Raw genomic sequence first — 922,746 nt, forward strand, 5'->3', positions numbered from 1 at the left:
GAGATCATCGCGGAAGGCAGGGCGGCAGGACCGGAACAGAACGACCTGTTGGCCGAAATGCTGCGGGCGCGCGATGAATCAGGGCAGCCGCTCAGCGATCAGGAGGTCCACGACCATGTGATCTCCCTTGTCGTGGCGGGCGCCGAGAATGTCGCTTCGACCCTGTCGTGGACGTTCCATCTGCTGGCCCAACACCCCGAGCAGGAAAGGCGATTGGTTGAAGAAGTAAATTCCGTCGCGCCGGGCCGGGAGATCACATTCGCCGACCTGGGGTCCCTTCCGCACACCCGGAATGTCGTCACCGAGGCCATGCGTATACAACCCGCCGCCTGGATATTCACCCGCAGGTCGGTGGGGGAAACCAACCTGGGTGGCTACCGCATTCCGGCCGATGCCGACATCGTCTACAGCGTGTACGCGATGCAACGCGATCCACGTTCCTTCGAGCAGCACCTCGAGTTCGACCCGGACCGCTGGAACCCGGAACGCGCCGGCGACGTACCGGAGTTCGCGATGATGCCGTTCGGTACCGGCAACCGCAAGTGTCCGGGCGACCATTTCAGCTTGGCCGAACTCGCCATCATCCTGGCGACGGTGGCCCCGAAGTGGCACCTGGCGCCGGTCCCGGAGACCGACGCCGACACGAAGATCGGCATCACGCTACAGCCGAAGCATCTGGTCCTGCGGGCCGAGCGGCGCTGACGACCGGTCCGCGGAAGGTGCGGCGGTAGGCGTTCGGCGTGGTGCCGAGCGCCCGCAGGAACTGGTGGCGCATCGCCGCGGCGTTGCCGAAACCGGCACGCCCGGCGATGGCGTCCACCGTCTCGTCCGACCCTTCGAGCAACTCCTGTGCCAACAGCACGCGTTGGCGCAGGAGCCAGCGGTAGGGCGTGGTGCCGGTCTCCTGCTGGAAACGGCGCGCGAAGGTGCGCGGCGACATGTGCGCCCGCTCGGCGAGCCGCTCGACGGTGATGTCGTCCGCGTCCAGATGGCGCTCCATCCAGGCAAGGACCCCGCCCACGGTGTCGCACTGCGTGCGCGGCAGGGGGCGCGCCACGAACTGGGCCTGGCCGCCGTCGCGATGGGGTGGCACGACCATGCGCCGGGCGATGGCGTTGGCGACCTCGGTGCCGTGCTCCTGGCGCACGATGTGCAGGCACGCGTCGATGCCGGCTGCGGTGCCGGCCGAGGTGATGACCGGGCTCTCGTCCACGTACAGGACGTCGGGCTCGACCCGGGCGCGCGGAAAGCGCACCGCGAGTTCCGTGGCGTGCCGCCAGTGCACGGCGCAGCGCCGGCCGTCCAGCAGGCCCGCGGCGCCGAGCACGAAGACGCCGGAGCAGACGGAGAGGATGCGGGCCCCGCGGTCCACGGCGCGGCGCAGGGCGGCGAGCAGCTCCTCGGGGTAGTCGCGGTGCACGAACTCCTGGCCCGCGGGCACGGTGATGAGGTCGGCCTCTTCCAGCCGGTCGAGGCCGTACGGAGTGGTGATCGAGAACCCGGCGTGATTGGTCAGGGGCCCGCTCTCCGCGGCGACCACCGCGAAGTCGTACACGGGTAGATCCGCCTCGCTGCGGTCGAGCCCGAACACCTCGCAGACGACGCCGAGTTCGAAGGGGTTCACGCCGTCGAGCAGCACGGCGGCCACGTTGTTCAGCATGGGCGCCAGTGTGCCGCAGGGCTGGCAGTAAGTCGATGGTGTGTGGCAGTCCTGCCACTGCCGCGTCCGTCCGGCGCGCAGGACAGTGAGGACATGAACACATTCCTCGGATACGTGACCGTCCTGACCGTCTTCCTTTTGCTGGCCGCACCCTCGCTCGTCGGGTACGTCCACGACCGCCGGATCGACCGCGAGCTGCGCGAGGCGCGGGACGCCGCCTCGCGCAGCCCTGACGGGCCGGTGGGACTAGAACTCGTCGTCGAAGGAGACCGAACCCTCGACCGCGACCTGGTAGGCCGAAGGGCGCCGCTCGAAGAAGTTGGTCAGCTCCTGGACGCCCTGGAGCTCCATGAACGAGAACGGGTTTGAGGAGCCGTAGACCGGCGCGAAGCCGAGCCGCTGGAGCCGCTGGTCGGCGACGCACTGGAGGTACTCGCGCATGGAGTCGGTGTTCATGCCGGGCAGGCCCTCACCGCACAGGTCGCGAGCGAACTGCAGCTCGGCCTCGACGGCCTCCCTGAGCATGTCGGTGACCTGCGTCTCCAGGGCGTCGTCGAAGAGCTCAGGCTCCTCCTTGCGGACGGTGTCGACGACGTCGAAGGCGAAGCTCATGTGCATCGTCTCGTCGCGGAACACCCAGTTGGTGCCGGTGGCCAGGCCGTGCAGCAGGCCGCGCGAGCGGAACCAGTAGACGTAGGCGAAGGCACCGTAGAAGAAGAGGCCCTCGATGCACGCGGCGAAGCAGATGAGGTTCAGCAGGAAGCGGCGCCGGTCGGCCTGCGTCTCCAGGCGGTCAAGCTTCTCCACCTCGTTGATCCACTTGAAGCAGAACTCCGCCTTCTCACGGATGGAGGGGATCTCCTCGACCGCGTCGAAGGCCGCCGCGCGGTCCTCCGGGTCGGGCAGATAGGTGTCGAGCAGCGTCAGATAGAACTGGACGTGCACGGCCTCCTCGAAGAGCTGGCGGCTCAAGTAGAGCCGCGCCTCGGGGGAGTTGATGTGCTTGTAGAGGGTGAGCACGAGGTTGTTCGAGACGATCGAGTCGCCGGTCGCGAAGAACGCGACCAGGCGGCCGATCATGTGCTGCTCGCCCGGGGACAGCTTCGCCAGGTCGGCGACGTCCGAGTGGAGGTCGACCTCCTCGACGGTCCAGGTGTTCTTGATCGCGTCGCGGTAGCGCTCGTAGAAGTCGGGGTAGCGCATGGGGCGCAGGGTCAGTTCGAAGCCCGGGTCGAGCAGGTTCTTGTCGGCGTTGGTGGTGGAGCTCATTACTGGCAGGCCTCGCAGGACTCGGGGTTTTCCAGGGAGCAGGCGACGGCTTCTTCGGCCGACGCCTGGGCGGGTACGGGTACGGGAACGGGCTCGGCGGTCTTGCCGGCCGCTGCGCGGGCGATGCGGGTCGCCGGGCGCGAACGCAGGTAGTACGTGGTCTTCAGGCCCTGCTGCCAGGCGTACGCGTACATCGAGGAGAGCTTGCCGATGGTCGGCGTCTCCAGGAACAGGTTCAGGGACTGCGCCTGGTCCAGGAACGGCGTGCGCGCGGCGGCCATGTCGATCAGGCCGCGCTGCGGGATCTCCCACGCGGTGCGGTAGAGCTCGCGCACCTCGGCCGGGATCCAACTGAAGCCCTGCACCGAGCCGTTGGCCTCGCGCAGCGCCTCGCGGGTCTGCGCGTCCCAGACGCCGAGCCGTTTCAGCTCCTGCACCAGGTAGGCGTTGACCTGGAGGAACTCACCGCTCAGCGTCTCGCGCTTGAAGAGGTTGGAGACCTGCGGCTCGATGCACTCGTACACGCCCGCGATGGACGCGATCGTGGCAGTCGGCGCGATCGCGAGGAGCAGCGAGTTGCGCATGCCGGTCACGGCGATACGTTCCCGCAGCGCCGCCCAGCGCTCCGGCCAGGTCAGCTCGACGCCGTAGTGGTCGGGGTGCAGCACGCCGCGCGCGGTGCGGGTCTTCTCCCAGGCCGGGAGCGGGCCGATGGGGGTCCCCCCTGCACCGGAGCCTGTCGAAGGCGCTTGGGGGCGCTCGGCGAGGTCGGCGGATGCCTCGTACGCGGCGAGCATGATGCGCTCGGCGATACGGGTGGAGAGGGCGCGCGCCTCGGGGGAGTCGAAAGGCAGCTTCAGCTGGAAGAAGACGTCCTGAAGCCCCATGGCGCCCAGGCCCACCGGACGCCAGCGCGCGTTGGACTTCCCGGCCTGCTCGGTCGGGTAGAAGTTGATGTCGACGACACGGTCGAGGAACGTGACGGCGGTACGGACGGTCTCGTCGAGCCGCTGCCAGTCGATGTCACCGGCGGCCGTGTCCACGAACGCGCCGAGGTTCACCGAGCCCAGGTTGCAGACGGCCGTCTCGCCGTCGTCCGTGACCTCCAGGATCTCCGTGCAGAGGTTGGAGGAGTGGACGGTGTGGCCGGGCTCGGCCGTCTGGTTGGCGGTGCGGTTGGCGGCGTCCTTGAACGTCATCCAGCCGTTGCCGGTCTGCGCGAGGGTGCGCATCATGCGGCCGTAGAGGTCGCGGGCCGGGATGGTCTTGCGGGCGAGCCCCGCGGCCTCGGCCTTGCGGTAGGCGGCGTCGAACTCGTCGCCCCACAGGTCGACGAGCTCGGGCACGTCGGCAGGCGAGAACAGCGACCAGTCCTCGCTGGCGGCGACCCGGCGCATGAACTCGTCCGGGATCCAGTGCGCGAGGTTGAGGTTGTGCGTGCGGCGCGCGTCCTCACCCGTGTTGTCGCGCAGCTCCAGGAACTCCTCGATGTCGGAGTGCCACGTCTCCAGGTAGACCGCGGCAGCGCCCTTGCGCCGGCCGCCCTGGTTCACGGCGGCGACGGAGGCGTCCAGGGTCTTGAGGAACGGCACGATGCCGTTGGAGTGGCCGTTCGTGCCGCGGATCAGTGAACCGCGGGCGCGGATGCGGGAGTACGAGAGGCCGATGCCGCCCGCGTGCTTGGAGAGGCGCGCGACCTGGTGGTAGCGGTCGTAGATGGAGTCCAGCTCGTCCAGCGGGGAGTCGAGGAGGTAGCAGGAGGACATCTGCGGGTGCCGGGTGCCGGAGTTGAAGAGCGTCGGCGATGACGGCAGGTAGTCCAGGCGGCTCATCAGGCGGTACAGGGCGGCGACTTCGTCCACCGAGCGCGCGGAGCCGTCCTCGGCGAGGCCGCTCGCGACGCGCAGCATGAAGTGCTGCGGGGTCTCGATGACGTGCCGGGTGATCGGGTGGCGAAGGAGATAGCGGCTGTGCAGGGTGCGCAGGCCGAAGTAGCCGAAGCGGAAGTCCGCGCCGTCCTCCAGGGCGGACTCCACGAGACCGTCGAGACGCTCGGCGTGGTCGGCGACGAACGCGGCGGTGCGGTCCGCGATCAGGCCCTCGCGGTGGCCCACGGCGACCGAGTCGGAGAAGCCGCGCACGCCCTGCGACGCGGCCTCGTCCCGGATGCTGAGGCTGAGGAGCCTGGCCGCCAGCTGCGAGTACGTCGGGTCCTCGGAGATGAGGCCGGCCGCGGCCTCGGTCGCCAGCTCCCGCAGCTCCGCCACGTCCGCCCTGGCCGAGCGGCCCCGCAGCGCGGCTGCGGCGACCCGGCCGGGGTCGGCGTCGGGGAGGTCGGCGGTGAGGTCGGTCAGGGTACGCAGCAGCGCGGTTCCTGGGCCGTCGGCGGTCTGCTGACCGCCGGTGGTCTGCGCTGACGCAGGTTCGGCTGGCGCGATGGTCACGGAGCACTCCCTCGCTCGGCTCGGAGCCTTGGGGAGGGGTGAGTGAACACACGGGGGCCCGGCCCCTGGGCAGGGCGGCGCTCCGCGTCCACCAGCCCATTCCACGAGGCCCGGACGTCGTCGGCACCCGGACCGGTCGGAACGGGCGCACTGTCGACAGGTCTTCGGACTTGCGAGCACGACAAATGCGCACTCATACACCGTTGCGGGACAGTTCCGGACTTGCACCGGATTCCCCTGCGGCGACAGCGAGCACGAGCATACATCTTGTGCTGGCTCTGAGCGGCAGCCCCATATCTTGTGTCGGCGCGCACAAAAAAGCGCGGGCCGCCGGGGAATCCGGCGGCCCGCGCCAAGCGTTGCGTTCAGGGAGAGGCTCAGTGCCCGCCCGGTGCTCCCGCCGTGGCCGGCGGCAGCTCCTCCACGACGCCCGGGTCGCCGGCGTCCGCGGTGTAGTCGCCGGGAGACGTCTCGTCGATGCCGTCAGGGGCCTTCATGGCGCGCAGGACGAAGGTCATGACCACGGTGACCACCACGTTCAGGACGAACGCCGTGAGGCCGATGTAGCCGATCTCACCGATGCCCGGGATCTCGTCGGACGAGCCGCCGAAGTGCTTCTGCGTGGGCGAGGCGACGCCGTACGCGGCAGCCGTTCCGTAGACCATGCCGACCGCCCAGCCCGCGAGCAGCGCCCAGCGGTGGAACCACCGCGTGAACAGGCCGCCGACCAGTGCGGGCATGGTCTGCAGGATCCAGATGCCGCCCAGGAGCTGGAAGTTGATCGCGACCGTCTTGTCCATGGTGAGGACGAATGCCAGGGCGCCGACCTTCACCAGCAGCGAAACCAATTTGGAGACCTTGGTCTCCTGCGCGGGTGTCGCGTCCGGCTTGAGGAAGTCCTTGTAGATGTTCCTGGTGAACAGGTTCGCTGCCGCGATGGACATGATGGCGGCCGGGACGAGCGCGCCGATGCCGATCGCCGCGAACGCGACGCCGGTGAACCAGTCGGGGAACATGTTCTCGAACAGCTGCGGGATCGCCAGCTGGCCGTTCTCGACCTTGACCCCGGCCGCGATCGCCATGAAGCCGAGCAGCGCGAGCAGCCCCAGCATCAGCGAGTACAGCGGCAGGATCGTGGTGTTGCGGCGGATCACGTTGCGGCTCTTGGAGGAGAGCGTCGCCGTGATCGAGTGCGGGTACATGAACAGCGCGAGCGCGGAGCCGAGCGCCAGCGTGGCGTACGTCCACTGCCCGGCCTCGCCCGGCGCGAGTCCCGCGACGGGCTTGCCCGCGGCCTCGTTCGCCGACGAGAACTTGTCGTTCGCCGCCTGGAAGATCTCGTCGAAGCCGCCGAGCTTGATCGGGATGTAGATGATCGCGACGGCGATGACGAGATAGATCAGGCCATCCTTCACGAACGCGATCAGCGCGGGCGCGCGCAGACCCGACGAGTACGTGTACGCGGCGAGCACCGCGAACGCGATCAGGAGCGGCAGGTCCTTGATGAACCAGTTCGTGTCCGGGCCGCCGCCGACGCCCATCACGTCAAGGACGGCCTGGATGCCGACCAGTTGGAGCGCGATGTACGGCATCGTGGCGAGGATGCCGGTGACCGCGACGGCCAGCGAGAGCCCCTTGGAGCCGAAGCGTCCGCGCACGAAGTCCGAGGTGGTCACGTAACCGTGCTTGTGCGAGACGGACCACAGCCGCGGCAGGAAGGTGAAGATCAGCGGGTAGACGAGGATCGTGTACGGCACCGCGAAGAAGCCGGCCGCGCCCGCCGCGTAGATCGCCGCCGGGACGGCCACGAAGGTGTACGCGGTGTAGAGGTCGCCGCCGAGCAGGAACCACGTGACCCAGGTGCCGAACGACCGGCCGCCAAGGCCCCATTCGTCCAGGCTCTCGGTCTCGGCCTTGCGCCAGCGCGCGGCCAGGAAGCCCATCGCCGTGACGGCGGCGAAGAAGAAGATGAAGACGGCGAGCGCGATGCCGTTGACGCCGCCGGTGTCCGCTGCGAGCACGTTCATCGGGTCGCACCCCCCTTGGCCTGCTCGGCCTTGCGGGCGCGCTGGTCACGCTGCCACAACTTGTAAGCGATCATGGTCAGAGCGGTGGAGATGAGCACCCACAGCATCTGGTACCAGTAGAAGAACGGGATGCCGATGAAGGTCGGGTCGACCTTCGCGTAGGAGCTCACCCAGAGCATCGCCACGAACGGCGCGACGAGACAGAGGGCAACGACCACGCGGACCGGCGTGATCACCGGTCTGCTCACTTCAGGCGCATCTGACACTTCGCGGCTCCGCTCCCTCGCTTATCCCACCTTTAACGTGCGGGAAATCTAAGCGAGAGGATTGATCTATGGAACCCCCGTCCGGATAGCGGACGGATGCCGGACGGGCCGACGCGCCTGCTCAGCAGCAGCGAAACCCCTGCCTGGGGTCGGACTCCTGGCGGTCCGTCCGCATTCGCTCGAACTCCCTCCGGGAGGGGACGGATGCCCCGGGATGCGTCCTCTGCGCGTGCTCCACATAACGGTCGTAGGCGGACTCATCGGTCAACTCCCGCGCGTACCACCGCACCCAGCGCAGGCCGCGCAGCACCCACGTCACGACGACACCCTCGCCTCTTCGGCCGCCTTCGCCGCCGCCACTTCCGCCTTCTCCTCCGGGGTCGCGATGAGCCCGGCAGGCGCGGTCAGCTTCGACTCCACGTACTCCGCCTCGCTCAGCTTCGACGCCTGTGGGTTGCGGACGTGCTTCACGCAGATGCGGGCCGCGTCCGCGATCACGATGACGATGAGCAGGGCGAGCGCGGCGGAAAGGACGCCGTCCACCGTGGAGTTGGTGACGACGGTGTGCATGTCGTCCATGGTCTTGGCGGGCGGCAGGATCTTTCCCTCGTCGATCGCGTCCTGGTAGTTCGAGCGCTGCTGGAAGAAGCCCACACGCGGGTCGCTGGAGAACACCTTCTGCCAGCTCGCGGTGAGCGTCACCGTCGCGTCCCAGGCGAGCGGGACCCCGGTGATCCAGGCCCACTTGAGGCGACCGGACTTCACCAGGAGCGTCGTGCAGACGGCGAGCGCGACCGCGGCCAGGAGCTGGTTGGAGATGCCGAAGATCGGGAAGAGCTGGTTGATCCCGCCGAGCGGCTCGTGCACGCCCACCCACAGGAAGTAGCCCCACAGGCCGGTGACGACCGCGCTGGTGATGATGAGGCCGGGCTTCCAACTGACGTTCTTGAAGGGCTTGTAGACGTTCCCGAGCATGTCCTGCAGCATGAAGCGGCCCACGCGCGTGCCCGCGTCGAGCGCGGTGAGGATGAACAGCGCCTCAAACATGATCGCGAAGTGGTACCAGAACGCCTTCATGGAGCCACCGGTGACCTTCGAGAAGATCTCGGAGACACCGACCGCGAGCGTGGGCGCCCCGCCGGTGCGCGAGAGCAGCGAGGACTCCTCGACGTTCTTGGCGGCCTGCGCGAGATCCTCGGGGGAGATGGAGTACCCGAAGCTCGCGACTGCCTGGCTCGCCGCCTGGACGTTGTCCCCGATGACTCCGGCGGGCGCGTTCATCGCGAAGTAGAGGCCCGGGTCGATGATGCTGGCCGCGATGAGCGCCATGACCGCGACGGACGACTCCATCAGCATGGAGCCGTAGCCGATCATCCGGATCTGCGTCTCCTTCTGGACCATCTTCGGAGTCGTGCCCGACGAGATCAGCGCGTGGAAGCCGGACAGGGCACCGCAGGCGATGGTGATGAAGACGAACGGGAAGAGCGAGCCCGCGAAGACGGGCCCGTCGCCGCGCGACGCGAAGTCGGTCACCGGGTCCATCTTCAGCGTCGGCAGGGTGATGACGACGCCGAGCGCGAGCAGCAGGATCGTGCCGATCTTCATGAAGGTGGAGAGGTAGTCGCGCGGCGCGAGCAGCATCCACACCGGCAGGATCGAGGCGATGAACCCGTACGCCACCAGCCAGATGACCAGGGTGGACGGCGCGAGCGTGAACGCCTCCGCGAGGGACGACTCGGCGACCCAGCGCCCGGCGACCAGCGCGAGAAGCAGCAGCGTGATCCCGATGAGGGAGACCTCGCTGACCCGCCCTGGCCGCAGGATGCGCAGATAGAAGCCCATGAACAGCGCGATCGGAATGGTCATCGCGATGGAGAAGGTGCCCCACGGCGAGTCCGCGAGCGCGTTGACGACGACGAGCGCGAGCACGCCCAGCAGGACGATCATGATGGCGAACGCGGCGAGCAGCGCGGCGGCCCCGCCGAAGGGTCCGATCTCCTCGCGCGCCATCTGCCCGAGCGACTTGCCGTCGCGCCGGGTGGAGAAGAAGAGGACGACCATGTCCTGCACGGCACCCGCGAAGATCACGCCGACGATGATCCAGATCGTGCCGGGCAAGTACCCCATCTGCGCGGCCAGTACGGGCCCCACCAGCGGGCCCGCGCCCGCGATCGCCGCGAAGTGGTGGCCGAGCAGGACGCGGCGGTCGGTGGGGTGGAAGTCGATGCCGTTGTCGAGGCGCTCCGCCGGGGTGGCCCGCTTCTTGTCGACCTTCAGGACGCGGTTGACGATGAACTTGGAGTAGAAGCGATAGGCGATCGCGTACGAGCCGAGGGCCGCGGCCACCATCCAGGCGGCGGACACCTCCTCGTCCCGCGAGAGCGCGAGCACGGTCCAGCCCGCGGCGCCCACCAGCGCGACGAGGGACCAGATGACGATGGATCGGGGGTTTGCTCGTGAAGCTGCCATGCGCACAGGGGTGCCCTCCCGATCATGCGATATCGGGAAAGACGGTAGAGCAAGGGGAGACGTTCTGCTATAGCGAGGAACTGATTCCACCGAAAGATTGATTGGTCCAGACCTTGAAGTGGACGGGGCGAGTCGACTAGCTTGTGTATCTGGCCAGTTGGCCACTTTCGCACCGATAGATACGGGGATTCCGCATGACCAAGCGGAACATATTTGCCGCTACGGGCATTGCTGCCACACTGCTCATGGGCAGCATTTCAGGGGCCGCTCCTGCGCAAGCGGCAGAGGCGGCGGCAGACGTGCCACATATTGCCTGCAAGACCTGGAAGTCGGGCAGCGGCAAGAAGGCGTACAGCCACTGCCGGGGTACCGCGACGGCCAACGCCTATCGAACGTTGGCGACATGCCTGCGTGGGGACGGCAACGGAACCTTTGCGAAGCGAAGCGGCTGGGAGGGGGTGGGGCGCCCCGAGGTCGGCACCGCCAACTGCGGAGCGAAGGTGGTTGCGTTGCAGGTGGAGTTCAAGAACAACGAACGCCCCTACCCGAAGTGCTCCGTCCGCAAGACCTCGAGTAAGGCCGCGTCCGCCAACTGCCAGAACATCAGGGACAGGAAAGTCAGGGCTCGCGTCACGTGCAAGAAGGGAAGCGACACGTGGACCAAGCGCGGCCCCTGGAAGAAGTCCACGAACTCGGTGGCGAAGTGCGGCGGCGGCGGCAAATTGAAGGGTGCTGTCGAACTCGAGATCAGTAAGCGTGGCGTGTAGCTCTATTGGTGTGTAGGTGCACATCGAGGAAGGCCGCTTTCCTGTTCTCGGGGAAGCGGCCTTCCGGATGTCTGTTGTGAGCAATGTGTGGCGCCGATCGGCGGGCGGGCGATCGGCGCCATGCTTGTATGGAGCGCTCAGTCCACGGGCCTCTTCAGGCGCGCCACGAATTTGTAGCGGTCGCCGCGGTAGACCGAACGGACCCATTCCACCGGCTGCCCGCCGCCGTCCAGGGAGTGCCGCGACAGGAGCAGCATCGGCAGGCCCACGTCCGTGCCGAGCAGGCCGGCCTCGCGCGGGGTGGCGAGCGAGGTCTCGATGGTCTCCTCGGCTTCCGCGAGGTGGACGTCGTACACCTCGGCGAGTGCGGTGTAGAGCGAGGTGTACTTCACCAGGGAGCGGCGCAGGGCCGGGAAGCGCTTGGCGGAGAGGTGCGTCGTCTCGATGGCCATCGCCTCGCCGTTGGCCAGGCGGAGCCGCTCGATTCTGAGCACCCGGCCGCCCGTACTGATGTCGAGCAGTCCGGCGAGGGTGTCGTCGGCGGTGATGTAGCCGATGTCCAGGAGCTGCGAGGTGGGTTCGAGGCCCTGGGCCCTCATGTCCTCGGTATAGGAGGTGAGTTGGAGGGCCTGGGAGACCTTGGGCTTGGCCACGAAGGTGCCCTTGCCCTGGATCCGCTCCAGGCGGCCCTCGACGACCAGCTCCTGCAGGGCCTGGCGCACCGTCGTGCGGGAGGTGTCGAACTCGGCGGCCAGCGTGCGCTCCGGCGGGACCGGGGTGCCGGGCGGCAGCGTCTCCGTCATGTCGAGCAAGTGCCGCTTCAGGCGGTAGTACTTGGGCACGCGCGCGGTGCGGCCGACGCTCGGGGTCCCGTCCACGTCGGTTCCTGTACTGCCGGCCTCAGTGCCCATGCTCTGCCTTCCCGGCTCCTGTGCTGCTGCCGTCACCGGCTCCTCCGTCTGTCGCGGCTCACATCGTGGCACGTACCGGGCCGGGCACACCGTGCCCGCTCAGGTGTCGGTCCGATAACGGACCTGACAGCCCTTCTTATACACCCTTGACACCCCTAAAGGTCTAGGCCAAGCTCCCCGTACTGGTCTACACCATTAAAGACCAGGTTCCAGTCCCACGGGCAGATCTCGGTCCATTTGGTCGCTGCGGGTGGGGGGTTGACTGGCATCCCTTGAGGAGGGTGACGTGAAGCGCAAGCTCATAGCGGCCATCGGTGTCGCGGGCATGTTGGTCTCGATCGCGGCCTGTGGCAGCGACGACGACAAGAAGGCCGGGGGAGCCGACAGCTTCAAGGGGGAGACCCTGACGCTTTGGGCGATGGACGGCTCAACGCCGGACGGCTGGACCAAGGACGTCAAGGCCGCCTTCGAGAAGAAGACCGGCGCCAAGCTGAACCTCGAAGTCCAGCAGTGGAACGGCATCCAGCAGAAGCTGACGACCGCCCTCTCCGAGGAGAACCCGCCGGACGTCTTCGAGATCGGCAACACGCAGACCGCCGCGTACGCCAAGACCGGCGGGCTCGCCGAGCTCGGCGACCTCAAGGAAGGGGTCGGCGCCGACTGGACCGAGTCGATCAACGAGTCCTCGGTCGTGGACGGCAAGCAGTACGCCGCCCCGTGGTTCGTCCTGAACCGCGTCGTCATCTACAACAAGAAGGTCTGGGCCGACGCGGGCATCAAGGAGACGCCCAAGACCCGCGCGGAGTTCCTGAAGAACCTCAAGACGATCGAGTCCAAGACGGACGCCGAGCCGATCTACCTGCCGGGCCAGAACTGGTACCACTTCGTCGGCCTGACCATCGGTGAGGGCGCCGAACTGGTCAAGAAGGACGGCGACAAGTACGTCTCCAACCTGACCGACCCCAAGGTCGCCAAGGCCATGAAGACGTACAAGGAGTTCGCGGACCTCTCCAAGGCCCCCAAGAACAAGGACGAGGCCACCCCACAGCAGGCCGAGGTCTTCGCCAAGGGCAAGACCGGCGCCTTCATCGGCATGAGCTGGGAGGCCGCGACCGCGATCAAGGCCAGCAAGGACAAGAAGTTCGAGGAGAACATCGGCTACTTCACCATCCCCGGTGCCACGGCCGACAAGCCCGAGGGCGTCTTCCTGGGCGGCTCGAACCTCGCCGTCGCCGCGACCAGCAAGAAGCAGGAGCTCGCCAAGGAGTTCCTGAAGATCGCGCTGTCGGACAAGTTCGAGGGTGCGCTCGCCAAGGAAGGCGGCGTCATCCCGAACAAGCAGGCCTTGGAGGCCCAGCTCAAGGGCAACCCGGCCGCCGAGGCGATGGCCCCCGCGACCGCCGGTGGCGGCACGACCCCGCTGATCCCGGAGTGGGCCGCGGTGGAGAACCCGCCGAACCCGATCAAGAACTACATGACCGCGGTGCTCAACGGTAAGTCGAACGCCGACGCCGCCGAACAGGTCGAGGGCGAGTTCAACAAGCGCCTGGCGCAGAAGCAGTAAGGGCGTACTCCTGCCGGGGATTCCGGGCCCGGGGTGTCATCACCCCCGGGCCCGGTGCCCCGGCGCAGCGCTGCGTTCCGCGATGCCCACGAAAGAGATGGCGAGCATGACCGTGCAGACCGAACGGCCGCCCTCCGGCCCGACGGACGTCGTGAAAACGGACGGACGGCCGGCTGATCCCGGCAAGCCCCGCGAGCGGGCCCGGTCGCTCGCCCCCTATCTGCTCCTGCTTCCCGCGATCGCGGCCACCCTGGTGTTCCTCGGCTGGCCGCTGGTCAACAACGGGATCCTGTCGTTCCAGAACCTCAACATGAGGCAGTTCATCCTGCACCTCACGGAGTGGAACGGGATCGACAACTTCAAGGAGGTCCTCAGCGGCGAGGACTTCTGGCGGGTCACCGGGCGCTCGATCGCGTTCACCGCGGTCAACGTCGTACTGATCATGCTGCTCGGCACGCTGGTGGGCCTGCTGCTCGCGCGGCTCGGCAAGCGGATGCGGACGCTGCTCCTGGTCGGACTCGTGCTCGCCTGGGCCATGCCGATCATCGCGTCGACCACCGTCTACCAGTGGCTGTTCGCGACCCGCTTCGGCGTCGTCAACTGGGTCCTGGACAAGGCCGGCTGGCACTCGATGGCCGACTACGACTGGATGGGCAGCCAGTACTCCACGTTCTTCGTGGTCATCGTCCTGATCGTCTGGCAGTCGATCCCGTTCGTGGCGATCAACCTGTACGCCGCGACGACGACGATCCCCAAGGAGCTCTACGAAGCCGCGTCGCTGGACGGCGCAGGAGCGTGGAAGCGGTTCACGAACGTCACGCTGCCGTACATGAAGCCCTTCCTCTACGCGACGACGTTCCTGGAGATCATCTGGGTCTTCAAGGCGTTCGCGCAGGTCATGGCGCTCAACGAGGGCGGCCCCGACCGGCTCACCGAGATCCTGCCCGTCTACGCCTACATCGAGGGCATGGGCAACCAGCACTTCGGCATGGGTGCGGCGATCGCGCTGCTCACGATCGTCATCCTGCTGGCCCTGACCTCCTTCTATCTGCGGATCGTGCTCAAGCAAGGGGAGGACGAGCTGTGACGCGCAACGCTTCGTCTCGGCGGCTCCGCCGGATCTGGCCCAACGCGGTGGCCGTCGTGCTCTTCATCGGGTTCGCCTTCCCGGTCTACTGGATGTTCGCCACGGCCTTCAAGCCGACCGGCGACATCATCAGCGAGGACCCGGTCTGGCTGCCGACCGACGTGACGTTCGAGCACTTCAAGACGGCCGTCAACGCCGACCACTTCTGGACGATGGTCGGCAACTCCCTCACCGTCACGCTGCTCGCCGTGGTCTTCTCGCTGATCATCGGCCTCGCGGCGGCGTTCGCACTCGCCCGGATGCGCTTCAAGGGCCGCAAGGGCTTCATCATCGGCTTCATGCTGGCCCAGATGGCGCCCTGGGAAGTCATGGTCATCGCGATCTACATCATCGTGCGCGACGCCGACATGCTGAACAGCCTGATTCCGCTGACGCTGTTCTACATGGTGATGATCCTGCCCTTCACGCTCCTGACGCTGCGCGGCTTCGTCGCCGCGGTGCCGCGTGAGCTCGAGGAGTCGGCGATGGTCGACGGCTGTTCCCGGATGCAGGCGTTCCGCCGGGTGATCCTGCCGCTGCTCGCACCGGGCCTGATGTCGACCTCGCTCTTCGGCTTCATCACCGCCTGGAACGAATTCCCGCTGGTGCTTGTCCTCAACAAGGAGGCGGAGGCCAAGACGCTGCCGGTGTGGCTCTCCGGCTTCCGGTCTGTCTACGGCGACGACTGGGGCGCCACCATGGCCGCCGCCTCGCTCTTCGCCATCCCGATCCTCGTCCTCTTCGTCTTCCTGCAGCGCAGGGCCGTCAGCGGTCTGACCGACGGTGCCGTGAAGGGATAACACGCCAAATGACGACACTTACCAGCCCCACCGACACTCTGACCCGCGACGCCCTGACCGTCCTGCAGCCCGGCTTCGTCGGGACCAGCGCGCCGGACTGGCTGCTCCGCAGGATCGGTGAGGGCCTCGCATCGGTCGGCCTGTTCGGCCGCAACATCGCCTCGCCCGAACAACTGGCCGCCCTGACGGCCCAGTTGCGTGCCGAGCGCGACGACGTCCTGGTCGCCATCGACGAGGAGGGCGGTGACGTGACCCGCCTGGAGGTCCGCTCCGGCTCCTCCTTCCCCGGCAACCACGCGCTCGGCGCGGTCGACGACACGGCGCTCACCCGTGACGTGGCCGCCGAGCTCGGCCGCCGGCTCGCCGCGTGCGGCGTCAACCTCAACTGGGCGCCGTCCGCCGACGTCAACTCCAACCCGGACAACCCCGTCATCGGCGTACGCTCCTTCGGCGCCGACCCGCTCCTGGTGGCCCGGCACACCGCCGCCTACGTCGAGGGACTGCAGTCCGCGGGCGTCGCCGCCTGCACCAAGCACTTCCCGGGGCACGGCGACACCGCGGTCGACTCGCACCATGACGTGCCGCGCATCGGCGTCGACCCCGAGGTGCTCAGGGCGCGTGACCTGGCGCCGTTCCGGGCCGCGATCGCCGCGGGCACGCGCGCCGTGATGAGCGCGCACATCCTCGTCCCGTCGCTGGACGCGGAGTACCCGGCGACGCTCTCGCACCGCATCCTGACAGGAATCCTGCGCGAGGAACTCGGGTACGACGGCCTGATCGTCACGGACGGCATGGAGATGCAGGCCATCTCCGCCACGTACGGCATCGAGCGCGGCAGCGTCCTCGCCATCGCCGCGGGCGCCGACGCGATCTGCGTGGGCGGTGGCCTCGCGGACGACGACACGGTCCTGCGCCTGCGCGACGCGCTGGTCGGGGCCGTGCGCGCGGGCGAGCTCTCCGAGGAGCGCCTCGCCGACGCGGCCACGCGTGTACGGGCGTTGGCCCACTGGACTTCGGTGTCGGGCGCGGCCGATCGTTCGGGGGGCGCGCCCGGCACCGAAGTCGGCCTGGTCGCGGCCCGCCGCGCCCTGACGGTCACCCGGGGCGAGACCTACGCGGCCCCGCTCACCGAAGCTCCGTTCGTCGCCGCCTTCACGCCGATGGCCAACATCGCGGTGGGCGACGAGACCCCGTGGGGCGTGGCCGCGGAGCTGGAACGCCTGCTCCCCGGCACGGAGACCGGCAGTTTCACGGGCGCGGACGCGGGTGCGCTGGCCCTCTCGGAGGCGGGGGAGCGTCGGATCGTGGCCGTCGTCCGCGATGCCCACCGCCACACGTGGATGGCGGAGTCCCTGACCACCCTCCTGACGGCCCGCCCCGACACCATCGTGGTCGAGATGGGCGTCCCCCAGTCCGCCCCGACGGGCTCCCTCCACATCGCCACCCACGGCGCGGCAAGGGTGTGCGGTCTGGCGGCGGCAGAGGTGATCACAGGGGCGTAGGAGAGCGCCCCTTAAGGGGCGCGGGGAACTGCGCGCCCAGCCCCCACGCACCCGCGGGTGAGGCACAAGCAAAAAGGTGCCGGACCGCCCCCCAGCAGGGGGGCAGGCCCGGCACCTCCGCTCAGGGCCCAGGGGCCCGACTAAAGCCCTTGCCAGGCAGGCTTCGCCGCATACGTGGCCCGGAAGTACTCCCCGAGCTTCAGCTTGGCGGCAGCCGCCTCGTCCACGACGACCGTCGCATGCCGGTGCAACTGCAGAGCCGAAGCCGGAACGACGGCGGCGACAGGTCCCTCCACCGTCGCGGCCACCGCGTCCGCCTTGCCCTCACCGGTGGCGAGCAGCACCAGATGCCGGGCTTCGAGGATCGTCCCGATCCCCTGCGTGATCACGTGGTGCGGCACCTGCTCGATGTCCCCGTCGAAGAAGCGCGCGTTGTCCACCCGCGTCTGCTCCGTCAGCGTCTTGATCCGCGTACGCGAGGCGAGCGAGGAGCACGGTTCGTTGAACCCGATGTGCCCGTCCGTGCCGATCCCGAGCAGCTGGAGGTCCACACCCCCGGCGTCCGCGAGCGCCTGGTCGTACGCCTCGCAGGCCGCCTGCACGTCCTGTGCGCTGCCGTCGGGCCCCATGAAGGACTTCTCGCTGAGCCCCAGCGGCTCGACGACCTCGCGCAGCACCACGGAGCGGTAGGACTCGGGGTGCCCGGCGGGCAGCCCCACGTACTCGTCGAGCTGGCAGATCCGCGCCTGCGACGCGTCCACGGCACCGGAGCCGACCTTGGCGGCCAGGGCTTCGTAGATGGGCAGCGGGGTGGATCCGGTGGCGACACCGAGCAGGGCGTCAGGCTTGCGGCGGACCAAGGCGGCCATGGCCTCCGCGATGAGCTCGCCGCCTGCCTTGGCGTCCGGGACGATGACAACTTCCACGCTGGGCCTGCCGATCTGGAGAGGGCTCACGGGCCCGGAGAGAGGACCCACGGGGGACAACTGGCTATGTGGTATAGACCAATCTAGCAGAGCTGGCCCGCCAGGTCCCCCGCTTCCGGGGCTTCGGGTTCCCGCCTTGCGTCACGCGTTCCCGCCTCCCGTCGACGCGTCACTCCCGTTCCATGCTCGGCGCTCCGGGGTGCCTTCGCAGGTCGAGCCCCGCCGACGCTGGAAGCGGTGGCCGAGCTGGCCATGCGGGTCCGGCCCGATGTACAACAAACATCTGCCGACGCGTAGACACAAGCGAATGGTCTAGTCCACAATGCGTGGGTAAAAGCATCCGCCCTTCCCGCACAGGAGGGCGGACCGAGGAACCGGCACTCTCTGCCCTGACCGTGTCGGATCCTTAGATCGACCGTCCGGTACCGCACATTCCGGTGGTCGGTGTTCCTGAAGGGCTGCGGTGCCGTGGGTGGGTTGAGGGTCCCGCCCTGGCGCCGCGGCTCGTCGGGATTCTCCCGGAGCAGGCCCGCCGGACGTGCCAGGTACGCTCGCACACGTGCCCTCCATGAACGACCTCGTACGCCAGCACACCGCTCTCGGTGACTCCGATCTCGAGTGGCTGCATCTGCTGGTCTCGGAGTGGCAGCTGCTCTCCGACCTCTCCTTCGCCGACCTCGTGCTGTGGGTTCCCACCCGCGACGGCACCCGCTATGTCTCCGTGGCGCAGATGCGGCCCAACACCGGGCCCACCTCCTACCAGGACGACATGGTCGGCCACCTCGTCCCGCGCGGCCGCCGCCCGCTGCTCGACGCCGCCCTCGACGAGGGCCGCATCGTGCGCGAGGGCGACCCCGAGTGGCGCGAAGAGGTCCCGGTGCGGGTCGAGTCCATCCCCGTACGCAGGGAAGGGCGGGTCCTCGGGGTCATCGCCCGCAACACGAACCTGCTCACGGTGCGCACCCCTTCGCGCCTCGAACTGACCTACCTCCAGTCGGCGTCCGACCTGGCCCAGATGATCGCCGCGGGGTCCTTCCCGTTCCCCGGCCAGCAGGTCGACATGGACGCCTCCCCGCGTGTGGGCGACGGTCTGCTCCGGCTCGACGCGGACGGCATCGTCCAGTACGCGTCGCCGAACGCGCTCTCCGCGTACCACCGCCTCGGCCTCGCGGCGGACCTGGTCGGCCACCACCTCGGCACGGCGACCGCCGAACTCGCCCCGTCCCGCGGCCCGGTGGACGAGGCGCTCGCCAAGGTCGCCAGCGGCTGGGCGCCCCGCGAGTTCGAGATCGAGGGCGGCGACGGCGTGATCCAGCTCCGCGCGATCCCGCTCAAGCCCAAGGGCCCGCGCATCGGTTCGCTCGTCCTGCTCCGCGACGTCACCGAACTGCGCCGTCGCGAGCGGGAGTTGATCACCAAGGACGCGACCATCCGGGAGATCCACCACCGGGTGAAGAACAACCTCCAGACGGTCGCCGCGCTCCTTCGCCTCCAGGCGCGCCGCATCGACTCCGCCACCGGCCGCGAAGCCCTCGAAGAGGCCGTACGCCGCGTGGGCTCCATCGCGATCGTGCACGAGACGCTGTCCCAGAACCTGGACGAGCGTGTGGAGTTCGACGAGATCGCCGACCGTGTCCTCGCGATGGTCGCCGAGATCTCGCCCGGCAAGGTCACCGGCCGGCGCACCGGCCGCTTCGGCATCCTGGACGCCGAGGTCGCGACCCCGTTGTCGATGGTCCTCACGGAGATTCTCCAGAACGCCCTGGAGCACGGCTTCCAGGAAGGGGACACCGGCACGGTCGAGGTCTCGGCCGTGCGTGGCGGCACCAGCAAGGACGCCCGTCTCCTGATCACCGTCCAGGACGACGGCGTCGGCCTGCCCGACGGCTTCGATCCGCACCGCTCGGGCAACCTCGGCCTTCAGATCGTCCGCACCCTGGTGGAGGGCGAGATGGGCGGCACGTTCGACATGGTGCGCGCCCCGGAGCGCGGCACGCAGGTCCTCCTCGACATCCCGGTGCGCGCCGACAAGTAGCGCACGCGGGCAGGGAAGTGCGCTACGGAACACGCATACGGAACGCGCATACGCAAAGCAGTGAGCCCCGGACCGAAGTGGTCCGGGGCTCACTGCTCACGTTGCATTGCGCATCGGGGGGTACTGCGCGGCTGCGGCTCGGGGGCGGGAGATGCGTACTCGCTGTACGCGCCGCCGGGCTAAAGCTCGTAGGGGGGCGTGACCGTCAGGCGCTTGCCTGGCGTGCACGGTTGCGAGCGGCACGGCGCTTCATTGCGCGGCGCTCGTCCTCGCTGAGGCCACCCCAGACACCCGAGTCCTGGCCGGACTCGAGCGCCCACTGCAGGCACTGCTCCATGACGGGGCAGCGGCGGCAGACGGCCTTGGCTTCCTCGATCTGCAGCAGCGCAGGACCGGTGTTGCCGATGGGGAAGAAGAGCTCGGGGTCTTCCTCGCGGCAAACGGCGTTGTGACGCCAGTCCATGGCTGCTACCTCTCCTTGGTATTACGTACAAGCTTGCTTGTGAATGTGAACGCTTTCACGAATCCCTCGACGACGGAAGGGACTTTCGTCACATACGCGACGATGTCCTATGTGTTGAGGAGGGGGTTCTGGCTTTCTGTGGGGCCGATGTTGCGGGCCGTCCCGATCGCCATGTAGAGATTCGCAAACCTCGGCGGCGGATACAACCCCTTCCGGCAAGTTTTTTTTGATTCCTCAGTGTCGGCTGGGTCACAGCCGTACTTCCATGGGGTGGACCCTGGCCTAAACGTTCGAGTGAAAGGAGTTTGGGCCCTTCCACTCACACAATCACACGCAGTGCACGGCGTACGCCTGTGAACGTCACGCTCGTGCGCAGCCCCAGGTGGTCACCGTCCATCTGGAGGGGGAGCGGCACCTTCGAATGCAAGGTGAAGTCGGTGAGGTCATGGAGCGTAACCGCGTGCTTGCCGTGGGGTCCGCGATCGGGCGTCGACGTCAGGAGCTGGGTGCCGTAGCGGGCCACCGCGGTGGTCGAGAGCTTGCTGAGACCGAGCACGTCGAGGCCGGTGTCGAAGGAGGCCTGCGGGGACGCGTACATCGGGCGATTGCCCAGGTAGGTGTACGGAGAGGTGTTGCAGACTATGGAGAGCACGAGGTCGGTCACCGGGTCCTCGCCGGCCCGTTCCAGCGTGATCATTCCGTGTCTGCGGTGCGGCTCGTCGAGGAACTGGCGGAACACCTGGCGCAAATACAGCGCATGGGTGGACCGCTTCCCGCGCTCCCTCTGTTGTTCGACCCGTCCCACCACTCCGGCGTCGAAACCGAATCCGGCGGCGAAGGTGAACCAGTGCCCGGGAATCGCCTCGTCCTCCGTGCCGGGAGTTCCCGACAGGTGGCCCAGGCTCACTGTGCGTTCACTTCCCTCACGCAGGGCGTCGAGCAGAGCGCCGGTCGCCTCCACGGCGTCGTTCGGCAGACCGAGGGCGCGCGCGAAGACGTTCGTGGAGCCGCCGGGGACGACGGCGAGGCGTGGCAGACGGTCCGGGTCGGGGCCGTTGTGCAGCAGGCCGTTGGCGACCTCGTTGACCGTGCCGTCCCCGCCGAGCGCGACGACGAGCTCGATGTCCTTGCTCTCGGCGGCCTGTCTTCCGAGGTCCCGGGCGTGCCCGCGGTACTCCGTGGTGACCGCCTCGAGTTTCATCTCGCTCGCCAGCGCGTGGATCAGTACGTCACGCGTGCGCGCGCTGGTGGTGGTTGCCGCCGGGTTGACCACAAGGAGTGCACGCATGCGAAGCAGCGTACCTAGCGGTCATGAACGGGCCTAGACCGAGGGGGCGGACCGGAGGCCGGAGCGCGGACACGCACAGCTACCCTGCAAGGGTGAGTACACAGCGGAACCCCACCCCCGAAGCCCCGGAATCAGGCCCCCGTCCCGGACGTCTGACGGCCGCCGCGGCCCTTGCCGCGCTGGAGGGCGTCGCACTCATCGCCGCCGGTGTCTACATGCTCGTGATGGGCCTCGCGGGTGACCCCGACAACCCGGAACAGGCCACGACGGGCGGCGTCACGCTGATCGTCCTCGCGCTCCTGCCCCTGCTCGCCGCCCGCGGCCTCCTGCGCCGCCGCAGCTGGAGCCGGGGGCCCGCCATCATCACGCAGATCATGGCGCTTCCGGTGGCCTGGCAGCTGCTGCAGGCCGACAGCGTGGCCATCCCGGGCGGCATCGCGCTCGCCGCGGTCGCGGTGGCCGCGCTCATCCTGCTGGTCAATCCCGCCACGACCGAGGCGCTCGGCATCAAGGGCCCGGGGAACGTACAGGACGACGTGAAGTAGCCGTCCCGCACGACCACACCTTCCGAGAGCGAAAGACCTTCCGAAGGAGCAGACCAGGAGGGGCGGTCTGCTCCTTCGTCACTCCTCGACGAGGAGCTTCTCGCGCAGCTGCGCGAGCGTGCGGGCGAGAAGCCGGGAGACGTGCATCTGGGAGATGCCGACTTCCTGGGCGATCTGCGACTGCGTCATGTTGCCGAAGAACCGCAGCAGCAGGATGCGCTTCTCGCGCGGTGGAAGGTCTTCCAGGAGCGGTTTGAGGGACTCCCTGTACTCGACGCCCTCCAGGGCCTCGTCCTCCGAGCCCAGGGTGTCCGCGACCGCCGGGGACTCGTCGTCCGTGTCGGGGACGTCCAGGGACAGCGTGGAGTAGGCGTTGGCCGACTCAAGGCCCTCCAGGACCTCCTCCTCGGAGATGCCCAGCTTCTCGGCGAGCTCGTGCACCGTGGGCGAGCGGCCGTGCAGCTGGGACAGCTCCGCGGTCGCCGTGGTCAGCGCGAGCCGCAGCTCCTGGAGACGCCGCGGGACCCGGACCGCCCAGCCCTTGTCGCGGAAGTGACGCTTGATCTCACCGACGACCGTGGGCGTCGCGTACGTGGAGAACTCCACGCCGCGCTCCGGGTCGAAGCGGTCCACGGACTTGATCAGGCCGATCGTGGCGACCTGCGTCAGGTCGTCGAGCGGCTCGCCGCGGTTGCGGAAGCGGCGGGCCAGGTGCTCGACGAGCGGCAGGTGCATGCGGACCAGCTTGTTGCGCAGGTCCGCGTACTCGGGACTGCCGTCCTTCAGCTCGCGCAGCTCGATGAACATCGCGCGTGCACCGCTGCGGTCCTGCGGATCGTGCCGGGTGTGCTGCTGCTCACCGTGTTCGCTCATGTATCCCGCCCGTTGCGCGCCGCCCCGGGCGGAGGGCTTGGTGCGCTCCTCCTGGGCGGTCGGCTCTGCCTGCTCCGACGCGTCAGCCACAGTCGACGGACCCGGCTGCTCCGGGTCCTCGGGGTGCGGCCTGGCCTGCTGCTCGGGGATGCTGGTGAGGGCCGGCTCCACCGGGGCCTCGCGCCCCCTCGTCGGCGTCCCACCCCGGCCACCGGGCAGACCCCGTGTGCCGCGCTCTTCGTCCCGCACCGGCCCCTCCCTGCCCCTCACGCCGGCCCGGGTCCCGCGCCGCGCTTCTTGTAGAGACTGATCGAGACGGTGTTGTCCTCGGCCACGGAGGAGTCGACCTGACCCGCGAGGGCGGACAGCACAGTCCAGGCGAAGGTGTCCCGTTCCGGGGCCCGGCCGTCGGTGGTCGGCGCCGAGACGGTCACCTCCAGGGAGTCGTCGACGAGCCGGAAGACGCAGCTGAGCACCGATCCGGGCACGGCCTGCTGGAGCAGGATCGCGCAGGCCTCGTCGACCGCGATGCGGAGGTCCTCGATCTCGTCGAGAGTGAAGTCCAAACGGGCCGCGAGACCGGCCGTGGCCGTACGCAGCACCGACAGATAGGCACCCGCAGCCGGAAGGCGGACCTCGACGAAGTCCTGATTCCCGGGCTCGCCTGCGATCTGGGACACCCTCACCTCCAAGGTGGTACAAGCACTTTCGGGGCTCCAGGTCCGCCGTCCCACGGCGGTCCGGACTGCGTCACACGGGTAACGCACCACGTAGTTATGCGGTGACGCTACCGCGCTCCCCAGTTCCGTGTCCCGGGGACCCCGCTCCGTTGCTGTCACTCATAGTAAGCCTAAGGGTACGGAGAGTGGCTAGGGGTCTCGCGGTCCCAATTGGAGAGTACGGGCGTCGGGTTGACGTACCCAGGCCTCAGACGATCGAACCGTCCACGAAGCACCAACGCCAGCTCTCGCCGGGTTCGAACGTCCTCATCACCGCGTGCCCGGTGTCCTTGAAGTGTGCCGTCGCGTGCTGGAAGGGCGAGGAGTCGCAGCAGCCCACGTGACCGCAGTCGAGACAGAGCCGCAGTTGCACCGGGTGACTGCCGACCGCGAGGCACTCGGGGCAGGTCTCGCTCAGCGGCGCGGGTTCGGGGTGCGGCAGCGCTGCCACATGCGGGCACTCGTTCATGATTGCCAGGTTACGACGGGAACGCGTATCGCGGAGGGCCTGACCGATGGACGTACTGCCCCTGGTGGCACTGATCGCGGCGAGTGCGGCGGTGGCCGGAGCCGCCCGCTGGACCCCGGTGCCCGCGCCGCTGCTGCTCGTGGCGGTGGGTCTCGTCGCCGCGTACGTGCCCGGGGTGCCGGACTATCACCTGGACCCGCACATCGTGCTGCCGCTGATCCTGCCGCCCCTGCTGCACACCGCGGCCCTGGAGAGCTCGTACCTCGATCTGCGCGCCAACATCAGACCCGTGGCGCTGCTCTCGGTCGGGTACACGCTGTTCGCGACCCTCGCCGTCGGCTATCTCGCGTATCTGCTGATCCCCGATCTGCCGCTGACCGCCGCGCTGGTCCTCGGCGCGGTGATCGCGCCGCCGGACGCGGTGGCGGCCACAGCCATCGCGCGGAAGGTGGGGCTGCCGTCGCGGATCACCACGATCCTGCAGGGCGAGTCGCTGGTGAACGACGCGACCGCGATCACCGCCTACAAGGTCGCCCTTGCGGCGGCGGTCGGCGAGGGCGCGAGCTGGGCGGGCGGCATCAGGGAGTTCCTGGTGGCCGCGGTCGGCGGGGTCGGTGTCGGGCTGATCCTCATGGTGCCGCTCCACTGGCTGCGCCGGCACATGAAGGAGGCGATGCTCCAGAACACCCTCTCCTTGCTCATCCCCTTCGTCGCGTACGCGGCCGCCGAGCAGGTCGGCGCCTCCGGAGTGCTCGCGGTGGTCGTCGTCGCCCTGTTCCTCGGGCACCGCTCCTGGGAGGTCGACTTCGAGACGCGGCTCCAGGAAGCCGCCGTGTGGAAGGTCGTCGCGTTCATCCTGGAGTCGGCGGTCTTCGCGCTCATCGGTCTGCAACTGCCGCTCGTGCTCAAGGGGCTCGGCGAGTACAGCGGGCTCCAGGCGGCCTGGTATGCGCTGGGGGTCTTCTTCTTCGTCGTCCTCGTGCGCTTCGTGTGGTCGTATCCGGCGACCTATCTGCCGCGGCTCGTGTCGAAGCGCATCAAGGAGCGGGAGTCCGACATGGACTGGCGGCGGCCGCTGATCGTCAGCTGGGCCGGGATGCGCGGTGTGGTGTCGTTGGCGATCGCCTTCTCGATCCCGCTCGTCATGGACGACGGGGAGCCGTTCCCCGCGCGGAACCTCGTCCTGTTCCTGACCTTCACCACGGTGATCGGCACGTTGGTCGTGCAGGGGCTCTCGCTGCCGTGGCTGATCGGGGTCCTGAAGCTTCCGGGGCGTGACGCGCAGGCGGAGACGCTCGCGGAGGCGCAGGCGCAGAACGCCGCCTCGCAGGCCGCGGAGCGGCGGGTGGACGAACTCATGCGGGACGAGCGCAATCGCCTTCCAGAGCCCCTCCAGGACCGTCTGCGCACCGTCCTCGAGCGGCGCCGCAACTCCGTGTGGGAGCGGCTCGGTCAGTCCAACCCGGTGACGGGGGAGTCCGCCGACGACACCTACCGCAGGCTCGCCCGCGAGGCGATCGCCGCGGAGCGGGAGGTGTTCGTGACGATGCGGGACGAACGGCGCATCGACGACGAGATGATGCGGACGCTGTTGCGGAAGCTGGACCTTGAGGAGGCCGCGGCCTACCGGGAGGTCGAGGACTGAGCCGTGGGCGCGGCCGCGTCCGTCGCGGTGATCACGGCCGTGACGGTGCTGCCAGGGGGGAACGCGCCCTCTTCGGAGAGGGCTGTCAGCGCGTACAGGAGCTTGGCCACGTAGACGCGCTCCACGGGGAGGCCGTGCCGGTCCTCGAAGTCGTTCGCGAACGCGGTGAGTTCGGGGGGAGTGCGGGCGTACCCGCCGAAGTGGAAGCGCTCGTCGAGGTGCCAGTTGGCGGTGGGAGCGCCGAAGGTCCGCTGTTGCAGCGCCTGTATCTCGGGGCCGAGGAAGCCGCCCTTGAGCACCGGTATGCCGAGCGCGCGCTGGTGCGGGGCGAGGCCCGCGGCCATCCCGGCCAGGGTGCCGCCGGTGCCGCAGGCCACGGCCGCCGTGTGGGTGTGGTCGCGCAGTTCCTCGCCCAGGGCCGTACAGCCCTGTACGGCCAGGGAGTTGCTGCCCCCTTCGGGGATCACGTACGGGTCTTCGGCGCCTGTCGCGTGCAGGAGGGCGGTCAGGATCTCCGGCTCGGTCTTCCTGCGGTACGTCGCCCGGTCGATGAAGTGCAGGCGCATTCCGTCGGCCGCGCAGTGCGCGAGCGACGGGTTCAGGGGGCGGCCCGCGAGTTCGTCGCCGCGGACCACGCCGATGGTCTCCAGGCCGAGGAGGCGGCCCGCCGCGGCGGTCGCCCGGAGGTGGTTGGAGTATGCGCCGCCGAAGGTCAGCAGGGCCTTGTGCCCCGCAGCGACGGCGGCGTCCAGGTTGAGGAAGAGCTTGCGGTACTTGTTGCCCGGGAGGTCCGGGTGGATCAGGTCGTCCCGCTTGAGTGTGAGGGTGACGCCGTGCCGCGCGAACCGGTCGTCCTGGAGCTCCTGCAGCGGGGACGGGAGCCGGGGGCGCGGGGTGGTCGGCGGGGTGGTGCTCACCCCGCCATTCTGCCCGGCACCGTGCGGACGGGCACGGTCGCGGCCGGCCCGCCCTGGGCGCTTGCCCTACTTGAGGCGCTCCTCGATACGCTCCCGCATGGCGTTCATGGTGAAGCCCTTGGGGTCGATCTTGCCCGGCTGCCATTCGAGGTGGCCGATCACCGACCGGTGGGTCCAGCCGTGGTGGCGGCAGATGGCCGCCGAGACCCTCTCGATGGCCTCCAGCTGCGCGTCGGGCCACGGATCCTCGCCGTCACCGAGGTTCTCGCACTCGAAGCCGTAGAAGTGGCGGTTTCCGTCGGTGTTCGACTCGTTGTCCGGCGGGAGCGCCTTCTCGGCGATGACCGCGCGCAGGACGTCGTCATCGCCTAGGCCCGCGTGGTTGGCGCGGCCGTACCCGACGAGGTGGACGCGGCCGTCCTTGGTGATCACGCCGTGGCAGAGCGGGCCGGGCAGCGACGCATACCCGTCCCGGCAGATCTCCACCGTCCGCGCGCTGCCCGACGTGACCGTGTGGTGGATCATCACGCCGTGCACGGGCCCCCACGGCCCCTTGTGGTTGCGGTTGTGGTGCGGCCAGTCGCCGACTTCGACGACCGTCACACCTTCGTCCTTGAGCACGTCCAGGAACTTGCCCGCGGACATGGGTGGGGCCATGGCCGACTCCTTTGCGGAGCGCGACGGCCGCCTGCCGCGGACCGTCTTGTACGCCCGCTTTTACCGGAACCACGGTGCCCGGACCAGCCGTTCGGAAGGAATCCGTTGCTGTTCGGGCACCGTGCGAGCCGATTTGGTCAGCCGCGGTGGTCGCCGCTGTGCAGGAACGCGTCGCCGTTCGTCGCGATGTGGGCCTCGACCGCCTGCAGGGCCTGCTGCGTGGCCACGGGGGTTCCCGTGCCGTGCTGCTGTGCGTAATACGCGGCGCCCAGCTTCTTCAGAAGGTCGCTGCCCGTGCGCTGCGCCTGGACCTCGTCGATCTTCTGCTTGCCCTGATTGAGTCCGCGCTGCGCCTGTTCCTTGGCGCGATCCAGGAAGCCTGCCATTGCCGTCTCCTACGGGGGTGCGGAGTGGTGCATATCGGTACGAACAGTATCGGCCGTTGCGTCCTGTTCAACGGATGCACGGATCTTGGAGTTCCCCGTCCCTGGGGACCCCGTTCCTGGTACGCGGGTGAGTGCCCCGCTTTCGCCTGGTCCATTCCCGCTCGTTTGTGTAATGGCGCCGACACGCACCGTGCTGGAAGGGTTGTCGTCGCAGATCAGCGCTTGATCGGGAGGGCATAGCCAATGTCGGTAGGCGAAGAGGTCCGTGCGGAACAGTCCGAGCAGCAGCAGAGCTTGGGTACGTCGGCCGCGCGGAATCTGGCCACCACCACCAAGTCCGCGCCGCAGATGCAGGAGATCAGCTCCCGCTGGCTCCTGCGGACGCTGCCGTGGGTGCAGGTGCAGGGCGGTACGTATCGAGTGAACCGGAGGTTGAGTTACTCGGTCGGCGACGGCCGTGTGACGTTCGTGAAGACCGGGGACCGGGTCCAGGTCATCCCCGCGGAGCTCGGCGAACTGCCGACCCTGCGGGACTACGAGGACGTCGAGGTCCTGGGGGAGCTGGCCCAGCGCTGCCAGCAGCGGGAGTTCGAGGCCGGCTCGGTCATCACCTCCTTCGGCAGCCAGGCCGACGAGGTGTACCTGCTCGCGCACGGCAGGGTCGAGAAGATCGGCACCGGGCCGTACGGGGACGACACGGTCCTCGGGACCCTCGCCGACGGGGCCTACTTCGGCGAGCAGGCACTGCTCGACCCGGAGGCCATCTGGGAGTACACGACGCGCGCGGTGACCGCGTGCACCGTGCTCACCCTGCCGCGCCAGGACCTGGAGCAGGTCGCCGAGCGCACGGAATCGCTGCGTGAGCACCTGAGGCGGCTGCGCTCCATCCCGGCCCAGCGGACCAACAAGTTCGGCGAATCGCCCATCGACCTGTCCGCGGGACACATCGGCGAGGCCGTGCTGCCGGGCACGTTCGTCGACTACGAGTCAGCGCCGCGTGAGTACGAACTGAGCGTCGCCCAGACCGTTCTGCGCGTCCACACGCGCGTGGCCGACCTCTACAACCAGCCGATGAACCAGACCGAGCAGCAGTTGCGGCTCACGGTCGAGGCGCTCAAGGAGCGCCAGGAGCACGAGCTGATCAACAACCGCGAGTTCGGGCTGCTCAACAACTGTGAGTACGAGCAGCGGCTGCAGCCCCACGAGGGCGTACCGAGCCCGGACGACATGGACGAACTGCTCAGCCGCAGGCGGGGGTCGAAGCTCTTCCTGGCCCACCCGCGCGCGATCTCCGCTTTCGGCCGCGAGCTCAACAAACGCGGGCTCGTGCCGGAGACGATCGACATGGGGGGCCACCGCATCCCCACCTGGCGCGGGGTGCCCATCTACCCGTGCAACAAGATCCCGGTCACCGAGGCCCGCACCACCTCGATCATCTGTATGCGTACGGGCGAGGAGGAGCAGGGCGTCGTCGGCCTGCACCAGGTCGGCCTCCCGGACGAGATCGAGCCGAGCCTGTCGGTGCGCTTCATGGGGATCAGCGAGCAGGCGATCATCTCGTACCTGGTGTCGACCTACTACTCCGCGGCGGTCCTGGTGCCCGACGCGCTGGGCGTGCTGGAGAACGTCGAGATCGGCCGCTGGCGATGAGGCCGTGTCTGTGGGCGCGCCGCCGGGTACACCCCATCCGTACGCGCCCGCAGGCCCAGGAAACGCCACCGTCCGCATCCTCCCCGGGGTGAGTCCATGACGGACACGACGACGGACATGACCACGGACATGACGGAGCCACAGGAGCAGGCGGGGCACGAATCGTCCGAGGCGGTGGAGATCCTGGCGTCGGCGCGGGCGTGCGTCGACCCGGAGCTGCGCCGGGCGATCGAGACCCTTCCCGGAGTGCTGCGCCGCGTCGCGCTCTACCACTTCGGCTGGGAACACGCGGACGGCACACCGGCGGCCGGGCACGCGGGCAAGGCGATCAGGCCCGCGCTCGTGCTCGCCGCGGTGGGCGCCCTCGGCGGGGACCAGGCCCTGGCCGTCCGGGCCGCGGCGGCGGTGGAGCTGACCCACAACTTCACCCTGCTGCACGACGACGTCATCGACCGCGACACCACCCGCAGGCACCGGCCCACCGCATGGACCGTGTTCGGTGAACCCGACGCGATCCTGGCCGGTGACGCGCTCCAGGCGCTGGCGCAGCGGCTGCTCGCCGAGGACCCGCACCCCGGGGCCCCGGCGGCGGCCGCCCGGCTCGCCTCCTGTGTGGTGGAGCTCTGCGCGGGCCAGCAGGCGGACGGCGCGTTCGAGCGGCGCGGGCCCGACGAGGTCACGCTCGACGAATGCCTCGCCATGGCCGAGGCCAAGACGGGGGCGCTGCTGGGCTGCGCCTGCGCGGTGGGGGCGTTGTACGCGGGGGCGGGGCGCAGCGAGGTGGACGCGCTCGACGGGTTCGGCCGTGAGGCGGGTCTCGCCTTCCAGCTCATCGACGACGTGATCGGCATCTGGGGCGATCCGGGGCACACGGGCAAGCCGGCCCGCGCCGACCTCGCCGCCCGCAAGAAGTCCCTGCCGGTGGTCGCGGCGCTGGCCTCCGGCACCCCGGCCGGCGCGGAACTGGCCGAGTTGTACGGACACCCGTCGGCCGACGGCGACCTGGACCGCATGGCGCACGCCGTCGAGACGGCGGGCGGCAGGGACTGGGCGCTGCTGCACGCGGGCGACCGGATGTCCCGCGCGATCAACCAGCTCGCCGGCGCGGTGCCTGTCCCGGAGGCGGCGGGCAGCCTGCTGGCGCTCGCGGAGTTCGTGACACGGCGCACGCACTGAACGTACGTAAACGCACGGAACGCACGGAGAGGAACCGAAAGAAACCGAAAGGAACCGAAAGAAACCGAGAGGAACCGAGAGGAACCGATAGGAGACGACAGGAGACGAGCCCCGCACCCCGCCGGGATCCGGTCAGGGTGCGGGGCTCGCCCGTGCGCGGGGGACCCGATCACCTAGGCTGCACCCGTAGCAACCAGCGGGGACGTAAGCGCAGTTGAGCGCGGGCGAGGGGCAAGGGGGCGGGGCTGTGGGCGTAGTCATCCGGAGGGCCGGGGAGAGCGACAGAGCGGACGCGGTCCGGCTGCTCGACGTGGCGTTCCAGAACGATCCGGTGAGCAGCTGGGTCTTCCCCGGCGAGGAGGACCGCCGCCGCAGGCACGGCGCTCTGATGGACGCCTTCTACGACCTGGCACTGAGTCAGGGCTACGTGGACATCGCGGAGGACGGCTCGGCCGTCGCGCTGTGGTGGTCCGTCCCCGCGGGCGGAGACGCGGACGCGGAGGCCGGCGCGGACGCCAGCGGCGAAGAGGGGCCCGCACAGCTGCGCGCGGCCATCGACCCGGACAACGCGCGGATCGAGGAGATCGGCAGGCTGACCGGCGAGGCGCACCCCACCGACCGGCCCCACCAGTATCTGCACATGGTCGGCGTGAGCCCGGAGCGGCAGGGCGAGGGGCTCGGCTCCGCGCTGATCGGCGCCGTGCTCGAACGCTGCGACAGGGAAGGGCTGCACGCGTATCTGGAGGCGAGCAGCAGCCGCAGCCGCGCGCTGTACACGCGGCTCGGATTCCATTTCACCGGCAAGGCCATAGACCTGCCGGACGGCCCGCACCTGTGGCCGATGTGGCGGGAACCCCGGCCTTTCGGCACGGACGGCGGCGACACCGACCGATTCGCATGAACCCGTGCGCTGCGTGGAGCTGCTCCTCTCCCGGTATCCCTTCTCGCCGGGCTATCCGGCAGGTTCGACCCGCCCTACCCTGAACGCATGGGCAGCGACGGGAGCCCGTCCGGCCCCCGCCCGCGGAGCGAGCCGGTGTGCGCGAGCTGCGGACGGCCTGTCGGTACGGCCATCAGACGACGCAAGTTGCGCGGGGTGTACGTCCCTGTGTGGGACCCCGGCCCCTGCCGCAACCCCCGGTGCGACGGGGTGACCGCCGTGGACGCCACTGCGGCGCGGGCGCGGGCGCAACTGGGCGAGCGGGTACGGGCATTCGTCGCTGAAGCGCAGGAGCTCGGCCTCTCGGACGACGAGGTGCGATCCCTCGTGGACACCGCCCTGCGGGCGTGAAGTGGCTGCTGGCGAGCAGCAGCGGACAGTGGCTGCTGGGCGAGCAGTAGCGGACATCTGCATCATGGGCTCATGGACATGACCGAGCTGGATCACCTTCCGTCGGCCGTCGGCGGCGAGCGGCTGCTCGCGCTCGCCGACGGCCATCACGCCCGCACCGCACGGCCCTTGGGCGCCCGCAAGGCCCCGCGATGACGTACGACGAAGCACCCCCCGTCCGGACCGGCGACGCCCGCGTCCGACGTGCCCGGCCCGCCGACCTGCCCCGCGTCGTCGAGCTCGTCGCCGAGCACGCCGCGTACGAGAAAGGCGCCCCGCCCGCCCCCGGGCTCGACCGGCGCCTGGGCGAACTGCTCTTCGGGGTGCCCGACCCGCGGCTGCGCTGTCTGGTGGCCGAGTTGCCCGGTGGTGGCGAGGTCGTCGGTTACGCGACGTGTGTGCCGGAGATCTCCACCTGGGACGGCGCCGAGTACCTCCACATGGACTGCCTCTTCCTGCGTGACGGCCACCGGGGTCTCGGCCTCGGCGAGCTGCTGATGGACGCGGTGGCGGCCGAGGCCCGTGCCCTTGGCCTCACCGAGGTGCAGTGGCAGACGCCCGCGTGGAACGAGGGCGCCATCCGCTTCTACGGCCGGATCGGCGCCGAGGCCAAGGAGAAACTGCGCTTCGGCTGGCAGCTGCCGCAGTTGCCGCCGCTGCCGCCGCTGCCGTTCGACGCCGTGCTCTGCGATCTCGACGGCGTGATCCGCTTCTACGACATGACACGGGTGGAGGAGATGGAGCGCGCCGCCGGTCTGCCCCACGGCAGCACCGCCGAGTTCGCCTTCACGCCCGAGACCGATCTGCCGCTGATGCTCGGGCACATCGGCAAGAAGGAGTGGGTGGAGGCCATCGCGCACGGCCTCGCGGACCGGGTGCCTTACGAGCGCGGGCACGCCCTGGGCGCCGCGCTCGCCGAGGCCGGTTTCTCCGCCGACGCCACGGTGGTTGACCTGCTGCGGCGGGCCCGCGCGCACCTGCACGTGGCGCTCGTGACGAACGCGACCCCCTGGCTCGACCAGGACCTGGCCGAACTCGGCATCGCCGACCTCGCGCACACCGTGGTCAGCAGCGCCGACGTCGGCATCGTCAAGCCCGACCGCCGGATCTACGAGATCGCCGTGGAGCGTACGGGGGTTCCCGCCGAGCGCTGCCTGTTCGTGGACGACCGCAAGGAGAACGTGGACGCGGCCGTCGCGCTCGGCATGACCGGGCTGCACTACACGGGACCCGGTGACCTGAGGGAGGCACTGGCCCCGGTGCTCGGCCGGAGCTGAGCCCCCCGCGTCGCTGGACTAGTGCACCGCCCTCCGCACCGCCGGACTAGCGCACCGTCCACCGCCCGCCCAGCATCAGCTCCCGGCCCTCCAGCTCGTCGGCCTCGCGCCAGGCCTGGAGCCGCTGGGGGGTGATGCGGAAGTAGGTGTAGACGGCGGTGAGTCTGCTGGGGTCGAAGCCCGTCTTCTCGGCGAAGGCGTCCCGGTCCTCGGGGGACAACTCGCCCTCCCCCAGGGCCCGTACGGCCCCCTCGATGAGGACGACGTCGCGGGTCGGCCCGAGACCGACCCGCGCCCTGCCGGTCGCCCGGAGGTTGCGTCCGGTGACGCTCGCGTCCGGGGTGGCCACCAGCAGGCTCTCGCCGTCCCAGAGGAAGGACAGCGGGATGAGGTAGGGGGCACCGCTCTCCGCGTCGGCCGTGGCCACCCAGGCGTCGATGTCGTGGGCGAGGCGGTGCAGCGCGTCCTGCTTGCGCCGCTCGGGAGTGCGGGGCCCCGGCGTCTGCGTGTTCATTACTGTGTGCCTCCAAGTGCGCTGCAGGGTGCGTCACTTGTACGACGTACCGCGACGAGGGAATGTGACAGATGGATCAGAACAAGGCAGCGGTGGACCGGAGCGCCGAGCGTGACGAGGCGCTGGCGGCCCGCTTCGAGGAGCATCGGCCGCATCTGAAGGCAGTCGCCTATCGCATGCTCGGTTCGCTCAGCGAATCCGAGGACGCGGTCCAGGAGTCCTGGATCCGGCTCAGCCGCTCCGACAGCGACGAGGTGGCGAACCTGGGGGGCTGGCTGACGACGGTCGTCGGCCGGATCTGCCTCGACATGCTGCGTACGCGGCAGTCGCGGCGCGAGGAGTCCCTCTCGGTGTCGATGGACACCCATGTGCCGGACCCGGTGGTGAGTTGGGGGGACGTGGTCGACCCCGAGCAGGAGGTGCTGCTCGCCGACTCGGTGGGCCTCGCGCTGCTCGTCGTCCTGGAGACGCTGGCACCGGCCGAACGTCTCGCCTTCGTGCTGCACGACATGTTCGCCATGCCCTTCGACGAGATCGCCCCGATCGTGGAGCGCACCCCGGCCGCGACCCGGCAGCTGGCGAGCCGGGCCCGCCGCAGGGTGCAGGACTCGGCGCCCACCCCCGACAACGACCCCGTACGACAGCGCGAGGTCGTCGGAGCCTTCCTCGCGGCCGCGCGGGGCGGCGACTTCGACGCGCTGCTCGAACTGCTCGACCCGGGCGTGGTGTTGCGTGCGGACACCGGCGAACTCGCTTCCGGCCTCTCGAAGTTGGTACGGGGCGCTTCGGTGGTGGCCGGGCAGGCGGCGATGTTCAGGCAGGCGGCGCCGACCACCGAGATCGCGCTCGTCAACGGCCGCTTCGGCATGGTCGGAGTGCCGGACGGCGAGGTCGTCTCGGTCATGGAGTTCACGATCGCCGGCGGCAGGATCGTCGAACTCAACATCCTCGTCGACCCCGCCCGCGTGCGCGCCCTCGGGCTGCCCGCGTTCCGGCGCTGACCCGTACCAAGGCCCCCTCCCTCTAGCGCCCCGTCGCTCCAACGCCCTGTCGCTCCAACGCCCCTCGCACTAGCGCCGGACACCGGCCACCTCCCGCAGGTACTCCTTGCGGCAGAGCGGGTTGCGGTCGGTCCGCGGTCGCTCCGGGGCCTCGCCCCGGACCGGCTGGTACCGCTCGAAGGCCGACTCCAGCTCGCCCTCGCCACGCGTCAGCGAGGGCAGCAGCTGCTCCAGCTCGTGGACGCGGGCCGCCGGGATCTCGCCCTCGACCACGTACGAGGCGCCGCGCGCCGTCTGGGTGTGCGGGATGGCCCGCAGCCGTGAGAGCGCGGGCAGGAGCTGCCCGAACACGTCGTCCGGGACACTGAGCCGGAAGCGGTGCAGCGGCTCGTGCACCTCGGTGCCCGCCCGCCGCAGCGCGCTCAGGAGGACCAGCGGTGTCAGCTGCCGGAAGTCACCGGCCGTGCTGGACATGCTCTTGTCGAAGGTGGCGTGCGCGTGGCTCTGCCGGGGCCAGTACCCGGAGTGCGTCATGGTGACGGTGCAGTCGTCGACCTCCCACCCGTGGACCCCCTGGTGCAGGGCCTCGCGCACGCTCTCCTCGACGGCACGGAAGAACGCGTACGGCATCGAACCGAGCTCGACCTCCAGGCGGAACTCCACGCCGGAGCCCGGCAGCCCGGGATCGACGCGCAGGCCGACGGTGGCCAGGAAGGGGTTGTCGTCCTTGTCGATGATCTCGAAGGCGGAGCCGCTGCCGCTCACGCGTTCCACGCAGATGGTCGTGGTCTCGCGGAAGGCCACGTCGATGCCGTACTCGTCGAGGAGCGTCGCCTGGATGACCTCCTTCTGGACCTCGCCGTACAGCGACACGTACACCTCCTGACGGAGATCGTCCTGCCGCAGGTTGATCAGCGGGTCCTGCTCGGCGAGCTGGGCGAGCGCGAGATGCAGCGCGCCCTTGTCCCCGGGGCGGGCGGGGACGACGACGGTCTCCAGAGTGGGCGGCGAGAAGAAGTGCTGCCCCTCCCCGCCTCTCTTCGCGTGTGGCACGCCGACGACGTCGCCGATCCGGATGTCCCCGAGCCCCCACAGCTTCCCGATCCGGCCGGCGGAGACACCCTCGCGCGAGACGGCGGCCCCGCGGTCGAAGACGCTCACCGCGGTGACCTTGCCCTCTCGCCCGCCGCCGAACGGCAGCCGGTCCCGGGTGCGGATCGTCCCCGCGAACATCCGTACGTACGCGATCTTCTCCCCGGCGTCCCCGCGCTCGACCTTGAAGACGGTGCCGGAGACCGGGTCGTCGGCCCGCAGCGATCCGTCAGCGGAGGGGAGCAACTCCCGGATGCCCGCGACGAGTTCGGTGACGCCCGCGCCGGTGGCGGCCGAGCCGAAGTACACCGGGTGCACGAGGGCCTGCTCGGTCTGCGTGCCGAGTTCGGCGCGGAGCCGCCCGTAGGGGAGCTCCGTCGCGTCGTCGACGTAGGCGGCGAGCAGCTCGTCGTCGTGCGCGGCGAGTACGTCGACGAGGCGGGCGGTGAAGGAGGGGTCGCCGTCCTCGAAGGGCACGAAGGCCCCGTCGCGTCCGCCGAGGCCGCGCGGCGTCCCCATGGGCACGATGTCCGGGACGAGCCGCTCCGAGATGTCCCGCAGAAGGTCCTCGTGGCGCGCGCCGCGCCGGTCGATCTTGTTCACGAAGACGAGCGTGGGAATGCGGAGGCGCCGCAGCGTCCGCATGAGCACACGGGTCTGCGCCTGGACGCCTTCGACCGCGGAGACGACGAGCACGGCGCCGTCGAGCACGCTCAGCACCCGTTCCACCTCGGCGATGAAGTCCGGGTGCCCGGGGGTGTCGATGAGGTTCACGGTGACGTCGTCGACGGCGAAGGAGACGACGGCGGACTTGATCGTGATGCCGCGCTGCCGCTCCAGGGCCAGCGAATCGGTCTGGGTGCTGCCCGCGTCGACGCGACCGATCTCGTCGATGACACCGGCGGCGTGCAGAAGCCGTTCGGTCAGGCTGGTCTTACCGGCGTCAACATGCGCCAGGATGCCCAAGTTCAGGGTGTTGCACGTGCTCGACGTATGCACTGAGTGTCATGTCCTCTGGGTCGGTGGCGATTCCCTTCTGGCTGGACATGAACAAACGGCGCATTGCGTCTCCTTGACGGCTCGGGTGTACGGCAAGTGCAACAGGGGCGACGTGCGGCGGCAACCGATTTATCGGGAGGCGCGACACAGCGGCGGGCCACTAGCCTCCCGCCATGCTCACCGCCGTACTCGCGTTCGCGGGCGTCGCCGCGATCATCAACATCACGCCGGGCCTGGACACACTTCTGGTCCTGCGCACCTCCATGGCGCACGGCAGGGACGGCGGTCTCGCCGCCGCGCTGGGCATCCTCACCGGCTGTCTGGCCTGGGGCGTGGCGACGGCCATCGGCCTGACGGCAGTCCTCACGGCGTCCCGTTTCGCGTACGACGCCCTGCGCATCGGGGGCGCTCTGTACCTGGCGTGGCTGGGGGGGACGGCACTGTGGCGCTCCCGCCACCGGGTACGGGAGCCGGCCCCGGATCGGGAGGAAAAGGCGCGGGCCGATTCGGCCGCTCCCCGGGACCGCTGGGCGGCCTTCCGCGCCGGGCTCGCCACGAACCTGCTCAACCCCAAGGCCGGGCTCTTCTACATCAGCCTGCTCCCGCAGTTCATCCCGGAGGGCGCCCCCGTGTTCAGCGCGACGCTGCTGCTCACGGCGGTCGACCTGGTCGAACTCGCGCTCTGGTACTGGATCGTCACCTACGCGGCATCAGCGCTGGGCGAGCGCATCCGCCGTCCGTCGTTCCGGCGCCGTCTCGAGCAGTTCAGCGGGGTGGCGTTCCTCGGCTTCGCCGCGAACCTGGCGCTGCACGACCGGGCCTGATGCGGGACCCTGGAAGGGAGGAAGTGAGTGCCATGAGAGTCATGCTCAGAGCGCGTCTTGACACACAGGTCTCGAACGAGGCGATCAAGAACGGCACACTGCCGAAGATCGTGCAGTCGGTGACGGAACAGCTCAAGCCGGAGGCGGCGTACTTCGGCCCCTGCGACGGAGGCCGGACGGCCACCTTCGTCTTCGACATGCAGGACAGTTCGGAGATCCCGGCCATCACCGAGCCGTTCTTCCTGGAGCTCGGCGCGGAGATCGAGGTCTACCCGGTGATGAACGCGGAGGACCTGCGCAAGGGCCTTGCGGCGTTGCAGGGCTGACAGCGGGTGCACGGCTGACAGCGGGCGCACGGCTGACAGCGGGCGCACGGCTGACAGAGGGTGCACGGCCGACAAGGGGGCCTTCTTCGTCTCCTAGTAACGGGCCGGGTCGGTGACCTGCGGGGATCTTCCCTGCAGGTCACCGACCCGGCCTTTTGTCCGGATGGTGGGCGCAGGGTCGGTCCGTCTGACTTGGTCGCTTAGCCCATGACTTAACAGTTAGGCACCTGCTAACATCTCTTGGCATGTGCTGGATGTTGACATGAGGGATCCCACGCCGACAGGCGACGAGCTGGTGCAGGTGATGGCCACTCTGTCCAATCCGCACCGGCTGCGCGTCGTCGCGGCCCTCTCTGCGGGTGGGCGTAAGTATGTGAGCCTTCTGGCGCGCGAGCTGGACATCAGCAGGGCGCTGCTGCAGGTGCACCTGAAGAAGCTGGAGGCGGCCGGCCTGGTCAGCTCTCAGTTGGAGCTGTCGGAGGACGGCAAGGCAATGAAGTTCTACGAGGTGAGTCCCTTCTCGGTTCACCTGACACCGGAGTGCGTCGAGAGCGCCGTGGAGACGCTGACCATGGAGAAAGGACCATCGCGTTGAACGAGCACGAGTGGCAGGAAGTCATCGGGACGATCGGCATCTTCGTCCTGCTGACCGCTGTGATCATCACGGTCATCTGGCAGTTCGCCATCAGCTGGCGGGCCAAGGCTCAGCTGGCACGGGAGAGCGAGTACCGAAAGCTCGCCGAATCCGCCGTGGACGGGCAGCAGCGGATCGAGCAGCAGCTGGCTGAGATCGGTGGCCAGGTCACAGATCTGCAGAGCCGCACGGGCTCGATAGAACGGGTCCTGAAGGACGTCGAGTAGCCCCGGACAGGGAGGTCCGGGTCGTCGAGCGGCAACTCGACGACCCGGGCTGGGGAGCCGAACCACCTCGCCGCAGGCGAGTTTGCGCAGGAACACTCCACCAGGAAGAGGAGAGCAGCTCATGCTGCCCACAAGCAAGTCCGACCACCGCCCGACGGATCGCGCCGACGACATATCCGCCGCCGGTGTGCCAGGTCCGGCGTCATCCGGATCCGGTGCGAAGCAGGGGCGCGTCCGTCCCGGCGTGATCGCCGCCGTCGCCGACTGGTCCACCCGGCACCGTGCCCTGGCGATCGGCGGCTGGCTCGCGCTGGTCGTGATCGCCGTACTCTCCAGCGCGTTCGTGACGGGCGACGCCGCCCGTTCGGTGGATCCGGGTGAATCGGGCCGGGCGCAGCAGACCGTGAACGCGCAGCACAGCGGGGACTCCATCCGGGAGAACGTCCTGATCCAGCCCCGTGGCACCGCGGACGGCCCGCGCTTCGCGGACGACCCCGCGCTGCGCGAGGCGGCCGAGGATCTGGTGGCCGAGCTGAGCCGGACCCCGGGTGCGGTCGACGACATCGGATCCCCACTGGCGGCACATGGCGAGCGCTGGCTGTCGCAGGACGGCCGTTCCGGCCTGGTCACCTTTGAAGTCCCGGGCCCCGAAGCCGAGTTCGATGCGCACTACGCGGCGGTCGTGAAGGCCGTGGAACAGGTGAAGGCGCGCCACCCCGAGGTACGGCTCGCCCAGGCGGGCGACCGCAGCCTCTCCGAGGCGGCCAACGAGGGCATCAAGGATGACCTGAAGCGAGCCGAGACGACCTCGCTGCCGCTCACGCTGCTGATCCTGCTGGTCGTGTTCGGCTCGCTGATCGCCGCGGGGATACCGCTGCTGCTCGCGGCGACCACTGTGGCCGGAGCTTTCGGCCTGCTGCAACTGGTCAGTCAGTGGGTGCCGTTCAACAGCGCGGCCTCCTCCATCATCCTGCTGATCGGCATGGCTGTCGGCATCGACTACTCGCTGTTCTATCTGCGCCGGGTACGCGAGGAGCGGGCCGCCGGGCGCGAGGTGCGCGAGGCGCTGCGGATCACGGCAGGTACGTCGGGGCACGCGATCGTTGCCTCGGGCCTGACCGTGATGGTCTGCATGGTCGGGCTGCTCTTCACCGGTGTGGACGTGTTCAAGGGGCTCACAGTCGGAACGGTCCTGGTGGTCGGTCTGGCCGTGCTCAGCTCGGTGACCGTCCTTCCAGCGCTGCTCGCCCTCCTTGGGGACCGCGTCGACAAGGCCCGTATCCCCTGGCTCGGCCGGCGCCGGATCGCGGCGAAGGAGTCACGCCTGTGGGGCCGTGTGGCCCGTGCGGTCGTACGGCGGCCCGTCGTGGCGGGCGCGACGGCGGCTCTGGCCTTGCTGGTCATGGCACTGCCGGTACTCGGCATCCGGCTGCAGGACGCCGCGGTGACCGCGAGTCTGCCGCCCGGCGTCTCGGCCGCGGTGGATGCGGCGAGCGATATGCAGCAGGAGTTCCCCGGGGCGGCGACCTCGGCCCGGGTCGTCATCGACCGGGCGGACGGTGCGTCGGCCGACACCCCAGCCGTGCGGAAGGCGATCGACGCACTGCACGAGCAGGCGGCGGCCAGTGGTGGTGCGCTGCGGGAGCCGATCACGGCCGTGCCGGTCGGCGCGGCCATGGTGGTGCGGGTGCCGCTGGCGGGCGCCGTCACCGATCCCGTCGCGAACCGGGCGTTGGAGACTCTGCGTGAGCAGGCGCTGCCCGCGACGCTGGGCAAGGTGGCGGGTGTCGACTACGGCGTCGCGGGAAAGACCGCCATGCCGCACGACTTCACGGAGCAGGTGAACGACCGGACCCCGATCGTCTTCGCCTTCATCCTCGGTCTGGCCTTCCTGCTGCTCGCGGTGGCCTTCCGGTCGTGGACCATTCCCCTCGCATCGATCCTGCTCAACCTGCTGTCCATCGGCGCCGCTTGCGGGGTGCTCACCTGGGTCTTCCAGGACGGCCACCTGGAGTCCCTCCTGGGCTTCAGCTCCTATGGAGGCGTGGTCAGTTGGCTTCCCTTGTTCATGTTCATCATTCTCTTCGGCCTGAGCATGGACTACCACATCTTCATCCTCAGCCGGATCAAGGAACGGTGGCTCGCGGGCGCGGAACCGCGCGATGCGGTCGTCGGCGGCACAGCCGCCAGCGCGGGTGTCGTCAGCAGCGCGGCGTTCATCATGACCGGTGTCTTCACCGTGTTCATGACCCTGTCCGCCATCGAGTACAAGATGCTGGGCCTCGGCATGGCCCTGGCGATCCTCATCGACGCCACCGTGGTGCGCGGGGTGCTCCTGCCAGCCGCGATGTCCCTGCTGGGCGCACGAGCCTGGGGGTCGCGGGTGAGGCCTCGCGACGGTACCGACCCGGCCTCCTCTTGATCGGTAGCGCCGGGCGGAGCCATCAGGACGCTCATGGTGTCGTCCGTCCTGCGTACTTGAAGCAGGACCAGACGATCTTCCCCAACGGGTTGCGGTCCTCGACTCCCCAGCCATCGGCGAGCGCACTCACCAGGATCAGCCCGCGTCCGGAGGTGTCCGTGTGGGCGGCCTGGCGTACCTCGGGATGCTGGCGGCGGCTGTCGTGCACTTCCAGGCGTACGACTTCCTCGTCCGCGTCGAGTCGGACCAGGAAGCCGCGGTCCGCGACGGTGCCGTGAACCAGGGCATTGGTGGCGAGCTCGGAAACGCAGAGCCGGATGTCTTCGGCCCGACCCAGTAGGCCCCACTCGGTGAGGGCGTCGGTGGTGAACGTCCGTGCCTGGCCGACTGATCCTGGCCGGGCCTTGAAGAACCGCTGGGTTGAATCGGCCATCTCGGTCCTCATGACTCGGCGTTCAGGGCGCGGGTGGTTCCGGGCCGGCGGCGGACGAAGCCGCTGGGCGAGACGGAGGGGTGCGTGGGGCGGGGGCGGCGGATCAGCAGCAACCGCGAGCTGGCTGTCTCGATCCGGCGTGCGCGTTCGGGGGCTATGGCCTTCGGCCCCAGGTGCGACATGGCTGGGGCGATGACGCCGTAGACGTCCGGCAGCGCGAGCACGTCCATCAGCCCGGTGAACGCCGCCGACGCGGGGCCCGCGTCGGCGGCGCGGTCGGTGAAGACGCCTGACAGTTGCAGCTCGTGGGTGCGGCAGTACTCGGCGAGCGAGGCGACCAGCGCGTCCTGTCGCGCTCGGGATGCTCACATCAGCCGCAGGAATCCGTAGACGACCGGGCCGCTGACCGGGCGGTGCTCCGTGAGGGGTTCCATGCTCAGGACCGTCCAAAGGCTCGACAAGTGGTGACGTTCTGAGTGTGGCCGCGTCCTAAATCGCGGCCAATCGCCGGCCGTTCTACTTCCGTTCCACTTTCGTCCCGCCGACTGCACGCATCTGCTTCGATGACCCGTGGAAGGGAGTGAGGCGTGGCGACCGTGCACCACTGGACCGGCTTGGAGGCCAGGGCTCTGCGTCTCGCCCTGCGCCTGAGCATCAGATCCTTTGCCCAGAAGCTCGGCCTGGCTGTCGCGACCGTCTCCAAGTGGGAGTCCAAGCTCGCCGACACCGAGCCCAGACCCGACACCCAGGCCATCCTCGACACCGCCCTCGGCCGCGCGGACGCCGCCGTACACCTGCGCTTCGAGACGCTCCTGTCGGAGATGACCAGCCCGCTGACCGCCGCCCGGCGCCGTGTCACCGCCTCCGGACCCCGGGCTTGGGAGTACGAGTCCTGGGCAGACGATCTGGACCGCGTTCTGGTAGCCCTGTCCCGGCAGAACTTCGCCTTCGCCGACAGCCTCCTGACGCGGTGGCTGGGCCGGTTCAAGGCCCCTGAGCTGGATGAGAAAGGCCTGTACCTGTTCGCCCGTTCCACTGCCCTGCTCGGCGACCTCAAGCGTGACCAGGGCGCCGTCCTCGGCCCGCTGTCTGCCCAGCACTCCTACACCGGCGCCCGCGCGGTCTTCGCCCAGCTCGACATCCCCCGCCGCGTCGCCCAGCTCGACCTGTCCCTCGCCGTGGTCACGGAGATGTCCGGGAAGCTGGAGACCGCCGCCCGCAACTACGAGACCCTCGCCGTCGATGACCGGCTGTCCCGCCGCGACCGTGCGAGGGCCCGGCTGTGGGTGGGGACTGCGCTGAGCAAAGACGGCCAGCACGACTATGCGACCCGCGTCATGCAGGCCGCCACCCGCGACTTCCAGGACCTCACCGAACCGGACGACTGGACGGTGGCCCACCAGAAACTCGCCCTCGCCCGTCGTGGGGCGGGCGACCTCACCCAGGCTCTGCACTTCATCGACATCGCTCGCAGCAGCGGTGCGACCGACTCGCCGATGCAACGCGTGCGGCTGGACACCGCTGATGGTCACATCCTGCTCTCCGACAAGGCGACCCGGGATGATGGACTCCTCGTCCTCGGCCACGCCGCCGAGATGGCCGCGCAGTACGGACTCGTGCACCAACTGCGCAGTATCGAGGGCGTCAAGGCCATGAGTGAGGGGCCGCTGGGCCCCCGGCAACGGTGACCAGGGAGAAACGCGTGCGCAACGACCAGCAGGCCATCACCGAGGACCAGTGGCGCCAGGCCAAGCTGATCTGGGACTACCACCAGATGCAGCACGAGCCGCGGCCCGTCGACGTGGCGATCGGGCTGGGCAGCCACGACCTCGGCGTCGCGGCCCACTCCGCCGAGCTGTATCGCTCCGGGCACTTCCCGACCCTGGTGTTCACCGGGGGCAACAGCCCCACCACCGCCAAGGTCTTCCCCCGCGGTGAGGCTGTCCACTTCCGCGAGCATGCCATCGACCTCGGCGTTCCCGCCGAGGCGATCCTGCTGGAGCCCAACGCGGGCAACACCGGGCAGAACATCACCCTCTCCCGTGAGGTCCTCGCCGCCGCCGGGATCCGGCCGAAGAGAGTGCTGCTGGTCTCCAAGCCCTATATGGAGAGGCGATCGTTCGCGACTGCCCGCAAGTTGTGGTCCGACGTCGAGATCCTGTGTGCGTCGGAGCCGCAGGAGTTCGACGACTACCTGAAGTCCATCGGCGACGAGAAGCTCGTTCTGGACATGCTCGTCGGCGACCTCCAGCGGGTCATCGAATACCCGAAGCTCGGATTCGCCATCGAGCAGGAGGTCCCGGAGGACGTGCATGCCGCCTACGAGTCCCTCATCCGCGACGGCTTCACCAGCCGCCTCATCTCGTGACCTGCCCGAGCCGGGCGGGCTCTGGGCCATCCACCAGCCGAACTTCCTGCCCCGGCTGACCACGCTGGCCAAGCTGTTCGCGGCGGACTACTGGATCGTCCTGGACGACGTGCAGTTCACCCGCCGCGACTACCAGCACCGAGCCCGCCTCGCTGCCCTCGATGAACCCGCCCGTCAGCAGTGGCTCACCATCCCGACCCACCTACCGAGCGGACGGCCCACCCTCATCCGGGGCGCCGTGATCGACAGCCCCGCCCTTGCCCGCCGCAGAACCGCAGGTGTGCTGCGGCAGAACTATCGGGCCAGCGTTCACTGGCCCGCCTTCGCCGAGGCTCTGGATCTGATGTTGGACGCCTTCGACACGAGCAGGACCGCGACGGTCGCCGAGACCTCCACCCGCGTCCTGCTGGACCTGCTCGGCTGGGGGGGGGCAGGTTCTTACCTGCAGTCGTCTGCCAGCCCGGTCGGGCCGATCCGCGCGGCTCGCCGACCTGGCCGCAGCGACCGGCGCGCGCGGCTCATCCGAGCGGCGATCGTGCTGCTCGCCGGAGCAGGCTTGCGCATAGGCGAGTTGCTCGGCCTCAAGGTGTCGGACGTCGACTTCAAGGCCGACGCCAGAAGAAGACCGCACCCGGACCGTCATGGACGCCGTTCTCGGCGGCCTGCGGACCGGGTGCGGTCAGGTAAACGATGAGACCCGCGAAAGTGCAGGTCCAACGGCCTAGGTCAAGATCAGGCCTTCTTGGTCTCCCAGAAGATCTTGTCGATCTGGGCGATGTAGTCCAGCGCCTTCTGGCCCGTGGCCGGGTCCGACGAGCCCTTGGCGGCCGAGAGGGCCTTCAGGGTGTCGTTGACCAGCTGGTGCAGCTCCGGGTACTTCTCGAAGTGCGGGGGCTTGAAGTAGTCGCTCCAGAGCACCGACACGTGGTGCTTGGCGAGCTCCGCGCGCTGCTCCTTGATGCCGATGGCGCGCGTCTGGAACTGCGCGTCGTCGTTGCCGGCCATCTTCTCCTGGACGGCCTTGACCGACTCGGCCTCGATGCGGGCCTGGGCCGGGTCGTACACGCCGCAGGGGAGGTCGCAGTGGGCGCTGACCTTTACCTTGGGGGCAAACAGGCGGGAAAGCATGCAGCGGTCCTTCCTCGTGATCGTCTTCTCAGGTGGGACATTACTCCGTGAGAGACGGCTTTTCGCGAGTGCCCCCATGGGCTTAGGACAAAAGTCCAGGGTCAGACTGGGACTCGTGGAGGATAGGACCGGGGGAGGTGCGGTGATGCCGGAGCTGTCGCAGGGGAGCGAACGCAGAAGGGCCATCCTGCCGTTGGGCGCGGCCGAGGTGACCGGCCCTTCGATGGTGCCCACGCTGTACCACGGGGACCGCCTGGTGGTGCAGTGGGGCGCGCGGGTCCGAGCGGGTGACGTGGTGGTGCTCCGCCATCCGTTCCAGCAGGACCTGTTGGTCGTCAAGCGCGCCGCCGAGCGGCGCGAGGGCGGCTGGTGGGTGCTCGGGGACAACACGTACGCGGGCGGGGACAGCACGGACTACGGCACGGTGCCCGAGGAACTCGTCCTGGGGAAGGTGTGGTTCCGCTACCGCCCGCCCCAGTCGAGGTCCGGTCAGCGCTCGCCGTTCAGCCTGCTGCGCTGGGCCGTTTCGGCCGCGCGGCCCGTGCTGGCCGACCGCTCCGTCTCCAGGCGCTTGCGGGCGCGGTAGGCGGCGACATTGGCCCGGGTCGCGCAGCGGTCCGAGCAGTAGCGCCGGGAGCGGTTCGTCGACGTGTCGAGGTAGGCGTTGCGGCACGGCGCTGCCTCGCACAGGCCGAGGCGGTCGACCCCGTGCTCGGTGAGGTGGAAGGCGAGGCCCATCGCGGCGATCGCCGCGTACCCGGACGTCGCGTTCGACGGGTGGTCCGCGAGGTGCATGTGCCACAGCGGGTTGCCGCCGTCGTCGCGGTGGTCGTGCCCCGAGATCTGCGGGCTGACCGGGAACTCCATGAGCAGTGAGTTCAGCAGGTCGACCGCGAGGGTCTCGTCCCCGCCGTCGGCCGCCTCGAAGACCGACCTGAGCCTGGCCCGCACCGAACGGAAGCGGGTGACGTCGGAGTCCGTGGCGCGACGGGCCGCCTGCGCATTGCCTCCGAACAGCTCACGGACCGCGTCGACCGACGTCAGCGCGTCCTTGTTGCGACCCGGCTCCTCGCTGTTGACCAGACGTACGGCGTAGTCCGAGTAATAGGCCAGTTCCACTTGTAGTCCTTACCGGGGCGGGCTATCTTCGTCAGGTGCGTGAGTAACAGCTGCGCGCGCTTCTAGGGTATTACGAGAGCGTATTACGTACGGGAGGGCTTCTCATGACGGAAACGGCGGCCAAGGCCGACTGGCGGGCCTGGCAGGACAGCTGGGACCGGCAGCAGGAGTGGTATCTGCCCGACCGCGAGGAGCGGTTCAGGGTCATGCTGGACATGGTCGAGGCCGTCGTCGGCACCGAGCCCCGCGTCCTCGACCTCGCGTGCGGTACCGGGAGTATTACGGACCGGCTGCTCAAGAGGTTCCCGAAGGCGGTCAGCACCGGCGTCGACCTCGACCCCGCGCTCCTCGCCATCGCCGAGGGCACCTTCGCCGGGGACGACCGCGTCACGTTCGTGACCGCGGACCTCAAGGACCCCGAGTGGACGGCGCAACTCCCGTACGACTCATACGACGCCGTGCTCACCGCCACCGCCCTGCATTGGCTGCACAGCGAGCCCCTCACCACCCTCTACGGGCAGATCGCGGGTCTCGTGCGTGACGGCGGCGTCTTCCTGAACGCCGACCACATGCCCGACCCCGCGACCCCGCGCCTGAACGACGCCGACCGGGCCCAGCGGCACGCCCGCATGGACCGGGCCAAGGCCGAGGGCGCCCTGGACTGGCGGGACTGGTGGGACCTCGCCGCCAAGGACCCGGTGCTCGCCGGGCCCACCGCCAAACGCTTCGAGATCTACGGCGAGCACGCGGACGGCGACACCCCCTCGCCGGAGTGGCACGCGCGGACGCTGCGCGACGCGGGCTTCGGTGAGGCACGGACGGTGTGGGCCTCGCCTTCGGACGCGATGGTGCTGGGCCTGAAGTAGCGCCACCCACAGGAAGTTCTGCCAAGTTCCGCCTTTTACTCCCGATCATTCTGCGAGAAATCGGGTGAATTCCCTTTCATTGATATTGCTTGCCGATGGGGCGGGCGTGTGCGAAAGTTCTGGTGTTCGCGCTCTGAGCGCTTTTGGTAGGTGCGCTCGGCAATCAAGGGGGAGTTTATGAAGTTTCGATTGAAGGCGTCGCTCCTGACGGGAGCCGTGGTGGCGGGATCCCTGATCGGTGGTGCTCCGGCACAGGCCAACACCAGCAAGACATGCATTCCCCTGATGACGTGGTCGTTCGGGGACGTCTGTTTCGACGGGAACGGCGACAAGTTCATCATGAGCGACTATCGGGAGGATCACCGCAGGATAGTCGTGAAGTGGGTGGCGCATGACGGATCCGGTCGGACCGGTGAGTGCCACGACGCGGACGGCGCCATGAATGGCGCCAAGATATGCAACTACAACTTCAGAGAAGGCAAGAACAACTACCTCGAGTTCGTGGGTATGACGCGTAACGGTGCGCACGGCACGAGCGCGAATATCAGCCCCACTCTCCGTGGCTACATCACCCCCAGGTAGGTCCTGCATCCGTAGGCGCTCGGGGTAACGTGCAATTTGGGCCCAGATCAGAGCGATCTGGGCCCAAATTTGTGTGCTCTGCTCTTCAATGGCGCGAGCCTATTTCCTCTAGAGCACCTTGGAGAGGAACGACTGGGTTCGTTCCTGACGAGGGTTCGAGAGAACATCACGCGGATTGCCGGATTCGACCACCACGCCCTCGTCCATGAAGACGAGGCTGTCGCCGACCTCGCGCGCGAAGCCCATCTCGTGCGTGACGACGATCATCGTCATGCCGGACTCCGCGAGGTCGCGCATGACGTCGAGCACGTCACCGACGAGCTCCGGGTCGAGCGCCGACGTCGGCTCGTCGAAGAGCATCAGCTTCGGTTCCATCGCGAGCGCGCGGGCGATGGCCACCCGCTGCTGCTGGCCGCCCGAGAGCTGCGAGGGGTAGTTCTTCGCCTTGTCGGCGAGGCCCACCCGCTCCAGGAGCTGCCCGGCGCGCTCCCTCGCCGCCGCCTTCGACTCGCCCTTGACCTGGACCGGCGCCTCCATGACGTTCTCTAGGGCCGTCATGTGCGGGAAGAGGTTGAAGCGCTGGAAGACCATGCCGATGTCCCGGCGCTTGAGGGCGACTTCGCTGTCCTTGAGCTCGTACAGCTTGTCTCCCTTCTGCCGGTAGCCGACCAGTTCGCCGTCGACGTAGAGCCGGCCGGCGTTGATCTTCTCCAGGTGGTTGATGCAGCGCAGGAACGTCGACTTGCCGGAGCCGGACGGGCCGATGAGGCAGAAGACCTCGCCCGACTTGACCTCCAGGTCGATGCCCTTCAGTACTTCTACGTGACCGAAGGACTTGTGGACGCCCTCAGCTTTCACCATGGCAGTCATGCCATGCCCCCCTTCGGGCGGCCCAGGGAGAGCAAACTGACCCTGACCTTTTGCAGCGGAGTCTGCGGCAGAGTGCGGCTGGAGCCGCGCGCGTAATAGCGCTCCAGGTAGTACTGACCGAAGCTGAGGATGGACGTCATGATCAAGTACCAGGCGGCTGCAGTGAAGTACATCTCCACCGGTGCGCCAGAATTCTGCCCGATGTCCTGGGCATATCGGAACAGCTCATTGAATTGGACCGCAGCAACCAGCGAGGTCGTCTTCAGCATGTTGATGACTTCGTTACCGGTCGGCGGCACGATGACGCGCATTGCCTGCGGGATCACGATCCGCCGGAGGGTCTTGGCATGGCTCATGCCGAGCGCGTGGGAGGCCTCGGTCTGTCCCTCGTCGACAGACAACAGACCGGCGCGGCAGATCTCCGCCATGTACGCCGCTTCATTCAGGCCGAGGCCGAGCAACGCCGTCAGAAGCGGCGTCATGAAGTCGGACCATTCGTCCTTGTAGACCGGCCCGAGGTTGATGGTGTCGAAGACCAGGCCGAGGTTGAACCACACGAAGAGCTGGACCAGGACCGGAGTACCGCGGAAGAACCAGATGTAGAACCAGGCGATCGAAGAGGTCACCGGGTTCCGTGACATGCGCATCACGGCGAGCAGGACACCACCTGACACACCGATCAACATCGAGAGCACGGTGAGCAGGAGAGTCTGGCCCATTCCGCGGAGAATGCGGTCATCAAAGAAGTAGTCGGGAACGGTGTCCCATTTGATGTCACCCTGCCCGAAGGCATAGATGACTATTCCGAATGCGGCGAGGGCGATCAGCGCGGAGAAGTATCGACCGTAGTGCCTGACCGGGACGGCCCTGATGGCCTCGGGGCCCGAAGGTGGCGGTGGCGGAGGGTTGCCTGAGTCTGACTTGCGTACGTCAGCAGTCACGGGTGGTGCCTTTCAACGGCTTGAGAGGAGGGGGGCACGGATACGTGAACCACGCGTGATTCGTGGTCACTTGCCGCCGTTGATCTTGGCTTCCTTGACCGCGCCGTCCTCGACGCCCCACTTCGAGATGATCTTGCCGTACTCGCCGTTCTTGATGATGGCGTCGAGCGCGGCCTTGATCGCGTCGCGCAGCTCGGGGGTCTTCTTGGAGATCGCGATGCCGTACGGAGCGGCCTCGACCTGCTCGCCGACCAACTCGAAGTCCTTGCCGCCGCCCGAGGTCTTCACCGCGTACGCGGCGACCGGGAAGTCGGAGGAGCCGGCGTCGGCGCCGTCGGAGCGCAGCCGGGTCTGGGCCTGCTGGTCGTTGTCGAAGGACTCGATCGCGATGTCCTTGCCGCCCTTGCACTTCTTCGACTCGGCCTTGGCCAGGTCGTGCGAGACGGTGCCGCGCTGGAGGACGATCTTCTTGCCGCAGAGGTCGGCCCAGGTCTTGATGCCCTCGCCCTCGCCCTTCTTGGTGTAGATCGAGACGCCGGCAGTGAAGTAGTCGACGAAGTCGACCCCCTCACCCACCTTCTTGCCGGTCTCCTCGTCGACACCTTCCTGGCGGTTCTTGGTGTCGGTCATCGCGGACATGGCGATGTCGTATCGCTTGGAGCGCAGTCCGGTGATCAACGTGTCGAACGTGCCGTTCTCGAACTGGAACTCCACGCCGAGCTGCTTGCCGAGGGCTTCGCCGAGGTCGGGGTCGATGCCGACGGTCTTGCCCGACTTGTCCTTGAACTCGACGGGCGGGTACGCGATGTCCGAACCGACCTTGATGACACCCGCGTCACGGATGTCCTTGGGGAGCTTGTCGGCGAGCGGCGCGTTGCTCACCTTCTCGCCGCCCTCGTCCTTGCTCTTGGTCTGGTCACCGCAGCCGGTCAGCAGCAGCGCGCCGGCGACCGCGATCGCGCCGACCGTGGCCATCCGGGACTTCGCGGACTTACCGGCGGTGGTACGACAAATGGAGCGTGCGGTCATGAGGGTCCTCCGGCGGATGAGGGAGTTGCCGAGCGGTCGTGCACACACCTTCGGGTGTCGCGACCTCGTGTGATGACGGCATCTTGCCATTCGGACCGTCCGATTCTGGGTGCCAGAGATGTCAAAATCGGATAACGGGTGATCGCGGCACCTAGACAGGTTGGGACAACTGGTCCGAACCGGCAGCGAACGAAGTACCGCCATTTGAGATGTTCGAGGAATCTCGGGTGAATCTCGCGATGTGGACCGGCGTCGTGCGCTCGCCGGAAAAGTCGGGCAGGGGACGTCGCCCGTTGTTGAGATGAGCCGGCTGCTCGGCGGCTGGTGGGGGTGCTGGAAAGGTGCGTTACACCGTTCTTGATCGCTGAGTGGCCAGCGGGCTCCGGTTCCCCTGAGCGCTGGTCAGCGGCCTGTCCCGAACGGTTGGGGACAGGCTGGTTCCCCCATTTCTCGATCTTGGATCCTCCCGTTGGGGCCTGCGCATCGCGTACGCGGTCCCCGGACCAGGGCTCGGCCCCGGTCTGCCCGACCCACCAGGGTCGGGGACGGGTGCGGGGGTCCCTCGCTCCACCGGACACCTGCTCGCCGCACGGTCGCGGTGTCCACTGCCATCACTCCGGTGACAGTGGGCCGCTCCTGCTCTGGCTCCCACGGGGGCCGGAACAGGCCTGCGTCGTCGCGCGCTGTATCCGAAGGCGCGCCGTCCGATCACCAGGCTCGCGGCCTGGTGACGGGTGGTCTCATGGTTCGACGTGGACGTCGGCGTCCGCCAGTGCTGGTCACCCCAGATCGACGAGTACGCCGGGTCTACCGCCACCAGATCCATCCCGGCCCGGGTCGCCATGCCCCGCAGCCGCCCCTTGAAGATCGCGGTGGGGAAGGCGGAGATCAGATGCCGGAACTTCCTGTGGCCATGCCGGTCGCGGGACTTGGAGCCGGTGAAGTCCAGATCCTCGATGACCAGCGCCCCCACACCATGCTTGCCGCACCACCTCAGCAACCTGGTGATCGTCTGACGGATCTGAGCATCGCGGTGCGAGCCGGTGCCCGACAAGTCGAAAGGAAAGTCCCTGGGGCGGCCCACCGGATTGCCATGCTCGTCGAGCCGCCATACGACCAGGTGGTCGGCGTTCAGGTCGACTCCGGCAGCACCACGGGCCAACGCGGCCTTCAAAGCCGCCCCGTCGCTGTTCGGCTGTGGGCTTCGAGAGCTCCGGGTGACTGTCTGCGCTGCCGTCCAGGAGCACGTCACGTACCAGCGCCCACCCCGTGTGGGATCAAAGGCGATCCGATAAGCCAGCGCAGCGCCCTCCGCCTGCCTTTGAGCCCACTCGCCGCTGCGCCAGGCGAACCGTACGGGAGCAGCGAGGACGTATCGGCCGTACGGTGCGTTCGCGTAGTGCTCCAAGGCCTTGGGCAGGCGGATCGAGAGCCGGCCCTCACTGTCGACCCGGATCGTGTCGTTCCCGCCGGGCTTGCCAGCTTCGCCATCAGCCTGCAGAAACAACCGTGAGGCTTCCCACTCCGCACGCCAGGCCGTCAGAGCCCCGCCGTCACCGGACAGGTGATGCCGTGCGTTCGCCCGACTCCGCCCGCCGCGCACCATGTGTAGTACGCCGACCGCACGATCCGCCTCGACCCGGGTCAGACGGGCTATGAGGTGAGCCAGTCGAATCTGCTTGCCCCGGCGCTCGGATCGGGACCTGTACCCACCGGGCCGCCCCTTGGCGCCCTTGCTCCTGAGCGGGAGCACAAGCCGCTGCTCGATCAGACCGATGGCCCGCCGGAGCTCGGCGGCCTCCCGAGCCTGGGCCTCGCGCCGGGCCGCGTACTGCCCGTTCACCCAACCGGTGATCGACCCGGCCCATCGGGACGACGTGACCTTCGTGAGGGATCGTTTGCGCTCCGCCCACCGCCGCGAACGATCGGCGGACTGCTCCGCCCGCCCGTCGCTGCACCTGGCGGCCAGATCCTTGGAGGCTAGGGAACCCAAGAAGCACCCGAGCTCCCAAAGGAGCCCCGACTCCTCGACAGAGAGATGGAGCCGGGTTCGGACCGAGGCCCCCGCCGGAGCGGGCACCGGGACCGGAGAGGCCAGCGGGCGCAGCGGCTTCCGGCCACCCGGTTCAGTCACCCGGCTCGCCCTCTTGCTTGCCATGTACCAGCCCCTCGTCCAGCCGCTTCTTCCCGCGTCGAACAGCTCAACGAGGCCAGCTGCGGAAGGTCACCCGTCCGGATCAAGAACATCTGTTCCGGCTTCAAGGGCTACCTGCGGAGTCGCTGAAACCAATGTCACTCGCCCGCGCCCACTGCCTTCAGGTAGAAAGGTTGGCTACACCCCTCATCCGGGGCCCAGGGCGCGTGTGCGGCGCGCTCGCGTGTCTGTACCTCCCCCCGCCGACAGGCGGGGCACAGACGCGGTGCCCGCCCACTTCTCAACCAGGAGTGGACACCCTCAACTGATGATTTAAGACTTAAGGGGTAAGACAAGTGGCAGCGGAGATCGTCAATCCTCGCAGCGACAGCAATACGGGTCACGAAGGCGCTGAAGAGCCCTTCGATCCGGCGTTCGCGTTGCACCGTGGCGGCAAGATGGCCGTGCAGGCCACCGTGCCCGTGCGGGACAAGGACGACCTGTCCCTGGCGTACACGCCCGGCGTCGCGAAAGTGTGCACCGCGATCGCCGAGCAGCCGGAGCTGGTGAACGACTACACATGGAAGTCGAACGTCGTGGCCGTGGTCACCGACGGCACGGCCGTGCTCGGCCTCGGTGACATCGGCCCCGAGGCCTCCCTCCCCGTGATGGAGGGCAAGGCCATTCTTTTCAAGCAGTTCGGTGGCGTGGACGCCGTTCCGATCGCGCTCGCGACGACGGACGCGGACGAGATCGTCGAGACCGTGGTGCGCATGGCACCGTCCTTCGGCGGTGTGAACCTCGAGGACATCTCGGCGCCGCGCTGCTTCGAGATCGAGCGCAAGCTCCAGGAGCGGCTCGACATTCCCGTCTTCCACGACGACCAGCACGGCACGGCGGTCGTCACGCTCGCCGCGCTGCGGAACGCGGCACGGCTGACCGGGCGCACGCTCGGTGAGCTGCGTGCCGTGATCTCCGGCGCGGGCGCGGCCGGTGTCGCCATCGCCAAGTTCCTGCTCGAGGCGGGCCTCGGCGATGTGGCGGTCGCGGACCGCAAGGGCGTCGTGAGCAAGGACCGGGACGACCTCACCCCGGTCAAGCGTGAGCTCGCGGAGATCACCAACAAGGCGGGGCTCAGCGGTTCGCTGGAGAGCGCCCTCGCGGGTGCGGACGTGTTCATCGGCGTCTCGGGCGGCACCGTCCCCGAGCCCGCGGTCGCCTCCATGGCGCCGAACTCGTTCGTGTTCGCCATGGCCAACCCGAACCCCGAGGTGCACCCCGACATCGCCCACAAGTACGCGGCTGTCGTCGCGACCGGGCGCTCGGACTACCCGAACCAGATCAACAACGTGCTCGCCTTCCCCGGCATCTTCGCGGGCGCGCTGCAGGTGCGGGCCTCGCGGATCACCGAGACGATGAAGATCGCCGCTGCGGAGGCGCTGGCCGGCGTGGTGGGCGACGAACTCTCCGCCGACTACGTGATCCCCTCGCCGTTCGACGAGCGGGTCGCCCCGGCGGTCACCGCGGCCGTTGCGGCGGCCGCTCGAGCCGAAGGCGTGGCTCGCCGCTGATCGGTGCCTTCAAGGCGTGACCGCGCCCCCGTTTCGTACGCCCCCTTCGCGTACGAGGCGGGGGCGCGGCGTGTGTCACAGTCGTGCGTGGTTACGCCCGGGTAGGCCCGCGGCCTATCGTCACCCCATGTTCGCTGCCTACGCCGCCCGCATCGACCGTGACCAGCCGCTCAGCGGCCTTGAGTTGGGGGATCGTCCCGCCCCCGCTGCCAGGCCCGGCTGGTCGACCGTGAACGTCCGGGCCGCCTCCCTCAACCACCATGACCTGTGGTCCCTGCGCGGGGTCGGCCTCCCCGAGGGGAGGCTGCCGATGATCCTCGGCTGTGACGCCGCGGGGATCGACGAGCACGGCAACGAGGTCGTCCTGCACTCCGTCATCGGCCAGACCGGGTACGGGGTCGACGCGGGCGAAGGCCGCTCGATCCTGACCGAGAAGTACCAGGGGACGTTCGCCGAGCAGGTGTCCGTCCCCACGTGGAACGTGCTGCCGAAGCCGAAGGAACTGTCGTTCGCCGAGGCGGCCTGCCTGCCGACCGCGTGGCTCACCGCGTACCGCATGCTGTTCACCAACGCCGGTGTGCGCCCCGGGGACTCGGTCCTCGTCCAGGGCGCGGGCGGCGGTGTCGCGACGGCCGCGATCGTGCTCGGCAAGGCGGCGGGGCTTCGCGTCTTCGCCACGAGCCGCGACGAGGCCAAGCGGAAGCGGGCCCTGGAGCTGGGCGCGGTGGAGGCCGTCGAGTCCGGGGCGCGGCTGCCGGAGCGGGTGGACGCCGTCATCGAGACGGTGGGGGCGGCCACGTGGTCGCACTCCGTCAAGTCCCTCAAGCCGGGCGGCACTCTGGTGATCTCGGGCGCGACCAGCGGCGACCGGCCCTCGCACGCGGAGCTGACCCGGGTCTTCTTCCTGGAGCTGAAGATCGTCGGTTCGACGATGGGGTCCAAGGACGAGCTGGAGGACCTGCTGTCCTTCTGCGCGGCCACGGGTGTGCGCCCCGTCATCGACGAGGTGCTGCCGCTCGACCGGGCACGTGAGGGCTTCGAGCGCGTGGAGTCCGGCGACGTGTTCGGGAAGATCGTGCTCGAAGTCGGGTGACCTTGAGCGTCAACTTTGATTGACATCCGCCTCTTGTCAACGTAAGTTGACATGCATGACCGAAGCTACGGATCTCGCCGAGCGTGCGGGTGACCGTGACCCACGAGTCGGACTGCGGGCCGTCTCCGCGCTGCGGAGGCTGGTGGAGCAGTTGGAGGCCGTGCAGGTGCGCAGTGCGCGTCAGCAGGGCTGGTCGTGGCAGGGGATCGCCGCGGAGCTCGGAGTGAGCAGGCAGGCCGTGCACAAGAAGTACGGGAGGCAGTGATGTTCGAGCGGTTCACGAAGGACGCCCGCGCCGTGGTCAAAGGCGCGGTCGAGCATGCCGATGGCGAGGGTGCGGCCTCCGTCGACGACGGGCACATGCTCCTCGCGCTGCTCGACCGCGAGGCCAGCCGGGCGTCCTTCGCCCTGGCCTCGCTCGGCGCCACACGCCGCCGGGCGTCGATCGAGGGCGCGCTGGGCGAGGCGCGGCGCCGCGGCGGTCTCTCGCAGGCCGACGCGGCGGCGCTGGCCGAACTCGGCATCGACGTGTCCGAGATCGTCTCCCGGGTCGAAGAGACCCACGGGGTGGGCGCGTTGGTGGGTGGCCGCAGGGCCGGGCGACCGGGGCGGGGCCGGGGCTGGAGCGGGCACCTGCCGTTCACCCGCGAGGCCAAGGACACCCTGGAGAAGTCCCTGCGCATTGCCACCGCGCGCCGGGACCGGCACATCGGTGACGAGCACATCCTGTTCGCCCTGACCGTCCGCCCAGGCCCTGTCAGCGAGGTCCTCGCTGACCATGGCGTGACCCACGAGTCGGTGGAGCGGGTCCTGTACGGCGAGGGCGCCGCGTAGGCCGCCGGGGCTGCGGGCCTGGGCGGTCTTGCGTGACCTCCGGGCTTGGGCGGCTTGAGCGGCCTGCGTGACCCCCAGGCCTGCGTGGCTGCCCAGGTCAGTTCCTCGGTGCGCGCAGGGTCGCGGCGATGTGTGCCGCTGCCGACGACAAATGGCTGCGGGCGTCGCGGAGTTGATCCTCCGTCACGCCGTGGTCCCGGGCCGCGTCACGGATGTCGTCACGGAAACGATCCAGGAGCCGGTCCAGATCACGTGACGGATTACCGGTGGTGTCCTCCTGGGCCCACTCCGGGACGTACTCCGTGGGGACCCCGTCCTCGGGGGCGGACGTGAACTTGGGCTTCTCGGCGGTGGATCGCGGCCCCTTGCGGCCGAAGTCCTTGCCCGGGTCCTTGCCGAACTCGCCGAACTCCTTGGCCAGTTCCGTCAGGCCCTCGCGCACCCCCGTCGGCCAGTCACCCCGCGCGAAGTGGTCCTGCACCTGGTCCTGGACGCGCCGTGCGATGCGCTGCACCTCCTCCTGCGCCTGGGCGCGCGCGGTCTCCTGCGCGTCCTGGGCCTGGCGGCGGGCGCGCTGGGCCTCCTCGCGTGCCCTGCGGCTCTCGTCCTTCGCCCGCCGGGCTTGTTCCTTCCACTCCTGCTTGGCGCGCTTGAACTCCTCCTTGGCCTGCCGCCAGCCCTCCTTGTCGCCCCAGGAGCCGTCGAAGAAGTCCGAGGGATCGGGGAAGGGTTTGCCGGAGCTCGGGCGCGAGCTTGAGCTTGGGCCCGTTCGGGAGCCGGAGCCCGGGCCCGAGCCGGAGCCGGTGCTCGTGCCCTCGGGCCCGCCGCCCGACGCGCGCGCCTCCCTGGCCGCCTCCCGCATCTCACGGCGGAGCTCACCGGCCGCGCCCCGCACGCCGTCCCGGATCTCGGCGGCGAGCTCGACGACGGAGTCGCGGATCTCCAGCTCCAGATCGGCCAGCTCACCGCTGCGGTCGGCCAGTTCGGCGCGGCCTGCGTCCGTGATGGCGTACACCTTGCGGCCGCCCTCTGTGGTGTGCGTGACCAGGCCCTCGGCCTCCAGCTTCGCCAGGCGCGGGTAGACCGTGCCGGCCGAAGGTGCGTACAGCCCCTGGAAGCGCTCCTCCAGGAGGCGGATCACTTCATAGCCGTGGCGCGGCGCCTCGTCGAGGAGCTTGAGGAGGTACAGGCGCAGTCGGCCGTGGGCGAACACGGGGGCCATCTCAGAGCACCTTCTTGTCGGTCGGGGCGGCGTCGTCGGCCGGGGAAGTCTCGGTCGGGTGCGACGGGTACGACGGGTCCGTCGAGGGTGCGGTGGTCGGCGGGGCCCCGGCGGACGGATCCTCCTCCGTCGGTGGCCTGCGCAGCAGCGCGATGGACCCCGAGACCGTCGTGGCCTTGAGCTTTCCGCTGCCCGAACCCAGCCGGCCGGTGATCTTCTTCGCCCCCCACTGGCCGCTGACCCGCAGATCCTCGAACGCGTTGGACACCGAGCCGCTCGCGGTGTTCGCCTCGACGTCCGCGTCCGTCGGATGGGGCAGCCGTATCGCGATCTCGCCCGAGACGCTCTGGAGCCCGACGTCGGTCGGGCTGCCCGCCGGGTCGAGGTCCACGATCATCGAGCCGCTCACCGAATCGGCCCGAATGGAGGAGCCCGCGCCCTCGAAGACCGTCAGGTCGCCGGAGACCGAGTTGAACCGCAGGTCGCCGGTGATGCCCTGTGCCTCCAGGCTGCCCGAGACCGTGTGGGCGCGCACCCGGCCCGAGAGACCGACGAGGGTCGTGTCGCCGGTGACACCCTTGACCTCCGTGCTTCCCTCGATCCCCGAGACCACGGCGCCCGCCCCGACCACGCCCACCTCGACGAGGGTGCCCGCGGGGACGGCCACGGAGACCACGGCGCTGCGGCGCCAGCCCTTGCCGTCGAGCCACTTGAGGAAGCCCTTCCAGGGCAGGTCGTCATACGCGACGGTCAGGGTGCCGTCGGCCTGCGTGACGGTCAGGGGCGGGCCCTCGATCTCGGAGACCTCGAGCCGTGCGGAAACTTCGTCGGTGCCCACGACGTTCACCGTTCCGTTGACCACGCGCACATGGAGGGTCTCCACGGGGGCGTCGAACGTGAGCTTCTGGGGCTCGGCGACGGACCACTCTGACATCGGGCTGACCTCCTCGGGCGGGCTGGGTACAACGCGCCATATCGCGTCTCTCACATACACGATATATCGTGGTTACGGAAAGTCAAGACACCTTCGCTCCTCAGCGCTGAATACGCCGATTTGACCTAGCGTGGGCCTCATGTCGTCCGAAGCTTTCGAGCACGCCGCCGCCGGTGCGCTGCTGCTCTGCCGGGCCGAACCCGACGTGGTCGAGCCCGCCGCCCGCCTGCTGCGCGAACAGATGCTGCTCGCCCCCGCGGGCGCCGAGTGGAGCGTGCTCGTGCCCGAGGGCAAGCCCTGGGCGCACGGCGGTGAGCCGGTGGACCGGGTGCTCACCGGATGGGCCACCGCGCTCGCCGTCGGGTCGAACTGGCCGGTGCTCGCGCTGTGGTGGGACGCCGACCGCTCGGGCTGCACTCTGGCGGCAGGCTTCCGGCGCACCGTCGAGTACGTATGGCTCGCGAACGGGATGCCCGTCGGTGAGGACGAGGCCCTGCGCACCTTCGGCGCACGCCTCGGCCTCGACCCCGTCCTGGACATGCAGTCCCTGGAGGCCCTGGGACGCCCCGACCCGGAGTCCGACGCCCGCGCGCGGCTGCTGGGCATGCTCGCCGTCCTCGCGCGGGCGGGCGTGACGCTCCCGTCCGGCCTCGGCCCCGGTGAACCCGCGGACCGGCTGTGTACGGTCGCGCGAGTGGCGCCGGGCGTGCGGGAAGTCGAGTGGTCCGGGTGGCGGGACGCGGTGCGGGCGGAACTCGACGTGGTGGAACAGGGCCCGCTCGGACCCTGGCTACGAGGCCCTCGGGCCCGCGCCATCGCCGTGGCTCAGATGGCCGCCGCCCTGCCGCTCCTGGCATGGGCCGCACGACGGCGCAGCGGCGGCTGGGCCGCCGCGGGGACGCTCCTGCTGGTGCACGGCTCGCTGGGCCTCGCGTACGACAGGGTGCGGGCGGCCGACCCGGGGCCCACGGGGGGCTGATGTCGCCGGAGGGCTGGGACTGAAGCCGTTGCGGAAGGGATCCGCCGAGGGGACCGAACCCCTACTCGTCCTCGTCCTCGTCGTCCAGACGGGCCAGCCACGTCGCCAGGCGTTCGACCGGGACCTCGAAGTCGGGGTTGAGGTCCACGAAGGTGCGGAGCTGTTCGGCGAGCCACTCGAAGGTGACTTCCTCCTCGCCGCGCCGCTTCTCCAGTTCCTCGATGCCACGGTCGGTGAAGTACATGACAGGCTCCGCGATTCAAGAACGACTGACGGTCGATGTGTGCTGGACCGGTCGATGTGTGCTGGACGGACGTCCAGGATAAGCCGATACGCCGGTGGGCCCGGCCCCGGGTGACAAGCACTCGGGGCCGGGCCCACCGGCGTACGGACTGTTCAGCTGTTCAGGCTCACGCCTCGAAGACCTCGTTCAGGAGCTGTTCCTGCTCCTGCTCGTGGCGCTTCTTCGAGCCGACCGCCGGGGACGAGCCGTGCGGCCGCGAGATGCGGCGCAGGCGCTCGCCGTGCGGGATGTCCGCGCCGACCGCCAGGTCCAGGTGGTCGATGAGGTTGAGGGCGATGAAGGGCCACGCGCCCTGGTTCGCCGGCTCCTCCTGCGCCCACAGGTACTTCTCGGCGTTCGGGTACTTCGCGATCTCCGCCTGGAGCTCGGCACCCGGCAGCGGGTACAGACGCTCGATACGGATGATCGCGGTGCCCGTGTCGCCGCGCTTCTTCCGCTCGGCCTCGAGGTCGTAGTACAGCTTGCCGGCGCAGAAGACGACCTTGCGGACCGCTGAGGCGTCGACCGTGTCGTCGCCGATGACCGGGCGGAAGCCGCCCGTCGTGAACTCCTCCGTCTTCGAGGCCGCCGCCTTGAGGCGCAGCATCGACTTCGGGGTGAAGACCACCAGCGGCTTGTGGTGCGGGTTGTGCACCTGCCACCGCAGGAGGTGGAAGTAGTTCGACGGGAGGGTCGGCATCGCGACCGTCATGTTGTTCTGCGCGCACAGCTGGAGGAAGCGCTCGATGCGGGCGGAGCTGTGGTCCGGGCCCTGGCCCTCGTAGCCGTGCGGAAGCAGCAGCGTGACGCCGGAGTGCTGGTTCCACTTCTGCTCGGCGGCCGAGATGTACTCGTCCACCACTGTCTGCGCGCCGTTGACGAAGTCACCGAACTGCGCTTCCCACATGACGAGGGACTCGGGGCGGGCCAGCGAGTAGCCGTACTCGAAGCCCATCACCGCGTACTCGGACAGGAGCGAGTCGTAGACGTTGTAGCGCGCCTGGTCCTCGGAGAGGTACAGGAGCGGCGTGAAGTCCTCGCCCGTCTCGCGGTCGATGAGGACCGCGTGGCGCTGACCGAACGTGCCACGACGCGAGTCCTGGCCCGACAGGCGGACCGGCGTGCCCTCCAGGAGCAGCGAACCGATGGCCAGGGTCTCGCCCATGCCCCAGTCGATCGTGCCTTCCTCGACCATCGACGCGCGGCGCTGCAGCTGCGGCAGCAGACGCGGGTGGACGGTGACCCGGTCGGGGATGTTGACCTGGGACTCGGCGATCCGCTTGACGACTTCCTGGGTGATCGACGTGTCGACGTTCACCGGGAACTCGGCCTCCGGGGCCGGGACCTCGGCCTCGGCGGGCTGCGAGATGGCCTCGCGGACCTCCGTGAAGACCTTCTCCAGCTGCCCCTGGAAGTCCTGCAGGGCCTGCTCGGCCTCTTCCAGGGTGATGTCGCCGCGACCGATGAGGGACTCGGTGTAGAGCTTGCGCACCGAGCGCTTCTTGTCGATCAGGTCGTACATCAGCGGCTGCGTGAACGCCGGGTTGTCCGACTCGTTGTGACCGCGGCGGCGGTAGCAGATGAGGTCGATCACGACGTCCTTGTTGAACGCCTGACGGAACTCGAAGGCGAGCCGCGCGATGCGGACGACGGCCTCGGGGTCGTCGCCGTTCACGTGGAAGATCGGCGCCTCGATCATGCGGGCCACGTCCGTGGCGTACATGGAGGAGCGCGACGACTCCGGGGCGGCGGTGAAGCCGACCTGGTTGTTGATGACGATGTGGACCGTGCCGCCCGTGCGGTAGCCGCGCAGCTGCGACATGTTGAGCGTCTCGGCGACCACACCCTGGCCCGCGAAGGCCGCGTCACCGTGCAGGGCGACCGGCAGGACCGTGAAGTCCGTGCCGCCCTTGTTGATGATGTCCTGCTTGGCGCGGACGATGCCCTCGATGATCGGGTCGACCGTCTCCAGGTGGGACGGGTTCGCCGCGAGCGAGACGTTGATCTGCTCGCCGTCCAGGCCGGTGAAGGTGCCCTCGGCGCCCAGGTGGTACTTCACGTCGCCGGAGCCGTGCATGGACTTGGGGTCCATGTTGCCCTCGAACTCGCGGAAGATCTGGGCGTACGACTTGCCCACGATGTTCGCGAGGACGTTCAGCCGGCCGCGGTGGGCCATGCCGATGACGACCTCGTCGAGGCGGGACTCGGCGGCGCTGTCGAGCACGGCGTCGAGCAGCGGGATGACGGACTCGCCGCCCTCCAGGGAGAAGCGCTTCTGGCCGACGTACTTCGTCTGGAGGAACGTCTCGAAGGCCTCGGCGGCGTTCAGCCGGCGCAGAATGCGCAGCTGCTCCTCGCGCTCGGGCTTCGTGGCGTGCGCGCGCTCGATGCGGTCCTGCAGCCACTTGCGCTGCTTCGGGTCCTGGATGTGCATGAACTCGATGCCGGTGGTGCGGCAGTACGACTCACGCAGCACGCCCAGGATGTCGCGCAGCTTCATCATCGACTTGCCGGCGAAGCCGCCGACCGCGAACTCCCGCTCCAGGTCCCACAGGGTGAGGCCGTGCTCGGTGATGTCCAGGTCGGGGTGCTTGCGCTGCTTGTACTCCAGCGGGTCCGTGTCGGCCATGACGTGGCCGCGGACGCGGTAGGAGTGGATCAGCTCGAAGACGCGGGCGGCCTTCGTGACGTCGTCGTCGTGCGAGGCGTCGATGTCCTTGAGCCAGCGGACCGGCTCGTACGGGATCCGCAGCGCCTTGAAGATCTCGTCGTAGAAGTCCTGCTCGCCGAGCAGCAGGTTCGCGACGATCCGCAGGAACTCGCCCGAAGCGGCGCCCTGGATCACCCGGTGGTCGTAGGTCGACGTGAGCGTCATGACCTTCGAGATGCCGAGCTTGTTCAGGGTGTCCTGGGAGGTGCCCTGGAACTCCGCGGGGTAGTCCATCGAGCCGACGCCCATGATGACCGACTGTCCGGGCATCAGGCGCGGGACCGAGTGGACGGTGCCGAGGCCGCCGGGGTTGGTCAGCGAGACCGTGACGCCGGTGAAGTCGTCCATGCCGAGCTTGCCGTCGCGAGCGCGGCGGACGATGTCCTCGTAGGCCTGCCAGAACTCGAAGAAGTTCAGCGTCTCGGCCTTCTTGATGCCCGCGACGACCAGCTGGCGGTCGCCGTTGGGCTTCACGAGGTCGATGGCGAGGCCGAAGTTCACGTGCTCCGGCTTGACCAGCGTCGGCTTGCCGTCCTTCTGCACGAAGGAGTAGTTCATCGACGGCATGGCCTTGATGGCCTGCACCATCGCGTACCCGATGAGGTGCGTGAAGGAGATCTTCCCGCCGCGGGCGCGCTTGAGGTGGTTGTTGATGACGATGCGGTTGTCGAAGAGCAGCTTCACCGGGACCGCGCGGACCGACGTCGCCGTCGGGACCTCCACGGAGGCGTTCATGTTCTTCGCGACCGCGGCGGCGGGGCCGCGCAGTGTCACGTACTCGGGTCCTGCCGGGGCCTCCGTCGCGGGCTCCGCCTTGGCTGCGGGCTTCGTGGCGGCGGGCTTGGCGGCGGGGGCCGGAGCGGCTGCCGCGGGCTTCGCAGCCGGAGCTGCGGGCGCGGCGGGCGCGGGCTTCGCGGGAGCAGCCGGAGCGGCTGCGGCGGGAGCTGCGGGGGACGTGGTGGCCGCAGCCCCCGCGGCTGCGTCACCCGCCGGCTTGGCCGGGGCAGCGGCAGGTGAGCTGCTCGCTCCTGGCTTGTAGTCGGCGAAGAAGTCCCACCAGGCTCGGTCGACCGAATTCGGGTCCTGGAGGTACTGCTGATAGATCTCGTCGACGAGCCACTCATTGGGACCGAAGGCAGCAGCAGGGCTCTTGCCTTGCCCGTCTTGGTCGGTCGAGATGCTCGAGCTACTGGGGGACTGTGACGACACGGCGGTAACCGCCCTCTTCCGCTTCACAAGGTGATGGACAGCGGGAATCAAGGCTACGCCTCCATCGCCGCCAGGTGCAGGCCGGGCCCGTCATCCGTCGCGTAAGTCACATCGGGCGGATGGTTTCGGCGGCTGAAATGGCGGGAAACAAGCGAGGTTCCGGAACGCAGGAGGGCCGCGCGGGCCGTGCCCTGCGCGGTGGCGTCACCCGGGCGCGCTTCCGATGCGCCCGCGAATCGCTTCCGTTTCGAACCCTACGTCAACTTCGCACTTCGGGCAGGCCCGGAAGAGTGACCTGGATGCGGCAGCCGCGAGGGGATTCAGCCACACCGATGTGCCCGCCGTGCATGTCGACCGCCCAGCGCGCGATGGCGAGCCCGAGCCCGGTGCCGCCGTCGCTGCCGGGGCCCGACGGAGGTGTGTTGGCGTGGCTGCCGCGGTTGAAGCGCTCGAAGACGCGGTGCCACTCCGACTCCGGGATGCCGGGGCCCTCGTCGAGGACCTCCAGGTCCAGGGACTCGGGGTAGAGGCCGCGCCGGGCGCGTACGGTGACGCGGCCGTGCGGCGGGCTGTGCTTGACCGCGTTGTCGATGAGGTTGGCCACCACCTGGTGCAGCCGCTCGGCGTCCGCGTGCGCGGTCAGCTCGGGCGGCGTGACGTCCAGGTGCAGGTGCACGTCCGTCCGTGTGTGGCTGCCGGAGCCCGACGCGATGCCCGCGCGCGCGGAGGCCACCATGTTGGCCTCCTTCAGGACACCCGACAGATAGGGCCACACCTCGAAGCGGCGGGCGTGCAGCGGTACGACGCCGTTGTCCAGGCGGGACAGGTCGAGCAGCGTCTCCACGAGCCGCCCGAGCCGCTCCGTCTGCTTCAGGGCCGTACGCATGGTCTCCGGGTCGGCGGCGGACACTCCGTCGACGACGTTCTCCAGGACCGCGCGCAGCGCCGCGATGGGGGTGCGCAGTTCGTGCGAGACGTTGGCGACCAGCTCCTTGCGCTGCTGGTCCTGGGCCTCCAGGTCGTCCGCCATGCGGTTGATCGTGGTGGCCACGTCGCCCAGCTCGTCGCGGCGGTCGGCGCCGCGCACCCGGCGCGTGTAGTCGCCGTGCGAGACGGCACGCGCCACGGAGTTCATCTCGTCCAGGGGCGCGGTGAGGCTGTGCGCCACGAACTGCGTGATCAGCAGCGTGGCGATCACCGAGAAGACGGTGATGAAGCGCAGCTCCGTCTCCGTCTTCATCGCCACCATCAGCAGACCCGTGGTGATGAAGACCGAGACGACCACCAGGGTGCCGAGCTTGGTCTTGATGGAGAACGGCCGCAGCCCGCCGAAGGGACCTGTCATCGGAACGGTCACCTCAGGGGGTCGGGGTCTCCAGGGCGTACCCGACGCCGTGCACCGTACGGATCCGCTCGGCGCCGATCTTCCGGCGCAGCGCCTTGATGTGGCTGTCGACGGTCCGGGTGCCCGACGCGTCCGCCCAGTCCCACACCTCGGCGAGCAGCTGCTCGCGGGAGAGGACCGCGCGGGGGGTGTTGGCCAGGCAGACCAGGAGGTCGAACTCCGTCGGCGTCAGATGGACGTCCTCGCTGCGGACCCTGACCCGCCGCTGGGCGTGGTCGATCTCCAGCTCGCCGAGCCGCAGGATGCCGCTGCGCGGGGTGGTCGCGGCCAGGGCGGCCCGCTCGACCCTGCGCAGCAGGACGTGCACGCGGGCCGCGAGCTCCCGCATGGAGAACGGCTTGGTCATGTAGTCGTCGGCGCCGACTCCGAGCCCGACCAGCATGTCCGTCTCGTCGTCGCGCGCCGTCAGCATGAGGACCGGGACCGGCCGCTGGGCCTGCACCCGGCGGCACACTTCAAGCCCGTCGAAGCCCGGCAGCATGATGTCCAGGATCAGCAGATCGGGCTGCCAGGCCTGCGCGGTGTCGACCGCCGAAGGACCGTCCATCGCCGTTTGCACTACGAAACCCTCGGCGCGTAGCCGGGCGGCGATGGCGTCGACGATCGTCGCATCGTCCTCGACCACCAGAACCCGGCGCTGGGCGCCTGGCATCGCCGCCGTCGCGCCGTTGTGGGAGGTGTGTGTCTGCTCCATCGCCCGCCCCTGACACTGATCGCTTGTGTTCGACCAGCAGGGTACGGGGCGCGAAGGCACCTCGGCTACGCAGCGCTTACGCCGAGATGAACCACGTCGGGTACGCCTCGGGCAACGGGGATCTCTTCCGTCCGTACCGACTGGAATCCGGCATTCCGTAGAGCGAAGTCGAAAGCGGACGAGGGCTGGGCGGACCACACGGCGAGCACTCCACCGGGCTTGAGGCGGGCCTGACAGGCAGCCAGACCGGCAGGCGAATAGAGGGAGTTGTTGTCCTCCGTCACCGTCCAGTCCGGGCCGTTGTCGATGTCGAGACAGAGCGCGTCGTACGTTCTCGGGGTGCCGCCGAGGGCGTCGGCGCCGAAGATGTGCGCCACCAGGTCTGTGTGCAGAATCTCCGTGCGCGGATCGGCCAGCGCGGCGCCGGAGAGCCCGGCCAGCGGGGCGTCCACGCCTGAGCAGTGCCAGTCGATGACGGCCTGCTCGCGCTCCACGACCGTGATGCGGCCCCAGCGCTGATCGGCCGCCGCGTGGGCGAGGGAGAAGCCGACGCCCAGGCCGCCGATGAGCAGGTCCGGCTCCCCGGGGTCGTCGAGCGCGCCGTACGCCGCGTCGACGAGCAGCCGCTCCGAGCGGCCGTCCGAAGTGTCCATCAGGAAGCAGCCGTTGGCGATGATCTGCAGAAGCGCACCATGGCGCCGCAGGACGACTTCGCCGTACGGGCCCTCACGCCTGTCGATCACGACGGGGGCGGTGACGTGGGTGTGCATGGCGGCCAGGGTATGACTGGTGGAGGCATGGCTCGAGGGGGACGCGAAGACGGTCTTTCGGGTTGCTGTGATTTGCGTCTCATGCGTCCTGGGCCGTGGCACGGGTCATAGACACTGCCGGAAAGATCGGCAAAGGGTGGACATGACGGAAGGAGCGTCCCGCCTTGGATCTGAGCGTGCCGGCTGCCCCCACGGCGCCCGAGGAGACGGCCCCGCCCACCCTGGACGGCATCCCGCGACAACGGGAGCGCGCACCCGAGGTGATGACCCCTGAGATGCCGGCGCCCGGTCGGCGCCTGCGGGTCGCCGGTCTGTGGCGCGTCCTGCCGACCCCCACGGGTACGCCCTTCACCTTCACCTACGCCGCGGTCCTCGCCGTCACGTCGCTCCTGACCTCGTACGCCGGCCCGTCCCTGGTCTCGGACCTGCACCGGCACTCCAGCACGGACGTCGCGCACCTGACGCAGCAGCCGCTGCTCGTCCTGGTGGCCAGCGCGCTCTGGATCGCGGGCGGCATCGCGTCGCCGTACGCGATCGGCTTCCTGCTCGTCCTGACGGCTCTGGAGCGCCGCATCGGGGCGCTGCGCACGGCGGGCGTCTTCCTGCTCGGCCATGTCGTGGCCACCCTCGCGACCGAGGTTCCGGTCGGCCTCTCGGTCCTCGCGGGCCATCTGCCCGACAGCTCACTGCACCGCCTCGACTACGGCATCAGCTTCGGTGTCGCGGCGAGCGTCGGCGCGCTGGCCGGGCTCTTCAGGCCGTGGCTGCGGTGGCTGGTGCTCGCCGGCTTCGGCGGCATGCTGATCGACGACCTGATCGCGTTCACGGACCCGATGACGAACTGGGGCCACTTGCTGGCCCTGTCGATCGGGGTCGCCACGTGGCCGCTGGTGCGGCGGTGGCGCCGGTCGGCCTGACGGGCCCCGTACGCGGACGTGTCGTGTACGCGCACGTGGCGAGTACGTACGTGTCGAAGTGATCGCTCACAGCGAACACCCCTTGGGGAACATTCAAGGACTCAGGAGCATTGAGTCCACATAGCTCAACTTGAATGCCGAAGGGGAGATCATGACTACTGAGTCCGCCGAGTCGAAGCCGTCCACACCGTTGACACTGCCCGTGCTGCCGCTCGACGACGAGGTTGTCCTGCCCGGCATGGTGGTTCCGTTCGACCTGTCCGACACCGAGGTGCGCGCCGCGGTCGAGGCGGCCCAGGCTGCTGCCCGTTCCGATGGGAGCAGCAAGCCGCAGGTCCTTCTTGTTCCGCGGATCGACGGGACGTACGCCGCGACCGGCGTCCTCGGCACCGTCGAGCAGGTCGGCCGCCTCTCCGACGGTGACCCCGGCGCCCTGATCCGGGGCCGTGGCCGGGTGCGGATCGGCGCCGGCACGACCGGGCCCGGCGCCGCGCTCTGGGTGGAGGGCGTCAAGGTCGACGAGACCGTGCCCGATCCTCTGCCGGGAGCGGTTGCCGAGCTGGTCAAGGAGTACAAGGCGCTCGCCACCAGCTGGCTCAAGAAGCGTGGCGCCTGGCAGGTCGTGGACCGCGTGACGCAGATCGACGACGTCTCGGCGCTCGCCGACAACTCCGGATACTCGCCCTTCCTCTCCACCGACCAGAAGATCGAGCTCTTGGAGACCGGCGACCCGGTCGCCCGCCTCAAGCTCGCCACCGAGCAGCTGCGCGAGCACCTCGCCGAGCAGGACGTCGCCGAGTCCATCGCCAAGGACGTCCAGGAAGGCGTCGACAAGCAGCAGCGCGAGTTCCTGCTGCGCCGCCAGCTCGACGCCGTGCGCAAGGAGCTGCGCGAGATCAACGGCGAGCAGGACGGGGAGGAGTCCGACGACTACCGCACCCGCGTCGAGGCCGCCGACCTCCCCGGACACGTACGGGAGGCCGCCCTCAAGGAGGTCGACAAGCTGGAGCGGTCCAGCGACCAGTCGCCCGAGGGCTCCTGGATCAGGACCTGGCTCGACACCGTCCTCGAACTGCCCTGGAACGAACGCACCGAGGACGAGTACGACATCAAGGGCGCCCAGGAGATCCTGGACGCCGAGCACGCGGGTCTCCAGGACGTGAAGGAGCGCATCACCGAGTACCTCGCGGTGCGCAAGCGCCGCGCGGACCGCGGCCTCGGGGTCGTCGGCGGCCGTCGGGGTGGTGCCGTGCTCGCCCTGGTCGGGCCTCCCGGCGTCGGAAAGACCAGCCTCGGCGAGTCCGTCGCGCACGCCATGGGCCGCAAGTTCGTGCGGGTCGCGCTCGGCGGCGTACGCGACGAGGCGGAGATCCGCGGCCACCGGCGTACGTACGTCGGGGCGCTGCCCGGACGCATCGTGCGGGCCATCAAGGAGGCCGGGTCCATGAACCCGGTCGTGCTCCTCGACGAGATCGACAAGGTGGGCTCCGACTTCCGGGGCGACCCGGCGGCCGCCCTCCTCGAAGTCCTCGACCCGGCGCAGAACCACACCTTTCGCGACCACTACCTGGAGGTCGAGCTCGACCTGAGCGACGTGGTGTTCCTGGCGACGGCGAACGTCCTCGAATCCATCCCCGAGGCGCTGCTCGACCGCATGGAGCTGGTCAGGCTCGACGGGTACACCGAGGACGAGAAGGTCGTCATCGCCCGCGACCACCTGCTCCCGCGCCAGCTGGAGCGGGCCGGTCTGGAGACGGACGAGGTGACCCTGGACGAGAGCGCGCTGCGCAAGCTCGCGGGGGAGTACACCCGGGAAGCGGGCGTACGGAACCTGGAGCGGTCCGTGGCGCGGCTGCTCCGCAAGGTCGCCGCGCAGCACGAACTGGGCGAGCGGGAGCTGCCGTTCACCGTCGGCGACGACGATCTGCGCGGTCTCATCGGGCGCCCGCACCACGTGCCCGAGTCCGCGCAGGACCCGGCCGAGCGGCGCACGGCGGTGCCGGGTGTGGCGACCGGGCTCGCGGTCACCGGCGCGGGCGGCGACGTCCTTTTCGTCGAGGCGTCGCTCGCCGACCCGGAGACGGGAGCCTCCGGGCTCACGCTCACCGGCCAGCTCGGCGACGTCATGAAGGAGTCGGCGCAGATCGCGCTGAGCTTCCTGCGCTCGCACGGCGCGGAACTGGAGCTGCCCGTCGGCGACCTCAAGGAGCGCGGCGTGCACGTCCACTTCCCGGCGGGCGCCGTCCCCAAGGACGGACCGAGTGCGGGTGTCACCCTGACGACCGCCCTCGCGTCGCTGCTCAGCGGCCGACTCGTCCGTACGGATGTGGCCATGACCGGTGAGGTGTCGCTGACCGGGCGCGTCCTGCCGATCGGCGGCGTCAAGCAGAAGCTGCTCGCCGCGCACCGTGCCGGGATCACCACGGTGATCATCCCGAAGCGGAACGAGGCCGACTTGGACGACGTCCCGGCCGAGATCCTGCAGAAGCTGGACGTGCACCCGGTGACGGACGTCCGTCAGGTCCTTGAACTGGCCCTGACGGAGGCCGAGGTGAGGGTTCCGGCCGCGGCTTGACCCCCTCGGGGCGTGAGGGCGGAGCGGCGTGTGCTGCTCCGCCCTCAGGTGTTCCCGGAGGGCGGGGGCTGCATCACGGGTGCCGGAGCTGCCTGAGCGGGAATCCCGGAAGAAACGGCGGAGTTGCTCGGTTCGCCGTGCAGGGCGCACGCCAGGGCCAAGGTGATGTGCTCGATCCAGTCGAGGGTGTCGGTGACTTCCGCCGCGGTGATGGGGCGACGCTGCGTGTGGTCACCGTCCAGCAGGTCGGCCTCGTGGGCGATCTGGTTGCGGCGGCGCAGCAGTGTGACGTACTTGCCGCGCAGGCCCTTCTCGTCGAACGAAGTGCGGTGGCGGAATCGCCGGTTGACCCACTTCGCCGCATCGCGCCATACCTTGGCGTCCGTGGCCAGAGCCATCATCTTGGCGATGGCGTCAGGGTTCTGCAGTGCCCGATACGCCACGTCCTCACGGACCCGCTCCACCACGACCTCGGCGAGCCGCACCTCGCCGCGCTGCACGGCCTCCATGCGGTGCAGTGGCAGCGGGTACTCACGGAGCCGCTTGGGCATGTCCGGGCTGGCCTTGACCGCCTCCTCGGCGACCTGGCGCAACGTCTCCTCCTGCACCCAGTGTTCGAGCGCGCCGATGGCCTGGACCCAGGCGGCCCGGTAGAAGTCGTCGGTGTCGACGCCGCGCGGGCTCAGCGCCTCCAGGACTTTCCCCGCCTCCACCATGCGGCGTGCGTACGTGAGGTTGGTCCGGAAAGACTCGAACTGCGGAGTCTGAACGGCCTGGGGGAACTGCGGGGCGGGCGTAGTCATGCGGTACCTCTGTGCGGCGCTGGGAGGGTGGATGGTCCACGATCGTCCCTGCGCCGCACGGAGGCCGGTCAATCCCCGCGACGGATACTCGCGGTTAATTGGCCGGATTTCGGCCCCTGACCTCCGGAACTCCCGCGCGGGCCAGGCGCACGACGTCGGTCAGGCACTCGGTGAGACACCGGCCGAGGTAGCGCAGCTCCGCCCGGTCGCACGCCTTGTCCGCGAGCATGACGAGGGCGTGCCCGACGAGTTGTTCGGCCATCGTCAGCTGGATGTCGGCGATCGCGGCGGCCTGCCGCCCCGCCGGCCCGCCTGCGGGCACGCCGGGCACCTCCGGGACGACGTAACACGTCTTGCCGTCGGGGGCGGTCCAGGGGAGGCGCTGCGGTTCGGCGCCGGGTGCGATGCGGGGGTTTTTCATGCCCCGCCTCCCACGCGTACGCCGTGGATCGTGCGCGGCCCGAGGTCGACGCCGTAGGCGGCGAGCCATAGGGCCCTGCGGCGGGCCCTCTGCGCGCGGCGCTCCTCGGGGGAGAGGAGGTAGGGGCGGACGAGTGGGGTGGACTCGCCGGGGAGGGGAGGGCCCCAGAGGCCCTCGGCTTCGCTGCGCGGATGGGAGGGCTGTACGGGTTGGGGGAGAGGGCCGAGCTCAAGTCGGCCTCGATGATAGCCGGTTGGCGGGAGGAGGAACCGCAACATTGGTAGGAGGAGCAGAGCGATAACGTGGGCCATGTCGACCTGCTTTCGATGCTTTCAGGTTGGCCATGCCCCCGGGCCGTTCGCGCGGTCGCGGGGGTCCTGTGCGCCATGGACAGTACGCTCAGTATGACTCGGACATAAGCGCCCGGACGCGTCCGGACCTTCATTGACCAGTACTGACTGGTTCTGTCGTAGCAGGATTGATCCTGCGCACTTATCGTTTGCCTATGAGTGAGACCGACGAGTGGATGCCGAACCCCAGGTCGCGGGTCTACGTGTACGCGCAGATCGCGGAGCACATCTGCGAGCAGATCCGCTCCGGGGCTCTGGCAATCGAGGACCGACTCGACCCGGAGCCGGAGTTGGCCCACCGCTACGAGGTGGGTATCAACACACTTCGCCGGGCCATCCGCCACCTGCGCGAACAGGGCATCGTCGAGACCGTTCCGGCGAAGGGGACGTTCGTCATCGCCATGCCGAAGGGCTCGGAAAGCAAGTAGCGGAGGCACGGCCCGAGTTGGGTGCGACCCGCTGTGTTGTGTCCGGTGCAGGACGATCAGATCTCGTCCTCGTCCGGTACCTCCACCTCGCCGCCCAGCGCCTTGGCGATCGCGGCGAACTCGTTGAGCGCGGACTGCAGGTCGCGGACGATCTCCTCTGCGATCACCTCGGGCGGCAGGTCCGAGTCCGCGTCCTCCAGGGCCGGGTCCTTGAGCCAGGTGACATCGAGGTTGACCTTGTCGCGGGCGGTCAGTTCCTCGTACGAGAACTTCCGCCAGGGCCCGAACTCGGCGTTGCCGTCGGCGTCTTCGGTCTTCTGCTCGACGCGGTCGGCAATCGGCTCGCCCGGCTTGTACGCGGCGACGAAGTCGTCCAGGTGGGCGCGGGTGAGGGGGCGCTGCTTCAGGGTGAAGTGCTGGCCGGTGCGGAAGTCGTAGAACCACGTGTCGGTCGTGTGCGGCTTGCCGTCCGCTCGAGGGGACTTCCTGTCGAAGAAGAGGACGTTTGCCTTGACGCCGCCCGCGTAGAAGATGCCGGTGGGCAGGCGCAGGACGGTGTGCAGGTCGAACTCGGTGAGCAGCTTGCGGCGGACCTTTTCGCCGGCGCCGCCCTCGAAGAGGACGTTGTCGGGGAGGACGACGGCGGCACGGCCGCCGATGGCGGTCAGCGACATGATGTGCTGAAGGAAGTTGAGCTGCTTGTTGGTGGTGGTCGCGGTGAAGTCGTCGCGGTCGTACTGGGTGTCTTCCTTCTCGGCGTCGCCGTCCTGGCCGATGACGGTGATCGCCGACTTGCGGCCGAAGGGCGGGTTCGCGAGCACGAGGGAGGCGTGACGCCCAGACGGCTTCTCCGCGAGCGCGTCCTTCACTGTGATGAGGCTGGGGCCGTCGCTCTTGCCGATGCCGTGCAGCAGCATGTTCATGGCGGCGAGGCGGGCGGTGCCGGGGACCAGCTCGTTGCCCCAGATCTTGTCGCCGGTGTCGAACGCTTTGCGCTCGTCGAGCGGCATCGTGCTGATGTGGTGCTTGTTGATGTACGCGTAGGCGGCGATGAGGAAGCCGCCGGTACCGCAGGCGGGGTCCGTGATGGTGTCGTCCGGGCCGGGCCGGGTGACGTCGACCATGGCGTCGATGAGGGCGCGGGGCGTGAAGTACTGGCCTGCGCCGGTCTTGGTGTCGGAGGCGCCCTTGTTGAGGAGCCCCTCGTAGGCGTCGCCCTTGAGGTCTGTGCCCGTGACGGTCCAGTCCTCCTTGCCGATCAGCTCGACGACGAGCTTTTCGAGGAGGGCGGGCTTGGTGATGCGGTTCTGGGCGCCGTCGAAGATGGTGCCGATGGTGGTGTTGGGGTGGGTGCCGAGAGCCTTGAGCGTGGCGGAGTAGTGGGCTTCGAGGTCCGGACCGCGCTTGCGGGCGAGGGAGGCCCAGTTGTACTCGGCGGGGACGATGTTGCTGAAGTCCCGTGGGTTCCAGGGATCGTTCTGGAGCTCGTCGACCATCTTGAGGAAGAGCAGGTAGGAGAGCTGCTCCACGTACTCGATGGTGGACATGCCGTTGTCGCGGAGGACGTTGCAGTAGTTCCAGAGCTTCGCGACGAGGTGGTTGGTCTGCGCGGCGGCCTTTGCCGGCTTGGCGGCGTCGGGCGTGGTCTCGGTCACTGGAAGAGCTCCGGCTGGGTGGAGGTGGCGGGGGCGGCCGTGGGTTCGGGCGCGTGGGCCGTGGTCTTGCGGGTGGTTGCGCGCTTACGGAGTTGCCGGGGCTTCCTGGCGGCGGCTACGGCTGCTGTTCGCTCGGCGGCGATTCGCTCCAGGGCGACGGAGGCTGGCTCGTCAGCGGGATCCTGGGGGACGAGGGTGCCATTGAAGGCTTTGCGGAGGAGGGCGTTGCGAAGCGCGGCTGCGCGCTTCTGAGCGCGGAAGATCTCACCGCTGAGTGCCGCGATGCGCTCTTGCTCCTGTTCGGCACGCTTAACGATTACTTCTTGCGAATCAACGTCGGGCAGTGGGAACGTAAATGACTCGATGGCCGCCTGGTCGATCTTGGGCATTGAACCGGCGAGCCCCTTGGCTCTCCCCTTGAAGTAGGCTCTGCCTCTCCGGCTCTGCAAGTGGAGCAAAACGTATTCTGGAATCGCAGATTCCGAGAGGCGCGCTCTGATGAGGAGATCTGGGTAGATTGCCCAATCAGATTCCCCTCGATACAGGGCGGCCGTGCCTACCAGGTCGGGTGTATTCGAGCGCTGGACGAGGAGATCACCGGATTCGAGCCACAACCCTCGAACCCGTGCAGGATCGGCAACGGTCATCTTGGTGTGAGCATCGATAAATTCCGCGCTGGTCACTGCGGTCAGGCTCAACGTTCGGATGCCGGTGTGATCTGTAGACGCTTTCGCGGAGTGCCCGTTCCTTAGGGGCTCCCGCAGTACGTCCCTGAGCCTTACGGCCGGGGTACTCTCACCCTCGTTAAGGTCGGCATCAATCACTGCTTGCCGGAACTTGGACGCTCGAAGCTCGGCGAGGTGCAGAGATGCGCGAGCCGCGTCCAGTCGCGAAAGCTGTTCTTCGAGGGCCTCGACGATACGGTGCTGCTCCGGGAGTGGAGGCAAGGACACCGGTACCTCGCGCAGCCTCTGCTGAGGCAGGTGCTTGATTGTGCTTCCTGTCGCCAGCTTCGCCAGGATTCCAGTCGACGCTGCGTACTCCAGGTAGTAGCGCAGGTATAGCACGCTTAGGGCAGATGAAGAGCGAATCCTGTGCAGCGCCTTCTGGTACGCGATTTCCTTGTCCAGCTTCCAGATGGCGCAACGGCCGATCTCGCCTCCCTCGCACACCAGCAGGTCGCCTTTGCGTACGGTGAATCGCTCAACCTCACCGGCTGGGATGGCCATTTCAAGGACGTCGCTGGAGTCGATCTGACCCCACTGCACGTTGACGTTTCGTAGATATGGGCGAGTCGAGGAGTCGACGTTCTTCTTCTTGTCCAGCATCTTGCCGAGTGCGGTATCGGTGAGGTCCCCCAGGGGGGCTCGAACCCAGCCTGATGGCAATTCTGCAAAACCCTCGCTCAAGCCACTTCTCTATTCAGGTCGTCCAGCAACTGCAATGCCCGTCCAGGGTCTCCGAACGCCGCGACGAAACCGCGTCCACTCCCGCGCTCGGAGAACGGCGCCGCGTCGAAGTCGTCGCGCTCGATGCCGACACCCACCGCGATGACGTCCATGATGCGTTCCAGATACCAGAGCTGTGTGTCCGTGAATTCCGCGCCCGCCTGTCGCTGGCGTTGCACCCAGCCCTCGAAGCGCTCCTCGACCACCGTACGGTACGGGCGGAGTTCGTCGTCGACGCCGAGTTCGAAGCGGATGAGGTTCATGAGGTCGCCGAGGCCCGCCGACCTGCCGGGGGAGCCTGCGGCCTTGCCGAGTTCCTCGTACTGGTCCCAGATGACGCCGGTCGTCCAAGCCCGGTTACCCGCCCGGAGTTTCGTGGCGAGTTCCTTCAAATACGCGCGGGCCGCTTCCGGGCGATGCTTGGCGCCGCTGCCCAGGATGACCTGGAGGATGGCGTCCTCACCGGACGTCCGCATGCGTTCCTGTTCCTCGGAGAGCAGGTCCCGCCACTGCGCTATCGTCCGCTCGGCCCGCTCCGCCGCGCTCGTCTCGTCGAGGCCCATGACCTTGACCTCGGTCGTCTCGTCGTACGTGAGGTCCTGCTGGTGGCGAATCCGGAGGATGGTCCGGCGGAGCTCCGGGTTGACGGTCAGCGGTTCGATCGCGCGGTGGATCAGAGCGCGGGCAGCATCCGCCCCGCCCTCCCGTACGGCGCGGTCCTGCGTGTCGACGTCCGAGGCATCCGTGATCTTTCGGGCGATGCCGGCCAGGGTGATGCCGCCCGCCTCCGTCTCGATCAGCCGCTTCTCGTCCGCCGAGAGCTGCCGGTCCACGCGCGCGAGGCGCCGCGCCAGGGTCTGGGCGTCGTCGGCGGTCAGGCTGCGGCTGCCCGCCCTCTCCAGCAGCTTCTTCAGGGACGGGCCGCCCGCTCCCGGCGCGATCAGCGGCCGGGCGTCGACCAGCGGGGAGTCCGTCACGCCGACCGCGTCGACGATCACGAACCGGTCCTTCGACAGATCGTCGGCCGCCTCGGGCGTTACCGCCTTGAGCTCGTCGGCGTCGACCGTTCGGGCGCCGCGCCCCTTCATCTGCTCGAACAGGGTCGGGCTCTTCACCGCGCGCAGGAAGATCACCGCTTCCAGGGGGCGGACGTCCGTGCCCGTCGCGATCATGTCGACGGTCACGGCCACACGCAGCCGGGGCGAGTTGCGGAGGTCGTTGATCAAGGACTCCGGGTTCTCGCCGCTGGCGCGCGAGCGGTAGGTGATCTTCTTCGCGAACTCGTCGCCCCGGCCGAACACCTCCTTGACCTGCTTGATCACCTCGTCCGCGTGGTCGTCTCCCGCCGCGAAGATCAGCGTCTTCGGCAGTTCGGCCCGGTCGGGGAACCAGCGCTGCCAGTTGTTCTTGTAGACCCCCAGGACCGCGCGGATCTCGTCCGGGGCGATGACCGTGCGGCCGAGCTTCGCCGTCGTGTAGACGAAGTCGTCCTCCAGCTCCTCCAGGCGCTTCTCCCGGGTCGCCCGGTCAAGGATCTTGACCGTCGTGCCCTTCTCGATCCTCGCGCCGCCCGCTGCGCGCAGATCCGTGACGATGCGGACGACGTCGAAGTCGACGTTGACGCCGTCGGCCACCGCCTGCTCGTAGGTGTACTCCGAGACCGTTCTGCCGTTGAAGAAGCCTCTGGTCTGCGGGGTCGGGGTGGCGGTGAGGCCGACGACGTGCGCGTCGAAGTACTCCAGGACGCCGCGCCACAGGCCGTAGATCGAGCGGTGGCATTCGTCGACGACGATCAGGTCGAAGGACTCGATGGGGACGTCCGGGTTGTACTCGACGCTGACCGGCCGGTCCGTCACGTAACTGTCCTCGTGCGACACCGTCGGGTCGTCCGCCGCGTCGGCCGCCGACGGCGAGTCGTCCAGCGGCTCGCCCTTGAGCAGCGAGTACATGCGCTGGATCGTCGAGACGACCACGGACGACGTGTCCTGGATGCCGGTGCTGCCCAGCATGTCGACGTTGTAGAGGTCGGTGAACTTCCGGTTCTCGTCCGGCGTGACGTACGTGTCGAACTCGGCCCTGGCCTGGCGGCCCAGGTTGTTGCGGTCGACGAGGAAGAGGATGCGGCGTGCCTCTGCGTGCTTCAGCAGGCGGTACGCCTGGGTGACGGCGGCGAAGGTCTTGCCCGCGCCGGTCGCCATCTGGATCAGCGCCCGGGGGTGGTCCTCGGACAGCGACTCCTCCAGACCCGTGATCGCCTCGATCTGCGCGACCCGCAGTCCGTACGGCTCCAGGTGCGGGACCCGACTGCGCAGCGCGGCGCGGTAAGTGGGCGCTTCCGGGTTCTCCTCCGCGCGCCGCATCCAGAACCGGAAGGTCTCCGGGCGGTGAAAGGCGAACACCTCGCGGGAACGTGCATGCGGGTCGAGGCGGTTGAGAAAGTACGTCTCGGTGCCCGTGGTCGCGTAGCGGAAGGCGAAGGACTCGTCCTCGCTCCACACGGCCATTGAGTGCTCCTTGAGCACCCCTCGCGCGTACCGCTCGTGCTGCGCGAGGGCGCCCGCCAGCGGGGTTCCCTCCCGCTTGGCCTCGATGACACCGATGATCTTCCCGTCGACGTACAGAACGTAGTCGGCACGGCCTGTGGCCAGCGGGAACTCTCGGACGGCAACACCCGGGCCCGCGAGCGGGTTGAGGTCGTCACGGTCCTGGACGATCCAGCCGGCCTGGGCGAGGAGGTCGTCGATACGGACCCGGGCCTGGACCTCGTTGAGCGGGGCCGGGCTCTGGGCGCGCTCCAAAATGGCGTCGCGGGCGGCGCGATCGACCCGGCGCGGGGCGCGGCGCTCCCGTTCGTAGCGGCGCTTCTGCTCGGCCCGGAGCTCGTCGATCTCGGCCCGGTAGCGCGCCGCCTGCTCGGCGGCCTCTTCGCGGGCCTCCTGGGCTGCGGCGATCAGATGTTCGGCGTCGGCCCGCGCCTGGCGCTCCGCCTCCAGCTTGCTGCTGACCTCGCTGAGCCGGGTCCGGGACGCCACCAGCGTCGCCCGGTGGGAGGCGAGCGCCTCCTCCAACTCGGCGTGTTCGGCGGTGTTCCGCAGCTCCGGCAGGGTGGGCGGGACGAAGGCGGCGACTTCCCGTACGCCCTCGATGGCGCGGTAGAAGAAGTCACCGAGCTGGAAGCTGAGCTGGACCGCTTCGAGCGCCTTCGTCGTATCGAAGAGGTGGTTGTGCGCGGCGTCGTTGCGGCCGCGACGCAGTGCGTCGAACGCGGCCCGCGTCTGGCCGGGCAGCGCCTTCGCCCGGTCCAGAGCCGTCAGCCGGTCCACCTGGCGGTCTCCGTCCACGCGGACACCGAGCCGCTGGACGAGCTCGGCCGCCAGGACCTCGCCGAACTGGCCGGCGCTGACGTACGACGCGTTGGGGTTGGTAAAAACCGTCTGCTCGGCTTCGGACCCGTAGATGGCGAGGAGGGGTTGAAGGCGGTAAAGCCGCCCGAAGTTCGGCGACTTCTTCGCGGACCGCCGCAGCGGTTCCGGCAGACTTGCCGTCCTCTGGTGGCGTCCATGATCCTCCGCGCGCCGCTGTCCCACGTCTCGCTGCCCCCGCCCTGTCTCTGTGGTCCCCTGCTGTGCAGAGACGTCAGAGTACGGCGGGCACAGAAGTCACGCGTATGAAAGCGGTGATCTTTGGCCAACGGTGTGCCGGCAAGGGAGACGAACGGAGAGAGGCCGGAAAACTTGGGACGCAGGAAAGGGCGGCCAAGTCCGGGTCTGTCTCCAGGCCTTCTGAAAGCCTCCTGAAAGGCGCGAACAGCCGGGCCCACCTGGGGCCCGGCTGTTCTGGTGTGGGTGGGCGTCAGCCGTTGGCCAGGGCCTGGACGCGGTCGAGCGCGCCGTTGAACTTGTTGTGGTCCCCGACCGTCGGGCCGGTCGACGTGTACTGCCACATCGTCTGGACGCCCCAGCCCGCGGGCAGTTCACCCGGCGAGGTGTTGTACCGCGCGATCCACAGCGGGTTGTTGGCCGCGAAGCCGCCGTAGTTGCCGGTGCACTGCTTCCACCAGCTGGTGGCCGTGTAGATCACCGCGTGCCGCCCGGTGCGCGCCTTGTACTGATTCAGGAAGTCCCGGATCCAGGTCACCATCGCGGACTGTGACTTGCCGAAGCAGGCCGCCCCGTACGGATTCCACTCGATGTCCAGCGCGCCCGGCAGCGTCTTGCCGTCGCGGGACCAGCCACCGCCGTTGTCCACGAAGTAGTTGGCCTGGGTGGCGCCGCTCGTGGTGTCGGGCGTGGCGAAGTGATAGGCGCCGCGGATCATGCCCACGTTGTACGAACCGTTGTACTGCTGGGTGAAGTACGGGTTCTTGTAGTACGTGCCCTCGGTGGCCTTCACGTAGGACCACTTCACGCCGCTGTTCCAGAGCGTCGCCCAGGCGACGTTGCCCTGGTGGCTGCTGACGTCGACGCCTTCGGTCTGTACGGCGTCGCCGCTGGGCGGCAGACTGCCCTGCCCGTCGTGCTCGACGACGCCCTGGCCCATGCGGGCGGAGCCGCGGGCGGGGGTGTCGTCGCCGCCGGCGGCCTGTGCGGCGCCCGGCAGCGTGAGGAGGAGGGAGAGGGCGGAGAGGACTGAGAGCAGGACTGCGGCCGCTGACCAGCGGGAGCGGCGGGGCGTTCCGGGTCTGTGCACGGGCATGTACGTGCCTCCGTAGGCCTCGGGTGAGCTCGATGGAGCTCGTGGGGGGACCTGTCGACATGTTGTGGTGTGAACATGTCATCTACGACGCTACGCAGGTAGACCCGAGGCTGGGAAGAGGGTTCGGTCTCTGCCGTTGGTCTACTCCAGCGGCGGTGTCCTCGGCGTGCCCCGCCGAGGCGTTGCGAAATACTGGGCGAGCTGCGGCGATGGACCGACGCGGACGTCTGCCGCCGTGCGGGGCGGAAAGTTTTCATGATCCGGAAAGAAAGCGTGCCATGGGTGCTGGAGCTGAAGTGCACGAGGGCGAGAACGACGGGGGAGTCGACGTGAGCGGGGGTGTCGACGTGAACAGGGGCCTCGAAGTGAACCGGGGTGTCGACCGTGAGTTCCTCTCCCTGGAGCGCGAGTTGACGCTGCTGCTGCGCCGGGCACGTGCCTCGTCCGGGGAGATGGCGCGCCAGGTCCACCCCGACCTGGAGCCCGCCGCGTACGGACTCCTGGTCTGCCTCGACGACTCGGGCCCGCAGCGGGCCACGGATCTCGCCGCGTACATCGGCGTCGGCAAGGCGACGATGAGCCGCCAGCTGCGTGCGCTGGAGGAGCTGGGGCTGGTCGCCCGCGAGCCCGATCCCGCTGACGGGCGGGCGTGGTTGGTGCACCTCACGGAGGTGGGCGGTGCGCGGTTCCGTACGGTGCGGGCGGGGCGGCGGGAGCGGTACGTGCGGAAGCTGGCGGGGTGGGACCGGGCGGAGGTGGCGGAGCTTGCCCGCTTGCTGCGGCAGCTGAACGAGTCCCCGGAGTCTTGAGGGGCGGGGTGTTGTGGGGGGCGCGATTCTGTCTGCGGGTGGGTTGTGGTTGCTCGCGCAGTTCCCCGCGCCCCTTGGGGGGCGTCTGTCCTCTGCCATCTGCGGGTCGGGTGTGGTTGCTCGCGCCGTTCCTCGCGCCCCTTTCGGGGCTACAGCTCCGCGTAGATGACCGCCGCGTCGTCATGCCGCTTGCCCCGTGGGAATCCCGTGCCCTCCGGGTCCGCTCGCTCCAGTTCCCGCACCCGGTCCACCAGGCGCTGCGGGCCGTCCTTCCGTAGCAGTGCGAAGCACTCCGCCCAGTCGCCCTGCCGGAACGTCTCGACCCAGCGCCCGACCCCGTCCGTCAGGGCCGCCACCGCCGACACCTCGGCGCGCGGCCGGGTTCCGGTGACCGCCCGCTCCGCCGCCGAGGGGTCGGCGGCGGCGGTGAAGAAGCCGTCCTCCGCGTTCCGCAGGGCCTCGACGGCGGCGCCGTACGCGCGGCCGGCCTCCTCGCGCTCGGCGGAGCCCCGTGGCAGCGCGCGCACCGCGTCCCGCATCGCGCGGATCGTCGGCGGCAGGTGCGCGAGGCGCTCGTCGAGCACCGGCGTCACCAGACCGTCCGGGCCCGCCAGCAGGAGCGCCGAGTCGGACAGGACGAGGTACTCGACCTGCTCCTCGTCCCAACGCACCAGAATCACGGTCGCCTGAGGCGTACGCGGGTGAGAAAGGTCACAGGTCCGCACATGCGCCTCCGCGGTGCGCGTGATCGCCGCCGCGAGGATCTCAGAGAGCGTCATATCCCGCCGTGAAACGGACAGTTCCCCCAGTGCGCCCCCGAGTCGCGCCGTGAACCAAGGGACGGAATGCAGACAGCCGTCGTCTCCGACAGGTGGAGTCACCCCGTCCAGAAGGACGAGCGATCCGCCTTGTCCGGCCGCGGGAAGAATCACCGCGGCGTAGTCCTCGTTGGGGCGTGCGGGGTCTCCGGGCTCGGTGGCGAGTTCGATATGCATCCGGCCAGTCTGCACGAGGCCTTCACAAGGTCATCGGGAGGTCGCGGAGAGCCGGAAGTTGGCCCGGACCAGCAGGTCAGACGCCGGATTTCAGTCGGAATGATCGCTTCCAGCGGCGTGTGGCGGCGCATCCTGCCAAAGCCTGCGGTCGACGTCCAACCGGCGCTCCGAGGCGGGTACTTTCGGCCCCCGGCGGAACTTGCTCGCCAACTCCCCGCCGATGTTCACTCCTTCGGGTGGCCAGGCATGTGATGCACGACTGCCACCCATCGGCACTGGAAGGGTCTGGAGCCGTACCGGGGGGCGCGTGTGTTGACGGATCGTCACCCGGGCCCATGGGCAGACGGAAAACAAGAATGCGAGCACCGGTGCAGAAGATGCGGCCTGGGCGCAAGGGCAAGCAGACGGCTTCCGAGGAGGCCACGCCGGGCGCGACCACCCCTACGGAGCGTTCGCCCGAGCCCGCAGCGGGAGAGACCTCCGAGCCCGCGGTGGGAGAGCACACCACCCCCGCGGTGACGCCTCCTGACGGCTCGAAGCCCGTGCAGCCCACGAAGTCGGTCAACTCCAAGCCCACCGCGCGCGTACGCAATCGGCTGATCGTCGCCGTCGCGGTGGTGGCCGCCGCGATCGCCGGGGCCGGAGCGCCCGCCGTCGTCGCCGCGTCCGGGCAACTGAGCGACGCACAGCAACTGGTGACCCTCGCCGAGCGCACCCAGGACGCCGTCTCCCTCGGCCACTCGCTGGCCGACGAGCGTGACGAGGTCACCTCGTTCATCGCGGCCGGCCGCCCGCAGGGCCGGGGACTGTCCGAGAGCCGCAGCGCCCGCGTGGACCGTCAGATCGAGGAGCTGCGCACCGCCGACGCCCCGGCCGGACTGCGCAAGGACCTCTCCGACATCGCCGCCGTGCGCAGAGCGGCGCTCACCGGCAAGAGCACCGCTCTGCAAGCCCACACGGCGTACTCGGACGTCATCACCGAACTGCACGGCCTGACCCGCGAACTCGCGGAGAAGACCCCGCCGCGCGCGGGCTCCGGCGCCTACGCCCTCGCGGACCTGGACCACGCCGTCGAACAGGCGGCGAGCGCCCGCGGCCTGCTCCTCGCCACCCTCGCCGTCCCGCGTTCCACGGAGACCAGCACCGCCGTCGACCCCGTCACCGGCCTTCCCACCACGGTGGTCGACGAGTCCCCCGCCGCGGGCAGGACACGCGACGCCCTCAGCGCCGCGGGCCAGCAGGCCCACACCCGCGCGGAGGCGGCCCTCGCCGACTTCCGGGACGCGGCCACGGACGGCGCCCGCACCACGTACGAATCGGCCGTCACGGGCCACGAGGTGACGACGGCCGAGAAGTACCTCTCCCGCCTCACCGACCAGCCCACACTCTCCACCGCCGAGCTCGGCTACGACCGCAAGAAGCTCGACACCGCGCTCTCCGCCCGCATCGAGACGATGCGCGGCGCCGAGTCCGCGCTCACGGTGCAGCGCACCAAGGACCTCGCCGGGCTGCGCGACGACGACGTGACGGCCCTGGAGATCCGCGTCGCGCTCATCGGCGTCACGCTGCTCGTCGCGGTCGGCGTCTCCATGGCGATGGCCCGCAGCCTGACCCGCCCGCTCGCCGTCCTGCGCATCGGCTCGGGCCGCCTCGCCCACGAGCCCGCGCCCCAGGAGCCGATCCGCTTCACGGGCCGCGACGACGAGTTCGCCCAGGTCGTACGGTCCGTCAACGCGCTGCACGAGCACGCGACCGCCCTCACCGAGCGCCTCACCACGCTCGAAGCGGACCGCAAGCACCTCATCGGGCAGCGCCGGTCCATGGCCGACGAGCGCGAGACGCTGCGCGAGGAACTGGCCGAGGCGGCGGCCCACTTGGAGCGCGTACGCCAGTCCATCCACGGCACGTTCGTCAATCTGGCCCTGCGCACCCTCGGCCTGGTCGAGCGGCAGCTCGCCGTCATCGAGAACCTCGAGGACCGCGAGCAGGACCCCGACCGCCTCGCCACGCTCTTCAAGCTCGACCACTTCGCCACGGTCATGCGCCGCCACAGCGAGAACCTCCTCGTCCTCGCCGGCGCCGAGCACGGCCACCAGCACCCCGGTCCGGTCCCGCTCGTCGACGTCGTACGGGCCGCCGTCTCCGAGATCGAGCGGTACGAGCGGGTGCGCATCGCCACGCTGCCGCCGCACGCGCATGTCGCGGGCTTCGCCGCGGACGACATCAGTCACCTGGTCGCCGAACTCCTGGAGAACGCGACCTCGTTCTCGCCGCCGGACGCCTCCGTCGAGGTCTCCGGATGGCTCCTGGAGAGCGGCGAGGTCATGCTCTCCGTGCAGGACGAGGGAATAGGGGTAACCGAGGACCGCATGGAGGAGCTCAACTCCCGCCTCGCGGACTTCCGCCCCGACGACGCGTACGACCAGGAGAGCGGCGACGGGCTCGGGCTCGGCCTCTACGTCGTGGCCCGGCTCGCCGCGCGGCACGGGGCCCGGGTCCGGCTGCGCGAGCAGAAGCAGGGCGGTGTCGCGGCGGTCGTCGTCCTGCCGAAGTCGATCCTCGCCGCGGCGCCCGCGGTGCCGGCTCCGCCGGTCGGTGTGCCGGTGGCCGGCGCGGCGCCCGCCCTGCACCTGCCGGGCTCGGAGGCCGAGGCCAACTCCAACGTGCTGCCGGGCCGCTCGGCGCTGACCGCTGCCGCGGGGGGCGACGAGGACCCGCTGATCGCAGCCGCGGAGCACGCTGTGCGGGAGGCGGAGTCTGAATCTGAGCCCGCGGCTTCGCCTGAAACGACTCTGGAGCTGACCCCTCCGGAAGCCCCCGAGGAGCCCGAAGCGGAGGCACAGCAGGACGGCCCTGAGCCGGAGGCCGCCCCCGACCCTGCCCCCGCCCCCAAGTGGGAGCGCGTCACCGACAAGGGCCTCCCCAAGCGCACGCCCAAGATCACCGCGCCCGAGACGACCGTGCCCAAGCCGCGCGGCTCCGTCGACGCCGAAGCGCTGCGCAAGCGGCTCGGGGGATTCCACCAGGGAGCCATCAGTGGCCGCCGTGACGTCGAGGCCGAGCTGACCGAACGTAACGAACGTACCGAACGCAATGAAGAGACCGAAAACATGGGGGACACAGTCGAGGAGGCAAGTAGTTGACTGCGCCCATGCGCTCGCCCAGTTCTTCCACCGGCAGTAAATCCACCGGCAGCCCCACCGCCGGCAGCACCTCCGCCGGGTTCGGACTGAGCAGCGAAGCCCGCAACCTGCACTGGCTGCTGACGAACCTCGTCGAGGAGGTGCCAGGTCTGCTCTCGGTCGCGGTGGTCTCCTCCGACGGTCTGCTCCTGCTCTCCTCCGACCCCGCCCGTAACAACGAGCAGTCGGTCGACAACAGTTCGGGCCCCCGAGGTTCCAGCGCGGACCTCGCCACCATCGTGTCCGGCCTCGGTTCGCTCTGCATCGGCGCCGCCAAGCTGATGGACGCGGGACCGGTCAAGCAGACCGTCGTCGCGATGGAGGAGGGCAGCCTCTTCGTCATGTCGATCAGCGACGGCTCGCTGCTCGGCGTGCACGCCACCCCGGACTGCGACATGAGCGTCGTCGCGTACCACATGGCGCTCTTCGTCGGCCGCGCCGGGCATGTCCTCACCCCCGAACTCCGCAGCGAGCTGCGCCAGTCGATGGAGAGCGTCCGATGAGCAGTAAGTCCGGGAAACTGCCGCAGCGCGGCGGCGATCGCAAACCCGCCCGCGTACGGCCGTACTCCCTCACCGGCGGCCGCACCCGCTTCGGCCACGTCCTGCTCGTCGAGACGTTCGTCGCCGCCCTCGAAGCCCCCGAGGAGCGCCGCGAGCTGCCGCAGGGCAACGCCATCGCCCGCGTGATGCCGGAGATGCGGGCCATCGTCGAGATCTGCCGCCGTATGCGTACGGTCGCGGAGATCGCCGCGCTGTTGAAGATGCCGCTCGGCGTGGTCCGCGTACTGCTCAGCGACCTCGCAGACCAGGGAAAGATCCGCGTGTACGGAACGGGCCACGGCCCGGGACAGCCGGACCGCGCACTGCTCGAAAGGGTGCTCAGTGGACTCCGCCGTCTCTGAAATCCGGCACCCGGGCCCCGACCCGGACGAGAACCTCCAGGCCTGGCAGACGGACCGCACCCGCGCCCCGATCGCCACGAAGATCGTGGTGGCGGGCGGCTTCGGCGTCGGCAAGACGACCCTGGTCACCGCGGTCTCCGAGATCACGCCCCTCCAGACGGAGGCGCTGATGACGCAGGCGAGCGAGGACACGGACGACCTCACGTCGACCCCGGACAAGACCACGACCACGGTCGCCATGGACTTCGGCCGGATCACGCTCGACGACGACCTCGTGCTCTACCTCTTCGGTACGCCGGGGCAGCAGCGCTTCTGGTTCATGTGGGACGACCTGGTGCGCGGCGCGATCGGCGCGGTGGTCCTCGCCGACACCCGCCGCCTGCCCGACTGCTTCCCGGCGCTCGACTACTTCGAGAGCTGCGGACTTCCGTACATCGTGGCCGTCAACCACTTCGACGGCACCGAGGAGTTCGAGCCCGCGGACGTCCGTGAGGCGCTGACGATCCCGCCGCACATACCGGTGCTGATCATGGACGCGAGGCAGCGGATCTCGGTGATCGAGTCGCTGCTCTCGCTGGTGGGCCACGCCCTCGCAGCAACCCCCGAATAGTTCTTGCTTTGACCCCGTAGGAGAAGTTGCCGCATGCGGAAGATACTCGTCGTCGGAGCCGGTCAGGCCGGTCTCCAGATCGCCCTCGGACTCCAGTCGCAGGGGTACGAGGTCACCCTGATGTCCAACCGCACGGCGGACGAGGTCCGGTCCGGCCGTGTGATGTCCACGCAGTGCATGTTCCACACGGCGCTGCAGCACGAGCGCGACCTCCAGCTGAACTTCTGGGAGTCGCAGGCCCCCAGGATCGAGGGTGTCGGCGTCTCGGTCGCCGGGCCCGACTCCTCCCGCGTCATCGACTGGGTCGGCAAGCTGGACGGCTTCGCCCAGTCCGTCGACCAGCGCGTGAAGATGGCGGGCTGGATGGAGACGTTCGCGCAGCGGGGCGGCCAGCTGGTCATCCACGGCGCGGCGGTCTCGGACCTCGACTACTTCTCCCGCACGTACGACCTGGTGCTCGTCTCCGCGGGCAAGGGCGAGCTGGTCTCGATGTTCGAGCGGGACGCCTCGCGCTCCCCGTACGACACCGCGCAGCGTGCCCTCGCCGTCGCGTACGTCCACGGCATGGGCCCGCGCCCCGAACACCCCGAGTTCGACGCGGTGCGGTGCAACCTCGTGCCGGGCGTGGGCGAACTCTTCGTCATGCCGACCCTCACCACGTCCGGGCGCGCGGACATCCTGTTCTGGGAGGGCGTGCCGGGCGGCCCGCTGGACGTCTTCCAGGGCGTCAAGGACCCCTCCGATCACCTCGCGCTGACCCTCGAACTCCTGGAGAAGTTCACGCCGTGGGAGTACGCGCGGGCGACGAAGGTCGAACTCACGGACGCGGGCGGCACGTTGAGCGGCCGATACGCGCCGACGGTGCGCAAGCCGATCGGCCGGCTGCCGGGCGGCGGCCTGGTCCTGGGTGTCGCGGACGTGGTGGTCGCCAACGACCCGATCACGGGCCAGGGCTCCAACTCGGCGTCGAAGTGCGCCGCTTCGTACCTCGACTCGATCATCACGCACGGCGACAAGCCGTTCGACGCCGACTGGATGCAGTCCACCTTCGACCGGTACTGGGAGACGGCTCAGCACGTCACCAAGTGGACGAACGCGATGCTGTCCCCGCCGCCGGAGCACGTCCTGAACCTCATCGGCGCAGCGGGCCAGCTCCAGCCGGCCGCGGACCGCTTCGCGAACGGCTTCAACGACCCGTCGGACTTCGAGAACTTCTTCTACGAGCCGGAGAAGACGGGCGCGTACCTGGGCTCACTCTCCGGCGCCTGACGGCGGCTCGTCCGGCTCTCTCCCGGGGGCCCAGTCCTCGCGGTCAGCCGCGCGCTCCGGGGCGTGTGCCCCGGGGCGCGTGCTGCGGGCGCCCGGCTCTACCCCCGCGGCGCCCCCGCCGCCCCGTACCCCGTGTCGCCGCCCTTCAGCGCCCCGCGCGGCAGCTTCGGTGGTTCGTAGCCCTTCATGGGCTTCGCCGAGGGGTCGGGGCGTACCGCTCCCCGCACGGGGTTCGCGGCGATGGGGGAGACCTTGACCTTGGCACCGGGGCGCGGGGCCTGGATCACCATGCCGTCGCCCAGGTACAGCGCCACATGCGTGGCCTTGGGGAAGTAGACGATCAGGTCACCCGGCCGCAGCTTGCGCAGTGAGACCCGGCGCAGCTGAGCCCACTGCTCCTGCGACGTGCGGGGGATCTCCTTTCCCGCCTTGGCCCACGCCTGTGAGGTAAGACCCGAGCAGTCGAAGGCCCTGGGGCCCTCGGCGCCCCACTTGTACGGCTTGCCGATCTGCCGCACGGCGTAGGAGAGCGCCTTGTCCCCTCGCCGGGACGGTGGCCTGGTCGGTGCGGCGGAGCCCGGGGATCCGCTCAGGGAGCCCGACTTCAGGAACTTTCGCTGGGACTCGGCCATGCCCTCCTGCTCCGCCCGCGCCAGGTCCTCCAGCTGTTCCGCGCTCAGCGAGGCCAGCAGTTCCTCGACCTCCTTCAACTGGCCCTTGACCGTGTCGCGTGCTTCCTTCTGGCGTGCGGCGAGGGCGAGTTGGGTCTCCAGGGCCTTCTTCGCCTCGGACGCCAGATCGGCTGCCTTCTTCTCGCCGCCGACCAGACGGTCCACGGTCGCGGCGCGCTCGGCCGACGCCCGCCCGATCACACGCCCCTGGTCGAGGGCCTGCTGCGGGTTGCGGGCCAGCAGGAGACGTACGTAGGGGGAGATGTTCGTTCTGCCCTGGTACTGCTGGCGCGCGAAGCGGCCCGCCGCGCCACGGCTGTCGCGCACCGACGTCCGGGCGCGGGCCAGATGGCCGTTGAGGCGCTTGACCTCCGCGCGCTGCTCCTTCAGTTTCTCCGCGGTCGCGTTGTACGTCTCCGTCGACTCCTCGGCCTTCCGGTACAGCTCCTGAAGGTCCGTCAGGAGATCGGACACCGGGCGCTCTCCGGCGCCGTCGGGCCCCGGGACGGCGTACGCCGGGTAGGCGGGGGCGAGCAGCGCCCCGACCGCGGCGCCCGTACCGACCCATCGCAGCAACCTGCCTGACATGCCATCACCTCCGGCGCGTGGCGGCGGTTCCGCCCCGCACCGCGAGCATCAGGCGCCCCGCGGCGGCCCGCCTCCGGAAGGTGCGCGGGTTGGCGCAATGCGGTCACTCGTCCAGGGGCCCACGGCGCGGCACCCTTGCGGAGGCGACGCTCAGGCCGCCCCGCCCGGCTTCGACCAGGGCCACTTCAAGCCGGGCCCGGCCTTGTCGCCCTCGGGGTCGTACTCGTACGTCCAGCCCTGGTGCAGGCCGAGCCGCTTGCCCGAGGTCCTGGACACCCGGCGGTACACGAGCACGGTCGGCGGGCCGCCCGCCTCGTCCGGCACGGGGACGCGGTACACCTTCGGGGGGTGGCCGGTCGGGCCGAGCAGGATGGGCAGGACGCGGCCGTCCAGGGGGCCACCCACGAAGGGGGTGTCTTCGCTCTTCACCCGGTCAGTGTCACAGCAGGCGCCCGCCGCGCGTCACAGCAGGTGCGCCGCGTCGCTCACCACGGGAAGCACCCGTCGGGCGAGCGAGCCCGCGGGGCCGTCCGACGTCTCCATGGTCAGGGCCACCCGTACCGCCTCCGCGGTCTGCGGGTCGCGGCCCGCCGATGCCACCAGGACCGCCATGAACTGCTCGACCAGCCAGTCCCGCAGCTCGTCCAGCGGCGGCTGCTTCTCCTCGTCCAGCCAGATCAGGGACGCCGCCTCGACGGAGGTGATCCACATCCGCACGGTCATCCGCAGCCGGGGACCCGTGGCGCCCACGACCTCCAGGTGGGCCAGGATGTGCTCGGCGGCCGTCCTGCGCACCTCGTCCACGATGGCCGTGGTCCGCGAGGTCTCCACGACGCTGCCGCCCTGGAGCAGCGCGCTGAACCCCGCGTCGTGCTGGTCGACGAAGGCGAGGTAGCGGTCGAGCGCGTTCGCGAGTCGCTGGGTGAGCGGACCCTCCGGAGGCTCGGCGAAGCACTGCTCAAGCTCGTCCGCCGCGGAGCGCAGCGCGGCCTCGTACAACTGCTGCTTGCCGCCCGGGAAGTAGCGGTAGACGAGCGGCCGGGAGACGCCGGCCGCCTCCGCGACATCGTCGAGGGAGACCTCGTCGGGTGCGCGCACCGCGAAGAGGGACAGGGCGGCCTCCTTGAGCTGCCGCTGCCGCTCTTCGACACTGAGGCGCCGGTACGCGCGGGTGGGAGCAGGCGAGGTCATGCCTCGCAGCGTAACCGCCCTTTCGAACAAGCGCCCAGGAACCCCGCGTACCCTCTTCGCTACGCCAGGAGGCCCGAGCTCTTCCACAGCCGCCGTCCCGCGCCCCGCAGCACCCCGATGTCGTCCAGGAAGTCCGTCAGACGCTTGGCTCCCGTCTGCATGATCTCGCGGCGGTGGGCGCTCGCCTTGACCTGGGCCATGGCCTCGCGCTTGTCCAGGCCGACGTTCGTGTAGACCTCGGGGTTGATGAAGGCGATGGAGAAGACGCGGGCGAACTCGCCGGAGGTGAGGCGGGTGAACTCCTGGGACCAGCGCGGCGCCGTCACCATCTGACGCCGCAGCTCCTCACGGGCGTACCGCACATGGCGCGCCTCCTCCACGACGTGGATCCGCGTGACGCCGCGCACCAGCGTCTGGACGCGCTCGTCCGGGAACGTCAGGCGCTGCATCCAGTCGAGGATCTCCTCGCCGAGCAGCGTCGCCGTGAACGAACCGGGCGTCGTCGAGATGGTCTTGAAGAGCCGGCCGAGGTTCCGGTGCACGGTGCTGACCGGGTAGTACGGCGTGTCCCCGCGCGTGATCAGGCGCGCGAACATCTTCGAGTGCCGGCACTCGTCCTCGATCTCGGTCAGGGCATACCGCACGTGCGCGCTCGTCGCCGGCTTGTCGTAGACGTGCCGTACGAGCAGCTGCATCAGGATCAGCTCGAACCAGATGCCGAGCGAGGCGAGCGCGGCGGCCTCGTGCTGGGAGAGCGCGATGCGCTGCTCCTCGCTCATCCGCCGCCACATCGGCGTGCCGTACAGGGAGAGCAGCTCCGGGGGCCAGAACCACTTGCCCTCCTCGAAGGGCGCCTCCCAGTCCAGCTCCTTGTCGGGGTCGAAGGAGTGCTTGGCGGAGGAGTCGAGCAGCCGCTCGGCCACCTGCTCCCGGTCCTTGAGCGCTCCGAGCGCGTCCCGCAGCCCTTCGATCGCCGCGTCCTGCGTGCTGGTCGTCATGACTCTGCCCCTGCCTCGTCGTCACAGTTACCGGCGGTCACGACTTATGAGACTGCCTGTCAGCAAGGGCGTCAATCCCTTGCGCACGACTTGTTGACCCGACGTCTACGACCGTGTGAGCCTGCCAACTACCAATCGGTACAAGCGATTACGGAGCGTCCCGGGTCAATTCTTAGGAGCCGTCAGTGTCCACGCACGAGCTGTACACGAACCCCCCGGACCAGACCATCTGGCAGATACCGGCGAACGGCGCGGCCCGCTTCAGCTGGGAGTACGACGAGGGCCGCGCCCGGCTGCTCGCCCTCTACCAGAAGGGCAAGGACAAGCAGTGGGACGGGGCCAAGCGCATCGCCTGGGACCTGGAGGTCGACCCGTACGACCCCCTGGGCACCCCCGACGAGTCCCTCTCCCTCTACGGCACCCGTCACTGGGCGAAGATGACGGAGCGGGACAAGGGTGAGCTGCGCAAGCACTACGCCTCCTGGCAGTTCAGCCAGTTCCTGCACGGTGAGCAGGGCGCGATGGTGTGTGCGGCGCGCATCGTGGAGTCCGTCCCCGACCTGGACGCCAAGTTCTACTCCGCGACCCAGACCATGGACGAGGCGCGGCACGCGGAGGTCTACGGCCGTTTCCTGCACGACAAGATCGGCATGCTCTACCCGATCAACGACAACCTCCAGTCGCTGCTCGGCGACACCCTGCGCGACTCCCGCTGGGACATGCCCTACCTCGGCATGCAGGTCCTGATCGAGGGGCTGGCCCTCGCCGCCTTCGGCATGATCCGCGACACGACGGACAAGCCGCTGCCCAAGCAGATCCTCGCCTACGTCATGCAGGACGAGGCCCGGCACGTGGCCTTCGGCCGCATGGCCCTGCGGGACTACTACAAGCACCTCTCCGACGCGGAACTGCGCGAGCGCGAGGAATTCGTCATCGAGGGCTGCTACTTGATGCGCGACCGCCTGCGCGGCGTCGAGGTCCTGGAGAACTTCGGCATCCCGAAGGCGGAGGCCGAGGAGTGCAGCGAGAACTCCGAATTCCTCGCCCTGTTCCGGCAGTTGCTCTTCAGCCGCATCGTCCCGTGCGTCAAGGACATCGGCCTGTGGGGCAAGCGCCTCCAGGAGGCGTACGTCGACATGGGCGTCTTCGAGATGGGCAACGCCAACCTCGACCAGCTGATGGCCCAGGACGAGGAGATCGCCGAGAAACTGGACGCGGAGCGGTTCGCGGCGGAGGAGGGCGAGCGGGTGGCGGAGGTGGCGGACATGATCGCCGCCGGCGAAGGGCAGTAGCACTGGCGGGCCCCGGCCGGGGCCCGCCAGTGCTCACCTCAGGACCCCCCAAGCACCGCCTCCATCACCGCCCTGGCGATCGGTGCCGCGCTGCCGCCGCCGCTGATGTCGCCCCGGTCCGCCGCCGCGTCCTCCACCACCACCGCCACCGCCACCGACGGTTGTGCCTCGCCGGACTTCTGGGCCCAGGAGATGAACCACGCGTACGGCGTGCCGGAGTTGTCGATGCCGTGCTGGGCCGTGCCCGTCTTGCCGCCCACCGTCACGCCGGGGATCGCCGCGTTGCCGCCCGTGCCCTCCTCGACCACGCCGGTCATCATCTCCCGCAGCTGCATGGCCGTGGCCGGGTTCATCGCCTGGTGGAGGGAGCTGGTGCCGGTGTTGCGCACCACGTCGCCGTCGTCCGTCGTGGTCTCGTCCACCAGGTTCGGGGACTGCACCTGCCCGCCGTTGGCCACCGCCGCCGAGACCATCGCCATCTGCAGGGGCGTCGCCCTCGTGTCGTACTGGCCGATGGCGGAGAGCGCCAGCTGCGCCTTGTCCATCGAGGTGTCGAAGTTGCTCGCCGCTACCGCCGACGGGATCTTCAGGCCGCTGTCGTTGAAGCCGAAGTTCCGCGCCGTGCCCAGCATGTCGTCCAGGCCGGTGTCCGCGCCCAGCTTGGCGAAGACCGTGTTGCAGGACCACTCGAAGGCGTAGCGGAGGGTCGCGTTCGTGCAGCCCTCGACCTCGTTCGTCAGCTCCGTGCTCGTGCCGGGCAGCGTGTAGGGGTTGGGGGACTTCGTGGCGGCGTCAAGGTCCGTGACCGTCCCGGCGTCCAGCGCCGCCGCCGCCGTCACCACCTTGAACGTCGAACCGGGCGGGTACGTCTGGCGGATCGCCCGGTTCAGCATGGGTTTGTCGGCGCTGCCGTTCAGCGCCGTCCAGGACTTCGCCACCGACCCGCTGGTGCCCGAAAGACGCTCGGGATCGTACGAGGGGGTGCTGACCAGGGCGAGGATCTTCCCGGTCGACGGCTCGATCGCGGCGACCGCGCCCTTCTTGCCGTCGAGCCCGGCGTACGCGGCCTGCTGAGCCGCCGCCTTGATGGTGGTCCGCACCATGCCGCCGGGGTTCTGCGCGCGGCTGACGTCGTTCCACAGGGGGAGCGGGGCGAGCATCGGGTCGGTGCCGGAGAGGATGTCGTCCTCGGCGTTCTCCACGAGGGTCGTGCCGTAGACCTGCGAGGCGTACCCGGTCACCGGGGCGTACAACGGCCCGTTCTTGTACGTCCGTTCGTAGCGGAGCTGCTCCCCGGTGTCCTTGGAGCCGGTGACCGGGCGGCCGTCGACCAGGATGTCGCCGCGCGGCTGCCCGAAGCGGACGATGGCCTGGCGGCGGTTGGCGGGGTTCTCGTCGAAGTGCTCGGCCTGGACGACCTGGACGCGGGTCGCGTTCACGAGCAGGGCGATCAGGAGCAGCGCGCAGAACGCGGCGGCATGCCGGATGTACCTGGTCACGCGTCCTCCCCGAGGGGGTCGACCGGCTGACTGCGCGCCGAGTCGCTGACCCGGATGAGCAGCGCCACGATGATCCAGTTGGTGACGACCGACGAACCGCCCTGCGCCAGGAAGGGCATCGCCATGCCGGTCAGCGGAATGAGCCCGGTCACGCCGCCCGCGATCACGAACACCTGGAGCGCGACGATCGAGGCGAGCCCGACCGCGAGGAGCCGCCCGAAGGCGTCCCGCAGCGCGAGCCCCGCCCTGAAGCCGCGCTCCACCAGCAGCGCGTACAACAAGAAGATCGCGGCGAGGCCCGCGAGTCCCAGCTCCTCGCCGGCCGTCGCCAGGATGAAGTCGGACTTGGCGGCGAAGCCGATGAGGATGGAGTGCCCGAGCCCGAGCCCGGTCCCGAGCATCCCGCCGGCCGCGAACGCGAAGAGCGACTGGGCCAGTTGGTTCGGCCCCTCACCCGCGTCGATGGAGGCGAAGGGGTGCAGCCAGTCCTCGACGCGGCTGTGCACGTGGGGTTCGAGCGAGCCGACGGTGTACGCCCCGATCCCGGCGAGCACCAGGCCGACCGCGATCCAGCCGGTGCGCCCCGTCGCGACGTACAGCAGGATCAAGAAGAGGCCGAAGAAGAGCAGCGAGGTGCCGAGGTCCCGTTCGAGGACCAGGACCCCGACGCTCAGGAGCCAGATCGCGACGATCGGGCCGAGCACGCGTCCGGTCGGCAGCTGGAGCTTCGTCAGCTTCCAGACCGTACGGCCGGTGTAGGCGAGGGCGTTGCGGTTGGCGGAGAGATAGCTGGCGAAGAAGATCGCGAGCAGGATCTTGGCGAACTCGCCGGGCTGGATGGAGAATCCGCCGATCCTGATCCAGATCCGGGCGCCGTTCACGGCCGGGAAGAAGATCGGCACGATCATGAGGACCAGCGCGGCGACGACGCAGATGTACGCGTACCGCTGGAGCACCCGGTGGTCGCGCAGGAAGACCACGACGCCGATGAAGAGCGCCACGCCGACGGTGGACCAGATGAGTTGCGTGGGCGCTGCCTCGTCGCCGGGGGTCTCCAGGTCGAGCCGGTAGATCAGGACGAGGCCCAGCCCGTTGAGGAGCACCGCGATCGGCAGGAGCAGCGGATCGGCGAAGGGCGCGCGGAAGCGGACCGCGAGGTGCGCCACGAGCGCGAGCACGCCGAGCCCGGCGCCGTAACCGGCGGCGCCGGGCGGGACGGTGCCGTTCTTGGCGAGGCCGACGTCGCAGTAGCCGTAGACCGAGAGCAGGACGGCCACGACGATCAGGGCGACCTCGGTGCCACGGCGCCGGGGCACGCGAACAGCGGGAACGGAAGGGGGCGCCGCTGCTGTTCGGGTCATGCCCGGAACGTAGCAAGCGATAGGCCCCCATGTCCGTTTATGTCACCCGTGCTTGTGGTGCGTCAGCACCAGCGCGGCGCGGGCCCGATGTTCGAGATGTAGTGCGCGGCGCCCCATGCCCAGGTGCCGTTGGTGAGCAGGTACCAGCGGTTGTTGCCGGACACATGGTCACCGGTCGTCTTGCAGTAGATCGAGACGACCTTGCCGTACGGAACGCTGCGGATCACCTTGCTGCCCCGGTGCGGGGAGGTGCGCAGCAGCAGTCCGCCCTTGGCGATGACGCGCCCCTTGTAGACGCGCGGGTGGCTGTTGGTGTCGCTGTCGCCGGCCGCGACGGCCGGGCCGGTGAGGGTGAGGGCGGCGAGCGCGCTGCCGGCGGCCAGTATGCCGAGCCGGGCGGTGGCGGAGGTGGGCCGAAGGGACACGGGGACTCCTCTGGGGACGAGGGCGGATGTGATGCGGCCTCAGGCCCCGGGAACGAGGGGGATAGGCCGCAATTCACACTAAAATCCGCACGCTGGGCACGCAAAAGGTCACACGGCGTCAAACCGCCCGTCAGACCGTCCCGTCGGCGCCCCTGACACCGTTCCCCGCGCACTCCTCGTACGGCAGCGTCAGCGTCGCCACCGCGCCTCCGTCGGCCGCGTTGGTGAACGTGAGCTGCGCTCCGAGGACCGCCGTCTGGCCCAACGCGATCGTCAGACCGAGGCCGTGGCCCCTGGTCGTCCCCTCGGTGCGGAACCGCTGCGGCCCGTGTTCCACCAGGTAGTCGGGGTATCCGTCGCCGTGGTCGCGCACCGTGACCACGGGCCCGTCGACGGTCAGCACGATGGGCCGCCGCCCGTGCTTGTCCGCGTTGGCGATGAGATTCCCGAGCACCCGCTCGAGACGACGCCGGTCGGTCTCCACGCAGACATCGGTGACGACGACCAGCTCGGCGTCGACTCCCGAACCCCGCACGGCGCGCTCGGCCAACGGGGCGAGATGGTGGTCGTCCAGGTCCACGCGCTCGCTCTTCGCGTCGAGCCGGGAGATCTCCAGGAGGTCCTCGGTGAGGGTCCGCAGCGCGGCGACCCGGTCGCGCACCAGCTCGGTCGGGCGGCCGGGCGGCAGCAGCTCCGCCGCCGCGTGCAGACCCGTCAGCGGCGTACGCAGCTCGTGCGCCACGTCCGCGGTGAACCGCTGCTCGCTCTGGAGCTTGCCCTGCATCGAGGACGCCATCGTGTCGAGCGCCCCGGAGACCGCGGCCACCTCGTCCTGATGGCGCGAGGGTTCGCGGGTGCGCGGGTCGTTCACGCGGGCGTCCAGGTCACCGGCGCTGATCCGGCGGGCCACCGTCGCCGTCTGATGCAGGCGCCGCGTCACGCGCGTCACGGAGAACGCCCCGAGCAGCAGCGTCGCCCCGATCGCGAGCACCGAGGAACCGAGGATCGCCCGGTCGAGTCCGTCGATGGTGCGGGCACCCTGGGCGTAGTCGACCCGTACGGCGATGGCGCGCCGTTCCGCGGCGGGCCCCGCCGCCCACATCGTCGGCCGGGAGTCCTGCGCGGCGACCATCGTGCCGCGCTCCCCGTCCACCGCGAGCTTCCGCAGCTGTTCGGGAAGGCCCGCCGGATCGATCGCCGCGCCGGGACCGAGCTCGTCGCCCGCTTCGAACGCCGCGGTGGCGTCGTCGAGCCGGGTGAGGGCGTGATCGCGGGCCTGGCCCACCGTCTGGTTGGTCACCGAGACGTGCACGAGCGCGCCGAGCAGCGCGGCGAGCGCGCAGCACATGACGGTGATGAAGACAGCGGCCTTCCAGGTCAGGGTCGCCGTCCAGGCGGGGAGTCGCGGCCCGTGCGGCAGCCGGTGGCTCATCGGCTGTCACTCGGGGTCGGGAGGGGGCGCGCGCTCGCCGCGGGCTCGGGCTTGCGCGACGGCTTCCTCTTCGGCGCGTTCGGGGAGCGCACGATCTCGTCGGTCGTCGGCAGCATGGTCTTCTGGTGGGCGTCCCAGGACCAGACGGTGCGGTACTCGTACCCCTGCATGCCGGAGACGGCCCGGACGATCACCTCATGACCGGCCAGCTCGACACCGAGCACCGCGTCCCCCATCTCCATGATCTGCGTCAGCTGCCGCTTCTCCACGGCGTAGGCGCGAATGTCCAGATTCTCGGCGTGCCCCTCGGCCAGCCGGATACCGACGATGAGGTCGTCCTCGCCGTCACCGGTGAGGTCCCGGTAGTAGGCGTTCAGGACGGGGCACTCGCCGTCGCCGCCCTCGCGGGTGTCGCACTTTGCCAGCTGCTCGGCCGTCTCTTTGTAGACCGCGTCCGAACGGCTGTACATCCCCGGGTTCTCGTCGAAGTCCGCCTTGGCGACGGCCACCGGATTCGCCTTGTGCAGGTCCCCGCCCGGTACGTCGACGCCCTTGACCGGCAGGCTCTCTATCGTGCCGTAGTCCTCGGCGGGCGCCGACGGGGGCGGCAGCTTCGGCCACAGACGCGTGGGCGCCTGGGCGTCGGGCGTGGATCCCGCCCCGCGCAGGCCGCCGGGGTCGCCGCAGCCGCCGGCCAGCAGGGCGGCGGACAGGACGAGTCCTGCGGTGAGCGCGAGACGGCTCCGGTGCACTGCACTCCTGCCTGCCGGTGGAGCGGACCCGTGGGCTGCTCGGCTGCGGCGCGAGGTTCGGTTGCGGCGCCGCGGGGTCCGGGTCCCGTTGCCCGGGGCCGGCTACGGCGCGAGGTCGGCGTAGAGAATGATGTTGTCGGTGCGGTGACCGTCCTTGATCGGCCCGCCACAGGTCAGCAGGCGCAGCTCGGGCCGGTCGGTCGCCCCGTACACCTTATGGGTGGGGAAGTTCTTTTTGTCGACCTGTTCGATCTCGCGCACCTTGAACGTCGCGGTACTCCCGTCCGCTCGCGGCACCTCGATCGTGTCCCCCATTCTCACCTTCGCCACGTTCTTCATCAGCGCGGGCCCCTTCACGGTGTCGTAGTGCGCCACCAGGACGGCCGCCCCCTTCTCGCCGGGGGTCACACCACCGGTCCACCAGCCCGGCTCGTCCGCCTTGTCGACGGGCGGCACTTCGAGCGCGTCGTCCGCGCCCACAGCGAGGTCGAGCATCGACTTCGCATCGACGCCGGCCGCCGGTATTCGCAGGCCCGTCGGCCGGGACTTGCCCATCGGGGTGTTCGGCTCGGCCGCCGGGGATGCCGTGGCGTTGTTGACCTTGACGTCGGGCGCGGGGTCCTTGCCGGAGCCCTGGCCGCAGGCGATCAGGCCGATGCCGAGGGCGACGGTGAGCGTGGCGGCCGCGGCGATGCGGGTGGTGTGGCGATGCCTTACGGGGGCGGGCTCTGGGGCGGGGGTGGGCTCGGGCGCTTGTTCGGTGGGCGTGCTCACGGCGGCTCCTGCGGGGTGCGTGGGGGAGGGGGCTCAAGCGTCGGTGCGGCCGCGGCGCAGCATCGCGTACCCGAGACCGGCCGCACCGCTCGCCGCCATGGCACCACCGACGGCGATGAACACCGGGTCGCCGCTGTGGAACCCCTCGGTGCCGGCCTTGACGCCGCCTTCGGGGGTGTGGGTGCCGGGGGCGGCCGGCGCCACCGTCCGCGTGCTCTCCGTGCTGTTCGTGCTCTCCGCCTGTGTGGGCGTGTCCGCGACGGCGGCCGCGGCGGGCATGAGGAGCGCGCCGCCGATGGTGGCGGTCACGGCGGCGGAACGGAGGAGGAGGGTGCGGGGGTGGGTGCTCATGAGGGGGCGGTCCTTAGGACTGACGGCAGACGGCTGGGGGGGAACGGGGGAGCGAGGGGATCGGAGGAGGCACCTATGAAGCTAGATGTCCGTTATTGCGGCAATTCGGCATCTATGTAACAACGAGCCATCACCGGGGAGGCGGCACGGAGGCGGCACGGAGGCGGCGCGGAGTCGGCTTGGAGGCGCTGCCGTGACGAGTGGCTCAACGGTTGGCTCAACTTCCTTCCACCTCGCCCGGGTTCTTGCCCAAGGCATGTCCTTGCTGCTCCCATGGTCCGTGGGGTGATGGTGCATGAGCGGACTGCGCGTCATACCGGCCTGGCGGCACGGACAGGAGAGGCTCTACGTCTGCCTCACGGACGGCAGAAGCGTGGCGTGGTACGAGAGGGAGTCGTCCCGCGTGAACCTGCTCGGCGAGGAGCACAGGGAAGCCGTGCTGCGCGCCCTCGCACCCTTCCTGACCGGCGGCTACTCGATAGGCCCACCGCCGGTCCCCACCCCGGCCGAGCTGGCCCGCCTCGCCCTCCACCCGGACGACGACCTCGCCCCGAACCGCCCCGGCGAGGCACTCCTGGTCGCCCTCGACCGCGACCCGGCCCCCGCCCGCAGGCTGCGCGCCGACCCGCGGCAGCGGGCCCTCGCCGCCGAGCAGGCCATCGCCGACGTGCTCGACGGCCTCGAAGGCGGCGGCTGGCACACCCTGCACTCGGTGCCGCTGCCGGGCGGCGCCCGCATCCACCACCTGCTGATCGGGCCCGGCGGCCTGTTCAGCGTCCACACCCTCGCCGCCCGCAAGCAGCGGGTACGCGTCGCCGACCCGATGGTCACGGTCGGCCGCGCGGACCCGCGTCCACTCCTGAGGGAGCTGCGCGCCGACGCCGACCGGGCGTCCTTCGCGCTGACCGCCGAGATCCGCCCGGTCCTCGCCCTCTGCGGGGCGGCGGCCCTGGACGTCACGGCCCCGCCGCGCGAGGTGCGGATCGTGCGCGACGGGGAGGTGCCGGCGCTCGCGGGCATCGGCGGCGTACTGAAACCGGCCGATGTGGAGGCGCTGCACGCGATGGCCCGCGACCGGCGTACGTGGCTGCGGGTCTGAGGGGTCGAGGGTCTGGAGGTCTGGAGGCCTGGAGGTCTGGGTCTACAGGTTGTCCCCCCAGCCCCCCTGGATCATGGTCTGGAACGCCCAGGCCCCGCCCCGCTTCAGCAGGATGTCGGCGTACCGCAGCTGCTGCGTCTCGCCGTTCGCGGTCATCACCGAGTCGGTGAAGACCACGGCCATGGCGGGCGAGAGGAAGACGGGCGTGCGCGTGGACTCGAAGGTGATGTCCTCGCTCCCGTCCCCCATCACGTGCGTCATGGTCGCGACGAACTGCTCCCGGTCCCACTGCGCGGAGCGTCCGTCGCCCGCGGAGTCGTCGCTGACCAGATTGAGCGGGAAGACGGCCAGGTCGGCCATGCGCTCCACGTCGCGCCTCGCGCTGTGTGCGTCGTACTCGGCGAACCAGGCGGCCAGGCTCGCGCGGTCCTCGTCGGTCGCGATGTATCCGGTCTCGGGCAGTACGGTCACGTGGGCTCCTAATCAAGTTTGACTACGCGAAGGAGTGTATGCTCGCTTCCCACACTAATCAAACTTGAATAGATGTGGCGTCGGTCACGCCGCCCTACCTGTGGGGGAGAGGGTGGGCCCGGCCCGGATCGGTGAGTGGGTCCAGCAGATCCCCGTGCCGCTCGAGGCGGGGAGCGATGTCGGCGGCAAGGAAGGCGAGCTGTGCCGGTTCGCCGCACTCCTCGACTTCATCCCAGGTCACAGGGGTGGACACCGTCGGTTCCTGGCGGGCGCGCAGGGTGTAGGGGGTAGCGGTCGTCTTCGCCGCGGCGTTCTGGCTGAAATCGACGAAGACCTTGCCGGGGCGCAGGCTGCGGGTCATCCGGTGGACGACGAGCTCGGGCAGCTCGGCCTCGGCTTCCTGGGCGAGCTTCTTCGCGTACGCGGTGACGTCCTCGGAGGGCGTCGGCTCCAGGGCGCAGAGCAGGTGCAGGCCCTTGGATCCCGAGGTCTTGGCGTATGCGTCCAGGCCGTCGGCCTGGAGCCGCTCACGCAGCCAGAGGCCCGCCCGGCAGCACTCGACGATGGTGGCGGGCTCGCCCGGATCCAGGTCGAGCACGAGACGGTCGGCCATGGCCGGGGCGTCCTCCTGCCACTGCGGGGTGTGGAACTCGGTCACGAGGTTGCCCGCCCACATCAGTGAGGCCAGGTCGTTCACGACGATCTGCCGGGTGTCCCCGTCCGAGCGCGGCACGTCGGCGGTATGCACCCAGTCGGGGGTGCCCGGGGGCACGTTCTTGGCGAAGAAACGCTGGCCGTCCGGCCCGTCCGGGAAGCGCAGGAAGGAGAGGGGGCGGTTGCGGAGGTGGGGGAGAAGGGCCTCGGCCGTGCTGGCGTAGTAGTGCAGCATCTCGCCCTTGGTGAAGCCGGACGCGGAGTAGAGGACCTTGTCGAGATTGCTGAGGGAGAGCCGTCGCCCCTCCACCTCGGTGATCGGCGTCATACGATGAGAATCCCACGAATAGGGACGAATGGATTCCCGCGAATAGTGACGAACCACCCTGAAACGGTGCTCGGCTGCTGAGAGGTGCCTGACGTGCGATCCATATGGAACGGTGCGATCTCCTTCGGCTTGGTCAGCATCCCGGTCAAGCTCATGAACGCCACAGAGAACCACTCGGTGTCCTTCCGGCAGATCCATGTGGAGGACGGCGGCAGGGTCCGCTACCGCAAGGTGTGCGAGCTGGAGGAGCGGGAGGTGACGTCCGCGGAGATCGGCAAGGGGTACGAGGACGCGGACGGCGCGATCATCCCGATCACGGACGAGGATCTGGCCGCCCTGCCGCTCCCGACGGCCAAGACGATCGAGATCGTCGCCTTCGTGCCCGCGGACGCGGTCGATCCCATGCAGATGGACACGGCGTACTACTTGTCGGCCAATGGAGTGCCCGCGGCGAAGCCGTACACGCTCCTGCGGGAGGCGCTGAAGCGGAGCGGGAAGGTGGCGGTCGCCAGGTTCGCGCTACGGGGCCGGGAGCGGCTGGGGATGCTCCGGGTGGTGGACGACGTGATCGCGATGCACGGGCTGCTGTGGCCGGACGAGATCCGCTCCCCGGAGGACGCCGCTCCGGACGCCAGGGCCACGGTGCGGGACGCGGAGCTGGACCTGGCAGACGCCCTGATGGACACGCTGGGGGAGGTCGACGTCTCCACCCTCCACGACGACTACCGCGCGGCGGTGGAGAAACTCATCACCGCCAAGGCCGAGGGCACGCTCCCGGCGGAGCCGGCTGCTGAGGGGGACGCCGGTGGAGGCAAGGTGATCGACCTGATGGCGGCACTGGAGAAGAGCGTGCGCGCGGCATCCGGCAAGGGGAACGGGAAGGGGAAGGGGAACGGGACCGGAGCGTCGGCTGAGGTGACCCCACTGAAGCGGGGCGCCCACAAGCGGGCGGCGGCGAAGACGACGCCGAAGGAGGTCGGCGGCAAGAAGTCGACGGCGAAGAAGACGACGCAGGCGAAGAAGTCGACGACGAAGAAGCCGGCAGCAAAGAAGACAACAAAAAAGCGAACAACGGCGTAGTACGGACGAACGATCGCCAGGCCGCGCACCAGGCCACGCACCAAGCCCCGCCCCTCCCCGGCACTGCCGCCTGCGAAACCGGCTGCTGCACGCCCCCACTCACCTGGCGCCCCCAGGCTCGCCCCCACGCACGGACGCGGGGAACCTGGAGCCATGACCAAGGACCAGGACAGCAACTACCGGCCCGTCGTCTTCCGGGACCGCTCGGCGGGCTACGCCTTCCTCACCCGTTCCACCGCGGAGAGCGACCAGACCATCGAGTGGGACGACGGCGAGACGTACCCCCTGGTGGAGGTGGAGATCTCCTCCGAGAGCCACCCCTTCTACACGGGCCGCGCCCGAGTCGTGGACTCCGAAGGCCAGGTCGCCAGGTTCGAACGCCGCTACGGCGATCAGGCACCCCCGGCCGCACCGGAGGCACCGTAGGCATGAGGACACACGCCACGCCGCACGCGCCGCATGAGTGGCATGAGGGACACGACGCCCCGACGATGTCCGTAGAAGCTTGATCACGAACGTGAAGAACGAACGAGACCGACGCACAACGAACGACGACGAACGAGCTTGATCACAAGAAGGCGGCGGGCATGACCGACGGCACGACCGATCTCCAGGCGCTGGCGGCCGAGGCGTACATCTACGGCTACCCGATGGTGCTCAACCTCGACGAAGTCGACCGCGTCTCCCGCACGGGCATGGGCACGCTGTCCCCCGCTCCGTTCAACGAGTTCAGCCACGCGAGCCGGCTCGCGGGCCCGGACGACACCTTCGTGAGCGTCAACAACGACACCGTCTACTCGCTGGCCCAGCTGGACCTCTCCGGCGGCGCCCAGCTCCTGACGGTGCCGGACACGGACGGCCGCTACTACGTCCTGCAGTTCGTCGACGCCTGGACCAACAACTTTGCGTACGTGGGCCGCCGCGCAACCGGCACCGGCGCGGCCAGCTTCCTGCTCACCCCGCCCGGATGGGACGAGGAGGTCCCCCTGGGCGCCACCCGCATCGCCGTGCCGACCGAGGTGGCGACGATCGTCGGCCGGTGGGCCTGCTCGGGCCCGGACGACCTCGCGGCCGTGCAGGCACTCCAGGAGGACACCCTTTTGGAGCCGTACTGGACGGCCTCCGGAGAGTCCCACGGGCTGCCGACCCACACGTACATCCCCGACGGCGAACCGGAGCTGCTCTTCTACGAGAAGCTGCGGGCCCGCATGGCCGCCTTCCCGCCCGCGCCGGCCGACCTCGCGTATCAGCAGCGGTTCGCCCCGCTGGGCCTGCTGGACGCGCAGAGCCCCTACGCGTCGCCCGAGCCCGACCTGGCCAACGCGCTGCGCGCGGGATTCGCCGCGGGCAAGGAGAAGGTCGAGTCCGCCTCGACCCAGGGGGACATCCCCGAGCAGAACGGCTGGAAGCTGACCTACCACGCCTTCGACTACAACGCCGACCACTTCGAGGTCGGCACGCACAAGGGTCCCCAATGGATCTACACGGACCGGGAGTTGGGCCGCATGGTGCGCGCCACGTCGGCCCGCACCGCGCTCTGGGGCAACCACGGCTACGAGGCCGCGTACGCGATGGCATGGAACGACGGTGACGGGCAGCCCCTGGAAGGCGGCCAGTCCTACACCCTGCGCTTCGAGAAGCCGCCGCCCGTGGACGCGTTCTGGTCGATCACGATGTACGACCTGCCGGACTACTACCTGGTCGACAACCCCGTCGCCCGCTACTCCATCGGCGACCGCACCCCGGGCCTGAGCTACGACGACGACGGCTCCCTCACCCTGCGCCTCCAGCCGCAACGCCCCGCCGACGACAAGACGGCCGCCAACTGGCTGCCCACCCCCAGCGGGAACTTCCGCCCGATCCTGCGGATGTACACGCCACACGCCGCGGTCTTCGACGGGACGTACGAGGTGCCGCCGATCCGCCGGCGTCAGGCCGAGTGAAGGACGGGCCGGTAGACGAGTTCCTGGATGTGACCGTCGAGGGTCGTGCGGTCGATCAGCTCGAGGTCGAAGTCGGCGGCGCCCCGGAAGATCGGGTCGAGCCCGGTCCGACCGGTGATCACGGGGAAGAGCGTCACCTGGACGCGGTCGACCAGACCGGCGGCCATCAGCGCCCGGTTCATCGACAGGCTGCCGTGTGAGCGCAGCGGTACGTCGGACTCCTTCTTGAGCCGGGCGACGACATCGACGGCGTCACCGCTCGCGAGGTCCGCGTCCGGCCAGTCGAGAGGCCCTTCCAAGGTGGTCGAGACCACGGTGGTCGGCAGATTCCGCATCCGCGTGACCCACGGGTCACGCACATCGGAGTCGGCGGTGCTCGAAGCCAGCATCTGCGCGAACGCCCGATAGGTGTTGGCCCCGAAAACCATCCGCTGTTCCTGGCCGTACAGCGCAAGCCGATGATCGAGAAGCTCGGGCCCCTGCTTGCCCCAGTAACCGGTCCAGTCACCACTGGCGGCACCGTAACCGTCAAGGCTGCTGAAGACATCAAAGGTGTAGGTGACGGTCATGACGCTCTCCTAGCCTGCGGCTGATCACGTATCGCCAACGTACGAATCGCCGACGTCGCCAATACAGACCCTCACAGCCGACGAGACTCATCGGTGCCGAGGCCACACCGGGAGGACGCCGCTGAAGCAGAGCCGGAATTGTGGCTTCCGGCGAACTCAGCCGGTCTCAGCCGGTTGGTTCGCTTCTCCGGGGCCCCTCTGCGGTCAGTAGGCGCGCGAGCTTGTCCCGTGCGCCGTCGAGCGTGGCGAGCATCTGTGCACGGGTCTCCTCGAAGCCGGGATCGACTTCGACGCCGAGGTCGTGTCGCAGGGTGACCCGTAGCAGGTATACGCCGTCGGACAGTGAGCCACTGAACCAGGTATCGGCCTGCTGGTACGCCTCGTCGAGGTCAGGGCTGCTGGGCAGATGCTTGACGACCGCATACCCGATCCCGAGAGACCTGTTGAGTGTCGATGCGACGTCCAGGACATCCTTGGCCAGTGTCATCTGTGCCTGGGAGTACTCGTCCGCCCAGGCCTCCTTCGCGCTTTCGAGCAGGGCCGGGTCGATGCTCTCGCCGCGCTTCGCTGCCAAGACGGCGTCCCGGGCGGCGACTCGGTAGGCGCGAGCGGTGGTGTTCAGGCGGGCATAGAGATCTCGGCGGGCTTGTGTCGATTGCTCGTGGCGCTCCTGGTCTCGTTCTCGGTCGACCCGTTCGTTCTGCTCCCGGTTGGCGCGCTGGCTGAGCACCGCCCCACCGAGGGTTCCCCCCAACGTTCCTCCGACGGTGATGAGCGCGACGGCAAAGGTGGTTACATCCACGAGATCCTCCAACTCGTCCAGTCGTCCGACTGCAGCCAGCGGTGAACGGCTGCGGGTGTTGGGCCACCTCCGCCAGACTCATGCACACCTGCAGTGAGTTCGTGGGGGGGCATGCATGGCACAACTAGGAGTCGAGGATGCTCCAAGATCCCGTCCACGCTTCGTGCTGCACCTGCCTGCACATACGCGAAGACCCCGGCCTCAGCGTTTCCGCTGGTGACGGGGTCTTTGGGCACCTCACGCAAGGTGCCCCCGGCAGGATTCGAACCTGCGCACACGGCTCCGGAGGCCGTTGCTCTATCCCCTGAGCTACGGGGGCGTGTCGATGCGGGTTGCGCCGCGACGTGTAGAACCCTACCAGCTCTGAACGGCTCCCTATGAACAGGTATTTCCGCACTCCGGGGCCGTGGGAGCGGACGCATCCGCACCCCTGCGTCCCAGACGTCACCCGTGGCTCCCTCGCGCGTTCCCCCGCAGGGGGTGGAAGTGGGGAAAACCCGGACGCGATGGTGGGCGCGGACCTACTCTCGAGTTGTGTCAGGCGTGTCAGGCCGCGTGCTTGTTGTGGACGACAACAAGGTCATCCGGCAGCTGATCAGGGTCAACCTCGAGCTGGAGGGCTTCGAGGTCGTGACCGCGGCTGATGGTGCCGAATGCCTGGATGTGGTGAACCAGGTCAGACCCGATGTCGTCACGCTCGACGTGGTGATGCCCCGCCTCGACGGGCTGCGTACCGCCGCTCGGCTGCGTTCCGATCCGCGGACCCGGGATCTGCCCATCGTCATCGTCAGTGCCTGCACCCAGTATGAGGTGGCCGGCGGGCTTGAGGCCGGGGTGGACGCCTTCCTCGCCAAGCCGTTCGAACCTACCGAACTGCTGGGAATCGTAAGGCAGTTGAGGGAACACGGCAGTGGCGGTGGTGATGACGACGGCGGGCATGATGCCCTCGGTGGTGAGTGCGGGGCCACCGAAGAAGCCGAACGCGCCGGCCGCCCCAGCGTCTGACCCCGGCCTCGCCCTGCTTGCCGTCCCCGCCGCCGAAGCCACGCCGAGGCCCCTCCCATCACATCCCTGCCGGCCCGTTCGGTGCCCCTGCGGCTGACCGGGGCCTCGCCCTGCCAGCGCCCGCCCTGCCGCCGAAGCCGCCCGCGCTGCCGCCACGTCGGGCGGGCTCGACGCCGGGCGCCCAGCCGCTGACCCCCGGCCGCGCCCCAGCGCTGCCCCCCCCGGGTGGCGCCCCAGCCGCTGACTCCCCGCCGCGCCCCAGCAACTACCCTCCGCTGACCCCGGCCTCGCCCCCACCCCGTACCTACCGACCGCCCCCGCCGCACCGGCCCGTTTCTCCGCGCCCCCCGTCCACATCCCGGACCATCGGGGAAACCAGGTCGCGTCCCCACCCCCCTCCTCCCATACGCTTGTCCCGTGACCCCCGTCGAGCTCTCCCGCACCGTGCTGCGCGCCATGCGTCGTGCCGTCGATGACGGGGAGCTCAGTGGCCTTGGGGACGTGGGCGTGGCCGAGCGGGTCGTCGTTGAGCGGCCTCGGGCCGGTGGGTGCGGGGACTACGCCACGAACGTCGCCCTGCAGGTCGCCCGCGCCGCCGGGCGCTCTCCCCGGCAGGTCGCCGAAGTGCTCTCCCCGCGGCTCACCGGCGAGCCCGGCATCGCCGCCATCGACATCACCGGGCCCGGCTTCCTCAACATCACCCTGGAGCGCGGCGACCCGCAGAGCTCTGGCAGCGCCTCCGCCGCCCTCGTACGCGACGTCCTCACGCAAGGCGCCTCCTACGGCCACGCCAGCCCCGGCCACTCCAGCCCCGGCCACACCCGCCCCGAAGGCGCCCGCCCCGAAGGCGCCCGCCCCGGCAGCGCCCACCCTGAACAAGCCAGCCCCGGCCGAGCCCACCTCCGCATCCCCCGAGAAGTCCGCGCCGCCGTCCTGGCCGACGCACTCCGCCGCATCCTTCTCTCCCAGGGCGTCATCGTCCGCCTCACCTGCGACGAAGCCCCCGACCCCGGCTGGGCCGCCCTCGGCGTGCACATCGATGCCCACGGGAAGCCCCCCGCCGCCTCCCTCCACGTCCTTCCCGTCCCCGCTCCCTCCGCCCCCAGCCCCCTCGGCTCCGACGCCGCCCGTTGGGCCCTTCTCCATCCCGCCGCTCACGACCGGGCCCGCATCAGTGACGAGCACCTCGTCCAGCGTGCGAGCAACCCCCTCTTCCGCGTGCGGTACGCCCACTCCCGGGTCCGTGCGCTCACCCGTAACGCAGGCGCGCTCGGATTCAGCTCCGAGGTCGGGGACGTCGCGGGGGGCGAGGCGCGTGACCTGGTTGATGCCCTTGCCGACTACCCCCGCATCCTGGCCGCCGCCGCCCGGCACCGGGCGCCCGACCGGCTTGCCCGGCATCTGGTCGTCGTCGCCGACGCCTTCCTCGCCTTTCAGCCCGACGTGCTGCCGCTCGGTGACGAGAAACCCTCGGCCGCCCACCGTGCCCGGCTCGCGCTCGCCGAAGCCGCCGGGACGGTGCTCGCAGGCGGCCTGTCCCTGCTCGGCATCAGCGCCCCCGAGTACTTGTGACACGTGAGGACTGCGACGGACGTGACTGACACGACTGAAGTGGCTGACGTGACTGACGTGACCGAAGTGAGAGAGACGACCGCGACATGAGCCGTTCCGCACACCCCGCCGGGCCCCGCCACGCCGACGTACTGCCCGAAGGGCACTACACCGCCCCGGCTGCCGACCTGAACACCCTCGACCCGAAGGTCTGGGCGCAGACCGTCGGGCGGGACGCGGACGGTGTCGTCACCGTCGGCGGGATCCCCGTGACCCGGCTCGCCGAGGAGTTCGGCACCCCCGCCTACTTCCTCGACGAGGCCGACTTCCGCGCCCGCTGCCACGCCTGGCGCGGCGCCTTCGGGGCCGACGCCGATGTCTTCTACGCCGGCAAGGCCTTCCTCTCGCGAGCGGTCGTGAAGTGGCTGCACGAGGAGGGGCTCAACCTGGACGTGTGCAGCGGTGGCGAGCTCGCCACCGCCCTCGCCGCCGGCATGCCCGCCGACCGCATCGCCTTCCACGGCAACAACAAGACCGAGGAGGAGATCGAGCGGGCCGTCGAGGCCGGCGTGGGGCGCATCGTGCTCGACTCCTTCCAGGAGATCGTGCGCGTCGCCCACATCGCCGACCGGCTCGGTGTCCGTCAGCGCGTGCAGATCCGCGTGACCGTCGGCGTCGAGGCCCACACCCACGAGTTCATCGCCACCGCCCACGAGGACCAGAAGTTCGGCATCGCGCTGGCCGGAGGACAGGCCGCAGAGGCCGTACGGCGGGCCCTCCAGCTCGACGGGCTCGAACTCATCGGCGTGCACTCGCACATCGGGTCGCAGATCTTCGACATGGCCGGGTTCGAGGTCTCCGCCCGACGTGTCGTGCAGCTGCTCGCCGACATTCGTGACGAGCACGGCGTCGAGCTTCCCGAGATCGACCTCGGCGGCGGGCTCGGCATCGCCTACACCTCAGAGGACGACCCCCGCGAGCCGCACGAGATCGCCAAGGCGCTCGGCGAGATCGTCACGCGTGAGTGCGAGGCCGCGAACCTCCGGACGCCGCGCATCTCCGTCGAGCCCGGCCGCGCCATCGTCGGGCCGACCGCCTTCACCCTGTACGAGGTCGGCACCATCAAGCCGCTCGAAGGGCTGCGTACGTACGTCTCCGTCGACGGCGGCATGTCCGACAACATCCGTACCGCCCTCTACGACGCCGAGTACAGCGTGGCCCTCGTGTCGCGGGAGTCCGACGCGGAGCCCATGCTCGTGCGCGTCGTCGGCAAGCACTGCGAGAGCGGGGACATCGTGGTGAAGGACGCGTTCCTGCCCGCCGACATCGCACCCGGTGACCTGATCGCCGTGCCCGCGACCGGCGCGTACTGCCGCTCCATGGCGAGCAACTACAACCACGCCCTGCGTCCGCCGGTCGTCGCCGTGCGAGAGGGTGAGGCGAGGGTCATCGTCCGGCGCGAGACGGAGGAAGATCTCCTGCGACTTGACGTCGGCTGAGGAAATACCGGCCCGGAAACAGCGATCGATGATGTATCGGTCTGTGAAATAGATGTCTCACCATTCGGACAGGGCATAGAAACTGCCGACGGTTGGGTGAGACTGGTCCCATCGTAGATGTATGAGAAGTGAGGTCGGATGATGCGTACGCGTCCGCTGAAGGTGGCGCTGCTGGGCTGTGGGGTTGTCGGCTCAGAGGTGGCGCGCATCATGACGACGCACGCCGACGACCTCACGGCCCGGATCGGTGCCCCGGTGGAGCTCGCCGGGGTGGCCGTCCGCAGGCCGTCGAAGGTGCGGGACGGAATCGACCCCTCACTGGTCACCACGGACGCGACCGCGCTGGTCAAACGTGGTGACATTGATGTCGTCGTCGAGGTCATCGGGGGCATCGAGCCCGCCAGGACCCTCATCACCACCGCCTTCGCGCACGGCGCCTCCGTCGTCTCCGCCAACAAGGCGCTCATCGCGCAGGACGGCGCAGCCCTGCACGCCGCCGCCGAGGAGCACGGGCGGGATCTCTACTACGAGGCTGCCGTCGCCGGTGCCATTCCGCTGATCCGGCCGCTGCGCGAGTCCCTGGTCGGGGACAAGGTGAACCGCGTTCTCGGGATCGTGAACGGAACCACCAACTTCATCCTCGACGCCATGGACACCACCGGTGCCGGCTACCAGGAAGCCCTCGACGAGGCCACCGCCCTCGGATACGCGGAAGCCGACCCGACCGCCGACGTCGAAGGCTTCGACGCCGCGGCCAAGGCCGCGATCCTCGCCGGTATCGCCTTCCACACGCGCGTGCGTCTCGACGACGTCTACCGCGAGGGCATGACCGAGGTGACCGCCGCCGACTTCGCGTCCGCGAAGCGCATGGGCTGCACCATCAAGCTGCTCGCCATCTGTGAGCGGGCCGCCCACGGCGGCTCCGTCACCGCGCGCGTGCACCCCGCGATGATTCCGCTCAGCCATCCGCTGGCGTCGGTGCGCGAGGCGTACAACGCGGTCTTCGTGGAGGCGGAGGCCGCGGGTCAGCTCATGTTCTACGGTCCCGGCGCGGGTGGTTCCCCCACCGCGTCGGCCGTGCTCGGCGACCTCGTCGCCGTCTGCCGGAACAAGCTCGGCGAAGCCACCGGGCCCGGCGAATCCGCGTACACCCAGCTGCCCGTGAGTTCCATGGGCGAGGTTGTCACGCGCTACCACATCAGCCTCGACGTGGCCGACAAGCCGGGTGTTCTCGCCCAGGTCGCGACGGTCTTCGCCGAGCACGGCGTATCGATCGATACGGTCCGTCAGACGGGCAAGGACGGCGAGGCCTCTCTCGTCGTCGTCACCCACCGCGCTCCCGACGCCGCCCTCACCGGCACCGTCGAGGCGCTGCGGAATCTCGACACCGTGCGTGGTGTCGCCAGCATCATGCGGGTTGAAGGGGAGTAGGCAGTAATGACCCACCAATGGCGCGGAATCATCGAGGAGTACCGGGAGCGTCTTCCCGTCTCCGACACGACGCCGGTCGTGACGCTCCGCGAGGGCGGAACGCCGCTCGTGCCCGCGCAGGTGCTCTCCGAGCGCACGGGCTGCGAGGTACATCTCAAGGTCGAGGGCGCCAACCCGACCGGGTCCTTCAAGGACCGCGGCATGACGATGGCGATCACGAAGGCCAAGGAGGAGGGCGCCAAGGCCGTCATCTGCGCCTCCACCGGCAACACGTCGGCCTCCGCCGCCGCCTATGCCGTACGGGCGGGGATGGTCTGCGCCGTCCTCGTGCCGCAGGGCAAGATCGCGCTCGGCAAGATGGGCCAGGCGCTCGTCTACGGCTCGAAGATCCTCCAGGTCGACGGCAACTTCGACGACTGCCTGAACCTCGCCCGCGCCCTCTCCGAGAACTACCCGGTGGCGCTGGTCAATTCGGTCAACCCGTTCCGCATCGAGGGCCAGAAGACGGCCTCGTTCGAGATCGTCGACGCGCTCGGTGACGCCCCCGACATCCACGTGCTCCCGGTGGGCAACGCGGGCAACATCACGGCCTATTGGAAGGGCTACAAGGAGTACGCCGCCGACTCGGTCTCGTCGCGCACTCCCCGCATGTGGGGCTTCCAGGCATCCGGTTCCGCGCCCATCGTGCGCGGCGAGATCGTCAAGGACCCCTCGACGATCGCCACCGCGATTCGCATCGGCAACCCCGCGTCGTGGCAGCACGCCCTCGACGCGCGCGACGAGTCGGACGGCTTCATCGACGAGGTGACGGACCGTGAGATCCTGCGCGCCTACAAGCTGTTGGCGTCCCAGGAGGGTGTCTTCGTCGAGCCGGCGTCGGCCGCTTCCGTCGCCGGTCTGCTGAAGGCGGCCGAGCAGGGCAAGGTCGACAAGGGGCAGCGCATCGTCTGCACCGTCACCGGGAACGGCCTCAAGGACCCGGACTGGGCCGTCGCGGGCGCACCGCAGCCGGTCACGGTCCCGGTCGACTCGGCCGCCGCGGCCGAGCGCCTCGGTCTGGCCTGATCACGCCGGTCCGCGTTACCGCGGGCCGCGGGGCGGGCATACCCGCCCGGAAAACCCGCAACTCCGTATAGGGGGTGCACAGGGGGCTTACGACACGCATCGTGCGCCTCCTGTGCGCCCTATGTCGCCACAGAACCTTCCTTCGATAGGCTGTACCGAACCCGCCCCGCCGCATATGCCGCGGTGCTGCCGCAGAGCGGCCTTCGGGTAGTGCCTCATCACGTGGCAAGTCCTCAAAAGATCGCAGCTCAAGGAGAGTCATCGAGCGATGGCCGGTCCCGCGTTCCGCGCCGCCGCCGTCCGGGTGCGCGTCCCCGCCACCAGCGCCAACCTCGGCCCGGGCTTCGACGCCCTCGGCCTGTCGCTGGGTCTGTACGACGACGTCGTCGTGCGGGTGGCCGACACCGGACTGAACATCGACATCGCAGGTGAGGGCAGCGAGACGCTCCCGCGCGACGAGTCGCATCTGCTGGTACGTTCCCTGCGCACCGCCTTCGACCTGCTCGGCGGTCAGCCGCGCGGGCTCGAAATCGTCTGTGCCAACCGCATTCCGCACGGCCGGGGCCTCGGCTCGTCGTCCGCCGCCATCTGCGCGGGCATCGTCGCCGCGCGCGCCGTGACGATAGGCGGCGACGCCCGCCTCGACGACAACGCTTTGCTCGAGCTCGCCACCGAGATCGAGGGCCACCCGGACAACGTCGCCGCCTGTCTGCTCGGCGGCTTCACGCTCTCCTGGATGGACGGGGGAGCGGCACGCGCGATCAGGATGGACCCGGCGGATTCCATCGTTCCGGTGGTCTTCGTGCCGTCGAAGCCCGTCCTCACCGAGACCGCGCGCGGACTGCTCCCGCGCACCGTCCCGCATGTCGACGCCGCCGCCAACGCGGGCCGGGCCGCACTGCTCGTCGAGGCCCTGACCAGGCGCCCCGAGCTGCTGCTCCCCGCGACCGAGGACCGGCTCCACCAGGAGTACCGCGCACCCGCCATGCCCGAGAGCGCCGCACTGGTCGAGCGCCTGCGCGCGGACGGAGTACCGGCGATGATCTCCGGCGCGGGACCCACGGTCCTCGCGCTGGCCGACGAGAGTGCGGCGGACAAGGTCGCACGCCTTGCGGGAGAGGGCTGGGCGGCCAATCGCCTGGCACTCGACGCGACCGGTGCGAGCGTGCTGCCGCTTGCTCCCTGACACCTGGTAGCCGGATGAGAGAGGGGGAATGTTTGTTGGATCCGGTAGTGTTAACCTCAAGTCTGCACCCGACCCCACCATGGCGAGGTGCTTCGTGTCCCCGTCCGGGACATCCATCCTTCCGGGAGCCTCCCAAACTGCTCTGTGCCCCGCACTGAGCGGTGCCGAGCACGCTCCGGAACCGGCGTGACCGAGCCGAGTGACACCGCACATCAGTGGCACCTCACCGGGACTCGCCATCACCAGTGAATTCTTCCGCCGCGCGTTGGCGGACCACCGCCCCGGCACGGTCCACACACCAAAGGACCTACCGGACAGCACAACCGGTCGCCGAGCCAGACAGGCCGACGTCCGCTCCAGGGAAGGACCCTTCGTGAGCGACACCACCGATCTGATGGGCGTGACTGCCGACACGCCCGCCACGGACGCCTCTGCGGCGCCTGCCACCGGTGCTTCGGCCGGGTCCCGGCGGCGCCGCGGCACCGGCCTCGATGGCATGGTGCTGGCGGAACTGCAGCAGGTCGCATCCGGCCTCGGTATCAAGGGCACCGCGCGGATGCGCAAGAGCCAGTTGATCGAGGTCATCAAGGAGGCGCAGGCCGGGGGCGGTGCCCCCGCGAAGAGCGCCGCGCCGTCCTCGGACGCCGAGACCAAGCCCAAGCGCCGCGCGACCTCGAAGGCCCGGACGGGCGAGGAGACCGCGGCGAGCACGGAGAAGGCCGCCAAGGCGAGCAAGGCCGACAAGGCCGAGCAGCCGGCCGGCGCCAAGGCCGAAGAGGCCGCCCAGCAGCAGATCGACATCCCGGGCCAGCCCGCGGGTGCCGACAAGGGCGAGCGCCGCGGCCGTCGCCGTGCCACCGCCGACGCGGGCAGCCCCGAGACGGTCACCGCCGAGGCGAAGAGCGAGCCGAAGAACGACGCCAAGAACGACAAGGGCGAGGCCAAGGCGGACACGCAGTCCGAGTCCAAGGGCGACGGCTCCGGTGACAACAACGCCGACGGCCGCCGCGAGCGCCGTGACCGCCAGGGCCGTGGCCGCGACCGCGACCGCCGTGGCAACAAGGGCGACGAGCAGCAGGGCGGAAACCGTCAGCAGGGCGGCGGCCGTCAGGACCGCCAGGACCGCGGCGACCGCCAGGACCGTCAGCAGCGCGACCAGCGGGACAACGGACCGCAGGACGACTTCGACGACGAGGCGGGTGGCCGCCGCGGCCGCCGTGGCCGTTACCGCGACCGCCGTGGCCGTCGTGGCCGCGACGAGTTCGGCGGCGCCAACGAGCCGCAGGTCGCCGACGACGACGTACTGATCCCTGTCGCGGGCATCCTGGACATCCTCGACAACTACGCGTTCATCCGCACCTCGGGCTACCTCCCGGGTCCGAACGACGTGTACGTGTCGCTCGCCCAGGTCCGCAAGAACGGTCTGCGCAAGGGTGACCACGTCACCGGCGCCGTCCGCCAGCCCAAGGACGGCGAGCGCCGCGAGAAGTTCAACGCGCTCGTGCGCCTCGACTCGGCGAACGGCATGGCGGCCGAATCCGGGCGCGGGCGACCGGAGTTCAACAAGCTGACGCCCCTTTACCCGCAGGACCGGCTCCGTCTGGAGACCGACCCGGGTGTGCTCACCACCCGCATCATCGACCTCGTGTCGCCGATCGGTAAGGGCCAGCGCGGCCTGATCGTGGCCCCGCCGAAGACCGGCAAGACCATGATCATGCAGGCGGTCGCGAACGCGATCACCACGAACAGCCCCGAGTGCCACCTGATGGTCGTCCTGGTCGACGAGCGTCCGGAAGAGGTCACCGACATGCAGCGGTCGGTGAAGGGCGAGGTCATCTCCTCGACCTTCGACCGTCCCGCCGAGGACCACACCACGGTCGCCGAGCTGGCCATCGAGCGCGCCAAGCGCCTCGTGGAGCTGGGTCACGACGTGGTCGTGCTTCTCGACTCGATCACCCGCCTGGGCCGTGCGTACAACCTGGCGGCCCCGGCCTCCGGCCGCATCCTGTCCGGTGGTGTCGACTCGACCGCGCTCTACCCGCCGAAGCGCTTCTTCGGTGCGGCGCGCAACATCGAGGACGGCGGCTCGCTGACGATCCTCGCGACCGCGCTCGTCGACACCGGTTCGCGCATGGACGAGGTGATCTTCGAGGAGTTCAAGGGCACCGGCAACATGGAGCTCAAGCTCGACCGGAAGCTCTCCGACAAGCGCATCTTCCCGGCGGTGGACGTCGACGCGTCCTCAACCCGCAAGGAAGAGATCCTGCTCAACAGCGAAGAGCTCGCGATCGTCTGGAAGCTGCGCCGGGTGCTGCACGCCCTCGACTCGCAGCAGGCCATCGAGCTGCTCCTCGACAAGATGAAGCAGACGAAGTCGAACGCCGAGTTCCTCATGCAGATCGCGAAGACGACGCCGACGCCGGGCAACGGCAACGACTAGTCCTCGCGGGCCGTACGTACACAAAAGGGCCGCCCCCGTCATCCGACGGGGGCGGCCCTTTCGTGCCGAGGGGCGCGCGACGGGCGCTGAATGACCTTGGCCACACCCCTAAGAGATTCTTACGGTCACGGGCAGTAGCCCCGTGACGGGAGAAACCGCAGGTGAGAAGCCAGAAGAACGGGGAAGGAGTGCACGATGTGTCACGAGCGTGCGCCGGGGCGCTCACAAAGCGCTGTGCAACCCTTCTTTCGGTTTCCACGTCTGACAAGTGACGACAAACCGCGCCTGACCCTGAAAGCAGGGGGTACCCGACCCGGACGAGGACTGAGGAGCCCATGACCGACGAGAGCGCACCCGCGGCGGATACGGCGGCACCGAAACGCTCCCGAGGCGGTGGCGGTCGGCGTCGTAAGCCGCGCGAGAAGCGCAGCAAGGTCCTCGTCGTCACCGCGTGGACCGCGGCCTCGGTGGTCGTACTCGGCGGTGCGGGCCTCGGCTTCGTGTACTTCAAGCTCAACGGCAACATCAAGGGCGTCGACATCAACGCCGCGCTCGGCACGGACCGCCCCGAGAACGTCGACAACGGCTCGCAGGACATCCTCGTCCTCGGCTCCGACTCCCGCTCCGGCGACAACGCCAAGTACGGCAAGGACGAGGGCGCCGCCCGCTCGGACACGGCGATGGTCGTGCACGTGAACAAGGGCCACAAGTCGGCCAGCGTCGTCTCCATACCCCGCGACACCCTCATATCCCGCCCCGAGTGCAAGACGGACGACGGCAAGACGGATCCGGGCGGCCAGCGGCAGATGTTCAACACGGCGTACGAGGTCGGCGGCCCCGCCTGCGCCGTCAAGACGGTGGAGAAGATGTCCGGCATCCGGATGGACCACTACGTGGAAGTGGACTTCTCCGGCTTCAAGAAGCTCATCAACACCCTCGGCGGCGTCGAGATCACCACCAAGAAGGCGATCAAGGACAAGGACAGCCACCTGGACCTCGAGGCCGGCACGCACCAGCTCACCGGCGAGCAGGCCCTCGGCCTCGTCCGCACGCGGCACGGCGTCGGCGACGGCAGCGACCTCGGCCGCATCCAGCTCCAGCAGGCCTTCATCAAGGCCCTGATCAACCAGGTCAAGGACGTCGGCGTCTTCAGCAACCCGAAGAAGCTCTACGACCTCGCGAACGACGCGACGAGCGCCATCACCACCGACTCCGACCTGAACGACGTCAAGAGCCTCGCGGGCTTCGCGAGCGGCCTCAAGGGCATCGGCGCCGGCGACATGAAGATGGTCACGATGCCCATCCAGTACGACCCGGCGGACCCCAACCGCGTCCTGCCCCTGGAGAAGGCCGACCAGCAGGTCTGGGACGCGCTCAAGGCCGACAAGCCCATCCCCAAGTCCGCCACCGAGAAGTCCGCGGGCGACAAGGGCGACGCGAGCGACGTGGTGACCAGCGACTAGCGGTCCCCTGAGCCCGCCGGGGAATAGAACAGCGCCCACCCCGGTTTGGGCAGATGCGACCCGTCCTGGCAGACTGGTACGTCGGCCCCGGTTCACGTACGAGCAATCCGCGCGTACGACCCGGCGCCCTCCCGAAACTAGGAGACACCTTGAAGCGCGACATCCACCCCGAGTACTTCGAGACCCAGGTCAGCTGCACCTGCGGCGCGGAGTTCACCACCCGCAGCACGATCTCCAGCGGCCGCGTCCGTGCCGAGGTCTGCTCCGAGTGCCACCCGTTCTACACGGGCAAGCAGAAGATCCTCGACACCGGTGGCCGCGTGGCCCGCTTCGAGGCCCGCTTCGGCAAGGCTGCAGCCAACAAGTAGCGAGCCACTGCGCCGGTCTTCGGCCGCCCCCGGGAGGGGGCGGTTGGGACCGGCGCTTTGCCGTCTGATCTCAAGCAGCCACCTTCGCGTAGAACCCTTGCGCAGTACCTTCGCGTAGAAAACTCAGGAGACCCCGATGTTCGAGGCGGTCGAGGAACTGATCGGCGAGCACGCCGATCTGGAGACGAAGCTCGCGGACCCCTCGGTCCACGCCGACCAGGCCAACGCGCGCAAGCTCAACAAGCGCTACGCCGAGCTGACCCCGATCGTCTCGACGTACCGCGCCTGGAAGCAGACCGGCGACGACATCGCGACGGCCCGTGAACTGGCCGCGGAGGACCCGGAGTTCGCCGCGGAGGTCAAGGAGCTGGACAAGCAGCGCGAGGAGATCACCGAGAAGCTGCGGCTTCTCCTGGTGCCCCGCGACCCGTCCGACGACAAGGACGTCATCCTCGAGGTCAAGGCGGGCGCGGGCGGCGACGAGTCGGCGCTCTTCGCGGGCGACCTCCTGCGCATGTACCTGCGGTACGCGGAGCGCGTGGGCTGGAAGACCGAGATCATCGACGCCACCGAGTCCGAGCTCGGCGGCTACAAGGACGTCCAGGTCGCCGTGAAGACCAAGGGCGGCAACGGCGCCACCGAGCCCGGCCAGGGCGTATGGGCCCGGCTGAAGTACGAGGGCGGCGTGCACCGCGTGCAGCGGGTGCCCTCCACCGAGTCGCAGGGCCGGATCCACACCTCCGCGGCCGGCGTCCTGGTGACGCCGGAGGCCGAGGAGGTCGACGTCGAGATCCACGCGAACGACCTGCGCATCGACGTCTACCGCTCGTCGGGCCCCGGCGGCCAGTCCGTCAACACCACCGACTCCGCGGTGCGCATCACGCACCTGCCCACCGGCGTCGTGGCCTCCTGCCAGAACGAGAAGAGCCAGCTGCAGAACAAGGAGCAGGCGATGCGTATTCTGCGCTCCAGGCTCCTTGCCGCGGCGCAGGAGGAAGCGGAGAGCAAGGCCGCGGACGCCCGCCGCAGCCAGGTCCGCACCGTCGACCGCTCCGAGAAGATCCGGACGTACAACTTCCCGGAAAACCGGATCTCGGACCACCGTGTCGGCTTCAAGGCGTACAACTTGGACCAGGTGCTCGACGGAGACCTCGACGCGGTCATCCAGGCCTGCGTCGACGCGGACTCCGCAGCCAAGCTCGCGGCCGCGTAAGCACCCGACAACCGCACTGCCCCCCGGAGGACCAGCGTGAACCTGCTGCTCGCGGAAGTGGCCCAGGCCACCCAGCGGCTGGCCGACGCCGGCGTGCCCTCGCCGCGCAACGACGCGGAGGAGCTCGCGGCCTTCGTGCACGGCGTGAAGCGGGGCGAGCTGCACTCCGTCAAGGACTCTGACTTCGACGCCCGCTACTGGGAGACGATCGCGCGCCGCGAGGCACGCGAGCCGCTCCAGCACATCACCGGGCGCGCGTTCTTCCGCTACCTCGAACTCCAGGTGGGCCCCGGTGTCTTCGTGCCGCGGCCGGAGACCGAGTCGGTCGTCGGCTGGGCCATAGACGCCGTGCGCGCGATGGACGTCGTCGAGCCGCTCATCGTCGACCTCTGCACGGGTTCAGGGGCCATCGCCCTGGCCATGGCGCAGGAGGTCCCGCGCTCGCGCGTGCACGCCGTGGAGCTCTCCGAGGACGCCCTGAAGTGGACGCGGAAGAACGTCGAGGGGTCCAGGGTCAAGCTCTCCCAGGGCGACGCGCGTGACGCCCTTCCGGAGCTCGAGGGCCAGGTCGACCTCCTCATCTCGAACCCTCCGTACATCCCGCTCACCGAGTGGGAGTACGTCGCTCCGGAAGCCCGTGACTACGACCCGGAACTGTCGCTCTTCTCCGGCGAGGACGGCCTCGACCTGATCCGCGGCATCGAGCGCACCGCCCACCGGCTCCTGCGGCCCGGTGGCGTCGTTGTCATCGAGCACGCGGACACCCAGGGCGGCCAGGTGCCGTGGATCTTCACCGAGGAGCGGGGCTGGGCCGACGCGGCCGACCACCCCGACCTCAACAACAGGCCGAGGTTCGCGACCGCCCGCAAGGCGATGCCGTGAACCCCACCACTTCAAGCCAGCAGTACGTGTACGAGGAGGCCCGCTAGATGGCACGGCGATACGACACCAATGACGCGACCGACCGGACGACCGGTCTGCGCGAGGCCGCGTCGGCCGTCCGCCGTGGCGAGCTGGTCGTGCTGCCCACCGACACCGTCTACGGGATCGGTGCCGACGCCTTCACGCCGGAGGCGTGCGCCGACCTGCTCGACGCCAAGGGCCGCGGCCGCAACATGCCGACGCCTGTCCTCATCGGCTCCCCGAACACGCTGCACGGCCTGGTCACCGACTTCTCCGAGTCGGCCTGGGAGCTCGTCGACGCGTTCTGGCCCGGCGCCCTGACCCTGGTCGCCAAGCAGCAGCCGTCGCTCCAGTGGGACCTCGGGGACACCCGGGGGACCGTCGCGATCCGGATGCCGCTGCACCCCGTCGCCATCGAACTGCTCACCGAGGTCGGCCCCATGGCGGTCTCCTCGGCGAACCTCACGGGACACCCGTCCCCCGAGGACTGCGACGCCGCGCAGGAGATGCTCGGCGACTCCGTCTCCGTGTACCTGGACGGCGGCCCGACGCCGGGCATCGTCCCGTCGTCGATCGTGGACGTCACCGGGCAGGTTCCGGTACTGCTGCGCGCGGGCGCCCTGACCGCGGAGGAGCTCCGCAAGGTGGTACCCGACCTCGAGGTGGCGAATTGACAGCCCCTGAGACGGGGCGTGGCATAGCGGCTTATCCCGATTCGTTCCGCATCCTCCACGTCAGCACCGGCAATGTGTGCCGCTCGCCGATCACCGAGCGGCTGACCAGGCATGCCCTGGCCGACCGCCTCGGCGACCCCTTCACCGGCGGCCTGATCGTGGAGAGCGCGGGCACGTGGGGGCACGAGGGCGCCCCCATGGAGACCAACGCCGAGGCGGTGCTCGCGGACTTCGGCGCGGACGCGTCCGGCTTCAAGGGGCGCGAGCTCCTCGACGAGCACGTCATCCGCGCCGACCTCGTCCTGACGGCCACCCGGGACCACCGGGCGCAGGTCATCTCGATGGGGCACTCGGCGGGCCTTCGCACGTTCACGCTCAAGGAGTTCACGCGGCTCGTGCGGGCCATAGACCCGGCGACCCTGCCCGACCCCGACGGGGGAGTGGTCGAGCGGGCCAGGGCCCTGGTGCGGGCCGCGGCGGCGCTGCGGGGCTGGCTTCTCGCCCCCACGGCCGAGGCCGACGAGGTGTACGACCCCTACGGGGCGCCGCTGCCCTTCTTCCGCTCGGTGGGCGACGAGATCAACGAGGCGCTCGACCCGGTGGTGACGGCGCTCACGGGCGTGCGGGCCAAGGCTTAAACCTTTCTCTTCGAGAGATCGGGCCGACGCCGCGCGGGCACCGTGTGGCGGGCCTACATTGGAGGGACCCGCACCCCTCGCGAGGCCCGGAGCCCAAGATGCCGGTCAGCACCGCACCCACCGCCGCCCCGACGGCCCCCGCTGACTTCGACGCGCTCCGCCGAGCGGACCCGCAGATGGCGGAGATCCTCCTGGCCGAGCAGGACCGGCAGGCGTCCTGTCTCCAGCTCATCGCCGCGGAGAACTTCACCTCACCGGCGGTGCTCGCGGCCCTCGGCTCCCCGCTCTCCAACAAGTACGCCGAGGGCTACCCCGGCGCCCGCCACCACGGCGGCTGCGAGCTGGTGGACGTCGCCGAGCGCATCGCCATCGACCGCGCCAAGGCGCTGTTCGGCGCCGAGCACGCCAATGTGCAGCCGCACTCCGGCTCCTCCGCCGTCCTCGCCGCGTACGCCGCCCTGCTGCGCCCCGGGGACACCGTCCTGGCCATGGGGCTGCCGTACGGCGGCCACCTGACGCACGGCTCGCCGTCGAACTTCTCGGGGCGCTGGTTCGACTTCGTGGGGTACGGCGTCGACCCGGACAGCGGCCTCATCGACTACGACCAGGTCCGGTCCCTGGCCCGCTCGCACCAGCCGAAGGCCATCGTCTGCGGTTCGATCGCCTACCCCCGGAACATCGACTACGCGGCCTTCCGTGACATCGCCGACGACGTCGGCGCGTACCTCATCGCCGACGCCGCCCACCCGATCGGCCTGATCGCCGGGGGAGCGGCCCCCAGCCCCGTGCCGTACGCCGACGTCGTCTGCGCCACGACCCACAAGGTCCTCCGCGGCCCGCGCGGCGGCCTGATCCTGTGCGGCACCGAGCTCGCGTCCCGTATCGACCGGGCTGTGTTCCCCTTCACCCAGGGCGGCGCGCAGATGCACACCATCGCGGCCAAGGCCGTCGCTTTCGGCGAGGCGGAGACCCCGGCCTTCACCGCGTACGCCCATCGGGTCGTCGCGAACGCGCGCGTCCTCGCCCAGGCGCTCGCCGCAGCGGGCTGCACGGTCATCACCGGCGGCACGGACACCCACCTGATCCTGGCCGACCCCACGCCCCTGGGCGTCGACGCGCACACGGCCCGCGGCAGGCTCGCCGCCTGCGGCCTGGTCCTGGACACCTGCGCCCTGCCCTACGCCGAGGGCCGCGGCCTGCGGCTCGGCACCGCCGCCGTCAGCACACAGGGCATGGGGGACGCGGAGATGGTGCGGATCGCGGCGCTCGTCGCCGATGCGGTGCGTGACGAATCCAGGGAGGCGAGCGACTCGAACGTACGAGAGGAAGTGCGTGAACTGGTGGGCAGATTTCCGCCGTATACGGCCTAGGTCAGGGTAGACGCGTCAAGGGACGGCGCGTACTCGTGCAACCATCGTCGCTACCCGGAAGTCCCTCACCGTATGCACGCAGAGCTAGGGTGTGGGGCTGAGATGGCCAGCGATACCTGTGGGGAAGCCCGTGCGTGAATACCTGCTGACGCTCTGCATCACGGCCGCGGTCACGTACCTGCTGACCGGCCCGGTGCGGAAGTTCGCGATCGTGGCCGGCGCCATGCCGGAGATCCGCGCCCGCGACGTGCACCGGGAGCCCACGCCCCGGCTCGGCGGTATCGCGATGTTCTTCGGGTTGTGCGCCGGACTCCTCGTCGCCGACCACCTGCCGAACCTGAACGACGTCTTCGAGCGGTCCAACGAACCGCGCGCGCTGCTCTCCGGCGCCGCACTGATCTGGCTGATCGGCGTCCTGGACGACAAGTTCGAGATCGACGCCCTGATCAAGCTGGGCGGCCAGATGATCGCCGCGGGCGTCATGGTCCTCCAGGGCCTGACGATCCTGTGGATCCCGGTGCCCGGCTACGGCATGGTCCTCCTGGACCAGGGCCAGGGCACGCTCCTGACGGTCGCGCTCGTCGTCATCACGATCAACGCGGTGAACTTCGTGGACGGCCTGGACGGCCTCGCCGCGGGCATGGTCTGCATCGCGGCGACGGCGTTCTTCCTCTACGCCTACCGCATCTGGTACGGCTACGGCATCGAGGCCGCGGCCCCCGCCACGCTCTTCGCCGCGATCCTGATGGGCATGTGCCTGGGCTTCCTGCCGCACAACCTCCACCCCGCCCGGATCTTCATGGGGGACTCGGGCTCGATGCTGATCGGCCTCGTCCTCGCGGCGGGTGCGATCTCCGCCACGGGTCAGATCGACGGCGACGCCCTGAGCCTGAACTTCGGCGGGACCCGCGATGCCACGCACGCGATGCTCCCGGTCTTCATCCCGCTCCTGATGCCGCTGACGATCATCGCGATTCCGTTCGCCGACCTGGTCCTCGCGATCGTGCGGCGTACGTGGAACGGCAAGTCGCCGTTCGCCGCCGACCGCGGCCACCTCCACCACCGGCTCCTGGAGATCGGCCACTCGCACAGCCGCGCGGTGCTGATCATGTACTTCTGGTCGGCGCTGATCGGCTTCGGCACGGTGGCCTACTCGGTCCACTCGGCCAGCATGTGGATCCTGCTGTTGATCGTCGCCCTGAGCGCGGTGGGTCTGGTCCTGCTCATGCTGCCGCGGTTCAGTCCGCACATCCCGGGCTGGGCCGAGTCCTTCGTGCCGCCGCGTTACCGGCGGAGCCGGAGGGCCGCCGCGGAGGCCTCCGCGGATGGTGCGACGGACGCGGCGGATGTGGCGGCGGACGACCGGCCCCCGGCCGAGTCGGACGTCAACGGGGCGACGGCCGTTGGCACCCGCTCGCGCATCGAGGATCGGCACAAGGCCGAGTCGTCGAGCTGACGGCGTCGGTCAAACTCGCTCAATACCAGACAAGTTGCCGCGCTGCATGCACATACGCGCGGATTAACTCTCATGTGTGACGGCGAGCACACTTAGCAGGTAAAGACCTCATCAAATAGTTTGTGATACCGTTCACGAAACCAGGGGATAGAGCCGAAGGACCGTAGTGCGACGGTCCATTGGCCCGAGGGACCCTCTCGACCCCGGACTACGCTCGTCCATGACGACACCCTGCCCCCATCAGTTAGCGGAGCGCCGCCATGCCGTCTCAAGACACCCGAACTCTCCTTCAGTCCGCCGTACCCACAGCTGCCGTTGGCGCGATCGTCGCCGTGGTGAGTGGTGTGGTCGCGGGTGGCAAGGGGGCTCTCGGGGCCGTCGTCGGCACCGTGGTGGTCATTGCGTTCATGGGGCTCGGAATGTTCGTCTTGCAGCGGACGGCGAAATCGCTTCCGCAGTTGTTCCAGGCGATGGGCATGATGCTCTACGTCGCCCAACTTCTGCTGCTCCTGATCTTCATGGCCCTGTTCAAGGACACCACGCTGTTCAACCCCAAGGCCTTCGCCGTCGCGCTCGTGGTGGCGACGGTCGCGTGGATGGCCGCACAGGCTCGTGCGCACATGAAGGCCAAGATCCTTTACGTGGAACCCGACTCCGAGCAGAAGGACAAGCCGGAGAAGTCGGGGTCCTCGGCGTGAAGGGTAGGGCCGGGATAAATGCGCGTTCGAGATGCTGCTATCGTCCGGTGCCAACTGCGGCACTGCCGGCGCGGGCATCTGAGCTGACGCCTGCACGATCGCGAGGCTCGATGCCTGAACGCCGCGCCCACATCCGAAACACCAGTCTGGTGCCGAATCGCGGCTGCGCGCCGCGCCGACACGACAACGAGGTTGCCGTACCTATGCGTCACGCCGAAGGAGCCCGCGGTGAGTGCTGACCAAACTGAGCTCGCCTTCGATTGGAGCTGTCGGATCATGTCCGACAACGGGTGCGGCTTCCCGGCTCCGGGCCTGCACTCGTTCCTCTTCAAGCCGTTCGCCACCGTCGGTGGGCTCGAGCTCAACAAGGTGATGCTGCTTGCCGTGATCACGACCCTCGTCGTGGTCACCTTCTTCTACGCCGCGTTCGGCAAGGCCAAGGTCGTGCCGGGCAAGCTGCAGATGATGGGCGAGGCCGGCTACGACTTCGTTCGCCGCGGGATCGTCTACGAGACGATGGGCAAGAAGGACGGCGAGAAGTACGTCCCGCTCATGGTCTCCCTGTTCTTCTTCATCTGGATCATGAACATCTGGTCGGTGATCCCGCTGACCCAGTTCCCGGTGGCGTCGGTCATCGCCTACCCGGCGGTCCTCGCGGCCGTCGTGTACCTGGTCTGGGTGCCGCTCACCTTCAAGAAGCACGGCTTCGTCGGTGGCTGGAAGAACATCACGGGTTACGACAACTCGCTCGGGCCGATCAAGTGGCTCGTGTCAGCGATCGAGCTCTTCTCCAACCTGCTGGTCCGGCCGTTCACGCACGCGGTCCGGCTCTTCGCCAACATGTTCGCCGGTCACCTGATGCTGGTGATGTTCACCGTCGCCTCCTGGTACCTGCTGAACAGCTTCTTGATCCCGGCCGCCGGCGTCTCGTTCGTGATGACCATGGCCATGATCGTCTTCGAGCTCTTCGTGCAGGCTGTTCAGGCGTACGTCTTCGTGCTCCTGGCCTGCTCGTACATTCAGGGCGCTCTCGCCGAGCACCACTGAGCCCCTCCGTAGAACCCCCTAAGCGCCCGGTGGCCAACCCCCACCGGTCCATGAAAGAGAAGGAAGTAACGGCATGTCCGCGACTCTCGAACTCGCCGCCGTCACCGGTGACCTCAGCAACCTCGGCTCGGTCGGCTACGGCCTCGCCGCGATTGGCCCCGGCATCGGCGTCGGCATCGTTTTCGGTAAGGGCACCGAGGCCCTGGCCCGTCAGCCTGAAGCTGCCGGCCTGATCCGTTCGAACCAGATCCTCGGCTTCGCTTTCTGCGAGGCGCTCGCCCTCATCGGCATCGTCATGCCGTTCGTCTACCAGTGATCCTCTGAAGACGATCCGTTCCGTTAGACGAAAGGCACTGATGTGATCGCCAACCTGGTGCAGCTGGCGGCGGAGGAGAAGCAGAACCCGCTGATCCCGCCCGGCCCCGAGCTGCTCGTCGGCGCCATCGCCTTCGCCATCGTGTTCTTCTTCTTCTGGAAGAAGCTCCTCCCGAACATCAACAAGGTTCTGGACGAGCGCCGCGAGGCGATCGAAGGCGGTATCGAGAAGGCCGAGGCCGCTCAGACCGAGGCCCAGAGCGTGCTGGAGCAGTACAAGGCTCAGCTCGCCGAGGCACGGCACGAGGCCGCGCGTCTGCGCCAGGAGGCGCAGGAGCAGGGCGCCACGCTCATCGCTGAGATGCGTGCCGAAGGCCAGCGTCAGCGCGAGGAGATCGTGGCCGCCGGTCACGCGCAGCTCGCCGCCGACCGCAAGGCCGCCGCGCAGTCGCTGCGTCAGGACGTGGGCCAGCTGGCCACCGACCTGGCCGGCAAGCTCGTCGGTGAGTCCCTCGAGGACTCCGCTCGGCAGAGCCGCACCATCGACCGCTTCCTCGACGAGCTCGAGGAGAAGGCCGAGGCCACTCGATGACAGCGCACGGAGCCAGCCGCGAGGCCCTCGCGGCCGCGCGCGAGCGTCTCGACGCGCTGATCGACAACACCTCGGTGGACGTGCGGCGGCTCGCTGACGAGCTCGCCTCGGTCACCGCGCTGTTCAACCGCGAGGTCTCGCTGCGCCGGGTCCTGACCGACCCGTCGCAGTCCGGTGAGGCCAAGGCCGAGCTCGCCGGGCGGCTGCTCGGCGGGCAGGTGAGCGGCGAGAGTGCCGACCTGGTCGCCGGCCTGGTCCGCTCGCGTTGGTCGCAGTCGCGTGACCTGGTGGACGCCCTCGAGGAACTCACCAACCTCGCCGACCTGACCAGTGCGCAGAAGGCCGGCGCGCTGGACGACGTCGAGGACGAGCTGTTCCGGTTCGGCCGGATCGTCTCCTCGAACACCGGGCTCCGGTCCGCGCTGACCGACCGCGCCGCCTCCGGTGCGGCCAAGGGCGAGCTGCTGCGCAGCCTGCTCGGTGGCCGGGCCAACGAGGTCACGGAGCGGCTTGTCGAGCGCCTTGTGACCGCGCCCCGTGGACGTAGCCTGGAAGGTGGACTCGAGTCCCTCTCCAAGCTGGCCGCGGCCCGCAGGGACCGCATGGTCGCCGTGGTCACTTCGGCTGTTCCGCTCTCGGACCAGCAGAAGCAGCGTCTCGGTGCCGCCCTCGCGAAGGTCTACGGCCGGCAGATGCACCTGAACCTCGACGTGGACCCCGCGGTCCTCGGCGGGATCACGGTGCAGGTCGGTGACGAGATCATCAACGGCAGCATCGCGGACCGTCTCGAGGACGCGCACCGCCGCATGGCGCGCTAGCAGTAACGCAGAACGTTGTAATTACGGCCCTAGTTGGGCCGTGCAGAGGATTCACCTCTTACTTGGGGGGAGTCCCCAGACCCCCAAAGTGAAACTTCGGGCCCAACAAGGAGAGCAGGGAACCCAGATGGCGGAGCTCACGATCCGGCCGGAGGAGATCCGGGACGCACTGGAGAACTTTGTCCAGGCGTACAAGCCGGACGCGGCCTCGCGCGAGGAGGTCGGTTCGGTCAGCGTTGCCGGTGACGGCATCGCGAAGGTCGAGGGCCTCCCCTCGGCCATGGCCAACGAGCTGCTGAAGTTCGAGGACGGCACCCTCGGTCTCGCCCTCAACCTTGAGGAGCGCGAGATCGGCGCCGTCGTACTCGGCGAGTTCAGCGGCATCGAAGAGGGCCAGCCGGTCACCCGTACCGGCGAGGTCCTGTCCGTCGCGGTGGGCGAGGGCTACCTCGGCCGTGTCGTCGACCCGCTCGGCACCCCGATCGACGGCCTCGGCGAGATCGAGACGTCCGGCCGCCGCGCCCTCGAGCTGCAGGCCCCCACGGTCATGGACCGCAAGTCGGTCCACGAGCCGATGGAGACCGGCTACAAGGCCGTCGACGCGATGACCCCGATCGGCCGTGGCCAGCGTCAGCTGATCATCGGCGACCGCCAGACGGGCAAGACCGCCCTGGCCGTCGACACGATCATCAACCAGCGCGACAACTGGCGCTCGGGCGACGTGAACAAGCAGGTGCGCTGCATCTACGTCGCCGTCGGTCAGAAGGGCTCCACCATCGCCTCCGTGCGCGGTGCCCTCGAAGAGGCCGGCGCCCTTGAGTACACGACCATCGTCGCCGCCCCGGCGTCCGACCCGGCGGGCTTCAAGTACCTGGCGCCCTACACCGGTTCGGCCATCGGCCAGCAGTGGATGTACGAGGGCAAGCACGTCCTCATCATCTTCGACGACCTCTCGAAGCAGGCCGACGCCTACCGCGCCGTGTCCCTGCTGCTCCGCCGCCCGCCGGGGCGCGAGGCCTACCCGGGTGACGTCTTCTACCTGCACTCGCGTCTGCTCGAGCGCTGCGCGAAGCTCTCGGACGACATGGGCAAGGGCTCGATGACGGGTCTCCCGATCGTCGAGACCAAGGCGAACGACGTGTCGGCGTTCATTCCGACCAACGTCATCTCCATCACCGACGGCCAGTGCTTCCTGGAGTCCGACCTGTTCAACGCCGGTCAGCGTCCGGCCCTGAACGTCGGTATCTCGGTCTCCCGTGTCGGTGGCTCCGCCCAGCACAAGGCGATCCGCCAGGTGTCCGGCCGTCTCCGCGTGGACCTCGCCCAGTACCGCGAGCTGGAGGCGTTCGCCGCCTTCGGTTCCGACCTGGACGCCGCGTCGAAGGCCTCCCTCGAGCGCGGTCAGCGCATGGTCGAGCTGCTCAAGCAGGCTCAGTACCAGCCGATGGCCACCGAGGACCAGGTCATCTCCATCTGGGCCGGCACCACGGGCCGCATGGACGAGGTCCCGGTCGTCGACATCCGGCGCTTCGAGCGTGAGCTGCTCGACTACCTGCACCGCAAGGAGCAGGGCCTGATGACCTCCATCAAGGAGGGCGGCAAGATGTCCGACGACACGATCACGGCCATCGCCGACGCCGTCGCCGAGTTCAAGAAGCAGTTCGAGACCTCGGACGGCAAGTTGCTCGGCGAGGACGCTCCGGCTGCCGTCGACGCGTCCAAGTGACGACGGAAGGGACCTGACTCATGGGAGCCCAGCTCCGGGTCTACAAGCGTCGCATCAAATCCGTCACCGCGACCAAGAAGATCACCAAGGCGATGGAGATGATCGCCGCCTCGCGTGTCGTCAAGGCACAGCGCAAGGTGACCGCCTCCACTCCGTACGCGACCGAGCTGACCCGCGCGGTCACCGCGGTGGCCACGGGTGCGAACGACAAGCACCCGCTGACCACCGAGGCCGAGGCTCCGACCCGGGCCGCTGTGCTGCTCCTCTCGAGCGACCGCGGTCTGGCCGGCGCCTTCAACTCCAACGCCATCAAGGGCGCGGAGAAGCTCACCAAGAAGTTGCAGGACGAGGGCAAGGAGGTCGACACGTACATCGTCGGCCGCCGTGGCATCGCGCACTACAACTTCCGTGAGCGGAAGATCTCCGGGCAGTGGACGGGCTTCACCGATGCCCCTTCCTACGCGGACGCCAAGGAGATCGCCGCACCCCTGATCGAGGCCATCGAGAAGGACACGGCCGAGGGCGGCGTGGATGAACTCCACATCGTCTACACCGAGTTCATCTCGATGATGACGCAGGAAGCGACCGGTTCCCGGCTGCTCCCGCTGAGCCTCGACGAGGTCGCGGAGGCTGACACATCAGCTGCTGCCGCAGCGGGGGGCAAGAGTGACCAAGCCCGTCCGCTGTACGACTTCGAGCCGTCGGCGGAGGACGTCCTCGACGCCCTGCTGCCGCGCTACGTCGAGAGCCGTATCTACAACGCGCTGCTCCAGTCGGCTGCTTCCAAGCACGCCGCCACGCGCCGCGCGATGAAGTCGGCGACCGACAACGCGGGTGACCTGATCAACGCGCTCACCCGTTCTGCCAACGCGGCCCGCCAGGCCGAAATCACCCAGGAAATCAGCGAGATCGTCGGTGGCTCCAGTGCCCTGGCCGACGCTTCCGCGGGGAGTGACAAGTAATGACGACCACTGTTGATACGGCCGTTGCCACGGGCCGCGTCGCCCGGGTGATCGGCCCGGTCGTCGACGTGGAGTTCCCCGTCGACGCGATGCCGGACATCTACAACGCGCTTCACGTCGAGGTGGCCGACCCGGCCAAGGACGGCGAGAAGAAGACGCTGACGCTCGAGGTCGCCCAGCACCTCGGCGACGGCATCATCCGCGCCATCTCGATGCAGCCCACCGACGGTCTGGTCCGCCAGGCCGCGGTGACCGACACGGGCGCGGGCATCACCGTCCCCGTCGGTGACATCACCAAGGGCAAGGTGTTCAACACCCTCGGTGCGATCCTGAACCACCCCGAGGCCGAGGCCGACGTCACCGAGCGCTGGCCGATCCACCGCAAGGCCCCGGCCTTCGACCAGCTCGAGTCCAAGACCGAGATGTTCGAGACCGGCCTGAAGGTCGTCGACCTTCTCACCCCGTACGTCAAGGGTGGAAAGATCGGTCTGTTCGGCGGAGCGGGCGTCGGCAAGACCGTCCTCATCCAGGAAATGATCATGCGTGTGGCCAAGCTGCACGAGGGCGTTTCCGTGTTCGCCGGTGTCGGCGAGCGCACGCGTGAGGGCAACGACCTCATCGACGAGATGGAAGAGTCGGGCGTTCTGGACAAGACCGCCCTGGTCTTCGGCCAGATGGACGAGCCGCCGGGCACGCGTCTGCGCGTCGCCCTCGCCGGTCTGACCATGGCGGAGTACTTCCGCGATGTGCAGAAGCAGGACGTGCTGTTCTTCATCGACAACATCTTCCGCTTCACGCAGGCCGGTTCCGAGGTCTCGACCCTGCTCGGCCGTATGCCCTCCGCGGTGGGCTACCAGCCGAACCTGGCCGACGAGATGGGCCTCCTCCAGGAGCGCATCACCTCGACGCGTGGTCACTCGATCACCTCGATGCAGGCGATCTACGTCCCCGCGGACGACCTCACCGACCCGGCCCCGGCCACGACCTTCGCGCACCTCGACGCGACGACCGTGCTGTCGCGTCCGATCTCGGAGAAGGGCATCTACCCGGCGGTGGACCCGCTGGACTCGACGTCCCGCATCCTGGACCCGCGCTACATCGCGCAGGACCACTACGACGCCGCCATGCGCGTGAAGGGAATCCTGCAGAAGTACAAGGACCTCCAGGACATCATCGCGATTCTCGGCATCGACGAGCTCAGCGAGGAGGACAAGCTGGTCGTCCAGCGTGCCCGCCGCGTCGAGCGCTTCCTGTCGCAGAACACGCACGCCGCCAAGCAGTTCACCGGTCTCGACGGTTCGGACGTGCCGCTCGACGAGTCGATCGCCGCGTTCAACGCGATCATCGACGGCGAGTACGACCACTTCCCCGAGCAGGCGTTCTTCATGTGCGGTGGCATCGAGGACCTGAAGGCGAAGGCCAAGGAGCTCGGCGTCTCCTGAGTCCGTGACTCACGGGAGGGGTGGGCCAGTCCCGCCCCTCCCGGTACGCCCACTAGAATTTGACCCAACACCCGGCGAAGCCGCCGGGTGGTGACCCGAGGAGCCACCCTTGGCTGCTGAGCTGCATGTCGAGCTGGTCGCCGCGGACCGCAGTGTCTGGTCCGGCGAGGCCACCCTGGTCGTCGCGCGCACCACGTCCGGCGACATCGGCATCATGCCCGGTCACCAGCCGCTGCTCGGTGTGCTGGAGTCGGGCCCGGTGACCATTCGTACGAGTGGTGGCGACACCGTCGTCGCCGCCGTCCACGGAGGATTCGTCTCCTTCGCGGACAACAAGCTGTCGCTGCTTGCTGAGATCGTCGAGCTGTCGGACGAGATCGATGTACAGCGTGCGGAGCGGGCGCTCGAGCGCGCGAAGTCGGAGGCCGACGCCTCCGCCGAGCGTCGCGCGGACGTCCGACTGCGGGCGGTGTCGTCGCGCTGAAACGGGCGCGACGGCGTTTGACGTGACTCAGCCGCGGCCAGGTCCGGAGTAATCCGGACCGGGTCGCGGCTGAGGCGATGCGGGTGCAATTCTGTTGGTCCGTTACGAAGAGGCGAGGAGGTCGGTGCCGATGATCCTCACTCTGCTCGTGTGCGGACTCGTGTTGGTCGTGCTGGTGTTGGTGGGACTCTTCGTCTTCGGGCTGCGGCGCCGGCTCATCCAGCGCTCCGGCGGCACCTTCGACTGCAGCCTGCGCTGGAACGCCCCGGAGAAGGGCGACACCTCCGGCAAGGGCTGGGGGTACGGGGTCGCCCGCTACAACGGCGACCGGATCGAGTGGTATCGAGTCTTCTCGTACGCTCCCCGTCCTCGGCGGACCCTGGAGCGCTCGGCCATCGAGGTCGTCGACCGCCGCGCCCCGGACGGCGAGGAGGAGCTCGCGCTGCTCTCCGACGCGATCGTCCTCGGCTGCCTGCACCGCGGCGTACGCCTGGAGCTGGCGATGGGCGAGGACGCGCTGACGGGTTTCCTGGCTTGGCTGGAGGCGGCGCCTCCGGGCCAGCGGGTCAACGTAGCGTAAACGGGAGCGCCCCGTCAGGGGCGCGGGGAACTGCGCGACCAGCCACATAGAGCCCGCGGACGAAAGACGTAAGAAGCCGGGGAGAACAGGGGGCGTACCTGTTCTCCCCGGCTTCGTCTATGCGGGACGGGCTACTTCAGGCCGTCATTGATAGCGCTCACCAACTCGCCGCCGGCGGTGTCACCACTGAACTCCCAGAAGAACGCGCCGCCAAGGCCCTGCTGCTTCGACCAGGCCATCTTGCTCTTGACCGTCGCCGGAGTGTCGTACGACCACCAGTTGTTGCCGCAGTGGGCGTAAGCCGTGCCGGCGATCGTGCCGTTCGCGGGGCAGGAGTTCTTGAGGACCTTGTAGTCCTCGATGCCCGCTTCGTACGTCCCCTGCGCCGCGCCCGTAGCCGTGCCGCCCGGCTCCTTCTGTGTGACGCCGGTCCAGCCGCGGCCGTAGAAGCCGATGCCGAGCAGGAGCTTCGAGGCGGGGACGCCCTTCGCCTTCAGCTTCGATATCGCGTCGGCGGAGTTGAAGCCGTCCTGCGGGATGCCGGGGTAGGAGGTGAGCGGGGAGTGCGGGGCCGTCGGGCCCTTGGCCGCCCAGGCGCCGAAGAAGTCGTACGTCATCACGTTGTACCAGTCGGCGTACTGCGAGGCGCCGCCGTAGTCGGCCGCGTCGATCTTGCCGCCGCTGGAGCCGTCCGCGGTGATCGCGGCGGTGACCAGAGCGTCCTTGCCGAACTCGGTGCGGAACGCCTGCATCATGTTCTTCATCGAGGCCGGGCCGCTGGTGTCACAGGTCAGGCCGCAGGCGTTGGGGTACTCCCAGTCCAGGTCGATGCCGTCGAAGACGTCGGCCCAGCGCGGGTCCTCCACCAGGTCGTGGCAGGACTTGGCGAAGGCCGCCGGGTTCTTCATCGCGTCGGTGAAGCCGCCGGACCAGGTCCAGCCGCCGAAGGACCACAGGACCTTGATGTTGGGGTGCTTGGCCTTGAGCTTGCGCAGCTGGTTGAAGTTGCCGCGCAGGGGCTGGTCCCAGGTGTCGGCCTTGCCGTCGACGGACTGGTCGGCGGTGTACGCCTTGTCGTAGTCCGCGTAGGCGTCGCCGATCGTGCACTTGCCGCCCTGGACGTTGCCGAAGGCGTAGTTGATGTGCGTGATCTTGGAGGCGGAGGCCGAGGTGTCGATGTTCTTCACGTGGTAGTTGCGGCCGTAGACGCCCCACTGGGTGAAGTAACCGAGCTTGACCTTGTCACCGGGGCCGGGGCCCGGGTCGGTGTCGCCCGTGGTGTGCACCTTGACGGCGCCGGAGGCGGGGCCCGTCTGGTCGGCGGTGTCGCGGGCCTGGACCGTGTACGAGTAGTCGGTGCCCGCGCTGAGACCGCTGTCGGCGTACGAAGTCCCGGTCACCGTCGCGACCTTGGAGCCGTCGCGCAGGACGTCGTAGTTCTTGACGCCCTTGTCGTCGGTGGCGGCCTTCCATGAGAGCTTCGCCGAGGTGTTGGTGATGTCGGACGCGGTGGGGGTGCCGGGCGCAGAGGGCGGGTTGTCGCCGGGGACGCTGCCGCCGTCACAACTGGCGCCGTTGAGCGTGCAGTTGGCGGGCGAACCCGGGCCCGAGCCGTTGAACCCGAAGGAGACCGAGGCGCCGGGGGCGAGCGTCCCGTTCCAGCCGACGTTCTTGGCGGTCCAGCGGTTGCCGGAGTTGGTGACGGTGGCGTCCCAGGCGGAGGTCACCTTCGTGCCGGAGGGGAAGTCCCACTCGACGTTCCAGGAGCTGATGGAGGTGGTTCCGGTGTTCTTGACGGTCCACTTGCCCTCGAAGCCGCTGCCCCAGTCCTGGGTCTTGGCGTAGGTGGCGGTGGCCGCGGGGGCGGCTTCCGGCGCGGCTTCGGCGGGGCCGCCGAGCGCGACCAGGGTGGCGAGCGGGAGCAGCAGGGTGGTGAGGCCTGCCACGGCTCTGTGTCTGAAGCGCACTGTGTGCTCCTCGGGTGAGATCCGGGGGGACAGAGGGGTGGAACCCTGCGCCGCCCGTGAGCACGTGGAACACGTGGGGGAGTGCTCACCGCAGTGCCGGTGAGAATAGAAAGGTCTGGACCAGCGGTCAAGAGGTCTGAACCATTGGCCGGATCGCGCCGGTCCGGCGCGCTGGAGCCGGGCCTATACACCCAACTCCTGCGCGAGTACGGCCGCTTGGACCCTGCTGCGCAGTTCCAGCTTGGCGAGCAGTCGGCTGACGTGGGTCTTCACCGTCGCCTCCGCCATGTCGAGGCGGCCCGCGATCTCCGCGTTCGAGAGACCTTCGCCGAGGCAGGCGAGCACCTCTCGCTCGCGTCGCGTGAGGATGTCGAGGATGGCGGGATCGGGTCCGTTCTCCCGGCGTGCGGGCCTGGCGTTCCGTGGGGCCGCGAACTCGGCGATCAGCCGCCGGGTGACGGCCGGGGCGATCAGGCCCTCGCCTCGCCCGACCGTACGGACCGCCTCCAGGAGGTCCCTGGCCTCGGTGTTCTTCAGGAGGAAGCCGGACGCGCCCGCCCGCAGCGCCCCGAAGACGTACTCGTCGAGGTCGAAGGTGGTCAGGACGAGCACGTCGCAGAGCCCCTCGGAGACGACCTGACGCGTGGCGGAGACCCCGTCGAGACGCGGCATCTGGATGTCCATGAGCACCAGATCGGGGCGGAGTTCACGGGCCAGCCGCACCGCCTGCTCGCCGTCCGACGCCTCGCCGACCACCTCTATGTCCGGCGCGCTGCGCAGGATCAGGACGAGCCCGGCCCGTACGGCGGACTGGTCCTCGGCGACGAGCACTCGGATCATGCGGAAGCTCCTTGGTCTGCGGGGTCGACGGGCAGGGTGGCGCGGACGTCCCAGACCTTGCCGTCCGTGGTGCTCTCGGGGCCCGACTCGAAGGTGCCGCCGAGGAGTTCGGTGCGCTCCCGCATGCCGACGAGACCGGCTCCCGAACCGGGAGCGCGGGGGCCGGTGGGGGAGCCGTAGGGGCTGGTCACGTGGACGTCGAGGGCCTGGGGGTGCTGGGTGAGAGCCACCGTGACCAGGCCGGGCGACGCGTGCTTGAGTGCGTTGGTCAGGGACTCCTGGACGATGCGGTACGCCGCGAGCTCGACGGGCGCGGGGAGCCGTGGGCCCTCCGGGGCGCGGGTGTCGTCGAGCGTGACGTCCAGACCATTGGTACGGGCGCCCGCGATCAGGGCGCCGAGGCCGTCGAGGGTGGGCGCGGCCGTCGGTTCCCTGTCGTCACTGGAGTCCCGGAGGATGCCGATGAGGCGGCGCATCTCGGCCAGACCCTCGACGCTGTTCTCGCGGATGACGGCGAGCGCGTCGCGGGTGGTCTTCGGGTCGTCGAGGGAGAGCGCCGCCGTGGAGTGGATGGCGATCGCCGAGAGGTGGTTGGCGACCATGTCGTGCAGCTCGCGGGCCATCCGGGCGCGCTCGGCGGTGATGGCCTGCACTCGGTCCATCTCGGCGAGCAGCGCGGTCTGTTCGGCCCGTAGCCGGGCGGCGACGGCGGCCTCGCGGTGGTTGCGCACGAGAACGCCGGTGGTGGCGGGACCGAAGGACACGAGGCCGGTGATGACGCCGATCAGGATCGCCTCCGGCTCACGGGTCCAGGCGAGGAACCCGATCGTCACGGCGACCGTGATCGCCCCGGTGGTGACCGGGATGCGGCGGGCGGAGGCGGGCGTCCCGTAGACCACGGCGGCGTACACGATGTCCGTGAACATCATGATCGACGCGAGATTGCCCGACGTGAACTGGTCGGCGGCCAGCGCGAGCGTGCCGACGGTCAGGGCGGTCCGCGGCATGCTGCTGCGCAGCAGTTCGAGCCCCCCGAGGACGGCGAGCGGGATCAGCGCCCAGGTCGCGCCGAGCGGCCGGTCCGTCTGGGTGTGCAGTCCGAGCCCCCACAGCGCGAGCCCGGCGAGCACGCAGGTCACGGAGATCTGTACGTCGACACGCTTCGGGCGGGGAACGGGCAGGGCCATGCCTCCATCCAACACGGCGCGCCGGGGCCATGCCTGATCCTGAGGGAGGAACCGCGCGCTACATCGAAGGATGCAGTCCTACTTCGTCACTGCCGACGACGATCCGCGGCCGGTCCGGCGGGAGCCTTGAAGGGTGACCGAGAGGAGCGAACCGTGATCGTCACACTGATCATCATCTGCGAGGTCGGCTTCTGGGTGCTGCTGGCCGGCGGCCTGGCCCTGCGTTACGCGGCGAAGATGCCGCGCGCCAGTGTCGCCGTACTGCTGTGCGAACCGATCCTGGAGGTCGTCCTCTTCGTCGTCACCGCGATCGACCTGAAGAACGGCGCGGAGCCGGACTGGAAGCACGGCCTGGCAGCCGTCTACATCGGCTACTCCATCGCGCTCGGCCACTACACGATCAAGTGGGTGGACGTGCGCGTCGCCCACCGTTTCGCGGGCGGCCCGCCGCCCTCGACCCCCAAGTACGGCATGCCCCGAGCCATCCACGAGTGGAAGCTCGCCGCCCGCTGGATCCTGGCGGGACTGATCGCCATGGCGCTGCTGCAGGGAGCGGTCTGGTACGTCGGGGGCGACGGGGAGGTCGGCTCGCTGCGGATGTGGCAGCAGAAGATGCTGTGGGTGATCGGCATCAATCTGATCATCGCGGGGTCGTACACACTGTTCCCGAAGAAATCACCGCCGGTGGCGCCCCACAGGGGCGCGGGGAACGGCGCGACGAGTCACGACGCGTCCGCAGACGAACAACCGGCGCGCAACGCCTAACGCTCGCCGCCGGGAACCCACAACACGTCCCCGACCTCCTTGTTCGCCGTACGGGCCAGGATGAACAGGAGGTCGGAGAGCCGGTTGAGGTAGGTGGCGGTCAGGGGGTTCATGATCTCCCCGTGGCTTTCGAAGGCCGCCCAGGTCGACCGCTCCGCCCGCCGCACCACCGTGCACGCCTGGTGCAGCAGCGCGGCCCCCGGCGTGCCCCCCGGCAGGATGAAGCTGCGCAGCTTCTCCAGCTGCTCGTTGAAGCGGTCGCAGTCCGCCTCCAGCTTGTCGATGTACGACTGCTCGACGCGCAGCGGCGGGTACTTGGGGTCCTCGACTACCGGCGTCGACAGGTCGGCGCCCACGTCGAAGAGGTCGTTCTGGACCCGGACCAGGACCTTCGCGACCTCTTCGTCGAGCTGACCGAGGGCGATCGCCGTGCCGATCGCGGCGTTGGCCTCGTTCGTGTCGGCGTACGCCGAGATCCGCGGATCGGTCTTGGCGGTCCTGCTCATGTCGCCGAGGGCCGTCGTGCCCTTGTCGCCGGTCCTGGTGTAGATGCGCGTCAGATTGACCATGGGGTCAGCCTAGTTACGCGCCCGCCTTCCTGAAGACACGTGTGCCGACCGTCACGGACCCGACCGCGAGCGCGGCGGCCATCAGGACGCCGTACAGCATCGCCGTGCTCGCGTACTCGCCCACGTAGGCGGCCCGCACCGCGTCCACGAGGTAGCGGAACGGCATGAGGTGCGAGAGCACGTCCAGCCAGCCCGGCGCGAGCGCCATCGGCAGCATCAGGCCGGAGAGCAGCATCGAGGGCATGCTGACCGCGTTGATGACGGGCCCGAACTCGTGCGGCTTGGACACGAGCAGCGCGAGCGCGTACGAGAGGGATGCCAGGACGACCGTCAGGACGCCCACGAAGGCGAAGCCGATGAGGATGCCGGCCAGCGGTGCCCGCAGCCCCATGACCACGGCCGCGAGCACGAGCAGCACCGCCTGGAAGACGAAGAGCGCGGCATCGCGCAGCACCCGCCCCAGCAGCAGCGCGAGCCGGCTGACCGGCGTCACCCGCATGCGCTCCACCACGCCGAACTGCTTCTCGATGATGATCGCGAATCCGCTGTACGAGGCGCCGAACAGGCCGAGTTGGAGCAGCAGCCCCGGCACGAGCACCTGCCAGGAGTCACCGCGCGAGCCGAGCGGCAGGTCGGTCAGGAGCGGACCGAAGAAGAGCAGGTAGAGCAGCGGCATCAGGACGCCGAAGAGGATCTGGAACTTGGAGCGCAGGGTCTGGCGGGCGTACCGCCCGAAGATCAGCGCGGTGTCGGAGAGAAACGCAGACATGAGGGGGTCCTGGGGTTCAGACGGCGACGGGCGCCGTGTCCTTGGGGGCGAGGTCGCGCCCGGTGACCGCCAGGAACGTGTCCTGGAGCGAGGCGTCGATGGAGCCGCCGTACCGGAGCTTGAGCGCGCTCGGTGTGCCTTCGGCGACCACGACGCCCTTGTCGATGACGACGAGGCGGTCGCAGAGCGCGTCGGCCTCGTCGAGGTAGTGCGTGGTCAGGACGACGGTGGTGCCGTGGTCGTCGCGCAGCCGCCGCACGAGCGCCCACAGGTCGGCCCTGCTGCCCGGGTCGAGCCCGGTGGTCGGCTCGTCGAGGAAGAGCACCTCGGGCCGGTGCATGAGCCCCATGGCGATGTCAAGGCGCCGCCGTTGGCCGCCGGAGAGGGTCGCGCACTTGCGGTCGAGCAGGTCGGCGAGGGCCAGGTCGGCGGCCAACTCCTGGGCGCGGGCCGCGGCTTGCGTTTTCGTCATGCGGTAGAGCCGCCCCTGGGTGACCAGTTCCTCGCGTACGGAGATGTTCGGGTCGACGCCGCCGGACTGGGCCACGTACCCGATCCTGCGCCGGACGGCGGCCGGGTCGAGGGCCAGGTCGCGGCCCGCGACGGTGGCGGCGCCGCCGGTCGGCGTCAGGAGCGTGGTGAGCATGCGCAGCGTCGTCGTCTTGCCCGCGCCGTTCGGTCCGAGGAAGCCGAGGATCTCGCCGGGGGCGACGGTGAGGTCGATGCCGCGCACGGCCTCGACGGCGCCGCGCTTGGTCCGGAACGTCTGGGTGAGTCCGGCCGTGCTGATGATTGCCATGGCGACCACAAAAACAGAGTCTCTTAAATTTTGCAATGCCCCCAAGTTTTCAGTCGCCCAAGCCAGTGGCCGTAGAGTGAGGTCATGGCTGAAGGACTCAGGGAGCGCAAGAAGCGGCAGACGAAGCAGCGGATCTCGGACATCGCGACGGGGCTCTTCCTGGAGCACGGCTTCGTCACGGTGACCGTCGCGGACGTCGCCGAGGCCGCCGACGTCTCCGTGAACACGGTCTACAACTACTTCCCGGCCAAGGAGGACCTCTTCCTCGACCGCGGCGAGGCCATCGTCGACCGGCTCTCCGGGTATGTACGCGGCCGTCGCGCGGGGGAGTCCGCCGCCGCGGCCGTGCTGCGCGAACTGCGCTCGGACGTGGAAGGCGTGTCACCGCACGTCGGCCTCTTCACGGGCTGGGCCGACTTCATGAGGGTCATCACCGACGCCCACGCCCTGCGCTCCCGGCTCTGGGAGATCCAGCAGGAGGCGCTCGACCGCCTCGCGAAGACCCTCGCCGACGAGACGAAGGCCGCCGACGGCGATCCGATGCCCGGCCTGATCGCGGGTCAGCTCTCCTGGGTCCACAGCACGCTCATGGCGTGGATCGGCGACGAGATGACCAAGTGCCGCAACCCCGCGGAGGTCTCCCGCGACGCCCTCGTCCTGCTCGACGAGATGGAGGACCTGCTCGGCGAAAAGGTCCTCAACTACGCGGTGCGCGAGGCCGAATGACGCACACGGCCCGTGTCGGTGTGATGTCCGTCATCTGAGACGTGACGCGTGTCTCTTCGCCGCCACCTCGGCGCTCACGACCGCTACTGTCCGCTCAAAGGGCAAACGTAAACAGCGTGTAAGCCAGGCGTGATAAGCGGTAGGGGAGTCGGAACAGTGGCACGGAAGCTCGCCGTCATCGGAGCCGGACTCATGGGGTCCGGCATCGCACAGGTCTCCGCCCAGGCGGGCTGGGACGTCGTCCTGCGCGACGTCACCGATGAGGCCCTGACCCGTGGCACCGACGGGATCAAGGCGTCGTACGACAAGTTCGTGAGCAAGGGCAAGCTCGACGCCGCGGACGCCGAGGCGGCGCTCGGGCGCATCACGCCGAGCACCGACATGGACGCCGTCGCCGACGCGGACATCGTCGTCGAGGCCGTCTTCGAGAAGCTCGAGGTCAAGCACGAGATCTTCCGCACGCTCGACAAGATCGTGCGCGAGGACGCCGTGCTCGCGTCGAACACCTCCGCCATCCCGATCACGAAGATCGCGGCCGTGACGGAGCGGCCGGAGCGGGTCGTGGGCGCGCACTTCTTCTCGCCGGTGCCGATGATGCAGCTGTGCGAGCTGGTGCGCGGCTACAAGACCAGCGACGAAACCCTCGCCCGCACACGCGAGTTCGCCGAGTCCGTAGGCAAGACCTGCATCGTCGTGAACCGCGACGTCGCGGGCTTCGTGACGACCCGTCTGATCTCGGCGCTCGTCGTCGAGGCCGCGAAGCTCTACGAGTCGGGCGTCGCCACCGCCGAGGACATCGACATCGCCTGCAAGCTCGGCTTCGGGCACGCCATGGGTCCGCTCGCGACCGCCGACCTGACGGGCGTCGACATCCTGCTGCACGCCACGAGCAACATCTACACGGAGTCCCAGGACGAGAAGTTCGCACCGCCCGAGCTGATGCGCCGGATGGTTGACGCCGGTGACATCGGCCGCAAGAGCGGGCAGGGCTTCTACAAGCACTGAAGTCTGCTTCCTCCCCTGTGGGGTCACTCCTCGGGGTGAATTCGGTATCGGTTCGCTTACAGACGGCAACTTCCTTGCCCATGCGGCAGTCAGTTGCAGTGACATACGCAGACGCCGTACGGAACAGACGTCACAGGAAACTCAGCACTCTCGGGGAGCGCATATGCACATCAGGGGCGACCAGGCCCAGCTGGTCGTCGGGGGACGCCTCGACGTACGCAGCGCGGCGGACGCCCGAACGGTCCTGCACTCGGCCGTCGACGACGGAGCCGGAGACCTGGTGCTCGACCTGTCCGAACTCGACTCGTGGGACGCCACGGGACTCGGCGTCATCATGGGCGCGCACCGACGCGCGGGACGGTGCGGACGCCGGCTCGTGCTGCGCAGTGTGCCGCCCCAGATGCAGCGCCTGCTCGTGGCCACCCGGCTGCACAGAATCCTTGCCATCGAGGGCGGCATCGGGGTCGAATCGCTGCCCCGTGTGTGAGACACCTCTCGCGCACAATCCTCACGAGACTGTGACGTCTCGGACGGCGCGGTACCCCGCCCGTTCGGTGATACTGAGCGAAGGTCTAGGGTTCGGTCGCCCACCGTCATGACGAAGACTGACACCCGAGCGGGGGCACCGGACCAGAAGCGACAGCGCAGTGTGCACAAGGCCGGAGGGGGCTGTGTACACAACGCATCTGGGGGGCTTTGACCATGGACCCGATGAACCGGGGACCGGAAGAGTACGGCCATGACGGCATGAACGACGGCATCTACGACGACGATGCGGCGCGCCCCGTGCGGCCGCCCCGCGATCCTCTGACACCGGACTTCGGGCAGCCCGCGCCCGCGCTCGCCCGCACCGTCCAGCTCGTGTCGGGCGACTTCCTGCTCACCGTGAACCCCGTCGACGGCAGTGAGATCGAACCCTGCCCGCCGGGCGAGCGGCCCGCACGGCCCGTCAAGCGCACCGCCGCCGAGCGCGCCGAACTGCGCCGCGCCTCGGCGCCGCCACTGCCGCCGGGGCCCGTGCTGCCCCGGCTGCCGCTCCTGGAGCGGCAGGAGGAGCGCGAGCGGCTCGTGCGCCTGCTCGCACGCGGGCGCTCGGTGCGGCTCACGGGTCCCGCGGGCTCGGGGCGCACGTCGCTCCTGAACGCCGTCGCGGAGGACTGCGCGGACCTCGCGCCGGACGGCGTCGTACGGCTCTCCGGGTACCACAAGACGCCCGGCGACCTGCTCCAGGACCTCTTCGCCGCGGTCTACAACGCACCGCTGCACCGCCCCGACCGCACCCTGCTGCTCGACCTCGTCCACGACATCGGCGCGGTCGTCGTCCTGGACGACCTGGAGTTCGGCGCGGCCGCCCTGGAGGAGCTGCTCGAGGCGACGCCCGAGTGCGCCTTCCTCGTCTCCGCGACCCCCGACGTCGCGGCGCCGTCCCCCGAATCGCACCTCGAAGAGGTCTTCCTCGGCGGCCTCGGCCGCAGCGGCGGCCTCGAACTCCTGGAGCGTGCGGTCGGCCGCGTCCTGACGGACGACGAGGCCGGCTGGGCGGGCGACCTGTGGTTCGAGTCGGAGGGGCTGCCCCTGCGCTTCGTCCAGGCGGGCGCCCTGCTGCGCCAGCGCGACCAGCTGCGCGCCGACCCGAACGCCTTCGACGAGTACGGCTACTACACGGACGCCCCGGTCGACGCGCCCTTCGGCGCCGAGGGCCACGACGTCCCGCTGCCCTCGCTCGCCGACGGAGCCGCGCCCGCGGTGCTGCTCGCCTCGCGTCTGAGCCCTTCGGCGCGCAGCACGCTGCGGTTCGCCGTCGCGCTCGGCGGCGAGGTGCCGCACCAGGCGCATCTGCCCGCCCTCGTGGGGGACACCCACGCGGATGCGGCCCTCGCCGAGCTCGTCTCCACCGCGCTCGTCACGCCGGTCGGCTCGCACTACCGGCTCGCCGCCGGAGTGCGTACGCAGCTGGAGGCCTCCGGGTACGCGGACGACGCCGCCGAACGCGCCCAGGGCGCCGCCCAGCACTACGCCTGGTGGGCGGGGCACCCCTCCGTCGGCCCCGAGCGGGTCGTTGCCGAGGCCGACGCCGTGCTCGCGGCCCTCGGCGCCCTGGTCGCGGGGCAGTCCGCGTCAGGGGCGCCGGCCGGTGGCGAGGAGAGCGCCGCCGTGCTGCTCGCCCGCACCGTCGCGCCGGCCTTCGCCGGAGGGCTCGACTGGGGCGCCTGGGAGCGTGCCCTGCGGTCGGGCCAGGAGGCGGCGCGGACCGCGGGCGAGGTCGCCGAAGAGGCGTACTTCCACCACGAGCTCGGCATCCTCGCGCTCTGCGGCGGCTCGCTCGACCGGGCCCGCGTCGAACTCGAGGCTTCCGTCGGCCTGCGCGGCGCGCTCGCCGACAAGCGCGGCATGATCGCGGGCCGCAGGGCCCTGGCCCTGGTAGCCGACCGCTCGGGCGGCATGATGCCCGGCGCGAGCCCGGCGGCGGGCGAAGAGCTGCCCGACGCGCGCCACGAGGAGTCGGCGTCGCCCCCCGGCGGCGTACCGGCGGCGTTCGCGCTGCCCACACCGCCCCCGGAGCCCGAGACCCTGGTCACCCGCAAGGCCGCGCCCGCGGTGGGCGCGGGCGGCCCGGCACCGACCCGCCGTTCCATCGTCAACGGCGCCCGGCGCAACCTCGTGGCGGCGGGCGCGGGCGCCCTGCTCGCCGCCGTGCTCGGCACCGTGGTGACCCTCGGCGCGACGTCGGACGGCAACGACAACCCGCCCGACAAGGTCAAGACGGAGCAGTCGGCGAGCGAGGACCAGGACGACGACGGCCTGACCGCCGACAAGCCGGCCGAGGACTCGACGAGCCGCCCGGACGGCGACGGCCCGGACAACGTCCCCGGCACCGCCGACGACGGCACGCCGAGCGAGAGCGACGACCCCTCGGACAAGCCGAGCGACAGCGGCAAGCCGTCCGACGACACCTCGGGCAAGCCGTCCGACAAGCCCACGGACAAGCCGACGACGAAGCCGCCCACGACGAAGCCCCCGACGACCAAGCCGCCGACCACGAAGCCGCCCACGACGAAGCCGCCGACCACGCCGCCGCCGTCGACCCCGCCGCCGAGCACGGACCCGACGCCGGACCCGCCGTCGTCCCCGGACACCTCGGACTCGGCGAGCGGACCCGCGAGCAGCAGCCCGGCGTCGACGATCTGAGGCTCGTACGACTCGTACGATGCGTACGAAAGAGGGGGCCGGGTCCACCAGGACCCGGCCCCCTCCCACGTACGGGAACTCCTAGAACAGCCGCAGCTTGTCGTCCTCGATGCCGCGCATCGCGTTGTAGTCCAGGACGGCGCAACCGATGCCGCGGTCGGTGGCGAGCACGCGGGCCTGCGGCTTGATCTCCTGGGCGGCGAAGACGCCCTTGACGGGGGCCAGGTGCGGGTCGCGGTTCAACAGCTCCAGATAGCGGGTGAGTTGCTCGACTCCGTCGATCTCGCCGCGCCGCTTGATCTCGACGGCGACGGTCTGCCCTTCGGCGTCGCGGCACAGGATGTCCACCGGGCCGATCGCCGTCATGTACTCGCGCCGGATCAGGGAATAGCCCTCACCGAGCGTCTCGATCCGGTCGGCGAGCAGCTCCTGGAGGTGCGCTTCCACGCCGTCCTTGATGAGGCCGGGATCGACGCCCAGTTCGTGCGAGGAGTCGTGCAGGATCTCCTCCATCGTGATGATGAGTTTCTCGCCGCCCTTGTTCACGACGGTCCAGACGCCCGCGTCGTCCCCCGTCCCCTCCTTCAAGGTGCACGGCGGGGACATCCAGTTGAGAGGTTTGTAGGCCCGGTCGTCCGCGTGGATCGAGACACTGCCGTCCGCCTTCACAAGGATCAGGCGGGGGGCCGACGGGAGATGGGCTGTGAGCCTGCCCGCGTAATCCACGGAGCATCGGGCAATGACGAGACGCATGGGGCGCAACGCTACTCGACCCCAGGTGGTGCGCGCGATTCCTCCGGCGATCGCCCTGTTCGATCCTGGCCGGTTATGTTCCCAATCTCCTGGTGCAGCGCGGGTCCGGTGCTTACCGTATAAGCAGGAGGTCGCCGTGCGTGCACGCTGCGTGTGCGGGCTCCTGCCCTGTCCGGAAGCCCCCGCTCCCCGGGGGTGCGAGAGGAGAACCCATGTCGCTCGACGTCTCACCGGCACTGTTGGAACAGGCCGAGCGAGGCGAGGTCGATGAAGCGGAATTCGTCGACTGCGTCCGGACCTCCCTGCCTTACGCGTGGGAGATGATCAGCTCCCTGGTGGCCCAGCTGAAGGTTGACGGTGGCGAGTTCGCCGACAACCAGACGCCGCCACCCACCGAGCAGGCACGCGGCCAGCTCCTGCGGGCGCTGGCGAGTGACGCGATTCGCGGCGCTCTGCAGCGCCACTTCGGAGTGCGGCTCGCATTCCAGAACTGTCATCGTGTGGCGGTGTTCCCGCTGGACGCATCCGTGGACGACAGGCTCGCCCGGTTCACCTCGATCCGGGGCCAGCTGCTCAACCAGTCGCCCGAACTGCGGGACTGCTGACGCCTTTTGCTGCCGCTCCGTACGCGGGAGGTGTTCTAGTACCGGAGCGGCAGCTCCCCGCCCCAGCGGTTCAGCCGAGTTGGGGCAGCACTTCGGCGCCCAGCCTGCGGACGTTCTCCTCCGTCGTCGCCAGATCGCCCGAGCCCTCGACAAGCAGCGCGAAGCGTGTGATCCCCGTGCGCTCCGAGGTCGCCGCGATCCGGTCCGCGCACAGCTGCGGGGTGCCCACCGGATGCAGTCCGCAGAGCAGTTCCGTGTACGCGAGCGGGTCCCGCATGGCCCGTGCGCGGCCATCGACGGTGACATGCGCGTCCAGCCCCTGCTTGAGCCAGCCCGGCATCGCCTTCTGCAGCGTCTCCGCCGCGTCCACGCGCCGGTCCGCGATCTGCGCGACCCCGGCCGAGACGTGCGCGGCCCGCAGGACCTCCTGGGGCGTGCGCCCCGCGGCGCGCGCGTGCCGCTGCCACAACGCCACCATTTCGGCCTTCTCCTCGTCGCCGACGTGCATGCCGAGCAACATCGGCAGACCGCGTTCCGCGGCCAGCCGCACGCTGGACGGCGAGGTGCAGGCGACGATCACCTCGGGCCCTTCCGGGCTCTCGCCGGTGTCGTCGCCCGCCCCGGTCAGCGCCTCCTGCGGCCGTGGCACCACGGCGACCTCGCGGAAGGGGAAGCGGCCCGCGTCGCTCGCGACCCTGGGCTCGCTCAGCCACCGCAGCAGCAGGTCGAGCGACTCCGGGAAGCCCGTCTCGTACGCGTCGAGGCCGGACCCGAAGACCTCCAGGTCCACCCACGGTCCGCCGCGACCGACGCCCAGCGAGAAGCGCCCGCCGGACGTCAGGTGCAGCAGGGCCGCCTGCTCGCCCAGGGCGACGGGGTGGACGGTCGGCAGGACGCTCACGGCGGTGCCGACACGGATGCGTCGCGTACGCCCGAGAAGGAGCGCGGCGAGGGTCACGGCGGACGGACACGTGCCGTACGGCACGAAGTGGTGCTCGGCGAGCCAGACGGAGTCCAGGCCCGCTTCCTCGGCCACCTCCGCGGACCGCACCGCACGGTGCAACGCCTCTCCCTGCCCCTGTCCCGGGAACTGGGCGGCCAGAACAAAACTACCTACACGCATCGCACTCCTGCCTCCTTGGCGCCGACGCAGGCACTCCCCCTACGGGCAACAACGCATGACACGTGCCAAAGGCACGGCTTGGCATGAAGATTGACGGATTTTCTGCGAAATGCAGGGGGGATCTGTGGGGGTTGGTGCAGGACGCCTACCCGTGTCCGCGCCGCGTAGGCTGGACTCACCCTGGCCCCCGTACATCCCGTGAGGTGTCCCGTGTCCCCGCGTCGCAACCGCCCGAAGGGCGCCGGAGAAGACAGCCCGCGCCCGTCCGCGGAGACGACGGGCCGTTACGGCGGCTTCCAGTCCACCGAGAGCTGGCAGGGGGAGCAGTGGAGCCTGCGCCACGTCGCGGGCGCGAGCGCGGCCGGCAAGAGCTATCGCTGCCCCGGCTGCGACCAGGAGATCCCCTCCGGGGTCGCGCATGTGGTGGCCTGGCCCGAGCACTCGGGCGTCGACGAGCGCAGGCACTGGCACAAGGCGTGCTGGAACGCGAAGGACCGCCGCACCACGCGGGTGCAGCGGTCCCGTAACGCGCCGAGGTACTGAAGACCCCCGAGGCGGCTACACGTCGCGCTTCTCCAGGAGGGCGAAGGCGCCGACGATCGCGGCCGCCGTCACGCCGACGAGCAGCAGCAGCTGCGAGGTGCCGCCGCCCGTTCCGTCCATGTCGAAGATCTTGGCGAGGGAGTTGATGGCGTTGTAGTCCATCATCTTCTCGCCGAGGGGGCGCGTGCCCTCGGAGATCATCAGGAACACCGGCAGGATCGCGGGCACCAGGACCACGCCGAGCATCGCGGTGATCGCACCCGCGGAGTGGCGCAGCATCGAACCGGCGGCGAGCGCGAGGACGCCCAGGAGCGAGACGTAGAGCCCGCCCTTGAGGACCGTACCCGACCAGTCGACGTCGCCGGCCTCGGGGCCGCTGTGCATCCCCGAGGTCATCAGGCCCACCAGGAGGACGGAGCCCGCCGCGACGACGAAGGCGATCACGAAGAAGATCAGGATCTTCGCGGCGAGCACGCGATAACGCTGCGGCGACGCCGTGAACGTCGTACGGATCATGCCCGTGCCGTACTCGGACGACGTCACCAGGACGCCGAGCGTGATCAGGCAGATCTGGCCGAGCACGAGACCGAAGAACGCCGGGATCGTGAACGGCACGTCCGCGTAGTCACGGTCCTCCGTGTTCGCGGCCACGAGCAGTCCGATGCCGACGACCAGGAGGAAGAAGACGCCGAGGGTCCACATCGTCGAGCGGACCGACTTGATCTTCGTCCACTCGGACGCCAGGGCGTTGCCGAGGTGGGTCTTCCTGACCGGGATCGGTGAGGTGTAGGCGTTGTTCATCGCCTGCTGCCAGGCGGAGGGCGGCGCGGGGGCGGCCGGCGGGGGAGCCATCGGGGCGCCCTGAGGCAGGGGGGCGCCCTGCGGAACGGGGGCACCGGCGTAGGCCTGCTGCGGTGCCTGCTGGGGCTGCGCCTGCGGCTGCGGAGTCGGAGGCGTGGTCATCGGGCATCCTCGTTGTCGTTGGCGCTCTTGGTCATCTCAGGTGCGGGGGCGGCCGCGTACGGGTTCGGGGTCCCCGGCGGAGGGCCCTGAGGGGCGTCCTGCGGCATCGCGAACGGCTGGCCGCCCTGCTGGGGCGGCGGCGGTGCGTACCACCCGGGCTGGCCCTGTCCGGGCACCGGCATCTGCTGCGGGGGCATCGTGCCCGGCGGCAGCTGCTGCTGGAGCCCCGCGCGCTGGTCGACGGTCGAGCGGTAGTCGACGGCGCCCTGCGTCATCCGCATGTACGCCTCTTCCAGCGAGGCCTGGTGCGGGGAGAGCTCCCACACGCGGACGTCCGCGCCGTGCGCGAGGTCGCTGATGCGGGGGAGCGGAAGGCCGGTCACGCGCAGCGCGCCATCCTGCTCGGGCATGACCTGGCCGCCGGCCTCGCTCAGCGCGGCGGACAGCTTCTCGCGCTGCTGCACGTCGCCTTCCGGCGTACGGACGCGGGCGAAGTCCGCGGAGTTGTGCGAGATGAAGTCCTTGACGCTCATGTCCGCGAGCAGCTGCCCGCGGCCGATCACGATCAAGTGCTCGGCGGTCAGCGCCATCTCGCTCATCAGGTGCGAGGAGACGAAGACCGTGCGGCCCTCGGCGGCGAGGGACTTCATCAGGTTCCTGACCCACAGGATGCCCTCGGGGTCGAGGCCGTTGACCGGTTCGTCGAAGAGCAGCACCTGCGGGTCGCCGAGCAGCGCCGCGGCGATGCCGAGGCGCTGGCCCATGCCGAGCGAGAAGCCCTTGGAGCGCTTCTTCGCCACGTCCTGGAGGCCCACGACGCCGAGCACCTCGTCGACCCGGCGGGCCGGGATGCCGGAGAGCTGCGCGAGGCACAGGAGGTGGTTGCGGGCGTGCCGGCCGCCGTGCACCGCCTTGGCGTCGAGCAGCGCGCCGACCTGGCGGGGGGCGTTGGGGAGCTTGCGGTACGGGTAGCCGCCGATCGTCACCTGGCCCGTGGTGGGTTGGTCGAGCCCGAGGATCATGCGCATGGTCGTCGACTTGCCGGAGCCGTTCGGGCCCAGGAAGCCGGTGACCGTGCCGGGTCGCACCTGAAAGGAAAGGTTGTACACGGCTGTCTTGGCGCCGTAGCGCTTCGTCAGGCCGACTGCCTCGATCATTCTCCGCACCCATCGAATGGTTCAGGACGTCGGGGCACACGCCCCCGTAAGGGTTAGGAGGATAACGGGGAGCTGACGGTTCCAGCCAAGAGCGCGCAAAAACTCCCTGTGGTCAGGCGTCCCGCTTCTTCAGCAGCACATAGCCGCCGATCAGCGCGACCACGACCCACACCACCATGATCGCCAGCCCGCCCCAGGGCCCGTACGGGGTGTCGTCGTCCAGAGGCGACTTCACCTGCATGATCTTGCTACCGGCCTGGTCGGGGAGGAAGCGGCCGATCTTCTTCGTCGCCGAGACGTTGCCCAGGATGCTGGAGATGAGGAAGAAGAACGGCATCAGGATGCCGAGGGAGAGCATCGGGCTGCGCAGCATCGTCGCGACGCCCATCGAGAACATCGCGATGAGCGTCATGTAGAGCCCGCCGCCGATCACCGCGCGCAGCACGCCCGGATCGCCGATCAGTGCTTTGTGCTCGCCGAGCATCGCCTGCCCCACGAAGAACGCGATGAAGCTCGTGACCAGGCCCACCACCAGACAGAGCAGCGTGGCGACCACGACCTTGCTCGCCATGAAGGTGGCGCGCTGCGGGACCGCGGAGAGCGAGGTGCGGATCATGCCGGTGCTGTACTCGTTCGAGACGACGAGGACACCGAAGACGATCATCGCGAGCTGGCCGAGGCTCATTCCGGCGAAGCTCGTGTAGGTCGGGTCGAAGACCCTGCGGTCCTGGGCGTTGAGGCTGTCGTAGTCGTTCTTCGCCAGAATGCTGATCAACAGGCCGAGCCCGACCGTGACGACCAGCGCGAGCCCCAGCGTCCACACGGTCGACGAGACCGAGCGGATCTTGGTCCACTCCGACTTCAGTACCTGCGTCGCGGCCATCGCTCAGGACCCCTTCTTCGGCTGCTGCCAGCTCTCGCCCCAGCCCGCGGCGGTCCGCCCGGGCGGCGGCGGGGCGGCGCCGGGCCCCGCGTGGTCGGCGTGCGCGTGATACTCCACCGACTCCGCGGTGAGCTGCATGAACGCCTCTTCCAGCGAGGCCCGCTGGGGGCTCAGTTCATGGAGTACGAGCTGATGGCGGGCGGCGAGCTCACCGAGGTCCTCCGAGGGCGTGCCATCGACCTCCAGGGTGCCGTCGCCCGCCTCGACGGCGGTGACGCCCTCCTGGTGCAGCACATCGAGGAGGCGCTCACGCTCCGGGGAGCGCAGTCGTACGTAACTGCGTGAGTTCTGCTGGATGAAGTCCGCCATGGAGGTGTCCGCGAGGAGCCTGCCCTGCCCGATGACGACGAGATGGTCGGCGGTCAGCGCCATCTCACTCATCAGATGGGAGGAGACGAAGACCGTACGGCCCTGGGAGGCGAGGGACTTCATGAGGTTCCGGATCCAGTGGATGCCCTCGGGGTCGAGGCCGTTGACCGGCTCGTCGAACATCAGGATCTCCGGGTCGCCGAGCAGCGCGCCCGCGATGCCGAGCCGCTGCCCCATGCCGAGCGAGAAGCCCTTGGCCTTCTTCTTGGCGACCTGCGTCAGGCCCACGGTGTCCAGGACCTCATGGACGCGGGCGCGCGGGATGCCGTTGCTCTGCGCGAGGCACAGCAGATGGTTGAAGGCGCTGCGCCCGCCGTGCATGGCCTTGGCGTCGAGCAGGGCGCCGACGTACTTGAGCGGTTCCTTCAGCTGGGCGTACCGCTTGCCGTCGATCCGGGCGGCCCCCGCCGTGGGGTTGTCGAGCCCGAGCATCATCCGCATCGTCGTGGACTTGCCCGCGCCGTTCGGCCCGAGGAAGCCGGTGACCATGCCCGGACGCACGGAGAAGGTGAGGTCGTTGACGGCCAGCTTCTCGCCGTACCGCTTGGTCAGCCCCTCGAGCTCGATCATGCGGCCACGCTAAAACGGGACAGAGCCCCCTGCCACTTGGGCAGAGGGCTCTGACAGTGCCCCGAGGGCTACACGCTCAACGCGTCTGCTGAGCAGGAACCCCACGAGAGACCGGCTCGTCCTCGGCAGGCGTACCCGCAGCGGCCACGGCCGCACCCGTAAGGGTGGCCAGCATCTCGCGCACGTTGGTGAGCTGCGCGTTGATGGAGTCCCGACGGTTCGTCAGGGCGGCGAGCTCCCGCTCGGACTCCGAGCGAATACGGTCCGCCTTGGCGTTCGCGTCGGCGACGATGTCCTCGGCCTGACGCTGCGCCGTCTCCACCGTCTGCCGGGCACGACGCTCGGCGTCCGTACGGAGCTTCTCGGCCTCCAGGCGCAGCTGCTCGGCCCGGTGCTCGATCTCCGCGAGACGCTTCTCCGCCTTGGCCTGACGCGAGGCCAGGTCACGCTCCGACTGCTCGCGGCGCTTGGCGAGGTTCGTCTCGAAGTCGGCCGCGGCCTGGGCGGCCTTGGCGCGGGTCTCCTCGAAGAGGGCGTCCGCCTCCTCGCGCTTCTGCTGCGCGTCCTTCTGCGCCTCGCTGCGCAGCGCGCCCGCCTCGCCCTTGGCCTTCTCGACGATCCGGACGCCCTCGTCCTCCGCCTTGGCCTTGCGCTCGGCCGCGAACGACTCGGCGTCGTTGCGCACCTGCTGGGCCGCCGACTCGGCGAGCTCGCGGTGCTGCTCGGCTGCGCGACGAGCCTCCTCGCGCAGGTCCTTCGCCTCCTCCTCGGCGAGGCGGAGGATCTTCTCGACGCGGGCACCGAGGCCCGCGTACGACGGTTCGGCGTCGGCTACCTGCGCCTGCGCGTTCTGCGTCTCGAGGTGCAGTTCCTCAATGCGCTTTTCCAGAGCAGTGATACGAGCAAGAGCGCTGTCACGGTCGGAGACGAGCTTGGAGATACGTTCGTCCACCTGAGCGCGGTCGTACCCACGCCGCACAAGCTCGAAGCCGTAGGGGGAAGTGTCGCTCATGGGGTTCCTGTCGAATGAGACCGGTGAGGTGATAGAGGGAATCCTAGGGGTCCAAGCGGCGTGTCATCGAGCAGATGCCCGTTTGATCTGGAGAATGACACCCCTTTTGAGTGGCTAACCGCCGGAGCACTTGCCAGCGCCAGTGCCGAAGGTCCTTACAAAGCACGCGAGATGTTCTTTGGCTAGCCCTCTGACGGCTTGCCACCCGATCGGGTCGAACCCGCCGCCGCGCCGGCCTTCACGCCACCATCCTTGGGAGCGGGGACCGATGGGGCCTCAAAGGATTCCAACGCCTCCAACACGTCCTGGACACGGGAGATCTCGGCGTTGATGTCCTCCCGGCGCCGCACGAGCACCTCCAGCTCGCGCTTGCCCTCGTCAACGGTCCGTTCGGCCTCGGCCTGTGCCTCCGCCTTGACGCGTTCGGCCTCGCGCACCAGCTCGGCGACCTTCGTCTCGGCCTCCTTGAGGAGTGCCTCGGCCCGCTTCACGGCCGAGATGCGGACCTTGCCGGCCTCGGAACTCGCGTCCGACACCAGCTCCTTGGCCTGAGCCTCGGCCTCGGCGCGCTGCTCCTCCGCGGCCTTCACCAGGGCGTCGCAGCGCTCACCGGCCGTCTTCATCGCCTCGGCGGACTCGCGGCGCGCACGCTCGTGCAGCTCCTCGATCTCCGCGGTCAGGCGGTCACGCTGCTCCTCGGAGCGCTCCCTTATGGCCGTCGCGTCCCTGCGGGCGCCGACGAGCAGTTCGTCCGCGTCCGTACGGGCCTTCTCCACCAGGGAGTTGCCCTCGACCCTCGCCTCGGAGACAAGGCGGTCGGCCTCCGTGCGCGCGGCGCCGACCATCGTGTCGGCCTGCGCCTCCGCTTCCGTGGTGGCCTTGAGCGCCTTCTCCTGGGCGTCGCTCGTCAGCTTCTCGGCCTCGGCCGCCGCCTCCGTGATGAGCGTGTCGACCTGCTCGGCCGCCTCGGAGCGGCGCTTGTTGGCCGCCTGGCGTGCCTCGTCCAGGGTGTGTTCGGCCTCGTCCCGCGCCTGCGAGGTGAGCCGCTCGGCCTCGGCCGCGGCCTCCGCCTTGACGCGCTCGGCGTCGGACCGGATGCGCTCGGCGTGCTGCTGGGCGGAGCCGACCGTCTCGGCGGCGTCCGCGCGCAGCCGCTCGGCGTCGCCCGTGGCGTCCGAGATGAGCTTCTCGGCCTTGGCCACCGACTCCGAGCGCACCCGCTCGGCCTCCGTGGCCGTCTCGGCACGCAGCCGCTCGGCTTCCGTGATGGTCTCGGCCTTGAGCCGCTCGGCCTCCGCGACCGTCTCGTTCTGCAGCCGCTCCGCCTCGCTGCGCGCCTCGCCGATCAACTGGTCGGCCTGGCTCGCGGCGTCACTGCGGATGCGGTTGGCGTCCTCGCGGGCGTCGGCACGGGTGCGGGACGCGTCCTGCTCGGCCGACGCGATCGCGTCCGAGGCTTCCGTACGCGAGCGCTGGGCGTACTCGGAGGCGTCCGAGCGCAGCCGCTCGGCCTCCGCGATCGCCTCCGAAACGGTGCGCTCGGCAAGCGACTTGGCGGCCTCGGCCTCCTCGCTCGCCTCGCGACGGGCGCGGGCGGCGTCCTCGGACGCGCGCTCCCGCTCGGCGTACGCGTCGGAGCGGACGCGGTCCGCCTCCTCCTGCGCCTCGGTCCTCGCGCGCTCCGCCGCGTGCTCGGCGGCGCTGCGCAGGCCCGCGATCTCCTCCTGCGCCGCCTCCTGAAGGCCCGCCACGGAGTCCCGTACGGACTGGGCGGTCTGCTCGGCGCTTGAGACCATCTCCGTCGCCCTGCGGTCCGCTTCCTCGACGAGGCGGACGGCCTCGGCCTGCGCCTCCTCGACGCGGTTGCGGGCGGAGGCGAGGAGTTCCTCGCTCTGCTCGCGGGCCCGCTCGCGCTCCTGGTCGGCCTCTGCGCGCGCGGAGCTGAGGGTCTCCTCCGCCTCCCGACGGCGCCTCGCGGCCTCCTCCTGGGCGGCGGACAGCGCCTCGGCGGCCTCCGCGCCCACGCGCTCGGCGGCGGCAGCGGCCTCCGAGCGCAGCCGGTCGGCCGACTCCTGGGCCTCCGTCTTGAGGCGCTCGGCCTCGGCTGCGGCGTCCGAACGCAGCCGCACGGCCACGTTCTCGCCCTCGGCGCGGGCCTGCGAGGCGTCGGCGGCGGCCTCGGTGCGCAGCCGCTCGGCCTCGGTCTCGGCCTGCGACTGCAGGGTGCGGATCCGCTCGGCGGACTCCGAACGGAGGCGGTCCGTCTCGTCCGCCGCCTCCTTGCGGATGCGCTCGGCCTCCGCGCGGGCGTCGGTCAGCGCCTGCTCGGCGGTGGCGAGACGCTCCTCGGCCTCCGTGTGCAGACGCGTCAGCTCGTCGGCAGCCTCGGCCTGGCGTGCCGCTATCGCCCGCTCGGTCTCCTCGTGCAGGGCCCGCGCGGCGTCCTCGGCCTCGGACTTCGTGGCCTCGGCCTGCTCGGTGGCCTCCTCGCGGTGCCGCTCGGCCTCCGCGCGGGTGCGCTCCAGGGTCTCCTCGGCCTGCTTGCGCAGGCTCGTGGCGCGCTCGATGGCCTCGGTGCGGACCCGCTCGCTCTCGGTGGTCGCGGCCGACTTCAGCTCGTCCGCATCCGCCTTCGCCTTGGCGAGCAGCTCCTCGGCGGACTTGGCCGCCTCCTCGATCTGCTGGACGGCCTCGCGCCGGGCCTCGCCCCGGATCCGCTCACCCTCGGTGACCGCGTCGGCCCGCAGCTGCTCGGCCTCGCCGCGCAGCCTGCGCGCCTCCTCCTGCAGCTCGACGGTCTTGGCGCGGTACTCCTTGGTGTCGTCCTTCGCCGTGCCCTTGAGCCCCTCGGCGATGTCGTGCGCCTCGGCGCGCAGCCGGTCCGCCTCGGCCTCGGCCTCGCTGCGGATCCGCTCGGCCTCCTCGGTGGCGGCCTTCGTCGTGTCCTTGGCGTCCTTGGACGCCTTCTCCAGTACGTCCTCCGCCGTACGGGCCGCCTTGGCGAGCTGGCCCGCGGTCTCCTCGGCGGTGATCGTGCGCGCCTTCTCGGCGGCGTCCTTGACCAGCTTCTCGGCCTCGGCGCGGGCGTCGGCGACGAGCTGCTCGGCCTCGGACTTCGTGGCCTCGGCTTCCTTGGTGGCCTCGCCGACAAGCCGCGCGACCTGCTCCTTGGCCGTACGCGTGCGCTGTTCGTTGGCTCCCTCGGCGGCCGAGAGCTGCTTGGACGCCAGCTCCTTGGCCTCGGCGAGGACCTTGTCGGCCTCGGCGCGCGCCTCGCGCAGCGCCGTCTCGGCCTCCGCCATGCGCTGCTCGGCGGCCCGGCTCGCCTCGGTGGCCTGGCGGCGCGCCTGCTCGGACTCGGTCGCCGTGGACGAACGCAGCTGCTCCGCGTGGTCGGTGGCCTCCTGCGCCTGCGTGGACGCGGCGTTCAGGAGACGCTCGGCGTCCGTGCGGGCCCGGCGCAGGATCGCCTCGGCCTCGGCGCGGGCCGACTCGGCGTCGCTCGACATGCGCTGGCGGGCCTCTTCGGCCACGCGCTCGGCCTCGGCGCGGGCGGCGGCAAGGGCCTGGTCGGCCTCGGCGCGCGACTCGTCGAGCAGGCGGCGCGCCTGCTGTTCGGTGCGCGCCCGCAGCTGCTCGGCCCACGCCACGTTCTCGTTGACGTGCGACTCGACGGTCTGACGACGCTCGGACAGCTCGTGGTCGAGCTGCTGACGGCGTGACACCGCCTCGGAGTGCAGCTCGGACTGGAGCCTGGCCTGCTGCTCGGCGTGCTCCTGGAGGATCCGCTGGGTCTGCGCGCGAGCGTCGCGCAGCTCCCGCTCGGCGTCCTGGCGCAGCTGGTCGGCCTGGATCTGGGCATTACGGAGCAACTGCTCGGCCTGGTAACCGATGTCCGCGCCGTCATAGGCAGGGCGGGACGCGAGGTTACGGCGCGCCTCGTGCAGCTTGGCGCGCAACACCTCGACCTGGTAGCCGAGGTCTTCGGCGTGCTGAACAGCCTTCTCTCGCTCGGTCTTCAGCCGGTCCATCTCGGCCTCGAACCGCGAAAGATGGTCCGTCTCAGCCCGCGAGCTCTCTTGGCGTTCGTAGCCCCGCACTGCGCGGTCCCATCCTTCCCCAAGCCCTGAACTTCGTTCGAGCAGGGGAGACCCCACTCAGGTCGCACGTTTCGTACGAGCCCTGTCCATCCGCCGAACGGGGCCCACGGGGAATGGTGTCAGATCAACAGCAGAGCTTGGGCTGCTGCCCTGACGCTCGTCCCCCGAAACCCGGACCCCGGCAAGCTGCCGCCCAGCGTACGGACGGCCGGCCGCCCGAACTTCGGACGGCCGCCCCCAACCCTACCGGCCCAAGTATGCGGAGGTCAGTGCTCCGGTGACTCCTGGACTGCCGAGGTGACGAGTTCGGTCAGCACACCGTGACAGTCCTTGGGGTGCAGGAAGGTGATGCGGGAGCCCATGGAACCGATGCGGGGCTCCTCGTAGAGGACGCGTACACCCTTGTCCTTGATGGCCGCGGCGTCGCCGTCCACGTCCGCGGTGCCGAAAGCGATGTGGTGCACGCCCTCGCCGTTCTTGGCCAGCCATTTGCCCACGGCGGAGTCGTCGCGAGTGGGTTCGAGGAGCTGCAAGTAGGAAGCGCCGCCGTCACTCGTACCATTGATCTTGAGCATGGCCTCGCGCACGCCCTGCTCTTCGTTGACCTCGGTGTGGAACACCGTGAAGCCATATGTCTCCCGGTAGAACTCGACGGTCTTGTCGAGGTCGAAACAGGCGATCCCGATGTGATCGATTCGCGTCAGCATGATTTAAGTGCAGCCCTTCCGGCGGTGATTACGCAACGTGCGCGCGATCACACCTAGCGCCCGATGACGGGCGGCGTACCGCTCAGTACATTCAAGTAAACCCTCATTAACTCCTCCTCCCAAGGGGCCGTGGCACATGTCTGGAACGACCGGTACCACCTCAGTGATCGTCGCGGGCGCGCGGACGCCCATGGGCCGCCTGCTGGGCTCCCTGAAGTCCTTCTCCGGCGCCGACCTGGGCGGCTTCGCGATCAAGGCCGCGCTGGAGCGGGCCGGCATCGGCGGCGACCAGGTGCAGTACGTGATCATGGGTCAGGTGCTCACCGCCGGGGTAGGGCAGATCCCGGCACGTCAGGCCGCCGTCAAGGCGGGCATCCCCATGAACGTCCCGGCACTCACCGTCAACAAGGTGTGCCTCTCCGGGCTCGACGCGATCGCGCTCGCCGACCAGCTGATCCGCGCGGGCGAGTTCGACATCGTCGTCGCCGGCGGCCAGGAGTCGATGACGAACGCGCCGCACCTCCTCCCGAAGTCCCGCGAGGGCTACAAGTACGGCGCCATCGAGATGCTCGACTCCATGGCGTACGACGGCCTGACCGACTCCTTCGAGAACATCGCCATGGGCGAGTCCACGGAGAAGCACAACACCCCCCTCGGCATCGCGCGCCCCGAGCAGGACGAGATCGCCGCGGGCTCCCACCAGCGCGCGGCCGCCGCCCAGAAGAACGGCATCTTCGAGGCCGAGATCACCCCGGTCGAGATCCCGCAGCGCAAGGGCGGCCCGGTTCTCTTCTCCCAGGACGAGGGCATCCGCGCCGAGACGACCGCCGAGTCGCTCGGCAAGCTGCGTCCCGCCTTCACCAAGGACGGCACGATCACCGCGGGTACGTCCTCGCAGATCTCCGACGGCGCCGCGGCGGTCGTCGTGATGTCCAAGGCCAAGGCCGAGGAGCTCGGCCTCGACTGGATCGCGGAGATCGGGGCGCACGGCAACGTGGCCGGCCCGGACAACTCGCTCCAGTCGCAGCCGTCGAACGCGATCCAGCACGCCCTGAAGAAGGAGGGCCTGGACGTCGCGGACCTCGATCTGATCGAGATCAACGAGGCGTTCGCCGCGGTCGCGGTGCAGTCAATGAAGGACCTCGGTGTGTCCTCGGAAAAGGTGAACGTCAACGGCGGCGCCATTGCCCTGGGTCACCCGATCGGGATGTCCGGCGCACGCGTCGTCCTGCACCTGGCCCTTGAGCTGAAGCGGCGGGGCGGCGGCGTGGGTGCCGCGGCGCTCTGTGGTGGCGGCGGGCAGGGTGACGCGCTGATCGTGAAGGTGGCGAAGGCCTGAGGCCCTGACGCTTTCGCGCGGGTACGCCTTCTCTACGTCTAGGAACGGAGCTGTCTGACATGCAGGACGTCCCCTCCCTGGTGGCACAGGCCCGCGAGGGCAGGCCACGGGCCGTGGCCCGGCTGATCTCACTGGTCGAGGGGGCGTCACCGCAGCTCCGCGAGGTCATGGCGGCGCTTGCTCCGCTGGCGGGCCACGCGTACGTGGTGGGCCTCACGGGCTCTCCCGGTGTCGGCAAGTCGACTTCGACGTCGGCGCTGGTCTCGGCGTACCGGCGTGCGGGTAAGCGGGTCGGTGTCCTCGCCGTCGACCCCTCGTCCCCCTTCTCCGGGGGCGCGCTGCTCGGCGACCGGGTCCGCATGTCGGAGCACGCGTCCGATCCCGGGGTCTACATCCGCTCGATGGCGACGCGCGGCCACCTGGGCGGCCTCGCGTGGTCGGCGCCCCAGGCGATCCGCGTACTGGACGCGGCGGGCTGTGACGTGATCCTGGTCGAGACGGTCGGCGTGGGCCAGTCCGAGGTGGAGATCGCCTCGCAGGCGGACACGTCCGTGGTGCTCCTGGCCCCCGGGATGGGTGACGGAATCCAGGCGGCGAAGGCCGGAATCCTGGAGATCGGCGACGTGTACGTCGTCAACAAGGCGGACCGGGACGGCGCGGACGCGACCGCGCGCGAGCTGAACCACATGCTGGGGCTCGGGGAGTCCCGCGGTGCGGGGGACTGGCGCCCGCCCATCGTGAAGACGGTGGCCGCGCGGGGCGAGGGGACCGACGAGGTCGTCGAGGCCCTGGAGAAGCACCGGGCGTGGATGGAGGAGCGGGGCGTCCTGGCCGAGCGTCGTGCCGCGCGGGCGGCCCGCGAGGTGGAGACCATCGCGGTCACGGCCCTGCGGGAGCGGATCGCGGACCTTCACGGGGACGCCCGGCTCTCGGCTCTGGCGGAGCGGATCGTGGCGGGGGAGCTGTCGCCTTACGCGGCGGCGGATGAGCTGGTCGCGAGCTTGACCTCGGGCTGAGGTGGTGGCCGCCTTGGCCTCGGGTTGAGGTGGCGCCCGCCTTGGCCTCGGGCTGAGGTGGCGGACCGGGTGGGTGATCCGGCGGGCTGCCGGAACCGCTGCTGCCGGTGGCCGGCAGCCGAACATGCCGCCGCTTCGCGGCGATGCTCCCCGCCCACCCACCCGATTACCCCGGAGTGCCGGGTGGGTGGGCGGGAAAGCTCCGCCGCGAAGCGGCGGTTCAGGGCGAAGCCGAAAGACGAGGCGAAGCCGAAAGACGAGACGCAGCCGGAAGACGAGGCGAAGCCGGAGCAGGCGCCCCCGAGCCCACGACGAGAACCGCCCCGCAGGGGGATCCCTGCGGGGCGGTGGGCTGACTGGCGGAGGGGGGGATCCGTCAGTCGTCGGAGCCGTCGTCGTCCGAGTCGTCGTCGTCGGAGTCATTGTCATCGTGGCTGTCCGACTTGTCCGCGGTGACCTTGCCCGACTGCAGGTCCACCTTCCAGTCGGACTCCGCACCCTTGCCGGACGCCGTCTCCGCGTCCCAGGCCTTGGCCGTACCGTCGTCGTCCAGGTCCACGGACGTGACCGTGCCCTTGGCCGCGGCGGCCTTCGCCGCGTCCTCCGCGTTGGTGGACGCACCCTTCAGGGCGGCGGCCACGCGGTTCGCGTCGCCGTCCTCGTCCTGCTCGGTGTGCGAGCCGAGGACCTTGCCGGTGCCCGGGTCGACCTGCACGCTGTGCCAGGTGCTGCCCTTGCCGAGGATGTCGACGTCCCAGACCAGGCCGCCGTTGTCCTCGTCGTCCAGCTCGGCGGAGACCGCGGTACCGGACTTGTCGGCAAGCGCCGCCTTGATCGCGTCGGCGGCCGTCACCTTGGCGGCCTTCGCCTCGGCGCTGTTCTCCTTGGCGTCGTCCTGGTCGTTGTCCCGGTCGTCGTGACGGTCGTCGTCACGGTCGTTGTCCCGGTTGTCGTCCTTCAGCTGGACGCTCGACTTCTTGGCGGCGGCCGACGAGTCGTCGTCGCCGGTGGCAGCGAGCGCTGTCGCCGTACCGCCCCCGGCCAGGGCCAGGGCTGCGACGGTGGCGATGACGATGTTGCGCTTCATAAGGGGTTCCTCCCGAGACGGTGGCTGGGCGGCCCGTGGGCCGCTGCCGTTCGCTTTCGACAAGAACCAATCTGGCTGACCGACCCTGAAGCCAGCCTGAAGCCACCTGAAGGACTCTTCAGGTTCCCTCTGCGACCCTGAACGCATGCGCCTGTTGATCGTGGAGGACGAAAAGCGGCTCGCCCTGTCGCTCGCCAAGGGCCTGACGGCCGAGGGCTACGCCGTGGACGTCGAGCACGACGGCGTCGACGGACTGCACCGGGCCAGCGAGGGGACGTACGACCTGGTCATCCTCGACATCATGCTGCCCGGCATGAACGGCTACCGCGTCTGCTCGACCCTGCGCGCCGCCGGTCACGACGTACCGATCCTGATGCTCACGGCCAAGGACGGCGAGTACGACGAGGCCGAGGGGCTCGACACGGGCGCCGACGACTACCTCACCAAGCCCTTCTCGTACGTGGTGCTCGTTGCCCGTGTGAAGGCCATCCTGCGCCGCCGCGGCAACGCGGGGCCGTCCCCCGTCCACGTCCTGGGCGACCTCAAGGTCGACACCGCGGCCCGCCGCGTCTTCCGCGGAGACGACGACGAAGTGACGCTCACCGCCAAGGAGTTCGCGGTCCTCGAGCAGCTCATACTGCGCACGGGCGAGGTCGTCTCCAAGGGCGACATCCTGGAGCACGTCTGGGACTTCGCCTACGAAGGTGACCCGAACATCGTCGAGGTGTACATCAGCGCCCTGCGGCGCAAGCTCGGAGCGCCGCTCATCAAGACCGTGCGCGGCGCCGGATACCGCCTGGAGGCCCCCCGATGAGGCGCTTCCTCAGCTCCGTACGCGCCAGGGCGACGATCGGCGCCACCCTCGTCGTCGCCGTCGCGCTCGTCGCCGCAGGCGCCGCCGTCCTGCTCTCGCTGCGCGCCAGTCTGACCGACCAGGCGGGCGGCCAGGCCGAGTCCGCCGCCCGCTCAGTGGCCTCGCGCCTCGCCGCGAACGAGCCGTACGACAAGCTGGAACTGGACGACGAGAACCATCCGGTCCAGATCGTCGACAGCGACAGGCGGCTCGTCGCCGCCAGCGAGGACCTGGAGAGCATCAGCGGCACGGGAGTCGACGCCGTGAAGCCCCGGCCGGCGGCGTCCACGCCCGCCAAGGGCGACGACGATGACGACGACGCGAGCGAGGGTGAAGCCCTCGAAGCGGGGGAGATCTCCGATGACGCGGCGGATGTCACCTCCGGCTCCGCCACCGTCGACGGCGAGACGGAGGACTACCGCTTCGCGGCGGTCGAGGTGAACGTCGAGAAGAAGGGCGATCTCACCGTCTACGCGGGCTCCTCACTCGCCGCCCAACAGAGCGCGGTCTCCACGGCGTTGACGTCCATGCTCATCGGTTTCCCGCTGCTCCTCGCCGTGATCGCCCTGGTGACCTGGCTGGTGACGCGCCGCGCCCTGCGCCCGGTGGACGCGATCCGCTCCGAGATGGCGGCGATCACCGCATCGGAGGATCTCGCGCGCCGCGTGCCCGAGCCGGACACGCACGACGAGATCGCCCGCCTGGCCACGACCACGAACGAGACGCTCGCCGCCCTGCAGACCTCGGTGGAACGTCAGCGCCGCTTCGTGGCCGACGCCTCGCACGAACTGCGCAGCCCCATCGCCTCCTTGCGCACCCAGCTCGAAGTGGGCGCGGCCCACCCGGAGTTGCTGGATGTGGACGGCGCGGTCGAGGACACCGTACGACTGCAGGAACTGGCCGCCGACCTGCTCCTCCTCGCCCGTCTCGACGCGGGCGAGAAGCCGGGCGAGGGGCACGTGGACCTGGCGGCCCTGGCGCGCGAGGAACTGTCGCAGCGCACACGGGACCGCGCCGACGTCCGTATGGATCTGAAGAACGTCGAAGTCACCGGCTCCCGGAACCAGTTGGCGCGCGTGCTCGGCAACCTCGTGAACAACGCGCAGCGCCACGCGCGCTCGCACGTCACGGTCGCCACCCGCGCCGACGGGCCGTGGGCGGTCCTCGAGGTCTCCGACGACGGGGACGGCGTGCCGGAGGGCGAACGCGACCGGATCTTCGAGCGCTTCGTCCGCCTCGACGACGCCCGCACCCGGGATGACGGCGGGGCGGGTCTGGGCCTCGCCATCGCGCGCGACGTCGCCGCACGCCACGGCGGGACCCTCACGGTCAAGGAGGCCCCCGGCGGGGGAGCGCTCTTCGAGCTCAGGGTCCCTGCCGCCGCGTCGTGAGGGTCAGGGCTTGCCCCGCTGGGCGCGGAGGTGTTCCGCGATCGGGGTCAGGGCCTTGTGGAGTTCGCCGAGCGCCTCGGGTGAGATCAGGTCGACGAAGTGCTTGCGGACCGAGTCCACGTGGTGCGGGGCGACCCGCTGCATGGTCTCCATGCCCTCGTCCGTGAGGACGGTGTAGAGCCCGCGCCGGTCGGACTCGCAGTTCTCCCGGCGGACCAGGCCCGCGTTCTCCATGCGGGTGATCTGATGGGACAGGCGGCTCTTGGACTGGAGTGTGGCGGCCGCGAGATCGCTCATACGCATCCGCTTCTCTTCCGATTCGGAGAGGTGCACGAGGATGTCGTAGTCGTTCATGGTCAGGTTGAACGGCTGGAGGTCCTTCTCGAGCTGATAGGTCAGCATCCTGTTGACCTCTACGTGGGTACGCCAGGCGCACTGTTCCTCGTTGGTCAGCCACTGCGGGGCCGTATCGGTCTCCATGAAATCGATTCTACCTAAGAAGTTGAAAGGTGAACGAATGTGGGTGTGTGACGCGCGCCTCTGACCCCCAGTTGCCAGAGGGGCACAGGCGTTCGCCCGTCACACTCCGCAGACTACCGCTCACAGCCCGAAGCGACGCTGGAGGTCCCCCAGTTGTCCGGGAAGGCGCGGTTGTCCCGGCTGCTGGCCGTGTGGACCGCGCTGCCCCGGCGCACCCTGACCCCCCGGCACGCCCGCCTGCTGCGGCACCGCACCCGTCGCCTGCTCGGCCAGGAGCGCCTCCGAGGACTGCAGGAGCACCGTGCCCGCCCCGACGAACTCGAACTGGTGCTCCTCACCTGAGGTTCCACCGATCCCGGTCAGTGCCCGTACGCCCCCGATGACTCCGGTCAGATACCCGTGGTCGTAGTGATGGCAGGGCGAAGGGCAGTCCGCCCAGCCCACGAGGGCCTGGGGGTCGACCCGGATCGGCGGCTCCATGAACACCACCGGGCCGTTCGACGCGGCCACGAACTTTCCGGTTCCGATCAAGGTCAGAAAGCCGGGGACGATGGACTGCTTCAGCGCGAGAGTTGGCTGAAAAGCGAGGAGGTTGCCCGAGCGAATGGTCAGGTTGCCGTCCTCCAAGTCGTACGAATTCACGTCGAAGGCCCGGTCGGCGAGGAGCATCTTGCCCTGGCCGTCGGCCACTACCCAGTCGCTCGCGTGCAGCGGCGAATGGAAACTCGTACGCACCAGGCGGTCCAGGCGGCCGTGCCCGATGCCGTTGAACTCGATCGACCCGTAGTAGGCGATCATCTTCCCCTTCTGCAGGAACCACTGGCTCCCCTTGAGCTCCACGCAGAAGGTGTACGCGTTCACGCTGTCGTCGCTCGGCAGCGTCATCGGGTCGAGGGCCGCGGGCGCTCCCATGGGCATTGAGGGGTTCACAGCTTCTCCTCCGACGCCTGGACGTACACCGCACCGCTTCCGGACAGCTCGAGCTGGAAGGCCTCGCCCGAGCCCCGCCCCACCATGTCGCGCCAGCCGAGCGCCGTGGAGAGCTTGTTGCGTACGTCGCCGTGGTGCGCCACGTATGCCTGGGGGTCGACGTGGACCGGCCGCTGCGGGGTGATGGGGATCTCGATGACGCCGCCGTGCGCCATGACGGCGACCGCACCCTGGCCCTTGAGGGTGGTCGTGAAGAGGCCCTGTCCGGTGACCTGGCCGCGGACCATGCCCATGACGCCGCCCTGCGAGCCCATGAACATCGTGCCCTGCTGGAGCGTCCCGTCGAAGGCCAGCAGCCGGTCCGCCTCCACATAGAGGGTGTCTCCGGAGAGGGTGATCACCTGGATGTGGTGGCCGCCGTGTCCGAAGAGGACCGTGCCGCTGCCCTCCACGGTCATCAGGGGCGTCGCCTCGCCCGCGACCCGGCGCCCGATCATGGAGGCGAGCCCACCCTGGCCGCCCTGGACATTCGGCGTGAAGGCGACGTCCCCCTTGTAGGCGAGCATGGCGCCGCGCTGGCTGAACAGCCGCTGGCCCGGCAGGACGGTCGCCTCGACCATCTTCGAGTTGATCTCCCGGAAGGGCATGTCAGACGTCCCCCGCGATGGTGGTCCGCTCGCTCGGCTGGACGTAGACGAGTCCCTCGCCCTCGAAGCGGATCTGGAAGGCCTCGCCGCCGCCCTCTCCCAGCAACGTACGGAAAGTGACGCCCGACTGGAGGTGCTGGTGGAGGTCTCCCTGATGCGCGACATACGCCCCCGGGTCCACCGTCAGGGGATACTGCCGGCTCACGCGCAGCACCACCGCCGGTCCCTCGGACATGATCGCCGCCTGGCCGGAGCCCTCGACCGTCGTGGTGAACAGGCCGTTGCCCTGCGAGGCGCCGCGCACGCCGGTGAAATGAGTGCCCGTGCGCAGACCCCCGTCCGTGCACAGGAGATTGTCGGACTCGACGAAGAGCTTCTCGCCGCGCAGCTCCACGAGGTTGATCTCGGTGGCGCGGTCGGCGAACCAGCACGTGCCGTGCCCCTTCACCTCCATCACCGTCATCTGCTCGCCGGTGACGCGGCGGGTCACCATGCCCCGTATGCCCTCGCCGCCGCCGGTCATCTTCTTGAAGGCCATCTGGCCGTCGTACGCGACCATCGAGCCGTTCTTCGCCTTGACGGCGTCGCCGGACATGTCCACGGCGAGCACCCTGCTTCCCTGCAGTCGGAACGTTGCCACGTATCGACGGTAGCCGTCGGATATGGGGTCGGAACAGGGCAACGGCCCCTGAGCGAACCCCGAGAACACCCCGATGTCACAATGGGGGTCGCTTGTGCGCGCATTCACAAGATCAAAGCCGCCGAGCGGCCCTGACCCCTTCTGCCGCCCACCCACCGAAGGTGACCCGTGGACATCAAGACCGCTTCCGCACTCCGCCGCCTCCGCCTGGTCTCCGTACCCGAGGGCATTTCCTGGATCGTGCTGCTGGTCTGCACGATCATCAAGTACACCGTCGCCTCGGGCTTCAACGCCGCTCCCGTGCTCGGGCCGATCCACGGCGTGCTCTTCATCCTGTACGTGCTCTTCTGGCTCGACGCCTGGAACCGCACGAAGTGGGACCTCAAGACCGGCGTGCTCTACTTCGCGTACTCGATCATCCCCGGCGGCGGGTTCATGGCCGAGCGGAAGCTGAAGCGCGAGGCCGAGGCGGCCGTCATCGCGTCGCGCGCCCGCCGCGAAGGTGTCGTGAGCGCGTGATCGTCGCCTTCTCCGTGACTCCGCTCGGCGTCGGTGAGGACGTGGGCGAGTACGTCGCCGACGCGGTCCGTGTCGTCCGTGAATCCGGCCTGCCCAACCGGACGGACGCGATGTTCACCTCCGTCGAGGGCGAGTGGGACGAGGTGATGGACGTCGTCAAGCGTGCCGTCGCCGCCGTCGAGGCGCGGGCGCCGCGTGTCTCCGTCGTCATGAAGGCGGACATCCGCCCCGGGGTGACGGACGGGATGACGTCCAAGGTCGAGACGGTGGAGCGGCACCTCTCCGCATAGCAGTCCCCGCGCGGAAGAGCCCCGCACGAAAAAGAGCCCCCGCCGGCAGCCGGCGGGGGCTTCTTCGTCCTCGGCCGCCGCCGGGGTTGATCAGGAGCCCAGACGCAGCCTCGTCTCGCTCCGCGACGGCGGCGGGGCTCGCATGCGATCACCCCGCACCCCCGCGCTCGTCCCGCAACCCCAGTCGAACCGCTCACCGTAAAACCCCTCGCACGGACGCACCCCGTTCGACACGCCGAGGAAACTCCACTTTTGTGTGGGTATCGGCTCGTTCGCACCTGAACCTGCCAGACCCAGATCACCCCACGACCTGGAGGGCGCTGTGCGGCCGGAGGGCTACGACTACGACACCCACAGCACACTCGCCGGACCGCTCACGGAGCCGGACGGCGACGGAGGCCGCTACCGGGTGCGGTACAACAAGCTTCTCTCCAGTGAGCCCCACCGAATACGGGCCGTCATCCTGATGATGCTCGCCCCCGTCCTCACCGGTCTCCTCCTCGTGTACCTCGTGTGGCCGACCCACTGGACGGAACGCGAGGGCGCCGACCGCTGGCTCATCTGGCTCGACGCCACGATGCTCGTGGCCATCGGCCTGATCGAGCTCTTCATGCTCGTCAACGTCATATCCATCGCCCACGCGACGATGATGGCGAGGGACCCGATCCCCGTCACCCCCGAACCCGGCACCCGCGTCGCGTTCCTGACGACGTACGTCCCGGGCAAGGAACCCCTCAGCATGGTCCGCGCCACCCTCGAGGGCGCGAAGGGCATACACCACACCGGCCCGCTCGACGTCTGGCTCCTCGACGAAGGTGACGACGACGACGCCAAGGCGCTCTGCGCCGAACTCGGCGTACGCCACTTCACCCGCAGCGGAGTGCCCGAGTGGAACCGCGAGAAGGGTGTCCACAAGGCCCGCACCAAGCACGGCAACTACAACGCCTGGCTCGCGATGCACGGCGCGGAGTACGACTTCTTCGCCTCCGTGGACACCGACCACGTGCCGCTCCCCAACTTCCTGGAGCGGATGATGGGTTACTTCCGCGATGACGACGTCGCGTTCGTCGTCGGGCCCCAGGTGTACGGGAACTACGACTCGCCCGTCACCAAGGCCGCCGAGTCCCAGCAGTTCCTCTTCCACGCCCTGATCCAGCGCGCCGGCAACCGCTACCGCGCCCCCATGTTCGTCGGCACCAACAACGTCGTACGCATCCAGGCGCTGCGCCAGGTCGGCGGCCTGTACGACTCGATCACCGAGGACATGGCGACCGGCTTCGAGCTGCACCGTCACAAGAACCCCGTCACCAGGCGCCACTGGCGGTCGGTCTACACCCCGGACGTGCTCGCCGTCGGCGAGGGCCCTGCCTCCTGGACGGACTTCTTCACCCAGCAGATGCGCTGGTCGCGCGGGACGTACGAGACGCTGTTCAAGCAGTACTGGAAGGCACCGTTCACGATGCCGCCCGGCCGTCTCTTCTCGTACACGATGATGCTCGTCTACTACCCCATGACGGCCGTCAACTGGGTGCTCGGTGTGCTGAGTTGTGTGCTGTTCCTCTGGTTCGGGGCGTCCGGTACGCAGGTCGCCGCCTCCGTCTGGCTGATGCTCTACAGCGACGCGGCGGCGCTCCAGGTGGGGCTCTACCTCTGGAACCGCCGTCACAACGTCTCGCCGCACGAACCAGCGGGCTCCGGAGGCCTCGCCGGGATGGCGATGTCCGCGCTCTCCGCGCCCATCTACGCCAAGTCGCTCGGCGCCGCCGTCGTGCGCCGCCCGAGCCGCTTCGTGGTCACGCCCAAGGGCGGGGACGCCAGCCCCGACCGGGTGCTCACCTTCCGGATCCACCTCTGCTGGGCGGTGGTCCTCGCCAGTTCCCTCGCGGCCTCGTTCGTGCTCGGTCACACCCACGCCGCGATGCGCACCTGGGCCGTCCTCGCGCTGGTCATCGCGCTCGCCCCGGTCACCGTCTGGAGCTTCTCGCTGGTCAAGGAGCGCAGGGCGGGCGCGGTGCGGGAAAAGGCCCGCGAGCGGATCCGGCAGCGCGCCAGGAGAGACGCGGAAGGGCTCGGCACCCAGGGCGCGGACGGCGAGCCGGAGCCGGCGTTCGCCACCGGCACGACGACAGGAGGGAACTGACCCATGGCTTACCGGCCCTCTCAGCGGACGAAGAAGACACTCCTCGGAGTCGGGGCGGGCGCTCTGCTCGTGGGACTCAACGCACCGGCGGCGCTCTCCTTCGCCGAGGAGCAGTACTACGAGTACAAGATCGCCCAGCCCGGCTACAAGGCCAAGTACGGCTCCTGGAAGCAGATCGGCATCCCGGAGGAGTTCCGCACCAACGCCATCCACGCCGCGCTCCTGCACACCGGCAAGGTCCTGATCGTCGCGGGCTCCGGGAACGAGCAGAAGAAGTTCGACAAGGGCTCCTTCGACACGATCCTCTGGGACCCGAAGGCGGACACCTTCAAGAAGGTCAGGACGCCGGAGGACTTCTTCTGCGCGGGCCACGCCCAACTCCCCGACGGCCGCCTCCTGGTGGCCGGCGGCACGGCACGCTACGAACTCCTGGACGGTGAGATCAACCGCGCCGGCGGCGGCATGCGCGTCAAGAACGAGAACCCCGACAAGCCCCTCACCCTCAAGAAGGGCACCCGGTTCCGCTCGCCGTCGGGCATCGAGTACGTGAGCAAGTTCGACGTCGAGGTCCCCAAGGCCAAGCGGGACTACGAGATCACGTACACCAAGTCCGGTGTGATGAAGCCCTGGAAGACGACGGTCAAGGCGAGCGAGGCGCGCGTCTTCGTGGAGGCCGCCCAGGAGGGCGACGGGTTCGTCACGGAGAAGTCCGCGCAGTACGAGATCGAGGGCCTCACCGGCAAGGCGGCGGATAACGCGTACGGGATCGCCGAGAAGATCACCATGGACAAGCAGGACTTCCAGGGGATCAAGGCGGCGTACGAGTTCGACCCGAAGGCCGAGAAGTACGTCCCCGTGGAGCCGATGGACAAGGCCCGCTGGTATCCCACGCTCGTCGGTCTCGACGACGGGAAGGTGCTGGCGGTCTCCGGCCTCGACGACGTGGGCATGATCGACCCGGGTGACAACGAGATCTACGACCCGAAGACGAAGAAGTGGACCGACGGCCCCAAGCGCTACTTCCCGACCTACCCGGCGCTCTTCCTCACCAAGGGCGGAAAGCTCTTCTACCCGGCGTCGAACGCGGGCTACGGGCCCGCCGACAAGGGCCGTGAGCCGGGGCTGTGGGATCTGGAGACGAACAAGTTCGAGAAGATCCCCGGTCTCGTCGACATGGACCAGACCGAGACGTCCGCGTCACTCCTGCTGCCCCCGGCGCAGGACCAGAAGGTGATGATCCTGGGCGGCGGAGGCGTCGGCGAGTCCGACAAGTCGACCCGGCGCACGGCCGTGGTGGACCTCAAGGAGAAGAACCCGGCCTTCAGGACCGGGCCCGAACTGCCGCAGGGCACGCGCTACTTGAACAGCGTGATCCTGCCCGACGACTCCGTGTTCACGTCCAACGGATCCAAGGACTACCGAGGCCGCGGCGGCAGCAACATCCTCAAGGCGCAGTTCTACGACCCCAAGTCGAACAGCTTCCGCGAGGCCGCGTCCCCCAAGGTGGGCCGCAACTACCACTCCGAGGCGCTGCTCCTGCCCGACGGACGGGTCGTCACCTTCGGCTCCGACCCGCTCTTCGACAACCAGGAGAACACCAAGCTCGGCCACTTCGAGCAGCGCATGGAGGTCTACACGCCGCCCACGCTGCACAAGGCGGGCAACAACCGTCCGGTCCTCGGCGAGGGCCCGGAGGAACTGGCGGCGGACCACCGCGCCACGTTCCGCACGGAACATCCCGAGACGATCGCCTCGGCCCGTCTGATGCGCCCCAGCGCCGTGACGCACACGACGGACGTCGAGCAGCGGTCGATCGCGCTCGGCCTCACCAAGGGCAAGGGCGAGGTGACGGTGCAGGTGCCCAAGGGCGACACCGCGCTGGTGCCGCCGGGCTGGTACATGCTGTTCGTGACGGACCAGGACGGTACGTCGTCGGAGGCGAAGTGGATCCACGTGAGCCAGAAGTAGCCGCACCCGCCGTGCCGGTGGCCGCGGTCAGGTGGCCTTGGCGTTGCGCGCGAGACCGAGCGCGTAGTCGGGCCACCACTGGCCCGCCGCCGGGCCGCCCCTGCACGGCCCGTCCGAGTCGCCGGGGCGTTTGATCCACAGGACCGCGTCCAGGAGCGCGTCACCGGTCTTGTCCGTGGGCGGGGTGCCGAGGCCACGGCCCGGCGGGTTGCACCAGGCGTCCTCACGGTTACCGGCGAGCGGGCCCTTGCCGTTGCGGCTGGTGTCCATCACGAAGTGCTTGCCGCCGACGAGCCCCGAGAGGCTGCGGCCGTACGACTTGATGGTCTCGTCGCTCTGGAAGTTCGACACGTTCAGCGAGAAGCCGTCCGCCTGCGCGATCCCCGCCTGCTGGAGCGGCTCGGCGAGCTTGCCCGCCTGGGTGATCCAGCTGGGGTTGCCCGCGTCCAGGTAGACCTTCACCCGGGGCTGCTGCTTGAGCCGCTGGATGGCTTCGGAGAGCAATTGGTAGCGGTCGGCGTGGTACTCGGCCGGGGTGCAGCCGTCCACGATGTGCGGGACCGCGTCGGGCTCCAGGATGACGACGGCCGGCCGGTCGCCGATGGTGCCGGCGAACTTGTCGATCCACTGCCGGTAGAAGTCCGAGCTGTGCGCGCCACCCGCGGAGTGGTTGCCGCAGTCACGGTGCGGGATGTTGTACGCGACGAGCACGGCGGTGCGGTCGCCCTGCGCGGCGCCGTCGACGGCCGCCTTGATGTCCGGGACCGGGTCGTCGCCCGCGGGCCACACGGCCATGGGCTGCTCGGAGATCCGCTTGAGCGCGGCGGCGTCCTGGGTGCGGCCCTCCTGCTCCCACTGCCTGACCTGCCGGGCGGCGGCGCTCTCCGGGTCGACCCAGAAGGCGCTTCGTGCCGCCTTCTGGGAGGCCTGGGTGGAGGGACCGGCCTCGGTGGCCGTCCGTTCCTTGCTCTTCGTGCCGGATTCGGCGGAGCACCCTGCCGTGAGCCCGAGGGCCGTGAGGGCCGTGAGTGCGGTGAACGTGCGGAGCAGCCGGTACATCCAGCCCCCTTGGGCGACGGTGACCGGGCAATCGTTACATAACGGTCCAATCACCCTTGGTTACGACACCGGGCGGCCCCGTCGGATCTGGCGGGCCACGTCAGGCGCCGCCGCCACCCGCCAGCGCGATGCCGAGCGGAGTGCGCTCGTAGAGCACCTGGTGCCCGTACCGCCGCGAGACCAGCAGACCCGCGTCGCGCAGGGCCCCGAGGTGCGCGGAGACGGAGGAGGGGGCGAGCCCCAGACGGTGTGCCAGGGCCGAGGTGGTGGCGGGGTCGACGAGCGCGGCGAGGACGGCGGCCCTGCCCCGGCCAAGCAGCCGTACGAGCGCCTCGGGCGTACGGTCGCCCGGCTCGGCCCAGAGTCCGGCGAGGCCGCGGGCGGGATAGACCAGGGTCGGCTGCCAGGGTGGTTCGTGGCCGCCCACCACGTCCGGCCAGGCGAAGACGCTGGGCATCAGGACCAGGCCCTGGCCCGCCAGATGCCGCACGTGGTCGTCACGCCGCGCGACGGTCAGCGTGTCCGCGTCCCAGGCGAACCGCGGGTCCAGCTCGGCCACCAGCGCGCCGAGGCCGACTTCCGCGAGCCGCCGCGAGTGGAAGGCCACGTCCGCCTCCAGGAGGGCGCGCAGCCGGGGCCAGTCCGGCTCGACGAGGGTGTGCCAGGCGGCTTCCATGACGTCCGCGAGCTCCCGCACCGCCCGTGCGGGGTCGGCCAGCAGCGCGCGGCCCCGAGCCGACTCTGCCGCCCCCGCGGTGCAGGCCAGCGCCCGCGCGAGCTCCTGGCGCGCGGCCTCGGGGTCGGCCGCGCGCACCGCCGCGATCTCCTCCTCGAAGGTGGCAGCGGGGCCGATGGGCGGCGGGCCGATGAAGTCCGGGGTGTAGCCGCGCGGCGGCATCAGGAGCCACAGCGCCCCGAGTTCGAGCCCGGCGTCCGCCCCGCGGATCCGCCGCAGCCACTGTGGGTGGTAGCCGTGCCGGTCGGGCCGCTTCAGGGTCCGCACGGCCTCCTGCGTCTCCCACAGAGGCGACACGGCGAAACGGCACCGCAGGAGATCGTCGGGTCCGAAATGCAACCGGTTCGGCACGCGCTCACCCCCATGATTCGCCTGGAACCGAAACTCTAGGGCGACGGGCACGCGCGCGTGCAGGGTGCGGGCATGCCCGAAGACAAGCCCTCCACCCCCGAACCCACCGGCTACCTCCGCCTGTTCACGATCCGCGAGTTCCGCGCCGTCTTCCTCGCCCACGCGCTCTCGCTGCTCGGCGTCGTCGTCAGCGAGGTCGCACTCACCGTCCTCGTGTACGGGCTCACCGGCTCGCCTCTGCTCGGGGCGCTCACCTTCGCGCTCGGGATGCTGCCCTACCTCGTCGGCGGAACCCTGCTCTCCGGGATCGCCGACCGGTATCCGCCGCGCAGGGTGCTCGTGCTGTGCGACGTGGCGTGCGCCGGTTGCGCGGCGCTCATGGCCCTGCCCGCCACGCCGGTCTTCGGACTGCTCGCGCTGCGGAGCGCCGTCGCCCTGGTGTCGCCGGTGTTCAACGGGACGCGGATGGCCACCCTCACCGACATCCTCGGCGACGGCGACCTGTTCATCCTCGGGCGCTCCTTGCTCAGGATCGTCTCGCAGAGCTCCGTACTGGTCGGATTCGGGCTCGGCGGGGTCCTGCTCACCGTGGTGTCGCCGCGCGGGGCGCTCCTCATCACCGTCTGCACGTTCGCCGCCTCCGCGCTGCTCCTGCGTTGCGGGACCAGGCGCAGGCCCGCGCGCGGGAGCGGCGGCCCCGCCCTGCTGAAGTACTCGCTCAGCGGCGCCGGGCAGGTGCTGGGCGACCGGCGGATCAGGGCGCTGCTGCTGCTCCTCTGGGTGCCGCCGATGTTCATGGTCGCCCCGGAGGCACTCGCCGCTCCCTACGCCGACCAGATCGGCGTCGGGGTCGCGGGCGTCGGACTCCTGATGTGCGCGCTGCCGGTCGGCACGATCGCGGCGGAGCTGTACGTCGGGTCCGCGCTCTCCGCGAACACCCGGGCCCGCGTCGCCCTGCCTCTCGCGTCGTGCACGCTCCTGCCGCTGGCCGTGTACGCGCTCACGCCGGGCCTGCTGTGGGCGATGCTCGCGCTCGTGCTCGCCGGGGCCGGATCCGCGTACACGCTGGGTGTGGACCGGTGGTTCGTCGACGCCGTGCCCGAGGAGCTGCGCGGGCGCGCCATGACCGTGCACACGGCGGGGCTCATGACGATCCAGGGGGTCGGGATGGCGCTCGCGGGGCTGGCCGCGGAGTTCTTCGCGGTGAGCACCGTCGTCACCGCGTCGGGCGTGCTCGGCACGGTCTGCTGCCTGGCCCTCGCCGCCGAGGTCCGCGCGACGCGCCGTACGACGGCCCCGGCCCCGGCCCCTGGCGCATCCGCGGGTCCGCTGGAACAGCCGACCGAATTGCGAGACGGGGCTGACCACCATGTGACCGGCGGGTAAGGTCTTTGGCGTGCCGAAGCCGCTCAGCCTCCCCTTCGATCCCATCTCCCGCGCCGACGAGCTCTGGAAGCAGCGCTGGGGATCCGTTCCGGCCATGGGCGCGATCACCTCGATCATGCGGGCGCACCAGATCCTGCTCGGTGAGGTCGACGCGGTCGTCAAGCCGTACGGACTGACCTTCGCGCGGTACGAGGCGCTGGTCCTGCTGACGTTCTCGCAGGCCGGTGAGTTGCCGATGTCCAAGATCGGTGAGCGGCTCATGGTCCACCCCACGTCCGTCACCAACACCGTCGACCGGCTGGTCAAGTCCGGTCTCGTGGACAAGCGCCCCAACCCGAACGACGGTCGCGGCACGCTCGCCTCCATCACGGAGAAGGGCCGCGAGGTCGTCGAGGCGGCCACCCGCGAGCTGATGGCGATGGACTTCGGGCTCGGGGTGTACGACGCCGAGGAGTGCGCGGAGATCTTCGCGATGCTGCGGCCGCTGCGGGTGGCCGCCGAGGACTTCGAGGAGCAGTAGAACCTTCGGTTCCGTTCGTGCCGGGGCCGCCGGAAGATCGCGCAAAACGGGCCGATACGCTCGTGGGCATGAAGCGATCCGTGCTGACCCGTTACCGGGTGATGGCCTACGTCACCGCCGTCATGTTGCTCGTGCTCTGCACCTGCATGATTTTCAAGTACGGCTTCGACAAGGGCGAGGGCCTGACGCTGGTCGTCTCCCAGGTCCACGGTGTCCTCTACATCATCTACCTGATCTTCGCCTTCGACCTGGGCTCCAAGGCGAAGTGGCCGTTCGGCAAGCTCCTGTGGGTGCTCGTCTCCGGCACCATCCCGACCGCCGCGTTCTTCGTCGAGCGCAAGGTCGCACGGGACGTCGAGCCGCTGATCGTCGACGACTCCCCGGCCACCGCGAAGGCCTAGCCTCACCGCTCGAAGCGCCGTCACGGGCTGGCCCGTGACGGCGCTTCGGCGTAGCCGGTGGCGCCACGCCTCGACATTTACTAGGACGTCCAAGTAAATTCGAGGGTATGGACGCTGACGCCATCGATGAGGGCCGCCGTCGCTGGCAGGCCCGGTACGACACCGCGAAGAAGCGCGACGCGGATTTCACCACGCTCTCCGGCGACCCGGTCGAGCCGGTCTACGGGCCACGGCCCGGGGACACCTATGAGGGCTTCGAGCGGATCGGATGGCCCGGCGAGTACCCCTTCACCCGCGGACTGCACCCCACCGGCTACCGCGGCCGGACCTGGACCATCCGCCAGTTCGCCGGCTTCGGCAACGCCGAGCAGACGAACGAGCGCTACAAGATGATCCTGGCCAACGGCGGCGGCGGCCTCTCCGTGGCCTTCGACATGCCGACCCTGATGGGCCGCGACTCCGACGAGCCCCAGTCCCTGGGCGAGGTCGGGCACTGCGGGGTCGCCATCGACTCGGCCGCCGACATGGAGGTCCTGTTCAAGGACATCCCGCTCGGTGACGTGACGACGTCGATGACGATCTCCGGACCCGCCGTCCCCGTCTTCTGCATGTATCTCGTCGCCGCCGAGCGGCAGGGCATCGACCCGGCCGTCCTGAACGGCACGCTCCAGACGGACATCTTCAAGGAGTACATCGCGCAGAAGGAGTGGCTCTTCCAGCCCGAGCCGCACCTGCGCCTCATCGGCGACCTGATGGAGCACTGCGCGCGCGACATCCCCGCGTACAAGCCCCTGTCCGTCTCCGGCTACCACATCCGCGAGGCCGGGGCGACGGCCGCGCAGGAGCTCGCCTACACCCTCGCGGACGGCTTCGGGTACGTCGAGCTGGGGCTGAGCCGCGGCATGGACGTGGACGTCTTCGCGCCCGGCCTGAGCTTCTTCTTCGACGCGCACCTGGACTTCTTCGAGGAGATCGCCAAGTTCCGCGCCGCCCGCCGCATCTGGGCCCGCTGGATGCGGGACGTGTACGGCGCGCAGACCGACAAGGCCCAGTGGCTGCGCTTCCACACGCAGACGGCAGGGGTCTCGCTCACCGCCCAGCAGCCCTACAACAACGTCGTACGCACCGCTGTCGAGGCCCTGTCCGCGGTCCTCGGCGGCACGAACTCCCTGCACACGAACGCCCTCGACGAGACCCTCGCGCTGCCGAGCGAGCAGGCCGCCGAGATCGCGCTGCGCACGCAGCAGGTGCTCATGGAGGAGACGGGCGTCGCGAACGTGGCGGACCCCCTTGGCGGCTCCTGGTACGTCGAGCAGCTCACCGACCGCATCGAGGCCGACGCCGAGAAGATCTTCGAGCAGATCAAGGAGCGGGGGCGCCGCGCCCACCCGGACGGGCAGCACCCGATCGGGCCGATCACCTCGGGCATCCTGCGCGGCATCGAGGACGGCTGGTTCACCGGTGAGATCGCCGAGTCCGCCTTCCAGTACCAGTCGTCCCTGGAGAAGGGCGACAAGCGTGTCGTGGGCGTCAACGTCCACCACGGCTCCGTCACCGGTGACCTGGAGATCCTGCGGGTCTCCCACGAGGTGGAGCGGGAGCAGGTCAAGGTCCTCGGCTCGCGGAAGGCCGCGCGGGACGACGCTCGGGTGCGGGCCTCTCTCGACGCCATGCTGGCCGCCGCGCGAGGCGGGGCGAACATGATTCCGCCCATGCTGGAGGCGGTCCGTGCGGAGGCGACCCTCGGGGAGATCTGTGGGGCCCTGCGGGACGAGTGGGGGATCTACACCGAGCCGCCGGGGTTCTAGGTCGGGGTCCTTGCGTGTGTCGGGGAGCTGCGGGCCTGTTGTGGCTGGTCGCGCAGTTCCCCGCGCCCCTGAAGGGCCCCTGCGGGGCCCTCTCGGGGCCCGGCTGAAATTCGTGGGTGTCAGATGCGAGTAGCTGGGTAGGCACGCGCTCGCGTCAGTCCGTCCTGCCCCTGGAGTCAGCCTGTGTCACCCGTGAGCCTGCCCGGCCCCACCCGCACCGCCGTGATCGCCATCGGAGCCGCGACGCTCACCCTCCTCGGGGCGCTGACGGTGTACGGCTCCGGAGAGGTGAGCGCGAGCCCGCCCGACGAGCCGAAGGTCCAGGACACCTTCGACTCGCTCGGCCCCGACGTGCACGCGGCGAAGCTCTCGAACGGGCGGACGGCTCACTACTCCGACACCGGGAACAAGAAGGGCAAGCCCGTCCTGTTCATAGGCGGCACCGGCACGAGCGCCCGCGCGGCGCACATGACGGACTTCTTCCGCACGACCCGCGAGGACCTGGGCCTTCGCCTCATATCCGTCGAGCGCAACGGCTTCGGCGACACGGAGTACGACGAGAAGCTCGGCAAGGCCGACTTCGCCGACGACACCCTGGAAGTCCTCGACAAGCTCGGCGTGGACGACGTCAGTGTGATCGCGATCTCCGGCGGTGGCCCGTACGCCGCTGAGCTCGCCGGGCGCGCCCCCGAGCGGATCTCCGCCCTGCACCTCGCGGCCGCCCTGCCGCCCTACGGCACGAAGCCCGCGTACTGCTCGATGTCCGACGACGAGCTCGCCGCCACGGTGAAGGACTCGATCAGGGACCCGCGCAAGTGGTGGGCGTTTCCCGACGACAGCCCCGTGAAGTCGATACCGGGCTTCGCCGACACGGCGTACGAGGAAGGCGCCCGCACCTACAACCAGCGCGGCCAGCAGGCGGACCCCGCGCCGCAGGTGCACGAGCAGAAGCTGTACTGCGGCCGGCCGGGCCCCGACCTGAAGAAGCTCGACGCGCCCGTCTACCTCTACGGCGGCAAGAAGGACACGACCGTGCCGCCGGCGACCCTCAAGACCTGGCAGGACGAGCTGCCGGGCAAGGCGAAGGTGCGTACCTACGCGGACTCCGGGCACGACGTCCAGTACCGCCACTGGGACCAGATCCTGGTCGACCTGGCGGGACACGGTGACCGTACGGTCGTCTGCAAGGGGAAGCACACCCGCGTACTTCCCGCCGACGAGGCCGACCGGCTCCTCGCCAAGGACAAGGCCACGCTGGGCAGTTGCGCCTGGAAGAACAACTGACCAGCCGCGAGTGATCAGCCGGGCAGCGTCAGCCTGAACAGCGCGCCCCCGCCCGGCGCCCCCTCCGCCGAGAGCTCCGCCCCGTGCGCGTGGGCGATCTGGCGGGCCATCGCGAGACCGAGGCCCGAACCCGGCAGGGCGCGGGCCTTCTCCGCGCGGTAGAAGCGGTCGAAGACGTACGGCAGGTCCTCCTCCGCGATGCCGGGGCCGTGGTCGCGGACCGTCAGGGCCGTGGAGGTCAGGGAGACCTCCACGGGAGTGCCCTGCGGGCTGAACTTGGCCGCGTTGTCCAGGAGGTTGGTGACCAGGCGGGAGAGGCGCGCGGGGACGCCCGGGATGCTCATGCCGTCGGCGTCCGGCGTCACCTGGAGCGTGAAGGGCACCTGCGGCCAGTGGCCGCGCGCCGCGTCCACGACATGCGTGACCAGGGGCGCGAGCCGCACCTCCTCCAGGAGCGGCTGCGGCTCCTCGTCGCGGGCCAGCTCGATCAAGTCGTTGACCATGCCGGTGACTTCGCGTAGCTGGCGGGCCAGCGCGCCGGAGGCCCGTTCGCGCTGTGCGTCGCTCAACCGGTCGGCGCGGGCCAGGAGTTCGGCGTTCGTGCGCAGCGCGGTCAACGGCGTACGCAGCTCGTGCGAGGCGTCGGCGACCAGACGCCGGCGCGCGGTGACCGACTCCTCCAGCTCGGCCAGCATCGCGTTGAACGAGGCGGCCAGCCGGGTCACTTCGTCCTCGCGGCCCGGCGGCCCCGGCGGCAGCTCGATGCGGTGGCGGGCGTCACGGGTCGCCGCGATGCGCTCGGCCGTGGCGGTGAGACGCGCGACCGGGGCGAGGCCCGTGCGCGAGACCCAGTAGCCGCCGAGCCCCGACAGGAGCACCCCGGCGCCGCCCACCGCGGAGAGCAGCCCGGCGGCCTGCCGCACGCCGCGCTCCGCGATGTCGGCGCGCAGGGCGACCTGGACGGCGTCCCCCTTGCCGTAACTGGTGGTGTACATCCGCGTCGGTCTCCCCTCCAGCGTGAGGCTCGTGTAGTACGGCGTCGCCCGGCCGCCCGCGACCAGCCGCGTGGACTCCGTGACCGGGAGCAGATAGGGCTTCGACGGATCGTCGGCCGGGTCGGCGGGGACGATCTGCGAGCAGGCGGGGGCGCCGAGGTAGCGGCACTCGCCCGTGACGACGCCCGGCTCGTTGTCGTAGTGCCGCTGCTGGGCGATGAGGCTCGCCGACTGGGCGAGGTTCTGGTCGAGCTGCTGGTAGAGCTTGTAGCGGATGACGAGGAACGCGGCCACGCACACCCCGACCGCGACCAGCGCGACGGCTGCCGCGGCGGCGAGCGCGAGCCGCGTGCGCAGCGGCCGCCTGCGCCGCCACCGGGCGCCGAGCCTGCGCCGGGCGCTCACGGGCTGCCCAGCCGGTAGCCGACGCCGTGCACCGTGTGCACCAGGCGCGGTTCGCCGCCCGACTCCAGCTTGCGGCGCAGATAACCGACGTACACGGCTAGGGAGTTGGAGTCCGGGCCGAAGTCGCGCCCCCAGACCGACTCCTGGATGAGCTCGCGCGGGAGCACCTGCCCCGCGTTGCGCATGAGCAGTTCGAGCAGGGCGGCCTCGGTGCGGCTGAACTCGACCGTGCGGTGGCCGCGGCGGCCGGTGCGGGTCGACGGGTCGAGGACGAGATCGCCGTACGCGAGGCCGTCGCCCTCGGCGGCGGAGTGCTGCTCCGGTGCGGCGCGGCGCAGCAAGGCGCGGACGCGGGCGACGAGTTCGTCCAGGGCGAAGGGCTTCACCAGGTAGTCGTCGGCGCCCGCGTCGAGGCCGTCGACGCGCTCGCTCACCGAGCCGAGGGCGGTCAGGACCAGGACCGGGGTGCGGTCGCCCGCGGCGCGCAGCTGGCGGCAGACGGCGAGGCCGTCGAGGACCGGCATCATCACGTCGAGGACCAGCAGGTCGGGCTCCCAGCGGGCCACCGCCGAGAGCGCGCGCTGCCCGTCGGGGGCGCCGCGCACCAGGTGGCCCTCGATCGTGAGGCCGTCCTCCACCGCCGCACGGACCTCGGGGTCGTCGTCGACGACCAGGATCTTGGCCGGCGGTGGGCCGCCGGTCACGGGTGGGCCCGGCCTGCTCGTGAAGCTCATGGACCCACGGTGCCAAACGCGGCTCTTAAAACCCTCTTAGACCTGCTCGTGATGCTCCATTGCCATGCGAACACCCGATATGCGATACCCCGAGTCAGGAGTCCCGGCGGGCGGCCGGGCCCCTCTCTCCGTCGTCATCGGCGCGGGCGGCACCGGTGGACACATCTATCCCGGGCTCGCCCTCGCCGACGCCCTGCGCCGAGCCGTACCGGGCGCGGTCGTCTCCTTCGTCGGTACGGAACGGGGCCTGGAGACCCGGCTGATACCGGACGCCGGATACCGCCTCCACACCGTCGACATGATCCCGTTCGACCCCTCGCTCGGTGCCAAGCGCTTCCTCCTGCCCGCGGCCCTGGTGAAGTCCGGCGCCCAGTGCCGGGCGATCCTTCGTGAGCAGGGCGCGCAGGTCGCGGTCGGGATGGGCGGCTACCCCAGCGCCCCCGTCATCGTCGGCGCCCGCATGGCGGGGCTGCCCAGCCTGATCCACGAGTCCAACGCCGTGCCGGGCCGGGCCAACCGCTTCGCGGCCCGCCTCACCCCGAACATCGCCGTCGCCTTCGACCGCAGCCGGGAGCATCTGCCGGGCGGCGAGCGCGCCTACACCACCGGGATGCCCATCGCGGCGCCGCTCGCCGCGCTCGACCGGGGGGCGCTGCGGGCCGAGGCGCGGCGGGAGTACGGGGTGCCGGACGCGGCCCGCATGCTGCTGTTCAACGGCGGCAGCCTGGGGGCCGCCAGGCTGACCGAGGCGGCCGTGGGGCTCGCGGCGCGCTGGCGGCACCGCGGCGACGTACAGCTCCTGATCAAGACGGGTCCCGCCGCGCTCGACGAGACGCGGCGCCGCCTGACGGAGGCGGGCGTGGAGGGCATCGCCCGCGCCGTGCCCTACCTCGACCGGATGGACCTCGCGTACGCCGCCGCCGATCTGGTCGTCTGCCGCGCCGGTTCGGCGACCGTCGCCGAACTCGCCGCGACTGGGGTCCCCGCGGTCCTCGTGCCCTATCCGCACGCGCCCGGCGACCACCAGACGCACAACGCGCGGGTCCTCTCCGACGCGGGCGCGGGTCTCTTGCTGCCCGACGGCGAGACGACGGCCGCGCGGCTCGCGGAGCTCGTCGGCCCGCTGCTCGCCGATCCGGCGCGGCTCGCCGCGATGAGCGGGGCGGCCGATCCGGGCCCGCACGCGCGAGCCGCCGACCTCCTCGCCGAGCGGGTCATCCACCTCACCCACCACCACACACAGCACTTGGAGTACGCATGAGCAGCACAGATGTCACCGTGGACACCCCCTTCAGCTGGGCCGGCCGCACGGTCCTTGTCACCGGGGCGGAGGGCTTCATCGGCTCGACGCTCGTGGACCTGCTCCTCGAACAGGGCGCGAAGGTCCGCGCTTTCGTGCACTACAAGCCGTACGCGGAGAAGGGTCACCTCGCGCATCTGCTGGGGGACCCGCGGGTCGAGATGCTCGCGGGCGACGTCCGGGACGCGGGGCGCGTGATGGACGCGGTCGAGGGCTGCGACACCGTCTTCCACCTGGCCGCGCTGATCGGCATCCCGTACTCGTACGACTCCCCGGGGGCGTACGTCCAGACGAACGTCGTCGGCACGGAGAACGTGGCCGAGGCGTGCAGGCGGCACTCGGTGCGGCGGCTCGTCCACACCTCCACCAGCGAGGTCTACGGGACCGCGCTGACCGCCCCCATCAGCGAGTCCCACCCCCTCCAGCCCCAGTCCCCGTACTCGGCCTCGAAGATCGGCGCCGACATGATGGCGCTCTCGCACTGGCACGCCTTCGAGCTGCCGGTGACGGTGGTCCGCCCCTTCAACACCTACGGCCCGCGGCAGTCGGCCCGCGCGGTGATCCCCACGATCCTGGCCCAACTGCACTCCGGCGCAAGGGAGATCAAGCTGGGCTCGCTGACTCCGACACGGGACTTCACGTACGTGACGGACACCGCGCGCGGCTTCATGGCGCTGGCACGGTGCGACGCGGCCGTCGGCCACGCGGTGAATCTCGGGGTGGGCCAGGAGATCTCGATCGGTGACCTGGCGCGGGAGCTGATCGAGGCGTCCGGGCGCGAGGCGAAGGTGGTCGTCGACCCGTCCCGCCTGCGCCCTTCGGGCAGCGAGGTCCAGCGGCTGCTCTCGGACAACTCCCGGGCGAGGGAGTGGGCGGGGTGGGCTCCGGAGGTTTCCCTGCCGGAGGGCCTGAAGCGGACCTCGGAGTGGGTCGCCGAGAACCTCCGCCTCTTCGCCCCGGACCGCTACCAGGTCTGAGTCGTCGCCTGGGGCGGCCTTGACGGCGCCCGTGGCCGCCGCTTCGCGGCGGGGGCTTGCCGGTTGAGCCGGCTCGGGGGCGCGTCCCGCTCTTGCGTCCGCTGCGCGGGCTGCCCTTTCCGGTGCGCCGGGTTGCCGGTCGTGCACTGCTTTCCGCCCGCTTCGCGGCGGATGTTTCCCGCCCACCCGCCCGATTGCCCCGGATCGTGCGCTGGGCGTTTTTGGCTGACCGCTTCGCTGTGGGTTTCAATTCGCCGCTTCGCGGCGGTTTTTCCCCACCCACCCACCCGATTACCCGGCGGTGCATGGGCGGGTGGGGCCGAGCCGTGATCGTCGCGGGTGTACGGCGGGGTGAACGGGTGGGTGGGTGGGGGATATCCGCCGCGAAGCGGCGGGCTTGGGGCGGCGCCACACGAGCCGTGGTCATGGCGGAGATGCTGCGGGGTGAACGGGTGGGTGGGAGGGGGCATCCGCCGCGCAGCGGCGGTTCTGCTTTCACCCAGCGCCAGCGTCCGGGCAGGGAGCCGTCCCACCCGCAGCCGCAGGGCAGGGGCACCCCCAGCCCCAGCCGCAGGGCAGGGAGCCGTCCCAGCCAGCGCCAGCGTCCGGGCACCGGCAGTGCCGGGCCCGCTCAGGGGCTGGTGGAGGCCCCGGGGCCAGTTGTCGCCGCCAGGCCCCCCAGGAGCAACAGCGTGAAGCGGTGGGCCCAGGCCTCGTCCACCGGTTCCGCGCTGACCAGGGCGCGGTGGACCACCGCGCCCGCGATCACGTCGAAGATGAGGTCCGCGGTGCGGCCGGCCGCCGCGGGGTCGGGCTCCGCGGGGAGTTCCCCCCGCTCCTGTGCCCGCTTACGCCCCGCGAGGACCAACCGCTTCTGGCGGTCCACGATCGACGTACGGATCCGCTCCCGCAGCGGCTCGTCCGTCGTCGACTCGGCCACCACCGCCATCAGCGCGGTCTTCGTCTCGGGACGGCCGAGCAGCGCCGCGAACTGGAGCACCACACCCTCGATGTCCGCGGCCAGGCTGCCGCGGTCCGGCAGCTCCAGCTCGTCGAACAGTTCCGCCACCGCGTCCACGACCAGCTCGCTCTTGCCCGCCCAGCGCCGGTAGAGGGTCGTCTTGGCGACGCCCGCACGCGTGGCGACGTCGCCCAGGGTCAGCTTGGACCAGCCCAGCTCGACCAGGGCCTGACGGGTCGACTCCAGGATCGCGGTGTCCGCCGCTGCGTTGCGGGGGCGGCCGCCGGTGCGGGCGGGTGCGGGGATGCGGCTCTGCATCCCGTGACCATACCGGCCAGTACGGCATGGGTCGGATCGGTGGTGAGTGAGGCAGATGACGCGTGAGAGATGGCGAGTGAGGCAGATCACCGAAGTTCGCGCCGGCCCGCCGTCCACACATCGGCGCAGGGCAGTTACGCTACGAGTCGTAGCGAAAGAGAAGTGGGCGAGATGAACGGCAACTCCTCGGCGCCCACTTTCTTTCGCCGCGCATGACCAGCGACAACCAGAGCGACAACCACAGCGACAACCAGAGCGGCACGCACCGGCACAGGGTGGGGACCCTGCGCCACAACCATCGGTCCTCCTCGGGACCTTGGCGCCACGACCGTCCGCGGCCCCGCAATCCGGCGGGGGGCCTCGGACGGGCGCGGTTCCCGCACGGCTTGGGGGAGGATGTACTCATGCAGCCACGGAACATGTCCATGAGCGGAGTCGTCGACCTCGCCGCCGTGAAGGCGGCCCAGGAGGCCAAGGCGAAGGCGGAGCAGGCGCGCGCCGAAGCGGCCCGGCAGGGCGGGGGCGCCGTACCGGGCGTCTCGCCGTCGAGCCTTGTCATCGACGTCGACGAGGCAGGCTTCGAGCGCGAGGTCCTGCAGCGCTCCACCGAAGTACCCGTCGTCATCGACTTCTGGGCCGAGTGGTGCGAGCCGTGCAAGCAGCTGAGCCCGCTGCTCGAAGGCCTCGCGCGGGAGTACAACGGCCGTTTCGTCCTCGCCAAGATCGACGTCGACGCCAACCAGATGCTGATGCAGCAGTTCGGGGTCCAGGGGATCCCGGCGGTCTTCGCGGTGGTGGCCGGACAGGCCCTGCCGCTCTTCCAGGGCGCCGCCCCGGTGGAGCAGATCCGCCAGACCCTGGACCAGTTGATCCAGGTCGGCGAGGAGCGCTTCGGTCTGACCGGTATCACCGTCGACCCGGACGCAGCGGGCGGGGAGCAGCAGGAAGCCCCCGTCGCCGAGATGCCCGCCGGGCCGTACGACGCCCTGCTCGAAGCCGCTGTCCAGGCGCTGGACGCGGGTGACTTGGGCGGCGCCGTCCAGGCGTACCGCAACGTACTGAACGACGACCCGGGCAACACGGAGGCCAAGCTCGGCCTCGCCCAGGCCGAACTGCTGCAGCGCGTCCAGGGCCTTGACCCGCAGCAGGTCCGCAAGGACGCCGCCGACCGGCCCGCGGACGTGGCCGCGCAGATCACCGCCGCCGACCTGGATCTGGTGGGCGGTCATGTGGAGGACGCCTTCGGGCGGCTCATCGACGCGGTCCGGCGCACGGCGGGCGACGACCGCGACGCCGCCCGCGTGCGGCTGCTCGAACTCCTCGAGGTCGTCGGCTCGGACGACCCGCGGGTGACCGCCGCGCGCACGCAGCTCGCGCGGGTGCTCTTCTGATCGCTCCCTCGGGTCTGACCGCTCCCTCGGGCCGTTCGCTGACCAGTCCCTAAACGTTGGGGCTTGTGATGCCCGAGTGAAAATTCGCCGCACAGGCGTCACAGTGGCCGCGCTTTACCAAAACTTGGTAAACGCGGCCACTGTTACTTGGAGTAAGCCCAGGCCAGCCTTCTGTCCTGGTGTGCCCTTCAACATCCCGGTCTGTTCCTGGCCATGGGTGCACCGTCCGTGGCCGACCGATACCGGGCGGTCGTGCTTCGGTTATCGCGCCGTTACTAGCCAGTAACGAACCCCCTTGTGCGAGGCCCGAGAATGCACCACGATCGGCGACGCTCGGTCCAATAACCCGCAGCCCGAAAGCCAGTCGGGAGCGGGCTTTCTGGGTCCCCACCGAGCAGGCCGGAGACACCCCGTCGCCGGCCTTGGACAGGGGGGTCTCTGCCATCCGGCAGGGCCTGTCCGGCAGGTTGTGCGTGTCGCGTGCGACCAGTGGTTGTCGCTCGGGGGTGATCTCCCGAGGACGTAGCGCTTCTCCCATCCCTGCCCGGCTGAGCCGCCCGAACGGGATCAGTCAGGGCCGGAGATGTACGTCCGAGAAGGAGGAAAGTCATGGAGTCCGTGGCTCGTGGCGGAACCAGATGGAAGCGGTTCGCCGTAGTCATGGTGCCGAGCGTCGCGGCGACTGCCGCGATAGGTGTGGCCCTCTCGCAGGGTGCACTCGCGGCATCGTTCAGTGTGTCCGGTCAGCAGTTCAAGGTGACTGCCGACCAGCTCGACGGTACGGGTTTCGTCCAGTACGGGGCGCTTGACAGCGGCAAGTCGGGTAACCACCCGGTCGCCGTCGTCGGCCTCGACTCGGCCGAGATCACCAACCTGTGTCAGTCCGTCGTCGTTCCGGTCCCCGTCTTCGGCGATGTGTCGATGACCCTCAAGGCCGGCGCCAAGGGCGGCCCCAAGGTCGAGGCGAAGAAGCTCTACATCGACGCCGATGACCTGAAGGCCGACGCGACGTTCACCAACGTCGACATCGGCGTCTCGGTCGACCGGACCACCAAGGGCCCGGGCCCGTCGAAGGGCGACAAGTACGCCCCCGACTCGTTCGCGCAGCAGGCTGACAAGGTGCGGTTCACCGACGTCAAGCAGCGTGCGTGGGCGACCACGGCCGGCACCTTCAAGCTCTCCGGTCTGGGCATGTCGGTGAAGAAGGGCAAGCACGAGTGCTACTGAGGCAACTGATGCCTCGACAGCGGTACTTGTAGCGAAGAACGGCCGGGCGCGGGGGCGCACGGATCTTGACCTCAACCGTCCCCGTGCCCGAATCCGCAGGACACAGAACCAACGCCATTCCCCGAGGAGCTGTACGACATGAGCGCCGAAGCGCAAGTGGGGCCGGGCGACAAGCTCGGCCGGATGCGCCGATCGTTCCGAGGGTGGCGCGGTCAGCGCCCGTTCTGGGGTGGTCTGCTGACGTTGCTCGGCGGCATCCCGATCATGTACTTCCCGTACGCGAACCTCACGCTCGGCACGATGACGATCCGGATGGCGACGACCGCCGGCGCCGGCTCGCTGATCATCGGCGTCCTGCTTGTCGTGCTCGGCCTGACCATGTGGTTCCAGCCGCACTCCCGGATCTTCGCGGGTGTCGCGGCGATTCTGCTCGCCCTGGTCTCTCTGGTCGTCTCCAACTTCGGCGGCTTCGTCATCGGCTTCCTGCTCGCTCTGCTCGGCGGTGCCCTCGGCATCTCCTGGGCGGCGGCCAAGCCGGCGAAGGAAACCACCAGGAAGCGGGCCGAAGGCTCTGACGACGGGGCGCCGGAGCCCGCGGCCGCGGGGGCCGCGAACGGGGTGAGCGGCACTACGGACGATCTGTCAGGAACGAGCCCGGACAACGGGACGAACGGGAGGCACCGTGCCGGCTGACGAGGTGCACCAACTGGACTCCGCGGGGGAGCCCCGCGCGAGATCCGGGCCGCGCCACGCGGCACCCAGAAAGCCGCTCCTCACCCGCCTGCACGTCCCGGCGGGCAAGGCGATAGCCATCGCGGCGATGCCGACCGCCGTCCTCATGGGCATGGGCCTGACCCCCCAGCTCGCGCAGGCCAAGCCGCTGCCGAAGAACCCCTTCCAGGACGGCCCGTGCGTCACGGCGCCGGACGACGCCTCCGAGGCCACCAAGGACGCCGAGGACGCGGACAAGGCTGCCGAGGAGAAGGCGGACAAGGAGAAGGCGGAGCAGGAGAAGGCCGAGCAGGCGCAGAAGGACGCGGCCAAGAAGGACGAGGCCGCCGAGCCGACGCCTTCGCCCTCCGCCGGTGACAAGGCGGGCTCGGACTCCGACAGCTCCGGCGACGGCGACAAGGCCGAGCCGACCCCGTCCCCCTCGGACGACGAGGACGACAAGGCCGGCGAGCCCGCTCCCGAGCCCTCCGAGACCAAGAACCCGCTCGACCCGCTGGGCGTCGGTCCCGCGCTCAAGGACCTCTTCACGCCCGACGAGAAGGAATCCGCGAGCCCCACGCCGACCCCCTCCGCCTCCGAGGAGAGCAAGACCTCCGAGGAGAAGGCCAAGGACTCGGCGAAGGACACGGTCGACGACGTCACCAAGCCCGTCAAGGACACCGTCGACGGGGTCACGGACGGCGTCAAGGACGGTGCCGACAAGGCCGGGGACACGGTCGACAAGGCCAAGGAGGACGCCGAGAAGGCCGCCGAAGAGGCTGCCGACAAGGCGAAGGCCGAGGAGTCCGCGGACCCGATGGCACCGGACGAGAACGGCAAGAAGCCGTTCCCGTGCGTGGTCGAGAAGAAGGTCGACGGAAAGGCCGAGCAGACGCCCGCGCCGATCCCGAACCAGCCGTGGCACCTGGAAGCCAGCTCGCTCACCCTCAAAGGTGCGGACTACCAGGGCGTCGTGAACCTGACGATGCCCAACGGAAACTCCAAGCAGGCACTGAAGTACGTCGTCCAGAACACGGACATCGGCGACCTGCACCAGATCGTCGAGGGCCCGGCCGGCAAGAAGTACCACGTCCAGGCCGAGAAGGGCTCCACGTCCACCATCCGTGGCGGCGAGACGACGATGTACACCGAGTCGATCTCCGGCAAGCTCTTCGGCCTGATCCCGATCACGTTCGACCCGGAGCACCCGCCGCCCCTGAACATCCCGCTGATCTACTTCACGGACGTGAAGGTGCAGCAGGCGGGCCAGTTCGGCGGCAACCTGCACGTCCCCGGCCTGAGCCAGACGATCACCGACTGATCTTCACCGGGAGCCGCAAAGCGCTGAGGGCGCCCCCTGCACCAGGGGGCGCCCTCAGCGTCGTACCAGGGGAGTGTCAGTCGCGGCCGACGCCGCCCAGGTGGTGCACCCGGACCATGTTGGTGGTGCCGGGGACACCGGGAGGCGAGCCCGCCGTGATGATCACGGTGTCGCCGTCGTTGAAGCGGTTCAGCCTGACCAGCTCGGCGTCGACGAGGTCGACCATCGCGTCGGTGTTGTCGACGTGCGGCACGACGTACGAGTCCACGCCCCAGCTCAGCGAGAGCTGGTTGCGGGTCGCCTGGTCGGTGGTGAAGGCCAGGATCGGCTGGGCCGCGCGGTAGCGGGACAGACGGCGGGCCGTGTCACCGGACTGCGTGAAGGCGATCAGCGCCTCGGCGTCCAGGAAGTCCGCGATCTCGCACGCGGCACGGGCCACCGAACCACCCTGCGTACGCGGCTTCTTGCCGGGCACGAGCGGCTGCAGACCCTTGGAGAGCAGCTCCTCCTCGGCCGCCGCGACGATCTTCGACATCGTCTTGACGGTCTCGATCGGGTAGGCGCCCACGGACGACTCGGCGGACAGCATGACCGCGTCCGCACCGTCCAGGATCGCGTTGGCGACATCGGACGCCTCGGCGCGCGTGGGACGCGAGTTGGTGATCATCGACTCCATCATCTGGGTCGCGACGATCACCGGCTTGGCGTTACGGCGGCACATCTCCACCAGGCGCTTCTGCACCATCGGGACCTTCTCGAGCGGATACTCGACGGCCAGGTCACCACGGGCGACCATGACGGCGTCGAAGGCCGCGACGACGCCCTCCATGTTGGCGACGGCCTGCGGCTTCTCCACCTTGGCGATGACGGGGACCCGGCGGCCCTCCTCGTCCATCACCTTGTGCACGTCCTTGACGTCACCGGCGTCGCGCACGAAGGACAGGGCGACCATGTCGCAGCCCATCTTCAGGGCGAAGCGCAGGTCCTCGACGTCCTTCTCGGAGAGCGCGGGCACGTTCACGGCCGCGCCGGGCAGGTTGATGCCCTTGTGGTCGGAGATGACGCCGCCCTCGACGACGATCGTCTTCACCTGCGGCCCGCTCACCTCGACGACCCGCAGCTCGACGTTGCCGTCGTTGATCAGGACCTGGTCGCCCTTGGAGACGTCACCGGGCAGGCCCTTGTAGGTGGTGCCACAGATGGACTTGTCGCCGGGGACGTCCTCGGTGGTGATGGTGAACTCGTCACCGCGCACCAGCTCGACGGGTCCCTCGGCGAAGGTCTCCAGACGGATCTTCGGACCCTGCAGGTCGGCGAGGACGCCGACGGCACGGCCGGTCTTGTCGGCAGCCGCACGGACGCGGTCGTACCGCCCCTGGTGCTCGGCGTGCGTGCCGTGGCTGAAATTGAAGCGGGCCACGTTCATGCCGGCCTCGATCAGCGAGACGAGCTGCTCTTCGGAGTCGACGGCGGGGCCCAGCGTGCAGACGATTTTGGAACGGCGCATAGGGGCGATCCTATCGGTTTGTTTCGCTACGGAATATTCCGTCTGGTGGAATCTACAAATGGGCGGTACTGCGCTCAGGCGAGGCGTTCTGAATTCCTGAGAATTGCGGTTATGACGGGTTCCCGACCAGTGCGTACGTCTGCTGCGCGATCTCCAGCTCCTCGTCGGTGGGGACGACGGCGACCGCGACCCGCGCGTACTCCGGTGAGATCAGCCGCGCCTCGTCGGAACGTACAGCGTTGAGTTCTCCGTCGACCGCGAGCCCCAGCTCCTCCAGACCCGCGACGGCAGCCTCCCGCACCGGCGCCGCGTTCTCACCGACCCCCGCCGTGAACGCGATGGCGTCCACCCGGCCGAGCACCGCGTAATAGGCGCCGATGTACTTCTTCAGACGGTGAATGTAGATGTCGAACGCGAGCGAGGCGGCCTCATCACCCTCATCGACCCGGCGCCGGATCTCCCGCATGTCGTTGTCGCCGCAGAGACCGACCAGACCGCTCTTCTTGTTGAGCAGGGTGTCGACCTCGTCGATCGACATCCCGCCGACGCGGGCCAGGTGGAAGACGACCGCCGGATCCACGTCACCGGAACGGGTACCCATCACGAGCCCCTCAAGCGGGGTGAGCCCCATCGAGGTCTCCACGCACCTGCCGCCCCGCACGGCGCTCGCGGAAGCGCCGTTGCCCAGGTGCAGCACGATGACGTTCACGTCCGCCGGAGCCTTGCCGAGCAGCTTGGCGGTCTCGCGGGACACGTACGCGTGCGACGTCCCGTGGAAGCCGTAGCGCCGCACGCGGTGCTCGTCTGCGGTGGCCACGTCGATCGCGTAGCGGGCGGCCGCCTCCGGCATCGTCGTGTGGAACGCCGTGTCGAACACGGCGACCTGCGGCAGATCCGGGCGCAGCGCCTGCGCCGTGCGGATGCCGGTGATGTTGGCCGGGTTGTGCAGCGGCGCCACCGGGACGAGGCGCTCGATCTCCGCGAGCACGTCGTCCGTGATGACCGTCGGCGCGGTGAACTTCAGGCCGCCGTGCACCACGCGGTGACCGATCGCGGCCAGCTCGGGGGAGTCGAGGCCGAGCCCGTCGGCGGCCAGCTCGGCTGCGACCGCCTTCAGGGCGGCCTCGTGGTCGGCGATCGGCTCCTCGCGCTCACGCTCGCCGCCGCCACCCGTCAGGGGGGTGTGCTTGAGCCGCGAGGTCTCCTCGCCGATGCGCTCGACCAGGCCGACCGCGAGGCGTGAGCTGTCGCTCATGTCGAGCAGCTGGTACTTCACCGACGAGGAGCCGGAGTTGAGGACGAGGACGCGGGTGGCGCTCACGGGAGGAATGCTTTCTGTAGACGTCATACGGAGGGGGCGACGGCCGGGCCCTGGGCCTGGATCGCGGTGATCACGACGGTGTTCACGATGTCCTGCACGAGAGCACCCCGCGACAGGTCGTTGACCGGCTTGCGCAGGCCCTGCAGAACCGGTCCGACCGCGATCGCGCCGGCCGAGCGCTGCACGGCCTTGTACGTGTTGTTGCCGGTGTTCAGGTCCGGGAAGATCAGCACGCTGGCCTGGCCCGCGACCTCCGAGTCCGGCAGCTTCGTCGCCGCGACCGAGGGCTCCACGGCGGCGTCGTACTGGATCGGCCCCTCGATCTTCAGATCACCCCGGCTCTCCCGCACCAGCTCCGTCGCCTCGCGCACCTTGTCGACGTCGGCGCCCGAACCCGACGTACCCGTCGAGTACGACAGCATCGCGATCCGCGGCTCCACACCGAACTGCTCGGCGGTGGCGGCCGCCTGGACCGCGATGTCGGCGAGCTGCACGGCGTTGGGATCCGGGTTCACCGCGCAGTCGCCGTAGACGAGGACCTTGTCGGCGAGGCACATGAAGAAGACGGACGACACGATCGAGGCGTCCGGCTTGGTCTTGATGATCTCGAACGCGGGCCGGATCGTGGCGGCCGTGGAGTGAACGGAACCCGACACCATGCCGTCGGCGAACCCTTCCTGCACCATCAGGGTGCCGAAGTAGTTCACGTCCGCGACGACGTCGTAGGCGAGCTCGACGGTGACGCCCTTGTGGGCGCGCAGTTCGGCGTACTTGGCGGCGAACGCGTCCCGCAGTTCGGAGGTGTGCGGATCGATGAGCTGCGATCCCGCGAGGTCGACGCCGAGGTCCGCGGCCTTCTTGCGGATCTGCTCGGCCGGGCCGAGCAGCGTCAGGTCGCAGACGCCGCGGCGAAGGAGCACGTCGGCGGCGCGCAGGACGCGCTCCTCGGTGCCCTCGGGCAGCACGACGCGGCGCTTGTCGGAGCGTGCCTGCTCCAGGAGCTTGTGCTCGAACATCATCGGCGTGACGCGGTCGCTGCTCGGGGCCTGTACGCGGCTGAGCAGCCCCGCCGTGTCGACGTACCGCTCGAAGAGCCCGAGGGCCGTCTCCGCCTTGCGCGGCGTTGCGGCGTTCAACTTCCCTTCCAGAGCGAAGAGTTCACCCGCGGTGGGGAAGGACCCGCCGGAGACCGCGATGACCGGGGTGCCGGGCGCGAGGCGGTCGGCGAGCTTCAGGATCGCCTCGCCCGGCTGCTCGTTGAGGGTGAGCAGGACGCCCGCGATGGGCGGCGTACCGGCGCTGTGCGCGGCGAGCGAGCCGACGACGAGGTCGGCGCGGTCGCCGGGGGTGACCACGAGGCAGCCCGGGGTCAGGGCGTTCAGGAAGTTCGGCAGCATCGCGCCGCCGAAGACGAAGTCGAGCGCGTCTCGCGCGAGACCCGCGTCGTCACCGAGTACGACCCGCCCGCCGAGCGCGTGGGTGATCTGGGCGACCGTGGGCGCCGCGAGGGCGGGTTCGTCCGGCAGGACGTAGCTGGGGACGGGCAGGCCGGCCGCGAGGCCTTCGTGGATCTCGTCGCGGTCGGCGGGCGCCACCCGGTTGGTGACCATCGCCAGGACGTCGCAGCCCAGGCTCTCGTACGCGCGGTAGGCGTTGCGCGTCTCGGCGTGGACGGAGTCCGCGGTCTGGTTCTTGCCGCCGACGACGGCTATCACCGACGCCCCGAACTCGTTGGCGAGGCGGGCGTTGAGGGAGAGCTCGTCCGGGAGCTGGGTGTCGGCGAAGTCCGTGCCGAGCACGAGGACGATCTCGTAGTCCCGCGCCACCCGGTGAAAGCGGTCGACGAGCTGGGAGACCAGCTCGTCGGTGCCCTGCTCGGCCTGGATGGCGGACGCTTCGTGGTAGTCCATGCCGTATCCGGACGCGGCGTCCTGCGCGAGCCGGTACCGGGCCCGCAGAAGATCGAAGAGACGGTCGGGCCCGTCGTGGACCAGCGGACGGAAGACCCCCACCCGGTCGACCTGGCGGGTCAGGAGTTCCATGACTCCCAGCTCGATGACCTGGCGGCCGTCGCCCCGGTCGATCCCGGTCACGTACACGCTGCGCGTCACGCGTGTTCTCCCCTTCTTCGCTGCGGTGTCCTGTGTTCCTGTGTCCTGGGTACCCGGCGGGACCGGGCCAGTTCCAGCAGGGCCAGTTCCATCAGGCCAGTGCCATCAGGCCAGTGCCATCAGGGCCGGACAAATGACCCGATATGGTTGCCGTGCCCTCTTGACAATACCTCTGTGGCTGGTTAGGTCGCCCGCCGGACGAAAGGCCTCGTGGAGCGGGCCCAAGGGCCTCCTCCCCAGGATCGGCCGGAGCAGCCGCGGGCGGCTACGCCTGATGCGTGAGCGGCGACGGGTTCGCGGCCATGGAACAATCAGACCGGCTCACACGCATCAACAGCGAGCAGGAGACACAGCACGATGCGCATCGGAATTCTCACCGCAGGCGGCGACTGCCCCGGCCTCAACGCAGTGATCCGGTCGGTCGTGCACCGAGCCGTCACGCACTACGGCGACGAGGTCATCGGCTTCGAGGACGGTTACGCGGGCCTGCTCGACGGCCGCTACCGCCAGCTCGACCTGAACGCGGTCAGCGGCATCCTCGCCCGTGGTGGAACGATTCTCGGCTCCTCACGCCTGGAGCGGGACCGCTTCCGCGCGGCCTGCGAGGACGCGCGCGCGCTCGCCAAGGAGATCGGCTTCGACGTCCTGATCCCGATCGGCGGCGAGGGCACGCTCACGGCCGCGAAGATGCTGTCGGACGCGGGCCTGCCGGTGGTGGGGGTCCCGAAGACGATCGACAACGACATCTCCTCCACGGACCGCACCTTCGGCTTCGACACGGCGGTGGGAGTCGCGACGGAGGCGATGGACCGTCTCAAGACGACGGCCGAGTCCCACCAGCGTGTGATGGTCGTCGAGGTCATGGGCCGGCACGCGGGCTGGATCGCCCTGGAGTCCGGCATGGCGGGCGGTGCCCACGGCATCTGCCTGCCCGAGCGTGCCTTCGACCCCGCCGACCTGGTGAAGATGGTGGAGGAGCGGTTCTCGCGCGGCAAGAAGTTCGCGGTGATCTGCGTCGCGGAGGGCGCGCACCCGGCCGACGGCACCATGAACTACGGCAAGGGCGCGATCGACCAGTTCGGCCACGAGCGCTTCCAGGGCATCGGAACGGCGCTCGCGTACGAACTGGAGACCCGCCTCGGCAAGGAGGCCAAGCCGGTCATCCTCGGCCACGTGCAGCGCGGCGGCACCCCGACGGCGTACGACCGCGTCCTCGCCACCCGCTTCGGCTGGCACGCGGTGGAGGCGGCGCACCGCGAGGACTTCGGCCGCATGACGGCGCTGCGGGGCACGGACATCACGATGGTGCCGCTCGCGGAGGCGGTCACCGAGCTGAAGACGGTGCCGAAGGACCGGATGGACGAGGCGGAGTCGGTGTTCTAGGAGGCCCCTCGGGAGTGGCCGGTGGCGGCCGGCTCAGCCCCCGCCGCTCCCCGTCCCCCGCACCTGGGCCCAGAAGTGCTCCAGGATCTTGTCGAGGAAGTCCTGCCCGGCGCTCCCCGAGGCATCGGCCCCGGCGCCGCCGCCCCAGCTGAGGGTACGCACCATGCGCGACTGGTAGTCGGCGTGCAGCTGCTGAAGCACATCTTCCACGTGCCGTTTCCGCACGGGCAGCATCTTGCCCACGGGCCGCACGTACCCCTGCCAGCGGGTGGTCACGGCGCGGCGCAGCAGGTCGGCGAGGTCCTCGCCGCGCCCGGTGACGTTGATGAAGTCGGGCAGGGGCAGCCGCAGCACTTCCGCCAGGGCTGCGGACTGCCGCTCGTTGCCGCGCCAGGTGTTGGTCTCCTCCATGTGCAGATAGACCTGGAGCTCGACCCCCGCCCCCCGCGCCACGTCCTCGGGCGCGAGCCCACGGGCGATCCGGTGCTCGCGCAGGGTGGTCGCGGCGCCCATGAGTTCACCGGGGGAACACCACAGGGTCCCCGCGAGGGCGGTGAGCTCGGCGGAGGTGGGCGCGGCGAGTCCACGCTCCCAGGCGGCGATGGTCTCCGGGGTGACGTAGCTGAGCCCGTAGCTGGCCCGCATGCCATAGGCGACATGCCCATGCGCCATCCCGAGCGCCTCACGAAGGCGCCGGGCGGCGGGGAAGTTGAACGGGGGCGTGGGCTGGGAGGACTGAGAGGACTGGGAGGGCTGGTGCGGCGGTTGGCTCGGTTGCACGGGCACACGGTATGGGCGCGGGGGCCCGACGACTACGGTGCGTTCATACGAGGTTGCGGGTGGTGCGAAGCTACGGGGGGTATTACGGGGCATTGTGTGCGCCTGGCGCTGCGTCCAGCGCGGGCGCGTACTCCCGGAAGAGTGGCTCCGGCCACCGCTATCCCCGCGAAGAGCGCCGTCAGGGCTGTTGCCTTCCTACGGTTGGCATCTAGCTGCCCCCCTTGTGGAGATGATCTGCGATGTCTGCCATGTGCCGGCATCGTTCTTGATCAGCTGTGTGTTGTAGGAGACGTAGCTGTTCTTGGTCACCGGAGTCTTGTTGGTCTTGTCGTTCTTCTTGCTCTTGGTGTAGCCCTTGCTTTCGTCCGCGCAGAAAGAGAGCGTGGCGGTCTTCTTGTCCTTGAGCGTCACTTGATGGTCGTAGTAGCGCACTGTTCCCGTGAGGGAGAGATCAGCGGCCTTGAACTCCTCGATCCAGGACGCCGATGCTTCCAACGCTTTTCCGGTGTTGTAATAGCCGACCGCCTCGGCCGTCGGATCCGTCCCCGTGATCGCGGCGTTCACGGCTCGCATGCGCTCGGCGTCGTCCGCCAGCACTGCCTTCTTCACGGCGTCCCCGGTCCGGGGCTCCTCGAAGGTCATGGTCAGATCGTCCGGGAGCTTGATCTTGGGGCGGCCGGATTCCTCCGACGGGCTCGCGCTCGGTGACGTCGACTTCTTGCCGTCCTCCTGCTCTGCCCCAGCCATCTTGTCGTTGTCCTTGGCTTCGTCGTCGCCGCTGCCGCAGGACGTCAGCAGCAGGGCCGCGGCGGCGGTGAGGGCGACCGTCGCGAGACGGAGAGGGCGGTTCACTGACGGCTCCTGGTGAGGGTGGGAGTTGGCGCGAGCTAGGCACGCTAGTGGGAGCTGATCTATGGCACCAGAGAGATATCTGCTGAGCAATGGGGCGTGAGGGGTTCATCCCGGTGGATACGGGCGGGGCGTCAAGTCCAGGGATCGCAGGGGCCGTCGCCGTCATCTTCACTGGCACATTGCCGCCCTGCCGCCCGGGGTTCCTTACGAGGAGCAGCAGTTCCATGTGTTGATGACGGAGGGCCACTACCCTTTCGTCGGCTCGAACTCCCTGTCCACCTTGCCCATTTCGGACCAAGCGCCCTCCTCCCGGCGGTCGAACCACACCGGGCGTTCGCGTGCTGAGCGGCGCTTTTCGAAAGACACCTCCGAGAGGGTGCCGTTCACCGAGACGTTCTGGATCTCACGGTCCAGGGTGTGCCGGAGCGATGTGGGCGAGCCGGTCGCCGGGAGTTTCTTGAGCGCGGTGGCCAGGGCGAGCGCGCCGTCGTAGAGCTCCTGGTTGCCGCGTGCGGGGAGGTTGTCGTCGGGTTCGCCCGCGTAGTTGCGGGTGCGCAGGACGCCCTCGGGGATGGACTTGGCCGACTGCTCCGCCCTCGCTCGCTCCTCCGAGTCCTCGCAGACACCTTCGGGCGCGCTCTGGGTGAGGATGGGACCCTTGAAGCCGTCGGTCCGAAGCTTGGCGGCCCACCGGGGTATGTCCGAACCGGATGGCACCACCACCGCGTCCGCCCGCGCCCCTGCGGCCAACTCCGGGATCTGTGACGACTTCACCTCGTCCGGGCCGGTGTCCAGCGCCTTGGCCGTCATGCCCGCCCTGCGCAGCGCCGTGCCGATGCCGTCCTCGCGGTCCGTCCAGATCTTGTCCTCCGCCACCAGGACACGGCGCGCATCGGTCCGGTCCAGGAGGTACTCGGCCATCGCCTCGCCCTGCCGCGCCTCGTCGGCCGGGATCGCGAACGCGCCCCCGGCGTGGGCGACTTCGTGGCACGTGCTGATCTCCGGCAGGAACGCCTCGTCCGTGTCGTGCACCCAGGAGAAGTCGACTGTGTCCCCGATGACGGTGAGCATCCTGGGGTGCTTCGCGAGCATTTCGCGAGACGTCGTGTCCGGGTCGGCGGACACGGGGACGAGGCGGAAGCGGCTGCCGGCCTTCGCGCCGAGCGCCTCGGAGAAGGCGGACGCGACTGTGCGCTTCTGCTGCGTCGTGAACTGCGTGTACTCCGACTTCTCGTACTCGTCGGTTGAACCCCCTGCGCCGACATGGGTGTAGCTGTGGGCCACACCGATCTCGTAGACCGTCGGGGCGGCCCCGGCGCCGGACGCGGGCGTGGAATCGGTGTCGGGTGCCGTGAGGGACCGTATGCCAAGGCCCGCCGGGATGCTGACCGCCAAGGCGAGCGCGGCGGGGAGCAGCAGACGCCGCCCGCGCGAGCGGCGGCGCGGCGCGGGCGGGGGCGGGGTCGTGGCCGTGGCTTCCTTGCCTACCGCTGACGGCTGGGGGCGGGCGTCCTCCACCTCCACGGGGGCGGGGACGGCGTCGGCTATGGCCTCCGGTGCGGGGTCCTCTTCGGCCCCCGCGTCCCGTACGTCCCGTGCCGCCGCCCCGTCGTGCAGCGACTCCGCCGCCGCCATAATCCGCTCCAGCGTCGTCCCGGCGTCCGCCGGGCGCTCCGCGGGGTCCTTGGCCAGGAGGTCCAGGACCAGGCGGTCCACCGGCGCCGTCACCTCTGCCCGTGCCCGCGAAGGCCGCAGGGGTGCGTCGTTGACGTGGTTGTACATGACGCCGGCTGCCGTGCCGGTGAACGGCGGTCTGCCGATGAGGAGTTCGTAGAGTACGCAGCCGAGCGCGTACAGGTCGGTGCGGCCGTCACCCGCCTCCTGGCGGAACCGCTCCGGCGCCAGATACGGCACGCTGCCGAACGGCAGCTGACCGGTCCGTGTGAGGCGGGAGTCGCCCGCCGCGCGCTCCATGAACGTCGCGATGCCGAAGTCGACGACCTTGGCGGAGCCGTCAGGTGTGATCATGACGTTGCCGGGTTTGATGTCGCGGTGCACGATGCCCGCCGCGTGGGCGGTCTCCAGGGCGCGGCAGATGTCCGCCGCCCAGCGCAGCGCGTCCGCCACGGAGGCGCGCACGCTTGCGCGCAGCACTCGGTCGAGCGAGCGCCCCTGCACCAGGGCCATCACCAAGTACGGAGTCGGGGGCCGGGAGCTGTCGGTGTTGTCCGTGCCGTGGTCGTGTACGGCCACGATGTACGGGCTGTCCAGCGAGGCCGCGGCGCGCGCCTCCTGCCGGAAGCGCGCAAGGAGCTGTACCGGCTCGTCCGCGTCGGCTTCCCTGTCTTCCCCGTCTTCTTCGCCTCTCGAGCCCTCCGGCTGGAAGAGTTTGACCGCCACCTCGCGGCTCAGGCTCTCGTCCCGAGCCCGCCACACCTCTCCCATGCCGCCCGCGCCGAGCCGTTCGAGCAGCTCGTACCGGCCGTTCAGCAAACGCCCCCGCATGTGCCCTCCCTCAGACCCGGTGATCCTAGTCAGAGGGACGGGCGGACGAAGCAGGGTCTGTCAGCCCTTCACCGCACCCCCCAGCGCGAAACCGCCGCCCAAGCGGCGCGAGATCAGAACGTACAGCAGAATCACCGGCGTCGAGTAGATGATCGAGAACGCCGCCAACTGGCCATAGACCACTGTTCCCTTGTTGCCGAAGAAGTCGTTGATGCTCACCGACGCGGGCATCTGCTCCGGCGTGAGCAGGAGCATGAAGGGGACGAAGAAGTTGCCCCACATCATCACGAAGGAGAAGACCGTCACCACCGCCACCCCCGGTCCCATCAGGGGGAGCACGATCCGCAGCAGGGACTGGAACGAGGACGCGCCGTCCGTCCACGCCGCCTCCTCCAGCTCCTTCGGGACGCCGTCCATGAAGTTCTTCATCAGCCAGATGGCGAAGGGGAGTTGGGACGCGGCGAAGAAGAAGATCGTGCCCTGCATCGTGTCGATCAGGTCGACCTGGACGAACAGCGCGTACACCGGGACCATGATCGCCGTGATCGGCAGGCTCGTCGCGAAGAGGATCGTCAGCATGAAGGGGCGGTTCAGGCGGGACCTGAAGCGGGAGAGCGGGTAGGCGGCGAGCGCCGCGCAGACCACCGTCAGGAGGGTGCCGCCGCCGCACAGGAGCAGGCTGTTGAGCAGGGGCGTGAAGGTGATCTCCGGGGTCAGGACCGCGTCGTAGTTGTCCAGGGTGATGCCGTCGGGGACCTTCACCTTGAGGTCCGCCTCGGTGTCGAGCGAGGACAGGATCACCCAGGCCAGCGGCAGTACGAACGCGGCGGCGACCACGAGCAGCCCCGCGTCCGCCGCGAGCCGCCGTGTCGTACGGCGTGAACCCATCGTGCGGGTGGGCGACTTGACGGTGTTGGCGGACACTCAGACCTCCGTGCGGAGCAGACGCATGTAGACGAGGGAGAAGAGTGAGCCGACGACCAGGAGCAGAAGCGCCACCGCCGTGCCGTAACCGATCATGCTCTTCTGGAAGGCCTGTTCGTACATGAACAGGGGAAGGGTCTGGCTGCGGTTACCCGGGCCGCCTCGCGTCATCACCCAGATCAGACCGAAGACGGACAGGGTCTGCAGGGTGTTCAGCATCAGGTTCGTGCCGATGGAGCGGCGGATCATCGGGAGCGTGATGTGCCACATGCGCCGCCAGCCGCCCGCGCCGTCCACCTCGGCCGCCTCGGTGATCTCCTTGGGGATCTCGTTCAGGGCCGCCGAGTAGACCAGCATCGAGAACGCCGTCCCCCGCCATACGTTGGCGAACGACACCGCCAGGATCGGCAGCGTGTACATCCAGTTCTGGGACGGCAGGTTGAGGAAGTCCAGGACCGCGTTCAGCGTGCCCTCGCGGCGGAAGAACGCGTACAGGAGGAAGGCCGCCACCACCTCCGGCAGCACCCACGCCGTAATCACGATCGCGCCGGTGAGTGTGCGGACCGGCTTGGACGCCCGCTGCATCAGGGACGCGAGCGCCAGGCCGATCGTGTTCTGGCCGATCAGGGACGACACGACCGTGAAGACGAGCGTCAGCCACACCGCGTTGAGGAACGCCTCGTCGCCGAACGCCTTACGGAAGTTGTCGAACCCGACGAAGCTCGACTCCGCCTGGCCGGTGAGCTGGAGGTCGGTGAAGGCGATGTAGGCGCAGTAGCCGATGGGCCCCGCCAGGAAGAGGAGCAGCAGGATCACGGCGGGGGAGACGGGCAGTGCGCGGGTCAGGGCCCTGCCCGTCAGCTTGCGGCGCGACGGGGGGCGTGATGCCCCCGCCCCGGGAGTCTTGACGACGCCGGCGGGCCCGGCGGGGGGTGCGGTGGTCACCTCGGGGGTCTCACTTCCCTTGCTTGCCTGCCGACGGGGTTTGCCCGGCGAAGTTGCCTGCCTGCCGACCTCGCTTGCCCGCCGACGGTGTTTGGCTGCCGGATCGCGGAGCCGCGGCTACTTCTCGACGACCTCGCCGTCCGCCGCCGCCTTGACCTCCTCGTCGTACCCGCTCGCCGCGTCCGCCACGGAGGCGTCGCCCGTCGTGACCTTCTCCATGGCCTCCTGCACCGCCGTGGAGACCTTCGGGTACGCCGGATACGCGGGCCGGTAGTGCGTCGACGGCACCAGGTCGGTGAAGAACTTCAGGCCTGGCTGCGCCTTGAGGTAGTCGGGGTCGGCGGCGACGTCCTTGCGGACCGCGATGCCCGAGTTCGCCACGTACCACTTCTGGGCGTTGGCCTTGGTCTGCATCTGCTCGATGAACTTGAAGGCCAGGTCGGGGTTGGCCGCCTTGGTGGGGATCGCCCAGGTCCAGCCGCCGGACATGCTCACCTTGCCGGGTGCCTCGCCGTTCTGGGTCGGCATATGGGCGAGGCCCAGCTTCTTCGACCACTCGGGCCACTCATGGCCCGCGCCCTTGCCCCAGTCCTGCGGGAGCCAGGAACCGTCGAGGTTGATGCCGAGCTTGTCCTCGGGGAGGAGTTCACCGCGCACCCGGGTGGCGAAGTTCGGGTCGAGGGCGTCGGTGACCTCCGGGCCGAGCTTCTCCTTGTAGACCGTCTCGACGAATTCGAGGGAGTCCTTGAAGCCCTGGCTCCCCGTCACCCACTTCTTGGACTTCGGGTCGTACATCGGGTCCTCGCCCGTGCCGTACAGGAGCATCTCCATGCCCTGCATGGTGGCGACCTCGCCCGCGGGCTTGCCCGTGTAGACGTTCATGGGCGTGACACCGGGGACCTTCTTCTTGATGGTGCGCGCCGCCTGCAGGATCTCGTCCCACGACTTGGGCTGCCAGTCGGCCGGCAGCCCGGCCTTCTTGAAGATGGCCTTGCTGAACCACAGGCCGCGGGTGTCGGTGCCGTCCGGTACGCCGTACGTCTTGCCGTCCGCGGCCTTCGCCGCCGACTTGGACGTGTCGATGAACTGGTTCCAGTCCTTCCACTTGTCCAGGTAGGGGTCGAGCGGCTTCAAGTACCCGCTGGCGATGTCCGAGTTGATGAGGAAGGTGTCCTCGTAGACCAGGTCGGGCGCGGTCTTCGGGGAGCGCATCATCTGCTGGAGCTTGGTGTAGTACTCGGAGTCCGGCGCCTTGATCGGCACCAGCTTCACCTTCTTGCCGGGGTTCTCCTTCTCGAACTGCTTCTTGATGTCCGCCAGGAAGGTGTCCATGACCTTGACCTGGTTGTCCGTGGACTGTTTGAAGGAGACCTTCACGGTGTCCGGATCGTCGCCGGAGTCCCCGCCGCACGCGGTGAGGGTGCCGGCGGCGACCAGGGCGGTGGCGAGGAGCAGAGGGGTGGTGGGACGCACGGGCACGACCTCCTACTGGCCGACGCGGCTGGGTTACCACGCAGGGCGCAACGCGGGGCTGCCCGGTGAACGTAAGGGCGGGTTCGGAGCAAGGTCAATGCCCGTGCGTCGCCCCTTGTCACCAACGTGACAACGTTGTTATTGGCGGCGGCGCGTGGACCCGTGCGGGGGCGCCGGGTGGTCTGAACCGGCGTACCCGGACGGGTACTTGGGGCGTCAGGTGTTCGAGGTCAGCCAGCGGTACGCGTACTCGGGGCGGCCGACGTGGCCGTACTGCGGGGTGCGGGCGGCGCGGCCCGTGGTGACCAGGTGCTCCAGGTAACGGCGGGCGGTGATGCGGGAGATGCCCACGGTCTCGGCGGCGGCCGCGGCGGTGACACCCTCGGGGGGAGCGTCGCGCAGCGCGCGGGTCACCCTCTCCAGAGTGGGGCCGCTCAGCCCTTTCGGCAGGGCGGCGGGTCCTGGCGCGCGCAGGGTGGCCAGGGCACGGTCCACCTCGTCCTGCCCGGTGGCCTCGCCCGCGGCGGTGCGGAACTCGGCGTACCGGGTCAGGCGGTCGCGCAGGGTGGCGAAGGTGAAGGGCTTGAGCACGTACTGGACCACACCGAGGGAGACGCCCTCGCGTACGACGGCGAGATCGCGGGCCGACGTGACGGCGATGACGTCCGTGCGGTGGCCCGCGGCGCGCAGGGTGCGGGCCAGCTGGAGTCCGTGGCCGTCGGGGAGGTGCAGGTCCAGGAGCAGGAGGTCGACCTCGGTGCGGTCCAGGGCGCGTTTCGCCTCGGCCGCGCTGTGCGCCTTGCCCACGGCGTGGAAGCCGGGGATGCGGTTCACGTAGAGGACGTGGGCATCGGCGGCTACGGGGTCGTCCTCTACTACCAGGACCCTGATGGGCTCAGTCACTTGGTGCCTCCGTCTGCCACGTCCGGCGTACTGGACGCCCCTTCATCCGCACCCGGCATCGAGGGTTGTGCCCACCCTTCCCCAAGCTCTCGGCTTCGCTCGACCAGGGGAGACCCCAATCGCCCTGCGGAACGCCTGCCCACAACAGGAGCGGACTCGGTGCTGCCCAAGTGCACCTCGAACTCCGCCCCTCCTCCGGCCGCCTCCCGCACCGTGAGCGTGCCGTCGTGCTTCGTCACCGTCTGGTGGACCAGGGCCAGGCCCAGGCCGCGGCCGGCCGTGGCCTTCGTCGACCAGCCGCGCCGGAAGACCGCCTCCGTATGGGCCGGGTCGACTCCGGGGCCGGTGTCGGACACCCGTAGCGTCAGTCCCGCGTCGTCCGCGCGTGCCGTCACCGTCACGCGGGCGGCGGGCGATCCCTGGGCCGCGTCCACCGCGTTGTCGATCAGGTTGCCGAGGACCGTCACCAGGTCGCGCGCCGGCAGGTCCGCCGGGAGCATGCCGTCGTCGATGCTGCTGTCGGCGGAGACGACGAGCTCCACGCCGTGTTCGTTCGCCTGGGCGGCCTTGCCCAGGAGCAGGGCCGCGAGCACCGGTTCGCTCACCGCCGCGACCACCTGGTCCGTCAGCGTCTGGGCCAGCTCCAGCTCGGCGGTGGCGAATTCGACGGCCTCGTCCGCGCGGCTCAGTTCGATGAGGGAGACCACCGTGTGCAGGCGGTTCGCCGCCTCGTGGGCCTGCGAGCGGAGCGCCCGCGTGAAGCCGCGCTCCGAGTCCAGCTCGCCGGTCAGCGCCTGGAGTTCGGTGTGGTCGCGCAACGTCACCACCGTGCCGCGTCGCTCACCGCTCGACACGGGCGAGGTGTTCACCACGACCACCCGGTCCGCCGTGAGGTGCAGCTCGTCCACCCGCGGCTCGGCCGCGAGCAGCGCGCCTGTCAGCGGTGCGGGCAGGCCGAGCTCGGCGACGTTGCGGCCGACCAGGTCGCCCGATACGCCGAGCAGCTCGCGCCCTCCGTCGTTGATGAGGGCGATACGCCGCTGCCCGTCCAGCATCAGGAGCCCCTCGCGCACCGCGTGCAGCGCGGCCTCGTGGTAGTCGTGCATGCGGCTCAGCTCGGCGGCGTTCATGCCGTGGGTGTGGCGGCGCAGCCGGGCGTTGATGACGTAGGTACCGATTCCGCCGAGCGCGAGCGCGCCCGCCGCGACGCCGAGCAGGGCGAGGAGCTGGCCGCGCGCCTTCTCGCTGATCTCCTCGATGGTGATGCCCGCGCTGACCAGGCCGGTGATGCGGCCGGTTCCGTCGTCGGTGAGGATCGGCGTGACCACGCGCACCGAGGGGCCGAGCGTCCCCGTGTACGTCTCCGTGAAGGTCCGGCCCCGCAGCGCCTGTGCCCGGTGCCCGAGGAAGCGCTCGCCGATCTCGTCCTCGTCGGGATGGGTCCAGCGGATGCCGTCCGGGTCCATGATCGTGACGAAGTCGACGCCGGTGTGGCGGCGCACGTCGGTCGCGTACGGCTGGAGGGTCCTCGACGGATTCTCGCCACGCGCGGCCTCCCGTACCGAAGGGGAGTCCGCGACCGCCCGCGCCGCGGCCGTCGCCTGGCGGCGCGCGCCCTCCTCCGCCTGCTGCCGGTCGCTCAGGAACGTGAAGAGGGCGCACCCGGCCACCACGACGGTGACCAGCACGATCTGCATCGCGAAGAGCTGCCCGGCGAGGCTGCGCGGCCGGGGCGGACGGGCGAGGGACATGGGGCCAGTCTGCCTGGCACCGTAAGTGCGAACTAAATGAACGTAAGGGTGACCGCCCTCACAGGGCGAGAGATAGTCACCGGGATTCGCCTGCCCACGACGTGAGCCGCACGCACGGGCCGTACCAGGACGTGAGCCGCACGGACTGGCCGTACCAGGACGTGAGCCGCACGGACTGGCCGTACCAGGACGTGAGCCGCACGGACTGGCCGTACCAGGACGTGAGCCGCACGCACTGGCCGTACCAGGACGTGAAGCCCACGCACTGGCCGAAAACGCCGACGTAGTCGTTCAAGGAGGGCCCTCGTGGCCGACACCACCGACAGCCAGGTGACACCGGCACCCGCTGCCAAGCGGGACCGGACCCACTATCTGTACATCGCCGTCATCATCGCCGTGGTCCTCGGTATCGGTGTCGGCCTGCTCGTGCCCGACTTCGCCAAGGAGCTCAAGCCGGTCGGCACCGGCTTCGTGAACCTGATCAAGATGATGATCTCGCCGATCATCTTCTGCACGATCGTCCTCGGCGTCGGCTCCGTCCGTAAGGCCGCCAAGGTCGGCAAGGTCGGCGGCCTCGCGCTCGCCTACTTCGTCGCGATGTCGGTCGTCGCGCTCGCCATCGGCCTGATCGTCGGCAACATCCTGCACCCGGGCTCGGGCATGGACATCACCGACTCCGAGAAGGGCGCGGGCCACGACGCCGCCGAAGAGGCGGACAAGGGGCTCGTCGACTTCGCGCTCGGCATCATCCCGAAGACGCTCGTCTCCGCCTTCACCGAGGGCGAGGTCCTGCAGACCCTGCTCGTCGCGCTGCTCGTGGGCTTCGCGCTGCAGGCCATGGGCCGCTCCGGGGAGCCGATCCTGCGCGGCATCGGGCACATCCAGCGGCTCGTCTTCCGCGTACTCGGCATGATCATGTGGGCCGCTCCGGTCGGTGCGTTCGGCGCGATGGCCGCGGTGGTCGGCGAGACCGGCACGGACGCCCTGAAGGCCCTCGCCACGATCATGGTCGGGTTCTACGTCACCTGCGCGCTGTTCATCCTGATCGTGCTCGGCGCGCTGCTGCGCCTGGTGACCGGGGTCAATCTCTTCAAGCTCCTGAAATACCTGGGCCGCGAGTTCCTGCTGATCCTCTCCACCTCGTCCTCCGAGTCCGCCCTCCCGCGGCTCATCGCGAAGATGGAGCACCTGGGCGTCAGCCGTCCGGTCGTCGGCATCACCGTCCCGACGGGCTACTCCTTCAACCTCGACGGCACGATGATCTATCTGACGATGTCGTCGCTGTTCATCGCCGAGGCGATGGACCAGCCGCTCGGCATCGGTGAGCAGATCTCGCTGCTGCTGTTCATGATGATCGCGTCCAAGGGCGCGGCGGGCGTCTCCGGTTCGGGCATCGCGGTCCTCGCCAGTGGCCTGCAGTCGCACAAGCCGGGCCTGGTGGACGGCGTCGGCCTGATCATCGGCGTCGACCGCTTCATGAGCGAGGCCCGCGCGCTGACCAACTTCGCCGGCAACGCGGTGGCGACGCTCCTGATCGGCACGTGGACCAAGGAGGTCGACCGCGAGCGGGTCGAGCTCGTGCTCGACGGGAAGCTGCCGTTCGACGAGAAGACCCTGCTCGACGACGGTGGCCACGGGCCCGAGACGGCCGAGCAGGAGACGGTGGACGCCGTGCCGACGCAGCCGGTCAGCACCGAGAAGAAGTCCCTGACGCCTTAGGCGTCGGTGGTCGCCGCTCTCCTGTCGGCGACCCTGGTCACCAGCTCGGTGGCCTGTGAGGCGGGCAGGCCCGCCGCGGTCAGAAACGTGATCGCGGTGGACCTGCCCGCCTTTTCCGCCGCTACGACACCGTCGTTCACGGCCTCCATCACGGCGAACAGAATCCCTTCGAGCACGTAGCCGAGCGCCCGTGTCGGCAGCGGTGACACGAAGGTGCCGTCGTCCAGGCCGCGTTGGAACGTCTCCAGGCCCTCCTCGTGGACGCGGCCGAGCCGTTCGCGGATGGCGCCCATCGTCACGCTCCGCTCGCCGAGGGAGAGCAGCAGGCGGTAGCGGTCGGCGACCTCCCACACGGCGAGCAGCGAACTCGCCACCGCCTCCGCGGGGTCGTCGACGCCCGCGCGGCCCGCGGCGTGCGCGGTCTCCACCGCCGCGATGGCCCGCTCCACGATCGCCTCGACCAGCGCGTCACGGCTGGGGAAATGCCCGTACACCGTCCGTCGTACGACGCCCGCCGCGCGCGCGATCTGGTCCATGGACGCGTCGGGGTCGCGCAGCAGCTCCGCGACGGCGACGTCGAGGATGCGGCGGCGGTTGGCGTCGGCTCTGACGCTGCTCGCTGGGCGGGGGCTCATGGCCCCATTCTGCCCACTCGACTCATGGCCCCGTGCCGCGCACTCGGCCGTGCCCGCGCTCCCCACTCGACCGTGCCCGCGGCCCCGACTTGCACACACCTGTGCAACATCGGGTATCTTGCACAGCAGTGTGTAGTTGCACAAGCGTGTGCAATAGGTGAGCGGCACATGCGTGAGCGACACATGCGTGAGCGGCAAATGTGTGAGCGACAAACGGGATGGGTGGAATCCAATGCCTCTGCTGATCAAGGAACCGGTCGAACGGATGGACCGTCCGTACGCCCGCCGCTGGTGGGCCCTCGGCGTCCTGTGTCTGAGTCTGCTGATCGCGGTGATGGCGAACACCGCCCTGACGGTGGCCGCGCCCGACATGACCATGGACCTCGGCCTGTCCAGCTCCGACCTGCAGTGGGTCATCGACGCCTACACCGTCCCGTACGCCGCGCTGATGCTGCTGCTCGGCGCGATCGGCGACAAGTACAGCCGCCGGGGCGCGCTGGTGCTCGGCCTGGTGATCATGTCCGTCGGCGCGGGGGCGGGCGCCATGGTGGACAGTTCTACGGCGGTCATCGTGGTCCGCGCGGTGATGGGCGTGGGCGCGGCGCTGATCATGCCCGCCACGCTTTCGCTGCTCGCGGCGACGTTCCCGCGCGCGGAACGGGCCAAGGCGATCACCATCTGGGCGGCGACGTCCGGCATCGCGATCGCCGCGGGTCCGCTGATCGCGGGCGCGCTGCTCCGTGACAACGGCTGGCACTCGACGTTCCTGATCAACATCCCGGTGGCGGTGCTCGCGATCATCGGCGCGTTCGTCCTCGTACCGCCGTCCAAGGCCGCGCAGCACGGCCGCATCGACTACGTGGGCGGACTGCTCTCGGTCGTCTGGGTCGGCTCCCTGATCTTCATGATCATCGACGGCCCGCACTTCGGGTGGGGCGTGCGGGCGATCTCCGCGGCGGTGGTGGCGGGCCTCGGCCTGATCGCCTTCATCATCTCGGAGCTGAAGCACCCGCGCCCGGTCCTGGACGTACGCAAGTTCACGCAGCGGGGCTTCGCGGGCTCGAACCTGGCAGTGGCGCTCTTCTTCCTCGCGGTGTTCGGCGCCTTCTACTACCTGACCCAGCACCTTCAGTTCGTCCTGGCCTACGACCCGTTGGAGACCGGCGTCCGCATGCTGCCGCTGGCCGGAGCGGTGTTCGTGGGCTCGGCGGTCACCGGGATCCTCGCGCCGCGTATCGGCGGCAAGATCATGGTGGTTGCGGGCATGGTCGGCGGCACGGTCGCGCTCGCCCTGCTCACGCAGATCGAGGCGGGTTCCACGTACGGGGACTTCGTGGCACCGCTGATCATCCTCGGCCTCTCCCTCGGCTTCGCGGTCTCGCCGTGCACGGACGTCATCATGGGCGCGTTCCCCGAGTCGGAACTCGGCGTGGGCGGCGCGGTGAACGACACCTCGCTGGAGCTGGGCGGTTCGCTGGGGATCGCGGTACTCGGCTCGGTCCTCGCGAGTTCGTACGGGTCGAAGCTGGCCGACGAGACCGCCGGGAGCAAGCTTCCCGCCTCCGCGCTCGACACGGCACAGGACTCGGTGGGCGCGGGCAACGGCGTGGCGCAGGGCATCGCCGAGCAGGCGCGTGCGCTCTCGGAGAAGGCGGCGGGGGCTTCGTCGCCCCAGGAGGCGGCGCAGCTGAAGTCGCAGGCACAGGAACTCGCCGGGGGCGCGCACCAGATGGCTGATGCGGTGGGCTCGGCGTTCTCTGGCGCGGTGGCCCACACCAGTCTGATCGGTGCGGTGATTCTGGGGGTGGGGACTGTGGTGGTGGCGGTGTTGTTGCCGGGACGGCGGAAGGGTGCGCCGACGGAGGCCGCGGGCGGGCCCCTGGCCTCGGAACCCACGGAGCCCGCGGCCCCCGAGCCCGCGGGGCGCCGGTAGCGGTGGCCTGGCTTGGGCGGGGAGCCGGTCGGGGCTGAGCTGCGGCTCCGGGGTGGATGCTTCTCACCCGCGCACCGTGGCCCGGGTGCGGTGCCGCTGCTCCGGGGCGGATGCTTCCCGCCCACCCGCCCGCCGTGGCTTGGGCGCGGTGCCGCTCGGGGCTGATCTGCCGCTCCGCGGCGGATGCTTCCCCACCCACCCACCCACCCACCGTGGCTCGGGCGCGGCGCCGGTCGGGGCTGAGCTGCCGCTCCGGGTTGAGCCGCCGCTTCGCGGCGGATGCTTCCCCGCCCACCTACCCGATTGCCCCGTGGTGCAGCCATGAGGGAGGGCAGGCGTCGCTGCCCTACGTCTGGTGTAGCTGCGGGGCAAACGGGTGGGTGGGCGGGAATGATCCGTCGCGAAGCGGCGGGATGGTGCAGGGCGGTGGGCCGTCTTGCCGGGCGCGTGCCCGGTCACATCCACTTCGTCGTGCAGCCCGCCCGTACCTCCGACATCGATCGCCACGGCGGCGCGTACGGCCCCGGCCTCCAGACGGCGATGCTCGACGAGGGCACGGAGCCGGAGCAGAGCGCGGTGGAGGAGTTCTGCGCGCGGGTGCGACGCGCGTTGCGGGACTAGGGAACGAAGGCCCCCCGCGCCGAGCGAAGGAGCTCCTCCCCGCCGAGCGGGGGCCCTGCGCCGAGCGAGGGTTCCACCGCGCCGAGCGAGGGACCCCCTGCGCCGAGCGAGGGTTCCACCGCGCCGAGCGAAGGAGCTGCCCCCGCCGAGCGAGCGACCCCCCCCCGCGCCGAGCGAGCGACCCGCCGCGCCGAGCGAGGGCCCCCGCGGCGAGCGAGGGACCCGCCCCGCCGAGCGAGGGCTCCGCCATCCAGGTGGACGCGTGTGCCGACTGTTGACTCTTGTTCAAACCTGCCAGTAACTTCAGCGTTGCACCACCGAGAACCGCCGAAAGCCGCTGAAGCCTGCCCAAAACACCTTCGTAGCAGCACTGTTGGCGCCCGCGGCCTGCTCGCTCTTCTCCGGGGCTGACCCCCCATCGGATTCATCGGATTCAAAGGAGACTCCAGATGGTGATCCGCGCACGCGCCCTGCGCCTGGCAGCCGCCACACTCGCCGCCGCAGGCACCGCCACCCTCGGCCTTGCCGCCGCACCCGCCCAGGCGGCCGGCGGCGACCCGCTCGACTACGTGGCCCTCGGTGACAGCTTCAGCGCCGGATCCGGCGTCCTGCCGCTCGACCCGACCGCGCCCCTCCTCTGTGCGCGCTCGACGGCCAACTACCCGCACATCGTGGCCAGTCGAACCGGCGCCCAGCTCACCGACGTGACCTGCGGCGGGGCCCAGACCAAGGACTTCGCGGGCGCGCAGTACCCCGGCGTGGCCCCGCAGCTCGACGCCGTCGACGCCGACACGGATCTCGTGACGTTGACCATCGGCGGCAACGACAACAACACCTTCATCGGCGCGATCGTCGCCTGCGGCTCCGCCGGAGTGCTCTCCGGCGGCAAGGGCAGCCCCTGCAAGGACGCCAACGGGGACAAGTTCACCAAGGCGATCGACACCAGTACGTACCCCGCGCTGAAGAACGCCCTGCGCGCGGTCAAGGCCAAGGCCCCGAACGCGCGCATCGGCGTGCTCGGTTACCCCTGGATCGTGCCGGCCGAGGCCGACCGCGCCTGCTTCGCCAAGATGCCGATCGCCACCGGGGACATCCCCTATCTGCGGGATCTGCAGGCCCACTTGAACAAGACCGTGCAGCGCGCCACCTCCGAGACGGGTGCCACGTTCGTCGACATGGCCGCCGCCTCGCAGGGGCACGACGCCTGCAAGCCGCGGGGCACGCGCTGGGTCGAGCCCGTGCTGTTCGGCACGAACTTCGTCCCGGTGCACCCGAACGCCCTCGGCGAGTCCAGGATGGCCGACCAGGCCATCTCCGTACTGAAGCTGGGCTGACCCGGCCTCCGGCCCAGGGCCCCCTAGGGCCGCTTCGTCCACACCGCCACGTAGTCCACCGCCATCGCCTTCCCCGGTTCCGTCTGCGCTACCGGTGTCGCCCTGCCGGCGACACCGTCGGGGAAGGCGCCGCCCATCGCGACGTTCAGCAGGATGAAGTAGCCCGCATGGTCGGTCATGTTGGACCACGTGGCCGCGGAGAAGCGGTCCTGGGAGAGGGTGTGGAACTGCTCCCCGTCCACGTACCAGCGCAGTTGGTTCGGCGTCGTCGAGCGGTCCCATTCGAAACGGTACGTGTGGAACGCCGACTGGCAACTTGCGCCGGGACAGGCCCGGTTGGCGCCGAGCCCCTGCGTCTCGTTGCAGTCGCCGCCCGGGTTCACGCCGCAGTGCAGCACGCCCCAGACCGAGTTGATGCCGTTCACGTTCTCCATCACGTCGAACTCGCCTATCGCCGGCCAGTTCTGGTAGTTGCCGCGGTAGGGCGCGCCGAGGGCCCAGAAGGCGGGCCAGTAGCCGAGCGCGCTCTCCCCGGTGATGTCCGGCATCTGGATACGGCCCTCGATGGCGAGCGTGCCGCCCTCCGGAGCCTTGAAGTCGCTGCGTTTCGTCTCGATGCGGGCCGAGGTCCAGTTTCCCGCGCCGTCCCTGCGCGGGGTGATCCGCAGGCTGCCGTTTCCGTCCAGGGCGAGGTTCTCGGGGGAGTCCGTGTACGACTGGATCTCACCCGTGCCCCAATTCGCCGGGCCTCCCGGGTAGTTGTGCCCCAGGTCGATCTGCCAGTTGTCGGCGGACGGCCGGGAGCCCGCGGCCCCGTTGAAGTCGTCGCTCCACTCCAGCGCCCAGCCCGGCGCGGGCGGCACGTCGCCGCGGGCCGTGCCGGGCGTCATCAGAGCGCCGAGCAGACCGATGGCGGCCAGTGCGGCCAGGACGGGCCCGGTGCGGGGGGATCGGGTGAGGCGACCGATGCGAGGTGCGCGACCGACGCGCGCGGTGCGAGTAGTGGGAGTAGTGCGAGTGGTGCTCATGGAACACCTCCGTGGGGGGGGAGTGTGCGTACGTGTGCGAGCGCCTTGAGAGCGCTCTCATTCCGCTCTCCGGGTTTTGTAGTTGCAGGCATGCCGGACGTCAATGGGTCCGGAGCCTCAACTTCCCGAAGGCGTACGGTAGTTGGATGATGGACAGGCCGCAGAACGTCGACTTCTGGTTCGACCCCGTGTGCCCCTGCACCTGGCTCACCTCCCGGTGGATCCGCGAGGTCGAGCGGGTGCGGGACATCAGCGTGCGGTGGCGGGTGATGAGCCTCTCGGTCCTGAACGAAGGCCTCGATGTCGACCCCGAGGACCCCGAGGGGCAGCGGGGTGACTACATGCGGGGTCCGGGCCGGGTCTGCGCGGCCGTGGCCGCGCGGCACGGGAGCGATGCGCTGGGGACGTACTTCGACGCGCTCGGGGCACGGCTGCACGAGCGGGGCGAATGGGACGGCGCCGAGCGCGCGCTCGCCGACGCCGGACTGCCCACGGGGCTCGCCGCGGTGGCCTGGACACAGGAGTACGACGACGCCGTGCGGGCCTCACACGAGCGAGGAATCGAGCTGGTCGGCACCGATGTCGGCACGCCGGTGCTCTCCGTCCAGGGAGTGGGCGCGGTCTTCGGCCCGGTCGTCTCGCCCGCACCGAAGGGAGACGCGGCGGGACGGCTGTGGGACGGGGTGGTCCTGATGGCGGGAGTCCAGGACTTCAGCGAACTCAAGCGGGCGTACGGCGAACTCGACTTCGACTGACCCCTGCCCCCCCTCGCACGCCGCACGCCGCACGCCGCCGAGCCCAAGTCCCCCCGCTTGCTTACCTCTTCGTAAGTACCTGACTAATTAGTCGGTACTTGTAGGGACGCGGGCGAGCGCCAAGCATGGTCGTCATGACAGAACAGCAGCTCAAGACCCCCGTAACCGTCCTCGGCCTTGGCGCCATGGGGCAGGCTCTCGCCGGTGCGTTCCTCAAGGCCGGCCACCCCACCACCGTCTGGAACCGCACGCCCGGCAAGGGCGACGACCTCGTGGCCGCAGGGGCCACGCGCGCCGCCACCGCGGCCGACGCGGTCCGCGCCTCGGACCTGGTCGTCGTCTGCCTCTACGACTACGGCGTCTCGCGGGCCGTGCTGGGCCCGATCTCCGCCGACCTGGCGGGGCGCACCCTGGTGAACCTCACGTCCGACACCCCGGAGCGCTCCCGCGAGGCTGCGGCCTGGGCCGCCGAGCACGGCGTCGACTACCTGGACGGCGCCATCCTGGTGCCCGTGACCGTGATCGGCACCCCCGACGCGCTGCTCTTCCACAGTGGCCCGCAGGCCGTGTACGAGCGGCACGAGAGCACGCTCAAGGTGCTCGGCGGCAACACCGTGTACCTCGGCGAGGACCACGGCCTCGCGGCCGTCTACGACAACGCCCTGCTGGACTTCTTCTGGACCAGCATGTCCGGCCTCGTCCACGCGTACGCGCTGGCCGGTGCGGACGGCGTGAAGGGCGCGGAACTCGCGCCCTACCTCAGCGCCATGATCGCCATCCTCCCGCCGGCCATCGAGGAGATGGGCAGCGAGGTCGACTCCGGCAAGTACCCGGGCGAGCAGGCCCCGCTCGTCACGGAAGCCGTCAACGTCGACCACATCATCCACGCCTCCGAGCACCGGGGCCTCGACGTGGGCGCCCTGAGCGGTATCAAGGCCGTCCTGGACCGGGCCATCGCCAAGGGCCACGGCGCCGACGGATGGACGGCCACCATCGAAGCGGTACGCGGCGTACGGTGAAAGTGACCGCCGTCACAGAGCAGGAGCCGTGAGATGACTGGTGAACCGAGCTTCTTCGAGATCGGTGTCGAGGACCCGGAGCGGGGGCGGGCCTTCTACGGGGAACTGCTCGGCTGGTCCTTCGAACCGGGGCCGTCCGGGCACGGGTATGTGATCGGGACCCCGGGTGTGCCGGGCGGCATGCACGGCGGTGACGCGGGGGCGGCGCCCTACCTCTTCTTCCAGGTCGACGACCTGGAGGCCGCCCTGGCCAAGGTCATCAAGCTGGGCGGCACCGTCGAGGCGCCGATCGGCGGCGAGAGCGAGGAGTCGGACGCGGCGTTCGGCCGGTTCCGGCTCTGCAAGGACGACCAGGGGTCCACCTTCGGCCTGCATCAGCCCCCCAGGGCATCCTGAGCGCTGGCCTTGACGCCCACGTCAAGGATTACCGTCGTACGCATGCGCATCGGCGAACTTGCGGAGCGGGCCGGCACCACCACGCGGACGCTTCGGTACTACGAGTCACGGGGGCTGCTGCCCGCTCGTCGCAGTGGATGGGGGCCCCCCTGCTCTTTAAGAGCTTGGGGGAGGCTACCGCACCTACGACGAGGACGACGTGCGTCTCCTGGAGCAGATCAGGACCTTGCAGGACTTCGGGTTCGATCTGGAGGAGACGCGGCCGTTCGTGGAGTGTCTGCGGTCGGGGCACCCGGAGGGCGACTCATGCCCCGCGTCGCTCGACGTGTACCGCCGCAAGATCGGTGAACTCGACGCGTTGATCAGCGAGTTGAGTGCGGTGCGCGAGCAGGTGAGTGCGCAGTTGGTGCGCGCCGAGGCGGCGGTCCCGGGCGGCCCGGACCCGCAGTGCGAGCTGACGGGCTGACGGGCGACGGGCTGAGGGAGAGGGAACGCGGACATGGGGATGGTCAAGGCCGACGGTGTGGCCGAGGTGACGGACGCCGACTTCGAGGGCGAGGTGCTCAAGGCGGAACTGCCGGTGCTCGTGGAGTTCGGGGCCGAGTGGTGCGGACCGTGCCGGCAGCTCGCGCCGGTGCTCAGTGAGATCGCGCGCGAGGAGGAGGGCCGGCTGAGGATCGTGCAGCTGGACGTGGACCACAATCCGCGGACGGCGATCGCGTACGGGATTCTCTCGGTGCCGTCCCTCGTGGTGTTCCGGGGCGGTGAGCCGGTGAAGTCCATGGTGGGCGCGCGGCCCAAGCGCAAGCTGCTCGCGGAGCTGACCGAAGCCGAGGTGCTCTGACGCTCTGACGCACATACGGCAGCAGGAAAGGGAAAAGCCCCGGACGAATTGGCGTCCGGGGCTTTTCCTGGCGTATATTGGATCCTTTCGCGACCCCTTACCCATTTGGGCACACTGGAATCGCGAGAATCTGTATAAGAGCACTGTAACTGGCGAGGGGCTGAATTGTCAACCGAGGAATTGCGGGAAGAGCAGCAATTCGTCTCCGGGCTGTATGCGCGCCTCGACGCGCTGCGCGAGGAGGCGAAGGCCGCCGTGCAGGCGTCGTTGACGCAGGTCGGCAACGGTCTGCAGGCCAGGCTTGAGCGTGACGTCCTGGTGGCGGAGCGGTCCGGACTGCTGGCCGCCTTCAACGCGGGAGAGAACGGGCTCTGCTTCGGGAGGCTCGAATTCCGCGACGGCCGTGACCATCACATCGGGCGCATCGGAATCCGCGCGTCCGACGTCGAACGCACCCCTCTCGTGATCGATTGGCGTGCGGAGGTGGCGCGCCCCTTCTATCTCGCGACCGGTCATACGCCGATGGGGCTGCGCAGGCGCAGGCACATCACCACGGAGGGCCGCGACGTGACGGCCCTGCACGACGAGATTCTCGACCTCAGCGACGACACCCGCACGGGGCACGAGGGCGCGGACGCCGACGAGGTGCTGCTCGCCGCGCTCGACTCGGCCCGTACCGGGCGAATGCACGACATCGTGCAGACGATCCAGGCCGAGCAGGACCGCATCATCCGGGCGCCGCACCACGGCGTCCTCGTCGTCGAGGGCGGGCCCGGCACCGGCAAGACGGTCGTGGCGCTGCACCGTGCCGCGTTCCTCCTCTACGCCCACCGCCAGCTGCTCGCCAAGCGCGCGGTCCTCATCGTCGGCCCGAACCCCGCCTTCCTCGGCTACATCAGCGAGGTCCTGCCCGCCCTCGGCGAGACCGGCGTCCTCCTCTCGACGGTCGGCGAGCTGTTCCCCGGCGTGAGCGCCACCGGCACCGAAACGCCCGAAGCCGCCGAGGTGAAGGGCCGCGCGGAGATGGCGGACGTGCTCGCCGCCGCCGTACGTGACCGGCAGCGGACCCCGGAGCCCGGCGCCCCCGTGGTCATCGAGCACGACGACGGCGACCTCGTCCTGGACTGGACGATCGCGCAGGAAGCACGCGAGGCGGCACGTGAGGCGGACGTCCCGCACAACCTCGGGCGCCCGCACTTCGCCTTCCGCGTCATCGACATGCTCACCGAGCAGCTCGCCGAGCGGCTCGGCGCCGACCCGTACGGCGGCCCGAACTTCCTCGGCCCCGACGACATCGCCCAGCTCGGCAAGGCGATCGCCGCAAGCCCCGAAGTGCACGCCGCCATCGACGAGTTGTGGCCCCAGCTCACCCCGGAGGGCTTCCTCGCCGACTTCCTGGAGGAGCCGACGCCGCATCTCCCGGACGAGGAGGCCAGGATCGTCCGGCGCGAGCGCGGCGCCGCCTGGACGGCCGCCGACGTCCCGCTCCTGGACGAGGCCGCCGAGCTGCTCGGCAGCGACGACAGCGCGGCGAAGGCGATGGCGGAGGCCGAGCGTGCCAAGCAGATCGCCTACGCCCAGGGTGTGCTCGACGTCTCGTACGCATCCCGTACCTACGAGTTCGAGGACAAGGACGACGAGGACTCCGAGGTGCTGCTCGCGCACGACATCATCGACGCGGAGCGTATGGCCGAGCGCCAGGAGGAGGCCGACCACCGCAGCGCCGCCGAGCGTGCCGCTGCCGACCGGACGTGGGCCTTCGGGCACATCATCGTGGACGAGGCGCAGGAACTGTCCGCGATGGCCTGGCGGTTGCTGATGCGGCGCTGTCCGACCCGCTCGATGACGCTGGTCGGCGATCCCGCGCAGACGGCGGAGGCCGGCGGCTGCGGCTCCTGGGAGACGATCCTGTCCCCGTACGTCGACGACCGCTGGGAGTACACACGCCTCGGCGTCAACTACCGCACCCCCGTGGAGATCATGGACGTGGCCGCCGAGGTGCCGCGCGTCGAGTACCCCGGCTTCGAGCCGCCCAGCTCGGTGCGGTCCACGGGCGTGCTGCCCTGGGCGCGCCGCACCGACGACCTCGCCGCGGCCGTGGCCGAAGCGGTGGCGGACGAGACGCGGGACGAGGGCCGCCTCGCGGTGGTCGCCCCGCGCGAGCTGCATGAGCGGCTCGCCGGAAAGCTCCCCGGTGTGACGGCCGGGGAGGCCCCGGACCTGACGCGGCCGGTCGTGCTGATCGACCCGCGTCAGGCGAAGGGCCTGGAGTTCGACACGGTCCTGGTCGTGGAGCCGGGCCGCTACGGCACGAGTGACCTGTACGTGGCCCTGACCCGGGCCACGCAGCGCCTCGGCATCCTGCACGCCGAGGAGCTGCCGGTGGCGCTCAAGCAGTTCGCCTAGCGAGCAGTTCGCCTGGCAAGCAGTTCGACTGGCGAGCAGTTCGACCAGTGCACTGCCTCACGCGGGTCGCAGCCACACCGTGGCCAGCGGCGGCAGGGTGAGGCGCAGGGACGCGGGGCGGCCGTGCGACGCCACCGGCTCGGTCTTGACCGGGTCCGGGTTGGTGACGTCGCCGCCGCCGTAGCGTGCCGCGTCCGTGTTCAGGACCTCGTGCCAGGCGGTGAACTCGCCGGGAACGCCCAGGCGGTACTCGTGCCGCACCACCGGCGAGAAGTTGGAGACGGCCAGAAGGGGCGCCTCGTCCGTCTCCTCGGCGGCGTACCGCAGGAACGCGAAGACGTTCTCCTCGGCCGCGTCGCCCTCGACCCAGGCGAAGCCGCCGGGGTCGGTGTCGCGCTGCCACAGGGACGGTTCGCGGCGGTAGACGGTGTTGAGGTCGCGCACGAGGTCGCGTACGCCCCGGTGGTCGGCCTCCGCCCCGTAGGCGGGATCGAGCAGCCACCAGTCCGGGCCATGGCCCTCGGCCCACTCGGCGCCCTGGGCGAACTCCTGCCCCATGAACAGGAGTTGCTTGCCCGGGTGGGCCCACATGAAGCCCAGGTAGGCGCGGTGGTTGGCGCGCTGCTGCCACCAGTCGCCGGGCATCTTCGACACCAGGGACCGCTTGCCGTGCACGACCTCGTCGTGCGAGATCGGCAGGACGTAGTTCTCGCTGTACGCGTACACCATCGAGAACGTCATCTCGTTGTGGTGGAACCTGCGGTGCACGGGCTCCTTCGACACGTAGTCGAGCGAGTCGTGCATCCACCCCATGTTCCACTTCAGGCCGAAGCCGAGCCCGCCGAAGCCGCCGGGGCCCTGGTGGTGCGTCTCGCGGGTCACGCCGTCCCAGGCGGTGGACTCCTCGGCGATCGTGACGACGCCGGGTGCGCGGCGGTAGACGGTGGCGTTCATCTCCTGGAGGAAGGCGACGGCGTCGAGGTTCTCACGGCCGCCGTGCGCGTTCGGAGTCCACTCGCCGTCCTCGCGCGAGTAGTCCAGGTACAGCATCGAGGCCACGGCGTCGACGCGCAGGCCGTCGATGTGGAACTCCTCGCACCAGTAAGAGGCGTTGGCGACAAGGAAGTTACGCACCTCCTTGCGGCCGTAGTCGAACTCCAGGGTTCCCCAGTCGGGGTGCGCCGCCCGGTTCGGGTCCTCGTGCTCGTACAGCGTCCGTCCGTCGAACTCCGCCAGCGCCCAGTCGTCGCGCGGGAAGTGCGCGGGGACCCAGTCCATCAGGACACCGATGCCCGCCCGGTGCAGCGCGTCGACCAGGTACTTGAAGTCGTCGGGCGTGCCGAGCCGGGCCGTCGGCGCGTAGAAGCCGGTGACCTGATAGCCCCACGAGCCGCCGAAGGGATGCTCGGCGACCGGCATCAGCTCGACGTGCGTGAACCCCAAGTCGGATACGTACGCGGGGAGTTGTTCGGCGAGCTGGCGGTACGTCAGGCCCGGTCGCCAGGAGGCGAGATGCACCTCGTAGACGGAGAACGGTGACGCGTGCACGGGCAGCTCGGCCCGGCGCACCAGCCACTCCGCGTCATGCCACTCGTGGTGCGACTCGTGCACCACCGAGGAGTTGGCGGGCGGGACCTCCGTACGGCGGGCCAGGGGGTCGGCCCGCAGCGTCTTCGTGCCGTCGGGCCGGGTGATCTCGTACTTGTAGAGCTCGCCCTCGCCGACGGACGGCACGAAGAGCTCCCAGACGCCGCAGCCGCCGAGCGAGCGCATCGGGAACCCGGAGCCGTCCCAGAAGTTGAAGCCCCCCACCACGCGCACGCCGAGCGCGTTGGGCGCCCACACCGTGAAGCGGGTGCCGGTCGCCCCCTCGTGCACCATCGGGCGCGACCCGAGCGCGTGCCACAACTGCTCGTGCCGGCCCTCGCCGATCAGATGCAGGTCGAACTCGCCGAGCGCGGGCAGGACGCGGTACGCGTCGTGGATCTCCAGTTCGGCGTCCTCGTACGTGATGTGGAGCCGGTAGTCGGGGACCTCGCGCAGTGGGAGCACCCCGGAGAAGAACCCGTCACCGTCGTCGTGCAGCTCCGCCCGCAGATCCTTGGCGACGACGGCGACGGAGCGGGCGTAAGGCCGCAGCGCGCGGAAGACGATGCCCTCGCGCACGACGTGGGCGCCGAGCACGCCGTGCGGGTCGTGGTGGGTGCCGGCCAGGAGGCGGGCTCGGTCGGCCTGGGAGACGGGCGACGCGGGGCGGCCGGACTGCGGCGGCTGCCCAGTTTGCTCGGGCAGCTTCGGTTGCTTGGGTTGCTTCGGTTGCTTCTGCCGGGGTGGCTGGGGCGCCCGGCCTGTGGGCTCCGGTTTCCGCTTGCCCTTCTTGCTGGCCTCGTCGGACGGTTTGCGCGGCTGCGGGCGGGGGGTCACGGGGGAGCCTCCTCGGCGATGGCGGGGTCAGTGGGCTTCGGTGGCGGGGCCGTTCGTGGCGAGGCGCTTGATGGCGGCGAGGGGTACGGGAAGCCAGTCGGGGCGGTGACGGGCCTCGTAGACGACCTCGTACACCGCCTTGTCCGTCTCGTAGGCGCGCAGCAGCACCGGGTCCATACGGGGGTCGCGGCCGGTGACCTCCGCGTACCCCGTGCAGTACGCCGCCCGGCAGTCGCCCGCCCACTCGGGCGCCCATGGCTCGTGGGAGCGCGCCGCGTAGTCGAAGGACCGGAGCATGCCCGCCACGTCGCGTACCGGATGCTGCGGCATCCTGCGCTCGGCCGGCGGGCGTGAGGGCTCGCCCTCGAAGTCGATGACCGACCACTCCCCGGCGGGCGAGCGCAGGCACTGCCCCAGGTGCAGGTCGCCGTGGACGCGCTGCGCCGTCCAGGTCTCCTCACCCCGGCCCAGGTCGGCGAGCGCCTCGTAGGTGGTGTGCAGGGCGGGCGCGTACGGCTGCAGGGCCGGCACCGACCTGGCCGCCGAGTCCAGGCGCTCGGCCATGCCATCGGCGATCAGCTCCAGCTGGGTGCGGCCCAGCGTCACGGTGGGCAGTGCGCGGGCCAGCGCCAGATGCACCTCGGCGGTCGCCCGGCCGAGCGCCCGCGCCTCACCGCTGAAGTCCCGTTCCGCGGCGAGCTCCCGCAGGGCCAGCTCCCAGCCGTCCACCGTGCCCTTCAGATAGGGCTGGAGCACGCCGAGGACATGTGCGTCGTCCCCGATGTCCGCCAGGAACCAGGCGGCGGGCGCGGGGACCTGCGGGCAGCCCTCGCGGGAGAGCGTCAGGGGCAGTTCCAGGTCCGGATTGGTGCCGGGCACCACGCGGCGGAACAGCTTCAGAATGAACGTATCTCCGTACACGAGCGAGGAGTTGGACTGCTCGGCGGCGAGTAAACGCGGGGCCAGGTCGTCGGCTATGTCCTTACGCGTGTCGCGCTCGAAGCGGAGCTTGCCGACGCGAGCCCGCACCCGCAGCGCCTCAAGGAGGAAGCCGGACATCCGGGCGTCGTGCAGCGCTTCGTAGACCGTGAAGCCGGTGAGGGGCCCCCGCGTCACGTGTCCGATCAGTGCGGGCGCGAGCCGTGGTGGCAGCTCACGCCGTACGCCGAGCAGGAGTTGGTAGCAGTCGGCGGGCAGCGCGGGCGTACCGCCGCCCTGTTCGGGCACCTGGGGCTGCCGGACCCGGACAAGCAGATGCAGTAGCCCCAACTCCGCGGTCGGCGGCAGGAGTTCGGTCGCGGATACCAGGGTGAAGTCGGTGATGGGGCGGCCTTTGCCCGCGAACCAGCGCTGCCGTGGCAGCCACGCGCGCAGCAGCGGATCGAGCGAGGCGAGCAGCGCGTCCGCGGTGATCCCCGGGCGGGTGACGGCTTCCGACATGGCGTCGCGTCCTTTCCGCGGTGCGGACAAGGGAGAAGTGCGGGAGTGCCGGTTGTGCGGGGAGAGTGCCCAGGGCGGGGCGGCGGAAACCGCCCCGCACCGGAGTAGCAGGGGTGGAGCCTACGCCGCGTCCCTGCGCAGCCGGAACCAGTAGAAGCCATGTCCGGCGAGAGTCAGCAAGTAGGGCAGCTCGCCGATGGCCGGGAAACGCACCCCGCCGATCAGCTCCACCGGGTGCCGGCCGTTGAAGGCCTGCAGATCCAGCTCCGTGGGCTGCGCGAACCGCGAGAAGTTGTGCACGCACAGCACGAGGTCGTCCTTGTACTCGCGCAGGAACGCGATCACCGCCGGGTTCGACGAAGGGAGTTCCGTGTACGAGCCGAGTCCGAAGGCGGGGTTCTGTTTGCGGATCTCGATCATCCTGCGGGTCCAGTGCAGGAGTGAGGAGGGTGATGACATGGAGGCTTCTACGTTGGTGACCTGGTAGCCGTAGACGGGGTCCATGATCGTGGGGAGGAAGAGACGGCCGGGGTCGCAGGAGGAGAAGCCCGCGTTGCGGTCGGGGGTCCATTGCATGGGGGTGCGGACGGCGTCGCGGTCGCCGAGCCAGATGTTGTCGCCCATGCCGATCTCGTCGCCGTAGTAGAGGATCGGCGAGCCGGGCAGCGAGAGCAGGAGTGCGGTGAAGAGTTCGATCTGGTTGCGGTCGTTGTCCAGGAGGGTGGCCAGGCGGCGGCGGATGCCGATGTTGGCGCGCATGCGGGGGTCTTTGGCGTATTCCGCATACATGTAGTCGCGTTCTTCGTCGGTGACCATTTCGAGGGTGAGCTCGTCGTGGTTGCGCAGGAAGATGCCCCATTGGCAGCCGGCGGGGATGGCGGGGGTTTTGGCGAGGATTTCGGAGACGGGGTAGCGGGATTCGCGGCGGACGGCCATGAAGATGCGGGGCATGACGGGGAAGTGGAACGCCATGTGGCATTCGTCGCCGCCGTCTTTGAAGTCGCCGAAGTAGTCGACGACGTCTTCGGGCCATTGGTTGGCTTCGGCGAGCAGGACGGTGTCGGGGTAGTGGGCGTCGATTTCGGCGCGGACGCGTTTGAGGAGGGCGTGGGAGCGGGGGAGGTTCTCGCAGTTGGTGCCCTCTTCGGCGAAGAGGTAGGGGACGGCGTCCAGGCGGAAGCCGTCGATGCCGAGGTCGAGCCAGAAGCGCAGGGCGGAGATGATCTCTTCCTGGACGGCCGGGTTCTCGTAGTTGAGGTCGGGCTGGTGGGAGAAGAAGCGGTGCCAGAAGTACTGTTTGCGGACCGGGTCGAAGGTCCAGTTGGAGGCTTCGGTGTCGACGAAGATGATGCGTGCGTCTTGGTATTGCTTGTCGTCGTCGGCCCAGACGTAGTAGTCGCCGTAGGGGCCATCGGGGTCGGTGCGTGAGGCCTGGAACCACGGGTGCTGGTCGCTGGTGTGGTTCATCACGAAGTCGATGATCACGCGCATGCCCCGCTGATGCGCGGAGTCCACGAACTCCACGAAGTCGGCGAGGTCGCCGAATTCCGGGAGGACGGCGGTGTAGTCCGAGACGTCGTAACCGCCGTCCCGCAGAGGTGACTTGAAGAACGGCGGCAGCCACAGGCAGTCGACGCCCAGCCACTGCAGATAGTCCAGCTTGGCGGTGATGCCCTTGAGGTCGCCGATGCCGTCGCCGTTGCTGTCCTGGAAGGAGCGGACCAGGACCTCGTAGAAGACGGCGCGCTTGAACCACTCGGGGTCGCGGTCCTTGGCCGGCGTGTCCTCGAATGTGTCCTGGACGGGTTCGTTGATGATCATGGTGTGGGTGACCCTCCGATCAACGGTGAGGACGGTCGCAGGACGCGAAGAATGTGCGCGGGCGCGCGGCCCGGCTCGAGGCGCACATAGTTGGTCCTGCCCCAGTGGTAGGTGTCGCCGGTGAGCTCGTCGCGCACCGGCACGGTCTCGTGCCAGTCAAGGCCGAGTTTCGGCATGTCCAACGAGACCGTGGCCTCCTGGGTGTGGTGGGCGTCGAGGTTCACGACCACCAGAACCGTGTTCGATCCGTCCTTGTCCTGGGCCGTTTTCGAGTACGCGATCACTGCTTCCTGGTCCGTGGGGTGGAAGTGCAGGCCACGCAGTTGCCGCAGGGCGGGGTTGGTGCGCCGCACGCGGTTCAGCGTGGTGATGAGGGGCGCGATGGTGGCGCCGGTGCGCTCCGCCGACTCCCAGTCGCGGGGCCGCAGTTGGTACTTCTCCGAGTCCAGATACTCTTCGCTGCCCGCTTTCGCCGGGGCGTTCTCGCAGAGTTCGTACCCGCTGTACACGCCCCAGGTCGGCGCGAGCGTCGCGGCGAGCACCGCGCGGACCTCGAAGGCGGGGCGGCCACCGTTCTGCAGGTAGGCGTGCAGGATGTCCGGGGTGTTGACGAAGAAGTTCGGCCGGAGGTAGTGGGAGGTCTCGTCCGCCAACTCCTGTGCGTAGTCCGTCAGTTCTTTCTTCGTGTTGCGCCAGGTGAAGTACGTGTAGGACTGCTGGAAGCCGATGGCGGCGAGGGTGCGCATCATGGCCGGGCGGGTGAAGGCCTCCGCCAGGAAGATGACGTCGGGGTCGGTGCGGTTGATGTCGCCGAGGACCTGCTCCCAGAAGGTGACCGGTTTGGTGTGCGGGTTGTCGACGCGGAAGATGCGCACGCCGTGGTCCATCCAGAACCGCAGCAGGCGTACGGTCTCGGCGATCAGGCCGGGCATGTCGCGGTCGAAGGCCAGGGGGTAGATGTCCTGGTACTTCTTGGGCGGGTTCTCCGCGTAGGCGATGCTGCCGTCGGCGCGGTGCTGGAACCACTCGGGGTGTTTGTTGACCCAGGGGTGGTCGGGGGAGCACTGCAGGGCGAAGTCCAGGGCGACTTCGAGGTGCAGGTCCTTGGCGCGGCGTACGAAGGCGTCGAAGTCGGCCAGGGTGCCCAGGTCGGGGTGGATCGCGTCGTGGCCGCCCTCGGGGGAGCCGATGGCCCAGGGCACGCCCACGTCGTGCGGGCCGGGGGACAGGGAGTTGTTGGGGCCCTTGCGGAAGGTGGTTCCGATGGGGTGGATCGGCGGCAGGTAGACGACGTCGAAGCCCATCGCGGCGATGGCCGGAAGCCGCTCGGCGGCGGTACGGAAGGTGCCCGACTTCGGGGCCTGGCCCTCGCGGACGACGGCGCCCTCCGAGCGCGGGAAGAACTCGTACCAGGAACCGAACAACGCCCGCTCCCGCTCCACCAGCAGCGGCAACCACTCGGACTCCGTGACGAGTTCGCGTAGCGGATGCTCGGCGAGGACCGCGTCCACCTCCGGGGTGAGAGCCGCGGCGAGGCGGGCGGCGGCGGGGCGTTCCGTGTCGCGCAGGGCCTTGGCGGCGGCGCGGAGTGTGGCGCGGCGGCCCTTGCTCGCCGGGGCGCCGGCAGCGGCACGTTCGTGCAGGCGGGCGCCTTCCTCCAGGACGAGTTCGGTGTCGATGCCCGCCGGTATCTTGATCTGCGCGTGGTCCCGCCACTGGGTGACGGGATCGCCCCACGCCTCGACGGCGAACGTCCAGCTCCCCTCGGCGTCCGGAGTGACGTCCGCGCCCCATCGGTCGGTGCCGGGGGCAAGTTCGCGCATGGGTGTCCATGGCCCAAGGCGGCCTTCCGGGTCCCGCAGCACGACATTGGCGGCGACCGCCTCGTGCCCCTCGCGGAAGACGGTGGCGGTGACCTGGAACGTCTCGCCCACCACGGCTTTGGCGGGCCGCCGGCCGCCGTGGACGCGGGGCGCGATGTCGAGGACGGGTATGCGGCCGGTGAGGGGTGGGGGCGGCTGGTGCTGCGGGGGTTGCGGGTCCTGCGGGCCTCGCGGGTGCTGCTGTGATGCCGGGTCCTGCTGCGGTGCGTGGTCCTGCTGTGGCGCCGGGGGTTTGGGCACCTTGGTCGTGGCCTTTCCCGAGGGCTTCGCCGACGGGCGAGTTGAGGGCATGACCGCTCCTGTCCGCGTTACATGAGTGGGGCGGATACGGGGGTGTGGAGGGGTTCAGCGACTGCGTGCCGCGCTTGTGGGGCCGTACTGAGCCGTGACTGACCGTACTGAGCCGTGTGCGTACCGGGGGAGCCTTCCCCACAACTTCGGGTGGGCAATCGGCCGCATTGTTAACTACTGGTGCGTAAGGCCCCGAAAACAGGACGGCGCCCTATCGAGGGTGCTTCGGGATGGCGCCGGAGGCAAGTCCGCACCGCGCATGAGGGGTTACACACACAGAACCGGCCCCGCCGTGCACGGCGGGGCCGGTTCCAGGGTGCCTTGTGCGCTACGGGTTGTTGACCTGCAGCAACTTGTTCGGGGAGCCGAGCCCCGCGCCCGTCACCTTGCCCGCCGCCGCCCGGTCGGACAGCGCCTTGCCCACCTCGGCGGGTGTGGCCGAGGGATGATCGGCGAGGTAGAGCGCCGCAGCGCCCGCCGCGTGCGGCGAGGCCATCGACGTACCCGAGATGGTGTGGGTGGCGGAGTCGTTCGTGTTCCACGCGGAGGCGATCCCGACGCCCGGCGCGAACAGGTCCAGGCTGCCGCCCCAGTTGGAGAAGCTCGCCCTCGCGTCCTTGACGTCACTCGCGCCCACCGTGACCGCTTCCTTCACGCGGGCCGGCGAGAACAGGAACGCGGGGAGCCCGTCGTTGCCCGCCGCCACCGTGTAAGTAACGCCCGAAGCAATCGAGTTGCGTACGGCAGCGTCCAGCTGGGCGTTGGCCGTGCCCCCGAGGCTGAGATTGGCGACGGCCGGCTTCTTCGCGTTCTTGGTCACCCAGTCGATGCCCGCGATGACCTGCGCGGTCGTCCCCGACCCCGCGTCGTCGAGCACCCGGACTCCCACGACGTCCGCCTTCTTGGCGACGCCGCGGCTCGCGCCCGCGACGGTCGCCGAGACGTGCGTACCGTGTCCGTTGCCGTCCTGCGCCGTCGCGTCGTCGTCGATGAAGTCCCAGCCGCTGCTCGCGCGCCCGCCGAAGTCCTGGTGCGAGGTGCGGATGCCGGTGTCGATGACGTACGCCGTCACGCCCTGACCTGCCGTATCGGGCCAGGTGTAGGACTTGTCGAGCGGAAGACCCTTCTGGTCGATCCGGTCGAGCCCCCAGGAGGGCGGATTCTTCTGGGTGTGGTCCAGGGACACGACGCTGTCCTGGACGACGGAGGCGACCCTGGAGTCGCCGGCGAGCTTCTTGGCCTGGTCCGAACCGGCCTGCACCGCATACCCGTTGAGCGCGGTGCTGTAGGTGTGACGTATTTGCGCCCCGTACTTCGAGGCGAGGCCCTTGCCCGCGTCGGACGGGGCCTCGGTCCCGCCCTTGAGCGTGACGATGTAACTTCCGCTGATGGAACCGGGCTCCCCGGCGCCGAGTATCTTCCCCAGCGGGGCATCGGCGGCATCGGCGGGAGCGGCGTGTGCGGGCAGCGTGCTGGCCGAAAGCACCGCCGCCGTGGTGGCGGCGGTGACGGCTCCGGCCCACCGCAGACGCTTCGTGCGCGACAGAGTCATACGCTGGTTTCCCTCCCCAACTTGACGTGCGACTCGCGGAGTTGGAGCGGTCTGTGCCGGATTCCCCGTAACCTCCGCGAGCGCCACTTGGCAGCCTCTCGTGCGGCGTGAGGCCCAACAAGACCACACGGCGTGGGGGAATCGGCCATACCGCCCGTGGGGGTGCTGTGATGGTTGCGCCGATTTCCGGACGGATTCAGGACGCCTGCGATAGGTGCGGGTCCACGGGGTGACCGTCGGCAGTTGGACGTCCGATTCCCGCCGGTGGACCGGCGGGGAAGCGGCCAGGCTGACGGCATGACCACCGAGCACGAAACGTCCGCGCACGACTCCCTGTCCGTCCTGACCGGCATGTACGAGGCGGAGTCCCGCTACCTGGCGGCCGGCGGCCCGGGCAGCGCCTCGTTCGACCTGCTGGCCCCCTTCTTCGCCCCCGACGTCGTGATGCACCAGGCACGGGCGCTCCCGTACGGAGGCACATGGCGCGGCCACGACGGCATGGCCCGCTTCCTCCGAGCCATGGCCGAGGCGTGGGAATCCTTCGAGATCGGCGAACAGGATTTCCTGGCCACGGGCGAGACGGCGGTGATCCACACCCAGGTCCGCGCGAGGGCCCGCGCCACGGGGCGCGAACTCGCCTTCCCCGTGCTCCAGACGATCACGGTGCGGGAGGGGCGGATCACGGAGGTGCGGCCGTTCTACTGGGATACGGCGGCGATCGTGGCGGCTATGACGCCATAGGGGGCAGATGCCCCACCGATGTCACAGGGCACGGCCCGAGACGAAGCGGCCCTCCGTGGACTCGGCGAAGACGGCGCCTCCCAGATAGAGCGGAGTGATCAGCTCCACGCCGTCGAGCCTCGTCGTGTCGGTGAGCGGGACCGTCCGCTGGGTGATGTTCTCCGCGTCGCCGTTGAGCGGCACGGTGTAGATCTCGTAGGTACCCGCTGCCAGAAGCCGGTCCCTGGAGAGGGCGAGGGCCGTTGGGGCACCCCGAGCTGGGAGGTCCCAGAGTTTCTCACCGGACCTCCACGCGTACGCGGTGAAGCGCTGGGCGATGTCGGCGCGCGGATTGCTGTTGGCGATGACCAGGACGTCCGCGTCACCGACGACCGGGGCCACGTCGGGCTTCACCGCGCCCACCGTGCGGCGGACGGCGAGCGTCTTCGGGTCGAGGTCGCTCACTCCGCCCCGCCCCGCGGACCAGCACAGCACCGATCCGTCATGGCCCATGAGATCACCGCACCGAGGGCGGTCCACACGGGCCGTCTCGTGACCGTTCGTGGTGGACAGGGCGATGACACCGCCCCCGTCCAGCGCCGTGTACACCGTGCCGTCCCGAGCGAGCAGGGTGCCCGCCGTCCTGGCGTCGACGGTGGTCTCCCACAGCTGCTCGCCCGTCGTCGCACGCCGGGCCCGGACCGTGGTGGTGGACGGGGCGCCGCGCGGTATGGACTCGGCGGTGTAGAGGACGCCTTCGGCATACGTGAGAGAGGTCAGCTCCTTGCCCCGGGGGACCGCACGACGCCACTGCTCGTCACCCCGCTCCAGACCGACGCCGAGTACACCCAGGGAGCTGGGTACGTAGACACGCTCGCCATCCGCCTCCGGAGGGATCCGCCGCGTGCTCTTCGGTTTGCCCGGGAACCCGGGGGCCTTCCACCGGTCACCGCCGGTCCTCGCGTCCAGAGCCGTCGTCGCACCCTGCCCATCCCGGCACACCAGGGTGGACCGTGCGAGGACACAGCCCCGGCCCGCACCATCCGCACCCCCACGTTTCTCGCGGGACCAGGGCTGCCAGCCGTCGGGGCGCGCGGAGCCGTTGACCGCCGAGGGGCCCAACTCGCCAGTGTGACCCCGGTTTCCGTACGTCGCGACCACCGAAGCCCCGGTTGAAGTGGTACCGGAGGGCTTCGGCTCCCGCGCCTCCGGGCGGCTCGCGGGGCCCTGGGACAGCACGAACACCACGGCGGTCACCGCCGCCACGGCAGCTCCCGCGGCAACGATCCACGGCCGGCGCCGACGGTGCGGGGCCGACGGGGCGATGGCGACCGGGGCCGTCGGCGGCTCGCCCGGCATCGTCGGGACGTACGAGTCGGCCGGCTCGAACTCCGCCGCGGCCGAGCGGTACTCGGCGAACAGCGAAAGGACGCCCGACGGCCACGGAAAGCGAGCGGTGTCGGCGTCGGCCAGGCGCTCGGCCAAAGCCATGGGCGCGGGGCGCAGGGCTGGGTCGAGGTGCAGACACTCGGCGATGAGGCCGCGCAGCTCGTGCGGAACCCGGGAGAGGTCCGCGTCGCCCCGCGAGATGCGGAAGATGACCGAGGCGAGCTCCGGATCGTCGAACGGACCGCGGCCCGTAGCCGCATGACACAGGATCGCACCGAGCGAGAACACGTCGGACGCGGGCACGACCGCGTGCGAGCCCTCGATCTGCTCCGGAGCCATGAACCCGGGAGTGCCCACGAGCATGCCCGTCATCGTCAGGGCCGTCGCCTCGAAGGCCTGCGCGATGCCGAAGTCGATCAGACGGGGACCTTCGGGAGTGAGAAGTACGTTGCCGGGCTTCAGGTCGCGGTGCAGGACCCGCGCCGCATGCACGGCCGTGAGTGCCTTGGCGAGACCCGCGCCCAGCGCGCGGACCGCGTCCACCGGCAGCGGACCGCAGCGGGCGACCGTGTCGGCGAGGGAAGGACCGGGCACGTACTCCGTCGCGAGCCAGGGGAGCCGGGCGTTCGCGTCTCCGTCCAGGAGGGCGGCCGTGTAGGGGCCGGTGACCGCGCGGGCGGCCGCCATCTCCCGTCGGAAACGGACACGGAACGCGTCGTCGAGGTCCAGGTCGAGTTCGGGCCGTACGGCTTTGAGGGCGACGAGCCCTCCCTGCTCCCGCCGAGCGAGGAAGACCTCGCCCATACCGCCCGCACCGATCCCGGCCAGAAGCCGGTAGGGACCGATATGGCGGGCGGAACCAGGTGGCAGGGGCGTGAGCATGCGAATCCTCAGGGCGATGTGTGGCTTTGTCGGCTAGGGCAGGACGCCGTTCACGTTCGGCGGTGCCTCCGCCCGGTCGCCCGGCGCGCCGGGCACGGGGTGCCGGACGGGCTTTGCGTCACCGGCGCCGAGCGGCAGGGTGTAGAGCGCCTCGCTGTCCGCGTAGACGATGCGGCCGCCGACGACCAGCGGTGCGGAGGACGGGATGTTCCCCTCGGGGAGCTTCGCCGAACGCCGGAGCAGGCCGGTGCTCTTGTCGTTGACGATCACGCTGTGCCGTACGGGATCGACGGCCACCGCGAGGGTGCGGTCCGTGGCCGTCGGAGCGGGAGCCTCTATGGGGTCCTTGGGCGTGGGATAGCGGAAGGGCCTGCCGGCCTCACCCAGGGTGCGGGGGTCGAGCCGCAGCACCTGCACGCGGGGCTTCGGACCGTCCTCGGAGCCGCCGCCGACGGGGGTGGTGCACAGCACGTCCTTCTCACCCGCGAGCACCGTCCCGCATTCGTTCCTGAACTGTCCGAGGAGATCGCCGGTTCGTGCGTCGTACGCCGCGAGGCCCTTCTCCTCGTCCGCGTAGACGACTCCGTCGCGCAGGGCCCGCATCTTGAACCGATGGACGTCGACCTGGGCCTCCAACGGCTTGCCCAGGTCCTCGTGCCACAGCGGCTTGCCGCCGTCGATGTCGTAGGCGTGCAGGGAGGCCCTCGCGCCCTCGTTGAGGTACGACTCCTCTGCGCCGACCAGAAGGACATCATCGTCCAGGAGCGGCCGGAGCGTGAACGCGCCGGCTCCGTCCGGGCGTGGGGCGTCCCACAGGACATCGCCCGTCGTGGAGTCACGCACCTGAAGGACGCCGTCATGGGCGATGACCGCCTTGCCGCCGCGGACCTGTGGTTCGAGGCGGTCGCCGGGCATGAAGAAGGCGCCGCCCGGACCGTAGTACGCCTCGTCGAGGCCGCCCTCCGGGTCGATCTTCCCGGACCTCCACAGCCGCTTGCCGTTGCTCGCGCTCACCGCCTCGTACGTGCCGTTCGTCAGCAGGCAGACGATGGCCGCGCTGTCGGCGGCGCAACTCATGGGGGAGTGGCTCAGTTGGCCCTGCCACTTCTTCCAGCCCTTGGGGCGCTGGGCGGCCGTCTGTGCCACGACCCCGGAACGGTCCGCCGTGCCTTCCCCGTCGACACCTGCCCGCTTGGCCAGCTTCCTGGCGGCGGCCGGGTCGGTCGGCCCCGGATCGACCCTGCCCGGCGCCGCCGATGCACTGCCTCCGGGCCCGTCCCGCCAGGGGCCCCACACGGCAAGCGCCCCGCCGAGCGAGCCCGCCACCACGGCCAGGGCGATCGCGCCGAGAAGTACGGGCCGCACCCGGCGCCGGGGCGGGGCCGGCGGCGACCCGCTCATCGTCGGCAGCTGATGCAGGCCGAAGGGGTCGGGCGCCCCAGGTGCGGTGACCGGATGCCCCGGAGCGGTGACCGGATGTCCCGGAGCAGTGGCGGGGCCGCCCTGAGCCGTTGCCGGGTGCCCTGCCTCCGGTTCCGGCCAGAGTGGCACCGGGAGCAATGGCTGACCCGAAGCGCACAGCTGCGCCACGTCCCGCCGCGCCTCACTCACCGCGTCCCGCACAGTCCGCGGCCACTCCGCGTCCGTCGCCGCGTCCCGCAGGCGCGCGAATCGCTCGGCGACCTCCGCCGCGTCCGGCCGCTCGCCCGGATCACGTACGAGGCAGGCCGAAAGAACATTCCGCAACTCCGCCGGCATCGCGCCCAGGTCGGCATCGGCGCGCGAGACCCGGTACAGCACGGCTGCCATCGGGCCGTCCCCGAAGGGGTCCCGCCCCGTCACCGCGTAGGTGAGCACCGAGGCCAGGCAGAAGACGTCCGATGCCGCCACCACATGCCTGCCACCCGCCACATGCTCCGGCGACATGAAGCCCGGCGTGCCGACGAGCAGGCCCGAGCGGGTCATGGTCGTGGCGGCCTGCACGCGGGCCACGCCGAAGTCGATCAGCTTGGGGCCGTCCTGGCCGAGCAGTACGTTGCCCGGCTTGAGGTCGCGGTGCAGGGCGCCCGCCGCGTGCACCGCGGTCAGCGCCCGCGCCACACCCGCGCCGAGCGCGGCGACCGCGCCCGCCGGCAGCGGACCGTGCCGGCGCACGGCCTCCGAAAGGGTGGGCCCGGGTATGTACTCCGTGGCCAGCCACGGCACTTCCCCCTCGGCCTCGCTCGCCACCAGCCGCGCCACGAACGGGCTGTCGACGGAAGCCGCCACCTCCGCCTCACGCCGAAAGCGCCGTCGGAACATGTCGTCCGTCGCCAGTTCGTTCCGGATGGCCTTGACCGCGACGAGGTCCTCGGGCCCGAAGGCTGCACCATTCCCGGGGTGGGCCAGAAAGACCTCGCCCATCCCGCCCGCCCCGAGCCGGGCCAGCGTCACATACGGCCCGATCCGCCTGGGTGAAGCATCCCGCAACTGGCCGATCATGCGCCCTGTCCCCCGTTGCCCCCGTCAACATCCCTGACGCCGGGTCACGTTACCCCCACGCGGCGCCGTGCTCCCCGTGCGCCGTGGTGACAGCGGCGGCGCACCGCTAACGTCTGTGCGGTACGGCGATACGCGAGGTACGAAAGCCCTGCATACGCCCCGTCAGACGCTACGGCAGAGGTGCACCGTGATGAAGGCCATCCGTCGATTCACCGTACGTCCCGCCCTTCCCGAACCCCTTGCTCCGCTGTCGGAGCTCGCGCGCAACCTGCGCTGGTCCTGGCATACCGGAACCCGTGAACTGTTCGAGGCAGTCGACCCCGAGCAGTGGGCCGCATCGGGCGGCGACCCCGTGCGGCTGCTCGGCAGTGTGCCGCCCGCGCGCCTTGCCCGGCTCGCCGGGGACGAGCCCTTCCTGCGCAGGCTCGCCGAGGTGTCGGACGGGCTTCGGGAGTACGTCACCGGGGCCCGCTGGTATCAGGAGCAGGCCGCCGAGCGCGGCGGTGAACTGCCGCGCGCCGTCGCCTACTTCTCGCCCGAGTTCGGCATCACCGCCGCCCTTCCGCAGTACTCGGGCGGGCTCGGCATCCTCGCGGGCGACCACCTGAAGGCGGCGAGCGACCTCGGGCTGCCGCTCGTCGGGGTCGGGCTGCTCTACCGGCACGGTTACTTCCACCAGTCCCTGTCCCGCGACGGCTGGCAGCAGGAGACCTACCCGGTGCTCGACCCGAACGAGCTGCCCCTCTCCCTCCTGCGCGAGGCCGACGGCACCCCGAGCCTGGTGGCGATCGCGCTGCCCGGCGGGCGTTCGCTGCGCGCCCACGTCTGGCAGGCCAGTGTCGGGCGCGTACCGCTGCTGATGCTGGACTCTGACGTCGAGGAGAACGACCCCGCCGCCCGCGAGGTGACCGACCGGCTGTACGGCGGCGGCAGCGAGCACCGGCTGCTCCAGGAGATGCTGCTCGGCATCGGCGGGGTGCGCGCCGTCAGGACGTACTGCCGGCTGAGCGGGCACCCCGAGCCCGAGGTCTTCCACACGAACGAAGGTCACGCGGGGTTCCAGGGACTGGAGCGCATCCACGAACTCGTCGGGGGCGGCGTGGAGTTCGACGCGTCGCTCGAAGCCGTCCGGGCCGGGACCGTCTTCACCACCCACACCCCCGTCCCCGCCGGGATCGACCGCTTCGACCGTGAGCTGGTCGCCCGGCACTTCGGCCCGGACGCCGAGCTGCCCCGCATCGACGTCGAGCGGATCCTGCGGCTCGGCATGGAGACGTACGCCGGCGGAGAGCCCAACCTCTTCAACATGGCGGTGATGGGCCTGCGGCTCGGGCGCTGCGCCAACGGGGTCTCCACCCTGCACGGCAAGGTGAGCCGCGACATGTTCGCGGGCCTGTGGCCGGGATTCGACGCCGATGAGGTGCCGATCGCCTCCGTCACGAACGGCGTGCACGCCCCTACCTGGGTCGCTCCCGAGGTGTTCCGGCTCGGCGCGCGCCAGATCGGAGCCCAGCGGACCGAGGACGCGCTGTCGGTGGGCGGCTCGGACCGGTGGGACGCGGTCGCCGAGATCCAGGACGCGGACATCTGGGAGCTGCGGCGCGAGCTGCGGGGCCAGCTGGTGACGGAGGTCAGGCGGCGCCTGTACGCGTCGTGGCGTCAACGGGGCGCGGCGAGTGCCGAGTTGGGGTGGATCGACGACGTACTGGACCCGGACGTCCTGACGATCGGCTTCGCGCGCCGCGTCCCCTCGTACAAGCGTCTGACGCTGATGCTGCGGGACAGGGACCGGCTGATGGAGCTGCTCACGCATCCGGAGAGGCCGATCCAGATCGTGGTGGCGGGCAAGGCGCATCCGGCGGACGACGGGGGCAAGCGGCTCATCCAGGAGCTGGTGCGCTTCACGGACGACCCGCGGGTGCGGGGCCGCATCGTGTTCCTGCCGGACTACGGCATGGCGATGGCGCAGAAGCTGTATCCGGGGTGCGACGTCTGGCTGAACAACCCCCTGCGCCCCCTGGAGGCGTGCGGGACCAGCGGGATGAAGGCCGCGCTGAACGGCTGCCTCAACCTGTCGGTCCTCGACGGCTGGTGGGACGAGTGGTTCGAACCGGACTTCGGGTGGGCGATCCCCACGGCGGACGGGGCGGCGACGGACGACGACCGGCGCGACGACTTGGAGGCCGCGGCGCTGTACGACCTCCTGGAGCGCAGGATCACGCCCCGCTTCTACGAGCAGGGGCCCGGGGGCCTGCCCGACCGGTGGATCGAGATGGTGCGCCGGACGCTGACCCGTCTCGGTCCGAAGGTGCTCGCGGGCCGGATGGTGCGTGACTACGTGGAGCAGCTGTACGTCCCCGCCGCGCGGGCGCACCGCACGCTGGGCGCGGACGCTGCGGGGGAACTCGCCTCCTGGAAGGCGCGGGTCCGCGCCGCCTGGCCGCGGGTGGCCGTCGACCACGTCGAGGCGACGGCGACGGGCGCCACCGCCGAACTGGGCGCCACACTCTCGCTGCGGGTCCGCGTGCACCTGGGCGCGCTGACCCCGGACGACGTCGAGGTCCAGACGATCGCGGGCCGCGTCGACCCCGGGGACGTCATCGCCGACGCGGTCCCGGTGCCACTGAAACCGGTGGGCGGCCCCGACGCGGAGGGCCGCCGCCTCTACGAGGGCCCCCTGTCCCTGGACCGCCCGGGTCCGTTCGGCTACACGGTGCGGATCCTGCCCTCCCACCGACTGCTGGCCAGCGGGGCCGAGTTGGGGCTGGTGGCGGTGCCGTCGGAGGGGACGGGGGAGGCTGCGGGGGTGTTGTTGCGGTAGGGCGAACGGTGAGCAGGGGATGGCGGGTGCGGAGGCGATCCACACCTCGGCGGGCAAGACGGCCGAGCCCTTCACAACACGACAAGGCTCCGTGTGCCGCGTGCACGGAGGTTCTCGGCACACTTGGAGTCAGGGCGGTGCTCCCAAAATGCACGAAGCGAATCGCACCCCGCGGTGGTCGGAACCGACCGACCGCGTGCTCAGAAAATCCGGCTGGTATCCGCAGCGTTCGGTGCCCACGGTCACCTGGGAAAGCATCCTGCGTGAGCGCGGTGGGTTTGTGGCGCATGAGGCCGCGCAGCGGTTCCTCGCGGAATTCGGCGGGCTGCACAATGACGGGTGGCCTGCTGGGCCGGATACGGCGAAGTCGCCTTTTCGGGTGGATCCGCTCAGGGCGCAGTGGGATCGTGCGACCTTTCACCGCTACAGCACGGAAGCCGGAGTTTCGCTGTACCCCGTCGGGCAGGCCAACAACCGTACGAGCTATCTCGCTGTGGCCGAGAACGGTGCCGTCTACCTCGGTGAGGAGGAGATCCGCCTGCTGGCACCGTCCGGGGACGAGGCGCTGGACAGGCTCGTGGGCACGCGCTGCAGTGGGTCCCAGCCGGGAGAAGTGACGTGGGTTGCCCGCCCTGTCCGTAACCTCCTCGGCGACGAAGCGGTGGCCGGGGACGGGGGCGACAGCTCCCGGTGGTCGGAGGCGACCAGCCGAACGCTGCGCCGAGCCGGCTGGTATCCGGGGCGAGCCGTTCCTGTCGATACGTGGGAGAAGATCCTTCACGACGCCGACGGAGGTTTCCGGATGCCGGACGCGGCGCGAACCTTCCTTGCCGAGTTCGGGGGAGTGGCTCTCGACCGGGAGGACTTGGCGTCCGTCGGAGGGCGGGGGCGGGATTTCCAGATCGATCCCTTGTTGGCCAAGTGGGACTTCGAGATCTTCGAGGAGATGAGCGAGGAGGTCGAGAATTACCTCTACCCCCTCGGCATGACGGACCGGGGAAACTTCTACCTGAGCATGACCGAAGGCGGTGAGGTCTACGTCGGTATGGATTACCCGAACCTACTTGCGGACAACGGCCACGAAGCGATGCGCAAGTTGATCGAAGGGTTGGGTTAGCCACCGGGGCGCATCACCAGCTGGCCGCCCTCACGGCACCCAGGGGAAGGAAGCCCCCGGGTGCCGCCCCGGCAAAGAGAGTTACTTGACGTTCACGCCCGTCCAGGCCGCCGCCACGCCCTTGGCCTCGGCCGAGTCCGCGCCGTACAGGTCCGTCGCCGCCTTCAAGGTGCCCTCGCGGGCCGCCTTGTAGTCCGTCGTCGTCGTGAAGTACGACGTCAGGGCCTTGAACCAGATCTTCTCTGCCTTGTCGCGTCCGATGCCCTCGACCTTGGAGCCGTCCGCGGTCGGGGAGTCGTACTTGACGCCGTTGATCTCCTTGGCGCCGCTGCCCTCCGAGAGGAGGTAGAAGAAGTGGTTGGCGATGCCCGAGGAGTAGTGGACGTCTACGTTGCCCGCCTCCGCGCTCCAGTTGTCCAGGGAGTTGCCGTCCTTGGAGGGCTTGTCCATGTAGCGCAGCGGCGTACCGTCGCCGTTGATGTCGATCTTCTCGCCGACCATGTAGTCCGGGACGTCCTCGGCGTTCTTGGCGTTGAACTCGACCGCCGCCGCGAAGATGTCCGACGTGGCCTCGTTCAGGCCGCCGGACTCACCGCTGTACTCCATGTTGCCGGTCGCGGAGGTGACGCCGTGCGTCATCTCGTGCGCCGCGACGTCCATCGACGTGAGCGGCTTCTTGTCGCCCTCACCGTCGCCGTACGTCATGCAGAAGCAGCTGTCGTCCCAGAAGGCGTTGACGTACGCGTTGCCGTAGTGGACGCGCGAGGTCGCGCCCTTGCCGTCGCCCTTGATGCCCTCGCGGCCGTGTACGGCCTTGTAGTAGTCCCAGGTCAACTGGGCGCCATAGGCGGCGTCGACGGCGGCGGTCTGGGGGTCCTCCGGCTTTCCGGTGCCCCAGGTGTCGTCCTCGTCCGTGACGAGCTTGCCCTCGCCGCTCTGGCTATGCGCCAGGTCGTACGTCGAGTGGCCGCCGCGCGAGTCGTCGGTCAGGTCGAAGCCGCTCGCGCCCTTCTTGGAGCCGACCTCGACGTCGCCGCTGTACTGGCTGTGGCCCGCGCCGTTCTCGATGGCCTGGTACTGGAAGAGCTTCTTGCCCGTGGCCGCGTCGGTGATGACGTGCAGCTTGCTGGGCGTGCCGTCCTTCTGGACGCCGGTGACGACGGTCTCGTGGGCGAGGACCGGCTTGCCGGACGCGGCCCAGACGACCTTGCGCGGGGTCTGCGCGTCCGCCTTCTTGGTGTCGCCGGACCTGGAGGCTGTGGACTCGGCGGACTTGGCCGCCGACTTGGCGCCGACCTTCGCGGAGGTCGACGCGACCTTGATGGTGGCCTTGGCCGCCTTGGTCACGCTCTTGACCGCGCCGCTCTTCGCGGCGTGGACGACCAGGTCGCCGCCGAGGACGGGCAGGCCGTCGTACGTGCGCTCGTAGCGGGTGTGCGTGGTGCCGTCACGGTCCTTGACGACGTCGCGTACGACGAGCTTCTCCTTGGCGCCGAGGCCGATCTTCTCGGCGGTGGCGGCCTTGTCCGCGTTCGCGTCCTGCAACAGGCCGGCGCGGGCCGTGGAGGAGAGTGCGATCGGTGCCCCGGAGGGCGCGGCCGCCCGGTCGGGCTGTGCGGATGCTCCGGTGGTCAGGCCGCCCGCGAGGAGGGCGCCTGCGGCAACAGCGGTGGCGATGGCCAGCGTTGAGCGCTTCCGGGATATGTGGGGGGTCACGCATGCTCCTTCGGTGGGGGGCCCGGACGGCATGGGGGACTGTCCGGGTTGAAAGATGCGGTGCGGGTGTACAGATGTTCTGTTGTGTCGTGCGAGGGAAGAGTGTCAGTTGGGCCAGGTTCATGTCAGGTACCTGACCGCAGGTTGGCCAGAAATCGTCCGTTGAGCGATGGTCCATGTACGCAATGCGAACGGCGCGTTACGCATCCGGCGGCCGCACATGGGTGCGCCGCTCCGGGGAGTCGGTCCACCCGGAGCGGCGCAGTCTGTATGTGCTCCCGTCAAGCCCGGTCAGGGCCTACGGGAACGTCAGCTTCCAGCTGTTGATGCGGCCGACGTCCTGCGCGGCCACGTCCTGCACCTTCAGCTTCCAGGTGCCGTTGGCCGCCTCGGACGAGGCGTTGACCGTGTAGGTCTCCTTGATGTTGTCCGCCGAGTCGTTCGCGCTCGAGTTCTTCAGGCGGTACGTCGAGCCGTCCGGGGCCACCAGGTCGACGACCAGGTCACCGCGCCAGGTGTGGACGATGTCCACCCCGACCTTCAGGGCGGCGGGCGCGTTGCCCGTGCGGCCGGTGACGTTGATGGACGAGGTGACGGCCGCGCCACGGTCCGGAATGGCGACGTCGGTGGTGTTCTCGAAGTCGGTGCCACCGCCGCCACCGGGACGCGCTCCGACGTTGACTCCGGCCCACGCGTGGGCCACCGCCGCGTACTCGGTGCTGCTGGTGCCGTACAGCTCACCGGCCACCGCGAGGGTCCCGGTGCGGGCCGCCGCGTAGTTGGTGGTCGTGGTGAACTTCGTCGTCAGCGCCTTGAACCAGATGAGCGACGCCTTGTCACGACCAATTCCGGCCACGGGCAGACCGTCCGAGGTGGGCGAGTCGTACGCGACGTCGTTGATGACCTTGGCGCCGCTGCCCTCGCTCAGGAGGTAGTAGAAGTGGTTGGCGACACCGGACGAGTAGTGCACGTCGATGTTGCCGATGCCCGAGTACCAGGAGTCCTTGGACGCGCCGTCCTTGGAGGGCTTGTCCATGTAGCGCAGCGGCGTACCGTCGCCGTTGATGTCGATCTTCTCGCCGACGTAGTAGTCGCCCTTGTCCTGCGCGTTGTTGGCGTGGAACTCCACGGCCGCCGCGAAGATGTCGGACGTCGCCTCGTTCAGGCCACCGGACTCACCGCTGTACGTCATGTTGCCGGTGGCCGCCGTCACGCCGTGGGTCATCTCGTGGGCGGCCACGTCGATGGACGTCAGGGGCTTGGCGTTCCCCGCGCCGTCGCCGTACGTCATGCAGAAGCAGGCGTCGGACCAGAACGCGTTGACGTAGTTGTTGCCGTAGTGGACCCGGGAGTACGCGCCGACGCCGTCACCCCGGATACCGGAGCGGCCGTGCACGTTCTTGTAGTAGTCCCAGGTCAGCGCCGCCCCGTAGTGGGCGTCCGCGCCGGCCGTCTCCAGATTGGATGCCTGGCCGTTGCCCCACACGTCGTCCGGCCCGGAGAAGAGCGTGCCGGTGCCCGACGTGCCGCGGTTCAGGTTGTACGTCTTGTGGCTGCCGCGACCGGTGTCGGTCAAGGTGTAGTTGGACCCCGACTGTGCCGTTCCCAGCGTGACTTGACCGCTGTACTGGGTGTTGCCCGTGCCGTTCTCGATGCCCTGCCACTGGAAGAGTTTCTTGCCGGTGGCCGCGTCCGTGATGACGTGCAGCTCGTTCGGGGTGCCGTCGTGCTGAAGGCCGCCGACCACCGTCTCGTACGCGAGAGTCGGCTCGCCCTCGGCCATCCAGACGACCTTGCGCGGCTCGCGGTCCGCGTCGGTCTTCTTCGACCCCTCGGCCTTCGCCGCGCCGAGCGCCTGCTTCTCGGCGGTCGCGGCCTTCACCTCGGCGCTGGTGTCGACGCCCTTGAGCTGTGCCTTCGCGGCCTTGGTGACGCCCTCGGTCTTCCCCGACTTCGCCTCGTCGACGACCAGGTCACCGCCGAGGACGGGCAGGCCGTCGTACGTGCGCTCGTAGCGCGTGTGCGTCGTGCCGTCGCCGTCCTTGGTGACGTCGCGTACGACGAGCTTCTCCTTGGCGCCGAGCCCCAGGTCCTTGGCCGTGTCCGCCTTGGTGGCGTTGGCGTCCTTGAGGAGCGCCGCACGCTGGGCGGGGGTGAGCTTCACGGGCAGGGAACCGGGGTCGGCCTTGCCTATCTTCGCGGCGGCCGGCGTCTTGGCCTGCGATATCGCGGGGTCGTCGGCGGACGCCGGGCCCGTCTGGAAGGCCACCGCGATGAGGGCGGCGACGGCGGTCAGGGCGCCCGCGGCGGTGGCGCGTCTGTGGGAGGCAGGTCTGTGAGAGGTGCTTCTCAACACGGACTCCTTCTGCGTGGCCGCGGGATACGCGGCCAGGGGGACCGGGCGGCGCGGTCGTGCCGTCCGGGCAGAACAAGGCAGAACGTGGAGCAAGGCAGAACGTGGAGCAAGGCTGAACGTGGAGCGAAGGTTGAACGTGGAGCCGGGAATCGAGGGGAAGAGTGGCACCGGCGCGCTCGGTTTGTCAGGAGTGCGTCAAGAGTTGGCCGGAACTGGTCCGCTGCCCGGTGGGCCACGTTCGATATACGGAGGGGTCGTCCGACGCAAAGGGCTCCGCATTGTTCGATGCGTGCCCCTTCCCGGCGCGCGGAGCGGCGTGGCTGATTCCGCACCCTCGGCTGGGTGCGGGTGATGGCCTGGAGCCTGTCGTTACCCCACCACGCTGTCCCGCCACGCCCGGTGCAGATCCGCGAACGACCCGTGCCCCGCGATGAGTTCGGCGGGGGCGCCGTCCTCCACGACGCGGCCGTGCTCCATCACGAGTACCCGGTCGGCGATCTCCACCGTGGAGAGCCGGTGGGCGATCACCACGGCGGTACGCCCGCGCAGCACCGTGTGCATGGCGCTCTGCACGGCCCGCTCGCCCGGGATGTCGAGCGAGCTGGTCGCCTCGTCGAGGATCAGCACGGCCGGGTCGGCGAGCAGCGCCCGCGCGAAGGCGACCAGCTGCCGCTGACCTGCGGAGATACGGCCACCTCTCTTGCGTACGTCGGTGTCGTAGCCGTCCGGCAGTGAGGTGATGAAGTCATGCGCGCCGATGGCCTTCGCCGCCTGTTCGATCTCCTCGCGGGTGGCGTCGGGGCGGCCGATGGCGATGTTCTCGGCGACGGTCCCGGAGAAGAGGAAGGCTTCCTGGGTCACCATGACGACACCGCGCCGCAGCTCGGCGTTGGCGAGGTCGCGCAGGTCGACCCCGTCGAGCAGGACGCGGCCCTCCGTCGGGTCGTAGAAGCGGGCCAGTAGCTTGGCGAGCGTCGACTTGCCCGCGCCGGTCGAGCCGACGACGGCGACGGTCTGCCCGGCGGGCAGCGTCAGGTCGAAGCGGGGCAGGACCTCGCCGCCGGTGCGGTAGGCGAACCGTACGCCGTCGAAGTCGACCGCGCGGCCCGGGTGTTCGGATGCCAGGGCGGGCAGCGGCCGGGCACGGTCGGGGTGCGGTTCGGGCACGGTGGGAGTCTGGGCGAGCAGCCCCGCGACCTTCTCCAGGGAGGCGGCGGCCGACTGGTAGGAGTTCAGGAACATCCCGAGCCGGTCGATCGGGTCGTACAGGCGCCGCAGATACAGCACGGCGGCGGCGAGGACACCTAGCGCGAGGGTGCCGTCGGTGACGCGGTAGGCGCCCCACAGGACGATGCCGGCGACGGCGGTGTTGGCGACGAGCCGGGAGCCGACGACGTACTGGGCCATCTCCAGCATCGCGTCGCCGTTGGCCCGCTCATGATGGCGGTTGAGGACGCCGAACTCGGCCTCGTTGGCGCGCTCGCGGCGGAACGCGCGGACCGGGCGGATGCCGTTCATCGTCTCGGCGAACTTCACGATGACGGAGGCGATCGCCGTGGACCGCCGCCCGAAGAGGGGGCCCGCGCGACGCTGGTAGCGGCGTACGAGGAGGTAGAGCGGTACGAACGACGCGACCGCCACCGCGCCGAGGCCCAGGTCGAGCCAGAGCAGCATCGCCGAGATGTAGACGAAGGACAGGATGACGGTGATCAGCTCCTGCAGCCCCTCGCTGAGGAGTTCCCGCAGGGATTCCACGTCGGTGGTGGACCGGGAGATGAGCCGCCCCGAGGTGTACCGCTCGTGGAAGTCCACGCTGAGGGCCTGCGCGTGCCGGAAGATCCGCCCGCGCAGATCGAGCAGCACGTCCTGGTTGACGCGGGCGGAGGCCACGATGAACGCGTACTGGAAGGCGCCGGACGCGGCCGCGCAGAGCAGATAGCCGACGCCGATGGCGATCAGCGGGCCGTAGTCGTCGGCGCGGACGGCGGGCACGCCACGGTCGATGGCGTACGCGACGAGAAGCGGCCCGCCCTGCACGGCGGCCTGCTGCAGCAGAAGCAACATGGCCGCGACCAGGACGCGCCCACGAAGGGCCGAGAGCAACGATCGGAGCAGGGTGGTGGTGGCGCCGGGGGGTGCGGGGAGGGTGTCCTGGTCGAAGTGGTCGGCGGGGGCGCTGCCGGGATCCCGTTCGCCGCTCGGGGGCTGCTGGGGGCGCCGGACCTCGTCCAGGACGGGAGTCTTGTCCGGAGCCGCGGTCCGTGACGCCGGTGTCGAAGCGGTCATCGTGCGGCCTCACCCTCCGCGGACACGGGGCCCGCCTGTCCGTTCGCATGCGCGCCCCCTGCTGTCGGCGGTGGGCCCTCGGGTGCTGTCAGCGGTGGGCCCTCGGGCACCGACCCCGCTCCCCGCGCCGCGGAAGCGGACCCCGCCTCTGCTGTCGCGGCAGCTGTCCCTGCCTCTGCTGTCGCAGGGGCGATGCGCGCCTCTGCTGTCGCGGCAGCTGTCCCTGCCTCTGCTGTCGCAGGGGCGATCCGCGCCTCGGCTGTCGCAGGAGCGATCCGCGCCTCGGCTGTCGCAGGAGCGACCCGCGCCTCGGCTGTCGCGGGTGGGATCCCCGCTTCCGGTGTCGCGGGTGCGGCCCCCGCTTCCGGTGTCGCGGGTGCGGCCCCCGCTTCCGGTGTCGCGGGTGCGGCCCCCGCTTCCCGTGTCGCGGGAGCGACCCCCGCTTTCCCCGTCGCGGGAGCGACCCCCGCCCCCGACATCAGCCACGCGTACTCCGCGTTCCCCCGCAGCAGTTCCTGGTGCGTGCCCACCGCGGTGATCCTGCCTTCGGAGAGCAGGGCGACGCGGTCCGCCAGTTGGACCGTGGAGGGGCGGTGGGCCACCACCAGGGCCGTCGTGTCCTTCAGGACGCGTCGCAGGGCCGCCTCCACCAGGGCCTCCGTGTGGACGTCCAGCGCCGAGAGCGGGTCGTCGAGGACCAGGAAGCGCGGGCGGCCCACCACCGCGCGGGCCAGCGCGAGGCGTTGGCGCTGGCCGCCGGACAGGCTCAGGCCCTGCTCGCCGACCTGCGTGTCCGTGCCCTGCGGCAGGGCGTGGGCGAAGTCCGCCTGGGCCACCTCGAGCGCGCGCTCCAACTCCGCTTCACCGGCGGCCTCTTCGGCGCCCATGAGGACGTTCTCGCCCACCGTCGCGGAGAACAGCGTCGGCTCCTCGAAGGCGACCGCCACCAGCGTGCGCAGCCGCTCGCGGTCCATCTCCACGATGTCCTCGCCGTCCAGCGTGATGCGGCCCCCGCTCACCTCGTGCAACCGCGGCACGAGCGCCGTCAGCGTCGTCTTGCCGCTGCCCGTCGCGCCGACCAGGGCGAGGGTCTCGCCGGGGCGCACGTGCAGGTCGACGCGGTCGAGCGCGGGCGGCGCGTCGGCGGGCGCGTCCGGATAGCGGAACTCCACCCCGTGGAAACGGAGTCCGGTCGCCGCGGAGCCCCCACCGCAAGACGTGACCTCCGTGGCCGTTTCCGGCTCCGCGTCCATCACCTCGAAGTACCGCTCCGTGGCCGTCGCCGACTCCTGGCTCATCGCCAGCAGGAACCCGATGGACTCCACCGGCCAGCGCAGCGCGAGCGCCGTGGAGAGGAACGCGACCAGCGTGCCCGTCGACAGACCGCCGTCCGCCACCTGCACCGTCCCGAGGACCAGCGCTGCACCGATCGCGACCTCCGGCAGCGTCATGATGACCGCGTTGATCGCCGCGAGCAGCCGCGCCTTGGCCAGCTCCGTGCCCCGCAGCGTGTGCGAGAGCTCGCGGAAGGCGCGCGCCTGACTGCGGTGGCGGCCGAAGCCCTTGATGATGCGGATGCCGAGCACGCTCTCCTCGACGACCGTCGTCAGATCACCGACCTGGTCCTGCGCCCGCCGCGCCACGGCCATGTACCGGCCCTCGACGTACGCGCAGACGATCATCAGCGGGACCAGCGGGGACAGCAGCACGAGCCCGAGCGCCCAGTCCTGCGCCAGCAGGATGGCCATGCCGACCACGATCGTCGTCCCGTTCACGACCAGGAACGTCAGCGGGAAGGCGAGGAACATCCGCAGCAGCATCAGATCCGTGGTGCCGCGCGACAGCAACTGGCCCGAGGCCCACCGGTCGTGGAAGGCCACGGGAAGCCGTTGCAGATGGCGGTAGAGATCCGCCCGCATCGCCGCCTCGACCGAGGCGAGCGGCCGGGCCACCAGCCACCGCCGCAGACCGAAGAGCAGCGCCTCCGCGAAACCGAGCAGAAGCAGCAGCAGGGCCCCGAGCCACACCCCACCGAGGTCACGGTCGGCCACCGGCCCGTCCACGAGCCACTTCAGTACGAGGGGGAAGACGAGCCCCGTACAGGAGGCGAGGATGGCGACGAACGCCGCGCCGAACAGGCGGGTTCGGACCGGGCGCACGTACGGCCACAGCCGCAGCAGCGTCCGCGCGGCGGACCCGCCGCCCTGCCCCTCGCCGGGCTGCTCGGCGGACTCCTCGCCGGGCTCCTCGGCGGTCGACTTGGTCGGTGCATCTGGTTTCGGCATCAGGAGCGAGCCTACGGATGGCCACTCACACAGCCCACCGAGTTTTGACCCGTTGCCGGTCGTCCGCTGGTCCTAAGGCCCGAGGACGAGCAGGGGTCGTACTTCTCCATCAACCGATCGGCTGATGCCGCTTCGAGCGCGATGGGCGATGCCCCGCACCCCGTCCAGCGGCGAGGCTCGACCCATGCCCATCATCGAAGTGCGGGACCTGCGCAAGGAATACGGCGGACGGGCCGTCGTCGACGGTGTCTCCTTCACCGTCGAGGAAGGCGAGATCTTCGGCGTCCTCGGGCCGAACGGCGCCGGCAAGACCACCACCGTGGAGTGCGTCGAGGGCCTGCGTGTCCCCGACGCCGGAACCGTCCGCGTCGCCGGGCTCGACCCCGTCGCCGACCACGACCGCGTCACGCACATCCTCGGCGCCCAGCTCCAGGAGAGCGAGCTGCAGGCCAAGCTCACCGTGCGCGAGGCACTCGAGCTGTACGCCGCGTTCTATCCGAGTCCCGCGGACTGGCGGCCCCTCGCCGAACGCCTGGGCCTGAGCGACAAGTTGGACAGCCGCTTCGGCAAACTCTCCGGTGGCCAGAAGCAGCGCCTGTTCATCGCGCTCGCCCTGATCGGGAACCCGAGAGTCGTCGTGCTGGACGAGCTGACCACCGGGCTCGACCCGCGCGCCCGCCGCGACACCTGGCAGCTCATCGAGGACGTACGCGACAGCGGCGTCACCGTCCTCCTGGTCACCCACTTCATGGAGGAGGCCCAGCGCCTCTGCGACCGCATCGCGGTCATCGACCAGGGGCGCGTCGCCGCGCTCGACAGCCCCGCGGGCCTCATCAGCCGGGCCGCGGGATCGACCGTCATGTCCTTCACGCCGTCCGCGCCGCTCGACGAGCGGGAGCTCGCCGCGCTGCCGCAGGTGATCTCCGTCGATCAGCGTGACGGCCGCTACACCCTGAACGGCACCGACGAGACCGTCGACGCCGCCATCACACTGCTCGCCCGGAACCGCATCACCGCCCATCAACTCCGGGTCTCCGACGCCACGTTGGACGACGCGTTCCTCGACCTCACGGGAGCATCGGCATGAGCGCCGCCGTCACCGCACCCCACTCCGTCGCACCGCGCAGGGCGTCGGCCGCCGTGCTCAGGGCCGAGTTCCGGATCTTCCGCCGCGAGCCCGGCTCCCTCTTCTGGATCATGGCGTTCCCCACGATCCTCCTGGCGATCCTCGGCTCGATCCCCTCCTTCCGGGAACCAACGGACACGCTCGGCGGGCTCAGGTCGGTCGACGTGTACGTCCCCGTGACGGTGCTGCTCTCCCTGATCATGGCGGGCCTGCAGGCCATGCCGCCGCTGATCACCGGCTACCGCGAACGCGGCATCCTGCGCCGCATGTCGGCGACGCCGGTCCGCCCCTCCGCCGTGCTCGGCGCGCAGATGGGCCTCCACGGCGCCGCCGCGCTCGTCTCGTCCCTGCTCTCGCTGGCCGTGGGCCGCCTGGTCTTCGACGTGACCCTGCCGCGCCAGGCCTTCGGCTACGCGATCGCGCTGCTCCTCGCCATCCTGTGCGGGCTCGCGCTCGGCGCCGTGGTCTCCGCGATCTCCCGTACGACGAAGGCGGCGACCGCGATCGGCTCCGCCGTCTTCTTCCCGATGATGTTCTGCGCGGGCGTCTGGCTGCCGGTGCAGGCCATGCCGGACGCGCTCGCCCGCATCGTGGAGGTCACACCGCTCGGCGCCGCCGCCCAGGCCCTGGGCGAGGCCGCGGCAGGCGACTGGCCCGGATTCGCCCACCTCGGCGTGCTCGCGCTGTGGACCGTGGTCCTCTCGGCGGCGGCAGCGCGCTGGTTCCGGTGGGAGTGATCCTGGAAGTGAGCTGAGGGCGGGGCGCGAAGTGACCGACACTGGGACCGTGAGTACGAGTACGGCGGACGCCACCCAGATGATCGAGCAGCGCTGGGGCATGTTCTTTCGCTGGGGCCCCTACGTCCTGCTCGGCTTCGGCACCGTCATGTCCGTCGCCACGAGCGGCGTCATCGGCATGAGCCGCGACGCGTGGTACGTGGTGGGCGCCCTGATCGTCGCGGCGCTGGCGCTCCAGCTGTGGTGGGGGCCACTGGCCCGCTCACGTCCCGGCCCCTCGACCGCCGGCATCGTCTACTACGCCCTGCGCTGGGCGATCGCCTTCGTCCTCACCTGGATCAACCCGTTCTTCGCGTTCTTCGCCATCGTCGGCTACTTCGGCACCGAGCGGCTGCTGCCGCCACGCCTGGTCAAGCCCGGCCTGTTCGCCACCGCCGTCATCATGGCGGGCTCCCAGTCGGGCGGGCTGCCGCCCCACGGCGACCTGGGCTGGGCCGTGTTCGGCGCGCTGCTCGCGGTGAACGTCGCGCTGCTCACCGTCTTCGCCCACCTCGCGGCGCAGGAGGACCAGCGCGCTCTCGACGCCGCGGCCACCATCGTCGAACTGGAACACACCAACACCGCTCTTCAGCAGGCCATGGACGAGAACGCCGCTCTGCACGCCCAACTCCTCGTCCAGGCACGGGAAGCGGGGGTCGCCGACGAGCGGCGCAGGATCGCCGCCGAGATCCACGACACCATCGCGCAGGGGCTCACCGGCATCATCGCCCAGCTCCAGGTCGTCGCGGCCGCGTCCGACGAGACTCTGGCCCGCGAGCATCTGGGCCGCGCGGCGGACCTGGCCCGGCACAGCCTTGGCGAGGCCCGCCGCTCCGTCCACAACCTCTCCCCGACGGCCCTGGAGCACGACGCGCTTCCCGAGGCGTTGAAGAAGACGGTCGCGGAGTGGTCCGAACGCACGGGTGTACGCGGCGACTTCACGGTCACCGGAGCCGCCGAGCCGCTGCACGAGGAGATCGAGGCCACCCTCCTGCGCATCGTCCAGGAGGCCCTGTCCAACGCCACCCGGCACGCCGACGCCGGCCGCTTGGGCGTCACCCTCTCGTACATGGAGGGCGAGGTCGCACTGGACGTACGTGACGACGGCCGCGGCTTCGATCCGCTGGACCTGGTGCGGCGCAGCGGCTCCGGCGGCTTCGGCCTTGACGGGATGCGGGCGCGCGCCGAACGCGTCGCGGGCTCGTTCACCGTCGAGTCGGAGCCGGGGCACGGCACCGCGCTGTCGGCTCGCGTACCGTTGGTCCGCCATGGCTGACGTGATCACTCTCCTCATCGTCGACGACCATCCCGTCGTACGGGACGGTCTGCGCGGCATGTTCCGCTCGGACCCCTGCTTCGAGGTGCTCGGCGAGGCGGCCGACGGCGTCGAGGCTCTCGCCCTGGTGGAGCGGCTCGACCCGGACGTCGTCCTGATGGACCTGCGGATGCCGGGCGGGGGCGGTGTCGACGCGATCGCCGAGCTGAACCGGCGTGGCTCCCGTGCCCGGGTCCTGGTCCTCACCACGTACGACACGGACTCCGACACGCTGCCCGCGATCGAGGCGGGGGCGACGGGCTACCTCCTCAAGGACGCGCCCCGCGACGACCTGTTCACCGCGGTCCGCGCGGCGGCCCAGGGCCGCACGGTCCTGTCACCCGCCGTCGCGTCCCGGCTCGTCTCACGCGTGCGTGCCCCCGGCAACGAACCGCTGAGCACCCGTGAACGGGAAGTGCTCGCGCTCGTCGCCAAGGGCACGTCGAACCGTGCGATCGCCGCGGAACTCTTCATCAGCGAGGCCACGGTCAAGACCCATCTCACGCATATCTACGGCAAGTTGGGCGTCAAGGACCGGGCCGCGGCGGTGGCCACGGCGTACGGCCGCGGCATTCTCGGCTGACCCCCCGGGGTCAGGCGCGCTGCCAGAGGGCCGGCGTGTTCGGCGGCTCCCAGCCGGGCTGAGCCTGGTGCCCCTGGAGGCAGCGATAGGTGGACCCGCCGTAGGTGACGGAGTCACCCGGGGCGTAGACCTTGCCCGCGGCCCACGTGCCGCCCGGGTCGGGGTCGCCGGGGCCGGGGTCGCCGCCACCCGTGGTCTTCAGCGTCAGGCCGAACTGCTGAAGGAGCGGATTGATCGGCTGGTGGAAGGTCGTGCCGCCGCTGCGGCAGTCACCCGAGCCGCCCGAGGTGACGCCCTGCGCCTGGCTGCCGGATATGTAGGAGCCGCCCGAGTCGCCGGGCTCCGCGCAGACCGTCGTGCGCGTCACGCCGCTGATGGTGCCCTCGGGGTAGGTGACGCTGGTGTTGTGCTGCTGGATCGTGCCGCAGTGCCACCCCGTCGTGGAGCCGGAGCGGCAGATCGACGCACCCACCGGGGACTGCGTGGAGCCCCCGACGCCGACCCGCTGCCCGCCCTGGCCCTTCACGTACGGGGTGGCGGTCCACTGGGAGTTGGTGGCGACCCAGGCCATGTCCCTGCCGGGGAAGACGGACGCCTGGAACGTGCCCTGGGCCACCTGGTTGTAGCCGGTCGTCGCGGTGCCCGCGCGCCCGCAGTGGCCCGCCGTGGCGAAGCCCTGCTGGGTGCCCTTGGTGACCGGGAAGCCGATGGAACACCGGCCGCCCATGTAGTAGGCGTCGCCGCCCACGAGGTCGTAGAGCGGACGCGGCCGTTCCCGGGTCTTCTCGACGCGTACGAGGGAGGGGGCGAGGCCGGCCGCGGAGACGAGGGAGCGTGCGGCGCCCGGCCGCAGGGCACGCAGGACGACGGAGTTGGACGGCACGTCGACGTACCGGACGGGGGCGTCACGCGTGGCGCTGCTGTCCGCGACGTGGTCCAACCGTGCCTTGGCGGAGTCGAGTTGGGCCAGGGAATGCCGCACGACCTCGGCCCGCGCACCCCGGGCCTCGATCCTCGGCACATCGGAGGCGTCGGTGGTGGCCACGGTGAGCCGCGCCGAGGTGGCGCCGCTCACCCAGGCGCCCGCGAAGTCACGGCCGACGGCAACCCGCAGGGCTCCCGCGACGGCACCGGCCTCGGCCTCATTGACCAGACGAGCCTCGGCCTGCGCCGAGGTGAGACCGAGGTCCCGCTGCATGGCCTTCAGGACCTCGGGCGACGTCTTGCCGACGGCGGCGGTCTCGGCGGCGGTCTCGACGGGGGAGGGCGAACCCTGGGCATGGGCGGTACCGGGCAGCCCGGCAAGAACAAGCGCACCGAGCACGGCACAGGCCGCGGCGGAGCGTCTGCGATGGATGGGAGGCATGGGGGCATCTCCTCGATGAGTGCGAGGGGGACGAGCGGACCGACGAGGGAACGGCCAGCGGGATGGCCCACACCGTAGAACGCTCAACGTCCGTGCATCAGCTGTCAGTTGACCCCTGTCCTTGGCGTTATGGGAGCCGGGGAGGAGCGGTGGGGTGCGTTTGCCGGACGTAGGAAGGGTGCGGCGCCGGAAGGGGCGGGGAGATAACGGGGGCGAGGCGCGGCGCGGACGGGGGTGTGGTGATGACGAGGGGCCGTCCGGCTACGGGAGGCGGGCGGTTGCCCGGCCTAGGAACTGTGCGGCGAGGGTGCGGGGAGGGCAGGGGAGTGCGGCGAGGTGCCGCCGCCTCCAGAAGGGCGGCGAGGGCGGCGGGTGGGTCGCCGTGGCCTGTGGTTGCCCGCTGCGGCGTGTGCCGCGGGCGCAGACTCCGGGCGGGGTGGCGAAGCCGCGGTGCCGTTTCGGGACGTGATGCGCGGCCCCGTTACGGGGTGAAGCTTGGCCCCACTACGGCAGTTGGGGTGAAGGCGTCGCCAGCCATGCCGTGTAGCTTTCGCTGCGGGTCGTGGCTTCGGTGTGGGCCGCTCTGGCCTGGGTGAGGACCTCGGGGGCGGTGTCGTGGGAGCGGGCCGCCGGGTGCCAGCCGAGCAGGTGGCGCCAGTACAGCGGCGCCCCGGAGAGCGGGCGGGTCACCAGGCCCGGCGTCGGCGGGAACGTCGCCCGGCACAGGCCGACCGCCCGGCCGACCTGGACCAGGTGCACGCAGGACGCCACGTCCGTCTCGTAGACGGATGACGGCGTGAACCCTGCTCGCGCGCACGCCGCCGTGAAGCAGTCCGCGAAGCAGCCGTCACCCGGCACGTCCGTCCACGCCTCGCCCGCGAGTGCCGCGAGGTCGATCTCCTGGCGGTCGGCCAAGGCGTGGCCCGTGGGCAGCATGACGAACACCGGGTCACGGGCGACCTCCCGCCACACCAGGAACTCGTTCTCCGGCGGGGTACTCGCCCCGCACGTCCCCACCAGCGCGAAGTCGAGGAGCCCCTCGGCCGTGCGGGACGCGATCTCCCGCTCCGACCAGGAGGTGTGGGTCGTCACCGGCACCCCCGGGTACGCCGCGGCGAGCCGGTCCACGAGCCCGCCGAGCAGCGGCCCGTGCGTCGCCCCGAGCCGGAACCCGCCGCCGCCCTCCCAGGCCCGGCCGAACCGCAGCGCCTCCTCCCGCAGGCCCGTCACAGCGGGCAGGACCACCCGTGCGCGGGCCAGCACGAACTCCCCGAGCGCCGTCGCCCGCACCCCGTGCCGCCCCCGCTCGAACAGCTCCCCTCCCAAGGCGCGCTCGATCCGCTTCAACTGCGCGCTCAGGGCGGGCTGCGCGAGCCCGAGCGCGGTGGCGGCCTTGGTCAGGCTGCCCGCGTCGGCGATCGCCCGGATCGTCTTCAGGTGCCTCAACTCCAGGTCCATGGGCTGAGCTTGACCCGTGCGGGACAGCGCTGCAATGGGCAGGTACGGACCAATGCGGACCGCCTCCAGGCGCCCTCAGCCCCACCCGCGCCCTCAGCCCTCACCCCCCGCCACGTCGTCCCGCACCCGCAGCAACAGCACCGACCGCGCGGCGACCGTGACCGGGGAGCCGGCGCGCAGCACCGTACCCGGCGCGTCCCCCTGCTCCTCCAGGGACGTGTCCACCACCACCTCGTACGCCCGCGCCCACGGCGGCCCCGGCAGCACGAAGCTCGCCGCACGGCTCCCCGCGTGCAGGACAGCGAGGAAGCTGTCGTCGACGACCGGCGCGCCCCGGGCATCACGCCCGGGAATGTCACGGCCGGACAGATACATGCCGAGCGTCGCGGCAGGCGCGTACCAGTCGCCCTCCGTCATCTCCCTCCCGCGCGCCGTGAACCACGCCAGATCCCGCAGCCCGTCCGCCGAATGCGCACGCCCAGAGAAGAACGCCCGCCGCCGCAGCACGGGATGCCGGTGCCGCAACGAGATCAGACGGGACGTCAGCTCGAAGAGCGCCGCCCATTCCGGCTCGTCCAGCAGCCCCCAGTCCACCCAACTGACCTCGTTGTCCTGGCAGTAGGCGTTGTTGCTGCCCCGCTGCGTGCGCCCCATCTCGTCCCCGGCGACCAGCATCGGCACCCCCGTCGAGAGCAGCAGCGTCGTCAGCAGATTGCGCAGCTGCCGCCGCCGCAGCCGCGCCACCCCCGCGTCCGCCGTCTCACCCTCCACGCCGCAGTTCCACGACCGGTTGTCGTCCGAACCGTCCCTGTTCCCCTCCCCGTTCGCCTCGTTGTGCTTGCGCTCGTAACTCACCAGGTCCCGCAGCGTGAACCCGTCGTGCGCCGTCACGAAGTTCACCGACGCGTACGGCCTGCGCCCGCCCCACGCGTAGAGGTCACTCGACCCGGAGAGCCGGTACCCCAGATCCCGCACATCGGGCAGCGCCCCCCGCCAGAACTCCCGCACCGCGCCTCGGTAGCGGTCGTTCCACTCCGTCCACAGCGGAGGAAAGGCCCCCACCTGATAACCGCCGGACCCCACGTCCCACGGCTCGGCGATCAGCTTCACCCGCCGCAGGACCGGGTCCTGCGCGATCACCGCGAGGAAAGGCGACAGCATGTCGACGTCATGGAACGAGCGGGCCAGGGCCGCCGCGAGGTCGAAGCGGAAACCGTCCACCCCCATCTCGGTCACCCAGTAGCGCAAGGAGTCCGTGATCAGCCGCAGCACATGCGGCTGCACCACCTGGAGCGTGTTCCCGCAGCCCGTGTAGTCCGCGTACCGCCGCGCGTCCGACGGCTGCACCCGGTAGTACCCGCGGTTGTCTATGCCCTTGAGCGACAGCGTCGGGCCGAGCTCCCCCGCCTCCGCCGTGTGGTTGTAGACCACGTCCAGGATCACCTCGATCCCGGCCTCGTGCAGCGCCCGCACCATCCGCCTGAACTCGCCGACCTGCTCCCCCCTCGTACCCGACGCCGCGTACGCCGCGTGCGGCGCGAAATAGCCGATCGAGTTGTAGCCCCAGTAGTTCTTGAGCCCCCGGCGCAGGAGATGGTCCTCGTGCGCGAACTGGTGCACCGGCAGCAGCTCCACCGCCGTCACCCCGAGCCGTACGAGATGGCCGACCGCCGCCGGATGTGCGAGCCCCGCGTACGTACCCCGCAGCTCCTCCGGAATCCCCGGGTGCAGCTTGGTGAAGCCGCGTACGTGGACCTCGTAGATGACCGAGTCCGCCCACGGCGTCTTCGGGCGCCGGTCGTCGGCCCACTCGTCGTCCGGCGCGTCGTCGTGCACGACCACACCCTTGGGGACGTACGGCGCCGAGTCCCGGTCGTCCCGGACGGTGTCGGCCACGTGCTGCTGGGGCCAGTCCCGCACATGCCCGTACACCTCGGGCGGCAGCCCGTGCGTCGCGAAGTCGCCGTCCACCGCGCGCGCGTACGGGTCGAGGAGCAGCTTCGCCGGGTTCCAGCGGGCCCCCGTCCACGGGTCCCAGCGGCCGTGCACGCGATAGCCGTAGCGCTGGCCCGGCCGGACGCCCGGCACGAAGCCGTGCCATATCTCGTGCGTCAGCTCGGTCAGCGACGTGCGCGTCTCGACGCCACGCTCGTCGAACAGGCAGAGCTCGACGGCCTCCGCACCCCCCGCCCACAGCGCGAAGTTGGTGCCGGCGACGCCGTCCGGCCCCACTCTGTACCGCGCGCCGAGCGGCGTCGGCGCCCCCGGCCACGCGGGCAGCCCGCGCGCCGGCGGGGCACCGCGCGGCGCCCCGCGCACCTCCTTGGACGTCCCGTTCACGGCGGGGGCCTTGCCGTTCCCCGCGGCCGCGCCCGTCCCGCGCCGCCCACCCCTGAGTGCTTCCTGTTCGGCTGCGCTGGACACCCATTCGCCTCCTGCGGCTCGACCCCTGCCGCGTCCCGGCGGCGTGGGCTTACCCGACCGGACGGCACGTGTGGACCCGATGGCCCGTGCCGTCCTCCCCACTGTTCTGCCCAGCGCGTGCGTCGCACTCACGTTTCCCCAGGAGGGGGACCGTCGTTGGGACGGACGTGAGACAGGTAGCGAGGCGCGCTCGGCGCGCAGGGGCCGCGCTGGCCGCCGTAATGACATGGGCAGGACTGCTGGCCGGGGCCGCGGGATGCAGCGGTGACGGCGGTGGCGTCGACCGGCTGATGGGCAAGCCACGGTCGCCCGCCGACGCGATCCGGGTGACCCCCGACGACGGCAGCAAAGGAGTCAAGGCGGACGAACGGCTCCAGGTCGAGGTCCCCGACGGACGCCTCGAATCGGTGAAGGTCGTCCGGGTGCAGGACGCGCAGGAGGCTCCGGTGCCGGGCCGCATCGACGAGGACGGCATGACCTGGAAGCCACTGGACGAGGACGGCCTCGCGCTCGCCGCGAAGTACACGGTGGACGCCGTCGCCCTCGACGGCCACGGCCGCCGCTCGGCCCGCCACACGACCTTCACGACGGCCGTCCCCGACGAGCGGTTCATCGCCTACGTGTCACCGGAGAACCGCTCCACCGTCGGCACCGGCATGATCGTCTCCCTGGAGTTCAACCAGGAGATCGAGAACCTCGACGCCGTCCAGCGCGCCATCAGCGTCACCGCGAAGCCGGAAGTCGACGTGAAACCGCACTGGTTCGGCAGGACCCGCGTGGACTTCCGCCCCGAGAAGTACTGGAAACCCGGCACGAAGGTCACCATCGGACTGCGCCTGCGCGACGTCGAGGCCGCCCCCGGCGTCTACGGCCTCCAGGACAAGAGCTTCTCGTTCACGGTCGGCCGCAGCCAGACCTCCCTGGTCGACGCCGCGGATCGCACGATGGAGGTACGCCGCGACGGCGAGATCCTCTCCACGGTGCCGATCACCGCCGGGGCCCCCAAGACCCCCACGTACAACGGGAAAATGGTGGTCACGGAGATGCTGGAGGTGACCCGGATGAACAGCCGCACCGTCGGCTTCGGCGGCGAGTACAACATCCCCGACGTCCCGCACGCGATCCGCCTGACGACCTCCGGCACCTTCCTGCACGGCAACTACTGGGCCCCGAACGCGCCGGGCAACACGAATGTCAGCCACGGCTGCGTGGGCCTGCGCGACGTGAAGGGCGGCAGTTCCCAGACCCCCGCGGGGTGGTTCTTCGACCGGACCCTGATCGGCGACGTGGTGGAAGTCGTCAACAGCGATGACAAGAAAGTCGCTCCCGACAACGGGCTCGGTGGCTGGAACATGGAGTGGAAGGACTGGACGGCGCCGCCCGGGACGAAGCCGAAGGCCGATCCCACGAACGGGCGCTGAGGCAGGGTCCGTACCCCATGCGCAGTTGGGACTGAACGGTGACATTGGCGGGGAGTCATCCGTCAGGGCCGTGTGGTTATCTAGCGCAGGCGCGTGTCTGTGCGCGCTGAGGCACTGGGGTGCGGGCCTGACCAGGCCGTGCGAGGGGAGACACATCGTGAACGGGCGACCGATATCGGGGACGTCGGTTGGTGCGCGGGGGAGCGCACGACGACGGGGGACCAAGGGCCTCTTTGCGGTGGCATCGGGTGTGACGCTGCTGTTGGTCACGGCATGCGGCGGGGGCGGCGGCTCGGACTCCGGCAGCGACGGCGAGGGCAAGGCGGCCGACAAGAACGCGCCGTCGACGGCGGTGGTGACCATAGCTCCGAAGGACGGCGCCGATGCGGTGGCCACCAGCGGCGCACTGAAGATAGCCGCCGACAAGGGCAAGCTCTCCCAGGTCAAGGTCGAGGACAGCAAGGGCAATCCGGTCCCGGGCAAGATCACCTCGGGCGGCGCGAGCTGGACCCCGGCGCACCACCTCGCCGCCTCCACGAAGTACAAGGTCCACGCGATAGCCAAGGACTCCGAGGGGCGTGAGTCCGCCAAGGACACCACCTTCACGACGCTGACCCCGAAGAACACCTTCATCGGGCAGTTCACGCCGGAGGACGGCTCGAAGGTCGGCGTCGGAATGCCGTTCTCCGTCCACTTCAACCGCGGGATCACCGAGCCCGAGGACGTCGAGAAGGCCATCAAGATCAAGACCGAGCCGGCCGTGGACGTCGAGCCGCACTGGTTCGGCAACGACCGCATCGACTTCCGCCCCGAGAAGTACTGGAAGGCGGGCACGAAGGTCACCGTCGACCTCAACCTCGACGGTGTCGAGGGCCGCCCCGGGGTCTACGGCGAGCAGGCCAAGACCCTGAAGTTCACCATCGGCCGCAGCCAGGTCTCCACCGTCGACGCCAAGTCGCACCAGATGAAGGTCGTCAGGGACGGCAAGCAGATCAAGAAGATCCCGATCACCGCGGGCGCCCCCGGTACGACGACGTACAACGGCCAGATGGTCATCAGCGAGAAGCTCCAGGTCACGCGCATGAACGGCGAGACCGTCGGCTTCGGCGGCGAGTACGACATCAAGGACGTCCCGCACGCGATGCGCCTGTCCACCTCGGGCACGTTCATCCACGGCAACTACTGGTCGGGCGGCGCCTTCGGCAACACGAACGCCAGCCACGGCTGCATAGGCCTGAGCGACGTGCGCGGCGGCTACAGCAAGAAGACGCCCGCCGGATGGTTCTTCGAGAACTCACTCATCGGGGACCTCGTGGTCGTGAAGAACTCCGCGGACAAGACGATCCAGCCCGAGAACGGCTACAACGGCTGGAACATGTCCTGGGAGAAGTGGAAGGCCTGACCGGCCGACCGGGATCACACCCCGGCCACATGTCGCCGTCATGCGGGGCACGGCTAACGTGCCCCGCATGACATCTGTGCATCTCGAAGTCGCCGAAGGCGTCGGCACGATCCGCCTCGACCGCCCCCCGATGAACGCGCTCGACATCGCCCTCCAGGACCGGCTCAAGGAGCTGGCCGAAGAGGCGACCCGGCGTGACGACGTACGCGCCGTGATCATCTACGGCGGCGAGAAGGTGTTCGCCGCGGGCGCGGACATCAAGGAGATGCAGGCCATGGACCACGCGGCGATGGTCGCGCGGTCCAGGGCGCTGCAGGACTCCTTCACCGCGGTCGCCCGTATCCCCAAGCCCGTCGTCGCCGCCGTCACCGGCTACGCGCTCGGCGGCGGCTGCGAGCTGGCTCTCTGCGCCGACTTCCGCATCGCCGCCGACAACGCCAAGCTCGGCCAGCCGGAGATCCTGCTCGGCCTGATCCCCGGCGCGGGCGGCACCCAGCGGCTGGCCCGCCTGGTGGGCCCGTCCAAGGCCAAGGACCTCATCTTCACCGGCCGCATGGTCAAGGCCGAAGAGGCGCTCACCATCGGCCTGGTGGACCGGGTCGTGCCCGCCGCCGAGGTGTACGAGCAGGCGCACCAGTGGGCCGCGCGGCTCGCACAGGGGCCCGCGCTCGCGCTGCGCGCCGCCAAGGAGTCCGTGGACGCGGGCCTGGAGACGGACATCGACACCGGGCTCGCCATTGAACGCACCTGGTTCGCCGGTCTGTTCGCCACCGAGGACCGCGAGCGGGGCATGCGCAGCTTCGTCGAGGAGGGTCCAGGCAAGGCGAAGTTTCTCTGAAACGACGCACGAAGTACCGCCGGTGCACGCCCAGTTGAGGCCACGTCAGCCAAAGCGTCCCCCGAAGGAGCGGATTATGCGAGGCTTAAGAGAACCTTAAGCCTGCCTTGCCCGCGGCCGTAAGTGATCACCCGTAAGCGGGTAGTCATCGCAGGTCAGCGAGGGTGTCGCAGGGGCTTGTCTGCCTCTGGCATATGCCCACCCGGCCCCCCGGAATGGATGGTTCCGGGGGGCTTATTCCGTCGGAACGGCCCCGGAACCCGTTCCGTGCGGCCATGATGGGGGGCATGGCGGGGCTGGAGGGTATCGAACAGCCGCGGCGACACGGGAGTGCGACCGCGGCGCGCTGGTCGCCGGCGGTTGAGGACGAACACGCGCTCAAGGCGCTCGAGTTGTTCGGCAATCCGACGGACGGAGAGGTTCCGCTGCCGTCGCGTCCGGAGTCCGCCGCCATCGCGCGCAGGCTCGCCCAGGTCGTGGTGCTCCGGCACTGGGGGCTCTCCCCGAAGCTGACCGAGGACGCGGTGCTCCTCACCTCCGAACTCGTCGGCAACGCCGTGCGGCACACCGGCGCACGCGTCTTCGGCCTGCGCATGATGCGGCGGCGCGGCTGGATCAGGATCGAGGTGCGCGACCCCTCGCGCGGCCTGCCCTGCCTGATGCCCGTCCAGGAACTCGACCTCAGTGGCCGCGGCCTCTTCCTCGTCGACAAGCTTTCCGACCGGTGGGGCGTGGACCTGCTGCCGCGCGGCAAGACGACGTGGTTCGAGATGCGGGTCGCCGACCGCTGAGGCGACGCCGGGGCGGCCGCCGGCACGCGAAAGCCCCCGGTCGCCGGTTACGGCATCGCGGGGGCCTGCGCGGAGCGCCGTGGACTAAGGGGTGTGGTCCACGACGCCGGAACGACCTGAGCCCGGGTCAATGGGGGTCGTGGCCCCGACTATGGCAGACGGGGCCCGGCGATCCAAAAGTCCCTATCCGGGTATATGGGGGCAAAACGGGGCAGTGTAAATGTGAATCCTTGGTGAGCTGGGACACCTGCCTGGTAAACGCTGGTTAAGTTCTGGCTGTGACAGGTGTTCCGCAAGGGCAGATGGCGCGGCGCACACCCTCGCCCCGCCGACCCGAAGGGCGCGCAGGAGGGCAATAAACGGCTTTCGCCCTCTTTGCCCATTAAATGGTCGCGTGACCGAGACCGACCGCCGTGGAGCCCTGCGCACGGGAGCCGGACTGGCCGTCGCGGGCGCGCTCACCGCAGGCTGCTCCTCCTTCGGAGCCGCCCCCGCGGACCAGGCCGCTCCCGCCGCCCGCTACCCCGCCGCGAAAACACCCCGAGCCGCCCCCGCACCCCGCCGCTTCCCCGGCCTCCCCGACCAGATCGCGCACAGCCCCCGCGGCCGGCCCCAGGTCGCCCTCACCTTCCACGGCCAGGGCGACCCGGCCACCGCACGCTCCCTGCTCACCATCGCCGAGCAGGCGGACGCGAAGATCACCGTCCTCGCCGTCGGCAGCTGGCTCGACGAACACCCCGAACTCGCCCGCCGCATCCTCGACGGCGGCCACGACCTCGGCAACCACACCCACCACCACCGCACCATCAACGCGCTGCCCGAGGCCGAAGCCCACGCGGAGATCACCGGCTGCGCCGAACGCCTGCGCCGCCTCACCAGCTCCATCGGCACCTGGTTCCGCCCCTCCAGAGCCGCGACCGCGACCCCCCTCGTCGCCCGCCTCGCCCGCCGCGCCGGCTACCCGCACGTCCTGTCGTACGACGTCGACTCCCTCGACTTCACCTCGCCCGGCGCCCAGGCCGTCACCCGCAAGATCACCTCGGAGGTGCGCCCCGGTTCCGTCGTGAGCCTGCACTTCGGGTACGCGGACACGGTCGCCGCGCTCCCCGCCGTCCTGGAAGAACTGGACCGCCGCGACCTGCGCGCGGTGACGACCACGGAGTTGCTGACCTGATGACCCTCCATCTGAACCTCACCCGGCGCACCGCGGCGGTCGTCGCCGCCGGTGCCGTCGTCACCGCCGCGCTCGCCGGCTGTGCCGGCGACGCCCGCGAGAACGAGGCCCTGAGCACCAAGGGCGTCCAGAAGCCCGCCGAGTCCAAGGCTCCGCCCGGACTGCCCGGCATGCCGCCCGTCCTCGACCCCAAGGACGTCTACGCGGCCGACCGCCCGAACAAACTCTCCCCGGTGGTCAAGGACTTCCCCTCCCGGGTCTACGTCCCCAACACCAACTCCAACACCGTCTCGGTCATCGACCCCAAGTCGTACGAAGTGATCGACACGATCGATGTCGGGGTCCAGCCCCAGCACGTCGTCCCCTCCTGGGACATGAAGACGCTCTGGGTCAACAACAACCGCGGGCACACGCTCACCCCCATCGACCCCAAGACCGGCAAGGCGGGCAAGCCTGTCGACGTGCACGACCCGTACAACCTCTACTTCACGCCCAACGGCAAATACGCGATCGTGATGGCGTCGATGGACCGCGAGCTCGTCTTCCGCGACCCGCACACCATGAAGAAGGTCAGGACCGAACCGGTCAGCTGCTACGGCGTCAACCACGCCGACTTCTCCGCCGACGGCCGCTACTTCATCGTCTCCTGCGAGTTCTCGGGCGAACTCCTGAAGGTCGACACCGAGAAGATGAAGGTGGTCGCCCAGCAGAAGCTGCCCTTCGAGGGCGCCATGCCGCAGGACGTGAAGATCTCGCCCGACGGCAAGACCTTCTACGTCGCCGACATGATGGCCCACGGCATGTGGGTCCTGAGCGGCGAGAAGTTCGACAAGCCGAAGCTCCTGCCGACGGGCAAGGGCACCCACGGTCTGTACGTCAGCCGGGACTCGCGCGAGATGTACGTGTCCAACCGCGGCGAGGGCACCGTCTCGGTGTTCGACTTCGCCAAGAACAAGCTCACCAAGAAGTGGAAGCTCCCCCAGGGCGGCAGCCCCGACATGGGTGGAGTGTCGGCGGACGGCAACACCCTCTGGCTGTCGGGGCGTTACGACTCCGAGGTGTACGCCATCGACACCCGCACCGGCGTCCAGACGGCCCGCATCCCCGTCGGCGGCGGCCCGCACGGCCTCGCGGTCTACCCGCAGCCCGGCCGCTACTCCCTCGGCCACACGGGGATCTTCCGCTGAGCTGTTCAACGGTTGACCACAGCGGCCACCGGGCACGAGAAGGGTAGATCCAGCCGCCCTCCCCTCTGCCGCTCAGGAGGCCGCACGTGCTCAAAGGCATCGACGTCAGCTCGTACCAGTCCACATTCGAGACGGACGGCATCTCCTTCGTCATCATCAAGGCGACAGAGGGCCGTTCGTACGTCAACCCGAGGCTGACGGCCCAGACGAAGCGAGCACGGGACGGCGGCTGCGTGGTCGGCTTCTACCACTTCCTGTGGCCGGGGAACATCACGGCCCAGGCGGAGTACTTCGTCAGCAAAGCCCCTGAGAAGTCAGGGGACTTGCTGGCGGTGGACTGGGAGTGGACGGGGGACCGCACGCGCGCGAGCAACGCGGAGAAGGACCGGTTCATCCGGGAGGTGAAGCGGTTGCGGCCTTCTCATAAGACGTTGCTCTACACGAACCGCGACTTTTGGTTGAACTACGACACCACGTCCTACGCCGGCGACGGCCTCTGGATCGCCGACTACGTCACGGCGGGCAAGCCCCGCATCCAGGCGGACTGGCGCATCCACCAGTACACGTCGACGCCACTGGACAAGAATGTGGCGGACTTCGCCAGCGAGGACGCGCTGCGGGACTGGGCCAAGCCGTAGCCACCCCCGCCGCGCGACCGGTGGCGGGTCAGGCGCGCCACTCCGCCGTGCGCTCGGGAGAGGCCTCGGACAGGGCCTTGGTGACGGCTTCGGTGTCCTTGGCCAGGCCGTAGACCGGGGTGCCCGGCTGCTGACGCCAGGACTCGTCCTGGCCGCCCGTGTCGACGGTGTCGAAGCCGATCTCGTCGAGGAGATCGCGTACGACCTTCTTGGCGGCCTCGTCGTCGCCGGCCACCGGGAGGGCGACGCGGCCGGGGGTGCCCTTGGGCTGGGGCTTGTCGAGGATGTCGTGGGCGTAGGTGCCGTTGAAGGCCTTGATCACCGGGTGGCCGATTTGGCGCTCGGTCCAGCGGCTCTCCGTCAGGCCCTCCTCGATTTCGGCGATCTTCCCGTCGCGCTGCTGCGGGTAGTAGTTGCCGGTGTCGATGACGGCGACGTTCTCGGCGGCGCCGTCGAGGAAGCCGGACGGCAGGTCCGGTACGGCCTTCAGGGGGATCGTCACGACGACGACCTCCGCGTTGTGTGCGGCCTCCTCGACCGTCACGGCCTTGGCTCCGGTCTCTTCGACGAGTGCCGTGAGGGTGTGCGGGCCGCGGGAGTTCGCCACGGACACGTCGTGACCGACGGCCGTGAGGCGACGGGTGAGGTTGCCGCCGATGTTGCCCGCGCCAATGATGCCGATCTTCATGACTGACCCCTCCGGGGTAGGTTCGCCGGTGTCGTAACGGAGCCAACCTCCGGATCGGCTGCGATATTCCGGCTCTCGGTTCGCGCGGCCACCCGCCGTTCCCGCGCCGCACGCAGCAGCAGGAAGATCAGCAGCCCGAACGGCGAGAAGAGGATCGTCAGGACCAGGAGCGGCCCCGTCACCAGCGGATGGATGCCGATGCGCCGCGCCTCGTGGTACATCCACTGTCCGATCAGCAGGTCCCAGGCGATGACCTGGGCCCAGATGGCGCCCGCCCCGTTGGCGAGGACGAGCAGCTCGCGGAAGCCGTCGATGTCCGGGTTGCTCACGGCTGCCCAGAGTTCCGGGAGGACCGGCAGCGCCATCGCCACGTAGACGGCGAGGATCGGTACGACGGTGAGGGGCGAGGCGGCGACGCGGGCCGTCGTTCGCCATCCCGGCGCGAAGATCATGAGCAGCCAGACCGGTGCGGCCAGCCAGAAGGAGAGTTCGAAGAGGATTCCGGTCATGCCACGAGCTCCTTGTCGTCGTCGGTGTCGGTGCTTCCGGGCGTCTGAACCGGTCCGCTGCCAGGGCCGGTTGGCGCCCGGAGGGCTACGAAGGTGCCGGCTGCCGTGGCGGCGAGGATCAGCCCCGCAGCCGTGAGTGTCGTGCCGTCCGGGTGGATGAGCGGCTGGCCGCGCAGTGCCTGCCAGGTGACGAGGGCGAAGGCGGCGGCGTACGCGGCCGATGCGATGAGCACGAGCCGCAGGCGCACTCGTCCGTCGGCGAGCAGGTCGAAGCGGGGGCGTGCCGCGAGCGCGGTCAGCGCCATGAGGAGCAGGGGGAGCAGCTGGAGTGCGTGCATGCCGACGAAGTGCGGGACGCGCAGGTCGCCACCCGTGGTCGACCAGCCGGTGAGCGGCATGGAGGGGCCGCCGTCCGGTACGCCGACGCTGTGCGCGCCGACGACCGGGGAGGAGCCCCGCTCCTGAGCGGGCGTCGGCCGGGTCATCAGGAACCCGATGGCTGCCCCGGCGAGCGCGAGCGTGATCCCGCAGCGCAGTGCCCAGGCCGACGCGCGGTCGGCGATCCTGGCGCGCAGCAGCAGCACGGCGATGAGCAGGGTGCCGAGCCACAGGATGACGACGGTGACGGCCATCGCGTTGAACAGGGCTTCGTCGAAGGGGGTTTGCTGGTTGAAGTGGCTGCGCTTCCCGCGCACCACCTGCCCGGTGATGATCACCATCTCGGCGAGGCTCGCCACGGCGACGACCGTGCCCGCCCACCAGCCGGCTTTCTGGCCGCGGTCCAGGAGCGACAGCATCCAGGCGAGCGAGAGCCCGTACGCGATGAACGAGACGGAGAACTTGAACGGCTTGAACCAGATCGGCGCGCCCACGAGGACGCGGTCGTCGACGGCGAGGCCAATGGCGGAGACGACGGCCAGGGTCGCCATGGAGGCGGAGAACACCACGAGTGGCCGGTGCCAGGAACTCCATAAAGGCATGTAGATCCCCCTGCTTTGACGGCGATGCGGAGACGGGCACGGCACCGACGGCCACTTATAGATAGTGGCGCTGTCCGCTATCCGATAGCGCCACTATCTATGATGTGGGTGTGGGATGGCAAGGGCGGACAGAGGAATGGACAGAGGAGTGGACAGGCCGTGCGCATTGGTGAGTTGAGCCGCAGGACCGGTGTGCCGGTGCCGACGATCAAGTACTACGTCCGTGAAGGGCTGCTGCCGCCAGGCGAGTTGAGCAGCCCGAACCAGGCCCAGTACGACGACGCGCACGAGCGCAGGCTGCGTCTCATCCGGGCGCTGCTTGACGTGGGCGGCCTGAAGGTGGCCGCGATCGCGGAGGTGCTCGGCGCGGTCGACGACCCCGGGCGCCCGCTGCACAAGGTGCTGGGTGCCGCCGCGGACCGGCTCGGTTCCGCGGGGGGAGCGGAGGACGACGCGGAGGCGGAGACCGCGCGGACGGCGGTCGAGGAACTGATCGCGCGCCGCGGCTGGCGCACCCACGAGTCGAACCCCGCGGCCGCCGACCTGTCACGGGCCCTGGCCGCCATGGGCAGGGTCGGCCACGGGGCGTTCACGGAACTGCTCGACGAGTACGCCGACGCCGCCGAGCTGGTCGCCCGCGCCGACCTCGGCTACGTGAGCCGGCGGGCGACCGTCGAAGATCTGGTGGAGAGCGTGGTGATCGGCACGGTCCTGGGGGAGGCGGTGTTCAGCGCGCTGCGGCGGCTCGCTCACGTGAACGCGTCGGCGCGGTTGTACGGGGCCGATGGTGTGGGGCGCGAGGGGCGGGGCGGGGGAGTGGGCGCCAGGGGCGAGGGCTAGTCGCGGGCCGGCAACCGGCCGAGGGTGTCCTGGAGTTCGGTCTGCGCCACGCGTGCCGCCTCCTCCGCGTCCTTCGCCTCGACGGCCCGTACGAGGGCGGCATGGGCGGCGTCGCCGTGGCTCGTCTCCTCGGTGCGTACGTCGATCAGATCGAGGAGGTTGAGCAGGCCCTCCCGCAGCACGGGGGCGAACTCCGCGAAGAGGTCCGTGAGGACGGGGTTGTGGGCCGCCGCCACGACGGCCGCGTGCAGGGCGATGTCGGCGTCGATGAAAGCGGCGTCGCTCGCGGACGCGGTGGCCCTGCGACCTTCGAGCGCGGCGCGCATCGCGGTGATGTCCTCGTCGGTGCGCCGCATCGCCGCGAGGCGTGCCGCCTGGACCTCCACCAGCATCCGCACCTCGTACACGTCCGACACCGCCGCCCGCCGCAGCCGTGTCGGCCAGTCCGCGACCGGCTCGGTCGCGATGACGAAGACACCGGCGCCCTGCCGGGACTTGACGAGTCCGGCCCCGGCGAGCGAGCGCAGTGCCTCGCGGACGGTGGAGCGGCCGATGCCGAGTTCTCTGGCCAGGGTCGTCTCGCCGGGGAGCTTGCTGCCGATGGGCCACCGGCCGCCGGTGATCTGCTCGCGCAGGCGCTTGGTGGCCTGTTCGACCAGGGGGCTGGGACGCAGGGAGCCGAGCGGCATGCGGGGGCCTTCCCGGAACGTGAAGTTGTCTGAGGAGTACTTGTCTGAGGAGCTGACGTGTGCCTAGTGTCGGCCCATGATCTTCTGCGGTCTCCTTCTTCTCGGCTGCCGCGGCGGGGCCTGAAGCGACCGGCACCCCGCCGCGGGGTGCCGTGCTGCCGGTCGGCTGCCGACCGAGCCGAGAGGCCACCGTGAAATCCCCTGCGTATCCGTCCGCGCATCCGTCCGCGGAACCGTCTGTGCATCCGTCCGCGTACCAGTGGAACCCCCAGCGCCCGAGCCCCATGCCGCACCACCGCTACCGCCCCTGCGAGGACCGCGTCACCGTCCCCTCGCAGGACCGTGGCTGGCCGGGCAACCGCATCGAGCGCGCACCCCTCTGGGTCCCCGTCGACCTGCGGGACGGCAATCAGGCGCTCGCCGAGCCGATGGACCCGGCCCGCAAGCGGCGCTTCTTCGACCTGCTGGTCTCGATGGGGTTCAAGGAGATCGAGGTCGGCTATCCGTCGGCCAGCCGCGCCGACTTCGACTTCGTGCGCGACCTCGCCGCGCTCAGCGCGAGCGGCGGCATCCCCGATGACGTGAGCATCGTCGTCTTCACGCCCGCCAAGCCCGACCTGATCGACCGCACCTTCGACTCGATCGAGGGCCTGCCCCGCGCCGTCGTGCACCTCTACATCCCCACCTCGCCCGTCTGGCGCGACGTGGTGCTCGGGCGCTCGCGCGCACAGGTGCGTGACGTCGTGACGGAAGCCGCCGCGCACATGGCGCGCCTGGCCGACGCGCGGCCGGGCGCGGACATCCGGTTCCAGTTCTCGCCGGAGACCTTCAACCTCACCGAGCCCGACTACGTAATCGAACTCTGCGACGGGCTCACCGAGTTGTGGGACGCGAGCCCCGAACGGCCCGTCACCCACAACCTGCCCGCGACCGTCGAGATCGCGACCCCGAACGTGTACGCCGACCAGATCGAGTACCTGCACCGCCACCTCGCCCGGCGCGCATCCGTCATCCTCTCCGTCCACCCCCACAACGACCGCGGCACGGGCGTCGCCTGCGCCGAACTCGCCGTCCTGGCCGGGGCGCAGCGCGTCGAGGGCTGCCTCTTCGGCAACGGCGAGCGCACCGGGAACGTGGACCTGGTGACCCTGGCCCTCAATCTGTACGCCCAAGGCGTCGACCCCATGGTCGACTTCTCGGACATCGACGCCGTGCGCGAGGTGGTCGAGCACTGCAACCGGCTGCCCGTGCACCCCCGCCACCCCTACGCGGGCGACCTCGTCCACACCGCGTTCTCCGGCACCCACCAGGACGCCATCAGCAAGGGGTTCGCCCACCACGCGCGCAGGGCAGCCGAGTTGGGGGTCACGGAGGGCGAGGCGCCGTGGGACATGCCGTATCTGCCCATCGACCCCGCCGACATCGGGCGCAGCTACGAAGCCGTCATCCGCGTCAACTCCCAGTCCGGCAAGGGGGGAATGGCGTATCTGCTGCGGACCCGGCACAGCCTTGACCTGCCGCAGCGCATGCGCCCCGACTTCTCACGCGTGGTCCAGGACGCCACCGACGACAGCGGTCAGGAGGCGAGCGCCAAGGAGCTGTACGAGCTGTTCCGCGCGACCTACGTCGCACCGGGGCGGGGCGGCGGCGAGGTGGAGCTGATCTCCTGGACCACCGACCGAGCCCCGGACGGCGCCCACCGCTTCGTCTGCACCCTCCAAGTAGGCGACCGCGCGGGGGACTTCGAGGGCGTGGGCAACGGCCCTCTGTCCGCCTTCGTCGAGGCGCTCGCCGCCGCGGGGATCACCGTCGACATCCTCGACTACTCCGAACACGCCACCGGGGCCGGCGGCGCCAGCGAGGCCGTCGCGTACGCGGAGTGCCGGGTGGGCGGCGTGGTCCGGTGGGGCGCGGGCCTCGACACCTCGGTCCTGACCGCGTCCGTGCAGGCCGTGCTCGCCGCGGTGAACCGGGCGGCGGTCACCCGATGACCACAGCCGTCCCCGTGCTGCACGCCGCGGACGTCACCGTCGTCCGCGAAGGGCGCCCCATCCTCGAAGAGGTCACGCTCACCGTCCGCCCCGGCGAGCACTGGGCGCTGCTCGGCGCGAACGGTGCCGGCAAGTCGACCCTGCTCAGCCTCTGCGGAGCCGTCACCCACCCCACGCACGGCACGGTCGAGGTCCTCGGCCGCCGCCTCGGCAGCGTCGACCTGCGGGATCTGCGCGCCTACGTAGGGCATGTGAACCCGCGCCACCCACTCCGCTCGCCCCTGCGGGTACGCGACGTCGTCCTCACCGGGCTCACCAACAGCGTGGAACCGCTGCCCCGATGGCGCCCCACACCAGAGCAGGAGGAGCAGGCCGACCGCCTGATCGCCATGCTCGACCTCGCACACCGCACGGACGCGCGCTGGCCCACGCTTTCCCAGGGCGAGCGCGGCCGGACCCTGATCGCACGCGCGCTGATGCCGCGCCCGCGGCTCGTCCTGCTCGACGAACCGGCCACCGGGCTCGATCTCGCGGGCCGCGAGCGCCTCCTCGACAGCCTGGACGCCCTGCGCGAGAGTCATCCCGAGCTCGCCACGGTCCTGGTCACACACCACCTGGAGGAGCTCCCGGCCGGTACGACGCACGCGCTGCTGCTGCGCGACGGCCGCGCGCTCGCCTCCGGCGCCGTGGACGACGTGCTGACCAGCGACCAGATCAGCAAGTGCTTCGACCACCCGGTGCGCCTCGAGCGCACCGAGGGGCGGTGGAGCGTACGGGCGGCGCGGCGTCCCCGCTGAGCACGCCGTACACGTACGACGTGAAGGGGCCCGGCACACACGCGTGCCGGGCCCCTTCCGCGTCGTACCCGCCTACTTGTTCAGCTTGTTCAGGCTTGCCCAGAACTCGTCGAAGGACAGGCGCTTGTCCTTGTCCGTGTCCTTCGTGCCTATCACGGCCTCGGCGACGGTCTCGGTGACGTAGAAGTCCCCCATCTGCGCCATGGCCGACTTCCACTCGGCCGCCGTGATGAAGCCGTCGCCGTCCGCGTCGAACCGCTCGAACGTCTTACGCGCTTCCTCGATGTCCGCCACCGGATCCACCCCTTCTTCGTGCACTACTGACGAGGGTCAGGGTATCGGCCGTCCGAGAACGCGATCACTAGGAGTACGCCCATGGCCAGAGGGAGGCGCCTCAGCACTCGATGATGTTCACCGCGAGACCGCCCCGCGCCGTCTCCTTGTACTTCACGCTCATGTCGGCGCCGGTGTCCTTCATGGTCTTGATGACCTTGTCGAGGGACACCTTGTGGCTGCCGTCGCCGCGCATCGCCATCTTCGCCGCGGTGACGGCCTTCACGGCCGCCATGCCGTTGCGCTCGATGCACGGGATCTGGACGAGCCCCCCGACCGGGTCGCAGGTCAGGCCGAGGTTGTGCTCCATGCCGATCTCGGCGGCGTTCTCGACCTGCTCGGGGGAGCCGCCGAGCACCTCGGCGAGGGCGCCGGCCGCCATCGAGCAGGCGGAGCCGACCTCGCCCTGGCAGCCGACCTCGGCGCCGGAGATCGAGGCGTTCTCCTTGAAGAGCATGCCGATGGCGCCCGCCGCGAGCAGGAAGCGGACCACGCCGTCCTCGTCGGCCCCGGGGATGAAGTTCATGTAGTAGTGCAGGACTGCCGGGATGATGCCCGCGGCGCCGTTCGTCGGGGCGGTCACGACCCGGCCGCCCGCGGCGTTCTCCTCGTTCACCGCCATCGCGTACAGCGTGATCCACTCCATGGAGCGGGCCAGCGGATCGCCCTCGGCGCGCAGCTGCCGCGCCGAGTTCGCGGCGCGGCGGCGGACCTTGAGGCCGCCCGGCAGGATGCCCTCGCGGGACATGCCGCGCGAGACGCAGGACTGCATGACGCCCCAGATGTCGAGCAGACCCGAGCGGATCTCCTCGTCGGTGCGCCACGCCTTCTCGTTCTCCAGCATCAGCGCGGAGATGGAGAGGCCGGTCTCCTCGGTCAGGCGCAGCAGCTCGTCACCGGTGCGGAACGGGTGCTTGAGGACCGTGTCGTCCGGCACGATCGGGTTCTCGCCGGCCACCGCGTCGTCGTCGACCACGAAGCCGCCGCCCACGGAGTAGTACGTCTTCTCCAGGACGAGCCCGCCGTCGCGGTCGTACGCGAAGATCGTCATGCCGTTGGCGTGGTACGGCAGGGCCTTGCGGCGGTGCAGGACCAGGTCCTCGTCGAAGTCGAAGTCGAGCTCGTGCATGCCGAGGACGTTGAGGTGGCCGCTCGACTTGATCTGCTCGACGCGGTCGTCCGCCGACTCCACGTCGACCGAGCGCGGTGACTCGCCCTCCAGGCCGAGCAGGACCGCCTTCGGGGTGCCGTGGCCGTGGCCCGTCGCGCCGAGCGAGCCGTAGAGCTCGGCCCGTATCGCGGTGGTGTGGGCCATCAGGCCCTCGTTCTTGAGGCGGCTCGCGAAGATGCGTGCGGCGCGCATGGGACCGACCGTGTGGGAGCTGGACGGGCCGATGCCGATCGAGAACAGGTCGAAGACCGAGAGGGCCACGAGAAACTCCAATGGTGGTTGGTAGACGCCGTTGTCTGCCAGAGCATTCAGCGGCGCGACAGCGCCTCGGTTGAGGGTGGTGGCGGGCGACGGGTGGGCGGTGCAGAAAGCGGGGCATGGGCCGGGGCACCGCACTCACTGTCCTCACTGTCCAGTGTGCGCGGTGCCCCGAAGGTCCGTACGAAAGAAAGCGTACGAAAATGCTACAGGTTGGGGTACAGCGGGTGCTTCTCCGCCAAGGCGGAGACGCGGGCCTTGAGCGACTCCGTGTCGACGTCGCCCGGCTTCAGCGCCTCGGCGATGACGTCGGCGACCTCACGGAAGTCGTCCTCCTGGAAGCCACGGGTCGCGAGCGCGGGCGTACCGATCCGCAGACCCGATGTGACCATCGGGGGGCGCGGGTCGTTCGGGACCGCGTTGCGGTTGACCGTGATGCCGACCTCGTGGAGGCGGTCCTCGGCCTGCTGGCCGTCCAGCTCGGAGTTGCGCAGGTCCACCAGGACCAGGTGCACGTCCGTGCCGCCGGACAGGACGTCGACGCCGACGGCCTTCGCGTCGTCCTGCACCAGGCGCTCGGCCAGGATGCGGGCGCCGTCCAGGGTGCGCTGCTGGCGCTCCTTGAACTCCTCCGAGGCCGCGACCTTGAAGGAGACGGCCTTGGCGGCGATCACGTGCTCCAGGGGGCCGCCCTGGAAGCCGGGGAAGACCGCGGAGTTCAGCTTCTTCGCGAACGCCTTGTCGCGGGCCAGGATGACGCCGCCGCGCGGGCCGCCGAGCGTCTTGTGCGTGGTGGAGGTGACCACGTCCGCGTACGGCACCGGGTTCGGGTGCAGGCCGGCGGCGACGAGACCGGCGAAGTGCGCCATGTCGACCCACAGCTTCGCGCCGACCTCGTCGGCGATCCGGCGGAACTCCGCGAAGTCCAGCTGACGCGGGTAGGCGGACCAGCCCGCGATGATCACCTTGGGGCTGTTCTCCTTGGCCAGGCGCTCGACCTCGGCCATGTCGACCAGACCGGCCTCGTCCACGTGGTACGCGACCACGTTGAACTGCTTGCCGGAGAAGTTCAGGCGCATGCCGTGGGTGAGGTGGCCGCCGTGCGCCAGGTCGAGGCCGAGGATCGTGTCGCCGGGCTGGGCGATCGCGAAGAGGGCGGCCTGGTTGGCGGAGGCGCCGGAGTGCGGCTGGACGTTGGCGTACTCGGCGCCGAACAGGTCCTTGATCCGGTCGATCGCGATCTGCTCGGTGACGTCGACGTGCTCGCAGCCGCCGTAGTAACGGCGGCCGGGGTAGCCCTCGGCGTACTTGTTGGTGAGGACCGTGCCCTGGGCCTCCATGACGGCGACCGGAGCGAAGTTCTCCGAGGCGATCATTTCCAGGGTGGACTGCTGGCGGTGGAGCTCGGCGTCGACGGCGGCGGCGACGTCCGGGTCCAGCTCGTGGAGAGGGGTGTTGAGAAGCGACATCAGGTGGTCCCTAGGGGTCTTCGGGGGGCTTCAGCTGCCGGAGAACTCGGTGTACTCGTCCGCGGAGAGCAGGTCCTTCGGCTCCTCCGTGATCCGTACCTTGAAGAGCCAACCACCCTCGAACGGGGCGGAGTTGACCAGCGACGGGTCGTCCACGACGTCCTGGTTCGACTCGACGACCTCACCGGTCACCGGCGAGTACAGGTCGCTGACCGACTTGGTCGACTCGAGCTCGCCGCACGTCTCGCCCGCGGTCACCGCGGCGCCGGCCTCGGGAAGGTCGGCGTAGACGACGTCACCGAGCGCGTTGGCCGCGTGCTCCGTGATTCCGACCGTCGCCACACCGTCCGCGGCGGCCGAGAGCCACTCGTGCTCCTTGCTGTAACGCAGCTGCTGGGGGTTGCTCATGACCTGAATTCTCCTGTACGCGGGTGGGTGCTGGTGAACGACGCTGTTGTGCGGGGTATCACTTCTGGCGCTTGTAGAACGGCAGCGCCACGACCTCGTACGGCTCGTGCGTGCCCCGGATGTCCACGCCGACACCCTCGGTGCCGGGCGCCGCGTGCGCCGCGTCCACGTACGCGATGGCGATCGGCTTGCCCAGCGTCGGGGAGGGGGCACCCGAGGTGACCTCGCCGATGACCTTGCCGTCCGCGACCACGGAGAAGCCCGCGCGCGGGATGCGGCGGCCCGACGCGATCAGGCCGACCAGCTTGCGCGGGGGAGCGGTCTCGGCGCGCTCGGCGGCGGCCGCGAGCGCCGCGCGCCCCACGAAGGTGTCGGACTGCGAGGTCTTCTCGAACTTCACGACCCGGCCGAGGCCCGCGTCGAAGGGCGTCAGCTCCGCGGTCAGCTCGTGCCCGTACAGCGGCATGCCCGCCTCCAGGCGGAGGGTGTCGCGGCAGGAGAGCCCGGCGGGGACCAGGCCGACGGGCTCGCCCGCCTCCATCAGCGCGCCCCACAGCTTCTCGGCGTCACCGGGCGCGACGAACAGCTCGAAGCCGTCCTCGCCGGTGTAGCCGGTGCGGGCGATCAGCGCGGGCACGCCCGCGACCGTGCCGGGCAGGCCCGCGTAGTACTTCAGGTTGTCCAGGTCGGCGTCCGTGACTGATTTCAGGATGCCGGGGGACTCGGGGCCCTGGACGGCGAGCAGGGCGTACGCGTCGCGGTCGTCGCGGACCTCGGCGTCGAAGCCGTCGGCGCGTGCGGTGAGCGCGTCGAGCACGACCTGGGCGTTCGAGGCGTTGGCGACCACCATGTACTCAGGGGCCTCGGGCTCGCCGAGCCGGTAGACGATCAGGTCGTCCAGGATGCCGCCGTCCTCGGCGCAGATCATCGTGTAGCGGGCGCGGCCGACGCCGATGGAGCCGATGTTGCCGACCAGCGCGAAGTTCAGGAAGTCCACGGCCTCGGGGCCGGTGACCGTGATCTCGCCCATGTGGGAGAGGTCGAAGAGACCGGCCTTGGTGCGCACGGCGACGTGCTCGTCGCGCTCACTGCCGTAGCGCAGCGGCATGTCCCAGCCCGCGAAGTCGGTCATGGTCGCGCCGAGCGCACGATGCACGGCATCGAGTGCGGTCAGACGGGGGACGGTACTCATTCGTTGAACTCCCAGGGCATGACGGGCGAGGTCGGTCCTCCCCATCTGTCATCGGAACCTGAGAGGTTCACCACGACCCGGCCGTACGCACTCGTACGTCTCGTACATCTCATACAAGGGGGGTCATGACTTGCACCTTGGGTGGAGCCGCCGGGGCGGCCCGCTTTTCAGATGTGCCTCGCCCGCGCGGTACGGGGCCTGAGAGATTCAAGGGAGGGACTTGCTCCTTCGGCGCCCCGGTGCGTCCTGCGACGGCGACCGGGGACTCTCCCGCGCGGATTCAAACGGCCTGTATGGAGTTTGCGCGCACATCATTGCACGCGCCCCCGTCACAGGGCAGTGCCAGTCCAGTAATGCCCTTGTTCCGCATTACCTTCTCTTTACACTTGCCGGGGAAGCTGCGGTAAGCAGGTACGTGACCGCTATGGGGAGGCCGATCACGGTGCGCAGGACGAGCGTCTACGCGACCAACACAGGGGTGGCCCTGCCCAAACAGGCTGCCGCCCCCACCAGGGAGAGCTGCGGCCCCCTGCCGGCGGCCGTCGTCCGCGACCTGCGGCAGCGGACCGGACACAGCCCGCACCGCCTCACGTTCGGCGCGGGCGATCTCGTCGTCGTCTCCGGTCTGCCGGGCAGCGGCAAGTCCACGCTGATGAGCCGAGCCGTCGCGGGCCCGCGGATCGACTCCCAGGACACCCGCGACCGCTGGGCACGGCGCATGCCGGGCCTGCTGCCGTACGCGGTGTACCGCCCCTTGGTCCGCCTCGCGCACTACGCGGGGCTGCGCAGGGCCCTGCGCTCCGGCGAGGGCGTCGTGGTGCACGACTGCGGCACCCAGGCCTGGGTGCGCCGCTGGCTGGCCCGCGAGGCCGCGCGGCGCGGCACGACCCTGCACCTGCTGCTGCTCGACGTACCGCCGGACACCGCCGTGGAGGGCCAGCTCGCGCGCGGCCGCGGCGTGTCGCGGTACGCCTTCGCGCGGCACCGCAGGACGGTCGGCCGGCTCGTCGGCGCCGCCGAGCGCGGTGACCTGCCGCGGGGCTGCGGCTCGGCGGTGCTCCTCGACCGGACGGCGGCCGGTGTGCTGCGGGGGATCGGCTTCGGGGACTGACCGCCCGCCGTGAGCCGTCCGCCACGTTAGGGTCGTGCCGCAGGCAGAGCGGGACAGAGCAGGGGTTGGACAGATGGACATTCCGGCGCAGGCACACGCCCATCCCTCCGGGGGATGGCCGGGCAACGAACTCGAAGAGGTGCTCGCGGCAGCCCTGGGCACCCCCGGCGCACCGCAGCCGTCCGCGGCGGCCCGCATCGTCGAGGTGCTCGGCCGCAGCCCCGTCTGGATCCCGCTGCCGAACGGCGGCGCCCCGGACAGCGGCACCCTCGACCTGCCCACGCTGGAGATCGAAGGCCAGGCGTACGTCCCCGTCTTCAGCTCGCAGCAGCAGTTCCAGCACGTCACCGGCGGCCGGATGGGCTGCACCGTGGCGCCCGCCGTGGAGTTCGCGCGCGGCCTGCCCCCGCAGCTGGGCATCGCGGTCAACCCCGACGGCACGGTCGGTGTGCCCCTGCCGCCGCTCGCCGTCGCCGAGCTGTGCCGCGCCGGGCGCACCCCGCTGGACGGCCCCGCGAGCGGCGGCCGCGTGCGCCTCTTCGAGCCGGACTGGCAGGAGGACCCGGTGGACTTCCTGTCCGCCGCCGCCCACGAGTTCGAGGCCACCGGGGTCGTCCTGAGCGCCCGCCGCTGCCTGGCCAGCGTCGAGGGAGACACGCCCTCGCTGTTCATCGGCGTCGAACTGACCTCCTGGGAGGGTGACGCGCGCGACCTGCCGATGGAGGCCGTGGGCCGGGCGCTCGGCCGGGCTCCTGTGTCCTGGCCGGTGAACCTGGTACTGCTCGACGTGGCCCAGGACCCGGTCGGCGACTGGATGCGTGAGCGGGTGCGGCCCTTCTTCGGCCGGACTCCGGGACACGAGCACGGATATGTGTAGGGACATGTGCAGGTACGTGTGTGAGGGTGCCGTACGTCAAGTCGGCGTCAGGATCGCCGCTTAAGCTGGTTTCATGACCCGGGTCCGCCGGGTCGGCGGGTCGTAGGGTCATCGGGTCATCGCGAAGGGGCGGTTAAGGGTGAGTGCGTCGGGCACGGCTGCGGCCGGGCAGGTCGAGCACATGCTGCGCCAGGTGACGCCGGGGCGCTATGACGCCTACGAGGCGCTCCTGCGGGCGCTCGCCGCCGACCAGGTGTGGATGCTGCTCTGGCACGGCCAGGCCGGATCCCCCGACGCCCAGTACGGGAACATGGAGGTCGAGGGCCTCGGGTACGCGCCCTGCGTGACCTCCGCCCAGGAGCTCTCCGCCAGTGGCTGGAACCGCTCGTACGAAGTGGTCCGCGGGCTCGACATCTCCCGCACCCTCTACCCCGACCACTACGGCCTGTGGCTCAACCCCCACGCCCCCGGCGGCGGCGTCGGCATCCCCTGGCTCGACCTGCGGCGCATCGCGTCGGGCCTGGACCTGCTGCCCGCGGGACCGCTCCGGCTCACCGAGCCGGCCATCGAGATCCCCCAGTTCTACGCCCTGCTCACGCAGAACGCGCACCGCACCCCCGCGGTCCGCTCGCTGCGCCGCGCCTGGGTGCAGCCCGCGCTCGGAGCCCCGTATCTGGCCATCGGCCTCGATGTGTACGACACGTCGCCGGCATCGGTCGACGGGGTGCGCACGATGATGCAGCAGTCGATCGCCGCCGTCCCCGACGGCCTGCCCGTGTCGACCGTCGCGATGTCCGACGGATACGACCCGGTCGCCATGTGGCTGCGCGCCAACGCCCGCCCGTTCTACGACCGCGAGGCCCAGCCCGCCCCTGCGCCCGCGGGCGGGTACGGCTACCCCGCGCAGTACTGAAGCAGGGCGCAACCTGCCCTGACCGTCACGATGTCCGTTCTGATGGCGGAGGGGGCCTATGGGTCCCCGTGGCACCTTGCGACCCAACTGCCCCGTGTTCGCCCCTCGTTCACGTGCGTCCGGATAACGGAACACCTCGATCAGCATCACGGTTGCGCATCCATTCCCCGACAAGTCTGGTAACAGATCGCGACCCCGATGAAGACTCCCGCACCAGGGGCGCTTCGCCCCTGCGTACGACGGACTGATCACGTCGCTACAGCGGCAAGTGCGGGCCGGTCACCACCGGTTGAGAGGGGTCCCTGCCACGATGACGGCACCATTGCATGACACACCTGCGGACGCGGACCCGACAGAGGATGTCGCTCCCGCAGCTGGTGCAGGGGTGAAGAAGGTCGAGGGACGGTCCCTCAAGCAGATCGCGTGGAACCGCCTGAAGCGGGACAAGGTCGCCCTGGCCGGCGGCATCACCGTGCTCGTCCTGGTCCTTGTCGCCGTCTTCGCGCCCCTGATCGTCTCCCTGCTGGGCCACCCGCCCAACGAGTTCCACCAGGACGAGCTGGAAGACCTGACGAACCTGCCCAAGGGCGCCTTCGGCGGCATGAGTTCGGACTTCCTCTTCGGGGTGGAGCCGAACAAGGGCCGCGACGTCTTCAGCCGGATCGTCTACGGCGCCCGGATCTCACTGCTCGTGGCGTTCCTCGCCGCGGTCGTGGCCGTGGTGCTCGGCACCTTCTTCGGCATCATCGCCGGTTACTTCGGCGGCTGGGTCGACGCGACGATCAGCCGGGTCATGGACGTGCTGCTCGCCTTCCCGCAGCTGCTCTTCGTGATCTCCCTGGTCTCGGTGCTCCCCGACGACCTGCTCGGTCTGACCGGCAGTGGCGTCCGCATCGCCGTACTGATCCTGGTGATCGGCTTCTTCGGCTGGCCCTATGTCGGGCGCATCGTCAGGGGCCAGACCCTCAGCCTGCGCGAACGCGAGTACGTCGAAGCGGCCCGCAGCCTCGGCGGCGGTCAACGGCACATCCTCTTCCGTGAGTTGCTGCCGAACCTGGTCGCGCCGATCACCGTGTACGCGACGCTCATGATCCCCACCAACATCCTCACCGAAGCGGCGCTCAGCTTCCTCGGCGCGGGTGTACGCCCGCCGACCGCCTCCTGGGGCGGCATGCTCCGGGACGCGCTCGCGACGTACGAGCACGACCCGATGTTCATGGTCTTCCCCGGCCTGGCGATCTTCGTGACCGTGCTTGCCTTCAACCTCTTCGGAGACGGGCTGCGCGACGCCCTGGACCCCAAGGGAACTCGGTAAACAGCTCCAACTGGCTTGCCCCTGCCGCAGCGTCAGGTGGCTCTTCCCATGGTTCTCAAGGCAGTCAAAGCCTAGGACCGCGAATCTCGGAGGATGCGAGAAATGCCCACAGGTTCCTCTAAACGACGGTTGACCGCAGGCGCGGCCCTCGTCGTGGCGGCGCTGGTGACCACCACGGCGTGCGGCGGCGGCAGCGACGACGACGACAGCAAGGGCGCCGGCTACAACGCGGCCATCGGCAAGGTCGCCAACAAGTCGACGAAAAAGGGCGGAACGCTCAAGTTCATCGCCAAGCAGGACCTGGACTCGGCCGACCCGCAGCGTGCCTACTACGGCATGACGTGGGACTTCATGCGGTTCTACACCCGCACGCTGATCACGTACGACACCAAGCCGGGTGCCGCGTCCAACAAGCTCGTCCCCGACCTCGCCGAGTCCACGGCGAAGATCAGCGACGACGGCAAGACCTACACGTACAAGCTGCGTGACGGCCTCACCTGGGAGGACGGCTCGAAGCTGACCTCCAAGGACATCAAGTACGGCATCGAGCGCATCTGGGCCACCAAGGTCATCACCGGTGGTCCCGGCTACCTGAAGTCCACGCTCGACCCCAAGGGCGAGTACAAGGGCCCCTACGAGGACAAGTCGAAGGACAAGCTGGGTCTGAAGGCGATCGAGACGCCGGACGACAACACCATCATCTTCAAGCTGCCCAAGAAGAACGGCGACTTCGAGCAGATGCTCGCGATGCCGTCGGGCACCCCGGTGAAGCAGTCCGAGGACACCGGCGCCAAGTACACCCAGCGCCCGTTCTCCTCGGGACCGTACAAGTTCCAGAACTACAGCGCGGGCAAGAGCATCACCCTGGTGCGCAACCCGAACTGGAAGAAGTCGTCCGACCCGGTCCGTCCCGCCCTGCCGGACAAGATCTCGGTCACCATCTCGGCGAACCTCGAAGAGAACGACAAGCGCCTGATGGAAGGCGACTACGACATCGACATGAATGGCACCGGCATGACCCAGTCGGGTCGTACCACCGCCATTCAGGACCACAGGGACAACGTCGACAACATGCAGACGGACTTCGTCCGTTACGTCGCCCTGGTGACCAAGACGAAGCCGTTCGACAACGAGGCCTGCCGCAAGGCCGTCTTCTACGCCACGGACTTCGAGGGACTGCAGAAGACCCGTGGCGGCAAGGTCGCCGCCGGTGAGATCGCCACCAGCGTCTTCCCGAAGTCCATCAAGGGTCACGACGACTACGACCCGTACGGCATCAAGAAGCGCAAGGGTGAGCCGGACATCGCCAAGGCGAAGGCCCAGCTCAAGGAGTGCGGCAAGCCGAACGGCTTCTCGACCAAGATCTCGGCGCGCACCAACCAGCCGGGCGAGGTGGACGCCGCCACGGCGCTCCAGGAGCAGCTGAAGAAGGTCAACATCAACGCCGACGTCGACCAGATCGACGGCGCCGACTCCTCCAGCATCACCGGCTCCCCGTCGGTGGTGAAGAAGCGCGGCATCGGCATGACGATGGCGGGCTGGGGTCCTGACTTCCCGACCGGCCAGGGCTACGCCCAGCCGCTGTTCGACAGCCGTTTCATCAACGAGAACGGCAACTACAACGAGTCGCAGATCGACGAGCCGAAGATCGACAAGTACTTCGACGACGCGATCGGCACGGTCGACCCGAACAAGGCCGGTGAGATCTACACCGACCTCGCTCACGAGATCGTCGACAAGGCCTACTGGATGCCCTTCATCTACGAGAAGAACATCAGCTGGCGTTCCTCGCGGGCGACCAACGTCTACTCGTCCGCCGCGTACAGCGGTCGCTACGACTACGTCTCGCTCGGTGTGAGCGACAAGAAGTAGTCCCCGCCGCAAGGCAGCCGCCGCAAGGCAGTCCCACCGCCGAATCCCGCCAGTCCGAAGGGCAGGTGATGGCCCCGGGCGGTGGCCGGGACCCCTCACAAGGGGGTCCCGGCCACTGCCGGGCCGCGCACAGTGCTTGCTTATCTCATCCGGCGCCTGATCGCCGTTGTCATCATGGTGCTGGTCGTACTGCTCGCGACCTTCACCGTCTTCTTCATGTTGCCCAAGTGGGCGGGACAGGACATCGCCGTCCTCTTCGCCGGCAAGTCATCCGGTGCCGAGCAGCTCGCGGGCATCCGGATCAAACTGGGTCTGGACGACCCGCTGCTCGTCCAGTTCTGGGACTTCGTCAAGGGCATCCCGATGGGGCGTGACTACGCCAACGGGTCCGACGTGACCCACTGCCCGGCCCCCTGCTTCGGGTACTCCTTCCGTACCGAGGCGCCCGTCTGGGAGACCCTCAAGGACGCCCTGCCCGTCACCGCGGCGCTCGCCGCCGGTGCCTGCGTGCTGTGGCTGGTCGCCGGTGTCGCCACCGGCGTGCTCTCCGCGCTCAAGCGCGGCACCATCTGGGACCGTTCCGCGATGATCACCGCCCTCGGCGGCGTCTCCCTGCCGGTCTTCTTCACCGGCATGATCGCGATGGGGCTCTTCGTCCACACGCTCGGCTGGGTGAAGATCGAGGACACCCTCACCACGGACGATCCGATCAACATCTGGTTCGAGACCCTGATCCTTCCCTGGATCGTGCTCGCGTTCCTCAACGCCGCCATGTACGCGCGACTCACCCGCGCCACCATGCTGGAAGTGCTCGGTGAGGACTACATCCGCACCGCGCGCGCCAAGGGGCTCGGCGAGGCCGTCGTCATCAGGCGGCACGCGCTGCGCTCCGCCATGACGCCGATCCTCACCGTCTTCGGCCTGGACCTCGGCGTGCTCATGGGCGGCGCCGTCCTGACCGAATCCACCTTCAACCTGCCGGGACTCGGCCTGGAGGCGGTCAAGGCCATCAGCAACAAGGACCTGCCGGTGATCCTCGGCGTCACCTTGTGCGCATCGCTCGCGATCGCCCTGGCCAACCTCGTCGTCGACCTTCTGTACGCCGTCATCGACCCGCGAGTGAGGCTGGGATGACCGAACTGCACAAGACCGGAGCGGCGGTCGGAGAACCCGTCCCCGATTCGGTCGCTCCCACCGCCTTCCTCGAAGTACGCGACCTGAAGGTGCACTTCCCGACCGACGACGGCCTGGTCAAGTCCGTCGACGGGCTCAGCTTCCAGCTGGAGAAGGGCAAGACCCTCGGCATCGTCGGCGAGTCCGGCTCCGGCAAGTCGGTCACCTCGCTGGGCATCCTCGGCCTGCACACCGCCGGGCAGTACGGCGCCCGCAAGCCGCGCCTCTCCGGCGAGATCTGGCTGAACGGCACGGAGCTGCTCAGCGCGGACCCGAACAAGGTGCGCAAGCTGCGCGGCCGCGACATGGCGATGATCTTCCAGGACCCGCTGTCCGCGCTGCACCCGTACTACTCCATCGGCAAGCAGATCATGGAGGCGTACCGGGTCCACCACGACGTGGACAAGAAGGTCGCCCGCAAGCGCGCCATCGAGATGCTCGACCGGGTGGGCATCCCCCAGCCGGACAAGCGGGTCGACAGCTACCCGCACGAGTTCTCGGGCGGCATGCGCCAGCGCGCGATGATCGCGATGGCCCTGGTGAACAACCCGGAGCTGCTCATCGCGGACGAGCCGACGACCGCCCTGGACGTCACCGTCCAGGCGCAGATCCTCGACCTCATCCGGGATCTGCAGAAGGAGTTCGGCTCCGCGGTCATCATGATCACGCACGACCTGGGCGTGGTCGCCGAGATGGCGGACGAACTGCTCGTGATGTACGGCGGACGTTGCGTCGAGCGCGGCACCGCCGAGAAGGTCTTCTACGAGCCCCAGCACCCCTACACCTGGGGCCTGTTGGGGTCGATGCCGCGCATCGACCGCGAGGAGACCGACCGTCTCGTGCCGGTCAAGGGCTCCCCGCCCAGCCTGATCAACCTGCCCGAGGGCTGCGCCTTCAACCCGCGCTGCCCCTACGCCGACATCCCCAAGGACCAGATCACCCGCCGCGAGCGCCCCGACCTGCGTGAGGTGGCGCCGGGTCACTTCTCCGCCTGCCACATGTCGCAGGACGAGCGCACCCGGATCTGGACCGAAGAGATTGCGCCGAACCTGTGAAAGACGACACGAAAGACGCCACGAAAGATCAGGCGAAGGGCCAGGAGATGACGATCCCTGCGCAGACGAAGGGCTCGGCCGAGTCCGGCGAGCCGCTGCTCAAGGTCGACGGCCTGGTGAAGCACTTCCCCATCAAGAAGGGGCTGCTGCAGCGCCAGGTGGCGGCCGTGCAGGCCGTCGACGGTCTCACCTTCGACGTGCGGCCCGGTGAGACGCTCGGCGTCGTGGGCGAGTCCGGCTGCGGCAAGTCGACGATGGGCCGGCTGATCACCCGTCTGCTCGAACCGACCGCGGGACGCGTGGAGTTCGAGGGTGTGGACATCACGCACCTGAACACCGGCAAGATGCGGCCGCTGCGCCGCGACGTGCAGATGATCTTCCAGGACCCGTACTCGTCGCTGAACCCGCGGCACACCATCGGCACGATCGTCGGTGCGCCGTTCAAGCTGCAGGGCGTCAAGCCCGAGGGCGGCCTGAAGAAGCACGTACAGGAGATGCTGGAGCGCGTGGGGCTCAGCCCCGAGCACTACAACCGCTACCCGCACGAGTTCTCCGGCGGTCAGCGCCAGCGCATCGGCATCGCGCGAGCGCTCGCCCTGCGGCCCAAGCTGGTCGTGGCCGACGAGCCCGTCTCCGCCCTGGACGTCTCCATCCAGGCGCAGGTGGTCAACCTCCTGGACGACCTCCAGGACGAGCTCGGTCTCACGTACGTGATCATCGCGCACGACCTCTCGGTGATCCGGCACGTCTCGGACCGCATCGCGGTGATGTACCTCGGCAAGATCGTGGAGCTGGCGGACCGCAAGGACCTCTACTCCACGCCGATGCACCCGTACACCAAGGCGCTGCTCTCGGCCGTGCCCGTGCCCGACCCCAAGCGGCGCGGCGTCAAGAGCGAGCGCATCCTGCTGCGCGGGGACGTCCCCTCGCCGATCGACCCGCCCACCGGCTGCCGTTTCCACACGCGCTGCTGGAAGGCGACGGAGATCTGCGCGAAGACCGAGCCGCCGCTGATCCCCCTCGTCACCGGTCACCAGGTGGCGTGCCACCACCCGGAGAACGCCGAGGACCAGCAGCCGGGCGACACCAAGCTGCTGCAGGTCGCCACGGAGGCGATCGAGGTGGTGTCGGTGGTGAGCAAGGCGGAGGAGACGGCCGAGGAAGCCGCGGCCCCGAAGAAGACCGTCGCGAAGGACGAGGCCCCGAATGGGACCTCGAAGGACGCTCCGGAAGCGGAAACCAAGGGTCAGGCATCAACTGACCAGTAGCTTGCGTGAAGGCGCGACGCGTGACTCAGCCCCCTCCGCAGGGAGGGGGCTGGGGGCTTCCGGGGGCACCACCCACGCAGGATCAGCGACGGCTGTTCACGAAGACGAGCCCGCCCCGCCGCCGCCTCCGGCGCCGCTGCCGCCGCGCAGTGCCGCCCTGGTGAGGCCCGCGGGGGCGGGCAGGTAAGAATGTCGCGTGATCCAGGATCTGTTCAGTCCCTCCGTCCAGCACGCGCTCGACATCGTCGGCATCTTCGTCTTCGCGATCTCCGGCGCCCTGCTCGCCGTGCGCAAGAACTTCGACGTCTTCGGGATCGTCGTGCTCGCCGAGGTCACCGCCCTGGGCGGGGGGATCTTCCGTGACGTGGTCATCGGGGCGGTGCCGCCCGCCGCCTTCGTCGACCTCGGCTACTTCATCACGCCGCTGTTCGCGGCCGCCCTGGTGTTCTTCCTGCACCCGGAGGTGGAGCGCACGCAGCTCGCGGTGAACGTCTTCGACGCCGCGGGCCTCGGACTCTTCTGTGTCACCGGCACCACGAAGGCGTACGACTACGGCCTGGGCCTCACCGCTTCGGCGGCCCTGGGCCTGGCCACCGCGGTGGGCGGCGGCGTGCTGCGCGACATCATCGCCAACGAAGTGCCCTCGCTGGTGCGCTGGGACCGTGACCTGTACGCCGTACCCGCGATCGTCGGCTCCGCGATGGTCGCGCTCTGCATCAACTACGACATGGTGAACGCCTTCACCAGCACCCTCGCCGTCATCACGACCTTCGTCCTGCGGCTGCTGGCGCTGCGCTTCCACTGGCGCGCGCCACGAGCCTGGCACCGGCGGTCGACGGCGGTGGAGGTGGAGGACGCGGCATAGGCGAGACGCGGCGTAGGCGAGCCGGTGCGGGTCTGTCTCGACAGAAAAAGCTACCGCTCAGTAATGAGATGTTGTACGTTGCTGGCATGGCAGAGGCAGCATCCATCACGGCAGCGGTGCCCGCGCGCATCGGCGACAGCGAGTTCGACCGCGACACCGCGGTCACCCGGCGGGAGCCCGGTGTCTACGACATCGATCTCTCCGCGGGCTGGACGATCATCAACGCCGTCAACGGCGGCTACCTCCTCGCGGTCCTCGGCCGCGCGCTGGCCGACGCCCTGCCGCACGCGGATCCCTTCACGGTCTCCGCGCACTACCTGACCGCGTCACACCCCGGGCCCGCCGTGATCCGCACGGACACGGCACGCGCCGGGCGGACCCTGTCGACCGGGCAGGCCTCGCTCTTCCAGTACGACGAGGAGGGGCGCGAGGTCGAGCGGATCCGTGTGCTCGCCTCGTACGGAGACCTGGCGGGCCTTCCCGACGACGTCCGTACGACGGCGAAGCCGCCGGCGCTGCCGCCGCTGGAGCAGTGCTTCGGGCCGCAGGATGCCCCGGACCACCGCCCCGTGCCCGGCAGCTCGGCGATCAGTGACCGGCTCTTCCTGAAGCTGGACCCCTCCACCCTGGGGTGGGCCCTTGGCCAGCCATCCGGCAGGGGGGAGATGCGCGCCTGGTTCGGCCTCGCGGACGGCCGCGACGCGGATCCGCTGTCGCTGCTGCTGGCGGTGGACGCGCTGCCGCCGACGGCCTTCGAGCTTGGCCTCTCCGGCTGGGTTCCTACGGTGGAGCTGACGGTCCACGTCCGGGCCCGTCCCGCACCGGGCCCTCTCCGCGTCTCGATCACCACGCGCAACCTCGCGGGGGGCTTCCTGGAGGAGGACGCGGAGGTCTGGGACTCCGCGGACCGCCTGGTGGCCCAGTCCCGCCAACTGGCGCGGGTCCGTCTGGGCTGATCCCTGAACCGCCGCTTCGCGGCGGATCTTTCCCGCCCACCCACCCGATGCCCCGCGGCTGAGTTCACGTTCTCAGCCCGTCCGGCGTTTGAGGACGAACTCGGCGGAGCCGGTGATGACGGCCACCCAAGGCCCTCGCGCCGAGCGAGTTTTCGGGAAGGGGCGGGGTTGGGGATCAACCCCTTACCCCACCAGCCGCACGCCCCCATACGAAACCCCCGCCACCACCACCCACGCACACAGCCCAAGCACCGCCACCCGCCCCCCGGTTCGGGTGAGCGAAGGCAGGTCCACAGCAGCCCCCAGCCCGAACAGCGCCGCCGCCAGGAGTAGTTCCTGGGCATGACCCGCGAGGTCGAGGACGGACCCCGGCACCCACCCCGTGCTCCGTACCGCCACCATCCCCAGAAACCCCGCCACGAACAGCGGCAGCACAGGCGGCCGTCGCCTCCCCGCCCCGCGCGCAGCGGTACGCGCCCGCAGGGCGAACGCGACCCCCGCCACCAGCGGCGCAAGCAGCGCCACTCGCATCAGCTTCACCAGGACCGCGTCCCCAAGCGCCCCCGCCCCAGCGGTCTGCGCGGTGGCCACCACCTGGCCCACGTCGTGGACACTGGCGCCCACCCAGCGTCCGAACTCCGCGTCGCTCAGCCCCAACGGCCCCTGCAACAGCGGCAGTACGGCGATGGCGAGCGTCCCGCACAGCGTCACGAGAGCCACCGACACCGCCGCGTCCCGCTCCTCGCTCTCGGACACCTCGCCGACCGCGCCGATCGCTGACGCGCCACAGATCGAGTAGCCGGTGGCGATCAGGAGCGGCTGGTCGCCGGGCAGCCCCAGGCGGCGGCCGAGCCACCACGTCCCGAAGAACGTCGCCGCCACCACCCCGAGCACCATCGCCACCGTTGCCCAGCCGACGCCCAGGACATCGCTCAGGCTCAGCTTCAGGCCGAGCAGCACGATGCCGAGCCGCATCAGCCGCTTCCCGGCGAGGGAGAGCCCGGCCTTGCACCGGCCTCGTACGACAGCGCGCACACCCGGCACATGGGCCGCCGCGAGCCCGAGCACCACCGCCGCCGTCAGCATCGGCACGGCCGGGATCAGGGCGTGCGTCACCCAGGCCACGGTGACACCGAGGGCTGCGAGGCCGAGCCCCGGCAGCGGGCGGGGCCTCGGAGGTGTCACGGCGGCGACGCGTGGCCGCTGTCCGAGCAGGGCCATCAGCGGTCGGCCGGCAGCTCGTACACCCGGCGCACGCTGGTGCCGAGGCGGGAGATGTCCGCGCCGTACACGTGGAGCGAGACCGCCCGCTCCGTACCGCCGTTCCAGACCCGGTGGATGTCGCCGGGCGGCGCGAAACCGCTCACCGTGCCCTGCCGGTTGACCAGGTCCTCGGTGGCGACGAGCCGGGCCGGGGCGTCGCCTGCCGCAGGTATCAGCCGGTAGCGCCGCTCGTGTTCCGCGCCCTCGTGGACGCCGGTGGCGCACCAGGAGACGTGGTCGTGGACCGGCGTGTGCTGGCCCGGCAGCCAGACGATGCCGACCAGGGAGAAGCTGCCGTCGTGTTCGGCGTGCAGCAGGTGCTGGCGGTACCGCTCGGGGTCACCCTCGCGCTGCTCGTCGGTGAGGAGGTCGGCCGCGCCCAGATGCGGCGCGAGCCGCTCGCCGACCAGGTACGCCGTGAGATCCGGCGGAAGGCCCCGGCCGACGGCCTCGCGAAGGTCGCAGACGAGGGCGTGGAGGCGCTCGGTGGTGCGGGCCGCGCGGTACGCGGTGGTGGAGGCACTCATAGAAGCAGCGTCCTGCCGCGCTTCCATCACGTCCAACGACAGTTTCTAAGCCGTTCCCCAACTTCCGCTTATGGATGGCCAGCCCGGGGCGCGCTCGGGTGTGGTTCGCGCGCCTCAGCAGCCCATCCGGTTCGCCGCCACCGCTTTCAGCTCCTCGAGTACCAGCGCCGTCGCGGGAATCCGCAGATGCTCCCGCAGCGCGTACGCCGAGACCTGTCGCCGCGACGCCGGTTCGAGCGCACGTCCCGTCACTTCCCGGTGGCGCAGGAAGTTGAGGACGAGCCCCGGCATCATCGCGATGCCGAGCCCCTCGGCGACCAGGCTCTGGATGACGAGGTTGTCGTCCGTGGTGAAGGCGATGTCGGGCGTGAAGCCCTGCTCGGCGCATTCGTGCAGGAAGTTGGCGCGGCAGCGCAGACAGCCCGCGATCCAGCGCTCGTCGGCCAGGTCGACGAGCTTGACGCGGCGGCGCCGGGCCAGGGGGTGTCCTGATGGCATCAGGACCGTCAACTGGTCCTCCATCAGCGGGATTTCCACCACCTCCTTCGGCACGTCCTCGTGCAGGCCGGGATAGTGGAAGGCCAGGGTGACGTCGCAGTCACCGTCCACCAGCCGCCGGAGCGACTCGGGCGGTTCGTTCTCCTGCAGTTCGACGCGCACGCCGGGATGGTCCGCCGCGAGCCGGGACAGCGCCTCGGGGATGAGGGTGGCGTTGGCGCTGGGGAAGGCGCAGATGCGGACGCGGCCGGTGCGCAGGCCCGTGATCGCGTTCATCTGCTGCCGGGCCGCGTCGATGTTGCCGAGGATGATGCCCGCGTGCCGGGACAGCGCCTCGCCCGCCTCGGTGAGGCGCATCCTGCGGCCGACGCGGGTGAACAGGACTGTGCCCACGGACCGTTCGAGCGCCTTCATCTGCTGGGTGATCGCGGGTTGCGTATAGCCGAGCGAGCGGGCGGCGGCGGAGTACGAGCCGGTCCGGACCACTTCATGGAATGACCTGATGTGCCGGGAATCGAACACGCCTGAATCATAAACATGACCCGGAGAGCGCCGACGGGCCGTCCTCGACCGGCCGGCAGGCCATCCTTGACCGCCCGACAAGCCATCCTTGACCGTGTGAAATCCGACCGGCTGCTCTCGATCCTGCTGCTGCTCCAGACCCGGGGGCAGGTCCCGGCCCATGAACTGGCCGACCGTCTCGAAGTCTCCGTGCGCACCATCTACCGTGACATCGAGGCGCTCTCCGCCTCCGGCGTCCCGGTGTACGCCGAGCGCGGGCGGCACGGTGGCATCGCGCTCCTGCCCGGTTTCCGTACGGACGTCACGGGGCTCACGGCGGACGAGTCGCGGGCGCTGTTCATCCTGGCCTCGCAGGGCGCGCACGCCGCGCTCGGGCTCGACGCGGCGCTCGGCTCCGCGCTGCGCAAGGTCATGGCGGCACTGCCCGCGCCGCACCGGCCTGCCGCCGAGCTGACGAGCCGCCGTGTTCTCGTCGACTCGGCGCGCTGGATGACGGGGCCCCGTGGATCGGATCCGGTCGCCGTCGATCTCGACGTGCTGCAGGACGCGGTCTTCTCGGACCGCCGGCTGCGCCTGCGCTACCGGCACAGCGGTGACGCACAGCCGCGCACCTACACCGTGGACCCCTACGGCCTCGTCTCCAAGGCCGGTGTCTGGTACCTGGTCGCCGACCGGAGTGGCGCCCCGCAGCTCTTCCGGGCCGACCGTGTGCAGGCCCGCGCACCTCACGGACCTGCCCGTCCGGCGCAGGCTCGGCGTCGAACTCGCCGACGCGTGGGGCGTGTTGAAGCGACAGGTCGAGGACCGGCCGGTCGGCGTCGACGTGACGGCGCGGGTCGCGCGCGACCGGTTCGCGCAGTTCCTGCGCCTCAAGGGCCAGTTCCTCAGCGCGCCTCCCGACGACGACGGGGAGAGCGAGTGGATCACTGTCCGTCTCGGGTTCGGCGTCGTCGGCGACGCCCGCACGCTGCTGCCGTTCGCCGCCAGTGTGGAGGTGCTCTCGCCGCCCGAGGTGCGCGCCGAGCTGGCGTACGCCGCCGCCGAGGTCAGCGGTCTGTACGCAGGAACCGGCTGAGTTCGCCGCCGAGTTCGGCGGGCGCGTCCTCCTGGACGAGATGTCCGGCGCCCTCGATCAGACGCAGCTCGGCGCCGGGGATCAGCCCGGCGAGCTCGTGGCCGCGCTCCACCGGGATCCAGGTGTCGTCCGCGCCCCAGCAGATGAGGACGGGCAGCGCCAACTCCCCGTAACGTCCCTGTACTTCGTCGGTGAAGCGCTGGTCGTTCTGCTCGATCTGCCGGTAGAAGGCGGGCCTGCCCTCCTCCGTGCACCAGGGTTCGACCAGGCGGTCGAGCATGGCAGGGTGCAGTCCGCGGTGGCTCGCCGAAGCGACGTACGCGCGCACGAGTGCCTCGTGCAGGGCGGGCGGCAGCTGGTTGAAGACGTCGGCGTTCGCGCCGAGGAGGCGGTAGGCGGGGGAGCCCCAGGGTGCGAGCGCGACGGGGTCGACGAGCGCGAGGCGTTCGTAGCGGGCGCCGTGCAGGAGGTGGGCGCGCAGTGAGACGGCGCCGCCGAAGTCATGGGCCACGACGGCCGGTTCGTCGAGGCCCCAGTGCGCGAGCAGCTCGGCGAGGACGCGGGCCTGCGCGGCCAGGGTCACGTCCTGCCCGGAGCGCATCTCGGACGCGCCGTAGCCCGGCAGGTCCCATACGTACACGCGGTGTTCGCGGGAGAGCGCACGGGCCACGCCCCGCCAGACGTACGAGGAGAAGGGGGTGCCGTGGACCAGGACGACGGGCGGTGCGTCCGCGGGGCCCAGGGCGGTCCAGCGGACGGCGCCGGTCGGTCCCGCGAAGGTCTGGTCGAGCGTCCAGTCGCGATCGGTCGTCATGACCGTAAGGCTAGTAGCTCCTTACGGGGGTGTCGAGGCCGGCGGCAGTCGGCCTCGCCGCGTCCGGGATCACTGCTCGTCCAGCCAGTGGCGTCGCCCGAGCGAGACAAGGCGCAGCCGTCGGCGCGCGCCGGCCGCCACGTGCTGCTCGTCCTCGGGGGCCGCCTCCAGGAGTGCGGACGCGGTCATCACCATGTGGTCGACGTACATCCTGGCCAGCATCAGGAGGTCGTCCTCCTCCCAGCCCGCGGAATCGGGCTCCTGGGCGAACTGGTCCTTCACCTCCTGTGCGAACAGGGTGAGTTGGTCGCCTATCGCGGACCGCACGGCCTGTACCCCGCCGTGCTGCTCGCGCGCGATGAAGCGGACGTGCGCCGGGTGCGTGCGTACATAGGCGACGATCAACTCGACCGTGGCCGCGATGCGTTCCTCGCCGTCGCCGGTCGCCGCGAGGAGTGAGACGAGCGTGGTGTGCAGGCTGCCGAGCGCCTCCTCCACCAGGGCCACGCCGAGGTCGCCCATGTCGCGGAAGTGCCGGTAGAAGGCGGTGGGGGCCACGCCCACGGCACGGGTGACCTCGCGCAGGCCCAGGCTGCTCAGGCTCTGCTCCTCGAGCAGCTGGAGCGCCGCGTCGAGGAGTGCCTGCCGGGTTTTCTGCTTCTGGGCCTGCCGGATGCCGAGAGTGTGACTCATGCCATGCAGTTAACAACTGTTCTCCGGGATTGGAAAGCCGGGGAGGAGGTACTCTGAAGTCAGTGAACAGTTGTTACCACAAGCGTTCACCGAAGTCCCCAACGAGAGGCATCCCATGCTGTTCCTCGTCGCCGCCCTCCTGCTGCTCGGTGTCGCCATGGGCACCGTGGCCCACGCGCCGATCTCCGTCTCGCTGGTCGCCGCGGCCGTCATCGGTGTCTGGCTCGTGGTCTTCACGATCCGCGAGCGGCACTCGCGTCGCCAGCCCTGAGCGCGCTACCGCCGATCCGTGACTGATCCGTACGGCCCCTGAAAGGAGTCGCACCATGGGACTCACCACTACCGCCCCCCGGTCCAAGGCCACCACCCCCTCATCCACCGCCGTCCCCACCGGCCGGCGTGACACCGACGGCATGGCCGTCGCCTCGTTCGTCCTCGGCCTGCTCGGGCTGCTCGTCCTGAACCTCTTCCTCGGCCCCGTCGCGATCGTCCTCGCGAGCATCGCGCTGCTGCGCGGGACCGGCCGAAAGGGCCGCGCCATGCTCGGACTCGGGCTCGGCGTGGCCGATCTCGTCGTCCTCGCCGTGCTGATGTCCATGGACAGCACGGTCTCGTGGGGTCTCGCGGGCTGACACCGCTTGGACGCGGGGCCCCTCGGGGCTCGTAGAATCGTGTCCACCATGGCCTACCTCGACCACGCAGCGACCACTCCGATGCTCCCGGAGGCGATCGCGGCGATGACCGCCCAGCTCGCCGTCACCGGCAACGCCTCCTCACTGCACGCCGCGGGGCGCCGGGCGCGACGCACCGTCGAGGAGGCCCGCGAGACGCTCGCCGAGTCGCTCGGCGCGCGCCCCAGCGAGACCGTCTTCACCGCGGGCGGCACGGAGGCCGACAACCTCGCCGTGAAGGGCCTGTACTGGGCGCGGCGCGATGCCGAGCCCGCGCGGACCCGGGTCCTCGCGAGCCCCGTCGAGCACCACGCCGTCCTCGACGCCGTGCACTGGCTCGGCGAGCACGAAGGCGCCACCGTCGAGTACCTCCCTGTCGACGCGTACGGCCGCGTGCACCCCGAAGCGCTGCGCGAGGCGATCGAGCGCGACCCCGACGACGTCGCACTCGCCACCGTCATGTGGGCCAACAACGAGATCGGCACCGTCCAGCCGATCCGTGAACTGGCCGACGTGGCGGGGGAGTTCGACATCCCGCTGCACGCCGACGCGGTACAGGCCTTCGGGCAGCTGCCCGTCGACTTCGGCGCGTCCGGGCTCGCCGCGATGACCGTCTCCGGGCACAAGATCGGCGGCCCTTACGGCATCGGGGCGTTGCTCCTCGGCCGCGAGTACAGCCCCGTGCCCGTCCTGCACGGCGGCGGGCAGGAGCGTCATGTGCGCTCCGGGACGCTGGACGTGCCCGCGATCGCGGCGTTCGCCGTGGCGGGGAAGCACGCCGCGGGGCAGCGCGAGTGGTTCGCCCGGGAGATCGGCGCCCTGCGGAACGATCTGGTCTCCGCCGTGCGCGCGGCGGTCCCCGCCGCGATCCTCGGGGGAGACCCGGACGACCGGCTGCCCGCGAACGCGCACTTCACCTTCCCCGGCTGCGAGGGGGATTCCCTCCTGCTGCTGCTCGACGCCCAGGGCATCGAGTGCTCCACCGGTTCGGCGTGCACGGCGGGCGTGGCCCAGCCGAGCCACGTCCTGCTCGCCACAGGCACCGACCCCGACCTGGCCCGCGGCACGCTCCGCTTCTCCCTCGGGCACACCTCGACGCGGGCGGACGTGGCCGCGGTGGCCGAGGCCATCGGCCCGGCAGTCGAACGGGCGCGGACGGCGGGACTGAGCTGAGACCGGGGCCATTGCTTGGTCCCGGTTTATGCCGGTAAGTGACGCAGATAACGCCGGACTGCGCTGATCCCGCCCGGTGTTGATGCCGGTTTCGGCCGCTATAGGGCGGACAGGCGCGGGAGCGGGCTGCGAGGCCCACAGTCCGCCGATCTATGCTTGCCGCTCGCGAGTCCGCTCCGCGCGTTCGGGGCTGCACGACACCCCCCTCATCGGGGCTGCACGACAACCCCTCATGGAGTTCACATTGAAGGCGAACCTCCGCTCTCGCATCACCGCGCGGCTCGGACGCATGTACCTCTCCCGGATCCAGAAGAACGGGATCAGTGCGTCGGCGATCTCGCGACTGCCCGAGCCGTTGCTCGCGCCGATGCGCCGCGACGGGCTCGACCCGGTGGCCCGGCTCACCGAGCACCAGGCGGAGCAGCCGATATCCAAGGTGCCGCTGCCGTTCGGCATGGACGCCTGGGTGGTCACCGGCTATGACGAGGTCAAGGCCGTGCTCGGCGCGACGGACGGCTTCAGCAACGACTTCACGAACCTCGCGGGCAACGCCGGCGTGGTCGACGACCACCACCCCGGCGGCCTCGGCTTCAGCGACCCCCCGGTCCACACGCATCTGCGCCGCATCCTCACGCCCGAGTTCACGATGCGCAGGCTGCGCCGCCTCACGCCCCGGATCGAGGCCATCGTCGAGGAGCGGCTCGACGCGATGGAGGCCGCCGACGGGCCCGTCGACCTCGTACAGGCCTTCGCGCTGCCGATCCCCTCGCTGACGATCTGCGAACTGCTCGGCGTCCCGTACGAGGACCGCCACGACTTCCAGCAGCTGGCCATGGAGCGCTTCGATCTCTTCGCCGGCGCGACCGCTCCCTTCGGGGCGATATCCGCCTCGCTCTCCTACTTCCGGGACGTCGTCAAGAAGCAGCGCGAGGAACCGGGCGACGGGCTCCTCGGCATGATCGTGAAGGAGCACGGCGACACGGTCGACGACGAGGAGCTCGCCGGCCTCGCCGACGGCGTCCTCACCGGCGGCTTCGAGACCACCGCGAGCATGGTGGCGCTCGGCTCCCTGCTCCTGCTCCAGCACCCGGAGACCGCCGCGCGGCTGCGGGACGACGACGCCGCGGCCGCCCCCTTCGTGGAGGAGGCGCTGCGCTACCTCACCGTCGTGCAGGTGGCCTTCCCGCGGTTCGCCCGCGCCGACATCGAGATAGCCGGGGTGCGCATACCCAAGGGCGACCTGGTCCTGTGCTCCCTGAGCGGCGGCAACCGCGACGCCGACTACACCCCTGACGGCGGCGGTTTCGACCCGCACCGCAAGGCCTCGGGCCACCTCGCCTTCGGCTGGGGCATCCACCGCTGCATCGGCGCCGAACTGGCCCGCATGGAGCTGCGCGCCGCCTACCCCGCCCTGGTGAGGCGCTTCCCCGAGATGCGGCTCGCGGTCGCCCCCGAGGAGCTCGCCTTCCGCAAACTGTCCATCGTCTACGGGGTGGAGTCGCTGCCGGTGCATCTGCGCTAGGTCAGCTCACTTGAGGGCGGCGCGGGCTTCTCCGACGAGCTTCAGATACCGGTCCCAGTCCCAGTGCGGCCCCGGATCGGTGTGGTCCGTGCCCAGCACCTCCACGTGCCCGATGATGTGCTCCCGGTCCACCGGGATGTCGTACCGCTCACATATGCCTGCCGTCAGCCGCGCCGACGACTCGTACATCGCGTCGGTGAACGAGGACTTCTTGTCGACGAAGCCCTCGTGCTCGATGCCGATGCTCCGTTCGTTGTAGCTCTTGTTCCCCGCGTGGAACGCCACGTCCAGCTCGCGGATCATCTGGGCCACGTGCCCGTCCTTGCGCACCACGTAGTGCGCCGCCGCGCCGTGCGCCGGGTCCTTGAAGACCTTCAGCGCCGTGGCATACCCGCCCTGTACGACGTGGATGACGACCATGTCGATGTCGTAGTCATCGGGGCGGTCCGCGCGGCGCCAGTTGTAGTCGGAGGCGGCCGTCCACTGGGCGCCCTTGGCGTCGACCTCGCCCTCCTTGCGCTTCTTGACGACGCCGGGCATCCGCCACCACAGGCGGCCCAGCTCGTCCGATGCGAGCACGGCCGTGCCGACCGCCGCGGCCGCTCCGCCGATCAGGAGCGTCCGGCGGTTGACGCCCCGGCGCCCCCGCCCCTGCTCCGCCGTCGAGTCCTGTTCTTCCCCCATGTGATCGTCAACGCTTACTCACGGGCGGCTGGTTCCCGCGGGCCCGTACCCTGTTAGAGCTATGACTGAGAACCGGACCCCGCAGCGCCCCCGCCCCCTTCGCGTCCTCGCCGCCATGTCGGGCGGCGTGGACTCCGCCGTCGCCGCCGCGCGCGCCGCCGAAGCAGGGCACGACGTGACCGGAGTGCACCTGGCACTCTCGGCGAACCCGCAGTCGTTCCGCACGGGCGCGCGAGGCTGCTGCACCATCGAGGACTCCCGCGACGCCCGCCGCGCCGCGGACGTCATCGGCATCCCGTTCTACGTCTGGGACCTGGCGGACCGGTTCCGCGAGGACGTGGTCGAGGACTTCATCGCCGAGTACGAGGCGGGGCGCACCCCCAACCCGTGCCTGCGCTGCAACGAGAAGATCAAGTTCGCGGCGCTCCTGGACAAGGCCATCGCGCTCGGCTTCGACGCGGTCGTCACCGGTCACTACGCCACCGTGGTCGTGAACGACGACGGCGTGCGCGAGCTGCACCGCGCCTCCGACATGGCCAAGGACCAGAGCTACGTCCTCGGGGTCCTGGACGACCGCCAGCTCGCCCACGCCATGTTCCCCCTCGGTGACACGCTCACCACCAAGGAGGAGATCCGCGCGGAGGCCGAGGAGCGCGGCCTGGCCGTGGCGAAGAAGCCCGACAGCCACGACATCTGCTTCATCGCCGACGGCGACACCCAGGGTTTCCTCGCGGACCGCATCGGCAAGGCGGAGGGCGACATCGTCGACGCCGACGGCAACAAGCTCGGCACCCACGAGGGGGCGTTCGGCTACACCATCGGCCAGCGCAAGGGCCTGCGGATCGGCACCCCGGCCCCCGACGGCAAGCCGCGCTACGTCCTGGACATCTCCCCGGTGAACAACACCGTGACGGTCGGCCCGGCGGCCGCCCTCGACGTCTCGGGCCTGACGGCGATCAAGCCCCGCTGGTGCGGCGCGGCCCCCTCCGGGCCCGGCACGTACACGGCGCAGCTGCGGGCGCACGGCGGCGAGACGGAGGTAACGGCCGAACTCGTGGACGGCACCCTGAACGTCACCTTCGACGAGCCCGTACGCGGTGTGGCCCCCGGCCAGGCGATCGTCCTCTACGACGGCACACGCGTGGTCGGCTCGGCGACGATCGCGACGACGGAGAGGGCCACGGCCGCGGTCTAGGTCCTTCGGACGTGCCTCACACTGCTTCTACTTCGTAGAAGCAGAAGTGGTCCTTGATCTCGGCCACGGCCTCCTTCGGCTCCGGGTAGCCCCACACCGCGTCCTTCGCGTCCGGCAGCGACCAGTAGGAGGCCGTTCCCTTGAACGGGCAGTACGTCGTCGTGTCCGAGGGCGTCAGGAGGCTGGTGCGTACGTCCTGTGGGGGGAGGTAGTAGCGCACCGGGTAGCCCGTCTCGCGCAGCAGCAGCGGGCGGCTGCTTTCGGCCACCACCTGGCCCTCGTGCACCACCCGTACGGTGTCGGTGCCCTGCTCGACGGTGATCTTGTGTCCTGCGGTCACAGGGGTCTCCTTCTGTGGACGGCCGCGTCCCACCCAGTCTGTGCCGGATCGTACGGTGATGCCATGAACATCTGTGTCTTCCTCTCCGCGGCCGACCTCCCCGAGCGCTACACCCGCCCCGCGCGCGAGTTCGCCGAGCTGCTCGGCAAGGGCGGCCACACCCTGGTGTGGGGCGGTTCGGAGAGCGGCCTGATGAAGGTCGTCGCCGACGGCGTGCACGAGGCGGGCGGCGGCCTCCTCGGCGTCTCGGTGGACTTCCTCGCCGCCAAGGCGCGGGCCGTCACCGCGCCCGACGAGATGGTGATCGCGCGCGACCTGGCCGAGCGCAAGGCGCTGCTCCTGGAGAAGTCCGACGCGATCGTGATCATGGTCGGCGGCACGGGCACGCTGGACGAGGCCACCGAGATCCTCGAGCTGAAGAAGCACGGCAAGCACACCAAGCCGGTGGTCCTGCTCAACTCGGCGGGCTTCTACGACGGCTTGAAGGAGCAGTTCAAGCGCATGGAGGACGAGGGCTTCCTGCCCGTGCCGCTGACCGGCCTCGTCTTCTTCGCCGAGGAGCCCGTGGGCGCCCTCGCCTACCTGGAGGAGAGCATGGGCACGCGCTGATCCGCCTGCGCCGGGGTGCGACGATGGGCGCATGGCAACACATGTGATCACCGGAGCCGGCTCCGGCATCGGCGCGGCCGTCGCCCGCCGTCTCCACGCACGAGGCGACGCCCTCGTCCTGCACGCACGGGACGCGGGACGGGCCAAGGAACTCGCGGCGCAGTTCCCCGGGTCCAAGACGCTCGTGGGCGACCTCTCCGACCCCGACAAGCTCTCCTGGGCGTTCGGCCACCAGTCGCTGCCCGACCGGGTGGACTCCCTGCTCCACATCGCGGGCGTGGTCGACCTGGGCCGGGTCGGCGACCTCACCCCCAAGTCCTGGCGCCACCAGCTCAACGTCAACCTCATCGCCCCCGCCGAGCTGACCCGGCACTTCCTGCCCCAACTCCGCGCCGCCCAGGGCCACGTGGTCTTCGTCAACTCGGGCGCGGGCCTCAGCGCCCACGCCGACTGGTCCGCCTACGCCGCCTCCAAGCACGGCCTGAAGGCGCTCGCGGACTCCCTGCGCGCCGAGGAGCACGCGGAGGGCGTCCGCGTCACCTCCGTCTACCCCGGCCGCACGGCGAGCGCCATGCAGGCCAAGGTCCACCAGCAGGAGGGCAAGGAGTACGACCCCTCCCGCTTCATCGACCCGGAGTCGGTCGCCACGACGATCCTGATGGCCATCGACCTGCCGCGCGACGCGGAGGTCAACGACCTGACGGTGCGGCCCGGACAGTGAACGCGTTCATGTGGGGCCCGGCCACCGGCATCGGGTCCATGCCGGGCGGCGACGCCCGCGAGGCCGCGAAGACCGTCACCGGCAGCTTCGAGGACTTCCCGTATCTGGCCGAGCTGCCCGCGCGAGGCCCCGGCGCCGACATGATCGGACGGACCGCCGGAATGCTGGTCGAGCTCTACGCGCGCGTGGAGCCCAGCGGCTGGCGGATCGGCGACCGGCCGGGGCGCGACACGCGCCGCGCCAAGGCGTGGCTCGGCGAGGACCTCGACGCCCTGGAGGAGTTCACCCAGGGGTACGAGGGGCCGGTCAAGGTGCAGGCCGTCGGGCCGTGGACCCTGGCCGCCGCCCTGGAGCTGAGGAACGGCGAGGCGGCGCTCTCCGACCCGGGCGCCTGCCGTGACCTGGCCGGATCGCTCGCCGAAGGCCTGCGCGCCCATCTCGCGGACGTACGCCGCCGGATCCCCGGCGCCCAGATCGTGCTCCAGCTCGACGAGCCCTCGCTCATCGCCGTGCTGCGCGGACACATCAAGACCGCGAGCGAATACCGCACCCACCGCGCCGTGGACCGGCAGCTCGTGGAGAGCACCCTGCGGGAGGTCCTCGCCGTGCACGACGGGCCTTCCGTCGTGCACTCCTGCGCGCCGGACGTGCCGTTCGCGCTCCTGCGCCGGGCCGGCGCCGACGCGATCGCGTTCGACTTCTCGCTGCTCACCGAGCGTGACGACGAGGCGATCGGTGAGGCCGTCGAGGGCGGCACCAAGCTCTTCGCCGGTGTCGTGGCGGGCGTGGAAGGCCCATTGTCAGACCCTGCCGGTAGCGTCATGGGTGTCAGGACGCTGTGGCGCAGGCTGGGGCTGAATCCGGGGTCTCTCGCGGAGTCGGTCGTGGTCACTCCGTCGTGCGGGCTCGCGGGAGCTTCTCCCGCGTACGCACGCGCGGTGCTCGCCCACTGCGCCAGGGCGGCGAGATCACTCGCGGACAACCCTGAGTAATTGGGTATGACGTAACGGGAGGACGAAACGGTGGCTGTCGAACAGCAAGGCTCTGTGCCCGCCGAGGCACGGGATCAGCACGCCCAGCTGGCCGAACAGATCGAGGAGCACCGCTTCCGGTACTACGTGAACGACCAACCGGTCGTCAGCGACGCCGAGTTCGACAAGCTCCTTCGCTCGCTGGAGGCCCTGGAGGAGGAGTACTCCGAGCTGCGCACGCCCGATTCGCCGACCCAGAAGGTCTCCGGGGCGTACGAGACGGAGTTCACCTCGGTCCAGCACCGCGAGCGGATGCTCTCCCTGGACAACGCCTTCGACGACGAGGAGCTGGCCGCCTGGGCCGACCGCGTCGGCAAGGAGGTCGGCACAGGCGACCACCACTTCCTGTGCGAGCTGAAGGTCGACGGCCTCGCCGTGAACCTCACGTACGAGGACGGCAAGCTCACGCGCGCGGCCACGCGTGGCGACGGCCGCACCGGCGAGGACATCACACCGAACGTCCGCACCATCGCGGACATCCCGGTCCGCCTCAAGGGCGACAAGATCCCCGCCCTCGTCGAGATCCGCGGCGAGGTCTTCTTCCCCATGGAGAAGTTCGAGGAGCTGAACGCCCGTCTGGTGGAGGCCGGCGACAAGCCCTTCGCCAACCCGCGCAACGCGGCGGCGGGTTCACTGCGCCAGAAGGACCCCCGCGTCACCGCCACCCGACCGCTGCACATGGTGGTGCACGGCATCGGAGCCCGCGAGGGCTTCGACATCGACTGCCTCAGCCACGCCTATGAGCTGCTTCACGCGTGGGGCCTGCCCACCGCCCAGCACAACAAGGTGGTCCAAGGCCTCGACGGCGTACGGGACTTCATCACGTACTTCGGAGACAACCGCCACTCCGTGGAACACGAGATCGACGGCGTCGTCGTGAAGCTGGACGAGATCCCGCTCCAGGGCCGCCTCGGCTCGACCTCGCGCGCCCCTCGCTGGGCGATCGCCTGGAAGTACGCCCCCGAGGAGGTCAACACCAAGCTGGTGAACATCCGCGTGGGCGTCGGCCGCACCGGCCGCGTCACGCCGTACGCCCAGGTGGAGCCCGTCACGGTCGCGGGTTCCGAGGTCGAGTTCGCGACCCTGCACAACCAGGACGTGGTGAAGAAGAAGGGCGTCTTCATCGGGGACACGGTCGTCCTGCGCAAGGCGGGCGACGTCATTCCCGAGATCCTCGGCCCCGTCGTCGACCTGCGCGACGGCACCGAGCGGGAGTTCGTGATGCCCGCCGAGTGCCCCGAGTGCGGAACGGCGCTGCGGCCGATGAAGGAGGCCGACATCGACCTCCGCTGCCCCAACGCCCAGTCGTGCCCCGCCCAGTTGCGCGAGCGCCTCTTCTATCTGGCGGGCCGCAAGAGCCTGGACATCGAGAACTTCGGGTATGTGGCGGCAGCCGCCCTCACCAAGCCCCTCGAACCGTCCGAGCCGCCGGTCCTCGACGAGGGCGACATCTTCGACCTCACCATCGAGCGCCTCCTGCCGATCAAGGCGTACGTACTGGATCAGGACAGCGGTCTGCCCAAGCGGGACCCGAAGACGGGCGAGGAGAAGATCGCCACGGTCTTCGCCAACCAGCAGGGCGAGGCCAGGAAGAACGCCCTGTCCATGCTGGAGAACATCGCGGCGGCCAAGGAGCGCCCCCTCGCGCGCGTCATCACGGGCCTGTCCATCCGGCATGTGGGCCCGGTCGCCGCGGAGGCGCTGGCCCGCGAGTTCCGGTCCATCGAGCGGATCGAGCAGGCCACGGAGGAGGAACTCGCCGCCGTCGAGGGCGTCGGGCCGACCATCGCCGCATCCCTGAAGCAGTGGTTCGAGGAGGAGTGGCACCGGGAGATCCTGCGCAAGTGGCGCGAGGCGGGGGTCCGCATGGAGGAAGAGGGCGGAGGAGAGGACGAGGGGCCGCGGCCCCTCGAAGGCCTGACCGTCGTCGTGACCGGAACGCTTGAGCACCACACACGGGATGGCGCAAAAGATGCGTTGCAGAGCCGGGGCGCGAAGGTGACCGGTTCCGTTTCGAAGAAGACAGCTTTCGTGGTTGTGGGTGACAATCCCGGCTCGAAGTACGACAAGGCGATGCAGTTGAAGGTTCCGGTTCTCAACGAGGAAGGCTTCGCCGTCCTGCTGGAACAGGGACCGGACGCGGCAGCGGAAGTCGCGCTTCCGACCGAGGAGTAGCGGTTGAAGGCCACCCGTTCAGCGCATACCAGATGCATACGGGTGGCCGGGTCGCATTCGGGCAACCGTTGTGGACCGCTGCCCGTAGAAGCCTTCTGCGGCCTACTGTTGAGGTGTGCGCCTGCCGTGCCCCGCTGCGATGGGGGTATCCCCTGCTCACCGGGAGCACGGGGAAGGAGTTTCAGACGCGGCTGACTTCTGGAGCGAGTCCGCGTGGCGTGGGCACCGCCGGCTGTGAGAGGGACGGGAATGGAACCGACCGAGAGCGCCGCACCGGACTCCCGGCTGCGCGCGCGCCTGGGGCGCGGACCGGGCGCGTGGCTCAGCGGCCGCAGAGCGGCACGGGAGGCACGCGAGGCACGCGAAGCCGAGAGAGGGCGCCCCGCCGTCCCCACCACCGCAGTTGAGCGACGCGAACGGGCATGGAGCACCGTCGGCGGGTACGGCACACAGGAACTCGGCGTGGGCGAGACCTCGGGCGGCCGGGACGCGGGGGCCTGCTCCACCCAGGCCGGGGGCGAGGGGCGGCGCAGGCCGCTGTGGCGCGGCGCCGAGGCGCACGGCCCGGACGACGCGTCCGGCGAGCGCGATCCCTGGCCGGTGCTTCCGGTTGTCGTCGTGGCGATCGCCGCGGTGGTGCTCGGCACGGGCTTCTTCCACGCGTTCACCGGACGGGGCGCGCTGTTCCCCTCCGGCACGGTCGGCTGGTCCCTCGCCGTCCTCACGGGCCTCATCGTCGGCCATCTCGTCGCGCTCGGCCGCGACCGCTGGTGGGGCGGCACGGGATCGGGCGGCGCGCTGACCGTCGCCGTGCTCCTGCTGTACGGCTGGGTGCCCGCCGGAATGGTCAGCCTCACCGTCGTCGTCCTCGTCGGCATCGCGCGCCGCCACCGCTGGCGCCAGGGCATCCTGCACGGCGCGGTCGACATCCTCGGCATCGGCGCGGGCGCGCTCGCCATGGCCGCGTTCGGCACCGCCCCGACGACGGAGTCGCCCTGGCTGCCCGAGACCTGGGACCTGTACTCCGCCCCCGAGGTGGCCCTCGCCGCCGCGGCGTATCTCGTGGTCACCCGCGTCCTGCTCTGGTACGTCCACGCGCCGCGCACCGGAGCCCTGCCCACGGTCACCCGCACGGCCCTGGTCCGGCAGGGCCTCGTCGGCGTCGCGCTGCTCGGCATCGCCCCGCTGATCTGCGTGGTCGCGGCCTCCACGCCCATCCTGCTGCCGCTCTTCGCGATCCCTCTCGTCGCGCTCGACTCGACGCTGTGGATCGCACGGGCCAGGGCGGAGGAGCAGCTGCGCGACCCGCTCACCGGCCTGCCCAACCGCCAGTGGCTCCTCGAACGGACCTGGACGGCCCTCGACGACGCCGAGCGGATCGGGGCGCGGTCGGCCCTGATGCTGATCGACATGGACCGCTTCCGGTCGGTGAACGACACCCTCGGCCACCTCGCGGGCGACCGTTTACTGCTGCAGATCGCCGACCGGCTGCGGCTCGCCCTGCCGCGCGGTGCGGAGGCCGCGCGGCTCGGCGGCGACGAGTTCGCCGTCCTGCTGCCCGTCGCCGACTCCACGACGTCCGCCACCCGCGTGGCACGGTCCCTCGTCGCCGCCCTCGGCTCGCCCCTCGACCTCGACGGTCTGACGCTGGTCCTGGAGGCCAGCGCCGGTCTCGCCGTCTTCCCCGACCACGCCATGGACGCCGAGGGCCTGCTGCGCCGGGCGGACGTCGCGATGTACCAGGCCAAGCGGGACCGCACGGGCGTCGAGGTGTACGAGTCCAAGCGGGACTCCAACACCCCTGACCGCCTCGGCCTGTTGGGCGATCTGCGCCGCGCGCTCGACGCCGGCGACGTGGAGCTCCACTACCAGCCGAAGGTCCAGTTCGACGGACGGGTCGCCGGTCTCGAAGCGCTGGTGCGGTGGGTGCACCCCGAGCGCGGAAGGGTGCCACCGGACGAGTTCATCGCCATCGCGGAGTCCTCCGGTCTCATGCCGCACCTCACGGAGTACGTCCTGGAGACGGCGCTCTGCCAGGTGGCGAAGTGGCAGGCGATGGGCCTCAAGGTCCCCGTCGCGGTGAACGTCTCACCGCGTGACGTGCACACGCCCGGCTTCGCGGGCGCCGTCGCCGCGCGCCTGGCCCGGCACGGGGTGCCCGCGGGAGCGCTGCAACTGGAGATAACGGAGCACGTCCTCCTGGAGGACCCGCAGCGGGCCGCGGACACCCTGGCGGGCCTGACCGGCCACGGCGTCAAGATGTCGCTCGACGACTTCGGCACCGGGTACTCGTCCCTGGTGCACCTGCGGCGGCTGCCGGTGAGCGAACTGAAGATCGACCGTTCGTTCGTGGCACGCCTCGCCGTGGACAACGAGGACGCGGAGATCGTCCGCTGCACGGTCGACCTCGCGCACTCCCTCGGCCTGCTCGTCGTCGCCGAGGGTGTCGAGGACGACGAGACGTGGGAGCGGTTGCGCGACCTGGGGTGCGACGCGGTGCAGGGCTGGCTGGTCGCCGCCGCGATGCCACCGGACGAGACCACCGCCTGGCTGCGGGCCCGGGGCTCTCGCGGGTGGCGCCGCCCGGTGGACGTCGCGGCCGAGGAGGCGGCCGCCGCGGCCGCCGCCGAGGCCGGGGCCGACATCGCGAAGTAGGCCGGGCGGACCCCGCGAGAAGGCGGCTGGGTCCGGCCGAGGCAATCCGTTTCACGGGCACGGGGTGTGGCCCCATAGGATTGGGGCCACACACCACACACTCACCCCCAGAGGATCGCCGCATGCCTGGCATTACGCGCGAGGAGGTCGCCCACCTCGCCCGCCTAGCACGTCTTGAGCTGAAGGACGAGGAGCTCGACCACTTCGCCGGACAGCTCGACGACATCATCGGCGCGGTCGCCCGCGTCTCCGAGGTCGCCGACCAAGACGTACCGCCGACCTCCCACCCGCTGCCGCTGACGAACGTCATGCGCGCGGACGAGGTCCGTCCGTCGCTCACCCCCGAGCAGGCTCTCTCCGGAGCCCCGGCCCAAGAGCAGCAGCGTTTCAAGGTGCCGCAGATCCTGGGGGAGGACTAACCACCATGACGGACAGCAAGACCGACATCATCAGGCTCAACGCCGCCGAGATCGCCGCGAAGGTCGCCTCCGGCGAGCTGACGGCCGTCGAGGTCACCGAGGCCCACCTCGCCCGCATCGAGGCCGTCGACGAGAAGGTGCACGCCTTCCTGCACGTCGACCGCGAGGGCGCCATCGCGCAGGCCCGCGCCGTCGACGCCAAGCGGGAGAAGGGCGAGAAGCTCGGCCCGCTGGCCGGCGTCCCGCTCGCGCTCAAGGACATCTTCACCACCGAGGGCGTACCGACCACGGCCGGTTCCAAGATCCTCGAAGGCTGGATCCCGCCGTACGACGCGACCCTCACGCGCAGGCTGAAGGACGCCGACGTCGTCATCCTCGGCAAGACCAACATGGACGAGTTCGCCATGGGGTCCTCCACCGAGAACAGCGCGTACGGCCCCACCGGCAACCCGTGGGACCTCACCCGCATCCCCGGCGGCTCCGGCGGCGGCTCCTCCGCCGCCCTCGCCTCGTACGAGGCCCCGCTCGCCATCGGCACGGACACCGGCGGCTCCATCCGCCAGCCCGCGGCCGTCACCGGCACCGTCGGCGTCAAGCCCACGTACGGCGGCGTCTCGCGCTACGGCATGGTGGCGTTCTCGTCCTCCCTCGACCAGGGCGGTCCCTGCGCCCGTACGGTCCTGGACGCGGCCCTCCTGCACGAGGTCATCGCCGGGCACGACCCGCTCGACTCCACGTCCATCGACGCCCCGGTTCCCGCGGTCGTCGAGGCGGCCCGCAACGGCTCCGTACAGGGCATGCGGGTCGGCGTCGTCAAGCAGTTCGCGGGCGAGGGCTACCAGGCCGGTGTCGTCCAGCGCTTCCAGGAGTCGGTCACGCTCCTGAAGGAGCTCGGCGCCGAGATCGTCGAGCTGGACTGCCCGTCCTTCGACCTGGCGCTCTCCGCGTACTACCTCATCGCGCCGAGTGAGTGCTCGTCCAATCTGGCCCGCTTCGACGCCATGCGTTATGGCCTGCGCGTCGGCGACGACGGCACGAAGTCCGCCGAGGACGTCACCGCGCTCACCCGCGAGGCCGGCTTCGGCGACGAGGTCAAGCGCCGCATCATCCTGGGCACGTACGCCCTGAGCTCCGGCTACTACGACGCGTACTACGGAAGCGCCCAGAAGGTCCGCACGCTCATCACGAAGGACTTCGAGAAGGCCTTCGAGCAGGTGGACGTGATCGTCTCGCCCGCGACGCCCACCACCGCCTTCCCGATCGGCGAGCGCGCCGACGACCCGATGGCGATGTACCTCGCGGACGTGTGCACCATCCCGTCGAACATGGCGGGCAACGCCGCCATGTCGCTGCCCTGCGGCCTCGCGCCGGAGGACGGCCTGCCCGTCGGACTGCAGATCATCGCCCCCGCCATGAAGGACGACCGCCTTTACAAGGTGGGAGCCGCCGTAGAGGCCGCCTTCGTGGAAAGGTGGGGTCACCCGCTGCTTGAGGAGGCACCGTCACTATGAGTCCCATGACTGCCAAGGCCCAGGGCTTCAAGAAGTCCAAGCCCGGCGCGTACCTGTCGATGGGCGCAACCGCCTTCGGCGCGATCTCGGTCGTCAAGCAGGCCAGGCTGGCCCGCAAGGAGAACGACACGCTCCGGCTCATCGACGCCGGTGTCTCCGCCGTCGCCATCGTCACCGGTCTCGCTCTGCTCTATCGCGAGCTGAAGAAGCTCGGCGACGACGACGTCCTGCTGGGTTGAGAGGGAAAGTTTCACCGTGACTGTCACGACTGACCTGGTGTCGTACGAGGATGCCCTCGCGACGTACGACCCCGTCATGGGCCTTGAGGTCCATGTCGAGCTGGGCACCAAGACCAAGATGTTCTGCGGCTGCTCCACCGAGCTCAAGCAGGACGCCAACAGCCAGACCTGCCCGACCTGTCTCGGCCTTCCCGGCGCGCTGCCGGTGGTCAACGAGATCGGCGTCGAGTCCGCCATCAAGATCGGTCTCGCGCTGAACTGCGAGATCGCCGAGTGGTGCCGCTTCGCCCGGAAGAACTACTTCTATCCGGACATGCCGAAGAACTTCCAGACCTCCCAGTACGACGAGCCGATCGCCTTCAACGGCTATCTGGACGTCCAGCTGGAGGACGGCGAGGTCTTCCGCGTGGAGATCGAGCGCGCCCACATGGAGGAGGACACCGGCAAGTCCACGCACGTCGGTGGCGCGACGGGCCGTATCCACGGCGCCTCGCACTCGCTCCTGGACTACAACCGCGCCGGCATCCCGCTCATCGAGATCGTCACCAAGCCGATCGAGGGTGCGGGCGAGCGGGCTCCCGAGGTCGCCAAGGCGTACGTCGCGGAGCTGCGCGAGGTCATCAAGGCCCTTGACGTGTCCGAGGCCCGGATGGACAAGGGCCAGATGCGCTGCGACGTGAACCTCTCCCTGCGGCCGCACGGCCGTGAGGAGTTCGGTACGCGCTCGGAGACGAAGAACGTCAACTCGCTCCGTTCCGTGGAGCGTGCGGCGCGCTTCGAGATCCAGCGGCACGCGGCCGTCCTGAACGACGGCGGCACGATCGTCCAGGAGACCCGTCACTTCCACGAGGAGGACGGCTCCACGACGTCGGGCCGCATCAAGGACAACGCCGAGGACTACCGGTACTTCCCGGAGCCCGACCTCGTCCCGGTGGCCCCGGCCCGCGCATGGGTCGAGGAACTGCGTTCCGGTCTCCCGGAGATGCCGCGCGTGCGCCGCAACCGCCTCCGCGAGGAGTGGGGTGTCTCGGAGCACGACATGCAGTCGATCCTGAACGCCGGTGCGGTCGACCCCATCGTCGCCACGATCGAGGCGGGCGCCGACTCGGCGGCCGCGCGCAAGTGGTGGATGGGCGAGCTGTCCCGTAACGCCAACGAGACGGGCCGGGCGCTCGACGAGCTGCCGGTCACCCCGGCGCAGGTCGCCAGGGTCGCCGAGCTGGTCACCAAGGGCGACCTGAACGACAAGCTGGCGCGCCAGGTCTTCGAGGGAGTCCTCGCGGGCGAGGGCACGCCGGACGAGGTCGTCGAGAAGCGCGGCCTGAAGGTCGTCTCGGACGAGGGCGCGCTGTCCACTGCCGTGGAGGAAGCGATCGCCGGTAACCCCGGGGTCGCGGACAAGATCCGCAGCGGCAAGGTCGCCGCGGCCGGCGCGCTGGTCGGGGCGGTCATGAAGGCCACCCGGGGTCAGGCGGACGCGGCCCGCGTCAAGGAACTGATCCTGGAGAAGCTGGGCGTGGAGGGCTGAGTCCTCTCGCCGGTACGGCCTGAACCGCCGCTTCGCGGCGGATCTTCCCCGCCCACCCACCCGATTGCCCCGGAGCGATCGAGTAGGTGGGCGGGGTGCTGTTCGACCCCCCCGCCCACCGGGCCACGGAGCGTTCCCCTGAACACCGTCACCGCCGAGATCCTCTCCGTCGGCCTGCTGCTCGCCGTGCTCGCGTTCGCCGTCATACGGCCCAAGCAGTGGCCCGAGGCCGCCGCCGCGCTGCCCGCCGCCGGGATCGTCGTGGGGCTCGGGGCCGTTTCGCCTGAGCACGCGCTCGCCGAGGTCGAGAGTCTGCTGCCCGTGGTGGGGTTTCTGGCTGCCGTGCTCGTGCTCGCGCAACTCTGCGCCGACGACGGGCTGTTCGCCGCCGCCGGGGATCTCGTCGCCCGGCTCTGCGGTGGGCGGACCCGGGCGCTGCTCGGCGGGGTCTTCGGGGTGGCCGCGGCGATCACCGCCGTGCTCAGCCTCGACGCCACCGTCGTCCTGCTCACGCCGGTCGTCTTCGCCACCGCCGCCCGCGTCGGCGCGAGGCCACGCCCGCACGTCTACGCCACCGCCCACCTGGCCAACTCGGCCTCGCTCCTGCTGCCCGTCTCCAACCTCACCAACCTCCTCGCCCTCACCGCCAGTGGGCTCACCTTCACCCGGTTCGCGTTCCTGATGGCGTTGCCCTGGCTGGTCGCCATCGGGATCGAATACCTCGCCTTCCGGCGGTACTTCGCCGCCGATCTGGACGCCGGCGCCGAGGAGGCCAAGGAGGTCGAACCGACCCCCGTACCGGTCTTCACACTCGTCGTCCTCGGTCTCACGCTCGCCGGGTTCGTCGGCACCTCGCTGGCCGGAGCGGAACCCCTGTGGGCCGCTCTCGCCGGAGCCGTCGTCCTCGCGGTCCGTGCGCTGCTGCGACGACGGACGAGCCCCACCGCTCTCGTCCGTTCCGCGAGCCCGCTGTTCTGCCTGTTCGTGCTCGCCCTCGGCATCGTCGTCAAGGCGGTGGTCGACAACGGCCTCGGCTCCGGCATCGAATGGCTCCTGCCGGACGGCGCCTCGCTGCCCGCGCTGCTCGCGATCGCGGGCCTCGCCGCCGTGCTCGCCAACCTCATCAACAACCTGCCGGCGATCCTCGCTCTCCTGCCCGCCGTCGCGCCCGCCGGGCCCGGCCCCGTCCTCGCCGCCCTGATCGGCGTCAACATCGGCCCGAACCTGACCTACGTCGGCTCGCTCGCCACCCTGCTGTGGCGCCGCATCCTGCACGACCACGGAACGGACGCCGAGTTGGGGACCTTCACCCGCCTCGGCGTGCTGACCGTGCCCCTCACGCTGGCGGCGTCCACCGTCGCGCTGTGGGCGGGGCTGCTGATCGGCGCCTGAGCCCCAGGCATCCGTTCACGTCGACTTCGTCCCCAAGTCTTCACAGGGATACCGGACTTCACTAGCGTCCCGCCGAGCAGGTCAATGGATCAGCGGAGAACCATTGGCCGTCGACTGGAGGTCGTTACGTGTCCCCGGAGATTTCCCGCAGGCGACTGATGGCGGTCGGCGGTGGCGCGCTCGGCGCCGCCGCCGTCGGATCGTTCCTGCCGCCGTCGTTGCAGCAGGCACTGGCACAGGACCGGCACAAACCCGGCGGTGGCGGGCTCGACTCGATCGAGCACGTCGTCATCCTGATGCAGGAGAACAGGTCCTTCGACCACTACTTCGGCGCCCTGCGCGGTGTACGCGGCTTCGGTGACCGCAACGCCATCCGGCTCCCGGGCGGGAAGTCCGTGTTCGAACAGCCGGGCGTACTGCGCACCGTCATGCCCTTCCCGGTCCGCGAGGCCGCGGCCGCGCAGAAGAAGGACCTGCAGTACATCGGCGCCCTCGACCACTCCTGGAGCGGCGGCTTCAAGGCCTGGCACGACGGCTGGAACGACGGCTGGATCACCGCCAAGACCGCCGCGACCATGGCGTACTACACGCGCGACGACATCCCGCTGCACTACGAACTCGCCGACACCTTCACCGTCTGCGACGCCTACCACTCCTCCATCCACACCTCCACGAGCCCCAACCGCAACCACCTGTGGAGCGGAAAGACGGGTTACGAGACGAGCGGCAAGCGGGCCGTCGAGAACGACGCCTACGCCGAGGGCACGCACCCCGGATACGACTGGGGGACCTACGCCGAGCGCCTGGAGAAGGCGGGCGTGAGCTGGCAGACGTACACGGAGTGGGAGAACTTCACCGACAACCAGATCGAGTTCTTCACCACCTTCAAGGCCATCGCCCGCAAGGTCCTCGCCAAGACCGGCCTCACCTTCATGGAGGCCTTCTACGCCAAGGTGCGCGACGCCAAGGACGAGGCCGAGCGCGCGAAGCTGCTCGCCACGCTGGAGGAGGGCGTCGCGACCCTCACCAGGGTGGAGAGGTCGCTCTTCGAGCGCGGCCTGCGGCGCGTGCCCACCGGCAAGCTCGCCGAGGAGTTCGCCAAGGACGTCGCGGGCGGCAAGCTGGCCAAGGTCAGCTATCTGGTGCCGTCCGCCGTGGACTCCGAGCACCCCAGCGTCTCCTCGCCGATCCACAGCGCGACCATCGTCTACAAGGTCCTGGACGCCCTCGCCTCGCACCCCGAGGTCTGGCGGCGCACCGCCGTCTTCATCAACTACGACGAGAACGACGGCTTCTTCGACCACGTCCCGCCGCCCGTGCCCGGTGGCGAATCCGCCGAGGAGAAGGAGGAGCGCTGGGAGGGGAAGCCGACCGGCCTCGGCGTGCGCGTCCCCATGCTCGTCGTCTCGCCCTGGACCGTCGGCGGCTACGTCTGCTCCGAAGTCTTCGACCACACCTCCGTCGTGCGCTTCCTGGAGAAGTGGACCGGCATCAAGGAACCCAACATCAGCGCCTGGCGCCGCAAGGTGACCGGCGACCTCACCGGCGCCTTCGACTTCCGGCGCGGCCACCGGCAGCCCGAGGTGGAACAGCCCGGCGCCATCCCGGAGTTCAGCGGCCGCTGGTCCCCGCAGCCGCCCCTGAAGCAGTCCATGCCGGTGCAGGAGCCGGGCACGCGCCGCGCCCGCCCGCTGCCCTACCAGCCCGACGCGTACGTGAAGCCGGGCGAGAGCGGTGCTCTCTCGGTGCGGCTGCGCAACGGCGGGCCCTCCAGCGCGCACTTCGCGCTCTACCCGTACGCCGGTGAGTTCGCGGCCCCGCAGCACCAGGACGTCGTGCGCCAGGGCTCCTGGACCGTGCCGGTGCCCGAGGACGCGTACGACTTCACGATCACGGGGCCGAACGGTTTCCGGCGCGAGTTCGCGGGCGGCAAGGGCGGCGGCGCGCAGCTGGCCTCCGCGATCACCCGCCGCGAGCTCCACGTGACCCTGGCCAACCGGGGGCGCAAGGAGCTCGTCTTCACGGTCCAGCCGCTCGGCTACGTGGACGAGGACGACGTCAGGAAGCGGACGCGGATCGTCCGGGTGAAGGCGGGCAGCAGTCGCACGATGGCCTGGCGGACGGACGACGAGCATGGTTGGTACGACGTCGAGGTCACGGCCGTGGGTGAGCCCGCCTTCCGGCGGCGCCTGATGGGGCACATAGAGGACGGACGCGCGAGCGTATCGGGCTGAAGCCCTCACTTCTCAGGGTGTGCGAGGTCCGGGTGGGGCCTCGCACACCCTTTGTGCTCTTGTGAGGTAACCCACGAACCGGACCAACGATCTCCAGGTCCTGTCAAAGTGTCCCTGGCGCTCATGTCATCGCTCATACGTTCTTTGCGGGCTGTTCAGGTCATTCAAGACGCTTCCCGATAAAGATCCACGAACCACATCAGGGAGCCGGTCTGTGGCAGCACTCGCACGGTGGTGTGTGAACCACCGTCTCCTCGCAGTTCTGCTCTGGATCGTCGCCCTCTCGGGGGCCGCGAGCGCCGCGGCCGTCGCAGGATCCGCGTACTCGAACGACTACGAGGTGCCGGGCACCGAGTCCGGCCGTGCGAGCCAGCTCCTGAACGAGGGATTCGAAGGCCTCGGCGGTGACAGCAACACCGTGGTCTGGAAGACCGAAGCGGGCACCACCGTGCGGGCGGCCGACGTCGAGCAGACGATGACCGACGCCCTCGACAGGATCGAGGACATGCCGGCGGTGGCCTCCGTCAGCAGCCCGTACGAGGGGCGCGGCGCCGCACAGATCAGCGACGACGGGCGCATCGCGTACGCGAACGTCACCTTCCACGAGCAGGCCGACGCCGTGGACAAGGCGGACGCCCAGGCCCTCGTCGACACCGCGAAGGCCGCCGATTCGGACAGCCTGGACGTCGAGCTCGGCGGCAGCGCCGTCGGCCTCACCGAGTCCAAGAGCGCGCAGACCGCCGAGATCGTCGGGGTCGCCGTCGCCGCCGTCGTGCTCTTCCTCGCCTTCGGCTCGCTCGCCGCCTCGATCCTGCCCATCGCCACCGCGCTGGTGTCGGTCGGCACGGCGTACGCGGGCATCGTGCTGCTCGGGCACGTCATGACCGTCGCGGACTTCGCCCCGATGCTGGGCACCCTGATCGGGCTCGGCGTCGGCATCGACTACGCGCTGTTCATCGTGACCAGACATCGCAAGGGCCTCAAGCAGGGCCTGCCCGTGGCCGTCGCCGCCGAGCGCGCGGTCGCCACCACCGGGCGCGCGGTCGTCTTCGCGGGCGCCACCGTGTGCATCGCGCTGCTCGGCATGCTCATCCTGCGGCTCAGCTTCCTCAACGGGGTCGCGATCGCGGGCTCGCTGACCGTGCTCCTCACCGTCGCCGCTTCGGTGACCCTGCTCCCGGCGCTCCTGTCCTGGATCGGACCGCGCGCGCTCAGCCGCCGGGAACGGCGAGCCCTCGCCGAGCACGGCCCGGCCCCGGAGCTGCCCACCGGGCTCGCCGCCCGCTGGTCAGCGTTCGTGGAGCGGCACCCGAAGCTGCTCGGCGGTGTCGCCGTCGCCGTGATGGCGCTGCTCGCCCTGCCCACGCTCTCCCTGCACCTCGGCACGTCCGACCAGGGCAACAACCCGGCGTCGACCACCACCCGACAGGCCTACGACCTGCTCGCCGACGGCTTCGGCCCCGGCGTGAACGGCCCCCTCACCCTCGTCACGGACGTCGCGGGAGCGGGCGACCGGCTCGCCCTGACCAACCTCGTCCCCACGCTGGAATCGACCGAGGGCGTCGCCTCCGTCAGCCCCGTCACGTACGACGCCGACGGCACGGTCGCCCACATCACCGTCGTACCCAACTCCTCTCCGCAGTCCGAGCGGACCAGCGATCTCGTCGACCGGCTGCGCGACGACGTGCTGCCCAGGGCCGAGGCCGACACCTCGCTCGGCCTGGAGGTGGGCGGTGTCACGGCGAGCTACGACGACTTCGCGGAGATCATCGTCGGCAAGCTGCCGCTCTTCGTCGGCGTGGTCATCGGCCTCGGCTGTGTCCTGCTGCTTCTCGCCTTCCGGTCCATCGGCATCCCCCTGAAGGCCGCCGCGATGAACGTGGCGGCGGTGGCGTCCGCCTTCGGGGTCGTCGTCGCGATCTTCCAGTGGGGCTGGGGGAGCGAGCTGCTCGGCCTCGGCTCGGCAGGACCGATCGAACCCTTCCTGCCCGTGATCATGGTGTCCGTCCTCTTCGGGCTCTCGATGGACTACCAGGTCTTCCTGGTCAGCCGGATGTACGAGGAGTGGCTGGAGACCGGCGACAACCGGCGGGCCGTCCGCGTGGGCCTCGCCGAGACGAGCCGCGTGATCAACTCCGCGGCCGTGATCATGATTTCGGTCTTCCTCGCCTTCGTCCTGAGCGGCGACCGGGTCATCGCGATGTTCGGCATCGGCCTCGCCGCCGCGGTCGCGCTCGACGCGTTCGTCCTGCGCACGCTCCTCGTGCCGGCCCTGATGCACATGCTGGGCGGCGCCAACTGGTGGCTGCCGCGGGGCCTGGACCGCCTGCTACCGCGCATCAGCATCGAGCCGCCGGAATGTCGCTCGAATACGTCTGTCGTGAGTGCGAGGATCCGGGGGCAACGGGACGCGCGGGACGCCCCGGGCGTGGTGCCGGACGGATCGAAGGAGCAGGATGTTCGCGATATCGCTGGGCGAGGGCGCTGAGCTGCGGCCCATCGAGCCCTGGCAGGCGCAGGAGTTCCTCACGCACATCGAGCGTGCGCGGGAGTACACGGGGCCGTGGGTGCCCCTGACCGTGCGGGTGAAGGACCTCGATTCGGCGCGGGAGCTGCTCCAGACGTTCGCCGACAAGCAGGCCGCCGACACGGGCCGCCTGTACGGCATCTGGCTGGACGGCACGCTCGTCGGCGGAGTGCTCTTCCGGATCTTCGACACGGCCATGGAGAGCTGCGAGGTCGGCGTCTGGCTGGAGCCTTCGGCCGCGGGGCGTGGCCTGATCACCAGGGCGAGCCGGGTCCTCATCGACTGGGCGGTGGACGAGCGCGGCATGCACCGCGTGGAGTGGATGGTCTCCACGGCGAACGACCGCAGCAAGGCGGTGGCCCAGCGGCTCGGGATGACCAAGGACGGGGTGCTGCGGGAGTGCTTTCCCTGGCAGGGGGTGCGGCACGACATGGAGGTGTGGTCGGTGCTCGCGCCGGAGTGGCGAAAGGCCCGCGAGGCCGCGAAAGCCGGGGTTTCGGCTCGTTAAGAAAGCTCTCATACTCCGTCCGTACGGTGCGGGGCATGGGAACCAAGACACAGGATGAGACCGCGGCCGAGGCGGCCGCGAAGCCCGCAGAGCCGGAGGCCGCGGACACCGCTGACACCACGGACGCCACGGGCGTCACGAAGGTGGACGCCACCAAGGCAGATGCCGTCGACGCCGACGAGGCCGATGACGCCGACGAGCTCGTCGTGGTCGAGGAGGTCGCTCCGGCCAGGTCCGGTGGCGTGTTCCAGGGCGCCGCGGCCGTCGTCTCCGCCGCTCTCGGTGTGATCGGCCTGTCCGGAGGCTGGCTCGGCACGGTCGCAGCGGCCCGCGCGAACATCGTCGGGCAGCTGGAGACCAAGCAGTCGGCGAGCGTCGCCGACCAGATCCAGGCGCTGTACGGCGACTCCTGGCAGGTCACGGCGCTGATCGCCGGAGCCTTCGCGCTCGCCGCGCTGGTCGTCGGCTTCGTCGTCCTGGTACGGCCCGCGTTCGGCGCGCCCGACCAGGTGCAGGCGCCGTGGATCAAGTCGGTGGCCTGGGCGGGTGTCGCCCTGGGCGTCATCGGCCTGCTGCTGGCCATCGCGAAGTACTCGGACCTGATCTACGGGCTGCCGTCGACGAGTTGATGGCAGCGGGGCCGCTCCGACGGCCGCGAAGTGTGCAGAACGCCGGTGGGGCTCACTCGAGCCCCACCGGCGTTTCCGCGTCCGTAAGCCCCCTAAGGCCCCCTCTCAGTCCCCTAAGGCCCCCCGCCCCCGCAAGATGCGGCACTCTCCCGATGTGCCGCCCCTGCCTGGGAGACGAAAGTAAAGGCATCGCAGGAAGCGAAGCCGGAAACCGGACGTCACACCAGCTCAGGGAGTCACCATGTTCGAGTACGAGATGCACCAGCTCCGCGCCGCCGACCTGGCCCGCGAGGCCGACCGCCGCCGCCTCCTGCGCGAGGCCCGTGAGGCCAACGCGGCCCGCCGCCGCTCGGCGCGTCACGAATCCGAGGGGCGGGTGAGCACCGGCCAGTGGCGGAGGACCCGCGCCACCCGGGCCGTCTGATGAGCGCGGGGCCTTCTGCCCTCGGAATATCCGCTGCCGTGACGCCCGCACCCTGTGCGATGCTCACCGCTGTGGAGACCAGGTCCGTAAGCCCCGTGTTCGTCGGCCGTTCCGACGAGTTGGGCGTACTGAACGACGCACTCGCCCGTGCCAAGGGGACCACCCCCGGCACGGGCGAGCCGCAGGCATTGCTGCTCGGCGGTGAGGCGGGCGTCGGCAAGACCCGCCTCATCGAGGAGTTCACCGCGGCGGCATGCGCCGAAGGCGCCGTCGTCGCGCTCGGCGGCTGCGTCGAGATCGGCGCGGACGGCCTCCCCTTCGCCCCCTTCTCCAGCGCCCTGCGCTCCCTGCGCCGCCAGCTCCCCGACGAGGTGGACGCCGCGGTCGCCGACCAGGAGGGCGAACTCGCCCGGCTCCTGCCCGAACTGGGCGAGGCACCCCAGCGCCGCCGGGGAACCGACGCCCACCACGACGAGGAAGGCATGGCCCGGCTCTTCGAGCTGACCGTCCGGCTCCTGGAACGCCTCGCCGCCGACCGCCCCGTGGTCATCGCCCTCGAGGACCTGCACTGGGCCGACGCCTCGACCCGGCACCTCCTCGCCTACCTCTTCCGCACGCTGCGCAGCGGCCGCCTCGTCGTCGTCGCGACCTACCGCGCCGACGACATCCACCGCCGCCACCCGCTGCGTCCGCTCCTCGCCGAACTGGACCGCCTGCGCACGGTGCGCCGCATCGAACTCGCCCGCTTCAGCAAGGACGAGGTGGCCCGCCAGATGGCGGGGATACTCAGCTCCGAGCCCGAGCAGACGCTGGTGGACGACGTCTTCGACCGCTCCGACGGCAACGCCTTCTTCGTCGAGGAGCTCGCCGTCGCCTCGCACGGCGGCAGCTGCGCGAGCCTCACGGACTCCCTGCGCGATCTCCTTCTCGTCCGCGTCGAGGAGCTGCCCGAGGCAAGCCAGCGGGTGGCCAGGATCGTCGCCGAGGGCGGCTCGACCGTCGAGCACCCGCTGCTCGCCGCCGTCGCGGGGCTCGCGGAGGACGACCTGATCGAGGCGCTGCGGGCCGCGGTCGGCGCCAACATCCTGCTGCCGTCACCCGACGGCGACGGCTACCGCTTCCGGCACTCCTTGGTGCGCGAGGCCGTCGGCGACGACCTGCTGCCCGGTGAGCGCTCCCGGATCAGCCGCCGCTTCGCCACGGCCCTCGAAGCCGACCCCTCACTCGTCGCCGCCGACCAGCGCGCCGCCCGCCTCGCCAGCTACTGGTACCACGCACACGACGCGGCGAAGGCGCTCCCCGCGGTCCTGCGGGCCTCCGTCGAGGCCCGCCGCCGCTACGCGTACTCCGAGCAACTGCGCCTCCTCGAACGGGCGATGGAGCTGTGGGACGACGCCCCCGAGGACATCCGCCTCGCCCTGCGCCCCCTCGACTACGCCGAGGTCTACCCTCCCTGCGGCTGCGACCCCGAAACCACCCCCCTGCGCTACCTCGACCTCATGGCGGAGGCCGCCGTCGCCGGCCGCCTCTGCGGGGAGCGGGAACGCGCCCTGAAGATCACCAAGCGTGCGCTGCGGCTCCTTGAGGACGAACACGACCCCCTGCGCGCGGCCTGGTTCTGGATCCAGCGCTCCCGGCTCACCTCGACCCTCGGCCGCGGCGACGGCTGGGCGGAGATAGCCACCGCGCAGGAACTGGTCCGCGGCCTGCCGCCGTCCGAGGTGCACGCCGAGGTGCTGACCAACGTCGCCTCCTGGGGCATGCTCCACAACCCCGGTGCCAAGACCCTCGCGGCGGCCCAACGCGCCGTGGAATACGCCCGGATGGTCAAGGCCGAGGAGATCGAACTCAACGCGCGGCTCATCTACGGCGGTCTCCTGGTCGACGCGGGCGACGTCGAGCAGGGCTTCGCCGAGATGTACGCGGTCAGGGACCGGTGCGTGGAGCCGCCCGGCCTGGTCTCACGGGTCCCGCACATCCACGTCAACCTGCCGTCCGTGCTCGAAGGGGCGGGCCGCTCGCTCGAAGCCCTCGAGGTCGGCAACCAGGGCATCGCGCTCTGCCGGAAGTACGGCCTCACGGACACCGAGAGCTGGGTCCAGGTCAACAAGGCGGAAACCCTGTTCTCGCTGGGCCGTTGGGACGAGGCGGTCGAGGCCTCCGAGGCGGCCCGCCGCGGCGCGCTCAGCGTCAAGCCGCGGGGCGGCGCGGCCCTGCAGCTCGCCACCGTCGCGCTCGGACGGGGTGACGTGGCCGAAGCCGCCGCCCAACTGGCCACGGCTCGCGGTCACTACGGCTCGCACGAACGCATGCCGCAGTACTCCCTGCCCATGCTCAACGCCGCCCTCGGCATCGCGGCGGCCGGCTCCGACCGCGCGTCGGCTTTCGCCGCGGCACGCGCCGAGCTCGAGAACGCCCTGGCCAAGGGCTTCCCGCCCGGCACCCAGCGCTACGTCTGGCCCCTGCTGCTCGCCGCCGCCACCTCGGAGGCCGATACACGCGGCCTGCCCGCCGCCGAGCCCGGCAGGACCGAGACCATCGACAGCATCCGCCGAGCCGCGAAGAACCTCCCCGCACCCGTGCCGGTCTGGGCCGCCTACGAGAAGTGGGTACGCGCCGAACTCCTGCGCGCCGAGGACCGCGACACCCCCGCCGACTGGTCGGCCACGGTCACCGCGCTCGAACCCGTCGATCGCCCCTACGACCTGGCCCGCGCCCGCCTCCGCCTCGCCGAGTCCCTCCTCGCGACCTCCCCGGGCGTGGGCGCCGAAGAGGACAGGGAGCGAGCCGCCGGGCTGCTGCGACAAGCTCGCGAGGTCGCCGAGCGGCTGAGAGCCCGCCCCCTCGCCGAGTCCATCACCGGGCTCGCCCAGCGTGCGCGCCTCTCCCTGCACGACGAGGAGACCGCGAGCCCGCACCTCACCCCGGTCGACCCCGCCGAGGCGCTCGGCCTCACCAGCCGGGAGCGGGACGTGCTCCGCCGCGTCGCCGCGGGCCGCAGCAACCGCCAGATCGCCGAGGAACTCTTCATCTCCCCGAAGACGGCGAGCGTCCACGTCTCCAACATCCTCGCCAAGCTGGGCGTGGCCGGCCGGGGCGAGGCTGCGGCGCTGGCCCACCGCCTGCGCCTGTTCCCCGCCGAACGCGCACAGTCCGCCGGCTGACCTGGGCTTGCCCTTTCCCTGCCCTTTCCCTGCCCCGGAGGGTTTCGCAAGCGCTCGCTTACGCTGGTAGGAGGCACCCGGCCGCCAGGAGGCGCAGTGTTCAACCCGATCGAGCTTTTCCAGCCCGGCCGCAAACACACGCACGACGAGCAGAAGCGGCTGGAGCTGAGCCGGATCGACGTGGCCGACGGCGACCCGGGCCGCGGCCCGATAGACCTGACCTCGGGCAAGGTGGTGGTGAGGGTGCCACAGCAGGCGGAGGCGGAAGCTGCGCGGGAGCAGGAGCAGGAGCAGGAGCAGGGGCAGGAGCCGGAGCAGCAGGAGCCGGGCCTGGTGCCCGAGCCGGACCCCGTGGTGGACGCCGCCGACGCCGAGCCCGGCAGCGCTCCCGGCACCGCTCACTCGCCCGAGAAGCGGCCCGCACGCCCTGTGACCCGCAAGCCCTGAAGCCCTTTCTCTCTGAAGCCCTACTTCACCGTCACCTCAAGAATCTTGTCGTCCCCCTTCTCCGGTGTGCCCCGGGAATCGGTCTCGTTCGTCACCAGCCACAGCTTGTCCCCGCCCGCGGCGACGACCGTGCGCAGGCGGCCGTGCTCCTCCTTCAGGAAGGACTGCGGCTCCACGGTGCCCTCCACCCCGCGCACCGGAATCCGCCAGAGGCGCTCGCCGCGCAGGCCCGCCATCCAGACCGAGCCCTCGGCGTAGGCAATGCCGCTGGGGGAGGCCTCCGAGGTCTTCCACTGGGCCACCGGGTCGTTGAAGCCCTCCTCGTCGCCCTTGCCCTCGACCTCAGGCCAGCCGTAGTTGTCGCCTGCCTTGATCTCGTTCAGCTCGTCCCAGGTGTCCTGGCCGAACTCCGCCGCCCAGAGCCGCTTCTCCTCGTCCCAGGCGAGGCCCTGCACGTTGCGGTGCCCGTACGAATAGACGGGGGAGTCGCCGAAGGGGTTGTCGGGGGCCGGGTCACCGTCCGGGGTCAGGCGCAGGATCTTGCCGCCCAGTGACTTCTTGTCCTGGGCCAGGCCGGTGTCGCCCGTCTCGCCCGTGCCCGCGTACAGCATCTTGTCCGGGCCGAAGGCGATCCGGCCGCCGTTGTGGACCACACCCTTGGGGATGCCCTTGAAGACCGTGTCGGGCGCGCCCAGCTGCTGGCCGGAGGGCTTCTTCTCGTCGTACTGCATGCGGGCGATGCGGTTGTCCGACTCGGTGGTGAAGTACGCGTAGACCATGTGGTCCGAGGCGTACGAAGGAGAGAGCGCCAAGCCCATCAGGCCGCCCTCGCCGGCGGGGGAGGCGCCGGGGACCGGGCCCAGCTCGGTCTTCTTGCCCGTCTCGCCGTCGACGCGGGTGATGGTCCCCTCGTCGCGTGAGGACACCAGCAGGTCCCCGCCGGGAAGCGGTGCGAGACCCCACGGCGACTTGAGGTTCTCGGTGAGCGTCTTCGTGACCGAAGCCGACCCCTTTTCCGGCGGGGCGGCGCCGGCGCGCGGCTTTCCCGAGGACGTCCCGTCCGACTGCGCGGGGCTCGACTCGGCGCTCTTCCCGTTGTCCGGCGTGTCCGAGCCCCCGGACGAGCAACCGGCCGTGAGTACAAGGGCGGCGGCAGCCAATGCGGCTGTGACAGCAGGTCGTTGCACGATCAGGTCCCTTCGACGCAGCGCTTCTACTGTTCATACACCGCTCGGTCCCCGCAGGTTCCCAACCTTGCTGCACGGACTCGCGGAACCCCGCTTCACGGACCTGCGGACGTCGTCACTACGGACGTGCGGACGTCGTCACTCCCAGGATCCCATCGCCGACGGCAGTGCCGCTATCTCGGCCAGATCCGCCCCGGTGAGCCGTATCGACGCCGCCCCCGCGTTCTGCACCGCCCAGCGCTCCCGCTTGGCCCCGGGGACCGGTACCACGTCACGGCCCTGCGCGAGCACCCAGGCGAGCGCCACCTGCGCCGGGGTCGCCCCGTGCCGCTCGGCCACCCGGCGCAGGCCCACCACCAGCGGCTGGTTGGCGGCCATCATCTCGGCGGTGAAACGGGGGTGCCGGGCCCGCACGTCGTCCGGCTCGAAGCCCTGCCCCGGCGTCAGCGTCCCCGTGAGGAAACCGTTCCCCAGCGGCATCGCCGCCAGGAAGCCGACCCCGCGGGCCGCGCACCACGGCAAAAGCACCTCCAGGGCCTCCCGCGACCACACCGACAGCTCGGCCTCCACCGCGCTGACCGGAAAGACCTGCTGGACCCGCTCGAGCTGCCGGATCGTCCCCTCGTGCAGCCCCCTGCCCTCGCGCCGCGAGGCACGTGCCCCCACCGCGCACAGCCCGAGCGCCCGCACCTTCCCCGCGCCGACGAGTTCGGCCATCGCGCCCCAGGTCTCCTCGACGGGCACCTCGGGATCGGCGCGGTGCAGCTGGTACAGGTCGATCGTCTCGGTCTGCAGCCGCCGCAGCGAGGCGTCACAGGCCCGCTTCACATAGCCGGGGCGGCCGTTGGCGACGATGTGCTGCTCGCCCACCAGGAGTCCGCACTTGGTGGACACGAAGGCCTCGGCCCGCCGCTCCTTCAGCGCCCTGCCCACAAGGAGTTCGTTGGTGAACGGCCCGTACATGTCCGCGGTGTCAAGGAGGGTCGAGCCCTGATCGAGCGCGGCGTGCACGGTGCGCAGCGATTCCTCGCCCCGCTGCCGTGAGCCGGTGTACGCCCAGCTCATCGGCATGCAGCCGAGCCCGACCGCACCCACCTCGAGCGCTGCCGCGCCGATCGTCCTGCGGTCCACCTGGCCGTGCCCTCCCACCTCATGTCCGAGCGGCCCCCAACGTAACCTCTGCCTCCGCCCGAGCGGCGTGCGGCCTCCGCGCATTAGCCTCCTGACCATGACGACAGATGTATGGCTCCCCTATGCCGCGGACGAGATCGAAGGCCTGCCCGCAGCGGCCGAAGCCGGGCTCAACTACCGCTTCTGGGACGGTGGCCCGGACTTCCCCGCGGACCCCGCCGACTGCGTGTTCTACGCGGTGCCCTATCTCAAGGGTGCGGAGACCTCCGTACGACCGCTGCCCGAGATGACGTCCGTACGCGCCGTGCAGACACTCACCGCGGGCATCGACCACGTCGAGGGCGGGCTCAAGTTCCTCGCGCCGGGCGTGCGGCTGTGCAATGCCAAGGGAGTGCACGAGGCCAGCACGGCCGAGCTTGCGCTCACCCTCACCCTCGCGTCACTGCGCGGCATCCCCCGCTTCGTGGAAGGACAGCGCCAGGAGGACTGGCGGTCCGGCTTCTACCCGGCGCTCGCCGACAAGTCCGTGCTGATCGTGGGATACGGGTCGATCGGTTCCGCCATCGAGGACCGGCTCACCCCCTTCGAGTGCGCGCGGGTGGCGCGCGTCGCGCGCTCTGCCCGTGCCACGGAGCGCGGCCCCGTGCACCCGCTCGCCGAACTGCCCGCGCTGCTGCCCGAGGCCGACGTGGTCATCCTCTCCACGCCCCTCACCGACGCGTCCCGTGGCCTGGTGAACGGCGACTTCCTGGCCCGCATGAAGGACGGCGCCCTGCTCGTGAACGTCGCGCGCGGCCCCGTCGTCGACACCAAAGCGCTCCTGGCCGAACTGGAGTCCGGCAGGATCACCGCCGCCCTCGATGTCACCGATCCGGAACCGCTGCCCGCAGGTCACCCCCTGTGGCACGCTCCTGGAGTACTCGTCAGCCCGCACGTGGGCGGATCGACCTCCGCGTTCCTGCCCCGCGCCAAACGCCTGCTCGCCGCCCAACTGACCCGTTTTGTCGCCGGAGAACCCCTCGGCAACGTCGTCCTGACGACCGAGTAACGGACCAAGTCCCGATCACTCACCGTCCGTTCGAGCACACTCCGCACCTACTTGTGTGCGCCCCGTGTTCACAACTCCGTTCACAGTCACGGAGCGTAGAGAAGCTATGTCCCTGAGTGACGAGACTGGTGTATCGTCCCGACAGGGGCTGCGCCGTGGACAGTTCGTCGGCGCCGGGGACGAGACATCAGACGCGAGGGGGGCGACGGGCGATGTACGGCCAATGGGCGAACCATCCGACGCGGCGAGGCCGCCGGCGACGACCCACCCTCCCACCGGCGCGCAGCCGCACGCGCGACGACTTCGCGCGCGAGGTCCTGGGACCGGTCAGTCACAGGAGGCGCACGGACACGTGCGCGGTACGGGCCAGGGCGGCCCGATGAGCACCCGTCCGTCACCCGCCGCCGCCCTGGAGGGCGGCGGAGGACTGACGGCGCCGATGCCGCCCGGCGCGCCCCTGACCCGGCGTCCCGCATCCGGCGGCGGCGCGGGCATGGTCTCGCAGATCGCGCTCCTCGTGGTCTGCGGCGGGTATGCCACCGGGGCGGCGTTCGGCTGGGGATCGACCCGGACCGCCCTGATCATGGGCGACTTCGGCCTGAGCGTCGCGGCGGCGGCCGCCGCGGTCTCCTGCTTCCGGTACTCACGCACCCGTCGCAGCCGCTTTCGACCCGCATGGCTGCTCTTCGCGCTCTCTTCCGCGATGGCGTCCCTGGGCAACGGCGTCTGGGGCTGGTACGAGGTCGTGCTCGAACAGCCGGTGCCGAGCCCGGGCCTCGCCGACCTGTTCTTCCTCTGCTTCGCGCCGCCCGCCATCATCGGCCTGCTCGTGCTCGCCAAGCGCCCGGTGACCAAGGCCGGTTGGATCTGCCTCGCGCTCGACGCGTGGCTCATCGGCGGCTCACTGCTCACGCTCTCCTGGAGCCTGGCGCTCGCCCACACGGCGGAGTTCGAGGGCCAGAGCGTCGCGCACGCCGCGCTCTCGCTCGCCTACCCCCTCCTCGACATCGCGCTGGTCAGCATGGTCCTCGCGCTGCACTTCAGACGGTCGTCCGCGAACCGCACGGCGGTGAACACGGCGATCGGCGCCCTCGCGCTGACCGTCATGTGCGACGCGATGTTCACCTCGCCCCTCCTGCACGCCAGTTACCGCTCCGGGCAGATGCTGGACGCCGGCTGGTTCGCGGGCTCGCTGCTCCTCGCGTACGCGCCCTGGGCGGCCCCCTGGCACAAGAACGCGGACGACGCGCAGCAGCACGCGCGCGTGCCGCGCGACGACGCCTCCAAGGACGCGAGGGCTGCCGCCACCCGGCCGATCGCCGGATCACTCGCCGCGCTGACGCCGTATCTGGCCGCCGCCGTCTGCACGTTGGGGATTCTCTACAACGTGCTCAGTGGCCGCAGCGTCGACCAGGTCGTGCTCTTCACCGCGGGCACCGTCGTGCTCGCCCTGGTCGTGCGCCAGGGCATCATGCTCCTGGACAACATCACCCTCACCCAGGAACTGGCCCAGAAGGAGAACCACTTCCGTTCCCTGGTGCAGGGATCGAGCGACGTCATCATGATCGCCGCCCCGAACGGCATACTTCATTACGTCAGCCCGGCAGCCTCCGGCGTGTACGGCCGCGAGGCCGAGGAACTCGTCGGGTCCGAACTCGCCTCGCTCATACACCCCGAGGACCTGGGCCGCGTGGTTCACGAAGTCCGCAGATTCCTCACCGCGAACCCGCTCGAAGAGCCCACGACCCGCATCGAGTGCCGCTTCAAGTCCGGCGACGGCGACTGGCTGAACGTGGAGTCCACGGTCAACCGCCACCAGGGCGGCCTCATCTTCAACAGCCGTGACGTCACCGAACGGGTCAGGCTCCAGGCTCAGTTGCAGCACAACGCCGAGCACGACCCGCTCACCGACCTGCCCAACCGCGCCCTGTTCACCCGCCGGGTGGGTCAGGCGCTCACCGGCCGCAGGGTCACCGACCGGGGCACGGCCGTGCTCTTCATCGACCTGGACGGCTTCAAGGCGGTCAACGACACCATCGGCCACCAAGCGGGGGACGAGCTCCTCATCCAGGCGGCCCGCCGCCTTCAGGTGGCCGTCAGGTCCGGGGACTGCGCGGCCCGGCTTGGCGGCGACGAATTCGCCGCGCTCATCGTGGGTGACGGCACCCGCGACCAGACCGCACGCGAGCAGCACATCTACGAACTCGCCGACCGCCTCAGGATCACCCTCTCCCAGCCGTACGCGATCGACGGCAACGACGTGCGCGTGGCGGCCTCCATCGGTGTGGCCTTCGCCGAACCAGGCATAGGGGCGGGCGAGTTGCTGCGCAACGCCGACCTCGCGATGTACCGCGCCAAGGCCGCGGGCAAGGGCCGCGTCGAGCTGTACGCACCCCAGATGCAGGCCGACGTCGTCCGCAAGGCAGAGCTGGCCACGCGGCTGCGTACCGCCCTGCACGACGGCGAGTTCGCGCTGCTCCACCAGCCGGTGGTCTCCCTGGACGACGGCCGCATCACCTCCGTCGCCGCCCAGGCACGCTGGCGCTCGGCGCAGGGCATCCTCTTCACGCCCGCCGAGTTCCTGCGCGTGGCCGACAGCTCGGACGCCCAGGAGGGCGCCCGGTCCGCCGAGCTGGGCCGCTGGGTGATCGAGGAGGCCGTCCAGCAGGCCGCCGAGCGCGGGCGCATGGGCCACGCGACGCCCGTCGCCGTCCGCGTCAGCGCGCGGCGCCTCCTGGACCGCTCCATGCCGCTCGGCTCCATCGAGGCGCTCCTCACCCGGTACGGGCTGCCCTCCGGGGCGCTCATCATCGAGCTCGCCGACAGTGACCCCCGGGTGTCCCTCGACGACCTGGAGCGCCGCCTCACGTCCCTGCGCAGACTCGGCGTACGCATCGCCCTGGACGGCTTCGGGAGCGGCTATGCCGCCATCACCGCGCTGCGGCGGCTCCCCGTCGACGTACTGAAGCTGGACCGCAGCCTCATCGAGGGCGTCGTCGAGTCCGCGCGGCTGCACAAGATCACCTCTGGTCTGCTGCGCATCGCCACCGACCTGGGGCTGCTCTCGGTGGCCGACGGCGTCGACGTCCCGGAGCAGGTCATCGCCCTGCGCGCGATGGGCTGCACGCACGGCCAGGGCATGGCGTTCTCCGGGCCGCTCGACGAGTACCGCCTGCGCCGCGCGCTGTCGCTCGGGCGGTATCCGGTGCCGCACGGCCCCGCGGAGCCGGCGCTCGCGGGCGCCCCGCAGGTGGCGTACGGAGGAGGTGTCGAGTCCTTTGCCCGCTCACATAATGAGACCCCCGTCCCACCTACTTGACAGGCGTAGTGCGCCGGGGAGAGGGTCAATGCCATGCGCACCCGAATTCTCGTACTTGGAAAGCGCGTCGGCTGAAGCTGGGACTCACCGGTCCGAACCGGAATCCCTGCACCCGCTCCGACGCGCTCCCCTCGCCTGCCTCACGGCACGAGGGGTTTTTTGTTGCACCGGCACCTGCCAAATCCCCGCAAACACCCCGCAAAAACCCTCAGCTTCGAGAAGAGAATGCCGATGACCGAGCAGGCCACCGGGGCCCACCATCCGCAGCCGCGGCCCCGATCCTCAGGACAGCAGTCGACGCCCGTCGAGCACGTCACGGGTGCGAAGTCCCTCATTCGTTCTCTCGAGGAAGTCGGGGCCGACACGGTATTCGGCATTCCCGGCGGTGCCATCCTTCCCGCGTACGACCCGATGATGGACTCCACCCGCGTCCGTCACGTCCTGGTCCGGCACGAGCAGGGCGCGGGCCACGCCGCCACCGGTTACGCGCAGGCCACCGGCAAGGTCGGCGTGTGCATGGCGACGAGCGGCCCCGGCGCCACCAACCTCGTCACGCCCATCGCCGACGCCCACATGGACTCCGTGCCCATGGTCGCGATCACCGGCCAGGTCGCCTCCAAGGCGATCGGCACGGACGCCTTCCAGGAGGCGGACATCGTCGGCATCACGATGCCGATCACCAAGCACAACTTCCTGGTCACCAAGGCGGAGGACATCCCGGCGACGATCGCGGAGGCCTTCCACATCGCCTCCACCGGCCGCCCCGGACCGGTCCTGGTCGACATCGCCAAGGACGCACTCCAGGCGCAGACCACCTTCCAGTGGCCGCCCACCCAGGACCTGCCCGGCTACCGCCCGGTGACCAAGCCGCACGCCAAGCAGATCCGCGAGGCCGCCAAGCTGATCACCGCCGCCAAGCGGCCCGTCCTCTACGTCGGCGGCGGCGTCCTGAAGGCCCAGGCCACCGCCGAGCTGAAGGTCCTCGCAGAACTCACCCAAGCGCCCGTCACCACCACCCTGATGGCGCTCGGCGCATTCCCCGACAGTCACGAGCTGCACGTGGGAATGCCGGGCATGCACGGAGCGGTCACCGCCGTCACCGCGCTGCAGAAGGCCGACCTGATCGTCGCCCTCGGAGCCCGCTTCGACGACCGCGTCACCGGCAAGCTGGACAGCTTCGCGCCCTTCGCGAAGATCGTCCACGCCGACATCGACCCGGCCGAGATCGGCAAGAACCGCGCCGCCGACGTGCCGATCGTCGGAGACGCCCGCGAGGTCATCGCCGACCTGATCCAGGCGGTCCAGGCCGAGCACACCGCAGGCCAGAAGGGCGACTACACCGCCTGGTGGAACGACCTCAGCCGCTGGCGCGACACCTACCCCCTCGGCTACGCCCAGCCCGATGACGGTTCGCTCTCCCCGCAGCACGTCATCGAGCGCGTCGGGCAGCTCGCCCCGGAAGGCACGATCTTCGCGGCGGGCGTCGGCCAGCACCAGATGTGGGCCGCCCACTTCATCCAGTACGAGAAGCCCGCCACCTGGCTCAACTCCGGTGGCGCCGGGACGATGGGGTACGCGGTCCCTGCCGCGATGGGCGCCAAGGCCGGAGCGCCCGACCGCACGGTCTGGGCGATCGACGGCGACGGCTGCTTCCAGATGACCAATCAGGAACTGACCACCTGTGCCCTGAACAACATCCCGATCAAGGTCGCCATCATCAACAACGGCGCCCTCGGCATGGTCCGCCAGTGGCAGACGCTGTTCTACAACCAGCGCTACTCCAACACCGTGCTGCACAGCGGTCCCGAGGACATCGGCCCCAACAAGGGCACCCGCGTCCCGGACTTCGTGAAGCTGTCGGAGGCGATGGGCTGCGTGGCGCTGCGCTGCGAGCGCCCCGAGGACCTCGACAAGGTCATCGCCGAGGCCAACGCCATCAACGACCGGCCCGTCGTGGTCGACTTCATCGTCCACGAGGACGCCCAGGTGTGGCCGATGGTCGCAGCCGGCACCTCGAACGACGAGGTCATGGCCGCCCGCGGGGTCCGCCCCGACTTCGGCGACAACGAAGACGACTGAGACCGGACGCGAAAGAGAGACCACGAGTCATGTCCACCAAGCACACGCTCTCCGTCCTGGTCGAGAACAAGCCCGGTGTCCTCGCACGGATCACCGCCCTGTTCTCCCGCCGCGGCTTCAACATCGACTCCCTGGCCGTGGGCGTCACCGAGCACCCCGACATCTCACGCATCACCATCGTCGTGAACGTCGAGGACCTGCCGCTCGAACAGGTCACCAAGCAGCTCAACAAGCTCGTCAACGTCCTGAAGATCGTCGAACTCGAGCCGGCCGGCGCCGTGGCGCGTGAACTGGTCCTCGCCAAGGTCCGCGCCGACAACGAGACGCGCTCGCAGATCGTCGAGATCGTCCAGCTGTTCCGCGCCAAGACCGTGGACGTCTCGCCCGAGGCGGTCACCATCGAGGCCACCGGATCCAGCGACAAGCTGGAGGCGATGCTCAAGATGCTGGAACCCTTCGGCATCAAGGAGCTCGTCCAGTCCGGCACCATCGCCATCGGCCGCGGCTCCCGCTCCATCACGGACCGCAGCCTGCGGGCGCTCGACCGCTCGGCCTGAACCGGCCCGCACGAACACCAGGGCCCGCCCGTATGGCGAGACCTGAAAACCTTCTTCCCCCCGCCCGCCGTACGGTGGGTCGCAACACCAGCACACATAGGAGATTCCCAGTGGCCGAGCTGTTCTACGACGACGACGCCGACCTGTCCATCATCCAGGGCCGCAAGGTCGCGGTCATCGGATACGGCAGCCAGGGCCACGCCCACGCGCTGTCGCTCCGTGACTCGGGTGTCGACGTCCGCGTCGGTCTGCACGAGGGCTCCAAGTCCAAGGCCAAGGCCGAGGAGCAGGGCCTGCGCGTGGTGACTCCCTCGGAGGCCGCCGCCGAGGCCGACGTCATCATGATCCTGGTCCCGGACCCGATCCAGGCCCAGGTCTACGAGGAGTCCATCAAGGACAACCTCAAGGACGGCGACGCGCTGTTCTTCGGCCACGGCCTGAACATCCGCTTCGGCTTCATCAAGGCCCCCGACGGCGTCGACGTCTGCATGGTCGCCCCCAAGGGCCCCGGCCACCTCGTGCGCCGTCAGTACGAGGAGGGCCGCGGCGTTCCGTGTATCGCGGCCGTCGAGCAGGACGCGACCGGCAACGGCTTCGCGCTTGCCCTCTCGTACGCCAAGGGCATCGGTGGCACGCGTGCGGGCGTCATCAAGACGACCTTCACCGAGGAGACCGAGACCGACCTGTTCGGTGAGCAGGCCGTGCTCTGCGGTGGCACCGCGGCGCTGGTCAAGGCGGGCTTCGAGACGCTGACCGAGGCCGGCTACCAGCCGGAGATCGCGTACTTCGAGTGCCTCCACGAGCTGAAGCTCATCGTCGACCTCATGTACGAGGGCGGCCTGGAGAAGATGCGCTGGTCGATCTCCGAGACCGCCGAGTGGGGCGACTACGTCACCGGCCCGCGCATCATCACGGACGCCACCAAGGCCGAGATGAAGAAGGTCCTGACCGAGATCCAGGACGGCACCTTCGCCAAGCAGTGGATGGACGAGTACCACGGCGGTCTGAAGAAGTACAACGAGTACAAGACCGCGGACTCCGAGCACCTTCTGGAGACCACCGGCAAGGAGCTGCGCAAGCTCATGTCGTGGGTGAACGAAGAGGCCTGAGGCACTTTGGAAGCGCCGGGGGGAGCGAGCTCCCTCCGGCGTTGTCCACCCCGTCCAGCCACGGACGAGTGATCCTTCCACCAAGGCGTAAGACACGCGTCACTACGCCACTAGACTGCATTCAACTTTCGCGTCGGGCCCACAGCGTCGTGCGTCTTCCACGCGGCTAAGCGACACCGCATGCGGCCGTCGGGACGGCCGTCCGCATTGGACTTGTGAGGACTCACGTGAGCACTGCTGCCAACGGCAAACCGGTCGTACTCATCGCTGAAGAGCTGTCGCCCGCCACTGTCGACGCCTTGGGCCCGGACTTCGAGATCCGGCAGTGCAACGGCGCGGACCGCGCCGAGCTGCTGCCCGCCATCGCCGACGTCGACGCGATTCTGGTCCGCTCCGCGACCAAGGTCGACGCCGAGGCCATCGCGGCCGCCAAGAAGCTGAAGGTCGTCGCCCGCGCGGGCGTGGGCCTGGACAACGTGGACGTGTCCGCCGCCACGAAGGCCGGCGTGATGGTGGTGAACGCACCCACCTCGAACATCGTCACCGCGGCCGAGCTCGCCTGTGGCCTGCTCATCGCCACCGCCCGCAACATCCCCCAGGGCAGCCAGGCCCTGAAGGCCGGCGAGTGGAAGCGCTCCAAGTACACGGGCGTCGAGCTCGCCGAGAAGACCCTCGGCGTCGTGGGCCTCGGCCGCATCGGTGCTCTCGTCGCCCAGCGCATGAGCGCCTTCGGCATGAAGGTCGTCGCCTACGACCCGTACGTGCAGCCCGCGCGTGCCGCGCAGATGGGCGTCAAGGTCCTCACCCTCGACGAGCTGCTCGAGGTCTCGGACTTCATCACCGTGCACCTGCCCAAGACCCCCGAGACGGTCGGTCTGATCGGCGACGAGGCCCTGCACAAGGTCAAGCCCGCCGTCCGCATCGTGAACGCCGCGCGCGGCGGGATCGTCGACGAGGAGGCGCTGTACTCGGCGCTCAAGGAGGGCCGCGTCGCGGGCGCCGGTCTGGACGTGTACGCGAAGGAGCCCTGCACGGACTCCCCGCTCTTCCAGTTCGACCAGGTCGTCTGCACGCCGCACCTCGGCGCCTCGACCGACGAGGCGCAGGAGAAGGCCGGCGTCTCCGTCGCCAAGTCGGTGCGCCTGGCCCTCGCCGGTGAGCTCGTGCCGGACGCCGTGAACGTCCAGGGCGGCGTCATCGCCGAGGACGTGCGTCCCGGTCTGCCGCTCGCCGAGAAGCTCGGCCGCATCTTCACCGCCCTCGCGAGCGAGGTGGCGGCCCGCCTCGACGTCGAGGTGTACGGCGAGATCACCCAGCACGACGTGAAGGTGCTCGAACTGTCCGCGCTCAAGGGCGTGTTCGAGGACGTCGTCGACGAGACCGTGAGCTACGTGAACGCGCCCCTGTTCGCCCAGGAGCGTGGCGTCGAGGTCCGCCTCACCACGAGCTCGGAGTCCCCCGACCACCGCAACGTCGTGACGGTGCGCGGCACGCTCACCGGCGGCGAGGAGATCTCGGTCTCCGGCACGCTGGCCGGGCCCAAGCACCTGCAGAAGATCGTCGCCATCGGTGGGTACGACGTGGACCTGGCGCTCGCCGAGCACATGGTCGTCCTCCGTTACGCCGACCGCCCCGGTGTCGTCGGCACCGTCGGCCGTGTCCTCGGCGAGGCGGGCATCAACATCGGCGGCATGCAGGTCGCCCGCGCCGACGTCGGCGGCGAGGCACTCGCCGTCCTCACGGTGGACGACACCGTGCCGCAGCCGGTCCTGAACGAGCTGGCCGAGGAGATCGGCGCGGAGTCCGCCCGCGCGGTCAACCTCACCGACTAGTAACCCCGCGGCTTCGGCTGCCGGTCATCACCGGCTCCGCCGAGTTCGCCCTCAAACGCCGGGCGGGCTGGAGATCTCCAGCCCGCCCGGCGTCTGCTATGAGGTCACCGTTCCGCGGGAGCCAGCGGCTACGACTGCCCCGAGCCGGCTGCGGCGGCGGCGTGGACCTGGCGGATGAAGCGCCGTTGCCACGGCACTTCCACCGCACGGGAGTGGTAGTTCTTCCTCACCCACTTGACCGCCTCCTTGGGGTCCATGCCCTCGAAGACGCAGAGCGCCGAGAGCCCCGTGCCAGTCCGACCGATGCCGCCCCCGCAGCAGATCTCCACGCGCTCGTCCGCGGCGCGATCGTAAGCGATGCGAAGTTTGCGCATCGCGTCCATGGGGTCGGCGGGAAGCCAGAAGTCCCGCCAGGGGATCCACAGGGACTCCCAGTCCGGCTTGGGCGGCTCGTGTTCCGTCAAGTGCACGGCAAACGTGGGAGTTTGCCCCTCCGGTAGGTCGTACCGGAGTCCGCGTCCGCGGATCGACCGCCCCGAGGGGAGAGTGATTACCTTGGGAGTGTCGGCGTTCCACATTTCGGTCATGATGATTCCCGTTTCGATCGCTTTCGTAGTATCGAGGTGTCTGCCATGGCGATCATGCCCAACGGGATCTGGGGAAGCACTTGTTGAGCATGAAAAACCAGGGCGAAGGCCAGGCCCTCGGCCTGCCCGAGAACGCCCGCTGTCGCGCCGAGTACGGCGGCCTCGAAGGTACCGAGCTGCCCCGGCAGGGTCGGCAGGATGTTGGAGACCTCGATGGACAGCAGGACGACTACCAGGACGGCCACCGACAGCGGTAGGTCCAGAGCCTTCGCGACGGCCACCGCGGCCAGGAAGTCCAGTGCCCGGGTGGCGAGCGCGGCCGCCCCCACCTCCGCGAAGACGCGCGGACGCCGGACCGGCCCGAGTGCCGTGCGCGCGTCGAACACGACTTTGCGCAGGCGGCCCTCCCGGGCGGGGGCGGACGGAGTGCGCGCGACCCTCACGATCAGCACGGACTCCACCGTCAGGACGGCCAGGTACACCCAGGCGACGGCTGCCGCCCAGCCCGGCACATCGCTCCCCGGCCACCAGACGAACACCAGGAAGGGCACCAGGCCCAGGCTGGAGAAGAACTTGCGGACCAGCATGAGCGTGACGGTCACCGTCCGGGCTATCCCCTCGCGCAGCAGATAGCCGATCCGGACGAACTCACCCACCCCCTCCGGACTCGCGGCCGCCGCCGCCTGAACGGCGAACTCGATCCGCACCAGGAGGGGGAACCGGATCTGGGACTCGGTGAACATGGCGTTCCAGCCCACGGCCCGGGTCGTCTGCGAGGCCACGTTGGCCAGTGCCGCCAAGACCAGCCAGCGCCAGTCGGCGGCCTTCAGTGCCGCCCACAGATGGTCCAGATCCATACCCCAGAGGGTGATCACCAAGCTGACGCCCACCGCCACGAACAGCAGCGCCCGGATCACCCGGTCGCGCGTGCTGTGCTCCTTCGGCGGGGACTCGGTCGGGGTCACGGCTCGCTCCCCAACCGCACAGTGCCCGCATCACCGTCCACGGTCAGTATGTCCCCGGTTCCGATCTGCGAGGTCGCGGTCCTGACTCCCATCACCGCCGGGATGCCGTACTCGCGCGCCACCACCGAGCCGTGGGACAGCGCGCCCCCGACGTCGGCGACCACGGCACTGGCCCGGGTCAGGAGCGGCGCCCATGCCGGAGTCACCTGGCGGACGACGAGCACCTCACCCAACTCCAGTGCGTCCGCGTCCGCGAATTCGTGGATCACCCGCGCCCGGCCCGTGTAGCTGCCCGGGCTCACCGCTGATCCGCTGAGCCCGTCACCCTTGTTCTCGCCCCGCTCGGCCCCGAACAGCGCCAAGGAGGTGATGTCGGATCCGAAGAGCATGATCCGCGCGTCGGCGGGGACCACATCGGGCGGATTGAGCCGCCGCTGCCACTGGCGTCGCAGTCGGCGCTCACGCACCAGGTCGCGCCACCGCGCGTCGCCCGCGTCGGCGTGCACCCAGCCGCTCAGCTCTGGCCCGGTCAGGTAGAACACGTCGTCGTCGACGTCCAGCAGGTCGGCGCGGACCAGCCGGCGGCCGAGTTCGAGATATCCGGCCCGCATGAACGGCCAGCCGAGCGTGAAGTGGTGCAGGGCTTCGTCCCGTACTCCGCTCCAGTGGTTCGCCCAGCGGTGGATCCCGCGCCGAAGTCGGCCCAGAGGGCCGTGTCCCAGGCGGGGGGCCGGGGCGGGGTCAGGGCCCAGTGCCGGTGCCAGGGAGCTTGGTTCGCCGCTGTCGCGGCGGCCGACGATCAACGATCGAAGCATCGAAGGATCGTCGATCGCGGTGGGTTCGGCCGTGTCGAGGCTGTACACCAGGTGGCCGAAGCGTCCCAGGTACTCCTGCAGCAGTTGTTCCTGGTCCTCCAAGGTGGCCGCGGCGACCCCGTCCAGGGCACGGTCGGCCTGGTGGGCGAGCCGGTCGTCACCCACGAGCAGGGACCCGGGCGTGAGCCCGGCTGTGCGCCGCCCGCCGCGCGCCAAGACCATCCCCAGCAGCCACTCGCTGGTGTTCCAGTGCCAGGCGAGGCCGCCGATCACCGCCCAGTAGCGGGCACTCAGGTCCTCAACCGCCCTTATTCGACGCAGCACTTCGGCCGACGTCAGGTCCTCGAGAGGCGCGTCCCGTGCCCGCTCCAGGCCCGCCTGGAGCGCGGGCAGTATGTCGTGCCGCCAGCGCCGCTCCACCGGTGAGAGGTGGAAGGCGAACCAGCGCGCGGTGAGCCGCAGGGTGCGCAGCGGATGCTCGGAGAGGGGGAAGTCGAAGCGCAGATAGGCGAACCCGTTCACGGTCCCGTGCATGGGCTCCGGGACGAGCGGGCTACGCGCGCGCAGTCTGCGTGGACCGCCCCAGTTCGTCGCCCACCGGTCGATGAGCGAGGGGAACAGCGTCGTGGCGAAGAGGGGGGAGAGGGGATCGGAGAGCCACGAGTCGCAGATACTCATCCGGGCCCACCGTGCCCCGGGCACTTCGCTCGCCCAGTCGCCGAACTGCGTCGGCTGCGGGACGGCTGCGGTGATCGGGCGGGCCTGCAACAGGTGCAGCCCGGTGTCGTCCAGCGCCCATTCGATGTCCTGCGGTCCGCCCAGCGCCCGCTCCACGGCCAGCGCTGTGCGTACCAGGGAGCGGAGAGGGCCCTCGCTTCCCTCCGTCTCGCCCATCCGTTCCCCGAACGCGGTCGTGAACACGGGCGCGTGCGGTTCCTTGCGGGAGAACACCGCGCGGTTCGGCTCCACGGTTCCGTCCACGAGCTGATCACCGAGGCCCTCGACCGCCTCCACGAGCACCAGATGGTCGTCGTCCGCGACAGGGGCCTCTGCGGTGAACGCCACCCCGGCCCACCGGGGAGCCACCATCGCCTGGACCACGACAGCCATCGCCGGGGCCCCCTGGGCAAGGCCGATCCGGTCCCGGTAGACCCCGGAGGCGGCGGAGTGCCGGGACCGCTGGCAGCGGCCGACCGCCGCCAGCAGCTCGTCGAAGGTGCGGACGCCGAGCACGCTCTCGTACTGGCCGGCGGCACTGCCGGCCACACCGTCCTCGTTGGTGGCCGACGACCGTACGGCGACGCCGTGAGGGGAGGGCAGGGCCTCCCAACAGGCCCTCACCTGGGCGACGGTCTCGTCGCGCAGTCCCGACTCGCCGGTGTTCTCCCCGCCTGCCTCCAGGCCCGCCGTGGCGGTGAAGACATCCACCGGGAGGCAGAACCCCGGAGGTACGGGAAATCCCGCTGCTACCAGTCGGCCCAGCCCCTTGGCCTTGCCCCCCACCCGTTCGACGGGCAGGTCCGCGGCCTCGGCCAGGCTCACGACACCCTCAGCCATGCTCTGCCACCTCCACCCACTGCTGATAGAAACGCCGGAATCGCCGCACGGCCTCGTCACCGGGCACATAGATGCCGTGCCGGTCCCCCGGCAGCAAGGTGTCGAAGATCGGGAGGTCCTGGCGGGCGGCCACCTGCACCTCCGCACGGTGGACGAGCGCGCGCAGCCACCCCAGGGCCCCCGCCCCGTCGGGGTCGACGACGGCGTTGATGTGCTGAATGCTGTGGTGTTCCCCGATCGGGGTGACGGCGAGGATCATCCGGTACAGGCGTCGGCCGTCTGCGTAGTACTCGATCTCCTGGCAGCTTGCCCAGCCGCGCATCCGCAGGGTGAACTCACCCGCGTTGAGCCCGAACGCGTTCGATACGGTGCCCAACGCGCCCCGGTATGAGGGCCAGGTCAGGGTCGCGTCGCAGCGTGGTTCCGGTTTGTCGTCCGGTGCACCGTCACCGACCGTTTCCTCGCCCGCTTCCTGGAACGCGATCCGGGCCTTCCCGGCCACCGTCAGGCCGTGCAAGGCCACCAAGTGGTCGGGGTCGTAGGTGTTCTCCAGGATCCGTCGGGTGGTGGCCCGGGTCGGGTCGGCCAGCCGGAATCTCCGGATGCCAGGAATCTGCCGCGCTTCGAGGTCGCGAAGGTCCGGTGGCTCGTAACGGGGGGCCCCGTTGCCGTACCACGCCCACACGTAACCCGAGCATTCGCGGGTGGGCAGCGCGGTGACGGCGGCTCGCGCCGGGGGACGCTGCCCCGGCACGAAGACACATGCTCCGGACTCGTCGAACCGCCAGCGGTGGAAGGGGCATTCGAGCGTGCCGTCGACCACCTTGCCGCCGTGCAGCGCGGCCCCCGCGTGAGGGCAGGTCGCGCTCTGTACGTGGGCACGGCCGTCAGCGCCGCGCCAGCCCACGTAGGAGGCGCCGAAGAGGGTGATCCGGCGAGGCCGCCGCCGCAACTCCTCGGAGGGCAGCGCGACATACCAGCCCGAGGCGAGGTTCGTGGTCGGCCTCGCGGACGCAGCGATCCGCTCAGACGTACTGCGCCTCATCCGGCCTCCTCCCGAACACTCCGCTGCCGTTCGTGCGCTGCCCTCGGTCGGTCTCTCACGTGTCCCCCCGCCCCGTCCAACGGCGATGGAACTGGCGGAATCGCAGCACTCCCTCGTCGTCGGCGGTGTTGATCGAACCGTCGGTTTCCTCGGCGTCCCGGTAGATGCGCAGATCCGCCCGGGTCCCCCACCAGTGCTGGAGCCGGTACCCCCAGAAGACCGGGGAAGAGCCGAGCAGACCACCGGCGCGCGGTACGACGGTCCAGCCGTGCATCGTGGTCCGCCCCTGCGCCACCGGTGTCACGGCGAGCAGCTCGTGTGCCACCGGGCGGTCGTTCAGCTCGAAGGTGAGGACCTGGTAGGAGGGCGTCGAACGCAGGTGCAGACACAGTCGGCCCAGACCGCCCGGCCGCCGGTCCAGCGGAGCCGGCAGGGTGATCGCGTCCGTGGTGATGCGCGCGGCGATCGTGTGCGGTTCCTTTTCGGCGTCCCAGGTGAGCCGCAGACCGTCGGCGATCCCGTGGACCACAGGAAAGTGCGGTACGTCGAATCCGTTTTCCAGCACCCGGCGTGCCGGTGCGGGGGTGTCGAAGGCGAACCGGTAGCGCCGGTGGGCCGGTGAGTTCCTGTCCAGATGGGGGAAGTCCGGCGGCGGGTACTCGGCTTCCGGCGAGCCCACCCAGGTCCAGACGTAGCCGAGCCCTTCCCAGGAGGGATGGACCCGGGCCGAGGCACCCTTGGGCACCCTCCGGGTGGCGGGGGCGGCCACGCACATCCCGTCACTGTCGAACCGCCAGTGGTGGAACGTGCACCGCAGCTCTCCGTCCACCACCCGGCCCAACTCCAGAGCGGCCCCCTGATGGGGACAGAAGCGGTCCATCACGACGGCCGCGCCGTCTCCCGCGCGCCAGAGCACCACCTCCCGCCCGGCCACCACGGCGGCCCTGGGCCGCCGCCCCACGCGGCTGGAACGCCCCGCCACATACCAACCGCGCGCCAGATCGCGGGGCGGTTCGAGATCGAGGGGAGGCTGCCCTCGTACCGGCGCGAGACTCATCGGCCGACCTTTCCGTCTCCCGCGGCGCGGTCGACCCATGACTGGTAGTAGCGACGGAACCGGAGCAACCCGTTGTCGTAGCGCACGTAGACCGTGGGCTGGGCGTTGCGGGTGGAGTCGTAGACGGGTACGTCCTGGAAGGTGCCCGCGCGGTTCTGGACCCAGAACAGGACGTAGTTGAAGAGGGTGCGGTACCAGCGTCCGGTGCGGCGCACCCCCGCCCAGCCGACCTGGCGGGTGACCCGGTCGCCCTCGGGGACGATGCCCATGATCACCTTGTAGACCTCGGTGCCGTCCACGTACGCCGTGAAGCGCTGGCCGCCCGGCCACCCGTCGACCAGCAGCTGCATGTGGCGGCCCATCGCGAACGTGGAGACGACACCGGTCACCCAGCCCAGAGGTGAGCGGCGTAGCGGCGGCCGCCACGGCCGGCCGGAGAACCAGACGCCGAACCAGGCGTCGTCCCGTGTCAGCGGCGGGCCGTTGTCCGCGGCCTCGGACTGTTCGGCCAGCACACGGAACTCCACCCCGTCCAGAGACAGTCCGTGCAGAGCGCTGAAGTGCTGGTGGTCGACCGCGTTCTCCAGCAGCTGGCGGATCGTCCCGGTGGTCGCGTCGTCGTAGTAGAAGCCGAGGTAGCGACGGGGCCTGTCGGTCAGCGCCGGGAACTCCGGGAGTTCGAAGAGGGGTTCGGCGGTGCCGTACCAGACCCAGATGAACCCGTACGCCTCGCGGGTGGGGTAGGACCGGGTCCGGGCCGTCGTCGGGATGCGTGAGAGACCGGGGATGGCGGAGCAGACCCCGTCCCCGTCGAACCGCCAGTGGTGGAAGGGGCAGCGCAGTTCGCCTTTGACGACGTCCCCGAGGCCCAGGTTGGCGCCCTGGTGCGGGCAGTGCGCGGCCACGCAGCGCGCCGCTCCCTTCCGGTCGCGCCACAGCACGACCTCGCGCCCGAACAACCGCACCCGGTGCGGCCCCTTGCCCAGCTGGGAGCTCTTGATCGCGGCATACCAGGACGCGGCGATGTTCGCCCCGGCGGGATTCGGCGGAGCAGCCGAGGCGGGGACGGTGTGCACGTCCTCCTGGGAGCCGTCCGCGCCGATCATGCCGCCGCCCGGCCGTGAACCACCTGCGCCGCCCAGCGAAGCATCGCCGCGCGCTCGCCGAACCCGTCGAGCTCCGCCACTGCCTGCGTGATCAGTCCGCGCACCCGCTCGCGTGCCGCCTCCACCCCCACCAGCCGGGGATACGTCCACTTGCCCGCGGCCCGGTCCTGGCCGACTTCCTTGCCGAATTCGTCGAAACTCGATGTCTCGTCGAGAATGTCGTCGACGATCTGATAGGCGAGTCCGAGGTTTCGCGCATATGTGGTGAGGTGGGCTATGTCGTCCTTCGACGCCCCTCCCCAGATCGCCCCGGTGACCACGGACGCCTCGATGAGCGCGCCGGTCTTCTTGATGTGCATCTCCTCCACGGTCAACGGGTCGACATGGTCGCGGCCCTGGGAGTGGAGATCGATCGCCTGACCGCCGGACAGCCCGGACGGGCCGACCACCTCGATCAGTTTGGCCATGACGCTCAGCAGTCTTTCCGGATGCGGCGAGTCGGAGTTCTGGAGAATGAACTCCAGTGCGTAGGCGAGCAGCGCGTCGCCCGCCAGGAGCGCCATACCCTCACCGAACACCCGGTGGTTGGAAGGGCTGCCGCGGCGGAAGTCGTCGTCGTCCATGGCCGGCAGGTCGTCATGGATGAGCGAAGCCGTATGCAGCATTTCCAGGCCGCAGGCGGTGGGAAGCGCGACCGAGACGTCGGAGTCGAATATCTGGTAGGTCAACAGACACAGAGTCGGACGGATGCGCTTTCCATCCGCCAGCAGCGAATAGGCCATGGCCTCGCGCAGCCGAGGCGGCTCCACCGGGTCGATGGAGGAGCGCAGTCTTTCGTTGACCTGGCGACGGAACTCTTCCATCGGAACCGGAAAGTCTGTTTCTGCTTGGGTGTTGTCAATCGCGAAAGACACGAACGTTCACTCTCCCCGTGGATACGCCGAACGGGCCATCGAGCACATGGGGACGGCGATGGCGCCGATTCGCGGCGACGAATTAGAGACTGACGGCGGGTTCCAGGCGCCCATCGCATTCATCCGGGCTGCGGAAGTGCTGCGTTCGGTTCGCCAGGGCCTTCGTGCGGAGACTGCAGAGATGACGACAGGTGGATCGCGGTGCGTCAGTGGATCCGGTCAGATCGTCCGTACCCGCGCGTCCGCGCCGGGCATCGTCGTGGACAGCGGGCTGCCGGCCACGCTCATGCGCTTCAGCCAGCGGTCCGTACCGTCGAACCGCGGTGAGAACGCCCGACGGCCGTGCACGGCGCGGTAGTTGTCCACGATCAGCACGTCGCCCCGGCCGACGACCACGTCCTGCTGGGCGCGAGTGAGCTCGTCGACGATCGCCTCCAGTGCCTCGGCGGCCTCGCCGTCGTCGGCCACGGCGGTTGTGTACGGTGCGTCGATCCGCAGACTGGGGGAGTCGGGGTCACCGAAGAGGATGGCGGCCGGCTCCGGGTTCTCGTACATCTCGCGCGCACGCCGGAGCATTTCGCTGTCCGGGGCGAACCTGGCCAGTTGACGCAGGTGCTCCAGGTCGGGGCGGATGAGGAAGCGTCGCTCGTGGAGCACGGACCGGTGGTGCTCGGTCAGCCGCACGTCGTTGACCGTGCCGATCGTGGTCGGCACCCGGTCGGGGTTCCTGATGCCCAGGAGCGCCAGATAGCGGCATCTGTCCTGGTGGAAGCCGTCCTCGGTGTGCCAGTCCAGAGCGACTGAACCATGGCCGCTCTGCTCCTCGCGGTCGCTCTCGACCGGTACGAGGTTCTGCACCATCCGACCGCGCTGGATGGTCGGCCAGGCGAAGACCTCGCCCAGACTGGCGGCCAGCAGGGCCAGCTGCGCCTCCTCGAGTGCCTGGCTTCCGGAGTCGAGGGCTTCCTGCCAGGAAAGCGGTGTGGGCCCGCACCGGTCAGGGTCGACGCGCACCCCTGTGATGCGCAGTGCGCACAGCGAGGAGGAGTCCTTGAATTCATTCAGTACCGAGCGAATCGACGTCGGTATTCGATGAATGTGTTCTTCCAGGCCTTCATAGAAAAAGTGCTTCGAGGGAGGCCCCTGAGCGGCCACAGCTGTCTGGGCCGCCGCGCACAAAGCATCGGCCTCTCCCGCCGACAGAACGCATCCCAGAACAGACGGAGAGTGCCCTAATAAGACGTCCATTGCGAGTCCCCCGTGGTTGGTCGGACAAGATCGAAGCCGCGAAGAGCAGTGGCGGCGGCGTTCGTAGCAAATGAAGCGAATCCGTACTTCATGTCTTGCGAGCAAGCCTGGACGGTGCGGATCATGATGGTACACCATGTTCATCACCCGTTCAGGTGAAGATCTACTGAACGGGCCTCCCTGGCAACCTAGTTGAGCGTCCACGGGTCTGACGCACTGTGCGGGGCTCGGCTCTAGGAGACTGGATTGAGCATGCGGCGAAATCTCAGGCTGGCGGCTTCTCAACGCGCCAAACGGTTGTTGGCTTCGGCCGTCACTCAAGTGGCGCCACCCATTCGACGCGGCATCGAGGCCGCCCTCACCGAGGGCATGCACGGCCCCATCCTCGGGTCCTCCCTGAAGCAGCAACTCCAGGCGGCTCCAGTTAGGTTGACGGCTCGTTACCTCTCCTTCGCGGTGAAACGCGCCCGCCTTGCGGCACTCGCTCCGGAACCCAGCGGGGGCGATCTATCCGGACATTTGGCGAGGCTTCGGGATGCAGGGATCGAAAAGGCCCTGAATCGCCTGTGTGCTCGCATCCCCGATGGCGGCCGCGCCCAGCGGGATGTCACGGAACTCGCCGAGGTGGAATTCGCCGTCCGCGCGGGCGAGGCGAAACCGGAACAACTGCGTCGACTAATGGAGTTGGCCCCCAGTGAACTGCGCATCGTCCGCGATCTCGGCCGGCCCTGGGACCGCGACGGTGACGAGGGGCTCCGTGCGGCGCTGCGCCCGGCCGAGACCCTGGCGTACGTCGCGTGGGACCTGAAGCAGTACGCCTCTGCCACCGAACCGATCAAACGCACCAACATCTACGCTGCCTTCGTCGAGGCCTACGGCGACACGGCTGCCGACCGCGTACGTGAAGAAGTCGCCTACTTCGAGGCGCAGTTCGAGCAGGGGCTGTGTTCAGTCGGCGTGCAGGACCGGGAGCGACTCACACGTGCGTTCACGCTCAACTGTGCCCCGCTCCGGGACGTCTTCCCGGACCCGGACGCCGACCGGCACGAGGACAAGGACGCGGTCGAGGGAGTCTCCAGCGCCGTCGTCCTGTTCGGCCTGCTGTGTGCCCTGGGATGGCTGGTGGCCTACGTGGCGATCGTCTACCGGGGATTCGCCGACCAGACGTACGGTGTGCCACTCGCCGCCTTCTTCGCCAATCTCACCTGGGAGTTCGCCTACGGCTTCCTCCTGGACCCGTTGGGCGACTACTTCCACACCGCGAGCATCGCCGGCTTCCTGGTCGACGTGGTCATCGCCTGGCAGGTGTGGAAGTACGGTGCCGCGCAGTTCCCGAACAGCACACTCGGGCGCTATTTCCGGCCACTTTTCGGGGTGTGCGTGGCCGCCGCCCTTTCGGTCAACTACCACGCGTTCATCGACCTGGCGGACCCCGACGGGGAGTACACCGGATTCGGCATCAACCTCATGATGTCCATCCTGTACCTCAAGATGCTGGAGGACCGCGGCTCGCCCGCGGGCCAGTCGATGTACATCGCCGTCGGCAAATGGTTCGGCACGCTGTGTGCCTGGATCGCCACGGCCCTCACCGTCACCACCTCACCGCAGCGGACCTGGCCCACCAGCTGGTCCGAGTTCACGCGGAAGTCGCTGGGCCATCGCTCGTACCCGCTGACGCCGTTGATCAATGTCATGTACGCCTGGACGTTCCTGCTCGACGTCGCGTACTGCGTGCTGCTCCACCGCTCCCTCAAGGCCGCCGGTATGTCGCCTTGGCGCCGGCTCTGAGCATCTCCGCTCCGCAGCGGGGCCGCGGTCCGCGCTCGCACGTCAGGAAGGAGAGGTGGTGAACGTGCCCAGCCAACAGGACGCCGACCACGCCGTGACCGGCGCCGCAGCCGGGGCCGCCCCCCGGCATCTCCTCGGATCCGCGGCCGCTGCGCTGGCGCTCGCCGCACTGACCGCGCTGGTGGCGTCCGGGAGCGACCTCGTCAGCGCGTTCGACGAGAAGGTCCGTGCCGGGGCCGACCGCGCTTTCGGGACGTCGGCCGGCTCCTGGCTCGGCGCCGACGGGCCGGCGGATGCGGTGGGCTCGGCCCTGTTGGGGGCATGCCTGCTCACGGTCCTCGGCGTACTGGTGCACCGTCGCCGGCCCGGCGCCGCACTGTGGGTGCTCGCCGGCCTGACCGTGCAGTTCGCGGCGGAAACGGCACTCGAGACGCTGGTGGGACGGCCCATGCCGCTGTCGGCCGACGGCCCTGCTGCCGACTCCGGGTACAGCTTCCCGTCCGGGCACATGGCCTCCGCGACGCTCCTCGTCCTGGTGCTCCTGGTCGTGCTGCGTACCGGCACGCGAATGTGGTGGTCGTGCCTGGGCCTGGGCTCGGTTCTCGTGGCGGCTGTCGGCGTCTCCCGCGTGCTGGCGGATGCCCACCACGCCACCGACGTCGCGGGCGGCGTCCTCCTGGGGTTCGTGGTCGGCTGCGCGGTCGCCTGGCGTGTCGACGCCGGGCCCCCGCACTCCTCTGGAAGGGAAACCCGATGAACAGCTTGGCCCGCCTGGCGGAGACCCCGTTGTGGAAGGCGGCGGGTATCACCCGGGACTACGTGTCGCGGATGTACTACGTCGTGGACGAAGTACCGCGCAGACAGCGCTTACGTCTGACACCCGTGGTGCTCGCCGTCGAGTACCTGGTCTATCGAGTCGACTCGCTGGCCGAACGCAACACGGAGGTGGACCTCGACGCCGAACGCAACAGCGACTACGAGACGTTCCACACGTACAAGAAGGCTTTCGAGAAGGTCTTGCGGTTCGTCGGAGCATGGAACGACGATGTGGCCTTCCTGGTCGACGAGGCGGAGCGGTTCATCCGCCTGGAGAACGCCGCCACGTCGCGCGGCACCACCACCCGTCAGGACGCCATCGCCCTGGTCGAACTGCGGCCCACCGACGTACGCCTGCTGCGCGCCATGACCTTCGCCCTGCGCGGACGGTCGATGGACCCCGCGACCCGGGACCTGCTCTGGCCGGTGGAAGTGCTCGCGGACATCGCGAACGATCTCGGCCACTACGAACAGGACGTCGCCTCGGGCACCCTGAACGTCTTCGCCGTCTTCGTGAAGCTCTACGGCGACACGGCCGCCGCCGAGCTGCGCCGCGAGGTCGACCGGTACGAGTCGATGTTCCTGGATCGTCTCTCCGCTCTGCCACCCGAGCGGCACGCGCAGGTCGCGGAGGTGTGCCGACGCCGTTATGCGGCGGCCGTGCGGCCGTATCCCCGGACGATCACCCAGCCTCAGGACCTCGCGTCCCCTCCCCGGCCCGCCGCTACGAGCCCGCGCAAGAAGGCCGCCGTCGGCACGGCCCTGGCCGTCGGCTTGCTCGCCGCAGCGGCGTACGGCCGCGGCCGGTCCCGGCCCTCGCGCACCCCTTCATCGCTTCGCAAGACGAGAGGACACACCGCATGAGCAGCGCGATGCGCCCCACCCCCGTCATGTTCAACCCGCTCTCCGAGGGGTTCATGGAGGACCCGCACCCCCATTACGCCGAGGTGCGGCGCAACGCGCCGGTGCATGAACACCCGGGCGGCTTCTGGATGGTCTCCCGGCACGAGGACGTGGAGGAGCTGCTGCGCGCGGAGCACTCCGTCGACAAACGCAACGCCCAGGGTTCCGGCGGTTCCGCCCGCGCCCCGCGCCTCAAGGGCCTTGCGCTGATCGACCAGGACCCCCCGCACCACACCAGGTTGCGCAAACTCGTCTCCCAGGCGTTCACCCCCCGGTCGATGAGCGGCATCGAACTGGTCGTACACGACCTGGTCGACAAGGCCCTGGACGATCTGGGGGCCGCCGGGGGCGGCGACCTGGTCGGAGCGCTCGCGTTCCCCCTGCCGTTCGCCGTGATCACCCGGATCCTGGGGATGCCGGAGATCGACACCGCACGCCTGCGCGAGCTGACCGGCCTGCTGGTGCGGCTGGGCGAGCCAGGTGGCGGCTCGCGCGCGAAGGAGGACATCGAAGCTGCCGACGCCGAGATGGTCGAGCTCGTCTCCGACGCGATCTTCCGCAAGCACCAAGATCGCGGCGATGACCTGCTCACTGCCCTCATCGACGCCGAGGACGACGGTGACCGGCTCAGCCACGACGAACTGGTCGCCCAGGTCGCCATGCTCTACGTCGCCGGATACGAGACGACCGTCAACCTGCTCTCGGGCGGGATACTCGCGCTGCTGCGCAACCCCGACCAGCTCGGACTCCTGCGGGCCACGCCCGAGCTCGACCGGAACGCGATCGAGGAGCTACTGCGCTACGAACCTCCGGTGCACCTCGCCCGACGCATCACCCTGCGCCCCCACCGTGTGGGCGAGCACGAGATTCCGGCCGGCTCGGTCGTCCTGGCAAGCCTGGCGGGGGCCAACCGCGACGAGGACTTCTGGGGCCCGGACGCCGACCAGCTGCGGTTGGACCGCGAGAACGCACGCCGCCATGTCTCCTTCGGCGGCGGCGCCCACTACTGCATCGGAGGGATGCTCGCCCGTATCCAGGGAAGGATCGCCGTCGGGGGACTGGTCCGCCGCTTCCCCGGCCTGGAACAGGCGGGGGAGGTCCGCTGGAACGGCCTTCTGAGCCTGCGCGGGGCCACTCACCTTCCCGTCCACGTCTGACCGTCGTACGCGGCGCGGGCCTCCGGGGCAGCGGAACTCCGGAACCGCGAATGCTCCTACAGCCGTGACGCCTTCAGGACCATGTGCAGCAGCAGGCGGTCCTCGCCGTCGTCCAGGTCGAGGCCCGTGAGCTGCTCCACGCGTGAGAGGCGGTAGTAGAGCGTCTGGCGGTGGATTCCCAACTCCGCTGCCGTGCGGCCCGCCTGGCCCGCGCAGTCGAGGAACACCTCGGCGGTGCGGGCGAGTTCGCGGTGCGCGGGGGAGAGGAGTGCGCGGGCCACCGGGTCCTCGGCGGCCTCGGCGGGCAGCGAGGTGAGCAGGCGGTAGGGGCCCACGTCCGCCCACTGGGCCACGGGGGCGAAGCGGGGTTCGGCGCGGGCCGCGCGGGCCGCCGTCGACGCCTCCCACCAGGCGGCGCCGAGCTCGTCCAGGCCGTGCCGGGCGTTCGCGATACCCGCCGCCGCGTCGGGCGCCGGCTCCAGGAGCCGGGTGGCCGCCGACACCGCCGGGGTGAGGACGTCCGCCGAGCGCAGCCGGACCAGGACCGCGAGGCTCTGGCCCGCCGTGCCCCAGGGCACCGTGCACAGGGCCGTCGCCCCCTGCACCGTACGGACCGAAGGGGCGGAATCGGGGTCCGCGGAGGGCCAGGGGGCCACGCAGACCACGGCGTGCAGGCCCTCGCCGCGGGGGCCCAGTGCCGTGCGCAGATCGGCCACCGCCATGTCCCGCTGCCAGCCGCGCTCGGCGGTCAGGACCGCCCGGAACTCCCGGGTCAGGTCGGCGCCCGCCTGCGCCTCGTCGGCGAGCAGGGCGCCGATGCGGGCGGCGACCTCCATGGCGGCGGCCAGCTGGGCGTCCGTCGGCCCGGGGTCGTCGTCCAGGAGCCATACGTAACCCAGGGCGAACCCCCGATGCCGTACGGGAAGGCAGATCCGCCCGCGGTGCACTCCCGCCTCCGGGGTGGGCGGGATGCGGACCGGGGCCGTGGCGCGCGTGATGCCGAAGCTCTCGAACCACGTGCGGACCCCGGCCGTGGAGCGGCGCGTGAGGATCGAGCGGGTGCGCACGGGGTCCAGGGCCGCCGCGTCGAAGTCGCTGTCGCCGCTGTCGTGCGCGCCGAAGGCGATCAGCTCGAAATCGCGGTTCTCCAGCGTCGCGGGGGCGCCGAGCAGGGCTGAGATCTCGTCGACCAGTTCCTGGTAATCGCCTTTCACGCTGTCCATTCTGACGTAGTTCGCCCCCGCCTTCAGACAGATGTCTGAGATCCAGGGCACGGATGCGTGACAGCTGTCGATGGCACGGGATCGGAGGGATCCTTAGGTTTCAGGGTGGTTCTCCGTGCCGTACCGCTGCGTTTCGCATATCCAGGTACGGCCCTGTTTCTACTCTCCGTGGAGGTGCCCGTGCTGGGTCCCGTGATCCTCGCCGCGTCGCGCAGCGACCAGATGCGCCGTTTCGTGTCGGCGGCCCCGGGCACCAAGCAGGTCGTCGGCCGCTTCATCGCCGGTGAGACCGTGGACCAGGTCGTGCCGATCATCACGGACGCCGCCGACAAGGGCCTCGAGGTCACCCTCGACGTCGTCGGCGAGGACATCACCACGCCCGAGCAGGCCGCCGCCGCGCGCGACGCCTACCTGGAGCTCGTCGAGCGCCTCAAGGACCTCGGCCTCGGGGCCAGGGCCGAGATGTCCGTGAAGCTGTCCATGTTCGGCCAGGCACTCGAAGGCGGCCACGAGCTCGCCCTCGCCAACGTCCGCCCGGTCGTCATCGCCGCCGCCCAGATCGGCACCACGGTCACCCTGGACGCCGAGGACCACACCACCCTCGACTCGATGTTCGCCATCCACGAGGAGCTGCGGAAGGACTTCCCGCAGACCGGCTGCGTCATCCAGTCCTACCTCTTCCGCACCGAGGACGACGCCCGCCGCCTGGCCGCCGCGGGCAGCCGCGTACGCATCGTGAAGGGCGCCTACAAGGAGCCCGCCGAGGTCGCGTACCAGGACAAGGCGGAGATCGACAAGGCGTACGTCCGGATCATGCGCATCCTCATGGAGGGCGACGGGTACCCGATGATCGGGTCCCACGACCCGCGTCTGATCTCCATCGCCCAGGAGCTCGCACGGCGCGCGGGGCGCAAACTGGACGAGTACGAGTTCCAGATGCTGTACGGCATCCGCAGCGACGAGCACCTGCGGCTCGCGGCCGAGGGCCACCGGATGCGCGTCTACACCGCCTACGGCACCGACTGGTACGGATACTTCATGCGCCGCCTCGCGGAGAAGCCGGCCAACCTGCTCTTCTTCGCCCGCTCCATCCTCACCAAGGGCTGAGCTCTCCTTCCCGACTTCCCCCGACCCCCATAAGGAGAACGGAACTCATGGACGCCGTCACCCAGGTCCCCGCGCCGGTCAACGAGCCGGTGCACGGCTACGCACCCGGATCCCCGGAGCGTGCACGCCTCGAGACCAAGCTCAAGGAGCTCTCCGAGAACCCCATCGAGCTGCCGATGACCATCGGTGGCGTCAAGCGCCTCGGTGGCGGTGAGCCCTTCCAGGTCGTGCAGCCGCACAACCACAAGTCCGTCATCGGCAACGGCCGCGGCGCCACCCAGCAGGACGCCCAGGACGCGATCGACGCGGCCCTCGCCGCCGCCCCGGCCTGGCGCGCGATGTCCTTCGACGACCGCGCCGCGATCATCCTGCGCGCCGCCGAGCTGCTCTCCACGACGTGGCGCGAGACGCTCGCCGCCTCGACGATGCTCGGCCAGTCGAAGACCGCCCAGCAGGCCGAGATCGACACCCCCTGCGAGCTCATCGACTTCTGGCGCTTCAACGTCAAGTACGCCCGTGACCTGCTCGCCGAGCAGCCCCCGGCGAACGCGACCGGCGTCTGGAACCGTCTGGACCACCGCCCGCTCGAGGGCTTCGTCTACGCGATCACGCCGTTCAACTTCACCGCCATCGCGGGCAACCTCCCCACCGCCCCGGCCCTCATGGGCAACGTGGTCGTGTGGAAGCCGTCCCCGACGCAGACGCACGCCGCCGTGCTGCTCATGCAGCTCCTGGAGGAGGCCGGTCTGCCCAAGGGCGTCATCAACCTCGTCACGGGTGACGGCATCGCCGTCTCCGAGGTGGCCCTGACCCACCGCGACCTGGCGGGCATCCACTTCACCGGCTCGACCCCGACCTTCCAGCACCTGTGGAAGACGGTCGGCGAGAACATCGCCAACTACCGCACGTACCCGCGCCTGGTCGGCGAGACCGGCGGCAAGGACTTCGTCGTCGCGCACCCCAGCGCCGACCGCGCGGTCCTCAAGACGGCCCTGACCCGTGGCTCCTTCGAGTTCCAGGGCCAGAAGTGCAGCGCCTCCTCGCGTGCGTACGTCCCCGCCTCGATCTGGAACTCCGGCTTCAAGGAGGAGTTCGCGGCCGAGGTCGACGGCATCAAGATGGGCGACGTCACGGACCTCTCCAACTTCATCGGAGCGGTCATCGACGAGCGCGCGTTCGCCAAGAACAAGGCGGCCATCGACCGCGCCAAGGCGGACGACACCTGCACGATCGTCGCGGGCGGCACGTACGACGACTCGGTCGGCTACTTCGTCCGTCCGACCGTCGTCGAGTGCACGGACCCGGCCAACGAGGTCTTCACGACCGAGTACTTCGGCCCGTTCCTCGCGATCCACGTCTACGAGGACGACAAGTATGAGGAGATGCTGGCCCAGATGGAGTCGGCGTCGGACTACGCCCTCACCGGCTCGGTCATCGCGAACGACCGCGCCGCCGCGGCGGACACGATGGAGAAGCTCCGCTACGCGGCGGGCAACTTCTACATCAACGACAAGTCCACCGGCGCCGTCGTCGGCCAGCAGCCCTTCGGCGGCGGCCGTTCCTCCGGCACCTGTGACAAGGCGGGCGCCCCGCAGAACCTGCAGCGCTGGACGCTGACCCGCGCCATCAAGGAGACGCTGGTCTCGCCGACGGACTACGCGTACCCGCACATGGGCTGACGCCCCCCGGGCTGTGACGCCCCCCTGGAACCCCGCCTCCGACCTGGGCCCCACCCCGGTCGGGGGCGGTGTTGTCTCCCGGTTGGTCTGCCTCCAGCCGGGACGGCCATGCCGGCGAGGCCCCGCCCCGCAGACGAAGCGGTTCCGCCCGGCATCAGGCGCCCGCGGGTGAGGTGGTGCTCGACGCCGCTGTGATCACCTCGTCCAGCACGTCTCTGGCCCGCAGCAGCTCCTCCACCATGCCGTCGATACGCGCCCGCTCCACCGAGAGCTCCTCCACCAGCCACGGTGTCGCCTTCTCGGAAGGGCCGCCGTCCTGGTCCCGCATACAGGGCAGCAGTTGCCCGATCTTCGCGCTGCGCAGGCCCGCCGCGAACAGCTCCTGGATGTGCACGACCCGGTCCACCGCCGCCTCCGGGTAGTCGCGGTGGCCGCCCGCCGTGCGGTCCGCGTGCAGCAGGCCCTGCTCCTCGTAGTAGCGCAGGGACCGCTCGCTCACAGCGGTACGCTTCGCCAGCTCGCCGATCCTCATGTCCCGCGTCCCTCCGCACTTGAATCTGACACCGGTGTCAGCTTCTACCGTTCCGGCATGACGAACACTTCGCTTCTCGCACCGTATTCCGCCGGCCCCCTCGGTTACCTCCCCAACCGCATCGTGATGGCCCCGATGACCCGCGCCCGCGCCGCGGAGGACGGCACCCCGCTGGCCGTCGTCGCCGACCACTACGCCCAGCGTGCGAGCGCCGGACTCATCGTCACCGAGGGCATCTGGCCCAGCAGCCGGGGCCAGAGCGGCTGGCGCTACCCCGGTCTGGAGACCGACGCGCACGTCGCGGGCTGGCGGCGGGTGACCGAGGCCGTGCACGCCGCCGGCGGCCGGATCTACGCCCAGCTGATGCACGGCGGCCGCAACGGCCACCCGCTGGCCCGCATCGACGGCGACCTGCCGCTCGCTCCCTCGGCCGTGACCCCGCCCGGCCACGCGCACGGCCCGGACGGCGCCAAGCCCGACTATGTCGCCCCGCGCGAGATGACCCGTGACGACATCCGCACGGCGGTCCAGGACTTCGTGGCCGCCGCCCGCAACGCCGTCGCGGCCGGTTTCGACGGGGTCGAACTGCACGGCGCCAACAGCTACTTGATCCACCAGTTCCTCGCCGACAACACCAACCTCCGTGATGACGAGTACGGCAGGGGATCGATCGCCGACCGCATCCGCTTCGCCGTCGAGGTGGTCCGCGCCGTCGCCGACGCCATCGGTGCCGAACGGCTCGGCCTGCGCCTCTCGCCCGGCAACCCGCAGTTCGGCATGGCGGAGGCCGACCCCGCTCCCGTCTACCGTGCGCTCCTCGACGAGATCGACGGGCTCGGCCTCGCCTACCTCCATCTCACCGACAACGCCGACTACCCGGCCCTCGCCGACCTGCGCCCGCGCTGGAGCGGGCTGCTCATCGGCAACGTCGGCGAGAACGGCGACCCGACGACGCGCGAGGCGGGCGAGGCGGTCCTCGCGTCCGGCCTCGCCGACCTCGTCTCCTACGGGCGGGCCTTCATCTCCAACCCCGACCTGCCGGAGCGGCTGGCGACGGGCGCGCCGCTCCAGGAGATCGACCAGGCGCACCTCTACACGAACGGTGCGCGGGGATATACCGACTACCCGTTCCTGGAGCGGGAGTTGGTGGGCTCGGGCTCGGGCTCGGGTCAGATCTCCACCAGCACCTGATCCAGCGATTTCCTTACGAGATCCGGGACTTGGCAGTCCTCGGCCGGATAGCCGACGGGGATCACCGCGAACGCCTTCTCGTTCTCCGGGCGCCCGAGCACCTGCGACAGGAACCGCATCGGGCTCGGCGTGTGGATCAGCGCGGCCAGGCCCGACAGATGCAGTGCGGAGAGCAGCATTCCCACCGCGATGCCGACCGACTCGTCCACGTAGTAGTGCTTGTGCTTGGTGCCGTCCTCGCCCAGCCAGTACCGCTGCTGGAAGACGACGACCAGGGCGGGCGCGTCCGTCAGATGCGGCTTCACCTCGTCCGTGCCGAGCGGACGCAGGGCGGCAAGCCACTCCTCGCCGAGGCGCCCGTCGTACGAGACGCGCTCCTCGTGCTCGGCGGCCTCGCGGATGCGGCGGCGTATCTCCGGGTCCTGGACGAGGACGAACGTCCACGGCTGCTGGTGCGCGCCGGACGGTGCCGTCGCCGCGCACGCGATGGCGTCCCGCACGACCTGCGGGGGCACCGGGTCGGGCGCGAACTGCCGCACCGTGCGCCGCTCCCGCATCCGCGTACGCAACTCCGCTGCCCGCGCGAGGGACTGGGACTCGGGCATGCGCTCGGGGCGGTACGGCACGGAGCGGTAGGGCTCGCCGTGGATGGGGGTCCAGGGCCGTTCTGCGGTCTCGTCAGCCATGCTCACGAGTGTGCCCCGGTCAGCTCCATCCCGTCACGATCAATGAGAGCCCGAGCGTGAATCCGCCACCCAGGAGGGCCAGATACAGCCCGTAGAACCTGCGCAGCCGGTGTACGAGGAATCCGAGGGCCCCGAAGGCGAGACCCACCGTGAGAGTGCGGGAGCCGCGGGAGAGCGCCGACTGTGCCAGCCAGTCCTGCGGTGCGATGTCGGTGCGGCCCGTCTCGCGTGCGTACACCTTGAAGGGGACGCCGTTCCAGGGTTGGTGGCGTACTGCCGCCGCGCCCTCGGTGGCGAGTTCGGCGCGCACCTGCGCGCGCATCCTCTCCGTGGTCAGCGGCTGCGGCAACTGCACGCCGGCGGTGGCCAGTTGGAGCGCGATGAGCCCGCCCGCCAGGCTGCCCGCGAGTGCCGCGAAAGACAGCTTCAGGGCCCGGCGCGGCAGCGCCACGCAGGCGATCCCCAGGAACAGCTCCGGCATCAGCGGCCAGCTCAGTGCCTCCGCGAAGGCCCAGAGGAGGCCCGCGACGAGGCCCCAGCGGGAGGCCGCGACCGCCGCGATCCGCTTGCGCGCGGGGGAGTCGGCGAGGGGTTCCTCCGTCGTACGGCGATGCAGCGCGGCCACCGCGTCGCGGGCCTCCCCGGGGGTGGCGGTAGCGGGTAGCGGCGCACCGATGGTGACCCGCACCAGGGCGGGGCGGAGCCTGCCGTGCTTGGGCAGGAGGCGGTCCGTGCCCGCGATGGCGACCGGGACGACGGGTACGTCCGCCTGCCGGGCGAGGATCAGGGCGCCCTTGTGGAAGGCGCCCAGTTCGCCCTCCCGCGCGCGGGTGCCCTCCGGGAAGAGCACGACGGCTGCGCCCGCGCGCAGGGCGTCCGCCCTGGACAGGAGGTCGTTCATGCCGCCTCCGGTGCGGCGCACGGGGAACCCCGCGGCCAGGCGGCTGCAGATCCGCCTGCGCCAGGGGGAGGCGAACCAGTAGTCGGCGGCGGCGCCTATCGCGGGGGCGTGCCGGGCGTCCAGTGCCGCGAGCAGGGCGGCGGTGTCCGCGTGGGACGAGTGGTTCGCCACGACGACGCAGCCGCCGGGCGGGAGTTGACCACGCCGCTCCACACCTCCGGTGAGGGTGAGCAGGGTCCACCAGAGGGCACGGCGGAGACGGGCCGTGCCCCGCTGCGGGCGTCGGCCCGTAGCGCCGGGCCTCGTACGTACCCTCACAGCGTCACCACCATCGTCACAAGCAGAGCCACCAGCAGCGAATCGATCCGGTCGAGCAGTCCGCCGAACCCCGGCAGCCAGCTCCCGGCGTCCTTCACGCCCGCCTCGCGCTTGACCATCGACTCCAGGAGATCCCCGAGTACGCAGCCGACGAGTACCGCGGCCCACAGCGTGAGGGAGAACGCGCCGACCGCGGCCAGCGCGGCCGCGGTCGCGGCGGCGGCGCCCACGACGCCTGCCCAGGTCTTGTTGGGGGAGAGGGGCGAAAGCGGCCGGGACAGCAGCCCCCTGCGGCCGAGGGCCGTACCCCCGCACCACGCGCCCACGTCCCCGAACGCCACCGCGACGCCCACCGCGACGGCGGTGTCGCCGAGCAGGACGAGCCCGCTCAGCGAGAGAGGAATCCAGAGCAGCCCGAACACGGTCCGGCTCGCCCGCGTGAAGCCCTGCGCGGCGTCCCCGGAACAGAGGGCCACACCGGCGGCGGCGACGAGCAGCGCGCCGGCCGCCCGCAGATCCAGGGCGTCGGGCGCGCCCCAGGCGATCGCAGGTACCACCACGGCGGACACCGCGAGCACGGCCCGCTCACCCCGGGGCAGCCCCGCCATCCGCGCGTACTCACCCACGGCGACCACTCCGAGCCCCGCCGCGAGCGCGAACGCCCCCGCCCGCCCGAGGAGGAACGCCCCGAGAAAGAGCGGCGCGGCCATCGCCCAGGTCCGCCACCGCTTGCGCAGCTCGGCTCGCATCCGCACCCGCGAGGGCAGCGCGGCGACGGCCACCCCACCGACGCCGAGCACCCCGGCCACCACGGGCACCGCGCGCCCGGCGGCCTCCCCGGCGATGAACGCGGCGCTCATCGCGTGCCCCGTGGGGAAGCCGGGGCCGTGCCTAGCGCTGGGCGCAGGCGGGCGAGGCGCGGGGGTGCCGTCGGGTTCGATCCCACGCCGCGTGCCTCGGCGACATCGGGCATGACCCGCCCTGCGACGTCCCCGCCGTTCAAGGCCGCGCTCATCGCTGCCCCTCCGACTGGGCCTGACCCAACTCCCGCCACAGCCGGGCCAGTCGCAGCCCCGCCGTGAGCATCGAACCCGCGGCGAGCACCACGAGCACCGGAACGACCCAGCCGGAGGCCGCCGCGAGGATCACGAGGGCGCAGCGTTCCGTCTTGCCGAGCGGGCCGCCGTTCAGGCGGGGTGCGCCCGCCGCCGCGCCCGCGAGCGACACCCAGGACGGGAGCGTCGCCGCGAGGCCCGCCGTCGCCACCAGCCACAGGGGGGCCAGGGTCAGGAAGCCGGCCAGCATGGCCAGGTCGGCCGCCCGGTCACCCAGTTCGTTCAGGAGCGCCCCGCGGCGCGTCGTGCGGCCCGTGTCGCGGGCCAGGGCGCCGTCGAGGTTCGCGAACGCGAGGCGCGCGGCGAGCAGCAGGGCCACCGGGATCGCCGCGAACGGCACCGGCAGCCAGGCCAGCGCCGCCGCCGCGCCCGCCGCGCAGAGCACCCCCGCCACGGAGAGCGTGTCGGGCGACACCTCGCGGCGGGCGAGCGCGCCGCGTACGCCGGACAACCGGTCCGCGTACCAGGGTTTGAGAGCGTAGAGGCCGTTCATGGCACCGACTCTGCCGCCGCCCGGCCGCGGGCAAATCGGCGTGCGTACTCAAGTTCGGCCTGAGTACGGTGGTGGGGTGACCACGTTGCGTACGGCCCACACCTGCGATCTCGACCCCACCGAACTCCGCGCCGGCCGCGCCCTGATGGACGAGGCGTTCGACGGTGACTTCAGCGACGCGGACTGGGACCACGGCCTCGGCGGCGTGCACGCCCTCGTGCACGACGACTCCGGGCTTCTGCTCGCACACGGCTCCGTGGTCCAGCGCCGCATCCTGCACAACGGCCGTTCGCTGCGCGTCGGTTACGTAGAAGCGGTCGCCGTACGCCCGGACCGGCAGCGTGCGGGCCTCGGCGGGCAGGTGATGGGCGCCCTGGAGCGGGTGATCGACCGGGCGTACGCCCTGGGCGCGCTGTCGGCCTCCGACGAGGGGCAGCGGCTCTACCTCGCGCGCGGCTGGCAGGAGTGGAAGGGGGCGGTCGGCGCCCTCGGCCCGGAGGGCGTGCTCCACATGCCGGACGAGGAGCCCCCGCTGCTCCGAGGCGGCGCCGACCTCGACCCGGCGCACGTACTGCTCATCGACTGGCGCGACGGCGACATCTTCTGACCGCCGAGCACCACCGCGCTCACCGGCGAGTTCAGAGCCGCCAAAAGAGGGGTGCGGAGCGAAGCCCGTCTCAGATAGTAGGAAGTCCGAGTAATTGTGGAGACAGACGCTCCGTCCTCGCTTAGCTTTGTAGGAGCCGAACGTCTCGCTCGATCAAGCGAATGGCGGTCGTGAGCCGGAGCCCCACGCAGGCAACCCCTGCTGCTCCCCGCTCCCCGCCTCTGGGGGTCCCCCCACGCCCATTAGGCAGTGGGGGAGTCTCGCAGTACATCCTTTTTCCCTCAAGGAGTGGATCTCCCATGGCCGAGACGACCGCACGCCGAGTCCGACACGCCTCCCGTACCACCGATTCCGAGCGCAAGAACGCCGCTGCGGCCCTGCAGCGCGCCCTCGACCGCAGGGACAACGGCGGCGAGACGGGTCACTGAGCACCCGCCCCGCCCCTGAGTCCTACGTACCGCGCACCACCTCGAAGTGGTCCACGCGCTCTCCGTTCTCGGCGAGCGCCGAGACCGTCAGCTTCGGGTCGGCGCCGGCCGTCACCTCCACCGCGAGGAACGAGAAGCCGGTGTACCGCACCCGTGACCACTCCACCCGGTCAGGGTCGGGAAGGCGTGCCTTCGTCCAGTGGAACGACAGGATCGAATCGCGGTCCTCGACGTTCCCCTCGTAGCTGTCCTTCACGCCCGCCGGAAAGTCGTAGAGGTCCTTGCCCGCGCCGCCCGCGGTGACGTACACGATGCCGTCGCGCGTCGGATCGGTCGACGCGCCGACCGGCACGGGCTTGCCGACCTCGCCGCCCTTGACCGCGTCCGTGCGCTCGTAGACGTGGTTGTGGCCGTTGACGACCAGGTCCACCTGGTGCTTCGTGAAGAGTTCCAGCCACGCGTCACGCACCCCGCCGTCGGACCCGTGCGTCGCCGTCGAGTACATGCAGTGGTGGAAGAAGACCACGATGAAGTCGATGGTCTCCTCCGCCCGCAGTTCGCCGAGGCGCTTGTCCAGCCAGGCGCTCTGCTTGCCGTCCGTGTAGCCCTTGTTGGCGGGGATCTCGTACGAGACGTCGTTCGCGTCGAGCGCGACGACGCCGACATTGCCGTACGTGAAGGAGTAGACGCCCGGCGCGTTCCTCGGATCGAAGCCGTTCTCCGGGAGCGACCAGCGCGCGGACTGGCCGCCGTAGCCGTTCGGTGAGTACCACGCCTCCATGTCGTGGTTGCCGGTCGTCACCATCCACGGGACCGACTTCGCCACGGACTCCGTCTGCGCGAGGAAGGTGTCCCACACGCGCGCGTCGTACGTGTCGGACTCCTTGCCGTGTCCGGTGCTGTCCGCGTAGCAGATGTCGCCCGCGTGCAGATGGAAGGACGGGTTCTGGCCCAGGATCAACTGGTCGTTGGCGAGCGCGTCGTAGCTCACGCCCTGGTCGCCGAAGGCCGTGAAGACGAACTTCTCCGGGGCCGCGGGCGCCGTGCGGAAGGAGCCGACCGTCGCCATCCGCTCGGGTGACGCCGGGTCGAAGCCGTCGTGGCCGACGCCGTAGTAGTACGTCGTGCCGGGCCGCAGGCCGTCGAGCGCCGCGTGCAGGTAGTACTGCTCAACCTTGGGCAGCTTCTTCGACAGGGACGGGGTGTGCAGGTCGCGCACCTCCGCCTCGATCTTCCGGCTCAGCTCCCAGGGCTTCAACCCCACCCGCAGATAAGGGGACTTGACGGCGAACGGCACCTGCCAGGAGACCCGCATCTGTGTCTTCGGGTCGGCGCCGAAGGCGAGATGCCGGGCGAAGGGGGCCACGAGCTTCCCGTCCACCTTGACGGGCGCGGGCGGCGCGGACGTCGCGGCGAGCGGGCTCGACGCCGGTGCGCCCGCGCCGTGGGCGCCGCCCGAGCTGCCGGCGAGCAGGCCCATACCGCCGACGGTGCCGGCCGTGGCGAACGAACTGGCGAGGACCGTGCGGCGGGAGAGCTTCCTGCGCAGGTACTCGTGCTGTTCCGGCATGCTCATCCCGGCCGCGAGTCGCTCCGGTATGCCGACGTTGGGGGTGTCCATGTCCATAGAACTTCCCGGTAACTCGCAACTCGCGCCAGACCTACGGGTGAAGTGGGAGTGGCCATGCGGTGGCGGCCGTGTGGCATGACCAGGGGTGTCCGCATGCCGGACTATGCGTGTCATCCCGTGGGACGGGGCGTAGGGTGCATGCATGTCTCGCAGCATCAATCTCGCAGTGATCCCCGGTGATGGAATCGGCCAGGAAGTCGTGGCCCAGGGGCTCAAGGTCCTCAATGCCGTCCTCCCGCAGGATGTGAAGCTGGAGACCAAGGAGTTCGACTTCGGCGCCAAGCGGTACCACGCGACCGGTGAGACCCTCACCGACGCCGACACCGATGCCCTCAAGCAGTACGACGCGATCCTCCTCGGCGCGATCGGCGACCCCTCGGTCCCGTCCGGCGTCCTGGAGCGCGGCTTCCTGCTGAAGCTCCGCTTCCTCTTCGACCACCACGTCAACCTGCGGCCCTCGAAGCTGCTCCCGGGTGTGGCGACCCCCCTCAAGGGCCAGCCCGAGATCGACTTCATCGTCGTACGCGAGGGAACCGAGGGCCCGTACACCGGCAACGGCGGCTCGATCCGCACCGGCACCCCGCACGAGGTGGCCACCGAGGTCTCCGTCAACACCGCGTTCGGTGTGGAGCGTGTGGTCCGTGACGCCTTCGCCCGCGCCCAGGCCCGCCCGCGCAAGAAGCTGACGCTGGTCCACAAGAACAACGTCCTCGCCTACGCCGGTCACCTCTGGACGAACGTCTTCAACGAGGTGGCCAAGGACTTCCCGGACGTCACCACCGACTACATCCACGTCGACGCCGCGACGATCTACCTCGTCACCGACCCGGGCCGCTTCGACGTGATCGTCACCGACAACCTCTTCGGCGACATCATCACCGACCTCGCCGCCGCCGTCTCCGGCGGCATCGGCGTCGCGGCGTCGGGCAACATCAACCCGAGCCGCGAGTTCCCCTCGATGTTCGAGCCCGTGCACGGCTCGGCGCCGGACATCGCGGGCCAGGGCAAGGCCGACCCGTCGGCCACGGTCCTGTCCGTCGCGCTGCTCCTGCGTCACCTCGGGTACGAGGACGAGGCGGGGCGCATCGAGACGGCCGTCTCCGCGGACCTCGCGGAGCGCGGCGACACGGTCCGCACCACCGAGCAGATCGGCGACGCGCTCGCCGTACGAGTAGCGGGCTGACCCGGTAGCTCGTCCTTACGACACAGAAGCCGCCGGGTTCGGTACACGACCCGGCGGCTTCTCGTATGCGGCTCCGGGTGCCACCATCGACCCCTGGGCCGCAATCACGCTGTTTCTTCCTCGGCGCCACGCGAGCGATAATCGAACGTGGGGCCGCGGAATGCAGGGTTACTCGGACGTCCTAGTACGAGAAGTACTGGCGTGAGCGCGGTCCGTCACCATCACACCGTGAAGGACTAGTACTCATGACGACGACGCCGACACCCTCGATCGAGCTCAAGCCCACCTCGAGCCCGCTGTCCAAGGCGGAGCGCGAGGCGATCCTGGCCAACCCCGGGTTCGGCCGCCACTTCACCGATCACATGGTGACGATCAAGTGGACGGAAGGGCGCGGCTGGCACGACGGCCAGCTCGTGCCGTACGGCCCGCTCTCGCTCGACCCGGCGACCAACGTCCTGCACTACGCGCAGGAGATCTTCGAGGGCCTGAAGGCCTACCGTCAGCCCGACGGCTCGGTGGCCTCCTTCCGCCCCGACGCCAACGCGGAGCGCTTCCAGCGCTCTGCGCGGCGGCTCGCGATGCCGGAGCTGCCGGTCGAGACGTTCATCGAGGCGTGTGACGCGCTGGTGAAGCAGGACAAGGCGTGGGTGCCGGCGCACGGCGGTGAGGAGTCGCTCTACCTGCGGCCCTTCATGATCGCGAGTGAGGTCGGCCTGGGTGTGAAGCCGGCCAACGAGTACCTCTTCATCGTCATCGCCTCGCCCGCGGGCGCGTACTTCCCCGGTGGCGTCAAGCCCGTCTCCATCTGGCTGTCGGAGGACCGCGTGCGGGCGGTGCCGGGCGGTGTGGGCGACGCCAAGACCGGCGGCAACTACGCAGCGTCGCTGCTCGCGCAGGCCGAGGCGGCGGAGAAGGGCTGCGACCAGGTGGCGTACCTGGACGCCGTGGAGCACAAGTGGGTCGAGGAACTCGGCGGCATGAACCTGTACTTCGTGTACGGCGACAAGATCGTCACCCCGACGCTTACCGGCTCGCTGCTCGCCGGGATCACCCGCGACTCGCTGCTCACGGTCGCCCGTGACCTCGGCTACTCCTCGGAGGAGTCGCGGGTCTCGATCGACCAGTGGCAGGCGGACACCTCCGAGGGCACGCTGACGGAGGTCTTCGCGTGCGGCACGGCGGCGGTGATCACCCCGGTGGGGACGGTCAAGTGCCGCTCGGGTGAGTGGACCCAGAGCGGCGGCGAGCCGGGCCCGGTCACGCTGAAGCTGCGCGAGGCGCTGCTGGACGTGCAGCGCGGCACGTCGGAGGACAAGCACGGCTGGATGCACGGGCTCGGCTGAGGGTTCCCTGCGGATTCCCTGCGGGGCTTGGGCGGGGTTCGGCGCGGGTCCGTCCGTGGGACGGGGCCGCGCCGGTATGTCCGTCCTCGCTGTCGTCCGGTGGGCGACTTGCTACTTCGGCGAGGGAGCGCCGCGAACCGTGCTCCGGGCAGACATACCGGCACGTCCCCTCGCGAGCGCTGCCGACTGCGGCTGCGCGCGACGCAGGCCCCACCCGGCCCGCCGTAACCTCCGCCAGGTGATGAACGACCGCCCCCCACCCGCCCACCAGGCCGGTCGCCCCCGCCCCGGACCCCCACCCGCTGCTGCTGCCGCTGGGCGAACTTTTCCACCGCCGGGAGAACCATCCTCGGCCCACCGGGAAGACCGTCTCCTCCGCCCCGTCAGGCCAATCACCGGCCCTCCCCGGCCTGTGTCACCGCAGGGCAATCGGGCGGGTGGGTGGGAAAGGTCTGTTCGGGCAGAGTGGATGCGGGGGATCGGGCGGGTGGGTGGGAGAGGTTTGTTCGGGCAGGGGCGCTGCGGGGCAGGTGATCAGGGGGTCACGCTGAACGCAGGTTCCGCCGGCTGCGGAGCCCGGCCCCGCTCAAGGGCCACGTATGCCACGCCCCCCACCACCCCCGACAGCAGGAAACTGCAGTCCACCCCGCCCGTGAGGGAGAGCAGCGGCCCCTCGTAGGAGGGGAGCGAGACCGCCGCGAGGCCGACCACCGCGCCAAGGGACCAGCTCACCGTCGCCGGGAGGTTCCAGCCGCCCCGGTACCAGTAGATCCCGCCCTGGGAGCGGCGGTTGAAGACCTGGAGCGCCTCCGCGTCGTAGACGCCACCGCAGCGCGCGAAGCCGATCAGGGTGATCACCGCCCACGGCGTGCCGATCGCCGTGAGGAGGAGGACGAAGGACGTCATCGCGTCCTGCGCCTCCCACGCGTAGTGCCCCACGAACACGCACCCCGTGGCCACCACCGCCACCGTGTACGTCGCGCGGGCCCGCGAAGCCCGCGGCAGGATCGCGTCCAGGTCGAGGCCCATCGAGTACAGCATCAGGCCCGCGTTGCCGACCGACCCCGCGGAGGCGGCGAGCAGGAGCGGGATGAGGTACCAGCCGGGGGACGCCGAGACCAGCGGCCCGGCGTAGTCGAGCGCCGCGCCCGCCGCGTACGCCGTGAACGTACCGAAGAGCTGGGGGATCAGGAGTCCGGCGAGCAGGCCGATCCATGACGCCCTCAGTACCGTCCGCGAGCTGTGGTGGCTCGGCGAGACGTACCGCGTGTAGTCGCCGAGCAGCGTGATGAACGCGATCGGGCCACTCAGGCCCGCCGCCACCAGGGCGAGCAACCACGTCGGCCAGAACGAGCCGAGGAGATAGCCGCCCGCCTCGGGGAGGGCGGAGGTGGTGAAGTCGGGGGCGTAGGCCACCGCCCCGAGGACCAGGAGTGCCGTCATGCCGACCGCGAGGACGCGCGAGAGGCGCAGCAGGACCCGGTAGCCGTACACCGCCGCCGTCACCGTGGCGGCGGCAAGGAGCGCGTACACGGCTCCGTACGAGAGGCCGCCGGCGGGGAGGCCCGTCAGGCGGTGCAGCGCGCCCACCATCACGTCGCCGCCGATCCAGATGGTCAGCGCGGTGTAACCGAGGGAGAGCAGGAGGCCGACGACCGAGCCGACCAGCCGGCCCCGCACACCGAACTGGGCACCGGAGGACGTCGAGAGGTTCGTGCCCGTGCGCAGCGAGACCAGGGCCAGGGGCGCCGTGAGAGCCGTACCGATCACCGTGCCCGCCACCACGGACGTCACGGACGCCCACCAGCCGAGGCCGAACGACACCGGCAGCCAGCCGAAGACGATCACCCCGAGGCAGAGGTTGGAGCCGAGCAGGATCGAGATGAGATCACGGGGGCCGCTGGTGCGTTCCCCGTCCGGGATGGTGTCGACTCCGCGCTGTTCTATCGGCATGAGGGTGCCCCTGACGCTCGATCGTGGCCGCCTGCGCACACAGGCCGCCGTCCGACTGTTTGAGTGCCGCTCAATGTGACCTGAGTCAAGCTCGTACGTCAATGTTTCCGTCACATGAATCTCATGGTTAGAGTGGTGTTCAAATGATGGAGGTGTGGTGGCGTGCGGCTTACCCCCACGGAACGCGACCGGCTGCTGCTCTTCGGGGCGGCCGAGCTGGCCAGGGCCCGCAAGGCGCGCGGCCTGAGACTGAACGTCCCCGAAGCGACCGCGCTGATCGCGGACACGGTGTGCGAGGCGGCCCGCGACGGCGCCAGGCTCGCCGAGGCGATCGAGCGCGCGCGCTCGGTCCTCGGGCCCGACGACGTCCTGCCGGGCGTTGCGGACGTGGTGACCGAGGTGCACGTGGAAGCCGTCTTCGACGACGGATCCCGGCTCGCGGTCGTCGCGGAACCGATCGGGGAGGGGCTGGGCAGTCAGGCTCCGGGGGCGCTGCTTCCAGGACCCGAGCACGAGGAGGCCGCGCCGACCCGGAAGCTCACGGTGCGCAACACCGCCACCGTGCCCGTCTCCGTCACCTCGCACTTCCACTTCTTCGAGGCCAACCCCCGGCTCGACTTCGACCGGGCGGACGCGTACGGCATGCGCCTGGCCGTGCCCGCCGGGTCCTCGGTCCGCTTCGGGCCCGGCGAGAGCGCCGAGGTCGGGCTGCTTCCGATCGGCGGCGAGCGGATCGCGATCGGCTTCGCCGGCCTGGTCGACGGCCCGCTGGACGCGCCGGGCGCCCGCGAAGAGGCCCTGCGCCGCGCCGCCGCCTGCGGCTACCTCGGCATACCGGAAACCACTGAGCAGGAGGTCGAGCGATGAGCCGCCCCGGAGGCCACCCCGCGGAACCGCGCCGCCTCACCCCGTACGAGTACGCCGCCACGCACGGCCCCCGAGCCGGCGACCACGTCCGGCTCGGCGATTCGGGCCTCACGGTCCGCGTCGAGTCCGACTCCCAGCGGTACGGCGACGAGTTCCTCGCCGGGTTCGGCAAGACCGCCCGCGACGGACTGCATCTGAAGGCCGCCGCCGTCCGCGAGACCTGTGACGTCGTGATCAGCAACGTCCTGGTGATCGACGCCGTGCAGGGCATCCGCAAGGTGTCGATCGGTATCCGGGAAGGCCGCATCCACGCCATCGGGCGGGCCGGCAACCCCGACACCCTCGACGGCGTCGACGTCGTCGTCGGCACCGGCACGTCCATCGTCTCGGGCGAGGGGCTCATCGCCACGGCCGGAGCCGTGGACACCCACGTCCATCTGCTCTCGCCGCGCATCATGGAGGCTTCCCTCGCCTCCGGCGTCACCACGATCATCGGCCAGGAGTTCGGGCCCGTGTGGGGCGTCGGCGTCAACTCGCCCTGGGCGCTCAAGCACGCGTTCAACGCCTTCGACGCCTGGCCGGTCAACATCGGCTTCCTCGGCCGGGGTTCGTCCTCGCACGACGCGCCCCTGATCGAGGCCCTCGCCGAGGGCGGCGCGTCGGGCTTCAAGGTGCACGAGGACATGGGCGCGCACACGCGGGCGTTGGACACGGCTCTTCGGGTGGCCGAGGAGCACGACGTCCAAGTCGCCCTGCACAGCGACGGGTTGAACGAGTGCCTGTCCGTCGAGGACACCCTGAAGGTCCTCGAAGGGCGCACCATCCACGCCTTCCACATCGAGGGCTGCGGCGGCGGGCACGTGCCGAACGTCCTGAAGATGGCGGGCGTGCCGAACGTGATCGGCTCCTCCACCAACCCCACACTGCCCTTCGGGCGCGACGCCGTCGCCGAGCACTACGGCATGATCGTCTCGGTCCACGACCTGAAGACCGATCTGCCGGGCGACGCGGCGATGGCCCGCGACCGCATCCGCGCCGGGACCATGGGCGCGGAGGACGTACTGCACGACCTGGGCGCCATCGGCATCACCTCGTCCGACGCGCAGGGCATGGGGCGCGGGGGCGAGACCGTACGCAGGACCTTCGCGATGGCCGGGAAGATGAAGGCCGACTTCGGGCCCATGGACGGTGACGGCGCGCACGACGACAACGCGCGCGTCCTGCGCTACATGGCCAAGCTGACCATCAACCCCGCCATCGCCCACGGCCTCGCCCACGAGGTCGGCTCCATCGAGGTCGGCAAGATGGCCGACATCGCGCTCTGGCGGCCCGAGTACTTCGGCGCCAAGCCGCAGTTGATCCTGAAGTCCGGCTTCCCCGCCTATGGCGTCGTAGGCGATCCGAACGCCGCGACCGACACCTGCGAACCCCTCGTCCTCGGGCCGCAGTTCGGCTCGTACGGCGCGACGCCCGCCGACATCTCCGTGGCCTTCGTCGCGCAGGCCGCCGTCGACCAGGGCAACGACAAGATGCCGACCCGGCGGCGCCGCGTCGCCGTGCGGGGCACCCGGGGCATCGGCCCCGCCGACCTGCGGCTCAACTCCCGCACCGGCTCCATCGACGTCGACCAGCGCTCCGGCCTCGTCACGCTCGACGGCGACCCGGTCCGGTCCGAGCCCGCCGACTCCGTCTCCCTCAACCGCCTCTACTTCCTTTAAGGGTGTACGTCATGAGCGCAGCCGCCGACGGCTTCCGCATGCCCGCCGAGTGGTCCCCGCACGAGCGCACCTGGATGGCGTGGCCGTGCCCCAACCCGACCTTCGACGACCCCTCGGGCCTGGACGAGTCCCGCCTCGCCTGGGCGAACGTCGCCCGGGCCGTACGCCGCTTCGAGCCGGTCACCGTGGTCTGCGGACCCGCGCAGTCCGCGTACGCGAGCGAGCTGCTCGGCCCGGACATCGAGGTGGTGGAGCGGGAGCTCGACGACGCCTGGATGCGGGACATCGGGCCGACCTTCCTCACCGACGGAAAGGGCCGCCTCGCCGCCGTCGACTGGACGTTCAACGGCTGGGGCGCCCAGGAATGGGCCCGCTGGGACCACGACGCGAAGATCGGCGCGTACGTCGCCGACCTCGCAGGGGCCCGGACCTACCCCTCGACGCTGGTGAACGAGGGCGGCGGCATCCACGTCGACGGCGAGGGCACCGTCCTGCTCACCGAGACGGTGCAGCTGGGCCCCGAGCGCAACCCCGGGTGGACCAAGGAGCAGGTCGAGGCGGAGATCCACGCCCGCCTCGGCACCACGAAGGCGATCTGGCTGCCGCGCGGCCTCACCGCCGACTATCCCGGGCACGGCTTCGGCACGCTCGGCCACGTCGACATCGTCGCCGCCTTCGCCGCGCCGGGTGTCGTCCTCGTGCACTCCCAGCGCGACCCCGCCCACCCGGACTTCGAGGTCAGCAAGGAGGTCGTCGCCGCCCTGACCGGACAGACGGACGCGCGCGGCCGCACCCTGCGGATCGTCGAGGTGCCCGCCCCGACCGTCCTGAAGGACGACGAGGGATGGGTCGACTACTCCTACATCAACCACTACCTCTGCAACGGCGGCGTCGTCCTGTGCGCCTTCGGCGACCCCCACGACGAGCTCGCGGCCGGCATCTTCCGCGGTCTCTTCCCCGACCGTACGGTGACGCTCGTCGACGCCCGTACGATCTTTGCCGGGGGTGGTGGCATCCACTGCATCACCCAGCAGCAGCCGAAGGTGTGATCGAGGAGAACGCTATGGCAGGCCAGGCCCGCGCGCGGAAGAACGCCCCACCGCGCGAGGACGTCCTCGCCGCCGCCATGGAGATGATCGCCGAGCGCGGCCTGGAGAAACTGACCATGGCCGCGCTCGGCCGTGAGGTCGGCATGAGCAGCGGCCACCTCCTCTACTACTTCCGCACCAAGGACGAGCTGCTCCTGCGCACCCTGGAGTGGAGCGAGTCCGCGCTCGGCGCCGAGCGCGGCCGGCTGCTCGCCCGGCAGGGCACGGCGCGCGAGCGGCTCGACGCGTACGTCGACCTGTACGTACCCGACGCGCCCGGCGACCCCCACTGGACGCTCTGGCTGGAGGTCTGGAACCGCTCCCTGAACGCCGACGAGGACGAGCGTGACCGCCAGGTCGCCATCGAGAGCGCCTGGCACCGCGATCTGGTGGCGCTGCTCGCCGAGGGCGTGTCGCGGGGCGAGTTCGGGCCGCTGGACCCCGACCGGTTCGCGACCCGGCTGCGGGCGCTCCTGGACGGCTTCTCCATCCACGTGGCGATCGGTCTGCGCGGCACGGGGCGTGAGCAGATCCTGGCGCACGTACGGGAGTTCCTGGACGGAGCGCTCGTCTCCGGCTCCCGGGACCCGGCGACCCCCGTCTAGGTTGTACGCGTTCCTGCGGATTGTCCCGGAAGGGCGGCGCGTCCCGCGCGTCGCCCGCGTCGAGGTGGCCCCTGCCGTCCACGTACGCCCGCATCGTGAGACGGGGCAGCGCGGTGTGTGCGGGCTGTGGCAGGCTGCCACCGTGCTCTCGTTCGCCATGATTATTGGCAGCAGGCGCGCCGGTCCGCAGTGACCGTCTCGTACCACCATGTACGGGCGGACACCGTCGTCTCTCAGACCCGCGCGCAAACCTCTCGTACCCACGAGGGGTTTTTTCGTTTCCTGGCCCAACATCAGCCGGACGCGGAGCGCGGGGGATCATTGAGGCGGTGGAGCCGGTCATTCCGGTAGACCGAGATCCGACACAGGAGCCAGATCAGCATGACGGAAACCAGCACACCCGACGATGCGTTCCACGTCTTTGACACCACGCTGCGCGACGGCGCGCAGCGCGAGGGAATCAACCTGACCGTCGCGGACAAGCTGACCATCGCCCGGCACCTGGACGACTTCGGCGTGGGCTTCATCGAGGGCGGCTGGCCGGGCGCCAACCCCCGCGACACCGAGTTCTTCGCCCGCGCGCAGCAAGAGATCACCTTCCGGCACGCCCAGCTCGTCGCTTTCGGCGCCACGCGTCGCGCCGGTGGCTCGGCGGCCACGGACCCGCAGGTCAACGCCCTGCTCGAGTCCGGCGCCCCGGTCATCACGCTCGTCGCCAAAGCCCATGACCGGCACGTCGAGCTCGCCTTGCGCACCACCCTGGAGGAGAACCTGGAGATGGTGCGCGACACCGTCGCCTACCTCCGTGACCAGGGGCGGCGCGTCTTCGTCGACTGCGAGCACTTCTTCGACGGCTACCGCGCCAACCCCGAGTACGCGAAAGCCGTCGTGCGCACGGCCTCCGAGGCGGGCGCCGACGTCGTAGTCCTGTGCGACACCAACGGCGGCATGCTCCCCGCCCAGGTCAAGGCCATCGTCGGCACCGTCATCGCCGACACCGGTGCCCGGCTCGGCATCCACGCGCAGGACGACACGGGGTGCGCGGTCGCCAACACCCTCGCCGCCGTGGACGCCGGTGCCACGCACGTGCAGTGCACCGCCAACGGCTACGGCGAGCGGGTCGGCAACGCCAACCTCTTCCCCGTGGTCGGCGCCCTGGAGCTCAAGTACGGCATGCGGGTCCTGCCCGAGGGCGCGCTGCGCGAGATGACCCGCGTCTCGCACGCCATCGCCGAGGTCGTGAACCTCACGCCCTCCACCCACCAGCCGTACGTGGGCGTATCGGCCTTCGCCCACAAGGCGGGCCTGCACGCCTCCGCGATCAAGGTCGACCCTGACCTCTACCAGCACATCGACCCGGACCTGGTGGGCAACCGCATCCGGATGCTGGTCTCGGACATGGCGGGACGCGCCTCCATCGAGCTCAAGGGCAAGGAGCTCGGGATCGACCTGGGCGACGACCGGGACCTGGTGGGCCGGGTCGTGGAGCGGGTCAAGGAGCGCGAGCTCAGCGGATACACGTACGAGGCAGCCGACGCGTCCTTCGAGCTGCTGCTCCGTGAGGAGGTCGAGGGCCGGGCCCGGCGCTACTTCCGCGTCGAGTCCTGGCGGGCCATCGTCGAGGACCGCCCCGACGGCACGCACGCGAACGAGGCGACCGTGAAGCTGTGGGCCAAGGGCGAGCGCATCGTCGCCACGGCGGAGGGCAACGGCCCGGTCAACGCGCTCGACCGCTCGCTCCGTGTCGGCCTGGAGCGGATCTACCCCCAGCTCGCCAAGATGGAGCTGGTCGACTACAAGGTGCGCATCCTGGAGGGCAAGCACGGCACGTCGTCCACGACCCGGGTGCTGATCTCCACCAGCGACGGTGACGGCGAGTGGTCGACGGTGGGTGTCGCGGAGAACGTGATCGCGGCGTCGTGGCAGGCGCTCGAGGACGCGTACACCTTCGGTCTGCTGCGCGCGGGCGTCGAGCCGGTGGAGTAGTCACCGGAAACGGAGGCGGTCGCGGACCGCCGCCGGGGGCTCGACTGCGTTAGCTTCGAAGTATGAGCAATGGGACGAAGCGAATATTTGTCGCGCTGTCCGGGATGCTCCTGTCCCTGGGTGCCGTGTCGTTCACGGCGGCGCCCGGGGCCGCGGCCGCCACCAGTGTCCCCGCGGTGGCCGACGCCTGGGAGAAGAGCCCGGTGTACGTGGATCCGGACGCCTCGGAACAGCTGTCCGAGGCCGACGCGGATGCCATCGCGGAGAAGATCAAGGACGCCGACAAGCCCGTGTTCGTCGCGGTGCTGCCCGCCGACTTCCCCAAGCAGGACCTCTTCCAGAAGCTGCGCACCGAGACCGGCGTGACCGGTGTGTACGGGATCCGCCTCGGCGACGCGTTCGACGCGAAGGCCGACCGGCAGGTCCTGAGCAACGCGGCCGTCTCGAACCTCGTCGCGACCTACGGGGACGTGCCCAACACCAAGACCCAGCTCAACGACTTCGTCGACCAGGCGGTGAAGGACACCCGCGGCTCGGCGCCCGCGTCCTGGGACGCCGGTGCCGACGACGGCACTCCCGTGGGCGCGCTGATCGGTGTCGGCGCGGTGCTCGTCGCGGGCGGCGGTGCCACGTACGCGGTGGTCCGGCGGAACCGACGGCGCAAGGCCGAGGAACAGCGGGTCGCGCTTGAGAAGCTGCGGGTCGTTGTGGACGAGGACATCACGGCGTACGGCGAGGAGTTGGACCGCCTCGACTTCCACCCCGGGGAGGCGGGAGCGGACGACGCGATGCGCGCGGACTACGAACGGGCCCTCGACTCGTACGAGAAGGCGAAGTCGTTCATGGCGGCGGCGGAGCGCCCCGAGGAGGTACGGGCCGTCACCCAGTCCCTGGAGGACGGCCGCTTCTCGCTCGCCCTGCTCGCCGCGCGCCGTGAGGGCCGCCCGCTGCCGGAGCGGCGCGCCCCCTGCTTCTTCGACCCGCGGCACGGGCCGTCGGTGAAGGACGCCCAGTGGGCGCCGCCGGGCGGGGCCGAGCGGACGGTCCCGGTGTGCCTGGCGGACGCGACGCGCCTCGCGGACGGCGAGGAGCCGATGTCCCGGACGGTGGCCACGGAGTCGGGGGAGCGGCGCCCGTACTGGGATGCGGGCCCGGCGTACGGACCCTGGGCCGGCGGCTACTTCGGCGGCGGCATGCTGCCGGGCCTCCTGATCGGCACGATGCTGGGCGGCATGATGGCGAGCCCCGCGTACGCGGCGGACTACGGCGGCGGTTACGGCGACTTCGGTGGCGGCGCGGGCGCCGGGTACGACGGCGGCGACTACTCGGGCTCGGACTTCGACTCCGGGGACTTCGGCGGCGGCTTCGGGGGCGGTGGCGGAGACTTCGGCGGCGGGGGAGGGGACTTCGGGGGCGGCGGGTTCTAGCGGGTTGACGGCGCGAGGCATTTGCGAGACGATACGTATCGTCTTAATGAATGCCTCGTAGCTACGGAAGGTCATCCCATGGAGCCCCGGCAGCAGTACGTCGAAGCAGCCCCCGGCGTCCGCCTGTGGACGGAACGGCGCGGTGCACCTGACGCTCCCGCCCTGCTCCTGGTCATGGGCGCCCAGGCCTCCGGCCTCGGCTGGCCCGACACCCTGGCCGACGCACTCGCAGCCCGGCATCAGGTCATCCGTTACGACCACAGGGACACCGGCCGCTCCACGTCGACGTACGATCAACGCCCGTACCCGATAACGGACTTGGCGCGTGACGCGGTGGCCGTCCTGGACGGTCTGGGAGTGGAGCGCGCACACCTGGTGGGCATGTCGCTCGGCGGGATGCTGACCCAACTGGTGCTGGCCGACCACCCGGAGCGCGTCCTCAGCGCCACCCTGATCGGCACCTGCGCGCTCAGCGAAGCACCGTACGTGGCTCCGGACGGAACCGAAGTCCCCGTTGGGGAACTCCCCGGCATCGCACCGGAAGTCCTGGAGATGTGGTCGCGTCCGGTCGAGGACGCGGGGGTGGAGGCCGAACTCGACCGCAGGGTGGAGCACTGGCGGGTCCTGAACGGAGGCCAACTCGACGTGGATGACACGTACTTCCGCGACCTGGAGCGCCGGATCATCACCCACACAGGCACCCACGTCGCCTCGACGGCGCACGCCCGCGCCGACGACTCCCACATGCTCCGCACCGACGAACTGGCCGACACGAAGGTCCCCACGCTGGTCGTCTCCGCCCCGGCCGAACCGGTCTTCCCGCCCCCGCACGCGCACCACCTGGCCCAGGTCATCGGCGGCGGCGCGACCCACGTCGTGGAGATCCCGGGCATGGGCCACGCGCTGCCCCCGGCGGTACAGGACCCGCTCGCGAAAGCGATCCTGACGCACACTGAGTCCGCCCGGCAGGATGGCAGCCAGGTCACCGCAGCGGATTCCCCAACCCCGTGAGTTCGGCCGACAGTTGCCAGAGGCGGGCGGCCGCTTCGGGGTCCGTCGCCCAGGGCTTCACGCCGCCGGTCAGCATGTCATCCGTCAGCGCGGGCTCCGCGACATCGCAGTCCTGGCAGTACGCGCCGCCGCGACCGTCGAGCAGCGGTGACGTCGCCGCCCAGACCGCCGTGGCCGCGCCCTGCGCCGGGGTCTTGAAGCCCTGCGCGGGGGTGCCGTCGGCGGTCACCCAGCCCTGCGCGATCTGCTCCGCGCGGGGGATGTGGCGTTGGAGGGGCGTGAGGATGCTGCCGGGGTGGACGGCGAAGGCCCGCGGGCCGGCGCCCGCCGCGCCCAGGGAGTCGAGGTGCACGGCGAAGAGCGCGTTCGCCGTCTTGGACTGGGCGTAGGCGAGCCAGCGGTCATACCCCTCGTGGAAGTGTGGGTCCGCCCAGCGGATGCCGGAGAGGAAATGACCGGAGGAGGCCACGGACACGACGCGTGCGTCGGTACTCCGACTCAGCGCCGGATAGAGGCGGTTGACCAGGGCGAAGTGGCCCAGGTGATTGATCGCGAAGTGGGACTCCCACGTCCCGTCCGGGCCGACGCGGGTCTCGGGGCACGCCATCACGCCGGCGTTGTTGACGAGGATGTCGAGGGCGCTGCGCGTCGCGAGGAACCGATCGGCGAAGAGCCGCACGCTCTCCTGGTCGGCCAGGTCCAGCGCCCCCACCTCCACGCGGTCCGTGCCGCGCAACGCCTCTTCCGCGATACGGGGCCTGCGTGCCGGGACGACGACGTGCGCGCCCGCCCGGACGAGCGCCCGGGTGATCTCCAGGCCGAGACCCGAGTAGCCGCCGGTGACCAGCGCCGTCCTGCCCGAGAGATCGATCCCGCCGAGTACGTCGTCCGCCGTGCTCAGCGCGCCGAACCCGCTGCCGGTCCTGTGCTGTGGCTCTTGCCGTGTGGTCATGCGCGTCACGCTAGAAGCTGGACCGCGCTCCAACGCAAGACGTGCCTCAAGCGCCCTGCGTCGACGAGACGGACCAGCTGCCGGAATGCCCCGGCGGGAGCGCCAAGTCGCGCCGCACCGCCTGGTAGTAGCCCTCGCGCGACGTCCGCTGCCGCTCCAGGAGGGCGGACCAGGCGCCGGGGTCCCGGATGCCCTCGCGCAGGAAGCGCTCCATCTCGATGACGGTGAGGATCCAGACCCGCGCCTTGTCCACCACGTCCGGCGTACCGAGCATCAACAGCGCCTCACCGGCCGGATCCCGCGCGATGGCGGCCTCCGCAAGGTGCGGAGCCGCTTCCTCCGGGGTCAGGGGATGGGGGTGCGGGTCGTTGCCGAGGTGGGCCGCGACGCGGTAGGTGAGCGTGACCGTCTGCTTCACGACGCGGGCGTAGTCGCCGTAGACGGCGAGGCGCCGCTCCTCCCAACGGGCAGCCTGCTCCCGCTGGAAGCGGGCCCGGTCACCGCGGGTGATCGCCAGATACGAACCGAGCGCACCGACGATCACGCCTATCAGGGCGGGCAGTTGCTGTACGAAGTCCGACACGACGGAACGCTATAGGAGTACCGAGCCACCCACCCACCCCCCTTGGCACTACGGGGCAATCGGGCGGGTGGGCGGGAAAACATCCGCCGCGAAGCGGCGGCACGAATACAGCCCAAGGCTCAGGAGCCAGCAAAAATCAGGAGCCAGAACGAATCGCGGAAATGTCGAACCGCAGCTTGATCCTGTCGGAGACAAGAACCCCGCCCGTCTCCAGCGCGGCGTTCCACGTAAGGCCCCACTCCGAGCGGAGGATCTCCGCCTTGCCCTCGAAGCCGACCCGCTCGTTCCCGAAGGGGTCCGTGGCCGAGCCGTTGAACTCGAGGTCGATGGCGAGCGGCTTCGTGGTGCCGAGGATCGTCAGATCACCGGTGATGCGGTAGTCGTCGCCGCCCAGCGCCTCCGCCTTCGTGGAGCGGAAGGTCATCTCCGGGAACTCGTCGACCTTGAAGAAGTCCGCGCTCTTCAGGTGACCGTCACGGTCGGCGCTCCCCGTGTCGATGCTGGCCATCTGCACGTCGATGGAAGCGGTGGACTCGGCGGGGTCCGTGCCGTCCAGGTGCAGCGTGCCCGCGACGTCGGTGAAGGAGCCCTTGACGTTCGTGACCATGGCGTGGCGGGCGACGAAGCCGATCGAGGTGTGCGAGGGGTCGATCGCGTACTCGCCGGTCAGGGCGGCCAGCTCCGGGTTGACCGGAGCGGTTGCGGTAGCGGTGGTGGTTTCGTTGTTACGGCCGAAGAGACCCATGACTGCTCCTTGGGGGACGAGCTGCGAGCTACGAGGGAGTTGGCTGTCTGTTGAATGTTCAACGAGATTGACTCTAACGCGATTCAGTTCAACATTCAACCTATGGCGGAGCGTGGCGAAGTGAACACGCATGGCTCCGCGCGGCGAGCACCGTTGTGAGGTGTCTCTCACGCACCCCTTTGTTGGATCCCTACAGCCATAGACGGCCCTGAGCAGTCACTTCGCGTGTACAGCGGAGGGCTTCTGTTCGGGGGTGCCAGGAAAACGGGCCGGAGACTGTGCAGAGTCGACGGTCCGTTTCCATGGGCCCGCTTCGTAAGGTCACTACATGACCGTTTTGGACGACACCGCTTCTTCTCCCGACGGCGAGCCCACCGATGCGCGTGGGCGCGTGGCCGAGCTGCACGCGATCCGTGCGGAGGCGCTGCGCGGCCCGAGCGAGAAGGCGACGAAGGCCCAGCACGCCAAGGGCAAGCTGACCGCGCGCGAGCGGATCGAGCTGCTTCTGGACGCGGGGTCGTTCCAGGAGGTCGAGCAGTTGCGCCGGCACCGGGCGACCGGGTTCGGCCTTGAGACGAAGAAGCCGTACACGGACGGTGTCATCACCGGCTGGGGCACGGTCGAGGGCCGCACGGTCTTCGTCTACGCCCACGACTTCCGTATCTTCGGCGGCGCGCTGGGCGAGGCGCATGCCACGAAGATCCACAAGATCATGGACATGGCCATCGCGGCCGGTGCCCCGCTCGTCTCCCTGAACGACGGGGCCGGTGCCCGTATCCAGGAGGGCGTCTCCGCGCTCGCCGGGTATGGCGGCATCTTCCAGCGCAACACCCGGGCTTCGGGCGTCATCCCGCAGATCAGCGTGATGATGGGCCCGTGCGCGGGCGGCGCGGCCTACTCGCCGGCCCTGACGGACTTCGTGTTCATGGTGCGCGAGACCTCGCAGATGTTCATCACCGGACCGGACGTGGTCCGCGCGGTGACCGGCGAGGAGATCACGCAGAACGGCCTCGGCGGCGCGGACGTGCACGCCGAGACCAGCGGCGTCTGCCACTTCGCGTACGACGACGAGGAGACCTGCCTCGCCGAGGTCCGCTACCTCATCTCGATGCTGCCGTCGAACAACCGCGAGAACCCGCCCACCCACGAGACGGACGACCCGGCGGACCGCCGCTCGGACGTCCTGCTCGACCTGGTCCCGGCCGACGGCAACCGTCCGTACGACATGGCCAAGGTCATCGAGGAACTCGTCGACGAGGGCGACTACCTCGAGGTCCACGAGCGCTGGGCGCGCAACATCATCTGCGCCCTGGCCCGCCTGGACGGCAAGGTGGTGGGCATCGTCGCCAACCAGCCGCAGTCCCTGGCCGGGGTCCTGGACATCGAGGCCTCCGAGAAGGCGGCCCGCTTCGTCCAGATGTGCGACGCCTTCAACATCCCCATCGTGACGCTCCTCGACGTCCCGGGCTTCCTGCCGGGCGTGGACCAGGAGCACGGCGGGATCATCCGCCACGGCGCCAAGCTGCTCTACGCGTACTGCAACGCCACCGTGCCGCGTATCTCGCTGATCCTGCGCAAGGCCTACGGCGGCGCGTACATCGTCATGGACTCCCAGTCCATCGGCGCCGACCTGACCTACGCCTGGCCCACCAACGAGATCGCGGTGATGGGCGCCGAGGGCGCCGCCAACGTCATCTTCCGCCGGCAGATCGCGGCGGCCGAGGACCCCGAGGCCATGCGGCAGAAGATGGTCAAGGAGTACAAGGCCGAGCTCATGCACCCCTACTACGCGGCCGAGCGCGGACTGGTCGACGACGTGATCGACCCCGCCGCCACCCGCGAGGTGCTCATCAGCTCCCTCGCGATGCTCCGCAACAAGCACGCAGACCTTCCGTCGCGCAAGCACGGCAACCCCCCGCAGTAGTCCTGCAGTAGCCCACAAGGAGAACGCTGCACATGAACACTCCCGACATCCGCGTCGAGAAGGGCCATGCCGAGCCCGAGGAGGTCGCCGCCATCACGGCGATCCTGCTGGCCCGTAGCGCCGCCGCCACCGCGCAGGCCCCCACGCCCCGCCGAGGCCGCGACAAGGCCGGCTGGCGCCGCCTGGAGCGCTCGCCCGGCTTCCGCGCCCCGCACAGCTGGCAGGGCTGAGCCCCACCGCCTCACAGCACTCAGCAGGGCCCCGCACCGACTCCCGGTGCGGGGCCCTGCCATATCCCTCCACGACGGCTTCACGGGGCGCCGGCGCCGCATCCGACCCGCTCGCAGACAAAGACGACGGGCCCCGCACCCACCTGAGGGTGCGAGGCCCATTCGCGTACGGGCAAGGACCGCTAGCGCAGCCGCGCCATCAGCGCGTGCTCCACGAGCGTGATCAGGCCGCTCTTGGCGTCCGCGCGGTGACGGGCGTCCGTCGTGATGATCGGAGTGTCCGGGCCGATCTGCAGCGCCTCGCGCACCTCGTCCGGCGTGTACGGCTGGTGGCCGTCGAAGCCGTTGAGGGCGATGACGAAGGGCAGGCCCGAGTTCTCGAAGTAGTCGACCGCCGGGAAGCAGTCGGCGAGACGGCGGGTGTCGACCAGGACCACCGCGCCGATCGCGCCACGGACCAGGTCGTCCCACATGAACCAGAAGCGGTCCTGACCCGGCGTACCGAAGAGGTACAGGATCAGGTCCTGGTCCAGGGTGATGCGGCCGAAGTCCATGGCCACCGTGGTGGTGGTCTTGTCCCCGGTGTGGGTGAGGTCGTCGATGCCCGCGGAGGCGGACGTCATGACGGCCTCGGTGCGCAGCGGGTTGATCTCAGAGACCGCCCCGACGAACGTGGTCTTGCCCACGCCGAAGCCGCCCGCCACCACGATCTTCGCGGAGGTGGTGGAGCGGGCTGTTGCTCCGCCGCTAGAGCTTGCGAAGTCCACTGAGCACCCTTTCGAGCAGTGTCACGTCTGGCTGGCCGCCGGCGGACTCGTCGCCGCCAGGCTGATGGATGGCGACAAGTCCGGCCTCCGCCAGGTCGGCTACGAGGATTCGGGCGACGCCGAGAGGAATGGTGAGAAGTGCCGAGATCTCAGCGACTGACTTGATCTCGCGGCACAGATTGCAGATCCGCTGATGCTCGGGCAACTGGCCCTGCAACTGGTGCGGTTGGGCGGTGGTGTGCACCAGCGCCTCGATGGCGAGCTGGTAACGGGGCCTGGTGCGGCCGCCCGTCATGGCGTACGGGCGCACCAGGGGGTTGCTCGCAGCGGGCGCCGACTCGGGCGCGCGTCGCTGTGGTTGCACTGGCTGGATCCTGGGGGTGTGAGGCTGCTCGTACGGGCTCTGGCGGGGGCCCGGCTGCTGCGGCTGCTGGTAGGGCCTGCGGTGCTGGCTGGGCGCGGAGGGGAAGTTGTAACGGTTGGGCGCCCCGTCGTGCGGCCCCTGCCCCTGGCCGTGACCAGGCGACCAGTTGGCCGATGACGAACCGTCCGGGGGTGTTCCTGAGCCTGCCACGTACTCCTCCTCCGACTGTGCCGGGCACCATCACTCTGGAGCCGCGTCCCGAAACCTTACGGCCACGGGACGCGAAAACGCACCGTACGTCTACTAGTTGAGAAGGCTCCCCTGCAGCTCCGCACGCAGGTCGGGCGTGAGGACGGTGCCCGCACGGTCGACAAGAAGTGCCATCTCGTACCCAATGAGACCGATGTCCGCATCCGGGTGGGCGAGGACGGCCAGCGAGGATCCGTCGGAGATGGACATAAGGAAGAGAAATCCTCGCTCCATCTCCACAACGGTCTGGGTCACGGAACCACCCTCGAAGATCCGGGAGGCCCCGGCGGTGAGGGAGGTCAGACCGGATGCGACGGCCGCGAGCTGGTCGGCCCGGTCGCGGGGGAAGCCTTCGGACATCGCCAGAAGGAGTCCGTCGGCGGAGACCACCACCGTGTGGGACACCCCAGGGGTGTTGTCCACGAAGTTGGTGATCAACCAGTTCAGGTTCTGCGCCGCCTGGCTCATCGGGCTCACACTAACGCTCCTGGTTGTAGGTGCTGTCAGGTCCACCGTGGTGATTACCGGTGTCCTGGCCATTCGTGGTGTCACTGCCTGCGCTGCGTCCCCGCTGGACGCCGCGGCGCAGGTTGCTCAGCCGACCCCGAACGTCCTCGGGGTCGCGGGAGACCTGGGGGCCTCCCTGTGGGGTCTGTTCCGCCGTGCCCTCGACCAGATTGGCCTTGGGGACCCGCTTCGGGAGGCCGGACGGGGTGACTCCACCCGCCTTGGGCTCCTTCAGCGACTCGGCGCGCTGCCAGCGGTCGTCGTTGGGCGACGAACGCCAGTTGTTCTCGCTGTTGCCATTGTTCCCGAAGGCGTCGCCGGTGGTGTTCCCGAACGCGTCGCCCATCGGGGCCGACGCGCTGTCGTTGCCCGCCGCACCGTTGGAGCCGCGGCGCGGAAGACCCGCGGCGGTGGTGTCGTGGACCGCGGACGGAGCCGGCCCGGGACGCTCGAAGCCTACGCGCTCGGCGCCGTTCGCGGGAGCCGCCGGACCGGATTCCGGTTCCGGAGAGTACTCGCCCCGATACGCGCCCGCGTTGTCGTCGAAGCCGCCGCGCGTGGGCCAGTCGTCCTGGTGAGAGCGGTCGGGGTAGGCGACGAACGGCTCGGAGACGGCACCCGTACGAGCGGCGTGGTCGTCGTGACCGGCCTCCGTATAGGGGGCGTCCTGGTAGCCGTCCTGCGCCGGGTAGTACGCGTCGTCATACGCCGGCTGCGCGGCCTGACCCTGGTGGTAGTCGTCGTACGCCGGTGCCTGCTGGTCGTACGCCGGGTCGTAACCGCCCTGCTGCTGGTCGAAGCCCTGCTGCGGGTCGATCTCGTCACGGAAGAGCGGTCGGCCGTCACCGGACTGCGCCTGCGCCTCCAGGGCGGCACGCCGCTCCTCACGCATCAGCGAGCGGCCCACCGGGTCGAGGTCGGGGGAGTCGGCGTCGCCGTTGTAGCGGCTGTCGTCGAAGCCGAGCTCGGCCGCCGTACGCATCGGCTGGTGGTTGAAGGCCGACTGATCCGGAGCCTGCTGCTCCGGCATGATCGAGGAGACCGTGAACTCGGACTCGGGCAGCTGGTGCTCGCCGCCGCCACCGTGCGTGATCCCGTCCGGGAGCATGACGAGCGAGGTCGTGCCCGCCTGCTCGCCCGAGGGACGCAGCTGGACGCGGATGCCGTGCCGGTCGGAGAGCCGGCCGACCACGAACAGGCCCATGCGCTGGGAGATCGCGGCGTCCACCGTCGGCGGGTTGGCCAGCTTGTGGTTGATGTCCGCGAAGTCCTCGGCGGTGAGGCCGATGCCCTTGTCGTGGATCTCGACCATGACGCGGCCGTCGGGAAGACGGGTCGCGGTGACGCGGACCTTGGTCTGCGGCGAGGAGAACGTGGTGGCGTTCTCCAGGAGCTCGGCGAGCAGGTGCACGAGGTCGGTCACGGCCAGGCCGTGGATCTCGGCCTCCGGGACGCCGGACAGCTCGATGCGCTCGTACTGCTCCACCTCGGAGGACGCGGCGCGCAGGACGTCGACCAGCGGGACCGGCTGGTCCCAGCGGCGGCCCGGCTCCTCGCCGGAGAGGACCAGGAGGTTCTCGCCGTTGCGTCGCATACGGGTCGCCAGGTGGTCCAGGCGGAAGAGGCTCTCCAGCTGGTCCGGGTCGGCCTCGTTGTTCTCCAGGTCGGTGATGAGGGTCAGCTGGCCCTCGATCAGGGACTGGTTGCGGCGCGAGAGGTTGGTGAAGATCGCGTTGATGTTGCCTCGGAGCAGGGCCTGCTCGGCGGCGAGGCGGACTGCCTCGCGGTGCACCTGGTCGAAGGCGCGGGCCACCTCGCCGATCTCGTCCGTGGAGGAGATCGGGATGGGCTGTACGCGGGTGTCGACGCGTCCGGGATCGGTGCGCGAGAGCTGGTCGACCAGCATCGGCAGACGCTGCTCGGCGATGCCGAAGGCGGCGGTCCGCAGCTGGCGCATCGCCTTGGACATCTGGCGGGCCATCATCCCGGCCAGGATGAAGGCGGCGAGCAGCGCGACGACCACGATCGCGCCGGTGATGTACGCGTTGCGCTGGGCGTTGGACGCGATGTCCGACGCCTCGGTCACTGCCTTGTCGGCGAGATCGGACTCGATGGTCCGGTACGCGTCGAACTTGGCGGACGTGGTGGCCCACCAGGCTTCCTTGGTGACGCCCTTGCCGGCGAGCGTGACGCGGGCGCTGGGCTGCGTGCTCGGCAGCGTCGCGATGGCCGAGACCATGTCCTCCGGGGAGGGCGGCGGGACGAACGTCCTGCCCTCGGCCTTGGCGGCGGCAGCGGCCTGCTTGGCCTGCTTCTCGCCGTCGGCCTTCAGCTTCTTCTTGGCGGCCTCGAGCTTGGCGACGTCCTCGGGGGTGCCACCGCCCGTGTACTCCTCGATGGCGATGCCCTCGAGGTAGGCGTAGGAGGAGAGCGCGACCTTCTGCTTGCCGAAGCTGCTCGCGGTCGGTCCCGGCTTGACGAGGAGGTGCATGCCGATGGAGCGCTCGAGGGAGAGCGCGGCCTTCGTCAGCGAGATGGCGTAGACCGTGCGGCCGTAGCTCGTGATGTTTCCGGTGCCAAGACCGAGCTCGTTGGCGAACTCCATCAGGGGGTGCTGGATGGCGACGTAGCCCTCTTCGGTCTGCGCGCCGGAGAGCTTGGAGGTGTACGCGGCCTGGCGCAGGGACTGGAGGCCCGGCTCCACCTTGTGGAAGCCGTCGAGGCGGCGCTTGAGGCCTTCCTTCTGCGGCATGTTCTCGGCGGCGGCGTCGAACTCGTCAGCGGCCTTGTCGGTGGCCTTGCGGGCCGCGACGACGGCCGGGTCGTTCTTCTTGCCGCGCAGCAGCGGGGCCGCGGAGATGTCGCGCTCTTCGATGAGGCGGTTGCCGTAGTTCAGCGAGGCCTGCACGAGGCGGGCCGTGTGCTCGGCGTCCTGGGCCTCGCTCCAGGTGTCGATCGAGCCCTTGACCTGGAAGCCGCCCATGACGAGACCGACGAGCACGGGTATGAGGAGGATCGCGTTCAGGCGGGTCGGTACGCGCCAGTTGCGCGGGGACATTCTTCCGCCGGTGGGCGCCGGCGGCTCCATGCCCTGCACATCGGCGGGGGACGCCGCTGTGCGCGGCGGCGGGGTGAAGTTGCCCCGCGTGTCCCGCGTCTGCGGCGGTGCGGGGCTCGTCTTGCTTCGCCTCACTCGACCAACAACCTCTCGGCGGCGGGACCTACACCGGTCCCGCTGTCGTCTCCAAGGCCCGTGCTACTGGGCAGTTCAGCGCATTCCAGCACGTCAAAGGGTCCTCTACCAAACAGTGGGAAGCGCTGGTTCCGAGTGGTGTAAGCCTCAGATAAAACGGTCAAATAGAGCGAGCCCCGCCAAAAGGCGGGGCTCTTGTGCGCACAGCGACACCGGACGACCGCGACGCGTGGCGGCGCTCGGCGAATTCTCTGTCGAAACGTTATGAACAGAGCGGTCATCCGTGTCAAAGGACACAGACCGCTCTGTGGAATCTACGGCAACTGCCGTACGTCCTCGTCTACTTGAGTCGTGCCATAAGTGCGTGCTCGACCAGCGTGATCAGGCCACTCTTTGCGTCCGCACGGTGTCGCGCGTCGGTCGTGATGATCGGCGTGTTGGGCCCGATCTGGAGAGCTTCCCGCACTTCATCGGGGGTGTACGGCTGGTGGCCGTCGAAGCCGTTGAGGGCGATGACGAAGGGCAGGCCGCTGTTCTCGAAGTAGTCGACGGCCGGAAAACAGTCGGCGAGACGGCGGGTGTCCACGAGCACGACGGCACCGATCGCACCGCGCACGAGGTCGTCCCACATGAACCAGAAGCGATCCTGACCCGGCGTACCGAAGAGGTACAGGATCAGGTCCTGGTCCAGAGTGATGCGGCCGAAGTCCATGGCCACCGTGGTGGTGGTCTTGTCGCCGGTGTGGGTGAGGTCGTCGATGCCCGCGGACGCGGACGTCATGACGGCCTCGGTGCGCAGCGGGTTGATCTCGGAGACCGCGCCCACGAACGTGGTCTTGCCGACGCCGAAGCCGCCCGCCACCACGATCTTCGCGCTGGTGGTGGAGCGGCCTCCGCCGTTGCTAGAGCTTGCGAAGTCCACTGAGCACCCTTTCGAGCAGTGTCACGTCTGGCTGACCGCCGGCGTTCTCGTCGCCGCCGGGCTGGTGAATGGCGACGAGCCCGGCCTCCGCCAGGTCGGCCACGAGGATCCTGGCCACGCCGAGCGGCATGGAGAGCAGAGCCGACACCTCGGCCACCGACTTGACCTCACGGCAGAGGTGGCAGATGCGCTGGTGCTCGGGGAGCAGCCCCATCAGCTGGGCCGGGTCGGCCGTCGTGCTCACCAGCGCCTCTATCGCGAGCTGGTAGCGGGGCCTGGTCCGGCCGCCGGTCATCGCGTAAGGACGCACCAGCGGCTGGTCGCCTTCAATACCGTACGACGCCTGAGAGCCGTACGGGTCGTGAGAGGCGTTGGGCGGGGTCATTGGATCCTCCGGGCGGGACAGCAGGTGGTCTGCGTGCCGTCTGATAGAGCCGGTGGGGGGCACCAGGTTGGCCGGACGGTGGTCAGTACGTTCGGTCGGTGGGGCGGCCGATGGAGAAGATCAGTGCAGCAGGCTGCCCTGCAGTTCGGCGCGGAGGTCCGGGGTGAGGACGGCGCCCGCGCGGTCGACGAGGAGCGCCATCTCGTATCCGACGAGGCCGATGTCGCACTCGGGGTGTGCGAGCACGGCCAGGGACGAACCGTCGGAGACCGACATGAGGAAAAGGAACCCCCGCTCCATTTCCACCACGGTCTGCGTGACGGCCCCGCCCTCGAAGATCCGCGAGGCCCCGGCGGTGAGGGAGGTCAGACCCGACGCGACCGCGGCCAGCTGGTCGGCGCGGTCACGGGGGAAGCCCTCGGACATCGCCAGAAGCAGGCCGTCGGCGGAGACCACGACGGTGTGGGACACCCCGGGGGTGTTGTCCACGAAGTTCGTGATCAACCAGTTCAGATTCTGTGCCGCCTGGCTCGGACTCAACTAACGCTCCTGCTGGTGAGTGGGGAAGCTGCCGGTCTGGCCGGTACCGGCCTGGCGACCCTGCTGGATGCCCCGACGGAGATTCGTCAGCCGGCCGCGTACCTCTTCGGGCGCACGCGAGACCTGCGGACCTGTGCTGTCCTGCTGCTGCTGTGCGGTGCCCGCGACGAGGTTGGCTCGCGGGACGCGGCGCGGCAGGCCGGACGTGGTGACGCCGCCGGCGGACGGCTGCCGGACGCGCTCGGCCTGGCGGCCCAGTTCGTCGTTCGGCGACGTGCGCCAGGAGGCGGCGCTGCCGTTCGTGACGTTGCCGCCGGTTCCGTTGGCCGCCGGGGAGGGGGCGGAGGGTGCGCCGGGCGCCGGAGCCGGGCGCTGGGGCGCGGCCGGGTTCTGCGGCTGCCGCGCCTGCGGCCTCGACGGGAGGGGCGACGACGGCTGCGGGCGCTGCGGCTGCTGCTGCTCGGGGGCGTTGCCCTGGGGCGGCTGGTGCCCTTGCTGCTGCTGTTGCTGTTGCTGCTGGAACCAGTTGGTCTCCAGCGTGTCGAACAGCGGGGTGCGGCCGTCCCCGGGACCGGCGGGCGGCAGACCCTCCGGCTGCGCGGGCTGCTGGGGCTGGGGCTGCTGCGACTGCTGGGGCTGCTGCGGGACCGGGGGGATGCCCTGCTGGCCCTGGTTCTGGCCCTGGTTCTGGCCAGGGCTCTGGCCGGGGTTCTGACCCCGCCGAGGCGCCCCGCCGTTGTCGTATCCGGGGGCGCTGGTGCCGGGGCGCTGGAACTGACCCGTACCGGAGGAGGAGCCCTGGCCACCGCCGAAGACGTCCGGGCGGACGAACTGGCCGGTGCCCTGCTGGTCCTGGCCACCCTGCTGCGGCGAACTCGCCCCGGGCGGCGGCCCGTTGAAGTCAGGCCGCGCGAATTCCGCGGTCGAACCGGGCCCCTGTGTGGGGGCACCGGCCGAGGGGTGCGGGAACTGTCCCGTGGACTCCGGCTCCTCGTGCCCACGCGGGGTGTCGAACGGCTCACGCGATATCTGCGGCTGCGCGTTCTCGTCGCTCCAACTGGGCACGCGCGGCTGCGGGTTGCCCCCGGGAAGCTCGGCACGCGGACCACCGCGCGGCGGCAGCTGCGGCCGACGCCCCTGGTCCCCGGCGTCGTTCGCGGAGGGGTTCACCGGACCGGAGGGGTTCCCGGGCTGCCCGGCCGGATTCACCGGGTTCGTACGCTGCTGGGGCACGGGCGGCTGCGGCACGGAAGCCTGACCGCGGCCACCGCCCTGGCCGCCCCCGAAGAGGCTGCCACCGGACGAGCCCGGGGCGCCGGCACCCTGTCCGGGCGGCCCCTGACGAGGAGGCTGCTGACCGGACTGCGGGCCCGCGGGAGCGGACGGCGAACCGTTGCGCGGCCCCGGCCCCGCGTCACGCGAGGGCAGCGCGGCACGCGGCCCCGCACCGGTGACCTGGCCACGGGGCGGACCGGCACCGAGCCTGCCCTGGGAGCCCGCGGGACCCGAGCCGGGCGCACCGTTTCCGGGGGAGCCGTTCCCGGCGCCCACTCCGCGACGCGCGGCAGCGGCACCCGCCGAGGCCTGCGCGGCGACGGGGCCGCCGCCCTGGCCGGGTACGGGCGCACCGGGCTTGTTCGGCGCCTTCTTGCCGCCCTGGGCGACATCGATGGGCAGCATGACGAGCGCGGTCGTGCCGCCGGAGTCCGAAGGACGGAGCTGGATGCGGATGCCGTGGCGCTGCGAAAGACGGCCGACCACGAACAGACCCATGCGGCGCGAGACCGAGACGTCCACGGTGGGCGGCGACGCGAGCCGCTCGTTGATCGCGGCGAGGTCCTCGGGCGACAGGCCGATGCCCGTGTCGTGGATCTCGATCAGCACACGCCCGTCGGGCAGCGCGTGACCGGTGACCTTGACCTTGGTCTGCGGCGATGAGAACGACGTCGCGTTCTCCAGGAGCTCGGCGAGCAGGTGCACGAGGTCGTTGACCACGCGTCCGGCGACCTCGGTCGTCGGGACCGCGGAGAGCTCGATGCGCTCGTACTGCTCCACCTCGGACGCGGCGGCACGCAGCACGTCGACGAGCGGGACGGGCCGGGTCCAGCGACGGCCGGGCTCTTCACCGGCGAGAACGAGGAGGTTCTCGCCGTTACGGCGCATGCGGGTCGCGAGGTGGTCGAGCTTGAACAGCGAGGAGAGCTGGTCGGGGTCGGCCTCACGCGACTCCAGCTCGGAGATAAGAGACAGCTGGCGCTGGATGAGGCCCTGCGAACGGCGCGAGAGGTTGGTGAACATCGCGTTGACGTTGCCTCGCAGCAACGCCTGCTCGGCGGCGAGGCGGACGGCCTCGCGGTGCACGTCGTCGAAGGCCGCGGCCACCTGGCCGATCTCGTCCCGGGAGTGCACACCGACGGACTCGACGGAGGTGTCGACATCCTGCGGGTCGGCCTCGGAGAGCTGCTTGACGAGCTCGGGCAGCCGGTCCTGGGCGACCTTGGTCGCGGTGTCCTGGAGGCGCCGCAGCGAGCGGATCATGGACCGGGCCACGACGAAGGCGCCGACGAGCGAGACACCGAGGACGAGCAGGATCAGCGCACCGTTGAGGATGGCGGCCTGCTCGGACTCGTTGCGCAGCTCGCGGGCCTTCTGCTCCATCTCGTTGAGCAGCGTGAGCTCGATCTTGGACATCGCGTCGATCTTGGTGGTGTCCTCGTCCACCCAGTCCTTGTACGAGCGCTTGTCCTGAAGCTTGATTCCGCCCTCTTGACTCAGCACGCGCTTGGCGTAGGAGTCGGCGCCCTTGATGGAGGAGTTGCCGCCGCTGATGGGCTTGGTCAGCTCGTCGGCGTTGCCCGAGTAGATGCCCTTGAAGGCGTCCAGCTCGGAATTCTCCTTGTCGAGTGCGGAGAAGCCGTAGCGCCGGTCGGTCTCGGAGATCTTGCCGAACGTGCTGTCGCCCGCGGGGAGCGAGGCGGCGATCACGGCGCGCTGCACCGAGGCGTACTCCTTGGCGGAGGAGAAGGCCGTCAGGGCACGGGTGCGCTGGATCATGTCCGGGTTACTGGTCGCCTGCGCCATGTCCGAAGAGAGGGACAGCAGCTGCTCGACGAGCTGGCTGTAGGCGTCGACCGTCTGCGACGTCGAGTTCGAGTCGTCGTATGCACTCTTGCGTACGTCGCTGATCTTCTGGAGCTGCTGAGTGATCTCGACGGTGTTCGCGCGGACGCCCAGGAGGCCCTTGTCCTCGTCGGTGTTGTCGAGGTCCTGCGTCTCCTGGAGGAAGCGGTTGTACGCGCGGTCCGTCTTCTGCCGCGCGCCCTTGACCACGTAGTCCGAGGAGCTCGCGCCGTGCGCGAGGGGGCCTGCCGAGCGGTCGCGCTCCTCCTGGAGCGCGGAGGCCAGCTCGGTGGCGCGCTTGGTCATGTCGGTCAGCAGCTTCATGTTGTTGAGCTGCTGGATCTCGTCCATGGACTCGTTGATGCGGAGCGCGCCGAGCGAGGTCGCGGTGATCACGGGGAGCGCGAGCAGCGAGACCAGTCGGGTGGAGATGCGCCAGTTGCGCAGGGCTATTCGCGAGCCCGGTCCTGTGGGCGACTTCACCGTGCCCGTCGAGCCGCCCGATTTCGTGTCGGCCGGGGGCAGACTTCCGCCACCGACGCCGCGAACAGCTCCGATGCCGCTGTCGCCGGACGGCGCCTGCCCCGGGTTCTGGGCGTGCTGGGCCGAGGCGCCGCGGTCTGTCCCGCCGCGCTCCGGCTCCGCCGCAGCGCTGCTGCCATCCCTCTTGAAACGTCCCTGCACTAGCGTCGCAACCTCTGGACCAGGCGTCCCTCCGCTGAAACGGCGAGACGGTGTCGGCGTCGTGGGGCGCAGAACGCCCCATGGTGGTCGTGAGTGACCGGCGCTGGCTCCCCTTTCCCGCCGCCACTCGGCGCTGCGTTGCGCCCCTGCGCGCCGGTTCGATCCCGCGGCGGTCCCGGGAATTCCAGCACAGTGCAGGATCTCCAACAAGGCCCGTGTGTCGCGCCGCGACCTCCGTGACTGGGCGTGAGTGGCGCGTCACGAGACGTAGAAAGTGATCTGGGGCAAAACGGGCCATTGGCCCCAGGATGGCTCCGGGTGAGCGGTGTCCCAGTCTTCATGATCGGGAGCGGAATGATGGCTTCAGTGGCGCAATGTCCGATTCCAACAAGGCCTCCACGGGCCTGAATTGACCCTTTTGCCCGCTGATCCGTGAGCAAACTCACATCAAGATCAAGGCCTCATCCGGGCTTTGGGCGGGAATTGGATGTTTAGCCTGACGCTTTACAGGGATGGCGAATCCGACAACCCGCGTCGTTCCTACGACGCCCCAACTGACGAGGCCCGAACAGCAGATGAAGACTGTGAAGTCGGCGATGTTCCGCAACATAGCCAACCCCCGCCGCACCACCCTCGCGCACCTCACGGACGCGCAGGAGGTCACTCCGGCCGCCGACCAGCCGGAGCACGCCGTGGAACTCCCCACTGTGACGGCCAACCCCCGCCGCACGGTCCTGATGGACGCCCCCGAGGCTTTCAGCCCCTCGGCTGCCTGAGCCGCGGGTGCACGGGAGGCCTGGCGGCACACGGCCACGCTAGCCTGGAGTGTCAGACCTTCCCTCCAGCACAAAGGGCACCGCTCTTGCGCATCGCCAGGTTCTCCATCGACGGCAACGTCGCCTTCGGCGCGGTCGAGGGCGAAAGTCCCCCCGGAACGACCGACGGGCTCGTCCTCGACATCATCAAGGGCATCCCGTTCGCGGACTTCGAGCTCTCCGGCACGAAGGTCCCGCTCAGCAAGGTCAGGCTGCTGCCTCCGGTGCTCCCCAACAAGGTCGTGGGCATCGGCCGCAACTACGCGGACCACGCGGCGGAGCTCGGCAACGACGTCCCGGACGTCCCCGTCGCCTTCTTCAAGCCGTCCACCTCGGTGATCGGCCCCGGCGACGCCATCGCGTACCCCTCCTTCTCTCAGGAGGTGCACTACGAGGCCGAGCTCGCCGTGGTCATCGGCCGCATGTGCCGCGAGGTCCCGCGCGAGCGCGCCCGTGACGTCATCCTCGGCTACACCTGCGCCAACGACGTCACCGCGCGTGACGTGCAGAGGCGTGAGAAGCAGTGGGCCAGGGCCAAGGGCTTCGACAGCTCCTGCCCGCTCGGCCCCTGGGTGGAGACCGAGCTCGACCCCTCCGACCTCACCATCCAGTGCACGGTCAACGGCGAACAGCGTCAGCTGGGGCGTACGGCCGAGATGGTCCGCTCCATCGAGGACCTGATCGTGCACATCTCCGAGGCCATGACGCTGCTCCCGGGCGACGTCATCCTCACGGGCACCCCGGCAGGCGTCGGGCCGCTCAACGTCGGCGACGAGGTCGCCGTCACCATCGAAGGCATCGGCACTCTCACCAACAAGGTGATCAAGCGTGGTTAACGCGACCCCCGTACGCGTACGGTTCTGTCCCTCGCCGACCGGCAACCCTCACGTGGGCCTGGTCCGCACCGCTCTCTTCAACTGGGCCTACGCCCGGCACAACGAGGGCTCCCTGGTCTTCCGCATCGAGGACACCGACGCGGCCCGCGACTCCGAGGAGTCGTACGAGCAGCTCCTGGAAGCGATGCGCTGGCTGGGCTTCGACTGGGACGAGGGCCCCGAGGTCGGCGGCCCGCACGCGCCGTACCGCCAGTCGCAGCGCATGGACATCTACCAGGACGTCGCCGCCAAGCTCCTGGACGCGGGGCGCGCGTACTACTGCTACTGCTCCACGGAGGAGCTGGACGAGCGCCGCGAGGCCGCCCGCGCAGCCGGCAAGCCGTCCGGCTACGACGGCCACTGCCGCGACCTGACGACCGAGCAGCGTGCCGCGTACGAGACGGAGGGCCGCAAGCCCATCGTCCGCTTCCGCATGCCCGACGAGGCGATCACCTTCACGGACCTGGTCCGCGGCGAGATCACCGTCCAGCCGGAGAACCTCCCGGACTACGGCATCGTCCGCGCCAACGGAGCACCGCTCTACACCCTGGTGAACCCGGTCGACGACGCCCTGATGGAGATCACCCACGTCCTGCGCGGCGAGGACCTGCTCTCCTCGACCCCGCGCCAGATTGCCCTCTACGCGGCGCTGACCGACCTGGGCATCGCCAAGGAGACCCCGGCCTTCGGTCACCTCCCGTACGTGATGGGCGAGGGCAACAAGAAGCTGAGCAAGCGCGACCCCCAGGCCTCGCTCAACCTCTACAGGGAGCGCGGTTTCCTCCCGGAGGGCCTCCTGAACTACCTCTCCCTCCTGGGCTGGTCGTTCTCCGCGGACCAGGACGTCTTCTCGATCGAGGACATGGTCGCCAAGTTCGACCTCGCGGACGTGAACGCCAACCCGGCCCGCTTCGACCTGAAGAAGGCCGAGGCGATCAACGCCGACCACATCCGCATGCTGGACGTGAAGGCGTTCGCGGCGGCCTGCGAGCCGTGGCTGAAGGCCCCGCACGCCAACTGGGCCCCCGAGAGCTTCGACCAGGCGGCCTGGGAGGCCATCGCCCCCCACGCCCAGACCCGTATCAAGGTCCTCTCCGAGATCACGGAGAACGTGGACTTCCTCTTCCTGGACGAGCCCGTCGACGACGAGGCGTCCTGGACGAAGGCCATGGGCAAGGGCGACCCGGCCGCCCTCCTGACGACCGCCCGCGCCAAGCTGGCCGACGCCGACTGGACGGACCCGGAGTCCCTCAAGAACGCGGTCCTGGCCGCCGGCGAGGAGCACGGCCTGAAGCTCGGCAAGGCCCAGGCCCCGGTCCGCGTCGCGGTAACCGGCCGCACGGTCGGCCTGCCCCTCTTCGAGTCCCTGGAGATCCTGGGCAAGGAGAAGTCCCTGACCCGCATCGACGCGGCGTTGGCGAAGCTGGCCGCGTAGCCCGCGAGTACGCCGACAGAAGGACCCGGAAGCCACCACGGCTCCCGGGTCCTTCGGGTGTGCACCGCACGGCGCGGCTCACCGAGCTGCCGCCATGGCCCCGTGCCGATACCCGTTTTGGAGCGCCGTCCACCTTCGGGTAATGTTCTTTCTGCGCCGCCCGAGAAGGCCGAAAGGTCCGGACAGGGAGGCGTAAGTCGAAGCAAAACTCCTGCTAGGGGTTGCGTATCGATGGCCTATGGTGTAATTGGCAGCACGACGGTTTCTGGTTCCGTTAGTCTAGGTTCGAGTCCTGGTAGGCCAGCTCGCAGAGCTTATCTGCAACGCCCCCGTTGTGTAGCGGCCTAGCACGCCGCCCTCTCAAGGCGGTAGCGCCGGTTCGAATCCGGTCGGGGGTACAGATCCTTCCCATGGAAGCAGTCAGGGTCGCACCCACTGCTACCGATGCAGGATCGCTAGGGCCCCCGTTGTGTAGCGGCCTAGCACGCCGCCCTCTCAAGGCGGTAGCGCCGGTTCGAATCCGGTCGGGGGTACGCACGGTCTGGCTGGTCTAGACCACTGTGGGCTATGGTGTAATTGGCAACACGACGGTTTCTGGTTCCGTTGTTCTAGGTTCGAGTCCTGGTAGCCCAGCGCAGTACAGCAGGACAAGGCAGTACAGCAGCAAGCTAGCCCCCGTTGTGTAGCGGCCTAGCACGCCGCCCTCTCAAGGCGGTAGCGCCGGTTCGAATCCGGTCGGGGGTACAGATACGGACAAGGGGCCTTCCCGTCAGGGAGGGCCCCTTCGCCGTTGCTCCGGTGTCCCTACGCCGAAGTCCCTTCCCCGGAAGTCCCTTGCCCGAAGCGGTCGTTGGACTCCTCCGCCTGCGCGATACGGCGCAGCGCGAGCAGTACCGGCTCGTACAGCACGGTGAGCGCGACAGCCGCCTGCAGCTGTTCCTCCGAGGACTCGTACCGCTCGATCAAGTCCAGGTCGGAGACGGCCAGTTGCCGTCCCGCGCGCGCATAGGGCGCCAAGTCGTCGACGGCACACGGATATCCGAGCCTGGCCAGCGTGGCGACCGCGGTCACCAGCATCCCGTACGCCGGCGAATGGGCCCCGTACGCCTGGGCGTTCTCCCAGTCGAGCCGTTCGAGCAATGCGTCGACGGTGCGCCGCGCCGCGTCCGTGTGCGTGTCGTCCTCGGCGGGCCCGGGGCCGTGGGGGAGTGCCCAAACCGCCGTGCCCAGGCGGGAGTTGTGGTCCAGGGAGTCGTCCTCCAGGGCGGTGAGCACCTCCCGCGCGGACGCGATCGGCACCCGCCCCACCTGGATGAGCGCCCGGACGAGACGCAGCCGCCGCAAGTGCTCCTCGTCGTACTCGGCCTGTGTCGCCGTCACGCGATGGCCCGGCGGGAGCAGGCCCTCGCGCAGGTAGTACTTGATCGTGGCCGTCGAGACGCCACTGCGCGTACTGAGCTCCGCCAGTCTCATCGGCTCGCTTCTCCTCATTTCCTCTTGCGTTTCCCCTTGGGGAGTGCCACTATCCAATCATGGATAGCGAAACTATCCAACGCTCTCCGAAGGGGGAACCACCGTGAGCACCAAGCCGATCGAAGGGCGCATGACCGCCGACGCCCAGGGCGGCGTCACCGTCTTCAACATCGGGATGCGCATCAACAACTTCCGCGCCGTGCGCAGCTGGTGGCCCGTCTTCCGCGCGATGCCACGCATGCTCAAGGAGCTGTCCCAGGACCGGGGGAGCGGCATGCTCGGCTACCAGCTGCTGCTCGGTGGGCCACGCGTGCTGTACGTCGTCCAGTACTGGGAGTCGCCGGAGAAGCTCCTCGCCTACGCGTCCGACCAGGGCAAGGAACACCGGCCTGCCTGGGCCGCCTTCAACCGGCGGATGCGGGACGGCAGGGGCAAGGTCGGCTTCTGGCACGAGACGTACGTCGTGCCACCGGGCGCCCACGAGGCGGTGTACGTGAACATGCCGGAGTTCGGCCTGGGCAAGGCCATCGGTGTGGTCCCGGTCGGCAGGCGCGGGGACAGGGCGGCCGACCGGCTCAAGGCGGCCTGAGGGTGGCCGAAGGGGAAATGGAAACGCCCGAGGGGCCGCCGCGGCGTTGAGGCGGCCCCTCGGGCGTTCTGTGTGCTGTCTGTGAGCGGTACCGGTCAGCCCGTGCGGCGCAGGGCCTCGGACAGGCGCCCGGCGGCGTCGATGATGGCCTGCGCGTGCATCCGGCCCGGGTGGCGGGTCAGGCGCTCGATCGGTCCGGAGACCGAGACGGCGGCGACCACGCGGTTCGATGGGCCGCGCACGGGGGCGGAGACGGACGCGACGCCCGGCTCCCGCTCGCCGATCGACTGGGCCCAGCCCCGGCGGCGTACGCCCGAGAGGGCCGTCGCCGTGAAGCGGGCGCCCTGGAGGCCGCGGTGCAGGCGCTCCGGCTCCTCCCAGGCCATCAGGATCTGCGCGGAAGAGCCCGCCTTCATCGTGAGCGTCGAGCCCACCGGGACCGTGTCCCGCAGGCCCGAGAGGCGCTCGGCCGCCGCCACGCAGATGCGCATGTCGCCCTGCCGGCGATAGAGCTGCGCGCTCTCGCCGGTGACGTCACGCAGGTGCGTGAGGACCGGGCCCGCCGTGGCGAGCAGGCGGTCCTCGCCGGCCGCCGCCGCGAGTTCCGCGAGCCGCGGGCCGAGAATGAAACGGCCCTGCATGTCGCGCGCCACCATCCGGTGGTGTTCCAGTGCCACGGCGAGGCGATGTGCCGTGGGTCTTGCGAGTCCGGTGGCCGCGACCAGACCCGCGAGGGTGGCCGGGCCGGACTCCAGGGCGCTCAAGACGAGAGCCGCCTTGTCGAGAACGCCGACGCCGCTAGAGTTGTCCATGCGTCGATACTCGCGTCTCACTCTGTGAAACGCAAGTTCAATTTTCGATGGAACACGTCACCCTGGGACGTGCGATCCGCGGACCAACGGATAGCGGTCCACGCGCGGCACGAGGGGTACGGGCGTGGACGAACAATTCTCTAGTTGGGCCGGCCCACATAAGCCGGTCGGAGGGAAAGCGATGGGTAGGACACTCGCGGAGAAGGTCTGGGACGACCACGTCGTCCGGCGCGCCGAAGGCGAGCCCGACCTCCTTTTCATCGATCTGCACCTGCTGCACGAGGTGACCAGCCCGCAGGCCTTCGACGGCCTGCGGCAGGCCGGACGCCCGGTGCGGCGCCTCGACCTCACCATCGCGACCGAGGATCACAACACCCCGACCCTCGACATCGACAAGCCCATCGCGGACCCGGTCTCGCGTGCGCAGTTGGAGACGCTGCGCAAGAACTGCGCGGAGTTCGGCGTACGGCTGCACTCGCTGGGCGACGTCGAGCAGGGCGTCGTCCACGTGGTGGGCCCGCAGCTGGGCCTGACCCAGCCCGGCACCACCGTGGTCTGCGGTGACTCCCACACCTCCACGCACGGCGCCTTCGGCGCGCTGGCGTTCGGCATCGGGACCTCCCAGGTGGAGCACGTCCTGGCGACGCAGACGCTGCCGATGGCCCCGCCGAAGACCATGGCCATCACCGTCGACGGCGAACTGCCCGACGACGTCACGGCCAAGGACCTGATCCTCGCCATCATCACCAAGATCGGCACCGGCGGCGGCCAGGGCTACGTCCTGGAGTACCGCGGCTCGGCCATCGAGAAACTCTCGATGGAAGCCCGCATGACCATCTGCAACATGTCGATCGAGGCCGGCGCCCGTGCGGGCATGATCGCCCCCGACAAGACCACCTTCGACTACATCGAGGGCCGCGACCACGCCCCGAAGGGCGAGGAGTGGGACGCGGCGGTCGCGTACTGGAAGACCCTGAAGACGGACGACGACGCGGTCTTCGACGCCGAGGTCTACATCGACGCCACCGAGCTCGCGCCGTTCGTCACCTGGGGCACCAACCCGGGCCAGGGCGCACCGCTCTCGGCGCGGGTCCCCGATCCTGCTTCGTACGAAGACGCCTCGGAGCGCTACGCCGCCGAAAAGGCCCTGGAATACATGGGGTTGACCGCGGGGCAGGCGCTGCGCGACATCAAGGTCGACACCGTCTTCGTAGGTTCGTGCACCAACGGCCGTATCGAGGACCTGCGTGCGGCGGCCTCCATCGTCGAGGGACGCAAAGTCGCCGACGGCGTACGGATGCTGATCGTCCCCGGCTCGGTCCGGGTGGCGCTGCAGGCCATCGAGGAGGGCCTGGACAAGGTCTTCGTCGCCGCAGGCGCCGAATGGCGGCACGCTGGCTGCTCGATGTGCCTGGGCATGAACCCCGACCAACTGGCGCCCGGCGAGCGCTCCGCGTCGACCTCCAACCGCAACTTCGAGGGCAGGCAGGGCAAGGGCGGCCGCACCCACCTGGTGTCACCCCAGGTCGCCGCCGCCACCGCGGTCACCGGCCACCTGTCGTCACCCGCGGACCTGACCGACGCCCCTGCGACAGCCGGAGTCTGAGAGCCATGGAAGCATTCACCACGCACACCGGCCGGGCCGTTCCGCTGCGCCGCAGCAACGTCGACACCGACCAGATCATCCCCGCCCACTGGCTGAAGAAGGTCACCAGGGACGGATTCGAGGACGGGCTCTTCGAGGCCTGGCGCAAGGACGGCGAGTTCGTCCTGAACAAGCCCGAACGCCAGGGCGCCACCGTCCTGGTCGCGGGCCCCGACTTCGGTACGGGCTCCTCGCGCGAGCACGCCGTGTGGGCGCTGCAGAACTTCGGCTTCAAGACGGTCATCTCCTCGCGCTTCGCCGACATCTTCCGCGGCAACTCGCTGAAGAACGGCCTGCTCACCGTCGTTCTCGACCAGCAGGTCGTGGACGCGCTCTGGGAGCTGACCGAGCGCGACCCGCAGGCCGAGATCACCGTTGACCTGCAGGATCGCCAAGTCCGCGCCGAGGGCGTCACCGCCGACTTCGAACTCGACGAGAACGCCCGCTGGCGCCTCTTGAACGGCCTGGACGACATCAGCATCACGCTCCAGAACGAGCCGGACATCGCCGCGTACGAGGCGGGGCGACGCTCGTACAAGCCGCGGACCGTGCAGGTCTGACACCCCCGCAACACCCTGGTGTACCCCCAATCGTGGACGGTTGGGGGTACATCTGTGTCCGGGCCCTTCGGGGTACCCGATGGCCTGAACGGGTGGTCTCAACTCCCTTGATTCGGACGGCAGAAGAGGCTTGAAATCCCCTTGTACTCGGCCGGAGCGGGTACCCTCAGGAGGGCGCCGGATGTGGGTAGTTACCCCCTGCGGAGGCGACAACTCGCCCCAGATGGCACAATCGGTGCATGGAACGTGACAGCCAACTCGAGCTCTACGGGCTTGTTGCGGACCAACTGAAGGAAGCGCACTCACGAGTGCGTGCACTGCAAGTCCCGGAGGGCGTACGGATGGCGCTGACCCGGAAGCTGCTGGTCATTACGGCCGCGGCCAAACACGATCTCGCCGATGCGGCAAGGCGTCTGGAGCGATTGATGGCGGACCTCGAGGAAGCCGACGAGGGCCGATTCCCCGAAGACACCTGAGCCACAAGGCTCAAACGGCCCTTCGGGGAACCTTCGAGGAACTCATGGACAGCCGAGTTCGTTGCGGCACAAGGGTGATTAGCCCGTTTCGTGTTTGATTTGCGGTATATATCTGCCTAACGTGCGAAAAAGCCTGGCGAATACGCTCGGGCGAGGTCTCCGAAGGGGAAGACGTGAACAAGGCGCAGCTCGTAGAAGCGATTGCCGACAAGGTGGGCGGCCGCCAGCAGGCAGCCGACGCCGTGGACGCGGTTCTGGACGCAGTTGTCCGTGCCGTGGTCAGCGGAGACCGTGTTTCGGTCACCGGATTCGGCTCGTTCGAGAAGGTCGACCGCCCGGCCCGTTACGCCCGCAACCCGCAGACCGGGGAGCGCGTTCGGGTCAAGAAGACCTCGGTTCCGCGTTTCCGCGCAGGACAGGGCTTCAAGGACCTGGTGAGCGGCTCGAAGAAGCTCCCGAAGAACGACGTCGCGGTCAAGAAGGCGCCCAAGGGCAGCCTTTCGGGCGGCGGTGCTTCGGCGACCGTGAAGAAGGCAGCGGCCAAGAAGGCCACGGCCAAGAAGGCGACGGCGAAGAAGGCCGCCACCGCCAAGAAGGCCACCGCCAAGAAGACGACGGCGACGGCGAAGAAGGCGACCGCCAAGAAGACCACCGCCAAGAAGACGTCGGCGACGGCCAAGAAGGCGGCCACGGCCAAGAAGGCGACGGCCAAGAAGGCCACCCCCGCCAAGAAGGCCACCGCCAAGAAGACCGCGCCGGCCACCAAGAAGGCCACCGCGAAGAAGACCGCTCCCGCCAAGAAGTCGACGGCGCGCAAGACCACCGCCAAGAAGGCGACCGCCCGCAAGAAGTAAGGGCACGAGGGCACTCACGCGCCGGGCCGGGCTCCCAACTGGGAGCCCGGCCCGCGGCGTGTAGGGGGCCCTGTGCGGCCCGTACGGGACTCGGAGTGAAGCCCCGGGATCAGAACGTCTGCAGCGTCACCAGCGTGATGCGCCGCTGCTCGCCCTCTCCCTCGACCTCGATCCGCACCCGCTGGCCGGGCCGCAGGAGCCGCAGGCCGCCCGCGTCGAACGCCGGGGGATCGAAGGGCACCGGAGTGCCGTCGTCGAGCAGCACGCTGCCGCTGCGGGTCTCGGAGTCGTACGTGTACGCGGTCGCCTGCATGGGGGAAGCGTACTCAGTCGGCGATCAGCAGCCTCGCCGCGGCCGCCGCCGTGCGCGGCCCGACGCCCAGCGCGAGCGCGGCCCGCAGGTCGTCGCCGGTGTCCACGTCCTGGCGTACGGAATCGACGTCGTCGAGCCGGAGTTCCAGCGCCCCGGAGTCCATGTGCCGGGCACGGGACGCGGCGCCGAATGCCGGGCGCAATTCCGAGCCGCGGTCCGCGCAGAGCAGAGTCGTACCGATTCCGGCGGCATCCGCGAGGAAAGAGCGGGGAAATCGGGCCGCGCTGTCGAGTACCCGGGCCAATTCCCGGGGGCGCAGCGCGGGGAGATCGGCATTCAGCGCCGCTACGGCCGCCGCGGGCCGCCCGGCACGCACGGCCGCCGCTCCGTGCGCGAGAGCCGCGTTGAGGCCCCCCGCGGGCTCGTCGCGCACGATCCGGGCCCCCAGGGCCGCGAGCTCGCGCCCGGCGAGGCCGTCGTCCGTGACGACCACCACATCCCGTACGGAAGGGCAGGCCCCCGCGGCGGCCACGGTGTCCTGTGCGAAGGCCAGGGCGAGGCCGGGGCGCAGGGTGTCGCCGGTGGTGGCGGTGAGCCTGCTCTTGGCGCGCTCCAGCGGTTTCAGGGGTATCACCAGGGTCCACTGCACGGGTGGCGGCTCCGTCCTTCGCGTCGCGCCCATTGTGACCTGCTGGCGGGGGCACTACCGGGGCCGGGCCGCGAGGGCGGGCGTACGGTGTTCTCGACAGACAGACAGCCTGGGGCGACACTTGTGCGGCCGACCAGGTTCATGGAGGAAGGTGTCCGAGTGTCCCGCCGCAGAATCGGCTTCTGGTACCGCCTGGCGGCAGTCATCGCCAAACCGCCCCTGGTGGTTTTCTTCAAGCGGGACTGGCGAGGAATGGAACACATTCCGGCCGACGGTGGATTCATCACCGCGGTGAATCACAACTCGTATATCGACCCGCTGTCGTACGCGCATTTTCAGTACAACACCGGACGAGTGCCCCGTTTCCTGGCAAAGGACGGCCTTTTCAAGGACGGGTTCGTCGGCAAGGTCATGAAGGGCACCGGCCAGATCCCGGTCTACCGCGAGACCACGAACGCGCTCGACGCCTTCCGTGCCGCGGTCGACGCGATCGAGCGCGGTGAGTGCGTGGCGTTCTACCCCGAGGGAACCCTCACCAGGGACCCCGAGATGTGGCCGATGACGGCCAAGTCCGGTGCCGCGCGGGTCGCCCTGCGCACCAAGTGCCCGGTGGTCCCCGTCGCGCAGTGGGGCGCCAACCTCGCGCTTCCCCCGTACAGCAAGAAGCTCAGCCTCTTCCCGCGCAAGAGGCTCCAGGTGCTCGCGGGCAAGCCGGTCGACCTCTCGCGGTTCTACGACAAGGAACCCACCCCCGAGATCCTGCGGGAGGTGACCGAGACCATCATGGCCGCGGTCACCGAACTCCTGGAGGAGATCCGGCAGGAGAAGGCCCCACAGACCCCGTACGACCCGCGCACGGCGCGGCTCGCGCAACGGCGCAAGGCGGCGGACCGGAGCGGTCGCGGCGTCCCCCAGGACACCACCCCTGAGCCCACCCCCGAGACCACCACGGAGGACAGCAAGTGACGAACCCGGTGAAGGCCGCCGTCTTCGGAACGGGCTCTTGGGGTACCGCCTTCGGCATGGTGCTCGCCGACGCCGGGTGCGACGTCACGCTGTGGGCGCGTCGCGCCGAACTCGCCGAGGCCGTCAACTCCTCGCACCGCAACCCGGACTACCTCCCCGGTGTCGAACTCCCGGAGAGCATCAGGGCGACCACCGACCCGGCCGAGGCCGCGGCAGGCGCCGACTTCACCGTGCTCGCGGTGCCCTCGCAGACGCTGCGCGCGAACCTCGCCGAGTGGGCGCCGCTGCTCGCCACCGACACCGTGCTCGTCTCCCTCATGAAGGGCGTCGAACTGGGCTCCGCGATGCGGATGAGCGAGGTCATCGAGGACGTCACGAAGGTCGCGGCCGACCGCGTCGCCGTCGTCACGGGCCCCAACCTCGCCCGCGAGATCGCCGCGAGGCAGCCCGCGGCCGCCGTGGTGGCCTGCCGCGACGAATCGGTCGCGCAACGCCTCCAGACCGCCTGCCACACGCCCTACTTCCGCCCGTACACGAACACGGACGTCCTCGGCTGCGAACTCGGCGGCGCCGTCAAGAACGTCATCGGACTCGCCGTCGGCATCGCGGACGGCATGGGCCTCGGCGACAACACGAAGGGCTCGCTCATCACGCGCGGGCTCGCCGAGACCAGCCGCCTGGGCATGGCGATGGGCGCCGACCCGCTGACGTTCTCCGGACTCGCGGGCCTGGGCGACCTGGTGGCCACCTGCTCATCGCCGCTCTCGCGCAACCACACCTTCGGCACGAACCTCGGCAAGGGCATGACCCTCGAGGAGACCATCGCGGTCACCAAGCAGACCGCCGAGGGCGTCAAGTCCTGTGAGTCGGTGCTGGATCTGGCCCGCAGGCACGGCGTCGACATGCCCATCACCGAGACGGTCGTGGGCATCGTGCACGAGGGCACGCCGCCGGTGGTCGCCCTCAAGGAGCTGATGTCGCGCAGCGCCAAGCCCGAGCGCCGCTGACTGTCGCCGCTGACTCTCCGATGGCCACCGGGTACCCTCAAGCCGATATGAGCAGCGAGAACCTCCCCCAGAGCCCCGAGCCGCGCCCCGAGCAGAGCTCTGAGCCGCTCCGTAAGCCGCGTGTGGCCGTCGTGTTCGGCGGCCGCAGCTCGGAGCACGGCATCTCGGTCGTCACGGCGGGCGCCGTGCTGCGTGCCATCGACCGCACCAAGTACGACGTCCTGCCCATCGGCATCACGACGGACGGCCGCTGGGCCCTGACCGCCGACGATCCCGAGCGCATGGCGATCACCGACCGGCAGGTGCCCAACGTCGACGCGCTCGCCGAGTCGGCGGACGGCGGCGTCGTGATGCCCCTGGACCCGGGCAACCGCGAGGTCGTCTACAGCGAGCCCGGCTCCGTGCCCAAGGCCCTCGGCGAAGTCGACGTCGTCTTCCCGATGCTGCACGGTCCCTACGGCGAGGACGGCACCCTCCAGGGACTCCTGGAGCTCTCCGGAGTGCCCTACGTGGGCGCCGGAGTGCTCGCATCGGCCGTCGGCCAGGACAAGGAGTACATGAAGCGGGTCTTCACCTCCTTCGGTCTTCCCGTCGGCCCGTACCTCGTGATCCGCCCGCGCGAGTGGGACCGCGACCAGGAGGGTGCCCGCAAGAAGATCGCGGAGTTCGCCGGCGACCACGGCTGGCCGCTGTTCATCAAGCCCGCGCGCGGGGGCTCGTCGATGGGCATCACGAAGGTCGACTCCTTCGAGGGCCTCGACGAGGCGATCGAGGAGGCCCGCCGGCACGACCCCAAGATCCTCGTCGAGTCGCTCCTGCGCGGCCGTGAGATCGAGTGCGGGGTCCTGGAGTTCGAGGACGGGCCGCGCGCGAGCGTGCCCGCCGAGATCCCGCCGGTGCAGTCGCACGACTACTACGACTTCGAGGCGAAGTACATCGACTCGACGCCCGGGATCGTGCCCGCCCCGCTGACGCCCGACGAGACCGCCGAGATCCAGCGGCTCGCGGTCGACGCCTTCGAGGCCACGTCCTGCGAGGGCCTGGTGCGCGCGGACTTCTTCCTCACCGAGGACGGGTTCGTGATCAACGAGATCAACACGATGCCGGGCTTCACGCCCATCTCGATGTACCCGCAGATGTGGGAGGCGAGCGGCGTCTCGTACCCCGAGCTGGTGGACCGCCTCGTCCAGGCCGCCCTCAACCGCTCCACGGGGCTGCGCTAGCCCTCAGGGGCGCTAGGCGATCCCCTTGGGGATGGTCTTCCTGATGGGGGCGGCGAAGTCCGTCAGCGGGCTCACGCCGTCCCCCGCGCGCTCCTTGGGCAGCGTGACCTCCACGTACGCCTTGCGCAGCGTGGAGGTGAAGCGGAAAGAACCGTCGTCCTGCTCGTCGAGCAGCCAGTTGACGCCGTCGACCGTCACGCCGTCCGCCTCGGGGTCGTTCATCTGGGGCGGTCGCGCGACACCGCAGCGCAGTATGATCGCCGGGTCTCCCCACCCGGCGGTCAGCTCCGACTTCGGCTCGGGATCAACGCGTCCAAGACCGTCCACCTTCTCCGGCAGCCGCTTGTCCAGGTTCCGGCACAGTTCGGTGACCTTGCTGTCCGGGGTGGGAACCGCAGCCTTCACCGCATCGTCTGCTGAGGAGCAGCCCGCGGACGCGATCAGCAGTGCGAGTGCGGGAGCGGAGACGAGGCAGCGACGCCGGCGACGGGAAATCTTCACCGGCCAAGGGTAGACGGGGGCTACAAGTGCACGACGGGGCAGGTCAGGGTCCGGGTGATGCCGTCCACTTGCTGGACCTTGGCGACCACCATGCGGCCGAGTTCGTCGACCGTGTCCGCCTGGGCGCGCACGATGACATCGTAGGGACCGGTCACGTCCTCGGCCTGGATCACTCCCGCGATCTTGCCGATCAGCTCGGCGACGGTCGACGCCTTGCCGACCTCTGTTTGGATCAGGATGTACGCCTGTACCACGGAACCTCCAGGGCGGCCACGAGGATCATGTGGGGAGAAGGGACGCCACGGTACCGCGTCACCCCTTCTCGCGGGGAGACCCGGGGGACCTGTGGCGCGCACATCGCGGTGGACGGGCAACAGAAGTTGACGGTCATATCGACCGTACCTATGACAGTGACGGCTCGCGACCGCGAGCCGAGCAGCGTGAAAGGGCATGGTGAGTCCCGGTGAAGGGAACCGTCGGCGAGTTGGGGGAGTTCGGGCTCATCAGGGAACTCACCTCCCGGCTCACCTCCACCCCGGCCGTCCGGCTCGGGCCGGGCGATGACGCCGCCGTCGTGTCGGCTCCCGACCGGCGGGTGGTGGCGAGCACCGACATCCTCCTGGAGGGGCGGCACTTCCGCCGCGACTGGTCGACCGCGTACGACGTGGGCCGCAAGGCCGCCGCCCAGAACCTCGCGGACATCGCCGCCATGGGCGCCGTACCGACCGCGCTCCTCCTGGGTCTGGTCGTCCCCGCCGAACTCCCCGCGAGCTGGCCCACGGAGCTCATGGACGGCCTGCGGGACGAATGCCAGGTCGCAGGGGCTGCCGTCGTGGGCGGCGATGTCGTACGGGGTGACACGATCACCGTGGCGATCACCGCGCTCGGAGATCTGCGCAACCACGAACCGGTCACCCGTGCCGGGGCACAGCCCGGCGATGTCGTCGCCGTCACCGGCTGGTTGGGCTGGTCCGCCGCCGGGCACGCGGTGCTCTCGCGCGGCTTCCGCTCACCCCGCGCCTTCGTGGAGGCCCACCGCAGGCCCGAACCGCCGTACCACGCGGGCCCCGCGGCCGCCGGTCTCGGCGCCACCTCGATGACGGACGTGAGCGACGGCCTCATCGCCGACCTCGGCCACATCGCCGATGCGAGCAAGGTGCGCATCGACATCCGCTCCGGGGACGTCGACGTGCCCTCCCAGATGAACGACATCGGCCAGGCCGTCGGCGTCGACCCGCTGCAGTGGGTGCTCAACGGCGGCGAGGACCACGCGATCGTGGCGACGTTCCCGCCGGACGTGAAGCTGCCCGCCCGCTGGAAGGTCATCGGCGAGGTCCTCAACCCCTCGGCGCTTCCGCAGGTGACGGTGGACGGCGCACCCTGGACCAGCAAGGGCTGGGACCACTTCGGGGACGACATCGAGGACTGAGCGCGACCGCGCACGTCACTGCAACCTCGTCACCACGCTCCGTCACCGCGCAGAACTCCCTCGGCGTCCATGGCCGTTGGGAGCTGCCGGTGGAGGCGGTGCGCGCACAGAAAAGAGCCGGCCCCCCGAGGGGGACCGGCTCTTTCAGCAACCAGCTAGGTGGCCGCGCTTAGCGTCAGCGCGAGACCTTGCCGGCCTTGATGCACGAGGTGCAGGCGTTGAGCCGCTTCGGCGTCCCGCTGACCACGGCACGAACGCGCTGGATGTTCGGGTTCCAGCGACGGGACGTACGGCGGTGAGAGTGCGAGATGTTGTTGCCGAAGCTCGGCCCCTTGCCGCAGACGTCGCAGTTGGCAGCCACGGGTCACTCCAAGACTTCAGATGCACTTACGGTTAATCCCGGCATGCCGGGATCAGTGCAATGATCGTGGGTGGCGTTGCCAGGAGGAATGGCCCGATGGGTATCGGGCAACCGGAGCAGCATACAACGACTGCTTCGATAGAACGAAACTACCATGTCTCGCCCCGGCCCCGCCCCGGGCCTTTCGCCCTTTCCGGTCTACGCTGCGTCCATTCCGGATGCCCTTAGGAGGCGAGCAGGTGCCGCAGAACCTCGACGCCGTCGCGGTGCGCGCCTGGTGCGGCCTCGCTCTGGACGCCCTGGGGCGGGCCCGCGAGGAGATCGACGCGATCAACGTCTATCCGGTCGCGGACGGGGACACCGGAACGAACCTCTACCTGACCGTGGAATCGGCCTCCCAGGCGGTCGACGCCGTCTTCACGGGCCTGGAGCCGACCCGCCCCTCGCTCGCCGAGGCCGTGCGGGCGATGGCGCACGGAGCGCTGATCGGGGCCCGCGGGAACTCGGGCACGATCCTCTCCCAGCTGCTGCGGGGGATGGCTCAGGTCCTGGGCGCCGACCGTGACACTGGTCACGCCGACAGCGGGGCGCTCGCGCTCGCGCTGCGCCGTGCCGCCGAGTCGGGCTACCAGGCGGTGGCGCACCCCGTCGAGGGCACGGTCCTGACGGTGGCCGCCGCCGCTGCCGCCGCTGCCGAGGCGGCTTCCGCGGCTTCAGCGGCTGCCGGTGACTGCGGGGCGGTGGTGCGGGCGGCGTACGACGGTGCGTGCCGGGCGCTGGACGAGACGCCGGAGCAGCTCGCGGTGCTCGGCCGTGCGGGAGTGGTGGATGCCGGGGGGCGCGGGCTCGTGGCGGTGCTCGGGGCGCTCGTGGAGGCGCTGTCGGGCGAGACGGTGCTCCACCTGAAGGCGGGGGCGGGGTCGGGCGGATCGGGCGGCCACGCGCGCGTGGAGCCCATCGAGTGCCAGGACATCCCGGCCGACGCCACCGCCCCCGCCTTCGAGGTGATCTACCTCCTGGAGGCCGACGACTCCGCGGTGGCGAGGCTGCGGACACGGCTCGACGGACTCGGCGACTCCCTCGTCGTCGTCGGCGGTGACGGGCTGTGGAACGTCCACGTGCACGTCGACGACGCGGGCGCCGCCGTCGAGGCGGGCGTGGAGGCCGGGCGGCCCCATCGCATCCGCATCACCCACTTCGGAGTGGGCGACGCACACACCGCGGGCGTCACCCCGCCGCCCCGGGAACGGGTGCAGCGCGGAATCGTCGCCGTCGTACCGGGGGAGGGGCTCGCCGGGCTCTACGCCGAGGCAGGTGCGACCACCGTGCCCACGCGTCCCGGGGAGCCGCCCGCCAGCGGAGAACTCGTCGACGCGATCCGGCGGGCCCACGCGCGCGAGGTCGTGCTCCTGCCGAACGACGCCGAGCTGCGCCACACCGCCGCCGCGGCGGCGGAGCAGGCCCGTACCGAAGGGGTGCGGGTCGCGCTGATCCCGACCCGGTCCGCGGTCCAGGGCATCGCGGCGCTGGCCGTGCACGAGCCGGACCGCCGCTTCGACGAGGACGTCGTCGTGATGACCTCGGCGGCCAGCGCGACGCGGTACGCCGAACTGGCCGTCGCCGAGCGGCAGTCGTGGACGATGGCGGGCATCTGCCAGGCCGGGGACGTCCTCGGCCTGATCGACGGCGATGTCGCGTTGATCGGCGACGACACCACGCGCGCCGCGCGCTCCGTCCTCGACCGGATGCTGGCCGCGGGCGGCGAGATGGTCACGCTGGTGCTCGGCGACGACGTGCCGGACAGCCTCGGCGACGACCTGGAGAAGCATGTGCGCGAGCAGCATCTGGCGGTCGACACGGTGGTCTACCGCGGGGGACGCCAGTCGGCGCTGCTCCTGATCGGCGTGGAGTAATCCTGCCGTCGGCGTTGCTGGGCAGCGGATTCCGGGGACGTACGCCGAATTGTCAGTGGCGTGGTGTGCAATGGATCTCGTGCCCGCGCTCGAAGAACCCCTGAAGAAAGTGGTCGGTCCCGCCACCGCGAAGGTGATGGCCGAGCACCTGGACCTGCACACGGTCGGCGATTTGCTGCACCACTACCCACGGAGGTACGCGGAGCGGGGCGAGCTCACCCGCCTCGCCGACCTGCCGTTGGACGAGCACGTCACGGTGGTCGCCCAGGTCGCGACGGCGCGCATCCTCACGTTCAACGGCGGCAGGGGCCAGCGCCTCGAAGTGACGATCACCGACGGCAGCGGCCAGCTCCAGCTGGTCTTCTTCGGCCGGGGCATCCACAAGCCGCACAAGGACCTGCTGCCGGGCACGCGCGCGATGTTCGCGGGCAAGGCGTCCGTCTTCAACCGCAAGATGCAGCTCGCCCACCCGGCGTACGAACTGCTCAAGGGCGACGCCGACGACGCGGTCGACTCCTGGGCAGGCGCACTCATCCCGATCTATCCGGCCACGGCCAAGCTGGAGTCCTGGAAGATCGCCAAGTCCGTCGACGCGGTCCTGCCCAGCGCCCAGGAGGCAGTCGACCCGCTGCCGCCGAGCCTGCGCGACGGCCGGGGCCTGATCCCGCTCCCCGAAGCGCTCCTGAAGATCCACCGCCCGCAGACCAAGGCGGACATCGAATCCGCCCGCGACCGCCTGAAGTGGGACGAGGCCTTCGTCCTCCAGGTAGCCCTGGCCCGCCGGAGGTACGCGGACGCGCAACTCCCCGCGACAGCCCGCCGCCCCCGCGAGGGCGGCCTGCTCGACGCCTTCGACGCCAAGCTGCCCTTCACCCTCACCGACGGCCAGCAGAAGGTCTCCAAGGAGATCTTCGACGACCTGGCAACCGAACACCCGATGCACCGCCTGCTCCAGGGCGAGGTGGGCAGCGGGAAGACGATGGTCGCCCTGCGCGCCATGCTCGCCGTCGTGGACGCGGGCGGGCAGGCCGCGATGCTCGCGCCCACCGAAGTCCTCGCCCAGCAGCACCACCGCTCGATCACCGAGATGATGGGCGAACTCGCCGAGGGCGGCATGCTCGGCGGCTCCGACCAAGGCACCAAGGTCACACTGCTCACCGGCTCCATGGGGGTGGCGGGGCGGCGTCAGGCCCTGCTCGACCTGGTGACAGGCGAGGCCGGGATCGTCATCGGCACGCACGCGCTGATCGAGGACAAGGTCCAGTTCCACGACCTGGGCCTGGTCGTCGTCGACGAACAGCACCGCTTCGGGGTCGAGCAGCGCGACGCTTTGCGCGGCAAGGGCAAGCAGCCCCCGCACCTCCTCGTCATGACGGCCACGCCCATTCCGCGCACGGTGGCGATGACCGTCTTCGGTGATCTGGAGACCTCGGTCCTCGACCAGCTCCCCGCCGGCCGGTCGCCCATCGCAAGCCATGTCGTCCCGGCCGAGGACAAGCCGCACTTCCTGGCGCGCGCGTGGGAGCGCGTGCGCGAGGAGGTCGAGAACGGCCACCAGGCGTACGTGGTCTGCCCCCGGATCGGCGATGAGGACGACGACCCGAAGAAGGCCAAGAAGAAGGCCGAGGAGGAGGCCACCGCCGAGAAGCGGCCCCCGCTCGCCGTCATCGAGGTCGCCGAGCAGCTCGCCCGCGGACCGCTGAGCGGCCTCAGGGTGGAGGTCCTGCACGGCCGCATGCAGCCGGACGACAAGGACGCGGTGATGCGGCGCTTCGCCGCGGGCGAGACCCAGGTCCTGGTCGCGACGACGGTCATCGAGGTCGGCGTGAACGTCCCGAACGCCACCGCGATGGTGATCATGGACGCCGACCGCTTCGGCGTATCGCAACTGCACCAGCTGCGCGGCCGCGTCGGCCGTGGCTCGGCCCCCGGCCTCTGCCTCCTGGTCACCGAGATGCCCGAGGCGAGCCCCGCCCGCGGGCGCCTCGGGGCCGTGGCCGCCACGCTCGACGGCTTCGAGCTCTCCCGGATCGACCTGGAGCAGCGCCGCGAGGGCGACGTCCTCGGCCAGGCCCAGTCCGGTGTCCGCTCCAGCCTGCGCATGCTCGCCGTCATCGAGGACGAGGAGATCATCGCCGAGGCCCGCGAGGAGGCCGTCGCGGTGGTCGCCGCCGACCCGGAACTGGAGCACCTGCCGGAGCTGCGCACCGCCCTGGACGCCCTCCTGGACGACGAGCGCGAGCAGTACCTCGACAAGGGCTGACAGGCGGCGCGGGCACCCGGGCTGAGAGACTGGGACCGGACCACCCGTACGTACACCGACAAGGACTCAGATGACCCGCGTGATCGCCGGTGTGGCCGGCGGACGTCGCCTCGCCGTCCCGCCAGGGAACGGCACACGGCCCACGACCGACCGCGCACGCGAGGGCCTGTTCTCCACCTGGCAGGCCCTGCAGGGCACGCTGGACGGCGCACGCGTCCTCGACCTGTACGCCGGATCCGGTGCCATCGGTCTCGAAGCGCTCTCGCGCGGGGCGGGCCACGCCCTGCTCGTCGAGGCCGACGCCCGCGCGGTGCGCACCGTCCGGGAGAACGTGAAGTCGATCGGTCTGCCCGGCGCCGAGGTCAGGGCGGGCAAAGCGACCCAGATCATCCAGAGCGGCGCCCCCACGACCCCGTACGACCTGGTCTTCCTCGATCCTCCGTACGTCGACACCGATGACGATCTTCGCGAGATCCTGCTCACACTCCGCGCCGGGGGCTGGCTCACGGACGATGCGCTCGTCACCGTTGAACGTAGTACCAGAGGCGGAGAATTCGGCTGGCCCGACGGCTTCGAAGCACTGAGGTCCCGTCGCTACGGCGAAAGCACGTTTTGGTACGGTCGCGCCGCCTCTACGTGCGACGACTCAGTGATCGCGCCATGACCGGACCGGAGAGCGAGGGACTCACGTTGCGCCGCGCCGTCTGTCCGGGGTCGTTCGACCCCATCACCAACGGACACCTCGACATCATCGCCCGCGCCTCCAGGCTCTACGACGTGGTGCACGTCGCGGTGATGATCAATCAGTCGAAGAAGGGCCTGTTCACCGTCGACGAGCGGATCGAGCTGATCCGCGAGGTCACCGCCGACTTCGGGAACGTCGAGGTCGAGTCCTTCCACGGCCTTCTCGTCGACTTCTGCAAGCAGCGCGACATCCCGGCCATCGTCAAGGGCCTGCGGGCGGTCAGCGACTTCGACTACGAACTGCAGATGGCCCAGATGAACAACGGCCTCTCGGGCGTCGAGACCCTCTTCGTGCCCACCAACCCCACCTACAGCTTCCTCTCCTCCTCGCTGGTCAAGGAAGTGGCCGCCTGGGGCGGCGACGTCGCCCACCTGCTGCCGCCGGTGGTCCACGAGGCGCTGACCGAGCGCATCGGCAAGAAGTGACGGCTCTCCGGACTAACTGACAGCCCGTCATCCGGTGTCCGACGGCCGCCGACTGGCCTTACAGTCGTGCCGTCCGTCTTCAACCAGCTGTAGAGAGTGGCGAGCACACGGTGGACGTGCAGAAGAAGATCGACGAGATCGTCGACGCGGTCGGCAGTGCCCGGTCCATGCCGATGTCGGCCTCGTGCGTGGTCAACCGCGCCGATCTCCTGTCGATGCTCGAAGAGGTGCGCCAGGCGCTGCCCGGCTCCCTCGCGCAGGCCCAGGAGCTCATCGGCGGCCGCGAGCAGCTGGTCGAGCAGGCCCGCCAGGAGGCGGACCGCATCATCGAGACGGCGCACGCCGAGCGCGGCTCGCTGATCTCCGACACGGAGGTCGCCCGCAGCTCCCAGGGCGAGGCCGAACGCATCCTCGCCGAGGCCCGGCAGGCCGCCGACGAGGTCCGCGTCGAGGCCGACGACTACGTGGACAGCAAGCTGGCCAACTTCGAGGTCGTCCTCACCAAGACCCTCGGCTCGGTCGGCCGAGGCCGCGAGAAGCTCCTCGGCACGGGCCCCGGCCTCGACGAGCAGGGTTACGAGGACGAGGACGCCCCGCAGCGCAGCCACGACCCCGAGACGCTGCGCCGGGACGCGGACGCGTACGTCGACGCCAAGCTCGGCGCCTTCGAAGCCGTCCTCGCCAAGACCCTGGAGGCGGTCGGCCGCGGCCGCCAGACCCTGCACGGCCGTGCGCCCGCCGACGACCTCGCGGGCCTCGCCGAGGGCCTCGGATCCCAGGCGCACACCACGGACGCCGAGTACCTCGCGGGCCTCACCGACCCCACGGCGCCCACGGCTCCCGCCCCGGCAGCGGTCCCGCAGCCTCCCCAGGCGCCCCCGCAGATCCCCGCACAGCAGCCGTACGCCCCGCCGCAGCAGGAACCGGACCCGTACGCGTACCAGCAGCAGGACCAGTACGCCTACCAGCAGCAGTACGCCCAGCAGGACCCGTACGGCTACCAGCAGCAGGATCCGTACGGCTACCCGCAGCAGGGGTACGACCAGACCCAGCAGCAGGGATACGCGGAGCCGCAGCAGCAGCATCACCAGGCCCCCGGCGTCCTCGACGAGACCAGCCTCTTCGACACCGGCATGATCACGGCGGAGCAGCTGCGCCAGTACGAACAGGGCCGCTGACGCCCGGTCCGCGGTCCTCGCGGGACCGGATTGGGCCGTGAGCGAAAGGTCCAGTATCCTGGTTCTTCGGTCGCGCGTACGTCCGCGATCCAGGCTGCCCGGCTGACGAGCGAAGCTCGTTTTGGGCGGCCCTTGAACTTCCAGGATTCGAAAGCAGGAAACGCCCTGAGTGCTCGCCTTGACCACCGAAACCCACTCGTGTTCGACACACACGAGCTGGGTCGGCGTCCCGGTGCGCAGCAGCGGCTGACTCGTTCCGTCGAGGCGCCCGGTTCGCCGGTCCTCGGCATCGAAGGGGTCATCGGAGTGCCGGTAGGCGCTCCGGTCGAGCTGGAGATCCGTCTTGAGTCGGTCATGGAAGGGGTGCTTGTCACAGGCACCGCCCGTGCGTCGGCCGAGGGGGAGTGCGTAAGGTGTCTGGAGCCGCTGAAGCTTGAGGTGGAAGCGGAATTCCAGGAGATGTTCTCGTACCCTGACGCCGACGACCGGGGCCGCGCAGCGGAACCGGCCGACGACGCCGAGGACGACGAGGACACGCTCTATCTCGAGGACGGCTTGTTCGACCTCGAGCCCGTGCTGCGTGACGCGGTAGTGCTCGCACTGCCGATGCAGCCGGTGTGCCGGGACGACTGTCCGGGCCTGTGTTCCCAGTGCGGAGCACGGCTCGCGGACGACCCGGAGCACCACCATGACGCCGTCGACATTCGTTGGGCGGCATTGCAGGGACTCGCCGGGACCATCCAGGACGGCGAGAAGGACGACGTGAGCGGCGCCGAAGCCGGCGTCGACGAGAAGCAGGAGAAGTAGCCGTGGCTGTTCCGAAGCGGAAGATGTCGCGCAGCAACACGCGCCACCGCCGGTCGCAGTGGAAGGCTGCGGTCCCCACCCTGGTTTCGTGTGAGCGTTGCCAGGAGCCGAAGCTCCAGCACATCGCGTGCCCGAGCTGCGGCACGTACAACAAGCGCCAGGTCCTCGAGGTCTGAGCGGCTGGTGAGAGGCACCGTGTCTAGCCACAAGATGGCGGAAGACGCCCACGCTGAAAAGGCTGCAAACGCCAAGAAGCAGGCGGAAAACACGGCCTCGTCCCACACGCTTTTGGAAGGGCGGCTCGGGTACGAACTCGAGTCCGCCCTTCTGGTGCGTGCACTGACCCACCGTTCGTACGCGTACGAGAACGGCGGCCTGCCGACGAATGAGCGGCTCGAGTTCCTCGGGGACTCGGTGCTCGGTCTCGTCGTCACGGACACGCTCTATCGCACCCACCCCGACCTGCCCGAAGGCCAGCTGGCCAAGTTGCGGGCCGCGGTGGTCAATTCGCGTGCGCTGGCGGAGGTCAGTCGTGGCCTAGAACTCGGCTCCTTCATCCGGCTCGGCCGGGGCGAAGAGGGTACGGGTGGCCGGGACAAGGCTTCCATCCTCGCCGACACCCTTGAAGCGGTGATCGGCGCGGTCTATCTGGACCAGGGTCTGGACGCGGCGGGCGAGCTGGTGCACCGGCTCTTCGACCCGCTGATCGAGAAGTCCTCGAACCTGGGAGCGGGCCTGGACTGGAAAACCAGCCTCCAGGAGCTCACCGCCACCGAGAGCCTCGGCGTTCCCGAGTATCTCGTCACGGAGAGCGGCCCGGACCACGAGAAGACCTTTACTGCTGCCGCCCGCGTCGGAGGCGTCTCGTACGGCACCGGCACCGGCCGCAGCAAGAAGGAAGCGGAGCAGCAGGCCGCGGAGTCCGCGTGGCGCGAGATTCGCTCCGCTGCGGATGAGCGAATCGCTGCCGCGAAGGCTGAGGGAGTCTCCGAAGCTCCGTCCGCCTGACGACGCTTTACTGTTGGTGCCGGTTGCCCTGTCGGGTGGCCGGCACCAGCTTTTTTGCCGCTTCGCGGCATTTTCCCCCCACCCACCCGACTGCCCCGGAGTAACCCCCATGCCTGAGCTGCCTGAGGTCGAAGTGGTCCGGCGTGGACTAGAGCGCTGGGTGGCTCATCGGACCGTCGCCGCCGTCGAGGTGCTGCATCCGCGCTCCGTACGGCGGCATCTCGCGGGCGGTGACGACTTCGGGCTCCGCCTCAGGGGCCACCGGGTCGGCACGGCGATGCGGCGGGGGAAGTATCTGTGGCTGCCCCTTGAGGACAGTGGCACCTCGATCCTCGCCCACCTCGGGATGAGCGGGCAGCTGCTCGTCCAGCCCCAAGAGGCGCCCGACGAGAAGCACTTGAGGATCCGGATGCGGTTCGACGACGCGCTCGGCACCGAACTCCGCTTCGTCGACCAGCGCACCTTCGGCGGTCTGTCGCTGCACGCGAACACCCCGGACGGGCTGCCCGACGTCATCGCGCACATCGCACGCGACCCGCTGGACGAGCTCTTCGACGACGCGGCCTTCCACACCGCGCTGCGCCGCCGTCGTACGACGATCAAACGTGCCCTGCTCGACCAATCGTTGATCAGCGGTGTCGGCAACATCTATGCGGATGAGGCCCTTTGGCGCTCGAAGCTGCACTACGAGCGGCCCACGGCCACGTTCACACGCCCGCGTACGGCCGAACTCCTGGGCCACGTACGGGATGTGATGAACGCGGCGCTCGCCGTCGGCGGCACGAGTTTCGACAGCCTGTACGTGAACGTGAACGGCGAATCCGGGTACTTCGAGCGGTCGCTCGACGCCTACGGACGTGAGGACGAGCCCTGCCGCCGCTGCGGGACGCCGATGCGCCGGCGCCCCTGGATGAACCGCTCCAGCTACTTCTGCCCGCGCTGTCAGCGGCCGCCGGCCGCCCCGCTGTCGTAGCGCTCGCGGGCTTCGAGGACGCCGTCCATCCTGCCCTCGACGAAGTGGATGAGGCCCATCAGACGGTCGGTGATCTCCCGCCCCAGCGGGGTGAGTTGATAGTCCACGCGCGGAGGGTTGGTGGGCTGTGCGTCACGCTGGACCAGGCCGTCGCGCTCCAGCGCGTGCAGCGTCTGGGACAGCATCTTCTCGCTCACGCCGTCGACCCGGCGGCGCAGCTCGTTGAAACGGAACGTGCCGTCGTGCAGCGCGCCCAGAGTGAGCGCACCCCAGCGTCCGGTGACGTGCTCCAGGGTGCCGCGCGAGGGGCACTGCCGAGAGAACACGTCGTATGGCATGTCCTGAGCGGTCGAGTCCATACGGACAGCATACTCGCGCGCAGCGCTGACCCACAGGTGGCGCTAACTAGAAGTTAGTGCTTGCCCTGGTCTGCCGCCTAGAAGCCGAAGTCCTGCGTCCACCAGGGGCCGCCCGGCGCGAAGTGCGCGCCGACGCCCAGCGTCTTGTAGTCGCAGTTGAGGATGTTGGCCCGATGGCCGGCGCTGTTCATCCAGGCGTCCATCACGGACTGGGCGTTGGCCTGGCCCCGGGCGATGTTCTCGCCGCCCAAATCCGATATCCCGGCCTTGTCGGCACGGTCCCACGGGGTCGCGCCATCCGGGTCGGTGTGGTCGAAGAAGTCGCGCTCGGCCATGTCCGCGCTGAAGTTCCCAGCGAGCGAGGCCAGTGCGGCGTCGCCGCTCACGGGGGAGCAGCCCACCTTGGCCCGCTCCTGGTTGACCAGGGTGAGCACGTCCGCCTCGGCCGCGCTCTCGGCGGACGGCGACTTCGCTCCGGTGGCCGGCGGGGCCTTCGGCTTCTCGGAGGGGGTGCGCGAGGGGCTCGGGGGCGTCGTCTTCTTCTTCTCCTCGGTCCTGGACGGAGCGGGAGCCTTGGACGACGGCTTCTTCGACGGCTCGGCCGAGGGCTTCTCGGTGGACTGCGAGGGGGAAGGCGTCGGGGCGTCCGGGCGTTCGGAGCCGCGGCTCGGCGGGGTCGACTCGCGCTCGGCGGTGCCGGTGTCGCCGCCCTGAGGTGCGACCTCGCTCGGGGTGGTGGCGGCGCGGACCTTGTTCGAGTCGCCGCCTCCGCCGAGGGAGTAGTTGTCGGCCCCCGGGACCAGGCCGGACGCGACGGCCACGGCACCCATGGCCACGGCCGCGGAGACACCGAGCAGGCCGGTGCGCACCGGGGTGGCGCGGCGGCCCCGGTGGCGGTGGGACACGGTGGCGGGGCGGGGCTCCGGGACGCCGGCGTACTCGCCCGCGTATGTGTCGGGGGCCCCAGTGGCGCGGCCGGTGGCGGCTGCCCCTGCGCCGGAGCGTCGGTGGCGTCCCATCTCCTGGCCTTCCTCGTCCTCAGTGGTCAACGTGGCTCACCCATACGAGTGAGGCTCATCGAGTCGGGACTGTACGCGATGGCGCATGGGGACGAAGTGCTCCGAGAGCAATTGGCCGGTTAGCGTGCACCCATGAACGAAGAAGTCAGAGTCACGGCCTGGGTGCGTGGCCAGGTGCAAGGCGTGGGTTTCCGCTGGTTCACGCGGGCCAAGGCTCTGGAGATCGGCGGCCTGAGTGGTTTTGCTCTCAATCTGGAGGACGGCCGCGTGCAGGTCGTCGCCGAGGGCCCCCGCGTGGGTGCCCAGGGGCTGCTCGACTGGCTGCGCGAGGGCGACACACCCGGCCGCGTCGACGGTGTCACTGAGATCTGGGACACTCCGCGCGGCATCTACGACACCTTCGCGATTCGCTGACGGAGAGCGGCCGGGCGAACCGCTCCGGTGAGGTTCGGGCAACCGCCCGGGGCAGGAAAGGCCTGGTGGTTGCCAAGAAGGGCCCGCCGTGGCAGGCTCCCGGGTGAAGGATGATCGACACGCCCCCAGGGCCCCGCAGCAGAGGCAGCGCCGCCGTTTCCACGGCCGCAGGCCCCCGGGTCGCCCGCCAATACGGGGCGTGATCGTGTTGACCGTCAAACTTTTTGGTGAGACTCTGGAAGCCCCGCGCACCTTAGCTGTTTGGCATGTGAGAACGGCCCTGCAAGACCAGCAAGAACAACGAGTGCCAAGCACCGCGGGTGCGATTCCCTCACGACCCACACCGCTTCGGTCGGTCACTCATTGTGGAGGACCATCCATCATGGCAAAGGCGCTTCTCGGTTACGTCGGCGGTTCCGACCCGCGACTTCTCGCCGAGATGCGACGGCTCCAGCAACGCGTCCAAGACCTGGAATCTGAGCTCGTGAAGATCCAGGCCGAGAACGACGCGCTCGCGGCTGCCGCTTCTCACGAATCGCTCCTGGAGAGCATCGACGTACCCCAGGCGGAGCCTGCGCTCACCTGACCACCACCTTCAGTAAGGCGCTCACCTCACACGACCCTCGCGTAACGCTCGATCGCGGCACGCGTCTGCTGGTCTGTGAGTTGCCTGTTAACGCACGTGGTCAGGCTGCCCATGTCAGCCGCTTGTCCAGATCTGCAAGGGACGCTTCGGCGTCCCTTCTTTCTTGTCGTCTCGTGAACCGTCTTCTTTACCGTCTGATGTGCCCTGCATCTTCCTGGGTGAAACGATGAGTGACAGGTAGAGTCCGGCGGCGTGCACCTCAAGGCCCTGACACTGCGCGGTTTCAAATCCTTCGCGTCGGCGACGACGCTGAAGTTCGAGCCGGGCATCACCTGCGTCGTCGGACCGAACGGCTCCGGCAAGTCCAACGTCGTGGACGCGCTGTCCTGGGTCATGGGCGAGCAGGGCGCCAAGTCGCTGCGCGGCGGCAAGATGGAGGACGTCATCTTCGCCGGCACCACCGGGCGCCCGCCGCTCGGCCGCGCAGAGGTGTCCCTCACCATCGACAACTCCGACGGCGCCCTGCCCATCGAGTACGCCGAGGTCACCATCACGCGGATCATGTTCCGCAACGGCGGCAGCGAGTACCAGATCAACGGGGACACCTGTCGGCTGCTCGACATCCAGGAACTGCTCTCCGACTCCGGCATCGGGCGCGAGATGCACGTCATCGTCGGCCAGGGTCAGCTCGACGGTGTCCTGCACGCCGACCCCATGGGCCGCCGCGCCTTCATCGAGGAGGCCGCGGGCGTCCTCAAGCACCGCAAGCGCAAAGAGAAGGCGCTGCGCAAGCTCGACGCGATGCAGGCCAACCTCGCCCGCGTACAGGACCTGACCGACGAGCTGCGGCGCCAGCTCAAGCCGCTCGGCCGGCAGGCGGCCGTGGCGCGTAGGGCCGCCGTCATCCAGGCCGACCTGCGCGACGCCCGCCTGCGGCTCCTCGCCGACGACCTCGTACGGATGCGGGACGCGCTACGGACCGAGGTGGCCGACGAGGCGGAGCTGAAGCGCCGCAAGGACACCGCCGAGGCCGAGCTGAAGAAGGCGCTCCAGCGGGAGGGCGAGCTCGAGGACGAGGTGCGCCGCCTCACGCCGCGGCTCCAGCGGGCCCAGCAGACGTGGTACGAGCTGTCGCAGCTGGCCGAGCGGGTGCGCGGCACGGTGTCGCTCGCCGACGCCCGCGTGAAGAGCGCGACCGCCGCTCCCCCGGAGGAGCGGCGCGGCCGTGACCCCGAGGACATGGAGCGCGAGGCCGCGCGGATCCGCGAGCAGGAGGCGGAGCTCGAAGCCGCCCTCGAAGCGGCCGAGCATGCCCTGGAGGACACCGTCGGCCACCGCGCCGACCTGGAGCGGGAGCTGGCCGTCGAGGAGCGCCGCCTCAAGGACGTCGCGCGGGCCATCGCCGACCGGCGAGAAGGCCTCGCCCGGCTGCACGGTCAGGTCAACGCGGCGCGCTCGCGGGCGGGCTCCGCGCAGGCCGAGATCGACCGGCTCGCCGTGGCGCGTGACGAGGCGGGGGAGCGTGCGGTCGCCGCCCAGGAGGAGTACGAGCAGCTGAAGGCGGAGGTCGACGGGCTCGACGCCGGTGACGCGGAGCTCGGCGAGCGGCACGACGAGGCGAAGCGTTCCCTCGCGGAGGCCGAGGGTGCGCTGGCCGCGGCCCGCGAGGCCGCCACCGCCGCCGAACGCAAGCGGGCCGCGGTCGCCGCACGGCACGAGGCGCTCGCGCTCGGCCTGCGCCGCAAGGACGGGACGGGGGCGCTTCTCGCCGCCAAGGACCGCCTCACGGGGCTGCTCGGTCCTGCGGCCGAGCTGCTGTCGATCACTCCGGGGTACGAGGTCGCGGTCGCGGCGGCGTTCGGCGCCGCGGCGGACGCGATCGCCGTGACCACACCGGCGTCGGCGGCGGAGGCCATCCGGCTGCTACGCAAGCAGGACGCCGGGCGGGCCGCGCTGCTGCTGGCGGGGGCCCCGGAAGCCGACCCCGACCCGGCACGGCGGCAGGGCTCCGAAGGGCCACCCCTGGTGGCCGAACTGGTGCGCGGGCCAGCGGAGTTGATGCCCGCGGTGCGGCGGCTGCTGCGGGGGATGGTGGCCGTCGGCACCCTTGAGGACGCCGAGGACTTCGTCTACGCGCACCCGGAGCTCACGGCCGTCACCACCGAAGGCGACCTGCTCGGGGCGCACTTCGCGCAGGGCGGCTCCGCCGGGGCGCCGAGCCTTCTCGAAGTACAGGCGTCCGTCGACGAGGCGGCGGCCGAGCTGGAGCAACTCGCCGAACAGTGCGACGAGTTGGCGCACGCCCAGCAGTGGGCGGGGGAGCGGCGCAAGGAGGTGGCCGCGCTCGTCGAGGAGTTGGGAGAGCGCAGGCGAGCCGCCGACCGGGAGAAGTCCGCCGTGGCCCAGCAGCTGGGCGCCCTCGCCGGGCAGGCGCGCGGCGCCGCGGGCGAGGCGGAGCGCAGTGCGGCCGCCGCCGGTAAGGCGCAGGAGGCGCTGGACAAGGCCGCCGAGGACGTGGAGGAGTTGGCCGAGCGTCTCGCCGTGGCGGAGGAGGCCCCGGTCGAGGAGGAGCCCGACACCTCCGTACGTGACCGGCTGGCCGCCGACGGGGCCAATGCGCGGCAGACCGAGATGGAGGCCAGGCTCCAGGTGCGTACGCACGAGGAGCGGGTTAAGGGGCTCGCGGGACGCGCCGACTCGCTCGACCGGGCCGCGCGCGCCGAACGCGAGGCACGCGCGCGTGCCGAGCAGCGCAAGGCCCGGATGCGGCACGAGGCCGAGGTCGCCGATGCCGTCGCCCGTGGAGCGCGGCAACTGCTCGCGCACGTCGAGGTCTCCCTCGTACGGGCGCAGGAGGAGCGGGCCGCCGCCGAGCGCGCCAAGGAGGTACGGGAGCGGGAGCTGACCGCCGAGCGCGGCCAGGGGCGGGACCTCAAGGCGGAGCTCGACAAATTGACTGATTCAGTTCACCGAGGCGAGGTACTAGGTGCCGAGAAGCGGCTGCGGATCGAGCAGCTGGAGTCCAAGGCACTGGAGGAACTCGGTGTGGAACCGGCAGGGCTCGTGTCCGACTACGGCCCCGACCAGCTCGTGCCGCCCTCCCCCGCGGCCGAGGGCGAGGAGCTCCCCGAGGACCCGGAGCACCCGCGTAACCGGCCCGTTCCGTATGTCCGCGGTGAGCAGGAGAAGCGGCTGAGGTCAGCCGAACGGGCGTATCAGCAGCTCGGAAAAGTGAATCCGCTGGCCCTTGAGGAGTTCGCCGCGCTGGAGGAGCGTCACAAGTTCCTGAGCGAGCAGCTGGAGGACCTGAAGAAGACGCGGGCCGACCTCCTGCAAGTGGTGAAGGAGGTCGACGAGCGGGTCGAGCAGGTCTTCACCGAGGCCTACCGCGACACCGCCCGTGAGTTCGAGGGCGTCTTCTCGCGGCTCTTCCCGGGCGGTGAGGGGCGGCTCGTCCTGACCGACCCCGACAACATGCTCGCCACCGGGGTCGACGTCGAGGCCCGCCCGCCCGGCAAGAAGGTCAAGCGGCTCTCGCTGCTCTCCGGCGGTGAGCGCTCGCTGACCGCTGTCGCGCTGCTCGTTTCGATCTTCAAGGCACGGCCGAGCCCGTTCTACGTGATGGACGAGGTCGAGGCCGCGCTCGACGACACCAACCTGCAGCGGCTCATCCGCATCATGGAGGAGTTGCAGGAGGCCTCGCAGCTCATCGTGATCACGCACCAGAAGCGCACGATGGAGGTCGCCGACGCGCTGTACGGCGTGTCCATGCAGGGTGACGGCGTCTCGAAGGTGATCAGCCAGCGGCTCCGGTAGCTCCGCACAAGATCATTCCGTCACGCCATCTCCATAACTTCAAGACTTGAACGAACCACGCCTCAAGGGTCCCTGAAATTCACAGGAACCCAGCTATTGACTTCGGAACTTGAAGGCATAGTCTCTGCAACGTTGCTTTTACCTTCAGGTGGTGGGCGGCGTGAAGTTGTGCGCCACTTGAAGTGCTCACCCCCACCCCCGGCGATGTTGCCGGTGGCCCGAGGAGTCCATGTGACCAGCACAACGAAGGCGCCGCAGCCCGAAGGCAGAGAGGCCCACCCCGACCATCTCGGCCATGTCATCTTCATTACGGCAGCCGCCGCGATGGGTGGCTTCCTCTTCGGCTATGACAGCTCGGTGATCAATGGCGCCACCGTCGCCATCCAGCACCGGTTCGACGTCGACGCGAACATGCTCGGCTGGATCATCGCCACGGCGCTGCTCGGCTGCGCCGTCGGTGCCGCGATCGCCGGGCGCATCGCCGACCGCATCGGCCGCATCCGCTGTATGCAGATCGCCGCCGTCCTCTTCGCGGCGAGCGCCGTCGGTTCCGCCCTGCCGTTCGCGGCGTGGGACCTGACGATGTGGCGCTTCATCGGCGGTATCGGCATCGGCATGGCCTCCGTCATCGGCCCCGCCTACATCGCCGAGGTCGCCCCGCCCGCGTACCGAGGCCGCCTCGCCTCGTTCCAGCAGGCCGCGATCGTCATCGGCATCGCCGTCTCCCAGCTGGTCAACTGGGGCATCCTGAACATGGCGGACGGTGACCAGCGCGGCAAGCTGATGGGCCTGGAGGCCTGGCAGCTGATGCTCGGCGTCATGGTCATCCCCGCCGTCCTCTACGGCCTGCTCTCCTTCGCCATCCCCGAGTCGCCCCGCTTCCTGATCTCCGTGGGCCGCAACGAGGAAGCGAAGAAGGTGCTCAGCGAGGTCGAGGGCACCAAGATCGACCTGGAAGCGCGCGTCGGCCAGATCGAGGAGGGCATGCGCCGCGAGCACAAGTCCTCGTTCAAGGACCTGCTCGGCAAGGCCGGCTTCCTGCCGATCGTCTGGATCGGCATCGGGCTCTCGGTGTTCCAGCAGCTCGTCGGCATCAACGTGATCTTCTACTACTCGAACCAGCTGTGGCAGTCGATCGGCAAGGACCCGAGCAGCTCGTTCCTGTACTCGTTCGAGACGTCGATCGTGAACATCGTCGGCACGGTCATCGCGATGGTCTTCGTCGACCGCATCGGGCGCAAGCCGCTGGCCATCATCGGCTCCGCCGGTATGGCGCTCGCGCTCTTCACCTGCGCGTGGGCGTTCTCCTACCGCACCGGCACCGGCGACAACGTCTCGCTGCCGGACGCGCAGGGCCTGACGGCGATCATCGCCGCCAACTTCTTCGTGCTCTTCTTCGCCCTCTCCTGGGGCGTGGTGGTCTGGGTGCTGCTCGGCGAGATCTTCCCGAACCGGCTGCGTGCAGCGGCCCTCGGTGTGGCCGCTTCGGCCCAGTGGCTCGCCAACTTCGCGATCACCAAGACCTTCCCGAGCATGTCCGAGTGGAGCCTGACCGGCTCGTACATCATCTACGGCGCCTTCGCCGTGGCCTCGATCCCCTTCGTCATGAAGTTCGTCAAGGAGACGAAGGGCAAGACCCTGGAGGAGATGGGCTAATCCCCGCTGCCCCTCCTTCGAGGAAGCTGCCCCGGTTCAAGGACCTATTCCTTGAGCCGGGGCAGTACGTTTTCACAGAAGTGGTGCAGGCTGCGCCATCCCTCGTCCACCGGCATCCCGCCCGAAAGCGGATGCAGTACGAGATTGGCGGCGCCGCCCTGTACGTACGCCACGCACTCGTCGGGCGTGAGGACGCGGTAGACCCCCTCGGCGCGCAGCTCATCGACCGTGGTGGCGCCGGACTTCACCGCGGAGCGGATGTCCTTGGACTGCCAGGAGGCGTAGGTGCGGGCCTCGTGCAGGAAGTGCTCGCCGTGTTCGGCCCAGGTGCGGTCCGGGTCGTCGGCGATGTGCAGGAGCGGGGTCTCGGCGGCGGGCATCATCGTCCAGCCCTCGGTGCCGTACTCCGCGAGGCGTGCGTTGTAGTACGCCTCAAGATCCGGCAGATGGGCGCTCGGGAAGAACGGCAGGCCGAGCCGGGCCGCGCGGCGGGCCGCCGCCTCGGAGGAGCCGCCGACCAGGAGCATCGGGTGCGGCTGTGTGAACGGGCGCGGGGTGACGCGTGCGGTGCGGCCGCGGAACTCGAAGGGCTCGCCGGTCCACGCCTGCAACAGGGTCTCCAGGAGCTCGTCCTGGAGCTTGCCGCGCCGCTTCCAGTCGACGCCGAAGGCCGCGTACTCCTCGGGCCGGTAGCCGATCCCCGCCACCGTGACCAGGCGGCCACCGCTGAGCAGGTCCAGTACGGCGATGTCCTCGGCGAGCCGCAGCGGATCGTGCAGCGGGCCGATGATCGCGGAGACCGTGACCGCGATGCGCCGGGTCGCGCCGAAGACCGCGCCGGCGAAGGTGAAGGGCGAGGGCAGCCAGTTGTTGCCGACACCGTGGTGTTCCTCGGTCTGCACGGTGGAGATGCCCCGGTCGTCGGCGTACGTGGCCATCTCCAGGGCGGCCTTGTAGCGCTCGCTCAGCGAGGCGGGTGTCGCGTCCGGGTCGACGAGGTTGAAGCGTACGACTGTGACGGGCATGGAGAACGTCCCCCTTCACCGTGGGTGCGGGCGAAGAGGGACGTTAGATGACGTGGTGTCAGATGACCAGTGCCCGGGGGTAGTTGATCCGGGCCGGGAGGGGGCGGATCAGGCCGGGACCAGCTCGCTCTCGCCGCCGCTCTTGCTGTCGGGGCCTTCGGGCGTCTCGACGGCCGGGGTTTTCGGAAGCGCCGCGTACAGCACGGCGGCGATGAGGATCGTGGCCAGCCAGCCCAGGCCGTTGCGGCCGATCCAGGAGGTGGCGAGCGGGCCGCTGAACCAGTCGACCTTCGTGAAGAGCAGCCCGACCACCAGGGCGATCGCCCACGCGGTCATGGCCTGCCAGGCGAAGCCCGCCTTGTACCAGTAGGCGCTGGTGCGCTTGGTGTCCATCAGCGCCTCGCCGTCGTACGTCTTCCTGCGCAGCATGTCGATGCCGAAGACGCCGATCCAGGCGGAGAAGGCGACCGCGAGCAGGGTCAGGAAGGAGATGAACGAGCTGATGAAGCTGGTGGCCACGTTCATCAGGAGGTAGCCGAAGATCAGGCTGATGAGGGCGTTGATGGACACCGCCCACGTGCGCGGGACCTTGATGCCGAGCGTCATGGCGGTGAAGCCCGCGGAGTACATCGACATCGAGTTGATCAGGAGCATGCCGATCAGGGCCATCAGCAGATACGGCACCGCGATCCACGTCGGGAGCAGCTGGCCGAGGAAGGAGACCGGGTCCGAGGCCTCCGACAGGCTCGGCGTGCTGACCGCCATGACCGCGCCCATCAGGACCATGGGGACGACGACGATGCCGGCGCCGCCGATGGCGTTGCCCACGAGCGCCTTGTTCGAGGCCTTGCGCGGGAGGTAGCGCGTGAAGTCCGGGCCGGTGGGGACCCAGCTGATGCCGCCGGCGGCGATGACGCCGACACCCGCGACCATCGCCGATGTGGAGCCGGCGGACCGCGAGAAGACGTCCGACCAGGGGGTGTTGGCCACCAGGTAGACGAGCACGAGAACGCTGAACGCGCCGAAGAGGTACGTCGCCCAGGTGTTGCAGATGTGCAGGACCTTGCGGCCCAGGCCGCTGATGACGAACGTACAGGCGACGAAGGCGATCAGTGTGACGACCGTGAGCCACGTGCTGGACTTCACGCCGAAGCAGATGTCCAGGACGGTGATGATCGCGTACGCGCCCGTCACCGCGTTGATCGTCTCCCAGCCCCAGCGGGCGACCCAGATCAGCGAGCCCGGGAAGAGGTTGCCGCGCTGGCCGAAGACCGCGCGCGAGAGCGTCATGCCGGGGGAGCCGCCGCGCTTGCCCGAGATGGAGATCAGACCGACCATGCCGTAACTCAGGACGGGCGAGATGAGGGCGACGACCAGGGCCTGCCAGAAGTTGAGGCCGTTGGTCACGATGAGGCCCGCGCCCATGGTGAGCAGCAGGACGCTGATGTTGGCCGCCACCCAGGTGGGGAACAGCTCGCGGGTCCGGCCCGTGCGCTCGGAGTCGGGGACGGGCTCGAGGCCGCGTGTCTCCAGGGCGCCTTCGGTTTCGGCGGTGGTGCTCATGGGGTGGGGTCCGTGCCTCTCGCTCGGATCGCAACGTCGCGACCCGTCCGTGGGGGTGATCGCGTTGGACTCTACGCGCGTTGATGCGGAGAGCTCCATCGTACTTTAGTCCGAGTAGTGGCCTCTATGAGCTTATGTTCTTTGGAGGAAGCTACAGCCTCAGCCCCGGTTGCCCCCATGGCTGATACTGGGTGGGTTATGGAAATCGTCATCCTTGCTGTAGTCATCGCCGTGGTCGTGATCGGCGCGCTCGGCGGGCTCGTGATCGGCAGTCGCAAGAAGAAGCAGCTGCCGCCGAAGGCCCCGTCGTCCACGCCCACCATCACCGCCCCTCCGGCCGAGCCGCATGTCGGCGACGAGGCCGAGACGCCGCGCGACGAACCGCGCCGCACGATCGAGGAGGTGGAACTTCCGCTCGCCGAGCCGTCGGCGTCGGCCCCCGTCGTCATCGAGGAGCCGGCCGCCCCGGAGGTCGAGACCCCGGAGCCCACGGCAGGTCGCCTGGTCCGTCTGCGCTCGCGCCTCTCGCGCTCGCAGAACGCACTCGGCAAGGGGCTGCTCACGCTCCTCTCCCGCGAGCACCTGGACGAGGACACCTGGGAGGAGATCGAGGACACGCTCCTCACGGCCGACGTCGGCGTCGCCCCCACCCAGGAACTGGTCGAGCGGCTGCGCGAACGCGTCCGTGTGCTCGGCACCCGTACCCCCGACGACCTGCGCACGCTGCTGCGCGAGGAACTCGTGGCGCTCGTCGACCCGGACCTCGACCGCACGGTCAAGACCGAGTCGGGCCTGGAGACGCCGGGCATCGTGATGGTCGTCGGCGTGAACGGCACCGGCAAGACCACCACCACCGGCAAGCTCGCCCGCGTCCTGGTCGCCGACGGCCGCTCGGTGGTCCTCGGCGCCGCCGACACGTTCCGCGCGGCAGCTGCCGACCAGCTGCAGACCTGGGGCGAGCGCGTGGGCGCGCGTACGGTCCGCGGCCCCGAGGGCGGCGACCCCGCCTCGATCGCCTTCGACGCGGTCAAGGAAGGCATCGCGGAGGGCGCCGACGTCGTCCTCATCGACACCGCGGGGCGCCTGCACACCAAGACCGGGCTCATGGACGAGCTCGGCAAGGTCAAGCGCGTCGTGGAGAAGCACGCCCCGCTGGACGAGGTGCTGCTCGTCCTGGACGCCACGACCGGGCAGAACGGCCTCGTGCAGGCACGGGTCTTCGCCGAGGTGGTCGACATCACCGGCATCGTCCTGACGAAGCTGGACGGCACCGCCAAGGGCGGAATCGTCGTCGCCGTCCAGCGGGAACTGGGCGTGCCGGTGAAGCTGGTGGGTCTTGGCGAGGGGGCGGACGATCTGGCGCCGTTCGAGCCCGAGGCTTTCGTGGACGCGCTGATCGGCGAGTAGCGCTTCGGCGGTGGGCCGGTCGAACTTCACCCGCGGGTGCGTTGTGGCCGGTCGCGCAGTCCCCGCGCCCCTTACGGGGCGCTGCGGAGCCGCACGTACGGAAGAAATGCCCGCCCCGGGGTGCAGCCGGGGCGGGCATTTCCGTGTGCGGGCAAGGCGGGGCGGCGCGTGGCTACGCCGGCGAGCGATGCGCCACGTACGCCAGCGTCCCGAGGATGAGCCTCGCCTGTGGCGGATGCGTCGCCGAGTCCAGGTCCGGCGGGCGGAGCCAGCGGACCGGGCCGAGGCCCGCGCGGTCGGACGGCGGGGCGGTGATGTGCGTGCCGGGACCCAGGCCGTGCAGATCGATGTCGGCGTCGTCCCAGCCCATGCGGTAGAGCAGCTGGGGGAGTTCGGCCGCGGCGCCGGGGGCGACGAAGAAGTGCGCGCGCCCCTCGGGGGTCGCGGCCACCGGGCCGAGCGGCAGGCCCATGCGCTCCAGGCGGACCAGCGCCCTGCGTCCGGCTGCCTCGGCCACCTCGATGACGTCGAAGGCGCGCCCCACGGGCAGCAGCACGGAGGCGCCGGGGAACTGCGCCCAGGCCTCGGTCACTTCGTCGAGCGTCGCCCCGGCGGGGACCTCGGGAGCGAACTCCAGGGGGTGGGCGCCGGGGGCCGCGCAGCCGGCCGCGCCGCAGGAACAGCGGCCGTCCAGGGCGCGAGCACCGGGGACCGCTGCCCACCCCCACAGGCCGGTGTACTCCGCCACCGCGGTGCAGTCCGAGGCGCGGCCGCGCCGCCGTGAACCGGTGCGAGGCTTGTCGGTCCCCCGGATGCCGCCGATCGTGAAGCCCATGCCCCCTCCAACGGGTCGAGCGCGGTGTGGTTACGTGACGGAATCGGATCGTGACCCTGTGCTTTTGTGTGGCGCCCGATGGCTACAGGGGTGCGCGCGCTGTCATTCGCGCCCCCAAGTGCTCCCTTCCGCCCACCTTCGGTCGTCCACTGTCAAGTCAATCGCTTGTAGCGGACCGGGAGTTCATTCGAAGGGGTGGCGAATGGTGGCGTTTCCGCGATCGCCCTCGCCGGAGGGGTGATCGTAGGATTACTTTCAGTGCACAGCCCCTGAGTGGTGTGCACTCGTGGGTATGCCGGAGGCAAGTCGGTTTCCTGTTCGATGGGTGACGTTCTCCGGACGGAGAGCCGCAACACGCGGCATTCTGATAGGGCTTGGCGTGGACCGCGAGTAAGTGTCTAGAGGGATGGGGGCGTTCCAGTGGGCGGCAGTGGCGGAAGTGGTGCGAACGCTGAGAAGCGCCCCAACGAACTGCTCAATTCCTGGTTCGTGCGCAGCGGCTGGTCGAAAGGCGAGCTGGCGCGTCAAGTGAACCGCAGGGCACGGCAGTTGGGCGCGCACCACATCTCCACCGATACGTCACGGGTGCGGCGCTGGCTGGACGGCGAGAACCCCCGCGAGCCCATCCCGCGCATCCTCTCCGAGCTGTTCTCCGAGCGGTTCGGCTGTGTCGTCGCCGTCGAGGACCTCGGACTGCGCGCCGCGCACCAGTCGCCCTCCGTCTCGGGCGTCGACCTGCCCTGGACCGGGCCCCAGACCGTCGCGCTCATCAGCGAGTTCTCCCGCAGCGACCTGATGCTGGCCCGGCGCGGCTTCCTCGGCACCTCGCTCGCCCTGTCGGCGGGCCCCTCCCTCATCGAGCCCATGCAGCGCTGGCTGGTCCCGGGGCCGACGTCCCCGGTCGGCGACCCGGAGCCGCCCACGCCGTCCCGCAGGCCTGGCAGGCTCTCCCGGCCGGAGCTGGACCTCCTGGAGTCCACGACCGTGATGTTCCGGCAGTGGGACGCGCAGTGCGGCGGCGGGCTGCGGCGCAAAGCGGTCGTCGGCCAACTGCACGAGGTGACGGACCTGTTGCAGGAGCCCCAGCCGGAGGCCACGTCCAAGCGGCTCTTCAAGGTCGCGGGCGAACTGGCCGAGCTGGCCGGCTGGATGAGCTATGACGTAGGCCTCCAGCCCACCGCCCAGAAGTACTTCGTCCTTGCCCTGCACGCGGCGAAGGAAGCCGGCGAGAAGCCGCTCGGTTCGTACATCCTCTCCAGCATGAGCCGCCAGATGATCCACCTCGGGCGGCCCGACGACGCGCTCGAACTCATCCACCTCGCGCAGTACGGCAGCCGTGACTGCGCCAGCCCGCGCACCCAGGCCATGCTGTATGCGATGGAGGCCCGTGCCTACGCCAGCATGGGCCAGCCCGGCAAGTGCAAGCGGGCCGTGCGCATGGCCGAGGACACCTTCGCCGACGCCGACGAGTTCGACGAGCCCGAGCCCGACTGGATCCGCTTCTTCTCCGAGGCCGAGCTGAACGGCGAGAACGCCCACTCGTTCCGCGACCTGGCCTATGTGGCGGGCCGCAGCCCCACGTACGCCTCGCTCGCCGAGCCCGTCATGGAGCGCGCCGTCGACCTCTTCGGCAAGGACTCCGAGCACCAGCGTTCGTACGCACTGAACCTCATCGGCATGGCCACGGTGCACCTCCTGCGGCGCGAGCCCGAGCAGAGCACGGTTCTCGCGGGCGAAGCCCTCACCATCGCCAAGAAGGTCCGCTCCGAGCGGGTCAACACCCGCCTTCGCAAGACCGTGGACACGGCCGTGCGGGACTTCGGTGACATCGCCGAGGTCGTGCAGCTCACCGATCAGCTCGCCGTCGACATGCCGGAGACCGCGGAGGCGGTCTGACGGCGCCCCACCTGAACTCCGGCCGCGGCCGGCCCATCCCGAACTGCCCGACTCGGCTCCCCCATGCCAGGTCAACCGGATGGCCGCCGCGGCCGGTCCACGCCGTGTGCGCAGGGTAGGAAAACGCGCCCCGCCCGACCCGGCAGTTCATGGACGCGTAACACGCACGACCTCTTCGTCACTGCGGCGAAACACCGAGGGGCGCCCCCTGAAACGGCGCTGGGCCAATCTCATGGCGCATAACGGCCGGCCCACCCCTCCAGCCCGCACGGGCCGCATACGACGACGAGGAGACGCCGATGCCCCCAGGCATCACGATCGCCGCAGACGCCCCGCAGTTGTCTGCCGCCAACACAGGGTTCATGCTCATCTGTTCCGCCCTGGTGATGCTCATGACGCCGGGACTCGCCTTCTTCTACGGAGGCATGGTCCGCGTCAAGAGCACGCTGAACATGCTGATGATGAGCTTCATCAGCCTGGGGATCGTCACCATCCTCTGGGTGCTGTACGGCTTCTCCATCGCGTTCGGCACCGACCACGGCAGCCTCTTCGGCTGGTCGTCCGACTACGTCGGCCTGAGCGGCATCGGGCTCAACGAGCTGTGGGACGGCTACACCATCCCGGTCTACGTCTTCGCGGTGTTCCAGCTGATGTTCGCGATCATCACGCCCGCACTGATCAGCGGTGCGCTCGCCGACCGCGTGAAGTTCACCGCCTGGGCGCTGTTCGTGGCCCTCTGGGCCACGGTCGTCTACTTCCCGGTCGCGCACTGGGTGTGGGGCGCGGGCGGCTGGGCCTTCGAACTCGGCGTCATCGACTTCGCCGGCGGCACGGCCGTGCACATCAACGCCGGTGCCGCTGCGCTCGGCGTGATCCTGGTCATCGGCAAGCGCGTCGGTTTCAAGAAGGACCCGATGCGGCCGCACAGCCTGCCGCTCGTCATGCTCGGCGCCGCCCTCCTGTGGTTCGGCTGGTTCGGCTTCAACGCCGGATCGTGGCTGGGCAACGACGACGGTGTCGGCGCGGTGATGTTCCTGAACACGCAGGTCGCCACCGGTGCGGCCATGCTGGCCTGGCTCGCCTACGAGAAGATCCGGCACGGCGCGTTCACCACGCTCGGTGCCGCGTCGGGTGCCGTCGCGGGTCTCGTCGCGATCACCCCGTCCGGCGGTTCCTGCTCGCCGCTCGGCGCGATCGCCATCGGCGCCATCGCCGGTCTGCTCTGCGCCATGGCCGTCGGCCTCAAGTTCAAGTTCGGCTACGACGACTCCCTCGACGTCGTCGGTGTCCACCTCGTCGGCGGTGTCGTGGGTTCGCTGCTCGTCGGCTTCTTCGCCACCGGCGGCGTCCAGTCCGACGCCAAGGGCCTCTTCTATGGCGGCGGGCTCGACCAGCTGGGCAAGCAGGCCGCCGGTGTCGGCGCCGTCCTCGCGTACTCCCTGATCGCCTCCGCGATCCTCGCCTTCCTGGTCGACAAGACCATCGGGATGCGGGTCAGCGACGACGAGGAGGTCGCGGGCATCGACCAGGTGCAGCACGCCGAGACCGCGTACGACTTCAGTGGCGCGGGCGGTGGCACGGCGCCCCGTACCGCCGCCGCGCCCGGCCCGCCGGCCCAGGATGCCGGCAAGGCCGCGAACGAGAAGAACAAGAGGGTGGACGCATGAAGCTCATCACCGCTGTCGTCAAGCCGCACCGGCTCGACGAGATCAAGGAAGCCCTCCAGGCCTTCGGCGTCCAGGGCCTGACCGTCACCGAGGCCAGCGGCTACGGCCGCCAGCGCGGCCACACCGAGGTCTACCGTGGCGCGGAGTACACCGTCGACCTCGTGCCGAAGATCCGGATCGAGGTCCTGGTCGAGGACGACGACGCCGAACAGCTCGTGGATGTCGTGGTGAAGGCGGCCCGGACCGGCAAGATCGGGGACGGCAAGGTCTGGAGCGTCCCGGTCGACACGGCGGTGCGGGTGCGGACAGGCGATCGTGGGCCTGATGCGTTGTGAGCTCTGTCGGCAGGGCTGAGCTGACAGAACTGAGCGGAACTGAGCGGAACTGACAGGAGCTGCTGGGTGACGAGTGTGGACGTACGTACTGGATCGGACTCGGAAGACTCCGGACCCAGCGGCTATGCGGCGGCCCGGCTGCGCCTCCTCCAAGGGGAGGCGCGGTCCGGGCCGCCGCGCCGTTCGGCCCTCGCCGACCTCACGGACGACTGGCTGACCGGCCTCTTCACGGCCGCGGGGGCGCCGCGGGGGGCCGCACTGGTGGCCGTTGGCGGGTACGGCAGGGGAGAGCTGTCGCCTCGCAGCGACCTCGACCTGCTGTTGCTGCACGACGGCAGCGCGGACGCCGGTGAGGTGGCGGCCCTCGCGGACCGCATCTGGTACCCCATCTGGGATCTCGGCCTCGCGCTCGACCACTCCGTGCGCACATCCGCGGAGGCGCGCAGGACCGCGGGCGAGGACCTCAAGGTGCAGCTGGGGCTGCTCGACGCGCGGCACGTCGTGGGGGATCTCGGGCTGACCACCGGGTTGCGCACGGCGGTGCTCGCCGACTGGCGGAACCTCGCGCCGAAACGGCTGCCCGAGCTGCGCGAGCTGTGCGAGGAACGCGCCGAACGCCAGGGGGAGTTGAGCTATCTCCTGGAGCCGGACCTGAAGGAGGCCCGCGGCGGTCTGCGGGATGCGACCGCGCTGCGGGCCGTCGCCGCATCGTGGCTGGCGGACGCGCCGCGCGAGGGGCTCGCCGATGCCCGGCGGCGGCTGCTCGACGTGCGGGACGCGCTGCATCTGACCACGGGGAGGGCCACGGACCGGCTCGCGCTGCAGGAGCAGGACCAAGTCGCGGCGGAGTTGGGCCTGTTGGACGCGGATGCCTTGCTGCGGCAGGTGTACGAGTCCGCCCGCACCATCTCGTACGCGAGTGACGTGACGTGGCGCGAGGTGGGCAGGGTGCTGCGGTCCCGGTCCGTGCGGCCTCGGCTGCGGGCGATGCTGGGGGGCTCCAAGGGGGCTGCGGCCGAGCGGTCGCCGCTGGCCGAGGGGGTGGTGGAGCAGGACGGGGAGGTCGTCCTCGCCCGGACCGCCCGGCCCGAGCGGGATCCGGTGCTGCCGCTGCGGGCGGCTGCCGCGGCCGCTCAGGCAGGGCTGCCCCTGTCGCTGCACGCGGTGCGCAGGATGGCCGCGGCGGTGCGGCCCCTGCCCACGCCGTGGCCCGCGGAGGCGAGGGAGCAGCTGGTGACGCTGTTGGGGGCGGGACGTCCGACGGTCGAGGTGTGGGAGGCCCTTGAGGCAGAAGGGCTGGTCACCCGGCTGCTGCCCGACTGGGAGCGCGTGCGGTGCCGGCCGCAGCGCAACGCCGTGCATACATGGACGGTCGACCGGCATCTGGTGGAGACGGCGGTGCAGGCCTCGGAGCTGACCCGCCGCGTGGGACGGCCCGACCTGCTCCTGGTGGCCGGGCTGCTGCACGACATCGGGAAGGGCTGGCCAGGGGACCACTCGGAGGCCGGGGAGATCATCGCCCGGGACGTCGCGGCCCGGATCGGTTTCGACCGGGCGGACGTGGCGGTCATCGCGACCCTGGTACGCCATCACCTGCTGCTCGTCGAGACGGCCACCCGGCGGGACCTCGACGATCCGGCCACGGTGGGGGCGGTGGCGGACGCGGTGGGCTCGACCGGGACGCTCGAACTGCTGCACGCGCTCACAGAGGCGGACGCGCTGGCCACCGGCCCCGCGGCGTGGTCGGCATGGCGGGGTTCGCTCGTCGCCGACCTCGTGAAGCGGGTGGGTGCGGTGCTTTCGGGGGAGGAGCCGGTGGCGGCGGAGGATGTCGCTCCCACCGCCGAGCAGGAGCGTCTCGCGGTGGAGGCGTTCCGCACGGGCGGGCCGGTGCTGGCCCTGCGGGCGCAGACGGAGGGCGCTTCGGCGGAGGAGTCGGCCGGGGACCCGGAGCCGCTGGGCGTGGAGCTGGTCATCGCGGTGCCGGACCAGCCGGGCGTGCTGTCCGCCGTCGCGGGGGTGCTCGCCGTGCACCGGCTCGCGGTGCGGACGGCGGAGCTGCGGGGGGTTGCTCTGCCGTCCGGTATCGAGGACTCGGTGCTGCTCCTGAACTGGCGCGTCGCCGCGGAGTACGGCTCCCTGCCGCAGGCCGCGCGGCTGCGGGCGGACCTGGTGCGGGCCCTGGACGGTTCATTGGACATCGGGGCGCGGTTGGCCGAGCGGGATGCCGCGTACCCGCGGCGGCGGGGCACTCTCGCGCCGCCGCCCCGGGTGACCGTGGCTTCGGCGGGCTCGCGCCTCGCGACGGTGATCGAGGTGCGGGCCCAGGACGCGCCGGGCCTGCTGCACCGCATCGGCCGGGCGCTGGAGTCGGCGGGCGTGGAGGTACGAAGCGCGCACGTCTCGACCCTGGGGGCGAACGCGGTGGACGCGTTCTACGTCACGGGGGAGGGGGCGCCGCTGCCGGGGGAGCGGGCTGCGGGGGTGGCCCGGACGGTGGAGGCGGCTTTGCGGGGGTAGGCGGCGGGTTCGGCGGGCTTCGCGGCTGTTCGCGTGCGCCGCTGGCGCATGTAGCTGTGCGTGTTCCCGCCTGCGCCGCGGCTGTACGCGTTCCCCACCCGCCCCGTTCCTGTAAGCGTTCCCCACCCGCCCCGTTCCTGTAAGCGCTCCCCACCCACCGCGCTGCTGTGGGCGCTCCCCACCCGCCCCGTTCCTGTAAGCGCTCCCCACCCACCGCGCTGCTGTACGCGCTCGCCACCCGCCCCGCTGCTGTAAGCGCTCCCCACCCACCCCCCCTTGGCGCTGCGGGGCAATCGGGTGGGTGGGTGGGAAAGCTTGTTCGTTCATGAGGCAGCTGCGGGGTGATGGGCGGGTGGGTGGGAGAGGCCTGTTCGCCGGACCCGCTGCCGGGTGGCGAGAGGGAGGGGCCCACCCCGCCCCGGGGTACACGAGCCCCGGGGTACACGAGCCCCCGTACACGAGCCCCCCGTACACGAGCCCCCCGTACACGAGCCCCGCATATACGAGCCCCGCGACACTGCGGGCCCGCCCGCCCGGCGGGGCAGATACCCTGGAGGGCGACCTATCCGCCCGCCCCCGACCCGAGGATTCGCGACCGCCGTGTTCGACACTCTCTCCGACCGCCTCGCAGCGACATTCAAGAACCTCCGGGGCAAGGGCCGCCTGTCCGAGGCGGACATCGACGCCACGGCGCGCGAGATCCGCATCGCCCTGCTCGAGGCGGACGTCGCCCTCCCCGTAGTCCGGGCCTTCATCAAGCAGATCAAGGAACGCGCGACCGGGGCCGAGGTCTCCCAGGCCCTGAACCCCGCCCAGCAGGTCATCAAGATCGTCAACGAGGAGCTCGTCGGCATCCTCGGCGGCGAGACCCGACGCCTGCGGTTCGCCAAGAACCCGCCGACCGTCATCATGCTCGCCGGCCTGCAGGGTGCCGGTAAGACCACCCTCGCCGGAAAGCTCGGCCTCTGGCTGAAGGGGCAGGGCCACTCGCCGCTCCTGGTGGCGTGCGACCTGCAGCGCCCCAACGCCGTGAACCAGCTGTCCGTCGTCGCCGAGCGCGCGGGCGTCGGCGTCTACGCCCCCCAGCCGGGCAACGGCGTGGGCGACCCGGTCCAGGTCGCCAAGGACTCGATCGAGTTCGCCAAGACCAAGCAGTACGACGTCGTCATCGTCGACACCGCGGGCCGCCTCGGCATCGACCAGGAGCTGATGCAGCAGGCCGCGGACATCCGCGACGCCGTCAGCCCGGACGAGGTCCTCTTCGTCGTCGACGCCATGATCGGTCAGGACGCCGTCAACACGGCGGAGTCCTTCCGCGACGGCGTCGGCTTCGACGGCGTGGTTCTCTCCAAGCTCGACGGTGACGCCCGCGGTGGCGCCGCCCTGTCGATCGCCCAGGTCACGGGCCGTCAGATCATGTTCGCCTCGAACGGCGAGAAGCTGGACGACTTCGACGCGTTCCACCCGGACCGCATGGCGTCCCGCATCCTCGGCATGGGCGACATGCTCACGCTGATCGAGAAGGCCGAGCAGACCTTCTCCCAGCAAGAGGCCGAGAAGATGGCCTCCAAGCTGGCGAGCAGCAAGGGCAAGGACTTCACGCTCGACGACTTCCTGGCCCAGATGGAGCAGGTCCGCAAGATGGGCAGCATCAGCAAGCTGCTCGGGATGATGCCCGGCATGGGGCAGATCAAGGACCAGATCAACAACCTGGACGAGCGGGACGTCGACCGCACCGCCGCCATCATCAAGTCGATGACGCCGGGCGAGCGCCACGAGCCGACCATCATCAACGGCTCGCGCCGCGCTCGTATCGCCAAGGGTTCCGGCGTCGACGTCAGCGCCGTCAAGAACCTGGTCGAGCGCTTCTTCGAGGCCCGCAAGATGATGTCGCGGATGGCCCAGGGCGGCGGAATGCCGGGCATGCCCGGGATGCCGGGCATGGGTGGCGGCGCCGCCAAGCAGAAGAAGAAGCAGAAGCAGGCCAAGGGCAAGCGGAAGTCGGGCAACCCGATGAAGCGCAAGCAGGAGGAGCAGGAGGCCGCCGCCCGCCGCGAGCAGGCGGCGCAGGAAGGCGGCGCCTTCGGCCTCCCCGCGGGGCAGCAGGCGCAGGACTTCGAGCTGCCGGACGAGTTCAAGAAGTTCATGGGCTGAGGCCCTGCTTTTCGTACGACGCCTGGGGCGCCCTTCTCCACAGAGGGGCGCCCCAGGCGTTTCCGGCGCAGGTGCCCGGCCCATGTTTGTGTCGTAACGTCCGGATATGAGCAACCCTGTGCCGCCGCGCCGGGCGCCCGACCAGCCATGGCGCTCCGAGGGCGCGCCCCCGCCCGAGCCCAAGCCGCCGCCGAAGAAGAAGATGCCGGGCGGCTGGGGCCGCCTCATCCTCACCGCGCTCATCGTCTTTCTCATCGCCAACCTCGTCCTCTCCTTCCTCGACGAGGGCGACGAGCCGACGATCTCGTACACGGAGTTCAGCAAGCAGGTCGACTCCGGGAACGTCACGAAGATCTACTCCAAGGGCGACGCGATCCAGGGGCAGCTCAAGAAGGAGCAGGAGAAGCCGGGCGACGAGAAGGGGAAGTACACCAAGTTCATCACCCAGCGCCCCGCCTTCGCCGACGACAAGCTCTGGGACGACCTCACCAAGCACGACGTCACCGTCACCGCCGAACCCGTCGTCCAGGAACGCAGCTTCCTCTCCAACCTGCTCATCTCGCTCGCCCCGATGCTGCTCCTGGTCTTCCTGTGGATCTTCATCGCACGGCGGATGAGCTCGGGCATGGGCGGCGGCGCCGGCGGCATGCTGGGCCGCAAGGCCCCGCCCAAGCCGGTGGAGCTCGAACCCGGCGACCAGCGCACCACCTTCGAGGACGTGGCGGGCATCGACGAGGTCGAGGGCGAGCTCAGTGACGTCGTCGACTTCCTGAAGAACCCTTCCGCATACCGCGAGATGGGCGCCAAGATGCCGCGGGGCGTGCTCCTTGCGGGCTTGCCCGGCACCGGCAAGACGCTGCTCGCGCGGGCCGTCGCCGGCGAGGCCGGGGTGCCCTTCTTCTCGGCGTCCGCCTCGGAGTTCATCGAGATGATCGTGGGCGTCGGGGCGTCGCGCGTACGTGAACTCTTCGCCGAGGCAAGGAAAGTCGCGCCGTCCATCATCTTCATCGACGAGATCGACACCATCGGACGGGCGCGCGGCGGCGGCAGCGCAATGGGCGGCCACGACGAGCGCGAGCAGACGCTGAACCAGATCCTCACCGAGATGGATGGTTTCTCGGGCTCCGAAGGTGTCATCGTCCTGGCGGCCACCAACCGCGCCGACATCCTCGACCCCGCCCTGACGCGCCCAGGCCGCTTCGACCGGGTCGTCACCGTCAGCCCGCCCGATCGCGGCGGCCGCGAGGCCATCCTCAAGATCCACACCCGCGAGATCCCGATGGCGGCCGACATCGACCTCGCCCAAGTCGCCCGTACGACACCGGGGATGACCGGCGCCGAACTCGCCAACCTCGCCAACGAGGCCGCCCTGCTCGCGGTGAAGCGCAAGCAGAAGGAAGTGACGCAGTCCGACCTCTCCGAGGCCCTGGAGAAGGTCCAGCTCGGCGCCGAGCGGCCGCTGGTCATGCCCGACGAGGAGCGGCGGCGCACGGCGTACCACGAGAGCGGGCACGCCCTCCTCGGCATGCTGCAGCCCGGTGCCGACCCCGTCCGGAAGATCACCATCGTGCCCCGGGGGCGCGCGCTCGGCGTCACGCTGTCGACGCCGGACTCCGACAAGTACGCGTACACGGAGGAGTATCTGCGCGGCCGGATCGTCGGAGCCCTGGGCGGCATGGCGGCCGAACACGTCGTCTTCGACGTCATCACCACGGGCGCGGAGAGCGACCTCGAACAGGTCACCAACATCGCCCGCGGCATGGTTGGCCGCTGGGGCATGAGCGAGCGGGTGGGCCGGCTCTCCGCACTGCCGAACGACGCCCAGCAGGCCTACGGGCTCTCGGCCGCCCCCGGAACGCTCGATGTGATCGACCACGAGATGCGCCGGATCGTCGACGAGTGCTACGAGAGCGCCTGCCGGCAGCTGAGGGACCACAGGGGCCAGTTGGACGCCCTGGCCGCGGCGCTCCTGGAGAACGAGACCCTGGAGGAGGAGGCGGCGTACCGGGTCGCCGGCATCACGCGACTCACCAAGGACGTCGACTAGCCGGCCGGTTCGGTGACGAAGCGGCCCCGCGGCTCCCCTCGCAGGCGCCCCGGGGGGAGCTTCCTGCCGTACAGGACGAGGAGAAGGTCCTGCGCGGCGCCGGTCAGCGGGGTGCCCGTGCCGTAACTCCAGTCGAGGTCGTCGGCGCGCAGTTCGACTCCGGAGACGTCCGCCCCGAAGAACTTGGTGGATTTGGGCGTGACCTCCTTAAGAAGGACGCTGACACGGTCCCGGGGAACCCTGCGTCCGAGACCCAGGGCCACCGAGATGTCCAGGCCGTGATCCACGTGCTGCGCGCAGGCGGGCATCCGGCCCCGTGTCGCCTTCGAGGCGGCCGCACCGCAGGTCTTGGTGCAACTCGTCGTACGCGGTCTCGGCGTGGCCGTTCTGCCCGCGCTCGAACCGCGTACGGCGGCCGTCTACGGGCTGCGGACACTGGAGATCACCGATCCCCCCGCCAGAGGCAGGATCGCCCTGACCTGGCGCACGGACGGGCCCGCGAGCCCGGCGGCGAGGGTGCTCCTCGACCGGCTGCGGACAGCCCTGGTCCGAAGCTAGCGGGGGCTGCCGCGTCCGAAGCTGGCGGGGGCTATCGCGTACGCGCGATCAAGTACCGGAACACGTTCGGCATCCATACGGTCCCGTCCCGCCGCTTGTGCGGGTGCAGGGCCTCCGTCAGCTCCTTGTCGACCTGTACCTGGTCCGTCGCGCCCACCGCCGCGTCGAACAGCCCCGTCGAGAGCAGACCGCGGACCGCGCTGTCCGTGTCCGCGTACCCGAAGGGGCACGCGACGCGACCCGAGCCGTCCGGCTTGAGGCCCGCCCGCTGGGCGACCTCCTCCAGGTCGTCACGGAGTGCGGGGCGCCAACTCCCCGTACTACGGAGCGGTTCGGTGAGCTTGGTCGCCACCTTCAGTACAGAAGAGGTCGCGCACCGCTCCGGCGGGCCCCATCCCGCGAGGACCACCGGTGTGCCGCGCCCGGCCAGCGGGACGGTGGCCTCCAGGAGGCCGGAAAGGCCCTCGGAGTCGCCCGCCACGCAGCCGATCGGCTGGAACGCGGTCACCATGTTGAAGGTGGGCGTGCCCGGCCCCGAGACGTCGGCGGGGCCTCCCTCCACGAGCCGGGTGCCGCCCTGCGGCCGAGCGGCCGACCCCGTGTCGGGCAGCAGTCGCTCGCGCGCCAGGGCGAGCCTTTCGGGTGCCGAGGGGTCGACGCCGGTGACCGACGCTCCCCGGGAAGCCGCCATCAGGAGGGCGAGTCCGGAACCGCAGCCGAGACCGAGAAGCCGTGTCCCGCCGCCCACGTCGAGTCGTTCGTACACCGCTTCATAGAGCGGGACCAGCATCCGTTCCTGGATCTCCGCCCAGTCACGCGCGCGTGCGCACCGGTCCACACCGCGCGGGGTCGTGCCCGCGCGGGGGAGGTGCGGCTGCGCGAGTGTTGGTGTCATCGAAAGCGCCCCAATCCGCCGAGAGTTGCTGGAGTGTCGTATTCAAACGGTTCGTCCGCCCCCGTGCAGTGCGCTCGCACTCCCCCCGTATGCCAGAGAACTCCGCATCAGTCGCGGCGTCCAGGGGTTGTGGGGCAATGCTTGCGTGCCACCGTCGTGCGCCCCCTGGAGGAATCGCGGAGAATTCAGTTCACCCTCTCCGGAGGCTGGCCGTACCATGCGCGCCATGGCTAAGGCACCCGTTCTCACGCCCCGGGCGGAAGACTTTCCGCGCTGGTACCAAGACCTGATCAGCAAGGCCGAGCTGGCCGACAACGGCCCGGTGCGCGGCACGATGGTGATCAGGCCGTACGGCTACGGCCTGTGGGAACGCATGCAGCAGGACATGGACACCCGCATCAAGGAGACGGGTACCCAGAACGCCTACTTCCCTCTCCTCATCCCGCAGTCGTATCTGACCAGGGAGGCGGAGCACGTCGAAGGCTTCGCCCCCGAACTGGCCGTCGTCACGCACGGCGGGGGCAAGGAGCTGGAGGAGCCGGCGGTCATCCGCCCCACCTCCGAGACGATCATCAACGAGTACTTCTCCAAGTGGGTGCAGAGCTACCGCGACCTGCCGCTCCTGATCAACCAGTGGGCCAACGTGGTCCGCTGGGAGCTGCGGCCCCGCCTCTTCCTGCGGACCTCGGAGTTCCTCTGGCAGGAGGGCCACACGGCCCACGCGACGTACGAGGAAGCACGCGACTTCGCGTCCCGCATCCACCAGGACGTCTACGGCGCGTTCATGCGGGACGTCCTCGCGATGGACTTCGTGCTGGGCCGCAAGACCGCCCAGGAGCGCTTCGCGGGTGCCATCAACACCCTCACGCTCGAAGGCATGATGGGCGACGGCAAGGCCCTCCAGCTCGGCACGAGCCACGAGCTCGGCCAGAACTTCGCCGAGGCCTTCCACACCCAGTACCTCTCCAGGGAAGGCAAGCAGGAGCTCGTCTGGCAGACCTCCTGGGGCAGTACGACGCGGATGATCGGCGCCCTGGTGATGATGCACGGCGACGACAGCGGCCTGCGGGTCCCGCCGCGCCTCGCGCCGGTGCAGGCCGTCATCCTCGCCATCAAGGGCGACGACGCCGTGCTCGCCAAGGTCCGCGAGATCGGCGACCGCCTCAAGGCCGCGGGCGTGCGCGTCCAGGTCGACGACCGCACGGACACCCCCTTCGGGCGCCGCGCCGTCGACTGGGAGCTCAAGGGAGTGCCGGTCCGCGTCGAGGTCGGTCCGCGCGACCTGGCGAACGGCACCGCGATGCTGGCCCGCCGCATCAGGGGCGGCAAGGAGCCGGTGGCGATCGACGCCCTGGCGTCACTGCTGCCCGCCGTCCTCGAAGAGGACCAGCAACTGCTGCTCGACCAGGCCCGCGAGCGCCGTGAGTCCCGCACCTCGGACGTCACCACCGTCGACCAGGCCGTGGAGGCCACCGCCGCCGGCGGCTGGGCGCGCATCCCCTGGGCCACGCTCGGCCCGGAGGGCGAGGCGAAGCTCGCCGAGCACTCCGTGTCCGTACGGTGTCTGGTCACGGAGGACGGGGCGGTGCCGGACGCCGATGAGACCCCGGGTAACGTCGCTCTGGTGGCCCGCGCCTACTGACGACCGTGCCTCCGGTGAAAGCGTGCTCGCTCTCGGCTCGTACGCCCGGCCGGGCACCACGGGCCCGGTGTGACCGGTCGTCCTACGCGCGGGGGCGTACGCGCCACTACGTACCGGCTTGCCATGAGCTGCGAGGCTTCTATGCAGATCAGCGCACCCGCCCTCGTCCGGACGCATCAATGGCAACTGACGGGTACGTGCAAATTATTTGGGATGCCCCGGAATGGAACCCCTGGGCATCCCGGCTCGTTGTTCACGACGTGAGCACGACACCACCTGTTCTCGCCGCAGAGCTGGCACAGGCGTGGGCCGATATTCAGCGGCACCACCCCGAGCTGCCCGATCTTGCCGCGCCCGAATCCCTGATCGGAGAGTCGTCGTCCGCCTGCGGCGCCGAACTCTCCTTCGAGCGACTGCTCCATGAGGCAGTCCATGGCATCGCCGCGTCACGCGGCGTACGCGACACCTCACGTGCGGGCCGCTATCACAACCGCAGATTCCTCGCGATCGCCGAGGAGCTGGGCCTCGACCACCCCGAGGAGCCGCACCCCAGCAGCGGCTTCTCGCTGGTCACGCTCAACCCCGAGGCGCGTAAGCGCTACCGCCCGACGATCGAGCGACTCCAGCGCGCCCTCAAGGCGCACACTGCCGCGACCGCCGCCGACACGGCACGCAGCTTCCGGGGCCCGGCCGCCCGGCACGGCTCCTCCGGGGGCGGCGTCCGCGTCAAGGCGGTCTGCGACTGCGGGCGCAACGTCCGCGTGGTCCCCTCGGTGCTCGCCCAGGCGCCCATCGTCTGCGGCGGCTGCGGCAAGCCCTTCCGCATCCCGGAAGTGGTCGGTGCCGTGGCGGGCTGACGGGCTGACGGGCTGAGCTGGGGCTGCGTGGGCCGGGGCGCCGGACTGGTGACGGACGCCCCGGCGGCGTATGGCACAATGGCTAGCTGTACTCGACAGCCGCATAGGAACCCTCTCGCCTCCGGCTGACGCGTCCATCGGGCACCCCGAGTACCGCAACCCCACGTGGCATCTCGTTGTGCCCAACCACGTCAAGACCAGGAGACACCACTCCAGTGGCAGTCAAGATCAAGCTGAAGCGTCTGGGCAAGATCCGTTCGCCTCACTACCGCATCGTCGTCGCCGACTCCCGTACCCGCCGTGATGGTCGGGCCATCGAGGAGATCGGTCTGTACCACCCGGTGCAGAACCCCTCGCGCATCGAGGTCGACTCGGAGCGCGCGCAGTACTGGCTCTCCGTCGGCGCTCAGCCGACCGAGCCGGTCATGGCGATCCTGAAGCTCACCGGTGACTGGCAGAAGCACAAGGGCCTGCCGGCCCCGGCGCCGCTGCTCGTCGCCGAGCCCAAGGACAAGCGCGCCGCGTTCGAGGCCTTCACCAAGGGCCTCGAGGGCGACGAGGCGAAGGGTGAGGCCATCACCCAGAAGGCCAAGAAGGCTGACAAGAAGGCGGACGAGGCCAAGGCCGAGTCCACCGAGTCGACCGAGGCCTGAGCATGCTCGAGGAGGCTCTCGAGCACCTCGTGAAGGGCATCGTCGACAACCCCGACGACGTGCAGGTCGCCTCGCGCAACCTGCGCCGGGGGCGTGTGCTCGAGGTCCGGGTCCACCCGGATGACCTCGGCAAGGTGATCGGCCGCAACGGCCGTACCGCGCGCGCTCTGCGGACCGTCGTGGGCGCCATCGGCGGCCGCGGTGTCCGCGTCGACCTCGTCGACGTGGACCAGGTTCACTGAACCACAGGTAGCACCGGCACGGGCCGGGGAGGGCTTCTGGGCCTTCCTCGGCCCGTAGTCGTCTGTAGGCGCTTACGGGCCCCCTTCCGTAGGCACACGACAGGAGAGAGAGCAGTGCAGCTGGTAGTCGCGCGGATCGGCCGCGCCCATGGCATCAAGGGTGAGGTCACCGTCGAGGTGCGCACCGACGAGCCGGAACTGCGGCTCGGGCCCGGCGCCGTGCTCGCCACCGACCCCGCTTCCACGGGGCCGCTGACGATCGAGACCGGCCGGGTGCACAGTGGCCGTCTGCTGCTGCGCTTCGAGGGCGTACGTGACCGCACGGGCGCCGAGGCGCTGCGCAACACGCTGCTGATCGCGGAGGTCGACCCGGAGGAGCTTCCGGAGGACGAGGACGAGTACTACGACCACCAGCTGATGGACCTCGACATCGTCACCAAGGACGGCACCGAGGTCGGCCGGATCACCGAGATCTCGCACCTGCCCTCGCAGGACCTGTTCATCGTGGAGCGGCCCGACGGCAGCGAGGTGATGATCCCCTTCGTGGAGGAGATCGTCACCGAGATCGACCTGGAGGAGCAGCGGGCGATCATCGACCCGCCGCCCGGCCTGATCGACGACCGCGCGGAGATCGCCTCCGCCAGGGACGACGAGGGGTCTGCGGGGGACGAGTCCCCGAGGGACGGCGCCTGATGCGGCTCGACGTCGTCACGATCTTCCCCGAGTACCTGGAACCCCTGAACGTCTCCCTCGTCGGCAAGGCACGCGCGCGTGGCCAGCTCGACGTGAACGTGCACGACCTCAGGGAGTGGACGTACGACCGGCACAACACGGTCGACGACACCCCCTACGGCGGCGGCCCCGGCATGGTCATGAAGACCGAGCCCTGGGGCGCGGCGCTCGACGACGTACTCGCCGAGGGGTACGAGGCGGGGGCCCACGGGCCCGTCCTCGTCGTCCCCACGCCCAGCGGACGCCCCTTCACCCAGGAGCTCGCCGTGGAGCTCTCCGAGCGGCCCTGGCTGGTCTTCACGCCCGCGCGCTACGAGGGCATCGACCGCCGCGTCATGGACGAGTACGCGACCCGGATGCCGGTCTACGAGGTGTCGATCGGCGACTACGTCCTGGCGGGCGGCGAGGCGGCCGTCCTGGTGGTCACCGAGGCCGTGGCCCGGCTCCTGCCCGGAGTCCTCGGCAACGCCGAGTCCCACCGCGACGACTCCTTCGCGCCCGGCGCCATGGCGAACCTCCTCGAAGGTCCCGTCTACACCAAGCCGCCCGAGTGGCGCGGTCACGGCATTCCGGACGTGCTGATCAGCGGCCACCACGGCAAGATCGCGCGCTGGCGCAGGGACGAGGCGCTGCGGCGAACGGTCCGCAACAGGCCCGATCTGATCGAGCGCTGCGACCCCGCTATCTTCGACAAGAAGGACCGCGAGATGCTCTCGATCCTGGGGTGGCGTCCGGGCCCCGACGGCCGATTTGGGCGAGACCCCGAGGCCGTGGAACAATAGGCCGCTGCTGTACGTCCAGCGCGCGCCCCTGCCACAGGGGGAACGACGCCCGCCCGACGCGAACAGCTATCGAATCTCATCACGAATCTCCCGCTGATGACCTGTGGCATCAGTGAAGAAAGCAGACGATCATGGCTAACCTGCTCGACTCCGTCGACAGCGCTTCGCTGCGCACCGACATCCCGGCCTTCCGCCCGGGTGACACCGTCAACGTCCACGTGCGCGTCATCGAGGGCAACCGCTCCCGTGTCCAGCAGTTCAAGGGCGTAGTCATCCGTCGCCAGGGTGCCGGCGTGCGCGAGACCTTCACGGTCCGCAAGGTCTCCTTCTCCGTCGGCGTGGAGCGCACCTTCCCGGTGCACACCCCGATCGTCGAGAAGATCGAGCTCGTCTCCCGCGGCGCCGTGCGCCGCGCGAAGCTGTACTACCTCCGTGAGCTGCGCGGCAAGGCCGCGAAGATCAAGGAGAAGCGCGACAACTGAGCTCGCGCACGGGTCCACAGCGGAGCCGGATAGCATCTGGCCCCGATGGACACCGAAGCACAGCACACGGAGCGCGAACGCTCCTCCCCACCCACCGATTCCCCGAGCGCCGAGCGCGAGGGTGAGTCCGAGGGGGCGGAGGACCGGTCGCGCTCCGCTTTTGTGTCGTTCGTGTCCTGGGTCCCCGGCGGCAGAGCCACCCTGACGCTGCTGATCTGCATGGTGTCCCTGCTGCTCGTCAGCACCTTCGTGATGCAGCCGTTCCAGATCCCCAGCGGCTCCATGGAGCCCGCGTTCCGGGTCGGAGACCGGGTACTCGTCAACAAGTTGGCGTACCGTTTCGGTTCCGAGCCGCAGCGAGGTGACGCGGTCGTCTTCGACGGCAGCGGCTACTTCGGAGATGCCGACTACATCAAGCGGGTCGCAGGGGTAGGGGGAGACCGCGTGGTCTGCTGCGACGAGCGGGGGAGGATCAAGGTGAACGGCGAGCCCGTCGACGAGCCGTACCTCTACCCGGGAGACGCCCCCTCGAGGGCGCGCTTCGTCGCCGTCGTCCCCGAAGGCAGCCTGTTCCTCCTCGGTGACCACCGCAGCGACTCCCGTGACTCCCGCGACCACCTCGGGCAGCCCGGCGGCGGCATGATCCCCGTCGACTCCGTGATCGGCAGGGCCGACTGGATCGCCTGGCCCATCGGGCACTGGACCTCCCTGGAGCGTCCCGACAGCTACGCGCGCGTGCCGTCACCAGGCGGCGCGCATGGGTAACCGCGGGCGGGCACGCGCGGCCAGTCACCGAGCCGACACCCGGCTGCCCACCGGTGACCGGCCCACCACAGGGCCCGTCCTGCCCGGGAGGGCCGAGCGGCGCAAGCTCGCGCGGAAGGTCAAGCGGCGAAGGCGGCGCTCGGCGATCAAGGAGATACCCCTCCTGATAGGCGTCGCGCTGCTGATAGCCCTGGTCCTGAAGACCTTCCTGGTGCAGGCGTTCGTGATCCCGTCGGGCTCGATGGAGCAGACGATCAAGATCGGCGACCGCGTACTGGTCGACAAGCTCACCCCGTGGTTCGGTGCCAAGCCCGCGCGCGGCGATGTCGTCGTCTTCGAGGACCCCGGCAACTGGCTCGAGGACGAACAGACCAAGAAGAAGGACGACCCCGTAGGCGTCAAACAGGTCAAGGAAGGCCTCTCCTTCATCGGACTGCTGCCGTCCGACAACGAACGCGACCTGATCAAGCGTGTGGTCGGCGTCGGCGGCGACACCGTGAAGTGCTGTGACAAGAACAAGAAGCTCACGGTCAACGGAGTCCCTCTCACCGAGCCGTACATCAACCCGGGGGACGAGCCCTCGTCCTTCGAGTTCGAGGTGAAGGTCCCCGAAGGGCGCCTCTTCGTCATGGGTGACCACCGCTCCGACTCGGCCGACTCCCGCTTCCACCGCACCGAGAAGTTCAGCGGCACCGTCTCCGAGGAGAGCGTGGTCGGGCGCGCACTGGTCATCGCCTGGCCCTTTGACCATTGGCGCAAACTGGAGGAGCCGGAGACGTACGCGTCGGTGCCCGACGCGCGTGCGGGGTCGGACACGGCCCTCGGGCCGTCGCATAGGGTGGCACACGGCGATCGATACGGATTGACCGGACTCCCGACCCCTGCGGAACTCCCGCTCGTTATGGGAGTGGTGGGCCTGCATCGCATCAGGAGCGGGCAGCGGCACGGACTGAGGAGTGGATGTGGGGGATGTGGCGGTCGGCGCACGGTCCGGACACGGTGGGCCCGAGGAGCAGCCAGGGCGATCAGGCGAGCCGGAGGCCGAGGCCACGGCGGGCGGCGTGAACCCCGGGAGTGACACCGCGGGCGTCTCGGCCGCACCCGGTGAGCAGGACGGGAAGCCCGCCAAGGAGGCGAAGAAGCCCCGCTCCTTCTGGAAGGAGCTGCCGCTCCTCATCGGCATCGCGCTGATCCTGGCGCTGGTGATCAAGACGTTCCTGGTGCAGGCGTTCTCGATTCCCTCGGACTCGATGCAGAACACGCTCCAGCAGGGCGACCGCGTACTGGTCGACAAGCTGACCCCGTGGTTCGGCTCGGAGCCCGAGCGCGGCGAGGTCGTCGTCTTCCGGGACCCCGGCCACTGGCTGGACGGTGAACCCACCCCCGACCCGAACGCGATCCAGCGGGTCCTCGGCTGGGTCGGCCTGATGCCGTCCGCCGACGAGAAGGACCTGATCAAGCGGGTGATCGCGGTCGGCGGCGACACGGTGGAGTGCAAGGGCACAGGCCCGGTGAAGGTCAACGGCAAGGCACTGAACGAGCCGTACGTCTTCGAGGGCAACACCCCGTGCAGCGTCGACGACCAGGGCGGCCAGTTCAAGGAGACCGTTCCCCCGGGCAAAATCTGGGTCATGGGTGACCACCGGCAGAACTCGCTGGACTCCCGCTACCACCAGAACCAGCCCGGCGGCGGCGCCGTCCCCGTGGACAACGTCGTGGGCCGCGCCATCGTGATCGCCTGGCCGCCCACCCGCTGGGCCACGCTGCCCAAGCCGGACACCTTCGACCAGCCCGGCATCAACGCCGCGATGAGCGCGGCCCCCGCCGCCCTCGGGCTCGCAGGTGCGGTGCCGGTCGTGCTCTGGCGCAGGCGTCGGCTCACGGTGGCCGCTGCGCGGGCCGCGAGGGTTTCTGGCGGAGGTACCGCCGGGTAGGGTGCCGTCCCAGATCGCCGATCTTCCGCGCGCCTGTTCGTAGGGGCGCGGGGTCGTCTCCGATATGGGGGAGCACCGGGATGAGCAGGACACAACGTACGGACGAGGGCCACGGACGGCTCGGCAGCGTGCTGTCGGGACTGGCCGTGGCCCTTGGCTGTGTGCTCTTCCTGGGGGGCTTCGTGTGGGGCGCCGTCGTGTACCAGCCGTACACCGTTCCCACCGGGTCGATGACGCCGACGATCGGCGCGGGCGACCGTGTTCTGGCCGAGCGGATGGACGGCGACGATGTGCGCCGCGGTGACGTCGTCGTCTTCCGGCAGGCCAGCTGGGGCGATCTGCCGATGGTCAAGCGCGTGGTCGGCGTCGGCGGCGACCGGATCTCCTGCTGCACGGACGGCAAGCTGATGGTCAACGGCAAGCCGGTCGCAGAACCGTATCTGCTGGACGGTGAGGGTGCCGCGGCCACCGGAATCCCGGCCACCACGGTCCCCAAGGGCAACCTCTTCCTGCTCGGTGACGAGCGCAGCGGCTCCCTGGACTCCAGCGTGCACCTGGGCGACTCCAACCACGGCTCGGTGCCGCGCAGCGCGGTGGAGGGACGGGTCGACGCGGTGGCCTGGCCGACGGAGAGGCTCGGCACGCTGGAGCGGCCGGAGGGCTTCGCGGACATGCCGGGCGGCATCTCGGACCCCGGGCCGGTGGGACTCATGGTGTGGTCAGTGGTGGCGGGCGCCGTGCTCGTCCTGGGCGGCGCCGCGTACGGACCGGTGGCCAAGCGGATGCGGCGCGGTCGTGAGCGGCCGCGGAGCGGTGAACGCACGGGGGCGACGGCCCGTGTCGGCTGAGCCGCAGCCGGAAGCGTCGCGGAAGGTCGCGCGGGTGGTGCTGCTGGACCCGCAGGACCGGATTCTCCTGCTGCACGGCCATGAGCCGGAGGACGTGGCGGACGACTGGTGGTTCACGCCGGGCGGCGGTCTTGAGGGCGACGAGACGCATGAACAGGCCGCACTGCGTGAACTGATGGAAGAGACGGGCATCACGGAGGTCGAGCTCGGCCCCGCCCTGTGGCAGCGGTTCTGCTCCTTCCCCTTCGCCGGACGGCGCTGGGACCAGGACGAGCGGTACTACCTGGCGCGTACGTCACAGACGTTCACGCAGGCCACAGGGCTGACGGAGCTGGAACGACGGAGTGTCGCCGGAGCGCGTTGGTGGACGTGCCAGGAACTGACCGAGGCACATGAGACGGTGTATCCGACCAGGCTCGCCGAGTTGCTTCGCAAGCTGCTCGACGAGGGTCCTCCGAGCCGGCCCGAGACCCTCGACACGGAAATCGTGTAGAGGCTCCAGAGGCTGACGCACAATAGGGGGACGCACGGCTGAAGGGGAACATGCCATGAGCGCCGAGGACCTCGAGAAGTACGAGACCGAGATGGAGCTGAAGCTCTACCGGGAGTACCGCGATGTCGTCGGTCTGTTCAAATACGTGATCGAGACCGAACGGCGCTTCTACCTCACCAACGACTACGAGATGCAGGTGCACTCCGTCCAGGGTGAGGTTTTCTTCGAGGTGTCCATGGCGGACGCCTGGGTGTGGGACATGTACAGGCCCGCGCGGTTCGTGAAGCAGGTGCGTGTCCTCACGTTCAAGGACGTGAATATCGAGGAGCTCAACAAGAGCGACCTCGAGCTGCCGGGAGGCTGAGTCCACCGCCTTCGCGCCTTCCGCTTTCCGCCTCCCGCCTCTCCTTCGCCGTCACGGGTGAGCGAGTTCACCGTCACGGGTGAGCGAGTTATCCACAACGCGTGAGTCGTCCACCAAGATCCACAACGCTCGGGGCTGAGTCCCAGTGTGGGTGTCGGAGGTGGTTCCGACATGAACGCACGTGGAGCACTCGGGCGGTACGGCGAAGATCTGGCCGCGCGGCGGCTGGGCGAAGCCGGGATGACGGTTCTGGAGCGCAACTGGCGCGGTGGCAGGACCGGCGAGATCGACATCGTGGCCATGGACGGCGAAGCGCTGGTCGTCTGTGAGGTCAAGACGCGCAGAGCCGCCATGGTCGGCTCGGGGATCTATCAGCATCCGATGGCGGCCGTGGGCCGGACCAAGGCGGAGCGGCTGCGGCGCCTGGCCGAGCGCTGGATCGAGGAGCGCGGGGGCCCACCGCCGGGCGGAGTGCGGATCGACCTCGTCGGCGTGCTGATCCCACGCCGCGGGGCCCCCGTCGTGGAGCACGCGCGGGGGGTGGCCTGATGGGATTCGCGCGTACGTGTTCCGTAGCGCTGGTGGGCGTCGAGGGCGTGGTCGTCGAGGTGCAGGCCGACCTGGAGCCGGGCGTCGCGGCGTTCACGCTGGTCGGGCTCCCGGACAAGAGCCTGACGGAGAGCAAGGACCGGGTCAGGGCCGCGGTGGTCAACTCCGGCGGGGAGTGGCCGCAGAAAAAGCTCACGGTGGGCCTCAGCCCGGCGTCGGTGCCCAAGGGCGGCAGCGGCTTCGATCTCGCGATCGCCTGCGCGGTGCTCGGCGCGGCGGAGCGGATCGACCCGCGGACCCTCGCGGACATCGTGATGATCGGCGAGCTGGGGCTGGACGGGCGGGTGCGGCCGGTCAGGGGAGTGCTGCCCGCGGTCCTCGCGGCGGCGGACGCGGGCTATGAGCAGGTCGTCGTCCCGGAGTGCACGGCGGCGGAGGCGGCACTGGTGCCGGGGGTCTCGGTGCTCGGGGTGCGCAGCCTGCGCCAGCTGATCGCGGTGCTGACCGATGAGCCGGTCCCCGAGGAGGAGCCGGACGAACCCGGGCGGCCGGACCCCATGCTCGCGGGCCTCTGCGTGCCCGGGACCGGCGTGGGCACGGGGCTCAGCGGCGGCCTGGACGACGCCCTCGCCCTGGACCTCGCCGATGTCGTCGGACAGACCTCCGCCCGGACCGCCGTGGAGGTGGCGGCGACAGGCGGCCATCACCTCTTCCTGCAGGGCCCGCCGGGCGCCGGAAAGACGATGCTCGCGGAGCGGCTGCCGGCGATCTTGCCCCGGCTCACCCGGGAGGAGTCCCTGGAGGTGACGGCTGTCCACTCCGTGGCGGGCATGCTCCCACCGGGCAAGCCGTTGGTGGACACCGCGCCGTACTGCGCGCCGCACCACTCCGCGACGATGCAGTCCTTGGTGGGCGGCGGCAAGGGAGTCGCGCGGCCTGGAGCGGTGTCGTTGGCACATCGTGGCGTGCTCTTTCTCGATGAGGCGCCGGAGTTCAGCAGCCAGACCCTGGACTCCCTGCGCCAGCCCCTGGAAGCGGGCCATGTGGTGATCGCTCGCAGCGCGGGAGTGGTGCGCCTGCCCGCGAAGTTCCTGATGGTCCTTGCGGCCAACCCCTGTCCGTGCGGTCGGCACACCCTGCTGGGCGAAGGCTGCGAGTGCCCGGCGTCCGTCATCCGCCGCTACCAGGCGCGGCTCTCGGGGCCGCTGCTCGACAGGGTCGACCTGAAGGTCGAGGTGGAGCCCGTCACCCGATCCGAACTGGCGGGGTACGGCACTCCGGGGGACTCCACGCAGACGGTCGCCGACCGGGTGCGCGCCGCCAGGGAGCGGGCGGCGGCCAGGCTGGCGGGCACCGGGTGGCGGACGAACGGCGAAGTGCCGGGGCACGCCCTGCGCACGCGGTGGCCCGCGGAACCGGGCGCCTTGGACGCCGCCGAACTCGACCTGGAGCGCGGGTTCCTGACCGCCCGAGGGCTCGACCGTGTCCTGCGGGTCGCCTGGACCGTCGCGGACCTCGCGGGGCGCGGCCGGCCCGCGACGCAGGACGTCGCCCTGGCGCTGCAGTTGCGGACGGGGGTGGCGCGCGGTGTGCCGATGGCGATCGGGGCGCTGACATGACCTCGGCCGCGGGTTCCGCCCCGGAGGAAGAGCGGCTGGCGAGGGCCGCCCTGACCCGGATCCTCGAACCGGGGGACGAGGTGGGCGGGCGGTGGTTGCGTGAGACCGGGGCCGTCGAGGTGGTGCGGCGGCTGATCGAGGGGGAGGAGCTTCTTGCTGGGGTGACACCGGCCCGGTGGGAAGGGCTGCGGGCGCGGGCAGGGAAGGCGCGGCCCGAGCGGGACCTGGCGGAGGCGTGGGACGCGGGAGTGCGGTTCGTGTGTCCGGGGGAGGCGGAGTGGCCCGTTCAGTTGGATGATCTCGGGGACGCGCGGCCGGTGGGGTTGTGGGTGCGGGGGCGGCCCAGCCTGCGGATATGGGCCCTGCGGTCGGTGGCGGTGGTCGGGGCCCGGGCCTGCACGGAGTACGGGGCGCACATGGCGGCGGGTCTCGGCGCGGGGTTGGCCGAGCGGGGCTGGGTGGTCGTGTCGGGCGGTGCCTATGGGGTGGACGGGGCCGCGCACAGGGGAGCGCTGGGCGCCGGTGGGGCCACGGTCGCGGTGCTTGCGTGCGGGGTGGACCGGGCCTATCCGCGAGGCCATGCCGAGTTGCTCAGGAGGATCGCGGAACAGGGTCTGCTGGTGGGGGAGTTGCCGCCCGGGGATCACCCCACACCGAGCAGATTCATCCTCCGTAACCGCCTGATCGCCGCTCTCACCCGGGGGAGTGTCGTCGTCGAGGCCGCGTACCGCAGTGGTGCGCTCGCCACGGCGCGCAGCGCGCGGGAGCTGGGACGGTTCACGATGGGGGTGCCGGGTCCCGCGACAAGCGGTCTGTCGGCGGGGGTGCACGAACTCCTGCGGCGTGACGGGGTTCTGGTGACCGACGCGGCGGAAATCGTCGAGTTGGTGGGCGACATGGGCGAGCTGGCTCCCGAGCGGCGGGGCCCTGTCGTGCCGCGCGATCTGCTCGCGCCGGAAGCCGCGCGGGTCCTCGCGGCCGTGCCCGGCCGGGGCAGTGCCTCGGCCCAGGAGATCGCACTCGGGGCGGGCATGGTGGTCGACGCGGCGATCGGTCGGTTGTACGAGTTGCGCTCCCTGGGGTTTGTCGAACGACACGGCGACGGCTGGCAGTTGACACGCCAGGCGAATGCATCGGTCTTGCAGAAGGGAGGCGGTTGGTGACCGACCGTGTTCGGCCGTCTGGATGAACCCCCGACGGCCTTGGGAATGGCCGTAGTTGACGCTTCATGGTCGTCACACACGGCGACGAGCGGTACTCGGTGGGGCGCCCAGCGGAACGTATCTGCGTACGCGGGATCCCCTACTGTTCGCACACTGCGACACTTCAGTCACGCTACGCTCACAAGGATTCCGACGCGGACAGGCAACCACAGGCAAGCAGACGGACAACCTCATTCACTTCACGCAAACTCACCACCTCGCGGGCGTGGACCACTCCATCGGCTCGCACGACCTCACCAGTTCACGGCAGAACGGCTCAAGGCAACAAATGCCCCAGCACACCTCAGGGTCCGATCGGGCGGCGGCTCCCCCCGCCGCCCGTAGCGGCGAGCGGGAGCGGCCCCCCGCCCCCTCGTCGCTGGACGAGCTGTGGCGGTCGTACAAGGACACGGGGGACGGGCGGCTGCGCGAGCAGCTGATCCTGCACTACTCACCGCTGGTGAAGTACGTCGCGGGCCGGGTCAGCGTGGGCCTGCCGCCCAATGTCGAGCAGGCGGACTTCGTGTCGTCCGGGGTGTTCGGTCTCATCGACGCGATCGAGAAGTTCGACATCGAGCGGTCGATCAAGTTCGAGACGTACGCGATCACTCGTATCCGTGGCGCGATGATCGACGAACTCCGGGCGCTCGACTGGATTCCCCGGTCCGTGCGGCAGAAGGCACGCAACGTCGAGCGGGCCTACGCCACGCTCGAGGCGCAGTTGCGGCGCACGCCGTCGGAGGGCGAGGTCGCCCACGAGATGGGCATCGCCATCGAGGAACTGCACGCCATTTTCAGCCAGTTGTCGCTGGCGAACGTGGTGGCCCTGGAGGAGCTGCTGCACGTCGGCGGTGAGGGCGGCAACCGGCTGAGCCTGATGGACACGCTCGAGGACACCGCCGCCGACAACCCCGTCGAGGTCGCCGAGGACCGCGAGCTGCGGCGGCTGCTCGCGCGCGCGATCAACACGCTGCCGGAGCGGGAGAAGACCGTCGTCACGCTCTACTACTACGAAGGCCTGACGCTCGCCGAGATCGGCAACGTGCTCGGCGTGACGGAGAGCCGGGTGAGCCAGATCCACACGAAATCCGTGCTGCAGCTGCGGGCGAAGCTGGCGAGTTTCGGCCGCTGAGAGCGCTGAATCGTCCCTGCCCCAGGCCCACGGCCGCCCCTGCTCCGGCCCGTGCCGCGCGGTCCGGGGGCGCGGGTCTCAGCGGTGTATCGACTCCCGTCCCGGCGGTCACGTCCGTAGAGTGGAGGGCGTGCCAAGGATTCGAGCGGCCTCTGTGGCCGAGCACCGGTCGATGCAGCGCGGCGCCCTGCTGGACGCCGCGAGGTCCCTGCTGTCCGAGGGCGGTACGGAGGCGTTGACCTTCCCCGCCCTCGCCGAGCGAACGGGGCTCGCGCGGTCCTCCGTGTACGAGTACTTCCGGTCGCGGGCCGCGGTCGTGGAGGAGCTGTGCGCGGTTGACTTCCCCGTCTGGGCCGCGGAGGTCTCCGCCGCGATGGAGGGGGCCGATTCCGCCGAGGGCAAGGTCGAGGCGTACGTCAGGCGTCAGCTCGATCTGGTGGGGGACCGGCGCCACCGGGCCGTCGTCGCGATCTCCGCGGCCGAGCTGGACGCGGGTGCGCGCGAGAAGATCCGGGCCGCGCACGGAGGGCTCGTCGCCATGATCGGCGAGGCGCTGTGCGAGCTGGGGCACGCTGAGCCACGGCTCGCGGCGATGCTCCTGCAGGGTGTCGTGGACGCGGCCGTGCGGCGCATCGAGCTGGGCGCCGCGGAAGACCCGTCCGCCATCACCGAGGCGGCCGTGACCATGGCCCTGCGGGGTGTGCGGGGCTGAGGCCTCCCACATCGAAGCCCGGCAGAACGCCTGCCCACAGGGGGACCGGCCGCAGCAACGGCACATCGATCACCGGCAGCAGGCGGGACGCCCCGCGTCGCAGCAGCCATGGCGGCATCAACGCCAGTGGGTCCAGATACGCCTCGCCCCGCAGCAGCCCCCAGTGCAGGCAGCTGCCCGTGCAGTGGGCGCGGGGCGGTTCCAGCACCCCCAGCGTCCCGCCCGCCGCCACTTCGGCGCCCTTCTTGACCGTGGCCCGCACCGGCTCGTACGTCGTACGCAGGGGCGGGTCGCCGGTGCCCGTCAGCTCCACGGAGATCACTCCCCGCCCCGCCACCCGGCCGGCGAAGGAGACCCTGCCCGCGGCCGCGGCCCGGACCACCGAGCCCGGCGCCGCCGCGAGGTCCACGCCCCGGTGGCCCCGGCCGTACTCCGTCGCCGGCGGCTCCCAGCCCCGTACGACAGCAGGCCGCACCCCCACGGGCCAAGCGCGGCCGATCTTCGGTACCGGCTCCCCGGCGGCGCCGGCCGGGAACGTCACCGCAGTGATCAGTGCCACGGCCGCCAGCACAGAACCCAGCCCTCTGCTCAGCCTTCTTCGCATGTGAGACATGGCAGAACCGTCCCGCGACGAGCCGGTCCGCGGGGATCATGGCGCGGATCTGTGGATGACCAGCCGCTTGTGGATATCGGCGTCACCCGCTGCCTCGCGGGTCCCGTACACTTCTTGTGGCGATCCGGGTCACCGGGTCGACTTCGCACGCCCCGACATCAGGCCATGAAAAGCCAGGTGCCAGCGCCTCTCGGTCCTCTGTGGCACGGCGCATCGCGGGCGTCAGGCGCGACCGCCATCCGGCGGACGCGGCACAACCGAGAACACCAAGGAGTACGGCCATGGCCGTCGTCACGATGCGGGAGCTGCTGGAAAGCGGCGTCCACTTCGGTCACCAGACCCGTCGTTGGAACCCGAAGATGAAGCGCTTCATCTTCACGGAGCGCAACGGCATCTACATCATCGACCTGCTCCAGTCGCTGTCGTACATCGACCGCGCCTACGAGTTCGTCAAGGAGACCGTCGCCCACGGCGGCACGGTCATGTTCGTCGGCACGAAGAAGCAGGCGCAGGAGGCCATCGCCGAGCAGGCGACCCGCGTCGGCATGCCCTACGTGAACCAGCGCTGGCTGGGCGGCATGCTCACCAACTTCTCGACCGTCTACAAGCGCCTGCAGCGCCTGAAGGAGCTCGAGCAGATCGACTTCGAGGATGTGGCCGCGTCCGGCCTCACCAAGAAGGAGCTGCTCGTCCTCTCCCGCGAGAAGGCCAAGCTGGAGAAGACCCTCGGCGGTATCCGCGAGATGTCCAAGGTGCCCAGCGCCGTCTGGATCGTGGACACCAAGAAGGAGCACATCGCGGTCGGCGAGGCCCGGAAGCTCAACATCCCGGTCGTCGCCATCCTCGACACCAACTGTGACCCCGACGAGGTCGACTACAAGATCCCGGGCAACGACGACGCGATCCGCTCCGTCACCCTGCTCACCCGCGTGATCGCCGACGCCGTCGCCGAGGGCCTCATCGCCCGTTCCGGCGTGGCCACCGGCGACCAGAAGCCGGGCGAGAAGGCCGCCGGCGAGCCGCTCGCCGAGTGGGAGCGCGACCTGCTCGAGGGCGACAAGAAGGCTGACGAGCCCAAGGCCGACGAGCCGAAGGCCGCCGAGGCCGAGGCCGAGGTTCAGAAGTCCGCCGAGACGGAGAAGGCCGCCGACGCCGAGCAGGCCGAGGCCCCCGCCGAGGTTGCCGCCGCCGAGGCCCCCGCCGCGGAGACCGAGCAGGCCTGACCTTCACAGGTTCGGTAGTTGACGGCGGGGGCCCAACAGGCCCCCGCCGTTCACCCGTAGATCTTTCAGACCTCCGAAAGAGAATTTCAGGATCATGGCGAACTACACCGCCGCTGACGTCAAGAAGCTCCGCGAGCTCACGGGCGCCGGCATGATGGACTGCAAGAAGGCGCTCGACGAGGCCGACGGCAGCGTCGACAAGGCCGTCGAGGCCCTGCGCATCAAGGGCCAGAAGGGCGTCGCCAAGCGCGAGGGCCGCTCCGCCGAGAACGGCGCCGTGGTCTCCCTCATCGCCGACGACAACACCTCCGGCGTGATCGTCGAGCTGAAGTGCGAGACGGACTTCGTCGCCAAGGGCGAGAAGTTCCAGGCCGTCGCGAACTCGCTGGCCGCGCACATCGCCAAGACGTCGCCCGCCGACATCCAGGCGCTGCTCGCCTCCGAGATCGAGGCCGGCAAGACCGTCCAGGCGTACGTCGACGAGGCCAACGCCAACCTCGGCGAGAAGATCGTCCTGGACCGCTTCGCCCAGTTCGCGGGCACGTACGTCACCGCGTACATGCACCGCACCATGCCCGACCTGCCCCCGCAGATCGGTGTTCTGGTCGAGCTGGACAAGGCCGACGCCGACCTGGCCAAGGGCATCGCCCAGCACATCGCCGCCTTCGCGCCGAAGTACCTCTCCCGCGAGGACGTCCCGGCCGAGGTCGTCGAGTCCGAGCGCCGCGTCGCCGAGGAGACCACCCGCGCCGAGGGCAAGCCCGAGGCCGCGCTGCCCAAGATCGTCGAGGGTCGCGTCAACGGCTTCTTCAAGGAGGCCACCCTCCTCGGTCAGCCGTACGCGCTCGACAACAAGAAGTCCGTCCAGAAGGTCCTGGACGAGGCCGGTGTCACCCTGAAGCGCTTCTCGCGCATCAAGGTCGGCATCTGAGTCCGTACCGCGATCGACGGTAGACCCCGCTAGGGTCGACAGCGGTCGCCCGCGTACCCACGCGTACGCGACGTACGACCGCAGGATCTGACGAGGAGGCCATTGCCGAGCATGGGATGCGAACGACACCCCACCGGCAGTGGCCTTCTTCGTATGTGCGCCGAGCAAAAAGAAGCGAGTACTCCATGACCACCAAGGCCGACACAAACAGTGGCGACGATAAAGTCCCCGGTCGTTTCCTGCTGAAGCTCTCCGGTGAGGCGTTCGCCGGCGGGGGCGGCCTTGGCGTCGACCCCGACGTAGTGCACGCGATCGCCAAGGAGATCGCCGCGGTCGTCCGCGACGGTGCCCAGATCGCGGCCGTCATCGGCGGCGGCAACTTCTTCCGCGGCGCGGAGCTCCAGCAGCGCGGCATGGACCGGGCCCGCTCCGACTACATGGGCATGCTCGGCACGGTCATGAACTGCCTTGCCCTCCAGGACTTCCTGGAGAAGGAAGGCATCGAGTGCCGCGTGCAGACCGCCATCACGATGGGCCAGGTCGCCGAGCCGTACATCCCGCTGCGCGCCGTACGGCACCTGGAGAAGGGCCGCGTGGTCATCTTCGGTGCCGGCATGGGCATGCCGTACTTCTCCACCGACACGACCGCGGCGCAGCGCGCCCTGGAGATCGACGCCGAGGCCCTGCTCATGGGCAAGAACGGCGTCGACGGTGTCTACGACTCCGACCCCAAGACCAACCCGGACGCGGTGAAGTACGACGCGCTCGGCTACGGCGAGGTCATCACCCGCGACCTGAAGGTCGCCGACATGACCGCGATCACGCTGTGCCGCGACAACAAGCTGCCCATCCTGGTCTTCGAGTTGCTCTCCAGCGGCAATATCGCCCGTGCCGTCAAGGGTGAGAAGATCGGCACACTCGTGGGCGACGAGGGCACCCGCGCCTGATCCCGGGGCGCCCCCCGAGGGCCACGAGGGATGGACAAAGCCCTGCCGGTCGGACACGGTGCAGGGAAAAGAGACGCGACGCAGCCGACACCCCATGGACTCCCCCTACTTCACCGTGTGGGGGCGCCCCCAGCCCACTCACAACACGCAGGAGCAAGTGGTGATCGAAGAGACCCTCCTCGAGGCCGAGGAGAAGATGGAGAAGGCCGTCGTGGTCGCCAAGGAGGACTTCGCCGCGATTCGCACAGGCCGTGCGCACCCGGCGATGTTCAACAAGATCGTGGCCGACTACTACGGCGCCCTTACGCCGATCAATCAGCTGGCCTCGTTCTCGGTGCCCGAGCCGCGGATGGCCGTGGTGACCCCGTTCGACAAGAGCGCGCTGCGCAACATCGAGCAGGCGATCCGCGACTCCGACCTCGGCGTCAACCCCAGCAACGACGGAAACATCATCCGGGTGACGTTCCCCGAGCTGACGCAGGACCGCCGCAAGGAGTTCATCAAGGTCGCCAAGACCAAGGCCGAGGACTCCAAGATCTCGATCCGCTCCATCCGCCGCAAGGCCAAGGAAGCGATCGACAAGGCGATCAAGGACGGCGACATCGGCGAGGACGAGGGCCGTCGCGCGGAGAAGGAGCTCGACGACACCACCGCGAAGTACGTCGCTCAGGTGGACGAGCTGCTCAAGCACAAGGAAGCCGAGCTGCTCGAGGTCTGAGGGCTCGAAGTCTGAGGACTGAGGAATCCGATCCGTGAACGACTCTTCCTGGGGGGCGCCTCCCAGAGCCGGGTACTGGGGGCCGCCCGACCAGGGCCCTGCTCAAGGGGCTGCCCCGGCAGGTCCCGCGTACGATGCGCATGACGCCCTGTATCCAGCAGAGACGCAGCCCATGCCCATCGTGCCCGACATGCCTGAAGTCCCCCGGGAGCCCATGCCCAGCGCATCACAGCCCGCCCCCGAGTCGCCGCGAGCGCCTCAGGTGCCTCAGACGCCGGGCGCGCCCCAAGCGCCGCAGAAGAAGAGCGCGGGCCGTGATCTCGGGGCGGCCATAGGAGTCGGCGTGGGGCTCGGCGCGGTGATCGTCGCGTCGCTCTTCATCGTGAAGGCCGTCTTCATCGGCGTCATAGCGGTCGCCGTCGTGGTCGGTCTCTGGGAGCTCACCTCCCGGCTCCAGGAGCGCAAGGACATCAAGGCGCCGCTGGTCCCACTGGCGGTGGGCGGCGCCGCGATGGTCGTCGCCGGGTACGTCCGCGGACCCGAGGGCGCCTGGGTCGCCATGGCGCTCACCGCGCTCGCGGTGCTCGTCTGGCGGATGACCGAGCCGCCCGAGGGCTATCTGAAGGACGTCACGGCGGGCGTCTTCGCGGCGTTCTACGTCCCCTTCCTCGCCACGTTCGTGGCGCTGATGCTCACCGCGGACGACGGCTCGATGCGGGTGCTCACGTTCCTGCTCCTGACCGTGGTCAGCGACACCGGGGCGTACGCGATCGGCTGGCGCTTCGGCAAGCACAAGCTCGCCCCGCGCATCAGCCCCGGCAAGACCCGCGAGGGCCTGGTCGGCGCGGTGACGTTCGCGATGGCGGCCGGCGCGCTGTGCATGGAGTTCCTGATCGACGGCGGCACGTGGTGGCAGGGGCTGCTCATCGGCCTCGCGGTCGCCGCGAGCGCGACGCTCGGAGACCTGGGCGAGTCGATGATCAAGCGTGACCTCGGGATCAAGGACATGGGCACGCTGCTGCCGGGGCACGGCGGCATCATGGACCGCCTCGACTCACTGCTGCCCACCGCGCCGGTGGTCTGGCTGCTGCTCGTCATCTTCGTGGGGTCCAGCTGACCCGCACCCCGCTGTACGTGAGGGGCTCGCTGTCCACGGGACGGTGGGCCCCTTTTCGTGTCCTGAACTCCCGGAGGGTCTACAGGACCGAGAGGGACCTGAGCGCGCCGCTGATCAGCGCCGTCACCGACTCCAGGTGCTCCGTCGGGGGCGGCGGTCTCTTCGTGGTGAGGACGAGGGTGGCGTGGGGGCCGACGGGGACGTGGAGGCGGTCGGGGCCGGGCGACGGAGGGGTGAGGTGCAGGGCGGCTTCCGTGCAGCCGAGGGCCGGGGGCGCGTGGTCGGCCACCGACCTGGCGAGGGCCGCGGTCGTGGTGGACGAGGCGACCGCCTGGACGAGCGCGTGCAGGTGCTCGAGCTGCTGGTGGGCGGCGGTCAGGGACGAGTTGAGCCGTAGGCGGTCCTCGGTCGCGCGGAAACGGAGCGTGCGCTCGCGCTCAAGGGCGTTGACGCGCTCCTTGACGGTGAGGAAGCGGTCGCCGGGGTCGATACGGACGGCCCGCAGGTGCACCGCAAGGGTGGGCAGCCACTGGGCCCGGGCACCGAAGCAGCGGCAGCGCACGCGTGCGCCGTCGTAGCCGTGCAGGGTGAGGCCGGCCGGGGTCGGGTGGCCGGTACGCAGCCACTGCCGTACGTACGTGGCGACGTCCTCGGCGGTTTCGGAGACCATCTCGCTCAGGGGCGCCGCGTCCTCGACACCCGGAAGCATCCGGGCCGCCGAGGGGTTCGCGGCCAGTACACGCGTGTCGGCGGCGACGAGCAGCACGGGCTCCGTGAGCAGCCCGGTGATCTTCCGGAAGAGGGCCAGGGGGTCATCGACGGTCACAGGGCATCGCCGTAGTACTCACGGCCCGTGGTCAGTTCCGCTTCGGAAGGCGGCCTGAGGTGGACCACGACGCGGCAGCCCACGTCCCAGCGGGCGATGGTCTTCTCCAGCTCCACGCGCGCGTAGCCGAGGTTGTCGGCGGCGATGGTCCCGAAGATGTTCGACGTCATCATGCACATGGAGGGCCGGCCGAGGACCTTCTCGCCGAACGGGCACACCCGATTGCCGAGGACGATGCGCCGGTCGTTCTCTTCCACGACGAAGAAGCCCCCGCCGAGCCGCTTCTTGAGGTCGACCATGACCTTCGCCACCTGCACGCGGTCGAGACGGTCGACCGACAGTGCTTTGGTGTACTGGCCGTTGATGTCGTCGCCGATGGTCTGACTGACGAGGCTGACGTAACCCGCCGCCTCCTCCAGACCGACGACGTCCTCAAGGACGCGCGCCAGTTCACGGATGAGGCTGCGCATGAACACATCGCGGTCGAGGGCGATGGGTGCGTCGGATGGTTCCACTGGGTCCCCCTCGCCGGCAGTCACTCGACACGCTGACTTACCTTGTGTGACCACATGATGGCGCACTGTGAGAGGCCCTGTCGACCGACTTCGAGAGGCCCACGGAGCCCCGCCCCCTGGGCCGGGCACCCTCCGCCGAACGGTGGCCGGGTGGCGCTCCCGCAGTCTGCGACACTGGAATCACCATGCCTGTACCCGGAGAACTCACCTTCGTCGCGCCCCGCGGAGCCAAGAAGCCGCCGCGGCATCTCGCCGACCTCACGCCCGCCGAGCGCAAGGAAGCCGTCGCCGCCGCAGGCGAGAAACCGTTTCGCGCCAAGCAGCTCTCGCAGCACTACTTCGCGCGGTACGCGCACGACCCGGAGCAGTGGACCGACATTCCCGCCGGTTCGCGCGGGAAGCTCCAGGAGGCGCTGCTTCCCGAGCTGATGTCCGTGGTGCGGCACATCAGCTGCGACGACGACACCACCCGTAAGACGCTGTGGCGGTTGTTCGACGGGACGCTCGTCGAGTCCGTGCTCATGCGCTATCCCGACCGCGTGACGATGTGTATCTCGTCGCAGGCCGGGTGCGGGATGAACTGCCCGTTCTGCGCGACCGGACAGGCCGGTCTCGACCGGAACCTGTCCACCGCCGAGATCGTGCACCAGATCGTGGACGGGATGCGGGCCCTGCGCGACGGGGAGATTCCCGGTGGGCCCGCGCGGCTCTCCAACATCGTCTTCATGGGGATGGGCGAGCCGCTCGCCAACTACAACCGCGTGACCGGGGCGATCCGCCGGCTGACCGACCCCGAGCCCGACGGGGTCGGCCTCTCGCAGCGTGGCATCACAGTGTCGACCGTGGGCCTCGTGCCCGCCATCCACCGGTTCGCTGACGAGGGCTTCAAGTGCCGCCTCGCCATCTCGCTGCACGCGCCCGACGACGAGCTCCGCGACACCCTCGTACCCGTCAACACGCGCTGGAACGTGCGCGAGGTGCTTGAGGCAGGGTGGGAGTACGCCGCCAAGTCGGGGCGCCGCCTGTCCATCGAGTACGCGCTGATCCGGGACATCAACGACCACGCGTGGCGCGGTGACCGGCTCGGGCGGCTGCTCAAGAACAAGCCCGTGCACGTGAACCTGATCCCGCTGAACCCGACGCCGGGCTCGAAGTGGACCGCGTCGCGGCCGGAGGACGAGAGGGCCTTCGTGAACGCCATCGCCGCTCATGGGGTGCCCGTCACGGTGCGTGACACCCGTGGCCAGGAGATCGACGGGGCGTGCGGTCAGCTCGCCGCGGCAGAGCGTTAGGCTGGCCGAAACACAACTTCAGAGTGAGAAGACAACTTCATATCCGAAACACATCTTCATATTCCGACAGGGGAGCGCCACAGCGCTGAGAGTGCGGCAGCCAAGGACAGGTTGGCCGCAGACCCTCTGAACCTTGCCCGGGTCATTCCGGGTAGGAAGTTCGGACATCACTCAAGCTGTTGCGCCCTGCCCGCCGGCCCTTCGGTCCGCGGGCAGGGCCGCGTCTCTTCCTGGTCACTCCAGGAGGAATGAATTCAGTGAGCACCACCAAGAAGATCACGCTCACCGCGGTCGCGGTGAGCGTCGGGCTCGTCGCGCTCTCCGCGTGCGGCGGCTCGTCCGACAGCGGCGACAAGGCCGACTCCAAGAGCGTCACGCTCGTCACCCATGACTCCTTCAACGTCTCGAAGGACGTACTGAAGGCGTTCGAGAAGAGCTCCGGGTACAAGGTCGACGTCCTCAAGGACGGGGACGCGGGCGCCGCCGTGAACAAGGCGATCCTGTCCAAGGACAACCCGCAGGGCGACGTCTTCTTCGGCGTCGACAACACGCTTCTGTCGCGTGCGCTCGACAACGGCCTCTTCCAGTCGTACGAGGCCAAGGGCTCGGACCAGATCGCCTCGCAGTTCCGCGTCGATCAGGGGAAGCACCGGGTCACGCCCGTCGACAGCGGCGACATCTGCGTCAACTACGACAAGAAGTACTTCGCCGACAAGAAGCTCGCGCCGCCGGAGTCCTTCGCCGATCTGACCAAGCCCGCGTACAAGGATCTGCTGGTCACCGAGAACGCCTCGACCTCGTCCCCCGGCCTCGGGTTCCTGCTCGGCACCGCCGCCCAGTACGGCGACGACGGCTGGCAGGGCTACTGGAAGAAGCTCAAGGACAACGGCGTCAAGGTCGTCGACGGCTGGGAGCAGGCCTACAACGAGGAGTTCTCCGGGTCCGCCGGCGGCAAGAAGGCCAAGGGAGACCGGCCGCTCGTCGTCTCCTACGCCTCGTCCCCGCCCGTCGAGGTGCGCTACGCCAAGCCGCAGCCCAAGGAGGCGCCGACCGGCGTCGCGACCGGCACCTGCTTCCGGCAGGTCGAGTACGCGGGTCTGCTGGGCAACGCCCAGAACGAGAAGGGCGGCAAGGCGCTCCTCGACTTCCTGATCAGCGCCGAGTTCCAGGAGGACATGCCGCTGAACATGTTCGTGAACCCGGTCCGCGAGGGCAGCAAGCTGCCGGAGCTGTTCACGGAGCACGGCGTGAGCGTCGACAAGCCGGAGACCATGGCTCCGAAGAAGATCGCCGACAACCGCGAGCAGTGGGTCAAGTCGTGGACCTCGCTCGTACTGAAGTAGGCACGTCCCGTAAGGGGCTCGCGCGCGGGAGCGCGGCGCGGCTCGGTCTCATGGCCGTGCCCGTCGCGTTCTTCGCGGTCTTCTTCGCCTATCCGGTCGCCGCGATCGTCGCGCGGGGCCTGAAGGTCGGCGGCCAGTGGCAGTTCGGGCGGATCGCGGAGGTCGTCGGGCAGTCCGACGTCCGGCACGTGCTGTGGTTCACCACCTGGCAGGCGCTCGCCTCGACGGCGCTCACCCTGCTGATCGCGCTCCCCGGCGCGTACGTCTTCGCGCGCTTCGAGTTCAGGGGCAAGCAGATTCTGCGGGCCGTCGTCACGGTGCCGTTCGTGCTGCCGACCGTCGTCGTCGGGACCGCGTTCCTCGCGCTGCTCGGCCGGGGCGGGCTGCTCGACGAGATGTGGGGCGTACGCCTCGACACGACGGTGTGGGCGATCCTGCTCGCGCACGTCTTCTTCAACTACGCCGTCGTCGTACGGACCGTCGGCGGGCTCTGGTCGCAGCTCGACCCGCGCCAGGAGGAGGCCGCGCGGATGCTCGGCGCCTCGCGGTGGACCGCCTGGCGGACCGTCACGCTGCCCGCGCTCGGACCCGCGGTCGCCGCGGCGTCCCTCATGGTCTTCCTCTTCACGTTCACCTCCTTCGGTGTCGTGCAGATCCTCGGCGGACCCGCGTACTCGACGCTCGAAGTGGAGATCTACCGGCAGACCGCCCAGCTCCTCGACCTGTCGACGGCCGCCGTACTGACGATCGTGCAGTTCGCCGCGGTCGGCGCGATCCTCGCCGTGCACGCGTGGACCGTGCGCCGCAGGGAGAGTGTGCTGAAGCTGGTCGACGCCTCCGTGGTCGCGCGCCGCCCGAGGGGCGCGGGGCAGTGGTCGCTGCTCGGCGGGGTCATGGTCACGATCGCCGTGCTGATACTGCTGCCGCTCGGGGTGCTGATCGAGCGGTCGCTGAGCGGCCCCGACGGCTACGGCTTCACGTACTACAAGGAGTTGACGTCGGCGGAGGGCGGGGCGTTCCTCGTCCCGCCGATCGAGGCGGTCTGGAACTCGCTCCAGTACGCGCTCGCCGCCACCGCCATCGCCCTGGCGATCGGCGGGCTCGCCGCCGCGGCGCTCACCCGGAAGGCGGGCCGCCTGGTGCGCGGCTTCGACGCGCTCCTGATGCTGCCGCTCGGGGTGTCCGCGGTGACGGTCGGCTTCGGGTTCCTGATCACGCTGGACAAGCCGCCGCTCGACCTGCGCTCGACGTGGATCCTGGTGCCGCTCGCGCAGGCTCTGGTGGGCGTTCCCTTCGTCGTACGCACCATGCTTCCCGTCCTGCGCGCGGTGGACGGACGCCTGCGCGAGGCGGCGGCAGTGCTCGGGGCCTCGCCGCTGCGGGCGTGGCGGGAGGTCGACCTGCCGATGGTGCGGCGCGCGCTGCTGATCGCCGCCGGGTTCGCCTTCGCCGTGTCCCTGGGGGAGTTCGGCGCGACCGTGTTCATCGCGCGGCCGGACAACCCGACGCTTCCGGTGGCCGTGGCGCGGCTCCTGGGGCGGGCGGGGGAGCTCAACTACGGGCAGGCGATGGCACTTTCGACGATCTTGATGGTGGTGTGCGCGGTGTCGCTGCTGCTGCTCGAACGCCTCCGTACCGACCGCACGACCGGGGAGTTCTGATGGCCTTGCTGACGCTGGCGGACGCGACCGTGCGGTTCGGGGCGCGGGCCGTCCTCGACGCTGTCGCCCTGGAGGTCGAGGAGCACGAGATCCTGTGCGTGCTCGGGCCGAGCGGCAGCGGCAAGTCGACGCTGCTGCGTGCGGTCGCCGGGCTCCAGGATCTCGACGGCGGGCAGGTGCTCCTCGGCGGGAGGGACCAGCGGGGTGTGCCCGCGCACAAGCGTGGGGTCGGCCTGATGTTCCAGGACCACCAGCTTTTCCCGCAGCGTGACGTGGCGGGCAATGTCGCCTTCGGGCTGCGGATGCACGGGGCTTCGCGGGGCGAACAGGCCGACCGGGTGGCCGAGTTGCTCGAACTCGTGGGGCTTCCGGGTGCGCAGCGCCGGGCCGTCGCCTCGCTCTCCGGCGGCGAACAGCAGCGGGTCGCCCTCGCGCGTGCGCTCGCACCGAGGCCGCGCCTGCTGATGCTCGACGAGCCGCTCGGGCAGCTCGACCGTTCGCTGCGGGAGCGGCTTGTCGTCGAACTCCGTGAACTGTTCGACGAGTTGGGTACGACGGTGCTCGCGGTCACGCACGACCAGGGCGAGGCGTTCGCGCTCGCGGACCGGGTGGTGGTGATGCGGGACGGGCGGATCGCCCAGTCCGGTACGCCACTTGAGGTCTGGCGGCATCCGGCTGACGAGTTCGTCGCACGTTTCCTGGGCTTCGACAACATCGTCGACGCGACGGTGTCCGGTGAGGTGGCCGACACCGCCTGGGGCAAGGTTCCGGTGCCGGCGGGTGCCGGGGGCCCTGGTGGGGGCCCGGCGGACGGGCGGCGCCGGCTGTTGGTGCGGCCGGCCGGGGTGCGGCTGGTGCCGGCCGATGAGGGGCTGGCGTGCGCGGTGACGGCACGTACGTTCCGGGGCACGCATGTCGCCGTCCATCTGGAGCCTCGGACGGGTCCGCGGCTTGAGGCGGCCTGTGCGTTGCGGGATGCGCCTGGGGTGGGGGAGACGGTGGGGGTGGCGTTTGATGTGGAGGATGTTGTGGTGTTGGGGTGAGGTGGGGTGGTGCCTGGGCTGAGGTGGGGTCTGCGCTGAGGTGGGGGTGGGCCGGTGTCGGGCGCGGCGTTATTGAGGTGTGCGTGGTTCGGGGGTCTGTCTAGGCTTCGGGCCATGACGACATGGGAGTACGACCGCCATCGCGCCGAAGTCGCCGTCCAGCTGGGCCTCTTGAGAGAAACGTTGGCCGGGGTTGATCTGTCGGTCGTCGTGCCGACGTGTCCGGAGTGGACCCTCGGGTACCTCGCCCGGCATGTGGGGGGAGCCGTGCGCTGGGCCGAGCGGTTGGTGGGCACGCGGGCTACGAGGGGCATCCCGGAGGAGGAGGTTCCGGGGATCCGCGGTCCGGAGGGTGACGATCCCGCGGCCCTCGACGCGTGGCTGGCGGAGACCGCCGAGCTCGTCGTGCGGACGATGGGCGGCGCACAGGCCGATACGGCGGTGTGGTCCTGGTCCGACCGCCACGACGCCGGGTTCTGGGCGCGGCGCATGACGCATGAGGTGGCCGTGCATCGGGCGGATGCGGCGATCGCCGCGGGCGTCCCGTACGAGGTCGCGCCGGATGTCGCCGTCGACGCGATTGATGAGTGGCTGGAGATCGTGCAGTTCGTGCAGCGGTCCGATGCCGAGGACAGTGCCGCTGAGTTGCGTGGGGCGGGGCGCAGTATTCATCTGCATGCGACTGATGTGCCGTCGGAGCTGAACGCGGAGTGGGTCATCGAGTTCGTCGACGACGGCTTCGTGTGGCGGCGGGGGCACGAGAAGGCGACGGTTGCTCTGCGGGGGCCGCTTACTGAGGTGTTGCTGGCCTTCTACCGGCGGCGTTCCCTCGACAGCGGGGCCGTAGAGGTGTTGGGGGAGCGGGGGTTGCTGGAGTTCTGGCTGGAGCGGGCTTCGTTCGGGTGAACTGTCCCCAACCCCGCCCCTTCCCGGAAACTCGCTCTGGCGCGAGGGCCTTGGTGGCCGTCATCACCGGCTCCGCCGAGTTCGTCCTCAAGCGCCGGACGGGCTGAAACCTCGGAGCGTGTCCGGGACCTCCTCCACCCTGTCCACCAGCGCGATCCGCGACTCCATCGAGCGGCCCCGTGCCAGCGCCTGCAGCAGCGGCCACGCGGGGAGGCGTTCCGTCCAGTGTTCGTGGTTCACCAGGATCATGGGGGCCGGTTCGCCGCGGGACTCGTAGTAGTTCGGGGTCGCCGCGTCGAAGATTTCCTGGAGCGTGCCCGCGGCGCCGGGGAGGAAGATCACGCCCCCGTTCGAGCGGGCGAGCAGGCCGTCCTCGCGGGTGGCGTTCGCGAAGTACTTCGCCAGGTGGGTGGCGAAGGCGTTCGGCGGCTCGTGGCCGTAGAACCATGTGGGGACGCCCACCGAAGCGCCACCGTCCGGCCAGCGCTCGCGCACGTCGAAGGCCGCCCGCGCCCACTCCGTGACCGAGGGGGTGAACGACGGGGCCTTGGCGAGGAGTTCGAGCGCCTCGTCCAGCATCTCGTCGCGGAAGACCGACGCGTACGCGCCCAGGTTCGCCGCCTCCATCGCGCCCGGCCCGCCACCCGTGGCGACCGTGAACCCGGCGCGGGCGAGCGAGCGGCCGAGCCGGGCGGCGCCCTCGTACGCCTCCGTGCCGCGGGCCATCGCGTGGCCGCCCATCACGCCCACCACCCGGGCGCTGACGAGCAGTTCGTCCAGGGCGTCCGAGATCGAGTCGTCGTGGATCGCGCGGAGCATCGAGGAGAAGACGTCACCGTCGGCCTTGGTCTCCTGGAACCACTCGTACGCACGGGCGTCGGGAGTCGCCTCGTACCCACCCTCGGAGAGCCCGGCGAAGAGCTCGTCCGGCGTGTGGAGAAGTCCGCGGTACGGGTCGAACGGCAGGCCGGGGACGGGCGGGAACACCAGCGCCCCGGCGGCCCGGACCGCGTCCGCCGCGCTCGGCTCCATCAGGCAACCGAGGAACACCGCGCCCGTGGCGTCGCACGCCGTCAACGCGGACGTACGCCCCATCAGGTCTATGGCCTGGACACGGCACCCGGCGAGCGAGCCGCCCGCGGCGATCTCGTCGAACTCGGCGAGCGACTCGATCTCGCGGTCGCCGCCCGGGAGTCGGGGCGAGGGGGCGGGGGCGGATGCGGATGCGGGTGCGGGTTCGGGAGTCGGCAGCATCCGCCCATGCTAAGCAGACCGCCCGATCGTCGGTTGCCCCCCTTGCCCCCTGCCCGCCGGGTGGGCCGGGTTCGCCGGCCCAGTACCTCTGGCCCCCGGCTCCCGGCCCCCTTACCCCTCCACCGCGGACGCGTCCATCCACATGATTTCCCACGTGTGGCCGTCCAGGTCGTCGAAGGCGCGGCCGTACATCATGCCGAAGTCCTGTGTCCTGCCCGCCGTGCCGCCTGCCGCCACGGCCTTGTCCACCAGCTCGTCGACCTTTTCGCGGCTCTCGGCGCTCAGACAGATCAGCGCCTCGCTGGTCGTCCGTGAGTCCGCGATCTGCTTCTCCGTGAACTGCTGGTACTTGCTCTTGCCCAGCATCATCGCGACGATCGTGTCGCTGATCACGACGCAGGCGCAGTCGTCCGTCGTGAACTGCGGGTTCAGCGAGTAGCCGAGCTCCGTGAAGAACTTCTTCGAGCTGTCGACGTCGTCCACGGCGAGGTTCACGAAGATCATCTGCTGGTACATGAGGTCTCCCGTTGCGGTGAGTTCTGCGTGGCGTGTGCGTTCGTGTCTGTGTCTTACGGAGGGGTAGACGAACGTTCGACGCAGAACTCATCGCCCGCAGCGGGCTCTTTTTTCGCGAGTTGGACGCGGGCTCCTCAGCCCGCGAGTGGCAGCGCCGCCAACTCCGCCACCACCCAGGTCAGCGGCCCGAACACGGCCGCGAGTGTGCCTGCCCGCAGTGCGGCGGTGCCGCGCAGCATGGACGCCGGAGCCCCGAGTTGGAGCAGCGCCGACGTCGTGTCCGAGCGCGCGTGCTTGGCCTCGACCGCGGCCGTGGCCAGGGTCAGTACCGCGCAGCCCGCCACGAGCAGCGAGCCGAGCGTGGTCAGCGGGCCGACCTCGGGCCGGTTGCCGGAGTAGAGCGTGAGCGCCGCGTACGCCCCGGAGCCGACCACACACAGCACCCCGAGCGGCCGGCCGATCCGCCGCGCCTCCTCCTGCAGCCCGCGCCCGGCCAGCAGCCGCATCGCTCCGGGCCTGGCCGACTGCAGGATGCGCCCGCACAGGAACGTGAGGCCGGGGCCCGCGATGGCGAGGCCGAGCGCGGTGAGCGCCCATCCGGCGAGCACGCCCGCCGGGCTGCCGGTCAGACCGCCCGGCATCCGCAGGTCCGGAGTCCCGGGCGAGCGGCTCGCGTACGTCTCGACGGCGAGGCCTGCCGCGAGGAGCGCGACTCCCCAGGGAAGCCCGCTCGGCGGGGCCGCCGGTGCGTTCGGGTCCGCGGGGCCGGCGTGGTGGGCGTCCTGCTTGCCGTTGGACTTCGGGGTGCGGGGCCGCAGTACCGCGGCGCTCCCCGCGGAGGCGGCCAGTGGGACGAGGGCGAGCAGGGTGAGCGCCGCGGGGAGGGGCAACGGCTGCCCGGCGGCGAGCAGTTCGGACCCGGCGCCGTCGAACGGCAGGCCCGACAGGTCGCCGCGCAGGTGCAGGAAGAACAGGAGCGCGACCATCGAGCCGAGCGTGCACGCCACCGCCGTGGAGATCGTGGCGAGGACCATGAGCCTTGCCGGACCGAGCCCCACCGCCGAGAGCCCGGAGCGCGGCCGGGTCGCCGGGTCGGTGCGCGCGACGGTGACGGCGAAGTACACGGTGGCGGCGATCGGCGCGACGCACCAGGCGAGCCGCAGCACGGCTCCGCCGGACGCGTCCGGGTGGCTCATCGCGTAGCCCAGCGTGCACAGGAGAAGGAAGCCGGTGCCGGCCGATGCCCCGGCGACCAGCAGCCTGCGCAACTGGACCAGGGGATGGGCCCCGCGGGCTAGACGGAGAGCGAGCACGCGGCCCGACCTTCCGCGTCGTCGGAATCACCTTCGGCGGCCGCGGTGCGGGAGCCTGCGGCGGCCGCGGCGCCGGACCTTCCGGCGGCCATGGCCCCGCCTTCGGCGGCCGCGGCGCGGGAGCCCTCGGCGGTCACGGTGCCGGAGCCTTCGGCCGCCGCTGCGCCGGAGCCTTCGGCGGTCACGGTCCTGGAGCCCCCGGCACCCTCCGTGCCGGAGTCCCCGGCACCCGTGGTCCCGGAGCCTTTGGGTGCCGCTGGGCGGGAGCCCCCGGCGGTCACGGTCCCGGAGCCTTCGGCAGTTGCTGTGCTGGAACGTCCGGCACCTGCGGTTCCGGAGCCTTCGACGGCCGCTGTGCGGGAGTCCCCGGCACCCGCGGTTCCGGAGCTTCCGGCGGCCGCTCTACCGAAACCCCCGGCACCCGCTGTATCGGAACGTCCGGCACCTGCCATCCCGGAGTCTCCGGCGGCCGCTCTACCGGAGCCCCCGGCGCCTGCGCTCCCGGAGCCTTTGGCCGCCGCTGTGCGGGAGCCTTCGGCGCCCACGGTCCCGGAGCTCCCAGCACCCGCGGTCCCGGAGCTCCCGGCACCCGCGTCCCCGGACCCCTCGGCCGAGGCACCCGCGTCCCCAGACCCCTCAGCCAAGGCACCCGCGTCCCCAGACCCCTCGGCCGAGGCATCCGCGTCCCCGGACCCCTCGGCCGAGGCATCCGCGTCCCCGGACCCCTCGGCCAAGGCACCGCCCGCGGCCTCGGGCGCGCCCCCGCCCGTACCCGCCTCCGCCGCCGCGAGCTCCTCCGAGCCAGGCAGATGCACCGTGTTCACGCGCCTCCCGTCGAGCAGCGTGATCGTCCGGTCGGCGAGGGCGGCGACCTCTGTGTCGTGTGTGGCGATGACGACCGTGATGCCGTGCGAGCGGGCTGCGGTCGTCAGCGTGCGCAGGACGTGGGCGCGGTCGGCGCGGTGCAGCGGCGCGGTCGGCTCGTCGGCGAAGATCACGGACGGCATCGTGACCAGGGCGCGGGCGATGGCGATGCGCTGGCGCTGGGCCTGGAGCAGCGCGTGCGGCCGCTTGCGGGCGCAGTCACCGATGTCGAGCCGGTCGAGCCACTCCTGGGCCGTGGTCTTGGAGACCCGGTGCGAGGCGCCGCGCAGCATCAGCGGCATCGCGACGTTCTCCCAGCCCGTGAGCTCGGGCACGAGGTGCGGCTCGGGGTCGATCCAGCCGAAGCGGTCGCGGCGCAGGCGTTCGCGGATCACCGGGCCCATCGTGTGCACCGGCGTGCTGTTGAACCAGACCTCGCCCTCGTGGGGCAGGAGCTGCCCGGAAAGACAGCGCAGGAGAGTCGTCTTGCCGCTGCCGCGCGGGCCGGCGACGGCGAGGATCTCGCCCTCGCGGACACCGAGCGATACGCCGGTGAGCGCGGGCGAGCCGTTGTGTGTGACGTGGAGGGCGCGTGCCCACAGCACGTCGTTGTCCGGCGGGGCCACCATCACGTACACCTCGGTTCAGATCAGTTTGCCTCCCCCGTACGGGGGAACGAAGGCGGGGCCGATCGGTCACTGGGCACGCTAGGGATCCAGGCCGCGATGCCTGGAAACGACGCGGCCCGGGGGCACCCGTTCTCACTCGAACGGGTGCCCCCGGGGCCGGTGTTGATCACTCGATCACACTATGGGGCCCGCAGGCCCCACAGGTGGTGCGTCAGAGCTTCGTCCACGCCTCCGTGAGGACCTGGCGCAGGATGCCCTCGATCTCGTCGAAGGTCTCCTGGGTGGAGATCAGCGGCGGGGCGAGCTGGACGACCGGGTCGCCACGGTCGTCGGCGCGGCAGTACAGGCCGTTCTCGAAGAGCGCCTTGGAGAGGAAGCCGTACAGGACGCGCTCGGTCTCCTCGTCGTTGAACGTCTCCTTGGTGGCCTTGTCCTTCACGAGCTCGATGCCGTAGAAGAAGCCGTTGCCGCGGACGTCGCCGACTATCGGCAGGTCGTGCAGCTTGCGCAGGGTCTGGTAGAACGCGTCCTCGTTGTCGAGCACGTGCTGGTTCAGACCCTCCTTCTCGAAGATGTCCAGGTTGGCGTTGCCGACCGCGGCCGAGACCGGGTGGCCGCCGAAGGTGTAGCCGTGCAGGAAGGTGTTGTCACCCTTGTAGAACGGCTCGGCGATCTTGTCCGAGACGATGCAGGCGCCGATCGGGGAGTAGCCCGACGTCATGCCCTTGGCGCAGGTGATCATGTCCGGGACGTAGCCGAACTTGTCACAGGCGAACATCGTGCCGAGGCGGCCGAAGGCGCAGATGACCTCGTCCGAGACGAGCAGCACGTCGTACTTGTCGCAGATCTCGCGGACCCGCTGGAAGTACCCGGGCGGCGGCGGGAAGCAGCCGCCCGCGTTCTGTACCGGCTCCAGGAACACGGCGGCGACCGTCTCGGGGCCCTCGAAGAGGATCTCCTGCTCGATCTGGTCGGCGGCCCAGCGGCCGAAGGCCTCGGGGTCGTCGCCATGGATCGGGGCGCGGTAGATGTTCGTGTTCGGCACCTTGTGCGCGCCCGGGACGAGCGGCTCGAAGGGCGCCTTGAGCGCGGGCAGACCGGTGATGGACAGGGCGCCCTGCGGGGTGCCGTGGTAGGCGACCGCGCGGGAGATGACCTTGTACTTCGTGTGGTTGCCGGTCAGCTTGTGGTACTGCTTCGCCAGCTTCCACGCGGTCTCGACGGCCTCGCCGCCACCGGTGGTGAAGAAGACCTTGTTCAGGTCGCCCGGCGCGTGGTTCGCCAGGCGCTCGGCGAGCCTGACGGCCTGCGGGTGGGCGTAGCTCCAGATGGGGAAGAAGGCCAGGTCCTGCGCCTGCTTGTACGCCGTCTCGGCCAGCTCGTGACGACCGTGTCCGGCGTTGACCACGAACAGGCCCGAGAGGCCGTCGAGGTACTTCTTGCCCTTGTCGTCGTAGATGTAGGTGCCTTCGCCACGCACGATGGTGGGCACGGGTGCGTTCTCGTAGTCCGACATGCGGGTGAAGTGCATCCACAAGTGGTCGTACGCGGTTTGGCTGAGGTCCTTGCTCACGGCTATCGGGTTCCCCACATATAGGTCTGCTTCTTGAGCTTCAGATAGACGAAGCTCTCGGTGGAGCGCACGCCGGGGAGGGCGCGGATGCGCTTGTTGATCACGTCGAGAAGGTGGTCGTCGTCCTCACAGACGACCTCCACCATCAGGTCGAAGGAGCCCGCGGTCATCACCACGTACTCACACTCGGCCATGGCCGTCAGCGCCTCCGCGACGGGATCCAGATCGCCCTCGACGTTGATGCCGACCATTGCCTGCCGCCGGAAACCCACGGTGAGCGGGTCGGTGACGGCGACGATCTGCATCACGCCCTGGTCGAGCAGCTTCTGGACGCGTTGCCGCACGGCCGCTTCGGAAAGGCCCACGGCCTTGCCGATGGCGGCGTACGGACGGCGTCCGTCCTCCTGAAGCTGTTCGATGATCGCCAGGGAGACGGCGTCGATGGACGAAGAACCGTTCCCGTGTCGGGAACTGCTGGAATCTGCGCTGCGACTGGCCACGACCCCATGGTGCACAGGACTCGACAGTTCCGCAAGGTCAGATCGATGAAATTCGTTGTCTACGGGTTCGATCGTCACGGATTTCGCAGTTCTAGGGCTCCGGGTATGTTGAAAGCGTCGGTACAACGACTAGGGTGGGTGTCTCATCCACTGGACATCTGACTGGAGGGCCGGAAGTGACCACCGAGCTGCGCCGTCTGCGTAACTACATCGACGGAGAATTCCGGGACGCCGCCGACGGGCGGACCACCGAGGTGGTCAATCCCGCCACCGGCGACGCCTACGCCACCGCGCCCCTGTCGGGGCAGGCGGACGTCGACGCCGCCATGGACGCGGCCGCCGCCGCGTTCCCCGCCTGGCGCGACCTGACGCCCGCCGAGCGCCAGAAGGCCCTGCTGAAGATTGCCGACGCCTTCGAGGAGCGTGCCGAGGAGCTCATCGCGGCCGAGGTCGAGAACACGGGCAAGCCGACCGGACTCACGCGGTCCGAGGAAATCCCGCCCATGGTCGACCAGATCCGCTTCTTCGCGGGCGCGGCCCGGATGCTCGAAGGCCGCGCGGCCGGCGAGTACATGGAGGGTCTGACCTCCATCATCCGCCGCGAGCCGATCGGCGTCTGCGCGCAGGTCGCGCCCTGGAACTACCCGATGATGATGGGCGTTTGGAAGTTCGCCCCGGCGCTCGCCGCGGGCAACACCGTCGTCCTCAAGCCCTCGGACACGACCCCCGCGTCGACCGTCCTGATGGCCGAGATCATCGGCTCGATCGTCCCCAAGGGCGTCTTCAACGTCGTCTGCGGCGACCGTGACACCGGCCGTGCGATGGTCGAGCACAACACCCCCGCGATGGCCTCCATCACCGGCTCCGTGCGCGCCGGCATGCAGGTCGCCGAGTCCGCCTCCAAGGACCTCAAGCGGGTCCACCTGGAGCTGGGCGGCAAGGCGCCGGTCGTCGTCTTCGACGACGCCGACATCGCCAAGGCCGTCGAGGACATCTCCGTGGCGGGCTTCTTCAACGCGGGCCAGGACTGCACGGCCGCCACGCGCGTACTCGTCCACGAGTCCATCCACGACGAGTTCGTGACGGCGCTCGCCAAGGCCGCGGCCGACACGAAGACCGGCCAGCCGGACGACGAGGACGTGCTCTTCGGCCCGCTCAACAACGCCAACCAGCTGAAGCAGGTATCCGGCTTCATCGACCGCCTCCCGGCGCACGCCAAGGTCGAGGCGGGCGGTCAGCGGGTCGGCGAGAAGGGCTTCTTCTACGCCCCGACCGTCGTCTCGGGCCTCAAGCAGGACGACGAGATCATCCAGAACGAGGTCTTCGGCCCGGTCATCACCGTCCAGTCCTTCACGGACGAGGCGCAGGCCGTCTCGTACGCGAACGGCGTGGACTACGCGCTGGCCTCCTCGGTCTGGACGCAGAACCACGCGCGCGCCATGCGCATGTCCAAGGTCCTCGACTTCGGCTGCGTCTGGATCAACACGCACATCCCGCTGGTCGCGGAGATGCCGCACGGTGGCTTCAAGAAGTCCGGCTACGGCAAGGACCTTTCGGCGTACGGGTTCGACGACTACACGCGCATCAAGCACGTGATGACGTCCATCGAAGGCTAGTCGCGTCCGCCGGGTTGCTCGCCGTCGGCCTCTGCGGGGCAGTGGGGGCTGATCGCGCAGTTCCCCGCGCCCCTTTGGGGCGCCACCGGCGCCTTAAATCGTGTGACGTCCTTTCCGCCCCCGCGTACCGTCAGGTGTGCGGGGGCGGCTCCGTTGTGTGCTTCCTTCTTTCTCTTCTCTGCAAAAGATCCGTAGCGCACGCACTCTCCGCCCCCGCCTTTTCTGTACCTACGGGGGTGGGACCTGATGATGACGACAGCCGACGATCTCGCGGCGCTCCTGCTGTGCCGCCGGCAGAGTGTGCACGTACCCTCCGGCGCCGGACGGTCCGCCGAGACCGACGCCGGCGTGATCGTCCTCGAAGCCGAACTCGCCGACCGCGGGCACCTGTTGACCGCCCCGCTGCGCCGCGCGCTGACCGCTCTGTCCGTCCCCGACCTCGCTGCGACCGGCATGAAGCTGCTCGCCGATGTCGACGCGCTGATGGGCTCCGACCGTCACCACGCCCCGCTGTTCCGGCGCTTCCCCGACGAGATCGCGTACCAGCCCGCGTACGACCGCTACACCTCCCTCGTCGTCGAACACCTCGCAGCCCAGCCCCACCAGCCCTGCATGAACTGCGCGGGCACCAAGGCCCGTGTCCGTGCGATCAAGCCGTGCGCCCATCTGCTGTGCGACGACTGCCACCGCAAGGAGCTGGACACCGGCTGCTGCGACGACTGCTGCATCTGGTACGCCTGCCCCGTCTGCGAGAACCGGTACGAGACGGACGGGCCCACCGACCCCTGGATCGACACCGGCGCGCACCTCGGCGGCGACGGCGGCGATGTCCTGCGTGCGCTGTGCCTGGCGGCGCCGGGTGACGCCGCCGCCGAGCTCGCCGCCCTGCTCGCCCGCCGTACGCCTCTGAACCCGCAGGACCACGACGACCTGGTGCTGCTCCTGGGGCAGCTGGACCCGGCCGACGCCGCTGACTGGCTGCCGGACGCGATTCCCCTGCGCGAGAGCAAGGCGCTCGCCCTCGCGCCGCTGCTCGACATGCCTGCCGTGCGCGCACTCGTGGGGGAGTACGTGGACACCGCCACCGACGTGCTGCGCATCCTCGTCGTACGGTCCGGTGGCGACCCCGACCTGCTCGAACTGCCGCGTCTGCGCGGGCTGTCGCGTCCCGTCCGCCGTGAACTCCTCGCCCTGCTCGACGGGTTCGACCTGCGACGCCTCGCCGAGGACATGGCCCGTAACCCGCGCGCCTGGAAGCGGGTCGGTGAGATCCTGCACCCCTTCGAGCACGCCCACCGGCACGCGCGCGTGGCGCTCGCCTTCGCCGTCCTGCGCGGGACCCGCATCGACGACAGCGCACTCTCCGACGTGCTGCTCGCCGAGGCCGCGCGCCACGAGGACGTCCGTATCGCAGGCGACCGGCTGCGGATCTCCACGTGGCAGGGGCGCGTCGAGGAGGCCATCGGCCGCTGGGACACCACGGCCGCGGCGGGGCTGCTGCGCGAGCGCCCCGGTGATCTCCTGCGCCGGCTCGACGTGTTGCTGGCCCGCTCGGGATCGACGACCCTGCCGGAGTCCGTGGGCGAGGCGCTCGCCGAGGCCCTGCCCCGCTCCGGGCCCGGCCCGCTGCTCGGTGCGTACGGCCGCATGAAGGTGCGTGCCGTGCCGGGGCACCGCCGGGTCTTCTTCCCGCGCGGGCGCGTGACCCGGGCCTACGCGGTCGACGACGAGCGGCCGCCGCTGCCGTCCCGGGTGGCGGGGCGCACCGGTGAGCTCATCGAGGCGGAGGCCGTGCGGCGGCTCGCTGCCGGGGTGGGGGAGGGCGAGCGGTACGACGTGGCCGTCCTGGACGCCTCGCTGGCCGACCTGCCGGTGCCGTTCGCCGAGCGCGCTTCGGCGGCCTCGCTGGTCGCGGTGCCGCGCGGCAGCTCGCTGCCCATGCCCGCGGACAGCGAGAACGTGCGGCTCTTCCTGCACTGGCAGCAGCCCCAGGGCGTGCGCGTCGACCTCGACCTGTCCGTCGCGCTCTACGACGACCAGTGGCGCTTCATCGGCCTGTGCGACTACACCCACCTGACGTACGCGGGCGGCGCAGCCCGGCACTCCGGGGACCTGACGTCGGCCCCCGCCCCGCACGGCGCCACCGAGTACCTGGACCTGGACCTGCCGCGTCTTGCCCACGTGGGGGTGCGCTTCGTCGTGCCCGCGGTCCTCTCGTACAACAACGTGCCCTTCGACGAACTCCCGGACGCCTTCGCCGGGTTCATGGCGGTGGAGGGTACGGGGCGCGCGGTCTACGACCCGCGCACCGTCCGGCAGCGTTTCGACCTCGCGGGTGACGCGGCGCTGCGCGTGCCGATGATCGTCGACCTGCGGTCGCGCCGCGCCTGGTGGGCCGACGTCACCCTCGCCACGGGTGACGGCAACCACGATGTGTGGCGCTACCGCAAGCAGCTCGGCCGCATGGGCAACGACCTGCTCGACACCTTCCAGCCGCGCGGTCGGGCCACCCTGTGGGACCTCGCCTGCTGGACGGCGGCGGCCCGTACCGAAGGGCCGGTGTACGTGCGCGGCCGTGGCCACGTCCTGTGGGGCTACCGGCGCGGCGCCGACGAGCCGCGCGCCGACTTCGCGCTGCGGGTCCGCGACGGCTGGGAGCCCGACGAGCTGCGCGCGGAGGCGGAGCTGTCGGGCCGGCGCCCTCTTCTGGCGCTCCTGCACGGGGAGCTGGAGGGCGCGGACGGCGTCGCTTCCGGCACGGCCTACCGCCTCTACCCGGGGCCGGTCGACGCCGCGCCGCTGGAGCGGGTCACCGCGGGGGATCTGGCGGGGTGGCTGGAGCCGGGGTGAGGCGGGCCGGCCTCGGATCGACAGGGTGTCGCTTCCCGAGGGCTCGGCTCGACGCAGCGTCCATTGCCTGTACGGGACACGCAGGCGCATGCTGCCGGAGTGCGAGCGAATCCCAGTGCCTCCTCAGTCTCCCGCCGGTCCCTGCTGCGTGCACTCGGCGGTGGGGCGGCCGTCAGCGCGCTCGCGGGCTGCGGTGTGCCCGCCGCGTACATAGGTCCCGGCGAGCGCGCCGCCGGGGACCGCTCCCGGCAGGACGGAACGCTGACCTTCGCCAACTGGCCGCTGTACATCGACACCGACGACGATGACTCGACGAAGCGGCCTTCGCTCGACGCCTTCGAGAAGCGGACCGGCATAGACGTCCGCTACACGGAGGAGATCAACGACAACGACGAGTTCTTCGGCAAGATCAGCCCGTCCCTGATGAACCACCAGGAGACGGGCCGCGACCTCATCGTCATCAGCGACTGGATGTGCGCGCGCTTCGTACGCCTGGGCTGGGTGCAGGAGATGGACAGGACCCGGCAGCCGAACGTCACCAAGTACCTCGACCCGCTGCTGCGTTCGCCGCACTTCGACCCGGGGCGCAAGCACACCGTGCCCTGGCAGTCGGGCATCACCGGCATCGCGTACAACAAGCGCAGGCTCGGCCGGGAGATCAAGCACGTGTCCGACCTGTGGGCCGACGATCTCAAGGGCCGGATCACCCTGCTGTCCGGGCTCGACGAGTCGTTCGCGCTGCTGATGCAGGGCGACGGGGTCGACATCACCAAGTGGAAAGCCGACGATTTCCACGCGGTGTGCGACCGGGTGGAAAAACTGGTGGCCTCGAAACACATCCGCCGCTTCACCGGCAACGACTACATCAAGGACTTGTCGAGCGGCGACGTCCTGGCGTGCCAGGCCTACAGCGGTGATGTCATCCAGCTCCAGGCGGACGACCCGGACATCGAGTTCGTCGTCCCCGAGGAGGGCGCGGAGCTGTGGGCGGAATCCCTGATGATCCCGAACCTGGCCCGCCACAAGCGGAACGCGGAACGGCTCATCGACTACTACTACGAGCCCGAGGTGGCCGCGGAGCTCGCCGCCTGGGTGAACTACGTCTGCCCGGTCCCCGCGGCCCGCGACATCCTCGCCTCGTCGAAGGACAAGGAACTGGCGGCCCTCGCGGAGGACCCGCTGATCTTCCCGGACGACGCGATGCGGAAGCGGCTCGCGATCGCGCGGGACATCACGTCCGAGGAGCGCACGGAGTTCGCGAAGCGGTGGAACGCGATAGCGGGGCTGTAGCGGGGCTGGGGGTGCTCCTGCTCAGAAGCTGCGGCGTCGACGGATGGCCTTCCGGGCGTCCGCGGCCGCGTACGTGGCCTCCAGTTGCCAGGTCTTCAGCTTGTCCTGCACCTTCGACGCGACCGCCCGCCACTTGAACCACAGCGGCAGCCGCCGGAACGGCACGTGGTCGAGGGTGTCGTCGACGGCGTTCCGGGCGAAGCCACCATGGCCCTCCGCGCGCAGCGCGGCGTACAGCTCCGGGGTCAGCTCGCCGTTGACCCGCGCCGCCGTGCCTGCCGCGGTGTAGGCGAAGCCTCGCTGACCGTGGTCCGCCAGCCGCATCGCCCTGACGATGCGCGGCGAGGCGTCCGCCAGCGGGCAGTTGAAGGCAAGACCGATCGCCGCCGTGCCGAGGCCCCGCTCGCCGCGCTCGTACGCCGCGTCCCAGTCCGCGGGGTCGTTGACGCGCAGCAGGGTCTCGCCGCGGCTCCAGTCCCAGTCGGTCTCCACGACCACGCTTCCTTTCCGTTGCCCGTGCTCGATCTGAACACCCGCGAGTCTCGCTGCGTTTCATGGGTAACCGAAAGGATCGAACGTGATGCTCAAGCGAACCGGCCTTCTCGTGGCGCTCGCCGCCCTGCCCGCAGCCATCATCGCCGTGACCGTCTCGTCCCCGGTGTTCGCGGCGGACCCCCCTGCCTACCAGATCGACCTGGCCCCGTTGAACGACTCCGGCTCCACGGGAACGGCCCTCCTGAGCCTGCGCGGCAACGCCCTGACCGTGTGGATCAAGTCCGAGGGCATGGTGCCGGGGCAGCCGTCGGCGCAGCATCTGCACGGTTCCACCGACGGGCACGACTTCCAGTGCCCCGACGACGGCGACGACACCAACGGCGACGGGGTTCTCGACAACACCGAGGCCACCGTCCACTACGGCGACATCAACATCTCGCTGACCGAGTCCGGCGGCACCGACGCGGGCAGCGGCCTCGCCGTGGACCGGATGCCGGTGGCCGACGCGCAGGGCAAGGTCTCCTACAAGCGGACCATCACCGTGGGGCAGGACGTGGTCGAGCACATCAAGGACCTGCACATCGTGCAGCACGGCATCGACCCCAACGACAACGGAAAGTACGACTTCGAGGGCGCGGGCAAGAGCGAACTCGACCCGAAGCTGCCCCAGGAGGCCACCGCTCCGACCAACTGCGGTGTGGTCAAGGGCGCGGCCGTCGGGTCCGTGCCCATCGGTGGGGTCGAGACCGGCGGGGGCGTGGAGGACCGTACGTCCGCCGGTGCCCTGACCGGCGCCGCGGGGGCCGGCGCGGTGACGGCCGCCGGGGTACTCGCACTCGCGCGACGGCGCATGGTGGCCGCCCGCGCGGTCGCGAGGGCCGGGGGAGTCGCGTGAGCCGCACCGCACGACGGGCGTGGATCGGGGTTCGGCGTGGCTCGGCAGCCGTGGTAGCCGCCGTCGCGGCGGCTCTGGTGCTCACCGCGTGCGCGGGGCAGGACGGCACCGCTGCCTCGCCCGCGCCGCCACGCCAGGACGCGGCGGGGGAGGCCACACCGGGCGGCGGCCCCACGCGGGCGAAGGAGCCCGGCCAGGCCGACGCACCCCTGGACAGGTCGGTTCCGCAGCGGGTCGCCATCCCCTCCCTCGGCGTGTCGAGCGCGTTGGAGACGCTGGGGCAGGGCGGGGACGGGGCGATGACGACGCCGCAGGACCCCGATCTGGCGGGCTGGTACGAACCGGGCCCCACCCCCGGCTCCAAGGGCCCGGCGGTGATCGCCGGCCACGTGACCTGGAACGGCGCGGACGCGGTCTTCAAGAAGCTGAAGACGATGAAGGCGGGGGACACGATCGAGGTGACGCGCGAGGACGGGAAGACGGCCACCTTCGCGGTGGACCGTGTCGAGGAGTACCCGAAGAAGAAGTTCCCCACCCTGGACGTCTACAAGAACATCGACCACGCGGGCCTGCGACTGATCACCTGCGGCGGGGAGTTCGACGCGGACCGCAACTACTACCCCAACAACGTCACGGTCTTCGCGAGCATGACGGGCGTCGCGTAGCCCCCCTCCCGTAGCGTCACTTCGCCATGAGCAGGATGACCAGCACGATGCCGACCATGAGGGCGAGGGTCAGCATGCGGCCGACGGGATGCCGAGGGTTGAGGCGGTGGCCGCGGTAGCCGCGTTCGTCGCGCTCGTACACGAAGAGCGGCTCTTCCCGCTTGTCGTCGTCGCTGTTCCCCATGTAGCACAAGCTAGTTGAGGGGGCGCCCGGCTACGAGAGTGCGCCGTCGGCCCCGGCCCGCAGGGCGTGCAACGTGTCGACGCGGTTGGTCGTGATCGAGTCGACGCCGATGTCGATGAGGCGGCGCATCGAGCGCTTGGTGTCCGGGGTCCAGGCCGAGACGAGCAGCCCCTGGCGGTGCACCTGCGCGACCAGTTCACGCCGGAGCAGAGAGAAGCGGTAGTTGAGCCAGCGGGGCCTGATCGCTTCGAGCACGGCCTGGCGCGGCGGGGCCAGGGTCGTCCAGGTCAGGGCGATCTCGGCGGCGGGATCGGCGGCGCGCACCGCGAGCATGGTCCGGGCGCCCGCGCAGTAGTACGCCCGCTCCGACGCCCCGAAGTCGGCGATGGCGCCGACGACCGTGCGCACGGAATCCGGTGTGGCGCCCGGCAGATCCACCATGAGCCGGTGCCCTGCGGTCGCCGCGATGGCCTCCTCGAGCGTGGGTACGCCGCCCTCCGTGAGGCCGCGCACCTCGTCCGCGGAGAGCGCGGACAAGGGGCGGTCGAGTTCCCACAGACGCTTGAGGGTCGCGTCGTGCAGCAGGACGGGAACGCCGTCACGGCTGAGACGGACGTCGATCTCCACCGCGTCCGCGCCCCGGTCGAACGCCGAGCGCAGGGAAGGGAGGGTGTTCTCGCGGACGCGGTAGGGATCGCCTCGGTGGGCCACGGCTGTCACGGTGCGCATGGGCCCATTGTGGTGCCGCGCTAGGGGGCGAGCCAGGTCCGCGTGTACGTGTCGATCTCCGCGACGAGCTTCGCCTTGTCCGCCGGGTCGAGGAACGACGCGTCGACCGCGTTCTTCGCCAGGTCCGCGATGCCCCGCTCGTCGAGGTCGAGGAGGCGGGCGGCGATCGCGTACTCGTTGTTGAGGTCGGTGCTGAACATCGGCGGGTCGTCGGAGTTGATGGTGACCGGGACCCCGGCGGCGACGAACTGCTTGATCGGGTGCTCGTCGAGGGTGGCGACGGCGCGCGTCGCGATGTTCGACGTCGGGCAGACCTCGAGCGGAATGCGGTGCTCGGCCAGGTGGGCGAGGAGCTTCGGGTCCTGGGCGGCGCTCGTGCCGTGGCCGATGCGCTCGGCACGCAGGTCGGTGAGGGCGTCCCAGATGGTGCCGGGCCCGGTGGTCTCGCCCGCATGCGGGACGGAGTGCAGGCCGGCGGCGATCGCGCGGTCGAAGTACGGCTTGAACTGCGGCCGCGGCACGCCGATCTCGGGCCCGCCGAGCCCGAAGGAGACCAGGCCCTCGGGGCGCAGCTTGTCGGTGGTCGCGAGCCGGACCGTCTCCTCGGCGGATTCGAGTCCCGCCTCGCCGGGGATGTCGAAGCACCAGCGCAGTACGACACCGAGGTCTGCCTCGGCGGACTTGCGGGCGTCCTCGATGGCGTCCATGAAGGCGCGGTCGTCGATGCCGCGGCGCACGGAGCTGTAGGGGGTGACCGTCAGCTCGGCGTAACGGATGTTCTGCCGGGCCATGTCGCGGGCGATCTCGTACGTGAGCAGGCGTACGTCGTCCGGGGTGCGGACCAGGTCGACGACCGACAGATACACCTGGATGAAGTGGGCGAAGTCCGTGAACTGGAAGAAGTCCACGAGGGCCTCGACGTCCGTGGGCACCTTGGAGTCGGGGTGCCGGGCGGAGAGGGCCGAGACGATGCGGGGAGATGCCGAGCCGACGTGGTGCACGTGCAGTTCTGCCTTGGGCAGTCCTGCGATGAAGGCATGCGGGTCGCGTGGCTGCTCTGCGGCGCGGTGGTCGGTCACGGTTTCCTCCCCAGGAACGGAATTGATCGGCTGATCGGGTGGGTCGGAATCATCGTAGGCGGCGGACCCTTGGCGGAGGGCGGGGGCCGTAGCATGACGGAACGTATGAAAGAGGTGACGCGGGATGTCCGAGGGGTCGGCACGGCCGGGCGGGTCCGAGGGGCGCGATCCCTGGGCTCCGCCGGAGGATGAGGCGGGGCGGGTGCCGCTGGAGAAGCGGGACCCGTGGGCTGCGCCTTCGCCTGGCGCGGGGGCTTCGGGGGAGCCGGTGCCGCCGCCTCCGATCGGGCCCGAAGGGCCTGGTCAGGTGCCGTACGGATACCCCGGGCCGCAGGGTCACCCCGGGTACCAGGGTCATCCCGGATATCCCGGCTACCCGGGCTACCAGGGGCAGGGACCGCCCGGATACGGCTGGCCCGCGATGCCGATGGCGCCCGCCAACGGGATGGGCGTGACCGCGCTCGTCCTCGGGATCATCGCGGCCGCCCTCTTCTGCCTGTGGCCCCTGGCGATCGTGCTCGGCATCCTGGCGATCATCTTCGGGGCGATCGGGCGCGCCAGGGCACGGCGCGGGGAGGCGACGAACCCCGGCCAGGCGCTGGCCGGGATCATCTGCGGAATCGCGGGCATCGTCCTGGGCGTGGCCCTGCTGGTGGTGCTGATCGTGGTGCCGGACGACGCGTTCGAGGAGGACGGGTCGGCTTCGGTGGGCGGCAGCTATTCGGCCTCCGTGGCCGCGGGCCGCTGAGCTTTTGCCGGGCGGGGGCGCCTTCCTCCGGAGTCCTGAGCCGCCGCTTCGCGGCGGATGTTCCCCGCCCACCCACTCGATTGCCCGGCGGTGCCGGGTGAGCGGAAGTGCACCGTTGCGGGGTAATCGGGTGGGTGCGTGGGGAGGAGCCGCTGGGTGGGTGGGGAAGAGCCGCTGGGTGGGTGGGGAAGAGCCGCCGGGAAGCGGCGTTTTGCGCGTGGCGCCGCTCAAGGTGACGTGGAGGCCCCGCAGAGCCCGCAGCTAGCGGAGCGTTTCCCTGGCCTCCACGGTCAAGGTGGCGTGGAGGCCCGGCAAACCCCGCAGCTAGCGGAGCCGTTCCCTGGCCTCCATCAGCGCGAAGCCCAGCAGGTTCGGGCCCCGCCACTTCTCCGGATCCTGCGCGCGCTCGTCGTCGGCCGCCAGGCCGATCCCCCAGATGCGGTCCATCGGGCTCGCCTCGACCAGGACCCGCGACCCCGTGCCGACCAGGAACGAGCGCAGTGCTTCGGTCGACGCGAACTTGTGCACGCTGCCCTCGACCACGATGCCGAACCGCTCGCGCTCCCATATCGCCTCGTCGAAGCCCCGCACAAGACGCCCCGCGTTCTTCGCCTCCGCGGGCGTACGCGCGGCGAGGACCGTGGCCTCCGCCTCCGCGTCGGAGAAGAGGCGGGCCTTGGCGGCCATCATCCAGTGCTCAGCCGTCCCGTACTCCACGCCGTCCACGGTGAACGGCGACAGCCACCACTGGCTCAGGCAGCTCGAACCGAGCGTCCCGTCCCGCCGCGGGGTGTGTCCCCAGAAGTGCAGATACTTGACCCGATTCCCCCGCACGCACCACGCGGACCAGCGCGTCCACCGAGTCGATCTTCGTCATGCATGCGATTTTGGCACGCACCACTGACATTCCGTCCTGGGTTTTCCAGGAGGACTCGACACCTGGTCGACAGATTCCGTCGCGTAACCAAAAGGCAACAACGGAATCACTTGTTGGAGTATCGCTGCTCTGTCAGGATCGGCACTCAAATCGATCTGGAGCTACGCCGACCCCCAGGGACGGGGGCGACGGCGGAGGAGAGCGTCATGCACAACTTCCAGGCGCAGGACCACTTCGCGGACGGCGCGCAGTACATCGCGGGACGGTTGACCGAGGGCACCTCAGGGCGCTCGCACGCCGTCGTCGACCCGGCCACCGGCGACGAGGTCCACCGTTACCAACTCGCGGGCGAGAAGGACGTCGACGCCGCTGTCACCGCCGCGGCGAAGGCCTTCCCCGAGTGGGCCGGCGCGACCCCCGGTGAGCGTTCCGACGCCATGCACCGCTTCGCCGGCGTACTGGCCGAGCGCGCCGAGGAGTTCGCGCAGGCCGAGTCGCTCCAGTGCGGCAAGCCCATCAAGCTCAGCCGGGAGTTCGACGTCCCCGGCACCGTCGACAACGCCGCCTTCTTCGCGGGCGCCGCCCGGCATCTTCAGGGCCAGTCGGCCGGTGAGTACTCCGGCGACCACACCTCGTACGTACGGCGTGAGCCCATCGGTGTCGTCGGTTCCATCGCCCCCTGGAACTACCCCCTCCAGATGGCCGCCTGGAAGGTACTCCCGGCCATCGCCGCGGGCAACACGATCGTCCTCAAGCCCGCCGAGCTCACCCCCTTCACCTCGCTCCTGTTCGCGCAGGCGGCCACCGAGGCGGGCATCCCGGACGGTGTCGTCAACATCATCAGCGGGGCCGGGCGCGATGCCGGAGAGCGGCTCGTGGGGCACCCCGACGTCGCCATGACCTCCTTCACCGGGTCCACCGGTGTCGGCAAGCGCGTCGCCGAGATCGCCACCTCCACCGTGAAGCGGCTGCACCTGGAGCTCGGCGGCAAGGCGCCCTTCGTCGTCTTCGACGACGCCGACCTGGAGGCCGCCGTGCACGGCGCGGTCGCCGGCGCGCTCATCAACACCGGGCAGGACTGCACGGCCGCCACGCGCGCGTACGTGCAACGTCCGCTGTACGACGCCTTCGTGGACGGTGTCGCCGCGCTCATGGAGAGCGTGCGGCTCGGTGATCCGTTCGCCGACGACACCGACCTCGGGCCCCTCATCTCGCACGTCCACCGCGACCGCGTCGCCGGCTTCGTCGACCGGGCACGCTCCTACGCGCGCGTGGTCACCGGTGGCGAGGCTCTCGCCCACCCCGGGGCCTTCTACAAGCCCACCCTCATCGCCGACGCCGCGCAGGACAGCGAGATCGTGCAGTCCGAGATCTTCGGTCCTGTCCTGGTCGTGCTGCCCTTCGACTCCGACGAGGAAGGCATCCGGCTCGCCAACGACACCCCGTACGGTCTCGCCGCCTCCGCCTGGAGCCGCGACGTGTTCCGCGCCAACCGCGCGACGCGCGAGATCAAGGCGGGCTGCGTGTGGGTCAACGACCACATCCCGATCCTGAGCGAGATGCCGCACGGCGGATACAAGGCATCCGGCTACGGAAAGGACATGTCCGCCTACTCCTTCGAGGAGTACACGCAGATCAAGCACGTCATGTTCGACAACACCGCGGTCGTCCGCAAGGACTGGCACCGCACCGTCTTCGGGGACCGATAGCCGACAGCTGGAAGGCCGCCCGACCAGTGGCCGCCCATCCTCCCGAAAGGGCAACCAAGCGCATGGAGCAGTACGAGCCCGACCTCCCCCAAGCTCTCAACTCCGTTCGAGCAGGGAGGGGCCCCCAGTCCCCGGCCCAACTGGCCGCCATGCACCGCAGCCTCAGGAACGGCAGGGCCTCCCTCACCCGCCGTTCCCTGCTGCGCGCCTCCGCGAGCGGTGCGTTCGCCGTCGGCGGTCTCGGCGCCCTCAGTGCCTGCGGCATCCCGGCAGCGAGCAAGGGTCAGGGCGACGTGTCGTCCGACGACCACTCGGACAAGGAGAAGCGGATCACCTTCTCCAACTGGACCGAGTACATGGACGTCGACGACGACGAGCGCCGCCCCACCCTGGACGCCTTCACCAAGCGCACCGGGATCACGGTCAAGTACACCGAGGACATCAACGACAACGTCGAGTTCTTCGGGAAGCTCAAGCCGCAGCTCGCGGCGGGCCAGGACACCGGGCGTGACCTCATCTGCGTCACCGACTGGCTCGCCGCCAGGCTCATCCGCTTCGGCTGGGTCCAGAAGCTGGACCCGGCCAACCTGCCGCACGCGTACACCAATCTGGCCGCCCAGTTCCGTAACCCGGACTGGGACCCGGGGCGGGCCTACTCGTACCCCTGGACCGGTATCTCCACGGTCATCGCGTACAACAAGAAGGCGACCGACGGCGAGGACATCACCTCGGTGTCGCAGCTCCTGGACAACCCCAAGCTCAAGGGGCGCGTCGGTTTCCTCTCCGAGATGCGCGACAGCGTCGGCATGACGCTGCTCGACATGGGCAAGGACCCGTCGAAGTTCTCGGACGACGACTTCGACGCGGCCATCGCCCGGCTCCAGAAGGCCGTCGACAAGAAGCAGATCCGCCGCTTCACGGGCAACGACTACACGGCGGACCTCTCCAAGGGCGACATCGCCGCGTGCCTCGGCTGGGCGGGCGACATCGTGCAACTCCAGGCCGACAACCCCGACATCGCCTTCCACATCCCGGACCAGGGCTACATCACGTCCACGGACAACCTGCTCGTCCCGAACAAGGCACGTCACAAGCGCAACGCCGAACGGCTCATCGACTACTACTACGAGCCCGAGCCGGCCGCGCGCCTCGCCGCGTACATCAACTACGTGTGCCCCGTGGACGGTGTGCGCCCCGAGCTCGCCAAGCTCGACAAGGACGCCGCGGACAACCCGCTGATCCTGCCGGACAAGGAGATGGCCGCGAAGTCCCGCGGGTTCCGCTCGCTGACGCCGAAGGAAGAGACGGCGTACGAGGAGAAGTTCGCCAAGCTGACCGGTTCCTAGGCGGCGCTCCCACGCCCCTTCGTAGTCCCCATGTCTCCCCTCGACCCCCTGGACGCACCATGACGACTGCTTCAGAACACGGCGGCGACGTCCGCCTCACCGGGATCAGCAAGACGTACGGCTCCTTCAAGGCCGTGCGCCCCCTCGACCTCACCGTGCCGCAGGGCTCCTTCTTCGCGCTGCTCGGCGCGTCCGGCTGTGGCAAGACGACCACCCTGCGCATGATCGCCGGTCTTGAGGAGCCCAGCACGGGCACCGTGCACCTGGGCGAGCAGGACGTCACGGCGCTGCCGCCGTACAAGCGGCCCGTCAACACGGTCTTCCAGTCGTACGCGCTCTTCCCGCACCTCGACATCTTCGAGAACGTCGCCTTTGGCCTGCGCCGCCGCGGCATCAAGTCCGTGAAGGGCAAGGTCGGCGACATGCTCGACCTCGTCCAGCTGGGCGAGCAGGCCCGCAAGAAGCCGCACCAGCTCTCCGGCGGCCAGCAGCAGCGCGTCGCGGTCGCCCGCGCCCTGATCAACCACCCCAAGGTGCTGCTCCTCGACGAGCCGCTCGGCGCACTCGACCTCAAGCTGCGCCGCCAGATGCAGCTCGAACTCAAGCGCATCCAGACCGAGGTGGGCATCACCTTCATCCACGTCACGCACGACCAGGAGGAGGCCATGACGATGGCCGACCAGGTCGCCGTGATGAACGCGGGCCAGGTCGAGCAGCTCGGCGCCCCCGCCGACCTCTACGAGAACCCCCGCACCACCTTCGTCGCCAACTTCCTCGGCACGTCGAACTTCATCGAGGCCGAGATCACCGGCCGCAGCGGCGACGACCTCACCCTCAAGGCGGGCGACGGCAAGCTCACGCTGCCCGCCGCGCGATGTACGGCGCCCACCACCACCGGCGGCAAGGTCATCCTCGGCGTACGCCCCGAGAAGATCTCGCTCACGCACGCCGACGACGCGGGGCAGATCCCCGAGGGCCGCAACCGCATCACGGGCCGTATCGCCGACAGCAGCTTCATCGGGGTGTCGACGCAGTACGTCGTCAACAGCCCCATCTGCGAGGAGTTCGAGGTCTACGCCCAGAACATCGAGCGCGACACCCGCCTGGTCCCCGGCGTCGACGTCGTCCTGCACTGGAACCCCGCGCACACCTTCGGCCTTGACCCCGCCCAGGACATCGACGCGGGCGTCGAGAAGGTCGAGGAGGACGCCTCCGCATGACGACGACCCTCACCGAAGCGCCGCCGGAGAAAGAGCCGGAAGCGGCGCCCCGCAAGGTCCGCAAGCGCGGCCGTCTCGTCCCCTACTGGCTGCTGCTCCCCGGCATCCTGTGGCTCGTCGTCTTCTTCGCGCTTCCGCTGGTCTACCAGGCGTCGACGTCCGTCCAGACGGGCTCCCTCGAAGACGGCTTCAAGGTCACCTGGCACTTCGCCACCTACTGGGAAGCCCTGAGCGACTACTGGCCGCAGTTCCTGCGCTCGGTCCTGTACGCGGGCGCCGCCACGATCCTGTGCCTGCTGCTCGGCTATCCGCTCGCGTATCTGATCGCGTTCCGCGCGGGCCGCTGGCGCAATCTCATCCTGGTCCTGGTCATCGCGCCGTTCTTCACCAGCTTCCTCATCCGTACGCTGGCGTGGAAGACGATCCTCGCGGACGGCGGGCCCCTGGTGGGCGCCCTGAACTCGCTGCACGTCCTGGACGTCACCAGCTGGCTCGGCTGGACGGAGGGCGACCGGGTCCTCGCCACACCGCTGGCGGTGATCTGCGGACTCACGTACAACTTCCTGCCGTTCATGATCCTGCCGCTCTACACCTCACTGGAGCGGATCGACGGCCGGCTGCACGAAGCGGCGGGCGATCTCTACGCGAAGCCGACCACCACCTTCCGCAAGGTGACCTTCCCGCTCTCCATGCCGGGTGTCGTCTCCGGAACGCTGCTCACGTTCATTCCGGCGGCGGGCGACTACGTGAACGCGGATCTGCTCGGCTCCACCGACACCCGCATGGTCGGGAACGTGATCCAGACGCAGTTCCTGCGCATTCTGGACTACCCGACGGCCGCGGCCCTTTCCTTCATCCTCATGGCGGCGATCCTCGTCATGGTCACCGTCTACATCCGTAAGTCCGGGACGGAGGATCTCGTCTGATGGCTGCCTTCTTCCGCTGGCTCCGCGGCAAATTCGTCGTCATCGCGGGTCTGCTGACGCTCGCGTATCTGCTGCTCCCGAACATCGTCGTGACGGTGTTCTCCTTCAACAAGCCGAAGGGCCGCTTCAACTACGCCTGGCAGGACTTCTCGCTCGACGCGTGGAAGGACCCCTGCGGTGTCGCCGACATGTGCGGCTCGCTCAGCCTGAGTCTGCAGATCGCGGCCTGGGCGACGATCGGCGCGACCGTGCTCGGCACGATGATCGCCTTCGCGCTCGTGCGCTACCGCTTCCGGGCGCGTGGCGCGGTCAGCTCGCTGATCTTCCTGCCGATGGCGATGCCCGAGGTCGTCATGGCCGCCTCGCTGCTCACGCTCTTCCTCAACATGGGCGCCCAGCTCGGCTTCTGGACGATTCTCATCGCCCACATCATGTTCTGCCTCAGCTTCGTGGTGACCGCCGTCAAGGCGCGCGTGATGTCCATGGACCCGCGTCTGGAACAGGCCGCACAGGACCTCTACGCGGGCCCCGTGCAGACCTTCCTCCGGGTCACGCTGCCGATCGCCGCTCCGGGCATCGCGGCGGGCGCGCTGCTCGCCTTCGCGCTCTCCTTCGACGATTTCATCATCACGAATTTCAACGCGGGCTCCACCGTGACCTTTCCCATGTTCGTCTGGGGATCGGCACAGCGCGGTACGCCCGTTCAGATCAATGTGATCGGTACGGCGATGTTCCTGGTCGCCGTTCTCCTGGTGCTTGGCGGCATGATCGTCTCCAAGCGCCGCAACAAGCAGGCGTAGTAACGCCTTTACGTTTCTGAAGGAGTGGAAATCATGGCCCCGAGCGCCATGACCCGTTGGACCACGTCTCTCTCCGACGCCCAGCCGGTCTCGTACTGGCTGGACGACCCCGGCAAGCCACGCGCCGAGCCCGCCCTCACCGCCGACGAGCAGTGCGATCTGCTCGTGGTCGGCGGCGGCTACAGCGGCCTGTGGACCGCGCTGATCGCCAAGGAACGGAACCCGGACCGTGATGTGGTCCTGGTCGAGGGCCGGGAGGCGGGCTGGGCCGCCTCCGGCCGCAACGGCGGCTTCTGCGCCGCGTCCCTCACGCACGGCATCTCGAACGGTCTCTCCCGCTGGCCCGACGAGATCGCGAAGCTGGAGGAGCTCGGCGCCCGCAACCTGGACGAGATCGAGGCGGCCGTCAAGCGCTACTCCATCGACTGCGACTTCGAGCGCACCGGCGAGATCGACGTGGCGACGCAGCCGCACCAGCTCACCGAACTGCGCGAGATGTACGAGGAGATGGCGGAGCACGGCCTCGCGGGCGGCTCCGAACTGCTCGACGCGGACGCCGTGCGCGCCCACGTCGACTCACCGACCTTCCTCGGCGGTCTCTGGGACCGCGAGGGCGTCGCCATGCTCCACCCGGCGAAGCTCGCCTGGGGTCTCAAGCGTGCCTGCATGGACAAGGGCGTACGCGTCTACGAGCACACACCCGCGCTCGAACTCGTCTCGTCCGGCGCCGGGATGGCGGTGCGCACCCCGTACGGCCGCATCCGTGCCCGCCAGGTCGCGCTCGCCACGAACATCTTCCCGTCGCTGGTCAAGCGCATTCGCTCCTACACCGTGCCGGTCTACGACTACGCGCTGATGACGGAGCCGCTGACCGAGGAGCAGTTGGAGTCCATCGGCTGGAAGAACCGCCAGGGCCTCGGCGACAGCGCCAACCAGTTCCACTACTTCCGGCTCTCCGCCGACAACCGCATCCTGTGGGGCGGCTACGACGCCATCTATCCCTTCGGCGGCAAACTGCGCGCCGAGCACGACGACCGTCCCGAGACGTACGCGAAGCTCGCGGGCCACTTCTTCACCTGCTTCCCGCAGTTGGAGGGCGTCCGGTTCTCGCACGCGTGGGGCGGGGCGATCGACACGTGCTCGCGCTTCTCGGCGTTCTTCGGGACGGCTCACGCGGGACGCGTCGCGTACGCGGCGGGATACACCGGCCTCGGGGTCGGGGCGACGCGCTTCGGCGCCGACGTCATGCTGGACCTGCTCTCCGGCGAGCGCACCGAGCGCACGTCCCTGGAGATGGTGCGCACGAAGCCGCTGCCGTTCCCGCCCGAGCCGTTCGCGTGGACGGGCGTGGCCCTGACCAAGTGGTCCCTGGCCCGCGCGGACGAGAACGGCGGCCGGCGCAACCTGTGGCTGAAGACCATGGACAAGCTGGGCCTGGGCTTCGACAGCTGACCCGCTGCGGGGCTGAAACGGGCCCCTGTCGACGATTCGTCAACAAGTTCCCGGAACCCGCGTAACGCTTGGGCCCGAAGGCCCTCTCTCCTGTGACAGGCACAGCCGCAACACAGGAGAGAGGGAGGTCCCGCCATGGCTGGCTCGGGCTCGGGAGCGAGGTCTGCGGTCGAATGGCTGGTGTCGGTGGCACCGGATCCGGAGGCCTGCCGCTGGGAGTGGGAGCGCAACCCCCTGGGGGTCGCGCTCCTTCCCGCGGGCAGGCTCTGGGACGTACTCATCCTCCCCGGCGATCTCGGCTACCCCACGCTCGACGTCCTGACCCGTTGCGTCGACCGTCCCGGTCCGGTGCTCGCGGACTTCGGCGACTCCCGCATGGGCTTCTTCGTCCCGGCGGGCACGGTGGCCCGCTGGATCGGCACGGGCGTACGGGGCGCGGGGCGCGGCACGTGGATCGTGGTCCCCTACCCGGGGCGCTCCACGGGCGGGGTCCGCTGGCTGGTCCCGCCCGACGGGTCGGGAACGCTGACGGATCCCGCGCTTCTCGAACTGGCGATGCACGAGGCGGCGGCGCAGCTGGCTCCGCGGGACGGAGACGCACGCGACGCACCCGATTGCTCACCCGATTCTTGACGGGGCCTTGACAAGTCAATTGGTCTGGACCAAATTGAGCGGCCCACCCTCCATCCCCCATGCCCGGAGGCAGTCGTGGATCGTTCCGTGCCGCGTTACCTGAGACGTCTTTCCGTGGCCGTGGTCACGGCCTGCGCGCTGGCCGCGTCCGGCCTGCTCGCCACCGAGGCCTCGGCGGGCCCTTCGACCGGGCCCGCGCCGAAGGCGGCCGCCGACCACGCCCTGGTCGGCTATCTGCACACGAGCTTCGCCAACGGGTCCGGGTACACCCGGCTCGCGGACGTCCCCGACAGCTGGGACATCATCGACCTCGCCTTCGGCGAACCGACCACCGCCACGTCGGGCGACATCCGCTTCAGCCTCTGTCCGCAGTCCGAGTGCCCCGGCGTCGAGACCAAGGACGAGTTCAAGGCCGCGGTCAAGGCGAAGCAGGCGGCGGGCAAGAAGGTCCTGATCTCCATCGGCGGCCAGAACGGCCAGGTCCAGCTGACGACGACCCAGGCCCGCGACACCTTCGTACGGTCCGTCTCCGCGATCATCGACGAGTACGGACTCGACGGCCTGGACATCGACTTCGAGGGCCACTCCCTGTCGCTGAACGCCGACGACACCGACTTCAAGAACCCGAAGACCCCGTCGATCGTCAACCTCATCTCCGCGGTCAAGACCCTCAAGGCCAAGTACGGCAGCGGCTTCACGCTGACGATGGCCCCCGAGACCTTCTTCGTGCAGCTCGGCTACCAGTTCTACGGAACCGGCAAGTGGGGCGGCCAGGACCCCCGCGCCGGCGCCTACCTGCCGGTCATCCACGCCCTGCGCGACGACCTCACGCTGCTGCACGTCCAGGACTACAACTCGGGCCCGATCATGGGCCTCGACAACCAGTACCACTCGATGGGCGGCGCGGACTTCCACATCGCGATGACCGACATGCTGCTCACCGGCTTCCCGGTGGCGGGCGACACGAACAACGTCTTCCCCGCGCTGCCCCCGGAGAAGGTGGCCATCGGCATGCCCGCGTCGGTGAACGCGGGCAACGGCCACGTCCCCACGAGTGAGGTCAACAAGGCCCTGGACTGCCTGACGAAGAACACCAACTGCGGCTCGTACCAGACGCACGGCACCTGGCCCGGCCTGCGCGGCCTGATGACCTGGTCGATCAACTGGGACCGGTACGACAACTGGGAGTTCTCGAAGAACTTCGACGGTTACTTCGGCTGACCCGCGTCCGCTTCGAAAGCAGCGGGGCCGCGGCCGTACCGAGCGACGACCAGCACCACCCCCACGAGCACCATCCCGAACAGACACCAGCTGGCCACGACATCCAGCGGCCAGTGATATCCGCGCCGCACGAGCCCGAGCCCGACCCCGAAGTTCAACAGGGCGCACGCGATGACCAGTTCACGCCGTGCGTACGTGCCGCGCAGATACGGCAGCAGGAGCAGCGCCGCCCCGCCGTAGGCGACCATGGCGGTGGCGGTGTGCCCCGAGGGGTAGTAGCCGGTGCCGTCCATGCCCGGCGGCCCTGTGCGCCCGATGAGTTCCTTGAGCGGGATCACGAGCACCGGGACCGCGGCCATGGCCACGGCGGTGGCGACCGGGGCCAGCCACCAGCGGAAGACACCGGCCCGGTGGCCGCGCCACCCCGCGTAGCCGATGGCGGCGGCGAGGAACGGCACGGCGATGGTGACGCCGCCCAGATCGGCGAGGAGCTCGGCGGCGCCGTCCGGCAGCCGGCTTCCGGTGATCCAGGGGCCGAGCCGCTCGTCCGCGTCGCGGAGGGGGCCGTCGGCGAGCACTTGCCAGGTGATGAGCGCGAAGAACAGCGCACAGAGGGAGAAAAGAAAAATGGTCGGCCGCCCCGGAACAGGGGGGGTAGTTCCGAGGCGGCCGACCTGACCGGTGTGCCGCACGCCCCGGGGGGTTTGGGGCGGGCGGCCATCCGATCGGTGAGGAGTTCCAGAGCCGGTGACTCCGGGTGTGTGCGCGAGGGCACGACCAGGACGGGGCTGGGGAGACTCCGTCCCGGTGTCGCCCACAGTCCCCTGTGGGCGGGGTGTTTCTCTCATCTGCAGAAACCGTACGTCAGGTGGTCTCGGGCCGACAGGCGGAACGGCAACCCGGCATGGGTCCCGCACACCTTCTTCACACGCCCTGACGGTCACCCCAGGTCACGGCTGCGGCACCGCGCGCTGTACACACACGTCAGGGCATGTGCGGATACATGCGGAGCCGGGATCTTCCCCCTTTGGGGTGATCCCGGCTCCGTCGGACGCTATGCGCCGTACAGGTCTCAGACGCCCGAGAAGGCGGCCTCGATGATGTCCAGGCCCTCGTTCAGGAGGTCGTCGCCGATGACCAGCGGCGGCAGGAAGCGCAGGACGTTGCCGTACGTGCCACAGGTGAGGACGAGCAGGCCCTCCGCGTGGCAGGCCTTGGCCAGCGCGGCCGTCGCCTCGGGGTTGGGCTCCTTCGTGGCGCGGTCCTTGACCAGCTCGATGGCGATCATCGCGCCACGGCCGCGGACGTCGCCGACGATGTCGTACTTCTCCGCGATGGCCTTCAGGCGGGCCTTCATCGTCGCCTCGATGGCCTTGGCCTTGCCGTTGAGGTCGAGCTCCTTCATCGTCTCGATGGCGCCGAGCGCGCCGGCGCAGGCCACCGGGTTGCCGCCGTAGGTGCCGCCGAGGCCGCCGGAGTGCGCGGCGTCCATGATCTCGGCGCGGCCCGTGACGGCGGCGAGCGGCAGACCGCCCGCGATGCCCTTGGCGGTCGTGATCAGGTCGGGGACGATGCCCTCGTCCTCGCACGCGAACCACTGGCCCGTGCGGCAGAAGCCGGACTGGATCTCGTCCGCGACGAAGACGATGCCGTTGTCGTTGGCGAACTTCACGATCTCGGGCAGGAAGCCCTTCGCGGGCTCGATGAAGCCGCCCTCGCCGAGCACCGGCTCGATGATGATCGCGGCGACGTTCTCGGCGCCGACCTGCTTGCTGATCTGGTCGATGGCCTGCTTGGCGGCCTCGGGACCGGCATTCTCCTCGCCCGTCGGCCAGCGGTAGCCGTAGGCGACCGGAACGCGGTAGACCTCGGGCGCGAACGGCCCGAAGCCGTTCTTGTACGGCATGTTCTTGCTGGTCAGAGCCATGGTCAGGTTGGTCCGACCGTGGTAACCGTGGTCGAAGACGACGACGGCCTGGCGCTTGGTGTGCGCACGGGCGATCTTGACGGCGTTCTCGACGGCCTCGGCGCCGGAGTTGAAGAGCGCAGACTTCTTCGCGTGGTCGCCCGGCGTCAGCTCCGCGAGCTGCTCGGCGACGGCGACGTACCCCTCGTACGGCGTGACCATGAAACAGGTGTGGGTGAAGTCGGCGAGCTGCGCGGTCGCACGGCGTACGACGGCCTCGGCGCTGGCACCGACGGACGTCACGGCGATGCCGGAGCCGAAGTCGATGAAGCGGTTGCCGTCGACGTCCTCGATGATGCCGCCACCCGCGCGCGCCGCGAAGACAGGCAGCACGGAACCCACGCCACCGGCGACCGTGGCGGTCCGGCGGGCCTGCAGCTCCTGGGACTTCGGCCCGGGAATGGCGGTGACGACGCGGCGCTCCTGCGGAAGTGCGGTCATGGGGTGCTCCTGGGGGTGGGGCGAGGCGGACGCTCGGTGCTTGTCTGCTTGCTTTCGTTGCTGCTTTCTTTCGCAGGTTAGGGGCGAAGGGCGGGGGCGGGCATGCTCCATGGGGGAGTTGTTGGGTGTGGCGGTTTGTCCTTGGTGGACATAGCGGCGGGACCCGGTGGATCAAGGGGTGGGCGCGAGGCTGACGGGGCGGGCGCCGCCGGGCGCGGAGGCCATGCAGCGCGAGCCGATGTCACCCGCGATCCACAGCCGGGTGGCGGCGCCGTCGACGTAGGTGCGCCACGGGCTGGGGGTCAGGACCCGCCCGTCGACCGTGATCAGCTGGGCCTTGCCCCGCATACGGACCGTGCAGTCCACGGGGCGCCAGGCGTGGGCGGCCAGGAGACGGGTCATGCGGCGGGTGCTGACGAGTACGCAGATGTGCATCGGCAGCGCCGTCAGCTGGAGCAGCACGCCGCACATGAGGACGCCGATCCTGTCGTAGTCGTCGGTGGCGACGATCGTGACCTGGACGGCGAGCAGCGCGGGCCACACGAGGAGGAGGAGAAGGCGGCGGCGCATCCGGCTGCGCATCGTGCGGGCCGTGGGCGGGTGGGAGAGAGCCGGACGCGGGTCGTCGGGCAGGACCGGGTCCGCGGACGCGGGGTCCGCCGGGCGACGGTGGCGTCGGCCGGCGACGAGGGCGTGGCGCTGCTGGAGATGGACGAGGCGGCGAGGTGTCTTCCCCGCTCCCGGGTGGGCGGACGCGGCGATGACCACGTCGGCACGGGGATCGCCGCAGCACCACAACACGCCGATCTCCGCCCGCTGTTCGGTGCTGGCTCCGGTACGCATGCGCCGGGTCCACCAGCGGGTGCGGGGGCCCGAGAGGAGAAGAGGAAGCCGTGCGTCGGGGTCGTCCGGGGCCTCGGGATCCGGGACGGCGAACCACGGGGAGTCCCGCGCCGCCGCCGGATGGGCCGCAAGGCCGTGCTCGGCGCCTTCGATCAGCTGCCAAGGATGGCGGCGCAGCGTGCGGCGCATCCGGACCGTGCCGGGGAGCTCCGCGAGCAGCAACGTGAGGACGGGGTAGGGGGCGCAGAAGGTGTACGGGATGAAGACCACGGACGCCAGGGCGTAGACGTCCCGTGTGATACCCAGCAACACGAACCACCCCGCGATCCACGCGACGAGGGCAAGCCCGGCCCTGACGGTGTGCCGACGCCAGGCCCGGCGGGTCGTGGGGGCGTCCCAGGCGACGGGGTTTCCGGGGGACGGAAGCGGCGGTCGCGGCTGCGGGGTCGTGTCGGCGTCCTGGTGAGCGGGCATCGGAAGACGGTAGCCGGAAAGCCGTGTTCCGCCCAGTTCGAGAGCCCGGCACCGCGCTGTCGCCGCAGGTCCCGGGCGCGTATCCGGTGAACTACCCCTGTGGGGGCACTAGATTGACGGCTGAACCGACAGACCGGCAGGTCAGGGGGCAAGGGCCATGGACTCCGAAGGCACGCACGACGCTCGCGGCACACACGCCACACCGGTGCCGCGTCCGGCGGGGCCTCCCGGCTCCGCCGGACAGCGGGGTGTGCCGGCCGGCTCCGCAGGTCAGCAGGGCGCGCACACCACTCCGCCGCGACCTGTGCAGGCGCCGGGAACGGTGGGCGCGGGGGCGCCGCCGCTGCCCGACGGTTCCGCCTTTCTGACCTGGCTGCGAACGCCGCGGCCCGGGGCGCAGCCGGGGGTGTGGCGGTTCGGGCACCGGCCCCGGCCCGAGCAGGAGCCCGAGATCACCCCGGCCCGGCAGTTGTTCACGGGGGCGCTGATCGCGTTCCTGGTGGGGTGGCTGCTCTGGTCGCTGCTCTGGAACGGCTATCTCGGCGGCTGGTGGGTGCTGCCGCTCGAGCTCTTCCTGCCCGACGCGTGGATCTACACGGGCGACCGGGTCGGCAACGCGGTGGTCTGGTACGGCTACTACACGCTGATCGTGCTCATCATCATGATCGGCGTGGGTCGCATCGGCCGCTGGGACGAGATCTGGCGCCGCTACATTGCTCCCCGATTCCGTCGCCCCGCCCCCCCGCAGGCTCCCCCCGCCCCCGGCGAGGACCCCGCCCAGTGGCCCGAGCTGCGCGAAGCCGGGGCGCGGGACGCCGCCGAGCGGCTTGCCTCCGATGCGCGGGCCGGGCTCATGCGGGATGTCGACCATGCCCGGATCACGCGGGCCTGGCGTTCCGTGCGGGCCGGGCGCAACAGCCTCTCCGCGTTCAGCGAGTCCGTCGTGAGGGAGGGGGCTGCCGCCTGCGCCCACCCCTCGGGCGACCGGGACCTGCCGGCGCGCGCCGCCCGCCACGACCTCGCCACGGCACAGGTGCGGCTCGGGACGACGGTCGATGATCCGCGTAATCCCTATGCCTACCGGGGTACGGGCCTCGGGATCGGTCCCGAGCTGCTCGGGACCTCGCTGCTCGCCGTGGGCCCCGCCGGGTCCGGCAAGACGAGCGGAGTGGTGTGGCCGGTCGCCGAGTCGCTGTGCCTGGGGGCGCTGGCCGGACGCGCCGCCGTGGTCGTGGTGGGAGCCGCGGGCGCCGGGCTCGGGCCCGCCGACGACTACGACGTGGTGGTGCGGATCGGGCACCCCGACTCCGTGTACGACCTCGATCTGTACGGCGGCACGAATGACCCGGACGAGGCGGCCGCCGTCCTCGCCGAGGCCCTCGTCGGCGACCTCGTCGACCCGCACCCCGGAGCCGACAGCCGCCGCTCGACGACCGTGCTCGCCCAACTCCTCGGCCCTTACCACGCGGTGCACCACCGCTTCCCCTCCGTACCCGAGCTGCGCGCCCTGCTGGACGGCGCCCCCGGCCCCCTCGGCGCTCTCCGCAAGGCGCTCCAGGACGCGGGGCAGGAGGCGATGCTGCGGGAGCTCGACGCCCGCGAACGGCAGTTGGGCCACCCCGGCGACCCGGGCGCCGTCATCGCCGACCGCATCGCGCTGCTCGACCGCCCGGCCTTCGCCTCCTTCTTCGACACGTCGGGCCAGAGCACGCCCTTCTCGCTGCGGGCCCTCGACCACCCCGTACGCGTCCGCGTCGATCTCCCGGAGCGCGGTCACGCCGACGCGTCGCGGATCCTCGCCCGGCTGATGCTCGCCCAGTTCATGGCGAGCGCCGCCGCCCGCGAGGACCGCTCGCTCTTCGCCTGCCTCGTCCTCGACGACGCGACGGGGACGGTCACCCCGGAGTCCGTACGCCGTCTGCAGCGGCTCCGCTCCGCGAACGCCGGGGTCGTGCTGACCCTGCGTACCCTCGACGACGCGCCACGCCCGCTGCGCACCCCGCTGCTCGGCTCGATCGGCTGCCGTATGGCGCTGTCCGGGCTCACCCCGTGGGACGGGCAGGACTTCGCGGAGGTCTGGGGCAAGGAGTGGATCGAGGCACGGGACGTCACCGACCGGCAGATCATCGCCGAGACCCCGCTGGGCAAGACGGTGCACATGCTCCGCCGCGTCATCACCGGCAACGCCCCGACCGCGCGCGCCGTCACCGTCCGCCAGGTCGAGCGCGAGCGCTGGTCCGCGTCCGAGCTCGCGCACGGGGTGCCGGCCGGGCACGCGGTGCTGTCCCTCACGGACGTGCGGGGCGAGCACGCGCCACCGCTGCTGGTGGATCTTCGGGGGTAGGCGCAGGGGCAGGGGCAAGGATGTACGTACGGGCAATTCGGTCCCGTACGTACCGTACGGTGAGGCAGAATCGACACAGGTCGTTCATACGTACCGGCCAAAAGATCCACATCTCGTCCGGGATTCAATGGCCGACCGGCGCGCGTGCTCGACCGCCGCTGCCAGACCTGCCGCCCTGACCTGCTGACCACACCTGAAGGCCCCATGCCGCCCACGCTCGCCTCCCTCGTCCACCACTCCGCACTCAAGCTCACCGTGCGCGCGGGTGAGGAGCATCTGGACGCGCCCGTGCGCTGGGCGCATGCCAGTGAGCTCACCGACCCCGTGCCCTACATGGAGGGCGGCGAACTCCTCCTGATCACCGCGCTCAAGCTGGACGCGGAGGATCCGGAGGCGATGACCCGGTACGTGAAGCGGCTCGCGGCGGCAGGCGTCGTCGGGCTCGGGTTCGCGGTCGGGGTGCACTACAAGGACATCCCGGAGGCGCTGGTCGCGGTCGCCGCCGAAGAGGGGCTCCCGCTCCTCGAAGTGCCGCGCCGCACCCCCTTCCTCGCCATCAGCAAGGCCGTCTCCGCGGCCATCGCAGCCGACCAGTACCGCGCCGTCACGGCCGGCTTCGCGGCCCAGCGCGAGCTGACGAAGCAGGCGCTGAGCGACGGGCCCGAGGGGCTGCTCGGCGCGCTCGCCGGACAGGTGGACGGCTGGGCCGCGCTGTACGACGCGTCCGGCGCCGTCGTCGCCGCGGCGCCCGAGTGGGCCTCCCGCAGAGCCGCCCGCCTCACCTCCGACGTGGAACGGCTGCGCGATCGGGCAGCGCCCGCGAGTGCGGTCGTCGCAGGCGCGGAGGACCGGGTGGAGCTGCACTCGATCGGCACGGGACGGCGGCCCCGCGCCGCGCTCGCCGTCGGCACGGCATCCACCCTCGGCACCGCCGAGCGCTACGCACTGCATTCCGCCATAGCGCTGCTCACCCTCACCACGGAGCGCAACCGCTCGCTGCAGGCCGCCGAGGCCCGCGTCGGTTCCGCGGTGCTCCGGATGCTGCTCGCCGGGGAGCCGGACCACGCCCGCACGGTGGCGGGGGAGTTGTACGGCAGCCTGCTCGACGCCCCGTTCCGCCTGGTGGTGGCGGAAGTCCCGGCCTCCGCAGCGCCGGAGGACGGCGACCCCTTCGCCGGGCTCACCGACGCCGTCGAGTCGGCCGCCGCGCGCGCCGGCGAGGCACTCCTGGTCGTCCCCTACGGCGAGCGCCTCGTGCTGCTCGTCGTGGACGGCGGCGCGGGCGCGGCGGCCTGCGTCGCGTACGCGCAGACGCTGGAAGCAGCGCAGTCCGAGGCGCCCGAGGCCGGCGCGGGCGACGGGACCGCTCTCCTTCTCGGCCTCTCCGCGCCCGCGGGCCCGATCGCGGCGGCCACCGCGTACAAGCAGGCCGACCAGGCGCTCTCCATCGCCCGGCGCCGGGGCCGCGCGATGGTCGAGCACGAGGACCTCGCGGCGGGCTCGGTCCTGCCGCTGCTCGCCGACGACGCGGTGCGGGCCTTCGCCGACGGCCTGCTGCGCGCCCTGTACGAACACGACGCCACCGGCCGCGGCGACCTGATCGCCTCCCTGCGCGCGTGGCTCTCGCGCCACGGCCAGTGGGACGCGGCGGCGGCCGACCTCGGCGTCCACCGCCACACCCTGCGCTATCGCATGCGCAGGGTCGAGGAGATCCTGGGCCGCTCCCTGGACGACCCGGACGTCCGGATGGAGCTGTGGCTCTCGCTGAAGGCGACATCGAGCGGGACCGAGTAGCTCCGGGGGATTGGTCCGGATTCGGTCCCCTGCCAAAGAGGCGCGGGCTGCCCGGCCAGTACTCCGCGTCGGACAAACGACCGTCGCCCTTGCCGCCCCTACGGTGGGGAACGTACCCCCCAAGACACACCTTCGCGGAAGGGCCGGGAATCGACATGACTTCCATCCACGCCTTCTGGCTCGCCGGTCGCCAGACCACCGGTGAGACCACTCTCGACGTCACATCGCCCTGGGACGGGCGGATCGTCGGCAAGGCTGCCGTCCCGACCGACGCCCAGGTCGAGGAGGCCGTCGCCGCCGCGTACGCCGTGCGCGACGAGTTCGCCGCGACCCCGGCGCACGTGCGGGCCGCCGCCCTCGACCACGTGAGCCGCAGGCTCGTCGAGCGGACGGAAGAGATCGCCCAGCTCATCTCCGCGGAGAACGGCAAGCCGATCAAGTGGGCCCGCGGCGAGGTCGGCCGCGCAGTCTCCGTCTTCCGGTTCGCCGCGGAGGAGGCCCGCCGGTTCAACGGCGGCGAGGCCCAGCGCCTCGACACCGACCTCGGTGGCCAGGGGCGCCTCGCCTTCACGCGCCGCTACTCCAAGGGTGTCGTCCTTGGCATCGCGCCGTTCAACTTCCCGCTGAACCTCTGCGCCCACAAGATCGCCCCGGCCATCGCGTCCGGCACGCCGATCATCCTCAAGCCGGCGCCCGCCACCCCGCTCTCCGGTCTCCTCATCGGCGAGCTGCTCGCCGAGACCGAACTGCCCGCCGGTTCCTGGTCGGTCCTGCCGGTCGCGAACGAGAAGATGCCCGCCCTCGTGCAGGACGAGCGCCTTCCCGTCATCTCCTTCACGGGCTCCGAGAAGGTCGGCTACGCGATCATGGACTCCGTGCCGCGCAAGCACTGCACCCTGGAACTCGGCGGAAACGGCGCCGCCGTCGTCCTCGCCGACTACTCCTCCGACGCGGACCTCGACTGGGCCGCCGCGCGCATCGCGACCTTCTCCAACTACCAGGGCGGCCAGTCCTGCATCTCGGTGCAGCGCGTCATCGCCGACGCCTCGGTGTACGACCGGCTCGTGCCGCGCGTCCTCGCGGCCATCGAGGCCCAGGTCACCGGCGACCCGTCCGACCCGAAGACGGACGTCGGCCCGCTCGTCAACGAGGACGCCGCCAAGCGCGTCGAGTCCTGGGTCGACGAGGCCGTGCAGGCGGGCGCCCAGCTGCTCGCGGGCGGCAAGCGTGACGGCGCCTCGTACGCGCCGACCGTGCTCGCCGACGTGCCGGCCGACGCCACCATCGCCTGCGAGGAGGTCTTCGGACCTGTCCTCACGATCAAGAAGGTGGACGGCGAGGCGGAGGCGTTCGCCGCCGTCAACGACTCCAAGTACGGCCTCCAGGCGGGCGTCTTCACGCACGACCTGCAGACCGCCTTCCGCGCGCACCGCGACCTGGAGGTCGGCGGCGTGGTCATCGGCGACGCCCCCTCCTACCGCGCCGACCAGATGCCGTACGGCGGCGTCAAGCAGTCCGGCGTGGGCCGCGAGGGCGTCCGCTTCGCGATGGACGACTACACCTACGAGCGCGTCATGGTCCTGACGGGCATCGCCCTGTAAGGCCGGCCTCGCAAGGCCACGATCCGGACGGCCGGAGCCCACTGTGCGGGGGCTCCGGCCGTTCTCGTGCGCGAGGGCGCCGGGCGGCCCGCGCTGCGCCGAACGCTGCGCGAAGACTGGTGGGCCGAGAACGAATCGGGTACATACGATCCATACGATCGAGTAGCACCAGTCAGTAACCGACCGGGTCAAGATCGGGTCATCCGGAGCCGATCGGCCCCCCTTCGCGGCGAGGTGAGCTCCTCAATGCCCGCACAACCCACACCCCCTTCCGGGGCGGCCGTCAGCGAACGCGAGGCCCGGCAGGTCGCCGAGGCCGCCCGTGAACAGGACTGGCGCAAGCCCAGCTTCGCCAAGGAACTCTTCCTCGGCCGCTTCCGGCTCGACCTGATCCATCCGCATCCCATGCCCGCCGACGAGGACGCCAGGCGCGGCGAGGAGTTCCTCGCCAAGCTCCGCGACTTCTGCGAGACGAAGATCGACTCGGCGCGCATCGAGCGCGAGGCGAAGATCCCCGACGAGGTGATCAACGGGCTCAAGGAGCTCGGCGCGCTCGGCATGAAGATCGACACCAAGTACGGCGGCCTCGGCCTCACGCAGGTGTACTACAACAAGGCCCTGGCCCTCGTCGGCTCCGCGAACCCCGCGATCGGCGCGCTGCTCTCCGCCCACCAGTCGATCGGCGTACCGCAGCCGCTCAAGCAGTTCGGCACCCAGGAACAGAAGGACGAGTTCCTGCCGCGCTGCGCCCGCACCGACATCAGCGCGTTCCTCCTGACCGAGCCCGACGTCGGCTCCGACCCGGCGCGCCTGGCCACCATGGCGGTGCCCGACGGCGACGAGTACGTCCTGGACGGCGTGAAGCTGTGGACCACGAACGGCGTCGTCGCCGATCTCCTGGTCGTCATGGCACGCGTACCGAAGTCGGACGGCCACAAGGGCGGCATCACGGCCTTCGTGGTGGAGGCGTCGGCGGACGGCATCACCGTCGAGAACCGCAACGCCTTCATGGGCCTGCGTGGCCTGGAGAACGGCGTGACCCGCTTCCACCAGGTCCGCGTCCCGGCCGCGCACCGCATCGGCCCGGAGGGCGCGGGCCTGAAGATCGCCCTGACGACCCTCAACACCGGCCGCCTCTCGCTGCCCGCGATGTGCGTCGGCGCCGGCAAGTGGTGCCTGAAGATCGCCCGTGAGTGGTCGGGCGCGCGCGAGCAGTGGGGCAAGCCGGTCGCGCTGCACGAGGCGGTCGGCGCGAAGATCTCCTTCATCGCGGCGACGACCTTCGCCCTGGAAGCCGTACTCGACCTCTCCTCCCAGATGGCCGACGAGGACCGCAACGACATCCGCATCGAGGCGGCGCTCGCCAAGCTGTACGGCTCCGAGATGGGCTGTCTGATGGCCGACGAGCTGGTGCAGATCCGTGGCGGCCGGGGCTTCGAGACCGCCGAATCCCTCGCGGCCCGCGGCGAACGCGCCGTCCCGGCGGAACAGGTCCTGCGCGACCTGCGCATCAACCGCATCTTCGAGGGCTCGACGGAGATCATGCACCTGCTCATCGCCCGCGAGGCGGTGGACGCGCACCTGAAGGTGGCGGGCGACCTGATCGACCCGGACAAGACCCTGACCGACAAGGCGAAGGCGGGCGCCAAGGCAGGCGGCTTCTACGCCCGCTGGCTGCCGAAACTGGTCGCGGGGCCGGGTCAACTCCCCAGCTCGTACGCCGAGTTCCACCCCAGCGGCCACGCGGACCTCTCCCCGCACCTTCGCTACGTGGAACGGAGCGCCCGCAAGCTGGCCCGCTCCACCTTCTACGCGATGTCGCGCTGGCAGGGAAAGATGGAGACCAAGCAGGGCTTCCTCGGCCGCGTGGTCGACATCGGCGCCGAACTCTTCGCGATGAGCGCGGCGTGCGTACGCGCCGAGCTGCTGCGGACGACGGAGGACCACGGCCGCGAGGCCTACCAGCTGGCCGACACGTTCTGCCGTCAGTCCCGCATCCGCGTCGACGAGCTCTTCGACCGCCTGTGGAAGAACACGGACGACGTGGACCACAAGGTGGTCAAGGGCGTCCTGAACGGCATGTACACCTGGCTGGAGGCGGGCGTCGTCGACCCCAGCGGCGAAGGCCCCTGGATCGCGGACGCCACACCGGGCCCGAGCACACGGGAGAACGTCCACCGGCCGATCCGCTGACGGCTTTCCGGGGCGTTCCCTCCCGCGGGAACGCCCCGGAACACGATTTCGGCCGACCGGATCGGGGCGCAGTGTCTCCTCACACCTCCGCCCAGGCAAGAATGGGGGGATGAGCGACAGTCCAGCCCCCCTCGCCGATCCGCATCTCGTCTTCGACCCCGTCGCGACGGACGGTCCGCGGGACATCGTCATCCTCGGCTCGACCGGTTCGATCGGCACCCAGGCCATCGATCTCGTCCTGCGCAACCCCCGTCGCTTCCGCGTCACCGCGCTCTCCGCCGCCGGCGGCCGCGTCGGACTGCTCGCCGAACAGGCGAGGCAGCTGCGGGTGCGGACCGTGGCCGTGGCCCGCGAGGACGTCGTACCGGCGCTGCGCGAGGCGCTGAAGGGGCAGTACGGCGACGAGCCGCTGCCCGAGATCCTCGCCGGGCCCGACGCGGCCACGCAGGTCGCCACCTCCGACTGCCATACCGTCCTGAACGGCATCACCGGCTCCATCGGGCTCGCGCCCACGCTCGCCGCGCTCGAAGCGGGCCGCACCCTCGCGCTCGCCAACAAGGAGTCGCTGATCGTCGGCGGGCCCCTGGTGAAGGCGCTCGCCAAGCCGGGGCAGATCATCCCCGTCGACTCCGAGCACGCCGCGCTCTTCCAGGCGCTCGCCGCCGGCACCCGCGCCGATGTGCGCAAGCTGGTCGTCACCGCCTCCGGTGGCCCGTTCCGGGGACGTACGAAGGCCGATCTGGCGAACGTCACGCCGGACGACGCGCTCGCACACCCCACCTGGGCCATGGGCCCGGTCATCACGGTGAACTCCGCGACGCTCGTCAACAAGGGCCTGGAGGTGATCGAGGCCCACCTCCTCTACGACATCCCCTTCGAGCGCATCGAGGTCGTCGTCCACCCCCAGTCCTATGTGCACTCCATGGTCGAGTTCACCGACGGATCGACGCTGGCCCAGGCCACGCCGCCGGACATGGGCGGCCCGATCGCCATCGGCATCGGCTGGCCCGAGCGGGTGCCGGACGCGGCGCCCGCCTTCGACTGGACGAAGGCCTCCAGCTGGGAGTTCTTCCCCCTCGACAACGACGCTTTCCCGTCGGTCGGGCTCGCCCGGCATGTGGGGAAGCTCGCGGGCACGGCCCCGGCAGTGTTCAATGCCGCCAACGAGGAGTGCGTGGACGCGTTCTTGAACGGCGCCCTGCCCTTCAACGGGATCATGGAGACCGTCACGGAGATCGTCGCCGAACACGGCACGCCGTCCGCGGGAACTTCCCTGACCGTCGCGGACGTCCTCGAAGCGGAGACCTGGGCGCGCGCCCGGGCCCGTGAACTGACGGCGAAGGCGACCGCGGAGGCCCGCGCATGACGACCTTGATGATGATCCTCGGCATAGTCGTCTTCGCGGTCGGACTGCTGTTCTCGATCGCCTGGCACGAGCTGGGTCACCTGTCGACCGCCAAGCTGTTCGGCATCCGCGTGCCGCAGTACATGGTCGGTTTCGGCCCGACGATCTTCTCGCGCAAGAAGGGCGACACCGAGTACGGCATCAAGGCCATCCCCCTCGGCGGGTACATCCGCATGATCGGCATGTTCCCGCCCGGCCCGGACGGCCGCCTCGAGGCACGCTCGACGTCCCCCTGGCGCGGCATGATCGAGGACGCGCGGTCGGCCGCCTTCGAGGAGCTCAAGCCCGGCGACGAGACGCGGCTCTTCTACACGCGCAAGCCGTGGAAGCGCGTGATCGTGATGTTCGCGGGCCCGTTCATGAACCTGATCCTGGCCGTGGCGATCTTCCTCGGCGTGATGATGACGTTCGGTATCAGCACGCAGACGACGACGGTCGGCAAGGTCTCCGACTGCGTCATCCAGCAGAGCGAGAACCGCACGAAGTGCGAGAAGGGCGACACGGTCGCGCCGGCCAAGGCGGCGGGCCTGAAGCTCGGCGACAAGATCGTCGGCTTCCAGGGGCAGCCCATCGACGACTGGTCCGCGCTCCAGGGCAAGATCCGCGAGACGATCGGCCCGGCCACCATCACGGTCGAGCGTGACGGCAAGCAGGTCGACCTGCAGGCCAACCTCATCAAGAACCAGGTCAGCAAGACCGACGGCGAGGGCGGCTATGTGGAGGGCAAGTACGTCTCCGCTGGCTTCCTCGGCTTCACCCCCGCCACCGGCGTAGTCCAGCAGGGCTTCGGCGACTCCGTGAACCGCATGGGCGACATGATGGAGAACGGCGTCGAGTCGCTCATCGCCCTGCCGTCCAAGATCCCCGACCTGTGGGACGCGGCCTTCGGGGACGGCGACCGCAAGCAGGACTCCCCGATGGGCGTCGTCGGCGCGGCCCGCGTGGGCGGCGAGGTCTTCACGCTGGACATCCCGCCGGAGAACCAGATCGCGATGATGCTGTTCCTGGTCGCGGGCTTCAACCTCTCCCTGTTCCTGTTCAACATGCTGCCGCTGCTGCCGCTGGACGGCGGGCACATCGCGGGGGCGCTGTGGGAGTCGGTGCGGCGCAAGGCGGCCAAGCTCCTGAAGCGGCCCGACCCGGGCCCCTTCGACGTGGCGAAGCTGATGCCCGTCGCCTATGTGGTGGCCGGAATCTTCATCTGCTTCACGATCCTCGTCCTGATCGCGGACGTGGTGAACCCGGTAAGAATCTCCTGATAAGGGGAAGTTTGGAGCGGCCGGACACTCTCTGTGTCCGGCCGACCACCTTTGGGTGGACTTACGGACGTGATGTGCTCGGGCCCTATGGGGTGCCGTAATCTCGAAGTCTGGAGCCCGCCGAACTCGGGACCTTGATCCACACCTTGGGGATGCTCGCCAGATGACTGCCGTTTCTCTCGGAATCCCGTCCGTACCGACCAAGCTCGCCGACCGCCGTGTCAGCCGCAAGATCCAGGTCGGTACGGTCGCCGTCGGCGGGGACGCACCGGTGTCGGTGCAGTCGATGACGACGACGCGTACGTCCGACATCGGGGCGACGCTGCAGCAGATCGCCGAACTCACGGCGTCCGGCTGCCAGATCGTGCGGGTCGCGTGTCCGACGCAGGACGACGCGGACGCACTCGCGACGATCGCGCGGAAGTCGCAGATCCCGGTGATCGCCGACATCCACTTCCAGCCGAAGTACGTCTTCGCGGCGATCGACGCCGGATGCGCCGCCGTCCGCGTGAACCCGGGCAACATCAAGCAGTTCGACGACAAGGTCAAGGAGATCGCGCGCGCCGCGAAGGACGCCGGCACCCCGATCCGCATCGGCGTGAACGCGGGCTCACTGGACGCGCGCCTCCTCAAGAAGTACGGCAAGGCGACTCCGGAGGCCCTGGTCGAGTCGGCCCTCTGGGAGGCGTCGCTCTTCGAGGAGCACGGCTTCCGGGACATCAAGATCTCGGTCAAGCACAACGACCCGGTCGTCATGGTCAACGCCTACCGCCAGCTCGCCGCGGCCAGTGACTACCCCCTGCACCTCGGCGTGACGGAGGCGGGCCCGGCGTTCCAGGGCACGATCAAGTCGGCGGTCGCCTTCGGCGCGCTGCTCTCCGAGGGCATCGGCGACACGATCCGCGTCTCCCTCTCGGCACCGCCGGTCGAGGAGATCAAGGTCGGCCTCCAGATCCTGGAGTCCCTCAACCTCAAGCCGCGCCGCCTGGAGATCGTCTCCTGCCCGTCCTGCGGCCGCGCCCAGGTCGACGTCTACAAGCTGGCCGAAGAGGTCACCGCGGGCCTGGACGGCATGGAAGTCCCCCTGCGCGTCGCCGTCATGGGCTGCGTCGTGAACGGCCCCGGCGAGGCCCGCGAGGCGGACCTCGGCGTCGCGTCCGGCAACGGCAAGGGCCAGATCTTCGTCAAGGGCGAGGTCATCAAGACCGTCCCCGAGTCGAAGATCGTGGAGACCCTCATCGAAGAGGCGATGAAGATCGCCGAACAGATGGAGAAGGACGGAATCCCCTCCGGGGAGCCGACGGTGGCGGTCGCGGGCTGATTCTGTCGTGTACGTGGGCCCCGCCACCGACCCGGTGGCGGGGCCCACGTGTGTACTGCGGGGCAATGGGGTGGGTGGGCGGGAGAATCCGCCGCGAAGCGGCGAAAGGCTCCGGCCCCGCCGGGCAGCACCCGCCCGCGGCGAGGACCCCCCCCCGGGACAAAAGGCGCCCCCCGCACAAGGCGCCCCCGCCAGGTACAGTGCGGAGATCAGCAGACCGTATGGTGAGGCCCCCGCACGTGTTGACTCAGACCACCACCAGGGTCCTCGAACCGAGTGACCTGGACGCCGCGCTCGCCGTCCTCGACCGCGAGCCCGTGGCCAACGCCTTCGTGACCTCACGAGTCCGCGTCGCCGGCCTCGACCCGTGGCGGCTCGGCGGCGAGATGTGGGGCTGGTACCAGGACGGAATGCTGGAGTCCCTCTGCTACGCGGGCGCCAACCTCGTCCCGATCTGCGCGACCCCGCGAGCGGTCCGCGCCTTCGCCGACCGCGCCCGCAGGGCAGGCCGCCGCTGCTCCTCCATCGTCGGACCCGCCGAACCCACCGCCCAGCTGTGGCGGCTGCTCGAACCCTCCTGGGGCCCCGCCCGCGAGGTCCGCTCCCAGCAGCCCCTGATGGTCACCGACCGCCTCCCGCACGACATCACCCCCGACCCGTACGTCCGTCGCGTCCGCAAGGACGAGATGGAGACGATCATGCCCGCGTGCGTGGCGATGTTCACCGAGGAAGTCGGCATCTCGCCGATGGCGGGCGACGGCGGCCTCCTCTACCAGGCGCGGGTCGCCGAACTCGTCGGCGCGGGGCGCTCGTTCGCCCGCCTCGACCGCGACGGCAAGGTCATCTTCAAGGCGGAGATCGGCGCGGCCACGGCACAGGCCTGCCAGGTGCAGGGCGTCTGGGTGGCCCCCGAGTTCCGGGGAAAGGGCTACGCGGCACCGGGCATGGCGGCCGTCCTGCGCTACGCCCTCACGGACGTCGCCCCGGTCGTCAGCCTCTACGTCAACGACTTCAACACCGCGGCCAGGGCGGCGTACCGACGGGTGGGGTTCCAGGAGGTCGGGGCGTTCATGAGTGTCCTGTTCTAGCCCCCTTCCGGCTCCTACGCGTCTCACATCGCACTCCTCACGTACCCCCGTCCGCGCGTTAAGGTTCGGCGCATGACTGACGACGTCGTGATCGGGCCGCTGGACCTCGCCGCGCACGTGGACGAAGCGCTGCGGGTGCAGGCCCACGCCTTCGGGCTCAGCGACGACGAGGTGGCCGTGCGGCGGCAGATCGTGCTGCGGCACATCACCTACCCCGGGGCCCGCGCGCTCGGCGCGAGCACCCCCGAGGGCCGGCTCGTCGGCTTCGTCTACGGCATGCCGAACGACCGCGGCCACTGGTGGTCCACGGTCGTCGAGCCGTATCTGCGGGCCGGCGGCAGCGACGAGTGGCTCGACGACTCCTTCGTGATCACCGAACTCCATGTGCAGCCCGGCCACCAGAACCGCGGGGTCGGCCGCACCCTCATCACCACCATCACGGACGCCGTCGACCAGCCCCGCTCGATCCTCTCCGCGATCGACATCGAGAGCCCCGCGCGGGGCCTCTACCGCTCCCTCGGGTACGTGGACCTGGCCCGCGACGTCCAGTTCCCCAGCGCCCCGAAGCCGTACGCGGTGATGGGTGCGCCGCTCCCGCTGAGGCGGGCCGGCACCTGACCGATTTCCGCACGCCCCCGCGCCCCGGCTAACCTCCTGCACATCATTCTTTCCACGCAGGAGTTCACCATGGCCCAGGTCCAGCGCATGTCCCGATTGATGATCAAGACACTGCGCGACGACCCGGCGGACGCCGAGACGCTCAACCACAAGCTGCTCGTGCGGGCCGGATACGTCCGCCGCACCGCCGCCGGCATCTGGTCCTGGCTCCCGCTGGGCAAGAAGGTCCTGGAGAACATCACCCACGTCGTACGCGAGGAGATGGACGCCATCGGCGCCCAGGAAGTCCTCCTGCCGGCGCTCCTGCCCAAGGAGTCGTACGACGCGACGGGCCGCTATGACGAGTACGGCGACCTGCTCTTCCGTCTCAAGGACCGCAAGGGCGCGGACTACCTCCTCGGTCCCACGCACGAGGAGATCTTCACCCAGATCGTCAAGGACCAGTGCTCGTCCTACAAGGACCTGCCGGTGATCCTCTACCAGATCCAGACGAAGTACCGCGACGAGGCCCGCCCCCGCGCCGGTGTGCTCCGTGGCCGCGAGTTCCAGATGAAGGACTCGTACTCCTTCGACACGACGGACGAGGGCCTCGTCGCCTCGTACGACCTGCACCGCGCCGCGTACATCAAGATCTTCGAGCGCCTCGGCCTCGACCACCGCATCGTCTCCGCCGTCTCCGGCGCGATGGGCGGCTCCGCGTCCGAGGAGTTCCTGGCGCCCGCGCCGGCCGGTGAGGACACGTTCGTGGACTGCCCCGCGTGCGACTACGCGGCCAACACGGAGGCCGTGTCCTTCGTCGCCACGTCGGTGGACGGTTCCGCGCACGGTCCCGTCGAGGACCTCGACACCCCCGACACCCCGACCATCGAGACGCTCGCGGCCCACCTCGGTGTGCCCGCGTCCGCGACCCTGAAGAACCTCCTGGTCAAGGTCGACGGCGAGATCGTCGCCGTGGGCGTCCCCGGCGACCGTGAGGTCGACCTCGGCAAGCTCGGCGAGCACCTGTCGCCCGCCGTCGTGGAGCTGGTGACGGCCGAGGACTTCGAGGGCCGCGACGATCTCGTACGCGGCTACGTCGGGCCGCAGGGCCTGGAGAAGGTCCGCTACATCGCCGACCCGCGGGTGGCCGCGGGCACGGCCTGGATCACCGGCGCCAACAAGATCAACACGCACGCGAAGAACGTCGTCGCGGGCCGTGACTTCGAGGTCGACGACTACCTCGACGTCGTGGTCGTCGAGGAGGGCGACCCCTGCCCCAAGTGCGGCACCGGCCTGAAGCTGGACCGCGCCATCGAGATCGGCCACATCTTCCAGCTGGGCCGCAAGTTCGCCGACGCCTTCCAGCTGGACGTCCTCGGCCAGCAGGGCAAGCCGGTCCGCGTGACCATGGGCTCGTACGGCATCGGCGTCTCGCGCGCGGTGGCGGCGCTCGCCGAGCAGACGGCGGACGACAAGGGCCTGTGCTGGCCCAAGGAGATCGCCCCCGCCGACGTCCACGTGGTGGCCGCGGGCAAGGCACTCCAGACGGAGCTGGCCCTTGACGTCTCGGAGCAGCTGAACGCTGCGGGTGTGCGGGTCCTGGTCGATGACCGTGCGGGCGTCTCGCCCGGCGTGAAGTTCACGGACGCGGAGCTGATCGGTGTGCCGCAGATTCTGGTGGCGGGCCGTCGCTCGGCCGAGGGCGTGGTGGAGCTGAAGGACCGCAGGACCGGGGAGCGCGAGGAGCTGACGGTGGCGGAGGCTGTTGCGCGGCTGACTGCCTGATCCCCCTGAACCCCCGGGTACAGGATGTCCTCAAACGCCGGACGGGCTGGAAATCCAGCCCGTCCGGCGTTTGAGGACGAACTCCGCCCCCTACAACCACCCCGCGAACTCCAACAACAGCTCCGCATCCTGTTCCCGCCCCACACGGCGGGCCCGCACCCCCGACTCAACGGCGCGGAACAAGGTCCACCCCCGCAGCCGCTCCTGATCCACATCCAGCGACTCGGCCAGCTTCTTCACCCGGCGGCGGGTGATCGACGCCCCCGAGGGGGAGGCGATCAGGTCCTCGACGCGGTCGCGTACGAGCCGCGCCAGGTCGAAGGCGGGCTCCCCGACCACCGGGTCGGGCCCCACGGCCAGCCACGGCAACCTGTCCCCCTGAAGGACCTTGCTCTGCCGGAACGTCCCGTGCAGCAGCCGCACCTCACCCGGCGACCCCGCGAGCAACTCGTCCCGAGCCGCCAGCGCCGCCTCCACCAGAGGCGCGGCCTCCCCGTCGGCGGACGCCCGCATCGCCTCGGCCTGCCGCCCCGTCCGCTCGGCGACCGTCTCGAAACGGTGATCCGTGGGCGGCTCCACCCACAGCCGCCGCAGTGTGCCCGCGGCCTCCAGCAGGGCTTTGGCCTCGGGCAGCGAACGGACCGACACGTCGCGGTGCAGCCGTTCGAGCAGGAGGGCCCCGTCCGCCGCCGCGGGGTCGAGCAGCCGTACGGCGCCGAGCCCGTTCCAGTGCGCGAGCGCCGCCCGCTCGCTCTCGGGGCGCGACCTCGGCGGCACCAGCTTCAGCACCGCGGGCGTCTCGTCGGCCTGGCGCACCATGACGACGAGACTGCTGCGCCCACCGGGCACGTGGACCCGCTCGACGGTCAACTCGCGTAGAGCGACGGCCTGTTCGGCTGCCCCGGGCAGCTTCTCCAGCCAGTCGTCGCCGTCCTGCGCCGTCTCACCCAGGGCGGTGACGAGACGCTGGGGCGGTTCGAGAGCCATACGCGAGGTGTTCCCTTCCGGAGCGGGTCAGGCCTTGGGCGCCGAGGTGCCGGGAGTGGCGGCCCGCTCGGCGAGACCAGGGAAGGTTACGCTCCCGCCGCGCCACCGCGCCGCGCGGACCGCCGCCTCCCGCAGCGCTTCGGCGGCGTTCCCGCGCCGGGCGCCGGTGGAGGCGCGTACGAGATCCGAGTAGACCCCCGCGACCCGCTCCTCCAGCTCCGTCGCGAGCCGCACGGCGGCCGCGGAGTCCGGCACCGCGAACGGCAGCGCGTAGGCGGCCGCCGACGGCTCGGGCTCGCCGCCCAGGTCGCGCACGGCGCGCTGCAGCTCGTCACGCCGGGCGCGATGCGCGTCGTACGCCGTGCGCGCCTCGGCCCTGCGGTCCTCGCCGATCCGGCCGCCGACGACCCCGAAGCCGTACACGGCGGCGTGCTCGGCGCCCAGCGCGGCCTGCACCGCCTGCAACTCGTCCTTGGAATCGCTCACTTGTCGCCCTCCGTCAGCAGATACGCGTGCGCGGCGCCCGCGGCCGCCACCGACGCGAACAGCCTGGCGATCTCCGGCGGCGCGTCCAGGAGCTCGCTCCCGCGCCGCTTCGCCAGCTCCCGCTCGGCCTTGGCGAGCGCGCGCACGGCGTCCTTCTCGTCCTTGGGGACGGAGGGCTTCGCGGGGGGCGACGCGGAGGCGGAAGGGGACGAGGGCGGGGGAGACGAGGGTGCGGACCCCTCGGCGAAGACCGCCTCGTGCCGCTTCACCTCCGCCCGCAGCGGAGAGAGCCTTCCGGCCAGCGAGGGATGCGCGGCGATGACGGCGTCGTACCGCCCCAGCAGCTCACCGCTGTCCAGGGCGGCTCGCGCACGCAGCCGCGCGGTGTCGGAAGAGCGCTCGTCCGTGTCCGTGGACCCGGAGTCCGAGCAGCCCGAGAGCAGCACGGCCCCGGTGGCTCCGGCGGCGCCGGTCAGCAGGCTTCTGCGGCGCGGCCCCGAGCGGGCGTGCGAGGGGGTGGGATACGACGGCACGGCAGACGTCCTCGGCAGGAAGGCCAGAAAGGCAGGCAGTCAGAAGGTGGGCGAGTCGGTGATCACCGTACCTGCGGGCTGCCCTCGTACGCGTGAGCGGCTCGACGCAGGGGCGCCCGAGGCCGGACAAGAGCCGGACTGGAGCGGGACGAGGGCCGGACAGCACGCGGAGAGCGGGCGGCAACACCCCTCGGGACCGGATACCCTTTGACCTGTCACGCGACGATCCCACAACAGCACACGCGGCCGAGGAGTCACCCGGATGAGCACCACCCAGAGCGAGAGGCTGCGAGAACTGCTGGAACCGCTCGTCAGCTCGAAGGAACTGGATCTCGAAGAGATCGAAGTGGCCTCGGTCGGACGCAAGCGGGTGCTGCGGGTCGTCATCGACTCCGACGACGGCGTGGACCTGGATCAGATCGCCGAGATCAGCCGCGAACTCTCCGAGAAGCTCGACGAGAGCGACGCGATGGGCGACGGGGAATACACCCTCGAAGTCGGCTCCCCGGGCGCCGAGCGCCCGCTGACGGAGCACCGCCACTATCTGCGCGCCGTCGGCCGCCTCGTGAAGTTCCAGCTGACGGAGGGCGGCGACGAGCTGATCGCCCGCATCCTCGACGTGGACGACGAAGGCCTGGATCTCGAAGTACCGGGCGTGAAGGGGCGCAAGCCCACCGCCCGCAGGCTCACCTTCGACGCGATCGCCAAGGCGCGCGTCGAGGTCGAGTTCAACCGCAAGGACAAGAAGGAAGAGGAGGCGTAGCCGTGGACATCGACATGAGTGCCCTGCGGGGTCTGGTCCGGGAGAAGGAGATCTCCTTCGACCTGCTGGTCGAGGCGATCGAGTCGGCCCTCCTCATCGCCTACCACCGGACCGACGGAAGCTTCCGTCGCGCACGCGTGAAGCTGGACCGCGACAGCGGCCATGTGACGGTGTGGGCGACCGAGGACCCTGCCGACCTCGAAGAGGGCCAGGAGGCCAAGGAGTTCGACGACACCCCGTCCGACTTCGGCCGGATCGCCGCGACGACCGCCAAGCAGGTCATCCTGCAGCGCCTGCGCGACGCCCAGGACGACGCGACCCTCGGCGAGTACGCGGGCCGCGAGGGCGACATCGTCACGGGCGTCGTCCAGCAGGGCCGCGACCCGAAGAACGTCCTGGTCGACATCGGCAAGCTCGAGGCCATCCTGCCGGTGCAGGAGCAGGTCCCCGGCGAGGAGTACGGCCACGGTCTGCGCCTTCGTTCGTACGTCGTCCGGGTGGCGAAGGGCGTCCGTGGCCCCTCGGTCACGCTGTCCCGCACGCACCCGAACCTCGTGAAGAAGCTCTTCGCGCTCGAGGTGCCGGAGATCGCCGACGGCTCGGTCGAGATCTCGGCCATCGCCCGAGAGGCCGGTCACCGGACCAAGATCGCGGTGCGCTCGACCCGCTCGGGCCTGAACGCCAAGGGCGCCTGCATCGGCCCGATGGGCCAGCGTGTGCGCAACGTCATGGCCGAGCTCAACGGCGAGAAGATCGACATCGTCGACTGGTCGGACGACCCGGGCGAGATGGTCGCCCACGCGCTCTCCCCGGCGCGGGTCAGCAAGGTGGAGATCGTCGACCTCGCTGCCCGTTCGGCCCGGGTGACCGTGCCCGACTACCAGCTGTCCCTCGCGATCGGCAAGGAGGGCCAGAACGCCCGCCTCGCCGCGCGGCTCACGGGCTGGCGCATCGACATCCGTCCGGACACCGAGCAGCCGCAGGACTCCGAGGAGGCCTGAGCGGGTTCGGATCGGGTCCGGACCGGGCGCTGATCCAGTCCTGATCAAGACAACAACCGTTCGATTTTTGCCCCAAAGGGGTGAGGTCGGTACGGGGAGGTAGACTTAATCGTGTCTGGCCGGACGCAAGCCCGCGCATGCCCTGAACGCACCTGTGTGGGGTGCCGGGAGCGAGCGGCCAAGAGCGATCTGCTGCGCATCGTGGCGAAAGAGGGCGCCTGCGCCCCCGATCCAAGCGGTACGCTGCCCGGCCGGGGTGCGTATATCCACCCCGTCCCGGTCTGTCTCGACCTGGCGGTCCGACGCAGAGCGTTCCCGCGGGCCTTCCGGGCCCCGGGTCCGCTCGACACGGCGGACTTGCGCCGAGCCGTCGAGACAGTTGCCCAGCAGGCAACACCGTAAGAAGGTCGCGCGGAACCCCGCGCGGCCCTGGTATTCCGCGAGTTGGAAGTAGGTCGAGATTGCGATGAGCACTCGATGAGCACGCGATGAGTACGCCCATGAAGTAGCGACGGTCCGGCGTAACCCGGACCTAAAAGGAGCGAAGTGGCTAAGGTCCGGGTATACGAGCTCGCCAAGGAGTTCGGCGTAGAGAGCAAGGTCGTCATGGCCAAGCTCCAAGAACTCGGTGAATTCGTACGTTCGGCGTCCTCGACGATCGAGGCGCCCGTAGTACGCAAATTGACTGACGCATTGAACCAGGGCGGTGGCAACGGCAAGCCCGCCGCCGCCAAGCCCGGGGCGCCGCGCAAGCAGGCCGCCCCCAAGCCGGCGACGCCGTCGGCACCCTCTCCCGCGCAGGCCGCCCGTCCGGGTCCGGCCGCGCCCAAGCCGCCGGCGGCCAAGCCCGCCGCCGCGGCCGACAAGCCCGCGGCCTCCCCGGCCGCTCCCGGCCCGCGCCCGGGTCCGAAGCCGCCGACGCCCAAGCCGGCGCCGGCAGCTCCGGCTGCCCCGGCCGCGCCCGCCGCACCGGCGTCCCCGGCTCCGGCCGCCCCGGAGTTCACCGCTCCGCCGGCCGCTCCGGCCGCTTCCTCGGCGCCGGCAGGCCCCCGTCCGGGCGCTCGCCCGGGTGCCCCGAAGCCCGCGGGCCGTCCGGCCCCCGGCCAGGGTGGCCAGGGTCAGGGTCAGGGCGGTCGTGGCGACCGCGGTGACAACCGTCAGGGCGCCCCGCGTCCCGGTGGCCAGGGTGGCGCCCCGCGCCCCGGTGGCCGTCCGGCGGGTCCGCGTCCCGGCAACAACCCCTTCACCTCTGGTGGCTCCACCGGCATGGCGCGCCCGCAGGCGCCCCGTCCGGGCGGCGCCCCGCGTCCCGGCGGCCAGGGTGGCCCCGGTGGTCCCGGCGGCGCCCCGCGCCCGCAGGGCCAGGGCGGCCAGGGTGCTCCTCGTCCGCAGGGTCAGGGCGGCGCTCGCCCCAGCCCCGGCGGCATGCCTCGCCCGCAGGGCGGCGCCCCGCGTCCCGGCGGTGCTCCCGGCGGCGGCGGTAACCGTCCGAACCCCGGCATGATGCCGCAGCGTCCCGCCGCGGGCCCGCGTCCCGGTGGTGGCCCCGGCGGTGGCCGTGGTCCCGGCGGTGGCGGTCGTCCCGGCGGTGGCGGCGGCGGTCGTCCCGGTGGCGGCGGCTTCGCGGGCCGTCCCGGTGGTCCCGGTGGCGGTGGCGGCGGCTTCGCCGGTCGTCCCGGTGGTCCCGGTGGCGGTGGCGGCGGCTTCGCCGGTCGTCCCGGTGGCGGCGGTGGCCGTCCCGGCTTCGGTGGCCGTCCCGGCGGTCCCGGTGCCCGTGGTGGCACGCAGGGTGCCTTCGGCCGTCCCGGCGGGCCCGCCCGTCGTGGTCGCAAGTCGAAGCGGCAGAGGCGCCAGGAGTACGAGTCGATGCAGGCTCCGTCGGTCGGCGGCGTCATGCTGCCGAGGGGCAACGGCCAGGCGGTCCGCCTGTCCCGTGGTGCCTCGCTGACCGACTTCGCCGAGAAGATCAACGCCAACCCGGCGTCGCTCGTCGGCGTGATGATGAACCTCGGCGAGATGGTCACGGCCACGCAGTCCGTGCCGGACGAGACGCTGAAGCTGCTCGCGGACGAGATGAACTTCGTCCTCGAGATCGTCAGCCCCGAGGAGGAGGACCGCGAGCTGCTCGAGTCCTTCGACATCGAGTTCGGCGAGGACGAGGGCGACGAGGACATGCTCGTCGCGCGTCCGCCGGTCGTGACCGTCATGGGTCACGTCGACCACGGTAAGACCCGCCTTCTGGACGCGATCCGCAAGACGAACGTCATTGCGGGCGAGGCCGGCGGCATCACGCAGCACATCGGTGCGTACCAGGTCTCTTCCGAGGTCAACGGCGAAGACCGCAAGATCACCTTCATCGACACCCCCGGTCACGAGGCGTTCACCGCCATGCGTGCCCGTGGTGCGAAGTCCACCGACATCGCGATCCTCGTGGTCGCGGCGAACGACGGTGTGATGCCGCAGACGATCGAGGCGCTGAACCACGCCAAGGCGGCCGAGGTGCCGATCGTGGTCGCGGTCAACAAGATCGACGTCGAGGGTGCCGACCCGACCAAGGTGCGCGGCCAGCTCACCGAGTTCGGTCTGGTCGCCGAGGAGTACGGCGGCGACACGATGTTCGTCGACATCTCCGCCAAGCAGGGCGAGAACATCGAGTCCCTCCTGGAGGCCGTGGTCCTGACCGCGGACGCCTCGCTCGACCTGCGGGCCAACCCTGAGCAGGACGCGCAGGGTATTGCCATCGAGTCCCACCTGGACAAGGGCCGCGGCGCCGTCGCGACCGTCCTGGTCCAGCGCGGTACCCTCCGCGTCGGTGACACGATGGTGGTCGGCGACGCGTACGGCCGAGTCCGCGCGATGCTCGACGACAAGGGCGAGAACGTCACGGAGGCGGGTCCCTCGACTCCGGTCCTCGTGCTCGGTCTCACCAACGTCCCGGGTGCCGGCGACAACTTCCTGGTCGTCGACGAGGACCGTACGGCCCGTCAGATCGCCGAGAAGCGTGCCGCCCGTGAGCGCAACGTCCGCTTCGCCCGCAAGGGTGTGCGGTTCTCCCTGGAGAACCTGGACGAGGCCCTCAAGGCCGGTCTGGTGCAGGAACTCAACCTCATCATCAAGGGCGACGCGTCCGGTTCGGTGGAGGCTCTCGAGTCCTCGCTGCTCCAGCTCGACGTCGGCGAAGAGGTCGACATCCGCGTCCTGCACCGCGGCGTGGGTGCGGTCACCGAGTCGGACATCGACCTGGCGACCGGCTCCGACGCGATCGTGATCGGCTTCAACGTCCGTGCGGCCGGTCGTGCCGCGCAGATGGCCGACCGCGAAGGCGTGGACGTCCGGTACTACTCGGTCATCTACCAGGCGATCGAAGAGATCGAAGCGGCCCTCAAGGGCATGCTCAAGCCGGAGTACGAAGAGGTCGAGCTCGGCACGGCGGAGATCCGCGAGATCTTCCGCTCGTCCAAGCTGGGCAACATCGCCGGTGTTCTGGTCCGGTCGGGCGAGGTCAAGCGCAACACCAAGGCGCGCCTCATCCGCGACGGCAAGGTCATCGCGGAGAGCCTCAACATCTCCGGTCTGCGCCGCTTCAAGGACGACGTCACCGAGATCCGCGAAGGGTTCGAGGGCGGTATCAACCTCGGCAACTTCAACGACATCAAGATCGACGACGTCATCGCGACGTACGAGATGCGCGAGAAGCCGCGAGGCTGATCCACGTAGCTCGAACCGGGGCCGGTCGAGGGGAGGTAAATCCCGTCGATCGGCCCCGGCCGTTCCGTGTACGGTTCTTGTGTCCCTGCCAAGCGGTTGGCGGGGCACGACCCCGAACCGGCGGGACATCCGGACACACATGTATGTGGGGACACTGTCCTTCGATCTGCTCCTCGGCGACGTTCACTCGCTGAAGGAGAAACGCTCCGTCGTCCGCCCGATCGTCGCCGAACTCATCCGTAAGCACGGAGTGAGCGCGGCGGAGACGGGAAACCAGGACCTCCATCGCAGGGCCGAGATCGGCCTGGCGCTGGTCTCCGGGGAGACGGGGCACCTCACCGACGTACTGGACCGGTGCGAGCGCATGGTCGCCGCCCGTCCCGAGGTGGAGCTGCTCTCCGTTCGACGCAGGCTCCACGGCGACGAAGACTGATTGCACAGCAAGGCGAAGAAGGAGACAGGGCAGTGGCCGACAACGCGCGGGCGAAAAGGCTGGCGGACCTCATCCGCGAGGTGGTTGCTCAGAAGCTGCAGCGCGGGATCAAGGACCCGCGGCTCGGTACGCATGTGACCATCACGGACACCCGGGTCACCGGTGACCTGCGGGAGGCGACCGTCTTCTACACGGTCTACGGGGACGACGAGGACCGCGCGGCGGCCGCCGCCGGTCTGGAGAGCGCCAAGGGTGTCCTCCGTTCCGCGGTCGGCGCGGCAGCGGGCGTGAAGTTCACCCCGAGCCTCACCTTCGTGGCGGACGCGCTGCCGGACAACGCGCGGGCCATCGAGGACCTCCTCGACAAGGCCCGGATGTCGGACGAGAAGGTGCGCGAGGTGTCCGCGGGCGCCGAGTTCGCCGGTGGGGCCGACCCGTACCGCAAGCCCGAGGACGAGTCCGCCGACGACGCAGACGAAACGGACGGCGACGCCCGCGCATGAGCAACACCGGCAACAAGACGCCGGACGGACTTGTCATCGTCGACAAGCCGTCCGGCTTCACTTCGCATGACGTGGTCGCCAAGATGCGTGGGATCGCCAAGACCCGCCGCGTCGGCCACGCGGGCACCCTCGACCCCATGGCGACGGGCGTTCTCGTCCTCGGGGTGGAGCGGGCGACCAAGCTCCTCGGCCACCTCGCGCTGACGGAGAAGGAGTACCTGGGGACCATCCGCCTCGGGCAGAACACGGTCACGGACGACGCCGAGGGCGAGTTCACCTCGTCCGTGGACGCCTCGGGCATCAAGCGCGACGCCATCGACGCGGGCATCGCCAAGCTCTCCGGCGACATCATGCAGGTGCCGTCGAAGGTCAGCGCCATCAAGATCGACGGCAAGCGGTCGTACGCGCGAGCGCGCGAGGGCGAGGACTTCGAGATCCCCGCCCGGCCGGTGAAGATCTCCGCCTTCACCGTCTACGACGTCAGGGACGCCGTCGCCGACGACGGCACCCCCGTACTCGACCTGGTCGTCTCCGTGGTCTGCTCGTCAGGGACGTACATCCGCGCCCTCGCCCGTGACCTCGGTGCGGACCTCGGGGTCGGCGGACATCTGACCGCGCTGCGGCGCACCCGCGTCGGGCCGTACAAGCTGGACGCGGCGAAGACCATCGACCAGCTCCAGGAGGAGCTGACGGTGATGCCGGTGGCCGACGCCGCCGCTGCCGCGTTCCCGCGCTGGGACGTGGACGAGAAGCGGGCGAAGCTGCTGCTCAACGGCGTGCGGATCGAGATGCCGGGGGAGTACGCCGGGGCCGGCGCCGTCGCGGTCTTCGACCCGGAGGGCCGGTTCCTGGTGCTGGCCGAGGAGCTGAAGGGCAAGGCCAAGAGCCTGGCCGTCTTCGCCTGAGCCCCGTATCCCGTACTCGGGATCTCCGTCGTGGAGCGGCGGACAGCGTGCGCATGGCCGCGCGCCGCTCCACGACGAAACCCCCCACCCCTAGATGTATCCCGCGCGCCCTGCCGATTCACCCCATCGGGCAGGCGCTCGGAGTGAACCGAGGGAGCAGAAGGGGGCGCGTTCGCGACGCGTTCTGTCCAGCTGATCACCACCGACCTACCGTCGGAAGGACGGGGCGTCGCGGGAGGTTCGGGCATGGCGGGACAGGGCGACCCGGCGGCGCTCGACGGCGCCCTCGTGCGGGTCTGCGATCTGGCCGGGCGCCCGCGGGGCATGGGGTTCGCCGCCGACGACCACGGCACGGTGATCACCAGCCATGAAGCCGTCGACGGCCTGGCGCGGATCGTGCTGCACGCGGCGGGGGAACGCGTCTGCGTGGTGAGCGCCGACGCCGTGGTGGCCCTGCCCGAGGCCGATCTGGCCCTCGTCCGCACGGAGGGCCTCCACCTGAGGCCCCTGCCCGTCACGGTCCGCGAGAGCGTTCCCGTCGGCTCCTATGTACGTATCGTCGCGCGCGGCCTGCGTGAGGCGCGCGTCCTCGGCCCGGCTCCCGTGACGTACACCGCGACGGACCGCTTCCACCTCATCGACTCGGCCATGGAACTGGCGATCGGCACGGACGGCGCCGACGCGCTGCGGCTCGGCGGCGGAGCCGCGGGCGGCCCGGTCGTCGACGCCTCGACCGGGGCCGTGCTCGCCGTCCTCGGCACCGCCCTGCACGGCGAGCACAGCGCCGCGGGATTCGCGTTGCCGCTGCGGGACGCGGCCGCCGCCGATCCGGGCGGGCCGCTCGCCGGGCTCCTGGCACGCAACGCGGCGACCGTTCCCGCGTACGGCCGCGATCTGAACCTGGCGGGCGCGCTGCACCTGGCGGCGACGTCCCTGGGCTCCGACGGCCCGCGCCCCGCCCTCCTGGAACCGGTGGAACGCCCGGATACGAAACGGGAGTTGGCCAAGTTCGTGGCGGGGCCCGCGCAGGTGCTCGGCCTGGTCGGCGATCCCGGCACCGGACGGACGACGGAACTCGCCGCCCTCGCGGCATGCCGCGCGCGAGGCACCGAACCGGCCCCCACGCTGTGGCTGCGCGGCGCCGACCTCCAGGGCACGGACACGGGCGTGGGCGACGCGGTGGAGCGAGCTCTGGAGCGGGCCGGGCGGATCCTGGAGGCCTCGGAGGCCTCGGAGGCGTCGGAGGACTCGCTCGCCGAGGCGGCCGACGGGCTCGGGGACATCTCCGCGGGGCGGGTCGCGCGGCTCGTGCGGGACGAGGGGCGGGCGTTGCTGCTGTTGCTCGACGGCCCCGAGGAGATGCCGCCGGCTCTCGCTCACCGGCTCGCCGAGTGGAGCAGGGGCACGGCCGACTGGCTGCGGGAGACGGGCGCGCGGCTCGTGGTCGGCTGCCGTGCGGAGTACTGGGAGCAGGCCGGCGAGCGTTTTCCCGCCGAGCTCCTCCCGGGCAGCGTGCACCTGGGGGAGCTGCCCGAGCCGCAGGCGCGGACCGCCCGCGCGCGGTACGGCATCCCGGACGGAGCGCTCGCCGCCGCCGACGCGCGACACCCCCTGGCCCTGCGGCTGCTCGCCGAGGTGCGCGCGGCCCTGCCGGAGGAGCCGCCGCCGGGCCGCCCCGACCGGGAGGAGATCTTCGAGGCCTATCTGGACGTGCTGTGCCTACGGGTGGCGGTGCGGCTCGCGGTGGCGAACGGACTGCGGGGCACGGCTGTACGACGCCTCGCGGCGAAGGTGTCCGGGCAGGTGCACGAGGCCGCGCGGCGGTGCCTGGGGCCGGGGCAGGGTGAGCTGGACCGGGCGTCCTTCGAGGAGGTGTTCCCGTGGGGGACCGGCTGGGCCTCCGCGGTCCTCACGGAGGGCCTGCTCGTCCCTGCCGGGGATGGCTACCGCTTCGCGCACGAGGAGCTCGCGGACTGGATCCAGGGGATGCACCTGGATGTGGACGGAGCGCTGTGGTCACTGGTCTTCCGGCACGACCCGACGCCCACGTCACTGCCGGTACCGAGACACCGGATCGGCCCGGTGGTGCAGGCGCTGCTGCTGTTGGGGCGGCAGCGGGGAGCGGGGGAACTAGGGGCGCGGTTGGGGGAGTTGGGCGAGGTGGGGAAGGTGGGGGAGACGCGGGGCAATCGGGTGGGTAGGCGGGAAACACGCCGCGAAGCGGCGAAAGGCGGACCGCCGGGTGAGGGCGCAGCCACGCCCGAGGCAAAGGGCCGACCGTCGGGTGCGAGCGAGATCGGGGTGGAGGCCAGGGGCCAGGAGGACGCACGGTGGTGGGCCAAGCGCCTCCTGGAGGAGACCCTCTCCCGGGTGGCCGACGCGAAGCCCTACCTCGCGCTCCTCACGGACCTCGCCCGGCAGGGCACGTACCCCGCCGGGTTCTGGCTCGGTCTGCCCCTCGGCGACGACGACCGCTTCGACCTCCTCCGGGAAGCAGTGATCACCGACCCCCCGCCCGGCCCCCCGCAGGGGCACCGCTGCCTGGACGCCGTGGCCGAACTGCTGGTGAAAGACCCCGCAAGGACGCAGCCGCAACTGACCCGCTGGTTCACCGACGAGCGCCCCCTCGAAGCCACTCCGCACGCCACCGTCGCATCGGCCGCCCAGGCCCTCCTGCACACCCACCGGCACCGCGCCATCGACGACCTCACCGAGATCCTGGTCGGCTGCGCCCACCCCCGCGCCGACGAACTGCTCGCCGCCCTCGCGGACGAGGAACCCTCGGCCATCTGCCGGGCCGTCGACCGCTGGGTCCACGACGCCCGCCCCGCACGCCATGTCGCCGCTGTCGCCTACGGCCTGCGCGCCGCCCCGCACGCCACCACGGACGCCGACCGCAGGCTCCTGCGGTACGCGGCCCTCGCCCTGCTGGCCCGCACCGCCGACGACTCACTGCACGGCGCCGCCCTCGCCCTCCTCGTACGGGACCCGCAGACCCGCGCACGTCACCTGCCGCCCGCCCTGAAGCGCTTCACCGCCGGTGACCCGCAGCTGCCCCCGAGCGCGCTCGCCGCCGCCCTCGACACCCATCCGGAGCAGGTCATCGCCGCCTTCCGGACCCGGTTGTACGGCCCCGGCCCCACCCCGGGCGAGGTGCTGCGCGGCCTGGCCGACGTGACCGCGCCCGTGCTCGCCCGGCGGGTGGCCGATCTCGTACGCGACGTACTGGAACTGCGCCCCGACCTCGCGGGGCATGTGGCCGCCTACCTAGACCTGCGGTTCGAGCAGGGGCCCGTCGCACGCGCCGTACTCTTCCCCCTGGTCACTGACCTCCTGCGGCGCTGCCCACCGTCGGTACGCGCCGCGCTCGCCACGGCCGTCGCCGCCCCCGGGAGCGACGCCTCGCGCGCCCTGCGCACCGAGCTCCTGGAGGTGCTGCTCACCCATGAGCGGGAGCCCGAGGTCCTGGACGCCGCGCTCTGCGCCGTGGCGGGCGGCGGCGACAAGGAACGGGTCCGTGAACTGGTGCACCGCATCGGCGCGCTGCTCGTGCGCACCCCGGAGGGCGCGACCTGCTTCGACCGGCGCCTGGTCGAGCTGGCCCGCTCCGTGCCGGGCTTCTCCACACGGGTCGCCCGGTGGATCTGCGCGGCCCCCCAGGACTGGTCCGCCCTGGTCGGTCCCAGCTCCCGCCGCATGATCGAGAACCTCGCGGGAGTAAGCGTCCCGGCGTGACCCCCGCCACCCCCTCCGATGCGATCCGGACAGCGCGGGCATGGCAGTCTTAGACCTGCGCAATCGGCAATGGGACGTACACACGCGTACACACACGTACACAGGTTCGGCGAGGAGCAAAGACAGTGCAGCGCTGGCGTGGCTTGGAGGACATCCCCCAGGACTGGGGGCGCAGCGTCGTCACCATCGGTTCCTACGACGGCGTACACCGCGGGCACCAGCTGATCATCGGCCGCGCGGTCGAACGCGCCCGTGAGCTCGGCGTTCCCGCCGTGGTCGTCACCTTCGACCCGCACCCCTCCGAGGTCGTGCGCCCCGGCAGCCACCCGCCGCTGCTCGCCCCGCACCACCGGCGCGCCGAACTCATGGCGGAACTCGGCGTGGACGCGCTCCTCATCCTGCCGTTCACCACGGAGTTCTCGAAGCTCTCGCCGGCCGACTTCGTCGTGAAGGTCCTGGTCGACAAGTTGCACGCGCGTCTGGTCGTCGAGGGCCCCAACTTCCGCTTCGGCCACAAGGCCGCGGGCAATGTCGCCTTCCTGACCGAGATCGGCGCCACGTACGACTACGAGGTCGATGTCATCGACCTGTTCGTCAGCGGTTCGGCCGGGGGCGGCGAGCCCTTCTCCTCCACCCTCACCCGGCGCCTGGTCGCGGAGGGTGACGTGGAGGGCGCCTCGGAGATCCTCGGCCGCCCGCACCGCGTCGAGGGCGTCGTGGTTAGGGGTGCGCAGCGCGGGCGTGAACTGGGCTTCCCCACCGCCAACGTGGAGACGCTGCCGCACACCGCCATTCCCGCGGACGGCGTCTACGCGGGGTGGCTGCACGCCCAGGGCGAGGCGATGCCCGCGGCGATCTCCGTGGGGACGAACCCGCAGTTCGACGGGACGGAGCGGACGGTCGAGGCGTACGCGATCGACCGCGTCGGTCTCGACCTGTACGGGCTGCACGTGGCGGTGGACTTCCTCGCCTTCGTGCGCGGGCAGGCGAAGTTCGACTCGATCGACTCGCTGCTCGTCGCCATCGCGGATGACGTGAAGAAGGCCCGGGAGCTCATCGAGGCTGCCGAGTAGGGGCTTCCCCCCCCGGCAGGCCTACGCCCCCGAGCCGTCGAGCCCCCGAGCCGTCCGTGTCCGGCGGAGGGTGGGCAGGGTCTAGCGGAGGGTGGGCAGGCCGATGTTGTTGATCAGCGGGCCTTCCACGCTGACTCCTTCGGTGACCAGGGACTCGATGTGGGGCAGCGGTGGAGGGTTGACCGCCGCCTCCTGCTCGGCCGCGGACGCCGGGGTGGCGAGCGCGGTGCAGGACAGGGCGACTGCTGCGAGCAGGACGAGGTTCCGGACGCGGCGATGACGCATGTGGTCTCTGCTTTCTTCCGGTCCGCGGGGTCCAGTTGGCCCACACGGGGGACGTGCGGACTCGGGCGTCCGACGACCCTTTCGTATGATCGTCAGTGACTTCTTGGTCGTTCCAGGGTTACGTACGGTGAGCGGGCCGCGATCAGCGGCCCGCACGCGTACGTTTCCAAGGAGCCTGCAGTGAACCGCAGTTGGGTGCAGAAAACGTCCCGGTGGGCGCTGGTCGCGACGATGGCGGCAGTGCCGTCCGTCCTGGCCTCCGGCACCGCCTACGCGGACGAGACACACAAGGACTCGCACAACGCGCCCACCGTCGCGCTGATCAGCACCGGCCAGATCGACGACCCGCTGGAGGACGTGCTCGAGCACACCCTCAACTTCGGGGACGGCTACCGGTGGGGCTGACGCCCTGAACCGCTCGTGGTCGTACCGTACTTGCGCGGGGTCCCGGGGTGGCCGCGCAAGTACGTGACGACGCAAGCCTGTTCAGCTCACGGGACGGCGCTACCGCCTCACGGGGCGAGGCACGCCGTGCCCGGTACCTCGGAGGGGACGCCGAGGCTGGCCGGGTCGACGAGCGAAGTGACGTCACCGGCCGCCTGAGCCACGCAGTCGACGGTCCCTACGGGGTCCGGGATGGCGCTGGCCGGCACGGCGAGCACCCCCAGAAGCGCGACGGCCCCGAGGATGACGGCGGCGGAACGGCGCATGGAAATCTCCTTCAAGTCGGTGGAGTTGAGCTGTCACGGTCCGTATGTGAACCGCGACGCTCAGTGACTCCCCAGAGATCACGCCTGCTAGGCCCCGTATCACCCGTACGTGGCAGAGGTAACGATCCGCCACCACAGAAGGCGGGCCCCCGCTACGGCACTCGACCGACCAGACCCCGGATCAGCCCCCGGATCAGACCCCGGGCGCACCGACGTTGACCCCCGCCCAGTGGCACGCCACCTGTGTCTCACCGCCGCCGGACAGCACCGGCAGATCCTCCGTCCGGCAGCGGTCCGCCACGCCCGCCCGCTCCGCCTCACCCGAGGCGAGCACCTGGCAGCGTGCGTGGAAGCGGCAGCCGCCCGGGACGCGGGACGGGTCCGGCGGCTCGCCGGTGAGGACCACGGGGTCTCCCGGGGCCTCCGGCAGTACGGACAACAACGCCTGGGTGTAGGGGTGCTGAGGCGAGGTCAGGACCTCCTCCACCGTCCCCGTCTCGACGATCCGGCCCAGGTACATCACCGCGACACGGTCGGCGATGTTCCACGCGAGACCCAAGTCGTGCGTCACCACCAGCGCCGACAGGCCCAGTTCGTCGCGGAGCCGGAGCAGCAGAGCGAGGATCTCGCCGCGCACGGACGCGTCGAGCGAGGCTACCGGCTCGTCCGCGACGATCAGCTCGGGCTCAAGGACCAGCGCGCCCGCGATGACCACACGCTGGCGCTGGCCGCCCGACAGCTCGTGCGGATAGCGCAGGAAGAACCGCTCGGGCGGCCGGAGCCCGGCCCGGGAGAGGGCGTCGGCGACCGCCACCTGCTCGTCGCCCCCGTACCCGTGGATGCGCAGGCCCTCCGCCACGGCCTCGTACACCGTGTGACGGGGATTCAGGGAGCCGCTCGGGTCCTGGAGCACCAGCTGGACGCGCTTGCGGTACGCCTTCAGGGCGCGGCCCGAGTAGTCGAGCGGCTTGCCGCCGAAGGTCACCTTGCCGGACGTGGGCGGCACGAGGCCGAGCAGGGAACGGGCCAGGGTCGTCTTGCCGCAGCCGGACTCGCCGACCAGGGCCACGATCTCGCCCGGTTTGATGTCGAGGTCGACGCCGTCCACCGCCCGCGCGGGCGGCGCGCCGCGGCGGCCGGGGAACGTGATGTGCAGGTCACCCGCCGACAGCAGCGGATCGGCGGCGGCGGAAGAAACGGGGGCGTCGGTGGTCATGCGTCGCTGCTCCTCGGTGCGTGGTCTGTCGGTGCTCACGGCGTCCGCTCCGCCGTCGCCGGCGGGGACGTCGGCTGCGCGGGAAGCTGTGAGCCCGCGTGCACGCACGCCGCGCGGTGCCGGGGGCCCGCGTCCCGCAGCGCCTGGTCCTCCGTGGTGCAGACGTCGAGGGCGACCGGGCAGCGCGGGTGGAACGTACAGCCCGTGGGGAGCAGGGACGGGTCGGGCGGGTCGCCGGGCAGACCGCGCGGCGCGAAGCGGGACGCCGCGTCGCCGATGCGCGGGAAGGCCGCCGAGAGGGCCTTGCCGTACGGGTGCTGGGCGTTCTCGTAGACCTCGGAGGCCGGGCCCTCCTCGACGACGCGGCCCGCGTACATCACCGCGAGCCGGTCACACGTGTCAGAGAGCACCGCCAGGTCGTGGCTGATCATGATCAGGCCCAGGTCCTGCTCGGACACCAACTGTTCGATCAGGCGCAGGATCTGAGCCTGGATCATCACGTCCAGGGCCGTGGTCGGCTCGTCGGCGATGATCAGGCGCGGATCGCAGGCGAGTGCCATCGCGATCATCACGCGCTGACGTTGACCGCCCGACAGCTCGTGCGGATACGCCTGCGCACGAGCGGCAGGAAGCCCCACCTGCTCGAGCAGCTCTCCGGCCTTCTTCTTCGCGCCCGCCTGCGTGGCCTTCTTGTGCAGCAGGATCGGCTCGGCGATCTGGTCGCCGATGCGGTGCACGGCGTTGAGCGAGTGCATCGCGCCCTGGAAGACGACCGACGCGCCCGCCCAGCGGACCGCGCGGACCTGGCCCCACTTCATGGTGAGGACGTCCTCGCCGTCGAGCAGGACCTCACCGGTCACCTTCGTGCCGGCGGGCAACAGCCGAAGCAACGCGAGCGCCAGCGTGGACTTGCCGCAGCCGGACTCGCCCGCGACCCCGAGCTTCTGGCCCGCGTCGACCGAGAGGTTCACGCCGCGCACCGCGGCCGCCCCGGACGCGTACGTCACTTCGAGATTTCTTACGTCGAGAAGGCGCTGTTCCGTCGCCTTGGCCTCTGTCACCTTGGCCCCTGTCACCTTGGTCTCCGTCACCTCATCCGAACCGCTCAACGGGAGACCCCCAGCCTGGGGTTGAGCACCGACTCCACGGCCCTCCCGCACAGCGTGAACGCGAGTGCGACGACGGCGATGGCGATGCCGGGCGGAGCGAGATACCACCAGTTGCCCGCACTGACCGCGCCCGCCTCACGCGCGTCCTGGAGCAGTCCGCCCCAGGAGACGGCCGTCGGATCGCCGAGTCCGAGGAAGGCGAGCGTCGCCTCGGTGAGGATGGCGCTGGAGATGACCAGGGTGGTCTGCGCGAGCACCAGCGGCATGACGTTGGGCAGCACATGACGGGTCATGACATGGCCGTGCCCGCCGCCGAGCGCCTGTGCCCTCTCGATGTACGGGCGTGACTCCACGGCCAGGGTCTGGGCGCGGACGAGCCGCGCGGTCGTCGGCCACGTCGTCACGCCGATCGCCAGGATGATCGTCCAGATGGTTCCGGACATCACGGTGGCGAGGGCGATGGCGAGCACCAGCGTGGGCATCACCAGGAACCAGTCCGTGATGCGCATGATCACGGTGGAGTACCAGCCCTTGAAGTGCCCCGCGGTGACCCCCACGACGGTGCCGATGGCCACCGAAAGCACGGCGGCCAGCAGCCCGATGGTCAGCGAGATCCGCGCGCCCCACACGAGAAGGCCGAGCAGATCCCGCCCGAACTGGTCGGTGCCCAGCGGGAATTCGCCGCTCGGCGACTCCATCGGTTTGCCCGGCGCGTCGGTCACGCTCTGCGCGTCCGCGCCGACAAGGAGCGGCGCGAAGAGGGCGACGAGCGCGATGAGGACGAGCGCGCCGAGACCGAAGAGCCCGGCCCGGTGTGTGCGGTACTCGCGCCAGAAGCGGGCGGCGGAGTGCCGCCTGCGGGTCCAGGCGAGCGCCCGGGGGCTCTTGGCGACCGGGACCTGGGTCCTCTCGGTCTCTGTTGCTTCGGTCGTCATCGGCCCACCCTCGGGTCGAGCAGCGGATAGATCACGTCGGCCAGGGTGTTCATCAGGATCACCGCGGCGGCGAACACGAAGAACAGACCCTGCACGAGGGGCAGGTCGGGCACGCTCAGCGCGGCGTAGAAGAGCCCGCCGAGTCCCGGCCAGGAGAAGACCGTCTCGACGAGGATCGCGCCCGCCACCACCGTGCCGAGGTTCACGAACATCAGCGTGACCGTGGGCAGCATCGCGTTCGGGACGGCATGACGACGGCGTACCAGATCGTCCCGGAGCCCCTTGGCGCGTGCGGTGGTCAGATAGTCGCTGCCCATCTCGTCGAGCAGCGACGAGCGCATGACCAGGAGCGTCTGCGCGTATCCCACCGCCACCAGGGTGATGACGGGGAGCACCATGTGGTGCGCGACGTCGATGACGTACGCGATACCCGTCTCGCCCCCCGATTCGAGCCCGCCGGTCGGGAAGAGCCCGGGGATCGGGCCGACCCCCACCGAGAAGGTGATGATGAGCAGAAGGCCGAGCCAGAAGGACGGCACGGAGTAGAGCGTGAGCGCGAGACCGGTGTGGACCCGGTCCCCGAGCCCGCCGTTGCGCCACGCCGTGCGCGTGCCGAGCCAGATGCCGATGAGGGTGTAGAGCACGAACGCGGTGCCGGTGAGCAGGAGCGTCGCGGGCAGCGCGTCGGTGATCTTCTCCATCACCGGGGTGTGGAACTGGTAGGAGGTGCCGAAGTCGCCGGTCAGCGCGTTGCCGCAGTAGTCGAGGAACTGCGTCATGACCGGCTGGTCGAGGCCGAACTCCTTGCGCATCGCGTCCAGCTGTTCGGCCGATACGCGCTTTCCGCCGGTCATCTGCTTCACCGGGTCGCCCGGGATGAGCCGGAACAGGAAGAAGCTGGTCACGAGGACGGCGAACAGCGAGACGGCGGCGCCGCCCAGCTTGCCCGCCACGTACTGGAGATAGGCGCGGGTGTTCCGGGCCCGGGGGCCGCGGGCCGACGGCCCGGCGAACGCCGGATCGTCGGTCGCCGCGGCGCCCTCGGTGTCGAGCAGTGCGGGATTGCTGTCAGCGGTCATGCGTTACTCGCGGTCCTCTGCGGTCGAACGGCGGCGCAGGGCGAACAGGACTCCGCCGCCGACGAGCACCACCGCGGCGGCGGCGATACCGATGATGACACCGGTCGAGCTTCCATCCTTGGAGGAACTCTTCCCATCCGCGGGCTCCGCCGACCACCAGGACCAGTAACCGTCCTGGCCGTAGATGTTGCCCGCGGCCGTCGGCATGGTGGTGATGGACTTGATCTGGTCGGTGCGGTAGGCCTCGACGGCGTTCGGGTACGCGAGGATGTTCATGTACCCGGAGTCGTAGAGCCAGGACTGCATCTCCTTGACGGTCTCAGCGCGCTTGGCGGGGTCGTACTCGGCCAGCTGCTTGTTGTAGAGCTCGTCGTACTTCTTGTCGCAGATGAAGTTGTCGGTCGCGGCGCTCTCCTTGGCCTTCACCGGGAGCGCGGCGCAGGCGTGGATGCCGAGGACGAAGTCCGGGTCGGGGTTGACGGACCAGCCGTCGAACGCGAGATCGTACTCACCCGCGTACCAGGGCACGGACACGTCATCGAGACAGTTGACCTTGAGCCCGATACCAAGGTCCCCCCACCACTCCTTCAGATACTTCCCCACGGCCTTGTCGTTCGGGTCGGTGGCGTGACACAGGATGCGGAAGTCGAGCGGCTTCCCGTCCTTGCCGACGCGCTTGCCGTCGCCGTTCTTCTTGTAGCCCGCGTCGTCGAGGAGTTGGGCGGCCTTCTTGGGGTCGTACGACAGCTTCTGGTCGGCGGAGGGCTTCCAGGCGTACTCGGAGAAGCGAGGTGGGATGTATCCCTCGCCCTCGACGGCCTGACCCTGGAAGACCTTGTCGACCAGCGCCTCACGGTCGACGGAGAGGAAGAGCGCCTGACGGACCTTCTTGTCCAGGAGGGCCTTGTGCCCGTCACCAAACTTCTTGCGGTCGCGGGTCTGGGCGCCGGGGTTGGTCGCGAGCGCGAAGAAGCGCCGGCCCGGCCCCTCGTTCACCTTGACGTTCTCCGTGCCCTTGAGCTCGGCGGCCTGCGCGGGGGTGAGGGCGGGCTGCCCGGCGACGAAGGCCACCTCGCCCTTCTTCAGCGCGGCGACGGCGGCGTCCTGGTCCTTGTACGTCTTGAAGACCAGCTCGTCGAACTTGGGCGCGCCGCGCCAGAAGTTCTTGTTGGCCTTCAGCTTCACGTACTGGTCGGTCTTGTAGTCGGTGAGGACGAAAGGCCCGTTGCCGACGACGGGAAAGTCCTTGTCGTTGTTGTACTTGCTGATGTCACCGACCTTCTCCCACACATGCTTCGGGACGATCGGCACGTCGAGCGCGGCCATGGTGGCCTGCGGCTCCTTCAGCTCGACGACCAGCTTGGTGGGGCTGGGTGCGGTCACCTTCTTGAAGTTGGCGACGAAGCTGGAGTTGGGGCTCGCTGTGCCGTCCTTGGACATCAGCTTGTTGAACGTCCAGGCCGCGTCCTCGGCGGTCGCCTTCTTGCCGTCCGACCACTTCGAGTTGTCCCGGATGGTGTACGTCCAGGTCAGCTTGTCGGCGGAGGGCTCCCACTTGGTGGCGAAGCCGGGGATGGCGTGGTTGTCCTTGGCGTCGTAGTTCGTCAGGTACTCGTACGTCAGGCGGTGGATGCTGGTGCTGAGCAGCCGCTGGGCGAGGAAGGGACTGAGCGAGTCGACGCTCTGGGCCACCGCGACGGTCAGGGTCTTCTTGCCGTCCGCCTTGGCCTCGGCCTGTTGGGGCGCCGGGTTGAGGGGGGTGGCGAGACCCGCGGTGAGGGTGAGGGCGCCGGTGGCGGCCGCCAGGAGGAGACGGAGGCGTGGGGGAGCTTTCGCGGGCCTCTCCGGGGACGCCTTGGTGGTGGGGTGAGACCGATGAGTCCGTGTTCTGCCGTGCTGATCTTGTGTATCCATGGGTCGGTGACCTCGCGTCATCGCTCGCGCAGAGATGGCTAGTTGATCAAGGAACGCCAGCTGGTTGATGTGTGTGTCTACCAGCGCCAGTCTGCGTCAGTCAACGGCAGGTGAACCCCATGTGGCCTGCGGAAATAACGAGTTGACCCGTATTTCATCCGCATTGGTCAAGACCTGTGAAGCGTGGCTGGTCGGGGGGTGATGGTGGGGGGAGGGGCAGGTGGGGGGAGGTGTTGCCCCCGTGTCCGCTTGCCCGCCCGGGTCCCCTTCGATGGTTGGTCTGCGGGGTAATCGGGTGGGTGGGTGGGAAAGTCTGTTCGTCAGTCGAACTGCGGGGCGCTGGACTAACAGACTGGGCCCGCACCAAGGTTCGGTGCGGGCCCAGTCGAGATCGGCGGAGGCGAAGGCTACTGCTGCGGCGCCTCCGGCGCGGGAGGCTGCGGGGGCTGATACGGAGCCCCGGGCTGGAACGGCTGCCCAGGCTGGACGGGCGGCGGGGCCTGCCCCGGCTGCGGCTGCCCCTGAGGCGCCGCGTTCTGCCACCCCTGCGGAGCCCCCGGCTGCTGCGGATAAGGCTGCCCACCGGGCTGCGGCTGCGGCGCGGGCGGCTGCTGCTGCGGCTGCTGCTGCGGCGGCTGCTGAGGAGCGTAAGGCTGCTGCGGCGCCTGCCCCGGATAGGGCGCCTGCCCAGGCTGCGGCGCCTGCCCAGGCTGCGGCGCCTGCCCCCCGTACGGCTGCTGCCCAGGCGCAGCCCCAGGCGCGGGCGCCTGCTGCCCGGGATAGCCCCCCTGCCCCGGCAGGGGCGGAGCCACGACCGGCGGCGGATTCCCGTCCGAAGTCCAGAGCCCCTGCTGCTGCTGAGCCCGCACGAAGTCCTCGGCGACCATCGCCGAAAGATTGAAGTACGCCTCCCGGACCTTCGGCCGCATCATGTCGAGATCAACCTCGGCGCCGGCAGCAAGATGCTCGTCAAACGGAATGACGACAACCCCACGGCACCGCGTCTCGAAGTGCGACACGATGTCGTCAACCTTGATCATCTTCCCGGTCTCACGCACTCCGGAGATGACGGTGATCGACCGCGACACGAGATCGGCGTACCCGTGGGCCGACAGCCAGTCCAGCGTCGTCGACGCGCTACTGGCACCATCCACAGACGGCGTGGAAATAATGATCAGCTGATCGGCAAGGTCGAGAACCCCCCGCATGGCGCTGTAAAGCAACCCCGTACCGGAGTCGGTCAGGATGATCGGGTACTGCTTCCCGAGCACATCGATCGCACGCCGGTAGTCCTCGTCGTTGAACGTCGTAGAGACGGCCGGATCGACGTCATTGGCGATGATCTCGAGCCCGGATGCGGCCTGCGAGGTGAACCGCCGGATGTCCATGTACGAGTTGAGGTACGGGATCGCCTGGACGAGGTCACGGATGGTGGCCCCGGTCTCGCGGCGCACGCGGCGCCCGAGCGTACCGGCGTCGGGGTTGGCGTCGATGGCAAGGATCTTGTCCTGCCGCTCGGTGGCGAGTGTGGAGCCGAGGGCGGTAGTGGTGGTGGTCTTCCCGACGCCACCCTTCAAACTGATGACGGCGATGCGGTAGCAGGACAGAACCGGAGTCCGGATCAGCTCCAACTTCCGCTGCCGCTCGGCCTCTTCCTTCTTGCCGCCGAGCTTGAACCGGGACCCACCGGCAGCGGGCCGACTGCTCTTGGCCTTCGGCTTGGTGTTGCGCAGCAGCCGGTCGGAGGACAACTCGACGGCAGCGGTGTACCCGAGGGGAGCCCCGGGATTGGTCCGCTCCCGCTGATCGTGCTGTACGGCCTGCGGCCAGGCGGCACCGGTGCGGGGATCGATGGGCGGCTGAGGCTGAACCGGTTGCTGCGCCTGCGGCTGAGGCTGACCATGGGGCTGCTGAGCTGGAAGAGGCTGCGGAGCCTGAGGTTGCGGCTGAGCCTGCGGCTGCGGTTGCGGCTGCGCGGGAGCGGGGGGCTGCGGTTGCGGCATCGCCTGCGGCGCCGGCTGCTGCTGGGCCTGAGGCGCGGGCGGCTGAGGGAACCCGTAACTGCTCTGCGGGGCAGGGGAGTTGGGCTGAGCAGGAGCGGGCGCACCGTGCTGCGGGAACCCATAACCACTCGGCGGAACGGGAGCGCCGCCCTGCTGGGGAAACCCATACCCGGCGGGCGGAGCAGGCGCTTCGGGGGCCGGAGCCGGAGCCGGAGCCGGAGCGGGGGCAGGGGCCGGGGCGGGCGCAGTGGCCTGCGGGAACCCGTACCCACCGTGCGGAGCCGGAGCCGGAGCCGGAGCATCGGCGACCGGCGGCGCCGGCGCAGGAGTGACAGGAGAAGGCGCCACGGGCCCGGTCGGCGAGGGCCAGGCCGGGGGCGCGGCCTGAGGAGCAGGCTGCTGTACGGGCGCAGGCGCAGGCTGAGCCTGCTGCGGTACGGGCGGCGGCTGCACAGGCTCGGCAGCTGGCGCCGGCGCCGGTTCCGCGGGCGGCGGGGTCGACGCCTGACCGGGCACGGGCCACTGCGGAGCAGAGGTAGGCGCGGCAGGCTGGAAGGCGGGCGGCAACGGCGGAAGCCCACCGTTCGGCGCGGGCGGCGGAGTCCAGGACGGAGGCACGGAGTCCTGCACGTCGTCAACGGGCGCGGCAGGCACGGCGTCCTGAGGAGCGGCATCCTGCGGAGAGGCATCCCGGATCTCGTCAGCGACACCACCAGAATCGCCGAAGTCCTCAACGTCACCGTCATTGTCATCGTCATCGGCCGAGTCATCGGAGGCGGAAAGACCCTCGTCCGACTCATCCGCGTCCACGGACTCTCCGACAGGCTCACCAGAAGGCGGCGCGTCGTCACTGTGGCCGTCACCGAAGGAAAGCCCGGCTGCAGCCAGAAGAGACGACTCAGGCTGCTCATCCCCGAGGCCAAGCGCAGCCTCATCCGACTCATCCGACTCATCCGCGCCCGAGGACTCCGAAGACTCCGAAGACCCCTCCGAGGGGGAGACGGATCCGGCGGCCCGCTCCTCGATCTCCCGCTTGAGGGCGGCGGAGGAGAACCGCATGGTGGCGCCGCTCTCCAGATCACCACTGCGGTCGGCAACAGGCCCCACCACAGCGGAAGGAGTGGAAACAGCCTGCACCTCATCCTCATCCTCAGCCTCGACCTCGGCAGCCTCAGCCTGAACGTCAGCCTCCGGCTCAGGCTCAGGCTTAGGAACAACACCAGTCACATGCACGGAGGAGGCAACACCAGCAACGGCACCGCTCCAGTCAGCAGCACCCCCCGAAGGTGCCCCTCCCTCAGCAGGCTCCGAAGGCGAGGAAACCGGAGCAGGAGTAGGAGCAGTGGCAGGAGCGGGAGCAACCGGCGCAGCCCAATCGGCCCGAGGCTGGAACCCACCCCCCACAGGCAGCTTCGGCACAACGGGGGGCGGCCCCACCGGCGGAGACTGCGGAGCCGGAGGCTCGGAGGCTTCGGGCGCAGCAGGAGCCGCAGGCGAAGAAACCGGCGGAGACGAGGGCAGGGAAGGCGAGGAAGGTGACGAAGACGGCGCGGGCGACGCCGAAGGAGTCTCCCCCGCACTGCCGGACGCGTTCTGCGTGTACCAGGCAGGAGGGGCGTAGTCGATGGTGAACTCGCCCGTAGTCTCGGCAGCGGACTCCGCGTCGGACTGATCATCGACGGGTGAATCCCAGCCCCCGCGGATCTCGTCCCGATCGCTGTTCACAATGCCTCCTGATGTGGTCGAACACCCTCGTGCCGTGGTGGGAGGGCGACCGTTTCTGTCGTCCGATCCGCCATGGCTCTCCCCGTGGTGGACGCGCACCACCCACTCCCGGGTTCTGGCGACGCGCCCAGTCCCAGCCTAATCACCAAAACCACAAGCACGGCAGGGCAGCCCACCCCCCGAATACTGTCCTCTCCGTCACGCTCCCGACGGAAGTGACCCCCGTATCCGAATCCGTGACGGACAAATCAACCAACTAGCAGCAAATGCCTGCCAACTCGCTTGGCCAGCCGACACCGACCCCCGGTCAGTCCATCCGCCGAGCAGCACCCAACAATCCGGTCTCGGCATCGGTGGCCTGCGTCATCACGTACTGCCGGTCACGATCGGCACACCACAGCGTCAAGCCGTCCGCGAGCGTAGGTAGGGCATCCACGTAGCCGCCCGGCAACCCCAGCGAACGCCCGATCTGAGTTGCCTCATCGGGAGAGACCCGCTGCACCCCCACAAGCCTGGCCTGCCGCATCAAGCGCGGCGCAACGGGACTCAGATAGGGCAGAACGGTCAGCACGGACTGCCAGGGCCCTGACACGACCCGTCCCCGAGGCGGTCGCATCCCGCAGTCCCGCACGACAAGCACCGGGCTCCCGGCGGACGCACCTTGCGGAGGCACCCGCCCCACGTCATGTACGGACATCCCGCTCGGTCCAACCCCCAGTGCCTGCGCAAGTTGCCCCCAGGCGCCGGCCCGCCCGGTTTCCACAGCCACCCGGGCTCCGGTGGCGGCAGCCCGCAGCGCGATCACCTGCGCGGTCCACAGACCACCGATGAGGAGGACGTCGTACGGGGTGGGCCGATTGACCCCGAGAACAGCGGGCTGTCCCTGCGCATCGACACCGATCACGACGCCGTCGTCCCCGATGGGCAAGGCGAGCGAGTCCACTTCCTCACCGGAGAGTGCATGCCGCCCGTGCCGGGGACCGAGCAATCCGAACCCTCCGCGCAAGGCGGTGGAGACCCTGTTCACCCGAGAGGACGAGTCCCCGGTGGCCCCGCCCACGGGCCCGAATGAGTCATCCGGGGAAGGCGCCCCTCCGGGAGCAGTATTCGAGGCTGAGGTATACCTCATCGGGTGCCCCCAAGCGGCAACGTGGCGAGCATGCCGGGCAGTTGCTCCCGATCCAGGCGGACCAGCCCGGTGCCGGCCCGCCGGGCCCCCTGTTCCACGGCGCGCTGAGCGGACGCGAGTTCGGAATCACTGCGGCCGGTCACCCGCACATGCCCGCACAGCGACGTCTCCTGTCGCTCGCCGCGGGCCAACGTGAGACTGAAGGTCGTGGCCAAAGTGGGAATCGAGGTGAGTAGCGCGACCAGTTGAGGCAGAGAGGGTGATGGCACCGAACCTCCGGCGCGCCCCGTCTCCAGCTGCGGCCAACGACGTACCCAGTAGGTCGTATGACGACGGTTGTCGCAGCGCCACGTGCGGGCGGACTCCTCGGTTCTGCGCTCCGGCAGCTCAGTCCGTCCCGCCTCCGCTGTGACCAGCGGATTAGCGCATGCCGAGGTGGCGATGGCGGCAGCCACTTCTTCCTCGTTCAACACGGTTGCGCGGAACCCGGCCGCCGTCAGCCGACTCGCCAACTGATCCACGGCACGCACGACACACTTCTGGGCTCCGATGAGCCCGCCGCCACGGGCCGCCACTGCTTCCGGGCACAGCTCTGGATCGAGCTTCAGGGCGACCCATGTGATGCGTACGGCTGGTGCCCCGGTCTGGGCCTGTAGCGGCGCGTAGTTGCTGACGGCCACGGAGTTCTGCGGCAGATGCAACGCGGGCGCGGGCTGTGTGTGCAGCACAATCTGCGCGGACTCCAACCGAATCCCATCCACGTCGAGAGCGTCCCGCACAAGGCCCACCGGCAGGGGGTGTCGCGTCCGCTCGGCGCGCAACGCCGTGCCGTCCGATTCGATCTGCAACACGGCGCTGACGAAGGTCCCGTCACCCACTATCCCCACCTGCCGTCGATCCCGCCCGCTATAGGTATATGTGCGCAGGGAGGGATCGCACTCGACGGCCGGAGCGAAGGCGGGCTCGGTTCCCGCAGGAATCACCATCTCGGCGGCCAGGCGCTGGCGTGCACGCAAATCCCGAGCTGTGGCGATCCACTCAGGCCATGAGCGCCCATGCCGACGCACCACGGCGAACGCCACCAGCACGACCGCGAAAGCAGCAGCAGGCGCGACGGCCAACGGATCAATGACCCAGGCGGTCAACACCAGGGCGGCAGCGACCTCGATCAATACGAGCCGTTGCAGGCGAAACGACCCCAATTCTGTTCTGCCGGAGCGCAGATGCAGCGAGACGGCATCCCTGGTCCTGACAGCCCTTACCCCAACACCCCCCGACTGCGGCCGAGTCCGCGATTCCGGCGCGCCTCGACCTTGCCCCCGCCCCCGACTCCGCGTTGCGGAAGCCACCACGCCAACCCCCGTATATCTCCCGAATCACCTGGCTGAACGGGGCTTTTGGGTTCCTTCTGAAATCAGGAACCTCACCCACCCCGCACGCACGATTACACAACAGGCATAGTAGGGCCCGGGTCTGACGACGGAGAGTGGGGGCAGCGCGCCCTCGGGGCTGCACGGGGAGAAACAGACACGTATGGCATCACGCCGGGATGAACTCAACGCCTACACCTTCGCGAAGCGCCGAACGCTCGCAGCTTTCATTCAGCCTTCCCCCTCGGGATCGGAGGAGGGCGCGCCACGCCCGCTGCGCGCCATCGTCCCGGGACTCATCGTCGCTGTCCTGGTCCTCGCGGTCTTCGGTGCATGGGGGATGTTCCAACCCAAGGCGCCTGCCCAGTGGGACGAGCCGGGGACCCGGGTGATCGTGGGCAAACAGTCGACGACGCGGTACGTGGTGCTGAAAACCGGCAAGAAGTCCCGCCTGCACCCTGTTCTCAACCTCGCCTCCGCACGTCTGATGATGAAGGGAGCTGACTACAAGGTCATCCAGGTCAGTGACGACATCCTCGACGCGGGGGTGCCGCCTCGTGGCCCCATCCTCGGCATCCCGTACGCGCCCGACCGCCTTCCGTCCAGCGATGAGGCCGGGGCAGCCAAGCGCTGGGCTGTATGTGAACAACCGGGCGGCGCCGGCGGTCGAACCACCCAGGAGGCCACCTTCGTACTGGCCGACCGGGAGGCGAAAGTGATGGACGGCGCTCAACGTCTGACCGACGGCGAGGTCATGTACGTGAAGACGCGCGCGGGGGCACGCCATCTGGTCGATGGCAAGGGAACGGCCTACCCCGTCACGGGGGTCGAGGGGGACGATCTGACGGACGCGCTCGTCGGAACCACGAGAAAGCCTCAGCTGGTCACCAAGGAGTGGTTGGCCACTCTGCATCAAGGCGACCCGATCCGGGTCCCCAGGTTGCCTGCAGCCGTGGGGTCACCCGCGGGCGTCCAGGGGCAGCTGTCCGCGGACGAGAACAGGGTCGGGATGGTCCTCAAGACGCGTACGGGTGAGGGCATCAAGAACTACGTCGTGCTTCCGGGCAGGGTCCAGCCCCTCTCCGAGTTCACCGCATGGCTCCTGATCACCTCGCCGCAGACAGCGAAGCTCAATATGAACGGCACCGCGCGCACAGTAGGGCTCCAGGACTTCGCGAGCGACGGCCAGACCTTCGACGGACAGGCCGCCAAGTGGCCAGAGCTCCGGCCCGATCAGGTGAACACCACAACCGCTGCAGCGAACCGGAACACCGTGTGCAATGTGCTGCGCAAGGTGGACAGCAATGGTGACACGACGCTGAGTACTTGGGCGGGGCCGAAGTATCCGGCTGACATCGTCGCGGGCGGCACGAGCACCTACGTCACACCGGGAACGGGTCTGCTCTATACGCAGGTTCAAGGAAACCAGGCGAAGTCGGGTTCACTGTTCCTGGTGACGGACACGGGGCTGCGCTACGCGGTGCAGAGCAACGGCGACAGTGACACCGGGAAGTCGGACATCGGTACGGACGACGGCATGCAGACCGACGGCAGCCCCGAACCTAGCGAAGCGCAGGTCAAGCTCGGCTACGGCGACGTCAGGCCTGCCATCGTCCCTCTTCCCTGGTCGGAGTTCCTGGCGAAGGGGCCCCGTCTCGACGCCAACAGCGCCCGCCAGCCGCAGGGTTCCTGAAAGGTTGGCGACCGGTGCCAAAGACCTGACGGGAAGCCGATGGAGAGGATCGACGTACAGGTGAGGACCGATGGACCGGCGAAGGCGGCCAGGACAGTTCTCCTGTACGCGGCGGTGATCGCCGTAGCTTTCAGCTCGGCCGCTCCCGGTGAGGACGCCCCCGGCAATAACAGTGCATCGGCCGCATCCATGCCGATGCGATTGGACGGCAGCGGTCAGTGCACATTCGATGCTGCCCCCATCAAAGGCCGGCCGTGGCCGCTGCAGCGAGTCCTCCTGGACGAACTGTGGCAGGACGGCAACCAGGGGCAGGGAGTGCGGGTAGCGGTTATCGACACGGGAGTTGACGACAAGAACCCACAGCTCGAGGGTGCGGTGCGCGCGTCGGCGGGCCGCGACTTCCTGACCAAGGGCAAGGGAGCCGATCCGACCAAGGACGAAGTGGGCCATGGCACGAAGGTCGCCGGCATCATCGCGGCCCGTCCGGACACCGAAACCGGCTTCGTAGGCCTCGCCCCCAAGGCCACCGTCATTCCGATCCGTCAGAACGACGCGGAGAACAGCGGCGACTCGGACACCATGGCCAAAGCCATCGCGCATGCGGCTGACAAGGGTGCCCAGGTCATCAACATCTCCCAGGACACGACGAAGCCTTTGTCGCGTAGTTCCGCCTTGGCCACGGCAGTGCGGGATGCCATCAAAGCCGGGATCGTGGTGGTGGCCTCCGCAGGTAACGACGGCTTGGACGGCAAGGTCAAGAACACCTACCCGGCGGCCTTCGAAGGCGTGCTGGCTGTGGGGTCCTCCGACCGCAACAACGAACGGGCATCCTTCTCCCAACCTGGTGCCTTCGTGGACGTGGCGGCCCCCGGAGTGGACATCGTGTCGACTGTCCCCGCCGGCGGCCACTGCACGGACAACGGGACGAGCTTCTCGGCCCCCTTTGTCTCAGGGGTGGCAGCACTGCTCAAGGCCAAACACCCGGACTGGACGACGGCGCAGGTGGTCACGCAGATCGAGCAGACGGCGGAGAGGTCAATCAACGGCCGTGACAAGTACGTTGGTTGGGGTGTGATTGACCCGGTCCGAGCTGTCAACGATTCGGACGTCGCCCACCCGGGCTCGTCCCCGACCTCTGACCCGGGCCTGTCCAAGGCCCCGGCTCCGAATGCGACCCCGTTCAATCTGGCCGAGACTCCCCAGGAGCGGGCAGAGCGATATGCGACGTATGCCCTTGGCGTCGCCGCAATTCTTGTGGCGGTAATCGCGGGCACGGCGACGGTGCTCAGGGACGTACGCAGACGAAGAAGCAGCTGAGGCGCTCCGAGCCCGAACTGGGGAGACGGCCTGGCGAGCTAACTGGCGTGGATTCGCTGTGTAGTTGGTAGCCCTCTCTAGAGTGACTAGAGTGACTAGAGTGATAGAAGGTATCCGTTGAGGGATGCCGAACGGGGGCGGCGCGGTTGGAGTACCCCGCGTATTGACGCGAGGTACTACGCAACCCTTGCCCGCCGGACCCGCCGGGACGTTTGTCCGGGCGGAGGCAGGCTGCGGCGGTTGCCGCGGTCTCGACATGAGGAGGGCAAGAGCGATGAGCGTCGATTACAGCAATGACGACTTGACCAAGCTGGCCGAGAGGATCCGCAATTTCCACATGGACGTGAGCAAGCGGGTCACCTCTCTCAATTCGGTAGTGGATCTGATCCAGGCAGGTTGGCAAGGCGCGGCGGGCAAAGAGTTCGACACCGTGCAGCGGGGCGTGAACCGGCACCTGAAGAAGCTTCAGGACAACCTCGTCGACCTCGAAGACGTGATGCGGATGAGCGTCAAGGGCTTCGACAGCCACGAGCAGGAGCGCATCTCCGAGATTCGGAAGGTGGACAACTCGTACGAGGTCCCGAGCCGCATCGTCGACCACGCCTGAGCCCACACGATCCGATCCGCAATAGCTGCACCCGCTTAGGAGAGGCGAGCATGTCAGTCAACTTCGACCGCACAGCGGTCAATTACGACACCGTGACCCAGGCTGCGACCGATGTGCGTAACAACGCCAAGCAGATGGTCGAGCAGCTCGAGGACCTCATGCGTGAGGTGAAGAGGGTGGCCGACACCTGGGAGGGCGAGGCCAAGGTCGCGTACGGCGACATCCAGCGCACGACCAATGCCGAGATGGCGGCCATGGCCGAGAAGCTCGGCCGCATCGCGCAGCTCCTGGACCAGTCCGTCGTCGGATACCAGGACACGGACAAGGGCAACGCGTGGCGATTCCGCATGCTGTCGTAACAGCTTGACCAAGGCCCGGTCCGGTCCCGTATGAGGAGCTGGGGCCCGTGGCACGTGAAGGGGCGGCTCCGGAGACACCCCGGGGCCGCCCCTTCACTGCTGCGCGCTTGGCTGGAGAATCTTCACCCCGCCGAGTCGGAGGCGGTTCCACCGCCAGGACCCGCAGCGGCCTCCAGATCGAACTCACCGTCCCGCGCCCCAAGTACGAACGCTCGCCACTCCGCCTCCGTGTACCGCAACACGGTCTCGGGATCGAGGGACGAACGCATGGCCACGGCTCCCGCCGGCAGGTACGCGATCTCGACACGCTCCTCGTGCGCCTCAGTACCGGGTGCGCTGTGCCACTCGACGCCAGAGATGTCAAGCGCGTAGAGCTCGTCCTTCTCACGCTCTTTGCGCGCCTTGACATCCTCGTCGAGCGCCTCGACGCCCTCGCTGCTGTGTCCCTCGGCCATGGTCCAACGACCCCTTCCCGACGTACGAACCAACCGTTTTCTCAGCGTACTTGCAGAAGGTGCACGCGAGGGCCTCTTCTACTGAAGAGCACATACCTTGAGTAGTCGTTATCCCGGTGCAGTGACTACTGGTCGAGTTGCGGCGGACCGCTGGGGACAGCGGAAAGCTCCTGACATCCCGTCTGGAGCTTAGCCTCGAGCAACATTTTGCTGGCAAGATATGCCAGATCTTCCCGATTCTCGTTGTCTTTAGCTCGGGAAGAGCCGCTAGCAGTAATTACCACTGACAGGTATGGGTGCTGCATGCCCGAAGTATGACTAGAGCCTTTGGAGTAGAGCTTGCACTTGGCATAGATTGCAGCACTGTTGTTCCAAGCCAAGCCTTCGGTTCCAGATTTGAATCGGGACGCATTCGATTCTCTGCCAGCTTGGTCGTGCTTCTCGAGCGATGAGACCCAGTCGGCCCTGTTGCCGTCTCGCATCTCGGTGTACATGCGTACGGATCCGCTACTGGTGAAGTTGTCGCATGTGAGCTTAAGGTAACTGTCAGTAGCTCTTCGAGACCAGTGAGACTTAAAGGATGTATCAACAGAAATCAAACGCTCGAGCACCTCAACATCGCCAGTGAAGATTTCCTCGCTACATGTTTCGGAAGCTTTTAGATTCTTCTCCTGCTTGCTCGTAATGTTGGCGATCCACAAGACTGAAGCGATTATGATTCCGACCGAAACGATCAGGAAGGTAAGAACTCGAAGTTTAATTTTATGCCTTTTCATTCCATGCTCTCGGTCTTCACTGTTATGCTTTCCCGTTTAGCTTTCGATATTCTTGCAGGACGTCATGAGAATAGCCACTTCCTTCGATGTGGCCCTCTCGAACGGCACGCTCCAGGGTTGCTTCGTCCATGCCAGAGGGATGGGCTGAGTCCGCTGCTGCGGCGGCCGCCTGTGTTGCCATTGCAGTTGAGGTCTTGTGGTCCTCCCATTTCTCGCCAGCTTGATATAGGGCAGTTTCGGAACTGTCAAGGGGGTCACCGAATAGCTTGTCAATCATTTGGCCACTAATGTCACCCAAGGCGACAACGGCCAAGGCACCTCCAACCGGAGAGGTCGCCGCCCCGACTCCGACGCCGATTCCCACATTAGTGAGGCTTTTCGTCCAGGTTTTCCATTCTTCTGTATTCTGATTGAACTTTTCGTCACCAGCTTCTGACTTCTGCAGTGCCGAATCTGCGCGAGCCAATCCGGCGATTCCTTGAACTTCGGAACTTCTCGAAGAAAGTTCGTGAAGCTTTTCGGCTGGGGTCCCGCCGTAGGCGTCCGGGTTAGCGAAATGATAATCGATTAGGTCGCTGGCGTAAACGGTTTCCCCGATGTTTATGGCCTTGTATCCTTCAGGGGTTTGCCCAATTTCATACATGTAACGAGTGATGTCTTGCTCGCTGAATTTTGCTTGGGCTGCACTAAGGGGATATAGATCTTTCAATGTATCCCCGCCGCCGTCTCCTCCTGACAGGGCGCGGTGGATGTCCGGCATATACTCCGCAGCCATTTGGCCGAAACTTCGCCCCATCCCATCATGAAATTTGAAGTCGCTAGAGGGGTCTGAGACTCCTTTCACGATTCTCGTCATGATTTCTGCCTGATCCCTATTGTGGGGAGGAGTACTTGCGCTTGGCCCAACATCGTAGGCGTGCCCAGTTGTTGCCGACTCCAACGCGTGAGAAAGTGATCGATGGCCTGCAGACGCCCCCGTGTCACCATCACCAGTTCCATCCGACGGCCATTCTCGCTCGGCAGTCAGGTAGTCGAAATTTTCGTCCGACGACATGAACTTGGTGGAGGCTTCTGGGTTATGTCCCAGAGCCTCCATAAAGCCAGTCATCGGGTCTTGTCCGCGATCGTCCTTCGATCCGAAGTTTAGATCTGCGTCGGAATGCCTCATCCAGAGGTCGGAGGGTGTGTACGGGCCCTCGTTGAAGTGTTTATCTTCCTTCTTTAGTGCAGTGCCGTACTGATCGAGGAACTGGGTGTCATATTTTCCTTCGCGCATCAAGTTGCTCATCACTTGAAAACCGTAAGGCCCACCAGCGTTACCTCCCTCGATCTGCCTTCCTCCGAGGTCGATGACCTGCCGTTCCCACTTCTGCATAGCCGCACTGTCAGAATGGGTAGCGGCGGCCAGCGTCCTGCTCAGATTGTCTTGTAGTGAAGTTAGCTGATCCAGACGAGCCTTGCTGTGTTCGTACGGGATCCGCGTATTTCCCTCTTTCTGGGGGTCAGCCATCTCTGCCCAAAACTCGAGTGCACCCTTGGCCCCGAGGCCGGTGGTGAACTTCTCGTTAAAGAATGGGTCCCCCTCGTACTTGGCCAATATCTTGTTCATCTGCTCTACCTGGCTCGTCTTCATTTCATCGCCGAGCCTGGCCAGTTTGATCATTTTCTGAGCGTCTTGCTCTGCCTCTCTACGTTCCCTCTTGGCTTCGCTGATGCTTGACGGCGCTTCGGTGTTGAAACCGCGCTGCCGACCATTCGCATCCATGGTGAGCGCCCAATTTAGTGCTTCATCTGCGGTATCGGCGTTGGTCAATGCGACTTTGATTCTGTCATTGCAGCTTCTCACGGTTTCAATGTATGCCTTCTGGATGGAGGTAGTGCTTCCTTTGGCATCAGCCGGGGGGTTGCAGTAGACGGTGCCGTCGGCTTTGACGTGCAAATTTTCGTCTTCACGCACGTACTGCTCTACGAGTTTAAGGTCCTCCTTAGCTGCTCGGAAAGCTTCCAGAGCACTCTTGAGCAGGTCGTATACATCCTTAGCCTCATCGGATGCAGCTTTCATCTGCTTCTCGATGACTGGGAACTTCTCCAGTGCAGCGTGTGCCGTTTCGCCAGACCACTCAGACTCTCGTAGTCCTTGCGTGACCGTTCTTCCGAATGAACTGGCGATCGTATCAAATTGCTCGGGAAGATTTCGCCAACTGTCTACAGCCTCAGAGAGTGTGGAGAAGTCTGCTTTGATCATTTGGCTATAAGTGAGCGCCATTTAGCTCTTCTCCTTCTCGCCATGCAGTTTCTTTGCAGCCTGCAACCGCTCTTCCTCTTCTGCTTTGAATGAGGCTGCGGAGACTCTGAGATTGTCGGCTACTCCATTCTCCAGGAGTTCGTCCATGTACTTCATCTGACGTCGCCATCGTTTCTGGAACGTGGCGATTCCGGCGTTTGATTTAAACCCCTTGAGTTCGACCTTCTCGGTCGAACCCATAACTTTATTGTCGGCGTCCTTGAAGTTTCCGCGTACGATTTCTGCCTTTCTTGCTCTCTCTTCGAGTAGGCTAGATGATACGTTCAGTTGAGATTTAGACCCTCCGCGGTCGTCATATCCTCCGCTATTGAGTTTCATCTGGGCTCGGTTAGAGGCCTCAGTTCGGGCCGCCTTCCAATCGTTATCGAAATCCACAAGGGCCTCTCGAGTGCATTCAAAGTATGAGAAATTGGAGGATCGGGACGTTACGACGGATGAGGCCGATCGGTTTCGGATCAGTCGGGAACCGGGGAAGGGGCTCCACGTCGAGAGCGGACGACCCACACTGTGATGGTCCCTCCGATGATTGCGGCAGCGCCAAGCCCTAGAGAAAGCCAGGGAATTAGGTGGCTATTTTTGTCGACCGACGCTGTATTAACTGGCTCGGTGCCACTGTTATTCTCTCTGGTGTGGCTGGGCTGGGGCTCTTTGGAGGAAGGAGTCTTGGCCGCTGCAGCCAGGTCGGGCAGGGGGTACTCGTTGGCAGGTCCGGGGGCGCCCGGCTCCTTCAGAGCTATGCGCGGGCGCACGGCGCCGTATCCGACAGAATCGTCTCGGGTCCAGCTGTCCTTGTTTCCCTGCATCGTATTGATCAATACACGCAGAACCTGGTTGTTCGTCCAGGACGGATGCCTTGACCAAATGAGTGCCGCAGAGGCGGATGCCAGCGCGGTAGCCCCACTGGTGCCGTCACCCTTGCAGATCTGTGTTCCCTTTGAGCATGCCGAAATCATGTCCTTGCCCGGTGCTACAACGTCGACCTGTGGTCCCCACTGGGAGGATTTCAGGTACTTGACGTTCTGATTGATAGCTCCGACACCAACTACGCCAGGCGTTGCGGCTGGATACTCGGGGAAGTTGGACTTGTCTCCGCTGTTTCCTACGGCGGCGAAGATCAGTTTTCCTTTACCGAGGGCGTACTTGACCACCGAGGCAAGGGCCGGCGTACTTACATTCTTCCGTCCTGGAGCATTGGAGGACCCCATGGAAATGTTGATGATCTGAGCCTGCGAGTCTGCTGCGTAGCGGATTGCTCGAGTCATCACCCGGGAGTACTCGGCTTTACTGTCTACCTCGCTGCCATCCTCTGTGGAGTAACGCATGCGGATGGGTAGGATCTTGACGCCCGGCGCAAGGCCATACGAACCGTTCAACTCTCCCCGCGCGCCCGTGGCGGCAATAAGCGCCGCCATGCTCGTCCCGTGGCCTTCGTGGTCCTTGTGCTCGTCGCCTGACTTCGCTGAGTAGTCCTTGCCGTCGAGAACCTGACCTTGCAGATCCGTGATGGAGTCGCTCACTCCCGAATCGATGACAGCGACCGTGACGCCTTTTCCCGTGCTTGTCTTCCACATCTCCTCCGCGTGCATGGCATCGAGATGCCACTGACGTCCACGGATGGATTCGTCAGCATGGGCCGGGGATGCGGTGACGGCGGTCAGGAGCAGGCCGACAGTGGCCGACACGGAGGAGGCAGCCATGTGCCGGTGCTTGCGGTTGGTGCGCATGTGTCATACCTCGCTGATGTGTTGACTCGTGGTGTCAGTCGACAACCGGGGGGACGACGCGTCGGTTGCTGTGCTGCCAGGTCTCTTCGTCTTCAGCGAGATAGTCGGGCCTATCACCGCGTTGTTCGTCCCCTTGTGAACCGGAGGTACGTGGCGGAGGCGCGATGCCGCCACGCCCGGCCGCGGTACTTCCCGGTTGGTCAGTGCCCAGCGGACGTACCAGGCCGGAGCCGCCAGGAGTAAAGGGTTGCGAAGGCTTTCGGCCTGTTTGAGGGATACGCCCCCCCATGGTGCTTCTGCCACTCGCAGATGGGCTGCCTCTATGTGTCCCGATCGGGCCACCCCCCATTCCGCCCATACCTGGGGTGACGCCTCGAGCCATCGGTGTACGGCCCTGCATGCTTTCGTTCCCGATGACAGTCCCTCGAGGAAGGCCGCCGGCTGGGCGGCCGGACCCTGGTGGAACAGGGCGGCCACCAACGATGCCGGACTCGCGCGGCATGGAAGGACGGATGCTGCCCGGCGGGACTCCTTGGCCGGGCGGCAGCGAGGGACGTGTGGTCGCAGGCAGACGGTTCGGCGGAGGGCTGACCGACACCCCGGGGTTATGGGCGAACGCAGGCGGAATCAGACCTGGTTGCACGGAAGGTGGGACGTCGAGTCGCTGCGGACCGGGGTTGGGGCCCGCTGTAGGCTGTGATGGAGAAGCTTGTGGCGTCGTTGTGATTCCGTCGATCTCCAAGGTCGGCGCCCGAGAGGGCTCGACATCGCGTGGCGATGAGGGCGATGGCACGGATGCACCCACGACCCCACCGGAAGCGTTGGATGGAACAGTGGACGCATCGGTCCTGGCTTGTTCTCCGGAAGCGGCAGGTGCAGCGGATGCTGAACTTCCTGGCGAAGAAGGGCTCTGCGGGACGGGAGCGATCTGAGTCCCTTGCGAGCGCCACTCCTTCTCCTGCATGTGATCGGCTGGTGGCGAAAACGTTGGTGGCGTCTGACTGTTTACTTGCTGGGCCGAGAACTGATAGGTCTGCGCCAGCTTCCGCATTCGCTGCGCGGCCTCAGCTTGTGCCGCGTCGATTCGCCCCTGCGCGGCGGTCGCGTCCGACTGGGACGTCTGCGTCACTTTTTGTGCGTCCGGATCGTTCTTCGCCCCCTGCGCGGCCGCCAAATTCTCGTTGGCACTGCGCAGCTCGACCTTCGCTGTCTTGGTTTCCGAGACATCCGGCATGGACGCCTTGGCTTCGGCGATGGCGGAGCTGACTTCGAGCATCCAGCGCGAAGCGACCTCGCTGTAGTCGCCAAGTTTCAGCGTGGAACTAGCCGCTTGGTTGCCCCAATCCCGGAAGGCGTCCCCGGCCTCGCCGCGCCACTCCAAGCCCTTGACGTGCTTCTTCAGGTCATCACCGATCTTGGTGATCGCCGAAGCGGCCCCCGACAGCTTGGCGGCCAGTTCTGCGGCACCGGCCGGGCTTGCGGACTCGAGCAACGCCACGAGTTGCTCGTGCGTCATCGACTCGAAGTCCGTGTGCGCGACCTTCGGCTCTCTGCCCTTCGACCCCTCAGGCATGACGTTTTCCCCCGTTCCTCAATTGAATGCGGTCATCAGAGGCCTGTTTCCCGACCTGGCTTTCTCGGGCCGGAAGGGCTGCCGTCGCCCTGCCTGTACGGATCTCTCGAGGCGTCGTAATACCCCTCTGCCTCCGCGTTGATCGCCTTCATGCGCGCCCGGATGTCGTCCTCCAGGTTGTCGTAGCCCACCCGGGACGCATGGACAGCGAGGCCAAGCCCTTCGATCTGCGCGCCCAGCGCCTTCGACAGCTTCTCCAGTTCGTCGTGCACGATCTCGTACGACTCGTACAGGAACTGGGCCTCCTTGAACTCCCCGGAGCCCAACTGGGCACGCGACAAGCGATCTGCCCCGACTGTGCCCGGCGCTGCCGGCGAGCCCTCAAGATCGCTCAGTAGGTTGTCGACGCGCCTCTTGAAACCCTTCATGGCGCCGGCCTGAATATCCAGGGCCATTTGTGGATTCACGCCGTAAAGGGTGTCAAAGGACTTGCCCGTATCTGGTGTCTCACGCCCTGCGTCGCCATTCTTGGCGCTCGAACTTCCCACGCCTGCCTCCCCGTTGAGCTGAGCCCCGCTGGTCAGTCAAGTCTCCGACAGCACTCTAGTAGTGCTGTCGCATCAGCCCCACCTGTATCAGGGCTGTCCCGCGCTTTCGGGACACGAACGTGCCCCGTCCCTGCGGCATGGCCCGTGCGCGCACATTGCCGAGAATGTCGCCCTCGCTCGGATCGCCCGACAGCACTACGCCCTGTGCCCCGAGCTCCTTCACTCGCTGCATGAACGACTCGTACATCGACCGTGAAGCGCCGGCGGAGCTGCGCGCGATGATGAACTTCACGCCGACGTCGCGTGCGAACGGCAGATGCTCGACCAGTACGCCCAGTGGATTGACGGAGTTCGTGGCCACGAGTTCATAGTCATCGATGATCACGAACAGCTCCGGCCCGTTCCACCAGCTCCGATCGCGCAACTCCTGAGGGGTGATGTCGGGCTTGGGAGCGCGCTTCTCCATGAACGTGGCGATCGCGTTCATGTGTACATCCATCGCCGACGCCATCGGCGCGTACTCCAGAAGGTGTTCCTCCGAGACCGCTTCCAGCATCGTGCGGCGATAGTCGCCGACCACGATCCGTGCCTGAGCGGGTGTGTATCTCTCCGCGATCTGCTTCGCGATAAGACGCAGCAGATTCGTCTTGCCCGATTCGCTTTCGCCGAAGACGAGGAAGAACGGATCTGTCTCGAAGTCGACGAAGACCGGTTCCAGGTTCGCTTCGTCGATGCCGATCGCGATGCCGTTCTGCGGAAACTCAAAGCCCTTCGGCAGTTGATCGGCGGGCATCTTGCGGGGCAGCAGTCGAACCGTTGGTGCTGCGGGACTACGCCAGTGGCTCTTGACTGCTTCGACCAATTCAGTCGTCGCGTCCGACAGAGTCCCGGCGTCGGTGGAGGAGTCCACACGCGGCATCGCCGTCATGAAGTGCAGCTTCTCCGGTACCTGGCCACGGCCGGGCACCCCGGCGGGGACGTTCATCGCCACCTTGCGGTCGAATTCCGAATCCATGACGTCGCCGAGCCTGAGCTCGAGCCGGCCCAGCATCTGGTCCTTCAGGGCCGCTCGTACCTCCATGTAGCGCGATGCCGAAACGACCACATGGACGCCGTAACCGAGCCCGCGGCCCGCGATGTCGTGGACGACTCCTTCGAGCATGTCGTAGTCGTTCTTGAAGCTGCCCCAGCCGTCGATGATCAGGAACACATCGCCCCATGCCTCGCCCGGCAGCTGACCGGCTGCGCGGCGACGCCGGTACGTCGTGATGGAGTCGATGCCCTGAGTGCGGAAGAACTCCTCGCGGCGATTGAGGATGCCTACGACCTCCGCGACCGTCCTGCGCACCCGCTCCGGGTCGAGCCGCGAGGCGACTCCACCTACGTGGGGAAGATCGGCCACTGGTGCGAGGCCTCCACCTCCGAAGTCCAGGCAGTAGAACTGGACTTCGTGCGAAGTATGCGTGAGCGCGAATGACGTGACGAGGGTGCGCAGCAGCGTCGACTTTCCGGACTGCGGTCCGCCGACGACGAGCATGTGACCGGCCGCTCCGGAGAAGTCGCGGTACAGCACCTCACGCTTCTGCTCGAAGGGCTTGTCGATGAGGCCGAGGGGTACCACGAGCCCACCCAGTCGCGCATACTCGCCCGCCTGCAGACCGCGCTCCGGTGTAGTGGTGAGCGGTGGCAGCACCTGGTCGAGCGGCGGGGCCTGGTCCAGGGGCGGCAGCCACACTTGGTGAGCCGGGACACCCTGGCCTTCCAGGCGACGAACGACCACGTCCAGGACCGTGTCGGCCAGCGCCTCGTCTTCCCGTAGGGAAGCCGCGCGCGCACGTCCGGGGTCAGGAGCGGCGTAGGTCGCCGCTACCGGCGCCGCTGTGAACAGGGCGGGTCGGCGCTCGATGGGGAGCTGGTCCGGAGCGGGAGAGGTTCCGCCCGCTCGATACACCCCGGACACATACGCTGCCTTGAAGCGTGTCATCTCGTCCGTGCCGAGCTTCAGGTAACCCGAGCCCGGCACCGAGGGGAGGTGATAGGCGTCCGGAACCCCAAGGGCCGTACGGGACTCCGAGGCAGAGAATGTACGCAGACCGACCCTGTACGACAGGTACGTGTCGAGGCCTCGCAGCTTGCCTTCCTCCAGGCGCTGCGACGCCAGCAGCAGGTGCACGCCCAGGGAGCGGCCGATGCGGCCGATCTGGATGAACATGTCGATGAAGTCAGGTTTGGCCGTGAGGAGTTCACTGAACTCGTCAATCACCAGGACCATCGAGGCCAGGGGCGCGAGCGGCGCGCCGGCCGCGCGCGCCTTCTCGTAGTCGTGGATGTTCGCGTAGTTGCCCGCGGAGCGCAGCAGTTCCTGGCGGCGCTGGAGCTCCCCTCGAATGGCGTCGCCCATGCGGTCGACGAGGGTTAGGTCGTCGGACAGGTTCGTGATCACTGCGGCCACGTGAGGCAACTCCGACATGCCTGCGAACGTGGCGCCACCCTTGAAGTCCGCGAGTACGAAGTTCAACGTCTCCGACGAGTGCGTCACCGCGAGGCCGAGGACGAGCGTCCGCAGGAGCTCCGACTTGCCCGAACCGGTCGCCCCCACGCACAGCCCGTGGGGGCCCATCCCTTCCTGGGCGGCCTCCTTCAGGTCCAGCATGACCGGCTGGCCGTCCTCGCCCACACCGATCGGCACACGCAGTCGCTCGGCTGTCGAGCGAGGTCGCCACGTGCGCGTGACATCGACCGATGCCGCGTCCCCGAGGTTCAGCAGATCGGTGAAGTCCAGGTTGGCAAGGAGCGGTTCGTCGTCATCCCCTCCGCCCATGCGCAGTGGCGCGAGCTGACGGGCGAGAGCCTCCGCGGCAGGAAGGGTCAGCCCGTCCGGCGCCCCTTCGTAGGCGATGCCACCGCCCGATTCCAGGCGAAGACGGCCGGGGCGCGCGACGACGGAAAGGCCACCGCGTGGCTCGTCGAGCTCGCCGGACACCACCTCCACGATGGTTACGCCCTGCAGTCCCTCCTGCGCCGCGAAAACAGAAGTGGGAGGTACCAGGCCGCCGTCGAGAATGACCACGATGTGCGGTTGGTCGAGAACAGGCTGTCCGTCCCGGCTGAATCTCGGCCGCCCGTCCAGACGCGCTGCAAGGTGCTGCTCCAGTTCACCGAGGTCATCCCCGAACAGCCTCTTCGTGCCCGCGCCGTCGACCTGCCCCGGCAGCTGGCAGTGCGGAAGCCACTTCGTCCAGTCCCAGCGCCCGACGGCCCCCGGCGCCGCGACCACTGCGATGACCAAATCCTCCGGGCCGTGCAGTGTGGCCAGTTGACCGACCAACGCACGCGCGGTGGCCTGCGCGGTCTCCGGCTCGCCGGAGACCGTCAGGTGGTAGAAGGCGCGCAGCGAGACGGCCACAGGAAGGTTCTCGATCGAGCTGTGCACGGCGATGAAGCGCTGCATGGCGCCTGCGGCCAATGGCTCCAGCTCGTCGACGGGGGCCGTCTCCGGCGCCACCAGAGGGGTGGCGAGCTGTTGCGGACCGAGCCCGAGCCGCGCCTGCCCGAAGTCGCGATCGCCCACGCGTCGTTCCCACAGGCGGCTTCCCTCGGCGACCACCGCCCACAGCTGATCCGGTGAGGGATGGAGGTAGAGCTGAGCGTCGCGCTGCCTGAGAGCTGTCCCGCGCACCTTGCGCCTTGTCTGGGCCAGGTACTTGAGGTAGTCACGGCGCACGTCGGCCATTTGCCCTTGCGTACCCCTGCGGTACCTGACCACCTGTGCGATCACCATCGCGACCGTCGACGCGAGCATGACGACACCCATGATCCGCATGAACGGATGGGCATTGGGCGAGGCGAAGAAGAACACCACCGACGAGCCCATGCCGAGTGTCGGCAGGACCTGCATCAGCACGCCCTCCTGCTGCCCGCGCGGCAGTTCGGGAGGAGCTTCCAATTGCAGGTCAAGCGTGGGCACTTCGGGCGGCAAGGAACGTGGCGGGCGCTTGACGACGATTTGGCTCACCGGAACATCAATCCCTCTATTCGGAAGGGCAGTTCCGCACCGGCGCCCCCGTGGCGACCGACTCCCTCCGCGCATGCATGATCCTACGTGCACCCACTGACAGTGCGTAGCGGTAGGGTGACGCGTCAGTGTGCGCAACCGCGAATCAGGGGGTCATTAAGTGAGTTCGCCCGTAGCGACGGGGTTCTGCAGGGTTACGGTCGTCGCGCCTGACAGCCGTATCGATGTCGCGCTTCCCGAGGACATCGCTGTTGCCGACATCTACCCGGAGATCCTTCGCTTGACGGGGCAGACTCAGGCAGCCGGCGTACCGACCGGGTACAACCTGGTGCGCCGCGACGGGACTGTCCTGGACGGTGCGCGCACTCTCGCCGGCCAACGGGTTCTCGACGGCGACGTGTTGAACTTGCTCCCTTTCTCCGCCTCCCTGCCGCCCGCGGTCTTCGATGATGTAGCGGATGCCGTTGCCACTGCCGTCACGCGCGACCGACGCCTGTGGCGTGACGACCTGTTGCGCATCGCGGGGCTCATCGGTGGTGTGTTGCTGCTCGTCCTGATGGCGTTCGTTCTGTGGTACGCCGACCCCGTCGTTCATGACATGCACGGGCTGCCGGGCATCATTGCGGGTGCCGCGGGCCTGCTCCTCATAGCGTTCGCCGGTGCGCGTGCGCGCGTGTACGCGGATAGGGCATCCGGAACCGCCCTGGGACTCGGCGCCTTGCCACTGCTGCTCATCGCCGGATCCGGCATCACGGGACCGGGCCCAGGGGAGGGGCCGGGAAAGCTGCAGTTTCTGCTCGGCTGCATCACTGTCCTGGTCGCTTCGGTCGTCCTTGTAGTGCTGGCGCCCCACAGCGACGCTGCCTTCGTGGCCGCCACATTCCTTGCGGCGGCGGGGGTTCTGGCCGCGTTCGCTGCGATCGTCACCGAGGCATCGGCCACGGACGCGGCTTCGGTCGCCGTTCCCGTAACCATCGGCCTGGTCGCGTTCCTTCCGGGCTTGTCGTCGCGCTTCGCCAGGCTGCCCATCGGTTACGCCTCCCCGCGCAGTGCGGTGCAGGATGACTTCGACGCCGACCCGAACGGGGCCCCTGATACCGCGCCTCTCGACGCGGAGCGCATCGCCGCACAAGCCCGCCGCGGCCACGAGCTGTTGCTCGGCCTTGTCGGCGGCTCCGCAGCCGTCGTGGCGGGAGCCGCTGCCGTCCTGAGTTTCTCCGACAACGTCTGGGGTCAACTTCTGGCGCTGGCCGCAGGTTTGGCGGCAATGCTGCGTGCCAGGCTCTTCCGCTACACCGCGCAGGTCGCTTGCGCGCTGGTGGCAGGTATTGCCGCGATCTCCCTCCTGGTGCTCGGCCTTGCCCTGAACCCGCCGGGCGACGCCATGAAAGAGCTACTCCTTCACCAAGACCGGGGCCCCCTGGACCTGCGTACCGCCTGGCTCACGGTTGCTGTTGCCGCCGGATGTGCCTTGCTGACGGCCATCGGCCTCATCGTTCCCCAGAAGGGCCTGTCCCCCTTCTGGGGCCGCCTCCTCGACCTCGCCGAGTCGGCCGTACTGCTTTCCTTGGTACCGCTCTGCCTCGCTGTCCTGGATGTCTTCAACGCGGCTCGCTCACTGACCAGCTAGGCAGGCGCGCAGCAGGTGGCAGTGTCGGCTGCCGGGGAGGGGGAACATGCATGCGGAAATAGGGGAAGCCGGGCGGCGTACTGGGCCGTACACGGCACTCATCGACCTGGATGATGGCTCATACGGGGTACTGGCGCCGGAGAGGCGCTTCGTCGCCCGTGGTGCGGACGCTGACCGCATGGTGCTGATCAGCATCCCGCTCCCTGGTACTGACCCACAGCGATTCATGGCTGAGGCCGAGGCGTCCCGATACCTCCTCAGCCCCTGGGCATGCCCCGCAGTGGAGATCGCAGGCGCGGGGGAGCCGCCGTGGCACGCCCGCCCCTATCTGCCGATGCTCCCGCTCCCCACCGCCCTCGCGGTGCACGGCGGGCCCCTTCCGGAGCGCACGGTTCTGGCTCTAGGCGCCGCACTCGCAGAGAGCCTTGCCATCTGCCACGGTCAGGGTTTGACGCACGCCGGTATATCGCCCGCCGCCCTGTTCCTGGCTGCAGACGGTCCTAGGCTCACCGGCTTCGGAGCCGTACGAGTCGCCGCCCCCGACGGGACATCACGGGCAGGGCTGCCGGGACTTGAACCGGGCAGCCTCCCGCCGGAGCAGGCCGCGGGCGGGCGACCGAGACCGCTCGGAGATGTCTATGCACTCGGCGCGACCCTGGCCTATGCGGCAACTGGCCACACCACCCCGGAGCGGGAGGAACTCACGCCTGTTCTGCGTACCGTCATCGGGCGATGTCTTTCCCGGGACCCGCAGGCCCGACCTCAGCTGACAGAGTTGATGGACACCTTTCTCCCCGCCGCATCTCAGGCTGACTCCTCGCCGAACAGCGCTGGCCTCCCTGCGACGCCGGCCACGTATACCGCTGGGCCGACACCGCGGGCGACTGCGTTGCTCGGCCCCGGCTGGCTGCCCGGTCGTGTCATCGCCGCCCTCGCGCATCAGTCGTCCGTGTTGCTCGCCGCGGAGAGGGCAGTTCCCTCCAGCCTCACCTGGGCGCCGCCCGTTCCCTATGGGGCGCATTCACTGCGCCCTGGCACCCCCCCCGTCCCGTCCGCCCACAGCCAGAACTGACGCCACCCATGCCCTCGCCCCTTGCCCACGACGACCCGCATGCCCTGGGCCCCTACCGCCTCATCGCCCGGCTGGGCACCGGAGGCATGGGCACCGTCTACCTTGCGCGGTCGGCCGGAGGGCGCACCGTCGCGCTCAAGACGATGCACGCCCACATCGCCTCGGACTCCGCCGCCCGTACCCGTTTTCGTCTGGAGGTCGACGCCGCCCGTGTCATCGGCGGTCACCATGGCGCCCATGTCGTCGACGCGGACCCACTCGCCGGTACCCCATGGCTGGCCACCGAATACGTCCTGGGTCCGCCCTTGGGTGAGGGCGTCACATCGGCAGGGCCTCTGCCCGAGCAATCGGTACGTGCCCTGGGCGCCGCCCTATGCGGGGCGCTCGGCCAACTGCACCGCTCTGACGTGGTGCACCGGGACCTGAAGCCGTCCAACATCATGGTCACCGCATACGGCCCGAAGGTCATCGATTTCGGCATCGCTCATGCACTCGGCGACATCCGCCTCACCCGCACAGGTGCCGCGGTGGGCACCCCGGCATTCATGTCGCCAGAGCATGCGACCAACCAGGAACACGCGCCGGCAAGCGACGTGTTCGCTCTCGCGGGTGTACTGGTCTTCGCCCTCACCGGGCGTGGCCCCTTCGGGGAGGGGCAGCCGGCCGACCTGTTGTACCGAGTGCGGTACGCCGAGCCGGACCTTACGGGCGTGCCGACCAGCCTCGCACCGACCCTGGCGCACTGTTTGGCCAAGGATCCGCTCCAGCGGCTGAGCACGATGGCGCTCGCCGGCCAACTACACGATGGCAAGGGCGATTTCGCGGACCATCTGCCGGAAGTTTGGCTCGCGGAGATCGGTCGGCGAGCGACAGAGGTCTGGCAGTTCACGCCCCAGCGACTCCCCGCCCCGGTGGAGCGACAGCCGAGTCCGTCAGCGGCACCACAATCGCCCCGCCCGTCCCGTCGTCGGTTGCTTGCAGCGGGAACTGGCCTGGCGGTCGGCACGGCGGCAGCGGTAGCAGGGGTATGGGTGTGGCGCGGGAGAAGCGAGGAGGCGGCAGCCGAAGGATACAAGGGACCTGCTCCGGGACCTGTCGTCAGCGAGCCCCCCAGAAGGAAGCTCGACTCTCTGTGGCAGATCCAGGTTGCCGAGCCGCCGAACGAGGAACTCCTGGCGCCTCAAGTGCCGCTCACCACGCGCGATCTCGTGGTGTTCGTGGCGGGCTCCGGACTGGGTGGCGTCACCGCGAAGACGGGAAAGGTCAAGTGGGTCTCCGACCAGATGGAACGCACCCACCAGACCGTCTCGGACGGCGAACGTATCTACCGACTTGTGGAACCGGAAGGATCCAAGGGCCACAAAGGGGACACCTGGCCGCTCCTCATCGGCGCCGTCGATCTCTCCAGCGGTGCGGCGGACGAACCCTCGGCCGAGTTTCCCGAGTTCAACGGTGTTATCGGTGAGAACCAGCTCCTCTGTGCCGCCGACGACGTCTTGTATCTGGCGGCGGGCCGGGGAAACTACGCGGAAGGCATGAAGACGGGGTTTCTCGCCAGCCAGACCTGGTCGCTACTCGCCGTTGACATCGGCACAGGGAAGAAGTTGTGGACCAAGCCGCTGCCATCGCGGCCGGACTCGAGCGTCCGGCTGCACTTCCTGGCGGCCGCGGTCGTCGGCAACCGCCTGGTGTACCTCCAGGAAATGAATGACGGCACAGTGCATGCTGCTGTTCGGGATACGCGCACTGGCAGAGTCCGTTGGGACAAGCCGGTGGATGTCACCCCGGACCGTGCGCGCCTACCGCTGGCCACGGACAGCGAACATGTGTATCTGGGCGGAGACCGACTGCAAGCCCTGCGGCTCAGCGACGGCGCCCGCGCGTGGGACTCGAAGTCTGCGAGGCCCGGCCGGACATACAGCCCGCCGGCGGTCAAAGATGGCCTTGTCTACGCGGTGGAGAACGGTACGGGGCTCGTCGCGGTCGACTCCAGAAGCGGAACCCCGCGGTGGACGGAGAGGGGAGGGGACGGCGGCGAGGATGCGTCCCTCGGCGACCGGCCCGTCATCGGTTCGGACCACGCGTACAGCAAGTCCGGCTCAACCCTGCGTGTCATCGATCTGTCGTCCCGTAATACCACCAAGACCTACACGACGTCCGGGAACCGCTTCGTCGCCCATGAGCCAAGCCGGATGATCGTCGCAATGGGAGGGCATTTCGTGGCCTCCTTCCCCCTGAAGTGATCTGAGAAGTGAGTCGTCGCCCATGGAACCGCTCAGTATCGGAGACCCGCTGCGCCTTGGGCCGTATCGCCTGCTGGGCGTGCTCGGCGAAGGCGGGATGGGCAAGGTGTACACCGGTCAGGACGGGGGCGGGACCCTCGCCGCGGTCAAGGTGCTCCGGCCTGAGCTTGTCCATGACTCGAACCTCGCGCAACGCTTCGTACGCGAGGCGCACGCGGCGCAGGCCGTGAAGAGCAAAGGTGTGGCCGCCGTCCTCGCAGCGCAGACGGAAGGGGGGCGCCCCTGGATCGCCACCGAGTTCCTGGCGGGGCTCACCCTGGATCAGGCTGTTGATGCCTGCGGGCCCTTTGGCGAGTCATCGGTGCGTGCCCTTGCCGCATCGATCGCAGGTACCTTGGCGGACATCCACGCCGCGGGTTTGATCCACCGAGACCTCAAGCCGCCGAACATCGTCCTGACGTCGAGCGGACCACGCGTCATCGACTTCGGCATCGCACGTCCCGAGCACGGCCTCACGCTCACCACCACCGGGCAGATCCCCGTGACTCCGGGGTACGGGGCCCCGGAGCAGGTGCTCGGCCACCGTGTCGCTTCCCCTGCCGACGTGTTCTCTTTGGGAGCGGTGCTTGTATACGCGGCCAGCGGCAGACGGGCGTTCGAAGGTAGTCACATTGCTGCTGTGCAGTACGAGGTCGTGCACGGTGAGCCGTGGATCGAGGGGCTGCCACCACATCTGAGGTCACTCATCGAGCCCTGTCTGGCCAAGGCCCCGGCGCTGCGGCCCACTCCTGCCCAGATCATCGCGGCCGCTGCGGTGCCACGAGGTGTAACACGTGTGTGGCGTAGCGGCCCCGTCGCCGAAAGGATCAAGGAACGCGAGAGCCATGTACGGCAGCTGACCACGGCGGTCGGAGGTCGGCCAGAGCGTCAGGTCACCCGGCGCCGCGTGATCACTGGTCTGGCGGCAGGCGGGACCGTAGTCGCGGCCGGCGGTGGCACGACTGCGTGGTGGTTGGGTGCACGGCACGAGGATCAGGGGGAGGGCGGGCGGCAAAAGAAGCGGAAACGAGATCCATTCAGCATTCCCCCCGCTGTGGCTACGCCTTTGGCGCGTCGGCTGTCTGCGGACGACGGCGACTACGTCCTGGGCGCCGGACCCCCGAAGAGGCTGTGGGGGCCGATACGGGTGATGCACGAGGAGTCACCGGTGCCGCTGCCGATACGGGACGTCATCGTCTTGGGAGCCGTGCAGGGCGGAATCGCCGCACACAACGTCGTCGACGGCAAGCGCCGCTGGATTGAGCCCGGTATCCGGGCGAAGGGCCGCTATCTGTCCCTCGACGACCGGCTGCTCGTAGCCGTAGATCCTGATGGGATGCTGCGTACCTTTGTTCCCTCCACCGGGGAGCCGAAGTGGACCGCCAAGGTCGACGCCCGGTCTCTGCTGGCATCGGACGCAGACGCTGTTTACGTCGCAACGAAAGACGACAAGATCCGCTGCGTGAGCCGCTCCGACGCGAAGATCCGCTGGACCGCACCCGTCTCCGTGCGCTTCGGCAGCACATCCGGGCCCCGAGGCGTCACGGGCGGCGGCCGCCTGGTCGTGACGACGGCTGACGGCCACGTCATCGCCGTGGACACGAGGGATGGTCATCAGGTGTGGGATCTTCCCAAGCAATCGACGGGCCTCATCCGCCCAGCCGTTCACGACCGCACCATTTACGTCAACGGCGACAACCTCACCGCGCGACGGATCACTGACGGTCATGAATTCTGGACGGCCAAGGAGAAGGACGAGTATGACCGCCCCGTTACCTGGGGTCCGCCCAGCGTCGACGGCGACTTTGTCTACTCGGCTGCGGGCAGCTGGCCCAGGCGGTTAAAGCGTGCTGATGGCCGCGGAGACTGGTCGTCACGAGCGCAGAGTGTCGCCGGTGGGCCGGTGGCTGTCCAAGGCAGCGGGGTATGGATGATCGACGAGTACACCGGTGGGGTCACCGTTGTGGAAGATCGAGGGGCAACGAAGGTCTGGTCCTTCGAGGTCGGCGTGAGGGCCGCAGGCGGCAGTGGGTTCGTGGTCGATGGCAACCGAGTCTTCGCAGGCAAGGGCAGCTACGTTTCCGCCCTGCCGACCTTCTGACAGCGAGCACGGGCGAGCTCGCGGGTCAGGCAGCCCGTTCAAGCCCTCACGACCCGACTGGTATCGTGTGAAGCGGCCGTATGTGTAAGCGCCCCCGGACCTCCGAGATCGGACCCCCGATCAAGGACCTGGAGACAGCCCCAGCGGACCTCGCCTCCCGAGTCATGGAAGCTCCCCTGCGATGTAGACCAGGGGCACTCGGTGGCCACGAAAAGACTACGAGGAGTAAGCGTGTCGCTCGACGCCGCTACGAAGAAGCAGATCATGACCGAGTTCGGCCAGAAGGAGGGCGACACCGGCTCCCCCGAGGTCCAGGTCGCCATGCTCTCCCGCCGCATCTCGGACCTGACCGAGCACCTCAAGACCCACAAGCACGACCACCACTCCCGTCGTGGTCTGCTGATCCTGGTCGGTCAGCGTCGCCGTCTGCTGCAGTACCTGGCCAAGAAGGACATCAAGCGCTTCCGTGCGCTGGTGGACCGTCTGGGCATCCGTCGCGGTGCGGCGGGCGCCAAGTAAGACATCGTGAAGGGGGCGGTTCCCACGCAAGAGGGGGCCGCTCCCTTTGCTGTACGTGCGCGTTGTCACCGACGCTTTGTAGTCTGGTGACACAAGCACGTCCCCGCGGGTAGGGATCACTACGGTCCAGCGCCGGGGGGACACCCCGTACGACCCCACGAAGGAGAAGTGCACCAGCCGCCGCCGATCTTCGGTAGTGGCTCCCGGGCGAAACCCCCGGGAGCTTCGATCGAAGACCGGCCCGCACACACGGCGCGCTTCTCCACATAGTCCCTGTCCACGAAGGACGCATGGGACGCCGCCCCGGGCCACACGGGCCCAGAGGCGAGAAGACGAAACGTAGACACGTAGGAGAACAGTGGAGAACGAGACCCACTACGCCGAGGCTGTTATCGACAACGGCACTTTCGGCACCCGCACCATCCGCTTCGAGACGGGCCGCCTGGCCAAGCAGGCCGCAGGCTCCGCCGTCGCGTACCTGGACGACGACACCATGGTGCTGTCGGCCACCTCCGCTTCCAAGCGGCCCAAGGACCAGCTCGACTTCTTCCCCCTCACGGTGGACGTCGAGGAGCGGCAGTACGCCGCCGGTAAGATCCCCGGTTCGTTCTTCCGTCGTGAGGGCCGTCCCTCCGAGGACGCGATCCTGACCTGCCGCCTGATCGACCGCCCGCTGCGTCCTTCCTTCAAGAAGGGCCTGCGCAACGAGATCCAGATCGTCGAGACGATCATGGCGCTCAACCCCGACCACCTGTACGACGTGGTCGCGATCAACGCCGCCTCCTGCTCCACGCAGCTGGCCGGCCTGCCCTTCTCGGGCCCGATCGGCGGCACGCGCGTGGCGCTCATCAAGGGCCAGTGGGTCGCCTTCCCGACGCACACCGAGCTCGAGGACGCCGTCTTCGACATGGTCGTCGCCGGTCGCGTCCTCGAGGACGGCGACGTCGCGATCATGATGGTCGAGGCCGAGGCCACCGAGAAGACCATCCAGCTGGTGAAGGACGGCGCCGAGGCCCCGACCGAAGAGGTCGTCGCCGCCGGTCTGGAAGCCGCGAAGCCCTTCATCAAGGCGCTCTGCAAGGCCCAGTCGGACCTCGCCGCCAAGGCCGCGAAGCCGACCGGCGAGTTCCCGGTCTTCCTGGACTACCAGGACGACGTCCTGGAGGCCCTGACCGCCGCCGTCAAGTCGGAGCTCTCCCAGGCGCTGACCATCGCCGGCAAGCAGGAGCGCGAGGGCGAGCTCGACCGCATCAAGGAGATCGCCGCCGAGAAGCTGCTCCCGCAGTTCGAGGGCCGCGAGAAGGAGATCTCCGGTGCGTACCGCGCGCTGACCAAGAAGCTGGTCCGCGAGCGCGTCATCAAGGACAAGGTCCGCATCGACGGCCGTGGCCTGACGGACATCCGTACGCTCGCCGCCGAGGTCGAGGCCATCCCGCGCGTGCACGGCTCGGCGCTGTTCGAGCGTGGCGAGACCCAGATCCTGGGCGTCACCACCCTCAACATGCTCCGCATGGAGCAGCAGCTCGACACCCTCTCCCCGGTGACGCGCAAGCGCTACATGCACAACTACAACTTCCCGCCGTACTCGGTCGGCGAGACCGGCCGCGTGGGTTCGCCCAAGCGCCGCGAGATCGGCCACGGCGCGCTCGCCGAGCGCGCGATCGTGCCCGTGCTCCCCTCGCGCGAGGACTTCCCGTACGCGATCCGTCAGGTCTCCGAGGCCCTCGGTTCGAACGGCTCGACGTCCATGGGCTCGGTCTGTGCCTCGACGATGTCGCTGCTGAACGCCGGTGTGCCGCTGAAGGCCGCCGTCGCCGGTATCGCCATGGGTCTGATCTCGCAGGAGATCGACGGCCAGACGCACTACGTCGCCCTCACCGACATCCTCGGTGCGGAGGACGCGTTCGGTGACATGGACTTCAAGGTCGCCGGTACGAAGCAGTTCGTGACCGCGCTCCAGCTCGACACCAAGCTCGACGGCATCCCCGCCTCGGTCCTGGCCGCCGCGCTGAAGCAGGCCCGCGACGCGCGTCTGCACATCCTCGACGTGATGAACGAGGCGATCGACGTTCCGGACGAGATGTCCCCGAACGCGCCGCGCATCATCACCGTCAAGATCCCGGTGGACAAGATCGGTGAGGTCATCGGCCCGAAGGGCAAGATGATCAACCAGATCCAGGAGGACACCGGCGCCGACATCACGATCGAGGACGACGGCACCATCTACATCGGTGCCGCCGACGGCCCGGCCGCCGAGGCCGCCCGCGCCACGATCAACGGCATCGCCAACCCGACCATGCCGGAGGTCGGCGAGCGCTACCTGGGCACCGTCGTGAAGACGACGACCTTCGGCGCGTTCGTCTCGCTCATGCCGGGCAAGGACGGTCTGCTGCACATCTCGCAGATCCGTAAGCTCGCCGGCGGCAAGCGCGTGGAGAACGTCGAGGACGTCGTCGGCGTGGGCCAGAAGGTCCAGGTCGAGATCGCCGAGATCGACTCCCGCGGCAAGCTCTCCCTCATCCCCGTCGTCGAGGGCGAAGAGGGCGACGACTCGAAGGACGACACCGACAAGTGACGTCGCGTAGCACCACGACGACGGCCCGCCCCTCTTCGGAGGGGCGGGCCGTCGCCCGTACCCAAACCCTCCTCAAGGGCAAGGACGGCATCGGCACGGTCCGCCGTACGACGCTGCCGGGCGGCCTCCGTGTCGTCACCGAGACCCTGCCATCCGTACGGTCGGCGACCTTCGGGATCTGGGCGAACGTCGGATCCCGCGACGAGACGCCGGCCCTGAACGGCGCCACGCACTACTTGGAGCACCTGCTCTTCAAGGGCACCAAGAAGCGCAGCGCCCTCGACATCTCGGCCGCGCTCGACGCGGTCGGCGGCGAGATGAACGCGTTCACGGCCAAGGAGTACACGTGCTACTACGCACGCGTGCTCGACACCGACCTGCCGCTCGCCATCGACGTCGTCTGCGACATGCTGACGGGCTCCCTGATCCTCCAGGAGGACGTCGACGCCGAGCGCGGCGTCATCCTCGAAGAGATCGCGATGACCGAGGACGACCCGGGCGACTGCGTGCACGACCTGTTCGCGCACACGATGCTCGGCGACACCCCCCTCGGCCGTCCCGTCCTCGGCACCGAGGAGACGGTCAACGCCCTCACGGCCGAGCGGATCCGCCGCTTCTACAAGAAGCACTACGACCCGACCCACCTGGTCGTCGCAGCCGCGGGCAACGTCGACCACAACAAGGTCGTACGCCAGGTCCGCGCCGCCTTCGAGAAGGCGGGCGCCCTGGGCCGCACCGACGCGACCCCGGTCGTCCCGCGCCAGGGCTCACGCAGCCTGCGCACGGCCGGCCGCGTCGAGGTCGTCAACCGCAAGACCGAGCAGGCCCACGTCATCCTCGGCATGCCGGGCCTGGCCCGCACGGACGAGCGCCGCTGGGCCATGGGCGTCCTGAACACCGCGCTCGGCGGCGGCATGTCGTCCCGCCTCTTCCAGGAGGTCAGGGAGAAGCGCGGCCTGGCCTACAGCGTGTACTCGTACACGTCGGGCTTCGCCGACACCGGCCTCTTCGGCGTGTACGCGGGCTGTCGCCCGAGCCAGGTGCACGACGTGCTGAAGATCTGCCGCGACGAGCTCGACGACGTCGCGCAGAACGGCCTGAGCGACGACGAGATCGGCCGCGCGATCGGCCAGCTCGCGGGCTCCACCGTCCTCGGACTCGAGGACACGGGCGCGCTGATGAACCGTATCGGCAAGAGCGAGCTGTGCTGGGGCGAGCAGATGTCGGTCGACGACATGCTCGCCAAGATCTCGGCGGTCACCCCGGACGAGGTCCGCGAGGTCGCCCGTGAGGTCCTCGGCCACCGTCCTTCGCTGTCGGCCATCGGCCCGCTCAAGGACAAGCGGGCCGCCCGCCTGCACGAAGCGGTCTCCTAAGCCCTCAGCGGTCTCCTAACCCCCTTAAGGAATCAGGCACATGAGCAAGCTGCGCGTGGCGGTCATCGGAGCCAAGGGCCGGATCGGCTCCGAGGCCGTCCGGGCCGTCGAGGCCGCCGACGACCTGGAACTGGTCGCCGCGCTCGGCCGGGGCGACTCGCTGGACACGCTGGTGGAGACCGGCGCCCAGGTCGTGGTCGAGCTGACCAACCCCGACTCGGTGATGGGCAATCTCGACTTCTGCGTACGGCACGGCATCCACGCCGTGGTCGGTACGACGGGCTGGACCGACGACCGCGTCGCGCAGCTGGAGGCCTCGCTCGCCGCGTCGCCGAAGACGGGCGTCCTGATCGCCCCGAACTTCTCCATCGGCGCGGTCCTCACCATGAAGTTCGCGCAGATCGCGGCGCCGTACTTCGAGTCCGTCGAGGTCGTCGAGCTGCACCACCCGAACAAGGCCGACGCCCCCAGCGGCACCGCCACGCGCACCGCCCAGCTCATCGCCGAGGCGCGCCGGGCTGCGGGCAGCGCCCCGCAGCCCGACGCCACGACGACCGCGCTCGACGGCGCACGCGGCGCGGACGTCGACGGCGTACCGGTGCACTCCGTGCGGCTGCGCGGCCTCCTGGCCCACCAGGAGGTCCTGCTCGGCGGCGAGGGCGAGACCCTGACGGTCCGGCACGACTCGCTGCACCACAGCAGCTTCATGCCGGGCATCCTGCTCGGCGTACGCCGTGTGGTGAGCACTCCGGGTCTGACGTTCGGCCTGGAACACTTCCTGGACCTGAACTGACACGGGCCGAAGCGAACCGAGCCGAACCGAGCTGACCCTCATGCGAGCAAAGATCACTTACGCCGTCACGGCTGCCGTCCTGGTCGTCTACTTCGTCCTGGTCGGCAGCCGAGGCGTGCTCCTGATACAGCACGGCACCGCGCTCACCGTCACCTTCGGTGTCGCGGTGCTCATCCTGCCGTTCATCGGCGTCTGGTTCCTCTGGAAGAACACGCAGTTCGTCCAGCGCGCCAACCGTCTCGCCGCCGAGCTGGAGGCCGAAGGCGGCCTGCCCGTCGACGAGTTGAAGCGCACGCCCGCCGGCCGCATCGACCGTGACTCGGCCGACGAGGTCTTCGCACGGCGCAAGGCCGAGACCGAGGACTCACCGGACGACTGGCGCTGTTGGTTCCGCCTGGCCGTCGCCTATCACGACGCCCGGGACACCCCGCGCGCGCGGCAGGCGATGCAGCGCGCGATCGCGCTGCACGCGGGCAGGCCGGTCAACGCCTGACGCCTGCGATCAGGCGGTGCGCCGGTACTCGTCGGCCCATACCTCCACGGAATCGGCCGCCCGGTTGAAGGCCTCGTACCGGGCCAGGAAGTCGGCGTTGCGGTCGGTGAACAACGGCTGCTGCCCCTCGGCACCCTGATCGCGGCGTACGAGGATGAGCGCCTGCCCCTGCACGGTGCGGGGCAGCCCCAGCCACCGCACGGGCTGCTGCGTCGTCCGGACCGTCATGACCTGCGCCCACGGCACGGTCTGCGTCGTCAGGAAGGCCACACGACGCAGCCCGATCGCGCTCACCCAGGTGCCCATCCGCAGCAGCCGCAGCGCGCTCGCGATGACGACCACGGCGAGGCCGGCACAGACCGAGGCACCCGCGAGCGAGTCCGCGAAGGAGATGACCACGGCGGCGACGAGGACGTACGAGGCGAGCAGCAGGAGCAGCGCTGCCGCCCCCACCCGCCACGGACCCGGCCGGTACGGCCGCCTCCAGTGGTCGCGATCGTCGAACGGCAGCGCGGCGTCGGCCGCCGGCTCGTCAAAGGCGCGGTCCGCCGTCAGGAAGGGCAGGGGCACGACTGAATCCTCACTCAATCCACGCACGGGCTGTGCCCGGTGAGGCTATCGAGCCCTGCTCCCTGCTACCACCCTTGGGGGGCCATGGGGGTACCTCCCACGCTTTTAGGGCAGTGGGGGACAGTCAGGGGGGGCAGACCGCTGTCATCGACCGTCAGAGGCCTCGGACTGCTGGTTCTGCGCGGGTGACTGATCGGGCGACAGGGCAGGCATGCCGAACAGCAGGGAACCCGCGAGCCCGGCGACCACGACCAGGCCCACCAGGGTTCGGCCCACGACCTGAGCGGCCGAGGCACGCTCTCGGGGTGGGGGAGTGACGTTGCTGCGGAACTTGTCGGCTTCGGCGATGAAGGCGAACGGGACGGGCTCGCGCCGACGGAACATGGGGTGCGTTTCTCCTCACGCGACTCGAACTTAACTCTGTTGTCCAGTCAGACGCTCGAAACGGCCAATTGGTGCCCTGTTTCACCAAATTCGCCGAAGATTGTCGTGGCGAGCCACCGAACGGCCGATTGTCAGTGCCGGGCCATAGAGTGGGCGCCGCCCGAGTGATGCACATGGAAGGACCCCGCCAGTGAGCGACACCCCCACCGAAGACCTCAAGCCCAGCTTCCGCAGCGAGGTCACCGTCGAGCTGGTGAAGCACGCGGCGACCGACTCCGACGTCCTGTGGGCCGCCCGTGTCTCCACTGCCGGTGAGCAGTCCCTCGAGGAGCTCCAGAAGGACCCCGAGCGCTCCAAGGGCCTGATCAACTACCTGATGCGGGACCGCCACGGCAGCCCCTTCGAGCACAACTCGATGACGTTCTTCATCAGCGCCCCGATCTTCGTCTTCCGCGAGTTCATGCGACACCGCGTGGGCTGGTCGTACAACGAGGAATCGGGTCGCTACAGGGAGCTCCAGCCGACGTTCTACGTCCCCGACGAGTCCCGCAAGCTGGTCCAGGAAGGCCGCCCCGGGAAGTACGTCTTCGTGGAGGGCACCCAGGCCCAGCAGGAGCTCACGGGCCGCGTCATGGAGGACTCCTACCGCCAGGCGTACGAGGCGTATCAGGAGATGCTCGCCGCCGGCGTCGCCCGCGAAGTCGCCCGCGCGGTCCTGCCGGTTGGCCTCTTCTCGTCGATGTACGCGACGTGCAACGCCCGTTCGCTGATGCACTTCCTCGGCCTGCGTACGCAGCACGAACTCGCCAAGGTCCCGTCCTTCCCGCAGCGGGAGATCGAGATGGTCGGCGAGAAGATGGAGGAGCAGTGGGCCAAGCTCATGCCCCTCACGCACGCCGCGTTCAACGCCAATGGACGTGTGGCTCCGTAAGGCACTGATGTACGGGTGGGCTGAGTGAGGTGTCCGTATTGCGGCATTTCGAGAAGTTCATCTAGCCTGATCAAACGGACCCGGCACTGCTTGAACCCCCGAGCAGGCAGTGCCGGGCTCCTCACTTGTCAGGTCCGCACACATCCCCCGAGGGGGGACCACGCGCTGAGCAGCGAGTAGCGTGTTACCCATGGCTCCGACCTCCACTCCGCAGACCCCCTTCGGGAGGGTCCTCACCGCCATGGTCACGCCCTTCACGGCGGACGGCGCACTCGACATCGACGGCGCGCAGCGACTCGCCGCCCACCTGGTGGACGCAGGCAATGACGGCCTCGTCATCAACGGCACCACCGGCGAGTCGCCGACCACCAGCAACGCGGAGAAAGCCGAGCTCGTACGAGCCGTAGTGGAAGCAGTCGGAGACCGCGCCCACGTGGTCGCGGGCGTCGGCACGAACGACACCCGCCACAGCATCGAGCTCGCCCGCGACGCCGAGCGGGTCGGCGCCACCGGCCTCCTGACCGTCACGCCGTACTACAACAAGCCCCCGCAAGAGGGCCTGCTCCGGCACTTCAGCGCGATCGCCGACAGCACCGAGCTGCCGGTCATGCTCTACGACATCCCCGGCCGCAGTGGCGTACCGATCAACACCGAGACGATCGTCCGCCTCGCCGAGCACCCGCGGATCGTCGCCAACAAGGACGCCAAGGGTGACCTGGGCCGCGCCAGCTGGGCCATCGCCCGCTCCGGCCTCGCCTGGTACTCCGGCGACGACATGCTGAACCTCCCGCTGCTCTCCGTCGGCGCCTGCGGCTTCGTCTCCGTCGTCAGCCACGTGGTCACGCCGGAACTGCGCGCGATGATCGACGCGTACTCCACGGGTGACGTACAGAAGGCCACGGAGATCCACCAGAAGCTGCTCCCGGTCTTCACCGGCATGTTCCGTACGCAGGGTGTGATCACCACGAAGGCGGCGCTCACCCTGCAGGGCCGCCCCGCGGGCCCGCTGCGGCTGCCCCTGGTCGAGCTCTCGCCCGACGAGACGGCCCAGCTCAAGATCGATCTCGCCGCGGGCGGGGTACAGCTGTAACCACTGACTTCACAACTGAATACGCGAAACACCGCGGGACACCGACTGACGGCCGTCCTGCACCACTCCAAACAACTGCTACTGCACGAACGTCATGCGCGCCACGTGCCCTGGAGGTACGTGGCGCGTGTGGTGAGGAGAGTCTTTTGAGTCATCCGCATCCTGAACTCGGCGCCCCGCCGAAGCTCCCGAAGGGCGGCCTGCGGGTCACCCCGCTGGGCGGCCTCGGTGAGATCGGCCGCAACATGACCGTCTTCGAGTACAACGGTCGCCTGCTGATCGTCGACTGCGGAGTGCTCTTCCCCGAGGAGGAGCAGCCCGGAATCGACCTGATCCTGCCGGACTTCACGTCCATCAGGGACCGCCTCGACGACATCGACGGCATCGTGCTCACGCACGGCCACGAGGACCACATCGGCGGTGTCCCCTATCTCCTCCGCGAGAAGCCGGACATCCCGCTGATCGGCTCCAAGCTGACCCTCGCGCTCATCGAGGCGAAGCTCCAGGAGCACCGGATCCGTCCGTACACGCTGGAGGTCGTCGAGGGCGACCGCGAGCGCCTCGGCCCGTTCGACTGCGAGTTCATCGCGGTCAACCACTCCATCCCGGACGCCCTGGCCGTCGCCGTCCGCACCCCCGCGGGCATGGTGGTCGCCACCGGCGACTTCAAGATGGACCAGCTGCCGATGGACGGCCGTCTCACCGACCTGCACGCGTTCGCGCGGCTGAGCGAGGAGGGCATCGACCTTCTTCTCTCCGACTCGACGAACGCCGAGGTCCCCGGCTTCGTCCCGCCGGAGCGCGACATCTCGAACGTGATCCGGGGCGTCTTCGCCGGCGCCCAGAAGCGGATCATCGTCGCCAGCTTCGCGAGCCACGTCCACCGCATCCAGCAGATCCTGGACGCCGCCCACGAGTACGGCCGCAGGGTCGCCTTCGTTGGCCGCTCCATGGTCCGCAACATGGGCATCGCCCGTGACCTCGGCTACCTCAAGGTCCCGCCGGGCCTGGTGGTGGACGTCAAGACACTCGACGACCTGCCGGACCACGAGGTCGTGCTCGTCTGCACGGGCTCGCAGGGTGAACCGATGGCCGCCCTCTCCCGGATGGCCAACCGCGACCACCAGATCCGCATCGTCCAGGGCGACACGGTGATCCTGGCTTCGTCGCTCATCCCCGGCAACGAGAACGCGGTCTACCGCGTGATCAACGGCCTGACCCGCTGGGGAGCGAACGTCGTCCACAAGGGCAACGCGAAGGTGCACGTCTCCGGCCACGCGTCGGCCGGCGAGCTCCTGTACTTCTACAACATCTGCAAGCCCAAGAACCTGATGCCGGTACACGGCGAATGGCGCCACCTGCGCGCCAACGCCGAGCTCGGCGCCCTCACCGGCGTCCCGCACGACCGCATCGTGATCGCCGAGGACGGCGTCGTCGTCGACCTCGTCGAGGGCAAGGCGAAGATCGTCGGCAAGGTCCAGGCCGGTTACGTGTACGTCGACGGCCTCTCCGTGGGCGATGTCGGCGAGCCCGCGCTGAAGGACCGCAAGATCCTCGGCGACGAGGGCATCATCTCGGTCTTCGTGGTGGTGGACTCCAGCACCGGCAAGATCACCGGAGGCCCGCACATCCAGGCCCGCGGCTCGGGCATCGACGACTCGGCCTTCTCCGCCGTCATGCCGAGGGTCCAGGAGGTCCTCGAGAAGTCGGCCCAGGACGGCGTCGTCGAGCCCCACCAGCTGCAGCAACTCATCCGCCGCACGCTGGGCAAGTGGGTCTCGGACAACTACCGCCGACGCCCGATGATCCTTCCCGTCGTCGTCGAGGTCTGACCCCGGCACTGCGTGAACTAGGAGCGGGGCGCCTCGATTTGCATCGGGGCGCCCCGCTCCAGTACGTTTACGTCTCCGCCTGAACGGGAAGCACCCGGCACTCACGTGCTCGCAGCGACCCAAAGGACGGCGGGGAATTCCGACTCAGAACTTCTGATAAAGTCGGAGTCGCCGGAAAGGGAAACGCGAAAGCCGAAAGGCAGGAGCGGGAACCGGAAAGGCGCCGAGGAAATCGGACACGAAAGAGTCTGATAGAGTCGGAAACGCAAGACAGCGAGAACAGCAAGACAAAATGAAACACCGAAGGGAAGCGCCCGGAGGAAAGCCCGAGAGGGTGAGTACAAAGGAAGCGTCCGTTCCTTGAGAACTCAACAGCGTGCCAAAAGTCAACGCCAGATATGTTGATACCCCGTCTTCGGCCGTCATGGTCGGGACGAGGTTCCTTTGAAGAAAACATCAGCGAGGACGCTGTGAACCGGAAGATTATTCCTCTTCCTGGTTCCGCTCAACGCGGATGTGCACCCGATTACGGGTAAACATTCACGGAGAGTTTGATCCTGGCTCAGGACGAACGCTGGCGGCGTGCTTAACACATGCAAGTCGAACGATGAAGCCCTTCGGGGTGGATTAGTGGCGAACGGGTGAGTAACACGTGGGCAATCTGCCCTGCACTCTGGGACAAGCCCTGGAAACGGGGTCTAATACCGGATGATATCCCCTCTCGCATGGGAGGGGGTTGAAAGCTCCGGCGGTGCAGGATGAGCCCGCGGCCTATCAGCTAGTTGGTGAGGTAGAAGCTCACCAAGGCGACGACGGGTAGCCGGCCTGAGAGGGCGACCGGCCACACTGGGACTGAGACACGGCCCAGACTCCTACGGGAGGCAGCAGTGGGGAATATTGCACAATGGGCGAAAGCCTGATGCAGCGACGCCGCGTGAGGGATGACGGCCTTCGGGTTGTAAACCTCTTTCAGCAGGGAAGAAGCGAAAGTGACGGTACCTGCAGAAGAAGCGCCGGCTAACTACGTGCCAGCAGCCGCGGTAATACGTAGGGCGCAAGCGTTGTCCGGAATTATTGGGCGTAAAGAGCTCGTAGGCGGCTTGTCACGTCGGTTGTGAAAGCCCGGGGCTTAACCCCGGGTCTGCAGTCGATACGGGCAGGCTAGAGTGTGGTAGGGGAGATCGGAATTCCTGGTGTAGCGGTGAAATGCGCAGATATCAGGAGGAACACCGGTGGCGAAGGCGGATCTCTGGGCCATTACTGACGCTGAGGAGCGAAAGCGTGGGGAGCGAACAGGATTAGATACCCTGGTAGTCCACGCCGTAAACGGTGGGAACTAGGTGTTGGCGACATTCCACGTCGTCGGTGCCGCAGCTAACGCATTAAGTTCCCCGCCTGGGGAGTACGGCCGCAAGGCTAAAACTCAAAGGAATTGACGGGGGCCCGCACAAGCAGCGGAGCATGTGGCTTAATTCGACGCAACGCGAAGAACCTTACCAAGGCTTGACATATACCGGAAAGCATCAGAGATGGTGCCCCCCTTGTGGTCGGTATACAGGTGGTGCATGGCTGTCGTCAGCTCGTGTCGTGAGATGTTGGGTTAAGTCCCGCAACGAGCGCAACCCTTGTTCTGTGTTGCCAGCATGCCCTTCGGGGTGATGGGGACTCACAGGAGACTGCCGGGGTCAACTCGGAGGAAGGTGGGGACGACGTCAAGTCATCATGCCCCTTATGTCTTGGGCTGCACACGTGCTACAATGGCAGGTACAATGAGCTGCGAAGCCGCAAGGCGGAGCGAATCTCAAAAAGCCTGTCTCAGTTCGGATTGGGGTCTGCAACTCGACCCCATGAAGTCGGAGTTGCTAGTAATCGCAGATCAGCATTGCTGCGGTGAATACGTTCCCGGGCCTTGTACACACCGCCCGTCACGTCACGAAAGTCGGTAACACCCGAAGCCGGTGGCCCAACCCCTTGTGGGAGGGAGCTGTCGAAGGTGGGACTGGCGATTGGGACGAAGTCGTAACAAGGTAGCCGTACCGGAAGGTGCGGCTGGATCACCTCCTTTCTAAGGAGCATCTAGACTGCCAAGCTTGCTTGGTGGTCCAAGAGCCATTACGTCGGCAAATGTTCGACGGTGGTTAGCTCATGGGTGGAACGTTGACTATTCGGCACGGCTGGTTGGATCTGTTAGTACTGCTTCGGCGTGGAACACAGAGTCAATTGGTCGGGCCGGGCACGCTGTTGGGTATCTGAGGGTACGGACTTGTTCCCGACCTCAATGCCGACCCCGGTGAAGCATCCAAGTGTGGGTGTGTGACGGGTGGTTGGTCGTTGTTTGAGAACTGCACAGTGGACGCGAGCATCTGTGGCCAAGTTTTTAAGGGCGCACGGTGGATGCCTTGGCACCAGGAACCGATGAAGGACGTGGGAGGCCACGATAGTCCCCGGGGAGTCGTCAACCAGGCTTTGATCCGGGGGTTTCCGAATGGGGAAACCCGGCAGTCGTCATGGGCTGTCACCCGCTGCTGAACACATAGGCAGTGTGGAGGGAACGCGGGGAAGTGAAACATCTCAGTACCCGCAGGAAGAGAAAACAACCGTGATTCCGGGAGTAGTGGCGAGCGAAACCGGATGAGGCCAAACCGTATACGTGTGAGACCCGGCAGGGGTTGCGTGTGCGGGGTTGTGGGATCTCTCTTTCACAGTCTGCCGGCTGTGAGGCGAGTCAGAAACCGTTGATGTAGGCGAAGGACATGCGAAAGGTCCGGCGTAGAGGGTAAGACCCCCGTAGTCGAAACATCAGCGGCTCGTTTGAGAGACACCCAAGTAGCACGGGGCCCGAGAAATCCCGTGTGAATCTGGCGGGACCACCCGTTAAGCCTAAATATTCCCTGGTGACCGATAGCGGATAGTACCGTGAGGGAATGGTGAAAAGTACCGCGGGAGCGGAGTGAAATAGTACCTGAAACCGTGTGCCTACAAGCCGTGGGAGCGTCGCGTGCAGCACTTGTGCTGTACGTCGTGACTGCGTGCCTTTTGAAGAATGAGCCTGCGAGTTTGCGGTGCGTTGCGAGGTTAACCCGTGTGGGGAAGCCGTAGCGAAAGCGAGTCCGAATAGGGCGATTCAGTAGCGCGCTCAAGACCCGAAGCGGAGTGATCTAGCCATGGGCAGGTTGAAGCGGCTGTAAGAGGTCGTGGAGGACCGAACCCACCAGGGTTGAAAACCTGGGGGATGACCTGTGGTTAGGGGTGAAAGGCCAATCAAACTCCGTGATAGCTGGTTCTCCCCGAAATGCATTTAGGTGCAGCGTCGTGTGTTTCTTGCCGGAGGTAGAGCACTGGATAGGCGATGGGCCCTACCGGGTTACTGACCTTAGCCAAACTCCGAATGCCGGTAAGTGAGAGCACGGCAGTGAGACTGTGGGGGATAAGCTCCATGGTCGAGAGGGAAACAGCCCAGAGCATCGACTAAGGCCCCTAAGCGTACGCTAAGTGGGAAAGGATGTGGAGTCGCAGAGACAACCAGGAGGTTGGCTTAGAAGCAGCCACCCTTGAAAGAGTGCGTAATAGCTCACTGGTCAAGTGATTCCGCGCCGACAATGTAGCGGGGCTCAAGCGTACCGCCGAAGTCGTGTCATTCCAGCATATAGGGCCAACGCCTGCTGGGATGGGTAGGGGAGCGTCGTGTGCCGGGTGAAGCTGCCGCGGAAGCGAGTGGTGGACGGTTCACGAGTGAGAATGCAGGCATGAGTAGCGATACATACGTGAGAAACGTGTGCGCCGATTGACTAAGGGTTCCTGGGTCAAGCTGATCTGCCCAGGGTAAGTCGGGACCTAAGGCGAGGCCGACAGGCGTAGTCGATGGATAACCGGTTGATATTCCGGTACCCGCTGTGAAGCGTCAAACATCGAGCCCATTAATGCTAAGGCCGTGAAGCCGTCCTGGAGCCTTCGGGCAAAGGGAAGTGGTGGAGCCGCCGACCCAAGGTGGTAGTAGGTGAGTGATGGGGTGACGCAGGAAGGTAGTCCAGCCCGGGCGGTGGTTGTCCCGGGGTAAGGGTGTAGGGCGTGTGATAGGTAAATCCGTCACACTTGTGCCTGAGACCTGATGCCGAGCCGATTGTGGTGAAGTGGATGATCCTATGCTGTCGAGAAAAGCCTCTAGCGAGTTTCATGGCGGCCCGTACCCTAAACCGACTCAGGTGGTCAGGTAGAGAATACCGAGGCGTTCGGGTGAACTATGGTTAAGGAACTCGGCAAAATGCCCCCGTAACTTCGGGAGAAGGGGGGCCATCACTGGTGATTGGATTTACTCCATGAGCTGGGGGTGGCCGCAGAGACCAGCGAGAAGCGACTGTTTACTAAAAACACAGGTCCGTGCGAAGCCGTAAGGCGATGTATACGGACTGACGCCTGCCCGGTGCTGGAACGTTAAGGGGACCGGTTAGTCAACTTTCGGGTTGGCGAAGCTGAGAACTTAAGCGCCAGTAAACGGCGGTGGTAACTATAACCATCCTAAGGTAGCGAAATTCCTTGTCGGGTAAGTTCCGACCTGCACGAATGGCGTAACGACTTCTCGACTGTCTCAACCATAGGCCCGGTGAAATTGCACTACGAGTAAAGATGCTCGTTTCGCGCAGCAGGACGGAAAGACCCCGGGACCTTTACTACAGTTTGATATTGGTGTTCGGTTCGGCTTGTGTAGGATAGGTGGGAGACTTTGAAGCGGGCACGCCAGTGTTCGTGGAGTCAACGTTGAAATACCACTCTGGTCGTGCTGGATGTCTAACCTGGGTCCGTGATCCGGATCAGGGACAGTGTCTGATGGGTAGTTTAACTGGGGCGGTTGCCTCCCAAAGAGTAACGGAGGCGCCCAAAGGTTCCCTCAGCCTGGTTGGTAATCAGGTGTTGAGTGTAAGTGCACAAGGGAGCTTGACTGTGAGACCGACGGGTCGAGCAGGGACGAAAGTCGGGACTAGTGATCCGGCGGTGGCTTGTGGAAGCGCCGTCGCTCAACGGATAAAAGGTACCCCGGGGATAACAGGCTGATCTTCCCCAAGAGTCCATATCGACGGGATGGTTTGGCACCTCGATGTCGGCTCGTCGCATCCTGGGGCTGGAGTCGGTCCCAAGGGTTGGGCTGTTCGCCCATTAAAGCGGTACGCGAGCTGGGTTTAGAACGTCGTGAGACAGTTCGGTCCCTATCCGCTGTGCGCGTAGGAATATTGAGAAGGGCTGTCCCTAGTACGAGAGGACCGGGACGGACGAACCTCTGGTGTGCCAGTTGTCCTGCCAAGGGCATGGCTGGTTGGCTACGTTCGGAAAGGATAACCGCTGAAAGCATCTAAGCGGGAAGCCTGCTTCGAGATGAGTATTCCCACCCCCTTTGAGGGGTTAAGGCTCCCAGTAGACGACTGGGTTGATAGGCCAGATCTGGAAGCCCGGTAACGGGTGGAGGTGACTGGTACTAATAGGCCGAGGGCTTGTCCTCAGTTGCTCGCGTCCACTGTGTTGGTTCTGAAACCACGAACAACCCCGTATGTCGGGCCACGACTACGGTGCGGTTGACAGTTTCATAGTGTTTCGGTGGTCATAGCGTGAGGGAAACGCCCGGTTACATTCCGAACCCGGAAGCTAAGCCTCACAGCGCCGATGGTACTGCAGGGGGGACCCTGTGGGAGAGTAGGACGCCGCCGAACTATTATTAGAAGAGCTGGTCCCTGAACTTCGGTTCAGGGACCAGCTCTTTTTTGTTTTGCGACACTTGCCGTTCACGTTCCGCAGCCAGCATCTGAGGCATGAGGACAGTTGGCATGTTGCGAGCCGCAGGCGTCGGCGCCGGTGACGAGGTCATCGTGCCGGCGTACGGAAACGTCGAGATCGCCGAGGCCGTGGTCCTGGCAGGGGCCGTGCCCGTGTTCGCGGACATAGACCGGGCGACGTACTGCCTCGATCCTGACGCAGTGACCGCCGCCATCACCCCCCGTACGGCCGCCGTGGCCGTCGTGCACCGCTTCGGGCACCCGGCCGACGTCAGGCGACTTCGGGAAGTCGGGCAGCGGTTCGGCATCCTCGTACTGGAGGAGGGTGAGACGCACGCTCCGTACGACGAGCTTGCGCGGCGGCGGGTCCACGCGGCCTACCTCAGCGGGCGGCTCGGCGGGGTGATCACCCCGGACGGCGTCGAGGGACACAGCTATCAGCAGTACGTCGTGCGCGTGCCCGGGAACGGCCGGCCGGACCGGGATGCCTTCGCGCGTGCCGTACGAGCCAAGGGAATTGACTGCCGGGTGCCCGTGAAGACGCCCGTTCACCGCACGTCGGACTTCTGGCGCGACGTCTGCCTTCCGGAGACCGAGCGCGCCGCGGATGACACTCTGGCGTTGCCGGTCGACGCGTCGATGTCGCGGCGTCAGCTGCAGCGCGTGGTGTCTGCCTGTAACGCGCTCGGCGGGCTTCTTCAGCCGGCGTAGGTCGGTTCGAGGGGCCTTCGATTTCAGGTATGATCTATTCCGTTGCCAAGCGGGAAACCGCGAAGCGCAACAGGCCCCTATAGCTCAGTCGGTAGAGCGTCTCCATGGTAAGGAGAAGGTCTGCGGTTCGATTCCGCATGGGGGCTCAGAGAGTAAGAAGAGAAGGTCCCCGCCCAGTTGGGCGGGGACCTTCTTTCGTTTCGGGGTGGAAGCGGCGGGTGCCTCAGTCCTTGTGGAGGCCCGGTACCCGCATCGCGAGGATCGCCATGTCGTCCGACGGGGCGTCCGTCGCGAAGCGCTCCACCGCGCGCATGATGCGGGCCGCTACCGCGCCGGCGGTGAGTCCCGTGCAGGTGGTGAGGACGTCCGCGAGGCCGTCGTCGCCGAGCATGCGGGTGCCTTCGCGGCGCTCGGTGACGCCGTCCGTCACGCAGAGCAGGACATCGCCCGGGTCGAGCGTCATCGTCTGTTCGTAGAGCTCCAGGTCGTCCATCACGCCGAGGAGCGGCTGCGGCTCCGCGTACGGCTCCACCGTGCCGTCCTGGCGCAGGCGGAGCGGGAGCGGGTGGCCGGCGCACACGATCTTCAGGACCGCCGAGCCGTCCTCCTGCGGCCACAACTCCCCGTAGAGGAGCGTGAGGAAGCGGCTGCGGGCGCCCTCGTCGAGGATGGCCGCGTTCAGGCGCTCCAGGACGGCGGGGCCGCCGAAGCCCTCGCGGGCCAGGAGACGCAGGGCGTGGCGGGCCAGGCCGGTGACCGCCGCGGCCTCCGGGCCCGTGCCGCAGACGTCGCCGATCGCGAAGCCGTACGCGCCGTCACGGATGGGGAAGAGGTCGTAGAAGTCGCCGCCGACTTCGTTGCCCTCGCCGGCCGCGCGGTAGATGACCTCGACCTCGACGCCCGGGATCTGCGGGAGCCCCGGCGGCAGCAGGCTGCGCTGGAGGGACTGGCTGATGGCCATGCGCTCCGAGTACAGGCGGGCGTTGTCCAGGGCGAGGGCCGCTCGGCGGGAGAGGTCTTCGGCCAACTCCAGGATCTCTTGGCGGAAGTGTTCGTCGGACGGCTTGCCCAGCGTGAGCATGCCGATGACGCGGTTGCGGGCGACCAGCGGCAGAACGACCGTCTCGCCGCCCACTGCAGACGCCGTCGAGAGCGTCGTGCCGATACCTGAACCGAGGCTCATGGGCTCACCGAGGCCGAGGCTGCGCATGGAGGTGCGCAGGGCGGCCTGGTGGGCGGCTTCCGAGGGGGCGGCCCAGACGCGGGCTCCGGGGGTCGGTACGGGGTCGGGAGGGGCGATCTTGGAGAGGAGTGCCTTCAGGCCGTCGATGCGCTCCTCGTCCTCGTGGAGGACGTACGAGAGAAAGGGCTCGGACGACTGGTCGGCGATCGTGTAGACCGCGCACCAGGTGGCGAGTGTCGGGACGGTCATCTGGGCCATGAGCGCCAGGGTCTGGTCGCGGTCCAGGGTGCCCGCGAGGAGGTCCGATGCCTCGACGAGGAAGGAGAGCGAGCCGCGGCGCAGGCGCTCCAGCTCGCCGAGGCGCGCGGACTCGACGGCGAGGGCGATGCGGTCGGCGGCGAACTGGAGGCGAAGCGCTTCTTCGTTCGAGTAGCGGTCGGGGGCCTCGGCGGCGACGCCGAGGGAGCCCGTGAGGCGCCCTTCGACCTTCAGCGGGACCGTGACGACCGAGCGCATGCCCGTGCCGCTGAGGAGCGGTACGGCGCCGGGGACGACCGTGAGGTCCTCGTGGACGGCCGGCATGCGGGCGGAGCCGTAGCGACCGGGTCCTGCCTCCACGGGGACGCGGGCGAAGCGCTGGCGGGCCGATGGCAGGCCTGTGGAGGCGCGGACCTCCAGCTCCGTCTCGTCGTCCGTGGCGAGGAGCAGGAAGGCGGCGTCGCCGTCGAGCATGTCGCGGGCGCGTTCGACCGTGCGCTGGAGCAGACCGTCGAGGTCGTCCGGCGCGGGGGAGCCGATGAAGACCTCGAAGGGGTCGGCGGTGTGCGACTCGGTGAGCGTCCCGGGCTCGGGGGCGGGGCCGCGCAGCGGGGTCTGCAGGACGGCGCGCTCGTCGTCGCGGACGAGCAGGCAGACCGTGGAGGGTTCGCCGTCGGCGTCGCGGACGCGCAGGTGCGAGGCGTAGACGGGGGTCACGCGGCCGTCGGAGCCGCGGATGCCGTAACTGCCCTCCCAGCGGGAGAGTTGGAGCGCTTCCACGATGCCCGTGCTGGTGCCCGGGGTGTGCGGCCAGGCGGCGAAGTCGGTGAGGGGTTTGCCGGTGACCTGTTCGGCGGCGTACCCGAAAAGCTCTTCGGCGTCTTCGTTCCAGGCGGAGATCGCGCCCACGCGGTCGATCTGGACGACGGCGACGCGGACTCTGCCGTCGGTGAGCGGGAGCAGCTCGGCGGGGAGGGCGGGGCCCGCGGCGCGGGTGCCCACCGAGCGGTCGGGGAGGTCGAGTTGGAACCAGACCAGCTTCTGGGTGGGGGTGTAGTCGACGCCCCAGCGGGTGGCGAGCGCCGCGCACAGCTGGAGGCCGCGGCCGCCCTCGCGGTCCGGGTTGCCCATGTTCACGGCGGACTGCTGGAGCGGGATCTCGCGTTCCGGGTAGTGGTCGGAGACCTCGATGCGTACGGCGTCCTCGCTGCGCAGACACAGGACGTCCGCGGCGGTCCCGGCGTGCACGACGGCGTTGGTGACCAGCTCGCTGGTGAGGACGACCGCGTCGTCGACGATGTCCGTGAACCCCCAGCCCTGGAGGGTGTCGCGGACAAAGGAGCGTGCCGTCGCGACGGAACGCCCGACGGGGTCGAAAGTCGCAGCCGCGCGCGCGGTGATCACAGAACTCCTCGTACGAGTATCGACGCCCAAGTCTCCCACCATGGTGCGGCCGCCCCTCCGATGCCCGCTTGTACGTGTGCCACCGCCCAGGCCGGGCAGGACCGGGGTGGTTGGACAGCCGGATGCCAGGTTACTTACCTTCGCCGTCCATGCTGATGCCGGTCGTCAGTGTTTCCGCCCGGAGGGTGTGCGGACGGTGTGCGAAGCTGCCGAACTGTTATGGCCTGGTTCAGCCATGGTGAAACACTGGGCAAGCTTCTTGGAGAGAGCCCAGGTAACCCGAGCAGTACGGTCGACCCTTGCGGGAGGGACACAGTGGAGTCTGGCGCAGCGACGCGGGGCACTAAAACGCGTGCGAAAGACGGACAGTCCCAGAGCAAACAGCGCAAACCGCGCCACGGGACGACTACGTCAGTAGACGCCGCGGCCCTGAACAGGTTGCTCGCGGCGCTCGCGGCCATGCGGGACGGAAACTTCCGCAAGCGGCTCACCGTCTCCGGTGACGACGTCATGTCGGAGATCGCCGCCGTCTTCAACGAGGTCGCCGACCGGAATCTGCATCTGACCGGTGAGCTTTCCCGGGTGCGGCGCATGGTCGGGCGTGAGGGAAAGCTCACGGAACGGCTGGAAAGCGGCGCGAGCGAGGGCTCATGGGCGGCGGCGATCGACGCCTCGAACGCCCTCGTCGACGACCTCGTACGCCCCGTCTCCGAGGTGGGACGCGTGCTCTCCGCTGTCGCCGAGGGCGACCTGGAGCAGCGGATGGAGCTGCGGGCGCAGGCGGACGAGGGGAACGGTCATCCGCTGCGCGGGGAGTTTTTGAAGGTCGGCAGGACGGTCAACAATCTGGTCGACCAGCTCTCGACGTTCACCGACGAGGTCACGCGCGTGGCCAGCGAGGTGGGTACCGAGGGCAAGCTGGGCGGTCAGGCGCGGGTACGTGGAATGTCCGGTTCGTGGAAGGATCTCACGGATTCGGTGAACACCATGGCGTACCGATTGACCGCTCAGGTACGTGACATTGCTCTCGTTACGACGGCAGTCGCCAAGGGCGACTTGTCCCGAAAGGTGACGGTCCACGTCGCCGGCGAGATGCTGGAGCTGAAAAACACCGTCAACACGATGGTGGACCAGCTCTCGTCGTTCTCCTCCGAGGTGACCCGCGTCGCGCGCGAGGTCGGCACGGAGGGCGAGCTCGGCGGCCAGGCGCAGGTGCCGGGTGTGGCGGGAGTGTGGAAGGACCTCACCGACTCGGTGAATCTTATGGCCGGCAACCTCACCGCCCAGGTGCGTGGGATCGCCCAGGTCACGACGGCCGTCGCGAACGGCGATCTGTCCCAGAAGGTGACGGTGAGCGCACGCGGCGAGGTCGCCCAACTCGCCGAGACGATCAACCAGATGACCGAGACGCTGCGTACGTTCGCGGACGAGGTCACCCGCGTCGCGAACGAGGTCGGCGCCGAGGGGCAGCTCGGCGGTCAGGCGAACGTGCCGGGCGCGGCGGGGACGTGGAAGGACCTCACCGACTCGGTGAACACGGTCTTCCGGAACCTCACCACGCAGGTGCGGGACATCGCGACGGTGACGACGGCGGTCGCCAACGGCGATCTCTCGCAGAAGGTCACGGTCGATGTCGCGGGCGAGATGCTCGAGCTGAAGAACACCGTGAACACGATGGTGGACCAGCTCTCCGCCTTCGGTGCCGAAGTGACGCGTGTGGCGCGCGAGATCGGCGTAGAAGGTGAGCTCGGCGGCCAGGCGCAGGTGCAGGGCGCGGCCGGCACGTGGAAGGACCTGACGGACTCGGTCAACACCGCCTTCCGTAACCTCACGGGCCAGGTCCGCAACATCGCGCAGGTGACGACGGCGGTCGCCAACGGCGACCTGTCGCAGAAGGTCACCGTCGATGTCTCCGGCGAGATGCTTCAACTGAAGAACACCGTGAACACGATGGTGGACCAGCTGTCGTCGTTCGCCGATCAGGTCACGCGGATGGCGCGCGACGTGGGTACGGAGGGGCGCCTCGGCGGCCAGGCCCGCGTGGACGGTGTCAGCGGCACCTGGAAGGAACTCACCGACTCCGTCAACTTCATGGCGGGGAACCTGACGTCGCAGGTACGCCAGATCGCCCAGGTCACCACCGCGGTGGCCCGTGGCGACCTCTCCCAGAAGATCGACGTGGACGCGCGCGGCGAGATCCTGGAGCTGAAGAACACCATCAACACGATGGTCGACCAGCTTTCGGCCTTCGCCGACCAGGTGACCCGGGTGGCCCGCGAGGTGGGCACGGAAGGCCGCCTCGGCGGGCAGGCGCAGGTGCCCGGCGTGGCCGGAGTGTGGCGCGATCTGACCGACTCCGTGAACGGCATGGCCGGCAACCTCACCGCCCAGGTGCGCAACATCGCGCAGGTCGCGACCGCGGTGGCCCGTGGTGACCTCTCGCAGAAGATCGACGTGGACGCGCGCGGCGAGATCCTGGAGCTGAAGAACACCCTCAACACGATGGTGGACCAGCTCTCCGCCTTCGCCGAGCAGGTGACGCGGGTGGCCCGCGAGGTGGGCACCGACGGCATCCTGGGCGGTCAGGCCGAGGTGCAGGGTGTCTCCGGCACCTGGAAGGACCTCACGCAGTCCGTGAACGGCATGGCGAACAACCTGACGCTTCAGGTCCGCAACATCGCCGAGGTCACGACGGCCGTCGCCATGGGCGACCTCTCCAAGAAGATCACCGTCGACGCGAAGGGCGAGATCCTCGAACTCGTCACCACCGTGAACACGATGGTCGACCAGCTCTCGAACTTCGCCGAGCAGGTCAACCGCGTGGCCCGCGAGGTGGGCACCGAGGGCAACCTGGGTGGCCAGGCGCGGGTCCCGGGCGTCACCGGCACCTGGAAGGACCTCAGCGACAACGTCAACCTGATGGCGAACAACCTGACCGGTCAGGTCCGCAACATCTCCCAGGTCGCGGCGGCGGTCGCCAACGGAGACCTGACCAAGAAGGTGACGGTCGAGGCGCGCGGCGAGGTCGCGCAGCTCGCCGACACCGTCAACACCATGGTGAAGACGCTGAGTTCGTTCGCGGACGAGGTGACCCGAGTGGCCCGCGAGGTGGGCACGGACGGCATCCTCGGCGGGCAGGCCCGGGTGCCCGGAGTCTCGGGCACGTGGAAGGACCTGACGGAGTCCGTGAACGGTATGGCCTCCAACCTCACCGGCCAGGTCCGCAACATCGCGATGGTCACCACCGCGATCGCCAAGGGCGACCTGACGAAGAAGATCGACATCGATGCCCGGGGCGAGATCCTCGAACTCAAGACCACCATCAACACGATGGTCGACCAGCTGTCGTCCTTCGCCGAGCAGGTCACGCGCGTGGCCCGCGAGGTGGGTACGGAAGGGCAGTTGGGCGGTCAGGCGCGCGTGCGGGACGTCGACGGCACGTGGCGTGACCTCACCGAGTCCGTGAACGAGATGGCCGGGAACCTGACGCGTCAGGTGCGCGCCATCGCCGAGGTCGCCACCGCGGTGACGCGCGGCGACCTGAACCTGAAGATCGACGTGGACGCGGCGGGCGAGATCCAGGTCCTCCAGGACAACATCAACTCGATGATCGCCAACCTCCGCGACACCACCCTCGCCAACAAGGAACAGGACTGGCTCAAGGGCAACCTCGCCCGCATCTCCGGTCTGATGCAGGGCCGCCGGGACCTGGCGGACGTCGCCTCGCTGATCATGAGCGAGCTGACCCCGGTGGTCTCCGCGCAGCACGGCGCCTTCTTCCTGGCGCTGCCCACGGACGAGGGCGCGGAGCCGGGTGCCGAGCAGGGGGACGCGTACGAGCTGCGCATGATGGGGAGTTACGGCTACTCCATGGGCTCCATGCCCACCTCCTTCCGGCCCGGCGAGACGCTCATCGGCACGGCCGCGCAGGAGCGGCGCACGATCCTCGTGGAGAACGCGCCCTCCGGCTACCTGCGGATCGCGTCCGGCCTCGGCGAGGCGCCGCCCGCGCAGGTGATCGTGCTCCCGGTGCTCTTCGAGGGAACCGTCCTCGGCGTGATCGAGCTGGCCGCGTTCCAGCCGTTCACGCAGATCCAGAAGGACTTCCTCAGCCAGATCGCCGAGATGATCGCGACGAGCGTCAACACCATCAGCGTCAACACCAAGACCGAGGTACTGCTCAAGCAGTCGCAGGAGCTCACCGAGCAACTGCGGGAGCGCTCGGCGGAGTTGGAGAACCGACAGAAGGCACTACAGGACTCCAACGCCGAACTGGAGGAGAAGGCCGAGCTGCTCGCCCAGCAGAACCGCGACATCGAGGTCAAGAACACCGAGATCGAAGAGGCAAGGCAGGTCCTGGAGGAGCGTGCCGAACAGCTCGCGGTCTCCATGCGGTACAAGTCCGAGTTCCTGGCGAACATGTCGCACGAGCTGCGCACGCCGCTCAACTCCCTGCTGATCCTGGCGAAGTTGCTCGCCGACAACGCCGACGCCAACCTCACCCCCAAGCAGGTGGAGTTCGCCGAGACGATCCACGGCGCGGGCTCGGACCTGCTCCAGCTGATCAACGACATCCTCGACCTGTCGAAGGTCGAGGCGGGCAAGATGGACGTCTCCCCGACGCGCATCGCCCTGGTGCAACTCGTCGACTACGTAGAGGCCACTTTCCGGCCGCTGACCGCGGAGAAGGGGCTCGACTTCTCCGTAAGGGTGTCTCCGGAGCTGCCCGCGACGCTGCACACGGACGAGCAGCGGCTCCTCCAGGTGCTGCGCAACCTCCTGTCCAACGCGGTGAAGTTCACCGACTCCGGAGCGGTCGAGCTGGTGATCCGGCACGCGAACGCCGATGTGCCCAACGCCATCCGCGAACAGCTCCTGGAGGCGGGTTCGCTGCGGGACGCGGACGCGGATCTGATCGCCTTCTCGGTCAGCGACACCGGCATCGGTATCGCGGGCAGCAAGATGCGCGTGATCTTCGAGGCGTTCAAGCAGGCCGACGGAACGACGAGCAGGAAGTACGGCGGCACGGGCCTCGGCCTCTCCATCAGCCGGGAGATCGCGCGCCTGCTCGGCGGTGAGATCCACGCGGCGAGCGAACCGGGCCGCGGCTCGACGTTCACGCTCTATTTGCCGCTGCACCCGAGCGAACTGCCGCCGCAGGGTTACTCGCAGCTGTCACCCCTGCCGGGCACGGTCGCGAGGCCCGCCCTGGAGGAGGGCGCGTCCACGGCCGAGCAGCCCGCGCAGAGCGAGGGTGTCACGCCGCCGCGGCTGGACGCGACGCCGGATTCCGGCACGCTCTTCAGGCGCCGGCGTCGTGCCGCGCACGCCTCTTCGGAGCAGCCGCCGGTGCTGCCGGGGCAAGGGGTCGCCGAGCCTCAGGAGCAGCGCTCGCAGGAGCAGTGGCCGACCGCGGGGCAGCAGGAGGCGGCCGAGGCGCGGCCCGGCCACCAGTTCGGCGGCGAGAAGGTGCTCATCGTCGACGACGACATCCGCAACGTGTTCGCGCTCACCAGCGTCCTGGAGACGCACGGCCTCTCGGTGCTGTACGCGGAGAACGGCCGTGAGGGCATCGAAGTCCTGGAACAGCACGACGACGTGACGGTCGTCCTGATGGACATCATGATGCCGGAGATGGACGGGTACGCGACGACGACGGCGATCCGCAGGATGCCGCAGTTCGCCGGGCTCCCGATCATCGCGCTCACCGCGAAGGCCATGAAGGGCGACCGGGAGAAGGCCATCGACTCCGGGGCGTCCGATTACGTTACGAAGCCGGTCGACCCGGATCATCTGCTCTCGGTGATGGAGCAGTGGATGCGCGGGGAGTGACCGAGAAGAGGCTTCATTACGCGGAGTTGCTGACAGAGTGTGGCCGTAGCCGTGTAGGACCGCGGTATTCGGGGAACCTTCTGGTCTCCCACTGCGTTTCTGCTACGTGCACAGTGACATCGCGGTGACAGGGTGTGGCGACAGGCGGGGTGCGGCTACCATGACCGGCACAAGGACGGACGGCGTAAGGGAGTCGTCCCCTGGGGCGGCGCCCGGTGTACCGCCGGGGCGAGGAGGGCGGGCCATGGTGCAGAAGGCCAAGATCCTCCTGGTCGATGACCGGCCGGAGAATCTGCTGGCGCTGGAGGCCATCCTCTCTGCGCTCGATCAGACCCTGGTACGGGCATCGTCCGGGGAGGAAGCGCTCAAAGCACTACTCACGGACGACTTCGCGGTCATTCTGCTGGACGTCCAGATGCCAGGCATGGACGGTTTCGAAACCGCCGCGCACATCAAGCGGCGAGAACGGACCCGGGACATCCCGATCATCTTCCTCACCGCCATCAACCACGGCCCGCACCACACGTTCCGCGGGTACGCGGCCGGTGCGGTGGACTACATCTCCAAGCCGTTCGATCCGTGGGTGCTGCGCGCGAAGGTTTCGGTGTTCGTCGAGCTGTACATGAAGAACTGCCAACTGCGGGAGCAGGCAGCCCTGCTGCGTCTCCAGCTCGAAGGTGGCGGCAAGTCGGCGGCGGGTGAAGCCAAGGAGCCCGCGGGGCTTCTCGCCGAGCTCTCGGCGCGCCTCGCGGCCGTCGAGGAACAGGCGGAGGCGCTCACGAAACAGCTGGACGACGACTCGGCGGACGCCGCCGCGGTCGCCACCGCGGCCCATCTCGAACGCAAACTCACCGGCCTTCGACGGGCTCTTGACGCCCTGGAGCCGGGCACCGGAAGCGGTGCGCCTTCGGTGTCCTCGCAGAGCTGAGCCGACGCCGACGCAGAGCACAAGCCGATGCGGGGGCAGTGAACATCCGTCAGTTCACGGCCCCCGCAAGGGCGACACAAACGGGTGAAGCAGAGGGCACACGTGTCCGCAGTGGTCTCCACCGGTAACCTCAGACCCATGGCCTCACGTCCGTCCGCAGCCAAGAAGACGCCCGCGAAGAAGGCGGCCGCGCCCACCAAGGCTCCGGCGAAGAAGGCCGTCGCCAAGAAGCCGCCCGCCAAGAGGGCTCCGGTGAAGAAGGCGCCTCCCAGGAAAGTCGCGGCGAAGAAGCCCGTGGCCAAGCCGGCGCCCAGCCCGACGGGCGGCGTGTACCGCCTCGCGCGCGCCCTCTGGCTCGGTCTCGCGCACAGCGTCGGTGCGCTGTTCCGCGGCATAGGGCGCGGCGCCAAGGGACTCGATCCGGCGCACCGCAAGGACGGCGTCGCACTGCTGCTGCTCGGCGTCGCGCTGATCGTCGCCGCGGGCACGTGGTCGAATCTGCGCGGTCCCGTGGGCGATCTCGTCGAGATGCTGGTGACCGGCGCGTTCGGCCGCCTCGATCTGCTGCTCCCGATACTGCTCGCCGTCATCGGCGTACGCCTCATCCGGCACCCCGAGAAGCCCGAGGCCAACGGCCGCATCGTGATCGGCCTGTCCGCGCTCGTCATCGGTGTGCTCGGCCAGGTGCACATCGGGTGCGGTTCGCCGGCCCGCGCGGACGGCATGGCGGCCATAAGGGACGCGGGCGGCCTCATCGGCTGGGCCACGTCCACTCCGCTGATCTTCACCATGGGCGAGGTCCTCGCCGTACCGCTGCTCGTCCTGCTCACCGTCTTCGGTCTTCTCGTGGTCACGGCGACGCCCGTCAACGCCATCCCGCAGCGGCTGCGGCTGCTCGGCATCAAGCTCGGCATCGTCCAGCCGGCACCCGAAGAGGTGCAGGGTGACTACGCGGACGACGAGCGGTACGAGGAGCAGTGGCGCGAGGCGCTGCCCGCCCGCTCGCGCAAGCGCGCTCAGGCCCCCGAGGCGTACGCCCCGGACCAGGCCGAGGAGGAGGCGCTCACCCGGCGCCGCAGGCCCCGCAGGGGGTCCGCACAGCCCTCTCTGGACCGTCCGATGGACGCGGTGGACGTGGCGGCCGCCGCAGCAGCCGCGCTGGACGGCGCCGTCCTGAACGGCATGCCGCCCTCGCCGCTGGTCGCCGACCTCACGCAAGGGGTCACCGGGGAGCGCGACGAACGGCCCGAGGAGCCCGAGCAGTCCGCTGACGACTCCGCGAACTCCGCTCCGGTGCCGACCGCGCGCGCCAAGGACGGCCCACCGCCCGGCGTGCTCCGCAAGAAGCCGGGGGAGTCGCGTGACGTGTCCTCCTCCGGCGTGAAGGACCTGACGAAGGCCGCCCCGGAACAGCCGCGGGACCTCCCGCCGCGGGCCGAGCAGCTGCAGCTGGCCGGCGACATCACGTACTCGCTGCCCGGGCTCGACCTGTTGGAGCGCGGTGGCCCGGGCAAGACGCGCAGCGCCGCGAACGACGCGGTCGTCGCCTCGCTCAGCAACGTCTTCAGCGAGTTCAAGGTCGACGCGGACGTCACCGGCTTCACGCGGGGCCCGACGGTCACGCGGTACGAGATCGAGCTCGGCCCGGCCGTGAAGGTCGAGAAGATCACGGCCCTGGCCAAGAACATCGCGTACGCGGTCGCGAGCCCCGACGTCCGCATCATCAGCCCCATCCCCGGCAAGTCCGCGGTCGGCATCGAGATCCCGAACACCGACCGCGAGATGGTCAACGTCGGCGACGTGCTCCGTCTGGCGGACGCGGCCGAGGACGACCACCCGATGCTGGTCGCGCTCGGCAAGGACGTCGAGGGTGGCTACGTCATGGCCAACATGGCCAAGATGCCGCACATCCTGGTCGCCGGAGCCACCGGCTCCGGCAAGTCCTCGTGCATCAACTGTCTGATCACGTCGATCATGATGCGCGCGACCCCCGAGGACGTCCGGATGGTCCTCGTCGACCCCAAGCGCGTCGAGCTCACCGCGTACGAGGGCATCCCGCACCTGATCACGCCGATCATCACCAACCCCAAGCGGGCCGCCGAGGCGCTCCAGTGGGTCGTACGCGAGATGGATCTGCGCTACGACGACCTGGCGGCGTTCGGCTACCGGCACATCGACGACTTCAACCAGGCCGTCCGCGAGGGCAAGCTCAAGACGCCCGAGGGCAGCGAGCGGGAGCTCAGCCCGTACCCGTACCTCCTGGTGATCGTCGACGAGCTCGCCGACCTGATGATGGTCGCCCCGCGCGACGTCGAGGACTCGATCGTGCGCATCACGCAGCTCGCGCGGGCGGCGGGCATCCATCTGGTGCTGGCCACGCAGCGGCCTTCCGTGGATGTCGTCACCGGTCTGATCAAGGCAAATGTGCCCTCGCGGCTCGCCTTCGCGACCTCGTCGCTCGCCGACAGCCGCGTCATCCTCGACCAACCGGGTGCCGAGAAGCTGATCGGCAAGGGAGACGGCCTCTTCCTGCCGATGGGGGCGAACAAGCCCACCCGAATGCAGGGCGCCTTCGTCACCGAGGACGAGATCCACGCGGTCGTGCAGCACTGCAAGGACCAGATGGCGCCCGTCTTCCGGGACGACGTCACCGTCGCCACCAAGCAGAAGAAGGAGATCGACGAGGACATCGGCGACGACCTCGATCTGCTCTGCCAGGCCGCTGAGCTGGTGGTTTCCACTCAGTTCGGGTCCACATCGATGCTCCAGCGCAAGCTGCGCGTCGGCTTCGCGAAGGCCGGACGGCTCATGGACCTCATGGAGTCGCGCGGCATCGTGGGACCCAGCGAAGGCTCAAAGGCTCGTGACGTTCTTGTGAAACCCGATGAGCTGGATGGCGTGCTGGCCGTGATCCGCGGGGAGGCTCACCCATAAGGGAGCGGCAGGCAACCGTTTCCCTTCGGCATACGTCAAGTTGAGCGGAGGGAAAGCACCATGGTCCACCGCCCCCACCATCAGGATGTCCGGCCATTCCGATGGCGTACAAAGTGCGTCGCCCAGTTGCCCCACCCTTCGCGAACCCCCCTAGACTGAACATCCGGCAGGTGGCTTCACGCTCGAAAGGCGCCCCCGTGTCCATCGGCAACTCCCCTGAAGACGACCGCCCTTCAGACCACCGACCCACAGACGACCGGCCCGACGACGACCGTCCGGCAGCTGAGAGTCCGGCTCACGACCGGCCCTCGATCGGGCGCGCGCTGCAGCAGGCACGTATCGACACGGGCCTGACCGTCGACGAAATCAGTACGTCCACTCGGGTGCGCATCCCCATCGTGCACGCGATCGAACAGGACGACTTCTCCCGGTGTGGCGGAGATGTGTACGCCCGCGGCCACATCCGGACGCTCGCACGCCACGTGGGCCTCGACCCCGCCCTTCTGCTGGCCCAGTACGACGAGGCGCACGGCGGTCGCCCGCCCGCGCCCACCCCGGCCGCGCCGCTCTTCGAGGCCGAGCGGATCAGGTCCGATCCGCGCCGTCCCAACTGGACCGCCGCCATGGTCGCCGCGATCGTCGCGGTCGTCGGTTTCGTCGGCTTCACCGCGTTCAACGGCGGGGACGAGTCGGACGGATCGAAGTCGCAGGTCGCCGAGGGCGCGGCGCCCGCCACCAGCAAGCCCGCCACGAAGCCCGCACCGAACAAGCCCGCCGACCCGAAGCCGGACCCCTCGGACAGCGCCATCGCCGGCGCGCCCAAGGACAAGGTCACGGTCAAGGTGAGCGCCCCGGACGGGCGCAGCTGGATCTCGGCCAAGGACCACAACGGCCGGACGATGTTCGACGGCGTCCTCGAAGAGGGCAAGTCGAAGACCTTCCAGGACAAGCAGAAGATCGACCTGGTCCTCGGTGACGCGGGCGCGATCCAGCTGTTCGTGAACGGCAAGTCGGTCGAGAACGAGTTCGAGCCCGGTCAGGTCGAGCGGCTCACCTACACCAAGGGCGATCCCGAGGTCGGCTGAGCCCGGTGACGGCGGCCCGGACCCTCGCGGCGGGGGCCCGGGCAGGGACGAAGTAGTCTTGAGACCATGCCCGAACGCCGTACCGTCGCCCTTGTCACTCTTGGCTGCGCCCGTAACGAGGTGGACTCGGAGGAGCTCGCAGGCCGCTTGGAGGCGGACGGCTGGCAGCTCGTCGAGGCCGCCGAAGACGCGGATGTCGCCGTAGTCAACACCTGTGGATTCGTCGAAGCCGCCAAGAAGGACTCCGTCGACGCCCTCCTGGAAGCCAATGATCTCAAGGGTCACGGCAAGACCCAGGCCGTCGTGGCCGTCGGCTGTATGGCCGAGCGGTACGGCAAGGAACTCGCCGAAGCCCTCCCCGAAGCCGACGGTGTCCTCGGCTTCGACGACTACTCCGACATCTCCACCCGCCTGAACACCATCCTCAGCGGCGGCAGTGTCGAGGCTCACACCCCACGTGACCGGCGCAAGCTGCTTCCGATCAGCCCCGCGGAGCGCCAGGACGCCGGCTCCGACGTCGCCCTTCCGGGGCACGCGCCCGTGGACCTGCCCGAGGGTGTCGCGCCCGCCTCTGGGCCGCGTGCCCCGCTGCGCAGGCGCCTGGGCACCAACCCCGTCGCCTCGGTGAAGCTGGCCTCGGGCTGCGACCGGCGCTGCTCGTTCTGCGCCATTCCCTCCTTCCGCGGGTCCTTCATCTCGCGGCGTCCCTCGGATGTGCTCGGCGAGACCCGCTGGCTGGCCGAGCAGGGCGTCAAGGAGGTCATGCTCGTCTCCGAGAACAACACCTCGTACGGCAAGGACCTCGGTGACATCCGTCTCCTGGAGACGCTGCTTCCCGAGCTGGCGGCCGTCGACGGGATCGAGCGGGTGCGGGTGAGCTACCTGCAGCCCGCCGAGATGCGCCCGGGGCTCATCGACGTACTGACCTCCACGGAGAAGGTCGCCCCCTACTTCGACCTGTCCTTCCAGCACTCCGCTCCCGGCGTGCTGCGGGCGATGCGTCGCTTCGGGGACACCGACCGGTTCCTCGAGCTCCTGGACACCATTCGTACGAAGGCCCCGCAGGCCGGCGTGCGGTCCAACTTCATCGTGGGCTTCCCCGGCGAGACCGAGGCCGACGTGGACGAGCTCGAGCGGTTCCTCACGGGTGCGCGACTGGACGCCATCGGTGTCTTCGGGTACTCCGACGAGGAGGGCACGGAAGCGGCGACGTACGACCGGAAGCTGGATCAGGACGTCGTCGACGAGCGGCTCGCGCGCATCTCACGGCTCGCCGAGGAACTGACCTCGCAGCGCGCCGACGAGCGTCTGGGAGAGACCGTCGAGGTGCTGGTGGAGGCCGTGGACGAGGAGGACGGCGCGATCGGCCGGGCGGCGCACCAGGCGCCCGAGACGGACGGCCAGATCCGCTTCACCGGCGCCAGCGGTGGGGACGGACTGCAGGTCGGCCGTATGGTCGTGGCAAAGGTGGTCGGCACGGAAGGCGTGGACCTGGTGGCTGAGTACAGCGAAATTCTGGGGGACTCGCCCCGGATCCCGGCCGAGGAGGCACGCAGATGACCGGAGTCCCGGCATCCGCCGCGGGCGGCTCCGGCGCGCAGGGCGCCAAGCCGGTGCGCGGCGGAAAGTTGGGCGCTGCGGCCGTCAATCAGGCCAGCGTGTGGAACGTCGCCAACTTGTTGACGGTGATCCGGCTGATCCTCGTGCCCGGCTTCGTGATGCTGCTGCTCGCCGACGGCGGGTACGACCCGGCGTGGCGCGCGTGGGCCTGGGCCGCGTTCGCCGTCGCCATGATCACCGACCTGTTCGACGGCCACCTGGCACGCACGTACAACCTGGTCACGGACTTCGGGAAGATCGCCGACCCCATCGCCGACAAGGCGATCATGGGCGCGGCGCTGATCTGTCTCTCCTACCTCGGCGACCTGCCCTGGTGGGTGACGGGCGTGATCCTCGGCCGTGAGCTCGGGATCACGCTGCTTCGGTTCTGGGTGATCCGCTTCGGTGTCATTCCGGCCAGTCGCGGCGGCAAGATGAAGACGCTCTGGCAGGGCACGGCGGCCGGGATGTACGTCCTCGCGCTGACCGGGCCGCTGGCCACGATGCGGTTCTGGGTGATGACGGTCGCCGTCGTCCTGACCGTCCTGACAGGGCTCGACTACGTACGACAGGCCATTCTGCTGCGGCGCACGGGGCTCGCGGAGGCCCAGGCGGCCTCGACGGCCTCAGCCGTGGCCGCGGAGGCGGCAGCGGCGGCTGCGGCGGCAGCCGAGGCATCGGCCTCCGCTTCCGGCGAAGGGACCCGGGAGTCGGCTCCGTGACGCCGCTCGGGCCGGCCGCGCAGGTGCTGCGGCTCCTTCAGGCGCGGGGCGAGACGCTCGCCGTGGCCGAATCGCTCACCGGGGGCCTCGTGGCCGCGGAGGTCACGGCGGTGCCGGGGGCCTCGCAGGTCTTCCGGGGGTCCGTGACGGCGTACGCGACCGAGCTGAAGCACGAGGTGCTCGGGGTCGACGGCACTCTCCTGGCCGAGCGCGGCGCCGTGGACGCCGAGGTCGCGCTGCAGATGGCGGCGGGTGTGCGCAAGGTCATGGGCGCGGACTGGGGGATCGCGACGACGGGCGTCGCGGGGCCGGAGCCGCAGGACGGTCAGCCGGTCGGGACGGTCTTCGTGGCGGTGGTCGGGCCGGATTCCCTGGCCACGGGGCCTGGGGCCGCGTTCGGCGAGGAGGGTTCCGCTCTTCGCTCTGAGGGGAAAGTGGCCGCGCTGCGGTTGAACGGTGAGCGTTCGGACATCCGTATGGAGAGTGCACGGAGCGTGCTCACGCTGCTGGTCGAGCGGCTGTCCGGCGAACGTGCCGGGAACGGACGGGCACAGGATACGGAACAGAACGGGGGGACTTGATGTTTGCAGCCCTGAGTGAACACGACATCGCTCCCCGCACGGCCGCCGCGCGAGGCGGTACGGTGGGGCGTGAAGGATGCGGCTACGCGGTCCGAGGAGGGAGCCACCGATGATTCTGCTCCGTCGCCTGCTGGGTGACGTGCTGCGTCGGCAGCGCCAGCGCCAGGGCCGTACTCTGCGCGAAGTCTCCTCGTCCGCCCGAGTCTCGCTCGGCTATCTTTCCGAGGTGGAGCGGGGGCAGAAGGAGGCATCCTCCGAGCTGCTTTCCGCGATCTGCGACGCGCTTGACGTACGGATGTCCGAGCTCATGCGTGAGGTGAGCGATGAGCTCTCTCTCGCGGAACTGGCTGCGTCGGCAGCGGCTACGGAACCGGTGCGCGCACCGGTTCGCCCGATGCTCAATTCCGTCTCGGTGAGCGGTGTGCCGCCGGAACGGGTGACGATCAAGGCGCCTGCGGAGGCGGTGGATGTCGTCGCGGCGTGATGCTGCGCTGAGTGCGCACGCTGTTTGAGCGCTCGGATTTAGACCTGAGTCAGATCTGATTTCGATCTGACTCAGATCAGGTTCAGATGTGTCGAAGCCCCGGCCGGGTGACCGGTCGGGGCTTTCGTGCGTTCGGGGGGGCGGGGGCAGGGGGCGCGCGGTGGGGCTGGGGCCGGGGCTGAGATGCCTGCGAGACCTCTGTGAGATGTCCCTATTGGTGCATTTGTGTAATGGTTGGTGGGGGTTTTCGCTCACGCGATCCCATGAACTTTGGAGGATGGATGTACGTCGTGAAGAGCCCTCTGTCCGAGGCGGATCTGAAGACGGTCTCGGACGCGTTGCAGGGCGCACTCGTGGATCTGGTCGACCTCTCCCTGGTGGCCAAGCAGATCCATTGGAACGTCGTCGGTGCGCGCTTCCGCTCCGTCCATCTGCAGCTCGACGAGGTCGTGGACACTGCGCGGACGCACTCCGACACGGTGGCCGAGCGGGCCTCCACGCTCGGCGTCTCGCCCGACGGCCGCGCGGCGACCGTGGCACGGAGCAGCGGCATCGGCGAGGTCGCGGGCGGTTGGGTCAAGGACGGCGACGCGGTGGGGACGCTCGTGGACGCGCTCGGTGCGGTGATCACGCGGATGCGGGAGCGGGTCGAGGCGACCGGCGAGGCTGATCCGGTGAGCCAGGACATCTTCATCGGGATCACGGCCGATCTGGAGAAGCATCACTGGATGTTCCAGGCGGAGAACGGCTGAGGTCGGGGAACGGCGGAGGTCGGGGCGCGGCCGAGGGTCGGGGTGCGGGTGCTGGTTGCTGGCTGCTGGCCGCGGGGATGGGGGGCGTGAGTGGCTGGGGGGAACGGAACGCGAGTGAACGATTGATCAGGGCAGTGGCCGTGCCTCGTGTGCCCTTGGGTGCGCCCTCCCGTCCGGTGGAGCCGGGCGTCTAGCGTCGACCGGGCCTCGGGTGTCAGGAGTCGGGCGTCGAGCCTCATGCGGAGGTGGTGGCCGTGGCATGGAGAGTCGTGCGGTGGGCGCCGGCTCTGGCGCTCGGCGCGCTCTGGTGGTGGGGCGTGCTGCGGCTGGCCCTCGTGCCCGAAGCGGGAGCTCTGGAGGGGGCTGTCGCGGCCGGTGGGTGGGGGTTGAGCCTGCTGCCGGTGCACTGTGTGCCGCAGTCCCGGGCGGTGGGGGCGGCCCGGGCCAAGGCGCGGGCCGCCCGGGCTGCCGCCCGGCGGCAGGACGGTGGGCGATTGGACAGTGGGGGGTTGGGCGGTGGGTGGTGGCGCGATGGGCGCGTGGGCGGGGCTGTTGCCCGGGGCGTCGTCGGAGGTGTTACCAAGGCATGGCGCCGCCGTTCGGGCGGAGGATCTGGCCTGTCGTGAAGGCTGAGGCGTCGGATGCCAGGTGCAGGACGGTGGGCGGCCGCGCGGTGGGGTGTGGCATGGCGGGCGGTGGTGCGGTGGGCGCGCGGGCGGGCTGCTGTCCGGAGCGTCGTCGGAGCTGTTACCAAGGCATGGCGACGCCGCCGTTCGGGCGGAGGATCTGGCCCGTCGTGAAGGCTGAGGCGTCGGATGCCAGGTGCAGGACGGTGTGAGCGATGTCTTCCGGTTCGCCGACGCGGCCCAGGGGGGACATGCGGACCATGAGCCCCTCGGTGTGCGCCTGGGCGTCGGCGTCGTGGCGGTCGGTCATGGGGGTGCGGATCCAGCCGGGTGCGACGGCGTTGACGCGGATGCCGTGGGGGCCCACCTCGGTGGCGAGGGTCTTTGTGAGCTGGACGACGGCGGCTTTCGCCGCGCCGTAGCAGAGGAGGCCGGGGCCGCCGGTGTCCACGGCGCCCGAGGCCATGGTGATGATGCTGCCGGAGGGGCGGGTGGGGCTGGAGCGGGGTGACTCTTCGAGGCGGCGGGTGGTGTCGGCTCCGTCGGCGTTCGCCGCGATCATCGTGCGGGCCGCGGCCTGACAGGCGTAGAGCACGCCCTTGAAGTTGATGTTCAGGACCCGGTCGAGATCCTCGTCGCGGGTCTCCAGGACCGGGCTGCTGTGCATGATTCCGGCGATGGCGGCCATGACGTCCAGGCGGCCGCTGGGGGCAGTGGCGGTGGCGGTCGCGACGGCTCGGTCGACCTGGGCCCTGTCCGCGACGTCCACGGAATGCGTGTGCGCGGTACCGCCCGCGGCCTTGATGAGCGTGGCCGTCTCGTGAAGTCCCTGCGTATCGCGGTCGGCGCAGTGGACGGTGGCGCCTGCTTCCGCGAGGAGTACGGCCGAGGCCCGGCCTATGCCGCTGGCCGCGCCGGTGACGAATGCGGTGCGTCCGCTGAGGTCGTACGCCGTTAGGGGCATGACGGGACGGTACGGGCGGATCTGACGGGGCGTCAACTGGTAAGTGGGGGCGGGTGAGTGTGGATGGGTGCGGGGGTGGGTCGGGGGTCAGGGGGTGGGGCCCTGTTGGCAGGAGGGGCACCAGTACGTGGGGCGGCTACGGGAGCCGTCGCCCTGCTCGGCCAGGCGGATGGGGGTGCCGCAGCGCAGGCAGGGGCGGGGCTTGCGGCCGTAGACGTACAGGCGCAGGCCCGCGCTGTCGCGGCCCGTGGTGGTGCGCGCCGGGCGGTCGCGGTTGGCTTCCAGGAGCTTCTTGGCGAGGGCGGGGACGCGGGAGGCCGTCTCGGTGGGGAGCTCGCCCACGGGGAGCCAGGGGGTGACGCCCAGGAGGAAGCAGAGCTCGCTCTTGAAGACGTTGCCGATACCCGCGAGATTGCGCTGGTCGAGCAGAGCTTCGCCAAGCGCGCGTTCGGGAGTCGCCAGGAGGTTGGTGAGGGCCTGCTCGGGGTCCCAGTCAGGGCCCAGGAGGTCGGGGCCGAGGTGACCCACGGCCTTGTCCTCGTCGGCGGTGCGGAGGAGTTCGAGCACGGGCAGGCGGTAGCCGACGGCGGTGCGCTCGGCGGTGCCCAGGATCGCCCTGATTTGGTGCCCGGGGCCGCCTCTCCAGCGCTCGCCGGGGTCGTACACCTTCCAGGAACCGTCCATGCGGAGATGCGAGTGCAGGGTGAGCCCGCCCTCGAAGCGGGTGAGGAGGTGCTTGCCGCGCGGGGTGACGTCCAGGACGGTGCGCCCGGTGAGGTCTACGGTCGCGAGCTTCGGGACGCGGAGGTCGGAGCGCGTGACGGTGCGCCCGGCGAGGGCTTTGTGCAGACGCCGGGCTGCCTGGTGAACGGTGTCGCCTTCGGGCATGGGTCCAGGGTGGCATGTCGGGGGTGGGGTGGTGTGGGGGTTGGCTGTGGGGGGAGTGGGGTGAGGTGGCTGAGGTGGGCTGGGCTGAGCGGGGCTGGGCTGAGGTGGGCCGGGCTGAGCAAGGCTGAGGGGGCCTGGGCTGAGGTGGTGGCGGTGCTGGTCCGGGCTGACATGACAGGGCTGAAGTTGGCTGGGCTGAGGTGGCCGGAGGTGGGTTGGCGGCGTGAGGCGTGGTGTGGTTGTCCCCAGCCGGGAGCCGGGAGCCGGGAGCCGGGAGCCCGAGCCCAGAGCCGTGGCCGGAGCCCGAGCCCGGAGCCCGGAGCCGTGGCCCGAGCCCGGAGCCCGGAGCCGTGGCCGGAGCCCGGAGCCGAGGGGCGCGCGGCAGGTGGGGAGGCGTGGGCTAGGCGCGCAGGCGTAGGCCCCGAGGGGTGGCGTGGAAGCCTGCTCCTTCCAGGAGGGGGGCGAAGGGGGAGGTCAGGGCGGAGCCGCCGTTGACGCGCTCGACCGTCACCGTGCCGAGTGAGCCCGCTCGGGCCGCCCCGGCGAGGGCCTCGGCGGCCGCGTGCAGCCGGGCGTCCTCCGTGGCCGGGGTGTCGTCCGTGGTCACGGGCCAGGCCAGCAGGGTCTTGCCGCCGCGTTCCATGTAAAGGGTCAGTTCGCCGTCGACGAGGACGACCAGGGAGCCTGCCTTGCGGCCCGGCTTGTGCCCCGCGTCGGTGGGCGGATCGGGCCAGGGGAGTGCGGCCCCGTAGGCGTTGGCCGGGTCGGCGGCGGCCAGGACAAGGACCTGGGTGTCCGAGGGGCGTGGGGAGTAGTTCATGGCGGCCGGTGAACTGTCGGCGCGGTCACGGGCGTTCGCCGCCGCGCGCAGCCGGTCCACCGCGCCGTCCATGGCGAACTGGGCGGCGCCGAGGCCCTCGACCACATAGCCGCGCCGCGCCTGACCGCTGTCCTCGAAGGCGGACAGGACGCGGTACGTCGCTGAGAAGCCGCCCTCGACGCCTTCGGCGGCGACCGCCCCACGGGTGACCACGCCGTGCCGGTCCAGGAGGGTGCGGGCCAGGGCGTGGGCGCGAAGGGTGGGGTCGGGTTCGTGGGCGGGGAGCAGTGACCAGCGGCCCGCCGCTGTCGGCGGGCCCGTACGCGACGCCATGGGGCGGGCGGCGCCCGTCAGTGAGCCATAGCGTCCGCGCGGCATGGTGCGCTTGGCGCGGTGGGCCGTGGATCCCGCGGTGCGGCCCGAGCCGAGGAGGGAGCGCATCGGGGCGAGGGTGTCGTTCGTGAGCCGTCCGGACCAGGCCAGATCCCAGATGGCGTCGGCCAGTTGGGGGTCCGAGGCTTCGGGGTGGGTCGTGGCGCGTACTTGGTCGGCGATCTGGCGGAAGAAGAGGCCGTACCCTCCGGAGAGCGTGTCGAGGACCGACTGGTGGAGTGCGGTGAGCTCCAGCGGATGCGGCTGCGGCAGGAGCAGGGGCGCGGCGTCGGCCAGGTACAGGGAGACCCAGCCGTCCTTGCCGGGGAGGGCCCCGGCCCCGGCCCACACCACCTCTCCGGCGGCGGTGAGTTCGTCGAGCATCGCCGGTGCGTACCCGGAGACGCGCGAGGGCAGGACGAGCTTTTCCAGCGCGGACGCGGGCACGGTCGCCCCCTGCAACTGCTCGATGGCCCGCACGAGCCCGTCCACGCCCCGCAGTCCGTGCCCGCTCAAGTTCTGCCACTGCGGCAGGAACTGGGCGAGCGCGGCCGGCGGCACCGGCTCGAGCTCGTGCCGGAGGGCCGCGAGTGAGCGGCGGCGCAGCCGGCGCAGGACGGCCGCGTCGCACCACTCCTGGCCGATGCCCGCCGGATGGAACTCGCCCTGTACGACACGTCCGTTGGCGGCAAGGCGCTGCAGCGCACCCTCCGTGACCGCGACGCCGAGGCCGAAGCGGGCTGCCGCCGTCGCCGAGGTGAACGGGCCGTGCGTGCGGGCGTACCGCGCGACGAGGTCGCCTAGGGGGTCCTTCACCGGCTCCATGAACGCCTCCGGGACACCGACCGGCAGGGCGGTGCCCAGCGCGTCGCGCAGCCGCCCCGCGTCCTCGATCGCCGCCCAGTGGTCGGCCCCCGCGATGCGGACGCTGATCGCGCGGCGGGCGGAGGCCAGCTCCTGCGCCCACTCCGGCTCGGCGCCGCGCTCGGCCAACTCGGCGGTGGTGAGCGGCCCGAGAAGGCGCAACAGGTCGGCGACGCCCTCGGCGTCCTTGATGCGGCGGTCCTCCGTGCGCCACTGGAGCTCCTGCTCGAGTTCCGTGAGGACTTCAGCGTCGAGCAGTTCGCGCAGCTCTGCCTGGCCGAGGAGCTCCGAGAGCAGCCGGGAGTCCAGGGAGAGGGCCGCCGCGCGCCGCTCGGCGAGCGGCGAGTCACCCTCGTACAGGAACTGAGCCACGTACCCGAACAGGAGTGAGCGGGCGAACGGGGACGGTTCGGGGGTGGTGATCTCGACGAGCCGGACCTTGCGGGACTCGATGTCGCCCATGAGTTCCGTGAGGCCGGGGACGTCGAAAACGTCCTGGAGGCACTCCCTGACCGCCTCCAGGACGATGGGGAACGATCCGAACTCGCTTGCCACCTGGAGCAGTTGTGCGGCGCGCTGGCGCTGCTGCCAGAGGGGCGTGCGCTTTCCCGGGCTGCGGCGCGGCAGCAGCAACGCGCGGGCGGCGCACTCTCGGAAGCGCGAGGCGAACAGGGCCGAGCCGCCCACCTGGTCGGTGACGATCTGATTGACCTCGCCCTTGTCGAAGGCGACGTCTCCCGCGCCTACGGGGGCCTGCTCGCTGTCGTACTCCAGGGGGCGGTCGTTGGGTTCCTGGTCGAGGAGGTCCAGGCTCATCAGGTCGGCGTCCGGCAGCCGCAGCACGATGCCGTCGTCGGCGTGCATCACCTGGGCGTCCATGCCGTACCGCTCGGTCAGCCTTGAGGCGAGGGCCAGGGCCCAGGGGGCGTGCACCTGCGCGCCGAACGGGGAGTGCACCACGACCCGCCAGTCGCCCAGCTCGTCGCGGAAGCGCTCGACCACGATCGTGCGGTCGTCCGGGATGTGGCCGCAGGCCTCACGCTGTTCGGAGAGGTACGTCAGGACGTTGTCGGCTGCCCATTCGTCCAGGCCCGCGGCCAGCAGGCGCACGCGCGCGTCGTCACGCGAGAGGGAGCCGACCTCCCGGAGGAACGCGCCCACCGCACGGCCCAGTTCGAGCGGGCGGCCCAGTTGGTCGCCCTTCCAGAAGGGGAGCCGGCCCGGGACGCCGGGAGCGGGGGAGACGAGCACGCGGTCGCGTGTGATGTCCTCGATGCGCCAGGAACTGGTGCCGAGCGTGAAGACATCGCCCACCCTGGATTCGTAGACCATCTCTTCGTCGAGCTCTCCGACGCGGCCGCCGCCCTTCTTGGGGTCGGCGCCGGCGAGGAAGACCCCGAAGAGGCCGCGGTCCGGGATCGTGCCCCCGGAGGTGACCGCGAGGCGCTGCGCTCCCGGCCGCCCGGTGACGGTGCCGGCGACGCGGTCCCACACCACCCGGGGGCGCAACTCCGCGAAGGCGTCCGACGGATAGCGTCCAGCGAGCATGTCCAGGACGGCCGTGAACGCCGACTCGGGGAGCGAGGCGAAGGAGGCGGCCCGGCGGACCAGGGCGAGCAGGTCGTCGACCTGCCAGGTGTCCAGGGAGACCGTCGCGACGAGCTGCTGGGCAAGCACGTCCAGGGGGTTGGCCGGGATGCGCAGCGACTCGATGGAGCCGGTCCGCATCCGCTCGGTGACCACGGCGGCCTGCACCAGGTCCCCTCGGTACTTGGGGAAGACGACGCCGGTGGAGACCGCGCCCACCTGGTGCCCCGCCCGGCCGACCCGCTGCAGGCCGGAGGCCACGGAGGGCGGTGACTCGACCTGGACCACCAGGTCGACCGCGCCCATGTCGATGCCGAGCTCCAGGCTGGAGGTGGCGACGACCGCCGGCAGACGACCGGCCTTCAGGTCCTCCTCGACGAGCGCGCGCTGTTCCTTGGAGACCGAGCCGTGGTGGGCCCGGGCGAGGACAGGCGGGGCGCCCTTGGCCGCGCCCGCCTCGGCCATCAGCTCCGCGGGGGAGTGGTCCTCGGGGAGGGGCTCTCCCGTCGCGCGTTCGTACGCGATCTCGTTGAGCCTGTTGCACAGACGCTCCGCGAGACGGCGTGAGTTGGCGAACACGATGGTCGAGCGGTGCGCCTGGACGAGGTCGGTGATGCGCTCCTCGACGTGCGGCCAGATCGAGGGACGCTCCGCGCCCTGGTCGTTGTCCGCAACTGGCGAGCCGCCCAACTCCCCGAGATCCTCGACCGGCACGACCACGGACAGGTCGAACTCCTTGCCGGACGGCGGCTGGACGATCTCCACCCTGCGCTGCGGGGACAGATAGCGCGCCACCTCGTCCACCGGACGGACGGTCGCCGACAGGCCGATGCGGCGGGCCGGCCGGGGCAGCAACTCGTCGAGCCGCTCCAGGGAGAGGGCGAGATGGGCGCCGCGCTTGGTGCCCGCGACGGCGTGCACCTCGTCCAGGATCACCGTCTCGATGCCGGCCAGCGCGTCCCGCGCGGCGGAGGTGAGCATCAGGAAAAGTGACTCGGGGGTGGTGATCAGGATGTCCGGCGGGCGCGTGGCGATGGAGCGCCGCTCGGCGGGCGGCGTGTCACCCGAGCGGATACCGACCCGCACCTCGGGCTCGGGGAGCCCGAGGCGCACGGACTCCTGACGGATGCCGGTCAGTGGGCTGCGCAGATTGCGCTCGACATCGACCGCGAGGGCCTTCAGCGGAGACACGTACAGCACGCGGCAGCGCTTCTTGGGGTCGGCGGGCGGCGGGGTCGAGGCCAGCTGGTCGAGGGCGGCGAGGAAAGCGGCCAGCGTCTTGCCCGAGCCGGTGGGCGCGACGACCAGCACGTCCGAGCCCTCACCGATGGCCCGCCACGCCCCGGCCTGCGCGGACGTGGGCGCGGAGAAAGCCCCCGTGAACCAGCTGCGGGTCGCGGGGGAGAACCCGTCAAGGGCGCCGGGGGCGCCGGGAGCACTGGATGCGGACCTGACCATGACCCCATCGTGCACCCCGCCACTGACAACGGCGCCGACCTGCGGAGAAGGGTTCGCGTGGCTGTCGCAGAATGGGGTCATGGCAGGTTCGGCGGAGCAGGCGCGGCACTGGCGGTACGCGGAGCTGCCCGGGGTCGACCTGCTGCGTGCCCACTACATCAACAAGACGTTCGTGCGGCACACCCACGAGCACTTCGTGATCGCCGCGATCGCCGAGGGCGTCGACGTCTTCCACCACGGCGGCGCCGACCAGCACGCGGGGGCGGGCACCCTGGCTCTGATCAATCCCGACACCACGCACACCGGCCGGGCCGGTGCACCCGAGGGATGGCGGTACGCGGCGGTCTATCCGTCGCCCGAACTGGTCTCGGGCATCGCCGCGGAGACCACCGCCATTCGAGGGACCCCCGGCTTCGTCCGACCGGTGCTCGAGGACCCGTACGCCGTGACCCTCGTCCACCGGGTGCTGCGAGCCGCCGATGAAGGCAACGCGCTGGCCGCCGACACGTTGCTGCGGGTGACCGTGACCCGGCTGCTGCGGATGAACGGCGGCCCCGTCCCGCAGCGTGCCGTGCGCACGGCCGGTGCCAGGACCGCGGCACGCGCGCGTGGCGTCCTGGAGGAGCGGCTCGCCGACCCACCGAGCCTGGAGCGGCTCGCCACCGATCTCGGAGTCGGCCCCTTCGCCCTGCTGCGGGCCTTCCGTGACGCATACGGAATGCCTCCGCACGCGTGGCTCACCGACGCCCGTGTGCGGGCCGCACGGCGTCTCCTGGACGCGGGAACGACACCCGCTGAAGCGGCGGTCGCCCTGGGCTTCAGCGACCAGCCGCACCTGAACCGGCACTTCACGCGGATCGTCGGGGTGCCGCCCGGGGCCTACCAGCGTGAGCGCAAGAACGTACAAGACGGGGAATCGGCCCAGCTCGTACCGTCCGGTGTGTGGCAGAACAGACGACACACGCAGACATAGCCCCAGGCCAGACGGAGCCCGACGACCGGTCGACCGGCACACCGGAGAAACCCGACTCCGCCGTCGTACGCGACGCCCTCGGCGTCGGGGTCGCCGTCGGGCTCTCCGGTTTCGCCTTCGGAGTGACCTCGGCGGGCAGCGGCCTCACCGTGCTCCAGACCTGCGTGCTCAGCCTGCTGGTCTTCACCGGGGCCTCGCAGTTCGCGCTGGTCGGGGCGCTCGCGGGCGGCGGCAACCCGTTCACCGCGGCGGCGGGCGCCTTCTTCCTCGGCGTGCGCAACGCGTTCTACGGGCTGCGGCTCTCGCAGTTGCTGGCCCTCCCGCGCGCGGTGCGCCCGTTCGCCGCCCACTGGGTCATCGACGAGACCACGGCCGTCTCGCTGGCACAGCCGACCCGGCGCGCCGCCCGCATCGGGTTCACCGTCACCGGACTGAGCCTCTACTTGCTGTGGAACGTCACCACGCTCCTCGGGGCGCTGGGCGCCGAGGCCATCGGGGACACCGACGCGTGGGGGCTCGACGCCGCGGGACCCGCGGTCTTCCTTGCGCTGCTCGCGCCGATGCTGCGGACGACCACGGAGCGGGCCGTGGCGGCGGTCGCGGTCGTCCTGGGGCTCGGCCTGCTGCCGGTGCTGCCGGCGGGTGTGCCGGTCCTGGTGGCCGCGCTCGCCGTGCCGATGGTGCTCTACGTAGAGGGGCGCAAGGCATCCGCCAAGGGAGCCGCACGCTCCGAGGACACCCGGAGTGGCGTCCCGAACGACTCGCAGATCGACAGCCCGAACGACACGCAGAGGGAAGACCGTTGAACATCTGGATCGCGATCGGCGTGACCTTCGTCGGTTGTTACCTCGTGAAACTCGCGGGCCTGCTGGTGCCCGCCGGCGCCTTGGAGCGGCCGCTCGTCAAACGCATGGCCGCCCTGCTCCCTGTGGCTCTGCTGGCCGCGCTCACGGCCCAGCAGGCCTTCGCCGAGGGCCAGGTCCTGGAGCTGGACGGCAAGGCCCTGGGGCTCGCCGCGGCGGCCGTGGCGCTGCTGCTGCGGGCCCCGTTCCTGGTCGTCATCGGAGCGGCGGTGGTCGTCACCGCGGGGGCGCGGGCGCTAATGGGCTGACCGGTGTGGCTGTCCCCGTCGTCGCGGGGGCCCCGAGTCGCCGCGCGGCCTGTTCCGGACGGCAGAAGAGCGCCGCGAGGACGCCTGCGGTCAGGAGCAGCCCCGAGGTCAGCAACCACCCCTGCTGGTAGCCCGCGGACACCGTGGCCGCCCGGTCCACCATGCCGCCGAGGACCAGCGGGGAGAGGATCCCGCCGAGGGCGTAGACGAAGGTCAGGACACCGAGGACGAGGCCTCGCCGGGAGGGCGGGGCGATCTGGGCGCAGGCGGTCGACGCCACGGTGAGCATCACCATGGCCAGGGCCATCGGGCCCATCATCAGCGGCACCTTGATCCACATGGAGTCCGTCGTACCGAACGTGGCGACGGCACAGCCCGCCACCGTCATGAGCAGTCCCGCTCCCGCGCCCACCGGCAGCCGGGGTGGGTCGCCCCGCCGCGCGGAACGCTGCGCGAGCAAGCCGTGCACGAGGAGCACCGCGCCGTTGGCGAGGGCTCCCACGCCCACCAGCGTGCCCGCCTGGTGGAGGTCCCATCCGACGACGCTCTCCAAGTAGTCGGGCGTCCACGTCAACAGAGTGCTCATCAGCCAGTACGCCGCGAAGGCGCCGAAGGCCGCTGTCACGAAGGACCCCGACAGGAGGATCCGGCGCAGCGGGACAGTATCGGCCGCTACGGAGAGCTCAAAAGAGCCTCCTAAGGAGGACGCGGCTCCTGCGGCTCCCGCGCCCCCCTCGGCTTCCGTCTCCTTGCCGACCGGCGGCGCAAGCGGCCCCTCCGAGCCCCAGGCCCGCCAGGCCCCCGCCCAGACGAGGCCGATCAGGCCCACCACGCCGAACGACCAGCGCCAGCCCCAGTGGCTGATCACCCAGGTCAGGACCGGAGAGGCGACCGCCACCCCGGCCGCGGCGCCGACCAGCAGGATCGCAGTCGGCAGGGCCCGCTCGCGCTGCGGGAACCACCCGTGCACGTGATGCATGGCGACCGGTGCCGCGGGCCCCTCGGCCGCGCCGAGCAGCACCCTTGTCGCCAGCAGGGTGCCGAAGCCCGCCGCTCCCCACAGCATCGGCAGCTGGGCCGCCGACCACATCAGGGCGAGCACGAGGAGCAGCGGGGTGGTGCGCACCTTCCGGGTCAGGGCGGAGACTCCGATCGCCGCCACGGAGAACAGGGCGAAGAACGCCGACTGCGCGGTACCGAACTCCTGGCGGGTGATGCCGAAGTCCGCCCGGATCTCCGGCCCCGCGAGCCCCAGGACCGCCTTGTCGGCGAAGTTCACGACCATGAAGGTCAGGAGCAGCCAGGTGGTCCGCCAGGCCCCGCTCGTCCCCTGGACCCCGCTCATCCGCAGCAGCCGTCTTCGGCGTCGATCACGCCGACACTGATCGCCCCGGCTGCGCGGCTGCGTCCCTCCGGGGTACGCGTCAACTCCGTCTCCAGGTCCGTGCCTTCGGCCACGGCGGCCGATTCCGCCGCTGCCCAGTTGAAGACACCGCGCGCCATGGTCGACGTCTCCTGGCGGGCACGCAGCGCGTACACCTCGGCACGCACGCGTGCCACCCCGGCATCGGCGGGCGCGGCCAGCGCGGCCGTCTCCGCCAGATGCGCGGCAAGCCGGAGCTCGCCTTCGACCAGCAGCTGAGCGGCCCTCTGCGCCAAGACGTGGGCTCCTCCAGCGGCCTTCGCGAACTCGGCCGCGAGCGCGGCCTCCGGGGCCGGCTTGAGGTGGGCGGGGTTCTGGTCGTACCAGCCGCCCCAGAGCCGCCAGAGGTTGCGTACGACGAACTCCGGCTCGTCGTAGGCGGGGTGGAGGTACGGCTTCGCGAGGAGTTCCTCCGGGACCTTCACGCCGTGGATGACGGCGTCCAGTCGATGGCCCGCGTTCATCAGCGCCCTGGTCTGCTCACACAGGGACTCCAGGAGCCGTGCGGTGTCGTCGAGCGCCTGGTACACGCGTTCGGCGCCCACGATGGGTACCCCGTGCCCGGGGAGCAGCAGTTCGGCGCCGAGTTCCTGCATGGCGCGCAGGGCTCGTGCCCAGTCCTCCGGGTAGCGCTGCACCTTCTGGGGGTTGCCGGCGTTCGGCGAGTTCCAGATGAACAGGTCGCCCGTGCACAGTGTCTTGAGCTCCGGTATCCACACATAGGTGTGGTCGTCGGTCTCCCCGCGCGCGTGGACCAGCTCGAAGGTCAGCTCGCCGCGGCGCACGGTGTGGCGTTCCCGGTAGACGGTGTCCGGGTAGCGGTACGTGGTGGGCCACTCCAGGGAGGGCACTCCGAACTGCTTGCGGTTGATCCAGGAGTTGTATCCCGCGGTCCGGATGTAGCGGTCGAAGCGTGCGGTGACGCCTTCGTGGGCGATCACCTCGGGCGGGCGGCCGCCCGTCGCCTCCGCTTCGCTGTCGAAGGGGAACACTCCGAAGACGTGGTCCACATGGCCGTGCGTGTACACCACCGAGCGCACCGGCCCCGCGCCGAAACCGCCGACCGCCGTGTGCAGTTGCCGCGCCGTGCGGAAGTCCCCAGAGTCGACGAGCACCACCCCGTCGCCGGTGTCGAACACCGCGACGTTCGCGAACGCCGGGAAGAACCCCACCCGGTCGCGCAGCCGTACCAGCTCGTCCCCGGTGTACGCGCCGGTGAGGTGGGCCAGGAGCGTCTCCTCGCCCCGCCAGACCCGGTCGACGTACTCGGAGTAGTCCACTGCCTTGTGCTCGGTCATGCCCGCGGCTCCTCGTGTCCGGTGGGGTGGATGGCCACAGGTCACGAGTTTCGGACCCCGCCGCGTGATCGAACACCCGCTCCCGTCACACACAGGTCCCGTGGGTAATGTGACGCGTCACAACCGCGGCCCCGCCCCCGGAGAGGAGACACCATGGCCCTGTCCTCCGAGGCGAGGTCCCTCGCGGCGCGCTGCGAGCCCCGGGTCAACGAACTGGCCCGCAGGATGGCCCGTGAGTCGTTCGAGGAGCTGCCCGGCTACGCGGAGCTCCCCGACGACGTGAAGGACCTGGAGATAGCCGCGACGGCACGCCACGGTGTGCGCCTGTTCCTGCGTCACGTCTCCGATCAGCCCGGCAGCCATCGCCTCTTCCGCGAGCGGGCCGCACAGCGCGCGGAAGAGGGCATGCCGCTGCATCTGCTGCTGCGGACGCACGCTCTGGGCGTCTACGTCCTGTGGCAGGCGCTGCGCGAGGTGGCACGCCCCGGTGAGGAAGCGGCCCTGGTCGAGCTCGTGGACGTGCTGCTGCAGTCGCACCCCACGATCGTCGGAGCCGTGGCCGAGACCTACCTGGACGAGCGTTCCGCCCTGGAGGCCGAGCAGCGCGCCCAGCGCAAGTCCCTGGTCCGCGGTCTGCTCGACGGCATGGTGCCGCCCGGCCATGTGCTGCTCGACCAGCTGCGCCTCGCGGGACCCGTGCTCGTCCTCGCGGTCGGCTTCGACGGGGCGCCGGCCGAGGGCCCCGTAGCGGTACGGCGGCGGCTGCGGCGCGTGCAGACCACCCTGGACCACGCCTTCGATGTGGAGGTGCTCGCGCTCCTGGAGGCCGACGGCGGCCGGGTCATCGTGCCGCGGGAATGCAGGCCCCCCGAAGACCTGCCGCGCCGCCTGGGCAAGGCCTGCGACCTTCCCGTACGCGTGGCCGCCGTAAATGCCGCCGGACCCGAGGCCGTGACGGACGCGGCGCGGACCGCGACCGAGATACTGCGCATCACGCGCGCGTGCGGTCTGCCGCCGGCACTGCACCGCATGGAGGACGTGCTCCTCGAGTACCACCTCTCCCGCCGCAACGAGAGCAGCCACCTCATCTCCGCGCTGCTCGACCCGGTCGCCGACCGCCCCGAGCTCCTGGAGACGTTGCGCACCCACCTGGGTCATCAGCAGGAGCGCAGGGCGACCGCCGCCGCCCTCGGCCTGCACCCCAACACCGTCGACAACCGTCTCGCGAAGATCGGCGAACGCACCGGCATCGACCTGTCTACGCCCCGCGGCACGGCACTCGCCATCGCGGCGCTGCTCCTGCGGGAGTCCGAGGAGGCCCCGTCAGCCGATGGACCGCCCGTACGCCCGTAGCGTGCGCAGCGCCTCGATGGTGACGATCGGGCGCGCTTCGAGGGCGCTGCCGGGCGCCCACTGCCGCCAGCGGATCGGCCAGCCGCCGTCCTCCTGCTGCTCCCGTTCCAGGTGGTCCAGGGAGAGCGCCATCTCCTCGTCGGTGAACCACGCGCGCGCGAGCGACTCGGGGTCCTTCGCGTAGTCGTGCGCGAAGTGGTGCTCACCCGGGGCGTAGCCCGGAGCCACGGGGTACGCGTCGAGCCGCTCGGGGTCGAGCGTCACGAGACCCTGCTCCCGGGCGATCCTGCCGAGCCGGTCGGCTGCCGCCTGCGCGCGCGGGCGGTCGGGTGCCCCGTCGAGAAAGGCGACGGCCGCCTCGATCTCGTACGGATGGGACTTCTCCAGGGACTCCACCGCGGCCCAGCAGAAGTCGGTGGCCCTGAACAGCCAGGCGTGCCACACCTCGTTGCGGTGCAACAGGCCCACTACGGGGCCGGTGGCGAGGAGTTCGCTCGGCGGGTCGTCCACCACGGGCACGAACGGCGCCGAGGGGTAACCGCGTTGGCTGGGATGGATCGCCGGGAGGGCGCCGTCGGTCGTCGACACGGATGTCAGATAGCGGCACACGCGCTCCACCCGCTGCCCGCCGCAGCGTCCGATGGAGTCCAGGACGCGCAGCGCGTGTCCGGCGTGCAGGGGCTGGCTGACGGGGCCGCGCAGATCCGGTTCGAGCGCGCACCCGAACCCGCCGTCCTCGGTGTCGTACGCGGCCAGGGCGGTCTCGACGGCGTCGGCCGACGGAGCGGCTCCGGTGCCGCCCGAGCCGCCCAGGAAGTGGTACGCGAACCGCCGCTGCTCAAGGATGCGCGCGGTGAGCCAGACGAAGTGCTCGGCGCGTGCGACCGGCGAGTGCGCGGCGTGCGGGGATGCTCCGGTTTCGGCCATGCACAGACCGTAGGCCGGAAAGCGCCTTCGGTAGGCCCTCCGCGTCCGGCTGCACTCTCAAGGGAGCGATACTGGGGGCATGCGGTTGACGGTTTTCTGGGAGCGGATGGCGGACCACTTCGGACAGGGGTACGCCGACTCGTTCGCTCGTGACCATGTGATGGCCGAGCTCGGCGGGCGCACGGTGCATCAGGCTCTGGACGCGGGCTGGGAAGCCAAGGACGTCTGGCGCGCGGTGTGCGCGGCGATGGACGTACCGGCCGAAAGGCGCTGACGGCCGGACACTTCACCGTCCGGTGCGACCCGTCCGGAGCGTCGTCGAGCGCGAAGACGCGGGGGTGGCAACCGAATGTCGGTGGCGTGGGCGAGACTGGCCCCGTGGCATCGACAGACGAGACCGCGCAGGTCACTCAGGACGTAGCTCCGCTCGGCACGACGCCGCCCGCCCAGCCCCCGAACGGGGCGGAGACCGGGCGGGCCGCCAGCATGCCGCGCTGGCTGCCGCGCGCCATGGTGCTGGCCCTCGCGCTCATCGCCTGTTTCCAGCTGGGCAGTTGGGCCTTCCATCAGCTGACCGGGCTGCTGATCAACATCCTGATCGCGTTCTTCCTGGCGCTCGCGGTCGAGCCGGCAGTGAGCTGGATGGCCGCGCGCGGGCTGCGCAGGGGCTTCGCCACCTTCCTGGTCTTCCTCGGTGTCCTGATCGTGGGCGCGGGCTTCATCACGCTCATGGGGTCGATGCTCGCGGGCCAGATCGTGGACATGGTCGAGGACTTCCCCGAGTACCTCGACGATGTCATCAGCTGGATCAACCGGACGTTCCACACGGAGCTGTCCCGGGTCGAGATCCAGGACAGCCTGGTCCACTCGGACTGGCTGCAGAAGTACGTGCAGAACAGCGCGAGCGGCGTCCTGGACGTGTCGGCGCAGGTCCTCGGAGGCCTGTTCCAGCTCCTGACGGTCCTGCTGTTCTCGTTCTACTTCGCGGCCGACGGCCCGCGGCTGCGGCGTGCGCTCTGCTCGGTGCTGCCGCCCGCCCGTCAGGCCGAAGTGCTCCGCGCCTGGGAGATCGCGGTCGACAAGACCGGCGGCTACATCTACTCGCGCGGTCTGATGGCGCTGATCTCCGGAGTCGCGCACTACGTCCTGCTGCAGGTCCTCAGCGTGCCGTACGCGCCCGTGCTCGCGGTGTGGGTCGGCCTGGTCTCCCAGTTCATCCCCACCATCGGCACGTATCTGGCGGGCGCCCTGCCGATGCTGATCGCCTTCACGGTCAATCCCTGGTACGCGCTGTGGGTGCTGATCTTCGTCGTGGTCTACCAGCAGTTCGAGAACTACGTCCTGCAGCCCAAGCTCACCGCCAAGAGCGTGGACATCCACCCGGCGGTCGCCTTCGGGTCGGTCATCGCGGGCACGGCGCTCCTCGGAGCGGTCGGCGCCCTGATCTCCATCCCGGCGATCGCGACCCTGCAGGCCTTCCTGGGGGCCTACGTGAAGCGGTACGACGTCACGGACGACCCCCGCGTCCACGGGCACCGCCGCAAGGGCGGGGTGTCCCTTCTGACGCGCGTGAGACGTGCCATGCGCGGGCCGAACCACCCCGGGGCGGCTTCGGAGGCCGAGGTCGCGTCGGAGGAGGCGTCGGGCGGGACCGGCTCCGCGTCGGGCTCGGACGAGCGCCGGTAGGCCTCTTCCGGGCCCGCTCCGAAGTCTCGGTGTGAGTCGCGTGGTGCGCTTGACACCAAAATCGAACATCCATTCTTATGGGTTGCCTGGCGGCGTTTTCCCGGGGCTTTCGCGGGGGGATCCCTGGGGCTCCGACGGATTTCGGCGGGGCGATCGCCTCGAGTTATCCACAGGCCGGACGGGCGTCGGGGCGGATTGTCAGTGGCAGGCGCTAGCGTCATTGACGTGAAGCGATCGACACAAGCAAATCGGGTGGAACCCATGGCAGGAACCGACCGCGAGAAGGCGCTCGAAGCCGCGCTCGCACAGATTGAACGGCAATTCGGCAAGGGCGCAGTGATGCGCATGGGCGAGCGGCCGAACGACCCCATCGAGGTCATCCCCACCGGATCGACCGCGCTCGACGTCGCGCTCGGCGTCGGCGGCATCCCGCGCGGCCGTGTGGTGGAGGTGTACGGACCGGAATCCTCCGGTAAGACGACGCTGACGCTGCACGCCGTGGCGAACGCACAGCGCGCGGGCGGCGCCGTCGCCTTCGTGGACGCCGAGCACGCACTCGACCCCGAGTACGCGAAGAAGCTGGGCGTCGACATCGACAACCTGATCCTGTCCCAGCCGGACAACGGCGAGCAGGCTCTGGAGATCGTCGACATGCTGGTCCGCTCCGGCGCGCTCGACCTGATCGTCATCGACTCCGTCGCGGCCCTGGTGCCGCGTGCGGAGATCGAGGGTGAGATGGGCGACTCGCACGTGGGTCTGCAGGCCCGCCTGATGAGCCAGGCGCTCCGGAAGATCACCAGCGCGCTCAACCAGTCCAAGACCACCGCGATCTTCATCAACCAGCTCCGCGAGAAGATCGGCGTGATGTTCGGCTCGCCGGAGACCACGACCGGTGGCCGCGCGCTGAAGTTCTACGCCTCGGTGCGGCTCGACATCCGCCGGATCGAGACCCTGAAGGACGGCACGGACGCGGTCGGCAACCGCACTCGCGTCAAGGTCGTCAAGAACAAGGTCGCGCCCCCCTTCAAGCAGGCCGAGTTCGACATCCTCTACGGCCAGGGCATCAGCCGCGAGGGCGGCCTGATCGACATGGGCGTGGAGAACGGCTTCGTCCGCAAGGCGGGCGCCTGGTACACGTACGAGGGCGACCAGCTCGGCCAGGGCAAGGAGAACGCCCGCAACTTCCTGAAGGACAACCCCGATCTCGCCAACGAGATCGAGAGGAAGATCAAGGAGAAGCTGGGCGTCGGCGTGAAGCCGCAGGCCGACGAGCCGACCGCGGAGCCGGGCAAGGACGCGGCGGGTGCGGCGGGTGCGGCGGCCGAGGACGCCGCCAAGACGGTGCCCGCGCCGGCTGCCAAGGCCACCAAGCCCAAGGCCGCCGCGGCCAAGAGCTGATCCATGACGCGGCGCACGGACTGGGCGGACCAGATCACTCCCGAGCACCACACCGATCCCGCGGGCAGAGGCCCCGCGGACGGTGTGGATCAGGGTGGCACCGGCCAGGAGGGTGACGACACCGGCTTCCGCGGGGGCGGTGGCCGGCGAGGTCGCCGACGGCGTGGCGGTTTCGGCGAAGGCCGAGGCGGCGGTTCACAGGACAGCGGCCCCCCTTCCTCGTCGAGGGCCGAGAAGGGGGAGCCGCCGGCAGCGGACCCGGGTGAGAAGGCGCGGGCGATCTGTCTGCGGCTGCTCACCGGGACTCCGCGCACGCGTAAACAGCTGGCGGACGCGCTGCGCAAGCGAGACATCCCGGAAGACGTGGCGGAGGAAGTGCTGACCCGCTTCGAAGAGGTCGGCCTGATCAACGACGGTGCCTTCGCGGGCGCGTGGGTGGAGTCCCGGCACCACGGCCGGGGTCTGGCCCGCCGGGCGCTCGCCCAGGAGCTGCGTACGAAGGGCGTGGACGCCACGCTGATCGAGGAGGCCGTCGGACAGCTCGACTCGGAGCAGGAGGAGGCGACCGCGCGCGAGCTCGTCGCCCGCAAGCTCCGTGCCACGCGGGGCCTGGACCGCGACAAACGGCTGCGCCGCCTCGCGGGCATGCTCGCCCGCAAGGGCTACTCGGAAGGCCTGGCGCTCCGGATCGTCCGGCAGGCCATCGAGGAAGAGGGCGAGGACGCGGGGGACTTGGGGTACGACGGGGACTGAGCCGACCAGGGCCCTCGCGGGGGTGGGGCCCAGGTCAGGGCCGGGCAGCGCGGCGCGAACCGCGGCCCGGCCCTTTCGCGTGTCCCGGCACGGTGGCGAAGGCCCGGCAGTGAGCGAGCCTGATCAACCCGAGGCTGGAAGCCCGGCGGTGGCGGGAGGCCCGGCGGCGACAGGGAGCCCGGCGGTGACCGGGAGCCCGGCGGTGACAGGGAGGCCGGCGGCCTTCCACGCCTGGAACCCGCCGATGAGGTCGGTCGCGTGCCGCAGCCCCAACTGCCGCAAGGAGACGGCGGCGAGGCTCGACGCGTAACCCTCGTTGCAGATCACGACGACCCGCAGATCGTGGCTCACCGCCTCCGCGGCACGGTGGCTTCCCTGCGGGTCCAGACGCCACTCCAGTTCGTTGCGCTCGACCACGAGGGCTCCGGGGATCAGGCCGTCACGTTCGCGCAAGGCGGCGTACCGGATGTCGACCAGGAGGCCCCCCGCGGCCGCGATGTCACGCGCCTGCTCCGGAGTGACCCGATCGAGGTCGAGCCGCACACGCTCCAGCAACTCGTCGATACCGACGGGAGGTTCGCCCTTCGGGTGCGCCTCCGTGCTGCGTACGCCTTCGGGATGCTCACTCACTGCCAGTCCTCCGGGCTCTCCACGGACTCCAGGCGCAGGACCGGGCCCGTACGGCTGTAGCGGCGGATGCGCGGCAGCGGGGGATAGTAGGCGTGCACGGAGATGGCGTGTTCGCTCGAGGACTCGTTCAGCACTTCATGCACGTGGTTCTGGCCGAAGGCCCTGCCCTTGCCGGCCGTCAACTCCCGCTCGCGGTCCACCCCTTCGGACAGCTCCAGGGTCTTCCAGCCGTCGGTGGGCAGCCGGGCGGCGAGCGCGTTCTCCTTGAGGGTGCCCGCAGCGGTGAGGAAGGCACCGACCGACTCCGCGTGGTCGTGCCAGCCGGTGCCGGTGCCCGGCGGCCAGCCGATCAGCCAGGCTTCGCTGCCGCCGGGCCCTTCGAGGCGCACCCAGGTGCGGCCCTCGGGGTCGAGCGGCAGTGAGGCGATGAGCTCGGGGTCGGCGGCGCTACGGCGTACGAACTCGAGGAGTTCGGCGGCGGTGGGCGCGTGCGCCGCCGTGGAGGCGCGCGCGGTGAAGACAGGGGCAGACACGGATACCGTCCTGGAGGTTCGCGGGAGCACGCGCCACGAAGAGGGCACGCGCAAGGGAGAAGAGGGCGAATTCAGCAGGACGGACGACACACGCAGCCCGCATAGCGGACGAGGTCCATATGGACCCTCCGCCACAGGCGCACATCGGTGTCGGTCACGTTTCGGAGTAGACCATGACGCTGCGTGCCGGTCAACTCCTTCTCACTGTGTGGTCGGACGCCCCACAGTGGCCGTGTTCTCCGCCTTTTCCGTGGTCTGCGCGCTGTCCGTACGCCGCTTCGGAGCCACCCCGCCGAGGGCCGCCTCGGCCGCCGTATACAACTCGGCGGGACGCACGCCGCCGAGCGCGGCGACCAAGTGACCGTCGGGACGGATCAGCAGCACCGAGTGCGCGGGGGCTCCTGGGTACCTCTCCGCGACGAGGAGTTCCGCCGGGTGCGGCAGGGCCGTGACGGCGGCGGCGAGCCGGGGCATGATCCCGGCCGTCACCCAGTGCCGCCGCTCCCACACCACCGTGCCGGGCGCGACGAGCACGACGAGCAGCTGACCCACGCCGAGCCGGTCGCGCAGTCGCACGAAGGACCCGTCGGGCGCCGTCACCGGCACATCGGCCACGGGCGCCCCCGGCTCCGTGCCCACGGCCACCTCCGACTCGGAGAGCGGAGGCGCCAGCGGGGAGTCCGCGTACGAGGCGGGCGCGCCGAGAGGTCCGCGTCCCACGTGACCGTCGGTGAGGAGGGCGTCGTGCCCGCGCGCGGACCCCGGCACGTAGGAGCGCAGGCCTTTGCCGCCCCGCAGTATCGGCAGCGACTGGTCGGCGGCGCGCAGCCGGGCGGCGACACCGGCCCGCCGCTCGGTCTGATAGCTGTCGAGCAGGGCGTCCCGCGCGCCGTGGTGCCAGGCGAGGGCCAGCTTCCAGGCGAGGTTGTCCGCGTCCCGCAGCCCTTCGTCGAGCCCTTGCGTGCCGAGTGCGCCGAGCAGATGCGCGGCGTCGCCCGCGAGGAAGGCACGGCCGACCCGCCATCGGCGGGCCAGCCGGTGGTGAACGGTGTGCACGCCCGTGTCGAGCAGTTCGTACGGTGGTGTGGAGCCGCCGCACCAGCCCGCGAGGGTCTCGCGGATGCGCACCACGAGCGCGTCGGGCGTCACGAGCTCGCCGCGGGGCGGCAGCAGCCAGTCGAGCCGCCACACCCCGCCGGCGAGCGGACGGCCCGTCACCTCGGCGCCTCCGTGGCGCCACGGAGGCATCCGATGCAACAACGCCTCACCGGGCCTCGGAAGTTCCGTGCGCAGGGCGGCCACGGCGTGTCGCTCGACGGCCGTACGCCCCGGGAAGCGGACGTCGAGGAGCTTGCGCACGGTCGAGCGCGGCCCGTCGCAGCCCACCAGATAACTGCCGCGCCACCAGGCGTCCTTGGGGCCACGCGTGTGGGCGGTCAGTCCGCCCGGGCCCTGCTCGAGGGAGTCGAGCTTGCTCTCCACCGCGACCTTGACGAGCCGTTCCTCGGCGATGGCCGCCCGCAGGGCGCCGGTCAGCGCATGCTGGGGGACGTGCAGCGGGGCGGGCACCTCATCACTGAACGTGAACTCCCGCATCAGCTGCTTGCGCCGCAGGGACCGCCAGCCGCCCCACCGCGCGCCCGACTCCTGGTCACCGAACGAGTGACCGGCGAGCCGCTCCATGAGGGCCGCGGTGTCATCCCGCAGGACGACGGTCCGCGCGGGCCGCTGCTCGTCCTTGCCGGGCCCTTCGTCGAGTACGACGGTGGGTACGGAGTGACGCGCGAGAGCCAGGGCGAGCGTGAGCCCCACGGGACCCGCGCCGACGACGATCACCGGGTCCACGGTGCGTACCCTCCCGCCGCGAGGGCCCGGGAGCGCTGGACGTACGTACAGGAACTGGCAGTTGGAGCCCGGTGCACGATCACAGAACGTATGCAACCCACCGCTGCTGGCTGCGTCAAGTTGCCGCCCCACTGCTGTGGCGCTTGGGCGAACGTGTGATGAGGCGACGACAGAGCACACGGGGAGCGTGCGGGATGTGACAAGGGCTGCCGTCCGGTATCGGACGGCAGCCCATGCATTTCGGCGCCCCGGCGCTGAGGACGCGACGGCTCGCGTCCGGACGTCCGACAGAATGACGTCAGCGGCGAGATGTCAGCCCGGAGATGTCACCTGGCCTTGTAGGTGGCGTGTGCCACGGTCGAGGGCGGCCAGAACATGTCATTGCCGCTCGGCCTCCCGAGCGTGGCGGTTCCGCTGTTCGACGCCCGGTAGGTCTTGCCCCGTTTGGCCTTCAGCGAGACCTTCTTCGTCTTGCAGGTCTTGGCGAACTTGCAAGCCTTCGCGGCGTCCGTCCAGCCGTCCCTGCCGCCATTGGCGGAGAGAGCAACCGTGGGGCGGAGAACGACGGCCTGCCTGCTGCAGGTCTGCTTCGCGTACGCGTAGACCTTGCCGCCGCTGCGCCAGACCTTCACGTAGTTCTTGCAGCCCTTGTACTTCTTGCCGTAGTCGGAATCTGCCGCGTGTGCGCCGGCTCCCGATGTGAAGATGCAGGCAAACGCAAGCGCGCTGTGACGCCTATACCTTTTACGGTCTTCTTCATTTCGCTTTCCCCTGGTCGTTGCTTGTCGGGTTCCGCGGTCTCTGGTGTTCCAGTCGGAACACGCACAAACCAGGGGGCAGCGGCGATAAGCCGCTGCCCCCTGGTCTTCTCTCCAGCCGCTGCTAGCCGGTCCCCCCGGTATTCTCACCGTAGTCCCCAGTGATCTTCTTGGGGCCGATCGTTTCCAGGTTTTCGAGTGCTTCAGGTCCCACCACGGCACCCGTACTCTTCTTGGACCGCCGCATACGGCGCTCGAGCCAGGAGGCCAGGCTCGTGAGTAGCAGGTTCAGCACGATGAAGACCACCGCGACCACGATGAAGCTGGGAATGACGCTCGCGTAGAAGGACGCAGCCGTCTTCCGGGCGTTGAGGAGTTCGGTGAAGCTGAGCATCGCGCCGCCGAGCGCGGTGTCCTTGACAATGACGACGAGTTGGCTGACCAGCGCCGGGAGCATGGCGGTCACGGACTGCGGAAGCAGCACGCTCGTCATCGTCTGGCCCTTGCGCAGACCGATCGCCTTGGCCGCCTCTGTCTGGCCCTTGGGCAGCGACAGGATGCCCGCTCGCACGATTTCGGCGAGCACCGAGGCGTTGTAGAGCACCAGACCCGTGACCACCGCGTACATCGGGCGCGCGTCGACGCTGATGTCGGTGGATGCCGAGTAGAACTGGTTGGCGAAGACCATCAGGATCAGGACCGGGATCGCCCGGAAGAACTCGACGACCGCAGCGGCAGGGACCCTGATCCACCGGTGGTCGGAGAGCCGTGCGATACCGAAGAGTGCTCCCAGCGGAAGGGCGATCACCATGGCGAGGCCCGCGGCCTTAAGGGTGTTCGCGAGGCCGGGCAGCAGATACGTCGTCCATGACTCGGAATCGGCGAGCCAGGGCTTCCACTTGGCCCATTCCAGCTGCCCCTTGTCGGACATGGCGGTCCAGGCCCACCAGAGTCCCAGGAGTATGAGAACCAGAAAGAGCAGAGAGAGAAGGACATTGCGCTTCTTTGCGCGGGGCCCGGGAGCGTCGTAGAGGACGGAGGTCATCGCTTCACCGCCAGGCGCTTGCCGAGCCACCCGAGTATGAGGCCCGTCGGCAGGGTCAGCACCACGAATCCGAATGCGAATATCGCGGTGATGAGGAACAACTGCGCCTCATTTTCGATCATTTCCTTCATCAGCAGAGCCGCCTCCGCCACACCGATGGCCGCTGCGACCGTGGTGTTCTTGGTCAGGGCGATCAGTACGTTGGTGAGGGGGCCGATCACGGAGCGGAAAGCCTGCGGCAGCACGATGAGACCGAGGACCTGACTGAAGCTCAGCCCGAGAGCGCGCGCGGCCTCCGCCTGGCCCACCGGCACGGTGTTGATGCCGGACCGGACCGCCTCGCACACGAACGCCGCCGTGTAGGCCCCGAGGCCGAGCACCGCGAGACGGAAGGTCATGGTGTCGACGTCGTCGCCCGCGCCCAGGGTGATGCCGAAGACGTCGGCGAGCCCGAGCGAGCTGAACACGATGATGACCGTCAGCGGAATGTTCCGCACGATGTTGACGTAAGCGGTACCGAACCAGCGCATGACCGGAACCGGGCTGACACGCATGGCGGCCAGCAGAGTGCCCCAGACCAAGGAACCGATGCCTGCGAAGACGGTGAGCTTCACCGTCATCCAGAAGGCCTCGAGCAAGTCGTAGTCTTCAAGAAAGTCGAACACGATCTCCCGCGCTCTCGCATGTGGTGATGGCGAGGTACGCCGCCGCGTCCGGGCGGCGGCGTACCGGCGTGTGCCCTGTCAGTGGACCGGCTTCAGGAGCCGCTCACACGGGGTCACTTGACGATGTCGCCGATCTTCGGGGCGGGCTCGTTCTTGTAGTTGGCCGGGCCGAAGTTCTTCTTGACGGCCTTGTCCCAGGACTTGTCCTTGACCATCTTCTCGAGGGCCTTGTTGATCTGGTCCTCGAGCTTGGAGTCGCCCTTCTTGATGCCGATGCCGTAGTTCTCGTTGGTGAGCTTCAGGCCGGCGAGCTTGTACTTGCCCTTGTACTGCTCCTGCGCCGCGTAGCCGGCGAGGATCGAGTCGTCCGTGGTCAGCGCGTCAACGGCGCCGCTGCCCAGTCCGTCGATGCACTCCGAGTAGGTGCCGTACTCGCGCAGCTGGGCCTTCGGTGCGATCTCCTTCTTGACGTTCTGCGCCGAGGTGGAGCCGGTGACCGAGCAGAGCTTCTTGCCGTTGAGGTCCGTGCCCTTGCTGATCTTGTCGTCGGAGCGGACCAGCAGGTCCTGGTGGGCAAGGAGGTACGGGCCCGCGAAGTCGACCTTCTCCTTGCGCTCGTCGTTGATCGAGTACGACGCCGCGATGAACTTCACGTCACCGCGCTGCAGAGCGGTCTCGCGGTCAGCGCTGGGAGTTTCCTTCCACTCGATGTCCCCGGCCTCGTAGCCGAGCTCCTTGGCGACGTAGGTCGCGACATCGACGTCGAAGCCGGTGTAACCGTCCGGCGTCTTCAGGCCGACACCCGGCTGGTCGAACTTGATGCCGATGGTGATCTTCTTGCCACCGGAACCCTTGTCGTCCTTGTCGTCCGAACCGCAGGCGGTGGCGGTGACAGAGAGCGCGAGTACGGCAGCGGCAGCCGCGGTGACCTTGCGAGCCTTCATGGTGAACATCCTTTGTGTCGGCAGAAGAGAGTTGAGACGCAGGAAAGCGTCATGCGTCAGTGGTGAAGGATCTTCGACAGGAAGTCCTTGGCCCGGTCGCTGCGCGGGTTGCTGAAGAACTGGTCCGGTACGGCCTCTTCGACGATCCGGCCGTCCGCCATGAAGACGACGCGGTTGGCCGCGGAGCGTGCGAAGCCCATCTCGTGGGTGACCACGACCATGGTCATGCCGTCACGCGCGAGCTGCTGCATGACCTCGAGGACCTCGTTGATCATCTCCGGGTCGAGCGCCGACGTGGGCTCGTCGAAGAGCATCACCTTGGGGTCCATGGCCAACGCGCGGGCGATCGCGACGCGTTGCTGCTGGCCTCCGGAGAGCTGCGCGGGGTATTTGTCGGCCTGCGAGGCGACACCTACGCGGTCCAGCAGACCGCGTGCCTTCGTCTCCGCTTCCGCCTTGGACGTCTTGCGCACCTTGATCTGGCCCAGCATCACGTTCTCGAGCACGGTCTTGTGCGCGAAAAGGTTGAAGGACTGGAAGACCATGCCCACGTCCGCACGCAGACGGGCGAGCTCCTTGCCCTCCTGGGGCAGCGGCTTGCCGTCGATCGAGATGTCTCCCGACTCGACCGTCTCCAGGCGGTTGATGGCGCGGCACAGTGTCGACTTGCCCGACCCGGAGGGGCCGATCACGACGACGACCTCACCGCGGGTGATGGTCAGGTCGATGTCCTGGAGGACGTGCAGAGCGCCGAAGTGCTTGTTGACGTTCTTCAGCACGACCAGGTCGTCCGCCCCGGGCGGTATGGCGTCCTTGGTCACCGATACTTCGGTCACGGCTTGTTGCTCCATCCTCCTCGGTTGGGAGGACAGTAATAACCCGGTGCGACCAGCGTCATTACATCTGAGGGGAAATTGAGCATAACGATCCGGCCGCAACCGGACACACCGTGTGAACGGGGACGCCCGGGTCCGTACCGGCTCCATAACGGAACGTGCCCGTGACCCGAACCCTCTTGACGCGGTCCTTACTCATCGGAGTGGATGCCTTGGTGCCTGTGCACGCGCGCGTACCGGCCATCGGCGAGCGCGAACCGAACGACCGATGAACCGGAGGGGGCCCGTATGAGACTGCTCCTCGTCGAGGACGACGATCATGTGGCCGCCGCCTTGTCCGCGGTCCTGGCCAGGCACGGCTTCGACGTCGTGCACGCCCGCAGCGGCGAGGAAGCGCTGCAGGCCCTGCTGCCCGGCGAAACGGCACCCTTCGGAGTCGTACTCCTGGATCTGGGGCTGCCCGACCAGGACGGCTACGAAGTGTGCGGAAAGATCCGCAAGCGCGGGTCGACGCCCGTGATCATGGTGACGGCGCGTGCCGACGTGCGCTCGCGGATCCATGGCCTGAATCTCGGGGCCGATGACTACGTAGTGAAGCCGTACGACACCGGGGAGCTCATCGCCCGCATCCACGCCGTCATCCGGCGGCCCCCGTCGGGCGCCGCGGCCGGGCCCGCCGACAGCGAGCTGCGCCTCGGTTCCGTACGCATCGAACTGCCCACCCGCCAGGTCAGCGTGAACGGTGCGACGGTCCAACTGACCCGCAAGGAGTTCGACCTGCTCGCGCTCCTCGCGCAGCGGCCCGGCGTGGTGTTCCGCCGGGAGCAGATCATCAGCGAGGTGTGGCGCACCAGCTGGGAGGGAACGGGGCGCACCCTTGAGGTGCATGTCGCTTCCCTGCGCTCCAAGTTGCACATGCCGGCCCTGATCGAGACCGTGCGGGGCGTGGGCTACCGGCTCGTCGCCCCGGCCGCGTAGGGAGTGGCGAGGTCAGGTGCGCTCTCGCCTCCTCCCGCTGCTCATCGTCCTCATGGCGGGTGTGCTGCTCGCGCTCGGCTTCCCGCTCGCGGTGAGCGTGGCGGCGGCGCAGCAGCAGAAGGTGGTCATCGACCGGATCGACGACACGGCGCGGTTCGCGGCACTCGCGCAGTTCGTCACGAAACGTCCTACAGGGTCGCGCCTGCGCGACAAGGACGAACGGGGCGAAACCCTCCAGACCGAACTCGACTACTACCACGAGGTCTACGGGATCAAGGCCGGCGTCTTCTTCCGGGACCGTGAGCCCATGGCTCACGCCCCAGGGGACTGGTTCCTGCCTCCCAGGGGCGCCGAGGTGCGGGAGGCCTTCGAGGAGGCCCTCAGGTCCCGTGGAAGCCACGATCCGCGCCAGGTGTGGCCCTGGCAGCGAGGCAGGCTCGTCGTCGCTTCCCCGGTGATCAGGGACGGGGACGTCATCGCCGTCGTCGTCACCGACTCGCCCACGGGACGCATGCGTTCGAAGACACTGCAGGGGTGGCTGCTCATCGGCGCCGGCGAGTCGGCTGCGATGCTCCTCGCCGTCGGTGCCGCGCTGCGCCTCACGGGCTGGGTGCTGCGCCCGGTACGTGTCCTCGACGCCACCACGCACGACATCGCGACCGGACGTCTGAAGTCGCGGGTCGCGGCCGCGGGCGGGCCGCCGGAACTGAGGCGCCTGGCCCGGTCGTTCAACGAGATGGCCGACAACGTCGAGGACGTACTGGAGCAGCAGCGGGCCTTCGTCGCCGACGCCTCGCACCAACTGCGCAACCCGCTCTCCGCCCTGCTGCTCCGCATCGAGCTGCTCGCCCTCGAACTGCCGGAGGGGAACGAGGAGATCGCCTCCGTGCGCACCGAGGGCAAACGCCTCGCCCAAGTGCTCGACGACCTCCTGGGCCTCGCCCTGGCCGAGCACGCCGCGGCCGATCTGCGGCTCACCGACATCGGTGAGCTCGCGGCCGAACGCGTCGGCGCCTGGCGCCCGCTCGCCGACGAACGCGGGGTGCGACTGACGGGGGTCTGCCCGGCGACCACCGGCTGGGCCGACCCGGTCACCCTGTCCAGCGCCCTGGACGCGGTGATCGACAACGCCCTCAAGTTCACGCCCGAGGGCGAGGAGGTGCGGGTGGAGGTCTCCTGGAGCGGTGCACAGACGACCGTAGTGATCACGGACGGCGGCCCCGGCCTCACGGAGGACGAACTCGCCCGCATCGGCGACCGCTTCTGGCGCAGCAACCGCCACCAGAACGTGAAGGGATCGGGCCTCGGCCTGTCGATCTCACGCGCCCTGCTCACCGCCGGCGGCGGCTCCCTCGCATACGAGCAGCACGAGCCGCACGGGCTGCGGGTGACCGTGGGCGTCCCGCGCGACGAGCCGGGGCACACGTCCTGACGGCTGCTTGCCCGAGGGCTACGGCTTGACCGACTGGTAGTAGCGGCGCGCGCCCTTGTGCAGCGCGAGAGGGTCCGTGTAGAGCGCCGTCCGCAGGTCCACCAGCTGCGCCGCGTGCACCTGGTCACCGATGTGGTCGCGGCTGTCGATCACCGTTCGGGTCAGCCCCTCGGTCAGCTTCGGGTCCGCCCGGTCCGTGGTGACCAGGAGGTTCGCCACGGCCAGGGTCGGCACGGCGTCGTTCTGCTGGGCGGCGGGATAGGCGTCGGCGGGCATCACCGCCGCCCGGTAGTAGCGGGATGCCCCGCCCTGTTCGTGAAGCGCCTCTACGAGGGTGCCGAGCGGGACGAGGCGGATGTCGAACTCCTTGGAGAGCTCCGCCACGGTGAGGGTCGGCAGACCGCCCGACCAGAAGAAGGCGTCGATCTCACCCTTCTTGAGGAGCTCGGGCGCCTTGTCGATGCCGGCGTCCACCGCCGTGAGGTCCTTGTCGGGATCGAGGCCGGCGGCCTTCAGCACCCGTTCCGCTATCAGCCGCACGCCCGAGCGAGGCTGGCCCACGGCCACCTTCCCGCCCCGCAGGTCCTGCGCCCTGCCGATGTCCGACGTGCGCCTGACGACGAGCTGGACGTAGTCGTCGTACAGCCGCGCACAGCCCCGCAGCCGGTCCGCGCCCGCATGGCCTTCCAGGCGGTACTTCTCGACGGCGTCGGCGGCCGCGATGGTGAAATCGGCCTTCCCCGTAGCGACCCGCTCGACGTTCTGCTGCGACCCTTCGCTGTTGAGCAGCTCCACGTCCACCTTGGGCATGTCATGGGAGACAGCGGTCCGCAGGAGCTTGCCGTACCGCTCGTACACCGCGTTCTTCACGCCCGTACTGAACGTCATCCGGCCCTCCGGAGAGTCGTTGCCACCGGGGACGAGCCACCACATCAGGAGCCCGAAGACCACGAGAGCGGCCGCCGCACCCTGGAGCGCGCGCCGCCTGCCGATGTGGGGGAGTGCCGTGAGCATGCGCGCGATCCTGCCAGCCACTCAGCGTGATGGCCAGGGCCGAGCTCCCGGCGGGGACACTCCGTGGACCGCCTACCCTTGTCACATGAGCAGCGGCGACCGGGGACAGGCAGTGGGCGTTAAAGGAACGTACGAGGTACGCACTTACGGGTGCCAGATGAACGTCCACGATTCGGAGCGCCTCTCCGGTCTCCTCGAGGGCGCCGGCTACGAACGCGCGCCCGAGGGCTCGGACGGCGACGCCGATGTGGTCGTGTTCAACACGTGCGCCGTCAGGGAGAACGCCGACAACCGTCTGTACGGGAACCTCGGCCGCCTGGCGCCGATGAAGACCAAGCGGCCCGGCATGCAGATCGCCGTCGGCGGCTGTCTGGCCCAGAAGGACCGCGACACCATCGTCAAGAAGGCCCCCTGGGTCGACGTCGTCTTCGGCACCCACAACATCGGCAAGCTCCCGGTCCTCCTGGAGCGCGCCCGCGTCCAGGAAGAGGCGCAGGTCGAGATCGCCGAGTCCCTGGAGGCGTTCCCCTCGACGCTGCCTACGCGCCGCGAGAGCGCGTACGCGGCCTGGGTCTCCATCTCCGTGGGCTGCAACAACACCTGCACGTTCTGCATCGTGCCCGCCCTGCGCGGCAAGGAGAAGGACCGCAGGACCGGCGACATCCTCGCCGAGATCGAGGCGCTCGTCGCCGAGGGTGTCTCCGAGATCACCCTGCTCGGCCAGAACGTGAACGCGTACGGCTCGGACATCGGTGACCGCGAGGCCTTCAGCAAGCTCCTGCGCGCCTGCGGGAAGATCGAGGGCCTGGAGCGCGTGCGCTTCACGTCCCCGCACCCGCGCGACTTCACGGACGACGTGATCGCCGCCATGGCCGAGACCCCGAACGTGATGCCGCAGCTGCACATGCCGCTCCAGTCGGGCTCGGACCCGATCCTCAAGGCGATGCGCCGCTCGTACCGCCAGGACCGCTTCCTCGGCATCATCGAGAAGGTCCGCGCCGCCATGCCCGAGGCCGCGATCACCACCGACATCATCGTCGGCTTCCCCGGGGAGACCGAGGAGGATTTCGAGCAGACGATGCACGTGGTCCGCGAGGCCCGTTTCGCCAACGCGTTCACCTTCCAGTACTCCAAGCGCCCCGGTACGCCCGCGGCGACCATGGAGGGGCAGATCCCCAAGGAGGTCGTGCAGGAGCGCTACATGCGTCTGTCCACCCTCCAGGAGGAGATCGCCTGGGACGAGAACAAGAAGCAGGTGGGCAGGACCCTCGACCTGATGGTGGCCGAGGGTGAGGGCCGCAAGGACGGCGCCACGCACCGCCTCTCCGGACGCGCCCCCGACAACCGCCTGGTCCACTTCACCAAGCCGGACACCGAGGTCCGCCCCGGTGACGTCGTGACGGTGGAGATCACGTACGCGGCGCCGCACCACCTCCTCGCCGAGGGCGCCGTCCTGAACGTGCGCCCCACGCGCGCGGGCGACGCCTGGGAGAAGCGCAACACGGAGGCGGCGGCCAAGCCCGCCGGCGTCATGCTCGGCCTTCCGCAGGTGGGCGCCCCTGAGCCGCTTCCCGTGGCCACCGGAGGCGGGTGCGCGCTCGACTGACCGAGCGCGCTCTCGCGGGCGTTACGCTGCGGATCATGCTTGTCGCCGCAGCCGTCTGCCCCTGCCCGCCCCTGCTCGTCCCCGAGGTGGCGGCGGGCGCCGCCCCCGAACTGGATGCCGCGCGCGCCGCGTGCAAGGACGCCATCGGGGTGCTGGCCGCCGCACGGGCCGACCTGCTCGTCGTGGTCGGGCCCGCAAGGCAGGACGGGCGGGGCCCGCATCCGCAGGGCGCCCGGGGGTCCTTCCGTGGTTTCGGCGTGGACCTGGATGTGCGGCTCGGACGTCCCGGTGGCGAGGGTGCGGACCGGCCCCTTGCGGAGGAGGCGGAGCGTGACCTTCCGCCCTCGCTCGCCGTCGCCGCCTGGCTGCTCGACCGTACGGAGTGGTCGGCCGCCCCCATGGAAGGTCTCGGGGTGGGGGAACCTCTGGCGGCCGAGCGGTGTATTCAAGTCGGAGGGGAAATCGCGGCGCGGGCCGACCGGGTGGCCCTGCTGGTGATGGGCGACGCCAGCGCGTGCCGCACGTTGAAGGCGCCCGGGTATCTCGACGAGCGGGCGGCCGGCTTCGACGCGGCGGTGGGCCGTGCGCTGGGGGCGGCGGACGTCGAGGCACTCAAGGCGCTGGACGAGCAGCTTGCGTACGAACTGAAGGCGGCGGGCCGGGCGCCGTGGCAGGTGCTCGCGGGCGCGGCCGACGGAGCGGGCCTCAGCGGCGAGCTGCTCTACGAGGACGCTCCATACGGCGTCGGGTATGTGGTGACCGCCTGGTCGTAGCGGCCTGGGCCTTCCAGGCCTGAGCGACTCCCGCGGGAGGCGCTCAGGTGGCTCGAGCGGGTGTGGCCGACGTGGCTGGAGCGCGTGTGGCCGAGGTGGCAGAGGAGTCCACGCGGCCCCGATGTACGGCGACGGCCGCGGAGCTGGTGGCGCTCCACGGCCGTCCGCCGGGGTCTTCGACCGGTGACGCGGGGTGGTTCAGGGAGCCGGAGGGGGCGTGGGCGGGGTTGTGCCGCCCGTGGGCGGAGTGGTGCCGCCTGCGGGCCGGGTGGTGCCGCCCGTGGGGGGCGTCGTGCCGCCGGTGGGCGTCGTCGTGCCGCCCGTGGCCGGGGCCGTGCCACCCGTGGCCGGGGTGGTGCCGCCACCCGCGGCCTTGCCCTCGTCGGGCGTCCCCGCGAGGCGGTCCACGGCATCCTTCGCCTTGCCCGTCCCCGTCTGGATCTTGTCGCTGTACTTGCCCTTGGTCTTGCCGTCGACCACCTTCGCGGCCTTGTCGAGACCTTGGTCGATCTTGTCCCCGTGCTGCTGCGCGAGGCCCGCGACCTTGTCCTTCGCCGGGGCGAGCTTGTCTTTCAGGTTCTGCAGGAGGCCCATCGGTTGCCTTCCCTCGTTGGGAGAGTCACTTGCGGGCGCCCTCGTCGGCCTCGTCGTTGTCGGCGGCCTTCTCCGCGGACTGCTGCTTCGGGATGTCCACGTTGTCCGCGGCAGCCGCTTCGGAGTCCTCCGACGCGTCATCGGTCACGGTCTCGGGTTCGGCCCCGGCCTGCTTCTCAGCCTCGGCCCCGGCCTTACCCCCGGCTTCCTTCTCAGCGGCGGGCTCGGCCTCGGTTTCGGCCGCGGGCGCCTCATCGGCGGCGGCTTCGGCCTTGGCCTCTTCCTTGCCGGTCCCAGGCTCGGGGGACTCCCCGGCCGCTTCCGGCTCGGCTGTCAGGGTGCTGGTTGCCGACTCGGCTGTTGACGCCTTCTCCGTGTCCTTTGACTTCCTGCGAAACCGTGCAAAAACGCCCATATCTACTCCATACGGTACTCGTGTGGGCGAAATCCCGCGCCGCCCGGTGCGCTCTGTTGCGCCTCCCGGGTCGCCGATCCTCGAAACCGGCGGCCGGAACCTCGCAACAGGCAACGAACCCGGACGTGTGGCGTCACGTAGCTCGTTCGGGAAGCGGCCCCGGGGTTTGCGAGACTGGGGCGGTGAGTAGAGCAGCTCCCGCACCGCGGGTCATCGCCGTCGTCGGGCCCACCGCGGCTGGAAAGTCCGATCTGGGCGTTTTCCTCGCCCAGCGTCTCGGCGGCGAAGTCGTCAACGCCGACTCCATGCAGCTCTACAGAGGGATGGACATCGGAACCGCCAAGCTGACGCTCGAGGAGCGCGACGGCGTCCCGCACCACCTCCTCGACATCTGGGACGTCACGGAGGCGGCGAGCGTCGCCGAGTACCAGAAGCTGGCGCGCGCCGAGATCGACCGCCTCCTCGCCGAAGGGCGCTGGCCGATCCTGGTCGGCGGCTCCGGGCTCTACGTCAGGGGAGCCGTCGACCACCTGGAGTTCCCCGGCACCGACCCCGCGGTCCGCGCCCGCCTGGAGGAAGAACTCACGCTGCGCGGTCCGGGCGTGCTCCATGCCCGCCTCGCCGCCGCCGACCCCGGAGCGGGCCGGGCCATCCTTCCCAGCAACGGCCGCCGGATCGTCCGTGCCCTCGAGGTCATCGAGATCACCGGCAAGCCCTTCACCGCCAACCTCCCCGGCCACGACTCCGTCTACGACACCGTCCAGATCGGCGTCGACGTCGGCCGCCCCGAGCTCGACGAACGCATCGCCACGCGCGTGGACCGCATGTGGGACGCGGGCCTCGTCGACGAGGTGCGGGCCCTGGAGGCCGTGGGGCTGCGCGAGGGGCGTACGGCGTCGCGTGCGCTCGGGTACCAACAGGTGCTCGCGGCGCTCGCGGGGGAGTGCACCGACGGCGAGGCGCGCGCGGAGACCGTGCGCGCGACCAAGCGTTTCGCTCGCCGCCAGGACTCGTGGTTCCGCCGCGATCCCCGGGTGCACTGGCTCAGTGGCGCCATGGCCGACCGAGGGGAACTCCCGGGACGGGCAATGGCGTTGGTCGAACGAGCGGTCACAGCCTGATCACGTGATGGCATCGGGACGCTCCGGCGGTCATCCCGGCCCCTGACGCCGTGCCATCATCGACCATCGATCGACCAGTGGAGTCCGAAGTGGGAGGGCGGATGGCGATGGAGGCCGGCCCTCGCGACACCGCGCATGACGGCGGCGAGCTGACCCCTGACGGACCCGACGCGGCGCCGGACGGCGTGAGCGACGACGGTCCCGTCCCGGACGCGATGGCCGCGGCGGAGGTCGAGGTCGAACTGCGCCCGCAGCGCCGACTGCGCATCTGGCAGCTCGCGCCGATCGTCGTCCTTGCCGCCGCAGGATCGCTGATGTTCGCCTTCCCGCTGGCCTTCGAGTTCGGGGACGGCGGCGCCGTCGTGGCCATGCTCGGACTCCTGATCAGCAGCTGCGCCGCGGGCTGGGGCATGATGGCCGCCCGCCGCGTGGGGCACACCTGGCCGGGGCTGCCGGAGCGCGGTTCCGGGCGCCGTCCGGACTGGCGGATCGTCTGCGCGTACGCCCTGGTGTTCCTCGCCGTCGCCGTCCTCGCCGTGTGGCGGGTCGCGCGCCTTCGTTGACGGCGTCGTACGAGGTCAGGGGCCTGGAGGGCCCCTTCACGACGGACTGTCCGCGGTACCCCGTACGATCGAGGAATGAGCACGCCGATCGCCTTCCTCAAGGGGCACGGGACCGAGAACGACTTCGTGATCATCCCGGACCCCGACAACGCCGTCGAGCTGTCCCGGGCTGCTGTCGCCGCCCTGTGCGACCGCCGTGCGGGCATCGGGGGCGACGGTCTGCTGCATGTGGTGCGTTCCGCGGCACACCCCGATGCGCGTCATCTGGCCGACGAGGCCGAGTGGTTCATGGACTACCGCAACGGCGACGGTTCGATCGCCGAGATGTGCGGCAACGGGGTGCGCGTCTTCGCCCGCTATCTGCAGCGCGCCGGACTGGCGGGCGAGGGCGATCTGGCCGTCGCGACCCGGGGTGGCGTGAAGAGCGTGCACATCGCCAAGGCCGCGGCCGGCGGCGATGTCACGGTCGGCATGGGGAAGGCGTCCCTCCCCGAAGGGGACGTCACCGTCTCGGTGGCCGACCACCAGTGGCCCGCGCGCAACGTGAACATGGGCAACCCGCACGCGGTCGCCTTCGTTGACGACCTGGCCCACGCGGGCGACCTGTACGACGCGCCGCCATTCAGCCCCGCGTCGGCGTACCCGGACGGTGTGAACGTCGAGTTCGTCGTCGACCGAGGCGCGCGGCACGTCGCCATGCGGGTGCATGAGCGCGGTGCCGGCGAGACCCGCTCGTGCGGCACGGGCGCGTGCGCCGTGGCCGTAGCGGCGGCCCGCAGGGACGGGGCGGACCCCGCGGTGACCGGATCCCCGGTCACGTACACCGTCGATCTGCCCGGTGGCAGCCTGGTGATCACCGAGCGGCCCGACGGCGAGATCGAGATGACTGGCCCCGCTGTGATCGTCGCCGAAGGCGTGATCGACGCGGAATGGCTCGAAACTGTAAACCCGTGAACTGTCGCTCGAATGGGTGATCCGTTTCACGCTCGGCGAGAGGCGGTCAGCGGCGCGTGATGGGCTCGGTAGCATCAAGCACCGGCCCGGACGGAGCACGCCGTCGTCCGCTCACCGCCGGTCGGAGCAGCCGGAGGTGCCCATGAGTGCGGAGGCTACAAACCCCGCGATGTCTGGCCCCGTGACGCCCGGAGCCCAGCGCAGGCGCGGTCGTCCGCGGCTTGACCTGCGAAGGCTCGGCCGGGCGGCCCTCCTGGGGCCCGCCACACGGGACCGGTTGCCGGACGCGATCGGCCATGTGGCGGAAGCCCACCGCGCCCACTACCCGGACGCGGATCTGGAGCCCCTGCGGCGCGCCTGGGTCCTCGCGGAGTCCTCCCACCGAGGCCAGATGCGCAAGAGCGGTGAGCCGTACATCACACATCCGCTCGCGGTGACCCTGATCCTCGCCCAACTCGGCGCCGAGACCACCACCTTGACCGCGTCACTGCTCCACGACACCGTCGAGGACACCGATGTGACGCTCGATCAGGTGCGCACGGAATTCGGCGACGACGTCTGTTATCTGGTCGACGGCGTCACGAAGCTGGAGAAGGTCGACTACGGAGCCGCGGCCGAGCCCGAGACCTTCCGCAAGATGCTCGTGGCCACCGGCAACGACGTACGCGTCATGTCGATCAAGCTGGCCGACCGTCTGCACAACATGCGCACGCTCGGCGTCATGCGTCCCGAGAAGCAGGCACGGATCGCCAAGGTGACACGTGACGTGCTCATCCCGCTCGCCGAGCGTCTCGGCGTGCAGGCGCTCAAGACCGAGCTGGAGGACCTCGTGTTCGCGATCCTCCACCCGGAGGAGTACGCCAAGGTCGAAGAGCTGATCGCGGCGAACGCGGCCGACGGCGGCGACCCACTGGAAGCGACCGCGGACGACGTCCGCGGGGTGCTGCGAGAGGCGGGCATCGCGGCCGAAGTCCTCATCAGGCCACGGCACTACGTCTCGGTCCACCGGGTGCACCGCAAACGCGGCGAGATGCGCGCGGCGGACTTCGGACGGCTCCTGGTCCTGGTGAACGAGGACGCGGACTGTTACGGCGTACTCGGCGAGCTGCACACGTGCTTCACGCCGGTGGTCTCGGAGTTCAAGGACTTCATCGCCGTACCGAAATTCAACCTCTACCAGTCGCTGCACACGGCGGTGGCCCGCCCGGACGGAGAGGTCGCCGAAGTCCTCATCCGTACGCACCAGATGCACAAAGTGGCCGAGGCCGGCGTCGTCGCGCTGCGCAATCCGTACGCTCCTCCTTCGGAGGAGCAGACCGACACCGGATCCGACTCCCCTTCCGTGGACGCCGTCGAGGGTGAGCGCGCCGACCCGACCCGGCCCGGCTGGCTCTCCCGCCTCCTCGACTGGCAGCAGGCGGCCCCCGACCCCGACACGTTCTGGTCCACGCTCCGTGAAGACCTCGCCCAGGACCGCGAGATCGCCGTCTTCCGCCCCGACGGCGGCACCCTCGGGCTGCCCGCGGGCGCGAGCTGCGTGGACGCCGCCTACGCCCAGTACGGCGAGGACGCCCACGCCTGCATCGGAGCACGGGTCAACGGACGCCTGGCGACGCTGAGCACGGTCCTGCGGGACGGCGACACGGTCCAGCTGCTCATGGGACAGGACGTGGCGTCCGGACCCTCACGCGAGTGGCTCGACCACGCGCGCACGCCCGGCGCCCGGATCGCCATCCGGCGCTGGCTCACGACGCACCCCGCGCCCGCCGCGGCACCCGCCGCCTCGGCCCCCGAGAAGACCGCTCCCGCGCCCCCGCCGCAGCCCTCCGACTTCCCGCGCCCCGCGGCGGCCAACGCCGTGGTGGACAGGGAAGGCGCGAGCGTACGCCTCGCGGGCTGCTGTACGCCCGTGCCGCCCGACGAGGTGACCGCCTTCGCCGTGCGCGGCGGAGTCGTCACCGTGCACCGCGTCGAGTGCCCCGCCGTCGCGCGCATGAAGGAGGTGGGGCGCGCGGAGGTCGGAGTGCGCTGGGGAGACAGCGCGGAGTGCCGGGTCACGCTGATCGCCGAGTCGTTCGGGCGTGCCCATCTGCTGGCCGACCTCACCGAAGCCATCGCCATGGAGGGCGTGGAGGTCATGTCGGCGACCGTCGAGCCGCCGAGCCAGCAGCGCGTGCGCCACACGTACACGCTGCAACTGCCGGACGCGGCCCACCTCCCGGGGCTGATGCGCGCGATGCGTGCGGTGCCGGGTGTGTACGACGTCAGTCGCGCCCAGCACCCGGCGGCGGCGACTTCGTAGCGGTCGAAAAGAAGGGGCGTCAGCGTCGTCCCAGCCGCCTACTGGCAACTCGTTCGAGTGGCACGGCGCGCGCCGACACGGGTGCGGAAGGTCTGCGCTGATAGCGGTAGTTCATGCTGCTCACCCCCCGGGTCAAGGCCTCGCGGCCGAAGACTCTCCGCATCGCGACCGCGCTTCTGGCCGCGGCCACCTCCGCCACCCTCCTCGCCGCGAGCGAGCCGTCACCGGCCACACCGCTCGGCATCGGCGACCGGCTCTTCCCGCACCTGGGCAACCCCGGGTACGACGTGACGGCGTACGACATCGCCTTCACCTACCACGGCGACAAGAAGAAGCCCCTCGACGCCGTGACCGTGATCGACGCCCGCGCGACCGCCCCGCTGCAGCGGGTCAACCTGGACTTCGCCCACGGCAAGGTCGGCTCCGTCGCCGTCAACGGCGCTCCTGCCCGCTTCGAGGCCACCGGTGAGGATCTGGTCGTCACCCCGGCACGGCCCCTGAGCCGGGGCGCGTACCTGCGGATCACCGTCCGGCACACCAGCGACCCCAGGCCCACCAAGGACAAGGACGGCGGCTGGGTGCCCACCGCCGACGGGCTCGCCATGGCCAATCAGGCCGACGCCGGGCACCGTGTGTTCCCGTCCAACGACCACCCCTCCGACAAGGCGCGGTTCACGTTCCGCATCACCACCCCGAAGGGGCTCACCTCCGTCGCCAACGGCCTGCCGGTCGCCACGGCGCACACCGGGTCCACCACGACCCGCGCCTTCCGCACCCGCCACCCCATGGCGACGGAACTGGCGCAGGTGTCCATCGGCAGTTCCACCGTGGTGCACCGCTCCGGGCCGCACGGCCTCCCCGTGCGGGACGTGGTGCCCACCAAGGACCGCAAGGCGGTGGAGCGCTGGCTGAAGAAGACGCCGGACCAGATCGGCTGGATGGAGGGGAAGGTCGGCCGCTACCCTTTCGAGACGTACGGCGTCCTGATGGCGCAGGCACGGACCGGCTTCGCCCTGGAGACACAGACCCTCTCCCTCTTCGAGAGCGATCTGTTCAAGCGGCCCGAGTACCCCGAGTGGTACGTGGAGTCGATCATGGTGCATGAGCTGGCGCACCAGTGGTTCGGCGACAGCGTGAGCCCGAAGTCCTGGTCCGATCTCTGGCTCAACGAAGGGCACGCCACCTGGTACGAGGCCCTCTACGCCGAGGAGAAGGCGAAGAAGCCCCTCCAGAAGCGGATGCGTGAGGCCTACAAGCAGTCGGACAACTGGCGTGCCGCGGGCGGACCGCCGGCCGCGCCGAAGGGCCCCGAGCCGGGCCAGAAGATCAGCATCTTCCGGCCGGTGGTGTACGACGGCAGCGCACTGGTGCTCTACGCGCTGCGCCAGGAGATCGGGCAGGAGGGCTTCGACCGCCTGGAGCGCGCCTTCGTGCGCACCTACCGGGACGGGAACGCGACCACCGCGGACTTCGTGCGGCTCGCCTCGGCGACCGCGGGCCGTGATCTGAGCGGCTTCTTCGACGCCTGGCTGTACGGCGCGAAGACGCCGTCGATGCCGGGCCACCCGGACTGGCGTAAGGCGGCTCCCGTCCGGAAATAACCTGGGTGACGAGACGGGCCGTACCGTGCAACCATCTTCAGGTCGGCGCCGCCGCGGGTCCGGGAAAACCCTTCGGGGTGATCTCAGGGCCCCCGCCGGCCGGACCGGGGAATCTCGGGACGGCCCCGAGCGTTGACCCGTATGAAGAATCCCATCGACGTAAGGATCCAATGACCTCCTCTTCTTCCCCTTCCCAGGACGCGCAGAATCTCGCGCAGAACTACCCCGAAGGTCTTCGGGCCGATGCCCTGATGGAAGAGGACGTCGCCTGGAGCCACGGACACGACGGAGAGCGGGACGGCGAACAGTTCGACCGCTCCGAGCGCGCGGCTCTGCGCCGCGTCGCCGGCCTCTCCACCGAGCTCGAGGACGTCACCGAAGTCGAGTACCGCCAGCTCCGTCTGGAGCGGGTCGTGCTCGTCGGCGTGTGGACCTCGGGCACAGTGCAGGACGCGGAGAACTCGGTCGCCGAGCTGGCCGCTCTCGCCGAGACGGCGGGCGCGCTCGTGCTCGACGGCGTCATCCAGCGCCGTGACAAGCCGGACCCGGCGACGTACATCGGATCCGGCAAGGCCATGGAGCTGCGGGACATCGTCCTCGAGACCGGGGCCGACACCGTCGTCTGTGACGGTGAGCTGAGCCCCGGCCAGCTGATCCACCTCGAGGACGTCGTCAAGGTCAAGGTGGTCGACAGGACCGCCCTGATCCTGGACATCTTCGCCCAGCACGCCAAGTCCCGAGAGGGCAAGGCGCAGGTCGCCCTTGCCCAGATGCAGTACATGCTCCCGCGCCTGCGTGGCTGGGGTCAGTCGCTCTCCCGTCAGATGGGCGGCGGCGGATCCAGCGGTGGCGGTGGCATGGCGACACGTGGTCCCGGTGAGACCAAGATCGAGACGGACCGCCGTCGGATCCGCGAGAAGATGGCGAAGATGCGCCGGGAGATCGCGGAGATGAAGACGGGCCGCGAGATCAAGCGCCAGGAGCGCAAGCGCAACAAGGTGCCTTCGGTCGCGATCGCGGGCTACACGAACGCGGGCAAGTCCTCCCTGCTCAACCGCCTCACGGGCGCGGGCGTCCTGGTGGAGAACGCCCTGTTCGCCACCCTCGACCCGACCGTGCGCCGGGCCGAGACGCCGAGCGGCCGGATCTACACCCTGGCCGACACCGTCGGTTTCGTACGGCATCTGCCGCACCACCTCGTCGAGGCGTTCCGCTCCACGATGGAGGAGGTCGGCGAGTCCGACCTGATCCTGCACGTGGTGGACGGTTCGCACCCGGTGCCGGAGGAGCAGCTGGCCGCCGTGCGTGAGGTGATCCGCGATGTGGGCGCGACCGACGTGCCCGAGATCGTGATCGTCAACAAGGCGGACGCCGCCGATCCGCTGGTCCTCCAGCGGCTGCTGCGCAACGAGAAGCACGCCATCGCGGTCTCCGCGCGCACGGGCGCGGGCATCGAAGAGCTGCTCGCGCTGATCGACGCCGAACTGCCGCGGCCCGAGGTCGAGATCGAGGCCCTCGTGCCGTACACGCAGGGCTCGCTCATCTCGCGGGCGCACGCCGAGGGCGAGGTGCTCTCCGAGGAGCACACCGCCGACGGCACGCTGCTCAAGGCGAAGGTGCACGCGGAACTGGCGGCGGATCTCACGCCGTACGTCCCGGTCGCCGGCTGAACGAAGGCTCGTCCAGGCGTGGTTCGCCCGGTACGCAAGGCGAAGGCCCGCCCCCTCTCGTAGGGGGCGGGCCTTCGCCGCGTCATGTGCGAGGTGCGGCGGTCGCCCGCCGTCCGGCTACTTGGAGCCGTACTTCTTGCTCATCATGTCGTAGACCTGCTCGGCACCCCTGCCCAGCTGCGGCCCGGCCAGCCAGGTGTTCTCGGCCGGGCCGATCGAGGTGTTCGAGACCAGCTGGGTCTTGTCGCCCACCATCCGGAACCAGCCGCCACCCGACGAACCGCCGGTCATGGTGCAGCCGATGCGGTACATCGTCGGCTGGGACGTGGTCAGCGAGAGACGGCCCGGCTTGTCGATGCACTTGTGCATGATCTGGCCGTTGTACGGGGGAGCGGCGGGGTAGCCCCAGGCGCCCATCGAGCTCACGCTCTGCGCCGACGGAGTCGAGAAGTCGACATCGAGGGCGTTGCCGACCGTCTCCTCGAGGGACTTGGAGCCCTGTTCCGGCTTCACGTGCATCACGGCGTAGTCGTACGGCGCACCGGCACCGCCCGAAGCGGCGCCCTGGTCGATCCACTCGGCCGAGGTGGAGACCCAGTCGGCCCAGTACTGGCCGTAGGGGGCGACTTCCTGCGGGGCGGCGTTGCTCAGCTCGGCCTCGGACTTGCCGAGGTCGTTGTAGGCAGGCACGAAGGTGATGTTGCGGTACCAGCCACCGGCGGAGCCCGCGTGCACGCAGTGGCCCGCGGTCCACACGAGGTTGGACTTGCCCGGGTTGCGGGGGTCCTTCACGACGGTGCCGGAGCACACCATCGAGCCTTCGGGGGCATCGAAGAAGATCTTGCCGACCGGGGCGGCGTTCTCGTGGTACGGCGTCTTCTCGCGCTTGGCCTGGACCGGCGACGGCTCCGGGTCGGTCGCGCCCTGATCGGAGGGGGCGTCCTTCGCCGCGATGGTCTTCTTCGGGTCCTTGGCGTCCTTCATCCGCTCGGGCTTCCAGAGCCCTTCGATGACCGGGTTGACGAAGTCCTTGGACTCGCGGAGCCAGTCGTCCTTGTTCCAGTTCTTCCAGGCCCCGTCCTTCCACTTGTCCGGGTCGATGCCGTGGTCCTTCAGCTTGTCGGCGATGTCGCCGGGCAGCTTGGCATCGGAACCGGTGTCGGTGCCGGAGTCGGAACCCTTGTCGGCGCCCTGCGAGGTGCCGGAGTCGGCCTTGTCGCTGGCCTTGTCTTCGCTGGGACCGCAGGCCGTGGCGGTGAGCGCCACCGTCGCGGCGAGTCCCGTCGCGGCGAGTGCGAGACGCCGCCCGCGACTGCGCGCGAAGGGCGCACGAGTGGAACGCATGGTGCTGTAACCCCCGAGTTGAACGTGTGATTGCTGCACGTGATGGCTGCAATTGCCATGTACTTGTCATGTGTCGGCGTGGCGGCTCCGGGAGCGCCCTGCCGATGCAACACCCCACTATGCCTGGGTGTTTGGGGACGAATGACGGCGGGGTCGTGAAGGTTTCCGGCGACCCCGCCGTCGTACATCAAGCGGCCGACGACGTGGCGGCTACTTGTCGGCGAACTTCTTGCTCACCGCGCCGTAGATGCCCTTGGCTTCCTTGCCGAGTCGCGGACCGGCCAGCCAGCCTGCCGTCACCGGGCCGATGGAGGTGTTGGACACCAGGGCGGGCTTGCCCTCCGAACCCTCGGCGACCCAGCCGCCGCCGGACGAACCGCCGGTCATCGTGCAGCCGATGCGGTACATCGTCGGTTCGGGCTTGCTGATCGAGAGCCGGCCCGGCTTGTCGGCGCACTGGAACGCCTTCTGGCCGTCGAACGGCGGAGCCGCCGGGTAGCCGGTCGCCGTCATGTCGGCGATCTGCGGCACGGCCGGGGCGTTGAAGTCCACCGGGAGCGCCGAACCGACCTGCTCCTCGAGCGACTTGCCCTCGCTGCCCTTCTCGGGCGTCACGTGGATGACCGCGAAGTCGTACGGCGCGCCCTTGCCGCCCGTCGGGCCGCCCTGCTCGATCCACTGGTCGGAGGTCTGCGCCCAGTCGCCCCACCAGACGCCGTGCGGAGCGACTTCTTCCTTGGGGGCGTTCTGCAACTCGGCGGCCGACTTGCCGCTGTTGTTGTACGAGGGGACGAAGGCGATGTTGCGGTACCAGCCGCCCTCGGCGCCGGCGTGCACGCAGTGACCCGCGGTCCACACCATGTTGGACTTGCCCGGGTGCGCCGGGTCCTTCACGACGGTGGCCGAGCAGACCATCGAGCCGTCGGGACCGTCGAAGAACAGCTTGCCCGACTCGGGAACACTGGCGTCGTACGGCGTCTTCAGGGCCGCCGCTTCCACCGGCTCGGGCGTCGGGTCGGTCACGCCCTGGTCACCGGAGATGTCGTTCTCCTCGACACCGCGGTCGGGGTTCTTGTCGGCGTCCCGCATGCGGTCCGAGTCCCACAGACCCTCGATGATCGGGTTGACGTAGTCACCCGCCTCGCGGAGCCAGTCGTCCTTGTCCCAGTTCTTCCACGCCCCGTCCCTCCACTTGTCCGGGTCGATGCCGTGCTCCTTGAGCCGGTCCTGGATGTCCTGTGGAATCTTGACCTTGCCGTTGTCGCCGTTGCCGTCGTCGGCGGGCTGGGAGGCGGACGGGTCGTCGCCCGCGTTGTCCTCGCTAGGGCCACAGGCCGTCGCGGTCAGAACGAGCGCAGCGCCGATGGCGACAGCGGCCGCCACAGGGGAGGTTCGGCCGCGCGCGCTCCTCCCACGACGAGCGGTACTGAGCGGGCGTATGGATCGCATAGAGAGATTCCCCCTGGGCTTCGAGATCGTTCGCATGCCGGACACCGCGTGCCGCACGACGCGCTGAGCACCGTACTTCCGTGGCGCCGCGCACCGTGCCGCGGATGAACGGCACCTCACACTATGCCGGTGCCGTGGGGGACTGCCGACGGAACGGCAACGGTTTCGCTACGACCTCGCTGACCTGGCATTGGTCCGCAGACCTGTCGATTCGGCGTCTGCGTCGGGGTCGGCGTCGTGGTCACGGTCGTGGTCACGTCCCCTATGAATTACTCATACCGAACACCCACGACCTTTCATGACCTCCGCGTGGCCGGATACCTGTGGTCGCGCACCGCTCCGTGCCACTGTCAGGGCAGCGAGTGAAAGGAGCGGGGGATATGTTGATCGGAGTTCTTGGGCCGTTGGTGGCCAGTGTGGGTGAGACATCGATCGTGCCGAGCGCCGCCAAGCCGCGTCAGCTTCTCGCCCTGCTCGGGGCCAATCTGGGCAGGCCCGTCGGCATGGGGGAGATCGTCGAGGAACTGTGGGACGGTTCGCCGCCGCGCGGGCCGTCCCAAGTGGTGCAGACCTACGTGAAGCAGCTGCGCCGGTCCATCGCTGTGGCGCTCGTGCCGGGGCTCGGCTGGGGGGCGAAGGACATCCTGAGTCTCGCGCACAACGGCTATCGGCTGGAACTGCCCGGCGCCACGGCTGAGGTGTACGAGTTCGAGGAGCGCGCGAGGGCCGGGGCGCGAGCGCTGGCGGAGGCCGAGGACGAAGCGGCCTCGGTGCTCCTCGGCGAGGCGCTGTCCCTCTGGCGCGGTGTCGCCTTCGCAGATGTGCGGACCGGGCCCTTCCTGCGTGCCGAGGCGCTGCGCCTCGAGGAGCTGCGGATCGCCGCGCAGGAGAACCGCATCACCGCCGAGCTGCGCCTGGGGCACCACGCCGGGCTCGTCAGTGAACTCACCGCTCTCACCAGCAGGTTGCCGTTCCACGAGAATCTGCACGGCCAGCTGATCCTGGCCCTCTACCGGTCCGGCAGGACCACCGAGGCGCTGGAGGTGTTCCGCAAGCTGCGCGAGGCGTACGCGCGCGAGCTGGGCATCGATCCGTCGCCGCGGCTCCAGCGGCTCCACCGGTCCGTCCTCGCCTCCGACCCGGGGCTGGAGTCCAAAGCCCTGAATTTTGCCGCCTTTTAGCCGCTGCCGCCACGCTGGTGGTGTGCCGGCCGGGGGCTCGCTCCACCGTGAGCGTCGCGCGCCCTCCCGGTCGGGCAGGTGTGCCACCCGCGCCCGCACAACGGGGCCGGGCCGCACACCGCCCGTCCGGTCGGTCGTCGGTACCGCGTATGTGGCGGGCACCGGCCGGCACACCGATCCGGACGAGCGAGGCGGAGCCCGATGACCCGTTATCTGTCCACGAACCGAGTCGACGCCCCCGAACGCGGCAGGCTGCGCGTGTTCTGCTTCCCGTACGCGGGTGGCGGCGCCTCGGCGTACGCCCGCTGGCAGCGTGGCCTGGACGCGCACGGTGCGGGCGTCGAGGTCCTTCCCGTCCAGCTCCCGGGCCGCGAGGGCCGGGCGAGCGAGCCGCGGTTCACCGACCTCGACGCGCTGGTCGACGACCTGGACGCGCAGCTCGACGACGAACTGGACGAGCCGCACGCCTTCTACGGCCACAGCATGGGCGCTCTCATCGCCTACGCCCTGGCGCACCGTCGGCAACGGCGCGGCGCCGCCCTGCCGGAGGCACTCGTCCTGAGCTCCTACCGCGCCCCCCACCTGCCCGCCCCCCACATCGCCGCGCCGGACGCCAGCGACGAGGAACTCCTGGCGAGCCTCGCGGACCTGGGCGGCATCCCCAGCGTCCTGCTCAACCACCCGGACTTCCTGTCGGCTCTCCTTCCCGTCGCCCGCGACGACCTGCTGCTGTGCACCGGGAACGCCGCGAGTGTGGACACCGAGCCCATCCAGGTCCCGATGTACCTGTTCGCCGGCAAGCGAGACCGGCTCGTCTCCGTCGCCGAGGTCGTCACCTGGCGGCGGCATGCCGGACGCGGCTGTGAGGTCCGCACCATGCCGGGCGGGCACTTCTTCATCCGCGCGCACGAGGACACCCTCCTGAGCGAACTCGCCTCCGTGCTGCGCCGCCACCGGGCCGTCCCCGCGCTCGCGGGCGCACTGAGCGCCTGAGACCGGGAGGGACAACGATGAGTCACCAAGAGACCTTCACCCGGCGGGTGGTGGACAACGCCGCCGCCAACAGCGGGCGAGAGGCCCTCCTCTACCTGCACGGCGGCGCCGACGGCGGCCCGCTGACACCGGAGCGGCTGCAGTACGGGGAACTCGACCGCCGCGCCAAGGGCATCGCGTCCTGGATCCAGGAGCGCGGCTTCGCCAAGCGCCAGATCCTGCTCCTGGAGCCCCCCGGCACGCCGTTCGTCACGGCCTTCGTCGGCTGTCTCTACGCGGGCGCGACCGCCGTCCCCGCACCGCTGCCGACGGGCCACCGGCGGCACTTCAGCCGCCTGTCACGGATCGCCGCCGACGCGCGGGTCGCCGCGGTGCTCACCAGCGCCGAACACGCGCCCGAGGTCGAGGCCTGGCTCGCCGCCACCGGTTTCACCGACGTGGTGTGCCTGGCCACGGACACAGACCCGGTGGGCGATCCGGACGCCTGGCGGGAGCCCGCCGTGCGCCCCGACGACCTCGCCTTCCTGCAGTACACCTCCGGGTCCACCAGCGCGCCCAAGGGCGTCATGGTCTCGCACGCCAACCTCATGGCCAACGAGGCAGCCATCCAGCGCGCGCTCGGCTCGAACGCCAGTACACGCATGGGTAGTTGGCTGCCGATGTACCACGACATGGGTCTGATCGGACATCTGCTGCACCCGCTGTGGCTGGGCACCGGCTCCGTCCTGATGGCGCCCGAGACCTTCCTCCAACGGCCCGTCGGCTGGCTGGAGATGGTCTCCGACCATGGTGTGACCATGGGAGGCGGTCCCAACTTCGCGTACGACATGTGCGTACGCCGGGTCAAGGACGCGGACCTCGACCGGCTCGACCTGTCCCACTGGGAGCAGGCGTGCAACGGCGCGGAGCCCCTGCGCGCGGAGACGATCGAGGCCTTCACGACGCGGTTCGCCCGTGCCGGATTCCGGCCGGAGGCGTTCTTCCCCTGCTACGGCATGGCGGAGACGACCCTCCTCGTCTCGGGTACGCCGTTGGGCAGGGCCCCGGTCACCCGCGCCGTCGACACGGCGGCCCTGGAGCTCGGCAGCCTCGAAGCGGCGGGCCGCGGCCCGCAGCGGTGTCTGGTCAGCTCGGGACGGGTGAGCGCGGAGGACTTCGACGTACGCATCGTCGACCCGGTGACCCGCGGGCCGCTGCCGGACGGCGAGGTCGGAGAGATCTGGCTGCGAGGGCCCAGCGTCGCCCGCGGCTACTGGGACAACTCCGACGCGACAGCCGAGGCGTTCCGTGCCGCTCTGCGCGGCGAGCACGAGGACGAGGGCGGCTGGCTGCGCACCGGCGACCTGGCGGCCCTGCACGAGGGCGAGTTGTACGTGACCGGCAGGCTCAAGGAGATGGTGCTGGTCAACGGGCGCAACATCTATCCGCACGACGTGGAGGCCACCGTGCGCACGGTCGCCCCCGTCCTGGGCACGGGCGCCGCGTTCGCCGTCGCGTCGGCCCGCGACGGACGCGACCGCCTCGTCCTTGTGCAGGAGGTCAGGGATCGCGGGGCCGTCGTCGATCACCAAGAGCTGCTCGCTCGCGTACGCCGCGTGGTGAGCGACGAGTTCGGCGTGGCCGCCGGCACGGTCCTGCTCGTGGCGCCCGGGACGGTGGGCCGCACCACGAGCGGCAAGATTCAGCGGACGCTGATGCGCACGCGGTTCCTCGCGGGCGCGCTGGACCCCGTACACGCGGTGGTGGAGGCGGAGTTCGCCGAGCTGGCCGGGGGAGCGCGTACCGCGGGGGCCTGAGACCTGACGGCGAAGGGTGGCACCCCACAAGGGGGTGCCACCCTTCAACTCTGCCTACTGTTGGGCCGCTTGTCGCGGACTACTTCGTCAGGAGCCACCAGACCCGGTCGTAGGCGAGGATGTGGTAGACGACGAGGGTGATGAGGAACCAGCGGGCGACCCGGCGGATCTCCAGCTGGTAGAGGGCCGCGACCGCCCCGAAGAACACGGCGAGTTCGAGGAGCAGCCGCAGGGGGCCGGGTGTCTCGTAGCCGGTCTCGCCGGAGCGTGACTCGTCGCCCGAGACGGCGAAGGTGTCCCAGGCCCAGCCGACGAAGAAGGGCAACGCGACGACGGTGAGCCAGCGCCAGGGGGACGGCGTCCTGCGCCACGCCCACAGGCCGAAGCACACGAGGGCGAACACCTCGAACAGGAAGCGGAACAGGAGCATGGCCGGGTTGTAGGCCAGAGCGATGGTGGTCAATTCGACTCCTCGGCAGTTTTCTTGAGTGCCCACAGCCAGTCGTGGAGCACCTGCATCCCGTTGAGCTCCCACCGGAATTCACGTTCGGTCACGGTCATGGTCAGGCACCTCCGCGGGCCGGGGCGGCCCGGTCGTCGGGACGGTCGTCGGACCGGTCCTCGGGCGGCTCGGCGGCCCGGATGCCGCCCGTGCCGTCCCCGTGCGGGCCGGGCAGCAGAAACGCCGCGAGCACCGCACCCACCGCGACCACGCAGGCCGCGACGCGGAACGCGGAACCGGACGCCCCGTCGAGCGCGCCGCGCACCGCGGGATCGTGCGCCGACGCGTGCCCGGCGCCGCCGAGGCCGCGGGCCAGGACGGTGCCGACGACGGCGACACCGAGCGCGTTGCCCAGTTCCTGGAGCGTGTCGTTGAGGGCGGCGGCGTTGCCCGAGCGGCGCGCGGGCACCAGGCCCATCACGGTGTCGGTCACCGGGGCCAGGGCCAGACCGACGCCTGTCCCGGCCAGGACGAGGCCGGTGAGCACGGAGAGGTAGCCGCCGGGCAGCTCGGCCAGGGCGAGCACTCCCGCCGAGCACACCAGGAGCCCGGCGCTCACGGCACCGCGCGCTCCGGCCCGCCGGGCGAGCCCGGGGGACAGGGCCGACCCCGCGCCGACGGCCAGGGCCAGGGGCGCCACCGCGAGGCCTGCCTTCAACGGGCCGTATCCCATGGCGAACTGGAGCCGCTGCGTCAGTACGAAGAGGGTTCCGGCGAGGCCCATGAAGAGCAGCATGTTCCCCGCGCCGGCCCCGAGGAACGCGGGCTTGCGCAGCAGCGCGAAGTCCACCACCGGGCTCGGATGACGCCGCTCCCACCGCACGAACACCGCCGCGGCGCCCGCCGCGCAGGCCAGGGCCGCCAGGACCGGCGCCGATGTCCAGCCGTCGCCCGCCGCGTGGATCGCCCCGTACACGAGTGAGGCCATCGCGGTGGCGCCGAGCAGCGCGCCCACCGGGTCGGACCGGCGCGGTGTGGGATCGGACGATTCGGGCAGCAACAGCGCGCCGGCGACCAGCACCACCACGACCGGCAGCAGGTTCACCAGGAAGACCGACCCCCACCAGTAGTGGCTGACCAGCGCGCCACCGACGATCGGGCCCGCGGCCACCCCCAGGGCGGACGTGCTTCCCCACACGCCGATGGCCCAGGCCCGCTCCTCCTTGGGGAACACGTCCACCAGGATCGACAGCGTGCCGGGCATCACGAACGCGGCGGCCAGGCCCATCACGGCCCGCGCGGCGATGAGTTGGCCGGCGCCGGACGCGGTGATCGCCACCAAGGAGGCGGCACCGAAGAGGGCCGCCCCGAGCAGCGTCGCCCGCTTGCGGCCGTAGCGGTCGGAGAGCGTGCCCGCGGTGAGCAGGCTCGCGGCGAAGACGAGGGCGTAGCCGTCGACGATCCACTGCGTTCCGCGGACTCCGGTGCCGAGGTCCCGCATCAGCTGGGGGAGCGCGACGTTCAGGAGCCCGTTGTTGAGGATGATCACGAAGAGTGCGAGGGAGAGGACGGCCAGGATCCACCAGCGCCGTGGGTCGGGCCCGGTGTCGGCCCGGGGTGTCGGCGCCCATGGTGCGCCCTGTGGTGCGGTCTCCTGCATCGGGATCCCTCCGTCGCCGTCGGGCGCGGGCGCGCATCGGGCGCGCCGGCGCCGAGGCCAGGGTCCGGCCCGCCGCTGTAGCCCCGCTTGTGCGTGCGGAGCGGGGCCCTTCCTTTAGCCGGGCCAAAGCCGCCGCGCCGACTATCACCGAGGCGCGTCCCAGGTGCGGTTGTCGTGCCGGCGGATGGTGTCACCGACGATGGGAGGAACATGCGCTGGAAAGGCGTTCATGTGGCGGGCACGGGAGTCTGGCTGCCGGAGCCGGTTCCCGCACAGTCCGCCGTGCGGAGCGGTCGGTACGACCCCGAGCAGTGCGCGTCCGACGACCTGCTCTCGGTCGTCGTGGCGGACGACGGGGTCAACCCGCCCGACATGGCGGTGCAGGCGGCCACCACGGCGCTCAAGCGCTCGGGTCTCGACGCACAGGACGTGGAGCTCCTGGTGCACACCAGCATCTGGTTCCAGGGCGTGGAGATGTGGCCCGCCGCTTCGTACGTCGCCGGCCAGGCCCTCGGACGGCACGTTCCCGCGTTCGGTCTCCAGCAGGAGTGCAACGCGGGCCTGGGCGCCCTGGAGGTGGCCGCACGACACGTGCAGTCGGGACCGCCGACCGCCGCGGCGATGGTCACGACGGCGGACCGCTTCGGTGAGCCGCTGATCAAGAGGTGGAGCAGCGAGCCAGGGTTCGTCTACGGAGACGGGGCGAGTGCGCTGCTGCTCTCGCGCAGGGCCGGCTTCGCCACACTCCTCGCCACCGCGTCCGGCGCGGACAACTCCCTGGAGGCGGTGGTCAGGGGGCCCGGTTTCCGGCCGCTGCCGAGCGGGGAACCACTCGATCTGGCGGGCCGCGTCGAGCACTTCATCGCGACGACGAACGGCGGGTTCCGGGTCGCCACGGAGCGGGTGACGCGCGTCGTGCGGGAGGTCGTCGCCACCGTGCTCGCCGAAGCCGGCACGGACCTGGACGGCATCGCGCGGGTCGTGGTGCCGGCCGGCGGTCGCAGCCGGATGGACTGGCAGATGCAGGTGCTCGGTATACCGCTCGCCAAGTCGAGCTGGGACTTCGCCCGCACAGTGGGTCACTTGGGGGCGGGCGACCAGTTCGCCGGGCTCGACCATCTGGTCGCCGAGGGCCATGTGACGGCCGGGGACAAGGTCCTGATCGTCGGCAGCGGCTCCGGATTCAGCTGCACCTGCGCCGTTTTGGAGATCACCGAACAGCCCGCATGGGCCGCCAGGCCCGCGACCGGGTCCCGTACCGCTTCCGCTTCCGCTGCCGGCTCCGGGGAGGCGTCATGAAGGACACGTTCGTGAGCACCCGGGTGGAGAACGCGGCGGAGGTCTTCCTCGGCCGCGCCGCGGCCGCCACACCCCGCGCCCCCGCCGTCCGTGACCGCACGGGCGTGTGGACCTACGCCGAACTCGACGCCGCCGCCCGCGGGTTCGCGCAGCGCCTCGCCGAGCTGGGCATCCGCCCCGGCGACCGGGTGCTCGCCCGCACCGGCAGCACACGCGCGTTCCTCGCGATGCTGTACGGGACGTGGCGCCACGGCGCCGTGTTCGTGCCCATCAGCCCCGCGATGCGCAGCTTCCACCTCACCGCGGTCCTCGCGGACTCCGAGCCCGCGCTCATCGTGACGACCGCCGCCGAACGCGAGGGCGCGGAAGGCCGGCCGTGGCCGGCGGGCGCCCGTGTCGTGGTGGCCGACGAGGTCGACCTCGCGCCGTCCGGGCCCCTGGACACGCGTCCCGCACCGCCCGTCCCCGCCGACCGGCTCGCCCTGCTGATCTACACGTCGGGGTCCACCGCCGCGCCCAAGGCCGTGGCCTGCCCGCACGCCCCGGTCGCCTTCGCGGCCCGCGCGATCGCGGCCCGCCTCGGCTACGAGAGCGGCGACGTGGTCCTCACCGCCGTGCCGCTCTCCTTCGACTACGGCCTCTACCAGGCGCTGCTCTCCGCGCTCGCGGGCGCCGAGCTGCTGCTCTCCGACGCCGACGAGCACGCGAGGCTCCTGGGGTACGCCCGCGAGCACGGCGCCACCATCGTGCCGCTCGTCCCCTCGCTCGGCGAGATCCTCGTCAAGCTCACCGCGCGCGACCAACGCCCGACGAAGATCAGGATGTTCACCAATACCGGTGCCGCCCTGAACGCACCGCTCATCGCCACCCTGCGCGAACGCTTCCCGGGCGCCCGGATCGTCCCGATGTTCGGCACCACGGAGTGCAAGCGCATCACCATCCTCGAACCGGACGGCGACGTGGCCAAACCCGGCTCGGTCGGGCCCGCCCTGCCGGGCACCGAAGTCCTCGTGCTCGACGACGACGGCACGCCGCTCCCGCCGCACGAGACCGGCGAGATCGCCGCGCGCGGCCCGCATGTCATGGCCGGGTACTGGCGCGCTCCGGAACAGACCGCGCAGCGCTTCCGCGTGGCCGACGACGGCACGCTGACCCTGCACACCGGTGACTACGGCTGGCTCGACGCCGACGGGCATCTGTACTTCCAGGGGCGTCGGGACGATCTGTTCAAGCGGCGCGGCCTGCGGATGAGCGCCATCGAGATCGAGGCGGCCGCGCTCGACGTGGACGGCGTGGACGCGGCGGCACTTCTCGTGCCCGAGGACGACCGCGACATGGTGCTGTTCGTCGTGGGCGAGCTGACGGTGGAGCAGGTCATCGAGCGGCTCACCCAGCGCCTAGAGCAGGCCAAGGTGCCGGAACTCGTCCATGTGCTGCGGGAGTTGCCGCTGACCAACAACGGCAAGACCGATCGCAAGCAGCTCAAAGGCTATCTGCGGGAGGGTTCCCTTGACGGCCGATGATTCCCGTATGCCGGACGACTTCACCGAGCACCTGGTGGAGCGCTACGGCAGCCCGCTCTACGCATACGACCTGGACCGGGTGCGCCGCGCCCACCAGGACCTGAGCTCGGCGCTGCCCGAGTACTCGCGGATCTACTACTCCCTCAAGGCGAATCCGCACCCCGCCCTCGTCGCCGAGCTGCGCGCCTGCGGCGCACGCGCCGAGGTGACCTCGCGCGGAGAGCTGGCATCGGCGCTCCAGGCGGGCTGCCCGGCGGGTGAACTCCTCTACTCCGGTCCGGGCAAGACGCCGGGTGAGCTGGCGGAGGCGGTGCGCCACGGCATACGGCACTTCTCCGTCGAGTCGTTCGGGGACCTCGCCAGGATCGGGGCGGCCGCCGACGAGCAGGGGGCGCGCGCCGAGTGTGTCCTGCGGATCAACGCGGCCGGCGCGCCCGGTGGCGCCGGACTGCGCATGACCGGCAGCGCCTCACAGTTCGGGTTCGACCTGGACGGTTTGTTCGCCGAGCCCGAGCGGCTCGACGTACCCGGCACGCGCGTGGTGGGGCTGCACTTCTTCCCGCTCACGAACGCCAGGGACGAGGAGGGGCTGCGCGCCGAGATCGTACAGAGCATACGGACGGCGGCCGAGCTGCGGGACAAGCTCGGCATCCCGCTCGAACTCGTCGACCTGGGAGGGGGGTTCGCCGCGCCGTACGCCGTGCCCGGCGAGCGCCCGACCTATCCGGGGCTGCGCGCCGCCGTGACGGAGGCGCTCGACGAGTCGCTGCCCGGCTGGCGCGACGGCGCACCGGTGATCGCCTTCGAGTCCGGCCGCTATCTGGTCGGCGACAGCGGGCGTCTGATGTGCACCGTCACCGACGTCAAGGACAGCCGGGGCACCCGGTACGCCGTGCTCGACTCCGGGATCAACCACCTGGGCGGCCTCTCGGGCCTCGGACGGCTGCTGCCCATGAGCGCGCGGCCGCTGCGCACCGCGCCCGGCGATGAGCCTCGACGGACCACGCTGGCAGGCCCGTTGTGCACTCCGGCGGACCTGCTCGGCCGCAATGTGGAACTGGCCGGGGTGCGCCCCGGCGCCGTACTGGAATTCCCGAACGTCGGTGCGTACGGCCTCTCGGCCAGCCTGCTCGGATTCCTCGGCCACCCGGCACCCGTCGAGGTCGTGGTGCGCGGGGAGCGGGTGCTCTCGGCCTCACGGCTGAGCCTGCGCCGTCAGGAGACCGACGGCGCGCCCGGTGCGGGGAACGCGAAGGACACCGACCAAGCGAAGGAGTCGACATGAGCGTCCCGTGGGATGCGACATACGAGGAACTTCTCGGCCAGGCGCTGCCGCGGATCGCGGAACAGGGCAGCCTCACGCCCGACGTCGGCCTCAAGGCCGTCGGTCTGGACTCTCTGGCCATGGTGGAGGTGCTGATCCAGCTCGAGGGCGCCTACGGGATCAGCATCCCCGACGACGATCTGGCGCCCGGCGTCTTCGACACCCCCGCCTCGCTGTGGGAGCTGGTCGTCGCCGTGCGCGAGCGGCAGACCGCGGTGGGGTGAGCGGCGGACCACCTGGCAGGGGTGAGGGGCCGGTGCGGGGCGAACGTGCCTCGCACCGGCCCCTCACGTCGTCCAATTGTCCGCATAAGACGGCATAACCCCGGCCCAAGCGAGCCTTCAGCGCCCCGGAGAACGATCGGCGGCAACAGGCAACAGATTCTTCGGCTTTGGGGAGTACACGTGCACGAGCAGCGGGCTCAGGCCATCCGAACCATGCTCATCCAGCAGCTCATCGCCGTACGCCCCGAGATCGCCGAGCGCACGGTCACCGACCGCTCCGCACTCACCGGAGATCTCGGCATGGACTCCGTCGAGCTTGCGGAGACCTTCGAACGCATCAGGGACTGCTTCGGGACGGTCCACATCGCCGGCTGGCTGGCGACCGCGACCCGCGCCGACGGCGACACCGTCGGCAGCCTGGTGCGCTACCTCGACAGCATGGTCCCGGCCGGCGCGCCGGAGCCCGTGACCGCGGGGAGCCGGTGATGACCACCACCACAGCCCCGGCGCGCACGGATGTGGTCGCCCTCGCCACCGAACTGGCCGGCACGTTCGCGGAGCGCGCGGCCGGCCACGACCGCGACGGCTCCTTCCCCCGGGAGAACATCGCCGACCTGGTCGCCTCCGGTTATATGTCGATGACCGTCCCGCCCGAGCACGGAGGCGGCGGCGCGAGCCTCGAAGAGCTGTGCCGGGCCCAGCAGACGCTCGCCGCGGCCTGTGCCAACACCGCCTTCGCGGTCAACATGCACGTCCACGGCATCGCGATGATCGCGGGCATCGGCGGCGAGGCCGCCACCCGCGCCTACCGGTCGATCGTCGACGACGGCGCCGTCATCGCGGGCGGCTTCAGCGAGCCCGGAGTCGGCGGCAACTGGTGGCACCCCACGACCAAGGCCGAGCCGGTGCCCGGCGGTTATCTGCTCAACGGCCGCAAGGGCTTCTTCACCGGCTTCCCCGCGGCCGACCTCCTCTTTCTCTCCGCCGCGCTGACCGACGACCGCGGACTGCCGCAGCCGGTGGGCTTCCTGGTCCCCAAGCCGGAGCAGGGCGTGCGGGTCACCGGTGAGTGGGACGCCGCCGGTATGCGGGCCACCGGCAGCCACTCCCTGGCACTCGAGGACTTCTTCGTCCCCGCGGACCGCATGGTCGGCGAACCCGGAGCGCTGCCCCTGATGTTCATGCAGGGCGTCCACTGGGCGTGGTGCAGCTTCGCCTCCGTATTCCTCGGGATCGCGCGCGGCGCCCTCGACCTCGTCGTACGCGAGCAGCGCGGCCGGACCCTGCACGTCCTGGACCGGACCGTGGCGCATCTGCCGGGAGTCCAGTTCCGGGTCGCGGAGATGCGGACCCGTTACGCGGCCGCCGAGGCCCACCTCTACCAGGCGGTGCGCGCCGATCACGACGCCGCCGTGGCCGCCGATCCGCTGGGCCACTACATCGAGATGAGCGTCATGAAGAACAGCGTGTGCCGCCTCGCCCACGAGGTCGTCACGCTCGCGATGCAGGTACAGGGCGGCTCCGCGCTGCTATCCGGCCACCCGTTGCAGCGGATGTACCGCGACGTCGTCGCCGGGCTGCTCGTGCCGCCGAACTCCGACGTCACCGCCGAGTGGTCGGGCAAGCACGCGCTCGGAGTGCCCGTGTTCGCCGAGCCCCGATGGGAGGGATGAGCGGCATGACCGCCGTCGACAGCACGCCCGTGACACGGGACACCCAGTGGCAGGAACTACGCGCCACCGCACAGGAGCTGGCCGAGAAGTTCTCCGCGCGCTCCGAACAGAGCTACGACAAGGGGGAGTTCGTCGCCGACAACATCCGGGACCTGATCGAGTCGGGGATCACCGCCGTCAACGTACCCGAGGACATGGGCGGGTTCGAGGCGACCCTGGAGGAGAACACCCTGCTCCTGCGGATCATCGCGGGCGGCTGTGGCTCCACCGCGTTCACCCTCGCCATCCACGCCGTACTGACCGGCTCCATGCGCAGTGACCTGAGCGCCGCCGTGCGGACGCGGATGTTCGCCGCGGTGCGTGACGGGGCCTTCATCGTCGGGCCGTTCACCGACGAGGGCTCGGGCGGCAACTGGGTGCGGCCCTCCACCGTCGCGCGCCGCGAGGGTGACGGCTTCGTCCTCGACGGTCTCAAGCACTTCGCCACCGGCTTCGACGCCGCGACCCACCTGGTCATCACGGCAGGCCTGGACGACGCGCACCTGGAGCCGCCGTTCAACCTCGCCGCCTTCTTCGTGGAGAAGCCTGAGCAGGGCGTCGAAGTGGCCGCTCCCTGGAGCGGGTTCGCGCTCCCCATGACCGGATCGCACTCTATCTCCCTCACCTCGCTGCGGGTGAGCGCGGACGACTCGGTCTTCCCCGACGGGCTCACCCCCCTCTTCGTGATGGCCCGTCAGCAATGGGGCCACTACTGCTTTGCCGCGGTCTTCCTGGGCCTCGCGCACCGCGCGTACGAGCTGGCGGTGGAACGTACCCGGGGCCGCTCCACCACGGCGGTCGCCGATCTGGCGAAGCTGCCCGGCATCCAGTTCGCCGTCGCCCGCATGCGCTCGTCCCTGGCCACCATGGACGCCCTGCTCACGGAGTACGCGACCCGGCACGTCGACGCGGGAGACGATCTGCCCGCCTTCGTCGCGGACACCTGCGTCCCCAAGTACTTCATCACCAACGAGGCCGAGCACGTCGTCGCGACCGCCTTCGAGGTGATCGGGGGCTCCGGCATCCGGGAAGGCTCCCGGATCGGCCAGATCTGGCGCGACGTGAAGGCCGGACCCCTGCTGCCGTTCACCAACGACCTCGCCCGCGAGTACATCGGCAAGGCCGCGCTCGGCATCAGCCCCGTCGAGACCCCGAGGTGGGTGTGATGACCGCGCCCACCGATCACCGCATCGACAACGACTACTACGAAGAGGTCGGCGACGGCTGGTGGGACCCCGAGGGCCCGCTGCGCGCCCTCCACGAGATGAACGGCGCCCGCACCGGCCACTTCGACCGCGTCCTGCGCTCCCACTTCCCCGGCAGCCCGCGCGACGAGCTGCGCGTCGTCGACCTCGGCTGCGGCGGCGGCCTGGTGTCCGAGAACCTCGCCGCCCGTGGCTACCAGGTGACGGGCATCGATCTGTCACCCGGCACGATCGACGCCGCCCGGCGGCACGCGGCCGCCACGGGCGTCCCGGTGGCCTACCGGGTCGGTTCCGCCTACGGCACCGGCCTTCCTGATGCCTGCGCCGAGGCGGTCGTCGCCTCCGACGTCCTGGAGCACTTCCACGACGTACCGGCCGCCCTCGCCGAGATCGACCGGCTCCTCGTACCGGGCGGTGTGCTCCTCTTCGACACTGTCAACCGCACCGTACGCAGCTATCTGCTGCTCATCCTGGTCGCCGAGAAGCTGCTGCGGATCATCCAGCCCGGCACGCACAACTGGCGGATGTTCATCCGCCCCGCCGAGCTCGCCGTGCTCCTGGCCCGGCACGGGCTCGGACTCGGTGAACTGCACGGCCTGGGCCCCGCACGCCCGATTCCCGCACTCCTGCCAGGTCTGCTGCGCCACCGCAGGCTCGGCGACTTCACCCTCACCGGCGACCTCTCGGCCAGCTACATCGGCCACGCCACCAAGACCTCCTGAGCCATCCAGACACCTGAAGGACGCCATGGTCTCCATACGTTCCGCCAGCACCCGTGGGATCGAGGTCCGGGCCGAACCGGACGCCGTGCGGGCCCTGTTGCTCGACACCGTCACCTGCGGTCTGCTGATGCCCGGCGTCGAGTCCCTCACCGACGAGGGCGACGGCATCCACCACTACCGCCTGGAGACCATCTCCAACGGCGCTGTCAGCCACACCCCCGACCACCGCACCCGTTTCGACACCGCCGACCCGGCACGGATCAGCTGGGCACCGGTCGGCGATCACAACTTCCGTTCCTGGGGCGAGTTCCGCACCCAGCCCGGCACCACGCCCGGCACCACCTACCTGGAGATCGACACCCGCTCCGAGGCAGACGTCGACATCGCCCCGGTGGTCCTGCCGCTCGTCGAGCCGTTCGCGCGGCAGCAGAGCGACAAGGTCACCGAGGGCTTCCTCGACGCCATCAAGGAGCGGGCGGAGCGGGCGGCCGTCGCCGGGGTGACGGGATGAGCGCGGGCCGGCTGCTCGCGCTGCGCACCGCGGTCCCGCCGACTCTCGTACCGCAGCGGAGCGCCTTCGACGAGCGGTACCGGGAGATGTTCGAGAGCGTCCCGCAGGCCGAGGAGATCTTCCGCGGCTCGGGCGTGACGAGCAGGCACATGGCCTGGGACCCGCGCACCGCCTACCGCGACGGCTACCCGCCCATCAAGGCCCGGATGGAGGCCTGGCAGGAGCACTTCCTCGCCATGGGCCGGCAGACCGTCGGCGGTGTGCTCGACGCGGCCGGTCCCACGGCCCGCGAGCGGATCGGCAGCTTCGTCGTGGCCAGCTGCACCGGATACGCGGGGCCGACCCCCGAGATCCTCCTGGCCAAGGAGTTCGGCCTGCGGCAGGACCTGCGCCGCACCTTCATCGGGCACATGGGCTGCTATGCGGCGTTCAACGTGCTCAAGACCGCCCTCGACGCGCTCGCCGCGCGCCCCGGAGAGCTGGTTCTCGCCGGCTGCGGCGAGGTGTGCTCGGTGCACCAACGGCCCGAGTTCACCGCCGAACAGGCCGTGGTCAACGCCCTGTTCGGGGACGCGGGAGCGATGATGCTCCTCGGCGGCGACGATGAATGCGACGCCGACGGGCCGGGGCCGGTGTTCCTCGGCACCCACACCGAGACCCACCCCGACACCCTCGAAGCGATGAGCTGGCACATCGAGGACTCGGCGTTCCGCATGACGCTCTCGCCGTACGTCCCCTTCTACCTCGCCGAGAACATCGAACCGTTCGTGAAGCGGCTCCTGGCTCCGTACGGCCTCGGCACCGGCGACGTACAGCACTGGGGCGTCCACCCCGGCGGCCCGAAGATCATCGACTTCGTGGGGGAGAAGCTCGCACTGACCCCCGGTCAGCTCGGACCCTCGCGCGGCGTGCTCGCCGAGAACGGCAACTGCTCGTCCGCCACCATCCTGCTCATTCTCGAACGCATCCTGCGCGAAAGCCGCCCGGAGCCCGGCGAGCACGCCGTACTCATGGCGTTCGGACCCGGCCTGACCATGGAGTCGGCGCTCGTCCGCTTCTGAATCCCCCGATCCGATGGGACCCGCCATGACCAGCGCACTGCAGCCCCGATGGGCGACGCCCGATCTGCACGCCGCGATCAAGGACCACTACGACGGCCTGATCGAGCTGTACGAGGACCTGTGGGGCGAGCACATCCACCACGGCTACTGGGCCGAGGACGAGCCCGACCCCGGCCGGCACGCCGCCCAGGTGCGCCTCGTCGAGGAACTGATGAGCTTCGGTCCGCTGCCCGAGGGCAGCCGGGTCCTGGACGCGGGCTGCGGCATCGGCGCCTCCGCCGTCCACCTCGCCCAGCGCCTCGGCTGCCAGGTCGACGGCATCACGATCAGCGCCGAGCAGATCACGCGCGCCGAGGCGAAGGCCGCCGAGGGCGGCGTCACCGACCGCACCACCTTCCGGCTCGTCGACGCGCTGCACACCGACTACGCCGACGGCACCTTCGACGTCGTATGGGCGCTGGAGAGCTGCGAACTCATGCCGGACAAGCGGGCCTTCCTCGCCGAGTGCCTGCGGGTCCTCAAACCCGGCGGCACGCTGCTCGTCGCCACCTGGTGCGCCCGCGACGACAGCCTCTCCGCCGACGAGACCAGGCTGATGGGGCGCATCTACCGCGACTTCGTGGTCTCCCACGTGCTGCCGCTCGACCAGTACCGCGACCTCGCCGACGGCCTCGGCTTCACCGCTATCCGCACCGACGACTGGTCGGAGCGGGTGTGGGACACCTGGAAGCTCTCCAGCGACATCGTCAAGCCCGTGGTCCGCGACCCCTCCGTGGTGTGGAAGCTGGTCAGGGCCAAGGGAATGGACATCTTCCGCTTCCTCAACTCCGTGCCCCTGATGAAGCAGGCGTACGACCGTGGCGTGATGCGCTACGGCGTCCTGCGCGCCGAACGCCCCCTGTGACCCGCATCCCACGACCCTGGAGAGCACGATGACCACAACGGCCGAACCAGGCGCTCCCCTCATCGAGTCCCTGGTGGCGGACCTGCTCACCCAACCGTGGCTGATCGACCTGTTCACCGAGCTGGCCGAACGGCAGTCGGGGTCCATGGCGGCGGCCGAGCGGCTGCGCCAGGTCGACGTCACCAACCACGCCTTCTGGCCCTTCCACGCCCCGCAGTTCCCGCTGGTGGTGACCGGCGCGCACGGCAGCCGCCTGACCGACGTGGACGGCAACACCTACATCGACTGCCATCTGGGATTCGGTGCCCAGGCCCTGCACGGGCACAGCCCGGAGCCGGTCGTCGACTTCGTCCGCGAACAGCTGGCAGCCACCACCGGCAACGGCTACTGCCATCCCGTCGAGGAGCGGCTCATCGGTCTCCTCAAGGAGTTCGTGCCGCACTGCGAGAAGTTCGCCTTCCTCAACTCCGGCACCGACGCCACCGCGGCCGCGATCCGCCTGGCCCGCGCGCACACCGGCCGGCGCATGGTCGCCAAGTTCGAGGGCTCCCTCCACGGGGTGCATGAACTGGGCATGCACAACACCGCGTTCTGGTACCACGGCCACCCCGCCCAGTCCTTCCCGGGGATCGAGGGCGACGGGGCGGTCGAGCCCCGTTCCGCGCTGACGGGTGTGCCGAACGCCGATCCGCGCGACCTGCTCGTCCTGCCCAACGACCCGGTCGTCGCCCTCGCCCTCATCGAGAAGCACAAGGACGAGCTGGCCTGCGTGCTCGGCGAGGCCGTCTCCTCGTCCTTCCCGTTCGCCGAGCACACCGTTCCGCTGATCCGCGCCGTCTCCGATTCCTGCCGCCGGCTGCGCGTCCCGTTCATCCTCGACGAAGTGCTCACCGGATTCCGGTACGGTCCCGGCGGCGCGGGCGCGCACTTCGGCATCGAGGCCGACCTCTACTGCTTCGGCAAGGTCATCAGCGGCCTCGGCATCCCGCTGTCCGCCGTCGCGGGACGGGCCGCGCTCCTGGACCACACACAGACCTCCGGTCTTCCACTGACCGACATCGGCCGCAAGACCTGCGTCCAGACCACGCATGTCGGCAACCACCTGGCGCTGAGCGCCTCGTACGCGAGCCTGAGCCTGCTCCACGAGCAGCGGGACACGTACTACACCGAGACCCGGGCCAAGGTCGACGGCATCCAGCGACGGCTCGCGGCCTTCCGCGCGGAGACCGGCATCCCGCTGCGCCTCGTCGGGTTCGGCGACTTCATCGGGTCGTTCGGCTTCCTGGAGCACGAGAGCTACGACGACTACCGCACGTTCGCCGGATCGGTGAACCCCATCGCGTTCTTCCTGCTGACCCTGATGCTGCGCAAGCGCGGCTTCTACACGCTGAGCCTGCCGATGCTGTTCACCGGGGGCGCGCACAGCGAGGAGGACCTGGTGGCGCTCACCACGGCCGTGACGGACTCGGCGCGCGAACTGCACAGCCACGGCTTTCCGTTCATCCTCCCGGGAGCGGGGGCCGAGGCGCGGTGAGCGGCTCAGGGGAGTACCCCCGCACGGCGCACGACGCCGACGCCGTGGTGATCGGGGCCGGCATCGCGGGCCTCGTCGCTGCTGTCAAGCTCGCGTCCGGCGCCGGCGGCCGTGGTGTGCTGCTGCTCGAAGCGGGCAGCGAACCGGGCGGCCGGGCGCGCACCACGGAGCACCAGGGGTACGCCCTCAACTTCGGACCGCGGGCCCTGTACCGCGCCACGGCCAAGGAGTTGAGGGCACTGGGCCTCCGCGTCGAGGGCGGGGAGCCGGACATCGCGGGCGCCTCGGTCCTGCGCGGAGGTGCCTTCCATCCCGGATACGCCGCCGCCGGGCCCCTGCTGCGCACGGCGCTCCTCTCCCGGCGCGAACGCGTCGCCGTGGCCCGGCTCCTGGCCCTGTGCCGCACGCGTGCCCGGCTCGCCCGCAGCGACGCGGCCCAGTGGCTCGCGGCACGGCTGCCGACGGAGCGGGCGCGGCAGGCCGCGTTCGCCGTCCTGCGCATCAGTACGTATGTGGGCCGCCCCGAGATGATCGCCGCGGACGCCCTCACCGCGCACTTCGCCGAAGTCCGCCGTGGTGTGCTCTATCTCGACGGCGGCTGGGGGAGCGTGGTCGACGGGCTTGCCGCGCGGGCGCGTGACCTCGGCGTCGAACTGCGCACCGGGGCGCGGGCAGTGGCGGTGGAGGGCGGCGGGAAGCCGTGCGTGCGGCTCGCGGACGGCTCGTCGGTGACCGGCCGCTCGGTGGTCGTCGCCGGGCTGCCGCCCCGGGCCGCCGCGGAACTTCTCGGGCGCCCGGAACTCGCCGCCGGGTCCGGACGTCCTTTGCACACGGCCTGTCTGGACGTGGCGCTCAGCCAACTCCCCGACCCTGGACGCGCGTTGGTCTTCGGCGTGGACGACCCCGTATATCTCTCGGACTTCTCCCGCGCGTCGCGCGTCGCGCCGCCCGGCGGAGCCGTCCTGCACCTGGCCCGGTACGACGACGGGGCGGGGCTCGCACCCGCGCAGGTCCGTGCCCGCCTGTACGGACTGCTCGACCGCTGTCAGCCCGGCTGGCGCGACGTCCTCGTGCACGAGCGCTTCCTGCCCCGCATGACCACGATGAGCGCCGTGCCGCAGCCGCGGTTCGGCGGACTCGCGGGCCGTCCCGGCGCGCGGGTACCCGGTGTCCCCGGCGTGTACCTGGCCGGCGACTGGGTCGGCCCCACCGGACTGCTCGCGGACGCCAGCGTGCTCAGCGCGGTCCGGGCGGCCGAAGAGGCGGCCACCCGCCTGTGACCGTTTCCTGATCCGTCCTCCTCCCGGGAGTCACCATGCGCCCGATCCGTCTCGCCGCCGTCGGCGGCTCGCTGCGGTCCGACTCGATGTCCGCCGCGGTGCTGCGGTCCTGCTGCCGCCGGGCCCGCTTCGCCGGGGCCACGGTGACACTCCTGACCGGGGCCGACCTCGAACTGCCCCTCTACAACCCGGAGGTGACCCGGACATCGCCCCGTGCCCGGCGGCTCCTCGACGCGCTGCGCTCGGCCGACGGGGTGCTCCTGTCAAGCCCGACCTACCACGGCGGCATGTCGGGCCTGATGAAGAACGCGCTCGACCACACCGAGGCGCTGGCCAAGGAGACGCCCTGCTACCTCGACGGACGAGCCGTCGGCTGCCTGACCGTGGCGTGGAACGACGTGGCGGGCGCCTCCGCCCTTGCCACGCTCCGCTCGTCCGTCCAGGCGCTGCGCGGCTGGACCGTACCGATGGGTGTGGTGGTGCCGGCCGGCACGGACGTCACACCCGACGGCGCCTGCGCCGATCCGCGGACGACCCGCAGGCTGGAGATCCTCACCGACCAGGTCCTCGACTTCGCGCGGATGCGGATCGCCGCGCAGGCGGTGGAGGCCGGTGAACTGACGGCGGCTTCCGTCTAGAGGTGACCTCGGCGGGGACGTGCGGGATCCGCACACACGAGGAGGGTGCCGAACGCTTGGAGCTGTCCGGCACCCCCGTGGAACGAGCTCACACCAGCGGCAGAGTGCGGCGGTCCCCCTCGCGCGCGGCGGCCAGGAGCTCCCGGCCCCGGTCCGTCATGAGCTCCGGTCGCCAGAGGGTGGCTCCGTCGAGCTCCACCCGCACGCCCGTGATGCCGGGAACCTCGCCCACCTTCCGCTCGATCGACCGAGTGATCACCGGAACGGCCATGCAGAAGGGGGCGGTGAGGCTGATCCGCACCAGCGCCCGGCCCGTGTCGTCGACCTCGACGGCACGGACGAGGCCCAGGTCGACCAGGCTCATCGGGCGCTGCCAGGACTGGCTGCAGGGGTCGTACACCTCCTGCAGCGCCTCGGCGACCTGCCGGTCGAGTCCGTCGAGACCGCTCTGTCCGCTGTGTCCGGCGTGGCCGTCCGTGGAGGTCGCCGGCACGGCCGGGGCGCTCACGCGGCGGCTCCCGGCGCGGCGTTCCACAGCTCCGGCTGGGTGGCGCGCCAGTGGGACCACATCGGGCGGTTGCCTCCGTGCGCCGCCCGTTCCCGGGCGAACTCGTCGTCGCGTACGGCCTGTTCGGCGGCGGCCAGGTCGATCCCGGCGATGCGCGCGAAGTTGCCGGCCAGGAAGCCGGCTCGCTGCTCGTGGGTGATCTGCTCGATCCCGTACCGCTCGAGGAGCTGGTCGGAGAAGGTCAGGCGCGCCATCTTCTCCAGCACCGGCTGCGGGTGGAAGTGCATCGCACCGGAGGCGTAGATGATCTTCTCGGCGCCGCCCAGCGAGATCAGCTGGGCCAAGGCGTCCTCGACGTACCCCATGCCGTGCGCCAGGATCGCCGAGGTGATCTCCAGGTTGGCGTAGACGTTCGGCAGCCGCATCAGTGCCATCGCGACCTCCTCGACGAACGGCGGGAGGCCCGCGTGCACGATCTCGAAGGAGAGGTCGATGTGGCGGATGGCGACGGTCTCCAGGTCGTCGATGCCGAAGGGCGCCAGCGGTACCAGGCCGTTGGGGATGATCTTGTGTACGGCGAAGATCTTGATGCCGAGTTCCTTGGCGAGCTCGAAGAGCGGGTCGAACTCGGGGTCGTCCAGGCGCCAACTGGCGTCAGGTGAGCCGGAGTTGGGATACACCTTGATGCCGATCGTGCCCGGCACGTCGGCCACCTGCTGACGCAGGTCCCGCAGGCAGGCGTCGATGCCCAGCATCGGATTGAGCCCGGCGTACGGAATGACGCGCTGTGGCCACTTGTCGGCGAGCACCTGGTTCTTGGTGCCGTTGCACAGGCCGTCCTGGAAGACGCTGTCGATCCGCAGCCGGTGGTTGACGGCCAGGTCCACATCGGACTCGGTGAACATCGTCCGGGCGAGCAGCTCGGGCGACCAGTCCGTGCAGAAGGCCTCACGCGCGATGGCGGAGCCCTCCGTCGCGAACCGCTCGTGCATGCCCCACAGCATCTCGCGCAGTGCGAAGGCGTGCAGGTCGGGTCCGCCGCCCGGCGCCTGGTTGAGGTTGTCCTCGGCCAGGTTGTAAGGGTGCACCGTGGCATCGATGACGAACATGTTGTCGATCAACTCAGTCTCCCGTCACAGCGGTTCGTGACCGGGCGTGCCGATCGCGCGGCCCGGCGCGCAGAGTCTGTGCCGACCGCCTTCAGCGGGACTAAAGCACCCGTCAGAACACTGGCCGCACCGACGGAAGGTGACGATCCAATGTTCTCAGCCCTGGGCTCCGCACTGCACGCGAGGCGGCGCGTCAGCTTGCTGTTGGCCGTTCTCGCCGCTGTCCTCGCTGCTCTCTTCGGGGGGACGGTCGACAAGAAGCTGACCAACGGTCTGTCCGACTACGACGATCCGGGCGGCCCCAACGTCGCCGCACGCAAGGTCATCGAGCAGGCCACCGGCATCGACGCCCAGCAGGGGTACGCCCTGCTCGTGCGCACCGACGCCCCCATCGACCCCGAGGCCAAGACCCCGCCGGCCTCTGTGGCCGCCGCCGTGAAACTGCTGCGCGACCGGCCCGAGGTCCGCCAGGTGGTCGACTACGCATCGGCGAGCAACCCCGCGCTCGTCTCGAAGGATTCCCGCAGCACCGTCGTCATCGGCGCCGTCGCGCCGATGAAGGAGTCCGCCACGGTCGACGCGGAGAAGGAACTGCAGCAGGCCATCAAGGACGATCCCGCGCTGCGCGGCAACGCCTGGATCGGCGGCCCGACACCCGGCCACGTCCAGGTCGCGGACGTCTCCAACAAGGATCTGGCGAAGGCCGAGGGTCTTGCGCTGCCGCTCATCCTGATCCTGCTCTTCGTCGTCTTCCGGGGCGTCGTCGCCGCGCTCGTGCCGATCATCGGCGCCATGGTCTCGCTGCTCCTGACGCTGGCCGGGCTGCGGGTCGCGACGCTGTTCATGAACGTCTCCACGGGCGCGCTCAATCTGGCCTTCGCCCTCGGACTCGGCCTGTCCGTCGACTTCGGACTGCTGATCGTCTCCCGCTACCGCGAAGAGCTCGCGGTACACGGGCCCGGGGTGGAGGCGGTGCGCCGCACCGTCGCGACCGCGGGGCGCACCGTGCTCTTCAGCGCTCTGACCGTGGCCGCCGCGCTCGCGGCGCTCATGGTCTTCCCGCATCCCTACCTGCGGTCGATGGGCCTTGCCGGTGTCATCACCGTGGTGGCGGCCGCACTGTTCGCGCTGCTCGGTCTTCCCGCGCTGCTCGCCGTGCTCGGCCGGCGCATCAACTCCCTCGCCCCGCGCCGCTGGCAGCGCGACATCTCGGCCGACGAGGCCGCGGGCAACCGCTGGCACCGCATCGCGTCCGGCGTCATGCGCCGCCCCGGCATCGTCGCCGTGGTCGCCGCCGCCATCATGCTGCTCATCGCGGCGCCCGTGCTCGGCATCCGGTTCACCGGCGCCGACTCGGCGACACTGCCGACCGAGACGAGCGCGGGACGCGTCGCGGCCGAACTGGAACGGGACTTCAAGGACCCGGCCACCTCGCCCCTGCAGATCGTCCTGGACACCGACGACAGCACCGGTCTCGCGGCGTACGCCGACAAGGTCGCGAAGGTGCCGGGCGTCGAGGCGGTGGCCGAGCCCGTCCGGCTCGACGCCCGGCACTGGGAGGTCGACGCCGTCCTCACCGGGGCCCCGCTCGGGACCGAGGCGCAGGACGCCGCCGCCGACGTGCGCGACATCGCGGCACCGCACCCGGCCCGCTACACCGGCCTCACCGGTGACTTCCTGGCCCAGAAGGAGTCCATCGGCGACCGGCTCCCGCAGGCCGCGGGGCTGCTCACCGTCATCACCCTGCTGCTGCTCTTCGCCTTCTCCGGCTCGGTGATCCTGCCGTTCAAGGCGCTCCTGATGAACACCCTCTCCACGGCCGCCGCGCTCGGCTTCCTGGTCTGGGTCTTCCAGGACGGCAACCTCGGCTTCGCGGCGCAGAGCGGCATCGAGACGACGACTCCGGTGCTGGTCTTCGCGCTGGCCTTCGGGCTCTCCACGGACTACAACGTCTTCCTGCTCGGCCGGATCAAGGAGGCCAAGGCGGCGGGCCTCGGTGAACGGGAGGCGGTCTCCGAGGGCCTGGCGAGGACGGGGCCCATCGTCACGTCGGCGGCGGTCCTCTTCTGCCTCGCGCTGGGTGCGCTCGGCCTGTCCCGGCTCGTCTTCATCAAGGAGCTCGGCCTCGGCACCGCCTTCGCCGTGCTGATCGACGCCACGATCGTCCGCGCCCTGCTCGTGCCGTCCCTGATGGCGATGCTCGGCCGCACCAACTGGTGGGCGCCGGCGCCGCTGCGCAGGCTGCACACCGCGCTGCGCCTGGACCGGATGGAGCCGCCTGCCGCGGCCCCCGACGCCTCCTCGGGCGGCATGGTGCCCGCTGCCGCGGACGCGCGGGCCAAGCCCGAAGTGCCTGCCGCCACCCCCTGATCGACGCACCCCACGGTTCTTTCCCCAGGAGGCACATCGATGGACACCCGACAGAGCCCGCACACGGATGGCCCGGCGGGCTCCCGACCGGAGCACGAGTACCCCTTCCATCGCCCCTCGGCCGTGGAAGTGCCCCCTCTGTACGAGGAGTTGCGGGCCCAGTGCCCCGTGGCGCGCGTCGGCCTGCCCAGCGGCGACGAGGGTTATGTCGTCAGTCGCCACGAGGACGTACGCACCGTGCTCGCGGACCCCCGCTTCAGCCGGGCGGCGACCGTCGAGCCCGGCGCCCCGCGTCTCAGCGCCTCCGCGCCTCCGATGGCGGGCGGCCTGTTCACCATGGACCCGCCCGAGCACACCCGCCTGCGCAAGCTCGTGTCCCGGGAGTTCACCGCGCGCCGCGTACAGAATCTGCGCCCCCGCATCCAGGAGCTGACGGACGGGCTGCTCGACGAGATGGAGCGAACCGCCCCGCCCGTCGACCTGAACACCGCCCTGGCCTTCCCGCTGCCCGTCATGGTCATCTGTGAACTGCTCGGCGTGCCCTTCGAGGACCGGGACCGCTTCCGCGCCTGGTCGGACGCGTTCGTCTCGCTCACCTCGCACTCCGCGGACGAGGTGATGAGCCAACGGATGTCCATGGTCACGTACTTGGGCGAACTGGTGCAGCGCAAGCGCGAGGAACCTGCCGGGGACCTGATGAGCGCCCTTGTCTCGGCGCGCGACGAGGAGGGCTCGCTCAGCGAGCAGGAGCTGATCACCATGGGGATCACCCTCCTCGTGGCGGGGCACGAGACCACCGTCAGCATGATCGGGACCTGCGTCCTGACCCTGCTGCGGCACCCCGAGCAGCTGGCGGCGCTGCGGGAGCACCCGGAGCGGATGGAGCACGCCGTCGAGGAGCTGCTGCGGATCAACCCCATCGGTGACGGCGGGCCGTTGCGCGTGACGCTCGAGGACGTGGAGATCGCCGGCACCCGTATCCCCAAGGGCAGTGCGGTCCTTGCGGCGATCTGCTCGGCCAACCGTGACGAGCGTCGGTTCACCGAGGGCCCGACGGCCGCGTTCGATCCCTTCCGTCCCTCCGCCGTCGCCCAGCTGGCGTTCGGCCATGGCCCGCACTTCTGCCTGGGCGCCGCGCTGGCCAGGGCGGAGCTGCAGATCGTCCTGGGCACCCTGGTGCGGCGCTTCCCGACGCTGAAGCTCGCCGAGGACGCATCGGAGCTGCGGATGACCACCGGGATGATGGTCCACGCACTGGACCGGTTGCCGGTCACCTGGTAGCCGGTGCGCGCCCCCGGCAGCGAAGCGGCCCGGCCCTCGGGATCGGGGGCCGGGCCGCCTTTCTCGGCCATTTCGATACAACCGTTGCGTTAATCGGTGGCAGTCGCTAGCCTGGAATACGAGACGGGCGTAGCGAAATGCTCGTAGCGACATGTTCTTCCCGAAGGAAGCGACAGGGGTGCGGTCATGACCACGGAAGCCAGACGGGGCCGGCCCCGGGCCGAAGGTGCCGACGCGCGCATCCTGGAGGCGGCGTACGCCGTGCTCGTCGACCGTGGGTACGAGCGCTACTCGATCGACGAGGTCGCCCAGCGGGCCGGGGTCGCCAAGACCACGATCTACCGGCGCTGGCCCACCCGGGACCACCTCATCGTCGCCGTCGTCGCCAAGATCCAGGACGAGGTGCCGGTGACGGACACCGGAGACATCCGGCACGACCTGGTGACGTACCTGGAAGCCATCGTCGGCGGACTGGACCGCATGCGCCGGGTCGGCAGGGTGGTGGAGCCGGGTGACCGCTCGGCCGGCCTGGTCGCGGAGATCGTCGCGGCCGCCGCCCGTCACGCCGACGTCGGCGGAGCCCTGCGAGGCCTCTTCGCCCGCCGCAACGCCCTGCCGCTCGCCCTCCTGGCAAGCGCCAGTGCGCGCGGTGACCTCAAGCCCGATGCCCAACCCGGCCTGGTCTTCGACGAGTTGGCCGGCGCCGTCTACTACCGGCTGTTCATCACCGGCGAGCCCATCGACGGGGACTACGCGTCACGGCTCGTCGACCAGGTGCTCGCCGGAGCCCGCACCCCCAACGAGGAAGGGACCTGACCATGAGCTCCTCCGTGTTCGAGAACAACACCGCCCGGCGTGGCACGGACGACGCCGACCACCACGACCCCGCGGCACCCGACCCCGCCGAGGGCACCGTCAAGAAGAGGTCCTGGCCCCGCAGGCGGCCCATTCTCAGTGGCCTCCTGGTCTTATCGGTGGCCCTCACCGGTTACACGGTGTGGACGAACACCCAACCCGTGCGGATCACCGCGTCGCTGGAGCTGCGGGCCACGCCCGACGAAGTATGGGAAGTGCTCTCCGACTTCGAGAAGTATCCGGAGTGGAACCCGTTCATCACCAGCGCCGAGGTGACCTCCGACAGCGGCCGGGTCGAGGAGGGCGCCACGCTGCGCAACCGCATGCACGACGCCAGCGGTGACACGACCTTCACGCCGACGATCCAGAAGGTCGACCCCGGCCGGGAGCTCAAGTGGCTCGGCAAGGTCGAGCCCGGCTGGATCGCCGACGGTCAGCACCGTTTCCACATCGAGCGCATCGGCCCCGACCGGGTGCGGTTCACTCAGACCGAGCGCTTCACCGGGGTCGCTGTTCCCTTTCTGAAGGGGCACCTCGAAGAGAAGACGCTGCCGCAGTTCCACGCCATGAACGAAGCCCTCCAAGAGCGGCTCGACGCTCTGAGGTGAGCGGCTGCTGCAACTGGAAGTAGGCGCCGGCGAGGGTGCGCCGCTTCAGCGAACGGCTTCCGTCGACGCACCGGTACAGCAGCCGGCGGAAGCCGCCGCCGAGCACACCGTGCAGGGCGAAGAGCCGCTCCTGCCGCAACTGCAGGCTGCGCGAACGGTCCACCGACTTCTCCCGGGCCAGCTGGAACTCCTCGCTCGCCCGGAGCAGTTCGACCACGCCCCCGCCCTCCGCGAACGTACGCGAGAGGAGCGGGGCAAGCGTCACGGCGTCGATCACCGCATGGTTGACGCCCTGTCCCAGGATGGGAGTGAGCGTGTGCGCGGCGTCGCCGATCAGCGTCAGACCCGGCATGGACCAGCGCGATGCCACGGTCGTGAAGATGTCGAGCATGGAGGCGTCGGACCAGCTCAGCACCGACCGCCCCACGGTATGGGCGAGTTCGGGAGCGAGCCGGCCGATCCGTTCGTGCAGCGCGGGCAGACCCTGCGCGCGCAGCTCCTTGAAGCCGCCCTTGGGGATGTTGAAGCCCACCCGCACACTGTCGGGACGGGTCGGGATGAACAGCCCGTGCTGGTCACCGTCGATCCTGATCCGGTACGTGGAGTCGTCCCACTCGTCCGGCATCGGCAGCTTCAGCCACACCACGTCGCGTTCGAGCGGCACCTTCGTGAACGGCAGCCCGGACAGCGCCCGCACCTTGCTGAAGCGGCCGTCGGCGGCGACGGTCAGCTTCGCCCGCACCGTCACCTCGCCGTCCGGGGTCGTCGCGCGCACCCCGGTCACCGGGCCGCCCTTGTCCCTGAGGAGGCCGGCCGCCGTCGACGCCCGCAGCAGCGTGAAGCCGGGCAGCTCCTCGCCCATCGCGGCGAGCGCGGACAGCAGCGCGGGCTGCGGCAGCTCGACGGGGAACGGCTGCGGATAGGGAAAATCGGCGAAGTCGGCCCGCAGGACCTCACGCCCGCCGTCGATGATCTCCATCCGCCGCATCGGCACGTACGCGCCATCGAGGCGGTCGAGGAGTCCGAGCCGGTCGAAGAGCCAGACCGAGTCGGGCGAGATCGACTCGCCGCGGAAGGAGCGGTCGAAGGTCGCGCTCTTCTCCAGCACCACCACCGACACGGAACGTTTGGCGAGTTCCACGGCGAGAGTAAGCCCGGCGGGCCCCCCGCCGACCACACAGACCTGGGCGGTCAGCTCTCCAGTCATGCTTCTCCTGTCTCGTGCGCTCATTGCGCGCTGATGGGTGCGGTAACGGTGCGATCGCGTTCACCACGCGACGGGAAGCGAACTGATGCCGTGCACCAACATCCCTTCCGGCCTGCGCAGTGCACCGACGGGTACGGCGAGGCGCAGAGTCGGGAAGCGCCGGATCAGGGAGCCGATCGCGATCTGCAGCTCGGCGCGGGCGAGCCCGGAGCCGATGCAGTAGTGCGGACCGTGGCTGAAGGCGAAGTGCGGGTTGACCGGACGGTCGAAGTCCGGCTCGTCCGGGCTCTCGAACTGGGCGGCGTCCCGGTTGGCCGAACTGAGGCTCGCGAGGACCGCGCTGCCCTTCGGCACCGTCCGGCCGGTGCTGAGTTCCACGTCGTCGAGCGTGATGCGCAGCAGCGCCTCGTCGCCCGGCGGGTGCAGACGCAGCAGCTCCTCGACCGCGTTGCCGATCAACTCCGGGTCCTTGCGCAGCCGTTCCAGGTGCTCGGGATGGGTGAGCAGCGATACCACGCTGTTGGCGATCTGGTTGACGGTGGTCTCGTGCCCGGCCACCAGCAGGCTGATCCCGAGGAAGATCAGCTCTTCCTCGGAGAGCCGGTCGCCGTCCTCGTCGTGGATGGAGACCAGCGCGGAGAGCAGATCGTCGCCCGCGTGCTGCCGCTTGGCGGCGACGAGTTGGGCCAGATAGTCGCGCAGCGCGATCTGCGAGGCCAGCATCTCCTCCTTCGTCACCGACGTGGTGGCCAGGAAGACACGCGACCAGGCGGCGAACTTCTCCCGGTCGTCGAACGGCACGCCGAGCAGCTCGCAGATGACGGTCACGGGCAGTTGGAAGGCGAGGGCAGGCACCAGGTCGACCGGCGGCTCCTTCTGCTCCATCGCGTCCAAGAGCGCGTCCGTGTGCTCCTGGATCCGCGGCCGCAGCCCCGCCACCCGTCGCGCGGTGAACTCGCGCGAGACCAGCTTGCGTACCCGGGTGTGCTCGGGCGGGTCCATGTTGAGCAGGCTCTTGAAGTTCTGCGGCGCGGCGGCGAGCCGCGGAGCGCCCGGTTCCAGCGTGGCGGCCCTGCTGAAGCGGGCGTCGGAGAGCGCGGTGCGGACGTCCTCGTAACGGGTGAGGAGAAAGGCGTTGTCGCCGCTGGGCATGCGGACCCTCGCGACCGGGTCCTCCTCGCGCAGCCTTGCGTACATCGGGCACTGCTGGAGGCCGGGCGCGCGCTCGAACGGGTAGGGGAGCGCCTCGTCCGCTGCCTGCGGCGCGGACTCGGGCGCCCTGTCGGGCGCTTCGGGGCTCACGGCCATGGTGATGTCCTCTTCCGGATCGGTGTCGGTGGCGTACGCGGTACGGGGGAAGGGCGGTTAGAGCCCGCTGGGCAGGGGCGCAATGTCGAGCGGCCGGGTCCGTTCCGCCTCCTGGAGCGGGTAGTAGATGCGGGCGAAGATCCTGCCCTTCGCCCTGGTGCTGGAGCCGACCGTGCGATAGACGGTTCGGCGCAACGCGCGGGAGAGCCGGCCGGAGAGCGCGAAGGCACGCTCCTGGCGCAGCTGCAGCGTGCGGGCGACGGCCACGGAGGCCTCACGCTCCTGTTGGAAGCGCTTCGTCGCCGCGTCCAGAGCGGCGTGCGGCGTGCCCGCTCCGCTGTGCGCGAGCGCTTCGGAGGCGAGCCTGGCCAGGACCACCGCATCGGTGATCGCGTGGTTGACGCCCTGGCCGAGCACGGGCGTGAGGGTGTGCGCGGCGTCCCCCAGCAACGCGAGACCGGGGCAGGACCACCGGGGGACCACCGTGGTGAAGATGTCCAGCATCGAGGTGTCCGACCACTTGGTGACCGCCTCGCGCACGCCCGTGGCGATCTCGGGCGCCAGCTCGTCGATCCGGGCGTGCAGGGCGGAGATGCCCTCCTTGCGCATGTCGCGCAGGCCGCCCTTGGGGATGTTGAAGCCGACCCGGACCAGATCGGGCACCGTCGGGATGAACAGGCCGTGCCGGTCGCCGACGATCCGCACCCGGTAGGTGTGGCCGTCCCAGGCCGCGGGCCTCGGCACCTTGAACCAGACGAAGTCCCGCTCGAGCGGCGTCTTCTCGTACGGGAGCCCGGACATCTCACGGACCTTGCTGAAGCGCCCGTCGGCCCCGACGGTGAGCGCCGCGTGCACCTCGAAGGGGCCGTCGTGACCCGTGCAGCGCACCCCGGTCACCCGCCCGTCCGCGTCGTGCAGCAGACCGGTGGCGGCGGCCCTGCGCACCAGCTCGAACCCGGGGAGCGCCGATGCCTCCTCGGTCAGGGCGGTCAGGAGCGGTGGCTGGGGCAGCTCCATGGGGTAGGGGGAGGGCTGGTCGAAGGCGGAGAAGTCGGCGGAGAGTACGGTGCGTCCGTTCTCCGTGATCTCCATGTGGCGGGTCTCGAGGGTCTGGTCACGGACCTTGTCCAGGACTCCCATCCGCTCGAGCAGCCAGACCGAGTCGGGCGAGATCGACTCGCCGCGGAAGGAGCGGTCGAAGCGCGCGCTCTGCTCCACCACCGTCACCGGGACGGACCTTCGTGCCAGTTCGAGCGCGAGGGTGAGCCCGGCGGGGCCGCCGCCCACCACACAGACCTGCGTCCGATGAGCCGCTGCCATCTCTGTGCCTCTCCACGGAACGGTTGGTCCCGGCGAGCATCGGCGTGCGGACTAAAGCTCGGCTTGCGGGCGGTGCCACCTCACACAAGGCGTACTTAAGGACCTGGCACGACGCTCGGCACCGCACTACCCAGGAGGGCTGATGAGAGCAGCGGACACAGCAGGGCCGGCGGGAGAGGCGAACACGGCCGCCCGTGCGCGGAACGCGCCGGACACCGACGAGATGGAGCTCGTCCACTCCCTCTTCCGACGGGAGTACACGGCCGCCGTTTCGCTGGTACGCGGTGTCGGCGCGGGAGACACCGGGCGCAGCGGGACCGTCGCCGGCCATCTCGCGGCGCTCGGCGGCATGCTGGAGGAGCACCACCTGGCGGAGGACGAGCTGGTCTGGCCGCGCCTCGCCGACGACCCCGCCGTCGACGCGCTGGTGCTGCGGCGCATGGAGCAGCAGCACGAGCGGATCGCCGAGGTGCTGCAGCGGCTCCAGGAGGCGCTGCCCCGATGGCGCGAGCGCGCGGAGCCGGCGCGGCGAGACGCCGTCGCGGACGCCTGCGCCGCTCTCGTACCCGTCCTCGGGGAACACTTCGCCGACGAGGAGACGCACATCCTGCCCCTGGTCCCGGGGCGGTTCACCGCCGAGCAGTGGGCGCTCCTGAGCGAGCGCGGCCGGGCGGCTGTGCCGAAGGCACACCGGCTCTACATGCTCGGGGCCCTGTCCGCCGCGGCCGGCCCCGACGGGCAGGAGCAGTTCCTCGGCCGGCTGCCCGGCCCGGTGCGGCTGTTGTGGCGTGTGGCCGGGCGGCGGCTGCACCGCAGCGCGACGGCCCGTCTGCACGGCGCCTGAGCGCCGGCGCCCGAGCACCACCACAGACTGCCTGCCGTGCGCTCATTCCCCCGGAGCGCGCGGCAGGCTCTTGTGTGTGCTCAGCCGGTGCGCACGCTCCTCGAACGGGACTCCACCCGCTGCTTGAGCGCTTCGTTCAGCGCCGCGAAACCACGCTCCGAGTCGGAGATGACGGACCCGGTGAAAGGCACGAGGGCTCCGCTGAACCGCTCGGACTGCACCACCCGGGTTCCGCCGGCGACCGCTGTCAGCTCGAAGCTGTGCTCACCGTCGAAGATGCCGGGCACCCCGAACCGGCCGCGCCAGCGCAGCAGTTGCCCTGGTTCGCTCACCAGGACGGTGGGCCGGAAGGTCATCTCCCTGCCCGACGGCAGGCGGAACCGCAGCGAAAGACGGGCGCCGGGCGATGCCGTTCCCCCGGCCTCCACGAGAAAAGGGTTCCATTCCTTGAACGCGGAGAAATCAGAAAGCACGGCCCATACTTGTGCGGGATCGGCGTCGATCTCTATCGAGGCGGAAATGCGGCGCATAGGTCTGGACTCCTTCGCCAGTGGCTTGTTTCCTTGAGGTGCTCGAAATGGCAATGCTAGCCGCGCGGCCGCCCGAGTTCACCGGCGTTGTAAGGGAATTCACGCCGCGCAAGCCACCCTTTAGCGAGACCCCGCAGAATGGTCCAATGGAGGCATGCTGTGAATACGCCGACAGAATTGCGGACGCCGCTTCTCGACGGCGTGTACGGCCCGTACGACATTCGTGCCCTGCAAGCCGAGCGGCTGCCCGGCCTCGCCCAGGAGATCAGGGAGTTCCTGGTGGACGCCGACTCCCGTGCATCCGGTTCGAGCAAAGGCCCGGGGCCGAACCGAGCCCCGGGGCCGGGCTCGGACCTGGGGGCGAGCTCGGACCTGGAGGCGAGCCTCGGCATGGTGGAGCTGACCATCGCCCTGCACCGCGTCTTCAACTCACCCCGCGACCCTCTGCTGTTCGACCGCGCCGACCAGAGTCACGTCCACGAAGTGCTCACCGGGCACCGGGACGCCACCGGGCGGCGCGCACGGACGGCCCTCTCCTGCGCCGACGGGATCGCCAGGTCCCTGCGGCTGTGCGGCGGCGCCGACCGGCACGTGGTCGCCGTCATCGACGGCGAGGCGCTCATCACCGGGGTCACCTGGGAGGCGCTCAACAGCATCGCGGCCACCGCGGACCTGCCGGTCGTCATCGTGGTCAACGACCGGGGCGGCCCGTCCCTCCCCGAGCGCGGCGGACTCGCCGAGCGCTTCCTGGACCTGGGCGAGAACGTCCTGCGCCGCACCCCGGTCGTCGGGCGCCCGCTCTTCGGAGCCCTGCACGGCGTCAAGCGCAGCCTGGGCGAACCAGCCGCTCCCCAGGGCCTTTTCGCGCACCTGGGCCTGACGTACACCGGCCCGGTCGACGGCCACAGCGTGCCCGAGCTTGAGGCGGCGCTGCGCGGGGCCAGGGACTCCGGTGGCCCGGCGATCGTGCACTGCGTGACCCGGGCGTGGACGCGCCTGCCCCAGGCCACCGGCGCGGACCCGGGCCACGAGGAGTCCTGGATCTCGGTCTTCGGCGAGGAAATGGTCAAGGCCGGCGCGGACCGGCCCGAGGCCGTCGGTGTCACGGCGGGCACACCCCGCCCCGCCGGGCTCGGCCCGTTCGCCGAGGTCTGCCCCGAGCGGGTGCACGACGCGGGCGGCGCCGAACAGCACGCCGTCGCCTCGGCCGCGGGACTGGCCGCGGGCGGCCTCCACCCCGTCGTGGCGGTGGGCGCCTCCTTCCTGCACCGCGCTCTGGGCCAGGTCCTGACGGACGTCGCGGGGCCGATGCGGGGCGTGACGTTCGTGGTGGACGGGGCGGCACGGACCGAAGGTGCGGGGGAGGGGCAGGGCGGCACGTCGGACCTCGCGCTGCCGCGTCTTGTCCCCGGCCTCCGGATCGCCGTACCGCGCGACGGCGCCCGGTTGCGGGCCCAGCTGCGCAGGGCCATCGACATCGACGACGCGCCCACGGCGATCCACTTGCCCCGGGGGCCCGTCGGGCCCGACATCGAGGCCGTGGGCCACGACCACGGCGTCGACGTGCTGCACCGGACCGCCGACGGCCCACGCGACGTACTCGTCGTCTCGGTGGGAGCGATGGCTCACATCAGTCTGGTGGCTGCCGGGCTCCTGGAGGCGCGCGGTGTGGGTGTGACCGTCGTGGACCCGGGCTGGGTCGAGCCCCTCGACCCGCGGGTCGCCGAACTCGCCCTGGCCCACCGGCTCGTGGTCACCGTCGAGGAAGGCGGCCGGGCGGGCGGTGTCGGGGCGGGGCTCGCCGAGACCTTGAACGACGCCTCGGCCCGCGTACGCGTGCTGCGCCTCGCGAGCGGTACGGCGGAGCCCGGCCTGAGCGGGCCCGGCCTGGCGCAGGCCGTACTGACCGGGCCCGGCCTGGCGCAGGCCGTCCTGAGCGGGCTTCTTCAGGACTGAGGCGTCGCCGCGCTCCGACGGATGCAACGGCCCCTTTAGCCGGCCCCTCCAAGGTGGGGCCACCGGCAACAGCGGCTGAAGGGGAACGCCATGGACAGGGTGGACGCCTCCTTCGGCTACTGGGCGTGGGAGGTGCCCCCCGGGCGTCCCGCGCCCCTGCGGCTGCTGCTCGGACTCGCCGTGTTCCTCGGCGGCGCGGCGGCGCTCCACGCCGGGGGAGCCGATGGCCCCGCACTCGTGCTCACCGGCGTGCTCGTCGCCTACCACGCCGCCGCCCTCGACCACGTCGCATGGCTGCTGCGGCACTGACGCGCGGCCGTCCGGCCCCTGATAAGCGTGCCCCGCCACTGACAGGAGAAGAGAGACGTGACGACAGCAGTGACGACCACCGAGGCGGAGCGGGTCGGCCCCCTGGACAGGCTGCGCGCGCTGCACCGGGAGCGGCGCATCGCGGCTGAGTACCCGGCGGTGCCCGCACTCCTCGCCGAACTCGCGGCATCACCCACGGGGCTTGCGGACCTCACCCGCGCGGGCAGGCTGCTCGCCCGCGTCGAGCCGGACAGCGTCCGGGAACTGCACCCTGGCGCCGCACCGGCCACCGTCGCGATCACCGGACACGGCATGCTGGACGCCCTGCCCCCGGCCCTGACCGCCCAGTTCGCCCGGCACGGCATTCCACTGCGGACCACCGACACGGAGTACGACTCCTGGCTGCGGGACCTTCAGGACACCGGAAGCCCGCTGTACGCACCCGGCACCGACATCGCCCTGTGCGTCCTCGACGCGCCGGTCGTCTTCGACGAACTCCCCCTGCCCTGGCGGGTGGAGGACCTGGCCGCGGCGCTCGATGCCAAGCTGGAACTGATCGCCGGACTGGTGGCCCGCTACACCGAGCACGGCCCGGGAACCCTCGTGCTGAACACGCTGCCCCTCCTGAGCAGCCAGACCCACCAGCTGGTCGACCACCGCTCGCGCACCGAACTGTCCGTGCGCTGGCGCGAGTTCAACGCCGGACTGCTGCGGCTCGCCGCCGAGCACCCCCGGCTGCACGTCGTCGACCTCGACCCGCTGATCGCCGAATGCGGCCCCCTGCGCGACAGCCGGCTCGCCGCCTACGCCAAGGTGCACCTCGGCGAGGAACTGCTCGGCCGCTACGCCCGCGAGATCGGCCACCTGGCCAGGGCGTTGCGCGGCCGTGCCAAGAAGGTGCTCGTCGTGGACCTCGACAACACCCTGTGGGACGGCATCCTGGGCGACGACGGCGCCGATGGCATCGCGGCCGCCACGACCTACCGCGGCGAGGCCTTCCGCACGTTCCAGCGCGCGGTCAAGCAGATCGGGGCGCAGGGCGTGCTGCTCGCCGTGTGCAGCAAGAACGACAAGGAGCCGGTGCTCGGCGTGTTGCGCGACCACCCCGACATGGTGCTGCGGGAGGCGGACTTCACCCGGGTCAACGCCAACTGGCAGCCGAAGGACGGCAATCTCCTGGACATCGCACAGCGGCTCAACCTCGGCGTGGACAGCTTCGTCTTCGCCGACGACTCGCCCTTCGAATGCGGTCTGGTGGCCGCGAGCCTGCCCGATGTCGCCGTGATCCGGCTCGACGAGGAGCCGGCGCTGCACGTGGAGCGGCTGCTCGCCGACGGCTGGTTCGACGTCCGTGAGCTGACGGCCGAGGACCGCACGCGAGCGGGCCAGTACCGCTCCGAGGCGGACCGGCAGGACCTCCAGGAGAGCGCGGGCTCGATGGAGGAGTACCTCAAGGCTCTGGACATCCGCGTGGAGGTGTCGCCCGTACGCGACCACGAGCTGGCCAGGATCGCCCAGATCACCCTGCGGACCAACCAGTTCAACCTCACCACGCAGCGTCTCCAGCAGGCGGACGTGGTGCGGCAGAAGGCGTCAGCCGGCCATCTGGTGCTTGCCGTGCGCTCCCGCGACCGCTTCGGCGACAACGGCGTCGTCGGGGCGCTGTTCGCGCACCGCACCGCCGAGGGGCTGCGCATCGACAACATGCTGCTGAGCTGCCGGGTCTTCGCCCGCGGCATCGAGGAGGCGACGCTCGCCTCCCTGCTGACGCACGCCCGCGACTCCGGGGCGGCCGCCGTGCTGGCGAGTTACCGGCCGACCGCGAAGAACCACCGGGTCCGCGAGTTCTATCCCTCGCTCGGCTTCGAGACCACCGGGGAAAGCGCGGACGGCGCCAGGGAGTTCAGGCATTCGCTCACCGGACTGCCCGCGGTTCCCGCACATCTCACCCTCGACGTCACTTTCACCGACGCCTGATTCCGCTTCCCGGCATTCCTTCCCGGCACCCCTTCCTGGCGCCCGTCCCTATACCGGGGCGGGCGCCGGGCGCGTTCGGGCCCGCACAAGCGCCGCCTTAGCGCCTCGACGGAGCATCACGCTGTCCGAACAATCCTCGCCGGCGCCAAGCCAGCGGATCGTGGAGAGGTCAGGGAAAGAAGTTGACAACCTTCCGAACCTTTACGGAACTGGTCCTGGCGCGCACCAGCGCGCTCGGCCCCAAGGACGCCTTCATCTTTCTGCCGGACGACGCCAAGGGCTCGGCTCCGCAGCATCTGACGTACAGCCAACTCGACCAGGAGGCACGGCGGATCGGCTCCTGGCTGCAGGAGCGCGGGGCGTCCGGGCGCCAGGTCCTGCTGCTCTACCCCTCGGGTCTGGAATTCATCAAGGCCTTCGTCGGCTGCCTGTACGCGGGAGCCGTGGCCGTGCCCGCGCCGCTTCCCACCGAGCAGGGCCAGCACTTCGCCCGGGTCTCGGGAATCCTGCGGGACGCCGAGGCACGCGCGGTGCTGACCGACGGGGGCAACGCCCCTGAGATCTCCGCCTGGCTCGCGGCCGAGGGCATGTCGGACGTGGACTGCCTGGCCACCGACTCCGCCGACTACGGCGACGCCGGAGCCTGGAGCGAGCCGTCGCTCACGCCGGACAACCTCGCCTTCCTGCAGTACACGTCGGGATCGACGAGCGAGCCCAAGGGTGTCATGGTCTCGCACCACAACCTGCTCGCCAACGAGGCCGCCATCCAGCGCTCCGTCGGCTCCAACTCGCAGACACGCTACGGCGGTTGGCTGCCCTTCTACCACGACATGGGCCTGATCGGTCACATACTCCAGCCGCTCTTCCTCGGCGGCTCCGCCTCCCTCATGTCGCCGGTGTCCTTCCTCAAGCGCCCGCACCGCTGGCTGCAGATGATCGGCGACTACAAGGTCACCATCGGCGGCGGCCCCAACTTCGCCTACGACCTCTGCCTGCGCCGCGTCACCGACGAGCAGCTCGCGGGCCTCGACCTCTCCAGCTGGCAGGCGGCCTGCAACGGCGCCGAGCCCGTCAGGGCCGAGACGATCCGTGCCTTCACCGAGCGCTTCGAGCCCGCCGGCTTCCGCCCCGAGACCTTCTTCCCCTGCTACGGCATGGCCGAGACGACACTCCTCGTCTCCGGCACCCCGCGCGGCACCCGCCCCGTCGTCCTCGGCGTCGACTCCGAGGCCCTGGAGGCAGGACAGCTCGCCGACCCGCGTGCCGACGAGCCGAGCCGCACCCTGGTCAGCAGCGGCGTCTTCCACGACTTCGACGTCCGCATCGTCGACCCGGAGACCTTCCAGGAGCGGCCCGAAGGATCCGTCGGCGAGATCTGGGCCAAGGGCGACAGCGTGGCGAGCGGCTACTGGAAGCGGCCCCTCACCAACAAGGAGATCTTCGACGCGGCCATCAGCGACGGCAAGGGCGGCCATGACGAGGGCGGCTGGCTGCGCACCGGCGACCTGGGCGTCCTGGAGGACGGCCAGCTCTATGTGACGGGTCGCCTCAAGGAGCTCGTCATCGTCGCGGGCCGCAACCTCTACCCGACGGACATCGAGCGGGCCGTGCAGAGCACCGACAAGGCGCTCGGCACCGGCTCGGGGGCGGTGTTCGCGGTGGAGACCGACCGGGAGCACCTGGTCGTCGTACAGGAGGTGCGCACCAGTTCCGTCAGCACCGACCTGCGCACCCTGGCCACCGGCGTCCAGGCGCTCATCGGCCGCGAGCTCAACATCCCCGCGGGCAATGTGCTCCTCGTCCGCCCCGGCACCATCCGCAAGACGACCAGCGGAAAGATCCAGCGGACCCTGATGCGGCAGCTGTTCCTCAAGGGGCAGATCACCCCGCTGTACGAGGTGCTCGAGCCCGGTGTGCGCAGCCTGGTCGCCGATGCCACCGACCGTCCGCTGGAAACGGTGATCTGACATGGAGCATCCGCCGTACCGGCTGGCCGGGGACCTCGACCGTTTCCTCGGGGACCCGAACGACCCGCAGGAGACGTTCTCCTACGCGCGCTGCGCGGAGCTGGACGAGAAGGAGGAGTTCCCCGCGGACATCTGCCGCCGCCTTCAGGAGTGGGGCCTCTCCGGCTACTACGTGCCGGTCCAGCACGGCGGACAGCTCCGCGACTACGAACAGCTGCTCCAGCTCACCCGTGTCGTCGCCCGGCGCGATCTGACCGCTGCCATCGGCCACGGCAAGACCTACCTCGGCGGTGTCTGCGTGTGGATCGCGGGCAGCGCGGAGCAGGGCGAGCGGCTCGGCGCCGACATCAAGGCAGGCGTCCCCGTCTCGCTCGGCCTCACCGAACGCGCCCACGGCAGCGATCTGCTCGCCGGCGAGGTGCGGGTCGAGGAGACCGCGGCGGAGCCCGGCGGCTGGTTGGTCAGCGGCGAGAAGTGGCTGATCAACAACGCCACCCGAGGCTCCGTCCTGTCCCTGCTCACCCGCACCGACCCGGCCGGCGGGCCGCGTGGCTTCAGCGTCCTGCTCGTCGACAAGCGCGAGCTCGACGAGGGCAGCTACCGTCATCTGCCCAAGGTGCACACCCACGGCATCCGCGGCGCCGACATCTCCGGCATCACCTTCGACGGGGCCCGAGTGCCGCGCCAGTGCCTGGTCGGCGCCGAGGGCGGCGGAGCCGAAATCGTCATCAAGGCCCTGCAGCTGACCCGCACCATGTGCGCGTCGCTCTCCCTGGGCGCCGGAGACCACGGCCTTCGCATCGCCCTGGACTTCGCCGAGGAGCGCGAGCTGTACGGGCGACGGATGGTCGATCTGCCCAAGGCACGCGGAACCCTGGCCACCGCGGCGGCCGACCTGCTCCTCAACGAGGCCCTCGCGCTCGTCGCGTCCCGCGCCGTGCACACCCAGACCGCCGAGATGAGTCTCACCGCGGCGGTCTCCAAATACCTGCTGCCCTCCGGCACGGAGGCGGTCCTCGGCGAACTCAGAGGCCTCCTCGGTGCTCGTGCCTTCCTCAGGGACGTGTACGCGGACGGCAGGTTCCAGAAGGTCGAGCGGGACCACCGCATCGTCGGTCTCTTCGACGGCAACACGCTGGTGAACCTCAACTCCCTGGTGAACCAGTTCCGTTCGCTGGTACGCGGCTACCGACGCGGCACCGGCGACAGCGAGGGCGCGGCCACCGCCTACGACCTGGGCGCGCCGCTGCCCCCGCTCGACCCTTCGAAGCTGTCCCTCGTCGCGCGGCGCGGCAGCGGAGTCATCGCGGGCCTCGAGGCATCCGTCGACGACATCGCCCGGCGGGCCGCCGGTGAACCGGCGTTGGGCCCGGCAGCCGCCGCGGCCCGGCGGCTGCTCGCCGTCACCGCCGAGGTGCACACCGAGATGGAGACCCACCAGGGCGTCCTCACCGACGTACCGCCCGCGGCCTTCGAAACGGCACGCCGCTACACCCTCTGCTACGCGGGCGCCGCCTGCGTCGGCCTCTGGGCCCACAGCGCCGAACGGGCCGCCCAGGGCGCCACCGGGCCCCTGTGGTGCGACGGACTGTGGCTGCGCGCCGCCCTCGACCGCGTCCTGGTCCGCCTGGGCGAGCCCGGCGACGGCGAGCCCCGGATGTACGAGGAGCTGCTCGCGCACCTGCGGCTCGCCCGCACGGACGGTCGGCTGTTCTCGCTGCTCCCGCAAGGGGAGCCCGAGCCGCCCGCCCCTGAAACCACCGGCGCTCTGGCCGGAGAGAACGAGAGGACGTCATGCTGATCGGTGCCGCGCCCCAAGGAGCGCACGCAGGGGACGTCGACCACCCGGACACCGGGCAGGAGTCGCGGGTCACCGCGCGCGTCGCCGAACTCGAGGCGCGCCTCGGAGACCCCACGGCCGACGGCAACGACCTCTCGTACGCCCACCTCCTGGCGGCCGACGAGGCCGGCGAGATCTCCGAAACCGGTGAGCGTGTCCTGGACGACGTGGTCCTCAACGCCGACTTCGTGCCGCGCGAGCACGGCGGCCGGCTGGAACGGATCGACACCCTGGTGCGGGTGATGCGCCAGGTCTTCCGCCGCGACGTCACCCTCGGCCTTGGCTATGGAGTGACCTCCTTCATGGCGGGCGTCAACGTATGGACCGCGGGCTCCACCGACCAGCGCGACCGCCTCGCCCGGCTGCTGCTCGGCGGCGGCAAGGTCTCCGTCGCGTACCACGAACTGGCGCACGGCAACGACTTCGTGCGCAACGAGTTCGAGGCCAGGTCGGCGCCGGACGGCGGCTATCTGCTCAACGGCGCCAAGCAGGTCATCAACAACGCCGACCGGGCCGATGCCTGGGTGCTGTTCAGCCGCACGAGCCCGGCGCCCGGCAGCCGCAGCCACTCGGTGATCCTCGCCGAGAGGGCCGGTCTCGACGCGGACACCTACCGCGTCCTTCCCCGGTACGACGCGGTCGGTGTCCGCGGCTGCCATCTGTCGGGGCTCCACTTCGATGACACCCCGGTGCCCGCCGACGCACTGGTCGGCGAGACCGGCAAGGGCGTCGAACTCGCCCTGCGCGCCTTCCAGATCACCCGTAGCGCGGTGCCCGGCATGGCGCTCGGCGCGGCGGACACCTCGCTGCGCACCGTGGTCGGTTTCGCACTCGGCAGGGAGCTGTACCGCAAGTCCGTGATGGACATCCCGCACGCCAAGGCGACCCTGTCCGGGGCCTTCCTCGACCTGCTGGTCTGCGACAGCCTCTCGCTCGCCGCCACTCGGGCCGTGCACGTCCTGCCCGACGAGACGAGCGTGTACGCCGCGGCCACGAAGTACCTCGTACCGAAGATGCTCACCGAGACGATGCACGACCTGTCGATCATCCTCGGCGCCCGTTTCTACGTCCGTGAGGGCGAGTTCGGGATCTTCCAGAAGCACATCCGCGACCTGCCGGTGCTCAGCCTCGGCCACGCGGGCTCGGTGGCCTGCCAGGCCACGATCATCCCGCAGCTGGCCCGGCTCGCACGCCGCGCCTGGTTCAGCGACGATCCGGCGCCGGCCACGCTCTTCAGGCTCCGCGAGGACCTGGGGCCGATCCCGTTCGACCGGCTCACCCTCGCCAGCGGCAAGGACGGGCTGAGCGCCTCGCTGGTCGCCGCTGTCGACGAACTGCCCAGCGCCAGCCCCGAGGAGCGCGCCGTGCACGGCGTCGCGCTGAAGATGATGGACGAACTGCGCCAGCTCCAGGAGGCGAGCCTCGCTCTCGCCCCCCAGGACCGCACCGCCCTGGCCAGCCCCGCCACCTTCGCCCTGGCCGACCGCTACGCCGTGCTGCTGGCCGCGGCCTCGGCGATCGGCGTCTGGCAGCAGGCTCGTGACGGAGCCGACCCGTTCCTCGCCGACCCCGCCTGGCTCGCCGCCGTGCTGCACCGGCTCGCCCGGCGGCTCGGTCAACAGCCGCCGGAACTCCCGGAGTCCGTGGACGCCCGGGTGCACGACGAAGTCCTGCGCAGGTACCGCGAGCGCAGGAGCTACGACCTGTACAACACGCCGCTGGCCGGCTGACCGACGAGAACAGCCGTGGCGAGCAAGCCGCGCAAGAGCAGCATCACCGTCGGCCTCACCGCCGACCGACCCTCGCCGAGGAGCGCACCATGCCCGTACCGACCACCGAACACACCCGCGAGTCACTGACCACGTGGTTGTCCGAGCGCATCGCCCTCTACCTGAAACGACAGCCGTCCGAGATCCATCCGACGGTGCCGCTCGCCGAGTACGGGCTCGACTCCGTCGCCGCCTTCAGCCTGTGCGGCGACATCGAGGAGGACTTCGACTTCATCCTCGAACCCACCGCGGCCTGGGACTACCCGACGGTGCAGGCGCTCACCGACCACCTGCTCGAGGGGTTCGCCGCCACCGCGGAAGGGGGCGCCGCCTGATGGAACCGATCGCCATCGTCGGCATCGACTGCAGGTTCCCGGGGGCGCGGGACACCCGCGCCTACTGGGACCTGCTGATGCGCTCAGGAGACGGTGTGGGGGAGGTGCCCCGGCTGCGATGGGACGCCAAGGAGTTCCATTCGGCGGCCGGTGCCGAAGGGCACACCAACACCACTGAAGGCGGGTTCGTCAGCGATCCCGACGCCTTCGACAACGAGTTCTTCACCATCTCGCCGCGCGAGGCCGCGGCCATGGACCCCCAGCAGCGGCTGCTCCTGCAGTGTGCCTGGCGCGCCGTCGAGGACTCCGGGCTCCCGCCGCAGCGCCTCGCCGGGTCCGCCACCGGCGTGTTCGTGGGGATCATGGGCAACGAATGGGCGCAGCTGCACCTCACCGACTACGACAACGTCACCGCCCAGATCGGCTCCGGCAACGGCTACTGCATGACGGCCAACCGCATCTCGTACCACCTGGACCTCAAGGGCCCCAGCCTGGCCATCGACACCGCCTGCTCCTCCTCCCTGGTCGCCGTGCACCTGGCGGCGAACGCCCTGCTGTCCGAGGAGTGCGACGTGGCGATCGCGGGGGGCGTCAACATCGCCCTCACGCCCGCCCTGTCGATCTTCTACACCCAGGCGGGCCTCTCGTCCCCCGACGGCCGCTGCAAGCCCTTCAGCTCCGAGGCCGACGGCATCGGCCGGGGCGAGGGCGTCGGTGTGGTGGTCCTGCGCAGGCTCAAGGACGCCGTCGCCGACGGACAGCGGGTGTACGCGGTGATCCGTGGCACCGCCGTCAACCAGGACGGGCGCAGCAACGGCATCACGGCGCCCAACCGCTGGGCCCAGCAGGAGGTGCTGGACGCCGCGTACCGCAGGGCCGGCGTCGACGCGGCCGACGTCGCGTTCACCGAGGGGCACGGCACGGGCACGGCCCTCGGCGACATGATGGAGATCAAGGCGCTCGGCCACCATCACGCGACGCGCGGCGGCAAGCCGATGGCGCTCGGCTCCGTCAAGGGCAACCTCGGTCACACCGAAGGCGCCGCGGGCATCGCGGGGCTCATCAAGGTGGCCCTCTCCCTGCACCACAAGGTCGTGCCGGCGAGCCGCTTCGCCATCAAGGAGAACGCCGCGCTGAAGCTGCGCGACCACGGACTGCGGCTCCTCAAGGCGCCGTTGAAGCTGGGGGCCGACACCGTGGTCGCCGGGCTCAGCAGTTTCGGCATGGGCGGCACGAACGCGCACGCGGTTCTGGAGAGCGCCCCCGTCCACGCCGCGCGCCCCGCACCCCGGCCGGGTCCGCAGGACAGTGGCATCGGGCCAGCCGTCTTCACGCTCACCGCGCCGAGCGCGGCGGCCCTGCGCCGCAATCTGCTGGCGCAGGCGGACACCGTGGCCGCCCGCCGGGTGCCCGTGGGGCCGCTCAGCTGGAGCAGCAACCACGTCAAGAGCGGGCACCGCCACCGCTTCGCGGTCTCCGCGTCCGACACCGCCGAACTCGTCGCGAAGCTGCGGGCGGCCGTCGACGAGCCGGACCTCCTGGCCCGGCTCACCGGCACACCCACGGGCCGGCCGCGCACCGCGTTCCTGTTCACCGGGCAGGGCTCGCAGTACGCGGGGATGACGGCCGGACTGCACCGCGACTCGGCGCTCTATCGCGGCTTCCTCGACGAGGCCGACGACGCTCTGCTGCCGTACACGGGCAAGTCCGTACGTGATCTGCTCCTCGGCGGTGACGAGGACGTCCACCTCACGCGCTGGACCCAGCCCGCCCTGTTCGCCGTCGGGTACGCGCTCGGCCGGACCCTCGAAGCGCTCGGGGTACGCCCCGACATGCTCCTGGGCCACAGCGTCGGCGAATTCGCGACGGCCTGTCTGTCGGGTGCGTTGCCGCTGCACGGCGCGGCCCGGCTCATCGCGGCCCGCGGCGAGATGATGCAGGAACTCCCCGAAGGCGGCGGCATGCTGGCCGTCCGGGCGGGGCGCGAGGATCTGGAGAGCCGGGTCGCCGAAGAGCCGCTGGTGGGTATCGCCGCCGTCAACGGACCCCTGGCGAGCGTGCTCTCCGGCGATCTCACCGTCCTGGGGCGGATCGAGGACGAGCTCAAGCGGGACGGGGTCCGCACCCGCCGTCTGAAGGTGTCCCACGCCTTCCACTCACCCCTGATGGGTCCGATGCTGGAACGGTTCTCCGAGATCGCGGAGGAAGTGGGCGGCGGTGTTCCCGGGCTGCCCGTGTACTCCTCGGTGCGCGGCCGTGCCCTGGCGGACGGCGAGGCGATGGACGCCGCGTACTGGGTGGCGCACATCAGCTCTCCGGTGCTCTTCGCCGACGCGGCCGAAGAAGTCCTCGCGGACGGCGCCACCCACCTGGTCGAGATCGGCCCGAGCCCCGTCCTGACCACGCTCATCCGCAGGTTCGGCGGCACACCACCCGGGGCAGGACCCGCCCAGATCACTCCGGTGCGCGGCGTCGAATCCGGCGGTCAGGACCTGTCCGACGCGCTCGCCGCGCTCTACCGAGGCGGCGTCGACCCGCACTGGGACGCCGCGTACGGCACGCAGGAGCGCGTCCCGCAGCAGCTCGCCCCGTACGCCTTCAGCGACGACCACCGCTACTGGGCGGCGCACACACCCACCCGCGGCGGTGCGGCCCCCCGGTCGGCCGGGCCCGTCGCCGTACCGGCGCCCGAACAGCAGCCCGCCGCCGAGGAGCCGTTGTCCGAGCCCACGGGGGTGCTGACGCTCACCCGTGGTCAGGACGACGACCCGGTGGCCCTCGCCGTCCAGGCGGCCGTCGGACAGGTCGGCGGCTACAGCGGCGAGGAACTCGCACCGCAGCTGCGGCTCTACGAAGACCTCGGCTTCGACTCCGTAATGATCATGGAGCTGAAGAACCGCCTAGAGGAACGGCTCACCGGCATCGGTCAACTGACCGTCCAGGACCTGCTGCCCAGGCTCTCCTCTGTCGGAGACCTCGTCAGCTTCCTGTGCGAACAGGGCGCCGCGCTCCCCGGCCACGCGCTTTCCGGCCACGAAGAGAGGACGGCATGAGCAAGGACCAGGAAGAACCGACCACCCCGACCGCGTACCTCGCGTCCATCGGTACCGCCCTGCCGGGCGACCCGGTGGACAACGCCGACCTGGCCAAGGTGCTCGGCGTCAACGAGGAGTGGATCGAGGTCTTCATCGGTACCAGGACCCGGCACTTCGCCCGCGACCTGGCCACCGGAGAGATCCGTTTCTCGCTCGCCGACCTGTGCGCACGGGCCGCGGAGAAGGCACTGGCCGCGCCGGGTGTCGACCCCTCGGACATCGACTTCATCGTCCTGGGCACCGCGACGCCCGACACCCTGATGCCCGCCACCGTCAACGACGTCGCCGACCAGCTGGGCCTTGACCAAGTGCCCACCTTCCAGCTCCAGTCCGGCTGCGCGGGCGCCGTCCAGGCACTCAGCCTCGCCCAGACCATGATCGCCTCCGGGCAGTACCGGACCGGCCTGGTCATCGGCGGCGACGTGTGCAGCAAACACCTCGACGTGCAGCGCGACCTGTCCGACGCCGCCCCCAGCGACCTCGTCAACTTCGTGCTCTTCGGGGACGGCGCAGGCGCGGCCGTGCTCACCCACAAGCCCGTCGGCGCGCGCGTCGCCGTACGCCATGTCCTCAACCGCTTCACGGGCCTGGGGCGGCAACCCGGCCAGGTCATCGAGTGGTTCGGCCTCGCCGACCGCCACGACGACCGGCAGGCGCTCACCGAGGACTACAAGGCGATCGAGGAAGGCGTGCCCGTGCTGGCCGCCGAGATCCTCTGGGAGCTTCTCGGTGAACTCGACTGGGACGCGGACCAGTTGGACTACCTGCTGCCGCCCCAGCTGTCCGGCCGGATGACCCGCCTCATCACCGAGCAGCTCGGTCTGCCCACCGCCCGCGAGGTGTCCTGCGTGGCGGACACCGGCAACAACGGCAACGCCCTGCCCTTTCTGCAGATCGAGATGCTGCTCGAGGAGATGGCCGGCGGCGAGAAGGCTCTCGCGGTCGCCGTCGAGTCCAGCAAGTGGATCAAAGCCGGCTTCGCCCTGGAGAAGATATGAGCACCAGCACCGACACCTTCACCCTCGACGACTTCACGCGGCTCGTCCGCGACGATCTCGGCCTGTCCCTGGGACCCGGACAGGTGACCGCCGACTTCGACGAACTGCCCGACTGGGACTCCCTCTACCTCCTCAAGCTCGTGAGCAGCCTGGAGACCGCCACCGGGCACCGCGTGTCCGTCGGCAAGGTCCTGGAGGCCCGCAGCCTGAAGGAGATCTACGACCTGGCGGTCACAGAATGAACGGCGCCGCCCACACCGTCACCGAACGACGCCGCAGGCACACCCTGTACTTCCTGGAATGGGCCGCGGCGCAACGCCCGGTGCACCTGGACACCGACGTCGACATGACGCGCATCCAGGAACACCGGGCAGCGGCCCGCTCCCGGGGCGTCCGCTTCTCGGTGGTCAGCTATCTGCTGTACGCCGCGGGGCGCGCCCTGGACCGGCACCCGCAGGCCAACGCGGTCATGGCGGCCCGCAGGACCGGAATCCTGCGACCGCCACGGATCGTCCGCTTCCCGAGCGTCACCGCCAAACTCGCCCTGGACCGGCCCGTCGGGGGAGAGCGCGCCGTGCTCTCCGCCCTCGTGCCGGACCTGGAGCGCGCCGGACTGCGCGAGATACAGCAGCAGGTCGACCGCTACCGCGGCGAACAGGCCGCGGAACTGCCCGAGTTCAAGGGCGTCAAGATGCTCGGACGGCTCCCGGCCGCCCTCGGCCGCGCCGCCTTCGCGGCCGCCCTGCGCGATCCCGGCAAACGCCCCGGCGTGTTCGGCACCGTCTCGGTCAGCTCACTTGGCCACTCGGCGGTCGACGGCTTCCACTCGGCGGGCGGCACCGCCGTCACGTTGTGCGCGGGGCGCATCGCCGAGCGGGCCGTGGTCCGCGACGACCGGATCGTGGCCGCACCCGTCATGCGGCTCGGCCTCACCTTCGACCACCGGGTGATCGACGGCGGGACGGCTGCCGACCTGCTGACCGATCTCCACCACACCATGGAGGCCTTCGATGATGGCTCCAGGGCGGAAATTCCCGGCCCGGACCCTAGGGGAGCCGATCGCGATATCGGGGCCCGGCGGGGACTGGAGCAAGGTACGCGCTGACCTGGAACGGCACGCCTCGGCGCTCCTCTACGCCCACCTGGACGACTGGCGTCCGGAACGGGCGGGAGGCCCACGCCTGCGTGCCCTGCTGGGCCGCGACTGGGCGCGGTTCCTCGAGCTGACCCACCCGGACGTGCGCACGCGCTTCGCCTCGTCGCGGGTGCTGCTCAAGTTCGCCGCCGCGGCCGCGCTCCATGTGCCGCCCCAGTCCATCGAGTTGGGGTACCTGCACACCGGCAGGCCCTACCTGCGCGGCTACGACGGTGTGCACATCAGCCTCAGCCACACCGACGAGCTGCTCCTGGTGGGCCTCGCCACCGGGGGAGTGATCGGCGTCGACGCCGAACGCTCCGACCGCAAACTGTACGGACCCGGCCTCGGCCGGCATCTGTGCACCGCGCACGAGGTCGAGCAGATCGAGGCCATGCCGGAGCACGAACGCAATGCGGCACTCGTGCGGCTCTGGACGCTGAAGGAGGCGTACAGCAAGGCGATCGGCCTCGGCATGCAGTTCCGCTTCACCGACTTCGGCTTCGAGTCCGACGGCACCGTCCCCACCGAGGTACTGCGGCCCGACGGGACGCCGGGCTCCGCCGGCGAATGGACGTTTCGCACCTACTTCGTCGACGACACGTACACGATCAGCGTGGCGGTCGGCGACGCGGGCTTCGGCGGCACGGACGACACCGCGGCGAGCACCGCCCTGGACTCGGGGATCGTCGACGCGCTCGCCGAGGTGCTTGGCGAGGAGGAGGTGCTGGAGCCGGCGACGGACGACTGGTGGTGAACCCGGCTCCCCGGCTTGCGGGTGGCCCTCCACGCGTACAACGGGTGCCCCTCCACGCGTACAAGCGGTCCTCAAGGACCCGCCAGGACACTGACGGCACAGCGCGAACCGCGGCGCCACGACGGCGCCGCCCACTGACCGCACTGGACGGTGACACATGGACCATCTGGAAGAACTCAAGGAATTCGCCCGGCTGCACGCCCGAGGCCAGGGCATGACGCCCCGGCACGCCACCGAGGTCCTGGCCCGGATCGGCAACGACACGGCGGGCGACGCCCACTCCTGGGCCGCCGTATGGACGGCGGAAGGCAAGACGTCGGCGGCCCGCGGTGACCTCCTGGACGCCTGCAGGCACTACGCGCTCGCCCGCTTCCCCTACCACGGCGACGAGGACCGGATCCTCGCGCAGAAACTGTGCGTCGAGACCTTCGACCAGTGGCGACACACTCAACAGGGCATCGAGCGCCTTGAGTTCGATGGCCCCGGGGGGACCGTCGCCTGCTGGGCATCGGGGCTCGACAAGCCGCGGCCGCTGCTGATCGTCATGGGCGGCATCGTCAGTGTCAAGGAACAGTGGGCGCCGCTCCTTCCCGTCCTGCGCAAGCTCGGCTTCTCCGCCGTCGTCGCCGAGCTGCCGGGCGTCGGCGAGAACACCTTCACGTACGGGCCTGACTCCTGGCGCATGCTGACCTTCCTGATGGACAGCCTCGCGGACCGCGCGCAGGTCACCGACACGTCGCTGCTCGCCCTGAGCTTCAGCGGCCACCTCGCTCTGCGGGCCGCGGCCCAGGACCCGCGCGTCAGCCGCGTCCTCACGGTGGGCGCCCCGGTCTGCGACTTCTTCACCGACGACACCTGGTGGCCACGTGTCCCCGGCATCACCGTCGACACGCTGCGCCGCCTGACCGGCGCCGCCGACGACGTACAACTGCGCGCGCTGCTGGCCGAGTTCGCCCTGACGGACGACGTCCTGCGCGACGTGCGTGTCCCCGTCCGGTACGTCGCGAGCAGCCGGGACGAGATCATCCCGGCCCGGGAGCGGTCGCTGCTGCGGCGCACCCTCGACGACGTGCGTTTCAAGGTCTTCGACGACGTGCACGGCTCGCCGCACCATCTGGGCGCGATGCGGCGCTGGCTGTTCTCCTCGCTGCTCTGGCTGCGCGTCACGCGCCGGCGCGGGCCCCTGCCCGTGTCCGCGCCCCCATCCCGAACCCGGCTCGACGAGAGGCAGTCATGAGTGCGTCGACAGAATCCGCGGCCGCGGCCGCCAACGTCCGGCCCTGGCAGACTCTGGCCTCGCTCGGCGTGACCGAGGGCGACCTGACCACCGTTCACCACCGTCCCCGCGTGTCCCTCCGGTTCCCGGGCGAGCGTTCCGACGAACGCCGCAGGCACCCGCGCAAGGAGGCCTGACCGCCATGGCCTCGCACAACGGCGGCAACGCCGAACAGCGCGGCGGCCGGGGCGGCATCCGCCTGCGCCACCGCACCGTGCACGGATACCGGCGGGCGTTCCGGATGGCGGGCAAGGGCCGGGCGATCCTGCTGATCCACGGCATCGGGGACTCCTCGGAGACCTGGCGCGACGTCATGCCGGGCCTCGCGAGGAACTACCGGGTCATCGCCCCCGACCTGCTCGGCCACGGCGCTTCCGACAAGCCACGCGCCGACTACTCGCTGCCCGCGTACGCCAACGGCATGCGGGACCTGCTCGGCGTGCTCGGCGTCGAACGGGTCACCCTCGTCGGGCACTCGCTCGGCGGCGCGGTGGCCATGCAGTTCGCCTACCAGTTCCCCGAGCGCTGCGACCGCCTCGTCCTGGTCGGCACCGGAGGCATCAGCCGCCAGGTGACCCCGCTGCTGCGTGCCGCGACCCTGCCCGGCGCGGAACTGCTCCTCATGGCCCTCCGGCTGCCTTCCATGCGCCGTCAACTGGGCGTTGCGGTCAAGGCGTTGCAGCTCCTCGACATCGGACTCGGTGTGGACGCCCCGGACCTGCTGCGGGTGGTCGACGCCCTGCCCGACGCGACCGCGCGCAGCGCCTTCATCAGGACCCTGCGGGCCGTCGTCGACTGGCGCGGCCAGGTGGGCACGATGCTCGACCGCTGTTATCTGGCCCAGGGCATGCCCACGATGCTGGTGTGGGGCGGCAGGGACCAGGTCCTGCCGGCCATGCACGCCGGGCTCGGCCATGTGGCGATGCCCGGCAGCCGTCTGGAGATCTTCGAGGACGCCGGCCACTTCCCCTTCCGCACGGATCCCCGGCGCTTCGAAGCGGTGCTGCGCGACTTCATCGCCACCACGGAACCCGCCCGCTACAGCGCGGAACAGTGGCGCCGCGTGCTCCGCAGCCGCCAGCCGGCCGCCCGCACGGGAACCACCGCCGCACAGACACCCCCCGCGGCCATCCCGAAGGCACCCAAGCCCTCGGAACTCGACTACCCGAGGCCAGCCTGAAGCAGCGCGGCAGTGGGGCGCCGGCACCCTCCCCGGCACCCCTCCCCGGCGCACCCTCACGCCGCCCGGCGCACCCTCACGCCACCCGCCGGTCGACGTGCCCAGGGCTGAACAGCCAGACGCCCGGGCGGACTTCGAGCGGCATCCCGGCCGGCACGGGTTCGGGCCCGGCAGCCGTCGACGCGCGCACCGCCGCCGCCGTGCGCCGCGCGTACGCACGCCAGCGCTGGTCGCCCACGAAGCGCGCCGCGCTCTCGCAGGCCTCCAGCCGGGCGAGGGCCTCTTCCGTGCGGCCCTCACGCAGGCACACCAGGGCAAGGCCCCGCAACGCGTCCGCGGAGCCGCGGGCATCCGCGTGGGTGTGGCTGACCGACAGCGCTCGCGCGTAGCCGCGTTCGGCCCGCGCCACCCGGCCGAGGCCCAGCAGTACGTCGGACTCGCCCGACAGGCAACGGCCGGCGGCGACGCGCCACCCATGCCGCGTGAACAGATGCCAGGCGAACCGGTACCGGTCCACCGCGAGTGACGTCTCGTGCCGCTGCCACGCCAGGTCACCGAGCGACCGCGTGATCACGGCCTCGGCCGGCCCGTCGGCCGCCTGCCGCGCCGCGTCCAGGGCCAGCTCATGGCTGGACTGCCAGTCGTCCCACAGGGCGTTCGCCTCGTAATAGCCGGCGGCCGCCGAAGCGAGCGCGCAGCACACCTGCCACAGTCCCGCCCCATGGGCCTGGCGCACCGCCTCCAGCAGCCCGGCGGCCTCCTCCTGGAACCACTGCAACGGAGCCGTGCCCACCAGCGCCTGGGGAGAGATCCCGGCCGGCGTCCCCGCCTCGGACTCCAGCTGGTCACGGCCCGGCGTCAGCAGCCCGTCCGCGTACCGGGCCACGGCCAGGACGGCGCGGCAGAGCCGCTCCGTCGCCCGGGGCGCCTGGAGCGGCACCTCATCGGCGAGTACCTCCAACGCCAGCGCCCGAAGCAGCGAATGGAAGCCGTAACGCACGGGAGTGTGCCGCCCGGGACGCTGCCTCGCCTCCAGCAGATGGGCGCGGACCAGCTCGTCGACATGCCGCTCCGCGCCCGGAAGATCCATGGAGAGCAGCGCCGCCGCACTCCACAGCGGGAAGTCGGGCAGCGGGCCGAGACCGAGCATCCGGAAGGCGTGCCGCTCCTCGTCGCCCACGTCCCGGTAGACCGCCAGCAGACTGCTGCGCACGTCGAGATCGCCGAGCGCGAGCGCGGCGAGCCGCGTCCGCTCGTCACCCAGGCGCCTGCCCAGACCCGCGGCCGTCCAGTGCGGGCGCGCGGCCAGGCCGGCGGCGGCGACCCGCAGGGCCAGCGGCAGATTTCCGCAGAGCCGGGCGATCTCGGCCGCGGCGTCCGGGTCCTCCCGCATCCGCGGACCACCGCACGAGAACAGCAGCCGCTCGGCCTCCTCCGCGCTCAGCACATCGACCACCAGATGCTGTGCGCCTTCCAGCGCCCCGAGCGTGCGGCGGCTCGTCAGCAGCACGGTGCAGTCCGCGGCGCCCGAGAGCACCGGCCGCACCTGCGCCTCCGAGACGGCGTCGTCCAGGACGAGCAGCATCCTGCGCCCCTCGGTCCTCCGGTGCAGCAGGTCCGTGAGCTCGCTCTCCGTCGTCGGCAGCCGGTCGCCCGCCTCGTCGGTGCCAGGAGTGCGCAGCCTCCGCAGCAGGGCGACCAGGGCCTTGCCCGGCTCGACGGCCCGCCCGCCGGCGTCCCGCAGATTGATCAGGACCCGTCCGTCGGGGAACAGATCGGCACTGTCGTGCGCGAGCTGCACGGCGAGAGCCGTCTTGCCGGATCCGGCCCGCCCCGACAGGGAGAGCACACGCGACACGGAGGGCATGTCCCCGGCCAACACCCGTGCTCCGACCGCGAGATGACGCTCACGGCCGGTGAAGTCCGCCACGGTGGGCGGCAGCCAGACCGGCGGCCCCGGCTGCGCGACGACACCCGAGGAGCCGGGAGTGGCGGAGGAACCGCCGGAGCCGGATGCTCCGGTGCGGCCTTCGCCGTCCGTCTCCGACTCGCGCCAGGACAGTGAGGGGTCGGACGCCAGAATCCGCTCGAGCAGCTGCCTCAGCACGGGCCCCGGTTCGACGCCCAGCTCGTCGACGAGCGCACGCCGGGCCCGGTGGAACGCCTGCAGCGCGTCCGACTGCCGGCCCGACCGGTACAGCGCCACCATGAGATGTCCGTGCAGGGTCTCCCGCAGCGGATGGTCGTTCACCAACGCCAGGAGCTCACCCGCGAGTTCATGGTGCAGTCCGAGCCGGAGGTCCGCCGAGATCCGCTGTTCGAGCACCTCGGTGCGCAGCTCGTTGAGGCGTATGGCGGAGGTCTCCAGGGTCGGCCCGTGCGGAACGCCGGCCAGGGCGGGCCCGGTCCACAGGCCGAGCGCGCTGCCGAGCAGCCGCGAGGCCTCACCGAACTCCCGCCGCGTGTACGCGGCCCGCCCCTGCATCCGCAGCGACTCGAAGACCGTGAGATCGAGATCGTCGGCGGGCACCTGCAGCAGGTAGCCGGGCGGCCGGGTCAGCAGAGGCTGCTCGGCAGCACCGCCTTGCACCCCTTCGAGGAGCGCCTTGCGCAGCTGCGAGACGTACACCTGCAGCGTGGTGTTGGCCGTCCGCGGCGGCTCCATGCTCCACAGCTCGTCGATCAGCGTATGCGTCGACACCACGGTGTTGGCGTGCATCAGCAGGGTGGCGAGCACGGCCCGCGGCTTGGTCGCGGACGGCGTCCCGTGCGCCATGCGCACCGGGCCGAGCACTCGGAATCGCATGACCGGCCTAGCAGTCCTGGAGCACGGTCGCGGACACCTGCGCCACGACCCGCTCACCCTGGAAGAAGGAGAGCCGCAGCGCGGCCACCGGCCGCCCCGCCGCGTCCCGCCCCGGCGCGGCACCCGGCATCGCCTCCCCCCGCACCGTGCAGTGCAGCGGAAGACCCGGCTCGGCGAAGCCACGGAACGACGCCTGCCATGACGTCAGCAGCGCGTGCGACGGTGCGAAGCCGTGCAACTCGGCGGCCGCGAGCAGGGCGGCCTGGCGCGACGCCTCCAGGAACAGCATGGCGGGCACCTCGTCCGCGTCACGGGCGAGTACCGCCCCGGCCGCGTCCGTGTCGATCGGGAAGGCGAGCCCGTCGCCCGTCTCGACGGGAAGCCCGACCAGTACGTTGCGGGTCTCCCGGAGCCCTACCCGCTCGGGGGCGGGCATTCCCGCGGGCGGCAGCCCCCCGTGCCCGGCCGCCAGGGACTCCTCGCTCTGTTGCCGCCCGAGATCCCGGTGCCCGTGGTACACACCGGGCGTCAGGAAGATCAGCCGTGCCTGCGCCCTCCCGCACCGCTCGCCCCCGATCGAGGCGGTGGCCTCGCACTCCAGGCCGCGCGGCACGCCGTTGACCACGTCCGTCGGTGTGAGGCCGAGTTCCAGGGTGATGCGGGCCCGCCGCGCGGTCCGCCGCCAGGGCTCCACGGAGGTGATCTCCGTGCTGCCCAGGGCGAACACCGGGCGCCGGCTGCGCGGGACGCGGAAGTACTGGCGTGCGGCGAACATCGCGGTCTGCCGGAGCCCTTCCACCGGGACCAGGAGATCGTGGAAGGGCGCCGTCGAGACGTCGGACCGCGGACCGGCTCCGGGGAGTTCGGTGGAGAAGGCGAAGTGCTGTCGCACCGGTGCGGTCGAGTCCAGGAGGAAGCCTTCGGGGCTGTCCGACCTGTGCACGACGTGGTGCGGTCCGAGAAGGAAGGTGGACGGCGCGTGAACGGTCTCCATGGGGTTCCCCTGAGGTGTCCGGTCGGCTCTTCTGGTGAGTACGCGATGGGGGGTGGCGGACGCGTGTGCGACCACTGTGCCCCACCTCACTGAAGGACCGGGGGAGCGCCTCTGAAGCCCTCAAACCCCTGAAGGGGCCCCCTCTTTCAGCTGGCCTCCTTCACCGGTTCCGCCTGGACGACGGGGTGGTCGGCGCCCAGCGGCCCGGCACCGCTCGCGCCGCCCGACGCCGAGAGCGAGAGGAAGACTTCCCGGTCGGCGGTGGCGTACTCGGACCACGCGGCCGGTACGGCGTCCTCGTAGAAGATGGCTTCGACGGGGCAGACGGGCTCGCAGGCACCGCAGTCGACGCATTCGTCGGGCTGGATGTACATCTTGCGGGGGCCTTCGTAGATGCAGTCGACGGGGCATTCGTCGACGCAGGCCTGGTCCTTGAGATCGACGCAGGGCTGGGCGATGACGTAGGTCATGAGGGTCGCTCCACGGTCCAGGTGTCGTTGCCGGTGAGGAGGTTGATGAGGTCGCCCTTGCCGTTCTGCTCGATGGCGGTGTCGAGCTGGTCGGACATGAGGGTGTCGTAGACCGGTCGTTCGATGTTGCGGAGGACGCCGATGGGGGTGTGGTGCAGGGTGTCGGGGTCGGCGAGCCGGGACAGGGCGAAGGCGAGCGTCGGGGAGGTCGAGTGCGCGTCGTGGATCAGGATCTGGGGCTCGGTCTCAGGGGTGACGGGGACGACCTTGAGATCGCCGGTGGCCGGGTCGCGTACGACGCCCTTGGAGCCGAGGCCGCCCTCCATGGGGGCCCCGAAGCGGATGGGCTGCCCGTGTTCCAGGCGGATCACCGCCTCCTCGGCCTGCTGCTTGTCTTTGAGGACCTCGAAGGCGCCGTCGTTGAAGATGTTGCAGTTTTGGTAGATCTCCACCAGCGCGGTGCCGGGGTGCTCGGCGGCCTCCCGCAGCACTGAGGTGAGGTGTTTGCGGTCGGAGTCCACGGTCCGTGCGACGAACGACGCCTCCGCTCCGATCGCCAGCGACACCGGGTTGAAGGGTGCGTCCAGCGAACCCATCGGCGTCGATTTGGTGATCTTGCCGACTTCGGAGGTGGGGGAGTACTGGCCTTTGGTCAGTCCGTAGATCCGGTTGTTGAAGAGCAGGATCTTGAGGTTGACGTTGCGGCGCAGGGCGTGGATGAGGTGGTTGCCGCCGATGGACAGGGCGTCGCCGTCGCCGGTGACGACCCATACGCTCAGGTCCCGCCTGGAGGAGGCGAGTCCGGTGGCGATGGCGGGGGCGCGGCCGTGGATGGAGTGCATCCCGTAGGTGTTCATGTAGTACGGGAAGCGGCTGGAGCAGCCGATGCCGGAGACGAAGACGATGTTCTCCTTGGCCAGGCCGAGTTCGGGCATGAAGCCCTGCACGGCGGCCAGGACCGCGTAGTCACCGCAGCCGGGGCACCAACGCACCTCCTGATCGGACTTGAAGTCCTTGGCGGCGAGCGGGACGTCGCTCTTGGGGACGAGGGTGAGTGCCTCAGCGGGCATGGAGGGCCTCCTTGAGGGCGGTGGCGAGCTGCTCGGCCTTGAACGGCATCCCGTTGACCTGTGTGTGGGACCGGGCGTCGACCAGGTACCTGGCGCGGATCAGCAGGGCCAGCTGCCCGAGGTTCATCTCGGGGATCACGATGTCGTCGTACGACCGCAGCACCTCGCCGAGGTTGCGCGGGAACGGGTTGAGGTGGCGCAGATGGGCCTGGGCGATGTGCTGACCCTCGCGGCGCAGGCGCCGTACCGCCGCGGTGATGGGCCCGTAGGTCGAACCCCAGCCGAGGACGAGCAACTTGGCGTCTCCGGTGGCGTCGTCGACCTCCAGGTCCGGGACCTGGATTCCGTCGATCTTGGCCTGGCGGGTGCGGACCATGAAGTCGTGGTTGGCGGGGTCGTAGGAGATGTTGCCGGTGCCGTCCTGCTTCTCGATGCCGCCGATACGGTGCTCGAGACCGGGCGTGCCGGGAATCGCCCACGGACGGGCCAGCGTCTGCGGATCACGCTTGAAGGGCCAGAAGACCTCGGTGCCGTCGTCCAGGACGTGGTTGGGGCCTTGGGGGAACTGCACGAGCATTTCGGGCAGCTCGTCCGCCTGCGGGATGCGCCAGGGCTCGGAGCCGTTGGCCAGATAGCCGTCGGACAGCAGGAAGACCGGCGTGCGGTAGGTGACCGCGATGCGGGCCGCCTCGATCGCGGCGTCGAAGCAGTCGGCCGGGGTCTTCGCCGCCACGACCGGCACCGGCGCCTCGCCGTTGCGTCCGTACATCGCCTGGAGCAGGTCCGCCTGCTCGGTCTTGGTCGGCAGACCGGTGGAGGGGCCGCCGCGCTGGATGTCCACGATCAGCAGCGGCAGTTCAAGGGAGACCGCGAGTCCGATCGTCTCCGACTTCAGCGCCACACCGGGCCCTGAGTTGGAGGTGACGGCCAGCGAACCGCCGAACGCGGCCCCCAGGGCGGCACCGATCGCGGCGATCTCGTCCTCGGCCTGGAAGGTGCGAACGCCGAAGTTCTTGTGCCGGGAGAGCTCGTGCAGGATGTCGGATGCCGGAGTGATCGGATACGCGCCCAGGAACAGGGGCAGCCCGGTCTGCCGGCCCGCCGCGATCAGGCCGTACGACAGGGCCAGGTTCCCCGAGATGTTGCGATACGTGCCCGCCGGGAAGGCCTTGGTCGCCGGAGCGACCTCGTAGGAGACCGCGAAGTCCTCGGTCGTCTCCCCGAAGTTCCAACCCGCACGGAACGCGACGATGTTGGCCTCGGCGATGTCCGGCTTCTTCGCGAACTTCGCCCGCAGGAACTTCTCCGTCCCCTCGGTCGGCCGGTGATACATCCACGACAGCAGACCCAGCGCGAACATGTTCTTGCACCGGCCCGCGTCCTTGCGCGACAGACCGTGGTCCTTGAGCGCCTCGACCGTCAGCGTCGTCAACGGCACCGGATGCACGCGATAGGCAGCCAACGACGCGTCACCCAGGGGGGATTCGGCGTACCCCACCTTCTGCAGCGCTCGTGGCGTGAACTCGTCCGTGTTGACGATGATCTCGGCCCCGCGCGGCACATCCGGAAGGTTCGCTCTCAGAGCCGCCGGGTTCATCGCGACGAGGACGTTCGGTGCGTCGCCCGGGGTCAGGATGTCGTGGTCGGCGAAGTGCAGCTGGAAGGAGGACACCCCCGGCAGGGTGCCTGCGGGGGCGCGGATCTCGGCGGGGAAGTTCGGCAACGTGGACAGGTCATTGCCGAAGGACGCCGTCTCCGACGTGAACCGGTCACCGGTGAGCTGCATGCCGTCGCCCGAGTCACCCGCGAAGCGGATGACGACGCGGTCCAGGCGGCGAACTTCCTTGCCGTTCTCGCCGCCGTTCTGCTTGCCGTTCTGTGAGTGGCTCCCCTTCTCGCCGTGACTGTCTTTGCCTTCCGCCATGTGAACGGCCACCGGCCGCCCCCTTCCCGTCTACGCAGCTGGCTGGCTGTCGCAGCACGCTATGAGGCACGGCTTGCGACCGGCCAAAGTCGTGCGATGGGGCGGCCGATGCGCCGACGGCGCGTATGAATTCCTCATGTCGGAGGCATGATCCGGTGGCTTTCGGTCGTCTCGGCGGCTGCCGGATACTCGCTCGTCACGACACGGGAAGGGTGCACGTCATGCCGCACGTCATCGGTAGGCAGACGCTCCACCTGTGGTCGCTCTGCGAGGACGTCATCATCGAGGCCCACGACGGTACGGAACTGGTCCTGACCGGCCGTTTCGGCACCGAGCGGCTCCCGGATCCCGATCCGGTCGTCCGCGAGGCACTGCGCCGCATGGAGCTGGGGCCGGTGCTGCCCGGCAACGTCGAGGCGGCGACCGGGGACGACAGCGAGGGCAGTGTCTGTCTCATCCTGTGGCCGACGCTGAGCCGGCTGTCCCATCTGGTGGTGCGCACGCTGGGTCTGGACGACCTCCGGGGGCCGCTGCTCTCGGTTTCGCCGGTGTCCCGCGGCGCGAAGTTCATGCCCCGCGAGCTCTCCGCGCGGCGGCACTTGAGACTTTCCAGGGATGTCACGCTGACGCTGGAGGCGGCGGGCGTCGCCCTGGAGTCACCCGCCTCACTGCACCGAGTCGTGCTGCACCGGCCGGAAGCGGTCTGGGTGGTGGGCATGCTGGCCTGGCCGATCACCCCGCACGCCGCGTCGCAGGCCCTTCCGCTTCATCCGGAAGTGACAGACGGAATCCTCCGCTATCTGGCGGCCGCGGGCATGGCGGCACCGGTGAAATCATGACGGTGGGCCGAGCCCGAAACCTGCTGTGGATTACAGCAGCCAGCCCGAATTCCGTGCGATACGGATCGCGTCGACGCGGTTGCGGGCGTTGAGTTTGGTGACGACGGTCGTCAGATAGTTGCGGACCGTACCAGTTGTGAGGTGCAGCAACGAGGCGATCTCGGGGGCCTCGGAGCCTTCGGCGGCCAGCGCGAGCACCTCCGTCTCCCGCTCCGTCAGCGGGCTCTCGGAGCCGCCCCAGGCGGCCAGTGCCAGCTGTGGGTCCACGGCGCGCTGGCCCGCGGCCACACGGCGTACGGCCTCGGCCAGTTCCTTGGGCGGGGCGTCCTTGAGGAGATAGCCCGAGACCTGCGCCGCCAGTGCCCTGCGCAAGGTGCCTGGACGGCCGAGGCTGGTCAGAATGAGTGTCCGGCAGGACGGCAGGCGCTCACGCAGCTGTACCGCCGCGCTCAGACCGTCGAGTCCGGGCAGGTCGATGTCGATGATCGCGACATCCGGCCGGTGCTTGAGTGCCATGTCGACGATCTCGTCTCCACGCTCTGTCTCGAAGACGACTTCGAGGTCGGCTTCCAGATTGAGCAGCGCGACCAAAGCGCCACGGACCATGTGCATATCCTCGGCCAACAGTATCCGTATCACTGAGCCCCCGTCAGCAGCGTTACCTGTGGCGGGATCTTATCAATCACAGGGCTGTTTTCGGCTATAAGGAGCGCGTGATGATTAAGCCGCGGGATCCTGGATCTCGGTGATCTCCTCGGCCAACGAGGCTGCTGCGGCGGAGGGATGGGAGGGCACCTCGACGCGCAAGCGGAACGTCCGGTCCGCCCCTCCGGCGGCCTCCACTTCTCCGCCGATGGCGTGGACCCGCACCTTCAGGTTGCCCAGGCCGCTCCCGCTGTGCGGGGACGGATCGCGGTAGCCGGGCTCGATGCCGTCGTTGATCACCAAGAGGCTTACCCGAGACGCCCGTTGGACCGCCTGTATGGTGCAGTGCCTGGCCCGGCTGTGGCGCAGCAAATTGGTCACCGCCTCGCGCAGCACCGTGGCGAGCACCGTGTTGGCCTGAGGACTGATTTCGGTGAGGGAGAACGTGACGTCCACGCCGATATCAGCCGAGTTGAGAACCGACTGAGCGGAACTGATCTCCTGTTCCAGGGACATGTTCTGAAATCCGCTCGCCACGCGTCGTACGTCGGCAAGGGATTCCCGGGAGACGGAGAGCACTTCCTGGATCTCATTCATCGCGCGCTGCGGATGAGCGGGGATCAGGCGGTGTATCAGTTCACTTTTCAACGTGATTGCGGAAAGGCTGAAACCCAGGAGGTCGTGCAAGTCCCTGGCGAAACGCAGGCGTTCCTTGGTGACGGCGAGACGGGCGAGCTCGCCACGTGCCGCGTGCACCTCGCTGACGAGTTCGTTCAGCCGTGAAAGCCCGTACGTGACAAGGCCGGTGAGGAGGGTCGACTGGCACACGTAGATGACGTCGAGCACCGGAAGGTGGTCGAGGAGGGGCGGCAGGAGCATGCTGAGGCCGACGAGGCCGTACAGCGTCCAGCCGGCGCGCGGGCGGAGCAACAGCAGCACGGAGCCGGCGAGGAAACCCGCCATGGAGCCCCACCCGGTGTGGAACAACGTGACCGGCACATACGTCAGGAGGGCCTGCAGGCTCAGGGTGAGGCTCTTGACCCTCAAGGGGGCCCGGTTGGCGCCCGCCGCCGAGTGCCTGAGCTGCAGGCCGAGTATCGCCCCGAGGGACCCGAGAGCCACCAGCGTCTGCGTGGTCGAGATGGCGGCGCTCAGGAGGTTGAGCATGGTGATGAGGGTGTAACTGAGAAGCGTCGCGAGGAGGATGGTCCGTGCGAGCCGTGGAGCGAGGAGATCGCGGCTGCGCCGTGGCACGGGCTCCTTGCCGCGACCTCCTTTTGCGTCGTTTGCGATGTCGGAACGTTCTCGACTGTCCATCGTCGGTACGGCCTTTTCTCGCAACGGTGTGCTCTGTGTCTGGGGATGATAAGTGAAGGCCGTGACGACAGTACGGAGGAACGGTCTTTTGCAGAGCGGCTCGCGAACACCGCACCCTTGCGCCTGAGGGCTCCCGCCCAGAGGGAGTCAGACGAAGAGTGGGATGGGATTGAGCCCTTCGTACGAGGTAGGAGCGGCGAGTCGCCCCTGCGCGACCGGTACGTCGAACAGCCGTCCTGGCGCGAAGCGCGCCCAGAAGTGCCGCATGCCCGGCACGACGACCTTCACTACTGGAACATCGAGATCCGGCCGAGTCTGATCGAGTACGAGGAGTTCCATGCCGTGCTGCTCGACGAGCCCGGTGATCGCCGTGACGTCGTCGAGGAGATCCGCGCGGGGTACGTAGGGCCAGTGCCCCGGGGCGCGGGGCGGCAGCGCCGGATCGGGCAGGAGGTAGGGCTGGTTGCCGACCGTGGCGTGCTGCCACCAGGCCAGCGGCTCCGGATCGGTGAGCCCGTACCCGGTCCCGTCGGCGCGCGCTTCGCACACGGCGGGCACCAGCTGTCCCATCTCGGTCAGAGCCCTGCGCAGCGCCACCCGCGGGTCGAAGTGCGCCCCGAACCCGAAGATCACGTCCTCGGCGGGTTTGTCGGTGCGCCGGGACAGCGCGACCATCACCGGAATGCCCATGTCCGAGGTGAGATCGAGGACCCACAGATCGCGGTTGAGCCGCGTGCACACCGAGCGCATGCGTTCGACGCAGGGCTCGTCGAACGCCTCGATGTCGACCGCGGGCCGGCGGATGCGGTTGTACCACCACAGGGCCACGGCATCCCGCTCCACGATCTCCAAGAAGCCCTGAACCAGGGCGTCTTCGGGGCTGCTGCCCGCCGCGTTGCCGTTGGAGTCGGCGTACAACCCGTCCGCCGCCGGCTCGCCCCGGGAGAAGTAGAGCATCGAGGTGGGCAGGAACCGGCGCGTGCCCGAGGTCAGTGACCACACCGGCGTCCATTGAGTGGGCCGGTTCTCGTCGAACGGCTCGGGCACGTGCTGGAACCCCGAGAGGCGGGCGTTCCAGCGATCCCGGTCGCGGAACTGCCGCTCGTCGTAGAGCTGACAGGCATGGGGGTGCACGGCCTCGGCGCCGAGAGCCCGGAAGGTGTCCCACACCACCGGCTCGTCGCCGTGCCGGGTGCCGCTGTACCGTTCGACGGCTTCGCACAGGGCGCTGACCCGGCCCTCCGCCTGCGTCAGCCCCTTGCCGCCGCTGAGCGCGCGGAGCCCCGCCCGCAGTCCGGCGAGTGTGTGCGGACCCATGGCCAGATTGGAGCCGGAGAGATAGGAGTTGATGCCCTCCGGGGAGCGCGGCGCGCGGCGGATGTCCTTGATGATTCCGGTCACGGGGTCGACGAGATGGCTGTGCCGGGCGAGCATCTGCTCGGGGGTGAGAGCGCGGTGCCCGCCGGCGGTCGGCGCGGCCTTGGGACGCGACACCGGGGCGAAGGGCCGACCGATCCGCTCGGCCACGAGACCAGGATCTCCGCACACGTCGCACTGCGGGATCCGGGCCACCCGGTGGGGGCGCGCCCGCAGATGAAGAGTGTCCAGGGTGTGCAGGTCGCCCTGGGAGTCATAGCGGATGCCGGCGATCCACTTGGCGACTTCCAGTACCGCGATGTTGACGGCGATGGCGCGGCCCGCGCCCAGCGACGCGGTGGGCCGCGTCAGCGGCCCTTCGATCCCCAGCGCGCGCCGCACCGGCCACTCCGAGTGGCGGTGCCCCGCGAGCCGGGAGGCCAGGCAGGACCAGCAGGGACCGTCGTCCGGCCGGAAGACCGGACCGACCCACGGCTCGACCCCGCAGACCTTGGCGATCAGCCAGGGCTTGCCCTGCGCCCGGTGAACGGCGTCCACCTCGCGCAACTGCGGCGACAGGTAGTCGTCGCAGAGCACGAGCGAGAGGTCGGCGTCGCCACCCTCTGGCATGACGGTCACGCCGGAGTCATGACACGCCGCTGCCACCGCTTCAAGATCGACTTCGGTTCCGGTGAGCGCTTCGATACGTACGGTGGTGCGTCGGAGTGTGGAGACCGTGAGCCCGCCGTCCAGGCCCGCGAGATCCCAATAGGCCTCGGCGGCACGGTCGACAGGGGGGAGCGGTCCGCCCGTGAGAGTGGGCGGACCGGCTTCCGGGTGGAAGCGCAGCAGGCCGGCCGTCTTGAGTTCACGCAGCGAACTCAGTACGTCGCCGGGGTCGAGCTCCGGAGCGGCTTCGCGCAGTACACCGCCCAGATCGCGGGTGCCGTCGAGCAGGGGCACCAGCCGTTCGGCGAATTCGCCACGCAGCGCGGTCACACCGCGCCGCGACACCAGGTACGCGGCCTCCCCGGGCACGACCACGGGGTGCAGATGGAGTTTGAACCCCACCCGCGCTGTCTCGTCCCCCGCTGCCGGCCAGACCTGCTGTCCCCCCATCGAGGTCATGCCGTGAGCTGCCCAGCGGGTACAGCGGGGCGGTCGACGCCCGGAGAAACGACGACGCAGAACGTGTACAGCGCGACCTCGTCGTCGGGCCGACCGTCCAGGTTCTCGATCACGAAACGCTCCCGCGAGATACGGCCGGGCTGTACAGGGGGCGTGTTGGTGGAGCCGAAACGGTTCAGCATGACAAGGGCCATGATGTTGATTCCCCTTCTGTTCCATTTCTGATGGTCGGTGCCGCTGGTCATACTTGTGTGCGACCGAGGTCCTCAGACAGTGGTCCAGTCACAGGTGCGGGGTGAAGTTTTCATGTGGAGCCTGTGACCGACCGTGCAGAACTCCTTCACCGAGCCGCCGAGTTGACCCGTGAGGCCGTGACCGGGGCGGGGGCGTGGGGGAGGCGGGGTCCTGCCGGACGGTGGCGACCAGGTCCTGCACGGGTGACGGTCCCGTCTCCTGCACGGGCGACGGCGGCGTCTCCTGTGCGGCAACGGTCCCGCCTCCTGCACGAGCAACGGTCCCGTCTCCTGAACTAGCACGGTCCCGTCCCGTCAAGGATCTTCCGGCAACCCGTGTTCCTCCGCAGCCCCCGTCGTTGGTACGTACGGGGGAGTGGCTTCCTGTGTTCATCTCCCCTGCCAACTCAGCGGCGCACTGGCCCAGTTCGTGTGGGAAGCGCCCATTCCCAGCGGGAGGACCAACAGTCGTGGCCGTGACCGAGCCGGCGCCCGCGGCGGTTTCCGCGGGGCACTCCGCAGCACACGAGGGGATCCTGCGACGCCAGTCGGCGCGCGAGTCGGCGGCGCGCACCTATGCGCGCGCCCTGCCGATCGTGCCGGTCCGGGCGCGCGGGCTGACGATCGAGGGCGCCGACGGACGCCGCTATCTCGACTGCCTCTCGGGTGCGGGAACCCTGGCCCTCGGGCACAACCACCCGGTCGTGCTCGAGGCGATCAGGAAGGTCCTCGACTCGGGGGCGCCGCTGCACGTCCTGGACCTGGCCACGCCGGTCAAGGACGCCTTCACCACCGAGCTGTTCCACACCCTGCCCCGTGAACTCGCCGACCGCGCGCGGATCCAGTTCTGCGGCCCCGCCGGCACGGACGCGGTGGAGGCCGCGCTCAAACTCGTGCGGACGGCGACCGGGCGCGAGGGCATGCTCGCGTTCACCGGTGCCTACCACGGGATGACGGCAGGGGCGCTCGAAGCGTCCGGCGGCGCGCGGGACGTACGGGTCACGCGCCTGCCCTACCCGCAGGACTACCGCTGTCCGTTCGGCATCGGCGGTGCGGACGGCGCCGAACTCGCGGCCCGCTGGACCGAGAGCCTCCTCGACGACCCCAAGTCGGGCGTGCCCCGACCGGCCGGGATGATCCTCGAACCGGTGCAGGGCGAGGGCGGCGTGATTCCCGCCCCGGACGACTGGCTGCGCCGGATGCGCGAGATCACCGCCGCACGCTCGATCCCGCTCATCGCGGACGAGGTCCAGACCGGCGTCGGGCGCACCGGCACCTTCTGGGCCGTCGAGCACAGCGGCGTGGTCCCGGACGTGATGGTCCTGTCCAAGGCCATCGGCGGCAGCCTGCCACTGGCCGTCGTGATCTACCGCGACGACCTCGACGTCTGGCAGCCCGGCGCCCACGCGGGCACCTTCCGCGGCAACCAACTGGCCATGGCGGCCGGCGCGGCCACCCTCGCGTACGTCCGCGAGAACGGCCTCGCCGAACGCGCGGGAGTCCTGGGCACCCGCATGCTCAACCAGCTGAGGTCCCTCGCCGCCGAGTACCCCTGCATCGGCGATGTCCGCGGCAGAGGCCTGATGCTCGGCGTCGAACTCGTGGACCCGACCGCCACCCACCCGACCGACACGGCCCTAGCCACCAACTGCCCACCTGCCGCAGACCCGGCGGCCGACCCCTCGGCCATGATGGACGCGGCTGCCGCACGCTCGGCTGGGGGGCTCTCGGCCAACGCGGACGCGGCTGCCGCAGGTCTCGCCGCCGGGCTCTCGGCCAGTGTGCGCTCGGCGGCTGCGGACCCGGCTGTTGCGGGCTCGGCTGATGGGCTCTCGCCCGGCGCGGACGTGTCTACCGCTCGTCCAGCTGATGGGCTCTCGGCCGACGTGGACCCGGCTACCGCTGGCCTCGCCGCCGGGCTCTCGGCCAGTGTGCGCTCGGCGGCTGCGGACCCGGCTGTTGCGGGCTCGGCTGATGGGCTCTCGGGCGGCACGGACGCGGCTGCTGCACGCCCCGCCGCCGGGTGCTCGGCCGGCGCGCAGTCGGCCGCCACGGGCGCGGCTGTTCCACGCCCGGCGGTCGCGGGCCGAGCTGGGCCGGCCGCCCGGGCGGCGCGCGAGCCCGTGCCCGCCGGAGCCCTGGCCCGCTCCCCGCGGCCGTTCCCCCCGGCGCCCGAACTCGCCGCCGCGGTACAGCGCGAATGCCTGCGCCGCGGCCTCATCGTCGAGCTGGGTGGACGGCACTCCAGCGTCGTACGCCTCCTTCCTCCTCTCACCATCACGGACGAGCAGGCGGCCGCGATCCTCGACCGCCTCTCCGACGCGATCTCCGCAGCGGCGCGTCCGTACCACGGATAGCCACGCCGGACCGGGCCGTCCCGCGGACGGCCAGAGACATCAGTACAGCTCCAGCCCGTCGCCCCGGAGCCCGAACGACTTCACAAGGAAGCCCTCTTGAACGCCACCCCCGCATCCGACGGCCCACCCCACCCCCACGCTCCAGGCGTGTGCGGCCAGCAGTCCTCACTGGTGGCGGAGCCCGGTACGGTCCCCCGGCAGAAGGGAGGCCGGCAGACCGAGCAGCTGCGAGGTGCGACCGCCGATCTCCTGGAACACCCCGACCCGCACACCGCCGCACAGGTGGCCGCCATCGAGAACCTCCTGCGCTGCTGGGTACGCGAGAACGACTTTCCCGCCCCCGAACAGGGCGCCCTGCGCATCCCGCTGGCGGCCAGCGGCACCGCCCTCCTCGTCCCCGTGTACTACTGGTCGGCCACCGGCTGGCACCGTTTCGGCCTCCCGTACCTGGAAGACGGCCCCCAGAGCGCACCCCCGGCCGACGCCGTCACCGTCGCCGCGCTCTTGGGCCGCGAGACCGCCCAACGGCCCGGAACGGTCGCCCCGGACGGCCAGCCCGCCACCACGGACGGCCAGCCCGCCACCCCGGACGGCCAGGCCGTTGCCCCGGGCGAGCAGGACGCTGGCCCCGGCACCGAGCTCGGCACCGACTTCGACCCCGGCACGGACCCGGGCACGGGCCCCGGCACCGACCCCGGCCGTGACGGCGAGCGGGTCGAGGGAGGGGACCTCGTCGGCCGCGTCGCCGATTCGGTGCGCCGCACCGCCACCTTCATCGCCGACCGCCGGAACAACCCCGGCGACGAGCCCGACCTCTTCCTCGCCGCCGAACAATCGCTGCTCCTCGGCCACCCCCTTCACCCCACACCGAAGAGCCGCGAGGGTCTCTCCGAAACTGAATCCCGCCTCTACTCACCGGAGTTGCGGGGCGCCTTCGCCCTGCACTGGATCGCCGTCGCCCCCTCCGTGCTCGCCGCGGACTCGGCCTGGACCGAGCGTGGCCGCACCCTCCCGGCGGAGCAGCTTACCGCCCGCCTCGCCGGTCCGGACCTGCCACTGCCACCAGGCCACGCCGCCCTGCCCCTGCACCCGTGGCAGATGCGCGAGCTCCGGCATCGCCCCGCGACCGCCGCTCTCCTGGAAGCCGGCCTCCTCCAGGACCTCGGCCCCCACGGCGCACCGTGGTACCCGACCTCCTCCGTGCGCACCCTCTACCGCTCAGGCGCACCGGCCATGCTGAAGCTCTCGCTCGGCCTGCGCATCACCAACTCCCGTCGTGAGAACCTCCGTAAAGAACTCCACCGCGGCGTCGAGGTCCACCGCTTGCTGCGCAGCGGCCTCGCCGAGCAGTGGCAGGCGGCCCACCCCCGCTTCGACGTGATCCGCGACCCGGCGTGGCTCGCCGTGACCGGCCCCGACGGCGCGCCCGTCCCCGGACTCGACGTCATGATCCGGCACAACCCCTTCGGCCCCGGCGACGACGCCACCTGCATCGCGGGACTCGTCTCGCCCAGGCCGTCACCGCACTCCACAGGGCACGGCCGCCCCCCGATGCGCTCCCGGCTCGGCGAGATCGTCACCGGTCTCGCCGGACGGACGGGCCGTCCCCGGGGAGCCGTCGCCACGGAGTGGTTCCTCCGCTACCTGGAGAACGTCGTACGCCCCGTGCTCTGGCTGGACAGCGAGGCCGGCGTCGCCCTGGAGGCCCACCAGCAGAACACCCTCCTGCTGCTCGACTCCGAGGGCTGGCCCGTGGGCGGCCGCTACCGCGACAACCAGGGCTACTACTTCCGCGAGTCCCGACGCCCCGAGCTCGACCGAAGGCTTCCCGGCATCGGCGAGCACAGTGACACCTTCGTGTCCGACGAGGTGGCGGACGAGCGCTTCGCCTACTACCTCGGCATCAACAACGTCCTCGGTCTCATCGGAGCCCTGGGCGCCCAAAGTCTGGCCGACGAGCAGCTGTTGCTCGCGGCGTTCCGCCGCTTCCTCGGCGACATCGCCTCCGGCCCGGCTTCGCTGCGTACGCCGCTCCCGGCCCTGCTTCTCGACTCACCCGTCCTGCGATGCAAGGCCAATCTGCTGACCCGACTCCGCGGGCTCGACGAACTCGTGGGCCCGGTCGACACCCAGTCCGTCTACGTCTCCATCGCCAACCCCCTTCATTCCTGAGGAACATGAACCACCCTTCCTGAGAGGAGCGACGCCGTGCCTCCGCCTCCCCCCGATGCGAGCACCGACGCCGGCACCGAGTCCGTCACCGAACCCGCCACCGAGTCCTCCGCCGCCGACCGGGCAGACGTCCAGGACACCCTGGACCTGCGCCTCCCGGACGAACTCGTCGCGCTGTTCGGCGCCAATGGCTCAGCCCCGGCGAAGGGTGCGTACGCAGGCCGCATCGAGCCCGACGCAGGCACGGCCGACCCAGCCCCGGCACCGACGCTCGCCCGGTCAGCCGACGACCTGCTCGACAACGTCGCCGACTGGGGCCCCGCGACCACCTCAGCCGGAGTCTTCCAACTCGTCCCCGTGCGCATCGAACGCGATCTCTCCCTCATCAGCCGGTGGATGAACGACCCCGCGGTGGCGGCGTTCTGGGAACTGGCAGGCCCTGATGCCGTCACGGAGTCACATCTGCGCGACCAGATCGACGGAGACGGACGCAGCGTGCCCTGCCTCGGTGTCCTGGACGGCACGCCGATGAGCTACTGGGAGGTCTACCGCGCGGACCTCGACGCCCTGGCCCGTCACTATCCGGCCCGCCCGCACGACACCGGTGTTCACCTCCTCATCGGCGGTGTCGCCGACCGCGGCCGAGGGCTCGGCACCTCCCTGCTGAAAGCCGTCGCCGACCTCGTGCTCGACCGTCGTGCCTCATGCGCACGCGTCATCGCAGAACCCGACCTGCGCAACACCCCCTCCGTCTCCGCGTTCCTGAGCGCCGGTTTCCGCTTCGCCGCCGAGGTGGATCTCCCCGACAAGCGCGCGGCGCTCATGGTCCGTGACCGGGCCCTGCGCGCACTGCTCTGACCCGCTCACTCTTAGTACACCGCTCGACCTGATCCGGTTCCCTCCCTGAGGAGTCCCCGTGCCGAATCCGTCCGTCCCCCCGATGTCCCGGGAGCCGTCCGCTCCCCGCGACCCGAGCGTTCTCTACGACCCGCCCGAGCTGACCCCTGACAGGTGGGCGAGAGGAGGTCGCCGCCTCCTCGCCAAAATGGTCGGCGAGTTCGCCTACGAGGAAATCATCGAGCCCGTCCCCGCCGGACCGGACGGCACAGACAGTTACAGCCTCCGCCTCGACGTCGACGTCGACGGCGACAGCCACGGCCACAGCGACAGCCACAGCGACCGTGACGGCCATGGCGGTGTTGGTGAGAGCCATGGCACGCCGGCCCCCGCGCCGGCCCCCGTGTCAGTCCCCCCGCCGGCCCCTCGCCTCCTCTTCCGAGCCCGCCGTGGCTCGTACGGCAGTTGGCACGTCGACCCGGCCAGCCTTGCCCTGGCCGAGGGCGAGGGCCCGCCCCTCCCCTTCAGCGACCCCCTCCGCTTCCTCACCCGAGCCCGCCGCACCCTGGGAATCGACGGCGCCACGCTCGGCCACCTCGTCCGCGAGCTGACCATCACGCTCTCCGCCGACGCCCGGCTCGACCGGACCGCCCTCACCGCGGCGCAGCTCGCCGACCTCGGCTACGCCGAACTCGAAGGGCATCAGACCGGTCACCCCTGGCTCGTCCTCAACAAGGGGCGCATCGGCTTCTCCGCCAGTGACGCCGCCCGCTGGGCGCCCGAAGCCCGTCTCACCGCGGAGCTCCCCTGGATCGCGGTCCACACCGACCTCGCCGCCTACCGAGGCGTCGTCGGCCTGGACGCGGCAGAGAAGCTCTACACACGCGAACTGACCGCCGCCACAAGGGAGTCGTTCGCAGACATACTCAGGGCACGCGGCCTCGACCCGCACGCCTACCTCTATTTGCCGGTGCATCCGTGGCAGTGGGACGACATCATCCTGCCCCTGTTCGCCCCCTCCGTCGCCGCCGGCGCCATCGTGCCCCTCCCCACGGACGGCGACCTGCGCCTGCCCCAGCAGTCCATTCGTACGTTCCTGAATCTGTCCCGCCCCGACCGGCACACCGTCAAGCTGCCCCTGTCGGTCCTCAACACCCTGGTGTGGCGCGGCCTCCCGACCGAGCGCACTCTGGCCGCCCCCGCCGTCACCGCGTGGATGCACGCCCTGCGCGACGCCGACCCCTTCCTGCGCGACGAATGCCGCGTGATCCTGCTCGGTGAGGTCGCGTCGGTGACCGTCGAGCACCCGCTGTACGACGGCCTTCCCGAGGTGCCTTACCAGTACAAAGAATTACTGGGCGCGATCTGGCGCGAACCGATCACCCGCTATCTCGCTCCTGACGAGCGAGCCCGCACACTCGCCTCCTTGTTGCACACCGACCCGGACGGCAGGGCCTTCGTCGCCGAGCTGGTCGAGCGCTCGGGCCTTTCCCCCGAGGCCTGGCTGCGGCGGCTCTTCAACGCCCTGCTGCCGCCGCTCCTGCAGTTCCTGTACCGGTACGGCACGGTGTTCTCCCCGCACGGGGAGAACGCCATCGTCGTCTTCGACGACAAGGACGTGCCCGTCCGGCTGGCGGTGAAGGACTTCGTCGACGACATCAACGTCAGCGCCGAGGCCCTTCCGGAGCACGCGTCGATGCCGGGCGACGTCCGCGACGTACTGCTCACCGAACGCCCGGACTTCCTCACGCAGTTCATCCATTCAGGGCTCTTCGTGGGCGTCTTCCGCTACCTCGCCCCGCTCTGCCAGGAGCAGCTCGGCATCCCGGAGACCACCTTCTGGTCCCTCGTCCGCGCCGAGATCCTGCGCCATCAGGCACGCGCCCCGCAGCTCAAGGAGCGGTACGAGATGTTCGACCTGCTCACCCCGCGCATCGAGCGGCTGTGCCTCAACCGCAACCGGCTCCACCTCGACGGGTACCGGGACCGCCCCGAGCGTCCGCACGCCGCCGTGCACGGCAGCGTCCCGAACCCTCTGCACCAGCCTTGATCGAGGGATTGTCAGTGGAGACCCGTAGGGTGGTCGCGCTATGACAAAGCCCTCCCTTCCCGAGCTCCTGCACGCCGCCGTCACCGCCGTCGGCGGCACGGAGCGCCCTGGCCAGGTGACGATGGCCGAGACCGTCGCCGAGGCGATCGACGACGGCTCCCATCTGCTGATCCAGGCCGGCACCGGCACGGGCAAGTCCCTCGGCTATCTGGTGCCCGCGCTCGCGCACGGGGAGCGGGTGGTGGTCGCGACGGCCACGCTCGCCCTGCAGCGCCAGCTCGTGGAGCGCGATCTGCCGCGGACGGTGGACGCACTGCATCCGCTGCTGCGCCGACGCCCTCAGTTCGCCATGCTCAAGGGCCGCTCGAACTATCTGTGTCTGCACCGCCTCCATGAAGGAGTGCCGCAGGAAGAGGAGGAGGGCCCGGGTCTCTTCGACCAGTTCGAGGCCGCCGCCCCCACCAGCAAGCTCGGCCAGGACCTGCTGCGGATGCGCGACTGGGCGGACGAGACGGAGACCGGCGACCGGGACGATCTCACCCCCGGGGTCTCCGACCGCGCCTGGTCCCAGGTGTCCGTCTCCTCCAGGGAATGCCTGGGCGCGTCGAAGTGTGCGTACGGAGCGGAGTGCTTCGCCGAGGCCGCGCGGGAGCGGGCCAAGCTCTCCGAAGTCGTCGTGACGAACCACGCGCTGCTCGCGATCGACGCCATCGAGGGCGCCCCCGTCCTTCCCCAGCACGAAGTGCTGATCGTGGACGAGGCCCATGAGCTGGTCTCGCGCGTGACCGGTGTCGCCACCGGCGAGCTCACTCCTGGCCAGGTCAACCGCGCCGTGCGCCGAGCTGCCAAGCTCGTCAACGAAAAGGCGGCGGATCAGCTCCAGACCGCGTCCGAGGGCTTCGAGCGGGTGATGGAGCTGGCGCTCCCCGGCCGCCTGGAGGAGGTCCCGGAGGATCTCGGTTACGCGCTCATGGCCCTGCGCGACGCCGCCCGTACGGTCATCTCGGCCCTGGGCTCCACCCGCGACAAGTCGGTCCAGGACGAGGACGCCGTACGCAAACAGGCCCTCGCCTCCGTCGAGACGATCCACGACGTGGCGGAGCGCATCACGAACGGCTCCGAGTGGGACGTCGTCTGGTACGAACGGCACGATCGCTTCGGAGCCTCCCTCAGGGTGGCGCCCATGTCCGTCTCGGGCCTGCTCCGCGAGAAGCTCTTCAGCGACCGCTCCGTGGTCCTCACGTCCGCCACCCTCAAGCTCGGCGGCGACTTCAACGGGGTGGGGGCCTCTCTGGGGCTCGCCCCCGAGGGCGTCGAGTCCGATGACGCCCCGGCCTGGAAGGGCCTCGACGTCGGCTCCCCCTTCGACTACCGCAAGCAGGGGATCCTGTACGTCGCCCAGCACCTGGCCAGGCCGGGCCGTGAGGGCACGCGCAGCGACATGATCGACGAGCTGGCCGAACTGATCGAGGCGGCAGGCGGTCGTACGCTCGGTCTCTTCTCCTCCATGCGCGCCGCTCAGAACGCCGCCGAGGAGCTCCGCGGCCGGCTCGACATGCCCATCCTGCTGCAGGGCGAGGAGACGCTGGGCGAGCTGATCAAGAACTTCGCGGCGGACACGCGGACCTGCCTGTTCGGGACGCTTTCCCTGTGGCAGGGCGTCGATGTGCCCGGCGCCAGCTGCCAGTTGGTGGTCATGGACAAGATCCCCTTCCCGCGGCCCGACGACCCGCTGATGAGCGCTCGCCAGAAGGCGGTGGACGACGGCGGTGGGAACGGCTTCATGGCCATCGCCGCGACGCACGCGGCGCTCCTGATGGCACAGGGCGCGGGGCGGCTCGTGCGGGCCTCCGCGGACCGTGGAGTGGTCGCGGTCCTGGACCCCCGCCTCGCGACCGCGCGCTACGGCAGCTATCTACGGGCCTCGCTTCCCGACTTCTGGTACACGACGGACCGCAATCAGGTGCGCCGCTCGCTGGCCGCGATCGACGCGGCTGCCAAGGCAGATCCCACGCCCAACCCCGAGCCCGATCCGAAGGCCAATCCCCAGAAGGACGGCGAGGACGAGGCTCCAGCGGAATAGGAAGAAGGCCACGGTGAGCAAAGAGCCGGGCCCGACGGCCCGGCCCGGACGCCTCCAGACGCAGCAGGGCCCCGGAACCGGCGCAGTTGGTTCCGGGGCCCGGTCAGGGGTGGAGGCTCACACGCGCCGCAGCACCGCCACCACCTTGCCGAGGATCGTCGCCTCGTCACCGGGGATGGGCTGGTACGCGGAGTTGTGAGGTAGCAGCCACACGTGACCGTCCTCGCGCTTGAACCGCTTCACCGTGGCTTCGCCGTCGAGCATGGCCGCGACGATGTCGCCGTTCTCCGCGACCGGCTGGCGGCGCACCGTGACCCAGTCCCCGTCACAGATGGCGGCCTCGATCATCGAGTCGCCGACGACCTTGAGGACGAAGAGCTCACCGTCACCGACGAGCTGCCGGGGGAGCGGGAAGACGTCCTCCACCGACTCCTCGGCGAGGATCGGGCCACCGGCCGCGATCCGGCCGACCAGCGGGACGTACGAAGCGGCGGGCTTGCCTGCCGTGTCCGTGGGCTGGCTGCTCGGCTGGTCCGAGCCCCGCACCTCGTACGCACGCGGGCGGTGCGGGTCGCGGCGCAGGAAGCCCTTTCGCTCCAGGGCCATCAGCTGATGAGCGACCGACGAGGTGCTGGAGAGGCCTACCGCCTGCCCGATCTCCCGCATTGACGGCGGGTACCCCCGTCGCTGCACCGAGTCCCTGATGACCTCGATGACGCGGCGCTGCCGGTCGGTGAGCCCCGAGCTGTCGGCGCGGATGCCCGGAGGTCGTCCTGGTAGGGAGCGTGTGGGCTTGGGGCCCTCCGGGTTCGTGGCGTCATTCATGGCATGCACCGGCTCGAGTCGGCTCTGGCGGTCCTGGGCAGTGATGGTGGCGCTGTCTGCGGTGGTGGTCACGTCGGTCGGCCCCTCTCGAGATTGTCTCCCTAGTTAGCCAACGGTAGTTGCTTTCGAAAGGTTGCGCCAAACACACGTTCGAGTGAAAAATCGCAGAATGCCTGCCGCGATCATGCGTCTGGGTGTATGGCTAACGTTCGAGCCGACTGGCATTTCGGTTCATTACGGTACGCTTCACCGCCAGGGTCGCGCCCCGCTCAGTGGGGCTCCCATACTGCCACCCGCAGCCCGGTCAACCCGGCACCGCCCCCTTCTTGTGTGGCGCGCGAGGTGGCCTCGTACCCTTCCCGGCGGACCGTGGCCGCGCGACACGCGATGGGGCCGGATTTACGACCAAACCCCAGATCTAGTGGTTGGATTGCGACCGCGGCCCAGAAGTTGTGGTCCCCGGTCTTTTCAGGCCCCGGGCATCGCCTATGCTTGGGGCTGCTTCGAGGGCCCCCTGGGCCTGTTGAGGCCTATGAGTCGTGTCGTGAAGGAGGGTTGGGAGTTCCATGCACTGCCCCTTCTGCAGGCACCCCGACAGTCGCGTGGTCGACAGTCGCACCACCGATGACGGAACGTCGATCCGCAGGCGCCGTCAGTGCCCTGACTGCTCCCGTCGTTTCACGACCGTGGAGACGTGTTCGCTGATGGTGGTCAAGCGCAGTGGCGTGACCGAGCCCTTCAGTCGTACGAAGGTGATCAACGGCGTACGCAAGGCGTGCCAGGGGCGGCCGGTGACCGAGGACGCCCTCGCCCAGCTCGGCCAGCGGGTCGAGGAGGCCGTGCGGGCCACCGGAAGCGCCGAACTGACCACGCACGACGTCGGGCTGGCCATACTCGGTCCGCTGCAGGAGCTTGACCTCGTGGCCTACCTGCGCTTCGCGTCCGTGTACCGGGCTTTCGACTCGCTCGACGACTTCGAGGCTGCCGTCGGGGAACTGAGGGATCAGCGGGAAAAGCGGCTCGACGAAGAGCCGCAGGGTGCCGGCGGGGCGCCCGGCGCGAACGAATGCGGGCCCGGAGGGACTGTCGAGGTCCCGGTGCCCGCCACTGCCGCCGACTGACCGGCTGAACGGCCGACGGCGGCACACACAGACCTGTTGCGGAGCCTTCGCGGCTTTCGCGGCACCGGACAACACCGTGTCACGGGAACATCGTGGCACTTCAGGGCGTTTTAGCCTGATACAGGGAGGCGGCATGACCGAGACGACGAGCGGCCCGGCACGAGGTTTCCGAGCCAAGGGATCCAAGGCCAGCAAGGGTCTGCGTATCGAGCGCATCCATACGACGCCCGGCGTGCATCCGTACGACGAGGTGGTCTGGGAGCGCCGAGACGTCGTCATGACCAACTGGCGCGACGGCTCGGTCAACTTCGAGCAGCGTGGCGTCGAGTTCCCCGACTTCTGGTCGGTGAACGCGGTCAACATCGTCACCAGCAAGTACTTCCGCGGGGCCGTTGGCACCCCGCAGCGCGAGACCGGCCTCAAGCAGCTGATCGACCGCATCGTGAAGACCTACCGCAAGGCCGGCGAGGACTACAGCTACTTCGCCTCGCCCGCCGACGCCGAGATCTTCGAGCACGAGCTGGCGTACGCCCTCCTGCACCAGATCTTCAGCTTCAACTCGCCGGTCTGGTTCAACGTCGGCACGCCCCAGCCGCAGCAGGTCTCCGCCTGCTTCATCCTGGCCGTCGACGACTCCATGGACTCGATCCTCGACTGGTACAAGGAAGAGGGGATGATCTTCAAGGGCGGCTCCGGCGCCGGCCTGAACCTCTCCCGCATCCGCTCCTCCAAGGAACTGCTGTCCTCCGGTGGCAACGCCTCGGGACCGGTCTCCTTCATGCGCGGCGCCGACGCGTCCGCAGGAACGATCAAGTCGGGTGGCGCCACGCGCCGCGCCGCCAAGATGGTCATCCTCGACGTCGACCACCCCGACATCGAGGGCTTCATCGAGACCAAGGTGAAGGAAGAGGAGAAGATCCGCGCCCTGCGTGACGCGGGCTTCGACATGGACCTGGGCGGCGACGACATCACGTCCGTCCAGTACCAGAACGCCAACAACTCGGTCCGTGTGAACGACACGTTCATGAAGGCGGTCGAGGAGGGCGGCAAGTTCGGCCTGACGTCCCGCATGACGGGCGACGTCATCGAGGAGGTCGACGCCAAGTCGCTCTTCCGCAAGATGGCCGAGGCCGCCTGGGCCTGCGCCGACCCCGGCATCCAGTACGACGACACCATCAACGCCTGGCACACCTGCCCGGAGTCCGGCCGGATCAACGGCTCGAACCCGTGCAGCGAGTACATGCACCTGGACAACACGTCCTGCAACCTCGCCTCGCTGAACCTGATGAAGTTCCTCAAGGACGACGGCCTGGGCAACCAGTCCTTCGACGCCGAGCGCTTCGCCAAGGTCGTCGAGCTGGTCATCACCGCGATGGACATCTCGATCTGCTTCGCGGACTTCCCGACCCAGAAGATCGGCGAGAACACCCGCGCCTTCCGCCAGCTGGGCATCGGCTACGCCAACCTCGGCGCCCTGCTGATGGCGACCGGCCACGCGTACGACTCCGACGGCGGCCGCTCGCTGGCCGGCGCCATCACCTCGCTGATGACGGGTAGGTCGTACAAGCGTTCCGCCGAGCTCGCCGCGGTCGTCGGCCCCTACGACGGCTATGCCAAGAACGCGACGCCGCACAAGCGCGTCATGAAGCAGCACGCCGACGCCAACGCCACGGCACCGCGCGTGGACGACCTGGACACGCCGATCTGGGCCGCCGCCACGGAGGCCTGGCAGGACGTGATCCGCCTCGGCGAGAAGAACGGTTTCCGTAACTCCCAGGCGTCGGTCATCGCCCCGACCGGCACCATCGGTCTCGCGATGTCCTGCGACACGACCGGTCTCGAGCCCGACCTCGCCCTGGTCAAGTTCAAGAAGCTCGTCGGCGGCGGCTCGATGCAGATCGTCAACGGCACCGTGCCGCAGGCCCTGCGTCGCCTGGGCTACCAGGAGGAGCAGATCGAGGCGATCGTCGCCCACATCGCCGACCACGGCAATGTGATCGACGCCCCCGGCCTGAAGACCGAGCACTACGAGGTCTTCGACTGCGCCATGGGTGAGCGTTCCATCTCCGCGATGGGTCATGTCCGCATGATGGCGGCCATCCAGCCGTGGATCTCCGGCGCGCTCTCCAAGACGGTCAACCTGCCGGAGACGGCCACCGTCGAGGACGTCGAAGAGGTCTACTACGAGGCCTGGAAGCTGGGCGTCAAGGCGCTCGCCATCTACCGCGACAACTGCAAGGTCGGCCAGCCCCTCTCCGCCAAGAAGAAGGAGCAGGAGAAGGCCGAGGTCACCGAGAAGGCCGAGGACACGATCCGTGCCGCGGTCGAGAAGGTGGTCGAGTACCGCCCCGTCCGCAAGCGCCTCCCCAAGGGCCGCCCGGGGATCACCACCTCCTTCACCGTGGGTGGCGCCGAGGGCTACATGACCGCCAACTCCTACCCGGACGACGGTCTCGGTGAGGTCTTCCTGAAGATGTCCAAGCAGGGTTCGACCCTCGCGGGCATGATGGACGCCTTCTCGATCGCCGTCTCCGTGGGCCTGCAGTACGGGGTTCCGCTGGAGACGTACGTCTCGAAGTTCACGAACATGCGCTTCGAGCCGGCCGGTATGACGGACGACCCGGACGTGCGGATGGCGCAGTCGATCGTCGACTACATCTTCCGCCGCCTGGCGCTGGACTTCCTGCCCTTCGAGACCCGCTCCGCGCTCGGCATCCACTCGGCCGAGGAGCGTCAGCGTCACCTGGAGACCGGTTCGTACGAGCCGTCCATGGAGGAGTCGGACGTCGACGTCGAGGGCCTGGCGCAGTCCGCTCCGCGGCAGCCCGAGGTCCTGAAGGCGGTCGCCACGCCGAAGGCCGAGGCCGAGGCCGAGAAGCCCGCTCCGCAGCAGGCGCACACCAGCGCCGAGCTCGTCGAGATGCAGCTGGGCATCCAGGCCGACGCACCGCTGTGCTTCTCCTGCGGGACGAAGATGCAGCGGGCCGGCTCCTGCTACATCTGCGAGGGCTGCGGCTCGACCAGCGGTTGCAGCTGACCAGCTGACCTAGCCCGGTGAGGGGTTGGCGGAGCCGAAGGGCTCCGCCAACCCCTCACCGCGTTCTCAGAGCGCGGCGCCCATCAGCGCCGCGAAGGACGTCGGGTCGGCGTCAAAGCCGCGGATGACCTCGCGGAAGGCCCAGGCGCCCGACTCGTCCCGGGTGAACTCGGCGACGGTGGCCGCCGTGTACCCGGAGACTCCGGAGAGGTCGCTCACGGCGAGGTCCGTGTATCCATGGCGGATGCGTACGGAAGTGTTCGGGATGTCGCCGAACACCTTGCGCTCCTCCTGAGGCTGTATGGCCACACCGACCACCACGCGCGCGTACGTCGCCGCGAGCCGGTCGAGCTCCAGGGTCATGACCTCGTCGAAGCCGAAGCCCTGACCTGTCTGGCTGTCCCTGTTGAGAGTGATCGTCCCGTCGGGGGCACGGCTGTCGAAGTGCACCAGGTACACGGGGCTGTCGTACGGAGCGTCCGCCGTGTAGGTCGCCGCGATGATGTCGAGGTCGTGCGACGGTGAGCCGAGAGGGCTCGGATCCCACTTGAGACCCACCTCGACCTTCTCGATTCCCTTCCTGACACTGCTCACCAGAGATCCCCCTCCTCGTAGTCCCCGCTGACGCCGGTGCTCTAGGCATGTCCAACAAACACGCTACGACGCATGACTGACATCACTGAAGTTCGCCGTTCGGAAAGGCCGTTGGCGGCGTTCGGAAAGGCTGTTGGCGGGCGGGCGCAGTCCTGTGGATCATTAGAGGCATGGCATGGAACGGGGAAGAACTGGACATCGAGGCCTACTTGGCCCGGATCGGTCACGAGGATGAAGCGAAGCCCGATTTCGACACTCTCCGTGCGCTTCACAGGGCGCATGTGGCGTCGATCCCCTTCGAGAACCTGGAGATGATGATCGGGCGGCCCGTGCCGCTGGATCTGGGGGCGTTGCAGGACAAGCTGGTGCGGCGGCGCAGAGGCGGCTACTGCTACGAGCAGAACCTCCTGTTCGCCGCCGCCCTGGACCGGATCGGCTTCGCCGTCACGGGACTCGGGGCGCGGGTCAGGGCCGGCGCGTCGTCGCGTCGCGCGGTGACGCACATGCTCCTGAACGTCGAGGCGGACGGTCGGCAGTGGCACTGCGATGTCGGTTTCGGCGCGGAAGGGCTGCTCGAACCGATCCTCCTTGCGGACGAGGGCGACGTAGAGCAAGACGTGCGACAAGGAGAGTGGCGGTTCGGGATCGTCCAGGAAGCAAACGGTGCGCGGGTGTTGCGGACCGAGCACGCGGATGGCTGGTTCGATCTCTACGAATACACGCTGGAAGAACGCCTGCCCGTCGACTACGTAGTGATGAACCACTACACATCGACCCACCCCTTGTCGTCGTTCGCCCGCCGTCCCGTGATCCAGAGGGCCGCTCCGGGGGTGCGACGCACATTGGTCGGTGAACATTTGACGGTGACGCGCCCCGACGGCACATCGGACGAACGTGACCTAACCGCCCGGGAGTTGGGGGATGTTCTCGACTGTCAGTTCGGTATTGGACTGAGCGCCGACGATCTCGCCGAGCTGATCCGGGCGCACTACGCCGGAGCGTGACCCGGGCCAGGCTCCGCGCCGTACGATGGCGCGGTGCTGGTCAAGTGGATTCGCTGCACCGTGGTGGACCGACGGGGGTTCGAGCGGGGACAGCGGAAGTGGGCGGGGCTTCTGGGGGAGCCGGGGTTCCGGGGACAGGGCGGGGGGTGGAGCCGGGAGCGGCCGGGCGTGGCGCACGTCTTCGGCTTCTGGGAGAGCAGGGCCTTCTACGACTCCTTCATGGCGCGCTCCCACGACCGGCTAGCCGCGACGCAGTCAGGCACCTTCAAGAACATCCAGATCAAGCTCTTCGACCACCGCTTCGACGTGAAGACGGGCTTCGAGCCGCGCTTCGCGGACGCCGACGTGGTGCGGGTGGCGCACTGCCGGGTGCGTGAGGCGCGGGTGGAGCACTTCGCGCTCATGCAGGAGAAGGTCTGGAACCCGGCGATGGCTGGTTCTCCGGGGATGGTGCGTGGACTCTTCGGCGAGGCACCGGGGCACGAGTTCCTCATCCTCTCGATGTGGCTGTCGGCCGCCGAGCACGGCAAGTACCGCAGGGAACGGGTGGAGCGCCTGTCGCTGCGCGCCCAGACGGAGGCCGACGTGGCGGCACTGGCCGGTGACATCGTCGAACTGGAGCCGTCCTGGACGGTGTGACGGCGCGGTCGGCCGTGGGGCGCGAGCCGCTGCTTTCGGACGTGCGGGGCGTGTGGCAGCGGCCACATACGCCGGATGGGGCCCGGACGGCCGACCGGTTGAGCCGCCCGGGAGGGCCCGATCTAGGGTTTCCGTATGGCACGTCCGCAGCGCATCTTCCTTGTCCGGCACGGCGAGTCGGCCGGAAACGCCGACGACACCGTGTACGAACGCGAACCCGACCACGCGCTGGCGCTCACCGAGAAGGGGTGGCGGCAGGCCGATGAGACGGGCGAGCAGCTACGGGAGGCCATCGGTCAGGAGCGGGTGAGCGTGTACGTCTCGCCCTACCGCCGCACCCACGAGACCTTCAGGGCCCTGCGGCTCGATCCCGAGCTGGTGCGCATCCGTGAGGAACCGCGGCTGCGGGAGCAGGACTGGGGGAACTGGCAGGACAGGGACGACGTCAGGCTGCAGAAGGCGTACCGCGACGCGTACGGGCACTTCTTCTACCGCTTCGCCCAGGGCGAGTCGGGGGCCGACGTGTACGACAGGGTGGGCGCGTTCCTGGAGAGCCTCTACCGGAGCTTCGAGGCACCGGACCATCCGCCGAACGTTCTGCTCGTCACCCATGGCCTGACCATGCGGCTGTTCTGCATGCGCTGGTTCCACTGGTCGGTGGCGGAGTTCGAGTCGCTCTCGAACCCCGGCAACGGGGAGATGCGGACGCTGGTGCTGGGCGACGACGGCAAGTACACCCTGGACCGGCCATTCGAACGCTGGCGCGAACCCGAACCGTACGGTGTCACCGGTTAGCCCGAGACGTACGGCGTCACTGGATGGCCGAGCCGTACGGCGCCATTGGATAGCGGGGCCGTACGGCGTCACCGGATAGACCGGCGTCACCGGATAGAGTGGCAGAGCGATGACCGCTGACTCCTCTCCCGACCGGCGCCTGGCCCGCGCTCTGGCCAGCCTGCGTGGGCTGGCGGTGGGGGACGCGCTGGGCTCTCAGTTCTTCGTGCCCGCGAACTACCCGCTGCTGAAGCGGCGGGAAGCGCCCCCAGGGCCCTGGCAGTGGACCGACGACACGGAGATGGCGTGCTCCGTTCTCGCGGTCCTGGTCCGGCACGACCGGATCGACCAGGACGCGCTCGCCCTCTCCTTCGCCGAGCACCACGACTTCGACCGCGGCTACGGCCCCGCCGTGAACCGCCTGCTCAGGCAGGTCCGGGAGGGCGGGGACTGGCGGGAGCTGGCCTCCGCGCTGTTCAAGGGCCAGGGCTCCTGGGGCAACGGGGCGGCCATGCGGATCGCCCCGCTCGGCGCCTGGTACGCGGACGACCCGGAGCAGGCGACGCACCAGGCGGAGATCTCCGCGTACCCCACGCATCAGCACCGTGAGGCGGTCGTGGGGGCCATGGCGGTGGCTGCCGCCGCGGCACTGGCCGCGGACCCCGCGGGGCCGCCCGCACCGAAGACACTGCTCGACGGCGTCATCGACCTCGTGCCCCGCAGCGCCGTGGGGGCGGGACTCCGTCGCGCCCGCGACATGCTCGACTACGGAGACGCGGCGACCGTCGCCGCGGTCCTCGGGTGTGGCCGCCGGACGACGGCGCACGACACGGTTCCCTTCGCGCTGTGGTCGGCGGCCCGTGGCCTCGGAGCCTATGAGCAGGCCATCTGGTCCACTGCCCAGGTGGGCGGCGACATGGACACGACCTGTGCGATCGCGGGCGGAGTGGTGGCTTCCGGTGAGGGCGGGTCGCCTCCCGGGGAGTGGCTGGAGCGGACCGAGGTGTTGCCCGGCTGGGTGCCGGTCGCGGCGGACTGACTGACGTCGGGCTCCCCTCGCGACTGTCACGGTCATGCGACAGCGTGGCCGCTGCGCGGGCCGTCGTCGACCTCGCGGTTACTCGTTCCCGCGGGCCGCGAGTTGATCATGACTTGCGCGTCCTCAACGAGATGCCGGTCGCCCGGCGGCCCGCCACGCGCGCGTGCCGTCCGCTGCACGTGCGGTCCGGCCGGGAGGGGGTCCCGTGACCGACACACCGTCCACGCCCGAGCCATCAGATGAAGGGGCCGAGTGAACCGCCCACCTGTTGCGTCACGTTGAGCAGTCCTGAGCCGCGCCCGCTTCGTGTTGGGCCACCCCGGAGACGGGCGTCAGTGTCGGGGGCACGAAGTTCAGGCCCATGCCGAAGCCGGGGAGACGGCTTCGGCCGAAACGGTGTCGCATTCGTGAAGCACGATCCTGGGCCTGGGTGTCGCCGGTGGACTGGGGCGGCGTAGGCTGATGACGCCATGCCGTACGAACCACCCACCCACACCGTCGAGCGCTCCCTTCGCGCTACCACCGGAGCGAAAATCGTTGCCGGAGTCGACGAAGTCGGGCGCGGCGCGTGGGCGGGACCGGTCACCGTATGTGCGGCGATCACCGGACTGCGCAGGCCGCCCGAAGGACTCACCGATTCCAAGCTGATCACTCCCAAGCGGCGCACCCTGCTCGCCGGGGTGCTGGAGAGCTGGGTCACGGCCTATGCCCTCGGACACTCCTCGCCGGAGGAGATCGACGACGTGGGGATGACCGCCGCACTGCGGCTCGCCGCCGTACGCGCCCTTGAGGCGCTCCCGGTGCGCCCGGAGGTGGTGATTCTCGATGGGAAGCACGACTATCTCGGGACTCCCTGGCAGGTTCGTACGGTGATCAAGGGCGACCAGTCCTGTGTGGCCGTCGCCGCGGCGTCGGTGATCGCCAAGGTTCGGCGCGACAAAATGATGGCCGAACTGGGTATCGAACATGCAGACTTCGGTTTTGCGGCCAACGCCGGCTATCCGTCGCCGGTGCACAAGGCCGCGCTGGCGGAGCGGGGGCCCACCCCGTACCACCGGATGTCGTGGGCGTATCTTGATGCGCTGCCCCAGTGGCGGCACCTCAAGAAGGCCCGCAGCTGGGCGGATGGAAGCGTTCCGGAAATCGAGGGCCAGCTCGGCTTCGATTTCTGACGCTTCCGGCAGTTCAACTCGCACTCATGTGCCACCCGCTGATGCCTCGCGCACCGGCGTTTGATAGACAACTACGCATGCCTCTCAGTCCCGAGGAGCCTCAGATTCACGAGAGTGCCCAGGGTCCCCGCGTGACCCCGGCCAGTGGCCGCATCACGCCGACCCCCCGCCCCGTACCCGGCCCGCGTCCCGCGGCTGCGCCCCGTCCAGGCCGACCGGGTCCCGCCCGGCCGACGCCGCCGGCCCAGCGCACGTCGCATGAGCCGGCCGTCAAGCCAGGGCCGTCCGCCCCGGCTGCTTCCGGATCTTCCGCCGCTCCCGTCGGTCCCCCCGCGGGGCCCGCCACGGACGTCGGTACTTCGGTTCCGCAGATCCAGCTGATCCCTGCTTCCGCCGAGGGGGCGCTCGACGCCGCCGAGGAAGCCGTTGACCTGCTGCTCGACTCGGGCCGCGCTCCGGGTGAGGTGCTGGTGGTCACCACCGGCGACCCGCACCCGTGGGCCACGCACGAGCTGTCGTTCGGCGAGGCCTCCTACTGGGCCCAGCACGATGCGGGCGACGACGTCTTCTACGCCGACGCCGCCGCCCTGGACCGTGCCGTGTCCCGCCCCGTGGTCGTCGTCGCCATCAACGGCGGCGGCGAGGAGACCGCGGTCGGCGCGCTGCCGACGGCGCTCGCCCGAGCCGGAACCCTGCTGATCGTCTGCGGTGACCCGCAGCGGATCAACGCGACGCTGGGCGCGGGCGTCTGACGTTCGCTGTCCGACATCCGCGTTCCGGTTTCGGCTGCCTGACTTCGCGGTCGGGTGGACGGAGCCGGGCGTGGAGCGGCCGGTGTCCGTGGCATGGCCGGGTGAGCTTCGCACCGTGTGCGTCGCGTACCGCGCGACGCGAGCGGTGAGTGCGCTCCGGTCCATGCCTGTGGCCCCGCCTCGCGGCGGGTGGTGCGGCGGACGCCTCAGCGTGCCGCCGCTCGGCGCAGCACGTCTGAAGCGGCGCCGCCGGTGCGCGGTGGCGGCGGATCGGTGTCGGCGAACGCCTCCGGCTTCGAGCCGGTGCTGGGCCGGCGCCCGCCGCGGCCCTCGCCGAGCACCTGCCAGCCGTCACGCGTCAGCGTGATGTAGGCGCCGCACCGCAGCCCGTGCAGCGTGCAGGCGTCCCGCAGTCCCCACATCCACGCCCCGTCCTCCGGTGTCCAACGCGCGTCACCGTCACGGCAGTAGAGCAGGACAGCGGTGCGCACCGGAGTGCGCCGGCGCAGATCGTGCGGGATGACCCGACGCAGCTGCGCGAGCAGCGCGTTACGGAAGACCCAGCCGTCCGCCGCGCTCGGCCGCCGGGTGAACGACGCGCTCGCCCGCAGCCGTTCCTCCGGATCGAGGACAGCGACGACGGCTGTCGTGGGCGTCGGACGATGCCGGGCGTGCAGGCCGCTGACGACCTCACGCGGATTGCGCAGCAAGGGAATTCCCGCGGCTGACCACTCCGCGGGCTCGAGCATCCGGGCCAGTCGGTTGGCGGAATCGGCGGACATCTCGGCCGGCGTCGAAGACTCCGACATCGATGCCGCAGCGGACGGAGCGAATCCGAAGGTCACGGTCCTCCCTTCGGCTACGCGCCCAGAGGGCGGGGTCGGGCTGGGGGAGCGCACCGCGGCACAGTCCTGCCGGGCCACGGGGAGCCGCGCGGGGAGCGATACCAATTCTTCCCGTCGGACTGCCTTGCGGCAACGAGCAATTGGGACCGCCGACCGGTATCTGGTGATGCGTCTCCTATATACCTGCCCAGTGCGCGCCGCCTTGACGCTTGTGTCAGCCCTGTACAGCCAGGACCAGTGGCAACACCCCCTGGGCTCCGGCTCGGCGGAGCATGCGCGCGGCCACCGCCAGGGTCCAGCCACTGTCCGTCAGATCGTCGACGAGCAGCACGGGGCCGTCCGCTTCCCGGAGCGCCGCGCCGAGCTCGGGGGGCAGGGTCAACGTCCCGTCGAGAGCACGCAGCCGCTGGGCGCTGTTGGTCCGCGGCACATGGGCCGTGTCGGTTCCGGGGGCGTACTCGATGGTCCCGAGGAGCGGGAGGCGTCCGACCTCGGCGATCCGTGCACCCAGCGACTGGATCAGCTGGGGCCTGGTGTGCGAGGACATGGTCACGACGCCGGCCGGCCGATGCTGGGCGTCTGCGCTGCCCGAGGCCCAGCCGCCGGGCCCCTTCGCCCAGTCGGCGAGGACGCCGACCACGGCCTTCGCCACGTCGTCGGGAACCGGCCCGTCAGGGGCCTGCGGGGAGAGCATCGGCCTGAGCCGGTTGCCCCACCCGATGTCCGAGAGCCGTCCCAACGCCCGGCCCTGGGAGGCCTGTTCCCCGGCGGGGATACGTCCCTTGAGGTCGACGCCGACCGCGGCGAGGCCCGTCGGCCACATCTTGCGGGGTTCGACATCCACGCCCGCGCGGACCAATTCGCCCTTCGCCGTGTCGAGCGCCCCGGAGGAGACGGCGTCGGTGAAACGGGCTCCCGCGCAGTTGTCGCAGCGCCCGCAGGGGGCGGCCGCCTCGTCGTCCAGCTGCCGCCGCAGGAACTCCATGCGGCAGCCGGGCGTGGTGGCGTAATCACGCATCGCCTGCTGTTCCGTCTGCCGCTGCTTGGCGACCCAGGCGTAGCGCTCGGCGTCGTACGCCCACGGCATCCCCGTGGAGGTCCAGCCGCCCTTGACGCGCCGGACCGCGCCGTCCACGTCGAGGACCTTGAGCATCGTCTCGAGACGTGACCGGCGCAGCTCGACCAGGGGCTCCAGGGCCGGCAGCGACAGGGGCCTGCCCGCCTGCGCCAGCACGTCGAGCGTGCGCCGCACCTGCTCCTCGGGCGGGAAGGCGAGCGAGGCGAAGTAGTTCCAGATCGCCTCGTCCTCCTTGCCCGGAAGGAGCAGCACCTCCGCGTGGTCGACACCGCGGCCCGCGCGACCGACCTGCTGGTAGTACGCGATCGGGGACGAGGGGGAGCCGAGGTGCACCACGAAACCGAGGTCCGGCTTGTCGAAGCCCATCCCCAGGGCGGAGGTGGCGACCAGGGCCTTCACGCGGTTGGCGAGCAGATCCTCCTCGGCCTGCTGGCGGTCCGCGTTCTCCGTCTTTCCGGTGTAGGAGGTGACGGTGTGCCCGCACTGCCGCAAGAAGGCGGTGATCTCCTCGGCCGCGGCGACGGTGAGCGTATAGATGATTCCCGAGCCCGGCAGCTCGTCCAGGTGGTCGGCGAGCCAGGCCAACCGGTGCGCGGCGTTGGGAAGTTGGAGAACGCTCAGGCTCAGGCTCTCCCGGTCGAGGGGCCCGCGCAGCACGAGCGCGTCCGAGCTGCCGCCGGTGCCCAGCTGTTCGGCCACGTCGGCCGTCACGCGCGCGTTGGCTGTCGCGGTGGTGGCCAGGACGGGGACGCCCGGCGGCAGGTCGGCGAGCATCGTGCGCAACCGTCGGTAGTCGGGCCGGAAGTCATGGCCCCAGTCCGAGATGCAGTGCGCCTCGTCGACCACGAGCAGGCCGGTCGCCGCGGCGAGCTTGGGCAGGACCTGGTCGCGGAAGTCCGGGTTGTTCAGGCGCTCCGGGCTGACCAGGAGGACGTCCACGTCACCGGAAGCCACCTCGGCCTGGATGGTCTCCCACTCCTCCGTGTTGGAGGAATTGATCGTGCGGGCGCGGATTCCGGCTCGCGCCGCGGACTCCACCTGGTTGCGCATGAGCGCGAGCAGCGGGGAGACGATCACGGTGGGGCCGCTGCCCCGCTCCCGCAGCAGTGCGGTCGCCACGAAGTACACGGCGGACTTGCCCCAGCCCGTGCGCTGCACGACCAGGGCCCGGCGCTTGTCGGCGACGAGCGCTTCGATCGCGCGCCACTGGTCCTCGCGCAGCCGCGGACCGTCTGCCGGTGGCGCCTCGCCGCTTGCGGGCGCGGGGCCGCCGACGAGGCGGGCGAGTACGGCATCGGCCGCCGTGCGCAGATCTTCGTTGCTCATGCCCCCATGCAACCCGATGGGTCTGACATTAGGCGAACGAGCCCGCCGAGCTGTGGATAACTCTTGGCGTGCCCCTGACCGCAGTTATCCACAGGGCAAACCGGAATCTGGTGATCCGCGGGAGAGTCGCGGCATGACGAATCACAGCGAACAAAACGACCCGATCGAATCGACCGACCCGCACCACGCGACCAGCTCCGCCCGCTCGACCGACTCCACACACTCGACCAGCTCCACCCACGCGATGAGCTCCGTCGACGAGACGATGGTGACCTTGCGCACCCCGGCCGAACTCGCGGACGCCCTGCCGTACTTGCTCGGGTTCAAGCCCGAGGAGAGCGTCGTCCTCATCGCCTTGCACGGCGAGCACGGCAGGTTCGGCGGGCGGGTGCGCCTCGGCATTCCCGGCCGCGAGGAGGACTGGCCCCCCATCGCCGAGCAGCTCGCCCAGTGCCTGGTGGGCGGGTGTGAGCGGCGCGGCGCCCGGCCCGACGGCATCGTGGCGTTCCTGTGCGCGGAACCGGTCGGCGCCGAATCCGGCCGGCAGGTCATGGAGCGCCTGCGACCGCTGGCGCAGGTGATCCGCACCGCCTGCGGAAGCCTCGACGTCCCCGTGTTCGAGGTCGTATGCATCTCCGCGGGCAGCTTTTGGACCTACTGCTGTCCGAACGCGCAGTGCTGCCCGCCGGAGGGCGTGCCTCTGTTGCGCCCCGGCACATCGGTCCTGGCCGCGGCCACGGCCTACGCCGGCGTCCAAGTGGGCATCACACCAAGGGAGATGAGGGCGCGTCTGGCCCCGTGGGAATCCGCCGCCGCGGTGGACCAGGAGGCCGCACTCGACGCGGCGGGCATGGCGATCGTGCACCGGATCCTGGAGAAGGACGGGCACACCGGGGTCGCCGCCGACACGCTTGACCTGGCCCGCAGGATCATGGCGCGCATGGTTTCCGCGCCGGTGGTCAGCGACAGGCTGGAGGCGGACCTCCAGGACGACGACCTCCTTGCGCACGACGAGGCCGCGGCGCTGATCCTCGGTCTCCAGGACCGGACGACGCGCGATCGGGCCGCGGAGTGGATGGAAGGCGACGTCGGAGCGCCGGCTCTTCGCCTCTGGCGGGCCCTGGCCCGTCGCTGCGTCGGCGCCTACGCGGAACACGCCGCGGCGCCGCTGTCGCTCGCGGGCTGGGTGGCGTGGTCCCTCGGTGACACCACGGAGGGGCAGGAAGCCCTGGGCATGGCGCTGTGTGCCGATCCGAGTTACACCTTCGCGCAGCTGCTGCATCATGCCTGCACCGGAGATCTGGACCCCGAGCCGATCCGCCGCTGCCTGCGCAGGGAGGGAACCGGCCGTGGGGCGAAGGGGGTGCAGACCGAACTGCCCCTCTCCGTGGCGCCCTCGGACCCGGTGGATGAGCCGGTGGGCGTCGCCCGACGACGCCGCCCCGCACGCCCGAAGAACGGCCCTGGCGCACGGGCCACCGGCAGGCCGAACACAGGGCCTCAGAGCCGCCGTCACACGATCCGGCGCGCAGCGAGGAAAGACACGTGATCGAGCGACACGTGAACAAGCGACGCCTGATGAAAAGCCTCCTGAACGCGGTCGGTCAGCTCTGGGGGGCGGGAGTCAGGCGGGGGCCGTTCGGGCGGCGGTGCGCGGAAGGCCGGGGCCGGGCGAGTGGCATTCCCTGCTATAGGCGTGACTCGGGGCGGGGCGGGTCCGTTCACCTGAGTGGCGGTACCTGCGCCTGGGAGGGCACCCCCGCCCGGGTCGATCCGCCACCGTACGATCTCCGACTTCCCGTAGCGCGGACAGCGCAGAAGAGGCCATCTCATGCCCCTGCCCGCCCCGTCCCCCGTCTCCGGCAGAGAGGGACTGCAGAGGCCCGCGCCGGGCTCACCGCCACCTCCCGGCGGATCCACGCAGGCTCACGGAGCGCGTCGCCTCGCGCAGCTGCCGCCCGCGCACGCCACGCTGATCTGCGTCGCCATGCCCGCTCTCGCGATCTCGACGGACCAGGGGCAGTTGACCGGCCTCGGACTCGAGGGTTTCTATCGCGCGGGGCGCAGGCTGCTGTCCCGCTGTCAGCTACGAGTGGCGGGGCGCGAGCCGGTCGCCGTGCAAGCACGGATGATGGCGGCCGACCATGCCCGCTTCGTGGCGACGCTGCGTCCCTCCGCGGACGGCGGCCCGGACCCAGACGTGATCGTGGAACGCACCCGGTACGCGGACGGTACGGAGCGGATCACCCTGCGCAGTGCAGCCGTCCGGCACCGGCGGCTGCCCGTGGAAGTCTCGCTCGGCACGGATCTGGCCGAGCTCGGGGCGGTCGCCTCCGGCAACACCGGTCCCGAACTGCCGGCCAGCGTCCACGACTCCGGAATGCGTTGGTCCTCGCCGGCGGGCACCTGTGTGGTCACCGCGCACCCGGCGCCCGCGGACGCGCTGGCCTCGGCGGGGCTGTTGCGCTGGGAGGTGGAACTGCCGCCGGGCGGCACCTGGAGCCTGGAACTGCGGGTGCGTCCCGAAGGTGTGGGCCCGGTCAGAGCGGTCGGGCACGGGGCTTCGCGTGTCCTCGCCGCGGCGCGGGCCGCGGGCGACGATCCCAGGGCCCGAGCGCTGTTGGACCGATCCGTGGAGGATCTTCAGGCGCTGCTGCTGCGGGACCCCGCGCATCCAACCGACGTACACCTGGCCGCGGGGGCGCCATGGCGTTGCGGGCTCGCCCCGGCCGAGGCGTTGGCTGCCGCCCGGATGGCCCTGCCGCTCGGCACCCGGATCGCCGTGGGGACGCTGCGTACGCTGGCCCGCCGCCAACTCACGGGCAAGGGGCCTCGGGTGGGCATGATCCCAGGGCCGCTGCGGAACGCGGGCCCGCATCTTCCGCCAGGCTGCACGGGGGTCGAGGCGACGCTGCTCTTCCCGGTGCTGCTGGCGGAGGCTTGGCGCTGGGGGCTGGCGGCGCAGGACACGGAGGAGTTGCTGCCGGCGGCCGAGCGGTGCCTGCGGTGGTTGCTTGCCGCGGCGGGCGACGGAGGGTGCCTGCCGGACCCGTATCCGGGTGGGCCCGCGCGTTGCGAGACCCAGGCCCATGCTCACCGGGCGGCGGTGCTCGGCGCCGACCTGCTCGACGCGCACGACCGTCCGGGCGGTGCCGAGCTGCGGCAGTGGGCGGAGCGCCTGCGGGGCACGTTCCGGGAGGACTTCTGGGTGGAGGACAGGGCGGGTGGCAGGCCCGCCGCGGCCTGTCTGGCCGACGGGCGCCCAGTGCCCCTCCTCACCGGAGGAGCCGCGCACCTCCTGGACACGGGTCTGCTCGGGGCGGGCGGGCTCGCGCCAGGACTGCTGGACAAGGTGCGCACCGAGCAGCTCGCCCGGCTTCTGGGCGGCCCCGCCATGGACTCGGGATGGGGGCTGCGGAGCCTGGGCGTCAAGGAAGCCGCGTACAACCCTTTCGGACATCGCGGCGGGGCGGTCCGTGTCCATGAGACCGCGGTCGCCGTCGCGGGTCTGGCCGCCGCGGGCTACGAGAAGGAGGCGAGCGCGTTGTTGCGGGGAGTGATGGGGGCGGCCGAGTCGTTCGGCTGTCGGCTGCCTGAGATGTACGCGGGGGAGCAGCGGACGGAGGGTGGCGCGCCGTTGCCGCACCCCGCTGCCTGCCGCCCGGCGGCCACCGCAGCGGCCGCTGGTGTGCACATCCTCACGGCGCTCGCCGGGATCCGGCCCGACGCCCCGTCGGGCACGGTCACGCTGCGCCCCGTCCGCAGCGCACCCCTGGGGGAGCTGGAGCTGGCGGCGCTGCGTGTCGCGGGCGCCCCGTTCTCCGTGCGCGTCAGCAGGCTCGGCCTCGCCATGGTCGAGGAGGCGGCCGAGGGACTGCAGCTGGGAGTGTGACTGACGGGGGAGGCGCGTAGGGGAGGTGCGTACGTAGAAAGGCCACGTAGGGAGACCACGGAGGGGGAGGCCCGCGGAGGAGGGGCGTACGGAGGGAGGGCCTGTGGTGGGTGCGGCTCGGCTGCGGTGGGCGTGGCCGAGCGCGACCCCGGCGTGGCTTGAAGATGGCGTGAGGGCCGGGTAATCCGACCGGTATCGGATGCCGGAGGAGCTGTTTATCGTCAGGCAGACGACTATGATCGCGGCATGTCGCCCTACGACCCGTCGGCCTTCCCGCCCTTCGCTGTCACCGTCGATCTGGTCGTGTTGACCGTGCGTCGCCACGCGCTCTGCGCACTCGCCGTACGCAGGGGCGAGTCGCCGTTCCAGGGGCGTTGGGCGCTGCCCGGTGGATTCGTGCGTGACGACGAGGACTTGTCGGCGGCGGCTGCACGGGAGCTGGTCGAGGAGACAGGGCTGTGCGCCCACGATGCGGCCTCCCCGGCCCAGGCGAACGGCGCGCACCTTGAGCAGCTCGCCACGTACGGCGATCCCAAGCGCGATCCGCGGATGCGGGTCGTCAGCGTCGCCCATCTCGCGCTCGCCCCCGACCTCCCCGCGCCGCGGGCCGGCGGTGACGCGAACAGCGCGCGCTGGGCGCCGATCGAGGCGCTGCTCAACCAAGGCGGTTACGGCCGGGAGGGCGAACAGGCGGCGCCGCTCGCCTTCGACCACGCGCAGATCCTGGCGGACGGTGTGGAGCGCGCCCGCTCGAAGATCGAGTACTCCTCGCTGGCGACGGCCTTCTGCCCGCCGGAGTTCACCGTCGGCGAGCTGCGCCGCGTGTATGAGGCCGTATGGGGCGTCGTGCTCGACCCGCGCAACTTCCACCGCAAGGTGACCGGTACGCCGGGCTTCCTCGTCCCTACCGGCGGCACCACAACCCGCCAGGGCGGCCGCCCGGCCCAGCTCTTCCGTGCGGGCGGTGCGACGCTGCTCAACCCGCCCATGCTGCGCCCCGAGGTCTGAGGCCCGCGCGCCACGGGCCGCGGCGCCCACACCCTCCCGCCCGTCGCCTTCAGCCGGGCGCCGTCCACCTGTTGTCTGTCGGCCTGAGTGTTCGATGGACACCCGCGACCCACGCCCTGACCGAAATGCCGGTTATATCGCGTTATCTTGCTGAAGTACCCACGGGGTTCGTCCGTCCCCGACCCGGCGGACGAACCCTGGCCGCCGAGCGGTCGCACATCCTGCGAGAGAAGCGATGATCCAGGCCATCGGACTGACAAGCAATCCCCGCCAGGAGTTGCCGCCCGCCGTCGACGACGTGTCCTTCGAGGCGCGAACAGGCCGTGTCACGGCACTGCTCGGCGCACAGGGCGCCGGCAAGACGACGGCGCTCAGGCTCATGCTCGAAATCCAACAGGGCCGAGGAGTCACCTACTTCAGAGGGCGTCCGCTGCACCGCATCACCCATCCGTCACGCGAGGTGGGTGTCCTTCTGGGTGAGGTCCCGGGCCACCCCGGCCGCACGGTCCGCGGCCAGCTGCGCATGCTGTGCGCGGCCGCCGGTGTGCCCGTCCAGCGCGCCGACGACGTACTCGAAGTCGTCGGGCTCGTCAGCCTTCGGGATCAGCGTCTTGGCACGCTCTCGCGGGGCATGGACCGCCGTCTCGGCCTGGCTTGCGCGCTGCTCGCCGACCCGCACACACTCGTCCTGGACGCGCCCGCCGACGGGCTCTCGGCCCGGGAGGCCGGCTGGCTGCACGGGATTTTGCGCGCGCACGCCGCCCAGGGCGGGACCGTCCTGTTCTCCACGGCCGATCCCAAGGAGGCCGCGCGGACCGCCGACCGCGTCGTCACGCTGGACGAGGGCCGGCTGGTGGCCGACCAGGAAGCCGGGGACTTCGCTCGCACCCGGCTGCGCCCCCGGGTCGCGGTGCGCAGTCCGCACGCGGCTCGGCTCGGGGTGCTGCTGTCCAAGGAGGCCAGGGCCGGCCAGCGCTCCATCGAGGTCGTGCAGGAGGACGGTAACCGGCTCTCGGTGTACGGAAGCAACTGTGCCGACATCGGAGAGACGGCCTTCCGCCACGGGATCCTCGTGCATCAACTCGCCGACGAGATCGGTGATGCGGGGCCTGCGGCTGAGCCTGCCGCGCCGGGCAACGAGCCCGATCCCGAGCCCGCACGCATCCCCGAGCCCGCGCCCGCCCCCGAGCCCGCGCCCACCCCGGAACCAACCGCCGAAGCAGGAATCGAAGCCTCCGACACGGCGACGGCAGAGGCAGAGGTGGAGGCGCCAGCCGACACACACGGCAACGCCGAGACATCAACCGACATCGACGCCGAAACTTCAACCGAGACCGAGACCGAGACCGAGACCGAGACCGAGACCGAGACCGAGGCCACCCCCGCGCCCAAAAACGCAGCCAAGGACCTCGTACCTCTAACCCCCCTCGCCCCCACGGTCCCGGCAGCCGTCTCTCTCACCGCCCTCACCACTGCCCCCGCCCCCACCACCGCCCGCCTCCAGCAGGCCCCGGTGCCGCCGTCCCCCCTGCCGCCCCCCATCTCGGTCCGACATGCCCGTAGCCCCCTGCGCCCTCTGCGCTACGAGCTGCGCCGTGCCGCCGGTGTCAGCACCGGCTACCTCACCACGGCCGTAGTGCTCGCCGTCTCCGCCGTTCTCTGTGTCTTCCTCGCCAGAAGTGGGCACACCGCACAGCCTCACCTGCTGGCCGCCTGGCCCCAGGAACTCCCCCTGCCGCCCGCGGCGCTTGGCGCCGGACTGCTCGGCGCTCTCGCCTTCGGTGAGGAATTCCGTCACCCCGCCCTGGCCGCCGACCGGGGCACCGTCCCCCGCCGCTTGGGGCTGCTCAGCGCCAAGTTGATCGTCTCGGCCGCCACCGCTCTCCTGCTGAGCCTGCTTGTCCTCGTCTCCGACGCCGCGCTCCTCCACCTGGTATACGGCGAGGAGATCGCGAAAGTTCCCGCCGACTGGGCTTCACTCGGCGCGAGTTGGGTCGCGCTGGTGGCGGGTTGCGCCTGGGCGGGGGTGCTCGCCGGCGGAGTCTTCCGGTCCACCACGGCCGGCCTGGCCGCGGTTCTCGCGGTGCCCATCGTCGTCGTACCACTCGTACAGAAGGCCTTGGAGGGACCGTCTGTGCGATCGGCGGCCGGGCTCCCCGGGAGGCTGCGCGACCTCGCGATGGTGCAGTGGCCGTTCGGTGTCGAGCGATATCTGGCCGGCGGCGTCCGGATGGTCGCCCAACCTGTGGGCAGCGCACTGATGTTGTCGCTGACCACGCTGCTCTGCGCATATCTGCTCACAGGGATGCGGAACAGGGTCCGATAGCGACTGTCCTTCGCTTCCGTTTCCGTGCTGCGCACAACTCCCCGGAGAACGCCCATTTCTTTCCGATAAGGCGTCAATTGCGGCGGGGTAAGCGATCACCCTTTCGTGTGCTTTTCACCAAAGACCTCAAGGGACTTGGGGGCCACGCCGACAAAGGTTCCGTGAGTACCCTTGCGCACACCATGATGACCGCCGCCCGCTCCGCAGACTCCGGCCTGGCCGGCCCGGGCGATCTCGACCGCTACCCCTACGCCGAGGCCCCGGGTGCCGACCGCGTCGTCGCGCCCTCGTGGGACAGCGCCGACCAGGACCTCGGCCGCGTCGGACGACGCACCGCCGGCAGCCGCGGCCGTGGGCTGCACGGCCAACTCGTCCAGCAACTCGGCCAGATGATCGTCTCCGGCGACCTGGGAGCCGACCGCCCGCTGGTCCCCGAGGAGATCGGCCAGCGTTTCGAGGTCTCCCGCACCGTCGTCCGGGAGTCGCTGCGCGTCCTCGAGGCCAAGGGCCTGGTCAGCGCCAGGCCCAATGTCGGCACGCGCGTGCGGCCCGTCAGCGACTGGAACCTGCTGGACCCGGACATCATCGAGTGGCGGGCGTTCGGGCCGCAGCGCGACGACCAGCGCCGCGAACTCAGCGAGCTGCGCTGGACGATCGAGCCCCTCGCCGCCCGGCTCGCCGCGGGCCACGGCCGCGAGGAGGTGCAGCAGCGCCTCGCCGACATGGTCGAGATCATGGGCCACGCCCTGAGCCAGGGCGACGGGATCACCTTCTCCCGCGCCGACGCGGAGTTCCACTCGCTGCTCATCCAGCTCGCGAGCAACCGCATGCTGGAGCACCTGTCCGGCATCGTCTCGGCCGCGCTCCAGGTCTCGGGCGGTCCGATCACCGGCTGCGACCGCCCCACCGAGGCGTCCCTGGTGCACCACTCGCGGATCGTCGACGCCCTCGGGGCGGGCGACGGACCCGGTGCCGAGGCCGCCATGCGTCAGCTGCTCACCGTCCACCCGGAGGTGGAGCGCGTCGTGCCCGCCCCTCGCGAGCACTGACGGCCGGGTCTGCGTCCGTACGGCCGGCTCATGCGCCTCGCGGCTCGACCTCATCACTCCGTTGGCGCGGTGGCGTCGCCGGGTCTCTGCGGGTTCCTCGGGGATCCGGCAGAGACCCGGCGACGCGGTCGTTGCTGCCCGGAGGGCCGTCAGAGCTCGGGTCTGGACACCTCTGACCGTATCTGGCCGCTTTTGAGCGCTTACGCGGTGTGACTCGGGCCACGTAGATTGGGCGTAACGCTCCTCGGGGCAGCGCGATGACCTAAGAGGTGATAGCCGAGGAGGGAATACAGCAGTCGTTCGCGACGCTGTGTAGCTCCCCGGCCCCGCCTGCGCCGTCGGCCCATCCCCAGTCGTCGGTCGTCGGTCCTGGTCCACAATGGACGGGGCCGGAAGCCGTTTTCCAACGTTCCGAGAGGTTGTTCGTGTCGGCCAGCACATCCCGTACGCTCCCGCCGGAGATCGCCGAATCCGTCTCTGTCATGGCGCTCATCGAGCGGGGAAAGGCTGATGGGCAGATCGCTGGCGATGACGTGCGTCGTGCCTTCGAAGCTGACCAGATTCCGGCCACTCAGTGGAAGAACGTTCTGCGCAGCCTCAACCAGATCCTCGAGGAAGAGGGTGTGACGCTGATGGTCAGTGCCGCGGAGCCGAAACGCCCCCGCAAGAGCGTCGCAGCAAAGAGCCCGGCCAAGCGCACCGCGACCAAGACGGTCGCGGCCAAGGCGGCCACGGCCAAGCAGGCCACCGCGACCGCCGCCCCCGAGGCGTCGGCCGTGGATGACGCTGCTGAGGACGCGCCCGCGAAGAAGGTCGCTGCCAAGAAGACGACGGCGAAGAAGGCCGTCGCCAAGAAGACCGTCGCCAAGAAGGCGACGGCAAAGAAGAGTGCGTCCAAGCAGGACGACGAGATCCTGGACGACGAAGCCACCGAGGAGACGCCCGCCAAGGGCAAGCCCGGTGAGGGCGAGCCCGCGGAAGAGGGCGCCCAGGGCTTCGTGCTGTCCGACGAGGACGAGGACGACGCCCCGGCCCAGCAGGTCGCCGCGGCCGGTGCCACCGCCGACCCCGTCAAGGACTACCTGAAGCAGATCGGCAAGGTCCCGCTGCTCAACGCCGAGCAGGAGGTCGAGCTCGCCAAGCGCATCGAGGCCGGCCTGTTCGCCGAGGACAAGCTGGCGAACGCCGACAAGCTCGCCCCGAAGCTCAAGCGCGAGCTGGAGATCATCGCCGAGGACGGGCGCCGCGCCAAGAACCACCTCCTGGAGGCCAACCTCCGCCTGGTGGTCTCGCTGGCCAAGCGCTACACCGGTCGCGGCATGCTCTTCCTGGACCTCATCCAGGAGGGCAACCTCGGTCTGATCCGCGCGGTCGAGAAGTTCGACTACACCAAGGGCTACAAGTTCTCCACGTACGCCACCTGGTGGATCCGTCAGGCGATCACCCGCGCCATGGCCGACCAGGCCCGCACCATCCGTATCCCGGTGCACATGGTCGAGGTCATCAACAAGCTCGCGCGCGTGCAGCGCCAGATGCTCCAGGACCTGGGCCGTGAGCCCACCCCGGAGGAGCTGGCCAAGGAACTCGACATGACCCCGGAGAAGGTCATCGAGGTCCAGAAGTACGGCCGTGAGCCGATCTCCCTCCACACCCCCCTGGGTGAGGACGGCGACAGCGAGTTCGGTGACCTCATCGAGGACTCCGAGGCGGTCGTTCCGGCCGACGCGGTCAGCTTCACGCTCCTTCAGGAGCAGCTGCACTCCGTGCTCGACACGCTGTCCGAGCGTGAGGCGGGCGTGGTCTCCATGCGCTTCGGTCTCACGGACGGCCAGCCGAAGACGCTCGACGAGATCGGCAAGGTCTACGGAGTGACGCGTGAGCGCATCCGTCAGATCGAGTCGAAGACGATGTCGAAGCTGCGTCACCCGTCGCGTTCGCAGGTCCTGCGCGACTACCTCGACTAGTCACAGAGCTTCACGACTGGTCAACAGCGCTCCACAAGGAAGACCCGAGGCCTCACGTGAGGCCTCGGGTCTTCCGCTTTCCGATGGGTCCGCTTTTCCGATGGGTCCGCGCCGCCGCGGACGCGCGTGGCGAGGGTGCGCGGTGGGCCGCGCTGGATCACTGTGGGTGTTTCACGGGAACCCAGAGTGAGGAGTTCGCATGCCTCGTCCTTTCGCCCGCACCTTCACGGCGGCGTTGGCCCTTGTCGCCCCGGTGGCGGCGCTGCCGCTGGCCTCGGCTGCCCCCGCGGCGGCCGACAGCATCGTCATCGGGGGGAGTCCGGTCCGGGTGGCCGACAGTCCCTGGGTGGTGGCGCTGTCCAGCCGTGACCGGTTCGGGGGTACGCGCTCTGGGCAGTTCTGCGGAGGCGTGGTGGTCGGGCGTTCGACGGTCCTCACCGCGGCGCACTGTCTGGGAAAGGAAGTCCTGGGAGTACGGCTGAGCGAGATGAGTGACCTGAAGGTGGTCGCCGGCCGGGACGACCTGGGGACGTCGGAGGGCCGTGAGGTCCCGGTGCGCGACGCCTCGGTCAATCCGGAGTACGACAGCTACTCGAACCGCGGCGATGTCGCGGTGCTGTCGCTGGCCAGCCCGCTTCCACAGGGATACGTGATCCCCATGGCCGCTGCGGGCGATCAGGCGTACGAACCCGGCACGCGCGCGACGGTCTACGGGTGGGGTGACACAACGGGATCGGGCGCATACGCGGAGACGCTGCACTCCGCGCATGTGCGGGTATTGCCCGACTCGAAGTGCAAGGAGGCGTACCCGGGCAGTTCTGACGGAACGTACACGTCCGCATCCATGCTGTGTGCGGGGGAACTTGAGGGCGGGCGCGACGCCTGCCAGGGGGACAGCGGCGGACCGCTTGTCGCACGCGGACGGCTGATCGGCCTGGTGTCGTGGGGCAGCGGCTGCGGGCGTGCCGGGAGTCCGGGGGTCTATACGCGGATCTCGGGTGTCGCGCGGCAGATGTCGCTGCGGGGCTGAAACCACGGGAGTTGTCCGCGCGGGGAGTGTGGAGTGCCGCGAGGGGCGGCCGAGGAGGCGCCTGAGTGCCCCTGTGACGCGAGCGGGCGGCCGACCCTGGGGTTGGTAGGGTCGGCCGCCCGTTTACCGGCCTGGTGAGCGCCGGATGGCTCGTCGTGGGTGCGAGGAGTCAGCGATCCTCGTCGTTGGTCTCCGGGACGGCCGTCAGCCGCTCCGTCTCGTCCTGTATCTCAGCGGCGATCTTCTTGAGTTCCGGCTCGAACTTGCGGCCGTGGTGGGCGCAGAAGAGCAGTTCACCGCCGCTCAACAGGACGACGCGCAGGTATGCCTGGGCGCCGCAGCGGTCGCAGCGATCAGCGGCCGTCAGGGGGCTCGCGGGGGTCAGAACAGTAGTCACGTCGCCTCTTCTCTAGCTCGACGAGCTGTCGTACCAGGGTCAACATCCAACCAGGCCGAAAACGTTCCCGCTCGTGGCTTTTCCTCGAAGTTTTTTCCGAGGCGGCTGTCTGCTGCCGGTTGGCGGCGAATGTGCCGTATTACGTCTTTTACGTGTCGTACGGTTTCGCGCTGTCTGTCAGGTCGGTCGTCCGCCGGCTGGGTTGCCGGTTGTTCATGAGGACGTGCCCGGAGCCTAAATGGTTCATGCCTGGAAGGGAACGTGACGTGCGCTTCACTCCATCGAAGGATCGAACAAGCGTGCGGTGCTGGACTAGGGTGAGTTTATGGCGAGGGTGGCGTTACAACGGCTCTACCAGGCCTCGGTACCCTCTGAGCGGCAACCGAAGCCGGGGCCTTACCCCAAGGGGCCCCTTTTGAAATTCAGCGAGGAGCGAACCGCGTGACCGCCGAGACGTCCGTGCCGTCCACAGCATTGCTGACCGGAGCAGACCGGGACGGTTCCAACTACACCGCGCGGCACCTGCTCGTCCTGGAGGGGCTCGAAGCCGTTCGTAAGCGTCCGGGCATGTACATCGGGTCGACGGACAGCCGTGGCCTGCTGCACTGCCTCTGGGAGATCATCGACAACTCCGTCGATGAGGCCCTGGGCGGCTACTGCGACCACATCGAAGTCATCCTCCACGACGACGCCTCCGTAGAGGTCCGGGACAACGGCCGAGGCATCCCGGTGGATGTCGAGCCCAAGACCGGCCTCTCCGGAGTCGAGGTCGTCATGACGAAGCTCCACGCGGGCGGAAAGTTCGGCGGTGGCGCCTACGCCGCCTCCGGCGGTCTGCACGGTGTGGGTGCCTCCGTGGTGAACGCCCTGTCCGCGCGCCTCGACGTGGAGGTGGACCTCCACGGGCACACCCATGCGATCAGCTTCCGTCGTGGCGTCCCCGGGGCCTTCGCCAAGCCAGGCCCCGACGCCGACTTCGACTCGTCGGCCAAGCTGCGCAAGGCCAAGAAGATCCCCAAGACGCGCACCGGCACGCGCGTGCGCTACTGGGCCGACCGCCAGATCTTCCTCAAGGACGCCAAGCTCAATCTGGAGACGCTGCACCAGCGTGCCCGCCAGACCGCGTTCCTGGTGCCGGGCCTGACCATCGTCGTGCGGGACGAGTACGGCCTCGGCGAGGGCGGTACCAAGGGCGAGGAGTCCTTCCGCTTCGACGGCGGCATCAGCGAGTTCTGCGAGTACCTGGCCCAGGACAAGGCCGTCTGTGACGTCCTCCGCTTCACTGGGCAGGGCACCTTCAAGGAGACCGTCCCGGTTCTCGACGACCACGGGCAGATGACTCCCACCGAGGTCACCCGTGAACTCGCCGTGGACGTCGCGCTGCGCTGGGGCACGGGCTACGACACGACGATGAGGTCCTTCGTCAACATCATCGCCACCCCCAAGGGCGGCACCCACATGACGGGCTTCGAGCGCTCGCTCACCAAGACGATGAACGAGGTGCTGCGCAGCCAGAAGGTGCTGCGCGTCGCCGAGGACGACATCGTCAAGGACGACGCCCTGGAGGGCCTCACAGCGGTCGTCACGGTCCGTCTCGCCGAGCCTCAGTTCGAGGGCCAGACCAAGGAGGTGCTCGGCACCTCGGCGGCCAACCGCATCGTGGCCAACGTCATCGCCAAGGAGCTCAAGGCGTTCCTGACGTCCACCAAGCGTGACGCCAAGGCGCAGGCGCGCGCCGTGATGGAGAAGGCCGTCGCCGCGGCCCGCACGCGCATCGCGGCCCGGCAGCACAAGGACGCCCAGCGCCGGAAGACGGCCCTGGAGTCCTCATCGCTGCCCGCGAAGCTCGCTGACTGCCGCAGTGACGACGTGGATCGCAGCGAGCTCTTCATCGTCGAGGGAGACTCGGCGCTCGGCACCGCCAAGCTGGCACGGAACTCCGAGTTCCAGGCACTCCTGCCGATCCGCGGCAAGATTCTCAACGTTCAGAAGGCGTCCGTGTCGGACATGCTGAAGAACGCCGAGTGCGGAGCGATCATCCAGGTCATAGGGGCAGGGTCGGGCCGGACCTTCGACATCGACGCGGCGCGCTACGGGAAGATCATTCTTCTCGTCGACGCCGATGTCGACGGCGCGCACATCCGGATTCTGCTGCTCACGCTCTTCCAGCGGTACATGCGCCCGATGGTGGAGGCGGGCCGGGTCTTCGCGGCCGTGCCGCCGCTGCACCGGATCGAGCTGGTGCAGCCGAAGAAGGGCCAGGACAAGTACGTCTACACGTACTCGGACAACGAGCTGCGCGAGACGCTTCTCGAGTACCAGCGCAAGGGGATCCGCTTCAAGGACTCCATCCAGCGCTACAAGGGCCTCGGCGAGATGGACGCCGATCAGCTCGCGGAGACCACCATGGACCCGCGCTACCGCACCTTGCGGCGGGTGAACATCGGCGACCTGGAAGCCGCCGAGCAGGTCTTCGATCTCCTGATGGGCAACGACGTGGCGCCCCGCAAGGAGTTCATCACGAGCTCCGCGGCGACGCTGGACCGTTCACGCATCGACGCGTAGCGCCCGTGCGGCGCCGGGTGAGGGGGCTTTCCCGAGCTCCTTCACCTGATGGGGTGAAGAGCGGGGAGAGAAGAGTCAGGGATCTCCCCGTTCTGCCCATCCTTGGGCACGCGGCCGAACAAGGCTGCGGACAAGGAGAGTTCGGTGGAGAAGCACGACGGGCGCGATGCGGGGCAGGCGCGGACCGGTGATCCGAGGGATCCCTGGTACGACGCGCTTGCGTCCGGCTGGGGCGAGTTGGACGGCACGGGTGCGCCGGCGCCCGTGGCAGCGCCCCGAGCCGCGCCGGAGCGGATCGCGAGCGCGGCCGACATCTATCTGGAGGTCCAGCGCAGCGCTGCCTTCCAGGAGGTGCGCGGCCGGTATCGGCGTTTCGTCGTCCCCGGGGTGGCTGTCTTCCTCACCTGGTACCTCGCGTATGTCGTGACGGCGACGACCGCACCGGGACTGATGGCGCGGCCCGTCGCAGGCTCCGTGAACGTCGCGATGCTCGCCGGCCTCGGGCAGTTCCTCACGACCTTCTTGCTGACCTGGGCGTACGCCCGGCACGCCCGGCTGAGGAGGGATCACGCGGCGCTCGATCTGCGCTGGTCCGTCTTCGAGCAAAAGCGGGAGCAGGACCAAAAGCGGGAGCGGGAGCAGAAGCGGGATCGGGACCAGAAGCGGGAGCAGGAGCCGGCCCGGGGGAGCGAGCGATGACCGGGGACCACCAGACGCTCGCGCTGCTGTTGTTCGGCGTGTTCGTGGCCGTCACGCTCGCCATCACGACGTGGGTGAGCCGCAACCGACACGGCTCGGCCGAGGAGTTCTACGCGGGCGGACGCCTCTTCTCGCCCATGGAGAATGGATTCGCCATCGCGGGCGACTACATGTCGGCCGCCTCCTTCCTCGGCATCTCCGGACTGATCGCCCTCTTCGGGTACGACGGGCTGCTCTACTCGGTGGGCTTCCTCGTCGCCTGGCTCGTCGTGCTGTTCCTGGTGGCCGAACTGGTGCGCAACTGCGGGCGGTTCACGCTCGCCGATGTCGTCGCCGCCCGGATGAGGGAGCGACCCGTGCGCATCGCGGCGGGAACTTCTTCGGTGACCGTGTCCGTTCTCTACCTGGTGGCGCAGATGGTGGGGGCGGGCTCACTGGTGGCGCTGCTACTCGGCGGGACGAGCGGGGCGGCGCAGGCCTGGACGGTGATCGGTGTCGGCGCGCTCATGGTCATCTATGTGTCGATGGGAGGGATGCGGGCCACCACCTGGATCCAGATCGTCAAGGCGGTCCTGCTGATGTGCGGCGCGATCGCGCTGACCGTGCTCGTTCTGGTGCGTTTCCACGGCGACTTCGACCAGTTGCTGCGGACCGCGGCCGACCGCAGCGGACACGGCAGCCAGTTCCTCGCCCCGGGCTTGAAGTACGGCGGTGACTGGACCTCGCGCCTGGACTTCATCAGCCTCGGGCTCGCGCTCGTCCTCGGCACGGCCGGGCTTCCACACATCCTCTCCCGCTTCTACACGGTGCCGACCGCGCGAGCCGCCCGCCGCTCCGTCGTCTGGTCCATCGGTCTCATCGGCAGCTTCTATCTGATGACGATCGTGCTCGGATTCGGTGCCGCCGCGATCGTGGGCTCCGATGCCGTGCGGGGGTCGAATGCCGCGGGCAACACGGCAGTTCCGCTGCTCGCCCTCGATCTGGGAGGCGGTGCGGACTCCACTGGCGGAACGGTTCTCTTCGCGATCGTCGCCGCGATCGCCTTCGCCACGATCCTCGCCGTCGTCGCCGGGATCACGCTCGCCTCCTCGGCGTCCGTGGCCCACGACCTGTACGCGTCGCTGCGGCGCAAGCACGCGAAGCCGCGCAGCGAGGTGGCGGTGGCGCGCCTCGCGGCTGCCGGGATCGGGGTGGTCGCGATCGCCCTGGGGCTGCTCGCCCGCGATCTCAACGTGGCGTTTCTGGTCGGTCTCGCCTTCGCGGTCGCCGCGTCCGCGAATCTGCCCGTGCTGCTCTACTCGCTGTTCTGGCGGAACTTCACCACGCGGGGAGCTGTCTGGTCGGTCTACGGCGGCCTGCTGCCCTCCCTGGTGCTCGTGATGCTGTCACCGGTGGTCTCCGGAGGGCCGAACTCCCTCTTCCCGGAGGTGGACTTCCAGTACTTTCCGCTGGAGAACCCCGGGCTCGTCTCCATCCCGCTGGGCTTCCTCGCCGGATGGCTCGGCACCGTCACATCACCGGAGCCCGCGGACGAGGCCAAACACGCGGAGACCGAGGTGCGGTCGCTCACCGGGGCGGGAGCGGCGTAACTGCCCTCCACGGCTACGGTCAGGCCAGGCCCACGGCCACGGCTAGGACGCGCTCGACGCCCACTCGTAACGGTGCTCCGGGCGGCCCGTGTCGCCGTACTTGAGGCTGAGCCGGACCCGGCCCGAGCGCTCCAGGAGCTTCAGATAGCGCTGGGCCGTCTGGCGGCTCAGCCGGGTGCGGTCGGCCAACTCCTGGGCGGACAGCGGCCCTTCCGCGCCCATCAAGGCCCGGCGGACCAGCTCGGCCGTGGTGGGGGAGTGCCCTTTGGGCAGCTCGGGCGCGGGAGTTGCCGAAAGGGCGCCGAAGATGCGGTCGACCTCGGCCTGCTCAGCCTCGCCCCCGCCGTCCAGCGTGCGGCGCAAGGTGGCGTACGCGTCGAGCTTGGCGCGCAGTCCCGCGTAGGAGAACGGCTTGACCAGGTACTGCAGGGCCCCGTGGCGCATCGCGGCCTGGACGGTTGCGACGTCACGCGCGGCGGTCACCATGATCACGTCCGTCTGGTGGCCCCGCTCACGCAACGTACGGACCACGGCGAGACCCGTCTCGTCCGGCAGATAGTGGTCGAGAAGCACCAGGTCGACGGGGAGCTCCTCGACGAACCGCAGCGCCTCCGCGGCGCTGTGGGCCTTCGCGGCCACCCGGAAGCCGGGGACCTTCGCCACGTAGGCGGCGTTGACGTCCGCGACCCGGACGTCGTCGTCCACGACGAGCACCTCGATCATCGTGTCTCCTCCGTGGGCGTGGTGGCCAGTTCATCCGTGGGAGCCAGCTCGGGCTGAGTGAGTGCTTCGGGCAGGACGACCGTGAACTCGGCGCCCCCTTCGGGGGAGGCGTCGGCCCGGACGCTGCCTCCCTGCCGCTCGGCGAGCCTGCGGACCAGGGCGAGCCCGATGCCACGCTTGCCGTGCGCCGGCGGTTCCTTGGTGGACCATCCCTCGGTGAAGATCGTCTCGCGTTGCTCGGGCGGTACGCCAGGGCCCGTGTCGCTCACCCGCAGGACGACGGCGCGTCCCTCGGTGCGCACATCGACCTCCACGCGCGCGTGGAGAGTGCCCGCCGCGGCGTCGAGCGCGTTGTCGACCAGATTGCCGAGGATGGTGACCAGGCCGCCCGGATCGATCAGCCGGTCGGGCAGCGCGGTGTCGTGCGGAACGGCGAGGACGACCCCGCGCTCCGCGGCGACCGTGGCCTTGCCCACCAGGAGCGCGGCAAGCAGTGGATCGCCGATCTTCTCCGTGATCTGCTCGGCGGTCACGCGGTGTGCACCCGCCACCTCGCCGACGAACTCCGCCGCCTCCTCGTACATCTCGAGTTCCAGGAGGCCGAGCAGTGTGTGCATGCGGTTGGCGTGTTCGTGGTCCTGGGCGCGCAGGGCGTCTATCAGGCCGCGGGTGGAGTCCAGCTCGCGGCCCAGTTGCTCCAGTTCGGTGCGGTCACGCAGGGTGGCGACGGCGCCCCCGTCGTCCGTGGGCATGCGGTTGGCGACCAGGACGCGCTGCCCGCGAACCGTCAGGAGGTCGGTGCCGGTGACCCGTCCGGCGAGCACGTCGGTCGTACGTCCCGGGCCGAGCGCGGTGTCGAGCGGTTGCCCGATGGCCTCCGCTCCGAGGCCGAGGAGGCGCTGGGCCTCGTCGTTGAGGAGGCGGACACGCCCGGCACGGTCCAGGGCCACCACGCCTTCGCGGATGCTGTGCAGCATGGCCTCGCGCTCCGCAAGAAGCGCCGAGATATCGGAGAAGGCCAGGTCACGGGTCTGCCGTTGCACCCTGCGTGAGATCAGATAGGCGGCGAGGGCGCCCACCGCGAGGGCTCCGCCGGCGTAGGCGAAGAGACCGGGGATGGCGTGGATCAGCCGGGCGCGGACACTGTCGTACTCGATGCCCACGGAGACGGCGCCCACGAGATCCCCGTCGAGGTCCCGCAGCGGCACCTTGCCGCGGGCCGAGCGGCCCAGGGTGCCGTCGTCGATCTCCATGACCTCGTCCCCGGCGAGTGCCTCGCTGGGGTCGGTCGAGACGACCTGGCCGATCGCGTCGCGGTCGGTGTGGGACCAGCGCACGCCGTCCTTGTTCATGATCACGACGTACTCGGCGCCGCTGGCGCGCCGGATCCGTTCGGCTTCCGTCTGCACGGGCCCGTCGACGGTCGGCTTCGAGGAACGCAGGTCGTCGGCGATCTGTGGCTGGGCGGCCGTGGTCTGCGCGATGGCGAGCGCGCGGCGCATCGCCTGGTCGTCCAGCTGATCGCCGAGCGGCGCGAGGAAGAGCCCCGTGGCGAGCACGGCGACTCCGGCGGCGATCGCCAGCTGCATCAGCAGGACCTGCGAGAAGACGCGCCGCGGCAGGCCGAGGCGGAGTCGTCGGGCAGGGGAGGTCGGGCTCATGTGTACGAACGGTACGGCGAGCGCGGGGCTACTCCGAAGTCACTGTGGCGGGGATCTCCTGTGCGGCCCCGTACGCGAGCGGCCGCACCGCCACGACATCCATGCGGGCCGGGGACGCCAGGGCCGCGCCGCAGCTCTCGGGCCGCGGCGGGGCCGAGGCCCCCTGCGCGACCGTCACGCGCCAGCGCCGTCCGTCGGTGTGGGCCACCGTCACGTCCCAGCGCGGGCCCCTGCCGTCCTGCGGGCCCCTGCCGTCCTGCGGGCCCGAGTCGTCGCGCGGGGCCGTCTCGTGCGCCTGGACGACGCTCAGGGTGCCTGCGACGGCCTCTCCCGCCGCAGTGCGCACCGCGAGCTCGGCGGCCTGGCCCGGGCGGTCCCACGCGGAACTCCCCCGGCAGCCTTCCGTGACCACGCGGCCCGTCCGCACCCCCTCGAGGATCTCCTTGACGGCGGCCTGATCGGAGCGGCCGTACGCATAGCCGTACGGCAGGACGAGCAGCGTGGGGGAGAAGCGGTGGCCACCCAGATGAGTGACTTCCCAGGCGCCTTGTTCACCGGATGTGGCGAGCTCGGCTGCGAGCGGCCTGCCCAGGAGCGCGCAGCAGCGGTCCCGCTTGCCGTTCGTGCAGACCAGGGCGAGCGGGGCGCCCGTGTGCGGGGTGCCGAATCCGCCGTGGTCGCCCGCGCCGAGAGCCGCGAAGTCGAGGTCGAGCAACTCCTGAGGCCGGTCCGTGACGTGGCCGCGCAGCCAGGTATTGCCGGGCACGGTGTGGGCCACATACACCCTCCGGCGTGCCGGGGGGTGGCTGTCGGCGTGGCGGCCGGGACGGCGGATGAGCGCGATGCGTACGCCCGTTCCCTCGGCGGTGGCCTCCAGGGCTCGGCCGACCTCTGGATCAAGGTGGCTCGAAGTAAGCGCCTTTGCGCCCCACGGACCCGGTTGTTCAAGGAGCAGCCAGGTCCTCGCGGTGGCCGCGGTCCCCGCGAGAGACTCGTCCAGATCCCGCGAAGCGGTGGCGCACGTACTCACAGAGGCGAGCCTAACCCGCGTCGGGTCCGGGAAGATTCAACCGGCGTCGGGCGCGGGGATCGGCTGGGGCGGACGCAGTCCGACGTACTGCCCGCTGGGGCGCATGCGCAGCGGGCGCTCCTCGTACTCCTCCAAGGCGTGCGCGATCCAGCCGGCCGTGCGCGCCACGGCGAAGATCGTCTCGCCCGCCTCGGCGGGCATCCCGGACGAGGCGGTCAGGACGGCAAGGGCCAGGTCGACGTTGGCGTGCAGATCCGTGTGACGGGCCGTGGTGGCCACCACGTCGCGGGCCGCCGCCAGAGCGGGGCCTGCCTTGGGGATCACCTCCAGGAGGGCGAACAGGGCCTCAGCTCGCGGGTCGTCGCCGGGGTAGAGCCGGTGGCCGAGGCCCGGGACGCGGCGGCCCGCGCGGAGTTCGTCGGCCACTACGGGGGCGGCGCTGCCCCGGTCGAGTACGTCAAGGAGCATGCGGTGCGCGAGGCCGCTCGCCGCGCCGTGCAGGGGGCCTTCCAGGACGCCGAGGCCTGCCGACACCGCCGCGTACGGGTGGGCGCGGGCGGAGGCGGCGACGCGGACGGCGAGTGTCGACGCGGCGAGGTCGTGGTCGACGAGCAGGGCGAGCGCGGTGTCCAGGGCGTGCAGGGAGGCGTCGTGGGGCTGGTGGCCGCTGAGCCGTGCCCAGAGCTGATGGGCAAGGGGGCCGTCGTCCCGGTGGGCGCGGCCGACCGGGGGCAGCGCCGCCACGAGGGTGGGGATGAGGGTGCGTGCGGTGCCGATGACGGCTTCTTCGGAGAGATCGAAGCGGAGAGGGTCGGCTGCCGCGGCCGAGATGGCGGCCACCCTCAGGCGGTCGGTCGGGCCGCTGTGGTCGGGCAGCGCGTTGACGGCGCGGCGTGCGGCGCCCGCGGACTCCTCGGGGGCGGTGAAGCGGATTCCGGGGCGCATGACGCCGGTCCACAGCCACTCGGCGACCTCTTCGTAGGAGTGCGCCAGGGACAGGTCCGTCGCGTCCACGCCGCGGTAGTAGTAGCGGTCCTTGTCGATGAGCGTGATGCGGGTGCGGACGGAGAGTTCGCCGCTCGCGGAGGTGGCTGCGGGTTCCCGGCGGTTCTTGCGGGCGAGCGACGCGACCTCCTTGGCGTCGAAGGTGCTGCCTCGGGAGCCGGGGCCGCGGCGGCTGCTGAGCTGGCCGCGGCTCACGTAGGCGTACACGGTCTCCGGCTTGACGCCGAGCAGTTCGGCGGCTTCCCGGGTGCTGAGGCGTCGGCCTTCTCCCGGGGTGGCGGCCGGGGCGCCCTCTTGATCCGTCATGGGCATCACCGTATCCATTGCGCTGGATGTTGATTCAATCAATATTGACAGAAAATGAGTCAAGCATGGACAGTCGAATCAAGTCCAGGGAGGAAGTCGAGGAAGAACATGCCGATCAATGGCTCCACCACCAACCCCACCGCCCCCGTGGAGGTTCCCCGCGGGCTGGCGGGCGTCGTCGTGACCGAGACCCGGCTCGGCGACGTCAGGGGATACGAGGGCTTCTACCACTACCGCCAGTACTCGGCCGTCGAACTCGCGCAGACCCGCGGCTTCGAGGACGTCTGGCACCTGATGTTCCACGGTGAACTGCCGGATGCCGGGCAGCGAGCCGCCTTCGCGGCGCAGACCGCGGCCTTGCGCCGGCTGCCCGACGAGGTGCGTGCCGCGCTGCCCGCCATAGCCCGCGCCAGCGCCCTGTCGGGACCGCTCTCCGGGCTGCGTACGGCCCTGTCGCTCTTCGGTGCGGCCAAGGGCTTCCGCCCGGTGTACGACATCGACGGTGACCGGCGCCGAGCTGACGCGCTCGCCGCGTCCGCTGTCGTGCCGACCCTGCTCACGGCGCTGTACCGGCTCGGTCAGGGGCTCGACCCCGTGGAGCCCCGCGACGACCTTTCGTACGCGGCCAACTACCTCTACATGCTGACGGGTTCGGAGCCGGACGCGGACCGTGCGCGGGCAATCGAGCAGTACTTGATCTCAACCATTGATCATGGGTTCAACGCGTCGACGTTCACGGCGAGGGTGATCACCTCGACGGGCGCGGATGTCGCGGCCTGCCTGGTGGGCGCCGTGGGTGCCCTCTCGGGCCCGCTGCACGGCGGGGCGCCGAGCCGCGCCCTCGACACTCTGGATGCCATCGGCAGCCCCGATCGCATCGACGGCTGGATCCGCGAACGGGTGCTCGCGGGGGACCGCATCATGGGCTTCGGCCACCCCGTGTACCGCACGGAGGACCCGCGTTCGCGCATGCTGCGGGGCATCGCGCAACAATTCGGCGGACCGATGGTGGAGTTCGCCGTCGAGACCGAGCGTCAGGTCGAGACGATCCTCGCCGAACTCAAGCCCGGCCGCGAGCTGCACACCAACGTGGAGTTCTACGCGGGCGTGGTCATGGAACTGTGCGGCCTGCCACGCGAGATGTTCACGCCTACGTTCGCCGCGGCGAGGGTGGTGGGATGGGGGGCCAACATCCTGGAACAGGCGGAGGACTCGAAAATCATCCGGCCTGCGGCGCGGTACGTGGGGCCGGCTGCGCCGGAGGAGGTTCCGGCGCTCGGCTGAGCGTGCTTCCGAAGAGGGTGCGTGCCTTCCGAGGAGGGGCGTGCCTCTGCGGCCGGGGAGGGCAGCGGTCAGCCACGCACAGGCCGAGAGAGCCGACCGAAGACCGATCAGGCTGACCCGACGTCAACCCGCCCTAGGCGTCGGGGATTTCTTCCTTGGCGCGGACCAGCGTCTCCCGGCTCACGATCACAATGCGTTCGTAGTCCGCTCGCGAGGCGTCGGGCGGAAGTTCCTTCTCGAGCGTCGCTGTTGCTTCTGTGCCGATGACAGCGAAGTTTCCGTCGCTGAGTTCGAATACATCCGGGCACGACTGTCCTGAGGCGCTGCCCCGCTGCTGCGGAGAGGCACCGATGCGGCGCACGATCTTCAACGGGGTAGTCCTCTAGAGCGTTTGCGGGCGCGCGTCCCGGGGTAGGACGCGCGCGCCTACCCTAGGGACTGGTGATGCCCGAAACAAGCTGGGTCAACACGGCGTGTGGCGTCACCGGAATGACCAACTCCCGTTATTCGCATGGGGGTTCGCCGACCACCCACCATTCATCTGTATCCGCTTCCTCCAGATCCCGGATCAGCTTGTCGACCATTCGGCCCAGGCGGGCTTCGTCGGAAGCGTCCAGCAGGCTGGCCCTGTGGGGCTGAGTCGCCTTCCAGTAACTGCGGAAGATGGGGTTCTGGCAGATCAGGCGCAGGTGTCCGTGCACCTCTTCCCAGGTGAAGTTGCCGACGCGCCAGAACAGCAGTGCGTTGGTGTACACGGCGTTGGCGAACAGGTACTGACGGAGGGTCCGGGTATCGAGTGTCACGTCGAAGGTGTCCAGGACGGCCGCCAGGTCAGGGTCGTCCATCGCCTTGCTGAGCATGTCGAACTGCAGTCGCTGCTGCGCTATCAAGGTGGCGTTGTGCTGGTGCTCGGACTGTTCGGTGCACGCGGTACGCAGCCGCAGCGTCCCGTGCTTGCGTTGCTGAGCGGTCAGGGCCGTCAGTGCCCCGACAGCGAGAGCAAGGCCCGCGGTCGCGACGGACCCCAACCTCCGTATCCCAGATTTCTGTGTGGCCATGTCAACCCCCGAATCGGCGACCGTCCGCCGGTCGTCGGATGCGGGTCGACAGGGTGAGGACCGGCGAGCGATGGGCGGCGCGCTTGCCGCCTTCCAGGATGCCGAGCGGCTCTGATCGGCTGGGAGGCGGAGAGGAGGCGCACGGAAGGCAGCTGTGGTCGCGTGTCCCGGCGCCGTGCCAGATGTGTGCCCCGCCTGCGCCGCTAACAATCGTTCACTTCGCGGCGTTTCTACGCGCTCGTATGCTGGGGCGGCATTCAATCGTCGTACGGGAGCCGGTGCTCGCGCCGGTGCACGCGTCAGGGTGAAAGGGGTCGCACGTTGACTCAGCGGAACGTCGGGCAGGTCCCGGTCCTCGTCCTCACCGGCTTCCTCGGTTCCGGCAAGACGACCCTGCTCAATCATCTGCTCCACCGCAGCGGCGGCACCCGGATCGGGGCGATCGTCAATGACTTCGGGGCCATCGAGATCGATGCCATGGCCGTCGCCGGGCAGCTCGGGGACTCCACCGTCTCGCTCGGCAATGGGTGTCTCTGCTGTGCCGTGGACGCCAGTGAGCTCGACGTCTATCTGGAGAAGCTCGCTCAGCCCTCCGCCCGCATCGATCTCATCGTCATCGAGGCCAGCGGGCTCGCCGAGCCGCAGGAGCTCGTGAAGATGGTCCTGGCCAGCGAGAATCCGCACATCGTGTACGGAGGGCTCGTCGAGGTCGTCGACGCCGCCGAGTTCGACTCCACCCGGGAGCGGCATCCCGAGGTCGACCGGCATCTGGGGATCGCGGATCTTGTCGTCGTCAACAAAGTCGACCGCGTCGCCGAGGGCGAGCGGGAACGGGTCATCGGCGTCGTCCGCGGGTTCACCGATCGCGCGGCCGTGGTCGGAGCCTCGTACGGGCGCGTCGATGTCGAGATGCTCCTCGACCGCAAGCCCGTGGGGGAGCGGGTCGGACAGCTTTCGTTTGACGACCTGCACAGTCATCAGCAGGACGAGGGTCACCACGACCACCTGCACTCCGCCTACGAGAGCCTCTCCTTCTCCTCCGAAATGCCCATGAGCCCCCGCCCGTTCATGGCCCTCCTCGACAGTCGGCCCGAAGGGCTCTACCGCATCAAGGGGTACGTCGATTTCGGCGCCGCCGACCCGCGCAACAAGTACGCCGTGCACGCCGTGGGGCGGTTCCTGCGTTTCTACCCCGAGCCGTGGGCCCCGGGGGAGCCCCGGCTCACCCAGCTCGTCCTCATCGGGTCCGGCATCGACGTACCGGCTCTGGAGAAGGAGCTCGAGGCGGCACGTGAGTACGCCCCACAGGGCAGTGCCGATGAGCACAGCATGTGGGGCGTACTGAGGTACGTACAGGAGCCGGAGGGCGACTGACTACGCCGGGCCCGCCACCGCGGCCACCGGCTTCGACAGGGAGACTCCCGAGCCGTCGCGGCGCGGGTCGATCTCCGGCAGTTCCGCCGGCAGGCCGCTGCGCTGGGCCGCGAGCGGCGGCGTCGGGCCCGCCCAAGCGAAGCTCAGGCAGTCCTCGCCCTTGAGGAAGCGCTGGACCCGGACGCCACCCGTGGCGCGGCCCTTGCGGGGGTACTGGTCGAACGGCGTCACCTTGGCCGTCGTCTGCACCGAGTCGTCGAGCGTGCCGCGCGAGCCCGCCACCGTGAAGACCACGGCGTCCACGGCCGGATCCACCGCCACGAAGGAGATGACCTTGACGCCGTCCGCGAGCTTGATGCCCGTCATGCCGCCCGCGGGCCGCCCCTGCGGGCGCACCTGCGATGCCTGGTAACGCAGGAGCTGTGCGTCGTCCGTGATGAACACCAGGTCCTCCTCGCCCGTGCGCAGCTCGGCCGCACCGACGATCCGGTCACCGTCCCTGAGGGTGATGACCTCGAGCTCTTCCTTGTTGGACGGATAGTCCGGCACCACGCGCTTGACCACGCCCTGCGCCGTGCCGAGGGCGAGGCCCGGCGAGGACTCGTCCAGGGTCATCAGGCAGATCAGCTTCTCGTCCGCCTCCAGGGAGAGCAGTTCCGAGACAGGTGCTCCTCCGGAGAGGTTCGGTGCCGCGTGCGTCTCCGGGAGCTGCGGCAGATCCACTACGGAGAGGCGCAAGAGCCGTCCCTCGGACGTCACCGCGCCGACCTCGCCGCGCGCGGTCGCCGGGACGGCGGAGACGATCACGTCGTGCTTGACGCGCTTGGTGTCGCTCTCGGCGAACGGGTCGCCGTTGGCCGTACGGGCGAGGAGGCCCGTCGAGGAGAGGAGCACGCGGCACGGGTCGTCGGCCACCTGAAGCGAGACCGTGGGCGCCGGGGTGCTCGCGGACTCCAGGAGGACCGTGCGCCGGTCCGTGCCGAACTTCTTGGCCACGGCGGCCAGTTCGGACGAGACCAGCTTGCGCAGCTCCGCGTCCGAATCCAGGATGCGGGTCAGCTCCTCGATCTCGGCGTTGAGCTTGTCGCGCTCGGACTCCAGCTCGATGCGGTCGAACTTGGTGAGGCGGCGCAGCGGCGTGTCGAGGATGTACTGCGTCTGGACCTCGCTCAGCGAGAAGCGCTCCATCAGGCGCTCCTTGGCCTGCCCGGAGTTGTCGCTGGAGCGGATGAGGCGGATGACCTCGTCGATGTCCAGGAGAGCGACCAGAAGCCCCTCCACCAGGTGCAGCCTGGCCTGCTTCTTGCCGCGGCGGAACTCGCTGCGGCGGCGCACGACATTGAAGCGGTGGTCGAGATAGACCTCGAGCAGCTCCTTGAGGCCGAGCGTGAGGGGCTGACCGTCCACCAGGGCCACGTTGTTGATGCCGAAGGACTCCTCCATCGGCGTCAGTTTGTACAGCTGCTCCAGGACGGCCTCCGGGACGAAGCCGTTCTTGATCTCGATGACCAGGCGCAGGCCGTGCGAGCGGTCGGTGAGGTCCTTGACGTCGGCGATGCCCTGCAGCTTCTTCGAGCCGACCAGGTCCTTGATCTTCGAGATGACCTTCTCGGGGCCCACGGAGAAGGGCAGTTCGGTCACGACCAGGCCCTTGCGGCGCGCCGTCACGTTCTCCACGGCCACCGTCGCGCGGATCTTGAAGGTGCCGCGCCCTGATTCGTACGCGTCCTTGACCCCGGACAGGCCGACGATCCGGCCACCCGTGGGGAGGTCCGGGCCCGGCACGAAACGCATCAGCGTCTCCAGGTCGGCCCCGGGGTGCTTGATCAGGTGGCGGGCGGCGGCGATGACCTCGCCGAGGTTGTGCGGCGGCATGTTCGTCGCCATGCCGACGGCGATGCCCGAAGCGCCGTTGACCAAAAGGTTCGGATAGGCCGCCGGCAGGGTGACCGGCTCCTGCTCCTGGCCGTCGTAGTTCGACTCGAAGTCGACGGTGTTCTCGTCGATCGACTCCGTCATCAGGGACGTCGCGTCGGCCATCTTGCACTCGGTGTACCGCATGGCGGCCGGCGGGTCGTCGTTGCCGAGCGAGCCGAAGTTGCCGTGGCCGTCCACCAGGGGCAGACGCATGGAGAAGGGCTGGGCCATGCGCACCAGGGCGTCGTAGATCGAGGCGTCGCCGTGCGGGTGCAACTTACCCATGACCTCGCCGACGACGCGGGCGCACTTCACATAGCCGCGGTCGGGGCGCAGGCCCATCTCGTTCATCTGGTAGACGATCCGGCGGTGCACCGGCTTCATGCCGTCGCGGGCGTCCGGCAGGGCGCGCGAGTAGATGACCGAATACGCGTACTCGAGGAAGGAGCCCTGCATCTCGTCGACGACGTCGATGTCGAGGATCTTCTCCTCGAACGACTCGTCGGGCTGCGGGGTCTTCGTGCTGCGGCGGGCCATCGCTGCTGCGGCTCCTTCTCGGTGTCTGCCAGGGCATCAACAAGATCTGACGCCGACCATCAACGGGATCTGACGCCGACCATTGTGGACTGTCCCACTGACAACGCCGACCACGACCCGGACTTCGACCACGACTACGCCGAGCGCGGAGCGGGAACTTCGCCGGTTGTCAGCACGCTTGCATACAGTGGCAGGACTGGCAGAATTTCCAGCTTTTCGCGATCGAAGGGACGTACATGCCCATGGGTCACACGGCCACAGCCGAGGCCGGCTCCGGCGGCCTGACAGCGACCGAGCACCGGCTGGCCAACGGCCTGCGCGTGGTGCTCTCCGAGGACCACCTGACCCCGGTCGCCGCGGTCTGCCTCTGGTACGACGTCGGCTCGCGCCACGAGGTCAAGGGGCGTACGGGCCTCGCGCACCTCTTCGAGCACCTCATGTTCCAGGGCTCGAAGCAGGTGCAGGGCAACGGCCACTTCGAGCTGGTCCAGGGCGCCGGCGGTTCGCTCAACGGCACCACGAGCTTCGAGCGCACCAACTACTTCGAGACGATGCCCACACACCAGCTCGAGCTGGCCCTGTGGCTGGAAGCCGACCGCATGGGCTCGCTGCTCTCCGCGCTCGACGAAGAATCCATGGAGAATCAGCGGGACGTCGTCAAGAACGAGCGCCGCCAGCGCTACGACAACGTCCCGTACGGCACGGCGTTCGAGAAGCTGACCGCCCTCTCGTACCCCGAGGGCCACCCCTACCACCACACCCCGATCGGCTCCATGGCGGACCTGGACGCGGCGACGCTGGAGGACGCGCGGCACTTCTTCCGTACGTACTACGCGCCCAACAACGCGGTCCTTTCGGTCGTCGGCGACATCGACCCGGAGCAGACGCTCGCCTGGGTGGAGAAGTACTTCGGGTCGATCCCCTCGCACGACGGCAAGCAGCCGCCGCGCGACGGCTCGCTGCCCGACATCATCGGCAAGGAGCTGCGCGAGGTCGTCGAGGAAGAGGTCCCGGCCCGCGCCCTGATGGCCGCCTACCGCCTCCCGGAGGACGGCACGCGCGCGTGCGACGCGGCCGACCTGGCGCTCACGGTCCTCGGCAGCGGCGAGTCGTCCCGCCTCTACAACCGCCTCGTGCGCCGCGACCGCACCGCCGTGGCGGCCGGGTTCGGCCTGCTGCGGCTTGCCGGAGCCCCCTCGCTCGGCTGGCTGGACGTGAAGACGTCGGGCGACGTGGAGGTCCCGGTCATCGAGGCCGCCGTCGACGAGGAGCTCGCCCGCTTCGCGGAAGAGGGCCCCACCGACGAGGAGATGGAGCGCGCCCAGGCACAGCTGGAGCGCGAGTGGCTCGACCGCCTCTCCACGGTCTCCGGCCGCGCGGACGAACTCTGCCGGTACGCCGTCCTGTTCGGTGACCCGCAGCTCGCCCTCACCGCCGTCAAGCGCGTCCTGGAGGTCACCGCCGAAGAGGTCAAGGCGGCCGCGGCGGCCCGCCTGCGGCCCGACAACCGCGCGGTGCTCGTGTACGAACCCATCGCCCCCGAGGCCGACGAAGCCACCGACGAGGACGAAGAGGAGGCGGCGAAGTGAGCGAGGCCGCAACGATGCAGTTCCACCCGCAGCCCCAGGCGGGCACCGCACGGCCGTGGGCCTTCCCCGCGCCCGAGCGCGCCACCCTGGACAACGGCCTCACCGTGCTGCGTTGCCACCGCCCCGGCCAGCAGGTCGTCGCCGTGGAGGTCCACCTCGAGGCGCCGCTCGAAGCCGAGCCCGCGGGCCTGGACGGCGTCGCCACGATCATGGCGAGGGCCTTCAACGAAGGCACCGACAAGCACTCCGCCGAGGACTTCGCCGCCGAACTCGACCGCTGCGGCGCCACCATGGACGCGCACGCCGACCACCCCGGCGTCCGGGTCTCCCTCGAAGTCCCGCTCTCGCGCCTCCCGAAGGCGCTCGGCCTGCTCTCCGACGCCCTGCGGGCCCCCGCCTTCGCGGACAGCGAGATCGAACGCCTCGTACGCAACCGCCTGGACGAGATCCCGCACGAGGCAGCGAACCCGGGGCGCCGCGCCGCAAAGGAGCTGTCCCGGCAGCTCTTCCCGGCGACCTCCCGCATGTCGCGCCCCCGCCAGGGCACCGAGGAGACGGTCACGGCCATCGACTCGGCCGCCGTGCGCACCTTCTACGAGAAGCACGTGCGTCCCGCGACGGCGACCGCCGTGATCGTGGGCGACCTGACCGGCGTCGACCTGGACGCCGTTCTCGCCGACACCATCGGCGCCTGGACGGGTGGCACCGCCGAGCCGCGTCCGGTGCCCCCGGTGACCGCGGACGACACCGGACGTGTCGTCATCGTGGACCGCCCGGGAGCCGTCCAGACGCAGTTGCTCATCGGCCGCGTGGGCCCGGACCGGCACGACCGCGTCTGGCCCGCCCAGGTGCTCGGCACGTACTGCCTGGGCGGCACCCTCACCTCACGCCTGGACCGCGTCCTGCGCGAGGAGAAGGGATACACCTACGGCGTACGGTCGTTCGCCCAGGTCCTGCGTTCCGCTCCGGACGGCAGCGGCGCGGCGATGCTCGCCATCAGCGGCTCCGTGGACACCGAGTCCACCGGTCCGGCCCTCGACGACCTGTGGAAGGTCCTGCGCACCCTCGCGGCCGACGGCCTCACGGACGCCGAGCGCGACGTCGCCGTGCAAAATCTGGTGGGCGTGGCCCCGCTCAAGTACGAGATGGCGGCGTCCGTCGCGGCCACCCTCGCCGACCAGGTCGAGCAGCACCTGCCGGACGACTTCCAGGCCCAGCTGTACCGCCAGTTGGCCGAGACCGGCACCGTGGAGGCCACCGCCGCCGTGGTGAGCGCCTTCCCCGTGGACCGTCTGGTGACGGTGCTCGTCGGAGACGCTTCGCAGATCGAGGAGCCCGTCAGGGCGCTCGGTATCGGTGAAGTGAGTGTGGTCACGGGGTGAGCGCGGGGTGCGCGCGGACTGAGTGACAGTCAGGACATATCGGGGCCCCGGTGGCGAGAAAACGCTACTGGGGTCCTCATATGTCCGAATTGGTATGGAGGTTACGTGTCTGACCTGTGGCGTGCGCTACAAAAGCTCTGATCCGTTTGTCGTTTGAAAGATGACCCGCTTAGCGTCTGGTCCGGCTGTTCGTCATGCAGTACGCCGCGCCCGCGGCACCGGACAGTCATCGCCGAGTCCCCGTACGGCGCGAGCCAGGGGAGCCGGGGACCCACATGTCCCTTGGGGTGAATCGGGAACCTCGCCGTGAGGTGAGGGACCCGTAGGAGACCTTCCTGCTCCGAACCCGTCAGCTAACCCGGTAGGCGAGAAGGAAGGAAAGGATCAGCCGCTTCATGGCGTTCACCCGTGCCACCGGGAAGCACCGTCGCCCGAGCCGCCTCACGCGTACGACCGCGAACGTGGCGGGCGTCGCCGCCCTCACCACCACCGGTGTCATCGGAGGCCTGGCCGCTCCGGCGCTCGCCGCCGACGACGCGGTGACTCCCCAGCACACCGGCCTCACCCAGGCGATCTCCGTGGGCGACTCGCTCGCCCAGAGCGTCGACGCGCAGGCCGCTGCCCAGCAGCAGGCCGCCGACGACGCCGCAGCGGCCAAGAAGGCCGAAGAGGCCGCCAAGAAGAAGGCCGAGGAGGCCAAGCGCAAGGCCGAGGCCGCGGCGAAGGCCAAGGCCAAGAAGGAGCGCGAGGCCAAGGAGCGTGCCGCGCGCGAGGCCGAGCGCAAGCGCCTCAACAGCTACGTGTCGCCGATCACCGGCTCGACCATCTCCACGGGCTACCAGACCGGTGGCGCCATGTGGTCCTCCGGCAGCCACACCGGCGTCGACTTCCACGCCGCGTCCGGCACCTCGGTCCACGCGGTCGGCTCCGGCACCGTCGTGGAGGCCGGCTGGGGCGGCGCCTACGGCAACAACGTGGTCATCAAGATGAACGACGGCACGTACACCCAGTACGGCCACATGTCGTCCCTCGGTGTCACGGTCGGCCAGGCGGTCACTCCGGGCCAGCAGATCGGCCTCTCCGGCTCCACCGGCAACTCCAGCGGCCCGCACCTGCACTTCGAGGCCCGCACCGGCGCGGACTACGGCACGGACATCGACCCGGTCTCCTACCTCCGCTCGCACGGCGTCAACGTCTGATCCCGGAGATCCAAGGCGGTCGCACGAAGCGCACCTGATTCACCGAAAGCCCCGGTTCGTCGAGAGCCGGGGCTTTCGCCGTTCCCGTATCTCCGTTGGCCAAAAGTATCCCCGGATTTCGGCCGACCGTCGGAAATTCGGCCGCTCTGCAATAGAGTCGCCGAGCAGGCGTCGATCGACCGCGTTTCGCGGGGATTAAGGCGGAGGTCAGTCATGCACATTCCCGCGCACTCGGTATGCACGGCCATCCGGGACGACATCGTCTCCGGTGTCTACGAACGGGGCGGCCGGCTCACCGAGGAACTGCTCGCGCGCCGCTACGGAGTCTCCCGCGTCCCTGTCCGCGAGGCCCTGCGCACCCTGGAGGCCGAGGGCTTCGTCGTCACGCGCCGGCACGCGGGCGCGTGCGTCGCCGAGCCCACCGAGCGGGACGCTGCCGACCTCCTGGAGGTCCGCGCGCTCCTGGAGCCGCTGGGCGCGGCCCGCGCCGCACAGCGCCGCACGGAGGCGCACCTGAAGGTCCTGCGCGGCCTCGTCAGGCTCGGCCAGGAGCGATCGAGGCACGGTCGGAGCGAGGATCTGCGCTCCCTGGACGGCTGGTTCCACGAGACGCTCGCCCAGGCGTCCGGCAGCCCCGGCCTCACGGCACTGCTCACCCAGCTCCGGCACAAGATCGCGTGGATGTACGTGGTCGAGGCGACGGCCGCCCCCGCCGAGGCCTGGGCGGAGCACGCCGCGATCGTCGACGCGGTCGCCCGCGGGGACGCGGAGCGGGCCCGTGCGCTCACCGCTCAGCACGTGGAGCGGACGGCCTCCGCGCACCGGCCGCGCTTCGTGCGCCAGCTTTCCGGTGTGAGGGGTTCGCAACCTTCCGTAAACACAGCGGGTCTTCGGCTTTAACAGAGGCGCCGTATACAAAGAAGTGCATAGAAGCGCTATTGGGCGGGGCATTATTTCTGCTGCCCGAATAGCGGCAAGAAAACACTGAAGGGCCAACCCCTATTTCGGGGCAGGCCCTTCAGCGTATGAGTTCCAGTCTTTATCAGACGGTCTCGGGAAGCTCCTCAAGGCCGTCCGCGACCAGCTTCGCCAGACGGTCGAGAGCGGCGTCCGCGCCCTCGGCGTCGGAGGCGAGGGTGATCTCCTCGCCGCCCTGCGCGCCCAGACCGAGCACCGCGAGCATGGAGGCGGCGTTCACGGGGTTGCCGTCAGCCTTGGCGATCGTCACGGGGACGCCGGCGGCGGTGGCCGCGCGGACGAAGATGGAGGCGGGTCGGGCGTGGAGGCCCTCGGCCCAGCCGACGTTGACGCGGCGCTCAGCCATGTGTTGCTGCCCTTCCAGATGACTCACAGTTGTCTAGACCAGTGTCTCATGCCGTCACGAGTGCTCCGCCGGCCGTTCGACGTCTCCTAGCCTGCCCCGGTCGCGGCGCCGCCGCGACCCGTACTCTGGGCCCATGCAGACCCCGTCGGACCGGCACGCATACCCCTCCCACTGGGAAGCCGACGTCGTCCTGCGTGACGGAGGCACCGCCCGGATCAGGCCGATCACGGCCGAGGACGCGGACCGCCTGGTCAGCTTCTACGAGCAGGTCTCGGACGAGTCGAAGTACTACCGCTTCTTCGCGCCCTACCCCCGGCTGTCCGCCAAGGACGTGCACCGCTTCACCCATCACGACCAGGTGGACCGGGTGGGTCTCGCGGCCACCGTGGGCGGCGAGTTCATCGCCACCGTGCGCTTCGACCGCATCGACGAGCGCGGCATGTCCGCCAGCGCGCCCGCCGACGAGGCCGAGGTCGCCTTCCTCGTGCAGGACGCCCACCAGGGCAGGGGGGTGGCCTCCACCCTCCTCGAACACATCGCCGCCGTCGCCAGGGAGCGCGGCATCCGCCGCTTCGCGGCCGAGGTGCTGCCCGCCAACACCAAGATGATCAAGGTGTTCACTGACGCGGGGTATCAACAGAAGCGCAGCTTCGAGGACGGCGTCGTACGACTCGAATTCGATCTGGAGCCGACCGACCGCTCGCTCGCCGTGCAGCGCGCTCGTGAGCAGCGGGCCGAGGCGCGGTCGGTGCAGCGGCTGCTCACGCCGAAGTCGGTCGCCGTGATCGGCGTCGGGCGCACGCAGGGCGGCGTGGGGCGCAGCGTGCTCCGGAACCTGCGCGAGGCGGGCTTCACGGGGCGGCTGTACGCGGTGAACAGCGCGTTCGACTTCGAGGAGGGGGAGGGCACCGAGGTCGACGGAGTGCCCGCGTACCGCTCCGTGCGGGACATCGAGGAGACCGTCGAGCTCGCCGTCGTCACCGTGCCCGCCGAGCGGGTGCCGCAGGCCGTCGCCGAGTGCGGTGAGCGCGGGGTGCTCGGGCTCGTCGTGATCTCCGCCGGGTACGCGGAGAGCGGTCCGGAAGGGCGGGAGCGGCAGCGCGAACTGGTGCGCCAGGCGCGGTCGTACGGCACGCGCATCCTCGGCCCGAACGCCTTCGGGGTCATCAACACGTCGCCGGACGTGCGGCTCAACGCGTCGCTCGCCCCGCATCCTCCCGAGCGCGGCCGGATCGGTCTCTTCACCCAGTCCGGCGCGATCGGCATCGCACTCCTCTCCGGGCTCCACCGGCGTGGTGCGGGCCTTTCGACCTTCGTGAGCGCGGGCAACCGCGCGGATGTGTCCGGCAACGACGTCCTCCAGTACTGGTACGAGGACCCGGACACCGATGTCGCCCTCATGTACCTCGAATCCATCGGCAACCCGCGTAAGTTCACCCGGCTCGCCCGGCGTGCGGCGACCGCGAAGCCGCTGGTGGTGGTGCAGGGGGCGCGGCACAGCGGGATCGCGCCCACGGGGCACGCGGTGCAGGCCACGCGGCTTCCGCACGCCACGGTGTCGGCGCTGCTGCGCCAGGCGGGGGTCATCCGGGTCGAGACCGTCACCGAGATGGTGGATGCGGGGCTGCTGCTCGCGGGACAGCCGTTGCCGTCCGGGCCCCGGGTGGCCATCCTCGGCAACTCCGAGTCGCTCGGGCTTCTTACGTACGACGCGTGTGTCGCCGATGGGCTTCGGCCGTTGCCGCCGGTGGATCTGACCACCGGGGCCACCCCGGACGACTTCCGGGCGGCGCTTTCCGAGGCTCTCTCGGACGAGGCCTGCGACGCGGTGATCGTCACCGCCATCCCCTGGGTGGGGGAGGACGGGGCCACGGGGTCCCCCGAGGGGGAGGAGCTTGCCGCCGCGCTGCGGGCGGCTGCCGCCGGGTGCCCCGCGAAGCCGGTAGCCGTGGTGCACGTGGAACTCGGCGGCCTCGCCGAAGCGTTGGCTGCCGCCAGCAGGACCCGCCCTGACGCCCCAGCCTCGATTCCCTCCGCACCCGGCAGTGAGCGCTGTGCCCACCCGTCCCGCCCTGCGGAACGCCTGCCCACAGCAACGGCGGCTGGCGATAGCGCGCCCGCCGCGGAGGCGCACGCAGCGGCGCCGGACACAGGGGGCGCGCTTCCGGCTGCCTCCGAAGCCGTTCCCAGCCCGGCGCAGCCGTACCGCATCCCCGCCTACCCCGCCGCCGAACGCGCCGTCCGAGCCCTCGCCGAAGCCGTGAAGTACGCCCAGTGGCGGCGTGAGGCCAAGGAGCCCGGGAAGGTGCACGAGTACGAGGACATCGACGAGAGCGGGGCCGCCCGGCGGATCGACGAGCTGCTCGCCGCGCAGGACGATCCCCGCGGTGCCACCCTCGCCCAGGACGACGCCCGCGAACTCCTCGGGCGGTACGGCATCGACGTACGGGACGCCCTGCCCGCGCCCGACCCGGGCGCGGCCGTGGCGGCGGCCCGCACCCTCGGTTACCCCGTGGCCCTCAAGACCACGGCCCCGCACCTGCGCCACCGCGCCGACCTCGGAGGCGTGCGGCTCGACCTGGCGGACGAGGAACAACTGCGCAGGGCCTACGTCGAATTGACCGAGGCCTTCGGCAAACCCGCCGAGCTGCGGCCCGTCGTGCAGGCGATGGCGCCCCGCGGCGTCGACACCGTCGTCCGCGCGGTCATCGACCCGGCGGCCGGAGCGGTGCTCTCGTTCGGGCTCGCCGGCGCAGCGTCCGAGCTGCTCGGCGACACCGGGCACCGCCTGGTCCCGGTCACCGAGCGCGACGCGGGTTCCCTGGTCAGGTCCATCCGGACCGCGCCGCTCCTCTTCGGCTGGCGCGGTTCCGCGCCGGTCGACACCCCGGCCCTGGAGGAACTGCTCCAGCGGGTCTCGCGTCTCGTGGACGACCATCCCGAGGTGGTCGCCGTGTCCCTGGAGCCCGTGGTCGTCGCCCAGCGGGGCCTCTCCGTACTCGGCGCCTCCGTGCGGCTCGCGCCCCCGCCGGCCCGCAACGACCTCGGCCCGCGGGCCCTGCCCGGGTACTGACGCGGCCAGTGGGGCACCGTGCGCCCTCCGCCGGGTCGTAGGATGGACGGCATGGCAAAGACCGGTACGACGACCCAGGGGCTGCGCGCGGCGATCGAGCGCAGTGGCTACTACCCGGCACTCGTGGCCGAGGCGGTGGAGGCCGCGATCGGCGGCGAGCCCATCGGTTCGTACCTGGTCCACCAGGAGACCACGTTCGACGCGAACGAAGTACGCCGGCATGTGACGGTCCTCGTCCTGACGGGAACCCGCTTCATCGTCAGCCACACCGACGAGCAGGCGGCCGACAGCACCTCCCCGACGCCGTACGCGACGACCTCCACAGAGTCGGTGAAAATCGGCCGGATCTCGTCGGTCGTCGTCAGCCGCGTGGTCGCCAACCCCGAGAAGTACGTGCCGGGATCGCTGCCCCGCGAGGTCGTCCTGACCATCGGCTGGGGCGCTGTGTCGCGCATCGACCTGGAGCCCGCCGCCTGCGGCGACCCCAACTGCGAGGCCGACCACGGGTACACCGGCAGCTCCACCGCCGACGACCTCAGCCTGCGCGTCAGCGAGGCGGGCGACGGACCGGACACCGTGCGCCAGACCCTGGCCTTCGCCCAGGCCCTTTCCGAGGCGACCGCGGACACCGCCCGCTGATGTCCCTGTCCGCCTGGGACGACGTTCAGCCGCTCGCCCTCGACTCCGCGCCCCTGCCCGAGTACGGCGCGGGCTCGCTCGCCGACCTGCTGCCCACGCTCGTGTCCCACCAGGGGGTCGAAGGCTTCGCGCCGGTGATCCCGGAGCTCGCCCCGGCCGACCGTAACTGCGTGTTTCTGATCGACGGCCTCGGCTGGGAGCAGCTGCGCGCCCACCCGGACGAGGCGCCCTTCCTGACCTCGCTCATCGGTTCGTCCCGCGGCGGTACGGCACGTCCGATCACCGCCGGCTTCCCCGCCACCACCGCGACCTCCCTGGCCTCGGTCGGCACGGGCCTGCCGCCCGCCTCGCACGGCCTTCCGGGGTACACCGTGCGCAACCCCGCCACCGGCGAGCTGATGAACCAGCTCCGCTGGAACCCGTGGACGGACCCGCGCAAGTGGCAGCCGTACCCCACCGTCTTCCAGCAGGCCCACGCGGCCGGTGTGCACACCGCGCAGGTGTCGTCCCCGACGTTCGAGCGCACCCCGCTCACGAAGATCGCGCTGAGCGGCGGCAGCTTCCGCGGCCGGCTCTCCGGCGAGGACCGCATGGACCTCGCGGCTGAGCAACTGGGCGCGGGCGACCGTTCGTTGGTCTACACGTACTACGCGGAGGTGGACGGCAAGGGTCACCGCTTCGGCGTCGACTCCGACGCCTGGCGCGGCCAGCTCATGTACGTCGACCGCCTGGTCCAGCGGCTGGCCGAGCAACTCCCGCCGCGCAGCGCCCTGTACGTGACCGCCGACCACGGCATGCTCGACATCCCCTTCGACGAGCAGTCCCGCATCGACTTCGACGAGGACTGGGAGCTGCGCGCGGGCGTCGCGCTCCTCGGTGGCGAGGGCCGCGCGCGCCATGTGTACGCGGTTCCGGGCGCCGAGAGCGACGTCCTGACCGTCTGGCGCGAGGTGCTCGGCGAGCAGTTCTGGATCGCGAGCCGGGACGAGGCGATCGCGGCGGGCTGGTTCGGCCCGCCCGGCGCCGTCGACGAGCGCGTGTACGGACGCATCGGCGACGTGATCGCGGCGGCCCACGACGACGTGGCGATCATCGCCTCCGAGAAGGAGCCGAAGGAGTCGGCCCTCGTCGGCATGCACGGCTCGATGACCGCCGTCGAGCAGCTCGTACCGCTCCTCGAAGTACGCTCCTGAACACACCGCCGACCCGCACCTGACCCGTACCTCCCGGACCGCGTCCGCACGTCCCGAAAGGCCGCAACTCCCCATGCCCGAGCTGGTGTTCTTCTCCGGAACGATGGACTGCGGAAAGAGCACCCTGGCTCTGCAGATCGAGCACAACCGCTCGGCCCGCGGCCTGCAGGGGATGATCTTCACCCGTGACGACCGGGCCGGCGAGGGCAAGCTCTCCTCGCGGCTCGGCCTCGTCACGGACGCGATCGAGGCCGCCGACGACTTCGACTTCTACGCCCATCTCGTCGACCACCTCTCGCAGGGCGGCCGCGCGGACTACGTGATCGCGGACGAGGCGCAGTTCCTCGCGCCCGGCCAGATCGACCAGCTGGCACGGGTCGTCGACGACCTCGGCCTCGACGTGTTCGCCTTCGGCATCACCACGGACTTCCGCTCCAAGCTCTTCCCCGGCTCGCAGCGCCTGGTCGAACTCGCCGACCGCGTCGAGGTGTTGCAGGTGGAGGCGCTGTGCTGGTGCGGTGCCCGCGCCACCCACAACGCCCGCACCATAGGCGGGGCGATGGTCGTCGAAGGGGCCCAGGTCGTCGTCGGCGATGTCAACCAAGCGGCGGACGAGGTGGGTTACGAGGTGCTGTGCCGCCGCCACCACAGGCGCCGGATGACGAGCGCCACGGCGCATGCCGCGGCGCTCTCGCCCGATGTGCTGCCCGTGGCGTCCGCCTGACCGTCCACTTACTTCACGCCGAGCAGTTGCTCCAGCGGGTCGATGGCGAAGTAGACGAGGAAGAGGGCCGCTGTGCCCCACAGCAGCCAGTGGACCTCGCGGGCCTTGCCCAGGCAGGCCTTGATGGCGACGTACGAGATGAAGCCGGCGCCGATGCCGTTGGTGATGGAGTACGTGAACGGCATGACCGCGATGGTCAGGAACGCCGGTACCGCCAGTTCGTAGCGGTCCCAGTCGATGTGCTTGACCTGGGTCATCATCAGGAATCCGACCGCGACGAGCGCGGGTGACGCGGCCTGCATGGGCACCATGGTCAGGACCGGGGTCAGGAACAGGGCGAGGCCGAACAGGCCTCCGGTGATCAGGTTCGCGAAGCCGGTGCGGGCGCCTTCCCCGACACCGGCCGCCGACTCGATGTACGTGGTGGCGGAGGACGACGAGGACGCGCCGCCGACGACGGCCGCCGCACCATCGATGAGCAGCACACGGCCGAGGCCGGGGACCTGGCCGCGCTCGTCGAGGAGACCGGCCTCGGCCGTGACGCCGACGATGGTGCCCATCGTGTCGAAGAAGTCCGACAGGATGAGGGTGAAGACGAGCAGCACCACCGTGAGGACGCTCACCTGCCCGAAGGAGCCGAACAGGTCGAAGTCGCCGAGGAGGGCGAAGTCGGGAGCGGCGACGGGCTTGTCAGGCATCGACGGAGCGGTCAGGCCCCACGACTTGACGTCGGCGATGCCGTTGACGATCACGGCGAAGACCGTCGTCACCACGATGCTGATGAGGATGGCGCCCCGCACCTTGCGGGCGAGCAGCACGACCGTCAGGAGCACACCGAGGCAGAAGACGAGCATCGGCCAGCCGGTCAGCGAGCCGGTGCCGAGCTGGACGGGAATGGTGCTGTTCGCGGCGTCCGGGACGCGCGTGACGAACCCCGCGTCGACGAAGCCGATGAACGCGATGAACAGACCGATCCCGACGCTGATGGCCTGCTTGAGCGGCTGCGGGATGGCGTGCATGATCGCCTCGCGCAGACCGGTCATCACCAGGACGCAGATCAGCAGGCCTTCGAGCACGATGAGACCCATCGCGTCGTCCCAGCTCATCAGCGGCGCGATCTGGAACGCCACGACGGCGTTGATGCCGAGGCCCGCGGCGAGCGCGAGCGGCAGATTGCCGCCGACGCCCATGATCAGGGTCATCATCGCGGCCACGAGAGCGGTGGCGGTCACCAGTTGGGCGCCGTCCAGCTGTGTGCCGAACTTGTCCTCGGTGCTGCCGAGGATGATCGGGTTGAGCACGAGGATGTAGGCCATGGTGAAGAACGTGGCGAAGCCGCCGCGTATCTCACGGCCGTACGTCGAACCCCGCTCGGTGATGCGGAAGAACCGGTCGAGCGGGCCGCCGGGATACGCCGGCGGGGCGTCGGCGGGGCCTGGCTGGCCGTAGGGCCCGGACGGGCCTGTCGCGCTGGTCGTCATGAGCGTTACTCCTGGACCGGACAAAGGGGGACGTGTGACGGAGGGTCATCAAACGGTGTGCGCGGGTGTTTGGGGGAACGCACATGCGACGCCTCGCGAGCGGATCATACGGGGGGTCGCCACGGCCTCGACTCCGGCCTCATTACTGGGCAGTACGGGCAGTTGGGCTCTTGTTACTTCCTACGAACTTGACTGCGACGCTTGCGCGAAAACCGAGTCAAAGGCGACAGATGACATGGAGTTAACGCCCGTAACTCCATAGTGTCTGGCCCCGTGCACCCACCACCCCCGTTCAATGCCAGGGCCGCCCGGACGCTCCGCGAGAAGCTCGGGATGGCCCCCGGCCACGTCGCCTACGGCATGCGTGTCTCGTACGGCCTGGAGTACGTCTCGCCCGAACACGTCACCGCGTGGGAGCAGGGCAGGGCAGTGCCCACGTCGAACGAGCTCGCCGCCCTGGCCGGTGCCCTGTGGTGCGCGCCCCATGAACTCATCGGCGCCCCGCGGACGCTGCGGGACCACCGTCTCGCGTGCGGGCTCGCCATCGAGGACGTCTCCCGTGCCACCGGCCTCGATCCGCGTGCCTATCAGCAGATGGAAGAGACCAACACATGGACGGGCAACCGGCGCCAGTCGGCCCATCTCGGGTCCGTGCTGAAGCTGGGCCCGCGCGATTTCGTGGCCGTCACCGGACTCGAGGACGAACTCGCCCGACTCCTCACGGAAGCCGTCAGCACCCGGTGGCAGGCGCACATCCGGTCGATCGCCAAGCTGCTCTCCATGGAGCGCCAGGATCTGCAGGAGCCGCTCAAGGCCATGCACCAGGAGTACCAGGCGCTCCTGACGGCCACCCTCGGCCGGGTCGGCAACGCCGCCGCGTCGGGCGAGACGGGGCGGCGCTATCTAGAAGACATCGTCGACCACTTCTGGTCCAGGTTCCCCGGCAGCGGTCCCGGCGGGACATGACCGTACGGACCTCAGGGTTGTTCGGGGGTCAGCTCTCCGAGTGCACGAGAGTGAAGACCGCACCCTCGGGGTCGGCGACCGTGGCCACCCGCCCGTGCGGACCCGCCTGCGCCGGCTTCACGACGTGCCCACCGAGTTCGGTGACCCGCCGTACCGACTCGTCCACGTCGGCGACCTCGAAGTACGTCATCCAGTGCGCGCCCCGGTCCCGCGGCAGCGCCTGGCCCATGCCGCGCACCGAGGCGACCGGCCGTCCGTCGACCTGGAGCGTCAGGTAGTCGACGTCGGGCGAGGTGGCAGCCTCCTCGGTGTATCCGAAGACCGCTTGGTAGAACTTGACGACGCCCGCCGTCTCGTGGGTGACCAGTTCGTTCCAGGCCGGGGCTCCGGGCTCCCCGACGAGGGCGGCGCCCAGATGCTCCGCCGCCTGCCAGATCCCGAACACCGCGCCGGCCGGGTCCACCGCGATGGCCATCCGCCCGGCCGCGCCCGCGTCCAGCGGGCCGACGCCGATCGTGCCGCAGCAGTGCCGCACGGCCTCGGCCGTCGCGTCCACGTCGTCCGACGCCAGGTACGGCGTCCAGGCGATCGGCAGATGGTGGTCGGGCGGCAGCTGGCCGATCCCGGCGACCTCGTGCCCGTCAAGCAGCGCCCGTACGTAGGGCCCGAGCTGCTCCGGTCCCGGCCGGAACTCCCAGCCGAACAACGCTCCGTAGAAGTCCTGGGTCGCGGCCAGGCCGTGTGCCATCAGGCTCACCCAGGTGGGTGTGCCGGGCGTACGGCGGACGGCCCCCATGCCGTCACGCTGACCCGTCGACCCCCGTGCCTCCGTCATCGTCACTCTCTCCTCGGCCCGTCATGGTGGCCGCTAGGCTCCGCTTTCGAATGCACGTACGTCCCGCTCGGCAGTACACGGTGTGCCCGGTTCCGTACGCCGCGTGTTCGGTCCGGCGGAGCAGGGTAGCCGGACCTGGCCGATGCGGCCACCCCGTACGCAAGGATGGGGCCATGAATGCCATCATCTCCGCAACCGAACTCGCGAGCGACCTGGCAGGCGAGAACCCGCCAGTGCTCCTGGACATCCGCTGGCAGCTGAGCACCGCCAAGGCCGCGGGCGCCCCCGCCTTCGACGGCCGGGCCGAGTACGAGAAGGGGCACATCCCGGGCGCCGTCTTCGTCGACCTGGACGCCGACCTCGCGGGGCAGGCGGGCCCGGCCGGACGGCACCCGCTGCCGGACGTGGGGCACTTCGGTGCGGTGATGCGGGCCGCCGGGGTCGTCGCCGACCGGGAGGTGGTCGTGTACGACGGCGGGCAGGGCTGGGCCGCCGCGCGCGCCTGGTGGCTGTTGCGCTGGACGGGGCATCCGTCCGTGCGGGTGCTCGACGGCGGTCTCGCGGCGTGGGGCGGCCCGCTGAAGTCGGGCGACGAGCGCCCGGCCGCCGAGGGCTCGTTCGTCCCCGGGGCGAACACCACGGACCTGCTCGACGCCGACGCCGCGGCTGCCGTGGCCCGCTCCGGGCTGCTCCTGGACGCCCGCGCGGCCGAGCGCTACCGCGGTGACGTCGAGCCGATCGACCGTGTCGGCGGCCACATCCCGGGTGCGGTCTCCGCGCCGACCACGGAGAACGTCACGGCGGACGGCACCTTCAGGCCGGCCGCCGACCTCGCGGAGCGCTTCAACTCCCTGGGCGCGTCCGGCACTTCCGAGGTCGGCGTCTACTGCGGCTCGGGTGTCTCCGGCGCCCACGAGGTGCTGGCCCTCGCGGTGGCGGGCATCCCGGCGTCGCTGTACGTCGGCTCGTGGTCGGAGTGGTCATCGGACGATTCCCGTCCGGTGGCCAAGGGCCCGGACCCGCAGTAGCGGACGGTTGGTCGGAAGGGGCCGGGCCCCGCACCTGCACGGTGCGGGGCCCGGCCCCTTCTGACGGACGACGCCGTCTACTCCTGCTTCTTACGACGCGTGCCGAAGACGATCTCATCCCAGCTGGGCACGGCCGCGCGCCGCCCGGGACGGACGCCGTCCGCCTCCGCCTGGCGGTCGGTGGTGCCGACGAGGCGGTCGCGGTGGCTGGCCACCGAGCGCGGCATCAGGACGTCCGCGTACGCGGAACCCGCGCCTGCCGACGCGGCGGGGGCCTCCTCGGCCTCCGGGTCCTGCTCGGGCTGCTCCTCCACCGGCACCGGCACCGGCGGGAGATCCGTCGGCTGGGGCACGGGGCGCTCCGGCACGATCATGTCGCCGCGGAAGCTCGGCACCGCCTCCAAGAGGCTGGTGAGAGAGTCCCGCTCCGACTCGGAGACGGCCGCCGTCGCGCCGGTGGCCGTGTTCTCCTCCCCGGGCTCCGGGGGCAGCGGCACGCTCGGGCGGTCCAACTGCCGGTCCAACTGCCGGTCCAGGGCGCGGTCGAGCGGCCGGTCGAGCGATGGCCTGTCCCGGGGCAGCCGGGCGATGCGCGGCACGAACGGGAAGCTGGGCTCGGGCGCGGCGATGTCGTCCGTCTCGCCGATCAGCGAGCGCGCCTCGTCGTCCACGGCCTGTACGAGCCGCCGCGGCGGGTCGTACGTCCAGCTCGCGGAGTGCGGTTCGGTCGCGACGCGGTAGACGAGCAGTACTTCCCAGGTGCCGTCGTCTCGGCGCCAGGAGTCCCACTGGACGGTCTCCTTGTCGGCGCCGCGCAGGAGCAGTCGCTCCGAGACGGCCTCGCCGAGCTGGGGTCCGGTGTTCTCGCCGGGGCGGCGCACGGGGGTCTTCCGGGCCCGCTCGGCCATGAAGGCGCGCTCGGCGAGCACGGGTCCTTCGAAGCGGCGGACACGGTCGACGGGGATTCCGGCGAGAGAGGCGACTTCCTCCGCGCTGGCACCGGCACGTATACGCGCCTGGATGTCGCGGGGGCGGAGGTGGCTCTCCACCTCGATCTCGATCTGGCCGAGACGCGGGCGGTCGCCGCGCACCGCGGCGCGCAGTCGCTCGTCGATCGGAAGCGTGTACTCCGTGCTGTCCGCAGCTTTGAGCACCAGCCGTGTGCCGTCGTTGCTGACGGCCACGACACGCAGTTCGGGCATGGGGACCTCCCGGGTGGTGCCTGCCGACGTCACGTGCGTCGCTGCTTCCGCTAGTCGAGTGTGGCCTGCCCGGGTGCAGCCTGCCACAACCTTGCCGAGTTGCCCGGCGTGTCGGGCATGGGCCCAAGGTCGCCGTTATGGCACGGTTACCTCTTCGCAACTCTCAGTGACCACTTTGGTCACCCTGTGCAGCGAGCCCCCTCCCGGCGGTCCTGTCAGGCTCCGGGCACCCAGGTGGGAGACCGGACCCAGGGCTCGCAACAGTACTCCATTCGGGCCACGCGGGTGGTCCGCCGCGCCGCCGAACTTCTCGCAGGGGACGGGAGTTGGCGCTTCGGCATACCCGGGCAGGGTGGTCCGAGAGTGGCACACTTCACGGAATCTCCAGAAACGGAACTATCCACTTCACCCATACGTCCCTTTCTCGTGCAGTCAGTCGAGAAAGGCAGGCAAGGGTCGGAGATGCGTGAAAAGCCGGATTCCGGCATGGAGTCGAGGGGCCGGGCGGAGCAGGAGCACTCGACGGAGCCGACGGAGAAGCGGCGCCTGGACCTGAGTGTGCCCCAGGTGGCGGGAAGCGCCGTGGCCGCGGTGGTGGCGGCGAAGCTCGCGTCGAGCTTCGGTGTCTACGGCACGATCCTCGGCGCCGGTGTGGTGAGTGCGGTCGCGACCTGCGGCGGCACGCTCTTCCAGCACTTCTTCCGGCGCACGGGCGAGCAGATACGTGACGTCACGGTGCAGGCCAAGCCGAGGGCGAGGCAGGTGCCGCTGACCGACGGCTCGGGTGCGCCGGTGGCGGAGACGTTCAGAGCGGCGTCGTACACGGGTGCGGCGGCGCACACCGGAAACGGGCCCGTGACGACGACATGGGGGAGGACGGCCGAGCCGGACGCCACCTCGGTGCTGCCGCCCGCTGTGGACGCGGACCGCACGAACGTGCTGCCGGTGGTCGGTGCCGACGCGGACCGCACGAACGTGCTGCCGGTGGTCGATGCCGACGCGGACCGCACGAATGTGCTCCCGGTGGTCGATGCCGACGCGGACCGCACGAATGTGCTCCCGGTGGTGGACGCCGACGCGGACCGCACGACCATGCTGCCGGTGGCGGACCCGGGCGCCCACACCGACGCGGACGCCGAGAAGACGCAGATGCTCGGATCGGTCGACGCCACGCGGCTGGTGCCCCGCGACGACGCGACGCGCGTGCTGCGGCAGGCGGCGCCGGTTGTGCCGGAGGAGCCGACGGCCCCGCCGCTGCCCTCGGAAGAGTTCACGCACGGCACCACGCATCGCACCCAGATCCGGAGCTGGAAGCGGCCGTTGATCGGGGCCGTGGTGGTCTTCGGCGTCGCCATGGCCGGCATCACGACGTACGAGGTCGTCTCCGGCGAGGACTTCAGCGGGGGCCACGGCACCACGATCGGCAACGGCTTCTCGGGCCGGAACAGCTCGACGGACCACCGTCCGACGCCCTCGACCGACCCCTCCGGGCAGCCGTCCGACGGCCCCTCCACGGGCTCGGACGACGACGGTTCGCAGCAGGGCGACGACCCGACGCAGGACCCGGACGGGGCGGCCTCGCAGACGCCGGACAACGGCGCCGGCAACGGCTCGGACTCCGGTTCGAAGGACGACCCCGACAAGGGCTCTGACTCCGGTTCGGACTCCGGGGACGACGGCGGTTCGAAGACCGACCCGACCCCGACGCCGACCCCCACCCCGACTCCGACGCCGTCCCCGTCGAGCGGAGGCGACACCGGAAACGGAAACGACGGACAGCGGGGAGAGACCCCCACTCCTTAGGCGGCAGCGGCCCTCAGGCGCCCAGCACGCGGCGCAGGTAGTCGTTGCCGAACATGCGGTCCGGGTCGAGGCGGTCGCGCAGGGCCGTGAACTCGGCGAAGCGCGGATAGGCCCGCGCGAAGTAGGCGGCGTCGCGGGTGTGGATCTTGCCCCAGTGGGGCCGGCCCTCGTGGGCGGTGAAGATCCGCTCGGCGGCCGTGAAGTACGCCTGGTAGGGCGTGCCCCGGTACATGTGGACGGCGATGTACGCGCTCTCCCGGCCCGAGGCCGTGGAGAGCGTGATGTCGTCCGCGGGAGCGGTGCGGATCTCCACGGGGAAGCTGATCCGCAGGTTCGAGCGCTCCACCATCGTCCTCAGCTCGCGCAGCGTCTCGACGAGGGCGGCCCGCGGGACGGCGTACTCCATCTCCATGAAGCGCACGCGGCGCGGGCTTGTGAAGACCTTGTAGGGGATGTCCGTGTAGGTGCGGGCGGAGAGCGCCTTGCTGGAGATCTTGGCGATTCCGGGGATCGTCGCGGGGACGGCCCTGCCGATCGTGTTGACCGCCTGGAAGAGGCCGTTGGAGAGAATCTCGTCCTCTACGAAGGCGCTCACTCGGCCGGGCGGGGCGGCGGGGCCCGAGCTGCGGTTGTTGCGCTTGGTGGTGCAGTTGCCGGTGTGCGGGAACCAGTAGAACTCGAAGTGCTCGTTTTCGGCGTGGAGTGCGTCGAACTCGCTCGTGACCTTGTCGAAGGTCATCGGCTCCTCACGGGCGGTGAGGTAGAAGACGGGCTCGACGGCGAAGGTCATCGCGCTGATCACGCCGAGTGCGCCGAGGCCGATCCGGGCCGCCGCGAAGACCTCGGGATTCTCCTTCTCGGAGCAGGTGAGGACCGTTCCGTCCGCCGTGACCAGCTCAAGTGCCATGATCTGCGCGGAGATCGACGCCGAATCGCGGCCCGTGCCGTGCGTCCCGGTGCTGATCGCGCCGGAGACGGTCTGATCCATGATGTCGCCCATGTTCGTGAGCGACAGGCCCTCGCGCGCGAGGGCCGCGTTCAGGCGCTTCAGCGGAGTGCCCGCCTCCACCGTGACGGTGCCGGCCTCGCGGTCGATTCTGCGGATGCCGGTGAGGAGTTCGGGGCGTATCAGGAGGCCGTCGGTCGCCGCGGTCGCCGTGAAGGAGTGGCCGGTGCCGACCGGTTTCGCCCTGAGGCCGTCCGCCTTGGCCCGGCGCAGCGCGGCGGAGAGCTCGTCGACCGACGCGGGGGTGACCTCCCTCGCGGGGCGGGAGGTGACGTTGCCCGCCCAGTTACGCCAGGCTTTCGTGCTCTTCCCGCTGCCCGTGCCCGATGCCGTGCTCATGGGTCCCTCCCCGTTGCAAAGCCGGCCTCTTCAGCCGGCGATACCCAAGGAACCCGACCGCCACCGCGACGGCCCCGGACAGACCGGGGACCGCGTACCCGGCGTCCGAGCCGGCCGCGTCGATGACCCAGCCGGCCGCTGAGGAGCCGAGCGCGACGCCGACCGCGAGTCCGGTGCTCACCCAGGTCATGCCCTCGGTCAGCTTCGCGCGTGGTACGTGCTGTTCGACGAGGGCCATTGTCGTGATCATGGTCGGCGCGATGGAGAGGCCCGCGATGAACAACGCCACGGCCAGAAACGGAAGGTTCCCGACCAATTGAAGCGGGATCATACTCACGGCCGTCGTACAGACACCCAGCAGCCACCTCGGCGCGGGTGCTCCCTTGAAGTGGACGAGACCGAAGGCGGCCCCCGCCAGGCAGGAGCCGAGCGCGTAGACGGCGAGCACGAGGCTGGCCGCCGACTTGTGACCGTGGTCCTCCGCGTACGCGACGGTCACCACGTCGATGGAGCCGAAGATCGCGCCCGTCGCCACGAAGGTCGCGACCAGGACCTGGAGCCCGCCGGAGCGCAGTGCGGAAGCTTTGGTGTGGTGTTCACGGCCGTGCGGCACGGGCTCGGTGGCCCGCTGGGCCGTCAGCCAGAACACACCCACGGCGAGGAACACCCCGGCCATGAGCGGCCCGGCCTCCGGGAACCACACCGTGGAGAGACCGATCGAGATGATCGGCCCGAAGATGAAGCAGACCTCGTCCACCACGGACTCGAAGGAGTACGCGGTGTGCAGCTGCGGGGTGTCCCGGTAGAGGACCGCCCAGCGCGCCCTGATCATCGAGCCCACGCTCGGCACAAAGCCGACGAGGGCGGCGAAGGCGAAGAGCGTCCAGTCCGGGAGTTCGTACTTCGCGCAGAGCAGCAGCCCGGCGACCGCGACCAGGGACGCCAGGGTCGCGGGACGCAGCACGCGGCGCTGGCCGTACCGGTCGACGAGCCGGGAGATCTGCGGGCCGATCGCGGCGGCCGAGAGCGCCACGGTCGCGGAGAGCGCGCCCGCGAGCCCGTACCGCCCGGTCAGCTGGGACACCATCGTCACGATGCCGATGCCCATCATCGACAGGGGCATCCGGCCGAGGAAGCCCGCCGTCGAGAACCCCTTGGTGCCGGGGGCGGCGAAGATGGCGCGGTAGGGGCTTGGCACGTGGGGGCTCCGGTAAGGCGTAAAGATGGCCAATACAGCTTACGGTCCCGGCAGGGCCGAACGCACCGTGATTTTCCGGCTGTCAGTGGCGGGTGGCAGGATCGGATACATGTCCGACGCGCTCGATGCCTCTCCCTATGACGCCCTGCTGCTGCTCTCGTTCGGCGGCCCCGAGGGCCCCGACGACGTGGTCCCGTTCCTGGAGAACGTGACGCGGGGCCGCGGCATCCCCAAGGAGCGGCTCAAGGAGGTGGGGCAGCACTACTTCCTGTTCGGCGGGGTCAGCCCGATCAACGACCAGAACCGCGCCCTGCTGGACGCCCTGCGCAAGGACTTCGCCGACCACGGCCTCGACCTGCCGGTCTACTGGGGCAACCGCAACTGGGCGCCCTATCTGACCGACACCCTGCGCGAGCTCGTCCGGGACGGCCACCGCCGTGTACTCGTGCTCGCGACCAGTGCGTACGCGTCGTACTCGGGCTGCCGCCAGTACAGGGAGAACCTCGCCGACTCCCTCGCCGTGCTCGCCTCCGAGGGCCTAGATGTGCCGCGCGTCGACAAGCTCCGGCACTACTTCAACCACCCCGGTTTCGTCCGCCCCATGATCGACGGGGTCCTGAAGTCCCTGGCCGACCTCCCCGGTGACGTCCGCGACGGGGCGCACCTCGCCTTCACGACGCACTCCATCCCGACCGCGGCCGCCGACACGTCGGGTCGCGTCGAGGACCACGGGGACGGCGGCGCGTATGTCGCGGAGCACCTGGACGTGGCCCGGCTCATCGCCGACGCGGTGCGCGAGGAGACCGGCGTCGAACACCCCTGGGAGCTCGTCTACCAGTCGCGCAGCGGCGCCCCGCACATCCCGTGGCTGGAGCCGGACATCTGCGATCACCTGGAGGAGCGGCAGGCGGCGGGCGCGCCCGCCGTGGTGATGGTCCCGATCGGTTTCGTGTCGGACCACATGGAGGTCCTGTACGACCTCGACACCGAGGCCGAGGCCAAGGCCGCGGAGCTGGGCCTGCCCGTCCGCCGCTCGGCCACGGTCGGCGCCGACCCGCGGTTCGCCGCCGCGGTGCGGGAGCTCGTCCTGGAGCGCTCGGCCACGGAGAACGGGCGCGAGATCGCGCCCTGCGCCCTCGGTGCGCTCGGCGCGAGCCACGACCTGTGCCCGGTGGGCTGCTGCCCGGCGCGCGCCCCGAAGCCCGCGGCCGCGGGCGCTGACAGCCCGTACGCGTAAGGACGTTGACGTGACCGACCTCAAGGCAGAACTCCTCGGCGTCGCCCTGGAGGCCGCACACCGCGCAGGGGCCTTTCTGCGCGACGGGCGCCCCGACGACCTGGGCGTGGCCGCCACCAAGACCAGCGCGGTCGACGTCGTCACCGAGATGGACATCGCCTCCGAGAAGCTGATCACCGACTTCTTCGCCGAGCGCAGGCCGGACGACGGCGTGCTGGGCGAGGAGGGCGCGAGCTCCGAGGGCAGCAGCGGCGTCCAATGGGTGATCGACCCGATCGACGGCACCGTCAACTACCTGTACGGGCGCCCGGACTGGTCCGTGTCCATCGCCGCCCGCAAGGACGGCGAGACGCTGGTCGGCGTGGTGCACGCCCCGATGCGCGGGGAGACCTACCGAGCCGTCCTCGGAGAGGGCGCTTTCGTCAACGACAAGCCGGCGCACGCCCGCCCGGCGCCCCCGTTCGAGCAGGCCCTCATCGGCACGGGGTTCGGGTACATCGCGCAGCGCCGCGTCCGCCAGGCCGAGGTGGCCCGACAGCTGATCCCGCTGGTCCGGGACATCCGCCGCGGCGGCTCGGCGGCGATCGACCTGTGCGACGTCGCGCTCGGCCGCCTCGACGCGTACTACGAGCGCGGCCTCAACCCGTGGGACTTCGCGGCCGGTGACCTCGTCGCGCGGGAGGCGGGCGCCCTGACCGGTGGACGCCCCGGAGAGGCTCCCTCGGGGGAGCTGGCCATCGCCGCCCCGCCCGGCCTCTTCGAGGACCTGCAGGGCCGCCTGGAGGAGCTCGGCGCCTGGCACGACTGACCGCCTGGACTCACACACCCGGAGCGGACAGAACACGCGGAAGGGCCCCGGCATCTCGTCCACGGATGCCGGGGCCCTTCTGCAGGCTAAGGATCAGGAGGGAGGGATCAGGCGTGCAGCACGCCGACCTCCACCCCGTGCTCGGCGGCCAGGCGGTGGAGATCCTCGAGCTCCCCCTGCTCGACCTCGGCAAGGAAGTCGTCGCCCGTCTCACGGGCCTTCGTGAGGTCGGATTCCGTGGCCTTTATGCGCTGCAGCAGTCCTGCGGTAAAAGCGTCCATGGTTGCGCCCCCTCGGCTGGGTCGTGGGTTCATGGCACGGGGGTGTGCCCTCAAGAAGGGGCGATCACGTCTCAGGCCGCCCGCCCTGAGGCGAAAAGCGGGTCGTGGCACGCCACATGCAAAGCGTGATCGCGGGGTGTGAAGTCGTCCTCCCCTGGCTCCCTTCCACGGAAACCTCAACCGCCGGAGCAAATCCCGCATTCCCCGTCGGGGAGGCCCCAGGAGCCCGCCTTACAGCCGGTTTATGGCCGAAAGGGGCAGGATGGAGCCCACACCCACGAACAGACCTGCCCGAACGGGCACAGAGGAAGGACAGCGCCGTGCGCGTACTCGTCGTCGAGGACGAGCAGCTGCTCGCCGATGCGGTGGCCACCGGACTGCGCCGGGAGGCCATGGCCGTCGACGTCGTGTACGACGGAGCGGCCGCCCTGGAGCGCATCGGGGTCAATGACTACGACGTCGTGGTGCTCGACCGGGACCTCCCGCTCGTGCACGGGGACGACGTCTGCCGCAAGATCGTCGAGCTCGGCATGCCGACCCGCGTCCTGATGCTCACCGCGTCCGGCGACGTCAGCGACCGCGTCGAGGGCCTGGAGATCGGCGCCGACGACTACCTCCCCAAGCCCTTCGCGTTCAGCGAGCTCACGGCACGCGTGCGTGCCCTCGGCCGGCGTACGAGCGTGCCGCTGCCGCCCGTCCTGGAGCGCGCCGGGATCAAGCTCGACCCGAACCGCCGCGAGATCTTCCGCGACGGCAAGGAGATCCAGCTCGCGCCCAAGGAGTTCGCCGTCCTCGAAGTGCTGCTGCGCAGCGAGGGCGCCGTCGTCTCCGCCGAGCAGCTCCTGGAGAAGGCCTGGGACGAGAACACCGACCCGTTCACGAACGTGGTCCGGGTGACCGTCATGACCCTGCGGCGAAAGCTCGGCGAGCCCGCCGTCATCGTGACGGTGCCCGGCTCCGGCTACCGGATCTGATCCCCGGTGGCCGCGACCCCGGCGCCGCCAGCTGCGCCCCCGAAACCCACCTGGGACCCCAGGAAGGCCGAACCACCCTTTCCGTGGCTGCGCCCCACCATCCGCATACGGCTCACGCTGCTGTACGGCGGCATGTTCCTGATCGCCGGCATCCTGCTGCTCTCGATCATCTACCTGCTGGCCGCGCAGGCCCTGAACGTGGGCAGCGACCTGCCGTTCAAGATCGTCTCCGGCCAGGTGGCCAGCGACAAGTGCAACTTCCCGAGCTCGCCGTCGGCCGGTGAGCTCAACGACGCCATGAACGCCTGCGTCAACGAACAGCGCCAGCACGCCCTGGACAACCTCCTGAGCCGCTCGCTGCTCGCCCTGCTCGGGCTCGCCGTAATCGCCTTCGCCTTCGGTTACGCGATGGCGGGCCGGGTTCTGTCGCCGCTGGGCCGCATCACGCGCACCGCGCGCAGGGTGGCGGGCACGGACCTGTCCCGGCGCATCGAACTGGACGGGCCCGACGACGAGTTGAAGGAGCTCTCGGACACCTTCGACGAGATGCTCGACCGCCTGGAGCGGGCCTTCACCGCCCAGCAGCGGTTCGTCGGCAACGCGTCGCACGAGCTGCGCACCCCGCTGGCGATCAACCGCACGCTGCTCGAGGTGCACCTCTCCGACCCGGGAGCGCCCGCCGAGCTCCAGCAGCTCGGCAAGACGCTCCTCGCGACCAACGAACGCAGCGAGCAGCTCGTGGAGGGCCTGCTGCTGCTCGCCCGCAGCGACAACCAGATCGTGGAGCGCAAGCCGGTCGACCTCGCCGAGGTCGCCGACCGCGCCGTCGACCAGGTGCGGGCCGAGGCCGACGCGAAGGGTGTGCAGATCCGCGGGGAGCGTGGCGCGGCCGTCGTGCAGGGCAACGGCGTCCTCCTGGAGCGGATCGCCCTGAACCTCGTCCAGAACGCCGTCAGGTACAACGTGGCGGACGAGGGCTGGGTCGAGGTCACCACGGAGGCCCAGCACGGCCAGGCGGTCCTCGTGGTGTCGAACACGGGCCCCGTGGTGCCCGCGTACGAGATCGACAACCTCTTCGAGCCGTTCCGGCGGCTGCGGACCGAGCGCACGGGCAGCGACAAGGGCGTGGGACTCGGCCTGTCGATCGCCCGGTCGGTGGCGCGGGCCCACGGGGGCCGTATCATCGCGGAGCCGCGCGAGGGGGGAGGGCTCGTGATGCGAGTCACCCTTCCTCTCTGAGATGCTGCCGCGACTCGCCGCGATGTTCGCTTTGCGCGGAATTTTCGGGACCTGATCCTGGAGATTCCGTGTGCGATCGATCACAGGGGCGAATTTTCGGCCATCTACTCTCCGTGATCGTCAAAGTCGTCGGAAAGCCGGGAAAATCCGGGTTTTCAGGGGTCTTGATCACGGGAAGTACACGGGGTGGCGCCTGTGAAGTGCGACATTCGGACCGTGTACGGTCCCGATCGCCATCCAAACCGATCACCTCTTCAGGGGTGCGGTTGGGTGTCGATTGAGTAACAGACCTTGATGTGAGGCAAAATCTCCGCCTCAGGTCGGGCACAAGTCCGGCCTCTCACGCGTTACGTGCGCTGAGACACCGCAGACACCCAGAGGGGGAGAGCGCGACATGGCAACGGACTACGACACCCCACGCAAGACCGACGATGACGTCAATGAGGACAGCATCGAGGAACTGAAGGCGCGGCGGAACGACAAGTCGACCTCGGCAGTGGACGTCGACGAGTTCGAGGCCGCAGAGGGCCTCGAACTGCCCGGCGCGGACCTGTCGAACGAGGAGCTCGCCGTACGGGTGCTCCCGAAGCAGCAGGACGAGTTCACCTGCATGAGCTGCTTCCTGGTGCACCACCGCAGCCAGCTGGCCAAGGAGAAGAACGGCCAGCCGATCTGCCGCGACTGCGACTAGGGCAGGGTCGGCCGTGACAGGCTCGACCCCGCCGAGGAAGCGCCGCTTCCGTAAGCGCGGAGCGGACCAAGAGAACGCCGCCATCGAGGGCGCGCGCGACGACGAGCGGGGCTCTTCCCCCACAGGAACAGCCTCGCTCCGACCGGCGAACGCCTCAGAGGTGGCAACACCAGACGAGACGGCGGCCGACAAGGCGTCCAGGACCCCCGGGTCCAAGGGCCGCGTTGCCGCCGTCACGGACGGAGTCAAGGCGGGCGTACGCATGAGCGGACGCAGCGCCAAGGCCGGCATCGGCTATCTCGCCGACCGGATCATCGAGAGCGCCCCGCGGGTCCCGGTCCGCGACCTGAACACCCTCCGCAAACAGTTCCCCGGCCTGGACGCCGAGCGGATCGCGGACAAACTCATCTCCGGCGCGGCCAACGCGACGTCGACGGTCGGTGCCGGAGTCGGCGCCGCGGCGATGATGCCCGTGCCGCCCGCCATGCCCGCGGAGATGGCCGCCGAGATCACCGGCGTGGCGGCGATCGAGCTCAAGCTGATCGCCGAACTCCACGAGGTCTACGGCCTTCGCCCGCCCGGCAACCTCAAGGAGCGCAGCTCCGCCTACCTCACCTCGTGGACCGAGGAGCGCGGCATCGACGTGGTGAAGCCCGCGTCGATCAACGCCGCGCTCGGCGGCCAGATGAAGCGCGAGCTGCGCCAGCAGATCATGAAGCGCATGGTGCGCAACCTCCCGAACCTGATGCCCTTCATGGTGGGCGCCGCGGTCGGGGCGGTGATGAACCGCCGTGACACCAAGAAGCTCGCTGAGCGGGTCCGTGCGGACCTGCGGAGGTCGCAGGTGCCCTGGGACGCCCTGCCCGAGCTGCCGCCCCTTGAGCAGCCCGTGAAGCCCCTGGACCCCCTGCGTCCGGGCACGCCGCCCAAGGAGCTGGGGCGCTGACGCGGCGGGTTCCGCGCACGCCCCCGACGAACAGTCCTTACGAAGCCCGCACCGCCGTCAGCGCCGCCGCGAGCGCCTCGGGGTGCCGCGTCGACACGTACACGTACGGAGTCGGGTCCTGCGGGTCCGTGATCTCGACGCGCAGCGCCGTGGGGATATAGGCGCGCAGCAGCATGAAGGCGCGCGGGTCGGCCTTCGGGCCGCGCCAGGCGCGCGCCTCCTCGGCGTCGAGTACCACCGGCTCGCCCAGGGCGGAGACCGGGATCTTCGCGTCGCCCGCGACGAGCGAGCCCGCCACCACGCGGATCCGGGGGGAGCCGTACGAGCTGGTGACGACCGCGGCGACCGCCGTCCCGGCGACCAGGCCGCCGAGCAGGGGCAGAGTGCCGAAGGGCACCATGATGAGCGCTGTCGCGACACCGACCAGGAGCGAGACGAGCCACCAGGAACGGGGCGCCGTCAGGCGTTCTTCGTAAGGCTGCATACGAGCAAGCTTGGCACGATGAGCTGAGTCGGCAGGGTTCGGGGCAGTCTGCGCGCAGCGCTGTCAGGCAGGGCGGCGGTGGGAGACGGGCGGGCGGGTAAGGTCTGCGCCTGTGAGTGGTACTTCAGCAGCTCTGACGCCCCCGGCCGACGCAATAGCGCCCGTCCGCCACCCCGACGCGCCCGCCCCTGGCGAGCTCATCGGAGCCCACTACGAGCACTGTTTCGGCTGCGGCGAAGGGCAGGCCCACGGGCTGCACCTCGCGGCGTACGCCGGTGAAGGTGTGGGCGTCACCGCCGAGTTCACCGTCCGGGAGGCCCACCAGGGTGCTCCGGGTCTCGCGCACGGCGGAGTGCTCGCCACCGCGCTCGACGAGACGCTCGGCTCGCTGAACTGGCTGCTGCGGGTGATCGCCGTGACCGGTCGGCTCGAGACCGACTTCGTACGGCCCGTGCCGCTGGGCACCGTGCTCTTCCTCGAGGCCGAGGTGACCGCCGTCTCCGGACGGAAGATCTACTCCCGGGCCACCGGGCGGATCGGCGGCCCCGAGGGGCCCGTCGCCGTCCGTGCCACGGCCCTGTTCATCGAGGTCAAGGTCGACCACTTCATCGAGAACGGCCGCCCGGAGGAGATCCGGGCCGCCATGGACGACCCGGACCAGATCCGCCGCGCACGTGCCTTCGAGGTGAACCCGTGACCCCCGTACCCCGCCCGGAGCTCGACGTCCTGATCCGTCGCGTCGACTCCGAGGTACCACTGCCCTCGTACGCGCAGCCCGGCGACGCCGGAGCGGATCTGCGGACCACCGAAGCGTGCGAACTCGCCCCGGGCGAGCGGACGGTACTGCCCACGGGGGTGTCTGTCGCGCTGCCGGAGGGGTACGCGGCCTTCGTGCACCCGCGGTCCGGTCTCGCCGCCCGCTGCGGTGTCGCCCTGGTGAATGCCCCAGGGACGGTGGATGCCGGGTACCGTGGAGAGATCAAGGTGATCGTGGTGAATCTCGACCCGCGCGAGCGCGTGCGGTTCGAGCGCTTCGACCGGATTGCCCAACTGGTCGTCCAGCAGGTCGAGAAGGTGCGCTTCCACGAGGTGGCGGAGCTTCCCGACTCGGCGCGGGCCGAGGGGGGCTTCGGGTCCACCGGCGGCCATGCCGCCGTGGGCGCCGGCTCGGGTGAAAACACGGGTGGGAATCGATACGCATCGGTCGTATCTGACCGGGAAGGACAGTGACGTGTTCGGACGTCGCAAGAAGGACAGTGCCGCCGAGGACGCGGCGGGCGAGGCCGAGCAGGTCGTCGACGACTCCGACGCTGCGGACAGTGATGACGCGGCGCGGTCGCGCGTGAGGCTCGAGCCCGAGCCCCGCCCCGACGGTCCCTGGGACGTCTCGGAGGTCCGGGAGCCCGGTGAGGGCCGCGTGGACCTCGGTGGCCTCTTCGTACCGGGTGTCGAGGGCATGGAGCTGCGCGTGGAGGTCGCCGGTGACGCGATCGTCGCCGCGACCGTCGTGCTCCAGGACAGCGCCATCCAGCTGCAGGGCTTCGCCGCCCCCAAGAAGCAGGGCATCTGGGGCGAGGTCCGCGAGGAGATCGCCTCGGGCATCACGCAGCAGGGCGGTGTCATCGACGAGGTCGAGGGCCCCCTCGGCTGGGAGCTGCGCGCGCAGGTGCCGGTGCAGCTGCCGGACGGCACGGGCGGGGTGCAGGTCGTGCGCTTCATCGGCGTCGACGGCCCGCGCTGGTTCCTGCGCGGGGTCATCTCCGGCCAGGGCGCGGTTCAGCCGCAGGCCGCCGGGCTCCTGGAGCAGATCTTCCGGGACACCGTCATCGTGCGCGGCGACGGCCCGATGGCGCCTCGTGACCCGATCGTCCTGAAGCTGCCGGACGACGCACAGATGGTCGCCGAGGGCGGTGTCCAGCAGGAGCAGCAGGAGGGCTCGCGCTTCTCCGGCGGCATGGGCCAGCTCCAGCGGGGCCCCGAGATCACCGAGGTGCGCTAGCGCCTGACGTACGGGCCGATGGGCCGCATTCCCTGACGGGAGTGCGGCCCATCGGCGTTTTCGCAGGTGAGAGCGGTAGAGCGACGGCAGACGTAAGAGAGTCGTCAACGGAGTGCCAACGGCCGTAAGGGAGCCGTCAACGGCGGTCGTTTCCGGCCATACAGGGGGTTTGCTCAAGAGGTCAGATCAAGCGCATCTCATCTCTCATCTAGGAGCACACGATGGCCGACGTGGCCTTCGTCGTCACCACGATCGCGGTCTTCGCGCTGGTGGCGTTCATCGCCAAGGGGGTGGCGAAGCTGTGACTGCCGAGAACATCGTCGGTCTCGTCGTGGCCGTATCCCTGCTGGGCTATCTCGTCCTCGCTCTCGTGTTCCCGGAGAGGTTCTGAGTACGGATGAGCCCTGTTCTAGCTGGTGTGCTCCAGTTCCTCGCGCTGATCGTGGCGCTCGCCCTGGCATACCGTCCGCTCGGCGACCATATGGCCAAGGTCTACTCCTCCGACAAGCACCTGCGCGTGGAGAAGTGGATCTACAAGGGCATCGGCGCCAATTTGAACGCCGAGATGCGCTGGCCCGCCTATTTGCGCGGTGTGCTCGCCTTCTCCGCCGTGAGCGTGCTGTTCCTGTATTTGCTGCAGCGGCTCCAGGGCTCGCTGCCCGGGTCGCTCGGCTTCAAGGCCATCGACCCCGACCAGGCCTTCAACACCGCCGCGTCGTTCGTGGCGAACACCAACTGGCAGTCGTACTACGGCGAGCAGGCCATGGGCCATGTCGTACAGACCGGTGGCCTCGCGGTGCAGAACTTCGTGTCCGCGGCCGTGGGCATCGCCGTCGCGGTGGCCCTGGTGCGGGGCTTCGCCCGGTCGCGGACGGGGGAGTTGGGGAACTTCTGGGCCGACCTGGTGCGCGGTGTCGTACGCATCCTGATTCCGATCTCGGTGATCGGCGCCCTCGTCCTCGTCGCCTGTGGCGCGATACAGAACTTCTCCGGCATCCACGGGGTCGGCCAGTTCCTGGGCGGCAGCCAGGAGTGGAACGGCGGGGCGGTGGCCTCGCAGGAGGTCATCAAGGAGCTGGGCACCAACGGAGGCGGTTACTTCAACGCCAACTCCGCCCACCCCTTCGAGAATCCGAACGGCCTCTCCAACCTCTTCGAGGTCTTCCTGATCCTGGTGATCCCGTTCGCGATCACGCGGACCTTCGGGCGGATGGTCGGTTCCCTCAGGCAGGGGTACGCGATCCTCGCCACGATGGTGACCATCTGGGTCGGGTTCACCGCGCTGATGATGTGGACGGAGTTCCACCACGGGGGCCCCGCCTTCGACATCGCGGGCGGCGCGATGGAGGGCAAGGAGACGCGGTTCGGGATAGCCGGTTCGGCGATCTTCTCGGTCGCCACGACACTGACTTCGACGGGCGCGGTCAACTCCTTCCACTCCTCCAACACCGGTTTCGGCGGCGGGCTCGATCTCCTCGGCATGCAGTTGGGCGAGATCGCGCCGGGCGGTACGGGATCAGGTCTGTACGGCATGCTGATCATGGCGATCATCGCGGTGTTCATCGCGGGGCTGATGGTGGGCCGTACGCCCGAGTACCTGGGCAAGAAGATCGGCACCCGCGAGATCAAGCTGGCGGCCTGCTACATCCTCGTCACTCCCGCCCTCGTGCTCGGCTTCACGGCGGTGTCGATGGCGCTGCCCACGCCCAAGGACTCGATGCTCAACTCCGGGGCGCACGGCTTCTCGGAGATCCTCTACGCCTACACCTCGGGCGCGAACAACAACGGCTCGGCGTTCGCGGGGCTGAGCGCGGACACGAACTGGTTCAACACCACGATCGGCCTCGCGATGCTGCTCGGCCGGTTCCTGCCGATGGTGTTCGTCCTCGCGCTCGCGGGTTCGCTGGCGGAGCAGAAGCCGGTTCCGGCGACGGCGGGCACTCTGCGTACCGAGAAGCCGCTGTTCACCGGCCTGCTGGTCGGCTCCATCATGATCATCACCGGGCTGACCTACTTCCCGGCGCTCGCCCTCGGGCCGCTGGCCGAAGGGTTGGCGTCATGACCGCCGAGACGAAGAAGCCGAGCGGCACACAGAAGCCGAGCGGCACACAGAAGCCGACCGGCACGAAGAAGCCAGAGGAGCCCGGCTCCATGTCCACCGCTACTCCCACCCGTGCGCCGCACCAGGACGTGCCCGGCGGCCATGAGAGCCATCAGGACGGCGGCCGTGTCGGCGCGGGTCTGTTCGACCCCAAGCAGCTCCTGAAGTCCTTCCCCGACGCCGTGCGGAAGCTCGATCCGCGGGTGATGGTCAAGTCGCCCGTCATGTTCGTGGTGCTCGTCGGCTCGGTGATCACCACCGTCCTCGCGGTCAAGGACCCGGGGGACTGGTTCGGCTGGGCGATCGCGGTCTGGCTCTGGCTGACCACGATCTTCGCCAACCTCGCGGAGGCGGTGGCCGAGGGGCGTGGCAAGGCGCAGGCGGACACGCTGCGCAAGGCCAAGACCGACACGGTCGCGCGCCGCCTGGACGGCACGGCCGAGGAGCAGGTGCCCGGCACCGCGCTGCGCATCGGCGACCTGGTGGTCTGCGAGGCGGGCGACGTGATCCCCGGCGACGGTGACGTCGTCGACGGTGTCGCGAGCGTCGACGAGTCGGCCATCACCGGCGAATCGGCCCCGGTCATCCGGGAGTCGGGCGGCGACAGGTCCGCCGTCACCGGCGGCACGAAGGTTCTCTCCGACCGCATCGTCATCAAGATCACGACGAAGCCCGGAGAGACGTTCATCGACCGCATGATCAACCTGGTCGAGGGCGCGGCCCGGCAGAAGACGCCCAACGAGATCGCGCTCAACATCCTGCTCGCGTCGCTCACCATCGTCTTCCTGCTCGCGGTCGTCACGCTCCAGCCGTTCGCCGTGTACGCCGGTGCCGAGCAGTCCATGATCGTGCTCGCCGCGCTCCTGGTGTGCCTGATCCCGACGACCATCGGCGCGCTGCTCTCCGCGATCGGCATCGCGGGCATGGACCGCCTGGTCCAGCGCAACGTCCTCGCCATGTCCGGACGGGCGGTCGAGGCCGCCGGTGATGTCTCGACGCTGCTGCTCGACAAGACCGGCACCATCACGCTGGGCAACCGTCAGGCCGCCGAGTTCGTGCCCGTGCGCGGGACGACCGAGGCCGAGCTCGCGGATGCCGCCCAGCTCTCGTCGCTGGCCGACGAGACGCCCGAGGGGCGCTCCGTCGTCGTACTGGCGAAGGAGAGGTACGGGCTTCGCGAGCGCCACCAGGGGGAGTTGGAGGGGGCGGAGTGGGTCGCCTTCACCGCGCAGACGCGGATGTCGGGCGTCGACCTCGTCGAGGGCGGCAGCGGACGCAAGGTCCGCAAGGGCGCGACCGGTTCGGTCGTCGCGTGGGTCACCCAGAACGGCGGCACGGTCTCCGCGGACGCCCAGGCCCTGACCGACACGATCTCGCAGGCCGGTGGCACACCGCTCCTCGTCGCCGCCCAGGACGACGAGGGGGCGCGGGTCCTCGGCGTCATCCACCTCAAGGACGTCGTCAAGGACGGCATGCGTGAACGGTTCGACGAGCTGCGGCGCATGGGCATCAAGACGGTCATGATCACGGGTGACAACCCGCTGACCGCCAAGGCGATCGCGGACGAGGCGGGCGTGGACGACTTCCTCGCCGAGGCCACGCCCGAGGACAAGATGGCGCTGATCAAGCGGGAGCAGGCCGGCGGCAAGCTCGTCGCGATGACCGGTGACGGCACGAACGACGCGCCCGCCCTCGCGCAGGCCGACGTCGGCGTGGCCATGAACACCGGGACCTCGGCCGCCAAGGAGGCCGGGAACATGGTGGACCTGGACTCCAACCCCACCAAGCTCATCGAGATCGTCGAGATCGGCAAGCAACTCCTGATCACCCGGGGCGCGTTGACGACCTTCTCGATCGCCAACGACGTCGCGAAGTACTTCGCGATCATCCCCGCGATGTTCGCTGTGGTGTATCCCGGTCTCGACAAGCTCAACATCATGGGCCTGTCGTCGCCGGAGTCGGCCATCCTGTCGGCCGTCGTCTTCAACGCGCTGATCATCGTCGCCCTGGTGCCGCTGGCCCTGAAGGGCGTGCGCTACCGGCCCATGAGCGCGGACCGGATGCTGCGGCGCAACCTCGGCATCTACGGCCTCGGCGGCCTCGTCGCCCCGTTCATCGGCATCAAGATCATCGACATGGTGATCTCCCTCATCCCCGGGCTTTAGCTCCTGAAAGCGTGCTGATCGTCATGAACAACTCCGTCGGAAGTACGGCACGGCTGCTGGGCGCGGGCCTGCGTGCCCTGCTGGTGCTGACCGTGGTCTGCGGTGTCATCTATCCGCTCGCCGTCACCGGGATCGCCCAGGGCCTGTTCAGCGACAAGGCCAACGGTTCCGAGATCCGCAGCGAGGGCAAGGTCGTCGGCTCCGAGCTCATCGGGCAGACGTACGACCTGCCGCTGAAGAAGGGCCAGGAGGCCGCCGAGCCCGACCTGAAGTGGTTCCAGCCCCGGCCCTCCAACGGCCTCGGCTCCAACCAGGACGCGGGGGTGAACACCCAGTACGACCTGATCCTTTCGGGTGCGACGAACCTGTCCGGTGACAGCAAGGACCTGATCGCGAACGTCAAGGCCGCCAAGGCGGCCGTCGTCAAGGACAACTCCACGCCCGGCTTCAAGGTCAGGCCGTCGGACGTGCCGGCCGAGGCCGTCACCTCGTCCGGCTCGGGCCTGGACCCGCACATCTCACCGGAGTACGCGCGGCTCCAGGCGCACCGGGTGGCCGAGAAGAACGGCCTCGCCGTGAACAAGGTCGAGGAGCTGGTCGCCGAGCACACGGACGGGCGGATCCTCGGCTTCGTGGGCGAGCCCCGCGTCAACGTCCTCCAGCTCAACATCGCGCTGAGGGAGCTTGTCGCCGACAGGAGCTGAGGCGTACTCACCTCACGGGCTGCCCGGGGCGGTCCGGTCCTCGCGACCGGGCCGCCCCGGGCAGCTCTGGTTCACGTTTCTGAATCCGACCGGTCGGCTGCGGCTGTCGCGCGACTGCGCCGGGCGCACGTCTTGACGGCAGCATGGTCCGTACCTATGGTCTCGGCCCAACACGCATGTTCAGAAAGGCACTTGAAGTTCACATACGAGAATGGATGGCCCTTCGCATGGCTGACACCCCCACACCCGTGCGCCACCACCGCAGACCCCGCACGGCAGTCCTCGCGACCCTCGCCTCCGTGGTGACCGCACTGGTCGCCGCCCTCCTGGCCTGGCCCGGCGCCGAGCGCGCCGACGCCGCGCCCGCCGATTTCGTCCACCCCGGAGTCACCGTCTCCCGCGGACAGCTCGACTTCACCAGGGAGAAGGTCAACGCCGGCGCCCAGCCCTGGAAGGGCGCCTACGACCAGATGATGGGAAGCAAGTACGCCTCCCTCTCGCGCACGCCCAAGCCCCGCGCGGTCGTCGAGTGCGGTTCCTACTCGGACCCCAACTACGGGTGCACGGACGAGCGCGAGGACGCGATAGCCGCGTACACCACAGCCCTCGCCTGGTACATCACCCGTGACGACCGCTACGCGAAGAAGTCCATCGAGCTGATGGACGCCTGGTCCGGCACCATCAAGGACCACACCAACAGCAACGCCCCCTTGCAGACCGGCTGGGCGGGCTCGTCCTGGCCCAGGGCCGCCGAGATCATCAAGCACACGTACACCGGCGGTTGGAACAACTCGGGCCGCTTCGCGACGATGCTGCGCACCGTCTACCTGCCCGAGATCATCAACGGCTCCAACTCCAACGGCAACTGGGAGCTGTCGATGATGGAGGCCGCCATCGGCATCTCCGTCTTCATCGAGGACAAGGGGTCGTACGACAAGGCGATGGCGAAGTTCCGCACGCGCACCGCCGCCTACGTCTATCTCGCCTCCGACGGCGACCTGCCCAAGACCGTGCCCAGCCAGAACCTCGACACCCGCGCGAAGATCGTCAAGTACTGGCAGGGGCAGGGCACCTTCACCACCGGGCTCACCCAGGAAACGTGCCGCGACTTCACCCACACCGGATACGGGCTCTCCGCGATCTCCCACGTCGCCGAGACCAGCCGCATCCAGGGCGACGACCTCTACAAGACGGACGTCGGCGAGCGGCTGCGCCAGGGCCTCGGGTTCCAGGCCAAGTACGAACTGGGCGAGGCCCCGCCCAGCTCGCTGTGCGGCGGCTCGGTCCACCGGGGCCTCGGACCGGTCACCGAGGTCGGCTACAACGCGCTGCACAACCGCCTCGGCCACGCCATGACCAACACCCAGAAGCTCACCGAGGAGCAGCGCCCCGCGGGTAGCAACAACCTCTTCGTCGCCTGGGAGACCCTGACCCACGCGAACAACCCCGGCTGAGCCGGTCCTTGTGGGGCCGGGCGTGCCATGACCTCACTGGCGCCCGGCCCCACAGGACCGCACTCAGGGTCGCGCCACCCGCCACATCAGGGTTGCGTCAAAGAGCACGCGTGGGCGCCCCTTCGTCCCCTATGCGCGATTTGTTGGCCGTAAGGTCGACGCTGCGTACACAGCAGTTTCGGGAAGACAATGGGGCCATGGCACGCGGCAAGCTTCGGATATACCTCGGTTCGGCACCGGGCGTCGGCAAGACGTACGCGATGCTGTCCGAGGCGCACCGCCGCATCGAGCGCGGCACCGACTGCGTGGTCGCCTTCGTGGAGCACCACGACAGGCCGCGCACCGAGGTGATGCTGCACGGCCTGGAGCAGGTGCCCCGCAAACAGCTGGACCACCGTGGCGGCCGCTTCACCGAGATGGACGTCGACGCCGTCCTGGAGCGCGCGCCCGCCGTCGCCCTCGTGGACGAACTGGCGCACACGAACATCCCCGGCTCGCGCAACGCCAAGCGCTGGCAGGACGTGGAGGAGCTCCTCGCCGCGGGCATCGACGTCGTCTCGACCGTGAACATCCAGCACCTGGAGTCCCTCGGCGACGTCGTCGAGTCGATCACCGGCGTGCGCCAGCGCGAGACCGTGCCGGACGAGGTGGTGCGGCGCGCGGACCAGATCGAGCTCGTCGACATGTCGCCACAGGCACTGCGCCGCCGCATGGCCCACGGCAACATCTACAAGCCCGACCGGGTCGACGCGGCCCTGTCCAACTACTTCCGGCCCGGCAACCTCACCGCCCTGCGCGAGCTCGCGCTGCTCTGGGTCGCCGACCGGGTCGACGAGTACCTCCAGCAGTACCGCGGCGAGCACGGCATCCGCTCCACCTGGCAGGCCCGTGAACGCATCGCCGTCGGCCTCACCGGCGGCCCCGAGGGCCGCACGCTGATCCGCCGCGCCTCGCGCATGGCGGCCAAGGGCTCCGGCAGCGAGATCCTCGCCGTCTACATCGCCCGCAGCGACGGCCTGACCGCGGCGTCGCCCAAGGAGCTCGCGGTCCAGCGCACCCTGGTGGAGGACCTGGGCGGCACCTTCCACCACGTCATCGGCGACGACATACCCGCCGCGCTGCTCGACTTCGCCCGCGGCGTCAACGCCACCCAGATCGTCCTCGGCTCCTCGCGCCGCAAGACCTGGCAGTACGTCTTCGGGCCCGGCGTCGGCGCGACGGTGGCCCGCGAATCGGGCCCCGACCTGGACGTCCACATCGTCACGCACGACGAGGTCGCCAAGGGCCGCGGTCTGCCCGTGACGCGCGGGGCACGGCTCGGCAGGTCCCGGAGCATCTGGGGCTGGCTGGTGGGCGTGGGCGGCCCGGCGCTCCTGACGCTGCTCCTCACCCATGTCGACGCGGACCTGGGTCTCGCCAACGACATGCTGCTGTTCCTGACGCTCACCGTCGCCGCCGCCCTGCTCGGCGGTCTCCTGCCGGCCCTGGCCTCGGCGGCGTTCGGCTCGCTGCTCCTGAACTACTACTTCGCGCCGCCGACGCACCTGTGGACGATCTCCGACTCCAAGAACATCGTCGCGATCATCGTCTTCGTGGGCGTCGCGATCTCCGTCGCCTCCGTCGTGGACCTCGCCGCCCGCCGCACCCACCAGGCCGCGAGACTGCGCGCGGAGTCGGAGATACTCTCCTTCCTCGCCGGGAGCGTGCTGCGCGGCGAGACCAGCCTGGACGCCCTCCTGGAGCGCGTACGCGAGACCTTCAGCATGGACTCGGTGGCGCTCCTGGAGCGCGCGAGCGACGTGGCCCCCTGGACCTGCGCGGGCCGGGTCGGCGAGGGGCGCACGCTGGAGCGCCCCGAGGACGCGGACGTGGACATGCCCGTCGGCGACCACATGGCGCTCGCCCTGTCCGGCCGGGTGCTGCCCGCCGAGGACCGCAGGGTGCTCGCCGCGTTCGCCGCACAGGCCGTCGTGGTCCTCGACCGCCGGCGCCTCCAGGACGAGGCACAGCAGGCCCGCACCCTCGCCGAGGGCAACCGCATCCGCACCGCATTGCTCGCCGCCGTCAGCCATGACCTGCGTACGCCCCTCGCGGGCATCAAGGCCGCCGTCTCCTCTCTGCGCTCCGACGACGTGGCGTGGTCCGAGGAGGACCAGGCCGAGCTCCTCGAAGGCATCGAGGACGGCGCCGACCGCCTGGACCACCTGGTCGGCAACCTCCTGGACATGTCCCGCCTGCAGACCGGCACGGTCACCCCGCTGATCCGCGCGATCGACCTCGACGAGGTCGTCCCCATGGCACTCGGCGGCGTCCCCGACGGCAGCGCGGACCTCGACATCCCCGAGACGCTGCCCATGGTCTCCGTGGACAAGGGCCTCCTCGAACGCGCCGTCGCCAACATCGTCGAGAACGCCGTCAAGTACAGCCTCGACGCCGAACCGGTCCTGGTCTCCGCGAGCGCGCTCGGCGACCGCGTCGAACTGCGCGTCGTGGACCGCGGGCCGGGTGTCCCGGACGCGGCCAAGGACCGCATCTTCGAGCCCTTCCAGCGCTACGGCGACGCTCCGCGCGGCGCGGGCGTGGGCCTCGGCCTCGCGGTCGCCCGTGGCTTCGTCGAGTCCATGGGCGGCACGCTGGAGGCCGAGGACACCCCCGGCGGCGGCCTCACCATGGTCCTCACCCTGCGGGCGGCGGCGGGCGGACCGCCGGCCCTGCCCGACCTCTCCGCACAGGCAGCCTCATGACCGCCGAGACGGCCACATGACCGCCGAGATGGCCACAACCGACAAGCCCGAAAGGCAGGTACGCATGACCCGGGTGCTCGTGGTCGACGACGAGCCGCAGATCGTACGCGCCCTCGTCATCAACCTGAAGGCGCGCAAGTACGACGTGGACGCGGCCCCCGACGGAGCCACGGCGCTCCAGCTCGCCGCCGCCCGCCACCCCGACGTGATCGTGCTCGACCTCGGTCTGCCCGACATGGACGGGGTCGAGGTCATCAGGGGCCTGCGCGGCTGGACGCGCGTCCCGATCCTGGTGCTCTCCGCGCGGCACAGCTCGGACGAGAAGGTCGAGGCGCTCGACGCGGGCGCCGACGACTACGTCACCAAGCCCTTCGGCATGGACGAGCTGCTCGCCCGGCTGCGGGCCTCCATCCGCAGAGCCGAGCCCACCGGAGCGGGCGAGGACGACGTCATGGTGGACACGGAGGACTTCACGGTCGACCTGGCCGCCAAGAAGGTCAACCGCGACGGACGCGACGTGCGCCTGACGCCCACGGAGTGGCATCTCCTCGAAGTCCTGGTGCGCAACACCGGCCGCCTGGTCAGCCAGAAGCAGCTGCTCCAGGAGGTCTGGGGCCCTTCGTACGGTACGGAGACGAACTACCTGCGCGTCTACATGGCGCAGCTGCGCCGCAAGCTGGAGGCGGACCCCGCGCATCCGCGGCACTTCATCACCGAGCCGGGAATGGGTTACAGGTTCGAGCGATGAGTCAAGGGTCAAGGCGGGGCTGAGCGGGCATAAGCACAGATGAGCGCACCCATTGCGGCGCTGTCGGCGACCCCCGGTACGCTTCCTGTATGAGTGCTGTTCCTGGTTCCGAGAAGCCGGCAGGCCGTTTCCGGCGCATGCTCGACCGGCTGTCCTCCTCCCAGGAGGATCTGGAGTCGGAGGAGCTGCGCGAGGATGCCGAGACGGCTGGATGCACCCGTATCGGAGACTGCCAGGACCGCCAGATAGTCACGGTTACTGGTACCTTGCGCACGGTCACTCTGCGACCACGCGCCGGCGTTCCCGCCCTGGAGGCGGAGCTGTTCGACGGCTCCGCGGCACTGGACGTGGTGTGGCTCGGCAGGCGCTCCATCGTGGGGATCGAGCCGGGGCGCAGGCTGATCGCGTCCGGCCGGGTCTCGATGAGCCGCGGCCGCCGGGTGCTCTTCAACCCGAAATACGAACTCAGACCCCTCGGACGGGAGTAGCCGGTGACGTCCCTCGACAAGCCGACGGACCAAGGAAGCACGGATCAGGAAGCCGATTCCAGGGCCGTGACCGAGGCCGCGCTCTTCGAGGCCTTCGGCGGCGTGCGGGGCATGGTGGAGACCGTCGTTCCCGGCCTCCTCTTCGTGACGATCTTCACGATCAACAAGGACCTGCACATGTCGGCCATCGCGGCCCTCGCGGTGTCCCTGGTGCTCGTGGCGGTCCGCCTGGTCATGAAGGACACCGTCAAGCACGCCTTCAGCGGCGTCTTCGGTGTCGCCTTCGGCGTGGTCTTCGCGATGATGACCGGCAACGCCAAGGACTTCTATCTGCCGGGCATGCTCTACACCCTGGGCCTGGCCCTCGCCTACATCATCACGGCCATGGCGGGCGTCCCGCTGATCGGCCTGATCCTCGGCCCGGTCTTCAAGGAGAACCTCTCCTGGCGGACCCGCAACCCTGGCCGCAAGAAGGCGTACACCAAGGCAAGTTGGGCCTGGGGCCTGATCCTGCTCGCCAAGTGCGCGATCCTCTTCCCGCTCTACTGGTGGGCGGACACCACCCAGTTCGGCTGGGTCCTGATCGCCCTGAAGATCCCGCCCTTCCTGCTGGCCGTCTGGCTGACCTGGGTCTTCCTCGCGAAGGCGCCGCCGCCGATTGACGTGTTCGCTGAGATGGAGGCCGCGGAGAAGGCGGAGAAGGCCGAGAAGGAGCGCAAGGCCGCCGCCAGGGGCGACGTCTAGCAGTCACGTCAGAAGGGGGGCGCCCGGGATATCCCGGGCGCCCCCCTTCCGCGTACAAGCAAGCGAAGCGACTAGCTCGCCGCCTCTTCCTTGCGCACCGACAGCAGGTCCTCCAGCTGCTCCTCGCGAGCCTGCGCCGCGACGAACAACAGCTCGTCCCCCGCTTCGAGGGAGTCGTCCGCGGTCGGCGCGAGAACGCGCGTACCGCGGATGATCGTCACCAGCGAGGTGTCCTCGGGCCACTGGACGTCACCGACCGTCGTGCCCGCGAGGGCCGACTCGGGCGGCAGGGTCAGCTCGACGAGGTTCGCGTCACCGTGACTGAAGCGCAGCAGACGTACGAGATCACCGACGCTCACCGCCTCCTCGACGAGCGCGGACATCAGGCGTGGGGTCGAGACCGCGACGTCGACGCCCCAGGACTCGTTGAAGAGCCATTCGTTCTTCGGGTTGTTCACGCGGGCGACGACCCGCGGGACGCCGTACTCGGTCTTCGCGAGCAGCGAGACGACGAGGTTCACCTTGTCGTCGCCGGTCGCGGCGATCACCACGTTGCAGCGCTGGAGCGCCGCCTCGTCGAGCGAGGTGATCTCGCAGGCGTCGGCGAGCAGCCACTCGGCCTGCGGGACGCGCTCCACCGAGATGGCGGTCGGCGCCTTGTCGATGAGCAGAATCTCGTGCCCGTTCTCCAGGAGCTCACCGGCGATGGAACGTCCCACCGCGCCTGCTCCGGCAATGGCGACCCTCATCAGTGACCGCCTTCCTCGGGGCCTTCGGCGAACGCCGCTTCGACCTTCTCGACCTCGTCGGTGCGCATCATCACGTGCACCAGGTCGCCCTCCTGGAGCACCGTCTGCGAGGTCGGAAGGACCGCCTCGCCCAGCCGGGTGAGGAAGGCCACGCGGACGCCGGTCTCCTCCTGCAGCTCACTGATCTTGTGGCCGATCCAGGACGCGGAAGCGTGCACCTCGGCGAGCTGTACGCCGCCGGTGGGGTCGCGCCACAGCGGCTCGGCCCCGGAGGGCAGCAGCCTGCGCAGCATCTGGTCGGCGGTCCAGCGGACCGTGGCGACGGTGGGGATGCCCAGGCGCTGGTAGACCTCGGCGCGGCGCGGGTCGTAGATGCGGGCGGCGACGTTCTCGATGCCGAACATCTCGCGGGCCACGCGGGCGGCGATGATGTTCGAGTTGTCGCCGCTGCTGACCGCGGCGAAGGCGCCCGCCTCCTCGACGCCGGCCTCGCGCAGGGTGTCCTGGTCGAAGCCGATGCCGGTGACGCGACGGCCGCCGAAGCCGGAGCCCAGACGGCGGAAGGCGGTGGGGTCCTGGTCGATCACGGCGACCGTGTGCCCCTGTTGTTCCAGGGTCTGCGCGAGAGCGGATCCGACTCTCCCGCAGCCCATGATGACGATGTGCACGCCCGTCCTTCCGGCTGTGTCAATACTTTTTGCTCAGGCTGAACGGTAAAAGCGTCTCAGACCGACGCCCAAGCTACACACGCACGGTCCGCGGAGGGCACCCCCGTGCACCTGCCGGTGCTCACCGATGCGGTGCGGGGTTTCCGGGGCGAGGGCCGGTCGGGTCAGTCCACGCTGCGCAGCAGGCCCTCGACGTTCTTGAGCCGGTAGCTGAGCTCGACGAGCTGCAGCCGCGCCGCCTCCTGCTCGGACCTGGCGTGCTCGACGGCCTCGCGGTACTGCTCCATCGCCTCGGCCCACTGGCGGTCGCGCTCGCGGTTGCGCTGCGACTGGAAATAGGCGACCGCCACGATCGCGCCGGCGAGTATCAGGAAGAAGGCGACCGGGATGATCACGTCGTCCATTAAGACCCCTCAGGTGAGTGCTGTTCGTCCCCGTCCGCCGCGTCCTGCCGGACGGCCGCGAGGATCGTGTCCACGTTCAATCGCACGTCGAACGGCGCCAGTTCGAAGTACTTGAGTGCCTTGCCGTCGTCGGAGAGCTCCAGGCGGCCGACGACGAGACCGGCCTTCTCCAGACGGTCGAGGTGCATGTAGAGCAAGGGCCGTGAGACGCCGAGCCGCCGCGCCAGTTCGCTGACGTACAGCTGCCCCGGGGCGAGCTCGGTGATGATCCGGATCCGCTGGGCGTGGCCGACGGCGGAGAGAACGGCGAGCAGCTCTTCGCTGTCCATGGCCCGCCTTCTCGCTGGTCTTCTCGCGGTCTTCCCGCTGGTCCCGAAACCTGTCAGCCAAGGCTTACGTATGGCGGGTTCCACTGTCAATCCGCCTTATCGCGCTCCCGAATGACAGTTGACAGGCTCGTTCCTTCACCTGTCAGTCTCCACTTACACATGAAGGACTGAGTGAGCCGGGGGCTCGTGAAGGGGCGGGGATGGTCATGAGGAAGCGATCGGTCACGGTGCGCGTGGCCCGATGGAGCGCGCTGCATCCAGGGCGCGCGGTCGTCGGCTGGCTGGTGTTCGTGGTGCTCTGCCTGGGGGGCGGCATCGCCGCCGGCATGAACAGCGCGACCTCGGAGGACTTCCGTGTCGGTGAGGCGGGCCGCGCCGAGGCCCTGGCCACCGAGGGCGGCGTCCAGCTGCGGCCCACGGAACAGGTGCTGATCCGCGCCGAGTCGGGACCGCTCGACGAGAAGGCGGCCGCCGCCGCAGTCAAGGACATCACCGCCCGGATGAAGTCGCTGCCGGAGGTCGCGTCGGTGGCGGCCCCGGTGCCGTCGGCGGACGGACGGGTCCTGCGGGTCCAGGTCGAGCTCAACGGCCCCGACCAGGAGGGCAAGAAGAACGTCATCCCGCTCCAGGCCCAGACCGAGAAGGCCCGTCAGGCCCACCCGGACCTGGTGATCGAGGAGACCGGCGCCGCCTCCGTGAGCAAGGGCGTCAACGACCAGCGGGGCGAGGACCTCGCCTTCTCCGAGACGATCACGCTGCCCGTCACGCTGATCACGCTGGCCCTGGTGTTCGGCTCGGTGGTGATGGTCGGCGTACCGCTGCTCCTCGCCATCACCTCGATCATGGCGACCATGGGCCTGGCGATGCTGGCCTCGCACCTGCTGCCCGACACGGGCGTCGGGATGAACATGATCCTGCTCATCGGCATGGCCGTCGGCGTCGACTACACGCTCTTCTACCTCAAGCGCGAACGCGAGGAGCGGGCCCTTGTGGGCGGGCGCCTCACCTCGGAGGCGCTCGTCGAAGCAGCGGCCGCGACCGCCGGCCGCGCGATCGTCGTCTCCGGCCTCGCGGTGATCGTCTCGACCGCCGCACTGTTCCTCGCGGGTGACGTCATCTTCGACTCGCTCGCGACCGGCACCATCCTGGTCGTGGCTGTCGCCGTCATCAGCTCGGTGACCGTGCTCCCCGCCCTGCTGGTCAAACTGGGCAGGCGTACGGAACGCCGGGCGCTGAAGCGGCAGGCGCAGGGCAAGCCGGTGAAGACGTACGGCGAGAAGAAGCCCGGACGGGCCTGGAACGCGCTGCTCGCCCCGGCCCGCAAGCGCCCCGCGCTGACGCTGTGCCTCTCCGTCCTCGTCCTGCTGGGCCTCGCGCTGCCCGCCCTGGACATGGAGCTCAAGGACCCGGCGCGCGACAGCTTCTCGCGCGACATCCCGGCCATACAGGGATACGACCGGCTGCTCGACGCCTTCCCCGAGCAGCGCATCCGGCACCAGGTCGTGGTGCGGGCCGAGGCATCGCAGGCCGGTGAGGTGCGCGACGCGCTGACCGCGCTGGACCGCAGGGCGCAGGACGACCCGCTGTTCTCGCACCCCTCCGGCACTCCGCTCCTGCGCACCTCGGAGGACCGCAGGACCACCACACTGGAGCTCAACGCCCCGCACGCCACGTACTCCGACGAGGCCGTCACCACCCTCGACCACCTGCGCGACGACTACCTCCCCGAGACCGTCGGCAAGCTGCCCGGCGTCGAGACGGCCGTCACCGGCGAGGTGCCGCGCGGCACGGACTATGTGGCGCACCAGAACCAGAAGCTGCCGCTCGTCCTCGGTTTCCTGCTCCTGATGACCTTCGCCATGACGGTCTTCGCGTTCCGCTCGATCGTCCTCGGACTGCTCGGCATCGTGCTCAACCTGCTCTCCGCCGCGTCCGCGCTCGGGCTGCTCGTCCTGGTCTTCCAGGGAAAGTGGGCCGAGGAACTGCTCTCGTTCATCTCGCTCGGCGGGATCTCCTCGCGCGTCCCGCTCTTCCTCTTCGTGATCCTCTTCGGGCTCTCGATGGACTACCAGGTGTTCGTGGTCAGCCGGATCCGGGAGGCCGCCCTGAACGGCGTACCCACCAAGCAGGCCGTCATCGAGGGCATCAGCCAGTCGGCCAAGGTCGTCACCAGCGCCGCGATCGTCATGGTCACCGTCTTCGGGAGCTACGTGATGCTGCACATCCTGGAGATGAAGCAGATGGGCTTCGTCCTCGCCGCGGCCGTCCTGCTCGACGCGTTCGTGATCCGCGTCATGATCCTGCCGGCGGCGCTGCTGCTCCTCGGGCGTGCCACCTGGTGGCCGTCCCGCGCGATCCGCCGCGCCGAGCAGCGGGTGGCCGAGCGGTACGGGGCCCGGGAGGTGCCGCACGCACCGGACAGCGCCGACGGGTCTCCGGTTTCCGGGCACTGGGCGGAGCCCCCGGCGGCGCGTCGTGGCTAACCGGCGCGCTTAGGGGGTGGTGGTTGGGCGGGCACCCAATCGAACGCTTACGATCCTCTGCGTGTCCAAACTGACCGACGTGCCCAAACGGATCCTCATCGGGCGCGCACTGCGCAGCGACCGGCTCGGAGAAACCCTCCTGCCGAAGCGCATCGCTCTACCCGTGTTCGCGTCCGACCCGCTCTCCTCCGTGGCCTATGCGCCGGGGGAAGTGCTCCTTGTCCTCTCGATCGCGGGTGTGTCGGCGTACCACTTCAGCCCCTGGATCGCCGTCGCGGTCGTCGTGCTGATGTTCACCGTCGTCGCGTCGTACCGGCAGAACGTGCACGCCTACCCGAGTGGTGGTGGCGACTACGAGGTCGCCAACACCAACCTCGGCCCCAGGGCCGGGCTGACCGTCGCGAGCGCGCTGCTCGTCGACTACGTCCTGACCGTGGCGGTGTCGATCTCCTCGGGCATCGAGAACCTCGGCTCGGCGATCCCGTTCGTCGTCGAGCACAAGGTGCTCTGCGCGGTCGCCGTCATCGTGCTCCTCACGGTGATGAACCTGCGCGGCGTGAAGGAGTCGGGCAAGCTCTTCGCCATCCCGACGTACGTCTTCGTGGCCGGCGTCTTCATCATGATCGCCTGGGGTGCCTTCCGCGGCATCGTCCTGGACGAGACGATGAAGGCGCCCACCGCGGACTACGAGATCAAGCCCGAGCACGGCGGCCTCGCGGGCTTCGCGCTCGTCTTCCTGCTCCTGCGGGCCTTCTCCTCCGGCTGCGCCGCGCTCACCGGCGTCGAGGCGATCAGCAATGGCGTCCCGGCCTTCCGCAAGCCCAAGAGCAAGAACGCGGCAAGCACCCTCGCCCTGATGGGCGCCCTGGCCGTGACGATGTTCTGCGGCATCATCGCGCTCGCCATGACGACCAAGGTCCGCATGGCCGAGTACCCGGGCAAGGACCTCTTCCACAACGGCGTTCCGGTCGGCGCGGACTATGTGCAGAACCCGGTGATCTCGCAGGTCGCCGAGGCTGTCTTCGGCAACGGCAGCTTCCTGTTCATCGTGCTGGCCGCCGCCACCGCCCTCGTCCTGTTCCTCGCGGCCAACACGGCGTACAACGGCTTCCCGCTGCTCGGCTCGATCCTCGCGCAGGACCGCTACCTGCCGCGCCAGCTGCACACCCGCGGCGACCGGCTCGCCTTCTCCAACGGCATCGTGCTGCTCGCGGGCGCCGCGGCCCTCCTCGTCGTCATCTACGGCGCGGACTCGACCCGGCTGATCCAGCTCTACATCGTCGGCGTCTTCGTCTCCTTCACGCTCAGCCAGATCGGCATGGTCCGGCACTGGAACCGCCATCTGCGCAAGGAGAAGGACCAGGCCAAGCGGCGCCGGATGATCCGCTCGCGGGCGATCAACACCTTCGGTGCCTTCTTCACGGGCATGGTCCTGGTCGTCGTACTCGTCACGAAGTTCACGCACGGCGCGTGGGTCGCCCTGCTCGGCATGTGCATCTTCTACGCGACGATGTCGGCGATCCGCCGCCACTACGACCGCGTGGCCGAGGAGATCGCCGCCCCGGAGACCCCGTCCGACGACAGCGTGCGGCCCTCGCGCGTGCACTCCATCGTCCTGGTCTCCAAGATCCACCGGCCGACGCTGCGCGCTCTGGCCTACGCCAAGCTGATGCGCTCGGACACGCTCGAAGCGCTGAGCATCAACGTCGACCCGGCGGAGACCAAGGCCCTGCGGGCCGAGTGGGAGCGGCGCGGCATCACCGTCCCGCTGAAGATCCTCGACTCGCCCTACCGCGAGATCACGCGGCCGATCATCGAGTACGTCAAGGGCCTGCGCAAGGAGAGCCCGCGCGACGTGGTCAGCGTGATCATCCCGGAGTACGTGGTGGGCCACTGGTACGAGCACCTGCTGCACAACCAGAGCGCGCTCAGGCTCAAGGGCCGCCTGCTGTTCACCCCCGGCGTGATGGTGACATCCGTCCCCTATCAGCTCGACTCCTCCGAGGCCGCGAAGAAGCGGGCCCGCAAGCGGTCGGAGTGGAACGCGCCGGGCGCGGTGCGGCGGGGCCCGGTGGAAAAGCGCCACAAGGAGCCGAGCAACAAGGAGCCGAGCAACAAGGCCTGACCCCTGCTGCTGGTGAGCGGCCGGACCACACCCACGTAGACTGGTGGGCTGTTGTCCGGCCGTTTCCTTTCGGCCGATCCCCCTTACGTAGTGGAGTCACCCCGCCATGCAGGCAGAACCGAAGAAATCGCAGGCGGGGAACGCACCGGAGGACTCGCGCGCGGAGGGCTCGCAGGCGCAGGGCTCGCAGGCGGCCTCGCTCATCGGCAAGGAGTACGAGGTCGAGGTGGGCCCGGTCGCCCACGGCGGCCACTGCGTGGCCCGCACGGCGGAGGGCCGCGTGCTCTTCGTACGGCACACGCTGCCCGGCGAGAAGGTCATCGCGCGCGTGACGGACGGCGACGAGGAGAGCCGCTTCCTGCGCGCCGACGCGGTGACGGTCCTCGACGCGTCCAAGGACCGCGTCGAGGCCCCCTGCCCGTACGCGGGCCCCGGCCGCTGCGGCGGCTGCGACTGGCAGCACGCGAAGCCGGGGGCGCAGCGCCGCCTCAAGGGCGAGGTCATCACGGAGCAGCTCCAGCGCCTGGCAGGACTGACCCCCGAGGAGGCGGGCTGGGACGGCACGGTCGTCCCGGCCGAAGGCGACAAGCTGCCCCCGGGCGAGGTCCCGTCCTGGCGCACCCGCGTCCAGTACGCGATCGACCCCGACGGCAACGCGGGCCTGCGCCGCCACCGCTCGCACGAGGTCGAGCCCATCGAGCACTGCATGATCGCCGCTCCCGGGGTCTCCGAGCTGGGCATCGAGAAGCACGACTGGTCCGGCATGGCGTCGGTGGAGGCGATCGCGGCGACAGGCTCCCAGGACCGCCAGGTAATCCTGGAACCGAAGCCGGGCGCACGCCTGCCCCTCGTGGAACTGGACAAGCCGGTCTCGGTCCTCCGGGTCGCCGAACAGGACGGCGGTGTCCACCGGGTCCACGGCCGCCCCTTCGTGCGCGAGCGCGCCGACGGCCGCACGTACCGCGTCGGCAACGGCGGCTTCTGGCAGGTCCACCCGAAGGCGGCCGAGACGCTGATGCTCGCCGTGATGCAGGGCCTCACGCCCCGCAAGGGCGACACGGCCCTGGACCTCTACTGCGGAGTGGGCCTCTTCGCGGGCGCGATCGCCGACCGGGTCGGCGACAAGGGCGCGGTCCTCGGTATCGAGTCCGGCAAGCGAGCGGTCGAGGACGCCCGCCACAACCTGGCGGCCTTCGACCGCGTCCGCATCGAACAGGGCAAGGTCGAGGCCACCCTGCCGCGCACGGGCATCACAGAGGTCGACCTGATCGTCCTCGACCCCCCGCGCGCGGGCGCGGGCAAGCAGACGGTCCGCCACCTGACGAAGCTGGGCGCGCGCCGCATCGCGTACGTGGCCTGCGACCCGGCCGCGCTGGCACGGGACTTGGGGTACTTCCGGGATGGGGGGTATCGGGTGCGGTCGTTGCGGGCGTTTGATCTGTTTCCGATGACGCATCATGTGGAGTGCGTCGCGATCCTTGAGCCTGCCGAAAAGGGCGCCTGACCTGCTGTTTCGCTGAGAGTGCATTATGTGCGCTGTGGGCGTTACGGGCGATATCTTGTCGCTGAAACGACGCTCGTGACGCTCAAATGACGCTCGTTCTGATGGAGCGTCAGGTGGTTGATCGTTCAGGTCACGCTGGGCGGTAGGTGCAGTTTTCGAGGTCTGGCTTTGCGGAAACTTGACGAGAATCGGGCTGGTTCCGCCGTCGCTGACGGCGGCGGGCGCGCCGGCCGCCGGGTGGAGTGGACGTTGAATAGGTGGGTCCGTAGGGGCTCAAGCCGCGCATGAATGGCTTGAGGCCCTCGGCGCGAGGCTCGGGGATTTCCGGTAGCAACGGTGAACCGTCGAGCGGGTCCAGGCGTTGCGCGTGTCCTTCGGCCCACGCGATCCATGCCTCGGCGTAGTCCTTGGCCGGTCCGGGCGGCAAACACTCTGCGTGGAGTCGGAGTTCGCCGATGTATTCGACCAGGCCCGCTGCCCGCCTCCATGCCGCGTGCTGTGCTTCGAGATGGCGGACGCGGCATGCCTCCGTGTATTCGATCGTTGCTGCCGCTTCGCGGCCTCCCATCGCAGGCGCTTCTGCTGTGCTTCCTCCAGGTCGGCCAGACGCTTCCGTTCGGCTGCCTGGCCACGGAGGTCGACCTCCTGCACAATCTCGGCGAGCTGGTCCTCAAGAGGGCGCGCGGCCGTATCGGCCGCCCGCCGGCCCGGCGAGGCTGCCCGCCGTTGAGACAGATCCTCAGGCGGTCAGCGGGGGAGTAGTCGTAGCGAGGGGGCTTGGACCAGGAGTAATTCTTGGCGTCCGAGAGTTCCTTTTTCGTGGGGACGTGCTCGACCCGATGCTGTTCCTGCAGGACGAGGAATTCGCATTTCTGGCTCTGTGCCGCGATGGTGAAGTGAGGTGGTCCGCTTCGCCGACGATGCGGCAGTGGCACTACATTCGCTGTGCCGATCGTGATGCTGTGCCCCCCGCCCTCTGTGTTGCGGTGAGTAGGGCATGGATGAGTCGGCAAGCTCGGTTCTGCACGGACTTGGTCAGCCCCATGGGCGGAGGGAGATGATCCGGCCGCCCGCTTCGGCAAGCTCTTCCAGGAGCTGCTCCGTGACGGTCTTCTTCCTCTTGCGAGACCCAGAGTTGGGGTTCGGCGGAGGTGGCGGCGCGGCTACCTGCTCGCTGGCCTTGTGGCCGCCGGATACGGCCGCTGACTGCGGGGCAGCTTTTTGGACTGGAGCGGTACCTCTGGCACGAGGCTTGTCGGGGGGATAACTGCCGTGGTCGAGGAAATGCTGGCCGGAGGTCGTGAGCGTCGCGGACCACTGGCCTGTCCCCTTGGAGACCTTGACCAGCCCTCGGCTCTGTAGCGCCTGGCAGCTGAGCTTGTGCGGCTCTCCCTCCCACGCGCCATCAGGGCAGCCATGCCCGACCCACCGCGCCACCTGCAGCTGACGCTCGTTCAAGTGACGCGCACTCGACCCCCTACTGTGCGATGTTGCTCATTGATGCCTCGCGGGTGCGTTCCCAGGATTGGCGCAACGCCACCAGGGCTGCAGGTCGGGCCGTGACGACGCCGGGCCCGTGGGCCGGGGGGTGCAGGCGAGTGCGGCTTGGGCGGCGTGGTGCCCGTGGCGTCGTTCGGGAGAGACCGGGGGTCGACAGGGCCTGGCGGTTGGCCATCGAGTGTCTCCAGGCCGGGCAGAAATGCGTGGTCTAGGCCGGTGCGAGCGTGCTGGGCGCGCTCGAGTGTCGGGAGGATGCGACGTCGGGTGAGCCAGCGGCGTTGGGGGTACGGGCAGGGGTGGCGCTGGCCTCGACTGCGTCAGACCTTCTCCGTCGCGATCCGGGAGTGGTCGGCGCTGAGCATGGCGATGTCTTCGACGTCCGAGGTCAGGATCGTGACGCGTCCAGGCTGGGCTAGGGCGGTGGCGCAGAGCATGGCGTCGATGGCGTATTTGTGGCCGTGCAGTCCGGCTGTGCGCAGTAGCGTCGCCGCCGACTGGGCGATGGCTTGAGTGACGGGCTCGACCCGGAGCCGGGACAGCGTCCATTTCAGCGCAGCGTCGTTGATCTTCGGGTGGATCACTTCGACGAGCACTGCGGCGGAGGTGAGGACGGGCAGGTCGGCGTCACGGGCGGCGGTGAGCCACTCGTGGACCTCTCGGTCGCGTTGAACGGCCTTGGCCAGGCCCTCACTGTCGAGGACGAGGGCGCCGCTCACGCAGCAGCCCCGGTGTCGGAAGCGGGGGTGGTTCTCGTGAGCTTGGCCCGCTTGGCGGCCACGGCCTCCGAGTCGGCCGGACCGTTGGCCTGGTCGAAGTCAGCGATCAGCTCGTCCAGGTTGTCGCGCTCGATCTGGCGTTGGGCGGCCTTCTCCAGGTACGCGGATACGCCGCGCTTGCCTACCCGCTCGCGAATGGCCTGCAGGGTGCCGGCGGTGAGAGAGACGGAGATCCCGCTGCTGGGGCCATCGCCGGGGAAGAAGTCGCTGTCGTCGTCAGTCATGATGCGAGTATGGCATTTCTAATGCTATAAGGCGACCTCCTGGGCCGGCACGTGCGTCAAGAGATCGCACGTAGTGCCCATGGTGCACGCAATGCACGTTGACCATGAGTCCAAGTTGCCCCTGATGCCGTGTTTCCGATGACGCATCATGGCGGGTGGGTATGCCGCGCCCGGCCTTCACTTGTTGATCAGGCGCTCGACCCTCTTCCGCTCCTTGTAAGAGGTCGGGACCATGACTGTCGGGTCGTCCGCCTCGTGCGCCCTTTCCGGCTGGCGGTCAGGTCCCGCTTTTCCTGGATGAGGGCCTTGATACCGCGTCTGCGCAGGTAGGCGCGGTTGCCGTGGGACGAGTAGGCCTTGTCCGCGGCAACCGCGCCGGGCCCCGTACGGGGGCAGCCGACAGGCAAGCGAACGCCGAGGTGCTTGCTGACAGGCATTCCTGCGGCGTCGTGGTCGGCGCGGACCGTTGTGGAATCCAGACTGACCAGCGACAAGTCTGTTCTTCCCCGGCGGGCACCCTCGGCAATCAGGCCTTCCAGCAGCGCGTGAAGACGGCGGCGACCCGCCAGAAGCGGAAGCGTCCGTAGATGGTGGTCCAGGGGCCGAACTCGGCAGGCATCTCCCGCTACTGGGTACTGGACCTGAACCGCCAGATCACACCCTCGAACTGCTCCCGCAACCGCTCCGGGTATGGGCCGTACCTGCCGATCGGCAGGTACGGCCCGATGAACTGCCACTGGGCATCGGTCAGTTGCCTGCGTGTCACGACCCCAGTCCTACCGGGTTCCATCCAGCGAGGACAGAAGCCGAGAAACTGATCACGACATCACGCAGGCCCTGTCACACAAGCCCTAGGGAGAGGCGGGCCCTGGGTGTTTCCCGGGCGAGGGGCGGACGTCATTCGCCCCAGTAAGGTTCGGTGGCCTCCTGGACCCGGCCGTCCGCCTCCAGGACCAGGAAGCGGTCGAAGCCCTTGGCGAACCAGCGGTCATGGGTGACCGCGACGACGGTGCCCTCGAAGCGTTCCAGTGCGATCTCCAGTGCCTCCGCGCTGTGCAGGTCCAGGTTGTCCGTGGGCTCGTCGAGCAACAGCAGGGTGGATCCCTGGAGTTCGAGCAGCAGGATCTGGAACCTGGCCTGCTGCCCGCCGGAGAGTGAGCCGAAGGTCTGGTCGGCATGGGCCTGGAGTTCGTACCGACGCAGGGCGGAGACCGCCGGGCCTCGGTCGCAGCCCTCCCGGTCGCCGTCGCCGCGCCCCAGGATCTCGACGAGCGTGCGGTCGTGGAGATCGGGCCGGGACTGGGTCTGGGCGAACCAGCCGGGCCGGACGCGGGCGCCGAGCCGCGCGGTGCCCGTATGGCTGACAGGGGCGCCATGCCTGGTGGGATCGAGGAGGTCCTGTTCGCTTCCTCCTGCGGCGAGAAGGCGCAGCAGATGGGACTTTCCGGAGCCGTTGGCGCCGAGGACGGCAACGCGTTCGCCGAAATAGATCTCCGTGTCGAACGGCCGTGTAAGGCCCGTGAGTTCGAGTGATTCGCAGCGTACCGCGCGCATTCCGGTGCGGCTGCCCCGCAATCGCATCCGCACATTCTGCGCGACGGGGCGCTCCGGCGGCGGCCCCAGTTCCTCGAAGCGCTTCAATCGAGTCTGGAGCGCGTGGTATTTCCCGGACATGGAAGCGGACGCCTTCGCCTGCTGCTGGAGCGTGCGGACCAACTCCTGGAGGTGCTGGTGTTCCTCGGTCCAGCGGCGATGCAGTTCGGCGAGGCGTTCCAGGCGGGCCGCGCGGGCCGCGTCGTACGTGGCGAACCCGCCACCGTGGACCCAGACGGTGCCCGCCTCCAGGGTGACGACGCGGGTGGCCGTGGCCGACAGGAGTTCGCGGTCGTGGCTGACGTACAGGATGGTCTTGCGGGAGGCGGCCATCATCCGCTCCAGCCACCGCTTCCCGGGTACGTCGAGGTAGTTGTCCGGCTCGTCCAGCAGCAGGACGTGGGCCTTGCTCCGGAACAGCGCTTCGAGCGCCAGCTTTTTCTGCTCACCGCCGGAAAGGGTGCTCAACCGTCGGTATTTCGCCTTGTCGAACGGGAGACCAAGGGCCGCGGAAGTCACTCGATCCCATTCCACTTCGGCATCATAGCCACCAACCTCGGCCCAATCTGAAAGCGCTTCCGCGTATGCCATCTGAGTCGGCTCGTCATCGCTCTCCAAAAGTTCCAATTCCGTTTTTTCGATACGAGAGAACGCTTCTTCCACTTCTTTCGACGTCAGCGAAGCAAGGAATTCAACGACCGAGGTCGAATCGCGTATGGAACCTATGAATTGCGGCATCACCCCCAGGCCGCCCGTAATACGCACCGTCCCCGCCTGCGCGGCCAACTCTCCTACGGCCAGGCGCAAGAGAGTCGTCTTCCCTGTCCCGTTGGCGCCGATCAGGGCGGCCTTCTCCCCCTCGCCCACCTTGAACGAGGCCTCTTGGAACAGCACTCGACCGTCGGCCATCCCATACTGGAGGTCGGACACTTCGATGAATCCCACTCCTGCACACCCCTTCGTCGACGCATCGCAATCGCCAAAGTCAACCTCTCATACACAGTCTTGCGGAGTGTGAGCCGACTGTGTGACAGTCGGGACGCACGGTAATCGGGGCGTATAGCCCTGGTAAATGATGGATAGCGGGCGCTCCGCGTTCTATTGCACGTGGTCGCCCCTGTCAACCGTCGAGAGGGGAAATGCATGGATTCCGAGGCTCAGCGTCCCGCGAACGACGAGTTCGCCGAGGTGCAGCACGAGAGCGACACGCTCCGGCCGGAGCTGGAGACCGATGGCCTGGTCTTCAAGCGCGAACTGCTGAACGAGTTCCTCGGCGGTCGCGTCCGCACCTGATGCGGCAGCGGCAGGGCGTCGGCCACTCGTGACGGCGGTGCCCTGCCGCGAAGGGCCCGGCACAACTTCGCACCGATCCGGGGGGGACCTGGTGGCAGCAACGCCGGACCGTCGGTCGTCCGGTACGGACGGGAGCTCCGACAGGCAGCTCACCGTGGATCTCGACGACTGGCCACTCAGCCTCGACCCCTATCACGTCGTGGACTTCAACCAGGGCCTGGTGCTCGATGCGCTGACGGACCCGCTCACCCGCGAGCAACCCTCGGTACAGGGCGCGCAACGGGCCGTGCCCGCCGCGCTGGAGTCTCTGGAGAGCGAGGACGACGGGTACTCGTGGCGGCTGCGTGCCGCGCCGGGCCAGACCTGGGGCGACGGATCGCCGGTGCTGCCCGTCGACATCGCGGCCGGGGTGCACCGGGCTTGGGGGCCCACCGCGTTCACCCTGCCCGACACCGTGGCGAGGCCGCGGATCGGTGTGCGGGAGGACGCGGGCGGTGCCTTCGTCGAGGTGGTCTCGCCGATCCCTCTGCCCTATCTGCCCGAGCTCCTCGCCTTTCCCGGGGCCGCCCCGGTGCGCGAGACGGACGGGGCGGGCTGGACTGCCAGCGGCCCCTACCGGCCCGTGCGGGCCGACCGTCGGCGCGGCAGGATCGAATTGCTTCGCGCCCCGTCCCGCAGGTCCCGCGCCCACCCGGCCGCCGCCGAGCGGCTCGTCTTCCAGGTGTACGGGGAGCGGACCGACGCCGTCGCCGCGTTCGACGCGGGTGAGCTGGACGTGTGTTTCAGTACCGGCCTGGAGCCCTCGATGTTCGCGGCGCTGGCGGAGCGCGCCGACGCCAAGGTCCGCCCGCTGGCCCTCGCCGGCCGGCTGTGGGTCAGGCCGGGCATCGACTCCCTGCTCGCCACCCCCGAGGGGCGTGCCGCTTTCAGTGCGGGCTGGGACCGCGAGACGGTCAGTGCCGCCCTGTCGGGCACCGTACTGCCGTTGCACAACTACCGGCAGCTGTGGTCCGGGGCCGCACCTGAGGCGCGGCCGGTCGCAGTGAGCGACGAGGCCGTTCCCCTGCGGGCCCCTCGGGGTTCGCGTGCCGAACTCACCTTGACCTACGCCGACTTCCCGCCGAACGACGTGGTGGCGCGTGCCCTCGCACGCGACGTCGAGAGCCGCTTCGGGCACCGTGTCCGGCTGCGGCCCCTGGAGTTCGCAGCGTTCGCCGCCGCGGTCGTCGCCGTCGACTACGAACTACTGCACTGCATCAGCCCGGCCCCCTTCGCCCACCCGGCCGCTCTGCTCACCCCCCTGCACAGTGCCACCTCGGGCGCGCGCGCCCTCGGCCTGTGCGACCCGGCGATCGACACGGCGCTGGAGCGGGCGTTACGGACCCCTCGGGGCGCGGGCGGCGACGACGCGTGGCGGGAGGCCGAGGAGGTCGTGCTGCGGCGGGCTCCTGTCGTACCGCTCTTCCGGGCCAACAGCGTCACACTCCGCCGGACCGGGCTGCCCGCTCCGGACGTCCCGCCCTGCGGGCTCGTGGGACTGGAACGCCTGGGCCCGGGGCGCGGCGCCCAGGGGCGCACCGACCCGTTGAGCACTTGTCTTCCCCGTACCTCGATCCCGACCGCACGAAGGGCGGCATCCACATGAGCCAGACGGGCGTGCACCACGCCTCACCGTATCTGCCTGTCCTGCGCGCCCCCGCGGAACTGGCCTCCCTGCGGCGCCTGTTGACCGGGAAGCCCGCCCGACCGGTCCACCTGGACGGGTTCCTGCCCGCCGGGCAGGCCGCCCGGCTCGCCGGCGCCCTCCGGGCGATGCCGCGGTGGACCCGCAGCCCTGTGCTCTGGGACGACGCGCTCCTGGAGACGACCCCGGTGGCCCTGGAGGAGTTCCGCGACGCGCCATCCCGCCGCCGGGCTGCGGTGCGCCAAGTCGCCCAGGACATACCAAAATTGTTCGACGATGGCTCCACCTTCCCTGCCGGGCACCGCGCGGCCCTCTCCGACTTCTTCGTCTTCGCGGGCATGGGGCCGGTGCTGGTGGACCTGCTGGCCCAGTGGATAGCGCCCGGCGCACCGATCACCACCAATGTGGAGTTCGCCCGTTACGGGACGGACGACTACCTGGGCGAACACTCCGACACGGGCTCCGACACCCTCTTCGTCCTCAACCTCTACCTGGACGAGGCCTACAAGCAGAGCGACGGCGGCGTACTGGGCTTTCGCAACGAGGAGGGTGAGGAGTTCCTGATGCCCGCGCGGTACAACAGCCTCTCCGTGATGCCGATCCGCCGAGGCTGCGTGCACTGGGTCTCCCCGTGGCGCCGCGACAGCGTCGGCCGCCACACGGTGAGCATCGCCGCGACGCCGACGGCGGATCGGGACGAGACGGCGGAGAAGGCGGTCCGGCATGCCTGAGGCCCCCGTGTTGCTCGGAATGCCCGAGCTGCCCGCCCGGCCCGGAGCGGCGGCGGGTGCCCCGTACTCCGTCGTCCTGAGCTTCCCGCCGCTCGTCGAGCTCAGCTTCGGCCGCTACTTCCCGTCCCTCGCAGTGCTCGGCGGCTTCCTCACCAGCCGCGGCGTCGGCTCCCACCAGTGGGACCTCAATGAGGAGTTCGCCCTGCACCTGCTGGAGCCCGCACACCTGGAGGCCGCCGGGCAGGGCCGTCCGACCGGGATCGAGGGCGACTTCGTCGAGGAGATGAGCGCCGTCGCGGGCCGCTGGCTGAAGGAGGGCCGTGACCAACTGTTCGATGCGGAGGGACGTCACGACTTCGCTTCGGTGACCGGACCCGCGTACCTGCTCACCGCGCTTGCCCGGCCCTACCTCATCGACCCGGAACCGGAGTGGCTGAGCGACCCCTGCCTGCTCGACTCGGACCGCACTCTGGTGTATCGCCGCTACTTCGACAGCCTCGACCTCGCCGCTCGCATCCCGGCGGACGCCGCCCTCTTCGGGATCTCCCTGCCGATGGGTCCGCAGCTCGTCCCCGGGCTGATCCTGGCCCGCGAGGTCAAGCGCGTGAGACCCGACATCAAGGTCGTGCTCGGCGGCCCGACGGTGTCGCTGATGGACGATGAACTGCTGACCACCCTGCTGACCGTGCACCGGCAGATCGACGCGGTCGTCCGTTACGACGGTGAACTCCCCCTCGCCACATTGTGCAAGCAGGTTGCGCCCGGTGGCGCCTGGCAGCCGACGCTGGTGCCGGGCGTCTCCGCTCTGACCGGCGAGAACGGTGTCGTGCACGCCTCTCCGGGGCCGGGCCTCCACCCGAACGTACTGCCGCCCGCGGAGTACGACCCGCAACTGCTGGGCCGTCTCGCCGACGCCGAACTCGGCATCGTGCAGGCGCGCGGCTGCTACTGGGGCAAGTGCGACTACTGCGACTTCGTCGAGCAGTACGACGGAAGCCCCGCCTACCGGGGCAGGTCAGTGAAGTCCTTCGTCGCGGAAATCGAGCACCAGGTCGACACCCACGGCGTCCGACAGTTCGAGCTGATCACCGAGTCCATCCCGCCGGCCTTCTCCCGCCGTTTCTCCCAGGAAGTGCTGGACCGGGGGCTGAACATCTCCTGGAGCTCGTTCGCCATGGTGGACCGGCGGTTCGACGCCGAGACCCTCGAACTCATGGCCCGGGCCGGCTGCGCGTTCCTCGTCATCGGCATGGAGACCACCAACACGCGTGTGCTGAAGCTGGTCCACAAGTCCGCCGACCGAGAGGAGAACCTCCGCTTCATCCGGGACGCGCACCGGGCGGGAGTGAACCTGCGGATCAACCTCATCCCCGACCTGCCCTCCACGACACTGACCGAGGCAATGGAGGCTCTGGACGACATCTCCCAGGTCGCGGAGTGCGTGGAGGCGTTCTCCATCTTCCCCTTCGAAGCCACCCGGTCCTCCGAAGTGGGCCGCAACCCGGAGAAGTTCGGCCTGGTCGTCGCGGAGAACGCGTCGGGTCTCGCGAACCAGGCCCAGTACGCACTGAACCACCTGGGCAACATCGACCCCGCCATGACCGACGAGGAACGCGGTCGGGTCCACCGCACCTACCAAGACTTCGCGATCCGGCACGGCTCCGGGCACATGCGGGAGACGGGTCCAGGCTTCCTGTCCGAACTGCCGGACGATGACCAGCTGTTCAGGTTCGCCGTCGGCCACCTCGACGTCCTGCCACGCGGCCATGAACTGCTGGTCACTCAGGTGCTGCGGCGCGAGAGGACCGTCCTGCCGGCCGCCGTGGCATCGCGCCTGACGCCGTGGCTGAGCGGATCGCCCCTCTCACTGCGGGAGCTGACCGAGGTGTTCGGGGAGGCGGCGGCACACCAGGTGCTGACGGCGCTGATCGAGTCGCGGTTGCTGACGGCCGCTCCGGCGAGGGCCCTCGTCGCGTGAGCCTCCGCCTCCAACCTGCCCGTACCCCGTACTCAACATCGCGAACGTCCGGGACGCGTCCGACGACCGATTCGACGACCGAGGAGAACCATGACCACGGGTGAGACCCTCCAGCAGCCTGCGGCCGTCCCGACAGCCGCCGCCCGGCACATCGCCCACGCCCACCTCACCGAAGCGGCCTTGGGCTCCGTACGCGACTGGTACGGAGCGGAACACGCCACGCCGCTGCACCTCACCGACTTCCTGGTGCCGGAGCTGGCCACGCGGCTCTCCGCCGCGCTGCGTGCCGTACCCACCTGGGCGCGGCACGCCTCCTTGATCGAGAAGGGCCAGGAGCCGACCGAGTACTGGGGAGAGGAGGCGGACACGGCGACGGACGCCACCGCGTCCCAGTTCCGGGTCCCCGACATCCACGAACTCTTCGCCGACGGCGTCCTGCCGCCGGAACACCGCCGGACTCTGGAGGAGTTCTTCGTCTTCGCCGTCCTTTCCGACACCTTCCGGGACTGGTTGAGGGCCGGAACGGGCCTGCGCCTGCGCAAGCGCACCGCCATGGAACTGGCCGCCTACCGGAACTCCGACGGGCTCGGCGACCACCAGGACCTCATGCCGGGGCGGGTGTTCGCCGTCAACTTCTATCTCGACGAGGGCTACCGGGCCGAGCACGGCGGACGGCTGGGCTACCGCAACGGACGGGGCGAGGAGTTCCGTGCCGCACCGCTCTTCAACAGCCTTTCCATCATCCCGATCCGCGAGGACTGCTGGCACTGGGTCGAACCCTTCAGCGGTGACCGGGTCGGCCGGTACACCATCGCCATGGCGCAACACCTGGAGGAGAGCTGACCCGGGAACGGCGCGGTACGGTACGGCTGATCCCTGCGGTGGCCGTCCAGGAGACCGCGCGGGAGACGCTGTTGAGCCTGGGGGACCGTCTCCTGCGCATCCAGGGGGCCACCCTCCAGGCTCCGCTGCGCGACGCCCTGCGGAGCCTGCGCCGGGGCACCGACGCCGAGGCGCTGGCCGATGCCTGGGGGCGGAAGGAGGCCACCGCCCTGCTCACGGAGCTCGACGCCCTCGGCTGGCTGACGTCCGAACCCCGCGACGCGCTGGGCGAGTTCGCGGGCGAGACGTACCAGCGGCAGCTGGATTACCTGGGCCTGTTCACCCCGGACACGGCCGCCGCGCAGCGTCGGCTGTTGTCCGCCCGAGTGGGCATCCTCGGACTGGGCGGACTGGGCGGGATCGTGGCCCAGCACCTGGTGGCCGCCGGGATCTGCACTTTCCGTCTCGTCGACCACGACACGGTGGCCCGGCACAACCTCAATCGGCAGTTCACGTACGGTCCGTCGGACGTGGGCAGCCCCAAGGCCGACACACTGGCCCGGTACCTGCGGACGATGCGTCCGGACGTGGACGTCACCACCCATCGGCGGCGGATCACCGACGTGGCCGGCCTGGAGGCGGTGTTCGGTCCTCGCCGGAGTCTCGACCTGCTGATCATCGCCGCGGATTCGCCTCCCGGGCTCCCGGACACGGTCGCGCGCTGGGCGTCCGGAACGGGAACCCCGTTCACCATGGGGGCCGTTGGCGTGGGGGTGGGCTTCTGGGGTCCGCTCGTCGATCCGGCCCACGGCGGCTGCTGGACCTGTTTCGAGCGGGACCGGCGGGCGGCACTGACCGCACGGGAGCGCCTGATCGAGGACCACTCGGCGGACCCCGCTCCCTTCTCCTTCGGCCCCAGCAATACCGCTGTCGCGGCCATGCTCGCGCATGACATGATCCAGTTCCTGTGCGGTGAGAGGTGTCCCACCGTGGGTCGGCGGGCGGCACTGGACTTCGCACGACAGCGCATCACTCACACCACAGAGAGTACGTGCACGTGTCAGACGATCTGATAGCCGAACCACAGGCCGAGAAACCTCGTGCGGCCGAGAAGCCTCGTGCGGCCAAGAAGCAGAAGCCCTTCAAGGGCACCGGGTTCCTGCGCCTGTGGACGGGAGAATCCGTCTCGCTCGTCGGGACCGAGATCACCTTCATGGCTATGGGCATCATCGCCGTGACCACTCTGGCCGCAACTCCATGGCAAATGGGCCTACTTGAAGCCGCCGAGTCGGCGGCCGTACTGCTGCTGGGGCTCTCGGCCGGAGTGTGGGCGGACCGGTACGAACGCCGACGCATCATGCTGGTCGCGAACCTGGCGCGCAGTGTGCTCGTGCTGATCGTTCCGGTGCTGTTCTGGCTGGATCTGCTCACCATGGGAGCGCTGTACGCCGTCGTCTTCCTCGTCGGAGCGCTGAGCCTGCTGTTCGACAGCGCCATGTCCGCGTACCTGCCCAGGCTGCTGCCGCGGAGCCAGCTGGAGCGGGCCAACTCGTGGATGGAAGGCAGCGCTTCGGTTGGCATGGTCGCGGGGCCGGGCCTCGCCGGCCTCCTCGTGCAGATCGTGAGCGCACCGATCGCCCTGATCGTCGACAGCGTCAGCTATCTGGTCAGCTACGCGACGCTGTCCCGCCTCCCGAAGGCCCCGCCCTCGGAGGATCCGGCCGACCCGGCGGAGGACGCCGAGGAGGTCAAGGCGGTCAAGGCGGACAAGGGCACGGACGGAACCGCCGCGTCCGACAGGACCGTCGGGCCCGCACACGAGACCCGACCCGCGCGGGCCGAGACCGTGCCCGTGCCCGTGCCCGCGTCCGTGGGGGAACAGCGGGAAGCGCCTGCCGTCCCGCCTCAGGAGACCCACCGCGCGCAGGTCCTCAAGGGGCTGCGCGTATTGCGTCACGACCCCGTTCAGCGACCGATGACGCTCGCCGCCGCGCACTTCAACATCTTCCACTCGATGTTCTTCGCGGTGAACGTCCTGTTCCTCCTGCGAGTCCTCGACTTCAGCCCCGGTCTGCTGGGCGCCACCAGCATGGCGGGAGGTGTCGCCGGACTGGTCGGTGCCTCCTGCACCCCCTTCCTCACCCGGAAGCTCGGCCAGGGGCCCGCGCTGATCGTGGTGTACGCCGTCCCGGGGCTGGCCGCGGTCCTGGTGCCGCTCTCGGCGGGTACCGGGCGGGCGCTCGCCGTCGTGCTGGTGTCCGTCTCGACGTTCGTCTACACCTTCGCGGTCGTGGTCAACCTCGTCATCAGCGACACCGTCAAGCAGACGCTCGTACCAGACCACCTGCTGGGCCGGGTCACCGCCTCTACGCGCTTCATCAGCTGGGGCGTCCAACCGGTCGGCGCGCTCCTCGGCGGCTGGCTCGGCACCCGGTTCGGCCTGGTCGAGGTGATGGTGACGGCCTCCATCGGCCTGTCCGCCTCGGCGCTCTGGCCTCTGCTCAGCCCCGTGCGCAGGCTCATCACCCTGCCCGACGACGAATCCGACGACGACACGCTTACGGCGGACGAGGCGGACACCGAACCAGGCGAAGGAACCGGCAGGAGCGTCTGAGCCGAGCGGAACCGACCCACGACAGGAGCCGCACGTGCCCTTGAACCCTGAAGTCCGTACGCTTCCGGGCGGACTGAGGCTGATCGTCTCCAGGGATGACACGGCTCCGGTCGTGTCCGTCTGCCTCTGGCTCCCGGTCGGTTCCCGCGACGACCCCGCCGGAAAGACGGGACTGGCCCACCTCTTCGAGCACTTGATGTTCCAGGGCTCGACGCACGTCCCGGCGAACGGGCACACCGCGGCTATTGAGGACTGCGGAGGATTCACCAATGCCTCCACGGGCTTCGAACGCACCACCTTCTACTCGGTCGTCCCGGCGGGAATGCTGGAACTGGTGCTGTGGCTGGAGGCGGACCGACTGGGCGGCATGCTGGACGCCCTCGGCCCCGAGAGCCTCGACAACCAGCGCGACGTCGTCCTCAACGAACGCCGCGAGCGTTACGACAACGTGGCGTACGGGACGGGCTGGGAACAGCTCCTCACCATGTCCTTCCCTCCGGGGCTCCCCTTTCGCGACCTGCCCGCGGGACGCCCCGAGGACCTGGCGACCGTGACGGAAGACGACTGCCGTGCCTTCTTCCGCCGCCACTACCGGCCGGACCGGGCACTGCTCTGCGTGGTCGGCGACGTCGATCCCGATGCGGTGGCCGCACTGGTGGAACGCCATTTCGGGCATCTGCCGCCACCCCCGGCCGAGGTCACCCCGGCGGCGCGGCCCGGATGTGCGCGGCCACCGGCCGAGGCGCGGCGGCGCAGTGCCGAGAGGGTGCCTGCCCCGGCCTTCATGGCCGCGTACCAGCTTCCCCCGCACGGCGAACCGGCCGGGGAGGCCGCCGACCTGGCGGTCACCCTCCTCGGCGGCATGAGCAGCAGGGGGCTCCATCACCGGCTGGTGCGCGGCGACCAGCTCGCGCACCGGGCCAGGGCCTCGTTGATGCCGCTGTACGCGGCACCCTCCCTGTGCAGGCTCGACGTGCGTGCCCTCCCCGGAGCCGATCTCGCCCTGGTCGAGAAGACGGTGGACGAGGAGACGGAGCGGCTCGTCGGGACGGGCGTGACCGCAACGGCGCTGAAGGGTGCCCAGGCGCAACTGCGCCGCGACTGGCTGGACCGGCTCGCCCATCCCGGCAGCCGGGCCGAGGAGTTGTGCGCCCAGGAGGCGTACCTCGGAAACGCGGCCGGGGTCGACGGACGGCTGGAGCGGCTTTCGGCGATCACCATCGACGAGGTGCGTAGCGCGGCTTCCACGTACCTCACGCCGGGGAACCGTGCGGTCCTGACGTACGAGCAGTACGAGGACGGAGCACCCCTGTGAATCCCGAATCTGCCACCGTTCCGGCGCTCCCGGCACGACCCCGTCCGCCCCGCCCTGCCCTGCTGCGGGCCAAGCCCTGGCGGTTTCCCACCGTCCACCACGCCGAGCTGGCCAACGGCCTCACCCTGCACACCTGCCACCGGCCTGGTCAGGAGGTGCTGAGCATCGAGATCGTCATCGGTGTCCCCCTCGCGGTCGAACCGCGTGAGCTGGAAGGCATCATGGGCATCACGACCAGGGCCCTCGCGGAGGGCACCCCGGCACTGGCCTCGCTCGACTTCATCCAGGAGCTGGAGCATTGCGGGGCCACCCTGGGGGCGGGGGCGGAGCACGCGGGCATGCGTGTCACTCTCGACGTCCCCGGCACCCTGGCCGAACGAGCCCTCTGCCTGGTGGTGGCCGCGTTGCGCGAGCCGCTGTTCCCGCACCGGGCGATCAGCCGGCTGGCCAGGTCGCAGGCCGCCGCCCACCGGCGCCATCTCGCGGATCCCGAGCGTCGGGCGTCCCTCGAAATACACCGCGCCCTCTTCGACTGCCGGGATCGGCGTTCCCGGCCCGCGCTCGGTGACGCCGAGTCCGTGCTGCGGGTGGACCGGGACACCGTGGTCGATTTCCACGCACAGTACGCCCGGCCGGGAGCGACCACCGTGGTCGTCGCCGGGGACCTGGCCCGGTTCGATGTCGAGGCGATGCTGCACAGGGTCCTCGGCGGCTGGGAGGGCGATCCGTACGTCGTTGCGGTGCCGCAGACTCCACCGGTCCCCGAAGTGCCGGGTGTCGTCCTGGTCGACCGGCCGGGCGCGGTCCAGACGCGACTCGTGCTAGGCAGGGTCGCGCCAGGTGCCGCGGACCCGGCCTGGGACGCGATGCTGATCGGCAACCATTGCCTGGGCGGCTCGGTCAACGCACGTCTCGACAGGGTGCTGCGCGAGCGGAAGGGCTACACGTACGGTTTCCACAGCCGGCTGGTCGGGGTGGTCGACCACTGTCTGGCGGTGGTGACGGGCGCGGTGGAGACTTCCGTCACCAGCGCGGCCCTTACAGACATCGGGACGATCCTGGGCGCGTTGGCGCGGGAGGGCCTCACTGATGCCGAGCACCGGGCCGCGCTCGCACAGATCGTCGACGCGGCTCCTTTGCGCTACCTCGTCCCCGCCAACGTCGCCGAGGAGATCGCCATGATGGTGCTCGACGGGCGCGACCCGACGGATCTCAGCGACGTGTTCCCACGGGCGGCGGAGGTCACTGCGGCGGAGGCGTCGGCGGCGCTGCGCTCCGCCTTCCCGCCGCACCCCGTGGCAACTGTGGCGGTCGGTGACGCGTCGCGCATCGAAAACGGGATACGGGAGTGCGCCGAGGCCCCCGTCACAGTCCTGCGCAGCTAGCCCAGCGAGGTGAAGGGGCCCCGCTTACCGACGCGGGTCGTCGTGGGGGCGAGGTGGAGGTCGTCGGCATCCGGGCGGCACCTCGCAGGCTCCCCGGGCTGCGTGGCCGAGCGTCAAGGTGGGGCTTGAGTTCCTTAGGTGCCCCGCGCTCCCGGTGTGGCGGCGCCGCAGAGCTACTGGTCCGTTATAGACCCCAAGGAGTCTGGTCGGGAAGTGCTATTCCTCGGCGAGAAGCGAACTTACGTATGCGGCGGTCGTTCGGCGCTCACCTCCCGACCCCAGAAGGACCGGGATGGTTCCGAGCCCGCTGCCCCGCTGCCCCGCGGTCCGCGCGCCGACGTACGTGCTACGAGATCTCGTCGGCGCGCGTCCTCGCGGAATCGGAGGGTTGCCGGGGTTCCGGCAGACCGGGAGGGGTGGAGGAGCTCCGCAGCCCCCACGGTCGGCGGAGTCCCATCGCCTTCTGGGCCGCGGACACCATGTCGTGGCGCCCTGTTGACGCCGCTGCCAGCGCCTCCGCTCGCCCGGACGCGGACCCCGCGTCCTTCACTCGGCGCTGAAGACGAAGGAGCGCCTCGCCGGCGCGCACCACGTCGGGGGGCGACAGCAGACGCAGCCGCGTCAGCTGATTGCGCATCTCGCCGTACTGCGCGTCCATCGCCTCGGCCGATGAGATGTCAGGCGGCGTCGCCGACACCTTCGCGAGGTCGGAATGCTGCCAACTCGCCGCTAGGAACGCGACGAACGCGTCCGTCAGGGCGTCGCGCGCCCATTGACGTTTCTCCCTCCGTCCCCCGACGACCGTCGTCACCACCAACGTGGCGGCACTCGTCACCGCAGCGGCCCACGCCGCGTACCCACCCGCGTCCATCACTCCAGTATTCCTGGCCGCGTCCCGCTGCCCAACCTGAGCAAACATCTCCTGCCCCACCTTGCAGCAACGGTCGGCCAAGTGGTCGCGAACACCGAGTGGTTGGGAGGAGATGGTTCTACGATCGGGCGGCATGACGCGCCTCTTTGAGCAGGACGGTACCGGCACCGTGGACGAGGAGGAGGTGAAGTGGCGGGAACGGGTGGCGCAGATCGTCGAGCGTGAGCTGGGCACGCCCGTGAAGATCACATACCTGGACGACTTCGCCGACGGATTCACCGCCGCCCGGGTCACCCGCTGCGACCTGATGGGTTACGGCCGGGCCCGACTGGAGGGCCAGTACATCCTCAAGGTGTCGCGTGACCCCGACGACCGTCAGAACGAGGCGCACCGGCTCTTCACCGAGCGGCTCACCTCCTTCGCCGACCGGCGCGTGCCGTCCCTGGAGCTCTCCGGACACGACGAACAGCTCCGCGTCGACATCTACAAAGTCGCCGGAGAGACGCGCGGCGTGCGCCCGGCCCGCGTGGCGACCACTGCGGTCTCGATCGATGCCCTGTCGGAAGTGAGCCGCGAACTGCTGGAAGCGCAGTTCGGGCACCACGCCGGTGGTGGGCTCATGACCGTCCGCCAGACTCTCGAAGCATGGATGGGAGCGGGCTTCCTCGGCGGCCGGAAGGGGGACGCGCTTCGGGAGGCCCGGCGGTTGGCCGGCAGCGCCGGCACCACGTTTGTTTTCACCACGCAGGTGTTGCCCGACCCCGTATCCGTACTGGAACAGGACAACGAGCTGTCCGGCGAGGTCGAGTTCGTCATGCGGGGCTATAACCACGGCGACCTGCACACGCGCAACATCCTTCTGGACGGGGTGAGTGCGGACGAGGTGGGGTACTGGCTCATCGACATCGCCTCGGACAGTGACGCGCCGCTCCTGTACGACCACGCCTATCTGGAGACGGCCACCCTGCTCGTGGGGCAAGAGCTGCTGCGGCGACAACTCCCGCTCGAAATCCTCCAGGACTGCGACCTCCGGGACCCGAGAAGAGCCGTACCCCTCGCCTGGGAGGGAAACGTCAGGCTCGTCGAGAGCATCCGCCGGGGCAAGGACGAAGCGATCGAGGCGCTCCAATCAGCCCGTAAGGGATCGCTCCGGCACCAGTACCTGGTCGGGCGGCTCGGCGCCGCGCTGAACTACGCGGCCAAGCGGAAGTCACCGGACCAGCAGCGCGTCACGGCATACCGGCTGGCCGGATGGGCCACACACCTCCTCCTCACCGAGTACCACCCGACGCTCCTGGAACGGGTTCTCGCCGACGCCCACCAGCCGCAGACCCTCGCGCCCAGCAGGGCGGCCGCGGCAGCCAGCGCGAAGGCGGCGGCCGCGGAGGAAATGGTGGAACAGGTGAAGCCGTTCGTGGCCGACACCCACAACGGGTTCGACCGCTTCCTCGTCGTGGAGAACGGAGTGACACACGAGGACCTCGCCTGCCTGCCCGACCACCGCTGGTCGGTGATCATCGACCTCAACCCCGACAGCGAGACGACCGGCCTTGCCCACGGATTCGTTCGGGAGACGGCCGAGCACCAGATCGTCGTCTCGGGGCGGCACAGAGGGCCCGCGCCCGGCCGCAACACGGTGTCGTGGCTGATGGCGGGTGGCTGGGAGCGCCTGGGCGAACAAACGCCGGCGGACTTCCGGAGCTGGCGCTCGACGTATCAGGACCTCGTCCGAGAGGTCTTTGAGCGGCACAGCAGGAACAGTGTCAACCGTGCGGCAGCCGTCATGTGCCTCACCGCGGGGGACGAGCCAGACCAACGCGCGGAGCGCGTACTGGAGTTCATCGACGATCTCTACGAACCGCCGGTGAAGCTCCTCCGCGCCAGCCCCGGCGACGGACGGTTCGAGGCTCTCCTCAACGTCTTCGCGGACAACGGAGCCCTGCCGCGCCTCGAACGACTCGCCTCGCTCCCTGGCGCGAAAGGACCGATCCGTTTTTCCCGCCCCGGGCTCGCCGAACTGGAAGCCGACCTCGTCGTGCTGCACTCCCAAATCCTGGACGAGGAACTGCACGACCAGGCGGTCGACGCGTTCTGGAGGGGTCGCCCGGCGAACTGGCTGGACCTCGACGCCGGTCAGGACGTTCCCCGGGCGCTGCAGCCCTCGTTGCAGACTGCGATCGCCGACGTCCTGGGCCGCCAAAGCTCGGCCAACTTCGAACTGTTCCACGCGCCGGGCGCGGGCGGCACCACGCTGGCCCGCCGCATCGCCTGGGACCTGCACCGCGAACATCCGGTGCTGCTGCTGCATCACTACAGCCCAGACACGGTCGAGCGCGTCGACAGCGTCTACCGGCGCACCGAGCGGTCGCTCGTGCTGGTGGCGGAGAGCGCCGACATGGGGCAGAGCGACCGGGAGGACCTCTACCGCAAGCTGCACGAGCGCAACACCCCTGTCGTGGTGCTCTGGGTGACGCGGAGTAACGACTCGGCGCCGGACAACGGGGGCGAGCGCATCAACAACGTCATGTACCGCCTGGCCGAGCCGATGACCCGGGAGGAAGCGCGGGAGTTCCGTACCAGCTTCGGCCCCCGCGCCCGCTCTCCCAAGGCGAAAGCGGCAGTGGAGGCGCTGGTCCCATACGGCGTACCAGACCAACAGGTGACTCCGTTCTACTTCGGTCTGTGCGCCTTCGAGACGGAATTCTCAGGAACGGCGAAGTACGTCGAGAGCCACGTCAGCGAGTTCACCGAGGTGCAGCGACGCGTGGCCTCCTACCTGGCCCTCGTGACCCGGTACGGACAGATCGGGCTGCCGTACTCGCTTGTCCACCGGTGGATCACCGGAGAGTGGGGCGGGCATGCCGCGTCCCTCGCGGAGTACACGGCCGACCTGGAGAACATCCTCGGCCCGGACCTTCGTCACCTGGTCGTCGAGGACGGCCGACAACTGCGCATCCTGCACCCGTCCATCGCCGACACCCTCCTGGAGGTGCTTCTGGAGGCGAAGACGGGGGACGCCAGGTGGCCGTCGAGGCTGGCGAACACGGCCATCGAGTTGATTGGGCAGCTGGTCGGCCACCTCGGATCCGCCAACGTGGAGACGCGGGCGATCCTCGACAACCTCTTCATCCGTCGCGACAGATCAGGCTCGGGAACGCACCAGTTCGCCGAACTGATCAGAGCCTTCGGCACCGGTCAGCAGCCGGGCCGGGAGCAGGCGTACCGAATCTTCCAGGAGCTCACGCGCCGGTGCTCCGAAGAGCCGCACTACTGGCTGCACCTGGCTCGCTACCACCTGGACTTCAAAAAGCACGAGGATGGGCAGGCGGAGAAGTTCATCAACCGGGCGATCGAACTCTCCAAGGAACAGGATCACGTGCAGTTCCACGCCCTGGGGATGCTGCACCGGGAGTGGGTGTACGCGGGGCTGCGTCAATTCAGTTCTGGTACCGGCCGCGAGGCTGCCCTCATCGAGTACGTACGCGACCGGTACGACGCGGCGCTCAGCGTGTTCGCCAGGGCCCGCAAGCTCAAACCCGAGGACGAGCACAACTACGTCTCGGCGATCCAGATGATCGTCAAGGTCCTCAGCAAGCTGGTCAGGGTTTCCCTGAACATGAGCCTCGTCGACCTCCTGACCGCGGGCGGCGATGTCGGGAGCTGGGCGGACGAGCAGTTGAGGGTGGCGCTCTCGCTGCTGGACGAGTGCGAGTCGGTACGCCCCGACAGCGCCGACAGCCGGTACCTCCAGCGCTGTCGTGAGGAGATCGAGGTCGCGCATGGCGAGATCGAGACCATGGTCCGGGCCTGGCGCGACGTGATCGTGAACTCCCGCAGTCGCTCGGGGCTGGCGCTGGTCCTGGCCCGCGAGTTCCTCAAGGAGCAGGGCCGCGACTGGAAGGAAACGCCCACCGAGGTCTTCCGGACCGTCGTGGAGTTCTTCGACGCGGCGTTCGAGGAACGTGGCGATCTCGCCGACCACGACGTGGAGTTGTGGTTCCGCTGCTACCGCAGACTTCCGGAGTACGACGACCTCGCCGCCCTTGAACGCCTCTCGTTCATCGCCGGATCGCGTACGAGTCCGATGTGTAGCTACTACCTGTACGTCGTGCACTTCCTGCGCTGGCTGAACCAGGAGGAGTACTCGCAGGACGAGGCGCTGCGCCACTGCAACGAGGCCGCGCGGCTCAACCCCGGCCGCGACAGGCGGTGGAACTACGAGTGGGTGGCGAAGGGCGTGTCCGACGGCCATGCGGCGGCGCGTCTGGCGAACTTCAGGGAGCTCGGGGAGTACCGGCCCACGAGTCGGGACTGGCAGCTTTCCGGGCAGGTCTGTCAGCGCGTCCGCGGCGTGGTCCGGCAGATTGAAGGACAGCGGTCGGGGCAGGTCGCCGTGGAGGACGGCGACATGAAGGCGTTCTTCGTACCCCGTGAGGACTTCACGAACTTCGAGCATCAGGGGAAGGTGGTCGAGTTCGATCTCGGGTTCGCCCATGACGGACTGAGGGCCTGGCGCATGACGCTGGCCAAGGAGCAGAGGCTGTTCCGCAATGACGGGGTACGACTTCCGGATGTGGCTTTCCCGCCGGTGCCGCTGCCCTCCCAGGTCGGTCCGGCGCGACAGGTGAATTCCGCAAGAGTGGTGCCCTCACCCTCACCGGCGCCACGTCCGAGGCCCGCGGCGGCGACGCCGGAGGTTCGCCAGGAGGCCCGTCGGCGGGCGGAGGCCGACGGCCTGGAGGAGGCAGGCCGGTTCGTCATCGGCCATCTGCTGTCCCCCGAGACCGGCGGACTCGATGTCACCTCCTTTCAGGTTGGCAAGGCCCTCACGGACACCCTCGGAAAGGAGAGTTATCAGCAGCTGCGCGCCGGCTCCTCGCTCGGTGCCCTCGTCGAACGGCTCGGCTTTACCGTGCGACCTACGGCGAACGGACAGTTCGTGGTGAAGCCCGCGACGACAGGCTGACAGGATCCCGGAGGCTGAGGGGCACGTGCGATGCGAGGCCGTGGCCAGCTGGCGTGGAGATCCGGTCCCGCCCGACATCCGCCAGGAGCTGTGTGTGCAGCTCTGGCATGTCGGTCACACTGCTGCCCGGGTGCGGGGAGCGAGCTGGGGGAAGGTGTCCTTCCACACAGTGCGGACGGTGCGACCGACCAGGGCGTGCAGCATCGGCCACATCTGGAGGAGCAGGTCCTGGTTGAGGTAGCGGGGCAGGTCGTCGCGCAGTCCCTCATGTAGGGCAGTGCGGTACAGGCTCATGCGCTGGCGAGGCTTGCTCATGTCGTACGAGGTCATTGCCGACCGAGCTATGCGCAGTGGCAGCTGCACGACCCCCTGAGTCGGGCCCCAGCTCGTCCGCGACTCCGGCAGGCGCCGTCGGATTTTTGCCCGATACAGCGTGAAGTCCTCGGCGACCGCGCCCTAGAGGTCGCTCGGCGTGGGTGCGGGATGCCGTGGGCTGGAGGGCATGAGTCTCACTCCGGACGCAGACGCGGTGAGGGCCATGATGTGCGAGCCTGCGTCCGGAGTGAGTGGGAGCGGGCTCGTGGAGGGGAGCTGGTCTTGGCAGCCTGTTCCGCCCGAAGAGGAGGACGGGCCGTTGGTTGTGAGGCTCGTTTGACGCTCTGGGTACCGGCACGCGGGTCAGCGAGCCGTGAAACAGGTGCTGACCTGGTCTTTTCCGTGACTCGTTCAGGCGACACCTTCCCGATGACGCATCACGCGGAGTACATCGCGATCCCGGACCCGGCGGCCCCGTAAGCCTCAACACGCTGACCGCCAACGGCAGTTGGCATGGCACACTACTCAACACCAGCCGCCCCTCCCGCCTTTCCGTGATGATGGAGTCCGCCCATGACGGCACCCTCTCCCGACCCCCGAATCAACACCGGTCAGGCCCACCCCGCGCGGGTCTACGACTGGTTGCTCGGCGGCAAGGACAACTACCCCGTCGACGAGGCGGTGGGTGAGAAGCTGCCGCCCGAGGTGCGCATCGGGGCGCTGCAGAACCGCGCGTTCATGAACCGCGCCGTCGCTCATCTCGCGGGGCTGGGCGTCGACCAGTTCCTCGACATTGGCACCGGTATCCCCACCGCGCCCAATCTGCATCAGATCTTGCAGCGCGTCGTGCCGTCCGCGAAGGTCGTCTACACCGACAACGACCCCATCGTGCTGCGCCACGCGGAGGCTCTCCTGGTCAGCAGTACCGAAGGCGCGACCGATTACATCCAGGCCGATGTGCGCGAGCCGGAGGCGATACTTGATCATGCGCGTACCGTCCTGGACTTCGGCCGTCCGATCGGCCTCTCGCTGCTCGCGCTGATGCATTTCGTCGCTGACGAGCAGGACCCGTACGGCATCGTCGCCACGCTGGTCTCGGCCCTGCCGTCCGGCAGTTACCTGGTGCTCTCGCACGCCTCCAACGACATCTTCCCCGAGGTGGCGGAGCAGGCGACCGAGCAGTACGCGAGGAGCGGCATGACGCTCGCCCTCCGCTCCCGCGGGGAGGTGGCCCGCTTCATCGAGGGCATGGAGCCCGTCGCGCCCGGCCTGGTGACGGCCCCCGAGTGGTTCCGCGAGCAGCCCGCGCCGCAGCCCGCGCCGAGCGGGATGTACGCAGTGGTGGCACGGTTGCCGTGAGTTCCCCGCAGGCAGCAGCGATAACTGACAACTGGCCAGTGACGACAGGCATGCTCCTCATCGGAGCCGTCGTCATCGCATTCTTCGTCGTCAGGAGCAGGAAGTAGTAGGAAGTAGTGGGAAGTAGTAGGAGGAGGCGGCCCGCCCTCATCCCTTTCGCGTTCGTGGGTGGGAGTGTCGCGTGCGGTGGCTCGGGCAGACGGGATGACAGGAAGGTGTGTCTGTCGCCATACGAGTAGCAACGCTGCAGAGAGGGGCGGAGGTCTTCATGACCAGTCATACGGCGCCCGAGATCCAGGACATGGCCTGTCACGACGCGCGCGCCGAGGTCAGGGCAGTCCTGGAGTCCGTCTGCCTGCCTCTGTCCTCGCTCCAGGCCAGGCGTTTTCGTGAGGACGCTCTGCTGGTGACCAGCGAGCTGACGTCCAACGCCATTCTGCACGGCGGAGGGCTCTCTCTGTTCAGCGCCTGTGTCGAGGACGGGTTCCTGGTGGTGCGGGTGGGCGACCGCAGCACGGCCGCGCCTCACCTCGTACGCCAGAACCCAGGACTGCCCGGCGGTTTCGGCTGGATGATCGCCCAGCGTCTCGCCTCGCACGTCTCCGTCGACGTACAGCCCGAGGGCAAGACCGTCACAGCCGTCCTGGCCCTGCCCTGAACCACCGCTCGCTTCTTCGCTCACGCACCACCGGCCACTCGTGACGATCACTTGGGTTTTGTGTGCATGATCGTCTCTCTGCCGGGTACCCGCGCCAGCACGGGGTGGACAGGCAAGCTCGAACGACAAAAGGGGCAGGGTGCATGACGACCGTGACGACGCAGGAGAAGACCCAGGCCGCTCAGGCCCAGGAGGACCTCGTCGAGCAGGCTCTCGCGGATCCGTCCTCCATCGCGCCGAGGGACGCGCGAGAGATCGGCAAGCGGTTCTTCGACCGGCTGACCCAGCTGGAGGAGGGTACGCACGAGTACCAGTACGTGCGTAACACCCTGATCGAAATGAACCTCTCCCTCGTGCAGTACGCGGCTTCCCGGTTCCGGCACCGTGGCCAGGAGGAGATGGAGGACATCGTTCAGGTCGGCACGATCGGCCTGATCAAGGCGATCGACCGGTTCGAGCTGACCCGCGAGGTCGAGTTCGCCACCTTCGCCGTCCCCTACATCACCGGCGAGATCAAGCGGTTCTTCCGCGACACCAGCTGGGCCGTGCACGTGCCGCGCCGTCTGCAGGAAGCCCGCATCGAACTGTCCAAGGCCACCGAGGAGTTGCGCACGCGTCTGGGGCGCAATCCCTCCACGGCCGAGCTGGCCGAGCTGATGCAGCTGGAACCGGCTGAGGTCGCCCAGGCCCAGATGGCGTCCAACGGCTACAACGCCGCCTCCCTGGATGCCGCGGTGATGAATGGAAGTGAGGAATCCGACACGGCGCTGGCCGACTTCATCGGCTTCGAAGAGGATTCCTACGAGCTGATCGACAACTTCAACTCCCTGGCCCCGCTCATCGCCGGCCTCGACGAGCGGGAGCGCACGCTGATCCATCTCCGCTTCGTCGAGGAGCAGACCCAGGCGCAGATCGGCGAAGTGCTGGGCATCTCGCAGATGCACGTCTCGCGGCTGATCACCCGCGTCGTGGCCAAGCTCCGCACCGGCCTGATGGCCAACAACTAGGCAGGTCCGGCTCCTCCGGATAGGCGAACTCAGCTTCTCCGGAAGGCAGGCCCGCCCCTCCGGATAGTCAGGTCCCGCTCCTGCGGACCCGGCACCGCCCTCCGTCACCCTCAGTGGCGGAGGGCGGGGTGCATTGAGGGCAGACTCTGTGCCAGGGTGCCTTTCATGACATCAGGCAGACCGAAAGTACGTCTCGACCAGCAGGAACGCGTGGCGATGATCACGCTCCACGGTGACGTGGACCTGCACGATCTCACCGAGGTCACCGGCGCCCTCACGCAGGCGCTGTCCGACATCACGACGGACGCCACCCTGATCGGCCTGTCGGAAGTGACCTTCGCCGACAGCACCTTCCTCAACCAGCTCCTCCAGACGTTCTCCGAGCACACCGCACAGGGCAGGCCGCTCGTCCTCACCGGACCCCTGCACTCGGCCGTGCAACGACTGCTGCAGATCACCGGCACCGACGCGATCCTGCCACTCGCCCCCACCGTGCAGGAGGGACTGCGGCAACTCCGAGCTGCCTCCCTTTCCACGGCAAGCGACCAGGGGCCCGAAGTCGGCATCTGACCGACGCCGGCCAGGCGCGGAAAGGGACGGTACGTGGACCGGAAGGGACGGTACGTGGACCGGTCGGCGGCGGGATCCGGCTCGGGGGAGCCGGAGCAGCCCGAGCAGCAGGCGCTTTTCGAGTGGTCGGACGCCCCGTCGGCGCCGGGCACCCCGTCGGCGCCGGACGCCGCGCACGGGGCCGTCCGGGACAGCCTGCAGGCCCGGCGTCTGCTCGACGTGCGGGAGGTCTACGCGGAGCCCGCGGCTCTCGCGTCTCCGCGTGGGCAACAGATCATGGCCCGGCTGCCGGGCGTGAGCGTGACCGAGGTCGACAGCCACTGGCGCATCCCCTCCCTGCACGGCAACGACGGCAACATCGCCCGGTGGGTCCGCGTCAAGACCGGGACGCTCGTCCTCGGGGTCAAGCACACGCTCGCCACGCGCCCCAACGGCCGGTCGGCCGACTGGATCGCGCCGGGCCCCTCCAACGGGTGCGCGATGGCCTGCGCCTACTGCTACGTACCCCGCCGCAAGGGCTACGCCAACCCCATCACCCTGTTCACCAACATCGAGGCGATCGTCGCCCATGTCCGGCGCCACGTACGGGCCCAGGGGCGCAAGACAGAACCCAACCAATGCGATCCCCTGTCATGGGTCTACGACATCGGGGAGAACGGCGACTGCTCCGTCGACGCCCTGGTCTGCGACAACACCGCCGATCTGGTGGCCGCGTTCCGCGGCCTGCCGACGGCGAAGGCCTCCTTCGCCACCAAGTTCGTCAACCCCGATCTGCTCGCACTCGACCCGCAGGGGCGCACCCGGGTGCGGTTCTCCCTCATGCCTGCCGTCGATGCCCGACTGCTGGACATCCGCACCAGCCCGATCGCCGAGCGGATCGCCGCGGCCGCCGACTTCCTCGATGCCGGCTACGAGGTTCACTTCAACCTCTCACCGGTCGTGCTGCGTCCGGGATGGCAGCAGGACTGGGCCGATCTGTTCGACCATCTCGACGATGTCCTGCCCGCCCGTGTGAAGGAACAGGCAGCTGCCGAGATCATCATGCTGACCCACAACCGGTCGCTGCATGAGGTCAATCTGGGCTGGCATCCTCGCGCGGAGGAAGTGCTGTGGCAGCCGGACGCCCAGGAGACCAAGCGCTCCCAGAACGGGGCCCTCAACGTGCGCTACGCCCAGGACGTCAAGCAGCACTCCCTGGTACGCCTCAAGCAGCTGCTGGCGGACCACGCGCCTTGGCTGCGCGTCAGGTACGCCTTCTGATCTTCTCCGGCGGGGTGCGCATGACCGGGGCGGAAGGGGGCACTCCACGGTGCGGCACATGCCCTGCAACTCGTGAAAGAAACGCGCCTTTTGTGTGTTTGTAGGCTGGGGTTAAGAGCACATGGCGGTCAGGAGGTTGATAACAATGGTTCCCCTGATTCTGGTTCTTCTTCTGGCTCTTCTGCTCTTCGGTGCGGGCTTCGCACTCAAGGCGCTGTGGTGGATCGCCGTCATCGTGCTCGTGGTGTGGCTGCTCGGCTTCGTGATCCGGCCCGCCGCGAGTGGCGGCCGAAAGGGCCGCTGGTACCGATGGTGATCCGCGTCGCACGGCATATCGCATGACGCATCGCATGACCGCATGACCGCATGACCGCATGACACGGGGCGGGCCCGGCCTTCAGAAGGCCGGGCCCGCCCCGTGTCATGCCCGTCCACCCCCGCGGGGCTGCGGGGGTGCGATTTTCGTCCGCCCTCCCCGATTGCATACGAGGACCCTGATTGCGTACGAGGATCACGGGTACTGGGAGGGGGCAAAACCCCGGTATCGGGCAAAACCCGGCACGGGGTGAAACCGCACGAGACAGGAGTGACAGCCATGGCTTCCGAGACCACCCCCCGCTACACCGTCCCGGGACTCACGGTGCAGGACGCCGGCTCGGTCATCGAAGTGCTGCAGCAGCGCCTGCACTCCCTCAACGACCTCCATCTCACGCTCAAGCACGTCCACTGGAACGTGGTCGGTCCGCACTTCATCGCCGTGCACGAAATGCTCGACCCGCAGGTCGACCGGGTGCGCGACATGGCCGACGACGTCGCCGAGCGCCTCGCCGCCCTGGGCGGTGTCGCCCACGGCACGCCCGGCGCGCTCGTCGCTGAGCGCTCCTGGCAGGACTACAGCGTGGGCCGCGCGGACGCGATAGCCCACCTCGGTGCGCTCGACCTCGTGTACACCGGCCTGGTCCAGGACCTGCGCCTCGCGATCAAGACCGTGGGGGACATCGACCCGGCCACCGAGGACCTGCTGATCGGGCAGCTGCGCGACCTGGAGCAGTTCCAGTGGTTCGTACGGGCGCACCTGGAAACCGCTGGCGGCACCCTCGCCACGGCCGACGCCAGCACCGAGAAGGAAGCCGCCGAGCAGTCCGTCGACCGGTGACGGTCACGGTCGCCACGCGGTCCACGAACGAGAGAAAGGCACATCATCATGTCCGACAAGCCGCTCGACGGTCGACGCGTGCTGGTACTCGTCTCCAACTACGGCGTTGAGCAGGACGAGTTGCTGGTGCCGACCCGTCGGTTGCAGGAGGACGGCGCGGACGTCACCATCGCGGCCGTGACCTCGGATCCGGTCCAGACCCTGGTGGGTGACCGGGATCCCGGCGAGGCGGTGAAGCCCACCACCACGCTCGAGGCGCTGGATCCCGGCGCGCACGAGCTCCTGCTGATCCCTGGCGGCACCATCAACGCCGACCAGCTCCGCCTGGAGTCCAAGGCCCTCGAGACGATCAGGGCGTTCGCGGAGTCGGGGCGTCCGATCGCCGCGATCTGCCACGGCCCCTGGGCCCTGGTGGAGGCCGACGTCCTGCGCGGCAAGACCCTGACCTCCTACCCGTCGGTCCGTACCGACGCCCGCAACGCAGGGGCCAAGAGCTGGGTGGACGAGGCTGTCGTGAGCGACAGTGCCAACGGCTACACCCTGATCACGTCACGGACGCCGAAGGACCTCGACGACTTCCTGGGCGCCGTCCGCCAGTCCCTGGCCGGCTCCGGCGAAAGGCCTGCCGACGGCTGAGGAGTCGGACGAGCGTGGCCCGTGCCCGGCCGGAGGGGAGTCCGGCCGGGCACGGGGTCTGAAGGAGATTTCAGGCAACGGGAGTTGAGCGCGAGACGGTCAGGAAGGGCGTCCGTCAGCGCCGTGCGCAGGTCGGTTCAGGGATACGAGACCACCGTGGACGGCACCGTGTCGGAGCCCGATGTGGGAGACCCGATTCCGTTGATGACGTGCGCGTACTGGCCCTTGCCGCCGAGCGAGACGACGAGCAGGTGGTGGAACTTCACGTCCGGCTTGTTCGGCGCGGCGAAGCCGTGTTCCTGCACGATGGTCGGGTCGACGTTGTAGAAGCAGTAGCTGCCGAGGCCCCAGCCCTCATGGGTGTTGACGGAGTCGGCGACCTTGTACGCGGCGAAGCCCCGCAGGCTGCCGTTCTGGATGGCGGCCTGGTTGGGGGCGTCGTACGCCTTCTCGTTCTGGTAGAAGATCGTGCGACCGCGCTCGCCGTTCCACTGCACGTCGTACTTGTTGAAGTGCTCCACGAACAGGCCCGTGGCCAGGACGTCCGCGCCGTTGACGACCACGCCGTAGTCGGCCCGGTTGGTCTCCCAGCCGACGCCGTCACCGTGGTCGGCGCGCCAGACCCAGGTGTGGTCGACGATGGTGTGGCGGCTGTTGATCACCATGCTGGTGGTGGCCTTGCCCGCGCCCGCGCCGCCGATACGGACGAACACGTCCTGGACGGTGGTCGGGTTGCCGACGTGCGAGGCGCTCGCGCCCGCGGGACCGACCTCTACGAGTATCTGGGAGTTCTGCGGTCCCGCGTCGACCAGGAACCCGGCGAGCCGCACCCCGTCCACGTCGGCGGTCTTCACCGCGGTGACCCCGCCGTCCGGGATGAGGGTGGCGTAACCGATGCCGAGGACGACGGCGTTCGCCCGCTTGACCTCGATCGGCCGGTCGAGGTGGTAAATGCCGGGCGTGAGCAGGAGGTTGAGGCCCTGGTCGAGGGCGGCGTTGAGGGTGGCCGCGCTGTCGCCCGGCTTGGCGAGGTAGAAGGCGGAGAGGGAGAGGGACTGGCCCTGCGGGGTGCCGCTGCCCCAGCTCGTGCCGCGGGCGTTGGTGCGCAGGGCGGGCAGGAAGACCTTGTACTCCGCGCCGTCGAGGTAGATGAAGGGCTTCTCGCGGGAGTACGGGGTGTTGTTCAGGGTGGTGTACGGCGGGTTGGGGAAGGAGTCGCCGGGCGCTCCCTCCACCCCCGAGAACACCATGTTCCACACCGCGTTCAGCCAACCGCCGATCGAGCTGTCGCGGGTGTACCACTGCTGCTGGGAGTACGGCTGGACGGTGCCGTCGATGCGGCTGTCGGCGATGTAGCCGCCGCTGGCCCAGCCGTAACCGTTGGGGGCGAGGTTCAGGTCGCCGCGGATGTGCATGCGGCGGAACGGGGCGGCCTGGGAGACCGCCCAGCGGTTGGCGCCGCTGACCGGGGAGAGGGAGAGATTCTCCGCCGAGCGCCAGAAGTTCTGCGTCGCGTTTCCGTTGAACCAGCCCGCGTCGACGGTGACGTCGCCGTTGAAGTGCGTGTCGTCGGGGGAGAGGCCGAGGCCCATGATCGAGGTGTAGAAGCCGATCTGGGCGTTGAGGCCGCTGTAGTTGCCGGGCTTGAACAGCAGGGCGTAGCGGGCCGAGCCGAACTGCGCCGACTCCTGCTGCTTGAAGATCTCGTCCAGTTTCGCCTGGATACCGCCGGTGGACGGGTCGAAGACGATGACGTTCGGGCCGAAATCGGGGGCGAGGGCGTTCGCCGCCTGTGGGCGTCGGGCGGCGGGGGCCTGAGCCGGGGGCGTGTCGGGAGCGGCGACCGCCTGCGAGGCGAGCAGGCCGGTGGCCGGGACGGCGAGGGCGGCGGCCAGGGCGGAGCGGCGGGAGAGGGTGGATCTCGGGGCGGGCGAAGGCTGGTGCTCGGACATGGCAAGTCCTTCTGTCGGCTGGGCGGTTGGTGCGCTGCGTGCTCGTGGTGGGGGCGGTGCGGCTCCGGAGTGGTTGGGGCGGAGCGGGAGTCCCGTACCTGAGTTCAGTCGTCGTTACTTAGGTTCAGAACCTGAACAGTGAGCTGGGAGAGAGCGCTCTCTCGCGTTGGATAGTTGTGTCTCGGACGAGGCGCGTCAAGGGGGTGCGCACGATGTCGCGCTGACTGGGTGGAGAGAAGTCAACTAGGTTCCGCTGTGGGAAAGTTGACGTCAAACGGGGGTACGTGGGTGAAATGTCCGCCCGGGTGGAGGTGCTGACACAACCGAGGCTGTGCGCACGGGAGTTGACGAGACGCCGGCCTCGGAGAACCGAGCGATCACCCAACCGGTCGCTGTCCGGTTGCTATAAAGACCCGGTGACTGCCGACGCCATGCGCCCCGCCCGCCCCGTGACCCTGGAGGACGTGGCCCGGACGGCCGGGGTGTCGCGTGCCACCGTCTCCAGGGTCGTGAACGGCGCGCCCACCGTCGACCCTGTGCTGCGCCGCAAGGTGGAGGAAGCGGTCGAGGCCACCGGTTACGTCCCCAATCAGGCCGCCCGCTCCCTGGTGACCCAGCGGACCGACTCCATGGCCCTGGTGGTGTCCGAGCGGGAGCGCCGGCCGATCGAGGCTCCCTTCGTGGGCCGGATGTTCACCGACCCGCACTTCGGGCGGGTGGTCGGCGGGCTCCTGGACGTGCTGCGCCCGGCAGGGGTCCAGATGGTCCTGATGCTGGTCGACGACGACACCTCGCGCCGGCAGCTGCTGTCGTATCTGCGCCAGGGTCACGTGGACGGCGCGGTGCTCGTCTCCTCGCACGCCTCCGATCCACTGCCGCGGCTGCTCGCGGAGACCGGCCTGCCCGCCGTGCTCGCGGGGCGCCCGGCGGAGACGGTCCCGCTGCCGTACGTCGAGGTGGATCAGCGGGTGGGTGCGCGGATGGCCGTCGACCGCCTCGTCGCCGGTGGCCGTCGCAGGATCGCTACGATCGCCGGCCCGCAGGACATGCCGGCCGCCCAGGAGCGCCTCGAAGGTTTCCGCGAGGCGCTGGCCGCGCACGGGATCACCGAAGCTCCCTGGACCGAGGCGGATTTCACCCGGGTGGGCGGGGCCGACGCGATGCGGCGCCTCTTGTCCCAACACCCGGACGTGGACGGCGTGTTCGTCGCATCGGACCTGATGGCGCAGGGCGCGCTGCAGACGCTGCTGCGGGCGGGCAGGGTGCTGCCACGGGACGTGGCGGTGGTCGGCTTCGACGACAGCGAGGCCGCCCGATCCTGCGAGCCCGCACTGACGACGGTCCGGCAGCCGGTGGAGGAAATGGCCGCCGAGATGGCCCGACTGCTGCTGGCCCGGATCAAGCAGCCGGGGGAGGCACCGCTGTCGATGGTGTTCCGTCCGGTGTTGGTCGAGCGGGCTTCGGGGTGAGGGGTGGGGGAGTGGTCCCGGAAGCCCGGCGCTTGACGGCCCGCCTCCCCGATAAATTCGTTGCCGGGCGGGTTCGCGCGAGGCGATGATCCCCCCATGGCTCCGACTCCTCCTGCGAACCCGAGTCCCCCCGAAGCCCCGTCTCCCCCCGACGGCCGTGCCGGGATTGACGTCGGGCTGGTGAAACGTCTGGTCGCCGCGCAGTTTCCGCAGTGGCGTGACCTGCCCGTCAGGCCCGTGGAGGTTGACGGTTGGGACAACCGGACCTACCGCCTGGGCGAGACCCTGACCGCCCGGCTGCCCACCGCCGCCGGTTACGTTCCCGCGGTGGCCAAGGAGAACGAATGGCTGCCCCGGCTCGCGCCGTCCCTGCCGTTCGACGTTCCGCCGATCATGGGCGAGGGCGTCCCTGGCGAGGGGTATCCCTACCCGTGGTCCGTGCGTGGTTGGCTGGACGGCGAGACGGCTGCTCGCGGACGCATCGACGACATGGAGCAGTTCGCCGTTTCCGTCGCCGACTTCATCCTCGCTCTTCAGGGCTGCGACACCACTGGAGGCCCGCTCGCGGGCGAGCACAGCTGGTACCGAGGGGCGTCCCCGGCGTACTACGACGAGGAGACCCGGCGGTGCCTCGCCGCACTCGACGGCCGTGTCGACACGGGCAGGGCGGCGGCCGTCTGGGAAGCCGCCCTCGACGCCGAGTGGCGCGGGGAGCCCGTGTGGTTCCACGGCGACATCGCTTCGGGCAACCTCCTTGTCGCCGACGGCAAGTTGACCGCCGTCATCGACTTCGGCACATCGGGCGTCGGGGACCCGGCCTGCGATCTGGTGATCGCGTGGGGGATGTTCTCGGGCGACAGCCGGGAGACGTTCCGGCGCGCGGTCGGCCAGGACGAAGGCACCTGGGCGCGGGCCCGCGGCTGGCTGCTGTGGAAGTGCCTGCTGACCCTGACCGGGCACATCGACACCGACCCGGAGCGGGCAGCCGTCGACCAGCGGCTCATCGCCCAGGTCCTGGCCGACCACGAGCGCTTCGGCTGAGGCGGAGTTGAGCGGGGCGAGGTCCGGCGGGGCGGAGTTGGGCGGGGCGAGGCCCGGCGGGGCGGAGTCCGGCGGGGGAAGCCCTACGTCGGCACGACCGTCGCCTCCGTCGCCTTCACGCTGGTCCACACCGACGTCCCGTCCGTGAGGCCGAGTTCGGCCGCTGCCTGCGGAGTGATCTCGGCGACCAGGTCCGGGGCCTGGGGCGAGGTGATCAGGAGGCGGAGCCTGCTGCCGCTGGTGGTGATCTCGCGGATGGTGCCGGGCCAGACGTTGCGGGGACTGCCGGTGGGCTTGTCGCGGTGCACGGAGACCGCCTCCGGCGCGATGATCGCCAGCGCCTGCGTGCCCGGCGGCAGCGGCTCGGCGGTCACGAGGGTTCCCCCGCCGGGCAGGACGAGACCCTCGGGCCCCGCTGTGCCGGGCCAGGCGTTGCGGCCCAGCATCCGGGCCACCCACGGAGAGCGGGGGTGCCGGGTCACCTCGGCGGGCGTCTCGTCCTGGAGGGCGCGCCCTTGGTCGAGTACGAGCACCCGGTCGGCGAGGGACACCGCCTCGACCGGGTCGTGCGTGACGATCAGGCAGACACCGCCGAAGGTGTCGAGGTGCGTGCGCAGGGTGTGACGCACATGGGCCCGGGTCGTCTGGTCGAGCGCGGCGAGCGGCTCGTCCAGGAGGAGCAGCCGGGGTCGGGCCGCCAACGCCCGTGCCAGCGCCACCCGTTGGGCCTGCCCGCCGGAGATCTGGGCCGGCCTGCGGTGCGCGAGGTGGCCGACGCCGAGCCGGTCCAGCCACTCCTGCGCGCGCCGCCGCGCCTCGGCCCGCGGAACACCCAACGCGCGCGGCCCGTACGCCGTGTTGGCGAGGGCGCTCATGTGCGGGAACAGCGCACCGTCCTGCGGGACCCAGGCGACGTGGCGGAGGTGCGGCGGCAGCGCGGTGACGTCCGTGTCGCCCAGCCGCAGATCGGCGTGGGCGCGCGGCGTGAGGCCGAGGAGCGCACGCAGCAGCGTGGTCTTGCCGGCGCCGTTGGGTCCGACGACGGCGATCGTGGTGCCCGGTTCCGCGTCCAGGGTGAGGTGGTTGAATCCGGTGACCTCGGCGTGCAGGGACCAGCGCTCCGTCGAGGGTGGCGAGGGTTCTTCCGCCGCCGCCTCGGGAAGCCCGAGCCCGTACGCGAGGCCGGGCCCACCCCCGGACCCGAATCCAGGCCCACCCTCAGACCCGGCCCCAGGCCCGCCCCCAAACGCGACCGCCTCGTCCGGCAGCCCCGCCGAGGGACGCCGCCCCCGGCCCCTCCCGCCCGGAGCGCTCATCCAACGACCGCGCAGCGCGACGAGCACCGCCATGGCGATGGCGAGCAGCAGCAGCGACACGGATGTCGCGGCTTCGGGCGAGTCCTGGAGCAGCAGGTACACCTGGAGGGGCAGGGTCTGCGTGGTGCCGGGGAGGTTGCCCGCGAAGGTGATGGTCGCGCCGAACTCGCCGAGGGCCCGCGCCCAGGTCAGAGCGGCTCCGGCGATGAGCCCGGGAGCGACCATGGGCAGCGTGACGGTACAGAACACCCGTACGGGCGAGGCCCCCAGGGACGCCGCGGTCTCCTCGTAACGGGGGCGGAGTCCGCCGAGCGCGCCTTCGAGGCTGATGACGAGGAAGGGCATCGCGACGAAGGCGGCGGCGATCACCGCGCCGGACGTGTGGAACGGCAGAGTGATCCCGAACGTGTCCTCCAGCCACGGCCCGAGCAGCCCGCGCCGCCCGAAGGCGAGCAGCAGGGCGACGCCGCCCACGGTGGGCGGAAGCACCATCGGGAGCAGCACGAGGGAACGTACGACCGCCTTGCCGGGAAAGTCGACGCGGGCGAGCAGCCAGGCCAGCGGCACCCCGAGCAGCAGGGAGATCCCGAGCGCCCAGAAGGAGACGACGAGGGACAGCTTCAGCGCCTGCGTGGTCCCCTCGGCGGTCAGATGCGCCCCGAGCTCGCCCCACTCCGTACGGACGAGGATCCCGAGCAGCGGCAGCATCAGGAACGCGATGGCGAGCAGCGCGGGGATCGCGAGGGCGAGCGGTGTGCGGGGGCCGGCGGTGCGGCCGCGCAGGCGTTTCATCGTGGTCCCTGGGGTGCGCGCGGGATGGTTCGCGAGGTGAGGGGGCGTACGGGGCGTTCCGGGGGACGGCCCGGAGCACCCCGACCGGGGAGGCGGTCGGCCCCCTCACCTCGGCATGCGGGCCACGGCTTCTCGCAGCCCGCGGGCATGCGGGCCACGACTCTGCGAAGCCGGCCCGCGGGGCATGCGGGCTACGGCTTCTCGAAGCCCGCGTCCTTGAGGATCTTCTGCGCGGCGGGCGTCGAGAGCCACTTCACGAAGGCGTTCGCGGCCTCCGTGTGCTTCGACGTCTTCAGGGTGGCCGCGGGGTACGAGGCGATCGCGTTCTGGCCGTCGGGGATCTTGACCGCGTCGACCTTCTTGGGGGCGGTGGCGGCGTCGGTCTTGTAGACGAGCCCGGCGTCGGCCTCGCCCAGTTCGACCTTGCTCAGGACCGAGCGGACGTCGAGCTCCTGCGACACCGGCTGCACGTCGATCTTCTGGTCGTCCAGGATCTGCTTGCTGTAGCGGCCGACCGGCACCTCGGGCGCGGCGAGCACGACCTTCAGCTTGCTGTCCGAGAGGTCCTTCAGCTCGGCGACCTTCTTCGGGTTGCCCTCGCCGACCGCGATGACCAGGCGGTTCTTGGCGATGACGGACGGCTTCCCGGTGTCGGCCTTCAGCCCGTCCATCGTCTTGGTGTCGGCGGTGACCAGGGCGTCGGCCGGAGCGCCCTGCTTGACCTGGGCGGCCAGCTGCTGGGAGCCACCGAAGGAGAAGTCGACCTTCGTCCCCGGGTTCTCCTTCTCGTACGCGGCTCCGGCGGCCTTGAACACATCGGTGAGCGAGGCGGCGGCGAGCACCATCAGGTCGGCCTTCGGGGCGGCGGCGCCGGCGGGCTTCTTGCCGCTGTCGTCCTTGCTGTCGTCGTTGCCGCAGGCGGCGAGCGGGACGAGCAGGGCGGCCGTGAGCACGGCGGCGGCGGTGCGGCGCCGGGCGGGGGTGAGAGCGAGGGACATGAGTGTGGGACTCCTAGGGGCGAGGCCGGCGGAGCGGTCCGGCCGTGGTTGCGGACCCTGGGGTGCGGACCAGGGGGTCAGGTGCGGTCGATGTGCACGCTGGTGGACTTCACGCGGGCGGTTGCCTGCATGCCGACCTCCAGGCCCAGCTCCTCCACGGCCTCCCGGGTCAGGAGCGAGACGAGCCGGTGCGGACCCGCCTGGATCTCGACCTGGGCCGCGACGTCACCGAGCTTCACGGCGGTGACGATGCCGGGAAAGGCGTTGCGGGCGGAGGTGTAGGGGACGTCGTCCTCGCCGTTGCCCCCCTGTGCCTGCCCCTGCGCGACCTCGACGGAGAACGCGGCGAGATCGCGGCCGTCGATGAGCCGGCGGCCGCCTTCGTCCCGGTGGGTGGCGACCCGTCCGGCGTCCGCCCAGCGTCGAGCGGTGTCGGGGCTTACGCCGAGCAGGCGCGCCGCCTGTCCGATGGTGTAGGACTGCATGCGCGACACGATAGGCCGCTTCACCTGGCATCTACAACACTTCTGGGTCTTTCTACGTCGCAGATGCGACCCCTCTTGGAGGAAGTGTCAAGACGCGGATTCCGTGGGGCCTCCTTCGGGGAACCGGAAGTGTCAAGAGGCGGATTCCGTGCGGCCGCCCCCAGGGAACAGGGCCTCCCGTACCTGCGGCACCTGCCCCAGAACGATGCCGAAGTGGGTGGCGTACGCGTCGAGCACCTCGGCGTCCGTGGCCAGTTCGACGCTCCCGCGCTCACCGCCCGCCGTCGTGGTGGTGAGGGTGCGGCCGCTGAGGGTGATCCGCCCGGTCCCGGTGAGCATCGAGCAGACCAGTGACCGCGTGAAGTGGGACCGGGGCGAAGTGCGGTGCCACCAGGCGCCGGCCGTGAAGTCGCCGAGGGCGCGCGGGCGCCGGTCGACCACGTACTGCCGCTTGCCGTCCCTGCTGACGTCCAGATCGCCTTCGGGGGTCTCGTCGATACGGAAGGTGCCGCCGGGGTCCTGCTGGTCCGCGCGTTCGCCGAAGGCCAGCGGGAAATGGCTGTGAGTTCCGAAGCCGACGTCCGCCAGCCGGTCACCGCCGTCGGAGGTACGCACGTGCAACGCCAGGTGGTCGTAGGGGATTCCGGGGTGCCCCTCGGCGTCGTACACACGGGCTTGCAACAAGGTGACCTCGAAGCCGAGCGCGGTGAGCAGCGCGCCGAACGCCCCGTTGAGTTCGTAGCAGAAGCCGCCGCGGTGGGCGCCGACGACCTTCGCGACCAAGGAATCCTCGGTGAGTTCGATGTCCTCGCCGAGATGGATGGAGAGGTTCTCGAAGGGGACGGCGCGCAGATGCGCGACGTGCAGATCGTGCAGGGCGCGCGTGGTGGGAGCGGCGGGACGCTCGGTACCGATGCGGCGCAGGTAGGCATCCGTCTGATCAGAATCCATGGGCAGATTCTCGTCCCCGGGCGCGTCATGGGCCTGCCCGGAGTGGTGTTGACTTTTTGACTTAGGTTAGGCTTAGCTAAGTTGATGTTGCTGTGTGCTGGGCCAGGAAGGCGGGGAACGATGCGGGTCCTCTTCGTGTGCGGATGACGGTCACCACGGGGGTGCTCGCGGCCGACGCGGCGCCCCGCAGGCTCGCGGGCGCCACGCCCCACATCGAGCGCGTCGCAGCACGCGCCGCCGACGCCACCGAGGCCGAACGTGCCGTCATCCTGGAGGAGTTCTGGGCGGATGCCGCGCGCCGCGGCACCCCCCTGGTCGAGGCGCTCGACGGCGACCCGGACCATTGCGCAGTGACCTTCCTGTGGCGCGGCCACCGGGCCACCCGCCAGGTCCTGCTGCTCGCCGAAGGCCTCGCGGACCCTGCCGGCCTCGCAGCGTCCCGGCTGAGCCCGCTGCCCGGCACGGACATCTGGCACCTCACCTACCGGCTGCGCGCCGACCACCGCGGCTCGTACCGCATGGCCTCCGACATCTCGCCCGGCGAACCGCCCGCCTCTCCCGATCTCCTCCAGCGGCGGCTGCTGTCCCTGTCCGCGCACGCCGCGCCCGACCCGCTCAACCACCGGCGTACTCCCGGCCGTTGGCCGGGCGCCGACACCTCCGTCTTCGAGCTGCCGCGGGCGCCCGCGCGGGCATGGACCGAGCGGCGCTCGGGAGTGGCCCGGGGGAAGGTCGAGCGGCACCGGCTGCCCGCAGGGGTGCTCGGCGCCGAGCGTGACGTGTGGGCGTACCTCCCGCCGGGCAGCCGGGAGGCCGAACTGCCGGTGCTCGTGCTGAACGACGGCGACATGTGGTTCGGGCGGCTCGCCTTCCAGGACGTGCTGGACGCCCTCATCGCCGACGGCGCGGTGCCGCCGCTCGCCGTCCTCGCCCCGGACTCCGTCGACAGGGCCACGCGCAGCCGTGAACTGGGCGCGCCCGACAGCCACGTGCGATTCCTCGCCGACGAGCTGCTGCCGTGGGCGGCGGGCCGCTGGCCCCTCACCACCGACCCCGCGCGCACGCTCGTCGCGGGCCAGGGCCTCGGAGGGCTGACCTCCCTGCACGCGGGATTCCGCCGGCCGGAACGCTTCGGCAAGGTCCTGGCCCAGTCGGCACCCCTCTCCGCACCCTCCTCTGTGGCCCTCAGCGAACCTTTCGCCGCGCCCTTCACCTCGCCCCCTTCGCGCCTCGGTGACGGCGCGTTCCGGCCCGTCACCGTGCGCCTCGACGTCGGACTGCGCGAGGGCGCGATTCTCGGCCACCACCGCGATCTGTACGAGACTCTGCGCTCGCGCGGCTGCCCGGTGACCCTGAACGAGTACAACGGCGGCCATGACTGGGCCTGTTGGCGTGCCTGCCTGGCCGAAGGGCTTGTGGGACTCCTGGGACACTGACCCGCCGGCCCTGGCAGACTGGTCCGCTCGCTCCGTGTCGCTGTTGGGCTGAACGGGTGAGGTCGCGTAAGAATGAGCCAGTGCAGATATCGAGTGCGAGCCAGGACGGGGTGGAGCGTTGAACAGCCACGACGTCACCGATGAACAGTGGGAAGGGCTCGCCCAGGTCGTACCGCTGCGCAGCCGCAACGAATGGCCGTCCTGGCCCGGACACCGCGCGATGCCCGAAGCGGAGACCGAGGCGCGGCGGCGTTTTGTGGTGATGCGGGTGAACATCTTCGCGGACGCCCGCGAGGTCGCCGAGACGGTGATGGCGCAGATTCCGGTCCTGCTCGACCTGACCGGTGCGGAGACGGAAGTCGCCAAGCGGGTCCTTGACTTCAGCAGCGGCGTGGTCCTCGGCCTCGGTTGCGGGATGCACCGCGTCGACAAGAACGTCTTCCTGCTCGCGCCGCCCGGGACCGAGGTACAGGGGCTCGTCGCGGCCGCACAGTCGTAGGCGCTGCGGGAGTCGCTCCCTGGAAATCCCTCATTCGTAGGAAGGTCACTCGGGCGGAACGGTTCCCCAGATCCGTCGCCGCCTACCGTCCGGACATGACTGTGCATCTCCCGGCGGCGGGCGCCGAGCCACTGTCGGGTCCGGACCGGAGCCGCGTCACCGAGCTGCGGCTCTCGGCTTTCGCCTCGCATCGGGGCGCCGTGTTCCCGCTCGGCCCGCTGACCCTGCTCGCGGGGCCGAGTGGGAGCGGCAAGTCCACCGCGCTCGCCGCGTACGAGGCGCTGGCGCGGCTGGGCGGGGGTGAGGAACTCGTCGACGTCTTCGCCGATCCCGTGGCCTGCGTGCCCGACCGCGCACGGGGCGACGAGCAGCAGCGGCGCGGCTTCCGCATCGGTTGCACGGTCGAGGGCCCCGTCGGAGCGGTGCGGCTCGACGTCGCCGTACAGGCCGAGCCCGAACTGCGCGTCGTGGGGGAGCGGCTGACCCGGGGCGGGCTCACGCTGCTCGAGACGGCGCTGCGCGATCCGGGGCGGCGCGCGGTGCAGGCCGCCTGGCACACGGCGGGCATGACGCCGGTCACGCGCGGACCGCTGCCGGACGACCGGCTCGGCACGGCGCTGCTCCCGCTGCGCGTCGCGGGCAAGACCGAGGGGCAGCGCCTGGTGCTCGCCGCTGCTGAGCAGGTGGTCGTCGCGCTGCGCTCGGTGTTCCCGTGCGCTCCACGGCCGGGCCTCATGCGACTGCCCGTGCCGCCCGGACTCATCGGCGCTGGGCGCCTGTTGAGCGGCTGCGACAACCTCGCGGAGGTCCTTCTCCGAACGCGGCAGGAGTGCGGCCACCGGCACGCGCGGCTCGTGGCGGCGGTGCGGGCGGGGTGTGCGGGGCCGGTCGCCGATGTGTTCGCGGAAGTGACCGACGACGGATCGGTCCACGCGCTCATCGACCGGGGCGGCGGGATCAGGTCGCCCGTCGGACGCCTCGGGGACGGCGAGTTGAGGTTTCTGGCGCTCGCTCTGGTGCTGCTGACGGGGCCCGGAGTGCTCGAGGTGGACCCGGTGGCCGAGGTGCCGTCGGCCTACCAGAGCCTCACCGTGCTCGCCGACGGCCTCGACCACTTCCTCGACCAGCGCCAGAAGCGCGCACTGGCCGAACTGGCCAGGAGCACCTGCGAACGCGGCCACATCCGCCTCGTCGGGACGGTGAGCGACGCGTCATGGGCCGCTCAGGTGGGCGGGGCCACGATGGTAGACCTTGGGGCGTGACGGAACTTGATGTAGCGGGACTGCAGCGCAGGCTGGCCGATTTCGCGGCGAAGCGGGACTGGGAGCAGTACCACACGCCGAAGAACCTGGCCGCCGCGCTCAGCGTGGAGGCCTCCGAACTCCTGGAAATCTTCCAGTGGTTGACCCCTGACGAGTCGGCGCGGGTGATGGCGGATCCGGACTCGGCGCACCGGGTGACGGACGAGGTCGCCGACGTGCTCGCCTATCTGCTGCAGTTCTGCGAGGTGCTCGGCATCGACGCGCTGGCGGCGCTCGCCGAGAAGATCGACCGCAATGAACAGCGTTTTCCGGCGACGTGAGTGGATGGATCGTCCACTGGCTATCCGTGGGCTGCCGATGGGCCTTTCGGGCCTTCCGGGCCTTCCGGGCCTTCCGTCGGTCACCGTGATCTCTCCGCAGCGCGTAGATCCGTCACTCTCCGGAGTGGGCGAGTTATCCCCACTCGATAACTTGTCCACAGATTTCCTGGTTGCTCTGGCTTTTCGTCCGGCTGGCACTCACTCTGGGTAGTGGGCAGAGCAGTTCGGGCGAACGTGCGGCGGGCGCGCGCGGGTTGGGTGGTGGTGCGCATGGAGGCGATGCGGCTCATCGAGGCGAGCAGGCACGCTCTGGCGCGGAGCCAGGAACCGTCGGACGTGGTCGCCGAGGTGTGGCAGTCCCAGGCTCTGGCACAGGCGATCGGCAGCCGCCTCGCGATCGCGGGACCTCCGGAGTTACGGGGCGAGGCGCTCGGTCTGAGCGAAGGCGGCGGCAGGGGACGCGGGGCTTTCGTCGCACCCGGCCTCGGGATGGAGGGGATACGGGCGTCGCGACTGACGGGCATCGGCCGGCCGCACGAGGTGTTGCGAGGCCTTGACGAACTGCTCGGCGATGTGGGCATCGCGCTCGTCGGCGTGGCCATGGGCGCGGACGACGAGGGGGTGTACTGGCAGTGCATGGAAGCGATCGACGCCGCCGACGAGTCGAGGGACCGGGTGCTCGAGATGCTGCGGCGGCTCGCGGTGCGCGAACAGAGCCTGCCCGAGCCCGACTCGGCGGCGGGGCCGCCATGATCCGGCGCTGTGACGGCGGCCGTTACCGGCCGGGTGGCACAGGGGCCGGGGGAGTGCCGGTGCCGTCAGAAGCGGGTGGGCTCGTCGCCGGTGGAGGGGCGAGGAGCAGGGGGCGCGGTGTCGTCTGCAGGGGGGCGCGGGGTGGAGGTCGTGGTGTCGTCTGCAGGGGGGCGCGGGGTGGAGGTCGTGGTGTCGCCGTCCGTCGTGGACTGCTGCAGATCCGCGTCGAGCTGCGTCAGGTCCGCGTTGAGCGCTGCCATCAGCTCCTCCATCTGCTGGAGCAGGCCCTTGGGTGGGCCCTGCTGCTCGGGCACGGACGTCTCGCGCGCGGCCTCCTGCTCGGGTACGGCTTCCTGCGACATGGCGGCCTCCTCGGCCCTCGCCCTCGCGGTGCCGGAGGGCTGCTGATGCGAGCGACGCACCAGCAGCGGCCGCCGGCGCGGGTGCCGGGCGGTCCGGCTCCGCCCGAGCCAACGATCACCCGCGTCGGCGGGTCACTGGGGCGGAGCCACCCCGGATGCCGGGTTGACGCGTTTTCACCCTGCCGGGGCCGCGCGGGACCGGCGCGGCCGGCGGAGTTGACGGGAGCGTCCGGTCCCTCGCGCCCTGGCCGGTCGCGGCCGGGTCGGTCGTGCTCGGGCGGGGCGCTGTCAGGTCAGCTGCGACATGACCTGGGAGGAGATCAGCTCCAGGTGGTCGAGATCGTCCAGGTCGAGGATCTGGAGATACATGCGCTGCGAGCCGACGGCCTGGTAGGCGGCGATCCTCTCGACGACCTCCGCCGGGGAGCCGGCGAGCCCGTTCGCCTTCAGGTCCTCCACCTCGCGCCCGATGGCGTCGGCGCGGCGCTTCACCTCCGCGTCCGTCTTGCCCACGCAGGCCACCAGGGCGTTGGAGTAGGTGAGGTCGTCGCCCTTGCGGCCGACCTCCTCCGCGGCGGCGCGTACGCGCTTGAACTGCTGCTCGGTATCGGAAAGAGAGGCAAAGGGAATGTTGAACTCGCTCGCGTAGCGGGCCGCGAGGGCGGGGGTCCGCTTGGCGCCGTGGCCGCCGATGAGGACGGGCACCTTGGGCTGCGCGGGCTTGGGAAGGGCGGGGGAATCGGAGAGTTGGTAGTAGGTGCCGTCAAAGGTGAAGCTCTCGCCGACCGGGGTCTCCCACAGGCCGGTGACGATGGCGAGTTGCTCCTCCAGGCGACCGAACTTCTCCTTCGGGAAGGGAATTCCGTACGCGGAGTGCTCCGCCTCGTACCACCCCGAGCCGAGGCCGAGCTCGATGCGGCCGCCCGACATCTGGTCGACCTGCGCCACCTGGATCGCGAGGACCCCCGGCAGTCGGAACGTGCCCGCGGTCATCAGCGTGCCGAGCCGGATCCGCCGCGTCTCACGGGCCAGTCCCGCGAGGGTGATCCAGGCGTCCGTGGGGCCGGGGAGGCCGTCGGAGGAGCCCATCACGAGATAGTGGTCGGAGCGGAAGAAGGCGCTGTAGCCGAGGTCCTCGGTGGCCTTGGCGACGCGCAGGAGCGTCTCGTAGGTCGCGCCCTGCTGCGGTTCGGTGAAGATTCGAAGGTCCATGCACCCATCTTGCCCGGTTGCCGGATCCACTTTCAGTCCCGAGCAAGCCGTGTTGCCGCTGCTCGGGAGCGGGGCCGCAAGGAGCCGCTCGGCCGTACGGCGCCGGGGGCCGGAGGTTAGGCTTCGGCACTGGCTGTCCGGGCGAGGGGCCCGGAGGTGGTGTTGAGGTTGGGGTGGTTGAGATGGTCGCCGGCAGGGTTATCCGGTTCGACGGCGCGCGGGGGTACGGCTTCATCGCCCCCGAGGATGGTGGCGAGGACGTCTTCCTGCACGCCAACGACCTGCTGATCCCGGAGCCTTTGGTGCACACGGGAGCGCGGGTCGAGTTCGAGATCGAGGAGGGCGAGCGCGGGCCCAAGGCGTCATCCGTCCGGCTGCCCAAGGGGGCGCAGACGCCGACGGCGCGGCTGCCGTTCGCGGGTGGCAGGGCCGAGGTGCCTCCGTCGATTCAGGCGTCCGCTCCGGGGTTCGACGACGGGGAGGAGCCGACCTGCGATGTGCTCAGCGTCGCGGAGTACTCGTTCGAGGTGACCGAGCTGCTGCTCGACGTGGCTCCGTGGATGACCGGTGAGCAGGTCAAGCAGCTGCGCGAGCAACTGGTGCAGCACGGAAAGGGCCACGGCTGGGTGGAGGGATGACGGGACGCGGGGCAGGTTCCCGGGGCGGCTAAAACCCCTGAGTGACTCGGTGATGTTCGCTGTACGGTCTACAGGCGCGCTGGAGCCGCAACCGTAAGTTTCCGCAGTTCAGATTGCGTTTCGAGGCATACCCGTGTTCCTGACGATCAGTACCTCCGGTACCCCCGACAGCCCCGCGACCGACCTCGGTTTCCTGCTGCACAAGCATCCCGAGAAGGCGCAGGCGTTCTCCACTTCCTACGGCACCGCGCACGTCCTCTACCCCGAGGCGTCCGAGGAGCGTTGCACGGCCGCGCTGCTGCTCGAGGTGGATCCCGTGGCGTTGGTGCGGCGGGGAAAGGGTAAGGGCCGGGGCGGGGCGCCCGACGCGGCGCTCGCGCAGTACGTGAACGACCGGCCCTACGCCGCTTCGTCGCTGCTCGCGGTCGCGCTGAGCGCGGTGTTCTCCAGCGCCATGCGCGGGGTGTGCAACGCGCGGCCCGAGCGGGCGCGGCGGCCGCTGCCGCTGCGCATCGAGGTGCCCGCGCTGCCCGCGCGCGGCGGCGCCGACCTGGTGCGGGGGCTGTTCGAGCCGCTGGGCTGGACGGTCGCGGTGACGCGGATCCCGTTGGACGAACAGTTCCCGGAGTGGGGCGACTCGCGGTACGTCCACCTCGTACTCGACGTGCCGGATGGGAAGTTGACCCTGGGCGAGGCGCTTCGGCACCTCTATGTCCTCCTCCCTGTGCTCGACGACGCCAAGCACTACTGGGTGTCGCCGGACGAGGTCGACAAGCTGTTGCGGGCAGGTGAGGGCTGGCTAGCGGACCACCCGGAGCAGAAGGTCATCACCAGCCGCTATCTGGCGCGGCGCTGGTCGCTGACCCGGGAGGCCACGCAGCGTCTCGAACTGGCGCGGCTCGCCGAAGCGGACGACACGGGAGTCGACGACCTCGACAACGCGGTCGACGAGGAAAGTGACACAGAGGAAAAGCCCGTGCCGCTCGCCGTGCTGCGGCGCGAGGCGATCATCGCGGCGCTGGCCGGCGCCGGTGCCGGGCGCGTGCTCGATCTCGGGTGCGGGCAGGGCCAGTTGGTACAGGCGCTGCTCAAGGACACGCGGTTCACCGAGATCGCCGGTGTCGATGTGTCGATGCGGGCGCTGACCGTCGCGTCACGGCGGCTGAAGCTCGACCGCCTGGGTGAGCGGCAGGCCGAGCGCGTCAAGCTCTTCCAGGGCTCGCTGGCGTACACGGACAAGCGGCTCAAGGGATACGACGCCGCAGTGCTCAGCGAAATCATCGAGCACCTCGACCTGGAGCGGCTGCCCGCCCTGGAGTACGCGGTGTTCGGCTCCGCGCGGCCGCGCACGGTGCTCGTGACGACGCCGAACGTCGAGTACAACGTCCGCTGGGAGACGCTCCCCGCCGGGCACGTGCGGCACGGGGACCACCGGTTCGAGTGGACGCGCGAGGAGTTCCGCGACTGGGCCGCGCGCGTGGCCGAACGGCACGGGTACGACGTGGAGTTCGTGCCCGTAGGGGACGACGACCCCGAGGTGGGGCCGCCGACCCAGATGGCCGTGTTCACACAGGCCGACAAGAACGAGAAGAACGAGAAGAACGACATGAGCGTCAAGTGCGACGCGAACGCCAAGACCACGAAGGAGGTGCAGGCAGCATGACGCACGAAACCGGCACCAGCACCGAAGCCGTGAGCGCGGGACGCGTGCTGCCCGTCACCGATCTCTCCCTCGTCGTCCTCGTCGGCGCCACAGGCTCCGGCAAGTCCACCTTCGGCCGCAAGCACTTCAAGCCCACCGAGGTGCTCTCCAGCGACTTCTGCCGCGGCCTCGTAGCCGATGACGAGAACGACCAGGGCGCGAGCCGTGACGCCTTCGACGTGCTGCACTACATCGCGGGCAAGCGCCTCGCCGCGGGCCGCCGCACCGTCGTCGACGCGACCAACGTGCAGAGCGAGAGCCGCAAGCAGCTGATCGAGCTCGCCAGGCAGTACGACGTGCTGCCCATCGCCATCGTCCTGGACGTGCCCGAGGAGGTCTGCGCCGCGCGCAACGCCGAGCGCGCCGACCGGTCCGGTATGCCCCGCCGCGTCATCCAGCGCCACCAGCGCGAACTGCGGCGCTCGCTCAAGCACCTGGAGCGTGAGGGCTTCAGAAAGGTCCACGTCCTCAAGGGAGTCGAGGAGGTCGAGCACGCCACCATCGTCACCGAGAAGCGCTACAACGACCTCTCGCACCTCACCGGCCCCTTCGACATCATCGGCGACATCCACGGCTGCGCCACCGAGCTGGAGACCCTGCTCGGCAAGCTCGGTTACGCCGACGGCGCGCACCCCGAAGGGCGTACGGCCGTGTTCGTGGGCGACCTCGTCGACCGCGGCCCGGACTCGCCGGGCGTGCTGCGCCGCGTGATGTCCATGGTCGCCGACGGCACGGCCCTGTGCGTACCGGGCAACCACGAGAACAAGCTCGGGCGTCACCTCAAGGGCCGCAAGGTCCAGCTCACCCACGGACTCGCCGAGACGGTCGAGCAGTTGGGGGCCGAGAGCGAGGAATTCCGCGCGAGCGTGGGGAAGTTCGTGGACGGCCTAGTCTCGCACTACGTCCTCGACGGCGGCAAGCTCGTCGTCTGCCACGCGGGCCTGCCCGAGAAGTACCACGGCCGTACGTCGGGGCGGGTGCGCTCGCACGCGCTGTACGGCGACACCACCGGCGAGACCGACGAGTTCGGCCTGCCGGTGCGCTACCCGTGGGCGGAGGACTACCGCGGCAGCGCCGCCGTCGTCTACGGCCACACGCCCGTGCCCACGGCGACCTGGCTGAACAACACCATCTGCCTGGACACCGGCGCGGTCTTCGGCGGCAGCCTCACCGCGCTGCGCTGGCCGGAGCGCGAACTGGTCGACGTACCGGCGGAAAAGGTCTGGTACGAGCCCGCCAAGCCGCTGCGCACGGAGGGGCCCGGCGGCCACGACGGCCGGCCGCTCGACCTGAACGACGTGCACGGCCGCCGCGCGGTGGAGACCCGCCACGCCGGCCGCGTCGCGGTGCGCGAGGAGAACGCGGCGGCGGCCCTTGAGGTCATGAGCCGGTTCGCCGTCGACCCGCGGCTGCTCCCGTACCTCCCGCCGACGATGGCGCCGACCGCGACCTCGCAGCGCGAGGGTTACCTGGAACACCCCGCCGAGGCCTTCGCGTCGTACGCCGCGGACGGTGTCGGCCGGGTCGTGTGCGAGGAGAAGCACATGGGCTCGCGCGCCGTGGCCCTGGTGTGCCGGGACGCGGACGTGGCCCGCGAGCGCTTCGGCGTGGACGGCCCGACCGGCTCGCTCTGCACCCGTACGGGCCGCCCTTTCTTCGACGATGTAGAGGTCACCGAGGAGATACTCGGGCGCCTGTGCGCCGCCGTCACCGAGGCGGGCCTGTGGCAGGAGCTGGACACCGACTGGCTGCTGCTCGACGCCGAGTTGATGCCCTGGTCACTGAAGGCTTCAGGGCTGCTGCGGTCGCAGTACGCGGCCGTGGGCGCGGCGTCCGGTGCCGTCTTCCCCGGTGCGATCGCCGCCCTGCAGGCCGCGACGGCGCGCGGGGTGGACACCGGAGGGCTCCTCGCCGAGCAGCGCGAACGAGCCGCGGACGCCGCCGCGTTCACGGACGCCTACCGCCGCTACTGCTGGCCGACCGACGGCCTGGAGGGCGTGCGTCTCGCGCCCTTCCAGATCCTGGCCGTCCGGGGCCGCAGCCTCGCCGCGCTCCCGCACGACGCGCAGCTCGCCCTGATCGACCGCATGGTGGAGCACGACGGCAGCGGCCTGCTGCAGACCACCCGGCGGCTGTACGTCGACACGGGCGACGAGGCGTCGGTCCAGGCAGGCATCGACTGGTGGCTGGAGATGACGAGCCGCGGCGGCGAGGGCATGGTCGTCAAGCCGGTCGAGGCGCTGGTCCGCGACGGGAAGGGCCGGATCGTGCAGCCCGGCATCAAGTGCCGCGGTCGCGAGTACCTCCGGATCATCTACGGCCCGGAGTACACCCGCCCCGACCACCTCGACAAGCTGCGCGGCCGTTTCCTCGGCCACAAGCGCTCACTCGCGATCCGTGAGTACGCGCTCGGCCTCGAGGCCCTGGACCGGCTCGCGGCGGGCGAGCCGCTGTGGCGGGTGCACGAGGCGGTGTTCGCGGTCCTGGCCCTGGAGTCGGAGCCGGTGGACCCGCGGCTCTAGCCAAGCCCGACGGCTCTGGCCAAGCCCGACGGCTCTGGGCAAGCCCGACGGCTTTGGGCAACAGCGGGCGTCGGCCGCCCGGCAGGGGAAAGATGGACCCCATGGGATTCCATGTCGACTCCGAGGCCGGGCGGCTGCGCCGCGTGATACTGCACCGCCCCGATCTGGAGCTCAAGCGACTCACCCCGTCCAACAAGGACGCGTTGCTCTTCGACGACGTGTTGTGGGTCCGCAGGGCCCGCCAGGAACATGACGGATTCGCCGACGTACTGCGCGACCGAGGCGTGGCCGTGCACCTCTTCGGCGACCTGCTGACCGAGGCCATGGACGTGCCCGGCGCCCGCCTCCTCGTCCTCGACCGGGTCTTCGACGAGAAGGAGTACGGTCCGCTGGCGACGGACCACCTGCGGGCCACGTTCGAGAGCATGCCGTCGGCCGAGCTCGCCGACGCGCTGATCGGCGGGATGACCAAGCGCGAGTACCTGGAGCGCCACCCCGAGCCGACGTCCGTGCGCTTCCACTGCATGGACCTGGACGACTTCCTGCTCGGCCCGCTGCCCAACCACCTCTTCACCCGCGACACCTCGGCGTGGATCTACGACGGCGTCTCGATCAACGCGATGCGCTGGCCCGCGCGGCAGCGCGAGACCGTGCACTTCGAGGCGATCTACCAGCACCACCCGCTCTTCCGGGCCGAGGAGTTCCACATGTGGTCCCAGGGGCAGTCGGACTACCCCTCCACCATCGAGGGCGGTGACGTCCTGGTGATCGGCCGGGGCGCGGTCCTCATCGGCATGAGCGAGCGCACCACCCCGCAGGCGGTCGAGATGCTGGCGCACAAACTCTTCGCCGCGGGTTCCGCGCAGACGATCGTGGCCCTGGACATGCCGAAGAGACGCGCGTTCATGCATCTCGACACGGTGATGACGATGGTCGACAGCGACACCTTCACGCAGTACGCGGGCCTCGGCATGCTCCGCTCGTACACCATCGAACCCGGCGTCGACGGACGGGAGTTGAAGGTCACCGACCATCCGCCCGAGCACATGCACCGGGCGATAGCGGCGGCCCTCGGGCTGAGCGGCATCCGGGTTCTCACGGCCACCCAGGACGTGCACGCGGCCGAGCGCGAGCAGTGGGACGACGGGTGCAACGTGCTCGCCGTCGAGCCGGGCGTCGTGGTGGCGTACGAACGGAACTCGACCACGAACACGCATCTGCGCAAGGAGGGCATCGAGGTGATCGAGATCCTGGGCAGCGAGCTGGGGCGCGGCCGGGGCGGCCCGCGGTGCATGAGCTGCCCGGTGCAGCGGGATGCCGTCGACTGACGCCGTATATAAATGTGGGGCATCGTATAGACTTCCAGCGTCCCCGTACGCGTACCCCTGGAGCGCCATCATGGCCATCGACCTCACCGGCCGCCACTTCCTCAAGGAGCTGGACTTCACCGCCGAGGAGTTCCGCGGCCTGATCGAGCTGGCCGCCGAGCTGAAGGCGGCCAAGAAGGCGGGGACCGAGACGCGGCGTCTGCAGGGCAGGAACATCGCGCTGATCTTCGAGAAGCCCTCCACGCGGACCCGCTGCTCCTTCGAGGTCGCGGCGGCCGACCAGGGTGCTTCGACGACGTACATAGACCCGACCGGCTCGCACATCGGCGGCAAGGAGTCCGCCAAGGACACCGCGCGGGTGCTCGGCCGGATGTTCGACGCCATCGAGTTCCGCGGCGCCGCCCAGGCGACGGTGGAGGAGCTCGGCGCCCACGCGGGCGTGCCGGTCTACAACGGCCTGACGGACGACTGGCACCCCACCCAGATGCTCGCCGACGTGCTCACGATGACCGAGCACAGCAACAAGCCCCTCACCGAGATGGCCTTCGCCTACCTCGGTGACGCCCGTTACAACATGGGCAACTCGTACCTGATCACCGCCGCGCTCCTCGGCATGGACGTGCGCATGGTCGCGCCCAAGGCCTACTGGCCCGCCGACGAGATCGTGGCCAAGGCGCGCGAGCTCGCGGAGAACAGCGGCGCCCGGATCACCCTCAGCGAGGACGTCGCCGAGGGCGTCGCGGGCGCCGACTTCGTCGTGACCGACGTCTGGGTCTCCATGGGCGAGCCCAAGGAGATCTGGGACGAGCGCATCGCGGCCCTCGCGCCGTACGCCGTGACCATGGACGTCCTGCGCGCCACGGGCGACGCCGACGTGAAGTTCCTGCACTGCCTGCCGGCCTTCCACGACCTGGGCACGCAGGTCGGCCGCGAGATCCACGCCCGGCACGGTCTAAGCTCTCTCGAGGTCACCGACGAGGTCTTCGAGTCGGCGCACTCCGTCGTCTTCGACGAGGCCGAGAACCGTCTGCACACGATCAAGGCGGTCCTCGTCGCCACGCTCGCCTGAACGCGTTACCGCACGCTCACACGGGTGGGGCCGGGGAACACCTTCCCCCGGCCCCGCTTTTTTCGCGGCATACCCCCGCCGCTCCCCGCACCACCGAAATGAGAACCACCGCATGCGCCCGACCGGTCCGGCAGGACTCCGCATCAAGTCCCCCGAACTCCTCGTCGCCGAATCGGGCGCCGACCTCGAAGGCCATGGCCTGAAGCGCACCATGGGCCTGTTCCAGCTGGTGTGCTTCGGTGTCGGCGCGATCGTCGGCACCGGCATCTTCGTCGGCCTGTCCGACAGCGTCGCCGAGGCGGGCCCCGCGGTCGCCGTCTCGTACTTCCTGGCCGCCGTCACCTGCATCTTCACCGCCTTCTCGTTCGCCGAGCTGGGCGGCGCGATCCCCGTCTCCGGCAGCTCGTACTCCTTCGCGTACGCCTCGCTCGGCGAGCGCACCGCGTTCCTCGTCGGGTGGTGCCTGCTCCTGGAGTACGGCGTCTCCGTCTCGGCGGTGGCGGTGGGCTGGAGCCAGTACCTGAACGAGCTGCTCGAAAGCCTCACCGGCTGGCACCTGCCCGACGCGCTGTCCGCGGGTCCCGGTGAGGGCGGCGTCGTGAACCTGCCCGCCGTGGTCGTGATCCTGCTGGCCGCGGTGCTTCTCGTGCGCGGCATCCGCGAGAGCGCGCGGGCGACGGCCGCCATGGCCATCCTCAAGATCGGGATCCTGCTGTTCTTCCTGGCGATCGCGTTCACCGCGTTCAAGGCCGGCAACCTCACCCCCTTCGCGGGCGCCGGAGCATCCGGTATCACCGCGGGCGCCTCGCTCGCCTTCTTCTCGTTCATCGGCTTCGACGCGATCACCACGGCGGGCGAAGAGGTCAAGAACCCGCGGCGCAACATCCCCATCGCCATCCTGATCTGCATCGGCGTCGCCACGCTCCTGTACGTCGCCGTCGCCCTCGGAGCGATCGGCGCGCTGGGCGCGGACGCGGTCGCCGACAAGCCCGCCGCGCTCTCGCTGGTCGTCGACCAGGTCACCGACTCGTCGGTCGGCGGCGGCATCATCGCCTTCGGCGCCGTCGTGGCCATCGCGTCCGTCGTGCTGGCCGTGATGTACGGGCAGACCCGCATCCTGATGTCGATGTCCCGCGACGGGCTCATCCCGCGGGTCTTCGAGCGCGTCTCGCCGAAGACGTCGACGCCGGCGGCCAACACCTGGATCGTCGCCGCGGTCTTCGCCGTGCCCGCCGCCTTCTCGTCGCTCGACGTGGTGGTCAACCTGACGACGATCGGCACGCTGGCGATCATGGTCGCGGTGAACGTCGCGGTGCTCGCGCTGCGCCGCTCGGCGCCGGAGCTCAAGCGCACCTTCCGGGTGCCGCTGTACCCGCTGAGCCCGCTCCTGGGTGTGGGCTTCTGCCTCTATCTGATCTGGGGCACGGGCTGGACGACGTGGGTGCAGTTCGCGGTGTTCCTGATCGTGGGCTCGCTGGTGTACGCGCTGTACGGGCGCCGTCACTCACGGCTCGGCAAAGCCGCCGACGCCGACGCGCCTACGCCGCGGGAAGCGTGAACCAGACCGCCTTGCCGGAGTCGGTCGGGCGGTGACCGCAGGACGAGCTGAGGGTGCGGATCAGGAGCAGGCCGCGCCCGTGTTCCTGCCAGGGGTCGGGCTCGCTCATCGGCGCCGGGTTGCTGAGGTTGCCGGGCGGCAGCGGGTTCGAGTCGTGGACCTCGACCTGGCAGCCGGTCGGCAGGAGCTCGATGACGAGCTCTATCGGGTCCTGCCCCGAGGTGTGCTCCACCGCGTTGGCCACCAGCTCGGCCGTGAGCAGCTCGGCGGTATCGCTGTCGGCGGAGGACTCGATCTCCGCGAGCGCGGTACGCACGAGCGCGCGGGCGATCGGTACGGCCGCAGCGGTGTGCGGCAGCGCGATGCGCCACGAGGCAGGAGCGGGTGGTTCGTGCAAGGCGGGTCCGTTCAGGGCAGCAGGCGATCCTGCTTTCAACCGTACGAATCTTAAGCGCTATGTCGACAGGGTCGACGGTCGGGCTTGTCCAGGACGTCCGGCCCTTGAGCGCGCCTTGTTTATCGCGTGCTCGTGACGGTAGTCACGGATGAGTGATAACTTCGAATACGGAGAGCACTCCACGCTGTAGCACGAGGTGGACCGCCGCCGCCCCGACCGAGGAGGCCGCACGTCGTCATGAGTCCCTTCACCGGCTCCGCCCCCCGCACCCCCGACTGGCAGCACCTGCGCTTCGAGGTGGACGACGGGGTCGCCACGGTCACCCTCGCCCGCCCGGACAAACTGAACGCCCTCACCTTCGGCGCCTACGCCGACCTGCGCGATCTCCTGGCCGAGCTGTCCCGCGACAAGTCCGTACGCGCCCTGGTGCTCGGCGGAGAGGGGCGCGGCTTCTGCTCGGGCGGTGACGTCGACGAGATCATCGGCGCGACCCTCGGCATGGACACCGCCCAGCTGCTCGACTTCAACCGCATGACGGGCCAGGTCGTACGGGCCATCCGCGAGTGCCCCTTCCCGGTGATCACCGCCGTGCACGGGGTGGCCGCCGGCGCGGGAGCCGTGCTCGCCCTCGCCTCGGACTTCCGGGTGGCGGACCCCTCGGCGCGGTTCTCCTTCCTCTTCACGCGGGTCGGCCTTTCGGGTGGCGACATGGGGGCGGCGTATCTCCTGCCTCGCGTCGTCGGGCTCGGCCACGCCACCCGCATCCTGATGCTGGGCGACCCGGTGCGTGCCCCGGAGGCCGAACGGATCGGCCTGATCAGCGAGTTGACGGACGAGGGCAAGGCCCCCGAGGCCGCACAGGCCCTGGCCCGCCGCCTCGCCGAAGGCCCCGCGCTCGCGTACGCGCAGACCAAGGCGCTGCTGACCTCCGAACTGGACATGCCGCTCGCCGCGGCCGTGGAACTGGACGCGGCGACGCAGGCCCTCCTGATGACGGGCGAGGACTACAAGGAATTCCACACGGCGTTCACGGAGAAGCGCCCGCCCAAGTGGCAGGGGCGCTGACGATGAGTGAGCCGCGAGGAAGCGAGCTGCCGGCGCCGGGCGAGGGGCCGCCGCCTGGCGAGCGGCCTGCGGCCGGCGGGCGGCCCGTGTCCGGCGAGGCACCCGCGCCCGGCGAATCGCCCTTGTCCGGCGAGCGGCCTGTGCCCGGTGAGCGGCCTGCGGCCGACGGGCGGCCCGTGTCCGGCGAGGCACCCGCGCCCGGCGAATCGCCCCTGTCCGGCGAACCGCCCGCGTCCGGCGAATCGCCCGTGCCCGGTGAGCGGCCTGCGGCCGACGGGCGGCCCGTGTCCGTCGAAGCACCCGTGCCCGGCGGGCGGCCCGCGTCCGTCGAAGCACCCGTGCCCGGCGGGCGGCCCGTGCCCGGCGAACCACCCGTGCCCGTCGAGCCGCCCGCGCCCGGTGAGGCGACCGTCCCCGCAGCCGGGTCCGCGGCCGCCGCCCGGTCCGCGCGCGGTCGGCCGGGTAGCTTCGCCGAGGTAGTCGGGGCCGCCCGGAGGCCCACGCCCCCCACGCCGCCCGCGGCGCACCGTATCGCTGTCATCGGCGGTGGTCCCGGTGGGCTCTACGCCGCTGCCCTGCTCAAGCGGCTCGACCCGGAGCGTGAGATCACCGTCTGGGAGCGCAACGCCCCGGACGACACCTTCGGCTTCGGCGTCGTCCTCTCGGATGAGACGCTCGGCGGCATCGAGCACGCCGACCCCGTCGTCTATGCCGCGCTCCAGGTGGAGTTCGTGCGCTGGGACGACATCGACATCGTGCACCGGGGGACCCGCCACACCTCGGGCGGGCACGGCTTCGCGGCGCTCGGGCGGCGCAGGCTGCTCGGCATCCTGCATGAGCGGTGCCGGGAGCTCGGCGTCGACCTGCGCTTCCGTGCCGAGGCGCCGCCCGCCGCCGAGCTGGCCACCGCGTACGACCTGGTGATCGCGGCGGACGGCGTGCACAGCCTCACACGCGAGGCGCACGCCGAGGCCTTCGGGCCGAGCATCGAGACGCACCGCTGCCGTTACATCTGGCTCGCCGCCGACTTCGCCTTCGAGGCCTTCCGCTTCGAGATCGCCGAGACCGAGCACGGCGTGATGCAGCTGCACGGCTATCCGTTCTCCACGGCGGACGGCGGCGAGTCCACCGTCATCGTCGAGATGCGCGAAGAGGTGTGGGAGGCAGCCGGGTTCGCGGAACTCGACGAGCGTGACGCGACCGAGCGCTGCGCCAAGATCTTCGCCGACGCCCTCGGCGGCAGGACCCTGCGCGGCAACAAGTCCTCCTGGATCAACTTCCGCACGGTCGTCAACAAGCGCTGGTCGCACGGCAATACGGTGCTGCTCGGCGACGCCGCCCACACCGCCCACTTCTCCATCGGCTCCGGCACCAAGCTCGCCGTCGAGGACGCCCTCGCGCTCGCCGCCTGCCTTCAGGAGCAGCCCGGCATCCCCGAGGCGCTCGCCGCGTACGAGACGGAGCGCCGTCCTGTCGTCGAGTCCACGCAGCGTGCGGCCCGCGCGAGCCTGGAGTGGTTCGAGCGGCTCCCGGACCATCTCGGCCAGCCGCCGCGCCAGTTCGCGTTCAACCTCCTCACCCGCAGCCGCCGCGTCACCCACGACAACCTCCGCCTGCGCGACGCCCACTTCACCGAGTCCGTCGAGCGAGAATTCGGCTGCCCGGACGGTACGCCGCCGATGTTCACGCCCTTCCGCCTGCGCGACCTCACCCTGCGCAACCGCGTGGTCGTGTCCCCCATGGACATGTACTCCGCGGTGGACGGCGTCCCCGGCGACTTCCACCTCGTCCACCTGGGCGCACGGGCGCTCGGCGGCGCCGGTCTGGTCATGACCGAGATGGTGTGCGTCAGCGAGCGCGGCCGCATCACGCCGGGCTGCGCCGGGCTCTACACCGACCAACAGGCCGGCGCCTGGCGCCGGATCACCGACTTCGTGCACGCGCAGGCGCCGGGCACCGCGATCGGCCTCCAGCTGGGCCACTCGGGCCGCAAGGGCTCGACGAAGCTGATGTGGGAGGGCATCGACGAGCCCCTCGACGAGGGAAACTGGCCGCTGGTCGCCCCCTCGCCCCTCCCGTACAAGGCGAACAGCCAACGCCCGCACGAGCTGGACCGGGCCGGGCTCACCGAGATCCGCGAGCAGTTCACCGACGCGGCCCGGCGGGCCGAGCGCGGCGGCTTCGACCTCCTCGAACTGCACTGCGCACACGGCTATCTGCTCTCCGGTTTCCTCTCGCCGCTGACCAACCACAGGACGGACGAGTACGGCGGCTCCCTGGAGAACCGGCTCCGCTTTCCCCTCGAAGTATTCGACGCGATACGGGAGTTGTGGCCCGACGGCAAACCCATGACCGTCCGCATCTCCGCCACCGACTGGGCCGACGGCGGTACCACCGCGGACGACGCCGTCGAGATCGCCCGCGCCTTCGCCGCGCACGGTGCCGACGCGATCGACGTCTCCACCGGTCAGGTCGTCTCCGACGAGCGCCCCGCGTACGGCCGCTCCTACCAGACCCCGTTCGCCGACCGCATCCGCAACGAAACCGGTGTCCCCGTCCTCACCGTCGGCGCCATCTCCTCCTGGGATGACGTCAACTCGCTGATCCTGGCTGGCCGTACGGACCTGTGCGCGCTGGCCCGCCCGCACCTGTACGACCCGAACTGGACGCTGCACGCCGCAGCCGAGCAGGGGTACGCGGGCCCTGGCGTCGCCTGGCCCCAGCAGTACCGCGCGGGCAGCCGCCGCCCGCAGACGGGACGCACGGACGCACCCAAGCCTCGCCTCAGGCTGGGGAGTTGACCAACCCGCGAGCGGCGAGGACGCGTCGCTCCACCGGCGTGAACAACAGCCACTCCACCGCCACGCCGATGGCGAGGATGACCGCGACGGCGGCGAGCACCAGGGCCAGATCGTCCTGCTGCTTGCCCGCGTCGAGAAGGCGGCCGACGCCGGGCAGCGGCACGGACGTGATGAGTTCGGCGGTCATCAGCGCACGCCAGCCGAAGGTCCAGCCCTGCCGGACGGCGGCCACGAACCCGGGCAGCGCGGCGGGCACCCGTACATGCAGGATCTGGTGGAGCCCGCCCGAGCCCAGCGACCAGCCGGCGCGGGCGAGCAGGGGCGGCACCTGGTCGAGCGAGGCCGCGACACCCACGGCGATCGAAGGCACCGCGCCGAGCAGCACCACGGCGTACACGGCCCACTCGCTCTCGCCGAGCAAAACGACCGCCACCGGCACCAGCGCCGCCGCGGGCAGTGACTGCACCGCCGAGAGGGCCGGCCGCACGACTCTGCGCAGGAGTGCGCTGAGGGGAAGCAGGACACCGAGAGGCACGCCGATCGCCACCGACGCTCCGAATCCGTACAGACAGCGCAGCAGGCTGTGGCCGATCGCAGGAAGCAGCGTGCCGTCGGACCAGAGCCCGCCGAGAGCCCGCAAGGAGTCCGCGAGTGCCTGTAGGAAAGCCATCATTCACCGATCTCCTCGCGCAGCCGTGCCGTGATGTCACGGGCGAGCGCCGAAACGTCCGCGTCCTCGGACCTGCGCGGATAGGGGATGTCGACGTCCCAGACGTGCGCGACACGTCCGGGCCGTGCCGCCATCAGGACGATCCGCTGCCCGAGCCGCACCGCCTCGCGCACGTTGTGCGTGACGAACAGGACGGCCGGCTTGCGCTCGCTCCACACCCCGGTCAGCTCGTCATGTAGCAGATCGCGGGTGATCGCGTCGAGAGCGGCGAACGGCTCGTCCATCAGGAGCACTTCGCTGCCCTGGGCGAGCGCCCGCGCGAGGGCGACGCGCTGGCGCATACCGCCGGACAGCTCGTGGACGCGACGCCTGTAAGCTTCCGGAAGCCGTACGAGACGCAGCAACTCCGCTGCCTCCTCACGACGTTGCCCCTTGGCAACCCCCCGGCGCTCCAGAGCGAACTCGATGTTCCCGCCCGCCGTGAGCCACGGGAACAGGGCATGCTCCTGGAACATCAGGGCGGGCCGCCCACCGGGTACGTGGACGGAACCTGACGACGGGGCGTCGAGCCCCGCGACGAGGTTCAGCAAGGTCGACTTACCGCAGCCGGACGCACCCAGAACGCACACGAACTCGCCGGGTGCCACGCCGAGGTGGACGTCCCGCAGGATGGTGTTCCCTTCGACACTCCAGGAGGCGCCGCAGACAGTGATCGCGTTCGTCATGCGGCCCGTGCGGGTTCGGTGGTCTGCGCCATGCCCGCGGTGAGGGTCGCCCCGTCGACCGGGTCGATGAGCAGGAAGGCGCCGGTGCGGCGCACGTCGGCGTAGTCGTCGAGCACGAGGGGATCGGCGGTGCGCAGGGTGACGCGCCCCAGGTCGTTGGCGGCGAGTTCGGACACGCCGTCGCCGAGCTCCCGGACGATGGCACGGACCGTACGGGTCGTATGCCTGACCAGCACGGACTGCCCGACCCGCAGCGGCCGTTCGGCGAGGTGGCAGGCGCGGCCCGACAGGTACCGGGTGACGGCGGGCGACTGCGCGCCCGTGCTGATCAAATCCCCGCGTGCCACGTCGAGGTGATCGGCCAGCCGCAGGGTGAGCGACGAGCCCGCCTGCGCCGTGGTGACCTCCGTCCCCAGCACGTCAAGGGCGGTGATCACCGACGTACGCCCCGAGGGGTGCACGACGACGGGATCGCCGACTCGAAGCGCACCGGAGACCAACTGACCTGCGTAATAACGGCATTCGCCGTGCCGGATGACGTACTGAACGGGAAACCGTGGTGGCGCTTCGGTGAGATCGGCGCCGACGGGGACGGTCTCCAGGTGTTCGAGCAGCGAAGGGCCCTCGTACCACCCCATGGCGGGGGAGCGGGTGACGACATTGTCGCCCCGCAGGGCGGAGACCGGAATCGCGGTGAAGCAGGGAAGCCCGAGCCCGGCGGCGCAAGCCGCGAAATCCTCCACGATCTCGGTGAAGCGATGCTCGTCGTAGCCGCACAGGTCCATCTTGTTGACGGCGAGCACGAGGTGCGGGACGCGCAGGAGCGCGGCGACGGCAGCGTGCCTGCGGGTCTGTTCGATGACGCCGTTGCGGGCGTCGATGAGGACGACGGCGAGGTCGGCGGTGGAGGTGCCGGTGACCATGTTGCGGGTGTACTGCACGTGTCCCGGGGTGTCGGCCAGGATGAACCGTCGCCGGGGCGTCGCGAAGTAGCGGTACGCGACGTCGATGGTGATGCCCTGCTCGCGCTCGGCGCGCAGGCCGTCGGTGAGCAGCGCCAGGTCGGGGACGTCACCCGAAGAAGCCCGGGTGACGGCTTCGAGCTGGTCGGCAAGGACGGACTTGGAGTCGTGAAGCAGCCGCCCCACCAGGGTGGACTTGCCGTCGTCGACAGAGCCCGCGGTGGCCAGACGGAGAGTGTCGGTGGTGCTGGTGCTGGTGCTGGGAGTGGTCGTGGTTGTGGGCATGGGCCTGGTCATGGTTAGAAATACCCCTCGCGCTTGCGGTCTTCCATCGCGGCCTCGGACATCTTGTCGTCGGCTCTCGTCGCGCCTCGCTCCGTCAGGCGGGACGCCGCGATCTCGGAGATGACCGAATCCAGGGTCATCGCCTCCGAGTCGACGGCTCCGGTGCAGGACATGTCGCCGACGGTGCGGTAGCGCACGAGCCGCTTCTCGACCGTCTCGCACTCCGTGGGGCTGCCCCAGTCGCCCGGCGTCAGCCACATACCGTGCCGTCGGAACACCTCGCGGCGGTGTGCGAAGTAGATCTGCGGCAGCTCGATGCCCTCGCGGGCGATGTACTGCCACACGTCCAGCTCGGTCCAGTTGGACAGGGGGAAGACACGGACGTGCTCGCCGGCGGCGTGGCGGCCGTTGTAGAGCTGCCACAGCTCGGGGCGCTGGCGGCGCGGGTCCCACTGCGAGAACTCGTCCCGCAGCGAGAACACCCGCTCCTTGGCGCGGGCCTTCTCCTCGTCACGGCGTCCGCCGCCGAAGACCGCGTCGAACTTCTCGCTCTGGATCTTCTCGGTGAGCGGCACGGTCTGGAGCGGGTTTCGCGTCCCGTCCGGGCGCTCGCGCAGCTTGCCCGCGTCGATGTAGTCCTGCACGGAGGCGACGTGCAGCCGCAGGCCGTGCTCGGCGACGACGCGGTCGCGGTATTCGAGGACCTCGGGGAAGTTGTGCCCGGTGTCGACGTGAAGGAGGGAGAAGGGGATCGCCGCGGGGGCGAACGCCTTCAGCGCCAGGTGCAGCATGACGATCGAGTCCTTGCCGCCGGAGAAGAGGATCACCGGCCGCTCGAACTCGCCCGCCACCTCGCGGAAGATGTGCACCGCCTCGGACTCAAGGGCGTCCAGATGCGAGAGAGTCACGCCCCTCATACGAGCCCCCTCCCCGCGAGAACCGCGTACACCGCGGACGCCGACTCCTCCGGAGTCTGATGCTGCGTCGCCAGGGTGACATCGGGGTCGACCGGCGCCTCGTAGGGATCGTCGACGCCGGTGAGTCCCTTCAGCGCGCCTGCCGCGTGGCGGGCGTACAGACCCTTGACGTCGCGCTCGCCGCACACCTCGACCGGTGTGGCCACATGCACCTCGAGGTACGTCGTGCCGCTCGCCTCATGCCGCTTGCGCACCGCGTCCCTGCTGTCCGCGTAGGGCGCGATCACCGGAGCGACGACCAACACCCCGTTCCGGGCCAGAACTTCGGCCACCAGGCCGATCCGATGCACATTGGTGTCGCGGTCCGCGCGGCTGAAGCCGAGCCCCGCCGAGAGGAAGCGCCGTATCTCGTCGCCGTCGAGCACCTCCACCCGATGCCCCTCCGTCCGCAGCCGTCCCGCGAGTCCGCGCGCGATGGTCGTCTTGCCCGCGCTCGGCAGTCCGGTGAGCCAGATCGTGGCGCCCGGCGTCCGTGCCGTGGTCATCCGTCAGAGTCCTTTCGTGGCGCGATGCGCCTGTCTTTCCCGTGCCCGTGCCCGTGCCCCTGCTCGTGCCGCTCCGAGAGTTCACCGAAGAGCGCCTCCCACCGCGGGTGCACCGCGTCAGGGCCGTACGCCGACGCTGCCAGCAGTGCCGCGGTCCCCATCTCCGAGCGCAGCTCCTGATCTCCCATGAGCCGGCCCAGCGCGTCGGCGAGCGCGTCGGGGTCCTCAGGGGGCACGAGCAGTCCGTCCACGCCGTGGGTGAGCACGTCCGCGGGGCCGGTCGGGCAGTCGAAGCTCACCACCGGCAGCGCGTGGCTCATCGCCTCGATCATCACCATCGGCAGTCCCTCGAAGCGCGAACTCAGCACGTAGATCGACGCTTTGGCGAGCTCGTCGTCCAGACGGTCCGTGTGTCCCATCAGGAAGACGTGGTTGTACAGGTGGTGTTCCTCGATCAGCGCCCGTAGCTCCGCCTTCTTCTCGCCGCTGCCGTAGACCCTCAACTGCCAGTCGGGGAAGGTCTCGACGAGCTTCGCCCAGGCGGGGACGAGCAGGTCGAACCCCTTCTGCGGGAAGAGCCGGCCGGCCGCGAGCACGATCTTCGTGTGGTGGTCGGAGGGCACCTGGTCCAAGGAGTGGACAGCGTTCGGGATGCGTTCGATCCGGGTGCCGGGCAGCAGGTGGGCGTACTCCGCGCGGTCGCGCTCCGTCAGGACGGCCACCGCGTCGAAGCGGGGATAGGTCTCCAGGATGCGCTGACGCACGTCAGAGCGGTGCGTGCCGTGGTTCATGTGCTCCTGCGCGACCCGGACGACCCCTCCCGTGGCGTGCTCGGCGGAGAGGAAGTTCAGGCCGGGTCGTGTCGTCACCAGGATGCCGTCGCCGGCGCGGAGGGAGCGCAGATAGCAGATGATCGCGTCCTCGACGTACCGGCTGAAGTAGCGGTAGCCGAACTCGCCGCTCGGTATCTCCCGTGCAGGCGACTTCAGTTGGTGCGCTCTGCGCCGGTCGCGCAGCCGGGCGGCGAGGCCGCGCGGGGGTTCCTCGTACGGGCTCTCGCGCAGGTCGGCGAGTGTGGAGACGGTCACCCGGGCGTCGAGCGGGAACTGCACCGCGTCCCGGCGGCGGATCGCGCTCACCACCTCGACGTCGTGCCCGGCGGCCACCAGGGAGTTGGCCTGGTTCATGACGGTACGGACGGTGCCGCCACGGCCGTACGCGTGCAGGAGCAGATAGCGGATCCTCATGCCCGGCACTCCAACGACAGATTGTCCTCGACGGTGAAGTACGGCCGGACCAGAACGGCGCCCGAGTGCTGCGCCGGATAGACCATGATCTGCTTCTTGCCGCGTATGTCGTCGAGCCGCCGCCCGGCCCGCAGCCGTGTCTCCCCGTCGCTGAGATGCAGGTCCCAGCGGCCGGCGCCCTCGGCGTCGTGGCCGGCGAGATCCGCGACCGGCAGCTCGCAGTCGAAGCGCTCGTCGTCCGACACCCGCGCCGGGTACGCCAGTTGCTGCCCGCTGTGTCCCCTATGGACGAGAAGCAGCCGCCACTGGGGGGAGGCCGCCGCGCCGTGCAGCCTTCCCACCACCCGGATCATGCCGTCGCGCGGCCACACCTGCTCGATCTCCGCGTGCGGCTTCGGCTTCACGTCCGGTCACCGCCGTAGCCCCACGCCTCACACATCGGCCGCAGGACGGCAGGGATCTCGTCACCGGACGGCAGGGGCCGTCCCGCCTGGACGGTGCCGGTGCGGATCTTCTCGCGCCAGTCGCCGAGACCCTTGTGGACCTGGGTCTCGTCCCGCTTGCCGTACTCCAGCATCGACGGCTCGAAGCGGACGCCGAGGAAGGTGCACAGGGCGCGCAGCCTCTCCTCGGGGGCTTCGGTCAGCTCCTCGTAGCGCAGGGTGTGACCTCCCGTGAGTCCCTTGCGGGCGTTGTCCACGGCCTTCATGTAGCGCAGGGCGTCGGCCGCCGCCTCCTCGAAGGTCCGCTTCTCGGGGTCGGCCTCGTGCCAGGAGCGGGCGATGGACACCGGGTGGCGGAGCAGGAACACGAAGCGCGCGTCGGGCCAGCAGTCCTTGATGCGCCGGTAGGCGAACGCGTTGCTCGGTGTCTTCTCGACCATGAAGTCCTTGCCGGACCGCACCAGTTCACGGTGCAGGACGCGGTCCCAGAGGAGGTGCTCCAAGTCGCCGCGGCCCAGGTCGAGGGCGTTCATGGCGCGCTCGGAGAGCTTGCTGCCGTATCCGACCTCCAGCCTGCGGATGTGCAACTCGTGCGGCGAGTGCAGCTGGGAGTGGGAGCTGAGCAGCATCCGCAGCAGGGTCGAGCCGGAGCGTACCGGCGACATGATGAAGACGGGACGGCGCAGCAGCCGGTCGGTGGCGAGGTCGTCGGGACATCGGTAGGCGGGCGCGGCTCTGGGCGCCGTGACAGGGGCCGTGCCGGTGGCCGTGGGCTTCGGAGTGGACTTCGGCCTTGGCTTGGGCGGTGTGGTGGCAGGGGCTCTGCGCACCTGGAGGCCGGTGGTGGCGGTGAGCGCCCGGTTCAGACTGCGCTTCAGACTCATGCGTCCGGACGCTAGGCGCGCAATCTGAGAGGAGGGCCTGAGGATGCTGAGCGTTCCCTTAGGGCGCCCTCAAGGAGCCCTCAAGGACCCTCGGCTGTCACAAACCCCGCCCCCGCGTCCCGCAGCCGTCCGTCGAGTGCCGTGAACACCTCGGCGGACCGGTCCCCGGGCCACCCCTCCGGCAGGAGCTCACCCGGCAGCCCGGGGTCGGCGTACGGCAGTCGGCGCCAGGAGTCCAGGGCGAGGAGATAGTCGCGGTACGCCTCTTCCGGCGGGGTGTCCGGCCGTCGCTGCCAGGCCCTGAGTACCGGCTCGTGGCGGTCGAGGAACGCCTCGTGCTCCTTGGCGATGGAGGACAGGTCCCACCAGCGGGCCACCGCGTCCGCCGTCGCCGCGAAACCCAGGTGCTCGCCCCGGAACAGGTCGACGTACGAGTCGAGTTGGAGGCGCTCCAGGGTGTGCCGGGTCTCCTCGTACAGGTGCGCGGGGGCGATCCACACCCCCGGGGCGGCCGTCCCGAAGCCGAGTCCGGCCAGGCGTGAGCGCAGCACGTGCCGCTTCTGCCGCTCCGACTCCGGCACGGAGAAGACAGCGAGGACCCAGCCGCCGCCCTGCCGCGCGGCCGGGGGGGAGGCGTAGATACGCCGGTCGCCGTCCTCCAGGAGCTGGCGCGCGTCCGGCGACAGGGCGTACCCCGCCGCGCCCGCGGCCGTCCGTGCGGGGACGAGGAGGCCGCGCCGCTTGAGCCGGGACACCGACGAGCGCACGGAGGGGGCGTCCACGCCGACCGGGGCGAGGAGCCTGACGAGCTCGGCGACGGGCACCGGGCCGGGGGCCGCGCGCCCGTAGGCGCCGTAGAAGGTGACGATCAGGGACCGTGGAGTGTGCTGCTCGGACACGTGATCACTCTACGGGGCCCGGCTCCCGCAGCCGGAACCGTTGCAGCTTGCCTGTCGCGGTGCGCGGCAGCGCGTCCAGATAGACGATCTCGCGCGGGCACTTGTACGGCACCAGCTCGCCCTTCACGAACTCGCGCAGCCGGTCGGGGTCGCGTCGCGTGCCCTCGCGCTGGACCACGTACGCGACGACCGTCTGCCCGCGCAGCTCGTCCGGGCGCCCCACGACGGCCGTCTCCAGGACGTCGGGGTGGCGCATGAGCGCCTCCTCGACCTCCGGGCCCGCGATGTTGTACCCGGCCGAGATGATCATGTCGTCCGCGCGGGCCACGTAGGTGAAATAGCCGTCGGCGTCACGTACGTAGGTGTCGCCGGTGACGTTCCAGCCGTGGCGCACGTACTGGAGCTGCCGCTCGTCGCCCAAGTACCGGCAGCCGACGGGGCCGCGCACGGCGAGCAGACCGGGCTCGCCGTCCGGCACCGGCGCCCCCGAGTCGTCGACCACGCGCGCGTGCCACCCCGGCACGGGCCGGCCCGTGGTGCCGGGCCTGATCTCCTCGTCGGCGGCGGAGATGAAGATGTGGAGCAGCTCCGTCGCCCCGATGCCGTTGATGATGCGGTGCCCGGTGCGCTCGTGCCAGGCCTGCCAGGTGGCCGCGGGCAGGTTCTCGCCCGCGGAGACGCACCGCCGCAGCGAGGAGACCCCGGGCGCACCCGGCTTGCCCAGCTCGTCGAGCATCGCGCGGTACGCGGTCGGCGCGGTGAAGAGCACCGTCACGCCGTGCTCGGCGATCGCGGGCAACAGCTGCTTCGGGCCCGCCTGTTCGAGCAGGAGCGAGGAGGCGCCGACCCGCAGCGGGAAGATGACGAGCCCGCCGAGCCCGAAGGTGAAACCGAGCGGAGGGCTGCCCGCGAACACGTCGTCGGGCCCCGGCTTCAGGACGTGGCGGCCGAAGGTGTCGGCGATGGCGAGCACGTCACGGTGAAAGTGCATGCACCCCTTGGGGCGGCCCGTGGTGCCGGACGTGAAGGCGATGAGGGCGACGTCGTCGGCGGAGGTGGCGACGGGTTCGTAGACGTCGGGCTGCCGGGCGGCGCGCGCAAGGAGGTCGTCGTCCGCGTCCCCGCCGAAGGTGGTGACGGCGAGCCCGGGAATCCCGGCCTTGATCAGGTCGTCCACGGCGCGGGCGTCGCACAGCGCGTGGCGGACCTCGGCGATCTCGCAGATCGCGGTCAGCTCGTTCGGGCGCTGCTGGGCCAGGACGGTGACCGCGACGGCGCCCGCCTTCATCACCGCGAGCCAGCAGGCCGCGAGCCAGGGGGTGGTGGGGCCGCGCAGCAGGACGCGCTGACCGGGCCGTACGTCCAGTTCGCGGGTCAGGACGTGCGCGACGCGATCGACGTGCCGCTGAAGCTCGCCGTACGTCCACACCTCGCCGGAGCCCGTACGGAACGCGGGCCGGTCGCCGCCGAGCCGCTCCACCGTGCGGTCGAGGAGCTCGGCGCCGCAGTTGAGGCGATCGGCGTAGTGCAGTTCGGGCCGGTCGCGGACGAACGCGGGCCACTGCTCCGGCGGCGGGAGATGATCCCGGGCGAAGGTGTCCACGTGAGCCGATGGGTGGAGTCGCAGTGCACTCTTGGCGTCCACAGCGGGTCGCCCCCTTGCCGTTCGGGCTTGTGGTGAGCTCGCGCAACGAGCGTATCGTGTTGGTGACGGCAGTCAACGGTGCGCGATAGAGGAGGGGCCCGGCATGACGGCATTCTCGCTCAATCCGGAACAAACCGCCTGGTGTGCGGAGCTGCGCACCCTCGCCGACGAGCGGCTGCGCCCGCTGGCGGAGAAGGGTGAGCCGGGGCGCGTGAACCGGCCGCTGCTGGAGGCGCTGGGGGAACTGGGGCTGCTCGAAGTGCTTTTCGCGGGGGAGGCCCCCGGCGCCGGGCCCGCATCCCGCGCCCCGCACGCCACCTCCCGCACCCCGCACGCCACATCCGGAGCCCTAGGTCTCTGCCTCCTGCGCGAGTCCCTCGCCTACGCCTGTACGGAGGCCGAGACCGCCCTGGCCCTGCAAGGCCTCGGCGCACACCCGGTCGCCGCCCACGGCTCCGCGCGCCAGCGCGAACAGTGGCTCGCGCCCGCCCGCGCGGGGCGCGCCGTCGCCGCCTTCGCGCTCTCCGAGCCCGGGGCGGGCTCGGACGCCGCCGCGCTGGCCCTGAGCGCCGCGCCGGACGGCGCGTCCACCTGGCGGCTCACCGGCGAGAAGTGCTGGATCTCGAACGCGCCCGAAGCCGACTTCTACACCGTCTTCGCCCGTACGACCCCCGGCGCCGGCGCCCGCGGTGTCACCGCGTTCCTCGTGCCCGCCGACCGGGCGGGCCTCACCGGCACCCCGCTGGACATGCTCTCCCCGCACCCGATCGGCTCCCTCGCCTTCGACGGCGTGACGGTCACCGGCGAGGACGTACTCGGCGAACCCGACCGCGGCTTCCGCGTCGCCATGACCACCCTCAACCGTTTCCGCCCCAGCGTCGGCGCCTTCGCGGTCGGCATGGCGGCGGCGGCCCTCGACGCGACACTCGCGCACACCGCGGGGCGGGACGCGTTCGGCGGCAAGCTGAAGGACCTCCAGGCGGTGGCCCACCAGGTCGCGGAGATGGCCACCCGGACCGAGGCGGCCCGCCTCATGGTGCACGCGGCGGCAGCGGCGTACGACCGCGGCGAGCCGGACATCGCCCGGCGCGCCGCCATGGCGAAGCTCCTGGCCACGGAGACGGCGCAGTACGTCGTGGACGCCGCGGTCCAACTGCACGGCGCGCGCGCCCTGCAACGGGGGCACCTCCTGGAACACCTGTACCGCGAGGTGCGGGCACCGCGCATCTACGAAGGAGCGAGCGAGGTGCAACGCACCATCATCGCCAAGGAGTTGTACGCGACCCGGTCAGCCGACCAGTCCGCCGAGCAGTCCACCCCTCAGTCCGCCACCCGTGAGGAGCCCTCCGTATGAGCGTCGAGCGCGTCAACCCCACCGAACTCTCCCCGGCCACCGGCTTCTCGCACGCCGTCACCGCGACCGGCGGCCGCCTCGTCTTCCTCGCGGGGCAGACCGCGCTCGACACCGAAGGCAAAGTCACCGGCACCACCCTCCCCGAGCAGTTCGAGCAGGCACTGACCAACCTCCTCACGGCCCTGCGCCACGCGGGAGGTGCCCCCGCCGACCTCGCCCGCGTCACTGTCTACGCCACGGACGTGGCCGACTACCGCGAGCAGGCGGGCCAACTCGGCCGCATCTGGCGGAAGTTGGCGGGCCGCGACTACCCCGCCATGGCGGTGATCGGCGCGGTCCGCCTCTGGGACGAGGAGTGCCTGGTGGAACTGGACGGGGTGGCGGTCCTCGACTGAGCCGCATAGCGTCGGGGCCACCATCGGCGAGGAAACGGGGAGGCCATGGCACGGATCGAGCTCACGGCGGGACCGATCGAGTACGAGGACACCGGAGGGGCGGGCACCCCGCTCGTCCTGCTGCACGGCCTCGTCCAGGACGGCAGCGTATGGCGTCATGTCGTCGAGGAATTGCGGGACCAGTTCCGCTGCCTGGTGCCGACCCTCCCGTACGGCAGCCATCGCGTCCCGCTGAAGCCGGGCGCCGAGCTGACGCCGCTGACCATGGCGCGGCTGATCGGCGAGTTCGCCGACGTGCTGGAACTCGGCGACGACGCGGTGTTCGTCGAGAACGACGCCGGGCGGCTCCAGCAGCTGGCGGCCGAGCGCCCCGACCGCGTCGGCCGGATGGTCATCGCGGGCTGCGAGGCCTTCGACAACTACCCGCCGGGCGCGGGCGGCAAGATGCTGGACACCGCCGCGCGCGTCCCGGGCGGTATCGCGTTCCTGGTTCGCGTCCTGTCCGTACGCGCCCTGCGCCGCGTCCCGGGCACGGGATACGCCCTCATGGCCCACCGCCCGGTCCCTCATGACCTGACGGACCGCTGGATCGCACCCCTGCGCACCGACCCCGTGGCCCGTCAGATCCTGATCCACTATCTGCGCTCGGCACGCAGGACGGAGATGCTGGAGGCGGCCGAGGCCCTACGCACGTACGACAGGCCGGCCCTGGTCGTCTGGGGCAAGCAGGACAGGATGCTGCCGCCGGAACACGGCCGCAGATTCGCCGAGTTGCTCCCCAAGAGCCGTCTGGTGGAACTGGACGACTGCCGCACTCTGATCCCGCTGGATCGCCCCGACGGCCTGGCGGCGGCGATCCGGGAGTTCGTGGCGGCAACGTGAACCGGCGCCTCAGTCGCGCCTCCCGAACCCCATCGTGGCGAACGCGGCATTGTCCCGGTCCGTGGTGCCGTCCGTGATCCACCAGTGCGACGGCTCTTCGCCGTAAACGCCGAAGAGCCGGCTCTGGCCCCAGCCCAGGATCAGCTCCTCCTTGCCGTCGGCGTCGAAGTCGGCGGCGGCGCATGGATGCGCCTGACGCGAACGTGCCCTGGTCTTCTTGCCGTTCACCCAGGCCGGGCCTTCCCGGAGCACCTCGGTGGGGTCCTCGTCGCCGTCGATCAGGAGCGCGCCGTCGTCCGTGGAGACGAGGATGCCGTCCGTGCCGTCGCCGTCCGGGTCCGCGGACATGTAACCGCCGGGCCCGTAATAGGAGTTCTCGTCGCTCGCCGGGATCTCGTGCGTGGTCGGGGTGCCTCCCTTGCCGGGGTAGACCGCGAGCGAGGAGGCCACCTCTGGGTCTTCCACCCCGGCGTCCGGCTCGTTGTTGCGGCTTCCGTTGTCGCCGATGGCCACATCGCCGATGCCGTCACCGTCATAGTCGCCGAACGCCACCGCATTGCCCTCGCGCAGCTCGATGGAGGTGCGGGAGAGGCCGCTTCCATCGCGCGCCGGGTAGAAAACCGCTCCCGTCTGCTCGCCGTCGTCACTCTTGTGGACGAGGAGACCGGTCGCGTGCGGCTCGCCCGCGGGGTCGATGTCATCCGCGGCCAGCCAACTCCCCTTGCCGGGGCGGGTGTCGGTGCGTGCCGGGGCACCGGATCGGGTGAAGGGTCCGTACAGCAGGGTCGCCGTTCCGTCCTGCCGGACCGCCGCGATGTCGTGGTGCCCGTCCCCGTCGAAGTCGCCGCGCACCGGACCGGACAGGCCCTCGTACGGGGTGTCGGCCGGTATCCGGATCCGGGTCGCTTCCGCACCGGGCTTCGGTCCGCTCGGGCCGCCCCAGTCCACGGTCGGCACCGCCCGCTGCGCGGAATGGTCGGTCGAGACGAAATCGGGATAGCCGTCGCCGTCCAGGTCGGCGGTGGTGACGGTACCCGGACCGTAGTCGTAGACCGCGTGCGTCGAAGGGTCGAGCCCCTTGGCCGAGCCGAACACGACGGCGGTACGACCGTCTTCGGCCTGGCTGCGGGAGGGCAGCGGGATGAGCAGATCGCGGTGCCCGTCTCCGTTGATGTCGTCCGGGTCCTTGGAGCCCTTGCCGTCGGAGGGCACGGGACGGGAAGCGGTCGGCGTCGACACGGGGTTGCCGTCGCCCTTGGAGGGCGACGGCTTGCCGCGGTCGGCCTGCTCACCGCACCCCGCCGCGAGAAGGGCGAGCGAGGCACAGAGCACGACGAGGGCGCGTGTGCCGGGGACGGGGGTGCGTTCTGCCATGCGCCCACCCCAGCACCGCGCCTTCGTACATCTCCAGACAGGACCGGCGATCGTTGCCCAGTCGTGTCGGGGGAGCCGGGCCGCAGACCGTTCCTAGATGTCCCGGAACGTCTCGATCTGCGCGCCCACCGAGTTGAGCCGCTCGGCCAGCTCCTCATAGCCGCGGTTGATCACGTACACGTTGCGCAGGACGGACGTGCCCTCGGCCGCCATCATCGCTAGCAGCACGACCACGGCGGGCCGCAGCGCGGGCGGGCACATCATCTCGGCGGCGCGCCAGCGGGTCGGGCCCTCCACCAGCACCCGGTGTGGGTCCAGGAGTTGGAGACGGCCGCCGAGGCGGTTCAGGTCGGTCAGATAGATGGCGCGGTTGTCGTAGACCCAGTCGTGGATCAGCGTCTTGCCCTGCGCCGCCGCCGCGATGGCCGCGAAGAAGGGGACGTTGTCGATGTTCAGGCCGGGGAACGGCATCGGGTGGATCTTGTCGATCGGCGCCTCCAGCTTGGAGGGCCGGACGGTGAGGTCGATCAGGCGCGTACGGCCGTTGTCGGCGAAGTACTCCGCCGTACGGTCGTGGTCGAGCCCCATCTCCTCCAGGACCGCGAGCTCGATCTCCAGGAACTCGATCGGGACGCGGTTGACGGTCAGTTCGGACTCCGTGACGACCGCCGCGGCGAGCAGGCTCATCGCCTCGACCGGGTCCTCGGACGGCGAGTAGTCGACGTCGACGTCGATGTCCGGGACGCCGTGCACGGTGAGGGTGGTCGTGCCGATGCCCTCGACCTGCACGCCGAGCGCCTCCAGGAAGAAGCACAGGTCCTGGACCATGTAGTTCGACGAGGCGTTGCGGATGACGGTCGTGCAGTCGCTGCGCGCCGCGGCGAGCAGGGCGTTCTCGGTCACGGTGTCGCCGCGCTCGGTCAGCACGATCGGCCGGTCGGGGACGACGTCACGCGCGACCTCCGCGTGGTAGAGCCCCTCGGTCGCCGCGATGTCGAGCCCGAAGCGGCGCAGCGCGATCATGTGCGGCTCGATCGTGCGGGTGCCGAGGTCGCAACCGCCCGCGTACGGCAGCTTGAAGCGGTCCATGCGGTGGAGGAGCGGACCCAGGAACATGATGATCGAGCGGGTCCGGATCGCGGCCTCCGCGTCGATCGCCTCCATGTCGAGCTTGGCCGGCGGCACGATCTCCAGGTCGACCCCGTCGTTGATCCAACGGGTGCGGACGCCGATCGAGCCGAGGACTTCGAGGAGGCGGTAGACCTCCTCGATGCGCGCCACGCGGCGCAGCACCGTGCGTCCCTTGTTGAGCAGGGAGGCGCAGAGCAGCGCCACGCAGGCGTTCTTGCTCGTCTTGACGTCGATGGAGCCGGACAGCCGGCGATTGCCGACCACTCGCAGATGCATCGGCCCCGCATACCCGAGCGAGACGATCTCGCTGTCCAGCGCTTCGCCGATACGGGCGATCATCTCAAGGCTGATGTTCTGGTTGCCGCGCTCGATGCGGTTCACTGCGCTCTGACTTGTGCTGAGCGCCTCGGCGAGCTGCGACTGCGTCCAGCCCCTGTGCTGACGGGCGTCGCGGATGAGCTTGCCGATACGTACGAGGTAGTCGTCTGCCATGTTTCGCAGGTTATCTCAGATATGAGATGACGCACGAGCCGGGGTGGGCCATACGGGAAATAACCGATTCAGTACGGAAGTTCCCGTACGTCGCGTCGTCCCGCCGGGTCAGCCGCATCCGCACGACGCGTGCCGCCCACCGTGCACCGCGGCCTGCGCCGTGAGCCGCGGTCCGGCCGCCGCGCGCGTCACCCGGGCGGCGGCGGCGCGCCCGGCCGACGAGTCGGCGTCATGCACCACTGTGCCCCCGGTCAACGTCAGACGCACTTCGGAAGAGCTGATATCAGCCACCGGACACCGCGTCACATCGCGGTCGAGCAGCACCAGATCGGCCGACTTCCCCGTTTCGACGGTCCCGGTCCGATGGTCCATACGGAGCTGACGCGCCGTGCCGAGGGTGTGCATGAGCAGGGCCGACGAGCGGCTCAGCCCTTCCTTGTCCCGGTACAGATCACCCTCGCCCTCTGCTCCGAACCGGTCTACGGAGGTACGCACCTGGTTCCACACCTGGAGCGGATCCACGGGCCAGTCCGAGCCACCGGAGAGCCGCGCCCCGTGCCGCTCCAGGCTGCGCGCCGGGTACTGCCAACGGTGGCGCCCCGCACCGATGTACGGCAGCAGGGCGTCCATGGTCCAGGTGTTGCGGGTGGCCCACTGGAGCTGCATGCAGGGGATGACGCCGAGCTGCGCGAACCGCGGCAGGTCGGCGGGGTCGACGAGTTGGAGATGGGCGGTGGTGTTGCGCAGGCCGCGCGCCCCCGTCTCGCGCAGGGCGTACGCGTACCCGTCGAGGGAGGTGCGGACGGCGCGGTCACCGATGGCGTGCGCGTGCATCTGCCAGCCCTCCTCGTTGAAGGCGGCGGCCAGCCGGCCGTAGTCCGCCGCCGACACGTACAGGTCGCCGCGGTGGTCGGTGGGCCTGCCGTCCTTGTCGAGATAGGGCTTCAGGAGCGCCGCGGTCTGCGCCGGGTACTCGATGACCCCGTCGAGGAACACCTTGACGGTGCCGAACCGCAGCGCGCGTACGTCCTTGAACTGCTCGCGAAGCCCCCGCGCGAACGCCACCGCGGCCGCCGGGTCCTTCGTCTTGTCGGTGTCGATGCGCAGGGCGGGCACGATGCGCTGCGGCAGCTTCCCGCTCTCGGCGAGCGCTTTGTAGAGGTCCAACTCGTCCTTGCCGACGACGGCTTCCATGAACGTGGTGATCCCGGACGCGGCGGCCTCGGCGAAGATCTTCGCGGCCGCGGCGACGAGCTGCTCCTGGTCGGGCTCGGGGATGTGCCGGGTGACGAGCGGCTGGGCGTCGTCCTTGAGCACGCCGGTGGGCTTGCCGTCCCGGCCCTTGACGATCTTGCCGCCGACAGGGTCCGGGGTGGACGCGGTGATGCCCGCGATGTCGAGGGCGCGCTGGTTGACCCATATGTTGTGCCCGTCGCCGCCGCGCAGCGCGACGGGCCGCCGGGTCGGCAGCGCGTCGAGCATGGAGTGGTGCGGAGCGGTGCCGTGCGGAAGGAGCCCCACGGGGTTCCAGTCCTCCACCACCAGCCACCCGTCGGGCTCCTGATCGGCGGAGTCCTTCAGGAACGCGGTCAGGGTCTTGTGCAGCTCGGCGACGGTCTGCTCGGCACCGGCGAGGGAGGGGCGCAGCGAGCGGCTCGCGGCGTCCATGGGGTGGGCGTGCCCGTCGTGGATGCCGCTCATCAGGGTCCCGCCGGCCGCGTCGACGACTTCGGTGTCCCGCCCGATGAACCGCAGAAGCGAGGAGTCGCTCCCCACGGCGAGGATCTTCCCGTCCCTGCCGACGGCGACCGCTCGGGCGTGGTCGTGCTTCCGAGTGCCGGTGAAGACACGGGCGTTGTGCAGGACGAGGGCGGCGGAGCGCCGGGGGGAGGCGGCTGCGGGTGCACCCACCGCCGCGAGAAGCCCGGTGGCGCCGGCGGAGGCTAGGAGGCCGCGGCGGGAGAAGCGGGAGAAGGGGGAGAGGTGCGGGGACGGCATAGAACACTCCGGGAATCGAGTGGGTGGGCGGGAAGGATCCGCCGCGCAGCGGCGGCACGAACGCTGGCCGAGTAAGGCGTTAACCAGAAGCCACCCGCTTCGACGGAATCCGCATCCGTACGATGAGCCCCGTGCCCAGGCCAACCCTCGCCGACATAGCCCGCGCCGCGGAGGTGTCGACCGCGACGGTCTCGCACGCCCTCAACGGCACGGGCCGCCTGGCCGCCACCACCCGCCGCAGGGTGAGGGAAACCGCCACCGCCCTCGGCTACGCCACCCCCCGAACCGCCCCGCGCACGCGGACCCTCGGCGTCGCGGTGACCACGTACGCGAGAGCCTGGAACTACGCCGAGGTCGCCTACTTCTCCCGGGCCCTCACCGCGGCCACCTCCGCGGCCCACGCGCACGGCTACGCCCTGACCACGCTGCCCGCCGACCGCGCCGCCGACGACGCGTGGCACGGCCTCGCCGTCGACGGCATGCTGATCATGGACAGCCCGCGCGGGGACCCGATGGTCCACGCGCTGCGCGCCCGCGGCATCCCGCTCGTCTTCGACGGCGTCCCCGGTGACCCGCGCCCCGGCGACCACTGGGTCGACAACGACCACGAGACGACCACCCACGAGGTCCTCGACCACCTCGCCGCCTCCGGCGCCCGCCGCATTGCCCTGCAGTCCGGCAGCGGGAATGAGCACTACGCGCGCGCGGTGACACAGGCGTACGCCGGGTGGTGCGCGGAGCGCGGCGCCGATCCGCTGGTCGTGCCCTTCGACGGGACGGACGGCCAGGGAGAGGCGTTCGACACGCTGCTGCGGGGCCCGGACCGCGCCGACGCCGTCTACGCGGCGTACGACCCCGGCGGCCGACAGCTCCTGGCCGCGGCGGCCAGGCTCGACCTGCGCATCCCCGACGCACTACGGGTGGTGTGCGCGAGCGAGGACCCCGGATACGCGACGACACGACCGCCGGTGACCACGGTGACCCTGAACCCGGAACAGACGGCCCGCGCGGCCGTCACCCTCCTCGTGGACCTGATCGAGACCGGCACGGCACCGACCTCGGTCGTCGTACCGGCGGGCCTTCTGGTGCGCGACTCGTCCCGCGCGGGTCAACCGCCCGCACCAGGGCATGCCGGACTGTGAGCGGGCGCACTTCGTCGTCGCGCCGGGTCATGTACTAGAGTTATCTCGACATCGAGATATCTGCCGAGGCGCACCAGAAGCCGCCACCCGGTAAGGGTTACCTAACTAAGCCTTACCTTAGCGGATCGACGAGGAGTCGTGGCGGCAGGATGTGACGACAAACGCGCACATATATGAAGGAGACTGTCGTGTCGGCGAACAGCTTCGACGCCCGCAGCACGCTGCGCGTGGGCGACGAGTCGTACGAGATCTTCAAGCTGGACAAGGTCGAGGGCTCCGCGCGGCTGCCCTACAGCCTGAAGGTCCTCCTTGAGAACCTGCTCCGCACCGAGGACGGCGCGAACATCACCGCCGACCACATCCGTGCGATCGGCTCGTGGGACTCCCAGGCCCAGCCCTCGCAGGAGATCCAGTTCACGCCGGCCCGCGTGATCATGCAGGACTTCACCGGCGTGCCCTGCGTCGTCGACCTCGCCACCATGCGTGAGGCCGTCAAGGAGCTCGGCGGTGACGCGGACAAGGTGAACCCGCTCTCCCCGGCCGAGCTGGTCATCGACCACTCCGTCATCGCCGACAAGTTCGGCACGGCGGACGCCTTCGGCCAGAACGTCGAGCTGGAGTACGGCCGCAACAAGGAGCGCTACCAGTTCCTGCGCTGGGGTCAGACGGCCTTCGACGACTTCAAGGTCGTCCCCCCGGGCACCGGCATCGTCCACCAGGTCAACATCGAGAAGCTGGCCCGGACGGTCATGGTCCGCAACGGCCAGGCCTACCCCGACACCCTGGTCGGCACCGACTCGCACACCACCATGGTCAACGGCCTCGGCGTGCTCGGCTGGGGCGTCGGCGGCATCGAGGCCGAGGCCGCGATGCTGGGCCAGCCGGTCTCCATGCTCATCCCGCGCGTCGTCGGCTTCAAGCTGACCGGTGAGCTGCCCGCCGGCACCACCGCCACCGACCTGGTCCTCACGATCACCGAGATGCTGCGCAAGCACGGCGTCGTCGGCAAGTTCGTCGAGTTCTACGGCGAGGGTGTGGCGGCCACGAGCCTCGCCAATCGCGCCACCATCGGCAACATGTCGCCCGAGTTCGGCTCCACCGCCGCGATCTTCCCGATCGACGACGAGACGCTGAAGTACCTGCGCCTGACCGGCCGTGACGAGCAGCAGGTCGCGCTCGTCGAGGCGTACGCCAAGGAGCAGGGCCTCTGGCTCGACCCGGCCGCCGAGCCCGACTTCTCCGAGAAGCTGGAGCTCGACCTCTCCACGGTCGTCCCCTCGATCGCCGGTCCCAAGCGCCCGCAGGACCGCATCGTCCTCGCCAACGCCTCGCAGCAGTTCGCCCAGGACGTGCGCAACTACGTCATGGACGACGAGGAGGCCGGCAAGGAGTCCTTCCCGGCGTCCGACGCCCCGGCCTTCTCCAACGGCGTCCCGTCGAAGCCGACCACGGTCACCGCTCCCGACGGCTCGACGTACGAGATCGACCACGGCGCCGTCACCGTCGCCGCGATCACGTCCTGCACCAACACCTCGAACCCGTACGTCATGGTCGCCGCCGCGCTCGTCGCGAAGAAGGCCGTCGAGAAGGGCCTGACCCGCAAGCCGTGGGTCAAGACCACCCTCGCCCCGGGCTCCAAGGTCGTCACCGACTACTTCGACAAGGCGGGGCTCACCCCCTACCTCGACAAGGTCGGCTTCAACCTCGTCGGCTACGGCTGCACCACCTGCATCGGCAACTCGGGCCCGCTGCCCGAGGAGGTCTCCAAGGCGGTCAACGACGCCGACCTGGCCGTGACGTCCGTCCTCTCCGGTAACCGGAACTTCGAGGGCCGCATCAACCCCGACGTCAAGATGAACTACCTGGCGTCCCCGCCGCTGGTCGTCGCGTACGCCATCGCGGGTTCGATGAAGGTCGACATCACCAAGGACGCGCTCGGCGCGGACCAGGACGGCAACCCCGTCTACCTGAAGGACATCTGGCCCTCCGAGGCCGAGGTGAACGACGTCGTCGCCAACTCCATCGGCGAGGACATGTTCAACAAGTCCTACCAGGACGTCTTCGCGGGCGACGCCCAGTGGCAGGCCCTCTCGATCCCGACCGGCAACACCTTCGAGTGGGACCCGCAGTCGACCTACGTCCGTAAGCCCCCTTACTTCGAGGGCATGACGATGGAGACCACCCCGGTCTCCGACATCGAGGGTGCCCGCGTCCTGGCCAAGCTGGGCGACTCGGTCACCACCGACCACATCTCCCCGGCCGGTGCGATCAAGGCCGACACCCCGGCCGGCAAGTACCTCACGGAGCACGGCGTCGAGCGTCGCGACTTCAACTCCTACGGCTCGCGCCGTGGCAACCACGAGGTCATGATCCGCGGCACGTTCGCCAACATCCGCCTGCGCAACCAGATCGCGCCGGGCACCGAGGGCGGCTTCACGCGTGACTTCACGAAGGAGGACGGCCCCGTCTCCTTCATCTACGACGCCTCGCAGAACTACCAGGCGGCCGGCACCCCGCTCGCGATCCTCGCGGGCAAGGAGTACGGCTCCGGTTCGTCCCGTGACTGGGCCGCCAAGGGCACCGCGCTCCTCGGCGTCAAGGCCGTCATCGCCGAGTCGTACGAGCGCATCCACCGCTCGAACCTCATCGGCATGGGCGTCCTGCCGCTCCAGTTCCCGGAGGGCCAGACCGCCGAGAACCTCGGCCTCACCGGCGAGGAGTCCTTCTCCTTCACCGGCGTGACCGAGCTGAACGAAGGCCGCACGCCGAGCACGGTCAAGGTCACCACCGACACCGGCGTGGAGTTCGACGCGGTCGTCCGCATCGACACTCCCGGCGAGGCGGACTACTACCGCAACGGCGGCATCATGCAGTACGTGCTGCGTTCGCTGATCCGCAAGTAGGCTTTGCGCACGCAGTAGTTGAGGGCTGCACCCCCCGTCTTGCAGGGGGGTGCGGCCCTTGCCCTTTGTCTGCGGCCGCGTGGGGACTTTTCGCGCAGTTCCCCGCGCCCCTGACGGGGCCCTCTAGCCGCCGTACGGAACCGTGATCAGTTCCATGGGATGGCCGGACGGGTCCAGGAAGTACACGCCCCTGCCGCCGTCGTGGGTGTTGATCTCGCCCGGCAGCTTCTGGTGCGGGTCCGCCCAGTGCTCGATGCCGCGCGCCCTGATCTTCTCGTACGCCGCGTCGAACTCCGCCTCGGAGATCAGGAACGCGTAGTGCTGCGGGGTGATCTTGTCCGCGGGGATGGTGGCGAAGTCCAGGGTGATGGAGTTGCTCAGTTCCACCGCGATGAACGGGCCCCACTCCGAGGTGATTTCCAGGCCCAGCAGGTCCGTGAAGAACTCGGCGGACTCCCGGTTGTCCCGGGCGTGGATGATCGTGTGGTTCAGCTCTACCGACAAGGAATGCCTCCAAAAGGCATCTCCTGACACCTCCATGCCTCACCCAGCCGGTGACCGGCACGCGATGTCGCCGTGGATCTTAGGCACGGCGACATCGCGCTGTCGAGCTGTTTCCCGCCAATGACCGCCGGGAGGAGGCGTGACGGCCGTCCGTATGAGCCATGGGCCATGGGCCATGGGCCGCCAGGTGCCCCTCGCGCGCATCGGTACGGGGACTCAGTGTGGCCGACGAAGGTTCTGTTCGCGCACTGCCGCCACGCCCGCCGCCGCGACGAGGACCGCGATCGCCGCCCAGCCGAACGCCGCCCGGAAATCGGCCCCTTGAGCGCTGCCGCCGCCGACCGCCGCGCCCACCAGGACCGCGAGCCCCAGCGAGCCGCCGAGCTGGTCCACCGAGCGCTGCACGCCGGAAGCCGTGCCCGCGTCGTCCTCGGTCACGTCGGAGAGGGCCGCGTTCTGCAGGGCGAGCAGCCCGATGCCCATCCCGGCCGCCACGCCGGTCATGCCCGGCAGCACGTCGACCCAGAATCCGCCGTGGTCCGGCAGCCGGGCCAGCCAGCCGAGCCCGGCCGCCGTGAGGATGAGACCGAGCAGCGCGGTGTACTTCGTACCGACCGCTCCGATCAGACGGGGCGTCAGGAACATCGCGGCCAGCAGTGCGGCGCAGAACGGCAGGTATGCCAACCCGGCCTGGAGCGGCGTGAGTTCGACGATGTCCTGCATGTAGAGGGTGAGCAGGAAGAAGCTCGTGGAGAGGCCCGCGCTGAGCGGGACCGTCGCCGCGTTCGCGACCGTGCGCGTGCGGTGCGCGAAGAAGGACAGCGGCACGAGCGGACTCTTCGTACGCGCCTCTACGAGGATGAAGGCGGCCAGCAGCGCCACTCCGGCGAGCATCGCCGCCGCTGACCCGCGCAGGACACCGTAGACGAGCGTGAGGGGACCGCCCGTCAGGAGCGCGGCGCCGGGCAGATCGAGCCGACGGCCCGCAGCACGTGGACCGTCGGCCCGCACCAGCCTGGGCGTGATCGCGATGACGACCGCCGCCAGCGGCACGTTGACGCCGAAGATCCAGCGCCAGTCCAGGAGTTGAACGATTACTCCGGAGAGCAGTACGCCGACGACGAGCCCGCCCGCCGAGATCGCGCCCCACACCCCGAGCGCCCTTGCCCGCTCCTCCGGGCCGGGGAAGAGCAACGCGATCAGCGACATCGCGGCGGGCGACGCGAGAGCCTCGCCCGCGCCCTGCGCGAAACGGGCGACGACCAGTGTCTCCAGGTTCGGCGCGAGCCCCGCCGCGAGCGAGGCGAGCGCGAAGAGCGCGGCCCCCAGCAGGAACATCCGCCGCCGGCCCAGCAGATCGGTCAGCCGCCCGCCGAGCAGCAGCAGACCGCCGCCGACGAGGGTGTAGCCGGTGACGACCCAGGACAGGGCGGCGGGTCCCGCGTCGAAGCGTGCGCCGATGGCGGGGAGCGCGACGTTCACGACGGTGACGTCGATCGCGATGAGGAACTGGAGGAGGGAGAGAAGGGCGAGCGTGAGCGTGCGCCGGGGAGAGTTGTTCACGTGTACGAGCACTCCAGATCGGCCCCGGGCCGTCGAACGGCGGGGGACGGAGGAAGACAGGACGCTTCCGTGCCTCGGCCCGCGGGGGCGGGTGGGCACCTGGAGTTACTTGGTCACGGACACGGCGGTGACTGTAGTGGGGCGGGGGGTTGGGCGCACTCGATTTTCTTGGTGGTTTGTGGGGGTGGGGGGGGCTGTGGTGGTGGTCTGTGGTGGTGGTGAGGGCTGGGCGTGGCGGCCCGACTTTTGGGCACGACACGACGGCGCGTCGGGGCGGGGATGTATGACCTGTGCGGACTGGTTCTTCTGGGGCTGGGTCACGGGGTTGGCTCGGTTGGGGCGGGGCTTTGGGTGGCCGGTGGCGTTGGGGGTGGCCGGGGCCGCCCGCCTTACGGAGGGTGGCGGTTGCGGGTCGGGTGTAAAGGGCGCTCCTGCGTCGCGTCGGCTGCGCCGATTTCGCTTCGCTCCACCCTTGACACCCACCCCTCCACCGCGGGTGAACGCCGAGCGGGCGGCCCGGGAAGGGGGCGTAAGGGGGAGGTGGGGTGGAGTGTTCGGTCTCCTGCCGTCTGCGGACTGGTTCTTCTGGGGTGGGCGTCACGCGGTGAGGGGACCGCCGTCCGACAAGCCGGGACCGTTCGGAGCCCCTTCGGCGAGCGGGGACTGTCCGGTGGGTGGGACCCGTGGTGGGTCGGCGGGTTGGAGTCGTCTGGTCGGTGGCCGGAGGATCGGTTGGTGGGTCGGCCGGTCGGAATCGCCTGGCCGATGACAGGAGGCCCTAAGCCGGAAGCCGGAAGCCGGAAGCCGGATGGCAGATGGCAGATCGCCGAGCCGCTCGTCGATCGCAGGGAAATTCCATGCCACGCCTCCCTCATGCTCCAATCCGTGGGACTTTTCTGCATTCCGACCCCGAATCGTCCTCCCTGATGCCAGAGATGTCCGTTGTGGCTAGGTGGGGAAGGCGCTGCGAGGTCGCGGCAGTCAGTCAGTCACACACGTCTCAGGCGGCTCCCGTTCATTGGCGCCTGGTTGGATCGCCTTGGGGCAAGGGGGACCTACTTCGGCGAAGTAGTTATTGAGGATCGCGCGCGCCCCCCTTATGTCAGAACGCAACTTTGCCGAAGTAGGTCCGCCCCCCTCGCGCGCGACGGCGCCGGCAAGATCCGGTCGGTACACGCCTGACGAGACCGGCACCGCCTCCGGACCAACCGCGCACCTCTTCACCCTGACGGCATGCCGCGACGAACCAGTCCGCAGACGGCACGACACCCGACACCGCCACCGAACGTTCCCCGCTTGCCGGACGGCGGCCTCCTCACCGCGTGACGTCCACCCCGGAAGAACCAGTCCGCAGATGGCAGGAGACCGAACAGCCCATCCACCTACCCATACGCCCCCTTCCTGGCAGCCAGGTCACAAGGCTTCCTGCGGTGGAGGTGGGCCTGTCAAGGGTGGAGCGGAGCGGAATCGGCGCAGCCGACGCGTAGCGCAGCGGAGCGCCCTTTACAGGGCCGCCGGAACCGCCACACTTCGGAGCACCGGGCGGCCCCGGTGAGCATCAAGGCTCCCGGACAACCCGAAGCCGCCGCCCTTTCGGGCACGCGATGACGCGGTCAGGCTCGGGCCTGGGGGAGAACCAGGAATGCGGCCCAGGCGTCCGGCGCCACGGTGAGCTGCGGGCTGCCGTCCGGGTTCTTGGAGTCGCGGATGTGTACGGCGGTGGGGTGGGCGGCGATTTCGAGGCAGGCGCCGCCCTGCTCACTGCTGTAGCTGGACTTGAACCACTCAAGCGCGGTGCTGCCGCTCATTGCTCTCCTAGCAATCGGTCCAACAGGCCCTTGGTCTCATGGGGGTTGAGAGCCTGTGTCCGCAGCATCGCACATTTGCGCTCCAGGATGGACACCTCATCCGGGCTGGTGATCAACTGGCTGCCTCGCTGGGCCTCGGTATAGCCGAGCCGCTGGTGATCCGGAGTCTCGATCAAGATGAACGGCCCGGACAGCCCGGCGTGGAAGCTGCGGCCGACCGGCATGACCTGGAGAGTGACACCCGGCAGGGAGGCCAGTTCGCGCAGGCGGCGCAGCTGCTCGACGTACACATCGTCACCACCGAGGCGGTCCATCAGGGTCACCTCGGAGATGATGAAGCAAATCGTGGGTGGCTCCTTGCGTTGAAGGATGTCTTGTCGCTCCATGCGCGCCGCTACGCGTAGTTCGATCTCGTCCTCGGTGAGCGCCGGTACGTCGTTCTGGAACACACTCCGCGCGTAGTCCGGCGTCTGAAGCAACCCAGGCAGGACCTGGTTGTCGTACCAGGAAAGTGCGAGCGCCTCGCGCTCCAGGTCCATGTACTCCTCAGCCCACCGAGGAACCAAATCCACCTCCGGCATATTGTCGACAGCGGTCTCCAACGTCCGGTTGGTCCCCAGCAGTTCATCCAACTGCACGGCCAGGTCCATCTTCAGCGGCCGCCGCCCCTGCTCAATAGAAGCGATGGCCTCCTCGCCGATGACGAACCGCTCGGCCAAAGACCTCTGCGTGTACCCCGTAGCCTCACGGTGGACGGCTAACAACGCCCCCACCATCCGCATCGCCGAGGCATTCCTCCGTGACCGTCGCTTGGGACTGCTCATGACGTGCAACTCCCCACCAGAGGACAACCGTTCACGCAGCGAACCCGTACAGCCTGGCTGTACGGGTTCACGTACTGCTTCATGATGGCCACGCAGCGTGATGCTCGTCACGTGAATGAGGAATCTCCACGCGAACGCTTCTACCGGCGTGAACGCCGGTCCGTCCCCGCCGCCCGCGCCTTCGCTAGCGCCGCGCTCGCCGACTGGGGCATCAGTGAACGTGCTAGTGAACGTGCTTACGAAATCGCTCTCTGCGTGAGTGAGTTGGCGACCAACGCCGTTCTGCACGGGGTCCCGCCGGGGCGGGGGTTCCGTCTTGGGCTGAGCCTCTCCGGTGACGTACTCCGTGTCGAAGTGCACGACAGTGGCGCCGGGTGGCCCCGACTCGTCGGTGAAGGGGAAGATACCGACGAGTCGGGGCGTGGCCTGCTGCTGGTGGCAGCCCTGGCCGGCAAGTGGGGGGTCATGGAGCGCGACCCCGGGAAAATCGTGTGGTGCGAGTTCGGGCTGAGAGCTGAGCCCTGAGCCCTGTCAGCCGAGCAGTTCCACCTCCGCCAGCGTCGACGACTCGTCCAGGACCAGGCGGTAGTGCCGGTAAGTGCCCGGATCATCCACGGTGAAGGCCCGCGTCTGCTTCTCCCAGGCGAAGGACTGCCCGGACCGCTTGTCCAGCTCCTTCCACTTCTCGCCGTCGGAGGAGCCCTGGAGCACCCAGCCCCGCGGAGCCTTCGCCTTGTCGGACGACGACGTCAGCGTGTACTGCACGGCCTTGGTCTCCTTGGCGACCGGCAGATCCACCGAACCGGACTCCGAAGCCGCGTCCGTGTCGGAGGTGTTGTCGAAGAGCGCGCCGTCACCCTTGATGGCGTCACCGCGCGGCGACGGCACCTTGTCGTCCTGCGTCACCGACGTCGGCTGGGCGTTCTTGCCCGTGCCCCACGCCGACGGCTTCGGGCCCATGTCGAACTCGAGGACACCACCGCGGGCGATCTCCTTGTGGGGGAGCGCCGTCGAGGTCCACTTCTTGCCGTTGACCTTCAGGCCCTGGACGTACACGTTCTTCGCGCTGTTCTTCGGCGCCTTGACGACCAGGTCGCGGCCGTTGTCCAGGTGCACGGTCATCTTCGTGAACTGCGGGGAGCCGATGGCGTATTCGCCGCTTCCCATGACCAGCGGGTAGAAGCCGAGCGAGGAGAAGAGGTACCAGGCCGACTGCTCGCCGTTGTCCTCGTCGCCGTGGTAACCCTGCCCGATCTCGCTGCCGGTGTAGAGGCGGGAGAGGACCTCGCGGACCTTCTCCTGCGTCTTGGACGGCTCACCGGCCGCGTCGTACATGTAGGCGGCGTGGTGGGCGACCTGGTTGGAGTGCCCGTACATGCCCATCCGTACGTCGCGCGCCTCGGTCATCTCGTGGATGACGCCCCCGTAGGAGCCCGCGAACTCGGCGGAGCCGGTCTCCGGAGTGGAGAAGTACGTGTCCAGCTTGTCGCCGAGGCCCTTGCGGCCGCCGTAGAGGTTGGCGAGGCCGCGCGAGTCCTGCGGGGCGGTGAAGGCGTAACCCCAGGCGTTCGTCTCCGTGTAGTCGTGACCCCACACGCGCGGGTCGAACTTGTCGGAGGGGACGCGCCACTCGCCCTTCTTGTCCTTGCCCTGGAAGAAGCCCGGCGCGGTGCCTCCGCCCGCCGCCTTGTCGTCGAAGAGATGCACGTAGTCCCGGGCGCGGTTGAGGAAGTACTCCGACTCCTCCTTGTAGCGCTTCTCGCCCGTCTTCTTGTAGAGGGCCTGGCCCATCCGCGAGATGCCGTAGTCGTTGAGGTAGCCCTCGAGCGCCCAGGACAGGCCCTCGTGGGTCTCGCTCGGGGTGTAGCCGAGGAAGGGCGACGTCTCCATGCCCTTGCGGCCGACGCCCGAACTCGGCGGCACCACGGTCGCGTTCTTCAGCGCCGCGTCGTACGCGTCCTTCGCGTCGAAGTCCACGCCCTTGACGTAGGCGTCGGCGAACGCCACGTCCGACGAGGTGCCCGTCATCAGGTCCGCGTAACCCGGCGACGACCAACGCGACGTCCAGCCACCGTCCTTGTACTGCTGTACGAAGCCGTCGACCAGCTCACCCGCCTTCTTCGGCGTGAGGAGCGAGTACGCCGGCCAGGTCGTGCGGTACGTGTCCCAGAAGCCGTTGTTCACGTACGGCTTCCCGTCGACGATCTTCGCGCCGGTGTGGGTCGGGGTGTCCGGACCCGTCTGCGGCGAGAAGGGCGACGCGTACTGGTACTTCGACTTGCCGTTCGCCGAAGTGACCTTCTCGAAACCCGAGTTGGGGTAGAGGTACAGGCGGTACAGGCTGGAGTAGAGCGTGGTCCGCTGGCCCTCGCTCGCGCCTTCCACCTCGACCTTGCCGAGGATGTCGTCCCAGCTCTTCTGCGCGCGGTTCTTCACGCGCTCGAAGGACGTGCCGGAGGGAATCTCGCGGTTCAGGTTCGCCTTGGCCTGGTCGAGGCTGATCAGCGAGGTCGCGAGGCGCAGGTTCACCGTGCGGTCCTTGCCCGGCTTGAAGCGCAGATAGCCGGTGACGTCGCCGCCGCCCCCGCCGTCGAGCTTGCCGCCGGCGGTGACGGGCGAGTCGAAGGTCCCGTACACGAAGAGGCGGGTGGCGCCGGTGGAGAGCCCCGACTTCACGTCCGAGTATCCGCTGACGATCCCGTTCTCCTCGTCGAGGGTGAGGCCGCCCTTGTCGGAGACGTTGTCGAAGATGACGCTCGCGTCGTCACCGGGATAGGTGAACTTCATCATCGCCGCGTGATCGGTCGGGGCCATCTCGGCCTTCAGACCGTTCTCGAACGTCACGCCGTAGTAGTGCGGGCGTGCCGTCTCCTTCTCGTGCTTGAAGGGCAGTGCGCGCTTGGTGCGGGACGCGGACGGCGTGTCCTTGTCGACCGACGGCATCATCTGGAAGGTCTGCCGGTCGCCCATCCAGGGGCTCGGCTCGTGGCTCGCGCTGAACGCCTGGATCGTCGGCAGGTTGTCCGCGTTGTTGCCGCGCGCGTAGTCGTAGAGCCAGCTCAGGGAACCGGCGTTGGTCACCGGCGTCCAGAAGTTGAAGCCGTGCGGCACGGCCGTCGCGGGGAAGGTGTTGCCGCGCGAGAAGCCGCCGCTGGAGTTGGTGCCGCGGGTGGTGTCCGCGTAGTCCGAGGGGTGGGCCTTCGGCTTCGCCGGGGCCTTCTCCTTGAGGGACACGTCGTCCACCCAGCCGCGGAACTTCGCCGGACCCTTGGGGGAGTCGTACGCGACGAGCACCCGGTCGACGGTCTTGCCGCGTGCGACCTGCCCGATCCGCGCCTGGACGTTGTTCCACTGGTTGACGTAGAGCCCCTTCGCGGCGCCCTGGCCCTGCGGCGTCAACGGGAAGCCGTGCTGGTCCATCGCCTTGAGGTCACTCAGATAGGTGCCGTCGGTGAAGGCAAGGTCCACGGACACGTTCGTGGCGTCGTAGTCGAGGTCACCCTCCGCCATGGACGGGAAGACCCGGTAGGACAGCTCGGTGTCACGCCGCACCGAGACGTTCACGTCGAAGACCTTGTTGTACGAGTAGCCGCGCCCGTCCACCTTGTGGGTGCCCGCGTAGCGCAGCGCGCGCTTGCCGGTGAACCCGGCGCCCGACTTCGCGGTCGGGGAGCCGCTGGGGCCGCGGTCCACGAGGGAGAGCATGTCCTCGGGGACGGGCGACTCGGTACCGCCGACGGAGAGGTGGACGTCGGAGAGCTGGAGGGCGTCGGACGCGCCGTTGTTGGCGGTCACCTCCAGGCGGTAGTGCGCGTACGCGGTGCCGTTCTCGAAGTCGTACTTCTTGGTCTGGTGACGCTTGTCGAAGGCTTCACCCTTGCGGGTGTCCAGGACCTTCCAGTCCTTGCCGTCGGTGGAGCCCTTGAGGGTCCAGTCCTTGGGGTCGCGCTCGGCGTGGTCGTTCGCGGACGTCAGCGCGTACGTCACCGCCTTGGCCGGCTCGTCCAGGTCGTACTCGACCCAGCCGGTCGGCTCGAAGGTGAGCCACTTGCTGGTCGGCTCCCCGTCGACCAGGTTCTCCTTGACCTCGCCGCTCCCGGAGTTCTCCCCGCTGGCGCGGACCTCCGTGACGTGGTCGTTCACACTTCCGGGTATCCCCGAACTGAACGCGCCGTTGACACCGGCGGTCCGCTTCTTGCCGTCGGGGCCGGTCTCCACGGTGTTCAGCCAGTCGGGCTGCGCCTCGCCCTCTTCGAACGACGAGACGAACTCCTTGGCGGCCTTGGGCGGTTCCTCCGGCTTGGCGACGGCTGCGCCCTGCGCTGTCGCGACGAGCGTGAACGCGGCCGCTCCCAGGACCGCGGCCGAACGGTGGTGTCTGAAGCGAGGTCTGCGTGATCTGTGCGGCATCCCCGAACCCCTCCCTGCGAGTTGGACAACGTTGTCACATCGCTGCGCAGGGTCCAGTAGGGCGGCAAGTGGTGTGTGGTGTCAAGGCTGTTGAAGGCGCCGGACGGGGCGTGGAGGGGGCCCGGGGCCGGGGGAAAGTCCAAGGGGTACGGGAGAAAGTCCAATGAGGTGCAAGTGAGCGCCAGGGAAGATCAATGGGAGGGAGTGACGGCGGGTCCAAGTCGCGGCCGATCCGTTCGGCTGAATTTGCTCACGCCGTGAACGAACCAGGCCGTATCTCCGCGAGGTCTCAACTCGGGAAAGACTGCTGGCCGAGGCTGCGTTCGATCTTGCTCTGCTGCCGAGAAGTGGACTATACCTATCGGCACCCTGAGTGGCGGGTGCGAGCCCTTGCCATGTAGTTGTCGCACGCAACGCACCACGAAAGCTTCAACTGACCCGCGGTGTCGGGCCCTTCGCCACTGGCGAGCTGTCGGGAGCCCCGTACGCCGCCTGAGTCCTGGAAGGCGAGGACTTGAGCATGGGATCCACCAGCATCAACCGTCGTGACGTGATGAAGAGGGCGGCGGCCACCAGCCTTCTCGCGGTGCCGGCCGTGGGCGCCCTGAGCTCCTGCGCGAGCGGTGGCGGGGAAGAGGGCAAGGCCGAGAAGGGCGAGAAGTCCAAGAAGAACCCGCTCGGCGTGAAGGAAGACGCCGGGCTCGCCGTGGTCGTCTTCAACGGCGGCTATGGCGACAAGTACGCCCAGTTCGTGACCGACATGTACAAGAAGCGGTACCCGGACTCGAAGCCCGGCCAGAAGTCGACGGCGAAGATCGCCACTCAGGTCCAGACGAAGATCATCCGTGGCAACCCGACGGCTGATGTCGTCAACAACTCCGGCGCCGACCAGATGAACCCCGGCAAGCTGGTCTCCAACAAGCAGGTCGCTGACCTCACCGAGCTCCTTGACGCGCCGTCCTGGGACGACCCGAACGTCAAGGTGCGCGACATCCTCGCCCCGGCCGTCGAGGCGAGCGGCAACTTCGGTGGCTCGGGCACCTGGCAGGCCGGCATCTCGCTGACGGTCTACGGCACCTTCTACTCCAAGAAGCTTCTGGAGGAGGGCCTGGAGTCCGAGTACCCGAAGACCTGGGACGAGATGCTGGCCGTCTGCAAGAAGGCCAAGGCCAAGGGCATCCACGGCTGGAGCTACCCGGGCGGCCACCCCCGGTACATGTTCTTCAGCATCTACACGATGTTCGCCCAGCGGGGCGGGCGCGAGATCGCCACGGCCATGGACCACCTCGAGCCGGGCGCCTGGAAGAACGACGCGGTCAAGGACGTCTTCGAGGCCTGGGAGGAACTGGTCGCCAAGAAGTACGTCCTGACCGGCTTCGACGGCACCGAGGCGCACACCGAGATGCAGACCGCCTGGACCAAGGGCGGCAAGTGCGTCTTCGTGCCCAACGGCTCCTGGGTGGAGAACGAGGCCAAGGACACCACCCCGAAGGACTTCGGGATGTCGTTCGGCCCGAGCCCGTCACTGGACTCGGGCGACAAGATGCCGTTCGGCACGATCAACGCGCCTGCCGGTGAGTTCTACGTCGTCCCGGAGAAGGCGAAGAACCGGCAGGGCGGCCTGGAGTGGCTGCGGGCGATGTACAGCAAGGAGGCCGCCCTGAACAACTTCAGGGAGCTCTCCGCCCTCCCCGTGGTCAAGGGAGCCATCGACGGCCAGAAGCTGCCGTCGGGTGTGGCCAGTGTGCAGAAGGCGATCGAGGCCGCCGGCGACAACGTCGTCATCGCGAAGCACATGGACTGGTACAACGAGCTGTTCCGCGAGGACTTCAACAACATGATCGCCAAGTTCATGCTGGGCCAGATCGGCACCAAGCAGGCCATGGACATCATGGAGAAGGCCGGGGCCCGGATCCTCAAGGACCCGGACGTCGTCAAGGTCAAGAAGTCCTGACCAGCGGCTGATCGACCGAGAACGCGGGCACGTGAGCGAGGCGGGGCGGAGTGGCGTGAAGAGTGACACCCGGGTGGACGAATCCCCACCTTCGAAGAAGGCACCGGACCGGCCGGGCCCACGCAAGGCGCCGGGCCTGCTGCTGTTCCTCCTGGCGGTGCTGCTGCCGCCCCGCTTCACACCGGAGAGCGTGCGCTACGACCGGCGCTACCGCACGCTCGACAAGTACCGCTTCATCGCGGGCTTCCTGTCGCTGCCGCTCGCGTTCTACGCCCTGTTCGTCATCTCGCCCTTCGTCCAGGCGATCTACTACTCGTTCACGGACTGGTCCGGCGGTCCCGTGGCGAACTTCATCGGCTTCGACAACTTCACGAAGATGTGGAACGACGAGCGCTTCTGGGAGTCCCTGGAGGTGAGCGTCACCCTGGCGGTCGTCGCCCCGGTGCTCACGCTCGTGCTCGGCATGTTCTTCGCCTACATGATCACGTCGGGCGGCCGGCACCGTAAGGGCCAGGCGATCGCCGGGGTCGCGGGCTCGTCGCTCTACAAGGTCGTCTACTTCTTCCCCCAGGTCCTTTCCGTCGCGATCATCGCGGTCGTCTGGGGCCGTGTCTTCAACACCAACAGCGGTCTGATCAACGGCGGGCTCGACAAGGTGGGCATCGACGGGCCCGCCTGGCTCGGCGGTGACCGCTCGCTCGCCCTCATCGCGGTGATGGTCGTGCTGTCCTGGAGCTTCGTCGGCTTCTACGTGGTGCTGTTCTCCGCCGCGATGGGCGCGATCCCCAGGGACATCTACGAGGCCGCGCTGCTCGACGGCGCGGGCCGGGGACGGACCTTCTTCAGTGTGACGCTCCCGCTGATCTGGGACACCGTGCGGACCGGCTGGATCTACATGGGCATCCAGGCTCTCGACTCGTTCGCGATCGTGCTCGTGATGGTGCCCGAGCACGTCCTGAAGGTGACTCCCGTCTTCCTCTACGAACGATTCCGAGACGGTCAATACGGCTATGCCACCTCCATCGGCGTCGTCCTCCTCGTCCTCAGCATGGCGTTCTCGCTGATCGTCATGAGGATCGGGAATCGCGACCGGATCGAATACTGAGACCCGCGGGAGCCACTGCATCATGACCACGACCACCGTGCCCCGCGAAGACACCGCCGACGCGTCCCGCCGTGAGACCGAATCGGTGGGCGGGTCGACCCTGAACGTCTTCTCGCACGCCTTCCTCGTCCTGTGGGTGATCCTCGCGGCGGGCCCCCTCGTCTGGGTCGCCCTGACCGCGTTCCGTCCATCGACGGAGATCCTCAGCGATCCGATGGGCTGGCCGGCCTCCTTCCACTGGGAGAACTTCACCAACGCGTGGACCGAGGCCAGCATCGGGCAGTACGCCCTCAACTCGCTGATCATCCTGGCGGGTTCACTGACCGGCACGATGCTGCTCGGGTCGATGGCGGCCTATGTGATCGCCCGCTTCACCTTCCCGGGCAACCGGCTGATCTTCATGCTCTTCGCGGGCGGGATGATGTTCCCGGTCATCCTCGCCCTCGTGCCGCTCTTCGCGGTGATGGAGAACTTCGGTCTCCTGGACACCCGTCCCGGCCTGATGATCGCGTACATCGCGTACTCGCTGCCCTTCACCACCTTCTTCCTGACGTCCTTCTTCCGTACGCTGCCGACCGGCGTCCAGGAGGCGGCGATGGTCGACGGGGCCTCGCACACGCGCACGTTCTTCCAGATCATGCTGCCCATGGCCAAGCCCGGCCTGGTGAGCATCGGCATCTTCAACTTCCTCGGCCAGTGGAACCAGTACCTGCTTCCGCTGCTGCTCAACAACGAGGAGGAGAGCCGGTACGTGCTGCCGCAGGGGCTCGCCTCGCTGGCGGTCTCGCAGGGCTACCGGGGCGACTGGGGGGCACTCTTCGCGGGACTGACGATCGCCATGCTGCCGGTACTCGTCGTGTACGCGGTCTTCCAGCGCCAGGTGCAGGCGGGGCTCACCGCGGGCGCTCTCAAGTGACCCTGTCAGGCTGTGATTTCAGCTTGGCCACGAAAGTGGTCTAGGCCTGTTGCGGCAATTCCGGCCGTGAGTAATGTCGGCGCCACGGCGCCGCGGGGGGACCTTTGCCCGCGTTCAAGTCGACACCGATGTCGAAGGGTTGAACAGCATGAGGAATCGCGTAATCGCCACCGGTGCGGCAACGCTCGCCATGGCCATGGGACTTACCGCGTGCGGCGGTGACAGCGACAGCGGCGACGGCAAGACCATCAAGCTCGTCGCCGCGGACTACGGCGACAAGGCCTCCAACGCGTCCAAGAAGTACTGGGACGGCGTCAAGAAGGAGTTCGAGAAGGAGAACAAGGGCTACAAGGTCGATGTCCAGGTCATCAACTGGAACGAGATCGACAAGCAGGTCAAGAACATGATCCAGTCGGGCAACCAGCCCGACCTCCTGCAGACCGGCGGCTACGCCGACAAGGTCGCGGACGACCTGCTCTACAAGGCCGACGAGGTCCTCTCGCCCAAGACGCGGCAGAACCTCATCCCCACCTTCGCCGAGGCCGGCGAGGTCAAGGGCACCCAGTACGGCATCCCGTGGGTCTCCTCCAGCCGCGTCATGTTCTACAACAAGGACGTCCTGAAGAAGGCGGGCGTGAAGACCCCGCCCAAGACCTGGGACGAGGTCGCCGCCGCCGCGAAGAAGATCAAGTCCTCCAAGGCCGCCGACACCCCGTACGCCCTGCCGCTCGGCCCCGAGGAGACCCAGGGCGAGACGATGATGTGGGAGCTCGGCAACGGCGGTGGCTACACCGACGAGAGCGGCAAGTACACGCTCGACAGCGCGCAGAACGTCGAGACCTTCGACTGGCTGCAGAAGGAACTCGTCAAGCCCGGCCTCACGTACTCCAACCCGGCCTCCACCGACCGCAAGACGGCCTTCGCCGACTTCGCGGCCGGCAAGGTCGGCATGCTCAACGGCCACCCGAGCCTGATCCAGATGGCCAAGGACGGCAAGGTCGACTACGGCGTCGCGCCGATCCCCGGCAAGGACGCCCCGCTGGAGTCCACCCTCGGCGTGGCCGACTGGATGATGGCGTTCAAGGACGGCGGCGCCGAGAAGGAAGGCGTCAAGAAGTTCCTGGACTTCACGTACTCCAAGAAGATGCTGGAGTTCGACGAGATGTACAACCTGATGCCCGTCACCCAGGACGCGCTCAAGACGATGCAGACCAACGGCAAGCACAAGGACCTGGAGCCGTTCTTCGAGGTCCTGCCGAACGCCAAGTTCTACCCCCTTGGTGACACCGCCTGGGACGTCATCTCCGCCGAGATGAAGAAGACCGGCGGCAAGGCCGCGAGCGACGACCCGAAGACGGTCCTCGGTGACCTGCAGAAGAAGGCGGAAGCGGCGGCTGCCGAGGCCAAGTAGCAGGCAGACAGCTCCCGTTCGCTCCGTACGCAAGGAGACCTTGTGTCACTGAAGGCCCCTCCGCCCCCGGCCGACACCGGCCGGGGACGGAGCGGGCGCGCACCCAGGCCCGTGAGCCGCCGCAGCGGCATCGCCCGGCTCGGCCCGCTGCCCTGGATAGCGCCCGTCATCCTGCTGATCCTCGCCGTGGTCATCTGGCCGGTCGTCGAGCTGATCCGCACCTCGTTCCTCAACATCTCCATCGCCGGCATCGTGCGCGGCAGCGCGGGGACCGACAAGTACAAGAAGCTCTTCGAGGAGACCGACTTCGGGGCGGTCCTGCTCTGGACGGTCGTGTGGACCGTCGTCGTCGTGAGCGTGACGATGCTGCTGTCGCTGGCCCTCGCCCAGCTGTTCAACCAGAAGTTCCCCGGCCGCACCGTCACCCGCTGGGCGCTCATCGCACCCTGGGCGGCGTCCGTCCTGATGACCGCCATCGGCTTCAAGTGGATGCTCAACCAGACCGCGGGTGTGCTCAACACGCTGATGCTGGACCTCGGCCTCATCGACAAGTCGAAGGACTGGCTCGGCCAACCGGAGACGGCCTGGCCGTGGATGATGGCCGTCGCGATCTTCGTGTCGCTGCCCTTCACCACGTACACCCTGCTCGCCGGTCTGCAGACCATCCCGGGTGAGGTCTACGAGGCCTCGCGGATCGACGGGGCGAGCCCCTGGCAGACGTACCGGCACATAACCGTGCCGATGCTGCGGCCCGCGTTCCTGGTCGGCGTGGTCATCAACCTCATCAACGTCTTCAACTCCTTCCCGATCATCTGGGCCATGACGCAGGGCGGTCCCGGCTATGACACCTCCACGACCATGGTGTTCATGTACAAGCTGAAGGAGACCGACATCGGCGAATCCGCCGCCATGTCCGTGGTCAACTTCGCGATGGTCGTCGTGCTCGTGCTGATCTTCCTGAAGGTCAGCCGATGGAACGAGGAGGACTGATGGCCACGGCGACGGAGACCCGCGCGGGGCCCCCGAAGAGCCCCGCGCCCCGGCCCAGGGCCAAGCGCACGTTCCGGCCGCGCACGCTGGTCATCACCGTGGTCGCCTGGGCCCTGGCGGCGATCTTCCTGGCTCCGTACCTGGAGATGGTGATCACCGCGCTCCGGCCCAAGAGCGAGCTGCGGGACCGGACGTACCTGCCGCAGAACCTGGAGTGGTCGAACTTCATCGAGGTCTGGAAGGAGTCGGAGCTCGGCCAGAACCTCCAGGTGACCCTGCTCGTCGCGGGCGGCGCGACACTCCTGGTGCTCCTGGTCTCGCTGCCCGCCGCGTACTACACGGCGCGCATGCGTTACCGCGGGCGCAAGGCCTTCCTGCTCCTCGTCCTGATCACCCAGATGTTCCAGCCCACCGCACTGCTCGTCGGCCTCTACCGCGAGTTCCACCAGCTGGACATGCTCAACTCGGTCTGGACGCTGATCCTCACCAACGCGGCGTTCAACCTCGCGTTCGCCGTGTGGATCCTGACGGCCTACATCAGCTCCATCCCGCCGGAGCTGGAGGAGGCGGCCATGGTCGACGGCACCAGCCGTTTCGGCGCCATGGTGAAGGTGACGCTGCCGCTCGCGCTGCCGGGTGTGGTCACCGCGGTGATCTTCACCTTCATCACCTCATGGAACGAGTTCGTGATGGGCCTCACGCTCACCACCGAACCCGACAAGCAGCCGTTGACCGTCGGCATCAACAACTTCATCGGCGCCTACACCGTGGAGTGGAACTACCTCTTCGCGGCCTCCGTGGTGGCGATCGTGCCGGTCATCGTGCTGTTCGCCTTCATCGAGCGGCACGTGGTCTCGGGTCTCACCGCGGGATCGGTCAAGTAACGGATCGGCCCGCACAGGCCGGGTCTGGGTGGTTTGGGGTGCATCCTCGCCGCTTGGACCCGGCCTGTCCCGCTGTTCGGGCGGGGCGATTTCCGTCAAGGACTTGACTGCGCCAACCCGTTCAGCAGAGCTTGGAGTTCACAACTTGTAAGGGCGGCGAAGGTGCTGCTTCTACATTTACGGCATACGGAATAAGGGTGGCTGAGTCAATGGAGACTCCGGGGTCGCAGTCGTCGCTGCACCGGGCCAATCTCGAGCGGGTCGTACGTGCCGTACGGCTCGCCGGATCGCTCACTCAGGCGGAGATCGCCAGGACGACGGGACTGTCCGCGGCCACGGTCTCCAACATCGTCCGGGAGCTCAAGGACGGCGGAACGGTCGAGGTCACGCCCACCTCGGCAGGCGGCCGCAGGGCCCGCAGCGTCTCGCTCAGCGGCGACGCGGGCATCGTCATCGGCGTGGACTTCGGCCATACGCACCTGCGGGTGGCCGTGGGCAACCTCGCCCACCAGGTGCTCGCGGAGGAGTCCGAGCCGCTGGACGTGGACGCGTCGGCCGCGCAGGGCTTCGACCGGGCCGAGCAACTGGTCAGCAGGCTGATCGCGGCGACCGGCGTGGACCGCTCGAAGATCGCGGGCATCGGCCTCGGCGTGCCGGGCCCCATCGACGTGGAGTCCGGGACGCTGGGCTCGACCTCGATCCTGCCGGGCTGGTCCGGCACGAAGCCCGCCGAGGAGCTCAAGGACCGCATCGGCGTCCCCGTGCACGTCGACAACGACGCCAACCTCGGCGCGCTCGGCGAGCTGGTCTGGGGCAGCGGCCGCGGGGTCAAGGACCTGGCGTACATCAAGGTCGCGAGCGGTGTCGGCGCCGGGCTCGTGATCAGCGGGCGGATCTACCGCGGGCCCGGCGGCACCGCCGGCGAGATCGGGCACATCACCCTGGACGAGTCGGGCCCGGTCTGCCGCTGCGGCAACCGCGGGTGCCTGGAGACCTTCACGGCGGCCCGCTATGTGCTGCCGCTGCTCCAGTCCAGCCACGGCACCGAGCTGACCATGGAGCGCGTGGTCGCCCTCGCGCGTGAGGGCGACCCCGGCTGCCGCCGCGTGATCGCCGACGTCGGCCGGCACATCGGCAGCGGTGTGGCCAACCTCTGCAACCTCCTGAACCCCAGCAGGGTCGTCCTCGGCGGTGACCTCGCGGAGGCCGGTGAGCTGGTCCTCGGGCCCATCAGGGAGTCCGTGGGGCGCTATGCGATCCCCAGCGCGGCCCGGCAGCTGTCCGTCCTTCCGGGGGCCCTGGGCGGCCGCGCCGAGGTGCTCGGAGCGCTGGCTCTCGCCCTCAGTGAAATGGGCGATTCAACCCTTTTGGATGGCTCTCTCCCTGCGACCGCACCTGCCTTCACTTAGATAACGCATGGCACCGTTGTCATCTCGTTAAGGATTTACTCCTTGACGCTGGTGTGGCGGCCGAGTTGACTTCGAGCCACCTCGGCCGCAACGACGCGGCCACGTCAGGGAGGTTCCCGAATGAACACGCGTATGCGTCGTGCCGCCGTTGCCGTTGCCGCCACCACCATGGCCGTCACCCTTGCCGCCTGTGGCAGCGCCAAGGAGTCCGGCGGTGACAAGGATGAAGCGGGCTCCGGCTCGAAGAAGGGCGACGCGCTGAACATAGGTCTGCTCCTGCCGGAGAACCAGACCGCGCGTTACGAGAAGTTCGACAAGCCGCTGATCGAGAAGCACGTCAAGGAGCTGACCGACGGCAAGGCCAAGGTCACCTACGCGAACGCCAAGCAGGACGCGACCGTACAGAACCAGCAGGCCGACACCATGATCACCAACAAGGTGGACGTGCTGATCGTGGACGCGGTGGACTCCAAGGCCATCGCCGGTTCGGTCAAGAAGGCCAAGGACGCGGGCATTCCCGTCGTGGCGTACGACCGCCTCGCCGAAGGCCCCATCGACGCGTACACCTCCTTCGACAACGAAGAGGTCGGCCGCGTCCAGGGCAAGGCCCTCCTCGAGGCTCTCGGGGACAAGGCCGATGGCGGCCAGATCGTGATGATGAACGGCGCGATCACCGACCCGAACGCCAAGCTCTTCAAGAAGGGCGCCGAGTCCGTCCTCAAGGGCAAGGTCAAGGTCGGCAAGTCGTACGACACCAAGGAGTGGAAGCCGGAGAACGCCAACGCCAACATGGAGGGCGCGATCTCGGCCCTCGGCAAGGGCAAGATCGACGGTGTCTACTCCGCGAACGACGGCATGGCGGGCGGCATCATCACCGCCCTCAAGGCCGCCGGCATCTCCAAGCTTCCCCCGGTCACCGGCCAGGACGCCGAACTCGCCGGTGTGCAGCGCATCGTGGCGGGCGAGCAGTTCATGAGCGTCTACAAGTCCTACCCGGCGGAGGCCAAGGTCGCCGCGGAGATGGCCGTCGCGCTCGGCAAGGGCGAGAAGCTCGACTCGATCGCCAAGACGACCGTCGACAGCCCCACCGCCAAGGACGTTCCCACGGTGCTCGTGCCGGTCGTCTCGCTGACCGACAAGAACATCAAGGAGACCGTCATCAAGGACGGCATCTACGCGGTCGACGAGATCTGCACGGCCAAGTACAAGGCCGACTGCGGCAAGGTCGGCCTGAAGTAAGTCCCCTCCTCTCCACGGGACTTCACCACCATTGAGGCCTGTCCGGCGCCCCGTTCCAACAGCCCCGCAGCTCCAGGCGGGGCGCCGGACAGAAACGCGCTCCGGTCGCGTACAGGTCTTCTCGCTCTTCTCGTTCTTCTCGTTCTCTTCTGTTCAACCTCCCGCCGGTCAGGCGGCGAAGGAGATGGTTCACGTGTCCGCTACGCCCGTGTTGGCGTTGCGCGGGGTCTCCAAGCGATTCGGTGCCGTCCAGGCGCTCACCGACGTCGAGCTTGAGGTCCACGCCGGTGAGGTGGTCGCCCTGGTCGGCGACAACGGCGCAGGAAAGTCCACGCTGGTCAAAACGATCGCCGGCGTGCATCCCATCGATGACGGCGTCATCGAGTGGGAAAGCAAGGCCGTCCAGATCAACAAGCCGCACGACGCCCAGAACCTGGGCATCGCGACCGTCTACCAGGACCTCGCGCTGTGCGACAACATCGACGTCGTCGGCAATCTCTACCTCGGTCGTGAGCTGCGCAGGCGCGGCGTGCTCAACGAGGTCGAGATGGAGCGCCGCGCCCGCGAGCTCCTCACCACGCTGTCGATCCGCATACCCAGCGTCCGCATCCCGATCGCCTCGCTCTCCGGCGGACAGCGCCAGACGGTGGCGATCGCCCGCTCGATGCTCGGCGAGCCCAAGCTCGTCATCCTCGACGAGCCCACCGCGGCGCTCGGCGTCGAGCAGACCGCCCAGGTCCTCGACCTGGTGGAGCGGCTGCGCGAGCGCGGCCACGCGGTCATTCTCATCAGCCACAACATGGCGGACGTCAAGGCCGTCGCGGACAAGGTGGCGGTGCTCCGGCTCGGCCGGAACAACGGCGTCTTCGACGTGAAGTCCACCTCGCAGGAAGAGATCATCTCCGCCATCACGGGCGCCACGGACAATGCCGTGACCCGTCGCGCGGCGCGCAATGGGGAGGCCCAGAAGTGAGCAGCATCGACAAGACCTCCACGCCCGGCGGCGCGCCGGGCGACGCGCCCGTCGACGCCCCCGCGGCGGCCGCCGACGCCGTCACCGCGGTGGACCCCCGCCTGCTCGTGCGCGAGCAGGGCTTCGCGGGCTACATCACCGAGTTCAAGCGGAAGATGCGCGCCGGTGACCTGGGTTCCATACCCGTCGTCGCGGGCCTCATCATCATCTGGGCGATCTTCGCCTCGATGAACTCGCGCTTCATGACCGCGGAGAACCTCAGCAACATCTCCGTCGCCATGGTCGGCACCGGCATGATCGCGGTCGGTATCGTCTTCGTGCTGCTGCTCGGCGAGATCGACCTGTCGGTCGGCTCGGTCAGCGGTGTCGCGGGCGCGGTCGCCGCCGTGCTCGCCGTCACGCACGGCGCTCCCGAATGGATCGCGCTGATCGTCGCCGTCCTCTCCGGCACCGTGATCGGCACCATCCACGGCTTCTTCTTCGCGCGCATCGGAGCCCCGGCGTTCGCCGTCACCCTGGCGGGCCTGCTGTTCTGGCAGGGCTTCATGCTCCAGATCCTGGGTGACAACGGCACCATCAACCTCGACTCCGAGGGTCTGATCGCCAAGCTGACCTCGTACTACTTCACGGACGTCGCGGCCGCCTACGGCCTCGCGGTCGTCGCGGTCGCCGCGTTCTTCCTCTCCTCCTTCCTGGACAGCCGCCGCCGCGACGCGGCCGGTGTCCCGTCCAGGCCGCTGAGCGAGATCATCGTCCGTACCGCGGCCCTGGCCGTGGTGGCCTTCGCGGCCGCGATCATGTTCAACCAGTACAAGGGCCTGCCCCTCGCCCTGGTGATCTTCCTGGTGGTCCTGGTCGGCACCGACTTCGCGCTGCGCCGCACCGGCTACGGCCGCAAGGTCTTCGCGCTCGGCGGGAGCGTCGAGGCGTCCCGCCGCGCGGGCATCAACGTCACGCTGATCCGTACGTCGGTCTACGCGATCGCCGGTACGTTCGCCGCGGCCGGCGGCCTCTTCATGGCCTCCAAGATCGCCGCCGCCAACCAGGGCGCCGGCACCGGTGACCTCCTGATGAACGCCATCGCGGCGGCCGTGATCGGCGGCACCAGCCTCTTCGGTGGCCGGGGCCGCACCTGGAACGCCCTCCTGGGCGTCATGGTCATCACCTCGATCCAGTACGGCCTGGCGCTCGAAGGCATCGCAACGCCGGTCCAGTACATGATCACTGGTGGCGTACTGCTCGCCACGGTCGTGATCGACTCCGTGACGCGCAAGACCCAGAAGACGGCAGGACGCGCCTGACCTGCCAGAACCCCGAACAGGGCTGCCCGACACCGCAACGGCGCGGTGTCGGGCAGCTCGCTGTCCGCCCCTGTCTACCGCCGAACGCGTGACGTGGAACTCACGGCCCGGACCCCGCCGCCGACGTCGGAACATTAGACTCAACAGGCCCGGCAACATTCCGGTCAACGCTCGAACAGCTCTACTGCAAGGAGGCACGGGTGCCGCTGCTGACCCGCATCAGGGGACCGCGCGATCTGGACCGGCTCAGCCTGGAGGAGCTGAACCAGCTGGCCGGCGAGATCCGCGCCTTCCTCGTAGACGCAGTGTCCAAGACCGGCGGCCACCTCGGCCCCAACCTCGGCGTGGTCGAGCTCACCATCGCCATGCACCGCGTCTTCGAGTCCCCGCAGGACAAGGTGCTCTTCGACACCGGCCACCAGAGCTACGTGCACAAGCTGCTCACCGGCCGCCAGGACTTCGGCAAGCTGCGCACCAAGGGCGGCATCTCCGGCTACCCCTCGCGCGCCGAGTCCGACCACGACGTGATCGAGAACTCGCACGCCTCCACCGTCCTCGGCTGGGCCGACGGCCTCGCCAAGGCCAACGAGGTGCGGGGCAAGGACGACCACGTCGTCGCCGTCATCGGTGACGGCGCCCTCACCGGCGGCATGGCCTGGGAGGCGCTGAACAACATCGCCGCCGCCAAGGACCGCCCCCTGGTGATCGTCGTCAACGACAACGAACGTTCGTACGCCCCCACCATCGGCGGCCTCGCGAACCACCTGGCGACCCTGCGCACCACGGACGGATACGAGCGCTTCCTGGCCCGCGGCAAGGACCTCCTGGAGCGCACCCCGGTCGTCGGCAGGCCCCTGTACGAGACGCTGCACGGCGCGAAGAAGGGCCTCAAGGACTTCATCGCCCCGCAGGGCATGTTCGAGGACCTCGGCCTGAAGTACGTCGGGCCCATCGACGGCCACGACATCGAGGCGCTGGAGTCCGCCCTGGTGCGCGCCAAGCGCTTCGGCGGCCCGGTCATCGTGCACTGCATCACCGAGAAGGGCCGCGGCTACAAGCCCGCCGAGGAGGACGAGGCCGACCACTTCCACGGCATCGGCCCGATCCACCCCGACACGGGCCTGCCGATCGCCGCGGGCGGCATGGACTGGACGTCCGTCTTCGGCGAGGAGATGGTCAAGCTCGGCCATGAGCGCGAGGACATCGTCGCCATCACGGCCGCCATGCTCCAGCCGGTCGGCCTGCGGAAGTTCGCCAAGGAGTTCCCCGACCGGGTCTACGACGTCGGCATCGCCGAGCAGCACGCCGCGGTCTCCGCGGCCGGCCTGGCCACCGGCGGCCTGCACCCCGTCTTCGCCGTCTACGCGACGTTCCTCAACCGCGCCTTCGACCAGCTCCTGATGGACGTGGCCCTGCACAAGTGCGGCGTCACCTTCGTCCTGGACCGGGCGGGCGTCACCGGCACGGACGGCGCCTCGCACAACGGCATGTGGGACATGTCGATCCTGCAGTGCGTGCCCACCCTGCGGATCGCCGCCCCGCGCGACGCCGACCAGGTCCGCCTCCAGCTGCGTGAGGCCGTCGAGGTGGACGACGCCCCGACCGTCGTGCGCTACTCCAAGGGAGCGGTCGGTCCCGCGGTCAAGGCCGTCGGCAAGGTCGGCGGCATGGACGTCCTGCGCAAGGCGGGCACCAGCCACCCCGACGTGCTCCTGGTCTCGGTGGGCGCCCTCGCTCCCATGTGCCTGGAGATCGCCGACCTCCTCGACAAGCAGGGCATCACCACGACGGTCGTCGACCCCCGCTGGGTCAAGCCCGTCGACGAGGCGCTCGCCCCGCTCGCCGAGCAGCACCGCGTGGTCGTCACCGTCGAGGACAACTCCCGCGCGGGCGGCGTCGGTTCGGCTGTCTCCCAGGCCCTGCGCGACGCGGGCGTCGACGTACCGCTGCGCGACTTCGGCATCCCGCCGCGCTTCCTGGACCACGCCTCGCGCAAGGAGATCATGGCCGAGATCGGCCTGACCGCCCCGGACATCGCCCGCCAGGTGACCGGTCTGGTGGCCAAGCTGGACGGACGCTTCGAGCGCGCCACCGCCGTCGACTCGGTCGAGGCCGGGGAGCCCGCGCGCGACTGACGTCGACGACCACCGCCGATGGGCCGGTTCCGACACCCTGTACGGGTGGTGGAACCGGCCCATTCGCGTGAATAGGCTCGCGCCGGTGCCAATGGGGTACCCGCCCTCTCGATCATGTCGAGGACGACAAGCGTGGAGGTACGTCCGTGGCAAGCAGCCTTTTCAGAACGAAGAGCATCGAGCAGTCCATCAAGGACACCGAGGAGCCGGAGCACCAGCTCAAGAAGTCGCTGTCCGCCCTTGATCTCACGGTCTTCGGTGTCGGCGTCGTCATCGGCACCGGCATCTTCGTGCTGACCGGGGCGGTGGCCAAGGAGACCGCGGGGCCCGCCACCGCGATCGCCTTCGCCGTCGCCGGCGTCGTCTGCGCCCTCGCGGCGCTCTGCTACGCGGAGTTCGCCTCCACCGTGCCGGTGGCCGGATCGGCGTACACCTTCTCGTACGCCTCGCTCGGCGAGCTGCCCGCCTGGACCATCGGCTGGGACCTGGTGCTCGAATTCGCGCTCGGCACGGCGGTGGTCGCCGTCGGGTGGTCCGGTTACGTGCGCTCGCTGATGGACAACGCGGGCTGGGAGCTGCCCGCGGCGCTCTCCGGGCCCGATGCCGCCGACGGCTTCAGCTTCGACATCCTCGCCACCGCGCTGGTGCTCGTCCTGACGGTCGTCCTGGTCCTCGGGATGAAGCTCTCCGCCCGCGTCACCACGGTCATCGTCGCCATCAAGGTGGCCGTCGTCCTGATCGTCATCATCGCGGGCGCCTTCTTCATCGACGCCGACAACTACAAGCCGTTCATCCCCAAGGCCGAGGAAGTGCCCGCGGGCAACAGCATCGATTCCCCGCTCATCCAGCTGATGTTCGGCTACGCGCCCACCAACTTCGGCGTGCTCGGCATCTTCACGGCCGCGTCCATCGTCTTCTTCGCCTTCATCGGCTTCGACATCGTGGCCACCGCGGCCGAGGAGACGAAGCTGCCCCAGCGGGACATGCCGCGCGGCATCCTCGGCTCGCTCCTGATCTGCACCATCCTGTACGTCGCCGTGTCGATCGTCGTCACGGGCATGCAGCACTACAGCGAACTGTCCGTGGACGCCCCGCTCGCCGACGCCTTCAAGGCCACCGGGCATCCCTTCTACGGCGGTGTGATCAGCTTCGGCGCGGCCGTCGGCCTCACCACGGTCTGCATGATCCTGCTGCTCGGCCAGACCCGCGTCTTCTTCGCGATGAGCCGCGACGGACTGCTGCCCCGGTTCTTCTCGCACGTCCACCCGAAGTACCGCACGCCGCACCGGCCGACCATCCTGCTCGGTGTCCTCATCGCGATCCTCGCGGGCTTCACCAGCCTCGACGAGCTCGCCGAACTGGTGAACATCGGCACGCTCTTCGCCTTCGTCGTGGTCGCCCTGAGCGTCATCATCCTGCGCCGCACCCGCCCCGACCTGCCGCGCGCCTTCCGCACCCCGCTGGTGCCGCTCGTACCCATCCTCTCGGTGGCGGCATCGGTGTGGCTGATGTTGAACCTGCCTGCCGAGACGTGGCTGCGGTTCGGCGTCTGGATGGCGCTCGGCTTCGTCGTCTACTTCGTGTACGGACGCTCGCACAGCCAGCTGGGCAAGCAGCACGGCAAGCGGGGGGACGCAGCCCCCGGCCGGTGACGTGCGGTAATCGCATCGGTCTACTTCCAGCCGATTGTCCGGCCCCGTATGTCCCGTTCAGGCAGGGACTGCGGGGCCGGATAGCGTGCTCACCATGCTCGCCGAGCCCTCCGCATCACTACGCTCCGTACGCGGGCTGCGGCTGCCGCGCCCGCATACGGAGAAACCCCACGCGGCGTACTGGCCGCGCCTGCTCCCCCTCCTCGCCGCGCTGGCCTGCGTCACCCGGATTCCTTCCTTCCGGTGGCCGCTGTGGAGCCCGGACGAGGGCTATCTCGCCGTCCAGGCAAGGATGCTGGCCGACGGGGGAGAGCTGTACGAAACGGTCGTCGACCGCAAGCCGCCGCTCGTCCCCTGGCTGTACGAGGGGGCGTTCGCGGTCTTCGGTGACGGGACGCTGCTCCCGCTGAAGGTGCTCGCGGTGGTGGCCCAGCTCCTGACCGCCGTGCTCCTCGTGGGCATCGCAAGGCGCCGCTGGGGCGACGGCGCCGGCCGCACAGCAGGCGTGCTCTATCTCCTCGTCTCGGTGGGCCTGAACCCCGAGGACGCCCAGGCGGCCACCTTCGAGGTCTTCATGCTGCCGTGCACGGCGGCCGCCCTGTGGTGCGCGGACCGGCGCCGCTGGGGGGCGGCGGGCGCGGCGGTCGCCTGTGCGTTCCTCGCCAAACAGACCGGGGGAGCGGTCCTGGTGCCGGTGGCGTGGCTGCTGTGGCAGGCGGGCGGCGCCCGAAGGGACGTACTGCGCCTGGGAGTTGGTCTGACCGCCCCGGTCCTCGCGGCGGCGGCTCTGACGCATCCCGCGGGGTTCCTCTTCTGGACGGTGACGGGCTCGGGGGCGTACGCCTCTTTCACCGGCTCCGAACTCCACGTGCTCTTCCGGGCCCTGACGAACACGGCGGTCCTCGCGGTGGCCTGCGGGGGGCTCATCCCGCCCGTGGTACGGGTCCTGCGCATCGCCCGCACAGGCGCAACGGAACTGTGGCTCTGGCTCGCCTCATCGGCGGCAGCGGTCCTGGCCGGCTTCCACTTCTTCGGCCACTACTACCTCCAACTCACCCCGCCTCTGGCCCTCTTGGCCACAGCGGCGCTCCACATCCTGCCTCGGGAGCGCACACGGACGGCGGTATCGGTCTCCGCCGCCGCGTGCGCGCTGTTCCTGACCTGGGGAATGCTCGCCCCCCGCCCCGAACTGGCGCACGCCACGCGCCTGGCGGAGACCGTCCGCGCGCTGACGTCATCCCAGGACAAGGTGCTGTTCTGGGGGATACACCCGGAGACGTACTGGCTGTCCGACCGCGCCCCCGCGAGCCGCTACCTCACGGCAGGGCTCCTGACCAACTACAGCGGCGGCAGGAACGGCCCCCAGGTGGGCGAAAGGTACGCGGTGGAGGGCGCCTGGAGGATCTTCCGCCGAGAACTGGCAGACCACCCACCCACGATCATCATCGACGACTCCCAGGGCAAGCCGTTCACCCCGGCCCGGCTGCCCTCCCTACGACGCATCCTCACGGTCGGGTACGAGCCGGTGGGTCGGGTGGGGGGAGCGGTCGTGTACGCACGAACGGACCGGTAAGAGGGCGCCGGGGCGGGCCCCGCTTGCGCCACCGTCATGCAGGCTGCACCTGCGGGAAGACGTCAGCTGTCGCGGACCGTTCGGGGGCCTACCGATTGTGCTCCCAGTTCGCCGACCCTCCGGCGCAGCTCGCGGTCGGCCGTGACGACCACGCAGGGGCTGTCCGCCGCCTCGGCGACCAGCTCCACGATGCGGTCGTCGCCGCTGCCGGGCGCGGAGACCACGCGTACGCCCTCGATCGACTCGACGTAGCGGGCCGCGCCCTCCACCACGAGGGTGATGTCCAGCGGCCCCGGATGACCCGGGATGCCCGTGTCGGCGTACGCGACGAGCCGGTCCCGTAGGCGCTCGGCCGCCCCGTGCCGGTCGCGCCACCAGCCGTCGGGCACCGAGCCCACGACGTTGGCGGCGTCCACGACCAGGAGAGTTCTCATGGCGCCACCCTGGCATACCGGCGGCCGGGCCCCGGCCGGAAGCCACGTGCGTCAAACGTAGACTCAAGGGCCATAGGCAGCCACGGTCCACAGGCTGGCCAGAGCACCGCAGCAGACGACCACTCGCAGGAAGGCCGACGCCGAGTCATGCCGCAGAGGTCCGCATCCGGGCCCGAGGGAGAATCCTCCCGCCGGGCCGCCGCCGGCCACGCCGCGACAGGCACCCTCGCGACAGGGCGCTGGCTGCTGCGGGGCACGGACGGCAGGCTCACCGCCTACGCCGCCGCGGGCGAGGGCCTGCTGCGCTGGACGGAGGCCCGCCCCGGCGGCCCGGAGTGGTCGGGCCCCGAGTTCTTCGAGGCACCGGACCTGACGCACCTCACCCTGGCCCAGGGTGCCGACGGCTACGTCCACTTCATCGGCCTGCGCAAGCGCGGGACTGAGGTCGACGTGGTGCACAGCATCCAGTACCAGTCGGGCCGCCCGCTCATGGACTGGCGCTCGCTCGGCAACCCGCACACCAAGATGGTCGAGCGCGCCCCGCACCTCGGCGCCCCGACCGCCGCCGTGGACGCCGCGGGCACGGTCCACGTCTTCGTGCGCGACGCGGTGAACAGCGTCCGGCTGCGGCGCGAGGGCAAGGGCGGCAAGTGGGAGGGGTGGAAGGACTTCAAGGTCCGCGAGGTCCTCGACGGCATCACGGCGCTCGCCACCTCCGCGGGGCGGATCGAAGTCTTCGGCCCGGCACAGAACAAGACGCTGCACTGGACCCAGGACAAGCAGGGCGCCGACTTCCAGCGCGCCGACGACATCCCGCTGCCCCCGTCCCCCGGCTCGGGCACGACCCTGGAGACCGCCGACGACCGCCTCACGTACTACGCCACCGACGCCCGCGGCGCAGGCGTGGTCGCGCACCGCGGTGCCGACGAGGACACGCGGCCCCTCGGTGGATCCCCGGCCGCCGGCCACACGGCAGCGGTCCGCGCGACGATAGAGGGCCACGACTGCACGGTCCTCGCCCACCGGGGAGCGGACGGCCGCCCGGTCATAGCGGCCTATCCCACGGAGGACGAGAAGGCGGGCATCTGGTGGTCCGAGACGGGCGAACCCTGCCTGGGCTCCCCTGCGTTGGCGCTGGACGCGCAGGGCCGCGTGGTCATGGCGGCCATCGGCCTGGACGGCACGCTGCGGCTCGCGCGTCAGAAGGCGGAGTCGGGCCTCGCGCTGGAGGCGTGGACGCGGGTCTGAGGGAGCCGCGGGTGAGGGAGCGCTGGTCTGAGGGAGCGCTGGTCTGAGGAAGCCGCGGGTGAGGAAGCGCGGGTCTGAGGGAGCCGCGGGAGTATGAGCGAGTCTGAGGGAGCACGGACACGGCGGCCTCGGCCGACGACCTCACCGCTCACGAACCCCCGCCCCGCGCAGGCGACTTCCTGGCCGACGCGGGCACGGTCCCGTCGGCCTTCAGCGCCGACCACAGCTCGTCGGCCTGCGGCTGCGCGGCGACCACGCGGTTCGGGTCGCTCCTGTCGTAGGCCACGGGCAGCGTGACCGTCTCCATGCTCCGGGGATCGAGGCCGTCGAGGCTCCTGGCGAAGGAGGCCAGGTCGGTGAGCGATCCGAGGCCGGAGTCGGTGGTGAGCGACTTGGTCGCGGCGTCGGCGATCTCGTAGAGCTTGGCGGGGTTGCTCAGCGTGCCCTGCTGCTTGATCTCCGAGAGGGCCGCCAGCATGAACTGCTGCTGGAGGCCGATGCGCCCGAGATCACTGCCGTCGCCTATGCCGTGCCGGGTGCGGACGAAGGCCAGCGACTGGGTGCCGTCGAGCCGATGGGTGCCCGCCGCGAGCCGCAGACCGCTGTCCTTGTCGTCGATCGGCTTGTCCGTGGTGACGGTGACGCCGCCGAGCGCGTCGACCAGCCCCTTGAACCCGGCGAAGTCGATCTCCACGAAGTGGTCCATGCGGATGCCGGTCATGTTCTCGACCGTCTTCACCACACAGGCCGGACCGCCCGCGGTGTAGACGGAGTTGAACATCACGCGCCGTGCCTCCGGCAGCTTCTCGCCGCCGGCGGTGGCGCACCCCGGCCGCGTCACCAGCGTGTCCCGCGGAATGCTCACCGCGGTCGCCCGGCCGCCGCCCGCGGGCAGATGCACCACCATGGCGGTGTCGGACCGGGCCGTGCCGCCGGTGTCGCCGCCCGCCAGGCCCTTGTTGTCGCCGGAGCGCGAGTCGGACCCGATGACGAGGATGTCCTGGCCGCCGTTGTCGGTGTCGGCGGGGCGGTCCATGCCGAGGGCGGCGTTGATGTCGACGCTGCTGAGGTTGCCGGACAGCTGGCGGTAGGCGAGGAAGCCGAGGCCACCGCCGACGACGAGCAGTCCCGCCAGGGTCCAGCACACGATTCTTCGGATCTTTCTGCCCCGCGGTAGCCCGGCCATGATGTTCGTCCTTCGCGCCCCGTCCCGGAATCGTCCGCCGGGACCGGTGGGGCACGGCCCGGCGCGGGACGTCACACGACGCCCCACTCCATTCGACGGTGCCGCGCACGCTCCGGTGCGGGGGCGAAAGTCCTGACCGGCCGAGCGGAAGTCCCGAGTGGGATTCCGGAATTGGCAAGGACCTTCGTCCTGGCCGGTCAGGACCAAAGCGTCCCGGTTCTATTCACCCTCCCCCGTAAGGTTGGAAATTCCGCTCTCGCGTGACGTTCTTTGCGTTACGTGCTTTACGTGACGTTCTTTATCGGCTGGTGGCTGAGGGGTTATGAAAAGGCATTCGCTGAAGGATGTCCAACAGCAGACGTGCAAGAGGCGCGATGCCTGGTGGACGGTTCTTCTCGTGGACCCCGTCGCCACCCGGCTCGTCCGGTTCCTCGCTCGCTTCGAACGTGTCACGCCGAACGGCGTGACGTGGTCGGCGCTCCTTGTCGGCATCGCCGCGGCCGGATTCTTCGTGCGGGGCGACCAGCTGTCCCTCGTCATCGGCGCGCTTCTCTACCACGTGAGCTTCATCCTCGACTGCGTCGACGGAAAACTTGCCCGCCTCAAAGGGAACGGCACGGTGTTCGGGGGCTGGCTCGACTACGTCTTCGACCGGATACGGGTGCTGTGCTGCGCCATCGCCCTGATGGGCGGCCAGTATCTGCGCACCGACGACGAGTGGTACCTCGTGGGTGCGCTTGCGGTCGTCTTCCTCGACATGCTCCGGTACGTCGACGCCCTGCAGATCTACAAGATGCGGGTGGCGATGCGACGCAGGATCGAGGACCTGGCCGCCGAGCGCGGGCAGGGCGCACGGGCCGGGAACACCCCGCCGGTGGTCTTCATGGAGGACCTGATGCGGGAGAACCCGGACCTGGACCCCGAGCGGCAGCAACCGCCCCGCAGCGTGACCGTCGTCGACCTGCACGCGGGGTTCCGCGGCCGCTTCCCCTGGTACGCCCGCGTACGCAGGACACTGACCGAGCACCGCATCCGGCCGCATCTGGTGAGCGGAATCGAATTCCAGATGGCGATCTTCATCATCGCGCCGCTGACGGGATGCATTCTCCCCGTCACGGTGGTCGCGGGCGCGCTGCTCGCCCTTTTCGAACTGGCCATCATGTACAAATTCTGGCTCTCCACACGGGATTTCAGCCGCGTCATGGAGAAACGGGAGTGGAGCCTCATATGACGCCGAGACTGAGCATCATCGTCCCCTTCTACGGGGTGGAGGAGTACCTCTTCGACTGCCTCCAGTCGATCGCCGAACAGACCTTCCGTGATTTCGAAGTCGTTCTCGTGGACGACGAGTCGCCGGACGGCAGCGTGGAGATCGCCCGTGATTTCGTGGCTCAGGACCCGCGTTTCCGCCTCGTGTCGCAGCGCAACGGCGGACTCGGCCACGCACGGAACACGGGGTTCACGCACGCGGATCCGGGTTCCGAGTTCATCACCTTCGTCGACAGTGACGACGTACTGCCGAACTACGCCTACAGCGTGATGGTCAAGTCCCTCGAAGAGAGCGGATCCGACTTCGTCGCGGGAAATGTCCATCTGCTGTACGGCGCGGGCACCCGGCAGTCCCCGCTGCACGCCCCGCTGGCGAAGAAGCGGACGCGTACGCACATCAGCGAGGTGCCCGACCTCGTCAATGACCGCACGGCCTGGAACAAGGTGTTCCGCCGTGAGTTCTGGGAGAAGCACGCGTTCGCCTTCCCCGTCGGGGTCCTCTACGAGGACACCCCGGTCACCATGCCCGCCCACCACAAGGCGACCGCCGTCGACGTGATCGAGCGGCCCGTCTACTACTGGCGCCAGCGTGAGGGTTCGTCGGCGCCCTCGATCACCCAGCGGCGCACGGAGGTCAAGGGCCTCGTCGACCGCGTCGCCGCCTGCGACGGCGTCAGCCGCATGCTGGCCGAGGCCGACGCCGCCGACGGCCGGCGGCGCAAGTACGAGTACGACCTGCGCGTCCTCACCTCCGACCTCCCGCCGTTCATGAAGGTCCTCCTCGACGCCGACGACGCGTTCCGCGCCCGCTTCCAGGAGCTGACCCGCGACTACCTCGGCCGTGTCGAGGCGGAGGTCCTCGACGCGCTGCCCGCCCAGCTCCGCCTGAAATGGCACCTGGTGCGCTCCGACGCGTACGAGGACCTGCTCGCCCTGCTGGCCAGGGAGCGGCGCGGCGAGAAGCTCGCCGTGCACCACGGTCTGCGGCACGCCTACCTGAAGTACACCCCCGAGGTCACCGGGCGGCGCGTACCCAAGTCCGTCCTGCGCTGCGACGACGAGCTCTCGGCCCGCGCCGTCCTGACCGACGTCAGCTGGCGGGACGGCCGCATGCGGGTCGAGGGGTACGCCTACATCCGGCACGTCGACGCGGCCTCGCGCATCGGTTCGTTCAAGGTGGTGGCGCTGCGTGAACGCGGCACCCGCCGCACGCTGCCGGTGCGCGTACGCTCCGTGCGCCGCCCGGACGCCACCGCGGGCTCGGGCCAGTACCACCGCAGCTACGACTGGGCCGGCTTCTCCTTCGAGGTCGACGTCCAACGACTGCGTCACCGCGGCGAGTTCCACCGCGGCACCTGGGGTCTGCGCATCGGGATCCTCTCCGGCGGCAAGCTGCGCCTGGCCAAGCTCGCCAAGGGCACCCGCGGCTCGGCGAGCCACCCGCCGTACTACTGCCCGGACGAGAAGACGCGCGTGATCCCCGCCTTCGGCGGCGGGGGACTGCTGCTGCGCGTGGAACCCGTCCGTGCCCTGGTCACCGGCCACCGGCTGTCCGGCGACCACCTGGAACTGCGGATCGACCTCGCCCGGCGCCACCGTGCCCGGGCGGCACTGCGCATCCAGCACCTCGTCCTCGGCAAGTACCGCGAGTACCCGATGGAGCAGCTCGGCGGCATGGAGGGCCCCGGGGTGCGCGTCGTCCGCATCCCGGCCTGCGATCTCGCGGAGTTCGGCGTCGACGGCCGGCACGGCTTCCAGCGGATGCTCAACACCTCGGACAGCAACGGCTGGCGCTGCCAACTGGTCCTCGGCAGGAAGACCGTACGCATGATGGTCGACCCGCGTCTCGCGGAGGGCCACTACCTCGCCCCGGACCGCCCCGGCGCCACCGCGGGCAGCAGGCAGCTGGTGGTGCACCAGAACACGTCGGGAGACCTGGCGCTCTACGAGACGGACGTCTTCGCGGTGGCCACCTCGGTGAACTGGGGGCCGGAAGGTGAACTCCACGTCGAGGGGCGGCTGTTGGGCTCCCACCGGGTGGGCGGGCGGCTCGTGCTGCACCACCGCGGCCAGAAGGAGGAGTGGACCTTCCCTGTAGAGGTGTCGGGCAAGGTGTCGGACGACGGGGCGGACTACGGGGCGGGCCGCCGCTTCCGGGTCACGCTGCACCCGGCCGCCGTCGACTCGCTCGCCGGTACCGTGCCGCTGCGGCCCGGCGCCTGGGACGTACGCTTCCGCGCCGAGGGAACCGACGCGGGCGCCGACAGCCCGGTGCGCCTGGACCGGCCGCTCCTGGGCTCCCTGCCCCTGGCGTACGGAGCGTCCGGCTTCACCGTGGAGCGGGCCCGCTTCAACCAGCTGATCGTCGTCGCCCCGTCCAGGGTCGCCGAGCAGGAGCGCGGACCCTACTGGCAGCGCAGGCTCCAGCACGAGGTCTACCCCGCCGCACGGCGCGAGCCGCTGCGTGACGCCGTGCTCTACAACAGCTTCACCGGCCGCCAGTTCTCCGGAAACCCGCGCGCCATCCACGAGGCACTGCTGCGCAGGCATGAACCCCTCGAACACCTGTGGGTCGTGCGTGACGACCAGGTGCAGGTGCCCGCCACGGCCAGGCCCGTGACCATGTGGAGCCGCGAGTGGTACGAGGCCCTCGCGCGCTGCCGCTACATCGTCTCCAACACCCATCTGCCCGAGTGGGTCGAGCGCAGGGAGGGCCAGGTCATCGTCCAGACCTGGCACGGCACACCCCTGAAGCGGATCGCCCACGACATCGAGAACGTGCGCTTCTCCGACCAGCGCTACCTGGAGAAGATGGCCGAAGAAGTGCCCCACTGGAGCCTGCTCGTGTCGCCCAACAGCTTCAGCACCCCGATCCTGCGCCGCGCCTTCCGGTACGAGGGCGAGATCCTGGAGTCCGGCTACCCGCGCAACGACATCCTGTTCTCCGACCGCGCCGCCGACGTGGCCGCCGAGGTGCGCGCCCGTCTCGGCCTGCCCGCCGGCAAACGCGTCGTCCTGTACGCCCCCACCTGGCGGGACGACCTCTTCCACAGCCCCGGCCGCTACAAGCTCGACCTGCGCCTCGACCTGGAGCGGGCCCGCGAGGAGCTCGGCCACGACCACGTCCTGCTGGTGCGCAAGCACCCCAACGTCGTCGACGACGTGCCGGGCGCGGGGGACGGCTTCGTCTTCGACGTCTCCAAGTACCCCGACATCGCTGACCTTTTCGTCGTCACGGACCTGCTCATCACCGACTACTCGTCGCTGATGTTCGACTTCGCGATCACCGGACGCCCGATGTTCTTCTTCACCTACGACATGGAGCGCTACCGCGAGAAGCTCCGCGGCTTCTACTTCGACTTCGAGGCGGAGGCACCGGGCCCACTGATCCCGGACTCCGAGACCCTGCTGCGGGCCATCCGGCACGTCGACTCCATCGCACCCCGGTACCGGCCCCGCTACCAGCGGTTCCAGTCCCTGTTCTGCGACTTCGACGACGGCCACGCGGCCGACCGGGTCATCGACCGCATGACGGAACTGGCCTGGCCGTTCCGCGCACGGCAGGTCGCCCGCGGGCGGCACCGCAAAGCCGCCTGACCTCCGCCACCCGATCCCCCCACCACGACTGGTAGTGATTGCCGTGAAGAACCCGTTCCCCCGTCGCCAGCCCCCGCCCGACTTCTCCAGGCTCTACGCCGTCGGCCAGGCCCTGGAGAAGCACCGTGAACTCAAGCAGGCCGCCTGGGTGTACGAGCAGGCGGTCCGCCTCGACCCGGACGGACTGCCCGTCGACCTGGAGCTCATCGCCTCGGAACCCCAACGCTTCATGTACCGGCGGCAGATGGCCCGCTTCCTGACCGAGCATCTCGACACGCTCAGGAGCAGGGTCGGGGACGGGCCCGTCGAGGAGAACACGGACCCGAAGATCTTCGTCTACTGGGCGCAGGGATTCGACGACGCGCCGCCGATCGTCCGGGCCTGCCGCAAACAGCTGGAGGCCCTGCACATCGGGGAAGTGATCGAACTCGACAGGGAGTCACTGCACCGGTGGGTGGACATCCCCGCCGACGTCCGGCTGCACGCGGAGCCCGACCGCACCCACTACTCCGACCTCGTGCGCTTCGCCCTGCTGCGCCGCTACGGAGGAGTGTGGTTCGACGCCACCTGCCTGGCGTCCGAATCGGTGTTCGGCAACTTCGACGCCCTGGTCACATCGGGCTTCTTCGCGTTCCGCTACCACGACGCGCTGATCTCCAACTGGTTCCTCGCGGCACGGCCCGGCAACTACATCACCGAGATGATGTACCAAGCCCAGTGCGCGTACTGGCGCCACCGGAACATCGACGTGCACTACTTCTTCCCGCACCACATGTTCGAGTCCCTGTACTACCTGGACCCGCGGTTCGCCGCCGTCTGGGACGCCACCCCCGACCTGAGCTCCCACCCGCCGCACGAGCTGCAGAAGGCGATGCAGGAGCCGTACGACGACGCCCGCTTCAGGCAGCTGGTCTCGAAGTCCTTCGTCCACAAACTGACGTACAAGCGCGACGCGAAGCCGGGCAGCATCCTGGAGCGCATCGCGAGCGCGGCGGCCTGACCAGGGCCTGGCGGCACGCTCCGGGCACGGCGAAGGGGTGTCCGGTCGGCCGAGCCGCCGGACACCCCTTGCACCACACGGACGTTACGCGGGAACGCTGGCCACGCCCGGCGCCAGGAACCGCTTGCCGGTGACGCGCTCGCTGACACCCTCACGGTCCAGGTACGGCGTGATGCCGCCCAGGTGGAAGGGCCAGCCGGCGCCGGTGATCAGGCACAGGTCGATGTCCTGCGCCTCGGCAACGACACCCTCGTCGAGCATGAGGCCGATCTCCTGCGCCACGGCGTCGAGCACGCGGACGCGGGTCTGCTCCTCGGTCAGGACGGTGTCGCCCTGCTTGAGGAGCGCGGCGACCTCGGGGTCGAGCTCCGGCTTGCCGGAGTCGTAGACGTAGAAGCCGCGCTTGCCGGCCTTGACGACCGCCGCGAGGTTCGGCGAGACCGTGAAGCGCTCCGGGAAGGCGCGGTTCAGGGTCTCCGACACGTGCAGACCGATGGCAGGACCGACGAGCTCAAGGAGCACCAGCGGCGACATCGGCAGACCGAGCGGCTCGACGGCCTTCTCGGCCACCGCGACCGGGGTGCCTTCGTCGATGACGTTCTGGATCTCGCCCATGAAGCGGGTGAGGATGCGGTTCACGACGAACGCCGGGGCGTCCTTCACCAGGACCGCGGTCTTCTTCAGCTTCTTGGCGACACCGAACGCCGTGGCCAGCGACGCGTCGTCCGTCTGCTCGCCGCGCACGATCTCCAGGAGCGGCAGGATCGCGACGGGGTTGAAGAAGTGGAAGCCGACGACCCGCTCGGGGTGCTTCAGCTTCGACGCCATCTCGGAGACCGAGAGCGAGGAGGTGTTGGTGGCGAGGATGGCGTGCGCCGGAGCGACGGCTTCCACCTCCGCGAACACCTGCTGCTTGACGCCGATCTCCTCGAAGACGGCCTCGATGATGAAGTCGGCGTCGGAGAAGCCCTCGGCCTTGTCGAGCACGCCGGAGACGAGCCCCTTCAGACGGTTGGCCTTGTCCTGGTTGACGCGGCCCTTGAGGAGAAGCTTGTCGATCTCCTCATGGACGTAACCGACGCCCTTGTCGACGCGTGCCTGGTCGATGTCGGTCAGGACGACCGGCACCTCAAGACGGCGCAGGAACAGGAGGGCCAGCTGCGAGGCCATCAGACCGGCGCCGACGACGCCGACCTTGGTGACCGGGCGCGCCAGGTTCTTGTCCGGGGCACCCGCGGGGCGCTTGGCGCGCTTCTGGACGAGGTTGAACGCGTAGATGCCGCTGCGCAGTTCGCCACCCATGATGAGGTCGGCGAGCGCGACGTCCTCCGCGTCGAAGCCCTTCTGCAGGTCGCCGTCCTTGGCGGCCGCGATGATCTCCAGGGCGCGATAGGCGGCCGGGGCGGCGCCGTGCACCTTGGAGTCCGCGATGCCACGGCCACGTGCGACGGCGGCGTCCCAGGCCTCGCCACGGTCGACCTCGGGACGCTCCACCGTGAGCGAGCCGTTGAGGACGGAGGCCGTCCAGATCAGCGACTGCTCCAGGAAGTCAGCGCCTTCGAAGAGCGCGTCGGCGATGCCGAGCTCGAAGACCTGCTTGCCCTTGAGCTGACGGTTCTGGTTGAGCGAGTTCTCGATGATGACCGAGACCGCGCGGTCCGCGCCGATGAGGTTCGGAAGCAGCGCGCAGCCGCCCCAGCCCGGTACGAGACCGAGGAAGACCTCGGGCAGCGAGAAGGCGGGCAGCGCCTTGGAGACGGTGCGGTACGAGCAGTGCAGACCGACCTCGACACCGCCGCCCATCGCGGCACCGTTGTAGTACGCGAAGGAGGGGACAGCGAGTCCGGAGAGCCGCTTGAAGACCTCGTGGCCACCCTTGCCGATGGCGAGCGCGTCCTCGTGCCGCTTGAGGATCTCGACGCCCTTGAGGTCGGCGCCGACGGCGAAGATGAACGGCTTGCCGGTGACACCGACACCGACGATCGTGCCCTCGGCCGCCTCCTTCTCGACCTGGTCGATCGCGGCGTTCAGGTTCGCCAGCGAGCCCGGACCGAAGGTGGTCGGCTTGGTGTGGTCGAAGCCGTTGTCGAGCGTGATGAGCGCGAAGCGCCCGGCGCCCGCGGGCAGGTCGAGGTGGCGCACGTGCGCCTGCGTGACGACCTCGTCGGGGAACAGCTCGGCCGCGCCCTTCAGAAGCTCGGTGGTGGAGCTGGTGGAGCTGCTCACTTGTCGCCTCCGGCGTCCTTGTGGTTCGGGTTCTCCCAGATGACGGTGGCGCCCATGCCGAAGCCGACGCACATCGTGGTCAGGCCGTAGCGGACGTCCGGCTGCTCCTCGAACTGCCGCGCCAGCTGCGTCATCAGACGCACGCCGGAGGAGGCGAGGGGGTGGCCGTAGGCGATGGCGCCGCCGTACTGGTTCACGCGGGTGTCGTCGTCCGCGATGCCGTAGTGCTCGAGGAAGGCGAGCACCTGCACGGCGAAGGCCTCATTGATCTCGAAGAGACCGATGTCGGAGATGGAGAGACCGGCCTGGGCGAGCGCCTTCTCCGTGGCGGGGATGGGTCCGTAACCCATCACCTCAGGCTCGACACCAGCGAAGGAGTACGAGACAAGCCGCATCTTGACCGGCAGGTCGTGCTCCCGGGCGAAGTCCTCGGAGGCGATGATCGACGCGGTGGCGCCGTCGTTGAGGCCCGCGGCGTTGCCGGCGGTGACGCGGCCGTGGGTACGGAAGGGCGTCTTGAGACCGGCAAGGCTCTCGAGCGTCGTCCCCGGCCGCATCGGCTCATCGGCGGTGGCGAGCCCCCAGCCGGTCTCGCCGGCTTCCTCGTTGGTCCGCCGTACGGAGACGGGCACGAGGTCCTGCTGGATCTTGCCGTTGGCGTAGGCCTTGGCGGCCTTCTCCTGCGAACGCACGGCGTACTCGTCGGCACGCTGCTTGGTGATGCTCGGATACCGGTCGTGAAGGTTCTCGGCGGTCATGCCCATGAAGAGGGCGGATTCATCGACGAGCTTCTCGCTCACGAACCGGGGGTTCGGGTCGACGCCCTCGCCCATGGGGTGGCGGCCCATGTGCTCGACGCCACCGGCGATGACGGCGTCGTACGCGCCGAACGCGATGGAGCCGGCGGTGGCCGTGACGGCGGTGAGCGCGCCCGCACACATGCGGTCGATGGAGTATCCGGGCACGGACTGCGGAAGCCCGGCCAGGATCCCCGCCGTGCGGCCCAGCGTCAGACCCTGGTCGCCGATCTGCGTGGTCGCGGCGATGGCGACCTCGTCGATCTTGGCGGGGTCGAGGGCCGGGTTGCGGCGAAGGAGCTCCCGGATGGCCTTCACGATGAGGTCATCCGCACGGGTCTCGTGGTAGATGCCCTTCGGGCCCGCCTTGCCGAACGGGGTGCGGACGCCATCAACGAAGACGACGTCCCTGACGGTACGAGGCACGATGGCTCTCCTCCAGGGTGCGGGTGCGCCTGCCGGCGCGCTTCCGGTCCCCATGCTACTTGCCGGTAACTAGACTGCCCAGTCCCGGCTCGGGGAGGCGAAGGTCACACTTGGGGGCGGCGTTGCGGGGCCGGGGGCTTTGCTGCTTGCCGGGGCCATCCGGTTGTCCCGAGGTTGGCGGTTCCGGACCGGGAGTCAAGGGCGCTCCTGCGTCGCGTCGGCTACGCCGATTCCGCTGCGCTCCACCCTTGACACCCGCCCCTCCACCACGCGAGGGAAGACGACCGGACGGCCCAGGGGCGGGACTCTCGGGGACTCCCGTGGGGCCGTTCGGTTTTCTTGCCGGGTGCGGACTGGTTCGTCGGGGGTGGCCGGTGGTGGATGGGGTGCGCGGCTCGTTCGGGAGGGGAGCCCGGTCTCGTCAAGCGTCTACCGACCGGATCTTCCGGGGTGGCCGGGACGGGGAGACGCGCGCGGTCCCGTCGGGATTTGCGCTCGGTCTCGTCAGGCGCCTGCCGACCGGATGTGCGCGGGTGGCCGGGGCTTGGAGACGTGTGCGGGCTCGGTGGAGTGCCAGGTGCAGAAAATTTCCGCTCCACCAATGCGGGGGTGGGGATCGGCGGGATTTTTCTGCACACCGCGTGATGGTGGTGCTGCGGGTGCCGTGGTCGTGCGGGTGCCGTGGCGCACCTACTTGCCAAAGTTGTGTTCTGGAAGTTGGGGGGCGCGCGCGTTGGCCGATGCGCCTTCTCGGAAATAGGTGCCGCACCCCCCACCAGCCCACAGCGTGCTGCTCGGTGAGTGAACGGACTCGTCGTCGGCTGCGTGTCACCGTCGCGCCCACGCGTGCCGATGCGTGCCGACGCGGTGCGGGTCTCGGCGAGCCCCTCGCCCCCCGTTATGTTTTCCGCGGTCCTGCAAGAGGGCCGCTGGCCTCCGGGCCCGGCATGGCTGGTCCCCCCTGTCGAAGCGATGACCTGGGGGGTGGTGCCACCGGGCCCGAGAGGCGCCGTTGGAGACGCTGATGAGAGGTCCGACTACCGCCCGGCCGAGCGCAATGCCCGGTCCTTCGCAGGCGGCAGGTCTGCATAACGTGGATGCGCGCACGACGCCAACGCCCAGGCCAGCACGCACAACGTCCGTTCGGGAGGACGGTTTGAACGAGTACGACGAGATAGGTGTCTTCCTGGGCCTGGACGTGGGGAAGAGCGCTCACCACGGACACGGACTCACCCCGGCCGGCAAGAAAGTCTTCGACAAGCAACTGCCCAACACCGAACCGAAGCTGCGGCAGGTCTTCGACAAGCTCCGCGAGAAGTTCGGCACCGTCCTGGTCGTCGTGGACCAGCCGGCCTCGATCGGCGCTCTGCCGCTGACAGTGGCCCGCGACACGGGCTGCCAGGTCGCCTACCTGCCGGGCCTTTCGATGCGACGGATCGCTGACCTCTACCCGGGCGAGGCAAAGACCGATGCCCGCGACGCGGCCGTCATCGCGGACGCCGCCCGCACCATGCCGCACACCCTTCGCTCGCTTCAGCTGACCGACGAGATCACCGCCGAGCTCACCGTCCTCGTCGGCTTCGACCAGGACCTGGCGGCCGAGGCCACCCGCACATCCAACCGGATCCGGGGCCTGCTCACCCAGTTCCACCCGTCCCTGGAACGGGTCCTGGGCCCGCGTCTGGATCACCCGGCGGTCACCTGGCTGCTGGAACGCTACGGATCCCCAGCCGCGCTGCGAAGAGCCGGACGCCGCAGGCTGGTTGAGGTGGTCCGGCCCAAAGCCCCGCGCATGGCAAAACGGCTGACCGACGACGTCTTCGATGCACTCGACGAGCAGACCGTCGTGGTCCCGGGCACCGGCACCCTGGACATCGTGATCCCCTCGCTGGCCCGCTCGCTCGGCGCCGTTCACGAGCAACGACGGGCGGCAGAATCCCAGATCGCAGCCCTGCTGGAGGACCACCCTCTTTCCAAGGTCCTGACGTCGCTGCCCGGCGTCGGCGTCAGGACCGCCGCCGCACTGCTGGTCACCGTCGGCGACGGCACCAGCTTCCCCACCGCCGCCCACCTCGCCTCCTACGCCGGCCTCGCCCCCACCACCAAGTCCTCCGGGACCTCGATCCACGGCGAACACGCCCCACGGGGCGGCAACCGGCAGCTCAAACGCGCGATGTTCCTGTCCGCGTTCGCTGCCCTGCACGATCCTGCCTCCCGCACCTATTACGACAAATGCCGGGCCAGAGGAAAAACCCACACCCAAGCGCTCCTCCGCCTCGCCCGACAACGGATCAACGTGCTGTTTGCAATGCTCCGCGACGGCACCTTCTACGAACCCAGAACCCCACGCCTCGCTTGACGAAAGACATAGAGGCACCCCCCCCGGGAACCCACCGCTCACCTCGTCCCCTGACGGCCACCCCGGAAGATCCGGCCGGCAGACGCTTGACGAAACCGGGACCCGTTCCCGACGGGCCCGCGCCCGTCTCCCCGCCCTGGTCGCCCCGCGCACATCCGGCCGGTAGACGCTTGACGAGACCGGGGTCGCTTTCCGAACGAGCCGCGCACCCCACTCACCGCCGGCCGCCCCCGACGAACCGATCCGCACCCGGCACGGAAACCCCAACAAGATGACGGCAGTGGTCGAGAGTCCCGCCCCTTGGGCCGTCCGGTCGTCTTCCCTCGCGTGGTGGAGGGGCGGGTGTCAAGGGTGGAGCGCAGCGGAATCGGCGTAGCCGACGCGTAGCGCAGCGGAGCGCCCTTGACTCCCGGTCCGGAACCGCCAACCTCGGGACAACCGGATGGCCCCGGCAAGCAGCAACGCCCCCGGCCCCGCAGGGCCGCCCCTCTCGGTGGCCTCGCGCCCCGGACCGGCGAACCCGACCAGCCAGCCCGCCCACCCGCCGAGCGCGAACCACCCCCCAGCCGACGTCACCCCCGACCGCGACTACCCCGCAGCAGTCAGCGCCCCCACCAAGGCCGGAGTGACCTGGGTGATCTGCCAGCGCCGTGCCCCGTGCGAGGCCAGCGCCGCTGCCACGGAATCCGCGTCCACCTGAGCCGGCGGCTCCCAGCAGACCCTTCGTACCGTGTCCGGAGTGATCAGGTTCTCCTGAGGCATGTTCAGTTCCTCGGCCAGCGCCGAGACAGCCGCCCGTGCCGCGGAGAGGCGCGCCGCGGCGGCCGGGTCGCGGTCCGCCCAGGAGCGGGGCGGCGGCGGCCCGGAGACCGCCTGCCCCGGCTGCGGGAGCTCGGAGTCGGGCAGGGCCCTGGCCCGGTCCACCGCGGCCTGCCACTGTTCCAGCTGGCGCCGCCCCATGCGGTGCCCGAAGCCGGTGAGACCGGCGAGCGCGTGCACATTCGGCGGCAGCGAAAGCGCCGCCTCCACGATCGCGCCGTCACTGAGCACCTTGCCGGGCGACACGTCACGCCGTTGCGCGACGCGATCACGCGCGGTCCACAGTTCCCGTACGACCGCCATCTGGCGGCGGCGCCGCACCTTGTGCATGCCCGACGTACGCCGCCAGGGGTCGACCCGGGGCGGCGCGGGCGGCGCGGAGGAGATCGCGTCGAACTCCTCGCGGGCCCACTCCAGCTTGCCCTGCCGGTCGAGCTCCTTCTCCAGCGCGTCCCGCAGGTCAACGAGCAGCTCGACGTCCAGCGCCGCGTAGCGCAGCCAGGGATCGGGCAGCGGCCGCGTCGACCAGTCGACCGCCGAGTGGCCCTTCTCCAGGACGAAGCCGAGCACGCCCTCGACCATCGCGCCGAGGCCGACCCGGGGGAAACCCGCGAGGCGTCCCGCGAGCTCCGTGTCGAAGATGCTGGTGGGGATCATGCCTATTTCGCGCAGGCAGGGCAGGTCCTGCGTGGCCGCGTGAAGGACCCACTCGGCTCCGGAGATCGCCTCGCCGAGCCCGGACAGGTCGGGGCAGGCGACGGGGTCGATCAACGTACTGCCCGCGCCCTCCCTGCGCAGCTGCACGAGGTAGGCGCGCTGGCCGTACCGATAGCCGGACGCGCGTTCGGCGTCCACGGCCACGGGGCCACTGCCTGCCGCGAACGCGGCGATCACCTCTGCGAGGGCGGTCTCGTCGGCGACCACCGGGGGGATGCCATCACGCGGCTCGTCCAGGGGGATCGGCGCCGTTTCGACGTCGTCCGGAGGGCCGCCTCCGGTGGTTCGCAGTGAACTGTCTGCTGCGGTCTCTTGGGCGTCGGTCACCTGTCAAGGGTATCTGTGTATGCACAGCGCCCGTCGACGGAACGTTCCGTCGACGGGCGCGCGAGGGGTGTAAATGAGTCAGTGGATGATTCCGGTGCGCAGGGCCACCGCCACCATCCCGGCGCGGTCACCCGTGCCGAGCTTGCGTGCGATGCGGGCGAGGTGGCTCTTCACGGTCAGGGCGGAGAGCCCCATCGAGACACCGATGGCCTTGTTCGACTGACCCTCCGCGACGAGGCGGAGAACCTCCACCTCACGGCCGGACAGCTCGCGGTAGCCACCGGTGTGGCTGGGCGCGCCCGGCGGGCGGCGGTGCATTCGGGCGGCGGCCGAGCCGATGGGCGCGGCGCCGGGGCGGGTGGGGAGACCGACGTTGTTGCGGGTGCCGGTGACGACGTAGCCCTTGACGCCGCCCGCGAGGGCGTTGCGTACGGCGCCGATGTCATCGGCGGCGGAGAGGGCGAGGCCGTTCGGCCAGCCCGCCGCGCGGGTTTCTGAGAGGAGCGTCAGGCCGGAGCCGTCAGGGAGGTGGACATCTGCGACGCAGATGTCACGAGGGTTGCCGATGCGGGGACGAGCCTCCGCGATCGACGAGGCCTCGATCACGTCGCGAACACCGAGGGCCCACAGGTGGCGGGTGACGGTGGAGCGGACGCGCGGGTCGGCCACGACGACCATGGCGGTCGGCTTGTTCGGGCGGTAGGCGACCAGGCTTGCGGGCTGCTCGAGGAGAACGGACACCAGGCCTCCTGGGGTGCGGGACTGAACCGGCTCGGGGGAGAAGCCGGGACGAACCGTGCTGTCAAGGTCACCAACCTCTTCGGCACCAAACCCGTCCGCCTTTAGAGAATGATCACGATTTGGTGAGTAACAATTCGGGCGATTCGGACACGCGATCGATCATCCGAAGATCAACCCGAATCGCAGTCGTTCAGAATCGTTCGCACTCACGGCGGCTCACGGCGGCTCACGGCGTTCACGGCCGCTCACGGCGCTCACGGCAGCCACGGCACCCACGGCGCTCACGGCGCTCACGGCGTCTGCGGTCCCCGCCGCTGGGGCAGCGACACCACCGAGCCGTCGCCACCGTGCGCCTGGTTCGCCGGCGGCAGCCCCGCCACCTGGCAGAGCAGATCGCACCACGCCGCGAGATGCGCGGCCGTGTCCGGCGTTCCGCCGGTCCCCTCGCGCGGCGTCCACGACGCCCGGATCTCGATCTGCGACGCGGGCGGCCGCTCGGCGAGCCCGCCGAAGTAGTGCGAGCCGGCGCGCGTGACGGTGCCGCTCGGCTCTCCGCACGCCAGGCCGCGCGCCTGCAGCGCGCCCGTCAGCCAGGACCAGCAGACCTCGGGCAGCAGCGGATCCGCGGCCATCTCCGGCTCAAGCTCCGCCCGTACGAGCGTGACGAGGCGGAAGGTGCCCTGCCAGGCGTCGTGCCCCGCCGGGTCGTGCAGCAGCACAAGACGCCCGTCCGCGAGGTCCTCGTCGCCGTCGACCACCGCCGCCTCCAGGGCGTACGCGTGCGGGGCCAGACGCTGCGGTGGCCGCGTCGGGTC

The 922,746-nt window shown here is 69.9% G+C and carries 772 protein-coding genes, 7 tRNA genes, 3 rRNA genes, 13 pseudogenes and 4 riboswitches (2 of these 799 cut by a window edge); of the genes and pseudogenes, 487 read left to right on the forward strand and 308 right to left on the reverse strand.

What is annotated here, in order from left to right; translation table 11 throughout:
- Positions 1-702 carry the 3' portion of a cytochrome P450 gene (locus ABXJ52_RS24820; RefSeq protein ID WP_367044882.1) on the forward strand. It extends 648 nt beyond the left edge of the window, so only the last 702 of its 1,350 coding nucleotides appear in the window; its start codon lies off the left edge, out of view; its stop codon occupies positions 700-702.
- On the opposite strand, the gene ABXJ52_RS24825 is transcribed toward ABXJ52_RS24820, so the two are convergent.
- The 7 genes from ABXJ52_RS24825 to ABXJ52_RS24855 form a co-directional block, all read right to left on the reverse strand.
- On the reverse strand, positions 656-1,660 hold the full coding sequence (locus ABXJ52_RS24825; RefSeq protein WP_367044883.1) for a helix-turn-helix domain-containing protein: 1,005 nt from the start codon (positions 1,658-1,660) through the stop codon (positions 656-658). The genes ABXJ52_RS24820 and ABXJ52_RS24825 overlap by 47 nt on opposite strands.
- Before the next feature lie 246 nt (positions 1,661-1,906).
- On the reverse strand, positions 1,907-2,929 hold the full coding sequence (locus ABXJ52_RS24830) for a ribonucleotide-diphosphate reductase subunit beta (protein WP_367044884.1): 1,023 nt from the start codon (positions 2,927-2,929) through the stop codon (positions 1,907-1,909).
- Entirely contained in the window at positions 2,929-5,373 is a 2,445-nt protein-coding gene (locus ABXJ52_RS24835; protein WP_367044885.1) for a ribonucleoside-diphosphate reductase subunit alpha, read from the reverse strand. The genes ABXJ52_RS24830 and ABXJ52_RS24835 overlap by 1 nt, the downstream gene beginning before the upstream one ends.
- A 159-nt stretch (positions 5,374-5,532) precedes the next feature.
- A riboswitch (cobalamin riboswitch) is annotated at positions 5,533-5,610 on the reverse strand.
- A 140-nt stretch (positions 5,611-5,750) separates the two neighbouring features.
- Positions 5,751-7,400, reverse strand: a complete 1,650-nt coding sequence (gene mctP, locus ABXJ52_RS24840; RefSeq protein WP_367044886.1) for a monocarboxylate uptake permease MctP — start codon at positions 7,398-7,400, stop codon at positions 5,751-5,753.
- Positions 7,397-7,666, reverse strand: coding sequence for a DUF3311 domain-containing protein (locus tag ABXJ52_RS24845; RefSeq protein WP_367044887.1), 270 nt, complete (start codon positions 7,664-7,666; stop codon positions 7,397-7,399). The genes mctP and ABXJ52_RS24845 overlap by 4 nt, the downstream gene beginning before the upstream one ends.
- A 121-nt stretch (positions 7,667-7,787) precedes the next feature.
- A complete protein-coding gene (locus ABXJ52_RS24850; RefSeq protein WP_367044888.1) occupies positions 7,788-7,985 on the reverse strand; it encodes a YbdD/YjiX family protein in 198 nt (65 codons plus the stop codon).
- The gene (locus ABXJ52_RS24855; protein ID WP_367044889.1) at positions 7,982-10,135 is read right to left on the reverse strand and encodes a carbon starvation CstA family protein; all 2,154 of its coding nucleotides are present in this window, start codon (positions 10,133-10,135) and stop codon (positions 7,982-7,984) included. Before ABXJ52_RS24855 ends, ABXJ52_RS24850 begins: the two co-directional genes overlap by 4 nt.
- Before the next feature lie 194 nt (positions 10,136-10,329).
- Between ABXJ52_RS24855 and ABXJ52_RS24860 the strand changes: the two genes are divergently transcribed.
- Positions 10,330-10,902 carry a hypothetical protein gene (locus ABXJ52_RS24860; RefSeq protein ID WP_367044890.1) on the forward strand — a complete coding sequence of 191 codons (573 nt, stop codon included), beginning with the start codon at positions 10,330-10,332 and terminating at the stop codon, positions 10,900-10,902.
- A 137-nt stretch (positions 10,903-11,039) separates the two neighbouring features.
- Here the strand turns inward: ABXJ52_RS24860 and ABXJ52_RS24865 are convergent, their stop codons facing one another.
- Complete coding sequence (locus ABXJ52_RS24865) at positions 11,040-11,813, reverse strand: GntR family transcriptional regulator (protein WP_367044891.1); 774 nt, start codon at positions 11,811-11,813, stop codon at positions 11,040-11,042.
- 286 nt (positions 11,814-12,099) lie between these two features.
- On the opposite strand from ABXJ52_RS24865, the gene ABXJ52_RS24870 reads away from it, so the two are divergent.
- The 4 genes from ABXJ52_RS24870 to ABXJ52_RS24885 all read left to right on the forward strand — a co-directional run bounded on the left by ABXJ52_RS24870 (position 12,100) and on the right by ABXJ52_RS24885 (position 16,805).
- Entirely contained in the window at positions 12,100-13,377 is a 1,278-nt protein-coding gene (locus ABXJ52_RS24870; protein WP_367044892.1) for an extracellular solute-binding protein, read from the forward strand.
- A 106-nt stretch (positions 13,378-13,483) separates the two neighbouring features.
- Positions 13,484-14,464 carry a sugar ABC transporter permease gene (locus ABXJ52_RS24875; protein WP_367044893.1) on the forward strand — a complete coding sequence of 327 codons (981 nt, stop codon included), beginning with the start codon at positions 13,484-13,486 and terminating at the stop codon, positions 14,462-14,464.
- The gene (locus ABXJ52_RS24880; protein ID WP_367044894.1) at positions 14,461-15,303 is read left to right on the forward strand and encodes a carbohydrate ABC transporter permease; all 843 of its coding nucleotides are present in this window, start codon (positions 14,461-14,463) and stop codon (positions 15,301-15,303) included. Before ABXJ52_RS24875 ends, ABXJ52_RS24880 begins: the two co-directional genes overlap by 4 nt.
- Before the next feature lie 8 nt (positions 15,304-15,311).
- A complete protein-coding gene (locus tag ABXJ52_RS24885; RefSeq protein ID WP_367044895.1) occupies positions 15,312-16,805 on the forward strand; it encodes a glycoside hydrolase family 3 protein in 1,494 nt (497 codons plus the stop codon).
- A 140-nt stretch (positions 16,806-16,945) separates the two neighbouring features.
- Here the strand turns inward: ABXJ52_RS24885 and nagB are convergent, their stop codons facing one another.
- Positions 16,946-17,731, reverse strand: a complete 786-nt coding sequence (nagB, locus tag ABXJ52_RS24890; protein ID WP_367049242.1) for a glucosamine-6-phosphate deaminase — start codon at positions 17,729-17,731, stop codon at positions 16,946-16,948.
- 568 nt (positions 17,732-18,299) lie between these two features.
- Between nagB and ABXJ52_RS24895 the strand changes: the two genes are divergently transcribed.
- On the forward strand, positions 18,300-19,766 hold the full coding sequence (locus ABXJ52_RS24895) for a PAS domain-containing sensor histidine kinase (RefSeq protein ID WP_367049244.1): 1,467 nt from the start codon (positions 18,300-18,302) through the stop codon (positions 19,764-19,766).
- A 205-nt stretch (positions 19,767-19,971) separates the two neighbouring features.
- Here the strand turns inward: ABXJ52_RS24895 and ABXJ52_RS24900 are convergent, their stop codons facing one another.
- Positions 19,972-20,229 (reverse strand): WhiB family transcriptional regulator, encoded by a 258-nt coding sequence (locus ABXJ52_RS24900; protein ID WP_016639615.1) that lies wholly within the window; start codon positions 20,227-20,229, stop codon positions 19,972-19,974.
- A 319-nt stretch (positions 20,230-20,548) separates the two neighbouring features.
- Entirely contained in the window at positions 20,549-21,517 is a 969-nt protein-coding gene (locus ABXJ52_RS24905; protein WP_367044896.1) for a diacylglycerol kinase family protein, read from the reverse strand.
- Between the two features lie 92 nt (positions 21,518-21,609).
- Here ABXJ52_RS24905 and ABXJ52_RS24910 point away from each other — a divergent pair, with 92 nt between their 5' ends.
- Complete coding sequence (locus ABXJ52_RS24910) at positions 21,610-22,062, forward strand: hypothetical protein (RefSeq protein ID WP_367044897.1); 453 nt, start codon at positions 21,610-21,612, stop codon at positions 22,060-22,062.
- A gap of 78 nt (positions 22,063-22,140) precedes the next feature.
- Here the strand turns inward: ABXJ52_RS24910 and ABXJ52_RS24915 are convergent, their stop codons facing one another.
- The 3 genes from ABXJ52_RS24915 to ABXJ52_RS24925 form a co-directional block, all read right to left on the reverse strand.
- Positions 22,141-23,205, reverse strand: a complete 1,065-nt coding sequence (locus ABXJ52_RS24915; protein WP_367044898.1) for an RNA polymerase sigma factor SigF — start codon at positions 23,203-23,205, stop codon at positions 22,141-22,143.
- A complete protein-coding gene (locus ABXJ52_RS24920; protein WP_135332116.1) occupies positions 23,202-23,615 on the reverse strand; it encodes an anti-sigma regulatory factor in 414 nt (137 codons plus the stop codon). Before ABXJ52_RS24920 ends, ABXJ52_RS24915 begins: the two co-directional genes overlap by 4 nt.
- Before the next feature lie 247 nt (positions 23,616-23,862).
- Positions 23,863-24,123, reverse strand: a complete 261-nt coding sequence (locus ABXJ52_RS24925; protein WP_160507162.1) for a UBP-type zinc finger domain-containing protein — start codon at positions 24,121-24,123, stop codon at positions 23,863-23,865.
- 46 nt (positions 24,124-24,169) lie between these two features.
- Here ABXJ52_RS24925 and ABXJ52_RS24930 point away from each other — a divergent pair, with 46 nt between their 5' ends.
- Positions 24,170-25,768: a Na+/H+ antiporter gene (locus ABXJ52_RS24930; protein WP_367044899.1), complete on the forward strand. Its 1,599-nt coding sequence runs from the start codon at positions 24,170-24,172 to the stop codon at positions 25,766-25,768.
- Here the strand turns inward: ABXJ52_RS24930 and ABXJ52_RS24935 are convergent.
- From ABXJ52_RS24935 to ABXJ52_RS24945, 3 genes are all read right to left on the reverse strand, one after another.
- Positions 25,747-26,685 carry a pyridoxal-phosphate dependent enzyme gene (locus ABXJ52_RS24935; RefSeq protein WP_367044900.1) on the reverse strand — a complete coding sequence of 313 codons (939 nt, stop codon included), beginning with the start codon at positions 26,683-26,685 and terminating at the stop codon, positions 25,747-25,749. The genes ABXJ52_RS24930 and ABXJ52_RS24935 overlap by 22 nt on opposite strands.
- A 66-nt stretch (positions 26,686-26,751) precedes the next feature.
- The gene (locus ABXJ52_RS24940) at positions 26,752-27,342 is read right to left on the reverse strand and encodes an N-acetylmuramoyl-L-alanine amidase (protein WP_367044901.1); all 591 of its coding nucleotides are present in this window, start codon (positions 27,340-27,342) and stop codon (positions 26,752-26,754) included.
- Between the two features lie 137 nt (positions 27,343-27,479).
- Complete coding sequence (locus ABXJ52_RS24945) at positions 27,480-27,728, reverse strand: hypothetical protein (protein WP_367044902.1); 249 nt, start codon at positions 27,726-27,728, stop codon at positions 27,480-27,482.
- Positions 27,729-27,971: 243 nt separating this feature from the next.
- Here ABXJ52_RS24945 and ABXJ52_RS24950 point away from each other — a divergent pair, with 243 nt between their 5' ends.
- The 6 genes from ABXJ52_RS24950 to ABXJ52_RS24975 all read left to right on the forward strand — a co-directional run bounded on the left by ABXJ52_RS24950 (position 27,972) and on the right by ABXJ52_RS24975 (position 33,161).
- Positions 27,972-29,378: a family 2B encapsulin nanocompartment shell protein gene (locus tag ABXJ52_RS24950; protein ID WP_367044903.1), complete on the forward strand. Its 1,407-nt coding sequence runs from the start codon at positions 27,972-27,974 to the stop codon at positions 29,376-29,378.
- Positions 29,379-29,495: 117 nt separating this feature from the next.
- Entirely contained in the window at positions 29,496-30,554 is a 1,059-nt protein-coding gene (locus ABXJ52_RS24955) for a family 2 encapsulin nanocompartment cargo protein polyprenyl transferase (RefSeq protein WP_367049246.1), read from the forward strand.
- 247 nt (positions 30,555-30,801) lie between these two features.
- Positions 30,802-31,455, forward strand: a complete 654-nt coding sequence (locus ABXJ52_RS24960; protein ID WP_367044904.1) for a GNAT family N-acetyltransferase — start codon at positions 30,802-30,804, stop codon at positions 31,453-31,455.
- Between the two features lie 258 nt (positions 31,456-31,713).
- Positions 31,714-31,845: a hypothetical protein gene (locus ABXJ52_RS24965; protein ID WP_367044905.1), complete on the forward strand. Its 132-nt coding sequence runs from the start codon at positions 31,714-31,716 to the stop codon at positions 31,843-31,845.
- 72 nt (positions 31,846-31,917) lie between these two features.
- Entirely contained in the window at positions 31,918-32,040 is a 123-nt protein-coding gene (locus tag ABXJ52_RS24970; RefSeq protein ID WP_367044906.1) for a hypothetical protein, read from the forward strand.
- Positions 32,037-33,161, forward strand: coding sequence for an HAD-IA family hydrolase (locus tag ABXJ52_RS24975; protein WP_367044907.1), 1,125 nt, complete (start codon positions 32,037-32,039; stop codon positions 33,159-33,161). The genes ABXJ52_RS24970 and ABXJ52_RS24975 overlap by 4 nt, the downstream gene beginning before the upstream one ends.
- A 46-nt stretch (positions 33,162-33,207) precedes the next feature.
- Here ABXJ52_RS24975 and ABXJ52_RS24980 read toward each other — a convergent pair whose 3' ends face one another.
- Positions 33,208-33,675, reverse strand: coding sequence for a pyridoxamine 5'-phosphate oxidase family protein (locus tag ABXJ52_RS24980; protein WP_367044908.1), 468 nt, complete (start codon positions 33,673-33,675; stop codon positions 33,208-33,210).
- A 71-nt stretch (positions 33,676-33,746) separates the two neighbouring features.
- Between ABXJ52_RS24980 and ABXJ52_RS24985 the strand changes: the two genes are divergently transcribed.
- Positions 33,747-34,676: a sigma-70 family RNA polymerase sigma factor gene (locus ABXJ52_RS24985; protein WP_367044909.1), complete on the forward strand. Its 930-nt coding sequence runs from the start codon at positions 33,747-33,749 to the stop codon at positions 34,674-34,676.
- Positions 34,677-34,745: 69 nt separating this feature from the next.
- Here ABXJ52_RS24985 and ABXJ52_RS24990 read toward each other — a convergent pair whose 3' ends face one another.
- Positions 34,746-36,767, reverse strand: coding sequence for a translation factor GTPase family protein (locus ABXJ52_RS24990; protein ID WP_367044910.1), 2,022 nt, complete (start codon positions 36,765-36,767; stop codon positions 34,746-34,748).
- A 173-nt stretch (positions 36,768-36,940) separates the two neighbouring features.
- On the opposite strand from ABXJ52_RS24990, the gene ABXJ52_RS24995 reads away from it, so the two are divergent.
- The 5 genes from ABXJ52_RS24995 to ABXJ52_RS25015 all read left to right on the forward strand — a co-directional run bounded on the left by ABXJ52_RS24995 (position 36,941) and on the right by ABXJ52_RS25015 (position 41,200).
- Positions 36,941-37,591, forward strand: a complete 651-nt coding sequence (locus tag ABXJ52_RS24995) for a LysE family translocator (RefSeq protein ID WP_367044911.1) — start codon at positions 36,941-36,943, stop codon at positions 37,589-37,591.
- Positions 37,592-37,623: 32 nt separating this feature from the next.
- Positions 37,624-37,917 (forward strand): DUF3303 family protein, encoded by a 294-nt coding sequence (locus tag ABXJ52_RS25000; RefSeq protein WP_367044912.1) that lies wholly within the window; start codon positions 37,624-37,626, stop codon positions 37,915-37,917.
- A gap of 262 nt (positions 37,918-38,179) precedes the next feature.
- Positions 38,180-38,512 (forward strand): helix-turn-helix domain-containing protein, encoded by a 333-nt coding sequence (locus ABXJ52_RS25005; RefSeq protein WP_303261517.1) that lies wholly within the window; start codon positions 38,180-38,182, stop codon positions 38,510-38,512.
- Positions 38,509-38,778, forward strand: coding sequence for a hypothetical protein (locus ABXJ52_RS25010; RefSeq protein WP_367044913.1), 270 nt, complete (start codon positions 38,509-38,511; stop codon positions 38,776-38,778). The genes ABXJ52_RS25005 and ABXJ52_RS25010 overlap by 4 nt, the downstream gene beginning before the upstream one ends.
- 121 nt (positions 38,779-38,899) lie before the next feature.
- The gene (locus tag ABXJ52_RS25015; RefSeq protein WP_367044914.1) at positions 38,900-41,200 is read left to right on the forward strand and encodes an MMPL family transporter; all 2,301 of its coding nucleotides are present in this window, start codon (positions 38,900-38,902) and stop codon (positions 41,198-41,200) included.
- 31 nt (positions 41,201-41,231) lie between these two features.
- On the opposite strand, the gene ABXJ52_RS25020 is transcribed toward ABXJ52_RS25015, so the two are convergent.
- Positions 41,232-41,633: an ATP-binding protein gene (locus tag ABXJ52_RS25020; protein ID WP_367044915.1), complete on the reverse strand. Its 402-nt coding sequence runs from the start codon at positions 41,631-41,633 to the stop codon at positions 41,232-41,234.
- Positions 41,634-41,641: 8 nt separating this feature from the next.
- Positions 41,642-41,863 (reverse strand): hypothetical protein, encoded by a 222-nt coding sequence (locus ABXJ52_RS25025; protein ID WP_367044916.1) that lies wholly within the window; start codon positions 41,861-41,863, stop codon positions 41,642-41,644.
- A gap of 357 nt (positions 41,864-42,220) precedes the next feature.
- Between ABXJ52_RS25025 and ABXJ52_RS25030 the strand changes: the two genes are divergently transcribed.
- The 3 genes and pseudogenes from ABXJ52_RS25030 to ABXJ52_RS25040 all read left to right on the forward strand — a co-directional run.
- Positions 42,221-43,321 (forward strand): helix-turn-helix domain-containing protein, encoded by a 1,101-nt coding sequence (locus ABXJ52_RS25030; RefSeq protein WP_367044917.1) that lies wholly within the window; start codon positions 42,221-42,223, stop codon positions 43,319-43,321.
- Positions 43,322-43,335: 14 nt separating this feature from the next.
- The gene (locus ABXJ52_RS25035; RefSeq protein WP_367044918.1) at positions 43,336-44,001 is read left to right on the forward strand and encodes a YdcF family protein; all 666 of its coding nucleotides are present in this window, start codon (positions 43,336-43,338) and stop codon (positions 43,999-44,001) included.
- 46 nt (positions 44,002-44,047) lie between these two features.
- A pseudogene (locus ABXJ52_RS25040) lies at positions 44,048-44,516 on the forward strand (WbqC family protein); the annotation flags it as partial.
- A gap of 217 nt (positions 44,517-44,733) precedes the next feature.
- Here the strand turns inward: ABXJ52_RS25040 and sodN are convergent.
- Positions 44,734-45,129, reverse strand: coding sequence for a superoxide dismutase, Ni (sodN, locus tag ABXJ52_RS25045; RefSeq protein WP_190081992.1), 396 nt, complete (start codon positions 45,127-45,129; stop codon positions 44,734-44,736).
- Between the two features lie 145 nt (positions 45,130-45,274).
- On the opposite strand from sodN, the gene sodX reads away from it, so the two are divergent.
- On the forward strand, positions 45,275-45,715 hold the full coding sequence (gene sodX, locus ABXJ52_RS25050; protein ID WP_367049248.1) for a nickel-type superoxide dismutase maturation protease: 441 nt from the start codon (positions 45,275-45,277) through the stop codon (positions 45,713-45,715).
- On the opposite strand, the gene ABXJ52_RS25055 is transcribed toward sodX, so the two are convergent.
- Entirely contained in the window at positions 45,619-46,248 is a 630-nt protein-coding gene (locus tag ABXJ52_RS25055; protein WP_367044919.1) for a CGNR zinc finger domain-containing protein, read from the reverse strand. The genes sodX and ABXJ52_RS25055 overlap by 97 nt on opposite strands.
- A gap of 104 nt (positions 46,249-46,352) precedes the next feature.
- On the opposite strand from ABXJ52_RS25055, the gene ABXJ52_RS25060 reads away from it, so the two are divergent.
- Both ABXJ52_RS25060 and ABXJ52_RS25065 read left to right on the forward strand, forming a co-directional pair.
- On the forward strand, positions 46,353-47,114 hold the full coding sequence (locus tag ABXJ52_RS25060; protein WP_367044920.1) for a class I SAM-dependent methyltransferase: 762 nt from the start codon (positions 46,353-46,355) through the stop codon (positions 47,112-47,114).
- Between the two features lie 177 nt (positions 47,115-47,291).
- Entirely contained in the window at positions 47,292-47,696 is a 405-nt protein-coding gene (locus tag ABXJ52_RS25065) for a hypothetical protein (RefSeq protein WP_367044921.1), read from the forward strand.
- A 108-nt stretch (positions 47,697-47,804) separates the two neighbouring features.
- Here ABXJ52_RS25065 and ABXJ52_RS25070 read toward each other — a convergent pair whose 3' ends face one another.
- The 3 genes from ABXJ52_RS25070 to ABXJ52_RS25080 all read right to left on the reverse strand — a co-directional run bounded on the left by ABXJ52_RS25070 (position 47,805) and on the right by ABXJ52_RS25080 (position 50,536).
- Positions 47,805-48,566 carry an amino acid ABC transporter ATP-binding protein gene (locus ABXJ52_RS25070; RefSeq protein ID WP_367044922.1) on the reverse strand — a complete coding sequence of 254 codons (762 nt, stop codon included), beginning with the start codon at positions 48,564-48,566 and terminating at the stop codon, positions 47,805-47,807.
- Positions 48,563-49,507, reverse strand: coding sequence for an amino acid ABC transporter permease (locus ABXJ52_RS25075; protein ID WP_367044923.1), 945 nt, complete (start codon positions 49,505-49,507; stop codon positions 48,563-48,565). Before ABXJ52_RS25075 ends, ABXJ52_RS25070 begins: the two co-directional genes overlap by 4 nt.
- A gap of 66 nt (positions 49,508-49,573) precedes the next feature.
- Complete coding sequence (locus ABXJ52_RS25080; RefSeq protein ID WP_367044924.1) at positions 49,574-50,536, reverse strand: ABC transporter substrate-binding protein; 963 nt, start codon at positions 50,534-50,536, stop codon at positions 49,574-49,576.
- A 2,490-nt stretch (positions 50,537-53,026) separates the two neighbouring features.
- Here ABXJ52_RS25080 and ABXJ52_RS25085 point away from each other — a divergent pair.
- The 4 genes from ABXJ52_RS25085 to ABXJ52_RS25100 all read left to right on the forward strand — a co-directional run bounded on the left by ABXJ52_RS25085 (position 53,027) and on the right by ABXJ52_RS25100 (position 56,168).
- Entirely contained in the window at positions 53,027-54,241 is a 1,215-nt protein-coding gene (locus tag ABXJ52_RS25085; RefSeq protein WP_367044925.1) for an NADP-dependent malic enzyme, read from the forward strand.
- A 127-nt stretch (positions 54,242-54,368) separates the two neighbouring features.
- Positions 54,369-55,334 (forward strand): zinc-binding dehydrogenase, encoded by a 966-nt coding sequence (locus ABXJ52_RS25090; RefSeq protein WP_367044926.1) that lies wholly within the window; start codon positions 54,369-54,371, stop codon positions 55,332-55,334.
- 55 nt (positions 55,335-55,389) lie between these two features.
- Positions 55,390-55,599, forward strand: a complete 210-nt coding sequence (locus ABXJ52_RS25095; RefSeq protein WP_160507185.1) for a helix-turn-helix domain-containing protein — start codon at positions 55,390-55,392, stop codon at positions 55,597-55,599.
- A complete protein-coding gene (locus ABXJ52_RS25100) occupies positions 55,599-56,168 on the forward strand; it encodes a Clp protease N-terminal domain-containing protein (protein WP_367044927.1) in 570 nt (189 codons plus the stop codon). The genes ABXJ52_RS25095 and ABXJ52_RS25100 overlap by 1 nt, the downstream gene beginning before the upstream one ends.
- Positions 56,169-56,265: 97 nt before the next feature.
- Here ABXJ52_RS25100 and ABXJ52_RS25105 read toward each other — a convergent pair whose 3' ends face one another.
- Complete coding sequence (locus ABXJ52_RS25105; protein ID WP_367044928.1) at positions 56,266-57,390, reverse strand: helix-turn-helix transcriptional regulator; 1,125 nt, start codon at positions 57,388-57,390, stop codon at positions 56,266-56,268.
- Between the two features lies 1 nt (position 57,391).
- Entirely contained in the window at positions 57,392-58,324 is a 933-nt protein-coding gene (locus ABXJ52_RS25110) for a DUF4097 family beta strand repeat-containing protein (protein WP_367044929.1), read from the reverse strand.
- Positions 58,325-58,463: 139 nt separating this feature from the next.
- Here ABXJ52_RS25110 and ABXJ52_RS25115 point away from each other — a divergent pair, with 139 nt between their 5' ends.
- Positions 58,464-59,303, forward strand: coding sequence for a hypothetical protein (locus tag ABXJ52_RS25115; RefSeq protein ID WP_367044930.1), 840 nt, complete (start codon positions 58,464-58,466; stop codon positions 59,301-59,303).
- Positions 59,304-59,364: 61 nt separating this feature from the next.
- Here the strand turns inward: ABXJ52_RS25115 and ABXJ52_RS25120 are convergent, their stop codons facing one another.
- From ABXJ52_RS25120 to ABXJ52_RS25140, 5 genes are all read right to left on the reverse strand, one after another.
- The gene (locus ABXJ52_RS25120; RefSeq protein WP_003961784.1) at positions 59,365-59,547 is read right to left on the reverse strand and encodes a DUF6104 family protein; all 183 of its coding nucleotides are present in this window, start codon (positions 59,545-59,547) and stop codon (positions 59,365-59,367) included.
- A 166-nt stretch (positions 59,548-59,713) separates the two neighbouring features.
- Positions 59,714-63,505 (reverse strand): multifunctional oxoglutarate decarboxylase/oxoglutarate dehydrogenase thiamine pyrophosphate-binding subunit/dihydrolipoyllysine-residue succinyltransferase subunit, encoded by a 3,792-nt coding sequence (locus ABXJ52_RS25125; RefSeq protein ID WP_367044931.1) that lies wholly within the window; start codon positions 63,503-63,505, stop codon positions 59,714-59,716.
- Between the two features lie 259 nt (positions 63,506-63,764).
- Positions 63,765-64,850, reverse strand: a complete 1,086-nt coding sequence (locus ABXJ52_RS25130; protein WP_367044932.1) for a HAMP domain-containing sensor histidine kinase — start codon at positions 64,848-64,850, stop codon at positions 63,765-63,767.
- A 13-nt stretch (positions 64,851-64,863) separates the two neighbouring features.
- Positions 64,864-65,604 carry a response regulator transcription factor gene (locus ABXJ52_RS25135; protein ID WP_363209230.1) on the reverse strand — a complete coding sequence of 247 codons (741 nt, stop codon included), beginning with the start codon at positions 65,602-65,604 and terminating at the stop codon, positions 64,864-64,866.
- A 65-nt stretch (positions 65,605-65,669) separates the two neighbouring features.
- Entirely contained in the window at positions 65,670-66,374 is a 705-nt protein-coding gene (locus tag ABXJ52_RS25140; protein ID WP_367044933.1) for a spermidine synthase, read from the reverse strand.
- 263 nt (positions 66,375-66,637) lie between these two features.
- On the opposite strand from ABXJ52_RS25140, the gene ABXJ52_RS25145 reads away from it, so the two are divergent.
- Positions 66,638-67,291: a rhomboid-like protein gene (locus tag ABXJ52_RS25145; protein ID WP_367049250.1), complete on the forward strand. Its 654-nt coding sequence runs from the start codon at positions 66,638-66,640 to the stop codon at positions 67,289-67,291.
- A 151-nt stretch (positions 67,292-67,442) separates the two neighbouring features.
- On the forward strand, positions 67,443-69,866 hold the full coding sequence (gene lon / locus ABXJ52_RS25150) for an endopeptidase La (RefSeq protein ID WP_367044934.1): 2,424 nt from the start codon (positions 67,443-67,445) through the stop codon (positions 69,864-69,866).
- 44 nt (positions 69,867-69,910) lie between these two features.
- Here lon and ABXJ52_RS25155 read toward each other — a convergent pair whose 3' ends face one another.
- Positions 69,911-70,669, reverse strand: coding sequence for a hypothetical protein (locus tag ABXJ52_RS25155; protein WP_367044935.1), 759 nt, complete (start codon positions 70,667-70,669; stop codon positions 69,911-69,913).
- 94 nt (positions 70,670-70,763) lie between these two features.
- A complete protein-coding gene (locus ABXJ52_RS25160; RefSeq protein ID WP_367044936.1) occupies positions 70,764-71,090 on the reverse strand; it encodes a hypothetical protein in 327 nt (108 codons plus the stop codon).
- Positions 71,091-71,595: 505 nt separating this feature from the next.
- Between ABXJ52_RS25160 and ABXJ52_RS25165 the strand changes: the two genes are divergently transcribed.
- On the forward strand, positions 71,596-71,868 hold the full coding sequence (locus ABXJ52_RS25165; protein ID WP_367044937.1) for a winged helix-turn-helix domain-containing protein: 273 nt from the start codon (positions 71,596-71,598) through the stop codon (positions 71,866-71,868).
- Positions 71,869-71,924: 56 nt separating this feature from the next.
- Here ABXJ52_RS25165 and ABXJ52_RS25170 read toward each other — a convergent pair whose 3' ends face one another.
- The 4 genes from ABXJ52_RS25170 to ABXJ52_RS25185 all read right to left on the reverse strand — a co-directional run bounded on the left by ABXJ52_RS25170 (position 71,925) and on the right by ABXJ52_RS25185 (position 79,666).
- Positions 71,925-73,523 carry a class I SAM-dependent DNA methyltransferase gene (locus ABXJ52_RS25170; protein WP_367044938.1) on the reverse strand — a complete coding sequence of 533 codons (1,599 nt, stop codon included), beginning with the start codon at positions 73,521-73,523 and terminating at the stop codon, positions 71,925-71,927.
- Positions 73,520-74,932, reverse strand: coding sequence for a restriction endonuclease subunit S (locus ABXJ52_RS25175; protein WP_367044939.1), 1,413 nt, complete (start codon positions 74,930-74,932; stop codon positions 73,520-73,522). The genes ABXJ52_RS25170 and ABXJ52_RS25175 overlap by 4 nt, the downstream gene beginning before the upstream one ends.
- Positions 74,929-78,558 (reverse strand): DEAD/DEAH box helicase family protein, encoded by a 3,630-nt coding sequence (locus ABXJ52_RS25180; RefSeq protein ID WP_367044940.1) that lies wholly within the window; start codon positions 78,556-78,558, stop codon positions 74,929-74,931. The genes ABXJ52_RS25175 and ABXJ52_RS25180 overlap by 4 nt, the downstream gene beginning before the upstream one ends.
- 265 nt (positions 78,559-78,823) lie before the next feature.
- Positions 78,824-79,666, reverse strand: a complete 843-nt coding sequence (locus ABXJ52_RS25185) for a lysozyme (RefSeq protein ID WP_367044941.1) — start codon at positions 79,664-79,666, stop codon at positions 78,824-78,826.
- 278 nt (positions 79,667-79,944) lie between these two features.
- Between ABXJ52_RS25185 and ABXJ52_RS25190 the strand changes: the two genes are divergently transcribed.
- Positions 79,945-80,475 carry a MarR family transcriptional regulator gene (locus tag ABXJ52_RS25190; RefSeq protein WP_367044942.1) on the forward strand — a complete coding sequence of 177 codons (531 nt, stop codon included), beginning with the start codon at positions 79,945-79,947 and terminating at the stop codon, positions 80,473-80,475.
- Positions 80,476-80,624: 149 nt separating this feature from the next.
- Here ABXJ52_RS25190 and ABXJ52_RS25195 read toward each other — a convergent pair whose 3' ends face one another.
- Positions 80,625-81,470, reverse strand: coding sequence for a hypothetical protein (locus ABXJ52_RS25195; RefSeq protein WP_367044943.1), 846 nt, complete (start codon positions 81,468-81,470; stop codon positions 80,625-80,627).
- 356 nt (positions 81,471-81,826) lie between these two features.
- Between ABXJ52_RS25195 and ABXJ52_RS25200 the strand changes: the two genes are divergently transcribed.
- The 5 genes from ABXJ52_RS25200 to ABXJ52_RS25220 are packed head-to-tail and all read left to right on the forward strand — an operon-like array spanning position 81,827 to position 87,435.
- Positions 81,827-84,613 carry a nitrate- and nitrite sensing domain-containing protein gene (locus tag ABXJ52_RS25200; RefSeq protein WP_367044944.1) on the forward strand — a complete coding sequence of 929 codons (2,787 nt, stop codon included), beginning with the start codon at positions 81,827-81,829 and terminating at the stop codon, positions 84,611-84,613.
- Between the two features lie 8 nt (positions 84,614-84,621).
- Positions 84,622-85,155, forward strand: a complete 534-nt coding sequence (locus ABXJ52_RS25205) for a roadblock/LC7 domain-containing protein (protein ID WP_367044945.1) — start codon at positions 84,622-84,624, stop codon at positions 85,153-85,155.
- On the forward strand, positions 85,152-85,556 hold the full coding sequence (locus ABXJ52_RS25210) for a DUF742 domain-containing protein (RefSeq protein WP_367044946.1): 405 nt from the start codon (positions 85,152-85,154) through the stop codon (positions 85,554-85,556). The genes ABXJ52_RS25205 and ABXJ52_RS25210 overlap by 4 nt, the downstream gene beginning before the upstream one ends.
- A complete protein-coding gene (locus tag ABXJ52_RS25215; RefSeq protein WP_367044947.1) occupies positions 85,537-86,166 on the forward strand; it encodes an ATP/GTP-binding protein in 630 nt (209 codons plus the stop codon). The genes ABXJ52_RS25210 and ABXJ52_RS25215 overlap by 20 nt, the downstream gene beginning before the upstream one ends.
- A 33-nt stretch (positions 86,167-86,199) precedes the next feature.
- Positions 86,200-87,435 carry a styrene monooxygenase/indole monooxygenase family protein gene (locus ABXJ52_RS25220; RefSeq protein ID WP_367044948.1) on the forward strand — a complete coding sequence of 412 codons (1,236 nt, stop codon included), beginning with the start codon at positions 86,200-86,202 and terminating at the stop codon, positions 87,433-87,435.
- A gap of 98 nt (positions 87,436-87,533) precedes the next feature.
- Here ABXJ52_RS25220 and ABXJ52_RS25225 read toward each other — a convergent pair whose 3' ends face one another.
- The 4 genes from ABXJ52_RS25225 to ABXJ52_RS25240 all read right to left on the reverse strand — a co-directional run bounded on the left by ABXJ52_RS25225 (position 87,534) and on the right by ABXJ52_RS25240 (position 90,883).
- Positions 87,534-88,694, reverse strand: a complete 1,161-nt coding sequence (locus ABXJ52_RS25225) for an NlpC/P60 family protein (protein ID WP_367044949.1) — start codon at positions 88,692-88,694, stop codon at positions 87,534-87,536.
- Between the two features lie 150 nt (positions 88,695-88,844).
- Positions 88,845-89,123 carry a hypothetical protein gene (locus ABXJ52_RS25230; RefSeq protein WP_367044950.1) on the reverse strand — a complete coding sequence of 93 codons (279 nt, stop codon included), beginning with the start codon at positions 89,121-89,123 and terminating at the stop codon, positions 88,845-88,847.
- A gap of 33 nt (positions 89,124-89,156) precedes the next feature.
- The gene (locus ABXJ52_RS25235; RefSeq protein ID WP_367044951.1) at positions 89,157-89,885 is read right to left on the reverse strand and encodes a TetR/AcrR family transcriptional regulator; all 729 of its coding nucleotides are present in this window, start codon (positions 89,883-89,885) and stop codon (positions 89,157-89,159) included.
- 59 nt (positions 89,886-89,944) lie between these two features.
- Positions 89,945-90,883, reverse strand: coding sequence for a diiron oxygenase (locus ABXJ52_RS25240; protein ID WP_367044952.1), 939 nt, complete (start codon positions 90,881-90,883; stop codon positions 89,945-89,947).
- A 185-nt stretch (positions 90,884-91,068) separates the two neighbouring features.
- On the opposite strand from ABXJ52_RS25240, the gene ABXJ52_RS25245 reads away from it, so the two are divergent.
- Positions 91,069-92,175 (forward strand): ferritin-like domain-containing protein, encoded by a 1,107-nt coding sequence (locus ABXJ52_RS25245; RefSeq protein WP_367044953.1) that lies wholly within the window; start codon positions 91,069-91,071, stop codon positions 92,173-92,175.
- A gap of 38 nt (positions 92,176-92,213) precedes the next feature.
- Here ABXJ52_RS25245 and ABXJ52_RS25250 read toward each other — a convergent pair whose 3' ends face one another.
- The 7 genes from ABXJ52_RS25250 to ABXJ52_RS25280 form a co-directional block, all read right to left on the reverse strand.
- Positions 92,214-93,674: a penicillin-binding transpeptidase domain-containing protein gene (locus tag ABXJ52_RS25250; RefSeq protein WP_367044954.1), complete on the reverse strand. Its 1,461-nt coding sequence runs from the start codon at positions 93,672-93,674 to the stop codon at positions 92,214-92,216.
- Positions 93,671-95,035, reverse strand: coding sequence for an FtsW/RodA/SpoVE family cell cycle protein (locus tag ABXJ52_RS25255; protein ID WP_367044955.1), 1,365 nt, complete (start codon positions 95,033-95,035; stop codon positions 93,671-93,673). The genes ABXJ52_RS25250 and ABXJ52_RS25255 overlap by 4 nt, the downstream gene beginning before the upstream one ends.
- A 62-nt stretch (positions 95,036-95,097) precedes the next feature.
- Positions 95,098-95,460 (reverse strand): SH3 domain-containing protein, encoded by a 363-nt coding sequence (locus ABXJ52_RS25260; protein WP_367044956.1) that lies wholly within the window; start codon positions 95,458-95,460, stop codon positions 95,098-95,100.
- A 130-nt stretch (positions 95,461-95,590) separates the two neighbouring features.
- A complete protein-coding gene (locus ABXJ52_RS25265) occupies positions 95,591-96,892 on the reverse strand; it encodes a HAMP domain-containing sensor histidine kinase (RefSeq protein WP_367044957.1) in 1,302 nt (433 codons plus the stop codon).
- Positions 96,889-97,644, reverse strand: coding sequence for a hypothetical protein (locus tag ABXJ52_RS25270; RefSeq protein ID WP_367044958.1), 756 nt, complete (start codon positions 97,642-97,644; stop codon positions 96,889-96,891). Before ABXJ52_RS25270 ends, ABXJ52_RS25265 begins: the two co-directional genes overlap by 4 nt.
- Before the next feature lie 102 nt (positions 97,645-97,746).
- Positions 97,747-98,337: a class F sortase gene (locus ABXJ52_RS25275; protein WP_367049252.1), complete on the reverse strand. Its 591-nt coding sequence runs from the start codon at positions 98,335-98,337 to the stop codon at positions 97,747-97,749.
- A gap of 114 nt (positions 98,338-98,451) precedes the next feature.
- Positions 98,452-98,769 (reverse strand): hypothetical protein, encoded by a 318-nt coding sequence (locus ABXJ52_RS25280; RefSeq protein ID WP_367044959.1) that lies wholly within the window; start codon positions 98,767-98,769, stop codon positions 98,452-98,454.
- Positions 98,770-99,064: 295 nt separating this feature from the next.
- On the opposite strand from ABXJ52_RS25280, the gene ABXJ52_RS25285 reads away from it, so the two are divergent.
- On the forward strand, positions 99,065-99,868 hold the full coding sequence (locus ABXJ52_RS25285) for a nuclease-related domain-containing protein (protein WP_367044960.1): 804 nt from the start codon (positions 99,065-99,067) through the stop codon (positions 99,866-99,868).
- Between the two features lie 42 nt (positions 99,869-99,910).
- On the opposite strand, the gene ABXJ52_RS25290 is transcribed toward ABXJ52_RS25285, so the two are convergent.
- Both ABXJ52_RS25290 and ligD read right to left on the reverse strand, forming a co-directional pair.
- Positions 99,911-100,339: a DUF4440 domain-containing protein gene (locus tag ABXJ52_RS25290; RefSeq protein WP_367044961.1), complete on the reverse strand. Its 429-nt coding sequence runs from the start codon at positions 100,337-100,339 to the stop codon at positions 99,911-99,913.
- A gap of 94 nt (positions 100,340-100,433) precedes the next feature.
- Complete coding sequence (ligD, locus tag ABXJ52_RS25295; protein WP_367044962.1) at positions 100,434-101,321, reverse strand: non-homologous end-joining DNA ligase; 888 nt, start codon at positions 101,319-101,321, stop codon at positions 100,434-100,436.
- A 93-nt stretch (positions 101,322-101,414) separates the two neighbouring features.
- Here ligD and ABXJ52_RS25300 point away from each other — a divergent pair, with 93 nt between their 5' ends.
- The 3 genes from ABXJ52_RS25300 to ABXJ52_RS25310 all read left to right on the forward strand — a co-directional run bounded on the left by ABXJ52_RS25300 (position 101,415) and on the right by ABXJ52_RS25310 (position 104,344).
- Positions 101,415-102,401 carry a Ku protein gene (locus tag ABXJ52_RS25300; protein ID WP_367044963.1) on the forward strand — a complete coding sequence of 329 codons (987 nt, stop codon included), beginning with the start codon at positions 101,415-101,417 and terminating at the stop codon, positions 102,399-102,401.
- A gap of 153 nt (positions 102,402-102,554) precedes the next feature.
- Positions 102,555-102,827 carry a type B 50S ribosomal protein L31 gene (locus ABXJ52_RS25305; protein ID WP_367044964.1) on the forward strand — a complete coding sequence of 91 codons (273 nt, stop codon included), beginning with the start codon at positions 102,555-102,557 and terminating at the stop codon, positions 102,825-102,827.
- Between the two features lie 161 nt (positions 102,828-102,988).
- The gene (locus ABXJ52_RS25310; protein ID WP_367044965.1) at positions 102,989-104,344 is read left to right on the forward strand and encodes a DUF1254 domain-containing protein; all 1,356 of its coding nucleotides are present in this window, start codon (positions 102,989-102,991) and stop codon (positions 104,342-104,344) included.
- On the opposite strand, the gene ABXJ52_RS25315 is transcribed toward ABXJ52_RS25310, so the two are convergent.
- The 3 genes from ABXJ52_RS25315 to ABXJ52_RS25325 form a co-directional block, all read right to left on the reverse strand.
- Positions 104,332-104,913 carry a dihydrofolate reductase family protein gene (locus ABXJ52_RS25315; RefSeq protein ID WP_367044966.1) on the reverse strand — a complete coding sequence of 194 codons (582 nt, stop codon included), beginning with the start codon at positions 104,911-104,913 and terminating at the stop codon, positions 104,332-104,334. The genes ABXJ52_RS25310 and ABXJ52_RS25315 overlap by 13 nt on opposite strands.
- Before the next feature lie 166 nt (positions 104,914-105,079).
- A complete protein-coding gene (locus tag ABXJ52_RS25320; RefSeq protein ID WP_367044967.1) occupies positions 105,080-105,715 on the reverse strand; it encodes a hypothetical protein in 636 nt (211 codons plus the stop codon).
- 247 nt (positions 105,716-105,962) lie between these two features.
- Positions 105,963-106,034: transfer RNA gene (locus ABXJ52_RS25325), tRNA-Arg, on the reverse strand.
- Positions 106,035-106,195: 161 nt separating this feature from the next.
- On the opposite strand from ABXJ52_RS25325, the gene ABXJ52_RS25330 reads away from it, so the two are divergent.
- From ABXJ52_RS25330 to ABXJ52_RS25450, 25 genes are all read left to right on the forward strand, one after another.
- Positions 106,196-106,720, forward strand: coding sequence for a response regulator (locus ABXJ52_RS25330; protein WP_367049254.1), 525 nt, complete (start codon positions 106,196-106,198; stop codon positions 106,718-106,720).
- A 417-nt stretch (positions 106,721-107,137) separates the two neighbouring features.
- On the forward strand, positions 107,138-108,292 hold the full coding sequence (gene nrtL / locus ABXJ52_RS25335; RefSeq protein ID WP_367044968.1) for an ArgS-related anticodon-binding protein NrtL: 1,155 nt from the start codon (positions 107,138-107,140) through the stop codon (positions 108,290-108,292).
- 86 nt (positions 108,293-108,378) lie between these two features.
- Positions 108,379-109,770: a diaminopimelate decarboxylase gene (gene lysA / locus ABXJ52_RS25340; protein ID WP_367044969.1), complete on the forward strand. Its 1,392-nt coding sequence runs from the start codon at positions 108,379-108,381 to the stop codon at positions 109,768-109,770.
- Between the two features lie 138 nt (positions 109,771-109,908).
- On the forward strand, positions 109,909-111,201 hold the full coding sequence (locus ABXJ52_RS25345; protein WP_367044970.1) for a homoserine dehydrogenase: 1,293 nt from the start codon (positions 109,909-109,911) through the stop codon (positions 111,199-111,201).
- Between the two features lie 6 nt (positions 111,202-111,207).
- Complete coding sequence (gene thrC, locus ABXJ52_RS25350; RefSeq protein ID WP_367044971.1) at positions 111,208-112,266, forward strand: threonine synthase; 1,059 nt, start codon at positions 111,208-111,210, stop codon at positions 112,264-112,266.
- Positions 112,267-112,534: 268 nt separating this feature from the next.
- On the forward strand, positions 112,535-113,452 hold the full coding sequence (gene thrB / locus ABXJ52_RS25355) for a homoserine kinase (protein WP_367044972.1): 918 nt from the start codon (positions 112,535-112,537) through the stop codon (positions 113,450-113,452).
- Between the two features lie 373 nt (positions 113,453-113,825).
- Positions 113,826-115,892, forward strand: a complete 2,067-nt coding sequence (rho, locus tag ABXJ52_RS25360; protein ID WP_367044973.1) for a transcription termination factor Rho — start codon at positions 113,826-113,828, stop codon at positions 115,890-115,892.
- A gap of 335 nt (positions 115,893-116,227) precedes the next feature.
- Positions 116,228-117,355: an LCP family protein gene (locus tag ABXJ52_RS25365; protein WP_367044974.1), complete on the forward strand. Its 1,128-nt coding sequence runs from the start codon at positions 116,228-116,230 to the stop codon at positions 117,353-117,355.
- Between the two features lie 149 nt (positions 117,356-117,504).
- Complete coding sequence (rpmE, locus tag ABXJ52_RS25370) at positions 117,505-117,723, forward strand: 50S ribosomal protein L31 (protein WP_367044975.1); 219 nt, start codon at positions 117,505-117,507, stop codon at positions 117,721-117,723.
- Between the two features lie 136 nt (positions 117,724-117,859).
- A complete protein-coding gene (gene prfA, locus ABXJ52_RS25375) occupies positions 117,860-118,936 on the forward strand; it encodes a peptide chain release factor 1 (protein WP_365820548.1) in 1,077 nt (358 codons plus the stop codon).
- A gap of 36 nt (positions 118,937-118,972) precedes the next feature.
- Complete coding sequence (gene prmC, locus ABXJ52_RS25380; protein ID WP_160507228.1) at positions 118,973-119,818, forward strand: peptide chain release factor N(5)-glutamine methyltransferase; 846 nt, start codon at positions 118,973-118,975, stop codon at positions 119,816-119,818.
- Between the two features lie 47 nt (positions 119,819-119,865).
- Positions 119,866-120,513 carry an L-threonylcarbamoyladenylate synthase gene (locus tag ABXJ52_RS25385; protein WP_363209285.1) on the forward strand — a complete coding sequence of 216 codons (648 nt, stop codon included), beginning with the start codon at positions 119,866-119,868 and terminating at the stop codon, positions 120,511-120,513.
- Entirely contained in the window at positions 120,510-121,151 is a 642-nt protein-coding gene (locus tag ABXJ52_RS25390; RefSeq protein WP_160507229.1) for a protein-tyrosine-phosphatase, read from the forward strand. Before ABXJ52_RS25385 ends, ABXJ52_RS25390 begins: the two co-directional genes overlap by 4 nt.
- A 98-nt stretch (positions 121,152-121,249) precedes the next feature.
- A complete protein-coding gene (gene glyA, locus ABXJ52_RS25395; RefSeq protein ID WP_367044976.1) occupies positions 121,250-122,521 on the forward strand; it encodes a serine hydroxymethyltransferase in 1,272 nt (423 codons plus the stop codon).
- Positions 122,522-122,651: 130 nt separating this feature from the next.
- Positions 122,652-123,977, forward strand: coding sequence for an MraY family glycosyltransferase (locus ABXJ52_RS25400; RefSeq protein ID WP_367044977.1), 1,326 nt, complete (start codon positions 122,652-122,654; stop codon positions 123,975-123,977).
- Positions 123,978-124,237: 260 nt separating this feature from the next.
- Positions 124,238-124,675, forward strand: coding sequence for a hypothetical protein (locus tag ABXJ52_RS25405; RefSeq protein WP_367044978.1), 438 nt, complete (start codon positions 124,238-124,240; stop codon positions 124,673-124,675).
- A 276-nt stretch (positions 124,676-124,951) separates the two neighbouring features.
- Positions 124,952-125,722 (forward strand): F0F1 ATP synthase subunit A, encoded by a 771-nt coding sequence (gene atpB, locus ABXJ52_RS25410; RefSeq protein ID WP_367044979.1) that lies wholly within the window; start codon positions 124,952-124,954, stop codon positions 125,720-125,722.
- 73 nt (positions 125,723-125,795) lie between these two features.
- Positions 125,796-126,038: an ATP synthase F0 subunit C gene (gene atpE, locus ABXJ52_RS25415; protein WP_367044980.1), complete on the forward strand. Its 243-nt coding sequence runs from the start codon at positions 125,796-125,798 to the stop codon at positions 126,036-126,038.
- 42 nt (positions 126,039-126,080) lie between these two features.
- On the forward strand, positions 126,081-126,629 hold the full coding sequence (locus tag ABXJ52_RS25420; RefSeq protein WP_367044981.1) for a F0F1 ATP synthase subunit B: 549 nt from the start codon (positions 126,081-126,083) through the stop codon (positions 126,627-126,629).
- On the forward strand, positions 126,626-127,447 hold the full coding sequence (locus ABXJ52_RS25425; RefSeq protein WP_367044982.1) for a F0F1 ATP synthase subunit delta: 822 nt from the start codon (positions 126,626-126,628) through the stop codon (positions 127,445-127,447). Before ABXJ52_RS25420 ends, ABXJ52_RS25425 begins: the two co-directional genes overlap by 4 nt.
- A 127-nt stretch (positions 127,448-127,574) precedes the next feature.
- Positions 127,575-129,173 (forward strand): F0F1 ATP synthase subunit alpha, encoded by a 1,599-nt coding sequence (atpA, locus tag ABXJ52_RS25430; RefSeq protein ID WP_367044983.1) that lies wholly within the window; start codon positions 127,575-127,577, stop codon positions 129,171-129,173.
- A 20-nt stretch (positions 129,174-129,193) separates the two neighbouring features.
- On the forward strand, positions 129,194-130,135 hold the full coding sequence (locus ABXJ52_RS25435; protein ID WP_367044984.1) for a F0F1 ATP synthase subunit gamma: 942 nt from the start codon (positions 129,194-129,196) through the stop codon (positions 130,133-130,135).
- Positions 130,135-131,577 carry a F0F1 ATP synthase subunit beta gene (atpD, locus tag ABXJ52_RS25440; protein WP_367044985.1) on the forward strand — a complete coding sequence of 481 codons (1,443 nt, stop codon included), beginning with the start codon at positions 130,135-130,137 and terminating at the stop codon, positions 131,575-131,577. Before ABXJ52_RS25435 ends, atpD begins: the two co-directional genes overlap by 1 nt.
- Positions 131,578-131,686: 109 nt before the next feature.
- Positions 131,687-132,061 (forward strand): F0F1 ATP synthase subunit epsilon, encoded by a 375-nt coding sequence (locus ABXJ52_RS25445; RefSeq protein WP_367044986.1) that lies wholly within the window; start codon positions 131,687-131,689, stop codon positions 132,059-132,061.
- A gap of 130 nt (positions 132,062-132,191) precedes the next feature.
- On the forward strand, positions 132,192-132,641 hold the full coding sequence (locus ABXJ52_RS25450) for a DUF2550 domain-containing protein (protein ID WP_361833629.1): 450 nt from the start codon (positions 132,192-132,194) through the stop codon (positions 132,639-132,641).
- A gap of 131 nt (positions 132,642-132,772) precedes the next feature.
- Here ABXJ52_RS25450 and ABXJ52_RS25455 read toward each other — a convergent pair whose 3' ends face one another.
- From ABXJ52_RS25455 to ABXJ52_RS25465, 3 genes are all read right to left on the reverse strand, one after another.
- The gene (locus ABXJ52_RS25455) at positions 132,773-134,608 is read right to left on the reverse strand and encodes a glycoside hydrolase family 18 chitinase (RefSeq protein WP_367044987.1); all 1,836 of its coding nucleotides are present in this window, start codon (positions 134,606-134,608) and stop codon (positions 132,773-132,775) included.
- A gap of 183 nt (positions 134,609-134,791) precedes the next feature.
- Entirely contained in the window at positions 134,792-135,448 is a 657-nt protein-coding gene (locus ABXJ52_RS25460) for a response regulator transcription factor (RefSeq protein WP_367044988.1), read from the reverse strand.
- Positions 135,445-136,635: a histidine kinase gene (locus ABXJ52_RS25465; protein WP_367044989.1), complete on the reverse strand. Its 1,191-nt coding sequence runs from the start codon at positions 136,633-136,635 to the stop codon at positions 135,445-135,447. The genes ABXJ52_RS25460 and ABXJ52_RS25465 overlap by 4 nt, the downstream gene beginning before the upstream one ends.
- 153 nt (positions 136,636-136,788) lie before the next feature.
- On the opposite strand from ABXJ52_RS25465, the gene ABXJ52_RS25470 reads away from it, so the two are divergent.
- On the forward strand, positions 136,789-137,400 hold the full coding sequence (locus ABXJ52_RS25470; protein WP_367044990.1) for a hypothetical protein: 612 nt from the start codon (positions 136,789-136,791) through the stop codon (positions 137,398-137,400).
- Here the strand turns inward: ABXJ52_RS25470 and ABXJ52_RS25475 are convergent.
- Genes ABXJ52_RS25475 through ABXJ52_RS25485 form a run of 3 tightly spaced genes read right to left on the reverse strand, consistent with a single transcriptional unit; the run spans position 137,397 to position 139,537 of the window.
- On the reverse strand, positions 137,397-137,969 hold the full coding sequence (locus tag ABXJ52_RS25475; protein ID WP_367044991.1) for a cob(I)yrinic acid a,c-diamide adenosyltransferase: 573 nt from the start codon (positions 137,967-137,969) through the stop codon (positions 137,397-137,399). The two genes, ABXJ52_RS25470 and ABXJ52_RS25475, sit on opposite strands and share 4 nt — an antisense overlap.
- Before the next feature lie 13 nt (positions 137,970-137,982).
- Positions 137,983-138,738 (reverse strand): ABC transporter permease, encoded by a 756-nt coding sequence (locus tag ABXJ52_RS25480; RefSeq protein WP_367044992.1) that lies wholly within the window; start codon positions 138,736-138,738, stop codon positions 137,983-137,985.
- 16 nt (positions 138,739-138,754) lie between these two features.
- Positions 138,755-139,537, reverse strand: coding sequence for an ATP-binding cassette domain-containing protein (locus ABXJ52_RS25485; RefSeq protein ID WP_367044993.1), 783 nt, complete (start codon positions 139,535-139,537; stop codon positions 138,755-138,757).
- 84 nt (positions 139,538-139,621) lie between these two features.
- Between ABXJ52_RS25485 and ABXJ52_RS25490 the strand changes: the two genes are divergently transcribed.
- The 4 genes from ABXJ52_RS25490 to ABXJ52_RS25505 all read left to right on the forward strand — a co-directional run bounded on the left by ABXJ52_RS25490 (position 139,622) and on the right by ABXJ52_RS25505 (position 144,457).
- Complete coding sequence (locus ABXJ52_RS25490; RefSeq protein WP_367044994.1) at positions 139,622-140,263, forward strand: TetR/AcrR family transcriptional regulator; 642 nt, start codon at positions 139,622-139,624, stop codon at positions 140,261-140,263.
- Positions 140,264-140,419: 156 nt separating this feature from the next.
- Positions 140,420-141,268 (forward strand): 3-hydroxyacyl-CoA dehydrogenase family protein, encoded by an 849-nt coding sequence (locus ABXJ52_RS25495; RefSeq protein WP_367044995.1) that lies wholly within the window; start codon positions 140,420-140,422, stop codon positions 141,266-141,268.
- Between the two features lie 163 nt (positions 141,269-141,431).
- Complete coding sequence (locus ABXJ52_RS25500; RefSeq protein ID WP_160507247.1) at positions 141,432-141,755, forward strand: STAS domain-containing protein; 324 nt, start codon at positions 141,432-141,434, stop codon at positions 141,753-141,755.
- Between the two features lie 215 nt (positions 141,756-141,970).
- Positions 141,971-144,457 (forward strand): ATP-binding protein, encoded by a 2,487-nt coding sequence (locus tag ABXJ52_RS25505; protein WP_367044996.1) that lies wholly within the window; start codon positions 141,971-141,973, stop codon positions 144,455-144,457.
- Positions 144,458-144,538: 81 nt separating this feature from the next.
- Here ABXJ52_RS25505 and nucS read toward each other — a convergent pair whose 3' ends face one another.
- Positions 144,539-145,210, reverse strand: a complete 672-nt coding sequence (nucS, locus tag ABXJ52_RS25510) for an endonuclease NucS (protein WP_367044997.1) — start codon at positions 145,208-145,210, stop codon at positions 144,539-144,541.
- Between the two features lie 212 nt (positions 145,211-145,422).
- On the opposite strand from nucS, the gene ABXJ52_RS25515 reads away from it, so the two are divergent.
- Positions 145,423-145,815, forward strand: a complete 393-nt coding sequence (locus ABXJ52_RS25515; RefSeq protein WP_361833650.1) for an SCO5389 family protein — start codon at positions 145,423-145,425, stop codon at positions 145,813-145,815.
- Positions 145,816-145,885: 70 nt separating this feature from the next.
- Here ABXJ52_RS25515 and ABXJ52_RS25520 read toward each other — a convergent pair whose 3' ends face one another.
- Positions 145,886-146,938, reverse strand: a complete 1,053-nt coding sequence (locus ABXJ52_RS25520; RefSeq protein ID WP_367044998.1) for an LLM class flavin-dependent oxidoreductase — start codon at positions 146,936-146,938, stop codon at positions 145,886-145,888.
- 210 nt (positions 146,939-147,148) lie between these two features.
- Here ABXJ52_RS25520 and ABXJ52_RS25525 point away from each other — a divergent pair, with 210 nt between their 5' ends.
- Complete coding sequence (locus ABXJ52_RS25525) at positions 147,149-147,481, forward strand: ATP/GTP-binding protein (protein WP_367044999.1); 333 nt, start codon at positions 147,149-147,151, stop codon at positions 147,479-147,481.
- A gap of 15 nt (positions 147,482-147,496) precedes the next feature.
- Here the strand turns inward: ABXJ52_RS25525 and ABXJ52_RS25530 are convergent, their stop codons facing one another.
- From ABXJ52_RS25530 to mce, 7 genes are all read right to left on the reverse strand, one after another.
- Positions 147,497-148,282, reverse strand: a complete 786-nt coding sequence (locus ABXJ52_RS25530) for an ABC transporter permease (protein ID WP_367049256.1) — start codon at positions 148,280-148,282, stop codon at positions 147,497-147,499.
- Positions 148,283-148,440: 158 nt separating this feature from the next.
- Complete coding sequence (locus ABXJ52_RS25535; RefSeq protein WP_367045000.1) at positions 148,441-149,601, reverse strand: ABC transporter ATP-binding protein; 1,161 nt, start codon at positions 149,599-149,601, stop codon at positions 148,441-148,443.
- A 112-nt stretch (positions 149,602-149,713) separates the two neighbouring features.
- Entirely contained in the window at positions 149,714-150,484 is a 771-nt protein-coding gene (locus ABXJ52_RS25540) for an ABC transporter permease (protein WP_367045001.1), read from the reverse strand.
- A gap of 3 nt (positions 150,485-150,487) precedes the next feature.
- A complete protein-coding gene (locus ABXJ52_RS25545; RefSeq protein ID WP_367045002.1) occupies positions 150,488-151,483 on the reverse strand; it encodes an ABC transporter ATP-binding protein in 996 nt (331 codons plus the stop codon).
- A 76-nt stretch (positions 151,484-151,559) separates the two neighbouring features.
- The gene (locus tag ABXJ52_RS25550) at positions 151,560-152,495 is read right to left on the reverse strand and encodes a cellulose-binding protein (RefSeq protein WP_160507257.1); all 936 of its coding nucleotides are present in this window, start codon (positions 152,493-152,495) and stop codon (positions 151,560-151,562) included.
- A gap of 182 nt (positions 152,496-152,677) precedes the next feature.
- The gene (gene scy, locus ABXJ52_RS25555; protein ID WP_367045003.1) at positions 152,678-156,595 is read right to left on the reverse strand and encodes a polarized growth protein Scy; all 3,918 of its coding nucleotides are present in this window, start codon (positions 156,593-156,595) and stop codon (positions 152,678-152,680) included.
- Between the two features lie 266 nt (positions 156,596-156,861).
- Positions 156,862-157,302, reverse strand: coding sequence for a methylmalonyl-CoA epimerase (gene mce / locus ABXJ52_RS25560; protein ID WP_367045004.1), 441 nt, complete (start codon positions 157,300-157,302; stop codon positions 156,862-156,864).
- 136 nt (positions 157,303-157,438) lie between these two features.
- Between mce and ABXJ52_RS25565 the strand changes: the two genes are divergently transcribed.
- The gene (locus tag ABXJ52_RS25565; RefSeq protein WP_367045005.1) at positions 157,439-158,641 is read left to right on the forward strand and encodes an acetyl-CoA C-acetyltransferase; all 1,203 of its coding nucleotides are present in this window, start codon (positions 157,439-157,441) and stop codon (positions 158,639-158,641) included.
- 59 nt (positions 158,642-158,700) lie between these two features.
- Positions 158,701-159,657, forward strand: coding sequence for a methylmalonyl Co-A mutase-associated GTPase MeaB (meaB, locus tag ABXJ52_RS25570; protein WP_367045006.1), 957 nt, complete (start codon positions 158,701-158,703; stop codon positions 159,655-159,657).
- Positions 159,658-160,033: 376 nt separating this feature from the next.
- Here the strand turns inward: meaB and ABXJ52_RS25575 are convergent, their stop codons facing one another.
- Positions 160,034-160,744, reverse strand: a complete 711-nt coding sequence (locus ABXJ52_RS25575) for a PepSY domain-containing protein (RefSeq protein WP_367045007.1) — start codon at positions 160,742-160,744, stop codon at positions 160,034-160,036.
- A gap of 145 nt (positions 160,745-160,889) precedes the next feature.
- Here ABXJ52_RS25575 and ABXJ52_RS25580 point away from each other — a divergent pair, with 145 nt between their 5' ends.
- Positions 160,890-161,558, forward strand: coding sequence for a response regulator transcription factor (locus ABXJ52_RS25580; RefSeq protein ID WP_367045008.1), 669 nt, complete (start codon positions 160,890-160,892; stop codon positions 161,556-161,558).
- Complete coding sequence (locus ABXJ52_RS25585) at positions 161,555-162,988, forward strand: HAMP domain-containing sensor histidine kinase (protein ID WP_367045009.1); 1,434 nt, start codon at positions 161,555-161,557, stop codon at positions 162,986-162,988. The genes ABXJ52_RS25580 and ABXJ52_RS25585 overlap by 4 nt, the downstream gene beginning before the upstream one ends.
- Before the next feature lie 3 nt (positions 162,989-162,991).
- Here ABXJ52_RS25585 and ABXJ52_RS25590 read toward each other — a convergent pair whose 3' ends face one another.
- From ABXJ52_RS25590 to ABXJ52_RS25605, 4 genes are all read right to left on the reverse strand, one after another.
- Positions 162,992-163,468, reverse strand: a complete 477-nt coding sequence (locus ABXJ52_RS25590; protein ID WP_363209318.1) for a MarR family transcriptional regulator — start codon at positions 163,466-163,468, stop codon at positions 162,992-162,994.
- Positions 163,469-163,588: 120 nt separating this feature from the next.
- Positions 163,589-164,386, reverse strand: coding sequence for an AIM24 family protein (locus tag ABXJ52_RS25595; protein WP_367049258.1), 798 nt, complete (start codon positions 164,384-164,386; stop codon positions 163,589-163,591).
- 8 nt (positions 164,387-164,394) lie between these two features.
- Positions 164,395-165,045, reverse strand: a complete 651-nt coding sequence (locus ABXJ52_RS25600) for an AIM24 family protein (RefSeq protein WP_367045010.1) — start codon at positions 165,043-165,045, stop codon at positions 164,395-164,397.
- Between the two features lies 1 nt (position 165,046).
- The gene (locus ABXJ52_RS25605) at positions 165,047-165,685 is read right to left on the reverse strand and encodes an AIM24 family protein (protein WP_367045011.1); all 639 of its coding nucleotides are present in this window, start codon (positions 165,683-165,685) and stop codon (positions 165,047-165,049) included.
- Between the two features lie 168 nt (positions 165,686-165,853).
- Here ABXJ52_RS25605 and ABXJ52_RS25610 point away from each other — a divergent pair, with 168 nt between their 5' ends.
- From ABXJ52_RS25610 to ABXJ52_RS25625, 4 genes are all read left to right on the forward strand, one after another.
- On the forward strand, positions 165,854-166,204 hold the full coding sequence (locus ABXJ52_RS25610) for a DUF3817 domain-containing protein (RefSeq protein ID WP_367045012.1): 351 nt from the start codon (positions 165,854-165,856) through the stop codon (positions 166,202-166,204).
- A complete protein-coding gene (locus ABXJ52_RS25615; RefSeq protein ID WP_160507269.1) occupies positions 166,201-166,494 on the forward strand; it encodes an MTH1187 family thiamine-binding protein in 294 nt (97 codons plus the stop codon). The genes ABXJ52_RS25610 and ABXJ52_RS25615 overlap by 4 nt, the downstream gene beginning before the upstream one ends.
- Before the next feature lie 322 nt (positions 166,495-166,816).
- The gene (locus ABXJ52_RS25620) at positions 166,817-168,634 is read left to right on the forward strand and encodes a cellulose synthase catalytic subunit (RefSeq protein ID WP_367045013.1); all 1,818 of its coding nucleotides are present in this window, start codon (positions 166,817-166,819) and stop codon (positions 168,632-168,634) included.
- Between the two features lie 3 nt (positions 168,635-168,637).
- Positions 168,638-170,602, forward strand: coding sequence for a kelch motif-containing protein (locus ABXJ52_RS25625; protein ID WP_367045014.1), 1,965 nt, complete (start codon positions 168,638-168,640; stop codon positions 170,600-170,602).
- A 27-nt stretch (positions 170,603-170,629) separates the two neighbouring features.
- On the opposite strand, the gene ABXJ52_RS25630 is transcribed toward ABXJ52_RS25625, so the two are convergent.
- Positions 170,630-171,661: a glycoside hydrolase family 6 protein gene (locus ABXJ52_RS25630; RefSeq protein WP_367045015.1), complete on the reverse strand. Its 1,032-nt coding sequence runs from the start codon at positions 171,659-171,661 to the stop codon at positions 170,630-170,632.
- A gap of 100 nt (positions 171,662-171,761) precedes the next feature.
- Positions 171,762-172,748, reverse strand: coding sequence for a DUF5937 family protein (locus ABXJ52_RS25635; protein WP_367045016.1), 987 nt, complete (start codon positions 172,746-172,748; stop codon positions 171,762-171,764).
- 72 nt (positions 172,749-172,820) lie between these two features.
- Between ABXJ52_RS25635 and ABXJ52_RS25640 the strand changes: the two genes are divergently transcribed.
- The 5 genes from ABXJ52_RS25640 to ABXJ52_RS25660 all read left to right on the forward strand — a co-directional run bounded on the left by ABXJ52_RS25640 (position 172,821) and on the right by ABXJ52_RS25660 (position 178,147).
- The gene (locus tag ABXJ52_RS25640) at positions 172,821-174,134 is read left to right on the forward strand and encodes an MFS transporter (protein WP_367045017.1); all 1,314 of its coding nucleotides are present in this window, start codon (positions 172,821-172,823) and stop codon (positions 174,132-174,134) included.
- 10 nt (positions 174,135-174,144) lie between these two features.
- On the forward strand, positions 174,145-174,654 hold the full coding sequence (locus tag ABXJ52_RS25645; RefSeq protein WP_367045018.1) for a MarR family transcriptional regulator: 510 nt from the start codon (positions 174,145-174,147) through the stop codon (positions 174,652-174,654).
- A gap of 68 nt (positions 174,655-174,722) precedes the next feature.
- Positions 174,723-175,055 (forward strand): DUF3817 domain-containing protein, encoded by a 333-nt coding sequence (locus ABXJ52_RS25650; RefSeq protein WP_367045019.1) that lies wholly within the window; start codon positions 174,723-174,725, stop codon positions 175,053-175,055.
- Positions 175,056-175,162: 107 nt separating this feature from the next.
- Complete coding sequence (locus ABXJ52_RS25655; protein WP_367045020.1) at positions 175,163-176,863, forward strand: methylmalonyl-CoA mutase family protein; 1,701 nt, start codon at positions 175,163-175,165, stop codon at positions 176,861-176,863.
- 183 nt (positions 176,864-177,046) lie between these two features.
- Positions 177,047-178,147, forward strand: coding sequence for an alpha/beta hydrolase (locus ABXJ52_RS25660; protein WP_367045021.1), 1,101 nt, complete (start codon positions 177,047-177,049; stop codon positions 178,145-178,147).
- A 14-nt stretch (positions 178,148-178,161) separates the two neighbouring features.
- Here ABXJ52_RS25660 and ABXJ52_RS25665 read toward each other — a convergent pair whose 3' ends face one another.
- Both ABXJ52_RS25665 and ABXJ52_RS25670 read right to left on the reverse strand, forming a co-directional pair.
- Positions 178,162-179,547, reverse strand: coding sequence for a HAMP domain-containing sensor histidine kinase (locus tag ABXJ52_RS25665; RefSeq protein ID WP_367045022.1), 1,386 nt, complete (start codon positions 179,545-179,547; stop codon positions 178,162-178,164).
- Positions 179,544-180,281, reverse strand: a complete 738-nt coding sequence (locus ABXJ52_RS25670; protein WP_367045023.1) for a response regulator transcription factor — start codon at positions 180,279-180,281, stop codon at positions 179,544-179,546. The genes ABXJ52_RS25665 and ABXJ52_RS25670 overlap by 4 nt, the downstream gene beginning before the upstream one ends.
- Positions 180,282-180,360: 79 nt before the next feature.
- Between ABXJ52_RS25670 and ABXJ52_RS25675 the strand changes: the two genes are divergently transcribed.
- Together ABXJ52_RS25675 and ABXJ52_RS25680 are read left to right on the forward strand one after the other, a co-directional pair.
- The gene (locus ABXJ52_RS25675) at positions 180,361-181,542 is read left to right on the forward strand and encodes a UDP-N-acetylglucosamine--N-acetylmuramyl-(pentapeptide) pyrophosphoryl-undecaprenol N-acetylglucosamine transferase (RefSeq protein ID WP_367049260.1); all 1,182 of its coding nucleotides are present in this window, start codon (positions 180,361-180,363) and stop codon (positions 181,540-181,542) included.
- Positions 181,539-182,558, forward strand: a complete 1,020-nt coding sequence (locus ABXJ52_RS25680; protein ID WP_367045025.1) for an SDR family NAD(P)-dependent oxidoreductase — start codon at positions 181,539-181,541, stop codon at positions 182,556-182,558. Before ABXJ52_RS25675 ends, ABXJ52_RS25680 begins: the two co-directional genes overlap by 4 nt.
- 631 nt (positions 182,559-183,189) lie before the next feature.
- Here ABXJ52_RS25680 and ABXJ52_RS25685 read toward each other — a convergent pair.
- Positions 183,190-183,837, reverse strand: a complete 648-nt coding sequence (locus tag ABXJ52_RS25685; RefSeq protein WP_367045027.1) for a TetR/AcrR family transcriptional regulator — start codon at positions 183,835-183,837, stop codon at positions 183,190-183,192.
- 404 nt (positions 183,838-184,241) lie between these two features.
- Between ABXJ52_RS25685 and ABXJ52_RS25690 the strand changes: the two genes are divergently transcribed.
- The 4 genes from ABXJ52_RS25690 (at position 184,242) to ABXJ52_RS25705 (ending at position 188,487) form a co-directional block, all read left to right on the forward strand.
- Positions 184,242-185,228, forward strand: a complete 987-nt coding sequence (locus ABXJ52_RS25690; RefSeq protein ID WP_367045028.1) for a tetratricopeptide repeat protein — start codon at positions 184,242-184,244, stop codon at positions 185,226-185,228.
- Between the two features lie 609 nt (positions 185,229-185,837).
- Entirely contained in the window at positions 185,838-186,455 is a 618-nt protein-coding gene (locus ABXJ52_RS25695; protein ID WP_367045029.1) for a DUF6230 family protein, read from the forward strand.
- Positions 186,456-186,593: 138 nt separating this feature from the next.
- The gene (locus ABXJ52_RS25700; protein WP_367045030.1) at positions 186,594-187,148 is read left to right on the forward strand and encodes a DUF6114 domain-containing protein; all 555 of its coding nucleotides are present in this window, start codon (positions 186,594-186,596) and stop codon (positions 187,146-187,148) included.
- The gene (locus ABXJ52_RS25705; RefSeq protein ID WP_367045031.1) at positions 187,138-188,487 is read left to right on the forward strand and encodes a hypothetical protein; all 1,350 of its coding nucleotides are present in this window, start codon (positions 187,138-187,140) and stop codon (positions 188,485-188,487) included. Before ABXJ52_RS25700 ends, ABXJ52_RS25705 begins: the two co-directional genes overlap by 11 nt.
- Positions 188,488-188,563: 76 nt before the next feature.
- Here ABXJ52_RS25705 and pyk read toward each other — a convergent pair whose 3' ends face one another.
- The 3 genes from pyk to pta form a co-directional block, all read right to left on the reverse strand.
- Entirely contained in the window at positions 188,564-189,994 is a 1,431-nt protein-coding gene (gene pyk / locus ABXJ52_RS25710; RefSeq protein ID WP_367045032.1) for a pyruvate kinase, read from the reverse strand.
- A 109-nt stretch (positions 189,995-190,103) separates the two neighbouring features.
- A complete protein-coding gene (locus ABXJ52_RS25715; RefSeq protein ID WP_367045033.1) occupies positions 190,104-191,315 on the reverse strand; it encodes an acetate kinase in 1,212 nt (403 codons plus the stop codon).
- A 23-nt stretch (positions 191,316-191,338) separates the two neighbouring features.
- A complete protein-coding gene (gene pta / locus ABXJ52_RS25720; RefSeq protein ID WP_367045034.1) occupies positions 191,339-193,426 on the reverse strand; it encodes a phosphate acetyltransferase in 2,088 nt (695 codons plus the stop codon).
- 357 nt (positions 193,427-193,783) lie between these two features.
- On the opposite strand from pta, the gene ABXJ52_RS25725 reads away from it, so the two are divergent.
- On the forward strand, positions 193,784-194,809 hold the full coding sequence (locus ABXJ52_RS25725; RefSeq protein ID WP_367045035.1) for a 6-phosphofructokinase: 1,026 nt from the start codon (positions 193,784-193,786) through the stop codon (positions 194,807-194,809).
- Between the two features lie 33 nt (positions 194,810-194,842).
- On the opposite strand, the gene ABXJ52_RS25730 is transcribed toward ABXJ52_RS25725, so the two are convergent.
- From ABXJ52_RS25730 to ABXJ52_RS25770, 9 genes are all read right to left on the reverse strand, one after another.
- Entirely contained in the window at positions 194,843-195,589 is a 747-nt protein-coding gene (locus ABXJ52_RS25730; protein ID WP_367045036.1) for a helix-turn-helix transcriptional regulator, read from the reverse strand.
- 195 nt (positions 195,590-195,784) lie between these two features.
- Positions 195,785-196,441 (reverse strand): hypothetical protein, encoded by a 657-nt coding sequence (locus ABXJ52_RS25735; RefSeq protein ID WP_367045037.1) that lies wholly within the window; start codon positions 196,439-196,441, stop codon positions 195,785-195,787.
- Positions 196,442-196,687: 246 nt separating this feature from the next.
- Positions 196,688-198,946 carry a serine/threonine-protein kinase gene (locus tag ABXJ52_RS25740; protein WP_367045040.1) on the reverse strand — a complete coding sequence of 753 codons (2,259 nt, stop codon included), beginning with the start codon at positions 198,944-198,946 and terminating at the stop codon, positions 196,688-196,690.
- 60 nt (positions 198,947-199,006) lie between these two features.
- The gene (locus ABXJ52_RS25745) at positions 199,007-199,834 is read right to left on the reverse strand and encodes a carbohydrate ABC transporter permease (protein ID WP_367049262.1); all 828 of its coding nucleotides are present in this window, start codon (positions 199,832-199,834) and stop codon (positions 199,007-199,009) included.
- A gap of 36 nt (positions 199,835-199,870) precedes the next feature.
- Complete coding sequence (locus tag ABXJ52_RS25750; protein ID WP_367049264.1) at positions 199,871-200,731, reverse strand: sugar ABC transporter permease; 861 nt, start codon at positions 200,729-200,731, stop codon at positions 199,871-199,873.
- A 201-nt stretch (positions 200,732-200,932) separates the two neighbouring features.
- Entirely contained in the window at positions 200,933-202,288 is a 1,356-nt protein-coding gene (locus tag ABXJ52_RS25755; protein ID WP_367045041.1) for an extracellular solute-binding protein, read from the reverse strand.
- A 216-nt stretch (positions 202,289-202,504) separates the two neighbouring features.
- On the reverse strand, positions 202,505-203,191 hold the full coding sequence (locus ABXJ52_RS25760) for a response regulator (protein ID WP_367045042.1): 687 nt from the start codon (positions 203,189-203,191) through the stop codon (positions 202,505-202,507).
- Positions 203,188-204,942, reverse strand: a complete 1,755-nt coding sequence (locus ABXJ52_RS25765; RefSeq protein WP_367045043.1) for a sensor histidine kinase — start codon at positions 204,940-204,942, stop codon at positions 203,188-203,190. Before ABXJ52_RS25765 ends, ABXJ52_RS25760 begins: the two co-directional genes overlap by 4 nt.
- Before the next feature lie 76 nt (positions 204,943-205,018).
- Positions 205,019-205,237, reverse strand: a complete 219-nt coding sequence (locus ABXJ52_RS25770) for a hypothetical protein (protein WP_367045044.1) — start codon at positions 205,235-205,237, stop codon at positions 205,019-205,021.
- Between the two features lie 11 nt (positions 205,238-205,248).
- Here ABXJ52_RS25770 and ABXJ52_RS25775 point away from each other — a divergent pair, with 11 nt between their 5' ends.
- Positions 205,249-206,661: a cation:dicarboxylase symporter family transporter gene (locus ABXJ52_RS25775; RefSeq protein WP_367045045.1), complete on the forward strand. Its 1,413-nt coding sequence runs from the start codon at positions 205,249-205,251 to the stop codon at positions 206,659-206,661.
- On the opposite strand, the gene ABXJ52_RS25780 is transcribed toward ABXJ52_RS25775, so the two are convergent.
- Positions 206,658-207,296: a TetR/AcrR family transcriptional regulator gene (locus ABXJ52_RS25780; protein WP_367045046.1), complete on the reverse strand. Its 639-nt coding sequence runs from the start codon at positions 207,294-207,296 to the stop codon at positions 206,658-206,660. The two genes, ABXJ52_RS25775 and ABXJ52_RS25780, sit on opposite strands and share 4 nt — an antisense overlap.
- Before the next feature lie 232 nt (positions 207,297-207,528).
- Between ABXJ52_RS25780 and ABXJ52_RS25785 the strand changes: the two genes are divergently transcribed.
- The 3 genes from ABXJ52_RS25785 (at position 207,529) to ABXJ52_RS25795 (ending at position 211,184) form a co-directional block, all read left to right on the forward strand.
- Positions 207,529-209,229 (forward strand): MFS transporter, encoded by a 1,701-nt coding sequence (locus ABXJ52_RS25785; protein ID WP_367045047.1) that lies wholly within the window; start codon positions 207,529-207,531, stop codon positions 209,227-209,229.
- A 390-nt stretch (positions 209,230-209,619) separates the two neighbouring features.
- A complete protein-coding gene (locus tag ABXJ52_RS25790) occupies positions 209,620-209,850 on the forward strand; it encodes a hypothetical protein (protein WP_367045048.1) in 231 nt (76 codons plus the stop codon).
- A 449-nt stretch (positions 209,851-210,299) separates the two neighbouring features.
- Positions 210,300-211,184, forward strand: coding sequence for an SGNH/GDSL hydrolase family protein (locus ABXJ52_RS25795; protein WP_367045049.1), 885 nt, complete (start codon positions 210,300-210,302; stop codon positions 211,182-211,184).
- 32 nt (positions 211,185-211,216) lie between these two features.
- On the opposite strand, the pseudogene ABXJ52_RS25800 reads toward ABXJ52_RS25795, so the two are convergent.
- Positions 211,217-212,074: pseudogene (locus ABXJ52_RS25800) on the reverse strand (glycoside hydrolase family 16 protein); the annotation flags it as partial.
- 287 nt (positions 212,075-212,361) lie between these two features.
- Here ABXJ52_RS25800 and ABXJ52_RS25805 point away from each other — a divergent pair.
- The 6 genes and pseudogenes from ABXJ52_RS25805 (at position 212,362) to ABXJ52_RS25830 (ending at position 217,632) form a co-directional block, all read left to right on the forward strand.
- On the forward strand, positions 212,362-212,967 hold the full coding sequence (locus ABXJ52_RS25805) for a disulfide bond formation protein DsbA (protein ID WP_367049266.1): 606 nt from the start codon (positions 212,362-212,364) through the stop codon (positions 212,965-212,967).
- Positions 212,968-213,101: 134 nt separating this feature from the next.
- Positions 213,102-213,986, forward strand: coding sequence for an NAD(P)-binding domain-containing protein (locus ABXJ52_RS25810; RefSeq protein ID WP_367045050.1), 885 nt, complete (start codon positions 213,102-213,104; stop codon positions 213,984-213,986).
- A gap of 33 nt (positions 213,987-214,019) precedes the next feature.
- Complete coding sequence (locus tag ABXJ52_RS25815; RefSeq protein ID WP_367045051.1) at positions 214,020-214,382, forward strand: VOC family protein; 363 nt, start codon at positions 214,020-214,022, stop codon at positions 214,380-214,382.
- 42 nt (positions 214,383-214,424) lie between these two features.
- Positions 214,425-214,848: pseudogene (locus tag ABXJ52_RS25820) on the forward strand (MerR family transcriptional regulator).
- Positions 214,849-214,887: 39 nt separating this feature from the next.
- Positions 214,888-215,226: a thioredoxin gene (gene trxA / locus ABXJ52_RS25825; RefSeq protein WP_367049268.1), complete on the forward strand. Its 339-nt coding sequence runs from the start codon at positions 214,888-214,890 to the stop codon at positions 215,224-215,226.
- A gap of 165 nt (positions 215,227-215,391) precedes the next feature.
- A complete protein-coding gene (locus tag ABXJ52_RS25830; protein ID WP_367045052.1) occupies positions 215,392-217,632 on the forward strand; it encodes a helicase in 2,241 nt (746 codons plus the stop codon).
- Between the two features lie 57 nt (positions 217,633-217,689).
- Here ABXJ52_RS25830 and glgB read toward each other — a convergent pair whose 3' ends face one another.
- The 5 genes from glgB to ABXJ52_RS25855 form a co-directional block, all read right to left on the reverse strand.
- Positions 217,690-219,924 (reverse strand): 1,4-alpha-glucan branching enzyme, encoded by a 2,235-nt coding sequence (glgB, locus tag ABXJ52_RS25835; RefSeq protein WP_367049270.1) that lies wholly within the window; start codon positions 219,922-219,924, stop codon positions 217,690-217,692.
- Positions 219,925-220,083: 159 nt separating this feature from the next.
- A complete protein-coding gene (locus ABXJ52_RS25840; RefSeq protein ID WP_367045053.1) occupies positions 220,084-221,496 on the reverse strand; it encodes a maltokinase in 1,413 nt (470 codons plus the stop codon).
- A 120-nt stretch (positions 221,497-221,616) separates the two neighbouring features.
- The gene (treS, locus tag ABXJ52_RS25845) at positions 221,617-223,317 is read right to left on the reverse strand and encodes a maltose alpha-D-glucosyltransferase (protein ID WP_367045054.1); all 1,701 of its coding nucleotides are present in this window, start codon (positions 223,315-223,317) and stop codon (positions 221,617-221,619) included.
- On the reverse strand, positions 223,314-225,491 hold the full coding sequence (locus tag ABXJ52_RS25850; protein ID WP_367045055.1) for an alpha-1,4-glucan--maltose-1-phosphate maltosyltransferase: 2,178 nt from the start codon (positions 225,489-225,491) through the stop codon (positions 223,314-223,316). Before ABXJ52_RS25850 ends, treS begins: the two co-directional genes overlap by 4 nt.
- A gap of 328 nt (positions 225,492-225,819) precedes the next feature.
- Positions 225,820-227,043 (reverse strand): S8 family peptidase, encoded by a 1,224-nt coding sequence (locus ABXJ52_RS25855; protein ID WP_367045056.1) that lies wholly within the window; start codon positions 227,041-227,043, stop codon positions 225,820-225,822.
- Between the two features lie 297 nt (positions 227,044-227,340).
- On the opposite strand from ABXJ52_RS25855, the gene ABXJ52_RS25860 reads away from it, so the two are divergent.
- Positions 227,341-227,784: a nuclear transport factor 2 family protein gene (locus tag ABXJ52_RS25860; protein WP_367045057.1), complete on the forward strand. Its 444-nt coding sequence runs from the start codon at positions 227,341-227,343 to the stop codon at positions 227,782-227,784.
- Between the two features lie 21 nt (positions 227,785-227,805).
- Here the strand turns inward: ABXJ52_RS25860 and ABXJ52_RS25865 are convergent, their stop codons facing one another.
- Both ABXJ52_RS25865 and ABXJ52_RS25870 read right to left on the reverse strand, forming a co-directional pair.
- Complete coding sequence (locus ABXJ52_RS25865) at positions 227,806-230,034, reverse strand: protein kinase (protein WP_367045059.1); 2,229 nt, start codon at positions 230,032-230,034, stop codon at positions 227,806-227,808.
- Between the two features lie 33 nt (positions 230,035-230,067).
- Positions 230,068-232,515 (reverse strand): protein kinase, encoded by a 2,448-nt coding sequence (locus ABXJ52_RS25870; protein WP_367045060.1) that lies wholly within the window; start codon positions 232,513-232,515, stop codon positions 230,068-230,070.
- A 190-nt stretch (positions 232,516-232,705) separates the two neighbouring features.
- Here ABXJ52_RS25870 and glgP point away from each other — a divergent pair, with 190 nt between their 5' ends.
- Positions 232,706-235,336, forward strand: coding sequence for an alpha-glucan family phosphorylase (glgP, locus tag ABXJ52_RS25875; RefSeq protein ID WP_367045061.1), 2,631 nt, complete (start codon positions 232,706-232,708; stop codon positions 235,334-235,336).
- 148 nt (positions 235,337-235,484) lie between these two features.
- Complete coding sequence (locus ABXJ52_RS25880) at positions 235,485-236,453, forward strand: SUKH-3 domain-containing protein (RefSeq protein ID WP_367045062.1); 969 nt, start codon at positions 235,485-235,487, stop codon at positions 236,451-236,453.
- 81 nt (positions 236,454-236,534) lie between these two features.
- Here ABXJ52_RS25880 and ABXJ52_RS25885 read toward each other — a convergent pair whose 3' ends face one another.
- The 4 genes and pseudogenes from ABXJ52_RS25885 to ABXJ52_RS25900 all read right to left on the reverse strand — a co-directional run.
- Positions 236,535-238,169 carry a M4 family metallopeptidase gene (locus ABXJ52_RS25885; RefSeq protein ID WP_367045063.1) on the reverse strand — a complete coding sequence of 545 codons (1,635 nt, stop codon included), beginning with the start codon at positions 238,167-238,169 and terminating at the stop codon, positions 236,535-236,537.
- 298 nt (positions 238,170-238,467) lie between these two features.
- The gene (locus ABXJ52_RS25890) at positions 238,468-240,522 is read right to left on the reverse strand and encodes a M4 family metallopeptidase (protein ID WP_367045064.1); all 2,055 of its coding nucleotides are present in this window, start codon (positions 240,520-240,522) and stop codon (positions 238,468-238,470) included.
- A gap of 372 nt (positions 240,523-240,894) precedes the next feature.
- Complete coding sequence (locus ABXJ52_RS25895) at positions 240,895-242,811, reverse strand: ABC transporter ATP-binding protein (protein WP_367045065.1); 1,917 nt, start codon at positions 242,809-242,811, stop codon at positions 240,895-240,897.
- A gap of 467 nt (positions 242,812-243,278) precedes the next feature.
- Positions 243,279-245,096 (reverse strand): annotated as a pseudogene (locus ABXJ52_RS25900) (ABC transporter ATP-binding protein); the annotation flags it as partial.
- A 184-nt stretch (positions 245,097-245,280) separates the two neighbouring features.
- On the opposite strand from ABXJ52_RS25900, the gene ABXJ52_RS25905 reads away from it, so the two are divergent.
- The 4 genes from ABXJ52_RS25905 (at position 245,281) to ABXJ52_RS25920 (ending at position 248,896) form a co-directional block, all read left to right on the forward strand.
- The gene (locus tag ABXJ52_RS25905) at positions 245,281-246,183 is read left to right on the forward strand and encodes an ABC transporter ATP-binding protein (protein WP_367045066.1); all 903 of its coding nucleotides are present in this window, start codon (positions 245,281-245,283) and stop codon (positions 246,181-246,183) included.
- Positions 246,180-246,959, forward strand: a complete 780-nt coding sequence (locus ABXJ52_RS25910) for an ABC transporter permease (protein WP_367045067.1) — start codon at positions 246,180-246,182, stop codon at positions 246,957-246,959. The genes ABXJ52_RS25905 and ABXJ52_RS25910 overlap by 4 nt, the downstream gene beginning before the upstream one ends.
- 79 nt (positions 246,960-247,038) lie before the next feature.
- Positions 247,039-248,274: a sensor histidine kinase gene (locus ABXJ52_RS25915; RefSeq protein WP_367049272.1), complete on the forward strand. Its 1,236-nt coding sequence runs from the start codon at positions 247,039-247,041 to the stop codon at positions 248,272-248,274.
- Positions 248,267-248,896 (forward strand): response regulator transcription factor, encoded by a 630-nt coding sequence (locus ABXJ52_RS25920; RefSeq protein ID WP_367045068.1) that lies wholly within the window; start codon positions 248,267-248,269, stop codon positions 248,894-248,896. Before ABXJ52_RS25915 ends, ABXJ52_RS25920 begins: the two co-directional genes overlap by 8 nt.
- Before the next feature lie 10 nt (positions 248,897-248,906).
- Here ABXJ52_RS25920 and ABXJ52_RS25925 read toward each other — a convergent pair whose 3' ends face one another.
- From ABXJ52_RS25925 to glgX, 3 genes are all read right to left on the reverse strand, one after another.
- Complete coding sequence (locus ABXJ52_RS25925) at positions 248,907-250,262, reverse strand: carbohydrate-binding protein (RefSeq protein ID WP_367045069.1); 1,356 nt, start codon at positions 250,260-250,262, stop codon at positions 248,907-248,909.
- A gap of 504 nt (positions 250,263-250,766) precedes the next feature.
- A complete protein-coding gene (locus ABXJ52_RS25930; RefSeq protein ID WP_367045070.1) occupies positions 250,767-251,720 on the reverse strand; it encodes a LysR family transcriptional regulator in 954 nt (317 codons plus the stop codon).
- Between the two features lie 93 nt (positions 251,721-251,813).
- Positions 251,814-254,144 carry a glycogen debranching protein GlgX gene (gene glgX / locus ABXJ52_RS25935; protein WP_367045071.1) on the reverse strand — a complete coding sequence of 777 codons (2,331 nt, stop codon included), beginning with the start codon at positions 254,142-254,144 and terminating at the stop codon, positions 251,814-251,816.
- 221 nt (positions 254,145-254,365) lie between these two features.
- On the opposite strand from glgX, the gene ABXJ52_RS25940 reads away from it, so the two are divergent.
- The 7 genes from ABXJ52_RS25940 (at position 254,366) to ABXJ52_RS25970 (ending at position 261,595) form a co-directional block, all read left to right on the forward strand.
- Positions 254,366-255,565 carry an Ig-like domain-containing protein gene (locus ABXJ52_RS25940; RefSeq protein WP_367045072.1) on the forward strand — a complete coding sequence of 400 codons (1,200 nt, stop codon included), beginning with the start codon at positions 254,366-254,368 and terminating at the stop codon, positions 255,563-255,565.
- A gap of 157 nt (positions 255,566-255,722) precedes the next feature.
- Entirely contained in the window at positions 255,723-256,967 is a 1,245-nt protein-coding gene (locus ABXJ52_RS25945; RefSeq protein WP_367045073.1) for an Ig-like domain-containing protein, read from the forward strand.
- Between the two features lie 67 nt (positions 256,968-257,034).
- Positions 257,035-257,805 (forward strand): enoyl-CoA hydratase-related protein, encoded by a 771-nt coding sequence (locus tag ABXJ52_RS25950; protein ID WP_367045075.1) that lies wholly within the window; start codon positions 257,035-257,037, stop codon positions 257,803-257,805.
- A gap of 287 nt (positions 257,806-258,092) precedes the next feature.
- Entirely contained in the window at positions 258,093-258,596 is a 504-nt protein-coding gene (locus ABXJ52_RS25955; RefSeq protein ID WP_367045076.1) for an ATP-binding protein, read from the forward strand.
- A 394-nt stretch (positions 258,597-258,990) separates the two neighbouring features.
- On the forward strand, positions 258,991-259,770 hold the full coding sequence (locus tag ABXJ52_RS25960) for a polysaccharide deacetylase family protein (RefSeq protein WP_367045077.1): 780 nt from the start codon (positions 258,991-258,993) through the stop codon (positions 259,768-259,770).
- Positions 259,770-260,957 (forward strand): PQQ-binding-like beta-propeller repeat protein, encoded by a 1,188-nt coding sequence (locus ABXJ52_RS25965; RefSeq protein ID WP_367045078.1) that lies wholly within the window; start codon positions 259,770-259,772, stop codon positions 260,955-260,957. Before ABXJ52_RS25960 ends, ABXJ52_RS25965 begins: the two co-directional genes overlap by 1 nt.
- Before the next feature lie 86 nt (positions 260,958-261,043).
- Positions 261,044-261,595, forward strand: a complete 552-nt coding sequence (locus tag ABXJ52_RS25970; protein ID WP_367045079.1) for a glycoside hydrolase family 25 protein — start codon at positions 261,044-261,046, stop codon at positions 261,593-261,595.
- A gap of 28 nt (positions 261,596-261,623) precedes the next feature.
- On the opposite strand, the gene ABXJ52_RS25975 is transcribed toward ABXJ52_RS25970, so the two are convergent.
- From ABXJ52_RS25975 to ABXJ52_RS25985, 3 genes and pseudogenes are all read right to left on the reverse strand, one after another.
- Positions 261,624-262,508, reverse strand: coding sequence for an NAD(P)-binding domain-containing protein (locus ABXJ52_RS25975; RefSeq protein ID WP_367045080.1), 885 nt, complete (start codon positions 262,506-262,508; stop codon positions 261,624-261,626).
- A pseudogene (locus ABXJ52_RS25980) lies at positions 262,418-262,792 on the reverse strand (ABA4-like family protein); the annotation flags it as partial. The pseudogene ABXJ52_RS25980 and the gene ABXJ52_RS25975, both read right to left, overlap by 91 nt.
- A complete protein-coding gene (locus tag ABXJ52_RS25985; protein WP_367045081.1) occupies positions 262,789-263,772 on the reverse strand; it encodes a hypothetical protein in 984 nt (327 codons plus the stop codon). The pseudogene ABXJ52_RS25980 and the gene ABXJ52_RS25985, both read right to left, overlap by 4 nt.
- Positions 263,773-263,931: 159 nt before the next feature.
- On the opposite strand from ABXJ52_RS25985, the gene ABXJ52_RS25990 reads away from it, so the two are divergent.
- Positions 263,932-264,612 carry a MerR family transcriptional regulator gene (locus ABXJ52_RS25990; protein ID WP_367045082.1) on the forward strand — a complete coding sequence of 227 codons (681 nt, stop codon included), beginning with the start codon at positions 263,932-263,934 and terminating at the stop codon, positions 264,610-264,612.
- On the opposite strand, the gene ABXJ52_RS25995 is transcribed toward ABXJ52_RS25990, so the two are convergent.
- On the reverse strand, positions 264,609-265,301 hold the full coding sequence (locus ABXJ52_RS25995) for an FCD domain-containing protein (protein ID WP_367045083.1): 693 nt from the start codon (positions 265,299-265,301) through the stop codon (positions 264,609-264,611). The genes ABXJ52_RS25990 and ABXJ52_RS25995 overlap by 4 nt on opposite strands.
- A gap of 284 nt (positions 265,302-265,585) precedes the next feature.
- Here ABXJ52_RS25995 and leuA point away from each other — a divergent pair, with 284 nt between their 5' ends.
- Both leuA and ABXJ52_RS26005 read left to right on the forward strand, forming a co-directional pair.
- Positions 265,586-267,292, forward strand: a complete 1,707-nt coding sequence (leuA, locus tag ABXJ52_RS26000; RefSeq protein ID WP_367049274.1) for a 2-isopropylmalate synthase — start codon at positions 265,586-265,588, stop codon at positions 267,290-267,292.
- A complete protein-coding gene (locus ABXJ52_RS26005) occupies positions 267,289-268,089 on the forward strand; it encodes an ATP-binding cassette domain-containing protein (protein WP_367045084.1) in 801 nt (266 codons plus the stop codon). Before leuA ends, ABXJ52_RS26005 begins: the two co-directional genes overlap by 4 nt.
- A gap of 72 nt (positions 268,090-268,161) precedes the next feature.
- Here the strand turns inward: ABXJ52_RS26005 and ABXJ52_RS26010 are convergent, their stop codons facing one another.
- The 5 genes from ABXJ52_RS26010 to gcvT all read right to left on the reverse strand — a co-directional run bounded on the left by ABXJ52_RS26010 (position 268,162) and on the right by gcvT (position 272,920).
- A complete protein-coding gene (locus ABXJ52_RS26010; RefSeq protein WP_367049276.1) occupies positions 268,162-268,383 on the reverse strand; it encodes an EF-hand domain-containing protein in 222 nt (73 codons plus the stop codon).
- Positions 268,384-268,483: 100 nt separating this feature from the next.
- Positions 268,484-269,854 (reverse strand): L-serine ammonia-lyase, encoded by a 1,371-nt coding sequence (locus ABXJ52_RS26015; protein ID WP_367049278.1) that lies wholly within the window; start codon positions 269,852-269,854, stop codon positions 268,484-268,486.
- 203 nt (positions 269,855-270,057) lie between these two features.
- Positions 270,058-271,320: a serine hydroxymethyltransferase gene (glyA, locus tag ABXJ52_RS26020; RefSeq protein WP_367045085.1), complete on the reverse strand. Its 1,263-nt coding sequence runs from the start codon at positions 271,318-271,320 to the stop codon at positions 270,058-270,060.
- Positions 271,321-271,350: 30 nt separating this feature from the next.
- The gene (gcvH, locus tag ABXJ52_RS26025; protein WP_367045086.1) at positions 271,351-271,728 is read right to left on the reverse strand and encodes a glycine cleavage system protein GcvH; all 378 of its coding nucleotides are present in this window, start codon (positions 271,726-271,728) and stop codon (positions 271,351-271,353) included.
- Between the two features lie 58 nt (positions 271,729-271,786).
- A complete protein-coding gene (gcvT, locus tag ABXJ52_RS26030; RefSeq protein ID WP_367045087.1) occupies positions 271,787-272,920 on the reverse strand; it encodes a glycine cleavage system aminomethyltransferase GcvT in 1,134 nt (377 codons plus the stop codon).
- A 177-nt stretch (positions 272,921-273,097) separates the two neighbouring features.
- Positions 273,098-273,203: riboswitch (glycine riboswitch) on the reverse strand.
- A gap of 153 nt (positions 273,204-273,356) precedes the next feature.
- Between gcvT and ABXJ52_RS26035 the strand changes: the two genes are divergently transcribed.
- The 10 genes from ABXJ52_RS26035 to ABXJ52_RS26080 all read left to right on the forward strand — a co-directional run bounded on the left by ABXJ52_RS26035 (position 273,357) and on the right by ABXJ52_RS26080 (position 284,325).
- Positions 273,357-274,031, forward strand: coding sequence for an AAA family ATPase (locus ABXJ52_RS26035; protein ID WP_367049280.1), 675 nt, complete (start codon positions 273,357-273,359; stop codon positions 274,029-274,031).
- 73 nt (positions 274,032-274,104) lie between these two features.
- Positions 274,105-274,908 (forward strand): enhanced serine sensitivity protein SseB, encoded by an 804-nt coding sequence (locus tag ABXJ52_RS26040; protein ID WP_367045088.1) that lies wholly within the window; start codon positions 274,105-274,107, stop codon positions 274,906-274,908.
- Positions 274,909-275,047: 139 nt separating this feature from the next.
- The gene (locus ABXJ52_RS26045; protein WP_367045089.1) at positions 275,048-275,821 is read left to right on the forward strand and encodes an enhanced serine sensitivity protein SseB C-terminal domain-containing protein; all 774 of its coding nucleotides are present in this window, start codon (positions 275,048-275,050) and stop codon (positions 275,819-275,821) included.
- A 310-nt stretch (positions 275,822-276,131) separates the two neighbouring features.
- Positions 276,132-277,136, forward strand: coding sequence for an ABC transporter permease (locus ABXJ52_RS26050; RefSeq protein WP_367045090.1), 1,005 nt, complete (start codon positions 276,132-276,134; stop codon positions 277,134-277,136).
- 102 nt (positions 277,137-277,238) lie between these two features.
- Positions 277,239-279,008 (forward strand): ABC transporter substrate-binding protein, encoded by a 1,770-nt coding sequence (locus tag ABXJ52_RS26055; protein WP_367045092.1) that lies wholly within the window; start codon positions 277,239-277,241, stop codon positions 279,006-279,008.
- A gap of 132 nt (positions 279,009-279,140) precedes the next feature.
- Positions 279,141-280,142: an ABC transporter permease gene (locus ABXJ52_RS26060; protein ID WP_367045093.1), complete on the forward strand. Its 1,002-nt coding sequence runs from the start codon at positions 279,141-279,143 to the stop codon at positions 280,140-280,142.
- Positions 280,139-281,236, forward strand: coding sequence for an ABC transporter ATP-binding protein (locus ABXJ52_RS26065; RefSeq protein ID WP_367045094.1), 1,098 nt, complete (start codon positions 280,139-280,141; stop codon positions 281,234-281,236). The genes ABXJ52_RS26060 and ABXJ52_RS26065 overlap by 4 nt, the downstream gene beginning before the upstream one ends.
- Positions 281,237-281,283: 47 nt before the next feature.
- On the forward strand, positions 281,284-282,504 hold the full coding sequence (locus ABXJ52_RS26070) for a dipeptide ABC transporter ATP-binding protein (RefSeq protein WP_367045095.1): 1,221 nt from the start codon (positions 281,284-281,286) through the stop codon (positions 282,502-282,504).
- Positions 282,505-282,700: 196 nt separating this feature from the next.
- Positions 282,701-283,369 carry a trimeric intracellular cation channel family protein gene (locus ABXJ52_RS26075; RefSeq protein WP_367045096.1) on the forward strand — a complete coding sequence of 223 codons (669 nt, stop codon included), beginning with the start codon at positions 282,701-282,703 and terminating at the stop codon, positions 283,367-283,369.
- Between the two features lie 86 nt (positions 283,370-283,455).
- The gene (locus ABXJ52_RS26080) at positions 283,456-284,325 is read left to right on the forward strand and encodes a thioesterase family protein (RefSeq protein ID WP_367045097.1); all 870 of its coding nucleotides are present in this window, start codon (positions 283,456-283,458) and stop codon (positions 284,323-284,325) included.
- 183 nt (positions 284,326-284,508) lie between these two features.
- Here ABXJ52_RS26080 and ABXJ52_RS26085 read toward each other — a convergent pair whose 3' ends face one another.
- The 3 genes from ABXJ52_RS26085 to ABXJ52_RS26095 form a co-directional block, all read right to left on the reverse strand.
- A complete protein-coding gene (locus tag ABXJ52_RS26085) occupies positions 284,509-285,546 on the reverse strand; it encodes a putative sulfate exporter family transporter (protein WP_367045098.1) in 1,038 nt (345 codons plus the stop codon).
- A complete protein-coding gene (locus tag ABXJ52_RS26090; protein ID WP_367045099.1) occupies positions 285,546-286,115 on the reverse strand; it encodes a cysteine dioxygenase family protein in 570 nt (189 codons plus the stop codon). Before ABXJ52_RS26090 ends, ABXJ52_RS26085 begins: the two co-directional genes overlap by 1 nt.
- A 114-nt stretch (positions 286,116-286,229) precedes the next feature.
- Complete coding sequence (locus ABXJ52_RS26095) at positions 286,230-287,135, reverse strand: LysR family transcriptional regulator (RefSeq protein ID WP_367045100.1); 906 nt, start codon at positions 287,133-287,135, stop codon at positions 286,230-286,232.
- Positions 287,136-287,231: 96 nt separating this feature from the next.
- Here ABXJ52_RS26095 and ABXJ52_RS26100 point away from each other — a divergent pair.
- Positions 287,232-288,210 (forward strand): annotated as a pseudogene (locus tag ABXJ52_RS26100) (YafY family protein).
- On the opposite strand, the gene ABXJ52_RS26105 reads toward ABXJ52_RS26100, so the two are convergent.
- On the reverse strand, positions 288,182-289,024 hold the full coding sequence (locus ABXJ52_RS26105; protein ID WP_367045101.1) for an alpha/beta fold hydrolase: 843 nt from the start codon (positions 289,022-289,024) through the stop codon (positions 288,182-288,184). The pseudogene ABXJ52_RS26100 and the gene ABXJ52_RS26105 sit on opposite strands and share 29 nt — an antisense overlap.
- Positions 289,025-289,093: 69 nt before the next feature.
- The gene (locus ABXJ52_RS26110) at positions 289,094-289,717 is read right to left on the reverse strand and encodes a TetR family transcriptional regulator (RefSeq protein WP_367045102.1); all 624 of its coding nucleotides are present in this window, start codon (positions 289,715-289,717) and stop codon (positions 289,094-289,096) included.
- Between the two features lie 115 nt (positions 289,718-289,832).
- On the opposite strand from ABXJ52_RS26110, the gene ABXJ52_RS26115 reads away from it, so the two are divergent.
- The 4 genes from ABXJ52_RS26115 to ABXJ52_RS26130 all read left to right on the forward strand — a co-directional run bounded on the left by ABXJ52_RS26115 (position 289,833) and on the right by ABXJ52_RS26130 (position 293,083).
- Positions 289,833-289,988 carry a hypothetical protein gene (locus ABXJ52_RS26115; RefSeq protein WP_367045103.1) on the forward strand — a complete coding sequence of 52 codons (156 nt, stop codon included), beginning with the start codon at positions 289,833-289,835 and terminating at the stop codon, positions 289,986-289,988.
- Positions 289,989-290,043: 55 nt separating this feature from the next.
- The gene (locus tag ABXJ52_RS26120; protein WP_367045104.1) at positions 290,044-290,349 is read left to right on the forward strand and encodes a DUF4190 domain-containing protein; all 306 of its coding nucleotides are present in this window, start codon (positions 290,044-290,046) and stop codon (positions 290,347-290,349) included.
- Positions 290,350-290,397: 48 nt separating this feature from the next.
- Positions 290,398-291,561 carry a cysteine desulfurase family protein gene (locus tag ABXJ52_RS26125; RefSeq protein ID WP_367045105.1) on the forward strand — a complete coding sequence of 388 codons (1,164 nt, stop codon included), beginning with the start codon at positions 290,398-290,400 and terminating at the stop codon, positions 291,559-291,561.
- 232 nt (positions 291,562-291,793) lie between these two features.
- Complete coding sequence (locus tag ABXJ52_RS26130; RefSeq protein WP_367045106.1) at positions 291,794-293,083, forward strand: cytochrome P450; 1,290 nt, start codon at positions 291,794-291,796, stop codon at positions 293,081-293,083.
- Between the two features lie 6 nt (positions 293,084-293,089).
- Here the strand turns inward: ABXJ52_RS26130 and ABXJ52_RS26135 are convergent, their stop codons facing one another.
- The gene (locus tag ABXJ52_RS26135) at positions 293,090-293,767 is read right to left on the reverse strand and encodes an N-acetylmuramoyl-L-alanine amidase (protein ID WP_367045107.1); all 678 of its coding nucleotides are present in this window, start codon (positions 293,765-293,767) and stop codon (positions 293,090-293,092) included.
- A 61-nt stretch (positions 293,768-293,828) separates the two neighbouring features.
- Here ABXJ52_RS26135 and mnmA point away from each other — a divergent pair, with 61 nt between their 5' ends.
- Entirely contained in the window at positions 293,829-294,962 is a 1,134-nt protein-coding gene (gene mnmA / locus ABXJ52_RS26140) for a tRNA 2-thiouridine(34) synthase MnmA (protein WP_367045108.1), read from the forward strand.
- Between the two features lie 16 nt (positions 294,963-294,978).
- Here the strand turns inward: mnmA and ABXJ52_RS26145 are convergent, their stop codons facing one another.
- A complete protein-coding gene (locus ABXJ52_RS26145) occupies positions 294,979-295,302 on the reverse strand; it encodes a DUF427 domain-containing protein (RefSeq protein ID WP_367045109.1) in 324 nt (107 codons plus the stop codon).
- Positions 295,303-295,365: 63 nt separating this feature from the next.
- On the opposite strand from ABXJ52_RS26145, the gene ABXJ52_RS26150 reads away from it, so the two are divergent.
- The 17 genes from ABXJ52_RS26150 to ABXJ52_RS26230 all read left to right on the forward strand — a co-directional run bounded on the left by ABXJ52_RS26150 (position 295,366) and on the right by ABXJ52_RS26230 (position 317,515).
- Positions 295,366-295,911 carry a TIGR00730 family Rossman fold protein gene (locus ABXJ52_RS26150; protein WP_367045110.1) on the forward strand — a complete coding sequence of 182 codons (546 nt, stop codon included), beginning with the start codon at positions 295,366-295,368 and terminating at the stop codon, positions 295,909-295,911.
- Positions 295,912-295,942: 31 nt separating this feature from the next.
- Entirely contained in the window at positions 295,943-296,632 is a 690-nt protein-coding gene (locus ABXJ52_RS26155) for an SDR family oxidoreductase (protein WP_367045111.1), read from the forward strand.
- Positions 296,633-296,640: 8 nt separating this feature from the next.
- A complete protein-coding gene (locus ABXJ52_RS26160) occupies positions 296,641-297,624 on the forward strand; it encodes a methionine synthase (RefSeq protein WP_367049282.1) in 984 nt (327 codons plus the stop codon).
- A gap of 30 nt (positions 297,625-297,654) precedes the next feature.
- Positions 297,655-299,838 carry an NAD-dependent DNA ligase LigA gene (gene ligA, locus ABXJ52_RS26165; protein WP_367045112.1) on the forward strand — a complete coding sequence of 728 codons (2,184 nt, stop codon included), beginning with the start codon at positions 297,655-297,657 and terminating at the stop codon, positions 299,836-299,838.
- A gap of 249 nt (positions 299,839-300,087) precedes the next feature.
- On the forward strand, positions 300,088-302,493 hold the full coding sequence (locus ABXJ52_RS26170; RefSeq protein WP_367045113.1) for a bifunctional diguanylate cyclase/phosphodiesterase: 2,406 nt from the start codon (positions 300,088-300,090) through the stop codon (positions 302,491-302,493).
- Between the two features lie 122 nt (positions 302,494-302,615).
- On the forward strand, positions 302,616-302,912 hold the full coding sequence (gene gatC / locus ABXJ52_RS26175; protein WP_016642027.1) for an Asp-tRNA(Asn)/Glu-tRNA(Gln) amidotransferase subunit GatC: 297 nt from the start codon (positions 302,616-302,618) through the stop codon (positions 302,910-302,912).
- A 5-nt stretch (positions 302,913-302,917) separates the two neighbouring features.
- Positions 302,918-304,423, forward strand: a complete 1,506-nt coding sequence (gene gatA, locus ABXJ52_RS26180; RefSeq protein ID WP_367045114.1) for an Asp-tRNA(Asn)/Glu-tRNA(Gln) amidotransferase subunit GatA — start codon at positions 302,918-302,920, stop codon at positions 304,421-304,423.
- Positions 304,420-304,662, forward strand: coding sequence for a hypothetical protein (locus ABXJ52_RS26185; RefSeq protein WP_367045115.1), 243 nt, complete (start codon positions 304,420-304,422; stop codon positions 304,660-304,662). The genes gatA and ABXJ52_RS26185 overlap by 4 nt, the downstream gene beginning before the upstream one ends.
- Before the next feature lie 16 nt (positions 304,663-304,678).
- Positions 304,679-306,190 (forward strand): Asp-tRNA(Asn)/Glu-tRNA(Gln) amidotransferase subunit GatB, encoded by a 1,512-nt coding sequence (gene gatB, locus ABXJ52_RS26190; RefSeq protein WP_367045116.1) that lies wholly within the window; start codon positions 304,679-304,681, stop codon positions 306,188-306,190.
- Positions 306,191-306,328: 138 nt separating this feature from the next.
- Entirely contained in the window at positions 306,329-307,582 is a 1,254-nt protein-coding gene (locus tag ABXJ52_RS26195) for an SLC13 family permease (protein ID WP_367049284.1), read from the forward strand.
- A gap of 128 nt (positions 307,583-307,710) precedes the next feature.
- Complete coding sequence (locus ABXJ52_RS26200) at positions 307,711-309,816, forward strand: phosphocholine-specific phospholipase C (RefSeq protein ID WP_367045117.1); 2,106 nt, start codon at positions 307,711-307,713, stop codon at positions 309,814-309,816.
- A gap of 214 nt (positions 309,817-310,030) precedes the next feature.
- Positions 310,031-312,304, forward strand: coding sequence for an MMPL family transporter (locus tag ABXJ52_RS26205; protein ID WP_367045118.1), 2,274 nt, complete (start codon positions 310,031-310,033; stop codon positions 312,302-312,304).
- Complete coding sequence (locus tag ABXJ52_RS26210; protein ID WP_367045119.1) at positions 312,273-312,851, forward strand: GNAT family protein; 579 nt, start codon at positions 312,273-312,275, stop codon at positions 312,849-312,851. Before ABXJ52_RS26205 ends, ABXJ52_RS26210 begins: the two co-directional genes overlap by 32 nt.
- Before the next feature lie 35 nt (positions 312,852-312,886).
- Entirely contained in the window at positions 312,887-313,480 is a 594-nt protein-coding gene (locus tag ABXJ52_RS26215) for a hypothetical protein (protein WP_367045120.1), read from the forward strand.
- Positions 313,481-313,721: 241 nt separating this feature from the next.
- A complete protein-coding gene (locus ABXJ52_RS26220) occupies positions 313,722-313,904 on the forward strand; it encodes a hypothetical protein (RefSeq protein WP_367045121.1) in 183 nt (60 codons plus the stop codon).
- Positions 313,905-313,963: 59 nt separating this feature from the next.
- Positions 313,964-317,068, forward strand: a complete 3,105-nt coding sequence (locus ABXJ52_RS26225; RefSeq protein WP_367045122.1) for an AAA family ATPase — start codon at positions 313,964-313,966, stop codon at positions 317,066-317,068.
- A 96-nt stretch (positions 317,069-317,164) separates the two neighbouring features.
- Positions 317,165-317,515, forward strand: a complete 351-nt coding sequence (locus ABXJ52_RS26230; RefSeq protein WP_367045123.1) for a DUF6191 domain-containing protein — start codon at positions 317,165-317,167, stop codon at positions 317,513-317,515.
- Positions 317,516-317,535: 20 nt separating this feature from the next.
- Here the strand turns inward: ABXJ52_RS26230 and ABXJ52_RS26235 are convergent, their stop codons facing one another.
- Both ABXJ52_RS26235 and ABXJ52_RS26240 read right to left on the reverse strand, forming a co-directional pair.
- Positions 317,536-318,708 carry a PQQ-dependent sugar dehydrogenase gene (locus ABXJ52_RS26235; RefSeq protein WP_367049286.1) on the reverse strand — a complete coding sequence of 391 codons (1,173 nt, stop codon included), beginning with the start codon at positions 318,706-318,708 and terminating at the stop codon, positions 317,536-317,538.
- Between the two features lie 132 nt (positions 318,709-318,840).
- Positions 318,841-319,833: an aldo/keto reductase gene (locus ABXJ52_RS26240; protein ID WP_367045124.1), complete on the reverse strand. Its 993-nt coding sequence runs from the start codon at positions 319,831-319,833 to the stop codon at positions 318,841-318,843.
- 97 nt (positions 319,834-319,930) lie between these two features.
- On the opposite strand from ABXJ52_RS26240, the gene ABXJ52_RS26245 reads away from it, so the two are divergent.
- The 6 genes from ABXJ52_RS26245 (at position 319,931) to serA (ending at position 329,777) form a co-directional block, all read left to right on the forward strand.
- A complete protein-coding gene (locus tag ABXJ52_RS26245; RefSeq protein WP_367045125.1) occupies positions 319,931-320,881 on the forward strand; it encodes a 2-hydroxyacid dehydrogenase in 951 nt (316 codons plus the stop codon).
- A gap of 379 nt (positions 320,882-321,260) precedes the next feature.
- A complete protein-coding gene (locus ABXJ52_RS26250; RefSeq protein WP_367045126.1) occupies positions 321,261-324,200 on the forward strand; it encodes an EAL domain-containing protein in 2,940 nt (979 codons plus the stop codon).
- 231 nt (positions 324,201-324,431) lie between these two features.
- The gene (locus ABXJ52_RS26255) at positions 324,432-326,279 is read left to right on the forward strand and encodes an acetolactate synthase large subunit (RefSeq protein ID WP_367045127.1); all 1,848 of its coding nucleotides are present in this window, start codon (positions 324,432-324,434) and stop codon (positions 326,277-326,279) included.
- 29 nt (positions 326,280-326,308) lie between these two features.
- Positions 326,309-326,836: an acetolactate synthase small subunit gene (gene ilvN, locus ABXJ52_RS26260; protein ID WP_160507374.1), complete on the forward strand. Its 528-nt coding sequence runs from the start codon at positions 326,309-326,311 to the stop codon at positions 326,834-326,836.
- Between the two features lie 110 nt (positions 326,837-326,946).
- Positions 326,947-327,945, forward strand: a complete 999-nt coding sequence (ilvC, locus tag ABXJ52_RS26265) for a ketol-acid reductoisomerase (protein ID WP_367045128.1) — start codon at positions 326,947-326,949, stop codon at positions 327,943-327,945.
- A 227-nt stretch (positions 327,946-328,172) separates the two neighbouring features.
- Entirely contained in the window at positions 328,173-329,777 is a 1,605-nt protein-coding gene (gene serA / locus ABXJ52_RS26270) for a phosphoglycerate dehydrogenase (RefSeq protein ID WP_367045129.1), read from the forward strand.
- Positions 329,778-329,905: 128 nt separating this feature from the next.
- Here the strand turns inward: serA and ABXJ52_RS26275 are convergent, their stop codons facing one another.
- The 8 genes from ABXJ52_RS26275 to ABXJ52_RS26310 all read right to left on the reverse strand — a co-directional run bounded on the left by ABXJ52_RS26275 (position 329,906) and on the right by ABXJ52_RS26310 (position 338,837).
- A complete protein-coding gene (locus ABXJ52_RS26275; protein WP_367045130.1) occupies positions 329,906-330,364 on the reverse strand; it encodes a protein phosphatase in 459 nt (152 codons plus the stop codon).
- Positions 330,361-331,329 (reverse strand): lysylphosphatidylglycerol synthase transmembrane domain-containing protein, encoded by a 969-nt coding sequence (locus tag ABXJ52_RS26280; protein ID WP_367045131.1) that lies wholly within the window; start codon positions 331,327-331,329, stop codon positions 330,361-330,363. The genes ABXJ52_RS26275 and ABXJ52_RS26280 overlap by 4 nt, the downstream gene beginning before the upstream one ends.
- Positions 331,326-333,701, reverse strand: coding sequence for a PEP/pyruvate-binding domain-containing protein (locus tag ABXJ52_RS26285; RefSeq protein WP_367045132.1), 2,376 nt, complete (start codon positions 333,699-333,701; stop codon positions 331,326-331,328). The genes ABXJ52_RS26280 and ABXJ52_RS26285 overlap by 4 nt, the downstream gene beginning before the upstream one ends.
- The gene (locus ABXJ52_RS26290; RefSeq protein WP_367045133.1) at positions 333,694-334,746 is read right to left on the reverse strand and encodes a Rieske 2Fe-2S domain-containing protein; all 1,053 of its coding nucleotides are present in this window, start codon (positions 334,744-334,746) and stop codon (positions 333,694-333,696) included. Before ABXJ52_RS26290 ends, ABXJ52_RS26285 begins: the two co-directional genes overlap by 8 nt.
- Positions 334,747-334,801: 55 nt before the next feature.
- Positions 334,802-335,803, reverse strand: coding sequence for a Rieske 2Fe-2S domain-containing protein (locus tag ABXJ52_RS26295; protein ID WP_367045134.1), 1,002 nt, complete (start codon positions 335,801-335,803; stop codon positions 334,802-334,804).
- Complete coding sequence (locus tag ABXJ52_RS26300) at positions 335,800-336,909, reverse strand: Rieske 2Fe-2S domain-containing protein (protein ID WP_367045135.1); 1,110 nt, start codon at positions 336,907-336,909, stop codon at positions 335,800-335,802. Before ABXJ52_RS26300 ends, ABXJ52_RS26295 begins: the two co-directional genes overlap by 4 nt.
- Positions 336,906-337,823 (reverse strand): polyprenyl synthetase family protein, encoded by a 918-nt coding sequence (locus tag ABXJ52_RS26305; RefSeq protein ID WP_367045136.1) that lies wholly within the window; start codon positions 337,821-337,823, stop codon positions 336,906-336,908. The genes ABXJ52_RS26300 and ABXJ52_RS26305 overlap by 4 nt, the downstream gene beginning before the upstream one ends.
- Positions 337,824-338,042: 219 nt before the next feature.
- On the reverse strand, positions 338,043-338,837 hold the full coding sequence (locus ABXJ52_RS26310; protein WP_367045137.1) for a TauD/TfdA family dioxygenase: 795 nt from the start codon (positions 338,835-338,837) through the stop codon (positions 338,043-338,045).
- A gap of 555 nt (positions 338,838-339,392) precedes the next feature.
- Between ABXJ52_RS26310 and ABXJ52_RS26315 the strand changes: the two genes are divergently transcribed.
- The 4 genes from ABXJ52_RS26315 to ABXJ52_RS26330 all read left to right on the forward strand — a co-directional run bounded on the left by ABXJ52_RS26315 (position 339,393) and on the right by ABXJ52_RS26330 (position 343,735).
- Positions 339,393-340,859, forward strand: coding sequence for a hypothetical protein (locus tag ABXJ52_RS26315; RefSeq protein ID WP_367045138.1), 1,467 nt, complete (start codon positions 339,393-339,395; stop codon positions 340,857-340,859).
- 64 nt (positions 340,860-340,923) lie between these two features.
- Positions 340,924-341,616 (forward strand): phosphatase PAP2 family protein, encoded by a 693-nt coding sequence (locus tag ABXJ52_RS26320; protein WP_367045139.1) that lies wholly within the window; start codon positions 340,924-340,926, stop codon positions 341,614-341,616.
- On the forward strand, positions 341,613-342,539 hold the full coding sequence (locus tag ABXJ52_RS26325) for a hypothetical protein (protein WP_367045140.1): 927 nt from the start codon (positions 341,613-341,615) through the stop codon (positions 342,537-342,539). The genes ABXJ52_RS26320 and ABXJ52_RS26325 overlap by 4 nt, the downstream gene beginning before the upstream one ends.
- A complete protein-coding gene (locus ABXJ52_RS26330; RefSeq protein WP_367045141.1) occupies positions 342,536-343,735 on the forward strand; it encodes a cytochrome P450 in 1,200 nt (399 codons plus the stop codon). The genes ABXJ52_RS26325 and ABXJ52_RS26330 overlap by 4 nt, the downstream gene beginning before the upstream one ends.
- 56 nt (positions 343,736-343,791) lie before the next feature.
- Here ABXJ52_RS26330 and ABXJ52_RS26335 read toward each other — a convergent pair whose 3' ends face one another.
- Positions 343,792-344,958 (reverse strand): helix-turn-helix domain-containing protein, encoded by a 1,167-nt coding sequence (locus ABXJ52_RS26335; protein WP_367045142.1) that lies wholly within the window; start codon positions 344,956-344,958, stop codon positions 343,792-343,794.
- 180 nt (positions 344,959-345,138) lie between these two features.
- Between ABXJ52_RS26335 and ABXJ52_RS26340 the strand changes: the two genes are divergently transcribed.
- Both ABXJ52_RS26340 and pruA read left to right on the forward strand, forming a co-directional pair.
- Positions 345,139-346,065, forward strand: coding sequence for a proline dehydrogenase family protein (locus ABXJ52_RS26340; RefSeq protein WP_367045143.1), 927 nt, complete (start codon positions 345,139-345,141; stop codon positions 346,063-346,065).
- 47 nt (positions 346,066-346,112) lie between these two features.
- Positions 346,113-347,744 (forward strand): L-glutamate gamma-semialdehyde dehydrogenase, encoded by a 1,632-nt coding sequence (gene pruA, locus ABXJ52_RS26345; RefSeq protein ID WP_367045144.1) that lies wholly within the window; start codon positions 346,113-346,115, stop codon positions 347,742-347,744.
- 154 nt (positions 347,745-347,898) lie between these two features.
- Here pruA and ABXJ52_RS26350 read toward each other — a convergent pair whose 3' ends face one another.
- Positions 347,899-348,276 (reverse strand): MerR family transcriptional regulator, encoded by a 378-nt coding sequence (locus ABXJ52_RS26350; RefSeq protein ID WP_367045145.1) that lies wholly within the window; start codon positions 348,274-348,276, stop codon positions 347,899-347,901.
- Positions 348,277-348,333: 57 nt separating this feature from the next.
- Here ABXJ52_RS26350 and ABXJ52_RS26355 point away from each other — a divergent pair, with 57 nt between their 5' ends.
- Positions 348,334-349,467, forward strand: coding sequence for an alkene reductase (locus ABXJ52_RS26355; RefSeq protein WP_367045146.1), 1,134 nt, complete (start codon positions 348,334-348,336; stop codon positions 349,465-349,467).
- On the opposite strand, the gene ABXJ52_RS26360 is transcribed toward ABXJ52_RS26355, so the two are convergent.
- The 4 genes from ABXJ52_RS26360 to ABXJ52_RS26375 form a co-directional block, all read right to left on the reverse strand.
- Positions 349,446-350,153 (reverse strand): nitroreductase family protein, encoded by a 708-nt coding sequence (locus ABXJ52_RS26360; RefSeq protein ID WP_367045147.1) that lies wholly within the window; start codon positions 350,151-350,153, stop codon positions 349,446-349,448. The two genes, ABXJ52_RS26355 and ABXJ52_RS26360, sit on opposite strands and share 22 nt — an antisense overlap.
- Positions 350,154-350,172: 19 nt before the next feature.
- Positions 350,173-351,372: a lysophospholipid acyltransferase family protein gene (locus ABXJ52_RS26365; protein ID WP_367045148.1), complete on the reverse strand. Its 1,200-nt coding sequence runs from the start codon at positions 351,370-351,372 to the stop codon at positions 350,173-350,175.
- Complete coding sequence (locus tag ABXJ52_RS26370; RefSeq protein ID WP_367045149.1) at positions 351,369-352,232, reverse strand: phosphatidate cytidylyltransferase; 864 nt, start codon at positions 352,230-352,232, stop codon at positions 351,369-351,371. The genes ABXJ52_RS26365 and ABXJ52_RS26370 overlap by 4 nt, the downstream gene beginning before the upstream one ends.
- A 151-nt stretch (positions 352,233-352,383) precedes the next feature.
- Positions 352,384-352,980, reverse strand: a complete 597-nt coding sequence (locus tag ABXJ52_RS26375) for a CDP-alcohol phosphatidyltransferase family protein (RefSeq protein ID WP_367045150.1) — start codon at positions 352,978-352,980, stop codon at positions 352,384-352,386.
- Positions 352,981-353,056: 76 nt separating this feature from the next.
- On the opposite strand from ABXJ52_RS26375, the gene ABXJ52_RS26380 reads away from it, so the two are divergent.
- Positions 353,057-353,587: a GNAT family N-acetyltransferase gene (locus ABXJ52_RS26380; RefSeq protein ID WP_367045151.1), complete on the forward strand. Its 531-nt coding sequence runs from the start codon at positions 353,057-353,059 to the stop codon at positions 353,585-353,587.
- 299 nt (positions 353,588-353,886) lie between these two features.
- Positions 353,887-354,015, forward strand: coding sequence for a hypothetical protein (locus ABXJ52_RS26385; RefSeq protein WP_367045152.1), 129 nt, complete (start codon positions 353,887-353,889; stop codon positions 354,013-354,015).
- A 22-nt stretch (positions 354,016-354,037) separates the two neighbouring features.
- On the opposite strand, the gene ABXJ52_RS26390 is transcribed toward ABXJ52_RS26385, so the two are convergent.
- On the reverse strand, positions 354,038-355,636 hold the full coding sequence (locus ABXJ52_RS26390; protein WP_367045153.1) for a metallophosphoesterase family protein: 1,599 nt from the start codon (positions 355,634-355,636) through the stop codon (positions 354,038-354,040).
- Positions 355,637-355,787: 151 nt separating this feature from the next.
- On the opposite strand from ABXJ52_RS26390, the gene ABXJ52_RS26395 reads away from it, so the two are divergent.
- Both ABXJ52_RS26395 and ABXJ52_RS26400 read left to right on the forward strand, forming a co-directional pair.
- Entirely contained in the window at positions 355,788-356,828 is a 1,041-nt protein-coding gene (locus ABXJ52_RS26395; RefSeq protein WP_367045154.1) for a 3-isopropylmalate dehydrogenase, read from the forward strand.
- Between the two features lie 245 nt (positions 356,829-357,073).
- Complete coding sequence (locus ABXJ52_RS26400; RefSeq protein WP_367045155.1) at positions 357,074-358,171, forward strand: branched-chain amino acid aminotransferase; 1,098 nt, start codon at positions 357,074-357,076, stop codon at positions 358,169-358,171.
- A 534-nt stretch (positions 358,172-358,705) separates the two neighbouring features.
- Here the strand turns inward: ABXJ52_RS26400 and ABXJ52_RS26405 are convergent.
- Complete coding sequence (locus ABXJ52_RS26405; RefSeq protein WP_367045156.1) at positions 358,706-360,124, reverse strand: cytosine permease; 1,419 nt, start codon at positions 360,122-360,124, stop codon at positions 358,706-358,708.
- Between the two features lie 162 nt (positions 360,125-360,286).
- On the opposite strand from ABXJ52_RS26405, the gene ureA reads away from it, so the two are divergent.
- From ureA to ABXJ52_RS26440, 7 genes are all read left to right on the forward strand, one after another.
- Positions 360,287-360,991 carry an urease subunit gamma gene (gene ureA / locus ABXJ52_RS26410; protein WP_367045157.1) on the forward strand — a complete coding sequence of 235 codons (705 nt, stop codon included), beginning with the start codon at positions 360,287-360,289 and terminating at the stop codon, positions 360,989-360,991.
- Positions 360,988-362,709 (forward strand): urease subunit alpha, encoded by a 1,722-nt coding sequence (locus tag ABXJ52_RS26415; RefSeq protein ID WP_367045158.1) that lies wholly within the window; start codon positions 360,988-360,990, stop codon positions 362,707-362,709. The genes ureA and ABXJ52_RS26415 overlap by 4 nt, the downstream gene beginning before the upstream one ends.
- Positions 362,710-362,720: 11 nt before the next feature.
- Positions 362,721-363,758: an agmatine deiminase family protein gene (locus ABXJ52_RS26420; protein WP_367045159.1), complete on the forward strand. Its 1,038-nt coding sequence runs from the start codon at positions 362,721-362,723 to the stop codon at positions 363,756-363,758.
- Positions 363,759-363,772: 14 nt separating this feature from the next.
- On the forward strand, positions 363,773-364,402 hold the full coding sequence (locus tag ABXJ52_RS26425; protein ID WP_367045160.1) for a TetR/AcrR family transcriptional regulator: 630 nt from the start codon (positions 363,773-363,775) through the stop codon (positions 364,400-364,402).
- Positions 364,403-364,783: 381 nt separating this feature from the next.
- Positions 364,784-366,388 (forward strand): citramalate synthase, encoded by a 1,605-nt coding sequence (gene cimA / locus ABXJ52_RS26430; RefSeq protein WP_367045161.1) that lies wholly within the window; start codon positions 364,784-364,786, stop codon positions 366,386-366,388.
- Between the two features lie 104 nt (positions 366,389-366,492).
- The gene (locus ABXJ52_RS26435) at positions 366,493-367,815 is read left to right on the forward strand and encodes a hypothetical protein (protein WP_367049288.1); all 1,323 of its coding nucleotides are present in this window, start codon (positions 366,493-366,495) and stop codon (positions 367,813-367,815) included.
- Positions 367,816-367,893: 78 nt separating this feature from the next.
- On the forward strand, positions 367,894-368,826 hold the full coding sequence (locus tag ABXJ52_RS26440; RefSeq protein WP_367045162.1) for an alpha/beta hydrolase: 933 nt from the start codon (positions 367,894-367,896) through the stop codon (positions 368,824-368,826).
- Here the strand turns inward: ABXJ52_RS26440 and ABXJ52_RS26445 are convergent.
- The 3 genes from ABXJ52_RS26445 to ABXJ52_RS26455 all read right to left on the reverse strand — a co-directional run bounded on the left by ABXJ52_RS26445 (position 368,798) and on the right by ABXJ52_RS26455 (position 371,106).
- Positions 368,798-369,778 carry an SDR family NAD(P)-dependent oxidoreductase gene (locus ABXJ52_RS26445; protein ID WP_367045163.1) on the reverse strand — a complete coding sequence of 327 codons (981 nt, stop codon included), beginning with the start codon at positions 369,776-369,778 and terminating at the stop codon, positions 368,798-368,800. The genes ABXJ52_RS26440 and ABXJ52_RS26445 overlap by 29 nt on opposite strands.
- A gap of 46 nt (positions 369,779-369,824) precedes the next feature.
- Positions 369,825-370,361 carry a hypothetical protein gene (locus ABXJ52_RS26450; protein WP_367045164.1) on the reverse strand — a complete coding sequence of 179 codons (537 nt, stop codon included), beginning with the start codon at positions 370,359-370,361 and terminating at the stop codon, positions 369,825-369,827.
- Positions 370,362-370,497: 136 nt separating this feature from the next.
- Positions 370,498-371,106: a YceI family protein gene (locus ABXJ52_RS26455; protein WP_367045165.1), complete on the reverse strand. Its 609-nt coding sequence runs from the start codon at positions 371,104-371,106 to the stop codon at positions 370,498-370,500.
- Positions 371,107-371,434: 328 nt separating this feature from the next.
- Here ABXJ52_RS26455 and ABXJ52_RS26460 point away from each other — a divergent pair, with 328 nt between their 5' ends.
- Both ABXJ52_RS26460 and ABXJ52_RS26465 read left to right on the forward strand, forming a co-directional pair.
- Positions 371,435-373,030, forward strand: a complete 1,596-nt coding sequence (locus ABXJ52_RS26460) for an acyl-CoA carboxylase subunit beta (RefSeq protein WP_367045166.1) — start codon at positions 371,435-371,437, stop codon at positions 373,028-373,030.
- Positions 373,031-373,062: 32 nt separating this feature from the next.
- Entirely contained in the window at positions 373,063-373,260 is a 198-nt protein-coding gene (locus tag ABXJ52_RS26465) for an acyl-CoA carboxylase subunit epsilon (RefSeq protein WP_367045167.1), read from the forward strand.
- Positions 373,261-373,442: 182 nt separating this feature from the next.
- Here the strand turns inward: ABXJ52_RS26465 and ABXJ52_RS26470 are convergent, their stop codons facing one another.
- The 8 genes from ABXJ52_RS26470 to ABXJ52_RS26505 all read right to left on the reverse strand — a co-directional run bounded on the left by ABXJ52_RS26470 (position 373,443) and on the right by ABXJ52_RS26505 (position 383,991).
- A complete protein-coding gene (locus ABXJ52_RS26470) occupies positions 373,443-374,027 on the reverse strand; it encodes an ATP/GTP-binding protein (RefSeq protein ID WP_190084708.1) in 585 nt (194 codons plus the stop codon).
- Positions 374,008-374,601 (reverse strand): DUF742 domain-containing protein, encoded by a 594-nt coding sequence (locus ABXJ52_RS26475; protein WP_363212490.1) that lies wholly within the window; start codon positions 374,599-374,601, stop codon positions 374,008-374,010. Before ABXJ52_RS26475 ends, ABXJ52_RS26470 begins: the two co-directional genes overlap by 20 nt.
- Before the next feature lie 93 nt (positions 374,602-374,694).
- Positions 374,695-375,108, reverse strand: coding sequence for a roadblock/LC7 domain-containing protein (locus tag ABXJ52_RS26480; RefSeq protein ID WP_135330751.1), 414 nt, complete (start codon positions 375,106-375,108; stop codon positions 374,695-374,697).
- Positions 375,109-375,118: 10 nt separating this feature from the next.
- Positions 375,119-378,340 carry a nitrate- and nitrite sensing domain-containing protein gene (locus tag ABXJ52_RS26485; protein ID WP_367045168.1) on the reverse strand — a complete coding sequence of 1,074 codons (3,222 nt, stop codon included), beginning with the start codon at positions 378,338-378,340 and terminating at the stop codon, positions 375,119-375,121.
- A 340-nt stretch (positions 378,341-378,680) separates the two neighbouring features.
- On the reverse strand, positions 378,681-379,262 hold the full coding sequence (locus ABXJ52_RS26490; protein ID WP_367045169.1) for an ATP/GTP-binding protein: 582 nt from the start codon (positions 379,260-379,262) through the stop codon (positions 378,681-378,683).
- Positions 379,243-379,647, reverse strand: a complete 405-nt coding sequence (locus ABXJ52_RS26495) for a DUF742 domain-containing protein (protein ID WP_367045170.1) — start codon at positions 379,645-379,647, stop codon at positions 379,243-379,245. Before ABXJ52_RS26495 ends, ABXJ52_RS26490 begins: the two co-directional genes overlap by 20 nt.
- A gap of 120 nt (positions 379,648-379,767) precedes the next feature.
- Positions 379,768-380,187 (reverse strand): roadblock/LC7 domain-containing protein, encoded by a 420-nt coding sequence (locus tag ABXJ52_RS26500; protein WP_098244998.1) that lies wholly within the window; start codon positions 380,185-380,187, stop codon positions 379,768-379,770.
- Positions 380,188-383,991, reverse strand: a complete 3,804-nt coding sequence (locus tag ABXJ52_RS26505) for a nitrate- and nitrite sensing domain-containing protein (protein WP_367045171.1) — start codon at positions 383,989-383,991, stop codon at positions 380,188-380,190. It abuts the gene before it with no gap.
- 575 nt (positions 383,992-384,566) lie between these two features.
- Between ABXJ52_RS26505 and ABXJ52_RS26510 the strand changes: the two genes are divergently transcribed.
- The 8 genes from ABXJ52_RS26510 to ABXJ52_RS26545 all read left to right on the forward strand — a co-directional run bounded on the left by ABXJ52_RS26510 (position 384,567) and on the right by ABXJ52_RS26545 (position 387,860).
- On the forward strand, positions 384,567-384,767 hold the full coding sequence (locus tag ABXJ52_RS26510; protein WP_367049291.1) for a hypothetical protein: 201 nt from the start codon (positions 384,567-384,569) through the stop codon (positions 384,765-384,767).
- Between the two features lie 86 nt (positions 384,768-384,853).
- Positions 384,854-385,642, forward strand: coding sequence for a fumarylacetoacetate hydrolase family protein (locus ABXJ52_RS26515; RefSeq protein ID WP_367045172.1), 789 nt, complete (start codon positions 384,854-384,856; stop codon positions 385,640-385,642).
- Positions 385,635-387,116 (forward strand): glutamate--tRNA ligase, encoded by a 1,482-nt coding sequence (gene gltX / locus ABXJ52_RS26520; RefSeq protein WP_367045173.1) that lies wholly within the window; start codon positions 385,635-385,637, stop codon positions 387,114-387,116. Before ABXJ52_RS26515 ends, gltX begins: the two co-directional genes overlap by 8 nt.
- A 232-nt stretch (positions 387,117-387,348) precedes the next feature.
- Positions 387,349-387,420: transfer RNA gene (locus ABXJ52_RS26525), tRNA-Gln, on the forward strand.
- A gap of 21 nt (positions 387,421-387,441) precedes the next feature.
- Positions 387,442-387,514: transfer RNA gene (locus ABXJ52_RS26530), tRNA-Glu, on the forward strand.
- A 62-nt stretch (positions 387,515-387,576) separates the two neighbouring features.
- A tRNA-Glu gene (locus ABXJ52_RS26535) sits at positions 387,577-387,649 on the forward strand.
- A 28-nt stretch (positions 387,650-387,677) separates the two neighbouring features.
- Positions 387,678-387,749: transfer RNA gene (locus tag ABXJ52_RS26540), tRNA-Gln, on the forward strand.
- A gap of 38 nt (positions 387,750-387,787) precedes the next feature.
- Positions 387,788-387,860, forward strand: a tRNA-Glu gene (locus ABXJ52_RS26545).
- Between the two features lie 60 nt (positions 387,861-387,920).
- On the opposite strand, the gene ABXJ52_RS26550 is transcribed toward ABXJ52_RS26545, so the two are convergent.
- Positions 387,921-388,589 (reverse strand): MerR family transcriptional regulator, encoded by a 669-nt coding sequence (locus ABXJ52_RS26550; protein ID WP_367045174.1) that lies wholly within the window; start codon positions 388,587-388,589, stop codon positions 387,921-387,923.
- A gap of 130 nt (positions 388,590-388,719) precedes the next feature.
- On the opposite strand from ABXJ52_RS26550, the gene ABXJ52_RS26555 reads away from it, so the two are divergent.
- Positions 388,720-389,178 (forward strand): DUF4188 domain-containing protein, encoded by a 459-nt coding sequence (locus ABXJ52_RS26555; protein ID WP_367049293.1) that lies wholly within the window; start codon positions 388,720-388,722, stop codon positions 389,176-389,178.
- A 95-nt stretch (positions 389,179-389,273) separates the two neighbouring features.
- Here ABXJ52_RS26555 and ndgR read toward each other — a convergent pair whose 3' ends face one another.
- Positions 389,274-389,990: an IclR family transcriptional regulator NdgR gene (gene ndgR, locus ABXJ52_RS26560; protein WP_053137572.1), complete on the reverse strand. Its 717-nt coding sequence runs from the start codon at positions 389,988-389,990 to the stop codon at positions 389,274-389,276.
- A 181-nt stretch (positions 389,991-390,171) separates the two neighbouring features.
- Here ndgR and leuC point away from each other — a divergent pair, with 181 nt between their 5' ends.
- The 4 genes from leuC (at position 390,172) to ABXJ52_RS26580 (ending at position 393,525) form a co-directional block, all read left to right on the forward strand.
- Positions 390,172-391,596, forward strand: coding sequence for a 3-isopropylmalate dehydratase large subunit (gene leuC / locus ABXJ52_RS26565; protein WP_367045175.1), 1,425 nt, complete (start codon positions 390,172-390,174; stop codon positions 391,594-391,596).
- 5 nt (positions 391,597-391,601) lie between these two features.
- Positions 391,602-392,195, forward strand: coding sequence for a 3-isopropylmalate dehydratase small subunit (gene leuD, locus ABXJ52_RS26570; protein WP_367045176.1), 594 nt, complete (start codon positions 391,602-391,604; stop codon positions 392,193-392,195).
- Between the two features lie 239 nt (positions 392,196-392,434).
- Entirely contained in the window at positions 392,435-392,671 is a 237-nt protein-coding gene (locus tag ABXJ52_RS26575) for a hypothetical protein (RefSeq protein ID WP_367045177.1), read from the forward strand.
- 173 nt (positions 392,672-392,844) lie between these two features.
- Positions 392,845-393,525 (forward strand): HU family DNA-binding protein, encoded by a 681-nt coding sequence (locus ABXJ52_RS26580; protein WP_367045178.1) that lies wholly within the window; start codon positions 392,845-392,847, stop codon positions 393,523-393,525.
- 109 nt (positions 393,526-393,634) lie between these two features.
- Here the strand turns inward: ABXJ52_RS26580 and ABXJ52_RS26585 are convergent, their stop codons facing one another.
- Complete coding sequence (locus ABXJ52_RS26585; protein ID WP_190084725.1) at positions 393,635-393,838, reverse strand: hypothetical protein; 204 nt, start codon at positions 393,836-393,838, stop codon at positions 393,635-393,637.
- A 13-nt stretch (positions 393,839-393,851) separates the two neighbouring features.
- Complete coding sequence (gene cofC / locus ABXJ52_RS26590) at positions 393,852-394,487, reverse strand: 2-phospho-L-lactate guanylyltransferase (protein WP_367045179.1); 636 nt, start codon at positions 394,485-394,487, stop codon at positions 393,852-393,854.
- A 159-nt stretch (positions 394,488-394,646) separates the two neighbouring features.
- Here cofC and ABXJ52_RS26595 point away from each other — a divergent pair, with 159 nt between their 5' ends.
- The 3 genes from ABXJ52_RS26595 to ABXJ52_RS26605 are packed head-to-tail and all read left to right on the forward strand — an operon-like array spanning position 394,647 to position 397,683.
- On the forward strand, positions 394,647-395,453 hold the full coding sequence (locus ABXJ52_RS26595) for a lysophospholipid acyltransferase family protein (protein ID WP_367045180.1): 807 nt from the start codon (positions 394,647-394,649) through the stop codon (positions 395,451-395,453).
- Positions 395,450-396,460 (forward strand): NAD(P)H-dependent glycerol-3-phosphate dehydrogenase, encoded by a 1,011-nt coding sequence (locus ABXJ52_RS26600; RefSeq protein ID WP_367045181.1) that lies wholly within the window; start codon positions 395,450-395,452, stop codon positions 396,458-396,460. Before ABXJ52_RS26595 ends, ABXJ52_RS26600 begins: the two co-directional genes overlap by 4 nt.
- 47 nt (positions 396,461-396,507) lie before the next feature.
- Positions 396,508-397,683, forward strand: coding sequence for a D-alanine--D-alanine ligase family protein (locus ABXJ52_RS26605; RefSeq protein WP_367045182.1), 1,176 nt, complete (start codon positions 396,508-396,510; stop codon positions 397,681-397,683).
- Between the two features lie 12 nt (positions 397,684-397,695).
- Here the strand turns inward: ABXJ52_RS26605 and ABXJ52_RS26610 are convergent, their stop codons facing one another.
- Positions 397,696-398,178: a DUF3515 domain-containing protein gene (locus ABXJ52_RS26610; RefSeq protein WP_367049295.1), complete on the reverse strand. Its 483-nt coding sequence runs from the start codon at positions 398,176-398,178 to the stop codon at positions 397,696-397,698.
- A gap of 26 nt (positions 398,179-398,204) precedes the next feature.
- On the reverse strand, positions 398,205-398,438 hold the full coding sequence (locus ABXJ52_RS26615; protein ID WP_361720591.1) for an Lrp/AsnC ligand binding domain-containing protein: 234 nt from the start codon (positions 398,436-398,438) through the stop codon (positions 398,205-398,207).
- A 209-nt stretch (positions 398,439-398,647) separates the two neighbouring features.
- Here ABXJ52_RS26615 and ABXJ52_RS26620 point away from each other — a divergent pair, with 209 nt between their 5' ends.
- Positions 398,648-399,613, forward strand: coding sequence for a thiamine-phosphate kinase (locus ABXJ52_RS26620; RefSeq protein ID WP_367045183.1), 966 nt, complete (start codon positions 398,648-398,650; stop codon positions 399,611-399,613).
- Positions 399,614-399,651: 38 nt separating this feature from the next.
- Positions 399,652-399,729, forward strand: a pseudogene (locus tag ABXJ52_RS26625) (bifunctional hydroxymethylpyrimidine kinase/phosphomethylpyrimidine kinase); the annotation flags it as partial.
- Positions 399,730-399,788: 59 nt separating this feature from the next.
- On the opposite strand, the gene rpmB reads toward ABXJ52_RS26625, so the two are convergent.
- Positions 399,789-399,974 (reverse strand): 50S ribosomal protein L28, encoded by a 186-nt coding sequence (gene rpmB, locus ABXJ52_RS26630; RefSeq protein WP_160507429.1) that lies wholly within the window; start codon positions 399,972-399,974, stop codon positions 399,789-399,791.
- A 218-nt stretch (positions 399,975-400,192) separates the two neighbouring features.
- Here rpmB and ABXJ52_RS26635 point away from each other — a divergent pair, with 218 nt between their 5' ends.
- The 9 genes from ABXJ52_RS26635 to mutM all read left to right on the forward strand — a co-directional run bounded on the left by ABXJ52_RS26635 (position 400,193) and on the right by mutM (position 409,286).
- Positions 400,193-401,887, forward strand: coding sequence for a DAK2 domain-containing protein (locus ABXJ52_RS26635; RefSeq protein WP_367045184.1), 1,695 nt, complete (start codon positions 400,193-400,195; stop codon positions 401,885-401,887).
- A 70-nt stretch (positions 401,888-401,957) separates the two neighbouring features.
- Entirely contained in the window at positions 401,958-404,150 is a 2,193-nt protein-coding gene (gene recG / locus ABXJ52_RS26640) for an ATP-dependent DNA helicase RecG (protein ID WP_367045185.1), read from the forward strand.
- Positions 404,151-404,220: 70 nt separating this feature from the next.
- The gene (rsmD, locus tag ABXJ52_RS26645) at positions 404,221-404,814 is read left to right on the forward strand and encodes a 16S rRNA (guanine(966)-N(2))-methyltransferase RsmD (RefSeq protein WP_367045186.1); all 594 of its coding nucleotides are present in this window, start codon (positions 404,221-404,223) and stop codon (positions 404,812-404,814) included.
- 26 nt (positions 404,815-404,840) lie between these two features.
- The gene (coaD, locus tag ABXJ52_RS26650; RefSeq protein WP_365824281.1) at positions 404,841-405,320 is read left to right on the forward strand and encodes a pantetheine-phosphate adenylyltransferase; all 480 of its coding nucleotides are present in this window, start codon (positions 404,841-404,843) and stop codon (positions 405,318-405,320) included.
- Between the two features lie 110 nt (positions 405,321-405,430).
- Positions 405,431-406,498 (forward strand): cell division initiation protein, encoded by a 1,068-nt coding sequence (locus ABXJ52_RS26655; RefSeq protein WP_367045187.1) that lies wholly within the window; start codon positions 405,431-405,433, stop codon positions 406,496-406,498.
- A 165-nt stretch (positions 406,499-406,663) separates the two neighbouring features.
- Positions 406,664-407,305: a DUF177 domain-containing protein gene (locus ABXJ52_RS26660; protein ID WP_367049298.1), complete on the forward strand. Its 642-nt coding sequence runs from the start codon at positions 406,664-406,666 to the stop codon at positions 407,303-407,305.
- A 2-nt stretch (positions 407,306-407,307) separates the two neighbouring features.
- Positions 407,308-407,481, forward strand: a complete 174-nt coding sequence (gene rpmF, locus ABXJ52_RS26665; protein WP_003965982.1) for a 50S ribosomal protein L32 — start codon at positions 407,308-407,310, stop codon at positions 407,479-407,481.
- Positions 407,482-407,488: 7 nt separating this feature from the next.
- Positions 407,489-408,313 carry a ribonuclease III gene (gene rnc / locus ABXJ52_RS26670; RefSeq protein WP_367045188.1) on the forward strand — a complete coding sequence of 275 codons (825 nt, stop codon included), beginning with the start codon at positions 407,489-407,491 and terminating at the stop codon, positions 408,311-408,313.
- Between the two features lie 109 nt (positions 408,314-408,422).
- Complete coding sequence (mutM, locus tag ABXJ52_RS26675; protein WP_367045189.1) at positions 408,423-409,286, forward strand: bifunctional DNA-formamidopyrimidine glycosylase/DNA-(apurinic or apyrimidinic site) lyase; 864 nt, start codon at positions 408,423-408,425, stop codon at positions 409,284-409,286.
- Here mutM and ABXJ52_RS26680 read toward each other — a convergent pair.
- On the reverse strand, positions 409,256-409,645 hold the full coding sequence (locus tag ABXJ52_RS26680; RefSeq protein ID WP_367045190.1) for a helix-turn-helix domain-containing protein: 390 nt from the start codon (positions 409,643-409,645) through the stop codon (positions 409,256-409,258). The two genes, mutM and ABXJ52_RS26680, sit on opposite strands and share 31 nt — an antisense overlap.
- Positions 409,646-409,722: 77 nt before the next feature.
- On the reverse strand, positions 409,723-410,664 hold the full coding sequence (locus ABXJ52_RS26685; protein WP_367045191.1) for a CAP domain-containing protein: 942 nt from the start codon (positions 410,662-410,664) through the stop codon (positions 409,723-409,725).
- Positions 410,665-410,796: 132 nt separating this feature from the next.
- Between ABXJ52_RS26685 and ABXJ52_RS26690 the strand changes: the two genes are divergently transcribed.
- From ABXJ52_RS26690 to ABXJ52_RS26705, 4 genes are all read left to right on the forward strand, one after another.
- A complete protein-coding gene (locus ABXJ52_RS26690; RefSeq protein WP_367045192.1) occupies positions 410,797-411,078 on the forward strand; it encodes an acylphosphatase in 282 nt (93 codons plus the stop codon).
- A gap of 382 nt (positions 411,079-411,460) precedes the next feature.
- Positions 411,461-411,664, forward strand: coding sequence for a hypothetical protein (locus ABXJ52_RS26695; RefSeq protein ID WP_135333243.1), 204 nt, complete (start codon positions 411,461-411,463; stop codon positions 411,662-411,664).
- 252 nt (positions 411,665-411,916) lie between these two features.
- Positions 411,917-415,480: a chromosome segregation protein SMC gene (gene smc, locus ABXJ52_RS26700; RefSeq protein ID WP_367045193.1), complete on the forward strand. Its 3,564-nt coding sequence runs from the start codon at positions 411,917-411,919 to the stop codon at positions 415,478-415,480.
- Positions 415,481-415,711: 231 nt separating this feature from the next.
- Positions 415,712-417,136 carry a sugar porter family MFS transporter gene (locus ABXJ52_RS26705; protein ID WP_367045194.1) on the forward strand — a complete coding sequence of 475 codons (1,425 nt, stop codon included), beginning with the start codon at positions 415,712-415,714 and terminating at the stop codon, positions 417,134-417,136.
- A gap of 44 nt (positions 417,137-417,180) precedes the next feature.
- Here the strand turns inward: ABXJ52_RS26705 and ABXJ52_RS26710 are convergent, their stop codons facing one another.
- On the reverse strand, positions 417,181-418,161 hold the full coding sequence (locus ABXJ52_RS26710; protein WP_367045195.1) for an LLM class flavin-dependent oxidoreductase: 981 nt from the start codon (positions 418,159-418,161) through the stop codon (positions 417,181-417,183).
- A 108-nt stretch (positions 418,162-418,269) separates the two neighbouring features.
- Positions 418,270-419,724: a cytosine permease gene (locus tag ABXJ52_RS26715; protein ID WP_367045196.1), complete on the reverse strand. Its 1,455-nt coding sequence runs from the start codon at positions 419,722-419,724 to the stop codon at positions 418,270-418,272.
- 198 nt (positions 419,725-419,922) lie between these two features.
- Here ABXJ52_RS26715 and ftsY point away from each other — a divergent pair, with 198 nt between their 5' ends.
- Positions 419,923-421,131, forward strand: coding sequence for a signal recognition particle-docking protein FtsY (gene ftsY / locus ABXJ52_RS26720; RefSeq protein ID WP_367045197.1), 1,209 nt, complete (start codon positions 419,923-419,925; stop codon positions 421,129-421,131).
- Positions 421,132-421,303: 172 nt separating this feature from the next.
- Here the strand turns inward: ftsY and ABXJ52_RS26725 are convergent, their stop codons facing one another.
- Positions 421,304-421,966 carry a bifunctional DNA primase/polymerase gene (locus ABXJ52_RS26725; protein WP_367045198.1) on the reverse strand — a complete coding sequence of 221 codons (663 nt, stop codon included), beginning with the start codon at positions 421,964-421,966 and terminating at the stop codon, positions 421,304-421,306.
- Between the two features lie 420 nt (positions 421,967-422,386).
- Here ABXJ52_RS26725 and ABXJ52_RS26730 point away from each other — a divergent pair, with 420 nt between their 5' ends.
- From ABXJ52_RS26730 to ftsH, 6 genes are all read left to right on the forward strand, one after another.
- Positions 422,387-423,862, forward strand: a complete 1,476-nt coding sequence (locus ABXJ52_RS26730; RefSeq protein ID WP_367045199.1) for a hypothetical protein — start codon at positions 422,387-422,389, stop codon at positions 423,860-423,862.
- A 299-nt stretch (positions 423,863-424,161) separates the two neighbouring features.
- Entirely contained in the window at positions 424,162-425,529 is a 1,368-nt protein-coding gene (locus tag ABXJ52_RS26735) for an ammonium transporter (RefSeq protein ID WP_367045200.1), read from the forward strand.
- The gene (locus ABXJ52_RS26740) at positions 425,526-425,864 is read left to right on the forward strand and encodes a P-II family nitrogen regulator (protein ID WP_367045201.1); all 339 of its coding nucleotides are present in this window, start codon (positions 425,526-425,528) and stop codon (positions 425,862-425,864) included. Before ABXJ52_RS26735 ends, ABXJ52_RS26740 begins: the two co-directional genes overlap by 4 nt.
- 66 nt (positions 425,865-425,930) lie before the next feature.
- Entirely contained in the window at positions 425,931-428,384 is a 2,454-nt protein-coding gene (locus tag ABXJ52_RS26745) for a [protein-PII] uridylyltransferase (RefSeq protein WP_367045202.1), read from the forward strand.
- 600 nt (positions 428,385-428,984) lie between these two features.
- Complete coding sequence (gene ffh, locus ABXJ52_RS26750) at positions 428,985-430,538, forward strand: signal recognition particle protein (protein ID WP_367045203.1); 1,554 nt, start codon at positions 428,985-428,987, stop codon at positions 430,536-430,538.
- A gap of 106 nt (positions 430,539-430,644) precedes the next feature.
- Positions 430,645-432,585 (forward strand): ATP-dependent zinc metalloprotease FtsH, encoded by a 1,941-nt coding sequence (gene ftsH, locus ABXJ52_RS26755; RefSeq protein ID WP_367045204.1) that lies wholly within the window; start codon positions 430,645-430,647, stop codon positions 432,583-432,585.
- Here ftsH and ABXJ52_RS26760 read toward each other — a convergent pair.
- A pseudogene (locus ABXJ52_RS26760) lies at positions 432,582-432,872 on the reverse strand (hypothetical protein); the annotation flags it as partial. The gene ftsH and the pseudogene ABXJ52_RS26760 sit on opposite strands and share 4 nt — an antisense overlap.
- Positions 432,873-432,936: 64 nt before the next feature.
- Here ABXJ52_RS26760 and ABXJ52_RS26765 point away from each other — a divergent pair.
- Positions 432,937-433,143 (forward strand): LysR substrate-binding domain-containing protein, encoded by a 207-nt coding sequence (locus ABXJ52_RS26765; protein WP_367045205.1) that lies wholly within the window; start codon positions 432,937-432,939, stop codon positions 433,141-433,143.
- A 31-nt stretch (positions 433,144-433,174) separates the two neighbouring features.
- On the opposite strand, the gene ABXJ52_RS26770 is transcribed toward ABXJ52_RS26765, so the two are convergent.
- Entirely contained in the window at positions 433,175-434,038 is an 864-nt protein-coding gene (locus ABXJ52_RS26770) for an SAM-dependent methyltransferase (RefSeq protein ID WP_367045206.1), read from the reverse strand.
- Between the two features lie 226 nt (positions 434,039-434,264).
- Between ABXJ52_RS26770 and proS the strand changes: the two genes are divergently transcribed.
- The 18 genes from proS (at position 434,265) to ABXJ52_RS26860 (ending at position 449,046) form a co-directional block, all read left to right on the forward strand.
- Positions 434,265-435,680, forward strand: a complete 1,416-nt coding sequence (gene proS / locus ABXJ52_RS26775; protein ID WP_367045207.1) for a proline--tRNA ligase — start codon at positions 434,265-434,267, stop codon at positions 435,678-435,680.
- Positions 435,681-435,940: 260 nt separating this feature from the next.
- Entirely contained in the window at positions 435,941-436,537 is a 597-nt protein-coding gene (locus ABXJ52_RS26780; RefSeq protein ID WP_344525344.1) for a hypothetical protein, read from the forward strand.
- Positions 436,538-436,752: 215 nt separating this feature from the next.
- Positions 436,753-437,190: a 30S ribosomal protein S16 gene (gene rpsP / locus ABXJ52_RS26785; RefSeq protein ID WP_367045208.1), complete on the forward strand. Its 438-nt coding sequence runs from the start codon at positions 436,753-436,755 to the stop codon at positions 437,188-437,190.
- Between the two features lie 2 nt (positions 437,191-437,192).
- Complete coding sequence (locus tag ABXJ52_RS26790; protein WP_030361979.1) at positions 437,193-437,432, forward strand: RNA-binding protein; 240 nt, start codon at positions 437,193-437,195, stop codon at positions 437,430-437,432.
- Between the two features lie 114 nt (positions 437,433-437,546).
- Positions 437,547-438,125, forward strand: a complete 579-nt coding sequence (rimM, locus tag ABXJ52_RS26795; protein WP_367045209.1) for a ribosome maturation factor RimM — start codon at positions 437,547-437,549, stop codon at positions 438,123-438,125.
- Positions 438,125-438,946 (forward strand): tRNA (guanosine(37)-N1)-methyltransferase TrmD, encoded by an 822-nt coding sequence (gene trmD, locus ABXJ52_RS26800; RefSeq protein ID WP_367045210.1) that lies wholly within the window; start codon positions 438,125-438,127, stop codon positions 438,944-438,946. The genes rimM and trmD overlap by 1 nt, the downstream gene beginning before the upstream one ends.
- Before the next feature lie 131 nt (positions 438,947-439,077).
- Positions 439,078-439,428: a 50S ribosomal protein L19 gene (gene rplS / locus ABXJ52_RS26805; protein WP_160507458.1), complete on the forward strand. Its 351-nt coding sequence runs from the start codon at positions 439,078-439,080 to the stop codon at positions 439,426-439,428.
- A 45-nt stretch (positions 439,429-439,473) separates the two neighbouring features.
- Positions 439,474-440,193: a signal peptidase I gene (gene lepB, locus ABXJ52_RS26810; protein ID WP_367045211.1), complete on the forward strand. Its 720-nt coding sequence runs from the start codon at positions 439,474-439,476 to the stop codon at positions 440,191-440,193.
- The gene (gene lepB / locus ABXJ52_RS26815) at positions 440,186-441,271 is read left to right on the forward strand and encodes a signal peptidase I (RefSeq protein WP_367045212.1); all 1,086 of its coding nucleotides are present in this window, start codon (positions 440,186-440,188) and stop codon (positions 441,269-441,271) included. Before lepB (ABXJ52_RS26810) ends, lepB (ABXJ52_RS26815) begins: the two co-directional genes overlap by 8 nt.
- A complete protein-coding gene (gene lepB, locus ABXJ52_RS26820; protein WP_367045213.1) occupies positions 441,156-442,127 on the forward strand; it encodes a signal peptidase I in 972 nt (323 codons plus the stop codon). The genes lepB (ABXJ52_RS26815) and lepB (ABXJ52_RS26820) overlap by 116 nt, the downstream gene beginning before the upstream one ends.
- 80 nt (positions 442,128-442,207) lie before the next feature.
- A complete protein-coding gene (gene lepB / locus ABXJ52_RS26825) occupies positions 442,208-442,975 on the forward strand; it encodes a signal peptidase I (RefSeq protein ID WP_367045214.1) in 768 nt (255 codons plus the stop codon).
- The gene (locus tag ABXJ52_RS26830; RefSeq protein ID WP_367045215.1) at positions 442,965-443,468 is read left to right on the forward strand and encodes an NUDIX hydrolase; all 504 of its coding nucleotides are present in this window, start codon (positions 442,965-442,967) and stop codon (positions 443,466-443,468) included. The genes lepB (ABXJ52_RS26825) and ABXJ52_RS26830 overlap by 11 nt, the downstream gene beginning before the upstream one ends.
- A 55-nt stretch (positions 443,469-443,523) precedes the next feature.
- On the forward strand, positions 443,524-443,832 hold the full coding sequence (locus ABXJ52_RS26835) for a DUF2469 domain-containing protein (protein WP_003965949.1): 309 nt from the start codon (positions 443,524-443,526) through the stop codon (positions 443,830-443,832).
- Between the two features lie 171 nt (positions 443,833-444,003).
- A complete protein-coding gene (locus ABXJ52_RS26840; protein WP_367045216.1) occupies positions 444,004-444,381 on the forward strand; it encodes a YraN family protein in 378 nt (125 codons plus the stop codon).
- Entirely contained in the window at positions 444,381-446,000 is a 1,620-nt protein-coding gene (locus ABXJ52_RS26845; RefSeq protein WP_367045217.1) for a YifB family Mg chelatase-like AAA ATPase, read from the forward strand. Before ABXJ52_RS26840 ends, ABXJ52_RS26845 begins: the two co-directional genes overlap by 1 nt.
- A complete protein-coding gene (gene dprA, locus ABXJ52_RS26850; protein WP_367045218.1) occupies positions 445,997-447,163 on the forward strand; it encodes a DNA-processing protein DprA in 1,167 nt (388 codons plus the stop codon). The genes ABXJ52_RS26845 and dprA overlap by 4 nt, the downstream gene beginning before the upstream one ends.
- A gap of 328 nt (positions 447,164-447,491) precedes the next feature.
- On the forward strand, positions 447,492-448,334 hold the full coding sequence (gene whiG / locus ABXJ52_RS26855) for an RNA polymerase sigma factor WhiG (RefSeq protein ID WP_365824115.1): 843 nt from the start codon (positions 447,492-447,494) through the stop codon (positions 448,332-448,334).
- A 154-nt stretch (positions 448,335-448,488) separates the two neighbouring features.
- A complete protein-coding gene (locus tag ABXJ52_RS26860) occupies positions 448,489-449,046 on the forward strand; it encodes a helix-turn-helix domain-containing protein (protein ID WP_367049300.1) in 558 nt (185 codons plus the stop codon).
- Here the strand turns inward: ABXJ52_RS26860 and ABXJ52_RS26865 are convergent.
- Positions 449,000-449,596 (reverse strand): M23 family metallopeptidase, encoded by a 597-nt coding sequence (locus tag ABXJ52_RS26865; protein WP_367049302.1) that lies wholly within the window; start codon positions 449,594-449,596, stop codon positions 449,000-449,002. The genes ABXJ52_RS26860 and ABXJ52_RS26865 overlap by 47 nt on opposite strands.
- Positions 449,597-449,940: 344 nt before the next feature.
- Between ABXJ52_RS26865 and rpsB the strand changes: the two genes are divergently transcribed.
- The 5 genes from rpsB (at position 449,941) to ABXJ52_RS26890 (ending at position 454,595) form a co-directional block, all read left to right on the forward strand.
- Positions 449,941-450,882: a 30S ribosomal protein S2 gene (rpsB, locus tag ABXJ52_RS26870; RefSeq protein ID WP_367045219.1), complete on the forward strand. Its 942-nt coding sequence runs from the start codon at positions 449,941-449,943 to the stop codon at positions 450,880-450,882.
- A 94-nt stretch (positions 450,883-450,976) separates the two neighbouring features.
- Positions 450,977-451,813 carry a translation elongation factor Ts gene (gene tsf / locus ABXJ52_RS26875; RefSeq protein WP_367045220.1) on the forward strand — a complete coding sequence of 279 codons (837 nt, stop codon included), beginning with the start codon at positions 450,977-450,979 and terminating at the stop codon, positions 451,811-451,813.
- A gap of 185 nt (positions 451,814-451,998) precedes the next feature.
- The gene (gene pyrH / locus ABXJ52_RS26880; protein ID WP_367045221.1) at positions 451,999-452,760 is read left to right on the forward strand and encodes a UMP kinase; all 762 of its coding nucleotides are present in this window, start codon (positions 451,999-452,001) and stop codon (positions 452,758-452,760) included.
- Positions 452,761-452,920: 160 nt separating this feature from the next.
- Positions 452,921-453,478 (forward strand): ribosome recycling factor, encoded by a 558-nt coding sequence (gene frr / locus ABXJ52_RS26885; protein ID WP_361401054.1) that lies wholly within the window; start codon positions 452,921-452,923, stop codon positions 453,476-453,478.
- A 34-nt stretch (positions 453,479-453,512) separates the two neighbouring features.
- Entirely contained in the window at positions 453,513-454,595 is a 1,083-nt protein-coding gene (locus ABXJ52_RS26890) for a phosphatidate cytidylyltransferase (protein ID WP_367045222.1), read from the forward strand.
- Between the two features lie 79 nt (positions 454,596-454,674).
- Here ABXJ52_RS26890 and ABXJ52_RS26895 read toward each other — a convergent pair whose 3' ends face one another.
- Positions 454,675-455,421 carry a hypothetical protein gene (locus ABXJ52_RS26895; RefSeq protein WP_367045223.1) on the reverse strand — a complete coding sequence of 249 codons (747 nt, stop codon included), beginning with the start codon at positions 455,419-455,421 and terminating at the stop codon, positions 454,675-454,677.
- Positions 455,418-455,936 (reverse strand): methanogen output domain 1-containing protein, encoded by a 519-nt coding sequence (locus ABXJ52_RS26900; RefSeq protein ID WP_367045224.1) that lies wholly within the window; start codon positions 455,934-455,936, stop codon positions 455,418-455,420. The genes ABXJ52_RS26895 and ABXJ52_RS26900 overlap by 4 nt, the downstream gene beginning before the upstream one ends.
- 185 nt (positions 455,937-456,121) lie before the next feature.
- Here ABXJ52_RS26900 and rlmN point away from each other — a divergent pair, with 185 nt between their 5' ends.
- The 5 genes from rlmN to ABXJ52_RS26925 all read left to right on the forward strand — a co-directional run bounded on the left by rlmN (position 456,122) and on the right by ABXJ52_RS26925 (position 462,181).
- The gene (rlmN, locus tag ABXJ52_RS26905; RefSeq protein WP_367045225.1) at positions 456,122-457,228 is read left to right on the forward strand and encodes a 23S rRNA (adenine(2503)-C(2))-methyltransferase RlmN; all 1,107 of its coding nucleotides are present in this window, start codon (positions 456,122-456,124) and stop codon (positions 457,226-457,228) included.
- 58 nt (positions 457,229-457,286) lie between these two features.
- Positions 457,287-457,404, forward strand: a riboswitch (TPP riboswitch).
- 72 nt (positions 457,405-457,476) lie between these two features.
- On the forward strand, positions 457,477-458,571 hold the full coding sequence (locus ABXJ52_RS26910; RefSeq protein ID WP_367045226.1) for a thiamine ABC transporter substrate-binding protein: 1,095 nt from the start codon (positions 457,477-457,479) through the stop codon (positions 458,569-458,571).
- A 50-nt stretch (positions 458,572-458,621) separates the two neighbouring features.
- On the forward strand, positions 458,622-460,232 hold the full coding sequence (locus ABXJ52_RS26915; protein WP_367045227.1) for an iron ABC transporter permease: 1,611 nt from the start codon (positions 458,622-458,624) through the stop codon (positions 460,230-460,232).
- Positions 460,232-461,275, forward strand: coding sequence for an ABC transporter ATP-binding protein (locus tag ABXJ52_RS26920; RefSeq protein WP_367045228.1), 1,044 nt, complete (start codon positions 460,232-460,234; stop codon positions 461,273-461,275). The genes ABXJ52_RS26915 and ABXJ52_RS26920 overlap by 1 nt, the downstream gene beginning before the upstream one ends.
- Positions 461,276-461,389: 114 nt before the next feature.
- Complete coding sequence (locus ABXJ52_RS26925) at positions 461,390-462,181, forward strand: maleylpyruvate isomerase family mycothiol-dependent enzyme (RefSeq protein ID WP_367045229.1); 792 nt, start codon at positions 461,390-461,392, stop codon at positions 462,179-462,181.
- Between the two features lie 87 nt (positions 462,182-462,268).
- On the opposite strand, the gene ABXJ52_RS26930 is transcribed toward ABXJ52_RS26925, so the two are convergent.
- The 6 genes and pseudogenes from ABXJ52_RS26930 to ABXJ52_RS26955 all read right to left on the reverse strand — a co-directional run bounded on the left by ABXJ52_RS26930 (position 462,269) and on the right by ABXJ52_RS26955 (position 468,845).
- Positions 462,269-463,435 carry an LOG family protein gene (locus tag ABXJ52_RS26930; RefSeq protein ID WP_367045230.1) on the reverse strand — a complete coding sequence of 389 codons (1,167 nt, stop codon included), beginning with the start codon at positions 463,433-463,435 and terminating at the stop codon, positions 462,269-462,271.
- A gap of 111 nt (positions 463,436-463,546) precedes the next feature.
- Positions 463,547-463,951, reverse strand: coding sequence for a VOC family protein (locus ABXJ52_RS26935; RefSeq protein ID WP_367045231.1), 405 nt, complete (start codon positions 463,949-463,951; stop codon positions 463,547-463,549).
- 134 nt (positions 463,952-464,085) lie between these two features.
- The gene (locus tag ABXJ52_RS26940) at positions 464,086-465,264 is read right to left on the reverse strand and encodes a hypothetical protein (protein ID WP_367045232.1); all 1,179 of its coding nucleotides are present in this window, start codon (positions 465,262-465,264) and stop codon (positions 464,086-464,088) included.
- Between the two features lie 803 nt (positions 465,265-466,067).
- Positions 466,068-466,757, reverse strand: a pseudogene (locus tag ABXJ52_RS26945) (ATP-binding cassette domain-containing protein); the annotation flags it as partial.
- A gap of 211 nt (positions 466,758-466,968) precedes the next feature.
- Positions 466,969-468,348: an aspartate aminotransferase family protein gene (locus tag ABXJ52_RS26950; protein WP_367045233.1), complete on the reverse strand. Its 1,380-nt coding sequence runs from the start codon at positions 468,346-468,348 to the stop codon at positions 466,969-466,971.
- The gene (locus tag ABXJ52_RS26955; RefSeq protein ID WP_367049304.1) at positions 468,333-468,845 is read right to left on the reverse strand and encodes an Lrp/AsnC family transcriptional regulator; all 513 of its coding nucleotides are present in this window, start codon (positions 468,843-468,845) and stop codon (positions 468,333-468,335) included. Before ABXJ52_RS26955 ends, ABXJ52_RS26950 begins: the two co-directional genes overlap by 16 nt.
- A gap of 161 nt (positions 468,846-469,006) precedes the next feature.
- On the opposite strand from ABXJ52_RS26955, the gene ABXJ52_RS26960 reads away from it, so the two are divergent.
- From ABXJ52_RS26960 to ABXJ52_RS26970, 3 genes are all read left to right on the forward strand, one after another.
- Positions 469,007-470,446 (forward strand): gamma-aminobutyraldehyde dehydrogenase, encoded by a 1,440-nt coding sequence (locus tag ABXJ52_RS26960; protein WP_367045234.1) that lies wholly within the window; start codon positions 469,007-469,009, stop codon positions 470,444-470,446.
- A 246-nt stretch (positions 470,447-470,692) separates the two neighbouring features.
- Complete coding sequence (locus ABXJ52_RS26965) at positions 470,693-473,296, forward strand: MXAN_6230/SCO0854 family RING domain-containing protein (RefSeq protein ID WP_367045235.1); 2,604 nt, start codon at positions 470,693-470,695, stop codon at positions 473,294-473,296.
- A 99-nt stretch (positions 473,297-473,395) separates the two neighbouring features.
- A complete protein-coding gene (locus tag ABXJ52_RS26970; protein WP_367045236.1) occupies positions 473,396-474,586 on the forward strand; it encodes an extracellular solute-binding protein in 1,191 nt (396 codons plus the stop codon).
- Positions 474,587-474,607: 21 nt separating this feature from the next.
- Here the strand turns inward: ABXJ52_RS26970 and ABXJ52_RS26975 are convergent, their stop codons facing one another.
- A complete protein-coding gene (locus ABXJ52_RS26975) occupies positions 474,608-475,078 on the reverse strand; it encodes a hypothetical protein (protein ID WP_367045237.1) in 471 nt (156 codons plus the stop codon).
- Positions 475,079-475,163: 85 nt separating this feature from the next.
- Here ABXJ52_RS26975 and ABXJ52_RS26980 point away from each other — a divergent pair, with 85 nt between their 5' ends.
- Both ABXJ52_RS26980 and ABXJ52_RS26985 read left to right on the forward strand, forming a co-directional pair.
- Positions 475,164-475,976, forward strand: coding sequence for a hypothetical protein (locus ABXJ52_RS26980; protein ID WP_367045238.1), 813 nt, complete (start codon positions 475,164-475,166; stop codon positions 475,974-475,976).
- Positions 475,973-476,641: a class F sortase gene (locus ABXJ52_RS26985; RefSeq protein ID WP_367045239.1), complete on the forward strand. Its 669-nt coding sequence runs from the start codon at positions 475,973-475,975 to the stop codon at positions 476,639-476,641. Before ABXJ52_RS26980 ends, ABXJ52_RS26985 begins: the two co-directional genes overlap by 4 nt.
- 16 nt (positions 476,642-476,657) lie before the next feature.
- On the opposite strand, the gene ABXJ52_RS26990 is transcribed toward ABXJ52_RS26985, so the two are convergent.
- Genes ABXJ52_RS26990 through ABXJ52_RS27000 form a run of 3 tightly spaced genes read right to left on the reverse strand, consistent with a single transcriptional unit; the run spans position 476,658 to position 478,633 of the window.
- Positions 476,658-476,825, reverse strand: coding sequence for a hypothetical protein (locus ABXJ52_RS26990; RefSeq protein WP_367045240.1), 168 nt, complete (start codon positions 476,823-476,825; stop codon positions 476,658-476,660).
- Positions 476,826-476,855: 30 nt separating this feature from the next.
- Positions 476,856-477,554: a glycerophosphodiester phosphodiesterase gene (locus ABXJ52_RS26995; protein WP_367045241.1), complete on the reverse strand. Its 699-nt coding sequence runs from the start codon at positions 477,552-477,554 to the stop codon at positions 476,856-476,858.
- Positions 477,555-477,574: 20 nt separating this feature from the next.
- Entirely contained in the window at positions 477,575-478,633 is a 1,059-nt protein-coding gene (locus tag ABXJ52_RS27000) for an adenosine deaminase (protein ID WP_367045242.1), read from the reverse strand.
- 307 nt (positions 478,634-478,940) lie between these two features.
- Between ABXJ52_RS27000 and ABXJ52_RS27005 the strand changes: the two genes are divergently transcribed.
- On the forward strand, positions 478,941-479,381 hold the full coding sequence (locus tag ABXJ52_RS27005; RefSeq protein WP_367045243.1) for a DUF4190 domain-containing protein: 441 nt from the start codon (positions 478,941-478,943) through the stop codon (positions 479,379-479,381).
- Between the two features lie 324 nt (positions 479,382-479,705).
- Here ABXJ52_RS27005 and ABXJ52_RS27010 read toward each other — a convergent pair.
- Positions 479,706-480,288, reverse strand: a pseudogene (locus ABXJ52_RS27010) (NADAR family protein).
- Between the two features lie 176 nt (positions 480,289-480,464).
- Here ABXJ52_RS27010 and ABXJ52_RS27015 point away from each other — a divergent pair.
- From ABXJ52_RS27015 to ABXJ52_RS27050, 8 genes and pseudogenes are all read left to right on the forward strand, one after another.
- Complete coding sequence (locus ABXJ52_RS27015) at positions 480,465-481,967, forward strand: gamma-aminobutyraldehyde dehydrogenase (protein WP_367045244.1); 1,503 nt, start codon at positions 480,465-480,467, stop codon at positions 481,965-481,967.
- A gap of 149 nt (positions 481,968-482,116) precedes the next feature.
- On the forward strand, positions 482,117-483,313 hold the full coding sequence (locus tag ABXJ52_RS27020; RefSeq protein WP_367045245.1) for a spermidine/putrescine ABC transporter substrate-binding protein: 1,197 nt from the start codon (positions 482,117-482,119) through the stop codon (positions 483,311-483,313).
- Between the two features lie 59 nt (positions 483,314-483,372).
- The gene (locus tag ABXJ52_RS27025) at positions 483,373-484,533 is read left to right on the forward strand and encodes an ABC transporter ATP-binding protein (protein ID WP_367045246.1); all 1,161 of its coding nucleotides are present in this window, start codon (positions 483,373-483,375) and stop codon (positions 484,531-484,533) included.
- Complete coding sequence (locus ABXJ52_RS27030; protein WP_367045247.1) at positions 484,530-485,459, forward strand: ABC transporter permease; 930 nt, start codon at positions 484,530-484,532, stop codon at positions 485,457-485,459. Before ABXJ52_RS27025 ends, ABXJ52_RS27030 begins: the two co-directional genes overlap by 4 nt.
- A complete protein-coding gene (locus ABXJ52_RS27035) occupies positions 485,459-486,259 on the forward strand; it encodes an ABC transporter permease (RefSeq protein ID WP_367045248.1) in 801 nt (266 codons plus the stop codon). Before ABXJ52_RS27030 ends, ABXJ52_RS27035 begins: the two co-directional genes overlap by 1 nt.
- Before the next feature lie 33 nt (positions 486,260-486,292).
- Positions 486,293-487,711 (forward strand): FAD-dependent oxidoreductase, encoded by a 1,419-nt coding sequence (locus ABXJ52_RS27040; protein ID WP_367045249.1) that lies wholly within the window; start codon positions 486,293-486,295, stop codon positions 487,709-487,711.
- Between the two features lie 135 nt (positions 487,712-487,846).
- A complete protein-coding gene (locus ABXJ52_RS27045) occupies positions 487,847-488,344 on the forward strand; it encodes a hypothetical protein (RefSeq protein WP_367045250.1) in 498 nt (165 codons plus the stop codon).
- Positions 488,345-488,560: 216 nt separating this feature from the next.
- Positions 488,561-489,565 (forward strand): annotated as a pseudogene (locus ABXJ52_RS27050) (chitinase); the annotation flags it as partial.
- On the opposite strand, the gene ABXJ52_RS27055 reads toward ABXJ52_RS27050, so the two are convergent.
- The 3 genes from ABXJ52_RS27055 to ABXJ52_RS27065 all read right to left on the reverse strand — a co-directional run bounded on the left by ABXJ52_RS27055 (position 489,553) and on the right by ABXJ52_RS27065 (position 493,289).
- Positions 489,553-490,143 (reverse strand): phosphatase PAP2 family protein, encoded by a 591-nt coding sequence (locus ABXJ52_RS27055; RefSeq protein ID WP_367045251.1) that lies wholly within the window; start codon positions 490,141-490,143, stop codon positions 489,553-489,555. The pseudogene ABXJ52_RS27050 and the gene ABXJ52_RS27055 sit on opposite strands and share 13 nt — an antisense overlap.
- Before the next feature lie 494 nt (positions 490,144-490,637).
- Positions 490,638-491,972, reverse strand: a complete 1,335-nt coding sequence (gene gabT / locus ABXJ52_RS27060) for a 4-aminobutyrate--2-oxoglutarate transaminase (protein ID WP_367045252.1) — start codon at positions 491,970-491,972, stop codon at positions 490,638-490,640.
- A 171-nt stretch (positions 491,973-492,143) separates the two neighbouring features.
- On the reverse strand, positions 492,144-493,289 hold the full coding sequence (locus ABXJ52_RS27065) for a hypothetical protein (protein ID WP_367045253.1): 1,146 nt from the start codon (positions 493,287-493,289) through the stop codon (positions 492,144-492,146).
- A gap of 157 nt (positions 493,290-493,446) precedes the next feature.
- On the opposite strand from ABXJ52_RS27065, the gene ABXJ52_RS27070 reads away from it, so the two are divergent.
- From ABXJ52_RS27070 to ABXJ52_RS27115, 10 genes are all read left to right on the forward strand, one after another.
- Positions 493,447-495,633, forward strand: a complete 2,187-nt coding sequence (locus ABXJ52_RS27070) for an ATP-binding protein (protein ID WP_367045254.1) — start codon at positions 493,447-493,449, stop codon at positions 495,631-495,633.
- A gap of 204 nt (positions 495,634-495,837) precedes the next feature.
- Positions 495,838-497,427, forward strand: coding sequence for a PucR family transcriptional regulator (locus tag ABXJ52_RS27075; protein WP_367045255.1), 1,590 nt, complete (start codon positions 495,838-495,840; stop codon positions 497,425-497,427).
- Between the two features lie 155 nt (positions 497,428-497,582).
- Complete coding sequence (locus tag ABXJ52_RS27080) at positions 497,583-499,028, forward strand: aldehyde dehydrogenase family protein (RefSeq protein WP_367045256.1); 1,446 nt, start codon at positions 497,583-497,585, stop codon at positions 499,026-499,028.
- Between the two features lie 246 nt (positions 499,029-499,274).
- Positions 499,275-501,221 (forward strand): acyl-CoA dehydrogenase family protein, encoded by a 1,947-nt coding sequence (locus tag ABXJ52_RS27085; protein WP_367045257.1) that lies wholly within the window; start codon positions 499,275-499,277, stop codon positions 501,219-501,221.
- Between the two features lie 109 nt (positions 501,222-501,330).
- Positions 501,331-502,587 carry a 1-deoxy-D-xylulose-5-phosphate reductoisomerase gene (dxr, locus tag ABXJ52_RS27090; RefSeq protein ID WP_367045258.1) on the forward strand — a complete coding sequence of 419 codons (1,257 nt, stop codon included), beginning with the start codon at positions 501,331-501,333 and terminating at the stop codon, positions 502,585-502,587.
- Complete coding sequence (locus ABXJ52_RS27095) at positions 502,584-503,885, forward strand: site-2 protease family protein (protein ID WP_367045259.1); 1,302 nt, start codon at positions 502,584-502,586, stop codon at positions 503,883-503,885. The genes dxr and ABXJ52_RS27095 overlap by 4 nt, the downstream gene beginning before the upstream one ends.
- A gap of 163 nt (positions 503,886-504,048) precedes the next feature.
- Entirely contained in the window at positions 504,049-505,206 is a 1,158-nt protein-coding gene (gene ispG / locus ABXJ52_RS27100) for a flavodoxin-dependent (E)-4-hydroxy-3-methylbut-2-enyl-diphosphate synthase (RefSeq protein ID WP_367045260.1), read from the forward strand.
- 239 nt (positions 505,207-505,445) lie between these two features.
- A complete protein-coding gene (locus tag ABXJ52_RS27105; RefSeq protein ID WP_367045261.1) occupies positions 505,446-506,294 on the forward strand; it encodes a GNAT family N-acetyltransferase in 849 nt (282 codons plus the stop codon).
- 72 nt (positions 506,295-506,366) lie between these two features.
- Complete coding sequence (locus ABXJ52_RS27110) at positions 506,367-506,912, forward strand: GNAT family N-acetyltransferase (protein WP_367045262.1); 546 nt, start codon at positions 506,367-506,369, stop codon at positions 506,910-506,912.
- Between the two features lie 69 nt (positions 506,913-506,981).
- Complete coding sequence (locus ABXJ52_RS27115; protein ID WP_367045263.1) at positions 506,982-508,676, forward strand: proline--tRNA ligase; 1,695 nt, start codon at positions 506,982-506,984, stop codon at positions 508,674-508,676.
- Positions 508,677-508,766: 90 nt separating this feature from the next.
- Here the strand turns inward: ABXJ52_RS27115 and ABXJ52_RS27120 are convergent, their stop codons facing one another.
- Genes ABXJ52_RS27120 through ABXJ52_RS27130 form a run of 3 tightly spaced genes read right to left on the reverse strand, consistent with a single transcriptional unit; the run spans position 508,767 to position 510,682 of the window.
- Complete coding sequence (locus tag ABXJ52_RS27120; RefSeq protein ID WP_367045264.1) at positions 508,767-509,663, reverse strand: aminoglycoside phosphotransferase family protein; 897 nt, start codon at positions 509,661-509,663, stop codon at positions 508,767-508,769.
- Positions 509,664-509,690: 27 nt separating this feature from the next.
- The gene (locus ABXJ52_RS27125; protein ID WP_367045265.1) at positions 509,691-510,149 is read right to left on the reverse strand and encodes a ferritin-like domain-containing protein; all 459 of its coding nucleotides are present in this window, start codon (positions 510,147-510,149) and stop codon (positions 509,691-509,693) included.
- A complete protein-coding gene (locus ABXJ52_RS27130; RefSeq protein WP_367045266.1) occupies positions 510,146-510,682 on the reverse strand; it encodes a hypothetical protein in 537 nt (178 codons plus the stop codon). Before ABXJ52_RS27130 ends, ABXJ52_RS27125 begins: the two co-directional genes overlap by 4 nt.
- A 262-nt stretch (positions 510,683-510,944) precedes the next feature.
- On the opposite strand from ABXJ52_RS27130, the gene rimP reads away from it, so the two are divergent.
- The 9 genes from rimP to ABXJ52_RS27175 all read left to right on the forward strand — a co-directional run bounded on the left by rimP (position 510,945) and on the right by ABXJ52_RS27175 (position 522,803).
- A complete protein-coding gene (gene rimP, locus ABXJ52_RS27135) occupies positions 510,945-511,445 on the forward strand; it encodes a ribosome maturation factor RimP (protein ID WP_367045267.1) in 501 nt (166 codons plus the stop codon).
- A 2-nt stretch (positions 511,446-511,447) separates the two neighbouring features.
- Positions 511,448-512,446, forward strand: coding sequence for a transcription termination factor NusA (nusA, locus tag ABXJ52_RS27140; protein ID WP_367045268.1), 999 nt, complete (start codon positions 511,448-511,450; stop codon positions 512,444-512,446).
- A gap of 111 nt (positions 512,447-512,557) precedes the next feature.
- A complete protein-coding gene (locus tag ABXJ52_RS27145) occupies positions 512,558-512,848 on the forward strand; it encodes a YlxR family protein (RefSeq protein ID WP_160507520.1) in 291 nt (96 codons plus the stop codon).
- 144 nt (positions 512,849-512,992) lie between these two features.
- Positions 512,993-516,154 (forward strand): translation initiation factor IF-2, encoded by a 3,162-nt coding sequence (gene infB, locus ABXJ52_RS27150; RefSeq protein WP_367045269.1) that lies wholly within the window; start codon positions 512,993-512,995, stop codon positions 516,152-516,154.
- A 139-nt stretch (positions 516,155-516,293) separates the two neighbouring features.
- Positions 516,294-516,587 carry a DUF503 domain-containing protein gene (locus tag ABXJ52_RS27155; RefSeq protein WP_367045270.1) on the forward strand — a complete coding sequence of 98 codons (294 nt, stop codon included), beginning with the start codon at positions 516,294-516,296 and terminating at the stop codon, positions 516,585-516,587.
- Between the two features lie 32 nt (positions 516,588-516,619).
- Positions 516,620-517,090, forward strand: coding sequence for a 30S ribosome-binding factor RbfA (rbfA, locus tag ABXJ52_RS27160; protein WP_367045271.1), 471 nt, complete (start codon positions 516,620-516,622; stop codon positions 517,088-517,090).
- Positions 517,087-517,995, forward strand: a complete 909-nt coding sequence (truB, locus tag ABXJ52_RS27165) for a tRNA pseudouridine(55) synthase TruB (protein WP_367045272.1) — start codon at positions 517,087-517,089, stop codon at positions 517,993-517,995. The genes rbfA and truB overlap by 4 nt, the downstream gene beginning before the upstream one ends.
- Before the next feature lie 246 nt (positions 517,996-518,241).
- On the forward strand, positions 518,242-521,730 hold the full coding sequence (locus ABXJ52_RS27170; RefSeq protein WP_367045273.1) for a trypsin-like peptidase domain-containing protein: 3,489 nt from the start codon (positions 518,242-518,244) through the stop codon (positions 521,728-521,730).
- A 125-nt stretch (positions 521,731-521,855) separates the two neighbouring features.
- On the forward strand, positions 521,856-522,803 hold the full coding sequence (locus ABXJ52_RS27175) for a bifunctional riboflavin kinase/FAD synthetase (protein ID WP_367045274.1): 948 nt from the start codon (positions 521,856-521,858) through the stop codon (positions 522,801-522,803).
- Positions 522,804-522,884: 81 nt separating this feature from the next.
- Here ABXJ52_RS27175 and ABXJ52_RS27180 read toward each other — a convergent pair whose 3' ends face one another.
- Positions 522,885-523,088: a hypothetical protein gene (locus tag ABXJ52_RS27180; RefSeq protein WP_367045275.1), complete on the reverse strand. Its 204-nt coding sequence runs from the start codon at positions 523,086-523,088 to the stop codon at positions 522,885-522,887.
- Positions 523,089-523,268: 180 nt separating this feature from the next.
- On the opposite strand from ABXJ52_RS27180, the gene ABXJ52_RS27185 reads away from it, so the two are divergent.
- Positions 523,269-523,493, forward strand: coding sequence for a hypothetical protein (locus ABXJ52_RS27185; protein ID WP_367049495.1), 225 nt, complete (start codon positions 523,269-523,271; stop codon positions 523,491-523,493).
- Positions 523,494-523,600: 107 nt separating this feature from the next.
- On the opposite strand, the gene ABXJ52_RS27190 is transcribed toward ABXJ52_RS27185, so the two are convergent.
- From ABXJ52_RS27190 to eccE, 9 genes are all read right to left on the reverse strand, one after another.
- Positions 523,601-523,798, reverse strand: a complete 198-nt coding sequence (locus ABXJ52_RS27190) for a hypothetical protein (RefSeq protein ID WP_367045276.1) — start codon at positions 523,796-523,798, stop codon at positions 523,601-523,603.
- Between the two features lie 193 nt (positions 523,799-523,991).
- Entirely contained in the window at positions 523,992-525,014 is a 1,023-nt protein-coding gene (locus tag ABXJ52_RS27195) for an ABC transporter ATP-binding protein (RefSeq protein ID WP_367045277.1), read from the reverse strand.
- Positions 525,015-525,049: 35 nt separating this feature from the next.
- Positions 525,050-526,075 (reverse strand): ABC transporter ATP-binding protein, encoded by a 1,026-nt coding sequence (locus tag ABXJ52_RS27200; protein ID WP_367049306.1) that lies wholly within the window; start codon positions 526,073-526,075, stop codon positions 525,050-525,052.
- A 44-nt stretch (positions 526,076-526,119) separates the two neighbouring features.
- Positions 526,120-527,058 carry an ABC transporter permease gene (locus ABXJ52_RS27205; protein ID WP_367045278.1) on the reverse strand — a complete coding sequence of 313 codons (939 nt, stop codon included), beginning with the start codon at positions 527,056-527,058 and terminating at the stop codon, positions 526,120-526,122.
- The gene (locus ABXJ52_RS27210) at positions 527,055-528,137 is read right to left on the reverse strand and encodes an ABC transporter permease (protein WP_367045279.1); all 1,083 of its coding nucleotides are present in this window, start codon (positions 528,135-528,137) and stop codon (positions 527,055-527,057) included. The genes ABXJ52_RS27205 and ABXJ52_RS27210 overlap by 4 nt, the downstream gene beginning before the upstream one ends.
- A 3-nt stretch (positions 528,138-528,140) precedes the next feature.
- A complete protein-coding gene (locus tag ABXJ52_RS27215; RefSeq protein WP_367045280.1) occupies positions 528,141-530,051 on the reverse strand; it encodes an ABC transporter substrate-binding protein in 1,911 nt (636 codons plus the stop codon).
- 407 nt (positions 530,052-530,458) lie between these two features.
- Entirely contained in the window at positions 530,459-533,779 is a 3,321-nt protein-coding gene (locus ABXJ52_RS27220) for an SCO5717 family growth-regulating ATPase (protein ID WP_367045281.1), read from the reverse strand.
- Between the two features lie 307 nt (positions 533,780-534,086).
- Positions 534,087-534,806 (reverse strand): hypothetical protein, encoded by a 720-nt coding sequence (locus ABXJ52_RS27225; protein ID WP_367045282.1) that lies wholly within the window; start codon positions 534,804-534,806, stop codon positions 534,087-534,089.
- A gap of 98 nt (positions 534,807-534,904) precedes the next feature.
- Positions 534,905-536,137, reverse strand: a complete 1,233-nt coding sequence (gene eccE, locus ABXJ52_RS27230; protein ID WP_367049309.1) for a type VII secretion protein EccE — start codon at positions 536,135-536,137, stop codon at positions 534,905-534,907.
- Between the two features lie 304 nt (positions 536,138-536,441).
- Between eccE and eccB the strand changes: the two genes are divergently transcribed.
- The 4 genes from eccB to ABXJ52_RS27250 all read left to right on the forward strand — a co-directional run bounded on the left by eccB (position 536,442) and on the right by ABXJ52_RS27250 (position 540,254).
- Positions 536,442-537,971, forward strand: a complete 1,530-nt coding sequence (gene eccB, locus ABXJ52_RS27235) for a type VII secretion protein EccB (RefSeq protein ID WP_367045283.1) — start codon at positions 536,442-536,444, stop codon at positions 537,969-537,971.
- Positions 537,972-538,160: 189 nt separating this feature from the next.
- The gene (gene mycP, locus ABXJ52_RS27240; RefSeq protein ID WP_367049311.1) at positions 538,161-539,288 is read left to right on the forward strand and encodes a type VII secretion-associated serine protease mycosin; all 1,128 of its coding nucleotides are present in this window, start codon (positions 538,161-538,163) and stop codon (positions 539,286-539,288) included.
- 274 nt (positions 539,289-539,562) lie between these two features.
- Positions 539,563-539,895 (forward strand): WXG100 family type VII secretion target, encoded by a 333-nt coding sequence (locus ABXJ52_RS27245; RefSeq protein ID WP_367045284.1) that lies wholly within the window; start codon positions 539,563-539,565, stop codon positions 539,893-539,895.
- A 50-nt stretch (positions 539,896-539,945) separates the two neighbouring features.
- Positions 539,946-540,254 carry a WXG100 family type VII secretion target gene (locus ABXJ52_RS27250; RefSeq protein WP_367045285.1) on the forward strand — a complete coding sequence of 103 codons (309 nt, stop codon included), beginning with the start codon at positions 539,946-539,948 and terminating at the stop codon, positions 540,252-540,254.
- A 122-nt stretch (positions 540,255-540,376) separates the two neighbouring features.
- Here the strand turns inward: ABXJ52_RS27250 and ABXJ52_RS27255 are convergent, their stop codons facing one another.
- From ABXJ52_RS27255 to eccCa, 7 genes are all read right to left on the reverse strand, one after another.
- Positions 540,377-540,709, reverse strand: coding sequence for a DUF397 domain-containing protein (locus tag ABXJ52_RS27255; RefSeq protein ID WP_367045286.1), 333 nt, complete (start codon positions 540,707-540,709; stop codon positions 540,377-540,379).
- A 125-nt stretch (positions 540,710-540,834) separates the two neighbouring features.
- Positions 540,835-541,485: a hypothetical protein gene (locus tag ABXJ52_RS27260; protein WP_367045287.1), complete on the reverse strand. Its 651-nt coding sequence runs from the start codon at positions 541,483-541,485 to the stop codon at positions 540,835-540,837.
- Positions 541,486-541,507: 22 nt separating this feature from the next.
- Positions 541,508-543,751, reverse strand: coding sequence for a hypothetical protein (locus ABXJ52_RS27265; RefSeq protein WP_367045288.1), 2,244 nt, complete (start codon positions 543,749-543,751; stop codon positions 541,508-541,510).
- Entirely contained in the window at positions 543,752-544,108 is a 357-nt protein-coding gene (locus ABXJ52_RS27270) for a hypothetical protein (RefSeq protein ID WP_367045289.1), read from the reverse strand.
- Between the two features lie 137 nt (positions 544,109-544,245).
- Positions 544,246-545,514, reverse strand: coding sequence for a type VII secretion-associated serine protease mycosin (gene mycP / locus ABXJ52_RS27275; RefSeq protein ID WP_367045291.1), 1,269 nt, complete (start codon positions 545,512-545,514; stop codon positions 544,246-544,248).
- Between the two features lie 1,608 nt (positions 545,515-547,122).
- On the reverse strand, positions 547,123-547,542 hold the full coding sequence (locus tag ABXJ52_RS27280; RefSeq protein ID WP_367049313.1) for a hypothetical protein: 420 nt from the start codon (positions 547,540-547,542) through the stop codon (positions 547,123-547,125).
- Positions 547,543-547,690: 148 nt separating this feature from the next.
- On the reverse strand, positions 547,691-551,650 hold the full coding sequence (eccCa, locus tag ABXJ52_RS27285) for a type VII secretion protein EccCa (protein WP_367049315.1): 3,960 nt from the start codon (positions 551,648-551,650) through the stop codon (positions 547,691-547,693).
- Between the two features lie 160 nt (positions 551,651-551,810).
- Here eccCa and eccD point away from each other — a divergent pair, with 160 nt between their 5' ends.
- The 9 genes from eccD to ABXJ52_RS27330 all read left to right on the forward strand — a co-directional run bounded on the left by eccD (position 551,811) and on the right by ABXJ52_RS27330 (position 564,491).
- Positions 551,811-553,280, forward strand: coding sequence for a type VII secretion integral membrane protein EccD (gene eccD / locus ABXJ52_RS27290; RefSeq protein ID WP_367045292.1), 1,470 nt, complete (start codon positions 551,811-551,813; stop codon positions 553,278-553,280).
- Between the two features lie 46 nt (positions 553,281-553,326).
- Positions 553,327-554,352, forward strand: a complete 1,026-nt coding sequence (locus ABXJ52_RS27295) for a serine/threonine protein kinase (RefSeq protein ID WP_367045294.1) — start codon at positions 553,327-553,329, stop codon at positions 554,350-554,352.
- An 8-nt stretch (positions 554,353-554,360) separates the two neighbouring features.
- The gene (locus tag ABXJ52_RS27300) at positions 554,361-556,595 is read left to right on the forward strand and encodes a protein kinase (protein ID WP_367045296.1); all 2,235 of its coding nucleotides are present in this window, start codon (positions 554,361-554,363) and stop codon (positions 556,593-556,595) included.
- A 22-nt stretch (positions 556,596-556,617) separates the two neighbouring features.
- Complete coding sequence (locus ABXJ52_RS27305; protein WP_367045298.1) at positions 556,618-558,735, forward strand: protein kinase; 2,118 nt, start codon at positions 556,618-556,620, stop codon at positions 558,733-558,735.
- A 231-nt stretch (positions 558,736-558,966) separates the two neighbouring features.
- A complete protein-coding gene (gene rpsO, locus ABXJ52_RS27310) occupies positions 558,967-559,254 on the forward strand; it encodes a 30S ribosomal protein S15 (protein ID WP_160507553.1) in 288 nt (95 codons plus the stop codon).
- 358 nt (positions 559,255-559,612) lie between these two features.
- Positions 559,613-561,829 carry a polyribonucleotide nucleotidyltransferase gene (locus tag ABXJ52_RS27315; RefSeq protein ID WP_367045300.1) on the forward strand — a complete coding sequence of 739 codons (2,217 nt, stop codon included), beginning with the start codon at positions 559,613-559,615 and terminating at the stop codon, positions 561,827-561,829.
- Entirely contained in the window at positions 561,826-563,205 is a 1,380-nt protein-coding gene (locus ABXJ52_RS27320) for a pitrilysin family protein (protein WP_367045301.1), read from the forward strand. Before ABXJ52_RS27315 ends, ABXJ52_RS27320 begins: the two co-directional genes overlap by 4 nt.
- Positions 563,206-563,245: 40 nt before the next feature.
- Entirely contained in the window at positions 563,246-563,998 is a 753-nt protein-coding gene (dapB, locus tag ABXJ52_RS27325) for a 4-hydroxy-tetrahydrodipicolinate reductase (RefSeq protein ID WP_367045303.1), read from the forward strand.
- 40 nt (positions 563,999-564,038) lie between these two features.
- Positions 564,039-564,491: a hypothetical protein gene (locus tag ABXJ52_RS27330; RefSeq protein ID WP_367045304.1), complete on the forward strand. Its 453-nt coding sequence runs from the start codon at positions 564,039-564,041 to the stop codon at positions 564,489-564,491.
- A gap of 9 nt (positions 564,492-564,500) precedes the next feature.
- Here ABXJ52_RS27330 and ABXJ52_RS27335 read toward each other — a convergent pair whose 3' ends face one another.
- Together ABXJ52_RS27335 and ABXJ52_RS27340 are read right to left on the reverse strand one after the other, a co-directional pair.
- Positions 564,501-565,061 carry a hypothetical protein gene (locus ABXJ52_RS27335; protein WP_367045305.1) on the reverse strand — a complete coding sequence of 187 codons (561 nt, stop codon included), beginning with the start codon at positions 565,059-565,061 and terminating at the stop codon, positions 564,501-564,503.
- Positions 565,062-565,205: 144 nt separating this feature from the next.
- On the reverse strand, positions 565,206-565,445 hold the full coding sequence (locus tag ABXJ52_RS27340) for a hypothetical protein (protein ID WP_160507559.1): 240 nt from the start codon (positions 565,443-565,445) through the stop codon (positions 565,206-565,208).
- Between the two features lie 190 nt (positions 565,446-565,635).
- Here ABXJ52_RS27340 and thyX point away from each other — a divergent pair, with 190 nt between their 5' ends.
- The 8 genes from thyX (at position 565,636) to ABXJ52_RS27380 (ending at position 575,917) form a co-directional block, all read left to right on the forward strand.
- Positions 565,636-566,376 (forward strand): FAD-dependent thymidylate synthase, encoded by a 741-nt coding sequence (thyX, locus tag ABXJ52_RS27345; protein ID WP_367045307.1) that lies wholly within the window; start codon positions 565,636-565,638, stop codon positions 566,374-566,376.
- Between the two features lie 190 nt (positions 566,377-566,566).
- Positions 566,567-567,466, forward strand: coding sequence for a 4-hydroxy-tetrahydrodipicolinate synthase (gene dapA, locus ABXJ52_RS27350; protein ID WP_367045309.1), 900 nt, complete (start codon positions 566,567-566,569; stop codon positions 567,464-567,466).
- Positions 567,467-567,612: 146 nt separating this feature from the next.
- Complete coding sequence (locus tag ABXJ52_RS27355; RefSeq protein WP_367045311.1) at positions 567,613-569,298, forward strand: ribonuclease J; 1,686 nt, start codon at positions 567,613-567,615, stop codon at positions 569,296-569,298.
- Positions 569,299-569,837: 539 nt separating this feature from the next.
- Positions 569,838-571,363, forward strand: a 16S ribosomal RNA gene (locus ABXJ52_RS27360).
- 302 nt (positions 571,364-571,665) lie between these two features.
- Positions 571,666-574,789, forward strand: a 23S ribosomal RNA gene (locus ABXJ52_RS27365).
- A gap of 91 nt (positions 574,790-574,880) precedes the next feature.
- Positions 574,881-574,997: ribosomal RNA gene (gene rrf, locus ABXJ52_RS27370) — 5S ribosomal RNA — on the forward strand.
- The 16S, 23S and 5S rRNA genes sit together here, the layout of an rRNA operon.
- A 114-nt stretch (positions 574,998-575,111) precedes the next feature.
- Positions 575,112-575,771, forward strand: coding sequence for a DegT/DnrJ/EryC1/StrS family aminotransferase (locus ABXJ52_RS27375; RefSeq protein WP_367045313.1), 660 nt, complete (start codon positions 575,112-575,114; stop codon positions 575,769-575,771).
- Positions 575,772-575,844: 73 nt separating this feature from the next.
- Positions 575,845-575,917 (forward strand) — tRNA-Thr (locus tag ABXJ52_RS27380).
- Positions 575,918-575,994: 77 nt separating this feature from the next.
- Here ABXJ52_RS27380 and ABXJ52_RS27385 read toward each other — a convergent pair.
- Positions 575,995-578,658 carry a SpoIIE family protein phosphatase gene (locus tag ABXJ52_RS27385; protein WP_367045315.1) on the reverse strand — a complete coding sequence of 888 codons (2,664 nt, stop codon included), beginning with the start codon at positions 578,656-578,658 and terminating at the stop codon, positions 575,995-575,997.
- Positions 578,659-578,931: 273 nt separating this feature from the next.
- On the opposite strand from ABXJ52_RS27385, the gene ABXJ52_RS27390 reads away from it, so the two are divergent.
- The 10 genes from ABXJ52_RS27390 (at position 578,932) to ABXJ52_RS27435 (ending at position 594,159) form a co-directional block, all read left to right on the forward strand.
- Positions 578,932-584,448 carry a HAMP domain-containing protein gene (locus ABXJ52_RS27390; protein ID WP_367045316.1) on the forward strand — a complete coding sequence of 1,839 codons (5,517 nt, stop codon included), beginning with the start codon at positions 578,932-578,934 and terminating at the stop codon, positions 584,446-584,448.
- A 244-nt stretch (positions 584,449-584,692) separates the two neighbouring features.
- Positions 584,693-585,376: a response regulator gene (locus ABXJ52_RS27395; RefSeq protein ID WP_367045317.1), complete on the forward strand. Its 684-nt coding sequence runs from the start codon at positions 584,693-584,695 to the stop codon at positions 585,374-585,376.
- A 138-nt stretch (positions 585,377-585,514) separates the two neighbouring features.
- Complete coding sequence (locus tag ABXJ52_RS27400) at positions 585,515-588,310, forward strand: DNA translocase FtsK (protein ID WP_367045319.1); 2,796 nt, start codon at positions 585,515-585,517, stop codon at positions 588,308-588,310.
- A gap of 197 nt (positions 588,311-588,507) precedes the next feature.
- Positions 588,508-589,395, forward strand: a complete 888-nt coding sequence (locus tag ABXJ52_RS27405) for a RodZ domain-containing protein (protein ID WP_367045320.1) — start codon at positions 588,508-588,510, stop codon at positions 589,393-589,395.
- 66 nt (positions 589,396-589,461) lie between these two features.
- A complete protein-coding gene (rimO, locus tag ABXJ52_RS27410; RefSeq protein WP_367045322.1) occupies positions 589,462-590,955 on the forward strand; it encodes a 30S ribosomal protein S12 methylthiotransferase RimO in 1,494 nt (497 codons plus the stop codon).
- The gene (gene pgsA / locus ABXJ52_RS27415; RefSeq protein WP_367045323.1) at positions 590,952-591,716 is read left to right on the forward strand and encodes a CDP-diacylglycerol--glycerol-3-phosphate 3-phosphatidyltransferase; all 765 of its coding nucleotides are present in this window, start codon (positions 590,952-590,954) and stop codon (positions 591,714-591,716) included. The genes rimO and pgsA overlap by 4 nt, the downstream gene beginning before the upstream one ends.
- The gene (locus tag ABXJ52_RS27420; protein ID WP_367045325.1) at positions 591,713-592,297 is read left to right on the forward strand and encodes a CinA family protein; all 585 of its coding nucleotides are present in this window, start codon (positions 591,713-591,715) and stop codon (positions 592,295-592,297) included. Before pgsA ends, ABXJ52_RS27420 begins: the two co-directional genes overlap by 4 nt.
- A gap of 109 nt (positions 592,298-592,406) precedes the next feature.
- The gene (locus ABXJ52_RS27425; protein WP_160507571.1) at positions 592,407-592,781 is read left to right on the forward strand and encodes a helix-turn-helix transcriptional regulator; all 375 of its coding nucleotides are present in this window, start codon (positions 592,407-592,409) and stop codon (positions 592,779-592,781) included.
- Positions 592,782-593,062: 281 nt separating this feature from the next.
- Positions 593,063-593,533, forward strand: coding sequence for a DNA starvation/stationary phase protection protein (locus ABXJ52_RS27430; RefSeq protein ID WP_367045326.1), 471 nt, complete (start codon positions 593,063-593,065; stop codon positions 593,531-593,533).
- Positions 593,534-593,787: 254 nt separating this feature from the next.
- Positions 593,788-594,159 carry a hypothetical protein gene (locus ABXJ52_RS27435; protein WP_367045327.1) on the forward strand — a complete coding sequence of 124 codons (372 nt, stop codon included), beginning with the start codon at positions 593,788-593,790 and terminating at the stop codon, positions 594,157-594,159.
- Between the two features lie 121 nt (positions 594,160-594,280).
- On the opposite strand, the gene ABXJ52_RS27440 is transcribed toward ABXJ52_RS27435, so the two are convergent.
- The 3 genes from ABXJ52_RS27440 to ABXJ52_RS27450 all read right to left on the reverse strand — a co-directional run bounded on the left by ABXJ52_RS27440 (position 594,281) and on the right by ABXJ52_RS27450 (position 601,112).
- Positions 594,281-595,123: an SDR family NAD(P)-dependent oxidoreductase gene (locus ABXJ52_RS27440; RefSeq protein WP_367045329.1), complete on the reverse strand. Its 843-nt coding sequence runs from the start codon at positions 595,121-595,123 to the stop codon at positions 594,281-594,283.
- 87 nt (positions 595,124-595,210) lie between these two features.
- The gene (locus ABXJ52_RS27445) at positions 595,211-596,011 is read right to left on the reverse strand and encodes a DNA-formamidopyrimidine glycosylase family protein (protein ID WP_367045330.1); all 801 of its coding nucleotides are present in this window, start codon (positions 596,009-596,011) and stop codon (positions 595,211-595,213) included.
- A gap of 400 nt (positions 596,012-596,411) precedes the next feature.
- Positions 596,412-601,112 (reverse strand): ATP-dependent helicase, encoded by a 4,701-nt coding sequence (locus ABXJ52_RS27450; RefSeq protein WP_367045332.1) that lies wholly within the window; start codon positions 601,110-601,112, stop codon positions 596,412-596,414.
- 79 nt (positions 601,113-601,191) lie between these two features.
- Between ABXJ52_RS27450 and ABXJ52_RS27455 the strand changes: the two genes are divergently transcribed.
- From ABXJ52_RS27455 to ABXJ52_RS27465, 3 genes are read left to right on the forward strand one after another with little or no spacing between them, the layout of a single operon-like run.
- The gene (locus ABXJ52_RS27455; protein ID WP_367045334.1) at positions 601,192-602,085 is read left to right on the forward strand and encodes an AraC family transcriptional regulator; all 894 of its coding nucleotides are present in this window, start codon (positions 601,192-601,194) and stop codon (positions 602,083-602,085) included.
- On the forward strand, positions 602,082-602,891 hold the full coding sequence (locus tag ABXJ52_RS27460; protein ID WP_367049317.1) for an AzlC family ABC transporter permease: 810 nt from the start codon (positions 602,082-602,084) through the stop codon (positions 602,889-602,891). Before ABXJ52_RS27455 ends, ABXJ52_RS27460 begins: the two co-directional genes overlap by 4 nt.
- On the forward strand, positions 602,888-603,196 hold the full coding sequence (locus ABXJ52_RS27465) for an AzlD domain-containing protein (protein ID WP_367045336.1): 309 nt from the start codon (positions 602,888-602,890) through the stop codon (positions 603,194-603,196). Before ABXJ52_RS27460 ends, ABXJ52_RS27465 begins: the two co-directional genes overlap by 4 nt.
- Here the strand turns inward: ABXJ52_RS27465 and ABXJ52_RS27470 are convergent.
- Entirely contained in the window at positions 603,165-604,541 is a 1,377-nt protein-coding gene (locus tag ABXJ52_RS27470; RefSeq protein ID WP_367045338.1) for an MFS transporter, read from the reverse strand. The genes ABXJ52_RS27465 and ABXJ52_RS27470 overlap by 32 nt on opposite strands.
- Positions 604,538-605,917, reverse strand: coding sequence for an alkyl sulfatase dimerization domain-containing protein (locus tag ABXJ52_RS27475; protein WP_367045340.1), 1,380 nt, complete (start codon positions 605,915-605,917; stop codon positions 604,538-604,540). The genes ABXJ52_RS27470 and ABXJ52_RS27475 overlap by 4 nt, the downstream gene beginning before the upstream one ends.
- Before the next feature lie 153 nt (positions 605,918-606,070).
- Between ABXJ52_RS27475 and ABXJ52_RS27480 the strand changes: the two genes are divergently transcribed.
- Entirely contained in the window at positions 606,071-607,270 is a 1,200-nt protein-coding gene (locus tag ABXJ52_RS27480) for a helix-turn-helix domain-containing protein (protein ID WP_367045342.1), read from the forward strand.
- Here the strand turns inward: ABXJ52_RS27480 and ABXJ52_RS27485 are convergent.
- Positions 607,241-608,197 (reverse strand): hypothetical protein, encoded by a 957-nt coding sequence (locus tag ABXJ52_RS27485; protein ID WP_367045343.1) that lies wholly within the window; start codon positions 608,195-608,197, stop codon positions 607,241-607,243. The genes ABXJ52_RS27480 and ABXJ52_RS27485 overlap by 30 nt on opposite strands.
- Before the next feature lie 79 nt (positions 608,198-608,276).
- Here ABXJ52_RS27485 and ABXJ52_RS27490 point away from each other — a divergent pair, with 79 nt between their 5' ends.
- The 4 genes from ABXJ52_RS27490 to recX all read left to right on the forward strand — a co-directional run bounded on the left by ABXJ52_RS27490 (position 608,277) and on the right by recX (position 612,034).
- Positions 608,277-608,471: a DUF3046 domain-containing protein gene (locus tag ABXJ52_RS27490; RefSeq protein ID WP_367045344.1), complete on the forward strand. Its 195-nt coding sequence runs from the start codon at positions 608,277-608,279 to the stop codon at positions 608,469-608,471.
- 104 nt (positions 608,472-608,575) lie between these two features.
- The gene (locus ABXJ52_RS27495) at positions 608,576-609,883 is read left to right on the forward strand and encodes an AI-2E family transporter (RefSeq protein WP_367045345.1); all 1,308 of its coding nucleotides are present in this window, start codon (positions 608,576-608,578) and stop codon (positions 609,881-609,883) included.
- Between the two features lie 261 nt (positions 609,884-610,144).
- Positions 610,145-611,281, forward strand: coding sequence for a recombinase RecA (gene recA / locus ABXJ52_RS27500; protein ID WP_367045347.1), 1,137 nt, complete (start codon positions 610,145-610,147; stop codon positions 611,279-611,281).
- A gap of 3 nt (positions 611,282-611,284) precedes the next feature.
- Positions 611,285-612,034, forward strand: a complete 750-nt coding sequence (gene recX, locus ABXJ52_RS27505) for a recombination regulator RecX (protein WP_367045348.1) — start codon at positions 611,285-611,287, stop codon at positions 612,032-612,034.
- Positions 612,035-612,157: 123 nt separating this feature from the next.
- Here recX and ABXJ52_RS27510 read toward each other — a convergent pair whose 3' ends face one another.
- The 9 genes from ABXJ52_RS27510 to ABXJ52_RS27550 all read right to left on the reverse strand — a co-directional run bounded on the left by ABXJ52_RS27510 (position 612,158) and on the right by ABXJ52_RS27550 (position 619,290).
- Entirely contained in the window at positions 612,158-612,664 is a 507-nt protein-coding gene (locus ABXJ52_RS27510; RefSeq protein ID WP_367045350.1) for a rhodanese-like domain-containing protein, read from the reverse strand.
- Positions 612,661-613,197 (reverse strand): cysteine dioxygenase, encoded by a 537-nt coding sequence (locus ABXJ52_RS27515; protein WP_367045352.1) that lies wholly within the window; start codon positions 613,195-613,197, stop codon positions 612,661-612,663. Before ABXJ52_RS27515 ends, ABXJ52_RS27510 begins: the two co-directional genes overlap by 4 nt.
- 71 nt (positions 613,198-613,268) lie before the next feature.
- Positions 613,269-613,355 (reverse strand): putative leader peptide, encoded by an 87-nt coding sequence (locus tag ABXJ52_RS27520; RefSeq protein ID WP_311605579.1) that lies wholly within the window; start codon positions 613,353-613,355, stop codon positions 613,269-613,271.
- Between the two features lie 43 nt (positions 613,356-613,398).
- Positions 613,399-615,042, reverse strand: a complete 1,644-nt coding sequence (locus ABXJ52_RS27525) for an FAD-dependent monooxygenase (protein ID WP_367045353.1) — start codon at positions 615,040-615,042, stop codon at positions 613,399-613,401.
- Positions 615,043-615,368: 326 nt separating this feature from the next.
- Positions 615,369-615,674 carry a hypothetical protein gene (locus ABXJ52_RS27530; protein ID WP_367045355.1) on the reverse strand — a complete coding sequence of 102 codons (306 nt, stop codon included), beginning with the start codon at positions 615,672-615,674 and terminating at the stop codon, positions 615,369-615,371.
- Positions 615,675-615,924: 250 nt separating this feature from the next.
- Positions 615,925-616,845, reverse strand: coding sequence for an amino acid ABC transporter permease (locus ABXJ52_RS27535; RefSeq protein WP_367045357.1), 921 nt, complete (start codon positions 616,843-616,845; stop codon positions 615,925-615,927).
- Positions 616,842-617,510 carry an amino acid ABC transporter permease gene (locus ABXJ52_RS27540; protein WP_367045359.1) on the reverse strand — a complete coding sequence of 223 codons (669 nt, stop codon included), beginning with the start codon at positions 617,508-617,510 and terminating at the stop codon, positions 616,842-616,844. The genes ABXJ52_RS27535 and ABXJ52_RS27540 overlap by 4 nt, the downstream gene beginning before the upstream one ends.
- Positions 617,511-617,623: 113 nt before the next feature.
- Positions 617,624-618,454 (reverse strand): glutamate ABC transporter substrate-binding protein, encoded by an 831-nt coding sequence (locus ABXJ52_RS27545; RefSeq protein ID WP_367045361.1) that lies wholly within the window; start codon positions 618,452-618,454, stop codon positions 617,624-617,626.
- 56 nt (positions 618,455-618,510) lie between these two features.
- Positions 618,511-619,290: an amino acid ABC transporter ATP-binding protein gene (locus ABXJ52_RS27550; protein ID WP_160507590.1), complete on the reverse strand. Its 780-nt coding sequence runs from the start codon at positions 619,288-619,290 to the stop codon at positions 618,511-618,513.
- 288 nt (positions 619,291-619,578) lie between these two features.
- Between ABXJ52_RS27550 and ABXJ52_RS27555 the strand changes: the two genes are divergently transcribed.
- Both ABXJ52_RS27555 and ABXJ52_RS27560 read left to right on the forward strand, forming a co-directional pair.
- Positions 619,579-620,268, forward strand: coding sequence for a response regulator transcription factor (locus tag ABXJ52_RS27555; protein WP_367045363.1), 690 nt, complete (start codon positions 619,579-619,581; stop codon positions 620,266-620,268).
- A gap of 16 nt (positions 620,269-620,284) precedes the next feature.
- Positions 620,285-621,700 (forward strand): HAMP domain-containing sensor histidine kinase, encoded by a 1,416-nt coding sequence (locus ABXJ52_RS27560; protein ID WP_367045364.1) that lies wholly within the window; start codon positions 620,285-620,287, stop codon positions 621,698-621,700.
- 18 nt (positions 621,701-621,718) lie between these two features.
- Here ABXJ52_RS27560 and ABXJ52_RS27565 read toward each other — a convergent pair whose 3' ends face one another.
- On the reverse strand, positions 621,719-622,714 hold the full coding sequence (locus ABXJ52_RS27565) for a TAXI family TRAP transporter solute-binding subunit (RefSeq protein ID WP_367045365.1): 996 nt from the start codon (positions 622,712-622,714) through the stop codon (positions 621,719-621,721).
- A gap of 85 nt (positions 622,715-622,799) precedes the next feature.
- Between ABXJ52_RS27565 and miaB the strand changes: the two genes are divergently transcribed.
- Positions 622,800-624,320, forward strand: a complete 1,521-nt coding sequence (miaB, locus tag ABXJ52_RS27570; protein WP_367045367.1) for a tRNA (N6-isopentenyl adenosine(37)-C2)-methylthiotransferase MiaB — start codon at positions 622,800-622,802, stop codon at positions 624,318-624,320.
- Between the two features lie 35 nt (positions 624,321-624,355).
- Positions 624,356-625,093, forward strand: coding sequence for a class III extradiol dioxygenase subunit B-like domain-containing protein (locus ABXJ52_RS27575; RefSeq protein ID WP_367045369.1), 738 nt, complete (start codon positions 624,356-624,358; stop codon positions 625,091-625,093).
- Between the two features lie 198 nt (positions 625,094-625,291).
- Here ABXJ52_RS27575 and ABXJ52_RS27580 read toward each other — a convergent pair whose 3' ends face one another.
- Positions 625,292-625,687: an antitoxin gene (locus tag ABXJ52_RS27580; protein WP_367045371.1), complete on the reverse strand. Its 396-nt coding sequence runs from the start codon at positions 625,685-625,687 to the stop codon at positions 625,292-625,294.
- A 25-nt stretch (positions 625,688-625,712) separates the two neighbouring features.
- Positions 625,713-626,102 carry a hypothetical protein gene (locus ABXJ52_RS27585; protein ID WP_367045373.1) on the reverse strand — a complete coding sequence of 130 codons (390 nt, stop codon included), beginning with the start codon at positions 626,100-626,102 and terminating at the stop codon, positions 625,713-625,715.
- A gap of 182 nt (positions 626,103-626,284) precedes the next feature.
- Here ABXJ52_RS27585 and miaA point away from each other — a divergent pair, with 182 nt between their 5' ends.
- From miaA to hflX, 6 genes are all read left to right on the forward strand, one after another.
- Entirely contained in the window at positions 626,285-627,223 is a 939-nt protein-coding gene (gene miaA / locus ABXJ52_RS27590; RefSeq protein ID WP_367045375.1) for a tRNA (adenosine(37)-N6)-dimethylallyltransferase MiaA, read from the forward strand.
- Positions 627,224-627,324: 101 nt separating this feature from the next.
- Complete coding sequence (locus ABXJ52_RS27595; protein WP_367045376.1) at positions 627,325-627,786, forward strand: hypothetical protein; 462 nt, start codon at positions 627,325-627,327, stop codon at positions 627,784-627,786.
- A gap of 75 nt (positions 627,787-627,861) precedes the next feature.
- On the forward strand, positions 627,862-628,740 hold the full coding sequence (gene dapF / locus ABXJ52_RS27600; protein ID WP_367045377.1) for a diaminopimelate epimerase: 879 nt from the start codon (positions 627,862-627,864) through the stop codon (positions 628,738-628,740).
- Positions 628,741-628,882: 142 nt separating this feature from the next.
- The gene (locus tag ABXJ52_RS27605) at positions 628,883-631,042 is read left to right on the forward strand and encodes an HD domain-containing protein (protein ID WP_367045379.1); all 2,160 of its coding nucleotides are present in this window, start codon (positions 628,883-628,885) and stop codon (positions 631,040-631,042) included.
- A 113-nt stretch (positions 631,043-631,155) separates the two neighbouring features.
- On the forward strand, positions 631,156-632,643 hold the full coding sequence (locus ABXJ52_RS27610; RefSeq protein ID WP_367045381.1) for a M1 family metallopeptidase: 1,488 nt from the start codon (positions 631,156-631,158) through the stop codon (positions 632,641-632,643).
- 170 nt (positions 632,644-632,813) lie between these two features.
- The gene (gene hflX / locus ABXJ52_RS27615; RefSeq protein WP_367045382.1) at positions 632,814-634,313 is read left to right on the forward strand and encodes a GTPase HflX; all 1,500 of its coding nucleotides are present in this window, start codon (positions 632,814-632,816) and stop codon (positions 634,311-634,313) included.
- A 117-nt stretch (positions 634,314-634,430) separates the two neighbouring features.
- On the opposite strand, the gene ABXJ52_RS27620 is transcribed toward hflX, so the two are convergent.
- Positions 634,431-635,657: a hypothetical protein gene (locus tag ABXJ52_RS27620; RefSeq protein WP_367045384.1), complete on the reverse strand. Its 1,227-nt coding sequence runs from the start codon at positions 635,655-635,657 to the stop codon at positions 634,431-634,433.
- Positions 635,658-635,867: 210 nt separating this feature from the next.
- Positions 635,868-637,106, reverse strand: a complete 1,239-nt coding sequence (locus tag ABXJ52_RS27625; RefSeq protein ID WP_367045385.1) for a hypothetical protein — start codon at positions 637,104-637,106, stop codon at positions 635,868-635,870.
- Positions 637,107-637,486: 380 nt separating this feature from the next.
- Between ABXJ52_RS27625 and ABXJ52_RS27630 the strand changes: the two genes are divergently transcribed.
- The 3 genes from ABXJ52_RS27630 (at position 637,487) to ABXJ52_RS27640 (ending at position 641,076) form a co-directional block, all read left to right on the forward strand.
- On the forward strand, positions 637,487-638,287 hold the full coding sequence (locus ABXJ52_RS27630; RefSeq protein ID WP_367045387.1) for an AfsR/SARP family transcriptional regulator: 801 nt from the start codon (positions 637,487-637,489) through the stop codon (positions 638,285-638,287).
- A 201-nt stretch (positions 638,288-638,488) separates the two neighbouring features.
- A complete protein-coding gene (locus ABXJ52_RS27635) occupies positions 638,489-639,280 on the forward strand; it encodes an alpha/beta fold hydrolase (protein WP_367045389.1) in 792 nt (263 codons plus the stop codon).
- Between the two features lie 17 nt (positions 639,281-639,297).
- The gene (locus ABXJ52_RS27640) at positions 639,298-641,076 is read left to right on the forward strand and encodes a fatty acyl-AMP ligase (protein WP_367045390.1); all 1,779 of its coding nucleotides are present in this window, start codon (positions 639,298-639,300) and stop codon (positions 641,074-641,076) included.
- Between the two features lie 79 nt (positions 641,077-641,155).
- Here the strand turns inward: ABXJ52_RS27640 and ABXJ52_RS27645 are convergent, their stop codons facing one another.
- Entirely contained in the window at positions 641,156-641,539 is a 384-nt protein-coding gene (locus ABXJ52_RS27645; RefSeq protein ID WP_367045391.1) for a YrdB family protein, read from the reverse strand.
- 100 nt (positions 641,540-641,639) lie between these two features.
- Positions 641,640-643,178 (reverse strand): MFS transporter, encoded by a 1,539-nt coding sequence (locus ABXJ52_RS27650; RefSeq protein WP_367045393.1) that lies wholly within the window; start codon positions 643,176-643,178, stop codon positions 641,640-641,642.
- Between the two features lie 210 nt (positions 643,179-643,388).
- Here ABXJ52_RS27650 and ABXJ52_RS27655 point away from each other — a divergent pair, with 210 nt between their 5' ends.
- The 14 genes from ABXJ52_RS27655 (at position 643,389) to ABXJ52_RS27720 (ending at position 657,115) form a co-directional block, all read left to right on the forward strand.
- Positions 643,389-644,477, forward strand: a complete 1,089-nt coding sequence (locus ABXJ52_RS27655; RefSeq protein WP_367045394.1) for a ketoacyl-ACP synthase III family protein — start codon at positions 643,389-643,391, stop codon at positions 644,475-644,477.
- The gene (locus ABXJ52_RS27660; protein ID WP_367045395.1) at positions 644,474-646,000 is read left to right on the forward strand and encodes an AMP-binding protein; all 1,527 of its coding nucleotides are present in this window, start codon (positions 644,474-644,476) and stop codon (positions 645,998-646,000) included. The genes ABXJ52_RS27655 and ABXJ52_RS27660 overlap by 4 nt, the downstream gene beginning before the upstream one ends.
- A complete protein-coding gene (locus ABXJ52_RS27665) occupies positions 645,987-647,285 on the forward strand; it encodes a type III PLP-dependent enzyme (RefSeq protein ID WP_367045397.1) in 1,299 nt (432 codons plus the stop codon). Before ABXJ52_RS27660 ends, ABXJ52_RS27665 begins: the two co-directional genes overlap by 14 nt.
- Positions 647,282-647,548 (forward strand): phosphopantetheine-binding protein, encoded by a 267-nt coding sequence (locus ABXJ52_RS27670; protein WP_367045398.1) that lies wholly within the window; start codon positions 647,282-647,284, stop codon positions 647,546-647,548. Before ABXJ52_RS27665 ends, ABXJ52_RS27670 begins: the two co-directional genes overlap by 4 nt.
- A 180-nt stretch (positions 647,549-647,728) precedes the next feature.
- Positions 647,729-648,034: a hypothetical protein gene (locus ABXJ52_RS27675; RefSeq protein WP_367045399.1), complete on the forward strand. Its 306-nt coding sequence runs from the start codon at positions 647,729-647,731 to the stop codon at positions 648,032-648,034.
- Positions 648,034-649,221, forward strand: a complete 1,188-nt coding sequence (locus ABXJ52_RS27680; RefSeq protein ID WP_367045400.1) for an acyl-CoA dehydrogenase family protein — start codon at positions 648,034-648,036, stop codon at positions 649,219-649,221. The genes ABXJ52_RS27675 and ABXJ52_RS27680 overlap by 1 nt, the downstream gene beginning before the upstream one ends.
- Before the next feature lie 5 nt (positions 649,222-649,226).
- On the forward strand, positions 649,227-650,426 hold the full coding sequence (locus ABXJ52_RS27685; RefSeq protein ID WP_367045402.1) for an acyl-CoA dehydrogenase family protein: 1,200 nt from the start codon (positions 649,227-649,229) through the stop codon (positions 650,424-650,426).
- On the forward strand, positions 650,426-651,187 hold the full coding sequence (ubiG, locus tag ABXJ52_RS27690) for a bifunctional 2-polyprenyl-6-hydroxyphenol methylase/3-demethylubiquinol 3-O-methyltransferase UbiG (RefSeq protein WP_367045404.1): 762 nt from the start codon (positions 650,426-650,428) through the stop codon (positions 651,185-651,187). Before ABXJ52_RS27685 ends, ubiG begins: the two co-directional genes overlap by 1 nt.
- Positions 651,188-651,212: 25 nt before the next feature.
- The gene (locus ABXJ52_RS27695) at positions 651,213-651,698 is read left to right on the forward strand and encodes a hypothetical protein (RefSeq protein WP_367045406.1); all 486 of its coding nucleotides are present in this window, start codon (positions 651,213-651,215) and stop codon (positions 651,696-651,698) included.
- Positions 651,695-652,759: a type III polyketide synthase gene (locus ABXJ52_RS27700; protein ID WP_367045407.1), complete on the forward strand. Its 1,065-nt coding sequence runs from the start codon at positions 651,695-651,697 to the stop codon at positions 652,757-652,759. Before ABXJ52_RS27695 ends, ABXJ52_RS27700 begins: the two co-directional genes overlap by 4 nt.
- A gap of 25 nt (positions 652,760-652,784) precedes the next feature.
- On the forward strand, positions 652,785-653,663 hold the full coding sequence (locus ABXJ52_RS27705; RefSeq protein WP_367045408.1) for a methyltransferase domain-containing protein: 879 nt from the start codon (positions 652,785-652,787) through the stop codon (positions 653,661-653,663).
- Positions 653,664-653,691: 28 nt separating this feature from the next.
- Positions 653,692-655,197: an aminotransferase class III-fold pyridoxal phosphate-dependent enzyme gene (locus tag ABXJ52_RS27710; RefSeq protein WP_367045409.1), complete on the forward strand. Its 1,506-nt coding sequence runs from the start codon at positions 653,692-653,694 to the stop codon at positions 655,195-655,197.
- Positions 655,194-656,477 carry an FAD-dependent oxidoreductase gene (locus ABXJ52_RS27715; RefSeq protein ID WP_367045410.1) on the forward strand — a complete coding sequence of 428 codons (1,284 nt, stop codon included), beginning with the start codon at positions 655,194-655,196 and terminating at the stop codon, positions 656,475-656,477. Before ABXJ52_RS27710 ends, ABXJ52_RS27715 begins: the two co-directional genes overlap by 4 nt.
- 35 nt (positions 656,478-656,512) lie before the next feature.
- Positions 656,513-657,115, forward strand: a complete 603-nt coding sequence (locus tag ABXJ52_RS27720; RefSeq protein ID WP_367045412.1) for an NAD(P)H-dependent oxidoreductase — start codon at positions 656,513-656,515, stop codon at positions 657,113-657,115.
- An 88-nt stretch (positions 657,116-657,203) separates the two neighbouring features.
- On the opposite strand, the gene ABXJ52_RS27725 is transcribed toward ABXJ52_RS27720, so the two are convergent.
- Positions 657,204-657,623 (reverse strand): metal-sulfur cluster assembly factor, encoded by a 420-nt coding sequence (locus tag ABXJ52_RS27725; RefSeq protein WP_367045414.1) that lies wholly within the window; start codon positions 657,621-657,623, stop codon positions 657,204-657,206.
- Complete coding sequence (locus tag ABXJ52_RS27730) at positions 657,620-658,744, reverse strand: amidohydrolase family protein (RefSeq protein WP_367045416.1); 1,125 nt, start codon at positions 658,742-658,744, stop codon at positions 657,620-657,622. The genes ABXJ52_RS27725 and ABXJ52_RS27730 overlap by 4 nt, the downstream gene beginning before the upstream one ends.
- A gap of 138 nt (positions 658,745-658,882) precedes the next feature.
- Between ABXJ52_RS27730 and ABXJ52_RS27735 the strand changes: the two genes are divergently transcribed.
- The 4 genes from ABXJ52_RS27735 to ABXJ52_RS27750 all read left to right on the forward strand — a co-directional run bounded on the left by ABXJ52_RS27735 (position 658,883) and on the right by ABXJ52_RS27750 (position 663,846).
- Positions 658,883-661,102: an MMPL family transporter gene (locus ABXJ52_RS27735; RefSeq protein WP_367045418.1), complete on the forward strand. Its 2,220-nt coding sequence runs from the start codon at positions 658,883-658,885 to the stop codon at positions 661,100-661,102.
- Between the two features lie 39 nt (positions 661,103-661,141).
- Positions 661,142-662,383 carry a cytochrome P450 gene (locus ABXJ52_RS27740; RefSeq protein ID WP_367045420.1) on the forward strand — a complete coding sequence of 414 codons (1,242 nt, stop codon included), beginning with the start codon at positions 661,142-661,144 and terminating at the stop codon, positions 662,381-662,383.
- 186 nt (positions 662,384-662,569) lie between these two features.
- Positions 662,570-663,199 carry a TetR/AcrR family transcriptional regulator gene (locus ABXJ52_RS27745; protein ID WP_367045422.1) on the forward strand — a complete coding sequence of 210 codons (630 nt, stop codon included), beginning with the start codon at positions 662,570-662,572 and terminating at the stop codon, positions 663,197-663,199.
- Between the two features lie 2 nt (positions 663,200-663,201).
- Positions 663,202-663,846 (forward strand): SRPBCC domain-containing protein, encoded by a 645-nt coding sequence (locus tag ABXJ52_RS27750; protein WP_367045423.1) that lies wholly within the window; start codon positions 663,202-663,204, stop codon positions 663,844-663,846.
- Here the strand turns inward: ABXJ52_RS27750 and ABXJ52_RS27755 are convergent.
- The 3 genes from ABXJ52_RS27755 to ABXJ52_RS27765 are packed head-to-tail and all read right to left on the reverse strand — an operon-like array spanning position 663,737 to position 667,681.
- The gene (locus ABXJ52_RS27755; protein WP_367045424.1) at positions 663,737-665,053 is read right to left on the reverse strand and encodes an FAD-dependent oxidoreductase; all 1,317 of its coding nucleotides are present in this window, start codon (positions 665,051-665,053) and stop codon (positions 663,737-663,739) included. The two genes, ABXJ52_RS27750 and ABXJ52_RS27755, sit on opposite strands and share 110 nt — an antisense overlap.
- Before the next feature lie 60 nt (positions 665,054-665,113).
- Positions 665,114-666,361, reverse strand: a complete 1,248-nt coding sequence (locus ABXJ52_RS27760; RefSeq protein WP_367045425.1) for a cytochrome P450 — start codon at positions 666,359-666,361, stop codon at positions 665,114-665,116.
- A 57-nt stretch (positions 666,362-666,418) separates the two neighbouring features.
- Complete coding sequence (locus ABXJ52_RS27765) at positions 666,419-667,681, reverse strand: FAD-dependent oxidoreductase (protein ID WP_367045427.1); 1,263 nt, start codon at positions 667,679-667,681, stop codon at positions 666,419-666,421.
- Positions 667,682-667,823: 142 nt separating this feature from the next.
- On the opposite strand from ABXJ52_RS27765, the gene ABXJ52_RS27770 reads away from it, so the two are divergent.
- The gene (locus ABXJ52_RS27770) at positions 667,824-668,525 is read left to right on the forward strand and encodes a hemerythrin domain-containing protein (RefSeq protein ID WP_367045428.1); all 702 of its coding nucleotides are present in this window, start codon (positions 667,824-667,826) and stop codon (positions 668,523-668,525) included.
- Positions 668,526-668,605: 80 nt separating this feature from the next.
- On the opposite strand, the gene ABXJ52_RS27775 is transcribed toward ABXJ52_RS27770, so the two are convergent.
- Positions 668,606-669,055 carry an SRPBCC domain-containing protein gene (locus ABXJ52_RS27775; protein WP_367045430.1) on the reverse strand — a complete coding sequence of 150 codons (450 nt, stop codon included), beginning with the start codon at positions 669,053-669,055 and terminating at the stop codon, positions 668,606-668,608.
- Between the two features lie 159 nt (positions 669,056-669,214).
- On the opposite strand from ABXJ52_RS27775, the gene ABXJ52_RS27780 reads away from it, so the two are divergent.
- The 15 genes from ABXJ52_RS27780 to ABXJ52_RS27850 all read left to right on the forward strand — a co-directional run bounded on the left by ABXJ52_RS27780 (position 669,215) and on the right by ABXJ52_RS27850 (position 687,649).
- Positions 669,215-671,011 carry a 1-deoxy-D-xylulose-5-phosphate synthase N-terminal domain-containing protein gene (locus tag ABXJ52_RS27780; RefSeq protein WP_367045432.1) on the forward strand — a complete coding sequence of 599 codons (1,797 nt, stop codon included), beginning with the start codon at positions 669,215-669,217 and terminating at the stop codon, positions 671,009-671,011.
- A gap of 90 nt (positions 671,012-671,101) precedes the next feature.
- The gene (locus ABXJ52_RS27785) at positions 671,102-671,320 is read left to right on the forward strand and encodes a hypothetical protein (RefSeq protein WP_367045434.1); all 219 of its coding nucleotides are present in this window, start codon (positions 671,102-671,104) and stop codon (positions 671,318-671,320) included.
- Between the two features lie 57 nt (positions 671,321-671,377).
- Complete coding sequence (locus ABXJ52_RS27790; protein WP_367045436.1) at positions 671,378-673,297, forward strand: HAD-IIIC family phosphatase; 1,920 nt, start codon at positions 671,378-671,380, stop codon at positions 673,295-673,297.
- A 182-nt stretch (positions 673,298-673,479) separates the two neighbouring features.
- Positions 673,480-675,264, forward strand: coding sequence for a fatty acyl-AMP ligase (locus ABXJ52_RS27795; RefSeq protein ID WP_367045438.1), 1,785 nt, complete (start codon positions 673,480-673,482; stop codon positions 675,262-675,264).
- Between the two features lies 1 nt (position 675,265).
- Positions 675,266-677,065 carry an acyl-CoA dehydrogenase family protein gene (locus ABXJ52_RS27800; protein WP_367045439.1) on the forward strand — a complete coding sequence of 600 codons (1,800 nt, stop codon included), beginning with the start codon at positions 675,266-675,268 and terminating at the stop codon, positions 677,063-677,065.
- The gene (locus tag ABXJ52_RS27805; RefSeq protein ID WP_367045440.1) at positions 677,059-678,834 is read left to right on the forward strand and encodes an acyl-CoA dehydrogenase; all 1,776 of its coding nucleotides are present in this window, start codon (positions 677,059-677,061) and stop codon (positions 678,832-678,834) included. Before ABXJ52_RS27800 ends, ABXJ52_RS27805 begins: the two co-directional genes overlap by 7 nt.
- A gap of 89 nt (positions 678,835-678,923) precedes the next feature.
- Positions 678,924-679,208, forward strand: coding sequence for an acyl carrier protein (locus tag ABXJ52_RS27810; protein WP_344525209.1), 285 nt, complete (start codon positions 678,924-678,926; stop codon positions 679,206-679,208).
- Positions 679,208-682,261 (forward strand): beta-ketoacyl synthase N-terminal-like domain-containing protein, encoded by a 3,054-nt coding sequence (locus ABXJ52_RS27815; RefSeq protein ID WP_367045441.1) that lies wholly within the window; start codon positions 679,208-679,210, stop codon positions 682,259-682,261. Before ABXJ52_RS27810 ends, ABXJ52_RS27815 begins: the two co-directional genes overlap by 1 nt.
- Positions 682,258-683,301, forward strand: a complete 1,044-nt coding sequence (locus ABXJ52_RS27820) for a 3-oxoacyl-ACP synthase III family protein (protein WP_367045443.1) — start codon at positions 682,258-682,260, stop codon at positions 683,299-683,301. The genes ABXJ52_RS27815 and ABXJ52_RS27820 overlap by 4 nt, the downstream gene beginning before the upstream one ends.
- Positions 683,298-683,543: an acyl carrier protein gene (locus ABXJ52_RS27825; protein WP_367045445.1), complete on the forward strand. Its 246-nt coding sequence runs from the start codon at positions 683,298-683,300 to the stop codon at positions 683,541-683,543. The genes ABXJ52_RS27820 and ABXJ52_RS27825 overlap by 4 nt, the downstream gene beginning before the upstream one ends.
- Positions 683,540-684,406 (forward strand): 2-oxo acid dehydrogenase subunit E2, encoded by an 867-nt coding sequence (locus ABXJ52_RS27830; RefSeq protein WP_367045446.1) that lies wholly within the window; start codon positions 683,540-683,542, stop codon positions 684,404-684,406. Before ABXJ52_RS27825 ends, ABXJ52_RS27830 begins: the two co-directional genes overlap by 4 nt.
- On the forward strand, positions 684,312-685,193 hold the full coding sequence (locus ABXJ52_RS27835) for a 4'-phosphopantetheinyl transferase superfamily protein (RefSeq protein ID WP_367045448.1): 882 nt from the start codon (positions 684,312-684,314) through the stop codon (positions 685,191-685,193). The genes ABXJ52_RS27830 and ABXJ52_RS27835 overlap by 95 nt, the downstream gene beginning before the upstream one ends.
- Positions 685,194-685,350: 157 nt before the next feature.
- Entirely contained in the window at positions 685,351-686,430 is a 1,080-nt protein-coding gene (locus tag ABXJ52_RS27840; RefSeq protein WP_367045450.1) for an alpha/beta hydrolase, read from the forward strand.
- A complete protein-coding gene (locus ABXJ52_RS27845; protein WP_367045451.1) occupies positions 686,427-686,606 on the forward strand; it encodes a hypothetical protein in 180 nt (59 codons plus the stop codon). Before ABXJ52_RS27840 ends, ABXJ52_RS27845 begins: the two co-directional genes overlap by 4 nt.
- A 5-nt stretch (positions 686,607-686,611) precedes the next feature.
- Positions 686,612-687,649, forward strand: coding sequence for an alpha/beta hydrolase (locus ABXJ52_RS27850; protein ID WP_367045453.1), 1,038 nt, complete (start codon positions 686,612-686,614; stop codon positions 687,647-687,649).
- Between the two features lie 76 nt (positions 687,650-687,725).
- Here ABXJ52_RS27850 and ABXJ52_RS27855 read toward each other — a convergent pair whose 3' ends face one another.
- From ABXJ52_RS27855 to ABXJ52_RS27875, 5 genes are all read right to left on the reverse strand, one after another.
- Positions 687,726-690,455 carry a BTAD domain-containing putative transcriptional regulator gene (locus ABXJ52_RS27855; protein WP_367045455.1) on the reverse strand — a complete coding sequence of 910 codons (2,730 nt, stop codon included), beginning with the start codon at positions 690,453-690,455 and terminating at the stop codon, positions 687,726-687,728.
- 7 nt (positions 690,456-690,462) lie between these two features.
- Positions 690,463-691,449 (reverse strand): AfsA-related hotdog domain-containing protein, encoded by a 987-nt coding sequence (locus tag ABXJ52_RS27860; protein WP_367045457.1) that lies wholly within the window; start codon positions 691,447-691,449, stop codon positions 690,463-690,465.
- Positions 691,450-691,595: 146 nt separating this feature from the next.
- Complete coding sequence (gene fdxA / locus ABXJ52_RS27865) at positions 691,596-691,919, reverse strand: ferredoxin (protein ID WP_367045459.1); 324 nt, start codon at positions 691,917-691,919, stop codon at positions 691,596-691,598.
- Positions 691,916-692,989: a 2-oxoacid:ferredoxin oxidoreductase subunit beta gene (locus ABXJ52_RS27870; RefSeq protein ID WP_367045461.1), complete on the reverse strand. Its 1,074-nt coding sequence runs from the start codon at positions 692,987-692,989 to the stop codon at positions 691,916-691,918. Before ABXJ52_RS27870 ends, fdxA begins: the two co-directional genes overlap by 4 nt.
- Positions 692,979-694,913 (reverse strand): 2-oxoacid:acceptor oxidoreductase subunit alpha, encoded by a 1,935-nt coding sequence (locus tag ABXJ52_RS27875; RefSeq protein ID WP_367045462.1) that lies wholly within the window; start codon positions 694,911-694,913, stop codon positions 692,979-692,981. Before ABXJ52_RS27875 ends, ABXJ52_RS27870 begins: the two co-directional genes overlap by 11 nt.
- A gap of 221 nt (positions 694,914-695,134) precedes the next feature.
- Here ABXJ52_RS27875 and ABXJ52_RS27880 point away from each other — a divergent pair, with 221 nt between their 5' ends.
- Positions 695,135-695,752 carry an NADH oxidase gene (locus ABXJ52_RS27880; protein ID WP_367045464.1) on the forward strand — a complete coding sequence of 206 codons (618 nt, stop codon included), beginning with the start codon at positions 695,135-695,137 and terminating at the stop codon, positions 695,750-695,752.
- A gap of 30 nt (positions 695,753-695,782) precedes the next feature.
- On the opposite strand, the gene ABXJ52_RS27885 is transcribed toward ABXJ52_RS27880, so the two are convergent.
- The 4 genes from ABXJ52_RS27885 to ABXJ52_RS27900 form a co-directional block, all read right to left on the reverse strand.
- Complete coding sequence (locus ABXJ52_RS27885; RefSeq protein WP_367045466.1) at positions 695,783-696,391, reverse strand: response regulator transcription factor; 609 nt, start codon at positions 696,389-696,391, stop codon at positions 695,783-695,785.
- A gap of 81 nt (positions 696,392-696,472) precedes the next feature.
- The gene (locus ABXJ52_RS27890; RefSeq protein WP_367045468.1) at positions 696,473-697,651 is read right to left on the reverse strand and encodes a histidine kinase; all 1,179 of its coding nucleotides are present in this window, start codon (positions 697,649-697,651) and stop codon (positions 696,473-696,475) included.
- Positions 697,652-697,861: 210 nt separating this feature from the next.
- Complete coding sequence (locus ABXJ52_RS27895) at positions 697,862-700,198, reverse strand: TOMM precursor leader peptide-binding protein (RefSeq protein WP_367045470.1); 2,337 nt, start codon at positions 700,196-700,198, stop codon at positions 697,862-697,864.
- Positions 700,195-700,443, reverse strand: coding sequence for a hypothetical protein (locus tag ABXJ52_RS27900; protein ID WP_367045472.1), 249 nt, complete (start codon positions 700,441-700,443; stop codon positions 700,195-700,197). The genes ABXJ52_RS27895 and ABXJ52_RS27900 overlap by 4 nt, the downstream gene beginning before the upstream one ends.
- A 458-nt stretch (positions 700,444-700,901) precedes the next feature.
- Here ABXJ52_RS27900 and ABXJ52_RS27905 point away from each other — a divergent pair, with 458 nt between their 5' ends.
- The 5 genes from ABXJ52_RS27905 to ABXJ52_RS27925 all read left to right on the forward strand — a co-directional run bounded on the left by ABXJ52_RS27905 (position 700,902) and on the right by ABXJ52_RS27925 (position 709,930).
- A complete protein-coding gene (locus tag ABXJ52_RS27905; RefSeq protein WP_367045474.1) occupies positions 700,902-702,788 on the forward strand; it encodes a diaminobutyrate--2-oxoglutarate transaminase family protein in 1,887 nt (628 codons plus the stop codon).
- A 147-nt stretch (positions 702,789-702,935) separates the two neighbouring features.
- Positions 702,936-704,960, forward strand: coding sequence for an IucA/IucC family protein (locus ABXJ52_RS27910; protein ID WP_367045476.1), 2,025 nt, complete (start codon positions 702,936-702,938; stop codon positions 704,958-704,960).
- Positions 704,961-704,996: 36 nt separating this feature from the next.
- Positions 704,997-705,818, forward strand: a complete 822-nt coding sequence (locus tag ABXJ52_RS27915; RefSeq protein WP_367045479.1) for a GNAT family N-acetyltransferase — start codon at positions 704,997-704,999, stop codon at positions 705,816-705,818.
- Between the two features lie 82 nt (positions 705,819-705,900).
- Positions 705,901-707,847 carry an IucA/IucC family siderophore biosynthesis protein gene (locus ABXJ52_RS27920; RefSeq protein WP_367049320.1) on the forward strand — a complete coding sequence of 649 codons (1,947 nt, stop codon included), beginning with the start codon at positions 705,901-705,903 and terminating at the stop codon, positions 707,845-707,847.
- 40 nt (positions 707,848-707,887) lie between these two features.
- Entirely contained in the window at positions 707,888-709,930 is a 2,043-nt protein-coding gene (locus ABXJ52_RS27925) for an ATP-dependent DNA helicase (protein WP_367045481.1), read from the forward strand.
- A 117-nt stretch (positions 709,931-710,047) separates the two neighbouring features.
- Here the strand turns inward: ABXJ52_RS27925 and lexA are convergent, their stop codons facing one another.
- The gene (lexA, locus tag ABXJ52_RS27930) at positions 710,048-710,827 is read right to left on the reverse strand and encodes a transcriptional repressor LexA (protein WP_367045483.1); all 780 of its coding nucleotides are present in this window, start codon (positions 710,825-710,827) and stop codon (positions 710,048-710,050) included.
- Positions 710,828-711,321: 494 nt separating this feature from the next.
- On the opposite strand from lexA, the gene nrdR reads away from it, so the two are divergent.
- Both nrdR and ABXJ52_RS27940 read left to right on the forward strand, forming a co-directional pair.
- Positions 711,322-711,876: a transcriptional regulator NrdR gene (gene nrdR, locus ABXJ52_RS27935; protein WP_367045484.1), complete on the forward strand. Its 555-nt coding sequence runs from the start codon at positions 711,322-711,324 to the stop codon at positions 711,874-711,876.
- A 133-nt stretch (positions 711,877-712,009) separates the two neighbouring features.
- Positions 712,010-714,913, forward strand: coding sequence for a vitamin B12-dependent ribonucleotide reductase (locus tag ABXJ52_RS27940; RefSeq protein WP_367045486.1), 2,904 nt, complete (start codon positions 712,010-712,012; stop codon positions 714,911-714,913).
- A gap of 66 nt (positions 714,914-714,979) precedes the next feature.
- Here ABXJ52_RS27940 and ABXJ52_RS27945 read toward each other — a convergent pair whose 3' ends face one another.
- Positions 714,980-715,507, reverse strand: coding sequence for a TerD family protein (locus tag ABXJ52_RS27945; RefSeq protein WP_367045488.1), 528 nt, complete (start codon positions 715,505-715,507; stop codon positions 714,980-714,982).
- A 170-nt stretch (positions 715,508-715,677) separates the two neighbouring features.
- Here ABXJ52_RS27945 and ABXJ52_RS27950 point away from each other — a divergent pair, with 170 nt between their 5' ends.
- The 6 genes from ABXJ52_RS27950 (at position 715,678) to ABXJ52_RS27975 (ending at position 720,887) form a co-directional block, all read left to right on the forward strand.
- On the forward strand, positions 715,678-716,511 hold the full coding sequence (locus ABXJ52_RS27950; protein WP_367045490.1) for an arylamine N-acetyltransferase: 834 nt from the start codon (positions 715,678-715,680) through the stop codon (positions 716,509-716,511).
- Positions 716,512-716,544: 33 nt separating this feature from the next.
- A complete protein-coding gene (locus ABXJ52_RS27955; RefSeq protein WP_367045491.1) occupies positions 716,545-717,150 on the forward strand; it encodes a YdbC family protein in 606 nt (201 codons plus the stop codon).
- 135 nt (positions 717,151-717,285) lie between these two features.
- A complete protein-coding gene (locus ABXJ52_RS27960) occupies positions 717,286-717,945 on the forward strand; it encodes a histidine phosphatase family protein (protein WP_367045493.1) in 660 nt (219 codons plus the stop codon).
- Between the two features lie 109 nt (positions 717,946-718,054).
- Positions 718,055-718,963, forward strand: coding sequence for an ADP-ribosylglycohydrolase family protein (locus tag ABXJ52_RS27965; RefSeq protein WP_367045494.1), 909 nt, complete (start codon positions 718,055-718,057; stop codon positions 718,961-718,963).
- Positions 718,964-719,433: 470 nt separating this feature from the next.
- Positions 719,434-720,135, forward strand: a complete 702-nt coding sequence (locus tag ABXJ52_RS27970) for a ribonuclease HII (RefSeq protein WP_367045496.1) — start codon at positions 719,434-719,436, stop codon at positions 720,133-720,135.
- Positions 720,136-720,212: 77 nt separating this feature from the next.
- Positions 720,213-720,887, forward strand: coding sequence for a hypothetical protein (locus ABXJ52_RS27975; protein ID WP_367045497.1), 675 nt, complete (start codon positions 720,213-720,215; stop codon positions 720,885-720,887).
- Positions 720,888-721,093: 206 nt separating this feature from the next.
- On the opposite strand, the gene ABXJ52_RS27980 is transcribed toward ABXJ52_RS27975, so the two are convergent.
- Positions 721,094-721,732 carry a hypothetical protein gene (locus ABXJ52_RS27980; protein WP_367045498.1) on the reverse strand — a complete coding sequence of 213 codons (639 nt, stop codon included), beginning with the start codon at positions 721,730-721,732 and terminating at the stop codon, positions 721,094-721,096.
- Positions 721,733-721,946: 214 nt separating this feature from the next.
- Positions 721,947-724,136, reverse strand: a complete 2,190-nt coding sequence (locus tag ABXJ52_RS27985; RefSeq protein ID WP_367045500.1) for a RecQ family ATP-dependent DNA helicase — start codon at positions 724,134-724,136, stop codon at positions 721,947-721,949.
- A gap of 133 nt (positions 724,137-724,269) precedes the next feature.
- On the opposite strand from ABXJ52_RS27985, the gene ABXJ52_RS27990 reads away from it, so the two are divergent.
- From ABXJ52_RS27990 to ABXJ52_RS28025, 8 genes and pseudogenes are all read left to right on the forward strand, one after another.
- Complete coding sequence (locus ABXJ52_RS27990) at positions 724,270-725,685, forward strand: DUF4192 domain-containing protein (protein ID WP_367045501.1); 1,416 nt, start codon at positions 724,270-724,272, stop codon at positions 725,683-725,685.
- Between the two features lie 438 nt (positions 725,686-726,123).
- Complete coding sequence (locus ABXJ52_RS27995) at positions 726,124-728,028, forward strand: glycogen debranching N-terminal domain-containing protein (protein ID WP_367049322.1); 1,905 nt, start codon at positions 726,124-726,126, stop codon at positions 728,026-728,028.
- Positions 728,029-728,274: 246 nt separating this feature from the next.
- Positions 728,275-728,628: pseudogene (locus tag ABXJ52_RS28000) on the forward strand (NUDIX hydrolase); the annotation flags it as partial.
- 32 nt (positions 728,629-728,660) lie between these two features.
- Positions 728,661-728,858: an LEPR-XLL domain-containing protein gene (locus ABXJ52_RS28005; RefSeq protein ID WP_367049324.1), complete on the forward strand. Its 198-nt coding sequence runs from the start codon at positions 728,661-728,663 to the stop codon at positions 728,856-728,858.
- 413 nt (positions 728,859-729,271) lie between these two features.
- Positions 729,272-731,362, forward strand: a complete 2,091-nt coding sequence (locus ABXJ52_RS28010; protein ID WP_367045502.1) for an ATP-binding cassette domain-containing protein — start codon at positions 729,272-729,274, stop codon at positions 731,360-731,362.
- 161 nt (positions 731,363-731,523) lie between these two features.
- Positions 731,524-732,411: a FadR/GntR family transcriptional regulator gene (locus tag ABXJ52_RS28015; RefSeq protein WP_367045504.1), complete on the forward strand. Its 888-nt coding sequence runs from the start codon at positions 731,524-731,526 to the stop codon at positions 732,409-732,411.
- Between the two features lie 419 nt (positions 732,412-732,830).
- Entirely contained in the window at positions 732,831-734,375 is a 1,545-nt protein-coding gene (locus ABXJ52_RS28020; protein WP_367045505.1) for an RNA polymerase sigma factor, read from the forward strand.
- Between the two features lie 199 nt (positions 734,376-734,574).
- Entirely contained in the window at positions 734,575-735,405 is an 831-nt protein-coding gene (locus ABXJ52_RS28025) for a serine protease (RefSeq protein ID WP_367045507.1), read from the forward strand.
- A gap of 169 nt (positions 735,406-735,574) precedes the next feature.
- Here ABXJ52_RS28025 and ABXJ52_RS28030 read toward each other — a convergent pair whose 3' ends face one another.
- Positions 735,575-735,802 carry a hypothetical protein gene (locus tag ABXJ52_RS28030; RefSeq protein ID WP_160507629.1) on the reverse strand — a complete coding sequence of 76 codons (228 nt, stop codon included), beginning with the start codon at positions 735,800-735,802 and terminating at the stop codon, positions 735,575-735,577.
- Positions 735,803-736,243: 441 nt separating this feature from the next.
- On the opposite strand from ABXJ52_RS28030, the gene ABXJ52_RS28035 reads away from it, so the two are divergent.
- The 3 genes from ABXJ52_RS28035 (at position 736,244) to ABXJ52_RS28045 (ending at position 740,655) form a co-directional block, all read left to right on the forward strand.
- Complete coding sequence (locus ABXJ52_RS28035; protein ID WP_367045508.1) at positions 736,244-738,367, forward strand: DNA topoisomerase IV subunit B; 2,124 nt, start codon at positions 736,244-736,246, stop codon at positions 738,365-738,367.
- Positions 738,368-738,511: 144 nt separating this feature from the next.
- Positions 738,512-739,066 (forward strand): DUF485 domain-containing protein, encoded by a 555-nt coding sequence (locus tag ABXJ52_RS28040; protein ID WP_367045509.1) that lies wholly within the window; start codon positions 738,512-738,514, stop codon positions 739,064-739,066.
- Positions 739,063-740,655: a cation acetate symporter gene (locus ABXJ52_RS28045; protein ID WP_367045511.1), complete on the forward strand. Its 1,593-nt coding sequence runs from the start codon at positions 739,063-739,065 to the stop codon at positions 740,653-740,655. The genes ABXJ52_RS28040 and ABXJ52_RS28045 overlap by 4 nt, the downstream gene beginning before the upstream one ends.
- Before the next feature lie 42 nt (positions 740,656-740,697).
- On the opposite strand, the gene ABXJ52_RS28050 is transcribed toward ABXJ52_RS28045, so the two are convergent.
- Genes ABXJ52_RS28050 through ABXJ52_RS28065 form a run of 4 tightly spaced genes read right to left on the reverse strand, consistent with a single transcriptional unit; the run spans position 740,698 to position 745,380 of the window.
- Complete coding sequence (locus ABXJ52_RS28050; RefSeq protein WP_367045513.1) at positions 740,698-741,378, reverse strand: response regulator; 681 nt, start codon at positions 741,376-741,378, stop codon at positions 740,698-740,700.
- On the reverse strand, positions 741,375-743,039 hold the full coding sequence (locus tag ABXJ52_RS28055; RefSeq protein WP_367045514.1) for a sensor histidine kinase: 1,665 nt from the start codon (positions 743,037-743,039) through the stop codon (positions 741,375-741,377). Before ABXJ52_RS28055 ends, ABXJ52_RS28050 begins: the two co-directional genes overlap by 4 nt.
- Before the next feature lie 28 nt (positions 743,040-743,067).
- The gene (locus ABXJ52_RS28060) at positions 743,068-744,069 is read right to left on the reverse strand and encodes a sucrase ferredoxin (RefSeq protein WP_367045515.1); all 1,002 of its coding nucleotides are present in this window, start codon (positions 744,067-744,069) and stop codon (positions 743,068-743,070) included.
- A 36-nt stretch (positions 744,070-744,105) separates the two neighbouring features.
- A complete protein-coding gene (locus ABXJ52_RS28065; protein WP_367045516.1) occupies positions 744,106-745,380 on the reverse strand; it encodes a citrate synthase family protein in 1,275 nt (424 codons plus the stop codon).
- Between the two features lie 108 nt (positions 745,381-745,488).
- Between ABXJ52_RS28065 and ABXJ52_RS28070 the strand changes: the two genes are divergently transcribed.
- Complete coding sequence (locus tag ABXJ52_RS28070; protein WP_367045517.1) at positions 745,489-746,664, forward strand: citrate synthase/methylcitrate synthase; 1,176 nt, start codon at positions 745,489-745,491, stop codon at positions 746,662-746,664.
- A gap of 133 nt (positions 746,665-746,797) precedes the next feature.
- On the opposite strand, the gene ABXJ52_RS28075 is transcribed toward ABXJ52_RS28070, so the two are convergent.
- A complete protein-coding gene (locus tag ABXJ52_RS28075) occupies positions 746,798-747,034 on the reverse strand; it encodes a hypothetical protein (RefSeq protein ID WP_367045518.1) in 237 nt (78 codons plus the stop codon).
- A 133-nt stretch (positions 747,035-747,167) separates the two neighbouring features.
- Entirely contained in the window at positions 747,168-747,722 is a 555-nt protein-coding gene (locus ABXJ52_RS28080; RefSeq protein WP_367045519.1) for a DUF6082 family protein, read from the reverse strand.
- Positions 747,723-748,043: 321 nt separating this feature from the next.
- Between ABXJ52_RS28080 and ABXJ52_RS28085 the strand changes: the two genes are divergently transcribed.
- Positions 748,044-749,096, forward strand: a complete 1,053-nt coding sequence (locus ABXJ52_RS28085) for a GTP-binding protein (protein WP_367045521.1) — start codon at positions 748,044-748,046, stop codon at positions 749,094-749,096.
- Here the strand turns inward: ABXJ52_RS28085 and ABXJ52_RS28090 are convergent, their stop codons facing one another.
- Positions 749,097-751,550 carry a DNA topoisomerase IV subunit A gene (locus ABXJ52_RS28090; RefSeq protein ID WP_367045523.1) on the reverse strand — a complete coding sequence of 818 codons (2,454 nt, stop codon included), beginning with the start codon at positions 751,548-751,550 and terminating at the stop codon, positions 749,097-749,099. It lies immediately after the preceding gene.
- Between the two features lie 242 nt (positions 751,551-751,792).
- Between ABXJ52_RS28090 and ABXJ52_RS28095 the strand changes: the two genes are divergently transcribed.
- From ABXJ52_RS28095 to ABXJ52_RS28110, 4 genes are all read left to right on the forward strand, one after another.
- Positions 751,793-753,139: a pitrilysin family protein gene (locus ABXJ52_RS28095; RefSeq protein WP_367049326.1), complete on the forward strand. Its 1,347-nt coding sequence runs from the start codon at positions 751,793-751,795 to the stop codon at positions 753,137-753,139.
- Complete coding sequence (locus tag ABXJ52_RS28100) at positions 753,136-754,521, forward strand: pitrilysin family protein (RefSeq protein WP_367045525.1); 1,386 nt, start codon at positions 753,136-753,138, stop codon at positions 754,519-754,521. The genes ABXJ52_RS28095 and ABXJ52_RS28100 overlap by 4 nt, the downstream gene beginning before the upstream one ends.
- Before the next feature lie 220 nt (positions 754,522-754,741).
- A riboswitch (cyclic di-AMP (ydaO/yuaA leader) is annotated at positions 754,742-754,904 on the forward strand.
- A 12-nt stretch (positions 754,905-754,916) separates the two neighbouring features.
- A complete protein-coding gene (locus tag ABXJ52_RS28105; protein WP_367045526.1) occupies positions 754,917-755,720 on the forward strand; it encodes a M23 family metallopeptidase in 804 nt (267 codons plus the stop codon).
- A 213-nt stretch (positions 755,721-755,933) separates the two neighbouring features.
- Entirely contained in the window at positions 755,934-756,620 is a 687-nt protein-coding gene (locus ABXJ52_RS28110) for a GntR family transcriptional regulator (RefSeq protein ID WP_367045527.1), read from the forward strand.
- A 142-nt stretch (positions 756,621-756,762) separates the two neighbouring features.
- On the opposite strand, the gene ABXJ52_RS28115 is transcribed toward ABXJ52_RS28110, so the two are convergent.
- Positions 756,763-757,044, reverse strand: coding sequence for an HPr family phosphocarrier protein (locus tag ABXJ52_RS28115; RefSeq protein ID WP_160507645.1), 282 nt, complete (start codon positions 757,042-757,044; stop codon positions 756,763-756,765).
- A gap of 133 nt (positions 757,045-757,177) precedes the next feature.
- On the opposite strand from ABXJ52_RS28115, the gene ABXJ52_RS28120 reads away from it, so the two are divergent.
- From ABXJ52_RS28120 to ABXJ52_RS28135, 4 genes are all read left to right on the forward strand, one after another.
- Complete coding sequence (locus ABXJ52_RS28120) at positions 757,178-760,117, forward strand: GNAT family N-acetyltransferase (protein ID WP_367045528.1); 2,940 nt, start codon at positions 757,178-757,180, stop codon at positions 760,115-760,117.
- A gap of 42 nt (positions 760,118-760,159) precedes the next feature.
- Positions 760,160-760,756, forward strand: coding sequence for a DUF5998 family protein (locus ABXJ52_RS28125; RefSeq protein WP_361842999.1), 597 nt, complete (start codon positions 760,160-760,162; stop codon positions 760,754-760,756).
- Complete coding sequence (locus ABXJ52_RS28130; protein ID WP_367045530.1) at positions 760,756-761,949, forward strand: nucleotide pyrophosphatase/phosphodiesterase family protein; 1,194 nt, start codon at positions 760,756-760,758, stop codon at positions 761,947-761,949. The genes ABXJ52_RS28125 and ABXJ52_RS28130 overlap by 1 nt, the downstream gene beginning before the upstream one ends.
- A gap of 73 nt (positions 761,950-762,022) precedes the next feature.
- A complete protein-coding gene (locus ABXJ52_RS28135; RefSeq protein WP_367045532.1) occupies positions 762,023-762,673 on the forward strand; it encodes a thymidine kinase in 651 nt (216 codons plus the stop codon).
- A gap of 8 nt (positions 762,674-762,681) precedes the next feature.
- Here ABXJ52_RS28135 and ABXJ52_RS28140 read toward each other — a convergent pair whose 3' ends face one another.
- Complete coding sequence (locus ABXJ52_RS28140; protein ID WP_367045534.1) at positions 762,682-764,154, reverse strand: NCS2 family permease; 1,473 nt, start codon at positions 764,152-764,154, stop codon at positions 762,682-762,684.
- Positions 764,155-764,427: 273 nt separating this feature from the next.
- Here ABXJ52_RS28140 and ABXJ52_RS28145 point away from each other — a divergent pair, with 273 nt between their 5' ends.
- A complete protein-coding gene (locus tag ABXJ52_RS28145; RefSeq protein ID WP_367045536.1) occupies positions 764,428-765,120 on the forward strand; it encodes a helix-turn-helix transcriptional regulator in 693 nt (230 codons plus the stop codon).
- Positions 765,121-765,148: 28 nt separating this feature from the next.
- On the opposite strand, the gene ABXJ52_RS28150 is transcribed toward ABXJ52_RS28145, so the two are convergent.
- Complete coding sequence (locus ABXJ52_RS28150; protein WP_367045538.1) at positions 765,149-765,955, reverse strand: VOC family protein; 807 nt, start codon at positions 765,953-765,955, stop codon at positions 765,149-765,151.
- 173 nt (positions 765,956-766,128) lie between these two features.
- On the opposite strand from ABXJ52_RS28150, the gene ABXJ52_RS28155 reads away from it, so the two are divergent.
- Positions 766,129-766,983 carry a sulfurtransferase gene (locus ABXJ52_RS28155; protein WP_367045539.1) on the forward strand — a complete coding sequence of 285 codons (855 nt, stop codon included), beginning with the start codon at positions 766,129-766,131 and terminating at the stop codon, positions 766,981-766,983.
- Positions 766,984-767,060: 77 nt separating this feature from the next.
- Here ABXJ52_RS28155 and sepH read toward each other — a convergent pair whose 3' ends face one another.
- Positions 767,061-768,185: a septation protein SepH gene (gene sepH, locus ABXJ52_RS28160; protein ID WP_367045541.1), complete on the reverse strand. Its 1,125-nt coding sequence runs from the start codon at positions 768,183-768,185 to the stop codon at positions 767,061-767,063.
- 462 nt (positions 768,186-768,647) lie between these two features.
- On the opposite strand from sepH, the gene ABXJ52_RS28165 reads away from it, so the two are divergent.
- On the forward strand, positions 768,648-769,988 hold the full coding sequence (locus ABXJ52_RS28165; RefSeq protein WP_367045542.1) for a hypothetical protein: 1,341 nt from the start codon (positions 768,648-768,650) through the stop codon (positions 769,986-769,988).
- 13 nt (positions 769,989-770,001) lie between these two features.
- Here the strand turns inward: ABXJ52_RS28165 and ABXJ52_RS28170 are convergent, their stop codons facing one another.
- Positions 770,002-771,333, reverse strand: a complete 1,332-nt coding sequence (locus ABXJ52_RS28170; RefSeq protein WP_367045543.1) for a D-arabinono-1,4-lactone oxidase — start codon at positions 771,331-771,333, stop codon at positions 770,002-770,004.
- Entirely contained in the window at positions 771,281-772,531 is a 1,251-nt protein-coding gene (locus tag ABXJ52_RS28175; RefSeq protein WP_367045545.1) for an MFS transporter, read from the reverse strand. The genes ABXJ52_RS28170 and ABXJ52_RS28175 overlap by 53 nt, the downstream gene beginning before the upstream one ends.
- Positions 772,532-772,640: 109 nt before the next feature.
- On the opposite strand from ABXJ52_RS28175, the gene ABXJ52_RS28180 reads away from it, so the two are divergent.
- Both ABXJ52_RS28180 and ABXJ52_RS28185 read left to right on the forward strand, forming a co-directional pair.
- Positions 772,641-773,768, forward strand: coding sequence for a ferrochelatase (locus tag ABXJ52_RS28180; RefSeq protein ID WP_367045547.1), 1,128 nt, complete (start codon positions 772,641-772,643; stop codon positions 773,766-773,768).
- A gap of 10 nt (positions 773,769-773,778) precedes the next feature.
- Positions 773,779-774,576 (forward strand): inositol monophosphatase family protein, encoded by a 798-nt coding sequence (locus ABXJ52_RS28185; RefSeq protein WP_367045549.1) that lies wholly within the window; start codon positions 773,779-773,781, stop codon positions 774,574-774,576.
- 107 nt (positions 774,577-774,683) lie between these two features.
- Here the strand turns inward: ABXJ52_RS28185 and ABXJ52_RS28190 are convergent, their stop codons facing one another.
- Positions 774,684-774,857 (reverse strand): hypothetical protein, encoded by a 174-nt coding sequence (locus ABXJ52_RS28190; RefSeq protein WP_361200389.1) that lies wholly within the window; start codon positions 774,855-774,857, stop codon positions 774,684-774,686.
- Positions 774,858-775,177: 320 nt separating this feature from the next.
- Between ABXJ52_RS28190 and ABXJ52_RS28195 the strand changes: the two genes are divergently transcribed.
- From ABXJ52_RS28195 to ABXJ52_RS28210, 4 genes are all read left to right on the forward strand, one after another.
- Positions 775,178-775,831 (forward strand): response regulator transcription factor, encoded by a 654-nt coding sequence (locus tag ABXJ52_RS28195; protein WP_135331070.1) that lies wholly within the window; start codon positions 775,178-775,180, stop codon positions 775,829-775,831.
- Between the two features lie 6 nt (positions 775,832-775,837).
- Positions 775,838-777,070, forward strand: a complete 1,233-nt coding sequence (locus tag ABXJ52_RS28200; RefSeq protein ID WP_367045555.1) for a HAMP domain-containing sensor histidine kinase — start codon at positions 775,838-775,840, stop codon at positions 777,068-777,070.
- 394 nt (positions 777,071-777,464) lie between these two features.
- Positions 777,465-777,761, forward strand: coding sequence for a DUF4193 domain-containing protein (locus ABXJ52_RS28205; RefSeq protein WP_055563079.1), 297 nt, complete (start codon positions 777,465-777,467; stop codon positions 777,759-777,761).
- A 13-nt stretch (positions 777,762-777,774) separates the two neighbouring features.
- Positions 777,775-778,707 carry a hypothetical protein gene (locus ABXJ52_RS28210; RefSeq protein WP_367045558.1) on the forward strand — a complete coding sequence of 311 codons (933 nt, stop codon included), beginning with the start codon at positions 777,775-777,777 and terminating at the stop codon, positions 778,705-778,707.
- A gap of 37 nt (positions 778,708-778,744) precedes the next feature.
- Here ABXJ52_RS28210 and ABXJ52_RS28215 read toward each other — a convergent pair whose 3' ends face one another.
- Positions 778,745-779,191, reverse strand: a complete 447-nt coding sequence (locus ABXJ52_RS28215; RefSeq protein ID WP_367045559.1) for a DUF3093 domain-containing protein — start codon at positions 779,189-779,191, stop codon at positions 778,745-778,747.
- A gap of 112 nt (positions 779,192-779,303) precedes the next feature.
- On the opposite strand from ABXJ52_RS28215, the gene ABXJ52_RS28220 reads away from it, so the two are divergent.
- From ABXJ52_RS28220 to ABXJ52_RS28275, 12 genes are all read left to right on the forward strand, one after another.
- Positions 779,304-779,888: a PaaI family thioesterase gene (locus tag ABXJ52_RS28220; RefSeq protein WP_367045561.1), complete on the forward strand. Its 585-nt coding sequence runs from the start codon at positions 779,304-779,306 to the stop codon at positions 779,886-779,888.
- Positions 779,885-780,421, forward strand: a complete 537-nt coding sequence (gene dut / locus ABXJ52_RS28225) for a dUTP diphosphatase (protein WP_367045563.1) — start codon at positions 779,885-779,887, stop codon at positions 780,419-780,421. Before ABXJ52_RS28220 ends, dut begins: the two co-directional genes overlap by 4 nt.
- A gap of 1 nt (position 780,422) precedes the next feature.
- Entirely contained in the window at positions 780,423-781,190 is a 768-nt protein-coding gene (locus ABXJ52_RS28230) for a DUF3710 domain-containing protein (RefSeq protein ID WP_367045566.1), read from the forward strand.
- Between the two features lie 301 nt (positions 781,191-781,491).
- Positions 781,492-781,581 carry a K(+)-transporting ATPase subunit F gene (gene kdpF / locus ABXJ52_RS28235; RefSeq protein WP_367045567.1) on the forward strand — a complete coding sequence of 30 codons (90 nt, stop codon included), beginning with the start codon at positions 781,492-781,494 and terminating at the stop codon, positions 781,579-781,581.
- Between the two features lie 6 nt (positions 781,582-781,587).
- Entirely contained in the window at positions 781,588-783,252 is a 1,665-nt protein-coding gene (gene kdpA, locus ABXJ52_RS28240; protein WP_367045568.1) for a potassium-transporting ATPase subunit KdpA, read from the forward strand.
- Positions 783,253-783,341: 89 nt separating this feature from the next.
- Positions 783,342-785,456, forward strand: coding sequence for a potassium-transporting ATPase subunit KdpB (kdpB, locus tag ABXJ52_RS28245; protein ID WP_367049328.1), 2,115 nt, complete (start codon positions 783,342-783,344; stop codon positions 785,454-785,456).
- 23 nt (positions 785,457-785,479) lie between these two features.
- A complete protein-coding gene (locus tag ABXJ52_RS28250) occupies positions 785,480-786,160 on the forward strand; it encodes a potassium-transporting ATPase subunit C (RefSeq protein WP_367049330.1) in 681 nt (226 codons plus the stop codon).
- A gap of 227 nt (positions 786,161-786,387) precedes the next feature.
- Positions 786,388-787,614: an alginate lyase family protein gene (locus ABXJ52_RS28255; protein WP_367045570.1), complete on the forward strand. Its 1,227-nt coding sequence runs from the start codon at positions 786,388-786,390 to the stop codon at positions 787,612-787,614.
- Positions 787,615-787,811: 197 nt separating this feature from the next.
- Positions 787,812-790,358: a sensor histidine kinase KdpD gene (locus ABXJ52_RS28260; protein WP_367045572.1), complete on the forward strand. Its 2,547-nt coding sequence runs from the start codon at positions 787,812-787,814 to the stop codon at positions 790,356-790,358.
- Between the two features lie 64 nt (positions 790,359-790,422).
- Positions 790,423-791,106 carry a response regulator gene (locus ABXJ52_RS28265; protein ID WP_249592796.1) on the forward strand — a complete coding sequence of 228 codons (684 nt, stop codon included), beginning with the start codon at positions 790,423-790,425 and terminating at the stop codon, positions 791,104-791,106.
- A gap of 89 nt (positions 791,107-791,195) precedes the next feature.
- Positions 791,196-791,594, forward strand: coding sequence for an OB-fold nucleic acid binding domain-containing protein (locus ABXJ52_RS28270; protein WP_367045573.1), 399 nt, complete (start codon positions 791,196-791,198; stop codon positions 791,592-791,594).
- 3 nt (positions 791,595-791,597) lie between these two features.
- Positions 791,598-792,338: a DUF3159 domain-containing protein gene (locus ABXJ52_RS28275; RefSeq protein WP_367045575.1), complete on the forward strand. Its 741-nt coding sequence runs from the start codon at positions 791,598-791,600 to the stop codon at positions 792,336-792,338.
- A gap of 71 nt (positions 792,339-792,409) precedes the next feature.
- Here the strand turns inward: ABXJ52_RS28275 and ABXJ52_RS28280 are convergent, their stop codons facing one another.
- The 4 genes from ABXJ52_RS28280 to ABXJ52_RS28295 all read right to left on the reverse strand — a co-directional run bounded on the left by ABXJ52_RS28280 (position 792,410) and on the right by ABXJ52_RS28295 (position 794,488).
- On the reverse strand, positions 792,410-793,087 hold the full coding sequence (locus tag ABXJ52_RS28280) for a TrkA family potassium uptake protein (protein ID WP_367045577.1): 678 nt from the start codon (positions 793,085-793,087) through the stop codon (positions 792,410-792,412).
- Positions 793,087-793,755, reverse strand: coding sequence for a TrkA family potassium uptake protein (locus ABXJ52_RS28285; RefSeq protein ID WP_367045579.1), 669 nt, complete (start codon positions 793,753-793,755; stop codon positions 793,087-793,089). The genes ABXJ52_RS28280 and ABXJ52_RS28285 overlap by 1 nt, the downstream gene beginning before the upstream one ends.
- A gap of 164 nt (positions 793,756-793,919) precedes the next feature.
- Positions 793,920-794,159, reverse strand: coding sequence for a hypothetical protein (locus ABXJ52_RS28290; RefSeq protein WP_367045581.1), 240 nt, complete (start codon positions 794,157-794,159; stop codon positions 793,920-793,922).
- Complete coding sequence (locus ABXJ52_RS28295) at positions 794,159-794,488, reverse strand: winged helix-turn-helix domain-containing protein (RefSeq protein ID WP_367045583.1); 330 nt, start codon at positions 794,486-794,488, stop codon at positions 794,159-794,161. Before ABXJ52_RS28295 ends, ABXJ52_RS28290 begins: the two co-directional genes overlap by 1 nt.
- 206 nt (positions 794,489-794,694) lie before the next feature.
- Between ABXJ52_RS28295 and ABXJ52_RS28300 the strand changes: the two genes are divergently transcribed.
- From ABXJ52_RS28300 to ABXJ52_RS28310, 3 genes are all read left to right on the forward strand, one after another.
- The gene (locus ABXJ52_RS28300; protein ID WP_367045584.1) at positions 794,695-796,971 is read left to right on the forward strand and encodes an MMPL family transporter; all 2,277 of its coding nucleotides are present in this window, start codon (positions 794,695-794,697) and stop codon (positions 796,969-796,971) included.
- A 61-nt stretch (positions 796,972-797,032) separates the two neighbouring features.
- A complete protein-coding gene (locus tag ABXJ52_RS28305) occupies positions 797,033-799,096 on the forward strand; it encodes an APC family permease (protein WP_367045585.1) in 2,064 nt (687 codons plus the stop codon).
- 106 nt (positions 799,097-799,202) lie between these two features.
- Positions 799,203-800,600, forward strand: coding sequence for a class I SAM-dependent RNA methyltransferase (locus ABXJ52_RS28310; RefSeq protein WP_367045587.1), 1,398 nt, complete (start codon positions 799,203-799,205; stop codon positions 800,598-800,600).
- Positions 800,601-802,417: 1,817 nt separating this feature from the next.
- Here the strand turns inward: ABXJ52_RS28310 and ABXJ52_RS28315 are convergent.
- The 4 genes and pseudogenes from ABXJ52_RS28315 to ABXJ52_RS28330 all read right to left on the reverse strand — a co-directional run bounded on the left by ABXJ52_RS28315 (position 802,418) and on the right by ABXJ52_RS28330 (position 805,638).
- The gene (locus ABXJ52_RS28315) at positions 802,418-802,816 is read right to left on the reverse strand and encodes a PIN domain-containing protein (RefSeq protein ID WP_367045588.1); all 399 of its coding nucleotides are present in this window, start codon (positions 802,814-802,816) and stop codon (positions 802,418-802,420) included.
- A complete protein-coding gene (locus ABXJ52_RS28320; RefSeq protein WP_367045589.1) occupies positions 802,813-803,100 on the reverse strand; it encodes a hypothetical protein in 288 nt (95 codons plus the stop codon). The genes ABXJ52_RS28315 and ABXJ52_RS28320 overlap by 4 nt, the downstream gene beginning before the upstream one ends.
- Positions 803,101-803,230: 130 nt before the next feature.
- A pseudogene (locus ABXJ52_RS28325) lies at positions 803,231-803,866 on the reverse strand (transposase); the annotation flags it as partial.
- Positions 803,867-803,997: 131 nt separating this feature from the next.
- Positions 803,998-805,638, reverse strand: a complete 1,641-nt coding sequence (locus ABXJ52_RS28330; RefSeq protein ID WP_367045591.1) for an ATP-binding cassette domain-containing protein — start codon at positions 805,636-805,638, stop codon at positions 803,998-804,000.
- Between the two features lie 198 nt (positions 805,639-805,836).
- Between ABXJ52_RS28330 and ABXJ52_RS28335 the strand changes: the two genes are divergently transcribed.
- From ABXJ52_RS28335 to ABXJ52_RS28375, 9 genes are all read left to right on the forward strand, one after another.
- Positions 805,837-805,986, forward strand: a complete 150-nt coding sequence (locus ABXJ52_RS28335) for a hypothetical protein (protein ID WP_367045592.1) — start codon at positions 805,837-805,839, stop codon at positions 805,984-805,986.
- A 91-nt stretch (positions 805,987-806,077) separates the two neighbouring features.
- Positions 806,078-807,631: an ABC transporter substrate-binding protein gene (locus tag ABXJ52_RS28340; protein WP_367045594.1), complete on the forward strand. Its 1,554-nt coding sequence runs from the start codon at positions 806,078-806,080 to the stop codon at positions 807,629-807,631.
- Positions 807,628-808,401, forward strand: coding sequence for a 2OG-Fe(II) oxygenase (locus tag ABXJ52_RS28345; RefSeq protein WP_367045596.1), 774 nt, complete (start codon positions 807,628-807,630; stop codon positions 808,399-808,401). The genes ABXJ52_RS28340 and ABXJ52_RS28345 overlap by 4 nt, the downstream gene beginning before the upstream one ends.
- Positions 808,394-810,379, forward strand: a complete 1,986-nt coding sequence (locus ABXJ52_RS28350) for a radical SAM protein (protein ID WP_367045598.1) — start codon at positions 808,394-808,396, stop codon at positions 810,377-810,379. Before ABXJ52_RS28345 ends, ABXJ52_RS28350 begins: the two co-directional genes overlap by 8 nt.
- A 90-nt stretch (positions 810,380-810,469) precedes the next feature.
- Positions 810,470-811,222, forward strand: coding sequence for a 2OG-Fe(II) oxygenase (locus ABXJ52_RS28355; RefSeq protein ID WP_367045599.1), 753 nt, complete (start codon positions 810,470-810,472; stop codon positions 811,220-811,222).
- Between the two features lie 38 nt (positions 811,223-811,260).
- Positions 811,261-812,274, forward strand: a complete 1,014-nt coding sequence (locus tag ABXJ52_RS28360) for a ThiF family adenylyltransferase (RefSeq protein WP_367045601.1) — start codon at positions 811,261-811,263, stop codon at positions 812,272-812,274.
- A complete protein-coding gene (locus ABXJ52_RS28365) occupies positions 812,259-813,815 on the forward strand; it encodes an MFS transporter (protein ID WP_367045602.1) in 1,557 nt (518 codons plus the stop codon). Before ABXJ52_RS28360 ends, ABXJ52_RS28365 begins: the two co-directional genes overlap by 16 nt.
- Positions 813,816-813,849: 34 nt before the next feature.
- Complete coding sequence (locus tag ABXJ52_RS28370; RefSeq protein ID WP_367045603.1) at positions 813,850-815,130, forward strand: pitrilysin family protein; 1,281 nt, start codon at positions 813,850-813,852, stop codon at positions 815,128-815,130.
- The gene (locus ABXJ52_RS28375) at positions 815,127-816,515 is read left to right on the forward strand and encodes a pitrilysin family protein (protein ID WP_367045605.1); all 1,389 of its coding nucleotides are present in this window, start codon (positions 815,127-815,129) and stop codon (positions 816,513-816,515) included. The genes ABXJ52_RS28370 and ABXJ52_RS28375 overlap by 4 nt, the downstream gene beginning before the upstream one ends.
- Before the next feature lie 346 nt (positions 816,516-816,861).
- Here ABXJ52_RS28375 and ABXJ52_RS28380 read toward each other — a convergent pair whose 3' ends face one another.
- On the reverse strand, positions 816,862-817,434 hold the full coding sequence (locus ABXJ52_RS28380; protein WP_367045608.1) for a hypothetical protein: 573 nt from the start codon (positions 817,432-817,434) through the stop codon (positions 816,862-816,864).
- 85 nt (positions 817,435-817,519) lie between these two features.
- Here ABXJ52_RS28380 and ABXJ52_RS28385 point away from each other — a divergent pair, with 85 nt between their 5' ends.
- Entirely contained in the window at positions 817,520-822,352 is a 4,833-nt protein-coding gene (locus tag ABXJ52_RS28385) for a hypothetical protein (RefSeq protein WP_367045610.1), read from the forward strand.
- Positions 822,353-822,466: 114 nt separating this feature from the next.
- Here the strand turns inward: ABXJ52_RS28385 and ABXJ52_RS28390 are convergent, their stop codons facing one another.
- A complete protein-coding gene (locus ABXJ52_RS28390; protein ID WP_367045613.1) occupies positions 822,467-822,667 on the reverse strand; it encodes a hypothetical protein in 201 nt (66 codons plus the stop codon).
- 573 nt (positions 822,668-823,240) lie between these two features.
- Here ABXJ52_RS28390 and ABXJ52_RS28395 point away from each other — a divergent pair.
- The 8 genes from ABXJ52_RS28395 (at position 823,241) to ABXJ52_RS28430 (ending at position 829,313) form a co-directional block, all read left to right on the forward strand.
- Positions 823,241-824,026 carry an SAM-dependent methyltransferase gene (locus ABXJ52_RS28395; RefSeq protein ID WP_367045615.1) on the forward strand — a complete coding sequence of 262 codons (786 nt, stop codon included), beginning with the start codon at positions 823,241-823,243 and terminating at the stop codon, positions 824,024-824,026.
- 268 nt (positions 824,027-824,294) lie between these two features.
- Positions 824,295-824,684 (forward strand): ATP-binding protein, encoded by a 390-nt coding sequence (locus ABXJ52_RS28400; RefSeq protein ID WP_367045616.1) that lies wholly within the window; start codon positions 824,295-824,297, stop codon positions 824,682-824,684.
- Positions 824,685-824,827: 143 nt separating this feature from the next.
- Positions 824,828-825,691 (forward strand): SigB/SigF/SigG family RNA polymerase sigma factor, encoded by an 864-nt coding sequence (locus tag ABXJ52_RS28405; protein ID WP_367045618.1) that lies wholly within the window; start codon positions 824,828-824,830, stop codon positions 825,689-825,691.
- 165 nt (positions 825,692-825,856) lie between these two features.
- Positions 825,857-826,261 (forward strand): STAS domain-containing protein, encoded by a 405-nt coding sequence (locus ABXJ52_RS28410; RefSeq protein ID WP_367045620.1) that lies wholly within the window; start codon positions 825,857-825,859, stop codon positions 826,259-826,261.
- A 54-nt stretch (positions 826,262-826,315) separates the two neighbouring features.
- Positions 826,316-827,521: a spore photoproduct lyase family protein gene (locus ABXJ52_RS28415; protein WP_367049332.1), complete on the forward strand. Its 1,206-nt coding sequence runs from the start codon at positions 826,316-826,318 to the stop codon at positions 827,519-827,521.
- A gap of 145 nt (positions 827,522-827,666) precedes the next feature.
- Entirely contained in the window at positions 827,667-827,837 is a 171-nt protein-coding gene (locus ABXJ52_RS28420; RefSeq protein WP_361047959.1) for a hydrophobic protein, read from the forward strand.
- Positions 827,838-828,116: 279 nt separating this feature from the next.
- Positions 828,117-828,677 (forward strand): DNA starvation/stationary phase protection protein, encoded by a 561-nt coding sequence (locus ABXJ52_RS28425; RefSeq protein ID WP_367045623.1) that lies wholly within the window; start codon positions 828,117-828,119, stop codon positions 828,675-828,677.
- Positions 828,678-828,725: 48 nt separating this feature from the next.
- The gene (locus ABXJ52_RS28430; RefSeq protein ID WP_367045625.1) at positions 828,726-829,313 is read left to right on the forward strand and encodes a DJ-1/PfpI/YhbO family deglycase/protease; all 588 of its coding nucleotides are present in this window, start codon (positions 828,726-828,728) and stop codon (positions 829,311-829,313) included.
- A gap of 137 nt (positions 829,314-829,450) precedes the next feature.
- Here ABXJ52_RS28430 and ABXJ52_RS28435 read toward each other — a convergent pair whose 3' ends face one another.
- Positions 829,451-831,265, reverse strand: a complete 1,815-nt coding sequence (locus tag ABXJ52_RS28435; protein WP_367045627.1) for a coagulation factor 5/8 type domain-containing protein — start codon at positions 831,263-831,265, stop codon at positions 829,451-829,453.
- 416 nt (positions 831,266-831,681) lie between these two features.
- On the opposite strand from ABXJ52_RS28435, the gene ABXJ52_RS28440 reads away from it, so the two are divergent.
- The gene (locus ABXJ52_RS28440) at positions 831,682-832,734 is read left to right on the forward strand and encodes a LacI family DNA-binding transcriptional regulator (RefSeq protein WP_367045629.1); all 1,053 of its coding nucleotides are present in this window, start codon (positions 831,682-831,684) and stop codon (positions 832,732-832,734) included.
- Positions 832,735-832,830: 96 nt separating this feature from the next.
- Positions 832,831-833,775 carry an aminoglycoside phosphotransferase family protein gene (locus ABXJ52_RS28445; protein WP_367045631.1) on the forward strand — a complete coding sequence of 315 codons (945 nt, stop codon included), beginning with the start codon at positions 832,831-832,833 and terminating at the stop codon, positions 833,773-833,775.
- An 83-nt stretch (positions 833,776-833,858) separates the two neighbouring features.
- Here ABXJ52_RS28445 and ABXJ52_RS28450 read toward each other — a convergent pair whose 3' ends face one another.
- From ABXJ52_RS28450 to ABXJ52_RS28465, 4 genes are all read right to left on the reverse strand, one after another.
- Complete coding sequence (locus ABXJ52_RS28450; protein ID WP_367045633.1) at positions 833,859-835,883, reverse strand: ABC transporter permease; 2,025 nt, start codon at positions 835,881-835,883, stop codon at positions 833,859-833,861.
- A 191-nt stretch (positions 835,884-836,074) separates the two neighbouring features.
- A complete protein-coding gene (modA, locus tag ABXJ52_RS28455) occupies positions 836,075-836,881 on the reverse strand; it encodes a molybdate ABC transporter substrate-binding protein (protein WP_367045635.1) in 807 nt (268 codons plus the stop codon).
- A 77-nt stretch (positions 836,882-836,958) separates the two neighbouring features.
- A complete protein-coding gene (locus ABXJ52_RS28460; protein ID WP_367045637.1) occupies positions 836,959-837,366 on the reverse strand; it encodes a helix-turn-helix transcriptional regulator in 408 nt (135 codons plus the stop codon).
- Positions 837,367-837,498: 132 nt separating this feature from the next.
- The gene (locus ABXJ52_RS28465; RefSeq protein ID WP_367045639.1) at positions 837,499-838,317 is read right to left on the reverse strand and encodes an arylamine N-acetyltransferase; all 819 of its coding nucleotides are present in this window, start codon (positions 838,315-838,317) and stop codon (positions 837,499-837,501) included.
- Positions 838,318-838,460: 143 nt separating this feature from the next.
- On the opposite strand from ABXJ52_RS28465, the gene fes reads away from it, so the two are divergent.
- The 5 genes from fes to ABXJ52_RS28490 all read left to right on the forward strand — a co-directional run bounded on the left by fes (position 838,461) and on the right by ABXJ52_RS28490 (position 842,587).
- On the forward strand, positions 838,461-839,753 hold the full coding sequence (gene fes / locus ABXJ52_RS28470; protein WP_367045641.1) for an enterochelin esterase: 1,293 nt from the start codon (positions 838,461-838,463) through the stop codon (positions 839,751-839,753).
- A 118-nt stretch (positions 839,754-839,871) separates the two neighbouring features.
- Positions 839,872-840,252, forward strand: a complete 381-nt coding sequence (locus ABXJ52_RS28475; protein WP_367045643.1) for a cell division protein SepF — start codon at positions 839,872-839,874, stop codon at positions 840,250-840,252.
- Between the two features lie 95 nt (positions 840,253-840,347).
- The gene (locus ABXJ52_RS28480; RefSeq protein WP_367045644.1) at positions 840,348-841,514 is read left to right on the forward strand and encodes an ATP-binding protein; all 1,167 of its coding nucleotides are present in this window, start codon (positions 840,348-840,350) and stop codon (positions 841,512-841,514) included.
- Complete coding sequence (locus ABXJ52_RS28485; protein WP_367045646.1) at positions 841,511-841,834, forward strand: nucleotide pyrophosphohydrolase; 324 nt, start codon at positions 841,511-841,513, stop codon at positions 841,832-841,834. The genes ABXJ52_RS28480 and ABXJ52_RS28485 overlap by 4 nt, the downstream gene beginning before the upstream one ends.
- 270 nt (positions 841,835-842,104) lie before the next feature.
- Positions 842,105-842,587, forward strand: a complete 483-nt coding sequence (locus ABXJ52_RS28490; RefSeq protein WP_367049334.1) for a DUF6099 family protein — start codon at positions 842,105-842,107, stop codon at positions 842,585-842,587.
- A gap of 65 nt (positions 842,588-842,652) precedes the next feature.
- On the opposite strand, the gene ABXJ52_RS28495 is transcribed toward ABXJ52_RS28490, so the two are convergent.
- Together ABXJ52_RS28495 and ABXJ52_RS28500 are read right to left on the reverse strand one after the other, a co-directional pair.
- Positions 842,653-842,949 carry a hypothetical protein gene (locus tag ABXJ52_RS28495; protein ID WP_367049496.1) on the reverse strand — a complete coding sequence of 99 codons (297 nt, stop codon included), beginning with the start codon at positions 842,947-842,949 and terminating at the stop codon, positions 842,653-842,655.
- Positions 842,950-843,237: 288 nt separating this feature from the next.
- Positions 843,238-844,161, reverse strand: a complete 924-nt coding sequence (locus ABXJ52_RS28500) for an LLM class F420-dependent oxidoreductase (RefSeq protein ID WP_367045647.1) — start codon at positions 844,159-844,161, stop codon at positions 843,238-843,240.
- A gap of 182 nt (positions 844,162-844,343) precedes the next feature.
- Here ABXJ52_RS28500 and ABXJ52_RS28505 point away from each other — a divergent pair, with 182 nt between their 5' ends.
- From ABXJ52_RS28505 to ABXJ52_RS28530, 6 genes are all read left to right on the forward strand, one after another.
- A complete protein-coding gene (locus tag ABXJ52_RS28505) occupies positions 844,344-844,799 on the forward strand; it encodes a cold shock domain-containing protein (protein ID WP_367045649.1) in 456 nt (151 codons plus the stop codon).
- 133 nt (positions 844,800-844,932) lie between these two features.
- The gene (locus ABXJ52_RS28510; protein ID WP_367045651.1) at positions 844,933-846,462 is read left to right on the forward strand and encodes a 3' terminal RNA ribose 2'-O-methyltransferase Hen1; all 1,530 of its coding nucleotides are present in this window, start codon (positions 844,933-844,935) and stop codon (positions 846,460-846,462) included.
- Entirely contained in the window at positions 846,459-849,023 is a 2,565-nt protein-coding gene (locus ABXJ52_RS28515) for a polynucleotide kinase-phosphatase (protein WP_367045653.1), read from the forward strand. Before ABXJ52_RS28510 ends, ABXJ52_RS28515 begins: the two co-directional genes overlap by 4 nt.
- A 101-nt stretch (positions 849,024-849,124) precedes the next feature.
- Positions 849,125-850,351 carry an arginine deiminase gene (locus ABXJ52_RS28520; protein ID WP_367045655.1) on the forward strand — a complete coding sequence of 409 codons (1,227 nt, stop codon included), beginning with the start codon at positions 849,125-849,127 and terminating at the stop codon, positions 850,349-850,351.
- 70 nt (positions 850,352-850,421) lie between these two features.
- Complete coding sequence (gene argF, locus ABXJ52_RS28525) at positions 850,422-851,420, forward strand: ornithine carbamoyltransferase (RefSeq protein WP_367045657.1); 999 nt, start codon at positions 850,422-850,424, stop codon at positions 851,418-851,420.
- Between the two features lie 112 nt (positions 851,421-851,532).
- Positions 851,533-852,978 (forward strand): amino acid permease, encoded by a 1,446-nt coding sequence (locus ABXJ52_RS28530; RefSeq protein ID WP_367045659.1) that lies wholly within the window; start codon positions 851,533-851,535, stop codon positions 852,976-852,978.
- Here ABXJ52_RS28530 and ABXJ52_RS28535 read toward each other — a convergent pair.
- Complete coding sequence (locus ABXJ52_RS28535) at positions 852,959-853,390, reverse strand: ATP-binding protein (RefSeq protein ID WP_367049336.1); 432 nt, start codon at positions 853,388-853,390, stop codon at positions 852,959-852,961. The genes ABXJ52_RS28530 and ABXJ52_RS28535 overlap by 20 nt on opposite strands.
- A gap of 222 nt (positions 853,391-853,612) precedes the next feature.
- On the opposite strand from ABXJ52_RS28535, the gene ABXJ52_RS28540 reads away from it, so the two are divergent.
- Both ABXJ52_RS28540 and ABXJ52_RS28545 read left to right on the forward strand, forming a co-directional pair.
- The gene (locus ABXJ52_RS28540) at positions 853,613-854,440 is read left to right on the forward strand and encodes an enoyl-CoA hydratase family protein (RefSeq protein WP_367045660.1); all 828 of its coding nucleotides are present in this window, start codon (positions 853,613-853,615) and stop codon (positions 854,438-854,440) included.
- 2 nt (positions 854,441-854,442) lie between these two features.
- On the forward strand, positions 854,443-857,241 hold the full coding sequence (locus ABXJ52_RS28545) for a bifunctional salicylyl-CoA 5-hydroxylase/oxidoreductase (RefSeq protein WP_367045662.1): 2,799 nt from the start codon (positions 854,443-854,445) through the stop codon (positions 857,239-857,241).
- Here the strand turns inward: ABXJ52_RS28545 and ABXJ52_RS28550 are convergent.
- The 10 genes from ABXJ52_RS28550 to ABXJ52_RS28595 all read right to left on the reverse strand — a co-directional run bounded on the left by ABXJ52_RS28550 (position 857,225) and on the right by ABXJ52_RS28595 (position 866,463).
- A complete protein-coding gene (locus ABXJ52_RS28550) occupies positions 857,225-857,914 on the reverse strand; it encodes an ABC transporter permease subunit (RefSeq protein WP_367045664.1) in 690 nt (229 codons plus the stop codon). The two genes, ABXJ52_RS28545 and ABXJ52_RS28550, sit on opposite strands and share 17 nt — an antisense overlap.
- The gene (locus tag ABXJ52_RS28555; protein WP_367045666.1) at positions 857,911-858,636 is read right to left on the reverse strand and encodes an ABC transporter ATP-binding protein; all 726 of its coding nucleotides are present in this window, start codon (positions 858,634-858,636) and stop codon (positions 857,911-857,913) included. Before ABXJ52_RS28555 ends, ABXJ52_RS28550 begins: the two co-directional genes overlap by 4 nt.
- Entirely contained in the window at positions 858,633-859,883 is a 1,251-nt protein-coding gene (locus ABXJ52_RS28560) for a GTP-binding protein (protein ID WP_367045668.1), read from the reverse strand. The genes ABXJ52_RS28555 and ABXJ52_RS28560 overlap by 4 nt, the downstream gene beginning before the upstream one ends.
- 14 nt (positions 859,884-859,897) lie before the next feature.
- Positions 859,898-860,800, reverse strand: coding sequence for a sulfate adenylyltransferase subunit CysD (cysD, locus tag ABXJ52_RS28565; RefSeq protein WP_367045670.1), 903 nt, complete (start codon positions 860,798-860,800; stop codon positions 859,898-859,900).
- On the reverse strand, positions 860,797-861,345 hold the full coding sequence (gene cysC / locus ABXJ52_RS28570) for an adenylyl-sulfate kinase (protein ID WP_367045671.1): 549 nt from the start codon (positions 861,343-861,345) through the stop codon (positions 860,797-860,799). Before cysC ends, cysD begins: the two co-directional genes overlap by 4 nt.
- Complete coding sequence (locus ABXJ52_RS28575) at positions 861,342-862,592, reverse strand: glycosyltransferase family 4 protein (RefSeq protein WP_367045672.1); 1,251 nt, start codon at positions 862,590-862,592, stop codon at positions 861,342-861,344. The genes cysC and ABXJ52_RS28575 overlap by 4 nt, the downstream gene beginning before the upstream one ends.
- The gene (locus tag ABXJ52_RS28580) at positions 862,589-862,996 is read right to left on the reverse strand and encodes a hypothetical protein (protein WP_367045674.1); all 408 of its coding nucleotides are present in this window, start codon (positions 862,994-862,996) and stop codon (positions 862,589-862,591) included. The genes ABXJ52_RS28575 and ABXJ52_RS28580 overlap by 4 nt, the downstream gene beginning before the upstream one ends.
- Positions 862,993-863,919 carry a sulfotransferase gene (locus ABXJ52_RS28585; RefSeq protein ID WP_367045675.1) on the reverse strand — a complete coding sequence of 309 codons (927 nt, stop codon included), beginning with the start codon at positions 863,917-863,919 and terminating at the stop codon, positions 862,993-862,995. Before ABXJ52_RS28585 ends, ABXJ52_RS28580 begins: the two co-directional genes overlap by 4 nt.
- An 80-nt stretch (positions 863,920-863,999) precedes the next feature.
- Positions 864,000-864,818 (reverse strand): PaaX family transcriptional regulator C-terminal domain-containing protein, encoded by an 819-nt coding sequence (locus ABXJ52_RS28590; protein WP_367045676.1) that lies wholly within the window; start codon positions 864,816-864,818, stop codon positions 864,000-864,002.
- A gap of 4 nt (positions 864,819-864,822) precedes the next feature.
- A complete protein-coding gene (locus tag ABXJ52_RS28595; RefSeq protein ID WP_367045678.1) occupies positions 864,823-866,463 on the reverse strand; it encodes an AMP-binding protein in 1,641 nt (546 codons plus the stop codon).
- A 103-nt stretch (positions 866,464-866,566) separates the two neighbouring features.
- Between ABXJ52_RS28595 and ABXJ52_RS28600 the strand changes: the two genes are divergently transcribed.
- From ABXJ52_RS28600 to ABXJ52_RS28610, 3 genes are read left to right on the forward strand one after another with little or no spacing between them, the layout of a single operon-like run.
- Positions 866,567-867,817, forward strand: a complete 1,251-nt coding sequence (locus ABXJ52_RS28600) for an acyl-CoA dehydrogenase family protein (protein ID WP_367045680.1) — start codon at positions 866,567-866,569, stop codon at positions 867,815-867,817.
- Positions 867,814-868,212, forward strand: coding sequence for a RidA family protein (locus ABXJ52_RS28605; RefSeq protein ID WP_367045682.1), 399 nt, complete (start codon positions 867,814-867,816; stop codon positions 868,210-868,212). The genes ABXJ52_RS28600 and ABXJ52_RS28605 overlap by 4 nt, the downstream gene beginning before the upstream one ends.
- Before the next feature lie 45 nt (positions 868,213-868,257).
- Positions 868,258-869,094: an alpha/beta hydrolase gene (locus ABXJ52_RS28610; RefSeq protein WP_367045684.1), complete on the forward strand. Its 837-nt coding sequence runs from the start codon at positions 868,258-868,260 to the stop codon at positions 869,092-869,094.
- A gap of 9 nt (positions 869,095-869,103) precedes the next feature.
- On the opposite strand, the gene ABXJ52_RS28615 is transcribed toward ABXJ52_RS28610, so the two are convergent.
- From ABXJ52_RS28615 to ABXJ52_RS28625, 3 genes are all read right to left on the reverse strand, one after another.
- Positions 869,104-870,468: a VCBS repeat-containing protein gene (locus ABXJ52_RS28615; protein ID WP_367045685.1), complete on the reverse strand. Its 1,365-nt coding sequence runs from the start codon at positions 870,466-870,468 to the stop codon at positions 869,104-869,106.
- Between the two features lie 93 nt (positions 870,469-870,561).
- Positions 870,562-872,091, reverse strand: a complete 1,530-nt coding sequence (locus tag ABXJ52_RS28620) for a UDP-N-acetylglucosamine 1-carboxyvinyltransferase (protein ID WP_367045687.1) — start codon at positions 872,089-872,091, stop codon at positions 870,562-870,564.
- A gap of 108 nt (positions 872,092-872,199) precedes the next feature.
- Entirely contained in the window at positions 872,200-874,089 is a 1,890-nt protein-coding gene (locus ABXJ52_RS28625; RefSeq protein WP_367045689.1) for an amidohydrolase, read from the reverse strand.
- A 122-nt stretch (positions 874,090-874,211) separates the two neighbouring features.
- Here ABXJ52_RS28625 and ABXJ52_RS28630 point away from each other — a divergent pair, with 122 nt between their 5' ends.
- Together ABXJ52_RS28630 and acnA are read left to right on the forward strand one after the other, a co-directional pair.
- On the forward strand, positions 874,212-875,231 hold the full coding sequence (locus tag ABXJ52_RS28630; RefSeq protein WP_367045691.1) for a LacI family DNA-binding transcriptional regulator: 1,020 nt from the start codon (positions 874,212-874,214) through the stop codon (positions 875,229-875,231).
- 188 nt (positions 875,232-875,419) lie between these two features.
- Positions 875,420-878,134 (forward strand): aconitate hydratase AcnA, encoded by a 2,715-nt coding sequence (gene acnA / locus ABXJ52_RS28635; protein ID WP_367045692.1) that lies wholly within the window; start codon positions 875,420-875,422, stop codon positions 878,132-878,134.
- A 123-nt stretch (positions 878,135-878,257) separates the two neighbouring features.
- Here acnA and ABXJ52_RS28640 read toward each other — a convergent pair whose 3' ends face one another.
- The 4 genes from ABXJ52_RS28640 to ABXJ52_RS28655 all read right to left on the reverse strand — a co-directional run bounded on the left by ABXJ52_RS28640 (position 878,258) and on the right by ABXJ52_RS28655 (position 882,833).
- The gene (locus ABXJ52_RS28640) at positions 878,258-878,638 is read right to left on the reverse strand and encodes a VOC family protein (RefSeq protein ID WP_367045693.1); all 381 of its coding nucleotides are present in this window, start codon (positions 878,636-878,638) and stop codon (positions 878,258-878,260) included.
- 216 nt (positions 878,639-878,854) lie between these two features.
- Positions 878,855-880,201 carry an MFS transporter gene (locus tag ABXJ52_RS28645; RefSeq protein ID WP_367045695.1) on the reverse strand — a complete coding sequence of 449 codons (1,347 nt, stop codon included), beginning with the start codon at positions 880,199-880,201 and terminating at the stop codon, positions 878,855-878,857.
- Between the two features lie 1,613 nt (positions 880,202-881,814).
- Positions 881,815-882,009 (reverse strand): DUF397 domain-containing protein, encoded by a 195-nt coding sequence (locus tag ABXJ52_RS28650; RefSeq protein ID WP_367045697.1) that lies wholly within the window; start codon positions 882,007-882,009, stop codon positions 881,815-881,817.
- A complete protein-coding gene (locus ABXJ52_RS28655) occupies positions 882,006-882,833 on the reverse strand; it encodes a helix-turn-helix transcriptional regulator (protein ID WP_367045700.1) in 828 nt (275 codons plus the stop codon). Before ABXJ52_RS28655 ends, ABXJ52_RS28650 begins: the two co-directional genes overlap by 4 nt.
- Before the next feature lie 84 nt (positions 882,834-882,917).
- Here ABXJ52_RS28655 and ABXJ52_RS28660 point away from each other — a divergent pair, with 84 nt between their 5' ends.
- Complete coding sequence (locus ABXJ52_RS28660) at positions 882,918-883,358, forward strand: ATP-binding protein (RefSeq protein ID WP_367049337.1); 441 nt, start codon at positions 882,918-882,920, stop codon at positions 883,356-883,358.
- Positions 883,359-883,364: 6 nt separating this feature from the next.
- Here the strand turns inward: ABXJ52_RS28660 and ABXJ52_RS28665 are convergent, their stop codons facing one another.
- Positions 883,365-887,243: a GH92 family glycosyl hydrolase gene (locus ABXJ52_RS28665; RefSeq protein WP_367045702.1), complete on the reverse strand. Its 3,879-nt coding sequence runs from the start codon at positions 887,241-887,243 to the stop codon at positions 883,365-883,367.
- A 520-nt stretch (positions 887,244-887,763) separates the two neighbouring features.
- Here ABXJ52_RS28665 and ngcE point away from each other — a divergent pair.
- From ngcE to ABXJ52_RS28730, 13 genes are all read left to right on the forward strand, one after another.
- On the forward strand, positions 887,764-889,197 hold the full coding sequence (gene ngcE, locus ABXJ52_RS28670; RefSeq protein WP_367045704.1) for an N-acetylglucosamine/diacetylchitobiose ABC transporter substrate-binding protein: 1,434 nt from the start codon (positions 887,764-887,766) through the stop codon (positions 889,195-889,197).
- 190 nt (positions 889,198-889,387) lie between these two features.
- The gene (locus tag ABXJ52_RS28675; protein WP_367049339.1) at positions 889,388-890,302 is read left to right on the forward strand and encodes a sugar ABC transporter permease; all 915 of its coding nucleotides are present in this window, start codon (positions 889,388-889,390) and stop codon (positions 890,300-890,302) included.
- Positions 890,303-890,324: 22 nt separating this feature from the next.
- Complete coding sequence (locus tag ABXJ52_RS28680) at positions 890,325-891,218, forward strand: carbohydrate ABC transporter permease (protein ID WP_367045706.1); 894 nt, start codon at positions 890,325-890,327, stop codon at positions 891,216-891,218.
- 148 nt (positions 891,219-891,366) lie between these two features.
- Positions 891,367-892,629 (forward strand): extracellular solute-binding protein, encoded by a 1,263-nt coding sequence (locus ABXJ52_RS28685; RefSeq protein ID WP_367045708.1) that lies wholly within the window; start codon positions 891,367-891,369, stop codon positions 892,627-892,629.
- A gap of 111 nt (positions 892,630-892,740) precedes the next feature.
- Positions 892,741-893,619 carry a sugar ABC transporter permease gene (locus ABXJ52_RS28690; protein ID WP_367045711.1) on the forward strand — a complete coding sequence of 293 codons (879 nt, stop codon included), beginning with the start codon at positions 892,741-892,743 and terminating at the stop codon, positions 893,617-893,619.
- Positions 893,619-894,503: a carbohydrate ABC transporter permease gene (locus ABXJ52_RS28695; RefSeq protein WP_367045713.1), complete on the forward strand. Its 885-nt coding sequence runs from the start codon at positions 893,619-893,621 to the stop codon at positions 894,501-894,503. Before ABXJ52_RS28690 ends, ABXJ52_RS28695 begins: the two co-directional genes overlap by 1 nt.
- A 209-nt stretch (positions 894,504-894,712) precedes the next feature.
- Positions 894,713-895,912: an ROK family transcriptional regulator gene (locus ABXJ52_RS28700; protein ID WP_367045714.1), complete on the forward strand. Its 1,200-nt coding sequence runs from the start codon at positions 894,713-894,715 to the stop codon at positions 895,910-895,912.
- A 120-nt stretch (positions 895,913-896,032) separates the two neighbouring features.
- A complete protein-coding gene (locus ABXJ52_RS28705; RefSeq protein WP_367045716.1) occupies positions 896,033-897,151 on the forward strand; it encodes a sugar ABC transporter substrate-binding protein in 1,119 nt (372 codons plus the stop codon).
- Positions 897,152-897,335: 184 nt separating this feature from the next.
- A complete protein-coding gene (locus tag ABXJ52_RS28710; protein WP_363309986.1) occupies positions 897,336-898,124 on the forward strand; it encodes an ATP-binding cassette domain-containing protein in 789 nt (262 codons plus the stop codon).
- 5 nt (positions 898,125-898,129) lie between these two features.
- Positions 898,130-899,425, forward strand: a complete 1,296-nt coding sequence (locus ABXJ52_RS28715; protein WP_367049341.1) for a sugar ABC transporter permease — start codon at positions 898,130-898,132, stop codon at positions 899,423-899,425.
- Positions 899,426-899,625: 200 nt separating this feature from the next.
- Entirely contained in the window at positions 899,626-901,560 is a 1,935-nt protein-coding gene (gene dxs, locus ABXJ52_RS28720; protein WP_367045717.1) for a 1-deoxy-D-xylulose-5-phosphate synthase, read from the forward strand.
- A 146-nt stretch (positions 901,561-901,706) separates the two neighbouring features.
- On the forward strand, positions 901,707-903,212 hold the full coding sequence (locus tag ABXJ52_RS28725) for an amino acid permease (protein WP_367045719.1): 1,506 nt from the start codon (positions 901,707-901,709) through the stop codon (positions 903,210-903,212).
- Between the two features lie 94 nt (positions 903,213-903,306).
- On the forward strand, positions 903,307-904,785 hold the full coding sequence (locus ABXJ52_RS28730) for a glycosyltransferase family 39 protein (protein ID WP_367045720.1): 1,479 nt from the start codon (positions 903,307-903,309) through the stop codon (positions 904,783-904,785).
- 62 nt (positions 904,786-904,847) lie between these two features.
- Here ABXJ52_RS28730 and ABXJ52_RS28735 read toward each other — a convergent pair whose 3' ends face one another.
- A complete protein-coding gene (locus ABXJ52_RS28735; protein ID WP_367045722.1) occupies positions 904,848-905,219 on the reverse strand; it encodes an NTP pyrophosphohydrolase in 372 nt (123 codons plus the stop codon).
- A 147-nt stretch (positions 905,220-905,366) separates the two neighbouring features.
- Here ABXJ52_RS28735 and ABXJ52_RS28740 point away from each other — a divergent pair, with 147 nt between their 5' ends.
- Positions 905,367-906,467, forward strand: a complete 1,101-nt coding sequence (locus ABXJ52_RS28740; protein ID WP_367045724.1) for a hypothetical protein — start codon at positions 905,367-905,369, stop codon at positions 906,465-906,467.
- Between the two features lie 148 nt (positions 906,468-906,615).
- Here ABXJ52_RS28740 and ABXJ52_RS28745 read toward each other — a convergent pair whose 3' ends face one another.
- The gene (locus ABXJ52_RS28745) at positions 906,616-907,653 is read right to left on the reverse strand and encodes an LCP family protein (RefSeq protein ID WP_367045726.1); all 1,038 of its coding nucleotides are present in this window, start codon (positions 907,651-907,653) and stop codon (positions 906,616-906,618) included.
- Positions 907,654-908,050: 397 nt separating this feature from the next.
- Between ABXJ52_RS28745 and ABXJ52_RS28750 the strand changes: the two genes are divergently transcribed.
- The 3 genes from ABXJ52_RS28750 to ABXJ52_RS28760 are packed head-to-tail and all read left to right on the forward strand — an operon-like array spanning position 908,051 to position 913,519.
- A complete protein-coding gene (locus ABXJ52_RS28750) occupies positions 908,051-908,884 on the forward strand; it encodes a CDP-alcohol phosphatidyltransferase family protein (protein WP_367045728.1) in 834 nt (277 codons plus the stop codon).
- Entirely contained in the window at positions 908,881-912,519 is a 3,639-nt protein-coding gene (locus ABXJ52_RS28755) for a bifunctional glycosyltransferase family 2 protein/CDP-glycerol:glycerophosphate glycerophosphotransferase (RefSeq protein WP_367045730.1), read from the forward strand. The genes ABXJ52_RS28750 and ABXJ52_RS28755 overlap by 4 nt, the downstream gene beginning before the upstream one ends.
- A gap of 43 nt (positions 912,520-912,562) precedes the next feature.
- Positions 912,563-913,519 (forward strand): capsular polysaccharide synthesis protein, encoded by a 957-nt coding sequence (locus ABXJ52_RS28760; RefSeq protein WP_367045732.1) that lies wholly within the window; start codon positions 912,563-912,565, stop codon positions 913,517-913,519.
- An 84-nt stretch (positions 913,520-913,603) separates the two neighbouring features.
- Here ABXJ52_RS28760 and ABXJ52_RS28765 read toward each other — a convergent pair whose 3' ends face one another.
- Positions 913,604-915,745 carry a 3-hydroxyacyl-CoA dehydrogenase NAD-binding domain-containing protein gene (locus ABXJ52_RS28765; protein WP_367045733.1) on the reverse strand — a complete coding sequence of 714 codons (2,142 nt, stop codon included), beginning with the start codon at positions 915,743-915,745 and terminating at the stop codon, positions 913,604-913,606.
- A complete protein-coding gene (locus tag ABXJ52_RS28770; protein ID WP_361842619.1) occupies positions 915,742-916,968 on the reverse strand; it encodes an acetyl-CoA C-acyltransferase in 1,227 nt (408 codons plus the stop codon). The genes ABXJ52_RS28765 and ABXJ52_RS28770 overlap by 4 nt, the downstream gene beginning before the upstream one ends.
- Before the next feature lie 1,156 nt (positions 916,969-918,124).
- Between ABXJ52_RS28770 and ABXJ52_RS28775 the strand changes: the two genes are divergently transcribed.
- Positions 918,125-919,327: an IS110 family transposase gene (locus ABXJ52_RS28775; protein ID WP_367040134.1), complete on the forward strand. Its 1,203-nt coding sequence runs from the start codon at positions 918,125-918,127 to the stop codon at positions 919,325-919,327.
- Between the two features lie 588 nt (positions 919,328-919,915).
- On the opposite strand, the gene ABXJ52_RS28780 is transcribed toward ABXJ52_RS28775, so the two are convergent.
- The 3 genes from ABXJ52_RS28780 to ABXJ52_RS28790 form a co-directional block, all read right to left on the reverse strand.
- Complete coding sequence (locus ABXJ52_RS28780) at positions 919,916-921,190, reverse strand: ribonuclease D (RefSeq protein WP_367045734.1); 1,275 nt, start codon at positions 921,188-921,190, stop codon at positions 919,916-919,918.
- A gap of 78 nt (positions 921,191-921,268) precedes the next feature.
- On the reverse strand, positions 921,269-921,931 hold the full coding sequence (locus ABXJ52_RS28785) for a response regulator transcription factor (protein WP_367045736.1): 663 nt from the start codon (positions 921,929-921,931) through the stop codon (positions 921,269-921,271).
- Between the two features lie 290 nt (positions 921,932-922,221).
- Positions 922,222-922,746: the 3' portion of a DUF3000 domain-containing protein gene (locus ABXJ52_RS28790; RefSeq protein ID WP_367045737.1), read on the reverse strand. It continues 144 nt past the right edge of the window; only the last 525 of its 669 coding nucleotides appear in the window; the start codon falls outside the window, past its right edge — the gene reads right to left on this strand; its stop codon occupies positions 922,222-922,224.

The organism is Streptomyces sp. Je 1-332 (genome assembly GCF_040730185.1).
Classification (GTDB): domain Bacteria; phylum Actinomycetota; class Actinomycetes; order Streptomycetales; family Streptomycetaceae; genus Streptomyces.

Coding starts and splice junctions, on each gene's coding strand:
- ABXJ52_RS25255 (WP_367044955.1), bottom strand. CDS start 95,035: ATGACCCGAACAGCAGCGGCGCCCCCTTCCGTTCCCGCTGTTCGCGTG.
- ABXJ52_RS24945 (WP_367044902.1), bottom strand. CDS start 27,728: ATGGCAGGCTTCCTGGATCGCGCCAAGGAACAGGCGCAGCGCGGACTC.
- atpA (WP_367044983.1), top strand. CDS start 127,575: ATGGCGGAGCTCACGATCCGGCCGGAGGAGATCCGGGACGCACTGGAG.
- glgP (WP_367045061.1), top strand. CDS start 232,706: ATGAAGGCCATCCGTCGATTCACCGTACGTCCCGCCCTTCCCGAACCC.
- ABXJ52_RS28710 (WP_363309986.1), top strand. CDS start 897,336: ATGGTTCACGTGTCCGCTACGCCCGTGTTGGCGTTGCGCGGGGTCTCC.
- ABXJ52_RS27975 (WP_367045497.1), top strand. CDS start 720,213: ATGCCTCTCAGTCCCGAGGAGCCTCAGATTCACGAGAGTGCCCAGGGT.
- ABXJ52_RS27450 (WP_367045332.1), bottom strand. CDS start 601,112: ATGGTCAGGTCCGCATCCAGTGCTCCCGGCGCCCCCGGCGCCCTTGAC.
- lon (WP_367044934.1), top strand. CDS start 67,443: ATGACTACTGAGTCCGCCGAGTCGAAGCCGTCCACACCGTTGACACTG.
- ABXJ52_RS25020 (WP_367044915.1), bottom strand. CDS start 41,633: ATGGCCGATTCAACCCAGCGGTTCTTCAAGGCCCGGCCAGGATCAGTC.
- ABXJ52_RS28700 (WP_367045714.1), top strand. CDS start 894,713: ATGGAGACTCCGGGGTCGCAGTCGTCGCTGCACCGGGCCAATCTCGAG.
- ABXJ52_RS27620 (WP_367045384.1), bottom strand. CDS start 635,657: ATGCGTTCCACTCGTGCGCCCTTCGCGCGCAGTCGCGGGCGGCGTCTC.
- ABXJ52_RS25785 (WP_367045047.1), top strand. CDS start 207,529: ATGCCTCTGCTGATCAAGGAACCGGTCGAACGGATGGACCGTCCGTAC.
- ABXJ52_RS25625 (WP_367045014.1), top strand. CDS start 168,638: ATGGCTTACCGGCCCTCTCAGCGGACGAAGAAGACACTCCTCGGAGTC.
- gabT (WP_367045252.1), bottom strand. CDS start 491,972: ATGACCGCACTTCCGCAGGAGCGCCGCGTCGTCACCGCCATTCCCGGG.
- ABXJ52_RS26715 (WP_367045196.1), bottom strand. CDS start 419,724: ATGAGCACCACCGCCGAAACCGAAGGCGCCCTGGAGACACGCGGCCTC.
- ABXJ52_RS28090 (WP_367045523.1), bottom strand. CDS start 751,550: ATGGCCCGCCGCAGCACGAAGACCCCGCAGCCCGACGAGTCGTTCGAG.
- sepH (WP_367045541.1), bottom strand. CDS start 768,185: ATGCCCGAACTGCGTGTCGTGGCCGTCAGCAACGACGGCACACGGCTG.
- ABXJ52_RS25795 (WP_367045049.1), top strand. CDS start 210,300: ATGGTGATCCGCGCACGCGCCCTGCGCCTGGCAGCCGCCACACTCGCC.
- ABXJ52_RS27630 (WP_367045387.1), top strand. CDS start 637,487: ATGTTGATCGGAGTTCTTGGGCCGTTGGTGGCCAGTGTGGGTGAGACA.
- ABXJ52_RS25435 (WP_367044984.1), top strand. CDS start 129,194: ATGGGAGCCCAGCTCCGGGTCTACAAGCGTCGCATCAAATCCGTCACC.
- nucS (WP_367044997.1), bottom strand. CDS start 145,210: ATGCGTCTCGTCATTGCCCGATGCTCCGTGGATTACGCGGGCAGGCTC.
- ABXJ52_RS26385 (WP_367045152.1), top strand. CDS start 353,887: ATGGCCGAGACGACCGCACGCCGAGTCCGACACGCCTCCCGTACCACC.
- ABXJ52_RS25675 (WP_367049260.1), top strand. CDS start 180,361: ATGCGATACCCCGAGTCAGGAGTCCCGGCGGGCGGCCGGGCCCCTCTC.
- ABXJ52_RS24970 (WP_367044906.1), top strand. CDS start 31,918: ATGGACATGACCGAGCTGGATCACCTTCCGTCGGCCGTCGGCGGCGAG.
- truB (WP_367045272.1), top strand. CDS start 517,087: ATGAGCAACACCGGCAACAAGACGCCGGACGGACTTGTCATCGTCGAC.
- ABXJ52_RS25630 (WP_367045015.1), bottom strand. CDS start 171,661: ATGTACCGGCTGCTCCGCACGTTCACCGCACTCACGGCCCTCACGGCC.
- ABXJ52_RS27740 (WP_367045420.1), top strand. CDS start 661,142: ATGGACACCCGACAGAGCCCGCACACGGATGGCCCGGCGGGCTCCCGA.
- ABXJ52_RS27245 (WP_367045284.1), top strand. CDS start 539,563: ATGAGCGTCGATTACAGCAATGACGACTTGACCAAGCTGGCCGAGAGG.
- ABXJ52_RS26685 (WP_367045191.1), bottom strand. CDS start 410,664: ATGGGACGCCACCGACGCTCCGGCGCAGGGGCAGCCGCCACCGGCCGC.
- fes (WP_367045641.1), top strand. CDS start 838,461: ATGACGGTCACCACGGGGGTGCTCGCGGCCGACGCGGCGCCCCGCAGG.
- lysA (WP_367044969.1), top strand. CDS start 108,379: ATGAGCCGTTCCGCACACCCCGCCGGGCCCCGCCACGCCGACGTACTG.
- pgsA (WP_367045323.1), top strand. CDS start 590,952: ATGACCGGAGTCCCGGCATCCGCCGCGGGCGGCTCCGGCGCGCAGGGC.
- ABXJ52_RS27065 (WP_367045253.1), bottom strand. CDS start 493,289: ATGCCCGCTCACCAGGACGCCGACACGACCCCGCAGCCGCGACCGCCG.
- ABXJ52_RS25065 (WP_367044921.1), top strand. CDS start 47,292: ATGAAGTTTCGATTGAAGGCGTCGCTCCTGACGGGAGCCGTGGTGGCG.
- ABXJ52_RS25080 (WP_367044924.1), bottom strand. CDS start 50,536: ATGACCGCACGCTCCATTTGTCGTACCACCGCCGGTAAGTCCGCGAAG.
- ABXJ52_RS26005 (WP_367045084.1), top strand. CDS start 267,289: ATGACCACAGCCGTCCCCGTGCTGCACGCCGCGGACGTCACCGTCGTC.
- ABXJ52_RS28105 (WP_367045526.1), top strand. CDS start 754,917: ATGGCGTTCACCCGTGCCACCGGGAAGCACCGTCGCCCGAGCCGCCTC.
- ABXJ52_RS24865 (WP_367044891.1), bottom strand. CDS start 11,813: ATGGGCACTGAGGCCGGCAGTACAGGAACCGACGTGGACGGGACCCCG.
- ABXJ52_RS26220 (WP_367045121.1), top strand. CDS start 313,722: ATGTTCGAGTACGAGATGCACCAGCTCCGCGCCGCCGACCTGGCCCGC.
- ilvN (WP_160507374.1), top strand. CDS start 326,309: ATGTCCACCAAGCACACGCTCTCCGTCCTGGTCGAGAACAAGCCCGGT.
- ABXJ52_RS26440 (WP_367045162.1), top strand. CDS start 367,894: ATGGAGCCCCGGCAGCAGTACGTCGAAGCAGCCCCCGGCGTCCGCCTG.
- ABXJ52_RS26105 (WP_367045101.1), bottom strand. CDS start 289,024: ATGACGACCGATCGCGACTGGACGCTCGACCAGACCTTCGCGGGACCG.
- ABXJ52_RS28190 (WP_361200389.1), bottom strand. CDS start 774,857: ATGGACGCTTTTACCGCAGGACTGCTGCAGCGCATAAAGGCCACGGAA.
- ABXJ52_RS27880 (WP_367045464.1), top strand. CDS start 695,135: ATGCCGCACGTCATCGGTAGGCAGACGCTCCACCTGTGGTCGCTCTGC.
- ABXJ52_RS27400 (WP_367045319.1), top strand. CDS start 585,515: ATGGCCTCACGTCCGTCCGCAGCCAAGAAGACGCCCGCGAAGAAGGCG.
- ftsH (WP_367045204.1), top strand. CDS start 430,645: ATGAGCAACCCTGTGCCGCCGCGCCGGGCGCCCGACCAGCCATGGCGC.
- ABXJ52_RS28610 (WP_367045684.1), top strand. CDS start 868,258: ATGGCACGGATCGAGCTCACGGCGGGACCGATCGAGTACGAGGACACC.
- ABXJ52_RS28460 (WP_367045637.1), bottom strand. CDS start 837,366: ATGCAGTCCTACACCATCGGACAGGCGGCGCGCCTGCTCGGCGTAAGC.
- ABXJ52_RS26840 (WP_367045216.1), top strand. CDS start 444,004: ATGAACGCACGTGGAGCACTCGGGCGGTACGGCGAAGATCTGGCCGCG.
- ABXJ52_RS27995 (WP_367049322.1), top strand. CDS start 726,124: ATGCCCGCTCTCGCGATCTCGACGGACCAGGGGCAGTTGACCGGCCTC.
- ABXJ52_RS25690 (WP_367045028.1), top strand. CDS start 184,242: ATGCAGCCACGGAACATGTCCATGAGCGGAGTCGTCGACCTCGCCGCC.
- ABXJ52_RS28515 (WP_367045653.1), top strand. CDS start 846,459: ATGACGCACGAAACCGGCACCAGCACCGAAGCCGTGAGCGCGGGACGC.
- ABXJ52_RS25860 (WP_367045057.1), top strand. CDS start 227,341: ATGACCACCGAGCACGAAACGTCCGCGCACGACTCCCTGTCCGTCCTG.
- ABXJ52_RS28680 (WP_367045706.1), top strand. CDS start 890,325: ATGACCACGACCACCGTGCCCCGCGAAGACACCGCCGACGCGTCCCGC.
- ABXJ52_RS27470 (WP_367045338.1), bottom strand. CDS start 604,541: ATGAGCGGGGTCCAGGGGACGAGCGGGGCCTGGCGGACCACCTGGCTG.
- ABXJ52_RS26910 (WP_367045226.1), top strand. CDS start 457,477: ATGAATTCAGTGAGCACCACCAAGAAGATCACGCTCACCGCGGTCGCG.
- atpD (WP_367044985.1), top strand. CDS start 130,135: ATGACGACCACTGTTGATACGGCCGTTGCCACGGGCCGCGTCGCCCGG.
- glyA (WP_367044976.1), top strand. CDS start 121,250: ATGCCGGTCAGCACCGCACCCACCGCCGCCCCGACGGCCCCCGCTGAC.
- ABXJ52_RS27035 (WP_367045248.1), top strand. CDS start 485,459: ATGGCTGCCTTCTTCCGCTGGCTCCGCGGCAAATTCGTCGTCATCGCG.
- ABXJ52_RS24930 (WP_367044899.1), top strand. CDS start 24,170: ATGGACGTACTGCCCCTGGTGGCACTGATCGCGGCGAGTGCGGCGGTG.
- ABXJ52_RS28665 (WP_367045702.1), bottom strand. CDS start 887,243: ATGCCGCACAGATCACGCAGACCTCGCTTCAGACACCACCGTTCGGCC.
- ABXJ52_RS28620 (WP_367045687.1), bottom strand. CDS start 872,091: ATGGCAGACGACTACCTCGTACGTATCGGCAAGCTCATCCGCGACGCC.
- recG (WP_367045185.1), top strand. CDS start 401,958: ATGGATCTCGTGCCCGCGCTCGAAGAACCCCTGAAGAAAGTGGTCGGT.
- ABXJ52_RS27770 (WP_367045428.1), top strand. CDS start 667,824: ATGAGAGCAGCGGACACAGCAGGGCCGGCGGGAGAGGCGAACACGGCC.
- atpB (WP_367044979.1), top strand. CDS start 124,952: ATGTCCGACAACGGGTGCGGCTTCCCGGCTCCGGGCCTGCACTCGTTC.
- ABXJ52_RS25590 (WP_363209318.1), bottom strand. CDS start 163,468: ATGGAGACCGATACGGCCCCGCAGTGGCTGACCAACGAGGAACAGTGC.
- ABXJ52_RS28500 (WP_367045647.1), bottom strand. CDS start 844,161: ATGGACCTTCGAATCTTCACCGAACCGCAGCAGGGCGCGACCTACGAG.
- ABXJ52_RS26735 (WP_367045200.1), top strand. CDS start 424,162: ATGCCCCCAGGCATCACGATCGCCGCAGACGCCCCGCAGTTGTCTGCC.
- ABXJ52_RS27490 (WP_367045344.1), top strand. CDS start 608,277: ATGCGGTTGACGGTTTTCTGGGAGCGGATGGCGGACCACTTCGGACAG.
- ABXJ52_RS25670 (WP_367045023.1), bottom strand. CDS start 180,281: ATGAGCTTCACGAGCAGGCCGGGCCCACCCGTGACCGGCGGCCCACCG.
- rimO (WP_367045322.1), top strand. CDS start 589,462: ATGCCCGAACGCCGTACCGTCGCCCTTGTCACTCTTGGCTGCGCCCGT.
- ABXJ52_RS26415 (WP_367045158.1), top strand. CDS start 360,988: ATGAGCCGCCCCGGAGGCCACCCCGCGGAACCGCGCCGCCTCACCCCG.
- ABXJ52_RS27800 (WP_367045439.1), top strand. CDS start 675,266: ATGGAGCATCCGCCGTACCGGCTGGCCGGGGACCTCGACCGTTTCCTC.
- ABXJ52_RS25545 (WP_367045002.1), bottom strand. CDS start 151,483: ATGATCGAGCTCGAGGGGCTGACCAAGCGGTACGGCGAGAAGCTGGCC.
- ABXJ52_RS26360 (WP_367045147.1), bottom strand. CDS start 350,153: ATGGCTGACGAGACCGCAGAACGGCCCTGGACCCCCATCCACGGCGAG.
- ABXJ52_RS26965 (WP_367045235.1), top strand. CDS start 470,693: ATGATGACGACAGCCGACGATCTCGCGGCGCTCCTGCTGTGCCGCCGG.
- thrC (WP_367044971.1), top strand. CDS start 111,208: ATGACCCACCAATGGCGCGGAATCATCGAGGAGTACCGGGAGCGTCTT.
- ABXJ52_RS26055 (WP_367045092.1), top strand. CDS start 277,239: ATGCCCACAGGTTCCTCTAAACGACGGTTGACCGCAGGCGCGGCCCTC.
- ABXJ52_RS24905 (WP_367044896.1), bottom strand. CDS start 21,517: ATGCGTGCACTCCTTGTGGTCAACCCGGCGGCAACCACCACCAGCGCG.
- ABXJ52_RS26110 (WP_367045102.1), bottom strand. CDS start 289,717: ATGAGTCACACTCTCGGCATCCGGCAGGCCCAGAAGCAGAAAACCCGG.
- ABXJ52_RS27810 (WP_344525209.1), top strand. CDS start 678,924: ATGCCCGTACCGACCACCGAACACACCCGCGAGTCACTGACCACGTGG.
- ABXJ52_RS26080 (WP_367045097.1), top strand. CDS start 283,456: ATGGCAGAGGCAGCATCCATCACGGCAGCGGTGCCCGCGCGCATCGGC.
- ABXJ52_RS24860 (WP_367044890.1), top strand. CDS start 10,330: ATGACCAAGCGGAACATATTTGCCGCTACGGGCATTGCTGCCACACTG.
- ABXJ52_RS27655 (WP_367045394.1), top strand. CDS start 643,389: ATGCGCTGGAAAGGCGTTCATGTGGCGGGCACGGGAGTCTGGCTGCCG.
- ABXJ52_RS28555 (WP_367045666.1), bottom strand. CDS start 858,636: ATGACGAACGCGATCACTGTCTGCGGCGCCTCCTGGAGTGTCGAAGGG.
- ABXJ52_RS25505 (WP_367044996.1), top strand. CDS start 141,971: ATGGACCCGATGAACCGGGGACCGGAAGAGTACGGCCATGACGGCATG.
- ABXJ52_RS26480 (WP_135330751.1), bottom strand. CDS start 375,108: ATGAGCCAGGCGGCGCAGAACCTGAACTGGTTGATCACCAACTTCGTG.
- ABXJ52_RS24900 (WP_016639615.1), bottom strand. CDS start 20,229: ATGGACTGGCGTCACAACGCCGTTTGCCGCGAGGAAGACCCCGAGCTC.
- ABXJ52_RS25815 (WP_367045051.1), top strand. CDS start 214,020: ATGACTGGTGAACCGAGCTTCTTCGAGATCGGTGTCGAGGACCCGGAG.
- ABXJ52_RS25585 (WP_367045009.1), top strand. CDS start 161,555: ATGAGGCGCTTCCTCAGCTCCGTACGCGCCAGGGCGACGATCGGCGCC.
- ABXJ52_RS24825 (WP_367044883.1), bottom strand. CDS start 1,660: ATGCTGAACAACGTGGCCGCCGTGCTGCTCGACGGCGTGAACCCCTTC.
- ABXJ52_RS25240 (WP_367044952.1), bottom strand. CDS start 90,883: ATGACGACCAGCACGCAGGACGCGGCGATCGAAGGGCTGCGGGACGCG.
- ABXJ52_RS25120 (WP_003961784.1), bottom strand. CDS start 59,547: ATGTACTTCACCGACCGTGGCATCGAGGAACTGGAGAAGCGGCGCGGC.
- ABXJ52_RS26690 (WP_367045192.1), top strand. CDS start 410,797: ATGAACGAAGAAGTCAGAGTCACGGCCTGGGTGCGTGGCCAGGTGCAA.
- ABXJ52_RS25765 (WP_367045043.1), bottom strand. CDS start 204,942: ATGTCCCTCGCCCGTCCGCCCCGGCCGCGCAGCCTCGCCGGGCAGCTC.
- ABXJ52_RS25310 (WP_367044965.1), top strand. CDS start 102,989: ATGACCGACGGCACGACCGATCTCCAGGCGCTGGCGGCCGAGGCGTAC.
- ABXJ52_RS25700 (WP_367045030.1), top strand. CDS start 186,594: ATGAGCGCCGAAGCGCAAGTGGGGCCGGGCGACAAGCTCGGCCGGATG.
- ABXJ52_RS26335 (WP_367045142.1), bottom strand. CDS start 344,958: ATGGACAGCGTGAAAGGCGATTACCAGGAACTGGTCGACGAGATCTCA.
- ABXJ52_RS26835 (WP_003965949.1), top strand. CDS start 443,524: ATGAGCGCCGAGGACCTCGAGAAGTACGAGACCGAGATGGAGCTGAAG.
- dapA (WP_367045309.1), top strand. CDS start 566,567: ATGGCTCCGACCTCCACTCCGCAGACCCCCTTCGGGAGGGTCCTCACC.
- lepB (WP_367045214.1), top strand. CDS start 442,208: ATGAGCAGGACACAACGTACGGACGAGGGCCACGGACGGCTCGGCAGC.
- ABXJ52_RS25910 (WP_367045067.1), top strand. CDS start 246,180: ATGAGCGCCGCCGTCACCGCACCCCACTCCGTCGCACCGCGCAGGGCG.
- ABXJ52_RS27340 (WP_160507559.1), bottom strand. CDS start 565,445: ATGTTCCGTCGGCGCGAGCCCGTCCCGTTCGCCTTCATCGCCGAAGCC.
- ABXJ52_RS26150 (WP_367045110.1), top strand. CDS start 295,366: ATGAACATCTGTGTCTTCCTCTCCGCGGCCGACCTCCCCGAGCGCTAC.
- ABXJ52_RS25685 (WP_367045027.1), bottom strand. CDS start 183,837: ATGCAGAGCCGCATCCCCGCACCCGCCCGCACCGGCGGCCGCCCCCGC.
- ABXJ52_RS27815 (WP_367045441.1), top strand. CDS start 679,208: ATGGAACCGATCGCCATCGTCGGCATCGACTGCAGGTTCCCGGGGGCG.
- ABXJ52_RS24830 (WP_367044884.1), bottom strand. CDS start 2,929: ATGAGCTCCACCACCAACGCCGACAAGAACCTGCTCGACCCGGGCTTC.
- ABXJ52_RS26355 (WP_367045146.1), top strand. CDS start 348,334: ATGACGAACACTTCGCTTCTCGCACCGTATTCCGCCGGCCCCCTCGGT.
- ABXJ52_RS25940 (WP_367045072.1), top strand. CDS start 254,366: ATGACATGGGCAGGACTGCTGGCCGGGGCCGCGGGATGCAGCGGTGAC.
- ABXJ52_RS25515 (WP_361833650.1), top strand. CDS start 145,423: ATGTCGCTCGACGTCTCACCGGCACTGTTGGAACAGGCCGAGCGAGGC.
- ABXJ52_RS25725 (WP_367045035.1), top strand. CDS start 193,784: ATGCGCATCGGAATTCTCACCGCAGGCGGCGACTGCCCCGGCCTCAAC.
- ABXJ52_RS26245 (WP_367045125.1), top strand. CDS start 319,931: ATGACGACAGATGTATGGCTCCCCTATGCCGCGGACGAGATCGAAGGC.
- ABXJ52_RS28115 (WP_160507645.1), bottom strand. CDS start 757,044: ATGGCTGAGCGCCGCGTCAACGTCGGCTGGGCCGAGGGCCTCCACGCC.
- ABXJ52_RS25520 (WP_367044998.1), bottom strand. CDS start 146,938: ATGCGTGTAGGTAGTTTTGTTCTGGCCGCCCAGTTCCCGGGACAGGGG.
- ABXJ52_RS27940 (WP_367045486.1), top strand. CDS start 712,010: ATGACCGAGACGACGAGCGGCCCGGCACGAGGTTTCCGAGCCAAGGGA.
- ABXJ52_RS27195 (WP_367045277.1), bottom strand. CDS start 525,014: ATGACCACCGACGCCCCCGTTTCTTCCGCCGCCGCCGATCCGCTGCTG.
- ABXJ52_RS26185 (WP_367045115.1), top strand. CDS start 304,420: ATGAGTCCCATGACTGCCAAGGCCCAGGGCTTCAAGAAGTCCAAGCCC.
- ABXJ52_RS27610 (WP_367045381.1), top strand. CDS start 631,156: ATGCTGCTCACCCCCCGGGTCAAGGCCTCGCGGCCGAAGACTCTCCGC.
- ABXJ52_RS28345 (WP_367045596.1), top strand. CDS start 807,628: ATGAGCCAGACGGGCGTGCACCACGCCTCACCGTATCTGCCTGTCCTG.
- ABXJ52_RS25530 (WP_367049256.1), bottom strand. CDS start 148,282: ATGAACAACGCCTACACCTCACCGATCCCGGTCAGGAAGACCCACCTC.
- ABXJ52_RS25640 (WP_367045017.1), top strand. CDS start 172,821: ATGCCCGAAGACAAGCCCTCCACCCCCGAACCCACCGGCTACCTCCGC.
- ABXJ52_RS27260 (WP_367045287.1), bottom strand. CDS start 541,485: ATGAAAAGGCATAAAATTAAACTTCGAGTTCTTACCTTCCTGATCGTT.
- glyA (WP_367045085.1), bottom strand. CDS start 271,320: ATGTCGCTTCTCAACACCCCTCTCCACGAGCTGGACCCGGACGTCGCC.
- ABXJ52_RS25225 (WP_367044949.1), bottom strand. CDS start 88,694: ATGTCAGGCAGGTTGCTGCGATGGGTCGGTACGGGCGCCGCGGTCGGG.
- ABXJ52_RS28010 (WP_367045502.1), top strand. CDS start 729,272: ATGATCCAGGCCATCGGACTGACAAGCAATCCCCGCCAGGAGTTGCCG.
- ABXJ52_RS26040 (WP_367045088.1), top strand. CDS start 274,105: ATGGACATTCCGGCGCAGGCACACGCCCATCCCTCCGGGGGATGGCCG.
- ABXJ52_RS25965 (WP_367045078.1), top strand. CDS start 259,770: ATGACCCTCCATCTGAACCTCACCCGGCGCACCGCGGCGGTCGTCGCC.
- ABXJ52_RS28170 (WP_367045543.1), bottom strand. CDS start 771,333: ATGAGCACGGCATCGGGCACGGGCAGCGGGAAGAGCACGAAAGCCTGG.
- ABXJ52_RS27990 (WP_367045501.1), top strand. CDS start 724,270: ATGACGAATCACAGCGAACAAAACGACCCGATCGAATCGACCGACCCG.
- ABXJ52_RS25575 (WP_367045007.1), bottom strand. CDS start 160,744: ATGAAGCGCAACATCGTCATCGCCACCGTCGCAGCCCTGGCCCTGGCC.
- ABXJ52_RS28655 (WP_367045700.1), bottom strand. CDS start 882,833: ATGAGCAGTCCCAAGCGACGGTCACGGAGGAATGCCTCGGCGATGCGG.
- ABXJ52_RS27040 (WP_367045249.1), top strand. CDS start 486,293: ATGGCCCCGAGCGCCATGACCCGTTGGACCACGTCTCTCTCCGACGCC.
- ABXJ52_RS27210 (WP_367045279.1), bottom strand. CDS start 528,137: ATGACCGCTGACAGCAATCCCGCACTGCTCGACACCGAGGGCGCCGCG.
- ABXJ52_RS25535 (WP_367045000.1), bottom strand. CDS start 149,601: ATGATCGAGGCAGTCGGCCTGACGAAGCGCTACGGCGCCAAGACAGCC.
- ABXJ52_RS28755 (WP_367045730.1), top strand. CDS start 908,881: ATGACGCCGAGACTGAGCATCATCGTCCCCTTCTACGGGGTGGAGGAG.
- ABXJ52_RS26070 (WP_367045095.1), top strand. CDS start 281,284: ATGACGATCCCTGCGCAGACGAAGGGCTCGGCCGAGTCCGGCGAGCCG.
- ABXJ52_RS27745 (WP_367045422.1), top strand. CDS start 662,570: ATGACCACGGAAGCCAGACGGGGCCGGCCCCGGGCCGAAGGTGCCGAC.
- ABXJ52_RS27670 (WP_367045398.1), top strand. CDS start 647,282: ATGAGCGTCCCGTGGGATGCGACATACGAGGAACTTCTCGGCCAGGCG.
- ABXJ52_RS27095 (WP_367045259.1), top strand. CDS start 502,584: ATGACGACCTTGATGATGATCCTCGGCATAGTCGTCTTCGCGGTCGGA.
- ABXJ52_RS25850 (WP_367045055.1), bottom strand. CDS start 225,491: ATGCCCTCAACTCGCCCGTCGGCGAAGCCCTCGGGAAAGGCCACGACC.
- ABXJ52_RS28630 (WP_367045691.1), top strand. CDS start 874,212: ATGAGCCCCGTGCCCAGGCCAACCCTCGCCGACATAGCCCGCGCCGCG.
- ABXJ52_RS24885 (WP_367044895.1), top strand. CDS start 15,312: ATGACGACACTTACCAGCCCCACCGACACTCTGACCCGCGACGCCCTG.
- ABXJ52_RS28450 (WP_367045633.1), bottom strand. CDS start 835,883: ATGAAACGCCTGCGCGGCCGCACCGCCGGCCCCCGCACACCGCTCGCC.
- ABXJ52_RS26115 (WP_367045103.1), top strand. CDS start 289,833: ATGCTGTTCCTCGTCGCCGCCCTCCTGCTGCTCGGTGTCGCCATGGGC.
- ABXJ52_RS24855 (WP_367044889.1), bottom strand. CDS start 10,135: ATGGCAGCTTCACGAGCAAACCCCCGATCCATCGTCATCTGGTCCCTC.
- ABXJ52_RS27680 (WP_367045400.1), top strand. CDS start 648,034: ATGACCACCACCACAGCCCCGGCGCGCACGGATGTGGTCGCCCTCGCC.
- rpsB (WP_367045219.1), top strand. CDS start 449,941: ATGGCCGTCGTCACGATGCGGGAGCTGCTGGAAAGCGGCGTCCACTTC.
- ABXJ52_RS28540 (WP_367045660.1), top strand. CDS start 853,613: ATGAGTCCCTTCACCGGCTCCGCCCCCCGCACCCCCGACTGGCAGCAC.
- ftsY (WP_367045197.1), top strand. CDS start 419,923: ATGGAAATCGTCATCCTTGCTGTAGTCATCGCCGTGGTCGTGATCGGC.
- lepB (WP_367045212.1), top strand. CDS start 440,186: ATGGGTAACCGCGGGCGGGCACGCGCGGCCAGTCACCGAGCCGACACC.
- ABXJ52_RS26695 (WP_135333243.1), top strand. CDS start 411,461: ATGGCAAAGGCGCTTCTCGGTTACGTCGGCGGTTCCGACCCGCGACTT.
- ABXJ52_RS25565 (WP_367045005.1), top strand. CDS start 157,439: ATGTCTGGAACGACCGGTACCACCTCAGTGATCGTCGCGGGCGCGCGG.
- ABXJ52_RS28650 (WP_367045697.1), bottom strand. CDS start 882,009: ATGAGCGGCAGCACCGCGCTTGAGTGGTTCAAGTCCAGCTACAGCAGT.
- ABXJ52_RS27480 (WP_367045342.1), top strand. CDS start 606,071: ATGGCCCTGTCCTCCGAGGCGAGGTCCCTCGCGGCGCGCTGCGAGCCC.
- prfA (WP_365820548.1), top strand. CDS start 117,860: ATGTTCGAGGCGGTCGAGGAACTGATCGGCGAGCACGCCGATCTGGAG.
- ABXJ52_RS28740 (WP_367045724.1), top strand. CDS start 905,367: ATGCCGCAGAGGTCCGCATCCGGGCCCGAGGGAGAATCCTCCCGCCGG.
- tsf (WP_367045220.1), top strand. CDS start 450,977: ATGGCGAACTACACCGCCGCTGACGTCAAGAAGCTCCGCGAGCTCACG.
- rplS (WP_160507458.1), top strand. CDS start 439,078: ATGGCTAACCTGCTCGACTCCGTCGACAGCGCTTCGCTGCGCACCGAC.
- ABXJ52_RS28265 (WP_249592796.1), top strand. CDS start 790,423: ATGACCCGGGTGCTCGTGGTCGACGACGAGCCGCAGATCGTACGCGCC.
- ABXJ52_RS26920 (WP_367045228.1), top strand. CDS start 460,232: ATGGCCTTGCTGACGCTGGCGGACGCGACCGTGCGGTTCGGGGCGCGG.
- ABXJ52_RS27170 (WP_367045273.1), top strand. CDS start 518,242: ATGGCGGGACAGGGCGACCCGGCGGCGCTCGACGGCGCCCTCGTGCGG.
- ABXJ52_RS27015 (WP_367045244.1), top strand. CDS start 480,465: ATGCACAACTTCCAGGCGCAGGACCACTTCGCGGACGGCGCGCAGTAC.
- ABXJ52_RS26275 (WP_367045130.1), bottom strand. CDS start 330,364: ATGACCGAAATGTGGAACGCCGACACTCCCAAGGTAATCACTCTCCCC.
- ABXJ52_RS25950 (WP_367045075.1), top strand. CDS start 257,035: ATGACATCTGTGCATCTCGAAGTCGCCGAAGGCGTCGGCACGATCCGC.
- ABXJ52_RS28520 (WP_367045655.1), top strand. CDS start 849,125: ATGGGATTCCATGTCGACTCCGAGGCCGGGCGGCTGCGCCGCGTGATA.
- ABXJ52_RS26605 (WP_367045182.1), top strand. CDS start 396,508: ATGAGCAGCGAGAACCTCCCCCAGAGCCCCGAGCCGCGCCCCGAGCAG.
- ABXJ52_RS26455 (WP_367045165.1), bottom strand. CDS start 371,106: ATGGGTCTCTTCGGCCGTAACAACGAAACCACCACCGCTACCGCAACC.
- ABXJ52_RS26090 (WP_367045099.1), bottom strand. CDS start 286,115: ATGAGTGCCTCCACCACCGCGTACCGCGCGGCCCGCACCACCGAGCGC.
- ABXJ52_RS27475 (WP_367045340.1), bottom strand. CDS start 605,917: ATGACCGAGCACAAGGCAGTGGACTACTCCGAGTACGTCGACCGGGTC.
- ABXJ52_RS27555 (WP_367045363.1), top strand. CDS start 619,579: ATGAGACTGCTCCTCGTCGAGGACGACGATCATGTGGCCGCCGCCTTG.
- ABXJ52_RS28125 (WP_361842999.1), top strand. CDS start 760,160: ATGGACGGCATGGCAAAGACCGGTACGACGACCCAGGGGCTGCGCGCG.
- ABXJ52_RS27030 (WP_367045247.1), top strand. CDS start 484,530: ATGACGACGACCCTCACCGAAGCGCCGCCGGAGAAAGAGCCGGAAGCG.
- ABXJ52_RS28355 (WP_367045599.1), top strand. CDS start 810,470: ATGACCACGGGTGAGACCCTCCAGCAGCCTGCGGCCGTCCCGACAGCC.
- ABXJ52_RS25165 (WP_367044937.1), top strand. CDS start 71,596: ATGAGTGAGACCGACGAGTGGATGCCGAACCCCAGGTCGCGGGTCTAC.
- trmD (WP_367045210.1), top strand. CDS start 438,125: ATGCGGCTCGACGTCGTCACGATCTTCCCCGAGTACCTGGAACCCCTG.
- ABXJ52_RS27640 (WP_367045390.1), top strand. CDS start 639,298: ATGAGTCACCAAGAGACCTTCACCCGGCGGGTGGTGGACAACGCCGCC.
- ABXJ52_RS25480 (WP_367044992.1), bottom strand. CDS start 138,738: ATGTCTGCGTTTCTCTCCGACACCGCGCTGATCTTCGGGCGGTACGCC.
- ABXJ52_RS28550 (WP_367045664.1), bottom strand. CDS start 857,914: ATGATGGCTTTCCTACAGGCACTCGCGGACTCCTTGCGGGCTCTCGGC.
- ABXJ52_RS27580 (WP_367045371.1), bottom strand. CDS start 625,687: ATGGGCCTCCTGCAGAACCTGAAAGACAAGCTCGCCCCGGCGAAGGAC.
- eccB (WP_367045283.1), top strand. CDS start 536,442: ATGGCATCACGCCGGGATGAACTCAACGCCTACACCTTCGCGAAGCGC.
- ABXJ52_RS28545 (WP_367045662.1), top strand. CDS start 854,443: ATGAGTGAGCCGCGAGGAAGCGAGCTGCCGGCGCCGGGCGAGGGGCCG.
- ABXJ52_RS25930 (WP_367045070.1), bottom strand. CDS start 251,720: ATGGACCTGGAGTTGAGGCACCTGAAGACGATCCGGGCGATCGCCGAC.
- ABXJ52_RS25500 (WP_160507247.1), top strand. CDS start 141,432: ATGCACATCAGGGGCGACCAGGCCCAGCTGGTCGTCGGGGGACGCCTC.
- ABXJ52_RS25015 (WP_367044914.1), top strand. CDS start 38,900: ATGCTGCCCACAAGCAAGTCCGACCACCGCCCGACGGATCGCGCCGAC.
- ABXJ52_RS28250 (WP_367049330.1), top strand. CDS start 785,480: ATGAACAACTCCGTCGGAAGTACGGCACGGCTGCTGGGCGCGGGCCTG.
- ABXJ52_RS27115 (WP_367045263.1), top strand. CDS start 506,982: ATGGCCCAGGTCCAGCGCATGTCCCGATTGATGATCAAGACACTGCGC.
- ABXJ52_RS24975 (WP_367044907.1), top strand. CDS start 32,037: ATGACGTACGACGAAGCACCCCCCGTCCGGACCGGCGACGCCCGCGTC.
- ABXJ52_RS28155 (WP_367045539.1), top strand. CDS start 766,129: ATGAATGCCATCATCTCCGCAACCGAACTCGCGAGCGACCTGGCAGGC.
- ABXJ52_RS27455 (WP_367045334.1), top strand. CDS start 601,192: ATGGCAGGTTCGGCGGAGCAGGCGCGGCACTGGCGGTACGCGGAGCTG.
- ABXJ52_RS26210 (WP_367045119.1), top strand. CDS start 312,273: ATGTTCGCGATATCGCTGGGCGAGGGCGCTGAGCTGCGGCCCATCGAG.
- ABXJ52_RS25105 (WP_367044928.1), bottom strand. CDS start 57,390: ATGGCCCCCGTGTTCGCCCACGGCCGACTGCGCCTGTACCTCCTCAAG.
- ABXJ52_RS27860 (WP_367045457.1), bottom strand. CDS start 691,449: ATGGAGACCGTTCACGCGCCGTCCACCTTCCTTCTCGGACCGCACCAC.
- ABXJ52_RS26495 (WP_367045170.1), bottom strand. CDS start 379,647: ATGACCCCGCCCAACGCCTCTCACGACCCGTACGGCTCTCAGGCGTCG.
- ABXJ52_RS25280 (WP_367044959.1), bottom strand. CDS start 98,769: ATGAGCACCCACCCCCGCACCCTCCTCCTCCGTTCCGCCGCCGTGACC.
- ABXJ52_RS26770 (WP_367045206.1), bottom strand. CDS start 434,038: ATGACACCAACACTCGCGCAGCCGCACCTCCCCCGCGCGGGCACGACC.
- ABXJ52_RS28165 (WP_367045542.1), top strand. CDS start 768,648: ATGCGTGAAAAGCCGGATTCCGGCATGGAGTCGAGGGGCCGGGCGGAG.
- ABXJ52_RS26915 (WP_367045227.1), top strand. CDS start 458,622: ATGGCCGTGCCCGTCGCGTTCTTCGCGGTCTTCTTCGCCTATCCGGTC.
- ABXJ52_RS27925 (WP_367045481.1), top strand. CDS start 707,888: ATGACAAAGCCCTCCCTTCCCGAGCTCCTGCACGCCGCCGTCACCGCC.
- ABXJ52_RS25465 (WP_367044989.1), bottom strand. CDS start 136,635: ATGGCCCTGCCCGTTCCCCGCCCGAAGCGTGTCGACGTACAGATCTCC.
- ABXJ52_RS27960 (WP_367045493.1), top strand. CDS start 717,286: ATGGCACGTCCGCAGCGCATCTTCCTTGTCCGGCACGGCGAGTCGGCC.
- ABXJ52_RS26390 (WP_367045153.1), bottom strand. CDS start 355,636: ATGGACACCCCCAACGTCGGCATACCGGAGCGACTCGCGGCCGGGATG.
- pyk (WP_367045032.1), bottom strand. CDS start 189,994: ATGCGCCGTTCCAAAATCGTCTGCACGCTGGGCCCCGCCGTCGACTCC.
- ABXJ52_RS27900 (WP_367045472.1), bottom strand. CDS start 700,443: ATGACCAGCGGCACCGACCATCAGAAATGGAACAGAAGGGGAATCAAC.
- ABXJ52_RS26575 (WP_367045177.1), top strand. CDS start 392,435: ATGGAACGTGACAGCCAACTCGAGCTCTACGGGCTTGTTGCGGACCAA.
- ABXJ52_RS28140 (WP_367045534.1), bottom strand. CDS start 764,154: ATGACGACCAGCGCGACAGGCCCGTCCGGGCCCTACGGCCAGCCAGGC.
- ABXJ52_RS28530 (WP_367045659.1), top strand. CDS start 851,533: ATGCGCCCGACCGGTCCGGCAGGACTCCGCATCAAGTCCCCCGAACTC.
- ABXJ52_RS25745 (WP_367049262.1), bottom strand. CDS start 199,834: ATGGGTTCACGCCGTACGACACGGCGGCTCGCGGCGGACGCGGGGCTG.
- ABXJ52_RS26135 (WP_367045107.1), bottom strand. CDS start 293,767: ATGGGGGAAGAACAGGACTCGACGGCGGAGCAGGGGCGGGGGCGCCGG.
- ABXJ52_RS26405 (WP_367045156.1), bottom strand. CDS start 360,124: ATGCCGATAGAACAGCGCGGAGTCGACACCATCCCGGACGGGGAACGC.
- ABXJ52_RS25595 (WP_367049258.1), bottom strand. CDS start 164,386: ATGCCCATGGGAGCGCCCGCGGCCCTCGACCCGATGACGCTGCCGAGC.
- ABXJ52_RS28180 (WP_367045547.1), top strand. CDS start 772,641: ATGTCCGACGCGCTCGATGCCTCTCCCTATGACGCCCTGCTGCTGCTC.
- ABXJ52_RS28095 (WP_367049326.1), top strand. CDS start 751,793: ATGGGTCACACGGCCACAGCCGAGGCCGGCTCCGGCGGCCTGACAGCG.
- ABXJ52_RS26585 (WP_190084725.1), bottom strand. CDS start 393,838: ATGCAGGCGACCGCGTACACGTACGACTCCGAGACCCGCAGCGGCAGC.
- ABXJ52_RS26845 (WP_367045217.1), top strand. CDS start 444,381: ATGGGATTCGCGCGTACGTGTTCCGTAGCGCTGGTGGGCGTCGAGGGC.
- ABXJ52_RS28430 (WP_367045625.1), top strand. CDS start 828,726: ATGTCCGACAAGCCGCTCGACGGTCGACGCGTGCTGGTACTCGTCTCC.
- ABXJ52_RS27625 (WP_367045385.1), bottom strand. CDS start 637,106: ATGCGATCCATACGCCCGCTCAGTACCGCTCGTCGTGGGAGGAGCGCG.
- meaB (WP_367045006.1), top strand. CDS start 158,701: ATGCAGGACGTCCCCTCCCTGGTGGCACAGGCCCGCGAGGGCAGGCCA.
- ABXJ52_RS25655 (WP_367045020.1), top strand. CDS start 175,163: ATGGACGCTGACGCCATCGATGAGGGCCGCCGTCGCTGGCAGGCCCGG.
- ABXJ52_RS28025 (WP_367045507.1), top strand. CDS start 734,575: ATGCCTCGTCCTTTCGCCCGCACCTTCACGGCGGCGTTGGCCCTTGTC.
- ABXJ52_RS28560 (WP_367045668.1), bottom strand. CDS start 859,883: ATGCCCACAACCACGACCACTCCCAGCACCAGCACCAGCACCACCGAC.
- mutM (WP_367045189.1), top strand. CDS start 408,423: ATGCCTGAGCTGCCTGAGGTCGAAGTGGTCCGGCGTGGACTAGAGCGC.
- ABXJ52_RS25460 (WP_367044988.1), bottom strand. CDS start 135,448: ATGATCCGAGTGCTCGTCGCCGAGGACCAGTCCGCCGTACGGGCCGGG.
- ABXJ52_RS26295 (WP_367045134.1), bottom strand. CDS start 335,803: ATGAGTCTCGCGCCGGTACGAGGGCAGCCTCCCCTCGATCTCGAACCG.
- ABXJ52_RS25995 (WP_367045083.1), bottom strand. CDS start 265,301: ATGCCGCTCGGCTCCCTGCGTCCCAGCCCCCTGGTCGAACAGGCCACC.
- ABXJ52_RS25060 (WP_367044920.1), top strand. CDS start 46,353: ATGACGGAAACGGCGGCCAAGGCCGACTGGCGGGCCTGGCAGGACAGC.
- ABXJ52_RS28255 (WP_367045570.1), top strand. CDS start 786,388: ATGGCTGACACCCCCACACCCGTGCGCCACCACCGCAGACCCCGCACG.
- ABXJ52_RS28425 (WP_367045623.1), top strand. CDS start 828,117: ATGGCTTCCGAGACCACCCCCCGCTACACCGTCCCGGGACTCACGGTG.
- ABXJ52_RS27755 (WP_367045424.1), bottom strand. CDS start 665,053: ATGACTGGAGAGCTGACCGCCCAGGTCTGTGTGGTCGGCGGGGGGCCC.
- ABXJ52_RS28445 (WP_367045631.1), top strand. CDS start 832,831: ATGGCTCCGACTCCTCCTGCGAACCCGAGTCCCCCCGAAGCCCCGTCT.
- ABXJ52_RS26510 (WP_367049291.1), top strand. CDS start 384,567: ATGAAGACTGTGAAGTCGGCGATGTTCCGCAACATAGCCAACCCCCGC.
- gatA (WP_367045114.1), top strand. CDS start 302,918: ATGACGGACAGCAAGACCGACATCATCAGGCTCAACGCCGCCGAGATC.
- ABXJ52_RS28205 (WP_055563079.1), top strand. CDS start 777,465: ATGGCAACGGACTACGACACCCCACGCAAGACCGACGATGACGTCAAT.
- ABXJ52_RS25110 (WP_367044929.1), bottom strand. CDS start 58,324: ATGTCAGAGTGGTCCGTCGCCGAGCCCCAGAAGCTCACGTTCGACGCC.
- ABXJ52_RS27875 (WP_367045462.1), bottom strand. CDS start 694,913: ATGGCGGAAGGCAAAGACAGTCACGGCGAGAAGGGGAGCCACTCACAG.
- ABXJ52_RS25920 (WP_367045068.1), top strand. CDS start 248,267: ATGGCTGACGTGATCACTCTCCTCATCGTCGACGACCATCCCGTCGTA.
- ABXJ52_RS28110 (WP_367045527.1), top strand. CDS start 755,934: ATGCACATTCCCGCGCACTCGGTATGCACGGCCATCCGGGACGACATC.
- ABXJ52_RS26935 (WP_367045231.1), bottom strand. CDS start 463,951: ATGTACCAGCAGATGATCTTCGTGAACCTCGCCGTGGACGACGTCGAC.
- ABXJ52_RS25160 (WP_367044936.1), bottom strand. CDS start 71,090: ATGAAAAACCCCCGCATCGCACCCGGCGCCGAACCGCAGCGCCTCCCC.
- ABXJ52_RS28045 (WP_367045511.1), top strand. CDS start 739,063: ATGACCGGGGACCACCAGACGCTCGCGCTGCTGTTGTTCGGCGTGTTC.
- ABXJ52_RS25540 (WP_367045001.1), bottom strand. CDS start 150,484: ATGGCCGCGACGCAGGTACTGAAGTCGGAGTGGACCAAGATCCGCTCG.
- ABXJ52_RS27650 (WP_367045393.1), bottom strand. CDS start 643,178: ATGCAGGAGACCGCACCACAGGGCGCACCATGGGCGCCGACACCCCGG.
- ABXJ52_RS25285 (WP_367044960.1), top strand. CDS start 99,065: ATGAGCGGACTGCGCGTCATACCGGCCTGGCGGCACGGACAGGAGAGG.
- ABXJ52_RS26325 (WP_367045140.1), top strand. CDS start 341,613: ATGAACAGCTTGGCCCGCCTGGCGGAGACCCCGTTGTGGAAGGCGGCG.
- ABXJ52_RS26445 (WP_367045163.1), bottom strand. CDS start 369,778: ATGACCACACGGCAAGAGCCACAGCACAGGACCGGCAGCGGGTTCGGC.
- ABXJ52_RS25365 (WP_367044974.1), top strand. CDS start 116,228: ATGACCGACGAGAGCGCACCCGCGGCGGATACGGCGGCACCGAAACGC.
- ABXJ52_RS27070 (WP_367045254.1), top strand. CDS start 493,447: ATGGACTCCGAAGGCACGCACGACGCTCGCGGCACACACGCCACACCG.
- modA (WP_367045635.1), bottom strand. CDS start 836,881: ATGTCCCTCGCTCTCACCCCCGCCCGGCGCCGCACCGCCGCCGCCGTG.
- ABXJ52_RS28605 (WP_367045682.1), top strand. CDS start 867,814: ATGAGCGTCGAGCGCGTCAACCCCACCGAACTCTCCCCGGCCACCGGC.
- ABXJ52_RS24995 (WP_367044911.1), top strand. CDS start 36,941: ATGCTCACCGCCGTACTCGCGTTCGCGGGCGTCGCCGCGATCATCAAC.
- ABXJ52_RS26370 (WP_367045149.1), bottom strand. CDS start 352,232: ATGAGCGCCGCGTTCATCGCCGGGGAGGCCGCCGGGCGCGCGGTGCCC.
- ABXJ52_RS28390 (WP_367045613.1), bottom strand. CDS start 822,667: ATGAGCAAGCCTCGCCAGCGCATGAGCCTGTACCGCACTGCCCTACAT.
- ABXJ52_RS26635 (WP_367045184.1), top strand. CDS start 400,193: ATGCCCTTAGGAGGCGAGCAGGTGCCGCAGAACCTCGACGCCGTCGCG.
- gcvH (WP_367045086.1), bottom strand. CDS start 271,728: ATGAGCAACCCCCAGCAGCTGCGTTACAGCAAGGAGCACGAGTGGCTC.
- ABXJ52_RS28350 (WP_367045598.1), top strand. CDS start 808,394: ATGCCTGAGGCCCCCGTGTTGCTCGGAATGCCCGAGCTGCCCGCCCGG.
- ABXJ52_RS27840 (WP_367045450.1), top strand. CDS start 685,351: ATGGACCATCTGGAAGAACTCAAGGAATTCGCCCGGCTGCACGCCCGA.
- ABXJ52_RS25315 (WP_367044966.1), bottom strand. CDS start 104,913: ATGACCGTCACCTACACCTTTGATGTCTTCAGCAGCCTTGACGGTTAC.
- atpE (WP_367044980.1), top strand. CDS start 125,796: ATGTCCGCGACTCTCGAACTCGCCGCCGTCACCGGTGACCTCAGCAAC.
- miaB (WP_367045367.1), top strand. CDS start 622,800: ATGAGCAGCGGCGACCGGGGACAGGCAGTGGGCGTTAAAGGAACGTAC.
- ABXJ52_RS27965 (WP_367045494.1), top strand. CDS start 718,055: ATGACCGCTGACTCCTCTCCCGACCGGCGCCTGGCCCGCGCTCTGGCC.
- ABXJ52_RS27330 (WP_367045304.1), top strand. CDS start 564,039: ATGCGAGCAAAGATCACTTACGCCGTCACGGCTGCCGTCCTGGTCGTC.
- ABXJ52_RS26400 (WP_367045155.1), top strand. CDS start 357,074: ATGACGACGACGCCGACACCCTCGATCGAGCTCAAGCCCACCTCGAGC.
- ABXJ52_RS27385 (WP_367045315.1), bottom strand. CDS start 578,658: ATGGTGGGAGACTTGGGCGTCGATACTCGTACGAGGAGTTCTGTGATC.
- ABXJ52_RS27025 (WP_367045246.1), top strand. CDS start 483,373: ATGACGACTGCTTCAGAACACGGCGGCGACGTCCGCCTCACCGGGATC.
- ABXJ52_RS25190 (WP_367044942.1), top strand. CDS start 79,945: ATGGGTGCTGGAGCTGAAGTGCACGAGGGCGAGAACGACGGGGGAGTC.
- ABXJ52_RS28310 (WP_367045587.1), top strand. CDS start 799,203: ATGCAGGCAGAACCGAAGAAATCGCAGGCGGGGAACGCACCGGAGGAC.
- ABXJ52_RS28280 (WP_367045577.1), bottom strand. CDS start 793,087: ATGAGGGTCGCCATTGCCGGAGCAGGCGCGGTGGGACGTTCCATCGCC.
- ABXJ52_RS25025 (WP_367044916.1), bottom strand. CDS start 41,863: ATGGACGTGCTCGCGCTGCCGGACGTCTACGGCGTCATCGCCCCAGCC.
- ABXJ52_RS28735 (WP_367045722.1), bottom strand. CDS start 905,219: ATGAGAACTCTCCTGGTCGTGGACGCCGCCAACGTCGTGGGCTCGGTG.
- rlmN (WP_367045225.1), top strand. CDS start 456,122: ATGCCTGTACCCGGAGAACTCACCTTCGTCGCGCCCCGCGGAGCCAAG.
- ABXJ52_RS27750 (WP_367045423.1), top strand. CDS start 663,202: ATGAGCTCCTCCGTGTTCGAGAACAACACCGCCCGGCGTGGCACGGAC.
- ABXJ52_RS27535 (WP_367045357.1), bottom strand. CDS start 616,845: ATGACCTCCGTCCTCTACGACGCTCCCGGGCCCCGCGCAAAGAAGCGC.
- ABXJ52_RS26250 (WP_367045126.1), top strand. CDS start 321,261: ATGAGCACCCGTCCGTCACCCGCCGCCGCCCTGGAGGGCGGCGGAGGA.
- ABXJ52_RS28745 (WP_367045726.1), bottom strand. CDS start 907,653: ATGGCCGGGCTACCGCGGGGCAGAAAGATCCGAAGAATCGTGTGCTGG.
- ABXJ52_RS26215 (WP_367045120.1), top strand. CDS start 312,887: ATGGGAACCAAGACACAGGATGAGACCGCGGCCGAGGCGGCCGCGAAG.
- leuD (WP_367045176.1), top strand. CDS start 391,602: ATGGAAGCATTCACCACGCACACCGGCCGGGCCGTTCCGCTGCGCCGC.
- ABXJ52_RS27250 (WP_367045285.1), top strand. CDS start 539,946: ATGTCAGTCAACTTCGACCGCACAGCGGTCAATTACGACACCGTGACC.
- ABXJ52_RS27735 (WP_367045418.1), top strand. CDS start 658,883: ATGTTCTCAGCCCTGGGCTCCGCACTGCACGCGAGGCGGCGCGTCAGC.
- ABXJ52_RS26160 (WP_367049282.1), top strand. CDS start 296,641: ATGTGGGGCCCGGCCACCGGCATCGGGTCCATGCCGGGCGGCGACGCC.
- rimP (WP_367045267.1), top strand. CDS start 510,945: ATGAGCACCACCCAGAGCGAGAGGCTGCGAGAACTGCTGGAACCGCTC.
- ABXJ52_RS25095 (WP_160507185.1), top strand. CDS start 55,390: ATGACCGAAGCTACGGATCTCGCCGAGCGTGCGGGTGACCGTGACCCA.
- ABXJ52_RS25925 (WP_367045069.1), bottom strand. CDS start 250,262: ATGCCTCCCATCCATCGCAGACGCTCCGCCGCGGCCTGTGCCGTGCTC.
- ABXJ52_RS28065 (WP_367045516.1), bottom strand. CDS start 745,380: ATGACGGATCAAGAGGGCGCCCCGGCCGCCACCCCGGGAGAAGGCCGA.
- ABXJ52_RS26050 (WP_367045090.1), top strand. CDS start 276,132: ATGACGGCACCATTGCATGACACACCTGCGGACGCGGACCCGACAGAG.
- ABXJ52_RS26425 (WP_367045160.1), top strand. CDS start 363,773: ATGGCAGGCCAGGCCCGCGCGCGGAAGAACGCCCCACCGCGCGAGGAC.
- ABXJ52_RS25000 (WP_367044912.1), top strand. CDS start 37,624: ATGAGAGTCATGCTCAGAGCGCGTCTTGACACACAGGTCTCGAACGAG.
- ABXJ52_RS27765 (WP_367045427.1), bottom strand. CDS start 667,681: ATGGCAGCGGCTCATCGGACGCAGGTCTGTGTGGTGGGCGGCGGCCCC.
- ABXJ52_RS27265 (WP_367045288.1), bottom strand. CDS start 543,751: ATGGCGCTCACTTATAGCCAAATGATCAAAGCAGACTTCTCCACACTC.
- ABXJ52_RS25305 (WP_367044964.1), top strand. CDS start 102,555: ATGACCAAGGACCAGGACAGCAACTACCGGCCCGTCGTCTTCCGGGAC.
- ABXJ52_RS27280 (WP_367049313.1), bottom strand. CDS start 547,542: ATGGCCCTGGATATTCAGGCCGGCGCCATGAAGGGTTTCAAGAGGCGC.
- ABXJ52_RS28270 (WP_367045573.1), top strand. CDS start 791,196: ATGAGTGCTGTTCCTGGTTCCGAGAAGCCGGCAGGCCGTTTCCGGCGC.
- ABXJ52_RS27045 (WP_367045250.1), top strand. CDS start 487,847: ATGGCTGGCTCGGGCTCGGGAGCGAGGTCTGCGGTCGAATGGCTGGTG.
- ABXJ52_RS27075 (WP_367045255.1), top strand. CDS start 495,838: ATGCCGCCCACGCTCGCCTCCCTCGTCCACCACTCCGCACTCAAGCTC.
- ABXJ52_RS28705 (WP_367045716.1), top strand. CDS start 896,033: ATGAACACGCGTATGCGTCGTGCCGCCGTTGCCGTTGCCGCCACCACC.
- ABXJ52_RS25740 (WP_367045040.1), bottom strand. CDS start 198,946: ATGCGGGGGCGTTTGCTGAACGGCCGGTACGAGCTGCTCGAACGGCTC.
- ABXJ52_RS28695 (WP_367045713.1), top strand. CDS start 893,619: ATGGCCACGGCGACGGAGACCCGCGCGGGGCCCCCGAAGAGCCCCGCG.
- dapF (WP_367045377.1), top strand. CDS start 627,862: ATGAGCACGCCGATCGCCTTCCTCAAGGGGCACGGGACCGAGAACGAC.
- ABXJ52_RS25235 (WP_367044951.1), bottom strand. CDS start 89,885: ATGACCTCGCCTGCTCCCACCCGCGCGTACCGGCGCCTCAGTGTCGAA.
- ABXJ52_RS28420 (WP_361047959.1), top strand. CDS start 827,667: ATGGTTCCCCTGATTCTGGTTCTTCTTCTGGCTCTTCTGCTCTTCGGT.
- leuC (WP_367045175.1), top strand. CDS start 390,172: ATGGGTAGGACACTCGCGGAGAAGGTCTGGGACGACCACGTCGTCCGG.
- ABXJ52_RS28320 (WP_367045589.1), bottom strand. CDS start 803,100: ATGACTGACGACGACAGCGACTTCTTCCCCGGCGATGGCCCCAGCAGC.
- ABXJ52_RS26680 (WP_367045190.1), bottom strand. CDS start 409,645: ATGGACTCGACCGCTCAGGACATGCCATACGACGTGTTCTCTCGGCAG.
- ABXJ52_RS25550 (WP_160507257.1), bottom strand. CDS start 152,495: ATGAGCGACACTTCCCCCTACGGCTTCGAGCTTGTGCGGCGTGGGTAC.
- treS (WP_367045054.1), bottom strand. CDS start 223,317: ATGATCATCAACGAACCCGTCCAGGACACATTCGAGGACACGCCGGCC.
- ABXJ52_RS25780 (WP_367045046.1), bottom strand. CDS start 207,296: ATGAGCCCCCGCCCAGCGAGCAGCGTCAGAGCCGACGCCAACCGCCGC.
- ABXJ52_RS28685 (WP_367045708.1), top strand. CDS start 891,367: ATGAGGAATCGCGTAATCGCCACCGGTGCGGCAACGCTCGCCATGGCC.
- ABXJ52_RS24940 (WP_367044901.1), bottom strand. CDS start 27,342: ATGGCCCCACCCATGTCCGCGGGCAAGTTCCTGGACGTGCTCAAGGAC.
- ABXJ52_RS25005 (WP_303261517.1), top strand. CDS start 38,180: ATGAGGGATCCCACGCCGACAGGCGACGAGCTGGTGCAGGTGATGGCC.
- ABXJ52_RS25870 (WP_367045060.1), bottom strand. CDS start 232,515: ATGATCGGCCAGTTGCGGGATGCTTCACCCAGGCGGATCGGGCCGTAT.
- ABXJ52_RS25115 (WP_367044930.1), top strand. CDS start 58,464: ATGTCGTCCGAAGCTTTCGAGCACGCCGCCGCCGGTGCGCTGCTGCTC.
- dxr (WP_367045258.1), top strand. CDS start 501,331: ATGAGCGACAGTCCAGCCCCCCTCGCCGATCCGCATCTCGTCTTCGAC.
- ABXJ52_RS28505 (WP_367045649.1), top strand. CDS start 844,344: ATGGTCGCCGGCAGGGTTATCCGGTTCGACGGCGCGCGGGGGTACGGC.
- ABXJ52_RS26990 (WP_367045240.1), bottom strand. CDS start 476,825: ATGGGGAACAGCGACGACGACAAGCGGGAAGAGCCGCTCTTCGTGTAC.
- recX (WP_367045348.1), top strand. CDS start 611,285: ATGACGCGGCGCACGGACTGGGCGGACCAGATCACTCCCGAGCACCAC.
- ABXJ52_RS26170 (WP_367045113.1), top strand. CDS start 300,088: ATGGAACCGACCGAGAGCGCCGCACCGGACTCCCGGCTGCGCGCGCGC.
- ABXJ52_RS27375 (WP_367045313.1), top strand. CDS start 575,112: ATGTTGCGAGCCGCAGGCGTCGGCGCCGGTGACGAGGTCATCGTGCCG.
- dprA (WP_367045218.1), top strand. CDS start 445,997: ATGACCTCGGCCGCGGGTTCCGCCCCGGAGGAAGAGCGGCTGGCGAGG.
- ABXJ52_RS26155 (WP_367045111.1), top strand. CDS start 295,943: ATGGCAACACATGTGATCACCGGAGCCGGCTCCGGCATCGGCGCGGCC.
- ABXJ52_RS24955 (WP_367049246.1), top strand. CDS start 29,496: ATGACCACGGACATGACGGAGCCACAGGAGCAGGCGGGGCACGAATCG.
- ABXJ52_RS26790 (WP_030361979.1), top strand. CDS start 437,193: ATGCTCGAGGAGGCTCTCGAGCACCTCGTGAAGGGCATCGTCGACAAC.
- ABXJ52_RS26555 (WP_367049293.1), top strand. CDS start 388,720: ATGACCGCCGACGCCCAGGGCGGCGTCACCGTCTTCAACATCGGGATG.
- ABXJ52_RS25130 (WP_367044932.1), bottom strand. CDS start 64,850: ATGACAGGTCCCTTCGGCGGGCTGCGGCCGTTCTCCATCAAGACCAAG.
- ABXJ52_RS27155 (WP_367045270.1), top strand. CDS start 516,294: ATGTATGTGGGGACACTGTCCTTCGATCTGCTCCTCGGCGACGTTCAC.
- ABXJ52_RS26710 (WP_367045195.1), bottom strand. CDS start 418,161: ATGCCCGTCACAGTCGTACGCTTCAACCTCGTCGACCCGGACGCGACA.
- ABXJ52_RS27080 (WP_367045256.1), top strand. CDS start 497,583: ATGACTTCCATCCACGCCTTCTGGCTCGCCGGTCGCCAGACCACCGGT.
- ABXJ52_RS28120 (WP_367045528.1), top strand. CDS start 757,178: ATGCAGACCCCGTCGGACCGGCACGCATACCCCTCCCACTGGGAAGCC.
- ABXJ52_RS27820 (WP_367045443.1), top strand. CDS start 682,258: ATGAGCAAGGACCAGGAAGAACCGACCACCCCGACCGCGTACCTCGCG.
- ABXJ52_RS26125 (WP_367045105.1), top strand. CDS start 290,398: ATGGCCTACCTCGACCACGCAGCGACCACTCCGATGCTCCCGGAGGCG.
- argF (WP_367045657.1), top strand. CDS start 850,422: ATGGCCATCGACCTCACCGGCCGCCACTTCCTCAAGGAGCTGGACTTC.
- ABXJ52_RS27215 (WP_367045280.1), bottom strand. CDS start 530,051: ATGGATACACAAGATCAGCACGGCAGAACACGGACTCATCGGTCTCAC.
- ABXJ52_RS26255 (WP_367045127.1), top strand. CDS start 324,432: ATGACCGAGCAGGCCACCGGGGCCCACCATCCGCAGCCGCGGCCCCGA.
- ABXJ52_RS27180 (WP_367045275.1), bottom strand. CDS start 523,088: ATGCGTCATCGCCGCGTCCGGAACCTCGTCCTGCTCGCAGCAGTCGCC.
- ABXJ52_RS24875 (WP_367044893.1), top strand. CDS start 13,484: ATGACCGTGCAGACCGAACGGCCGCCCTCCGGCCCGACGGACGTCGTG.
- ngcE (WP_367045704.1), top strand. CDS start 887,764: ATGGGATCCACCAGCATCAACCGTCGTGACGTGATGAAGAGGGCGGCG.
- ABXJ52_RS26925 (WP_367045229.1), top strand. CDS start 461,390: ATGACGACATGGGAGTACGACCGCCATCGCGCCGAAGTCGCCGTCCAG.
- ABXJ52_RS28405 (WP_367045618.1), top strand. CDS start 824,828: ATGACGACCGTGACGACGCAGGAGAAGACCCAGGCCGCTCAGGCCCAG.
- ABXJ52_RS28215 (WP_367045559.1), bottom strand. CDS start 779,191: ATGCAGCCTTACGAAGAACGCCTGACGGCGCCCCGTTCCTGGTGGCTC.
- ABXJ52_RS26435 (WP_367049288.1), top strand. CDS start 366,493: ATGCTCCTGTCCCTGGGTGCCGTGTCGTTCACGGCGGCGCCCGGGGCC.
- ABXJ52_RS27845 (WP_367045451.1), top strand. CDS start 686,427: ATGAGTGCGTCGACAGAATCCGCGGCCGCGGCCGCCAACGTCCGGCCC.
- ABXJ52_RS26395 (WP_367045154.1), top strand. CDS start 355,788: ATGTCTCGCAGCATCAATCTCGCAGTGATCCCCGGTGATGGAATCGGC.
- ABXJ52_RS25345 (WP_367044970.1), top strand. CDS start 109,909: ATGATGCGTACGCGTCCGCTGAAGGTGGCGCTGCTGGGCTGTGGGGTT.
- ABXJ52_RS28730 (WP_367045720.1), top strand. CDS start 903,307: ATGCTCGCCGAGCCCTCCGCATCACTACGCTCCGTACGCGGGCTGCGG.
- ABXJ52_RS26550 (WP_367045174.1), bottom strand. CDS start 388,589: ATGAGACTGGCGGAGCTCAGTACGCGCAGTGGCGTCTCGACGGCCACG.
- ABXJ52_RS26460 (WP_367045166.1), top strand. CDS start 371,435: ATGACCGTTTTGGACGACACCGCTTCTTCTCCCGACGGCGAGCCCACC.
- ABXJ52_RS26995 (WP_367045241.1), bottom strand. CDS start 477,554: ATGCGCACCGTGACAGCCGTGGCCCACCGAGGCGATCCCTACCGCGTC.
- mycP (WP_367049311.1), top strand. CDS start 538,161: ATGCCGATGCGATTGGACGGCAGCGGTCAGTGCACATTCGATGCTGCC.
- nrdR (WP_367045484.1), top strand. CDS start 711,322: ATGCACTGCCCCTTCTGCAGGCACCCCGACAGTCGCGTGGTCGACAGT.
- ABXJ52_RS28300 (WP_367045584.1), top strand. CDS start 794,695: ATGAGGAAGCGATCGGTCACGGTGCGCGTGGCCCGATGGAGCGCGCTG.
- ABXJ52_RS25195 (WP_367044943.1), bottom strand. CDS start 81,470: ATGCATATCGAACTCGCCACCGAGCCCGGAGACCCCGCACGCCCCAAC.
- ABXJ52_RS26930 (WP_367045230.1), bottom strand. CDS start 463,435: ATGCTGCCGACTCCCGAACCCGCACCCGCATCCGCATCCGCCCCCGCC.
- ABXJ52_RS27775 (WP_367045430.1), bottom strand. CDS start 669,055: ATGCGCCGCATTTCCGCCTCGATAGAGATCGACGCCGATCCCGCACAA.
- ABXJ52_RS27120 (WP_367045264.1), bottom strand. CDS start 509,663: ATGGCTCTCGAACCGCCCCAGCGTCTCGTCACCGCCCTGGGTGAGACG.
- mce (WP_367045004.1), bottom strand. CDS start 157,302: ATGCTGACGCGAATCGATCACATCGGGATCGCCTGTTTCGACCTCGAC.
- ABXJ52_RS26285 (WP_367045132.1), bottom strand. CDS start 333,701: ATGGCTGAGGGTGTCGTGAGCCTGGCCGAGGCCGCGGACCTGCCCGTC.
- ABXJ52_RS27685 (WP_367045402.1), top strand. CDS start 649,227: ATGACCGCCGTCGACAGCACGCCCGTGACACGGGACACCCAGTGGCAG.
- ABXJ52_RS28395 (WP_367045615.1), top strand. CDS start 823,241: ATGACGGCACCCTCTCCCGACCCCCGAATCAACACCGGTCAGGCCCAC.
- ABXJ52_RS27710 (WP_367045409.1), top strand. CDS start 653,692: ATGACCACAACGGCCGAACCAGGCGCTCCCCTCATCGAGTCCCTGGTG.
- ABXJ52_RS27705 (WP_367045408.1), top strand. CDS start 652,785: ATGACCAGCGCACTGCAGCCCCGATGGGCGACGCCCGATCTGCACGCC.
- ABXJ52_RS28295 (WP_367045583.1), bottom strand. CDS start 794,488: ATGGACAGCGAAGAGCTGCTCGCCGTTCTCTCCGCCGTCGGCCACGCC.
- ABXJ52_RS24985 (WP_367044909.1), top strand. CDS start 33,747: ATGGATCAGAACAAGGCAGCGGTGGACCGGAGCGCCGAGCGTGACGAG.
- ABXJ52_RS25155 (WP_367044935.1), bottom strand. CDS start 70,669: ATGACTACGCCCGCCCCGCAGTTCCCCCAGGCCGTTCAGACTCCGCAG.
- kdpA (WP_367045568.1), top strand. CDS start 781,588: ATGAGCCCTGTTCTAGCTGGTGTGCTCCAGTTCCTCGCGCTGATCGTG.
- ABXJ52_RS28130 (WP_367045530.1), top strand. CDS start 760,756: ATGTCCCTGTCCGCCTGGGACGACGTTCAGCCGCTCGCCCTCGACTCC.
- ABXJ52_RS25650 (WP_367045019.1), top strand. CDS start 174,723: ATGAAGCGATCCGTGCTGACCCGTTACCGGGTGATGGCCTACGTCACC.
- ABXJ52_RS27985 (WP_367045500.1), bottom strand. CDS start 724,136: ATGAGCAACGAAGATCTGCGCACGGCGGCCGATGCCGTACTCGCCCGC.
- ABXJ52_RS25135 (WP_363209230.1), bottom strand. CDS start 65,604: ATGGAGCAGACACACACCTCCCACAACGGCGCGACGGCGGCGATGCCA.
- sodX (WP_367049248.1), top strand. CDS start 45,275: ATGCCGGAGCTGTCGCAGGGGAGCGAACGCAGAAGGGCCATCCTGCCG.
- ABXJ52_RS24925 (WP_160507162.1), bottom strand. CDS start 24,123: ATGAACGAGTGCCCGCATGTGGCAGCGCTGCCGCACCCCGAACCCGCG.
- ABXJ52_RS28410 (WP_367045620.1), top strand. CDS start 825,857: ATGACATCAGGCAGACCGAAAGTACGTCTCGACCAGCAGGAACGCGTG.
- hflX (WP_367045382.1), top strand. CDS start 632,814: ATGACCTCCTCTTCTTCCCCTTCCCAGGACGCGCAGAATCTCGCGCAG.
- ABXJ52_RS27870 (WP_367045461.1), bottom strand. CDS start 692,989: ATGCCCGCTGAGGCACTCACCCTCGTCCCCAAGAGCGACGTCCCGCTC.
- ABXJ52_RS26330 (WP_367045141.1), top strand. CDS start 342,536: ATGAGCAGCGCGATGCGCCCCACCCCCGTCATGTTCAACCCGCTCTCC.
- ubiG (WP_367045404.1), top strand. CDS start 650,426: ATGACCGCGCCCACCGATCACCGCATCGACAACGACTACTACGAAGAG.
- ABXJ52_RS28600 (WP_367045680.1), top strand. CDS start 866,567: ATGACGGCATTCTCGCTCAATCCGGAACAAACCGCCTGGTGTGCGGAG.
- ABXJ52_RS27850 (WP_367045453.1), top strand. CDS start 686,612: ATGGCCTCGCACAACGGCGGCAACGCCGAACAGCGCGGCGGCCGGGGC.
- ABXJ52_RS25425 (WP_367044982.1), top strand. CDS start 126,626: ATGACAGCGCACGGAGCCAGCCGCGAGGCCCTCGCGGCCGCGCGCGAG.
- ABXJ52_RS26420 (WP_367045159.1), top strand. CDS start 362,721: ATGAGCGCAGCCGCCGACGGCTTCCGCATGCCCGCCGAGTGGTCCCCG.
- lepB (WP_367045211.1), top strand. CDS start 439,474: ATGGACACCGAAGCACAGCACACGGAGCGCGAACGCTCCTCCCCACCC.
- ABXJ52_RS27395 (WP_367045317.1), top strand. CDS start 584,693: ATGGTGCAGAAGGCCAAGATCCTCCTGGTCGATGACCGGCCGGAGAAT.
- ABXJ52_RS26375 (WP_367045150.1), bottom strand. CDS start 352,980: ATGAACGGCCTCTACGCTCTCAAACCCTGGTACGCGGACCGGTTGTCC.
- ABXJ52_RS25695 (WP_367045029.1), top strand. CDS start 185,838: ATGGAGTCCGTGGCTCGTGGCGGAACCAGATGGAAGCGGTTCGCCGTA.
- fdxA (WP_367045459.1), bottom strand. CDS start 691,919: ATGACCTACGTCATCGCCCAGCCCTGCGTCGATCTCAAGGACCAGGCC.
- ABXJ52_RS27830 (WP_367045446.1), top strand. CDS start 683,540: ATGAACGGCGCCGCCCACACCGTCACCGAACGACGCCGCAGGCACACC.
- ligD (WP_367044962.1), bottom strand. CDS start 101,321: ATGACGCCGATCACCGAGGTGGAGGGGCGACGGCTCTCCCTCAGCAAT.
- ABXJ52_RS25475 (WP_367044991.1), bottom strand. CDS start 137,969: ATGGTCAATCTGACGCGCATCTACACCAGGACCGGCGACAAGGGCACG.
- ABXJ52_RS27205 (WP_367045278.1), bottom strand. CDS start 527,058: ATGACGACCGAAGCAACAGAGACCGAGAGGACCCAGGTCCCGGTCGCC.
- ABXJ52_RS25140 (WP_367044933.1), bottom strand. CDS start 66,374: ATGCACACCCACGTCACCGCCCCCGTCGTGATCGACAGGCGTGAGGGC.
- leuA (WP_367049274.1), top strand. CDS start 265,586: ATGCCGCACCACCGCTACCGCCCCTGCGAGGACCGCGTCACCGTCCCC.
- ABXJ52_RS25855 (WP_367045056.1), bottom strand. CDS start 227,043: ATGACTCTGTCGCGCACGAAGCGTCTGCGGTGGGCCGGAGCCGTCACC.
- ABXJ52_RS27605 (WP_367045379.1), top strand. CDS start 628,883: ATGAGTGCGGAGGCTACAAACCCCGCGATGTCTGGCCCCGTGACGCCC.
- ABXJ52_RS28465 (WP_367045639.1), bottom strand. CDS start 838,317: ATGGATTCTGATCAGACGGATGCCTACCTGCGCCGCATCGGTACCGAG.
- ABXJ52_RS28290 (WP_367045581.1), bottom strand. CDS start 794,159: ATGGACGACGTGATCATCCCGGTCGCCTTCTTCCTGATACTCGCCGGC.
- ABXJ52_RS27190 (WP_367045276.1), bottom strand. CDS start 523,798: ATGCGCCGTTCCGCCGCCGTCATCCTCGGGGCCGTCGCGCTTCTGGGG.
- ABXJ52_RS25490 (WP_367044994.1), top strand. CDS start 139,622: ATGGCTGAAGGACTCAGGGAGCGCAAGAAGCGGCAGACGAAGCAGCGG.
- ABXJ52_RS25805 (WP_367049266.1), top strand. CDS start 212,362: ATGGACAGGCCGCAGAACGTCGACTTCTGGTTCGACCCCGTGTGCCCC.
- pyrH (WP_367045221.1), top strand. CDS start 451,999: ATGACCACCAAGGCCGACACAAACAGTGGCGACGATAAAGTCCCCGGT.
- ABXJ52_RS27720 (WP_367045412.1), top strand. CDS start 656,513: ATGCGCCCGATCCGTCTCGCCGCCGTCGGCGGCTCGCTGCGGTCCGAC.
- ABXJ52_RS27425 (WP_160507571.1), top strand. CDS start 592,407: ATGATTCTGCTCCGTCGCCTGCTGGGTGACGTGCTGCGTCGGCAGCGC.
- ABXJ52_RS25485 (WP_367044993.1), bottom strand. CDS start 139,537: ATGGCAATCATCAGCACGGCCGGACTCACCCAGACGTTCCGGACCAAG.
- ndgR (WP_053137572.1), bottom strand. CDS start 389,990: ATGGACAACTCTAGCGGCGTCGGCGTTCTCGACAAGGCGGCTCTCGTC.
- ABXJ52_RS26130 (WP_367045106.1), top strand. CDS start 291,794: ATGGAGTTCACATTGAAGGCGAACCTCCGCTCTCGCATCACCGCGCGG.
- ABXJ52_RS27855 (WP_367045455.1), bottom strand. CDS start 690,455: ATGCGATTCCGAGTGCTCGGCCCGGTGCGCATGGCGCACGGGACGCCG.
- ABXJ52_RS26740 (WP_367045201.1), top strand. CDS start 425,526: ATGAAGCTCATCACCGCTGTCGTCAAGCCGCACCGGCTCGACGAGATC.
- pruA (WP_367045144.1), top strand. CDS start 346,113: ATGGACGCCGTCACCCAGGTCCCCGCGCCGGTCAACGAGCCGGTGCAC.
- ABXJ52_RS25220 (WP_367044948.1), top strand. CDS start 86,200: ATGCGGAAGATACTCGTCGTCGGAGCCGGTCAGGCCGGTCTCCAGATC.
- ABXJ52_RS26225 (WP_367045122.1), top strand. CDS start 313,964: ATGCTCACCGCTGTGGAGACCAGGTCCGTAAGCCCCGTGTTCGTCGGC.
- ABXJ52_RS27970 (WP_367045496.1), top strand. CDS start 719,434: ATGCCGTACGAACCACCCACCCACACCGTCGAGCGCTCCCTTCGCGCT.
- ABXJ52_RS27575 (WP_367045369.1), top strand. CDS start 624,356: ATGCTTGTCGCCGCAGCCGTCTGCCCCTGCCCGCCCCTGCTCGTCCCC.
- ABXJ52_RS28495 (WP_367049496.1), bottom strand. CDS start 842,949: ATGTCGCAGGAAGCCGTACCCGAGCAGGAGGCCGCGCGCGAGACGTCC.
- ABXJ52_RS25450 (WP_361833629.1), top strand. CDS start 132,192: ATGATCCTCACTCTGCTCGTGTGCGGACTCGTGTTGGTCGTGCTGGTG.
- ABXJ52_RS27430 (WP_367045326.1), top strand. CDS start 593,063: ATGTACGTCGTGAAGAGCCCTCTGTCCGAGGCGGATCTGAAGACGGTC.
- ABXJ52_RS27700 (WP_367045407.1), top strand. CDS start 651,695: ATGAGCGCGGGCCGGCTGCTCGCGCTGCGCACCGCGGTCCCGCCGACT.
- cimA (WP_367045161.1), top strand. CDS start 364,784: ATGACGGAAACCAGCACACCCGACGATGCGTTCCACGTCTTTGACACC.
- ABXJ52_RS27825 (WP_367045445.1), top strand. CDS start 683,298: ATGAGCACCAGCACCGACACCTTCACCCTCGACGACTTCACGCGGCTC.
- ABXJ52_RS27785 (WP_367045434.1), top strand. CDS start 671,102: ATGGACAGGGTGGACGCCTCCTTCGGCTACTGGGCGTGGGAGGTGCCC.
- ABXJ52_RS27270 (WP_367045289.1), bottom strand. CDS start 544,108: ATGAAACTCAATAGCGGAGGATATGACGACCGCGGAGGGTCTAAATCT.
- ABXJ52_RS26085 (WP_367045098.1), bottom strand. CDS start 285,546: ATGGCCCTGCTCGGACAGCGGCCACGCGTCGCCGCCGTGACACCTCCG.
- ABXJ52_RS27445 (WP_367045330.1), bottom strand. CDS start 596,011: ATGCCCGAAGGCGACACCGTTCACCAGGCAGCCCGGCGTCTGCACAAA.
- ABXJ52_RS25880 (WP_367045062.1), top strand. CDS start 235,485: ATGCACGAAGCGAATCGCACCCCGCGGTGGTCGGAACCGACCGACCGC.
- ABXJ52_RS27805 (WP_367045440.1), top strand. CDS start 677,059: ATGCTGATCGGTGCCGCGCCCCAAGGAGCGCACGCAGGGGACGTCGAC.
- ABXJ52_RS25210 (WP_367044946.1), top strand. CDS start 85,152: ATGAGCAGTAAGTCCGGGAAACTGCCGCAGCGCGGCGGCGATCGCAAA.
- ABXJ52_RS27305 (WP_367045298.1), top strand. CDS start 556,618: ATGGAACCGCTCAGTATCGGAGACCCGCTGCGCCTTGGGCCGTATCGC.
- ABXJ52_RS25265 (WP_367044957.1), bottom strand. CDS start 96,892: ATGAGCCACCGGCTGCCGCACGGGCCGCGACTCCCCGCCTGGACGGCG.
- ABXJ52_RS27255 (WP_367045286.1), bottom strand. CDS start 540,709: ATGGCCGAGGGACACAGCAGCGAGGGCGTCGAGGCGCTCGACGAGGAT.
- ABXJ52_RS27585 (WP_367045373.1), bottom strand. CDS start 626,102: ATGGGCGTTTTTGCACGGTTTCGCAGGAAGTCAAAGGACACGGAGAAG.
- ABXJ52_RS27695 (WP_367045406.1), top strand. CDS start 651,213: ATGGTCTCCATACGTTCCGCCAGCACCCGTGGGATCGAGGTCCGGGCC.
- ABXJ52_RS26120 (WP_367045104.1), top strand. CDS start 290,044: ATGGGACTCACCACTACCGCCCCCCGGTCCAAGGCCACCACCCCCTCA.
- ABXJ52_RS27300 (WP_367045296.1), top strand. CDS start 554,361: ATGCCCTCGCCCCTTGCCCACGACGACCCGCATGCCCTGGGCCCCTAC.
- ABXJ52_RS25810 (WP_367045050.1), top strand. CDS start 213,102: ATGACAGAACAGCAGCTCAAGACCCCCGTAACCGTCCTCGGCCTTGGC.
- mnmA (WP_367045108.1), top strand. CDS start 293,829: ATGACTGAGAACCGGACCCCGCAGCGCCCCCGCCCCCTTCGCGTCCTC.
- ABXJ52_RS28080 (WP_367045519.1), bottom strand. CDS start 747,722: ATGGCCACACAGAAATCTGGGATACGGAGGTTGGGGTCCGTCGCGACC.
- ABXJ52_RS28435 (WP_367045627.1), bottom strand. CDS start 831,265: ATGTCCGAGCACCAGCCTTCGCCCGCCCCGAGATCCACCCTCTCCCGC.
- ABXJ52_RS25985 (WP_367045081.1), bottom strand. CDS start 263,772: ATGCCTTTATGGAGTTCCTGGCACCGGCCACTCGTGGTGTTCTCCGCC.
- ABXJ52_RS27920 (WP_367049320.1), top strand. CDS start 705,901: ATGTCCCGGGAGCCGTCCGCTCCCCGCGACCCGAGCGTTCTCTACGAC.
- ABXJ52_RS28260 (WP_367045572.1), top strand. CDS start 787,812: ATGGCACGCGGCAAGCTTCGGATATACCTCGGTTCGGCACCGGGCGTC.
- proS (WP_367045207.1), top strand. CDS start 434,265: ATGGCTAAGGCACCCGTTCTCACGCCCCGGGCGGAAGACTTTCCGCGC.
- ABXJ52_RS28385 (WP_367045610.1), top strand. CDS start 817,520: ATGACGCGCCTCTTTGAGCAGGACGGTACCGGCACCGTGGACGAGGAG.
- ABXJ52_RS25145 (WP_367049250.1), top strand. CDS start 66,638: ATGACCCCTGAGATGCCGGCGCCCGGTCGGCGCCTGCGGGTCGCCGGT.
- ABXJ52_RS28400 (WP_367045616.1), top strand. CDS start 824,295: ATGACCAGTCATACGGCGCCCGAGATCCAGGACATGGCCTGTCACGAC.
- ABXJ52_RS25100 (WP_367044927.1), top strand. CDS start 55,599: ATGTTCGAGCGGTTCACGAAGGACGCCCGCGCCGTGGTCAAAGGCGCG.
- ABXJ52_RS28625 (WP_367045689.1), bottom strand. CDS start 874,089: ATGCCGTCCCCGCACCTCTCCCCCTTCTCCCGCTTCTCCCGCCGCGGC.
- ABXJ52_RS26465 (WP_367045167.1), top strand. CDS start 373,063: ATGAACACTCCCGACATCCGCGTCGAGAAGGGCCATGCCGAGCCCGAG.
- ispG (WP_367045260.1), top strand. CDS start 504,049: ATGACTGCCGTTTCTCTCGGAATCCCGTCCGTACCGACCAAGCTCGCC.
- ABXJ52_RS28615 (WP_367045685.1), bottom strand. CDS start 870,468: ATGGCAGAACGCACCCCCGTCCCCGGCACACGCGCCCTCGTCGTGCTC.
- ABXJ52_RS26290 (WP_367045133.1), bottom strand. CDS start 334,746: ATGAGGCGCAGTACGTCTGAGCGGATCGCTGCGTCCGCGAGGCCGACC.
- ABXJ52_RS28490 (WP_367049334.1), top strand. CDS start 842,105: ATGGAGGCGATGCGGCTCATCGAGGCGAGCAGGCACGCTCTGGCGCGG.
- ABXJ52_RS27595 (WP_367045376.1), top strand. CDS start 627,325: ATGGCGATGGAGGCCGGCCCTCGCGACACCGCGCATGACGGCGGCGAG.
- ABXJ52_RS25600 (WP_367045010.1), bottom strand. CDS start 165,045: ATGCCCTTCCGGGAGATCAACTCGAAGATGGTCGAGGCGACCGTCCTG.
- mycP (WP_367045291.1), bottom strand. CDS start 545,514: ATGCGCACCAACCGCAAGCACCGGCACATGGCTGCCTCCTCCGTGTCG.
- ABXJ52_RS25790 (WP_367045048.1), top strand. CDS start 209,620: ATGATCCGTCGCGAAGCGGCGGGATGGTGCAGGGCGGTGGGCCGTCTT.
- ABXJ52_RS27895 (WP_367045470.1), bottom strand. CDS start 700,198: ATGACCTCGATGGGGGGACAGCAGGTCTGGCCGGCAGCGGGGGACGAG.
- dapB (WP_367045303.1), top strand. CDS start 563,246: ATGAGCAAGCTGCGCGTGGCGGTCATCGGAGCCAAGGGCCGGATCGGC.
- ABXJ52_RS25840 (WP_367045053.1), bottom strand. CDS start 221,496: ATGTCGGAAGCCGTCACCCGCCCGGGGATCACCGCGGACGCGCTGCTC.
- ABXJ52_RS25200 (WP_367044944.1), top strand. CDS start 81,827: ATGCGAGCACCGGTGCAGAAGATGCGGCCTGGGCGCAAGGGCAAGCAG.
- ABXJ52_RS27295 (WP_367045294.1), top strand. CDS start 553,327: ATGCATGCGGAAATAGGGGAAGCCGGGCGGCGTACTGGGCCGTACACG.
- ABXJ52_RS28070 (WP_367045517.1), top strand. CDS start 745,489: ATGCCGATCAATGGCTCCACCACCAACCCCACCGCCCCCGTGGAGGTT.
- ABXJ52_RS26350 (WP_367045145.1), bottom strand. CDS start 348,276: ATGAGGATCGGCGAGCTGGCGAAGCGTACCGCTGTGAGCGAGCGGTCC.
- ABXJ52_RS24950 (WP_367044903.1), top strand. CDS start 27,972: ATGTCGGTAGGCGAAGAGGTCCGTGCGGAACAGTCCGAGCAGCAGCAG.
- ABXJ52_RS27835 (WP_367045448.1), top strand. CDS start 684,312: ATGATGGCTCCAGGGCGGAAATTCCCGGCCCGGACCCTAGGGGAGCCG.
- ABXJ52_RS27440 (WP_367045329.1), bottom strand. CDS start 595,123: ATGCCCCTAACGGCGTACGACCTCAGCGGACGCACCGCATTCGTCACC.
- ABXJ52_RS28055 (WP_367045514.1), bottom strand. CDS start 743,039: ATGAGCCCGACCTCCCCTGCCCGACGACTCCGCCTCGGCCTGCCGCGG.
- kdpB (WP_367049328.1), top strand. CDS start 783,342: ATGTCCACCGCTACTCCCACCCGTGCGCCGCACCAGGACGTGCCCGGC.
- ABXJ52_RS25070 (WP_367044922.1), bottom strand. CDS start 48,566: ATGACTGCCATGGTGAAAGCTGAGGGCGTCCACAAGTCCTTCGGTCAC.
- cysC (WP_367045671.1), bottom strand. CDS start 861,345: ATGACCACGGCACGGACGCCGGGCGCCACGATCTGGCTCACCGGACTG.
- ABXJ52_RS25865 (WP_367045059.1), bottom strand. CDS start 230,034: ATGCTCACGCCCCTGCCACCTGGTTCCGCCCGCCATATCGGTCCCTAC.
- ABXJ52_RS25915 (WP_367049272.1), top strand. CDS start 247,039: ATGATCGAGCAGCGCTGGGGCATGTTCTTTCGCTGGGGCCCCTACGTC.
- ABXJ52_RS25680 (WP_367045025.1), top strand. CDS start 181,539: ATGAGCAGCACAGATGTCACCGTGGACACCCCCTTCAGCTGGGCCGGC.
- sodN (WP_190081992.1), bottom strand. CDS start 45,129: ATGCTTTCCCGCCTGTTTGCCCCCAAGGTAAAGGTCAGCGCCCACTGC.
- mctP (WP_367044886.1), bottom strand. CDS start 7,400: ATGAACGTGCTCGCAGCGGACACCGGCGGCGTCAACGGCATCGCGCTC.
- ABXJ52_RS27565 (WP_367045365.1), bottom strand. CDS start 622,714: ATGCTCACGGCACTCCCCCACATCGGCAGGCGGCGCGCGCTCCAGGGT.
- cysD (WP_367045670.1), bottom strand. CDS start 860,800: ATGAGGGGCGTGACTCTCTCGCATCTGGACGCCCTTGAGTCCGAGGCG.
- rsmD (WP_367045186.1), top strand. CDS start 404,221: ATGACCCGCGTGATCGCCGGTGTGGCCGGCGGACGTCGCCTCGCCGTC.
- gatC (WP_016642027.1), top strand. CDS start 302,616: ATGCCTGGCATTACGCGCGAGGAGGTCGCCCACCTCGCCCGCCTAGCA.
- ABXJ52_RS28660 (WP_367049337.1), top strand. CDS start 882,918: ATGGCCACGCAGCGTGATGCTCGTCACGTGAATGAGGAATCTCCACGC.
- ABXJ52_RS25405 (WP_367044978.1), top strand. CDS start 124,238: ATGCCGTCTCAAGACACCCGAACTCTCCTTCAGTCCGCCGTACCCACA.
- ABXJ52_RS25385 (WP_363209285.1), top strand. CDS start 119,866: ATGGCACGGCGATACGACACCAATGACGCGACCGACCGGACGACCGGT.
- whiG (WP_365824115.1), top strand. CDS start 447,492: ATGCCCCAGCACACCTCAGGGTCCGATCGGGCGGCGGCTCCCCCCGCC.
- ABXJ52_RS28335 (WP_367045592.1), top strand. CDS start 805,837: ATGGATTCCGAGGCTCAGCGTCCCGCGAACGACGAGTTCGCCGAGGTG.
- ABXJ52_RS27110 (WP_367045262.1), top strand. CDS start 506,367: ATGACTGACGACGTCGTGATCGGGCCGCTGGACCTCGCCGCGCACGTG.
- ABXJ52_RS28050 (WP_367045513.1), bottom strand. CDS start 741,378: ATGATCGAGGTGCTCGTCGTGGACGACGACGTCCGGGTCGCGGACGTC.
- thrB (WP_367044972.1), top strand. CDS start 112,535: ATGGCCGGTCCCGCGTTCCGCGCCGCCGCCGTCCGGGTGCGCGTCCCC.
- ABXJ52_RS25905 (WP_367045066.1), top strand. CDS start 245,281: ATGCCCATCATCGAAGTGCGGGACCTGCGCAAGGAATACGGCGGACGG.
- gcvT (WP_367045087.1), bottom strand. CDS start 272,920: ATGAGTACCGTCCCCCGTCTGACCGCACTCGATGCCGTGCATCGTGCG.
- ABXJ52_RS28480 (WP_367045644.1), top strand. CDS start 840,348: ATGACTGTGCATCTCCCGGCGGCGGGCGCCGAGCCACTGTCGGGTCCG.
- ABXJ52_RS27085 (WP_367045257.1), top strand. CDS start 499,275: ATGCCCGCACAACCCACACCCCCTTCCGGGGCGGCCGTCAGCGAACGC.
- ABXJ52_RS25185 (WP_367044941.1), bottom strand. CDS start 79,666: ATGCCCGTGCACAGACCCGGAACGCCCCGCCGCTCCCGCTGGTCAGCG.
- ABXJ52_RS27760 (WP_367045425.1), bottom strand. CDS start 666,361: ATGGCCGTGAGCCCCGAAGCGCCCGACAGGGCGCCCGAGTCCGCGCCG.
- trxA (WP_367049268.1), top strand. CDS start 214,888: ATGGTCAAGGCCGACGGTGTGGCCGAGGTGACGGACGCCGACTTCGAG.
- ABXJ52_RS28380 (WP_367045608.1), bottom strand. CDS start 817,434: ATGTTTGCTCAGGTTGGGCAGCGGGACGCGGCCAGGAATACTGGAGTG.
- ABXJ52_RS25580 (WP_367045008.1), top strand. CDS start 160,890: ATGCGCCTGTTGATCGTGGAGGACGAAAAGCGGCTCGCCCTGTCGCTC.
- ABXJ52_RS27485 (WP_367045343.1), bottom strand. CDS start 608,197: ATGGCCGAAACCGGAGCATCCCCGCACGCCGCGCACTCGCCGGTCGCA.
- ABXJ52_RS28575 (WP_367045672.1), bottom strand. CDS start 862,592: ATGAGGATCCGCTATCTGCTCCTGCACGCGTACGGCCGTGGCGGCACC.
- ABXJ52_RS25205 (WP_367044945.1), top strand. CDS start 84,622: ATGCGCTCGCCCAGTTCTTCCACCGGCAGTAAATCCACCGGCAGCCCC.
- ABXJ52_RS25090 (WP_367044926.1), top strand. CDS start 54,369: ATGTTCGCTGCCTACGCCGCCCGCATCGACCGTGACCAGCCGCTCAGC.
- ABXJ52_RS28150 (WP_367045538.1), bottom strand. CDS start 765,955: ATGACGGAGGCACGGGGGTCGACGGGTCAGCGTGACGGCATGGGGGCC.
- recA (WP_367045347.1), top strand. CDS start 610,145: ATGGCAGGAACCGACCGCGAGAAGGCGCTCGAAGCCGCGCTCGCACAG.
- ABXJ52_RS26065 (WP_367045094.1), top strand. CDS start 280,139: ATGACCGAACTGCACAAGACCGGAGCGGCGGTCGGAGAACCCGTCCCC.
- ABXJ52_RS27020 (WP_367045245.1), top strand. CDS start 482,117: ATGCACCGCAGCCTCAGGAACGGCAGGGCCTCCCTCACCCGCCGTTCC.
- ABXJ52_RS25955 (WP_367045076.1), top strand. CDS start 258,093: ATGGCGGGGCTGGAGGGTATCGAACAGCCGCGGCGACACGGGAGTGCG.
- ABXJ52_RS24980 (WP_367044908.1), bottom strand. CDS start 33,675: ATGAACACGCAGACGCCGGGGCCCCGCACTCCCGAGCGGCGCAAGCAG.
- ABXJ52_RS26300 (WP_367045135.1), bottom strand. CDS start 336,909: ATGATCGGCGCGGACGGCTCCCAGGAGGACGTGCACACCGTCCCCGCC.
- ABXJ52_RS24895 (WP_367049244.1), top strand. CDS start 18,300: ATGAACGACCTCGTACGCCAGCACACCGCTCTCGGTGACTCCGATCTC.
- ABXJ52_RS25895 (WP_367045065.1), bottom strand. CDS start 242,811: ATGACCGCTTCGACACCGGCGTCACGGACCGCGGCTCCGGACAAGACT.
- ABXJ52_RS27660 (WP_367045395.1), top strand. CDS start 644,474: ATGAAGGACACGTTCGTGAGCACCCGGGTGGAGAACGCGGCGGAGGTC.
- ABXJ52_RS27545 (WP_367045361.1), bottom strand. CDS start 618,454: ATGAAGGCTCGCAAGGTCACCGCGGCTGCCGCTGCCGTACTCGCGCTC.
- ABXJ52_RS27635 (WP_367045389.1), top strand. CDS start 638,489: ATGACCCGTTATCTGTCCACGAACCGAGTCGACGCCCCCGAACGCGGC.
- ABXJ52_RS26725 (WP_367045198.1), bottom strand. CDS start 421,966: ATGGGCTTCACGATCGGCGGCATCCGGGGGACCGACAAGCCTCGCACC.
- ABXJ52_RS27950 (WP_367045490.1), top strand. CDS start 715,678: ATGGCATGGAACGGGGAAGAACTGGACATCGAGGCCTACTTGGCCCGG.
- ABXJ52_RS28585 (WP_367045675.1), bottom strand. CDS start 863,919: ATGAGTCTGAAGCGCAGTCTGAACCGGGCGCTCACCGCCACCACCGGC.
- ABXJ52_RS28135 (WP_367045532.1), top strand. CDS start 762,023: ATGCCCGAGCTGGTGTTCTTCTCCGGAACGATGGACTGCGGAAAGAGC.